Source organism: Roseovarius litoreus (assembly GCF_900142765.1).
In the GTDB taxonomy this organism is placed as follows: Bacteria; Pseudomonadota; Alphaproteobacteria; order Rhodobacterales; family Rhodobacteraceae; genus Roseovarius; species Roseovarius litoreus.
Genome location: NZ_FRCB01000001.1, coordinates 112,514 through 863,798, shown reverse-complemented (window position 1 = coordinate 863,798; position 751,285 = coordinate 112,514). Strand labels below are relative to the sequence as shown.

The following is a 751,285-nucleotide window of genomic DNA, read 5'->3' as shown; positions in this document are numbered from 1 at the left end:
ATACCGGCCTCCCGCACCGGAAAGTATTGTCCAGATGGACCAGAGGCCGGTCATGCACTAACAATCAACTTGGACCACTTAGTGGGGGCAGCTCAAGTTGTTGCTTGGCAATCAGCGGAGGCAAACGCTCGAACCGCTCCAGGTAACCTTCGAGGGCTGTCGTCGCAAGTTGAAGTGTTCCCTCGGCGCGACCAGCGGCTTCGTTCAGAAAGACACGGGTTGCTTGTGAATGGACAAATACGCCCACACTCAGCAGAAATATCACGCCAAGCCCCAACCAACCCATAAATACCGAACGCCGCCTCACATGTGCGACTTGCGAGATATCCTGCATCATGATGGGATAGTATCAACAAGCGAGAGCGCGCAGCAATTGATCGTTGCGCTCGTGTTTTATCGGCTCGGGCCGGGCAGTGATTTCAACGATCACTTTCAAATGGCCATGCCCGTTGTCCGTGACGATCACCAGTGGATGATACTGGCGGACCGGGCTGACCGGCATATGACAACCGACATCACAAAACCACCATGAACACAGGTGTTTTGGATGTCATTGGATGATTTTGGCTGAGAAAGTGGTGCCGCTGAAGGGACTCGAACCCCCGACCCCATCATTACGAATGACGTGCTCTACCAGCTGAGCTACAGCGGCCCTGTTTCGCGGGCCTATAGCATCGGCTGGGGGGCGGGGGAAGTCCTATTTTCGGGTGGTGTCCTCGTCCGTCGTCTCGGGGGTTTCTTCAACGACTTCGGCATCGAGCACGTCATCCCCGTCCGCTTCGGTCTGTTCTTCTTCTGTGGGCTTTTGCTCGATCGCGCCGATGATCAGGGGCAGCATTTCGATGCCGGTGGATGTCGTCATCGTCGAGACCGGGGGCGTCTTCCATGTCAGTGTGTCGAAGGCGTTGCAATGGTCACAGGCAGGCGCCCATTCCGCATGGATATGCTGGCAATTGTCACAGACCCATTGCGGGCCGCGCGGCGCGGACAATGCGCGCGCAAGCCAACCCTTTACCACCGCGTCCGACGATCCCTCGCCGCGTTCGATCGCGGCCATGATGGTCAGCACACGCGCATCCGGATCCGTTTCGACCAGATCGCCAAGCGCACGGCGGGCGGCAGGGAAATCTTCGGCGGCAAGGTGCAGCTCGGCCTTGAGCAGCTTGGTTTCGCGATTATCGGGATGCATCGCGATCAGCTTGGAGAAGCGCTTGAGGCGCTGCGCCGGAGTTTCATCGGGTTCGATCTCGGCGAAAGCGGCGGCAAGGTCGGGATGCGGGTGCACGCCCCATGCCTTCTTGATGACCCGCGTCGCATAGCGTTTGGACCCTTGGGACATATAGCTTCGCGCCGCCAGAACAGCTGCGGGAACCAGATCGGGTGACAATCTGTTGGCCTCGATCGCGGCCTCACGGGCTTCGATGTCCTTGCCTTCGTCAAGCACGTCCTTGGCCTCGGAAAGGGCCAGAACGGCGTCACGGCGCTTGTGCAGATCACGCGGCAAGCTGCCGTATTTCAACTTGGCATTCAGGGTCTCGCGCGCGCCTTTCCAGTCTGCGGTCTGAGCCTGAAGCCGCAAGAGGGCATCCTGCACCTCGCCATGCCGAGGCTTGAGCGCGAATGCGGTCTTGGCGAGCTTCAACGCGGTTTCGGTGTCGCCGGCTGCCAGTTTCTGCTTCATCAGGCCACGCACACCGACAAAGCGGGTCCGGTCATCCTTGAGCAACTTCTTGTAGACCAATTCGGCCTTGCGGGTGTCGCCCGACAGTTCTGCAGCCTGCGCCGTGAGAAGATTGGTCAGATCGGGTTTGCGCAGGTATTTTTCCGCCTTGTTGGCCTTGGACATGGCGAGGTCGCCCTCACCCGAAGCCAGCGCCATCATGCCTTCGGACAGTGCACGAAACCCTTTTTCCTGCCGGTTCTTGTCGAAATAGCGCGAAATCGCCGTTTCATCGCCGTTGATGAACTTGAGCGTTGCGACCAGCAAGGACAGCAGTTTGAGCAAAAGCCACAGCGCAATCACCAGAACGATCAATGCGATCACCGCCTTGATCGGGGTCAGGTTGAATTCCTGACCGCCGAACACGATCCTGACACCGCCTTCCATCTCGATCAGATGGGCTGCGCCGAGTGTCGCCGCCGAAACAAGGGCGATGAAACCGACAATCTTTAAAATCGACCACAACATCTTTTTTGCCCTTTCGGTGTCAGTTTAAGTCCTGCGCCAGCGCTTTGGCCGCAGCCAGAGCATCCAGACGCCGCGCGGCCTCGGCCGACCAGTCGGACAATTCGGCACGGCCCTCTTCGGGCAATGTTTCGATTTCAGCCAGCGCATCGTTCAGACGACCCTCGCGCGCCGCAGCTTCGGCTCGTGACAGAACCGCATCCGGGTCATCGCCTTCGCGCGGCTCGAGCGATCTGGCCCCAAGCTGAGAGCGCAGAAACCCGCCAAGGCCGCCGGCGCCTGCGTCGTCGACAGCGGCGCGCGAGACGGCAAGCGCCCGGCGCGCGGCATCGGGGAAGGTTTCGGTCAGGCTGGCTTGCGTCGGTACGCCTTCGGCGGCCGCACTGGCCAGCGCTTCGGGCACAGCGACATCCGCCGCTTCGAGATCGGCGAGTGCCGCGTCGAACGGGGTTCCGGCATCCAAAGCCGTCTGAATGCGCGTCAGCGCGGCGCGGCGCATGGCGGCCTGAGCGGTTTCAACGGCGCTTTCTTCCTTGGCGCGAGCGTCTTCTGCGATCGCCGAGATCTCGGCTTTTTGCTGGGCGATGGACGCCTGCAATTCACGTAATTCCTGTTCATAGGCGGACAGAGCAGCTTGCGAGTCGCCGGATCCGGACGTTCCACGCGCTTCAACATCGGAAAGGCGCGCGTCGAACGCGTCAATCCGGGTCGCAATCTCGTTCACGCGGCCCGACACAGTGTCTATCGCTGCCGAAAGGCTGTCCATCTCGGCGGTTATTGCGCCCGGCTCCGAGCCGTCGGCAAGCGTGTCAATGCGGCTGGACAGTTGCGCGAGGTCCTGCGATTGCGCTTCGATTCTTTGGGTCAGATCCTGGATGGCAGCACTGTCACCGCCGCTTGCGGGAAACGGGAAATCCTGCGGCAAGACATAGCGCGCCATGCCAAACCCGATGGCCGCTGCAGCGACACCGCCCAGAAGCATCGCGAAAAACCCGCCCTTGCGGACAACGACTTGTTCGGGAGGGGGCGCGACAGGCATGGGTTTTTCAACCGTGTCACGGGTTTCTTCGGTCGCGTCGGGCGTTTCCTCTGGCTCTTGCTCCACCGGGTCGGTGAGGTCAGGTGCTGCATCCCCATGATCGGTCTCGTCGTCTTTTTTCTCCGAGCCCAAAGGTTTGTCCGCGTCAGGCTCGCGTTCAGGTTCGGCAGGCTGGCTGTCTTCCGGGGTCGCGGCGTCGGCTGCGTCAGGTGATGTTTCCGGCGTCTGCGATACGGCCGTATCGTGATCATGCTCGGGTGCCGGCTCGGGGGTGCTAGTGTTTGTGGCGTCGGTCGCGGTATCGGCGGCCGATGTGTCGATCGGCTTGTCCGACTTGTTTCTTGAGCGCTTTTTCTCAGCCACGTTTCACCACCCCTGTCGACCTTTTCGAATCTTGCCATCGGCACACACCCGACGACCTTACTTTGCCGGGTTTCCGCCCTCAAGCCGCTTGGCGCTGTTCCAAAGTGTCACAATCACCTCGAGCATTGCCTCTGCCGTCGGTTTTTCAGCCGTCTCGATCCGTTGCGCAGTACCGCAAGGCACGGCTTGGCGCACGTTATCACTGATCGCTGCCACAAGTATCGGTCCCGCAGCGGCTGTCTGCTCGAAAAACAGCTGCGCGCTTCTTGGCGAGAAAAGAGGGACGATCACAGGCTGTCCATTCTGCAAAAGAGAGAGGGCCTGCGCGGTAAGCCGCCCTTCGATTTGGCGATAGATCGTCGCTTCATGTGTCTCTGTTCCGGCCAAAGTCAAAGCCTGTGCGATGTTCGAAGCGATATGTTCGCCGCGCAGATGCAGGCAGGGTGCTGTCGGGCTGTCGGCAAGGATGCGCGCGATCAGATCGCCTGCATCGCCATCGCAGGAGATCACGTCCATGCCCGCCCGCCGGGCGGCGGCGGCGGTGGCGTTTCCCACGGCATAAGCAGGAATGTCGCACGGCCCATCCTGCGCCAGATACGCCTCGACCCCGTGGCGGGACGTGAAAATCAGGGTTTTGTAGCCGCTCATGTCGGGCAGATCGCCGCAATGCTCGATTCGCATGATCGGAGACAGGACGATCTCGGGGGCACAGCCGATCCGCGCCCGCACGTGATCGGCGAAGGCGGCACCCGAAGGGTCGGGCCGCGTAATCAGGATCGCAGGCGCCATGGGCTGTCCGGAGTTGTTTGCACTCACCGCAGGTGTTACCTGCCTGTGGACCAACACGCAACGGGCGGCTCATGGGCACCAGCCTTACCATTCTCGGGATCGAAAGCAGCTGCGACGATACGGCAGCCGCGGTGCTGCGGGTTGAGGATGGCTTGCCCAGCATCCTGTCGTCGGTGGTGCACGGCCAGGCCGAGCTTCACGAAGCCTATGGCGGTGTGGTGCCCGAGATCGCCGCGCGCGCCCATGCGGAAAAGCTTGATATCTGCGTGAAAAAGGCTCTGACACAGGCGAATGTGACGCTTTCGGCGCTGGACGCCGTGGCTGTCACCGCCGGCCCGGGGCTGATCGGAGGGGTGCTTTCAGGGGTGATGTGCGCCAAGGGGATCACCGTTGCGACAGGCCTGCCGCTGATCGGGGTGAACCATCTGGCGGGTCATGCACTGACCCCGAGACTGACGGACCTTATCGCCTATCCGTACCTCATGTTGCTTGTATCGGGCGGGCATTGTCAGTTTCTGATCGTGCACGGCTGTGAGGAATTCACCCGGCTTGGCGGCACGATCGATGACGCCCCCGGCGAAGCGTTCGACAAGACGGCCCGGCTTCTGGGTCTGCCACAGCCCGGTGGTCCGCATGTCGAGCAAGAGGCCAAACAGGGGGATCCCACGCGCTTTCGCTTTCCGCGCCCTTTGCTGGACAGGCCGGGGTGCGATATGTCCTTTTCGGGCCTCAAAACCGCGCTTCTGCGAGCACGCGATACGCTGATTGCCGCGCAAGGCGGTCTGACCCGTCGGGATCGGGCCGATCTTTGCGCAGGGTTTCAAGCCGCCGTAGCGGATGTTCTGGCCGAGAAGACCCGCCGTGCCTTGGGGGTTTATCTGGCCGAGGCGCCACCGATGCCCATGTTTGCAGTCGCCGGCGGTGTTGCAGCAAATTCTGCCATTCGGGCCAGTTTAGAGACTGTTTGTGCCGCCGAAGGGGCCGGGTTTGTCGCGCCACCCCTGGCGCTTTGCACGGATAATGCGGCGATGATCGCCTATGCCGGGGCCGAACTTTTTGCCGCCGGGCACCGGGACGATCTGACACTGGCCGCGCGACCGCGTTGGCCGCTCGATCGCAGCAGTCCGGCCCTGATCGGCGGTGGCAAGAAGGGGGCCAAGGCATGATCGTCATTCTGGGTGCTGGCGCGTTCGGGACGGCGTTGGCGATAACGCTCGCGCGCAGCCATGCGGTGACACTCTGGGCGCGCGATCCCCAACATGCCGCGGAAATGCAGGGCACACGGGAAAATGCGCGCCGCCTGCCGGGTGTGAGCTTGCCCGAAAATATCCGCGTTTGCGCCGAAATAGAGACTGTAGAGACCGCCGATGCCGTCCTTCTGGCGGTCCCTATGCAAAGGTTGCGTGCGTTGCTTGAGGAGCATGGCGCAAGGCTTGCCGGCCCGCCGCTTGTGGCTTGCTGCAAGGGTATCGAATTGACCACCGGGCTTGGCCCCACGCAGATCATCGCACAGATCCTGCCGCAATCGCCTGCCGCGATCCTTACCGGTCCCTCCTTTGCCGCCAATATCGCCAAGGGTTTGCCCACCGCGCTGACGCTGGCTTGCACGGATGACGAAATCGGCCGCCCGTTGCAGTCCCTGCTCAGCACCGGCACCCTGCGGCTTTACAGGACGACCGACGTGATCGGCGCCGAACTTGGCGGGGCGCTCAAGAATGTCATGGCGATCGGCAGCGGTGTGGTGATGGGCGCGGGCCTTGGGGAAAGTGCGCGCGCGGCCCTGATGACCCGTGGTTTCGCCGAGATGTGCCGGATGGCCACGGCACTTGGAGCGCGACCCGACACACTTTCAGGCCTGTCCGGGTTTGGCGATCTCGTATTGACCTGCACCTCGGATCAGTCGCGGAACACCCGTTTCGGGCAGAGTTTGGGTCGAAACGAAGCGTTTGATCCAACCATCACAGTCGAAGGTGCGGCCACGGCAAGGGCGGTGTGCCAACGCGCGGCAGAGCTTGGGATCGATATGCCCGTTTCCCGCGCCATTACCGCACTGATCGATGGCGAATTGCAGGTGGATCAGGCTATGGATATGTTGTTGTCACGACCATTGAAGGAAGAATGATGCTGATAGCCCTGATCGCCCGCGACAAGCCCGGTGCGCTGCAAACCCGTCTGGACAATCGCGAGGCGCATATCGCTTATCTCAAGGAAACCGGCGTGGTGTCGCAGGCCGGTCCGCTTCTTGACGAAGATGGAAACATGGCGGGATCGCTGGTTATTCTGGATGTCGAGGATATGGCACAGGCACAGGACTGGGCCAGTGACGATCCCTATGCCAAGGCGGGTCTTTTTGGCTCTGTCGATCTGATCGAGTGGAAGAAAGTGATCTGATCCGTGCGGTATTGGCTGTTCAAATCCGAACCCGAGGCATGGAGTTGGAACGATCAAGTCGCCAAGGGCGATTCGGGTGAAGAATGGGACGGCGTCCGCAACTATCAGGCCCGCAATTTCATGCGGGACATGAAGCTGGGTGACCGGGGATTTTTCTATCACAGTCAGACGGAAAAGGCCGTTGTCGGCATTGTCGAGATCATCGCCGAGGCGCATCCAGACAGCAAGGCAGACGATCCGCGGTGGGAATGCGTGGATATCAAGGCTGTCGAACCCGTCAAAACCCCCGTGACGCTCGAGACGATCAAGGGCGATCCCAGATTATCCGATATGTTGCTGGTCAAAAGTCCGAGGCTGTCGGTGCAACCCGTCACCGAGAGCGAATGGCGCATCATCTGCGACATGGCAGGGGTCACGCCCTGAAATTTGGTGGAACGGAGAGTGTCAGCCAAAAACCGACACCCTCCGCCACCCCACGTGCTCCCTACGCACCACACGTGATCTCTGGATAGGTCCCGGCCATACTGGCCCTTGAATTGACCTTATCCCAATCAACCATCCCGGCCAAATCCGTAATGCTTAGAATACGCCTCAAATGAAAGCGCCCGCCGCAATGGACGGGCGCCGGTCATGTCTTTGGCCGGGTTTCAGGAATAAACCGACTCTTTGCCGAAGTGTTTGGTCAGCATGTAATAGACCACGGCCCGGTATTTGTTACGCTCGGAGCGGCCATAGGTTTCGATGACCTGGGTGATCGCATCCATCAACTGGGGACCATCGGCCAGACCCAGTTTCTTGATGAGGAAGTTGTTCTTGACCGTTTCCAGCTCACCTTGCTGACTTCCCGCCACGGTCGAGGCGTCGGCGTCATAGATCGACGGGCCACAGCCGATCGTTACCTTGGTAAGCAGGTCCATGTCCGGCTCCATGCCGCATTTCGTCCGAAGATCTTCGGCATATTTTGCGATCAGGTCGTCGCGCTTTCCCATACTGTCTCTCCCACCTTACCGGCTTTGGCGCCGGGTCGTTTTGTTAACATTACAGCCCCATTCCGGCGCTGAGGGAACGATAACCACAGATTGCCCCCCGACAAAGAATAAATTTGCCGGGTTTATTGCTGACTTATGGCAAGCAAAAGGCCCCGGCGTCGCCGCCGGAGCCTCTGGATGTCCCGATTGGGGATATCAGTAGCGATAATGCTCGGGCTTGAACGGGCCTTCGGGTTTCACGCCGATATACTCCGCCTGATCGGGCTTGAGTTCGGTCAGCTTGACACCGATCCGCCCCAGATGCAGGCGAGCGACCTTTTCATCCAGATGCTTGGGCAGGATGTAGACCTTGTTTTCATACTGATCGCCACGCACCCAAAGCTCGATCTGCGCAAGGACCTGATTGGTAAAGGAGGCCGACATCACAAAGCTGGGGTGACCGGTGGCATTGCCAAGGTTCAAAAGACGCCCTTCGGACAGAAGGATGATCCGGTTGCCCGAGGGCATCTCGATCATGTCCACCTGTTCCTTGATGTTGGTCCATTTGTGGTTCTTGAGGCTGGCCACCTGAATTTCATTGTCGAAATGGCCGATATTGCCGACGATCGCCATGTCCTTCATCTCGCGCATATGCTCGATGCGGATCACGTCCTTGTTGCCGGTGGTGGTGATGAAGATGTCGGCGCTCCCGACTTCATCTTCCAGAAGCGTCACCTCGAACCCGTCCATCGCAGCCTGCAGCGCGCAGATCGGATCGACTTCGGTCACTTTCACACGGGCGCCGGCACCGGCAAGCGATGCAGCACTGCCTTTGCCCACGTCGCCATAACCGCAGACCACGGCCACCTTGCCGGCCATCATCGTATCGGTCGCGCGGCGGATGCCATCGACCAGCGATTCCTTGCAGCCATACTTGTTGTCGAATTTCGACTTGGTGACGCTGTCATTCACGTTGATCGCCGGGAAAGGCAGCTGCCCGTCGCGCACCAGCTGATAGAGACGGTTGACGCCGGTGGTGGTTTCCTCGGACACGCCTTTGATCTGGTCACGAACCTTGGTGAACCAGCCGGGGCTTGCCGCCATGCGCTTGGCAATCTGCGCCTTGATGACCTCTTCCTCTTCCGAGGTGGGGACGGGGATGATGTCTTCACCCGCCTCGGCGCGCGCGCCCAGCAGGACATAGAGCGTGGCGTCGCCGCCATCGTCGAGGATCATGTTCGGGCCGTCTTCGAAAAGGAACGACTTGTCGAGGTAATCCCAATGCTCTTCCAGTGTCTGACCCTTGATCGCAAAAACCGGAACACCCGATTTCGCGATAGCGGCGGCCGCGTGATCCTGTGTCGAGAAAATGTTGCAGCTGGCCCAGCGCACATCGGCTCCGAGGGCGACCAGCGTCTCGATCAGAACGGCGGTCTGGATCGTCATGTGCAGCGACCCGACGATGCGCGCGCCCTTGAGCGGCTTTTCCTCACCGTATTCCTCGCGCAGGGCCATCAGCCCCGGCATTTCCGTTTCCGCGATATCCAACTCTTTGCGGCCATATTCAGCCAGGTTGATATCCTTTACGATGTAATCCTTCGCCATTTGGGGCGGCTCCTTGCAAACTTACATTTGCGAGTGCAGATAGCACCGGCGACCGTGATGGGCAACGCCACAGGCACGCAGAAACCATAGCGCGACAAAGAGGCCACTATGAAACAACCCCGTGCATGGCAAAAAATGTTGTCGGGACGGCGCCTTGATCTTCTCGATCCGACTCCGGTGGATATCGAGATCGAGGATATCGCGCATGGTCTGGCCTTTGTGGCGCGCTGGAACGGGCAGACAATCGGCGACTATGCCTATTCCGTGGCCGAGCATTCACTTCTGGTGGAAAGGCTCTATTCCCGCCTCAATCCTGCAAGTCCAAGGAAATGGAACCTTGCCGCGCTGCTCCATGACGCGCCGGAATATGTGATCGGGGACATGATCTCGCCGGTCAAGGCCGCGGTCGGGCCGGGCTATGACGACCTGGATCAACGGCTGGCGGCGGCAATTCACCTGCGCTTTGGCTTGCCTGCGACGATCCCGGCCGAGGTCAAGAAGCAGATCAAGAAGGCCGACAAGATCAGCGCATGGATGGAGGCCACGCAGATTGCCGGCTTTACCGAGGCCGAGGCCAACAAGTTCTTCGGCAAGCCCGACACGGGGCTGATCGAAGGGCTGACCATCGTGCTGCGTCCGCCGCTCGAGGCACGCAACGATTATACCGCCCGCCACAAAGACCTTCTGGACCAGATGTCGTGATCATCGTTCGTCGCGCCGGATCCCTGGATACACGCGAGATGGCCGATCTTCTCAATGCGATCATTCGCAAGGGTGGCACCACGGCCTTGACCAAGCCGGTCACCCGTGACGCGATATTGGCCCGACTTCGGCAGGAACAGGGTCGATCCGCATGGCACGTGGCCGAGGATGACAGCGGCACGATCCTTGGCTTTCAGTTCATCGCGCCGCATCACGCCTTGCCGCCCGAGGCCTGCGATATCGCCACCTTCGTCCAGACAGGGATGACAGGGCTCGGTATCGGATCGGCGCTGTTCGACGCCAGTTCTATCGCCGCGAGGGATTTGGGCTATCACTGGATCAACGCGACGATCCGCGCCGACAATACCGGTGGGCTGGCCTATTACCAGAGCCGTGGCTTCGAGCCCTATGCCTTGCAGAAGGGTGTAACGCTGGATGACGGAACGCTGGTGGACAAGATCAGCACTCGTTTCACGCTGGATTAGAGCCTATTTGGGCGATCTCTTGGCCAGGATGCGCTGCAAGGTGCGGCGATGCATGTTCAGCCGCCGTGCGGTTTCGCTCACATTGCGGTCACACAGCTCATAGACGCGCTGAATATGCTCCCAACGAACGCGATCAGCGCTCATCGGGTTTTCGGGCGGCGGCGGCAGCGTGTCGGCCCCCGCCAGCAGCGCATTGGTGATGTCGGTCGCATCGGCAGGCTTGGAGAGGTAATCGGTCGCGCCGATCTTTACCGCCGCCACAGCCGTGGCAATCGCACCATAGCCGGTCAGCACCACCACACGGCTATCGGGGCGCTTTTCGCGGATGATCTCGACCACATCCAGCCCGTTGCCATCCTCCAGCCGCAGATCGCAAACGGCATAGGCCGGCGGGCGGGCTGTCGCGATGGCTTTGCCAGCGGCAACAGAGCCTGCCATTTCCACTTGGAAACCGCGTTTTTCCATGGCTTTGGCCAGACGGCGCAGAAACGGTTCGTCATCATCGACGAGCAGCAGGCTCTTGTCACTTCCCAGATCAGACAACTCATCGGTCATGCCGCCACTCCTCCCGTTCGCGCACAGCTTGTACGCAACAGTTTTAGCCCTCGCCCTCAGGTGCGTCAAACCATCGCAAGGGGTTACATCGCATCCAGAAAGCATCCCACGCGGTCAGCCATCTGTTCAGGCGTCGTCTCGCGGCGGAAGAACTCCACAAACCCATATTCCGGAAGCGTCAGATAGGTAAAGGTCGAATGATCGACGAGATAGAAGTCTTCCTGTCCCGGGGTGGGTTCCTGTTTGTTGAAATAGGTCCGATACGCCTGACTGGCTGCCTTGACCTGCTCGGGCGACCCGGTCAAGCCCAGCATCCGCGGATGCAGATTGGCGGTGAAGTCATCCAGCACCTCTGGCGTGTCGCGCTCGGGGTCGACCGAAATGAACACGGGCTTCACGATCTGGCCCCGTTCTTCTAGGATTTCGACCGCCACCGCATTGCGGGACGCATCGAGCGGGCAGACATCCGGGCAGAAGGTATAGCCGAAATAGATCAGCGCCGGCTGATCGACCACCTCTGCATCGGTCACCGTTTCGCCGGTTTCGCTGACCAGCGTGAACGGCCCACCGATCTGCGCGCCGCCCGCGACCTGCCCTTCGCGGCATTGCGCAAAGCGATCATCACCCCCTGATCCCGATCCCATGAGATAAAAGGCACCAAGGCCCGCCAAAGCGGCAATCGCGGCGGCAATCGCGGATATGCGTGTCATCGAAGGATCCTCATTCTTCTGGGCAACAAAGCCGGGCTGTGGCACATCTAACAGCAGAAACCCAAGTTGCAACGGGACCCAAGCGCGCAGATGTCCGATATTTCCCCCAGCGCCTTCAAATCCCGCAGTCGCGGGAACTGGATTCGCCTGCGCACGCTGATCCTGCTGCGCTGGTGGGCCATTGCTGGGCAGGTTACGGCGCTGATCGTGGCGCAGCAGCTGTATAACCTGAACCTGGAAATCGGGCTGTGCTATCTGGTGGTCGGGGTTGCCGTCATTTCGAACCTTGTGGCGTCCTTCGTCTATCCGGAAAACAAGCGTCTGTCCGAAACCGAAACCCTTCTGGTGGTTCTGTTCGACATGCTGCAACTGGGATTGATGCTGTATCTGACCGGCGGGCTGAACAATCCGTTCTCGATCCTGATCGTGGGGCCGGTAACGGTGTCGGCCTCGGCGCTGTCGTCAAGGTCCACGCTGTTTCTCGGGTTGATGGCGATCCTGATCGTGTCGATCCTGACCCAGTTCCATCTTCCCTTGCGCACCGAACAGGGCTTTATCCTGCGGATGCCGGATGTATTCCTCTTCGGCAACTGGGCGGCGATCGTGATTGCGATCGTCTTTCTTGGTGTCTATTCACGCTGGATCGTGTCCGAAATGGACGCCATGTCGAACGCGCTTCAGGCCACCCAGATGGCGCTCGCACGTGAGCAGAAGCTGACCGATCTGGGCGGTGTCGTCGCCGCCGCCGCACACGAGCTTGGCACGCCTCTGGCCACGATCAAGCTGACCAGCTCGGAACTGGCCCAAGAGCTGTCGGACAATGAAGAGCTGCGACAGGATGCCGTTCTCATCAGCGAACAGGCGGATCGCTGCCGCGATATCCTTCGGTCGATGGGCCGCGCCGGCAAGGACGATCTGCACCTGCGCAAGGCGCCCCTGACCGCCCTGATAGAAGAAGCCGCCGACCCGCATATGGATCGCGGAAAGACAATCCATTTCGAGCATGTCTCTTCGTCCGGGCCGCTCGACAGCCAGCCGACCATCCATCGCCGCCCCGAGGTGATCCATGGCCTTCGAAACCTGATCCAGAATGCCGTCGATTTCGCGCGCGGCAATGTCTGGATCGAAAGCCGCTGGTCCGAGACGCATATCAGCTTGCGGATCATGGATGACGGGCGCGGCTATCCGCAGCATGTTATGGCGCGGATCGGCGAGCCCTTCATGCGCCGCCGCGGCCCGGTCTCCGATCCGCGCCGCCCGGGCTATGAAGGCATGGGGCTTGGCCTGTTCATCGCCAAGACGCTGCTGGAACGCTCTGGGGCCGATCTGAGCTTTGCGAATGCCACGGACGCTCAGAAAGACGGAGCAGCCGGCCATCCGGACCGCACCGGCGCCGTGGTCGAGGTGACATGGCCGCGCCACAGGATGGAGGACGAAACCTCGGACAGCCGCCAACCCACCGGGGATAACCCGCCGATCCGCGCCTGACTTCGTTAACCACCGGTTAACCAATTCCCGCGCAGGCTGCGCTGGGGGTCTGGGGCAGATTGAAAGGCGCGTGATGACAGTTCCCGCTTTCGGGTGGTTTTTGCTTCCCATCGTCGCGGGCGCGACCGCACTTGGGATTCTGTGGATCTATGGCCTGTTGATCGGACGGCAGGACAGGCAGGCAAGATTGTCGCCGCCGCAAGATAAATCCGCACATTTCCTGTTCGAGAACGGCGCCCTCGTCGATCATGATCTGCCCGAACGCGTGCTTCCCCAGAACCTTTCGGATTGGTCATCGCTGCGCGACTGGTTCTGTGACAGGTTCCCCGAGTTTCCCACCGATATCGCCCTGGTGCCCGCAGACGATGGGCTGCTGCTCAAAAGCATGCTTCCCGGCGACCAGGCCGTGCTGCACATAGCCCCCATCGGTCCGGTCTGCCGCATTACTCTCAGCGATCCGACAGTGCCAAGCCCAGCCGAACGCCATGACAACCTGCGCCTCTCCGCTCGGCTCGAGAATTGGAACACCGCTCTGCGCCATGCGCCTTTCGGCTTGTCGATTTCATCGATGGATGGGCGCGTCATCTGGCAGAACCTGGCCTTTTCCAACCTCCCCGAGGACGAGCGCGCGCGGCTTCTCCCCGATCGGAAGATCGTGCCCGAATGCGAAGGCTCCCTGATCGACCGGATTTCGTTCAAGAACGCCGCCAGCGGGGCGACCCAGTGGTACGAAGTCAATTCCACCCGCGTCGGCGGCGACCTGTTCCATTATGTCACCGATATCACCAAGGTCATTCAGGCCGAGACCGTGCGCCGCGACTTCGTCCAGACGCTGACCAAGACCTTCGCCAATCTGACGACCGGGCTTGCCGTGTTCGACCGCCAGCAAAGGCTGGCCCTGTTCAATCCCGCCTTTGTCGATCTGACCGGGCTTTCGGCCGAATTTCTCAGCGCGCGCCCGGACCTGATCGGGGTTTTCGACAATCTGCGCGACAGACAGATCATGCCGGAGCCAAAGAACTACGCCAACTGGCGCACCCGGATCAGCGAGATCGTCGCCACCGCTTCCGACGGGCTCTATCAGGACACTTGGTCGCTGCCCTCGGGGCTGACCTACCGTGTCACGGGTCGACCGCATCCCGATGGCGCCGTGGCCTTTCTGTTCGAGGATATATCGGACGAGATCGCCCTGACCCGCCGGTTCCGTACACAGCTCAATCTGCGGCAGGCGGTACTGGATCAGTTGCCCGATGCCATCGCGGTGATTTCGCCCAACAAGCTGCTTTTGCTGTGCAACAAGCGCTGTTCCGATTTCCTCGGTATCGACCCGGACAGCAGCCTTGCAGAGCTTTCCGTGCCCGCTCTCATCGCGATCTGCCGCGAGCATATCCCCGACGATACCTTCTGGCCGCAGGCGGAAACCCTCCTGTCGGGCCATAGCCTGACCGAGCCTTTGGAAACCGTGCTTTACAGCCGCGCAGGCCATCCGATGCGGTGTCGCCTGTCTCCTCTCACTGGTGGGTCAGCCATGCTGAGCATGGCTGACTGCACGACCACAGTCATGATCGACACGTCATGTCAGGCCGCAGGCTGATGCCGCTTGCAGGACCGCGCCGGGCGTGTAGTGTCAGCCCATGTCTGACAGGGCCAAGACACTGCACTTCTCCGATCCCGACCAGACCTGCGCCCTTGCGCGGGCCATCGCTCCGCGTCTGGAACCGGGCGATGTTCTGCTGCTCTCGGGTCAGATCGGCGCCGGAAAATCGCATTTCGCGCGCTGCCTGATCCTGGCATCGCTCGACACGCCCGAGGACGTACCCTCGCCGACCTATACGCTGGTTCAATCCTATCCGGGACGTCGCGGCGAGATCTGGCATGCCGATCTCTACCGTCTCACCGATATCTCCGAAATCGAAGAGCTTGGCCTGATCGATGCATTTTCCGACGCGATCTGCCTTGTCGAATGGCCCGACCGTCTGGGCGATCTGGCCCCGGCATCGGCGCTTTGCCTGCATCTGGACGCGCCCGCGCCCGATGACACGCGAGTGCTCTCGCTGTCGTGGAGTGACCCGTCCTGGGATGCGAAACTGAAAGGTGTTCTCGATGTCTGACCGTGACGCTCTGATCCGGGGTTTCATCGACGCGACCGACTGGGCCGGTGCCACCGTCGCGCCCCTGGCCGGGGATGCGTCGAACCGGCGCTATCTGCGCCTCACACATCCCGACGGCGCGGCAACCGCCGTGCTGATGGACGCCCCGTCCGACCGGGGCGAGGATGTGCGCCCTTTCGTCTCCATCGCCGGCTATCTGACCTCCGTGGGTCTCAGCGCGCCCCGCATTCTGGCGCAGGATCACGGCGCGGGTCTCCTGCTGCTCGAGGATCTGGGCGATGATCTTTTCGCCAGCGTGATCCCAGCCGATCCATCGCTGGAAAACAGTCTCTATTCCTGCGCAACCGATCTTTTGGCCGATCTTCACAGCCACCCCGTGCCAAGCGGTCTTCAGTCCTATGCGCCGCCCTTGATGGCGGAGCTCGCCGCGCTGGCCTTCGACTGGTATCTGGCCAGCACGACCGGCCCCGACACCACCGCGCGAGGCCACTTTCACAGCGCCATGCTCGATGCGCTGACCCGTCACGCCGCGACCGCGGATGTGCTCGTGCAACGGGACTATCACGCCCAAAACCTGCTCTGGCTGCCGCAACGGCAGGGTCTGGCCCGCGTCGGTCTGCTGGATTTTCAGGACGCCATGCTGGGCCACCGGGCCTATGATCTGGTCTCGTTGCTACAGGATGCCCGCCGCGATGTGCCCCGCGCGATCGAGGACATCATGATCGACCGGTACATCGCCAGCACCGGACAGGACGAAAGCGCGTTCCGCACCGCCTATCACGTGCTTGGCGCTCAGCGAAACCTGCGCATTCTGGGGGTGTTCACCCGTCTCTGCGTGCGCGACGGAAAGGCGCATTACGTCGATCTGATCCCGCGTGTCTGGACGCATCTGATCCGCGATCTGTCCGATCCATCCCTGTCGGATCTGGCCGATATCACCCGCGCGCATCTGCCCGCGCCCGACGCCTCCATTCTCCACAAGGTGAAAGAGCAATGCGCGACCGTCCCCGCTCGGTAATGCTGTTCGCCGCCGGGTTCGGCACGCGGATGGGCGCACTGACCGCCGATCGCCCGAAACCGATGATCAAGGTGGCGGGCAAACCGCTGATCGATCACGCGCTGTCGCTTGTGCGCGCCCATGGCCCCGAACGCATCGTCGCCAACATTCATTACCGACCCGAGGCGCTGATCCGGCATCTTGGCGAGAGCGACGTGATCCTGTCGCACGAAACCCCCGACATCCTTGAAACCGGCGGCGGTCTGCGCGCCGCCTTGCCGCTTCTGGGCGACGGGCCGGTCTTTACAATGAACACCGATGCCGTCTGGCGCGGCGCCAACCCTCTGGATCAGCTTGCCGCGCTCTGGGATCCGACCCGCATGGATGCGCTGCTTCTGTGTATCCCGCGCGATCACGCCATCGGCCATACCGGCACGGGCGATTTCACGATCGACGGCGACGGAAGGGCGCAGCGCGGACCGGGCCTCGTGTATTCCGGGCTGCAGATCCTCAAGACCGATGGTCTGCAAGACATCGCTGAGACGGCTTTTTCCCTCAATCTTCTGTGGGACAGGATGCTGGCCGAAAATCGCCTGTTCGCAGCCGGCTACACCGGCGAATGGTGCGATGTGGGCCGTCCCGAGGGTATCGCGCAGGCCGAAAAGATGCTTGGATATCGGCATGTTTGATCCCACCGACCGCCCCCGTGTCTTTGGCGTGCCGCTTGGCGTGGATTTTCCCCGCGCTCTGGTCGATGGCCTGCTTGCCCGCCATGCCGGCCAGCCGCCCGAGGCGCTGGCCCGCGTGCAGGTGATCGTCAACACCCGGCGCATGGCGCGCCGCATCCGGGCGCTCTTCGATCAGGGTCCGGCGCTGTTGCTGCCACGGATCGAATTGCTCACCAATCTGGGCGAGCATTGGGATCTGGCGCATATCCCCGATCCCGTGCCGCCGCTCCGCCGTCGGCTCGAGCTGACACAGCTTGTCTCTTCGCTGCTGGACAGACAGCCCGACATCGCGCCGCGCTCCTCGCTTTATGCCTTGGCCGACAGCCTTGCATCGCTGATGGACGAAATGCATGGCGAAGGTGTCTCTCCGGATGCGATCGAGGGGCTGGATGTCACCGATCAATCCGGTCATTGGGATAGGATCACGGCCTTTTTGGGCATTGTCAGACACTATTTCGACGTTGGCACCGAGCATCCCGATGTCGAAACCCGCCAGCGTCTGGTGATCGAGCATGTGATCGAAACTTGGCAAGAAACGCCTCCCGATCACCCGATCATCATCGCCGGATCCACCGGATCGCGCGGCGCCACCCAGCTTCTGATGCAGGCGGTGTCCAAACTGCCGCAAGGCGCGGTCCTTCTTCCCGGCTTCGATTTCGACATGCCGGCGCATGTTTGGGGCGCGCTGGACGATGCGATGCTCTCCGAGGATCATCCGCAATACCGTTTCGCCGATCTGATGGGAAAGCTCGGCCTCTCACCCGCCGAGATCGCCCGCTGGACACCGGGCAGCCCCGCCTGTCCTGCCCGCAACCGGCTCTTGTCGCTGGCCTTGCGGCCCGCGCCTGTGACCGATCAATGGCTGCAGGATGGGCCTGGCCTCACCGATCTGGACCGCGCCACGCAGGATATCACCCTGCTCGAGGCGCCCTCCACCCGGTCCGAGGCGCTGGCCATCGCCATGCGCCTGCGTCAAGCCGCCGAAGATGGGCAGACCGCAGCGCTCATCACCCCCGACCGGACCGTGACCCGACAGGTCACCGCCGCACTGGATCGCTGGGGCATTATTCCCGATGACAGCGCCGGGATGCCGCTGCACCTGTCTCCGCCGGGCCGGTATCTGCGCCATGTGGGCGATCTGATGCGCGACACTCTGACAGCCGAGTTGCTGTTGACGTTGCTCAAGCACCCGCTCACCCATAGCGGCACCGATCGCGGGCCGCATCTGCGGCTCACCCGCGAGCTTGAACTCCATCTGCGCCGCAACGGTCCACCCTATCCCGATGCCGCCAGCCTGATCGCATGGGGCGAGGCTCAGAAAGACACCACCGCCGCGCCCTGGGCGCGCTGGATCAGTGACTGTTTCTGCGCAAAAGCAGTGAATGGCGACCTGCCCCTGTCCGAATTCGTCGAGCGGCATATCGATCTGGCCAATCGCATCGCCCAAGGCCCGGTCGATGGCGGCCCGCATGGGCTCTGGCGCAACGATGCCGGGCAAGAGGCGTGGAAATGCGTTTCTAATCTTGCCGAACATGCAAATCACGGCGGAGAGATCACCGCGGCCGACTATGGCACCCTCTTTCACGCCATCCTCTCGGGCGGCGAGGTCCGCAATCCCGATACGCCTCATCCCCAGATCCTGATCTGGGGCACGCTCGAAGCCCGTGTCCAAGGCGCCGATCTGCTCATTCTCGCCGGTCTCAACGAAGGCAGCTGGCCCGAAGCCCCCAAGCCCGATCCCTGGCTCAACCGCGCGCTGCGCAATCAGGCCGGGCTGTTGCTACCCGAGCGGCGCATCGGCCTGTCCGCCCATGATTTTCAGCAAGCCGCCAGCGCACCCGAAGTCTGGATGACCCGCTCGATTCGATCGGATGACGCCGAAACAGTGCCGTCTCGCTGGCTGAACCGCATCCGCAATCTTCTGGCCGGTCTCCCCGATCAAGGCGGCGCGCAGGCGCTCGAGGATATGAAGGCGCGCGGCGCGCATTGGCTCCGACTGGTCGCCAGCCTTGAAGAGCCCGGTTATGTGCCCGCCGAAAAGCGCCCCTCGCCCTGCCCGCCGTTGGCGGCACGTCCCCGCGAGTTTTCCGTGACGGAAATCAAGCGCCTGATCCGCGATCCCTATGCCATCTATGCGCGCCATGTCCTGCGGGTGCGGCCGCTTGATCCACTGATGAAAGTGCCGGACGCGCTGCTGCGCGGCACTGTCCTGCACGAGGTTCTGGACCGCTTCATCAAGGACAGCCAGCACGATGCGGCACTCTGCACCCGCGATCACCTGATGGCCGTAACCGAGTCTGTTCTTGCCCAAAACGTCCCTTGGGCCGAGGCTCGGGCCATCTGGCGAGCACGTATGGACCGTGTTGCCGACTGGTTCATCGACGGTGAGTTCGACCGCCGTCAGATCGCCCAACCTTGCGCACTGGAACAATCCGGCATCGCTACGCTCGATGATCTTGGTGTCACCCTCAAGGCCAAGGCCGACCGCATCGACATAGACGCCAGCGGCAGCCTTCACATCTACGACTACAAGACCGGCAAACCACCCAGCGCCAAGGAACAGAAATATTTCGACCGGCAGCTTTTGCTGGAAGCCGCAATCGCCGAACAAGCGGGCTTCGGTCAGCTCGCCCCGTCCCAGGTCGCGCGCGCCCAGTTCATCGGCCTGGGCAGCAAACCAGAGACTGTTTTGGCCCCATTGGACGAAGAACCCGTGCAAAAGGTCTGGATCGAATTCGAAGCCCTGATGCGCGCCTATCTCGAACCGGATCGCGGCTATACCGCCCGCCGCGCCGTGTTCAAGAAGGCCGACAAGGGCGATTACGATCAATTGGCCCGCTTCGGCGAATGGGACATCACCGATCCCCCCGACACGGCAGAGCTGCGCTGATGGCCCGCAACGAAGCCACCCAACGGCAAATCGACGCCGCGCGCCCCGATCGCTCCACCTGGCTGTCGGCAAATGCCGGGTCGGGCAAGACGCGCGTATTGACCGACCGTGTCGCGCGCCTGCTGCTCGAAGATGTCGATCCCCGGCACATCCTGTGCCTGACCTACACCAAGGCCGCCGCCAGCGAGATGCAGAACCGTCTGTTCAAGCGGCTTGGCCAATGGGCGATGCTGCCCGATGACCGCCTGTCTCGGGAATTGCAGGATCTGGGCCATGAGGGCCTGATCGACGCCGATACCCTGCGCAAGGCCCGCCGTCTCTTTGCCCGCGCGATCGAGGCTCCGGGCGGTCTGAAAATTCAGACGATCCACTCGTTCTGCGCCGGTCTTCTGCGCCGCTTCCCGCTCGAGGCTGGCATCAGCCCGCAGTTCACCGAGATGGAGGACCGCACCGCCTCGCTTCTGCGCTCCGAGATCACCGAAGCCATCGCGAGCGGCCCCGACGCCGCCACGCTTTATGCCTTCGCCCGGCATTATGGCGGCGAATCCCTTGACGATATCACTGCGGAAATCGTCCGGCACCGCACCCTGTTCGACACCCCGTGCAGCGATGACGCACTGGCCCAAGCCTTGGGACAGCCCGGCAGCCTGACGCTTGATGACATCACCGCACGCGTATTTCTGGGCAGCGAACAGGACCTCTTGGACCAACTGCTCCCGGCGCTTCGGGCCAGTGGCACCAATGACCAGAAAGCAGCACTGCGCCTTGCGTCCATCGACAGGCTGGATGCCTCTGCTCTGCCTGTTCTCGAATCCGTCTTTCTCTTTGGCGATAGCGCAAAAGAGCCGTTTTCCGCCAAGATAGGCTCTTTTCCAACCAAAGCAGGCCGCGCCCCCATCGATGCGATCATGCCCCAGATCGACCAATGGATGGCCCGCGTCGAAGAGGCGCGCGACGCCCGTCTCGCCCTCGCCACGATCCAGAAAACCCGCACGCTGCACGAATTTGCCCGCGTCTTTCTCACCGCCTATGACCGCGCCAAGGCCCTGCGCGGCTGGCTGGATTTCGACGATCTGATTCTGCGCGCGCGTCAATTGCTCACCGATCCCGCCGTCGCGGCCTGGGTTCTCTTCCGGCTGGATGGCGGTATCGATCATATTCTTGTGGACGAGGCACAGGATACCAGCCCCGTGCAATGGCAGGTGATCGAGCGCCTGGCGCAGGAATTCACCAGCGGTCAGGGCGCGCGCGCCGACGTGACGCGCACGATCTTCGTGGTGGGCGACAAGAAACAGTCGATCTATTCCTTCCAAGGCGCCGATCCGGGCGAATTCGACCGCATGAAGGACGATTTCGCCACCCGTCTGCGCGCCACCGGCCAGCCGCTTCAGGACATGGAGATGGAATATTCCTTCCGTTCCTCCAGCGCCATTCTGGACCTTGTCGATCATACCTTCGCCAATAGCCGTGATAGCGGTTTTACGCCGGAACAGGGTCACAAGGCGTTCAAATCCGATCTGCCCGGCCGGGTCGATCTGTGGCCGGTGATCGAAAAGCCCGATCAGGACGAGGATCCCGAATGGCACATGCCGGTGGATGTGAAGGCCGCCAACGATCCCGCCACGCTTCTCGCCCGTCAAATCGCCCGCACGATCCGCCGCATGGTGGATGACAAACAGCCCATTCCCGACAAGACCTCTCCCTCGGGCCTGCGACCGATCCGGCCCGGCGATATCCTGATCCTGGTGCAGCGCCGCTCGAGCCTGTTTCACGAGCTGATCCGCGAATGCAAGACACAAAACCTGCCCATTGCAGGGGCAGACCGGCTCAAGGTGGGGGCGGAACTGGCGGTCAAGGATCTTGCGGCGCTCCTGTCCTTTCTCGCCACGCCCGAGGATGACCTGTCGCTCGCCACCGCCCTGCGATCACCGCTCTTCGGCTGGTCCGAGGCGCAGCTTTTCGATCTCGCCCATAAGCGCACGCAGCACTATCTTTGGGCGGCGCTTCGCGACCGGGCATCGGATTTTCCCGAAACGATGGCCGTTTTGGACGATCTGCGCCGCAAGGCCGATTATCTGCGCCCCTATGATCTGATCGAACGCATCCTGACCCGCCACGACGGGCGCCGCAAACTGCTGGCTCGCCTTGGCGCCGAGGCCGAAGATGGCATCGACGCGCTTTTGATGCAGGCGATGGCCTATGAACAGCGCGCCGTGGACAGTCTGACCGGGTTTCTGGTCTGGATGGAAACCGACGATCTGGAAATCAAGCGCCAGATGGACAGCGCCGGAAACAGGATCCGGGTAATGACGGTGCATGGCGCCAAGGGGCTCGAAGCGCCCGTGGTCATCCTGCCCGATACCGCCAAGCGCGATATCCGCATCCGCGACCAGATCACGACCAGCAACGGAACCGCCTTCTGGCGCAGCGCAGGGGGCGAGGCGCCCGCCGCGATTGTGCGCGCCAGCGATGCCGCCCGCAACGCCGAGCGCGCGGAACGGGATCGCCTGCTCTATGTCGCCATGACCCGCGCCGAAACATGGCTGATCGTGGCCGCTGCCGGCGATCTGGGAAAGAATGGCGAGGCTTGGTATGAAAAGGTGCAGACCGGTCTGCAGGCGGCTGGCGCCACCGCTCATGATTTCGATCTGGGACAGGGCTTGCGGCTGGAACATGGCGATTGGGCCGGAACAGTCTCTGATCCGCCTCGGGACGCAACGCATTCCACCACGCCCCTGCCTGCGCATTTCCAACAGCCGGCGCCACCTCCGGTCCTGCCACCCGAAACCCTCAAGCCATCCGATCTGGGCGGCGACAAGGCGCTGCCGGACGAGCGCGGGCTCGATGAGGACGCCGCCAAGCGCCGCGGTCGGCAGATCCACCGTCTGCTCGAATTTTTGCCCACCGTGCCGCAATCCGACTGGCCAGAGACAGCCGGGAAGCTCTTGTCGAACGGCTCTGATGCGGCCGAAGGCGAGGAACTTCACCTGCTCCTGGCCGAGGCCGAAAAGGTGCTGACCAAACCGTCGCTTCAGTTTCTGTTCCAGCCCGATGCGCTATGCGAGGTGCCGGTCTCGGCCAGCCTCGATGCCCTGGGTGGCCGCCGCATTCACGGGATCATCGACCGGCTGCTGATCTCCCCCGACCGGGTGCTTGCCGTCGATTTCAAGACCAACGCCGGCGTTCCCGACACGGCCGAGCATGTGCCCTCGGCGCTTTTGCGACAGATGGGGGCCTATGCCAACGCCCTTGCCCTGATCTATCCCGACCGACCCGTAGAAACCGGTCTTCTCTGGACACGCAACGCCACGCTGACCCTGTTGCCGCACGATCTTGTGACAAAGGCGCTGCGTGACACGCCAACCGCTTGACGCTCCCCGTCACGCTCCATACGTTCTGGTCAAATCAATTCCTGTCAGGAGACATAAAATGGGCACCGTAGCCGTAACAGACGAGACATTCGACGCAGAAGTTAAGAACTCCGACATTCCCGTCGTGGTCGATTTCTGGGCCGAATGGTGTGGCCCGTGCAAGCAGATCGGCCCGGCCCTCGAAGAACTGTCCGAAGAAATGGGCGGCAAGGTCAAGATCGCCAAGATCGACGTTGACAGCAACCCGAACACGGCCGCCGCCATGGGCGTCCGCGGCATCCCGGCGCTGTTCATCTTCAAGAATGGCGAGGTGATCTCGAACCGCGCTGGCGCCGCCCCCAAGGCCGCGCTGCAAAACTGGATCGAAAGCAGCATCTGATCGGTGCTGTACAGTTGATGTTGAAGGGGCCGCGCTTGCGGCCCTTTTCTTTTGCCCCCGGACAGGTGACAAAAGGCCCATGATGCTCAGCAATTCCGATATCGCGGATCTGACCGCCTTGCGCCGCGATCTGCACCGCCACCCCGAGGTTTCGGGACATGAAGCGCAGACCGCCCGCCGTATTCTCACCGCTCTGGACGCGCAGGCACCCGATGACATCCTGACCGATCTTGGCGGGCATGGCATCGCCGCGATCTATCAGGGCACCGATCCCGGCCCAACCGTCCTCTTCCGCGCCGAACTGGATGCCCTCCCGATCCAAGAGCTTTCGGAAAGCCCCCACCGCTCCGCCTATCCCGGCACCGGGCATCTGTGCGGTCATGACGGGCATATGACGATCCTCATGGGCCTCGCGCGCCTTCTGTCCCGCCAGCGTCCCGCGCGCGGTCGCGTCGTGCTGTTGTTCCAGCCTGCCGAAGAAACCGGCGCCGGGGCGCAAGCGGTGATCGCGGACCCGCAATTCGACACTGTTTCACCTGATTTCGCCTTTTCCCTGCATAACATGCCGGGCCTGCCCCTGGGCCATGTCGGGCTAGCCGAAGGGCCGGTGAACTGCGCCTCGCGTGGGCTGTTGGCCCGGCTCACGGGCAAGACCGCCCATGCCTCCGAGCCCGAGAACGGCACCTCCCCGATGGCGGCCCTGTGCACCCTGATGCCTGCGCTGACCGCCCTCGGCCATGGCACCACGCAGGACGCCGATTTCGCGCTGGTGACCGTGACCCATGCCAATTTGGGCGCCGCCGCCTTCGGGATCGCACCGGGCGAGGCCACGATCATGGCGACGCTGCGCACCCTCACAGATGACCGAATGGACGCGCTTTGCAGCACCGCGCTCGATCTGCTGCACCACACCGCCACGCAGCACGGCCTGACCGCCGATCACGGCTTTCAAGACATTTTCCTGCATTCCGAAAACCACCCCGAGGCGACGGCCCATATCCGCAAGGCGCTCGATGCACTCGGCATGTCGCATGACGGATCGGGCCTGCCGATGCGCGCCTCCGAGGATTTCGGGCGCTTCTGCCACTCCGCGAAAGCCGCCATGCTGTTTCTGGGCGCAGGCGCGGATCATGCGGCTCTGCATAACCCCGATTACGACTTTCCCGACGATCTGATCCCGATCGGCACCCGCATCTTCGCCCGGATCGCCCGCGATCTGCTGGGCTGATGCGCCCCTTGCACCCTGTCCACCGCCCTTCCATATAGGCGGAAACCCAACGGAGGCCCCATGCGCAAAGAATTTCCCGGCTGGCACGGCACAACCATCATCGGCGTGAAAAAGGCCGGAACCGTCGTGGTGGCCGGTGACGGACAGGTCAGCCTTGGCGACACCGTCATCAAGGGCAGCGCCCGCAAGGTGCGCCGCCTGTCCCCCGGTGGTTATGACGTGGTTGCGGGCTTTGCCGGCTCGACCGCCGATGCCTTCACCCTGCTCGAACGTCTCGAATCCAAGCTCGAAGCAACCCCCGGACAGCTGCAGCGCGCCTGCGTCGCCCTGGCCAAGGACTGGCGCACCGACAAATACCTCCAGAAACTCGAAGCCATGCTGATCGTCACCGATGGCGATCAGATCTATGTCATCACCGGCGCCGGCGACGTGCTCGAGCCTGAACATGATGTCACCGCGATCGGCTCGGGCGGCAATTACGCCTTGGCCGCTGCGCGCGGCATGATGGACAGCGACCGCAGCGCCGAACAGATAGCCCGCGACGCCATGGCCATCGCCGCCGATATCTGTGTCTATACCAACGGCAACCTGACCGTAGAAAGCATTTCCAAATGACCGACCTGACCCCGCGCGAGATCGTCTCGGAACTCGACCGTTTCATCATCGGCCAAAAGGACGCCAAGCGCGCCACCGCCGTGGCCCTGCGCAACCGCTGGCGCCGCAAGCAGCTGGCCGACGATCTGCGCGACGAGGTGTATCCCAAGAACATTCTGATGATCGGCCCCACCGGCGTCGGCAAGACCGAGATTTCCCGCCGTCTGGCCAAACTCGCCCGCGCGCCCTTCATCAAGGTCGAAGCGACCAAGTTCACCGAAGTCGGCTATGTCGGCCGCGATGTCGAACAGATCATCCGCGATCTGGTGGACAGCGCCATCGCCCAGACCCGCGACTACATGCGCGAGGACGTCAAATCCAAGGCCCATCAACAGGCCGAAGACCGGGTGATCGCCGCCATCGCCGGCGAAGACGCCCGCGAGTCCACGCGCGAGATGTTTCGCAAGAAACTGCGCGACGGCCTGCTGGACGATACCGTGATCGAACTGGATGTCGCCGATCAATCGAACCCCTTGGGGATGATGGACATTCCCGGTCAGCCCGGCAGCCAGATGGGGATGATGAATCTCGGCGATATCTTCGGAAAGGCGTTCGGCGGGCGCACCGTGCGCAAGAAGATGACTGTCTCCGAAAGCTACGAGGCGCTCATCAGCGAAGAGGCCGACAAGCTGCTGGATGACGACACTGTCCACAAGACAGCACTCGAAGCGGTTGAACAGAACGGCATCGTCTTTCTGGACGAGATCGACAAGGTCTGCGCTCGCTCCGATGCGCGCGGCGGCGATGTCAGCCGCGAAGGCGTGCAGCGCGATCTGCTGCCCCTGATCGAAGGCACGACCGTGTCCACCAAATACGGCCCGGTCAAGACTGACCATATCCTGTTCATCGCCTCGGGCGCCTTCCATATCGCCAAACCCTCGGATCTGCTCCCCGAGCTTCAGGGCCGCCTTCCCATCCGGGTCGAGTTGCGCGCCCTCACCGAAGAGGATTTCGTGCGCATCCTGACCGAGACCGACAATGCCCTGACCCGGCAATATACCGCGCTCATGGGAACCGAGGATGTCACCGTGACGTTTACCGAAGATGGCATCGCGGCGCTGGCCAAAATCGCAGCCGAGGTCAATCAATCGGTCGAGAATATCGGCGCGCGGCGGCTTTACACCGTGATGGAGCGGGTGTTCGAAGACCTCAGCTTCACCGCCCCCGACCGTGCCGGCGATACCGTGACCGTGGATGCTGCCTTCGTCGACGCCAATCTGGGTGAGCTTATGAAATCCGCCGATCTGTCGCGCTATGTGCTCTGAGGTATCGACGCGATCCGCCCAAAGTGACGCTGCAACCCCCTAAGCTGTCGCAAAATTCCCTCAATTCCGGTCTGCATGGCGGCATAATCGCCGCGAACGCAAGGCGCCGCGATCTTCGGGCGCTGCTTTCGGGTCTTCGGCATGCAGGAAGCAGGGTGCGATGCGAGAACGAAATGGATTGGATGCGGCGGACATCCGCATTCTGACCGCTGTTCAGAAATACGGCCAGCTGAGCAAGACCAAGCTGGCCGAACTCGTGAACCTGTCTCCCACCCCGTGCTGGGCGCGCCTGACCCGGCTGCGCGCAGCCGGATATATCAGCGGCTATCACGCCGATATCGCGCTTGATCGCGTGGTGGATACGACCCGCGTCGTGGTGACGGTCTCGCTCACGCACCACCGCAAAACCGATTTCGACCGGTTCGAAAATCATATCGCGGGCATTGATGCGATCATCAACTGTGTCGCGACAGGCGGCGGGATCGACTATATCATGACCGTTGTCACCCCCAGCCTGAGCACCTTTCAGGATGTGATGGAGGATCTTCTGTCTGCCGATCTGGGCATCGATCGGTACATGACCTATTTCGCCACCCGCCTCATCAAGGCCGAGCAACCCAACCTCGCCAAACTGGTCGCGCATACCGCCCGATAAGGCGTCAAGTCCATTTGGTCGCCAACAGGCCGAATCCCGGCCTGATCGGTCTGCAAAGCCCGCGTTTTCAGGCCACGCTTACACCCCGAAACAGGATACGCCCTGCTCATCAGCAACGCCGCTCCGGGCAGCAATCCGGCGCAGAACAGGGTGAACGACATGATGCAACCACATGACTTCGGCTTTGGAACCCAGATCCGCAAATCCCCCTATTTCGATGCGACCGTCCGCTGGGGTGCGACGGGCTTCTCGGTCTACAACCACATGTATATCCCGCGAGATTTCGGCGATCCGGAACAGAACTTCTGGAACCTCGTGAACTGCGCGATCCTGTGCGATGTCGCCGTCGAACGTCAGGTCGAGATCACCGGCCCCGACGCCGCGAAATTCGTTCAGATGCTCACCCCCCGCGACCTGTCCAACATGGCCGTGGGTCAGTGCAAATACGTGCTCATCACCAATGCCGAAGGCGGCATCCTCAACGATCCGATCCTCCTGCGGCTCGATGAAAACCACTTCTGGCTCTCGCTCGCCGACAGCGACATTCTGCTCTGGGCGCAGGGCGTCGCCGTGCATTCCGGCCTCGATGTCTCGATCTGCGAGCCGGACGTGTCTCCGCTGCAGTTGCAAGGCCCCAAATCCGGCGAGATCATGCGCGCCCTCTTCGGCGACGAGATCATGGACCTGCGCTATTACTGGCTCCGCGAGATGGAGCTGGACGGCATCCCCCTCATCGTCTCGCGCACCGGCTGGTCCAGCGAGTTGGGCTACGAGATCTACCTGCGCGACGGCACCAAGGGCGACGCCCTGTGGGAACGCATCATGGCCGCCGGCATGCCTTTTGGGCTGAAACCGGGTCACACATCCAGCATCCGGCGCATCGAGGGCGGCATGCTCTCCTATCACGCCGATGCCGACATCCACACCAACCCGTTCGAACTGGGCCTCGACCGGCTCGTGAACCTGGATATGGAGGCTGACTTCATCGGCAAATTCGCCCTCCAGCGCATCCGCGACAACGGGATCACCCGCAAGCAGATCGGCCTTGTCATCGACGGACCGAAACTGGCCGGCCCCAATACGACCTTCTGGCCGATCAACCATGACGGCGCCTGCGTGGGCAAGGTCACCTCGGCGATCTACTCGCCCCGGCTTGGCAAGAACATCGCGCTGGCCATGGTCTCGGTCGACTGCGCCGAACTTGGCACCCAGCTCGAAGTGGTGACCCATTCCGGCGAAACCAACGCCACCGTGGTGGAACGTCCGTTCTTCGATCCGCGCAAGCAACTGGCCGCCGCCGCGTCGCCGCTGACCACCCAAGCCACCGCATAAAAGGCCCGCATATGTCCGACCTCGCGATCGAGCTGCATTGGCAGCGCGCCGAACCTGCCTTGCAGACCGGCAAATACTCAAACGCGCACACCGTGCTCTATAATACCAACCACGAGGTCCAGGTGGACGCCGCCCCCGATTGGGGCGGCGATCCCGACCATACCAACCCCGAACAGGCGCTGGCCGCCGCCCTGTCCAGCTGTCACATGATGACTTTCCTTGCGCTCTGCGCCAAGGCCGGTTGGCCCGTGGCCAGCTATCACGACTATGCCGAGGCGCATCTTGGCAAGAACCCACAGGGACAGATGTCCGTCACCCGGATCGACCTGAACCCGGTGGTGCGCTTCGACACGGGCTTTGCCATCGACCCAGACGAATTGGCCCAGATGCAGCACCGCGCCCACCGCTATTGCTTCATCGCCAACACGCTGGCTGACAGCGTCGAAATCAACGTCCGCTAAGTCCCGCAACACCGCCTCCAAAGGAAACCACATGCTTCTCTCCGATCTCGACGCAGATGGCATCCTGCGCCTCACGCTGGACGATCCCTCGCGCCGCAATGCCCTGTCCGAGGCGATGATGACCCGGCTCACCGACGCTTTCACCGACGCAGGACAAAACCCTGCCGTGCGCGTCATCATCCTTGCCGCGAATGGCCCCGCCTTCTGTGCCGGTCACGATCTCAAGGAAATGACCGCCGGTCGCGCCGGTCCCGACGGGGGCCGCGCCTATTTCACCAAGGTGATGGCCCAGTGCTCTGGCATGATGCAGACCATCGTCAATTGCCCGAAACCCGTGATCGCCGAGGTCACGGGCATCGCCACCGCCGCAGGCTGTCAGCTGGTGGCAAGCTGCGATCTGGCCATCGCCGCCGATACCGCCCGCTTCAGCACGCCGGGTGTCCATATCGGGCTCTTCTGCTCCACGCCGATGGTGGCGCTGTCGCGCAATGTCTCCAACAAGCACGCAATGGAAATGCTGCTGACCGGTGACATGACCCCGGCCTCCCGCGCCGCCGAAATGGGCCTCGTCAATCATGCCGTCCCCGAAGATGCGCTTCGCGCAGCCACGCTCGACATGGCCCGCAAGATCGCCTCGAAATCCAGTATGACACTGGCCACCGGCAAACGCGCCTTCTATGCCCAGCGCGAGATGCCTCTGGCCGAGGCTTATGACTATGCCTCTCAGGTGATGGTTGATAACATGCTGGCCGATGACGCCCGCGAAGGCATCAATGCCTTCATCGAAAAGCGCGCGCCGCAATGGCAGGATCAATAAGCACCATGGGCACCAATCCCTATAACACCGGCCTCGATCGAACCCCGGCGAATTACCAGCCGCTGACGCCGCTCACCTTTCTGGAACGCGCCGCCGCCGTGTTTCCCGATCACACCGCGATCCTGCATGGTGACCTGCGGCGCAGCTATGCCGCCTTCTATGCCCGCTCGCGCAGGCTGGCATCGGCTCTGGCCCAGCGCGGCATCGGTCGGGGCGACACCGTGTCGGCGCTTCTGGCCAACACGCCCGCGATGCTCGAATGTCATTACGGCGTGCCGATGTGCGGCGCTGTGCTGCACTCGATCAACACGCGGCTCGATGCGGCGATCATCGCCTTCCAGCTCGATCATGCGATGGCGAAAATCTTGATCGTCGACCGCGAATTCGCGCCCCTGATGCAAGACGCGCTCGCCCTTGCCAGCGTGACACCCCCGGTCATCCTCTATGACGATCCCGAATATGACGGGCCAGGCAGCATGGCCGGCGCCGAAGAGTACGAGGCGTTTCTCGCCACCGGCGATCCCGACTTCGCGTGGCTCATGCCCGAGGATGAATGGGACGCGATCTCGATCAATTACACCTCCGGCACCACCGGCGATCCCAAGGGCGTCGTCTCGCATCATCGCGGCGCCTATCTTCTGGCTCAGGGCAATGCGCTGACCACCTCAATGGCCAAACACAGTGTCTATCTCTGGACCTTGCCGATGTTCCATTGCAACGGCTGGTCCTTTCCCTGGACCCTGTCCGCCATCATCGGCACCCATGTCTGTCTCCGACAGGTCCGGGCCGAACCGATCTGGCGCGCTTTGGCCGAAGATGGCGTGACCCATCTGTGCGGCGCGCCCATCGTGATGTCGCTCATCAACTCCGCCGATGACAGCGTGAAGCGCCCGCTGGATCGCCGCGTGCAATTCTTCACCGCCGCCGCCCCGCCCCCCGAATCGCTTCTGGCCGAAATGGATGCGGCGGGCTTCGATGTCACCCATCTCTACGGGCTGACCGAAACCTATGGTCCCGCCGTGGTCAATGAATGGCATGCCGACTGGTCATCGCTGCCCGGCCCGCAAAAGGCCGCGCTCAAGGCCCGTCAGGGTGTGCGCTATCTCCCGCTCGAAGGGCTGGATGTGCTCGATCCCGACACGATGCGCCCCGTGCCGCGCGATGGCGTGACCATGGGCGAGGTGATGTTTCGCGGCAATGTCGTCATGAAGGGCTATTTCCGCAGCCCCGAGGCCACGCAAAAGGCCCTTGCTGGCGGCTGGTTCCATTCCGGCGATCTGGGTGTCGTCCATCCCGATGGTTATATCCAGCTCAAGGACCGCTCCAAGGACATCATCATCTCCGGCGGCGAGAATATCTCGTCGATCGAAGTGGAAGAGGCGCTCTACCGTCACCCCGCCGTCGCGGTCGCCGCCGTCGTCGCGATGCCACATGACAAATGGGGCGAGACACCTTGCGCCTTCGTGCAGCTGTCCTCGGGCCATGATGCCGACGAAGCCAGCCTTCGCGCCTGGTGCCGCGATCATCTGGCCCCCTACAAGGTGCCGGGCCGCATCGTCTTCGCCGAGATCCCCAGAACCTCGACCGGCAAGATCCAGAAATTCGTCCTTCGCGATCAGGCCCGCGCTCTGGCAGGCTGACGCGCCCTCGGATCGGGTCTTTCGCAACACCGCACCGCGCGCCCTGTTAACCGCGCGTGGTGCGGTGCCCGATACCGACGCGACACCGACGTTATACCGACACGATACCGCAGCGGGTTTTTGCCCATTAACCAATCGGTTGCGCCCTGATTCGCCGGATCGGCCTGCGCGTGTTCCGCACACTCTATGCAAACCCCCGGTTTTGCCTTATCTGCGGCTGATCTACAGATAACCGGAACACCCCAGCCATGAACATGATGTCCACCTTCGTCAAACCCATGCACCCCGAGGGGCGCAAATTCGTGGCGATCTTCGCCGCGATCACCCTCGCCCTCTTCCTGATCGAAGATGTGCTGGGCTGGATCGGGGTCGGCTTAACTGTCTGGTGCTACTACTTTTTCCGCGACCCCGAGCGCGTTGCCCCGGCGCGCGACGATGTCATCGTCAGCCCTGCGGATGGCATCGTGTCCCTCATCGAACCGGCCGTTCCCCCCGCCGAGCTTGGCCTTCCAGACACCCCTCTCACTCGGGTCAGCGTCTTCATGTCGGTGTTCAACTGCCACGTGAATCGCGCCCCCGTCGCCGGTGAAGTCACCGCCATCGCCTATCGTCCCGGTAAATTTTTCAACGCTTCCCTGGACAAGGCCAGCGCCGACAACGAACGCAACAGCTTGGTGATCCGGATGGCCAACCAACAAGATCTGGCGGTCGTCCAAATCGCTGGTCTGGTGGCCCGCAGGATTGTGTGTTTCGTCAATCGCGGTGATCGTGTAGATATGTCCCAGCGGTTTGGCCTGATCCGCTTCGGATCACGGCTGGATGTCTACCTTCCTGAGGGGATCGAGCCGCAAGTGCGTGTCGGGCAAACGATGGTCGCCGGAGAAACCGTGATCGCCAATCTCGATGCGCCCAAAACGGATCACGACGCGAACACATGACACGACCACCCGCAAAATCCATCACCGACCTGACGCTGGTCAGGCTCATTCCCAACATGCTGACCCTCGGCGCCGTATGCGCCGGGATCACCGCCATACGCTTTGGCGTACAGGGAAATTACATTGTGGCCGTGCAGCTTATCCTGCTCGCCGCCGTGCTTGACGGGATCGACGGCCGCGTCGCGCGCTATGTCGGCTGCGACAGTCAATTCGGGCTCGAACTCGACTCGCTGGCCGATTTCCTCAACTTTGGCGTGGCACCGGCGCTGATCGTCTATTTCTGGGGCATGCAGGATCTGGGGCCCTTCGGCTGGAGCGTGGCACTGGCCTTCGCGATCTGCTGCATCCTGCGACTAGCGCGTTTCAATGTCAGCGCCCGCGATCCCTCGGCCACGGCTCCGGCAAGCCATTTCACCGGCGTTCCCGCCCCCGCCGGTGCCTTTCTGGCGCTGGCACCTCTTCTGTTGTCCTTCGCCTTTACCGACAGGCCCGCCTTGCCGGGCATCGCCGTCAGCCTTTACATGCTGTTCATCGGGTTCCTGATGGTCAGCCGGGTCCCAACGCCCTCGTTCAAATCCATCCGCATCGCACGTGAGAACCGGCTTTTGGCGATCATCACCGTGATCGTGGCGATGGTTGCGCTCGCCGCTTTCGAGTGGATTACGCTGCTTTCCGCCTGTGGCGCCTATCTTGTTGCAGTCCTTGTGTCTTTTGTCACAGAATTGCGCCGCAGCGAGCAAAGCGAGTAAGCCAATGGATCCCAAAGCGATCGAGTCGTCCTATGCCCGTTGGGCACCGATCTACGATGCGACATTCGGCAAAATCACCAATGCGGGCCGCAACCGCGCCGTCCGTCTGATCAATCAGCGGCCGGGAACGGTGCTTGAGGTGGGCGTTGGAACCGGCTTGGCCTTGCCGCATTACGATCCGAAATGCACCGTCACCGGGATCGATTTCTCCGAGGATATGCTGGCCAAGGCGCAGCGTCGGGTAACCGATCTGGGCCTCCATCACGTCAAGGAGCTGCGGCAGATGGATGCGCGACAGCTGGATTTTCCCGACAACAGCTTTGATACGGTCGCCGCGATGCATGTCCTGTCCGTGGTCCCCGAACCCGAAAAGGTCATGGCGGAAATCGCCCGCGTCTGCGCGCCCGGTGGCCGCGTGGTCATCACCAATCACTTCGTGCACGAGCGCGGGTTTCTCGCCTTCCTTGGCCGCGTGACCGCGCCATTCGCCAATCTTCTGGGCTGGCATTCGGATTTCCACATCGATCAAGTGATGCGCGATGATCTGTCGGTGACCGAACACAAATCGCTGCCGCCGATCGGCATGATGACCTTTCTGGTGATGGAAAAACCCCGCCCGTCCTAAGGGCACTGCCCCTGGCTCGAATGCCCTTTTCTTTCCGGGCGATCCGTTCCACCAAAGGGCATGTCGATCCTTGCGTTCCTGCGCTCCAATGCGCCCTGGCTGTCCGCTGGTGTGCTGCTGACCTTTCTCAGCAGCTTTGGACAGACGTTCTTCATTTCCATCTTCGCCGGTCAGATCCGGTCCGAGTTCGGCCTGTCGCATGGTGAATGGGGCGGCATCTATACGCTTGGAACTGGGCTTTCGGCGCTTGTCATGGTCTGGGCCGGGGGTCTGACGGATCTGTTCCGCGTCAGGGTGCTTGGGGCGCTGGTTCTTCTGATGCTGATGGCGGCATGCCTGTTCATGGCGCTCAACCCTGTCTGGTGGCTGCTCCCGGCGGTCATCTTCACCCTGCGGTTCGCAGGACAGGGCATGACCAGCCATATCGCCGTGGTCGCCATGTCGCGCTGGTTCATCGCCACCCGTGGCAAGGCGCTGTCAATCGCAACCCTTGGCTTTGCTGCGGGCGAGGCGCTGTTGCCACTGATCTTCGTCGCGCTGATGATCCATTACGACTGGCGTCTTCTATGGGGTCTGGCAGGGCTGATCGCGGTTTCCGGAATCCCGATCCTTCTGCTTTTGCTGCGCCATGAACGCACCCCTCAATCCATGGCGCATCTCAGCCAATCCACCGGCATGGACTCGCGCCACTGGACCCGCAATCAGGCGCTGCGCCATTTTCTTTTCTGGTTCATGATCCCCGCCCTTCTTGGCCCTTCGGCCTTCAACACGGCGTTCTTCTTTCATCAGGTCCATTTCGCCGATATCAAGACGATCGACCATGTGGATCTTGTGGCGATGTTTCCGTTCTACACTGCGGTGTCCATCGCTGCGATGGTGCTGTCGGGATGGGCGCTTGACCGTCTGGGAACCGCGCGGCTGATGCCGCTGTCACAAGTGCCCATGGTGTTTGCCTTTCTGCTCTTCGCACAGGCAGACGGGCCGACAGCCATGGTTCTGGGGTTCTTCTTTCTTGGCCTGACCACGGGAATGAACGCCACCTTGCCAAGCGCCTTCTGGGCCGAGTTCTATGGCACCCGCAATATCGGCTCGATCAAGGCGATGGCAGCGGCGCTCATGGTGCTTGGATCGGCAATCGGTCCGGGTTTGACCGGGCTGGGGATCGACCTTGGTCTGGGGATCGAAGCGCAATATGTGCTCATCGCGGGCTATTTCGTCTTTGCCACCGTGATGATGGGTCTGGGCATTGCCCGCGCCCGGCCGCTTCTAACGCTGGCGCCGTAAATACACGTAATAGGCCCCGCCGCCGCCATGCGAGATATGCGCTTCGGTGATCTGCAGGACCGCCTGCGCCAATGGCGGCGATGACAGCCATTGTGGCACATTATGCCTCAACACCCCTTGCCTGACCGGGATCGGACCCCCTTCGTCGCGGCTCTTGCCCTTGCCCGTGATGACCAGCACCAGCCGTTTGCCCTGCGCATGGGCGCGCAGGATGAAGCCCATAAGCGCCGGATGCGCCTGATCCATGGTCATCCCGTGAAGGTCCAGCCGCGCCTCTGGCACCACCTTGCCGCGCTTCAGCTTGCCATAGGTCTTTTGATCCATCTTGACAGGCTGCCGCGCGATCCTTTCGGCGATATCGCCGGACAGATTGTGCTCGGGCTTGGCGGGCATCCTTTTCTGCCCGATCTCGAACTCCTGCAAAAGCGGGCGTGCCGTGTTTTTCGCCACCGGCTTTGGCGCAAGCCCATGCTCTTCCCGGCGCTCAGGGGCAAGACGCTGCGTGGTCTTGGCAACCCGGCGCCAAAGTTCCAGCTCGTCGGGCTTGACACGTCGGCGCGTCACTGCAACGGCTCCGTCAGCATGGCATAGGCGCGCTGAATCGGCAGCAGAACCACCATGCGTCCCGGATCGCGCAGCTTGCCGGCGGCGCGTCCCGCGGCATCCCCCGTCCCAAAGAAGATATCCGCGCGCTGCGGGCCCTTGATCGCCGATCCGGTATCCTGCGCCACCATAAGCCGGTGGATCGGATTTTCCCCACCCTTTTCGATCCAGACCGGCGCGCCAAGCGGCACAAACGCCGGATCGGCCGCGATCGTGCGCCCCGGGGTCACCGAGCGGTTCATCGCGCCAAGCGGTCCTTTATCGGCTGGCACCTGATCGACCGTGCGGAAGAAAACAAAGGACGGGTTGTGGAACAGCAATTCGCGACCCTCGACAGGGTTCCGCCTGACCCAGTTCTTTATGACCTGCGCCGAAACCTGATGCACCTCATAGATGCCGCGCCGCACCATCTCGACCCCGACGGACCGGTAATCGTGCCCGTTCTTGCCGGCATACCCGACACGGATCACATCCCCATCAGGAAGTCTGATCCGCCCAGATCCCTGAATCTGCAGAAAGAACAGTTCGACCGGATCATCGACCCAGGCGATCTCAAGGCCGCGGCCCTTCATCACGTCGCTGGTTTCAATCTCCCGCCGGGTCAGCCATTGGCCCGCGCCCCTGGCTTCCGGCGGCATCCGGTAAACGGGAAAGCGATAGCGGCTGTCAGGACGCAAAGCGCCGTTCAACTCGGGCTCGAAATATCCGGTGAACAGCGGCCTTTGGGCGTTTTCGATCAGCACCGGCCGAAAGAACAGCTCGAAAAAGGGGCGCGCTTCGGGTTTTTGCTGGGCCAAGGCGCAAAGTGCTGACCAATCGGGATCATCCATATCCGGGCATGTCTCGAGAAATACCGACAGCGCCCGCTCGTGATCGTCCTCTTCCCAGCCATCGAGATCCCGGAAATCAAGAATGCTATGAGTGGTCTCACTGGCTGACAGGCCGCCCGCAAAGGACAGCCAGACAGCCAGCGCCGCCCACAGCCTTCCGGTCATTCGCCCGTGGCAACAAGCCGCCAGTTCGGATCGTCCGAGCCCATGACGCGCTCGAATGTCCAGATATCTTTCTGGCGCTTGGCTGTCTTTGCATCGCCTTCGACGATCTCACCATTGGCATCCCGCACGACCGACGTAAGCTCTCCGACGAAGCGCACGGTGATCGCGGCTCGGTTGTCATCGCTCAAGGTCGCTTCAACCAGCTTGGTTTCGCGCAATCCAAGGAATTCCGCCTCGACAATCAGGCCCTGTTCCTGCCGTGCATCGATCACCTGGGCAAAGGCCTCATAGACATCTTCATCCAGAAACGGTGCCACATCCTCGAGCTGTCCGCGCTCGAAGGCCATGAGGATCATCTCATAGGCGCCGCGCGCACCCTGCAGGAACTGCGCGACATTGAACGAAGGCTCGATGCGCTTCATGCGTGACAGGGCATCAGCCGCGTCCGATCCTTCGGAGACATTGTCGATGATGTCGTAATCCGGACCACCTTCGATCACCTCGAACGTGTCGCGGCGCTGCGGTGCGGCACCCGCCCGCTCGCTGCGCGGCGGCCCTTCGAACCCGTCACGGGTGCCCAGAACGCTTTTCAATCGCAAGATCAAGAAGATCGCGATTCCGGCCAGAACCAGAAGCTGAAGAAGGGGGGAATTCATTGGCACCTCATGTCAAGCAGGCATGGAAACGTTGAACGTCCGAACTTATGTAGGTGACGCGGGCAAGCAAGTCCACCTTGCAAGCAAATTAGACATAGGAGTTGCGACCATGTGGCTGTTTCTGGCCTTCCTTGCGGTGCCGGTTGTCGAAATCGCCCTGTTCATACAGGTCGGCGGCGCCATCGGCCTCTGGCCAACGCTTGCCATCGTCATCCTCACGGCAGTTCTGGGCGCTTGGCTTGTGCGCACCCAAGGTCGATTGGCGATGAACGATCTGCGCCGCTCGTTTTCCGAGCTCGACGACCCCACAGAACCGCTTGCTCATGGTGCGATGATCCTTGTCGCGGGCGCTTTGTTGCTGACACCGGGTTTTTTCACGGACGCCGTTGGCTTTGCCCTGCTGATGCCACCGGTGCGCGTCGCTGTGCTGGCATACCTTCGCAAACGTGTGCACGTCACCCGGTTCGAGATGGGGCGCGATGCGCCGCGCCCTCCACATGATCCCGGCATCATCGACGGTGAGTATCACGAGGTCGACCCCACCAAGCGTCCCACGCACAAACCCTCCGGCTGGACGACGCGGCATTGACGTCTTGTGATTGAGGCCCCCAACCCTTCCTGCTAATCCTTCGCCCAACGTCATTTCAGTGGAGTCGATACATGTCGGAACAAGAAAACGGGGCAGCCGCACAGGCCCAACAGCCTCAAGTCAAGATGAACACTCTCACCCAGTTCATTCGTGACCTGTCGTTCGAAAACGTCCTGTCGCAGCGCGGCACCGGCGGTGAAGTCACCCCCGATGTTCAGGTCGGCGTCAGCCTTGACGCCAAGAAACGTTCGGTCGAGCATCAGTATGAAGTCGTCGTCAAGATGCGCATCGACTCCAAGAACAAGGCCACCGACGAGGCGTTGTTCGTTCTGGAAATGGAATATGCCGGCGTGTTCCACATCGAAGGCGTGCCCGACGAGCAAATGCATCCCTTCCTGATGATCGAATGTCCCCGGATGCTGTTCCCGTTCATTCGCCGGATCGTCAACGATGTCACCCGTGACGGTGGCTTCCCGCCCCTGAACCTTGAAAACATGGATTTCGTCCAGCTCTATCGCAACGAAATCGCCCGCCGTCAGCAAGCACAATCCGCCGAAAAGGCCACGCCTGACGCCTGATCGGGTCTATCCCAGCTTTTTCCAAAGCGCGCCGTCGCCCAGGGTTTCGATGAAAGCCGCATGGGCGGCGGCTTCGGACTCGCTGATGCGGGGCGGCAGGGGCTGCGGCCGTGGCTTTGGCCGCCATCCGATGTCGGTCTCGGCACTGCCCGATTGCGCGACAGGATGTGTCGACAGCGCGAAATCCGGCTGACGGCCGCCGATCAGCTCCAGATAGACCTCCGCCAGAATTTCGGAATCCAGAAGCGCGCCATGCAATGTCCGCGCGGTATTGTCGATCGCGAACCTCCGGCACAACGCATCGAGCGACGCGGGCGAGCCGGGAAATTTCCGCCGCGCGATCGCCAGTGTGTCGATGGCCTGCTCCCACGGCAAAAGCGGTAGCTTCAACCAACCCAGCTCGGCATTCAGAAACTTCATGTCGAACGCCGCGTTGTGGATCACCAGTTTTGCATCCCCCACGAACTCGATGAAGGCATGCGCGACCTGATCGAACGGCGGCTTGTCCTTCAGCGTGATCTCTCCGGGGCGCGGGGGGCGTGGCTCGTCCAGCAGGTCGGGACCGATCCCATGCACCTCGAACGCCTCTTGCGGCATTCCGCGTCCGGGATTGATGTAATGATGAAAGGTCCGCCCCGTGGGCATGTGGTTGTAAAGCTCCAGCGCCCCGATCTCGACGATCCTGTCGCCTTGCTCCGGGTCGAAGCCGGTGGTTTCCGTGTCCAGAACGATCTCACGCATTGGCCAGCTTGCTCCTGATGTCGCTGACCACATCCTGAACCTGTTTGCGCGCAGCCTCAAGCGTATCGGTCTTGATGACATAATCGGACCGGCGGCACTTTTCCTCCGCCGGCATCTGTTTGTCCCGGATCGCTTCGAATTGTGCTTCGGTCATGGTGCCCCGGTCCATCACACGGGCGCGTTGCTCCTCTGGCGGGACGATCACGCAAGCGATGGCATCGACCTGCGCTTCGTTGCCCGTCTCGAACAGCAGCGGAATATCCAAAACAACGATATCCGCCGTCGAGCCGGCGATGAACTTGGCCCGATCCTCTGCGACCAGCGGGTGAACAATCGCCTCGATCCGTCTCAAGGCAGCAGGATCTTCGGATATGATCTCTTTCAGCCGCGCGCGCGATACCGCACCATCCACCACCGCTTGTGGAAAGGCGTCTTGCATGGGCGCAACCGCTGCGCCGCCCTCGGCATAAAGCCGGTGCACCGCCGCATCTGCATCCCAAAGGTCGCAGCCCTCGTCGGCAAACATGGCAGCCGTTGTCGATTTGCCCATGCCGATCGACCCGGTCAGACCCAGAACAAAGCTCATCGCAATGCCGCTGCCCGTGCCGCACTATCCACCACGGGCCGCACGCCGAACCAGCGCTCGAACCCTGGAACCGCCTGATACAAAAGCATGCCCAGCCCATCGACCGTCACGCAACCGGCCTCTTCGGCCTCGGCCAGGAGACGTGTTTTCAGTGGTGCATAGACAAGGTCCGTTACCACCGCATCCTTGCGCAGCCCATCCAGCGGCACCCGCAGGCGCGGCTTTCCGATCATGCCGAGCGATGTGGTGTTCACCACTGTCACCGCCTCTTCCAGCATATTGCCGGCCTGCACCCAATCCACCACCGTCAGCCGCTTGCCGAAATCGTTTTTCAGCGCTTCGGCGCGCACTCGGGTCCGGTTGGAAATCAGGATCTCGGGCACACCCGCATCCAGCAAGGACGCAACCACCGCCCGCGCTGCACCACCTGCCCCCAGAACCGCGGCGGGCCCTGCTTTCGGGTTCCACTTCGGCGCATTCTCACGCAGGTTCTGAATGAAGCCATAGCCATCCGTGTTATCGGCATGAATCCGGCCATCCTTGCGGAAAATCAGCGTATTCGCCGCACCAATCAAGGTCGCCCGATCCGTCACCAGATCGGCGAACTCCATCACCTTTTCCTTGTGGGGCACCGTCACATTCAGGCCGACAAACCCCATTTTCGGCAGCGTGCGCAGCACGGTCTCAAGATCGTTGGGGCTGATATCCATCGGAATGTAATGCCCCCTCAGCCCGTTCACCTTCAGCCAGTGACCATGCAGTTGCGGTGACTTGGAATGCGCGATCGGCGATCCGATCACCCCTGCCAACGGGATTTTCTCCATACTCATCCTTCCAGATCTCCTCGCACCGTCAAATAGGACAAAAGCTCCAGCAAGGGCAAACCAAGAACCGTGAAATAATCGCCCTGTATCTGCGCGAAAAGCCTCACGCCTTCCTCTTCCAGCTTATAGGCGCCGACAGAATGTCTGATACTGTCCCAGTTCCGCGCCACGTAGTCGTCCAGATAGCCATCCGACACCGGCCGCATCACCATGCGAACAACGCCCACATGCCGCCAGATCGGCCGCCCCTCCTCGCAGATCACCGCGGCGGACAGCAATTCGTGCCGCTTGCCGCGCATCCGTTCCAGTTGGTCGCGGGCGTCCTCGGGGGTTTCCGGCTTGCTCAGGATATCACCCTCGAAACTCAGAACCTGATCGCACCCGATCACCAGGGATCTTGGATGCTTGGCGCTGATCTTCTGGGCCTTCATCTCGGCCAGCGCATCGGCGATATCCCTCGGCGGCGCGGCATCGGCCTGCATCGCCATTCGCAACGCATCCTCATCGACGCGCGCCGGAATCGCCGTCACCTCGACCCCGGCATTGCGCAACAGGGTCAGCCGGATCTCGGATCCCGACGCAAGGATGATTTCCGTCATCTTGTGGACAACCTCTTGGATATCTTAACGAAGGTTTAAGAACTGATCGGCGAGAAATCCATCCCCGGCGAGGACTCCGGACTTCTTCCGTCATCTCGCACGAAAAGGCTTCCGTTCATCCGCAGGGGATATGAATAAGTCAGTCCGCTGAATAACCCAAGTCGATCTGCATCTGTCCTCAAGTTATTCTTCTGTCACGGTCTATCATAAGCATCTGATAATAAATGCTTTAATAGCTTTGAATGCAATATTCACAAATTAATTAACGGTTTTATCCACATGGCTCCGGGTCTGTTCATAACCATGTGACAAGCCGCTAATCCACAGGTTCATGGCTCCTCTACTCCAAACAATCACCTTTTTAATCTTTATTTTTATTTATAGAGAAGACAGCGAAGAAAGAGGCCCTTGATGAGCGATATCCTGATCGTGCTCTATCCTTGGAGCAAAGCGTTCCATATCATGTCCGTCATCTCGTGGATGGCAGGGCTGTTCTATCTGCCACGCCTTTATGTCTATCATGTCGAGCAATCCTCTCCCGGTGACAGCCGCGATGAAGTGTTTCAGACGATGGAGCTCAAGCTTCTGCGCGTCATCATGAATCCGGCAATGATCGCGTCCTGGGTCTTCGGTCTGATGATGGTGTTCACGCCTGGTATCGTCGATTGGTCCGCGATCTGGCCCTATGCCAAGGGTGGGGCCATTCTGGCGATGACGTGGTTTCATCATTGGCTCGGTCTGCGGCGCAAGGATTTCCTTGCCGGGCGCAATCAACTGACCGGCCGTCAGTACCGCATGATGAACGAGGTGCCGACCGTTTTGATGGTCGTGATCGTGCTCGCCGTCATCATCAAATTCTGAGCGTCGTTGACTCGTGCATGCGCTATGCGTATGTAGCTGCCAAGCACCCGTCCGGGTGGCCCGTTTCCAATTCATGACGCTGACATGACGCTTTGCATTCGCTGGCTTGTCATGCCCAAGGAATTCCCCCCATGTCCGAAGACCGTTTGAACCTGTCTGATCTGAAGGCGACCAGTGCCAAGGATCTGCTTGCCATGGCCGAAGAGCTTGAGATCGAGAATGCCTCGACCATGCGCAAAGGCGAGATGATGTTCCAGATCCTGCGCGAACGCGCGGACGAAGGCTGGACCGTGTTTGGCGACGGCGTGCTCGAGGTGCTTCAGGACGGTTTCGGGTTCCTCCGCTCTCCCGAGGCGAATTACCTGCCCGGCCCCGATGACATCTATGTTTCGCCCGAAACGATCCGGCAGTTCTCTCTGCGCACCGGTGACACGATCGAAGGTGAAATTCGCGCGCCCGAGGAAAACGAGCGCTATTTCGCTCTGACCACGGTCAAGCAGATCAATTTCCAGGATCCAGAGCGCGCCAAGCACAAGATCGCGTTCGACAACCTGACACCGCTCTATCCCGATGAGCGCCTCAAGATGGAAATCGAAGACCCGACCATCAAGGATCGCTCTCCACGCGTGATCGACCTGGTGGCGCCCATCGGCAAGGGTCAGCGCTCGCTGATCGTGGCCCCCCCGCGCACGGGTAAGACGGTTCTCTTGCAGACCATCGCCAACAGCATCGAAAAGAACCATCCCGAGTGCTATCTGATCGTTCTTCTGATCGATGAACGCCCGGAAGAAGTCACCGACATGCAGCGCTCGGTAAAGGGCGAAGTCATCAGCTCGACCTTCGATGAACCCGCGGCGCGCCACGTGGCCGTTGCTGAAATGGTCATTGAAAAGGCCAAGCGTCTTGTCGAACATAAACGAGATGTTGTTATTCTTCTCGATTCTATAACAAGACTTGGTAGGGCTTATAACACTGTCGTCCCATCCTCGGGCAAGGTTCTGACCGGCGGCGTTGACGCAAATGCGCTCCAGCGGCCCAAGAGGTTCTTTGGTGCGGCCCGGAATATCGAAGAAGGTGGCTCACTCACTATCATTTCCACCGCGCTGATCGACACTGGCAGCCGCATGGACGAGGTGATCTTCGAAGAATTCAAGGGAACCGGTAACTCGGAAATCGTGCTCGATCGCAAGATTGCCGACAAGCGCGTGTTCCCGGCCATCGACATCCTGAAGTCCGGCACACGGAAAGAGGATCTGTTGATCAACAAGGTCGATCTCCAGAAAACCTTTGTTCTGCGCCGGATTCTAAACCCGATGGGAACCACCGACGCCATCGAATTCCTTCTGTCGAAGCTCAAGCAAACCAAGACCAACACCGAGTTCTTCGATTCGATGAACACCTGATACCGGCCTTCTTGGGGGCAACGCTATGGATACGATCTACGCCCTGTCGACGGCGCAGGGCAAAGCCGGTGTTGCGATTATCCGTGTGTCGGGCCCTCTGGCGTTCGGCGCGGCGCAGGCACTCGCTGGGGCCGTCCCCTCTCCGCGCGAAGCCAGCTTGCGCATCCTGCGCGCCCCGGATGGCATGCGCCTTGATGAAGCTCTGGTCCTGACCTTTGCGCAAGGGCACAGCTTCACCGGCGAGGATGTCGTCGAGTTCCATGTTCATGGCAGTACAGCCGTTGTCGCCGCTGTCCTTGATGCGCTGTCGACGCTCGATGATCTGCGTCCGGCCGAACCCGGCGAATTCACCCGTCGTGCTTTGGAAAATGGTTGCCTCGATCTGGCTCAGGTCGAAGGGCTTGCCGATCTGATCGATGCCGAAACCGAATCGCAGCGGCGACAGGCGCTTCGTGTTCTCTCCGGTGATCTTGGAAAACGGGCTGAAACCTGGCGAACATCATTGATCCGCGCCGCCGCACTTTTGGAAGCGACGATCGATTTCGCCGACGAAGATGTGCCTGTCGACGTCTCCCCCGAGGTGACAGAGCTGGTGACCAGTGTCACCAACGATCTCGAGCGTGAAATCTCCGGCGTGACAACCGCCGAGCGGATTCGCTCTGGTTTCGAAGTGGCGATTGTCGGCGCGCCCAATGTGGGCAAGTCCACCTTGCTCAATGCTTTGGCGGGCCGCGATGCCGCCATCACCTCCGAAGTTGCCGGCACCACCCGCGATGTCATCGAAGTCCGCATGGATTTGGGCGGTCTGCCCGTGACGCTTCTGGACACGGCTGGGATCCGCGAAACCGATGATATCGTCGAATCCATCGGGGTCGAGCGCGCCCTTGCCCGGGCGCAGGCGGCCGATCTTAGGGTGTTCCTGATCACGGCTGGCGATACGCCCGATCTCAACCCCGAACCTGACGACATCGTGTTGAACGCCAAGGCCGATCTCTCCGATAACCCGGCTGACGGTATATCTGGCAAAACCGGGCTCGGCGTGTCCGACCTTATCGCGCGGATCACGGCGATCCTGTCAAAGCGCGCCTCGGGCGCCGGTCTCGCCACCCGGCTGCGGCACAAACAGGCGATGGAGCGTGGCCTCGCCGCGCTGCAGTCGGCGCTTGCCCTGTTGCCCGATGGCGAAGACACCGCAGAAATTACCGCCGAAGAGATTCGAACCGCTATCCGTGCGCTCGATTCTCTGGTAGGACGCGTCGATATCGAGAACATCCTGGACGAAATATTCGCAAGCTTTTGCCTTGGGAAATGAGGAGTGTTTCACGTGAAACATTTTGATGTCATCGTGATCGGCGGCGGTCACGCCGGATGCGACGCAGCCTGCGCCGCAGCACGCGTCGGCGCGCGCACAGCCCTTGTGACCCTGAACAAATCGGGCATTGGCGTCATGTCCTGCAACCCGGCCATCGGTGGGCTTGGCAAGGGCCATTTGGTCCGCGAAATCGATGCGCTCGACGGTGTCATGGGGCGTGTCGCCGATAAGGCCGGCATTCAGTTCCGCCTGCTTAATCGCCGCAAAGGCCCAGCCGTCCAAGGCCCGCGCGCCCAAGCCGATCGCAAACTCTACCGTGAGGCGATGCTGTCCGAGATCGAAAATCAACTCGGTCTGAGCATCATCGAAGGTGAGGCCGCTGATTTCCTGATGAAAGGCGAGCGTGTCACCGGCATCGCTCTCGCCGACGGAAGCGAGATTTCCGCAGGCGCGGTCGTACTGACAACCGGAACGTTCCTGCGCGGCGTCATCCATATCGGCGACGTGTCCCGCCCCGGGGGGCGCATGGGCGACAAGCCCTCGATCAAATTGGCCGAGCGGCTTGACAGTTTCGCGCTCAAGCTTGGGCGGCTCAAGACCGGCACGCCTCCCCGGCTCGATGGCAAAACCATCGACTGGGACATTCTTGAAAAACAGCCCGGCGATGATGACCCCGTGCTGTTCTCGTTCCTCTCGGACGCACCCACCGCGCGGCAGATTTCCTGTGGGATCACCCACACAAACGAGCAAACGCACGCCATCATTCGCGACAACCTTGATCGATCCGCGATGTATGGTGGCCATATCGACGGCGTCGGCCCCCGCTACTGCCCGTCGATTGAGGACAAGATCGTGCGCTTTGCCGACAAGACCTCTCATCAGATCTTCCTCGAGCCCGAAAGCCTGTCCGACGACCTGATTTATCCCAACGGGATCTCGACCTCCCTCCCCGAAGAGGTGCAGCACGACTATGTCCGGTCGATTGCGGGTCTGGAACATGCCGTGATCGTGCAGCCGGGCTATGCCATCGAATACGATTACGTCGATCCGCGCGCCCTTGACGCCACGCTCGCGGTCAAGGCAGTTCCCAGCCTTTATCTCGCCGGTCAAATCAACGGAACCACCGGTTATGAAGAGGCGGCGGCCCAGGGTCTTGTCGCCGGGTTGAACGCCGCTCTGGCGGTGCAAGGCCGTGATCCTCTGCTCTTTAGCCGCTCGGACAGCTATATCGGCGTTATGGTTGACGATCTGATAACCCGTGGCGTGTCCGAACCTTACCGCATGTTCACCTCCCGCGCCGAGTTTCGCCTTTCCCTGCGCGCCGACAACGCCGACCAACGCCTGACGCCTCTGGGGATAGCTACGGGCCTTGTTGGTCCGCAACGCAGTCAGGCTTTCGCCCAAAAGATGGAACGCCTCGAAACGGCCCGCGCGCGTCTTGACGCGGCCAGCTTCACTCCCCGCGACCTGATCAAGACCGGACTGAAAATCAATCAGGACGGCTCCCGCCGCACCGCCTTTCAGCTGCTCGCCTTCCCGGATATCGACTTTTCGCATCTGCTCACCCTGGATCCGACATTGGCCGATATCGACGAAGCCTCACGGGCGCAGCTCGAGAAGGACGCGCTCTATGCCAATTACATCCAGCGTCAGAACCGTGACGTTGAAATGATGAAGCGCGACGAGGCACAGGAAATTCCCTCTGATCTCGATTTCTCTTCTATCGATGGGCTGTCCAACGAGCTCAAGACCAAACTTACCGCTGCCCGCCCCGCGAATCTGGCGCAAGCCTCGCGCATCGATGGGATGACGCCTGCAGCCCTGACGTTGCTCATGGCCCGGTTGCGCCTGCGCAAGCGTGAAAAAACTGCATGAGCGATGCGCCTGATCTCAATGTTTCACGTGAAACATTGGAGCGCCTGACCATCTACGAGGTGCTGCTGCGCAAATGGACGCCCCGGATCAATCTTGTGGCGCGCTCGACGCTCCCGGATCTCTGGCAGCGTCATTTCGTTGATTCCATTCAGATTTACGATCTCGCGCCACATCCGGTCGATCACTGGGTCGATCTTGGGTCCGGCGCCGGATTTCCGGGTTTGCTGATGGCCATTCTTTCGCTTGAAACCGGATCGCCCAAGCGCACCACCCTTGTGGAAAGCGATGTCCGCAAATGTGTGTTCCTCAACACCGTGATCCGCGAAACGGGTGCGCGCGCCGATGTCATCAATGACCGGATCGAGAATATCCCGCCCCTTGAGGCAAATGTCCTGTCGGCGCGCGCGCTGGCCGATCTGACCACCCTGCTTGGCTTTGCTGAACGGCATATGCGCGCCGATGGGACGGCGATCTTTCCCAAGGGCGAAAACTGGCAAAAAGAGGTCGAGGCCGCGCAAACAGCTTGGACCTTCACGCACCGGCTTGCTAAAAGTAAAACTGAAACTGGCCCAGTTATCATGACCATTACAGGAGTCGCCCGTGTCTGATCCGACCCGCCCTCGCGGACCCAAGATCATTGCCGTTGCAAACCAGAAAGGCGGCGTTGGAAAGACCACGACAACGATAAATCTGGGCGCTGCACTGGCCGAAGCCGGGCAAAAAGTCCTGATCATCGATCTGGACCCGCAGGGAAACGCCTCGACCGGCCTTGGAATCGACGCGTCGGACCGTGAACTTACCACATACGAGCTTCTTCTCGAAGAAATTGACCTTTCAGAGGTCGTACAGGAAACCGCCTTTGAAAACCTGTTGATTGTTCCCGCAACCGTCGATCTCAGCTCGGCGGATATGGAGTTGATCGCAACCGAAAAGCGCAGCTTCCTTTTGCATGACGCCCTTCGCCAGACGGCAATGGACGACTACGCCATTGATTACATCCTGATCGATTGCCCCCCGTCGCTCAACCTGTTGACCGTCAACGCGATGGTTGCCGCCCATTCCGTGCTGGTGCCGCTTCAAAGCGAGTTTTTCGCGCTCGAAGGCCTGTCACAATTGATGCTGACCATTCGCGAGGTCCGCCAGACTGCCAATCCCAATCTGCGTATCGAAGGCGTCGTGCTGACGATGTTCGACGCGCGCAACAACCTTTCTTCGCAGGTCGAGCAGGATGCCCGCGATAATCTTGGCGCCCTGGTGTTCCAGACGCGCATCCCCCGAAATGTCCGCGTCAGCGAGGCGCCCTCCTACGCGGTGCCGGTTCTGCAATATGATTCGGCGTCCAAGGGGGCGCAGGCTTACCGCGATCTGGCGCGGGAATTGATGTCCAATCAGACGCGCGCCGCTGCGTAATCACAGGAGCTTCGGATGACTGACAAGAAAACCAAACAGCGCGGCTTGGGCCGTGGCCTGTCCGCGCTCATGGCCGACGTGAACGAAGACAAAGCAATCACCTCCGATGCCCCGAAGTCGGCGGATCGCACTGTTCCGATTGAGAAAATCCGCCCCAACCCCGATCAGCCGCGCCGCAGCTTCGACAAGGACAAGCTCGACGATCTGGCCGCGTCCATCAAGGAAAAGGGCATCATCCAGCCCCTGATCGTGCGTCCCGTGCCCGGAGACGATACCGCGTTCGAGATTGTCGCGGGTGAACGCCGCTGGCGCGCGGCTCAAATGGCCAAGCTGCATCAGATCCCTGTTCTGGTGCGCGACTTCAACGATACCGAAGTGCTGGAAATCGCCATCATTGAAAACATCCAGCGCGCCGATCTCAACCCCGTGGAAGAGGCCGCCGGTTACAGTCAACTGATGGAAAAATTTGGCCACACGCAGGAAAAACTGTCCGAGGTTCTGGGCAAAAGCCGCAGTTACATCGCCAATTCGGTGCGCCTTCTGACTCTGCCCGAAGAGGTCCAGACCTATCTCCGCGATGGCCGCCTGAGTGCCGGGCATGCCCGTGCCCTCATAACCGCCGAAGATGCCGCGGCCCTGGCGCGCGAGGTCATCAAGAAAGGCCTCTCTGTTCGCGAAACCGAGGCGCTGGTCAAGAAATCCATCAGCAACATCTTTGCCGATCCCGGTAACAAGAAGAAGCCGTCGAAATCAGTGGAAAAGGACGCCGATACCAAGGCGCTCGAGGGTGATCTGTCGGCCAATCTGGGCATGGCTGTCCGGTTGGATCACAAGCCAGGGCAGGAAAAGGGCCAGCTGACCATCACCTACGAAACCCTTGATCAGCTCGACACCCTGTGCCGTATGCTAAGCACCGGCGACTGACCGCTCTCAATCCACCAGCAAGTCCCGCAAAACCGCGTTCAGCACCGGCCTGCCCTGCTCGGTGACCCATACCCGCTGTCCGTTGCTCTCGATCATCCCAAGCTCTCGCAGCTCGAACAGTTTTTCTTCTGACAGCGCCTCGCCTGCCAACGCTTCATAACGCACAACATCTATGCCTTCGCGAACTCGCAACCCCATCATGAGGTATTCCGCCGCCTGATCCTTGGGATCAATCGCCTCCCATTGCTTCTCGGACTTCCCCGCATCCACCGCGCTCAGCCAGCGATCGGGGTTCGACCAAGCCTCGGTCGCATGGCGTTGACCATCCAGCGTCACGCGCCCATGCGCTCCCGGTCCGATGCCAACATAATCCCCATAGCGCCAGTAAATCAGGTTATGCCGCGATTCAGCGCCCGGTTTGGCATGGTTCGACACTTCATAAGCGTCCATGCCCGCGCCCGCGCAAATCTCTTGCGTCGCCTCATACATATCCGCGGCGGCATCTTCGGCCGGCAACCCCTTCAGCCCGCCCCGCGCATAGCGATCCGCAAAGGCGGTGCCCTGCTCGATGGTCAGTTGATAAAGCGACAGATGATCCACCGCCATCTCCAACGCGTCGCCAAGCTCGGCCCGCCATGCCTCAACCGTTTGATCCTGTCTCGCGTAAATCAGGTCAAAACTGACGCGATCAAAGTTTTTCCTTGCAATATCATAGGCTTGACGCGCTTCGGCCAAGCTATGTATCCGGCCCAGACGGCGCAAATCGACGTCGTTCAACGCCTGAATGCCCATCGACACCCGCGAAACACCGGCCTCCGCATATCCCCGAAACCGTCCCGCCTCCACCGACCCCGGATTTGCCTCCAGCGTCACCTCCAGATCATTCGCCTGTGGCCAGCTTTGCCGCACGCGCTCAAGAATGGCGGCGACCACATCCGGATCCATCAGGCTGGGCGTGCCTCCGCCAAGGAAAACCGAGTTCAAGACCCGTCCCGGCAGCATCCCGGCATAGCGGTCGATCTCGTGCAAATAGGCTCGAAGCCAGCGGGATTGATCGATTTCACGGCTCACATGGCTGTTGAAATCGCAATACGGGCATTTGGCCTCGCAAAACGGCCAGTGCAGGTAGAGGCCAAAGCCCCCCTGTTGCCAATCCTCAGCCAAAACAGCCCTTTACCAGCTTGGCAAAGGCATCGGCCCGGTGACTGATCCGGTTCTTTTCCCAGCGGTCCATCTCGCCGAATGTCTGCTCATACCCGTCAGGCTGAAAGATCGGATCGTATCCGTGCCCCTCATGCCCTCGCATGGGCCAGACGATCCGCCCCTCGACCGTTCCGGGGAACACCTCGTCATGCCCATCGGGCCACGCCAGCACCAGAGTACAGCAAAACCGCGCCGTCCAGGGCTGCGGGATACCGCTTTCCACCAGCCGGTCATGCGTCTTGCCCATCGCCATGATGAAATCGCGACCCGTCTCTGTTTCGGCCCAATTCGCCGTAAACACACCCGGTGCGCCATCCAGCGCATCCACCTCGATGCCTGAATCGTCCGACAGCGCGGGCAGGCCCGTGGCCTTGGCCGCCGCATGGGCCTTGATCCGCGCATTGCCCACGAAACTCGTCTCGGTTTCTTCCGGCTCGGCCAGTCCCTTTTCCGCGGCACCCACCACCTTGACGCCGAAAGGCTCCAGCAGGCTGGCGATTTCTTCCAGCTTGCCGGAGTTATGGGTCGCAACCAGCAGGGTATCGCCCGTGAATTTACGCATTCACCGCCGCCTTTTGCGCCGCAACCAACTCGGTCACGCCCTTTTCCGCCAGATCCATCAGCTGGTTCATCTGCTCCCGGCTATAGGTCGACCCTTCGGCGCTCATCTGCACCTCGATCAGCCGCTTGCTCCCGGTCATGATGAAATTCCCGTCCACACCGGCTTCGCTATCCTCGGGATAATCCAGATCAAGCACCGGCTGACCGGCATAGATCCCGCAGCTGACCGCCGCCACCGGATCGACAAGCGGATCGCTGATCACGTCACCTGCCTTCATCAGCTTGTTGACCGCTAGCCGCAGCGCGATCCAACCGCCGGTGATCGCCGCACAGCGTGTGCCGCCATCGGCCTGGATCACATCGCAATCCACCGTGATCTGACGCTCACCCAAAGCCACCCGATCGACACCGGCCCGCAACGACCGGCCGATCAGCCTCTGGATCTCGACGGTACGTCCGCCTTGCTTTCCCGCAGTTGCTTCGCGGCGCATCCGCGACGAGGTCGAGCGCGGCAGCATCCCGTATTCCGCCGTGACCCAGCCAAGCCCGGTGCCCTTCATGAAGGGGGGCACGCGCTCTTCAAGACTGGCGGTGCACAGCACATGAGTGTCCCCGACACGGATCATGCACGACCCCTCGGCATGTTTCGTGACATCCGTTTCGATTGAAACGGGGCGCATTTCACTTAAATCTCTACCCGAGGGGCGCATGTCGTCATCCTTTTACAAATTCGTCCCGTGGATACAGTCCGTGTCACGCAGATAGCAACCCCGATTGACCTTTTCCACAAGCCGTCTTTAATGACGAGCCATACCCCAAAACGGCCTGACCATCATGAATGACCAAGGCAAAATTCTCGAAGAGATGAATGAACGCTCCCGCGAGGTGTTTCGCCGGGTGGTGGAAACCTATCTGTCCTCGGGGGCGCCCGTCGGCTCGCGCACCCTGACACGTGATTTCAGCGAAAAGGTCAGCGCGGCAACAATCCGCAACGTGATGCAGGATCTCGAATATCTCGGCCTGCTGGAAAGCCCGCATATCAGCGCCGGTCGCGTCCCCACACAGACCGGTCTGCGCATGTTCGTCGATGGCCTGCTCGAGGTGGGCGACCTCCAAAGCACCGACCGCGAGATGATCGACGCCACCCTTGGCAGCAATTCCAAGGATGTGTCCGGTATCCTCGACAGGATCGGATCGGCCCTGTCCGGCGTCACCCATGGCGCTTCCCTGGTTCTGGCGCCCAAGCGCGAGGCGCCGATCAAGCATATCGAATTCGTGAGTCTGGCGCAGGATCGCGCGCTCGTGGTGCTGGTCTTTGCCGATGGCCATGTCGAAAACCGCATCTTCACGCCGCCTCCGGGCCAAACGCCCAGTTCAATGCGCGAAGCTGCCAATTTCCTCAACGCACTGGCCGAGGGGCGCACCCTCAGCGAGCTTCAGCGCGTGATCTCCAAGCAGATCGCTCAGCGGCGACAGGAAATCGACAAACTGGCGCGCGATCTGGTGGAAAGCGGCCTGGCCGTGTGGGATGGCGAGGGCGACACCTATGAGCGCCTGATCGTACGGGGCCGCGCGAATCTGCTCGATGCCGAGACCGAAGAACAGGATCTGGAACGCATCCGCACCCTCTTTGACGATCTCGAACGCAAGCGCGATATCGCCGAATTCCTCGAACTGGCCGATGAGGGCGAGGGTGTGCGCATTTTTATCGGCTCCGAGAACAAACTTTTCTCACTTTCGGGTTCCTCTCTGGTGGTCTCTCCTTATATGAACGCTGACCGAAAGATCATTGGTGCGGTGGGCGTCATCGGTCCCACCCGTCTGAACTATGGCCGCATCGTGCCGATCGTGGACTACACGGCGCAACTGGTCGGAAAACTGATCGCGGACCGGAGCTAGAGGTGAAATATGGCAGAGCCGAAGAACGAAGATTTCCTTGACGACATCGAACAGGCCGAGGCAGAGGAACACGCCCTCGCCAACGAGGAGATCTCGGATACAGACGCCGAAATCGAAACCCTGCGCGCCGAACGCGACGCGCTGCAGGACAAGTTCATGCGCGCGCTGGCGGATGCCGAAAACGCCCGCAAGCGCAGCGAGAAAGACCGCCGCGAGGCTGAAAACTACGGTGGCTCCAAGCTGGCCCGCGACATGCTGCCAGTCTACGACAACATGAAACGCGCGCTCGAAGCCGCCACCGACGAGCAGAAACAGGTTTCCGCCGCCCTGCTCGAAGGTGTCGAACTGACGATGCGGGAATTGCTCAACGTCTTCTCGCGCCACGGCATCACCCGGATCTCGCCCGAAGTCGGCGACAGGTTCGACCCCCAGCAGCACGAAGCGATGTTCGAAGCGCCGCTTCCCGGCACCAAGGCGGGCGACATCATCCAGGTGTCGACCGAAGGATTCATGCTGCACGACCGTATCCTGCGCCCCGCGCAAGTCGGCGTGTCTTCGAACCACGGCTAAGGATCAGGTCGGGCGCCCAGCCCGACCCAAAGCGTTTCGCGAAAAACCTGACTCAGGGATTTCGCGAAATGCAGTGCTCGGTTCAATCGTTGCACGCGTTACGCCTTTGGCTGATGCCTCAGGTTAAAGGCGGAACGCTTTAGCCCTCCGCGATCCCCTTCAATTCATAAATCAGATCCAGCGCCTCGCGCGGGGTCAATTCGTCGGGCAAGATCTCTGCCAGCCGTTTTTCCACACCAGACTCCCGGATGACCTGCGGCGGCGGAGCTGGCACGGCGGAAAACAGCGGCAGATCGTCGATCAGGGCTTTCTGCGCCGTCCCCCCCTCGCGTTCGCCCTTTTCCAGCGCATCCAGAACCACCCTCGCCCGAGCCACCACCGTCTCCGGCAGCCCCGCCAGCTTGGCCACCTGCACGCCATAACTGCGATCCGCCGCACCGCGCCGCACCTCGTGCAGGAAAATCACGTCGCCATCATGCTCTTTGACGCTGACCGTGGCGTTATCCACCCGGTCCAGCTTGTCGCTCAGATTGGTCAACTCGTGATAATGCGTGGCAAACAGCGCCCGACAGCGGTTGATCTCGTGCAGATGCTCCAGCGTGGCCCAGGCGATACTCAACCCGTCATAGGTCGCCGTGCCGCGCCCGATCTCATCGAGAATCACCAGCGCATGATCGTCCGCCTGATTGAGGATCGCGGCGGTTTCCACCATCTCCACCATGAAGGTCGACCGACCCCTTGCCAGATCATCGCTCGCGCCCACCCGGCTGAACAACTGGCTCACCATCCCGATATGCGCCGCCCGTGCCGGCACGAAGCTGCCCGCCTGCGCCAGCAGCGCAATAAGCGCGTTCTGCCGCAAAAACGTGGATTTACCCGCCATGTTCGGCCCGGTCAGCAGCCAGATGTCATGCGCAGTCCCCAGATCGCAGTCGTTGGCGATGAACGGCTCTCCGGCCTTGCGCAGCGCCTGTTCCACCACCGGATGCCGTCCGGCCTCGATCTCCAGCGCCCGGCTGGCATCCACCTTGGGTCGCGTCCAATCCTCACCACGCGCCAGATCGGCCAGCGCGGTGGCCAGATCCAGCTCCGCCAACGCGCTTGCGGCCTGTGACACCGCGTCGGAATTCTCAAGAATGGCCGCTTTCAAGCTGTCATAGAGCCGCTTTTCAATCTCAAGCGCCCGACCCCCCGCATTCAGGATACGGGTTTCCATCTCGCTCAGCGGCACAGTCGTGAACCGCACCTGATTGGCTGTGGTCTGCCGGTGCTTGAACGTCTCGTTCAGCGGCGCCGACAGCATCTTGTCCGCATGAACGCTCGTCACCTCAACGAAATAGCCAAGCACGTTGTTATGCTTGATCTTAAGGCTCTGAATTCCCGTCAATTGCGAATATTCCGCCTGCATCCCCGCAATCACGCCGCGCCCCTCGTCGCGCAGCTGCCGTGCCTCGTCCAACTCCTCATCGAAACCCGGCGCGATGAACCCTCCATCCCGCACCAGCATCGGGGGTTCCGCCACCAAAGCCTGCTCCAGAAGGTCCAGCACGCTCTCGTGCCCGCTCAGCGCCGTCACCGCCTCGGCCATCAACCTCGGAAGATCGTGGCCCTCGGCCATATCGGCAATAGCGCCCGCCTGTTCCAGCCCGTTGCGGATCGCGGCAAGGTCGCGTGGCCCGCCCCGATCCAGCGCCAGCCGTGAAAGCGCCCGGTCCAGATCGGGCACCTTGCGCAAGGCCGCGCGCAGATCCTCGCTGAATCGACTCTGTTCAACCGCAAAAGCCACGGCATCCAGCCGGTCTTGTACGATTTCAAGCACCCGGCTTGGGCTGGACAGCCGCCGCTCCAGCAATCGCCCACCGCCCGCCGTGACCGTCCGATCCACCGCCGACAACAGCGATCCGGCCCGCCCGCCACCAAGCGCCTGGGTGATTTCCAGATTGCGCCGCGTCGCCGCGTCGATCTGCATGACCCGCGCTTGCGCCTCGCGCTGCGGTGGCCGCAACAAGGGCAGTTTGCCGCGCTGGGTGATCTCCAGATATTCGACGATCGCGCCCATCGCCGCCACCTCGGGCCGCGTGAACTGCCCATACGCCTCCAGAGTGCCGACATCGAACAGATCGCAAAGCCGCTTTTCGCCGCCCGCACTGTCAAAGGCCGCGCGCCCCAACTCGGTGACCGCAGCCCCGGATTCAGTCACTATGTCACCCAAATCCGCCTGATCCCCATCGGCCAGAACCACCTCTGAGGGGGCCAGCCGCGCCAACTCCGGGCCAAGCCGCACCTCGGTCAGCGGCATCACGTGGAAGCTGCCCGTGGAAATATCGACCCAGGCCAGCGCGCCGTCGCCGCGCACCCGCGCGAAACTGGCCAGATAATTGTGCCGACGTGCCTCCAGCAGGCTTTCTTCCGTCAGGGTGCCCGGTGTCACCAGCCGCACGACCCCGCGCTTGACCACTGATTTCGAGCCGCGTTTCTTGGCCTCTTCCGGGCTCTCGAGCTGCTCGCAAACCGCCACCCGAAATCCCTTGCGGATCAGCGTCAGCAGGTAATTCTCGGCCGAATGCACCGGCACCCCGCACATGGCGATATCCTCGCCCAGATGCTTGCCGCGCTTGGTCAGCGCGATATCCAACGCCTCTGCGGCGGCCACCGCATCGTCAAAGAACAACTCATAGAAATCGCCCATCCGGTAGAACAGCAGCGCCCCCGGATATTCTGCCTTGATCTCAAGGTATTGCGCCATCATCGGCGTTACGGCGGATGTCTCGGTCGTCACGTGCGCCCCCCGGCTTGGTTGGCCCGAACCTTACAAAGCCCGCAAGCCGCCGGAAACCCGAAAACGAGTTGCAGTTGAGACCGTGGCAAACCCCCGCTATGACGATGCAAATCACTCAAACAGTGCAAGGCCGTACCATGTCCAGACCCAGATACACCCGCGAAGAGGCGCTTGCCTTTCATCTCGAACCCACCCCCGGCAAGTTCGAGATTCAGGCCACCGTGCCGATGACCACACAGCGGGATCTGTCGCTGGCCTATTCCCCCGGCGTGGCGGTGCCCTGCGAGGAAATCGCCGCCAACCCGGAACTCGCCTATGACTACACCAACAAAGGCAATCTGGTGGCGGTGATCTCCAACGGCACCGCGGTTCTGGGTCTTGGCAATCTTGGCGCGCTCGGCTCCAAACCGGTGATGGAGGGCAAGGCCGTTCTCTTCAAGCGTTTCGCTGACGTGAACTCCATCGACATCGAGCTCGATACCGAAGACCCCGAGGAATTCATCAAGGCCGTGCGCCTCATGGGGCCGACCTTCGGGGGCATCAATCTCGAGGATATCAAGGCGCCCGAATGTTTCATCATCGAGCAGACGCTCAAGGAACAGATGGACATCCCCGTCTTTCACGATGATCAGCACGGCACCGCCGTGATCTGTGCCGCCGGTCTCATCAACGCGCTGCATATCTCGGGCAAGAAGCTCGAAGACTGCCGCATCGTTCTCAACGGTGCCGGCGCTGCGGGCATCGCTTGCATCGAATTGCTGAAATCCATGGGCGCGCGCCCCGAAAACTGCATCGCCTGCGATACCAAGGGCGTGATCTATCAGGGCCGCACCGACGGCATGAACCAGTGGAAATCGGCCCATGCCGTCAAAACCGATCTGCGCACGCTCGAAGAGGCCATGAAAGGCGCCGACGTCTTCATCGGCGTGTCGGTGAAGGGCGCCGTGACCCAAGACATGGTCGCCTCGATGGCCGACAACCCGGTGATCTTCGCCATGGCCAACCCCGATCCCGAAATCACGCCCGAAGAGGCGCATGAGGTCCGCGTCGATGCCATCGTCGCCACCGGCCGGTCGGATTATCCCAACCAGGTCAACAACGTGCTTGGCTTTCCCTATCTCTTCCGTGGCGCGCTTGATGTGCATGCCCGCGCCATCAACGACGAGATGAAGATCGCCTGTGCCGAAGCCCTGGCCGAACTGGCGCGCGCCGATGTCCCCGACGAGGTTGCGATGGCCTATGGCCGCAAGCTCACCTTCGGGCGCGATTACATCATCCCCACCCCCTTCGATCCGCGCCTGATCCATACCGTGCCGCCCGCCGTGGCCAAGGCCTGCATGCGCACCGGTGCCGCCCGCCGTCCCATTGTCGACATGGACGCCTATGAACAGTCGCTCGCCGCCCGCATGGATCCCACCGCCTCGATCCTGCGCTCGATCAACGCCCGCGCCCGCAACGCCCAGGCCCGCATGATCTTTGCCGAAGGCGACGATCCCCGCGTGCTGCGGGCGGCCGTGCAATATCAGCGCTCGGGTCTCGGCAAGGCGATCGTCGTGGGCCGTGACGATGACGTGAAAGCCAAGCTCGAGGCGGCTGGCCTCGGCGACGCCGTCCGCGAGATCGAAGTCACCAACGCCGCCAAAAGCGACCGTCTCGATGAATACAAAGAGTTTCTCTATGCCCGCCTGCAGCGCAAGGGCCATGACCGGCAGGACATTCACCGCATGGCCGCCCGGGATCGTCACGTATTCTCGGCGCTGATGCTGGCCCATGGCCATGGCGACGGTCTGGTGACCGGCGCCACCCGCAAATCCGCCCATGTGCTCGAACGCATCAACCATGTGTTCGACGCCGATACCGCGCATGGCGTCGCCGGTGTCACGGCGCTTCTGCACAAGGGGCGCATCGTTCTGATTTCCGACACGTTGGTGCATGAATGGCCCAACGAAGAGGATCTCGCCAATATCGCCACCCGTGCCGCCGGCGTCGCCCGCCATCTGGGGCTTGAGCCGCGCGTCGCCTTCGTCAGCTTCTCGACCTTCGGCTATCCGCGCTCGGAACGGGCCGAGAAAATGCACCTTGCTCCCGATGTGCTGGCCCGTCGCGGCGTGGATTTCGAATTCGAAGGCGAAATGACCGTCGATGTCGCCCTCAATCCCCGCGCGCAAGACGCCTATCCCTTCCAGCGCCTGACCGGCCCGGCCAACATCCTCGTGGTTCCGGCCCGGCATTCGGCCTCGATCTCGGTCAAGCTTATGCAGGAAATGGCCGGCGCCACGGTGATCGGCCCGATCCTCGCCGGTCTCGACAAATCGATTCAGATCTGTTCGACCAATGCCACCGCCAGCGACATTCTCAACATGGCGGTGCTGTCGGCCTGCAAGGTGGGGTAATCCCGGTTCAGTTCACAAACGGCGCGGCCTGCCCCCACAACGCCTTCACCCGGGCGTCCCGTCCGCAGGCCGTGCGATACCGTTCATAGGCCGCAGCCTGTGATTTCGGTCCGAACCGCGTCAGGATCAACTTGTCGCCCTTGTAGTAATCCTGGTGATATGCCTCGGCCTCGTAAAACGGTCCGGCCTCGAGGATCGGGGTCACGATCTGCTGCCCAAGCGCCTTTTCGGCCTCGGCCTTCGCTGCGTTCGCTGCAGCCTTTTCCGCCGGATCAGAGACGAAAATCGCCGTGCGATAGCTGTCTCCCCGATCGCAGAACTGCCCGCCCGCATCGGTCGGATCGACGGAGCGGAAAAACAGGTCATAGAGCTCTCGCGCCGACACTTTCGCCGGATCGTACATGATCTCGACCGCTTCGTAATGCCCGGTGCCACCACCCACGACTTGCTTGTAGGTGGGGTTCTTCACCGTGCCGCCGGTATAGCCCGACACCACCTCCTTGACGCCCTCGACCTTCTCGAAATCGGCCTCGACACACCAGAAACAGCCGCCCGCGACAGTCAATGTCTCGGTCCCGGCCGCCTTGGCCTGATTGACCTCGACACCGATGCCAACCGCGATCAGGATCGCCAGCGCACCGGCTTTTATGGTTCTGCGACGTAACCCCATCGGGATACCCTCCTCATTTGAACAGGCCCACCTTGGCCCATGACCCCGCACACGGCCAATTCACCCCCGCGTGATGTCACATCCAGTTGATCCGAATTTACAGCTTGAACCATTTTTCCGCCTCTTTAGCCTGCCTTTGAAACAAAAGCCGCAGGTCGGCTGTAACACTCAAAAGGCCCCCATGACCGATCACCAGACCACGCACCAAGCCGAAGAAGACGCCCGCAACGAGGATATTCTCATCTGGCTCAACGGGCGCATCGTCCCGAAACAGGCCGCCACCGTCAGTGTCTATGACAGCGGCTTCATGCTGGGTGACGGCGTCTGGGAAGGTCTGCGCCTTTATAACGGCACATGGGCTTTTGCCGATGAACATCTCGACCGCCTGTTCGAGGCCGCCAAAGCCATTGATCTCGATATCGGCATGACCCGGGAACAGGTGTTTCAGGCCGTGTTAGACACACAAAAGGCCAATGACATGCACTCTGACGCCCATGCGCGCCTGATGGTGACGCGCGGTGTGAAAACCCGCCCGTTCCAGCACCCCTCGCTCAGCCGTCAGGGGCCGACAATGGCCATCATCATGGAGCATTCCAGGCCCAAGATCGCCCGCCCCATCCGTCTGGCGACCGTGCCGCACATTCGCGGCCTTCCCATGACGCAGGATCCCAAGCTGAACTCCCATTCCAAGCTCAATTGCATACTTGCCTGCATTGCCGCCGAAAAAGCCGGCGCCGACGAGGCGCTGATGCTCGATATCCATGGCTTCGTGAACACCACCAACGCCTGCAACTTCTTCATCGTGCGCAAGGGGCAGGTCTGGACCAGCACCGGGGATTACTGCATGAACGGGATCACCCGGCAAAAGGTGATCGATCTGTGCCGCGCCAACGATATCCCCGTGTTCGAGCGTAACTTCTCGCTGGTCGATACCTATGGCGCCGACGAGGCGTTTCTCACCGGCACATTCGGCGCGCAGACCCCGGTTTCCGAAATCGACGGGCGTGCCATCGGTGATGCGGCACCCGGCCCCGTCACAACCCGCATTCAACAGCTCTACAAGGCTCTGATTCACCTCGAAACGGCCTGATTGGCCTTGGCCCAAGGAACTCTCCCGATGCGTCTTGCCATGTGGTCCGGCCCCCGCAACCTGTCGACTGCGCTGATGTATGCCTTCGGCGCGCGCCGTGATTTCGCGGTGATGGACGAACCCTTCTATGCCGCCTATCTTACGCTGACCGGGCTCGATCATCCGATGCGCGATGCGATCATCGCCTCCCAGCCCACCGATCCCGCCTGTGTCGTGGATCACCTGCTTGGCCCGATCCCGGATGGCCGGCTGCATCTCTACCAAAAGCACATGTCCCAGCACATGATCCCCGGCATTCCCCGCGACTGGATCGCCGATGTGACCAACGTGTTTCTCATTCGCCACCCTGCCCGTGTGGCCGCCAGTTTCTCTGCCAAATACGATGATCCCTCTCTTGCCGATATCGGGTTCATCCAACAGCAAGAGCTTTACGAAACCTTGACCGCAGCGGGCGTTGCGCCCGTGGTGATCGACTCCGCCGATATCCGCCGCGATCCGGCGGGCAAGCTGCAGCAGCTTTGTGCCGCCATCGGTCTTGAATGGGATCCCGCCATGCTGTCATGGCCTGCGGGCGGTCATCCCTCCGATGGGGTCTGGGCCTCGCATTGGTATGGGTCGGTTCACGCCTCCACAGGCTTCGCCGGACCCGAGGGGGACATTCCCGATCTCGACGGTCCGCGTGCTGCCCTGGCGCGGGCTGCGATGCCGGCTTATGACCGGCTTCGCGCCGTCGCGATCTGATGATTTGTGTACAGGATGGACACAAATTCCAGATCGCGACCCTCGTTTGGTCCTGAATGCGCGTAGGTTTCGTACGAATCGTACGAAACTCAGCCTTTCAACCGGCGGTCCCGTGCGGCCAGCAGTTTGAGCCGCAGGGCGTTCAACTGGATGAACCCCGCCGCGTCCTTCTGATCATAGGCCCCTGCATCATCCTCGAAGGTCACATGCGCTTCGGAATACAGGCTGTGATCCGACCACCGCCCAACCGTCCGCGCCAATCCCTTGTACAGCTTCAGCCGCACCGTTCCTGTCACATGATGTTGTGATTGGTCGATCAGCGCCTGCAACATCTCGCGTTCCGGGCTGTACCAGAACCCGTTATAGATCAGCTCGGCATAGCGCGGCATCAGCTCATCCTTCAGATGCGCAGCCCCCCGATCCAGCGTGATCTGCTCGATTCCCCGATGCGCCTCCAGCAGGATCGTGCCGCCGGGCGTCTCATAGATGCCCCGGCTTTTCATGCCCACGAACCGCCCTTCCACCAGATCGAGCCGGCCAATCCCGTGCTTGCCGCCCAATTCATTCAGCTTTGTCAATAGGTTGGCAGGGCTGAGTGCCTCACCGTTCACGCTGACCGCGTCGCCCTTTTCAAAGCCGATCTCGATGAATTCCGGCTCGTTCGGGGCGTCCTCCGGGTTAACGGTCCGTTGATACACGTAATTCGGCGCATCCACCGCCGGATCCTCCAGCACCTTCCCCTCGGACGACGTGTGCAACAGGTTCGCATCCACCGAAAACGGGGCTTCGCCGCGTTTGTCCTTGGCGATGGGAATCTGATTTTGTTCCGCAAAATCAAGCAGTTTCGTGCGGCTGGTCAAATCCCATTCCCGCCACGGCGCGATCACCTTGATGTCCGGGTTTAACGCATAGGCCGCAAGTTCGAACCGCACCTGATCGTTGCCCTTGCCCGTTGCGCCATGCGCCACCGCATCCGCCCCGGTCTCCTCCGCGATCTCCACCAACCGCTTCGAGATCAACGGCCGCGCGATCGAGGTCCCCAAAAGGTATTGCCCTTCGTAGACCGCGTTGGCGCGGAACATCGGAAAGACGAAATCGCGCACAAATTCTTCCCGAACATCTTCGATGAAGATATTTTCCGGTTTGATTCCAAGCATTTCCGCTTTCTGACGTGCGGGGTCCAGCTCTTCGCCCTGGCCCAGATCGGCGGTAAAGGTCACCACCTCGCAGCCATATTCGGTCTGCAGCCATTTCAGGATGATCGAAGTATCGAGGCCGCCGGAATAGGCCAGCACGACTTTTTTGGGCGCGGACATCAGTTTCCCCTTATGTCAGACATGCGCCCGGCGATTATCCGGTTTTGTGGCGCGGGGCAAGATGCCCCCCGCTTCGGTATTCTTGAGTATGCTTTGTCCCGCGCCCTTGCCAGCACGGAAACATTCAGCCAATCAAGGGACATGACCGATTTCCGCACCCTTGCCCGAGACGCCGAAGCCGCCATGCGCGACGTGTTCGAACCCACGCCGCTGCAGCGCAACGATCACCTGTCCGAAAGGTATCATGCCGAGATCCTCCTGAAGCGCGAGGATCTGTCACCGGTGCGGTCCTACAAACTGCGCGGTGCATTCAACGCCATGCGCAAGGTTCTGGCCGACAGCCCCGATACACGGCAATTCGTCTGCGCCAGCGCCGGCAATCACGCGCAGGGCGTCGCCTTCATGTGCCGCCACTTCGGGGTGAAGGGTGTGATCTTCATGCCGGTGACCACCCCACAGCAGAAGATCGGCAAGACCGAGAAATTCGGCGGCGATGCCGTATCGATCCGGCTGACGGGGGATTATTTCGACGATACGCTTGCCGCGGCTCAAGCCTATTGCGCTGAAATCAAAGGGCATTTCCTTTCGCCCTTCGATGACGAGGATGTTATCGGCGGTCAGGCCTCTGTCGGGGTCGAGATCGAGGCCCAGGCCGAAACCATGCCCGACATCATCATCATGCCCGTCGGTGGCGGTGGGTTGTCCGCCGGGGTGCGCAGCTATCTCGGCGACCGGACCCGCCTGATCCTGGTCGAGCCAGAGGGCGGTGCCTGTCTGATGGCGGCCATGCAACACGGTCACCCCACGCGCCTGAAACATGTCGATAATTTTGCCGACGGTGCCGCCGTGGCCCAGATCGGCGAGCGGACGTTCGCGCGGCTGCGCGACGTCGATCCCGCTGACATCCGCACCATCAACGAAGACCGGCTGTGCACCACCATGCTGGAAATGCTCAATATCGAAGGCATCGTGCTGGAACCGGCCGGCGCTCTGGCCGTGGATGCCCTCAAGGACATGGCAGATGAGATTCGCGGCAAGACCGTCGTTTGTGTCACCTCGGGCGGGAATTTCGATTTCGAACGCCTGCCGGAGGTCAAGGAACGCGCGCAGCGCTATTCCGGTGTAAAAAAATATTTTATCCTTCGCATGCCGCAACGGCCCGGAGCGCTGAAGGATTTCCTGACGATTCTCGGGCCGGATGACGATATCGCCCGTTTCGAATACCTGAAGAAATCGGCCCGAAATTTCGGTTCGGTCCTGATTGGCATCGAAACCAGAAATCCGGAAAACTTTGTCCATATTCTTCGCAAACTCGATGCCGCCGGTTTCGATTATCGCGACATCACCAATGACGAAGTGCTTGCCGAATTCCTGATCTAATCGGTGTCGATCTTGTCCAGCCCATCGACGAAACACGCCCGTGACTGGTGATAGGACGCGACGATCTGCCTGATATTCACGTCCTGAGGCCCATGTCCCGTGGCTTTGGTTTCGCCGTCCCGGCACAACTCCGAAAATTCCGCAAAGCCAAGGTTCAGGGCGCCACCTTTCAGGAAATGCAGCAAATCCACCAATTCAGACTGCGTGTCCGCATGTGGGAGTTTGGGCAATTCGGTTTCCATTTCATCCAGGAACAGACCGACGACATCCGCGAAGTTTTCAGCGCCAAGTTCCGTCCGAAGAATTTTCACCCGGTTCCAGTCGATCATATCAGGCCTCTGGTTGCGACCGGGCGATGTTCGGTCAAAAACCCTAAGCAAATCTCAAGCGTGGCGGTCGAAAAGATCAAATCCAATCTTTCACCAAGATTTAAGTGACCGGCCCTAAACCGTGCCCTTATGGAAAAGGGTGTCGTCATTGGGAAGTCCTGAACAAGTTGCTTTTCACATCGGTTCGCAGCCGCAGGCGATCCGCCGCGTGTTGGTCGTCGATGATAGCCCGGCTCAGCGCCGGATCGTCAGCGCCGCGCTGAGCCGGTGGGGCTTCGACGTGTTGGAGGCTCATGATGGGGCTGCCGCAATGGCCATCTGCACATCCACTCCCCCCGATCTGGTGATCAGCGACTGGGTGATGCCGGGCATGAACGGTCTGGATTTCTGCCGGATGTTCCGGGACATGCCTCGTGAAAACTACGGGTATTTCATCCTTCTCACATCGAAAAGCGGGAAAGAGGATATCGCCTGTGGGCTGGATGCGGGCGCCGACGACTTTCTGACAAAACCGGTGAATTCCTCGGAATTGCGCGCCCGGATTGCTGCCGGTGATCGCATTTTGCGGATGGAACGGGAATTGACGGAAAAGAACCGACTGATCGCCAGCACGCTGCAAGAACTGCAGGTTCTCTACGAGTCCCTCAACAGTGATCTTGTCGAAGCGCGGAAACTTCAGCAGTCGCTTGTCCATGACCGCTTCCGCGATTTCGGCGTGGCGCAGGTGTCGCTTTTGCTGCGGTCGAGCGGGCATGTCGGCGGCGACCTTGTGGGTATGTTCCCGGTCGGTGAAAACAGGATTGGCCTTTATGCCATCGATGTGTCCGGACATGGCATCAGCTCGGCGCTGATGACCGCGCGGCTGGCGGGGTATCTCTCGGCTTTCGCGCCCGAGCAGAACCTCGCCCTATACGAGGTGGACGCCGGTCGGTTCGATATGCGACCGCCCGCAGAAACCATTGCCGCCCTGAACAAACTGATTCTCGATGAAATGGATACCGAACTGTATTTCACCATGATCCTGGCGGATGTGGATCTGAGCTGTGGCAAGGTTGATCTGGCGCAGGCGGGGCATCCTCATCCAGCCATTCAGCGCCGTGATGGAACAATCGAATGGGCGGGACATGGCGGCCTTCCTGTCGGGCTTTTACCTGCTGCGACGTTCGAGCAGGTTTCTTTTGACCTCGGCCCCGGTGAAAGGCTGCTGATCCATTCGGATGGCATTGTCGAATGCGCGGACATCAAGGGTCAATTGCTGGACAACGAGGGTCTTTCCGGCATTCTGTCCGAGCTGCGCGACATTCATGGCCCCGCCTGTCTTGAGGCTCTGACATGGAACCTATCCACGTTTTCGGGTTCGGATGATTTTGCCGACGATGTTTCGGCCATACTTCTGGAATTCAACCCGCATCCCTGAGCGTGTGACAACCCATGGCCTGCCTGCATTTGGTGTCAGTCCATGCCGGACCATCATGGGCAATCTCTTGGCCAGTGTGTTGCGACGCCTATATAGACGCGGTATGCCGATCTCTGGCGAACAAGGAAACTCCATGACACTCGGACAGAAAATCGCGTGGGATGATACAATCCTGCCGTTCCAATTGGACAATGCGGACATACGTGGGCGCGTCGCCCGGCTGGACGGCGTGTTGGATGGCATCCTCAAGCAGCACGATTATCCCAATGCCGTGGAGGCCCTTGTCGCGGAAATGGCGCTTCTCACGGCGCTGATCGGCCAAACGATAAAACTGCGCTGGAAGCTGTCGCTGCAGATCCAGACCAATGGTCCGGTCCGGATGATCGCTACGGATTACTACGCGCCTGCTGCCGAGGGCGATGCCGCGCGCATCAGGGCCTATGCCAGTTTCGATCGTGACCGCATTTCAGGGGATGATCCGTTTTCCCAGGTTGGCGAGGGTTATTTCGCGGTTCTGATGGATCAGGGTCCAGGATCGGAACCTTATCAGGGAATCACTCCGATTTCCGGTAACGGCCTCAGTGCCAGTGCCGAAGCCTATTTCGCCCAGTCCGAACAATTGCCCACGCGCTTTGCACTGACTTTCGGCAAGTCGACTGAAAAAGGTGGGGCCGAACACTGGCGTGCCGGTGGTATCATGTTGCAGCACATGCCCGCAGCATCACCATATGCAGAGGGCGGCGGTTCGGGAGAAGAAGGCTTGTTGCTGCCCGCCGACATTCTGGACGGCGATGACGAAGAAAACTGGAACCGGGTCAATATGTTGCTGGATACGGTCGATGATCTGGAAATGATCGGCCCCTCGGTTGCTCCGACGGATTTGCTTGTTCGGCTGTTTCACGAGGAAGTGCCGCGCGTCTTCGACATGCAGCCGGTGCGGTTCGGCTGCACATGTTCCGAAGATCGGGTGCGCAACAGCCTGTCGATCTATTCCGCCAAGGATATCGAGAAAATGACAACCGAAGAAGGCATCGTGACCGCCGATTGCCAGTTTTGTGGTGCGCATTATCGGCTGGACCCGAAGACTTTGGGGTTCGATGCGCAAAATCCACCCGATGGCGATGCGTGATCCACTCGACCCTGTTTATGCGGCCCTCGGCAACACGGGGATCGCCTCGTCGGATTATGATCTGAATGCAGATATCGCATTACCGGAAGGCCGCAAACTGCGCCCTGCAGGTGTGCTTGTCCCGATCTTTTGCGGCGGTTCGGAGGCGCGGCTTTTCCTGACCAAGAGGTCCTCGGCCCTCAGACATCACCCCGGTCAGATTGCCTTTCCCGGCGGCAAGCAGGATGAAGCAGATCCCGATATCACTGCAGCGGCCCTACGCGAGGCGCATGAAGAGATCGGTCTCGATCCTTCGAATGTCGAAGTCTTGGGATGCTTGCCTGCCCACGAAACGGTTACCGGCTTCCATGTAACACCTGTCGTGGCGAGGATTATGGCGCCATTCGATCCGCGACCCGAAACCGGAGAAGTCGCCGAGATTTTCGATGTTCCCCTGTCGCATGTCATTAATCCCGCACAATACAGCATTCAGGCGCGTCGGTGGCGTGGGACATGGCGGAAATACTACATAGTTCCCTTCGGTCCCTATTACATATGGGGGGCAACCGCGCGTATCTTAAGGGCCATGGCTGACGCAGCGGAAAAAGCATGAAGATTGGCGGAGACTGGATAGATCGACCAGCGACTCAAGCGGTCTGTCGGATGATCGAGGACGCCGGGCATCAGGCGCTGTTCGTCGGGGGCTGCGTGCGCAATTCGTTGCTGGACAGGCCTGTGTCGGATATCGATATCGCAACGGATGCCCATCCCGAAACGGTGATCCGCCTGGCCGAGGCGGCCGGGCTGAAGCCGGTTCCGACAGGGCTGGATCATGGGACCGTTACGGTCGTGTCCGATCACATTCCACATGAGGTAACGACCTTCCGCGAAGATGTTGAAACATATGGGCGCCATGCCGTTGTCGCGTATTCCGATGATGTCATGCAGGATGCCCGGCGCCGCGATTTCACTATGAATGCTCTTTATGCCCGACCCGATGGCATGCTTGTCGATCCGCTTGGTGGGCTGTCGGATCTCAAGGCAAGGCGCGTGCGGTTCATCGACGATCCGAACCAGCGCATCCGCGAGGATTACCTCCGCATTCTGCGGTTCTTCCGATTTCATGCCTGGTATGGCGATCCCGATATGGGTCTTGATGCTGATGGTCTTGCGGCCGTGTCCGAGCATGTTGATGGCCTTGCGGGCCTTTCACGGGAACGGATCGGTTCGGAGATCGTCAAGCTTCTGACCGCGCCGGATCCCGCCCCTTCGGTCGCGGCCATGCGCGCTTGTGGTGTTCTGGCCGCGGTTCTGCCCGGAAGCGATGATCGCGCGCTGGCGCCGCTGGTTCATCTAGAGCAGATCGCGGGACTGGAGCCAGAGCCGATGCGTCGTCTTGCATCGCTTGGGGGTGACATGGTGGCTTCGCGTTTGCGTTTGAGCAAGGCGCAGTCAAAGCGGCTTGATCTTCTGTTGGCCGAGGCCGCGCTGACCAAGCCGCCTATGGAACTGGGATATCGTTACGGCATTGATCCGGGACTGGACATCGTCGTTCTGCGACACGCCTTGCTCGAGTCGCCGTTCGACTCGGCCGTCCGGCAGATCGTGGAGCAGGCATCGCATGCGAAATTCCCCGTAACCCCGCATGATCTCATGCCGGAATATAGCGGGCCTGCTCTTGGTCGGCGCCTGTCCGAGTTGGAGCAGCGCTGGATCGAGTCGGGTTTTTCGCTTGGTCGGGAGGATCTTCTGTGACGGACGATCATCAATCACCGCTGCGCCGGTTTTCGGTCACCCGTCTGGGGCACCATGGTGATGGAATTGTCGAAGGGCCATTCTTTGCCCCACGTACGCTGCCTGGTGAGGTGATCGAGGCCAGGACTGCGGATAAGGTTCTGACCGATATTCGTATTATCGAGCCGTCATCCGATCGGGTGACCCCACCATGCCGACATTTTCGGTCCTGTGGCGGGTGTCAGCTTCAGCACGCCTCGGATGTCTTTCTGGCGTCCTGGAAGCAGGATGTCGTCAGATCGGCACTGGCCGCCAACAATCTGACGGCTGAATTCCTTCCCATTTCCGTATCGCCCCCGCAATCTCGCAGGCGGGCCACATTGGCGGCGCGACGCACCAAGAAAGGGGCCATGGCTGGTCTTTATGCGCGCGGATCGGATGTGATGGTCGAAATCCCGGAGTGCCGTTTGTTCCACCCGGATTTGATGAAAGCCTTACCCGTAGCCGAGGAGCTTGCAACAATTGGTGCAAGCCGCAAGCAGACCCTTGCCGTTGCGGCAACGATGTCTCGCAACGGTCTCGATATCGCCGTCTCGAATGGCAAAGCTCTTGATGGCCCCATGCGGCTGGACTTGGCGGCTCTTGCCGAGCGTCATGACCTTGCCCGCCTGTCTTTCGATGACGAGGTTGTGGTAACGCGTGCGCCGCCCGAACAAAGGTTTGGCGATGTCGTCGTTACTCCGCCGCCCGGGGCGTTCCTGCAAGCCACTCAGGAGGGTGAGGATGCTTTGCGCGCGGATGTGCGCCGAATAGTCGGCGCTGCGCGCCGGGTTGCGGATCTTTTCGCGGGATGCGGCACATTTGCGCTTCCGTTGGCACGCGACATGGCGGTGCATGCGGTCGAAGGCGATGCCGCGATGATGTCCGCCCTTGATGCCGGGTGGCGTAGAACACCCGGCCTCAAGGCTGTGACGCATGAAACGCGCGATCTGTTCCGCAGGCCCTTGTTGCCGGATGAGCTTGCGCCATTCGATGCGGTGGTGCTCGATCCGCCGCGGGCCGGCGCGTCTGCGCAGACCGCTCAGATCTGCGCGTCATCCGTTCCGGTGATTGCCTATGTGTCCTGCAATCCGGTGACCTTCGCCAAGGATGCCAGACAACTTGCAGATCACGGATATCGGCTTGAAAGCATCCGCGTTATCGATCAATTCCGCTGGTCGTCGCATGTGGAGCTTGTCGCAGAGTTTCGGCACAGCTGAGCGGCGCCTCCAAACAGATCTTTAAAACTCGAACGAACCAGTTAAAACTGCTTCAGAGCAGTTTATACAGGTGATGTGCGATGCGGGTGATCAGAGGTCTGGTTGGCGCTTTGTTGTTGGTGGCGCTGACAGCGTGCAGCGGTTCGAAATTCCGGACCTACAATGGGCCGGAGGTGACCCGTATCATCGTCAACAAGGGCGAGCGTGAAATGCACCTTTTGCATCACGGTCGCGTTCTTCGCTCATTCGATATTCATCTTGGATTTGCCCCGGAAGGTCACAAGCAAGTCGAGGGCGATGGCAAGACGCCCGAGGGCGATTACTTCATCGACAGGCGTAACCCCAACAGCAGCTTTCACCTTTCGATCGGGATTTCCTATCCGAATGAAATGGATGTGGCCCGCGCTGCAAGCATGGGGATGAGTCCCGGGGGCGATATCTTCATCCATGGGGCGCCGCAAACTGTCCGGCGGCACAGGCCGGACTGGACCGAAGGCTGTATCGCTGTGACCGACAAGGAAATGGAAATCATTTACGCGATGGTGAAAGACGGAACGCCGATCACGATAAATCCGTGACGAGGTGGCTTAGTCACCCATTACCAAAGTCCACCAGATCTTGCCGTTATCTTCCTGTAGCCAGGAAAAGCCCATGTTGCGCGCGTCTGGCGACAGGATCACGTCTCGGGTTGTGGGTTCTTGCATCCAAGCCGCCAGCGTCTCGAGTTCGGTTTCATAGGTCTCGGAGATGTTCTCTCCGACCAGTCCGCCGTTGTAGCCGACACGACGGACGCGATCGATCGGGGAAGACCCGTCAGACCCGAAATGCCAGGGGCGATTCTGAACCGACATGTCGCGCGAATGCGTTGCAGCGGCGGCGTTCAGCTGCGCATTGAGTTGCACAGGCGGCCGGCCAGCGGCTTCTCGCAGGGAGTTGACGGAATCAAGTATTCGATACTGGATGCGCGCGGTGTCGCCCGGCCCTATGCGATACACTCTCGGCAGCGGTTTTCCATCTGCCCCCAGCTGTGGGGGCGCTGGCGGTGCGGCGCAAGCGGACAAAGCCAAGAGAGCTGACAACAGCAATGCCAGAATTCGAGCCATTTTGCGCACCCTTGTACAAGATTCGATGCCAACGTCGTATATCGCCTTTGGATACGATTCAAACCCGCATGGGCTTTGAGTTGCCGAATGACGGTTCTTTGAATTGCGACTGCGGCATTCGCGCCATATATTATGATGATATGTGATTGACCCAAGCCGGAGTTCGGACATGGCTTTTAAATTCAAGAATACACTCAATCGTCGCTCGTTTCTGGCGGGGAGTGCGGCTCTGGTCGGTGCGCCTGCTTTCGCTCAGAGCATGGATAGTTCCGGCACTGTCGAGATAGAAGAAGAGGTGACCGAAATTGTCCGGCGTAATATCTCGAGCTTTCGGTCTCTGGATTGGCAGCCCTATTTCTCAAACCTGAATAACGGCGCGATCCTTGTCGATATCTCCTCCAGGGCGCTGCATTACTGGTCTGAGGACGGGCAAACCTACAAACTTTATCCATCCAGTGTTCCCCTGTCCGAAGACTTGACGCGTCGGGGTCGCACAAGGGTGACGCAAAAAGTCGAGGGGCCAAGCTGGCGGCCGACGCCGTCGATGCTGAAGCGCAATCCGGACTGGCCGGCCTTTGTTCCGCCTGGTCCCGATAACCCGCTCGGAACCCATGCCTTGTACCTGAGCTGGACATATTATCGCATTCACGGAACCCATGATACGCGCAAGATCGGCCGCCGTTCATCAAACGGTTGCATCGGCCTTTACAATGAGCACATAGCGGAATTGTTTCAGATGGCGAAGGTTGGTACACAAGTGTTGCTAATTTGACGAAAAACAGACATTGTGTGGATCGTTTGTCGAAGGTTGCATTTGCAATCAGCTATTTTTGCTGATTAACAAATATATACGAGGTAAGTCTTGGGTGCTTTATGCTGCAAAGCAGCATCAAGCTAATTTCTGGAGGATAACATGAAAAAACTCGCTCTCGCCGCTGCGTTCGCCGCCGCTGCTTCGACCGTTTCCGCTGGCACGATGGAAGAGCCGGTCATGGAAGCGCCCGTTGTTGTTGAAGAAACCGCAGCAAGCTCTTCGGCTGCTGGCGTTGTGATCCCGCTGGTTGTTCTGGCGATCATCGCAGCTGCAGTTGCAATGGACTAAGTCTCACGACTTAGAGACCAAAAGAAAAGGCAGTGGTTTTCCACTGCCTTTTTATTTGTGCCGGGGCTTCTTCTGGCTTAAAGCGCTTCGCCTTTGACCTGATGCATCAGCTGAACGCGGAACGTGTGCAACGATTGAACGGAGCACTGCATTTCGCGAAACGCGTTAGTCCAGCCAGCCTTTGAGGTTGTCGCTGACGATCGAGGCGAGCGCGTTGATATGTGCGTCATCGTCGTTGAGGCAGGGAATGTAGGTAAACTGCTCTCCGCCCGCCTCTTCGAAGCTTTCCTTGATCTCTTCGTTGATCTCTTCGAGTGTTTCGATGCAATCCGCCGAGAACGCGGGTGCTGCGACAGCGATCTTCTTTTTACCCTGTTTCGCCAGTTCGGCCACATGGTCGACCGTGTAGGGTTTCAGCCACTCCTCGGGTCCAAATACGGATTGGAACGTCGTGGTGATCTCGGAATCATCCCAGCCAAGACGTTCCTTGAGAAGGCGCGTCGTCTTCTGACATTGGCAGTGATACGGATCACCCTGCATCAGGTAACGCTTGGGCATACCGTGATACGACACAACGAGGATGTCAGGCCGGTCCTCGATTTTCGCATAGGCTTTTTCCACCGATTGCGCGAGCGCCTCGATGTAATGGGGATTCTGGTAATACGGCTCCACTGTACGTGCGGTCGGCTGCCACGGTTCCTCCATCAAGGCGCGGAAGAACTGATCATTCGCTGTGCCCGAAGTGGCGCCCGCGTAATGCGGATAAAGCGGGAAGAAAAGGATGCGCGTGCATCCCGCCTTGACCATTTCGCGCACCTTGGACTTGGTGGACGGGTTTCCATAGCGCATACAGAAATCAACCATCACCTGATCCCCGTAGCGATCTTCGAGAACCTTGGCCATCTTGGTGGTCTGATCTCGGGTGATGGTCATCAGGGGGCTTTCGCCCTTTTCCTCGTTCCAGATCGACTTGTAGGCCTCGCCGCTTGTGAAGGGGCGTTTGGTGAGGATGATCAATTGCAGAAGAGGCTGCCATTTCCACGGGCTGTAATCAATCACACGCCTGTCCGACAGAAACTCGTTCAGGTACCGGCGCATCGGCCAGTAGCTGTAGTGATCGGGTGTTCCCAGATTCGCCAGCAGAATACCGGTCTTGTATTTCGGTATCGCCGGATGATCGGCGGGTGCATGGGTTGGTCGGGTGGCGGTGGTGCTTGCGTCAAGCATTATCCAGTCCCTCTTTGCGTCAGGTTAGCCGTGGAAATAACGACTTGGAGGCAATCGTCAATCTTTGAGCGGTTTTTCTTTTGTCGCAAGAGCATCGGCAAGTCGCGCCGACGCTGATCCGGGGCGTAGCGGTTGTGGCTGACTCTCATGCGGTGCCCAACCCGTAAGGACCATCAACTCAAATGTTGCAGGAACCCGGTTATCGGACCCGAAGCTTTCAACATAAAGGGTTGATGCCCGAAAGAGGACATCGCGCCGCATCATGTGGCGCGGTCTTCCGGCAAGGGCACTTGTTTCGCCCATCGCACGAAGATCGCGCATCAAGTGAAGGGGTGATGCATAGGTTGCGGTCAACTTTACAGTATCCGCGACAGGTAGCGCAAATCCGGCCCGCTGCAGCAAGGCGCCCAAATCCCGGATTTCGGCCATTGGGGTTACCCTGGGCGACAAGCCCCCTGTCACATCGGATTCAGCCTGCGCCAAGGCGCTGCGCAGCTCGTTCAATGTGGCGCCGCCAAAGAATATGCCCAGAAACAGCCCGTCGGGCTTCAATGCGCGTCGGGCCTGTATCAGCTGACCGACCGGATCATTTGCCCAATGCAGGCACATGGCATGAACAAGCAGATCGTAACGCTCCGTCTCAAGGTCGAGAGTGTCATCATCACCGATGCAGACTGCGCCAGGAATTTGCGTTGCCCAGAAATCAGGGAAACCGGAGACGACCACCTTATCGGTAAATGATCTGTTAACCATGCTCAGGCGATCATTGATCTCGTCCGCTGCCGCTTCGTGCAGGAAAAGGGCCGGATTTGCCCGGCTTCTTTCGCGGTTCCGGATCAGAGCTTTGCGATCGGTCAGTTGGGTCATCATGCCTTGGGAAATAGAGTGAGCGGGAGAGCTTTTCAAACAGCCTTAAGGCTTGTCTATCCGGCGCGTTGTATCGTCTGTGGAGAGGGGGTGGAAATTGATTTCGCCCTCTGCGGGCCGTGCTGGCGCGACACTCCGTTCATTTTTGGCCTGTGCTGTGAAACATGCGGCGTCCCTTTGCCGGGCGAAAACAACGATACGCCGGAATACTGCGATGATTGCCTGCGCTACGCAAAACCATGGAGCATGGGGCGCGCAGCCGTTCTTTACCGCGACAATGGCCGCAAGCTAGTGCTTGGACTGAAACATGCTGATCGCCACGACATCGTTCGCCCTGCCGCGCGATGGATGGCCCGTGCGGCACAACCGATGACCTGCGAGGGCATGATTTTGGCGCCTGTGCCGTTGCACTGGACGCGGATGCTCCGCCGGAGGTTCAATCAGTCGGCGGTGCTGGCGCGGGCCATCGCGCACCAGCTCGGGCTCGAGTGCTGTCCGGATCTTCTGGTCAGACATGCGCGCACGCCGGTTCTTGACGGTTTGGGCTACGACCAAAGACATGCCACGGTTTGCGACGTGTTTCGGGCGCATCCCGGACGGGCGCATCATCTGAAGGATCGGACGATACTTCTGGTGGATGATGTCATGACGTCTGGTGCGACCTTGTCGGCCTTGGCGCAAATCTGTCTGGCGGGTGGCGCGACGGATGTGCGCGTTCTGGTACTGGCGCGCGTGTCAAAGGATGCATAAGTTCCCGGAAACACGTTCAGGAGACCCGAGACCATGCAACCCGTGGAAATCTATACCTCGCCGCTTTGTGGGTTCTGCCACGCCGCCAAGCGCCTTTTGAAACAGAAGGGCGCCAACTTCACCGAAGTGGATGTGCTGGTGGAGCCCGCTCGCAAGCCGGAAATGATCCAGCGGGCCGGAGGCAAGAAGACCGTACCGCAGATCTTCATCGGTGACATCCATGTCGGCGGCTGCGACGAGCTTTATGCACTTGAACGGGCCGGTAAGCTGGATGCCCTGCTGTCGGCATGAAGGCAGCACTCATACAGCTTAATAGCAGTGACGATCCGGATGAAAATCTGGCTGTCACGCACTCTCTGGTGGCTGAGGCCGCCGGCGCAGGGGCCGATTTCGTTCTGACGCCGGAAGTCACCAATTGTGTCTCGGCGGACCGCACCCGCCAGCAAGAGGTTCTGCATCCCGAGATGACGGACCCGACCCTGGCAGGCTTGCAGGCGCAGGCGCGGGATTTGGGCATCTGGCTTTTGATCGGATCGCTTGCCCTCAAGACCGAGGATGCGGATGGGCGTTTTGCCAACCGGTCCTTTCTGGTGTCGCCGGAAGGACGGATCGTGGCACGCTATGACAAGATTCACATGTTCGATGTGCAAGTGTCCGAGACCGAAACCTATCGCGAATCCGCAGGGTACAGGCCCGGCACGACAAGCGTTCTCGCCCGAACGCCGATCGGAGGGATCGGGATGACTGTCTGCTACGATATCCGCTTCCCGCATCTGTTTCGGCAGCTCGCGCGCAGCGGCGCCCAGATCCTGACCGTGCCTTCCGCGTTTTCGCCGGTGACCGGTGCAGCCCATTGGGAAACGCTGCTGCGTGCCCGAGCGATCGAGACGGGCTGTTACGTGCTGGCACCTGCGCAAACCGGCCAGCATGGGTCCGTGTCGGCCAAGCGGCGCGAGACCTATGGCCATTCGCTTGCGGTTGGACCATGGGGAGACATTCTGGCAGATGGTGGAACCGAGCCGGGTATCGTATATGTCGATCTGGATCTTTCCGAGGTTACAAAGGCGCGACAGCGCATCCCTTCGCTTGATGCGACAACCGAGTTCGATGGACCTTGATGACTGATGGCAGCAGCAATAATTCCCTGGCCGTGGCGCTGTTCAGCGAGATCCTGACCAACGACCAGCTGATTCGAAACAGGCTCAGCCGTGTTTTGCCGAAGGGAATGGAGATCAGCCATTTCTCGGTTCTGAACCATCTGGCGCGTATTTCCGATGAGCGTAGTCCGGCACAATTGGCCAAGAGTTTTCACGTCACTCGCGGCGCCATGACGAACACTCTGAACAAACTGGAGTGGGCTGGATACGTGCATATTCGGCCAGACTGGGATGATGCCCGCCGCAAGATGGTGTCGATCAGCCCCGCCGGCCGACAGGCCCGCGAGGCGGCGATCGCCGCGATCACCCCGATGATCACCGAAATGGTCGGCGAGTTGGGCGAGGCCAAGGTGCGCGCCACGCTGCCCGTTCTGCGGGAATTGCGCGCAAAGCTGGAAAGCGACTGACCGTCAGTCCGGTTTGGTGCTGGCGGTGACGTAGTTGACGCTGAGGTCGCGGGACGACAGCGACCAGCTCCAGGTAATCGGGTTGAACACGAAGCCCTTGCGATCCACCGGGGTCAGGCCGGCCTGTTTCAGAAGGGCATAAAGCTCGTCCGGCGTAATGAACTTCTTCCATTCATGCGTGCCCTTCGGCAGCCAGCGCATCACGTATTCAGCGCCGACGATGGCCATGGCGAAGCTTTTGGCGTTGCGATTGATGGTCGAGCAGATGTGCAATCCGCCGGGCTTGAGAAGCTGCTGACAGGCGTTCAGGTAAGACAGCGGATCGGCGACATGTTCGACCACTTCCATGTTCAGCACGGCATCGAACTGCTCGCCTGCGGCGGCAAGGGCTTCGGCGCTGGTGTGGCGATAATCGATCGTCAGGCCGGATTGTTCAGCATGCACCTGGGCCACGGGAATGTTGCGCTCGGCGGCATCGGCGCCAACCACGTCGGCACCAAGGCGCGCCATCGGCTCGGACAGCAAGCCACCGCCGCAGCCGATATCCAGAATACGCAAGCCCGAGAAGGGCTTATCGGTTCCCAGATCGCGATCGAACTCGGTGGCGATCTGGGATGTGATGTAGTCCAGACGGCAGGGATTGAGCATGTGCAACGGTTTGAATTTGCCGTTTGGATCCCACCATTCGGCGGCCATCGCCTCGAATTTGGCGACTTCGGCTGGGTCGATCGTGCTTCGAGCGGCTTGCATTCTGCTCTCCATATGCTCTTTTGGAATTATCCCTCTATATAGGACGTCATGGATAAATTCTCGGATCAAAAGAGCGCAGTTCAGTACCTGCATCCGCCGATCGAACCGTTCGACCGGCGCATGATGGATGTGGGCGATGGGCATGAGATATACGTGGAACAGTCGGGCCAACCCGATGGGCTGCCCGTTGTGGTGTTGCATGGCGGGCCGGGAGGCGGATGCAGCCCGGCGATGCGGCGGTATTTCGATCCGAATATTTACCGAATCATCCTGTTCGACCAGCGCGGGTGCGGCAGATCACGCCCACATGCCAGTGTTGAGGCAAATACGACGTGGCACCTTGTGGCCGATATCGAGCGTATTCGCGAAGCGTTAATGATAGATGACTGGATCGTTTTCGGAGGCAGTTGGGGCGCCACGCTTGCCCTGATCTATGCTCAGACCCATCCGGATCGGGCAAGGCATCTGGTCTTGCGGGGTGTTTTCACCATGACGCAGGCCGAGCTTGACTGGTTCTATGGCGGGGGTGCCGGGCGGTTCTGGCCGGAAACTTGGGCGAGATTTCAAGAGCTTGTGCCGGAGGATGAGCGCGGCGACATGATCGCGGCCTATAACCGACGCCTGTTTTCCGGAGATCGGCCGCAGGAGATCCGCTTTGCCAAGGCCTGGTCTGCCTGGGAAAATGCGTTGGCGACGGTGCAGTCCAATGGGGCGGGAGGTGATAGCCCGCCGGATTACGCGCGGGCCTTTGCCAGACTGGAAAACCACTATTTCATCAATGGCGGCTTTCTGGAGTATGATGGTCAAATCATTGATCAGATTGGCAAAATATCCCATATTCCCGGCACGATCGTGCAAGGGCGCTATGACATGATCTGTCCGCCTGCCGCTGCGCATACGCTGGCGGAGCGTTGGCAGAATGCCAGTTTGCGGATGATCCCCGTGGCGGGTCATGCCCTCTCTGAGCCGGGGATCAGCGCGGAGTTGGTCAAGGTGATGACGCGGCTGGCACGAGAGGGTTAACGGCGTCGGACCGGCGCAAAATGCGTGTCGGTATTACATCGGTATAACGTCGGTATTGCGTCGGTGCCGCGCACCGATCGGGGAGCTCGGGCAAAGGGTTACGAGAGCGGTCGCAGGAAAGTTCCGCTTTCTCTTGCAGACTCGGCACATGAGGCGTATATGCACCTCAACAGCGGCGCCTCCGGGTCCAAACCGGCAGGCTCCACCGGAGATATGTGACGGGCCGCGCGCCCGTTTTTTTGTGCTGACAGGATCCATGACGAACGACCTGATTGCAAAAGCCGCGATCGACCGCCGATTGGCGGAGATCATCACCCCGGTCATCGAGGACCTGGGGTTCGAGCTGGTGCGTATTCGCTTGATGGGCGGCAAGACACATCTGCTGCAGATCATGGCCGAGAAGCCCGAGGGCGGGATCGAGGTGGATGATTGCGCCAAGATCTCGAATGCGGTGAGCGCGGTTCTGGATGTCGAAGATCCGATCATGGACGCCTATACGCTGGAAGTGTCCAGCCCGGGAATCGACCGGCCTCTGACACGGCTGAAGGACTTCGAGGACTTCGAGGGATACGAGGCCAAGATCGAGACTTCGGAGCTGATCGACGGGCGCAAGCGCTTCAAGGGCGTGCTGGCCGGTGTCGAGGATGACGAGGTTTTGATCAATATCGAGGAAGGCACGGTCGGGTTGAAATTCGACTGGCTGAGCGACGCGAAGCTGGTGCTGACCGACGAGCTGATCAAGGAAATGCTGAAGGCCCGAAAGGCCGCTGGCACATTGAATGAAGACGCGTTTGACGAGATCGAGACCGAAGGGTCTGAGGAGGACTGAAGATGGCAATTACCTCTGCAAACCAGCTTGAGCTGCTGCAAACCGCCGAGGCCGTGGCCCGCGAGAAGATGATCGATCCCGGCCTTGTGGTCGAGGCGATGGAAGAAAGCCTCGCACGGGCGGCCAAGAGCCGTTACGGCGCCGAGATGGATATCCGGGTGTCGATCGACCGCAAGACCGGCAAGGCGAATTTCACCCGCGTGCGCACCGTGGTGGCGGATGACGAGCTTGAGAATTATCAGGCTGAAATGACCGTCGATCAGGCCAAGCAGTACCTGGAAGATCCAAAGATCGGCGATGAGTTCATCGAAGAGATCCCGCCCGTCGATCTGGGCCGCATCGCGGCGCAGTCGGCCAAGCAGGTGATCCTTCAGAAGGTCCGCGAAGCCGAGCGCGATCGTCAGTACGAGGAATTCAAGGATCGCGCGGGCACCATCATCAACGGTGTCGTCAAGCGCGAGGAATACGGCAATGTCATCGTCGATGTCGGCCGTGGCGAGGCGATCCTGCGCCGCAACGAAAAAATCGGCCGCGAAAGCTATCGCCCCGGCGACCGTGTGCGCGCCTATATCAAGGATGTGCGCCGCGAAGCCCGCGGTCCGCAGATTTTCCTGAGCCGGACCGCGCCGGAATTCATGGCCGAGCTGTTCAAGATGGAAGTGCCGGAAATCTACGATGGCATCATCGAGATCAAGGCCGTCGCACGCGACCCCGGCAGCCGGGCGAAGATCGCGGTCATCTCTTATGACAATTCGATCGACCCGGTCGGCGCATGTGTGGGTATGCGTGGCAGCCGTGTGCAGGCCGTCGTGAACGAGCTTCAGGGCGAAAAGATCGACATCATCCCGTGGAACGAAGATCAGCCGACTTTCCTTGTGAACGCGTTGCAGCCCGCCGAGGTGAGCAAGGTGGTTCTTGACGAGGAAGCCGAGCGTATCGAGGTTGTCGTTCCCGAAGAGCAGTTGAGCCTGGCGATCGGTCGCCGTGGTCAGAACGTGCGCCTTGCCAGCCAGTTGACCGGTCTGGACATCGACATCATGACCGAGGCCGAGGATTCGGAGCGCCGCCAGAAGGAATTCGAGGAGCGCACGAAGCTGTTCATGGACACGCTGGATCTGGACGAGTTCTTCGCCCAGCTTCTGGTCTCCGAGGGCTTCACCAATCTCGAGGAAGTCGCCTATGTCGAGATCGACGAGCTTCTGGTGATCGACGGGGTGGATCAGGACACCGCCAACGAGCTTCAGGCCCGCGCCCGCGACGTGCTGGATGCGCAGGCGCGCGCGGCGATGGAGAAGGCCCGCGAGCTTGGCGCCGAGGACAGCCTCATTGAATTCGAGGGTCTGACACCCCAGATGATCGTTGCGCTGGCGGAAGATGGTGTGAAGACACTCGAGGATTTCGCCACCTGCGCCGACTGGGAGCTGGCTGGCGGCTGGACGACGGTGGATGGGCAGCGTGTCAAGGACGAGGGCGTACTGGAACCGTTCGACGTCTCGCTTGAGGAAGCACAGAACATGGTCATGACGGCAAGGGTCATGCTGGGCTGGGTCGATCCGACAGAGCTTGAGCCGGATCTCGAAGAGATCGACGGCGACGAGAGCGAAGATCAGGAGGCCGAGGCCTGATCCGTCAGGCCTCGGAGGCATTGATGGGGCGCGGTGGGCAACCCAAGGACCGGAGCGAAGGTCCCGAACGCAAGTGCATTGCCACGGGTGAAGTGAGCCCGGCGCAGGGCTTGATCCGCTTCGTGGTTGGCCCTGATGGGCAGCTTGCCCCGGATATCGCAGGTAAGCTTCCCGGGCGCGGCATCTGGGTGTCCGCCGATCGCGACGCGATCGAGACGGCGGTCCGTAAAAAGCTGTTTGCCAAGGCGGCGCGTCAGGCCGTCACCGTGCCCGAGAACCTGCCCGACTTGATCGAGGATCAGTTGGTGCGCCGAGTCGTGAACCTGATCAGCCTTGCCCGGAAGGGCGGCGATGCGGTCACGGGCTATGAAAAGGTCAAGGACTGGCTTTCCAAGGAGGAGGCCACCGTCTTGCTGCAGGCCAGCGACGGATCGGAACGGGGCAAATCGAAATTGAGCACCCCCCATGGTGGCCGCTTTATCGGGTGGTTGACCGCGGCGGAACTGGGTCAGGCTTTCGGGCGACAAACGGCTGTGCACGCCGTACTGGGTGCTGGCGGTTTGGCCCAACGTGTTGTAGAGGAGGCGGCAAGGTTGAAGGGCCTGCGCGTCTCGAACGGCGGACAGAGCCGCCGGAAAGGAAGTGGAACCAGATGAGCGACAACGACGAGAAAAAGACTTTGGGTGTGCGTGGCGGTCCCCGTTCGGGGAATGTGAAGCAGAGCTTCAGCCATGGACGGACCAAGAACGTCGTCGTGGAAACAAAGCGCAAGCGCGTGGTCAAACCCAAGCCGGGTGGGCCTGCGGCGGGCGGTGCTGCGGGATCGAGACCGCAGTCGTCCTCTGGCGATGCGTCCAAGCGCCCTGCCGGTATTTCCGATTCCGAGATGGAGCGCCGCATGCGCGCCTTGCAGGCCGCACAGGCCCGCGAAGTCGAGGATGCCGCGCGCCGTGAGGCCGAGGAAAAAGAACGCGAGGAAGAGCGCCAGCGCCGTCGTGAAGAAGCCGAGGCCAAAGAGCGCGAACAGCGCGAGGCCGAAGAGCGCGCCCGCGCCAAGGCCGATGAGGAAGAGCGCAAGCGCCTCGCAGCCGAGCAGGCTGCCGCGGCACCGCCTCCGCCGCCGCCAGGCGAGGATGCGGCCACACGCGCACCCGCCAAACAACCGCCGCGCAAGCAGGAAAAGGTCAATACGGACCGGGATCAGGAGCGTGGCCGTGGCAAGGTCCGCGATGACGGTGGGCGCCGCGCTGGCAAGCTGACGCTCAATCAGGCATTGGCCGGTGGCGAAGGCGGTCGCCAGAAATCTCTGGCCGCGATGAAGCGCAAGCAGGAACGCGCCCGCCAGAAGGCCATGGGCGGTATGCAGGAGCGCGAAAAGGTTGTGCGCGACGTGCAGCTGCCCGAGACGATCGTTGTCTCGGAGTTGGCCAACCGCATGGCCGAGCGCGTCGGCGACATCATCAAGGCGCTGATGAGCAACGGCATGATGGTCACGCAGAACCAGACGATCGACGCCGATACCGCCGAGCTGATCATCGAGGAGTTCGGACATCGCGTCGTGCGGGTCAGTGACTCGGACGTTGAAGACGTGATCGATCAGGTCGAGGACAAGCCCGAAGATCTGCAGCCGAGACCGCCGGTCATTACCGTGATGGGCCATGTGGACCACGGCAAGACATCGCTTCTGGATGCGATCCGCGATGCCAAGGTGGTGTCGGGCGAAGCCGGGGGAATCACCCAGCATATCGGCGCCTATCAGGTCGAGACCGACTCGGGTGCGTTGCTGACATTCCTCGATACGCCCGGTCACGCGGCCTTCACCAGCATGCGCGCCCGTGGTGCGCAGGTGACGGATATCGTGGTTCTGGTGGTGGCCGCTGATGATGCGGTGATGCCGCAGACCATCGAGGCGATCAACCACGCCAAGGCGGCGCAGGTGCCGATCATCGTTGCGATCAACAAGTGTGACAAGCCCGATGCGAACCCCGACAAGGTGCGCACCGATCTGTTGCAGCACGAAGTCGTCGTCGAGGCGATGTCCGGTGACGTGCAGGATATCGAAGTCTCGGCCAAGACCGGCAAGGGGCTTGAAGAGCTGCTCGAGGCGATTGCGCTGCAGTCCGAGATCCTCGAACTGACGGCCAACCCGAATCGGGTTGCCGAAGGTGCGGTGATCGAAGCGCAGCTTGATGTGGGCCGTGGCCCGGTGGCGACGGTGCTTGTGCAGAAAGGCACGCTGAAGCAGGGCGATATCTTTGTCGTCGGCGAACAGTGGGGCAAGGTGCGCGCGCTGATCAACGACCGTGGTGAGCGGGTGCAGATTGCAGGCCCGTCGGTTCCCGTCGAGGTTCTGGGCCTGAATGGCACGCCGGAAGCGGGCGACGTTCTGAACGTGGTCGAGACTGAAGCGCAGGCGCGTGAAATCGCCGAGTATCGCGAGAAAGCGGCCAAGGAAAAGCGCGCGGCGGCTGGTGCCGGCACATCGCTGGAGCAGCTTCTGGCAAAGGCCAAGGAAGACGAGAACGTCAAGGAACTGCCGATTCTGGTCAAGGCCGACGTGCAGGGTTCTGCCGAGGCGATCGTTCAGGCGATGGAGAAGATCGGCAACGAAGAGGTGCGCGTGCGCGTTCTGCATTCGGGCGTCGGCGCCATCACGGAATCGGACATCGGCCTTGCCGAAGCGTCAGGCGCACCGGTTCTGGGCTTCAACGTCCGCGCCAATGCGCCGGCCCGTAACAGCGCCAACCAGAAAGGCGTGGAAATCCGCTATTACAGCGTGATCTACGATCTGGTGGACGATGTGAAAGCGGCGGCCAGCGGTCTGCTGGGTGCCGAGGTCCGCGAGAACTTCATCGGTTATGCGCAGATCAAGGAAGTGTTCAAGGTGTCGGGCGTCGGCAAGGTTGCCGGCTGTCTGGTTACCGAGGGTATCGCACGCCGGTCTGCCGGGGTGCGCCTGCTGCGCGACGACGTGGTGATCCACGAAGGCACGTTGAAGACGCTCAAGCGCTTCAAGGATGAAGTCTCGGAGGTTCAATCGGGTCAGGAATGCGGCATGGCGTTCGAGAACTACGAAGATGTGCGTCCGGGCGACGTGATCGAGATCTTCGAGCGCGAAGAGGTCGAACGCACGCTGGATTGATCCTGATATCAACGCGAGTTTGACAGGGGCTGCCCAAGGGCGGCCCCTTTTCGCGTTTTGCAGGACGGTCTTACAGCCAGTCGCGCAGGATCGGGATCAGGGGAATGTCCGCCGGCGGCATGGGATAGTCGCGCAGGGCATTCGGTTTGACCCATTTCAGGGTCTGCCCCTCACGCCCCTGCGGTGTTCCGTCCCATTTGCGACAGGCGAAGAGCGGCATCAGCAAGTGGAAATCGTCATAGCTGTGGCTGGCAAAGGTCAGCGGCGCGAGACAGCTTTGCCAGGTGTTGATGCCCAATTCCTCTTCAAGCTCGCGGATCAGCGCATGTTCGGGCGTTTCGCCCGGCTCGACCTTGCCGCCCGGAAACTCCCACAGGCCAGCCATGGACTTGCCCTCGGGACGTTGTGTGAGAAGAATGCGGCCATCAACGTCGATCAGTGCCACGGCAGAAACAAGCAAGGTCTTCATGAGCGGTAATCGGCGTTGATGTCGATATAGCCATGGGTCAGATCGCAGGTCCAGACAACCGCCGTGCCGCCGCCAAGACCGAGATCGACATGGATCACGAGCTCTTGCTGTTTCATGTAAAGGGCCGCGTCCGCCTCGTCGTAATCGGGATCGACCCAGCCATCGCGCGCCACGCGGATATGCCCGAACCAGATGGACAGCGTGTCCCGGTCGGCCCGCGCGCCGGATTTGCCGATGGCCATGACAATCCGCCCCCAATTGGGATCTTCGCCGGCGATGGCCGTCTTGACCAGCGGCGAATTGGCGATGGCCATGGCGTGCGTGTGAGCGTCGGCGTCGCTGGCGGCGCCGGTCACCGACACTTCGACGAATTTCGTGGCGCCTTCGCCGTCGCGCACGACCTGATGGGCGAGATCGAGCATGACCTGGCGCAGACCGGCCATGAAGCCGATGCTTTCGTCGGTGACCCGGATGCCGGACGCGCCGGTGGCCGCCACCAGAAGCGTATCGGAGGTCGATGTGTCGCTGTCGACGGTGATGCAGTTGAAGGTGGTGCGGTTCAGCGCGGTGACCATGGATTGCAAAACCGGCTGGTCGATCACCGCATCAGTGAAGATATAGACCAGCATGGTCGCCATGTCCGGCGCGATCATGCCCGATCCCTTGGCGATACCGGCGATATGCACGTTTTGCCCGTCGATCGTGATGGTGGTGCCAGAACCCTTGGCGAAGGTGTCGGTGGTCATGATGGCGCGCGCGGCGGCGTCGATCGCGTCGGGGGCCAAGTTGGCGGACAGCTCATCGAGTTTGGCGGTGATGCGGTCATGCGGTAACGGCTCGCCGATGACACCGGTGGACGATGTGAAAATCCGCGTTTCGGGCAGGTTCAGAGCCTTTGCAGCGGCATCGGTCACCGCCTTGACCGATGCATCGCCATGGCGCCCGGTAAAGGCGTTTGCGTTGCCCGAATTGACGAGGATCGCAGCCCCGGCGCTGCTGTGCTGCCCAATTTTCCGCTGGCAATCAAGCACCGCAGAAGACCGCGTCGCGGAGCGCGTGAAGGCCCCGGCCATGGCCGTGCCGGGGGCCAGAACGGCCAGCATCACGTCTTCGCGGCCCTTGTAGCGCACCCCGGCTTGAGCGGTTGCAAAGCGCACCCCGGCGATATGCGGAAGATCGGGAAAAGAGGCAGGAGCAAGCGGGGACAGCGGAGGCTTTGCGCCCATTTGTCAGTTCTCCAGAAGATCGAGATTGTTGATCGTTTCCGGCGCGATACCCGATGCATCGCTACGTTCGATCGTGGCTTGGCCGGTCAGGGTGTCGACATGGTCGTCGAATTTTTCCTGCCGAAGGGTTTCTTCGATTTCGGCGCGGACCTCTTCCAGCGGGGGTGTTTCGGTAAGCCGGGTTTCATTCAGCTTGATGACATGCCATCCGAATTGGGTCTGCACCGGCTCGGAGACCTGTCCCGGCTCGAGGCTTGCCACGGCGTTGAAGAACGACTCGACCATGACACCGGGGCCGAACCAGCCCAGATCGCCGCCATTGGGACCAGAGGGGCCGGTCGAATTTTCGCGGGCAAGAGTGGCGAAATCGGCGCCGCCGTCCAGCTGGGCGATCAGGTCGCGAGCTGTTTCCTCGGTTTCGACAAGGATATGTGCGGCCTTGTATTCGGTCTCTTGTCCGGCGTTGGCATAGCGCTCTTCGTAGGCGGCTTGAACGTCGGCGTCGGTCAGAGCGCCTTGCATCACTTTTTCGATAACCTCGGTGGCGAGGATCGCGCGGCGTTCGTTTTCAAGCACGAGGGCGCTGCGCTTGGAGACTTCGCCCTCGAAGCTTTGCATGAGAAGGGTTTGCTGAATCAGCTGGTCGAGAATGCCGTTGAACAGGATTTCCGGCGGCAGCTGGCCATATTGTGCCGGCAGGCTGGCGCGCAGCGCGATCATGTGGCCCAAGGTGATATCCGTGCCGTTCACAGTGGCCAGAACGGTATCGATATCCGGGCTGTCCTGAGCTGCCGGGGCTTGTGCGAAACCGACCGCTGCGACAATCGCGAGGGCCGGGAAAAGCTTGGTACGGAAGGTCATGAAGTCTTTCCTTTGCAGTGCTGCGTTGGGTGACGCGCGCCTGCGCGACGTTGACACTCTAACGGCGGCCCCTTACATCGGCTTTGGACCAAGACACCGCCATTCTGTGCCTTTCTAGGGTGGTGCGGAAGGCGGGGCAAGCAATTGCCTCTCACTGACAAGTGCAAACACCGGAACGGATTGGATATGCTGGGTATTGGAACTGTCGCCAAGAAGATCTTCGGCACCCCGAATGACCGCAAGATCAAGGCGACACGCCCGCTGGTCGAGAAGATCAACGCGCTGGAACCTGAGTACGAAGCGTTGAGTGACGCGGGGCTTATCGAAAAGACCCAGGAATTCAAGAAGCGACTCGCAGAGGGTGAAAGCCTTGACGCCCTTCTGCCCGAAGCCTTTGCGAACTGTCGGGAGGCGGCGAAAAGGGCGCTTGGATTGCGCGCCTTCGATGTGCAGTTGATGGGGGGCATCTTCCTGCATCAGGGCAATATCAGCGAGATGAAGACCGGCGAGGGCAAGACGCTGGTGTCGACCTTTCCCGGCTACCTGAACGCGCTGGCGGGCAAGGGTGTGCATATCGTCACGGTCAACGACTATCTGGCCAAGCGCGATGCCGAATGGATGGGCAAGGTCTATGCCGCGTTGGGCATGACCACAGGCGTGGTTTACCCGCAGCAGCCCGAGTCCGAGAAAAAGCAGGCCTATGCGTCGGACGTGACCTATGCCACCAACAACGAGCTTGGGTTCGATTATCTGCGCGACAACATGAAATCCTCGCTCGAGGAGATGAATCAGAAGGATCATTATTTCGCCATCGTGGACGAGGTGGACAGTATCCTGATCGACGAGGCGCGCACGCCGCTTATCATTTCCGGTCCGGCACAGGATCGCAGCGAGCTTTATGTCAGCATCAATGAGCTGATCCCGCTGCTGAACGAAGAGCACTACAAGATCGATGAAAAAACCCGCAACGTGACCTTCACCGACGAGGGTAACGAATATCTGGAAGAGGTTCTGCACGACCGCGGTCTTCTGGATCAGGGGCAGTCGCTTTATGATCCGGAGAGCACGACTATCGTGCATCACGTCAATCAGGGTCTGCGCGCGCACAAGCTTTTCCTGAAGGACAAGGATTACATCGTTCGCGATGGCGAGGTTGTACTGATCGACGAATTCACCGGACGGATGATGGCGGGCCGGCGTTTGTCGGACGGGCTCCATCAGGCGATCGAGGCCAAGGAAGGCTGCAAGATCCAGCCTGAGAACGTCACGCTCGCCAGTGTCACCTTCCAGAATTATTTCCGCCTGTATGAAAAGCTGTCGGGAATGACCGGCACCGCCGCCACCGAGGCCGAGGAATTCGCCGAGATCTATGGGTTGGGCGTGGTCGAAGTGCCGACCAACAAGCCGATCGCCCGTATCGACGAGGATGACGCCGTTTACCGCACGGCGCAGGAAAAGTTCGATGCGATCGTCGAGACGATCCGCGAAGCCCATGAGAAGGGCCAGCCGATTCTTGTGGGGACCACCTCGATCGAGAAGTCGGAAATGCTCAGCCGGTTGCTGACCTCTGCCGGGATCACTCACAACGTGCTCAACGCGCGCCAGCATGAGCAGGAGGCACAGATCGTCGCCGATGCCGGCAAGCTGGGCGCCGTGACCATCGCCACCAACATGGCGGGCCGCGGTACCGACATCAAACTGGGCGGGAATGTCGAGTTCAAGGTGATGGAGGCGATTGCCGCCAATCCCGAAGCCGACCCCGAAGAGCTGCGCGCCCGCATCGAGGCCGAACACGCCGATGACGAAAAGGCCGTGATCGACGCGGGCGGTCTGTTCGTTCTGGCCACCGAACGGCACGAAAGCCGCCGGATCGACAACCAGCTGCGCGGCAGGTCGGGGCGGCAGGGCGATCCGGGGCGTTCGGCGTTTTTCCTGAGCCTTGAAGACGATCTGATGCGTATTTTCGGATCTGAGCGGCTGGAAAAGGTGCTGTCGACGCTTGGCATGAAGGAAGGCGAGGCGATCGTGCACCCGTGGGTCAACAAATCGCTGGAGCGCGCGCAAGCCAAGGTCGAAGGGCGCAACTTCGACATCCGCAAGCAATTGCTCAAGTTCGACGATGTGATGAACGAGCAGCGCAAGGTGATCTTCAAGCAGCGGCTGGACATCATGAAGGCCGAGGACCTTTCGGAGATCGTGCAGGACATGCGCAGCGAGGTGATCGACGATCTGGTCGACACCTACATGCCGCCCAAGACCTATGCCGATCAGTGGGATACCGAGGGTCTTCATGCCGCTGTGAAGGATCAGTTGAACATGGACCTGCCGGTCGTTGCATGGGCCGATGAAGAGGGCGTTGACGACGAGGACATCGCGGAACGCCTTGAAAAGGCCGCGGACGAGATGATGGCGCAGAAAGCGGCCGCCTTCGGCCCTGACACGATGCGGTCGATCGAAAAGCAGATCCTGCTGCAGGCCATCGACACCAAGTGGCGTGAGCATCTTCTGACGCTGGAGCATTTGCGGAGCGTCGTGGGCTTCCGGGGCTATGCGCAGCGCGATCCGCTGAACGAATACAAGAACGAGGCGTTCCAACTCTTCGAGACCATGCTGAACAGTCTGCGTCAGGATGTGACGCAAAAACTGTCGCAGATCCGGCCGATGACCGAAGAAGAGCAGAAATCCATGATGGATGAGCTTCTCAGGCAGCGCGCCGCGATGGAGGCGGCTGCGGCGCCAACGGCGGATCAGGGTATGGTCGCGGCCGAGGATGCAGCGCCCGGCTTTGATGAAAACGACCCCACCACCTGGGGCAATCCGGGCCGCAACCAGCTGTGTCCTTGTGGGTCTGGCAAGAAGTTCAAGCATTGCCACGGGCGGCTTGCCTGACCCGGTCTGGCCCGAATGACTCCTTGACAGCGCCATAGGGACGCCGTTTTTCCGGAATATTCCTGACTTCGTAGTGTAGGTGCGAGGCACGGATCATGTCGAAGTTAAGACGGTACCTGATGGCAGGCGGCACATTTGCATGTGCCCTGACGACAGGGTTCATCATGCAGAGTGTGGCGGAGACGCCAGAGCCATCGCAGACGGGCGCCGCAGCGACACCCAAGGCAAGCGTCGCGGCCACAGGGCCCGCGACGCCGCTGGTCGTGACCGGAGCGGCCCAGGCCGCCGAGAACCCCGAGCCGCCGCTTGATCTATCGGATGTGACGCTGACATCGGCATTGCCCGAGATGCCGCCCGCGGCGCCGCAGCCCATGCCGCTGCCGGACAGGTCGCTTGACGCTTCCGCTTTCGTAAACGCAAGTCTCGAGCAGACCCCGGTCCTTGATCTTCCTGTCGAACAGGCCCCTCCGTCCTTCGATTGCGAATTGACGCTGACCGGGGCTGTCGCGGCTGCGGCGATGGTGGACCTTGCGCTGGATGCCGCTTGCCTGCCCAATGAAAGCTTCACGCTGCATCATCAGGGCATGATGTTCACCGGGGTCACCGATGCTGAGGGCCGATGGAACATGACGGTGCCGGCCCTTGCGGAAAACGCGCTGTATATCGCTGCGTTCGGCAATGGAGAAGGTGCGCTGGTGAATGTCGATGTGACCTCGGTGTCCTATTATGACCGTGTCGTGGTGCAATGGAGCGGCCATAGCGGTTTGCAGATCCATGCGCGGGAATATGGCGCAAGCTATGGCGATGACGGGCATGTCTGGGCCGATGCGGCACGGGATATGTCGGTTGCGGCCGCCGGGGAAGGCGGGTTTATCACGCGGCTTGGCACACAGGACGCCGGGAACGGGCGCATGGCGGAGATCTATACGTTTCCGTCGGGCATCGCGATCCGTCCGGGCGAGGTGACCCTGAGTGTCGAAGCCGAGGTGACGGCGCAAACCTGTGGCCGGGATATCGACGCGCAGACGATCACGATCCGGCAGGGAGAGACGCCATCCATACAGGAGATTTCGCTTGCAATGCCGCAATGCGACGCCACGGGAGACTTTCTGGTGTTGAAAAACATCGTCAATGACCTGAAGATCGCGCGGAACTAAATCGCAGCAATCGAGGGCCAATCCATGAGACGAGTACGTGCGGCGATCCTCGCCGCACTTTTTGCGGTCGGTCCGGGCCTGTCGGTGAATGCTCAGGATGTGACACTCACGTCGCGCGACGGAGATGTGGAAATCTCCGGAAATCTTCTCGGGTTTGATGGTGAGTTCTACCGGGTCGATACTATTTTCGGTGAATTGACGGTCGATGGCTCGGGGGTGCTGTGCGAGGGTCCGGGATGTCCAAATCTCGAGGATTTCGTGGCGCGCGTCACCCTGTCTGGTGCTCCCGTTATCGGGCGTGTCCTGATCCCTGCGTTGCTCGAGGCTTTCGCGATCCGGTATGAGTACGAGCTGAGCCGAACCAACCTTGCGGATGGGCAATATGTCTATGGTCTAACCAATGCGCAAAGCGGTGCCCTGGTGGGTGAGTTCACTCTGCATCTGTCGACCAGCGATGAGGGTTTTGCCGATCTGCTGGTCGATGCGACCGATATCGTCATGTCCATGCGCGAGGTCCGCGACGACGAGGTGAGGCGCGCCGAAGAGCTGGGCCTTGGGGATTTGAACGCGCGCGGCCGCAGTATGATCGTGGCGCTGGATGCGCTGGTGCCTATCGTCGCCCCGAGCAATCCCCTGCAGGCGATAACCACTCCGCAACTGGCTGGTGTTCTGGCGGGTGAAATCACAAACTGGTCGGATATCGGAGGCCCCGATGCGCCGATAACGGTGCATGTCGTCACTGAAAAATCTGGCATCGGACAGGCGACGCAGGATCGCTTGCTGGCGGCGCGGGGCGGGGCGCTGGTCGAGGGCGCGATACGCCATGCCGATGGTCAGGCCCTGATCGAGGCGGTGGCGGGTGATCCTTTCGGGTTGGGTGTGACCAGCCGCTCGGAGACCGGGAATATATGGACCTTGGCCTTGAGGGGCACATGCGGCTTCACGCTCAGGGCGACGCGGCGGGCCGTCAAGACCGAGGATTATCCACTGACCGCGCCGCTGTTCCTGTATATGCCGGCGCGGCGGTTTCCCAAGCTGGTCAGGGAGTTTCTGACGTATCTGCGCGATCCGTCGGCGCAGCTTGTGGTGCGGCGGGCGGGATTCGTGGATCAGGCGCCGGAGGAAATCGAGATAAATGCCCAAGGTGACCGGTTCGCCAATGCCATCACACAAGCGGGCAGCGAGGTGGGGCTGGAGGAACTGCAGCGCATGGTGGCGCTGCTCTCGCCGCTCAGACGGTTGACGACGACATTCCGTTTCGAGGCCGGGTCGGCGCGGCTGGATGCGCAGTCGCGGTCGAATGTGCAGCAGCTTGCCCGGGCGTTGGAGATCGGGCTTTATGACGCGCGCAGGCTTGTTTTCGTGGGGTTTAGCGATGGTGAAGGTCCGGCGGCGGGCAACAGGCGGATTGCCGAGCAGCGCGCGGAGGCGGTGAAGACGGCGGTGATCGCGGCGGCGGAGACGGCCAATCTATCGCGGATCACGATTGAGACGGAAGCCTTTGGTGAGGCGATGCCGATGGCCTGCGATGACAGTGAATGGGGGCGGCAGGTGAACCGGCGCGTGGAGGTCTGGGTGCGCTAGAGATAGCCTTGGGCGCGAAAGCTGATCTCGCAGGATTTGCCGATGATGAGATGGTCGTGCAAGGTCAGCCCCAAGGCTTGGGCAGCGGTCTGAATCTGCTGGGTCATGTGGATGTCGGAGTCGGATGGGGTGGGGTCACCTGATGGGTGATTATGCACTAGAATCAAGGCACTGGCATTGAGGTGCAGGGCGCGCTTGACCACTTCGCGCGGGTAGACGGGGACGTGATCGACGGTGCCGTTGGCCTGCGCCTCATCGGCGATGAGGATGTTCTTGCGATCGAGATAGAAGACGCGGAATTGTTCGGTTTCACGGTGGGCCATGGTGGTGTGGCAATAGTCCAGAAGCGCGTCCCAGGACGAGATGACGTGCCGTTGCAGGATGCGTGCACGAGACAGGCGGTGGGCCGCAGCCTCGATGATCTTGAGCTCGCAGATCACGGCGTCGCCGATGCCCGGCACTTCGCCCAGTAGGGCGGCGGAGGCAGAGATGACGGCGTTAAAATCACCAAATCTATCAAGGAGTTGACGGGCCAGAGGTTTGACATCCCGGCGCGGGATGGCCCGAAACAGCACCAGTTCCAGAAGCTCGTAATCCGGCATCGCGGCAGCACCGCCCGACAGGAACCTGTCGCGCAGGCGTTTGCGATGGTCGCGGATATAGGAGGGCAGGCGCCCGCCGGGGGGGAGGGTGGCGGGAGGCGATGTGTCTGCCGCGAAAAGCGGCAGCGGCAGATCGGAAAAGGCATGCGGATCGGACATATCCGGAGAGTGGCGCGCGAGGGTTAGAAAAGCGTTAACAGCGGCCCGAAAAGCGCATCGGTATCACGTCGGTATTGCGTCGGTATCACGTCGGTGCCGATGGGCATTAACCCTTTGCTGTCAGGTAAAGTAACCGGGCAAAGAAAAAGGGCGCGCCAATGCGGCGCGCCCCGGAGCAGGATCGGTGGGCTTCGCGTCAGGACTTCATCGAATCCCAGAAGCTTTTCACCGACGAGAAGAAGCTTTTGCTTTCGGGGTTGTTGTCCTCGGACAGCGCCTCGAATTCGCGCAGAAGCTCTTTCTGGCGGGACGTCAGGTTGACCGGTGTTTCCACGGCCAGTTCGATGAACATGTCGCCGGTTGCCCCGCCGCGCAGCGCAGGCATCCCCTTGTTGCGCAAACGCATCTGACGCCCGGATTGCGACCCGGCCGGGATCTTCACGCGCGAGCGCCCGCCGTCGATGGTGGGCACCTCGATATCGCCGCCAAGGGCGGCGGCGGTCATCGACACGGGCACGCGGCAGAAGAGATTGGTTTCCTCGCGCTCGAAAATGTCGTGCTTGGCCACCTCGATGAAGATGTAGAGGTCGCCCGGAGGGCCACCGCGCATCCCGGCTTCGCCCTCGCCGGCGAGGCGAATGCGGGTGCCGGTTTCAACGCCGGCGGGGATGTTGACGTTGAGAGCGCGATCCTTGTCGACGCGGCCCTGCCCGTGACAGGCGTTGCACGGGTTCTTGATGATCTGGCCGAGGCCCGAACAGGTGGGACAGGTCCGTTCAACGGTGAAGAAGCCCTGTTGGGCGCGAACCTTGCCCATGCCGGAACAGGTGGGGCAGGTCGTCGGCTCGGAGCCGCCTTCGGCGCCGGTGCCGTTACATTCGCCGCAGGCCACGGAGGTGGGCACGTTGATGGTTTTCTGCATGCCCTTGTAGGCGTCTTCGAGGGTGACGCGCAGGTTGTAGCGCAGATCGGCGCCACGCGCCGCGCGCTGGCGTCCGCCACTGCCCCGACCGCCCATGAAATCGCCGAACAGATCGTCGAACACGTCGGAAAAGGCCGAGGCGAAATCGCCCTGCCCCGCACCGCCAAAACCGCCCCCGGGCCGAGGGCCACCGCCGCCGCCCATGCCACCATCGAAGGCGGCATGACCGAAGCGATCATAGGCGGCTTTCTTGTCGGGATCTTTCAGGACGTCATAGGCTTCGCCGGCTTCCTTGAACTGGGTTTCGGCGTTGGGGTTGTCCTTGTTGCGGTCGGGATGAAGTTCCTTGGCCTTGGTGCGATAGGCCTTTTTGATCTCGTCCGCAGACGCACCCCGCGATATACCCAGCACTTCATAATAGTCGCGTTTGGCCATCGGGGATCTCCTTGGTCATGGAACTGCACGGGGCCGGCCCAAAGGTCGGACCGGCCCCATTGGTCCCGTCAGGCGCGTTACGAACGCTTGTTGTCGTCGAGGTCCTCGAAGTCGGCATCGACGATATCATCGTCGTCCGACCGGGCACGATCCGCAGGCGACGGCTCGCCATCGTTTTCCTCGGATTGCGCCTTGTAGATCGCCTCGCCCAGTTTCATGGCCGCTTCGGTCACGTTCTGAATGCCGGACTTGATCTTGTCGGCCCCGATATCGTCTTTCTCGAGGTCGTCCTTGAGAGCGGCGATTGCCAGTTCGATGGCTTCGACAGTGGTTGGATCCACCTTGTCGCCATGTTCCTCGAGCGATTTCTCGGTCGAATGAATCAGGCTTTCGGCCTGGTTCTTCGATTCGATCAGCTCGCGGCGGGCCTTGTCGGACTCGGCGTTTTCTTCGGCTTCCTTGACCATCTTCTCGATGTCTTCGTCGCTGAGGCCGCCCGACGCCTGGATCGTGATCTTCTGTTCCTTGTTGGTGCCCTTGTCCTTGGCGGAAACAGAGACGATGCCGTTGGCGTCGATGTCGAATGTCACCTCGATCTGGGGCATGCCGCGCGGTGCGGGCGGAATGTTTTCGAGGTTGAACTGACCGAGCAGCTTGTTGTCGGCCGCCATTTCACGTTCGCCCTGGAAGACACGGATCGTCACGGCGCTCTGGTTGTCCTCGGCGGTCGAGAAGATCTGCGACTTGTTGGTCGGGATCGTGGTGTTGCGGTCGATCAGGCGGGTGAAGACACCGCCGAGCGTTTCGATGCCGAGCGACAGCGGCGTCACGTCGAGCAGGACCACATCCTTGACGTCACCCTGAAGCACGCCGGCCTGAATGGCGGCACCCATGGCGACGACTTCGTCGGGGTTGACGCCCTTGTGGGGTTCCTTGCCGAAGAACTTGGTCACTTCCTCGACGACCTTGGGCATACGGGTCATGCCGCCGACGAGAACGACCTCGTCGATTTCGCTGGCGGAGATGCCGGCATCCTTGAGGGCCGCGGCGCAGGGCTTCATCGAGGCCTTGATGAGATCGCCCACCAGGCTTTCGAGCTTGGCACGGGTCAGTTTCATGACCATGTGAAGCGGCTGACCGTCCGAGCCCATCGAGATGAAGGGCTGGTTGATTTCGGTCTGCGAGCTGCTGGACAGTTCGATCTTGGCTTTCTCGGCGGCTTCCTTGAGGCGCTGCAGAGCCATCTTGTCCTTGGTCAGGTCGACGCCATGCTCTTTCTTGAACTCGTCGGCGAGGTAGTTGACGATCCGCATGTCGAAGTCTTCACCGCCGAGGAAGGTGTCACCATTGGTGGCTTTCACCTCGAACAAGCCATCGTCGATCTCGAGGATGGTGACGTCGAAGGTGCCGCCGCCAAGGTCATAGACGGCGATGGTCTGCGTTTCTTTCTTGTCGAGACCATAGGCCAGCGCGGCGGCTGTCGGCTCGTTGATGATTCGCAGCACTTCGAGACCGGCGATCTTGCCGGCGTCCTTGGTGGCCTGACGCTGAGCATCGTTGAAATAGGCGGGAACGGTGATGACGGCCTGCGTCACCTCTTCGCCGAGATAGGATTCGGCGGTTTCCTTCATCTTGCCGAGGATGAAGGCGGAAATCTGCGAGGGGCTGTATTTCTCGCCGCGCGCCTGAACCCATGCGTCGCCATTGCCGCCATCGACGACGGTGAACGGCATGTTCTTCTTGTCCTTGGCCAGATCAACGTCGTCCACACGGCGACCGATCAGGCGCTTGACGCCGAAGATGGTGTTTTCCGGGTTGGTTACGGCCTGACGCTTGGCAGGCTGGCCGACGAGACGTTCGTTTTCCGTGAAGGCCACGATCGACGGTGTCGTACGGGCACCTTCGGAGTTTTCGATGACACGGGCCTGGCTGCCATCCATGATGGCGATACAGCTGTTTGTGGTTCCGAGGTCGATACCGATCACTTTGGACATTTTTATATCCCTTCTTCAATAAGGCGATGTTCCGGACGCCCGACCCGATTACGGCACCGGGCCCCCGATCTCAGGGCGGACCACGGGAGGCCGTGCGTCCACGCTTTGCGGGTATATAGGCAGGGCGATCAGGGGCTGCAAGCGGCCCGGGGGGATGGATTTCGGGAAATTGTCGTTAATTCTGTATGTCAGGCCCATGAGGGAGGATGCATGACGGACCCGACGCTGACCCTGAGGGGGGTGCATATCTACAAAGGGTGGCTTGATGGCGGGGCGCAGGAGGCGCTCAGGGATGCGCTGCGAGAGGTGGTGCGGCAGGCGCCGCTTTTCTCGCCGATGACGCCCTATGGCAAGCCGATGTCGGTCAGGATGACTTCGGCGGGCAAGTATGGCTGGTATGCGGACCGGGGCGGATACCGCTATGTGCCGCGCCATCCGGATGGTCAGCCCTGGCCGCCGATCCCCGAGGACGTGCTGGCGATCTGGCGCGATCTGGTGAGCGATCGGCGCGCGCCGGATTGCTGTCTGGTGAATGTCTATCGCGAGGGGGCGAAGATGGGGATGCACCAGGATCGCGACGAGGCCGATTTCGGTTGGCCGGTCCTGTCGGTCTCTTTGGGGGATGACGCGCTGTTCCGGGTCGGGGGCACGACGCGCGGAGGCAAGACCGAGTCGATCTGGCTGGGATCGGGGGATGTTGTCGTCATGGGGGGCGACGCGCGGCTGATCTATCATGGGATCGACAGGATCAGGCCGGGATCGTCCGCCTTGCTGAAGGGTGGCGGCCGCATCAACCTGACCTTGCGGGTGGTTGATTGACCGCGCGATGGACCTCAGCGGCGGGCGTCCCAGCTCCGCGAGGCGTATTGGCGGGTGTAGAATTCGCCCATCAGCCCGATCATGAGGAACACCAGCCCGACGATCAGCGGATACTCCAGCGATGAATTGCGCGGCACGTAGTTGACGAAGGTGAAGCCGCGGCATTGATCGATGGCGTGAAACAGCGGGTTCCAGTCGAACATCTTGAGCATGAAGGGCGGCAGCGAATTGGCCACGAACATCTTGCCCGACGCGATCATGTTGGCGCGCTGATAGACGATGGTGATGAGTCCGACCACAGCCGGGAACCAAGGCTTGATCGAGAGCAGCACCAGCCCGATGGCCACCCCGGTGAACCACGCCAGAACCAGCATGCCGAAGGCCGAGAAGGGCTGCGACACCTCGAAAGGGGTGAAGGCGACATGATACACGAACAGGATCACGAAAAGCGACAATACCTGAATGTAAAGCGCCCCCAGTGCCGCGGAGGCGACCGAAATGACCGTGTTCATCGGCGCATGCTGCATCATCGGTGATGATGGCCCTTCGGCCCCGACCACCGCGCCAAGCGCCTTGATATGCGTCAGGAACAGGAAAACTCCCGACATCATGTACAAAAGGAAATCGCCACGAATGCGCGCGCCCTTGATGCCGAGCATCCAGAACATGAGGTAGAACGCCATGACGAAGATGACGGCCTGCAACATGTTGTTGAGGATCGCGAAGAACGCGTTGCCATGCGACTTGCGGACAGATCGCACCGTGGAGTGATAGATCAGCTCCAGAATGGCGAGGGCCGATTGCAGGTTACTTCTGGGGGAAACTTTCTGAAACATCTACTCGTCGCCTGTCAGCCTGCCGGAATGTGGCACGGACTTCTTGCTGTCCCGTTACCCGCATACCATAAAGGGCGCGAGGCATTCGATCAACATGCCGTGTCACCGCGGTACAAAAGGTAGGCAGGAGTATCACATTGGATCACGACAAGCTTGTTACGGTCATGCGCCGGTTGGCGCTGGAAGCGGGTGACCGGATCATGGAAATCTACAATTCCGACGATTTCGATGTGAAGGTGAAGTCCGACGACAGCCCGGTGACCGAAGCCGACGAGGCGGCGGATGCGCTGATTTCGGAGGGTCTGCGCAAGGCGTTTCCGGATGTGGCGCTGGTCACCGAAGAGCAGGCCGCGTCGCATGGGCAGAGCGTCGAGACCTTTCTGATCGTGGATCCGCTGGATGGCACCAAGGAATTCATCCATCGCCGTGGGGATTTCACCGTGAACATCGCCTATGTGGAAAACGGTGTTCCGGTGCGCGGGGTGGTTTATGCGCCCGCGAAAGAGCGGATGTTTTTTACCCGCGCCGATGGTGTGTCGGTCGAGGAGGCCGGGCCGTTCGATCCGCAGATGCCGGGTGCGATGACCGAGATCGCCGTGTCGACGCCCGACAATGCGGCTTTGATGGTGGTGGCCAGTAAATCGCACCGCGATCAGGCGACCGATGATTATATCGGTCAATATGGCGTCAAGGACATGACGAGCGCGGGATCGTCGCTCAAGTTCTGTCTGGTGGCGACGGGTGAGGCGGATCTGTATCCAAGGCTTGGTCGCACGATGGAATGGGATACCGCCGCAGGCCAAGCCGTGCTGCAGGGTGCAGGCGGTCAGGTGGTACGGTTCGATGATCACCAGCCTTTGCGTTATGGCAAGGACGGGTTCGCAAACCCGTTCTTCATCGCGTATGCGCCGGGCGTCACGTTGAAGGCGGGCTGATGCGGGTTCTGATCGTCATTCCGGCGCGCTATGCGTCAAGCCGGTATCCGGGCAAGCCGCTGGTCGAATTGACCGGTGCGAGCGGTGCCAAAAAGAGCCTGATCCAGCGCAGTTGGGAGGCGGCGTGCAAGGTCGGTGGCGATCACCGGGTGGTGGTGGCCACCGATGATGATCGTATCCGACAGGCCGCCGAAGGGTTCGGCGCCGAGGTGGCGATGACCTCGGAGACCTGTCGCAATGGCACGGAACGCTGCGCGGAAGCGCATGAGGTGCTTGGCGGCGGCTATGATATCGTGGTCAACCTGCAGGGAGATGCGCCGCTGACGCCGCATTGGTTCGTCGAGGCGTTGATCGAGGCCTTGAGCAAAGATGCCGAGGCGGGCATGGCGACGCCGGTGTTGCGCTGTGACGGGCGCGCGTTGAACGGGTTTCTGGAAGATCGGCGCGCAGGCCGTGTGGGTGGCACGACGGCCGTTTTCGACAGCCGTGGCCATGCGCTTTATTTCTCGAAGGAAGTGATCCCCTACACCTCGAAATCCTATGACGATGCCGAGGCGACGCCGGTGTTTCACCATGTCGGGGTCTATGCCTATCGCGCGGCGGCGCTATCGGCCTATCCGGGCTGGTCGGAGGGGCCGCTCGAGGGGCTGGAGGGGCTGGAGCAGCTCAGGTTCCTGGAAAACGGGCGCGCGGTGCGCTGTGTCGAGGTCGAGGCGCGCGGGCGACAGTTCTGGGAGTTGAACAACCCTGAGGATGTGCCGCGCATCGAACGGATGATGAAAGAGATGGGATCGGAGTGAAAAAGCTGTATTTCTGCGGTCATCGACAATGTCTGGTCCAGAAATCTTCATAATCTCCCTTTAATCAGTGCAATGACATCAGGGCTGGTTTATTGTGCCAGCGTTGGTGCAGGTAAGGAGCAGACATGCGAAAGAAAGTAACAAAAGCCATTTTTCCTGTCGCGGGTCTGGGGACGAGATTTTTGCCGGCAACCAAGTCGGTACCGAAGGAAATAATGACTTTGGTGGACCGTCCCCTTGTCCAATACGCGATCGATGAAGCTCGTGAAGCGGGCATCAAGGATTTCATTTTCGTTACCTCGCGCGGCAAGGGCGCGCTTGAGGATTATTTCGATCTTGCCCCGCAGCTCGAGCAGGAGTTGCGCAGGAAGGGCAAGGAGGATCTGTTGAAGATTCTCAAAAGCACCAATATGGACAGCGGCCAGATCGCCTATGTCAGGCAGCACAAGCCGCTTGGGCTTGGTCATGCGGTGTGGTGCGCGCGGCATCTTATCGGGAACGAGCCCTTTGCCGTGATGCTGCCGGATGACGTGATCGCGGCGGAAAAGCCGTGTCTGGCGCAGATGGTCGAGGCCTTCGCGGAAACGCAGGGCAATATTGTCGCCGCGATGGAAGTGCCCGAGGAAAAGACCTCGTCCTATGGGATGCTGGATATCAAGGAGGACAAGGGGCGGATCGTGTCGACCAAGGGCATGGTCGAGAAGCCCAAGCTGGGTGAGGCGCCGTCGAACCTGGCGGTGATCGGGCGGTATATCCTGACGCCGACCGTGCTCAAGATGCTGAACAAGAAGCGTGCAGGCGCGGGTGGGGAAATTCAGCTCACCGATGCGATTTCGGATGCGCGGGAGGCCGGTGAAGAAGTATACGGCTATCGCTTCGAGGGGCATCGCTTCGATTGTGGGTCGAAATCGGGCTTCCTGCAGGCGACCGTTTCCTTTGCGCTGGCGCGCGAGGATCTGCGCGATGACCTGCGGGCCTTTCTGCACGATATCTTGTATGCGGAGAAGGCGGCGCAGTAAGCCGCCGGAGTCGATGCAGTGAGCAATATTCTCGTGACGGGCGGCGCCGGTTATATCGGCTCGCATGCCTGCAAGGCGCTCAAGGCGGCGGGCTTCACGCCCGTCACCTATGACAATCTGAGCACCGGTTGGGAACAGGCGGTGCGCTATGGCCCGTTCGAGCAGGGCGATCTGACAGACCGCGCGCGGCTGGATCAGGTCTTTGCCGCCTATCGGCCCGAGGCGGTCCTGCATTTCGCCGCACTGAGCCAGGTGGGCGAAAGCATGCGGGAACCGGGGCTCTACTGGCACAACAATGTCGCGGGATCGCTGTGCCTGTTCGAGGCGGCGGTGCAGGCGGGCTGTCTGAAGGTGGTGTTCTCGTCGACCTGTGCGACCTATGGCGACCAGGACAATGTGGTGCTGGATGAAACCAGCGACCGCAACCCGATTAACGCCTATGGCGGATCGAAGCGCGCGATCGAGGATATTCTGCGCGATTTCGAGGCGGCGCATGGGCTGCGCCACGTGATCTTCCGGTATTTCAACGTGGCGGGGGCCGATCCCGAGGCCGAAGTGGGAGAGTTTCACCAGCCCGAGACGCATCTGATTCCGCTGATCCTCGAGGCGATCGCAGGCAGGCGCGATGCGCTCACGATTTTCGGCACGGATTATGACACGCCGGACGGCACCTGCATCCGCGATTACGTGCATGTGATGGATCTGGTGGATGCCCATATTCTCGGGCTGAGATGGCTTCAGGATAACAGGCAAAGCCGCGTCTTCAACCTTGGCACCGGAAGCGGATTTTCGGTGCGTGAGGTGATTGACCGCGCCGAGGCGATCACCGGCAAGACAGTCCCGGTGATCGAAGGCATGAGGCGACCGGGGGACTGCACCAAGCTTGTGTCCGGATCGACCCGTGCGATGACCGAGTTGGGCTGGGCGCCCGAACGCTCGAGCCTTGACCGGATGATCGGCGATGCGTGGCGCTGGTATCAAACTGGACATTACACGAAATAGCACCGATTCTGTCGTCAGTCGGCGGATCACAGGCGGACGGGTATGGAGTGGTTGAGGCACGCTGGTATCGCCTATCGGCTGCGCTGGAAACGGCGGCGGCTGCTGTTTCGTGCCTGGCGCAAGCGGCATCAGCTGCGCGTGGTGGCCGACCGCACCGCCAGCATCGCGCCGGATGCGATCCTTGGGGCGGTGACCGTGCGCAACGAGATGGTGCGGCTGCCGCATTTTCTTGAGCATCATCGCAAGCTGGGGGTCGGTCATTTCCTGATGGTGGACAATGCCAGCGATGACGGCACCACCGAGTTTCTGGCGCAGCAACCCGACGTGTCGCTCTGGACGACGACGCATAGTTACAAGCTGTCGCGGTTCGGGATGGATTGGCTGACATGGCTGCAGATCCGCCACGCGCACGGGCATTGGTGTCTGACGCTGGATGCCGACGAGATCTTTATCTACCCCTATCACGACACAAGGCCGCTGCGGGCGCTGACGGACTGGCTTGATGCCAATGACAGGCAGTCCTTTGGCGCGCTCATGCTGGATATGTATCCCAAGGGTCGGTTGCAGGATCATCCCTATCGGCCCGGTGACGATCCGTTCACCGAGCTGTGCTGGTTCGATGCCGGAAATTACATGATCCAGAAGAAGCCCGATCTGCAGAATCTGTGGATACAGGGCGGCCCGCGCGCCCGGATGTTTTTTGCAGATCGACCAAGACGGGCGCCGACGATGGGCAAGATGCCCTTGGTCAAGTGGAACCGGCGCTATGCCTATGTCAGTTCGACCCATTCACTTTTGCCGCGACGGCTCAACCGGGTCTATGGCGAGGATGGCGACGAAAGACTGTCGGGTATCTTGCTGCACACCAAGTTCCTCAATGTCGTGGTCGAGAAATCCGCCGAGGAGAAAACCCGCCGCGAGCATTTCGCAAACAGCGATCTTTATGAGGCGTATTATGACAGCCTGATCGCCAATCCCGACCTGTGGTGCGAGGGATCGACCCGTTTCACCAGTTGGCGCCAGCTTGAGGCTTTGGGCCTTATGTCACGGGGGGAATGGGTTTGACTTTGTGTAATTATCCGAAAATAAGAGTAAATCTTTGGGAATATGTGCCGATTGAACATAAGAACGTGTTAACCGGGCAGTGGATACCAAGTGCTATGGTCTATAGCGGCGCGCAGAGGGGCATTGCTTGAATCCCTTGCAATCATATCGCATGCGCCTGAAGCGCAAGCGCGCCAAGCTGCGCGCGTGGCGCAGTCACTATTCTCTCAAGCAGGTGGCCGACCGCACGGATCGTATCGGACCGGGTGACATCCTGTTGTTTTCGACGTTTCGGGATGAATACGTGCGCCTTCCCTATTTCTTGAAATATTACCGGGATCTGGGCGTGTCGCATTTCCTGATGGTCGATAATGACAGCGACGATGGCGGGCGGGAATATCTGGCGGATCAGCCGGATGTTTCGATCTGGACCACCAAGGCCAGTTACAAGCGCGCGAGGTTCGGGGTGGACTGGCTGAACTGGTTGCAGGGCAAATATGGCCACGGTCACTGGACGCTTGTTGTCGATCCCGATGAATTCTTCGTCTACCCGTTTTGCGATACGCGGCCGATCAGGGCGCTGACCGACTGGCTGGATGTGTCGCAATTGCGGTCATTCGGGGCGATGTTGCTGGATATGTATCCCAAAGGGCGGATCGATGCGGTGCCGTATCGGCCCGGGCAAAATCCGATCGAGATCACCTCGTGGTTCGATCCGGGCAATTACATGATCGCCAAGAATAACGATTTCGGGAACCTGTGGATTCAGGGTGGTCCAAGGGCGCGCGTGTTTTTCCGGGATACGCCGAAAAAGGCGCCGGCGCTCAACAAGATCCCGCTTGTCAAATGGGACAGGCGCTATGCCTATGTCAGCTCGACCCATATGCTTTTGCCTCGTGGGCTGAACCAGACATACGACACGTTGGGCGGTGAAAAGGCCAGCGGCGTCCTGTTGCACGCGAAGTTTCTGGACACCTTTGCCGCCAAGGCCGAAGAGGAGCTGGCGCGAAACCAGCATTATGCGGCGAGCATCGAATACAAGGCGTATTACGACAACTTGCGCGACAATCCCGAGCTGTGGTGCAAATGGTCGGAAAAGTATATAAACTGGCGGCAACTGGAGATCCTTGGGCTGATGTCCAAGGGGAACTGGGCTTGAGGAAGGGCGGTTCTCGGTGAGCGTGGGTATCATAATGCTGGTCCACACGGCGTTCGACCGTGCCGAGCAGGTTGCACGGCACTGGGCGGCGAGCGGCTGTCCGATCGTGATCCATGCCGACAAATCCGTGCCTGCGAAAACCTATAACGCCTTCGTCAAATCGCTGTCCGATCTTCCGGATGTCAGGTTCTGCAAGCGGCATCGCTGTGAATGGGGCACATGGGGGCTGGTGGCCGCGACCCAGAGTGCCGCGCAGATCATGCTGGATGAATTCAAGGATGTGCGGCATGTCTATCTGGCGTCGGGCTCGTGCCTGCCGCTGCGCCCGGTGCAGGAGCTGATCGACTACCTGGCCGAGCGCCCGCAGACGGATTTCATCGAATCCGCGACGACCGCGGATGTGCCCTGGACCATCGGGGGTCTGGATCACGAGCGGTTCACACTGCGGTTTCCGTTTTCATGGCGCAAGAACAAGTATCTTTTTGACCGCTACGTCGCGCTGCAGCGCAGGTTGCGCTTCAAGAGGCGCATCCCGAATGGCATCGTGCCGCATATGGGCAGCCAATGGTGGTGTCTGACCCGGCAGACCCTGTCGGCGATCCTTTCGGACCCGGAAAGGCCGATCTATGACAGGTATTTCCGCCATGTCTGGATCCCCGACGAAAGCTATTTCCAGACGCTGGCGCGGCAGTATTCGTTGCAGATCGAAAGCCGGTCCCTGACGCTGTCGAAGTTCGATTACCAGGGCAAACCGCATATCTTCTATGACGATCACCTGCAGCTTTTGCGCCGGTCTGATTGCTTTGTGGCGCGCAAGATCTGGCCGTTCGCCAACCGGCTTTACGATGCCTTCCTGACCGATAGCGCCACGGCGATGAAACAGACCGAGCCGAACCCCGGCAAGATCGACCGCATCTTCGCCAAGGCGGTGGATCGGCGCACGCGCGGACGCCCCGGACTTTACATGCAAAGCCGGTTTCCGGTGGAGGGCCGCGAGAATGGTCTGACCTGCGCACAGTATTCGGTGTTCGAAGGCTTTGCCGACCTGTTCGAGAATTTCGAGCCATGGCTGGCGCGGGCGACGGGAACGCGGGTGCACGGGCATCTTTTCGCACCGGAGCGGGCCGAGTTTTCCGATGGTCAGACGGTGATGAATGGCGCGTTGAGCGACAGCGCGGCGCTGCGCGATTACAATCCGCGCGCCTTTTTCGCCAGTTTGATCTGGAACACACGCGGAGAGCGGCAGTGCTTCCAGATGGGGCCGCGCGACCATATCAAGAACATCGAATGGGATATCGCCAAGGATCCCAACGCGCAGATCTCGGTGATCACCGGGGCATGGGCCGTGCCGCTGTTCAAGTCGAACCAGAATTTCGGCGACATCCGGCAGGAGGCCGCGCGCCTGCAGCAGATCGAAAGCAAACATCTTGAGGTGCTGCGCTCTCCGTGGGCCAAGGCACGCATCCGCATCTGGACCATGGCGGAATTCATCGAGGCGCCGATGGAGCCACTGCAGACGATCATCGACGAGATCGGACAGCAAAACATGCGTGGCCTGTCGGAGGTGCCGAGGATGGCCGATCTGAACGGGTTCGGACAGTTCCTGCAGAACCTCAAGAACCAGGGGATGCATCCCTATCTGATGGGGGATTTCCCGGTGGCGCATGGACCGCATGAACCCCAACAGAACAAGCCGAAACCCTATCTGGTGCAATAACCCCGCATGACCGGCCCTTTTGATTACTTCGTGGTGTTCGCGGAAATGCGCACCGGCTCGAATTTTCTCGAGACGAATCTGAATGCGTTCGATGCGTTCGAGTGCCACGGAGAGGCGTTCAATCCGCATTTCATCGGTTATCCCAACCGGACCGAGATACTGGGCGTCACGCAGGCCATGCGCGATGCCGATCCCATGCGCCTGATCGAGACGATCAAGACGGACTCCAAAGGTCTGGGCGGGTTTCGGTTCTTTCACGATCACGACCGGCGCGTTCTGGATATCAGCCTGAACGATCCGCGCTGCGCCAAGATCGTGCTGACCCGGAATCCGGTGGACAGCTATGTGTCATGGAAGATCGCGCAGGCCACGGGGCAGTGGAAACTGACCAATGTCAAACGCCGCCGCGACAGCAAGGTGCGCTTCGATGTGGCCGAGTTCGACAAGCATGTGGCGCATCTTCAGTCGTTCCAGGTGTTCTTGCTGAACCGGCTTCAGGTGACCGGGCAGACGGCGTTCTATCTTGCTTATGAGGACCTTCAAAGCCTTGATGTGCTCAATGGCCTGGCGCGGTTTCTTGGCAGTGACGAACGGCTTGAGGCGCTTGACGAGTCCTTGAAAAAACAGAACCCCGGTGCGTTGGAGAGCAAGGTCTCGAATTTCGACGAGATGGAGCGCGCTTTGTCGGGGCAGGATCTGTTCAACCTGTCACGCACGCCGAATTTCGAACCGCGGCGCGGCGCGGCGGTGCCGGGCTATGTGACGGCTGCGCACGCACCTTTGCTTTACATGCCAGTGCGCTCGGGGCCCGAGGATGAGGTCTGTGCCTGGATGGCGGCATTGGATGATGTCGCGCCTGATACGCTGCCCACGCATCTGAACCAGAAAGCCTTGCGTCAGTGGAAACGGCGCAATGCCGGGCATCGCAGCTTTACCGTGCTGCGCCATCCGGTGGCCCGGGCGCATGACGCGTTCTGCAAAAGAATTTTGTCCACCGGGCCGGGGGCTTTTGCGGATATCCGCAAGACGCTGCGCAATTTCTACAAGGTACCCATTCCCGGCGGTGGGCCTGACGAGTCCTATGACCGTCGTGCCCATCGAGAGGCATTCGTAGGGTTTCTGAATTTCCTGCGGGCCAATCTGTCGAGCCAGACGAATATCCGGATCGACGCGCATTGGGCGTCACAGGTGGCGATCCTGCAGGGCATGGCCCAGTTCGGGATACCGGACATGGTGATCCGGGAGGCTGACATGGCAAAGCACCTAACCATGCTGGCAGGAGAGGTTGGATATGCGGCGGCCAAGCGGCCGCAGAAAGCGCCGGCCGACAGCCCGATTGCCTTGGCGGATATCTATGACGACGAGATCGAAGCGCTGGTGAGTGACATCTACCAGCGGGATTACGTGATGTTCGGCTTCGAGGCGTGGAGCGCCACGTAACCCGAGCGCGTCAGGCCGCCTGTGCCGATTGGGCCTCGGTCACGATGGTATAGAGCGTGGACGGGTCCATATTGGCGCGCAGCTTGGCACAGACCGACGGATCGCGCAGGGTGCGGGACACTAGAGCGAGCGCCTTGAGATGCTCGACGCCGGCATCGCGAGGTGCGAACAGGGCAAAGGCCAGATCGACCGGCTGACGATCGACGGAGTCGAAATCAACCGGCTTTTCCAGCAGCACCAGAGCGCCCACAACCTCGTCAAGATCATCGAGACGGGCATGGGGCAGGGCAACGCCGTTCCCCACGCCTGTCGGCCCAAGGCTTTCGCGTTCCTGCAACGCCTCAACCACCAATGACTGATTGAGATTGTACACGGATTCCGCAATGCCGCCCAGCTCGTGCAGGAGGCGTTTCTTGCTCGACACCGCAGACAGAACGCGGACCGCCTCGGGCTTGAGGATCATTTGAATATCCATCTATCGGCTCTCATTCGGGTTGGCTTGTACCGTCCCGATGCTCGTGTCTCTTAAGGGTCGATCCAGCCGATGTTGCCGTCTTCGCGGCGATACACGACATTCAATCCCTTGCTTCCCTCATTGCGGAAAACGAGGACCGGTGCGCCTGCCAGCTCCATTTGCATCACCGCTTCACCGACGGACAGGGACGGTATCTGCGTCTCCATCTCGGCGACGATGATCGGCTGGAGGCTGTCTGGCTCCGAATCCACATCTTCCCGTTCCGAGGCGAGGATATAAGAGGACGCGCCGGAAAGTTCAACCGGTTGCGGTCGATCCCTGTGGTGGTCCTTGAGGCGGCGCTTGTACCGGCGAAGTTGTTTTTCCATCTTTGCGCAGCATTGATCGAATGCGCTGTAGATTTCATGCGCATTGGCCTTGGCCTGCGCGGTCAGGCCTGTCGAGAGGTGGACAATGGTTTCGCAAGCGTATTCGCTGGCGTTCTTGGAAAATATCACATGCGCATCGGTCGGGCGTTCGGCGTATTTTGCCACGGCTTCGCCGAGTTCGGTCTTGACGTGTGTCTGAAGCGCTTCGCCCACGTCGATTTGCTTGCCACTGATTTGATAGCGCATCTTAGCTCCTTCATTTGACAATCCGAGAGACCCCATCCTGCGCCCTTGAGCGCCGATGCCTGTCACGTCCGGATGCGGGAAACAGACATCCCTCTGGCTTGTCCGATGCCGTCCCGCTGAAGCGGGAAACGACAGGGGAAAGGCGCAAAAAACCAAGATGTCATTCCTTGATTGAGGCGCTTTTGCCGGCACTTGTCAATGGAGATTAGAGAGGCCCGGCCCGATCTGCGGGTCGCTGCCGGGGCATCAGGAAATGCGGAAATTGTCCCCGAGATAGACGCGGCGCACGTTCTCGTTCTCGACGACTTCCTCAGGGGTTCCGGACATCAGAACCTTGCCGTCATGCAGGATATATGCGCGGTCCACGATTTCCAGCGTTTCGCGCACATTGTGGTCCGTGATCAGCACGCCGATGCCGCGTTTCTTGAGATCGGCCACAAGATGCCGGATGTCGCCGACCGAGATCGGATCGACCCCGGCAAAGGGTTCATCAAGCAGCAGATATTTCGGATGCGCGGCAAGGCAGCGCGCGATTTCGACCCGGCGCCGTTCACCGCCCGACAGGGCCAGCGCCGGTGCGCGGCGCAAATGTTCGATCGAGAACTCCGACAGAAGTTCCTCGAGCCGTTCGCGCCGCTTGTGGCGATCCGCCTCCGAGATGTCTAGAATGGCCAGGATGTTGTCTTCGACCGACAGCCCCCGGAAAATCGACATTTCCTGTGGCAGATAGCCGATACCCAGCTTGGCGCGCCGATACATCGGCAGGTTCGTCACTTCCTGCCCGTCGATCAGAACGTGGCCGCCTTCGGGCTGCACAAGCCCCGCAATGGCATAGAAGGTGGTGGTTTTCCCCGACCCGTTCGGACCGAGCAGCGCCACGACCTCGCCCTGACGGAGGGACATGGACACGTCGCGGATCACCATGCGCCGTTTGTAGCTTTTGCGAAGGTTGCGAACCTCGAGGCCCTTGCTCTCATGTGCGATATGAAGGTCGGGTTTCGGCAAGCGTCAGTCCTGCGGCTGCTGCTGTTGTGGCTGCAGCACTGTCTTGACCCGGCCCGTCATCTGGGCGGTGCCTGCGCGGGTGTCGACCACCATCTTGTCCGAGGTCAGGGTTTGCGGGCCTTGGACCAACAGAACCTCGCCTTCCATCTCGATCATGCCGGTATCGATGTTGTAATCGGCCTCGCGTGCCTCGGCGGCATCTTCGCCGCTGACAAGGGTGACGCCGCCGGTGGCATGCAGGCTTTCGATCCCGCTTTGATCCTGCTTGTAGATGACTTCGACCCGCGGCGCCCAGAGGCGCATCTCACCCTGACCGACGATGACATTGCCAGTGAAAATCGCGGTTCCGTCATTCTCGTTGACGTTGAGCACTTCGGACACGACCTCGACCGGCAGGTTGCTGTCCTGCTGGCTGTCGCCAAACGCGACCTGTGCGGATTGCGCATGGCCGACAGAGGGCAGTCCGGCCAGCAACAACGAAAAAACGAGGCACGAAAGACGGATCAAGAGTGCTATTCCCCAGAATTCTGTGGCTGGTATAGCAGTTTGACTCCGCCAGTGAAAAGCAAATGTGCATCACCAGTGTCCGGGTCCGAGGTGAGCAGCATGCGCGCGGCGTCGAGTTTGCCGGGTGGGCCTGTGCCCGAGACCGGCGCCAGGGACTCGGCATGGAGTGTGTCAAACCGGGATTCGAGTGTTTCGGTGGTCATGCGATAGCCCGTGCTGGTCGTCACCACGACATTGCCGATCAAGGTGGCGATGTACTCCTGCTGGAGCACCTCGGCGGAGTCCGAGGTGATGTCGATCACCTCGCCAGTGGTCAGCAACAGCTGCGCATCCACCACTTCGGCCAGAATGCGTTCGGGATTGGACAGATCCGGCCATGCGGTCCGGGCATTCACGATAACCTCATCGCCGCTATCGGTTACGCCGGCAAATGCCGGGTTGCTGGCCCCCTGTTCGCGGGCGCGCTTTTCGATGTCGATATTGCTGAACGGAATCGCATTGTTCGTGTCGATCGAGCGCGACAAGAGAAACAGGGTCGACAGCAACCCCAAAGCCGCGAGGGGCAGGATGATTTTCAGCCATGCCACCAGCTGCGAATGGAGGTTCCCCTGCCGCGCCATCGTCTAATGCGCGAAAATATCTATTTCGGGCCAGCCTGCCAGATCGAGCTTGGCCCTGGTCGGCAGGAAATCGAAACAGGCCTGGGCCATTTCGACGCGACCTTCGCGGGCCAGCATCCTGTTCAGTTCGTCGCGCAGCTGGTGCAGGTAGAGAACGTCTGACGCGGCATAGTCCAACTGTGCTTCGGTCAATTTCGGCGCGCCCCAGTCCGACGATTGCTGCTGCTTGGAGATATCCTTGTCGAGCAGTTCCTGCATCAGGTTCTTCAGCCCGTGGCGATCGGTGTAGGTCCGCACCAGCTTGCTTGCGATCTTGGTGCAATACACGGGCGCGGCCAGCGCACCGAAGGCGTTGAACATCGCGGCAATATCGAACCGGCCGAAATGGAACAGTTTGAGGATATCGGGGTTTTCCAGCAGGGCAGCCAGATTGGGCGCTTCGGTCTGACCCTTGTCGATCTGGACCAGATGGGCGTTGCCGTCTCCGCCGGACATCTGCACGACGCACAGCCTGTCGCGATGTGGATTGAGGCCCATCGTTTCGCAATCGATGGCGACGACAGGACCCAAGTCAAGGCCGTCAGGAAGATCGTTCTTGTAGAGATAAGTTGCCATGTTCATTCCCTTCGTGGAGGGAATGGTGCCCAGGAGAGGACTCGAACCTCCACGTCCATACGGACACTAGCACCTGAAGCTAGCGCGTCTACCATTCCGCCACCTGGGCAGGTGTCGTGAGGCCGCCGTTTAGACCCGTGACCATCGCGTGTCAACGGCGATTTTCATGGAACGCTGGCAATCCCCATATGCCCTTGTTCAAAACACTGCAGACCTTTAGGAAGATGGCAAATTCAAGCGGGAGTTCCTCAGATGTCGAAACTCGTGACGATCTATGGCGGATCGGGATTCGTTGGCCGCTATATCGCGCGGCGTCTGGCCAAGGCGGGCTGGCGGGTGCGCGTTGCGGTGCGGCGTCCGAACGAGGCCATGCATGTCAAACCTTATGGCGTGGTCGGGCAGGTGGAGCCGGTGTTCTGCAATATCCGTGACGACGCCAGCGTGCGCGCCGTGATGAATGGCGCAGATGCCGTGGTGAATTGCGTGGGCACCTTCGATCGCAAGGGGCGCAACAACTTTGATGCCGTCCAGCATCAGGGCGCGGCCCGCATCGCGCGGATCGCCGCCGAAGAGGGTGTTGCGCGGATGGTGCATATTTCGGCCATTGGCGCCGATCCCGATTCTGCCAGTGTTTACGCCCAGACCAAGGCCAAGGGCGAGCGAGCGATCCTGCAGGCGATGCCCGATGCCGTGATTCTGAGACCTTCGGTGATTTTTGGGCCGGAAGATGCATTCTTCAACCGGTTTGCGGGCATGACCCGGTTCAGCCCGGTTCTTCCGGTTGTCGGGGCCGAAACAAGGTTTCAGCCCGTCTATGTGGATGATGTGGCCCATGCGGCGGCGATGGCCGTCGAGGGCAAGGCCAGCCCCGGAATTTACGAGCTTGGCGGTCCGGATGTGAACACGTTCCGCGCGTTGATGGAAGAGATGCTCGGGGTGATCCGCCGCCGGCGGTTGATCGTGAACATTCCGTTTCGCGTGGCCGCGATCATGGCCGGCGCGATGGAGGTCGGCGAAACGTTGAGCCTTGGCCTTGTGCCGCCGCAGATCACCCGTGATCAGGTGCGCAGTCTTCGGGTCGATAACGTGGTGTCCGAGGGCGCGCGCGGCTTTGCCGATCTGGGGATCAAGCCCACCGCGACCGAAGCTGTTCTGCCCGATTACCTTTGGCGGTTCCGGCCCGCCGGGCAGTATGACGCGATCAAGGAATCCGCGAAGAACCTGCGCCCGCATTGAGCGGGACAGCCTGCGCTCTGCTGGTCACGTATAGGCGATGACCAGCAGGACAATGCCCAGAACGATGCGGTAGATCACATAAGGCGTATAGCTGACGCTGCGCAAAAGCCGCATCATCAGACTGAGCGCCAGAAGGGCCGCGACACAGGACAGCGCCGCCGCGATGAGGGCATCGCTCAGAATCGCGGTATCGGCCTTCAGGAGTGATTCAAAGCCAAGAAGAGCTCCGCTGGCCGCGATTGTCGGGATCGACATCAGCATCGCCAGCTTGGCCGAGTCGCTTCGGTTGTAACCCATGAAACGCGCGCCGGTGATCGTGATGCCCGCGCGCGACGTTCCGGGTATCAGGGCGACCGCCTGCCAGACGCCCATCACCATCGCATCCTGAAGGCACCAGTCACGATCGGTCTTGTGAGTCGCACCGGCCTGATCGGCCCAGTAAAGCAGCAGGCCGAAAAGCAGCATCGCCCAGCCGATCACCTTGATCGAGCGCATCTCGGCGTCCAGTCCGGTCATGTGAAGTACCAGCCCGAAGGCGACGACCGGGACAGAGGCGACGACCAGAAGCAGCGCAAGCCGCGCGCCCTCGGTATCGGTTTTGCCGGTCATCAGCCGAGGCACGCCAAGGATGGCACTGCGGATATCGGCCCAGAAATACATCATCACAGCGACCAGCGTGCCCACATGAACCGCCACATCGATGGTCTGGCCCTGATCCTCGAGCCCGGCGAGGTTCGGCAACAGAATCAGATGAGCAGAGGACGAAACCGGCAAAAACTCGGTCAGGCCCTGGATCACGGCGACAAGAAACAGGTGGAGTAATGGCATCGGCCAATTCCCGTGGGTCAATTGACACAACCTATAAACCATTGAGATTCAGAGGAAAGCGGGCTTTTAGGTCCGGATCGGAAATAAATTTCTGATAAATTGCCGCGGCGCAGCACTCGGAGTTGAGAATTATTTGATAATAGGTAACGTGTTATGACTTTTATTTTGTCTCGGCTTGGATTAGACATGCGCGACCGAGAAAAACCGGAGTTTCTGACGTGGCCAAGCAACCGATGCTGAAATTCGTGACCGTCGAACGTGACATGCCCGAAAAGCGGGCTGCCGAGGCGCGTCGTGAGGATTTTCATGAAATCTACGCGGAATACGCCGATGCGAAGGCCAAGGAGCAAGCCAGCCGGTGCAGCCAGTGCGGCGTGCCCTATTGTCAGAGCCATTGCCCGCTGCACAACAACATCCCCGACTGGCTGCGTCTTACGGCGGAGGGGCGGTTGCAGGAGGCTTATCAGGTCAGTCAGGCGACCAATACGTTTCCCGAGATTTGTGGACGCATCTGTCCGCAGGACCGGTTGTGCGAAGGCAATTGCGTGATCGAACAATCGGGGCATGGCACTGTGACGATCGGCGCCGTGGAGAAATACATTACCGATACAGCCTGGGAAGAAGGCTGGGTCGAGCCGATTGCGCCGGCACAGGAACGTGCTGATTCCGTTGGGATAATCGGCGCTGGCCCCGGTGGTCTGGCGGCGGCGGATGTGCTGCGCAGGGCTGGGGTGCAGGTGACGGTCTATGATCGCTATGACCGCGGTGGCGGGTTGCTGACCTATGGGATCCCCGGCTTCAAGCTGGAGAAGGATGTGGTCATGCGCCGGATGGAGCAGCTGGAGCAGGGCGGGGTCGAGTTCGTGCTCAACTGCGACGTGGGCAAGGACATCCAGTTCGAGGAAATTCGTAACAAACACAACGCGGTACTGATCGCGACGGGGGTCTACAAGAGCCGTGATCTTCAGGGTCCGGGGTCAGGTGCCAAGGGCATCGTGAAGGCGCTGGATTATCTGACGGCGAGCAACCGGCTGTGCTTTGGCGACAAGGTGCCGGAGATCGAAAGCGGCGAGTTGAATGCCGAAGGCAAACGAGTTGTTGTGATCGGTGGCGGTGATACCGCTATGGATTGTGTGCGTACGGCGATCCGGCAAGGGGCCACATCGGTCAAGTGCCTGTACAGGCGGGACCGCGAAAACATGCCGGGCAGTCAGCGCGAAGTGCAGAATGCCGAGGAAGAAGGTGTGGAATTTCTGTGGCTTAGCGCGCCCAAGGGCTTTGCGGGCGATCCCGTTACAGCGGTGAAAGTGCAGCAGATGCGGCTGGGCCAACCGGATGCAACCGGACGCCAGAGCCCCGAACCGATCGAGGGTGCGGAGCATGACGAGCCTGCAGATCTCGTGATCAAGGCGCTGGGCTTTGAGCCGGAAGAGCTGCCAACCCTTTGGAATCAGGAGGAATTGGAGGTCACGCGCTGGGGCACCATCAAGGCCGATTTCACCACGGGTCAGACCTCGATGCCGGGTGTTTTCGCGGTGGGCGACATCGTGCGCGGTGCGTCGCTGGTTGTCTGGGCGATCCGCGATGGGCGCGATTCCGCAGCGGCGATTCTGGATCATCTGAACGCCGCGCAATCGGTCGCAGCCGAGTGAGAGATGCGTAGGGTTCGTACGAATCCTACGCCGGTTTCGTACCAAAGGACGGCCCGTTTCGCCGATTTGTGTACACAACGGATTTGACGGCGCGCTGGCGCATGACAGGACAGGATACAGGGCAGCAGCCCTGACCCACCGGATGAAGGAAGGGTTAACGGAAATGACGAAGCTGGATCACAACTGGAAGGCCGAAGAAGAGGCCAAGCGCAACTGGCTGGCCGAGAACGGCATGTACAGCCAGGAGGAAGAGCATTCCTCGTGCGGGGTCGGTCTGGTGGTGTCGATTGACGGCAAGCCGAGCCGCAAGGTCGTGCAGGCCGGGATCGATGCGCTCAAGGCGATCTGGCATCGCGGTGCGGTGGATGCGGATGGCAAGACCGGCGATGGCGCGGGTATCCATGTGCAGATCCCGGTGCCGTTCTTCTATGACCAGATTCGCCGCACCGGGCATGAGCCGCACGAAGACAAGCTGATGGCGGTTGGTCAGGTGTTCCTGCCGCGCACCGATTTCAACGCGCAGGAAACCTGCCGGACGATCGTGGAAACCGAAGTGCTGCGCATGGGCCATCACATCTATGGCTGGCGGCATGTGCCGGTGGATGTGAACTGCCTTGGCGAAAAGGCCAATGCGACGCGGCCCGAAATCGAGCAGATCCTGATCTCGAACGCCAAGGGCATCGAGGAAGAGGAATTCGAGCGCGAACTTTACGTGATTCGCCGCCGGATCGAGAAGGCCGCGACGGCCGAGGGTATCGGCGAGATGTATATCGCCTCGCTGTCGTGCCGGAGCATCATCTACAAGGGGATGATGTTGGCGGAACAGGTGGCGGAGTTCTATCCCGACCTGCAGGATGAGCGTTTCAAATCGGCGTTCGCGATCTATCACCAGCGCTATTCGACGAACACCTTCCCGCAATGGTGGCTGGCGCAGCCGTTCCGGATGCTGGCCCATAACGGTGAGATCAACACGCTCAAGGGCAACGTCAACTGGATGAAGAGCCATGAGATCCGCATGGCCAGCAGCGCCTTTGGCGACATGGCCGAGGATATCAAGCCGATCATTCCGGGCGGGTCTTCGGATTCGGCGGCGCTTGATTCGGTGTTCGAGGTGCTGGTGCGTGCCGGGCGCAACGCGCCGATGGCCAAGACGATGCTGGTGCCGGAAAGCTGGTCGAAGCAGGCCGAGGAGCTGCCGCAGGCGTGGCGCGACATGTATTCCTACTGCAACTCGGTGATGGAGCCGTGGGATGGCCCCGCAGCCTTGGCGATGACCGATGGGCGCTGGGTCTGTGCCGGGCTGGACCGTAACGGGCTGCGCCCGATGCGGTATGTGGTGACGGGTGATGGTCTGGTGATCGCGGGTTCGGAGACCGGGATGGTTCCGATCGACGAGGCCACGGTAAAGGAAAAGGGCGCGCTTGGGCCAGGCCAGTTGCTGGCTGTCGATATGGTTGAGGGCAAGCTCTATCACGACACGGAGATCAAGGACAAACTGGCCCATGCACAGCCGTTCGGCGAATGGGTCGGCAAGATCAAGGATCTGGATGATGTGCTGGGCAGCGTAACGGAAAAGCCGCTGTTCACCGGGGGCGAGCTGCGCAAGCGGCAATATGCGGCCGGCTATTCGGTGGAAGAGATAGAGACGATCCTTGCGCCGATGGCCGAGGACGCGAAAGAGGCCGTGGCCAGCATGGGCGACGACACGCCAAGTGCCGTGCTGTCGACCAAGTATCGCCCGCTGAGCCATTATTTCCGGCAGAACTTCAGCCAGGTGACCAACCCGCCGATCGACAGTCTGCGCGAATACCGGGTCATGAGCCTCAAGACGCGGTTCGGGAACCTGAAGAACGTGTTGGACGAATCCAGCGCGCAGACCGAGATTCTGGTTCTGGAAAGCCCGTTCATCGGCAATGCGCAATGGTCCGAGCTGATGCGCGAGTTCGATGGTGACGTGACCGAGATCGATTGCTCGTTCGAGCCGGGCAAGGGCGCGCTGCAAGCCGGGCTGGAGCGGATCCGGGCCGAGGCCGAGGACGCCGTGCGCAGCGGATCGGGGCATATCCTGCTGACCGATCAGCATCTGAACGAAAACCGAGTCGGGATGCCGATGATCCTTGCGACCAGTGCGGTGCATTCGCATCTCACGCGCAAGGGGTTGCGGACCTTCTGTTCGCTCAACGTGCGGTCGGCGGAATGTATCGACCCGCATTATTTTGCCGTGCTGATCGGGGCGGGCGCCACCGTGGTCAACGCCTATCTGGCCGAGGACACGCTGGCGGACCGGATCGAGCGGGGGCTTCTGGATGGCACGCTCACCGAGGCTGTGGCGCGGTATCGCGAGGCGATCGATCTGGGTATTCTCAAGATCATGTCGAAGATGGGGATCTCGGTGATCTCGTCCTATCGCGGGGGTCTGAACTTCGAGGCGGTGGGTCTGAGCCGGGCGATGTGCAACGAGTATTTCCCCGGGCTGACCAGCCGGATCAGCGGGATCGGTGTGAGCGGGATCCAGGCCAAGCTGGAGGCGATCCACGCCGAGGCGTTCCGCGGCGGCAAGGATGTGCTGCCGATCGGTGGCTTCTACAAGATGCGCAAATCGGGCGAGACCCATGCCTGGGGCGCGCAGACGATGCACATGATGCAGATGGCCTGCAACAAGGCGTCCTATGCGCTGTGGCAGCAGTATTCCAAGGCGATGCAGGCGAACCCGCCGATCCATCTGCGCGATCTGATGGCGATCAAGCCGTTGGGCGAGCCTGTGCCTCTGGAGCAGGTGGAAAGCGTTACTGCGATCCGCAAGCGGTTTGTCACGCCGGGGATGAGCCTTGGCGCGCTGAGCCCCGAGGCGCACAAGACGCTGAACGTGGCGATGAACCGGATCGGGGCGCGCAGCGACAGTGGCGAGGGCGGGGAAGATCCCGCGCATTTCGTGCCGGAGCCGAATGGCGACAATCCGAGCGCCAAGATCAAGCAGGTGGCGTCGGGCCGGTTCGGGGTGACGGCGGAGTACCTCAACCAGTGCGAAGAGCTGGAAATCAAGGTGGCCCAGGGCGCCAAGCCCGGTGAGGGCGGCCAGTTGCCGGGGATGAAGGTCACCGCGCTGATTGCAAGGCTGCGGCATTCGACGCCGGGGGTGACGCTGATTTCGCCGCCGCCGCATCACGACATCTATTCGATCGAGGATCTGGCGCAGCTGATCTATGACCTCAAGCAGATCAATCCGCAGGTGAAGGTCTGTGTGAAGCTGGTGGCGCAGTCGGGTGTGGGCACGATCGCGGCGGGTGTCGCCAAGGCGAAGGCCGACGTGATCCTGATCTCGGGGCATAATGGCGGCACGGGGGCCAGCCCCGCGACGTCGATCAAATATGCCGGTCTGCCGTGGGAGATGGGCATCACCGAGGCGCATCAGGTTCTGAGCATGAACAAGCTGCGCGACCGGATCACGCTGCGGACCGATGGCGGGCTGCGCACGGGCCGGGATATCGTGATGGCGGCGATGATGGGGGCCGAGGAATACGGCATCGGCACCGCCGCCCTGATCGCGATGGGCTGTATCATGGTGCGTCAGTGCCAGTCGAACACCTGCCCGGTCGGTGTCTGTACGCAGGACGAGAGCCTGCGCGCCAAGTTCACCGGCAATGCCGACAAGGTGGTGAACCTGATCACCTTCTATGCGCAGGAAGTGCGGGAATTGCTGGCGAGCATCGGCGCGAGATCGCTGGATGAGGTGATTGGCCGGGCGGATCTCTTGACGCAGGTCAGCCGGGGGTCGGCGCATCTGGATGATCTGGATCTGAACCCGATGCTGATCACCGTGGATGGCGCCAAGGACATCACCTATGACCGCAACAAGCCGCGCAACCCGGTGCCCGATACGCTGGATGCCGAGATCGTGCGGGATGCGGCGCGGTTCCTGAACGACGGCGAGAAGATGCAGCTGCATTACGCGGTGCAGAACACGCATCGGACGGTGGGCACGCGGGTGTCGAGCCATATCGTGCGGAATTTCGGGATGCGCAACAGCCTGCAGCCCGATCACCTGACCGTCAAGCTGACGGGCAGCGCGGGGCAGAGCCTTGGGGCGTTTGCCGCGCCGGGTCTGAAGCTGGAAGTGTCGGGCGATGCCAATGACTATGTGGGCAAGGGCCTGTCGGGCGGCACGATCGTGGTGCGCCCGCCGATGGCCAGCCCGCTGGTTGCGGCTGAAAACACGATCATCGGCAACACCGTGCTGTACGGGGCGACGAACGGCTATCTTTTCGCCGCCGGACGCGCCGGGGAGCGGTTCGCGGTGCGGAACTCGGGCGCGAAAGTGGTGGTCGAGGGCTGCGGCAGCAACGGCTGTGAATACATGACCGGCGGTGTCGCGGTGATCCTTGGGCCGGTCGGGGCCAATTTCGGCGCCGGCATGACCGGCGGGATGGCGTATCTCTATGATCCCGAAGGGCTGGCCAACACGCTTATCAACATGGAAACGGTCGTCACCTGCCCGGTGAGCACGGATCACTGGATGGCGGAACTGGAAGCCCTGGTGCGCCGCCATGCCGAGGAAACCGGAAGCCGCAAGGCCAAGGACATCCTGCAATATTGGGATGTGGAAAAGGCCAACTTCCTGCAGGTCTGCCCGACCGAGATGCTCAACAAGCTGGAGCATCCGCTGGGGATCGAGGACACGGCTGTTCCGGCAGAGTGATCCGGGTTTGTGAATTGTGAAAAGGCCCCCTTGATCGGGGGCCTTTTTGATTGGGTGGCTTTGTTCTGTGGCAAAGAGCGTGCGTGTCGGCGGGCCGCGGTGCGGCGATCCTAGGGGTGCTCGAGGGCACTTTATCCCGGCCAAACCCGGACACCCGATGAGCGGCGCGCCCGGCTTTGCCAAATCGCCGTGCCGGGGGGCGGCCCGGCGATGCGCGGCGCCTGCGGCGCTATTCGCGCTGGCAAAGGGGCAAACCGGGCTCCAACCGATCATCGAGCTCTGAGCCAGTAGTGATCATTTACACCGCTTAAGACAAAGGCCTCCGATTACAGGGTGCCTTTTTGTTGGGGTGGCCCGGCGATGCGCGGCGGCCTGCGGCCTTGGTGCCGCGCCGGAGCGGTGCGCGCGTGTTCAGCACTCACGACAAGGGCAGCATCAGGCCGGTTTCTGGCCCGCGTAATTGACGCGGATGTTTTCGCGCCAGCCGCCGAAGGCGTCGGGGGTCACGGCATTGCCGCCCTGCCCGCGAATGTCACGGCGACGCTCGGTGGCGTCGAACTCGGAACACAGGCAGTCTAGATCTCCGAACAATGATTTCAGCCCTTCAGCGGTATAGCGCCAGTAATCGATCGGGCAGGGGTGATAGCGCCACGAGAACAGCGTGGAATGGACCGTGACGCCGCCGGGACGCAGGAGGCGCGTGATCTCGGACGCGGCCAGCCACGGCTTGTCGATATGCTCGAACACATCGAAGCTGAAGATGAAGTCATAGCTTGCGTCGGGAATATGGGGGCATTGGGTGATGTCGCCGGCCATGACGTCGATCTTGGCGCCGGGCGCCCCTTCGAGGTCGAGCGCCTGATACTCGAATTCGGGGAAGTCGGCGTTGCGCGGATTGTGACGACCGCCGATTTCCAGCATCCGCCCCCCGGCAAGGCCGGCTTGGGTGAGGGCGGCGCGGGTCATCTCGCGGACACGGTCCCACCGGGGTGGTGCGGATTTCCAGGCAGTGCCGTCGCGGGCGATATCGGCGGCAAGCTGCGCGCCTTCGGTCTGGGCCAGAACAAGGCTTTGTTCCGCTTCGAGCCGCTGGTTCTGGAGTGCGGTTGTGATGCGGGCGTCGATCAGATCGCCAAGCGAGTCGTATGAGACGACGCATTTGGGGTCGCTGAACGCCTTGAAGGCGGCATCAAGCCTGTCTTTGAACCTCATGATACCCTTTCCGCGCGAAAACCGCGCCATGTCACCCAAGGATGAGCGGAGCGGAGGATCAAAATCCCAAGCCCGCTCATCCGCGTTTGAGCCGTTTGGCCAGATGCGAGCACAAGCACAGCATCGCCGCGCTGCGCTGCAAACCGGCATGATCGCGGTAGACCCGCCAGGTTGCCGCCATCGCCCGAAGCTTGTTGGACGACAGCGACCCGGCCCGGCGGAGATGGGTGGCCAGCGGCAGATCGAGCCCATGCGCCAGACCGGCGCGGCCGAGAAGATCGAGCCAGAGGGCGAAATCGTGCCGCATGGGCAGATCGGGCATCGGTACCTTGCCAAGATGGGCGGTGTCGTAGATCGCCGTCAGACAGCCGATGACATTGCCCCGCAGCAAGGCGTCACGGGTGACGGTGCGGGGGACGCGGACATGGTGACGCCGGAGTGCGGTCTGACGCCAGAAGCCGGTATAGGACAGGGCGGCTTCTTCGGCCTGCATGAAGGGGATCTGGCGGTGCAGCTTGTCGGGGTGCCAGGTGTCATCGGCATCGAGAAAGGCGATATAGCGCCCACGCGCGGCATCGAGCGCGAGGTTGCGCGCCCCGGCGGCGCCGATTTGCAGCGCCGTGTCGATCAGGCGCAGACGCGGATCGCCATGGGCGGCGGCCCGGGCGCAGGCGGCGGTATCGTCGCTCGAGGCGTCGTTGACGAGGATCAGCTCCCAATCGCGAAACTGCTGCGCACGCACCGAAGCGATGGCAGCGCCCACCCAGGGGGCGACGTTATGAGCTGGCATGAGGATCGAGACCGAAGGCTGGAGCATGATGAATTTCGAAAACCTTGGACACGCTAGGGCTTCCTTAAGACTTGCATGCAAAGATTGTGAAACTGTTAAGTCTCAGGGGTATATCGCTATGAAAAGACAGCCAGTTCAGGTGATCGCCGAAATCGGATGCAATCACAAAGGTGATCTGGACCTCGCCAAAGAGTTGATTCGCGTCGCCGCCGAGGAGTGCGGGGCCGATGTCGCCAAGTTTCAGAAACGCTGCAATCGTGAATTGCTGACGCGGCTGGAATATACCACGCCGCATCCGGTGCCTCAGAATGCCTATGGGCCGACCTATGGGGCGCATCGGGAGTTTCTGGAATTCGATGTCGATCAGCATCGCGAGTTGATCGAGACGTGCAAGGCGCATGGCATCGCCTATTCGACCAGCGTCTGGGATCTGACCTCGGCGCGGGAGATGGCGGCGCTTGGGCCGATGATGCTGAAAATCCCGTCGGCGACCAATCAGCATTTCGACTTGCAGGACTATCTGTGCCGGCATTTCGAGGGTGAGATCCATGTCTCGACCGGCATGTCGACGGGGCGTGAGATCGCGGATCTCGTGGCCTTTTACGAAGATCGGGGACGAGCAAAGGATCTGGTGATCTACAGCTGCACCTCGGGGTATCCGGTGGCGTTCGGGGATGTGTGCCTGTTCGAGATCCGCAACCTCATGGAACGCTATGGAACACGGGTGAAAAGCATCGGGTTTTCCGGGCATCACCTGGGGATCGGCACGGATGTCGCGGCCTTGGCCGTCGGCCGGATGATGGAGGCTGAAGGCTGGGGCCGGTTCAGCCATATCGAGCGGCATTTCACCCTTGACCGGAGCTGGAAGGGCACCGATCACGCCGCCAGCCTCGAGCCGGATGGGCTGAGGCAGTTGTGCCGGGACATTCGAGAGGTGGATCAGACACTGGCCATGAAGCCCGAAGAGATCCTGCCGGTGGAACAGGTGCAGCGCGACAAGCTGAAATGGCTGCGCGCGCGGCATGCCAAGGCTTCATGATCCGCGGGTGGGCTCATTTGTAGATCAGGCTGCGCCCGAAGCGGAACAGCAGAAGCGCGCCGAGGACCATCGGGGCCATGGCCATGCCCGCGATCAGGGGGATGGAAATGTAGCCGGGTTGGTAAATGGCATAGACCCCTTCGCGCGCGATGCCGGCGATATGCAGAAGCGGGTTGAACCACAGCATGTCCTGAAGACCGCGGGGGAGGTCCTCGTAAAGGAAAAACACGCCGGAGATCAGGATCAGGGGGCGGGTCAGCACGGTCCAGAGGGTTTTCCAGACCGGAAAGGCCATCATCGCATAGCAATTGAACATCCCGAACCCGAAGCCGAGAAACGCGGCCAGCGCGAAGGCCGTCACGATGGGAGCAGGATCGATGGTTTCGCGGATGTCCTCGGCGAGAAAGATGCCGGTGAAGATCAAGGCGGAGACCACAGCTTGGGTGAGCACAACAAGCAGGGCACGGGCCAGAACCGCATCCATCACGGTGACGCGGGGATGTTCCATCAGGGCGCGGTTGAAGCTGATGGCGGCGCCGACATTGACGGACATGTCCTGAAACATGCGCAGCGGCAGAAGGGCGGAGGCGTAGAACAAAAGGAACGACGTGCCGAGCGAGGGCGCCCGCAGCAGCAGCGAAAACCCGATCGCGAGGATCAGGATGAGCCCGACAGGTTGCAGAATGGCCCAGACATACCCACCGGGAGAGCGGCCATAGGTGGTCGACATCTCGCGCAGCACGAGGGCGAGGATCACGCGGGCCATGCGAAACCGGCGGGCGGGCTGCTGCGGTGTGCGAAGATTGGGCCGGCTGATCGACACTGGTATTCCTGCGAGAATCGTGAAACTCTAAACTCGTTAAAGTTGTGTCGATTGGATCATACCTGTGACCGATGAACAATCGAAAGGTGAAGAGACCCGCAAAGACCCGCAAAAGCCGCCGGTCTCGGGTAGGGCCATGCGGCGCGTGAGGCCACGCAAACGGCATCTTTTCCTTATGATCTCGGCGCAGCTGTTGATCCTGCTGCCGGCGCTGGTGGCGGGCTGGTATCTGTGGGAGCGTGCGGCGGATCAATATGCCTCCTACACGGGTTTCACGATCCGGCGGGAAGAGGCGCCGACGCCGACGGATGTTCTGGGCAGTCTAGGCAGCCTGTCTGCGGGCAGTTCGTCGGACAGCGATGTGCTGTTCGAATATATCCATTCGCAGGACATGATCGGCCGGGTCGGTGCAGAGCATGACCTGCGCGCGATGTTCAGCCGCCATCACGAGCGGGACCCGGTTTTTGCGCTGCGCCCCGATGGTACGAGGGAGGATTTGCGCGATTACTGGCGGCGGATGGTGCAGGTGTCCTATACCTCGGGATCGGGTCTGATCGAGGTGCGGGTGAATGCCTTTGCGCCGCAGGATGCACAAGACATCACGCAGGCGATCTTTGACCAGAGTTTGCGGCGCATCAACGATATGACCGCGATCGCAAGGGCGGATTCGATCCGCTTTGCAAGCACCGAGCTGGCATCGGCGGAAGCGCAATTGCAGGCCGCAAGACAGGCGCTGACGGTGTTTCGCTCGGCCAATCAGGTCATCAGCCCGGAGGCGGATATTCAGGTGCAGATGGGTCTGATCAACACGCTGCAGCAACAATTGGGTGAAGAGTTGATCAAGCTGGACCTGTTGAGTGAACAGGCCAATGAAAGCGACCCGCGCGCGGTGCAATCCAAGCTGAGGATCGAGGCCATTCGCAAACGCATTTCCGAAGAGCGGCGCAAGCTGGGCGGTGGCGCGGACATGCAAGGAGACGGCGAGGATTACGCGTCGATCGTGACCGAGTTCGAAAAGCTGACGGTGGACCGGGAATTTGCCGAGAAGAAATACACCACGGCGCTGTCGAATTTCGACACGGCCCAGGCCGAGGCGCGGCGGCAAACCCGGTATCTGGCCGCGTTCGAGCAGCCCACCTTGCCGGAAAGCGCGGAATATCCAAGGCGATGGTTGATCCTTGGGCTGACGGTGCTGTTTCTGAGCGTGGGATGGAGCATTCTGGTGCTGATCTATTATTCTCTGCGGGATCGCAGGTGAGCCGGTGGCGCGATGATCGAGCTGCGCAACCTGACCAAGAGCTTTCCGACATCGAGGGGCCGCAAATACGTGGCGCGAGGGATCAACGCGCTGTTTCCCGCCGGGCAGGCGGTGGCGTTGATGGGGCGCAACGGGGCGGGAAAATCGACCCTGTTACGGATGATTTCCGGCAATATGCGCCATGATGAGGGGCGGATCGTCAGACGGGGCAGTGTCTCGTTTCCAGTGGGGTTCACCGGCACGTTCCACCGGGATCTGACCGGCGCGCAGAATTGCCGGTTCATCGCGCGTGTCTATGGCGTGGATACCGACGAGTTGATCGCTTTCGTCGCGGAGTTTTCGGGGTTGGGCGGGCATTTCCGAATGCCGGTGCGCAGTTATTCGTCGGGGATGCGGTCACGGCTGGCTTTTGGCATTTCGATGGGCATTCATTTCGACACCTATCTGGTGGACGAGGTGACATCGGTGGGCGACCGGGCGTTTCGCGCCAGAAGCGCCGAGGTGTTCAAGGCCCGGTTGCAGCAAAGCAGCGCGATCGTGGTGACCCATTCGCTGGCTGAAGTGCGCAACCTGTGCACCGCGGGTGCGATCCTCGAGGATGGCAAGCTGACCTTTTACGACACGGTTGAAGAGGCGATTGCCCAGCATGTGAAGAACATGGAACAGCCCATGTGACGCAGGTCCGATCCGCGAAAAGTTGACGAAAATCGCAAGCGAACGCCACGGTTTTGCCGCGAGCGTTTCAGGCCGGTGACCCGGCCCTTTGACAGGATTCCATCGTTGGTGGTGGGAGACCTGCAATGGAGTTTACGCAACAGACGCATGATCCGGGTGCTGATGGTCTGCATTCGGGCATCATGCCGAACCTGGTGTTTTCGCCGCTTGGGGCGGATCTCGGGATTTCGGTTCTGGGGGGCATGGGGCTGTCCCAAGGCATCTGGCGGCTGACCGAGACGGGGCAGCTTTCTTTCGTGGCGGCGGAGATGCGCGCCGAGGCCTATGTCGCGTCGGTGATCGGCGGCCGGCAATTCCGGCTGTTGACCGAGGAGCTGGACCGGTTGCAGGAGTTTGGCGACAAGATAAGTCTCTATTCAGGCCAAAGCGGGCATTACGGGGATCTGGTGCATCTGGTGGCGACGCCTGTGCATGGCACGGATTATATGGTCGCCGCCGTGCCGGATGGCAGCGGGCTGTCGGTTTTGCGGCGAGAGCCTTCGGGGGGGCTCATGCAGGTGTCGCAGCTGGCGGACAGCGATGAGGCGTACCTTGCGGGGCCGATTGCCTTGGCTGCGGTGCAGACCGTGTCGGGGCGCACTATGGTTTTTGCCGCCTCGCAACAGGAGTCCGGGATCAGCGCCTTTGAGGTCACGGCTGCGGGCGGACTGACCCGGCGCGCATCGCTGGGGATCGAGGAGGAGGGCGTTTCTTTCCGGCCCAATCTGCTGGAGACGGTCACATTGGAGGGGCGGGATTTCTTGCTGGCGGGCAGTTTCGAGGCGGGTGCGATCAGCGTGCTGGAGGTCACGGGAAGTGGTGCGTTGACCCTTCTGGACAACACGCTGGACGATCGCCAGACCCGATTCGGCGGGATCAGCGTGTTGCAGACACTGAGTCATGAGGGGCAGGTTTATGTGCTGGCCGGGGGGGCCGATGACGGGTTGAGCCTTCTGCAGCTCTTGCCCAATGGGCAGATGGTGCATCTTGATACGGTGTCGGACACCCGGGCGCTGGGGCTGAACAATCCAAATGCGGTGGCGCTGACGGTGTTCGGGGGTGCGCTGCATGTGGTGGCGACCTCGGAGCGGGAGGCGGGGCTGAGCTTGCTTTCCGCACCGCTGCTGCCTGGTCGGGAGGTGGTCATCGGGACCGAGGGCGCCGATGTGCTGGGCATCGGAGCTGATGGTGGGCTGATCTGGGATGGGGGCGGGGCCGATACGCTGATTGGCGGAGCGGGTGCCGATCTGTTCGTGCTGGTGCAGGATGGCGCGCCGGACGAGATCCGGGGGTTTGCGCCGGGACAGGACCGGGTGGATCTGTCGGATTGGGAGGGGTTGTATTCAACGCTGCAGATCGGGCTCGAGACGCTGAGCGATGGCGCGCGGATCACTTATGGCGCCGATGTGCTGACCCTGCGCACCGCAAGCGGAGCGGAGATCGGCTGGCGCGAGATCCTCGAGACGGACATGCTGGGCATCGTCCGGATCGCGCCGCCCGAATTTTTGACGACGCAGACGGACGCGCCTGATGTCCTGCTGGGGGGAGAAGGCAATGACACCATCAATGGCGCGGGTGGTGGCGATGTGATCACCGGCATGGGCGGCAATGACCGGCTTCTGGGCGAGGCCGGGGCGGATATCCTGCGGGGTGGGCCGGGACGCGACACGTTGATCGGTGGCACCGGGGCCGACAGCCTTTATGGCGGCGACGGCAATGACAGTCTTGAGGGGCTGAGTTCGGTCGATCTGCTGTTCGGGGAGGCGGGCCATGACACGCTGGCCGGGGGGATCGGGGCGGATACGCTTTATGGCGGGTCGGGACATGATCGGTTGTTGGGCAATACCGGGGTCGATCTGATTTATGGCGGTGACGGGAATGACTGGATCAGTCCGGGTAACGGCGTGGATGTGGTGTACGGAGATGGGGGCAACGACACGGTGATCGGTCGCACCGGTTGGGACACGCTGTTCGGGGGGGATGGCGATGACAGTCTGCTGGGCAGCGAAGGGCAGGACGATCTGCACGGCGAGGCAGGGGATGACACGTTGTCGGGAGGGTTCGGATTTGATTTCCTTTATGGAGGTGACGGGCAGGACGCGCTTTTCGGAAATCTTGGATCGGATCTGCTTGAGGGCGGATCGGGCAATGACAGTCTCTTTGGGGCGACGGGGAACGACACGCTTCGCGGTGGGCCGGGCCATGATGTGATCCAGGGGTCACAAGGGCTGGATGTGATCGAGGGAGGACCCGGAAACGACACGATGCGGGGCGGGAGCCTTGCGGATGAATTCATCTTTCGGCGGGGGGATGACCGGGACGCCATTCTGGACTTCGAGGCGGCGCATGACATCCTGATGCTGGATGCGGCGCTGGTGGATGGCCCGGCCAATGCGCAGACCGTGCTGGATCGTCATGCCAGCTTTGGCGATGGCACGGTGACGCTGGACTTCGGGAGTGGCGATATCATCGAGGTGACGCTCTATCTGGGTCTGGGCGATCTTGCGGACAACATCCAGTTCCTGTGACCCGGTGCTGTGCCGGAGCATGGCCGAAGATTGACCGAATCTGTGCCACCTGCGAAAAAAGACCATTCAGGGTTGAACATGCCAGTGATGATCGGGTTATGAGTGCGCAATCGTTTGCCGGATGACAGGAACGAGTTGACGGTTGCCATCGCGACGATGGGATCGAGGCTGCGCGGGATCGCGTTGCCGGACCCTGTGGAGCGACTGCGGTATCTCATCGTGGTTCAGCCACCGGACGGGCACATGCTTTCGGGGCAGCTTTGCGGGCGCGGCGATCTGCACGTTCTGGAGGTCGAGGGACTGGGACTGTCGCAAAGCCGCAATATCGCGTTGGAGACGGCCGAAACCGATCTGGTGGTTTTTGCCGATGATGACATGGTGTTGCGGACCGAGGGGCTTTTGGCGCTGGCGACGCATCTGCAATCGCGGCCCGATCTGAGTTTTGTCGCGGGTTGGCGCGAGGACCGTTTGCCGAAACATGGGCGCAGAGCGGGGCGGCACATGCTTGGCTTGCGCAACAGCGGGCGGATCTGTGCGCCGGAATTGATCGTGCGGCGCAACCGGGTTCTGGGATGCGGTGTGCGGTTCGACGAGGCCTTTGGAAAGGGCGCGCGGTACGGACTGGGCGAGGAGTATGTCTTTGTCGCCGACATGCTGCGCGCCGGAATGCGGGGTGAGGCGTTGCCGGTGATCGCCGGCGCGCATCGTGGCCCAAGCAGCGGCGATCTGTGGGACAGTCCGGCGCTCTACGATGCAAGACTTGCGGTTCAGCGCCGGGTTTTCGGGCGCTGGGCATGGCTGGTACATCCGCTTTACGCGATGCGGCATGCGCGCCGGTTCGGACGCATCGGGCTGATGCTGCGCTTTGCGCTGGGCAGGAGGCTGGGTGCTGATGCGGGGCAGGCGCCGTGATCCGGAGATTGGCCCATCGGCTGCTGCATGGCCCGGCACAGGGCTATCACGAGGCGCATGTGATCTGTCTGCCGGGGCCGGGGATTGCCTATGTCCGGGTGCCGAAGGCGGCGAATTCGTCGATCAAGTCGGCTTTGGCGATGAGGTTCGGCATTCGCGCGAGAAGCGATCGAACCGTGGCGCAGGATGGGTTCTGGGACGACACCGAAGAGGGGTTGGCCAAGCGGATGACGCCCGAGCGTTTCGTGAGCGAGGGTCATGCGGCCAAATGCTGGACCTTCAGCTTTGTCAGACATCCGGTGGCGCGGCTGCATTCGTGCTGGAACAACAAGGTGATCGAGAATGAGGCCCTGTCGCCGGGATTCCTGGCAATGGGGGTCAGGCCGGGAATGCCCTTTGCCGCCTTTGTGCAGGCGGTGGCCGAGACGCCGGATGACCGGGCGGACATCCATGTGCATTCGCAAAGCGGGATCCTCGAGCATCAGGGACGACTTGTGCCGGATTTCGTGGGGCGCGTGGAAAGCATCGACGCGGATTGGGCCCATGTGGCCGCCCGGATCGAAGCGCGCAGCGGCGTGGCCATGGGCAAGCTGGGCGCAAGGAACAGGCGGATCGTTGCAGGGGAACATCAGGCTCTGACCTTGCCCGATAAGCTGCTGGCGCTGATCTTCGAGAGATACAAACGGGATTTCGACCTCTTCTATCCTGACCAGTCAGGTTGACCCTTTTCGGCATGGCGTAACGGTTTGTTAACCTTCGTTCATGATGAATGAAGCTGACAGGTCCTGTGGGCCTGTGACCGGCAAGCGTGTCGAGAGGAACCCGAGTGTGACAGGGGCTTTTTTGCAGATCGCGATCGTTCCGGCGCGCGGCGGCAGCAAGCGTATTCCGCGCAAGAACATCAAGCCCTTCGGCGGGTGCCCGATGATCCACTGGCCGATTGCCGCGGCGCTGGAGGTGGGGCTGTTCGACGAGGTGATCGTCTCGACCGATGATGACGAGATTGCCTCTGTCGCTGAAAATGCCGGTGCGCTGGTGCCGTTTCGCCGGCCAGCCTATCTGTCCGGTGATCTGACACCGACGCGCGGCGTCATCACCCATGCGATTGCCGATGCCGAGGCGCGGCATGACAGGCCGGTGACCATGGCCTGCTGCATCTATGCCACCGCCGCGATGCTGCGCGCCGAGGATCTGAGGCGCGGTTTCGAGATGCTGGCGGATCGGCCCGCACTGGATTTCGTGTTTGCCGCTGTGGGGTATGCGCATCCGGTGCAACGGGCCTTGCAGCTCAGGGACACCGGCGGTGTGCGGATGATCTTGCCCGAGCATGCGCGGTCCCGGACACAGGATCTGCCGGAGGCGTTTCACGATGCCGGGATGTTTTATTGGGGTCGGCGCGATGCGTTCATGGAGGATGCACCGATGTTTTCGCCCCGGTCGCTGCCCTGCATGATCCCGCGCGACAGGGCGCAGGATATCGATACGCCCGAAGATTGGGCCTTTGCAGAGACGCTTTTCGACCGTCTGCACCCCGCCGGGACCATGCCATGAGCCGGTGGGTCGTCTTTCGTTGCCAGAGCGGCAAGGGCGTGGGGCTGGGCCATGTGACGCGCTGCTGCGAGATGGCGCGACATTTGCGGGATCAGGGCATCGGCTCGGCGATGATCGGACCGGCAGAGGGGCTGCGGCTGGCAGAGGATGGCGATCTGTTCCAACACTGGCAGGCGGTCGAGGACCGGCAGGGATCGGCGCGCGATGCGGCAAGGGTGGTGGCGCTGTGCGACCGGCTTGGCACGCGCCATGCGGTGATTGACGATTATCGGGCCGATCCCGCGTTTCAGGAGGTGCTGAAGGCAGGTGGTCTAAGGTGGCTGCAACAGTTCGACGCGAGCTGCGACTGGCGGTTTTGCTGTGATGTGCTGGTCAATGCCGGCCCGCTCGAGCGGCGGGACGCGTATCTGCCGAGGTTGGAGAGGCCCGAGCGGGTGCAGACCCTGTTCGGCCCGGCCCATGCGGTGCTGCGGCGCGGGTTTCGTCAGGTGGTAAGGCGCCGCGACGGGCGGGCCGTGCGCCGGGTGCTGGTGGCGTTTGGCGGCGGCGATGACCGGGGTGCGATCGCGCTGGTGCTCAAGGCGGTGGCGGGGCGGCTGGGACGGGAGGTGACGCTTGTCCTCGTCTCGGGTGCGGGCAATCCGGGGCTTGCCGCCGTGGAGCGGGCGGCGGCCGAGATGGGATCCGGGCAGGTGGAGCTGCATGTGGGTCCTGAGGATATGCCGGGGCTGATGGCGGGCTGTGATCTGGCGGTGATCGCCGGCGGCACGATGAGTTATGAGGCGGCGATCTGTGGGCTGCCGATGGTGACGCTGGCGCTTGCCGCCAATCAGGAGCGGCCCTGCCTTGGGTGGCAGGCGCTGACCGGTGCGCCTTATCTGGGGCGGGTTGCGGATGTTGGGTCTGAAACGCTTTTTGAGGCGGTTTCGTCTCTGATCCGGGCTGACAGGCAGCGCGAGGCGATGGCGGTGAAAGGCCGGCAAGCGGTGGATGGGCGCGGGGTGGAGCGGCTGATTTCGGCGCTGCTGGAGAGGGCGGTGGCATGAGCCGGTCGATCCTTGTTCTGGGGACGAATGCGGGGCAGGCCGATCTCATCCGCCATCTGCGCGCGCGGCACTGGCGCGTGATCGGCTGTTCGCCGGTGCCCGATGAGGTGGGCCAGCGCTTTTGCGATGTGGTGGAGGCGGTGGATATCGCCGATCTGGAGGCGCTGGAAGCCGTGGCGCGGCGGCACGCGGTGGATCTGATCCTGTCGGTGGCATCGGATGTGGCGATGCGGTCGGTCGTGGCCTTGTCCGAGAGGCTGGGCTTGCCGCATTTCCACGACAGCGCCTTTGTCGCCTTGCTCGATGACAAGGCGGCGCTGCGCGCGTTTCTGGCCGAGCACGAGCTTGGTGCTGTGCCGTTCCGGCGCGTGTGCAGGCTTGAGGAGGCCGAGGGCTGGAGGCAGTATCCCTGTGTCGTGAAGCCGGTGGATGCGCAGGGCCAGAGAGGCGTCGAGCGGGTCGATGAGTCAGGCGCCTTGGCGGCGGCGCTGGTCCGCGCGATGGCGGTGTCGCGCAGTGGATGTGCGATCATCGAGGCGTTTCTGGACGGTGTGGAACTGTCGTGCAACCTGCTGATTGCGGGTGGTGAGGTCCGGTTGCAGGTGTTGTCCGAGCGGCTGGTGCATCAAGCGCCCGCGATGGGGGTGCCGCGCGGCCATCTGGTGCCGCCGGTTGCCGTGTCTAAGGCGGATCAGGAAGCGGCCCATGATCTGGTGGGGCGTATCCTGAGGGTCATGGGCCATCCGGACGGGGCGCTTTATGTCCAGATGATCATGACACGCGACGGGCCGCGCATCGTTGAGATCGCCCCGAGGCTCGACGGCTGCCATATGTGGCGGCTGATCGCGCTGGCACTGGGCGTGGACCTGTTGGACATGATGGTGACATGCCTGATCGGCGAGGCGCCCGTGTCGGGTGTGCCGAACGAGATAGGGGAAGAAACAGAAGCAGGCCGGCAGACCCGTCCCGTCATGGAGTTGATGTTCCAGCGGGCGCCGCCGGGCACGATCTTTGACAGCGGTAATTTTCCACCTCCCGACGATGCCATGTATCACGAGTTTCGCTATGGTGACGGCGAGCGAATCCGTGCGGTGAACGGATCGCTCGACGTTGTCGGGTATTATGTGAGGCCGTGGTCATGAGTGTGGATGGGTGTGTTGCGGGCGGCAAGGTTGCCGTTACCGGAGCGTCGGGGTTTATCGGGCGCTATCTTTGCGAGGATCTGGAGGCAGCGGGATACAGGCCGCTGCGTCTGGGTCGGGGGGCGCCACAAGCGGCTGTGGAACGGCAGACGGATTATTCGCGCGACAGTCTGGCAAGGGCGCTTGAAGGGGCCGAGGCCGTGGTGCATCTGGCGGGACGCCGGATGACACGGCAAGACGATCCCGATGATATCACGCCCTTTCAGAAGCCGAATGTGGCGGTGATCGGCGATCTGGTCGCCGCGGCCCGGCAGGCGGGTGTGCGGCGGATCGTGCTGGCGTCGACCATCGCGGTCTATGGCCGTGACCAGCCGCTGCCCTGTCATGAAGGCATGGGCGTGCAGCCGATCAACGCCTATGCCACGTCCAAGCTGATGGCCGAAGCGCATCTGGGCATGCTGACCCGCGCCGGGGGTCCGTCTTCCGTGGCGCTGAGGTTGGCGTCGGTTTACGGGCATGGCGAAAAGGACACGCCCGTGATGATGCGCTTTGTGGATCAGGCAATTGCGGGCGAGACGATCATGGTGACGGGCCATCCCGACACCGCGATCGACCAGATCTATGTGCGCGACGCCACCGCCGCGATCATCGCGGCGCTGCGCCATCCGGAGGTGACGGGTATCTGCAATATCGGGGGTGGCGCGGCCTTGCCGGTTCGGCGGATCGCAGAGACGGTGAATGTCATCCACGGCAACATGGGCAATCTGATCGACAAGACCGACAGCAAAGGGCGCGCAGATTGCTGCATCATGGCGCTGGACCGTGCGGCGCGCGATCTGGGCTGGCGACCGGCCTATGATCTGGAGGCCGGTTTGCAGGATATGCGCAAGGTGATGCTGGCCTGCGGCGCCATCATCGAAGAGGACATGGCATGCCGACGCTGAGACAGTATCTGGCCGGAACCCACGGTGTCGCCGATACGGGCGCACCGTTCGTGGTTGCCGAGATGTCGGGCAATCACAATCAGTCGCTTGACCGTGCGCTGGAGATCGTCGATGCGGCGGCGGCGAGCGGGGCGGATGCCCTGAAGATACAGAGCTTCACACCCGACAGCATGACACTGGATCTGCAAGAGGGCGAGTTCACCATCACCGACCCCAAATCGCTGTGGCACGGGCGGCGCCTTTACGATCTTTATGCCGAGGCGATGACCCCCGAGGCATGGCATGGGCCGATCTTCGAGAGGGCCAGAGCGCGGGGTATCCTAGCGTTTTCGACCCCGTTTTCCGAGGAGGCGGTCGAGATTCTGGAAAGGCTTGATGCGCCGGTCTACAAGATTGCCTCCTTCGAGCTTGTGGACCTGCCGCTGATCCGCTGCGTGGCGGAAACGGGCAAGCCGATGATCCTGTCCACCGGCATGGCCAGCGTGTCGGAGATCGGTGAGGCGGTGGAGGTGGCGCTGGAAGCGGGGTGCCCCAATCTGACCTTGCTGAAATGCACCTCGAGCTATCCTGCCAGCCCGGAGGCCAGCAATCTGGTGACGATGCCGGTGATCGGACAGAGCTTTGGGGTGAATTACGGCTTGTCCGATCATACCCTTGGTATTGGCGTTGCGGTGGCGGCCACGGCATTGGGTGCCAGCGTGATCGAAAAGCATTTCACCCTGGATCGGGCCGAGGGCGGCGTGGACAGTGCCTTTTCGCTGGAGCCGGACGGCTTCCGCGCATTGGTGGAGGAAACCACCCGCGCAGCACAGGCCATGGGCCGGGTCTGCTTCGGCGGGACCGAGGCCGAACAGCCGGGCCGGCGCAAGCGGCGCTCGCTTTATATCGGTGAGGACATGAAGGCGGGCGATGTGCTGTCGCCCCGGACCTTGCGGCGCATCAGGCCCGGTCTGGGGCTTGCGCCGCGCCATTACGAGGCGCTGCTGGGGCGCAAGGTGGGCCGCGATGTCACGCGCGGGACGCCTGTGACATGGGACTTGCTTGACAGTCAGTGACCCGCGATCGGGCGAGGCGAGCTCGTCCATATCTGGAAATGTGATGAGTGATCCGCAAAACCACGTGAAGCCGCTCAGGGACCGTCGTCTTGTCCGAAAACTGTTGTTGTCCGCGCCATTGCAGCTGGGCCAGCGATGTCTGAACGCCGGGCATCATGGTGTGGCGGCGTGTATGCTGGGCGTTGTGGCGCGGCTTTATCCGGATGACTTGCGGGTGATGCATCTGCGCGCCATTGCCGCGCAACATCGGGGGCGCGAGCAGATGGCGGCGCAGTTGCGGGCGACACGCTTGCGGCGACTGGTGGTGCCGTTGATCGAGAGGCGGGATTACACCGGTCTTCTGATCGTGATGGCCGAGATGGAGCGCACGCATCTGACGATCCAGTTCAAGGCCGGGCAGATGATCGCACGGCAGCTTGTGACGGAAGAGGGTCGAAAAACGCTTCTTGAAAGCGCGCGACAGGCCCGGAAACGGTTCAGGGAGAGCGCCTATCTCAGCCATCTGATTTCGCTCTGCGAGGCGATGCAGGGGGACTATCGTCAGGCGGCTGAGCGTCTTTTGCAAGAGATCGACACGCCAAATGCTGCCGCGCCTGCGTTGATGGAAAAGCGGCGCCGGATATTGGAGCAGTCCTGGCGTGTCGTCGACCTGATTGCGCGGGAGTCGATGGATTGGAGCGAGGATCCCACCCATGGATGCCCGCCGGATCGCGAGGCAGCGCCGCCACTTGCGGGAGACTTCAAGGAAAAAGCGCTACAGGAGCGGCGGCGCGACGCGTATCTGGGGCTGTGCGATGCGGAATTTCGGGCAGCGGGCGAGCCGGGCAAGAAGCTGCGCGCGATCAGGGACATGCTGCGCGTGGGGATACGACACAGTCCCGACTACACCGAAACCTATGCGCTGGCGACACAACGTCTGATCGGTATCGCGGATGATCTGGAGTGCCTGTTTGCCCTCGAGGCGGTGTTGTCGCCGAAGGATGCCGTGAGAACGGTGGATGATCTGTGCCTTTATCTGTGGATTGCGCGACGACTGAGCCTGTGGACTGTGGCAGCGCGGATCGTCACGCATCTGGAGGCGTTGTCGATGAGGGGCGAGGTGGTCAAGGCGCTATGGCCCGCGCCAGGGGTGATTGCCGGGGACAGCGCCTGTCTGGATATGGCGGAGCGGATCATGGCGCGTGTCGAATGCCAGCCGCCCAAGACCAATCGCGACGCGCGGGATTACTTCAGCTGGGCGGCCGAGGCGAACCGGTATGACAAGGCGGATGCGTTTTACGCAAAGCTGCCCAAAGCCCTGCATCGGCGGCATGGTCTTTTGTATTACGTGAATATCCTGCAGCGTCAGGGTCGATTCAGCGAGGCGCTGAAGATCCTGACCGAGGTGCATGGGCAGTCGCTGGCCAATCCCAGCCTGTTGAACCCGGTCACCAATCACAGCCTGATCAAGCGCACGGGCGAGTTGCGGTTCCTGATCGAGACGGAGCGGCTCTATTCCAGCGTGAAACAGCCGCAAAACCCCAAGGCGGTGGTGCTGATCGCACCGCGCAACATCGACCAATTGCGCCGCTATCCGCTGATGGTTCTGATGGAACTCAAGCGGCGGGGATGGGCTGTGGTGCCTTTGGTCGAAGGGTTGCTGCCGCGCGAGATGACGGGCGATCCGGCCATCGACGTGATGAATGGCGCGATCAGCGCGACCTGCAAGCTGTCGGAGGCGGCGGAACGGGCGATGCCGGAGCTTACGGATTTCGTGGCCGATCCGTCCACCGGCACCCTGAGATGGGGCGAGATGGACCTGTCGCATGCCGTTTGGGAGGATGCGGCGATCAACCGGCGGCGATACAGCATCAACTGGGCTTGCCCGGAATTGCAGCATTATGTCGGTCGGCTGATGAGCTGGAGCGCAGCGATCGGCCGGGTTCTGGAGCATGCCAGGGGTCAGCATGATCTCACGGGGGGCAAGACGGCCTGCATGTCGCTGTTCAACAGCCGGATGCCGGATGCGCTGTTTCGGTTCTATTGCGCCGCGCGCGGCGATCCGGAGACGTTCTTTTTCCTTCATGCCGCGAATGGCTATCAGAATTACTTCAGCAATTTCTCGACCAACATCTCGCATCGCTTTGCATTGCGGAACATGACGAAACTGCCCAGGCTGCGGTCGGCCAGTTTTCCGATCCCCGAGTATTTCGAGGCCTATTACGCCGAGAACACGGCGCGCATTCCGCAGATCATGGAGACGTTCGCGGGGATCACGAAGGTCACACGTTCGACCGTTGGCCTCAAGACCCGGGCGCCCGAGGCGGCAGAGGCGGATTCACGGATCGCGGCTTGGCGCGCAAGGGGCGGCAAACTGGCCTGCGCCTTTGGCAAGGTGGTGTGCGACAGCGGCGTTCCGCATGATGGCGGGCCAGCCCATCGCAGCATGAAAGATTGGATCAACCATTCGGTTCGCGCGGTCGAGGGGTCTGATACGCTGCTGCTGATAAAGCCGCATCCGCATGAGTTGAACAACGAGATTGCGACCTTTCCGACGGAGTGTTTCCGAGATCTGATCGATGCGCCCATGTCCGAGAACGTCCTGTTTCTGGGGCATCGTTGGTTCGACATGCACGACATGCGAGAGCGGATGGATCTGGGGCTGGTTTATAATGGAACGACGACAATCGAACTGGGACTGATGGGAATTCCCGCGGTGTTGTGCGGGGATTTCGCGCCCGTCGATTATCCCATCGGGCATGTGGTGCCCAAGGACCGCGCCGATTACGAGGCGTATCTGCGGTTCGAGAAACCGGCGGTGGTGGCATTGGATATCCGCGAGCGTGCGGCTGTCTGGCTCGATTACATGGCCAATGAGGATTTCACGCAGAGCTATCGCTTCCACGCGCGCCCGGTGACCAACAAGGTGCTGTACCCGCCCTATTGGTTTGCCGAAGATCTGGAGCGCGCGGCGAAAGCGCCGATCCCGGAGATCGAGGAGCTTGTGGGGCGCGCCCTTGGGGAGCGTCTGGAACCCGGCGGGGACGCGGCGCTGAGGTACAGGCGGACGCGGGAAGAGGCGGCGGGGCAGATCACCCCGCGCTTGCGCACAGAGCAGGTGAGCCGACGCATGGCGCTGGACAGCGTGAGATTGCAGGTACCCCTGTCGGAAAGCAAAGCGTCATGACCGCCGATCTGCTGCCCATGCTGCGGGCGTTTTCCAGGGCTGTGAGAAAAACGGGATCGGTTCCGCTTGCGCCGTAGGGTTTCGATGTCGACAAGGGCGCGCCGTTGCTCCGGCCCTCAGGCTGTGGGCCGGAGCCGCAAGGCGGCAGGTCAGAACGTGTTCAGGAACGTATAGGCATAGAAGCGTTCGGGGCCGTGGCGGTTTTCCAGAAGGATTGCACCATCCGTGACGGCAATCGAACTGCGCCCGTTGGTGCCGGTCGTGCCGGTCAGGGCTGTGGTGCCGTGATCCTCGAGGCTCGCGCCCTTGGCCAGCGTCAGCAGAGACAGCGACGGGCCTGTATCATACGAAAACAGGCCCGCATGGGGTGTCTGGGGATACGCGGTGTCCACCATCGAGACCGCGATCAGCCCGCCCGCGCCCGGTGTCGGGATGCTCACCACGCTGTCGATCGTGATGCTGACCTTGCCGCTCATCAGGCAGGGGATGAGGGCCACGCCATCCGCGCTGCGCACCTGCATCGCGTCATGGAAGGTGGCGCCATCGGGGCTGACCTTTATGCGGAAATCATCGTCGCCGGTCAGGCCCATTTCGGCGCGACCCGACCAGTTGGACTGAAACAGGAGGCTGGCGGTATCGCCGGTGCCGGCCTTGTTGACCTTGAGCTGATGACCGCCGCCCGCATGGCTGAGCAGCGAGGCGCCCGAGGCGACCGACAGGCGGTTCGTGCTGTCCCATGACGTGCCTATCCCGACACCGTCCAGATTTTGTAGCGGCGGCACGACAGAAAGCCATGTTCCGCCTGAATAGACCCGCAACTCGCCCTCGGTCACGCCCCATGCGCGCCAGCCCTGCTGGGGAGGTATGAAGCTCCAGCCGGTCTCTGTGTAAAGGCCCAGTTGCCCGTCGTGGCCAGCCCATGCGTCACTTGCACCGGTCCCGATCGCATGAATTTCGCCCAGGCCGGGCGAGGCGGGGGGCTGGAGAGTGTCGAAGGCCTGAACGCTGAGTTGGACCAGAGCGTCAAGCCGCTCCAGCGCTTCGTTATGGGTGACGTGTTTCTGGGCCTGCGAGGGCATGAGGAAGGGAAGGGAAAGGCGCGGTGAAATGTCGGACATGCTGGTCTCTCGGATCCGGTTGCTGCTGCGTCAGACCCTGAGTCCAATTCCCTGACAAATGGTGAGCGCACCGTGCGCAGGTGTTGCGCGGCGTGATTTCAGATCAGGCCCAGTGATGTCAGGCCGGATCCAAGGCTCTCGATCACGGCGGATTGATCGGCATCGGACATTTGCGGGTGCAGCGGCAGCGACAAGGCGCCTTCGTAATAGCCCTCGGCCACGGGAAATTGGCCGGGCATGAAGCCGAGCGCGCGGTAATAGGGCTGTGTATGGATCGGGATGTAATGCACGTTCACGCCGATTCCGTTGTTGCGCAGATGGTCGAAAAGGTGCCGTCGCAGGCGGGCGCGGTCCGGCAGGGACGGGTCAAGCTGAACCGGGTAAAGATGCAGCGCCGAGCGATCCGCAACAGGGCGCTGTTGGCGGCGCAGCGGCAGATCGGCCAGCGCCCAGTCATAGCGCCGGGCAAGACCGTGGCGCAGAGCGATGAACGGTTCGAGCCGCGTCATCTGACTGGTGCCAAGGGCGGCTTGCATGTCGGTCATGCGGTAATTCAGGCCAAGATCGAGCTGTTGGTAATACCATGGTTCATCGGCGTCACGGGTCATCAGGGCGGGGTTGCGGGTGATCCCGTGGCTGCGCAGCCTGTCCAGTTTCGCGGCAAGCCGGTCGTTGCGGGTGGTCACGGCGCCGCCCTCGCCTGTGGTGACGATCTTGACCGGGTGGAATGAAAACACGCAGGCGTCCGAATAGCGGCAATCGCCCACGGGCGCGCCGTCAAGCAGCGCGCCGATGGCGTGGGACGCGTCTTCGATCACGTGAACACCGAACTCGGCCGCAAGAGTGTGGATCGCTGGCATGTCGCAGGATTGCCCTCCGAAATGCACCGGCATCACGATATGCGGCAGACGGCCCTTGCGACGGGCGACATGCAGTTTGTCGCACAGCCGATCGGGGCACATGGTCAATGTGTCAGGGTCGATATCCACGAAATCGACCTCGGCGCCACAAAGCCGGGCGACATTGGCCGAGGCCACGAAACTGTTGGGCGAGGTCCAGAGCCGTTTGCCCGTCTCAAGCCCAAGGGCGAGACAGGCGATATGCAAACCGGAGGTGGCACTGTTCACCGCGACGGCATGGGCCGCCGCGCAGGCGCTGCGCAGCGTTTGTTCGAAGCGCGGGATTGCGGGCCCTTGGGTCAGGTGATCCGAGATGAGGACATCGACCACGCTTGCGACATCCTCGGGGCTGATCCATTGGCGCCCATAGGGGATCATCGTCCGAAACCGGTTGCGGCCAAAAGCGTCTCTATTTCAGCTTGATTCAAGAAAACCGGGTTGTTGCCGGAATTGTATTCGAACTCGGGGTCCACACGCTTGCCGGTTTCACCCAGCCGGGTACGGGCGAAATCGACATCCGTGTTGTTGAACGTGATCGCCGGGGTGATCGAAAAGAAATTGTCGAAGCGGAGCGTCTGGTGGGCGTCTTCCTCGGGGCACATGACCTCGTGCAGTTTTTCGCCCGGGCGGATGCCCACGACCCGCTGTTCGAGATCGGGGGCCATGGCCTGTGCCAGATCGGTGATCCGGGTGCTGGGAATGCGCGGCACGAAAATCTCGCCGCCCCACATGCGTTCGAAAGCCTTGGTGACGAAATCCACGCCCTGATCCAGCGTGATCCAGAAGCGGGTCATCCGGTTGTCGGTGATCGGCAGGAAATTGGTCCCTTTGCCGATCATGTTGTGGAAAAAGGGGATGACCGACCCGCGCGAGCCCACCACATTGCCATAGCGCACCACGGAAAAACGGGTGCGGTTGGTGCCGACGGTATTGTTGGCCGAGACGAACAGCTTGTCCGAAACCAGCTTGGTCGCGCCATAAAGGCTGATGGGTTTCGCGGCCTTGTCGGTGGACAGGGCAACGACCTTGTCGACCTTCTGCGCGATGGCGGCACGGATCACGTTTTCGGCGCCGGTGATATTGGTGCGCACGCATTCCATCGGGTTGTATTCGGCCGCTGGAACCTGCTTGAGCGCGGCTGCATGAACCACGAGGTCCACATTCTCCATTGCATCGGTCAGGCGCTGGCCATCGCGCACATCGCCGATGAAATAGCGCAGCCGGCTTTCGCCGGGAAAACGCTGCTGCATCTCGAACTGCTTCAACTCATCGCGGCTATAGACCACCACGGCGGAAGGGGCGTAGTTTTCGAGGACATTGCATATGAACTGCTGTCCGAAAGACCCGGTTCCTCCGGTTATCAGAAGTCTTTTGTTGTTAAACATATGGCACCCGATAGTTCCAAGTTTACACGCATTTGTTGAAACTATCGGAGCCAAATATTAATAAGTTGATAACTTCCGATTAATCTTTTCTTGATGATTTGCCGGTCTTGCCCGAATGCGCCTGTCAGGCGCCGATCATGTCGGCCTTTTTCGCCGGGCCGCCCGCGATCATCGCCAGCACATCGCTGCCCAGTTCCCGTGCGCAGAAAATGTCCGCAAGCCAGTCCGGCTCTGGGGCATCGAAGCGCAGATTGAGGATATCATCCAGAGGCTTGATCAGGTTGCTTCCCGTGAACAGGCGCCGCATCGGTCCCACCAGTGGGTCGAGTGTGGTGTCGGGATAGTCCAGATGGACCATCGCGGGCACGCCCTCGCGGACAAGATCAATCGCGGCGGTGGAGGTGCATGTGATCCCGAGGCTGGCATTGGAAAGGGCCTGTGCCATCGTTCGGGCGGTCAGCCGCAGATTGGGCGGCAGATCGGTCCGCGCCGCGGCGAGGCCGGGATAATCATGCTGCTCGCGGTGCAGATGCCGGGTGTTTTCATCGGGCAGATGGCGCAGTTTGATCCAGACGTTGCGATCCGGGTTGCGCCGCGCAATGGCGGCCATGACGGCCAGCATGTGCATCCTTGCCCGTGCCGTGGACGGGCTGAGCGCCTGTGCGAAGAAATAGATGTCGCCTGCCGGGTTCAGCGTCGCCGCAGGTGGGGACTTGGGCATGAGAAAGGCGGGATGCCCGAAGCCGACGGCGGGCCATTCGGCCATTCCTTCGGTGGCGGGCTGAACATAGGATTTGCGGAAACTTTTACAGATGGCGCGAGGGAACAGATAGACCACGTCGCAATGACGGCGGTTGCGCATCCCCCGCCCCGGGGAGAAATCCAGCCCACCCAGAAACGAGACCACCCGCGCGCGCCCGGCCTTCTGGCGATAGAGCGGATCGCTCAACATCCGGTCGAGAGAGCGAAAGACACGGCTTGTCAGGATCGCGTCATACCGCCCGTCCATCAGCGCCGATTTCAGATCTGCGGTGTCAAGGATCTCGTAATCGCCCTTGGGCAAATACTGCCGGAGCTGCCGGTCCGAGAGGGCCGATTCGGGCGCATAGGCGGCAAAGGTGATCTGTGCGCTGCGGTCCGCCTCGATCAGAAGGCCTGCCAGCCTCGAGCAGAAGATCAGGGTGGAATCGTCACAAAACAGCAGCAGAAGGCGCGGTGCGCGGCGCATCATCCGCGCCGATCCGTTTCAGCTTCGAAGCGGGCAAGGATGGCGGCCTGTTCGCGATTGTGCCGACGATTGGCCGCTGTCCAATAGGCTGGTGTCGACCAGTCCTGCCGCAAGGTCCATGCCATGAAGCGCAAGGGTGCGCCGATGCGACGACTGCGCGACAGCCGTTGCAGAAATCGTCCTGGCCCCGTCTTTTTGAGTCTCGTTAACATATTATAGACTAAATCGCACTTACCCTAAGGTTGTTTAGCGTGGTGGCCCGTGTTTGTAAATCGGCAAGGCCGCGCCGGGGTAGTCGGTGATGAAATCAGCCATGTCTCATTCGGAATGTCAGACCACGGCCTGCGTGATCCTTGCCAGGGGCGGCTCAAAGGGTGTTCCGGGCAAGAACCTTCGGCATGTGGGCGGGGTGTCCCTGGTGGCGCGCGCGGTGCGGGCGGCGCGCATGGCAAGGCAGGTTGGCTGTGTCTATGTATCGACAGACGACGCCGCCATCGCGACCGAGGCGCGGCTTTACGGGGCGCGGATCATCGACCGGCCCGCCGCGCTGGCCAGTGACACCGCCAGTTCCGAATCCGGCTGGCTGCACGCGCTGTCGCACCTGCGGCGGGACATGCCCGATCTGTCCCGGCTGGTGTTCTTGCAATGCACATCGCCCTTCACCACCGGCGCCGATATCGATCACTGTCTCAAATCCATGCAGGACAAGGGTGCCGATTGCGCCCTGTCGGTGATCGCGGATCATTCCTTCTTGTGGTCGCAGGACGCGGATGGATGGGGGCAAGGGGTGAACCATACCCCCGCCCATCCGCGCCGGCGCCGGCAGGATCTGCCGCCGGCGTTTCGCGAAAGCGGAGCGATTTATTGCGTGAAGGCCGATGCGTTCGAGGCGGCGGGTCAGCGGTTTTGCGGCACGGTTGCGCTGTGCCCCGTGGATCATCCCCCGATCGAGATCGACAGTGAACGCGATCTGCAGATATGCGCGCTCCTGCTGCAGCAGATGGGGCGTGTCGGGGTCGATCCCGCAAGGCTGCGCGGCCTGCGCGCCGTGGTGATGGATTTCGACGGGGTGCATACCGACAACCGGGTTCAGGTGGATGAGACCGGCCAGGAAACGGTGCGCAGCTCGCGCTATGACGGGTTGGGCCTGTCGATGATGCGCGATGCGGGGCATTGGCGCATGTTGATCCTGTCGAAAGAACGTAATCCGGTCGTCGCCCGGCGGGCCGAAAAGCTGACCATTCCCGCGTTGCATGGCATCGACGACAAGCTCACTGCGCTGGATGCCTGGTTGAGCGTCGAAGGGCTGACCCGGCAAGAAGTGCTCTATGTCGGCAATGACGTGAACGACAAGGCGGTGATGCAGGCGGTGGGCCTCTCGGCCTGCCCCAGCGACAGCCATCCCGAGATCATGGCGATTGCGGATTGGATCCTGCCCTTTCCGGGTGGCGCGGGCGCCCTGCGCGCGATGGCCGACGCGCTTTTGGCGCATATGGGTCGGCAATGACGGGGCGGACCGCCGTGGTCGCCGGAAACGGACCGTCCGTCGCTCGCATCGATATGGGGCGCGTTCTGACCAGTGACACGATCCTGCGCACCAACAACTTCTTTTTCGAGCCGATGCACTATCTTGGCCGGAGGGTGGATCTGGCGGTCATGGCGGGCGATCCGCGGGTCGCACCTTTCGTGTTCGCGACCCTTTGGCAATGCCGGGTGGATTACGATCTGCAGGGTTGGACAAGCCATAACCCTTTGGTCACACGGGCGGGACAACGGCGATTTTCGTCCCTGTATCGCAGGGTCGGCTTTCGCAGCCACGATATCGCGCAGCGGCTCGGGGTGCTAATCGCGCAGCATGACCGCAAGCCGATGACCGGCACCTATGCGGTTCTGATGGCGCATGCTCTGGGCTTCGAGCGGATCATTCTGGCGGGTTTCGACATGTATGGCGGCGCCCGGCGCTATCCCTATCAGCCCGGGCCGCGCTGCAGGGCGCTTCTGGGGCAGGATCTGGGGCATCGGGGCCTTGACGGGCGGCTGCATGATCCGCTGCTCGATCGCAGGATCCTCGAAATGTTGATGGAGCGGGGCGATGTCGATCTGATGCGGGCGAGTGAGGATACCTGGCTTGACGATCTTCTGCCTTTGGCTCCGATCCGTGAGGGGCAGCCGGTGATCGCAACGCCGCGTCAGCCTCCCACCGATTGGGCCGCGCGCAGCGGCCTTTACCATATCGACATGCTCAGGATGATGCGCCGGATGCGACGCTGGCAGCGCAGTGTGCGATGGGGAAAACCGGCATGATCGCGCTGCGCAAAAACGTCCATGACCCCCGGCTTTGGCTGGAAACACAGGTCTATCCTCTGTGGTCGGGTGTGGCGATCGACCCGGCAACCGGGGTCAGTTGGGAGGCGTTGGATCACGCGGGACGCCCGCTGCGCGATATCGACCGCCGCTTGCGGGTTCAGGCGCGGCAGGCCTATTGCTTTGCCTCGGCCGGGCGCGCCGATCTGCTGGATCTGGGCGAGCGCCAGTTCCGTTTCGCGATGGATCACGGGTTCGATCCCGGCAGCGGCAATCTGGTGGCGCTTTTCGACCGTCGGCTTGGGATCCTGTCCGCGCCACATGATCTCTATGATCTGGCGTTCATGCTGCTGGCGGCATCTGCGTTGCTGCAGCATGGGCGTTTGCGCGCCGATGACCTGCCGCGGCTCGAGGCGGGACTGGCCCGGCTCAAGGCGCCGCGTGGCTGGCATGAAAACGCGGCAAAGTCCCTGCCGCGCCGTCAGAACCCCCATATGCACCTGTTCGAGGCTGCGACCGAGCTTTACAGGGTCACACGCGCGTCCCGGCATCTTGCGATTGCCGATGAATGCCTTGGCCTTTTGCGGGATGTCTTTCTGCAGCCTGATGGCCGGCTTCTGGAATATCATGAGGGTGATCTTTCCCCGATGCCACGGCCCCGGCAATCGGTCGAGCCGGGGCATATGGCCGAATGGGTGTATCTGCTGCACCGTTACGAGCAGGTGACGGGGCGGTGCGCCGGGATCAGCCTCGTGCGCCTGTTCAGGGCGGTGCGCGCCCGAAAACTCGCGTCGGGATTTCTGCCCGATACCAGCCAGCCGCTTGCCCGCAGCCGCCGATTGTGGCCGCAACTGGAGTATCTGCGCGCGGCCATGGTGATGTGTTGGCGTGGCCATGACCTTTCTCCCGGTGACAGCCCTTCGGCGATCATGGAGCGCATCTGGCTGGACTATCTGACGACGGATGTTCCGGGCGGCTGGTTCGATCAGCGCGACGCGCAAGGCGCGCTGCGCTCGCGCCTGATGCCGGCCTCGAGCCTTTATCATGTGCAACTTGCGATCCGCGCCTATTGCGACGGCGAATGACGGGACGCGATCCATGTCGCCGGCCTTTGGCTTTACCCCAGGGGTCGGTCCTGTCTATAGCTTGAAGGATGGCAAAAAGCAGCTCGACCAGGACAACGCGCAAACCCGCGCCCGGCACGCGCCCGGTGCGATGGTTGCGGCGTTGGACCATCAGACTGGGCGTTTTGGCGGTGCTGATCGTGCTGGGCACAGTGGCCGCCCATCGTGTGATCGATCCGCCGCGCACCTTCTACATGGGTCAGGAAGCCCGGCGTCTTGGCGGGATCGACCACCTTTGGGTGCCGCTCGAGGCGGTGGCGCCCGTCATGGCGCGCTCGGTCGTGGCCGCAGAAGACGCCAATTACTGCCTGCATTGGGGCTTTGACATGATGGCGATCCGCACCGCGATCGAGGATGGCGGCGCGCGCGGGGCATCCACCCTCAGCCAGCAGGTCGTCAAGAACGTCTATCTGTGGCACGGGCGAAGCTGGCCGCGCAAGGCGTTGGAGGCGGCGATCACGCCGGTTGTCGAAATGCTGTGGCCCAAGCGCCGGATCGTCGAGGTCTATCTCAACGTGGCCGAGTTCGATGAAGGGGTGTTCGGCGTTGCGGCAGCGGCCCGGCATTATTTCGGCGTGCCGCCTTCGGATCTGACTCCGGTTCAGGCGGCGCGGCTCGCTGCGGTTCTGCCCGATCCCAAGGGGCGCTCGGCGTCCAACCCAGGCGAGTGGCTGCGCAAACGGTCCGCCGCGATCCTGGACGGGGCGGCAACGATCGACCGGGATGGGCGCGCGGATTGTTTCGAGGATTGAAAATCCGGGCCATTCGCGGCATGGAGGGATGAGTTGCTGCCTGACAAGGTTCTATTTCGACATGGCCAAACTTTATCACGTTCCCCTTTCCCCTTTTTGTCGCAAGGTCCGTCTGAGCCTTGCGGAAAAGAAGATCGAGTGCGAATTGATCGAAGAGCGCTATTGGGAGAAGGACCCTGATTTCCTGCGCCGCAACCCCGCCGGAAAGGTGCCGGTTCTGAAGATCGACGGCATGACCATGGCCGAAAGCGCGGCGATCTGCGAATATCTGGAAGAAAGATACCCCGATCCCGTCCTGATGCCGAAAAGCTCCGAGGCCCGATACGAGGTGCGTCGGCTGATCAGCTGGTTCGACGACAAGTTCCATTCCGAGGTCACGTCGAAACTGGTCTATGAGCGGGTGAACAAGAAGGTGATGGGGCTAGGCTTTCCCGACAGCAGCAACGTGAAAGCGGGCGCCAAGGCGATCAAGTATCATCTGGATTACATGACATGGCTGCTGGACCGGCGGCGCTGGCTTGCAGGGGATGCGATGACGCTGGCGGATTTCGCGGCCGCGGCGCATTTCAGCGCGCTGGATTACATCAGCGATGTGGATTGGACCCGGAGCGAGACGGTCAAGGACTGGTATGCCAAGATCAAGTCGCGCCCGGCATTTCGCGGGATCCTCGCGGATCAGGTGCCCGGTTTCCCGCCGCCTGCGCATTATGCCGATCTCGATTTCTGAAAAGGGGGGCCTTGCCCCCCGGCCTGCGGCCTCCCCCCAGGATATTTCCGGCCAGAAGAAACCATGCCGGGTTTGAAAGACAGGCTGGTGGCGCGGGCCCTGGAGGAAGGGTTCGATCTGGCGCGGCTCTGTCGGCCCTGGGATGTGGGGCATGTGCCGGAGCGGCTGAAGGCGTTTCTCGACAAGGGGTATCATGGCCAGATGGGCTGGCTGGCCGAGCGCGCGGAGTGGCGCGGCGATCCTTCGGTCCTGTGGCCGGAGGCCCGCGCGATCGTGATGCTGGGCGAAAGTTATACGCCCGAGGAGGATCCGCTGGCGTGTCTGGGCCAAGGGGATGTGGGAGCCGTCTCGGTCTATGCGCGAAACCGGGATTATCACGATCTGGTCAAGAAGCGGCTCAAGCGGCTGGCACGCTGGCTGATCGCCGAGGCGGGCGGTGAGGTGAAGGTGTTCGTGGACACAGCACCCGTGCCGGAAAAGGCGCTTGGCCAGGCGGCGGGGCTTGGCTGGCAGGGCAAGCATACCAATCTTGTCAGCCGGGATCTGGGCAGTTGGTTTTTCATTGGGTCGATCTTCACCACCTTGGATCTCGAGCCTGATCCGGCAGAAATCGACCATTGCGGCTCGTGCCGCGCCTGTCTGGACATTTGTCCGACGGATGCGTTTCCCGCAGCTTACCAATTGGACGCGAGGCGCTGTATTTCCTATCTTACGATCGAGCATAAAGGGCCGGTGGACCTTGGGTTGCGGGGGTTGATGGGCAATCGCATCTATGGCTGCGATGATTGTCTGGCGGTCTGTCCATGGAACAAGTTCGCCCGAGAGGCGCGTGAGGTCAGGTATCATGCACGCGACGATCTGAAGGCTCCGAAGCTGGCGGAACTGGCTGGCTTGGATGATGCGGCGTTTCGCGCAAGGTTTTCCGGCAGCCCGATCAAGCGCATCGGGCGCGACAGGTTCGTGCGCAATGTGCTTTATGCGATCGGCAATTCCGGGATGCCCGGGCTCAGGCCCGTGGCGCAAAGCCTGTGCGAGGATCCCGACCCGACGGTTGCCGATGCGGCGCGATGGGCGGTGCTGCGACTGGATGGTGACGCAAACGGGATGGCATGACCCCGAAAACCCGCTAAACCGGCGGCAGGCAGGCGAGGGAACGGATGCATGGCGTTGCTGTTGGGTGTCGATACCGGGGGAACCTATACCGATGCGGTGCTGATCCGCGACGAACGGGATGTTGTGGCCAAGGCCAAGGCCTTGACGACGCGGCAGGATCTGGCGATCGGCATCGGCCGGGCGATCCGCGATGTGCTGCGGCAGAGTGGCGAGGCGGCTGCGGGGATCGGGCTTGCCTCCTTGTCGACGACGCTGGCCACCAATGCCCTGGTCGAGGGTCAGGGGGGGCGCGCCGGGCTGATCTATATCGGGTTTCGCGCAACCGATCTGGAAGGGCACGGATTGGACAAGGCATTGGCCGGCGATCCGGCGCTGGTGCTGGCCGGTGGGCACAGCCATGCCGGATCCGAGGCGATGCCTCTGGATGAAGCGGCGCTTTTTGCATGGTTGGAGACCGTGCGCGATGTGTCGGCCTTTGCCGTGGCGGCCCAGTTCGCCACCCGGAACCCGGCCCATGAGCTGCGCGCCGCCGAGATCGTGCGCCGCGTCACGGGCAAGCCCGTGTCGTGTTCGCATCATCTGTCGGCCAAGCTGAACGGGCCGAAACGGGCGCTGACTGCGCTGTTGAATGCGCGGCTCATCGGGATGATCGCGGGCTTGATCGACCGGGCCGAAGGCACGTTGCGCGAGCTGGGAATTTCGGCGCCCTTGATGGTGGTACGTGGCGATGGCGCGCTGATTTCGGCCGATCAGGCCCGAGAGCGACCGATCGAGACGATCCTGAGCGGGCCTGCCGCCAGCATCGTGGGGGCGCGCTGGCTGACCGGGGCCGATCATGCGCTGGTGTCCGATATCGGGGGGACGACCACGGATGTGGCGGTGCTGCGCGGGGGCAAGCCGATGATCGATCCGGCGGGTGCGCAGGTGGGTCCGTGGCGCACCATGGTCGAGGCCGTGGCGATGCGCACAACCGGCTTGGGCGGTGACAGCGAAGTGCATGTGGAAGATGAGGGCTTGCAGGGCGGTATCCGGCTGGGACCGCAGCGGTTGATTCCGGTCAGCTTGATGGCGTTCGAAGCGCCCGGTCCGGTGCATGACGCGCTGGACGAACAGCTGCGCCGCGCGGTGCCGGGTGAGCATGACGCGCGGTTCGTCCGTGCCGTCACCGGTATCGACGCCAGTGGCCTGTCCGAGCGCGAAGAGACGCTTCTAAGCCGGATCGGTGACGCAGTGCACCCGCTCGGCGCAGTGCTCAAAACCCGGCTGGAAGGGCAGGCGCTGCGCCGGTTGGTGGCGCGGGGGTTGGTGCAGGTGGCCGGGGTCACGCCATCGGACGCCAGCCATGTGCTTGGTCGCCTGACCGAATGGGACGCAAATGCCGCGACCAAGGCGTTGCAGCTTTTGGGCCGCAAGCGGACCGGCAGCGGCACCATGCTCTGTCCCGATCCGGTTGCCTTCGCGCAATTGATCGTGGATCAGCTGACCCATCAGACAAGTCTGGCCTTGTTGGAGACTGCTTTTGCCGAGGAAGAGACGCCATTTGACCTAGCCCCCGATCTTTTGGCCCGGCATGTGCTGATGCAGCGCGGTCTGGCCGGTCATAAGGGCTTGGTGCGGCTCGAGACCGGGTTGAACGTGCCGGTTGTGGGCTTGGGGGCCTCGGCGCCCAGCTATTATCCCGATGTGGGCAAGCGTCTTGGCTGTCCGATGATCCTGCCGGATCATGCCGGTGTGGCCAATGCCATTGGTGCCGTTGTGGGCCGGGTCACGATCCGGCGCAGCGGGACCGTCACCTCGCCTGCCGAGGGCAAGTTCCGGGTTCATCTTGACACCGGACCCGAGGATCACACCGAGGCCGAGGCCGCGATGACCGCCTTGCAGGCCGCGCTTGAACAAGAGGCGCGCAAGCAGGCGGATGCGGCGGGTGCCGAGGATATCCACGTGCAGGCCAGCCGCGCGCTTCGCACCGCGCAAGCCGAGGGGCGCGAGGTGTTTCTCGAAGCCGAGATCACCGTCGAGGCGACAGGGCGGCCCAGGGTCGCCGCCTGAGGATGTCGCGGATGCGCCGCTGCTCAAATCTTGGTCACTTGAGCGGGATCGTGCGCGGTCTTGCCGCCGGATCGGGCTGCTTGCAAAGATTTGATTTTGAAAACCCGCCAGCCGTACCCATGTAATATCCAAGCGCCAATCACCGGAGACCGACGCATGAGCCGATACCGAAAGGATCCCGACGCCATCGCCGCCCTTGACCCCGAGCAATTCTGGGTCACGCAGGAAAACGGCACCGAGCGTCCAGGCACCGGCAAGTATCTCTCCAACAAGGAGCCGGGCCTCTATGTCGATATCGTGTCGGGCGAACCGCTGTTCGCCTCGGCTGACAAATACGAGTCGGGCTGCGGATGGCCCAGCTTCACCAAGCCGATCGAGCCTGCGCATGTGACCGAACTGCGCGATGTGAGCCACGGTATGGTGCGCACCGAAGTGCGCAGCACGCATGGCGACAGTCATCTGGGCCATGTCTTTCCGGATGGTCCGCGCGACCGCGGCGGCTTGCGGTATTGCATCAATTCGGCAAGTCTTCGGTTCATCCACCGCGATGACATGGAGGCCGAGGGCTATGGCGATTATCTGGATCAAGTGGAGGACGTGACATGACGGAACGCGCTGTACTGGCGGGGGGCTGCTTTTGGGGAATGCAGGATCTCATCCGCAAACTGGATGGGGTGATCAGCACCCGTGTCGGCTATACCGGTGGGGATGTGCCCAATGCGACCTATCGCAACCATGGCACCCATGCCGAAGGGATCGAGATCATCTTCGACCCGGCCCGCATCACCTATCGCCACCTGCTCGAGTTCTTCTTCCAGATCCACGATCCGACCACGCCGAACCGGCAGGGCAACGATCTGGGAATGAGCTATCGCTCGGCGATCTATTATGTGAACGACGCCCAGAAAGAAGAGGCGCTGCGCACCATTGCCGATGTCGAGGCATCGCGCAACTGGCCCGGCAAGGTGGTGACCGAAGTGGAGCCGGTCGGCGATTTCTGGGAAGCCGAGCCGGAACATCAGGATTATCTCCAGCGTTTCCCGAATGGCTATACCTGCCATTTCCCGCGCCCCGACTGGATCATTTCCCGCACCAAGCCCCGGAAATCCGCCTGATCCCGGGGCCGTTTCGGGCCTGAACAGAGCCTGATATGCAACAGGCGAAACCCGGCCTTTCGCCTTTGTGCGATCGCCGGGAATTGACCTCGGCCGCGCCGCCGCCCATGGATAAGGGGAGAGGGAGGCGCGGCAATGAGTCCGTTCAAGGGCATCGCCCTGAAACTGTGTTCCGTCATGCTGTTCGTGGTGATGTCGGCCTTGATCAAGGCGGCATCGGATCACGTGCCGCCCGGGCAGGCCGTGTTCTTCCGGTCGTTTTTCGCGATACCCGTGATCCTGGTCTGGCTGGCGCTGCGCGGTGATCTACGCACGGGTCTGCGCGTGCAGTCGCGCATGGGCCATTTCTGGCGCGGTGTGGTGGGCACCACCGCCATGGGCCTCATGTTCGCGGGGCTGGGCCTCTTGCCCTTGCCCGAGGTAACGGCGCTTGGCTATACCGCGCCGCTGCTGACGGTGGTGTTCGCCGCAATGTTCCTCGATGAGAAGGTGGGCGTGTTCCGCATCAGCGCGGTGGCGCTCGGGCTGGTTGGGGTGCTGATCGTGCTCTCGCCGCGCCTGAGCACCCTGAGTGGCGAGACGGTCCAGACGCTCGAGGCGATCGGTGCGGTCGTGGTGCTGTTGGGCGCGGTCTGTGCCGCACTGGCACAGATCTACGTGCGCAAGATGGTGGCCACCGAACAGACCAGTGCGATCGTGTTCTATTTCTCGCTCACCTCGACGCTGCTATCGCTGCTGACAATCCCTTTCGGATGGGTCATTCCCGGTGGAACAGAGACTGTTTTCCTGATCCTCGCCGGAGTTTTGGGCGGCACGGCACAGATCTTCCTGACATCCTCGTACCGGTTTGCCGATGCCAGCGTCGTGGCGCCGTTCGACTATGCCTCGATGCTGTTCGCGCTGCTGATCGGCTATTTTGTCTTTGCCGAAGCGCCGACCGGTCCGATGCTGCTTGGCGCGGCGCTGGTGATCCTTGCCGGGATCATCATCATCCTGCGTGAAAGACACCTTGGCATTCAGCGCGGCAAGGCGCGCGCCGCGCGCACACCGCAGCTCTGACCCGGCCTCAGTCGCCCCTGACCGTCGCCACCGCATAGGCGGGCCACAGCCAGCCGCGCCGCAACCGTCCCATCGGAAAGCGCCGTGGCGCCTTGCGCATGATCGCGGGATAGGCATGGCCGGTCGCGCGCCCCTGCGCCAGATCGGCAAGGATCGCTCCCGCATGGCTGGCCATCGCCACGCCATTGCCCTGATAGCTCAGCGCGGTGAACGCGCCCGGCATCTCGGGGATGGGGCCTGCATAAGGCGTCATGTCGCGCGACAGGCTCAGCAATCCGTTCCAGCTATGGGGCGTCTCGACATGCGCCCATGCGGGAAACATCCGCTCGAAATGGCTGCGAATCCGACGATGCATGGCGGCATCCGCCCGCGGCGAACTGAACAGCCCGCCGCGCATCCCGAACAGAAAGCGCCGGTTGGGCATCAGCCGAAAGTAATGCAGAAAGAACCGCTCGTCATAGGCCATCTGATCGCTGAACCAGCCTTGCGCCGCGATCTCGTCCTCGGTCAGGGGGCGGGTCACCAGCACATTGGACTGCGCAGGCAGATACCTTGCCCGCATCCACCCCGGCACATCGTCGGATGAATAGCCGTTGGTCGCCACAATGAGCCGCTTCGCGCTGATTTGCGCGCCATCGGTCTGCAGGGTGAAGCCATCTGCCTGATCGATCCGCCGCACGGCCGAGCGGGCAAAGATCCGTGCCCCGGCCTGATGCGCGGCACGGGCCAGCCCGACCGCATATTTCGCCGGGTTGAGACCAAAGCCCACAGGGATCGTCATGCCGCAATGAAACGGCCCGGACATGCCAAGCTGGGCCAACTGCTCATTGGGGATAAGCTCGGGGGTGATGCCAAGATCGCGTTCGACGCGCTCTGCCTTGGCCTCGAACCCAATCAGGGATTTCGGCGTGAAGCCCATCACCGTCTCGCCCCGCGAATGGCGCTCGACCTCCAGAGACAGCCGGTCGATCAGCCCCGCGACCGTCTCGACGGCTGCCAGTTCCGCGCGCCGCGCCTCTTGCCGTGCGCTTTCGCCATGCAGGCTGGCCATCACCCCATCCGGTGCGCCGAACCCGCCAAGGCAGCAAAACCCGCCATTGCGCCCCGATGCCCCCCAGCCGGGGGTCTGCGCCTCGAGCAGCACCACATCCGCACCCGCCTGCGCCAGGTGCAAGGCTGCTGACAATCCGGTAAACCCCGCGCCGATCACGGCCACATCGCAGCGCATTTGGCCGGATGCTTGCGGATACCCCGGATCCGAGACTGTTTCACCCCAATAACACCGCGCACGGGGGCTGTCGCCATAGGTATGTTTGGGGAATATCCGCATCATGTGCGTTCGGCGGCGCGTTCTTCGGCCTCTTGCCGCAGGGCCGATCGTTTCGTCACGATCGACGCTGCGATGACGCCCACCGACACCACCGCGATCAGCAGCGTGGACAAGGCGTTGATCTCGGGCGAGACGCCAAGCCGGATCGACGACCAGATCTTGATCGGCAGGGTGGTGGCCGATGGGCCAGCGGTGAACGACGCGATCACCAGATCATCCAGCGACAGGGTAAAGGCCAGAAGCCAGCCCGCCACCACCGCAGGCGCGATGATCGGCAGGGTCACCAGCCGGAAGGCCTGCATGGGCGAACATCCCAGATCAAGCGCGGCTTCCTCCAGCGACCGATCGAACGTCACCAGCCGCGACGACACCACGACCGAGACATAGCACATCGAAAACGTCGTATGCGCGAGAATGATCGTGAACATCCCCCGATCCAGCCCGATCCCGATGAACAAAAGCAAGAGCGACAGGCCGGTGATCACCTCGGGCATCACCAGCGGCGCATAGATCATCCCGGAAAACAGGGTGCGCCCGGTGAACCGCCCCGCCCGCACGATCACATAGGCCCCCATCGTGCCCAGGATGGTGGCGATGGTGGAACTGACAAAGGCCACCTGTATCGTTACCCAGGCCGCATCCAGAAACGCCTCATTGCGCAGCAATTCGCCATACCACCTGGTCGAGAACCCCGCCCAGACGGTCACCAGCTTGGATTCGTTGAAGCTGTAGATCACCAAAAGGACCATCGGCAGATAGAGGAATGCAAAGCCGAAGGTCAGCGAGGTGGCGTTGAACCATGTCAGGCGTCTCATCCGTCAGCCTCGCGGTTTTTCTGTTCGTTGCGCTGGAACAGGATGATCGGAATGATCAGGATCAACAGCAGGATCACCGCGACGGCGCTGGCCACCGGCCAGTCGCGGTTGTTGAAGAACTCCTCCCACAGGACCTTGCCGATCATCAGCGTTTGCGATCCGCCCAGAAGCGACGGGATCACGAACTCGCCGATGGTGGGGATGAACACCAGGAAGCACCCGGCGATGATCCCGTTCCGGCTTAGCGGAATGGTCACCAGCCAAAAGGCCGAAAGCCGCGAACAGCCCAGATCCTCGGCCGCCTCCAGCAACGAGCCGTCCATCCGCTCAAGTGCAGCATAGATCGGCAGGATCATGAACGGCAGATAGGTATAGACAATCCCGATATAGACCGCGATCGGCGTGTTCAGGATGGTCAGCGGCTCGGATATCAGCCCGGTCCACAACAGGAACTGGTTGAGATATCCCTCATTCGACAGGATGCCCATCCAGGAATAGACCCGGATCAGGAAGCTGGTCCAGAACGGCAGGATCACCAGAAGCATCAGCGTCGGGCGCCAGTGATCCGGCGCATTCGCCATGCCATAGGCGATGGGATAGCCCACCAGCAGCGTCAGCAGCGTGGCGATGATCGCGATCTGCACCGAAGACAGATAGGCTTTCCAATACAGATCATCGGTGGTCAGGAACCAGAAATTCTCGAAATCCAGCGCGCCGAAGAACGCCTTGATCCCGGCCCAGCCCTCGGACAGGTCCAGTGTCGGCGTATAGGGTGGAATGGCCAGCGCGATATCGCTCAGACTAATCTTGAGCACGATGATGAACGGCACAAGAAACAGCGCCAGAAGCCACAGATACGGGACAAGGATCAGAACGGCGCGCCGCATCTCCTAATGCTCCAGAAGGACGGCGGCGGTGTCGGTCCAACTCAGCCAGACCTCGTCCTCCCAGGTGAAGGACCGGCGCGACAGGCGCCGCGTATTGGCCGTCTGCGCCTTGACGATCTGCCCGCTCGGCAGCGCCACGTGATAGGTCGAGATATTGCCCAGATAGGCGATGTCGATGATCTTGCCGCGCAGCGCATTGCGCTTGTTTTCGGGCTTGTCGGCGGTGATCTCGACCTTTTCGGGCCGGATCGCCAGAAAGACGCGCTGCCCGTCGCTCAGCTGCGCATCCGACACGGCGTAAAGCGCGGGCAGCCCCTCGGTATGGCTGATCTCATAGCCGTCGCCGGATCTCCGGGCGGTGCCTTCGATGATCGTCACATCCCCGATGAAATCCGCCACATAGACCGAATTCGGCGATTCATAGATCCGCGCCGGTGTATCGGCCTGCACTATCTTGCCGTCATCCATCACCGCCACGCGGCTGGCCACGGTCATCGCCTCTTCCTGATCGTGGGTGACGATGACGAATGTGGTGCCGGTCTTTTCCTGAATATCCATCAACTCGAACTGTGTCGCCTGCCGCAGCTTGGCATCCAGCGCCCCAAGCGGCTCGTCCAGCAGCAGCAGTTTGGGCGCCTTGGCAAGGCTCCGGGCCAGCGCCACGCGCTGCCTTTGTCCACCGGAAATCTGGTGTGGCTTGCGCTTGGCGAATTTCTCCAGCCGCGTCAGCTTGAGCATTTCGCTCACCCGCGCCGCGATCTCGTCTTTGGGGCGTCCGTCGCGCTTGAGGCCAAAGGCGATATTCTCCCAGACCGACAGATGCGGAAACAGCGCATAGGACTGGAACATCATGTTCACCGCCCGCTTGTTGGGCGGGATCGGGGCCATGTCCTGACCCGCCAGAAGGATCGTGCCCTCGGTCGGTTTCTCGAACCCGGCCAGCATCCGCATCATCGTCGTCTTGCCACAGCCCGACGGGCCGAGCAGGGCAAAGAACTCACGCTCGTAGATATCGAAGGTCTGGTTGTCGATAGCGGTAAAATCGCCGAACCGCTTGGTCACGCCCTTGAACTGGATCAGCGGCTTGGCGTCAGGATCGTTCCAGGGCTCGAATATCTTTTCCGGCATACCTGTCCCTCGGCTGAGAATGGCCCGCGCGACACTCCGCGCGGGCCGTCATGTCACAGGTCAGGTGCCGGACTTGATCTTGGTCCAAAGGCGCGTGACCGTCCGCTGAACATTGGCCGGATAAGGCGTGGTCGTGAACAGGTTGTTCAGCGTTTCCTCATCCGGATAGATCGCCGGATCGCCGATCACATCCTCGATCAGAAACGCCTGCGATGCCTTGTTGCCGTTGGCGTAATAGACATAGTTCGACGCCTTCGCCATGTTCTGCGCATCCATGATGAAGTTCAGGAACACATGCGCGCCCTCGGGGTTGGGGGCATCCACGGGAATAGCCATCTGGTCGAACCACATCTGCGCGCCCTCCTTGGGGGCGTTATAGACGATCTCGACACCGTTATCGGCCTCGGCGGCGCGGTCGCGCGCCTGCAGGATATCCCCGGACCAGCCCACCGCGACACAGATATCGCCATTGGCCAGAGCGTTGATGTATTCCGAGCTGTGGAACTTCTGGATATGCGGGCGGATGCCCATATAGACCTCTTCGACCTTGGCGATCACATCGGGATCGTGGCTGTCGGGGTCTTCGCCGATATAATTCAGCGCGGCGGGGATCATCTCGGCCGGCGCATCAAGGAAATGTACGCCGCATTCCGCCAGCTTTTCCATGTTCTCCGGCTCGAACACCAGCGCCCAGCTGTTCATCGGGGCATCTTCGCCCAGCAATTCGGTGACCTTGCCGACATTCACGCCAAGTCCCGTGGTGCCCCACATGTAGTTGATCGAATACTCATGGCCGGGGTCGTACTTGGCCGTGCGGTCCTGAACGACGCTCCACATGTTCTCCAGATTGGGCAGCTTGGACTTGTCCAGCTTCTGGAATGCGCCCGCCTGGATCTGCCGCTGCAGGAAGGTGCCCGACGGAACCACCACGTCATAGCCGGACCCGCCGGCAAGCATCTTGGTTTCCAGCACCTCGTTGCTGTCGAAGACGTCATAGATCAGATCCAGCCCGGTCTCTTCCTCGAACTGCGTCAGCAGGTCTTCGTCGATATAGTCGGACCAGTTATAGACCCGCACCTCCTGCGCCGTGGCGCTCATGGCTCCAAGGGCCAGCGCGGCGGTGGTGGTCAGAAACAGCTTTCGCATTGCGATCTCCCGTTGGTTCGGCATGTTGCTCTGCCGTGGCTGCGGATTTGATCAAAAATTTCCGCACATGGCAATATGGCAATGTTTTCATGCAGTCGCTAAACTCGCAAGATGCTTGCTGATGAGCGCGGTGCGGAAAGGCGAAAGATGACCAAGGCTGCCCGAAAATTGGACACCTCCGTCCCTGAAAAGGGACGGCTGCCTGCGCATGAGGTGATTTACCGCCAGTTGCGCGACCTCGTTCTGTTCGGTGACCTCGCGCCGGGACAGCCCGTCACGATCCAGGGCCTGACCGACAGGCTCGGCGCCGGAATGACCCCGGTGCGCGAGGCGATTCGCCGTCTCATCAGCGAGGGGGCGCTGGAATTTCAGGGCAACAGACGGGTCTGCGTTCCGCTTCTGTCGGCGGATAATATCAGCGAACTTATCCTTGCTCGCCAATGGCTTGATCCTCATCTCAGCCTCCGGGCGACCGAACGGGCAACGCCCTGTGACCTCGATCAGCTTGCCGCCATGGATGCCGATCTCGACGAGGCGATTCGCCGGGGCGATCTGCGCGGCTATCTGGAACTGAATTACCGCTTTCACAAACGGCTCTACGAATTGGCCGACGCCCCGATTCTGGCCGATATGGCCGATGGTCTGTGGCTGCGGTTCGGGCCGTCTCTCAGGGTGGTTTGCGGGCGTCTCGGCACCCAGAATCTGCCGGATAAACACAAGGATTTGCTGGCTGCGATGCGTGCGCGCGACGCCGAATCCGCGGCGCGCGCGATCCGCGAGGATGTGATTCAGGGCATGGAACAGGTCCGCCAATCCTTCGAGACACCGACCCCGATCCGCTGATTCGATTGACACCGGATAATTTGATCATATTCTGGCGCCAAAAGGCGGCGCGCCGGGTCCGGGCTGCCGTGCCACTTCGCGAAAGGTCTTGTCATGACGCTGATCACAAATCACATGCCCACGGCGGAATTGCAGGCGCTCGATGCGGCCCATCACATGCACCCTTTCACCCATGGTCATGATCTGGAACGCAAGGGCGCGCGCGTCATCACCCGCGCCAGCGGCGTCACCCTGACCGACAGCGAAGGCAATGAAATCCTCGATGCCATGGCTGGGCTCTGGTGCGTCAATATCGGCTATGGTCGCCACGAACTGGCCGAGGCCGCGGCCCGTCAGATGCGCGAACTGCCCTATTACAACACCTTCTTCCAGACCACCCATGTCCCCGCCATCGCTCTGGCCGACAAGCTGGCGGAACTGACGCCTTATGACCTCAATCACGTGTTTTACGCTGGATCAGGCTCTGAAGCGAATGACACCAATATCCGTCTGGTGCGCACCTATTGGGAACAGAAGGGCAAGCCCTCCAAGAAGGTCATCATCAGCCGCAAGAACGCCTATCACGGCTCGTCCGTCGGTAGCGCCAGCTTGGGTGGCATGTCCGCGATGCATGCGCAGGGTGGCCTGCCCATCCCCGATGTGCACCACATCAACCAGCCGCACTGGTATGCCGAAGGCGGCGATATGACGCCCGAGGAATTCGGCCTTGCCCGTGCCCGCGAACTCGAAGAGGCGATCCATCAGATCGGCGAGGACCGCGTCGCCGCCTTTATCGGCGAACCGGTGCAGGGCGCGGGCGGCGTCATCGTGCCGCCCTCGACCTATTGGCCCGAAATTCAGCGTATCTGCGACAAGTATGAAATCCTGCTGATCGCCGACGAGGTGATCTGCGGCTTTGGCCGGACCGGCCAGTGGTTCGCCTCCGAAAGCTATGGCATCCGCCCGCATATCATGACCATCGCCAAGGGGCTGAGCTCCGGCTATGCGCCGATCGGCGGCTCACTGGTCTGCGACGAGGTGGCCGAGGTGATGAACGAGTGCGATTTCGCCCATGGCTACACCTATTCCGGTCACCCGGTCTCTTGTGCCGTGGCGCTGGAAAACCTCCGCATCCTGCAAGAAGAGGGCATCGTGGAGCGCGCCGGTCGCGAAACCGCCCCCTATCTCAAGGAGAAATGGGAAACGCTTGCCGATCACCCGCTGGTGGGCGAGGCGAAGATCGCCGGGCTCATGGGCTCCATCGCCTTGACGCCCCACAAGGCAAGCCGCGCCAAATTCGCCGCCGAGGCCGGCACCGCCGGCTTCATCTGCCGCGAGGAATGTTTCGCCAACAATCTGGTGATGCGCCATGTCGGCGACCGCATGGTGATCTCGCCGCCGCTCATCATCTCCAAGCCCGAGATCGACACCCTGATCGAGCGTGCCGGCATCGCTCTGGACAACGCCTACAAGCGCATCAAGGACGAAGGACTTCTGGTCGCCGCCAGTTGACCACCCCCGACACGATCCCTGCCAAGACCCCTGGCAACCCCACCGAAAGGCCGCCTTATTTCAGGCGGCCTTTCAAGTATCGGCCGTAATCGTTCTTGGCGAACATCTCGGCCCGCTTTTCCAGATCTTCCCGGCTGATCCAGCCCATGTCATAGGCGATCTCGTCCAGACAGCCCGTCTGAAGCCCCTGCCGCATGGTCAGCGTGCGCACGAAATTGCCCGCGTCCAGCAGGCTCGCATGGGTGCCCGTGTCCAGCCACGCATAGCCGCGCCCCATCCGCTTCACCTCGAGCTTTCCGGCATGCAGATACATCTCGAGAAGCGTGGTGATCTCAAGCTCTCCGCGCTCCGACGGCTGCACCTCCCGCGCCAGCTTCGGCGCGTCGCCATCCAGGAAATACAGGCCCGTCACCGCATAGTTCGACGGTGGCACCTCGGGCTTCTCGATGATCTGCTGCGCGCGCCCCTCGGCGTCGAAACTGACCACGCCATAGCGCTCGGGATCGGCCACGTGATAGCCGAACACCGTGCCGCCCACGGTCTGCCTGTCCGCTTCGGTCAAAAGCTGCGGCAGCCCATGCCCGAAAAAGATGTTGTCCCCCAGCACCATCGCCGACGGCGCCCCGTTCAGGAACGCATCCGCCAGGATATAGGCCTGCGCCAGCCCGTCGGGCGAGGGCTGCACGATATAGGTCAGCGACAGCCCCCACTGGCTGCCATCGCCCAGAACGCGCTGGAACTGTTCCTGATCGTGCGGCGTGGTGATCATCGCGATCTCGCGGATCCCCGCCAGCATCAGCACCGACAGCGGGTAATAGATCATCGGCTTGTCATAGATCGGCAAAAGCTGTTTCGAGACACCCATGGTGATCGGATAAAGCCGTGTGCCGGACCCCCCGGCCAGAATAATGCCTTTTCGCTGCGTCATGCGCTTGTAACTCCCAAGTCTTTCAAAACCGATCCCACACCCATCCGCCAGTCTGGCCGCGCGATGCCGAAAACAGTCTCTGTCAAAGCGCAATCCAGCCTCGAGTTCAATGGACGCGCCGCAGGTGTCGGATAGTCTGCGGTCGGAATGCCACCCACCGCAACCTCGCGTCCCGCCATGGCAAAGATGGTTTCGGCAAACTCTTTCCAGCTCACATCAGGTGCGCCCGAGAAATGATAGATGCCGGTCTTGTCCGCATCGGCGCGCATCTGCTCGGCCATCGCAAGGCAGGCGGCCGCGATATCCGCCGCCGGCGTCGGCCCGCCGATCTGATCGTCCACGATGTTCAGCGCATCGCGGCTTTCCGACAGGCGCAGCATGGTCTTGAGGAAATTCGCCCCATGCGCCGAAAACACCCATGACGTTCGAAGAATCGCATAAGCGCCCCCGGCCTGCGCAATCGCCTGTTCGCCCGCAAGCTTGCTGCGCCCATAGGCGTTTTGCGGTGCAACAGGGTCTGTCGTGGCGCGCGGCGTCTCACCCGAGCCATCAAAGACATAATCGGTCGAGATATGGATCAGCGGGATGCCAGCCACGGCACAGGCCCGCGCCATGGCCCCCGGCGCGTCCGCATTGACGACATGCGCCAGTGCCTCTTCCTCCTCGGCGCGGTCCACGGCGGTATAGGCGGCGGCATTGATCACCGCCCAGGGCCGATGCGCCGCGATGGCCGCAGCACAAGCCTCCGGCTGGCTCAGATCCGCTTCGGCCCGCCCCAGAAACACGGCATCCGGTGCGCGTGCGGCCAGTTCCGTCGCCACCTGTCCCGTCTTGCCGAAAACCAGAAGGCTCATCCCGTGCCCACCCGTGTTCCGACGCCGTCGATCTCCAGCAGCGGTTGCCACCAATCGGGGTTGTCCAGATACCATTGCACGGTCTTTTCCAGACCCTGTTCCACCGTCACCGACGGTCTCCACCCCAATTCTTCCATGATCCTGTCGGGGTCGATCGCATAGCGCGCATCATGGCCGGGGCGATCTTCGACAAAGGCGATCAGATCGCGGTAGCTGCCCGTGCCGCGCGGGCGCTTGTCGTCAAGGATATCGCAGATCGCATGCACCAGATCGATGTTGCGCCGCTCGTTATGCCCGCCCACGTTATAGCTGCGTCCGGGCTCACCCTTTTCCACCGCAAGCAGCAGCGCATCGGCGTGATCGTCCACATAAAGCCAGTCGCGCACATTCAGCCCCTGACCATAGACCGGGATCGCGCGCTCGTGCAGCGCGTTCAGGATCACCTTGGGGATCAGCTTTTCAGGGAAATGGAACGCGCCGTAATTGTTCGAGCAATTGGTCAGCACCACGGGCAGCCCATAGGTATGGAACCACGCCCGCACCAGATGGTCCGACGACGCTTTCGAGGCGGAATAGGGACTGCGCGGATCATAGGGCGTCTCTTCGGTGAACAGCCCCGTCTCGCCAAGCGAGCCAAAGACCTCATCGGTCGAGATATGGTGAAACCGGAACCCCTCGGGCCGGCCCTCACCGATCCAATGGGTCCGCGCGGCCTCCAGCATGTTGTAGGTGCCGATGATGTTCGTTTCGATGAAATCGCCCGGCCCGTCGATCGACCGGTCGACATGCGATTCCGCCGCCAGATGCATCACCGCATCGGGCTTGTGCTGTGCGAACACCCGGCCCAGCTCGGCGCGGTCACGGATATCGACCTGTTCGAACCGGTAGCGCGGATCATCCGCGACGCTCGCGACATTCTCCAGCCGCCCCGCATAGGTCAGCGCATCGAGGTTCACCACCTCATGGCCGCGCGCAATCGCCAGCCGCACCACCGCCGAGCCGATGAACCCGGCACCGCCTGTCACCAGTATCTTCATGCGGTCTCTCCGTAGATGAATGGGCTGTCGAACGCGGCAAAGGATTGCGCCTTGGCGTCCTTCTCGGACAGCACGGGCGCACCCTCAAGGCCCCAGTCGATGCCAAGATCGGGATCGTCGAACCGCACCGCGCCATCACAGTCCGGCGCATAGTAATCCGAGCATTTGTAGATGATCTCGGTATCCGGCTCGCGGGTGACAAAGCCGTGCAGAAACCCCTTGGGCACCAGCAGCTGCAACCCGTTCTCAAAGCTCAGCTCGCACCCGACCCACTGGCCATAGGTGGGGCTTCCCTTGCGCGCATCCACCGCCACATCCAGAAACCGCCCGCGCCCGCAGCGCACCAGCTTGTCCTGCGCATGGGGCGGTGACTGAAAATGCAGCCCGCGCACCGTGCCCACCGCAGCCGAAACCGAGTGGTTGTCCTGTACGAAATCAATATCAATTCCAAGATCCAGAAATGTTTTCCGGTTCCAGCTTTCGGCAAAGAATCCCCGTTCATCACCGAACCGGCGCGGCTCCAACAGCAGCACGCCGGGCAGTTTGGTTTCCGTGACCTTCAAGATGCTGGCTCCCCTGTAAAAACGCCGCTTGGCTCCTTTACCAAGCGGCGCCCTGGATGTCACCGGCATTCGCGCGAACGCTCTGTTAACGCATGGCTCCTGCCATCGTCATACCGACGCGATACCGACGTTATACCGACGCGATACCGAAGCGGGTTTTGCCTTGTTAACTTGGGTCTTTGGGTGATTCGCGGTCAATCCTTAACGAACATCTTCCGCGGCCGGTTGCAGAACGTCTCGGCCGGGCCGTCCTCCTTGATGAGGATGGACTCGGTGATTTCCAGCCCCCAATCGGACATCCACAGACCCGGCATGAAGTGGAACGTCATGCCCGGCTCCAGCACGGTCTCGTCCTCGGCGCGCAGGCTGATGGTGCGCTCGCCCCAATCCGGCGGATAGCTCAGACCGATGGGATAACCACAGCGCGCCCCCCGCTGAATCCCCGCCCGCTCCAGCGGTGCGGCCAGCGCATTGGCGATGTCGCAGGCCCGGTTGCCCGCCTTCGCCGCCTCAAGCCCGTTTTCCAGCCCCTCGACCAGCGCCTTTTCCGCATCCAGCAGGAATTGCGGCGGCTTGCCAAGGAAAAGCGTCCGACAGAACGGCGCGTGATAACGCCGGTAACATCCTGAAATTTCGAAGAAAGTCGCCTCGCCTTCCGCAAAGTCGCGGCCATCCCACGTCAGGTGCGGCGCCGCCGCATCGCTGCCCGATGGCAGCAGCGGCACGATCGCCGGATAATCGCCCCATGCGCCATCCACACCCCGGATCCCATCGCGGAAGATTTCGGCCACGATCTCGTTCTTGGGAATCCCCGGCTCGACCCGCTCCAGCAGGCCATCGACGATCTTCTCGCTGATCGCCGCCGCCTTGCGGATGAAGGCCAGCTCCTCGTCGGATTTGACCGCCCGCTGCCAGTTCACAAGCGCCGTGACATCCTGAAAGCTCGCATCCGGCAACTCGGCCTGCAGCACGGCATAAGCCTTTGCAGAGAAATAGTAATTATCCATCTCCACGCCGATCCGCGCGGTGTCCAGCCCCATACCTTTCATCCGTTCGGCAAGGTCCTGCATCGGGTGACGCTCGGTGGATTGCACGAAATTGTCCGCATAGCCGATCACCCGGTCATCGGTCATCCATACGGTCCGCACGCCGCCATTGGCATCCTGATTGCGGCCCCACCAGATCGGATCGGCATCCGGCAGCACGATAACGCCCTGATGCACATAGAAAGACCAGCCGTCATAGCCGGTCAGCCAGTTCTGGTTCGACGGGTCGGTGATGAACAGCGCATCGACACCGGCGGCTTCCATCGCATGACGGGTCTTGGTAAGGCGCCGTTGAAACTCGGCATCGGAAAACGGCAAGGATTTGTGGATCATAGCAATGGGCCTGATGTTTGGGGTCTATCCCCGCGATACTGCCTCAGGCCGGCGCCCTGCCCCAAGGAAAACGTCACTAAATGTCGTTTTCAGGTAATTCCCGGTCCTGCAGTTGACGATACCCTGTCCCGGCGCAAAGCTGCGCGGCGGGCCTCAGACCACCGATCCGGAGCATCACATGCAACCGACCCTTGCCGATATCTACGCCGCCGCCAAGGTGATCCGCGGGGTTGCCGACGGCACGCCTCTGGTTCCATCTCCCTACATGACGGATCGCGCAGGGGCCGAGTTTCTGCTGAAACTCGAGAACATGCAGCCCATTGGCGCCTTCAAGCTGCGTGGCGCCTATAACGCCGTTGCTGCCGTGCCCGACGCCTCCGGCGTGACCTGTTGTTCCACTGGAAATCACGGTCGCGGCGTGGCCTTCGCCGCCGCGCGCCGGGGGATGCGCGCGGTGATCTGCATGTCCGAACTGGTGCCGCAGGCCAAGGTGGACGGCATCCGCGCGCTCGGCGCCGACGTGCATATCAAGGGCCGCAGTCAAGACGATGCACTGGCCGAATCTCACCGCCTTGTCGCCGAAGAAGGTCTGGTCGAAATCTCGCCTTTCGACGATCCGCTTGTGATCGCGGGGCAGGGGACCATCGGGCTGGAAATCCTGCAGGCCCGTCCCGATGTGACCACGCTTCTGGTGCCTTTGTCGGGCGGGGGTCTTGCCGCCGGGGTGGCGCTGGCGGCCAAGTCGATCAACCCGGCGATCCGGGTGATCGGCATCAGCATGGATCGCGGTGCCGCCATGCATGAGAGCATCCTGGCCGGTCATCCCGTCGAGGTCGAAGAGGTCCCAAGCCTTGCGGATTCGCTCGGGGGTGGGATCGGCATGCAGAACCGGCTCAGCTTTCCGATGTGCCGCGATCTGCTGGATCAGATCGTTCTGGTGACCGAGGACGAGATTTATCACGCCATGCAGGTGCTTTACTACGAAGACAGGATCGTCGCCGAAGGCGCCTGTGTCGTCGGGCTGGCAGCCGTTCTGTCCGGCAAGGTCACTCTGGATGGCCCCACCGCCACCATCGTCACCGGGCGCAATCTGGACATGGAGGTGTTCACCCGGATCATCACGGGGCAGGATGTGCAGCTTGGCGATGTCACAGTGAAAGGAAAACCCTATGCCGCATGACATCCGCATTCTCACCGAGGCCGAACTTCGCGCGGCAGTGGGCCTCGATTTGTCCACGGTCGATGTGGTCGAACGCGCCTTTGCCGCGCTGGCCGGGGGCGAGGTGGTGATGCCCCCCGTCCTGTCGATGGACCTGCCCGCCGCCAATGGCGAGGTGGATGTCAAAACCGCCTATATCCCCGGCTTCGACGGGTTCGCGATCAAGGTCAGCCCCGGATTTTTCGACAATCCCAAGCTGGGCCTGCCCTCGCTCAACGGGTTGATGATCCTGTTTTCCGCCACCACCGGGCTGGTGCAGGCTCTGTTTCTCGACAATGGCTACCTGACCGATATCCGCACCGCTGCCGCTGGTGCCGTTGCCGCGCGCCATCTTGCCCCGTCCAGGGTGCAGACGGCCGGTGTGATCGGCACCGGCGTTCAGGCCCGCTTGCAGATGCAGGCGGCGCATCTTGTCCGGCCTTTCGAACGGCTTCTGGTCTGGGGCCGCGACGGTGCCAAGGCGCAGACCTGCGCCGAGGACCTCGCCGCGCTCATGGGGATCGAGGTGCTGCCCGTCTCGGACCCGGCTCATCTGGTCGCCCAAAGCCAGCTTGTCGTCACCACGACACCGGCGCGCACCCCCGTGCTGCGTGCCGAATGGCTGCACCCGGGTCTGCATATCACCGCAATGGGATCGGACCAGCACGGCAAGAACGAGATCGACCCCAAGGCGCTCGCCGCCGCCGATCTTTATGTGGCCGACCGTGTCAGCCAGACCGAGATCATGGGCGAGCTGCGCAGCGCACATGAGGCGGGTCTCTGGCAGGGGGGCATCCCCGCCGAACTGGGTCAGGTCATCACCGGCGACGCGCCCGGACGGCGCAGCGATGATGACATCACGATCGCCGATCTGACCGGCACCGGGGCGCAGGACACGGCCATCGCCAGCCACGTCTTCCAGATGCTGCAGGACAGCCCCTCAGGCACGGTGATCTCGGCATGAAGCTCGACGCGCGCGATCTGGACATTCTGCGCGTCTTGTCCGCTGAGGGCCGCATCACCAAGGCCGATCTGGCCGAGCGTGTGGGTCTTTCCGCCAGCCCCTGCTGGGAGCGTCTGAAGAAGCTGGAACAGGCCGGCATCATCGAAGGCTACAACGCCCGGATCAACCTCAAGAAGCTGGGGCCGAACGTGACGGTTTTCGTGGCGGCCGAGCTGGCCGATCACACGCCCGCCAGCTTTCGCGCTTTCGAGGACAGCGTGCAGCGCTATCCCGAAATCACCGCCTGTTGGGCGCTTGGCGGGGGGTTCGATTATCTTCTGCAGATCGTGACCACCGATATCGACGCCTATCAGCGGCTGATCGACGACATGCTCGATCAGCGGATCGGGCTGGCGCGGTATTTCACCTATATCGTGACCAAACCGGTCAAGGCGCCGGGTGCACCCCCCTTCCAGATCTTCATGGACAACAGTTCCTGACCGGCAGAATGTCCCTGCCGGATCATGGGCCGTTCCCTGCTCTGGGCGCTCTTGCAGAAGGATCGTCTGCGGATATCCGAACTGGCCGATGAAACCTCTGGCCCGGGCGCCAAGTTCAGCCCCGCTTTCTGATCCCTTCGGTGCATTCTTCCGGCGAAAGGAGGGCCTTCATGTCCGATTCAGCGACCTGGACCCGGAACGGGATCACCGACACGCGCCTTGTGCGCAATTTTTCCTACGTGAACGGCAAATGGACTGCTGGCGATGACAGCCAGACCATCGCCGTGACCAATCCCGCCGACGGGCTGCGACTGGGCGAGGTGGCCAGCCTCTCCGCCGATCAGGCCCGCGCAGCCGTGGATGCGGCGCAAGCCGCCTTTTCCGATTGGTCGATGACCTTGCCGCAGGATCGCTCGGCGCTGTTGCGGCGCTGGTTCGACCTGATGATCGAAAACCGCGAGGATCTGGCCCGCATCATGGTGCTGGAACAGGGCAAACCCCTGTCCGAGGCGCGTGGCGAGATCGACTATGCCGCAAGCTTCGTCGAATACTACGCCGAAGAGGCCAAGCGCCCCAATATCGAGGGCGTCACCAGCCACCTGCCCGACGCCGAGGTCGAGCTATGGCTTGAACCCGTGGGTGTCGCTGCACTGATCACGCCGTGGAACTTTCCCGCCGCCATGCTGACCCGCAAGGCCGCCGCCGCGATGGCCGCAGGCTGCACCGTGGTGGCCCATCCCTCGGGCGAGACGCCTTATTCCGCCCTGGCCCTCGCCGAACTGGCCGAACGTGCAGGCATCCCGGCGGGCGTGTTCAACGTGCTGACCGGAAAGGCATCGACCATCGTCGAGCCCTGGACAGCCGATTCCCGTGTGCGCGCTCTGTCCTTCACAGGGTCCACCGAAATCGGGCGTCTGCTGTGCCGCCAATCCGCCGATACGGTCAAGCGCCTCGTGATGGAGCTGGGTGGCCATGCACCGGTGATCGTGTTTCGCAATGCCGATCTGGACACCGCCATCGACGAAAGCATCAAGGCCAAATTCGCCACCTCTGGTCAGGATTGTCTGGCCGCGAACCGCATCTACGTGGAACGCCCCGTCTACGACGAATTCTGCCGCCGCTTCACCGAAGCGACACAGGCACTCAGCCTTGGGTCTGGCATGGACGACCCCGATATCGGCCCGCTGATGAACGAAAAGGCGGTCCAGAAACAGGAAGAGCATGTAGCCGATGCGCTGTCGAAAGGGGCGAAACTGGCCTGTGGCGGCAAGCGCGACGATCAGGGGCCGCTGTTCTATCAGCCCACGGTGCTGACCGACGTGCCCGACGAGGCCGCGATCATGCGCGAGGAAACCTTTGGACCCGTTGCCGCGATCACGCCCTTCGACACCGAGGACGAGGTGATCGCCCGCGCCAACGCGACCGAATTCGGCCTTGTCGCCTATCTGCACAGCCATGATCCGCGCCGCATCTACCGGGTGACGCGCGCGCTGCAGTTCGGCATGGTCGCGGTCAACCGCACCAAGGTGACCGGCGCGCCGATCCCGTTCGGCGGGGTCAAGCAATCCGGCCTTGGCCGCGAAGGCGCCCGCAAGGGCATGGAGGAATTCATGGAAGTGAAATACGTCTGCCGCGACTGGGCCTGACCCACCGGCATCTCGATCTGATGTCGCCCTGAGTTTTCGAAACCCTCGGCGACAAGCATATGGAAGGACTGAACCATGCTGAAGAATGACCAACTCGATCAATGGGACCGCGAGAACTTCTTTCATCCCTCGACCCATCTTGCCCAATTTGCCCGGGGCGAGGCGCCCAATCGCGTGATCACCGGCGGCACAAACTGCCATATCGAGGATCGCGACGGCAATCGCCTGCTCGATGCCTTTGCCGGTCTCTATTGCGTGAACGTCGGCTATGGCCGTCAGGACATCGCCGAGGCCATCGCCGCGCAGGCGCGCGAACTGGCCTATTATCATGCCTATGTCGGCCACGGCACCGAGGCCAGCATCACCCTGTCCAAGATGATCATGGACCGCGCGCCCAAGGGCATGTCCAAGGTCTATTTCGGGATGTCGGGATCGGATGCCAACGAAACCAACGTCAAGCTGATCTGGTACTACAACAACATCCTGGGACGTCCTGAGAAGAAAAAGATCATCTCTCGCTGGCGCGGCTATCACGGCTCTGGTCTGGTGACCGGCTCGCTCACCGGGCTGGAGCTGTTTCACAAGAAATTCGATCTGCCGCTTGCGCAGGTGCTCCATACCGAGGCGCCTTATTATTATCGCCGCGAAAACCTCGAACAGACCGAAGAGCAATTCGTCCAGCACTGCGTCGACTCGCTCGAGGCGCTGATCGAGCGCGAAGGGGCGGATACCATCGCCGCCTTCATCGGTGAGCCTGTTCTGGGCACCGGTGGGATCGTGCCGCCGCCCGCCGGCTATTGGGATGCGATCCAGAAGGTGCTCAAGAAGCATGACATCCTGCTGGTCGTCGACGAGGTCGTCACCGGCTTTGGCCGTCTGGGCACCATGTTCGGCTCGGATCACTATAGCCTCAAGCCCGATCTGATCACCATCGCCAAGGGTCTGACCTCGGCCTATGCACCGCTGTCGGGCTCGATCGTCGGGGAAAAGATGTGGAAAGTGCTCGAACAGGGCACCGACGAAAACGGTCCGATCGGCCACGGCTGGACCTATTCGGCCCACCCGATCGGCGCGGCCGCCGGTGTCGCCAATCTCAAGCTGCTCGACGAGTTGGACCTGATCGCCAACAACCGCGACGTCGGCGGCTATCTGAACAAGACCATGGCCGAGGCATTGGGTGAGCATCCCCATGTCGGCGAGGTCCGGGGCGAAGGCATGCTCTGCGCCGTGGAATTCGTGAAGGATCGCGACAGCCGCACCTTCTTTGACCCCGCCGACAAGATCGGCCCGCAGATCTCGGGCGCGCTGGCCGCCGATGGCGTGATCGCGCGCGCCATGCCTCAGGGCGACATTCTGGGCTTTGCGCCGCCCTTCTGCCTCACGCGGGCCGAAGCCGACGAGGTTGTCTCCAAAACAGCCGCCGCCGTGGGCAAAATCCTCGGCTGACGCTTGGTCACTTGATCCGGACCATGGCAAATTGACCGGCCATGGTCCGAATCTCCCTGCTTAGGGGCTGGTCGATTTTCCTGAAATGCCAATTTTGACTGCGCAATTTTCCCGGCGCGGGTCAAATTGGCCCAAACTTCACGAAATAGGCTTGCAACCCACATTCATTGTCGGTTTAGTTTGTGACCGAACGTGGGGAAACCACGACTAACAACGACAGGGAGCCACCATTGGCCGACACTGCGAACAGTGATGCGTTCGTCGAATTCGAACGCGTACAAAAGAGTTATGACGGCGAAAACCTCGTAGTCAAAGATCTCAACCTGTCCATGCCCAAGGGTGAGTTTCTCACGATGCTTGGACCGTCCGGCTCTGGCAAGACAACTTGCCTCATGATGCTGGCCGGGTTCGAGACAGCCACCCATGGCGAGATCAAGCTGGATGGCCGGCCGATCAACAACATTCCGCCGCACAAGCGCGGGATCGGCATGGTGTTCCAGAATTACGCCCTGTTCCCGCATATGACTGTTGCCGAGAACCTGTCCTTCCCTCTGGAAGTGCGCAAGATCGGCAAGTCTGACCGCGAGGCCAAGGTCAAGCGGGCGCTGGACATGGTCCAGATGGGGTCTTTCGGCGGTCGCCGTCCGGCGCAGCTTTCGGGTGGTCAGCAGCAGCGTATCGCGCTGGCGCGCGCTCTGGTGTTCGAGCCCGAGCTGGTCCTGATGGATGAACCTCTTGGCGCGCTGGACAAGCAGCTGCGCGAGCATATGCAGTTCGAGATCACCAATCTGGCGCATCAGCTGGGAATCACCGTGGTCTACGTGACCCATGACCAGACCGAAGCCCTCACCATGTCCGACCGCGTCGCGGTGTTCGACGATGGCCGCATTCAGCAGCTTGCGCCGCCGGATGAACTGTATGAAAGCCCCGAAAACAGCTTCGTGGCGCAATTCATTGGTGAGAACAACACGCTCGAAGGCACCATCAAGGAGATCGGCGAGGACGTCTGTCTTGTCCAGCTGGACGATGGTGAACTGATCGATGCCAAGCCCGTGAACGTGTCCAAGGTGGGCGACCGCACCACGATTTCCATCCGCCCCGAAAGGGTCGAGGTGGACACCGCCAAGCTGGGCGACAAGGCGCACACCCTCAAAGCCGAGGTGATGGAATTCATCTATATGGGCGACGTGTTCCGCACCCGCCTCAAGGTGGCCGGCAAGGACAATTTCATCATCAAGACCCGCAACTCCGCCGATCAGCGCCGCCTGCAACCGGGCGAACAGATCGAGATCGGCTGGCTGCCGCGGGATTGCCGCGCACTCGACGCGGTATAGGTCTTAGATAATCGCATCTCTGCTAAGAGATGTGATGATCTTGAGGTTCCGACGGTCTTTCCCGTGACCCGGTGCCGAAGAATCAAACACGGGATGTAAACTGGGAGTATGAAATGAAACTGACTAAGACACTTCTGGCCACGACGGCGCTTACCGTCGCAGGAGCTTCGGCTCACGCGCAGGACATGGCCGATTCGATGACGCTTGTGTCCTGGGGCGGTGCCTATCAGGAAAGTCAGCACAAAGCCTATGTCGAGCCCTATCTCGCCATGAACGGCGGCGTCACAGCCACCTGGGACGAAAGCTCGGCCGAAGCCGTGGCCAAACTGCGCGCCATGAACGAAGCCGGCAACATCACCTGGGATCTGGTGGACGTCGTTGCCTCTGACGCGATGCGCCTCTGCGACGAAGGTCTCGCCATGGAAATCGACCATGACGAGCTTCTTGCTCCGGCGCCCGATGGCACTCCGGCATCCGAAGACTTCGGCGATCTGATCGTCAGCGATTGCTTCATTCCGCAGATCGTCTACTCGACGACATTCGGCTACCGGACCGACATGGTTCCCGCCGGGACCGAGCCCCCGAGCAGCGTTTGCGACGTGTTCGACCTGGAAACCTATCCCGGCAAGCGTTCGCTGCAGAAGCGTCCGATCGACAACATGGAATGGGCTCTTTACTGCGATGGCGTCGAAAAGGACGATATCTATGACGTTCTGAGCACCGACGAAGGCGTGGACCGCGCCCTTGCCAAGCTTGGCACGATCAAGGATCAGGTTGTCTGGTGGTCGGCCGGCGCGGAAACCCCGCAGCTTCTGGCCGATGGCGAGGTCTTCATGGGCTCGACCTTCAATGGTCGTCTGTTCTCGGCCATCGCCGAGCAGGACCAGCCGATCGGGATGCTCTGGGACATGCAGTCGTTCGACCTTGACGGCTGGATCGTTCCGACCGGTCTCTCGGAAGATCGTCTGGCACGTGTGCTCGACTTCCTGCGTTTCGCCACCGACACGCAGCGTCTGGCGGATCAGGCCAAGTACATCTCGTATGGCCCGGCCCGTGCCTCTTCGGCTCCGCTGGTTGGTCAGCATGCCACGCTCGGTATCGACATGGCGCCGCATATGCCGACCGACCCGGCCAACGCTGGCAACATCCACATCTATGACTACGAGTGGTGGGCCGACAACCGCGACGATCTGGACGCCAAGTTCCAGGCGTGGCTGGCCCAGTAAGCTCTGTTCCTGAGCATATGATCCGAGGGGGCCGCACCCGGCCCCCTCCACCAAAAAAGCGACCGACGGGGACAAGATGAGTGTTACAACCGATACCGGCCCGGTACTGTCCGCGGACGGTAAACCTCTGAAGCGCAGTCTGAACAAGGCCCTCCGCGCTCAGAAACTCAGGGCGCTCGCGCTGATCGCGCCGCTGCTGATCTTTGTTCTCGTGACATTCATCGCGCCCATCGCGGACATGCTGTTCCGCTCCGTCGAAAACCAGATCGTGTCCAACACGATGCCAAGGACGACCGCGGAACTGGCCGAGTGGGACTCCGACACCTCCGAGTTGCCCGGCGACAATGTGTTCGAGGCGCTCTACACGGATATTTTCCTTGCCGCCGAGGCGAAGAAGCACACACGCCTCGGAAGTCGTCTGAATTACGAACAGCCGGGCGTGTCCTCTATGTTCCGCTCCACCGGCCGCAACGTGGACGAGATCGGCGAAGACCAGATCAAGGCCCTCGAGGATCTCAACGGTGCGTGGGAGGATGAAACCTTCTGGTTCACCCTGATGACCGGCGGCGACGGGGCCGAGGGCAATCCCTCTCTGCTCAAGCAGCAGGCAGCAAGCCTCTCGAACCTCACCGAGAGTGTCTATCCTGCCGATATCGGTTTCGTGCCGGGTCAGGCCATCTCGGACCTGCTGCCGCAAACCGCCAGCGCCTATACCTCATTCGCGTTGTTCTCCGCCGTGGATAACGGCGATGTCGTCGCCGAGGAAGAGCCTTGGGCGGCTGTCAAGCTTGCCTTGATCCAGGACCTTCGCTCCGGTGTGGACCTGTCCTCGTATTCCGGTCCGGGTGCCGCGGAACTAGCCGAAGCGCAGGATCTCGCGACAAGCCTGCCTCCTGTCGATTTCAAGGCGGGATTCATCGACATCGACGAAGAATGGGCTGATGCCGAGAACTGGACCACCATCAAGATGTACAGCCCTGATTTCACCAGCGGCTATTTCCTGAATGCGGTGGATTACCAGAAAACGCCCGATGGCTTCGCGCCGCGTCCCGAGGACGAGCAGATCTATAACACCCTGTTTCAGCGTACTCTGTTCATGTCGCTGATGATCATGGGAAGCTGCATACTGCTGGGATATCCGATCGCCTATCTGCTGGCAAACCTGCCGATGCGCACCGCGAACCTTCTGATGATCCTTGTTCTGTTGCCGTTCTGGACATCGCTTCTGGTGCGGACATCGGCGTGGAAGGTGATGTTGCAGCAACAGGGTGTCATCAACGATACGCTGGTCTGGCTGGGTCTTATCGACGAGGCCGGCAGACTGGTGATGATCAACAACCAGTTCGGCACGATCGTGGCGATGACGCATATCCTGCTGCCCTTCATGATCCTGCCGATGTATTCGGTCATGTCCACCATCCCGCAAACCTATGTTCGGGCCGCGAAATCCCTTGGTGCGACCAACTGGACGGCATTCTGGCGGGTCTACTTCCCGCAATCAGTGCCGGGCATCGGGGCGGGATCGATCCTCGTGTTCATTCTCGCCATCGGCTATTACATCACGCCCGAGATCGTCGGCGGCACCACCGGTACGTTCATCTCGAACCGGATCGCCTATCATATCTCCAGCTCGCTGAACTGGGGTCTTGCGGCGGCGCTCGGGTCGATCCTTCTGGTGGCGGTTCTGGTGCTGTACTGGGCCTATGACAAGATCGTCGGCATCGACAATGTGAAACTGGGGTGACGGACATGACTGTGACGATTATCCAACCCAAACCCATCTCCTTTGTCGCTCCTGTCGTCGGCATTGCCGGCGCCTTTGCCGGGCTGTTTGTCGGCACGGCTCAGGGCTCGGCCCTGATCGGTGTGATCGGCGGTTTCGTTCTGACGGCGGCGCTTGCCTTTCTCTGGCTCACCGTCCTGCGCAACGAGCGTATCGCGCGTTGGGTCACGACCCTTGGCATGGCCGCGGCCGGATATCTGACGGGCGGTCTCATGGGGGGGCTGGTCGGCCTGATCTTCGGCTGGCTCTTCGGCTGGTTCATCTTCTGGCTGGGCGAGGGCCGGTATCGCGCCAAACTCCCGCCCTATACGACGCCGATGCAGGTGTTCTTGCATTTTGGGTTCCGGGTGCTCTGCGGATTGATCTTCTTCTTCCTGATCACGCCGATCGTCGTGGTCATGCCGCTGAGCTTCAACGCGCAGGACTTCTTCACCTTCACACCGGAAATGCTGCGGCTTGATCCCGAAGGGTATTCGCTCAAGCACTATCGCGATTTCTTCACCAATTCCGACTGGCAGCAGGCGATGTGGAACTCGCTGTCCATCGCGCCCATGGCCACCTTCCTGTCCGTCAGTTTCGGCACTCTTGCAGCCATTGGCCTCAGCTCGGAACATGTGCCGTTCCGCCGCGCGATCATGGCGATCCTGATCTCTCCGATGATCGTGCCGCTGATCATTTCTGCGGCCGGCATGTATTTCTTCTACTCCCGCCTTGGCCTGCAGGGCACTTACTGGGGTGTTGTTCTGGCCCATGCCGCCCTTGGCATTCCCTTCGTCATCATCACCGTGACGGCGACGCTGGTGGGCTTCGACCGCTCCTTGACGCGCGCGGCGGCCAATATGGGCGCCAACCCGGTGACCACCTTTTTCCGGGTGCAGATGCCGCTGATCCTGCCGGGCGTGATCTCGGGCGGGCTCTTTGCCTTCATCACCTCCTTCGACGAAGTCGTGGTGGTGCTCTTCGTCGGCTCTGCGGGACAGAAGACACTGCCCTGGCAGATGTTCATCGGCCTGCGCGAGCAGATTTCGCCGACGATCCTTGCGGTGGCCACGATCCTCGTGACGCTGTCGATCCTGCTTCTGAGCACGGTCGAGCTGCTCCGCCGCCGGTCTGAGCGTCTGCGCGGCCTGTCACCGGGCTAAACCTCGACGCGACCCGTAAAAGAAAAGCGCCAAGGCTGATCCAACAGCCTTGGCGCTTTTTTCTGTTCGCTAGACCGGCCTCGGATCAGGCCCGCACCAGCGCCTCGTAGCCTTGGGCGATCTCACGGGTGAGCGCGCCGACCTCGAAATTGTAATCGCCGATCTGGCCCACGGGTGTCACCTCGGCGGCCGATCCGGTCAGCCAGCACTGCTCGAACCCTTCCAGCTCTTCGGGCATGATGTGGCGCACATGCACCTTGACGCCGCGCTCTTCGAGCATGCCGATCACCGTCTGGCGCGTCAGCCCGTTGAGGATCGCATCGGGATCAGGCGTGTGCACCTCGCCGTCCTTGACAAAGAACACATTCGCCCCCGTCGCCTCGGCCACGTAGCCGCGATAATCCATGAACAGCGCATCCGAACATCCCTTTGCCTCGGCGGCGTGCTTGGACATGGTGCAGATCATGTACAGCCCCGCAGCCTTGGCCGCCGTCGGGATCGTCTCGGGGCTGGGTCGCTTCCATTTGGCGATATCCAGCTTTGCGCCCTTCATCTTGGCATCGCCATAGTAATTGCCCCATTCCCAGGCCGCGACCGCCATGCGCACCGGGTTGCGCGACGAGGCGACACCCATATCCTCGCCCGCGCCCCGAAACGCCACGACCCGCACATAGGCGTTCGACAGGTTGTTGGCGTCCAGAACCGCCTGCTTGGCCGCTTCGATCTCGTCGACGCTGTAGGGGATCTTCATATCCATCAGATCGCCTGATTTGTGCAGCCGCTCGGAATGTTTGCGCGACAGGAAAATCTTGCCGTCATAGCAGCGCTCGCCCTCGAAAACGGAGCTGGCGTAATGCAGAGCATGGGACAGGATATGGACATTGGCATCGCGCCAGTCGACCAGAGTGCCATCCATCCAGATCTTGCCGTCACGGTCATCATAGCCAGCCATGGTCCATCTCCTCTTTGGGCTAGATATTTCCATATGTTGCGCTCAAAATGTCCGAGACGGACATAAAATTACAACGAAACTGAGATTCGCTATCATTTCACCCTTGGAATGTCAATAAAGCTGACATAATATATGGCCGCACGCCATCGTCGTGACCGGAGGATGACCATGCCCGAACGCCCAGGCGGTGAAACCCTTCTTTTCCTGACAGATGAGCAGTTGCGCCAGGGCATCGAAGCGATGTTCTTCGCCTATCGCGGGTTCACCGCCGATCCCGACCGCATCCTCGCCACCCTAGCTTATGGCCGGGCGCATCATCGGGCGATCCACTTCATATCCCGCATTCCCGGCACGACCGTGAACAATCTCCTGGCCATTCTCGGCGTGACCAAGCAATCGCTCAACCGCGTGCTGCGGACGCTGATCGAGGATGGGCTGGTCGAAAGCCGCGTGGGCACTGTCGACAAGCGCGAACGGCACCTGCACCTGACCGAAAGCGGGCAGGCGCTCGAGCGTCGGCTGTCGGATGCCCAACGTGCGCGGATGCGCGCCGCCTACCGCGCTGCCGGCCCCGAGGCCGTGGCGGGCTTCCGACAGGTGCTCGAAGCGATGATGGACCCGGACATGCGTCGGCGTTACCATGCGATCAGGGACAAGGACACATGAGCGATCCACATCCGCATCTTCTGATCGTCGATGACGATGAACGCATCCGGGGCTTGCTGCGCAAGTTTCTGGCGCGGCATGGCTTTCTGGTGTCGGTGGCGCGGGATGCCGCCCATGCAAGGCGCGTTCTGGCGGGGCTCGAATTTGATCTGATCGTGATGGACGTGATGATGCCCGGCGAAGATGGCGTGGCGCTGACGCGATCACTGCGGACCAGCTTGCAGACGCCGATCCTGCTGCTGACCGCCCGTGGCGAGACCGAGGACCGCATCGCCGGATTGGAGGCCGGGGCCGATGATTACCTGCCCAAGCCCTTCGAGCCAAAGGAACTTCTGTTGCGGATCAACGCGATCTTGCGCCGGATGCCCGATCCCGAGCCGGAAACCGTGATGCCCAAGGTGCTGCAGATGGGGCAGGTGCGGTTCGATATCGAACGCTCCGAACTGATGCGCGGCACCGACCCGATCCGCCTGACCGCGACCGAGGTGCAATTGATGCGCATCTTCTCCGAACATCTGCGCCAGCCGGTCACCCGCGCAAAGCTGGTCGAGGATCTGGGCCGCGACCGCGGGCAGGCGCAGGAACGGGCCGTGGACGTGCAGATCACCCGTCTGCGCCGCAAGATCGAATCCGATCCCAAACAGCCGCGCTACCTGCAGACGGTGCGCGGCGAAGGCTATATGCTGGCGCCGGACTGACGGAACCGGCGTCATGGGGGCCAGCCCCCGCCGCTGAAATCCCCCAAGAGGGATTTCAACGACTCCCCCGGGATATTTCCGGCCAGAAGAAGCGCGCGGCGAGGGACCATGCCGCCAATCCTCTTGATAGAATGGGGGATCGACTGTATCTGACTCGCATGAAACGGATTTTCGACATGGATGATCGCGCGCGGCTGCCCTGGCGGTTCTTCGGCGCGTCCCTGACGGTGCTGGCCCGCCTATGAGGCGGGACCAGACCTGTTGAGCCAATTTCACACATCGCCAAACGGGAGAGGACCCATGTCCCCCAAGACACTCTATGACAAGATCTGGGATGCGCATCTGGTGCACGAGGCCGAGGATGGCACATCCCTTCTGTATATCGACCGCCACCTCGTCCACGAAGTGACCAGCCCGCAGGCTTTCGAGGGCCTGCGCATGGCGGGGCGCAAGGTGCGCAAGCCGGAAAACACCATTGCCGTGCCGGATCACAACGTCCCCACCACGCCGGACCGGCTGGAAGGCATCAAGAACGAGGAAAGCCGCATCCAGGTCGAGGCGCTGGACAAGAACGCGCGCGATTTCGGTATTCACTACTACCCGGTCAACGATATCCGCCAGGGGATCGTGCATATCGTCGGGCCTGAACAGGGCTGGACGCTGCCGGGCATGACCGTGGTCTGCGGTGACAGCCATACCGCCACCCATGGCGCGTTCGGCGCGCTGGCGCATGGCATCGGCACCTCGGAGGTGGAGCATGTCCTGGCCACCCAGACCCTGATCCAGACCAAGTCGAAGAACATGAAGGTCGAGATCACCGGCCAGTTGCGCCCCGGTGTCACCGCCAAGGACATCACCCTTTCGGTGATCGGCCGCACCGGCACCGCCGGCGGTACGGGCTATGTCATCGAATATTGCGGTGAGGCGATCCGTGGCCTGTCGATGGAAGGCCGCATGACCGTCTGCAACATGGCGATCGAAGGTGGCGCGCGTGCCGGCCTGATCGCGCCGGACGAAAAGACCTTCGAGTATATCAAGGGCCGCCCCCATGCACCCAAGGGCGCCCAGTGGGAAGCGGCGATGGCCTGGTGGCAGACGCTGTATTCCGATGACGACGCGCATTGGGACAAGGTCGTGACGCTCAAGGGCGAGGATATCGCGCCCGTGGTCACATGGGGCACCAGCCCCGAGGACGTGCTGCCCATCACCGATGTCGTTCCCGCGCCCGAGGATTTCACCGGCGGCAAGGTGGACGCCGCCCGTCGCGCGCTGGAATACATGGGCCTCAAGCCCGGTCAGAAGCTGAGCGATATCGAAATCGACACCGTCTTCATCGGCTCCTGCACCAATGGCCGGATCGAAGACTTGCGCGCCGCCGCCGCGATCGTCAAGGGCAAGAAGATCAAGGACGGTCTGCGCGCCATGGTCGTGCCCGGATCGGGCCTGGTCCGTGCCCAGGCCGAGGAAGAGGGGCTGGCCGATATCTTCAAGGAGGCCGGGTTCGAATGGCGTCTGGCGGGATGCTCCATGTGCCTTGCCATGAACCCCGATCAGCTCAGCCCCGGTGAGCGCTGCGCCGCCACCTCGAACCGCAATTTCGAAGGCCGACAGGGTCGCGGCGGGCGCACCCATCTGATGAGCCCCGCCATGGCCGCCGCCGCCGCCGTGACGGGCCGACTGACCGATGTCCGGGAGATGATGTGATGGAAAAGTTCAAGACACTCACCGGCGTCGCCGCGCCCATGCCGCTGATCAATGTCGATACCGACATGATCATCCCCAAGCAGTTCCTCAAGACCATCAAGCGCTCGGGGCTTGGCAAGAACCTGTTCGACGAGATGCGCTACGACGATGACGGCAACGAGCGGCCCGATTTCGTGCTGAACAAGCCGCAATATCGCGACGCCGAGATCCTTGTCGCGGGCGAGAATTTCGGCTGCGGCTCCTCGCGCGAGCATGCGCCCTGGGCGATCAAGGATTTCGGCATCCGCTGCGTCATCGCGCCCAGCTTTGCGGATATCTTCTTCAACAACTGCTTCAAGAACGGCATCCTGCCGATCGCCTTGCCGCAGGACAAGGTCGATATCCTGATGAAGGATGCCGAGAAAGGCTCGAACGCGCGGATGGTCGTCGATCTGGAAAACCAGACCGTGACCACCTCGGATGGGGAAACGATCGCGTTCGAGGTCGATCAGTTCAAGAAGCACTGCCTTCTGGAAGGTCTCGACGATATCGGCCTGACGCTTGAAAAGGCTTCGGCCATCGACACGTTCGAAGCCAGCGCCGCCACGTCCCGTCCCTGGGTCTGAGCGTCGCCGCAACCGGCTTTCTTGCCTATCTGACATGCCGCCGCCCGGCTCGCCCCGGCGGCGGTTTTTCCGTCGCACCTTTCTGCATGCGGGGCAGCTTGCGCGAATTGTGGCGGATTTTCCTTTTTCCCCAACATGTTGTGGCCAACCACAAGCCTGCCCAATTTCCGCACCGGAAATGATGCATTCCCGCACCACCCTTTCCATCAATCGGCCCCAAAAAACGGGTCCTGTTAACCAACAGGTTGAGCCGGGGGCTGAAAGTGGGCAAAAGTTGGACCAAATTGGGGCAAGCCGTCACATTTGGCGGGATCAAGTTGGAACAACGGCGTGGCATTGAACCGGGCCGGACCAGTTTGAAGGGAATCGGGTAGTGGTTTCACAGGTGGTAAATGCGCTTGCGCGCGCCGTTCTGGTGGCGTTGTTGATAGCGACGCCGTCGCTTCTGCTGCCTTCCGTGTCCTCCGATACGGCGCAGCTGGTGATGGTGCTGGCGATCCTTGCATCGCTGATGACCTTCATCGAATATTACGGGCGCTATCCCAGCATCATCGAGTTCCGCTTCGCGCCGCCCTTCAATCGGCTCAAGTTCGCGGGCCTGTTTCTGACGGTTCTGTTGCTCACCGTGATCCTGCGCGGCGAGGCCTATCCCTCGGAAATGACGATCTTCCTGACGACGCTCGGCAACGGGCTGGGGCAGGCGATCGACTTCCCTTATTCACCGGTGCGGCTGGTGGTGCTGATGTTGCCCGCGGATGCCAGCCCCGAGCTTGTCACCTCTGTGCGCACTGCGGCGGGGCTGTCCTATACGATCTCGATCGTGATGATGTTCGTCTTCATCACCTGCGTCCGCTTTCAGGGCTGGCCGATCCGCAATGGTGCGTTCAATGTCTGGGTGAACCTGCCGCTTTTCGATCCCACCGGCGGCGGGGATGTGCTCCATCGGCTCAAGCGTGATGCGGGTCTTAACATTGTGTTAGGAAGTTTGCTGCCATTCTTGATCCCGGCGGCGATCAAGGCGGCATCCGATCTCATCGACCCGATCTCGATCGCCAATTCGCAGACCCTGATCTGGACGATGACGGCATGGGCTTTCCTTCCCGCAAGCATGTTGATGCGCGGTATCGCGATGTCCCGCATCGCCGAGATGATCGAGGAAAAGCGCAGACGCGCCTATGCCCGCGCCGAATCCGAGGCGCTGCAGCAGGCCTGACAGCGCTTCTGACGGTCTGTTGGGCCTCGCTCGCGATGGCCGACAGCCTGCGCCTCGCCACCTTTCATACCGAGCTTGAGCGCGAAGGCCCCGGCCTTCTGTTGCGCGACATCCGGCGTGGCGACGATCCTCAGGTGCTCGCCGTGGTCGCCGTGATCGCGCGCGCGCGGGCCGATGTGATCGTGCTGCAGGGCATCGATTACGACATGGATCTGCTGGCTCTCTCGGCCTTGCGCGACAGCATCGCCCGAAAGGGGCTCGCGTATCCCCATCTCTTCGCGCTGAGACCCAATACCGGGATGCCCACCGGGCTCGACATGGATGGCGACGGGCGCACCGGTGACCCGTCAGACCGTCAGGGATACGGGGCTTTCTCGGGGCAGGGGGGCATGGCGATCCTGTCGCGCTATCCCTTCGATACCGCCCGACTGCAGGACTTCTCGGGACTGCTCTGGCCCGATCTTCCCGGTGCGCTGCTGCCCTCTCGCGATGGGGCACCCTTTCCCTCGGCACAGGCGCAGGCGGTGCAACGGCTGTCCTCGGTGGGGCATTGGGTGGTTCCGGTGATCCTGCCCTCGGGGCCGTTCCATGTCCTGACATACCATGCCACCACGCCGGTGTTCGACGGCCCCGAGGATCGCAATGGCCGCCGCAACCATGATGAAACCCGGTTCTGGCGCCTGTATCTGGATGGTGTCTTCGGGCCGGCGCCTTCGGCGCGTTTCGCACTTCTCGGAGCGATCAATCTGTCGCCGTCCGAGGGCGAGGGGCGCAAGGCGCCGCTTCTGGCGCTGCTGTCGGACGCCCGGCTTCGGGATGCGCGCCCCCGCCGTCCCGCAAGCCTGCGTCCCGATCCCTCACGCCGTGCCGATCCTTCGCTCGATACCGTCGACTGGCCGTCGCCCGGCCCCGGCCCCCGTCGCGTGGATTACATCCTGCCCTCTGCGGATCTGATCCTGCGGGACGCGGGCGTGGACTGGCCCGCCTCCGGCGCCGCTCTGGCCGAGGTCGAAACCGCCAGCCGCCACCGTCTTGTCTGGGTGGATATCGACCTTCCCTGAGCCTTGCGCGCCCCCATCGGCTTTCTTGACCATTCCCCGGCGACGGGATAGCGATTTGCGGAACTCTCAACTCTAAAGGACACGCCCAATGAGCAACCCCTCGCTTCTGATCCTGCCCGGCGATGGCATCGGCCCCGAAGTCATGGCCGAGGTCGTCAAGATCATCGACTGGTATGGTGCCAAGCGCGACATGCCCTTCGACGTCAGCGAGGATCTCGTCGGCGGCGCCGCCTATGACGCGCATGGCACACCGCTGCATGATGACACCATGGCCCGCGCCCAAGAGGTTGACGCGGTGCTCTTGGGTGCCGTCGGCGGCCCGGCCTATGACAACCTTGATTTCTCATTGAAGCCCGAACGCGGCCTTCTGCGTCTGCGCAAGGAAATGGACCTCTTCGCCAACCTGCGCCCGGCGCAATGCTTTGACGCTCTGGCCGATTTCTCCAGCCTCAAGCGGGACGTGGTCGCCGGGCTCGATATCATGATCGTCCGCGAGCTGACCTCGGGCGTCTATTTCGGCGAGCCGCGCGGCATCTTCGAAGAAGGCAACGAGCGTGTGGGCATCAACACCCAACGCTACACCGAGTCCGAGATCGACCGCGTCGCGCGCGCCGCCTTCGAACTGGCCCGCCGCCGTGGCAACAAGGTCTGCTCGATGGAAAAGGCCAACGTGATGGAATCCGGCATCCTGTGGCGCGAAGTGGTTCAAAAGGTGCATGACGCCGATTACGCGGATGTCGAGCTGACGCATATGTATGCCGATGCCGGCGCCATGCAGCTCACCCGCTGGCCCAAGCAATTCGACGTCATCGTGACCGACAACCTCTTTGGCGACATCCTGTCGGATCTGGCCGCGATGCTGACCGGCAGCCTTGGCATGCTGCCTTCGGCCAGCCTTGGCGCGCCGATGGCCAATGGCCGTCCCAAGGCGCTCTACGAGCCGGTGCATGGCTCGGCCCCCGATATCGCTGGGCAGGGCAAGGCCAACCCGATCGCCTGTATCCTCAGCTTCGCCATGGCGTTGCGCTACAGCTTCGATGCCGGGGACGAGGCGACGCGCCTTGAAAAGGCCGTCGAAAAGGTGCTGGCCGATGGTCTGCGCACCGCCGATCTTCTGGGCGACGAGGGCGTGCAGCCCGTCTCGACCTCGGAAATGGGCGATGCCGTGATCGCAGCCCTCGACGCCAGCCTCTAAACGCAGGCGCCGTCTGGCTCAGACATCCGGGGCGGTCCTGTCGGGCCGCCCCAAATGCTTGCCCAACGCGTGGTCATACTCTCCGATGCGCTGGACATTGTGCATGATCCGCGTGAGCCACCGCATCGCATCGGTGGTCTCGAACGTGTCCTGCACCGAATAGATCCCCGCATGCTCTCCCAGCAGCAGACCGCGCCGATGCCGCGCAAAGCGATGCGCCACCGGCCCTGCCATCCGCGCCATCCTTGCGCCGATATCGGACAGCTCCAGCCCCCGCTCTGGTGACAGGCAGCCCGCGAACCAATGTGCCGGGCGCTTCGTCACCGGCTCCCGGCCCAGCACGGGGATGAAGCCGCGCCGCCGGCTTTGCTCCAGCAGCCGCACCAGATGATCCGCCTGATGCATCAGCGCGGCAAAGGCAGCGGCCTCATCGGCCTTGTCCCTTGGCACCGATATGCGCGCCATGAAGTCCTTCAGATCGTCGAGCGCCATGCCCACCCGCGGCTCCAGCGCCGACAGCCGCCGCAGATCCCCTTGCGGTCCAAGCGCCGCCGCATACGCCGCAAAGACCTCGCGTGCGGCCCATGTCACCGTCCCATGCACCGCCTGCAGCGCGGCGCCCTCATCGCTCAGCAGGCGTGGGTCAAGCTGCGGCGCGCCGCCTCCGGCCTCGCTGGGCCGAAGCCGCTCCACCAGTGCCGCGAATTGCCCGGTCATCGGCAGAAACACCGCCGTCCCCAACAGGTTGAACCCGGTGTGAAACAGCACCAGGGCGGTATCCGGCCCGGTCCGCGCCGCAAGCTCTTCGAGCGGTGCCGCAAGCACCCACAACGCCGGAAACGCGATCAGCATGGTGCCCGCGTTGAACAGAAGGTTGGCAAGGGATGTCTGCTGCATCGCCCGCGATCCGCCAAGCGTTGCCAGAAGGGCCGTAAAGGTGGTGCCAAGGTTCATCCCGATCACGGCCGCGGCCGCCTGCACCAGCGGCAGCGCGCCCGTGGTCAGAAGAACCAGCACCACCGCAACCGCCGCCGACGAGGATTGCATCACCACCGTCAGCACGAGGCCCAATGCCGCCATCGCCAGCATTCCGCCAAGTCCACTGCCCGGCAAGCGTTCTGGCGTCAGCCAGTCGGCAGCACCCGCCAGCCCCTCCTGCATCATGTCCAGCCCGATGAACAGCAGGCTGAACCCCGCCACGATCCGCCCGATCCGCGCCGTGCGCGCTTGCGACAACAGCAGGCTCAGGCTCGCCGCGAACAGCAGCACCATCGCCACCGCGCCCAGCTTCAGCTTGAACCCCACCAGCGACACGATCCAGCCGGTCACCGTGGTGCCGATATTGGCGCCATAGATCACCCCGAGCGCATGTGGAAACGTCAGAAGCCCCGCGCCCACGAATCCCACCGTCATGACCGTCGTCGCCGACGAGGACTGGATCACAGCCGTGGTCGCGGCACCGCTGGCGACACCGCGCAGCGGCGTTGTCGTGAACCGCGCCAGCAACCGACGCAGATCGGCCCCCGCCGCCTCGCGCAGCGCCTCTGTCATGATCTTCATGCCCAGCAGGAACAAACCTATCCCGCCAAGGGCCGTCACCATCTGCATCATGTCGGCATCACCCCATGATGTCAGAATGTGGATCATCGCGTGTGAATACAAGCGCCCGCCCGAATCCCCCTTGCAAAGCGCAGCAACGATCTGTAATCGCCTGTTCCACGGTCGGAGTGTAGCTCAGCCTGGTAGAGCACTGTCTTCGGGAGGCAGGGGCCGGAGGTTCGAATCCTCTCACTCCGACCAATAAAACAAGGCGCCTTCGGGCGCCTTTTTTGTTGGAAAGACAGTGCGCCTTGGTTCGGTGAAGCTGAACGCGCACTGGCTCCTGACGCTTTCAGACGCGGCTGGAACGTTCGCGACTTGGTGCAGCCTCTACAGCAAACACAGTCCCCACGGCGCGATCGGATGCAACGTCCCGATTGCCATGCATTATCCCGATCGCGTCACCAGCCCGTCATCGTGAGACAGTGACCTGACCCCGTCAGCGACAGGATCAGCGTCACCGCATATCTCATGGATCACCCGCGCCTTTTGGGTCTGCGCAGCATACCCAACCCGGCAAGCCCGCCGATCAGCAGCCATGCCCCTGCGGGCAGCGGGATCTGCGACGGCGATGTGCCATTGCCCACAAGGAACGTCATCGCCTGACCCTCGAACGTGTTGAACCCGCCCAGTGCGAACGTGTCATCGAACAAGGCGACACGACCAAAGCTTTTCTGTCCACCCACGTTGAATACAGGGCCGAAACTTCCCTCGAACGCATTGAAGCTGCCGGATCCGACGGTCAAGTTTCCCTTGAGCAGGTCAAGATCGAACTCGGCCCCGAAATCAAAGCCGGTGGTGCTGCGCAACATCGCCTGCGTGAAAAACGTGGGCGTTGCCACTGTCGTGCCAAACAGGGTGAAATCAGGCAATTCCTCCCAAAGACCGGACCAGCTGCTTGCGAGGCCGATGCCCGCGATGTCAACTTGCTTGTCAAAGGACAGATCGACCATCAGCTCCTGTGTCAGCCGGAAGGTCTGGAACAGACTGATGGTGGGGCCGACTTCAATATCCAGCAAGTCAACAGACCCCGAGACGAACTGCCCGAAATCCGCACGGATGCCAAGCGGCGGAAGCACGCCCGCATATGTCAGCAACCCATCGATATCGGCCTTCAGGGCAAGAAAATCGGCTGTTCCGTCAAGTGTGATGTCCTCGTCACCGGCGTTTGTCTGGCCATCGAGTGCCAACAAGGGAACTTTGGCGTCGACGCGTGCAAGTTCGACAAACAGGCCGCTACCTGGTTCAGTGGAGTCGACCACTGTGTCCTTCTTGGTTTTCGGGTCGTTCGGATCGCCCGGTGCGCCAGTGTCGTTGTTGACGTTGGTGTTGAACTCCAACTTCCTTGTCACCAGATCGGCTTCAAGTGACGTAGGCACATCACCAATCGGCGTGGACAGTTTCACCGCCTCAGGCAGAAACCCGTCCAGGTAATTGATTTCATTCGGGTCAATCGAGATCAACTCTTTGCGGAAGCCATCGACATCGATCAGGTTGGTACTCCCCGATGAGCATCCTCCGACAACGCAGCCGGTGGTCGACACATCGAGGGTGATATCCGCAACCACATCCAGTGAGGCTTCAGCGGTCGGGGATTGAGAGTCCAAAGACCCTGAAACCAGCTCGGCACTTGTGGTCAGAGAGACAATCTGCCCTTTTTCCACGGGCGTGCCCGGAATATCGGCATGTGCGACATATTCCAGACGCGATCCGACCGAGCCTGCGTCAAGCGCATAGTTCAACTCAAGCCCCGCCCTGCCGGAGGTTGAAATTGATGCTTCTGCCCCCGTAGTGGTGTCAATCCTGGTGGTCAGGGTCGCCGCCGGCGCGGTCCCGCAGCTTGTGAACGGCAGCGCGTTACAGATATTCCATGCGATACGTTTCGGGTTCGGATAGCTGAAAGAGGTCGCACCGCCGACAAAGCCTCCGAACTCTTCGGATTCGCTCCAAGGGTCAGGGCCGATGAATACGGTATCGGCCAACCTTGTGGCGCTCCCGCTCCCCCATGCGCTTTGTCTGGTTTCTGTCTCAAGCACGATACCGGATTGCTGGTAGGTCGCCGCCTGTGCCGCCAAAGGCAAGAGACACGCACCTATAACTATAAATCCCTGTTTCATTAATTTTGCTCCCTTGAATAAGGACTTGAATGAAAAATCGCCCGTCTCTTATTACCAGGCAGCGTATAGTCACCCATCGACCCGCAAATCCGGATCGCGGATTTATTCTGTTTGTGGAACCGTCAGAGCGATAGCTCCGGATTATTGAATACAGCTCTAGTCGATCTAAATTTCCGAGCACCGGATCGGGGGCGCCCTATCGAAATGCTACGTTAAAAGTCGGATCGAATACCGGACGGTTTTCGTGAAAACGACCCGATTTTTGGCCCAAATTCGGCAAATCGTCCGATTATCGGACGAAAATCGATAAATCGCTTCGTCATCCCCCCCTTTTTAGCAATCATAAGATGCATGGACCGATTCGATTCCCGCATTCTTGAAATAATGCAGAAAAACTCCCGGCTGACGGCCGAGGCCTTGTCTCGGGAAGTTGGCCTGTCGCCTGACGCGTGCCGCAAGCGTCTGGCCCGGTTGCGCGCGTCTGGCGTCATCGAAGCTGAAATCGCTCTCCTCGATCCCACTCGCATCGGACGGGGGTTGATGCTGATCGTCGAAGTCTCCCTGCAGCGTGAGCGCAAGGCCGATCTGGAACACTTCAAGGCGCGCATGCGCGACGCCCCCGAAGTCATGCAGTGCTATTACGTCACCGGAGACGCGGACTTCATTCTGCTCGTCTCGGCCCGTGATATGGCTGATTTCGAAAACTTTACGTCGGAATATTTTTTCGAAGAAGAAAACATCCTTCGGTTTCGCACCAGTGCCGTGATGAACCGTGTCAAAACCGGCTTTTCGATGCCGGTTGAAACAAGACCCTAACGGACGTTCTGGCTTGCGGATGATGCGCGCATCATCTTCCCGACGCTCCGGCCATCTGAACCGCCGCAGCTTACCTCACTTGAAGCGCGACCGCAGAGTATTGCTCAGCATATCCACAAGCGTCACGCAGCCGAGGATGACCAGCAGAAGCGCTGCGACCTGCGGATAATCCAGCAGCCGCAACGATCCGACCAGCTCCGTGCCGATCCCGCCCGCACCGACCATGCCCATAACAGTCGACGCGCGGAAATTGTATTCCCACCGGTACATGCTGACATCGGCGAATTGCGGAAACACTTGTGGCAGCACACCATGCAGGATCACCTGCATCCGCGTCGCCCCCGAGGCTTCGGTCGCCTCGATAGGGGCCGGATGCGCGTGCTCGATCGCTTCGGCAAAGAACTTCCCGACCATGCCGACGGAATGCAGACCCAGAGCCAGCACACCCGGCAGCATCCCGAAGCCCACAGCGGCGACAAAGATGATGCCCAGGATCAGTTCCGGGATCGAGCGCAGCGTGTTGAGCACGAAACGTGCGCATTGATACGCGATCTTGTTGGGGGTCGTGTTCCGCGCGGCCAGAAACCCCAAGGGCAGGGACAGCGCGATGGCAAGCGCCGTTCCGGCAATCGACATCGCCAGTGTTTCCAGAAGCGGGTCGACCCAATCGCGCCAGCGCCCGAAATCCGGTGGAATCATCTCGGTGACCAGAACGCCTATGGCCGGCAGTCCCTGGGCCAGACGGTCGCCGTCCAGCATACCGGTCAGCCAAAGCGACAGGATGACAATGGCCAGGACGCCAAGAATTTGAAGGAACACTATGCGCCGCCCCTTGCTGTCCTCGGCGAGGATCATCTCGGGATCGGTAAGGATGGGCGTCTCGGCTATGGGGCGGCGCATGTCGGACCCTTTCGTCGCTGGCTTAGTTGGACTGGAGGTTTTTGCGGATGTCGCGGATGATGTCATAATCCGCGTCGGTGATCGCCGCGAAGCCATCTGCCTTGAACGGCTTCAACACCGCGTCTCCGGCTTCCGTGCCACGCTCAAGCGACAGGAACGCGTCCTTGATGCCCTGCTCCAGAGCCTCGGTCATGTCGGTGCGCAGAACCCAAGGGTACTGGGGGATGTCGGCGGAATATCCGATGACCACCACCTTGGCCGGATCAACCGTGCCTTTCGCCACAAGGCTTTCGAAAATCGGGCGGCTCAACCCGCCGACGGCGGCATTGCCCAGTTCGACATTGCGGGCCACGGCATCATGCGCACCGGTAAAGTTCTGCTTGTAGTCGTCGCCTTCCGTGACGCCTTCCAGCATCATGGTGTATTTCGGTGCAAAATGGCTCGAGGTCGACGCCTGATCGCCAAACGCCACGTCGATACCGCTGCCCTCGATATCATCGATCGAGTCGATGCCGCTTTCGGCATTCGCGATCAGCACGGATTGATAGGTGGTGCTGCCATCCTTCACACGCGCGGCGAACGGCTCGATATCCAGATCGCCACCCGCCATCTTGGCTTTCGCGATCGTATAGGATGCAGGTCCGAAATAGGCCACGTCCACACGACCAAACCGCATCGCTTCGATCATCGACGAATAGTCGGTCGTCACGATCAGTTCGATGTCCTTGCCAAGGGTCTCTTCCAGATAGGCCGCCAGCGGCTTGTTGTCCTGGATGACTGTGGCCGCGTTTTCGTCGGGCAGCAGGGCGACGCGCAGCGTGTCGGGGTCATGATCGCCCGCGGCAAAGGCTGCGGTTGTGCCCAGAAGCAGGGCGGTAAAGGTCAGGATCGTCTTCATTGTTGGTCTCCCAGGGTTGATGAAGTCAGGTGGAGCTGTCCGTTTGCGCGCCATAGATGCGCGTCAGGGCGGCGTCGCTCAGGGTTTCGGGCGGTCCGTCAAACACGATCTTGCCCCCCGAAAGTCCGATGATCCGGTCGGCATAGGCCTTGGCGAAATCAAGCTGATGCAGGCTGACGATCACGGGGATGCGATCCTCGCGACAGACATCGCGCAGAATGGTCATCACGCGGTTGGATGACGCCGGATCGAGCGATGCAATCGGCTCATCCGCAAGGATCAGCTTGGGCTCCTGAGTCAGGGCACGCGCGATGCCGACCCTTTGCTGCTGGCCCCCAGACAGGCTGTCGCAGCGCGTCAGCGCCTTGTCGAACAAGCCCACTCGATCAAGAGCATCCAGCGCAAGGCGTCGCTCGGCCATGGAAAAACCGATCATGCTGCTCCATACGGAATGCCGGCCAAGACGCGAAATCAGCACGTTCCGCAAGGCGCCCATGCGCCCGATCAGTTGGTGCTGCTGGAAAATCATCGCGGTATCGCGACGATGGGCGCGGATATCTGCGGCCGTTTTCAGCGCGCCATGCCCCGTGGCCAGGATCGTGCCGGCGGTGGGCCGCGTCAGCATGTTCAAGGTCCGCAGCAAGGTTGACTTGCCGGCACCCGACGGCCCAAGCAGCACGGTCAGTTCACCATCCGAGAATTGGCAGGTCGTCTCGTGCAGCGCCCGTGTCGCGTTTGGATAGACAACCTCGATCCCATGCAGGCTCAAGATATCGGTTGCGGCAAGCTTTGGTGACCCATCCATGGCATCGATTCTCCTTCGTATCGGCATTTCGATAACCAATGTTTAAGACACTTTTATTACATATTGCGATAACCCGGAAATCCTGCTAGCCAAACTCCAGATTGCCCGGAGGAGTGCTGATGCAGACCAAGATCGTGGTCCCGAACTGGATCGAAACCGAAACCATCGCGCGCCTTCAGACGGTTGGCGAGGTTGTTGCGAACACCGAACGCGAACCTGTCTCTCCCGATGCCCTGCGCGCGTCCTGCCGCGATGCGGCGGCGGTCATGGCCTTCATGACCGAATGTATCGATGACGATTTCCTTGCGGTCTGCCCTGATCTGAAAATCGTGGCCGGCGCCTTGAAAGGCTTCGACAATCTGGACGTAGACGCCTGCACCCGTCGCGGTGTTCTGGTCACCTATGTTCCGGACCTGTTGACCGAACCGACAGCAGAGCTGGCACTTGGTTTGATGATCGCATTGGCCCGCAACATGCGCGCGGGCGACAGCTATGTCAGATCGGGTGAGTTTGCCGGCTGGCGTCCCCGCTTCTACGGTGGCAGCATTCAAGGCGCGACGGTCGGCGTGATCGGCGCAGGCGCCGTCGGACGCGAGACGATGCGTCTCTTGTCAGGGTTCCGGGGAAGCCGACTTTACTTCGACGAAGAGCGTCTTGATCCGACCACTGAAAAAGCGCTCGCCGCTCAATATGCGCCGCTGGATGCGGTGATCTCGACATCTGATTTCGTCGTGTTGGCCTTGCCGTTGACGCCGCGTACCCTGCATATCGTGAATGCTGATTTTCTGAAACGCATGAAACCCGGCGCCTATCTGGTCAATCCGGCGCGCGGATCACTTGTTGATGAAGCGGCGGTAGCTGCGGCCTTGAACGCGGGCGATCTTGCCGGATATGCGGCGGATACCTTTGAAATGGAAGATTGGCACAGGCCGGACCGACCGCGCCATATCCATCCCGATATCCTGGCCAGCGACCGCACCGTGCTCAGCCCCCATATCGGCTCGGCCGTCACCGATGTCAGGCGCCAGATCGCCGCGTCCGCCGCCGATTGCATCATCACCACCCTCAAGGGCGGCTGCCCCGAGAACGCTCTCAACCCCGAGGTCCTCGATCGATGAACCTGACCCTCCTGCAAAGTTTTGTCGCATTGGCCGAGGCCGGCAGTTTTCAGGCTGCCGCCGAACGGATCGGCATCGCTCAGCCGACATTGTCCCAGCACCTCAAGAAGCTGGAAAGCGATCTCGGGGCCGAGCTTGTCAGCCGCAACCATTCCGGCAGCCGTCTGACCCCTGCGGGCGCGCGTTTTCTGCCGCATGCCCAGCAGGTTCTGGCCTCGGCCACACGGGCACGGGACGCCGCTCTGTCGGACACCCTCAAGATCGGCTGCAGTGGCAACATCGCCTCGTATTTCATGCCGCAGAATCTGGCGGCGTTTCTGGCGACCCAGGACACCAAGATGCTGTGGGAGGTCGTGTCGGCCCCAAATCCCAAGATCGCCGAGATGCTCCTGACCGGCGAGGTTGACCTTGCCGCGATGGAATGGCCCTTGTCGCATGCCGCAGTCTCCGCCAAGGCTTGGGCGCGCGAAGAGATGGTGATCATCCTGCCGCCCGATCATGCGTTTGCCACACGGTCCGAGATCACCTTCGAGGAACTCAAGACGCTTCGCATTCTGGGCGGTGAACGTGGCACGGGGACCGGAACGCTGCTGAACGACGCCCTTGGCCCACAGGCCGCCGAATTGAACACAGTGGGCAATCTGGGGTCTACCGAAGCGGTCAAGCGCGCTGTTGCCGCCGGCTTGGGGGCCTCCATCGTGCTGGCGCGCTCGGTTCTGTCGGAAGTTGCCTCGGGGGATCTGGCCATCTGCCGCTTGAAGGGCAAAGCGCTGACGAAACCTTTTTACCTCGCCATTCTCAAGGACAGCGCCGCTGCCGTCCCAGCCGCGCGTATGTTGGATTTTCTGATCCCCGAACCCGCATAGGCCGATTATCGGCCCGCCTCTCTATCGTCTGGCCATCGCTCGGCGCGGTGGCCCCCGCGATTCCTGAAGCGGCCTCTATTGCGGCGAACGACAGAATCGGTCGCCCGCAGGGCCGCCGTTTCATGATCCCGACCGGCCCCACGCGGTCATGTCACGCCGCGATCCGGGGGTGAGTCCCGGCGCAACACGCATTCTGTCCCAGAATCACGGTAGAAAACCGCATCAGACCCGCAAGAATTTCAGCTTCTTCGCCATTGAATGTCCTGCGCTGTCAGACGGATTCCCGCCATTTTCCCGACATCGAGACGTGTCCTGCGCCCTATGGCGCCTCATCGCTCTTTCGATAGTGACGACACCGCGTCCGCGAAGTCGCTCTTCAGAATCTCCAGCCCCAGCGACGACAGCCCGGCAACGCCGATCGCAATCGCAACGGCCATCGTCATTACCATCATGTAGTCTTGCAGCCATCGCATCCGTCAGCCCTTCCACAGCGTCACAGGTCTTGTCCTGAAAGCAGCTATACCGCCCCATGCGCAGCTCGGGATCAGACGATGGTCCATGACTTTTCGGGACGTGGCTATCGGAGGATAAATGGCGAAATCCGGGACTCGGAAACTTCATTTGCGCCAAATTTTTTCCCATGTCCTTGGGCTTTCTAAGCCTCAGACCTGAGCCGCCCGGCGCCGAACGACACGGCCCGAACGGTCTTCAGGCGCCTTGACCTACAAGACTTACAATCAGATCCAGGAGACAGAAATGATCAAGTTTTTCAAAAAGTTCCGCTCGGAAGAAGATGGCGCAGTCACGGTGGATTGGGTGGTGCTGACGGCCTCCGTCGTGGGCCTTGCCGTCGGCGGTGTCGTTGTGATCAAGGACGGTGTTGACGGTCTGGCCGGCAATATCGGAACCGAACTCAGCTCGGCAACCGTCATTGGCCTGGGTGAACTGGGACAGGACACGCAGAGCACCCAAGAGACAACCACTCAGTAACCTTGCACCGGACAAAATGAGCGGCGGGCCGGACAGTGTCTTGTTCGGCCTGCTGCCGGCGACAGCCAAATGATCGGCTCAGGTCGTGCTCAACGCGCCCACCCGCCAGTCGCTCTCCTCGATGCCGAAACGGTTGATCCGGGAATAGAGTGTCGTCGGCCTGACCCCCAGAAGCTCCGCCGCCCCACCCGGCCCCGACACCTTGCCGCCCGTTTCCCGCAAGCAGGCGATCAGGTTGTCGCGGATCATGCGGTCCATCTCGGCCTCGGTGCGGATCGGCGCGCCGTCGCTGTTGGTGCCGGACTGCGCCAGCCCCAGTTCCAGAATGATCTTGCCCCCACCCGAAACGATCGCCGCGCGCTCAAGCACGTTGCGCAATTCGCGCACATTGCCGGGCCACCGATAGTCCATCATCTGCTGCACCGCCCGTTCGGTGATGGTGGGCTGCGCAAGGTTCAACCGCCTGCAGGTAATGCCCAGCAGATGCGAAGCCAGCACCGGGATATCCTCGAGTCGTTCGCGCAACGGGGCGCAACTGATCGGAAAGACGTTCAGGAAGAACAACAAATCCTCCCGCAGCTTGCCGGATTTCACCGCCCGGTCCGGCGTGTCGTTCATCGCCGCGATCACATGCAGGTCAAGCGCCTTGGCCCGCGTATCGCCCAGCCGTGTGACGGTCCCTGTCTGAAGCGTCTGCAACAGCCTGCCCTGCGTCTCCAACGGCAATTCCGAGATGTCGTCCAGAAACAGCGTGCCGCCATGCGCCAGTTCCAGCTTGCCGGGCTTGTCCCGGGTCGATCCGGGAAAGGCGCCGCGCACCTGCCCGAACAGCTCGGCCTCGATATCGTCCGGTGACACCGCGCCGCATTTGAACGTGATCATCGCCCGCCGCGACCGCGCGCTGGCCTTGTGGATGGCGTTGGCCACCAACGCCTTGCCGGTGCCGGTCTCGCCGGTAATCAGAACCGTCGCATCGGTGGGCGCGACCAGATCGATCCGGGTGCGGATCTGCTTGACCGCCGGGGAGGATCCGACAATGTCGTGATGCGCCCGCTCCGAGGTGATGGCCTCCTGAAGATAGGCGTTCTCCTGCTCCAGCTGGTCTCGCAGCAGGGCCACCTCCTGCAACGCCTCGTGCAGCTTGCGTTCGTTTTCCTTGCGCTCGGTGATGTCGCGGAAAATCACCACGGCGCCCACAAGCACCTGTTGGTCATAGATCGGGGTCGAGACGTATTCTACACGGATCGGCTTGCCATCCTTGCGCCAGAACACCTCGTCATCCACGCGGTTGATCTTCTCGAAGCGGAACGATTGGTAGATCTTGCATTGATGGGCGGGATACACATCGCCGTTCAGGTGGTGATGGTGGATGATCGCGTGGATGTTGCGGCCCAGAAGATCCTCCCCGGTCCAACCCAGCATCTCGCGCGCCGCGCGGTTGACGAAGGTGGTCTTTCCCTCGGCATTCACCCCATAGATCCCTTCGCCGGCCGCGTTCAGGATCAACTGGTTCTCGCGCTCGAGTTCCGCAAAGAACCGCTCCGCGCGCTTCCATTCGCTCAGCCCGGCGCGGTGCATCTTGGCTGTCTCGACCATCGCGGTTCGACGTTCGAACGCGGTCAGATCGGTCAGCACCAGCAGGACCAGCCCCGGGTGATCCGGCAGGGGCCGCGCCCTGATCTCGCAGCGCACGGTCTGTCCCTCAAGCGATGTCAGCCCCACATCGCGGGTCCAGCTTTCGCCGCGATGATCCACCTCTTCCATGAACACCACGAACCTCGGCAGAGACGGCCCAAGCAAGCCGGAAAACCGTATGTCCCCCGGCGCTTCGCTCTGGCCCGTCAGCAGTTTCGCCGCCGCCTCGTTCCACCCCGCGACCCTGTCCGAGGCCGTGTCCACCACCACCGCCGCCTGAGGCAGGGCGCTCACGAGGGAATCAATCATGGTCTGCGCATCGGTCATGCCGATCAGCATAGCCGGATTTGAAACCCACGCATCACGATATTTCGTGAATTACGAAAAATGATAATTCCAAACATCCGTAAAATCATATTAAGCAATTGTTAAATAACAAAATTTTGCGAGTGCACAAATTTTCGTCGCTGGCTTCCGCAGCCCGGATTTCCTTGGAATTATGACGACAACCCAAGCTGAAAGGACATCCGATGACGATCAAAAGCCTTGGAAACCCGTTTTCCGAAAAGACCGATCTGCGCCATGGGGCGGACTGTGGTTGCAACAGCTGTCTGTCTGGCCACGGCCACGACAAGGACCATGCCGAACCCGCCTCCATGTCTTCCGAACAAATGCTCGAACGCGCCATCGAAAGCGCGGTTGTCCGTTCTGTCTTCGGGCAAAACGATCTGAACCGGCGCTCGTTCATGGGCATGATGGGCGGCGGTGCCTTTGCCGCCGCTCTCGCGTCGGTGTTCCCCATGGACAAGGCCAAGGCCGCGTTGCTTGACGAACTGGGCGCCCCGGAAAAGACCGATCTCAACATCGGCTTCGTGCCGATCACCTGCGCCACCCCGATCATCATGGCGCAGCCGATGGGCTTTTACGAACGCTACGGCCTGAACGCCCAGGTCATCAAGACCGCCGGCTGGGCCGTGGCTCGCGACAAGTCGCTGTCGGGCGAATATGACGCCAGCCACATGCTGACCCCGATGCCGCTCGCGATGACGCTCGGCGCCGGTTCGGTGGCCGAACCCTACATCATGCCCGCCGTCGAGAACATCAACGGTCAGGCGATCGTTCTGTCGAACGAACATCTCGACAAGCGCGACCCGACCCAGTGGAAAGGCTTCACCTTCGGCGTGCCCTTCGAATATTCGATGCACAATTTCCTGCTGCGCTACTACGTGGCCGAATTCGGGCTCGATCCGGATGTCGATATCCAGATCCGCGTCGTGCCCCCGCCAGAAATGGTGGCCAACCTGCGCGCGGGCAACCTCGATGGCTACCTGTCGCCCGACCCGTTCAACCAGCGCGCGGTCTGGGAAGGCATCGGCTTCATCCACATGCTCACCAAGGACATCTGGGAGGGTCACCCCTGCTGTGCCTTCGCCGCACCCCTGTCCTTCGCCCAGGAATTGCCCAACACCTACGGTGCGCTTCTCAAGGCGATCATCGACGCGACGCAATACGCCTCGAACCCCGACAACCGCAAGGAAATCTCGGCCGCGATCGCGCCCACCAACTACCTCAACCAGCCGGTACCGGTGATCGAACAGGTGCTCACCGGCACCTTCGCCGATGGCTTGGGCTCGGTGCAGAAGGTGCCCGACCGGATCGACTTCGATCCGTTCCCCTGGCACTCGATGGGCGTCTGGATCCTCACCCAGATGAAGCGGTGGGGCTATATCGAAGGCGATGTGGATTACAAAGCCGTGGCCGAACAGGTCTATCTCGCGGGCGACTGCAAGAAGATCATGGAGCAGCTCGGCTACGAGGCGCCCGACGTCACCTACAAATCCCACACCATCATGGGCAAGACATTCGATCCCGCCGAACCCGAAGCCTATGTCAAAAGCTTCCCGATCGGGCGGGGGTGATCCATGCTCGACAATCTCTCCATCAATCAGCGTGCCGCGATCCTGTCGCTGGTCATGCTGATCGGCGGCCTCCTGATATGGGAGGCCGCGATTCCGGCCCAGAAAACCGCCGAGAACCTGACCGAGTACGAGCTTTTGATGGGTCTTGGTCAGGAACGTGCCGGCGTGCCGCCGCCATCGGATATTCTGGCCAAGGCGTGGGAGGAACTCAGCAACCCCTTCTATGACGCCGGCCCCAACGACAAGGGCATCGGCATCCAGATCGGATATTCGATCTACCGCGTCCTGTCCGGCTATTTCCTTGCCGCTCTCGTGGCCATTCCGCTTGGCTTCCTGATCGGCATGAGCCAGATCGCCTACAAGGCGTTCAATCCGTTCATTCAGGTGCTGCGCCCGATCTCGCCGCTGGCGTGGATGCCGCTGGCCCTTTTCGTGATCCAGGACTCCGAGGCCAGCGCGATCTTCGTGATCTTCATCTGCTCGATCTGGCCGATGCTCATCAACACCGCCTTCGGTGTCGCCGGCGTCCGTCAGGATTGGGTCAATGTGGCCCGCACCCACGAGCTTGGCAGCTTGCGCACCGCCTTCACCGTGATCCTGCCTGCCGCAGCGCCGACCATCATCACCGGGATGCGCATTTCCATCGGCATCGCGTGGCTGGTGATCGTCGCCGCCGAGATGCTCGTCGGGGGAACCGGTATCGGCTACTACGTCTGGAACGAGTGGAACAACCTCGATCTGACCTCGGTCATCTTCTCCATCCTCATGATCGGCGTCGTCGGCATGTTGCTGGACGCGGCCTTCAGTGTCCTCCAGCGCGCCGTCGCCTACGCAGAGTAAGGAGCCAACCCATGTCGAAACCATTTCTCAGTATCGAACGTCTGACCCAGACCTACCCGGACGGGCAGGGTGGCTCGACAACGGTGTTCGAAAACGCCAGCTTCGGGATCGAAAAGGGCGAATTCGTCTGCATCCTCGGTCACTCGGGCTGTGGCAAGTCCACCATCATGAACATCCTTGCCGGTCTGGCCGAACCGACCTCCGGCGTGGTCAAGATGGACGGGCTCGAAGTGTCCGGCCCCTCGCTGGATCGGGGCGTCGTGTTCCAGAACTATTCGCTGCTTCCGTGGCTGTCGGCCCTCAAGAACGTCACCTTCGGCGTCAAGGCCCGGCATCCCGACTGGTCCCGCGAAAAGGTCGAAGCCCATGCCCGCGATTTTCTCGCCAAAGTGGGTCTGGAAGGCGATGTGGTCCACCGCAAGCCAAGTCAGCTTTCGGGCGGTATGCGGCAGCGCGTGTCCATCGCACGCGCCTTCGCCAACCATCCCAAGCTGTTGCTTTTGGATGAACCCTTTGGCGCGCTCGATGCGTTGACGCGGGGCACCATTCAGGAAGAGCTTCTGAAAATCTGGAGTGGGACCGAACAGACCGTGTTCATGATCACCCACGACATCGACGAAGCGATCCTCCTGGCGGACCGCATCCTTCTGATGACCAACGGCCCCTTCGCGCGGGTTGCGGAATCGGTCGAGATCACGATCCCCCGGCCCCGCAAACGCACCGAGATCGTCGAGCATCCCAACTACTACGCGATCCGAAATCACCTCGTGCAGTTCCTCGGGCACCGCTCCAAGGAATTGGCGGGCAAGCAGAGCGACGATGCCGATCAGCGGCCCGAAACCGTGCGGCTGGAAAAGACCGGGCAGGCCGAAGACGAACCCAGTGCCCCGCCGCCCTTGCGGGCGGTGAATGACTGAACCGAAGGCTCCCGGAATGACCCAGCAGGACACCCCGCGCGCCCCCTTGCCTCCGTTTTCCCTCGAAGACGCGGTCACCAAGGTGCGCATGGCCGAGGACGCATGGAACAGCCGCGATCCCGCCAGGGTCGCCCTGGCCTACACGCGTGACACGGCATGGCGCAATCGGGACGAATTTCTGAACGGTCGGGCCGAGGTGGAAGCCTTCCTGACCCGCAAATGGGAAAAGGAGAACGGGTATCGCCTCATCAAGGAGATCTGGGCGCATGCCGAAAACCGGATCGCCGTGCGCTTCTGCTACGAGTGGCACGACCAAGACGGCCAATGGTTCCGCGCCCATGGCAACGAGAACTGGGAGTTCGACGCCATGGGTTACATGGCCGTGCGCCATGCCTCGATCAACGACGTAGCCATCGCCGAGGCCGATCGCCTGTTCCACTGGCCGCAGGGCCGCCGCCCCGACGACCATCCCGGCCTGACCCGGCTCGGGCTCTGACACGCAACGATTATCATACGACCCAGGAGGACAAACAATGAAAGACAATTACGAGGTGCCAGCCATGATGACCAAGGAAGACGTGACGATGATGATCCTGTCCGCCAAGAAGCAGGCGGGCATGACATGGGAAGGCATCGCCGAGAAGATCGACATGTCCCCGGTCTGGACCCATTCCGCCTGCATGGGCATGAACGGCTTTCCGCGCGACAAGGCCGAGGCGCTGGTCAGCGTCATGGGCCTCCCGCAAGAGGCCATCAGCGTCCTCGAAGAGCCGCCCACGAAGGTTTGGGAACAGGCCGTGCCCACCGATCCCTGCATCTACCGCCTCTATGAGATCGTCGGCGTCTACGGCCCCACGATCAAGGCGCTGATCGAAGAGAAGTTCGGCACCGGCATCATGTCGGCGATCGATTTCGAAATGGCCATCACCCGCGTCGAAAACCCCAAGGGCGACCGCGTGAAGATCGAGATGTCGGGCAAGTATCTGGCCTACAACTCGTGGTAAGCCGCACGCTCTGACGTGCACCGATCCCCTTCCAACTGGCCCTCGCCCCGTGCGGGGGCCAGTCGTATGTCCTCCTATACCGCTTGCCCGAGGATCTCTTTCATCTCCGCCTGCATGTCCTCGACCCTTGCGCGCAGCATGTTGCAGAACGCTTCGGACAGTTGCGAGCCGGGCCGATGCGCCGGGGTCAGCACGGACACCCGGCTGCCTATTCTCGGACGGAACGGGCGGACCACCACACCGCTGCCCGCCGCCAGACCCGCAAGATGGCTATGGGCCGTGATCATGTCGCAGATCATGTAGCACAGCCCCGCCCCCACGAACCGCATCCCCGGCAGAAAGGTCTGCAATTCGAACATCGGCTCGAACCGGCACCCGGCCATATCGAACGCCTTCACCGTCTGCCGATAGGTCGCGTGTTCCGCAAACAGCACCGCCAGCCGCCGCCCATCCAGATCGGCTGGCGTGATCACCGGCCTTGCCGCCAGTTCATCGCCCGCCGGGATCGCACAGACGCATTCCAGATCGAAATCGCTCTGCCGGATCGAGGGGCGCGGCTCGGGCGTCTCGGCAAAGCCAACGTCGAATTGCTGCGAGGCGATCAACTCTTCGATCAATGACGAGGACCGCATCATCAGCGACACCCGGATACCCGGCTTGTCCGACAGGAACTCCGTCAGCACCTTGGGCAGGAAAAACCCCGACGCCGCCGGATGGCATGCGATCCGCAGATGCCCCGCCTCCAGCTTGGAAATGCCGCTCAGCGTGCGCTTGGTCTGCTCCAGCCGGGACAGGATATCGTCGCATTCCTCCAGAAAGAACCGCGCCTCGGGCCGCGGCGTCAGCTTGCCTTGCCGCCGCTCGAACAGCTTGAAGCCCAGCTCATCCTCCAGCCCCGCGATCATCGCGCTGACCGCCGGCTGGGTGCGCCCGAGCGCGCGTGCCGCCTGGCTGATCGACCCGGTGCGCATCACCTCGCGGAAGGTCATCAACTGACGAAAGGACAGGTTCATCGGCACCCCCATAAAGTCACTCTATGGATTGAGTGATTTTTCCAATTTGCATTTATGCCATGCCCGCCGTCAATCTGTTGTTGAACATTCCGGCACATGCGGGGGGCATATGGACACGTTCGCGAAATACCTGCTCACGGGCCTGATCTGCGTGGTCGCGCTTGGCCAGTTCGTGCAGGTCATCACCCGCTACGTGCTTCAGATCCCGGTCATGGGGCTTGAGGAAACCATGCTCTATCCCACCCTGTGGCTCTATATCTTCGGCGCCGTCAACGCCTCTCGCGAAGACACCCATATCCGCGCCAACGTGCTGGAAATCGCCATCAAGTCCGAACGCGGCCATACGATCCTCGCCATCATCGGCGAGATCATCAGCCTGATCGTCGGCCTTTGGCTTCTGTCCTGGGCGTGGGACTTCACCCGCTATGCCTGGCGCGTCTGGAAGGAAAGCCCGACGCTCTACATCCCCACCTTCTATTCCGACGTGGCGCTGGTCGTGGGTCTGGGTCTGATGATGCTCTATACCGCGATGCATCTCGTGCGGCACATCAATGTCCTGCGCGGGCAGGGGGCGGCCCGATGATCGAGATCGCCCTTCTCGCCATTGCGCTTCTGGTGCTGACCCTCACGCTTGGTGTGCCTCTGCCCTACTGCTTCGGCTCGGCGCTGATGGTGATGTATTTCCTCGGCGGCGTGACCATGAAGGGCATGATCCTCTGGGGCTTCCAGCAACTCGGCAACCCGGTGCTTCTGGCCATTCCGCTCTTCGTTCTGGCCGGCACGATCATGTCCGCCAGCGGCATCGCCGCCAGTCTTCTGAATTTCGTCAACGCCTTCATCGGCCATATCCGGGGCGGGCTTGGGGTGGTCGCGGCGGTGTCCTGCGCCATCATCGGCGCGATCTCCGGCTCGGGCCTGACCGGCATCGCCGCGATCGGCCCCTTGCTGATCCCGGAAATGGAGAAACGCGGCTATCCGCGGGCCTATGCCACGGCACTCATCGCCAATTCGTCGATCCTCGGCCTGCTCATTCCGCCCTCGGTCACGATGATCGTCTATGGCTGGGTCACCGACACCTCGATCCTTGCGTGTTTTCTCGCAACGCTCGGGCCGGGCCTGCTCATCATGTTCAACTTCTCGGTCGTGAACCTCTGGATGAGCCGCAAGTTCGATCTGATCCTCGATGACAAGCCCAGCTTCACGCAGCTGGCAACCGACGTGGCCCACAAGGGCTTCAACGCCACACCGGCGCTGCTCATGCCGATCATCATCCTCGGCGGCATCTATGGCGGCATCATGACCCCGACCGAGGCCGCAGCGATCTCGGTCATCTACGCGCTGCCGGTGGGCTTCTTCATCTATCGCGGCCTGAAATGGGGCACCTTCCTTGAGGCCGGCAAAGAGGCCGCGACCGCCGTGGGCGCGATCATGCTGATGATCCTTTTCTCGATGATCCTCAGCCAGATGTTCGTCTACGAGGCGATCCCCCAGAAAATGGTCAGCGCGATCTTCGAGATCACCGAAAACAAGGTGCTCCTGCTGATCTTCATCAACATCCTGCTGTTTCTCGTCGGCATGGTCGTCAACGACGTGACCGCCATCATCCTGATCGCGCCGCTGCTCTTGCCGCTGATGCAGGCGATCGGCGTCACCCCGGTGCAGTTCGCCGCGATCATGGGCGTCAATACCGCGATGGGCGGCGTCACACCGCCCTATGCCTCGATCCTCTATCTCGGCGCGCGGATCGGCAACGTGAAGGTCACCAAGGTGATCCCGCCCGCCATGATCCTGATCGCGCTGGGCTATGTGCCGGTCGTCTTTCTGACCTCGCTCTGGCCCGATCTCTCGCTCTTTCTGCCGCGGCTGTTCGGCTACTGACCCGCATCAGCCACCCCAACCAAACCAAAACCAACCCGGAGGAACACACCCATGAAACACATCCTGACCAGCACCGCTGTCGCCGCCCTCGTGGCCATCGGCAGCTTCGCATCCGCCGCCGACCTGAAGATGAGCCATGTGCGCCCGCAGGACGCCACCATCGACAAGGAACTTCGCGCCTTCTCGACCACCGTGGCCGAAGCCACCGGCGGTGATGTCACGATCAACATTTTCCCGGCCTCGGCCCTTGGCGACTACACCACCGTGCAGGAACGCGTCAGCGTCGGCGCGGTCGACATGGCGACACAGCCCGCCGCCACCGGCGCCGACCGCCGCATGCAGATCAGCTCGTTTCCCTTCCTTGCGTCGAACTGGGATCAGGCCCGCGCCATCTATGGCCCCGGCGGTGTCGTCCGTGACGTGATGGCCGAGCTTTATGCCGAGCAGGACATCACCATGCTCGCGGCCTATCCGGTCTATTTCGGCGGCATCGCTCTGAACACCGATCCGGTGAATCCCGGCGATCCGTCGCAGTCCAACGGCATCAAGGTCCGCGTGCCCGGCATCAAGTCGTTCCAGCTGACCGGCGAGGCGCTTGGCTACATCCCGTCGCCCATCCCCTTCTCCGAGGCGTTCACCGCCATTCAGACCGGCGTGGTCGATGGTGTGATCGGCTCGGGTGCCGAAGGCTACTACGCGTCTTTCCGTGACGTGACCAAGGCCTATATCCCCGCCAACACCCATTTCGAGGTCTGGTACATGATCATCTCGAACGAGTCGCTTGCCGCTCTGGATGCCGAGGATCAGGCCGCCCTCAAGACCGCCGCCGAAGCGTTCGAGGCCACCCGCTGGACCGTCGCCGAAGAGGATCAGGGCAAGTGGGAACAGCGTCTTGCCGATGAGCTGGGCGCCACCGTCGTCGATCTGACCGACGAGCAGCTTGCCGCGATGGCCACCAAGGTCCGCGCCGAGGTCTGGCCGCAGGTGCTCGAGGATGTCGGCGCCGATTGGGGTCAGGCGATCCTCGACAAGATCGGCCAGTAATCCCGCGCTCCGTATCGGGGTTTGTGTACGGAATGGACACAAATCCCGGTCCGGCTTCTGTCATCCGTACCAATCCCGCGTAGGATTCGTACCAATCGCACACAAACCGGGGCGGCCCGAACCCGCCGCCCCGGCCCCTGAAACACCGACCCGGAAGAACCACATGCAGGCGGATTACGCGATCATCGGCGGCGGCGTCGTGGGCCTCTCCATCGCCTGGGGCCTTTTGAAAAAAGGGCGTTCCGTTCTGGTGCTGGATGGCGATGATGGCTCCTATCGCGCCAGCCGCGGAAATTTCGGCCTTGTCTGGGTGCAATCCAAGGGCCTCTCGCAACCCGCCTATGCCCGCTGGTCCCAGAAATCCGCCGCCGCCTGGGCCGATTTCGCCGCTGATCTGGCCGAGTCGACCGGCCGCGATCTGTCGCTTGTTCAACAGGGCGGGCTTGATTACCACATTGACGAGGAAGCCTTTGATAAAAAGGTGAAATCCTACGAAAAATTGCGTGACGAACTGGACGGAAATTACCCGTTCGAGGTGCTTGGCCACAACGCTCTCAAGGGCGAAGAGCCCAATATCGGCCCCAAGGTCGTGGGCGCGATCCTGCATCATCAGGACGGTCACGTGAACCCGTTGCGCCTGCTCAAGGCCCTGTCCGACGATGTCCGCCGCATGGGCGGCAAGGTCTGCACCGGCGTGACCGTCACGGATGTCGACAAACCGTCCTCCTTTCGGATCACCTGCACCGATGGCGCCACCCATGAGGCTGGAAAAGTCGTGCTTTCTGCGGGGCTTGGCGGGATTGCGCTTGGCCCGAAACTCGGCTTTCAAGCCCCCATGCGCCCCCAACGCGGGCAGGTTCTCGTGACCGAGAAACTGCCGAAACTGATGAACCGCCCCTCGGGGATCATCCGGCAGGTGGACGAAGGCGGCGTGCAGATCGGCGACAGCAAGGAAGAGGTGGGGTATGACGACAGCGTCACCATCGACACCACGGCCCATATCGCCGCGCGTGCCGCCACGGTCTTTCCCGATCTCGCCCGCGCGCAGATCGTCCGTGCCTGGGGCGCGCTTCGTATCCTGTCGCCCGATGGCCTGCCGATCTATCAGGAAAGTCCTGAAATGTCAGGGGCTTACCTTGTCACCTGCCATAGCGGCATCACCCTTGCGGCGGCCCATGCCCGGTATCTGACCGACTGGCTCGAAGGCAATGATGCCGCCCCCGATCTGGAGGTGTTCAGTGAACGACGCTTCGCCGTTTCTTGAGCTGTCCCCCGACAGCACCCCGCGTGTCACCGTGCGCTTCGATGGTCGGGACTACCGTCTGCCCGAGGGGGCGAACCTTGCCGCGGCGCTCTTGGCCGCCGGTCTGCGCAGCCTGCGTGACACCCCTGTCTCCGGCGCGCCGCGCGGTCCGTTCTGCATGATGGGGGCCTGCTATGATTGTCTGGTGCAGATCGACGGCATCACCCGTCAGGCCTGCATGGTCGAGGTCTCGGACGGCCTGATCGTCACCCGCGCCCATGCGGACAAGGGGGCATGACCATGCACAGCTCGGATCTCATCGTGATCGGTGCCGGCCCTGCCGGCATGGCCGCCGCCGCCACCGCCGCCTCCCTTGGGCTGGATGTGCTGATCCTTGATGAACAGCCCCGTCCCGGTGGTCAGATCTACCGCGATGTGACCCGCGCCGCGCCTGCGCGCGGACATATCCTCGGGGCTGATTTCGCCGATGGCCTGCCCTTGGTGCAAGGCCTTGAAAGCGAACGGATTTCCCATGTTTTCGGCGCAACCGTCTGGAAGATCGACCCCGATGGGCAGGTCGCCTATTCGGTGAATGGTCGTGGCGCCGTGGCGCAAGGCGCGCGCGTCCTTCTGGCCACCGGCGCGCTGGAACGTCCCATGCCCATTCCCGGCTGGACCCTGCCGGGGGTCATGACGGCGGGTGCCGCGCAAATCCTGCTCAAGCAATCGGGTGTCCTGCCCCGCCGGGCGGTTCTGGCAGGCTCCGGCCCGCTGCTTTACCTGATCGCCTCCCAGATGGTGCGCGCCGGCACCCCGCCGCTCGCTCTCGTCGAAACCCAGAGCCGCGCCGATTTTCTGTCCTCCCTGCGCTATCTGCCCGGGGCGTTGCGGGGCTGGCGCTACCTGCTCAAGGGCGCGCGCATGCTGACCGAGATCCGCCGCGCGGGCGTGCCGCGCCACTCCGCCGCCACGGGTCTGCGCATCGAGGGTGACAGCCACGCCACCGCCCTGTGCTTTACCGCAGGTGGCAAGACCCATCGCATCGCCTGTGACACGGTGCTGTTGCATCACGGCGTCGTGCCCAACACGCAGGCCGCCCGCTCGCTCGGCATCGCGCATCACTGGGATACGCGTCAGCAGTGTTTTACGCCGCAAGTCGATGACTGGGGCGGCACATCCCTGCAACATATCCTGATCGCCGGGGACGGGGCCGGTATCGGCGGCGCCGCCGTGGCCGAGATATGGGGCAGGCTGGCCGCCCTGCGCGCCGCCTGTGATCTGGGCGGGATCACGCTTGCGCAGCGCGATGCGCAAGCCGCACCCCTGCACCGCCGCCGCGCCTCGGAACTGGCCGCGCGCCCGTTTCTGGATACCGCCTATCCGCCTTGCGGCGATGCGCTTTTGCCTGCCGACAGCACCATCGTCTGCCGGTGCGAGGAAGTGACTGCAGGCGACATCCGCCGCTTTGCCCGGATGGGCTGCAAGGGGCCAAATCAGGCCAAAGCCTTCGGCCGTGCAGGCATGGGACCCTGTCAGGGGCGCTATTGCGGTCTCACCGTCAGCGCGCTTCTGGCCCGCGAAAACGGTGCAAGTCTCGATGACACAGGCTATTACCGCATTCGTCCGCCCCTCAAACCCATCACCTTGGGCGAGTTGGCGGCAATGGAAGACATGGCCGACGCGGCCGAATGACAAAGGACCAATCCATGATCGAACGTATCGACACCGGCGCCCGCATGAGCAAGATCGTCAAGCATAACGGGGTGGCGTATCTCTGTGGGCAGGTTGGCGATGGCGACACCGTGACCGAGCAGACCCGCGATTGCATCTCGCGGATCGAGGCGCTTCTGGCCAAGGCAGGCTCCTCGCCCGACCGGATGCTTCAGGCGGTGATCTGGCTGGCCGACATGGCCGATTTCGCCGAGATGAACGCCGTCTGGGACGCATGGGTGCCCGAAGGCCACGCCCCCGCCCGGGCCTGCGGCGAAGCCAGGCTTGCGCGCGACGTGCTCAAGGTCGAGATCATCGTTACCGCCGCCTGCGATTGATCCGGCCTGACGGTTTTTGTTGGCAAATCCCTCGAATCCCGCATGGTGGGCGAAACACATGACGGGAGGGGTCACATGAAGGTCGGTTTCATAGGTCTGGGCAATGTCGGCGGCAAGCTGTCGGGCAGCCTGTTGCGCAACGGGGTCGATCTGATGGTCCATGACCTCAACCCCGATCTCGTGGCGGGGTTCGTGGCCCGTGGCGCCACCGCCGCCAGCGATCCGGCGGCAATGATGCAGGCCTGCGATGCGGTCATCACCTGCCTGCCCTCGCCCGCCGCCAGTGCGGGCGTCGTGGGTCAGATGCTGCCCCATGTCGCCCCCGGCAAGATCTGGCTCGAGATGTCGACCACCGACGAGGCCGAGATCAAGCGCCTTGGCGCCGAGGTGATCGGTCAGGGCGGCGCAGCCGTGGACTGTCCCGTATCGGGCGGGTGTCACCGGGCCGATACCGGCAATATCTCGATCTTCGCGGGCTGTGACCGGGCGACCTTCGAGATGATCCTGCCGCTGCTGACGAAGATGGGCCGCCGCATCCTGCATACCGGTGATCTGGGATCGGCCTCCATTCTCAAGGTCATCACCAATTACCTCGCCACCGCCAATCTGCTCAGCTGCTGCGAGGCGCTTGTCACCGCCAAGGGCGCGGGCATGGACCTGGCCACCGCCTACGAGGCGATCCGCATCAGCTCCGGCACCTCCTTCGTGCACGAGACCGAAAGTCAGGTGATCCTCAACGGCTCTCGCGACATTTCCTTCACCATGGACCTAGTGCGCAAGGATATCGGCCTGTTTCAGCAGGTCGCCGACCGCGCCGGCATTCCACTTGAGCTGAACCCGCTGATGATCTCGATCTTCGAGGATGGCATCTCGCGCTATGGTGCGCGCGAATTGTCGCCCAACATCATCCGCCGTCTGGAAGAGGCCACCGGGCTCGATATCCGCGCCCCCGGTTTCCCGCCCGAAATGACCGATGACGAACCCGAAGAGCCGGGCTACGAAGTCACGCCCAATGGTCCCCGGCGTTAACCGGGTCGTTTACCAACCTGTGTAGAAGGATTTGACCGGTTCGGGGCTGTGTGGCTCTATCGGCGCGTGTGTTTGCGGGTTGGTGCGATGCTTTTGCTTGCCGGTATTCTGGGTATGATGGCTGTGGGTGCAACGGCCTTTTTCGGGTTCGATTTCGGAACCTCCGACGAAAACGCCGACTCCCCCCTCCCGCCTGAGCCTGAATCCGGTCAGCCTGATCTGCTGTCCTCTCTCCATCAGCACGACCCGTCTCCGGACGATACCGCGCCCGAAGCTCCCGCACCCGATCAAAGCGCGCCCGACACAGCCTTCACACCGGGGGAGATCATCTCGGGCGATGCCACCGACAACAGCCTTGCGGGCACCGACGCCTCCGATCAGATCAATGGCTATGCCGGGGATGATCTCGTGGCCGGTGGTCCCGGCGATGATCAGCTTTTCGGTGATCTGGGGCAGGATACGCTTCTGGGCGAGGCCGGGAATGACACGCTGCATGGTGACGAAGGCGATGACAGCCTCTCGGGTCAGGATGGCGATGACGATCTTTATGGTCACGCGGGACAGGATACGTTGTCGGGCGGCGCGGGCGATGACAGCCTGCAGGGTGGCGAAGGCAATGACAGCGTCATGGGCGATGATGGCAACGATGCCGTGCATGGCGGTCTGGGCGATGACACGCTCGATGGCGGGCTGGGGGCCGATACGCTGTTCGGCAGTTGGGGCAACGATGCGCTGACCGGTGTTGTCGATGATCCCAACACCGCGCAAACCGATGATATCGACGCCGGGGATTTCCTCAACGGCGGCGGCGGTGACGACGTGATCGTCATCGGTCAGGACGACACCGTGACCGGCGGCACCGGCGCCGACAGCTTCACGCTCGGCCATTGGATCACCCAAGACCATCAGGCCGAGATCCTCGACTTCTCGCTGGCCGAGGATGCGTTGATGGTGATCTATGATGACAGCACGGACCCCGATCCCGAGGTGACGCTGGAACCCGATGACGCCGATGCAGAGCTTCAGCACCTCGTGCTGAACGGTGTGCGGATCGCGGCGATTTCCGGCGCTGCGGGCTTGACGCTTGACGCCATTGCCCTGATCCCCGAAAGCGCGCTGCCGCCTCCGGCCAGCTGACCGCGCGCGCGGCCCTGACGCCGCGCTACGATTCTCCCCTTTTCTTTCGGTGCGATTCCTCCTATACGCGCCCATCCCCCGTGCTGCGGGGGGTATCTCCACAGGACCATGCTGGACGACATCCCGGCTTGCGCCCTTCACCCTTGATCAAAAAGGAGACCCCGATGTCGATCACCGCTGAAGAAAAAGACCGCGTGATGAAGGAATTCGCAACCAAGGAAGGCGACACCGGTTCGCCCGAAGTTCAGGTTGCCATTCTCACCTCGCGTATCGCCACGCTGACCGAGCACTTCAAGACCCACAAGAAGGACAACCACGGCCGCCGTGGCCTTCTCAAGATGGTCGCACAGCGCCGGAAACTGCTGGACTACCTCAAGGCCAAGGAAGAGGCCCGCTATCAGGACCTCATCAAGCGCCTCGGCATTCGCCGCTAAGGTTTCGATCCTTTTCGGATCACCCGACGCCCGCTCTTTCCAGAGCGGGCGTTTTTCGTCACAAAGGTCCGCAACCACCGCAACCTGCCGGACCCGCCTGATGTCAGTCGCCGCCACCCCATCCCCAGACCCCAAGCGCGTTTTCGTGCTTGGCGGCACCGGCACGATCGGGCAGGCAGCAGTTGCCGCACTTCTGGCACGCGGCCATCACGTCACCTGTTTTCTGCGCCCGCGCGCCTCGGACGACAGGGATGTGCCCTTGCCCGATGCCGCCACCTTGCGCTTTGGCGATGTGACCGATCCCGCCTCGCTGATCCGTGACGGGTTTCGGGGCGACCGCTTCGATGCGCTGGTCTCCTGCATGGCGTCGCGCAGCGGCACGCCGCGTGATGCCTGGGCCATCGATCACAAGGCCCATGTCTCGGCTCTTGGCCCGGCCCGCGGTGCCGGCATCACCCATGTCGTGCTCCTGTCCGCGATCTGTGTGCAAAAACCGCGTCTCGCTTTCCAGCAGGCCAAGCTGGCGGCGGAACAGGCGCTGATCGCCTCGGGCCTGACCTATTCCATCGTGCGCCCGACCGCGTTTTTCAAATCCCTTTCGGGGCAGGTCGCGCGCCTGCGCGCGGGCAAGCCGTTCCTTCTCTTCGGCGATGGTGCGCTGACCGCCTGCAAACCCATCAGCGATGCCGATCTGGGCCGCTACATCGCCACCTGTCTCGACGATGCCGACCGGCAGAACCGCATCCTGCCCATCGGTGGACCCGGCCCCGCGATCACGCCGCGCCAGCAGGGAGAGATGCTCTTCCGCCTTCTGGGGCAGGACCCCCGCTTTCGCCATGTGCCGGTGGGTATGATGGATGCCATCATTGCCGGTCTCGGCGCGCTCGGGCGGCTGTCTCCGAAATGGCGTGACAAGGCCGAACTGGCGCGCATCGGCCGCTACTACGCGACCGAGTCCATGCTGCTGCTCGATCCTGTCACGGGCCGCTATGACGCCGAGGCCACCCCGGAATTCGGCACCGACACGCTCGAGGCGTTCTATGCAAGTCTGATCCGGGGCGAAGTGTCGGTCGATCTGGGCGATCACGCCGTGTTCTGAGCGGCGCGCAACGCCCGCCGCGTTAATCCCGCCGCACACCGATCCCGATACCGACGTGATGCCGACGCGATACCGATCCGCCAAAAGCGCTGTTTTCACGGCTGTTAACGCTGATTCGCAGCGCTCACGTCATCATTGCTTTCAAAATGCTTCAAACTGCGCTATGGCGCCCCCATCTGTGACGTGATGCCTTTGACCCCGGGCGCATGGGAATGGATTGGGGTCGGCGGCAATGGGGCCGCCATTGAAACGGAGGACCCGGGATACGCCCGGGAGTGCCTCCAACTAGGAAGACATGATGTTCAAAGAAGTGAAAAAATCGATGCAGTGGGGCGAGGAAACGCTCACACTGGAAACGGGCAAGGTTGCCCGTCAGGCAGATGGCTCGGTCATCGCCACCTTGGGTGAAACCTCGGTCATGGCCAACGTGACCTTCGCCAAGGAACCCAAGCCCGGTCAGGATTTCTTTCCGCTGACCGTCCACTACCAGGAAAAATACTACGCCGCGGGCAAGGTGCCCGGCGGCTTCTTCAAGCGCGAGGCCCGTCCCACCGAGAAAGAGACCCTGACCGCGCGCCTGATCGACCGTCCGATCCGCCCGCTCTTCGTCAGCGGGTTCAAGAACGAAGTTCTCGTTATGTGCACGGTACTTAGCCACGATCTGGTCAATGATCCCGATATCGTTGCGATGATCGCCGCCTCGGCTGCGCTGACCATTTCGGGTGCGCCCTTCATGGGTCCGATCGCCGGGTGCCGCGTGGGCTATTCGGATGGCGAATACATCCTGAACCCCGATGTCGAGGATATGCACGACCTTCGCAACAACCCCGATCAGCGCCTCGATCTGGTTGTCGCCGGCACGAAAGACGCCGTCATGATGGTCGAATCGGAAGCCTATGAGCTGTCCGAAGACGAGATGCTGGGCGCCGTGACCTTCGCGCATGAGCAGATCCAGCCGGTGATCGACCTGATCATCGATCTGGCCGAAGACACCGCGAAAGAGCCGTTCGACTTCTCGCCCCCGGATTACTCGGCGCTCTACGACGCCGTCAAAGCCGCTGGCGAAGACAAGGTTCGCGCGGCCTACGCGATCACCGACAAGCAAGAGCGCACCGCCGCTGTTTCTGCGGCCAAGGAAGCGATCAAGGCATCCCTCACCGAGGAACAGCTTGAAGATCCCAACCTCGGCTCGGCCCTGAAAAAGCTCGAAGCCAGCGTCCTGCGCGGCGACGTGGTCAAGACCGGCAAGCGGATCGACGGGCGTAGCCTCGACACCGTGCGTCAGATCGTGTCCGAAACCGGCCTGCTGCCGCGCACCCATGGATCGGCGCTGTTCACGCGTGGCGAGACACAGGCGCTTGTGGTCACCACGCTTGGCACCGGCGACGACGAGCAGATCATCGACGCCCTGCATGGCAACTTCCGCTCCAACTTCCTGCTGCACTACAACTTCCCGCCCTATTCGGTCGGTGAAGCGGGCCGCGTTGGCCCTCCGGGCCGTCGCGAAGTGGGTCACGGCAAGCTGGCATGGCGCGCCCTTCAGGCCGTTCTGCCCGCGCCGACAGACTTCCCCTACACCATCCGCGTCGTGTCCGAGATCACGGAATCCAACGGCTCGTCCTCGATGGCATCGGTTTGCGGCGGCTCGCTGTCGATGATGGATGCCGGTGTGCCTCTCAAGGCGCCTGTGGCCGGTGTGGCGATGGGTCTGATCCTCGAAGATGACGGCGAATATGCGGTCCTGACCGATATTCTCGGCGACGAGGATCACCTCGGCGACATGGACTTCAAGGTCGCGGGCACCGAAAAGGGCATCACCTCGCTGCAGATGGACATCAAGGTCGCGGGCATCACGCCCGAGATCATGAAGAAGGCTCTGGCACAGGCCAAGGACGGCCGGCTGCACATCCTCAATGAGATGTCCAACGCTCTGACCGAAGCCGGTGATTTCTCGATCCACGCACCGCGTATCGAAACGATGCAGATCCCCACCGACAAGATCCGTGAAGTGATCGGATCGGGCGGCAAGGTGATCCGTGAGATCGTCGAAGTGTCGGGTGCCAAGGTCGATATCAACGACGACGGCATCATCAAGATCGCCTCGCCCAACAACGAAGCCATTCAGAAGGCATACGAGATGATCCATTCGATCGTCGCCGAGCCGGAAGAAGGCGGGATCTACAAGGGCACGGTCGTCAAGATCGTCGATTTCGGCGCCTTCGTGAACTTCTTCGGCAAGCGCGACGGCCTTGTGCATGTCAGCCAGATCGAGAATCGCCGCCTGAACCATCCGTCGGATGTGCTCAAGGAAGGTCAGGAAGTCTGGGTCAAGCTTCTGGGCTTCGATGATCGCGGCAAGGTGCGCCTGTCGATGAAAGTCGTGGATCAGGAAACCGGCGAAGAGATGAAAAAAGAGGAAGAGGCCGAAGGCTAAACGCCCGGTCCACCCTCGCAAAGATCGGCCCCGGCAGAAATGCCGGGGCCTTTTGCATTTGTTTTCAATGACGTAACGTTATGCGCGTCAATACAACAAAAGGTGTTTTGAGTATGTACCTTTTCCCGTATATATTACACTAGCTGGTTGTAAGCCGGTAGCTTCAGTAGCCTTTAACGAGTGTTCGAGTTCAAGTTCCGGCTGCGTTGCCACTCACGGACGACACGCAACCGGCAGGCCCTGGCCGACCCGGTCGGTCAGGGCCGTGAGCCTCGGGTCAACGCGCATCTTCAAGGATCATGTCGGCGGCCTTCTCGGCGATCATGATGGTGGGCGAATTGGTGTTGCCGCTGGTGATTGTGGGCATCACGCTGGCATCCACGACCCTTAGCCCGCCGATCCCGCGAAGCCGCAACCTGTCATCCAGAGGGGCATTGCCCTCGGGACCCATATGCACGGTTCCCACCGGATGAAAGATCGTCGTGCCGATATCGCCTGCCGCGCGGGCCAGCTCCTCTTCCGTTTGCATCGCGGTGCCGGGCCGGATTTCCTGTGGATCGTAGCGTTTCATCGCGTCCTGCTCCATGATCCGTCGTGTCAGCCGGATCGAGGCCGCGGCAACCTGACGGTCGCCTTCCGTCGACAGGTAATTGGGCGCGATCACCGGAGCCTCCATCGGATCGGACGAGGCGATGCGCACCTCTCCCCGGCTTTCGGGGCGCAGGTTGCACACGCTGGCGGTCAGACCGGGGAAATCGTGCAGGGGTTCTCCGAACGCGTCCAGCGACAGCGGCTGCACATGGTATTCCAGATCGGCTGTGGCCAGTTCGGGCCGTGAGCGTGCGAACGCCCCCAATTGGCTTGGCGCCATCGCCATTGGCCCGCTGCGCTTGAGCAGGTACTCCAGCCCGATCGCGGCCTTGCCCCACAGCGAGTTGGCCAGCGTGTTCAGCGTTCTTGCCCCGGTCAGCCGCCATGCGCAGCGCAATTGCAGATGGTCCTGCAGGTTGCGGCCCACCATCGGCGCCTCGAGCTCGACAGCGATCCCATGCTCCTGCAACAGATCGCCCGGCCCGATCCCCGACAGCTGCAGAATATGCGGGCTGCCGATGGCGCCCGCGCTCAGGATCACCTCGCCGCGCGCCCTCGCGGTTCGAAGCGTGCCGCCCTGTTGATACTCCACGCCAACCGCGCGCCCCGCCTCGAGGATCAGCCTGCGTGTCTGCGCCTGTGTCTCGACCCTGAGGTTCGCCCCGCTGCGCTCCCCCAGAAAGGCGCGCGCGGTGTTCAGCCGCCAGCCTTTGCGCTGGTTGACCTTGAAATACCCCACGCCTTCATTTTCGCCGGTGTTGAAATCATCGGTTTCGGGCAGTCCGGCGGCAACCGCAGCGGCCTTCCAATCATCCAGCACCTGCCAATGCAGGCGCTGATTGTCGACGCGCCATTCGCCGCCCGCACCGTGCATTTCGGACGCTCCATCGACATAATCCTCCGAGCGTTTGAAATAGGGCAGCACATCGTCCCAGCCCCAGCCGGTATTGCCCATCTGCCGCCAGCCGTCGTAATCGGCGGCCTGCCCGCGCAGATACAGCATGCCGTTGATCGAACTGCACCCGCCCAGAACCTTGCCGCGCGGATAGAGCAGCGACCGCCCGTTCAGCCCGGGTTCGGGCGCTGTGCGAAAACACCAGTCCGTGCGCGGGTTTCCGATGCAATAGAGATATCCCATCGGAATGTGGATCCAGTGGTAGGTGTCGCGCCCCCCGGCTTCGAGCAGAAGGACCTTGTGGCCTTTCGCGCTCAGCCGGTTGGCCAGAACGCACCCGGCGCTCCCAGCACCGACGATGATGTAATCCCAATCCATGGCGGCTCCTTGGTTCGGTGCAAAGACTTACCCGATCCGCCACCGCCCGCAAGCGGCTCAGAGCGGCAGGGCCGTTGTGCTGAACACGGTGCGCAGCGCAAAGGACGATTGCATCTTGGCGACACTCGGCAGTCGCGTCAGGTATTGCCGGTGAATGCGCGCGAAATCCTCGGTGCTTTCGGCAACGACCTTCAGGATGTAATCCGCAGCCCCGGCCGTAAGATGGCATTCCAGCACGTCGGGGATCCGGGTCACGGCCTTCTCAAACGCTTCCAGCACCTCATCGGCCTGGGTGGCCAGCGTGATCTCGACAAAGATCGTGGCGCTGACACCCAGTTTCCTCGGGTCCAGAAGCGCCACGTAATCGCGGATATAGCCTTCGGCCTCAAGGCGCTGCACCCTGCGGTGACACGCGCTTGCCGACAGGTTGACCGCGTCGGCCAGATCGGCGTTCGATATGCGCCCGCGCCGCTGGAGAACCTGCAGCAACCGACGATCCATCGCATCCAGAGCCATTCAAGCAATACCCTTCGAATATAGTGGTCGATACGCACAGGATATTCGGAAATTCCCACTTTTGGCGAGGGATTTTTCAATCGGATTGCGCGCCAGATGCGACATTCTGTCATCAAAGAGCACGAGGAGGATAAGCTCATGAAAATCGGATGTCCGACCGAGATCAAACCACAGGAATTCCGCGTCGGCATGACCCCGAACGCCGCACGCGAAGCCGTGGCCCATGGCCATGAGGTCATTATTCAGGCAGGCGCCGGGCAGGGTGCCGGGTTCGACGATGCCGATTATGTCGCCGCAGGCGCGGTGATCATCGACACCGCCGCCGAGATCTTTGCCGCCGCCGACATGATCGTCAAGGTCAAGGAGCCGCAAGCCGCCGAACGCAAGATGCTGCGCGAAGGACAGCTTCTGTTTACCTACCTGCATCTGGCGCCCGATCCCGATCAGACCCGTGATCTGCTGGCGTCGGGCTGCACCGCCATCGCCTATGAAACGGTGACCGATGATCGCGGCGGTCTGCCCCTGCTGGCGCCGATGTCCGAGGTTGCGGGCCGTCTGGCGCCCCAGGTGGGCGCGTGGACCCTGCAAAAGGCCAATGGCGGGCGTGGTGTGCTGATGGGCGGCGTGCCCGGTGTCGGCCCGGCCAAGGTGCTGGTGATCGGCGGCGGCGTGGTCGGCACTCATGCCGCGCGTATCGCGGCGGGGATGGGCGCGGATGTGACCGTGCTCGACCGGTCCCTGACGCGTCTGCGGTATCTGGACGATGTGTTCAGCCAGCAGTTCAACACCGGCTATTCCTCGACAGGGCTTCTGGCCGAACATCTGGCCGATGCGGACATGGTGATCGGCGCGGTCCTGATTCCGGGCGCCGAAGCGCCCAAGCTGGTCAAGCGCGCACAATTCGCCGACATGAAGCCGGGCGCGGTGCTGGTCGATGTGGCCATCGACCAGGGCGGGTGTTTCGAGACATCGAAAGCCACCACCCACGCCGATCCGATCTACGAGGTGGACGGGATCATGCATTACTGCGTGGCCAACATGCCCGGTGCCGTGGCGCGTACCTCGACCATCGCGCTTGGCAATGCGACCATGCCGTTCATGCTTGCGCTGGCCGACAAGGGCTGGAAACGCGCCTGCGCCGAGGATCCGCATCTTCTGAATGGTTTGAACGTACATGCCGGCCAGCTGACCTATTACGCTGTCGGCAAGGCGCTTGGGATCGACGTGATATCGCCGCAGATGGTCATCAAGGGCTGAGCCTCTTGTCGCCCCTCACGGGCCGCCTCGATCCGGGGTGGCCTGCGGTTCCGAGGTGAAATCGCTTGAGGCCGTGCGCGCACGGGGCTAGATCACGTGCCAAAGGAGCGTAGGATCATGAGCCTCAACACCTTCGGACATCTGTTTCGCGTCACCACATGGGGCGAAAGCCACGGGCCTGCACTGGGCGCGACCGTCGATGGCTGCCCGCCGGGCATCCCCGTGGACGAGGCGTTTCTCCAGCAATGGCTGGACAAGCGCCGCCCCGGCCAGAACAAGAACACCACGCAGCGCAACGAGCCTGACGCCGTGCAGATCCTGTCGGGCGTGTTCGACGGTCAGAGCACCGGCACGCCGATCCAGCTGATGATCGAGAACACGGATCAACGCAGCCGCGATTATGGCGAGATCGCGCAGACCTTCCGGCCGGGCCATGCCGACATCACCTATCATCAGAAATACGGCATCCGCGATTATCGCGGCGGCGGGCGCAGTTCGGCGCGCGAGACCGCGGCGCGTGTCGCCGCCGGTGGCATCGCCCGTGCGGCCCTTGCTTCGCTCGCGCCCGGCATCTCCATCAAGGGCTACATGACCCGCATGGGCGAGATCGAGATCGATCGCAGCCGTTTTGACTGGAACGCGATCGACGGCAATGATTTCTGGATCCCCGATGCCACGGCGGCGGCGGATTGGGAGGCCTATCTGCAAAAGCTGCGCAAGGACAAGAACTCGGTCGGGGCCGAAATCGAGGTCGTGGCCCGTGGCGTTCCGCCCGGGCTTGGTGCGCCGATCTATGGCAAGCTCGACACCGATCTGGCGGCTGCGATGATGTCGATCAATGCCGTCAAGGGCGTCGAGATCGGCGAGGGCATGGCCGCCGCGCGCCTGACCGGGACGGAAAATGCCGATGAGATCTTCATGGGCGAGACCGGCCCGGAATATTCGTCCAACCATGCAGGCGGCATTCTGGGCGGGATTTCCACCGGGCAGGATGTCGTGGTGCGCTTCGCGGTCAAGCCGACCTCGTCGATCCTCACGCCGCGCCGGTCCATCCGGATGGATGGCACGCCCACCGAGGTCATCACCAAGGGCCGGCATGATCCCTGCGTCGGCATCCGCGCCGTTCCCGTGGCCGAGGCGATGATGGCCTGTGTCCTGCTCGATCACCTGTTGTTGCATCGCGGGCAGGTGGGCGAGGGTCCGCGCGGCAGCATCGGCTGAGCGCGGGTGGCCTGCGGAGCGGGCGAGGGGCCAGCCCCTCGCGCTCCCCGGGATATTTGTGGCCAGAAGAAGCCCGCAGTCAGCCCGGGGCTTGTTTCTGGCGCGAGAGCTGCACGGCAAGAATGCCGAGCATCACCACCACGACGCCGACCATGTCCCAGAGCCCGAGGCTTTCGCTGAGCACGACAGCGGCGATCACCACTCCGAAAAACGGATTGAGGAAGTGGAAGGTGGCCGCCTTGATCGCGCCGATGCGGTTGACCAGCTTGAACCAGACCAGCGTTGCCGCCAGACCGGGGATCAGCGTGGTATAGAGGAAGGCCGCGATCAGCTGCCAGCTCCAGTCGATCTCGATCGTTTCGATGCTGAGGCCAGCGACCCCCAGAACGAGGCTTCCCACCAGCATCTGAAGTCCGACGATCATCAGGAAGTTGCCCCCCGATGTGGCGCCGCGCACCGCAAGTGTCGCAAGCGTCAGCGCCATCACCCCGCCCACGCAGAGAGCCAGACCATAAAGATCGGCGCCGCCCTGCAGCCGCGATCCCATGATGACCGCCACTCCGATGACGCCCGCGACAAGGCCAAGACCGCCCAGAAAGCCGATCCGTTCCCCCAGCAAGCCCCAGCTTGCCAGCCCGACAAGCAGCGGCATAGTCGAGGCGATGATCGCCGCAAGCGACGCTTCGATGGTTTGCATCGCGACGAAGTTCAGCCCCAGATAGAGCGCATTCTGGCAGATCCCGAAGATGATCGTGGCGCGCCATTGCGCCCGCGTCAGCCGCCAGCTTTGCCCGAGGGCAAGAGCGATCAGCACTCCGATGAGGCCAGAGACGAGGAACCGCAGGCTGAGCGCGGTCAGCGGCGGCGCCGAGGCCACGATGATCCGGGCCGAGGTGAAGGCACTGGACCACATCACCGCAAAGGCCAGCCCCATGATGATCGCCCGAATGTCCATGTGCTGTCTCCTGAAACCGAAAAGGGCCGCCCTTGCGGGGCGACCCTTTCCTAAAGATCGGGTGTTTGCAAGCTCAGCCGTTCACGCTGTCCTTGAGGGCCTTTGCGATGGTCATCTTGACGACCTTGTCGGCCTCTTTCTTGATCTGCTCGCCGGTGGCGGGGTTGCGCACCATGCGCTCGGGGCGCTCGCGGCAATAGATCTTGCCGACGCCGGGCAGGGTGACGGCACCACCGCCGGAAACTTCGCGTGTGATGATCGCGGTCACGGCGTCGAGCGCTGTGCCGGCGGTTTTCTTGTCAGTTCCCATTTCGTCGGCCAGTGCGGCAACGAGTTGAGTTTTGGTCATCGGTTTTGCCATTTTATGGTCTCCTTCAACTGCCCGGTCCTTGGGCCTCATGCTCAGAATTTAACTGTATGTTGTGACCAAACACAATGAATAGTAGGGAAAAGCAAGTGTTTTTCACGTATTTTGGGGTGATTTTCTTGGCCTATAGGAAAGCAGTTTCACTGAAGCTGCGCAATTTCCGGCTGTGGATGCGTTCGAGCGGCATCTGCCGCAAGCTCTCGATTGCGCGAATCCCGATCATGAGATGCCGCGACACCTGCGTCTTGTAAAAGTCCGAGGCCATCCCCGGAAGTTTCAATTCGCCGTGCAGCGGTTTGTCGGACACGCACAGAAGCGTGCCATAGGGCACCCGGAACCGAAACCCGTTGGCCGCGATCGTGGCGCTTTCCATATCCAGTGCAATGGCCCGCGACTGGCTGAGACGTTGCACCGGGCCGGATTGATCACGCAGCTCCCAATTGCGGTTGTCGAGGCTTGCGACCGTGCCGGTGCGCATCACCCGCTTGAGGTCATATCCGGTCAGCTGGGTTTCCTGCTCGACGGCGTTTTCCAGGGCGATCTGGATTTCCGCCAGCGCCGGAATGGGCACCCATGAAGGCAGATCCGCATCCAGCACCCGGTCCTCGCGCAGATAGGCATGGGCGAGCACGAAATCGCCCAGTTGCTGCGTATTGCGCAGGCCCGCGCAATGGCCGACCATGATCCAGGCATGCGGCCGAAGGACCGCGATATGATCGGTCGCGGTCTTGGCATTCGACGGTCCGACGCCGATATTGACCAGCGTGATCCCCGATCCGTCCTCGCGCTTGAGGTGAAAAGCCGGCATCTGGGGCTGTTTTTCGGACGCCTCGATCACCTGGTCCGGGCCGGTGATCTGCGCGTTGCCGGTGCTGACGAAGGCGGTATAGCCGCTCTCGGGATCGGCCAGCATCCGCCGCGCGTAAGCTTCGAATTCCGAGACATAGAACTGGTAATTGGTGAACAGCACGTGGTTCTGGAAATGCTCGGGGTCGGTGGCGGTGTAATGCGACAGCCGCGCCAGCGAGTAATCGACGCGCTGCGCGGTGAAGGGCGCCAAGGGCTCGGTGCCGTCAGGCGCGGGCCGGCTGGTGCCGTTGACGATGTCGTCATTCGTGGTGCCAAGATCCGGCACGTCGAAGACGTCACGCAAGGTAAACTCCGCCGCGCCTTCCTGTGGGACGGTCAAGGACGTGTCATTGGCCACGGCGAAATGAATGGGCATCGGCGTGTCCGACAGGCCGATGGTCACCGGCACGTCGTGGTTTTCGACCAACAGGCCGATCTGCTGCTCGAGGTAATGCCGAAACAGATCGGGCCGGGTGATCGTGGTGGCATAGGTCCCGGGGGCTGCGACATGGCCAAAGCTCAACCGGCTGTCGATCTGCGCATGGCTGGTGGTGGTGATCCGGATCTCGGGATAGAAGGCCCGCACGCGATGGTCCGGCTTGCCGCTCCGCAGGGCCGCGCGAAACTCGGACGACAGGAACCCGACCGCCGCATCGTAAAGCGCCACAAGGCGGGCGACGGCGGCGCGCGGATCGGTGAACGCTTCGGGCGTTACCGCCTCGGGCGTCTTGAACCGGGCGGTGTCGTCGATCGTCATGCCTGCTGTCCTCATGTTGCCTGCTGCACCGTCGCTTGTACGTTGACACGCCCCAAGGCCGCATTCAAGCTGACCCCGTGCGCTCAACGAGGAGGCCATGGATTACGAAACTGTCACGCCTGAGGCGTTCGGCGCCTCGTTGCGCGGGTTCGGCTTCAATATCCTTGTCCGGGATGTGCCGCGCAGCGCCCGTTTCCTGTCCGAGGTGTTCGGGCTGTCCATTCACCGGCTCAGTCCCGATTTCGCCATCGTGGCGCAGGGCGGAAACGTGATGCAGCTTCATGCCGATGGCACCTATCATTCCAATCCGCTCACGGGCCTTTTGCCGGAGAATCCGCCGCGCGGGGCGGGTATCGAAATCCGGCTTTATGACTGCGATCCCGACACAGCCGCAGACCGGGCCGAGGAAGCGGGAGGCACCGTGCTGCAGCCGCCTTCCGACAAACCGCATGGTCTGCGAGAGGCCTATATCCTGTGCGCGGACGGCTATGCCTGGGTGCCGTCCCGCCCCCTTGCCGACAATCCTGAAGGAGACATGACATGACCGCCATCACGCAGCTTGCCCCGAATCTCGACCATTGGCAGGAGCGCGTCGATCTTGCCGCCGCTTTCCGCTGGACCGCGCGCCTGAACATGCACGAAGCGGTGGCCAATCATTTCAGCCTGTCGATCAACGAGGATGGAACGCGGTTCCTGATGAACCCCAACCAGATGCATTTCGCCCGGATCAAGGCCAGCGATCTGATCGAGGTGGATGCCAACGATCCCGACACCCTCTCGCGACCTGGCGCGCCCGATCCCACCGCTTGGGGGCTGCATGGCGGCCTGCACCGGCACTGCCCGCACGCGCGCTGCGCCATGCATGTGCATTCGATCCATGCCACCGTGCTGGCCAGCCTGGCCGACAGCAGGCTGCCGCCGATCGACCAGAACTGCGCCACCTTTTTCAACCGCTACGTGATCGATGACGGTTATGGCGGGCTGGCCTTCGAGGATGAGGGCGAGCGTTGCGCCGCGCTGTTCTCGGACCCCAAGCAGAAGGTGATGATCATGGGCAATCACGGTGTCATGATCATCGGGGACAGCGTGGCCGATACGTTCAACCGGCTCTATTATTTCGAACGCGCCGCCGAGACCTATATCCGCGCGCTGCAGACGGGCCAGAAGCTGCGAATCCTCTCCGACGAGGTGGCCGAAAAAACCGCGCGCGAGCTTGAGGATTATCCCGGACAGGCCGAAAAGCACCTTTCGGAACTCAAGGCCATTCTGGATGCCGAAGGCTCGGACTACGCGGCCTGAAGCGTTTTGCGGAAAACCTGCTCACAGATTTTCGCGACATGCCGTGTTCCGGTCAATCGTTGCACGCGTTCCGCCTTTAGCTGATGCCTCAGGTCAAAGACGGAACGCTTCAGGCCGGGCGCAGTCCGGTTTCCACCAACAGCCCCTTGCGCTTGGCTTCGTAATAGTAGCCGCGCGCATACCAGCCGATTGCGGCGTCCGGATCGCCATCGGCCACCAGATAGGCGCCGCGCAGATATCTGACGGCATATTTCAGGTTGGTTTCCGCATCCAGCAGATCGTCGGGCTGGCCGCGAAACCCCATCGTACGCGCGGTTTGGGGCAGGATCTGCAGAAGTCCGTAATACGGACCGTTGCGCGCCCAGGGCCGATGGGTGCTCTCGCGGATCGCCAGGCGGTGCACGAGGGATCGTGGCACCTCGTTCAGATCGGCATATTTGTTGATGAGCGCGCGCAGCTCGGGCGTTTCGTTTGGATAAAGCGGTGGCTCGGTCGGGCCTTGCGTGGCGGTGACCGGAACTTCGCGTGCGGCGCATCCCGAAAGCGCAGTGGCGCAGAGAATGGCAAGGGCGGAACGGCGGCTGAACATCTGCATGGGAACTCCAGATTGACCCTGCGCCGCATAGTGCCACCGGGCGCCGTCTCTGCACCAGCCCCGGTTTCGCGATCCGCGAAAGATCGCCCATCCGCCCCTTGCCTTTGCCGCCCGGATCGCCAATTCATGACGCATGACAAAGACACTTCTTTCCTTCGGTCATGGCTTTTCGGCCCGCGCCTTGTCGCCGCTGCTGCTGGCGCGGGGCTGGACGATCCATGGCACCACCCGCTCCCCCGACAAGGCCGAGGCGCTCAGGTCCGAGGGTGTGACCCCGATCCTGTGGCCGGATGGCGACCTCTCCGCGGCGCTCGAAAGCGCCACCCATATCCTGATTTCCGCGGGTCCCGATGCCGATGGCGACCCGGTGCTGAACCAGTGTGGCGACCGGATTGCGGCCATGGCTTCGCGGCTGGAGTGGGTGGGATATCTTTCGACCACCGGCGTCTATGGCGACCATCAGGGCGGTTGGGTGACCGAGGACACGCCGCTCACCCCCTCGACCCGGCGCGGCAAGATGCGTGTGGATGCCGAAGCCGCATGGCAGGCCATTCCCGGCTTGCCTTTGCATATCTTCCGGCTGGCGGGCATCTATGGCCCCGGTCGCGGCCCGTTCGAAAAGGTCCGGCAAGGCACCGCGCAGCGCATCGTGAAACCCGGTCAGGTGTTCAGTCGCATCCATGTCGATGATATCGCGCAGGTTCTGCTGGCCTCGATCGACCGGCCAAATCCCGGCGCGGCCTATAATGTCTGCGACGACGATCCGGCGCCGCCTGAGGACGTGATCGGCCACGCGGCCGAGTTGCTGGGCCTGCCCCTGCCTCCCGAAGTGCCCTTTGATGAGGCCGACATGACACCGATGGCCCGCAGTTTCTATGCCGAGTCCAAACGCGTCGACAACAGCCGCATGAAAAACGAGCTTGGCGTCACCCTGATCCACCCCGATTACCGCACCGGCCTGCGCGCCTTGCTGGAGCAGGATGGCGGCGCCTGAGACGGGTGCGCAGGTCCGCCCCAGGACCGGCTGAGATGATTTATCTCATGGCACGCCACGGGTTTGTCACTAGGCTGAGGATCTCGCCACCGGACCCGTCATGCGCAACCTGATCGTCATAACCCTGTCCCTTCTCCTGCTGCCCGGCCTTGTCTTGGCCCATGCTTCCGAGCAGGGGTTCGTGCTGTTGCTGCCCACCGATATCTACATCTCGGCAGGTGTGGCGAGCGTGGCGCTGACGGTCGCGCTGCTCGCAGCACTTCCGGCCTGGGTGGCGGCACGGCTGTTTCGGCCCTTGCCGCTGATCCCGCGCCCCAATATTCCGCTCCACCACCTGACAAGCTGCCTCTCTGCGCTGTTTCTCGCGTTTCTGGTGTGGCGCGGTTTTGCCGGGCCGCGCGATCCTCTGGTCAATCCGCTGCCGCTCTTTGTCTGGACGGTGTGGTGGATCGGGCTGGTGTCGTTGCAAGGTCTGATCGGCAATCACTGGCGCTGGACGAACCCCTGGACCGGCCCCACCGCGATTCTCGCGCGCCTGACCGGATCGCGGTCCTTGCTGCGCTATCCGTCGCGGCTTGGGCATCTGCCGGGGATCGTGATCTTTCTGGCCTTCGCGGGGTTTCTTCTGGCTGATCCCGCGCCTGCCGATCCGCACAGGCTGGCGATCTTTGCCGGGGGCTACTGGTATCTGACGCTGATGGGGATCACGCTCTTTGGTCCGCGTTGGCTGTTGCGTGGCGAGGCGCTGACGATCCTGATGCGCATCTATGCGCGCATGGGCCTTGTCGGTCGGGTGCGCGGGCGCATCGCCTTGGGGCTGTGGGGCTGGCAGGTGCTGACCGCTCCGCCGGTATCCTTGGGGCTGGCGCTTTTCATCGTCACGCTTCTCGGTACCGGCAGCTTCGATGGCCTGAACGAGACATTCTGGTGGATGGGTCTTCTGGGCCTCAACCCGCTGGAATTTCCCGGCCGCTCCGCTGTCATCTTCCAGACACTCGCAGGATTGCTCATCGCCAATGCGGCCCTGATCGCGGTCTTTGCCCTGTGCCTGTGGCTGGGTGAGCGTATCGCCGGCACGGGCCGCCCCTTGCGACAGGCCTTCTGCCTTTTCGCGCCCACGATCCTGCCGATCGCTCTTGGCTATCATGTGGCCCATTACCTCACCGCTGCGATGGTCGATGGGCAATATGTCCTGATGGCGCTGACCGATCCCCTTGGGCGTGGTGCGGATCTTCTGGGGCTGGGGCCGTTTTTCGTGACCACCGGCTTTTTCAACACCCCGGGCACCGTCAAGGCGATCTGGCTGACACAGGCCGGGGCTGTGGTGATCGGCCATGTCATCGCGATCCTGCTGGCCCATGCGCTGGCGGTGCGTGGACATGGCAGCACATGGCGCGCGGTGATGGGGCAGGCGCCGCTGGCGCTGTTCATGATCGGCTATACGGTCTTCGGGCTTTGGCTTCTGGCGTCACCGCGCGGGATGTGACCCGCTAAATGGTCTGGACAAGCCCACCTTCGCTTCGCACACTCGGGCGCATGAGGCCATTTGCGCCCAATATGCCCAGACCGGGAGGATCCGACCATGCCGACACCCCCAAAAGGACCGACGCGCCGCGCCGCGCTCAGCACGCTCGCCGGTGGCGCCATCGGGGCTGCAAGCCTGCCTCTCTGGGCGCGTTACACCCATGCGCAGACCGCCGAGCCGATCCGCATCGGCTTTCAGGTCCATCGCACCGGCATCGGCGCCGCCTATGGCCGCTGGTATGACCGCACCACGCAAGCCGCCGTGAAACTCATCAACGAGTCCGGCGGCATCAATGGCCGCCCGGTCGAGATCGTGGCCGAGGATGACGGCACCGACCCCAAGCGCGGTGCCGAAGTGGTCGAGAAATTCGCCACGCAGCACAAATGCGATATCGGTTTCGGCACGCTGTTCTCGCATGTCGTGATCGGCTCCGCCCCCCGCGCGGGCGAGTTGAAACTGCCCTATTTCGTGGTCTCCGAAGGGCATCACGTGGCCTCGGGCATGCTCAACCGCTACACGCTCCAGCCCGGCATCACCGACGTGAAAAGTCAGGTCAAGGCGATGGCGCCTTTCGTGGCCTCCAACCTCGGCAAGAAGGTCACGATGGTGTTTCCCGATTTCGCCTTCGGCCATGACCACAGGGATTTCTTCACAGCCGCGATCGAGGAACAGGGCGGTCAGGTTCTCGAACATATCGCCATCCCCCCGGCTGAAACCTCGTTCACCCGGTATTTCCCCAAGATCCCCCGCGAGACCGAGGTGGTTTATCACGTCATGGTCGGTCCCGCCGTTCTGACCTTCGTCAAGGAACTGGGCGAATTTTTCGGCCCCTCCCGTCCCGAGATGTTCGGCTTCATCGACAGTCTCGAAGCGGTGGCAATCGACAGTCCCGGTCTCGAATTTCTGGAAGGCACCTATTTCTGGGAAGGCATGCCGCGCCACGCACAGCCCGATCAATCCGAGCATGACAAGTTCTATCGCGAACAGGTCGGCGTGGATGCCCGCGGGGCCTCGGTCACCGATCCGTCGGACATCTCGACATATGCCCATATGTTCGGATGCTGGGAGACGCTCTATACCGTCAAGGCAGGCATGGAAGCCGCAGGCTATCGCGGCCCTGCCGATCGCCCGGCGCTGATCGAGGCGGTCGAGGCGATGACCGACATTCCCCAGTCGCGCGAACATCCGCAGGGCGCCAAGATCTTCAACGGCAAGACCCATCAGGTGTTCGGCCATCAGTATATCTCGCGCGTCGAAGGCGGCAAACTGGTCAAGGTGCACACCACTTCGATCGAGGATACGCTCTATCCCGACGAGGTGGATTACACCACGCAGCCGCTCTGATCGCAGAGCGGCGATCCGGCGGCCGTTGCGCCATCGTGTTGCCGGTCGCATAGCCGGCTGCCCAGCCCGGGATGCAGTGCGATGGTCATTTCAGGATACCCGGCAGGGTAAGCCCGTGTTCCCGCGCACAGTCGATCGCGATCTCATAGCCTGCATCGGCATGGCGCATGACGCCGGTTGCCGGATCGTTCCAAAGCACGCGTTCGATGCGCCGGTTGGCGTCCTCGCTGCCATCGCAACAGATCACCATGCCGGAATGCTGGCTGAAGCCCATGCCCACGCCGCCGCCATGATGCAGGCTGACCCATGTCGCGCCGCTCGCGGTGTTCAGCAAGGCGTTCAGCAGCGGCCAGTCGCTCACTGCGTCCGAGCCGTCCAGCATCGCCTCGGTCTCGCGGTTGGGCGACGCGACCGACCCCGAATCCAGGTGATCGCGCCCGATCACCAACGGCGCCGACACCTCGCCATTGCGCACCATCTCGTTGAAGGCCAGCCCCAGCTTGTGCCGCAGCCCCAGACCCACCCAGCAGATCCGCGCCGGCAACCCCTGAAAGGCGATCCGCTCGCGCGCCATGTCCAGCCAGTTATGCAGATGCGGGTCCGCGATCAGCTCCTTCACCTTGGCATCGGTGCGATAGATGTCCTCGGGATCGCCCGACAGCGCGCACCAGCGAAACGGCCCGATCCCCCGACAGAACAGCGGCCGGATATAGGCGGGCACGAAACCCGGAAAGGCAAAGGCATCCTCCAGCCCTTCCTCCTTGGCCACCTGCCGGATGTTGTTGCCGTAATCCAGTGTCGGCACCCCGGCGCGCCAGAAATCCACCATCGCCCGGACATGGGTGCACATGCTGGTGCGTGCGGCGCGCTCCACCGCCTTGGGGTCGCTCTCCTGCTTCGCGCGCCATTCGGCCACGCTCCAGCCTTGCGGCAGATAGCCATGCACCGGATCATGGGCGCTGGTCTGGTCGGTGACGATATCGGGGCGCATGCCGCGCCGCACCAGTTCGGGAAAGACATCCGCGGCATTGCCGATCAGCCCCACGGATTTCGCTTCGCCCGCCTTGGTCCAGCGGTCGATCATCGCCAGCGCCTCGTCCAGATCATGGGTGATTTCATCGACATAGCGCGTGCGCTTGCGAAACGCGGCGCGGCTCTCGTCACATTCCACCGCGAGGCAGCAGGCTCCGGCCATGACCGCCGCCAGCGGCTGCGCGCCGCCCATGCCGCCAAGCCCTGCCGTCAGGATCCACCGCCCCTTCAGATCGCCGCCATAATGCTGGCGCCCCGCCTCGACGAAGGTCTCATAGGTGCCCTGCACGATGCCCTGGCTGCCGATATAGATCCATGACCCGGCGGTCATCTGGCCATACATCATCAGCCCCTTGCGATCGAGCTCGCTGAAATGCTCCCAGGTGGCCCAATGCGGCACGAGATTCGAGTTGGCGATCAGCACGCGTGGCGCGTCCTTGTGGGTGCGGAACACCCCCACCGGCTTGCCCGATTGCACCAGCAGGGTTTCGTCCTCTTCCAGCGTTTTCAGCGTGGCGACGATCCGGTCGAAATCCTCCCATGTCCGCGCCGCGCGCCCGATCCCGCCATAAACCACCAGCTCATGCGGGTTCTCGGCGACATCGGGATGCAGGTTGTTCATCAGCATCCGCATCGGCGCTTCGGTGACCCAGTGCTTGGCGGTGATCCCGGACCCGGTGTCAGGATAAATGTCGCGGATGTTGTGGCGGGGCGTGCTCATGTCAACGCGCCTCCCAGGGCAAGCCGCTCGATACGCTGCAGGATGGCGGCAAGATGCGGGCGCAGCGCGTCGGCGCGCTCATGCAGATAGGGCCATGGCGGCGCCTCGCTCATATAGGCGGATTGCGCGAGCTCCATCTGGATCGCGTGCAGCCCCTCTTCGGGCCGCCCGTAATGGCGCGTGGTCCAGCCCCCCTTGAAGCGGCCATCGACCACGCTCGTGTATCCTTGCGCCGCGCGGCAGACCTCTTCGACCGCCGCCGTGATCGCGGGCGCGCAGGTCGTGCCGCCATTGGTGCCGATGTTGAAATCCGGCAGCGTGCCTTCGAACAGGAACGGAATGCGCGACCGGATCGAGTGGCAATCATACAGCACCGCAACGCCGTGCCGGTGCCGCACGCGGTCCAACTCCTCCCATAGCGCCGCGTGATAGGGGGCGTGCCATGTCTCGCGCCGATGCTCCACCTCACCGCCCGATGGCGCCTCGTTCCAGATCGGCTCCCCGTCGAAATCCGTCAGCGGCACAAGCCCGGTGGTGTTCTGCCCGGGATAAAGGCTCTCCCCCGACGGATCGCGATTGGCGTCGATCACATAGCGGTGGAAGGTCGCGCGCACCGTGGTCGCACCCTCCAGCAGCCCGTCATAGAGCTTGTGAATGTTCCAATCCGTATCGGCCAGAGCGCGGCCTCTTTCATTCAGCCGCGTCCGGATATCCTGCGGCACATATGTGCCCGTATGCGGCAGGCCCAGAACCACCGGACCATCACCGCGCTTCACGTCGACAGGCTGCATCCCGTTGCTCCTTCTTCTTGGGTCAAATACCCCGGGGTGAATTGGCCGCAGGCCAAGAGGGGCAGGGCCCCTCTCTTCGCATGCAAGCTTGTGCCCGGCCCGCTCATGGCACAAGCTCCAGCCCCGCCGCCGCGATCAGATCGCCGTCCCGGATCAACGCGGCCGCCGAGGCCAGGTCGGGCGCAAGATAGCGGTCCGCCTCCAGCGCCGGCACCGCCTCGCGCAGCCTTGCGATAACGCGCTGCAGCGGCGGGCTGGTGGTCAGCGGCGCGCGAAAGCCGATGCCCTGCGCGCCACAGATCGCCTCGACGCCAAGGATCGTGCCCAGATTGCCGTTCATCCGCGCCAGCCGCCGCGCGGCATGGGCGGCCATGCTCACATGGTCCTCCTGGTTGGCGCTCGTGGGGGTGCTGTCGGTGCTGCAGGGGTTGGCCAGATGCTTGTTCTCGCTCATCAACGCCGCGGTGGTGACCTCGGCGATCATCAGCCCCGAATTCAGCCCCGGCTCCGGCGTCAGGAAGGGCGGCAGGTCGCAACTCAGGTTGGGGTCCACCATCAGCGCCACCCGGCGCTGCGCGATGGCGCCGATCTCGGCGATGGCCAGCGCGATCTGATCGGCGGCGAAACCCACCGGCTCGGCATGGAAATTCCCGCCCGAGACGATCCGCTCCTCCGCAACCAGAACCAGCGGGTTGTCGGTCACCGCATTCGCTTCGATCTCCAGCGTCTCGCCCGCCCGGATCAACAGGTCGAGCGCCGCGCCGCTGACCTGCGCCTGACAGCGGATGCAATAGGGATCCTGCACGCGGGTATCGCTGTCGCGGTGGCTTTCGCGGATTGCGCTGCCCTCCATCAGCTCGCGTTGCGCGCGGGCCGCCATGATCTGCCCGCGATGACCGCGCAGGGCGTGGATCTCCGCCACCAGAGGCGCGGTCGATCCCATGATCGCATCGGTCGACAGCGCCGCCGTGACGATGCTGTTCTCCAGATTACGCCACGCGCCCCACAGCCCGGTCAGCGCGCAAGCGGTGGAAAACTGCGTGCCGTTGATCAGTGCCAGCCCCTCCTTGGGGCCAAGCACGATGGGCGCGAGCCCCGCCCGCCTCAGCGCCTCGGCCCCGGGCAGGCGGGTGTCATCGACCCATGCCTCGCCTTCGCCGATCATCACCGCCGCCATATGCGCCAGCGGCGCCAGATCGCCCGACGCGCCGACCGATCCCTGATCCGGCACGACCGGCGTCACATCGCGTTCCAGCATCGCCTCGATCATCTCGATCATGCGCCAGTCGACACCCGATGCGCCGCGACCAAGCGAAATCAGCTTGAGCACCATCATCAGCCGGGTGGTCGCATGGTCCAGCGCCTCGCCCACGCCGCAGCAATGCGACGGGATCAGGTTGCGCTGCAGCGTCGCGGTCTGATCGGCGGGAATACGGACGCTGGCAAGCTTCCCGAAACCGGTGTTCACACCGTAAACCGCCGCATCACCTTCGGCGGCCTTGCGCACAATCTCTGCCGCCGCCTCGACCTGCCCCCGGCAGCCACGATCCAGCCTTGCCGGCAGACCCTTGCGCCAGATCCTGTCGAGTTGCGCCAGCGTCACGGCGCCCGGCACGAGCGTTTCGGTCATCCCACACCCCCGAAGATCCGCCGGTGCAGCGGGTTGAACCCGATGCGATAGGGAAGCTCGGCAGGCTGTTCGGCATCCCAGACCGCCAGATCGGCGCGCTTGCCGGGGGCGATCACGCCGCAATCCTCCAGCCCGAGCGCCTGTGCTGCATGACGCGTCACACCGGCCAACGCCTCCTCTGCGGTCAGGCCGAACAGGGTGCAGCCCATGTTCATCGCCAGCAGGATCGACGCCATCGGCGACGAGCCGGGGTTGCAATCCGTGGCCAGCGCCATCGGCACGCCATGCTTGCGAAACGCCGCCACGGGCGGCGCTTGTGTCTCGTGCAACGTGTAGAAGGCACCGGGCAGCAGCACCGCCACGCTGCCGGCCTCGGCCAGTGCCGCTGCATCCTCATCGGTGGCATATTCCACGTGATCCGCCGACAGCGCGCCATGGCGCGCCGCAAGATGCGTGCCCCCCGAATGGTTCAGCTGTTCGGCATGAAGCTTGACCGGCAGACCAAGGGCGCGCGCCTGCTCGAACAGCCGCGCGATCTGCGCGGTGTCAAAGGCGATGCGCTCGCAGAACCCGTCCACCGCATCCACCAGCCCTTCGGCCGCCGCCTGCTTGAGCGCAGGCAGGCAGATTTCCGTCAGATAGGTGTCGGGCCGGTCCTTCATGTCCTCGGGGATCGCATGCGCCCCCAGAAACGAGGTTCTGATCCGCACCGCGCGCAGATCCGCGATCCGCCGCGCCACGCGCAGCATCTTCAACTCGGTCTCGATATCCAGACCATAGCCTGACTTGACCTCGATCACCGACACGCCCTCGGCGATCAGCGCATCGGCAAAGCGCAGCGCGCCTTTCAGAAGCCCGTCTTCGTCCTCCGCGCGTGTGGCCCGCACGGTCGATACGATGCCGCCGCCCGCCTTCGCGATCTCTTCATAGGTGGCCCCGCCAAGGCGCATCTCGAACTCGCCCGCGCGATTGCCGCCATGCACGATATGGGTGTGACAATCGATCGGCGCCGGTGTCACCAGCCGTCCCTCCAGATCATCGCCCGGCCCCGCAAATTCGGCGGGCACCTGATCCATCGGTCCGACCCATTGGATCACGCCCTTTTCCAGCGCGATCGCGGCCCGGTCGATCAGACCATAGGCCGTGCCGCCCTGCATGGTGGCCACAGTCGCATTCGTCAGAAGCATCCCGGGAACCCTGTTGATTTGCGAGTCGCTTCATGGAATTATGTATAGACATATTAATCGGGTCAAGACAGGACGTGGCGATGACGATGATCTGGGCAGAGCAGGCCTTGCTGCCTATCGGATGGGTGCGTGACGTGGCGATCCGCATCGACGGCGCGGGGCGCATCGCGGATGTCACACCGGGCCAGCCCCCCACCGCCGCCGATCAGGGAACTCGCACCGGCATTCTTCTGCCTGCGCCCGCCAATGCGCATTCCCATGCCTTCCAACGCGCCATGGCGGGGCTTACTGAAACGCGCGGCGCCGATCCTCGCGACAGTTTCTGGACATGGCGCAAGCTGATGTATCGCTTTCTCGACCGGCTCGACCCCGATCAGGTGCAGGCCATCGCGGCGCTTGTGCAGATGGAAATGCTCGAAGCGGGCTATGCCACCAATGTCGAATTTCATTACCTGCATCACGCGCCGGGCGGCGTGCCCTATGACGATCTGTCCGAAATGGCGCAGCGCATCATCGCCGCGGCACAGGACACCGGGATCGGCCTGACGCTCTTGCCGGTGCAGTACCAGTTCGGCGGCTGCGACCGTCGTGCCCTGACTGCTGGTCAGATCCGTTTCGGCAACGATCCCGACCGCTTCGCGCGCCTTCTGGAAGACAGCCGCGCGGCCCTCAGGGTCCTGCCGACCGATGCGCGGCTCGGTGTGGCGCCGCACAGCCTTCGCGCTGTCAGCCCCGGTGATATCGCCCGTGCCTCCGATCTGGCGCAGGGCGGACCGGTGCATATGCATCTTGCCGAACAGCTGGCCGAGGTCGACGAGGTCAAGGCCGCCCTCGGCGCGCGCCCCGTCGAGTGGCTGCTCGATCATGCGCCGGTGGATGGGCAATGGTGCCTGATCCACTGCACCCAGATGCAGCCGCATGAAACCGTGGCTCTGGCCGAAACCGGGGCGGTCGCGGGCCTTTGCCCGATCACCGAATCGAGCCTCGGCGACGGGATATTCGACGCCGTGCGCTGGATGGGGGCTGGCGGGCGCATTGCCATCGGCTCGGATTCCAACATCCGCATCGCCCTGTCCGAAGAACTGCGCACGCTGGACTATTCCCAACGCCTGCGTGATCACTCCCGCGCCGCCCTTGCCACGCCTGCGCACAGCACCGGCCGGCGGCTCTTCGATGCGATCTGCGCCGGTGGGGCACAGGCCGCTGGCCGCGACAGCGGACAGATCGCGCCGGGCATGCTGGCCGATCTGACGGCGCTGGACGCCTCTCATATCGACCTGCGCGATCAGACCGGCGACACGCTTCTGGATTGCTGGATCTTTGCAGGCTCCGACGCGCTGGTGCGCGATGTCTGGGCCGCAGGCCGCCACGTGGTGCAGGATGGCCGCCACCAGGCGCGCGACCGGATCACCGCCGCGTATGTGCAGGCCATGAAACCCTTGCGCGGCGTGCTATGAGCGGACCTCCCCCCAAAGGCTGGCAGGCGATCCAGGACGAGGTTCTGCGCCGCATCCACGCCCGTGACTGGCCCCCGGGCCATGTCATTCCCGGCGAGGTGGATCTGGCCCGGGAATTCGGCTGCGCGCGCGCCACCGTCAACCGCGCCCTGCGCGCTCTGGCCGAGGCCGGTCTGCTGGAACGCCGCCGCAAAGCCGGCACCCGTGTGGCGCTGCACCCGGTCAGCCGCGCCACCGTCGAGATCCCCGTCATCCGCCGCGAGATCGAGGATCGGGGCCACGCCTATGGCTACAGCCTGCTTGAACGCAGCCTTGCCCCCCCTCCCGCCGGGCCGCGCGCCACGCTCGGGCCGGGCCCGGCTTTGCATCTCACCGCGCTGCACAGCGCCGATGGCGCGCCTTACGTGGTCGAGGATCGCTGGATCAGCCTGTCCACCGTGCCCGCCGCCCATGACGCGCCGTTCGACCGGGTCAGCGCCAATGAATGGCTGCTCGCTTATGCGCCCTTCACGCATGGTGACATCGCCTTTTCCGCCGAGGCCGCAAGCGACAGTCAGGCGGAGTTGCTGAGCACCGCGCCCGGAACGCCGGTATTCGCCATCACGCGTGTCACTTGGGATCACACGCGGGCAATCACCGTTGTGCGCCTGATATATGCGCCGGGCTACAGCATCCACAGTGTGATTGGCGGCATGTCCGCCGATCCGCGCGCCGCGTCCTGATGCCTCAATCGTCACTCTCGCGGGCATAGACATCTTCGTAGCGGATGATGTCATCCTCGCCGAGGTAACTGCCGGTCTGCACCTCGATCAGGGTCATCGGCACCTTGCCGGGGTTCTCCATCCGGTGCACCGCGCCAAGCGGGACATAGACCGACTCGTTCTCGCTCACCAGCTTGACAGTGTCGTCGATCGTCACCTTCGCTGTCCCCGACACAACGATCCAATGCTCGGCCCGATGCACATGGCTTTGCAGGCTCAGCGCCGCACCCGGCTTGACCACGATGCGTTTCACCTGGAAGCGGCCCGACAGGGCGAGTGTCTCGAAATAGCCCCAGGGCCGGTGATCGCGGGCAAAGCTGTCCGCCTGCGCCACGCCCTTGGCGCGCAGCGCCTTGACCACCGCGCCCACATCCTGCGTGCGCGCCATATCGGCCACCAGCACCGCGTCGGGCATCGCCACCACCAGCGTGTTCTTCAGGCCAAGCCCCACAACCTCGAGCCCCTCGCTTTCCGACCGGATCAGACTGCCTTCGCAGTCGATCGCCGTGGCCGGCCCCGACAGGGTCACGCCATTCTCATCCGCCCCGGCCTCCTGCTGGACGGCGGCCCAGCTTCCAAGGTCCGACCAGTGATGCGCATAGGGCACCACCGACAGGTTGTCCGCCCGCTCCATCACCGCGAAATCGACCGAAATACTGTCCGCCCCGGCCCAGTCTTCTGGGTCGAGCCGCAAAAAGCCCAGATCGGCGCGGGCCTTCTCCACCGCCGCGCGCACCGGCGCCACAAGGCCCGGTGCATGGGCCTCGAAGGCCGCGATGATATCGCGCGCCGCGAACAGGAAAATCCCCGCGTTCCACAGATAGGTCCCGGCCTCCAGCATCGTTTTTGCCGTCTCAAGGTCTGGCTTTTCCACAAAGCGCCGCAGCGGCATCGCCGCTCCGGTTCCGTCCGGCGCATCGCCCAGATCCAGATAGCCATAGCCGGTCTCGGGATGCGTGGGCGCGATCCCGAAGGTCACCAGCCGCCCGTCGCGCGCGGCCTCGGCGCCTTTGGCGATGGCGGCATGAAAGGCGCTCGTGTCGGGGATCACGTGATCCGAGGGCGCCACCAGCATCAGCGCATCGGGGCTGTCCTTGGCCAGATGCAGTGCCGCGGCCAGAACGGCGGGGGCGGTGTTGCGTGCCTCCGGCTCGATCAGCACCGGGCCGGGATCGATCCCCGCCTCCAGCAGCTGCTCGGTCACCATGAAGCGGAAATCGGCATTGGTCAGCACCATGGGCGGCGCGAAGTCCAGCCCCTCGCCTTGCCCGCTCAGACGCCGGGCACAGCCCTGCAACAGGCTTTCGTCGCCCATGATCCGCGCGAACTGCTTGGGATAGCTCTTGCGCGACAATGGCCAAAGCCGCGTGCCTGATCCGCCACAAAGAATAACCGGTGTAATCGCGTGCATCTGTCTTTTACCTTGCCGAATGTCTATCTCGCCGCAGTCTTGCCCGGTCTTTTGGGCAAGCCAAGGGCGTATCGCGGGCAATCTGAGGGCCGCTCGTCAGCATTCCTTCTGCACCGCGGCCACCACATCATTCAGAACCTTGTCCAGCATGGCGGGGTCCACCGCCTCGGCCATGACCCGGATCAAGGGCTCCGTCCCCGATTTGCGGATCAGCAGTCGCCCGTCGCGGCCAAGCGCCTTCTCGCCCTTGGCGATGGCCTCTTTCACGGCCTCGGCCTCCAGGGGCGCCTTGCCGGATTCATAGCGCAGATTGATAAGCTTTTGCGGCACCGGATCGAAGACATGCGCCAGCGTGCTGGCCTTCTGGCCGGTCTCGACCATGCAGGCCAGAAATTGCAGCGCCCCGATCAGCCCGTCTCCGGTGGTGGCGTAATCCGTCATCACGATATGGCCCGACTGCTCGCCGCCAAGCGAATGCCCGCCCGCGCGCATCGCCTCCACGACATAGCGATCGCCGACCGCCGTCCGCTTCATGTCGATGCCCCGGTCGTTCAGATACCGCTCCAGCCCGAGGTTCGACATCACCGTGGCCACCAGCGCATCGCCCGCCAACCGGCCTTCCTGATGCCACCGCCCCGCGATCAGACCCATGATCTGATCCCCATCGGCGATCTGGCCCTTTTCGTCGATCAGCACCACGCGATCCGCGTCGCCATCAAGGCAGATGCCGATATCGGCGCGGGTCTCGATCACCTTCTTGGCGGCGGCCTCGGGATGGGTCGAGCCGCAGTTGCGGTTGATATTGGACCCGTCCGGCTCCACGCCGATCGAGATCACCTCGGCGCCAAGCTCCCACAGAACGGCGGGTGCGGTCTTGTAGGCGGCGCCATTGGCGCAATCCACCACGATCCGCAGCCCGTCCAGACGGCGCCGGGATGGAAAGGTGGTCTTGGCATATTCCACATACCGGCCCATGGCATCGTCAAAGCGCTTGGCCCGCCCGATATTCTCCGGGGCGGCGGCCTGTACGCCTTCATTCATCAGCGCCTCGATCCCGGCCTCTGCCTCGTCGCTCAGCTTGAAGCCATCCGGTCCGAAGAACTTGATCCCGTTATCCGATGCCGGGTTGTGACTGGCCGAGATCATCACCCCCACATCGGCGCGCAAACCGTGCGTTAGGTATCCGATCGCCGGTGTCGGCATCGGCCCCAGCAGGAACACGTTCATCCCCGTCGAGGTAAAGCCCGCCGTCAGCGCGTTCTCGATCATGTAGCCCGACAGCCGTGTGTCCTTGCCGATGACCACCCGGTGCTCCTGCGTGTCGCGCCGGAAATAACGCCCTGCCGCAGCCCCCAGCTTCAGCGCGATTTCTGCCGTCATCGGCCAGCTGTTGGCCCGTCCGCGCACACCGTCGGTGCCGAATAGTTTCTGGGACATGCTTTGCGTCCTTCGTGTCTGTCCTGCCATTGGCATCTTCGGGTTTCTCCATAGCTGTGCCATGCGTCCCTGTCCAATGGCCAAGGTGTCGGTCGGCCATCCGCTGCCGTGCTCTGGTTTTCTCGCCACGGTTGCCGATCCACCCCGTGATCTGTGATTGACGCGTCCGCCGCCGGGCGGCATTAAGAACCTGTGTGCAGGGGTCTGGAAGGTAATCAACCATGAAAATCGCGATGATCGGAACCGGCTATGTGGGCCTTGTCTCCGGTGTGTGCTTCTCGGATTTCGGGCATGATGTCGTCTGTGTCGACAAGGACCCCCGCAAGATCGAAATGCTCGAACGCGGCGAGGTGCCGATCTTCGAGCCGGGTCTCGATGCGCTCCTGGAAAAGAACGTCGAGGCGGGCCGCCTGTCCTTCACTGGCGATCTGGCGCAGGCCATCGAAGGGGCCGAAGCCGTGTTCATCGCCGTCGGCACGCCCACCCGGCGCGGCGACGGTCACGCCGATCTCACCTATGTCATGGCCGCAGCCGAGGAAATCGCCCGCGCCGCCAGCCAATATGTCGTCGTCGTCACCAAGTCGACCGTTCCTGTCGGCACCAACCGGCAGGTCAAGCAGGTGATGAAAAAGGCCAATCCCGATCTCGATTTCGACGTGGCCTCCAACCCCGAATTCCTGCGCGAAGGTGCGGCGATCGAGGATTTCATGAAGCCCGACCGCGTCGTCGTCGGTGTGCAGTCCGAGCGCGCCGCCGATGTCATGGCCGAGATCTACCGCCCGCTTTACCTGCGCGAATTCCCGATCCTGACCACCGATCTGGAATCCGCCGAGATGATCAAATACGCCGCCAACGCCTTTCTCGCGACCAAGATCACCTTCATCAACGAAATCGCGGCACTCTGCGAACGCACCGGCGCCGATGTGAAACAGGTCGCTCAGGGCATGGGCCTTGACGGTCGGATCGGCAACAAGTTCCTCCATGCCGGTCCCGGCTATGGCGGAAGCTGTTTTCCCAAGGACACCCGCGCATTGGCCCGCACCGGTCAGGAACATGGCGTGCCGCTGCACATCACCGAGGCGGTGATCGCCGTGAACGAGGATGTAAAGCGCCGCATGATCGACAAGCTGCTGGACATGTGCGACGGCACGTTCAACGGCAAGACAATCGGCATCCTCGGCGTCACCTTCAAGCCCAACACCGACGACATGCGCGAGGCGCCGGCCCTGACCATCGTGCCCTCCCTTGTCGGCAGCGGTGCCAAGGTCCGTGTCTGCGATCCGCAAGGCCGGCGCGAGGGCGAGCATCTTCTACCCGGCGTGCAATGGCATGACGACGCCTATAAATGCGCCAACAATGCCGATCTTCTGGTGATCCTGACCGAATGGAACGAGTTCCGCGCCCTCGATCTCAAGCGCATCGCCCGCAAGATGGCGACGCCGCGCCTTGCCGATCTGCGCAACATCTATTCGGTCAAGGACGCCAAGCGCGCCGGCTTCGAAGCGTATGAAAGCATCGGTCGCTTGGGCTTCATCGCTGCCGCGGGCGAAGATCGCAAAACCGCCTGATCACCGGCTGTCTCGGGCCAGGCGCCGCTCCACAAGCCTTGCCCAGAAGACCGCTCCCGGCGCCAATGCGGCATCGTTGAACTCGTAATCGCTGGAATGCAGCGGGCGTGCATGCCTGCCGTCGGTGCCATTGCCCATCAGCACGAAACAGCCCGGCACGCGCGCCGCCATATGGGCGAAATCCTCGGAAAACAGCTTGGGTGCGCAGGCCCCGTCGATTGAAATCCCCAGATCATCCGCTGTCGCCACCGCCTCGGCCACCGGGCCGGGCGCATTGATCGTTGGCGGAAAGATCGTCTCGTAGCTGACCGTCGCACTGACCCCATGCGCGGTGCAAATGCCCTCCACCAGCTGTCGCATGGCGGCCTCGATCCCGGCGTTGGTCTCGGGCGTCAGGGCGCGCGCGTCACCCCTCAGCGTGGCGTGCCCCGGCAGCACGTTGCGCCGCCCGTCTGTGCTGAATTCCGTGACCGACACGACACCGTTCTGCGCAGGGTCCAGCTTGCGCGACACGATCGTTTGCAGCGCGCCGACGATCTGCGCCCCGACGGTGATCGCATCGACGCCCATATGCGGAAGCGCCGCGTGACCACCGCGCGCCGAAACCTCGATCTCGAACAGAGCTTCGCTGGCGGTGATCGGCCCGGCGCGGGTGGCGAACTGACCGACCGGCAGGCCGGGGATGTTGTGCGCGCCATAAATCTCGTCGATGCCGAACCGCTCGAACAGCCCATCCGCGATCATCGCCGCGGCCCCTTCGCCATGCTCTTCATTGGGCTGAGAGACGAACACCGCGCGCCCGCTGAAAGCGCCCTCTTCGGCCAGTAGCATGGCCGCACCAAGCGCCATGGTCATATGCCCGTCATGTCCACAGGCATGCATCTGCCCCGTGATTTCGGATGCATGGTCCAGCCCGGTGTCTTCGGTGATCGGCAGCGCATCCATATCGGCCCGGATGCCGATGCTGCGCGTGCCATTGCCCCTCTGCAAGACACCGACAACACCGCATCCCCCGATACCGCGATGCACCTCAAGCCCGAAGCTCTCCAGCAAACCGGCCACGCGCTCACTGGTCCATGGCAGATCGAAGCCCAGTTCCGGATGCCGGTGAAACCCGTGACGCCATGCGCGCATCTGTGGGTCAAGGCGGGCGATCCGCTCCATGCGACTACCCCTTCGGCGCGATCCTGATCGCGCGGAAATCGTTGACATTGGTCAGCGTCGGCCCGGTCACCACCTGATCGCCGATCGCTGCGAAAAAGGAATGCGCATCGTTGCGGGCCAGCGCCTCGGCGGCGTCCACCCCTGCCGCGCGCGCCTTGGTCAACGTGTCCGGCCCAAGGGCGGCACCCGCCACCTCGGCGGCGCCGTCCACCCCGTCGGTATCGCAGGCCATCGCATGAATGCCCTCTGCCCCGTCCAGTGCAATCGCCATGGCCAGCGCATATTCCGCATTCGGCCCGCCCACGCCATCGCCCTTGCGCGTGACCGTCAACTCTCCCCCCGACAACAGCAGCACCGGCGCATCCCCCGGCCCAAGGGCGCCCTGAATTTCCAGGGCCAGCGCCGCGTGATCGCGCGCCAACTCGCGCGCCTCCCCCTCCAGCGCATCGCCCAGAACCCGCACAGTCAGCCCCTCGGCCCGTCCGATTTCGGCTGCGGCCTCCAAGGATTGCGACGGGGCGGCATAGATCACGTTTTCCACCCCGGACAGTCTCGGGTCGCCGGGCGGCACGACGCCGCTCGGCCCCTCCAGCACATCGCGCACCGATTGCGGCACCTCGATCCCGTGCCGCTCCAGAATGGCGCGCGCATCGGCGGGGGTGCTGGCATCCCCCACCGTCGGGCCCGAGCCGATCATCGCCGGATCATCGCCCGGCACGTCCGAAATCAACAGCGCCAGCATTCGCGCGGGATGCGCGGCGGCGGCCAGTTGCCCGCCTTTCACCCGGCTCAGATGCTTGCGCAAAATGTTCATCTGGCCGATCGGCGCCCCCGAGGACAAAAGCGCCGAGTTCACCGCCTGTTTTTCCTCCAGCGTGATCGCCCCCGCAGGCTGCACCAAAAGCGCCGATGCCCCGCCCGAGATCAGCGCCAGCACCATGTCGCCCTCGCCAAGCCCCCGCATCAGCTCCAGCATGCGCGCGGTGGCCTGCAGCCCGGCGGTATCCGGCACCGGATGCGCCGCTTCCACGATCTCGATCCCCTCGCAGCGCCGGGCATAGCCATAGCGCGTGATGACCAGCCCCTCACAGGGGCCGTAAGCCGCCTCGACGGCCTCGGCCATCCGCGCGCTCGCCTTGCCCGCGCCGATCACCACCAGCCGCCCCTCGGGGCGCTCGGGCAGGGCCTGTGCCAGGCTTTGCATGGGGTCGGCCACTTCGACCGCCCGGTCGAACAGGCGGCGCAGGAAGGGGATCGGATCGGACATCGGGAAACGGGCCTTTCGCATGTGACACCTTGCACCCTAAAGCGTTTCGCGAAGAACCTGAATCACAGATTTCGCAACATGCGGAACGCGTCAGCGGGCGCAGCCGCGCCGCAAAAATCCAGTCGCGCTTTGCCGCGCGCGTGCCTTCAAACATCAGCGCAGCTTGACAATCCACGGGTGGCGCGCGACAGACGCGGCCATGTTCATGACCTTTCTTCACGTGGCCCTTGGTGGTGCGATCGGTGCGATGCTGCGCTTCGGCACCGGGCTTGCCTTGCTGCGGCTCAGCGGTCCCGGCTTTCCCGTCGGTGTGCTCAGCGTCAATGTGCTGGGCAGCTTCCTGATCGGGGTCTTTGCCGTGTTCTCGACCCAGAAGGGTCTGACGCATCTCAATCCGCTGGTCATGGCCGGGCTTCTGGGCGGGTTCACCACATTCTCGGCTTTCTCGCTCGAGGCATTCACCCTTTATGAGCGCGGTCAGCTCGGCTCGGCGGGGCTTTACGTGGTGTTGTCGATCATCGGCTCTCTGGGCGCATTGGCGCTTGGCGTCTGGATTGCACGGGGGATATGGGCATGAGCGGCGTTCAGACATTGACGGTTACCGAAGGCGATGCCGACCAGCGGCTTGACCGCTGGCTGCGCCGGCACTTCCCGCATGTCTCTCAGGGGCGCATCGAGAAACTGTGCCGCAAGGGCGAGCTTCGGGTCGATGGCGGCCGCGTCAAGGCCAGCACCCGGCTCGAGGTGGGCCAGCAGGTCCGCATCCCCCCTCTGCCCGATCCCGGTCAGATCGACAGCGCGTCGCCGCACAGCCGCATCAGCGATGCCGACGCGCGCATGATCCAGTCCGCCGTGATCTACCGTGACGACCACATCATCGCGCTGAACAAGCCCCCGGGCCTGCCGGTGCAGGGCGGCAGCAAGCAGACCCGCCATGTCGACGGGCTCGCCGACGCGCTGCGCTTCGGCGCCGAGGAAAAGCCCCGGCTCGTGCACCGGCTCGACAAGGACACCTCGGGCGTTCTGATCCTCGCCCGCAGCCGCGCCGTGGCCAAGACCCTGACCGCCGGGTTCCGCCACCGCGACACCCGCAAGATCTATTGGGCCGCCGTCGCCGGTGTGCCAAGCCCGCGCATGGGCACGATCCGCTTCGGACTGGTCAAGGCTCCCGGGCATGGCGCGCAGGGCGAAGGCGAAAAGATGCTCTGCCTGCATCCCGAGGCCGTCGAGAGCACCCCCGGCGCCAAACGCGCCACCACGGATTTCGCCGTGATCGAATCCGCCGGTGCGCGCTGCGCTTGGGTAGCCCTTGTGCCGGTGACGGGCCGCACCCATCAGCTGCGCGCCCATATGGCCGAGATCGGTCATCCCATCGTGGGCGACGGCAAATATGGCGGCTCCGGTCAGGAAAACATGGGCGACGGCTGGGGCGCCCAACTGGGCGGCGAAATCAGCCGCAAACTGCATCTCCATGCCCGGTCCCTGACGCTCGAGCACCCCGTTTCGCGCGCCCGCCTGCACCTGACCGCACCCTTGCCCGATCACATGAAACGCACCTGGGACATGTTCCAGTGGCAGACCTCCGAGGCGCCGGATGATCCGTTCGAGGATCTGCAATGACCAGCCGTCCCTTGCGTCTTGTCATCTTCGACGTGGACGGCACGCTGGTCGACAGTCAGGCCGATATTCTCGCCGCGATGGCCCATGCCTTCGATCGGGCCGGTCATCCCGTACCGCCGCGCGAAACGGTGCTTGGCATCGTCGGCCTGTCGTTGGATGTCGCCGTGGCGCGGCTTGCGCCCGCGCTTGATCCGGGCCGCCACGGGCAGATGGTCGATTGGTACAAAGAGGCCTATATGGAGCTGCGCGCGCAATCCGGCGCCGCGCAATCCTCGCCGCTCTATCCCGGCGCGCTCGAGGCGATCGAGACATTGCATGCGATCCCCGACGTGCTTCTGGGCGTGGCCACCGGGAAGTCCCGTCGCGGGCTGGACAAGCTGCTCGATGCCCATGATCTGCGCCGCTATTTCGTGACCCAGCAAGTCAGCGATCATCACCCCTCCAAACCGCATCCCTCGATGCTGCAGGCGGCGCTGTCCGAAACCGGCGTGGCGCCGGATTGCACGGTGATGATCGGCGACACAAGTTTCGACATGGAGATGGCCCACGCCGCCGGCATCACGGGAATCGGCGTCAGCTGGGGCTATCATCCGCGCGAGCATCTGCATCACGCGGCCCGCGTGATCGACGATTTCAGCCAGTTGCCCGCCTGTCTCGATCTTCTGTGGGAGAAAGCGTCATGAGCGAATGGAAGGCAAAACGCTTCTGGAAAACAGCCGAGGTTGACGCGCGGGACGACGGTTTCGCCGTGCGCCTCGATGGCCGCCCGGTCAAGACCCCCGCCAAGGCACCGCTCGTTGTCCCGACCGAGGACATGGCCCGCGCCATCGCCGCCGAATGGGACGCGCAGGAGGATGTGATCAACCCGCACAGCATGCCGGTCACCCGCGCCGCCAATGCCGCCATCGACAAGGTCCGCCACCAGCATTCCGAAGTGGCGCAGATGCTGGCCGATTACGGTGACGCGGATCTGCTGTGCTATCGCGCCGCAAGCCCCGTTGAGCTGATCCGCCGTCAGTCCGAGGCCTGGGATCCCTTGCTTGACTGGGCCGAAGCGACATTCGGTGTGCGTCTTCGCACCGTGACCGGGGTCATGCATGCGCCGCAGGACGAGGCCGCACTTGCCGCTTTGACAGGCCCTGTGCACAAAATGGATGCATTCACGCTGACCGCCTTTCACGATCTCGTCAGCCTGTCCGGCTCTCTGGTCATAGGATTCGCCGCCCTGACCGGCCACCGCCCCCCCGACGCTCTCTGGCAGCTCTCCCGCGTGGACGAGCAATGGCAGGCAGAACTGTGGGGCGTTGACGAAGAAGCCGCTGAACAGGCTGCACTAAAAGAATCTGACTTTCTGGCCGCCAAGAGGTTTCATGATCTTTCGGGCGCGCCGCGCGCCTGGCTTCAGGACTGATTTACGTTACGATACCCTATGCCAAGGATCATTGTTTTTGGTGATCCGGGTCTTGACCTTTTGTGATGAATCCAACCAAACTTGCGACCACTGATCGGGCTGTGGCCCGGTTCACAGTAAGCTCGGGTCTTCCGGGCCGCACAAACCGTTCGTGTAAGAGCGGACAATCAGGAAGAGGTAAACATGAAAAAAACCGTGATTCTGGGCGCGTTGACCATCGCCGGGCTTTCCGCTGGCGCCGCTGCAGCAGCCACGCTTGACGACGTCAAAGCCCGTGGCAAGCTGAACTGTGGCGTGACGACGGGCCTTGTCGGCTTCGCCGCGCCTGACGCGAACGGCGAATGGCAGGGGTTCGATGTTGGCGTGTGCCGTGCTGTTGCCGCTGCTGTTCTCGGCGATCCGACCGCAGTCGAATTCGTTCCCACGACCGGCAAGACGCGCTTCACCGCTCTGGCGTCGGGCGAAATCGACCTTCTGGCACGTAACACCACATGGACCTTCTCGCGCGATGTCGACCTGAAGTTCGAATTCGTCGGCGTGAACTACTACGATGGTCAGGGCTTCATGGTCCCGAAATCTCTGGGCGTGACTTCGGCCAAGGAACTCGATGGCGCGACCGTCTGCATCCAGACCGGCACCACCACCGAGTTGAACCTCGCGGATTTCTTCCGTGTGAACAACATCAGCTACGAGCCGGTTCCGATCGAAACCAACGCCGAAGCGCAGCCGCTCTATCTGGAAGGTGCCTGTGACGTCTACACCACCGACGCTTCCGGTCTGGCCGCAACCCGCGCCGCGTTCGAAAACCCCTCCGAGCACGTGATTCTGCCCGAGATCATCTCGAAAGAGCCGCTTGGCCCGCTGGTGCGCCACGGTGACAGCGAATGGGGCGATATCGCACGCTGGACGCTGAACGCGCTGATCGCTGCCGAAGAATACGGCGTGACCTCGGCCAATATCGCCGAGCTGGCCAACGGCACCGACAACCCGGAAATCAACCGTCTGCTCGGCACCGAAGGCACTCTGGGCGAAATGCTGGGTCTGGACGCCGAATGGGCCAAGCGCGCCATCATGGCGGGCGGCAACTATGGCGAGCTGTTCGAGAAGAACATCGGTGAGAACACGCCGATCGGCCTCAGCCGTGGTCTGAATGCCCAGTGGACCGAAGGCGGCCTGCTCTACTCACCGCCCTTCCGCTAAACAAACCTGTCGAAGGGCGCGGAACTTCCGCGCCCTTCCCCTGTGTCCAAGGCATTTCGCGAAACGCCAAGGCACCAAGACAACAAAGCCGGACCTTCGGGACAGCCTGCGCTGTGATCGATCCATAAAAATACGCCGGCAGCCAGGGAAGAATTCATGACCAGCATCTCTCCTCCGCGGGGGGAATCGTTCACGCTGTCCAAGCTCATCAACGATACCCGTTACCGCTCTTATACCTTTCAATTCATTGCATTGGTTCTGCTGATCGCCTTGTTCGCCTATCTCGGCAGCAACCTGGCCCAGAACCTCCGTGATGCGGGCCTCAATATTTCCTACGGCTTCCTGTCAGAGCCTGCGGGCTACGACATCAACCAGCGCCTCATCGAATACGACAGCCAGTCCACCCATCTTCGGGCCTCGATCGTCGGGGTGCTCAATACGCTGCTGGTGGCCTTTCTGGGCTGTATCCTCGCCACCGTCATCGGTGTGGTCGTCGGCGTGCTGCGCCTCTCCCAGAACTGGCTGATCCGCAAGCTGATGTCGGTCTACGTTGAAATCTTCCGCAACGTGCCGGTGCTGATCTGGATCCTCATCATCATGGCGGTGTTCACCGCCGTCCTGCCCCAGCCGCGCGATTTCCGGGGCGATGATGCCGAAGCCTCGATGCTCTGGGATGCCTTCGCCTTTACCGGCCGCGGCTTCTATTTCCCCAAACCCGTGTTCGAGACCGGCTCCACCATCGTCGTCCTGACATTCCTCGCCTCGATCATCGGCATCTTCGTCTACCGCTCCTATGCGCGCAAACAACTGTTCCAGAAGGGTCGCCTGCTGCCGGTCTTCTGGCCGTCGGTGGGGCTGTTCTTCGTGCCCGCCGTGCTGATGTTCTTCATCGCGGGCCGCCCCATCTCGATGGAATACCCCTCGCTTCAGGGCTTCAACTTCCAGGGCGGCATCTACGCGCGCAACTCGTTCATCTCGCTGTGGTTCGCCCTGTCGATCTATACCGCCGCCTTCATCGCGGAAAACGTCCGCGCCGGCATCCTTGCCGTCAGCAAGGGCCAGACCGAAGCCGCCGCCAGCCTTGGCCTGCGCCCCAACCGGATCATGAACCTCGTGATCCTGCCTCAGGCGCTGCGGATCATCATTCCGCCGCTCATCTCGCAATACCTCAACCTGACCAAGAACAGCTCTCTGGCCATCGCCGTGGGCTACATGGACATCACCGGCACCCTCGGGGGCATCACCCTCAACCAGACGGGCCGCGCGATCGAGACAGTGCTTCTGCTGATGCTCTTCTACCTCGCCATCAGCCTTGCCATCTCGGCGGTGATGAACGTCTACAACAACGCCGTGAAACTGAAGGAGCGCTGAGATGTCCAAATCCGATATCGCCTTCGTCCGGCGCGAGATGCTGCCCGAAAAAGCCCCGCCCGCAACCGCGGCAGGCCCGATCAAATGGGTGCGTGACAACCTTTTTCCGGGTCCGATCAACACGGTCATGACCCTTCTGGCGATCTATTTCATCTATCAGATCGTCTCGGGCGCGATGCCCTGGTTCCTGAACGGTGTCTGGACCACCTCCAGCCTCGCGGAGTGCCGCGAGGTGCTTCAGGGCGCGACCGGGGGCTGTTTCTCGGTGCTGACGGAACGTTGGAACCAACTGCTCTTCGGTTTCCAATACCCGTCCGAACAATACTGGCGGCCCACTCTGGCCTTTGTTCTGCTTTTCGTGGCCGTGGCGCCGGTGCTCTTCGTGGCCTTGCCGCGCAAATTGCTGATCTTCACCGGCCTTTACCCGTTCATCGCCTTCTGGCTGATCTGGGGCGGAACCCTGCTTGTGCCGCTGGTCGCCCTGATTGGCCTTATCGTGGGCTATGTCGTGTTCCTTCGGTTCGAAACCAAGGGGTTCGCCACAGCCGCGCTGACAGGTGTGGTCGCGGTCGTTCTGGTCTGGTGGCTGGGTGGCTTTGTCTCCGCCGCCGCCTCCGAGACCCTTGCGCTGACTCCGGTGCCCTCGCGCGACATGGGCGGCTTCATGCTGAACATGATCCTCGGCACCGTCTGCGTCTCGCTCAGCCTGCCGTTCGGCATCCTTCTGGCGCTTGGCCGGCAATCCGACATGCCGATCATAAAATGGATCTGCGTGATCTTCATCGAATTCATTCGCGGCGTGCCACTGATCACGCTCTTGTTCGTTGCCAATGTGGTGCTGGCCTATTTCCTGCCGCCGGGCAGCAATTTCGACCTGATCCTGCGCGTCATCATCATGATCACCATGTTCGCCTCGGCCTATATTGCCGAGGTGATCCGGGGCGGTCTCGCCGCCCTGCCGCGTGGTCAGTATGAAGCCGCCGACAGCCTCGGTCTGGATTACGCGCAGTCCATGCGCCTCATCATCCTGCCGCAGGCTCTCAAGATCTCGATCCCCGGTATCGTCAACGTCTCGGTGGGGCTGTTCAAGGACACCACACTGGTGTCGGTGATCTCGATGTTCGATCTCGTCGGCATGATCCGGGGTCCGATCCTGGCCGCGACCGAATGGAACGGCGTCTACTGGGAACTGTGGGGCTTCGCCGTCGTGCTGTTCTTCGTCGTCTGCTACGGCATCTCGCAATATTCGCAATGGCTGGAGCGTCAGCTGCAGCGCGACCATCGTTAAGGAAAGGTCAGTGTCATGACGGAACAACCGGCAGCTTTGCAAATCTCCGACGAGATCGCCATCTCGATCGAGAACATGAACAAGTGGTATGGCGCCTTCCATGTGCTGCGCGACATCGACCTGACCGTGTATCGCGGCGAACGTATCGTGATCGCCGGTCCCTCGGGGTCGGGCAAGTCCACGCTGATCCGCTGCATCAACGCTCTGGAAGAACACCAGCAAGGCAAGATCATCGTGGATGGCACCCTGCTGTCCAGCGATCTCAAGAACATCGACCGGATCCGCTCCGAAGTCGGTATGGTGTTTCAGCACTTCAACCTCTTCCCGCATCTCACCATCCTCGAGAATTGTACGCTGGCCCCGATCTGGGTGCGCAAGATCCCCAAGCGCGAAGCCGAAGACATCGCGATGCATTTCCTCGAAAAGGTGAAGATCCCCGAACAGGCCGACAAATACCCCGGTCAGCTTTCGGGAGGTCAGCAGCAGCGTGTCGCCATCGCCCGCTCGCTCTGCATGCGTCCTCGGATCATGCTGTTCGATGAACCGACATCGGCGCTCGACCCCGAGATGATCAAAGAAGTGCTCGACACGATGGTTGCCCTTGCCGAAGAAGGCATGACCATGCTCTGCGTCACCCACGAGATGGGCTTTGCCCGTCAGGTCGCCAACCGGGTGATCTTCATGGATCAGGGGCAGATCGTCGAACAGAACGAACCCGAAGAGTTTTTCAACAACCCGCAATCGGACCGGACCAAGCTGTTCCTCAGCCAGATCCTCGGTCACTGAAAGGCGGCGTTTCGCGACATGGCGCGGTCCCTTTGGGGGCCGCGTTTTTCGTCGCGGATGGTGATTTGTGTACAGGATGGACACAAATTTCCCGGTTCATCCCGAGTTTCGTCCTGAACGCGTGTAGGTTTCGTACGAATTGTACGCTAAAGCGTTCCGCCTTTGACCTGAGGCATCAGCGACAGGCGGAACGCGCGCAACGATTGAACGGAGCACTGCATTTCGCGAAAATCTGCGGGTCAGGTTTTTCGCGAAACGCTTTATTCAGTCCCCGGTGAGCTCGCGCGGAACGACAAACGCAAGGGTCCGGCCCGTGCCCATTTCCAGAAGGCTCCAATCGTCGATATCGAACTCCGCCACAAGCGTGGCGCCGGTTGGATAATCGTCAAATCTTGGGTGATCTGGCGCTATTTCCACTACATCTTGTGCGAATTCCGCAATTCCGGGATTGTGCCCCAGCATCAGAACGGTGTGCTCCGTGGCCTGCATCAAGGCGCGCAGCATATCCTCGGGAGCGGCATGATAAAGCCGGTCCAACCACTGCACATCTCCCCTCGACCCCAAGTTCGCAAACGTCTCGCGCGTCCGGGTGGAGCTTGAGCTAAGTATCTCATCTGGAGTGAAATTGCGCTCTTTCAGCCACTCCCCAAGCGCCTTTGCAGAGCGTATTCCCCGCGCGTTCAAGGGCCTCTCATGGTCGCTCATGCCCGGGTGATCCCAGCTCGATTTCGCATGCCGCATCAGGATCAACCGTTTCATTTGAAAGCCCTCATGTGGAATGCCGATTGTTCTTCCAGCCGACCATATCCAACGCTGATCGGACAGACCCGGCGCACCGCGCAACCCTTTGACATACAATCATTTTCCTTGCGATCCAGATCGGTTTTGCAGGCTGCCACATCATATCCGTCAGGGCGCAGGGCATCCACCGGGCAGGCCGTCAGGCAGGGCCGTTTTTCGCAGCTATCACATGGGTTTAGCGGTATCTCGGGAAGGTCCATCCGGGTCGCAAAGCCCAAGGCCCCGCGAAACGACACCATCAACCCCGCCGTGTCATGCACCAGCAATCCCACAGGCGACACATGCGCCCGGCCGCTGTCAAGCGCCCATTGCAGAAACGGCTCCCAGGGCGGGCCGCCAAATGGGAAAAAAGGCTTTGCATTCAGGGTATTGCCCAGATCACCAATCACTCGTGATGACCACCTGTCCAATGGGTCTGCCTGCCCGTCGCGATATTCCTCCGACGCCGTGAACACCTCCCAGAACCCCGGCTCCCTCGGTCCCAGCAACAGCAACGTCCCGATCCCTTCCGGAACCGCTTCCGTCACGCCTCCAAGGATGCTCAGATGCTGCTTTTCGACTTCGTTTTCAATGTCTTGCAGCATCACGGCTTACCCCTAGCGCGCTCGGATCAGCGACCCGGCGCCATGTTCTGTGTAAAGCTCCAGCAACACCGCATTCGGCGCCCGCCCGTCCAGAATGACCACCGCGCGCACCCCACCGTCGATCGCCGCCAGCGCCGTCTCGGTCTTGGGAATCATCCCGCCCGCAATCACGCCCTCCCGGGTCATCTCGCGGATCTGATCTGCGGTGAGTTCGGTCACCACCTCGCCCGTCGCATCACGCACACCGTCAATATCGGTCAATAAAAGAAGGCGATCGGCCTTTAATGCCGCCGCAATCGCACCGGCCGCGGTATCGCCATTGATGTTGTAGGTCTCACCATTCCTGCCCGCCCCAAGCGGTGCGATCACCGGGATCGCGTCGTCCCGGAACAGCGTGTGAAGGATCGACGGATTGATCTCCGTCGGGTTACCGACCAGCCCCAAAGCCGGATCGGCGGGATCGCATGTGATCAGCCCGGCATCCTTGCCCGACAGGCCAACGGCCTTGCCACCCTGACCGTTGATCGCCTGAACGATCCGCTTGTTCACACGGCCCGACAGCACCATTTCAACGACTTCCATCGTCGTCTCATCGGTCACGCGCTTGCCGTTCACGAACTCGGATTTTATATCAAGCTTTTCAAGCATTTGGTTGATCATCGGCCCGCCGCCATGGACGATCACGGGGTTGACGCCCACCTGCTGCATGAGCACCACATCGCGGGCGAAAGTCTCCATCGCCTCATCGCTGCCCATGGCGTGGCCACCCAGCTTGATCACAACGATCGAGCCATCATAGCGCTGCAGATAAGGCAGTGCTTCGGACAAGGTGCGGGCAGTGGCGATCCAGTCGCGGTTCATTTCACGTTGCTTCATCATCTGTGATCCTTAGGTCCTGCGGGTTATCCCCGGAGGTGGGCGGCCATTCAAGGTATTTTGCGCGCACGCCTATTCGAGCGTGGCAATCACTGCGCGCAATGTGGCGATGCCGTCGCCCTTTTCGGACGATGTCATGATGATCTCGGGATAGGCCGCCGGATGCTTGGCGAGCTTGGCGCGCACCTGCTCAAGAACAGCCTCGCGATCCTTGTCCTTGACCTTGTCTGCCTTGGTCAGCACGCATTGAAAGGTCACGGCGGAACTGTCCAGAAGGCTCATGATCTCTTCGTCCACGGACTTGATCCCGTGGCGCGTGTCGATCAGCACAAAGGCCCGCCTGAGGCTTTGTCGGCCGGAGAGGTATTTTTTCAAGAGCGCCTGCCAGGCCGCCACCTTGTCGAGCGGCGCATTGGCATAGCCATAGCCCGGAAGATCGACCAGATAGTGCGACTCGCCAAGAGCAAAGAAATTGATTTCCTGTGTGCGTCCCGGTGTGTTGGACGCCCGTGCTATCGCCTTGCGACCGGTCAGGGCATTGATAAGGCTGGATTTCCCCACGTTCGAACGGCCGGCAAAGCACACCTCGATCCGGTCGGCGGGGGGCAGGCCTGACATTGCCACGACACCCTTGAGGAAGTCGACAGGCCCGGCAAAGAGCAACCGTCCGCGTTCGGCAGCAAACGGATCCGGATCATCCATCAGGGGAAAGGGCAGTTTCATTATAGCACGTCCACTTGGTCACCAATCGCGATCCCGCCGCTTTTGGTCACTTCGGCATAGATCCCGAAATCCTGATGTCCGAAGCGGGAATTCAAGGTGCCCAACGTGTCGGCATCGCGGACTCCCGTGCCGGGATTTGCGGTGGTCGCAAGACAGCGCACAATGCGTTCGCGCACCAGGAGTTCCGCATCACCCACGCGCAGGGTATGGCCAATCCAGTCAAATTCAGCCCATGCCGGGACACCCGAGAAATGGATGTTGCACCGCCAGCGCAGCGCCGAGATATCCTGATCCATCGCGTCGCTCATGGCGGCGTTGGAAGCAAGGTTCAAAAGGCTGACCGAGGGGTAATCGGTGTCGGTCATGCCGCGGCCTTCGACCCTGACGAGGCAAGTGGATTGCGCGCGATTATCAGGCATCAAGGGGCGCACCCAGTCCAGAAACCTTTGCTCATCCTTGTCAGGATCGAAGGTCAGCTCCGGCCTCTCCGGATGGCTGAGCGTCACGGTTCCTGCGGCCTCGTCGCATCTCGCGTTGATGCCCATCAGGGCCGCGACCTTGGAGCCGCGCGAGAAGTTGGTGCAGGGCGCCCACGCGGTATCATCCGCCTCGGCCAGTTCATGCGCTACGGCCCACCGTCTGTCCCACGGAATGGTCTGACCGACGGTCAGCGCGACGCGGTCAATCGCTTCGCGCCCATGCCCCTTTATCGGGTGACGCCAGAGGGCCGTCACATGCCCTGTCATTTCTTCTCTGTCTTGGGCTTGCGTTTCACACTGGACAGGATGTTCCCCAAGACGTCGGGTTTATAGCCCTGAGAGCGCATGATCAGGTATTGCTGAGCAAAGGTGATCATGTTGTTCGCGATCCAGTAGACCACAAGACCGCTGGCAAAGCTGCCAAGCATGAACATGAAGACCCAAGGCATCCAGGCAAAGATCATCTGCTGTGTCGGATCGGTGGGCGCCGGATTCAGCTTTTGCTGAAGCCACATCGAAATGCCCAGAAGCAGCGGCAGAATACCGATGAAGATCAGCGCCATGATCGAGCCGGGCTCGGGCGCGGCCCATGGCAGGATGCCCCAGAGGTTATAGAGCGACGAGGGGTCGGGCGCCGACAGATCGTCGATCCAGCCGATCCACGGGGCATGCCGCAGTTCCAGCGTGACGAAGATCACCTTGTAGAGCGAGAAGAAGATCGGGATCTGCAAGAGGATCGGCAAACAGCCCGAAGCCGGGTTCACCTTTTCCTTCTTGTAAAGCTCCATCATTTCCTTCTGAAGCTTCTGACGGTCGTTGCCGGCGGATTCCTTGATCTTCTCCATCTGCGGCTGAAGTTCCTTCATCTTCGCCATCGAGACGTAGGACTTGTAGGCCAGGGGCAGAAGAAGTGCCTTGATAAGCAGGGTCAGACCGATGATCGCCCACCCCATGGAACCGGCGATTCCCATGCCCGCCAGCGTCACGTTCAGCCAGTGCAGGACAGCGAAAATCGGTTTAGTCAGGAAGAAGAACCAGCCCCAGTCAATCGAATCCAGAAAGCGATCGATGCCATCCTCGTTCTGGTAGTTACGGATGGTTTCCCATTCCTTGGCCCCGGCAAAGAGCCGCGTCGTCACAGCTGCGCTCTGGCCCGGTGCCACCGTTTCGGTGTTCTTGCGAACCGTGGTCTGATAGATGTTGCGGCGCGTGTCCTGAAAGGTTGTGACCTGCGCGCCAGCCGAACTCGGGATCAGCGTGGTCATCCAGTAATGGTCGGTGAACCCGGTCCAGCCGCTTTCGTTCACGGTGAGCGTTTCGTGGTTCGAGGCCGGTTCGAAATCGTCGTAGTCGATCTCGGACAACTGGCCATCGACCATGCGGATGCCGCCTTCGTGGAGAATGAAGAAGTTCTTGAGGCCTTCCGGTTCACCATGCCGCGCCAGAATGCCGTAAGGCGCCAGCGACGGGGTGTCGGCGCCGGTATTCTCGACGCTTTGGGTGACGGTGAACATGAACTTGTCATCAACGCTGATCTCGCGGCGGAATGTCAGGCCCTGCTGGTTGTCCCAGATTAGGGTGACAGGCGTTTCCGGCGACAGCTGATCGCCGGATTCGACTTGCCAGACGGTGTTGGCGCCCGGCACCGTCTCGGCTGTCAGGCCCTGACCCGGGGCCCAGCCGAACAAGGCGTAGTATGCGCTATCGGTGCCGACCGGCGACAAGAGCGTGACGGTGTCCGATCCCGGCTCGAGCGTCTCGCGGTAGTTTTTCAACGACAGCTGATCGATGCGACCGCCTTTGAGCGAGATCGACCCGTCAAGGCTGGGCGTGGAGATCGCCACGCGGGGCGCCTCGGGTTCTTCGGCCTCGGGTGCGGGCGTGCCTGCGGTGGCGCCCGTCGCGGGTGCTGTGGCGGTCAGGGGCGCGGTGGCGCTGCCATCGACCTGCGAGACCGCTTCAGGCGTCGTGGCATCCTGCTGGGGCGGTTCGGGCGGTGGGAAAAGCACGAACCACACCAGAATGACGACAAAGCTCAGTGCGGTCGCAAGAATGAGGTTCTTGTTCTGATCGTCCATCGCAGGGGGCCACCCATCCTGTTTTCAGTCAAGGCGGTTCAACAGAGTGCGGGGCCAAACGTCAAGGGGATTCACCGAAAACCGGCTGCGTTGTCTGGGCGCAGAGCGGGTCTGGCGCTTAACGGAGGCGCGGAAGGGCGTCGGGATTGCCGTCTACGGGAGGGGTGCCACGGGTCAGCCCGGCGAAGTCGAACAGGCCGGGGTCCAGAAGATGCGAGGGCCGTGCGTTCATCAGCGCGCGGAACATCACCTGTCTGCGACCGGGTGAATTGGCCTCCCAACCGTCCAGAATCCGCTTGACCTGCTGGCGTTGAAGCCCGTCCTGAGAGCCGCAGAGATCACAGGGAATTATGGGGTAACCCATTGAATTCGCGAACTTCTCGCAATCCACCTCGGCTACGAAAGACAGCGGGCGGTAGACGAAAACATCGCCTTCCTCGTTCAAGAGCTTGGGGGGCATGGTGGCGAGGCGGCCGCCGTGGAAGAGGTTCATGAAAAAGGTTTCGAGGATATCGTCGCGGTGGTGGCCCAGAACGACCGCCGAGCAGCCTTCTTCGCGGGCGATGCGATAGAGGTGGCCACGCCGGAGGCGGGAGCACAGGGCGCAATAAGTCCGGCCCTGCGGCACCTTGTCGACCACGACGGAATAGGTGTCCTGATACTCGATCCGGTGGGGCACGCCCATCTTTTCGAGGAACTCGGGCAGCACCGTGGCGGGGAAGCCCGGTTGGCCCTGATCGAGGTTGCAGGCCAATAAATCAACGGGCAAAAGGCCGCGCCACTTCAATTCGTGCAGCACCGCAAGGAGCGTGTAGCTGTCCTTGCCGCCGGAAAGACAGACCAGCCAGCGGGCGCCTTTTTCGATCATGCCGAACTGCTCGATCGCTTCGCGGGTCTGGCGGACGATGCGTTTGCGCAGCTTTTTGAACTCGGTGCCCGAGGGGGCACCGGCAAAGAGTGGGTGGATGTCTTTTGCGTCGTCCAACATGCTGCCGCTTTAGGCAATTCAGGGCCATCCGGCAAGGCCCGCGTTGTGTACGAATTGTACGAAACCTACACGCGTTCAGGACGAAACGCGGCCTGCTGCCCGCGATTTGTGTCCCTTCCGTACACAAATGACCCCGGACAGGCCGTGCCCGGGGCTGGATCAGTCGTAGCTGAGCTGCGTCGCCTTGCCCCGGAAGATCACATAGGCCAGCACCGTGTAGGCGAGGATCACCGGGATCACGACCAGCGCGCCGTAGAAGATGATGCGCAGGCTTTCGGGTGCGGCGGCGGCGTCATAGAGGACCATCTGTTCGGGCACGATGTAGGGATAGAAGCTGTAGGCCATCCCGGCAAAGCCAAGCGCCATCAGCCCGATCGCGCCCACGAAGGGCAGCCATGCGAACCGGTCATTGGCCGAGGGCAGGTTGCGCAGCGATACCCAGAGCATCACGATCAGTGCCAGAGAACAGAGCGGCAGGGGGGCCAGCAGCACGATTTCGGGGAAGCCGAACCATTTGTCCATGATCCGGTCCGAGGTGAGCGGCGTGGCCAGCGAGACCGACCCCATGCCAAGCACCACGCCCCAAATGCCGCCGCGCGCCCAACGGACCGCCTTGGTCTGGAGCGCGCCGTCGGTCTTGAGGATGGTCCAGGCCGCCCCGATGAAGCTGTAGGCGACGGTCAGGGCGCCTGCGGTCAGCAGGGCGAAGGTCACGCTGGCCCATGTCCAACGCAGACCGAGGATGTAGATGCCAAGCATGAAGCCTTGCGAGAGCGCGGTCATCAAGCTTCCGGCGAAAAAGGCCCGATCCCACCATGGTTTCTGGGTGCGGGGCGCCTTGGCACGGAACTCGAACGCGACGCCACGCAGGATCAGGCCGATCAGCATGACGGTCACGGGCAGGTAGAGCGCCGTGAGGATCGTGCCATGGGCGGCGGGAAAGGCCACCAGCAAAAGCCCGATCGCCAGCACGAGCCATGTTTCGTTCGCGTCCCAGAACGGACCGATCGAGGCGATCATGCGGTCGCGTTCGTCGGGGGTGGCGAAGGGCATCAACAGCCCCACGCCCAGATCGAACCCGTCGAGAATGACGTAAAGCAGGATCGACAGGCCCATCAGGGTCACGAAGATCAGCGGCAGGGTGGTTGCGTCGAGGATCATATCTCTACTCCGCAGGCATCGCGGCCTGAGCTTCGGACGGGCGGCGGGGTTCTTCGCGCACCGGCGTATCCCCACGCGCTGCCCGGCGGGCGAGGTGCAACAGAACCCCGATATAGGCCAGCAGCAGGACGGCGTAGACGACCAGATAGGTGATCAGCGATCCAAGAACCATCGGTGCCGCGACATCACCCACGGCGGCTTCGGTGCTGAGCACGCCCTGAACCAGCCACGGCTGACGGCCGATTTCGGTGGTATACCAGCCCGCAAGGGTGGCGACCCAGCCCGAGAAGGTCATCGCGACGCCGGCGTAGAGGAAGGGTTTGGGCAGGTTATGCGCGCCACGGCGGCGCAGCAGCACCAGACCCGCCCAGCTGAGTGCCAGCATGGCCATGCCGGTGGCGACCATCACCCGGAAGGACCAGAATACAGGCGCCACGGGCGGGTGCAGAACGGTGCCATCCTCGGCCACGAAATCGTTCAGTCCGGGCACGACCCCATCGGCGGAATGCTTGAGAATCAGGCTGGCGCCGTTGGGAATGGCGATCTCGAACCGGTTTTCGCGGGCGACCTCGTCGGGCAGCGCAAAGAGGACGAGCGGCACGTTCGGCCCGGTTTCCCAGTTGCCTTCCATCGCGGCGACCTTTTGCGGCTGGTGTTCCAGCGTGTTCAGGCCATGCAGGTCACCCATGAGGATCTGCAGCGGGATCAGCACGGCGCCAAGCACCAGACCGAAGCGAAGCTGTGTTGCCGATGTTTCGCTCCGGTCGCCGAGAAGGCGGCGGAAGGCCACGATCCCGACGATGAGGAACGCCACGGTCAGGCCCGAGGCCAGCAGCATATGGGCGAGGCGATAGGGCATCGACGGGTTGAAGATGATCGCCATCCAGTCGGTCGCATGCACGATCCCATCACGCAGTTCGAACCCTGCGGGCGTGTGCATCCAGCTGTTGAGCACGAGAATCCAGAACGCGCTCATGGTGGTGCCGAAGGCGACGAGGAAGGTGGCGGTGATATGCAGCCAGCCCGGAACACGGGAGGCGCCAAAAAGCATGATGCCGAGGAACACCGCTTCGAGGAAGAAGGCGGTCAGCACCTCGTAGGCGAGTAGCGGCCCGGCGACATTGCCCACGGTTTCCATGAAGCCCGGCCAGTTCGTGCCGAACTGGAACGACATTGTAATGCCCGACACCACGCCAAGCGCGAAGGACAGGGCAAAGACCTTGACCCAAAACATATAGGCGTCCCACCATTTGCGTTCGCCCGTGCGGGCGAAGCGATAGCGGAAGAACAAGAGCACCCAGCCGAGCGCGATCGTGATCGTCGGAAACAGGATGTGAAACGAGATATTGGCCGCAAATTGAACGCGCGACAGAAGCAGGGCTTCCATGGGGCTCTCCGGGTAAAGGTTACTCTTGAACCTTCATTTAGCGGGTGAGCCATCCGCGGTAAGGGGGTGCGCGCAGCCGCCGCACTGAGGCCATGGCGGCGGAAGCGGCGTCAGGTGCGGGCCCGGCGTCAGCCGCCAGCCGCGCCGTCGATGAGCGCCCGAAGGATCGCCTTGGCGCTGTCGGAGTTCCAGTGGGCATCGCCCTGCAGGCGGGCGATTTCCTGACCTTCGGGGGTCAGGATCACGGTGATCGGCAGGCCGAACACGCCCATTTCACGGGCGATGGCGCTTTGCGGGTCGCGGTGCAGCGGCAGGTTGTCGACGCCGATCTCGTCAAAGAATTTCTTCATGGCGGGAGGCGCGTTGCGGCCCGTGGCCAGCGTGACCACCTCGAACGCGTCGCCGCCAAGCTCGGTCTGCAGCTCGGAGAGCATGGGCATTTCCTTGCGGCAGGGCGCGCACCATGTGGCCCAGAAGTTCAGCACGATATGCTTGCCCTGGTAGTCGGCGAGCGTACCCGTGGTGCCGTCCTGCCGGGTGAAGGGGATTTGCGAGACGGGCTGCGGTTCGGAATGGAAGTTGAGTTTCTTCATGTCGCCGTCGCGCAGGGCGGCGATCTCGGACAGATCGGCGGTCATATCGGCCATTGCGCCGTTTGCACCGAGTGCGAGCGCCATATAAAGGATGCAGCAACGAATTATCTTCATTTTCCCTCCGAAGGGCTGAGACATGACAGACACGACCTCGAACCAGATGTGGGGCGGCCGCTTTGCCGCCGGGCCGGACGCGATCATGGAGGCGATCAATGCCTCGATCGGGTTCGACAAGCGGTTGGCGGCCCAGGATATCGCCGGCTCGCGCGCCCATGCCGCGATGCTGGCAGCGACGGGCATCATTAGTGATAGTGATGCCGAGGCGATGAGGGAAGGGCTGCTCACGGTCTTGTCAGAGATCGAGGAGGGGCGGTTCGAATTTTCCACCGCGCTGGAGGATATCCACATGAATGTGGAGGCGCGGCTCAAGGAGGTGGTGGGCGAGCCTGCGGGGCGGCTGCATACGGGGCGGTCGCGCAACGATCAGGTGGCGACGGATTTCAAGCTGTGGGTGCGCGATCAGCTGGATGCGGCGGAGGCCGGGTTGCTGTCGCTGATCCGGGCGCTGCTGGTGCAGGCCGAGGCGGGGGCGGATTGGGTGATGCCGGGCTTCACCCATCTGCAGACCGCGCAGCCTGTGACATGGGGGCATCACATGATGGCCTATGTCGAGATGTTCGGCCGCGATCTGGGCCGGGTGCGGGATGCGCGCGAGAGGATGAACGAATGCCCGTTGGGAGCCGCGGCGCTGGCGGGGACGTCGTTTCCCATTGACCGCGAGATGACCGCGAAGGCGCTGGGCTTTGACCGGCCTGCGGCGAATTCGCTGGATGCGGTGAGCGACCGGGATTTCGCGCTGGAGTTTCTGGGGGCGGCCAGCATCTGTGCGATGCATCTGAGCCGCTTTGCCGAAGAGCTGGTGATCTGGTCGTCGGCGCAGTTTCGCTTCGTGGCGCTGAGTGACCGGTTTTCGACCGGGTCGAGCATCATGCCGCAGAAGAAGAACCCCGACGCGGCGGAGCTGATCCGCGCCAAGGTGGGGCGCATTTTCGGGGCGAACGTGGCGTTGATGATGGTGATGAAGGGGCTGCCGCTGGCCTATTCCAAGGACATGCAGGAGGACAAGGAGCAGGTCTTTGACGCGGCGGACAACCTGATGCTGGCGCTGGCCGCGATGGATGGCATGGTGCGCGACATGGTCCCGCAGCGCGCAGCACTGGAGGCGGCGGCGGGTGCCGGGTTCAGCACGGCAACCGATCTGGCGGATTGGCTGGTGCGGGTTCTGGGGATGCCCTTCCGCGAGGCGCATCACGTGACGGGCAGTCTGGTGGCGATGGCCGAGCGCAAGGGCTGCGACCTGCCGGAGTTGAGCCTTGAGGAGATGCAATCGGTGCATGGAGAAATCGATGCATCGGTCTATGATGTTCTGGGCGTGCACAATTCGGTGGCGTCACGGATGAGCTATGGCGGAACCGCCCCCGAGCAGGTGCGCGCGCAGATCGCACGCTGGAAGGAGATTTTGGAATGACACGCATCGGTGCAGTTCTGGCGCTGACCGCGATGGCGGCCCTTGCGGGCTGTGGCGCGGATGGCGAGCCGATCCGCCCCACGGCGAAGGCCAATGTGGGTGTCGGTGAGCGCGGCGTGAACGGCGCGGTCGGGACCAAGTGGATCAGCGGGACCGTCAGTGTGGATGTGGGGGCCACGTTTTGAGGTGGGTCTGGCTGGCGCTGGCGGTCTGGGGTGCGGTGCATCCGATGAGCTGGTTTGTCGCGTGGTTCAGGGAAAACGGCGTCGATCTGATGGGGATGGTGGATGCATGGCACGCCAATGCCGCCACCAGTGGCCTTGTCTGGGATCTGACGATCGCGGCGGTCACTCTGACGGTCTGGGTGATCTGGGAATGTGTGACGCGACGCGCGTGGCTTGGGCTGATCGCCATTCCGGCGACCTTCGGGATCGGGGTCAGCTGTGGGTTGCCGCTTTATCTGTTCCTGCGGTCGGGGTCACGCTGATCGGATAGCTGGCCAGGCGCGTCGGGCCTGATGGGGTCCACAAGCCGCCATCCGTAACCGGCAGTAATTGTGTGTCCACGAGATGCATAATGCGGCCCGCAAAAACATCATTGTTGCCAAAATTTGGACATGATCGGCGGCAATACTCGGTCTCGAAGGCAGTTTTGTTGATGAGGATACCGAGACGATGACCGAAGCCGTAACCCCCACCATGGCGCTTCTGGAAGCGCCGTCCAAGCCGAAGCCCCCGACCGCGAAGCTGATCGAAGATGTCGCGCGCAAGTTCGGGATCAGCCCTTTGCGGCAGTTCCGCGAGATGATGCGCCTGTGCGCCGGTTGGCGGGCCATGGATTTCCACGAATATTACACCAATCAGGTGTATCGTCCCGAGCTGAACCTTGCCGAGAAGATGACCTATGTGGGCGAGAAGGGCAGCGCGCGGCTGAATCGCCGGTTGTCGCCCCTTCAGATCACGGGGCTGCGCGCCTTTGTGCGCGACAAGGTGATGTATGGCACCCTGATGGCGACCTTGGGCTTTCCTGTGCCGACGGTGCAGGCCGTGTTCTCGAAGGATCGCAGCTATGGCAAACTGCGGTCGCTGCATGACGTCGAGGAGATCGAGGCATTCTTGCTGAACGACGCGCGATATCCGTTGTTCGTAAAGCCGGAAGAAGGCTCGGGGAGTGTGGGGTCGGCCCTTATCGTGGCGCTTGATCGCGAGCAGCGCGCGCTGGTGCTGGCGAATGGCAAGAGCATCGACCTGCGCGCTTTCGCAATCGAGGTCGAGACCCGCTATGAGGAAGGGTTCCTGTTTCAGGATGCCGTGCAGCAGCACAGCATGATGAGCGATGTCGCCGGGCAGGCGGTGGGCAGCATCCGTGTCGTGACCGTGTTCGACGGTGACACGCCCAGTTGTCTTTATGCGCTTTGGAAAGTGCCGTCGCCATCGGCCATGTCGGACAATTACTGGCAGCCGGGAAGCATGCTGGCCGAGTTGGACAAGATGAGCGGGCAGGTTCTGCAATGTCGCCGGGGCAGTGGCCCGGATCAGGAGATCATCGAGCGTCACCCGGTCAGTGAGGCGGTTTTCACCGAATTGCGCATTCCGCATTGGGACGAGGTACTGCGGATGACCGCCGAAGCGCATCGGGTCTTGCCGAAATTCGGGGTGATCGGCTGGGATATCGCGATCACGCCCGAGGGGCCGCTGATCATCGAGTGCAACGCCAACCCGCATCACATGCTCTACCAGCTGGCGACGGGCAAGGGTATTCACAATCCCGATTTCGCCGAGGTGTTCGACCGGGTGGCGGCACGTGCAGATGCGTATTGGCAAGTGTGCAAGCGCAAGATCAAGGCCGAGCGCAAACGCAGCTGATGGACGGGCCTGCCGGGGGCGAGCTTTCCCGGCGGGCGCGCCCGCGATTTGGATTGATCCGCGCGATAAATCGCCTTAAGGGCGCGACATGGATCATTTTCTCTATCGCAATGGCGAGCTCTACGCCGAAGATGTGCCCGTGGCCGAGATCGCGGCCCAGGTGGGCACGCCGTTCTATTGCTATTCGACAGCCACGCTCACGCGGCATTTCCGGCTGTTCGACGAGGCGTTGGCGGGCACCGAGCATCTGATCTGCTATGCGATGAAAGCCGCGAGCAATCTTGCGATCCTGAAGACGCTGGCGGAGTTGGGTGCCGGCATGGACGTGGTGTCGGGCGGGGAATATGCGCGCGCCAAGGCCGCAGGCGTGCTGGGAGAGCGGATCGTCTTTTCGGGCGTCGGCAAGACGCGGCAGGAAATGCGGATGGCGCTGGAAGGCGGTATCCGGCAGTTCAACGTCGAATCCGAGCCCGAGATGGTGGCGCTCAACGAGGTGGCGTTGTCATTGGGTCTGCGCGCGCCGATCACCGTGCGCGTCAACCCGGATGTGGATGCCAAGACGCACGCCAAGATCGCCACCGGCAAGAGCGAGAACAAGTTCGGCATTCCGATCGCCCGCGCCCGGGAGGTCTATGCCGAGGCGGCGGCGATGCCCGGTCTCGAGGTGGTCGGGATCGATGTGCATATCGGCAGCCAGCTGACCGAGCTGGAGCCGTTCCGGCTGGCCTATGAAAAGGTGGCGGATCTGACCGAGGCGCTGCGCGCGGATGGGCATGATATCCGGCGGCTGGATCTGGGCGGCGGTCTGGGCATTCCTTACACCCGCTCGAACGAGGCGCCGCCGCTGCCGGTGGAATATGGCCAGCTCATCAAGGATACGGTGGGTCATCTGGGGTGCGAGATCGAGATCGAGCCGGGCCGTCTGGTGGTGGGCAATGCGGGGATCCTCGTGAGCGAGGTGATTTACCTCAAGGCCGGGGAGGGGCGCGATTTCCTCATCCTCGACGCGGCGATGAACGATCTGATCCGGCCCGCGATGTATGACGCCTATCACGACATCATTCCCGTGCGCGAGCCGCAGCCCGGTGCCGAGCAGGCGGCCTATGACATCGTCGGGCCGGTGTGCGAATCGGGGGATACCTTTGCCAAGGCGCGGATGATGCCGGCGCTGGCGCAGGGGGATCTGGTGGCGTTTCGCAGTGCCGGCGCCTATGGCGCGGTGATGGCCAGCGAGTACAATACACGGCCTCTGGTGCCCGAAGTTCTGGTGCATGAGCATCAATTCGCTGTCATCAGGGCAAGGCCGACCTTTGACGAGATCATAAATCGAGATACCATCCCTGAGTGGCTGTGACGCGATGGGCGTGTCCGGCCCCTGAAGGGAACGGAGCATGCAGCGGCAAACCACCCCCCTGACACCTGTGTTGACCCGGTTGCGCCGGCCTCTCACCCTGACATGGGCGGGGCTGATCGCGGAGCGGCTGGTCAGGGCCTTCTGGCCCTTGTGGTCGTTGGTGGCGGCGGTGGCGGCGATGTTGCTGCTGGGGCTGCATGACCTGATGGCGCTGGAAGTGGTCTGGGGGATCATGGTCGCCGCATTGCTGGCGTTCGTGATCTTTGCGGTTCGGGGGCTGAGGGCGTTTCGCTGGCCAAGCCGCGAGGATGCGTTGGCGCGGATCGATGCGAGTATGCCGGGTCATCCTCTGGCGGCGCTGGCGGATGCGCAGGCGGTGGGCAGCGGTGATGCGGGATCCGAAGCCCTGTGGCGCGCGCATCAGGCGCGCATGGCCGAACGGGCCGCCGAGGCACGCGCGGTCGAACCGGACCTGAGGCTGTCGGAGCGCGATCCTTTCGGGTTGCGCTATATCGCCTTGCTGGGGCTGGTGGTGGCGCTGCTGTTCGGGTCGGTCTGGCGCGTGGGCAGCGTTGCGGGCATGGGGCCGGGCGGAGGCGCTGCACTGGCCAATGGACCGGCCTGGGAAGGTTGGATCGAGCCGCCGGCCTATACCGGGCTGCCGAGCCTGTACCTCAATGACCAGACCGGAGAGATCGAAGTTCCCGAGGGGAGCCGCGTGACCGTGCGGCTCTATGGCGAGGTGGGCGCGTTGAGCGTGGCCGAGACCGTGTCGGGACGGACAGAGGATGTGGGCGCGGCGACGGACCCCGAGCAGGGGTTCGACATCACGCAGGACGGCACGCTGATGATCGACGGGCCCGGCGGCAAAAGCTGGACCGTCACGGCGCTGCCGGATCAGGGGCCGAGCGTGCAGATCATGCAGACCGGCGCCGAGACCACCTTTGACGGGCAGATGAGCCAGCCGTTCCGCGCGAAGGACGATTACGGCGTGGTCGAGGGACGGGCCGTGTTCCGGCTGGACATGGCCGAGCTTGATCGTCGCCACGGGTTGCAGGCCGATCCTGATCCGCGGGACGCGATCGAGCTGGACCTGCCGATGCCGATCACTGGTGACAGGATCGATTTCACCGAGACGCTGATCGAGAACCTGTCGCAGCACCCTTGGGCGCATCTGCCGGTGACGCTGCAGCTTGAGGTGCGCGATGCCGATGGTCAGGCGGGGCTGAGCGCGCCCGAGCAGATGCGGCTTCCGGCGCGGCGGTTTTTCGATCCGATGGCGGCTGCGGTGATCGAGCAGCGCCGGGATCTGCTCTGGTCGATGGAGAATGGCAAGCGGGTGACACAGGTGCTGCGGGCCGTGTCGCACCGGCCCGAGGATGGGCTCTTCCGGTCGGAAACCGCCTATCTGAAGCTGCGGGTGATCCTGCGGCGGCTGGAGACGTTGGTGCGGCATGACAGTCTGGACAAGGCGGCGCAGGACGAGATCGCACAGGCGCTTTGGGATCTGGCGATCCTGCTGGAAGAGGGTGATATCGGCGACGCGCTGGAGCGGATGCGCGCGGCACAGGAACGCCTGAGCGAGGCGATGCGCAACGGCGCCACCGAGGAAGAGATCGCGCGGCTGATGCAGGAATTGCGCGAGGCGACGAATGATTACCTGCGCCAGAAGATGCAGCAGGCGCAGCGCGAGAACCAGCAGCAGAACGGCGACAATCCTCCGATGTCGGATGATGCGATGCAGATGACCCAGCAGGATCTGCAGGACATGATGGACCGCATCCAGGAATTGATGGAACAGGGCCGCATGGCCGAGGCGCAAGAGGCGCTCAGACAGTTCCAGGAAATGATGGAGAACATGCAGGTCACCCAAGGTCAGGGCGGCCAGCAGGGTCAGAGCCCGGGCCAGCAGGCGATGGAAGGTCTGGCCGAGACGCTGCGCAATCAGCAGGGTCTGTCGGATGAGGCGTTCCGCGATTTGCAGGAACAGTTCAACCCCGGTGCGCAAAGCGGCCAGAGCCAGGGCAACGAGGGCCGCGATGGCGGTCAGGGCCGGGGGCAGAGCCACGATCAGCAGGGCCAGCAGGGTCAGGGCCAGGGCGGTCAGCCGGGACAGCCCGGAGAGGGCGGTCAGGAGCCGGGCAACCAGCAGGCCGAGAATGGCGGGCCGGGTGATCTGGCCGGGCGGCAGGAAGCGTTGCGCCGAGAGCTTGAGCGGCAGCGCGGCAACCTGCCCGGTGCGGGCACCGAGGGCGGTGATGCGGCCCGCGAGTCGCTCGAACGTGCGGATCGGGCCATGGAGGGTGCCGAGCAGGCGTTGCGCGGCAATGACCTGCCCGAGGCGCTGGACCGGCAATCGGAGGCGATGGAAGCGCTGCGCGAAGGGATGCGCAATCTGGGCGAGGCGCTGGCCGAGAACAGCCAGCAGCAACAGGGCGGACAAGGTCAGGCCCGAGGCGAGGCCGGTGCGCAGGAGTCGGACCCGCTTGGCCGTCAGGCAGGCCAGGGCGGGCGCGTGGGCACGCAGGATTCGCTTCTGCAGGGCGAGGACGTGTATCGGCGCGCGCGCGAATTGCTTGATGAAATCCGCCGCCGGTCAGGCGAGGGCGAACGCCCGGATGTCGAGCTTGATTATCTCAAGCGGCTGCTGGATCGGTTCTGACGCGCAAGGCCGGCACTGTGCGCGACCCATGGCGGGGCAGCGATGTGCCGGCCGCTATCTCAGAAACGATGCGACGGTTGACTGCAGCAGGGCGCGCAGGCTGTTGACCATCTCGACATAGGCGGCCATCGGCCCTTCGAGTGCGGAAGACAGGCCCGCCACCTGTGGCGCGAAGACATAGAGCAGCGTCAGAATGGCGAAAAGGACGATCGACCAGACAAAGCCACGCCGGAAACCACCGCCCGCCGAGGGTGCGGCCATGGCATCGTCGTCGCGGCTGGCGGAGACGTCACGCTGTGGGGCTGCGTCGAGCGAGGAATTGATTTCTTCGATATCGGGCAGAAGATTGCGGCGCGACTCGGGGTCGATGTCCTGATTTGTCGCGGGTTCGTCGGTGTCGACCGGAAGGCCGCGCAGGCGCGCTATGCGCGCGCGGGCATTCTGGGCGAGGGTGTCGGGTGCTTCGTCCAGACCGAGATCGGGCTGGGTTTCAAGGCCGGGGCCGGCTTCGGCGGCGCGGGCCTGTTCCTCGCGGGCGGCTTCCTCGCGCAGAAGATCGCGGATCGAGGGATCAAGCTCGCGGCGCGGGGGGGCGGTGTCTTCTTCTTCTTCCGCGTCCTCGTCAGGATCGTCGTAGTGATCCTCAGGGGTTGGGTCGGGTTGAGGATCGGGCTCGGGATCAGGCTCGACGTCATATTCGGCATAGCCGTCGTCGGCATCGGCAGATTGAGGCTCGGCCCCTGTTTCGGCCTGCGCGTCATCCTGCGGCATATGGTCGGGATGGAATTGAAACCATGTATCGCCGCAGTTCGAGCACTGGACGTCACGGCCCGTTTCCGGGATCACCTCGTCGGGGACTTCGTATTGTGCCCCGCAATTCGGGCAAGTCAGCCTCATGTCGACACCTGTCGCCTGCCAGAAGTTTCAAGCCTGTTTGCTTTTTCAAAAGCATAAGCGGTAAATGGCGCATACGAAAGACCTAAGCATTTCGTGCGCAGAAACATTGCACAAGTGTGGCCTGTAAGGCATTTAGAAGCGCGCGGCACAGAGGGGGCTTCCTTGATCGAGCTGGAGAACGTGGCCTATAGCTATGGCGGCGGCGAATTGCTGAGTGATATCTCGCTTGAGCTGCAACCGGGATCGTTCCATTTCCTGACCGGACCCTCCGGCGCGGGCAAGACGACGTTTCTCAAGTTGTGCTATGGCGCCTTGACGCCGACATCCGGCACCGTGCGCCTGTTCGGGGCCGATCGGCGCGGGATGGAGCGCGACGATATCGCCATGGCGCGGCGGCGCATCGGCGTTGTGCATCAGGATTGCCAGTTTCTGGATCATATGAGCGTGGCCGAGAATATCGCGCTGCCGCTGATGGTGTCGGGTCGGGATCTTTTGGGAGAGGCGGCCAATCTCAAGGAGTTGACCGGCTGGGTCGGTCTGAAGGAGAGGGCCAATGCGCTGCCGCCGGAATTGTCGGGCGGTGAGCGGCAGCGTGCGGCGCTGGCGCGGGCGGTCATCATGTCACCCGATGTGGTGCTGGCCGATGAGCCGACGGGGAATGTCGACTGGGAGATGTCGCAGCGGCTGTTGCGCTTGCTGATCGAGCTGAACCGGATGGGCAAGACGATCATGATCGCGACCCATGATCTGGCGCTGATCCGCGCGGCCAAGGCGCATGTGCAGGCGCGGGTGCTGAGGATCGCCAACCGGCGGCTGCAACTGGCGGGGGCGGATCTGTGAAGCTTGATCCTGGACGTCTGACGGAGATGCTGGCGGGGGATGCGCAGGCCGATCGCGTGGTGCCGCCGACGGGCTTCACCGCGTCGCTGACGCTTTTCGCGGCGGGGGCGATGGCGTTTCTGGCGGTGTTCGCGCTGGCGCTGTCGCTGGCGACGGCGCGTCTGGCGGATCGCTGGGGAGACGAATTGGCGCGCAGCTCGACCATCCGCATCTCTGCGCCCGAGGGCCAGCTTGCCAGCCAGACGCAGGCGGCCCTGAGGGTGTTGGAGACGACGACCGGGGTGGCGAGCGCCCGGGCCTTGACGCCCGAGGAGCAGAGCGCGCTGCTCGAGCCGTGGTTCGGCCCGGATCTGCCGGTGGATGCGCTGCCCATTCCGCAACTGATCGAGGTGATCGAGGATGCCGAGGGCTTCGATGCGCAGGGTTTGCGCCTGCGGCTGTCTGCCGAGGTGCCGGGAGCGGTGCTGGACGATCATACGCGCTGGCGCGAGCCCTTGGTCAATGCGGCCAACCGGCTGCGGATGCTGGGTGTGGTGTCGTTGCTGCTGATCGGGGCGACGATGGCGGCGATGATCACGCTGGCGGCCAATGCGGCGCTGGCGGCCAATGCGCAGGTGATCGGGGTTCTGCGGCTGGTGGGGGCGCAGGATGGCTATATCGTGCGGGCCTTCGTGCGGCGGTTCACCTTGCGGGCGCTGATCGGTGCCGCTGTCGGGATGGCTTTGGGATGCCTGGCGATCCTGGCGCTTCCCGCAGCACAGGATGAGGGCGGGTTTCTGACCGGGCTTGGCTTTCGCGGGTGGCATTGGGTCTGGCCGCTGGCCGTGCCGCTTCTGGCGGCGGCTGTTGCGTTTTGGGCCACGAAAACGGCGGCACGCAAGACCCTGAGGAGCCTGCCATGAGTGCAGCCGTTCAATGGCTCCGGTCGCTTGTCTTCGTGGGGCAGATCTATGTGATGATGGTGGTCATGGGGATCGTGTTCCTGCCCTGGGCGCTGGTCAGCAGACACGGGGCGCTTGCGGCCTGTCACATGTGGTGCCGGTGGGTGCGCTGGACGGCGCGCTGGATGGTGGGGCTGCGCACCGAGGTGCGCGGCACGCCGCCCACCGACGAGGTGGTGATCGCCGCCAAGCACCAGTCCTTTCTGGACATCATCCTGATTTTCGGGGCGGTGCCTGCCGGCAAGTTCATCATGAAGCGCGAATTGATGTGGGCGCCGGTGATCGGGCAATATGCGCTGAAGATCGGCTGCGTTCCGGTTGACCGGGGCAAACGCAGTCAGGCGATCAAGCAGATGGTGTCGGATGTGGCGCGCGGCCGGCAGGATCCCGGACAGCTGATCATCTATCCCCAGGGCACACGCATCGCGCCGGGCGTGAAGGCGCCTTACAAGGTCGGAACCGGCGTGCTGTATGACGAGCTGGGACAGGATTGCGTGCCGGTGGCGACCAATGTGGGCGTCTTCTGGCCGCGCAAGGGGATCCTGCGCAAGCCGGGGCTGGCGGTGGTGGAATTCCTGCCACGCATCGAGGCCGGGATGGCGCGCATGGATTTCATGGCGCAACTCGAACAGGAGGTCGAGACCGCGTCCGACCGGCTGATGCGGGAAGCGGGCTTCGATCCCGACAAGGTTCAGGGCGACCGGTAAGCACCGGGTGGGGCGTATCGCTCACGCGACAGACATGAAAAAGGCGGCTTCCCGCGAAGGGGGGCCGCCTTTTTCCTTGTGTCCGATGATGGCCGTGTCAGGCGTGAATGGCCCCGTCGCCGCAGGCGAGGGCGGCTTCGCGCACCGCTTCGGAATAGGTGGGATGCGCGTGACAGGTCAGCGCCAGATCCTCGGCGGAGGCGCCGAATTCCATCGCGACGCAAATCTCGTGGATCAGGTCGCCGGCCATGGGCCCGATGATATGGGCGCCCAGAATGCGATCTGTTTCCTTGTCGGCGAGGATCTTGACGAAGCCGTCACCGGCGAAATTCGCCTTGGCGCGCCCGTTGCCCATGAACGAGAACTTGCCGACCTTGTAGGCGCGACCCGCCTCTTTGAGCTGTTCTTCGGTCTGGCCGACGGACGCCACTTCGGGATGCGTATAGATCACGCCGGGAATGACCCCGTAATTGACATGGCCATGCTTGCCGGCGATCACCTCGGCGGCTGCCATGCCCTCATCCTCGGCCTTGTGGGCGAGCATCGGGCCGGCGATGGCGTCGCCGATGGCATAGATCCCCTCGACATTGGTGCGCCATTGATCGTCGGTTTCGATCTGACCACGCGCGGACATCTTCACGCCGAGCGCCTCGAGACCGAGACCGTCGGTGAAGGGTTTGCGCCCGGTGGCGACCAGAACCACATCGGCGTCGATCGTATGGTCGCTGTCGTCCTTGCGCAGCTTGTAGGCGACCTTGGCCTTGGTCTTGAGGGTTTCCACCGATTGCACGGCAGCGCCCATGATGAAATCGAGCCCCTGTTTCTTGAGCAGGCGCTGAAACTGTTTCTGCACCTCGCCATCCATGCCGGGGGTGATCTGATCGAGATATTCGACCACGGTGATTTTAGACCCGAGCCGGGCATAGACCGAGCCCAGTTCAAGCCCGATCACCCCGGCGCCGATCACGACCATCTTCTTGGGGATCTTCGGCAATTCCAGTGCGCCGGTGGAGGTGACGACGATCTTTTCATCCACCTCTACGCCGGGCAGGGAAGCGGATTGCGAGCCGGTGGCGATGATGATGTTGCGGGCCTCGTGCAGCTCGTCGCCGACCTGCACCTTGCCTTTTTCCGGGATCGAGCCCCAGCCCTTGAGCCAGTCGATCTTGTTCTTCTTGAACAGGAATTCGATCCCCTTGGTGTTCTGGCCGATCACGTCATCCTTGTAGGCGAGCATCTGTTTCCAGTCGACCGAGGGGCTGGCGCCCTTGAGGCCCATCTTGGCGAAATTATGCTCGGCCTCATGCAGCTGATGGGAGGCGTGCAGCAGCGCCTTGGACGGGATGCAGCCCACGTTGAGACAGGTGCCGCCGAGCGTGGCGCGTCCTTCGACGCAGGCGGTTTTCAGGCCAAGCTGGGCGCAGCGGATGGCGGCGACATAGCCGCCGGGGCCGGAGCCGATGACGATCACGTCATAGTTTGCCATGGGTCGGTATCCTTTCGTTGATCGGGGAAAGGGGGCTCTGCCCCCGCCGCCCTGCCGGCGACTCCCCCGGGATATTTGAAGCCAGAAGAAACATCAGGCGAGGGCGGCCAGCAGCATCAGGACGGTGGCCATGAACCCCGCAGCCCAGATCAGCGACCGGCCGGGGCGCCAGCCGAAGGCATAGGCCGGGATGTAGAGAACGCGCGCGCCCAGATAGGTGAAGGCGCAGCCGGCGGTGAAGGGGCTGGATTGGCCCGAGAGGGTGATGACCGTGCAGGCGATGCCGAAGAGGATCAGCCCTTCGAAATGGTTGTTCAGAGCGCGTTGCAGGCGCGCGGCGCGCTCGGAGAGCTGTTTCGAGGGGGCGCGGTCGCGCGCGGACATGGTGTAGCCGGTGCCCAGTTGCAGGTTCGCAGGCACGGCGAAGAGGCCGTATTGGACGACCTGTAGCAGGGCTGCGAGGGTGAGGGCGGTCAGCTCGGGGGTCATCGTTGGCGGTCCGGCGTTTGTCAGGGGGGTGCTGCTGCCGGGCCGTTGGCCCGGCGGCAAAGATCACAGATCCATCAGCAGGCGGCGCGGGTCTTCGAGCGCCTCTTTCACCCGGACGAGGAAGGTGACCGCGCCCTTGCCATCGACGATGCGGTGATCGTAGCTGAGGGCCAGATACATCATCGGGCGGGCCACGATCTGACCGTTGACGACCATCGGGCGGTCCTGGATCTTGTGCATGCCGAGGATGCCCGATTGCGGCGGGTTGAGGATCGGCGAGGACATCAGCGATCCGTAGACGCCGCCGTTCGAGATGGTGAAGGTGCCGCCCTGCATTTCGGCCATGCTGAGCTTGCCGTCGCGGGCGCGGGCGCCTTTTTCGGCGATGGCTTTTTCGATCTCGGCGAAGGACATCGAATCGGCGTCACGGATCACCGGGACCACGAGACCCTGAGGCGTGCCGGCGGCGATGCCCATATGCACGAAGTTCTTGTAGACGATGTCGGTGCCGTCGATTTCGGCGTTCACCTCGGGGACTTCGCGAAGGGCGTGGCAGCAGGCCTTGGTGAAGAAGGACATGAAGCCGAGCTTGACGCCGTGTTTCTTGTAGAAGTCGTCCTTGTAGGCGTTGCGCAGGGCCATCACCTCGGTCATGTCCACCTCGTTATAGGTGGTCAGGATCGCGGCGGTGTTCTGGGCGTCCTTGAGGCGGCGCGCGATGGTCTGGCGCAGGCGGGTCATGCGGACTCGTTCCTCGCGGGCGGCGTCATCGGCGCTGACCGGGCCGCGCGGCGGCTGTACGGGGGCCGCGGGCGCGCTGGAGACTGCGGGTGCGGTGGATGCGGCCGCAACGGCCTTGGAGACGTCTTCTTTCATGATACGGCCATCCTTGCCTGTGCCCTGAACCTGATCGCGAGAAAGGCCGGCTTCGGCCATGGCTTTCTTGGCTGACGGCGCGTCTTCGATATCGCCACCACCGGAGGCAGCTTGCGCGGGTTCGGCGCTGGCGGCACTGGCACTGCTGGGTTCGGTGGTGCCACCGGCGGAGCCGGAGAGCACCGCCAGCTTGCCGCCGGCCTGCACGGTGTCGCCTTCGCCGGCGAGGATTTCGGACAGGATGCCAGCCGTGGGTGCGGGCACTTCGACCGAGACCTTGTCGGTTTCGAGCTCGCACAGGGTTTCGTCCTGCGCCACGCTGTCGCCGACCTTCTTGAACCATGTGGACACGGTCGCTTCGGTCACGGATTCGCCCAAGGTGGGCACCATGACATCGGTAGTGCCCTTGGACCCGTCGCTGTCGGGCGCGTCGCCCTTGGAGGCGGCGCTGTCCTGGCTTTTGGCGGGTGCACTGTCGCCTGCGCCCGAGGCCTGGCCTTCGGAGATGGTGGCGAGGAGCGCATCGACGCCCACGGTTTCGCCTTCGCCGGCGACGATCTCGCCAAGGGTGCCGGCGGCGGGCGCGGGCACTTCGACGGTCACCTTGTCGGTTTCCAGCTCGCACAGCATTTCGTCGGCGGCGACCGGGTCACCGGGTTTCTTGAACCAGGTGGCGACCGTGGCTTCGGTGACGGATTCTCCGAGCGTGGGGACGCGAACTTCTGTCGACATGCGTTATTTTCCTTCGATGGTCAGCGCGGCATCGACCAGCGCCTCTTGTTGTGCCTTGTGCTGGGATGCCAGGCCCGTGGCGGGCGAGGCGGCGGCGGCGCGGCCTGCATAGGTGGGGCGGGCATGCTTGGCGTTGATCCGGCCAAGCACCCATTCGATATTGGGTTCGATGAAGAACCACGCGCCCTGGTTCTTGGGTTCTTCCTGACACCAGACCATTTCGGCCTGTTTGAAGCGTTCAAGCTCCTTGACCATGGACATGGCCGGGAACGGGTAGAACTGTTCGATGCGCAGCAGGTAGACATCGTCGATCCCGCGGCGATCGCGTTCCTCGAGCAGGTCGTAATAGACCTTGCCCGAGCACATCACCACGCGCTTGATCTGATTGTCGGGTTTCAGCTGCGTGTCGGAATTGCCGTATTGCGCATCGTCCCACAGAACGCGGTGGAAGCTGGAACCGGTGGTGAATTCCTCGGTCCGGGAGACCGCCATCTTGTGACGCAGCAGCGATTTGGGCGTCATCAGGATCAGCGGCTTGCGATAGGTGCGGTGCAGCTGCCGGCGCAGGATGTGGAAATAGTTGGCCGGTGTGGTGCAGTTGGCCACGATCCAGTTGTCGCCGCCGCACATGGTGAGGAAACGCTCGAGGCGTGCCGAGGAATGTTCCGGCCCCTGCCCTTCGTAGCCATGCGGCAGCAGGCAAACGAGGCCCGACATGCGCAACCACTTGGATTCACCCGAGCTGATGAACTGGTCGAACATGATCTGTGCGCCGTTGGCGAAATCGCCAAACTGGGCCTCCCACAGGGTGAGGGCGTTGGGTTCGGCCAGCGAATAGCCGTATTCGAAGCCCAGAACCGCATATTCCGAGAGCATCGAGTCGATCACCTCGTAGCGGGCCTGCCCCTCGCGGATATGGTTGAGCGGAAAGTAGCGTTCCTCGGTGTTTTGATCGATGAAGGCGGAATGACGCTGGCTGAACGTGCCGCGCGTGCTGTCCTGACCGGCGAGGCGCACCGGGTAGCCTTCGAGCTGCAGCGAGCCGAAGGCCAACGCCTCGGCGGTGGCCCAGTCAAAGCCCTGACCGGTTTCGAACATCTGCTTCTTGGTGTCGAGCAGGCGGCTGACCGTCTTGTGGAGCGGGAAGCCATCGGGCGCCGTGGTCAGGGCGCGACCGATCTCGTCGAGGGTTTCGGGGGCGATGGCGGTTTCGCCACGCTGGTAATCCTCGTTCTTGCGGTCGAGATGGGACCATTTGCCATCCAGCCAGTCGGCCTTGTTGGGGCGGTATTCCTTGCCGGCCTCGAATTCGTCGGCGAGGTAGGATTGGAAGGCGGCCTTCATATCCTCGATCTCGCCTTCGGGGATCAGGCCATCGGCCACCAGGCGTTCGGTATACAGGCTGAGCGTGGTCTTTTGCTTCTTGATCTTGTTGTACATCACCGGGTTGGTGAACATGGGCTCATCGCCCTCGTTATGGCCGAACCGACGGTAGCAGATCATGTCGATCACCACGTCTTTCTGGAACTTCTGGCGGAATTCGGTGGCGACCTTGGCGGCATGCACCACGGCTTCGGGATCATCGCCGTTGACGTGGAAAATGGGCGCCTCGACCATCAGCGCGATATCGGTGGGATAGGGCGAGGAGCGCGAGAAATGCGGCGCGGTGGTGAAGCCGATCTGGTTGTTCACCACGATATGAATGGTGCCGCCGGTCTTGTGGCCCTTGAGACCCGAGAGACCGAAACATTCGGCCACCACACCTTGCCCCGCGAAGGCCGCGTCGCCATGCAGGAGAACAGGCAGAACGCTGGTGCGCTCGCTGTCGTTGCGCTGGTCCTGCTTGGCGCGGACCTTGCCGAGCACCACCGGATTGACCGCTTCGAGATGCGAGGGGTTCGCGGTCAGCGACAGGTGAACGGTGTTGCCGTCGAATTCGCGGTCGGAGGAGGCGCCGAGATGGTATTTCACATCGCCCGATCCATCCACGTCCTCGGGCTTGAAGCTGCCGCCCTGAAACTCGTTGAAGATGGCGCGATAGGGTTTGCCCATCACGTTGGCCAGCACCGACAGGCGCCCGCGATGGGGCATGCCGATGACGATTTCCTTCACGCCGAGGCTGCCGCCGCGCTTGATGATCTGCTCCATCGCGGGGATCAGGCTTTCGCCGCCATCAAGGCCGAAGCGCTTGGTGCCCATGTATTTGACGTGGAGGTATTTCTCGAATCCCTCGGCTTCGACCAGCTTGTTCAGGATCGCCTTGCGGCCCTCGCGGGTGAAGGTGATTTCCTTGTCGTAGCCTTCGATCCGTTCCTTGAGCCATGCGGATTGTTCGGGATCGGAGATGTGCATGTATTGCAGCGCGAAGGTGCCGCAATAGGTGCGCTTGACGATATCGAGGATCTCGCGGATCGAGGCGACCTGCAGGCCCAGAACGTTGTCGATGAAGATCGGGCGGTCCATGTCGGCTTCGGTGAAGCCGTAGGATTTCGGATCGAGCTCGGGGCGGTAGCCGTGATCGCGCAGGCCAAGCGGATCGAGCTGGGCGATCAGGTGGCCGCGGATGCGGTAGGCGCGGATCAGCATGAGCGCGCGAACGGAATCGAGAACGGCGCGCTTGACCGCGTCATCCGACACCTTGACGCCCTTTTCGGAGGCTTTCTTCTTGATCTTGTCGGCGGCTGTGGCGGTTTCGATTTCGGCGGGCCATTCACCGGTCAGCGCGCTGGTCAGATCGTCATTCGGCGTCGGCGGCCAGTCGCTGCGCGCCCATGACGGGCCGCTGGCCTGCTGGCGGACATCGGCATCGCCATCGCCAAGCTGGCGGAAAAACTCCTGCCAGGCAGCGTCCACGGCGTTGGGATCGCTGGCGTAGCGCGCATAGAGCTGTTCGAGATATGCGGCGTTGTGCCCCTGCATGAAGCTGGAGGCGTGGAATTGGTCGTTCGAGCTTTGATCCGTCATGTTCGTTCTCCGCGCGGTGATGCGCATATTGTCATTTGGATACTTCGGATTTCACCAGTTTCTCGACAGTGGCCTGAAGGCCGTTGAAGCCGTGTCGCGCCCCTTTGATCGGAACGAAGGTTGCGGGCAACCCACGAGCCTGGGCGGCGGCGACATAGTCCTGCGAAAGCTGTGGAAAGGTGTTGTCATCTGCGGTGCCGACCGCAGCGATGATCCGGGTGCCGGGCGCGATCTTGGCAACGAGGCTGTGAGGCGACACGCTGTTGCGCCATGCCGATTTGCCGCGTGCTTGCCGCCACTGCGTGATGTTGCACGGGCAGGAGACCAGGATCGCGCTGTCGATGAGGCCGGGATACGCCCCGATGATCGCGCCGATCTGTGCCGCACCGCCGGAATGCCCCACGGCGATCACGCGCCTGTTGCCGGTTTGCTTGGCAAGGGCCTGAATCGTCTGGGCGGCCATGGTGTTGTTTTTCGTGGTGTAGTGATCGCGCCGGTTGTTGTTCGAGCCGGGGGATTTGCCCCCCTTGCTGTCGGCATAGCCGGGGCGCAGCATGGCGAACACGCTTGCGCCTTTGTTCTGCGCGGCGAGCTTGGCCGCGATATCGTAGTGATAATCGGCCGGCCCCCCCTTGCTGACATCGCCGTGCAGGACAACGATCAGGGCGCGGTCACCGCCGCCGAACATCTTGCCCTGAAGCGGACCGGGCGATTGCGCCAGCCCGGCGGTGGCAAGCCATGCCAAGGACAGACCGAACAGAAGCGCAAGCGCAGCCATGACGCGCGAAGTGCGACCCTGTGCCGTTTTGAGGTGATCCGTCATGGCGTGTCCTTTTTGACCGAACTCGTGAAGCAACAGGAGAGGAACCCGGGGGTGGTGGTCAGGTGCCTGTCGCGGTGCTTCGGTGGCGGGGTGGGATGCGCGGGGGCCGCGCATCCCGGTGACTGGTCAGCCCTTGATCGCGGCCAGAACGGCCTCGCCCAGACTGGCGGGGCTTTCGGCGACGGTGATCCCGGCGGATTTCATCGCCTCGATCTTGTCGTCGGCGCCGCCCTTGCCGCCCGCCACGATGGCGCCGGCATGGCCCATGCGACGGCCCGGAGGGGCGGTGCGGCCCGCGATGAAGCCGGCGGTGGGCTTCCAGCGGCCTTTCTTGCGCTCGGCGGCGAGGAAGGCGGCGGCGTCTTCTTCGGCGGAGCCGCCGATTTCGCCGATCATGATGATCGCCTCGGTCTCGTCATCGGCGAGGAACCATTCCAGCACGTCGATATGTTCGGTTCCCTTGATGGGGTCACCGCCGATGCCGACGCAGGTGGACTGCCCCAGACCCACATCGGTGGTCTGCTTAACCGCCTCGTAGGTGAGCGTGCCCGAGCGAGAGACGACGCCGACCTTGCCACGCTTGTGGATATGGCCGGGCATGATGCCGATCTTGCAGGCGTCAGGCGTGATGACGCCGGGGCAGTTCGGGCCGATCAGCCGCGATTTCGAGGTCTCCAACGCGCGCTTGACGCGCATCATGTCGAGCACGGGGATGCCTTCGGTGATGCAGACGATCACCTCCATTTCGGCGTCGATCGCCTCGAGGATGGAATCGGCGGCGAAGGGCGGCGGCACGTAGATCACCGAGGCGTTGGCGTCGGTGGCGTGTTTCGCCTCGTGGACCGAGTTGAACACGGGCAGGTCGAGATGGGTCTGACCGCCCTTGCCGGGGGTGACGCCGCCGACCATCTTGGTGCCATAGGCGATGGCCTGTTCGGTGTGGAATGTGCCCTGCGAGCCGGTGAGGCCCTGACAGATCACCTTGGTATTTTCGTCGATGAGGACTGCCATCTTGGCATTCTCCTTAAAATGTTCGCTGTGGCGGCACGCAGCGGGCTGCGGGCCGGGCAGGTCAGCCCTTGACGGCTTTGACGATCTTTTCGGCGCCGTCCTTGAGGTCGTCGGCGGCGATCACGTCGAGGCCGGAGTTCGAGATGATCTCTTTCCCCTTTTCGACGTTGGTGCCTTCCAGACGGACGACCAGCGGTACCGTCAGGCCCACTTCCTTGACCGCGGCGATCACGCCTTCGGCGATCACGTCGCAGCGCATGATGCCGCCGAAGATGTTGACCAGAATGCCTTTGACCTGCGGGTCCGAGGTGATGATCTTGAACGCCTCGGTCACCTTTTCCTTGGTCGCGCCGCCGCCCACATCGAGGAAGTTGGCAGGCTCGGCGCCATAAAGCTTGATGATGTCCATGGTGGCCATCGCCAGGCCCGCGCCGTTGACCATGCAGCCGATCTCACCGTCGAGTGCGATGTAGTTCAGATCGTATTTGGACGCTTCGAGTTCCTTGGGGTCTTCTTCGGTCGTGTCGCGCAGTTCGGCGATATCGGCGTGGCGGTAGACCGCGTTGGAATCGAACCCCATCTTGGCGTCGAGGCATTTGAGATCGCCCTTGTCGGTGATGATCAGGGGGTTGATCTCGAGCATCTCCATGTCCTTGTCGAGGAACAGTTGGTAGAGAATGCCCATCAGCTTGACGCATTGTTTGACCTGCGCGCCTTCGAGGCCCAGCATGAAGGCGATCCGGCGGCCATGGAACGGCTGGTAGCCGGTGGCGGGATCGACCGAGAAGCTGAGGATCTTTTCAGGGGTCTTTTCGGCGACTTCCTCGATGTCCATGCCGCCTTCGGTGGAGGCGACGAAGGAAATCCGCGAGGTGACGCGGTCCACCAGCAGGGCGAGGTAGAATTCCTTTTCGATGTCCGAGCCGTCTTCGATGTAGATGCGGTTGACCTGCTTGCCGGCGGGGCCGGTCTGCTTGGTGACGAGGGTGCGGCCCAGCATGCGCCGGGCTTCCTCGGCGGCTTCTTCGACGGATCGGGCGAGGCGGACACCGCCGGCTTCGCCTGCGCCCGGCTCCTTGAAGGTGCCCTTGCCGCGGCCGCCGGCGTGGATCTGCGCCTTGACCACCCAGAGGGGGCCATCCATTTCGCCCGCGGCGGTCTTGGCCTCTTCGGCGCGCAGCACGACGCGTCCATCCGATACCGGGGCGCCGTAGGAGCGAAGCAGAGCCTTCGCCTGATACTCATGGATATTCATGAAACTGTCCCGTATTGCTGTTATCGGAACGGATATACCCATAGCCTTGATAGTGAATTAAACCGTTTTTTGTTTGCAGGCTGGGTTTTCGAGCGTTTTTTCGCGTTTTGTGATCACAGCAATAAATCGTGTGATCACAAAAGTTCAAGCGCAAGCTGCGCGCGACTCGGTTAACGGGCGCGACAAGCCGCTTCGACCTTGTCACGCGGGCCTGTGAGGGCAGATGATTTTGCCGGTTCTGAAACGGAAAGGGCCGGGCACCTGATGGCACCCGGCCCCGACACTTGGGCGATGATCGGATCAGGCGAGCGACGGGTCGATGCCCTTGCACGCTTCGACGAGGCCCTTGACGGCCTTGACCGAGCTGTCGAACATCGCCTGCTCGTCCTTGTTGAGCTTGATTTCGACGATGCGCTCGATGCCACCGGCGCCGATCACCGTGGGCACGCCCACATAGAAGCCGTTCAGGCCATAGGCGCCATCGACATGGGCGGCACAGGGAAGAACGCGTTTCTGGTCCTTGAGATAGGCTTCGGCCATTTCGATCGCCGAGGTGGCGGGCGCATAGAAGGCGGAGCCGGTCTTGAGCAGGCCGACGATCTCGGCGCCGCCGTCGCGGGTGCGCTGAACAATGGCGTCCAGCTTGTCCTGCGTGGTCCAGCCCATTTCGATCAGGTCGGGCAGAGGCACGCCGGCGACGGTGGAATAGCGCGTCAGCGGCACCATCGTGTCGCCATGACCGCCCAGAACAAAGGCGGTGACGTCCTTCATCGAGACGTCGAATTCGAGGCTGAGGAAGTGGCGGAACCGCGCGCTGTCCAGCACGCCGGCCATGCCGCAGACTTTCTCGTGGGGCAGGCCCGAGAATTCGCGCAGCGCCCAGACCATCGCATCGAGCGGGTTGGTGATGCAGATCACGAAGGCGTCGGGCGCGTTGTCGCGGATGCCTTCGCCGACGGATTTCATGACCTTGAGGTTGATGCCCAGAAGGTCGTCACGGCTCATGCCGGGCTTGCGCGGCACGCCTGCGGTCACGATGCAGACATCGGCGCCTGCGATGTCGGCATAGCTCTGGGTGCCCTTCATGCGCGCGTCGAACCCTTCGGAGGGGCCGGATTCCGCGATGTCGAGCGCCTTGCCTTCGGGGGTGCCTTCGGCGATATCGAACAGGACGACATCGCCCAGTTCCTTCAGCGCGGCGAGGTGAGCGAGGGTGCCGCCGATCTGTCCTGCGCCGATGAGGGCAATCTTGGGTCTGGCCATTGGAAGTATCTCCGGTCGGTTGGAATTTTCGCGCTTGGGGTAGTCCCAAATCGTCGGCTGCGCAAGGCTGCTGCTGTGTCGGTCTTTCGACAGATAAACTGGCCCCGAGGGATGAGGCGCGCTAACAGAGTGTGGAAACAAGGGATTCAGGGCGCCGGACATGACCTTGCCGGATTGGGAAGTTTTCGCGGTGGCGGTGCCTGCGGTCCTGTTGGCGGGCATATCCAAAGGCGGGTTCGGATCGGGGGCGGCCTTTGCGGGGGCGTCGATTCTGGCGCTTGTGGTGCCTCCGGGGCAGGCGCTTGGCATCATGCTGCCGCTGTTGATGCTGATCGATGTGTCGACGCTCAGGCCCTATTGGAAGCGCTGGAGCGCGGTCGATGCAAAGCGGCTGCTTTGGGGTGGCGTGCCGGGTGTGGCGATTGGTGCGGCGCTTTATTCGGTGGCGGATGCCGATCTTTTCCGACTGCTGATCGGGGGGATCTGCCTTGCCTTCATCGGCTGGCAGATGTCGTTGCGCGCGGGGCTTTTGCGCCCGTCACAAAGGCCGATGCCGGGATGGGCGGGGATCGTGGCCGGGGTGGTGGCCGGATTCACCAGTTTCGTGAGCCATGCCGGAGGGCCGCCCGCGGCGGTTTATCTCTTGTCGCGCCGCTTGGACAAGACGCAGTTTCAGGCGACCACGGTGCTGGTTTTCTGGGCCTACAATGTCGTGAAATTCGTGCCCTATGCGTTTCTGGGGATTTTCACCGTCGAGACGCTGCTGTTCGACCTGATCCTTGCGCCGGTCGCGCTGTTTGGGGCGTGGTTGGGGGTCAGGGCGCACAGGGTGGTGCCTGAGGGGCTGTTTTTCGGCATCACATATGTTCTGCTGGCGGTGACGGGCAGCAAGCTGATCTGGGATGCGCTAACCTGAGGATGGCGGATTTTTCTGCAGTGCGGCGACAAAGGCCTTGAACTTTTCCGACGAAAAATGTCATTCCGGCGCAAGATTATTTCTGCAATGACTCGGAAGGCAGCCCAGATGGATACGGCGACGCGCCCCTACCGCTCGGTTCTATATATCCCCGGTTCCAAGGAACGGGCGCTTGAGAAGGCACGCGAGCTGCCCTGTGACGCGATCATCTTCGATCTGGAGGATGCCGTTGCCCCCGAAGCCAAGCCCGAGGCCCGTCAGACCCTGGCGAAAGCCCTGAAGGAAGATGGCTATGGCAAGCGCACCAAGATCGTGCGGATCAATGCGCTGACCACCGAATGGGGGCTGGAGGATGTGCGGGTGCTGGCCGATGCCGGGGCGGACGCCATCCTGTTGCCCAAGGTCAACACGCCGTCGGATGTGGACAATCTGGCCGATATGCTGTCGCCCGCGATGCCGATCTGGGTGATGATGGAGACGCCGATCAGCGTGTTCAACGCGCCGGAAATCGCGATGCACCGTCAGGTCACGGGGCTGGTGGCCGGTACCAACGATCTGACCAAGGATCTGGGATGTCGGTATCGCGCGGACCGTCTGCCACTGATGACGGCGCTGCAGCGGATCATCATGGCGGCGCGGGCGGCGCGCGGTGTCGTGGCGATCGACGGGGTGTATAACCGGTTCCGCGATGGCGAAGGGCTGAAGGCGGAATGCGAGCAGGGGCGCGATCTGGGCTTTGATGGCAAGACGCTGATCCATCCCGCGCAGGTCGAGATCGCCAATACCGCCTTTGCGCCGACGCAATCGGAAATCGAGATGGCCGAACGCCAGATCAAGGCCTATGAAGAAAGCAAGGCTTCGGGTCAGGGTGTGGCCGTGGTGGATGGGCAGATCGTGGAAAATCTGCATGTCGTCGCGGCGCAACGCATGCTGGCACGGGCGCAAGCGATCATGGAAATGGCGGCGGAGTAATACGGCATGGTTTATCTGATACTGGGTCTGGTCCTTTGGACGGCGGGCCATTTCTTCAAGCGTCTGGCGCCGGACATGCGCGCCGGGATGGGCAATGCCGGCAAGGGCGTTGCGGCGGTGATCATTCTTGCGGGTCTGGTGCTGATGATCATCGGCTATCGCGGCGCGGAGTTCATCAACCTGTGGTATCCGCCGACATGGACCGTGCATCTGAACAACCTTCTGATGCTGATCGCGGTTTTCGTCTATGGGATGAGTGCCACACGCGGACGGCTGAGAGGCAAGATGCGGCACCCGCAGTTGGTGGCGGTCAAGATCTGGGCGGTGGCGCATTTGCTGGTCAATGGCGATCTGGCCTCGGTCATCCTGTTTGGCGGGATGCTGGCCTGGGCTGTGGTGCAGGTGATCGTCATCAACCGCACAGAGGAATGGGTTCGGCCCGAGCCGGGCAAGGCCAGCAAGGATATCCTGCTGGTTGTCATCACGCTGGTTCTGTTCGGGGTGATGACCGGCATTCACAACTGGTTGGGCGTCTGGCCGTTTCCGGGGTGAGGCAGCATGAAACTCTATCGTTTTCTGTCGGCTGACGACACGTCGGCGTTTTGCCACAAGGTGAGTGCTGCGCTGGACAAGGGCTGGGAGCTTTATGGCGATCCGACCTATGCGTTCGATCATGCCAATGGCGTTATGCGCTGCGGTCAGGCCGTGGTGAAGGAGGTCGAGGGCAGCTATTCCCCCGACCTGAAACTGGGAGAGCAGTAAGCATGGCCAAGACCAATCCGGGCCGTTTTTTCGAAGATTACAGCGTCGGAGACGTGATCACGCACGCCGTGCCGCGCACCGTGTCGGGTGGGGAAAGGGCGCTGTATCATGCGCTTTATCCGGCACGTCACGCGCTGTATTCCTCGGATGAATTTGCTCGGGCGTGCGGTCTGAAGGCCAGCCCGATCGACGATCTGGCGGCGTTTCACGTGGTGTTCGGCAAGACGGTGCCGGATGTGTCGCTGAATGCTCTGGCCAATCTGGGCTATGCCGAGGGGCGCTGGCTCAGGCCGGTCTGGCCGGGGGATACGCTGCGTTCGACCAGCGAGGTGATCGGTCTCAAGCAGAATTCGAACGGGAAATCCGGTGTCGTCTGGGTGCGCACACGCGGCGAGAACCAGCATGGCGAGACCGTGATGGAGTATGTGCGTTGGGTCATGGTGCGAAAGCGCGATGCCGCAGTGGCGGCCCCTGACCCGGTGATCCCCGATCTGAAACCGGCGCTTGCGGCGGCCGATCTGGTGGTGCCCGAGGGGCTGGATTTCAGCGGCTACGATTTCGCCCTGGCCGGAGAGACGCATCGCTGGGGCGATTATCAGCCCGGCGAGGTGATCGACCATGTGGATGGTGTCACCGTCGAAGAGGCCGAGCACATGATGGCCACCCGCCTGTGGCAGAACACCGCCAAGGTGCATTTCGATGCGACGCTGCGCGAGGATGGGCGGCGGCTGATCTATGGGGGGCACGTGATCTCGATGGCGCGTGCGCTGAGTTTCAACGGTCTGGCGAATGCGCAGATGATCGTCGGTCTGAATGCGGGCGCCCATGCCAACCCGTGCTATAGTGGCGACACGATCAGGGCTTGGACCGAAGTGCTGGAGCGTGCCGAAACCCCGGCGCCGGGGGTTGGGGCGCTGCGGCTGCGGCTGGTGGCCACCAAGGGCGGGGAGCCGTTCACGCTTAGGGGCGAGGATGGCAAATACCTGCCGCATGTGCTGTTGGATCTGGATTACTGGGCGTTGATCCCGATGTAAGCCGGGGCTGTCCGATCCGACGCATTTGATGCAGGTCATTGCGCGCGCCATTCATATATTGTTTTTAGAATATGAGTGCCTATGTTGCCGCAATGCATTTCGCCGTCGGAGCTGTCTCATGTTCAAGACCTGGCCTTTCGTGCCGATCCTCGTTGCCGTTCTTGGAGCGGCGACGCCTGTTGCCGCCGACCAGATCACGCTTTCTCCAGTACAAGTGACCGACTGGAAGGCTGTCTATGGCCGGATCGAAACCCGCGACCGGGTGCCTGCACGCGCGAGGCTGGGCGGGACCCTGACCGAATTGGACGTGGCCGAGGGCGACCGGGTCGCCGGCGGAGACCGGCTTGGCCGGATCGTCGATGAAAAGCTGGAGTTCCGTCTGCGCGCCATCGATGCGCAGATGCAGGCGGCGCAATCGCGGCTGGAGAACGCGCAGACCGAACTGACGCGCGGCGAGGAATTGCTGGAGCGCGGCGTGACTACCGTGCAGCGGCTGGACAGTCTGCGCACGCAGGTCAGCGTCATCAGCAACGAGATCGCCGCCGCCGAGGCCGAGCGCCGCGTGGTCGAGCAGCAGGTGGCGGAGGGCTCGGTCTTTGCGCCGGTCGGCGGTGTCGTTCTGGATGTGCCGGTCACCGTTGGCGCGGTTGTCACGCCGGGCGAAACCGTGGCGACGATCGGCGGGGGCGGTGTGTTCCTGCGTCTGGCGGTGCCGGAGCGCCATGCCGGAAATCTGGTCGAGGGCGACGAGATTTTCACCGAAGGTCCGGACGGACCGCGCACCGGGCGGCTGGCCAAGATCTATCCGCAGATCGAGAATGGCAGGGTGATCGCGGATGTCGAGGTGCCGGGATTGAGTGAACGCTATGTCGATGCGAGGGTGCTGGTGCGCCTGCCCCTGGCGCAGCGCGAGGCGCTGCTTGTGCCGGAAGCTGCTGTCATCACCCGGTCGGGGCTGGATTTCGTACGCGTCGCCACAGAGGATGGGCCGGTGCTGCGCAGTGTCGTGATCGGTCCGCGTCATGAGCAAGAGACTGCGGCGATGGTGGAGATCCTGACCGGGCTTTTGCCGGGGGATGTCGTGGTGACCGATCATGAGTGATCAGGAAGGTTTCGACCGGCCGCTTGGTCTGGCTGGATGGCTGACGCGCGGGTTCATCACCTCGCCGTTGACGCCGCTGATCATCCTTGCGGCGCTGGCGATGGGGCTGATCGCGCTGGTCAGTCTGCCGCGCGAGGAAGAGCCGCAGATTTCCGTGCCGCTGGTGGATATCCATATCCGCGCCTCGGGGCTGAAGGCGGAAGACGCCGTGCAGCTTGTGACCGAGCCGATGGAAAACATCGTCAAGGCGATCGACGATGTGGAGCATGTCTATTCGCAGACGCGCGACGATGGCGCGATGGTGACGGCGCGGTTCGAGGTCGGCACCTCGGCGGATGCGGCGATTCTGAGGGTGCATGAAAAGGTGCGCGCCAACATGGACCGTATCCCCGTCGGCATCCCCGAGCCGCTGATCGTGGGGCGCGGGATCAACGATGTGGCGATTGTCACGCTGACCTTGTCGGGCAAGCCGGGGCAGGAGGTGAGTTCGTATGACCTGAGCCGGATCGCGCGGGCGCTGCGCGGCGAGTTGACCAAGATCGAGAATGTCGGCCTGACCTATTTGACCGGTGAGGCGCAGGAGGCGATCCGAGTGGCGCCTGACCCCGAAAAGCTGGCGCTTTACGGGGTCACGCTGCAACAGCTGGCGGGCAAGGTCGGGGCGGCGAACCGGGCCTTCAGCACCGGGCTGGTGCGCGATGGCGGCCAGCAGATCGACCTGATCGCGGGCGAGACGCTGAGTGATCCGGCGGCCGTCGCCAAACTGTTGCTCACCACCCGCGACGGGCGCCCCGTCTATGTCGGGGACGTGGCCGATATTGATTTTGTGCCGGATATGTCCGAGCACACCGTGGCGCAGGTGAGCCGCACCGGTGACGGTGATCTGCACCGCGCGCCGGCGGTCACGCTGGCGCTGGCCAAGCGGGCCGGGGCCAATGCGGTGGTGGTCGCCGAAGAAATCCTGCACCGGGTCCACGCGCTTGAGGGCGATCTGATTCCCGAAACGGTCGCGCTGTCGGTGACCCGCGATTACGGCGAAACCGCCAATGAGAAGGCCAACGAGCTGCTGTTCCATCTGGGTCTGGCGACCGTGTCGATCATCGCGCTGGTCTGGCTGTCGATCGGCTGGCGCGAGGGAATCGTGGTGGCGGTTGTGATCCCGATGACGATCCTGCTGACATTGTTCGCGGCGTGGATCATGGGCTATACGCTCAACCGCGTGTCGCTTTTTGCGCTGATCTTTTCCATCGGTATCCTTGTGGATGATGCGATTGTCGTGATCGAGAATATCGCGCGGCACTGGCAGTTGGACCGGGCCAAGTCCAAGGTAAGCGCCGCGATCGAGGCGGTGGCAGAGGTGGGCAACCCCACGGTGGTGGCGACGCTGACGGTGGTGGCGGCGCTGTTGCCGATGTTGTTCGTGTCGGGATTGATGGGGCCTTATATGAGCCCGATCCCGGCCAATGCGTCGGCGGCGATGATCTTTTCGTTCTTTGTGGCCGTGATGGTGACGCCGTGGCTCATGGTGAAGGTCGCGGGCAAGGATGGCGGCCCCCATCATCAGGAGGGCGAGGGCGCCTTGGGGCGTCTTTACCGTCGTGTGGCGGAGCCGATCCTGGCGACCAAGGCGCGCAGCTGGCTGTTCCTGTTGACGACGGTGGTGGTGTCTTTCGGATCGCTCGGCCTGCTTTACACACAGGATGTGACCGTGAAGCTGCTGCCCTTCGACAACAAATCGGAATTGTCGGTGGTGGTGGACCTGCCCGAGGGATCATCTGTCGAGGCGACGGATGCCGTGGTGCAGCAGGTGGCACGGGTGGCGATGGACCTGCCCGAGGTGATCGAGGCGCAGACCCATGCCGGCACCGCGTCGCCATTCAACTTCAACGGGCTTGTCCGGCATTATTACCTGCGCGAGATGCCCGAACAGGGCGATGTGCAGATCAAGCTGGCGTCCAAGGACGTGCGCGATCGAACCAGCCATGAGATCGCGCTGGACCTGCGCGACAGGCTTGGGGCGCTCGATCTGCCCGAGGGTGCCGTGCTCAAGACGGTCGAGCCGCCGCCCGGCCCGCCGGTTCTGGCCACGCTCTTGGCCGAGGTCTATGGCCCGGATGCAGAGACCCGGCGCGAGGTGGCGCGCAAGTTGCGCCAAGCCTTCGAAGAGGTGCCGTTCATCGTCGATGTGGATGACAGTTTCGGGGAACAGGCGCGCCGGTTGCGGGCGACGATTTCGGCCGATGACCTGGAGTTTTTCGGCGTGCAGGAACCTGATGTGTTCGACACGCTGAGCATCCTGAACGGGCAGACGGTCGTCGGCTATTCGCATCGCGGCGAGGGGCGTGATCCGATCCCGATCACCGTGGCGCAGGCCAAGGCTGACCGCGTGCTGGATCAGCGGTTCCTGTCGACGCCGATCCCGGCAAATGTGCTGCCGGGGGCGCGGGGCGTGGTGGAGTTGGGCGATGTCGTGCAGCTGCGCGAAGAGTTGGCATCGTTCCCGATCTTCCGGCGCAACGGGCGCGATCTTGAAATGGTCACGGCGGAGCTGGCCGGGGATTTCGAGGCGCCGCTTTACGGGATGCTGGCGGTGGCCGAGCAGATCGACGCGATGGACTGGCCCGATGGGTACAAGCCGCAGATCGCGCTGAATGGCCAGCCGAGCGATGAAAGCCAAGTCACGCTGCTGTGGGACGGGGAATGGGAGGTCACCTGGGTGACGTTCCGCGATATGGGCGCGGCGTTCGGGGTGGCGTTGCTGGGGATATATATCCTTGTGGTGGCGCAGTTCGGATCGTTTCGGGTGCCGCTGGTGATCCTGACGCCCGTGCCGTTGACCTTTATCGGGATCATGCTGGGCCATTGGTTGTGGGAGGCGCCGTTTTCGGCGCCGTCGATGATCGGGTTCATCGCGCTGGCGGGGATCATCGTGCGCAATTCGATCCTGTTGGTGGATTTCATCCGGCATACCGATCCTGCGGGCAAGAGCGATCTGGAGATACTGATCGACGCAGGCGCGATCCGGTTCAGGCCGATTCTGCTGACGGCGCTGGCCGCGATGATCGGGGCGGCGGTGATCCTTGCCGATCCGATATTCCAGGGGCTGGCGCTGTCGTTGTTCTTTGGGCTGATCTCGTCCACCTTGCTGACAGTGCTGGTCATTCCGGCGATCTACAGGGTGTTCAAGACATGACGGCGGATTTGTGATCACGAAAGGCGGTGCTTGCGCTTTGCGATGCGGCTGACGGAAGAGACTCAGCGCGTCATCCTTCGAGATGTTTCAAGCGCAAAAGGTGTTTAGAACCCGCAATTTTGTGATCACGCGGTAATTTACGTGATCACAAATACAAGATTCTGTCATGAATTGCGGGGAGAATCCGGGAATTGGGGCTGTGCAAAACCGTCTGGGGCGCTAAAAGATTCCTCGGAACGGACGCGGATTGCCAGATGGGAGGCACGCGTCGGAGACGACAACGAAGGGACTGACCATGGCCGACGTGAACAGGGGCGAGCGCCCCCTTTCGCCGCATCTTCAAGTCTATCGCCCGCAGATGACCTCGATCTCCTCGATCCTGACGCGGATCACGGGCAATGCCCTGATCGTCGGCGTGCTGCTGATCGTGTGGTGGTTGCTGGCGGCGGCGACGGGACCGGACTATTTCGCGATCGCCGATGCGGTCGTGACCTCGTGGTTCGGCGATCTGGTGCTGACGCTGTCGCTATGGGCTATCTGGTATCACTACCTGGCCGGGCTGCGTCACCTTTACTACGACGCGGGCAAGGGTCTTGAGATCGAAACCTCCGAGAAGCTGGGCTGGGCCTGCATCGGCGGTTCGGTCATCCTGACCGTCATCACGCTGCTTATCATCTGAGGAAGGGCCAGCCATGCGTTATCTGACTGCACGCAAGCGAGCCGAAGGACTGGGCGCGGCCCATACCGGCACCGAGCATCACTGGTACATGACCGTGAGCGCCGTTGGCCTTGCGCTGATCGTGCCGCTGTTCCTGTTCTTTTTCGGGCGCGCACTTGGCGGCACCCACGACGAGGTGATGGCGACATTCTCGCATCCGGCCATGGCGATCCTGACCTTGCTGGTCATTTTCGTGGGATTGCAGCACTTCCGCAAAGGTGCGCAGACCATGATCGAGGATTATGCCCGCGGAATGACGCGCAAGGTGCTGATCATTGCCGTTACCGTTCTAAGTTACGGTTTGATCGCCACTGGCGTTTTCGCCGTGCTCAAGATCGCCCTTTAAGACCCGGAGTTGCAGATAATGGCCGCTTACGAATACGAAACACACGATTATGACGTGGTTGTTGTCGGGGCCGGTGGCGCGGGTCTGCGCGCCACGCTCGGCATGGCCGAACAGGGCCTGCGTACCGCTTGCGTCACCAAGGTGTTCCCGACACGCTCGCATACGGTGGCGGCACAGGGCGGGATCGCCGCGTCGCTGTCGAATATGGGGCCGGATCACTGGCAGTGGCATATGTACGACACCGTGAAGGGCAGCGACTGGCTGGGTGACACGGATGCGATGGAATACCTGGCGCGCGAAGCCCCCAAGGCGGTTTACGAGCTGGAGCATTACGGTGTGCCCTTCTCGCGCACCGAAGAGGGCAAGATCTATCAGCGGCCCTTTGGCGGGCATACGACCGAATTCGGCGAAGGCCCCCCGGTGCAGCGCACCTGCGCGGCTGCCGACCGCACCGGGCATGCCATCCTGCACACGCTTTATGGCCAGAGCCTCAAGCAGAAGGCGGAATTCTACATCGAGTATTTCGCCATCGACCTGATCATGAGCGATGATGGCGCCTGCACCGGTGTGGTCTGCTGGAAGCTGGACGACGGCACCATGCATGTCTTCAATGCCAAGATGGTGGTTCTGGCCACTGGCGGCTACGGACGGGCCTATTTCAGCGCGACAAGCGCGCATACCTGCACCGGTGACGGCGGCGGGATGGTGGCGCGCGCGGGCCTGCCTTTGCAGGACATGGAGTTCGTGCAGTTCCATCCGACGGGCATCTATGGCTCGGGCTGTCTGATTACAGAAGGCGCACGCGGCGAGGGCGGGTATCTGACCAACTCGGAGGGCGAGCGTTTCATGGAGCGCTATGCGCCCAACTACAAGGATCTGGCGCCGCGTGACTACGTGAGCCGCTCGATGACCATGGAAATCCGCGAAGGTCGCGGAGTGGGGCCGCATGGCGACCATATCCATCTGAACCTCAGCCACCTGCCGAAAGAGGCGCTGCAACTGCGCCTGCCCGGCATCTCGGAAAGCGCGCGCATCTTTGCCGGTGTGGACGTCACCAAAGAGCCGATCCCGGTTCTGCCGACGGTGCATTACAACATGGGCGGCATTCCGACGAATTACTGGGGCGAGGTGCTGAACCCGACCGAGAAAGACCCCAACGCCATCGTTCCGGGCCTGATGGCCGTGGGTGAGGCGGGCTGCGCCAGCGTGCATGGTGCGAACCGGCTTGGATCGAACTCGCTCATCGATCTGGTGGTGTTCGGTCGCGCGGCGGCGATCCGCGCGGGCGATGTGGTGGACCGGGAGGCCGCGGTGCCGTCGACCAACACGGCGCAGGTGGACAAGGCGCTCGATCGGTTCGACGGGCTGCGTCATGCGGATGGCGCCGTTCCGACGGCAGACTTGCGGCTCGAGATGCAGCGCACCATGCAGGACGATGCCGCGGTGTTCCGCACATCCAAGACGCTGGCGGAAGGTGTGGAAAAGATGACGGCCATCGCCGCCAAGATGGGCGATCTGAAGGTGACGGACCGCAGCCTTGTGTGGAACTCGGACCTGATGGAAACGCTCGAGCTGACCAATCTGATGCCCAATGCGCTGGCCACCATCGCAGGTGCAGAGGCACGCAAGGAAAGCCGCGGCGCACATGCCCACGAGGATTTCCCGGATCGCGACGATACCAAGTGGCGCGTCCACACCATCGCAAGGGTCGATGGCGCCAAGACGGCGCTGAGCTATCGCCCGATCATCGAAGCGCCGCTCACGACCGAAGAGCAGGGGGGCATCAGCCTGAAGAAGATCGCCCCGAAAGAGCGGACATTCTGATGCGATTGGGCGCGGCCTGTCTTGCTTTTGTCACGCTGAGTGGCTGTCAGGCCACCAATCAGATGGCGGACGATTTTGCACGCGAGCGGGCCAAGGGCGTGGTCAATACCGTGGTTGCGGACAGGTTTCCCGGTGTGAATGCAGCACCTGTCACCGATTGCATCATAGACGCTGCCTCGGCGCGCGAGATCATCAGTATCGCCGGGGCCAGTGTCACTGGAGTGACCCCGGAGGTCGCGCAAGAGATTGTCGGCATCGCACAGCGCCCGGAGGCCGTGCAATGCATCGCCGCAAATAGCCTGACCCTGTTGGGCGGCTGAAAGGAGTAGAACATGGTACAATTCAGATTGCCCAAGAACTCCCGCATGACGACGGGCAAGACATGGCCGAAGCCCGAGGGGGCCGGCAAGGCTGTGCGCAAGTTCCAGATCTATCGCTGGAACCCCGATGACGGTGCGAATCCGCGTGTGGACACGTATTTCGTCGATACCGACGATTGCGGGCCGATGGTTCTGGATGCGCTGATTTACATCAAGACCAAGATCGACCCGACGCTGACGTTCCGCCGCTCGTGCCGCGAGGGGATTTGTGGGTCCTGCGCGATGAATATCGACGGGATCAACACGCTGGCCTGCATCTATGGCATGGATGAGATCAAGGGCGACGTGAAGATCTATCCCCTGCCGCACATGCCTGTGGTCAAGGATCTGATTCCGGACCTCACGCATTTCTACGCGCAGCACGCCAGCATCATGCCGTGGCTGGAAACCAAGACGAACCGCCCCGCGAAAGAGTGGAAGCAATCGATCGAGGATCGTGAGAAGCTTGACGGGTTGTACGAATGCGTGATGTGCGCAAGCTGTTCGACCTCGTGCCCGAGCTATTGGTGGAACGGCGACAAGTATCTTGGACCGGCGGCCTTGTTGCATGCCTATCGCTGGATCATCGACAGCCGTGACGAGGCCACGGGTGAGCGGCTTGACGATCTGGAAGATCCGTTCAAGCTGTATCGCTGCCATACGATCATGAACTGCACCAAGACCTGCCCCAAGGGTCTGAACCCGGCCAAGGCGATTGCCGAGATCAAGAAGATGATGGTCGAACGCGCGGTTTGATCGGGCAGGACTGACGGACAGGGACCCCGGCGCATCGCCGGGGTCTTTTCGTTCGGGACATGCGGTGTCTGCATAACGTCTCTGCAACTCTGGCCGTTCAAGAGCAGAGCCCGGAGGATTAGGTTCATGGCGAACATTCTGGAACGGAGAAAGATCATGGCCCTCCCGGCACAACCGCAGCAGACAAAATCCCCCGAGATCCGGTCCGCGATCCGGAGCATGGCCGATTGGTTCGAGGTCTATTACACTCCCGAAGCACCGGCGAATATCGTCGTTGCCCCCAATTTGGGTGCTCTGGAGCAGATGTACGCCTATTACTGATCGGGTGCCGTTTGGTCGTTGTTCTCGGTCTTATCCTGGCCTTTGTGCTGATCGTGATCTTCTCGAACCGGCGCACGCGCAGGTGCCGCTGGCGCGAGGACAGGCGCGGGGATCGGGACGGGATGAAGAAATTTCGCTGCATGGCCTGTGGCGCCGAGACCTTTACAATGACGGGAAAACCGCCTCTGGATTGTCTGGCTGACCAGATACGCTGACCAAGAGGCATGACATGACCGAGCCTTCCGATGCCGCCGCCCGCCGCGCTGTAGAGCCGGTGATCTGCTATCCCAACGAGACGCTCCCGGTGCCTGATCTGGAGCTTTATGCGCAGGCCCGAAAAGGGGCTGTCAAGCTGGGCGAGGTGGTGGTGCCGCCGCGCGATGCGGCCTGTTTCAGGGTGAAGGCGGGACAATTCTTCCGGATATCATCGGTCGAGGGGCCGCAGGTGGGCGATCTGAACTTGTGGAACGCCGAGGATCTGTCGGAGCGGTTCTATTCGGGCAAATCCCGCGCGCTGCATGGAACGCATCTGACGGTGGGAGAGCGGATGTGGTCCAGCTTTCCGTATCTGCGACCGATGGCGACGATCATAACGGATACGCTGGATTGGTACGGGATCGACGCCTATGGCGGATCGGTGCATGATGTGATCGGCACGCGCTGCGATCCCTATACCGGCAATCTTCTGAGCGGGACGCAGTATCATCATTGCTGTCACTCCAACCTCACGCGCGCGCTGGCCGATGAAACGGGGCTGTCGCTGCACGAGGCCGAAGCGCATGTCCATGACGTGCTCAACGTGTTCATGTGTACGGGGTTCACCCGAGACACAGGACAATATTTCATGAAGGCAAGCCCGGTGCGGCCCGGCGATCACCTTGAGTTTTTCGCTGAAATCGACTTGCTTGGCGCGTTGAGCGCCTGTCCGGGTGGGGATTGTTCGACCGAGCATTCCAGCGACACGGCGCGCTGTCATCCGCTGCTTGTCGAAATGTTCGAGCCCGCTCAAGGCGCGCTGAACGGGTGGGTGTCACCGCCCGTGAATGGCTATGATCGCAGTCACGGGCGGGCCTGAGGCAGCTCAGATCCGCAGGAAGGGCTGCGCGATCCGGGGGATCAGGCCGCGGAACTTCAGCGGTGCGTCCGTGGCGGCGAGACAGATGCAATCCTCGCCGATATCCGCGACGGGCGTGTGATCCACATCTTCGTTGGCGATCTCTATGTCGCCGGGGCCGAAATGATCCATCTCGTCACGGAACGCGCCCTTGAGCACAAGAGTAAGCTCGGTGCCGGCATGGCCGTGGTCCGGGACCGCCGCGCCTGCGGGAATATAGAGGAGGCGAACAGTCGCATCGCGCGACGTGGTCAGGATCGCCTGCTTGACACCCATGCCAACGGGCTTCCATTTCACGGCGTCCAGATCACCGCCGACATAATCCTGCACGGGAGCGGGCAGGATGCCGCCACGGCGCACAGGTTTCGCGGGGGTATTGCCCATGTCACCCGATTTGATCCGGTTCAAAGTTGCCTCGAGGCTGCCGGAGGAAAGCTCGGCGGTCTCGCAGCTTTCGATCAGCGCGCCGCCGACCGTATCGAAAGCACCAAGGCGGGCGCGGCATTCGTCGCACATGGAAATATGCGCTGCGACCGTCAGGCTGAACGCCTCGGGAAGGGTCCCGGCGGAATACGCCATCAACAGGGCGTCGGTCAGGTGGTGTTTGATCTTGTCGGTCATGTCACATTCACTTCATTGCGTGGCGCAGTCGGTCAAGCGCCAGTCTTATCCTTGATTTGATCGTGCCCAGTGGCAGGCCCGTCTGCTCGGCGATCTCGCTATGGCTGAGATCCCCGAAATAGGCCTTTTCGATCAGCGTTCTCTGTTTGTCGGGAAGGGTCGCGAGGGCCTGTCCCAACTGTTCACTTTCCTGTTGCAGGACCAGCGCATCGGCCTGATCCGGTTCGGCCTCGGGGCCCCAGGGAAGATCCTCGGGCTCGGGCCGCTTGTATTTGCGGATCGCATCGATCTTGCGGTTTCGAGCGATCGTGAAAATCCATGTGGCCGCGCTGGCCCGGGTCGGGTCGAAAAGATGGGCCTTCTGCCAGAGCGTCGCCATCACCTCCTGGGTGCATTCCTCGGCCAGGGTGGCGTCAGCGCCGGAGCGCATGAGAAACGCCTTCACGCGAGGGGCGAAATGATTGAACAGCTCGGCGAAAGCAGCCTGATCCTGAGCGTCACGAATACGCGAGATGCAGGCGACCCAGTCGTCATTTTCCCTTTCCCGTAGGTTTGTCACGTCAGCTGATTCCAGACTTCGAGGTTGCGTCGAACACCGTTTAACACGGCCCCGGAAAGGGGGCGAGTGGACAAGCGGAGCTGCGATCTCTGTGTCATTCAGCATACAGTGGATACGGTATGTTTGACGGGGTGGATCACAAGTTTGGAAAAAAATAATGCAAACAGTTAGTCATCCAAGCAGGCATCCAGAGCGTAATGCCAACCAACAATGAAAAAGGACTGACTATTCTCATGCCATTCGAAGCAGGCGCAGGCACGCGCAGGAAGATCGCCGTGATCGGCGCCGGGATCTCCGGGATGGGCGCAGCGTATGAATTGGGTGGGTCGCATGATGTCACCCTGTTCGAGGTGGAGCCCCGTCTGGGCGGACATGCGCGCACAATCGTGGCGGGCAAGAACGGGGATCAGCCGGTGGATACCGGGTTCATCGTTTTCAACTATGCCAATTACCCGAACCTGGCGCGCATCTTTGCCGAACTGGATGTGCCTGTCGTCAAAAGCAACATGAGCTTCGGGGCGTCGGTGCGCGGTGGTGGTCTGGAATACGGGCTGGCCAGTTTCGATGCGGTATTCGCGCAGCGCCGCAACCTGATGAACCCGAAGTTCCTGGGGATGCTGAGGGACATCATGCGCTTCAACGCGCAAGCGCCGTCGAAAGCGCAATCGCACCGTGATCTGACGATCGGGGATTTTCTTGACGAACTGGGGACAGGTGCCTGGTTCCGCGACTATTACCTGATGCCGCTTTCGGGGGCGATCTGGTCGACGCCGAAAGAACGCATATTGGACTTTCCGGCACATGCGCTGATCCGGTTCTTCGAAAATCACGCGCTGATGAATTATTCTGGCCAGCATCAATGGTACACGGTGCAGGGCGGCTCGATATCGTATGTGACGCGGATGGGCGCTGCGCTGGACAAACTGGGCGTGGATATCCGGCTGGGCTGTGCGGTGGATGCGGTGCGGCGGATTCCCGCGGGTGTCGAGGTGAAGGCGCATGGTGGCGAATGGGAAGGCTTTGACGAGGTCATCATGGCGACCCATTCGGATGTGTCGCTGCGCCTGTTGAGCGATGCGACCGAGGCCGAGACCAAGGCACTTGGCGCCATCGGGTACCAGCCGAACGAGATCGTTCTGCACGCCGACCCCGCGGTGATGCCGCGCAAGCGGTCGGTCTGGTCGTCGTGGAACTATTCCGAGACACCGGCCAAGCGCGACGGTCAGATCGACATGACCTATTGGATGAACAGGCTGCAGCCGATCCCGCAGGACGATCCGCATTTCGTGACGCTGAATTCCACCCGCCCGATCCGAGAAGAGCTGATCTATGATCAGGTGACGCTGCATCACCCGGTCTATGATCTGGCCGCACTCAAGGCGCAGGAAGACATGCGCGCCATGAACGGTCAGAACGGCACTTGGTTCTGTGGGGCGTGGATGCGCAATGGCTTCCACGAGGATGGCTTGTCGAGCGCAATCGACGTGGCCGAGTCGATCGGGTCGCGCGGCGCTGTCCCGGCCGTTGCCGCGGAATGACCGTCATAGATCATATCGCGGGCCACACATGGCATGGGCGTAAAGGCGCTGTGGAAAACGCCTTTCGCTATGGTATCGACTATGTGCTGCTGGATGCCGAAGCGCCGGTGACCGGCCCTCGGCTGTTCGGACGCAATCGCGCGGCGCTCGCCTCGGTGCGGGACAAGGATCACGGCGGCGCACCGGGCGATGGGCGGGGTGCTGCATGGGTGCGCGAGGTTCTGGCCTCGCATGACCTGCCCGCGCCGCATCGGATCGAGCTTTTGGCGCAGCCGCGGATTCTGGGGCATGTGTTCAATCCGGTCTCTTTCTGGATTTGCCGGGATGCGCAAGACGCCGTGCGGGTTATCATCGCCGAGGTCAACAACACCTATGGCGATCGTCATTCCTATTTGTGCCACCGCGATGATCTTGAGCCGATCACCGCGCAGGACACGATGTCCGCAGCCAAGATTTTCTATGTCTCGCCATTTCAGCGTGTCGAGGGCAGCTATGAATTCCGCTTCGATCTGCGGTCTGACAGGATCGGCATCTGGATCGATTTCACCGGTGGCAACGGAGGCGTGATCGCCACGCTTGTGGGGCCGCGAAAGCCGCTGACCAATGCGGGGCTGTTGCGCGCCTGTCTGCGTCGGCCCTTCGGGTCACGGCGGGTGCTGACATTGATCCATTGGCAGGCGCTCAAGCTGTGGTGGAAGGGCGCCAGGTTCCGCAGCCGTCCAGAGCCCCCTGCGCAGGAGGTGAGCCGCTGATGGCCCCACGCCTGCCATCATATGCCCTGTTCGCGGCGCTTCTGGCGTCTGCCGGACTGCCGCTCTATATCCACGCGCCCAAGTTCTACGTGGATGAATACGGTGTGTCGCTGGCGGCACTTGGCACCGTGTTGTTCGTGCTGCGGCTTCTCGATGTGGTGCAGGATCCGTTGCTTGGGCGGCTTGCAGACCGCGTCCGGGCGCAACGCGGGCTGTCGGTGGCCATCGCGGTAGTGCTGATGGCGGGCGCCATGCTGGGTCTGTTCGCGGTCGAGCCGCTGTTCATGCCCCTGGCATGGTTCGCGGTGATGCTGACGGTGGTGTTCTCGGCGTTCAGCTATCTGACGATCTGTTTTTACGCCCAAGGCGTTTCTGCTGCGGGATACCTGCCTGAGCAGGGCCATTTGCGACTGGCGCGCTGGCGCGAGACTGGCGCTTTGCTTGGCATTTGTGCCGCTGCAGTCGCGCCGATTGCGCTAGGTGGATATGCGGGATTTGCGCTGGCCTTTGTCGGACTGGCTGTGGCGGCCGTGCTGGCGATGATGGGCCAATGGCAGGCCGCACAGGTGGAAAGCACCGGGTTTGGCGGCGTGCTGCGTGATCCGATCGCCCGCAAGCTGCTGGCCGTGGCACTGGTCAATGCGGCGCCTGTCGCGGTGAGCTCGACGCTGTTTTTGTTCTTTGTGGAAAGCCGGCTGGATGCGCCGGGATGGGAAGGGCCGTTTCTTTTGATGTTCTTCCTGTCGGCCGCGCTTGCCGCGCCCGTATGGGGACGGCTGGCCGAGGGGATCGGCCCCAAGCGCGTGCTGCTTGTGGGTATGGGTTTGTCGATTGTCGCCTTTGCGGCGGCGGTCACGCTTGGCAGCGGTGATCTTTGGGCTTTCGCGGTGATCTGCGTGGCTTCGGGTGCGGCGCTTGGCGCGGACATGACCCTGCTTCCAGCCTTGTTTGCCGCGCGCATGGAAAAGGTGTCGCCCGGTGCCACCGAGGCGTTTGGTCTGTGGTCGTTCGTGTCGAAATTCACGCTGGCGCTGGCGGCTGTGGCCTTGTTGCCGCTTTTGCAGACCGGTGGCTTTCAGGCTGGGCAGGACAATACCGAGGATGCCCTGATGCTGTTGAGCCTGCTGTATGGCGCGTTGCCATGTGTTCTCAAGCTGGTGGCGATTGGCCTGCTGGCGAGCACGACCATCGACGAGACGACTCTTGATATGAAAATCTTGGAAAAAGGAGCCTGAGCCAATGAGTGCGTTCATGTATGTCGCCCTGGGCGCGGCCCTGATTCTGGTGTTGGCCGTTCTCAAGGAGCGGTTCGCCGGTTTCACTGCGCAGAGGCCCGAAGACTATGCCGGGCAGCAGCCGCATTTCGATCTGCGCCAGTATCTGAACGGTCCGATCAAATGCGAAGGCGTGATCTATGGCCCCTTGGGCCGTGTGGCCTCGCGGTTTACGGCGGATTTCGAAGCGCATTGGGATGGCAATCACGGGGTGATGAAAGAGCGTTTCCTCTATGACAGCGGCAATACGCAGGACCGCGAATGGCGGCTGACCCTGGGCAATGACGGAACGATCCGGGCCGAGGCCGATGATCTGGTCGGTGTGGGCAGCGGCAAACAGGCCGGGCCTGCGGTGCGGCTGGAGTATCGGATAAGGATGCCGAAAGAGGCCGGAGGTCATGTTCTGGGTGTGACCGACTGGATGTATCTGGCGCCCAATGGGGTCGTGGTGAACCGCAGTCAGTTCCGCAAATTCGGCATCAAGGTGGCCGAACTGGTGGCCACCATGCGCAAGGTGACCCCGGCGTGATGGATTGGGTTGGCAAGCGATACTGGCTGGTTGGCGCCAGTGAAGGTCTGGGTCTGGCACTGGCCCAAAAGTTGAACACGGCGGGTGCCGAGGTCATTGTTTCGGGGCGCAACAAGGACCGACTTGACGAGGTGGTGGCCGGGCTTCCCGGGCGCGCAAGGGCGGTGGCCGTCGATGTGGGCGACGAGGCGAGTGTCGCGCAAGCCACTGAAGAAATTGGCGAAATCGATGGCATGGTCTTTCTTGCGGGGGTCTATTGGCCCATGCCCGCGACCGATTGGAACGCCGAGCAGGCGATCGCGATGGCCGATGTCAACTTCACCGGAGCGGTCAGGGTTCTAAGCCATGTGGTGCCGCAGATGGTGGCGCGTGACGCGGGACATATCGTGATGACCGGGTCGCTTGCAGGCTTCCGGGGGCTGCCCGGTGCGGTGGGCTATGGGGCGTCGAAGGCGGCGGTGATGTCGCTGACCGAATCGCTGAGGGCCGATCTGTGGCGGACGGGGGTGCGGGTGCAGCTGGCCAATCCCGGGTTCATCAAGACGCGGTTGACGGACAAGAACGCGTTTCACATGCCGTTCCTGATGACGCCCGAGCAGGCGGCGCAGGAAATGTTCGAGCTGATGTGCGACAAGGCGGCTTTTGACCGGAGCTTCCCGGGTCTGTTCAGCCTTGTCTTCCGGCTGTCGCGGTTCTTGCCGAACTGGCTCTATTATCGGCTGTTTGCGTAGGATCAAAGACGCCGGAGAACCGCCGGGCCATCCTGTCGCATCACTGGCGAACAGGAGAGGCAAAATGTTGGACATAAGCACATACAAGGTCGCGCAAGTCGTTCTTATGGCACGGGAATTAAATCGTGCGGAACCTGAATTGCGGGCCTTCATCGACCGGCTGACCGAAGAGGAACAGGCCAGCCTTGTGGCCCTGATGTGGATCGGCCGAGAGAGCTTTGGCGCGGATGAGCTGGAAGAGGCCAAGCGCACGGCGATGGCCGAGGCGACGACGCCGACGGCGGATTACCTGCTGGGCACACCGCATCTGTCGGATCATCTGGAGAACGGGATGGACGAGCTGGGGATTTCGCTGGTGGATGACGAGGATGACCTGATGCGCGGCGGCTGAGAGCCGAGACTCAGGTTAATCCACAGAATTCATTGAAAAATCCTGTTCGGTATCACGTCGGTAATACGTCGGTATCGCGTCGGTATCGTTTCGGTGCGGAGCACCAGGCGATCACGCCTTAACAGGGCGCGCGTTGCGGCCCAAGCGCGCGCCACTCACCAGACCGTGATCGCGGGCCTTGTCGCATGTTATTTCGACTCAGCCCTCCGGTGCCTTTGCGGCTGGATCGGGACGAGTTCTGGTTCTCGACCCCGGATAGCGATCTGCAATTGTGGCTGGAAGGCGTGAATGTCGGGCTTGGCCACCACGTGGAGACCGCCGAGCTGGACATGGCCACGGTGCAGATACAGGGGCCGAAGTCCGAAGAGCTGATGGAGGCCGAGATGTCGGGCCAGCCGGTGGCCGCCGAGGTGGTCGAGGTGCCGTTCCGGCCGTCGGCGCATCCGAGTGCCCGGGAACAGGCGCAGGCGTCTGGCCGGTATTGGGACGGGTGAGCAGACAGAAAAACAGGCCCGGCGTTGGATCATCCGATCGCGCCGGGCCTGCGTGGGGACACACTTGACACATGGCCTGATCCCCTGGTCGTAGCCCGTGCTCCGGGGCCTGGCCAGGGGAGGGAGGGACACTATCAGGCCATATGATCCACAACTTGCAAGTGCTGTGCCAGCTTGTCGACTTCGTCCAAAAAGCGCGAAACCAGTTTGGGGTCATGCGGTGCGGGGCTGACGCCTGCGGGGATTTCACGGTTGAGAACCGCCTCGACCGCCAGCGAGACCGGGATCGACACCAGACGCGCCATGGCGGTGCCGCGCGCATCGCCCCAGGCATCCATCACATATGTCTTGTGCCAGACGGTTTTGCCATCGCGTTCGGCCTTGAGCGAGACGCACAGAACCACGCGGTCAGGTTCGTCTTCGTCATAGGCGTTTTCGGCCCAGAACTGATCCGACATCTCCTTGAGGCGGGCGTCGCCGGAGGCGCCTTCGAGAGTTTCGATCTCGGCGAAGACATCGGCCCATGCGTCGGACCAGCCATTGAGGCGCAAGGTGCCCCGCACGAAATCCTTGATCCGCCAGTCGGGATCGAAGCGGTAATCGGCGATGAAGGGCAGGGAATCGCGGTTGGGATAGACCTCGAATGTTTCGGGCTGCGGCAAGGGGGCGGTATAGCTGCTGATCGCGTCCCAGGGGCGCGCGACGTTCAGCTCGGAGTAGTTGCGGATCGACCGGGACGGCGAGCGCAGCGCCTTGAGCACGCCAAGCGGTGACCAGCTGAACTTGTAGCGGAAGGGGTTGGGGTGTTTGGGGATGCCGCCGCAATACGAGATGAAGCTGAGATCATTGCCCGCGTCGAAAGCCGGGGAGGCGGTGTAGTCGGCAACGAGGTGATGCGCCATCAGGTGGTCGATGCCGGGATCGAGGCCGATCTCGTTGACGCAGGCCACACCGGCGGCGCGGGCGTCCTCGTCGAGCGCCCGCATTTCGGGGGCGATATAGGACGAGCTGACGAAATGCGCCTGATGCGAGATGCAGAGTTTGGCGAGCGGCACATGCCAGTCGCCCGGCAGCATCGAGACCACCAGATCGCCCTTGCGCAGCATCCCGGCGAGCCGGTCGATGTCGAAGGCGTGAATGTCGTCGGTCAGGTCGCCGACGGCGGCACGGGCCTTGTCGGTCGTGCGGTTCCAGACGGTGATCTCATGGCCCGCCTCGATCAGGCGGCGCAGGCCGGGGATGGCCGAAAGGCCGGTTCCGCACCAGTGAATTGTCATGCTCGGACCTCCTTAATGTGTTGGTCGAATGTGGCTTTGGCCCGGCCCCAGACGCCAGCGTCGAGCGCATCGAGCGTCAGAAGCGAGGGCAGAAGCTGGGCCGCGTAATCCAGTGAGGATTCGAGCGGCAGGAGCGAGGGCAGATTGTCGATCGCCATGACATCGAGGGGCGGGGTGTCATGCACGCGCGTAACCGGCGCGTCCCATGTGGTTGCCGACGCATAGACCGGAACCGGGTTGTAATCGCTGTCGGGATCGCAGGCGACATCGCCGATCACGGTCAGGCGGCGGTCTTGGGTCAGGGCGTCGCGCGGCACGAAGACGGGTGTGCCGGGGCGCGCGAAGATGCAGTTGAGAAAGATGTCATGGGCGAGGATTTCGGGGAAGGGGCCGCCATGGGCGGTTTCGGCCATGTCCCACCGTGTCGGGGTGATGCCCATCGCGGTGCACAGATCGGCTGCGCCGGTGCCGACCCGGCCAAGGGCGCCGATGACGATCGCGGAGGGGCGTGCGGCGCCGGTGGTGTCGAGCCGCGCGCCCAGATCGGCCAGCAGCGCATCCTTGTCGGCAAAGGCCGAGACGGGCGGGCAGAGGCCGCCCTGTCGTTGCGCGGCCCATGCCATCAGGCTGACCGCCGCCCCGGCATAGCCCGCCCAATAGCCGAAGGCCGCGACGCGGCGGCCCTCGGGATCCACGAGATATTCCAGATCATAAAGCGTGCCGCCCCCGGCCCTGAACCGTTCGAGCAGGCGGCGGCCCGCATGTTGGCCCTTGAAGGCATGGCCGAACATGATGTGGCGATGCGGCAGCGGCGTGCCGTCATCGGGCAGTTCCTTGAGACCGAAGATGATCGCATCGCGGGGCGCGTCGGGCCAGCTGTTTTCGGCCGCGATCGCACAGCCCGCCGCGCGATAGGCGTCGATCGGCAGGATGCGCGTGCGGCTGTCTTCGACGGTGACGGTGAGACCGCGGGCGATCAGGGCGGCAGCCCCATCGGGGGTGAGACCGGTGCGGTCTTCGTTGGCGCGTTGCTCGGCGCGGAGCCAGAGATGGGTCATGGTCCGGTCTTTCAGTTGCGGGTGATGCCCTTGTCGCGCAGGGCGGCGGCGGCGGGGCGCGCGCTCATCATCGCGAAATGCGCCGCCAGTTTGGGATAGTCGTCGATGGTGACCCCGTCGGGCGCGAGCCATGTGCAGATCGAGAAGAGATAGGGATCCGCCACGCTCATCTCCTCGCCCAGAACGAAGGGCGAAAGCGGCCAGTTGTCCTCCATGAAGCGGCAGGCGGCGGCCATGGTTTCGGGCACCTTGGCTGTCATGTCGTCGAACGAGGATTGCTGCGTCGCCCATCGGTGGCCACGATGCTTGTGGGCGTGGTTCACATGCACGGTGCTGGCAAGATAATACATCGCGCTGCGCATCTGCGCCGCCTGCCAGGCATCGGCAGGTACAAGCGCACGGTCGGGCACGCGGCTGGCGACATATTCGAGGATGGCGCCGGTTTCGGTCAGGATGCCCGCATCGGTCACCAGAGCGGGTACACGGGCCTTGGGATTGATCGCCAGATAATCGGGGCTGGTTTGCGCAGAGGCTTTGAAATCGACCAGCTGCGGATCATAGGACAGCCCGGTTTCCTCGAGCAGATAGGCGGCGGCGACGGACACGGTGCCGGGGGAATAATAGAACTTCATGATGTCTGGTCTCCTCTTCAGACAAATGTCCGGGCATGGGCCCGGTCGGGCAGGTCAAGATGCGGTGTGGCGTTGAACGCGCCCACCATCAGCATGTCATGGACGAATTCCAGCCGATGCAGCGAGCTGTTCATGATCTGGAGCATGATCTTGGCCATGCCGCCGTTTTCCAGCCCGAGCGCATGGCGCAGCGCCATGCCGATGACTCCGCCCGAAGTGACCACGAGGGTGCGGCCCGGCGTGTGGCAGATCTCGTCGATGGCGGCGGTGATGCGGTCGGCGAAATCGGTGAAGCGTTCGGGGATATCCTCGAGCCGGTCACGCGTCCAATGGTCGATCACCTGCGGCAGATGGGTGGCGAATTCGGTGGCGTCCCGCGGGGCCGGGATGCCGTGCTGTGCCTCGAGCGCATGGGCCAGAGCGAAATAGCTCAGCTCGTTCAGGCGCGGATCCTGCGTGGTGATGTCATAGCCCATCGCGCGCGCGGTGTCGGCCTGTCGGTGCAGGGTGCCGGTCAGCACCCGGTCGAAATGCGGATTGGTCGCGCGCAGATGCGCACCAAGCCAGCCCGCCTGCGCGCGGCCCAGATCGGACAGCCGGTCATAGCCGGCTTCGTCGGTGGCGTGGCTGTTGGCCTGGCCGTGCCGCACGAGGATGATCTCGGACACTGTTCTGTCGTCCTGCTGTTGGCGTATCGGCGGCACGTTAGCGCCGCATGCGGCAGGGTGGAAGGTGGGCGCGCGGATTTATTTCATGCGACATCCTGTTGCCTATCGGAAACCCCGGCGTCGCCAAGGCCGCAAAATTGCGGCGAGGTGTCGGGATTGTGAGACTCCGTTTGCGCGCCGCGTGGTTTACCATCTCCCAACCAAGGAGGCGCGCCATGTCCGATACCATAAAGTTCACGCTGAACGGCCGTGAGGTTGAAGCCGAAAAGGGCCAGACCATCTGGGACGTGGCCCATGGCCGTGGCCTGAAGATTCCGCATCTGTGTCACAAGCCCGCGCCGGGCTACAAGCCCGACGGCAATTGCCGGGCCTGCATGGTCGAGGTCGAGGGCGAGCGCACGCTGGTCGCCTCGTGCATCCGCGAAGTGGCCGAGGGCATGGTGGTCAAGACCGACACCGCGCGCGCCGAGACATCGCGCAAGATGGTGATGGAGCTCTTGCTGGCCGATCAGCCGGCGCAGGATGTCTCGCACGACAAGTCCTCGCATCTGTGGGACATGGCGCGGCTCAACGGGGTCGAGACCAGTCGCTTTCCCAAGCTGGGAAAAGAGCGCATCCCGCTGCTGGATGACAGCCATGTGGCGATGCGGGTCAATCTGGACGCCTGCATCCAGTGCAACCTGTGTGTGCGCGCCTGCCGCGATGTGCAGGTCAATGACGTGATCGGCATGGCCGGGCGCGGGCATGACGCCTATCCGGTGTTCGATTTCGCCGATCCGATGGGCGAAAGCACCTGTGTGGCCTGCGGGGAATGCGTGCAGGCCTGCCCCACCGGCGCGCTGATGCCGGCCACGGTGCTGGACGACGCGCAGACCGGCGACAGCGCCGATTACGACCGTGAAGTCGCAAGCATCTGCCCGTTCTGTGGCGTCGGCTGTCAGGTCAGCCTGAAGGTCAAGGACAACAAGGTGAAATATGTCGAGGGCCTCAACGGCCCGGCCAATGAGGGGCGGCTCTGCGTCAAGGGGCGGTTCGGGTTCGACTATATCCATCACGATCACCGCCTGACCAAGCCGCTGATCCGGCGCGAGGATGCGCCGCCCAAGGGGCTGAACGTGGATCCGGGCAATTGGCGCGCGTTCTTTCGCGAGGCCGAGTGGGACGAGGCGCTGGATATCGCGGCGGGCGGCATGAAGCGGCTCAAGGACGCGCACGGCGGTGCCGCGGTGGCCGGGTTCGGCAGCGCCAAATGCACCAACGAAGAGGCCTATCTGTTCCAGAAATTCATCCGGCAGGGCTTTGGCCATAACAATGTGGATCACTGCACGCGGCTGTGCCATGCCTCGTCGGTGGCGGCGCTGATCGAAAACGTGGGATCGGGGGCGGTCACCGCCACCTTCAACGAGATCGAAAACGCCGATGTGGCGATCGTGATCGGCGCCAACCCGATCGAGAACCATCCGGTCGCTGCGACCTATTTCAAGCAGTTCACCAAGCGTGGCGGCAAGCTGATCGTGATGGACCCGCGCGGCGTGGGCCTGCGCCGGTTTGCGACGCATATGCTGCAGTTCAAGCCGGGGGCGGATGTCTCGATGCTGAACGCGATCATGCATGTGATCGTGGAAGAAGGGCTCTACGACCAGCAGTATATCGAGGCCTTCACCGAAAACTGGGAAGCCGAGAAAGCCCATCTGGCGCAATTCCCGCCCGAGAAGATGGAAGTGCTCTGCGGCATTCCCGCCGAGACGCTGCGCGCCGTGGCCCGCGATTTCGCGACGGCCAAGGCGGGGATGATCTTCTGGGGGATGGGGGTCAGCCAGCATATCCACGGCACCGACAATTCGCGCTGCCTCATCTCGCTGGCGCTGATGTGCGGTCATGTGGGGCGGCCCGGCACCGGGCTGCATCCCTTGCGGGGACAGAACAACGTGCAGGGCGCGTCGGATGCGGGGCTGGTGCCGATGTTCTTGCCCGATTACCAGAGCGTGACGGACGATGGCGTGCGGCGCGCCTTTGCCGAGGTCTGGCAGTCGGGGGATTTCTCGAACGAGAAGGGCCTGACGGTGACCGAGATCATGGATGCGGTGCATGAGGGCAAGATCCGCGGCATGTATATCCTGGGCGAGAACCCGGCGATGTCGGACCCGGATGTGGAACATGCGCGTGACGCGCTGGCCAAGCTCGATCATCTGGTGGTGCAGGATATCTTCATCACCGAAACGGCCAATTACGCCGATGTGATCCTGCCCGCCTCGGCCTTCTACGAGAAGTCGGGCACGGTGACCAATACCAACCGACAGGTCCAGATGGGCCGCCCCGCTGTCACACCGCCGGGCGAGGCGCGCGAGGATTGGGCGATCACGGTGGCGCTGGCCAACCGGATGGGGCTTGCCTGGCACTATGACAGCCCGGCGGATGTCTTCGCCGAGATGAAGCAGAACATGCGCTCGCTCAACAACATCACATGGGAGCGGCTCGAGCGGGAGAACGCGGTCACATATCCGTGTCACGATCCCGATGGTCCGGGTGAGGCGGTGGTGTTCGGCGACGGCTTCCCGCGCCCCGAAGGCCGGGCGCGCTTCACCCCGGCCAGCGTCATTCCACCCGACGATCTGCCGGATGCGGAATATCCGATGATCCTGACCACCGGGCGGCAGCTCGAGCATTGGCATACCGGCTCGATGACACGCCGTGCCACGGTTCTGGATGCGGTGGAACCGGAGGCCAATTGTTCGCTGCATCCCTCGACCCTGCGCCGCCTCGGCGTGGAGCCGGGCGGCATGGTGCGGCTGACCACCAAGCGCGGTTCGGTCGAGGTGATGGCGCGGGCGGACAGGGCCGTGGCGCCCGACATGGTGTTCTTGCCCTTCGCCTATGTCGAGGCGGCGGCCAACATCCTGACCAACCCGGCGCTCGATCCCTATGGCAAGATCCCCGAGTTCAAATTCTCGGCGGTGCGGGTCGAAGCGGCAAACGAGGATGCTGTCGCCGCCGAATGACGGCGCGCGGGGCGTCTGTCGGATGCCTCCGGCGGGGATATTTGAGGCCAGAAGAAACCCAGAGGTCCGCTGCGGCTTCTTCTGGCCGGAAATATCCCGGGGGAGTCGCGGCGAAGACGCGACGGGGGCTGGCCCCCGCCGCCCTCAGCCCCAGGTCACATCGTCCAGAAAAATATAGCCGGCGCCGTAGATCGTCTTGATCAGTCGCGGGTTGCGGGGATCTTCGCGCAGCTTGGTGCGCAGCCGCGAGATGCGCACATCCATCGCCCGGTCGAAGCTGTCGCCGGCGGCGCCGCCAAGTGCCTCCTGCATCGCCTGCCGGGAAATCAGGCGTTTGGGGCGTTCGAGAAACAGCCGCAGCACCTCTCCCTCGGCATGGGAGAAGGGGGTTTCGCGGCCCGCGTCATCTTCGAGGACGTAGCGATCGAAATGCGCGACCCAGCCATTGAAGCGGGCGGTATCGCCGGTTTGGGGCGTGGCGGTGTCGCGGCGCAGCCGCGCACGGATCCGGGCCACCACCTCGGCGGGATCGAAGGGTTTGATGATGTAGTCGTCAGCGCCCAGTTCCAGCCCCGTGACCTTGTCCTGCACCTGCGCCCGGCCAGAGATGATGATCACCGTGGCGCCCTGTTCCAGCGCCAGCCTGTGCACCAGGGTCAGCCCGTCGCGATCGGGCAGCGACAGGTCCACGAGGCAGACATCGGGCCGCGCGGTGCGCAGGGCGGCTTCGAATTCGGTGGCGCGCGCGAAGGTCATGGTGCGAAAGCCCGCGTCCTGCAGGGCGTCCGACAGCATCGTGCGGATTGCCGGTTCGTCGTCCAGGATGGTGACAAGAGGCGCGGTCATGGAGTCGGGTCCTGTTTGAGAAAGCCGTGGAGCTGCGCCGCGGTGAAGGGTTTGCGCAGCACCGGCGCGCAGGCCAGGGCGGCCCGGTGGAGCGGATCGTCGGGCGGCAGGGATGTCATCAGGTAGGCGGGGCGCTGCGCGTCGGGCAGGGCGCGCAGCAGATCGAGGCCGGTCTTGTCGCCTTCCAGCGAGATGTCGGACAAGAGCGCCGATATCTGTGGCACATCGGACAGAAGTTTCAGGGCCTCGTCGGCGGAGGCCGCTTCGATCACAGCATGGCCTGCGTCGCGCAGCATGTCGCGCACGGCGCCGCGCAGGTCCGGGCTGTCTTCGACCAGAAGGATCAGGCCGGGGGCGCTGGTGCTGGCGGCCACGCGCAGCGGCAGGCGCAACGTGACCTGCCCGCCGCTGCCGCTATTGGCCAGCGTCACGCGGCCGCCGGCCAGCTTGGTCATGTCATAGACCATCGAAAGACCCAGTCCCGAGCCTTCGCCTCCCTTGGTGGTGAAGAAGGGATCAAGGGCATGGGCGAGGGCCTGTTCGGTGAAACCGGGACCCGTGTCGCGGACGATGAATTCCAGCCAAGTGTTCTGCAGGCAATTGGTCTGCAGCTCGATCCGGCCCCGGCTGCCGCAGGCGTCGCGGGCATTGAGCACGAGGTTCAGCAGAGAATCCTGCAGCATTCCCGGATCGAGCATGAAGGCGCCCGCGCCTGCGAGGTTGTTGACGGTGAGGTCGACTGCATCGGGCAGGGTCGAGCGGGCCAGTGTCTCGAGATCGCGCAGGAAGCTGCTCAGATCGGTGGCGACAGGGGCATGTTCGCGGGGGCCGGTCATGTCGGCGATCCGGTTCAGCAGGCCGCCGCCCCGGCGCGCCGCCGAGAGTGTCGCGGTGATCAGCTCATCCGCCTGTGGCCCGAGCTCCATGCGTTGAAGCCGGGACTGCATCCCGAGGATGATCGTCAGCAGGTTCGAGAAATCATGGGCCAGGCCGCTGGTGAGCTGGGCCGCCATTTCGCGGCGGCGGGTCTGTTGCAGGGCGGCGCGGGTCTGGGATTCCTCGGTGATGTCCATCGACAGGATATAGACCCCGCCTTGCGTGTCATCCGGCGTGAACGCCACGCGGATCCGCCGGGAGCTGGGATCGTGGGTGAATTCGAAGACCGAGGCCCGCCCGAGAAACGCTTCGTCCAGCCTTGGGCGGATCGCAGCATAGGCGCTGGGGCCAAGCGCCTCGTCGATCGGCAGGCCGATGATCTCGGAGCGGCTGCCGGGCATAACCGCGCTGAGGCGGCGATTGGAGTAGGTATAGCGGCGGTCCGGGCCGACATGGGCGATATGGGCCGGCATCATTTCGGTGGTCAGGCGGGTGCGTGCCTCGGAGGCGGTCAATTGGCGTTTGGCCTCTTCCAGAGCGGTGATGGTGGCCGAAAGCTTGCGGTTGGCGGCCGAGAGATCCTCGGAATAGCTGAGCAGCTGGTCCGAGAGTTCCTCGGATCGGGTGCGCAGCAGGCGCTCCTGATGCTTGATGCGGGTGATGTCGGTATAGACGGTGACCCACCCGCCTTGTGGCAGCGGGGTGCCCTCGACGCTGATGGTGGTGCCGTTGGCGCGGGTGCGCTCCATGTAATGCGGCTCGAAGGTGCGGGCCTGTTCGACACGGGTGAGCACGAATTCGGCGGTATCTCCGACATTGCCGTAATCGCCGCGCTCGGCGAGAAAGCGGATCGTGTCGGCGAAGGCGGCGCCGGGTGTCACGAGGCGGTCGGGCAGGTCGAACAATTCCTGCAGGCGTTGGTTGCACACCACCAGCCGCAGATCGGCGTCATAGATCGACAGCGCCTGCTGGATCAGGTTCAGGCCGGCCATTGTCATGGCGTTGGTATCGGTGCGTGTCACTCTCATCGGGCGCCCTTTTGCCAATGGCTAGCACCGGAAAGGGCAGGGGCAAAGGTTGTTCGTGCGGTTGTTACAATTCGAAAGGATTGCGAAATGCTCACGAAAAAGTTGACCGCGAGCGTGAAATTCGCACCCTTGGGATCGGAGGAATCGCCGGGACAAGGCGATCTGTTCGCAAAGCGGACATTCGGGAGGAGAAAAATTTGGCACAGTCGTCACAGGCGGCGGAGGGGCTTGGGTCCATTCCGGCGCTGCTTCAACGTAACGCCAAACAGTTCGCGGACAGGCCTGCCTATCGCGAAAAGGAGTTCGGCATCTGGCAATGCTGGACCTGGGCGGAGGCTGAGAAAGAGATCGAGGCGCTGGCGCTTGGCCTTTTGAACCTTGGTGTGAACGAGGGTGATTTCGTCGCGATCATCGGGCGCAACCGGCCGCATTTCTATTGGTCTATGGTGGCGGCGCAATCGGTGGGTGCGATCCCGGTGCCGCTGTATCAGGATTCGGCGGCCGAAGAGATGGCCTATGTGATGGACCATTGCGGCGCGCGGTTTGCCATCGTCCAGGATCAGGAGCAGGTCGACAAGGTGATCGACGTGCAGGATCGGCTGACCCAGTTCGAGCATATGATCTATATCGATCCGAGGGGATTGCGCAAATACGATCATCACAAGCTGCATCAGTTCAGCCATGTGCAGGCGCAGGGCCGCGCGGCTCATGATGAATTCATCACCGATCTGAAGGCCCGGCGCGAGAAGCTGGATTACGACAGCATCTGCGTGATGCTTTATACCAGCGGGACCACCGGCAAGCCCAAGGGCGTGGTGCTGTCCAACCGCAATATCATCGAGGCGTCACGCTCGTCCGCGGAGTTTGACAAGCTGAGCCGCGACGAAGAGGTGTTGGCCTATCTGCCGATGGCCTGGGTGGGGGATTTCATCTTTTCGATCGGTCAGGCCTATTGGTGTGGCTTCTGCGTCAACTGTCCGGAATCGGCCGAGACCATGCAGACCGACCTTCGCGAGATCGGGCCGACCTATTATTTCGCGCCGCCGCGCGTGTTCGAGACGCAGCTGACCAATGTGATGATCCGGATGGAAGATGCCGGGCGGATCAAGAAATGGCTGTTCGACCGCTTCATGGCGCATGCCCGCAGGGTCGGTCCTGCGATTCTTGACGGCAAGCCGGTCAGCGCATGGGACCGCATGACATATGCTTTGGGCAATGTGCTGATCTATGGGCCGCTCAAGGATACGCTTGGCTTTGGGCGGGTGCGCGTGGGCTATACTGCGGGCGAGGCGATCGGGCCGGAAATCTTCGATTTCTACCGCAGCTTGGGGATCAACCTGAAACAGCTTTACGGCCAGACCGAAGCCAGCGTGTTCATCACCCTGCAGCCCGATGGCGAGGTTCGCTCAGACACGGTGGGCGTGGCTGCGCCGGGCGTGGAGATCCGCATCGCCGAGAATGGAGAGGTCTATTATCGCAGTCCGGGCACGTTCGAATATTACTACAAGAACGAGGAAAGCACTCGGAGCACCAAGGATCCCGAGGGCTGGGTCGCCACGGGGGATGCTGGATTTTTCGAGGAAGGCTCGGGGCATCTGCGGATCATCGACCGCGCCAAGGATGTGGGCAAGATGGCCGATGGCAAGATGTTCGCGCCCAAATATGTCGAGAACAAGCTGAAGTTCTTCCCCAACATCCTCGAGGCGGTGGTGTTCGGAAATGGCCGCAAGGAATGCGCGGCCTTCATCAATATCGACCTCAACGCGGTGGGCAACTGGGCCGAGCGCAACAATATCGGCTATGCCTCGTACCAGGAGCTGGCAGGCAATCCCAAGGTGCTGGACATGATCCAGAGCCATGTCGAAGAGGTCAACCGCAGTCTGGCCGAGGATCCGATGCTGGCGCATTGCCAGGTGCATCGCTTCCTTGTGCTGCACAAGGAACTGGATGCCGATGACGGCGAGATGACCCGCACGCGCAAGGTGCGGCGGGGTGTGATCGGCGAGAAATACGAGGACCTTCTGGGCGCGCTGTACGACGGCTCGACCGAGATCTTCACCACGACCGAAGTGACTTATGAGGACGGTCGCAAAGGCTCGATCAGCGCCACGCTGCAGATCCGCGATGCGGCGGTGGTGCCGGTGGGCGAGCACAGAAAGGTGGCGGCGGAATGAAGGATATGGACACTCAGGGCTATACCACCGCGGATGGCCGCAAGATCGGCGGCGTGGTGATGGAGATGAAGAACATCACGCTGCGCTTCGGTGGCGTGATGGCGATCAGCAACATCTCGTTCGACATCCGCGAAGGCGAGATCCGCGCGATCATCGGCCCGAACGGTGCAGGCAAGTCCAGCATGCTCAACGTGATTTCGGGCTTCTACAATCCGCAGGAAGGCGAGGTGATCTACAAGGGTCAGAAGCGGCCTCAGATGAAGCCCTATCAGGTGGCCCGTCAGGGCATCGCCCGGACGTTTCAGAACATCGCGCTGTTCGAGGGCATGACCGTTCTGGACAACGTGATGACAGGCCGCATCCGGCAGATGAATGCGGGATTGCTGGCGCAGGCGATCTGGAAGGGCAAGGCCGAACGCGAAGAGACCGAGAACCGCGAGGCGGTGGAGAAGATCATCGATTTCCTTGAGATCCAGCACATCCGAAAGACGCCCGTTGGTCGTCTGCCCTATGGTCTGAAAAAGCGGGTCGAGCTGGCCCGTGCGCTGGCGGCGGAGCCGTCGATCCTGCTGCTCGATGAGCCGATGGCCGGCATGAATGTCGAGGAAAAGGAAGACATGAGCCGCTTCATTCTGGATGTGAATGACGAGTTCGGCACCACGATCGTTCTGATCGAGCATGACATGGGCGTCGTGATGGACCTGAGCGACCGCGTCGTCGTGATGGATTACGGCAAGAAGATCGGTGACGGCACGCCCGACGAGGTGCGCAACAATCAGGCGGTGATCGACGCCTATCTGGGGGTGGCCCATGACTGAGTTCGCAACAATCGCTGACGTTCGAGCAAAGGGAGGTCCGCGCCATGCCTGAGCAGTTCATCTGGGGACTTGAGGTCTTGTTGAACGGCCTGATGGCCGGGGTTCTTTACGCGCTGGTCGCGCTTGGGTTCGTGCTGATCTACAAGGCCAGCGGCATCTTCAACTTCGCGCAAGGCGTGATGGCGCTGTTCGCGGCGCTCACGCTGGTGGGGATCATGGACGGGCAGGTGCCGTTCGCGCATCTGATCAACTCGATCTTCGGCACGGAGATCCACCATTTCGGCTGGCATGTGCCGGCGTTCCTCGCGATCCTGCTGACGATGGTGGTGATGGTGGCACTGGCCTGGGCGGTCAACAAGTTCGTGTTCAAGCACCTTGTCAACCAGGAGCCGATCATCCTTTTCATGGCGACCATCGGCCTTGCCTATTTCCTCGAAGGGTTCGGGGACATCATGTGGGGCAGCGACATCAAGAAGCTCGATGTGGGGCTGCCGCAGGGCATCAACGGGGTCATCGACGAGGCGACCTATCAGATCCTCGGCTACGGGTTCTTTATCGACAATCTCGATCTGTTTGCCACGGCGATTGCCGCGGCGCTGGTCTTCACGCTGATCGTGTTCGCGCAATACACCAAGCAGGGCCGGGCCATGCGTGCGGTGGCCGATGACCACCAGGCGGCGCTGAGTGTCGGCATCAGCCTCAACTTCATCTGGGTGATGGTCTGGTCGCTGGCCGGGTTCGTGGCGCTGGTGGCGGGCATCATGTGGGGCACCAAGTCAGGCGTGCAATTCTCGCTGAGCCTTATTGCGCTCAAGGCGCTGCCGGTGCTGATGCTGGGTGGGTTCACCTCGATCCCCGGCGCGATCGTGGGCGGGTTGCTGATCGGCATGGGCGAGAAGCTGTTCGAGTTCGCGATCGGATCGGCCATCGGCGGTGCTACCGAAAACTGGTTCGCCTATGTTCTGGCGCTTCTGTTCCTCGTCTTCAGGCCACAGGGCCTGTTCGGCGAGAAGATCATCGAGAGGGTGTAGCCATGCACAAAGCGATCGCCATTGCCAATGTCATCGCATGGTCGGGCTTCTGGGCCTTCGGCTATCTGGCGCTGACCGCAGGCACGAACCAACCGGGCCAGATGGTCACCGCCGCAATCCTTGCGGGTCTTGGCGGGGCCGTGGGGCTGCTGGCCTTTCTGTGGCTGGCACGCCATGCCGAAGCCACCGGCTATGCCAAGCCGGCCAACCGCGCGGACAAGCGCGACGATGATGAAATTCACGGGGAGGTTCTCTGATGTTTTATCGTGAGGCGGGGGATTTCAAAACCTCCTACAAGGACGACAGCCAGACCTTCCCGATCAAGTTCGACAGGATGCGCTATTACCTGGTGCTGATCGCGGCCTTCGCGGTGGTGCCTTTCGTCATCAACGATTATTGGGTCAACGCGGTGTTCCTGCCGTTCCTGATCTATTCGATCGCGGCGATCGGGCTGAATATCCTTGTGGGATATTGCGGTCAGGTCAGTCTGGGTACGGGTGGGTTCATGGCGGTGGGCGCCTATGCCTGCTACAAGCTGATGACCGGCTTTCCCGAGGTGAGCATCCTTATCCACATCATCCTTGCGGGGGGCATCACGGCAGGGGTCTGCCTGCTGTTCGGGTTGCCCTCGTTGCGGATCAAGGGCTTTTACCTGGCGGTGGCGACACTGGCGGCGCAGTTCTTCCTGGTGTGGATGTTCAACCGGGTGTCGTGGTTCTACAACTACTCGGCCTCGGGCCAGATCACCGCACCTGAAACGACGGTCATGGGCGTCGCGGTGACGGGCCCGGCAACCGAGCCATGGGCGGCTTACCTGTTTTGCCTGGTATTCTGCGTGGCCTGCGCGTTGCTGGCGCGGAACCTGACGCGGGGCATGGCGGGTCGCAAATGGATGGCGATCCGCGACATGGACATCGCCGCCGAGATCATCGGGGTCAATCCGCTGAAAGCCAAGCTGAGCGCCTTTGCCATTTCGGGATTTTTCGTCGGCATCGCGGGGGCGCTGTTCTTTGCGGTCTATCTTGGCGCGGTCGAGGTGGGCGAAGCCTTTGGCATCCAGAAATCGTTTCTGGTGCTGTTCATGGTGATCATCGGGGGGCTTGGCTCGATCTTCGGCAGCTTTGCCGGGGCGGCGTTTCTGGTCCTGCTGCCGGTTCTGCTGAAGAACACGCTGGTGGGCGGTCTGGGCTGGCCTACCGATCTGGCGGCACATCTGGAGTTCATGATCGTGGGCGGGCTGATCGTGCTTTTCCTGATCGCCGAACCGCATGGCCTTGCGCAGCTCTGGCGCGTGGCCAAGGAAAAACTGAGGCTTTGGCCCTTCCCGCATTAGGGTGGGGTACGAGGAGGAAAGATCGTGGGCTTCAACCCGCGGCCTGACATGCATCGGAACGACACCAAGGGAGGAAATGAACCGATGAAGATGAAACTATTTGGCGCAGCCATGGCGGCCGTGATGGCGGCTGGCCCGGCTCTTGCGGATTTGAAAATCGTCGATACCAGCTATCGGACCGGCCCCTATGCCGCGAACGGCATTCCGTTCTCGGATGGCTACCAGGATTACTTCACCCTGCTGAACGAGCGCGATGGCGGTATCGGTGGCGAGATGGTCAATCTGGTCGAGTGCGAAACCGGCTACAACACCGAGAAGGGGGTCGAATGCTATGAGGCCACCAAGGGTGACGACTCGCTTGTCTATCAGCCGCTGTCGACGGGCATCACCTATCAGCTGATCCCCAAGGCCACGGCTGACGGTATCCCGCTTCACACGATGGGATATGGTCGGACCTCGGCCAAGAACGGCAAGGTGTTCGAGTGGGTGTTCAACTATCCCGCGAACTACTGGGATGGCGCCAGCCACGCGATCACCCATATCCTGAACGAGAACAACGGGGATATCAGCGGCAAGACCATCGCGCTGGTCTATCACAACTCGGCCTATGGCAAGGAGCCGATCCGCACGCTGGAGGAGCTGAGCAAGAAGCACGGCTTCAACCTGACCCTGCTGCCGGTGGATCACCCCGGTCAGGAGCAGAAATCCCAGTGGCTGCAGATCCGCCGTGAACAGCCCGACAACGTGATCATGTGGGGCTGGGGCGTGATGAACCAGGTGGCGATCCAGGAAGCGGTGAACATCCGCTATCCGATGGAGAATTTCATCGGCATCTGGTGGTCCGGTTCGGAAAACGACGTGAAAGCGGCGGGCGATCGGGCCAATGGCTACAAGGCGTTGACCTTCCACAACCTCGGCTCGGATTATCCGATCTACGCAGACATCCAGAAATATGTGGTGGATGCAGGCAAGGCCGCGGGTGCGGGCGATCAGGTCGGCACGGTGCTCTATAACCGTGGCATGTATGCCGCGATGCTGGCCGCCGAGGCGATCAAGACCGCACAGGAAATCCATGGCACATCCGCGATCACACCCGCGATGATGCGCGACGGCATGGAGAACCTGTCGATGACCGAAGAGAAGATGGCCGCGCTTGGCCTGCCGAACTTCGGCCCCGAATTCGACGTGAGCTGCGAAAACCACGGCGGTAACGGCTTTGGTGCTGTGTCGCAGTGGAACGCGGAAGCCGGCGAATTCGTGCTGATCACCGACTACTACCAGTCCGATCAGGAGGTCATCCAGGCGCTTGTCGCCGAGGATTCGCAGGCCTTCGCCGCCGAGAACGGCATCGAGATGCGCTGCCAGTAAGGCGGACGCCACATCACAAGAGGCGCGGCGGCGCGATCGCCGCGCCTGACCCCCGAGAGTTTCATTGGGGCTTTATCCTTGGCCCAAAGGGCATGACGGAGACACAGATGCTGGACGCTGGACGCACAGAAGAGACGCTTCTCGAAGTCAACAATATCGAGGTGATCTACAACCACGTGATCCTTGTGCTGAAAGGCGTCAGCCTGTCGGTGCCCAAGGGCGGGATCACCGCGCTTCTGGGCGGCAATGGCGCGGGCAAGACCACCACGCTCAAGGCGATTTCCAACCTGCTCAAGTCCGAACGCGGCGAGGTCACCAAGGGCAGCATCCGCTATCGCGGAGAGCGTGTGCAGGATCTTCTGCCCTCCGATCTGGTGAAGATGGGCGTGATCCAGGTGATGGAAGGCCGCCATTGCTTCGAGCATCTAACGGTCGAGGAGAACCTGTTGACCGGCGCCTATACGCGCGGCGCCTCCAAGGGCGAGATCGACGCCGATCTGAACATGGTCTACGAATATTTTCCGCGCCTCAAGGAGCGTCGCAAGAGCCAGGCAGGCTATACGTCGGGCGGTGAGCAGCAGATGGTCGCCATCGGCCGCGCGCTGATGTCCCGGCCCGAGACGATCCTTCTGGACGAGCCGAGCATGGGGCTTGCCCCGCAGCTGGTGGAGCAGATTTTCAACATCGTGAAAACGCTCAACGAGGAAGAGGGCTATACCTTCCTGCTGGCCGAGCAGAACACCAATGTGGCCCTGCGCTTTGCGCATTACGGCTATATTCTGGAATCCGGGCGCGTGGTGATGGATGGCCCCGCCGCCGATCTGCGCGAGAACCCGGACGTCAAGGAATTCTACCTGGGCATGTCCGATGAAGGGCGCAAAAGCTTTCGCGATGTGCGCAGCTATCGCCGCCGCAAGCGGTGGCTGAGCTGAGGGAGACCACGACCATGCACGGCACGTCAGCGCCCGCGCGGCAATCAGGGGAACATGGGATGTCCGAGTATTTCGACGATCTGGAAACGCGCAGCGCGGATGCGCGGCAAGCGGCTATTGCCCGCGTCCTGCCCGAACAGATCGCGCGCGCGCAGGCCCTGGCGGGCTATGATGGCGCATTGAGCGGTGTCGAGGCCCAGACGATCAGCAGTGTCGCCGACCTCGCGCGGCTGCCGGTTCTGCGCAAGTCCGATCTGGGACGGGCACAGGCCGCCGCGGCGCCGTTCGGCGGATTGACGTCCCGCAACGCCAACCAGTTCGCCCATATCTTCCAGAGCCCCGGCCCGATCTATGAGCCGGGTGGCGACAGCCACGACTGGTGGCGGATGGGGCGATTTCTTCATGCCTGCGGCGTGGGCAAAGGCGATATCGTGCAGAACTGTTTCGGCTATCACCTGACCCCGGCCGGGATGATATTCGAAAATGGGGCGCGCGCAGTCGGTGCTGCCGTGCTGCCCGCCGGGACGGGACAGACCGAGTTGCAGGCCCGTGCGGCCCATGACATCGGCGTCACCGCCTATGCCGGCACGCCGGATTACTTGAAGGTGATACTCGACAAGGCGGCCGAGATGGGGCTGGAGCTGAAGATCGCCAAGGCCGCCGTGGGCGGCGGCGCTCTGTTTCCGTCGCTGCGACAGGAATATACGGATCGCGGTATTGCCTGTCTGCAGTGCTATGCCACCGCCGATCTTGGCAATATCGCCTACGAGTCCCCCGCTCAGGAGGGTTTGATCGTGGATGAGGGTGTACTTGTCGAGATCGTGACGCCCGGCACCGGCGATCCGGTGCGGCCCGGCGATGTGGGCGAAGTGGTGGTGACCACGCTCAATCCCGACTATCCGCTGATCCGCTTTGCCACAGGCGATCTGAGCGCGGTTATGGAGGGCGAAAGCCCCTGTGGCCGCACCAACATGCGCATCAAGGGCTGGATGGGTCGGGCTGATCAGACCACCAAGATCAAGGGCATGTTCGTGCGTCCCGAACAGGTGGCGGCCTTGGTCGCGCGCCATGACGAGATCGCCCGCGCCAGGGTCATCGCCAGCCGCGAGGGCGAGATGGATGTGATGACCGTGCAGATCGAGGCCGATGGAGGCGATCCGGAGATCTATGCCGGATCGGTTGCCGAGGCTCTCAAGCTGAATGGCCGGGTGGAGATCGTGGCCCGCGGCAGTCTGCCCAATGACGGCAAGGTGATCGAGGATCAGCGCAGCTACGACTGAGGCTGCCTTGGGCCAGGGGCGCCTCCGGCGGGAGTGTTTTCAAGCGTGAAGATACAATCTTTATGGGCGCTCACGTAAGGTCGCTGCCGGTCACTCCCATCTTTATCCACATGCCGTCTCCAGCCCAAATCCCCCAGCATGGCGTTCTACTGGTGCCGATGCAGGAATGACGACAAGGGCCCTCCGTGACACGGCCCTTGTGGTCAGACTTCAACTGCTGCCGAGAGGGGCTGTTGGATGGATCGACCGCGCGCACACCTGAACGTGGTGACCTGCACCGGCATTGAGGCCGGTTCGATCTGGAACTTTCCGGTTGGGTTTCCGCGTCAGTCCCCGATCCTGATCCAGCGGTCCGTCCCCGTGACCCGGCAGCCATCCGCCGATCCGCCCATGATCGCAAGGGCGGCGGCGGGCAGAACGATGTCGATGGCGCGCGCAAAAGTCATTTCTTCGGGCGAGACCACCGTGAGCGTCCAGATCAGTTTCGATCCACCGCCCTCCCCTTGAGGAATCTGCGCGAATATGGCGGCGGCCATGTCGGTTGTCTGCCACCTATTGTCCCCGATCCGCTGCCATCTGACACCCGTGGTGCGGGACATTTCAAGCGTGTCGGGATGAAACGGATCTGCAAAGTTCATGCGCCGCTGATCGCCATCCATTCCGGGCAGGGCGCCTTGCGAGGCCGGAAACGCGTCTTGCATCATGGGCGGGCAGCCTTCCATCGCTGTCGGTCCGACCTCGGCGCGCCAAAGACCGCTGCGCGGGCCACCGCCCGCCGTTTCATCCGGGAAGAGGTCAATGGGTCGTGTGCCGGGGTCGCCGTCGGGAAACAGCTCGGTCGGTTCCCCGATCGGTGCACCATCCGGCAAGGCGATGGGCAGCTCGGGTGGGCGGCACTCGGGCGGGCCGGAATAGACGACCTCTGCGTCCCTTGTGTTGAAACCAATGCCGATCAACGACAAATCCGATTTCGAGACCCATGTTCCCTGACCGTTGCGGGCGTCAAAGACGAGGATGGACTCATCCGTCGGGGCATTGCCGAACACAACCTCCAGTTCGGCGCGATTGTCCGCCTGCGGCGACACATATTGCGCAGTACCATCCCGTTCGACCACAACAGTGGGTGTATTGCAGGCCTCAGCCACGGCAGCAGTGGCCAGCCAGGGTGCAACGGCCAGAAACGTTCTGAACATTCCTCAATTCCCTTTGATAACCGACAGAACGCGGTCGATGTCTCGATAGTCGACTTTGCCCGCCGAGGTTCCGATGGTGCCGGGCGGCGGGGGAGGCGCAATCCGCAAGCTGCTGCGGATGACCTCCATCTCTTCGGTCGAGATATAAGGGGTGAACGCGCAAAGTTCGGCGCCTTCGAAAGCCTCCACGCAATTCTCGCCACCGGGCTGGTTCAGCCCGATAAGCTTGACAGGATCGGAACCGAAAGTGCCGTAGAACCAGCCGGTCAGGGTGCCCTGCCCGTTTTCTTGCGGGAATTCCACGCCCCAAAAGGCCGGCAAAGTCCCCATGAACCCGCGCCAGGGCAACAGGTAATCGCAGGGCTCCTGGCCGCAGGTGCGCAGCACGTCACCGGTTCTAAGGTAGCGTTGCAGGATCGACAGCGGTTCTTCGAAGCCGGCGTCGATGGCATCGGCAAGGACGCAAAGATCACCCGCCCGTGTGGCAAAACAGCCCTGATCCGGCGTTGGCCAGTTCGCAGGGTTGAGATAGGCGGATCGCGCCGCGCCCGTCACCTCGAAGAAGTCGGCGCGCGGTCCATCAGGCCCCGGGGTGACCTCGGCCACCCAATTGTCGGGCAGATACATGGCCAGTCCGGTGGCCGCATCGGTGAATTCGCAAGGGCCCTCGGGGCGGTCATCGGGCAGGCAGCGGTAAGGATAGGTCGACCACGGGCGACCATCGGTTTGCCCGTCATAGCCGTGGCCATCCGCCGGTGGTGCCGGGGCGACTTCGGCCGCATCGGTCGGTGGGCCCATGTCGCGGATCGCGCGGGGCAGGATCTCGAGCGCGCGGGTCAATTCCGCGCTGTCGCTGGCGAACCAGCACAGGGAGCCGGGCTGCATCTCGCTGCAGGGGCCGTTCATTGTTGTCCATTGGTGCGGGTTCAGGACAATCGTTTCCACCGGGTCGCCGGTGCTGAAAAAGGTGACGCGCACCGGGCCGGGCTGACCGCCTGCAGTCGCCGCCTCGCGGGTGGGAAAATCCGTGACCCAACCGGGCGGCAAGGCAAAGACAAGCCCGGTGGCAGGATCGTCGAAGAAACAGGGAAACCCTTCTTCGGCGGGACAGGCATAGGCGACATCTTCGCCGATCTGTTCCGGCGCAACTGATGCCGCGTCTGCCTGACGGATCGGGTCGTCAGACGGGGCCGCCACCGCAGCCTCGTCAAGCTCGGGAACCACGCCGACCGTCAGGGGAACGCGCGCCGCGACCGCGTCGGGGCCGTCGATTTCGCTGAAGACATAGACCAGGTCATAGTCACCGGGCTCGGTCGGGGCGAGCAACGGTTTTGCCGGACCGTACCGGTTGTCGAAAAAGTCCTGAACGTAGATGCTCTGATCCCATGACACCAGCGCTCCGTCGCGCCAGATTTCGATGCGGTCGGAGTTGCCCATGCCACCGGCGATGCTGACAGGCACCCTTGCGCCGGGTTCAACGGCCGGGGGCGCGATCAGGCGCACCTCGGGGCGGGCTTCTACCGTGATGACAAATCGCTCCATCACCTCGTCGATCGGCATCCTGGCGTTTCGGTGGAACACCAGCAAATAGTCCCCCGGTTCGCTGGGGGCGCGGAAGGCTCCGACATGGGACGCAAGCCGACTGTCCTGAGTGGCATAATCGATCCGGCGATCCGCGGTATCGGTCGCATCGGGCGGCAGAACCGAGAAAATGAAATCGCCGCCGCCGGTTGCCAGACCTTCCTGGGTGATCCGGTAGGGCATCAAGCCGGTTATGCCCGCTCGAAAGGCCCCCGTCGGGGCGGGCATGTCAAGGCCGGGCAGCAACCCGCGAAACGGGACATAGATCGTGCGATTGTCACCCGCGTCGATGGCAACCGCGATTTCGCCGTTGCCCTGATCGCCGGCATCCGCCGTAATCAGCCAGTTGCCTTCGGCCAGTTCGACCGTCAGCGCCCCGGCGGTCGCGAAATCCAGCACCCCAAGCTCCAGCGTCTCGCCCGTCGCCTCGCTCACAGCACGAAAGGCGACCCGATCCGGCCGCCCGGCAATATCGGCGCGGATCGACAGGGCGATGGCCGCCACGCCCGGCTGGTCTGGCGCTTCCATAGGGGCGGAGGCCGTGCGCACCAAGGCGTCGGTCAGTTCCGCGCCCGATTGAGTGGCCAGCACCATACCGCCGGTCTGTTCGGCCACGCAGGCGATCTGCTGGACCTCAGCTTCGGTCAGGCCAAAGCCGACCACATGGGCGCGAATGGGGATGCCTTGGGCGGCCAGCTCGGCGGCCACCGCGCAAGGATCGCCGCCGCAGGTTTCCAACCCGTCGGTGACCAGCACTATATCGGCCTCTTCGGCGCTGCGCGGGATTTCGGCGGCGGCACGGCGCAGCGCATCGGCCAAGGGAGTCTTGCCCTGGGGCATCAACCCACGCAGACGTTTGCCAAGGGCGCGACCCTCCTGCATGCCTACCGGGGCGATGGTTTCTATATCGCTGCAATCACCGCGGCGGTTATGGCCATAGGCAATGACACCCAGTGGCTGCGACTGGTCGCGCGCGGTCAGAAAATCGTCGAGCACGTCGCGGGCCACTTCGATCCGCGACCGACCTTCGGGCAATTGCGCCCACATCGACCCGGACCCATCCAGCACAAGGATCGTTCCGCGATCCTGCGCCAAAGCGGTAGTTGCGGCGCACATCATTGTAAGGGCTAAGAAAAATCTTGTCATCGTGGCGAGTCCGACACTTGCTTTGAGCGTTGAAAAAGCTGGACTGATGGCACGGGTCCCTGGCGCCGCTCGGCCCCCCGATCTGCGGCAGATGGCCCTGACCCAAGGCAGGCTTTTCGCGTTCTCAATCTATCCATGGTTCATCCTGTCTGCTCCAGCGGCGCAACCACGCCTTGTGCGCGAAGTCTCTGCACAGGGTTAGGAGGTGACGAACACCCTGTCATACACTATTTGGTGTATGGGGCTGGATTGACTTCGGTTCTGTCCTTCATATCAAACGCGGCTCGGCCTCTCGCATGGCGGGCTTCCGATAAACGCAAGCGGCGGCAGAGGGCCTTTTGTGTCAGACGAAACGCGCAGCAATCCGGACACTCGTTCCGACGACACCACACCAACGACCGAGTTGGATCTGGACATCATTTCGGATACGTTCCGCGCCTTTGTCGATCAAACGGCGGTTGACAGCCTTATCGAACGCTGGAACCAGAAACTGAATGCGCTCGACACCGAGCCCAGCTTGTTCGAGCGGCATTTTTCAAACGCCTTCTTCAAACAGATGGATCTTGCCGCCGAAACGCTGGACCGTCTGGACACCCCGGTTTTCGAAGACCCTCTTGAACGGGTCGTTGCCGAAGTTGCCGGGCCTGCCGTTGTGATCAGCCCGGATTTGCGTGTCTCTCTCATCAATGCGGAGGGCGAGCGGAGCTTTGGGTCATCTCAAGGCACGTTTCTGTCACTGGACTGCTTTTCCCCGGATTCGCGGGCGGATCTGGACGCTGTTTTGCGGTCGGCCAAGAAACCGGGCAACCTTGGGCAGGCCATCGTTCAGGTCCTTGACCGCGCCACCGGCGAACCGGCCTTCCGCGCCGAGGCGTTTCTGCTCAAAGCCTCCAACAAGGATGGATTCTACATCGTGATCCGCTCCTTGGAACTGAGCTGGTCGCCCGAGGTGTCGGCGACCCTGTCTCAGGCTTTCGATCTGACCGATGCCGAAATCGAAGTCGCCCGGCAGTTTTTCGATAATTGCGATCTTGCCGAGGTGGCCACACAGCGGGGCGTTTCGGTGCATACGGTGCGTACCCAGATGAAAACCATCCTCAGCAAGACCGGCGCGACATCGCAGGCGGAACTGATCCGGCTGTTTTCAATGGTGACCAGTCGGCAGATGCTGCGCAATCGGGGGCTGCTCTCGAAATGGCAAGACCCGCTTGGGCGCGAAAAGATCCTCGTGACCGATACAGGGCGCGAAATCGCCTGGACATGGATGGGGGCCCGCGATGGCATCCCCGCGGTTTTCCTGCGGGGGATGGCCATGGGTTACCTCCTGCCGGAAAGTGCGGAAAAGATGCTCAAGCAGGCCGGGATCAAACTGCTCATTCCATCGCGGCCCGGCTATGGGAATTCGTCCCTGCACCCGGACCTTCCGGTTCTTGAAGACAATCGGTTGATGTTGCAGGAATTTCTGGACGGCATGGGCCTTAAAGGCTGTGTCGGTATCGGCCTGTCCGACGGGATCATCCCGCTCTTGGCGCAACAGGACAAGGACCCCACGACATTTCGGGCCTTGATCTCTGTCGGGTTCAACGGCTGCCTGAACCGGGCGGCGTTTCGCAAGTTGCCGGTGCCGCAGGCAACGCTGTTGCGCCTTGCCAAAACCGCGCCGCGGCTCTTGGACCTGATCGCACGGATTGGTCAGCGCATGGTCGCTCGCTACGGGGTGGATTGGTATCTTGATCGCGCCCATGCCTCGACGCCGCTTGACCTGCAGATCTGCCGCAATCCCTCTACGGCGACGCTCGTGCGGGACGCCTGTTCGCACCTTATCGTTCAGGGCACCCGCACCTTCGTGCGGGACATGCAAATGTTCCACGCCCCGGTGGACGGTGCGATCGACCGGTTGACCATTCCGATGCTCAGCATGGTGCCAACCAAGGACGGCCTGTTCGATCTGGAAGAGTACCAACAACTGGAAAGACGGAATTCACGCGTGACCGTTCTGCCCGTGCCGGAAAGCGCGGACCTGTTGATCTACCAGCAAACCGAATTCATCATCGGTCAGATCATCGAAATCATCGGCGCCAAGGCAAATTGAGGTGCTCCGCAATCCTTGGACAGGATCTGGAATGACTCACGCTACTCTGCGCACCTGCTGATCGAGTTTGCTGTTTCATTTCTCAGCCAGCAGATCACGGCGGGTGGTCTGGCGCCAAGAGCGGAGTGTGGGCTTGGGCGAGTGTAGAAGGTCATCCTTTTTCGGATGCCTGCCTTTGCCTCCGAGCCACCACTTCAACTTTAATTATTAAGTTTAAAGGAAAAAATTCCGATGGCTTGCGGTGAGATCGTATGACACGAGAAGGATAGGCCTTCTGGAGGAGTATTTGAGGAACGATGAAAGCCGCGATGCGTGGTGTGTTCGGGGCAGGATGCTCCGAGGGGGCGGGTCAGTCCGGGAAAGCGGCGGCGAGAGCGATCTCGACCATGGCGGAAAAACCGGTTTCGCGGTCTGCGCTGGATACCGCGTCGCCGGTCAGGAGATGGTCGCTGACCGTCAGAACCGACAGGGCGCGCGCGCCGTAGCGGGAGGCGAGAGTGTAAAGCTCGGCGGTTTCCATTTCGACGGCGAGGGTGCCATGGCGGGTCATCTGGTCGTTCAGGTCGGGACGTTCGTCGTAGAAGGTATCGGAGGAATAGATGCCGCCGATATGAGGGGTGATGCCTCGGGTCTCGGCGGCCTGGGCTGCGGCGCGCAGCAGGCCCCAATCAGCGCAGGGGGCGAAGCGCAGCTCGCGCATCAGGGACGAGGACGGGGTGCTGATCGAACTGGCGGTCATCGCGAGGATCACGTCGCGCAGTCCGACATGGGGTTGCATTCCCCCGCAGGAGCCGATGCGCATGAGCGTTCGGACGCCGAAATCCCGCAGCAGCTCATTGGCGTAGATCGACAGGCTGGGCATGCCCATGCCGCTGCCATGGATCGTGACCGGGTGCCCGCGCCATGTGCCAGTATAGCCCAGCATTCCGCGCACGGCGTTGATCTGGCGGGGGCTGTCGAGAAAGGTCCGCGCGGCCCATTGCGCACGCATGGGATCGCCGGGCATCAGGACGGTTTCGGCGATGTCGCCCGGTTCGGCGCCGATATGGATCGTCATGGAGTTACCTTTGGTACTTGATGAAGGGGGTGAGTTTGCCGATCCGGTCATAGAGATGACGGGCCTGAGTGTTGAAATCCTGCGTCAGCCAGTAGACACCGGGCGTGCCGTTGGCGTCGGCCGCGGCATAGACCGCTTCGATCAGGGCGCGCCCGGCGCCCTGGCCCCGTATCGAGGGATCTGTATAGAGGTCCTGAAGGTAGCACACATCCTCGATCCGCCAGTTATGATGGTGGTAGATGAAGTGCACGAGGCCGACCGCGCGCTCATCGTGAACCGCCAGCAGGGCGTTCTGGGCCGGGCGGTCGGGGTCGAGCAGGCGTGCGAAGGTCGTGTCATAAACCGCGTCGGGCAGGGTCGTTTCGTAGAAGTCGAGATAGGCTGCCCAAAGTCTTTGCCAGTCGGATCTATCGTCGGGGCGAAGAGGGCGGATCGTGATGGTCATGCGATATATCCTTCGAGCTTTGCCCCAGTCTGACCCGAAACCGATGGAAAGGGCCAGAGGCGAGTTGCCGAGGCCCGCCGGCATTTTTCCGCTGAGGCGTTTGCCCCGGTCGGTGTGATGGCCCATGTGAACGAGAGCCCCGGAGTTTGGAGCCGGGTATCACCGACGCAAATGGAGTTTGGATTTGACCTTCAGAAACAAGATCGCCCCCATCATGCTTGCTGTTGCGACGGCTCTGGCGAGCCCTCTGGCGGCGCAGGACATCGAGGCGGCCGACATCACCGCGGAGACGTTGAACGACGCAAAGCTCGATGCTTTCGTCGAAGCGCTGATCGCGATCGAGGCGGTGCGGGCGGATTATCTGCCGAAGATCCAGGAACAGGCCAATGAGGCCGGGCAGAAGGCGCTGATCGAGGAAGCCAATACCGCCGCGATCGAGGCGGTGGCCGATGTCGAGAACATGTCGCCCGAGGATTACGTGGCCATCGGGCAGGCGGCGCGGCAGGACGAAGACCTGAATGCGCGTATCATGGCCCGTTTCTTGGATCGGTTGAGTGTGACCCCTATTCGGCCGCGACAGCCTGCGGATCGGCCAGCGCCACGATATCCATCATGATCGCATTGAGCTCGAAATCCTTGGGGGTATAGACGCGCGCAACCCCCATCGCCCTGAGCCGCCTTGCGTCCTCTTCGGGGATGATGCCGCCGACGATCACGGGCACATGGCCAAGGCCTGCGTCCTGCATGCGCGCCATCAGATCCTCGACGAGCGGGATATGCGAGCCCGACAGGATCGACAGGCCCACAACATGGGCCTCATCCTCGAGTGCCGAACGCACGATTTCCTCGGGCGTGAGGCGGATGCCGTCATAGCTGATGTCCATGCCGCAGTCACGGGCGCGGAAGACGATCTGTTCGGCGCCGTTGGAATGCCCGTCAAGGCCGGGTTTGCCCACAAGGAATTTCAGGCGGCGGCCGAGCTTGTCGGAGACGGCGTTGACCGCATCGCGGATGTCATCCAGACCTTCGGTCTTGTTCGAGGGGCTGCCCGAGACACCGGTGGGGCCGCGATATTCGCCGTGCACGGCCCGCATCTGTGCGGCCCATTCTCCGGTTGTGACCCCGGCACGGGCCGCGTCGATCGAGGCGGGCATGATGTTGCGCCCTTCCTGAGCGGCGGCGCGCAGATTGGCCAAGGCTGCCTTGACGGCGGCGGCGTCGCGCTCGGCGCGCCATTCATTGAGGCGCTCCACCTGATCGGCCTCGACAGCCGGGTCGACGACCATGATGCCGCCATCCTCGCCCATCAGGGGGCTGGGCTCGCCCTCGGTCCATTTGTTGACGCCGACAACGACGGTCTCGTTGCGCTCGATCCGGTTGAGGCGGTCGGCGTTGCTGTCGACGAGGCGGGATTTCATGTATTCGATCGCCGATACGGCGCCGCCCATGCTGTCGATATTGGCCAGTTCGTGGCGCGCGCCTTCCTTGAGCGTTTCGACCTTGGCATCGACCGCCGGGTTGCCGTCGAACAGGTCGTCGAATTCCAGAAGATCGGTCTCGTAGGCGAGGATCTGCTGCATCCGCATCGACCATTGCTGATCCCAGGGGCGCGGCAGGCCAAGCGCCTCGTTCCAGGCGGGCAGCTGCACGGCGCGGGCGCGGGCCTTTTTCGACAGGGTCACGGCCAGCATCTCGATCAGGATGCGGTAGACGTTGTTTTCCGGTTGCTGTTCGGTCAGGCCAAGCGAATTGACCTGCACGCCATAGCGGAAGCGGCGATACTTGGCATCCTCGACGCCATAGCGGTCACGGCAGATTTCGTCCCACAGATCGACGAAAGCGCGCATCTTGCACATCTCGGTGACAAAGCGGATGCCGGCGTTCACGAAAAAGCTGATGCGCCCCACCAACATCGGGAAATCTTCGGGGGGGACGCGCGGCTTGAGTTCGTCCAGAACCGCGGTGGCGGTGGCCAGCGCGAAGGCCAGTTCCTGCTCGGGCGTGGCGCCGGCCTCTTGCAGGTGATAGGAACACACGTTCATCGGGTTCCATTTTGGGATGTTCGTGTAGCAGTATTCGGCCACGTCCCCGATCAGCTTCAGCGACGGTTTGGGCGGGCAGATATAAGTCCCACGGCTGAGATATTCCTTGATCAGGTCATTCTGCACGGTGCCCTGCAACTGGGTGACATCGGCGCCCTGTTCCTCGGCCACGGCAACGTAAAGCGCCAAAAGCCAGGGGGCCGTGGCGTTGATCGTCATCGAGGTGTTCATCTGATCGAGGGGGATCTGGTCGAACAGCGCGCGCATGTCCCCCAGATGGCAGACCGGCACGCCGACCTTGCCCACTTCGCCGCGCGCCAGAACGTGATCGCTGTCATAGCCTGTCTGGGTGGGCAGGTCGAAAGCGACCGAGAGGCCCGTCTGGCCGCGTGCAAGATTCGAGCGGTACAGCGCGTTCGATGCCTTGGCCGTGGAGTGGCCGGCATAGGTGCGGATCAGCCAAGGACGATCGCGGGTCGTGTCGGTCTGGGACATGAGCGGGCCTCGTGAATCAAAGTGCGCAATTTTCTTACGTTCCGGAATGTGTATCTGGAATAATATGGCGCTGTCAATTCGCTGCGATGCGGCATGGGGGCATTTACCACGCGATGAAACCCTGTATTGCTGGGCGCATGGGCAAGATGATCGAAATGCCGTTATGGGTGCTGATGCTTCTGGTCGCCTTCGCGGCGGTGACCTTTGCATCGCATTTCCTGTTCCCATCGGTTCGCTGGTTTTTCAGGCGCAGGATGGAGCGCGCGGTCGCAAGGCTGAATGCGCGTCTGGAGCGTCCGATCGAGCCGTTCAAGCTCGCGCGGCGGCACGACATGATCCAGCGGCTGATCTATGATCCGGATGTCAGCCGGGCGATTGCCGATCATGCAAAGTCCGAAGGGGTCCCCGAAAACGTCGCCTTCGAGAAGGCCAAGCGATACGCCCGCGAAATCGTGCCGGGATTTTCCGCCGTTGCGTATTTCAGTGTGGCGATTCGGGTGGCGAAATGGCTGTCCAAGGCGCTCTACCGGGTGCGGCTATGCCATTTCGACGACGCCACGCTGGCCAAAGTGGACCGGGGCGCGACGGTGGTGTTCGTGATGAACCACCGCTCGAACATGGATTACATGCTGGTCACGTGGCTGGCTGCCGAACGCTCGGCATTGTCCTATGCGGTAGGGGAATGGGCGCGCGTCTGGCCATTGTCGCGGCTCATCAAGGCGATGGGGGCGTATTTCATCCGGCGCAAATCGCGCAACGAGCTGTATCGGCGGGTGCTGGCGCGCTATGTCCAGATGGCCACCGATGGCGGGGTGACGCAGGCGGTATTTCCCGAAGGCGGGCTGAGCCTTGATGGCGGGCTGGCGCTGCCCAAGCTGGGTATTCTCAAATACATCGTCGAAGGCCGGGACGCCACGACGCGTGATGTGGTCTTTGTGCCGGTTGCGCTGAATTACGATCGCGTCTTCGAGGATCGCATTCTTGTTGCCGCCGATCAGAAGGGCGAGCGCCGCTTTCGGGCGCGGATCAGCGTGGTGGCGCGGTTCATCCTTCATCAACTCTGGCTGTGGGTGCGCGGGCGCTATCATCGGCACGGCTATGCGGCGGTGAGTTTCGGTGCACCCCTGTCGCTGACCGAGTTCCGGGCCGAGCGCCCCGGCGCAAAGGTCGAAGAGCTGGGCGAATTGCTGATGGAAAGGATCGGCCAGGAGATTCCTGTGTTGCCGGTCCCGCTTGTGGCGCATGCCTTGCTGGAGAATGGCGCGATGACACGGACCGTGCTGGAGCAGACGTTGAGCGACATGGTCGCGCATGTGCCACAAGCACAGATGCATCTGCCCTGCATGGACATGGCCTATTGCGTCGAGGCGGGTCTGCGGATGCTGGTTGGGCGCGGCATCGTCTCGGACCGGGATGGCCGGTATTCCATCATCGAGGAACAAAGGCCGATCCTTGCCTTTTATGCGAAGTCCATCGCGCATCTTTTTCGCGGGTGCAGCACGTAATCTGGATATTTCTGCAGTTGCAGGGTCATAAAATTACAAAAAATAACATCACAGGATTGCATTATTGCGCGTTGGGTTATATCCAGCTTCGAACGCCGTGATTCTGCATTGCGGCAAGACTGGACACCACAAGGAGGCTGAACATGGCTCTGGATACCGATATAGGCATCGCTCCCTATGACGCGCCCGAAAAAGATCTCTACGAGATCGGTGAAATGCCTCCGCTGGGCCATGTGCCCAAGCAGATGTATGCATGGGCGATCCGCCGCGACCGGCATGGCGAACCCGACAAGTCTTTCAAGGTCGAGGTGGTCGACACCTGGGAGATCGACAGCAACGAGGTGCTGGTTCTCGTGATGGCGGCGGGCGTCAACTATAATGGCGTTTGGGCCGGTCTTGGTGAACCGATCAGCCCCTTCGATGGTCACGGAGAGCCATACCATATCGCCGGTTCGGATGCCGCAGGCATCGTGTGGAAGGTCGGCTCGGCGGTGAAAACCTGGAAAGTCGGCGACGAAGTGGTGATCCACTGCAATCAGGACGACGGCAACGACGAGGATTGCAACGGCGGCGACCCGATGATGTCCCCCACGCAGCGCATCTGGGGCTATGAGACCCCGGACGGAGCGTTTTCCCAGTTCACCCGCGTGCAGGCCCAACAGCTCATGCCGCGGCCCAAGCACCTGACATGGGAGGAATCGGCCTGCTACACGCTGACGCTGGCCACCGCCTATCGAATGCTGTTCGGACATGCGCCGCATGAGTTGAAGCCGGGCCAGAACGTGCTGGTCTGGGGTGCCTCGGGTGGGCTTGGGTCTTATGCGATCCAGCTGGCCAATACCGTGGGCGCCAACGCGATCGGCGTCATCAGTGACGAATCCAAGCGTCAGTTCGTGATGGATCAGGGCGCGCGCGGCGTCATCAATCGCAAGGAATTCAACTGCTGGGGCCAGCTCCCAAAGGTGGGAACGGCGGAATATAACGACTGGCTGAAGGAAGCCCGGAAATTCGGCAAGGCGATCTGGGACATCACCGGCAAGGGCGTCAATGTCGACATGGTGTTCGAGCACCCCGGCGAGGCAACGTTCCCGGTGTCTACGCTGGTCTGCAAGAAAGGCGGCATGGTCGTGATCTGCGCCGGCACCAGCGGCTTCAACTGCACCTTCGACGTACGCTACATGTGGATGCACCAAAAGCGCCTGCAAGGCTCACATTTCGCGCATCTCAAGCAGGCCGCATCGGCCAACCGCCTGATGATCGAGCGGCGTCTCGATCCGTGCATGTCCGAAGTGTTCCCTTGGGATCAGATCCCTGCAGCGCATACGCAGATGCTGCGCAACGAACACAAGCCCGGCAATATGTCCGTTCTGGTTCAGGCGCCCAAGCCGGGCCTGCGCACTTTCGAAGACGTGCTGGAAGCCGGCAAGTAACGCCTACAGGTTTCTCCGGAGGAGGAGAGGCGCCCGCGAATCGGTCATGCCGGTCGCGGGCGATTTCTTTTTCGGCAGGGGTCGAGAGCCCTTTGCAATGGTTTCAAGAGCTTGTTTTGCCACGCCTCACCATTTCTGGGGGGGTGAAATAAGCGAATTATTAATAAATTTTCCTCATGCTATGGTTGTATTAATCTTTCGTTAACGTCCTGATCGGAGCCTGAAGATGCAAAACGAATGGATACTCGACGTGCTAGTGGATCTTCAGGCGTTTGCCCGGCAGAACGGTCTTTTCGCCTTGGCCGATCAGCTGGACGACACGCGCCTTCTGGCGGCGCTGGAGCTGGCACGGGATAGCGAAGGAACGCAAGCGGATGATCGCAGGCCCCTCGTACCGGCTGGACAGCTTTCTGGAGGCGTTGGAAGACGCATCTGACATCGACGGCCTTCAAAGGCTGATCGAACGGCTCAGGGATGATATCGGGGTCGATCATGTCGTCTACCATTGGGTCAGTTCCGGCGGCGAGCAATATGGCTGTGGCACATATCCCGCGGAATGGGTGCAGCTCTACGTGGCCAAGGATTACCTGCGCATCGATCCGGTGGTTCAGGGCTGCTATCAGACGTTCCATCCTGTCGACTGGAAGCGCCTTGACTGGTCGAGCCGCGCCGCGCGCGCCTTTCTCTCCGATGCGGTGGCACATGGCATCGGCAATCAGGGCTATTCCGTGCCGCTGCGCGGTCCGAACGGGCAATTTGCCTTGTTCAGCGTCAGCCATCACTGCACCGATGAAACCTGGGCGATGTTCACCGACACCCATCGCCGGACGCTGATCCTCGTCGCGCATTACTTCAACCACAAGGCGCTTTTGCTGGAACCGGGTCGTTGCCCGCTCACCGCGCAACCCCTCTCCCCGCGGGAGGTGGATGTGATCACCCTTCTGGCCATGGGCTATAGCCGGGCGCAGGTGGCCGAGACGCTGATGATCTCGGAACATACCTTGCGAACCTATGTCGAGTCGGCGCGGCTCAAGCTGGGGGCGATCAACACGCTGCATGCGGTGTCCCGGGCGATCACCCGTGGTCTGATCGTCATCACATGATGCGCAACGCGCGGCAGCGAACGGTTTCATTAAGGATTACCTTCGAAACATGCGGGCCTTCATGCCAAGAGGCTTCGCCATGCTCCGTTATCTTCCTGCCCGTGATCTGCACCTGTTTCCGCGCCTGCGCGACAGCATGTTCCGCGACCGTGCCGATCAGTTCTCGGCCCGGCTGGGCTGGCCGGTTACGGTGGATGCGCAGGGCTTCGAGACAGACGCCTACGACGCGTTGAACCCGCTCTACGTGATCTGGCAGGGGGCGGACGGGTTGCATCGCGGCTCGATGCGGTTCCTGCCGACCACCGGGCCGACGATGATTGCGGATCACTTCGCGCATCTCTTGCAGGGGCATGTTCTGGCCAGCCGAAAGACATGGGAATGCACCCGGTTCTGCCTTGGTGCGAAGGCGGGCGGGCGCGTGGCTGCGGGGCTGATGCTTGGCGGTGGCGAGGTGATGCGCGGCTACGGGATCAGCCGGTTCGCCGGCGTGTTCGATGCGCGCATGGTGCGCATCTACCGGCAGATCGGCGCCAGCCCGCAAGAGCTGGGCAGCGCGGGAACCGGGCGCGACAGGATCGCGGTCGGGCTGTGGGCGTTCAGTGATGCGGCGCGGGCGCGTGTGGCGCGTCGGGCGGGCATCGCGCCAGCCGTATCGGACCTGTGGTTCCGCCGGAGCCTCGGGACCAGATCGACCGCAGGTCTCGCCCCGGACGCATGACGGGGCGTTCTGCCTCTGGCACAGGCGGGCGCGTGCGGCTAGGGTCGCGCGCATGTCCCAGACCACGCTGACCTTTTCCGACGACCAGGCCGAAGCCCATGACCGCATCTCCGAGATGTTGCGGGCGGCGGGTGTCGATCTGGAGCAAGGGCTTGTCCTGCCCGCGCGCGAGGGCAAACCTCGCGTCATGGCGGTTGTCGGCAAGGCCGGGTCGGGCAAGACGCTGCTGCTCGCCGCGCTGACCCATGCGCTGGAAGAGGCCGGGGTCGATATCGTGTCGGGCGACTGGGAAGGTCGCAAGCGACGTGACAAGCGCACATTGGCGATCCTAGCGCCGACCAACAAGGCGGCCAGCGTGTTGCGGCTGCGTGGGGTGCCGGCGACCACGATTCACAGGATCCTCTATACCCCCGTCTATCATCCGGAATACGAAAAGATCGCCGAATGGCTGGCGGGCAATGGCGAGCGCCCCGAGATCGAGGGCCTGACCGACGAGGCGCTGGACCGGGCCTTTGCGTTCTATCAGTCGAACAAGTCCGTGCCCGGTGCGCTGGCTGCGGCGGGTCTGCGCGGAAGCGATTTCATCACTGGCTGGAAGCGCCGCGAAGAGCCGCTCGATATCGGATTGGTGGATGAGGCGTCGATGCTCGACGACAAGCAGTTCGAGGATCTCAAGGATATCTTTCCCAATCTCCTGCTGTTCGGCGATCCTGCGCAGCTTGCGCCGGTGAACCAGTCCGGATCGATGGTGTTCGATGCGCTGCCGGACAATTCCAAGCTGATCCTGCACCGCATCCACCGGCAGGATGCCGATAACCCGATCCTCGATCTGGCGCACGCGCTGGCCGATCCACAGCTTGATTTCGCGGCGTTCGAACAGATGGTCGAAGAAAAGTCCCGCCAGGATGACCGTGTGCGTTGGGCGCAGCGGGTCGAGGTCGATCTGATGGCGCGCTCGCCGGTTCTGGTCTGGCGGAATGCCACCCGCATCCGGCTGATCAATGCGTTCCGCGCTGTCCATGGCGCCCCCGAGGATGCCCTTCTCGAAGGTGAGCCGCTGATATGCGATGGTATTGAACTGCCGCTCAAGCATCGCAAGAAACGGCTGGATCTCGAGGCGCGCGGCCTCATCAAGGGGGCGCAGGTCATCTATCTCGGACCCGGCAGCAAGCCCGGGTTTTCGCGCTTGCATGTGATCGGCGCCGAAGAGCCGCGCGTCAGTGCGGCCAGCATCGTGAAGATCGAAAAGCCCGATGAGGAAGAGCCGTTCATCCCTTTCGCGGCGCGTATGGGAGCGACTTTTCTGCATGGTGCGGCTGTGACGATCCACAAGGCGCAAGGCTCGCAATGGCGCGATGTGCAGGTCTTTGCGCCGGACATTTACGCCGCCTCGCGCATGGGCCGCACCGAAGCCGGCCAACCCTTGTGGAAGCGGCTGGCCTATGTGGCGATCACCCGCGCCGAAGAACGGCTGCATTGGGTGGTGCGCAACCGCCTTGCCAAACCGACAGGCCCCTTGCGGATCGACGATCTGCGCGCGGCGCCGGTGCCTTTGCAACTCCAGCCCGAAGAGGACGCCAACCCATGAAAACCATCCTTGTCACAGGGGCCAGCGCCGGGATCGGTGCGGCCTGCGCCCGAACCTTTCTGGAGGCGGGCTGGCATGTCGGCTGTCTGGCGCGGCGAGAAGATGTGTTGCGCGACATGGCACAGGGCCATCCCAACGCCGTGATCCTGCCCTGCGACGTGACCGACCCGCGCGCGGTCGAGGCGGCGTTCGACAGCTTCACCACAAAGGCCGGTCGGCTGGATGTTCTGTTCAACAACGCGGGCAGTTTCGGGCGCGCCGCCCTGATTGACGAGCTGAGCCATGAGGAGTGGCATCAGGTGGTCGATGTGAACTTGCACGGCATGTTCAACTGTGCCCGTGCGGCCTTTGCCCGAATGCGCGCACAGACCCCGCAAGGCGGGCGCATCATCAACAACGGCTCGATCAGCGCCCATGCGCCGCGCGCGCTGTCGGTGGCCTATACCACCACCAAGCACGCGATCACCGGTCTGACCAAATCGCTGTCTCTGGATGGGCGGGCGTTCGGCATAGCATGCGGGCAGATCGATATCGGCAACGCCCGGACCGAGCTTTTGGAGGGGATCATCGCGGCCAATCCCCAAGATGCGCCACCGACGATGGATGTGGCCGATGTCGGCCGTGCCGTGCTGCATATGGCAGAGCTGCCCGCCGAGGCCAATGTCCAGTTCATGACGCTCATGGCCACGACGATGCCCTATATCGGGCGCGGCTGACAGGGGCCGCCCGGGGCGTTTGGAAAACCCGCCTTGGCGCCAAAAGAAAAGGGCCTGCACGTCTGCAGGCCCCCGTGACTTTCTTCAGCCGGTCCGGGTCACTTCTTCAAAGCGTCCCGGATTTCCATCAGCAGGTCCAGTTCGGTCGGCCCTGCGGGCTCCTCTTCGGCAGGGGCGGCCTCTTTCTTGGCGGTTGCGTCCTTCGTGCGGTTCACGGCCTTGACCAGCAGGAAGACCACGAAGGCGATGATCAGGAAATTGATCACGGCCATCACGAACCGGCCCCAGGCAAAGACCGCGACACCGGCCTCTTCAGCCTCGGTGATCGAGGCGAATTCGCCCGCGCCCAACACGATATACTGCCCGGCGAAATCGATTCCGCCCATGAACAGGCTGATGATCGGATTGATAAGATCGCCCACGAGCGAGCTGACAATGGCGGTAAATGCCGCCCCGATGATGATGCCGACAGCCATGTCCATGACATTGCCTTTGGCGATGAAGTCCTTGAATTCCTGAATCATTCTCACGGTCCCCTTTTTTCGTTTCACTCGTTAAACATGGCCCCATTGTCCACGTTGGCGGGACAATAATGCGCATTTTTTGAAAAAAGCGAGACAATGAAATCTCGGATCGGCGATGGCCTGTCTGGTGTGGCAAACTTGCGCCTCAGCTTTTCACCCCGGCAAGCTGCCTTCCAGAACATAGCGCAGGATCTGCACCACCTGTTCAGGCGTGCGCGCCATCGCCAGTGCGGCGGCGTTCACCTCTTTGAGGGCGTGGTCATGCTCGGGCGGCTGCAGAATGATGAGCGATTTTCCAAGCGCGCTCGCATAGCCCGCGTCAAACGCTGCGTTCCACTGCTTGTACTTGTCGCCAAAGCGCACCACGACCACATCGGCATCGGCAATTCCCTTGCGGGTGCGGATCGCGTTGATCATCGCGCCCTTGTGGTCGTGCCAGTATTTGTCATCCTCGGCGCCAAGGATCTCGACACCGCAATCATCGCTGGCCGCATGATCGGTGACCGGGCTGTTGAAAGCCACATTCAGCCCTTTTGCGCCTTCGATGATCTGATCGCGCCAGTCGGTGTGGATTTCGCCGGAAAGATATACGTTGAGTGTCATGGTATCCCCTTGGTCCTCACTATCATGCTGTGCGTTTACCTAGGGCGTTTCGCGAAAAACCTTAATCACATATTTTCGCGAAATGCGGTGCTCGGTTCAATCGGTGCACGCGTTCCGCCTGTCGCTGAAGCCTCAGGTTAAAGGCGGAACGCTTTAGGCCGGCGTACCCTTGCTGTCACCTCACCCGCGCAATTTGCCTCCGGTGGCTTTCTCGACCTTCTCGACGATCACTTTCGACACCGCTTCGATCTCCGCTTCCTTGAGCGTCGCCTCGACCGGCTGAAGTCGCACGGTCACCGCGAGGGATTTCCGGCCCTCGCCCAGACTGCCGCCGATGAACTCGTCAAAGACGCGCACATCCTCGATCAGGGCCTTGTCCGCGCCGGCGGCTGCATTGACCAGGGTGAGTGCTTCGACATCGGCATCCACCACAAAGGCGAAATCCCTTTCGACAGCCTGCAGATCGCGGATCGCAAGCGCGCCGCGCCCGGTGGTTTTCTTGCGCGGAAGCGGCAGTTCGGCGGGGAACAGAGTAAAGGCGACCGCCGGTCCCTTGACGTCCATCGCCTCCAGCACGCGGGGGTGCAGCTCTCCGAAAATGCCCAGCACCTTCTTGGGGCCAAGGCAAATGCGCCCGTGCCGGCCCGGATGGAACCAGTCCGGGCCATCGCGCAGGATCTGCACCTTGTCGGGCGCGCCAAGGGCCGCCAGCACCGCTTCGGCATCGGCTTTCGCGTCGAACACATCCACAGGGCGCATTGCGCCATGCACATCCTTCGGACCCGTGCGCCCCACCAGAAGGCCGCTCACCTGCAGATGCTGTTCTTCGGGTTCACCTCCGTGGAAGGCATGACCCACCTCGAACAGCGCCAGGTCCATATGACCACGCGCCTGATTGCGTGCCGCTGCCTGCAACAGGCCCGGCAGCAGATCGGGGCGCATATGGCTCAGATCCGAGCTGATCGGGTTGGCAAGCATCGTCGCATCATGGCCGCCACCGAACAGGGTGGCGCTTGCATGGTCGATGAAACTGTAGGTCACGCATTCGTTGTAACCGCGCCCGGCGGTGGTGCGCCGCGCGATCTGCTCGCGCTTTTGCATCGGTGACAGGATCGGTTGGGGCACGCCGGTTTTCATGCGCGGCATGGGCTTGCCCACCAGCTTGGTCAAAGACGCGATCCGCGCCACCTCTTCCACCAGATCGGCCTCGCCCAGAATGTCGGGCCGCCAGCTCGGCACTTGCGCCATGTCGCCCTCGAGCTTGAAGCCAAGCGCGGTCAAGGTGCGGCGCTGCTCAGCCTCGGGGATGTCCATGCCGACCAGAGATTGCACGCGTTCCGGGTCCAGACGGTAGGCGCGGCTGACATCCGGCACCTTTCCGGCGATTACTGTGCTGGAGGCTTCTCCGCCACACAGATCAAGGATCATCTGCGTCGCCAGATCGATCGCTTCCATGTTGAAGGCCGGGTCGATCCCGCGTTCGTTGCGATAGCGCGCATCCGAATTGATCCTGAGCGCGCGCCCCGTCGTGGCGATCTGCACATGATCCCAGACAGCCGCTTCGAGGAAGACGTTGACGGTCTCGTCGGTGCAGCCCGTGGCCAGCCCGCCCATGATGCCGCCAATGCTTTCGATACCCGCATCGTCCGAAATCACCACCATTCCCGGGCCAAAGGTATATTGTTTCTCGTCCAGTCCGGTCAGGGTCTCGCCGCCCTTGGTGCGATGGACCCGCAGATTGCCCTGCACCTTGTCGGCATCGAACACATGAAGCGGCCGGTTGCGATCGAAGGTGAAGAAGTTGGTCACATCCACCAGAGCCGAAATAGGCCGCAGACCGATCGCGCGCAGCCGGTCCTGCAGCCATTGCGGCGAGGGGCCATTGGTCACGCCCCGGATCAACCGCCCGGCAAAGACCTCGCAGCCGTTCTGCTGCGCGTCCTCGTCGATGGTGACGGTGATCGGGCAGGGGAAAGCCCCTTCCACATGCGCTTGCGGCGCGGGCTTCATGGTGCCCAGACCTCTGGCCGCCAGATCCAGCGCGATGCCCCGCACACCCAGGGCATCGGGACGGTTCGGGGTTATGGCGATTTCGATCACCGGGTCGACCTTGGCGGGATCGTTCTCGGCCAGCCAGTCGGTAAAGCGCTGGCCCACCTCTCCCGAGGGCAGCTCGATGATGCCGTCATGCTCTTCGCTCAGCTCCATCTCGCGCTCCGAGCACATCATGCCGTGGCTTTCGATGCCGCGGATCTTGCCCACCCCGATTGTCGTGTCGATGCCGGGCACATAGACGCCGGGCTTGGCCACGACCACGGTGATCCCCTCTCGGGCATTGGGCGCGCCGCAGATGATCTGGGTGGGGCCATCGGCGGTCTCGACCTGACAGACCCTGAGCTTGTCGGCGTCGGGATGCTTTTCCGCCTTGACCACCTTGCCGATGGTGAACTGGTCCAACCGCGCGGCCGGGTTCGAGATATCCTCGACCTCAAGCCCCAGATCGGTCAGCGCCTCGGCGATCTCGTCAAGGCTGGCCTCGGTTTCAAGATGGTCTTTCAGCCACGAAAGGGTGAATTTCATCGGATTTGATCCACGCAAGACAAAAGGGTTGCCGCGGCTTTATCCTATCCGGGAGAAGGGGAAAACCCCTGCAACACCCTGCGGTCCCTTGTGTCATTTCAAACCGGGTCAGCCGCCGCGCGGCGGCACCACGCCCTTTTCCGCAAGCCGCGTGAAAAAGCCGAGGATTTCCTCTGTGGTGGCGCGCTCGATCGCGCCATCGCGCACCGCCTCGATGCTCCAGACCCAGCTTTGCGCCGGATCGTCGCGCATCGCCCAGCCCGGAAACAGCCGTTTTTCGATGCTGCGGGTCAACAAGGGCGTCACCTCCACATGACGGTCATCGCGGCGGATGCGCTCATAGGCGGCTTCGACCTTGTCGCGTGGGCCCTCCAGAAGCTGAAGATAAAGATCACTGCGGGCAATCAGCGCGCCGGTGATGTTGTCCCGATCATTGAGCCGGCGTGCATCCAGCAGGATATTCGACAGGATCGCCGTATCGAAGCCGAAAGGGCGCGAGGCATAGACGAATTGGATAAGCGGCATATGCGAGGCTCCCTGTTTTCCGGCAGCCTAGAGGCCATGACGCAGCCTGTCGATGCCACAACCGTCCGGGGGGGAATGTTTTCTTCAAAAGAAAACAGCGAGGAATTTTCAAAAAATTCCTCGCCAATCCCATCCAGTGTTGCGGCAATCAGCGGCTCAGCCCGCCCCGGATCGTCGGCACATCAAGCGCCGCGAACCCGTAGTGCCGCAGCCAGCGCAGATCCGAGTCGAAAAAGGCGCGCAGATCGGGAATGCCGTATTTCAACATCGCGATCCGGTCGATCCCCACGCCAAAGGCAAAGCCCTGCCATGCGGCCGGATCGATATTGCCCGCCATAAGGACCTTGGGATGCACCATCCCGCTGCCCAGGATCTCCAGCCAGTCGTCGCCCTCGCCCACCTTGAGCGTGCCCCCTTCCCAACTGCAGCGGATATCCACCTCGGCCGAGGGTTCGGTGAACGGGAAATGCGAGGCGCGAAACCGCAGTTCGACCTCATCCACCTCAAAGAACGCCTTGACGAATTCCTCCAGAACCCATTTCAGGTTCGCCATCGAGATGTCCTTGTCGATCGCCAGCCCCTCGACCTGATGAAACATCGGCGTGTGGGTCTGGTCGTAATCGGCGCGATAGACGCGACCGGGGCAGATCACCCGCAAGGGCGCGCCCGACAGCTCCATCGACCGGATCTGCACCGGGCTGGTATGGGTCCGCAGCACATGCGGCGGACGCTCATCGCCCTCGGCGCGATGCATATAGAACGTGTCCATCTCGGCGCGCGCCGGGTGGTGTCCGGGGATGTTGAGCGCGTCGAAATTATGCCAGTCGCTTTCCACCTGCGGCCCTTCGGCCACGGCAAAGCCCATATCGGCGAAAATCGCGGTGACCTCTTCGGTGACCTGGCTGACGGGGTGGATCGAGCCTTGTCGCTGCGGTCGCGCGGGCAGCGTGACATCCAGCCACTCGGTGCGCAGTCGCTCGTCCAGCGCGGCATCCGACAGCGCCTGTTTCTTTGCGGCAAGCGCGCTGTTGATCTCGTCCTTCAGCGCATTGAGCTTGGGGCCCATCACCTGACGCTCTTCGGGGCTCATCTTGCCCAGTTCGCGCATCTTCAGGCTGATCTCGCCCTTTTTGCCGACGGCGGCCAGCCGCAGATCCTCAAGCGCCGATTCCCCGGCGGCATCGGCAATGGCGGTCAGGTATTTGTCTCGGAGATCGTCCATCTGTCTCACCCGTTTGGCATTACGGGCGGGTTACAGCGCTTGGCGTCTCAGCGCAAGGGAGTGAACGGCGCACGACTGCCCGGTCACGCAACGACGCACCGGGCCTCGCGTGTTCAGCCCGATGTGATCTGCTGTCTCACTTCACGGTCATGGGCCTCAATCAGGCGGCGGGCCTTTTCGCTCAGCGGAACGGGTGTTTGGGACAGGGTGTGGTTGCTCATGTGGCGCTCCGGATGCTCGGTGGGTGATAGCTTGCCGTCTGTTATGGTTAACAGATCGGGCAAAATCGCGCCGAGTTTAGGGCAAAGTCACGGAGTGTTCCCGAACCCGCCTCCACGTGACGAAAAAGCCACCGACCCGATAGGGTCGATGGCTGCTTCACTGTCCGGTAATCTGTGGTTGGCTCAGTTGGCCAGAGCGCTTTTCGCCTGATCCACGATCGCGCCGAATGCGGCGGGCTCACGGACGGCCAGATCGGCCAGAACCTTGCGGTCCACTTCAACGCCGGCCTTGGCCAGACCGTTGATGAAGCGCGAATAGGTCAGGCCCTCATCATGGGCGCGCACGGCAGCGTTGATCCGCTGAATCCACAGAGCGCGGAAATTGCGCTTGCGGTTCTTGCGGTCGCGCGTGGCGTATTGGTTGGCCTTGTCGACGGCCTGACGGGCCACCTTGAAGGTATTCTTGCGACGGCCGTAATAGCCTTTGGCGGCCTTGACGACTTTCTTGTGACGGGCGTGGGTGACGGTTCCACCTTTGACGCGTGACATCTATAGGTTCTCCTTCGGCCTTAACGGGAATAGGGCATCATCGGCCGGACGATCTTGGCGTCGGCCTCTGACATGACCGTGGTGCCACGGGCATCGCGGATGAACTTCTTGGTGCGCTTGATCATGCCATGGCGCTTGCCCGCTTGCGCGGTCTTGATCTTGCCAGTGGCTGTCACCTTGAACCGCTTCTTGCAGCTCGACTTGGTCTTCATCTTGGGCATTTCCGGCTCCTCTTTCGGTCGGTTGAACGCGCGACTCGGCATGCCACATTGGCCGGACGCGCACAGACAGGCGCGCCGTATACGCCACGTCCTGCTGTTTCGCAAGGGGGGTGCCCTTATTTCTCAGGCAAGATACCTGCCCACCACCTTGATGAAGGTGTCGGGCACTTCGTGGATCGTATATCCGCCGGGCTTGGTCGCAATGGCCCAGACCACCATGGCGCCGCCTGCGATCAGGGTGATTGCCGCGACGCGCGGTGCATGTCCATCGGACAGCGCCGCCACCATGGACGGGATCGACAGAACGACAAGAACAAGCCCCAGTATCAATGCAAGATCGGGATCCATCGAGCACTCCAAACGAATAACTGTAATAAACTCGTGACAGCTTATCCCGGATCGGTCGAATAAATCAAACTTTCCTGACAGGGGGCGACGCGCAGGATGTTGGTGGTGCCGGGCACGTTGAAGGGCACGCCCGCCGTCACCACGATCTGATCCAGCGCCTCGGCATAGCCCTGCTCCCGTGCGGCGCGCGCGGCATTCAGAACCGCCTGCTTGAAGCGTTCCAGCTCGCCGGTCATCACGCAATTCACCCCCCAGCTCAACGCCAGCCGCCGCGCGGTGCCGCGCAGGTTGGTCAGCGCGATGATCGGCACGCGCGGCCGCTCGCGTGCCACCAGCAGCGCCGTGGTGCCCGATTGGGTAAAGCAGCAGATCGCCTTGATATCGGTGGTTTCGGCGATTTCGCGGGCGGCGGCGACAATGCCGTCGGCCACGCTTTCGCGCTTGGCCCGGCGCGATGCCTCGATGATTTCCGTGTAGGTCGGGTCATCCTCGACTTCGCGGGCCACGTTGTCCATCGTGGTCACCGCCTCGATCGGATAGTCGCCTGCCGCCGATTCCGCCGAGAGCATGATCGCATCCGCCCCCTCATAGATCGCGGTGGCCACGTCGCTGACTTCGGCGCGGGTGGGCATCGGGCTTTCGATCATCGATTCCAGCATCTGCGTCGCCACGATCACCGGCTTGGCGGCGGCACGACATTTGCGGACCAGCCGCTTCTGGATCGGCGGCACGTTCTGCACCGGCAGCTCCACCCCCAGATCGCCGCGCGCCACCATGATCCCGTCCGACGCCGCAAGGATCGCGTCGAACCGCTCCACCGCCGCGGGCTTCTCGATCTTGCTGAGGATCGCGGCCCGACCCGCGGCCAGTTCCCGTGCCTCGGTCACATCTTCGGGACGCTGCACGAAACTCAGCGCCAGCCAATCCACGCCAAGATCGCAGACGAATTCCAGATCCTTGCGATCCTTCTCGGACAGCGCCGCCACCGGCAGCACCACATCGGGCACATTCACCCCCTTGCGGTTCGAGATCGTGCCGCCGATCACCACCTCGGTCCGGGCGAAATCCTTGCCGCATTCGGTCACTTTCAGGCGGATCTTACCGTCATTGACCAGCAGGCTCGCCCCCGGCTCCAGCGCTGCGAAAATCTCGGGATGGGGCAGGCAGACGCGGCTGGCATCGCCCTCGGCCTCGTCCAGATCAAGCCGGAACTCGGCGCCTTCCTCCAGATCCTCCTCGCCATTGGCAAAGACCCCGACCCGCAGCTTGGGACCCTGAAGATCGGCCAGAATGGCGATCGGGCTGTCCAGATCGGCCTCGATCTGGCGGATGATGCGGTGCCGCTCGGCGATATCCTCGTGGCTGCCGTGGCTCATGTTCAGACGGAACACGTCGGCCCCGGCTTCGTGCAGCGCGCGGATCATCTCGTAATCCGAAGAGGCGGGGCCGAGCGTGGCGACGATCTTGACGTTTCTGTGGCGTCTCATCCGGTGTCTTTCCTGTATGTGCTGGCCCGGTTTCGACGTCCGGACGCGTCATGTCAATGGGGCTGTCGCGATCGGGGAAAGCCTGCCGCAACGCATGTTAACGCTAACAGCCCGCGTCTCGGTTATTACCTATTTCACTTCACCTTTCAACTGTCCTAGACGGTGATGAAAGGACATGACACCCCGATGACATACCACCCCTTTTCCATCGAAGGCGCAGATCGCCCCTCCCGTTGGCTGATCACCTGCGATCATGCCGCCAATACCGTGCCGCCCTTCGTCAATGGCGGCTGCCTTGGTCTGGGGGCCGCAGATATGGCGCGCCACATCGCCTATGACGTGGGCGCCGCCGGTGTCGCGCGCGAACTGGCAGCACAGCTTGATGCGCCGGTGATCCTGTCGAATTTCTCGCGCCTCGTGATCGACCCCAACCGCGGCGAGGATGACCCCACCCTCCTGATGAAGCTCTATGACGGCACGATCATTCCCGGCAACCGCCATGCCGGACATGATGAGCTGACGCTCCGGCTCAATCGTTGTTACCGGCCCTACCATACCGCGCTGGCCGAACTGGCGGCGCGGCGGCCCGATACGGTGCTGGTCTCGGTCCACAGCTTTACCCGGCAATTGCAGGGAAGACCGCCGCGGCCCTGGCATGTCGGTGTGCTCTATGCCGCCGATGAACGCCTGTCGCGCCCGCTCATTGCCCGGCTGCGCGAGGAACAGGATCTCTGCGTGGGCGAGAACGAACCTTACGGCGGGCATCTGCCCGGCGACGCCATCGCGCGCCATGCCATTGCCTATCAGCGGCCCAATGTTCTCTTGGAGCTGCGCAATGACCTGATCGAACAGCACGACGATCAGATCGCATGGGCGCGCCGCCTTGCCCCGATCCTGAACGATGCCGCCGACCGCGCCGGGATCTGACCGCCGCGTGCCGCAAAGACCGGCTTGCGCGAAGCGCCCTTGCCGGGCCTAATGTTGCGCTGAAAGGAACCGCCCATGCCCCATGTCATCGTCGAACATTCCGCCGGATTGCAGGACAGCCACGATCTGCAGGCGCTCTGCGACGATCTGTTTGATCGTCTCGCCGCACATCCTTCGGTCAATGGCCCCGAGACGGTGCGCACCCGCACCATCGCCGCCACCGCATCGCGCATCGGCGTGGTGCCGCAAGCCTTTGCTCATGCCACATTGCTGCTGATCCCCGGTCGTGACGACGCCACGCGCGACGATCTGGCCGGGATCGTGATGGATACCTTGCAGGCGCATCTGCCCGAGGCCGGAAGCCTGACAGTGCGCCTCACCGACTTGAATCCGCCCTATCTCAAGCGCATGTTGTGACGCCAAAGCGGTCCGCCTTTACCCTGAGGCATCAGCCAAAGGCGGAACGCGTACAACGCTTGAACGAAGCACTGCATTTCGCGAACATCTGTGAGCCAGGTGTTTCGCGAAACGCTTTAAACAGGAGGATACCCATGGACGATCAGACCCGTATCGAGCTTGAAGCCGCCGCTTTCCGTACCCTGCGCGAGCATCTCATGGACAAGCGCGCCGACGTGCAGAACATCGACATGATGAACCTGGCGGGCTTTTGCCGCAACTGCCTGTCTCGCTGGTATCAGGAAGCCGCCAACGCCCGTGGCATCGACATGTCCAAGGACGAGGCGCGCGAGATTTTCTACGGTATGCCTTATGACGAGTGGAAAACCACCCATCAGACCGAAGCCAGCCCCGACCAACAGGCCGCCTTCACCAAATCCTTCGCCGAGAATGTGGGCGACAAGGGCTGATTCTGCGCCTTCGCCTCAGGGGCGCTGGTTCTGGAAATAGTTCTGCGGCTCCACAAAGGATTCGCGGAAATAATCATGCACCAAAGCCAGCGGCCCGGTGATATCCGTCCCGTGCCTATAGGCCAGCCCCACATCCATCGACGGGATGTCATGCGTCGTGGCTGCGGTGCCGATGCGTTTTCCCTCAAGTGACCAGGGCCGATAGACCATGTCCGACAGGATCGTGACCCCCTGTCCATTGGCCACCATCGAGCGCACCGCCTCGACCGACGCGGTGCGCAGCTTGACTTTGGGCTGATAATTGGTGCCAGACCAGTATTTCATCGTGGTATGCGCCGCCTCATCGACGGTCAGCATGATGTAATCCTGCTCGGCGATCTCGGCGAAACTGGCCTTTCCCGCGCGGTGAAACGGGTGGTTCGCCGGCACCCAAAGACGCCGTGTGGACTTCAAAAGCGTCTCGGTCTCGATCTCGGGATTGGTCAGGTTCGATGTCAGCACCACCGCCATGTCGAACCTGTTCGACAGCAGCCCTTCCTCGATGCTTTCGCGGTTCAATTCGCTCAGCCGGATCTCGATGCCCGGATAGAGATGCGCCAGCCGGTCCAGATGATAGGGCAGAAAATACCCGATCACCGTATAGGTCGCCGCGATCGAAATGACGCCTTCCGCCGTCGACCGGCGCTGCGTCAGGTTCTTGGCCTCGTCCAGCCGCGCAAGGATATCCTGCGCCGAGGCCAGAAATTCGCGCCCAGCATCGGTCATTTCCATCCCTTGCGCCGAGCGCAGGAACAGATCCGCGCCCAGTTCCGTCTCGAGGTCCCGGATTGCCGTGGTGATCGCCGATTGCGAGATCGACAGCGCCGTCGCCGCACGGCTGACCTGTCCCGATTCTGCGGTCGCGACGAAATACTTGAGATGCCGGAAATTCATCAAAGGCCCATGGTCTCCGCTTCGATCTGATGAATATCAGAATAGCAAGTATCGAAAAAAAAGATAATGATATTCACAAACCGGTGAATCTTTGACCATATACCGGAAATTCAACAGGTTAGATCGGGCCTTTTATTCCGGCATATTCTGAAATTCAGATACGGTTTGAACAGATATTGGAAATTTACAAGACGCGGCCAGCGTTGTCATCCTGTGCCCACCCAGAAGACGAGGACCAGGACGATGAAAACAGAAGTCGATCTGAACTGTGACATGGGCGAGGGGTTTGGCCAGTGGGTCCTGGGCGAGGCCCCGGACGAGGATCTCATGGCGCTCATCAGCTCGGCCAATATCGCGGCGGGCTTTCATGCGGGCGATCCCAATTCGATGGACCGTGTGGTGAAGCTGGCCCAACAATATGGCGTCGGGCTTGGCGCGCATCCCGGATACCGCGATCTGCAGGGCTTCGGGCGGCGCTATATCCGCACCAGCGCCGAGGAACTGGTCAACGACATCGTCTACCAGATCGGTGCGATCCGCGAATTCGGCCGCCGCTATGGCATCGCGCTCCAGCATGTCAAACCGCATGGCGCCCTCTACATGGAAGCAGCGGTCAACGAAGAGCTGTCGCAACTCATGGTCGATACCCTGCAGAAGACCAGCAGCGACGCGATCATTTTCTGCATGGGCATTTCCAAGACCTACGAGGTGGCCAAGCGTCTGGGGCATCCCGTGGTGCGCGAATTCTATGCCGACCGTGATTACGACGACACCGGCTCGATCGTGTTCAAACGCCAGGTGGCCCGCCCCGATCCCCAGCAGATCGCCGCGAAATGCCTGCGCGCCTGCCAGGAAGGCGTCGTCCGGACCGTCGATGGCAACGACATCCCGATCGAGTTCGAATCGATCTGTTTTCATTCCGACACGCCGGGCGCGCTTGAGATCGGGCGCGCCATCCGCAGCACGCTCACCGAAAACGGCATCACCATCGCCGCCGCCGCAACCGTGCTCGAACGCGCAAGCTGAGACGATTTACCGTCAGGAGAACCAACATGGCAGATATCCAATCCCCCCTTCCCGGAACCTTCTATCACCGCCCCTCCCCCGAGGATGACCCCTACAAGTCCAACGGCGATGCCGTTGCCGTCGGCGACGTGATCGGGCTGGTCGAGGTGATGAAAACCTTCATCGAGGTGAAATCCGAAATCGCCGGCACCTTCTCGGGCTACGCCGCCGACAATGAAGCGCCGGTGACCGCCGGGCAGGTTCTGGCGACGCTGGACGACTGACCATGGCCATATCGCGCCTTCTGATCGCCAATCGCGGCGAAATCGCGGTCCGGATCATCCGGGCCGCCCGCGAGCTTGGCATCCACACCATTCAGGCCCATTCCGAGGCTGACGCCGACATGCTGGCGGTCCGGCTGGCCGATGAAGCGGTGTGCATCGGACCGGCGGCAGCCAAGAATTCCTATCTCGATGTGGCTCGCGTCGTCGAAGTGGCCCAGCAGACCGGCGCTGATGCGGTGCATCCCGGCTATGGGTTTCTCTCGGAAAGCCCCCGTTTCGCCCGCGCTCTGGAAGAGGCCGGGATCACCTATGTCGGCCCCTCCGCCGACACGATCGAACGGATGGGCGACAAGGTCGCCGCGCGACAGGCCGCCGAAGCCGCGGGAACGCCCGTCGTGCCCGGCTCGAAGGGTCGGATCGAAACGCTGGACGATGCGGTCGCCACCGCCGCCGAAGTGGGCTACCCGGTGATGATCAAGGCCGCCGCCGGCGGGGGCGGGCGTGGCATCCGCATCGCCGCCAACGAGGACGAGCTGCGCAAGCTCGCCCCCCAGGCCCAGTCCGAAGCACAGGCCGCCTTTGGCGACGGCGGGCTCTATCTGGAACGCGCGCTGCGCGATCCGCGCCATATCGAGGTGCAGATCCTCGGCGACGGCACCCGTGCCGTGCATTGCTTCGAGCGCGAATGCTCGATCCAGCGCCGCCGTCAGAAAGTCTGGGAAGAGGCCGGCGCCGTCTGTCTGGACGAGCCCACCCGGCAGGAGCTTTGCGCCTCTGCGGTCGCCATGGCCGAGGCGGTGGGCTACAAGGGCGCAGGCACGCTGGAGTTTCTCTATGAAGAGGCCAGCAACCAGTTCTTCTTCATCGAGATGAACACCCGCATCCAGGTCGAACATCCCGTGACCGAAATGGTCACCGGCATCGACCTCGTCCAGGAAATGATCCGCATCGCCGGCGGCGAGCCGCTGCGCCTCACGCAGGACCAGATCGCCGTCACCGGCCATGCGATCGAAGTGCGCATCAACGCTGAAGACCCGCATCTGCAGTTCATGCCCTTCCCCGGCACCGTGGGCGCCATGCGCCTGCCCGAGGGTCAGGGCATCCGCATGGATCACTTTCTCTACGAGGGCTATCAGATCCCGCCCTTTTACGACTCGCTCATCGGCAAGCTGATCGCGCATGGCTCGGACCGGGCCGAGGCGATCTCCCGCCTGCGCACCGCATTGCAGAGCTTGTCGATCGACGGTCTCAAGACGACAATCCCCCTGCATCTGGCGCTGGCGGACGACCCGCAGGTTCAGGCGGGCACGGTCCATACCCAATGGCTGGAACCGTGGCTGGATGCCGGAAATCTGACCCCCGCAGCAACAGGAGGTGCTTCGTGAAGACACGTTACACATATGGTGGAGACGAGCATGTCTACGTGGAAATGGACGAGGAAATGTCGCTCGAGGCGTTCTTCAAATCCCTCTCCATGTCCAATGCCGTCCGAGAGGCCGACATCCCCGGCGTGACCGAAATCTGCCCGGCCAACGCATCCTTTCAGGTCCGCTACAATCCCGACGTGACCCCGCCCGAAGAGATGCTGTCCCGGATCAAGGATCTCGAACACATGGCCGACAAGGCCGAAAAGCGGATGACCACCCGGATCATCGAAGTCCCGGTCTATTATCAGGATCCCTGGACCCACGAGACCCTGATGCGCTTCCGCGAACGCCATCAGGATCCCTCGGGCAGCGATCTCGATTACGCCGCCCGGATCAACGGCTATGATAGCGTCGAGGCTTTCATCGAGGCGCATCATTCCCAGCCGTGGTTCGTGTCGATGGTGGGCTTCGTGTCGGGCCTGCCCTTCCTGTATCAGCTGGTCGAACGCGACCGTCAGATCCAGGTTCCCAAATATCTGCGCCCCCGCACCGACACGCCCAAGCAGACGGTCGGCTATGGCGGCAGCTTCTCGTGCATCTATTCGGTGCGCGGGGCAGGCGGCTACCAGATGTTCGGCATCACGCCGATGACCATCTATGACCCGCGACAGCATGTGTCCTATCTGAGCGACTTCATGGTGTTCTTCAAACCCGGCGACATCGTCAAATGGAACCCCATCGACCGCGCCGAATACGACCGCATCCTTGCCGCGGTCGAAGCGAACACCTGGGCGCCGCGCATCGCCGAGGTCGAGTTCGATCTCGACGAGTTCAACAAGGACATGGTCGGCTACAACGCCAAGCTGATGGAGGCTCTCAATGACGCTTAAGATTGTCAAATCAGGTCTGGCCACCACCATTCAGGATCTCGGTCGTCCCGGCTATTTCCATCTCGGCATCCCCGAAGGCGGGGCGATGGACCGGCTGGCTCTGCGCGCCGCGAACATGCTTGTCGGCAACCCCGAGGATGCCGCGGGCCTCGAGGCCGTGTTCATGGGCCCCGAGATCGAATTCACCCGCGACGCCAGCATCGCCATCACCGGCGCCGAACTCCCCGTGATGATCGACGGCGAGCCGCGTGAAACCTGGACCTCCATCACCGTCAAGGCCGGTCAGGTGCTCAGCTTCGGGTTCCTGCAAGCCGGCGCGCGCGCCTATATCGCGGTCTCGGGCGGCATCGCCACCGAACCGGATCTCGGCAGCCGCTCCACCTATCCGATCGGTGCGCTGGGTGGCGTCGGTGGTCGTGCCGTGCAGCCCGGTGACGAGCTGCCCGTGGGCGACGCGCCGCTGGTGGCCGAAGGCCGCAGCGTGCCCCCCGCCTTGCGTCGCGGACCAGGCAACCCTGCCGAATTGCGGGTCCTGACCGGCCTCTACTGGTATCGCCTGACCGAAGACGCCGGGCGCCGCTTCTTCGAGGATACCTGGACCGTCGCCGCCGAGGCCGACCGCATGGGCTACCGCTTCAAGGGCGGACGCCCGCTTGATTTCGTCGATCGCGAACCGCCCTTCGGTGCCGGTGCCGATCCGTCGAATATCGTCGACGGGTGCTATTCCTACGGCTCCATTCAGGTGCCCGGCGGCACCGAACCCATCGTGCTGCACCGCGACGCCGTGTCGGGCGGGGGCTATTTCACCCTTGGGGCTGTGATCTCGGCGGATATGGACCTGATCGGGCAGCTTCAGCCCAACACGCAGGTCAAGTTCGTCAATGTCGACATGGAAACGGCACTGGCCGCGCGCGCCGAGCGTAAGGCCACCATCGCCAAAATCCGCCAAGAGCTGGGCTAACTGCCTTCGGACGGGCAGGGCGCGCCTCGCTGCGCCCGCCCGCATCACCGCTCAGGACACCCTAGCCTTCCCATCTTGATCGGCGGAAAATCCTCGAACGCTTGGCGGACAAAGCTTGCGCTGTGTTAACGCCGGTGTATACCGCGCGGCGCACCGACGCGATACCGACGTTATACCGATGTGATACCGAACGGGATTTTCCAGTAAAACCGAGGTGTTAACCCCGATTCGCCTTAGACTGCCGTTTTCAGGCTTTCATCCAGGTAGATTTCCCGCAGCCGCCGCGCGACCGGCCCCGGCGCACCGTCGCCAAGCGTCTGCCCGTCGATCTCCACCACCGGCATCACAAAGGCGCTGGCCGACGTGATGAAGCCCTCGTCCGCCGCCTTGGCCTCGTCGATGGTGAAGGGGCGTTCCTCGACCTCCATCTGGGCCTCGCGGGCAAAGCGCAGAACAGCGGCGCGGGTGATCCCGTGCAGGATGTCGTTCGACAGCTGGCGGGTGATGATCTTGTTGCCCTTGACGATATAGGCATTGTTCGACGTGCCCTCGGTCACGTGGCCATCCTCGATCATCCAGGCATCGTCACAGCCGGCCTTCTTGGCCATCATCTTGCCCATCGACGGATACAGAAGCTGCACCGTCTTGATGTCGCGCCGACCCCAGCGAAGATCGTCTATGCTTATGATTTTCAAACCCTTTCCGGCCTGCGGGCTATTCGCCAGACCCGGTTTGGACTGGGTGAACAGCACCAGCGTCGGCTCGGTCGTCTCAGGGTCAGGAAAGACGAAATCGCGGTCGCCATCGCTGCCGCGCGTCACCTGCAGATAGACCAGACCATCTTCGATCTCGTTGACCCGCACCAACTCGCGGTGGATCTCAAGCAGGTCGTCGAACGCGGCGGGCTTCTTCATGTCCAATTCATTCAGCGACCGTTCAAGACGCGCCAGATGCCCATCGAAATCGATCAGCTTGCCGCCCAGAACACTGGTCACCTCATAGACCCCGTCAGCCATCAGAAACGCCCGGTCGAAGATCGAGATCTTCGCCTCGGTCTCGGGCAGGTAGTCGCCATTCACGTATACGGTGCGCATGTCTTTATCCCCACAATGCGGCCTCGGGCGGATGCACCCCGGCCTCGTCGAATGTCAAAGCGTTGTCGCGGTCTTCGGCCAACAGAAGCGGCCCGTCAAGGTCTGTCACAAGCGCCCCCTGCGCCACCAGCACCGCCGGTGCCATCGCCAGCGAACTGCCGATCATGCAACCGACCATCACCTTGTACCCCTGCGCCAAGGCCGCCTCGCGCAGAGCCAGCGCCTCGGTCAGACCGCCGGTCTTGTCCAGCTTGATATTCACCACGTCGTATTTGCCCGCCAATCCCGGCAAGCTATTGCGATCATGGCAGGATTCGTCGGCACAGACGGGCAAGGGGCGGTCGATCCCGCGCAGCGCCTCGTCCTGTCCTGCGGGCAGGGGCTGTTCCACAAGGCTCACACCAAGCCGGACCAGATGCGGCGCCAGATCGGCATAGACCTCGGCGCTCCAGCCTTCATTGGCATCCACGATGATCCGCGCCTTCGGTGCGCCCGCGCGCACCGCCTCGACCCGGGGCATGTCGTCTGGCGTGCCCAGCTTGATCTTGAGAAGCGGGCGGTGCGCATGTTTCGCAGCCTCGGCCTGCATCTTTTCCGGCGTGTCGAGCGACAGGGTATAGGCCGTGATCTCGGGGCGCGGCGCGCTCAAACCCGCCAGGTCCCAGACCCGTTTGCCACTGCGTTTCGCCTCCAGATCCCACAGCGCGCAATCCACCGCATTGCGCGCGGCACCGGCGGGCAGAAGCCCCTGCAATTCGTGGCGATCAAACCGCACGGGCAAGCCTTCGATCTGCGCCGTGACGCTGTCCAGCGTCTCGTCATAGCGGGCATAGGGCACGCATTCTCCCCAGCCGGTGATGCCGCCGTCGGTGATCCGGACCGTCAGCACCTTCGCCTCGCTGCGCGAGCCTCGGCTTATGGTGAAGACCTGCGCCAGACGGAACGTGTCGCGGGTGACCGAAATCTCCACGGCCCTCTCCTTTTCTGCTGGCAATTGATGTGTCGCAGGGGCCATCACCGGCCCCCGCTCGACGCGATCAGATCACAGCGCGGCCAGCGCGTCCACCAGCTTGCCCGAGCCGAAACGATAAGGGTCGGTCGCCGGAAGACCCATCCGGGTCTCGACCTCGGCCAGATAGGCTTTGGCCTCGTCCTCGGTCATGTGCTGGGTGTTGATCGACACGCCCACAACCTGACAGGCGGGATTGGCGATCCGCGCCAGCGGCAGCGCCGTGTCGCGCAGATCCTCCAGTGAGGGCGGGGTATATTCGGGAAGGCCGCGCATATGGCTGCGGGTCGGCTCGTGGCACAGAATCAGCGCATCTGGCTGCCCACCATGAATAAGCGCCATCGTGACGCCCGAGAACGAGACATGAAACAGGCTGCCCTGACCTTCGATCAGATCCCAGTGATCCTCTTCGTTGTCGGGCGTCAGCCATTCGATCGATCCAGCCATGAAATCCGCGATGACCGCATCCAGCGGCACGCCATCGCCGGTGATCAGGATGCCGGTCTGGCCCGTGGCGCGGAACGTGGCTTTCAGGCCCCGTTCGCGCATGTCACGTTCCATGGCCATGGCGGTATACATCTTGCCGACCGAGCAATCCGTGCCCACGGCCAGACACCGCTTGCCGCTCCGTTTCTTGCCGTCCGCGATGGGATAATTCACTTCCGGGACTCGCACATCGTGCAGGCTGCGCCCCGTCGCTTCGGCCACGGCCACCAGATCGGGCTCGTTGCGCAAAAGGTTGTGCAGGCCCGCAGCCAGATCGAAACCTTCCTCGAGCGCGGTCACCAGAACCTTCTTCCATTCCTTCGAAATAACGCCGCCCCGATTGGCCACGCCGATCACAAGCGTCTTGGCGCCGGCGGCCTTGGCCTCGGCCAGCGTCATGTCGGTCAGTCCCAGATCAGCGCCGCAACCCTCGAGGCGGAACTGACCCACGGCATTCTCGGGACGCCAGTCGCGGATGCCGATAGCAACCTTCGCGGCCAGCATATCGGGCGCATCGCCGAGGAACAGCAGGTAAGGGGTCTGGATCATGGCAGCTCCTTTCGGGAATCGAGTTTCGCGAAGTTTCCTATCCTCTCGCTGCGATGTCATGCGATAGTCTCGGTGCCGAACCGGATTTTGTGCAAGATCGTTCGGACATTTCATGCATTGATCGAAGAATATCCTCCGACCCTCCGGCCTGCGGACAATGCCCAACCCGGATGCCTTTGGTGTACAGCTCGCAAGCGCAGCATTCTTGCTGCACCTGCAGAATCGTGTTGCGATGCCTTGCGCAATTTAATACCGATCGGGCGATACGAAATGAAACTTTTGAAAAGAGGGTGCCCGCCATGAGCTTCCGCCTGCAACCCCCCGCCCCGGCCCGTCCGAACCGCTGTCAGTTGTTCGGCCCCGGCTCGAACGCGAAACTCTTCGAGAAAATGGCCGCCAGCGCCGCCGATGTGGTCAATATCGATCTCGAAGATTCCGTGGCCCCCTCGGACAAGGATCTTGCCCGCAAACAGACGATCGAGGCGATCAATACCGTGGATTGGGGCAAGAAATACCTCTCGGTGCGGATAAACGGGCTTGATTCACCCTTCTGGTATCGTGATGTCGTCGATCTTCTGGAGCAGACGGGCGACCGTTTGGACCAGATCATGATCCCCAAGGCGGGATGCGCCGCCGATATCTATGCCGTGGATGCTCTGGTCACGTCGATCGAGGCTGCGAAAGGCCGCAGCAAGCGGATCAGCTTCGAGGCGATCATCGAATCCGCCGCTGGTATCGCCCATGTCGAAGAGATCGCCGCGGCAAGCCCCCGGATGCAGGCCCTCAGCCTTGGGGCGGCGGATTTCGCGGCGTCCATGGGGATGGCGACCACCGGCATCGGCGGCACCCAAGAGAATTACTACATGCTCCACGAGGGCGCGAAATACTGGTCCGATCCGTGGCATTGGGCGCAAACCGCCATTGTCGCCGCTTGCCGCACGCATGGTCTCTTGCCGGTCGATGGCCCGTTTGGAGACTTCTCGGATGATGAGGGGTTCCGCGCGCAGGCCCGCCGCTCGGCCACGCTTGGCATGGTGGGCAAATGGGCGATCCATCCCAAGCAGATCGCGCTTGCCAACGAGATCTTCACCCCCTCTGCCGAGGCGGTTCAAGAGGCTCGCGAGATCCTGCAGGCGATGGACGAGGCGAAGGCCCGCGGCGAGGGGGCGACCACCTACAAGGGTCGTCTTGTCGATATCGCGTCGATCAAACAGGCCGAGGTGATCGTTCGTCAGGCCGAGATGATCGAGGCGATGTAACCCGCCACAAACCGATCCGATCTTAATTGAAAAACCTGGCAGGGCATATCGCCTTGCCGGGTTTTCTATCCTCAGCTCCTGCCGTCGCCCGATCAGGCGGCGTTTGGCAGGATCACGATCTCGACACGGCGGTTCTGAGCGCGGCCCGCATCGGTCAGGTTGTCGGCGACCGGCTGGTTCTCGCCCCGTCCAAAGGTCTGAATGCGCGAAAAGGCCACGCCGCCATCCATCAGCACATCCGCCACGGCATTGGCCCTGCGCTCGGAAAGCTGCTGGTTATAGCCTGCATCGCCGGTATTGTCGGTATGGCCCACGACCTGCACGGTCGAATCCGGGTAATCGCGCAAGCTGCTGGCCACGGTCATCAGATCGTCGCGCAGACCGGGCCGCACCGAGGCGCTGTCCACATCGAATAGGATATCCTGAGGCAGGGTCACGATCAGGCGGTCGCCCGTATTTGTGATCTGCACGCGATCATCATCCAGTTGCTGACGCAGTTGCGCCTCTTGGCGGTCCAGCATGTTGCCATATGTGGCGCCGCCGGCCGCACCGATGGCGCCCCCGATCAGCGCCCCCTTGGCCCGGTCATCGCTGACGACGGCACCCACGCCCGCGCCGATCAGACCGCCAAGCAAGGCGCCCTGCTGGGTTTTCTGATAGGGGTTGGTGCCGGTCCCGACCATCGCCGGATCGGTGCAGGCGGCCACCGCCAGAAGCGACGCGCCCGAAAGGACGAGAAGGGAGTGTCGTGCTCGGATCATTTCAATGCCTCATGTAACTGCCCATACGCTTGGGTCTGCTTTAAAGATAGGCAATGCGCGTCCCGGACCCAAGGGAAAACCGCGTGTGTTTCGGCAGCAATCCGCGCATTTCCCTCGGTATCAGGCCTCGGTGCGGGCGCTTTCCCATGCCAGCATCGTGCGTTTGACCGGCAGCCCCCAGTGATACCCGCCAAGCCCGCCCGACTTGCGCAGCGCGCGATGACAGGGGATCAGAAAGCTGATCGGATTGCGGCCGACAGCGGTGCCCACAGCGCGCACCGCGCGGGGCGATCCGATGGCGCGCGCGATGTCGGAATAGGTTGTCACATGGCCCGTGGGCACCTGCAAAAGCGCCTCCCAGACCTTGATCTGAAAGGGCGCTCCGATCATGTGCAGACGCGCCTCGCCCTTGGCGGTGAACGCCGCCTCGACCCAAGAGGAAATAGCCTTCGGGTCCTCCAGAAACTGTGCCTCGGGCCAGCGCTGCGCCATGTCATCCCATGCCGCCTCGTGCCCGCATTCCTCGGCAAAAGCGAGACCGCACAGCCCCTTGTCTGTGGCCATGGCCAACGCCTCGCCAAAGGGGCTGGCGAACCATCCGTACCGGATCGTCAACCCCTCGCCGCGCCGCGCGACATCACCGGGGCTCATGGCCTCCCATCTCAGGAACAGATCGTGCAGCCGCCCGGTGCCGGACAGCCCCATCTCCTCGGCGGTGTCGAGCACGGTGTGACGGTCGCAGAGCAGCCTCCGGGCATGATCCAGCGTCAGATATTGCTGATACCGCTTGGGCGACACGCCCACCCAAGCGGAAAAAAGGCGTTGAAAATGACTGGGGCTCAACTGCATCCGGCCCGCAAGTTCATCCAGAGATAACGGCGCCTCGGCCGCATCTATCACGTCCAGCGCCCGTCGCATGACAGAGTAATGATAGCTGTTCTGCGGGGAAACGGTCATCGGTCGGGTCCTCATGCTGTCATGTGAACCTTAGGGGCGCCCGGCCCGAGGCGCGACCCGAATGTTGCGCAAAGGCGCGGCTGACAGGCCCTGTCATGAAAAAATGACAGCTCGTTGACGACCGTCAATTTCAAATTCTGAAATAAGAATACGACTCATCCTGCCGCGGGTCCGATTTTCTGATTCGACGTCGGGTCCTGCATTTTGGGCAAGGCATTCCAGCGCATCGCCTGCGCAAAAATCATTTACGCCGATCCCTTATTTCGAAGTGAGTAACAGGAGAAATGAATATGAGACAAAAAACCATTCAACTTGCTATCCCTGTGGCGATTGCCACGGGATTTCTGCCTGCCATCGCGGGCGCCGCAACAATCGACAGCTGGAACCTCTTGAATGTCGTCGAGGGTCCAGAGGTGACCGGAACCGACACCGGCGCAAGCGTGGTCTATGACCGTGTCTTGCCGGATGCATCGGCCACTACCAATGGCCAGATCGTCTATACCGCGCCCGAGGCCGACACACCGGGCATGAAGGTGTCGAACGTGACGTTTACCCAGTCTGGCGACACCTATACCGGCTGTATCCTTGCGACCAGCGGAACCGCCTGCGACGGCGAGTTTCAAAGTGGCAAGCGCTTCAAGGTGCAAGCCACCGATACCGGATCCGTCGACCTTGTGTTCGATGTGACCGAAAACGAAACCGATTCAGTCTACCGGGTGTTCCAGCGCCTGATCAACGTCACCGGCGAGGCGCTTGGCGGCTTCAAGATCGAGCTTGGCACCGGCATTGGTGGTGGCTTCACGGCGTCTACGGATAACGATGGCCTGTCCTTCTCGTCCACGGTATCGATGGGGCCGGGTGGTGCGTCGTCCTTCTCGCAGTTTCCCTTTGGTCTGTTCGGCAGCTTGGACAACCCCAACCCCAACCCGCTTGAACTTCCGGGCTTCTTCGACACCACCAGCCGCGCGGGCTACAACGTGGTCCAAAGCCTCGACAGCATCGTCAGCACAGGGTTTTATGGCAACTATGGCACGCTTTTCGGCAATTGGCTGTCGCAAGAAGATGTGCCTCTCGGGCTTCTGTGGGATTACGCCTCTGGCGCCGCCGATCCGCTTGTGATGGCATGGGACAACGGCTCCCAATGGGAGGTGCGCCGCGGCATTAACAACAGCCTTGACGGCGACGATACAAAAATCACCGCAGAAGATGTTTATGCGTTGGCCGAAGGCCAATGGAAATATTACGACTATGGCGATATCGCGGGGGTTGAGACCTTCCTTAAAGGGATTACCCTTTTTGATGATGCGATCGAAGACCTTGCCAATCTCAACCTGAATTTCGCGATCAATCTTGGCTCGAATTTTAGTGGCAGCACCTTCACGCTGCGCACCACCTCGATCGCGCCGATCCCCTTGCCGGCGGGCCTTCCCCTGCTGCTGACGGGGTTTGCAGCCCTTGCCGGGCTTCGCTATCGCCGCAAACAGACCATGATGGCGTAACGCCGCAACCGGGCTCCGGTCCGGCAGGCACCGAGACGGCCTTCTCCCCCTCCGTCTCATCGAAGGGTCCGCGCTCCCCCGCGTGGACCCTTTTCATCTTGCGGCCCTATCGGCCATCATGCCATTCAAGGCCATGGCCAGACAGCTCGATTACCATACGATCCGCGAGATATTCACCCGCTTTCAGGCGGCCGACCCCGAACCCAAGGGCGAGCTGGAGCATGTCAACGCCTATACGCTGGTCGTGGCGGTCGCCCTCTCGGCTCAGGCCACCGATGTCGGCGTGAACCGCGCCACCCGCGAATTGTTCAAGATCGCCGACACGCCGCAAAAGATGCTGGATCTGGGCGAGGCCGGCCTGATCGACCACATCAAGACCATCGGGCTGTACCGCAACAAGGCCAAGAACGTCATCAAGCTGTCCAAAATCCTGGTCGAGGAGTATGGTGGCGAGGTGCCCAATTCCCGCGCCGCCCTTCAGGCGCTTCCGGGGGTTGGTCGCAAGACCGCCAATGTGGTTCTGAACATGTGGTGGCATTATCCGGCGCAGGCAGTGGACACTCATATCTTCCGCGTCGGCAATCGTTCGGGCATCTGCCCCGGCAAGGACGTGGTCGCTGTCGAGCGTGCCATCGAAGACAATATCCCCGTCGACTTCCAGCAACATGCGCATCACTGGCTGATCCTGCATGGCCGCTATCATTGCAAGGCCCGCAAGCCGATGTGCCCCACCTGTATCATCCGTGATCTCTGCCAATTCGAGGACAAGACCCAATGACCAAGTATCAGGCCGTCGGTATCGGCAACGCCGTCGTCGACGTCATCAGCCAGTGTGACGATCATTTTCTGACCCGCATGGGCATCGACAAGGGCGTCATGCAGCTTGTCGAGCAAGAACGCGGAGAATTTCTCTTCGACGCCATGGAAAGCCGGCGCCAGATGCCGGGCGGCTCGGTGGCCAATACCATCGCTGGACTCGGCGCGATGGGCCTCAAGACCGGCTTCATCGGCCGGGTTCAGGATGACGAACTTGGGCGGTTCTATGCCGCCGCCATGGCCGAGGAGGGCACCGATTTCGTCAACGCCCCGGTGCCCGGCGGCGAATTTCCCACGTCGCGCTCGATGATCTTCGTCTCGCCCGATGGCGAACGGTCGATGAACACCTATCTTGGCATCTCTGCCGAACTTGGCCCCGACGATGTCGATGATGCCGTGGCCGGCGAGGCCGAGCTGTTGTTTCTCGAAGGCTATCTCTTCGACAAGCCCAAGGGCAAAGAGGCCTTTCACGCCGCCGCGCGCGCCTGCCGTGCGGGCGGTGGGGTGGCGGGCATCTCGTTGTCGGATCCGTTCTGCGTGGATCGGCACCGTGCCGATTTCCGCGCATTGGTCAAAGGGCTGGATATCGTGCTGGGCAACGAACACGAATGGCGCTCGCTCTATGAGACGGAAGATCTGGGCGCGGCGCTCGAACAGGCGGCGCAGGACAGCGATCTGATCGTCTGCACACGCTCGGGCCATGATGTGGTGATCGTGAAGGGTGCGGATACGGTAACTGTGCCCGTCAACCGCGTGACGCCACTGGATACGACCGGTGCGGGCGACCAATTCGCGGCAGGCTTTCTTTATGGTGTTGTCACGGGCAAGCCGCTGGACGTGGCGGGGCGCATGGGCTGCATCGCCGCCGCCGAGGTAATCGGCCATTACGGCGCCCGCCCGGAGGCGGATGTGCTGGAGATGTTCCGCGCCGAAGGCCTGGTCTGACCGCTGGCCCGGCCTGATGGCAGGGCGCGCGGACCCTTCTGGCTAACGCCTGAGCCGCTTGGCCAGGCGCCGGTGCGGGTGGCGAGGGTATGATGGGTATTTTCACCAAGAAGAAGACATGAGGCGCGCCCCCGAAGCCGCGGCATTCGGTCGGTGTCTGTCCCGATGCAGGCCGGGGCCCCGGGGGCGGCTTCTCCTTGGGCGGTCATCGGCTCCCCAGCCTGTACCGCCCTCTCACGTTACGCGCAGAAGGTTATCATATCCTTAAGCGCTTCTTCTTGGGCCAAATACCCCGGGGTGAATTGGCCGCAGGCCAAGAGGGGCAGAGCCCCTGATCACCCGCGTGATGCTGGAGCTGTCATTGCCGGAAAGCGGCGGATGGGGTCACTCGCCCAGCTTGGCATGGACCTCGTCAAGGTCGATCTCGCCCACCGGCATCTTGTTCGCCGGGTTTTCGAAGTCGTATTTGAACAGGTCGAAATCCCGGTGATAGATCTCGTAGACGAGATGCATCGACAGATCGTCGAAATAGTCCTCGACCGGGTGGGCGCGTTTGGGGCCATGACCCTCGGATTCGTTGAAGCGCGGGATCGTGTCCAGATCCACCGTGTGGGGGGTGGTGATCGCGTCTAGAACCTGCCCCATGCCGTCATTGAAGGCCTCGGTCCAGAAGATCTTGTCGTAGCGCCCGCCATTGACGATGAAGGTGGATACATGGCCCGACATGGACGACCAGTGAATGTCCGGCTCCATCGGGCGGCGCCAGCGGATCGTGTCGCGCGCGAACAGCAGAAAGCGGCGGAAGCTTTCGATCTGGTCGAACTCCTGCTTGCCGTCGTCGCCGCCCACTTCGATCCCGTATTTCTGCGTCAGCAGCGGCACCAGCTTGCCGCGGTACCGCTTGCCGTTGCGCTGTATGCCGCAGATCTTGTCGAAAAAGCTCGACAGGATCCGGGTATAGGGATTGCGCACGCAGGTGAACGCGTAGGACGCATGCGACTTTACATTGTCATTGATAAGCGCCTGACTTTCATCGCGCGCCCATTTGTGAAGGCCGGTGGCGGCATCATGGATGTCACCATCGAAGAATTCGCCATGGTCCGAGTAGTACATGATCTGTCCGATGGTCGAACAGGCGCATTTCGGAACCACCCGGTAAACCACACTTTCACTCTCGGTCATCCACGTTCCGGGAAAGCCCATGCCGTGATCTCCAAACCATTTACCCGAGTATTCAGGCAAAAACATTTCTAACCCGTTCAAAAAAGCAGAGAAAGCCTGTTTATTCAATTCCAGTTCAGGGGTATCACTCTAAAGCATTGCGATGGCAGGTGGTGTTCCGGTTCTGAAATGGCGAAAATCGCGTTCATACTTTTGTGTCACAAGGATCCGGACGCGATCATCGGGCAGGCCCGCATGTTGACGGCGGCCGGGGATTACATGTCGATCCATTTCGACGCCCGCGCCAAGCCGGAATATTACGACAGGATTCGCAACGCTCTGGCCGACAACCCCAACGTGACTTTCGCCAGAAAGCGCCTCAAATGCGGGTGGGGGGAATGGTCGCTGGTGCAGGCCACGCTGAATGCCGTCGAGGCGGCGGTCGATGCCTTTCCGCGCGCGACGCATTTCTACATGCTGTCCGGCGATTGCGCCGCGATCAAGTCCGCCCATTACGCGCATCAGTTTCTGGATGCCGAGGATGTCGATTACATCGAGAATTTCGATTACTTCGACAGCGACTGGATCAAGACCGGCATCAAGGAAGAGCGGTTGATCTATCGTCATTTCTTCAATGAAAGGACACAGCCGCGCCTGTTCTACGCGTCTTTCGGGCTGCAGAAACGTCTGGGACTGACGCGGCGCATCCCGGATGACATCGAGGTGCAGATCGGCAGCCAGTGGTGGTGCCTGCGCCGCCGCACGATCGAATGGATTCTGGATTTCACCCGCCGACGCCGTGACGTGATGCGTTTCTTTCGCACCACATGGATCCCCGACGAGACGTTTTTCCAGACATTGGTCAATCATCTCGTGCCCCAGAAAGAGATCCGCAGCCGGACACTGACCTTGCTGATGTTCACCGATTACGGGATGCCGGTGACCTTCTACAACGATCATTACGATCTGCTGCTCAGTCAGGACGCGCTTTTCGCTCGCAAGATCAGCCCCGAAGCGGTCGAGCTCAAGGCGCGCCTCGGCGCGCTCTATGCCGACGACACGGCCAGCTTCCAGATTTCCAACGAGGGCCGCAGCCTGTTTCAGTTTCTCACCGGGCGCGGCCGTATCGGGCGGCGCTTTGCCAGCCGGTTCTGGGAAACCGAAAGCACCCTTGGGCGCGACCGTACATTGCTGATCGTGGTGTGCAAGAAATGGCATGTCGCCAAACGGCTCTTGTCGATGGTCCGGCATGTCACCAACGTGCCCGCCATCGAATATCTCTTCCACGAGGAAGACACCGCCTTGCCCGACCTGGGCGGCATTCAGGCCAGTCTGGGCAAGCGAACGCGCCACCGCCGGGCCTTGATGCGGATGCTGTTCGACTATTTCGACACGGACAGCCTCATCGTCTGCATGGATCCGTCCAGCCTTGATCTGCTGCATGATTTCGCCTCGGACCGGTCCACCACCCGCATTCTCGAGGTGCAGTGCCAGTTCTCGAATGCATATCTCGAAGGTCATGCGCGGCGGGTTGGTCTGGCCGGTGAGCAGACGCCACGGGAAACCATGGAACGGCTGATGCCGACGATCCGCGGCGACATCAATTTCGAAAGCGACCGCATCCGCGACGCGGAATTCGAAAACCACATGATCCTGCGCGAAGGCGACGCGCCCGAACATCACGCGACCCTGCTCGCGCAGTTCCTTGATGTCGGGTATGACAAGGCGCTAGAGGTTGCCGAGACAAAGCACCTTTTCGCCGATTGAGGATTGCCCCATGCCCTACAGCTATGACGACCAGAACATCTTCGCCAAGATCCTGCGCGGCGAAATTCCCAACAAGACCGTTCTCGAAACCGATCACAGCCTTGCGTTTCACGATATTCAACCGCAAGCGCCGGTGCATGTGCTGGTGATCCCCAAAGGCCCGTATGTGTGCTACGATCACTTCGCGCAAGAGGCCTCGGATGCCGAAATCCTCGACTACACGCGCGCCATCGGCGAGGTGTGCCGCATGACCGGTGTCGAAGATGGTGGATTTCGCATGATCGCGAATGCGGGCGAGGCCGCTATTCAGGAAGTCCCGCATCTGCATGTGCATATCCTTGCGGGGCGTCCTCTGGGCCGGATGCTCCAGAAAGCCGATTGACCCCGAACATCAAAGAGGGGCGCAAGCTGCGCCCCTCCCCGATGTTTCAGAATGTGGCGTTGCGGGGTTATGATGCCGTATCGGGCAGGATACCGGCATCCACAGCGGCTGCGATTTCCGCCTCGCTCAGCGCGCCATCGGCGTCGGTGTCCAGCGCCGAAAATGTCCCCGCCTCGGCGTCGGGATAGGCGTCCTGAAATTCGGACATCGTCACCGCGCCGTCGCCATTCGCGTCCATTTCGGCCAGCACGGCTCCGGGCAGAGCGATGGCAAGTGCGAAAGTTGCGGCTGTCGTTGTCTTGAACATGGGATACTCCCTTTCCTCATGGCTTGTGTACGAGGGCGCAACGGCCCTCGACGATGCAGAGTGATGGGGATATCGCGGCCTGTCTTGCCGGCGTGCCGGATCGGCCGGAAAGCTGCGAAAAAAGGCCCAATCGCACCACTGGTGTCGGCGCATTGCTGCCGCCCGTCATGCCCTGCATGCCCGAAGGCGGGAACCTGCGCGCACTGCGCGTCCTTTTGGGCAAGGGACCGCGGAAAAGCGGCGCCCGCCCCGACCGGCAGAAAGGTGCCGCTCGCCGTTACAGCAACGAATCGACGGGCTTTATCATCCCGGTTTCGATCCCACGCCAGTTGGTGATCGGCGCGTTCATGAACTTGCGTGTCGCCGGGTGATCCGCGTCGAGCACGCCAAGCCGCACCAGCAGGGCCGCTATGGTGCATTCTGCGGCGCGTGTGCCCCCGTCGACGATCTTCAGCGCGATACCCAGCTTTCGGGTCGGAAGGATCGCGATGAAAAACGCTTCTGCCCCGGTCTTGAGCGCCACGGGTTCCTTGCAGGCCCGCATCAGCTCGGTGCAGGCGCGGCCTTCCCCTGCGACAAGATCGGGATGCGCGATCATCGCCTGCCACAGACGCACCGCGGCACTCTCGCGGGCGCTGCGCCCGTCCTCGGCGGCGGCGAACCGCGCCATCGCGCGGCCCATGCCATGCAGCGAGCTGGCGAAATTCGGCGCCGAACAGCCGTCGATCCCAAAGCCGGGGCTGGTCTCGCCGGTGATCTCTTCGAAGGCCTGCAGGCAGGCTTTCTGCACCTCGTGCTCCGGCTCCACATAGTCCGGACCCCATCCCATATGCTTGGCCAGCGTCAGGAAACCCGCATGTTTGCCCGAGCAGTTATTGTGCATCTGGCACGGTTCCTTACCCGCGCGGATCAGGGCGTTGCGGGCCTCGCTGTCCTTGGGCATATGCGCCCCGCAGCGGAAATCGTCATCCGACAGCCCCAGATCCGCCAGCCATGCGCCGACCCGGTCGGTATGGATCTCCGCCCCCTCATGCGAGGCGCAGGCCAGCGCCAGATGCTCAGCCGTAAGCCGGTGCGCCTCGGCAGCGCCGCTTTCGACCAGTGGCAGGGCCTGCAGCATCTTGGCCGAACTGCGCGGCAACACCACGGTTTCGGGATCGCCCCAGGCGTCCACGATCTCGCCCGCCGCATCGCAGATCACCGCATGTCCCCGATGAACGCTTTCGGCCAGCGGTCCGCGCCAGATTTCGGTCATTTTAACAGGTTCGGTCATATGGGCCTCTGCGTTTCGGTCGCGGCGCCGCTGTGCGGTTTTCCGCCAATTGCGTCTTTCATGTCTCGCCTGTTTCAGGCTAAACTTGCTATGTCGAGTATGAAAAGGCCGCGCAAGATACAACTCCCCTTCCAGAGGGTTGCGGCCCGAAGATTGAGGCTAAGGACAGCTTGGAGGCTGGACATATGGTATCACGAATAGCAGGCGGATTGGCTGGACTGGCCTTCGCCCTGATGGCGACAGCCGGTTTCGCCCAGAATGAAAGCACCAATCAGGTTGCGGCAGAAACCGCATGGAGCGTGTTCGAGGACAATGATCCGCGTGAATGCTGGGCCGTGTCGTCGCCCACCGAAACGGTCAACACAAAGGATGGCCGGGTCGTTGCCGTGCGTCGCGGGGATATCCTGCTGATGACATTCTATCGCCCCGATGCGGATGTGCAGGGGCAGGTGGCCTTTACCGGTGGTTATCCTTTCGCTGGCGGCTCCACGGTGAACGTCAATATCGGCGGCACCGAGTTCGAGCTGTTCACCGATGGCGAATGGGCCTGGCCTGCAAGCACATCGGATGACGCCAAGATCATCGCGGCGATGAAGCGCGGCACCGATGCGGTTTTCACGGCCCGCTCGTCCCGTGGCACCCAGACCAAGGATACGTTCTCTCTTCTGGGCTACACCGCCGCCGTCGAAGAGGCCGAACGCCGCTGCAAGTGATCTTGCACCGCTGCCGAACATGACTCAGGGCCCCTCGGGGCCCTGAATGGTTTCCGTTGCTGCCTTTGTGCCGTCAATTCACCGAAGTGCTTGCAGTCACAAAGAAATTCCCGGTCGGCACCACATGCCGGATCACCTTCAGCGCCGGGATCAACCCGCTTGGCGGGTTGCTGCAGGGATCGAAGGTGTGGTTGGCGGCCACCTTGATCTGACCCGAGGCATGCAGGCTGAGCCCGCTGTGATTGATCGTCGAAGATGAACTGCTCGCAGACAGGTGAATATCCCCATCGATCACGAAACCGACATTCGATCCGGCGAAATCGGCTGGTACATTCATGTCGGACTTGCCCAGAATAACGCTCTGCGCAGAGGCATCGCACACCCCCGTGGCGGTGCCGACCATGGCTCCCGAACTGGCGGTTATCGATGCGTTCGAGCTTTCCAGCGTCGTGAGGATCATCGAGGCCGCCACTTTCGCATTCGATCCGAAATCCAAGGCGCAATTGGTCACCACCGCCACGTCGCTGACGTCGATCGTGCCGCCGCCAAAACCGGATTTTTTCGTGTTCCCCTTTGGCGAGCCGAACTGGATCGACTTGGCCCCGCCCGAGCAGGAGACGTTATACATCAGACCGCTTGGAATCTTGGTCAGGGATTCGAAGTCCGACTGGCTCAGATTGATCCTCTGGCCCTTTTGCGTGATGCTGCCGGTGTTCACACCGATGGCGGCCAGCGGCGACAGGTCGCCAAGGGGCTTGTCCCGGAAAAAGCTATCTCTGATCGCGGTGTCGCCGGTCCCCAGAAACGCCTGCTCGACCGAGGCGATGTGATCCGACAGGTTCGGCATGATCAGGTTGCGCTCGAAGGATGCGCTTGTCGCTCCGGGATTGGCGGCGTCATCGCATTTTCCACCGCAATTATCCAGATTGGGCATGCTGATGCCTGTGCCCTTGGCGAAAGCATTCTTTTGCGGCATCCAGACCTTGTCCTGACTGTGCAGGCAATAGCCGGGGCCGAAATCGCTGCTCGAGGTCAGGTTCAACTCACCCTGCGCGTAAAGCCCGTCGGTACTGACGCATTTCTTGGTGCCGACAAAGGCCGCGACCCCGCGCGTCTTGACGTTCCATTGGGACAGATCGGTGCTGTCGCCCATATTCATGATATCAGCGATGCGCAGCAGGTAGGTCGGCACCGGGTTGCCCGAGTCTCCATCCCGGCGCAGCGTCACGGCGACGGCGTTCAGCGGGCCCGAGCCTCCCAACAGATCGGTGTCGGGATCATAATGCACAACCTCGATATCAGCCTGCGGGTTCGCGAACAGGTTGCCGTACCAGCTTTGCGGCATGTTCGCCTCGACCAGGGCGAAGGCGGCGTTATAGGCATTTGTCGCATCCCCGCCGCTGGCCAGTTGCACGGTCCCCGCATGCGCCGCGACATCGGCCGTCTGCTTGAGCATCTGCTGGTAACGCCAGAGGTTCGTGGCATCCAGCGCCACGCCCCCCAATAGCAATATCATCACCACGGCGAAGATGCCGAAAACCGATCCGGCACCGTCCTCCTGGTGCAGGATGCGGCGGCTTGTGCGGGATGTGTTGATCGCTCGGCTGCCCATCAGATCGGCTCCAGGGCCTGCGTGATCCGGGCGTTGATGTTCAAATCCCGGGCAAAGCCCATTCCATCGAAGATCATGATCGACTGTGCCGGCGCCGAAAGGGTGACCGTCACCGTCGAAGGCCCGTATTCGACTGTTGCCTTAGGCTGGCCGAAAAAGCTGCCTGCCCGTATCTCGGCGTAACTCTTGGCGGTGGTGCCATCCATCGCATGACGCGCGACCAGCCGGGCGGTATCGCGCGAGACGCTCCAATAGTTCGACTGGCTCATGAACAGCAGGCTGACATCGATCGCCAGCGCGAGAATCACCAGAAAAAGCGGCATCCACAGGACAAATTCGACCGAAACGGTGCCGTCGCTCTTTTTCCTGTAGACGCGCATGCATCTTGCAAGTCGCGGAAGAAAATTCATTGTCGTCGTCCTTCCCAATAATCGCCGCGCTCCAAAAACGCGGCGGGCAAGGGTCGGGCCATTCCGGAATTCAACACGATCGCACGCCAAAAGCGCTGCGGCCGTGCTTGGCCTTGCTTTAACAAAATACGAAAAGCGGGGTCAGTGCTCGTTACGTGACGGGGATAATCATCCCAGCAAACGCACTGGGCAATCGAAGACGCCCGAACTGGCCTACCGGAAAGTCACCTGACTTGCCAAGCGCTCAAGGTGATCGGCAAAGAGTGCGAATTCAGGCCGTAACTTTGGCGAAAAGAAGGCCAAAACATACAAATCCTGATGTTTTCCCGAGATATTTCATCTCGTGGCTGTGGCGTTTTTTTGCCCGCAACCGCAAGCGATATCATTTGCGCAAGCAGAACATCCGGCTCCCGTCCACGATTCGCAATTTGTCGCGCGGATCCTTCCAATCCGTCGGCGCAATCCGGGGGTCACGGCCGATCCGTGCCGGGACGGGGGGCTGCGGCGCGGCGCAAACGGTCGTTGATCGCCCGCCCCAGCCCGGCGTCGGGAATGGGCGATACCGCGATCGCGTCCGCGCCTTGCGCATCGAGCGCGTGCAGATGGCCAAAGAGGTTCGCCGCCGCTTCGCGCAGATCGCCCGTCGGTGACAGGTTCAGATCACACGCCACCGGCCCGAAGCCCAGCAACAGCTCTCCGTCCTGCCGTGTTTCCGCGTTCAGACGCACAGACGCCCCCGGCGCGTAATGCGAGGCAAGCTGACCGGGCGCGGAAATCGCGCTGCCGTCTGCGTGATGCCCCACCGGCTCGCCGATCACCGCTTCGATCTCTTCGGCGGAGATGCCTCCGGGGCGCAGCAGAACCGGACCATCGGCCAGCCCGAGGATCGTGGATTCCACACCCACATCACAGGCGCCGCCATCGAGCACCGCTTCGATCCGCCCGTCCAGCCCGGCGATCACATGCGCCGCAAGGGTCGGGCTGATCCGCCCCGACGGGTTCGCCGATGGCGCCGCGACCGGTCCCCCGAAGGTCCGCAGCAAGGCCTGCGCCACCGGATGCGCCGGCACCCGGATCGCCAGCGTGGGCAACTCGGCGGTGACCAGCGGCGACAACCCGGTGTCGGGCTTGAGCGGCAGCACCATCGTCAAAGGCCCGGGCCAGAACGCCCGCGCCAGCCGCTCTGCCAGATCGGACCATGTGACATAGGCCTGCGCCGCTTGTGCGCTCTCGACATGGACGATCAACGGATTGAAGCGTGGCCGCCCCTTGGCCTCGAAAATTCCGGCAACGGCCATATCGTTGCGCGCATCCCCTCCCAGCCCATAGACCGTCTCCGTCGGAAAGGCGACGCGCCCGCCCTCATGCAGGATTTCGGCGGCGCGGGCATAGCCCTGCGCATCCGGCAGGAGGCGTTCGGTGGAAAGGATCATGCGGGACTCTGACGCTGCGTTCCGGTTGCTGGTGGCGGTAGGTGGGCTAGTCTTGGCGGCGACAATCATGCATATACGGGTGCTGTGGCGATGCCAAGCCGCACCCTGTACCAAGATCAGGAGCGTTCAGATGCCATACCATGCCCCGGTCGCTGAATATCAGTTCATATTGGATCACGTCGTGGGACTGGATCAGGTGACCGCCACCGACCGCTTCGCCGACGCCACCCCCGATGTGACCGCCGCGATCCTGACCGAAGCGGGCCGCATGTCTCAGGAGGTGCTCTCTCCGCTCAACCGCAGCGGCGATCAGCACCCCGCCCGGCTGGAAAACGGCGTGCTGCGCACCTCTCCGGGCTTCGATCAGGGCTACAGGGCGATTGCCGACGGGGGCTGGGTGTCGATTTCCGCCCACCCCGATCATGGCGGCATGGGCCTGCCGATGGCGCTGGCCACCGCCGTGAACGAAATGATGAGTTCCGCCTGCCTTGCGCTTCAGATCATTCCCCTGATGACGCAGGGGCAGATCGACGCGCTCGAGCATCATGCCTCGGACGCTCTGAAACAGACCTACCTGCCCAAGCTGGTCAGCGGTGAATGGAACGGTACGATGAACCTGACCGAACCGCAGGCAGGTTCCGATGTCGGTGCCCTGACCACCAGCGCCGAGCCGCGCGGCGATGGGACATATGCGATCACCGGCCAGAAGATCTACATCAGCTGGGGCGACAACGATTTCACCGACAATGTCGTGCATCTGGTTCTGGCGCGCCTGCCCGACGGACCGCCGGGCACCAAGGGCATCAGCCTGTTTCTGGTGCCCAAGCTCATCCCCGACGAGCACGGCAAACCGGGCCGTGCCAATGATCTCAAGGTGGTCGGGGTCGAGCACAAGATGGGCCTGCATGGCAGCCCCACCTGCACCATGCAATATGACGGCGCGACCGGCTGGCTGGTGGGGCGCGAGCATGACGGGATGCGCGCCATGTTCACGATGATGAACAATGCCCGGCTTGGCGTGGGCGGGCAGGGGATCGGCGTGGCCGAGGCCGCCTTGCAACACGCCCTGGCCTATGCCACCGACCGCAAACAGGGCCGCACGCCCGTCGAGGGCGGCACCGGCGCGATCGTCGATCATGCCGATGTGCGACGGATGCTGACCACCATGAAGGCCGATATCTTCGCCGCCCGCGCCATCGCCCTGGCCTGCGCCGTGGCCATCGACATGGAAACCGCAACCGGCGCCCCCGACTGGTCGGCGCGCGCGGCCTTTCTTACGCCCATCGCCAAGGCTTTCGGCACGGATACCGGCATCGAGGTGGCCAATCTGGGGGTGCAGGTGCATGGCGGCATGGGCTTTGTCGAAGAGACCGGCGCCGCGCAATATCTGCGCGACGTGCGCGTGACCGCCATCTACGAAGGCACCAACGGCATTCAGGCGATGGATCTCGCCGCGCGCAAGCTGATGGATGGCGGCGAGGCGGCCCATGCGCTCATCGACGAGATCGAGGCGCAGGCCGAAGCCGCCCGTGCCACTCTGCCGGATCTGGCCGAGCCTTTGTGGCAGGCGTCCGAAACGCTGCGCGAGGGGCTGGACTGGATGATTGCGCAGTCCGACCTGACCCAGCGATTCGCCGGGGCCGTGCCTTTCCTGCGGGCCTTCGCGCGTGTGCTTGGCGGGCATTACCACCTTGCCGCCGCCATGGCCGAAACCGCCGCGGGGCAGGACAATGGCCCGCGCACGCGGCTCGCCCGGTTCTACCTCACCCGCCTTTTGCCGGAACATGCCGGGCTTCTGGCCCATGCCACCGCCGGGGCCGATGATCTTTATGCGCTCTCGCCCGACGATCTGGCCGCGTGATGGACGGGGCAGGCGGCACCTTGCGCTATCCCTGGCCCGAGGCGCCCGAGCATGGCGCCGCGATCCAGGTGGCGCCGGGCGTGCTGTGGATCCGGTTGCCGCTGCCGATGGCTCTGGATCACGTCAATATCTATGCCCTCGATGACGGCGACAGCTGGACCATCGTGGATACCGGCATCCACTCGCGCCGCTCTGTCGCCCTTTGGGAACAGGTGCTTGCCGGTCCCTTGCAGGGCAGGCCCGTCTCGCGGGTGATCCTCACCCATCACCACCCCGATCATATCGGCATGGCGGGCTGGCTCATGGACCGCTTCGGCGCCGAACTGGTCACGACCCGCACCGCATGGCTCATGGCGCGGATGCTGATCCTCGATGTCGAAGAGCGTCCGACGCCGCAGGCGCTGGCCCATTGGCGCGCCGCAGGCATGGACGCGGCGATCTATGAGGCCCGCAAAGCCGCGCGCCCCTATAATTTCGCCGATACCTGTCACCCGATCCCGGTGGGCTACACGCGTCTGGCGCAGGGTGACAGCCTGCAGGCGGGTGGGCGCGTCTGGGATGTGCATATCGGCAATGGTCACGCGCCCGAGCATCTGACCCTCTGGAGCCGCGATGACAATCTGGTCATCTCCGGGGATCAGATCATCGCCTCCATCAGCCCCAATATCGGCGTCTATCCCACCGAGCCGGATGCCGATCCCGTGGCCGACTGGCTGGAAGCCTGCGGGCGGCTGGCGGCGCTGGCCCATGAGGATCATCTGGTGCTCGCCGGTCACAAGCTGCCGTTCACCGGCCTGCCTGTGCGGATGCGTCAGTTGATCGAGAATCACCACGGCGCGCTCGATCGCCTGCGCGCCCATCTCTCAACGCCCCGCACCGCCGCCGAGTGTTTCGCGCCCTTGTTCAAACGCCGGATCGATGAAGGCACCTATGGCCTTGCTCTGGTCGAGGCGGTGGCCCATCTCAACCATCTGCTCCATGCGGGCGAGGTGACCCGCACCCGCCGCGCCGACGGCGCATGGCTCTGGCAGGCGAAGTCCTGACAGGTTCGCCCGTGGTGAACCGCCCTTGTCATGCGCTGGATCACGGCTTGAAAAATCGTTGGAAACTGCGGCAGCTTGGCGGGTGACAGCCCTTTGGAAATGCAGTATCCAGATGTCGGATTTTTCGGGCGATGCCCAAGACGAAGGACACGGAAACATGGCTGAACACAAGCATGGCGAGATGAACATCGAAGTGCAGGAAAAAACCTTCGAGGGTTTCATCAAATGGGTCACATGGACTGCGGTCGGCTGCATCGTGCTCCTGCTGTTCATCGCGATGGTCAACGGCTGAGGCTTGTCGTCTCGTCGCAGGCGGGAGTGTCGGTGATGCGCGGTTGGATCGTTGCGATATGCGCCTGCGTGATGCTGGCCGGATGCGTGGGCCAAGAGGTCTGGGCGCCTGATGACGCCGTGGCCAAGGCGGCCTATCGCCATGACGGCCCGCCGCGCCTCACGCTATATACGATGATCAACAACCGCACCGGCGCCGGGGCGCATACGTCCTTGATGATCAACGGGTCGCAGCGGGTGATCTTCGATCCGGCGGGTTCGTTCAAACACGAAACCCTGCCGGAACGAAACGACGTGGTCTATGGCATCACGCCCCCCGTCGAAGATGTCTACACGCGCTATCATGCGCGTGAAACATATCATGTGCTGGTGCAGAACCTCGATGTGCCGGCCGAAACCGCCGAACGCGTGTTCCGTCTCGCGCAATCCTATGGTGCGGTGCCGTCGGCGCAATGTGCGCGCTCCACATCCACGATCCTGTCGCAAGTTTATCCCGGTGTCGTGCGCCCCACATGGTCTCCGGTCCGACTGGCCGAGGATTTCGCCACCCTTCCGGGTGTGACCGAACGCCGGCTGCGCGAATATGACAGCGATGACAACAGCAAGGTGCTGGACGACTGGGATCCAAACCGCGTCGCACAGGCCGCAACAGGCGGCTGATCGCGGCGTTATCCCAACAGATACAGCCCACCATAAAGCGCGGCCGCCCCCAGACAGATCGACAGCACAACGTTGCGCGTCCAAAGTCCTGCCGCCAGCGTGACGAGCGCCGCCGCAAGGCGCGGCGCGTCAAGCTGTCCTCCCGTGGCCTCGGGCCACACCACCAGCGGCGCCACCAGCCCCGGCAGCACCGCCACCGCCGTATAGCGCAGATGCCGAAGCACCCATGCCGGCAAGGGCCTGTCCCCCACCAGCCCGGTGAACACGAAGCGCAGCCCGAAACTGCCCAGTCCCAGCAGAATGATGACGGTCCAGAGTGCTACGGGATCGATCATTTCTCGGCCCTCCGTTCAGCCCTCTGCTCGGCCCGCCGCTCCACCTCGGCCCCGGCCATCATGGCAAGGATACCCGCCGCCAGCAGCCCGAGGTTATAGGGCAGGAACGCCAGCACCAGCGCGGCCACGACCGATACCAGCGCCGCGGCCACATGCGCGCGGGTCCGCAGCATCGGCGCGATGATCGCCAGAAAGGTGATCGGTATCGCGAAATCCAGCGCCAGCCCTTCAGGGATGGCGCTGCCGATCACCGCGCCCACCACCGTGAACGCGTACCACAGCGGGCAGATCGGCACGGCCACCGCAAAGAAATAGGTCAGGCGCTGTCCCACCGTCCAATCCGGGCTCTGCTCGAATTTTACGATCGAACAGGCATAAGTCTGATCGACCGTGAAATACGCCGCCAACGCCCGTTGCCACAGGCGCGCACCCCCCAGATACGGCGTCAGCGAGGCCGAATACATCGCCATCCGCAAATTCACCGCCAAGGCGGAAATAAGCACGATCACCGTCGGCACATCGTTGCGCAGCAATTCCACCGCCGTGAACTGCGCCGCGCCCGCGATCACCAGAACCGAGAATGTCAGCGTCTCGAACACGCTCAGCCCGGCCTCGGTCGCCACCACGCCGAACAGGGTCGAGAACGGAATGATCACAAGGATGAAGGGCGCGCCGTCCCGCACACCCTGCCAAAAGATCGATTTGGTGGTTTCCGTCGTCACGTTCCCGCCTTAGATTGCCCAACGCATGGCTCCGGCCTAGACCGAAGCTCAGGGAGATGCAATTGGCGACACAGGACAATATCTCGGGCTATCTGATCGCGCCGGTTCCGGGCGCGCCGCGCCTGACACGTGCTGTCGATGGCGTGGATCACGACGGCAAGCCCACCACCATTTCCGTGGTCGAGGAACGCCCCCTGACGATCTTTCTCAACGGTCAGGAAATCGTCACCGCCATGACGATCGGGGATTATCCCGAATACCTGGCGCTCGGGTTCCTGCGTAATCAGGGGATGCTGCGGGCAGATGAAACCGTGCACCGCGTGGAGTATGACGAGGATCTCGATACGGTCGTGGTGCGCACCGACGGGCAGACCACCTTCGAAGAGAAGCTCAAGAAAAAGACCCGCACCTCGGGCTGTGCCGTGGGCACCGTGTTCGGCGACATGATGGAGGGGCTCGAAAAGGTCACCCTGCCCGACATACAGGTGCGGACCTCGGATCTCTATGCGCTGGCCTCGATCATCAACCGCACGCCGTCTCTCTATCTCGAGGCGGGGGCGATCCACGGCACCGTGCTCTGCCAAGGCGACCGCCCGCTTGTCTACATGGAGGATGTGGGCCGCCACAATGCCGTCGACAAGATCGCCGGCTGGATGTTCTCCGAAGGGGTCGGGCCGGGCGACAAGACGCTGTACACCACCGGGCGACTGACCTCGGAAATGGTCATCAAGACCGCTCTGATGGGCATTCCCGTGCTGGCCTCGCGGTCGGGCTTCACCGCCTGGGGCGTGGAAATCGCGCGTCAGGTGGGCCTCACTCTCATCGGCCGTATGCGTGGGCGGCGCTTTGTCTGCCTGGCCGGGGAAGAGCGCCTTTTGCGTGACGCCGATCCCGACGCCGTGCCCGACGAAGACCGCAAGCACCGCCGCAAGGGGGGCATGGAATGAGCCTGCCGCTCGGCGTGATCCTTGCCGGCGGTCAGGCCACCCGCATGGGCGGAGGCGACAAGGGCCTGCTGCCCTTGGGCGACACGACGATCCTCGGCCATGTGACCCGTCGGCTCTCACCACAGGTGGCGGGGCTGGCGCTCAATGCCAATGGCGATCCCGCCCGTTTCGCGTCGCTTGGCCTGCCCGTTCTGCCCGACAGCATCGCCGATTTCCCCGGCCCTCTCGCGGGCGTTCTCGCAGGGCTCGACTGGGCCGCGTCCATGGGCGCCGAGACCATCGTGACCGTCGCCGCCGACACGCCGTTCTTCCCCTCCGACCTGGTCGCCCGTCTATGCCACGAGGGGCGGGACATGACGCATCCGCTGGTGCTGGCCGCCACACCGCGCCCCGACAATGAGCGCACCAAATCCATGAGCCGCTCCGGGCTGATCCGTCATCCCACCTTCGGCCTCTGGCCCGTCGCCCTGCGGGACGATCTGCGCCGCGCCCTCTCGGATGGTCTGCGCAAGGTCGTTCTCTGGACCGAGAAACATTCGGGCCGCGAGGCGCTCTTCGAGGGGCCGGGCGATCCCTTCTTCAACGTCAACACGCCCGAAGACCTGCAAAAGGCGCGGGCCATGCTGGAGTCCGCGTCATGAGGATATACGGCGTCGTCGGCTGGAAGAACGCCGGCAAGACGGGGCTCATGGAACGCCTCGTGACCGAAATCACGGGCCGCGGCATTTCCGTCTCGACGGTCAAGCACGCCCATCACAGCTTCGATGTGGACCACCCCGGCAAGGACAGCCACCGTCACCGCATTGCAGGAGCGACCGAGGTGCTTCTGGCCTCGCGCAATCGCGTCGCCCTGATGCATGAATTGCGCGACACGCCCGAGCCGTCCCTTGCCGATCTGCTGGCCAGGCTGTCGCCGGTCGATCTGATCCTCGTCGAAGGCTACAAGCGCGACACTCATCCCAAGGTGGAAGCGCATCGCGCCGTCACGGGAAATCCCCTGATCGCGCCCGACGATCCCACCGTGCGCGCCGTGGCCAGCGACACGGCTCTCGATCTGGACCGCCCGGTATTCGATCTCGACGACACCGTGGCCATCGCCGATTTCATCCTGTCCGAGGTCGGTCTGTGACCTCATTCGATACGGTCGCGATCGTCGACTGGTCGGGCGGCAACGACACCGGCCCGCGCCCGCGCCGCGATGCGATCTGGCTGGGGCTCACCCGGCTGGGGCAGGACCAGCCGCCCGCCTATCTGCGCAACCGCACCGCGGCGGAAACCGCCCTCGCCAACCTGATTGACACCGAACGCTCGGCGGGCCGCAGGCTCCTGATCGGCTTCGATTTCCCCTTCGCCTATCCGTCGGGCTTTGCGCAGGCGCTCACCGGCCGGGCCGATCCCCTTGCCGTCTGGGACTGGCTCGAGGCGCAGATCACCGACACGCCCCGCGCCAACAACCGGTTCGAGGTCGCAGGCGCCATCAATCGCGCCCTGGGGCAGGGCCGTGGCCCCTTCTGGGGCAATGCGCGCCCCCGCCATGACATTGCGGGCCTGCCGCGCACCAAGTCGGGCTACGCCAACCCGTTTCCCGACCGCCGCGCCGTGGAACGCGCCGCCCCCGGCAGCTTCACCTGCTGGCAACTGGCCGGTGCAGGCGCTGTTGGCTCCCAGGTTCTGATGGGCCTGCCGGTGCTCACCCGGTTGCGGCGCCGCTTTGCAGGACATATCGCAATCTGGCCGTTCGAGTCCCTGGATGCGCCGGTGGCCTTCGTCGAAATCTGGCCCAGCCTGATCGCTGGCGCCGTCAGACGCGCCGAGGCTGAGGGCGGCATCCGCGACGCGCATCAGGTCCGTCTGCTGGCGCGGGCGCTCTCGCGCTTGCCTGCGCCTGCGCTGCGCGCCATGTTGCAGGTGGACGCACCCGAGGAGGGCTGGATCATGGGCCTTGGCCATGAGGACAAACTCGAACAGGCGGCCGCCGCCGAAACGGGCGCCGCCACCCCGCTGGCGCCGCCGCCGCTGCGCGACGATTGCTTCGCGCTGCCCGCCGGTGTGGACTGGACCCCGGTGGACGACGCATTGGCGCTCTTGCGCACCCGCCTGCATCCGGTCGTCGCACAGACCGAACTGCCCCTCTCCGGGGCGCTTGGCCGCATCCTCTCGCGGGATGTCACCGCTTTGCGCGCCAACCCGCCCCAGCCCAATACCGCCGTCGACGGCTACGGCTTCGCCCATGCCTCGCTCACCACCGGCGATCAGGTGCTGCCCCTTGTCCAGGGCCGCGCCGCCGCCGGCCTGCCCTTTGACGGCACCGTGCCGCCCGGTCATGCGATCCGCGTGCTGACCGGTGCCGCGCTGCCCGAAGGTGTCGATACCGTCATCCTGCAAGAGGATGTGACCGCCACCGACACCCATATCGCCTTCCGCCCCGGCCTCAAGCCCGGCGCCAATACCCGCCGCGCGGGCGAAGACGTGACCGCCGGCACCCCCATCCTCTCCGCGGGTCGCCGGCTGACCCCGGCCGATCTGGCGTTGGCCTCCGCCACCGGCCACGCCACCCTGCCGGTGCATGAGCGCCTGCGCGTTGCGATCATTTCCACCGGCGACGAACTGGTCGAGCCGGGCGATCCTGCTGGGCTCGGGCAGATCTTCGATGCCAACCGCCCGATGCTCCTTGGCCTGATGCAGCAATTTGGCTTCGAGGTGCTCGATCTGGGCCGCGTCCCCGACAATCGCGCCGCCCTTCGCGCCGCCCTCGATCGCGGCGCATCGGGGGCCGATGTGATCCTCACCTCCGGCGGCGCCTCCTCGGGCGACGAAGACCATGTCTCGGCCCTGCTGAACGAGGCGGGCGCCATGACCGAATGGCGCATCGCCGTGAAACCGGGCCGCCCGCTGGCGCTTGGCCTGTGGTCCGGCACGCCGGTCTTCGGCCTGCCCGGCAATCCTGTGGCGGCGCTTGTCTGCACGCTGATCTTCGCGCGCCCCGCCATGGCGCGTCTTGCCGGTGCGGACTGGCAGACGCCGCAGGGCTTCGATCTGCCCGCCGGCTTCGAGAAATCCAAGAAACCGGGCCGCCGCGAATATCTGCGTGCGCGGATGCGCGATGGCCGCGCCGAGGTGTTCAAATCCGAAGGCTCGGGCCGGATCAGCGGCCTCAGCTGGGCCGAAGGTCTGGTCGAACTGCCCGATGGCGCTGCCCATATCACCCCGGGAACCCCGGTGCGCTTCCTGCCCTTCGGCAGCTTCCTCTGACCGCAATCCCCCGCAGCGCCCTGTCGTTTCTTCTGGCCTGAAATATCCCGGGGGAGGCGTTGAAATCCCCCTTGAGGGATTTCAGCGTCGGGGGCAGGGCCCCCTGCACCGCCCGCCGCAGGGCTCAGACGCCGATATAGCGGTCCACGATGCTGCGATCCGCGCGCAATTGGCTGGCCTCCATCACCGCGCCGCCGCGCCCGTTTTCAAGAAAGGCCACCCGGTCCGCCACCGACAGCACCGCATCCACCCTCTGCTCCACCAGAAGGATCGCCACGCCCGCCTCGCGCAGCGTCACGATCACCTGCCGGATCGCGTCGATCATCGACGGCTGCAGGCCTTCGGTCGGCTCGTCCAGCAGCAGCGCCTTGGGCCTCAGGCACAGCGCGCGCGCCGTGGCCAGCATTTGCTGTTCGCCGCCCGACAGGGTCTGCGCCGGCTGGTCCATCCGCTCGCGCAGGCGGGGGAACAACTCAAGCACTTCCTCCAGCGTGTCGCGCCCCGATCGTCGCGCCCGCAACCCGATCTCGAGGTTCTGTGCCACGCTCAGCCCGGTGAACAGGCGCCGACCCTGCGGGATATATCCCAGCCCGGCGCGCGGCACCTCATGGGCGGGACGCCGGCTGATCTCCGCGCCATCCAGCAGCACGCGCCCCCCCATCAGCGGCAAAAGTCCCATCGCCGCCTTCATCACCGTGGTCTTGCCCGCCCCGTTGCGCCCCAGCAGGCAGACGATCTCGCCTTGCGCCACGTCCAGCGAAAAGTCCCGCAGCACCTGCGCCTTGCCATAGCCCGCGCTGATCGCTTCCAGCCGCAGCATCATCCCGTCCCCAGATAGGCCGCCTGCACGGCGCGGTTCTCATGGATCTGTGCAGGTGTCCCCTCGGCCAGCACCGTGCCGAAATTCAGCACCGTGACCCGGTCGGCCAGCTCCATCACCACATGCATGTTATGCTCGATCAGCAGGATCGCCGCCTGCTCCCTCACCTCGCGGATCAGCGCCTTGAAGCCTTCGATCTCGCCATCCGACAGGCCCTGCGTCGGCTCGTCGAGGATCAGCAGCCGGGGCGCCTGCACCAGTCCCATGGCAATCTCCAGCAGCCGTTGATGACCATAGCTCAGGTTGCCCGCCTCCTCTTCGCTGCGATCACTCAGGCCCACCCGCGCCAGCGCCTCGGACACCGCTGCGTCCACGCGCACAGCCCCCGTCAGACGCCGCCTTGCCGCCAGAGCGACATTCTCGTGCACACTCAGCCCCGCGAAGACCGAGGTGATCTGGAACGTATAGGCCATGCCACGCCGGATGCGGCGATGCGCGGGCAGGCCGGTGATGTCCTCGCCGTCGAACAGGATCGTCCCCGCCGATGGGGCCACGCGTCCGCAGATCATGCCCACCAGCGTCGTCTTGCCGGCCCCGTTCGGGCCGATCAAGGCCCGCACCTCGCCCCGCGCCAGATCGAAATCCACCTCCGTCACCGCCTGCAACCCGTCGAACCGCTTCGACAGGCCGCGCGTCGACAGCAACGCGCCGCTCATGGCAGACCTTTCCAGATCCGGCGCCGGACCTCTCCGGCCAGCCCCTGTGGCGCAAAAAGCGTCAGCGCCACCAGCGTGACCCCCGCGATCAGCATATAGGCGCTGGTGATCCCCGAACTCAGATCGATGAGGTAGAACATGAACAATGTGCCGATGAACGGGCCAAGCACCGTGCCCGCGCCCCCCAGAAGCACCCACAGAAGCGGGAAGATCGAATATTGCACGCTGGCGAAACTGGCCCCGGCATAACCGAAGAGCAGCCCGTAAACCGCCCCAGACGCGGCGGCCATCGTGCCCGAGATGACCATCGCCCCCAGCTTGTGGGCATAGATGTCATAGCCCAGCATCCTGACCCGCTCCTCGTTTTCGCGGATCGCCACCAGCACCCGGCCAAAGGGCGCGCGCACCAGCCACAGGCTCAGGCCAAGGCAGATCGCAAACAGGCTCAGCGCCGCGAAATAGCGGTTTGCCGGATCGCTCAGGTCGATGCCCCACAGCACGCGCTGTGCCGTCTGGATCACGAAGCCCTCGTCACCCCGCGTGTACTCTCCGAAATAGAGGATCGTCAGATATCCCGCCTGCGCGAACATCAGCGTCACGATCATGAAGGCCACGCCTGTCGTCCTCAGCGCCAGCAGCGCCAGCGCCCCCGAGATCAGCGCGCCCGCCACAATCCCGCTTAACAGCCCCGGCGCCGGGGTGAAGCCCGCATGCTGGATGGTCAGGGCCATGCCATACATGCCCGCGGCAAAGAACAGCGCATGACCAAGGCTCAAAAGGCCGGTATAGCCGAACAGGATGTTGTAGCCGATCGCATAGCTCGCCAGCACCATGATCCGCGCCAGATTGCCGTGGTGATAGGCCGGCAGCACGAAATGCAGCCCGATCAGCAGCGCCACAAGCCCGCCATGCAGGGCCAGAACCCGCCGCGTCTCGATGCTCATGCCGCCCGCGTCCCGAAAAGCCCCTGGGGCCGGAACACCAGCACCAGCCCGACCAGCAGCGTCGCAAGGATCTTGGCCAGTGTCGGCGAGAAGAAGACCGAGATGATCCCGTCGCTCAGCCCGATCAGCACCGCCGCAAGCACCGTGCCGGGAAGGCTGCCAAGCCCTCCGATGATGACCACGATGAACGACAACAGAAGCGGATCGGCCCCCATCAGGTAATGCGCCTGCTGAATGGGCACGATCAGCACCGCCGCCAGCGCCGCCAGCCCGGCGCCAAGCCCGAAGACCAGCGCATAGACCTTTTCCACCGGGATGCCGAAGGCCAGCGCCATCTCCCGGTCAGCCTGCGTGGCGCGCATCACCAGCCCGATGCGGGTGCGTGTCATCAGCGCCCACACCCCGCACAGCACCGCGCCCGCAGCACCGATCACCGCCAGCTTGTAGCTGGTCGTCGACAACCCCCACGGATAATAGAATTGCCAGCCGCTCTCGCCCCTCTCGATCCAGGGCAGGGCGATGCGCTGGTTGAACGGCGCCTCCACCGGGCGGGCCTCGGGGCCATAGCTCATCAGCGTCAGCTGCTGGATGATGTAAAGAAGCCCGATGGTCGCCACGATCGTGCGCTCGGGGTCATAGTCCAGCCGCTTGAGGATCGTCATATCGGCCGCCACCGCGATCGCGCCCACCAGCAGCGGCGCCACCACCAGTGCCGCGACAAAGCCCAGTGCGGGATGCCCGCCCATCCAATGGGCCACATACCATGCGATCACCGCTCCCAGCATGAAGAACTCTCCATGCGCGATATTGACGACCCGCATCACCCCGAACACCAGCGACAGGCCCACCGCCGTCAGCGCCAGCACCGCCGCCGTCACTGCCCCCTCGAGCGAGGCCAGCAGGATATATGGTCCGATCTCCATATCCCGCACAGGCTTGCCCCGGACGGGGCGTCAGGGCAAGCCCTCATGATCTCTCGATCAGCTCAGCGACCCGGCCTCGCGGTCGAACAGATAGACCGCCACCGCCGTGCTTTCGCTATATTCCGTCAGCTCGAACGCGGTCTTGAGCCGTTGCAGCACGTCGATCTTGCCTTTCACGAAAGCGTCCAGCTCGTCCTGCTGGTCGAACCGCACGATCAGCGTGACCGTGGCGCCCTTGTCGATCAGGATGCTCAGGCTCGAGATATTGGCCTCCGCGATCGCGCCGCCGATTTCCTCGGACAGAATTGACACCCCGATCTTGGCCTGTTCGAGGGACTTGAAGCGCAGCGTATAAACGCGACTATACATCTCGCGATCCCTCTCAATCCAGAAGCGCGAACATCGCGTCCAGCAACTCGGTGTTCTTCAGCGGCGACACCGCCCGCTTGTAGTCCGCCGGCCCAAGCCCGTTTCCGGTCTTCAGCGTCGTGCCCTCTTCGCTCAGCTCCAGACCGGTCTCGGTCTCCAGCGCCAGACCAAGCGCGAGCAGCGATATTTGCTCCTCCCTCGCCACCGGCTGACCCATGCACAGGTTCAGAAACGCCCGTGCTGTGCCCGTCTCGTTAAGACCGGCGTTCTGAAATTCCCGCAGAATGCGCTCGCAATCGCGTGCCGTCTGTTCCTGCCGGTCGGTCTGCATCTGAATGCTCAGCACCATCTCCGCCGCAACCCCGCTCAACAGTTCCACCTGATCCTCGCTCAACTCTCTCGGCTCGAAATCCACCGCACAGATCGTGCCCAAAACGTAGCCCTCCGCCGTAACCAGCGGAAAGCCCGCCCAGAACACCCAATGCGGATCGCCCGTGATCAGCGGATGCGCCTCGAACGTGGGGTGCTGGCGCATGTCGCTCACGATGACGGGCTTGGTATCCAGCAACGCGTGCTGACAGATCGTGTTTTCCCGCGCCACCTCGGTCGCGCCGGTCAGGCAGCCGGTGAAATTCTCCGACAGAAAATACTGCCGCGCCTCATCCAACAGGCCGGTATACGAGACAGGCACCCCCGCGATATGCCGAAAGAGCTTGGTGTAGATGTCGAACCTCGACAACGCCTTGCTCCCCATCAGCCCGCTGCGCTTCACCGCAGCCAACCGCCGCTCTTCATTCGCCGGCATCCTTGCTGGCTGAAACTCTGTGTCTTTCATGCGTCCCGTCCCGCTTGTTCGAAAACTCAAACGGCAGACATGTCAGGATTTGTAGGGCAGGGGCCGGTTTTTCGGGCTGGCGGGAGGGGGCGGTCAGGCGCGTCCGCGCGCCCTATGGCACCTCTTCGGACCCTGTTGCTGTTCGGCGAGCCTCGTGCGATGACATGCGCCTGTTGCCGTCAGGCAGCGACAAACCGGAAAGTGCCAGGCATATGGACGACCAACGCGACACACGACAAGCGATCTTCAGAGGGGCCATGCTGAAATGCCCATCCTGTGGGCAGGGCAAAGTCCTCTCCGGCTACCTCACGGTCAAAGACCAGTGCGCCCATTGCGGACAGGACCTCAGCCATGCGCGCACCGATGACGGCCCCGCCTATTTCACCCTGCTGGTGGTGGTCGCCATCGTCTTTCCCATGTTCGGCCTGATCTATTCGCTCTTCACGCCCCGGCCCCTCTGGGTCGCGCTCTTCATGGTGGTGTTGTCCACGGCTCTGGCCCTCGTCCTGCTGCCACGTGTCAAAGGCGTGTTCATCGGCTTTCAATGGGCCAAGAGACTGCACGGCTTCTAGGCATCCGGGCATCAGCCAAAGGCGAAACGCGTGCCCCGAGTGAACCGGGCACCGCAGGTCGCGAACATCCGCGAGTCAGGTTTTTCGCGAAACGCGTTAAACCATCGCCTCGCATTCGCGGCGCAGTTTCACGGCATTCAGGCTTTCGTCGATCTCCACGTCGTCATAGGTCAGGATCGTATCGACCGGCACATCGCGCAGCAGCTTGATGTCGCCCGTCAGGCCCAGTGGCAAAGCCCTCATCGGCACTGAAATTCGTGTCGGGCGCAATTGACCGGCAACGCAATAGCCGCCTTCGCCGTCCAGCATCTCGCCCGCTTTCAGGTCCCTCTTTGCCACGGCCACCACGTCCGAGCGAAACTCCTTGCTGGTGCCGGTTGCTTCTTTCCGGATGCCAACCGAGCCGACGGACAGACCCAATTCCAAACCGATCAGGTGAAAGCGTTTGAAGTTGCAATAATAGAGCCCGCTGTCATCGGTCGAGACCATGTATTCCTCAAAGCAGTTCTTCACATAGTCCGAGGTCGCCTTGACCACGACCCAGACACCCTGCCGGATGTCATTGGGGATCATGGTGCCGTCTGCCGCAAAGCTCGAGATCACTTCGACCATGCCGGCCTCTTCCAACACGCCGCCTTCGCTTCGGGGCCGCATCAGGGTGGCGATGTCGTCGATTGCGCCGGGCGGATAGCTCAGGCCATGTGTCGGCGCATTCAGCCCGGTGGCGTTGGAAATCGCGGCACTTTCGATGGCAGGTTTGGTGCCGTCCAGAAAGCTGTTGAACATCTTGGGGTTCAGCCGTCCGCGCTCGGCCTGTTCCGGGGTCACGCCCCAGAAGTCCCAGATCGTGTCGGGGGTGGAAAAACGGTATTCGGGTTTCCACTTGTGGCCCCGTCCCGCGGCGGCGACCTCGAAACCGCAGGTGCGGGCCCAATCGACCAGCTCCACCGTCATGGCGGGCTGATCGCCGTAGGCTTGGCTATAGATCACGCCCGCCGCCTCGGCCCTTGCGACAAGGGCCGCACCACAGACGGCATCGGCCTCCACCGTGGCCGAGATGACGTGTTTGCCCGCCGCGAAAGCCGCAAGCGCGTGGTCGACTGCGATCACCGGGTTGCCGGTACATTCGACAACGATATCAACGCCGGGATGGTCGATCATCGCCATCGCATCTTCGCCCACATGGGTTGTGCCGGACTGAAGCGCTGCGTCCAGTGACGCGGCCTCGAGCCGGTCAGGGGACCATCCGGCGTAGACCATGTTGGATTTGGCGACATCGACCCGCAGATCGGCAACGCCGACCACATGAACACCGGGAATGCGCAGGGCCTGGGCCAGAAACATCGTGCCGAACTTTCCGGCCCCGACGACGCCGACGCGCAGGGGCATGTTCCGTTCTTGGCGTTCCTGAAGTTGTTGGTACAGGCCCATGGTCATCTCCCTTTGGTGGTGCACTCCGTTGCGCTTCAGTGGCACCTAAATCAGGGGGAATGTAAACACCAAGCTCGCCCTTGCCGCGCCGGTCGATTTGGGTGGGGAGTGGCCGTTGGCTTCAGCCCCGGCCAAGGTCTGCTATGCGGACAGAGCTGCCATCAAACATCGAACGGCAAAGGTCTGTTTTGTAGACGAGAGTTTCTATGTCTATCCGAAAATACTATCGAGATTTCCGATAATACTTATGAGCAGGGCCACGCCGCAAATCAGGATCGCCAACCAGAACATATACTGCATTACGAATGCTGAAACGCCGATGCCAACGGCCATATATGGAAGCCGGTGTGGTTCGTTTCGGTATAGTCCAATACCGCCGAGCACGACCGCGATACCCGCCACGCAGAGCGCGGCAATTGTAATGATCCGACCATAGTCTCGGGGCGGTGGACTGCGCTCTGGGGCTGGTTCCCCTGACAATGCACGCGCGGCGGATTGCTTTATGTCTGCTGCAATCTCGCCAATGACAGAACCGCTACTCTTCTCTTGCGGCTCAAAAAAAGCGGAAAGTTGAATGAGAATGACGATGAGACTTACAACACCCAGCATAAATCCAGCCAATCCAAATTTCGCGGGCCGCTCTTCGATTGTCTGTTCCATCGTATTACTCTTTCGTCGTTTCAGCGAGCGCAGATAAATCACAGACACGGCGAAATTATGGCATCTGAACCCAGAATATACCGCCAATACGTGCCAGCGTAGATTTCTTATCGAGCAGAAAAAGCAGCCATTGTTGGCGAACGCAGCATAATGCACTTTGGGCTCCTTCCTGCCGTTCGCCGCACACAACGCGAACATCCGCAAAGGCCCGATATTACCCAGCAGCCCCCTCACTCATAAACACACCGAAACCCCACATAGACCGCATAGAACGACGCCGGTTTCCATTGCATCCCGTCGATCCGCGTGGCGCGCGGTCCGTACCACCAGCTTCCGCCCGCTGTCAGGGCGTCGTCGCCTTGCCGGTCGGCCACCCATTCCCAGACATTGGCCCCCATGTCGTAAAGCCCGTTCACCCCTTCCTTGGTCGTGCCGACCTCGACATGATGGCTGCGATTGTTGTTCATCCCGTCCGGCTCATCCCCGACCGGATAGGTGTAGCTCCGCTCCTGTTCGAACCCTGCCGACGGGGCCGTGCGTTGTTCGGTATAGGCCGCCGAGGCCCATTCCTCCCGCGTCGGCAACCGGCCTCCGGCATCCCGGCAAAAGGCTTGCGCCTCGCCCCATGTCACATGCACGGCGGGCTCGTTTTCCGATGCGGGCCGCCCTTGCGGCGTCTTGTATGTCCAGCCGGGGCGGCGCTCCCATCCGGCGCCCCATTCAAAGCCGCCGCCGTTTCGCTCGGCCTCGGTCACAAGACCCGTGCGCTCGGCAAACGCGGTGAAAGCGCCGACCGTGACCTCCCACCGATCTACCGCGAACCCGTCAAGCTCGACACGCTCCGCCGCCGCCGGACCCGCCGCGACAAGGACGATACCGAAAAGAAAACCCCGCATCCGCTCTGCTCCCTGGACCTGTCACCGGCAAAAGGGTAATCCGCCGCTGACGCTCGGCAATGGCGAACCCGCAGATGGGTGCCGGATATGGGTTGGACAAGGACAGGCCAGCCGCACCGTCAACGTTCCGGCGCATCTTCCGGAAGGCGGTCATGCACTGCGGCTTACCCCAGCTCTTTCTGGCATTCGATGACGGCCTCGAGACCAACCATCGTTCCGCTGAGATCAATGGCCATCACCTCACCATAGGCATTATACAGCGTCATCGTGTATTTCGCGGCGATGTCCCACAGGAATTCGGGATTGTCGAAATAGATGTCCGCGCCGGGGACCCCGGCCAGGTAAATCCCGGTAGCTTCGCCTTCATATTCGGCGCCATCCAGATCGAAAAGGATCGGGTAAACCTCGCCCTCTTCGATATCGCCCCAGGCATCGTTGAATGCGGTCACGTAACCGGCACCTTCGTTGCGATCAAACCCGATACGCACCACGGAGCCGTCATTGTATTCGGCCTGAATCAAGCACCCATAGCCCAATGAGGGATCGACCATCACGTCCCAGCCCTCGACTTCACCAAGATACTCGAGGTCTTGGGCACAGACAGCGGTGCTCGCGACAGCGAGTGCGATGGCAAGTGCGGTGCTGGATCGGCGGGGGAGATTGGGTGTCATAACGCGTCCTCTTTACTGGTAACCGGCAGTCCCAACGCGGTATGCCGCCGCATGCAGCCTGTCCCTGATGACATCCGTGGGTCAAGTATTTTGTCTCTCAGGCTAGCCGTCGCTCCGCAGCCTGAACAAGGCAGGGCGAGGATCGCCTTAATGCGCTCTCACGCGCAGCACGGTGTTTCCGGACGTCACGGAATCTGGAGGTGTTTTTGCGCGCAAAGCGAAGCGCCGCACATGGCTCGGCCCGTTGGCTCGGGGCTGCTCAGCCGTTCTGGCGCATCATCCGGAAGGCGGCAGAGGCGCCCCAGCCTGCGGCGATGGCGATGGCCAGCGACATCAACCCGTAGATCATCGGCTGTTCGCGCGACAGCGTGTAGATCCACCGCTCCAGCCCGACCTTGCGCACCTCGATCGCGGTTTCGAACTGCGATACCACAGCGCCGCCGCGCGTCAGGAAAATGCGCGTCTGATACGAGCCCTCGGTCAGGTTCGCCGGCAACTCGATCGCGGTGCGGAACAGCGTCTGCTCGTCCAGCGCCACGGCGCCTTCCAGCATCTGGTAGCTGAGGTTCTTCTTGCGGATCCGGATCAACGCATCGGTAAAGGTCTGCGCATCCGCCACCTCGGCAGGGGCGCCCACCGACCGGATCGCGCGGTTGATCGACACCCGGTGCCGCAGATCTTCGACATTGCTCAGCACCTGATCCAGCGGACGGGTCGTCGCCACCGCGTAGAAACTGGGGGCGGCGTCGATCTCCACCGCGTCGGTATTGACCCAGATGCCCAGCACCCGCTCCTTGCGGCGCATGGTCAGCGGCTTCGACGGCCCCGCGATCGTCACGATCACATCCAGCGGCTCATCGGGGATCGCCGCCTGCCGCTTGACCGCGCCGAACACCAGCACCTCCGAGCCTTCGAAGGTCGCCGTGATCCGCACCTTGTCGCTCGACAGGCCCAGCACCACCTCTTCGGCGGTCGCCGGCATCGCCATCAGACAGATCAGCAGGGCAAGGCGCCTCAGCATCTCAATGCCCCCCGGCCGCGCCGATGGAATACAGCTCGGACGGTTGCAGCAACAGGTCGAAGGCCAGCTTGAAACACACCGCCAGCACCATCATCGCCAGCAGGATGCGCAATTGTTCGGCCTTCATCTTGGTCCCGATCTGCGTGCCGATCTGTGCGCCGATCACGCCCCCGATCAGCAACAGCACCGCCAGCGCCACATCCACGGTGAAGTTCGTGGTGGCATGCAGCATCGTGGTGAAAGCCGTCACGAAAATGATCTGGAACAGCGACGTGCCCACAACCACCTTGGTCGGCATCCCCAGCAGATAGATCATCGCCGGCACCATGATGAAGCCGCCGCCGACCCCCATGATCGCCGCCAGAATACCCACCGCCACACCGACCAGAAGCGGGGGAATCACACTGATGTAAAGACCGCTCGTCCGGAACCGCATTTTGAACGGCAGCCCGTGGATCCAGTTGTGCTTCTTGCGCTTGGGCACCACCTTGCCCGACCGGGTCTGCCGGATCGCGCGCAGGCTCTCGAAGAACATCATGCCGCCGATCACGCCAAGGAACAGGACGTAACACAGCTTGACCAGCAGATCGACCTGGCCCATCGACTTGAGATAGTTGAACACCACGACGCCAAGCGCCGCCCCGAGCAACCCGCCGATAAGCAGCACGGTGCCCATCCTCAGATCGACGGTCTTTCGCCTCAGATGCGCCAGCACCCCCGAAAAGGACGAGGCGACGATCTGGTTCGCCTCGGTCGCCACGGCGACAGCCGGCGGAATGCCGATGAAGAACAACAGCGGCGTCATCAGGAAGCCGCCGCCAACCCCGAACATGCCCGAAAGCACACCCACCATGCCGCCCAACCCCAGAAGGAGGAAGGCATTGACCGACACCTCGGCTATGGGCAGGTAGATTTGCATGGCTGTTCCTAGACGCAGTTTCCCTCGCATTGCAAGAGATCAGGGCGCCCAGATCCCGTCAGGCCCGATCAATTCTGCTAAACTGGACTTATCTTTCGGATTATCTGGACCGTGCTCTGATGCGCCCCCGGCTCAAAGCTTTTTTGTCAGGATAAGCGCATCTGCGCGCCTGCCATCGTCCAGCCGGTAATACCCTTCGCGCCGCGCGCTCTGCTGATATCCCGCCGCCAGATACAGCGCCACCGCCGCGCCATTGGTCTCGGCCACCTCCAGAAAGGCCTGTGCGGCGCCGCGCCTGCGCGCCTCGTCCTCGAAGGCGGCAAGACAGGCCCGCGCAAGCCCCTGCCGCCGGGATGCAGGATCGGTGGCCAATGTCAAAAGCTCGGCCTCGTCCGCGATCACCCGGCCAAGCGCAAAGGCCCGCGGCTCGCCCATCGCAAACACATGTTCCGAGTCCAGAAGCGTCTCGAATTCCGACGCCTGCCACGGGCGCGACTGACCGGCAAAGGCACGGTCGTGCAGCCGGGCCAGCGCCTGCGCCTGATCCGTCCCCGGCGCCAAACGTGCCAACGCTTCCGTCATTCCAGAATCACCGGCGGCGCGTCGCGCGACGGGGCCGCATCGGCAGGCTTGACGTAAAGCGGCGCGGGGGCCGTGCCGGCATCGGCTTTTGCCGCGATCCGGGCGATGGTCCGGGCCAGCTCTGCGGCGTAGGGCAGGCCCGCCCGTGTCAGGCCAAGCGCCGCGATCTCGTCATCGTCCGCGAGACGCGGATCGCCTCCGGGCGGACGGATATAGCTCAGGCCGCGAGGCCCCGGAATGCAGGGCAGCGCCGTGGCATCCCGCCCGAAAGCGGCCACGTCAAAACTCGACACGCCCACCGCAGGTACCCCAAGCGCAAGCGCGAGGCCGCGCGCCGCCGAAACGGAAATCCGGATGCCGGTGAAATTGCCGGGGCCGATGCCCACCGCGATCCGGTCCAGATCGGCCCATGTGGCGCCGCCTTCTGCCAGTATCTCGGTGAGCAGGGGCATCAGCCGTTCGGCCTGCCCGCGTCCCATCTCTTCGGCGCGCGCGGCCACGATCCGGTCGCCGCGCAGCAAAGCGGCCGCGCAATGCGCGGCCGATGTGTCGAAAGCCAGTATCACAGGGGTGTCAGACACCAACCGGGCGCACCTCGGTCACTTCGGGGATGTAGTGGCGCAGCAGGTTCTCGATGCCCATTTTCAGTGTGATGGTGGACGAGGGGCAGCCCGCGCAGGCGCCCTGCATATGCAGATAGACCACGCCGCGTTCGAAGCCGTGGAACGTGATGTCGCCGCCATCCTGTGCCACGGCGGGACGCACGCGGGTGTCCAGCAGCTCCTTGATCTGGCCCACGATCTCGGAATCCTCGCCCTCATGGGCGGCATGGCCCGAGGCGTGTTCGGCATCCACCGCCATAACCGGCTGACCGGATTGGAAATGCTCCATGATTGCCCCAAGGATGGCGGGTTTGATATGGTCCCATTCGGCGTCGTCGGTCTTGGTGACGGTGACGAAGTCATTGCCGAAGAACACACCCCGTACGCCCTGAACGCCGAACAGCCGCGCGGCAAGCGGCGACTTGTCCGAGGCTTCGGCGGTCGGGAAATCAGCTGTCCCTGCTTCCAGCACGGTCTGTCCGGGCAGGAATTTCAGCGTCGCGGGGTTCGGTGTGGATTCGGTCTGAATGAACATGTGTCGCGCCTTTCCAGTGGTTCCTCAAGATATGCGCGCGCAGGGCGCAGCTGTCAAGGATTGGAACGATTCTAAACTGTCTCCCTGCCTTGGGGGCCTGTGTCTTGGGGGGGCTGGAGAGGCTGTGTCTCGGCGTGGCCTGTGGTGTGGGGCCGTGTCTTGGTGTCGTGCGGTCTTGGGGTGGCCTGTTTTGTTGGGCCGTGTCTTGGTGTCGTGCGGTCTTGGGATGGCCTGTGTTGTTGGGCCTGTCTGGTTGGGCCTGTCTCGTGGGTCGTGCCTTTGCAGGCCCTGTGTCTTGCGGGCCTTGAGTGGTCCTGTGTCTGCAGCGGCCATGCGTGTTCAGTGAGCCTGTGTCTTGGGGATCTTGGTTGCTGTGTCTTGTGGGGACTGTCTCGTGGGGCCTGAAAACCGCATGGACCCGCTCAGCTACACAGAGTTTCAGACACTCCCGTTTGATCTGATACACAGAGTTTCAGACATTCCCGCCCGATCTGATACGCGGGGTTTCCGACATTCCCTGCCTCGTGGGCCTGTCTCGTGGAGCGGCCTGTCTCGTGCGGCCCCCTTCAAAGCCCTCCCAAGCCATGCAAAGGCCTGCGAGGCCGTCACCGGCTCTCGCCGTCACCGGACCAGAGCCGCGAATATCCCATATCTCTCCCGTCGCAGGGCGGATCACCGGCAAAACCGCGTCCCGAACCTTTTCGACCCACCGCCACTGCCATAGCCATAGCCATAGCGAACATCGCCCATGCAGAACCATGCTATCACCCATCGCCGCACCCCTCTTCTGCCGCTTCGAGGACCTGCAGATCGCCCAAGCTCACCAATGCCGCCACGGGTTGACCATGGCGGGTGACAACCAGCCTGTCATCGGTGGCGGTGACGTGATCCAGAAACGCGCGCCAATTCTCGCGGAGTTTGCGGCTGCTTGTTCGGACATGCATGAAGCACCTCGGGTCTACGTGATCCTTCGCACTCTGCCGCACAAAGGTTAACATACGCTTTCCGCGCCGCGCTTTACCGTTTGAATTTTATCCGTCTGACAGGTGGCGCGCGCCTGAGCCAGGCGCCTGTTGTGTACGAGATGGACACAAATTCCGTGCCTTGGTCCGATTTTCGTCCTGAACGCGTGTATGTTTCGTACGAACCCTACACAACTCGCGGCCCTGACCGGACCCGGTGCTCAGGTGATGGACTCAAGCCGTTCCTTGCTCAGGTCGCCCGGCACAATGGTGATCGGAATCGGCAGGCTGCCCGAGTTTCTCGACAGCTGTGTGACCAGCGGTCCGGGGCCCTTCTTGCCGGTGCCGGCGCCCAGCACCAGGACGCCGATTGCGGGATCGGCCTGCACCTGTGCGATGATCTCGGAGACCGGCTCGCCTTCGCGAATAACCAGTTCAGGATCAACGCCTTGCTTGTCCCGCATCCATTTCGCGAAGACCTCGAAATGCGCCTCGATCCGCTCGCGAGCCTCCTCGCGCATGATGTCGCCCACCCCGATCCAGTGGTTGAACTCTTCCGGCGGAATCACCGCCAGAATCTCGACGCCCGCATTGGTATGCGCTGCCCGCATCGCGGCGAACCGCATCGCGTTCAGGCACTCTCGGCTGTCATCCAGGACGACCAGAAACTTGCGCATGTGTATTCTCCTCGGTCCGGCATCATGATCGCGATTTGCGCTCGGGGCAATAGAATGATTTCAAGTGATTGCGATACAAGGAAATTATTCAGTCAAAAGTGCCTGCAACCCGCCCCAGAAGCATGAAGGCGCGCGCTGTTCTCGTGTCGGAAATCTGCGATATCTCGGCATCCGTCGCGGTTTGCGCGAACTGCGTGAACATCCTGTCATAGAGCCTCAGGAAGTGGTGCGCGGCATCGCGAAAGATCGGATCCTGCTTCATCCGTGCGGCCGTCAGCGCAAGCGACGACCGGTCGCGCACCCCGCCCAGCGCCGCGACGGCTCGACCCCTTTCGCCCGATGCGAAACGTCGCCACAACTCGGGCCGGGCCATGTCGGGGGTCAGGTCATCCATGTAGATGCCATCATGCGACATCAGGGTCAGCACGTCCTGTGCGGCCTGGATCAGCTGCGCTGTCTTGCGGTCCTTCAGCGCCTTGCGCAGCGCGGCAAAGCCTTCGCGGTCATCGGTGGTTTCCGGAAAGTGCAGGGCGCGGATGAAATCGCTTTTTCCCAATGGCGGCAGCATCTCGTCTGCGGTGGTGCCCAAGGGCAGCGCCACCTGATCGTCGATGACCTGCGGTTCGGCGGGCGGCTGTGCCGCCGCCTGTGCCAGCTCGGCATGCCGCGTCGACGAGAACATCGCCAGCGTGGTCTCGGCCTTGCGCTGCGCCGCCGCGATCTCTTCGAGCTTCTGGGTGACCGTGGGTTCGGTCATCGTGTGGCGTGTCTGATTTTGCGCGACATAGGCTTGCCGGATCGCGTCGATCGCGGCCTGCAGGCGCTGGCTTTCCTCGCGCATCACCTTCGAGGCGCGGGCCGCCGTGGCCGCCACCCAGATCATGGCGACCGGCATGAAGATCGCCAGCATGATCATGATGAATCGCAGCACGCCCCCCGGCTCCGAGGCGGTGCCATCGGTATCCATCACCACGAAAAAGACCACTGCCCCAATCAGCCAGACAGCCGAAAGCGCCAGCGCGATCACCTCTATTCCGGTGATCCGCTCTTTGGCGGTCTTGTCATAGATGCCCAACGGTGTCGCGGGCGGGTCCTTGCGCTCGGGCATGGGATCCTGTGCCTGTCAGATATATTCGACCTTTAGCACTTCGTAGGATTTCTCGCCACCGGGTGTCCGCACTTCGACGCTGTCGCCCGCCTCCTTGCCGATCAGCGCGCGCGCGATCGGAGATTTCATGTTGAGAAGACCGTTTTCGATATTGGCTTCGTATTCCCCGACGATCTGCCAGGTCTTTTCCTCATCGGTATCTTCATCCACGAGCGTCACCGTCGCGCCGAATTTGATCGGACCCTTCAACTTGGTCGGATCGATGACCTCGGCACGGCTGATCACGCCTTCCAGTTCCTTGATGCGACCCTCGATGAAGGACTGCTTTTCCTTGGCCGAATGATATTCGGCGTTTTCGGACAGATCGCCATGCTCGCGCGCCTCCGAAATCGCGCGGATGATCGCCGGGCGTTCCTCGGATTTGAGTTGCTTGAGTTCGACCTCAAGGGCCGTGTGGCCCCTGCGGGTCATGGGAATCTTCTCCATCGTAACTGTCCACTTCTTTTGCGGCTTGGGTCGTGTGATCCCGTCGGTTCGCGTCTGAATTTTCGTCAGATTGCCCGCATGGGGCAGGGCATTGCAATAGGGGATGATCAGGCGAGACGCATTGTGGTGCGGCAAAGTTGTATTTTGCCGGTTTCATATATGAATTACGTCGTGTTTCAATTGACGCCCGACGCGATGGCACGCTAACCACGTGCGCAACTTTGTTACCGGACCGCAAGGCCTTGGGAAAGGATTGACCAGATGTCTGACGCGACACGCGAAGCGATGGAATATGATGTGGTGATCGTTGGAGCCGGGCCTGCGGGCCTGTCGGCGGCGATCCGGCTCAAGCAGCTTGATCCATCGCGCGAGGTGGTCGTGCTGGAAAAGGGTTCGGAAGTAGGGGCGCATATCCTGTCGGGCGCGGTGCTTGACCCTTGCGGTCTGGACGCCCTGATCCCCGACTGGAAAGAAAAGGGCGCGCCGCTCAACACACCGGTAAAGCAGGATAATTTCTATCTTCTGGGCGAGGCTGGCCGGTTGCGCGTGCCGAACTTTCCGATGCCGCCGCTGATGAACAACCATGGCAATTACATCGTCTCGATGGGCAATGTTTGCCGCTGGATGGCCGAGCAGGCCGAAGAGCTGGGTGTCGAGATTTTTCCCGGCATGTCCTGTTCCGAACTGATCTATGGCGAAAATGGCGAGGTGAAGGGCGTTGTGGCCGGTGAATTCGGCAAGAACCCCGACGGCACGCCCGGTCCCGCCTATGAGCCCGGGATGGAGTTGCACGGCAAGTATGTGTTCCTGTCCGAAGGCGTGCGCGGCAGCCTGTCGAAAGAGGTCATCGCCAAATACGATCTGAGCGCCGGCAAGGAGCCGCAGAAATTTGGCCTCGGCATGAAGGAAATCTGGGAGATCGACCCCGAAAAGCATAACGAAGGCGAGGTGACCCATACGATGGGTTGGCCGCTTGGCGGGAATGCCGGCGGTGGATCGTTCATCTATCACCTTGAAAACAATCAGGTCTATGTCGGCTTTGTCGTCCACCTGAACTACAAGAACCCGTATCTCTACCCCTACATGGAATTCCAGCGCTTCAAGCATCACCCGATGGTCGCCGAGCTTCTGAAGGGTGGCAAGCGCGTGGCCTACGGCGCGCGGGCAATTTCCGAGGGCGGGTATCAATCGATGCCCAAGATGGTCGCGCCCGGTGTCGCCCTGCTGGGCTGCTCGGTGGGCATGGTCAACGTGCCCCGCATCAAGGGCAACCATAATGCCATGCTGTCGGGCAAGGCGGCGGCTGAAGCCGCGCATGACGCGCTTGAGGCGGGCCGCTCGAGCGATGAGTTGAGCGCCTATGAGGATGAGGTGCGCAACGGCGCCATTGGCAGCGACCTCAAGAAGGTGCGCAACGTCAAGCCGCTCTGGTCGAAATATGGTCTGGGCGCGTCGCTGGCGATGGGCGGTCTGGATATGTGGACCAACACAGTGGGCTTTTCGGTGCTCGGCACCCTTGGACATGGCAAAAGCGATGCCGAGGCGACGGAACCGGCCAGCAAGCACAAGCAGATCGACTATCCCAAGCCTGATGGAAAGCTGAGTTTCGACCGGCTGACCAATGTCAGTTTCTCGATGACCAATCACGAGGAAAGCCAGCCCGCGCATCTGACGCTCAAGGACGCGTCCGTGCCGATCAGCGTCAATCTGCCGAAGTATGATGAACCGGCACAGCGTTACTGTCCTGCCGGCGTGTACGAGGTGGTCAGCGAAGAGGGCAAGGACCCCAGGTTCGTCATCAATTTCCAGAACTGCGTGCATTGCAAGACCTGCGATATCAAGGACCCCAGCCAGAACATCAACTGGGTGACACCGCAGGGCGGAGACGGGCCGAACTATCCCAATATGTAAGCCAGATGTTGAAACTGCCGGTGCGGGGTGGCTCTTGGGTCGCCCCGCATTGCCTTGTGAGGCGCATCATACTAGATAGGAGTGCAAGCTAGGTAATAACTTCGAGGCAGGCTGTCGTGACATCGAAAACCCTTACCGCCTTGCTGGTGACGGCGCTTCTGCCGCTGACAGCCCCTCCCGTTATCGCTGATGAGGCCATAGGCTCTTATCTGGCCGCGCAGCAGGCGCGAGCCGACAATGATTTCACAGCGGCGGCCGAGTATTTCACGCGTGCGCTCACCGAGGATCCCGGCAATCCGGCGATCCTGGAAAATGCCGTGGTGGCGCATATCGCACTGGGCAATTTCGATCGCGCCGGACCGGTGGCGCGGAAGATGCAGGCCGATGGGTTCCAAAGTCAGATCGCGCACATGGCAATGATCGCCGATGAGGCCGCGCGCGAAGATTACGATGCACTTCTGGAACGGATTGCCGAAAACCGTGGCGTCGGCCCGTTGGCGGACGGGCTGATCCTGGCTTGGGCTCATCTTGGCAAAGGCGACATGCGCACGGCGCTTGGTCATTTCGACGATGTGTCCGAGCAGCGTGGTCTGCGTAGTTTTGGCCTGTATCATAAGGCACTGGCGCTGGCTTCGGTTGGCGATTTCGAGGGCGCCGACCAGATTTTTTCCGGCGACTCGGACGAACCCATGCAGAGCACGCGGCGTGGCACGATTGCATGGGCCGAGGTTCTCAGTCAGCTTGAACGCAATGACGATGCCGTTGCGCTGATCGACGAGCTGTTCAGATCAGACCTCGATCCCGAGGTGCAACAGCTCAAGGATCGTCTGCTCGCGGGCGAGCAGGTGCCTTTCACGCGGATCCGCAATGCGCGCGACGGTTTGTCCGAGGTGTTCTTTTCGCTTGGCCGCGCTTTGCTGTCCGATACGGGCGGGGCCTATGCGCTGCTTTATTCTCGGGTTGCCGAGCATCTGAATGCCGATCACACCGATGCGATCCTGATGTCGGCGGAAATACTCGAAAGTCTCGATCAGTTCGATCTGGCCACCAAGACCTATGCCAAGGTCCCGCGCGACAACCCGTCGTTCTACGCCGCCGAGCTTGGTCGCTCCGAAAGCCTTCGTCGCGCCGGCAAGACCGACGCTGCCATCGAAGTTTTGGACCAGCTTGCCAAAACCCATGGCGACATCCCTTCGGTTCACGTCGCCGCCGGTGACTTGCACCGGCAGAGCGAAGATTACGAACAGGCGATTGCGGCCTATGATCTTGCTCTGGAGCTTTATGCCGAGCGTGAGACAGATCAGTGGTTCGTCCATTATGCCCGTGCCATCAGTTATGAAAGACTGGGGGTTTGGGAAAAGGCCGAAGCTGATTTCCGCCGTGCGCTTGAGCTTAATCCCGAGCAGCCCCAGGTTCTGAATTATCTTGGGTATTCGCTGGTCGAAAAGCAGATCAAGCTGGACGAGGCGTTGGACATGATCGAGCGCGCGGTCGCCGCGCAACCCAATAGCGGCTATATCGTCGATAGTCTGGGATGGGTGCTCTATCGCTTGGGCCGGTATGACGAGGCGGTACAGCATATGGAGCGCGCCGCCGAGCTGATGCCTGTCGATCCGGTGGTCAACGATCACCTTGGCGATGTTCTCTGGGCCGTGGGCCGCAAGGTCGAAGCTGAATTCCAGTGGAAGCGTGCGCTGTCATTCGTGGACTTGGAAAATCCCTCTCCGGATATCGACCCGGATCGTATCCGACGCAAACTCGAGGTTGGTCTTGACCAGGTTCTCGAGGAAGAGGGCGCACCGCCTTTGAAGGTGGCCGACGATGGTGGTTGAGGCCTTCGCCCCCGCCAAAGTCAATTTGTCTTTGCATGTGACGGGCCGCCGGTCTGACGGGTATCACGAACTGGATTCTCTCGTCATGTTCGCCGATATCGGCGACCGGATCGAGGTTGAGCTGTCTGACAGCGCCTCTCTCACCGTCGAGGGAGAGATGGCGGCAGGCGTTCCCACAGACGGGTCCAACCTTGTAATGAAGGCTCAGCAGCTGATGGGGGTGTCGGCCTCTATCCGGTTGCACAAGACCCTGCCGAATGCGGCGGGGCTTGGCGGTGGCTCCAGCGATGCAGCAGCAGTGATCAGGGCATTGTCAGAGCTTTCCGGCACGCCGCTACCCAAGGACGTTCTGTCACTCGGTGCCGATGTTCCCGCCTGTCTGGCCGGACAGGTCGTTCGGATGCGCGGCCTTGGCGAACGGATCACTCCGGTGTCTGGTCTGCCTGCCTTGAATGCCGTGCTTATCAATCCGAACGTGCCGGTGCCGACGAGGGACGTTTTCGAGCGCCTTGAAACCACAACCAACGCGCCCATGCCCGATGACCTGCCGCAGGGGATCAGCGCGGCAGAGTTCGGGCGTTGGTTGCGCGACATGCGTAACGACCTGGAGCCGCCTGCGATCCTCTTGCAGCCTGTTATCGCACAGGTTCTTGGTGCCTTCGCCGTGACGCCGGGCTGTCAGCTTGCGCGCATGACCGGATCCGGCGCCACCTGTTTCGGGCTTTATGCAGATAGGGAAACCGCGTCTTCCGCCGCCGGCAGGCTGCGCGAGGCGTTTCCCGGCTGGTGGGTGGCCGCGACGCGGCTGAACGCAGCTGACTGATCAGTTGACCCGCGCGACGACGTAATCGGCCAGATCCGTCAACATCCCGCGCACGGCGTGATCGGGCAGAGCCTCCATCGCCGATTTCGCCTTGGCCGCCCAAGACAGCGCATCCTGTCGTGTCGCCTCCAAAGCGCCATGCTTTGTCAGCAGATCAAGCGCATGCTCGAGATCGCCATCTTCCTGACGACCCTTTTCGATCGTGCGTGTCCAGAAGGCGCGCTCGGTCTCATCGGAGGCGGCGACGGCCTTGATGACCGGAAGCGTCAGTTTGCGTTCGCGAAAATCATCGCCGACATTCTTGCCCGTGGCATTGCTATCACCCTGATAATCCAGAAGATCGTCCACGATCTGGAAGGCGATACCAAGCGCATCGCCATAATCGAAAAGCGCCTTTATCTGTGCTTCAGGGGCATCTGCGATCACGCCACCCACTTCGGTCGCAGCGGAAAACAAAGCGGCTGTCTTGCCGCGCACGACCTGCAGATAGATGCTTTCGTCGGTTTTGAGATCCCGTGCCGCACTCAGTTGCAGCACCTCGCCTTCGGCGATCACCGCCGCCGCGTTCGACAGGATATCGAGCACTCGGAGATTGCCCGGCTCAACCATCAGCTGAAACGCGCGGGCAAAAAGGTAATCGCCCACAAGCACGCTTGACTTGTTGTCCCACAAAAGGTTCGCGGTGGGCCTGCCCCGGCGTTGCTGACTTTCATCGACCACGTCGTCATGCAGCAAGGTGGCGGTGTGAATGAATTCCACCGTGGCGGCAAGATGCACGTCGAACGCACCGCCATAGCCACACATATCGGCGGTTGCGAGTGTCAGCATCGGGCGCAGGCGTTTGCCGCCCGCTTCGACCAGATGGGCCGTCACTTCCGGGATGCGCGGTGCGTGCCGCGATGCCATCCGCTCGCGGATCAGCGTATTGACGGCGGCCATCTTGCTATCCAGATGCCGGGCCAGTTGCTCATGCGGTTTCGTCGCGGCGTGGTCCAATCCCATCACACTCCCGTCACACCTGTCGACAAATAGACCGCGGTGCCCTTAAGTCATCCCCATGAAACACCTACTCAGCACAAACGATCCGACAATGATCGCCTTCGCCCAAGCCTTGCTTCAAGGCGAGGGTATAGACTGCTTTGAAATGGACGTAAATATGAGCATTCTCGAGGGATCGATCGGGATATTTCCTCGTCGCCTCATGGTTGCCGAGCGTGATTACGAGCAGGCGCGCCAGACATTGATCGACAACGGGATCGAGGTTGATGGCTGACCACTGGCCAGAGGGTAGTTTGACCACGGACGATTTTCTAGGTGGCCGTTTGCGGATCAGTCAGCCTCGCGATGGCTATCGCGCCGGTGTCGATCCTGTGTTGCTGGCGGCCAGTGTGCCCGCGCGCCCCGGTGACTCCGTTCTGGATCTGGGATGTGGGGTCGGTGTGGCGGGGTTGTGCCTCGCGTCACGGGTCGAGGGCCTGATGCTTGCCGGACTGGAATTGCAGTGCGGATACGCGGCGCTGGCCCGGCAAAACGCGTTGGCCAACGGGATCACTATGGAGGTGGTGACAGGGGATGTGTCGGATATGCCCGAGCAATTCAGGCGACGGCAATTTACCCATGTGTTGGTCAACCCGCCTTATTTCGATCGAAACGCAGGAAGCGCCGCGCGTGACACCGGGCGCGAGACCGCCCTTGGAGAGGTCACTCCGCTTGCCACATGGATAAGGGCCGCCGCGCGTCGGGCTGCACCGAAAGGCACCGTAACCTTCATTCACCGAACGGAACGTTTGCCTGCCTTGTTGGGCGAAATTTCAGACCATCTTGGCAGTCTCGAAGTTTTGCCGCTGATTCCCCGTCGCGGCAGACCGGCAAGATTGGCTCTGGTCAGGGGGCGCAAGGGGGGGCGCGCCGATTTCAAGCTGCATGATGGATGGGTTTTGCACGAAGGTGCGGCCCACGTGAGCGACAAGGAAAACTACACGGATGCAACGGCTTGTGTCCTGCGTGAGGGCGGTCACCTGCCTTTTCAGCTCTGAGTTGAATAAAATGCTATCCGCAAAATTCAGCTTATGCTGCGTCTGCAGCGTGACAGGTCGACCAAAGTATGCTGCACTGATGTTACAAAACATTCATCAGAGAGGAGAATGCCAATGGGCTTGAGTTCACACATCGAGGAACTGAAGAAGAAACATAGGGCCCTCTCGGAGCGGGTGGAAGAAGTGCAGCGCGCTCCCGGCGCAAGCAATCTCGAACTTGCGGAACTCAAGAAGCAGAAGCTTCGGATCAAGGAAGCCATCGAACGGCTCTCCGTCAACGTGTGATCCGAAAGGGGGAGCTTACCGGATTTGGGCTTCCCCACCACTCAAGCGGATAACGCATTTCCCATCTGCCTTTCTTGCAGGGACGATGCGTTCTTGATCAGATTTCTTTAACTTAAAACAGGAACTGAAGCTTGAGCCGGTCGCCTAGGCGACCGGCTTGATCTGTGAGTTCCGATTGATCGATCAGACGAAAAACTGTCCGCCATTTGCGGAAATTGTCGATCCGTTGATGAAGCCCGACTCGTCGGATGCAAGAAAGGTCACGCAGCGCGCGATCTCTTCCGGTTCGCCAAGACGACCGGCGGGGATCATGCCAATGATTGCTTCGCGCACTTTTTCCGGAACGGCCATCACCATTTCAGTCGCGATGTAGCCGGGGCAAACCGCGTTCGCGGTGATGCCTTTTGCGGCGCCTTCCTGTGCCAGCGACTTCACGATACCCAGATCACCGGCTTTGGTCGCAGCATAGTTGACCTGCGCGAACTGTCCCTTTTGGCCATTGATCGAGCTGATGACCACGATCCGCCCGAAGCCGCGCTCGCGCATACCGGGCCAGATCGGGTGGATCGTGTTGAAGACCCCAGTCAGGTTGGTGTCGATCACATCATGCCACTGTTCCGGTGTCATCTTGTGAAATGGCGCATCGCGGGTGATGCCGGCATTGGCCACAACGATTTCAATTGGCCCCAGCTCTTCTTCGACTTTGGCGATGCCTGCCTTGGACTCATCATAGCTGGCGACATTCCATTTATAGGTCTTGATGCCGGTTTCTTCGGTGAACTTGGCCGCGGCCTCATCATTACCGGCATAGGTGGCTGCCACGTTGTGGCCTTCAGCCTTGAGCGCTTTCGAGATCGCAGCGCCGATTCCGCGCGAGCCACCGGTGACGAGTGCAGTTCGTGCCATGTTTTTCTCCAGTTTGGTTAAAAGGTCTCGTAACTCTGTTACTCTTTCAGCGCGCGCTGCGCAATATTATTGCTTGATGAATTTTCCGCGCTGCAGCGTTTTTTGTTCGATATGGATAAGGGCGCCCATTGAGCGCCCTTATGTCAGGTGTTCGTGACCATATGGTAACGCTTAATCGCGTTGAACGCACAGTGCGACGCCCATGCCGCCACCGATGCACAATGTGGCAAGACCCTTCTTGGCGTTCCGGCGCTTCATCTCGAAAAGGAGCGTGTTCAAGACGCGGCAGCCCGATGCACCGATCGGATGGCCGATTGCGATTGCGCCGCCATTGACGTTCACGATCGCAGGATCCCAGCCCATGTCCTTGTTGACGGCACATGCCTGCGCGGCGAAGGCTTCATTGGCTTCCACCAGGTCCAGATCATCGACAGTCCAGCCAGCCTTGGCCAAGGCCTTGCGGCTGGCATTGATCGGACCCACGCCCATGATCGACGGATCAAGCCCCGCCGTCGCATAGGAGACGATCCGCGCCAAAGGTTCGATCCCGCGTTTCTCGGCGGCATCTGCGGACATCAGCAAAGTCGCTGCGGCACCGTCATTGATCCCGCTTGCGTTTGCTGCGGTCACCGATCCGTCCTTGGTAAAGGCCGGACGCAATTTCTGCATGCTCTCGATCGTGGCGCCGTGCCGGATATATTCGTCCTTGTCGACAACGATATCGCCTTTGCGCGTCTTGACGGTAAAGGCGATCACCTCGTCGTCGAATTTGCCCGCCTTCTGGGCCGCTTCCGCCTTGTTCTGGCTGGCCAGCGCGAATTCATCCTGCTGTTCGCGGCTGATCTGCCACTTCTCGGCGACGTTTTCGGCAGTCTGGCCCATGTGATAGCCGTTGAACGCATCCCACAGACCATCGCGAATCATCGTGTCGATATAGGTCATGTCGCCCATCTTGTGACCGGCCCGCAGATGCGCGGCATGGGGGCTGAGCGTCATGTTTTCCTGACCGCCGGCGCAGACGATATCGGCATCGCCCAATTGGATGTGCTGCGCGCCAAGCGCGACAGCCCGCAGGCCCGAGCCGCATACCTGGTTGATGCTCCAGGCCGAGCTTTCGATCGGCAAACCCGCGTTGACATGGGCCTGACGTGCCGGGTTCTGACCCTGCGCCGCGGTGAGAACCTGGCCGAGGATCGTTTCCGAAACTTCCGCCTTTTCGATACCTGCGCGCGCAACGACGGCCTCCAGGACGGCGGCGCCAAGATCATGTGCCGGCGTGTTGGCGAATGCGCCTCCAAAAGATCCGACAGCAGTGCGAGCCGCGGATGCGATAACAACGTTAGTCATGTGAGTCCTCCACCAGAATTCTTCATGGCCGAGGCGTGCCGCAACGTCGTGTCAGGCGTTGCCCGGTATCCCCCGCCGGCTGATCTCGTCATAACGCACTGATGGCTGCGCGGCAACGGCCCGATGTCGGAGATCACGCGCGCAGGCCGTGCACCGGGTCCTGCTCCCATGGCGGCTTTATCGTGGGTGCGCCGAAGTAGTATCCCTGAAGGCAGTCGACCCCGATTGCTGCCAGATAAGCGGCATCCTGTGCGGTTTCGACACTTTCTGCGACGGTCAGCATGTCGAACTGATCGGCAATCGACAGCAAGGCCGCTGTCAGTACCTGATTGTCCGGATTATTGGCGATGCCCCGGATGAATTGACCGTCGATCTTGATGATATCAAAGTAAAAATCACGCAGATATCTGAATGACGTGAAGCCCGAGCCGAAATCGTCCAGCGCAAAGCTGACCCCTTTGGCTTGAAATTCCTGCATGAATCCAATGACCAGTTCGGGGATGAGCATCGCCGAACTTTCCGTGATTTCGAGAATCAGCCGCTCTCCAAGGGTTGGGTCCGCATCCAGACGGCGGCTCAGGGTCCGGACCCATCGCTTGTACCCGATCGATCGAGCAGACATGTTGAGGGACAGGCGCAAATCGGGCTGGCGTGCCAACAATTTCAGGCCTTTTTCCAAGGCGATGCAATCGATTATGCGACCAGTTTCCGTGGTTTCCACTGCCGACATGAAGTCGCGTGCCGGGATGATCCTGCCCGTGTCGTCGAGCACACGGATGAGGCCTTCGTAAAAGGCGGCGCAGGATGGATCGTTGGTCGTGACAACAGTCTGATAAGACAGCAATAATTGCTTCCGGATCACAGCCTGTTCGACCATGTCCAATACCGACAGGTCCCGTTTCATGATCGCGTAATTCAATGCCGAATCCTCGCCCTCAGGCAGATCGGCAAATTGTCGTTTGCGCCGCATTATCGCACCTCTGCATTCCCGAGGTTCACAGGCTGCAGGACAGCCGCTAAGGAAGGCTTAAACGGTCAATTTGAAAGGTTCGGTCCATCATGGAGGAACGGAGCGCCGGGATGGCAGAAAGATGCGGTTGGGTCGGCGCCGATCCGCTCTATGAAGCCTATCACGATACCGAGTGGGGCGTGCCGGAATATGACAGCCGCGCCTTGTGGGAAAAGCTGATCCTGGATGGCTTTCAGGCGGGGCTGAGTTGGATCACGATCCTGCGCAAGCGCAAGAATTTTCAGAAGGCATTTCAAGGGTTTGACCCCGACATCATCGCCGGGTGGGGCGACGCGGAAGTGCAGGTTCTGCTGGGGGATCAGGGGATCGTGAGGCACCGCGGGAAGATCGAGGCGGCGATCGGGAATGCGCAGGTTTGGCAGGAGATCGAGGCCGAGCAGGGGTTCGATCGGTACCTGTGGGACCATGTCGGCGGCAAGCCTCTGCAGAATGCCTGGGAGCGGCTTGAGGACGTGCCCACGGAGACGGAAATTTCCAGAGCAATTTCAAGAGATTTGCGGAAAAGGGGATTCAAATTCTGCGGGCCTACCATCGTCTATGCCTTCATGCAGGCGGTGGGCATGGTGAACGATCATCTTGTCACCTGTCCCTGTCACGGACCGGTCGCTCAGCTGGGTCAAAAGCCCCGAAAATCCGCGTCGGTATGACGTCGGTATCACGTCGGTGCATGACACGGCGCCCGGAATGTTTTGGAATCGCCGCGCAAATCCTATATGGAGGCGCATCCAAGCCCTAGCCCGACCCCAAAGCGCGAGCCCATGACCAATACCGCCCCGATCACCCAGGACGTGATGACCATCCCCCGCAAGCTGCCCGAGGGGCCGACCAATCTTGTCGGTCTGACGCGCGACCGGTTGCGCGAGGTGCTGATCGAGGCAGGCACGCCCGAGAAGCAGGCCAAGATGCGGGTGAACCAGATCTGGCAATGGCTCTATCAATGGGGCGTGCGTGACTTTCACGCGATGACGAACCTGTCCAAGGCCTATCGGCAAATGCTGGCGGAGAATTTCGTGATCGAAATCCCCGAGATGGTGTCGAAGCAGGTCAGTGCCGACGGGACCCGCAAATATCTAGTCCGGATCGCGGGCGGGCATGAGGTCGAGGTGGTCTATATCCCCGAAACCGACCGTGGGACGCTGTGCATCTCGAGCCAGGTGGGCTGCACGCTGACCTGTTCCTTCTGCCATACCGGCACTCAGAAACTGGTGCGCAACCTGACCGCGGGCGAGATCGTGGGCCAGGTGATGATGGCGCGCGACGATCTGGATGAATGGCCACGGCCCGGCGAGGGCGCAGGCGAACGCCCGCGCCTGTTGTCGAATATCGTCCTGATGGGCATGGGCGAGCCGCTTTACAATTTCGACAATGTGCGCGACGCGATGAAGATCGCGATGGATGGCGAGGGTATTTCGCTCAGCCGTCGCCGCATCACCCTGTCCACCAGCGGGGTTGTGCCCGAGATCGCCAAGACCGCCGAAGAGATCGGCTGCATGCTGGCCGTCAGCTTTCATGCGACCACCGACGAGGTGCGCGACAAGCTGGTGCCGATCAACAAGAAATGGAATATCGAAACCCTGCTGGGGGCGCTGCGCGAGTATCCGCGCCTGTCGAATTCGGAGCGGATCACCTTCGAATACGTGATGCTGAAAGACGTGAATGACAGCGATGCCGATGCCCGCCGCCTTGTGCAGTTGATTAAGGGCATTCCGGCCAAGATCAACCTCATCCCGTTCAACGAATGGCCCGGCGCCCCGCATCAGCGCAGCGATTGGGACCGGATCGAGAAATTCGCCGATATCGTCTATAAGGCCGGCTATGCCAGCCCGATCCGCACGCCGCGCGGCGAAGATATCATGGCCGCCTGCGGGCAGTTGAAATCGGCCACCGAGCGCGCGCGCAAATCCCGCAAGCAGATCGAAGCCGAGACCGGTCTGGGCTGAGCCGCGGCGTCAAGCTGGCAGTTCGGGCGGCTATCTGACAGTCTGATGCAGCCTGACACGCGAAAGGACCGGCGATGCCCCCTGACCGTTTCACACCCTTGCCACGGCCGCTGGCCGCCGATGGCACTCCCCGCCGCGTCGGCGTGGAGATCGAGCTTGGCGGGTTGAGCGAGGCCGAGGTTGCCGGGATCTGCACCGATACGCTGGGAGGACGGGCCGAACAGGGGGATGGGCCGTTCTGGATCATTCGCGACAGCCGGATCGGGACGCTGGAGGTCTATCTGGATATTTTCCTGCGCAAGGCCACCCAGAGCAAACTGCGCGATCTGGCGCTGGAGCTGGGGCGCGAGGTTGTGCCAGTGGAGATCGTCACCGAACCGCTGGACATGGCCGGGCTGGAGGCGCTGGAGGATCTGACGCGGGCTTTGCGGCGCGCAGGGGCGCTTGGCAGTGGTGCCGGATGGGTCTTTGGGTTCGGGGTGCATCTGAATGTCCAGATCGCGTCGCAGGCGGATGGCGATGTAATCCGCCCGCTTTTGGCCTATGCGCTGATCGAGGACTGGATGCGGCGCGACAACCCCATCGACGAGTCGCGCCGGCTGTTGCCGTTCACCGATCCTTATCCCACCGACCTGGTGCGCGGGCTGATCGCGCTTGGCCCGGAGGCGGCGCTGCGCGATGTGATGACGCTTTACCTTAGTCTGACGCCGAGCCGGAATCACGGGCTGGATATGCTGCCGATCTTTGCGCATCTGGCGCCCGAGACCGTGGACCGGAAGCTGAGCGGGCCGGTATCGGCGCGTCCTGCGTTTCATTTCCGGCTTCCCGATTGCCTGATCGACGAAGAGGGCTGGTCCATTGCCGATGAATGGCAGCGCTGGATCATGGTCGAGCGGGTGGCCTGGGACGCGGCGTTGCTGGCGCGTCTTGCCGAGGCCTGGAGCGACGATCATGGGGTGGTCACCCTGTCGCGCGCGCGGTGGGCCGACCGCTGCGGCGCGATCCTGCATGAGGCCGGGATGGTGGCCAGCTGAGATGGTGCGACCGGTCATCGGGATCACCACCTCGCGCAGGTCCGGCTGGCGCATCTTTCCGCTGATGGCGTTGAATGTCTGGATGGCGGGCGGGCGTGCGCGGCGCTGGACCGACCGGGCACCTGCGCATGTGGCGGATGTGGATGGGGTGATTGTCGGCGGCGGCGACGATATCTCGCCGGATCTTTATGGCGGGCAGGTCGTGACATCGGCGCGGCTTGATCCGGGGCGCGACGCGCTGGAGCGGCGGCTGGTGCTGGAGGCGTTCGATCAAGGCCTGCCGGTGATGGGGATCTGCCGGGGCAGTCAGATGCTGAACGTGGCGCTTGGCGGGACCTTGCATCAGGATGCCTATGACGCCTATCGCGACAGCGACCGGCACCGGACGATCCTGCCGCGCAAGACCGTGCTGATCGCGCCGGGCACCCGGCTGGCGGCGGTGGCGGGCGGCGCACCGATGAAGGTCAACGCGCTGCATTCGCAAGCTGTCGATCGGCTGGGCCGGGGTTTGCGGGTGGCGGCACGCGATCGTGGCGGCATGATCCAGGCGATCGAAAGGGTGCGCGACCCGTTCGCGATCGGGGTGCAGTGGCATCCCGAGCATCTGTTCTATGCGCGTCGCCAGCAGGGGTTGTTCCGCGCGCTGGTGGCGGCGGCGAAAGCCAGCCGGCAGCGGCGCAGTCAGATGCAGCGCGTGGATGCCGGGGCAGAGTGAGCGGTGCTCTCAGGTCCGGTCTGGTCTGGTCTGCTCTGGTCATGAAGACACCTTGGGCGCGCCATATTTCTGCACGATTGTTGCCCTCAACTCTGGTTATCGATTGGTTGAACGGTAACTGTTTTGAGGTAGGAAACGATGAAACAGTCAGTGAGTGAAAACGAAACAGAGATCCTGAACTTCGTTCTGCGCGAGCGGAGCATGGCGGTTTCAGAGCGCGAATGGCGCCATCGGCTGCGCGGCTATGGCTATGCGATCAAGGAAACGGCGGAGGGGCGGATGGTCACCTCGGTGCGGCGCGGCGGCACGTTGTGCGTTCTGCCGGGGCAAGTGGCCTGAGACCAGAGCGGTGATCGGGGTGCGGGCGGCCGGTGACGGCCGTGACGGTCCTTGTCAGCCCTTGTCGGCATACCAGGCGTCTATGATCTCGACCGCGTCCTGAGCTGTTTCGACGAAGCGGAACAGGTCCAGATCCTCGGGGCTGATGGTGCCGGCATCCGCCAGCGCCTCCCAGTTGATGATCCGGCGCCAGAACTCTTCGCCGAAGAGCAGGAAGGGCACTTTGGTCATGCGGTCGGTCTGAATCAGGGTCAGGGCCTCAAACATCTCGTCAAGGGTGCCGAAGCCACCGGGAAAGACACAGATCGCCTTGGCGCGCATCAGGAAGTGCATCTTGCGGATGCCGAAATAGTGGAAGTTGAAGCACAGGCCGGGTGTGACGTATTCGTTAGGGGCCTGTTCATGGGGCAGCACGATGTTGAGCCCGATGGACGCGCCACCGGCATCGGCAGCACCACGGTTGCCGGCCTCCATCACGCCGGGGCCACCGCCTGTTGCCACGACGAATTCGCGCCCATAGCTCGCCATGGATTTCATCGTGATGAGCCGGGCGAATTCGCGGGCCTCATCGTAGAACCGTGCAAGATCGGCGAGGGTTTCGGTGCGGGCGCTGTCGCGCTGCGTGGGTTCGGGGATGCGGGCGCCGCCGAACAGGACCACGGTGCTTTCGATCCCGCGCTCGTTCAGGATCAACTCGGGCTTGAGCAATTCAAGCTGCAGACGGACCGGGCGCAGCTCGTCGCGCAGCATGAAATCGGGATCGGCAAAGGCCAGCCGGTAGGCCGGCGCGCGGGTCTGGGGCGTGTCGGGCACCTGTTCGGCGCTGCTGCGGTCGGTATGCGCGTCGCGGAACTGGCTGTGGCGGTCATCTGTCATCGCGGACCTTCGGGTTGAGCGGAGCTTTCCCTTCAAGGGGTAGCGGGTTCGCCGCCGCTTGACCAGCCACAGCGCATGACAGGGCCTGTCGCAAGTCGGGTCGCCGACGCCGGATTGATCCCGGCACGGGTTGCGCATATAGCCCTTGGCCAAGCCGCTGAAACATATGACGCCAGAAGCCAAGGGAGGCACCCGATGTCGAACGCTCAACTGGAACAAGCCATCGAAGCCGCGTGGGAAGTCCGCGATCAGATCACATCAAGCACCGGGGGCGAAACCCGCGAGGCCATCGAGGCGACGCTGAATGCGCTCGATTCGGGCAAGCTGCGCGTGGCCGAACGGCAGGACAATGGCGACTGGCATGTGAACCAGTGGGCCAAGAAGGCGGTTCTGCTGGGCTTTCGCATCAAGGACATGGAGATGCAGGACGGCGGCCCGCAGGGCGGCGGCTGGTGGGACAAGGTCGACAGCAAGTTCAAGGGCTGGGGCGAGACCGACTGGAAAGCGGCGGGGTTTCGTGCCGTGCCCAACTGCGTGGTTCGCAAATCCGCCTATATCGCGCCGGGTGTCGTGCTGATGCCCAGCTTCGTGAACCTTGGCGCCCATGTGGGCGAAGGCACGATGGTGGATACATGGGCCACCGTGGGCAGCTGCGCGCAGATCGGCAAGAACGTGCACCTGTCGGGCGGTGTGGGCATCGGCGGCGTGCTCGAGCCAATGCAGGCCGGTCCCACGATCATCGAGGATAACTGCTTTATCGGTGCGCGCTCGGAGGTGGTCGAGGGCTGCATCGTGCGCGAAGGCTCGGTTTTGGGGATGGGGGTCTATATCGGCCAGTCCACCAAGATCGTCGATCGCGAAACCGGCGAGGTCTTCATGGGCGAGGTGCCGCCCTATTCGGTGGTGGTGTCCGGGTCGATGCCGACCAAGAACAACCTCAACCTCTATTGTGCGGTGATCGTCAAGCGCGTGGATGAGCGGACCCGCTCGAAGACCGGCATCAACGAGCTGCTGCGCGACTGACGCGCCGTCGCGGCACATCGGGCAAGGCGCAGCGATGCGCCTTGCTCACCCAATTCAGCCGGCGGATTTCGAGGGCTTCGCGCCGATCGGTCCGCCGGCTTTCTTCCAGCCGCCGAACCCGTCTTCGATATGGCTGACATTCGGTAGCCCCATCTCTTGGGCCACCCGCGCCGAGAGCGCCGAGCGCCAGCCGGAGGCGCAGTAGAACACGAACCTGTCGCCGGTCTGGAACTGCGGTTTGGCATAGGGGCTTTCCGGGTCGATCCAGAATTCCAGCATCCCGCGCGGACAGTGGAAGGCGCCGGGGATCATCCCGTCACGTTCCAACTCGCGCGGATCGCGCAGATCGACGAAGGTGACGCCCTCTTGGCCATGCAGCGCCAGCATGTCCTGTGCGGGCGCGTGATCGACCAGTGCGTTGGCTTCGGCGACCATGTCGCTGGCTCGTTTCATCGCAGTCTCCTTGGTGGTGCGGTGTCCTGTGTGGCCGGAGCCTAAAGCGTTTCGCGCAAGGCTGAAATGCCGAATTTCGCGGACGTTCATGGTGCGATCCGATGCGACAGGCTTGACTTCAAACCGGGGCTGACGCAGGTCAGGTCAGACAGAAGGAACCCGCGCATGAGTGGCACCAAGACCAAATCCCCCAAGCGCCAGCAGGTCTATACCCTGCTGGTCGAGATCGGCCGCAAGGCGGGCGACGGTCTGCCTGCGAAGGCCACCGGTGCTGCGCTGATGGTTTATGCCTCGGGCGTGGACGAAGAAGAGGCCGTGCGCGAAACCGTTGCCGTGCTCAAGCAGGCCGATACCGCGCCCTTGGATGTGTCGGGCTATGGCACGCTGGACGAGCGGCTGGCGGAAGGGCACGAGATCGGCGAGGACGAACGCGCGCTGATGGCCCGAGCGCTTGAGGAAAACGCGGTGATCGTGGCCCAGGTCACGCCGTTCTACGATTGATCGCAAGCCGGGTGCGGGCGCCGTTCAGGCGACGCGCTGCATCGCCAGGGTGATCGCCTCGAAGGGTTTGAGAACGGGCCAGACGGGTTTTGCGTGTTCGGGCAGGCGCGAGCGGTCGGCCTCGGCCAGAACCGATTGCACCAGTTGATCCGGCTTGCGCCGCAACCGCCCGATATAGAGACTTTCCAACGCACAGCCGCCCGCCGCCAGAACCGCCTCGTGCCCCGGCAGAAGCAGGTGGCGATAGGTCACCAGTTCGGGGCCTTTCGCGAAAAGTGCAGACCGCCCGTTCACCAGATGGCGGGCCGGCACCAGCACCGCTTCGCGGCCGAACATGTATTCCACCTCGCTTCCGCTGATGACCAGCCGTTGCTGGGGCGCGACCACGATATCCTCGCGCAGGCCGAAATAGGGGGCGCGCAGGCGCACCGGGCGGAAACTGCCACGGGCGGGAACGGTGCGGCTGACCATGCGCAGCACCGGCACCGAGATGCCGGTATCGGTCAGGACGACATCGCCGCGCTTGAGCTGTCCTGCGGCGACATCGCCGAAGGTGGTGGCGATCGGCACCCGGCTCGTCAGGGCGGGCATTGGTCCCACGGGCTCCACCTTGGTTGAAATGGCGAAGAAATCCACGTCGGGATCCATCTCGTGGTTGTAGCGGTGCTGACAGAGCGCATGGACATCGGCCATCAGCATGGGGTGCGGTGGCGACATATCGACCGAGTGGATGAGATCGCTTTCGGGGCGCTCCATCGTCAGTCGGCCCCACCGCGCGGGTGCGTCCCAGCTATAGGTCAGGCGCACGATATCGGTGCGGCCATCCGCCTGGTGCGGCAGGGTGGCATGGTGAATGTCGTCGCCTTGGGTCACCACGAGGATGATGCCGCCCTGCGGCAGGGCGCGTAGCGAAAAGCTGCCGGGCCAGGGATGCTGGCGCTGGAATGCCAGCAGCGTCTGCGGTCTGCCGTCGGGCGACAGGCGGGTTTCCAGCAGCAGCGTGCCACGGGGGATCAGTTGATCGGGAGGATAGGGCCGGGGGGCATGCTTGGGCCTGTCAATGCCATGCGGAGCAAAGCGCCCGTCATGGTGATCTACGATCGCGATCCATGTCATCTGTCAGGCGGCCTTTCTGCGGACCAGCACCTGCGCTTCGAAGGGGCGAAGGGTGCGGCGCGCGGCGGGGCTGTAGCCGGCGCCTGTGGCCGGGTCGATCTCGGGGAATATGGTGCAGATTTCTTTCAGAACCTCGGCCTCGAACACGTTGGTGATCTGTGGTCCGGGCAGGAAGCTTTCGGTTTCCAGACCTTCGGAATAGATCACCTGATGGCGGTCGAACATCAGGTGCAGGTAGTCGACAAAGCCGCCTTCCATGCGGCGGATGCTGTGGCCGTTGACCAGATCGCGCGCGGCGACGAGCACCTCGCCCTCGCCGAAGAGAAGTTCGGCAAGGCTGTCGCGGATCAGCACCCGGTGGAGCGGAGAGACCAGGAGGTCGTGATGCGCGCCGAAACTGCCGGCGGAAATGAGGATCGGGGCGAAATTTCCCTCGGCGGCCACACGTCGCTGACCGATCCAGCGCAGGGGTTGCGGGCCGTCGTCCTTGGTGGTGACCAGATCACCGGGATTGAGATACTCGACCTGGACCAAGCCCGAAGGTGTCAGGATCCGTGTGCCGGCGGTGAAGCAGGGGACCGAGTCGACAGTGACGAAGCCGATATCGCTCTGGCCTGTGCTGCTGGTGGCCTCGTAGGTGAAATTGAACTGCTCGATGTCGCCATCGCCGGTCACGGTGACCGTGCCATTGGCGTTCAGCGTCACCTGCTGGCCGGTGGTCAGGGTCACAACGTCGCCCACGCTGACGGCCTGACCGTTGATATGGGTGATGGTCAGGATGCCGCCGGTCGAGTTGACGTCATTGGCCAGAAGGTCAAGCGTTTTCGAGCCGTCGGGAAACAGGTTGCTGGTGTCGTCAAGCGCGACAAGGGTGGTCTGGAGACTGTCCGCGGCGATCAGAAGGGCGGAATCGTAGCTGCTGTCCACCACGTCCGCGATCCCGATACGGATCGAGTTCAGCTCGCCCGCGGTGACCGGAAAGGTCAACGTCAGGGTGACGGTGAAGCCGTCCATCTCGGTGTTGAACTGGTCGCCGGTATTGTCGTTGTAGAGGTTGGCGTTCGTGGCGCCGTTCAGGTTGTTGGGGTCGGCATCGCCATCCCCGATAGACAGATCGACCTGCTGACCATTGACCCAAACCCCGACGAAATCCTGATAGATGCCGGTCTGGAACTCGGGGAATTCCTCGGAGGCGAAGACGAATTTCATCGACATCAAGGAGCCGGTCGGGATGAAATCCACGTCCAGATAGGCCGCATCGAAGGTGCTGGCCCCCGCGGCGGCGTTGAACAGCGGATCGTTGTCGGGGCCTGTCGTGTTGGTCGAGGTGTTGGTTCGCTGGTTCGAATTGTCTTGCAGCCACCATGCGAAGGCCGGGGGCGCGTCATTGGTGAAGGACGTGACATTGCCGGTCGAAAGGATCACCCCCGTATCGGCAGGCGTGACACCGGGCGTGATGGCGTCGCCGTCGGTATAAATTCCCGACGACAGCGCCGCCCCGGTATAGGAGGCGCTGACAACCGTGGCGCCGTCACCAAAGATTTCCTGTGCCATGGCGACGGCGGACGCATCCGTGTCGATGGGAAGTCTCGCTGGAGCTACCATTCTAAAATGCCTCGAACCAGTTCGGGGCAGCGCAAAACACAGCGAGACGGCTAAAACGCCGCCGTCAATTCCTGGACAAAGTGCTGTCCGCTCGATCGCGGGCCTTTTGCGGCCCTGCTGAATTTTACCCTGCCTCGGGTTATTATTGACATTTTCCTAACATAATTCAGGAGAATTGTTAACAGAAATCAACAGAACCTCGACGCAGTGTGCTCTATTTGCGCTTCGCGGCGAACCGCGCTAGCGATGCGGGGACACTTTCCGAGATGTAAGGGACCATGCCCGCTATGCCTGTCGATCCTGTTGAACTGACCGCCGATCTTGTGCGTTGCCCGTCGATCACCCCCGCGGAAGGCGGCGCGCTGCAGCTGTTGGAAAACCTGCTGACCGAGGCGGGGTTTGCCTGCACCCGGATCGAGCGCGGTGGCGTGTCCAACCTTTTCGCGCGGTGGGGCGACAAGGGTGCTGCGCGCACATTCGGCTTCAACGGCCATACCGACGTGGTGCCGCTTGGCGATGAGGCGGCATGGAGCGTGCCGCCCTTCGGGGCCGAGCAGAAAGACGGTTTTCTCTGGGGGCGCGGTGCGACGGACATGAAATCCGGCGTCGCGGCCTTTGTGGCGGCCGCCGTGGATTTCGTGCGCGACACGCCGCCCGATGATGGCGCGGTGATCGTCACGGTGACCGGAGACGAGGAAGGCGATGCCGTGGACGGCACCACCGCGATCCTTGACTGGATGGCGCAACACGGCGAACGGATGGATGTCTGCCTTGTCGGAGAGCCGACCTGTCCCGACCGGCTGGGCGAGATGATCAAGATCGGCCGGCGCGGATCGCTGAGCGCCTGGTTTACCATCACCGGCGAGCAGGGCCATTCGGCCTATCCGCATCGCGCGCGCAATCCCCTGCCTGCAATGGCGCGGCTCATGGACCGGCTGTCGAGCCACGTGCTTGACGAGGGAACCGAGCATTTCGACCCCTCGACCCTTGCCGTGGTCACGATCGACACGGGCAACCCGGCGACCAATGTGATCCCGGCGCAGTGCCGGGCCACGGTCAATATCCGCTTCAACGATGCCCATGACAGCGCCTCTCTGATCGGGTGGCTGCAATCCGAACTGGACGACGTGGCCCAAGCCTTTGGCGTGGCAGGCGAGATGACGGTGAAAGTATCAGGCGAAAGCTTTCTGACACCGCCGGGGCCGCTGTCGGATCTGGTGGCTGCTGCTGTCGAAGCCGAGACCGGCATCGCGCCGGTTCTGTCCACCACGGGCGGCACGTCGGATGCGCGGTTCGTCAAAGCCCACTGCCCGGTGGTGGAATTCGGTCTGGTGGGACGCACCATGCATCAGGTGGATGAGCGGGTGGAACTGGCGTTGATCCCGCAGCTCAAGGATATCTATGGCCGCATCCTGAGGGACTATTTCGCATGAAGCTCGAGGTCGGGCCGACTTCCGATCTCGAGACCTGTCTGGCGTTGCGCGCCACGGTCTTCATCGAGGAACAGAATGTGCCCGAGGCCGAGGAACGCGACGGGCGCGATGGCGAGGCGCATCATCTTCTGGCGCGGCTGGAGGGGCGCCCGGTGGGCTGCGCGCGCATCCTCATCAAGGGCGAGACCGGCAAGATCGGCAGGGTCTGCGTACTGCGGGAGGCGCGCGGTGCCGGGATCGGCGCGGCGCTGATCCGCGCCTGCCTTGCGCATCTGCGCGCGCAGGCCGGGGTCAGCCGCGCGGTGCTCGGATCGCAGACCCATGCGCTTGGGTTCTATGAAAAGCTGGGATTTGTCGCCTTTGGCCCCGAATACATGGATGCCGGTATCCCGCATCGTGACATGGAACGCGCGCCGTGATCCGCCGACAGCTTGTCGTGATGGTCAAGGAGCCGCGTCCGGGGCGGGTCAAGACGCGGCTTGGCGCGGATATCGGCATGGTGCCTGCCGCGTGGTGGTTCCGGCATCAGGTGGCGGGGCTGTTGCGGCGGCTTGAGGATCCACGCTGGCAGCTGATCCTGGCGGTGTCGCCGGATCGTGAGGGGCGCTTCAGCCGTGTCTGGCCCGGTCATCTGCCGCGGGTACCGCAGGGGCGCGGCGATCTGGGGGATCGGATGGGGCGGCTGCTGCGCCGTCTGCCGCCCGGTCCGGTCTGCATCGTGGGGGGCGATATTCCGGGTCTGGACAAGGTCCATGTGGCGCGGGCCTTCGATCTGCTGGGCGGTCATGACGCGGTGTTCGGCCCGGCGCCCGATGGCGGCTATTGGCTGGTGGGGATGACGCGGATCGCACCGCCGCCCGCCACCCTGTTTCGTGGGGTGCGCTGGTCCACTTCGCATGCCTTGCAAGACAGTATCGACAGCCTGCCGGGCTTGCGCGTGGCGCTGGCCGATACGCTGAGCGATGTGGACACAGCCTCGGATCTGTTGCGCTCGCGGTAACGCCTCTGGCCGCGTTTTCCCGCATGGCACATGGCCCTGATCCGTGATAGGCGAACGGCATGAGCCAGATGCCAAGCAAAGACGAAATTCTGCAGTGGATTTCGGATAACCCGAACCTCACCTCGAAGCGCGATATCGCCAAGGCCTTTGGGATCAAGGGGGCTGCGCGGATCGACCTGAAGCGTATCCTCAAGGAGCTTGAGGCCGAGGGCCATCTGGAAAAGCGCAAGAAGACCTATCGTGACCGCGAAAGGCTGCCTCCGGTCAGTGTGCTGCAGATCTCTGGGCAGACCTCGGACGGGGAGTTGCTGGCGCGCCCGCTGGAATGGCAGGGCGAGGGCGTGGAGCCTGTGGTGATGGTGCTGCCGCGTGCCTCGGACCCGGCCCTGAGCGAAGGGGACCGCATCCTTGGCCGCCTGCAGGAGGTCAAGGGCGAGGCGCATCATTACGAGGCGCGGCTGATCCGCCGGATCGGGACAAATCCGCGCAAAGTTCTGGGGATCTTCCGCAAGCGCGACGAAGGCGGCCGGATCGTGCCTATCGACAAGGGCGACGGCAAGGAATGGATGGTGCCGGGCGATGCCACCGGCGGCGCCAAGGATGGCGAGTTGGTCGAGGCAGAACAGTCCGGGCCGAAAGGGCGGTTAGGGCTGCCGCGCGCGCGGGTCATCACCCGTCTGGGCGATCCGTCGGCACCCAAGGCGGTGTCGCTGATCGCGATCCATCAGCACGGTATTCCCGATGAATTCCCCGATGATGTGATCGCCGAGGCCGATCAGATGAAACCCGCAGGGCTGAGCGGGCGCGACGATCTGCGCGACATGCCGCTGGTCACCATCGACCCGGCGGATGCGCGCGACCATGACGACGCGGTCTGGGCCCACGAGGATGACGACCCCAAGAACGAAGGCGGGCATGTCATCTGGGTGGCGATCGCCGATGTGGCGCATTACGTGACGCCGGCCAGCGCGCTGGACCGGGAGGCGCGCAAGCGCGGCAATTCCAGCTATTTCCCCGACCGGGTGGTGCCGATGCTGCCGGACCGTCTGTCCGGTGATCTGTGCAGCCTGCACGAAGGGGTGCCGCGCGCCTGTATCGCCGTGCGCATGCAGATCGACGCGCATGGCACCAAGGTGGGGCACCGGTTTGTGCGCGGGCTGATGCGCTCGGCTGCGACGTTGACGTATCAGCAGGTTCAGCAGGCGATGGACGGCGCGCCGGACGAGGCTTGCGGGCCGTTGATGGAAGATGTGATCGAGCCGCTTTACGCGGCCTATCACGCGCTGGTCGAGGCGCGGCAAAGGCGCCAGCCGCTCGATCTGGACCTGCCCGAGCGCAAGGTGGTTCTGAGTGAGGAGGGCAAGGTTCTGTCGGTCAATTTCGCCGACCGGCTGGATGCCCACAAGCTGATCGAGGAATTCATGGTGCTGGCCAATGTGGCCGCCGCCGAGACGCTGATCGCGCGCAAGTCGCCGCTGCTGTTCCGGGTGCATGAGGAACCGTCATCCGAAAAGCTGGAGACGCTGCGCGACGTGGCCGAGGCAGCGGGCCTGACACTGGCCAAGGGGCAGGTGCTCAAGACCGCGCATCTCAATGCGCTGTTGCACGCGGCGGGCAATACCGATCACGCCGAGGTCATCAACATGTCGACCCTGCGCGCGATGACGCAGGCCTATTACGCGCCGTCGAATTTCGGGCATTTCGGGCTGGCGCTGCAGGCCTATGCGCATTTCACCTCACCGATCCGGCGTTATGCCGATCTGGTGGTGCACCGCGCGCTGATTTCGGCGCATGGCTGGGGCGATGACGGGCTGCGGCCTGCGGATATCGAGCAGCTGGATGGCACCGCGCAGCATATTTCCGAAACCGAGCGACGCTCCATGGTGGCCGAACGCGACACCAATGACCGTTACCTGGCGGCGTTCCTGTCGGAGCGCGTGGGCGAGGAATTCACCGGGCGGATCAGTGGCATCGCCAAGTTCGGCGCCTTCGTGCGGCTGGACGAGACCGGGGCCGATGGGCTGATCCCGGTGCGCAGCCTCGGGCGGGAATTCTTTCATTTCGACCGCGATGCCGGGACGCTGATGGGGTCGGATACCGGGCTGACCATCGGGCTTGGCCAGCGGGTCACGGTCAAGCTGTCGGAGGCAGCCCCGGTGACAGGCGGGCTGGCCATGGAGCTGGTCAGCATCGAGGGGGAAACCGTGCCCCGGGGGCCTTCGGGTGCGCGCGGCAAGCCGCCCCGACGCAAGCATGTGAAAGCCAAGCGCAAGGCCGACAAGGTGAAACGCAAGGTTGAACGCAGCCGCCGCTGAGTGCCGCGCGGGCGTTATCGGCGATTCCCCGCAGCCCTTGCGCGCACCGCTTCCGATTCGGGCAAATTCAGGCTAGGATCGTCGCAAAACAAACAAAGGCCCGAGCAATGCGTATCCGTCTCCTGACGCTCCCGATTGTGGGGCTTCTTTCAGCAACCCAAAGCCCTGCAGCAGCACCCGAGACATCGCTGAGGCCGCAGCCACGACCGGCGGCGGCGATGATCGAAACCGTTGTGCCGGTGCGTGCGGCGCAGCCGGTTCCGGTGCGCAGCTTGCGCCCGGTGCTGCGACCTGCCGATCTGCAGAGCGATGCGCAGATGGTCCGTGTCTCGACCGCAAATGCGTCTTTCGACCGGTGGGTCGCCAGTTTCCGGGGACGGGCATTGGCACAGGGGATCAGCCCACGTGTGTTCGATGCCGCCTTTCGCGGTGTGAGCTACAACAGCGAGGTCGTCCACAAGGACCGCAATCAGGCCGAATTCAAGCGCCAGATCTGGGATTACCTCGACAGTGCGGCGAGTCCTGATCGGGTCCGCAACGGACAGGCGGCCTTGCGCCGACATGCCCGGGCCCTGGCGGCGATCGAACGGACTTACGGCGTCGAAAAAGAGGTTGTGACCGCGGTCTGGGGGCTTGAGACCGCCTATGGCGAGCGGCGCGGGACGCTTCCGCTTATCGAATCGGTGGCGACATTGGCCTATGACGGGCGGCGTGGTGCGTTCTTTGAGAAACAGTTGATCGCGGCCTTGCAGATCATCCAGGCGGGCGATGTCGATCCGCGCGACATGAAAGGATCATGGGCCGGTGCGATGGGGCATACCCAGTTCATTCCGACATCCTATCTGGCCTATGCGGTGGATTTCACCGGCGATGGCAAGCGAGACATCTGGTCGGACGATCCCACCGATGCCTTGGCGTCGACCGCCGCCTATCTGAAGCGGTTCGGCTGGACCAAGGGGCAGCCCTGGGGCGTCGAGGTGCGCCTGCCGCGCGGGTTCAATGCGGCGACGGCAAAACGTGACAACCGCAAGATGCCCTCGCAATGGGCGGCACAGGGCGTGGTCGGGATCGATGGCAGGCCGGTGCCGGATTACGGGCGCGCGGCGATCCTGCTGCCCGCGGGCACGCAGGGGGCTGCCTTCATGATCTTCGACAATTTCCGCGTGATCGAGCGCTACAACAACGCCGATGCCTATGTGATCGGGGTCGGGCATCTGTCGGACCGGATCAAGGGCGGCCCGGAAATTCAGGCGAGCTGGCCGCGTGGCTATGCGCCGCTGAGCTTCGACGAGCGCAAGGAGATGCAGCGCCGTCTCAAGGCCAAGGGATTCGCGCTCGAGAAGATCGACGGCATCATCGGACCGAACACCACGAACGCCATTCGCGCCTATCAGCAGTCGGTCGGAATGGCGCCTGATGGCTTCCCTTCGCAGGACGTTCTGAAGCGTTTGCGCGGGGGCTGAGCACAAAGCCGGCAAAGCACTCGACATTCCCTGGCGCGGCAGTGTTAATGCCGCCATGACCATATTTGCGGCACGTCCCGGCTGGGGCATTTTCTGGATGATCGTAACCGGTGGCTGTTTCGTGACGGTCACGGCTCTCGTCAAGCTTCTGGGGACGCGGATACCCGCGCCCGAGGCGGCGTTTTTGCGGTATCTTCTGGGGCTGGTTTTCCTGATCCCCGTCCTTGGACAGTTGCGCCGGATCAAGCTGAATCGAACGGAATGGACCCTGTTTGCGGGGCGCGGCGTGGTGCATACCATCGCTGTGGCGCTTTGGTTTTTCGCGATGGCGCGCATTCCGATCGCCGATGTGACGGCGATGAATTACCTCTCGCCGATCTATGTCACGCTTGGGGCGGCGTTGTTTCTGGGCGAAAAGCTGGCACTGCGGCGGGTCATGGCTGTGGGGGTCGCGCTGTTAGGGGCGCTGATCATCCTGCGGCCCGGCCTGCGCGAAGTGGGGCCGGGGCATCTGGCGATGCTGTTCACGGCGGTGTTCTTCGGTGCCTCCTACCTGATTGCCAAGCGGATGACCGCCACTGCGAGCCCGGGTATCGTGGTGGCCATGCTGTCGATCACGGTGACGATCGGGCTGGCGCCTCTGGCGGCCATGCAATGGGTCACGCCGACATGGGGCGAATTGGCGATCCTGATGGGTGTCGCCTGTTTCGCGACCGCCGGGCATTACACCATGACGTTGGCTTTTCGTGCAGCCCCGCTGGCCGTGACCCAGCCGGTCACCTTCCTGCAACTCGTGTGGGCGGTTCTTCTGGGCGCGCTGGTGTTCGACGAAGGGGTGGATATCTTCGTGGTTCTGGGCGGTATGGTGATCGTGGGCGCTGTCAGCTTCATCAGTTGGCGCGAGGCCGTGCTGAAACGCCGGGCGATCACGCCCAACGTCTCGGCCACCAAGGTCTGAAGCCGCGCCACGTTTCAGCAGCGCGGGTCCAGAAGCTTGGCGAGGATCCGGTTGCGGGTGATCTGCCCCAAAAGCGCGCCGTTCTCGATCACACCGACGGGGGTGTCATGGCCCTGACTGGCCGCCATCACGTCGCGGATCGTCGCCGAGGGGCCGACCGTGTGTTGCGGTGTGCCGTGTGCGTCTTCCATGATGTCGCGGGCGCATAACACGCCGAGCGGGTTCATGTGCGCGACGAATTCGGCCACGTAATCGGTCGTGGGGTTGGTGAAGATGTCCTGCGGCGTGCCGCATTGCACGATGCGCCCGCCCTCCATGATCGCGATCCGGTCGCCCAGCTTGAACGCCTCGTCCAGATCGTGACTGACGAAGATGATGGTGCGGTTCAGCTTCTTCTGAAGCTCAAGCAATTCATCCTGCAGATGGGTGCGGATCAGCGGGTCGAGGGCTGAGAACGGCTCGTCCATCAAAAGGATCGGGGCCTCGGTCGCAAAGGCGCGCGCGAGGCCGACGCGTTGCTGCATCCCGCCCGACAATTCGGACACCTTGCGGTCGGCCCAATCCGACAGGCTGACCAGATCGAGTTGCTTTTCGATGCGCGCCTTGCGTTCAGGGGCCGGGACTCCGGCCAGTTCCAGCCCGAGACCTACATTTTCGCGCACGCTGCGCCACGGCAGCAGGCCGAATTGCTGAAAGACCATCGCCACGTGCTTTTGTCGCATCCGGCGCAGGGTGGCGGCGTCGGCATGGGTGACGTCGATCATGCCGGTGCCGTCATTCACATGCACAGCACCCCGGGTCACCGGGTTGAGGGCGTTGACCGCTCTCAGGAGCGTGGATTTGCCCGATCCGGACAGACCCATCAAAACCACGATCTCCCCTTGCTTCACAGTCAGGTCGCAATCGTGCACGCCGAGCACCTGACCGGTGCTGGCCTGAATTTCTCCGCGCTGTTGTCCCTGATCCATCAGGGGCAGGGCACGATCGGGATGATCGCCGAACACGATCGAGACAGTGTCGAAATGGACGGCATCGCTCATTGGTCACGCTCCAGTCGCAGCATGCGGTCAAGGATGATGGCGACCACCACGATCATCAGCCCGGATTCGAACCCGAGGGCAATGTTGACCGAGTTGATCGCCCGCAGCACCGGCACTCCAAGCCCGTCGGCGCCGACCAGCGCCGCGATCACAACCATCGATAGCGACAGCATGATCGTCTGGTTCAGCCCGGCCATGATCTGTGGCAGCGCATAGGGAAGTTCGACCTTCCATAGCGTCTGACGGGGTGTCGCACCAAAGGCCTGTGCCGCTTCGAGCAGGGGTTTGGGGGTGGACGAGATGCCCAGATGTGTCAGCCGGATTGGCGCGGGTACCACGAAGATCACGGTCGCGATCAGGCCCGGCACCATGCCGATTCCGAAGAACACGATGGCCGGGATCAGATAGACGAAGGGCGGCAGCGTCTGCATCAGGTCCAGCACCGGGCGCAGCCCCCTATAAAGGCCCGGACGGTGCGCCGTGGCGATGCCGATGGGCACGCCGATCGCCATGCAGAATACGCAGGCCGAGAGCACCAAGGTCAGGCTTTCGGTCATTTCCTCCCAGTAATCCTGATTGAGCACGAAAAGGAAGCCGAGCGCCACGAAAGCGCAGGTTTTCCAATTGCGCTGAAAGAGCCAGGTCAGGCCGACAAAAACCGTGATCAGGATCAGGGGATGCGGGGTTTGCAGCACCCACAGAAAGGCATCGATCAACCCTTCCATCGCCACGGACAGCGCATCGAAGAACAGCGCCGCATTATCCTGCAGCCAAAGAAAGAATATTTCGGCGGCGTCGCCGACGGGAATCTTGTTTTCAGAAAGCCAGTTCACCTGAATCCCTCGTTACTTATGATATCCGGGAGGTGTGGGGGCGGCTTGTCGCCGCCGCCCCCGCCTGTCCTGCGTTTGAATGGGACAGGTCCGTGTCGTTATCGGTGCGATGTCAGAGGCCCAGATCGGCCTTGACCGCGGCCATGGCATCGCCACCGTCTATCGTGGTCACCCCGTCCAGCCAGGTCTCGAGGATACCGGGATTGGCCTTGAGCCAGGTCGCGGCGGCCTCGGCGGGATCGGTGCCGTCATTGAGAATCGCGCCCATGATCTCGTTTTCCATGGCCAGCGTGAATTCGAGATTCTGCAGCAGCTTGCCGACATTCGGGCATGCCTCGACATAGCCTGCGGAGGTGTTGGTGTAGACCGTCGCACCGCCCAGATCGGGGCCGAACCAGTCATCGCCACCGGTCAGGTAGGTCATCTCGAAATTGGCGTTCATCGGGTGCGGTTCCCAGCCGAGGAAAATGATCGGCTCGTCGCGGCGCGTGGCGCGGGCGACCTGTGCCAGCATCCCCTGTTCCGAGCTTTCCTTGACCTCGAACTCCGTCAGGCCAAAGGCGCCATCAGCGATCATGTCCATGATGAGGCGGTTGCCGTCATTGCCCGGCTCGATCCCGTAGATCGTGTTGTCCAGTGCCTCGGCATGCTCGACGATCTTGGCGAAATCCGTGATCCCGAGAGCCGCGCCAGCGGCATTGGTGGCAAGCGTATACTTGGCCCCTTCCAGATTGGCGCGCACGGTGTCCACGGTGCCGGCTTCGCGATAGGGGGCGATGTCGCCTTCCATTGTGGGCATCCAGTTGCCGAGGAACACGTCGATATCGCCCTGCGCCATCGAAGTGTAGGTCACCGGAACGGACAGCACCTTGATGTCGGTCTCATAGCCCAGAGCTTGCAGGACGGTGGTTGTCGCGGCGGTCGTGGCGGTGATGTCTGTCCAGCCGACATCCGAGAATGTGACCGTTTCGCAATTGGCAAGGACCGGTCCGGCTGCAACGGCAAGGGTCGCAGCTGCCAGCGTTGTCTTGAATGTCATCATGTCTTTTCCCCTTCGTTTCGGTTTTCACCAAGCGTTCTAAAGTCAACGCCGGCGCGTGTGGTCGCGCCGGCGCATTTTCGGATCAGGCGGGCCTTTGCGAAAAGGCCCGGTCAGCCGTTAGGCCATCCACCAGCGTTCCATCCAGCGTTCGCCGTCCATCTCCCAGTTCGATGCCATCTCGCCATGCATCACGTCGTCGGATTTGGCCGAGACGTAATTGGCGAACATCGGGATGACGACACCACCCTGGTTGGAGACGAGATCCTGCATCTCCCAGTACATCTGGCGGCGCTTGTCGTCGTCCAGTTCGGCCCGGGCCTTGACCAGAAGTTCGTCAAAGCGCTCGTTGCACCAGAAGCTGTCGTTCCACGACGCGCCGCACTGATAGGCCGTCGAGAACATCTGGTCTTCCACCGGACGCCCGCCCCAATAGACGGCGGTGAACGGCTCTTTCATCCAGACGTCGGACCAGTACCCATCCTTGGGCTCGCGTACCACGTTGACGTTGATCCCTGCCGCCTTGGCCGAGTTCTGGAACAGAACGCCCGCGTCCACGGCGCCCGAGAAGGCCGCCTCGGAGGTGTGAAGCGTCACGTCCAGACTGTCGACACCGGCCTCCTTGAGATAGAACTTGGCCTTGTCCGGATCATAGGTCTTCTGCTCCAGCTCGCTGTTGTAATAGCGCTGACCCTGACCGATCGGGTGGTCATTGCCGACCGAGCCGTAGCCGAACAGGATCTTTTCAACCAGTTCTTCGCGGTTGATGGCATATTTCAGCGCCTGACGGATGTTGTTGTCCGTGTAGGGATCCTTGTTGGTCGACATGGCGAAGGTGTAATGCTGCGTGCCCGCAAGGGTTTCGACCGTGATGCCCGGCCGGCGACCCAGCAGATCGGCGGCCTTGAGGTCCACCCGGTCGATCGCGTGCACATCGCCCGACACAAGCGCCGTGGTCCGTGCGTTCTGATCGACGATGGACAGCATTTCGCAGCTGTCGATCCATGCCACGTCGTCGCGCCAATGGTTCGGATTGCGCTCGAAGCTCGAGATCACGCCGGGCTGAAAATTCTTCAGCACATAGCTGCCGCAACCATTGCCGGACTGCCAGTCCATACCGTCTGCAGTCGCCGGGTGAATCGTCAGGTGATAATCCGACAGAATGAACGGGAAGTCGGCGTTGCCGCTCGACAGCTTGAATACAACCGTGTCGCTGCCATCCGCCGTAAGCTCGGTGATCGGGGCGACCAGCGGACCGGCTGCCGAGGTCGAGTTCTCGCCGCGATGATGATTGATCGATGCGATCACATCCTCGACGGTCAGTGGCTTGCCATCATGGAACGTGACGCCCTGACGGATCTTGAAGCGCCATTCGCTTGCATCGGACGATGCCTCCCAGCTTTCGGCAAGCTCGGGTACAAGCGTGCCATCGACAGCCACTTCAGTCAGGCGACCGTGGATCGCAAAGCCAAGTGCCAGCACGTAGCCGTTGGACCATTGGCCGGGGTTCAGCGTGTCGGTCGTCTGACCATGGCCCTTGGCCACACGCAGGTGACCACCGCGCTTGGGTGCCGCCATTGCCCCGCCCATGGGCAGCGTCGCCAAGAGTGCGCCGGCTGCCGTGGTTTTCATGAATCCGCGACGGTCCAGCATGCCGCCTTTGATGAGTGTCATTGTTGTTTCTCCCTGTTTTGTTGCGTCTTGACTGTCGGTCCGGGCGCGATGGTCCCGTTCCCTTTGGACCTGCCGCTTCTGATCCGACTTCTCCCGAGCCTCAAAGCGACATTCCGCATACATTTCCGACGTTAGTATGACGGTATCATGTAGTGCAACGTCATTGTTCCGGTTTGATGTCCTGTGGGGTTACCCCCTACTTTTTATTGATTGACGAGTCAATTAAACACGAATAGGCCTGTGGGGCAACAGCAATTCACAAGTATTGGGGGCACAGCATGCCCAAGATCGGAATGGAGCCGATTCGTCGGTCTGCCCTGGTCGAGGCGACGATTCATGAGATCGGCCTGCAGGGAACGCTGGACGTGACGGTCAGTCAGATCGCCCGCCGCGCCGGCATGTCCAGTGCGCTGGCGCATCACTATTTCGGGTCCAAGGAGCAGATGTTCGTGGCTGCGATGCGCCATATCCTGACGCTCTACGGCGCCGAGGTGCGTGGCGCGCTGGTGATGGCGAAAACCCCGCGTGACCGGGTCGAGGCGATCATCCGCGCCAGCTTCGCACCGGCGCAGTTCCGCTCCGAGATGGTCTCGGCATGGCTCAACTTCTATGTGCAGGCGCAGAAATCCGAAGATGCCCGGCGCCTTTTGCATATCTATCAGCGCCGGCTGCGCTCGAACCTGCATCATGCCATTCGCCAGATCGCGCCGGACAACGCCTCTCGGTTGACCCGTGGATTGGCGGCGATGATCGACGGGCTCTACATCCGGCAGGCCCTGCGCGTCGAGCCGCTCGAGCCCGAGCGCGCGATCAGCGTGCTGCTGCATTATCTCGATACCACTCTCAAGGTCGAAACCGCATGAGCACCCGCCCCAACATCCTCATCTTCATGGTCGATCAACTGAACGGAACGCTGTTTCCTGACGGTCCGGCCGACTGGCTGCATACGCCGAACCTGCGCCGGCTTGCCGCCAGGTCGACCCGTTTCGCGAATGCGTATACCGCCTCACCGCTTTGTGCGCCGGGCCGCGCCAGCTTCATGTCCGGGCTCTTGCCATCGCGCAGCCGGGTCTATGACAACGCAGCCGAATTCGCCGCCGACATCCCCACCTATGCGCATCACCTGCGGCGCGCGGGCTATCAGACCTGCCTTTCGGGCAAGATGCATTTTGTCGGACCGGATCAGTTGCACGGGTTCGAAGAGCGTCTGACCACCGATATCTACCCGGCCGATTTCGGGTGGACCCCCGATTACCGCAAACCCGGGGAACGGATCGACTGGTGGTATCACAATCTCGGATCGGTCACCGGCAGCGGCGTGGCCCAGATTTCCAACCAATTGGAATATGACGACGAGGTGGCCTACAACGCCACCCGCAAGGTCTATGATCTGGGCCGCGGCCATGACGTGCGGCCCTGGTGCCTGACGGTCAGCTTCACGCACCCGCATGACCCCTATGTGGCGCGGCGCAAATACTGGGACCTCTACGAAGAGAGCGACCATCTTCTGCCCGCCGTGCCAGCCATGGCCTACGAGGATCACGATCCGCATTCCAAACGCATCTTCGACGCCAATGACTGGCGCTCCTTCGACATCACCGAGGCGGATATTCGCCGTTCGCGGCGGGCCTATTTGGCCAATATCTCCTATCTCGACGACAAGATCGGCGAGGTGCTCGCGGCACTGGACGGCACGCGACAGACCGACAACACGATCATTCTCTTCGTGTCGGATCACGGCGACATGCTGGGTGAGCGTGGATTGTGGTTCAAGATGTCCTTCTACGAAGGCGCGTCGCGTGTCCCCTTGATGATCGCGGCGCCCGGCATGGCGCCCGGGCTGGTGCGCACCCCGGTCAGCACGCTCGATGTCTGCCCCACCTTGTGTGACCTCGCCGGCGTCTCGATGGACGAGATCGCGCCATGGACCGAAGGACACTCGCTCGTGCCTCTGGCGCAGGGCGGCGCCTCCCGCGCCCCGGTGGCCATGGAATATGCCGCCGAGGCCTCGCATGCGCCGCTGGTCTGCCTGCGCGAGGGGCGTTGGAAATTCACCCGCTGCGCGCTCGACCCCGATCAGCTCTTCGACCTCGAGAGCGATCCGCATGAACTGACCGATCTCGCAGGCGATCCCGCCCATGCGCAGACGCTGCAGCATTTCAGCGACATGGCCGATGCCCGTTGGGATCTTGCCGCGTTTGATGCGCAGGTTCGTGAAAGCCAGGCGCGCCGCTGGATCGTCTACGAGGCGCTGCGCAAGGGCGGCTATTACCCGTGGGATTACCAACCGCTGCAGAAGGCCAGCGAGCGTTACATGCGCAACCACATGGATCTCAACGTGGTCGAGGAAAATCAGCGATTCCCCCGTGGGGATTGACCCTTTCACTGTTCCCGAAATACTCCCGCCGGAGGCGATATGACATTTGCGACCCAACCCAACGCCAGCCATTTCGTGAATGGCGCCTATCTCGAAGACACGGCCGGCACGCCGCTCGAGGTGATCTACCCTGCGACCGGCGCTGTCATCGCGACCCTGCATGAGGCAACGCCGCAGGTTCTGGATCAGGCGATCGCCGGTGCGCAGGCCGCGCAAAGGCACTGGGCGCGCCTGTCGGGTATGGAGCGTGGCCGCGTGCTGCGCCGTGCCGCCGATATCATGCGCGACCGCAACCACGACCTGTCGGTGCTCGAAACCTATGACACGGGCAAGCCGCTACAGGAAACGCTGGTGGCCGATGCCACGAGCGGCGCGGATGCGCTGGAGTATTTCGGCAGCATCGCGGCGGGTCTGACGGGCGAGCATATTCAACTGTCCGGCGGCGACTGGGCCTATACCATCCGCGAGCCTCTGGGTGTCTGCGCGGGGCTTGGCGCGTGGAACTACCCCACCCAGATCGCCTGCTGGAAGGCGGCACCTGCCTTGGCCTGTGGCAATGCGATGGTGTTCAAACCGTCCGAAACAACCCCGCTTTCGGCCCTGAAGGTGGCCGAGATCCTGATCGAGGCCGGCGCGCCTGCGGGACTGTTCAACGTGGTGCAGGGGGCGGGTGGCGTCGGCGGGCCGCTGGTGGCCGATCCGCGCATCGCCAAGGTGTCGCTGACCGGGTCCGTGCCGACGGGGCGCAAGGTCTATGCCTCGGCGGCGGAGGGCATGAAGCATGTGACGATGGAACTGGGCGGCAAATCGCCCCTGATCGTGTTCGACGACGCTTCGATCGAAGACGCGGTGAGCGGGGCCATACTCGGCAATTTCTACTCCTCGGGTCAGGTCTGTTCCAATGGCACGCGGGTCTTCGTGCACCGCGCCATCAAGGAGGCGTTTCTGGCCCGCCTTGCCGAGCGCACGGCCAAGGCGGTGATCGGCGATCCGCTGGACGAGGCGACCAGCTTTGGCCCGATGGTCAGCGAGACGCAGTTGCAGATCGTGCTGGGCTATATCGAGAAGGGCCGCGCCGAAGGCGGGCGGTTGGTCTGTGGCGGTAACCGCATCGACAAGCCGGGGTCTTGGATCGAACCCACGGTCTTCGCCGATGTCACCGACGACATGACCATAGCCCGCGAGGAAATTTTCGGGCCGGTGCTCAGCGTGCTCGATTTTGACGAAGAGGACGACGTGATCGCCCGAGCAAATGCCACGGACTACGGACTGTCGGCTGGCGTCTACACCCGCGATCTGCAGCGCGCGCACCGGGTGATCGCCCGGCTCGAGGCGGGAAGTTGCTTCATCAATTCGTACAATGATGCCCCGGTCGAGGTGCCCTTTGGCGGGGTCAAGGCTTCGGGCGTGGGGCGCGAGAACTCCAAGGCGGCGATCGCGCATTATTCGCAGCTCAAGTCCGTCTATGTGCGGATGGGCGAGACCGAAGCGCCGTTCTGAGCCCTTGCCGGGTCTGCGCCATCCGGCTCGGACCGAAACCGAAAAGATCACGGAGACAACCACCATGGAAGCCGATTACGTCATCGTCGGAGCGGGCAGCGCGGGATGCGCCATGGCCTATCGGCTGAGCGAGGCCGGCAAATCCGTTCTGGTGATCGAACATGGCGGCACCGATGCGGGGCCGTTCATCCAGATGCCCGGCGCTCTGAGCTATCCGATGAACATGAAGCGCTATGACTGGGGTTATCGCACGGAACCCGAGCCGCATCTCAACGGTCGCCGTCTGGCCTGCCCACGCGGCAAGGTGATCGGTGGCTCCAGCAGCATCAACGGCATGGTCTATGTGCGCGGTCATGCCTGCGATTACGATCACTGGCGCGATCAGGGCGCCGAGGGCTGGGGCTATGCCGATGTGCTGCCCTATTTCAAGCGGCTCGAATCCTGGGATGATGGCGGCCATGGCGGCGATCCTTCATGGCGCGGTCAGCATGGCCCCTTGCATGTCGGGCGCGGGCGCATGGCCAATCCGTTGACCCGCGCCTTCATCGAGGCAGGCGGGCAGGCCGGTTATCAGCTGACCGATGATTACAACGGCGCCAAGCAGGAAGGCTTCGGCCCGTTCGAGATGACCGTCTGGAAAGGCCAGCGCTGGTCGGCGGCGAATGCCTATCTCAAGCCGGCGCTCAAGCGCGAGAACTGCGATCTGCTGCGCGGTCTGGTGCAGAAGGTGGTGATCGAGAATGGCCGCGCCACCGGGGTCGAGGCGATCATCAAGGGCCGCCGCGAAGTTGTGCGTGCGCGCGCCGAAGTGATCCTTGCGGCGTCCTCGATCAACTCTCCCAAGCTGCTGATGCTGTCGGGGATCGGGCCGGGTGCGCATCTGGCCGAGCATGGCATTGAATTGGTCGCGGACAGGCCCGGTGTCGGTGCGAACCTGCAGGACCACCTTGAGCTCTATATCCAGATGGCGGCCAGTCAGCCGGTGAGCCTTTACAAATATTGGAATCTCTTCGGCAAGGCATGGGTCGGGGCCAATTGGCTGTTGAACAAACAAGGGCCGGGGGCATCGAACCAGTTCGAAAGCTGCGGCTTCATCCGGTCGCGTGCCGGTGTGGACTACCCCGATGTGCAGTTCCATTTCCTGCCGATCGCCGTGCGCTATGACGGTCAGGCCGCCGCCGAAGGGCACGGCTTTCAGGCGCATGTCGGCCCGATGCGCAGCCCGTCGCGCGGGGCGGTCACCTTGCGCAGCGCCGATCCCGGCGACGATCCGGTGATCCGCTTCAACTACATGAGTCATGAAGACGACTGGCGTGATTTCCGCACCTGCATCCGACTGACCCGCGAGATATTCGCGCAGCAGGCGTTCGCGCCCTATGCGCGGCACGAGATCCAGCCCGGCGCCGATGTCCGGAGCGATGATGAGCTTGATGGCTTCATCCGCGAGCATGCCGAAAGCGCCTATCATCCCTGTGGCACCTGCCGCATGGGGCGGCGTGACGATGCGGGAGCCGTGGTCGACAACGAGGCGCGGGTGATCGGCGTGGAAGGTCTGCGCGTGGCCGACAGCAGCATCTTTCCCCGGATCACCAATGGCAATCTCAATGCGCCGTCGATTCTGGTGGGGGAAAAGGTGGCCGATCACGTCCTGGGCCTCCCGCCTCTGGCGCCCGACAATTCAGAGCCTTGGATGCATCCCGATTGGCGGACCTCGCAGCGCTAAAGCGTCTCGCCCAAGTCGAAAAATCGCCCGGTTGCGTGGTCTGGCTTGATCCGTGTCAAGGCCGCTGCGGGGGCGCTGTGCGTATCGTGGAGCGCATATCAGGAAAAGGAGCGCATCCATATGTCTCACACCCCGCACGAACTGCATGAGGAATTTCCCGACAAGGCCGAGAAAATCTCGGCGCTCAAGCAATCCGATGCGCATTTCGCACGGTTGGCCGAGGAATATCACGACCTCAATCGCAAGGTTCACCGCGCCGAGACCAATGTCGAACCGGTGGCCGAACTGGTCGAGGTAGAGATGCGCAAGAAGCGCGCCGCGCTGAAGGATGAGATCTATCAGATGCTGTCGGCCTGACGGGACGACACCGCAGACGAGACGACACATCCCCTGGCACTCGAAGCGGTCGGCCCTGCCGGCCGCTTTTCCATGCGGTCAGCCCACCCTGTAGGGCAGCACATCGCGTTCGTCGGGCATCACCTGAAGCCGTCTTTCCAACGGCGGCACCGAGCGTTGATGGCAGTCGGTCCGCTCGCAGATGCGGCAGGAAATCCCGATCGGCTCAAAGGCGCGGGCGTTGGTCAGGTCCAGATCATCGGCATAGACCAGCGCATCGGCATGTTTCACCTCGCAGCCAAGCGCAATGGCAAAGCGGCGCACCGGTGCGCCGAAACTGCCCCCCGGTTTGCTGACATCGCGCGCAAGGCTGATATAGCGCACCCCGTCCGGCGTTTCGGCCAGCTGCCGCAGGAAGCGACCCGGCGTCTCGAAGGCGCGATGCACGTTCCACAAGGGGCAGGCGCCGCCGAAGCGGGCGAATTGCAGGCGTGTGGCGGAATGGCGCTTGGTGATGGTGCCGGCCTGATCGACGCGCACGAAAAAGAACGGGATGCCCTTGGCGCCGGGGCGCTGCAGGGTGGAAAGCCGGTGGCAGACCTGTTCGATGGATGCGCCGAACCGGTTCGCCAGAATCTCCAGATCGTGCCGCGTGTCCTGTGCCGCCTGCAGGAACGGGCCATAGGGCATGAGCGCTGCGCCGGCAAAGTAATTGGCCAGCCCGATCTTGGCGATGGCACGGGCCGCGTCCGATTGGAACCGCGCCAGATCGAGCGTCGCCTCCAGCAGCTTGTCCTGCGTCAGAAGCGCGACCTGTAGAAGCATCTGGAAGGTGCGTGTCTGTGGCTCGGTATGCGAGGAAAGATAGAGCACCTTGGCCTCGCGATCGAAGAGCCGCAATTTGCCGCTATCGACCTCGGAGACGGTGATGCCAAGCCCCGCCAGTTTTTCGGTCGCGATGTCGCGCACAGGCCGCCGGGCGCCGTCGGGGAGCGCAAAGCGTTCGGCGGCGCGGTCCATCGCGTCGATGTAATTGTCGCAGTAATGGAAGAAATCGCGCACCTCGTCCCATGGGCTTGGCTGGGTGCGCGAATCCTCGCGGCCAAGAGCCTCGTCCAGACTGGCCAGCCGCTCATGGGTCTGTCGATAGGCGCGGTGCAGTTCCAGAAAGGCGCGCGCAAGGGCCGGCGCGTTCGAGGCGGTCAGCCGCAGATCGGCCAGCGGCGGCGGATCATCGGCAAAGACCGGATCGGCCAGCGCCTCGCGCATGTCGCTGACCATGCGTTCCGCATCCCCGGTGCTCAGCTCGGTCACGTCGAAACCGAACTCCTGCGCCAGTGCCAGAACCACCGTGGTGCTGACCGGCCGGTTGTTGTTCTCCATCTGGTTCAGATAGGGCAGCGATACACCCAGCTTCGTGGCGAAATCCTTCTGCGTGAGGCCGAGCCGCTGACGCGTCTCGCGCAGTTTGGCCCCGGCATACAGCTTTTGCGTGGGCATCCTGGTCTCCGGGATTTGCAGCTTTGCGTTCCCGGCAGGTTAGGTTTGCAAAGCGATCCGCGCAAGAGGGATCAGCCCGCGCCGGGCGGGGTCAGAGCGTTGCGCAGCAGCGCCAGCGGATGGGCCTTGAGCGACAGGCGCATCGCGACGTAATCCTCGACCACCTCCTCGCCCAAGGTCATGGCGGGCAGGTGGGCGGCGGGTTCGTTCAGCCCTTCGCCATCCATGTCGCCTGCGAAAAGCGGCAGCGGCCGGTCACCGGCCAGCGCCTTGGCCTCCCACAGGGCCTCACGCCGGCCAAGCCCCAGCCCGGCGAAGGCATCGGCTTCGGCCAGCCGGGTGACGGTGGCGGGCGGCACACCGGCCCGGCGCCAGACATCGCGCACCTGAAGATATCCGTTGCCGCGTGCGCCGGTGATCCATGCGGCGTCCTCCTCGGCCAGCCCCTTGACCTGCCGAAACCCCAGACGCAGCGCCAGCCCGCCATTGCCATCGGGTTCCATCACATTGTCCCAATAGCTGGCGTTGATGCAGACCGGGCGCACCGTGACCCCGTGCTCGCGCGCATCGCGCACGATCTGGGCCGGGGCGTAAAAGCCCATCGGTTGCGAATTCAGCAGCGCACAGGCGAAGATCCCGGGGTGGTGGCACTTGATCCATGCGCTGGCATAGACCAGCAGCGCGAAACTGGCGGCATGGCTTTCGGGAAAACCGTAGCTGCCAAAGCCCTCGATCTGCGAAAAGCAGCGCTCGGCGAAGTCCATGTCGTAGCCGTTGCGCTTCATCCCGCGCAGGAACCGGTCGCGGAATTCGCTGACGCTGCCGTGTTTCTTGAACGTGGCAAGGCTGCGCCGCAGGCGGTCGGCCTCGTCCGGGGAAAACCCCGCGCCGGTGATCGCGATCTGCATCGCCTGTTCCTGAAACAGCGGCACGCCAAGCGTCTTGCCCAGAACGGCGCCCAAGGCGTCTGACGGGAACGAGACCTGCTCCTCGCCGTTGCGGCGGCGGATATAGGGATGGACCATGTCGCCCTGAATGGGACCGGGGCGGATGATCGCCACCTCGATCACCAGATCATAGAAACAGCGTGGCCGCATGCGAGGCAGGAAATTCATCTGCGCGCGGCTTTCCACCTGAAACACGCCCACGCTGTCGGCACGGCACAGCATGTCATAGACGCGCGGATCCTCGGGCGGCAGGGTGGCCAGCGTATGCTCCTGTCCGTGATGCCGGGCCAGCAGCTCAAAGGCCTTGCGGATGCAGGTGAGCATCCCGAGGCTGAGGACATCCACCTTCAGGATGCCAAGCGTGTCGATATCGTCCTTGTCCCAGCAGATCACGGTGCGCTCGGCCATGCTGGCGTTCTCGATCGGCACCAACTCGTCCAGCCGTCCTTCGGTGATGACGAAGCCGCCGACATGCTGCGACAGATGCCGGGGAAAGCCCTCGATCTCGTCGACCAGTTCCATGGTCTGGCGCAGGCGGCGGTCATCGGGATCAAGGCCGATCTCGCGCATCCGGTCGCGCGCCACCTGCCCCGAGGAAAAGAACCCCCAGAGCTGCGAGGACAGCGCCGATATGGTGTCCTGACTGAGCCCCATGGCGCGGCCCACCTCGCGGATGGCGCGCTTGCCGCGATAATGGATCACCGTGGCGCATAACCCCGCGCGCTGTCGCCCATAGCGGTCATAGATCCACTGGATCACCTCTTCGCGGCGCTCATGTTCGAAATCCACGTCGATATCGGGCGGCTCGTTGCGCGCCTCCGAGACGAATCTCTCGAAGACCATGGTGCCGATCTCGGGGCTGACCGAGGTGACGCCAAGACAATAGCAGACCACCGAATTGGCTGCCGATCCGCGCCCCTGACACAGGATGTCGCGGGACCGCGCAAAGGCCACCACATCATGCACGGTCAGGAAATAGGGCTCGTATCCCAGCTTGCCGATCAGGGTCAGTTCATGCTCCAGCATCGCGCGGACCTTGTCGCTCGCCCCATGCGGATAGCGCCAGTCCAACCCCTTCAGCGCGAGCCGCCGCAGACGCTCGGCGGGGGTTTCGCCGTGCGCCACCTCGCTGGGATATTCGTAGCGCAGCTCGTCCAGCGAAAAGGCCAACCGTGCGGCGACCTCACCGGCCCGATGCACCGCGGCCTCGTGCCCGGCGAACAGCCGCAGCATCTCGGCCTCGCTGCGCAGGCGGCACTCGGCATTGGCCAGCGCCGCCCGGCCCAGCTCGTCCACCCGCACCCCCTGGCGGATCGCGGTCATCACATCGGCCAACTTGCGCCGCCGCCCGTGATGCATCCTCGGACAGGCCGAGGCCAGGGCCGGCAGGCCCAGCCGGTCCGCCAGCTTGGTCAGCCTGTCGAAGCGCGCAGAATCCTGCCCGTCATATTCCGGTGCCATCAGCAGATGCATCCGCGCCCCCAGCCGACCGACCAGCCGCCGCGCCTGTGCCAGCCAGTCGGCGGCCTGCGCCGGGCCGGGCGGGTGCAGCAGCAATTCCAGCCCCTCGGCGCCCTGCAGCACATCGTCCAGCGTCAGATGGCAGGCGCCTTTTTCCGCGCGTCGTCTGCCTGTGGTCAGCAACCGGCACAGACTGGCCCAACCGGTGCGGTCTTGCGGCAGGGCTGTCAGGGTCACGCCCTCGGTCAGGCACAGCCGCGCGGCGGGAATCAGGCGGGGGATATTGGCCCAGTCCGGCCCGTCAGCAGTCAGCCCTTCCGGGGCGGGCGGGCCGATGGGGCCGTCACGCGCTTCAAGCGCTTGCCGCTCGGCCACCTGTCGGCCGATTTCGCGGGCGGCGGCATGGGCGCGCACGATCCCCGCCACCGAATTGTCATCGGCGATGGCGATGGCGGGCAGACCCAGACAGGCGGCACGCTGCACATACTCCTCAGGGTGCGATGCCCCGGTGAGAAAGGTGAAATTCGATGTGATGGACAGCTCGGCAAACATGACAGGACAAGATTATATTCACGTTTTGTTCTTTTGCGAGTCCTGATCTGTCTCATCCCAGCCTTTCAGCCGCTCATCTTCTTGAAGCGTTTCGCGAAATGCAGTGCTCCGTTCAATCGTTGCACGCGTTCCGCCTGTCGCTGATGCCTCAGGTCAAAGGCGGAACGCTTTAGTGAAAGGTTTCAGTGAAAGGTTTCGGGCGCGCAGGGGCCACCGCGAAAACAGCTCTGCACCCGCTCCAGCGTTTTTTCCGATGGCTCGGGAAAGCCGAAACCGCCGCAGGGCGTGACGGTCAGACCATAGCCCTCGCCGGTCTGTTCCAGAAATCCCAGATATTCGATCCCCGAACGCGCCCCGGCGCACCACGGGCCAAAGCATTGCGCGTTCAGCGTGATGGGCTGGTCGAAGGGCAGGGTGAAGCCGTCCCGCGTCAGAGCCTGCCCTGTAAGCTGCGCGGGGATGGCGGTGTTTGGCGGGGTCTCGTGCTGGCGGTCCATGTCGGCCACCGGCAGCGCCGTTTGGTCGAACACCAGAACCCCGCGCACGATGACATAGGCCTCTTCGGCCTGATCGGCCTCGGCATAGGTGCGCGCGATGTCATGCGGCAGGCAGGACAGAGCCAGCGCCGGACCGGCCATCGCCGTCAGCAGCGCCAGCCCCGCCAGCCCGCGGATCATAGCCGGTCCCCGAAGGCCGCCAAGACCCGTTCATAGACGCCGCGCTTGAAGGGCACGATATTGTCCAGCAGCTCTTCGGGCGCCATCCAGCGCCATTCCGAGAATTCCTGATGATCGTCGGCGTCGATCCGCACCTGATCGTCGGTGCCATGAAAGCGCAGCAGGAACCATTTCTGCTCCTGGCCCCGGAACTGCCCTTTCCACAGGCGCGGCACAAGCTCGTGCGGCAACTCGTAGAGCAGCCAGTCATCGGTCTCGGCCTCGATGGTGACCAGATCGCGGGTGACGCCGGTTTCTTCCTCCAATTCGCGCAAGGCCGCCTCGCGCGGGTCCTCTCCGGCATCTACGCCGCCCTGCGGCATCTGCCATGCGGGCGGATCATGCGGCTGGCGGTCGATGCGCTGGCCGACAAAGGCGTGGCCTTTCTCGTTGACCAGCATGACGCCCACATTGCGGCGATAGGGCAGGCGGGCGATGTCTTCGGGTGTCATATCCGGGCCTTTCATTTCGGGCGCCACTTTTGCGAAACCGCGGGCTGCGGGTCAAGCGGGGGCGTAACGCAAACCGCCCGCCGGGGGGCCGGCGGGCGGATCATTGGACATCAGCGGCGGCTTACTGTGCCGGGCCGCCCAGTGTGGCCAGACCTTTGAGGATGTCGATGGCATAGGCCAGTTGATAGTCGTCCTCGCGCAGCTTGGCCGAAGCTTCGGCGCGGGCGCGCTCCTCTTCGATCTGCTTGCGCTCGTCCTCGGACAGGCTGTCATTGTCCAGACGCCCGCGCAAATCGGCCTCGAAGCGCGTGCCGCGGGGATTTTCCTCGGTCTCTTCGGTGTCGGGGCTGCGGCGCGGCTGTTCCACGACGATGTCCGGCGAGACGCCAAGCGCCTGAATCGACCTGCCCGACGGCGTGTAGTAGCGCGCTGTGGTCAACCGCATGGCGCCATCGCCGCGCAGGGGCATGACCGTCTGGACCGACCCCTTGCCGAAGCTTTTCGTGCCCACGACGATCGCGCGGTGATGATCCTGCAGCGCGCCGGCCACGATCTCGGAGGCCGAAGCGGAGCCGCCGTTGATCAGCACGACAATCGGCTTGCCATTGGCCAGATCGCCCGCCGTGGCGTTGAAGCGCTCGCCATCCTGGGGATCGCGGCTGCGTGTGCTCACGATCTCGCCCTTGTCGAGGAACGCATCCGACACCTTGATCGCCTGGGTCAGCAGGCCGCCGGGATTGTTGCGCAGGTCCAGCACGATGCCACTGACCTTGTCGGCGCCGCCGGCTGCTTCGATCTGTTCGGCAAGACCCTCCTCGAGGTTCTTGTAGGTCTGATCGTTGAAGGTGGTGACGCGCAGGATGACTGCGTTCTGCTCGGTCCGCGAGCGCACGGCGGTGAGGGTGATCGTGTCGCGGATGATCGACACGTCGAACGGTTCCGCCTCGCCTTCGCGCACCACGGTGATGATGATCTCGCTGCCGACCGGGCCGCGCATCATGTCGACCGCCTCATCCAGCGTCAGTCCCAGAACACTTTCGCCGTCGACATGGGTGATGAAATCCCCGGCCTCGATCCCGGCATTGTCCGCGGGCGTGCCGTCCATCGGCGAGACGACCTTGACGAAACCGTCTTCCTGCGTGACCTCGATGCCAAGGCCGCCGAATTCGCCACGGGTCTGCACGCGCATGTCGGCGGCATCCTGCGGCGACAGATAGCTCGAATGCGGATCGAGCGAGGTCAGCATGCCGTTGATGGCCGCCTCGATCAGCTCGCCCTCGTCCACCTCTTCGACATATTGCGAGCGGATACGCTCGAATATGTCGCCGAACAGGTCCAGCTGCTCGTACACATTGGTCTGTTTTTCCGCTTCCTGGGCCAGCAGGGGGGCGGCCACCTGGGTGGTCACAACGATCCCGGCCAGCGTTCCGGCAGCGGCGGCCATAAGGAATTTCTTCATCAATCAGTCATCCTTGTCTGTCCTGAACCACTCCAGAGGATTTACCGGAGTGTTGTTTTCTCTCACTTCAATATAGAGCGTTTCCGTCTGTCTGGCACCCGTCTCCTGACCGGTCCCGGTCAGGATCACATCATCCATATCGGTCGCTCCGCCCATCAGGCCAACCGGGCTGCCCCCCGGGAGAACCTGTCCGGCTTCACCATAGACCACGTCGAGACCGGCAAGCACCAGCAAAATTCCGGCCTGGGGTTCCAGAATAATCACGTTTCCGTAATCCAGCAGCGGACCGCGATAGCGCACCGTCGCGGCGGTGGGCGCGGTGACCAGGGCCTGAGGCCGCGTCACCATCACGATCCCGGGACGGGTGATTCCGGCGGCGTCGGCCTCTCCGGCGCGGCGCAGGATGCGGCCATCCACCGGCAGGTTGAGTTGCCCCTTGCGGTCCTCGATCCCCGGCAGGCTTCCGGGCACCTCGTCCTGGGCAATCTCGTTCAAGCCGCTGGCGAACCCCTCCAGCGTCTCGGTCGAGGCGATCAGCAAGGCGGTCTTGAGCGGGTCTTCGGTAAACCGCCGCGGCAGATCGGTGCGATCGGCAATCGCCTTGCTCAGGGCCGTGCGCGCCTCCTGCACCCCTTCCAGACCGTCGCGCAGCGTGTTGACGGCGCTTTGCTGCAGCGCGCGCAGGATGGTCACCTCTTCCAGTGTCTGGCGCAGATCGGCGGCGCGGGCATTGAGGGCCGGTGTCACTTCCGCCACGATCATCCCCGAGCGTGCCGTGCCCACCGGCCCTGACGGATGCAGCAAGAGGACCGGTGCGGGCGTGTCGCCCATGGCCATCAGCACACCCAGAAGCTGGGCCACCTCGTCTTCGCGCGATTGCAGGTCGCGGCTCAGGGTTTCTTCGCGGATCGCGGCCCGGCGCAGCCCTTCGCGCATTGCCTGCAAACCGTCCTGATAGGCCTGGATGGTCTCGGTCAGTGCCTTGACCCGGTTGCGTGCGCCATCGGCCGCTTCCAGCATCTCGCTGGCCTCTGCAAGACGTTGGGCTGCGGCGCGCGCCGCGTCGGCGGGATCGGTCTGGGCCAAGGCGCCACCGGCCACGAAAACCCATGCCAGCGCCGCAAGCCACCTCATGACAAAAGGCTCTTTCCGGTCATTTCTTCAGGTTTTGGCAGGCCCATCAGCTGGAGGATCGTGGGCGCCAGATCGGCCAGCCGTCCCTTGCCGAGCCGTGCCTCCTGCGGTCCGCCCACAAGGATGACCGGCACCGGGTTCAGCGTATGCGCGGTATGCGGCCCTCCGGACTCGGGATCGACCATGACCTCGCAATTGCCATGATCTGCGGTCACGATCATCGCACCGCCATGGGTCTCGAGCGCCTCCAGAACCCGCCCCAGACCACGATCCACCGCCTCGCAGGCCGCCATCGCCGCCGCAAGATCGCCGGTATGCCCGACCATATCGGGATTGGCGTAGTTGACCACGATCAGATCGTAGCCCTCGGCGATGGCCGCAACCAGATGGTCGGTAACTTCGGCAGCGCTCATTTCAGGTTGCAGGTCGTAGGTGGCCACCTTGGGAGACGGCGCCATGTAGCGGTCTTCGCCGGGTTCGGGGGCTTCCTTGCCGCCGTTCAGGAAGAAGGTGACATGGGGATATTTCTCGGTTTCGGCCAGATGAAACTGCCGCTTGCCCTGTTTGGCGACCCATTCTCCGAGCGTGTTGACGATCTCTCGCGCGGGGAACACGGTCTGCATGAAGGTGTTGTGCAGGTCGGAATATTCGACCATGCCCAAGAGGGCCGCCCAATCGGGACGGGTGCCCGGATCGAAGGCGTCAAAGCCCGGCTGGGCCAGCGCACACAGGATTTCGCGGGCGCGATCTGCCCTGAAATTCAAGCAAAAAAAGCCGTCGCCATCCTGTGCCCCGGCATAGTCGCCGATCACGGTGGGTGTCACGAATTCGTCGGTTTCCGAGCGGGCATAGGCGTTGGTCACGGCGGTGCGGGCGGTGCGGGCGCGCGCGCCCCTGGCGTGGATCATCGCCTCATAGGCTTCCTGCACGCGGTCCCAGCGATTGTCCCGGTCCAGCGCGAAATAGCGCCCGATCACCGTGGCGATCCGGACGCCCGGGGCCATTTCGGACTCGAGCCGTTCCAGAAAGCCGCGGGCGGATTTGGGCAGCACGTCGCGCCCGTCGGTGATGGCGTGCAGGGCCACAGGCACACCGGCCTCGGCAATCGTGCGGGTCGCGGCGAGGATGTGATCGAGATGCCCATGCACCCCGCCATCCGACACCAGCCCCATCAGGTGCGCCGTCCCGCCCGAGGCTTTCAGCCGTGCGATGAAATCCTTCAAGGACTTGTTTTCAAAGAAACTTCCATCCTCGATCGCAAGGTCGATCTGGCCCAGGTCCATCGCCACCACGCGGCCTGCGCCAATGTTTGTATGACCGACTTCGGAATTGCCCATCTGCCCGGTGGGCAAGCCCACATCGGGGCCATGGGTGATCAGGGTGGCATGCGGGCAGGTCTGCATCAGCCGGTCGAAATTCGGCGTATCGGCCAGAACGGGCGCGTTGGCCTCGGTCCGGTCGGAGAGGCCCCAGCCGTCGAGAATGCACAGGACAACGGGTTTTGCGCTACTCATGGTCTCTTGCCTGCTTTTGCCCACTTGTGGGCGTTCTAGCGGTTGTGGGCGGCGGGGTGAAGCGCCGAAAAGCCGCGCCGGGCGCGAATCGGGTTAAATCACTGGGGAAAAGCCAAGCTGCGGCCCTCGGTATCGTGTCGGTATAACGTCGGTATCGCGTCGGTGCTCCTGCGCGGGATAACCGCGATTAATGCGGCGCGCGTTGCGCGGACCCTGTCAGGCCCGGTGATAAGGGCTGCCCGCCAGAATGGAGGCCGCGCGATAAAGCTGCTCGGCCAACATCACCCGCACCAGCATATGCGGCCAGACCATCTTGCCGAAGGACAGGCTGAAATCCGCCCGCTGGCGCAGCGCGGGGTCCAGACCATCGGCACCGCCGATCACGAAGGCCACATCGCCGCGCCCCTCGTCGCGCCAGCGCGCCAGCAGATCGGCAAAATCCGGCGAGGGCATCACCTGACCGCGTTCGTCCAGCACCGCGCAGAGCGCACCCTTGGGCAGGCTGCGGTCCAGAAGCGCCGCTTCGGCCTCCATCCCGCCGCCCTTGCGGTCCTCGACCTCATGCAGCTGAAGCGGGCCAAGCCCCAAGGGCCGGCCCGTTCTGTCGAATCGGGTCTGGTAATCGTCGATCAATGCGCGTTCCGGGCCGGTTTTCATCCGGCCCACCGCGCAGATATGGACGCGCATTCAGCTGTCTGCAGTGGCAGCGGCCCGCGTGGGCAGCCACATTTTCTCGAGCTGGTAGAAGTCGCGCACTTCGGGGCGGAAGACATGCACGACAACGTCGCCCGTGTCGATCAGCACCCAGTCACCGGTTTCCTTGCCTTCGATCTTGCTGGATATCCCGAACTCCTGCTTGAGGCGTTCGGCCAGCTTTTCGGCGATCGACGAGACCTGACGCGATGACCGGCCCGAGCAGATCACCATGTAGTCGCACATGGCCGATTTTCCGCGCAGATCGATCTGCACGACATCTTCGGCCTTGTCATCGTCAAGTGAGGTCAGGATGCGGTCGAGCTGTGCTTCGCTTGTCACATCCATGATGGGCGCCATGATAGGCCCCCCTTGTTCAGCGGCTCCAGCCGCATCAGCCGTAAAAGACAGGACATGGTCCTCCTTCGTTGCACACCGTTGAACCCCGGTGCCGGGCATAAGCCAAATCTAGCAACAGACGCGGGATATTTCAATGAATGCCTTGCAGGGCCGGGTGCATCGGCCAAGCGGTGCCTGCCGGGGTCAGTCCGGGGGTCCGTCCGGGCGGCCGGGCGCGGTGGTCGTCGCCAGCTCGGACCCTTCGAGAAGTTTCACCTCGCGTTGCGGGAACGGGATCGAGATTCCGTTGTCGCGGAACGCATCCCACAGCGCCAGAAAGACATTGCCCCGGATATTGGTCAGCCCAGCCGTCGGGTCCCTGATCCAGAAGCGCAGGATGTAATCCACACTGCTGTCGCCGAAGCCCACGATATGGCAGACGGGCGGCTTGAACTCGAGCACGCGGTCCACGCTCTTTGCGGCCTCCACGGCGATGCGCCGGACCTTGTGGGGATCGTCGGAATAGGCGGTGCCGAAATGGATATCCAGCCGCACGTATTCATCCGAATGCGACCAGTTCACCACCTGTCCGGTAATCAGATCCTCGTTCGGAATGAGGTATTCGCGGCCATCGCGGGTGGTGATCGACACATAGCGGGCCCCAAGGCTGTTGATCCAGCCGAAGGTCTCGCCAAGCGAAATCACGTCGCCGGGCTTGATAGACCGATCCAGCAGCAGGATCACGCCCGACACAAGGTTCGACACCACCTTCTGCAGACCAAAGCCAAGCCCCACGCCAATGGCGCCCGACAGCACCGCAAGCCCGGTGAGGTCCACGCCCACGGCGCGCAGCCCGATGAAGAAGGCCGCGCCATAAAGACTGACCTGCAGCAGCTTGACGGCCAGCACCTGCATCGAGGGCGAAATCTCGTCGTTGCGGCGGATCTGGGCCGAGGTCACGCGAGACACGAAACGCGCCACGAACAGCAGGATGGCGACCACCGCGACCGCCTGCAGCACCATCCACAGCGACAGGCGCATCCCCGACAGCTGTATGGCGGCGCTGTCCAGCAGGCCGCGCGCCTCGTCGGTCAGGCCCAGAATGCGAAGCGTCACCCATGTCCAGGCGGCATAGCGCACCACCGCGCGCAGGAACCCGTTCAGGATGAACCGCGTGATGAGCGCGATCAGCAGCCATGCCAGCGCCAGTTCGCCCGCAATCGACAGCAGGTAGGAGCGGCTTGGCCATGTGGTCAGTTTCATCACGAAGACCAGCGGCCAGATCATCAGCACGAACAGGATCAGCCGCAGGCGCCGATGCATCAGAACCAGAAACCGCATCCGCCATTTGGGCCAGCCTTCGCGGCTGCGCATCCATTCATAGACATATGGCCCCAAAAGCTTGGCCAGAACATGCGCCAGGATCAACAGACCCAGCACGATCGCCACCTGATGGGTGTTGGAGGGCCGCATGAGGTGTTCGATCAGCGCCCAGGCCTGATCCCTGAGGCCCATCGCGATCTCTTGTGGTGCCTGAAGCGTTTCGGGTTCCATCGCCTTCAGAGTGGCACGCGCCAAGGGTGGGCGGCAAGCCTGCTCTGGACAAGCCCCCCCAAGCACGGTCATTTTCGCGCCAGACCAGAGGGAGACTGTCATGACCACCGCGCTTTTCACCCATACCGATTGCCTGGATCATCTCACGCCGCAGGGCCACCCCGAACAGGTGGCGCGGCTGAGCCATGTCCTGGCCGCGCTGGAGGGGCGCGATCTGATGCGGGCCGAGGCGCCGCTTGCCTCGGAGGATGATCTGCGCCTGTGCCATCCGCAGTCCCATATCGACCGGGTGCGCGCCGCCGTGCCCGACGAGGGCGTTGTGCAGCTCGATGCCGATACCTGGATGTCGCCCGGCTCGCTTGACGCGGCGCTGCGCGGTGTGGGCGGTGCGCTGGCGGCGGTGGATGCGGTGCTGGGCGGTCAGGCGGGCAACGCCTTTGTCGCGACCCGCCCGCCCGGACATCATGCCGAAACCGAGCGCACCATGGGGTTTTGCCTGTTCGGCACGGTGGCCATCGCCGCGCGGCACGCGATGGAGCGTCACGGGCTATCCCGTGTCGCGGTGGTGGATTTCGATGTGCATCACGGCAACGGGACACAGGATCTTCTGTGGTCCGAGGCGCGCAGCCTCTTCGTGTCCTCGCACCAGTCGCCGCTCTGGCCCGGCACCGGCACCCCGGACGAGACGGGCGCGCATGGCAATGTTCTGAACCTGCCGCTTGCGCCGCGCAGCGACGGGGCGGTGTTTCGCGCCGCCTATGAGGCACAGGTCTTTCCCGCGATCGAGGCGTTCGCGCCCGAGCTGATCCTGATCTCGGCGGGGTTCGATGCGCATCATGCCGATCCGCTGGCCGAGCTGAACCTGACCGAGGCCGATTTCGAGTGGGTCACCGGGCGGCTCTGCGATCTGGCACAGGCCCATTGCGGCGGGCGCGTGGTGTCCTGTCTGGAAGGGGGCTACGATCTGCAGGCGCTGGCCGCCAGTGCCGCGGCGCATGTCGATGTGCTGATCGCGCGCGGCTGATCCTTCGGGGCCGGTCTGGCCGGGGGCGCCGAGCATGTCGCCCGGTCTTGCCTCCGGCGCGGCAAAGTGCCACTGATGCCGCCCGAACACCGCCGATCTGCGGCCTTCTGAAAAGGATGACACCATGCGCGCCGGACTTGGCCTGTTGTGCCTCGCGTATGTTCTGAGCCAGTTTTTCCGGGCGTTTCTCGCCGTTCTCAGCCCCTTGCTCGAGCGTGATATCGGCGCGCGTCCCGACGATCTGGCCTTTGCCTCGGGGCTTTGGTTCATCGCTTTCGCCGCGATGCAATTGCCGGTGGGCTGGGCGCTGGACCGGATCGGCCCGCGGCGCACGGCTTCGGTTCTGTTGCTGGTGGGCGGCGGTGGCGGGGCGGCGGTCTTTGCGCTGGCGCAGGGGCCGGCCCATATCAATATCGCGATGCTGCTGATCGGGGTGGGCTGTTCGCCCGTGCTGATGGCGTCCTATTACATCTTCGCGCGGCAATTCGCGCCGGCGCGCTTCGCCACGCTGGCGGCGCTGATGCTGGGGGTGGGGTCGGTGGGCAATCTCGTGGCCTCCTATCCGATGGCGCTGGCGGCCGAGACGATGGGCTGGCGCGCCGCGCTGGGCGGGCTCGCGCTGGTGTCGGCGGCGGTGGCCGTTGGGCTTGCGGTCTTCGTGCGCGATCCGCCCGCGGCCGAGGGGGACACAAAAGGCTCGCTGCTGGATCTGCTGCGGATGCCGGCCTTATGGGCGATCTTTCCGCTGATGTTCGTGGGCTATGCGCCCTCGGCGGCGGTGCGGGGCTTGTGGATGGGGCCCTATCTCGGCGATGTCTTTGCGCTGAGCACGGCGCAGATCGGTCAGGCGACGCTGGTGATGGGCGTGGCGATGATCTGCGGCACGCTCTGCTATGGCCCGCTGGACCGCATCTTCGGCACCCATAAATGGGTGATCTTCACCGGAAACCTGTTTGCGGCCGGGGCGGCGCTGGCGCTGGCGGCGGTGGTCGGGCAGGGCGTTGTGCTGTCGATCGCGCTATGTGCCGCGATGGGCTTTTTCGGCGCCTCTTTCCCGGTGCTGATCGCCCATGCGCGCACCTTCTTTCCGGCGCATCTGGCGGGGCGGGGCGTCACGCTTCTGAACCTCTTCGGGATCGGTGGCGTGGGGGTGGCGCAATTCGTCTCCGGGCCGGTTCATGCGGCGGGGCAGGCCGCAGGCGATCCCGTCGCGGGCTATGTGCTGCTCTTCGGGTTTTTCGGCCTCGTGCATCTGGCTGGGACGCTGATCTATCTCGCCAGTCGCGACAACCGAAGCTGACGCGCCCCCTTTCAATCACCCGGGGAAGCGTATATGTCCCCGGCTCCGAAACCTCTTGTGAATCCGGAGATTGAAAAATGGGGTACAAGGTCGTCGTCGTGGGCGCCACGGGCAATGTGGGCCGCGAAATGCTGAACATCCTGGCCGAGCGCCAGTTCCCGGTGGACGAGATCGCGGCACTTGCCTCGCGCCGTTCGCTTGGAACCGAGGTGAGCTTTGGCGACCAGACCCTCAAGACCAAGGATCTCGACGCGTTCGATTTCACCGGCTGGGATATCGCGCTTTTTGCTATCGGCTCGGACGCGACCAAGATCCATGCGCCGAAAGCCGCCGCGGCGGGCTGCGTGGTGATCGATAACTCGTCGCTCTATCGCTATGACCCGGACGTGCCGCTGGTCGTGCCCGAGGTCAATCCCGAGGCGGTGGACGGCTATGCCAAGAAGAACATCATCGCCAACCCCAACTGCTCGACCGCGCAGATGGTCGTGGCGCTCAAGCCCCTGCATGACCGTGCGCGCATCAAGCGCGTGGTGGTCAGCACCTATCAGTCGGTGTCGGGTGCCGGCAAGGACGGCATCGACGAGCTGTGGGATCAGACCAAGGCGGTCTACAACCCCACCTCCGAAGTGCCGCCCAAGACCTTCCAGAAGCAGATCGCGTTCAACGTCATTCCGCATATCGACGTCTTCATGGAAGACGGCTCGACCAAGGAAGAATGGAAAATGGTCGCCGAGACCAAGAAGATCGTCGATCCCTCGATCAAGGTCACCGCGACCTGTGTGCGGGTGCCGGTTTTCGTCGGTCATTCCGAGGCGATCAACCTCGAATTCGAAGAGTTTCTGGACGAGGACGAGGCGCGCGACATCCTGCGCGAGGCGCCGGGGATCATGGTGATCGACAAGCGCGAAAGCGGCGGCTACGTGACGCCGGTGGAATGCGTCGGCGATTTCGCCACCTTCATCAGCCGCATCCGTCAGGACACCACGATCGAGAATGGTCTCAACCTGTGGTGCGTCAGCGACAACCTGCGCAAGGGGGCAGCGCTCAACGCGGTGCAGATCGCCGAGACCCTTGGCAAGCGGGTGCTGAAAAAGGGCTGATCCTCAGCACGGTTCGATCACGTCGATATCGGTATCGGGCGTCCCGTCGGGGGCGCCCGTTTCGGTTCGCGCTTGGGGATGGGGCGCGCTGCCGGCTTGGGTCAGGTGCCGGGCGATCAGGTGGCTATGCGGATGGTCGGGGAAGGGCGCACCGAAGCGGCGCATCAGCCGCGCATAGCTGAACCCCAGTTCGGACGCCTTGCAGATGCGCCTGTCGCCGGGCCAGTCATGAAGCGCCAGCCCGCCGCCAGAGGCGCGCAGGACATAGCCCTTGGCGCGCAGCCGCGCCTGCAGGTCTTCCCACCCCGCCGCATGGGCGAGATCGTCCGCGAGGCGCGCCCGCAAGGGGGCGACAAGCCGTTCATCCGCCCTGATGGGCGGTCTCGCATGGGCGCGCGTGATTTCCCGCGCCAGAAGATCGCGCACCAGTTGCCCCACCGTCACGTCGCGCTGCCGTGCCAGCGCGCTGGCCGCGCGCAGCATGTCGACATGCATTTTCATCTCGATCCGTTCCAGCATGACGCCTCATCCCGCAATATTCCGCCAGACTGCCGCATCATGGTTAGCAAAGCGTTTCGCGAAAAACCTGGATCATGGATTTTCGCGACATGCCGTGCTTTGTTCCATCGTTGCGCGCGGTCCGCCTTTGGCCGATGCCTCAGGTCAAAGTCGGACCGCTTTGGCAAAGCATGAATCCGCGTCCCGTGGCACAGCGCCCTTGCCATCCGGCGCATCGCGGGGGGATAGTCGGCCGAGCTCCACAGCGATCCCGAGACCCCGAGGAGGTGTCCCCATGCGCGCCCTTGCCTGCCTTTTGATTGTCGCCCCCGTCCTTGCATGGGCCGAGGATATCCCCGTCACCAGCCGGGTCGCCGATGTCACGCTCTATCCGCAGGGCGGCACCGTCATCCGCGAGGCAGGTTTTGCCGCGCCGGAGGGCAGCCACCGGCTGATCCTCACCGATCTGCCGGTCTCGGTCCCGCTGTCGTCGGTGCGCGTCTCGGTCGAGGGGGCACAGCTCAACGACATCGCGCTGCGCGATGATTACGTGCCGCCCCGCACCGCCGAGGAGACCGCGGCCCTGCAAGCGGCCCGCGCCGAGGTCGCGCGTCTGGAGGCCGCGTTGCGCGATGCCGAAGCCGGGGTCGAGGCGATTCGCCTCGAAGAAGAGGCGGCCGTGGCGCGCGTGGCCTTTCTGGATCAGCTGGGCACATCCCGGGCGTTGGCGGGGATGGACCCCGCCGCGCTGCGCGATCTGGTCACGATGATCGGACAAGAGGGGCTGGCCGCGCGGCAGGCCGCGCTCGAGGCCCGCCAGCGCGCCGATGCCGCCGACCGCGGGCTGACCGATCTGCGCGATGATCTGGAGGAGGCCCGCGCCGCCCTGCGCGCGCTGGTGCCTCAGGATGCCGCGCGCGCCATGCTGGCCGTCGCGATCACCGCCGATGCCGAGACGCAAGGCGTGGTGCGGGTGGCCTACACGGTGCCCGATGCGGGCTGGCAGCCGGCCTATGATTTTCGGCTCGACCGTGACGCTGCGCGTCTGAGCATCGCGCGCGGCGCATTCCTGCAGCAATCCACCGGAGAGAACTGGCAGGATGTGGCGCTGACCCTGTCCACCAGCCGCCCGTCCGAGCAGACCGCCCCCTCCGAGATCTGGCCCTGGCTGCGCCGGGTCTTCGATCCCGATCAGATGCAGCCCAAGACCCTGTCGCGCGGTGCCGAGGCGTCATTCGACAGCGCCGCTCCGCAGGCCGAGGCGCTGGCCGCCCCGGCCCCTGCCATGGTCACACAGGCTGCGCCCGAGTTCGACGGGCTGTCGGTGCGCTATGTCTATCCCGGCACGGTCTCGGTCGCGTCGGGGGCGGACCGGGTGCGCGTGGATCTTGGGCTGATCGAACGGCCCGCCGATCCCATCGCCCGCGCCGTGCCGCTTCTGGATGACCGCGCCTTTCTGATGGCTGGCTTCACCAATGACCCCCGCGAGGTGATCCTGCCCACCGACGAGGCGCGCTTCTATCTTGGTGAACGGTTCGTGGGCCAGCGCCCGATCGCGATGATCCCGGCGGGTGCCGAGGCCGAACTGTCGTTTGGCCCCATCGACGGTTTGCGCCTCACCCGCATGATCCCGTCGCGCGAAGAGGGCGGGCGCGGGGTGTTCACCGCCTCCAATGCGCTCGAGGAAACCATCCGGATCGAGGTCGAGAACCTGACCGCCGAGCCGTGGCCGCTGCGCGTGCTCGACAGGGTGCCCTATTCCGAACAGCAGGAGCTTGAGATCGAATGGACCGCCGCGCCGCGCCCCGCCGGACAGGATGTGGACGGCAAGCGCGGCGTGCTGGAATGGCGCTTCACGCTGGAGCCCGCCGCCACGCAGGAGATCGTTCTGGACTACACGCTGGAATGGCCCGAAGGAAAGCTGCTGCGCTGAATGTCCGCGCCAGTGCAAGACCATGCCGAAAGGATCGCCCGATGATGACCGAAGACCGCTTGCGCGCGCTTTATGGCGCGGTCAGCCCACGCGCCGCCGTCAAGGTGCTGGACCGGCTTGACAGCCATTGCCGCGCCTTTGTCGGCGGCTCTCCGTTCATGGTGCTTGGGACCAGCGACGGGACGACGCTCGATGTCTCGCCCAAGGGCGATCCGGCGGGGTTCGTGCAGATCGAGGACGATCGGCACCTGCTGATCCCCGACCGTCCCGGCAACAACCGGCTGGACGGGCTTCTGAACATCCTGCGCCATCCGCAGGTGGCGCTGATCTTCCTGATCCCGTCGGTGGATGAAACCCTTCGGGTCAATGGCCATGCCACGATCCATGACGATGCCGATCTGTGCGCGCGCTGCGCGCTCAGGGGCCGGGTGCCGAAAACCGTGCTGCGCGTGCGCATCGACGAGGCCTATCTGCATTGCGGCAAGGCGCCGATGCGCGCCGGTCTCTGGGCGCCTGACAGCTGGCCCTCAGACCGGCCCGTGGCGACGCTCAATGAAATCCTGCGCGATCAGGTGGGCATCGCCCCCGAGGATCTCTCGCAACAGGCGGTCGAGGCGGGGTATCGGCGCACGCTCTATTGATCTCTTGTGGATCGCTTGTTGACGGCGCGACCACCGCTTCAGATCGGAACGAAGCCGCCCGTGCTGTGGCTGTATTGCTCGACGCCACCTTCGCCGATCTCGTGCCACAGGCCATGCAACGTCAGTGTGCCCGCCTTCACCGCCTCGGCCACGAAGGGAAAGGTCATGAGGTTTTCCAGCGAGACGACGACCGCCTCTTTTTCCAGTGCGCTGCGCTGCTGGCTTTCGTCGGCGATGTCCCTGACCCGCTCATAGCCGGGGCGCAGGATGTCCATCCAGCGGCCCACGAAGCTGGACTTCTCCTCCAGCGCGGGCGCCTTGCCGGTGCACATGTCCAGACAGCCCTGCACGCCGCCGCAATTGGAATGGCCCATCACGATCACATGCGCCACCTTCAGCGCGGTGACCGCGTATTCCACCGCCGCCGAGGTGCCGTGCTGCTGCCCGTCGGGTTTGTGCGGCGGCACCAGATTGGCGATATTGCGGTGAATGAAGAACTCGCCCTGATCGGCCCCGAAGATCGAGGTGACATGCACACGGCTGTCACAGCACGATATCATCATCGCCCGCGGGTGCTGCCCGTCTTCCGCCAGTCTGCGATACCAGGCCTGGTTCTCGGCATAGGCGGTCGCTTTCCAGCCATGGTAGCGATGCACCAGATAGGTGGGCAGGGGGCGGGCGTGTTCCATCGTCGTCACTCGGATTTGGGTCTTGCAGGCCCTGATAGTGGCAATTCGCTGCGAATTCGAGAGAGAATATCACTCCGTCTAAAGCATTTGGGAACCTTGGCCCGTCATTCTGCCCTTTGTCGCGTGGGAGCGATGCAAGACCGGGGTGAGACTTTGGAACAAGTGACCTTACTGAAACAGGCCGAAACCGTTCGGCTGGATTGCGACCGTCTGGATGCGCTGGTGTCCCAATTGGGCGAGGCGGCGGCCGAAAACGTGATCTGCCGCGCGCTCGAGGAAGTGGCAGTGCGCCTGTCGCATGCCGAACGCTGCCACCGCGAGGGGCGGCTGGCCGACATGCGCCGCACGGTGCGCAGCCTGATTGCGATCTCCGATCAGATCGGCATGGGCAAACTGGCGCGTGTCGCGGGCCATGTGACCGCCTGTATCGACGATGGCGATCCGGTCGCCTTGGCGGCGACGCTGGCGCGGCTCTTGCGGATCGGTGAAACCTGCCTCGGCGAAATGTGGGATATCCGCGATCTGAGCATATGACCGCTTGCAGGCGGCGACAGGGCGGATAGGCTGGCGGCAAAAGACCAAACGACAAAGGGACGCGCCCCATGGACCTGACATTCGCCCCCGCCGATGCGGCGGCCATTGCCCTGCATGTGATCGAGCAGAGCGGGCTTGACGATTGGCTGGCCGACCAGCCCGACACGGTCACCCGTTGGGTGCGCGCCACGGGGTTTGCGGCCCAGCTTGGCAGCGTGGTCCTGATCCCCGATGGGCAGGGCGGCATCGCCATGGCGCTGGCGGGCTACGGCACGCCCGAGACGCGCGCGCGGGGCCGCTTCCATCTGGCGGGGGCGGCCGCGCAACTTCCCGAAGGCACCTATGCCCTGCACGGGCTTGATCCTGTGCGCGCCGCCGAGGAATCGCTTGGCTGGCTCTTGTCGCATTACAGCTTCGACCGCTACCGCGCGCAAAAGCACAGCACCGCGCGGCTGATCGCCCCCGAGGGTGTGGATGCCGCCCGGATCGAATCCATCGCCGCCGGTGAGGCGCTGACCCGCGATCTCATCAACATTCCCGCATCGGATATGGGACCGGCGGAACTGGAAGGCGCCTGTGCCACGCTTGCCACCCGCCATGGCGCGTCGATCGACGTGATCCGGGGCGAGGCGCTGCTGGATCGGAACTTCCCGATGATCCACACGGTGGGCCGTGCCTCGGCGCGGGCACCGCGGCTGATCGACATGCGGTGGGGCGACAGCGGGCCCAAGCTGACGCTGGTGGGCAAGGGCGTGTGTTTCGACACGGGCGGGCTGAACCTCAAGCCCGGCTCCAGCATGGGGTTGATGAAAAAGGACATGGGTGGGGCTGCCACCGTGCTGGGACTGGCGCAGATGATCATGGATCTGCGCCTGCCCCTGCAGTTGCGCGTGCTGGTCCCGGCGGTGGAAAACGCCGTCTCGGGCAGCGCCTTCCGGCCCGGTGATATCCTCACCGCGCGCAATGGCCTGACGGTCGAGATCAACAACACCGATGCCGAAGGCCGTCTGGTGCTGGCCGATGCCCTGTCCTACGCCGCCGAGGAAACGCCTGACCTGATGGTGTCGATGGCCACCCTGACCGGGGCCGCGCGCGTGGCGGCCGGCCCTGATCTCTCGCCCTATTTCACCGATGACGCGGCGCTCTCGCAGGCATTGGATCAGGCGGCGGCGCAGGTGGCCGATCCGGTCTGGCGTCTGCCCTTCCATACGCCTTACGAGGCGATGATCGAGCCGGGCATCGCAGATCTCGACAACGCGCCCTCGGGCGGCTTTGCCGGGGCGATCACAGCGGCGCTGTTCCTGCGCCGCTTCGCCGGAACCGGGCGCTATGCCCATTTCGACATCTACGGATGGAACGCGACGCCCGCGCCCGCCCGCCCCAAGGGCGGTGTCGGCATGGGCGCGCGCGCGCTGCTTGCGGCGCTGCCGGACGTGCTCAAGCTGTGACCGACCGCCGGCGCCTCCATTCCAACGGGCGCGTCGCCGACGCAGCCCTTGTCGGTCAGGTCGCGGCCGATCTCTTCGTCGAGGGCGAGGACCGTCAGGTGATCCGGCCCACCGCCGCGATCCTGGACGCGCCGGGGGGCGCGCGGACGCGCGAACTGGTCTATGGCGACGGTGTCCGCCTGCTCGAAGAGAGGGGCGGCCATGTGTTCGGCTATGCGCTGCGCGATGGCTATGCCGGCTATATCGCAAGCGCGGCGCTGGCCCGCCCCTCGCTTCCCGTGACGCATGTGGTGTCGGTGCGGATGACGCAGGCGCTGAGTGCTGCGGATTTCAAGACCGGGACCGAGTGCCTGGCCCTCAGCCTCGGCGCGCGGGTCCATGTCTCGGGGCAGGAGGGGCGCTGGTCCCGCCTCATGACACCGCAGGGGCCGCTCCATGTGCCGCGCGTGCATCTGCGCCCGGTGGACACCCCCGAGGAAGATCCGGTCAGCGTGGCCGAACGGTTGATCGGCACGCCCTATCTGTGGGGCGGAAACTCGGCCATGGGCATCGACTGTTCGGGGCTGGTGCAGCTGGCCTGCCTGGCCTGCGGCATCACCTGCCCCGGCGACAGCGACATGCAGGCCGCCGAGCTGGGTCAGCCCCTGCCCGGCGATGCGCCCCTGCGGCGCGGCGATCTGTTGTTCTGGAAAGGCCATGTCGGCTGGATGTCGGACGCAGACACGCTGCTGCATGCCAACGCGTATCACATGGCCGTGGCATACGAGCCGCTGGCACAGGCCATCGACAGGATCGCGGCGCAGGGCGATGGCCCGGTGACCGCGCGCAAACGACTTGGAGGATCATGATGTCGGACGCCTTCTTTCATCCCGTTTCGGGGCTCGATCTGCCGCGCTTTGCCGGGGTGCCCAGCTTCATGCGGTTGCCCCATGTGGCGCCGGGGCATGACCGCTTCGCCGATGTCGATATCGGCCTGATCGGGGTGCCCTGGGATTCGGGCACCACCAACCGCCCCGGTCCGCGCCACGGCCCCCGTCAGTTGCGCGATGCCTCGACGATGATCCGCGCGCAGCACCCCACCAGCGGGATGCGCCCGTTCGAGACGGTGAATTGCGCCGATCTGGGCGATGTCGGGCCGAACCCCGCCGACATCATCGACTCGATGACCCGGATCACCGCCTTTTACGACGGGATCAAGTCCGCCGGGATCATCCCGATGACGGCGGGCGGCGATCACCTGTCCTCGCTGCCAATCCTGCGCGCTTTGGCGAGGGACGCGCCTCTGGGCATGGTCCATTTCGACAGCCATACGGACCTGTACCATTCGTATTTCGGCGGCACGATGTATACCCATGGCACCCCCTTCCGCCGCGCGGTGGAAGAGGGCCTTCTGGACCCGCGGCGTGTCGTCCAGATCGGCTTGCGCGGCACGATGTATGACACCGAAGATCGCGATTTCGCCGCCGCCAACGGCATCCGCCTCATCCTGATCGAAGAGTTCCACGCCCGTGGCGTCGAGGACGTGATGGCCGAAGCCCGCGAGATCGTGGGCGATGGCGCCACCTATGTGAGCTACGATATCGACTTCGTCGATCCCACCTTCGCCCCCGGCACCGGCACCCCCGAAGTGGGCGGGCCGAACTCCTATCAGGCGCTGCAGGTGGTGCGTGCGCTCGAGGGGCTCGATATCGTCGGCGCCGACATGGTCGAGGTCTCTCCGCCCTTCGATCCATCGGGCGGCACGGCGTTTCTGGGCGTGTCGATCATGTTCGAGTTGATCTGCGTGATGGCGGCCCGCATCGCCGCTTCCCGCTAGGCCGGAATGGTGGGCGGGGGCCTCAGGCGCCCGCCAGCCGCACCAGAACCACCGCAGCCCCGCCGATATGGGCCAGCGTGATCGCGACGGACAGGCCGTGCAGCCATTTGAAGCGGCGCTTTTCCCCGGCATCGGTGGCGGCATTGATCGCGGGCATCAGGATCTGCCTTGCATAGATCGTGCTCAGAACGATCGCCGCCATGATCCCTGCGCCCAGAAGATCGTTCAGCGCCAGCAGCACCGCCGCCAACGTGGCGCAGGCCAGCACGAACAGATAGAAATGCGGAAAGGCTTTTCGGATCAGCGGTCCCGCCGTCTCGCTCGGCAACGCGCTGAAGACGAAGGCGGCGAAGCCGAAGGCATAAAGCACCATGCCGCCGAACAGCAGCGCGGTGATCAGAAGGGCGGCGATCTCCATGGGGGTGTCCTCCGTGCAGGTACCGCGGGGGACATAGCACAGCCGGTCGGGCCGGCCAGAGGCCGCGTCACTCCACCGCGCGGATCAGCTTGCGCTCCAGCACGCGCAGCACGGTGCGCAGGTCGTGACCGCGCTTGAGCACCTGCCCGTCCATGCCGATCACCGCATATTGCCCCTGCCGGTTGCGCAGGCGCGGGCGCTTTTCGATGCGGTAGAGCGGATGTTCGGCGGTTCTGCGAAAGACCGAGAAGATCGCCACGTCGCGCAGGCAGGAGATGCCATAGTCGCGCCACTCCCCGGCGGCGACCATGCGACCGTAAACCGACAGGATCACGCTCAGCTCCGTGCGGTGGAAAGCCACCGGTTCCGGGGCGCCACGGGCCGGAAACTGGGAAGGCGATTGAAACGTCATGCTGCAGAGTTGCGCCGCGCCGCGCGCAAATCAAGACAATTCGTGCGCGCCGCTGGACAGGATTTTTTTCGCAGAAAAAAACCAGCCGATAAAATTCGCGAATTTTATCGGCCTCCGAGCCACGGATCACGCGAACCTGCCCTGGCAGAACCAGCCCGAACTCAAGCCCGCGCCATGGGCGTAGAACAGCCACAGCCGGTCGCCCCGCGCAGTGGTCACCTGCCAGTAGTCGCGCACTCCGCTGCGCCAATCGGGCTCGTCCAGCCACCATTCCGGTGCGATGCGCTCCGGGCCTGTGGCGCCGATCAGATCATGCGCGCGCCCGCGCCAGCGAAAGCGATCGGGCGGGGTGGGGCGGTCGGGCGCCATCACCGGTTCGGGGCGGCACATCATCAGCGGGCGCGGCACAGGTGGCGCGGGCCAGCCTGTCGCCGGCTCCGACCAGGCGGCCGCCAGCACCTGCGCGGTCTTTTCCGGGATATGGCTGCTGGCGGGATGACGCCGGGTGATCGCCTCCAGCCCGATCCGTCCGCCGATCCGGCCCATCAGGTCTTCCAGCCCCGTGTCGCCCGCCATCCGCGCGCGGGCCGCCTCGGTCGCGCCGACATGGCCAGTGACAGTGCGCGCATGCACCGGTTCGGTCTGCACCGCCTCCAGGCGCAGGATGTCGATGCCGAAGCCCGCGTCGATCTCCTCCAGCTTCATCGCCAGAAGCGGGCGGATGCGCTCGGGCGCCTGTGCCGCGCGTGCCAGCCCCAACTCGATGCTCTGCACCGTGTCGTCCACCCGCCACGCCTGCAGCCGGATCCGGCGCGCGCCCTGACCCCTGTCGCGCAGCCGGTCGCACAGGCGCGGCAGCAGCCGGTCCAGCGCGGCCAGGATATCCTCGGTCATCCCGATCGGCTCGGGCAGGGTCAGCCGGGTGGCGAAATGCGGCGCCTCGCGCTGCGGCGAGACCGGTTCGGGCATCGCGCCAAGCGCCTGATCCAGCCGCATCACCAGCCCCCGGCCGAACCGCCGCGCCAGCGGCGCGCGCGGCTGGCCCGTCAGATCGCCCACCCGGCGCAGTCCCAGCCGGCCCAGTTGCGCCACCGTCTCGGGGTCCAGCCGCAGGGCCGCCACCGGCAGATCGGCCAGCGCGCCATGGGTCTGTCCCGGCGGGGCGATGCGCGGGGCGATACCGCCCCCCTGCGCCACCGGCGCGGTGCCGCCACGCTCCCAGTGACGGCGTTTCGCGGCACGCGACCGGGTGGCGCGCGCCTCCTGGTCGATGGCATCGCCCGACCGCTCATGCCCGGGCGCACGGCCCGCATAACGCGCCAGCGCCCATGCCGCGCCCACCGTATCGGCCAGCCCGCAGCAGGCCGTCAGGCCAAAGGCCCCCGCCTCCTGCGCCAGTCGCTCCACCAGCGCCGCCTCGCCCCCGAAAAGATGCGCACAACCGGTGATATCAAGCGTCAGCCCGTCCTCTCCCTGTGCCGCAACCCAAGGAGAGAAGTGCCCCGCCCACCGCACAAGGGCTTGCAGAAACGCGGCCTCCGCCTGTGCGTTGCGCGTCCGCGTCACCAGCCCCGCACACATGGCATGGGCATCGCGCAACGGCTGGTCCGCGCGCAGCCCCGCCGCTGCGGCCTTCGCCGACAAGGACGACAGGATCTGCGTCTGCCCGGTCTGATCGACCACGGCAAAGGGCAGGTCATGACCCTCCCCGATCCGGCGCAACAGGCGCTCGGCTCCGAGGCGGGGAAACCAGACGGACAGAATGCGACGGGCAGGCATGGCAGCATATGTTCACTATTTGTTCCATATCTAGGCCGCCCGCCGCCCCGAGTCGAGTCCCGATGCGCCGCGCCTCATCCGCACCACAGCCGGGTGATCCGCCCCGCCTCGTCCAGCTCCGCATTCAGCCGCTCGGGCCGGTGATCCATCGTCATCATCGCGCCGGGCGGCAGCACCCGGACCGGCCCCTCGAGCGCGATGCCGTCCAAGGCCTCGCCCGGCTGGCCGCGCAGCGTCTGCAGCGCCCCGGCGCCGCACGCGTCCGGTGGCGCGGGCGTCTCCTGCATGCAGCCCGCCAGCATCAGCCCCGCCAGCCCCGCCATTATCCGCTGTCGCATGACATCCCTCCCCAAGGCCCCGATCCTGTCGCCCCTCCCCGGCCCACGCCATCATTGAAACCCGGCGCGCTTTGCCGCAAAGTCCCCGGAAACCGGAACGAGAGGACATCCCAATGCGTACCACAGCCGCCGTCGCCGTCGAAGCGGGCAAACCGCTCGAGATCATGGATGTGAACCTGGACGGCCCAAAGGCGGGCGAAGTCCTGGTCGAGGTCAAGGCCACGGGCCTGTGCCACACCGATGATTTCACCCTCTCGGGCGCCGATCCCGAAGGGCTCTTTCCCGCGATTCTCGGCCATGAAGGCGCCGGCGTCGTGGTCGAGGTCGGCCCCGGCGTCACCAGCCTCGAGGTGGGCGATCACGTGATTCCGCTCTACACGCCGGAATGCCGCGAATGTGAATACTGCCTCAACCCCAAGACCAACCTGTGCCAGTCGATCCGCGCGACCCAAGGCCAGGGCCTGATGCCCGATGGCACCTCGCGCTTTTCCATGCTCGATGGCACGCCGATCCTGCATTACATGGGCTGTTCGACCTTCGCCAACCATACGGTGCTGCCGGAAATCGCGCTGGCCAAGGTGCGCCGCGACGCGCCTTTCGACAAGATCTGCTATATCGGCTGCGGCGTCACCACCGGCATCGGGGCCGTCATCAACACCGCCAAGGTGGAAATCGGCAGCCGCGCCATTGTCTTCGGGCTTGGCGGCATCGGTCTCAACGTGATCCAGGGGCTTCGCCTTGCCGGCGCCGATCAGATCGTCGGCGTCGATCTCAACCCCGGCAAGGTCGAGATGGCCACCCGCTTCGGCATGACCGATTTCGTCAATCCGACCGAGGTCGAGGGCGATCTGGTCGCGCATCTCGTGGCGCTGACCGGCGGCGGCGGCGATTACACCTTCGATGCCACCGGCAATGTCGGCGTGATGCGCACAGCGCTCGAATCCGCGCATAAGGGCTGGGGCGAATCGATCATCATCGGCGTGGCCCCCGCAGGTGCCGAGATCTCCACCCGCCCCTTCCAGCTGGTCACCGGCCGCGTCTGGAAAGGCACCGCCTTCGGCGGCGCGCGCGGGCGCACGGATGTGCCGAAGATCGTCGACTGGTACATGGACGGCAAGATCGAGATCGACCCGATGATCACCCATACGCTCAAGCTCGACGAGATCAACAAGGGTTTCGACATGATGCATGCGGGCGAATCGATCCGCAGCGTCGTGGTCTACTGATCTGTCATTGGCCCTGATCCCGTCAGGGTCAGGGCCAGTGTCAGAGCCGTTCTCGGGGCCGGGCCTGCACAGGCGCTTGTGCGCCGTCGCAGATTGCATCATGCGCGCCACCGGTTACCTGTTATCGCAACTTCATCGACAGCCCGCCTTTCAGAAGGACGCAGCACATGAGCGACACCAACAGCTACACGCCCCCCAAGGTCTGGACATGGCAAACCGAATCGGGCGGCCGCTTCGCCTCGATCAACCGGCCCATCGCGGGTCCCACCCATGACAAGGACCTGCCGGTGGGCGAGCACCCGTTCCAGCTCTATTCGATGGGCACCCCCAACGGGGTCAAGGTCACCGTGATGTTCGAAGAGCTTCTCGCCGCAGGCCATGACGCCGAATATGACGCCTGGCTCATCCGCATCACCGAAGGCGACCAGTTCTCCAGCAGCTTTGTCGAGATCAACCCCAATTCCAAGATCCCCGCGCTGGTGGACCGGACCGGGGCAGAACCGCTTCGGGTGTTCGAATCCGGCTCGATCCTGCTGCATCTGGCCGAGAAATTCGGCGCATTCCTGCCCGCCTCCGGCCCCGCCCGCACCGAGGTTCTCAACTGGCTCTTCTGGCAGATGGGCAGCGCGCCCTATCTGGGCGGCGGTTTCGGGCATTTCTACCAATATGCGCCCGAGAAATGGCAGTATCCGATCGACCGCTTCACCATGGAAACCAAGCGTCAGCTCGATGTGCTCGACCGCCAGCTGGCCGAGCGGCCCTTCATCGCCGGTGACGACTATTCCATCGCGGACATGGCGATCTGGCCCTGGTATGGCAACCTGGTGCTCGGGCGCCAATATGGCGATGCGGCCACCTTCCTCGAGGCCGACAGCTATGAAAACGTGATGGCCTGGGCGAAAAGGCTCGATGCCCGCCCGGCGGTGCAGCGGGGCCGCATGGTCAACCGCACCAGCGGCGCGCCGCATGAGCAATTGCTGGAACGTCACGCCGCATCGGATTTCGACACCCGCACCCAGGACAAGATCGGCACGCCCGACTGATCCGCCACCGCACCCCCTTGGGGAAAGGACGCGCCATGACTGACCGAACGCCTCTTCTGGCCGTCCTGATCGACGCCGACAATACCTCGCCGAAATGGACCCGTGCGATCTTCGAAGAGATCGCCGCCATCGGCGAGGCCAGCGTACGCCGCTGCTATGGCGATTTCTCGTCCCAGCAGATGAGCGGCTGGAACAGGGTGCAGGCCGAATTCGGCCTCGTCCCGCATCACCAGCCCGCCAATACCGTGGGCAAGAACGCCTCGGATATCGCTCTGGTGATCGATGCGATGGACCTGATGCATTCGGGCCGCTTCGACGGTTTCGTTCTGGTCAGTTCCGACAGCGATTTCACCCGGCTCGCCAGCCGCATCCGCGAACAGGGGCTCGATGTCTACGGCATCGGCGCCCGCAAGACCCCCGAGGCGTTCCGCAAGGCCTGCAAACGGTTCATCTATCTTGAAAACCTCGGCTCCGAAGGCGCCGAAACACCCGCGCCCACCGCCGGCAAGAACCTCACCGAGGCGCGCGACCTGCTGTTTCGCGCCATGGACAGCATCGATCAGGACAGCGACTGGTATGCGCTCGGCCGTCTCGGTCAGCAGGTCACCGCCGCCAATCCCGATTTCGACACCCGCACCTATGGGCACCGCAAGCTCAGCGATCTGGTGGCCGCGATCAAGGTTCTGGAAACCCGTCGCGAGGGCAATCACCTCTATGTGCGCCGGGTCGACTGAGCCGGGGTTTCTTCTGGCCTGAAATATCCCGGGGGAGTCGGTGAAATCCCCCTCTTCGGGGATTTCAACGGCGGGGGCTGGCCCCCGTCCCCGGTCAGGCCCTTCTCAATTCATCAGCCCGGCATGGCGCAGCGCGTCATCCACCAGCGCGCGGGTCGGATCGGTCAACCCCACCAGCGGCGAGCGGACCTCTTCGCTGCACAGCCCCAGCCGCGACATGGCGTATTTCGCCCCCACCAGCCCCGGCTCCTTGAAGATCGCCAGATGCAGTGGCATCAGCCGGTCCTGAAGCTCCAGTGCGGTGGCATAATCCCCCGCCAGCGTCGCCTCCTGCACCTGCGCCACCAGCTTCGGCGCCACATTGGCCGTGACCGAGATCACGCCCTGACCGCCTTGCGCGTTGAAGCCATGGGCGGTGGCATCCTCGCCCGAGATCTGCGCGAAATCCGGCCCGCAGGTCAGTCGCTGCTGGCTCACGCGTGCCAGATCTCCGGTGGCGTCCTTGACGCCCACGATCCTCGGCAGACGGGCCAGTTGCCCCATCGTTTCGGGCGTCATGTCCACGACCGACCGGCCGGGGATGTTGTAGATGATGATCGGCAAGTCGCAGCAATCGTGCAGTGCTGTGAAATGCGCGATCAGCCCGGCTTGCGTGGGCTTGTTGTAATAGGGCGTCACCACCAGCGCCGCATCCGCGCCGACCTTGTGGGCGTGCTGCATGAAGCGGATCGATTCCAGCGTGTTGTTGCTGCCTGCGCCCGCGATCACCGGCACCCGGCCCGCGACGGCGCGCACCACTTCCTCGACCACGGTCTCGTGCTCTTCATGGGTGAGCGTCGGGCTTTCGCCCGTCGTGCCCACCGGCACCAGCCCGTGGCTGCCCTCGCCGATATGCCATTCGACAAGTTTTTTCAGCGTGTCCAGATCCAGCTCGCCGTTCTTGAACGGCGTGACCAGGGCAGGAAAAGATCCTTTGAACATGACACGCTCCTTTTGTTTCCATCGTTCCTCGGGGCCTTGGCTCCCGACCGGCCTTGATCCGCATGCGGCCCCGGCAAGGGTCCGCCAGCCTGCCGAGTTTGTGAATGGACGACAGCGCCGCGCGGGCTTAGGCTGGCGCTGTCTATCCTTCGCCTTTGCGGGAAATGCAAGTGATGTTGCGCGTTCTTTGCCTTGTTCTGGGGGTGGCCTGTCTTGCCGCGCCGGCCCTTGCGGCCGATCCGCGGCCCGCAGCCCCGCGCCCGCTGGCCAGCGCCCTTCATGCGATGGAGGGCGGACGATGGGACGTGGCCGCGCGCCTTGCCGCCCGCGACGGCCCCGCCGCCGAGACGCTGATCGAATGGTATCGCCTGAGCGCCGGGCTGGGCACCCCCGCCGAGGTGCTCGCCTTTCTGTCCGATCATCCCGAGTGGCCCGGCCTCGATTACCTGCGCCGCCAGTCCGAAGAGGCGCTGGCCGACACCGGCACCGACGCGCAGATCCTGCAATTCTTCTCGGGTGGCGTCCTGCCCCAGACCGGCGCCGGCGCTTTGGCCCATGCCCGCGTCCTGATGGCCGAGGATCGCATCGGAGAGGCCGAGGCGACGCTGGCGCTCGCCTGGCTGACGATGGATCTCACCGATGAACAGCATGACGCCTTCATCGAAGCGCATGGCCCGTTGCTCGCGCAGCACCATGTCACCCGGCTTGACATGGCGCTCTGGCGCGGCTTGCGCGATGTGCAGAAAATGCTGCCTCTGGTGCCCGAGGACCGCGCGACGGTCGCCCGCCTGCGCGCCGCCATTCAGGATGGCACAAGCAGCGCCTCCGACATCCCCGAGCGGCTGCGCGACGATCCGCTCCTGACCCATGCGCTCTTCATGCGGCACCTCGACCGGGGCGAGAGTGAACAGGCCATCGCCGTCATCCTCAAGCAAAGCCGCGCCGAGATCGGTCTGGGCGAGCCTGACAGATGGTCGGGCTGGCGGCGCTATCTGGCGCGGGCGCAGATGCGCGACGGCAACCCCCAGACCGCCTATGCGCTGGCCGCGCAACACGGGCTGGTCAGCGGGTCGTCCTATGCCGATCTGGAATGGCTCTCGGGCTATCTGGCGATGACCTATCTGGGCGATCCGGCTCTGGCGCTCGACCATTTCCAGCGGTTTCGCGCCTCGGTGGATTCGCCGATTTCGCTTGGCCGTGCGGGATACTGGATCGGTCGCGCCCAAGAGGCGCTCGGCGATCCCGAAGCCGCGCAAATCGCCTATCGTCAGGGGGCCGAGCATCAGACCAGCTTTTATGGCCTGCTGGCCGCCGAAAAGGCCGGGGTGTCCGCCGATCCCGCCCTCGCCGGGGCGCAGGACTGGCCCCAATGGCGACAGGCCGGGTTCGTGCAGACCCCGCTCTACAAGGCCGCCGTTCTGGCGCTGGCCGCGAACGAGTTGAACCTCGCCGAACGCCTCTTCGTACAGCTCTCGACCACGCAGGACCGGCAGGGACTGGGACAGATGGGCGACATGCTGGCCGATCTGGGCCAGCCGCATCTGCAGGTCATGCTGGGCAAGGCCGCCGCACAGCGCGGCATCGTGATCGAGGCGCCCTATTACGCGCTGCACCCGATGACCGAGCTCGATCTGCTGATGCCGATGGAGCTGGCCCTCGCCATCGCCCGCCGCGAAAGCGAATTCGATCACCGCGTGGTCAGCGGCGCGGGCGCCATGGGCCTGATGCAGCTGATGCCCGGCACCGCCTCGGACGTGGCGCGCGCCCTTGGCGAGACCGATCACAGCGATGCGCGCGTGCTCAATGACTGGCGCTACAACGCGCGGCTTGGCGATGTCTATCTCGCCGGTCTCGCCCGAACCTTTGGCGGCAATGTCGTGATGATGTCGGCGGGCTACAACGCCGGCCCCGGTCGTCCGACCAGCTGGATGGAGGATCGTGGCGATCCGCGCAAGGGCGACATGGACGTGATCGACTGGATCGAGCACATTCCCTTCCGCGAGACCCGCAATTACGTCATGCGCGTCGCCGAAAGCCTGCCCGTCTATCGCGCCCGTCTGGGCAAGCCACCCCATCCGGTGCCGTTCTCGCAGGAATTGACGGGGGACACCCTGCGCCCCCCGTCCGATTGAGTGATCGCGCCTCAGAACGCCTTGCGCCAGGACACCATCGCCGACCAGTCGCGCCTCAGCTGTACGCCATTCACCTTCTGATAGGCTGGCAGGCCGACCTCCATTCCGATCCGATGGCCTTTCAGCGCGCCGCTTGGCGGGGTCAGCTCCGCACCCAGATAGGCGGTCACCGTCTCGCCGCCATAATTGGCCGGGTCGCTGCCCGGCATCGGGCCGCGAATGAACGGATCGATCCCCCGGATGCGGCCCTGGGTTGTGGCCTCCAGCCGCGCCGAATAGCTGAACCACGGCGACGGCTTGTAGCTCGCCCAGGCAGTGACCGACGCCACATCCCCAAGCGTGTAGCCCGCCGAATTGTCGCCTGACCGGATCACGCCGCTGACCTGTGCACCCCAGTTCAGCCGCCCCTTGCCGCTGGTCCATGTGAGCGACGGTTTCAGGTCGAGTGTCCCCGATCCCAATTGCATCCCATAGGCCATGCGCATCTCGGGCGTCGTGCCCATCGGGCTGAGCATGCGGCCCGTCTCCGAGATCGACCCGGTGGGCAGGCTCGCGCCAATTCCCATATTCAGCGATGTGCGCCCCTGTTTGTAGAGGCCGATCACCGCACCGACCGTGATATCGCCCAGACCTTCGGAGCGCATCTTGTTGCTGCCCAGAATCCGCGTCCCCGCCGGCCCCGCATAGGTCGTCGCCGTCATGGATTTCTCGATATAGGGCACCATCGCCATCAGCGTGACCCTGTCCGACGCGCCATACATCGCGCTGAACATATGCATCTGCATGTCCATTTCTTCCGGGATCACCCGCAGGGTCGGCGGCTGCATCGGCAGTCCGAAAAACCTGTTCGGCACGGTCGTAGCCGCAACCGTGGGGTCCAGCCGGGACGTCCCGGTGGCCAGCCCGTCCATCTGCATCATGCCAAAGCTGTAGCCCAGCATCACCTTGCCCTCGGGCATCAGGTGCCGGCCCATCACCCCGATCGGGCCATGCATCTGCATATGCATATGCATCCCCGGCTTGTCCTTGGCCTCGTGCATCATCGTGCCATCGCCATGGTCCATCATCTGCGCCTGTGCAGCGCCCGCACTCGTCATCAGCCCCGCACCCATGGCGAGGGCCATCATCCAGTTTCGTGTCATTCTCATATCCCTTGTGCCGGGCTGCCCTCATACCGTGGGGCGCCCGCAATCCTGTCTTTGTGGTTCGGCTAAGTGTCAGGCAGGGACAGGCGGCGCGCGCGCGCCATAGGCTTGTGCGGTCTGGCCGGGAACAAGGCTTTCGGCACTGGCCGGGGTCGTAAGGCGTGTGATGTGCTCCGCCGGCGGCAGAACCGGCCCCGCCAGCCCCGCCAGAGCAAGCGGAATCCCCAGATAGGGGCAGGGATCGCTTTCGGGGACGTCACCGCCCACCGGCTCACCGTCAAGCGTAATGTAATAGACCCCGCCGCCCGAACAGATCGCGATCACGTCGGGATGAGGCGCGCTCACCACGATGGGCGCCGCGATCAGCCGCAGCATCAGCACCAGCCCAAGCAGCACGGCCATCAGGCCGCGCAGACCCGTCCGGTCCTGTCGCTCGCGCCGCGTCATCCTCGCCGCCCCTCTGCTGACCGGGCCGGGATTGGCCAGGGTTCCAGTGCCGGAAGGTTATGCCGTGCGATCACGCCTCTGTGAACCCGGGCAAACTGCCGCAGGACTTTATCGCAACACCCTTACCGCGCCTGCCTCTGCCGCCAGAGCGTGAACAGCCCCGCCCCCACGATCAACGCGGCCCCAAGCGCGACGTTCATCTCAATCGTCTCGCTGAACACCAAAATCCCCAGCGTGCTGGCAAAGACCAGCTGCAGATAGGCGAAGGGCTGCACCGAACTGGCCTCGGCCACCTCGTAGCACTTGATCAGCGTGTAATGCCCAAGCGCCCCCGTCACGCACAGGGCCGCCATCCACACCCAATCGGGCCGGCTCATCGGCTCCCAGAACCACAGGCCCACCGCCGTCATGGCCACCGATCCCACCGTTCCGGTCCAGAAAAACGAGGTCGCGGCGCTGTCCTTGCGCGCCACATAGCGCGTCAGCAACCCGTAAAGCGCGAACATCAACGCCGCCATCAGCGGCACCGCCGCCTCGATCTGGAAGACGCCGAATCCCGGCTTGAGGATGATCGTCACCCCGACGAACCCCACCCCGATCGCCAGCCATCGCCGCCAGCCCACCCGCTCGCCCAGCACCGGCCCCGACAGCGCCGCGATCAGCAGCGGGTAGCAGGCAAAGACCGCGTGGCTTTCCACCAGCCCGAGCATGGTAAAGCCAAAGATCATCACGCAGATCTCGGTCACCAGAAGCAGCGCGCGAAACCCCTGCATCAGCGGTTGCTCTGTCCTTGCCGCCGCGCGAAGGCCGCCAGCCTTGCGCGCCGCCACGGCGATCACGAAGGCGGCAAAGAACCAATAGCGGATCATCACCACCATCAGCACGTTGTATTCCCCCGCCAGATGGCGCGAAATGCCGTCCTGCACGGCGAAAATGAAAGTGGTCGCCACCATCAGCAAAATGCCGAGGCGGGTGTTCTGTTCGGTCATGAGGGGCCTTTCACGGCACGTGTCATGTGCCTCTTGCGGCCATATCCCGGCACGCGGCTGACTGCAAACCCCGCATCCTGCAGACCCCGGCGCACGAAGCCTGCGGCGGTATAGCTCGCGGCCGTGCCATCCGGTGCCGTATGCGCGAACACCTCCCGCATCAGGCGCGGCTCCCACAATTCAGGGTTCTTCGCGGGTGAAAACCCGTCCAGATACCATGCGTCCGCGTGGCCGTCCCATGCGCGCAGCGTCTCGCGCGCATCGCCCTCGATCAGGTGAAACTCCAGATCGGGCAGGCGCAGCTGTCGCGCGCCGGCCTGCCAATGGCCGGCAAGCTCGGCGGCGATCCCGGCCAACTCGGCAAAGCCTGCCTGCGCGCGGATCATGTCATCCGCCGCCATCGGAAACGCCTCGAAACTGGTGAAGCGCAGCACGCCCCCGATGCCCGCCTCGCGCCATTCCGCAAGCGTGGTCAGCAGGTTCAGCCCGGTCCCGAATCCCAGCTCCGCCACATGAAACCCGTCCCGAAACCGCTCCGGCAGGTCATTGCCCCCCAGGAACACATGCCGGGTTTCCTCCAGCCCGTTCTCCAGGCTGTAATAGGGATCGTCGAACCGCATCGAGACCGGGACACCGCCCTCGCGCCATTCCAGTTCCGCCTTGCGCTCGTCCATGATCCCGTTCCGCTCTCGGACTGCGTTTTTGCGCCCGCCCGCGTTCTCAGCCGGTGGGCAGCGCCGCCCCCCTGTGCCATAACCGCCTCGACAATGGCTGTGGCGCAAGGGAATGGCAATGGCGGACGTGACGGTGATGGGCGCGGGCATTTTCGGCCTCTCGGTGGCATGGGCCTGCCTTGGCCGTGGCGTCTCGGTGCAGGTGATCGACCCGCATGGGCCGGGTGCGGGCGCTTCGGGTGGCGTCGTGGGCGCGCTTGCGCCGCATGTGCCGGAAAACTGGAACGACAAGAAGGCGTTCCAGTTCGACAGCCTGATGATGGCCGAAGATTTCTGGGCGGGCGTGCAGGACGCCTCGGGCTTCTCGCCCGGCTATGCGCGGCTTGGCCGGTTGCAGCCCGTGCCCGACGATCACGCCCTGCATCTGGCCCGCGCCCGTGCGAACGGCGCGCGCACCCTCTGGCAGGGGCAGGCCGACTGGGAGGTGATCCGCGCCGACACGCTCGACTGGGCGCCGCTCACCCCGACCGGCTGGCTCATTCGCGACACGCTCACCGCGCGTCTGCATCCGCGCCGCGCCTGTGCAGCACTTGCCGCCGCGATCACCGCGCGCGGCGGCAAGGTGCTGGCCGAGGGTGCTCTCTCCGGCTCTGTCGTCTGGGCCACCGGGGTGGCCGACCTCGACGCGCTGACGGCCCATCGCGGGCGCATGGTCGGCAACGGGGTCAAGGGGCAGGGCGCCGTGCTGGCCCATGCCGCGCCGGAGCAGCCGCAGCTTTTCGCCGACACGGTGCATATCGTCCCGCATGAGGACGGCACCACCGCCATCGGCTCCACCTCCGAGCGTGACTATGACGATCCCGCCACCACCGACGAGCAGCTTGACGCCGTGATCGCCCGCGCCCGCGCCGCCGTTCTGGCCCTGCGCGATGCGCCGGTGATCGAACGATGGGCCGGGGTGCGCCCGCGCACCCGGTCGCGCGCGCCGATGCTCGGGGCGCACCCGCTGCATGAGGGTCAGTTCATCGCCAATGGCGGCTTCAAGATCGGCTTCGGCATGGCGCCCAAAGTGGCGCAGGTGATGGCCGATCTTGTGCTCGACGGGGTCGACAATATCCCCCCCGATTTCCGCCCCGAGGCGTCGCTCTAGGCCGGTTTGTGTACGGGATGGACACAAATTCGGGGGATCGAGCCGGGTTTCGTCCTAAACGCGCGTAGGTTTCGTACGGCCTGTACCAAATCAGCGGGCCGTCGCCTCCATGCATTGCCGCCCGTCCGGACCGCGCACCCATGCCCTCCCATCCGAGCGCCAGCACAGCTCGGCAGTCTCGAAATGCATCAGCGGGGCCGTGGCCCGGAAGGCAAAAGAGGACAGTCCGCCAAGCTCGCGTTCGGCCAGCAGCATCAGCAGTTGAGCCAGCAGCGGACCATGCACCACCAGCCCCGCATATCCTTCGATTTCTTTCGTGTAATCAATATCATAGTGGATGCGATGCCCGTTGAATGTCAGCGCGGAATAGCGAAAAAGCAGGGTGCTGTCGAAGCTGCGGGTCTCGCAGATTTCCTCGTCTTTCGCGGCGTCCGGCGGGGTCGGTTTGGCGGCGTTCGGGTTCGGGTCTTCGCGATAGACAAGGTCTTGCCGGTCGGTGAGGCACAGGATGTCGTCCTGCCAGATCTCATGGCGTAGCGTGACAAACCCAAGCGGCCCGCTGCGCCCCTGCTTGTGTTGGGAATTTTCCATATATGTCAATCGTTTGGCGGTAATTCCCGCGCGCAGGGGCGCATGGAATTGCATCTCGCCCCCGGCCCACATCCTGCGTGGCAGACCCATATCCGGGATCAGCCCGCCCACCTTCGGATGCCCATCTCTTCCAAGGTTTTCAGGGGGTTGCGGGTCCCAGAAATACAGCTGATGGAAAAAAGGCGGCAGGGCATCGCCGCTCTGGATCGTCCCGTCAAGCCCAAGCGCCACCTGCATCGCCCTCGCGCGGGCAGGATCGATCACGTCAGGGATCATATGTATCGGCTGGCTCATGACGGCAAGTTAACCCACTGACATAAAAGGAACAATCCTGAAGTGCGGTGGGCGCCAACGGCCTTCTTGCATCCGACATCAGCACTCAAGGATATCGGTTGGACCATCGCTTTTTGCCGCTATCTTCCGGCACGAGCACAATGGCAGTCAGCAGACCATCATCCTCTCTACCGGAAGTCGCAACCCTTTGTTTTGAAATGGAAATTCCGCCTAAGTCACAGCGGCGCGCAGCGCCTCCATGCGCGTGGCCAACACCTTGAGGTAATGCTCATTCGTCAGCGCCCCACTGTCGTCGAATTCCTTTCCAGCCGCCGCCACGCACAGCATTTGTCCCGGCAAAACAAGAGCTTGCAAAGGGGTAAGGCAGCTCAGCACCATGAATTGCCCGGTCTCCCCCCCGGTCCGTCCGGCATTGGCCGACATCACCACGGTGGGCTTGTCCTTGAACGGCATCCCTTCGACCCGGCTGATCCAGTCGAGCGCGTTTTTCAGAACGCCGGTGATACCCTTGTTGTATTCCGGCGACGAGATCACGACAGCATCCGCGTCCCGCACCTGCTGCGCAAGGGTCTTGACCGCCTGCGGCACGCCTTCGGCCTCCTCGAGGTCACCGTCGTAAAGCGGCAGGTTGAGATCGGCCTCCAGCGTTTCGGCAGGGCCGAATGCCGCCTGGGCTTCCTTGAGCAGCATTCGGTTGAAAGATCCTTTGCGCAATGAGCCGCAGATCGTCAGAAGCGTCGGGCTGGACATCTATTTCCCCTTTTGCACGTTACGTTGCTGGCCCTCAACTTGGCACGATCCCGCAGCAAGGCAACAGCACAGAATGCACATGCGATGTGCGGTTCGGGTCAACCAGAAAAGCCCCGGGCGCGGGATGCGTCCGGGGTAAGTTGGCCATGTCTTGGCGGGAGGAATGTCTTACCAGTCGTTCGGGCCTTTGTCTGCAAAGGCATGGACTAGGAAGTCGATGAAGGCGCGTACCTTTGGCTGGGTGAACCGGCCGGGCGGATAGACGGCATAGATGCCCTGCGTCTCGACTGGCAGATCGGGAATGACATCCTCGACCAGCCCATCCTGCATCGCCTTGGCATAAAGAAAGCTGGGAAGGTACGCGATCCCGAGCCCGGAAATGGCGGCATTGAGAAGCGACTGCCCGTCATTCACCGACAGCCCGCCCGCGGTGCGGACCTGACGTTTCTCGCCGGACGGTGCCGTCAGCTTCCAAACCGAGCCGTTGGCCTGACTGGTGTAATGCAGGAGCCTGTGTTCGTTCAGATCGTCGATCTTGGCCGGGCGCCCGTATTTCTGAAGATAGGCGGGGCTGGCGATCATGCGCTTCGTGGTTTCGGTCAGCTTGCGGGCACGCAGGCTGCTGTCTTCCAGCTCGCCGATCCGCACGGCCATGTCGAACCCTTCCGAGATCAGCTCGACATAGCGGTTGTTCAGCACCATGTTGACCGAGATATCCGGGAATTCCTCGAGGAAACCACCCAGAACCGGGCTCAGATGATTGACGCCGAAATCGGTTGCGACCGATATGCGCAGCAGGCCCGAAGGCGCCGATTGCATGGAACTGACCAAAGCATCCGCCTCGCCAGCATCGTTCAGAACGCGCAAGGCGCGGTCGTAATAGGCTAGACCGATTTCTGTCGGGCTGACGCGGCGTGTCGTTCTGTTCAGAAGGCGGGCGCCAAGCCGAGCCTCAAGCGATGAGACGTGTTTGGACACGGCTGATTTCGAAATGCCCATCTTGCGCGCAGCGTCCGTGAAACCACCTTGGTCCACGACCGTTGCGAAGGCCTCCATTTCAGTAAGACGATCCATGCTCGTTACCTCTAATTCTTTGACAGATACCGGTATCCCCGGAAAATCGGGCACAACTGGGGCATCGGGCAGACAATATCTAGGTTTTGTTCTGGATCGTTCGTGGCACGGAAACAAGCACACGAAGGTTTCTCATCATGCGACAGAGATAGCGTTTGCTATCGGAAGGTCACAAGGTCGCGGCCAAGCGGGTTCCCTGATCTATGGCGCGCTTGGCGTCAAGTTCTGCCGCGACATCCGCGCCGCCGATGACATGTGGCACAATCCCGCGCGCCTCGAGCGCATCGGCAAGGCTGCGCTCGGATAGCTGTCCGGCACAGAGAACAACTGTGTCGACTTCGATCAGTGTCGGGTTTTCCCGCGACTCGCCGTGGCTGATATGCAGCCCGCTTGCGTCGATGCGTTCGTAATTCACGCCGCTCATCATCTTCACATTCTTCATGCGCAGCGCGGCGCGGTGAATCCAGCCCGTCGTCTTGCCAAGCCGCTTGCCGGGGCGTTCCGCCTTGCGCTGCAGAAGCGTCACCTGTCGTGCTGGGGCTTCGGGCCTCGGGCCTTCCGGCGCCAGGCCGCCGCGCGATATGGCCGGGTCACCCACGCCCCACTCGGTTTTCCAGGCCTCGAGATCTTCGGTCAGTCCATGGCCGTCATGTACCAGATACTCGGCAACGTCGAAACCGATGCCGCCCGCGCCGACAATCGCCACGCGCTTGCCCACAGGCGCATCCCCACGCAGCACATCGATATAGGACACCACATTCGGCCCGTCCTGCCCCGGAATGCCGGGATCGCGCGGGATGACGCCGGTGGCGATGATGACCTCGTCAAACCCGTCCAGATCGTCGGCTGTGGCAGCCATACCCAGCTTCAGGGTGATGTCCAGATCGCGGATCATCGTTTCGTACCAGTCCACCAGCCCGTGAAATTCTTCCTTGCCGGGGATTTTGCGCGCCATGTTCAACTGACCGCCAAGACGGGTGTCTCGATCGAAGAGGGTCACGGCGTGCCCCCGTTCGGCCGCTGTCATGGCTGCTGCAAGGCCTGCAGGGCCTGCACCGACAACCCCTATGGATTTCGGGCGATCGGTTGGCGTGACGGTCAGTTCAGTCTCAAAGCAGGCGCGGGGATTGACCAGACAGCTCGAGATCTTGCCACTGAAGGTATGATCCAGACAGGCCTGATTGCAGGCGATGCAAGGGGCGATCGTATCCGCCCGCCCATCGGCCGCCTTGCGCACGAAATCGGGATCGGCAAGGAAAGGCCGGGCCATCGACACCATGTCGGCGCAGCCTTCGGCCAGAACCTGTTCGGCAACCTGCGGCGTATTGATCCGGTTCGAGGTGATGACCGGAATGCCCACTTTCCCCATCAGCTTGCGGGTGACCCATGCAAAGGCCGCGCGCGGCACCGATGTGGCGATGGTGGGAATACGTGCCTCGTGCCAGCCGATCCCGGTGTTGATGATGCTGGCCCCGGCCTCTTCGACCCTTTGGGCAAGTTCGATCACTTCGTCGAAGGTCGAGCCATCGGGCACAAGATCAATCATCGACAGCCGGTAGATCACGATGAAATCCGACCCCACGGCGGCGCGCACGCGGCGCACCACCTCGAGCGGCAGGCGCATGCGGTTTTCATAGCTGCCGCCCCATCGGTCGTTGCGCTTGTTGGTGTGGGTGACGAGGAACTGGTTGAGGAAATAGCCTTCGGACCCCATGATCTCGACCCCGTCATAGCCTGCCTCGCGGGCGCGGGCGGCGGCGGTGGCGATGTCGGCGATCTGCTTTTCGATCCCGTCCTCGTCCAGCTCTTTGGGGGCAAAGGGCGAGATCGGCGACTTCACCGGGGACGGACCGACACAATCGGGGCTATAGGCATAGCGGCCCGCATGGAGAATCTGCATCGCGATGCGCCCGCCCGCATCATGCACACGATCGGTTACAAGGCGATGATTGGCGATATCCTCGGGGGTATAGAGCCCCGCGGCCCCCGGAAAGACGCCGCCCTCCCGGTTGGGCGCCATGCCACCGGTCACCATCAGGCCGACACCGCCGCGCGCGCGTGTCGCGTAGAATTCCGCGACGCGGTTCCAGTCCTTGGTTTCCTCCAGCCCGGTATGCATCGACCCCATGAGAACGCGGTTCCTGAGCGTCACATGGCCCAGATCAAGCGGTGCGAGAAGGTGGCGATAGTCAGTCATGGGGGCCTCCGGTCATTCGGGGGCAGGATGACCTGCGCGCTGCGTCTTGTCATCCGGAACGCTGCGTTAAGCGGTCAGACCGACGCTGTCAGGCCGCATCGCTGGCGGCCCAGTCCCAATACATCTCGAGAACACGGCGTGTCACCGGGCCGACCTGATAGCTTGTCTCCTCGAAGGCGGTCACAGGCGTGACCTTCATCATGTTGCCCGACAAGAACACCTCGTCCGCGTCATGGAAATCCTGAAAGCTCATCACGGTTTCATGCACACGCACGCCATCTGCGCGAAGGTTCGCGATATGCCGCGCGCGGGTGATGCCGGCCAGAAAGGTGCCGTTGGCCACCGGGGTGAACACCTCGCCGTCCTTGACCGCAAACACATTGGCCGTGGCGGTTTCGGCCACGTTGCCAAGCGCATCGGCAACGAGCGCGTTGTCGAAGCCTTTGGCGCGGGCTTCCGCGATCATCCGGGCGTTGTTGGGATAAAGACAGCCGGCCTTGGCGTTGACAACGGCATCCTCCAGCACAGGCCGGCGAAAGCGTGTCCGCGTCAGCCGCGCCGAGGCGCCGGGCGGGGCCATCGGCACCTCTTCGAGGCAGATGGCAAAGCCTGTCTCGCCGCCATCCTTGGGCATGACCCCGAGCGGTCCGCCCTCGATCGCCCAATACATGGGGCGGATATAGACGGCCTCATCGCGCGCATAGGCGCCAAGACCTTCATGGACGATATCGACCATTTCTGCGGCGCCCATGGTGGGGGTGATCATCAGCGCCTCGGCCGATGCGTTGACCCGCGCGCAATGGCGGTCGAGATCGGGCGTCAGCCCATGGGCGAAGCGCGCCCCGTCGAATACCGTCGTCCCCAGCCAAGAGCCATGATCCGCCGCCCGCATGATCGGCAGGTCCCCGTCATGCCAGGCGCCTTTGAAATAGGTTCGGATATTGGTGCCGACCGCCATATGTCCCTCCAGATATACGCGCGCAGGTTAGGCGGGTTGCGCGACAGGGTCCAGAGGGGTCGGGGTGGCTTGTGTTGCGAGGGCGAGGGGCCAGCCCCTCGCGCTCCCCGGGATATTTGAAGCCAGAAGAAACGATCACGGCGCCTCGGCCAGAAGGGCCATGAGATCGAGCGGCGCATTCGTCATGACAAGGGCGCCGGCGGCATCGCGCGGCCAGTCTTTGGGCGCGCGGTCGTGGTAGAGTTCCACCCCGTTGCCGTCCGGATCGCTGATATAGATCGCCTCGCTGACGCCGTGATCGGCGGCCCCCTCGATCTTGATGTCGGCGGCCATCACCCGGCGCAAGGCATCCGCGAGCTGTGCGCGATCGGGATAGAGAAAGGCCGTATGATAAAGGCCGGTATGGCCGCGCGGTGCTGCCGTGCCGCCGAGACTGTCCCAGGTGTTCAGCCCGATATGGTGGTGATAGCCGCCCGCGCCGAGAAAGGCGGCGCTGTCACCCCAACGCTGCTGAAGGGTGAAGCCGAGCACCCCGGAATAGAACGCGATCGCCCGGTCGAGATCGCCGACCTTGAGATGCACGTGCCCGATCCTGGCCTGCGGATGGATGGGTTGGGTCATGGCGGCTCCTTTCGCTCAGGGTGGGGCAAAGCTAGGGGCGCCACGGGCCTTTCGGCAATTGGGCAGAAACGGGCAGGTTATGTGCGGTGATGCGCGAGAGGTCAGTAAGGATTGCGCGGCGCACGGTCGGCGGACAGCGATTGCTGCCTGCGCTGCACCAGGCGTTCGAGCGCATCGGCGAGATGGATTTCCGCGATGTTGTAATCGCCGCGTTCCACGCGGATGCGGTGTGCCTCGATCATCACATCGGCATGTGAGCAGCCGAAGGGCGGCTCGAACCGATAGCAGGCCAGTTCGATCAGAAGCCCGAGCGGATCCTTGAAATAGATCGAGTCCATGAACCCGCGATCCTTGGGACCGGAATGGCCGATACCACGCTCGTTCAGGCGTTCGACCACCTGGGAGAATGTCGCGTGGCTCACGTTGAAGGCGACATGATGCACGCAGCCCGGGTCCGTCGGCGTGCGGGTGTGAACGGGTTTGCGAGTCTCGTTGGTGAAAATGGTGATCAGCCGCCCGTCACCGGGATCGAAATAGAGATGGCCCTCGTCAGGGTCATCGAGATTGGGTTGATCGAAGATGAAGGGCATTCCCAGAACACCCTCCCAGAAATCGATCGAGGTCTGCCTGTCGGCGCCGGTCAGCGTGATATGGTGCACGCCTTGTGTCTGCAGCTTGCGCATCGGTGTCTCCTTTTTTCGGGCGCCGCGAGGCATGCGCAGAAGAGGCGATCTTCAGGGCATCGCGCCGACCATTCCCATGATCTGATAGGTTTGCTGGAGGATCGGGTGGGCAATCGCACGGGCGCGCGCGGCGCCATCGGTCAGAATGCGGTCGATTTCCGACACATCCTTCATAAGTCGGGCCATTTCATCCGAGATCGGCGCGATCCTGTCGACCGCAAGATCGGCGAGCATCGGCTTGAACTCGGAAAACGGTTTGCCGCCCACCTCACGCATCACATCCGCGACGCTTTGATCCGACAGGGCGGCGTAGATATTCACGAGGTTGCGGGCCTCGGGCCGATCTTCCAGCCCCTCGGCGTCGGAGGGCAACGGCTCGGGATCGGTCTTGGCCTTGCGGATCTTCCTGGCGATCGTGTCGGCATCGTCGGTCAGGTTGATGCGGCTCATGTCCGAAGGGTCGGATTTCGACATTTTCTTGGTGCCGTCGCGCAGGCTCATGACGCGGGTGGCTGCCCCTTCGATCACCGGCTGGGTTTCGGGAAAGAATGCCACACCGTAGTCGTGATTGAACTTGCGGCCGATTTCCTGGGTCAGTTCCAGATGCTGTTTCTGATCCTCGCCCACCGGGACATGGGTTGCGTGATAGACAAGGATATCGGCGGCCATCAGCGCAGGGTAACCGAAAAGACCAAGGCTGGCCTGCTCGGCGTTCTTGCCGGCCTTGTCCTTGAATTGCGTCATGCGCTTCATCCAGCCCATGCGTGCGACGCAGTTGAAGACCCATGCCATCTGGGTGTGCTCGGGCACTTGCGACTGGTTGAACAGGATGGATTTCTGCGGATCCAGCCCCGAGGCGATGAAGCCGGCGGCCAGTTCCCTTGTGGCATGGCGCAGTTTCTCAGGGTCCTGCCATACGGTGATGGCGTGCAGATCGACCATGCAGAAGATCGACTCGATCCCCTCGTTCTGGCTGTTGGCGAACCGCTTGAGCGCGCCGAGGTAATTGCCAAGCGTGAGGTTGCCCGAAGGCTGGATGCCCGAAAAGACACGCGGGGTGAAGGCCGCCTCGGCCATGGCTGATCTCCGTTGTGGATTTCTGTGCCTGCCTCGCTTACCCATGGGCCAAAGCCCCGTCAAGGATACCCGGCATGAGCAGCGCCCCGCATGATCACCCCGTAAATCCCTTGCCGCCCGTCATCGTTGCGCTTTTCCTGGTGATTGTCGGGCTTGAGGCGATGTTCTCACTGGGCGCGCGCGGGATTCTGGGAGGGCCGGAGGCTGTCGGCTGGCGGCAGGCAGCGATTCAGGATTACGGCTTCAATGCCGAGGTCTTTGCCTGGATGCGGCAGCAAGGCCTGTGGCCGATGGAGCATCTCAAGCGGTTTGGGACGTATATTTTCATCCACGGCTCGTTTACCCATGCGCTTATTGGCGGTGTGATGCTGCTGGCGCTTGGCAAATTCGTGGCCGAGGTGTTCGCGCAATGGGCGACGCTGGTGTTGTTCGTAGCGTCCGCCGTGGTGGGGGCGCTTGTGTTCGGGTTTGTCGGACCCGAGCGGCCCTGGCTCATGGGGACGTTTCCGGGGGTTTATGGGCTGATCGGCGGGTTCACTTACCTGATGTGGCTGAAGCTGGGGCAGATGGGGGCCAAGCAATACCGGGCCTTTACCCTGATCGGGCTGCTGATGGCGTTGCAGCTGGTGTTCGGTTTGCTGTTCGGTGCGAACAGCACCTGGGTCGCCGATGTTGCGGGGTTCGCGTCAGGCTTCGTGCTGTCGTTTTTCCTGGCGCCGGGGGGCTGGGCCAAGATCCGCGCCAAGATCAGGCATCGCTGAACGCTCAGCGGCGGAACGCTTGCCGGAACTCGGACAGGCGGAAGGCGCCGATCAGGTGGCCGATGCCGAAATAGCTGATGATCCCTGCGAGGATCATGAAAACAAGGGCGATCCAGCGCAAACCCGACATGCCGAACATCGGCAATAGAAGCAGGTTCACCCCCCAGATCACAGCGCCCATCGCGACCGATGCCAGCCCGATGCGCCAGACGCGGCGGCGGAAACGGTCGTCGACGCGGGCCACGTCGCCAAAGGGGCGCGCACCGCGAAAGAGCAGCCAGACCATGACCCAGCCGGCGATCGTGGTGGCGATGGCCGCCGCGATCCAGCCGATCACGAAGGCAAGGCCAACGGCGAGAGCCGCGTTCACGATCATGGCCACAACGGCATAGCGGAAAGGGCTTTTGGTGTCTTCGCGGGCGAAGAAAAGCGGTTGCAGGATCTTTTGCAGAACGAAGGCCGGAAGCCCCAGCCCGTAGATCGCCACGGCAAGTGCGGTGGCGGCTGTGTCGTCGGTTGTGAAGGCGCCACGCTCGAACAGCACCGAGACAAGAGGCAGCGGCACAGCGACAAGGGCGACCGCGCAAGGCACTGTAAGTGCGAGGGAAATTTCGGCCGCGCGGGAATACGCTTCGCGCGCGCCGGACTGGTCATCGACCTTGAGACGGCGCGACAGATCGGGGAGCAGCACGATGCCCACGGCGATCCCCACCACGCCAAGCGGCAGCTGATAGAGCCGGTCCGCGGAATAGAGCCAGCTGACCGCCTTGTCATAGTTCGAGGCGACCTGCTGGCCCACGAGAAGATTGACCTGCATGACCCCGCCGGCAAGGGCTGCCGGGATGGCGATCCGGACAAGGCGGGCCATGTCGGGCGTCCATCTGGGGCGGGTCGGCAGGATGCGGAACCCGGCGCGGCGGGCGGCGTTCCAGACCAGTGCAAGCTGTGCTATGCCGGCAAAAGGTATAGTCCAAACAAGGGCTTGCGCGACGGCGCCACCGGTTTGAGCTGCGACAACCATGGCCGCCACCAGCATCACGTTCAGCAGCACGGGTGCCGCGGCGGCGGCGGCAAAGCGGCCTGCGGCGTTGAGCACGCCCGAGAACAGGGCGGCGAGAGAGATGAACAGGATATAGGGAAAGACGATGCGCCCGAACTCGACCGTGAGATCGAAGCGCGCGTCGCCGGCAAAGCCCTCGGCGGTGGCCCAGACCAGCGCGGGCATGAAGATCATCGACAGCCCGGTGAGCGTCAACAGGATCAGGGCAAGCCCCGACATAGCCTGTGAGGCGAAATGCTCGTGATCTTCGTGGCCTTCGTACTTCTTTGAAAACATTGGAACAAACGCCGCGTTGAAGGCGCCTTCGGCAAAGAAGCGGCGGAACATGTTGGGCAGGCGGAAGGCGGCGACGAATGCATCCATCACCGCGCCGGGGCCGAGATAGTTTGCGATCAGCACGTCGCGCACGAAGCCCAGAACCCGGCTCAGAAGGGTCCAGCCGCTGACGGTCAGGACACCGGAAAGCAGGCGGACGGGTTTCATGATGGCTGGCCTCGGGTTGGGGCGGGTGGGGCAAGGAGTAGCCCATCGCAGGAAGGGGGGGAAGGGGGGAGACGCGGCGCAGACGGGCGAATCAGGGTTAATCGCCTGAAAAGGCAGTAAAAAGCCGGTTCGGTATCACGTCGGTATAACGTCGGTATCGCGTCGGTGCGGGATCGGTCCGAAGCGCTGGACGATCAGTGGTTAACGCATCGCGCGGCCCGAAGCGGGCCTGCGCGGAATGCAGGCCCGGTCGGGTCGGGTACACGCAAGCCCTGTCAGAGGATCTCGCAGAGTTTGCGGCGCTGGATCTTGCCCGAGGGTCCCTTGGGCAGTTCCGGCAGGAAATGCACCCGGTCGGGGGATTTGAAGCCCCCCAGCTTGCTGGTGCAGATCGCGATCAGATCGGTCTCGGAGAGGGTTGAGCCCTGACGGATCGCGACCGCCGCTTCGACGCGTTCGCCATAGCGGTCACAGGGGCGCGCGAAGGCGGCGGCCTCGATGATGTCGGGATGGGAATAGAGCGCCTCGTCGACTTCGCGTGGGGCGATGTTTTCGCCGCCCTTGATGATCAGCTCCTTGAGGCGACCGGTGACGAAGAAATAGCCATCCTTGTCCTGCCGCCCCAGATCGCCGGTGCGCAGCCAGCCATCGGGGGTGAAGGTCTCGGCGGTGGCTTGCGGGTTCTTGAGATATTCGAGCATGACGTTTGGCCCGCGCACCGCGATCTCGCCTTCCTGACCGGGGGCGATAGGCTGCAGATCAGGGCCGAGGATCGCCGCCTCGTTGCCGAAAGCGATGCCCGGAGAGCCGATCTTGCGCACGCCGGGAGGCAGCGGGTTCGACAGGATTTGCGCGGCGGTTTCCGTGAGGCCCATGGTTTCCACGATGGGCACATCGAAGCGGGTCTCGAACGCGGTCTGCACATCCGGGGCCAGAGGAGACGAGGCCGAACGCCCGAAGCGCAGGCGCGTCTTGACCGAAGCGGGCGGGTCGATGTCGGAATGCAGCAGGTGCGAAATGATCGTCGGCACAACGGAAAACCAAGTGGCTTTCGACTGTTCGGCCCAATCCCAGAAGCGGCTGGCCGAGAACCGCGAGCACAGCGCCAGCGAGCCGCCGGACACCAGCGATCCCATCACCGACACGCACAGCCCGTTGATATGGTAGATGGGCAGCACGCAAAGCCCCCGATCATCCGGCGAGAGATCATGCGCGATCGATGGCGTCCAGCCGCCCGCCAGAAGGCTGGCATGGGTATGGACAACGCCTTTGGGCCGTCCTGTGGTGCCCGAGGTGTACATCAGCAGAGCATGATCCGAGGGCGACAGCGGCGGCAGGTCCGGGGCGGTGTCGGGGGACGTATCGGGGGCATCGGCCGGGGTGAGCCGGGTCACCGGGAGGCCTTGTGCGGCCTCGGTGAAAAGCTCGAGGGCGCTGTCATCGACGAAGGCGAAGCGCGCTTCGGAATGGTCGAGCGCATAGGCGATGGCATCGCGCCCTGCGGCGAGGTTGATCATCGTGGCGCGGAATCCTCCGACCAGCGTACCGTAGAGCGCCTCGATCGCGGGGCGGCCATTGGGCATCACGATGGCGATGCTTTCGCCCTTCTGCGCGCCGCTCGAGAGCAGCAGACCGGCAATCCGGTGGGCGGTGGCGCGCAGCGTCGGCCAGTCGAGCGTGTCGCCGGTTTCGGGAAAGACGAAGGCGGTGCCGCCTGTTTTTGCGCGGGCGTCGATCCAGTCTCGGACCGTGCCGGCGGGCGGGACGGTACGCGACAGGATCATTTTCCCGCATCCGCCCAGTAATCGGCAAAGATCTCTTCGACCGAGGGTTCGACAGGGGGGATTTCGCGGACGATCTTGGTGGTCTGCATGAAATGCCGCCAGTTCAGATTGTCGTCGATGGAGTTGCCGCCCCAGCTTCCGCAGCCCATCGACAGCGAAAAGGGCATGCCGTTGTTGAAGGCGCCGCCGGTGGCGAAGCAATGCGCCTGATTGACGATGACCCGGCAGGTGGGGATCGTCTCGCCCAGATGGAGCGCGCGGTTTTCATCGGCGCTGTGCAGGCCGATGGAATGGCCGGCGCCCTGATGTTCGAGGATGCGGCTGGCGATTTCGGCGGCGTCCGAGAAATCGGCGGCGCGATAGAGCGCGACCACACGGCTGAGCTTTTCGCCCGACAGGGGGTGGTCCGGGCCGATGCCCCTGGTTTCGACGGCGATGAATTGAGTATCGGCGGGCACCTGCCCGGTCAGGCCAAGCGCGTCGATCATCACGTCGGCGTCCTGAGCGATGACGGAGCGATTGAGCTTGCCGTCGGGCCAGAGCCGCTCGACGATCTGCGCCTCGCCGCTTTCGGGGATCAGCGCGCCGCCTTGCCGGGCCATTGCGGCGACAAAGGCGTCATAGATCGCGTCCACCACGACCAGAGCGTTTTCCGACGAACAGGAGGTGGCGTTGTCGAAGGTCTTGGAGGCGGCGATCTTTTGCGCGGCGGCGTCGAGATCGGCGGTGTCGTCTACGATCACGGTGACGTTGCCCGCGCCCACGCCGATCGCGGGGGTGCCGCAGGTATAGGCGCGGCGCACATTGTCCTGGCTGCCGGTCACGACCACCAGATCGGATTGCTCGAGCATCCGCTGGGTTTTTTCCTTGGAGCCTGGGGGCGGGACCATCTGCACGAGGTCATGATCCAGCCCGATCTTGTCGAATTCGGCATGGATGAAGCCGAGAAGCATCTCGCAGGCGGCGATGCCCTTGGGCGAGGGCGACAGCACGATGGCGTTGCCGCATTTCAGGGCGTTGATGATGTTGTTGGCCGGGGTCGCGGCCGGATTGGTCGAGGGCACCACGGCGCCGATCACCCCGATGGGGCGGGCGATCTCGGTGATGCCGGTGGCGGGATCGTCGGAGACGATGCCATGGGTTTTGGCGGTGGCGATATCGCGCATCAGGCCAAGCGTCTTGCGATGGTTCTTGGTGATCTTGTCGGGCACATTGCCCAGACCCGTGGTCTTGACCGACAGTTCCGCCAGGGCGCGGTTGCGGCCGGGCTCCATGATCGCCCATGCGGCGGCCTGTGCGGCGCGGTCATAGCGGTCCTGGGTGGCGCCGTCCTCGAAGGCGGCCTGGGCGGCGCGGGCGCGATCCATGATGCGGTCCACGGCGGTGATGTCTTGATGCGCGTTCATAACGGTCTTTCCTTGGTAGGGTGGACAGGGCGGGCGGTCCGCCCTGTCCGGTGGGTTTTGCGTAGGTGCTGCGAGGGTCAGAGACCGGCGAGCAGTTTCTCCAGAGTGGCCTGACGGGCTTTCCACATCTCGATCACTTCGTCGCGGCCCATGATCTTCATCGGCGAGCCGCCGGCTTCCATCTTGCTTTGGACCTGCTTGCTCTCGAACATGGCGGGGACGGTCGCAGCCAGCTTGTCGATCACCTCTTGCGGGGTGCCCTTGGGCACCATGATGCCGCGGAAGTTCACGCTGGCGTTGTCGATGTCGTAGCCCTGTTCGATCATGGTCGGCACGTCGGGCAGGAACGAGCTGCGCTCGAGGTCGAACACGCCGAGGATCTTGACGTTGCCCGCAGCCGCGGCGCGGAACGCGTCGGAGAGGTTGTTGACCCCGCCCAGCACTTCGCCCGCGATCACGGCTTTCATGGCGCCGGCGCCGCCCTGGTTGTTCGGGATATAGGCCAGTTTCACGCCTGCGGCCTGTTCAAGCTGCAGCGCTGCGATGTGGTGACCCACGAAGAGGCCCGCGCCCGAGAAGGTCAGCTTGCCGGGGTTTTCCTTGGCGTAGGCCACGACATCGGCCATCGAGTTGAATTCGCTGTCGGCGCCGACGACGAAAACCGCCGGGTCAGCGCCCCAGTTGGCGATCGGCTCGAAGCTGTCGATGGAGTATTCCACGCCGCCTTCGATCGACTGGGCGATGAAATGGGGCACGTTGTAGGCGCCAAGCGTGTAGCCATCGGCCTCGGCCTGCGTGGCCAGCCAGTTCCAGCCGACACGACCGCCCGCGCCGGGCTTGTTGACGATGGCGATGGGCTGCCCGAGGGCATCCTCGTTGCCCGCCGTCATGGTGGCGATGCGCGCCTGGAAATCGGTCGCGCCGCCTGCGCCGTAGCTGACCATCAGCATCAGCGGACGTTCGGGGTAGTCCTGTGCCACCGCGGGTGCCGCGGCCAGTGCGAGGGCCGTTGCGACCCCTGTCAGTAGTTTTCTCATCTTGGTTTTCCTCCCTTGGATGACGTTTGAACCGGTTTCACCCGGCTTATTGAAACAGCGCTTCTTTTGGCGTGAATACGCTGAGCACATGGGCGAAGAGGCCATACATGACGGCCACGAAGCCCACGGTAATGATGATCCGCTTGATCCAGCTGCGCATCTCGGAATGAGGGTTGGGATCGTAGATCGACAGCAGGATGAAAAAGACGATGGCTGAGGCGGTGTAGAATCCGAGCGCCTTGGCCGCCCAGAACACGTAGATCAGCGTAACGATCAGCCCCGGCAGGATGTTCACCATGATCCTGCGGCTGATGCCGTCGCCCGCCCGCGACCAGCCCAGAAGGGCCTTGGCGAAGGTCCAGAGCGCCAGGGCCACGAACACGGTTGAGATCAGGCGCGGGAACAGGAACGCCTGAGCGGGTTGCTGGGTGTAGCTGATGAAACAGATCCAGATACCGGCCAGGGCGACGAGCCCCGAGGGAATGATATGTTGCCAACGGCTCATGCGCGGGCCTCCTTGTCCTTGCGATCGAGCTTGCGCTGCCGGATTTCCATCCAGACCGAGTAGACCACGGATGCCGTGACGATGAAGATCAGCGTGAGGTTCAGCGCGCCCGAGAAGAAATAGGGCAGGCGGCCGATGGTGGCGTCGGCGATCATCGCGCCCTGGATGAAGTTGGCTTCCGCGATTGGGCCAAGGATCAGGCCGAGCACCAGGGGGGCCGCCACGAAGCCGAACCTTTCGAGGAAATACATCCCCACACCGAGGGCCGCCATGACATAGACATCGCCCATCGAGTTCTGCACCGAATAGGAGCCGAATACCGCCAGCCCCAGCACGATCGCGGCCATGACCGATTGCGGCACCTGTGCCACGCGGGCGGCGAAGCCCGCGACATAGAGCCCGAAGATGCACATCAGGATCTGACCGATCAGCATCGAGTTGATGAAGGTCCAGGCCACGTCGGGGTGATTGTCGAAGAGATCCGAGCCCGGGAAGATCCCGTGGATCAAAAGCCCGCCCAGAAGCACGGCGGCGGTGGGGCTGCCGGGCACGGACAGGGTCAGAAGCGGCACCAGCGAGGGGCCGACCATGGCGTTGTTCGCGCTTTCGGCGGCGATTACGCCTTCGGAATGGCCAGTGCCGAATTTCTTGCGGTCAGGGCTGAATTTCTTGGCCTGATCATAGGCCACGAGCCCTGCGATCTGCCCGCCCACACCGGGGATCAGGCCGATGAAGGCACCGATGCCCGTACCGATGGTAAGTGACCGGCTGCGGCGAAAGGTTTCGCGGATTGCGGCGCCGATCGGGTGGCGCTGAACTTTCAGCACCTCGGCGTCCGGGGCTTTGCGCCCTTGCGCGAACATGGTCATCACCTGCGGAATGGCAAAGAGGCCGATCAGAGCCGGGATGATGTTGATGCCGCCCGAAAGCTCGGGGTGGAAGATGAAGCGCTGCGCGCCCATGATGTCGTCAAAGCCGATGGTGGCGAGCCACATGCCGATGCAGCCCGACAGAAGCCCCTTGACCACCGAGTTGCTGTCCAGCGTGCCGATCACCGTCACACCGAGGATCGCCAGCCAGAACAGATGCGACGGACCGAAGGCCAGCGCCCATTTCGACAGCGCCGGGGTCAGGAAAATCAGCAGCAGCACCCCGAACACCCCGCCGATGGCCGACGAGATGAACGACAGTTGCAGCGCTTCGGCGCCACGGCCCTGGGTGGCCATGGTATGGCCGTCGAGCGTGGTGGCGATATTGGCCGGCGCACCGGGGATCTTGAGCAGAATGGCACTGACCGCGCCGCCGGCGACGGTAGATGTATAGGCCGCACCCAGAAGGATCAGGCCCTGTGCCGGTTCCAGTTGAAAGGTGAACGGAATGAGTAGCGCGACCGCCATGGTGGGCGACAGGCCCGGCGTGGCCCCGAGGATGAGACCGCCGATTGTTCCGATCAACAAGAGCATGAACGAGATCGGCTGAAAGACCTCGTCGAAATATCCGATGAATTCCAAGAAGTGCCCCTCCCTTGGCTCTTCCCGCCGCAATGGGCGTTTGACAGTTTAGGCTAGAAGATGAAAATAGTAATGCAAATGTTTTCATAAAATGCCGGAAAATGCGCCTTAAATGACTGACATTAAATCAAAAAAGGCAGATATTGTGGCTGTAGCGAATGCCGCGAAAGTGTCTCCTTCGACGGTGTCGCGTGCGTTCAACCACCCTGATCTGGTCAACCCTGCGACCCGCAAGAGAATCAATCGCGCGGTCGAAAAACTGGGCTATATCCGCAACCGCGCGGCACAGGCGATTCACGGGCGCAGGAATGCCACGATCGGGCTGATCGTGCCGACGATCAACCATGCGATCTTTGCCGAGGTGATCCAGAGTTTCTCGGATGCGATCGACGAGGCGGGGTTTACCTTGCTGATCGCCTCGCATGGCTATTCGCTCGAGCGGGAATACGACATGATCCGCAAGCTGATGGAACATCGCGTGGATGGAATCGCCCTTGTGGGGCTGGAGCATTCCGAGGCCACGTTCCGCCTGTTGCGCCAGCAGGACACGCCCTGCATCGCGATCTGGAACTATTCGGGGACTTCGGACATGCCCTGTGTCGGCGCCGATAACCGCGAGGCGGGGCGGCTGGCGGCACGGCATCTGCTGCAGGCGGGGCATCGCGATATCGGGCTGATCTTTCCCAGCATCGAGGGCAATGACCGCGCCCGTCAGCGGCTTGAGGGCGCGATGGAGGAGATCCGCGCCCATGGCGTCGAGGTGCGCGATGGCTGGCGGCAGGAATCGCCCTACAGCATCACGCTGGCCAAACAGGCGGTGCGCGGCATGATGGACAGCGACCAGCGGCCCACGGCACTGGTCTGCGGCAATGACGTGATCGCGCAGGGCGCGATCTTCGGGGTGCAGAGCCGGGGGCTGTCGGTGCCGGGGGATGTGTCGGTGATCGGGATCGGGGATTTCAATGGCTCACTCGACATGGAGCCGGGGCTGACCACGGTGCGCATCCCGGCCGAGGATATCGGCAAGGTGGCGGGCCAGAGACTGACCGGGCTGATTGTTTCGGAGACGCGCGAGCTGTTCCGCTATCGCTGTGATCTGAAATGCATCGTGCGGGGCACGACCCGGCCGCTGACATAGGCGGCCGGGCTTCGTTGGTCAGGTTTCGGCGCGAACGGCGCCTTCGTCGATCGCGGTGCGCAGTTTCTTTTCAAGGGCTTTCTGCTTGGCCTCGGAATGGAATTTCAGGCCGAACATGTCCTTGACATAGAAGGTATCGACCACCTGCTCGCCATAGGTCGCGATCACAGCGGAGTTGATGTAGACATTGGCGTTGGCGAGTGTCCGGGTCAGATCATAGAGCAAGCCGGGACGATCGCGGGTGTCGACCTCGATGATGGTGTAGATTTCGGACCCCTCGTTGTCGAAGGTGATATGGGTCGGCACCTTGAAGGCGCGTTCGCGTTTCTTGAGTTTGTCGCGCGAGCGGATCGCTTCGCCGGCGACCACATCGCCCTTGAGGGTCTTGCGGATCATGTCGCGCAGGCGTTGCAGGCGCTCGGCCTCGTAGGGGCTGCCTTCGGCGTCCTGTATCCAGAAGGCGGCGGTGGCGAACCCGTCCTTGGAGGTATAGGTGCGCGCGTCCACCACATTGGCGCCGACGAGCGCCAGAGCACCGGCCAGCCGCGAGAAGATGCCGGGATGATCGGCCAGCGCGAAACAGGCGCGGGTCGCGTCGCGGTCTTCGTCGATGGCAAGGTCGATGGCGATGTCGTTCTCGTCCAGATCGCGTAGAAGCCGGGCAAAGACGACATGTGCTGTGACATGCAGACCCTGCCAGTAGGGCGGGTAATGGCGTGCGGTTTCCCGCTTGAGGTCCTTGGCGGGCCAGTCGGACAATGCGTCGCGCAGATTGCGCTTGGCATCCGAGCCGCGCTGTTCGCGGTTGAGATCCTCGAGCCCGCCTTCCATGGCGCGGCGGGTCTGCCGGTAGAGTGCCCGGATCAGCGAGGCTTTCCAGTTGTTCCAGGTGTTGGGGCCGACGCCGCGAATGTCGCACACGGTCAGCACACAGAGCAGATCGAGCCGTTCCTTGGTCTGCACCGCCTTGGCGAAATCGCGCACGGTGCGCGGATCGGCGATGTCGCGCTTCTGGGCCATGTCGGACATCAGCAGGTGGTAGCGCACCAGCCATTCGACGGTATCGACCTCCTTGGGCTTCAGTCCCAGACGGGGCGCCACCTTGCGGGCGATCTGCGCGCCGACGATCGAATGATCCTCGTCCCGGCCCTTGCCGATGTCATGCAGCAGAAGCGCCACATAGAGCACCTTGCGGTTGACGCCTTCCTTCAGGATCGAGGAGGACAGGGGCAGATCTTCGACCAGCTCGCCCCGTTCGATCTGCGCGAGGTTCGAGATGCACTGGATGGTGTGCTCGTCTACCGTATAGCTGTGATACATGTTGAACTGCATCAGGGCGACGATGGGTTCGAATTCGGGGATGAAGGCCGACAGCACATCCAGCTCGTTCATCCGTCGCAGAGCGCGTTCGGGATTGCCATGCTTCAGCAGCAGGTCGAGGAACAGTTTCTGCGCGCCGGGATCGTTGCGCATATCCTCGTCGATCAGCTGAATATTGGCCGAGACGAGGCGCATTGCGTCGGGATGGATCAGAAGGCCGGTGCGCAGACCTTCCTCGAACAGCCGCAGGATATTGAGAGGGTCCGACAGAAACTGTTTGTCGTCGGTGATGGCCAGGCGCCCATGCACCTCTTCATAGCCATCCTTGAGCTTGCGCTTGCGCCGGAACAGGCGCTGCAGGATCGGTTCGGATTTGACATGGGCCGCTTCCAGCTTGGTCAGGAAGATGCGCGTCAGATCGCCCACAGCGGTGGCGTGGCGGAAATAATCCTGCATGAACACTTCGACGGCGCGGCGCCCGGAGGTGTCGCAATAGCCCATGCGTTCGGCCACCTCGACTTGCAGATCGAAGGTCAGCTGATCGGTGGGGCGGCGGGTGATCAGATGGATGTGGCAGCGCACCGCCCAGAGAAAGTTCTCGGCCTTGGCGAAGGTGTCCAGCTCTTCGGCGGTGAACATGCCCACGTCGACAAGTTCGGCCACACTGTCGACCCGGTGCAGATACTTGGCGATCCAGAACAGCGATTGCAGGTCGCGCAGGCCGCCCTTGCCCTCTTTCACGTTGGGTTCGACCATGTAACGCTGGCCACCCTGCTTGCGGTGCCTCTCGTCGCGTTCCTCGAGTTTGGCTTCGATGAACTCACGCTCGGTGCCGTCGAAGAGCTCGTGCCAGAGGCGTTTGCGGAAGTGATCGGCCATCTGGCGATCCCCGGCCAGAAACCGGTTTTCGAGAAGCGCCGTGCGGATCGTGAAATCCTCGGCTCCGAGGCGAAGACAGTCGCGGATCGTGCGGCTGGAATGCCCGACCTTCAGCTTGAGATCCCAAAGGATGTAGAGCATCGATTCGATGACGCTTTCGGCCCAGGGGGTGATCTTGTAGGGGGTCAGAAACAGCAGATCGACATCGGATTGCGGGGCCATCTCGCCGCGCCCATAGCCGCCGACCGCGAAGACGGTGATGCGTTCGGAATTGGTGGGGGTCGCCAGCGGGTGCATATGGTTGATCGCCACGTCCAGGGCGGTCAGGATCACACAATCCGTGAGCCAGCTATAGGCGTGCACGGTGGGGCGCGCCGAAAACGGATGTTCTGCGAAGGCATCGGCGATCACCTGGCGGCCATGACCTAGGGCTTGCGACAGGACGGAGACCACGGCCTTGCGCACGGCCATGTGATCGGAGCCTGCCGAGGCCAGCGCCTCGGTCAGACGGGCGTCGACCGAGGCGGTGTCGAAAATGTCCCGGGCCGGGCAGATCAGGTTGTCCGGCGTGGATACTGCGTCTTTCATGGTATCCTTTCGGCTGGCCCCTGGCCGGTCCTAGAAGCCCGCCCCACCGAAGCTGCGCGGTGCGGGGTCGATGACGACAACCTGATTTTGCCGAATGGTGGCCACGGCCAGCCCGCGTTCGTTGGTTCCGTCAGGGCGGAACCGGAAGACGCCGTTGACGCCCTGGAAGCCCGCGCTTTGGGTCAGAGCCTCGCGCGTGAGAGCATCGCGCTGACGGGTCTGGGCAAGGGCGCCCACGGCTGCGATCCCGTCATAGGAGAGCCCGGCCAGATCATGCGGGCGCTCGCCATAGGCCGCTTCGAAGCGCTGGCGGAACTGGGCGCTGCGCTGCGGATCGGGCAGGGCGAACCAGCCGCCCTGAACGCCCGGAAGCTCCAGCGTCTGGGGCGGGGTATCCCACCGGCTGAGACCCATGTATTGAACCGTGTCGGGGCTGAGGCCGGCTTCGGGCAGCATCTGCGAGAAGAGCGGCAATGCGCCGGCAGTGTTGGCGGTGAGGAAGATCGCGTCGGCCCCATTCTGGGTGGCGGCCATTCTGATCTGTGGGACGGCGGCGACCACGCCGTCTTGCGAAAACTCATAGCCGACGCTGCCCGCCTGTGTCGCCCCGTGCCGCGCGATCGCCTGCTCGATGGCCTGGCGGCCAAGCTGCCCGGCAAGATTGTCCGAATAGACCGACATGATCCGGGATTTGCCTTGCCGGGTGGCGAAGGAGACGAGCCTGTCGGCGGTGTTGTCGAAAGTCTGTCCCAGAACGAACAGGTTTCCGCCTGCGATCGTCGGATTGTTCGAGAAAGTGAGCACGTTCACGTTGCTACCCGCAACAGCGACCGCAACTGCGTTGGCGGATTCCGCATGCAACGGGCCGATGATGATCCTGGCCCCGTCCGCCACGGCGTTCATGGCGGCGGTCCGGGCCTGAGCGGCCTGCCCGGCGGTGCCGTAGACGCGCAGGTCGATCTGAACCCCGCCGAGATCGGCGACAGCCAGTCGGGCCGCGTTTTCCATGTCACGGGCGAGTTTCTGCTCCTGAGGCACACCCGACCCATGCGGCAGCAGCAGCGCCACAGGCACCGGCGCCGATGGGGCGACCGGTTGCCCGCCGCCGGTGGTCGTCGCCACGGGTTGGCAGGCGGCCAGCCAGACAAAGGCGAAAAGGGCGGCAATCCGTGTGGCTGGCTTGCGGACGAGGGACAAAACGGCGAACATGGCTACGGTCACTCCTTGATTTCCGGTGGGGCCGTAGCCCGATGCGGTCTCGGGTCCGATAATAAACGTCATGCGAGGCGGGTCCAGTGGTGAATCCAAAACGGCAGGCTCTGGCGCCAGGGCTGTATCTGGTGGCGACGCCGATCGGAACGGCGCGCGACATTACCTTGCGGACGCTTGATATCCTGGCCTCGGCGGATGTGATCGCCGCCGAGGATACGCGGAGCTTGAGAAAGCTGATGGATATTCACGGCATTGCCTTGGCCGACAGGCCGCTCGTGTCGTACCACGATCATAACGGGGAACGGGTGCGCCCGCGCCTCATGCGTGCGCTCGAGGAGGGCAAATCGGTGGTCTATGCCTCCGAGGCGGGCACGCCCATGGTGGCTGATCCGGGGTTCGATCTGGCGCGGGCCGCGCTGGAGGCTGGGTATCACCTGATTTCGGCGCCGGGGCCATCGGCGGTGATCACGGCCCTCACTGTGGCGGGGCTGCCGACGGATCATTTCTTTTTCGCGGGCTTCCTGCCCAATGCCTCGGGCAAGCGGAAAACCGCGCTCGAGACGCTGGCAGAGGTTCCCGGCACGCTGGTCTTCTACGAATCGCCCAAACGCGTGGCGGCGATGCTGCGTGATGCCGCCACCGTGCTTGGGGGGGAGCGGCAGGCGGCTGTGTGTCGGGAACTGACCAAGAAATTCGAGGAGGTGCTTCGCGGCACGTTGGACGATCTCGCAACGCTGTGCTCGGAGCGACCTCTCAAGGGTGAAATCGTGGTCTTGGTGGATCGTGGGCGTTTACCGAAAATTCGGGAATTTGATTTAGACGAAAGACTGATGGCGGTCCTGTCGGAGCATTCGGTGCGTGATGCGGCGGATAAGGTTGCGGCGGAACTGGGGCTGAAACGGCGGCAGGTCTATCAGCGGGCGCTGGAGCTGGACCGGCAGCAAAAGGATGATGCGGGATGACGGGCGATCTTCTCGGGGATCTGGATATGTTTGAAACGGACCTGTTCGGCTATGCCGCGGCACGGGAGCGCGACAGGGCATTGCCCAAGCTGCCGGTGGCCATTGCGGGCGATGCCCGCGATACCCGTAAGGATGGCGATGCGGGTCCTGCGAAGACTGCACGGCAGGATCGTGGGCTGCGGTCCTGGCTGGCAGGTGCGGCTGCTGAAAAGATCGTGGCGCTGGCCTATGACAGAAGGGGCATCGACTTGCTCGAGACGCGGTGGCGTGGGCGTGGCGGTGAGATCGACCTGATCCTGCGCGATGGGTCTGAGATCGTATTCTGCGAGGTCAAGGCGGCGCGCAGCACGCAAGAGGCGATCCTGCGGCTGCGCCCGGCCCAGATGCGGCGTATTCATGCCGCCGCCTCGGAATATCTGGGGAGGGTGCCCGAAGGACAATTGGCGCAGGTGCGGTTCGACCTTGCGGTTGTCGATGGAACGGGGTGCGCGGACATCCTCGAGAATGCGTTTGGCCATTTCTGATTTGCGCTTGCCGGCGGCTTGGCCCATTTAGGGTGGGCAATGCCACCCTGGGGGAGCCCAATGAAGATCGCTTTTCAGATGGATCCGATCGCGCCGATCAATATCGACGCAGACAGTACATTCCGCATCGCCGAAGAGGCGCAAGCGCGCGGGCACAGCCTGTTCTATTACACACCGGATCACCTGGCCTATGTGGAGGGGCGCGTCACGGCCCGGGGGTGCGATCTGGAGGTCAGGCGGGTCAAGGGTGACCACTTCAGCCTTGGCGACGAATACGAGGCCGATCTTGCGGATTTCGATGTTGTCTGGCTGCGTCAGGATCCGCCTTTCGACATGCATTACATCACCACCACGCATCTGTTGCAGCGGGTGATGCCGGGGACATTGGTGGTCAATGATCCGTTCTGGGTGCGAAATTTTCCTGAAAAACTGCTGGTGCTGGATTTTCCGCAATTGATGCCGCCGACCGCCATCGCACGTGATCTGGCCACGATCCGCGCGTTCAAGGCGCGGCATGGGGATGTCATTCTTAAACCGCTTTACGGCAATGGCGGGGCCGGGGTCTTCCATCTTGCGGAATCGGACCGCAATCTGAGTTCCCTGCATGAGCTGTTCACCGGGTTCAGCCGGGAGCCGCTGATCGTCCAGAAATACCTGCCGGAGATCAAGCATGGCGACAAGCGTGTGATTCTGGTGGATGGCGCCCCGGTCGGTGCGATCAATCGTGTGCCGGCGCAGGGCGAGACGCGGTCGAACATGCATGTCGGCGGGCGGCCCGAGAAAATCGGACTGACGGCACGGGATATCGAAATCTGCGAAACGATCGGCCCGATCCTGAAGGAAAAGGGTCAGGTCTTTGTCGGGATCGATGTCATCGGCGACTACCTGACCGAAATCAACGTCACCTCGCCCACGGGCATTCAGGAGCTCGAGCGTTTCGACGGCATCAACGTGGCCGCGATGATCTGGGAGGCGATCGAGGCCAAGCGCGGATGAGCCTGTGCCGCCCGCTTCTCAACCTGGTGCTGAGGCTTCGCGAAAAGCGATTTCTAGCAAAGGTCGAAGACCCGCAGGTGCTGCGGAACAGATTCGAGCAGGTGGCGCGTTGGCTGTTCTGGCCGCCGAGGGGCTGCCATTTCTCGACCGGGGTGCTGGACGGGGTGCCGGTGACATGGGCGCGCGGCGCCGGCGCGTCGGAGGATGGCCCCGCGATGCTCTTCCTGCATGGTGGCGCTTTTGTTTTCGGGTCGCCGCGCACCCATCGTGCCATGCTGGCGCGATTGTCCGAGCGCACGGGGCTGCCTGCCTGTCTGCCGTCGTATCGGCTGGCGCCTGAGCATCCCTTTCCTGCGGCGCTGGAGGATGCGCTGTCGGCCTATATCGCGCTGAGCGCACAGCGCGACGTCATTTTGGGCGGGGACAGTGCGGGGGGTGGTCTGGCCTTGGCGCTAATGGCGGAAATCCTCAAGCACGGGTTGCGCAAGCCATTGGCGGTATTCTGTTTTTCGCCGTTGACGGACCTGACATTCTCAGGGGCCAGCATCACGGCAAATGCAAGAGCCGACGCCGTGCTGCCCGCCATCCGGACCGGAGAGCTGGCGACGATGTACCTGGGAGACGCAAATCCGGGTGATCCGCGCGCGTCGCCGCTCTTTGCCCGGTTCGCCGGGGCGCCGCCCGTCTGGATGACCGTTGGCGATACCGAGATCCTGCTGGATGACACGCGCCGTATGGCGGAGCGGCTGCGCGAGGACGGGGGGCAGGTGACCGAGGTGATCACGCGCGATCTGCCGCATGTCTGGCCGATCTTCAGCCCGCTTCTGCCCGAGGCCACAGCGACCCTGGATACGCTGGCCGACTGGATCAACTGTCGGCTGCCGAAGACAACCGGTAGCTGACCGCTTCGGCCACATGGCGGCGAAGCACGGCATCGGAGCCATCCAGATCCGCGATGGTGCGCGCGACACGCAAAACGCGGTGATATCCGCGCGCGGTCAACCCGAATCGTTCCGCCACCTTGTTGATCAGGGTGCGTCCTTCGGCGTCGGGGGCGGCGACGCGGTCCAGCACCTCGCCCTCGGCATCGGCATTCAGCAGAGTTTCGGGGTGGGCGGCAAAGCGCTCTGCCTGCACGTCGCGCGCCGCCGATACCCGGGCGGCGACTGTGGCGGAGCTGTCGCCCGATGCGGGCAGGTCGAGATCGGTGAAGGCGACGGGCGGCACCTCGATCCGTAGGTCGAAGCGGTCCATGAGCGGCCCTGAGATCCGGCCCATGTAATCCTCGCCGCACACCGGCGCGCGGCTGCAGGCGCGGGCTGGATCGGTCAGATAGCCGCATTTGCAAGGGTTGGCCGCCGCCACCAGCATGAAGCGGCAGGGATATTTCACATGGGCATTGGCGCGCGCGACCATCACGGTGCCGGTTTCGATCGGCTGTCTGAGGGTTTCGAGAACCGTCCGGGGGAATTCGAGGAATTCATCCATGAAAAGAACGCCGTTATGGGCAAGGCTGATCTCGCCGGGCGAGGCGCGGCGCCCGCCGCCGACGATAGCGGCCATTGAGGCGGTGTGATGCGGTTCGCGAAAGGGGCGGGTGCGGTTGATCCCGCCTTCGTCCAGCAGACCGGCAAGCGAATGGATCATCGATGTTTCAAGTGCTTCGGGCGCGGTCAATGGCGGAAGGATCCCCGGAAGCCGCGCCGCCAGCATCGATTTGCCCGATCCCGGCGTGCCCACCATGATGAGGTGATGCCGCCCGGCGGCGGCGATTTCCATGGCACGCTTGGCCCGTTCCTGACCTTTCACATCCCGCAGGCACCGCCCCGAGACATCGGCAATCACCTCGCCGGGTTCGGAGGGAGAGAGCGGCGCCTGTCCGGTGTAGTGTCGCACCACATCCGACAGGCTGCCCGCACCGATGACACGGGCTGCGCCGACCCAAGCCGCTTCAGCCCCCGAGGCCTTGGGGCACAGCAATGTGCGGTCTTCGCGCGCGGCGGCCATCGCGGCAGGCAGTGCGCCGATAACCGGGATCAAAGAGCCGTCCAGCGACAACTCGCCCAGAGAACAGGTGCATTCCACCGCGTCGGAGGGGATGATTTCAAGCGCCGCGAGCAGGGCAAGGGCAATGGGCAGGTCGAAATGGCTGCCTTCCTTGGGCATGTCGGCGGGCGACAGGTTGATGGTGATCCGCTTGGAGGGAAGGGCGATCGCCATGGAACTGAGCGCGGTGCGCACCCGGTCACGGGCTTCGGACACGGCCTTGTCGGGCAGACCCACCAACGAAAAGGCCGGCATTCCCGGTGTGATCGCGCATTGCACTTCGACATCCCGGGCCTCGACCCCTTCGAAGGCGACCGTGTAGGTGCGCGTGACCATGGGAAGGCGTCCTCGCCGTTAAACAGGGTTAACGGATAGCGCAGTGATGGTTACCGAAGGATTAACGCGGGGCCGTGCAAAGCGAGTGGCCTCAGGGCAGGTGGTTGATCCGCAGCGCCTGCCAGCTTGCGTTCCGCCAGTGCAATTCGGTGACGGAGAGATTGTCGATCTTGTGGGCGAAGGCCTCGAACGGGGTGACGCCGAGGGCTTGCTGGACCTGGGTGAGGATCGCGCCGAAATGGGCGACAGCGATGATGTCGCTCCCCGGATGGGCATCGAGCAGGCGCTTGATGGCACGGTTCACACGGGCGGTAATCTCGTTCCAGCTTTCGCCGCCGGGGGGACGGATATCGCCGGGCTGATCCCAGAAAGCGCGCAGGTGATCCTGATCGGGGATGGCATCGAAGGCCTGTAATTCCCAGTCACCGAAGTGAATCTCGCGCAAGTCACTGTCATGAGGCAGTCGGGTGCGGTTGGCGGAGATGGCGTCGGCAGTCGCGCTGGCGCGGATCAGGTCAGACGATATGACGAGCGCCTCTTGAGGCAGATGCGCCGAGAGCCGGGCGATCCGGGCGGCATCGCTGAGGTCGGCGGGAAGATCCGACCAGCCCACCATGGAGCGCGCATGGGTCGGCCCATGCCGGACCCAGAACACGCGGCTCATGGCAGCTCGCCCTTGAGCACTTGCGGCAGCCCGGCGATGACATTGACCACCAGCCCGGCCTTGGCGGCAAGTTTCTGGTTCAGTTCGCCCTGTGCCTGACGGAACCGACGGGCCAGCGCGTTTTCGGGCACGACAGACAGCCCCACCTCGTTCGAGACGATCACCACGGGCGCGCTGCACAGGGCAAGCCCGGCCATCAGTTCGGCCTCGGCCTGCGGCAGATCATTTTCGGCGAGCATCTGGTTGGACAGCCACATGGTCGCGCAATCGAGCAGCACGGCCTGATCGCCGCTGATCGCGGCCAGCGCCCGGCCCAGATCGAGAGGCGCCTCGATCGTGCGCCACCCCTGACCACGCATCTGCTGATGGTGGTCGATCTTGTCGCGCATCTCGTCGTCGAAGGCTTGCGCGGTCGCCAGATAGACCCGTTCGCGACCGGTCCGTGCGACAAGCGTTTCGGCGAAGGCGGACTTGCCCGAAGCGGCCCCGCCCAGAACCAAGGTAAGTCCCGGCAACATTTTTTTATCTTCCCGAATTGATCCGGATGGAGATGCCTTTCGTAACACCTCGTGAAAGACCGCAAAAGGAACAAAACACAGACCGGCAGGTCGGGGGGTCCGAAATGGCACTTGATGCACCGCAGACCAGCAGCATGTCACGCACCGCAATGCGCGCAGAGCTTCTGGACGCAGAAACAGAGTTGAAACTGGCCTATGCGTGGCGCGACCAGCGCGACGAAGAGGCGCTGCACCGTCTTATCACCGCCTATATGCGGCTCGCGATTTCGATGGCGTCCAAGTTCCGACGCTACGGTGCGCCGATGAACGACCTGATCCAGGAGGCCGGTCTGGGCCTCATGAAGGCAGCGGACAAGTTCGACCCGGATCGGGGTGTGCGTTTCTCGACCTATGCGGTGTGGTGGATCAAGGCTTCGATCCAGGATTACGTGATGCGCAACTGGTCGATGGTGCGCACCGGATCGACCTCGTCACAGAAGTCGCTGTTCTTCAACATGCGCCGGGTCCAGGCCCGGATCGAGCGCGAAGCCATGGCCAAGGGCGAACAGCTTGACGGTCATCAGCTGCGCGAGATGATCGCGCATGAGGTCGGCGTGCCTCTGCGCGATGTCGAGATGATGGAAGGCCGTCTTTCGGGCACGGATTTTTCGTTGAACGCAACGCAATCGGTCGAAGATGAAGGCCGCGAGTGGATCGATACGATCGAAGACGAAGGGCCGCGCGGCGATCAGCTGGTCGAGCAGGATCATGACCTCATGGCGCTGCGCGAGTGGCTGGGCGATGCAATGAGCAAGCTCAACGACCGCGAACGCTTCATCGTGCGCGAACGCAAGCTGCGGGACGTGCCCCGGACGCTGGAAAGCCTTGGCGAAGAGCTGAACCTGTCCAAGGAGCGGGTGCGCCAGCTTGAAGCGGCGGCGTTTCAGAAGATGCGGAAGCATCTTGAACGTCATGGATCAGAGGTGCAAAACCTTCTCGCATGAAGAGTGTGATTGCTGCCTTTGCGCTGTTGACCATGGCAAGCTCGGTATCGGCACAGGATGTGCTGATACTGGGCGAAGTGCACGACAATCCGGCGCACCATATCCTGCAGGCTGAACGGGTTGCCGACTTTGCGCCTGCCGCCCTCGTGTTTGAAATGCTGACGCCGGAACAGGCGGAATTGGTGACACCAGACAATCGCGACGATCCTGCGTTGCTTGCGACAGTCTTGAAATGGGCCAAGTCCGGCTGGCCGCATTTCGCAATGTATCATCCGATTTTCACGGCAGCGCCGGAGGCACGCATTTTCGGGGCGCAGGTGCCGCGTGATGCGGCGCGTGCAGCCTTCGAAACCGGGATCGAACAGGCGTTCAGCGGCGATCCGGCGGTTTACGGGCTGGACGCTCCATTGCCCGAAGACCAACAGAAGACCCGCGAGGCCTTGCAGATGTCGGCGCATTGCAACGCCTTGCCCGAGGATATCCTGCCGGGAATGGTGCAGATCCAAAGGTTGCGCGATGCCGAACTGGCCCATGCCGTTCTGCAGGCCATTGCGGAAACGGGCGGGCCGGTGGCGGTGATCACCGGAAATGGCCATGCACGCCGAGATTGGGGGCTTCCGGTTTATCTTGCGCATGCAGCCCCTGATCTTGATCTGCATGTGGTTGGCCAGACCGAAGACGATGCGCCCTTGCAGGGCGTCTTTGACGAAGTGGTTTCTGCGCCTGCCGTGGACCGCCCGGATCCTTGCGCGGCGTTCAAGTAAACCCAGCACTTGCGCGCCAGACCATCGTTTGCCGATCACGCCGATCCTTACGCTCGCAGATGCTCGGGCCATTAGGCCATCCGGTGCAAGGGTGCATGAAGGGTCCTGCTGTGCGCTTGCCTCAGACCGGGCAGGCGCCTAAGACTTGGGGCGCGCGACACAGGCCCGCAGGCGGTTTTCCGTCCTGCTGGATGCGCAACCGGGAAAGGACCGCGGCCCATGCTGGCATCGAAACGCATTCTCTTGATCATTGGTGGCGGGATCGCGGCCTTCAAATCGCTGGACCTGATCCGGCGCTTGCGGGACCGCGGCGCCGAGGTGACGCCGGTTTTGACCCGCGCCGGCGAGGAATTCGTCACGCCGCTGTCGGTCTCGGCGTTGGCGGGGCAAAAGGTGTTTCGCGACCTCTTCGATCTGACCGATGAGGCCGAGATGGGCCATATCGAGCTGAGCCGTAGCGCCGATCTGATCGTGGTCGCCCCGGCGACGGCGGATCTGATGGCGAAGATGGCGGGGGGGCTGGCGAATGATCTGGCCTCGACCCTGTTGCTGGCCACGGATACGCCCGTTCTGATTGCGCCGGCGATGAATGTGCGGATGTGGCAGCATCCGGCGACGCAACGCAATATCGCCACGCTCAAGGCGGATGGGATCGGGTTTGTCGGGCCTGAGCACGGTGACATGGCCTGTGGCGAGCATGGGCCGGGGCGCATGTCCGAACCGCTCGAGATCGTGGCGGCGGTGGACAGGGCGCTGATGGCTGGCCCCTTGGCGGGCAAGCGCGTGCTGGTCACCTCTGGTCCGACACATGAGCCGATTGATCCGGTGCGCTATATCGCCAATCGCTCGTCCGGGGCGCAGGGCAGCGCGATTGCGCGGGCGATCGCAGCGCTTGGCGCGCATGTGGTGTTCGTCACCGGACCGGCCGATGTGCCCCCGCCTGAAGGTGTCGAGGTGATCCGCGTGCGCACCGCACGCGAGATGCTGCAGGCTGTCGAAACGGCTTTGCCCGCCGATGCCGCCATCTTTGCCGCTGCTGTGGCTGACTGGCATGTGACGGGTGCGAGTGCGAGCAAGATCAAGAAAACCAAGGGCGGGATGCCAAGCCTGCAATTTGCGGAAAACCCCGATATCCTCGCCACGGTCAGCGCGATGAAGGCCGGGCGGCCGGGGCTGGTGGTGGGCTTTGCCGCCGAGACCGATGACGTGATCGCCCATGCCACCGCCAAGCGTGAGCGCAAGGGGTGCGACTGGATCGTGGCGAATGATGTCAGCGAAAGCACCGGAATCATGGGCGGGACGGAAAACGACATTACATTGATCACCAAGGACGGTGCCGAGGACTGGCCGCGCATGTCCAAGACCGATGTTGCCGCAAGGCTCGCCGACCGGATCGCACAGGCGCTGGCCTGAGAACGTTAGACCTTTTACCAATACGAAGGGGCGCACATGGTCCTGATACATATCGTGTGGGAGGATTGGGCCGACACTGCGCTTGGACTTCCTGAATATGCGACGCAAGGCGCTGCGGGGGCCGATCTTCGGGCGAATTTCGCGCCTGATGCGCGGGCCGGCCTGTGCCTTGCGCCCGGAGAGCGGGCCCTGGTGCCGACCGGGTTGAAGCTGGGCATTCCCGAAGGCTACGAGGTGCAGGTGAGGCCGCGGTCCGGCCTTGCCTTGAAGCATGGGATCACCTTGCCCAACAGCCCCGGCACGATCGACAGTGATTATCGCGGTCCTTTGGGGGTGATCGTCATGAATGCCGGAACCGAGCCGTTCGAGATCACACATGGGATGCGGATCGCGCAGATTGTCGTGGCGCCGGTGCTGCGGACGGATTTCGCGGTGGTGGACAGGCTGGAGGAGACCGCACGCGGTGCGGGTGGCTTCGGCTCTACGGGGCAAAACTGATGCTGTTGGTGCTGGTGATGGCTGCCGCGCTGTGGGGCGTCGGTGCGATGTTGGGTACGCCCAAGGCGCTACGCTGGCGGATGATCGGGTTTTTGTGGCTGGGCGTTGTCACGCTGCATCTGATCCTGCCTCAAGGACATCCGCTCAGGCTGGCGACGGGGGAAAGTGCGGCGCTTTGGCTGATGATCGGGGCGTTCGCGGCGATCGTTTTGGTCTATCGTTGGGGGTTGAAGGGCTTGCGCGGGCAGGCCGAGGCGCGGCAAGCGCCCGAACCTCAGCGCAGGGGCCTGTTCTCCGCGGTGGAGCTGGAGCGTTACGCGCGTCATATCGTTCTGCGCGAGATTGGCGGACCAGGGCAGAAGGCCTTGAAAGAAGCCAAGATTCTGGTGATCGGCGCCGGAGGGCTTGGCTCGCCTGCGTTGATGTATCTGGCAGCGGCCGGGGTCGGGACGATCGGGGTGATCGACGAGGACACGGTCGACAATTCCAACCTGCAGCGGCAGGTGATCCACCGGGATGCCGATATCGGTCTGCCCAAGGTGCAATCCGCCATGGCGGCGATGCAGGCGCAAAATCCTTATGTCGAGGTGCGGCCCTATCAGCGGCGGCTGACGGAAGAGATCGCGGAGGATCTGTTCGCGGAGTATGATGTCATTCTGGACGGGACGGACAATTTCGACACCCGCTACATGGCGAACGCGGCGGCTGTGATGCAGGGTAAGCCTCTGATTTCCGGTGCTCTTTCGCAGTGGGAGGGGCAGATCAGCGTCTTTCATCCCCTGCAGGGTGGGCCTTGTTATCAATGTGTCTTTCCCGAACGGCCTGCGCCGGGGCTGGCGCCGTCTTGTGCCGAGGCTGGCGTTGTTGGGCCATTACCCGGTGTGCTGGGGTCGATGATGGCGGTCGAGGCGGTCAAGCTGATCGCGGGGGCGGGGCAGCCCTTGTCGGGAGAGATGCTGATCTATGATGCCTTGTGGGGCGAGACCCGCAAGATCGCGGTGAAGCCGCGCGAAGACTGCCCTATCTGCATGAAAATAAAACAAAAAGGATCACAGGCATGAGCAATCCCTTGCTGTCGGACTGGGCAACGCCATTCGCGATCGCGCCCTTCGACCTGATTGAAGATGCACATTTCGCCCCGGCGTTCGACGAGGCGTTGGAGATGGCCCGCCAGGATGTGCGAGAGATTGCCGAGCAAGCGGAAAAGCCAAGCTTTGCCAATACGATAGAGGCGCTTGAGGCAAGCGGGGATCGGTTGGACAAGGTGCTGTCGGTGTTTTTCACGGTGGCTGGGGCGGACAGCAATCCCGAGCGGCAGAAATTGCAGCGGGAATTTGGGCCGAAGCTGGCGGCATATTCATCGGAAGTTACTGGAAACAAATCCCTTTTCCAGCGTGTGCAAAGCCTTTGGGACGCGCGAGACACACTTGATCTGACCCATGAACAGGCGCGGTTGTTGATGTTGACGCATCGGCGGTTCGTTCGGGCCGGGGCTGCGTTGGAGGGGCAGGCGGAGGCCCGGATGCGCGAGATCATGTCGCGGCTGGCCGAGCTTGGCACGCAGTTCAGCCAGAACCTGCTGGCGGACGAGGCGGAATGGTTCATGGAATTGGATGAGCAAGCCCTTGAAAAACTTCCTGATTTTCTTGTCGATGCGGCGCGGTCTGCGGGTCGGGAGAAGGGCGTGGAGGCGCCGGTCATTACCTTGTCGCGGTCGCTGGTGGTGCCGTTCCTGCAGTTTTCCGATCGGCGGGATCTGCGCGAGCGGGCATTTCGGGCGTGGGAGGCCCGGGGTGCGATGGGTGGTGAAACAGATAATCGCGCGATCACAGCCGAGATATTGCGGTTGCGGCAAGAGCGGGCGCAACTTCTGGGGTATGAAAGCTTTGCCGCCTATAAGCTGGAAACCGAGATGGCCAAGACGCCGGAGCGGGTGCGCGACTTGCTGATGCAGGTCTGGGAGCCGGCCTGCGCGCAGGCGGAAAAGGATGCGGCGATCCTGACAGAAATGATGCAAGCCGATGGAATCAATGGAGAATTACGGCCCTGGGATTGGCGTTACTATGCCGAGAAACGGCGCCTGGCGGAGCACGATCTGGATGAGGCGGCGCTGAAGCCGTATCTGACGCTCGACAATATGATCGCGGCGGCGTTCGGGGTGGCGAACCGGCTGTTCGGATTGGAGTTCCAGCCGTTGGATATCGCGCTCTATCACCCGGATTGCAGGGCTTGGGAAGTCACGCGAAACGGGCGGCATGTTGCTGTTTTCATTGGAGATTATTTCGCGCGCGCCTCCAAGCGTTCGGGGGCGTGGTGCTCGGCGATGCGGGGGCAGGCGAAGCAACCGAAGGTGCAGGGGCCGGTGGTGATCAATGTGTGCAATTTTGCCAAGGGGGAGCCGGCGTTGTTGGGGTATGACGATGCGCGGACCTTGTTTCACGAGTTCGGGCATGCGCTGCATCATCTGCTGTCGGACGTAAATTATGAAAGTATTTCAGGGACTTCGGTGGCGAGGGACTTTGTGGAGCTGCCAAGCCAGCTGTATGAACACTGGCTGGAGGTGCCCGAGGTGTTGGAGACCTATGCCCGGCATTACCGCACCGGAGAGGCTATGCCACGGGAATTGCTGGATAAAATGCTGAAGGCGGCGAATTTTGACCAGGGGTTCCAGACGGTGGAATATGTCGCCTCGGCGATGGTCGATCTGGCGTTCCACGAGGGGGAGGCGCCCGATGATCCAATGACCAAGCAACAGGAAACATTGGAGAAAATGGGCATGCCGAGCGCAATCACCATGCGTCACGCAACACCACATTTCGCGCATGTCTTTTCCGGAGACGGGTATTCGAGCGGATATTACAGCTATATGTGGTCGGAAGTGATGGATGCGGATGCCTTTGCCGCCTTCGAGGCCGGCCCGTTTGACGAGGATGCTGCCAAGTCATTGGAAACGCACATTCTTTCGCGCGGTGGATCGGCCGACCCGGAGGCGCTTTATACCGCGTTCCGGGGGCGGTTGCCCGGTGTCGAGGCGCTGCTGAAGGGGCGCGGGCTGGCGGCGTGAGTTTCGTACGAGTCGTACGAAACCTACGCGGCTTTGGGACGAAACAGGAAGGCCGGAGCGCGATTTGTGTCCCTTCCGTACACAAACGCGCCCCAAACCCGGATTTCAGATCGTCTGGTCGTAGTCACCCACCAAGGGCTCGGTCCGGATGACGGCATCGAGATCGGCGAAGATCGCGCGCATCTCGGCGTCGCTGTCGCTGCTTTCGCAGACCACCACGAGATTGGGGGTGTTGGAGGAGGCGCGCACCAGCCCCCATGAGCCGTTGTCGAGGATCACGCGGGCGCCGTTGACGGTGACCACCTCCTTGATGGGGCGACCGGCGAGCGTGTCGCCGGCATCGGCCTTGGCGGCGAGCTTGGCCACGATCCGGTCCAGCACCGCGTATTTCTCGGTGTCGGCGCAATAGGGCGACATGGTGGGGGTCGACCATGTCTGCGGCAGGGCGCGGCGCAGGTCGGACATCGACATGTCGGGATTGCGGTCCATCAGTTTGCAAATCTCGACCGCGACACGCATTCCGCAATCATAGCCCCGGCCCACCGGTTCGGCGAGGAAGTAGTGACCGGATTTTTCGAACCCGGCGAGGGCGCCGATTTCCTTGACCCGGCGCTTCATGTGGCTGTGACCGGTTTTCCAGTAATCGGCCTTGGCGCCGTTCTTGTGCAATTCGGGATCGCTGGCGAAAAGGCCGGTGGATTTCACATCGGCCACGAAGGTGGAGCCGGGATAGAGGCGCGACAGGTCGCGGGCCATGATGACGCCGACCTTGTCGGCGAAGATTTCCTCGCCCTCGTCATCGACGACGCCGCAGCGATCGCCATCCCCATCGAAGCCGAGCGCGAAATCAGCGCCGGTGGCGCGCACGCTGTCGGCCATGTCGTGCAGCATTTCCATGGCTTCGGGGTTGGGGTTGTAGTTGGGGAAGGTGTAATCAAGCTCGTTATGGGAGGCGATCACCTCGACCCCGATACGCTTGAACAGTTCGGGCGCGAAGGCCGAGGCGGTGCCGTTGCCGGTGGCGCAGACGACGCGCAGTTTGCGGGTCATGCGGAAATCGCCGACCAGATCATCGAGATAGGCCTCGCGCACGCCATCGACGAATTCATAGGACCCGCCGGGGGCGGGCTGACCCTCGCCGCTCAGCACGATGTCGCGCAGTTCGGCCATTTCATCGGGGCCGTGTGTCAGGGGGCGATCGAAGCCCATCTTGACGCCTGTCCAGCCGTTGGGATTGTGGCTGGCGGTGACCATCGCGACGGCGGGCGCATCGAGGTGGAACTGGGCGAAATAGGCCATCGGCGACAGGGCCGGGCCGATATCGCGCACCCGGATGCCGGCCTGCATCAGGCCGATGATGAGCGCGTGCTTGATGGCCAGCGAATAGTCGCGGTAATCGTTGCCGACGGCGATTTCGGGGCGGATGCCACGGCGCTGCATCTGGGTGCCGAGGCCGAGGCCAAGCGCGGTCATGCCGGGCAGGTTGATTTCGTCGGGGTATTTCCAGCGCGCGTCATATTCGCGAAAGCCCGTGGGGGCGATCATCGCATCGCGCAGGAATTCCCATGTGTTGGGGGTGACGGTGGGCAAGGGTTTGGTCATTGCGAAATCTCTTTGTCAGGCGTGGTCAGATGCTGAGCGGGTTGGCCTTGGCCACTGTGTCGAGCGCCTTGAGGACACGCAACAGCTCGTCCATCTGGGCGAGCGGGATCATGTTCGGCCCGTCCGAGGGTGCTGTGTCGGGCGCTTCGTGGGTTTCGATGAACACCGCCGCCACGCCAAGGGCCACGGCGGCGCGGGCCATCACGGGGGCGAATTCCCGCTGGCCGCCGCTGCTGCCGCCCTGACCGCCGGGTTGCTGCACGGAATGGGTGGCGTCCATCACGACGGGATAGCCGGTGGCGGCCATTTGAGGCAGGGCACGCATGTCGGCGACAAGGGTGTTGTAGCCGAACGAGGTGCCCCGTTCGGTGAGCAGGATGCGGGTGTTGCCGGTGCTTTCGATCTTGGAGATCACGTTGGGCATGTCCCAGGGGGCGAGGAACTGCCCCTTCTTGACGTTGACTGCGGCGCCGGTTTCGCCGGCGGCGATCAGCAGATCGGTTTGCCGGCACAGGAAGGCGGGGATTTGCAGCACATCGGCCACCTGCGCCACGGGGGCGCATTGATCGGGCAGGTGAATGTCGGTGAGCACGGGCACGCCGAGCGCGTCCTTGACCGATTGCAGCACCTTCAGCCCCTCATCCAGACCAAGGCCGCGCTTGCCGGACAGCGAGGTGCGGTTGGCCTTGTCGAAGCTGCCCTTGAAGATGAATTGCAGCCCATGCGCGGCACAGGCCGCCTGCATGGTGCCGGCGATCATCTGGGCGTGATCGGCGGATTCCAGTTGGCAGGGGCCTGCGATGAGGGTCAGGGGCTGGTCGTTGCCGACATGCAGCCCTTTGATGTCGACCTGTCGCTGCGTCATTGGGATACCTGTTCGCGGAGGATGGATGCGGTGAGTGACAGCATCAGGTAGATACCGGCGAAGATCAGGAACGCAAGGATCGTATTTTCGAAGGACCGCGGATAGGAGGGATCCTCGGACGGGACGGGGCGCACGCTGACGGTGAGGTAGCGGACCTGTTTGTTGGCCTCGATCTCGGACTGGCGCTTGGCTTCGAGGGCGGCCTGCAGCACCATGTCGGAGGTGGCGAGATCGGCCTGCGCCATCTGGATCGCGGCGGCCTGAGAGGCGAGCGAGGCGTTGCCGGCGGAGGCTTCGGTCAGGCGGGCCTTCTGTTTGGCAAGCTCGGTGGTGAGCACATCGACCTCGCTGCGCAGGGCGGCGACGCGGGCCTCGTTGGGGCGCGGGTTGTTGAGCTGCGTGTTGAGGGCGAGCTGTTTTTCCTGCAGCTGCATTTCTGCGCTGCCGATCAGCTGGCGGATATTGGCCACCTCGCCTTCGGGGTCGAGAATGGTGCCTTCCTGCAGGCTGACCAGCCGTTCCTGTGCGGCGCGGCGTTCTTCCTTGGCCTGTTCCAGGCTTTCGACGGCGGTGCGCACGGCGTCCTGACGTTTTTCGACGCTGAGTTCATCGACGCGTTCCTCGGCATAGTCGATGAGCTGCTCGGAGAAGCGCGCGGACAGCTCGGGGTCGGCGGTCGACAGCTCCATGCGGATCACGCCTTCGGTGGGGTCGTAGCCCAGTTTGACGTATTTGCGGTAGAGCTTGTAGGCGTCCTCGTTCGAGGCGTCGGGGGCGAGGCGCTGGATCGGGTCGATCCAGGGCTGGCTGAAATGGTCGCGGAAGCCCAGATCCTCGTCGAGGCGCAGCATGGCGTCCTTGGATTGCAGATAGGATTGGGTGGCGATGGAATCCTGTCCGGTGGCGAACTGGCTGGGCAGAAGGCCGCCAAGCCCGCCTCCGCCGCTGCCGCTGCCATCGGCGGTGAGGATCAGGAATTCGGACTTGGTGGAATACATCGGGGTCGCGACGGCATAGAAGTAGTAGCCGGCGATCAGGGTGGGCAGGAAGACGAAGGCCATAAGCCGGGTGAAGAGCAGCGCCATCTTGCGGCGGCGGCGGCGGGCGATGTCGCGCTGGATGCTGGTGATCTCGGCGGCGCGGCGATCCGCGGGGCTGAGGCCGTGGGCGGGCAGGGTCTGTTTCGCGGTCTGGATGGTCTGGGGCAGCTGGACGCGGCCGCTGTCGCCCGGTTCGCTGTCGGGATGGCCGCTCAGAAGTTGCGCGCCGCCGTCGTCATTGCCGCCGCCGCCGCTGCCGCCCAGACCAACCTTGGCGGAGACCAGCTCGAGCATGGAGCCACGTTGAAACGGGTCGATGCCGCGCGCGCGCAGGAGGCGCACCGCGTCGAAATCCGAGGTGGGCGCCAGCCCGTGTTTCTGGGCGAGGCGACGGGCCATGCGAAGCTCGCGCCCGGTGAGGCCCTGCTTGCGGATGTCTTCGATGGTTTCTTCGGATGACAGCTCGGCTCTGGAGAGCAGCTCGCCCTGGCGAAGGGTGTCGTCGGGCGTGTTGGCAGCGGCCGGCGCCGTGACCGGGGTGTTGTCGCCATGCGCGTCGACCATGCCCGGCTGGGGGCTGCGGCGGATACGGAACTTTCTAGCCTTGGGTTTCGTAGTCATAGAGTTCTTTTGCCTCTTCCAAGGTGTCAAACATATACAATTTGCCGTTCATCAGAACCGCCGCCGAGCGCGCGAATTTCTCGAGGATATCGGGGCTGTGGGAGACGATGATGACGGTGGTGGTCGCCAGCCGCTCGCGCAGGATCTCGCCGGCCTTGCGGTTGAATTCGACATCCGTGGAGCCGGGCATCCCTTCGTCGATCAGGTAGATGTCGAAATCGAGCGCCAGCATCAGCGCGAAGGAGAAGCGCGCACGCATCCCCGAGGAATAGGTGCCGAGGGGCTGGTCGAAATATTCGCCCAGATTGCACAGCCAGCGGCAGAAGGCTTCGATGTAGTCGGGATCGAGGCCGTAAAGCCGCGCGATGTAGCGCGCGTTTTCCATAGCGGAGATCTTGGGGACGACGCCGCCCATGAAGCCGAGCGGAAAGCTGATCCGGCAGCCGCGCCGTATTTCGCCCTCGTCGGGTTTTTCCAGACCGGCCATCATGTTGATGAGGGTCGTCTTGCCGGTGCCGTTGGGAGCGAGGATGCCGAGAGAATGGCCGAGCTCGACACGAAAGGACACGCGGTCAAGGATCACCTTGCGCTGCGTGCCCGTCCAGAAGGACTTGCTCACCATGTCGAATTCGAGCATCCACTTGCTCCGATACTGCTCTGTCCTCACCCTCTTGAGCGGGGTTTGGTTAAGACGTAACTCATCACTTAACGGCTATTATGCCGGATAGATCAGTTATATTACAGTAAAACAGGGCTTTTTTATGCCCATTATCGCAAAAAAATATGCGCAACCGGCGGCGCAGGCCCGTTTCAGCGGGGCGCCGGTCAGGTTTCAGAGGCGCGGGTGAGCGACAGGCGCGCGGTTTCCAGATGCTCTTTCATGATGTTCGCGGCGCGTTCGGGCTCGCGGGTGCGGACCGCGTTGAGGATCTGGCGGTGCTGCACGTTGTAGATCCCGATGGTGCGCGAATCGAGCGTGAGATGGCGCATCCGGGTCCAGTCGTCTTCGGAGCGGACATTGGCGATCTGGTCCAGAATCCAGATCAGCAGGCCGTTGCGGGTGCATTCAGCGAGCGCACGGTGGAAATCGGTGTCGGCCTCGGAAAAGGCCACGGGATCGTCGAGGCACTCTTCCATGCGGTTGCAGAGATCTTCCATGCGGTCGAAATCGGCATGGCGTCCGTGCAGCACGGCGAGACGGCAGATATGCGGCTCGAGCGCGAATCGGGTGTCCATTAGTTCGAGGGGGGTGGCGTTGCGGATCGCGTTGGTCGAGGTCTCGTCGGGCTTGTGAACGACATAGGTTCCGCTGCCGGCGCGGGTTTCGACGAAGCCCTCTTTTTCCAGATGCGTCAAGGCTTTGCGGATCGTGCCACGGGCGGCGCCGTAGGTCTCGGAGAGGACGCGTTCGGGGGGCAGGCGGTCATGAAGTTGCAGGCTGCCCTTGGAAATTTCGCGTCGGATCAAAGCCGCGATATCCGCGGCACCGAGTTTCTGATCTGCTAAAGCGTTCATCATTTCCTCTCGATTTTGAACCAATAATATACCAGAGCCTTGGAAATTTCACCTACTCATTTGGCATTGGATCAAAAGTGGTTGACTTTTGGATCGGCCATCGGAAACACTTTGCTTATCCGCGCTCCACCGACCGGCGTGACACATAGGGCGTCACGGCAGGCAGGCAAAGACTGGGACAAACACAAATGGTGTTTCCTGATACCGTAAAACGACAGTTTGCCAAAGCCGTGGCCATATGGGCCGCATCGGGCGGGTCTGCGCGGGGACTGACCAAAAATGGACCAAGTGCGGGCAGTCTGTCCCGCCGAGGACCTTATCCCGCGGGTCCGGCATGGGGGGGCTCCACCCCGGCCCGAGCCGCTTCTACCCATCTGCGTGGAGCGACAATCACAGAGCCGTAAAGCGGGCGTCAGACCCGGCCGCGGCGGAACCATCAGGGAGAATGAAAGTGGCTGAGACAGATCTGGAAAGATTCGTAGAGGCGCCGGGGCGCGACGAGAAGATCAAGCAAGTACGCAAGAAGATCGACGAGCTGGGGATCGAGTATCTTTACCTGCAATTCGTGTCGGTCACCGGCAAGATCATGGGCAAGGGCATTCCGGCGGATCACTGGGAAAGTGTCGCCAAGAAGGGGTTCCAGCTGGTCTATGGCGCCACGATGAACCTGTTCACCAACCGCGCGGGCGATTACATGGGCTATGGGCCTGAGGCTGCCGAACTCATTGGCATCCCCGAGCCGGAAACCTTCATGCAGCTGCCCTGGGCGCCCGAGATCGGCCGCTTCTATTGCACGCTCTTCCGCAACCGTGAGGAAAAGGAAAATCCCGGTGGCTATCTGACGGCGGATTGCCGGGGCAACCTGCGCCGCTTGCATGATGAATTCACCAAGAAGCACGGCACCAAGCTGCGGATCGGCACCGAGCCCGAGATGATGTGGCTGAAGTTCGACGAGAACGGCAAGCCGCGCGACGGGTTCTCGAAGCCCTATTGCTATCATATCGACCAGTTCGAAAGTCTGCGGCCCGTGTCGCTGCAGGTGATCCGCTATGCGCGCAAGATGGGTCTGGACATGATCCAGGGCGATCACGAGGACGCGCCGGGGCAGCTCGAGCTGAACTGGATGTTCGACGATGTGCTGCGCAATGCGGACCGGTTGACCACCTATCGCCAGATCTGTGCGCAGGTGGCGCGGGAGAACGGGATTTTCGCCTGTTTCATGACCAAGCCGTTCATGGGCGTGTCGGCGTCTGGCTGCCACCACAACATGAGCCTGTGGTATGGCGGCGAGGATGAGTTCGTCAGATGCGGCAACGACCCGGACAACCTTCCGGGGATGGTCGACAACTACATGTATGTGAAGGGTGGCGAGAACACGTTCATGCCCGACACGGACGATCCGCAGATGCCGGGCAAGGAAGGGCTGAAGGCGATCGGCGGTGTGGTGCATCACCTGCAGGCACTGACCGCGATCGGCTGTTCGACGGTGAATTCCTATCGCCGGCTTTGGGATACGGGCTTCTGGGCGCCGGTGTTCAGTGACTGGGGCTTCCAGAACCGCACCACGGGTCTGCGCGTGTCGGCGCCGGGGCGGTTCGAGTATCGGTCGGTGGATTCGATGGTGAACCCCTATCTGATGGGCACGACCCTGCTGGCGGCGATGGATGACGGGCTGGAGAACAATCTCGATCCCGGCGAGCCCGAAGAGCGCAACATCTATGCGGCGATGGCCGAGGGCAAGGACGTCAAGAAGCTGCCGATGTCGCTGGGTGAGGCGCTGGACAAGCTGGCGGCGGACGAGGCCGTGCAGCGCGGCCTGCCCGGCGAGATGTACCGGCTTTACGACGAATACAAGCGCGACGAGGTCGCGAGATTCATGTCCACCGTCACCGAGTGGGACAAAGAGATGTACATGGAGTGTCTGCCCTGAGGCATTCGATGTCTTGGCGGCAGGCGATTATGCCTGCCGCCCCCCTGAACGACGCAAACTGAGGAGGCGCATTCAAGATGTGCGGAATTGCTGGATTGATCCACAAGGGCAAGAGCGCGAATGTCGGGTCCGAGATGACCGCGATGCTTCAAGCCCTGAAACACCGGGGGCCGGACAGCACCGGATATGCTGTCTACGGCGAACCGAAGGATGGCGACTATATCCTGCGGCTGAAGGTGGCCGAGGCCGAGGACATGGCCAAGGGCCGGGGGATCACGCAGATCCTCGAGACGCGCGTGCGCGAGGTCGAAGAGATCATGTCCGAGTGCGGAGCCACCGTGAAGGACCGCCAGAGCGCCACGAAATATGCCCATCGCTATGTGCTGGGCCATGACGGCGACGAGGCGAGCATCGGCGAGATGGCCAAGATGATCGAAGAGGTCGACGGCGTCGAGATCCTGTCGATCGGTCGGGGTCTGGAACTGATCAAGGACCTGGGCGATGCATCGGTCGTATCAGGGCTTTACGGGCTGAACGATTTCGTGGGCACCCACGGTATCGGGCACACGCGGATGGCCACGGAATCGGATGTCGACATCAAGTCGGCGCATCCCTATTGGGCGTTTCCCTATAACGACGTGAGCGTGGTGCATAACGGCCAGATCACCAATTACTGGATCATGCGCCGCGAGATGGAGCGCAAGGGCCACCGGTTCATGTCGAATTGCGACAGCGAGTTGCTGGCGGTCTATACCGCGCATAACCTGGCAAACGGCATGTCGCTCGAAGACAGCCTGCGCAAGTCCATCGGCGAGATCGACGGGGTGTTCACCTATCTGGTGGCGACCAAGGATCAGCTGGGCATGGCCAAGGACACGATGGCGGCGAAGCCGCTGGTTCTCTACGAATCCGACGATCTGATCGCGATGGCCTCGGAAGAGGTGGCGATCCGCGCGATCCTTCCGGAAGAAATCGACACTTATGACCCTTACGACGAGGAGGTCCGGGTATGGCAAGCGTAACCGACGCAGAATTGAAACAGATGAGTCAGGACGAGCGCGCCAAGGCGCTTGGAATGACCACGGAGCAGCTGACGGGCAAGTCGCTCTATATCGAGTTCGATCCCGAGGCCACCGATCGCTACACCTATCCGTGGGCGTATGATGTCGATTTCAACAAGCGCACCGAGATCGACACCGACAACCTGACCACGACCGAGGTGAATATCGCGATCCGCGAGAAGATGAAGGAAGGCTATGGCACGATCGTGCTGCAGAATCCGCGCGGCAAGCACAGCCTTGGCGTCGGCATCCTGAACAAGCTGAATCTCATCATCGAGGGGTCGTGCGGCTATTTCGGTGTCGGTCTGATCGACGGTCCGAACGTGCGGATCACCGGGCGCGTGGGCTGGTCCTGCGGCGAGAACATGATGTCCGGCACCATCGTGATCGAGAAGAACGCAGGCTCCACCTTTGGCGCGGCGATGCGCGGTGGCGATCTGGTGTGCCGTGGCTCGGTCGGATCGCGCACGGGCATCGACCAGAAGGGCGGCACGATCATCGTGGGTGGCGACACCGGCGCGCTGTCAGGCTTCATGATGCAGCGCGGACGCATGGTGGTGTGCGGCAATGCCGGCAAGAACCTTGGCGATTCGATGTATGACGGGATGATCTTCGTGGGTGGCGAAATCAAGTCGCTGGGCGTTGACGCGGTCGAGGCCGAGTTGACCGATCTTGACCGGCAATGGCTGACCCGGAAGCTCACGCAATACGGGCTGATGCCCGACAAGGGCGTGGATCATTTCACCAAGATCGTGGCTGGCAAGCAGTTGTGGAACTACGACAACCTCGAGCCGTCCGAGAAGAAACTCATTCTGTAATGGAACGGCGCCCGGCGCCTTCCGTTACCCGCAAAAAGGAACAGACACATGGCTGATGGCGATCTGCCCACCAAGAAGCCCCTTGCGCGCGACACCTACAGGCTGGGAGATTCCTTTATCTTCCCGCCGCGCGTCATGGATGACATCCACATCAAGTCCGAGCTTGGACGCTACCGGATGCGGGGGTTTTCCCTTTTCAAGAAGATCCCGCATTGGGATGACCTGACCTTCCTTCCCGGCACGCTGACGCGTTTCGTTATCGAGGGCTACCGCGAGAAATGCGAAACCCGCACCGTGATCGGACCGCGCGCGAAAAAGCCGCTGGTTCTGGATATCCCGGTCTATATCACCGGCATGAGCTTTGGCGCGCTGAGCTATGAGGCCAAGACCGCGCTGGCGCGTGGCGCCACGATGGCAGGCACGGCAACCTGTTCGGGCGAGGGTGGCATGATCCCCGACGAGCGGCGCTACAGCTCGAAATGGTTCTACCAGTGCATCCAGTCGCGCTATGGCTTCAACCCGCATCACCTGGTTCTGGCGGACGGGTGCGAGTTCTTCATCGGTCAGGGCTGCAAAGTGGGTCTTGGCGGGCATCTGATGGGTCAGAAAGTGACCGACCAGGTGGCCGAGATGCGCAGCCTGCCCGCAGGTATCGACCAGCGTTCGCCCGCCCGTCACCCCGACTGGCTGGGGCCGGATGACCTTGCGCTGAAGATCCAGGAGATCCGCGAAGCGACCGATTGGCAGATCCCGATCCAGCTCAAGCTGGGGGCGGCACGGGTTTATGACGACGTGCGCATGGCCGTGAAATGCGACCCGGATTCGATCTATATCGACGGGATGGAAGGCGGGACGGGCGCCGGTCCGCACCTTGCCACCGAGGATACCGGTGTGCCGGGCATGGCGGCGATCCGTCAGGCGCGCAAGGCCATCGACGATCTGGGCAAGCGCGGCGAGATCAGCCTTGTCTATGCGGGCGGCATCCGCAACGGCGCCGATGTGGCCAAGGCGATCGCGCTGGGCGCGGATGCCATCGCCATCGGTCATTCGGCGATGATGGCGCTGAACTGCAACAAGGACATCCCCGAGGCCAATTACCAGGAAGAGATGGGCGTCGAGCCGGGTTATTGCTACCATTGCCATACGGGCCGTTGCCCGGTGGGTGTGGCCACGCAAGACCCCAAGCTGCGCGAACGTCTGGACCCGGATGCGGCGGCGGAGCGTGTCTACAACTTCCTGCACACGCTCACCATCGAGGCGCAGCTCTTCGCCCGCGCCTGCGGCAAGACCTATATCCATTCGTTGGAGCCCGAGGATCTGGCCGCGTTGACGATGGAGGCGTCGGCGATGGCCGGGGTGCCGCTGGCCGGGACCAACTATACGGTCGGCGTCGAGGACTATCACCACTTTTAAGGTGGGCCGCCCCTGCGCCGCGTGATCCGTGGCGCAGGGCACCACCCCGCCAAAGGAGGACTAAACCATGGCTGGAACACAGTATCGCGGCTCCGAGATCAAGGATGTCGACCAGTTCCTGAAGGATGCCGCCGGACTTGAATCCGAGCGCGAAAAGGAAATCGGCCAGCATATCGGCTATCGTTATGACGTGAACCTTGTGCCGGATTACGACCGGATCACGCCCTTCCTGACGAAATACATGGAGGTGATGGGCTGGGACGATCTGAACTGGCTGGAGGATGTGCATATGGGGTACGAAGAGGGCGCGCCTGCCGTCTTTGACCGCAACAACAATGGCTGGGTGCGGGTGCCCGACAGTATCGAGCTGCCCGACAACCAGCAGGACAGGGACATGATCGCACGTGAAATGCTCATCAAGTTCCAGATGTCCGACCGGCATCCGCTGGTCACGTTGCGCAAGGCCTATATGAAGTTCTGACGCATATGCCGCGCCCGCTTGATATCGCCTGTCTGCAGACACGGCCCCGGCCCGATTTCGCCGGAGCCGTGGCCGAGGCGATGCCGCTGGCCGAAGCCGCGGTCAAGGCGGGCGCGGATATCCTGTTTCTGCCGGAATATTGCGGCGGTCTGCGCACCGAAGATGGTGCGCTGGCCCCGCCGAGCGCACCCGAGGAGAGCCATCCGTTTCTGGCGGCGATGCGGGATTTCGCGGCCAAGCGGAGAGTCTGGATCAATATCGGGTCGATCGCGGTGGATGGGCCGGACGGGCGGATCATCAATCGTGGCCTGATGCTGGATGATCGGGGCGAGATCCGGGGGCGCTATGACAAGATCCACCTCTTTGACGTGCAGCTGTCCGAGGCCGAGGTCTACCGCGAAAGCGCGCATGTCAGCCCCGGTCATCGCGCGGTGATCCATGACACGCCGTTCGGCAGGATCGGCCATACGATTTGTTACGACCTGCGGTTTGCACACCTCTTCCGCAGTCTGGCGCAGGGCGGGGCGGATATCCTGCTGTGCCCTGCCGCCTTTACCCGCAAGACCGGAGAGGCGCATTGGCATGTGCTGAACCGTGCGCGGGCGATCGAGACCACGCGCTTCGTCGTCTCGGCCTGCGCCATTGGGCCGGTGCCGGGGGGCGGAGAAAGCTATGGCCATTCGCTGGTCGTCAGCCCCTGGGGCGAGGTGATCTGCGATGGCGGCACGCTGCCCGGCGTGGTGCAGGCCCGTATCGACCTTGATGACATCGCCCGGGCCGAGGGACGCATCCCGAGCCTGACCGCCGACCGGCCATTCACCCTGACCCAACCCAGAAGGAGCGTCGCATGAGTTCGTTGGCGGCACAGTTCGGACAGAGTTTTTCGGACCATCCCCTGCGCAAGGCCTTCATGAAGTGGCAATGCCGCGTCAGGCAGATGTCGATGCGCGATGAAGATGGGCGCCCCGGCGATCCGATCATGCCGGCGGTGCTGTTGCCGGATCAGGCGGAGCCGCTTGGCCATATCATCACGGTGATGAACAAGGCGCCGGGCTATTCGGTGACGCCCGAGTTGCAGCATATGGCGGCAAAGACGAACGATCCCGCGCAGATCCGCGATCAGGCGATCCGGTTCCTGTCATCGGCCTATTACCAGAAGCCCGAGGAGTTTTCGGATATCCTGACGGCGACCTTTCCGCCGGGATCACCGGGGGCGGCGCAGATCCATGCGGCGGGGCGGTGCCGTTTGATTTTCGACGCTTACGCGCAGCGGTTCGATCTGTCGTGCAAGGTCTGGAGGCTGGCGCCGCACAACCTTCTGCACCAGGCGACGGTGGCGCATAACAAGCTGTTCAATCCGGCGCTGCCGCCGGATACGGAGGTCTTGGGCTTCGAGCCGGACTGGGCGCAGAGCAGCGCCGATCCGGCCATCCGCTGACCCGCCGCGCTGCGCGGTCAGCCGGTCAGTGGGAGCGGTCGATATCTCCCACGGCCAGCACTGGGGAGGCGTCGATATCCTTGGCGTCGAGCATGGTTGACACACGCTCAAGAACGGCGACGATCATCGCCTGTTCCCAATCGTCGAGCGCCTCGAACTGCTTGACGTAGCGCTGTTGCAGCGCATCGGGGGCGGCGCGCACCTTGGCGATGCCTTCGGGGGTGATGCCAAGCCGGGTCTGGCGGCGATCCTGTTCGGATTGCTGCCGCGTCAGCAGGCCCTTTGATTCCAGTTTCTTGATGAGCACCGAAATCGTTGCCTGCGTCACGCCCATGCGCTGCGAAAGCTCGGTCGGGGTGGCGTAGCCTTTTTCCGATACGATCTGCAGCACGCGCAACTGCACCGCTGTCAGGCCCGCCTCGCGTGCGAGATCGCGCGAATACATCTCGGTGGCGCGCAGGATGCGTCGCAGGGCGATGAGGCTGATATCTGTCCGGTCCAAATCAATCTCCGTCAAGGATCGCGACAGATTACTTTTTTTGCGGAAATCCGCAATCCGCGAAGTAGTTTGGTTCATATGTCTAACTGTTTGTGCCATGACACACATATAATACTAAGGGTAATTTCATTCAATATGCGCGATTTGCCGCATATAGCGCGTAAAAATACTTAGACGGTTGAAATAGAATGTCGGAGGTATATACTTAGTCATGCTAACAACAAGGGATCAGAGCCGTGCATACAATCGAAGGATCGAAACAAAAACCGAAGATCACGTTCCGCAAGCCATGCCGCGAGGATGGTGCGGCGATCTGGGAATTGATCGCGTCCTGTCATCCGCTGGATGAGAATTCGATGTATTGCAATCTGATCCAGTGCGACCATTTCCGCGACACCTGTATCCTTGCAGAGATGGACGGCGTGCCGGTGGGCTGGATCTCGGCCTATGTGATGCCGTCGGACGAGGAGACGTTGTTCGTGTGGCAAGTTGCCGTGTCTGAAAAGGCGCGCGGCCAGGGGCTTGGCTCGCGGATGCTGAAGACGCTGACCGAGCGCGAGGAATGCGAGACGGTCAACCGTCTGCAGACCACGATCACGCTGAGCAATGATGCCTCCTGGGCGCTGTTCGGGAAATTCTCGAAAACAATCGGTGGCAAGCTGAAGAGCCAGCCACATTACACCCGCGAGGACCATTTCGACGGACGCCATGCCACAGAGCATATGGTCACGATCGACTTCGCCGAAGCGCTGAAGCGCGCCGCCTGATCGCGGCCTGCGCCAGCCTTCAACCCACCAGACATAAAGGAAACGCCATGCCGACTGACATGTCAGCCGACTTTGAAATCTTTACACGCCGTGAATCGGAAGCGCGCAGCTATTGCCGCAGCTTCGAGACGGTGTTCACCAAGGCCAAGGGCGCCGAAATGACGGCCGCCGACGGCACCACCTATATCGACTTTCTGGCCGGATGCTCGTCCTTGAATTACGGGCATAACGATCCGGACATGAAAGAGGCGCTGGTCGCTCATATCGCGGGCGACGGGATCGCGCATGGTCTGGATATGTATACGCAGGAAAAGGCCCGGTTCCTGGAGGCCTATGAGGAGAATATCCTCAAGCCGCGGGGCATGGACTACAAGGTGATGATGACCGGGCCGACCGGCACGAACGCCGTGGAAGCAGCGATGAAGCTGGCGCGCAAGGTCACGGGGCGCCGCAATATCGTGGCTTTCACCAATGGCTTTCACGGCATGACCATGGGCGCGCTGTCGCTGACCGGTAATGCCGGCAAGCGGGCCGGTGCGGGCTGTGGATCGCTGTGTGGCGTGACGCGGATGCCGTTCGATGGCGCATTCGGCGACGAGATGGACACGCTGCGCCAGATGGAAATGATGTTCGACAACCCGTCATCGGGTGTCGATGCGCCTGCGGCGTTCATCTTTGAGCCGGTGCAGGGCGAGGGCGGCCTGAACGCCGCATCCGATGAATGGATGCAGGGTGTCGCCCGTCTGGCCAAGAAGCTGGGCGCGCTGCTCATCGTCGATGACATCCAGTCGGGGTGCGGACGCACGGGCACCTATTTTGCCTTTGAAAGCGCCGGGATCGAGCCGGATATGGTGACACAGGCGAAATCGCTGTCGGGCTTTGGCCTGCCGTTCGCCGCGTTGCTCATCAAGCGCGAGCATGACATCTGGAAGCCCGCCGAGCATAATGGCACCTTCCGCGGCAATACCCATGCCTTTGTCACCGGGCGCGTCGCGCTCGAGAAGTTCTGGGCCGATGATACGTTCCAGAACGAGGTGCAGCACAAGTCGGCGATCCTGACGGCTGGGCTGCAGGCGATTGCCGATGTGGTGCCGGGTGCGCGTCTGAAGGGGCGCGGCATGATGCAGGGTGTCGATGTGGGTTCGGGCGAGATGGCGGGCGATATCTGTGCGCGCGCCTTCGAGAACGGCCTGATCATCGAGACATCGGGCGCGGATGACGAGGTGGTCAAGGTGCTGGCACCGCTGACCATCCCCGAAGAGACGTTGCGCAAGGGACTGGACATCCTGCTGGATGCCGCCCGAAATGCGACGGTGCAAAACAAGATCGCAGCGGAGTGAAAATAAGATGATCGTCAGACATTTCGATGATGTGGTGAAGGCCGCAAACTCGGTTTCAGATGCGCGCTGGACATCCGTGAGGATGCTGCTGGCCGATGATGGAATGGGGTTTTCGTTTCATATCACGTTCCTGGAAGCGGGCAGCGAACACACGTTCGAATACAAGAACCACTTCGAAAGCGTGTATTGCGTGCAGGGCAAAGGCTCGATCACCGATCTGAAGACGGGGGAGACCCATCAGATCAAGCCGGGCACCATGTATGCCCTGAACGAGCATGACCGGCACACGCTGCGCGCCGAGGAAGAGCTGGTGATGGCCTGCGTGTTCAACCCGCCGGTGACCGGTCGGGAAGTGCACCGCGAGGACGGCTCTTACGCGGCGCCCGAAGAAGTATCCTGAACTCAGAGGCGCCCCTGGGCGCAAGCCCGGGGGTGAGCAAAGATGACCCAATCGACCCATACAGTCGAAAAGATCGGCGGCACATCGATGTCGCGGCTGGACGAATTGATCGGAACGCTGTTCAAGCGCGACGATCCCGCGAAGATCTATGACCGGATTTTCGTTGTTTCGGCCTTTGGCGGCATTACAGACCTGCTGCTGGAGCACAAGAAGACCGGAGAGGCGGGCGTCTATGCGCGCTTTGCCAATGACGAGGACGATCACGGCTGGCTCGATGCGCTGTCGGGCGTGGCCAAGGGCATGCGCGAGGCGCATGGCGCGGTTCTGGGCAATCCCGCCGATCTGAGCGATGCGGATGATTTCGTGCGCGACCGTGTCGAGGGTGTGCGCAACTGCCTGATCGATTTGCAGCGGTTGTGTTCCTACGGGCATTTCCGCCTGAGCCAGCACATGATGCTGACGCGCGAATTGCTGTCCGGTCTGGGCGAGGCGCATTCGGCCTATGTGGCCACGCTGGCGCTGCGCCGGGCGGGCATCAATGCGCGGTTCGTCGATCTGTCGGGCTGGCGCGATGAGCGGGAAATGACTCTGGAAGAGCGGATCCGCGACGGTCTGAACGATGTGGACCTTTCCGAGGAAATGCCCATCGTCACCGGCTATGCGCAATGCCGCGAAGGGCTGATGGCCGAGTTCGATCGCGGTTATTCCGAGGTGACGTTCAGCCGCATCGCGGCGCTGACCGGCGCGCATGAGGCGATCATCCACAAGGAGTTCCACCTGTCCTCGGCCGATCCGAAGCTGGTCAAGGGCAAGGTGCGCAAGCTGGGCCACACGAATTACGACGTGGCCGATCAGCTGTCGAACATGGGGATGGAGGCGATCCACCCCAAGGCGGCCAAGACCCTGCGTCAGGCGGATGTGGCGCTGCGGGTGACCAACGCGTTCGAGCCGCATGATCCCGGCACGCTGATCGACGATCAGCCCGCCGACGCGCCGGGCGCCGAGATCGTCACCGGGCTTGAAGCGCATGCGCTGGAGTTGTTCGAACAGGATATGGTTGGCGTGAAGGGATATGACGCCAAGATCCTCGAATTGCTGACGCGGCACGGGATCCGGATCGTTTCGAAAACCTCGAACGCCAACACGATCACGCATTACGTGGATGCGCCCCTGCGCGAGTTGCGCAAGGTAGAAAGGGATCTGAACAAGGTCTATCCAAGCGCCGAGTTGACGATCCAGCCGCTGGCCATCGCTGCGGTGATCGGGCGCGATCTGTCGGGGTTGAACGTGTTGGGCGAGGGGCTCAAGGCGCTGGCCACGGACGGTGTCGAGGTGCTGGCCGCGCATCAGACGACCCGCTCGGTCGATGTGCAATTCGTCGTTCCCAGAGAATCGCTGGCGGCTTCAATCGGTGCGCTGCACGGCGCGCTCCTGCCCGCTGCCGAGGTGGCGGAGCTGAAGCCGAAGAAGAAAGCCGCCTGAAAGGCGGCGACATAAACCTGATAAAATTCAGCGACTTGCCCCGTCCGGCCTTCCCTTGGTCCGGCGGGGCTTTTTCTTTGTGGGGGGGAGTGGATAGGGGTAGCGTCCTTTGGTCAGGCCGTTTGGCTGTCTGGGGTGGTGGATGGTGCGTTTGGGTCCTTCTCGGACCATGGTGTTGGGCGCCGCATTTGGCGACAAGGGCGGAAAGCAGAAGTTCGCCGCGCTCACCACGAAGGTCCGCTATGCAGGACAGAGCGGTCATTCATCTGCAACTGCTGAACGACTGCTCCGCCGTGTTTAAAGTCAGGCCGCGTTCGGATCTGCGACGCCTTCGACAACGCTCTCGAGATGCCAGATTTTGGAAACGATCTGCCAACCTGCTTCTCCTTTGACGAAGCCAAGGTGGTCGACGAATACATTGCAATGGGCGCGGATGCGGATTTTCACGGTGGCGTTGATCGGGGACAGGTAGTCGATCAGCAGAATTTCAGCGTCTCGGTCTTGGCCGACACTTGCCGGTGACGTCCGCGTGCCGACGTCTTGCACGAAACTTTCGATAGGCTCGGCGAAGACCGTACCTTTGTCGGAATCGAACAGGCTCGACGTTGAGTGGAAGACAGTGTTCAGTTTTTCGGTGTCACACTCATGGATGCCGTCGAGGTAAAGGTTCACGGCGGCGATAAGATCGTTTGGTGCAGTCATTGAGGGTCTCCATTTAAATTGTTGAAACAGACTTGCCATTTCGGGATCAAAGGCGATACTGGCAAAATGGACAATGTTCGGCCAGATTCTGCCAGATTGCAAATGGCGGCGCGCGACCCTCTTGTATGCGCCATTGCGTATGACGGGCTTTGCACTTTCGAATTCGGCATCGCGGTCGAGTTGTTTGCGCTTCCGCGTCCTGAATTCAAACAGTGGTATCGGTTCGCGACGGTGAAGGCGGAGCCTGGGCCGTTGCGGGCGATGGGCGGGATTGCGGTTGACGCCGAAAGCGATCTGGCCGCGTTGCAAGAGGCCAGCTTGATCATCGTGCCGGGCTGGCGTGGCGTCGATTCACCCGTGCCCCCGGCGCTATGCTCCGCCTTGCGCGCGGCACATAGGAAGGGCGCGCGGATCGCGTCGATCTGTTCGGGAGTTTTTGTCCTCGCCGCCGCAGGATTGCTTGATGGGAAAACGGTCACGACACACTGGCGCTACACCGATCTGCTGACGTCCCGGTTCCCTGAATTGACTGTGGATCCGGACGTCCTGTTTGTCGGCAAAGACGGAATCTACACATCCGCCGGGTCTGCCGCGGGCTTGGACCTCGGGCTGCATATCATCCGTCAGGATTACGGTGCGCAAGTCGCGACCAGTGTCGCCAGAAGACTGGTCCTGCCTGCCCAACGCGACGGAGGACAGCGCCAGTTCGTGCCCAGACCGGAACCACGTGCGCGGGGCGGCTCGAACCTTGCCGCCCTTCAAGACAAAATCAGAACATCACTGGACGAAAGCTGGCCCATTGCCCGGATGGCAAAGGTCGCTGGAACAAGTGCGCGGTCGCTGGCGCGGCGTTTCCATGAAGAATCAGCAGTGACGCCCATGCAATGGCTTAGAGCCGAGCGCGTGTTCCGCGCTGCCGAATTGCTTGAGAATGCCGCCATTCCCTTGTCCGATGTAGCGCAAGCCTGTGGCTTCGGATCGCCTGAAACCTTTCGTAGAGAGTTCCGCAAATTGATTGGTGTGCCTCCGATCAAATACCGAGAGCGGATGAACCTGTCCTAAGCTAAAGGTGCGACGCTAAAGCAGTCGTTGGTGAGGTGCGCAGCATTTGCGACTCTGGGCTCCTAACTGCCGTTCGCTGCACACAACACGACCGTCCGCTCAGGGCCGTTTGCGTCTGCTTACCGAAACGAGGGGAGGGTCTGCGCCATCCCGAACTGCCCCCTTCACTGTCCCAACTGAACCTGTGTCTGCCGCAGCCAAGGCGAGCGCAGAGATCAGGGCAGGCCGATCCGCGACTATGTAGACCGGGGAGAGCGTGATATTCTCGCGAGCGGTGTGTTGAACGAGGATACGTCATGACCGACGCCTTGCCCTATCTGGATCTGAGCGATCCTGCCGTTTCCACCCGGGGGCCCGAAGTCGTGGCGGCGAGGGAGGCGCATTGGTGCGCGCGCACGCCTTATGGGCTGGCGGTGCTGCGCTACATGGAGGTGGGGCGCATCCTGCGAGACCGGCGGTTTCGGCAAGGCAGTCACAACTGGCCCGCGACCGTGGGGATCGAAGGGCGGTTCGCGGAATTCTGGCGGCAGTCGGTGATCGGGCGCGAGGGCGAGGATCACAAGCGGCTGCGCGCGCTGGCGGTGCCGGCGCTGTCGGAGGGCTATGTCGAAAGCCTGATCCCGGCGTTCGATCGCATCGCCGAGGATCTGTGCGCCACGCTGCGCGAGACGGACAGGTGCGAATTTCAGGAGGCGTTCTGCACGCCCTTCGCCGGTCAGGCGATCACCACGCTTCTGGGTATGGAGCGCGAGGCCTGGCCGCTTGTGGCGCATAATGCCGCCGATCTGGGGCTGGCGATGGGGATCGAGGCCAAGCGCCATGAAGCCCGGTTCAACGCGGCCTGCGAGACGCTCTTTCAATTGGCCGATCAGCTGGTGACACGGGTGCGGCGCGGCGAGGATGACTCCAGTTACGTGGCGCGGATGGTGGCGGAGTTCGACGCCAATGGCGATTGCATCCATGAGGAGCTGCTGAACACCATCGTGATTTCGATCTTCGGCGGGGTCGATACGACGCGGGCGCTTCTGGGGCTTGGGCTGTCGCTGTTCATCGAGAACCCTGCGCAATGGCAGGCGCTGCGCGAGGATGAGGGGCTGATCCCGGCGGCGATCGAGGAATTCATCCGCGCCCGGCCCACCACCACATGGGCGACGCGCGAGGCGGTGGAAGATGTCGAGGTGAACGGGCAGAAGATCAAGGCGGGCACGGTGCTGCATCTGCTGGTCCATGCCTCGGCCCGTGATCCTCTGGTTTGTGACGATCCCGGTTTCGACATCACCGCTAAGCGCAAGCTGCATTTCGGGTTCGGGGGCGGCGCGCATCATTGCATCGGGCATTTCGTGGCGCGCACCGACATGGCCGCGGCGCTGCGCGCGTTGCGGCGGACATTCAAGACGGTGGCGTATGGTTCAGGGCCGGAATGGCTTCCCGATAGTGGCAATACGGGTGCTGTGCGGCTTCCCATACGCTACAGTCTGGTTGAGTGAGTTCCCATCCGTGTACGGGATGTGAGAGGGGCGCACGCGTCCCGCCGACGCCGCCGGCCTTGTGAGGGGGGTGTCCCTCAGCCCTTGGCGAGATCCTTGAGGATGGGGCAATCGGGGCGGTTGTCGCCGGCGCATTCGCGGACCAGATGGGTGAGCGTATCGCGCATGGATTGAAGCTGCAGGATCTTGTCCTCGATCTGGGCAAGATGGTCCTGGGCGATGCGTTTGACATCGGCGCTGGCGCGGGTGTCGTCCTTGTAGAGGGCAAGGAGCGTGCGGCAATCCTCGATCGGGAAGCCGAGCGCACGGGCCCGCGCCAGAAAGGTCAGGCGGTGCATGTCCTTGTCGTCGAAGACACGGTAGCCATTGGCTTCGCGATGCGGTGTGACAAGGCCGATCTCTTCGTAATAGCGGATGGTCTTGGCGGGCAGGCCAGTGCGTTTGGCGATATCCCCGATATTCATGGCGGACCTCATTGATGCAAGGGCATGGGCTGTGCCGATGGTGTGGGCGGATGCGAGGCGTCGGGGCGGTCCATGGCGGCGCCGACGCGGCGCAGACGCAGCGCGTTCGACAGCACGAAGACCGAGCTGAGGGCCATGGCGCCTGCGGCCAGCATCGGTGACAGCATGAGACCGGCGACGGGATAGAGCGCCCCCGCCGCGACCGGAATGAGCGCGGTGTTATAGGCGAAGGCCCAGAACAGGTTCTGGCGGATGTTGCGCATGGTGGCCCGCGACAGGTGCAGCGCGTTGACCACGCCCGACAGATCCCCGGAGATCAGCACGATATCGGCGGCTTCGATCGCGACATCGGTGCCGCTGCCCACGGCGATGCCGGTATCGGCCGCGGCGAGGGCCGGGGCGTCGTTGATGCCGTCGCCCACGAAAGCCACGCTGCCGAAGCGCGCGCGCAGCGTGTCGATTGCGGCGACCTTGCCATCGGGCAGGGTTTCGGCCTCGACATGGTCGATGCCCAGCTCGGCGGCGATGGCCTGTGCGGTGGCCTGCGTGTCGCCGGTGATCATCGCCACCTTGAGGCCGCTGGCATGCAGGCTGTCGATCACCGCGCGGCTGGTGGGCTTGACCGGGTCGGCCACGGCGAGAAGGGCGGCAAGCCGCCCGTCGATGGCCGCGAAGACCGGGGTTTGGCCGTCGGCGGCGATGCGGGCAAGGGCGGTGGCAAGCGGTGTTGTGTCGATCCCCTCGCGGCGCATCAGTCGTTCGGCGCCGATCAGAACGTCGTGGCCGTCCACGTTCGCCGACAGGCCGAAGCCGGTGATCGCCTTGACCTGGCGGGCCTGCGGCAGGGTCAGGCCACGGTCGCGGGCGGCCTGTTCGATGCTGCGGGCGATGGGATGTTCGGACTGGCTTTCGACGGCGGCGATCAGGGCCAGTGTCGCGTCCCGCTCATGGCCATTGGCGGTGTCGATCCGGGTGAGGCGGGGGCGGCCCTCGGTCAGGGTGCCGGTCTTGTCGAAGGCGACGACCTTGGCCTCGTCCAGTTTTTGCAGGGCATCGCCCTTGCGGAAAAGCACACCCAGTTCCGCAGCGCGCCCGGTGCCCACCATGATCGAGGTGGGCGTGGCCAGGCCCATAGCGCAGGGGCAGGCGATGATGAGCACCGACACACCCGCCACCAACGCGAAGGTCAGCGCGGGATCGGGGCCGAAGAACAGCCAGGCGGCGATGGTCGTCAGCGCCACGGCGATCACCGCCGGTACGAAGATGCGTACCACGCGATCCGCGAGCGACTGGATCGGCAGCTTGGCGCCCTGAGCCTCTTCGACCATCGAGATGATCTGCGACAGCATCGTGTCGCGGCCCACCTTGGTGGCGCGGAAGATGAGCGCGCCTTCGCCGTTGATCGTGCCGCCGATCACGCTGTCGCCCGGGGCCTTGCCGACGGGGATCGGCTCGCCCGAGATCATGCTTTCGTCGACATGGCTGTGGCCCGAGGTGATCTCGCCATCGATGGCGATCTTCTCACCGGGGCGGACATGGACGATATCGCCGACGCCGAGCGTGTCTATGGCCACCTCAGTCACCTTGCCCTTGCGCTCGACGCGGGCGGTATGAGCCTGCAGGCCGATGAGTTTCTGGATCGCGGCGCCGGTGCGGCCCTTGGCGCGCGCTTCGAGCCAGCGGCCCAGAAGGATCAGGGTGACGATCACGGCGGCCGCTTCGAAATAGACGGCGCGCGCGCCCGAGGGCAAAAGACCGGGGGCAAAGAGGGCGATGGTCGAAAAGCCCCATGCCGCCGAGGTTCCGAGCGCGACAAGGCTGTTCATGTCCGGCGCCCCCTTGAGAAGGGCGGGCACGCCACGGGTGAAAAAGCCACGACCGGGCCAGACAAGCACGAGCGTCGTCAGTGTGAACTGGATCATCCACGAGCTTTGATGGCCGATCGTCTGATGCACGAGGGCGTGAAAGCCCGGGATCACATGCCCGCCCATTTCCAGAATGAACACCGGCAGGGTCAGGAGGCCCGCGACAAGGGTCAGTCGGCGGGCATGGGTGATCTCGGCGGCGCGGCGGGTCGCCTGATCGTCGGAGAGGTCTTCGGCGGGGCGTGCGGGATACCCGGTTTCGGTCACGGCGCGGGCAAGCTCGGTGGGATCGGTGGCGCCGGGCAGGTAGCGGACCTGCGCCTGTTCGGTGGCAAGGTTGACCGACGCTTCCAGCACGCCGGGGCGCGCGCGCAGCGCGTCTTCGACCCGGCCCACGCAGGAGGCACAGGTCATGCCGGACACGGCGAGCGTCAGCGTCGCTTCGCGGGCCGGATAGTTGGCGGCCTGCAGGGCGTTGGTGATGTCGTGCAGATCGGCACCGTCGATCTGCATCTGGGCGGTGCCGGTCGCAAAATTGATCGACACGTCGGAGACACCCGGCACAGCCTGCAGCGCGCGTTCGGCGCGACCGGCGCAGCCGGCGCAGGACAGGTTCTGAACTTCGATGCGGAGTTTGTCTTGTGCCATGGTGTTTCCCTTCGCACCTTCACATAAGGCTTCCAGTGACGGGAAGGTCAAGGGCCGGCGCTTTGGGGTGGCGCGAAAGCTCAGTCGACGATTTCGATCAGCGTCTTGTCCACGCCATAAGACTGCACGAGGTCATAGAGCATTCTTGCGTCATCCGGGTGCAGGCGGACGCAGCCGGCCGAGGCGGGTGTGCCAAGCCGGTCGGTCTGGGTGGTGCCATGAATGGCGAAGTTGCCGGAAAAGAAGATCGACCACGGCATCGGCGCATTGTCATAAAGCGTCGAGTAGTGCATCGGCACCATGGACTGCACCGAATAAAGCCCCGTCGGCGTGAATTTACCGGCCCGCGCGGTGGACACGGGCCAGCTATGGGCCGGGGCATTGTCGAGCAGCACCGTCATTTCCTGATCCGACAGGTCGATGCGCACCAAAAGCTCTGCGGCATGGGCGGCACAGCCCCACAGCACAAGCATTGAGACGGCAGCCTGCCGGAGCATCACACCGTCATGTGGCGCGCGCGCGCACCGCGTTCGATGGCGGCGGCGTGGAGGCGATCCAGTTCGAGCTCGTAGCGGATTTCTTCGAGCAGGCGCAGTTCGGTGTGCTGGATCGAGCCATCGGCGGCGGCCACGTCGCAGGCCAACGCATAGGCGGTTTCATAAAGCCGTTCTGGCAGGTTGGCGCGCACCAGACCGAACAGCGCGTCAAGCCCGTCTTCCTCGCTGAAGAGGTCGAATACGGTCTGGGCCATGATTTGAACGCGGTCCACATCGTAATCGCCGAAGATCGGCAGGTTGTTGACCGCCGACTCGATCTTGACCAGTTCGGCGGTGCGGATGTTTTCATCCGAGGCCGAGACCGCGATCATGACCGCCACAAGGCAGTCCTGAGGGGTCATGGGATGGGGGATCGTGTCGGGCATCTGGGTGGCCTTTCAAAGGGGCGTGTTGCAGTGCAGAATATTGACTGTCCCGCCCCTCGGCAATAGGAAGCGGGCGACCCATGGTCGCGTTCCGCACCGGGGCTAACAAAGGAAATTATCATGTCCGAGATGCGCGACGCCGCGATGAATTCGAAAGCCTGGCCTTTTGAAGAAGCCCGCCGCGTTCTCAAACGCTATGAGAAGGCGCCGCCGGAAAAGGGATATGTGCTGTTCCAGACCGGCTATGGCCCGTCGGGCCTGCCGCATATCGGGACATTCGGAGAGGTGGCGCGCACCACGATGGTGCGCCGCGCCTTCGAGATGCTGAGCGACATTCCCACCAAGCTGCTTTGTTTCTCGGACGATATGGACGGGCTGCGCAAGGTGCCGGGCAATGTTCCCAATCAGGAGCAGATGCGCGAAGACCTGAACCTGCCGCTGACCAAGGTGCGCGATCCGTTCGGCACCCATGAAGGTTTCGCGCAGCACAACAACGCCCGTCTTTGCGCGTTTCTGGACAGTTTCGGGTTCGAGTATGAATTCGCCTCGGCCACCGAGTATTACACCTCGGGCAAGTTCGACGAGATGCTGCTGGTGGCGCTGGAACGGTTCGACAAGATCATGGAGATCATGCTGCCGACGCTTGGCGCAGAGCGTCAGCAGACCTATTCGCCCTTCCTGCCGGTCAGCCCCAAGACCGGGCATGTGCTGCAGGTGCCGACGCTGGAGCGCAATGTCGCGAAAGGCACCATCGTCTATGAAGAGCCCGATGGCGAGCGCGTCGAGGTTCCGGTGACGGGCGGTCATGTCAAGATGCAGTGGAAGCCCGATTGGGCGCTGCGGTGGGCCGCGCTTGGCGTGGATTACGAGATGTCGGGCAAGGATCTGATCGACAGCGTGCGGCAATCCACGCGAATCTGTCAGGCGCTTGGAAAACTCCCGCCCGAGTCGCTGTCTTATGAGTTGTTCAACGACGAGCTTGGGCAGAAGATCTCGAAGTCGAAGGGCAATGGCCTGAGCATGGAGGAATGGCTGCGCTATGCCGCGCCGGAAAGCCTGTCGTATTTCATGTATCTCAAGCCGAAGACCGCCAAGCGGCTCTATTTCGATGTGATTCCCAAGGCGGTGGACGAGTATCACCAGCAATTGCGCGCCTATCCCGATCAGGATGTGACGCAGCAACTGAACAACCCGGTGTTCCATGTGCATGGCGGCGATGTGCCCGAAAGCCGGATGGTGGTGCCGTTCTCGATGCTGCTCAATCTTGCGTCGGTCGCCGGGGCCGAGGACAAGGACACGCTATGGGGCTTCATTCGCCGCTATGCGCCCGAGGCCACGCCTGAGACCCATGCCGATCTGGATGCTGCCGCCGAATTCGCGGTGCGCTATTACAATGACTTCGTGAAGCCCGAAAAGACCTATCGCGCGCCCACCGATCTGGAGCGCGAGGCGCTGGAGGCGTTGCGCGACGGGCTGAAGGCATGGGACGGACCGGCCGATGCGGAAGAGTTGCAGGGCCTTGTCTTTGCCTGCGGGCGCGAGCGGTTCGATCCGATGCGCGACTGGTTCAAGGCGCTTTACGAGGTGCTTCTTGGTGCCAGCCAGGGGCCGCGTTTCGGCGGGTTTATCGCGCTTTACGGTGTCGATGAGACGATCGCGCTGATCGACGAGGCGCTGGCGGGCAAGCTGGCGTAATCCGCGCAGTTGGCGGCATCGGAAGGCGCTTGCTAAAGCGTTCCGCCTTTGACCCGAGGCATCAGCTAAGGGCGGAACGCGTGCAACGATTGAACGAAGCACTGCATCTCGCGAAAATCTGTGTTTCAGTTTTTTCGCGAAACGCTTTAGGCTACGCAAAACGAGGGGCAAGAGCATGACACGTATCGCGCTGATTTCACTTGGTCTTCTTGGGCTTGTTGTGGCCTGTGCCGAAGTCTCCATGCCAGAACCGCCCGAGGGGCGCGCGATCTATGACGCGAATTGCGCGCAGTGCCACGGGGCTTCTGGCGAGGGCGGCGGCCCGTGGGCCGAGGGGCTGTCGCCCGCTCCGGCGGATCTCACGGCGCTGAGCGAGGATGGCGCCTTTCCGCGCGCCCGCGTCCTGAGTGTGATCGACGGCTATGACCGCACCGGCCTGCCGGGACAGGAGATGCCCGAGTTCGGTCTGCTTCTGGAGGGTGAGACCGTGCCCGTTGATGTGGGCGACGGGGTGCTGACGCCGACACCACGGCCGCTGGCGGCGTTGCTCTATTATCTGGAAAGCATTCAGGACTGACGCACGGCTCAGATCCGGCAAATCCCCTGCACCTCGGCGTCCTTCCACGGGAGCAGCACGGTGCGAGGTTTTGGCATGTCTCCTATCGGGAACGTGCCTTCCAGCATCTCGCGCAGGCGGGCGGTGCGCGGCGCATCCGGGTCCAGCGTGGCGCAGCAGACATATTCCTCGACGATGGAGGCCTGCTGCTCGAACCCGTAGTCCAGGAAATCGTGATTGGTCGAGATATCGAAGAGGTAAGGGTCATCGCTGACGCGGTGTTCGCTGGCGGCACGCAGCGGAGAATAGCCGGTCAGGCGACGGTTCTGCCATTGCCAGACATGGGTCATCTCATGCGCGAAGATCATCGCATGCAACAGTGACATGAACTCGGGATAGCGCGGCATGAAATCCGGCTCGTACCAATCGCGCGCATAGAACACCTTGTTGTGAACCACCACGGCTGCCGGGGCGACGGTGACGGTCGGGGTTGTCGGCTCGGGCAGGATACGTTCGCGGCAGGTGAGGCGCGGGCGCGTGGCGCGCGGATAGGTGACCTTGCCGATAAGCGCGCCATCCACCAGCCGAATGCGCGAGGTGTCAATGCTGTCGCCGTGGATCTGCGTGGCGAAAGCGGATTCGGTCGGCGTCAGGGGACGACCGCAAGACAATAAAAACAAGGGCAGCAGAAGCCATAACCAGCGCATGGGGCAGATCCTATCACTGGCTGGATCGCCGCGCGAGAGGGCAGCGCTTCAGCCGGCGCGCAGGACGACGCGGAAGGATCGGGGATCCTCGAACAGCTCGGTCATGGTGCCTGCGTCCAGAACGCGGGCCAGGGGCTCGGGGCGGCGGCGCAGATAGCGTTTGCGCAGGTCCAGACAGACGACACCTCCGTCGGTGATCGTGTCGATCATCAGATCGGCATAGGCATCGACCGGGTAATGAAACCCGCAGGAATAGAAGCTGATGAGCATGTCCGCCTTGAGACCCTCCATCGCGGCCGGGTCTTTGAGGGGGTTGATCGTGGTGACCTTGGTCTTGGCAGCACCGTTGTCATGCAGCAGTTCCTTGGCGCAGGGCAGGCTCGCATAACCGCTGCCTGCGCCAGCCCAGTTGTGGTAAAGCTCATCGGTCTGTTCGATGTCCACAAGGGTGAAGCGCGGCTTGTAATCACGCTGGAAAAACAGGTCGGGTATGGCCTGCCCGCAGCCGATGTCGATCACGGATTTCGGTTTGAAATCAATCGCATCCAGATGTGCCTTGACCGGCTGGTATTCGCAGGCGGCCTCGCGCAGGGCGCCGGTGAGAATGGCGTCGCGGCGCTCGCCGACCTCTTGCAGAAGGGGCGCCGGATCGCCGGCCATATAGGTCTTGCGGGAGCGGGGGCTGATTGTCTTGGTGCGCTGGAAGCCGATCAGGGCAACGGCCCTGTCGGACAGGCTGCGGGTCTTGAAGCCGAGCGCGGTGATGTCTGCTTCGGTCAGGTACTCGTCAACGGTGATACGATCCAACATGGTCAGTCCATACGATGTTACCGCTGACATTATAGCATGATCCGTGGCTTGTGACTTGAGCTAAGATGCGGTCCGGGCCGGAGTGCGTGGCGCGCTGTGGCCGTCCGGTCGCACCTTGGCGCGAATCGGGGGGCAAGGCGTTGGTTAATAGGGAAAAACCGGGATCTGTATCGCGTCGGTATCGCATCGGTATCGCATCGGTATCGCGTCGGTATCGGGGGCTGTATCGGGCCGGGTTAACGCGGCGTGCGGTGGGGGTGGCGGCGAAAGTCTTGCGACGCGGTCAACCTGTGCGTTAGAACATGTGCTGTACGCAAGGGTATGGTCAGGGGGTCGGCGTGTCGGGGGAGTGGTTGAAAACAGCGGTGCTGCTGCTTAGGTTCCTGGTGGATATCGCCGTGGGGATCTTCTTTCTGGTCCTGATCGGGATCGCGGCGCTTTTGATCGGAAAATTCGTCAAGTGGCTGGAGTCGTTCGATGTTGTGCCGGCGCCGGTTATCAAAGGCTTAACCTTTCTGGAATATGGTCTGTTTGCGGTCGACGTGGTATGCTTTGCTTTTCTGGTGGTCATGGCGGGTTACAAATTGATGGTCGAAATCTGGAGAGAGTACAAATGAGCACGGGTCAGAAAAACACGGCCAGACGGCGTTTCTGGCAATTGCTCGACTCGGAATTCGTCTTTGCCCGCGACATGTTTTTCGCGCCGGTGAATTTCCTGTTCGCGGCGGTTCAGGACTCGGTCAAGCGCGCCAATTCCGAAGCGCGGCTGGCGGTCGCGTGGTCGCTGAGCGACGAGGAGAACGGCAAGAAGCGGTAAGGGGTCTGGTTGCCGGGGCGCATCTGACGCAGGGACGCGATTGCCAGACCGCGGGATGGCGATGCAAGCGACGCTCAAGGGCGCTTTATGGTGGCGGTGTCAGGCGGTCGTTTGCGCGGGGCGCTGATGGCAGCCAAATCGCCAGCCCGTCACGCCGCAGACGTGCCGAGTATCGTTGGCGTACCTTTGGTGCGACGGGAAATGTGGAGATTGCGCGGCGCCTTTGGCGCTATTCGCATGGTGGCAAAGCGAGAGGTTGGCGCAGGATTTGGCGTGTGGTGGCCCGTGCCTTACCCCACTCAAACATCCAACTCTTCCACGAACCGAGCATTCTCGGAGATATACTGGAACCGCAGTTCCGGCTTCTTGCCCATCAGCCGTTCCACCAGATCGCCGGTTTCGCCGGGCTCGTCCTCGTCGATGGTGACGCGGATGAGCTTGCGGGTTTTGGGGTCCATCGTGGTTTCCTTGAGGTCCTTGGCGTCCATTTCGCCCAGGCCCTTGAATCGGCTCACGTCGATCTTGCCCTTGCCGCCGAGACCCTTTTTCATCCAGGCGTCCCGCTCGGCCTGATCGAGGCAATAGACGCGTTTCGCCCCTTGGGTCAGGCGATAAAGCGGCGGGCAGGCCAGATACAGGTGGCCCGCGTCGATCATCGGGCGCATCTGGGTGAAGAAGAACGTCATCAAGAGCGAGGCGATATGCGCGCCGTCGACATCGGCATCGGTCATGATGATGACCTTGTCATAGCGCAGATCGTCGATGTTGAACTTGCTGCCAAGCCCGACGCCAAGCGCCTGTGTCAGATCGGCGATTTCCTGGTTCGAGCCGAGCTTTGAACTGGCCGCCCCCAGCACGTTGAGGATCTTGCCGCGCAGCGGCAAGAGCGCCTGTGTCTTGCGGTCGCGGCCCATCTTGGCCGAGCCACCGGCGCTGTCGCCCTCGACGATGAACAGCTCGGTGCCGTCGCGCGTGTTCGATGAGCAATCCACCAGCTTGCCAGGCAGGCGCAGTTTCTTGGTGGCGGTCTTGCGCTGCGTTTCCTTTTCCTGACGTCGGCGCAGCCGTTCTTCGGCGCGCAGCACCAGGAAATCGAGGATTGCGCCTGCGGATTTCGTATCGGCGGCGAGCCAGTTGTCGAAATGGTCGCGCACGGCGTTTTCCACCAACCGCTGCGCCTCGGTTGTGGCAAGACGGTCCTTGGTCTGGCCCACGAATTCCGGCTCGCGGATGAAGCACGAGACCAGGGCGCAGCCGCCCGCCATCAGATCCTCGCGGGTGATGTTGGTGGCCTTGCGGTTGTTCACCAGCTCGCCATAGCCCTTGATGCCCTTGAGGATCGCGGCCCAGAACCCGGCGACATGGGTGCCGCCTTCGGGGGTGGGGACGGTGTTGCAGTAGCTTTGCAGCGATCCATCGCGCGAGGGTGTCCAGTTGATCGCCCATTCCACCTTGCCGGGCATGCCGAAGCGTTCCTGAAAATCGACGGTGCCTGCAAAGGGCTGGTCGGCATAGGTGGAGGCGCCGTTCATGGTTTCGCGCAGGTAATCCGACAGGCCGCCGGGGAAATGGAACGTGGCCTCGGTGGGGGTGTCGCCATCGGGGATCGCGGATTTCCAGCGGATCTCGACGCCCGAGAAAAGATAGGCCTTGGATCGGATCGAATTGAACAGCCGAGCGGGCTTGAAACGGTGCGAACCGAAGATCTGTTCATCGGCGTGAAAGGTGATGGTGGTGCCGCGCCGGTTGGGGGCCTGTCCGATCTTCTGGATCGGGCCAAGCGGGATGCCACGCGAAAAGCGCTGTTCGTAAAGCTCCTTGTTGCGGGCCACCTGCACCACCATGGAATCCGACAGCGCGTTGACCACCGAAGCGCCCACGCCATGCAGGCCACCGGAGGTCTGATAGGCCTTGCCGCCGAACTTGCCGCCGGCATGCAGCGTGCACAGGATCACCTCGAGCGCGGATTTGTCGGGAAACTTGGGGTGCGGGTCGATCGGGATGCCGCGGCCATTGTCGCGCACGGTGAGCGAATAGTCCTCGTGCAGTTCCACCTCGATCCGGTTGGCATGGCCGGCGACGGCCTCGTCCATGGAGTTGTCGAGGATTTCCGCCACAAGGTGATGCAGCGCGCGCTCGTCGGTGCCGCCGATATACATGCCGGGGCGTTTGCGGACGGGTTCCAGCCCTTCGAGCACCTCGATCGAGGAGGCGTCGTAGTCGGAACTGTCTGTGGCGGAGAGAAGATCGTCGGCCATGGGATGCTGCTCATTTTTGTGGTTGTCGCACAGTATGCCAGAGGCGCCGGGGCGGGGGAAGGGCTTGTGGCGGTCAGGGGGCTGTCAGCGCATCGCGCAGGTGGCGCGCGCAGCCCCGGAGTGCGGCGGTGTCGTCCGATATCAGGTGGACGGGGATGGCATCGATGATCGCGGCATAGGGGCCACGGGCGGCGAAACTCGCATCGAAGCCGAGGGCGATCAGATGGGGTGCGGTGGCACGGGCCGCCCCACCGATCAGGTAAAGCCCGCCGGTGGCCATGTGATGCAGGCACAGATTGCCCGCCACCGCCCCCAGAAGCCGCGAGAAAAGGGTCAGCGCGGCGGTGGCATGGGGATCGGTGCCGGTGGCGTGGCCTGCGATGATGCGGTGTGTGTCGAGCGTGGTGCCGGAGTGCCAGTGGTAGATGCGCTGAAGGCCCGGACCGCTGAGCGCGGCCTCGATCGGTTTGTGGGGGTGATCGCGGGCGAGATGGCGGGTCAGCGCGTTGAGCGCAGGGTCGAGATGCGGCAGGGCCGAGTGGCCCGATTCGGCGGCGGGCACGAACAGCCTGTCGCCGATGCGATGCGCCACGGCCACGTTGCAGCCGGTGCCAAGGCCCAGCACAAGGCGGGGGCCGGTATCGGGCGTGCCGGGGCGCATGGGGGTGAGCGCATCGGGGGGCAGGTCGTCAAGGGCCAGCGCCTGCGCCTGCAGATCATTCAGCAGATGGACATGCGCCGCCCCCGTGGAGGCGCGCAGCGCCGCGCTGGTGATGTGCCAGTCGTGATTGGTGAGCTGTGCGGCGTCGCCGCGCACCGGGCCTGCGACCCCGGCGCAAAGCGCTGCGATGGGGCCTGTGCCGATGTCCGCCAGATAGGCGGCCAGCAGCGGGGCGAGGCCCGCAAAATCGGCGTTGGGAAAGCTGCGCGCCGTGCCGGCGATCAGGCCATTGCCCGGATCGGCCAGCCCCACGCGCGTATTGGTGCCGCCCACATCGGCAAGCAGGTGCAGGTCAGCCATCGCGCCAGCGGGCCATGGTGGCGCGGGCGGTCTGGGCCAGCATCACCACGTCGATCCCCACGGCGAGGAACTGCGCGCCCCAGTCGCGATAGCTGAGCGCGGTGTCATGGTCGAGCGACAGGATGCCCGCCGCCTTGTCGGAAGCGGCGATGCGCGTCAGCGCGTCGCGGATCACGGCGCGGACCTCGGGCTGATCGCTGTCGCCCAGATACCCCATATCGGCGGCCAGATCGGAGGGGCCGATAAACACGCCATCCACGCCCTCCACCTTGAGGATGTCGTCCAGTGCGTCGATCCCGGCGCGGGTTTCCACCTGCACCAGCAGGCAGATCTGTGCGTTGGCGGTCGAGATGTAGTCGGGGATGGCCGAGAACTGTGTGGCCCGCGCCAGCGCCGCGCCTGACCCCCGGATGCCCTCGGGGGGGTAGCGGGTGGCGCGCACCAGCGCGCGCGCCTGATCGGCGCTGTCGACCATCGGGATCAGCAGGGTCTGCGCGCCCGCGTCGAGCACCTGCTTGATCGCCCAAGGCTCGCCCATGGGCAGGCGCACCACGGGCGCGCTGTGGCGGCCTTCGAGCACCTGCAGCTGGCGCATGATGCTGGGCAGATCGTTGGGGGCGTGTTCGCCGTCGATCACCAGCCAGTCGAACCCGGCTGTGGCGAGCATTTCCGTGGCATAGGCATCGGCAAAGCCCGCCCAGCATCCATAGAGCATGTCGCCGCGTGCCAGTGCGGATTTGAAGCGGTTTTCGGGGGCGGGCATGGGCTGTCTCCTGCGTGATTTGGCCCGAGATTAGACCGGCAGCGGGGCAAGGTGAAAGCGTTTCGCGGCCCGCGACATGCGCCGTCGGTCTCAGGCGTCGCTATCCTCGCGGTCAAGCCGGCGCAGCGCCCGGTAGCTCAGCACCGCCGTGCCGCCGAAAAAAGCGCCGCCGATCAGGATGATCTCGAAAAACGCGGGCCCGGAGGGCATGCCGCGCCAGGCCACCACCCCGACAAGCCCGAGCAGTCCGAGAATGCCCACGGCCAGACGGAATTTCAGCTCGCCGGGACCGGGTCCGTATTTGCTCATGCGATGGCTCCTTTATCGCGTGGACAGCTGCGGGACGCTGTGCTGTGCTGGTGGCATGATCCGCGACGCCCGCCTGCCCTATCTTGTCACAGGGATGATGATCCTGGCCACCGCCATGTGCCTTTTGGCGATGGGTCGGGTGATGATCTGCCCTTGCGGGTATATAGATCTGTGGGGGGCGGTGGGCAGTGCCGAGGCCAATATGCAACTGGCCGACTGGTATACCCCCAGCCACCTGCTGCATGGGCTGTTGTTTTATGCCGGGCTTTGGGCGGTTCTGCCGCGGCTTTCGGTGGGCTGGCGGCTGGTGCTGGCGACGGCTTTGGAATGTGCATGGGAGCTTTTGGAAAACACCGATGCGGTGATCGGCTATTACCGGGCCAATACCGTGTCGGGCGAGTATATCGGTGACAGCGTGGTCAATTCGCTGTCGGATATCGCGGTCATGCTGCTGGGGTTCGGACTGGCGCGGGTGCTGCCGGTTTGGGCCAGCATCGCCCTCTTGGTGGGGTTCGAGGTGCTGACCGCTTTTCTTATCCGTGATGGTCTGGCGCTCAACATCCTGATGTTCGTCTGGCCGCTGGAGGCGGTGCTGGAGTGGCAGCAGGCGGGGTAGGCACGCGGCGCTCAGGGTTTGCCGGGGGCTTTACTTTCGTTGTGAAACCGCCGAGAGCTTGGGCATGAACGATCAAGCCAAGGGCCTTCTCATCACTGCGATCGGCGTCCTTTTCGTGGTGCCGGATTCACTCTTTATCCGGCTGATCGACGCCTCGGCGCCCACGATCACCTTCTGGCGCGGGTTGACCTCGGGGTCGTTCATCCTTCTGGGGGTGATTGCGGTCATGGGCCTGCGCGGGTTCCGCGAGGTGGCGCGCACCGGGCTTCCGGGGCTGCTCTATACGGTGCTGATCGGGGCCACGGCGCCGGGTTTCGTGCTGGCGGTGAAATGGACCAGCGTCGCGAATGTGGTGTTCATCATCGCCTCGATGCCGGTTTTCGCGGCGATCTTCAGCCGGATCTTTCTGGGTGAGGCGATCAGCAAGCGCATGGTGCTGACGATGGCGGGGGTGTTCGTGGGCCTTGGTATCATCGCCTGGGGATCGGGCGAGACGGAAGGGGCCTCATGGCAAGGGGATCTGGTGGCGCTTGGCGTCTCGGCCAGTTTCGCGGGCGCCATGACGACGGCGCGCAAGCTCAGGGCGACCTCGATGATCCCGGCGATACCGCTGGCCTATCTCGGGGCGTCACTGGTGATCTGGCCCCTGGCCGATCCGGTGGCGCCGGTGGCCGCGCAATGGCATCTTCTGCTGGGGCATGGGGCGTTCATCACCGTGTCCACCTGTCTTCTGACGCTTGGCCCGCGCTATATCGGCTCGGCCGAGGTGGCGCTGCTGATCCTGCTCGAGTCGGTTCTGGCGCCGCTCTTGGTCTGGGCGGTGATCGGCGAGGATCCGGGGCCTTGGGCGCTGGCAGGGGGCGTGGTGGTGATCGGCGTGCTCTTTGCCTCGAACCTCTGGGCGCTGCGCGCCCGCCACCGGATGCGTAATGCGCCCCAGCCGCGTGTCGGGCCGCCGGTGGAGTAGGGCAGCCTCAGAAATCGGCGTTCACACCGGGCAGGTTGAGCGCCTTGATCAGATCGCGCAATTCCTGCCTTGCGGCGATGTTCGAGATATTGAGCTGCTTGACGCCCACATCCTTGAGATCCAGAAGCGTCAGCCCGCGCGGAAACAGCTCGCGGAAGATGACCCGTTCGTTGAAGCCGGGGGCCGTGCGAAATCCGATGCGGCGCGCCAGCGTTTCCAGCGCCGTGCCCATTTTCTGCTTGTTGACCATCTGTTGCGCGCCGAGCCGGTTGCGCACCACCACCCAGTCGATCGGCTTCAGCCCGGCCTGCGCGCGCAACTGCCGCGCATTCCACACCATTTCCGAATAGACCGACGGCCCGATGATCCGCTTCCCGTCGCTGTCCACATGGGCCAGCAGGTCGAAATCCACGAAACTGTCGTTCAACGGCGTGATGAGCGTGTCGGCAAGGCTATGGGCGACCTGGCTCAGCCGGGTATGCGATCCGGGGCAGTCGATCACGATGAAGTCGCTGTCAGGCTCGAGCTGCGCCACGGCGGCCGAGAGGCGGCGATCATAGAGGTTCTCGCCGGGCTTCAGACTGGACTGGTCGATGTCGGGAAGGTCGTGATACCGGGGGCTGGGCAGATCAAGCCCGGCCTTGTCCAGAAAGGTCTTCCGATTGCTGGCATAGCGCCCGAAGGTCTTTTGCCGCAGGTCCAGATCCAGCGCGCTGACCTTGTGGCCCATGCGCGCAAGCGCGGTGGCCACATGCATCGAGACGGTCGATTTGCCGGCGCCCCCCTTCTCGTTGCCGACGACGATGATATGGGCCATGACCTGTTCCCCTGTCCCTGTTCCGGGCTGTTTTTCTTGTGTCACACTCTAGCCTCGGGGCCTGCAGTTGGAAAGATTCCGTTGCGTTGCCGCGATGCTTTGCGCCCCCTGTTGCACCGAGGCCGCTTCTCATGAAAAACGCCGCCCCGGAGGGCGGCGCCAAGGCCTGCAGGCTGTGTCCGGCAATCAGAAGCCGAGACCTGCGTATTTGTTCTTGAACTTCGACACGCGGCCGCCGGTATCCATCAGGCGGGTGCCGCCACCGGTCCAGGCCGGGTGCACGGACGGATCGACGTCGAGCGACAGGCTGTCGCCCTCGGCGCCATAGGTCGAGCGCATCTGAACCACGGTGCCATCGGTCAGCTTGACGTCGATGACGTGATAATCGGGGTGGATATCTTTTCTCATCGTGCCGCTCCTTATGCCGACGTGCCGGATTGGGGTTTGTAGGTGGCGTCCTCGGCGATCCGGGCCGACTTGCCGCGACGCGAGCGCAGATAATACAGCTTGGCGCGGCGCACGCGGCCACGGCGCACGACGGTGATGCTGTCGATATTGGTCGAGTGAAGCGGGAACACACGTTCGACGCCTTCCCCGAAGGAAATCTTGCGGACCGTGAAGCTCCCGGCGATGCCCGAGCCGTTCTTGCGGCTGATGCAGACGCCTTCGAAATTCTGCACGCGCGAGCGGGTGCCCTCGGTCACCTTGTAGCCGACGCGCAGCGTGTCCCCGGCCTTGAAATCCGGGATGGTTTTGCCAAGCTCTGCAACCTGCTCGGCGTCCAGTTGAGCGATAATGTCCATCGCTTCGTCTCCTATATGCTTGCGGTTCGTTCCGCAAAGATTGATGCCGCCTCAGAGCTCTTGGTCTTCGTCCGGGTCCCTACCATGCGCCGCACAGTAAGCCCGCCAGAGATCAGGTCGTCGTTCCTTTGTCAGCCGTTCGGCCTCTTTCCGCCGCCAGGAAGTGATATGGCCATGATGCCCCGAAAGAAGAATTTCAGGGATCGCAAGGCCGTTCCAGATGGCAGGTCTTGTGTACTGGGGGTGTTCAAGCAGGCCTTCGGAAAAGGACTCCTCCTCCGTCGACGCCTGATTCCCAAGCACGCGCGGTATAAGTCGGACAGCCGCATCAATCAAGGCCTGAGCGGCGATCTCGCCTCCGGAGAGCACGAAATCCCCGATCGAGACCTCCTGAATGCCGTAGTGCGCGATCACGCGCTCGTCGAGCCCCTCGAAGCGGCCGCAGATCAGGGTGACGCCCGGACCTTGCGAGAGGCGCTGCGCCATGGCCTGATCGAGCCGCTTGCCGCGCGGGCTGAGATAGATCAGCGGCGCCTCCTTGGGCATGCGCGCGCGCGCATGATCGATGGCGCGTCCCATCACGTCCGCGCGCAGAACCATGCCCGCGCCACCGCCCGCAGGCGTGTCATCGACATTGCGGTGTCGCCCCTCGCCAAACAGGCGCAGATCGATCGTGTCCAGCTGCCACAGCCCGTCCTTCAGCGCCCGCCCGGTCAGGCTTTCTCCCAGCACACCGGGAAACGCCTCCGGCAGAAGGGTGATCACCTGCGCCGTCCAGGCTCTCGCGAGACGCGGATTGTGCGTCATCAGCTCCTGCGGTTTCAGGCTGACCGTGATGGTCTTGCGACCGTGGGATTTGGGTGCGTCCGTCATGGTTCGAGGCCTTAGCTCCCGCGCTCTCCCGAGGCAAGAGGCGCTGACATCCGCGCGCGGTGCCCGGGGCGGGCCGCGGGATGCCTCCGGCGGGAGTATTTGTGGAACGATGAAAGACGCGCCGCGCGTGCCGTTTCTTCTGGCCGGAAATATCCCGGGGGTCTGGGGGCAGGGCCCCCAGTCGCGGGCGGGGTCAGAACAGGCCTTCGGGCGGGTCCGCGACAATACGCCCCGCAGCGAGGTCCACGGTCGGCACGGCCTGCCGCGTGAACGGCAAAAGCACGGTCGAGGTCAGCCCTTGACCGTGCAGCTCGAGGATATCGCCCGCGCCGTGGTTGAGCACCGCCTTTACCCGTCCGAGCAAGGTGCCGCCGGTGTCATAGACCTCCAGACCGATCAGGTCGGCGTGGTAATATTCCTCGTCGGGAAGGGCGGGCAGGCGGTCGCGCTCGGTATAAAGGCGCACACCGCGCAGCGCGTCGGCCTGTTCTTTCGTGGTCACGCCAGACAGGCGCGCGATCAGCCCGCCCTTGGCGCTTTGTCCGCTCAGCGTGATCTCGAAGCTGCGGGCGCCGTCCTCAGTTTCCAGCGGGCCATAAGCGGCGATGTCCTCAGGTGTGGCGGTGAAGCTCTTGAGGCGCAATTCGCCGTGCACGCCGAACGCGCCGGCGATCGCGCCGAGGCAAATGCGGGTATTGTCGGTCATTCGGTCTCTCCGCGGCAAAGGCCGTCCTGTACCGTGCCGCCTGCGGCGGCGCAGCGTTCCTGGTGCTGGTGACGTTCGTAGAACAGACCGACCAGGAAGATGACGGCCATCAGGACGAGGGTGCGGACAGGTCGAAACATGCGTGTCACCGTTCCTCGATCGTCAGCGAGGCGCTGCGATCTTCCCAGCCGGCGCGCTCGAGTTCCGGGGTGTCGTCCTCGGTTTCGGGCCAGCCGACGCAGAGATAGCCGACCAGCTCCCAGCCTTGCGGCACATCGAGATCACGCGACAGGCGGTCAGGGTCGAGGATCGACACCCAGCCCACACCGAGGCCATGACTGCGCGCCATCAGCCAGAACTGCGTGATCGCGCCCACCACCGAATAGCGGCGCATTTCGGGCATGGTGCCGGCGCCAAGGCCGGCGCCCTTGTCGGTCGTCTCGTCACAGAAGATGGCGAGCTGCACCGGAGCGTCGGTCATGCCCGAGAGTTTCAGGCCGCTGTAAAGCTGTGCACGGTCGCCGTCATAGCCCGAGAGGGCCGCCGCGTTGGCATCTGTATAATTGTCGAGCGCCGCCCGGCGCGCGGCCGGGCTGGTGACGCGGATCACGCGCCAGGGTTCGCTCAGGCCCACGGAGGGGGCCAGCAGAAAGGTGTCGAGGCAGGCGCGCAGCACCGCCTCGTCCACCGGATCGCTGCGGAAGCGGCGCACGTCGCGCCGCCACCGCATCAGATCGGTCAGGTCGGACCGGAAGTCCGGGGTGAAACGCGACATGATCCGCGCCCCGCCCGTGCTCAGCCCTGAGCGGCGTCCTCGGCGGGCGCCTCTTCGGTGGCCTCGGCGACCGGGGCCTCTTCGGCGGGGGCTGCGGCGGCTTCGGCGGCGGCAGCTGCCTTGGCGGCTTTTTCCTCGACGCGTTCCTTGGCCTTGGTGCCCGGCTCGCCCTTCTTGAGGTTGGCACGTTCCTTCTTGGCCAGAACGCCGGCGGCTTCGAGCATGCGGCTCACGCGGTCAGACGGCTGTGCGCCCTGATCCAGCCAGTATTGCACGCGCTCCATCTTCATCTTGACGCGCTCTTCGCTGTCTTTCGGCAGAAGCGGGTTGTAGGTGCCCAGCTTCTCGATGAAGCGGCCGTCGCGCGGCATGCGGCTGTCGGCGGCAACGATGCTGTAATGGGGGCGTTTCTTGCTGCCGCCACGGGCGAGACGAATTTTCATGGCCATCGGTTAGGTCTCCTTTTCGAATGGCGTTTTGTCGGTGCGATGAAAGCGCACCGTTACGACTGGTGCTGTTTGTGGTGCTGAATGACTTCAGCGATGATGAAGTTGAGGAACTTCTTGGCGAATTCCGGGTCGAGATCGGCCTGGTGCGCCAGGTCTTCGAGACGTGCGATCTGCTGCGCTTCGCGGGCAGGATCGGACGGGGGAAGGTCGTGTTCGGCTTTCAGACGGCCCACCGCCTGCGTGTGCTTGAAGCGTTCGCCAAGCGTATAGACAAGGATCGCGTCGAGCCGGTCGATGCTCTCGCGGTGCTCTTTGAGCAGCCTTGCGGCGCGGGTGGGGGCGTCTTCAGTCAAGCGGAAACCCTTTCGGTTTGAACAGCGGGTCGCAATAGTGGCTGATCTCCAGCTCGATCCCGTCGGCCAGCTGGCCGGATTTCAGAATGGCGGGCGAGGGGTGGCGGTAGACCGCGTCATTGCCGTCGATGGTGGCGGCGCCGTGATCCTTTTTGGCGCCCAGCCGTTCGGCAAGCCGGATCGAATCGAGGTTCTTGGGGTCGATATAGCTCACTGCGCCGTCCCAGCCGCCGGGGCCATAGAGATGGGCGCGCGCGGCATGGGTGGCCTCGAGCGCGAAGCCGTGCCCCGCCTTGTCGGGCCAGATGATCCAGGCGATCTCGCGTTCGGGCCAGCCGGCGGGAAACCAGCCGCCTGCCATGCCATAGGTGGCATCGGTCACCTTGTCGTGGATCATCCACATGCCGAAGCCACGGATGTTCCAATGGCCGATCTCGGCGGCATAGAGCATCCATGCCTCGTAGCGGTTCAATGGCCCGCCCATGAAACGCGACCGGTAAGAGCTGAACGTCGCCTTGAAATCGGGGTAATCCTCGGGCTCGGGCGCGCGCAGCACAAGGCGGCGGGTCTCGAGCACGGGAATGTCGCGGGTGGCCATGTCAGACACCTCCCCGCGCCATGTCACCGGCGCCTTGCCCTGCGGTCAGATGATCGGTCAGCATCGGCATCATTTCTTCTTGCCAAATCCCGACAGGCCCGAGGGCAGGCCCTTGCCGCCGCCCAATCCGCCCAGGCCACCAAGCCCACCCAGACCACCGGGCAGGCCGCCGCCCATCTGTTTGGCCGCCTGTTCCAGCGCCTTGGGGTCCATGCCTTGCAGATCCTCGGGGCTGGGGCCGCCCTTGCCGAACATGCCTTTCATGGCCTGTTTCAGCATGCCGCCCTTACCCATCTTGCCCATCTGCTTCATCATGTCCGACATCTGGCGCTGCATCTTGAGCAGTTTGTTCAGCTCGGACACTTCGAGGCCCGCGCCGCGCGCGATGCGCTTCTTGCGGCTGGCCTGCAGGATCTTGGGATTGGCGCGCTCAGACTTGGTCATCGACTGGATCAGCGCGACCTGCCGCGACAGAACCTTGTCGTCTATGCCGGCGGTTTCCATCTGCTTGGCCATCTTGCCCATGCCGGGCATCATGCCCATCACGCCTTCCATGCCGCCCATCTTCTGCATCTGTTCCAGCTGCATCTTGAGGTCGTTCATGTTGAACTGACCCTTCTGGAAGCGGCGCATCATGCGTTCGGCTTGTTCGGCCTCGATGGTTTGCTGGGCCTTTTCCACAAGGCTGACGATGTCGCCCATGCCAAGGATGCGGCCGGCGATGCGCTCGGGTTCGAAGGTTTCGAGCGCGTCCATCTTCTCGCCAAGACCGACGAACTTGATCGGCTTGCCGGTGACCGCGCGCATCGACAGCGCGGCACCGCCGCGCCCGTCGCCATCCATCCGGGTCAGCACCACGCCGGAGACGCCGATCTTGTCGTCGAATTCCTCGGCCACGTTGACCGCGTCCTGACCGGTCAGGCCATCGACGACCAGCAGCGTTTCGCGTGGGTTGGCCACGTCGCGCACGGCGGCGGCCTGCGCGATCAGGTCGGCGTCGATATGCAGCCGGCCCGCGGTGTCCAGCAGGTAGACATCATAGCCGCCAAGGCTGGCCTGGGTCTTGGCGCGCTTGGCGATGGTCACCGGGTCTTCGCCCTTGACGATCGGCAGCGTGTCGACGCCGATCTGGCGGCCAAGGATCTCGAGCTGTTCCATCGCGGCGGGGCGGTTCACGTCGAGCGAGGCCATCAGCACGCGCTTGCCGTCGCGATCCTTGAGGCGCTTGGCCAGTTTCGCGGTCGTGGTCGTCTTGCCCGAGCCTTGCAGGCCCACCATCAGGATCGGGGCGGGCGGATTGTCGATCTTGAGCGCGCCGGGCTCGCCTTCGCCGGTCAGGGTCTCGACCAGCGCGTCATGCACGATCTTGACCACCTGCTGGCCCGGCGTGACCGAACGGGTCACCGCCTGACCGGTGGCCTGATCCTGCACCTTCTTGATGAAGTCGCGCGCCACCGGCAGCGAGACATCGGCCTCCAGCAGCGCGACACGCACCTCACGCAGGGCGGTCTTGACGTCGTCGTCGCTCAGCGCGCCCTGTTTGGTCAGGCGATCGAGAACGCCGGACAGGCGGTCTGACAGATTTTCAAACATCCCAAGCGCTCCTTCTTTCGCCCGTTTCGTTCTGATCCTTCAGATAAGAAGAACCGCCTCAAATGCCAATCTCCCCCGTGGGCGCAACGCGCTGACGGGGGGCGATCCCGGCCAAAGGCCATGGGACCGGAAGCTCGATGGACTTCCGGATTAATGCGCGCTGTTACTGCGCGCGCCCGGCCCTGTCAAGACCGGGCGCATCTGGCGGCGGCTCAGGCGGCCTGCAGCTCGCCGATCTGGTCCAGCGCGCGGGCAAGGCTTGCGTCGGCGTCCAGCGCCAGCTGATCGGCGGCCACCACGGTCACGTCGGTGATCCCGACAAAGCCGAGGATGTGGCGCATATAGGTCGAGGCGTAGTCGATCTCGGCGCCCGCCTGCGTGCCGCCCGAGGCCATCGCAAGGATCGCGCGCTTGCCGGTCAACAGACCTTCCGGGCCGGTTTCGGTATAGCGGAAGGTAACACCGGCGCGCGCCACATGGTCGATCCATGCCTTCAGCGCCGAAGGCACGCCGAAATTGTAGACCGGCAGCCCGATCACCAGCTTATCGGCGGCGCGCAGCTCGTCGATCAGGCTGTCGGACAGCGCAAGCGCCTTCGCTTGTGTGGCGGTGCGGTTGGCCTCGGGGGTGAAATTGGCGCTCACCCAGTCCTCGGTCAGATGCGGCAGCGGGTCCGCGGCCAGATCGCGATGCCGCACATGGGCGGCGGGCCAAAGGGCGGCGATGCGCCCGGTCAGATCGCGGGTGACAGAGCCTTGGGCGCGCGCCGAGGCGTCGATACGAAGAATGCTATGGGTCATCAGTGTGGTCCTGTGCGATTGGGGGTGTATTGCGTCACCGCGTTAATTAGCCTGTGCCTTTTCAAACGCAATCTTTCGTGAGAAACATTAAGTGTTGAGATTTGCACATTTGTTATCGGAGCCTTCATGGACAACTGGGATGAAATCCGCACCGCCTTCAACGTGGCCCGCATCGGTACGGTCAGTGGTGCCGCCGAGGTGCTTGGCGTGCATCACGCCACGGTCATCCGCCATATCGACGCGCTGGAGCAGCGCCTTGGGGTCAAGCTGTTTCAACGGCACGCGCGCGGCTATACCCCGACCGAGGCGGGCGAGGATCTGTTGCGCGTGGCGCAGGCCACCGATGACCAGTTCTCGCAGCTTGTCGGGCGCATCAAGGGGCGTGGCAACGATGTCTCGGGCGAGCTGGTGGTTACCTCGCTTGGCGGGCTCAGTCATCTTCTGGTTCCGGTCCTGACCGAGTTTCAGGCCGAATTCCCTGATATCATCGTGCGCTACCTGACCGGTGACCGGCTCTTTCGGCTGGAATATGGCGAGGCGCATGTGGCGATCCGCGCCGGTGCCGTACCCGATCAGCCCGACAACGTGGTACAGCCCTTCTTTCATCAGAAGATCACGCTTTTCGCCTCTGACTCCTATGCTGCGCGCCACGGTCTGCCGCAATCCGAGGCCGAGATGTCCGGGCACCGTTTCGTCGGGGCCGATGACCCCAATTCCCGCGCGCCGTTCTTTCGCTGGATGCGCGAGACGATCCCGGCGGCCAATATCGTGTTCCGCAGCGGCGACGTGCATGCGCAGCGCCGCGCGATCAAGGAAGGCGCAGGCATCGGCTTCATGTCGCGGCTGCAGGCGCGCGAGATGGGCGGCCTGATCGAGGTGGTCCCCCCGCGCGAGGACTGGGCCGCACCCCTGTGGCTGGTGACCCATATGGACCTGCACCGCACCACCAAGGTGCAATCCTTCCTGTCCTTTCTCAAGAAACGCGCCCGCGATTGGGATGACGCATGAGCGACCGGCTTCGCGGCCATCTTGCGATGCTCACCTTCTCGGCGCTGATCGCGGGGTCTTTCGCGCTTGGCTCCATGGCGGCGAACGAGATCGCGCCGACGGCTCTGAATGCGGTGCGCTTCGTGATCGCCGCCTGCCTTCTGGGGGCGGCGGCCCATGCCACCCATGGCCTGTCGCGGCCCGCGTTCCGGGCGCCGTGGCGCTATCTGATCCTTGGCGGGTCGATGGGGCTGTACTTCGTGCTGATGTTCGAGGGGCTGAAAACCGCGCGCCCTGTGTCGGCGGCGGCGGTGTTCACCCTGACGCCGATGATCGCGGGGCTCTTCGGCTATCTGCTGCTGCGTCAGGCGATGACCCGGCGCATGGCGCTTGCGCTCAGCGTCGGGGGCGCGGGCGCGCTCTGGGTGATCTTCGAGGCGGATTGGGCGGCTTTGGCGGCCTTTCAGGTGGGTCGCGGCGAGGCGATCTATTTCCTCGGCTGTGTGGCCCATGCCTTTTATACGCCGATGGTGCGCAAGCTGAACCGGGGCGAGCCGCCGGTCGTGTTCTCCTTTGGCGCCATGGTGGCCGCGGCCCTTCTGGTCACGGGCGCGGGCTGGCCCGCGCTGCGCGCGACCGACTGGGGGGCATTGCCGCCGATCGTCTGGATCACGCTGGCCTATGTGACGGTGGCGGCGACGGCGATCACCTTCGTTCTGCTGCAATACGCGTCGCTCAGGCTGCCAAGCGCCAAGGTGATGGCCTATACCTATCTGACCCCGGTCTGGGTGATCTGCTGGGAGGCGGCTTTGGGCAATGGCGTGCCGCCTGTGATGGTGATGATCGGCGTGGCGATGATCCTGACGGCGCTTGTGCTGCTGCTCAAGGACGAGCACCCGGCCTAGTCAGTCCTCGTTGGGCAGGGCCGCGTCACCGCCGGACAGCTCGGCCGCCAGGAATTTCTCGAACGCATCGAGGTTCACCGCCTCGAACTGCCCGAAGCTCTGCATCCAGATGCTCGCGTCGCGCAGGGCGTCGGGTTCCAGCTTGCACCATTTCACCCGCCCGCGCCGTTCCTGGCTGATAAGCCCCGCGCGGCTGAGAATCCCCAGATGCTTGGAAATCGCGGTCAGCGACATCTCGAACGGTTCGGCCACGTCGGTCACGGCCATGTCATCCTCGAGAAGCATCGACAGGATTGCCCGTCTGGTGGGGTCGGCCAAGGCCTGAAAGGTGATATCGAGCTGTTCGGACATGCAGGCCATAAAGCGCGGCGCCTGTCATTCGTCAACCATTTGGTTGAATATGCCGAAACGACCGGAACGGCGCTGCAGGCGGCTGCGGCACAATACCCCGGCTCTTGTGGCGCTGATCTTTATTAAATTTTTTCAGATACTTAACGCTGCCCTTGCGGGTCTTCACGCGCGCTTGACTCACTGCCATCCGCCGCATAGCAAAGGCACAACCGTTCCAAGGGGTAAACCATCGTGACAGATCCCGACCAAAGCGAGCGCCTGGCGCAGCTTGAGGACAGGATCGCGGCTCTGAAAAAGAAGAAAGAGCCGCGTCACCATTCCGAGGAACACTACAGTCAGGCGCAGGTCGCCTGGCGGATGGTAACGGAACTTGTGGCCGGTCTGATGATCGGCTTCGGCATGGGATACGGGCTTGATAGCCTGTTCGGGACGATCCCGATCTTCCTCGTGCTGTTCACATTGCTGGGTCTGGCCGCGGGCATCAAGACGATGATGCGCAGCGCAGACGAAATCCAGCGCAAGAAGCTGGCCGAAGAGGCCGAAGACATTGCGCCCGGGTCGGGCGACGACAAGAGGACGAAAGATGGCGACTGAAGCGAAGGGCGAAGCAGGCGGTCTGGTGTTCCACCCGATGGATCAGTTCATCGTGAGCCCGCTGTTCGGAGACGGCCCGGTGGGTCTTTTCACGATCACCAATGTGACACTCTGGATGGCGCTGACCATCATCGCCGTCATCGCGCTGATGGTTCTGGGCACCTCCGGGCGCTCGACCATTCCGGGTCGGATGCAGTCGATCGGCGAGCTGGCTTACGGCTTCATCTACAAGATGGTCGAGGATGTCGCCGGCAAGGACGCCGTGGGCTTCTTCCCGTATATCATGACGCTGTTCATGTTCATCGTCTTCGCCAACTTCCTTGGCCTGATCCCCGGCTCGTTCACCACCACGTCGCATTTCGCCGTGACGGTCGTGCTGGCGCTGCTGGTGTTCATCACCGTCACCGTCGTGGGCTTCGTCAAGAACGGCGCGGCCTTCCTTGGCCTCTTCTGGGTTAGCAGCGCGCCTCTGCCGCTGCGCCCGATCCTCGCCATCATCGAGGTGATTTCCTACTTCGTGCGTCCCGTCAGCCACTCGATCCGTCTTGCCGGCAACCTGATGGCCGGTCACGCGGTGATCAAGGTGTTCGCCGGCTTCGCCGCGATCGCGGCGGTCAGCCCGCTGGCGATCCTCGGTGTGACCGCGATGTACGGGCTCGAAATCCTGGTGTCCTTCATCCAGGCCTATGTCTTCACGATCCTGACCTGCGTGTATCTCAAGGATGCGCTGCATCCCTCGCACTAAGGTCGAACCGCTCAAACATACCTACAACTTCCAATCGTAAGGAGAATACATCATGGAAGGTGAACTCGCACATATCGGCGCAGGTCTCGCAGCAATCGGTTCCGGCGCAGCCGCAATCGGTGTGGGCAACGTGGCAGGCAACTTCCTGTCCGGCGCTCTGCGCAACCCCTCGGCAGCGGCCGGTCAGACCGCGACCCTGTTCATCGGCATCGCATTCGCAGAAGCACTGGGCATCTTCTCGTTCCTGGTCGCTCTGCTGCTGATGTTCGCCGTCTAAGCCTTACGGAACCTTTCCTTACGTGCGGGCGGCTGGCACGACTGGCCGCCCGATAGTGAGACCAAGTTCCGACGGAGGACGCAATGGCGACCGAAACAACCGGGCAGACTGTAAGCACCTGTGTCGTTGACGGCTCTGCCGTCGGCATGCCCCAGCTGTGCTTCGACTGGTGGCCCAACCAGATCTTCTGGCTCACGGTCACGCTGGTCGTGATCTTCTTCTTCCTGTCGCGCGTGGCCCTTCCGCGCATCGCGGCCGTTCTGGCCGAGCGTCAGGGAACCATCACCAACGATCTCGCCGCAGCCGAGGATCTCAAGGTCAAGGCCGTCGAGGCCGAAGAGGCTTATAACAAGGCGCTGGCCAATGCCCGCGCCGAGGCGCAGAAGATCATCGCTCAGGCCAAGGCCGAAATCCAGGCGGACCTGGATGATGCGACCGCCAAGGCCGACGCCGAAATCGCCGCCAAGCTGGCCGAAAGCGAAAAGACGATCGCTGCGATCCGCGACGGGGCGATGGACAGCGTCAAGGAGGTGGCCAAGGACACCGCCAAGGAACTCGTCGCCGCTTTGGGTGGCAGCGCCGATGCGCGGTCGATCACCTCGGCTGTCACTGCAAAGATGAAGGGATAAGCGCCATGAGAGGATCTTCCATGCTGATCGCGCTTGCCGCCACGGTCTCTGCCAGCCCCGCGCTGGCGGCTGCGGGCAAGCCCTTCTTCTCGCTCGAGAATACCGATTTCGTCGTGACGCTCGGCTTTCTGGTGTTCATCGGCATCCTGCTCTACTTCAAGGTGCCGTCGCTTCTGGGTGGGCTTCTCGACAAGCGCGCCGAGGGTATCAAGGCCGAACTCGACGAGGCGCGCGCGCTTCGCGATGAGGCACAGACCCTGCTTGCGGGCTACGAGCGCAAGCAAAAGGAAGTGCAGGAACAGTCCGAGCGCATCATCGCCGCCGCCAAGCAGGAGGCCGCCGAGGCCGCCGAGCAGGCCAAGCTGGACCTCAAGGCATCGATCAAGCGCCGCCTGAAAGCGGCCGAGGATCAGATCGCATCGGCCGAAGCCAACGCGATCCGCGATGTTCGCAACGAAGCCATCCGCATCGCCGTGGCCGCCGCCACCGATGTGATCGCCAAGAACATGACCGCCGCCGACGGCAACAAGCTGATCGACGACGCCATCGGACAGGTCGACGCCAAGCTGCACTGACGCTTGCCGCAGTCCAGGAATGAACAAGCCCGGTCCTGAGTGACCGGGCTTTTTCTTTTGGGCCGGGGGGAGCGGTGAGCGGGGGCTCATTTGTCGGGCGCCGAAAATGAAAGGGGGCCGTTGGTTCGGCCCCTCGATCATTCCTGCCACGTTGACACTGAACACCTTGTGATACGCGAGAGGGCATGTTCCGAGTGCTGCCCGGTCGTCCCGTATCGGAACCGTTGCGAAGATATTGGCGACTCAGATCGAATCGGTCAACGCCTAGTGATTCGATTGTACGAAATTTCCCGCATGAGCGCGAAAGTGACCTGCAAAACGCTCTCGAGAGAGGCGCGGTTGTGACCGGCAGGCGCGTTGCCGGTCCCCTGTCAGCCGTTCTCGCGCAGAACACCGCCCGCCAGATAGAGCGAGCCGCAAATCAGGATGCGTGCCTTGGGGTCCGCGGACGTGATCCGCTTCACCGCGTCCAGCACGGTGTTTGCCACATGCGCTTCCATCCCGGCGGCGCGGGCGGCGGCGGCGGTCGTCTCGGCGGGCAGGGTATTGGCCTCGCCGGGTATCGACACTGCGGTCAGGCTGGCCGCCTGCGCCGCCAGCGGCGCCAGGTAGCCCGCGATATCCTTGGTGTTCAGCATCCCGCAGATCAGATGCGTGGGCCGTGCGGGCAGGGTGGCCAGATGTCGCCCGAGCGCCTGTCCCGCCGCCGCGTTATGCCCGCCATCAAGCCACAGCTCGGCCTCGGGCGCGGCCTCGATCAGCGGGCCGTGCCGCAGCTTCTGCATCCGGGCGGGCCATTCGGCGCGGGTGACCGCAGCCTCCTGTGCAGCCTCTCCCAGACCCAGATGGCGCAGCGCCGCCAGCGCGGCGCCGGCATTGTCGATCTGGTGCGCGCCCGGAAGATTGGGCAGCGGCAGATCGGCCAGCCCGGTTTCGTCCTGAAACACCAGCCGCCCGTGATCCTCGCTGACATGCCAATGCTGCCCCTGCGCGATCAAGGGCGCGCCAAGCGCCTGCGCGCGGGCCTCGATCGCGGCCTCCGCCGCCTCTTCCTGCGGGCCGACGACGCAAGGAACGCCGCGCTTGAGGATCCCGGCCTTTTCGCCTGCGATCTTGGCAATCGTGTCGCCCAGATATTGCTCGTGATCCATCGACACCGGGGTGATGACTGTGAGGGCAGGGCGCGGGATCACATTCGTCGCATCCAGCCGCCCGCCAAGACCCACCTCGAGCAGGGTGTAATCGGCTTCGATGCGCGACATCGCCAGGAACGCGGCACAGGTGGTGATCTCGAAATAGGTGATCGGCTCGCCGCCATTGGCGGCATAGCATTCGTCGAGAACGGCGCTCAGATCGGGTTCCGAAATCAGCTCTCCGGCCAGCCGGATACGTTCGTGAAACCGCGCCAGATGCGGCGAGGTATAGGCATGGGCGCGCAGCCCCGCCCCCTCGATCCCGGCGCGGATCATCGCCAGCGTCGAGCCCTTGCCGTTGGTGCCTGCGATATGGATCACCGGCGGCAAGCGGTCCTGTGGGTTGTCCAGCCGCTCCAGCAGACGCCAGACCCGGTCCAGCGTGAGGTCGATGATCTTGGGGTGCAGCGCCATCATCCGTTCAAGGATGGCGTCGGAATGAAGGCCGCTCATTCGGTGGCGTTTGGCTTGTCGGTCTGCACGTCAGCCGTCTGCGTCTCGGCGCCGCCGGTTGCGGCCTCGTTCCCGGCATCGGCATCGGCTTCGGGCGCTGGCAATTCGCCCCTGACAGCAGGGGACAGGCCCAGAAGCATCCGGGTGATGGTGATCAGTTCGTTGCGCATCTGGCCGCGCGGCGTCACCCGGTCCAGCATCCCGTGATCCAGCAGGTATTCGGCGCGCTGGAACCCTTCGGGCAGTTTCTCGCGGATGGTCTGCTCGATCACGCGCGGCCCGGCAAAGCAGATCAGCGCATTGGGTTCGGCGATATGCACATCGCCCAGCATCGCATAGGACGCGGTGACGCCCCCCGTCGTGGGATGGGTCAGCACCACGATATACGGCAGCCCTGCCTCCTTGAGCATCTGGATCGCCACCGTGCTGCGCGGCATCTGCATCAGGCTCAGGATCCCTTCCTGCATCCGGGCGCCCCCGGCGGCGGAAAACAGAATCAGCGGGCGGTTCATCTTCACCGCTTCCTGCGCGGCGGCGATGATGGCATTGCCCACATACATCCCCATCGAGCCGCCCATGAAGCTGAAATCCTGCGCCGCCGCCACGATTGGCGTGCGGCCCATCTCGCCATGGGCGACCAGCATGGCCTCTTTCTCGCCGGTGGCTTTCTGCGCGGCTTTCATGCGGTCGGGATATTTCTTCTGGTCGCGGAATTGCAGCGGATCGACCACAGGCGCAGGCACCGCGATCTCCGAGAAAATCCCGCCGTCGAACAGCGCCTTGAACCGGTCGCGCGGGCTGATCGGCATATGGTGGCCGCAATTCGTGCAGACGTTCAGATTGTCGCTCAATTCGCGGTGAAACAGCATGGTGCCGCAGTCATCGCATTTGGACCACAAGTTCTCGGGCATCTCGCGCCGCGAGAAGATCGAGTTGATGCGCGGGCGCACGTAATTCGTGATCCAGTTCATGCGGCGGTGTCCCCTTTTGCCTCGCTGCCTTCAGATAATGGGCTGATGCGCGGAATGCAATCAGCAGCGCATCGCGACCCGCGCCGCCAGCCAGCTGCACGCCAGCATCATCAGGTCGATGGGAAACCACTGCCACAGCACGTCGTCATCGCCCAATGAGAACGGATAGACATACAGCGCCAGCCCATCGAAATTGCCCCCCGGCGCCGCGATCAGCACCGCGCCAAAATTGTTCACCAGATGCAGCGCGATCGCTGGTCCAAGCGTGCCCGACCGCGCCGTGAGATCCGCCGCCGCCAGCCCGAAACCAAAGGCCCAGCCCACCACCAGCCAGGTGTTCGTCCCGTTTGTCACCGGATCGTAATGCAGCATCGCGAAAAGCGCCGAAGGCACCCCCATCCAGACCGCCGGATGGCTGACCCATGCGGCAAGCTGGCTTTGCAGATAGCCGCGAAAGGCAATCTCTTCGGCGCTGGTCTGGATCATCAGTCCGATCAGCCCCAGCGGCAGCAACAGCAGCCAGCGCCCGAAGGGCATGTTGGGCTGGGGGGCGGTGCTGGCATCGCCCGGCAGCAGCATGACCACCGCGAACAGCATCAGCAGCGCCACCGTCACCTGTCGGAACTGCCGCAGCGCCAGCGCGGGCGGCCCGATCAGCTCGCGCAGCCTGCGCCGGTGCAGCACCTTCAGCGTGATCGCCAGCGCTACAATCAGCAGCCCGAACAGGAACAGGTTGATGAGCACACCCGCCGGCGTTGCGCCCTGCATCATCCCGTCTGCCAGCCTGTCCCAGGCTTCCGGACCAATCACCGCACGATAGAGCCGCGACCAAAGCCGGCTTAAGCTGATGAACAGCACCGCCGTCAGCACGACCCCGGCCAAAAGCCGCAAGGGATGCGCCGAGGGTCGCGCCGGGACGACCAGCTGTTCATGGGGCTCATAGCTCATGCTTGGACGCTAAAGCATCGCGGGGCCGCGCGAAACAGTCATCGCGCCACGCGCCAAGTCGCCCTTGTCCAGCGATGCCGCGTCACTTAAACCGGGTTGCAACATTGTCCGGGAGGCCCTGATGACCAAATTCGACAAATCCAAACTGCCCAGCCGTTACGTGACCGAAGGACCGGCCCGCGCGCCGCATCGGTCCTATTACTACGCCATGGGCATGACCGAGACCGAGATCCATCAGCCGCTGGTCGGCGTGGCCACCTGCTGGAACGAGGCAGCCCCCTGCAACATCGCGCTCAACCGTCAGGCGCAGGCCGTCAAGGGCGGCGTCAAGGAAGCGCATGGCAGCCCGCGTGAATTCACCACGATCACCGTGACCGACGGGATCGCCATGGGCCATGAAGGGATGCGCAGCTCGCTTGCCAGCCGCGAGGCGATTGCCGACACCGTCGAGCTGACCATGCGGGGCCATTGCTATGACGCGCTTGTGGGTCTTGCGGGCTGTGACAAGTCGCTGCCGGGCATGATGATGGCGATGGTGCGGCTCAATGTGCCGTCGGTGTTCATCTATGGCGGGTCGATCCTGCCGGGCAAGGCGCCTCAGGTGAACGAAATCCCCGAAGAATTCCGCAACCGTGATCTGACGGTGCAGGACATGTTCGAAGCCGTCGGTTGGCACCAGAATGATCAGATGTCCGACAAGGCGCTCGATATGCTCGAACGCGTCGCCTGCCCCTCGGCCGGCGCTTGCGGCGGGCAGTTCACCGCCAACACAATGGCCTGCGTCTCCGAGGCGATCGGCCTTGCGCTGATGAACAGCTCCGGCATGCCCGCGCCCTACGAATCCCGCGACCAATATGCCGAGGCATCGGGCCGCGCGGTGATGAACCTTCTGGAAAAGAACATCCGTGCGCGGGACGTGGTCACGCTCAAGAGCCTGCAGAACGCCGCACGCGTCGTGGCCTGCACCGGCGGCTCCACCAATGCGGGCCTGCACCTTCCGGCCATCGCCCATGAGGCGGGGATCGACTTCTTCCTCGAAGATGTCTGCGAGATTTTCCGCGACACGCCCTATTTCGTCGATCTCAAGCCCGGTGGTCAGTATGTGGCCAAGGATCTCTATGATGCGGGCGGCATTCCCGTCGTGATGAAAGAGCTGCGCAAGGCCGGGCTCATCCACGAGGATTGCATCACCGCCTCGGGCCGTTCCATCGGCGAAGAGCTTGACCTGATCGAACGCGAGGCCGATGGCCGCGTGATCTATCCGATCGAAAAGCCGATCACCAAGACCGGCGGCGTCGTCGGCCTCAAGGGCAATCTTGCGCCGCAGGGCGCCATCGTGAAGGTCGCGGGCATCGCCCCCGAGCATCAGGTCTTCACCGGCCCGGCGCGCGTGTTCGAATGCGAAGAGGACGCGTTCGAGGCGGTCAAGGCACGCCAGTACAAGGAAGGCGAGGTCATCGTGATCCGCAACGAAGGCCCCGCAGGCGGCCCCGGTATGCGCGAGATGCTGTCCACGACCGCCGCGCTGTCCGGGCAGGGCATGGGCAAGAAGGTCGCTCTGATCACCGATGGGCGCTTTTCGGGCGCCACACGCGGGTTCTGTGTGGGCCATGTCGGCCCCGAAGCGGCGCATGGCGGCCCGATCGCCCTGATCCAGACCGGCGATGTGGTCACCATCGACGCGATCAAGGGCGAACTGAGCGTCGATCTCTCGGACGAGGAACTGGCCAAGCGCAAGGAAAACTGGGCCGGCCCGCGCGAGACGATCTATGCCACCGGTGCGATCTGGAAATTCGCGAAGCTTGTGGGCGAGACCTACAAGGGGGCTGTGACCCATCCCGGCGGCAAGGCCGAGCGGCATGTCTACATGGACCTTTGACGGGCCAGCGGCCCGGCGCATGGTGCGCCGGGCCTTTGTGCTTGGTGTGTGTCTGTCACTTGCGGGTTGCGTGATCGCGCCTCAGACCCGGTCGCAGTCGGATGTGTTGCAGCAGGTGGCGCTTTATGATGGCGAAGTGGTGGTCTCCGGGCCGCCGGGCTATTGCATCGATGGCGCGCATATCCGGCGCGGTGCCTCGGGGGCCTTCGTTCCGATGGCCAGTTGCGAAAGCCTGACAGGTACGCCGGGCGTGCCCGTGCAGGCGGCTCTGATGACCGTGTCGGTGCTGCCGCGCACAGGCGCCCCCGCCCAACGTCCCACCGCGCAAGAGATTGCCGCCTCGATGGCACCCATCGAGGCGCTTGACGTGATCGACGGCCCGGATCTGTCGATGGTCCGCTTCGCCATGGGCGGCGGGCAGCTCCTGCCGGGCGGCGATCCGCGCTACTGGCGGGGCGGTATGGTCATCAACGGGCATCTTCTGGGCCTTTCGGTCTACGGACCCGCGGGCAGCTCTCTTGCCGGCACGGACGGGCGGCGCCTTTTGTCGGATCTGGCTCAGGCGCTGCAGGCGGGTAGCCCCGATCTGGTCCTCGTTTCGGCCTCCGAGAGCGCGACATCAGAGCCTCCCGCCCAGACCCCGGACGCCGCTCCCGAGCCATCGGACGACTCAGGCGCGGACACATCCTCCACCGATCCCGATACCGACCCGCGCCCAACCGGGTTGCGCTCGCTATTGAGTGGATTGTTTCGGAATTCAGGTTAGTGCTATGACAGATCGTGTCGGGACAAGTTGGGCGGGTCGAGCCGGGATGACATCTGCATGATTTACAAGGGCACTGCCGTTCTGGACTGGCTCATGCATCGGCGCAATTTGCGTCGCTGGCGCAAGGTGGCCCGCAAGGCTCATGACCTCAGCCTGTCGCAATTGCGCATCGAGCGTGGGCGCGCCCGTCACCTGCGGCACAGTCTGAACGAGGTGATCTCGGTGGCCGACAACCGTCTGGCCTTGCCGATGATCGGCTCGAACATCTTTCACAAGCCGCATGGCACCGACTGGTCATGGCGCCCGAACCTCTGGTGCCAGCCTCTGGCGATGCCCGGCATGTCCACCGTGGCCAGCAAGACCCGCCTCGGCGATGTGGTGACATTGTATCACGATTGCGAACAATCCGAACTCACCCTGCGCCAGGTCCGAAACCAGAGCGAGGCCGATCTTGCCCCGTTCGGGCTGCGCATGGACGTGTTCCGCTTCGACGGCTCTTTCCTGTCGCTGTTGCTGGATCTGCCCGAGCAGGCGATGATGGGCCTCCAACGCCGCCACCTGATCCGGCTCGACACGATCATCGAACTGGAAAAGCCGATCGAGATCTTCATCCGTCTCAACATCAAGCACGGCCCGAACACCGAACAGCTCGTGCGCGAATTGCCCCTGCACGAAGACGAGATCGCCGTCGAATTCGATCTGGCCTATTCCAACATCAACGAAAAGCGGGTCGAGCGCGCATGGGTCGATCTGATCTTCGAGAACCCGCAGATGAGTCAGGTGATCATCCGCGACCTGACCTTCTGCCGTCACCCCCGCGCCGAGTTCTGATCCAGAGGTTTCGCATGTCCAAGCTCACACTGACCAAGACACGGCTGCTCGAAGGCGTCTGGCAAGGCGTCCTGACCTGCGAGGGCGAGGGCAATTACCAGCCCGATATTCAGGTGACCCACCTGCAAGAGGATATCCCCGGCGTCGAGATCGTGGAAAACCCCGAGCAAAAGCTCTGGACCCTCCGCATCCCGATCCCCCCGGAAAAGATCGCCGACGGGGTGCAGACCTTCCTGATCCTCGACCGCAAGACCGGCGAGACACTGGACAGCTTCACGCTGATCGCCGGCGACGCGCTGAGCGACGACATCCGCGCCGAGGTGACGCTCCTGCGCGAGGAACTCGACATGCTCAAACGCGCCTTCCGCCGGCATTGCCTCGAGACGATGTAAGGCTCGGGCCGGGCCGGTGCCGGATCGGGGGGCCTACGCCGCCCCCTTCCATGTCAGCGGCGTGAGATACACCATGCCGTCCCCGACACTCACCATCACCTCGCCGTCCTGGATATTGACCTGAATCTTCATCGCGCGCCTGGCAAGCTTCGCCAAGGCGCCGGTCTCCGCTTCGGAAAACCCGATCACCTGCAGATTGTCGAAGCGCGCGGTGCTGCCCTTGATCTTGTCCCACCAGATCTCGGCGGTCCTGCCGCCATAAGGATAGAGGATCACCCGCCCCGCCTTGCTGCAGGATTGCCGCACCACCTTGTCACTGGGCAGCCCGAGCGTGACCCAGACATCCAGCTCCCCGCTCAGGCTTTTTTGCCAGATATCCGGCTCGTCATCGGTGGACAGCCCGCGTGTCATCTCCAGATGCTCATGGGCATTGAGCGCAAAGGCGACGATGCGCAGCATCATCCGCTCATCGGTTTCCGAAGGGTGCCTGGCGATGGTCAGCTTGTGGGTCTCGTAATAGTGACGATCCATGTCACTGACCGACAGCTCGACTTTATAAATGGTAGCATTCTGCGCCATGCGATGTCCCGACCCTGCAAAGATCGCGATGCCTACAGTGTCTTGGGGGATTGTGAAAGGGGGGAGTGGGGCCTTTGCTGCCGTTGGGGCCGCCCTATTTACACGATTGATACCAGGCTGAACAGGACATTTTCACTGATCGTGGGAAAGTTGAAGTGCGTCGCTCACTGTGTCAGTCAGCTTCTTCAAGGCCTCACAATTCTTGTTTGGTGATTGCAATGCTATAGTGATGAATTTTGATTTGAGACCATCTGGAACCATACGTGCATACAGCCAGCCAGGAGTTCCCGGAGCAAACTTCCGCAATTTATTGGTGAAGGCTTGCGGCCTGCGATAGTAATCATCGTGAATACTATCGAGCCAATCCGTGTCGTCTTTTGTCTTCTCTTCAACGAAATTCAGCGTCTCTTCGTTTACGAACAGCATCTCAAATGGAAACTTGATTTCGGACTCTTTCAAGCCACACTCAATCATGAATTGTTCGAACGGATCAGTCTGGTATGGCAGCACTGCCGCATACAGGTTTCCGTTACCAATATTTACCGGCGAACCAGAAGTATCAGAACCGTTCCCTGCAAAAGCCGCTAGAGAACTTCTTCCCGCTGGATCATTATCAAATAGAAAGAGCGTTCTTGAACTTGGCGAAAGTCCACCTGCCAGAGAGATAGCGCTGATGATTTCTTTCGTATTCTTGGGCGTTCCCGAAAATTGCCTTACCTCGAAAAAGTCATTCACGCCGAACGCGGACAAAAGTCTCGGATAAGACTTAACATCGTGTTTACCTTCTACAAATAGTGTTGGCTTTGACAAGGTTGCGAGCTGTGCTGTTAAATCTTGGATTTCCTTTTGGCTTCTACTAAATGCGTCTTGCTGATCCTTTAGAGATCTAATGACGTAAGGGAGTTGCATCAATCCAGCCGCGCGCATTGTTCTGTCTGCATCTTCCAATTTGTCTATTGCGGATGTCGCGCGATCAGGCGTTATCTCGTTTTCTTCGTCCAAAAATTGTTTTTCAACAAAGAACCTCTTGGTGCTGCACCCCTCCTCGGAAGGTGCCAAATAGAAGGCCGGTGAATGACTGCTTATGAAAATCTGCGTGTCGCTACGAGACGCAAACGAAGCAAACCTTTGCGCTTCGAGAGAGGCGGCGGACAAATCGAGCGAATTTTCTGGCTCTTCGAAACCCCAAAGGAAGTATTTCTTGCTTGCTTCATTCTCGTTTATGAACCGGAGAAGCTCTGGAAGGTGTCGCGCTTTGACTCCATCTCCCTTTTGTTTGAACAAAGAATGCCCATCCTCACCGTGAACAAAATCGAGATTTCGAAATAAAACTGCCATGTTGGTAGGCGCTGACAGTGATGCTTTGGCCGCGAAAATCCTTCGCAACTGCTGTGTTAGAGTCTCGGTTTGCTCACCAATAGCGTCGATGAATTGTTTGGTGGCGTCTAACATAGCGGTGTTTTCTGAAGCTGACGAATACATTCGCTCGATGAGGTCAGCATATACTTCAAGATCTTTGATTGCTGGAATATACGTGAAGTCAATTTGATTAAGAAAGCGAGTGAGTATTGATGTTTTCCCGCCGGAAAGCGCAGGATATGAGGAAACATTTACGTCACCACCATACCGATTCCATTGTTTTTTTACACTTATCTCGCGGCCAAGAGATTTCTGATAATTAGGCGGCACGTTGAATGTGACTTTGATCCATACAAACTGCCGCCCCTTGGCTTCCGTAGCTTTTCGCTTTCGCAGGTCAGACATATCAATATCGAAATCAAAACCTGAACCTGGATCAGTTTGTTCATTGAAGAACAGGTTGAGGCCACGGAGGATGTTTGACTTTCCAGAATCGTTTCGGCCAAAAAACAGGTTAAGGTCGCCTACGGTGTCAAGTGACGTTGAGTATATCGAACGCAAGTAGTGGATTTCTACTTTCTTTATAAGTTGCATGGGTACCCAGTCTCAACCGCGTTGGTGCCAAAGTGTATCAAGCTTTGTGATGAAAGCCAGTGCTCTCAAATTTAGTGATATGTGATCGGTTACATACTGCAACATGAGCTTACCTCGCAGAGCAGGCGTTCGTATCCAGTGCCGCGAAAGTCGTTTTCCCACCCACCTCTGCCATCAGGACCACCCCCCAATCACCCCCCCTTGGGCAGGGAAACGATCGTGGGTTCGGTCTCGGGGGCCAGTTCCTCGAAGTCGAAATTGTCCAGACGGCGGGCGCGGCGGCCGGCCTTGTCGGCCGAGATCTTGATCTCGCTGATATCCTTGGCGGCCTGGCTGAAATGCCGGTCGAGGTTCTCCACCCGCGTCCCCAGCCGTTCCACATCCCCGAAAAGCAGCCCCAATTCGCGCCGGATCGCCCCGGCCTGTTCGCGCATCCGCGCGTCCTTGAGGATCGCACGCATCGTGTTCAGCGTCGCCATGCAGGTGGTCGGCGACACGATCCACACCCGCTTGTCAAAGCCCTCGCGCACCAGTTCGGGGAAATTGGCGTGCAACTCGGCATAGACCGCCTCGGAGGGCAGGAACATCAGCGCCCCATCCGCCGTCTCGCCATCGAGGATGTATTTCTCGGAAATGTCCCGCAGGTGCTTGCGCACCGAGACGCGCAGGAACTTGGCGGCCTCGTTCACCTCCCAGTCGGTCTTGGCCCGGCGCAGCGCCTCATAGGCCTCCAGCGGGAACTTGCTGTCGATGCAGATCGGCCCCGGCGGGTTGGGCAGATGGATCAGGCAATCCGCCCGCCGCCCGTTGCTCAAGGTCGCCTGCAACGTGTAGCTGTCCGAGGGCAGCGCCTTGGTCACGATGTCATGCAGCTGGATTTCCCCGAACGCGCCGCGCGTCTGCTTGTTCGACAGGATATCCTGCAGGCTCAGCACATCGCCCGACAGCTTGGTGATGTTCTCCTGCGCCTTGTCGATCGCCATCAGCCGTTGCTGCAGATCCCCCAGCGATTGCGCCGTGCGCCGGGCCGAGCCTTGCAGGTTCTCGGCCATCTGCCCCGACACGTCCGACAACCGCTTTTCCATCAGCTGCAGCAGATGCGACTGCGCCGCCGCCTGTGCCTCGGACACGTGGTTCAACCCGCCCGCAAGCTGCTGTTGCCCATGGCTCAGCATCTGCACGTTCTGCCCCAGCTGGCCCACCTGCTGCGCCAGCGGTTCGGTCATCCGTGCCGTGCGCGCCGCCATGCGGACGGCCATCATCAGCAGGATCAGCACCAGCACGATCAGCCCCGCCGCCGCCATAGCCGCCAGCACCACGGGATCATCGAAGGCATAGCTTGTCTCGCCGATCTGGATCATGTGCGTCCGAACAGCCTCTCGATATCGGCCAGCTTGAGATCCACATAGGTGGGCCGGCCATGGTTGCACTGTCCCGAATGGGGCGTCGCCTCCATCTCGCGCAGCAGGGCGTTCATCTCCTCGGCCCGCAGCCGCCGCCCGCTGCGCACCGATCCGTGACAGGCGACCCGGCTCAGGATCGCCTCGATCCGCGCCTGCACCGATCCGCTGTCGCCCTGATCGGCCAGCTCATCGAGGATATCCAGCAGCATCGCCCGCGCATCGCAGGCCCCAAGGATCGCCGGTGTTTCTCGCACCGCCACCGCGCCGCCGCCGAACGGCTCGATCACCAGCCCCAGACGCGCCAGATCCTCGGCCAGCTCCAGCAGGCTCGCGGCATCCTCCGCCGACATCTCGACGATCTCGGGGATCAAGAGCGCCTGGCTGGCCACGCCGGTCTCGGCCATCTGCCGCTTGAGCTTTTCATAGACGATCCGCTCATGCGCGGCATGGGCATCGACGATCACGATCCCGTCCGTCGTCTGCGCAAGGATGTAATTTTCATGAAGCTGCGCGCGCGCCGCGCCAAGCGGCAGCGCCTCGGGTGGCACGTCATCGGGCGCGGTCTCGTCGGCCGGATCGTTCACCGGCTCGACCCGCGCGCTGAATGCGCCTGTCATCTCGGCAAAGCCCGGCGCCTGCGCCTGATAGGCCGCGACGCGCGCCTGTGCCGACGGGCGGTCCATCTGATAGACCCGGGCCGGCCCTGCCGGTTGGGGCCGCATCGCGCCAAGCGTAGCGCCCGCCACGGTGCTCGAGGCGCGATGCCCCGCCTCGGCCAGCGCATGACGCAGCCCCGACACGATCAGCCCGCGCGCCAGACCCGGATCGCGGAACCGTACCTCGGATTTCGCGGGATGCACGTTCACATCCACCAGCATCGGATCGCACTCCACAAACAGCGCCGCCGCCGGGTGCCGATCCCGGCTCAGCACATCCATATAGGCCGCGCGCAGCGCGCCGATCATCATCCGGTCGCGCACCGGCCTGCCATTCACGAACAGGTATTGCGCCACCGCCGATCCCCGCGAATAGGTGGGCAGCGCGGCATAGCCCGTCATCCGCAGCCCGTCGCGCGTGGCATCGATCCTCAGAGCGTTATCCGCGAAATCGCTGCCCAGGATCCGCCCCAACCGCCCGTGCAGCGCATCGAACATATCGCCCGTTTCGGCATCGGCGCGAAACACCATCCGTCCCTCGCCGCCGCCCGACACATCGCGCAGGGTAAAGCCCACGAAGGGCTCGGCCATCGCCAGCCGTCGCACGATATCGCCGATTGCCTGGGCCTCGGCCCGGTCCGAGCGCATGAATTTCAGCCGCGCAGGCGTGGCATGAAACAGATCGCGCAGCGTGACGATCGTGCCGCCATTCAACGCTGCGGGCTTCACCTTGCCCATCTGTCCGCCGCTGACGGCGATCTCGGCGGCCTCGTGACCCCTCGCGCGCGAGGTGATCGTCAGACGCCCCACCGCCCCAAGGCTGGGCAGCGCCTCGCCGCGAAACCCGAATGTGTGGATGTTGAGCAGGTCCGAGCCGTCGATCTTCGATGTGGCGTGCCGCGACAGCGCAAGCGCCAGGCTGTCAGGCGCGATGCCGCAGCCATCATCGGTCACCCGGATCAGCGTCTTGCCGCCATCCGCATAGGCCACGTCGATTCGCCGCGCGCCTGCGTCCAGCGCGTTTTCCACCAGTTCCTTGACCGCCGAGGCCGGTCTTTCCACAACCTCGCCCGCCGCGATGCGGTTGATCGCCGCGTCGTCGAGCTGCCGGATCACCGGCTGCGACTGGCTTATATTGGGGCTGACTGTGTTCATGCCCCAATACCTAGCATGGGTGACGCCGATTCTGCCAGATCACTCTTGGGTCTGCCGCGGTGGTCGAAAAAGACCCACGTTGCGGGTTGGAATGCTATTGTATTCAATTATGTGAATGCAAAGCTGTTTGATGACCATTCATTCAACCACATGGAGGACATGCCGATGTTCAGCCGCACCAGCCCCGGCACGGGCGCACACTCTCCCACCGTGACCGGGTTTCACGACCCCGCCACCGGATCGATCCAGTATGTCGTTGCGGATGACAGCACCAAGAAGGCGGCCCTGATCGACGTGGTGCTTGATTTCGACCCGGCCGAGGCCCGCACCCGCCACGACTCGGCGCAGGAGATCGTGGATTTCGTCCGCAGCGAAGGGCTCGAGGTCGAGTGGATTCTGGACACCCACCCGCATGCCGATCACCTCATGGCTTCGGCCTGGCTCAAGGAACAGCTTGGCGCGCCCGCCGCCATCGGCGCGCGTGTGCGCGACATCGCCCGGCTTTGGGAAAAGATCTACAACACGCCCGGTGCCTTCGATCCCGACCGCGATTTCGACCGCCTGTTCGAGGATGGCGACACCTTCAAGCTGGGCAATCTGGATGTGCGCGTGATGCTCTCGCCGGGGCACACGCTTGGCTCGATCACCTATGTGGTGGGCGATGACGCGGCTTTCGTGCATGACACGCTGATGCATGTGGATGTCGGCACCTCTCGTGCGGATTTCCCCGGCGGATCGTCGAACGAGCTTTACGACAGCCTGCAGGCGATCCTGGCGCTGCCCGATCAGACACGGCTCTTCATCGGCCATGATTACCCGCCCGTCAGGGATCGCACAGAGCCTGCGTGGGAAGCGACCGTGGCCAGCCACAAGGCCGACAATCCGCATGTCGGGGGCAAGGCGACGCGGGAAGCCTTCACCCGGCTGCGCGATGATCGCGATGCCACGCTCGGCCTGCCGGACAGGATGCTCTACGCCTTGCAGATCAACCTGCGCGGCGGTCGCCTGCCCGATCCCGAAGGCGACGGGTATCGCTACTTCAAGATCCCCGCAAACCGTTTCTGAGACCCGAAAGGACCAAGAATGAAAACCGAAACCATAGGTTCCGCCGAATTGCAGATCTGGACCGTCGACGAGGTGGCGCAGGCCTGGGCGCGCAACGAGATCGTGCTGATCGACGTGCGTACGCCGCAGGAATACATGTTCGAGCATATCGAAGGCGCGCTGCTTCTGCCCTTGCCGTTCTTCAACGCCGAAAAGCTGCCGGGACAGAGCGACAAGAAGATCGTGTTTCATTGCGGCTCGGGCATACGCTCGGACAAGGTGGCGCGCGCGGCTCTCGACGCCGGGATCGACCGGATCGCCCATATGGAAGGCGGGTTCGCCGCTTGGAAACAAGCGGGGCTGCCCTTCATCGGCACCAACATGGCCACCGGCGCACCGCAGCGCGTCAACGGCTGATCGCTTCGGCGTCAGACAAGAAAAATCCCGGGCGCTGACGCCCGGGATCTCTCTCTCGCAAGTCGCTGATCGGAAGGATATCAGCCTTTCGAGAATTCGGGATAGGCTTCCATCCCCAGTTCGGCCTTGTCCAGACCGTTGATCTCGGCTTCTTCGCTGACGCGAATGCCCATCACGGCCTTGAGGATGAACCACAGGATCAGGCTGCCGACGAAGGTGAACACACCATAGGCGATGATGCCCATCAGCTGTGTGCCCAGGCTGGCCTCGCCGTAGAAGATCACCGCGATCGTGCCCCAGATACCTGCGAACAGGTGCACCGGGATCGCGCCGACAACGTCGTCGATCTTCAGCTTGTCCAGCAGCGGCACCGTGAAGACCACGATCACACCACCGATGGCACCGATCCAAAGCGCACCGAAGAGCGAGGGCGCCAGAGGCTCGGCCGTGATCGACACCAGACCAGCCAGCGCGCCGTTGAGCACCATGGTCAGGTCGGGCTTCTTATAGACAACCTGCGTCAGGATCAGCGCGGTCACCGCACCGGCCGCAGCCGCCATGTTGGTGTTGGCGAAGATGCGCGACACGTCCGACACGTCACCCACGGTGCCCATGGCCAGCTGCGAGCCGCCATTGAACCCGAACCAGCCCAGCCACAGGATGAACGTGCCCAGAGTGGCCAGCGCCAGGTTGGAACCCGGCATCGGGTTGACCTTGCCGTCCTTGCTGTACTTGCCAAGACGCGGTCCCAGCACGATGGCGCCCGCCAGAGCGGCCCAGCCACCCACCGAGTGCACGACGGTCGAGCCGGCGAAGTCCGAGAACCCGGCTTCCGACAGCCAGCCGCCGCCCCACTGCCACGAGCCCGAGATCGGGTACATGACACCGGTCAGCAGGATCACGAAGATCAGGAAGGGCCACAGCTTGATCCGCTCGGCCAGCGCGCCCGACACGATCGAGGCCGTGGCGGCGACGAACACCAGCTGGAAGAAGAAATCCGACCCGATCGAGGCATAGTCCAGCGCCGCATCGGCCGCCGCGACACCCACCGGATCCAGAACCGTGGTCGAGAAGAACGGCCCGACCCAGCCTGCAACCATCCAGCCATCGCCCGGATACATCAGGTTGAAGCCGATGAGCCAGTACATGATCGCTGCAAAGGAATAGAGCGCGATGTTCTTCGTCATCTGCATGGTGACGTTCTTCGACCGCACCAGCCCGCCTTCGAGCATCGCAAAGCCCGCGGCCATGAAGAAGACCAGAAAGCCCGCCATGCAGAACAGCAGGGTCGTCATGATATAAGGGCCAATCTCGTCGAAGCTGGGTGCCGCGTCCTGCGCAAGCGCCAGCGTCGGCAGCGCGGTCAGGGCCGCAGCCGCAAGGCCGGTCTTCGTGTATCGTTTCATGTCCATTATCCTTTCCCCCACGCGTCTCAAAGCGCGTCTTCGTTGGTTTCGCCGGTGCGCACGCGCACGGCCTGCTGGATGTCGAGAACGAAAATCTTGCCGTCGCCGATCTTGCCGGTGCGGGCCGTATTCGTGATCGTCTCGATCACCTGATCCGCCATCGACGCCGAGACCGCGATTTCAAGTTTGACCTTGGGCACGAAATTCACGGCGTATTCGGCGCCGCGATAGATTTCCGTGTGACCCGACTGCGAGCCGAAGCCCTTGATTTCCGTCACCATCATCCCGCGTACGCCGATCTCGGTCAGCGCCTCGCGGACCTCCTCCAGCTTGAACGGTTTGATTGTCGCAATGATGAGTTTCACTGGTGTCCCTTTCGGTTACGTTCACCCTGTGCGGTTTGCACTTGCAGCAAATGCCGTGAATCTCGAATCCGGAAGGCGACTCGGCGGAAAGATCGTTACTTCTCAGGACTAAATGATTAAATAATGTGCAATAAAATTAAAATGCACATAAAATAATCAAATATGGAAGGCGGCCCCCCTGTTCGGCAGGGGTCTACTTTTGTTTTTCGACGGTATAATATCCCCAAAACAGACAAGTCCCGGGCAGGACCCACATGAGTAATTCAGGTCGCAAGAAACCCCGTCTCGTGGCGGACAAGCGCTATGGCGCGCCCAAGGCGTCCTCCGGCGCCAAACCGCGTAAACCCTCGCCCAAGCGCGCGGCGCGGCCCCGCAAATCGCGGTCGCGCAATCCGATCGTGCGCTTTGTCTCGGGCGTCTTTTCCTGGGTGTTCCGGCTGGTCTGGGGCATCGGCTGGCGGCTCGGAGCCGTTGTTTTTCTGCTTCTCGGCCTCGCCGTGGGCTATACCTACACCACCTTGCCCGAGGTCGATGAATTCCTCGACGGGCGTGCGCGCGGCTCGGTCACGCTTCTGGACCGCGAAGGCGATGTCTTTGCGTGGCGGGGCGATCAGTTCGGTGGCGTGGTCACCGCCGACACCGTCAGCCCGCATCTCAAGAATGCCGTCATCGCCACCGAGGACAAGCGCTTCTACATGCATCCCGGCGTCGATCCCATCGGCATCGCCAGCGCCATCCGAATCAACCTGAGCGAAGGGCGCGGCCCGCTTCAGGGCCATGGCGGCTCGACCATCACGCAACAGGCCGCGAAACTGCTCTGCTTCGGGGTCAAATACGACCGCACCCAATGGGAAAGCGAAGCCGCCTATATCCGCGACTGCCGCCGCACCTCGCTTGCGCGCAAGCTCAAGGAAGCGGTCTATGCGATGGCCATGGAGGCCAAGTATACCAAGGACGAGATCCTCTCGATCTATCTCAACCGGGCCTATCTGGGCGGCGGGGCTTACGGCGCCGAGGCCGCGTCCCAGAGGTTTTTCGGCAAGGGCGCCGCGCAATTGTCGATTTCCGAAGGCGCGATGCTGGCGGGTCTTCTGACCGCGCCGTCTACCCTTGCGCCGACCGCCAATCTGGAACGCTCGCAGAACCGCGCCTCGGTCGTGGTCCGGCTGATGCGCGATCAGGGGTATATCTCGGCCTCTGACGCGGCCACGGCCCTGGCCCAACCCGCCGAACTCAGCGAAGCCGCCGAACGGCAGGCGGGCGGCTATTTCGCCGATTGGGTAATGTCGTCAGGGCCGGAATTCTTCACCCGCGACACCACCGAAGACGTGATTATCCGCACCACGCTCGATCAACGCATGCAGACCGCCGCCGAAGAGGCGCTCAGCTACATCTTCGAAAACAAGGTGCGCGAAGGCTCCAAGGCGCAGGCGGCGATCGTGGTGATGTCGGCGGATGGCGCTGTGCGGGCGATGGTGGGCGGGCGCAAGACCCGCGTCACCGGCGCCTTCAACCGCGCCACGCAAGCCAAGCGCCAGACCGGCTCGGCCTTCAAGCCCTTCATCTATGCCACGGCGCTCGAATTGGGCTACTCGCACGATTCGACGGTGGTGGATGAGCCCTTCTGCCTCGATGTTCCCGGCTCCGGCCGCTGGTGCCCGGAAAACTACACCCGAAACTATTACGGCCGCGTCACGCTGACCGACGCGCTCAAGAACTCGCTCAACATTCCGGCTGTGAAGATCTCGGAAAGCGTGGGCCGTGATCTGGTGCGCAAGGTGGCCAGCGATTTCGGGATCGAAAGCGATCTGGACGCAGGTCCGGCACTCGCGCTCGGCACGTCGGAAAGCACGCTGATCGAAATGACCGGCGCCTATGCCGGCATCCTGAACGGCGGCTCGTCGGTCACGCCCTATGGTCTGGTCGAATTGCGCCTTCTGGGCGATGAGGAGTCGCTGATGGGAACCACGGGCGGCATCCGCGAGCGCGTCATTCAGGAAGACGCCGCGCGCGAGCTGATCTGGATGATGCATCAGGTGGTCCAAAGCGGCACGGGCGGGCGCGCAAAACTGCCCGACCGTGAAGTGGCGGGCAAGACGGGCACGACACAGGCTGCGCGCGATGCATGGTTCCTTGGCTTCACCGCCGATTATGTCGCCGGGGTCTGGATGGGCTATGACGACAACACGCCGCTGACCGGTGTCACCGGAAGCGGGCTTCCGGCTGAAATCTGGCACGAGACGATGCTGCGGGTGCACGAGGGGGTCGAACCGCGCCCACTGCCCATGCTGCGCCCCGCTCCCAAACCGGCCCCCTCCCAGCCGGTCCGCCGAGAGCCTCAAAGCGGCAACGCGATCGAAAATCTGCTGCGCGGTCTGTTCGGCGCGCAATGACGGCGGTGTCCTTACAGCCCGGATAATCCGGCGCTGAGGGACTTGTGGACACAAATTCGGGTTTCGGAGCGGTTCTTCGTCCTAAACGCGCGTAGGTTTCGTACGGTTCGTACGGACCTATCCGGCGCTGCGCAGGTCTTGAATCAGCCCGTCGATATCGCCTCGGCGGCGGTCCAGCATCGCGCCGATCTCGGTCCGTTCGCTCAGACGCAGGCTGACCCCTTCGATCACCATATCGAAGAAAAGATCCTGTCCAGACCGGTCCGACACGAGGAAACGCACCTCGAAGGGCGACTCTCCGCGCAGGTAGACCGTCGAGGCGACCTCGTGCCAGGACTTGACCTGACGCACGCCCTTGACCTCGATCCGGCCCCCGACGAACTCATTGAAACGCTTGCCATATTTCCGCGCAATGTAGCCACGGAAGGCGTCCACGAAGGCCCGCATCTGCCCCGAGCTCAACCGCCGCGAATCCGGCCCGAGCGTCGATTGAGCGATGATGTTCACATCCGCATAGCGCGAGAAAATGCGCTCGAAGTCGCTGATCATCGCGCCCACAGGCTTGCCCGAGCTGATCACGCGGTTGATCTCGTCCACAACCTGGTTCACCAGCGCCTTGGCTTTGGCATCGGTCAACGCAAGCGCTGCGCCGGGTGCGGTCACAAGCCCCGTAAGCGCAAGCCCTGTCACGATAAAACCGCGTCTCGATAGATCATTCATCATAAGGGTCCCCGTAACTTCCGGTCGGCAGGTCGTACGGATCCTCCGCCGTTCCGTATGGTGCATCATAGGGGTCCAGATAAGAACCCTCCCGGCCCTGGCCTAGCTCGAACCGTCGATTCTGAAGATAAAGTGATCGGGCCTGTGCGTAGCTGTCGGCACTCTCGTAAAGAATGGAATCGATCGTATCCGAGAACCGCCCCCGGTCACTCAGCCGCGACGATACCGAAGCCACTGTTCCGTAATAGTTTTCCGGCGAATCCAGCGCATAGGTCAGGGGATTGGTGAAAACATCCACGACCTTGCCCCATGCCGCCCGTTCGGTCGACGGGCCAAGCAGCGGCAATTCCACATAGCCCCCCTCGCGCACGCCCCATACATAAAGCGTCTCACCGAAATCGGCGTCCGTCGCTTCGGGCATGCCAATTTCGGTTGCCGGATCGAAGAACCCGCCAAGCCCCATGGTCGAGTTCACCACGAAGCGATAGGTGTCCTCCGTCGCGCCCCGGCCATTGCCCTGCAAGATATTGTTAACAATGGATCCCGGCAGCGAAAGGTTGAAGGCGAAACGCCCGATCAGCGTTTCGATATCGTCCGGAAGAAAGTTGGAATACCCCCGCCCCGCCGGACGGATCACCGCGCGGTCGAGCGATCTGTTGAATTCATGGATCTTGCGATTCGTCTTTTCATAAGGATCGAACGGCTCTTCGGGGGAATGTCCGGGGCCGGGTGCCGCGCAAGCAGCCATAAGCAGCAAAGCTCCCAATGCGGGAGCCAGTCGGAAAGGACGGGATATAAGGGTCAGGGCAGCAGACAAGGATAAGACCAATTCAAATGCAACGTAGGGCGTACATAACGCATCCAAGCATGATGCCCATAAAGCCGTAAAGCGAGTCATTTTTGTTGTTGCAATCAAGTGACAACGCCCCACCCCCGATTGAGCGGCATTTCCGCTGGCCGCGCCCTTTTTCAAGGCATTTTTTTGATTTCCTTCCTGCGGTTCACGGGCTAGCGTCCGGCGAAACCTGAACAAGCGAGGACATGACTATGGGAACATTCGAAGCGAAACTGGCCGAGCTTGGCGTGACATTGCCCGATGCTCCGGCGCCGGCGGCCAATTATGTCCCTTATGTGCAGGTGGGCGACATGCTGTTCGTCTCCGGCCAGATTTCAAAGGACGGTGACACGTTGATCACCGGAAAGCTCGGGCAGGACATGGACACGGCAGCAGGCGCCGAGGCTGCCAAGGTTTGCGCCATCGCTCTGCTGGCGCAGGTCAAGGCGGCGTGCGGTGGTGATCTGGACCGGTTGAAGCGGGTGGTCAAACTCACCGGTTTCGTCAACTCCACCCCGGAGTACACTGAACAGCCGCAGGTCATCAACGGCGCCTCGGATTTCATTGGTGCAGCGCTTGGGGATGCGGGCAAACATTCACGCTCGGCGGTGTCGGCGGCGGCGCTTCCCTTTGGCGTAGCTGTTGAAATCGAAGGGATATTCCAGATCGGATGAGCACTCTTCCCGAGGTTTTCCGCCGCCTGCCCATGGCCCATCGCGGATTGCATGATGTGCGATCCGGGCGGCCGGAAAACTCGGTCGAGGCTGTCAGTGCCGCGATCGAGGCCGGCTACGGGATCGAGATCGACCTGCAGCTTTCCTCCGATGCAAGGGCGATGGTCTTTCATGATTACGACCTGACCCGGCTGACTGGTATCAAGGGGCCGATCCGCCAAAGAACAGCGCAGGACCTGACCGCCATGCCCCTGCTTGGCGGAACCGGGGGCATTCCGACCTTTGCAGCGCTGCTCGATCACGTTGCGGGGCGCGCGCCATTGCTGGTCGAACTCAAGGATCAGCACGGTCAGATGGGTGAAACCGATGGGCAGCTTGAGCAGGCTGTCGCAAGAGACCTGCAGGGATATGCCGGGCCTGTTGCGCTGATGTCGTTCAATCCGCATTGCGTGGCCCTGCTGCGTGATCTGGTGCCGGATGTGCCGCGTGGGCTGGTCACTTGCCGGTATCGCCGTATCGACTGGCCGCTGCTCAGGCGCGGGGTGCGGCACCGGCTGCGCGACATTCCGGACTATGACCGCGTGGACGCCAGCTTCATCAGCCATTCCGCGAAAGGGCTGGATCAGCCGAGGGTTGCGGAACTCAAGGCGGCGGGCGCGGCTGTCTTGTGCTGGACCGTTCGTTCCGGCGCTGAAGAAACACAGGCGCGCAAGGTGGCCGACAACATCACGTTCGAGGGCTATTTGCCTGAAATTCCATCTTGATCCGCACCGCGCCGGCCACAGATTGCAGGCAAGGGTCACAAAGCGAACGGTCATGGCAGAGCATCAGGTCGAGATCACAATCCACCACAGCCTTGCGCAGGTCGATGCCGAGGTCTGGGATGCTTGCGCCTGTCCCGAAGCGGCGGATGGCGGCAGGCCTTTCGATCCGTTCACCACATATCGCTTCCTCAAGGCGCTCGAGGACAGCCGGTCAGTGGGCACGGGAACCGGTTGGACGCCCTATTACATGACCGCCGAGTGCGACGGTCAAACCATTGGAGTTGCGCCACTTTTTCTCAAGTCCCACAGTCAGGGCGAATATATCTTCGACCATAATTGGGGCCATGCCTATGAACGGGCAGGCGGGCGCTATTACCCCAAGCTGCAAATCGCGGTTCCGTTTACACCGGTCACCGGGCGGCGCTTCCTGACCCGGCCCGGTTTCGAGCAGCAAGGCCGTGCCGCGCTGGTCCAGGGGGCTGTGCAACTGGCGGAAAACAATGGGCTTTCCTCGCTTCACGTGACCTTTTGCACCCAAGAGGAACTCGACGCTGGCGCCGCCATGGGCCTGATGCCCCGGCGCACGCAGCAATACCACTGGGTCAACCGCAACTACCCGGATTTCGAAGGGTTTCTGGACTCGCTGAGCTCGCGCAAGCGCAAGACCATCCGAAAAGAGCGGCGCGTTGCGCAGGAATTCGGAGGTGAAATCAAACAGTTGACCGGGGATGCCATCGAAAGGCACCATTGGGATGCCATCTGGCAATTCTATCAGGACACCGGCGCGCGCAAATGGGGGATGCCCTATCTCACGCGGGCCTTCTTCGATATCGCCCACCGGGATTTGCGCGATGACATCCTTCTGGTGCTGGCTGAACGCGATGGAAGGCCGGTTGCTGGGGCGATGAACCTCATCGGTCGGGACCGGCTTTATGGGCGGTACTGGGGCTGTTCCGAGCATCACCCCTGCCTGCATTTCGAGCTATGTTATTACCAGGCAATGGATTTTTCGATTGCCCATGGCTTGAAGACCGTCGAGGCCGGAGCCCAGGGGGAACACAAGCTGGCCCGCGGCTACCTGCCCACGCCGACCCATTCGCTGCACTGGATCAACGATCCCGGATTGCGCGCGGCGATTGACCGGTACCTTGAGGCGGAACGCGCCGCTGTCGAAGAAGACATTGAAATTCTTACGAGTTTTGGACCATTCAAGAAAACCGAAGTGGAGGAGCACCAATGACAGAGAAACTCAGCGAGACGGCTCGAGACACCACCCTGCGCCCCCTTCTGGAGGCGGGCTGGAGCCTGGATGACACCCGGGATGCCATGACAAAATCCTATAAATTCAGTGACTTCACCGAAGCGTTCGGTTTCATGACCCGCGCCGCCATCTGGGCCGAGAAGTGGAACCACCATCCCGAATGGTTCAATGTCTACAACAAGGTCGACGTGACCCTGACGACCCATGATGTGGGCGGTCTGAGCGCGCTGGATGTCAAGCTGGCGCGCAAGTTCGACCTGCTGGCTGGCCAGGGGTGAGATCCGTACGATCCGTACGAAACCTACGCGGGTTTTGTACAACCCTCGCAAGCGTTACGTGGATTTGTGTCCATTCCGTACACAACTGACGCCATCGGCGGCAAAAACGAAACCGGCGGCCCAAGGGCCGCCGGTGAATGTCATCGGGTTTTGATAGCCCGGGCTTACAGCGCCGCAAGCATCGCCTCGCCGCCGCTGACCTCACAGGTGCCGGGGCTTTCTTCCTGATGCAGCACGGTCACGGTCCCATCCTCGACCAGCATCGCGTAGCGCTTCGAGCGTGCCACGAGGCCTGCGGGCGGGGCGTCGAAATCCATGCCGATGGCTTTGGTGAAGGCCGAATCAGGATCGCCCAGCATGGTGATCCCGGCATCCGCAGCGCCGGTGTCCTTGCCCCAGGCGCGCATCACGAACGGGTCATTGACCGAGATGCACATGATCTCGTCCACGCCCTTTTCGGCGAACTGGTCCTTGGTGCGTATGAAGCTGGGCACATGTGCGGAATGGCATGTCGGCGTAAAGGCACCCGGCACGGCGAAGATCACCACCTTGCGGCCCGCGGTCTTGTCGGACAGCGTCACGCTCTCGGGGCCGTTCTCGCCCATCTGAAGAAGTGTCGCGTCGGGGAGTTTGTCGCCTTTGGAAATTGTCATGGTTCGTCCCTGTCTGTGAATTGCGTTTCGACTGAAGCTGGTTATAGGGTCAGCAGGATCGGGTGACCACGAAAAATCAGGAGATTCAAGATGGCCGGTATCGTTGTGATCGGGGCAGGGCAGGCGGGGGCGTCCTGTGCGGCGAAACTGCGCGCCCTTGGGCATGACGGCCCGATCACCCTGATCGGCGAGGAACCCGTGCCGCCCTATCAGCGCCCGCCGCTCAGCAAGAAATACCTGCTAGGCGAGATGGCGCTCGAGCGGCTCTTTCTGCGGCCCGAGAGCTTTTACGCCGAGGCGGATATCGCCTTGCATCTCAATTGCACCGTGACGGCGATCGACCGCAAGGACCGGGTGGTGATCGCAGGTGGGCAGGCCATCGGCTATGACGATCTGGTGCTCACCACAGGCTCGGTGCCGCGCCGCCTGCCGGGGCGCATCGGTGGCGAATTGGCGGGTGTCCATGTGGTGCGCGATCTCAGGGATGCCGACAGCATGGCGCCCGAATTCGTGGCGGGCCGCCATGTGCTGATCGTCGGTGGCGGCTATATCGGGCTCGAGGCGGCGGCGGTGGCGGCGAGCCGGGGTCTGAAGGTGACGCTGGTGGAAATGGGCGCGCGCATCCTGCAACGGGTGGCCGCGCCGGAAACCTCGGAGTATTTCCGCGCGCTGCACCGCGCGCACGGGGTCGATATCCGCGAAGGGATCGGGCTCGAGACCTTGCTGGGCGAAACCCGGGTGACCGCAGCGCGGCTGAGCGACGGCACAGAGATCGACGTGGATTTCGTGATCGTGGGGGTGGGCATCACGCCGGCGACGGAACTGGCCGAAATGGCGGGGCTCGAGATCGAGAACGGCATCCGCACCGATGCGTTCGGGCGCACCAGCGATCCGCATATCTGGGCGGCGGGCGATTGCGCGTCTTTCCCGCATGAGGACGGGCGCCTCCGGCTGGAAAGCGTGCCCAATGCGATCGACATGGCCGAATGCGTCGCGGCGAACATTCTCGGCGCCGAGACGCCCTATGTGCCGCAGCCGTGGTTCTGGTCGGATCAGTATGACGTCAAGCTGCAGATCGCCGGGCTGAACACCGGCTATGACCGGATCGTCACGCGGCCGGGCGATGGCGCGGGGCATGTGTCGTTCTGGTATTACAAGGGCGACCGGCTGCTTGCGGTCGACGCCATGAACGAGCCGCGCGCCTATATGGTGGGCAAGCGGCTGATCGATGCGGGCAAATCGGCCGATCCCGCGCTCGTGGCCGATCCTGCCACCGACCTCAAGGCATTGCTGAGCGCGTGAGGATCATCGCGGGCGCATTCCGGGGCCGACGGCTGGCCAGTGTGGGCAAGGGCGACGCGGGCGCGCATCTGCGCCCCACGGCCGACAGGGTCCGCGAAAGCCTGTTCAACGTGCTCACCAGCCGGTTCGACGATCCCTGCTCGGGCGCGGTTGTGCTCGATCTTTTCGCCGGCACCGGGGCGCTGGGGCTCGAGGCGCTGTCGCGCGGCGCGGCAAGCGCTGTCTTCGTGGAAAACGGTCGCACGGCGCTGGGCCTCTTGCGCCAGAATATCGCCCTGTGCGATGTCGCGGACCGGGCGCGCATCCTGCAGCGCGACGCGCGCAAGATCGGCGCCTGCCCGGGTCAGGCGGCGACGCTGGTGTTTCTCGATCCGCCCTATGGCAAGGCCCTCGGAGAGGCGGCGATGGCGGCGGCGCTGGACGCGGGCTGGATCGCGCCGGGCGCGTTGATCGTCTGGGAGGAAAGTGCCGCCATCACGCCGCCCGCCGGCCTTGCTCTGCAGGACGAGCGGCGCCATGGCGATACCGTGATCCGCATCTTCCAGAACGCCTGACCCTGCGGTTTCTTCTGGCCGAAAATATCCTAAAGCGTTCCGCCTTTAACCTGAGGCATCAGCTGGAGGCGGAACACGCGCAACGATTGAACGGAGCACTGCATTTCGCGAAACGCTTTAGGGGAGCCGTTGAAATCCCCTATCGGGATTTCGACGGCGGGGGCTGGCCCCCTGCCGCCGCAGCCCTTCAGCCTTTCATCAGGTCAGGCAGATCGCCGGTCAGCCCCGCGGCCTCGCGGATGAAGCCGCGGCGCAGTTTGGGCCATGCGTTGAGCGCGCCCATGCCAAGATCGCGCCCCAGACGCAGGAGCGGGTTGTCGTTGGAAAACAGCCGGTTGGTGGCATCGGTCACCAGCGCCAGTGTCGCGGTGTCAAAGCGGCGCCATTGCTGGTAGCGCGCCAGCACGTCCGCAGCGGCGAAATCCTCGCCCCTGTGGCGCGCGTCGGCGATCACCTGCGCCAAGGCGCCGACATCGCGCAGGCCCGCGTTCAGCCCCTGACCGGCGATCGGGTGCAACCCATGGGCCGCGTCACCGATCAGCGCCACGCGCGGGGCCACGAGGCTGTTGGCCAGCGTCAGGTTCAGCGGATAGGTATAGCGTTTGCCGCGCAGGCGGATGTCGCCCAGAAAATCGCCGAAGCGCGGGCGCAGCACCTTGAGGAAATCCGCGTCATCCAGGGCGACGAACTCGCGGGCGGTCTGGTCGCTCTCGCTCCAGACGATCGAGCTCACATTGCCCGGCAGCGGCAGGATCGCCAGTGGGCCGGGCGGCATGAAGAACTGATGTGCGATGCCATTATGGGGCAGCTCGTGCTCGATGGCGGCCACAAGGGCGGTCTGGCCATAGCCCCAGCCGGTGCGCCTGATGCCCGCGCGCCGCGCCGTGCCCGAGGCGCGCCCGTCCGAGCCGACGATCAGCCTTGCGTGGACCGTATCGCCCGAGACCAGTGTCAGGCTGGCGCCCTGCGCTTCGGCCTGCTGCGCCACGACGGTGTCGCGGATCTGGGTGATGCCGGGGTGGTCGGCCATGGCCTCGAGAAAGGCGCGGCGCAGGAAGCGATCCTCGAGCATATGGCCCATCGGGCCTTCCTCGATCTCGGCATGGTCGAAATGCAGAAAGAACGGCGAAGGGCCTTCGCCGGCGCGCCCGTCGCTCACCTTGATCTCGAGCATCGGCTGGGCGTTGTCGCGGACCCTGTCCCAGATGCCGATGGCGGCCAGAAGCCGGGTCGAGGCCAGCGCCAGCGCATAGGACCGCCCGTCGAAGGCGGCGTTCTTGCGGACGGTTTCGGGCAGCGCGTCGATCACGGTCACAGACAGGCCTGTCTGCGCCAGGGCAAGGGCGAGGGCCGGGCCGTTCAGCCCGCCGCCGACGATCGCGATATCGGTGTCATGCATCATAGCCGGCAATATGGCGGTTCGCGCGGGATTGTCCATGCGCCGCGGTGCCGCTACCGTCGCGGGGCAGGGATCAATCACAAGAACGCGGGGAGCATCAGGATGACCGAGTGGCTGAGCATGAGTGCTGCGGAATTGGGGCGCGGTATCGGCAAGGGGGATATCGATCCGGTGGCACTGACCGAGACCTATCTTGACGCCATCGAGGGCCATGCCGCGCGCGACCGCATCTATTCGGTGGTGACCGCCGAGCGCGCCCGGGCCGAGGCGCGCGCAGCGTCCGATCGGGCGAGGGCAGGCCTGCGGCTGGGGCCGCTCGACGGGGTGCCGATCAGCTGGAAGGACCTTTTTGACACGGCAGGCGTGGCCACCGAGGCGGGCACGCGCCTGCTGGCGGGCCGTGTGCCGGAGCGCGATGCGCGGGTGCTGCGCAATGCCACGAGGGCCGGGCTGGTCTGTCTGGGCAAGACGCATATGAGCGAGCTGGCCTTTTCGGGGCTGGGGCTCAATCCGATGACGGCGACGCCGCCTTGCGTGAACGATGCAGAGGCGGTGCCCGGTGGCTCAAGCTCGGGGGCCGCGGCCAGCGTCGCCTTTGGGCTTGCGGCCTGCGGCATCGGCAGCGACACGGGCGGGTCGGTGCGCATTCCCGCCGCATGGAACGATCTTGTGGGATTGAAGACCACCGCTGGCCGGGTGTCCCTGGAAGGGGTCGTGCCGCTGGCCGAAAAGTTCGACACGGTGGGGCCGCTTGCGCGCACGGTCGAGGACGCGGCGCTGATGCTGGCGGCGCTGGAGGGGCACGGGCGTGCCGCCGATCTGCGCGGCGCGAGCCTCAAGGGGCGGCGGCTGGCGGCGTTGCGGACCGTGGTGCTGGACGACATCCGCCCCGAGCCGCTGGCGGCCTATGAGGCGGCGGTTGCCCGGCTGGAGGCGGCAGGTGCGATCGTCGAGCCGGTGGAGGCGCCGGAACTGCTCGAGGCGATGCCGATGTCGGCGGCGCTCTATACGGCGGAGGCCTATGGCACTTGGTCGGAGGTGATCGAGGCCGCCCCGGACAAGATGTTCGCGCCGATCCTCGAGCGGTTCAGGGGCGGACGAGACGTGCCGGCGGCGGAGTATGTGGCCGCGTGGCGCAGGCTCGAGGAGTTGCGCTGCGCATGGCACGCGCGGATGGCGGGATATGATGCGGTCATCATGCCCACGGCGCCCAACCTGCCGCCCGATGCGGCCAAGCTGATGCAGGACGATGCCTATTACGTCACCGAGAACCTGTTGACATTGCGCAACACCCGAGTGGGCAACCTGATGGGGCTTCCGGCGGTGAGCCTGCCTGCGGGGCGGCCCTCCTGCGGGGTGATGCTGTGCGGCGCACCGATGCAGGAAGAGCGGCTTTTGCGCCTGTGCAAGGCCGCCGAGGCGGCTTTGGGCTGAACCGGAGCGGGGTGGGGGCTCTGCCCCCGCAGGTCAAATCCGCGGGATTTGACCGCCCCCCCGGGATATTTGCGGCCAGAAGAAACCCGGATGCCCGCGCAGGCCTCTGCGAAAATGCCACAATCACGCTGTCAAGGCATTGGTTTTGCTGGACGCAAGCCGGGTGCTTGAGTAGATTCATGGCAAATCGGGACGCAACGATCCCGAAGCTTGAGGCAGTAACAGATGTTTCCCGAGCGGTTTTCGAACCTACCGGCCTATGCGTTTCCGCGCCTGCGGAGCCTGCTCGACGCCCATGCGCCGGGCGGCGAGGTCTTGCATATGACCATCGGCGAGCCGACGCATCCCTTTCCGGACTGGGTGGGCGATGTGGTGGCCGAGCACGCGCATGAGTTCGGCCGCTACCCGGCGAACGAGGGCACGATCGAGCTGCGGCAGGCGATCTGCGACTGGACGCAGCGGCGCTATGGCGTGACGCTGGAGCCGGAGCGGCATGTCATGGCGCTGAACGGCACGCGCGAGGGGCTCTATAATGCCATGATGGCGCTGTGCCCCGAAGAGAAGGCGGGCGGGCGGCCCGTGGTCTTGTTGCCCAACCCGTTCTACCAGGTCTACATGGTGGCAGCCCTGAGCGTGGGTGCCGAGCCTGTGTTGCTGCCGGCCACGCCCGAGACCGGGCATCTGCCGGATTTCGCGGCGGTGCCCGAGGCGGTGCTGGAGCGCACGGCGGTCGTTTATCTCTGCTCGCCCTCGAACCCGCAGGGGGCTGTGGCGAGCGCGTCCTATTGGCGCGATCTCATTGGTTTGGCGGAGCGGCACGATTTCCAGGTCTTCGCCGATGAGTGCTATTCGGAGATCTATCGAGGCACGCCGCCTGCGGGGGCGCTGGACGTGGCCCATGCGATGGGCGCCGACCCCGAGCGCGTGGCGATCTTTCACAGCCTGTCGAAACGCTCGAACCTGCCGGGGCTGCGGTCGGGCTTCGTGGCGGCGGGGCCGCAGAGCATGGCCCGCATCAAGCAGTTGCGCAATTACGCGGGCGCGCCCTTGCCGCTGCCGCTGCAGCGTGTGGCCGAGCGGGTCTGGGCCGATGAGGCGCATGTCGAGGACAACCGCAGGCTTTATGCCGAGAAATACGCCCTGGCGGACAGCATCCTGGGCGATGTGCCCGGCTATGTCAGCCCGGAGGCGGGGTTTTTCCTGTGGTTGCCGGTCGAGGATGGCGAGGCGGCGGCGCTAAAGCTGTGGCAGGAGACCGGCGTGAGGGTTCTGCCCGGTGCCTATCTGAGCCGGGAGGTTGCGGGACATAATCCGGGACAGGGATTCATCCGGGTCGCGCTTGTGGCCCCGAAAGACGAGATGGCGCGCGGGCTTGGTGCCTTGCGCGACTGTCTTTACGCATGAAGTGAGGACGAGGGACAAGATGGCATATCAGACACGTGGGCGCGACCCGCTGCTTGACAGCACCATGGCCGAGGCGATCGAGAAGCGCGGCAAGGAATTGCTGGGGCTTGCCTTGTTGGTGCTGGGGGCCATGGCGGCGGCGATGATCGCCTCGTATCACCCCGACGATCCGAGCTGGATGTCGGCCACCGATGCGCCGGTGCAGAACTGGATGGGGCGGATGGGCGCCTCGATCGCGGCGCCGCTTTTCATGATCGTGGGATGGGGCGCCTGGGGGCTGGCGATCGTGCTGGGCGCCTGGGGGCTGAGATTCGTGCTGCATCGCGGGCAGGAGCGCGCGGTGGGCCGTCTGATCTTTGCGCCGATCTGGATTGCGCTGCTGTCGCTTCATGCATCGTCGCTGGCGCCGGGCGACGCCTGGGCCACGACCCATAGTTTCGGGCTTGGCGGCTTGTTCGGGGATACGATCCTTGGGGCCATGCTGGGCATTTTGCCGCTCGGGGCGAGCCTTGGGCTGAAGCTTCTGTCTGTGGTGCTGGGGCTTGGGATGCTGATGCTGGGCGCCTTCGTGCTGGGCTTCACGCGGGGCGAATTGATGCGGCTGGCGCGGTTCCTGATGGTGGGTGTCATCATGACCTATGCCTGGCTGATGACGCTGGCGGGGCGCGGCGCCACGGGGGCGCTTGGTGCGGCGCAGGGTTTGAAGGACAAGGCCGCGGATGCGCGTGCGCGCCGTGCGGCCGAGCAGGCGGAGGCCGATGCCTATGCCCGCGCAGAGGCCGCCATTCCGGTTCAGCCGGTGGTGCGCCGCCCTGCGGCCACATATGCCGCCGAGCCGCCATTGAGCGCGAGGACAGCCGCGCCCGAGGAGAAATCGGGTGGCTTGCTGTCGCGTTTGCCGTCGCTGACGCGGCGTGCCGATCCCGAGCCGGAACTGATCGAGAGTTACGGGCCGGAGGGCGATGTGGAAGCGCCGGGGGATGATCGCATCCGCGCCAAGATCGCGGATGTCATCAAGACCCGCGTGCGTCAGAGCCCGGCGGTGCAGGTGCCATCGGTGGCGCCGCTTACCAAGGGGCGGGGCCGGGGGCCGGAACCTCTGGTGCTGAACACCGCGCGCAGCGCGGGAGGATTGCCGCCCGAGCCGCCGCTGACCGCCGCCCATGCCGCGATGCCGACCGATGCATATCTGCAGGCCGATCCGTATGTGATGGTGGATGATCCCTATGGGTCGGATGATGCTTACGATGCATATGATGCCTATGGGGCGGAGATGGAGTTGTCCGAGCGCGAGCGCGGCTATCAGACCGCGGAGGCGCCGAGGATTCCTGTGGCCGAGCCGAAAAAGGTCGTGCAGCACGCGCCGCGCCGGGCGCCGCAGCCCTCGACGCGGGCCTTGGCCGAGGCGCAGCCCCGGTTGCAATTCGAGGAGAGCGCGCAGGCCGATTACGACCTGCCGCCGCTGAGCCTTCTGTCCAGTCCCGAGAACATCACGCGGCATCATCTGAGCGATGATGCGCTCGAGGAAAACGCGCGGATGCTGGAGAACGTGCTGGACGATTACGGCGTCAAGGGCGAGATCGTCAGTGTGCGGCCCGGACCGGTGGTCACCATGTACGAGCTGGAGCCTGCACCGGGTCTGAAGGCGAGCCGGGTGATCGGGCTGGCGGATGATATCGCGCGCTCGATGTCGGCGCTGTCGGCGCGGGTTTCGACGGTGCCGGGGCGCAGCGTGATCGGGATCGAACTGCCCAACGATCACCGCGAGATGGTGAGTTTCCGCGAAATCCTGTCGAGCCGGGATTATGGCGATGGCAACCACAAGCTGCCGCTGGCGCTTGGCAAGGATATCGGCGGCGATCCGGTGGTGCAGAACCTGGCCAAGATGCCCCATCTGCTGATCGCGGGCACGACGGGGTCGGGCAAGTCGGTGGCGATCAACACGATGATCCTGAGCTTGCTCTACAAGCTGACGCCGGATGAATGCCGGCTGATCATGATCGACCCCAAGATGCTGGAACTGAGCGTGTATGACGGCATTCCGCATCTTCTGAGTCCGGTTGTGACCGATCCCAAGAAAGCGGTCGTTGCCCTGAAATGGGTCGTGGCCGAGATGGAGGAGCGGTATCGCAAGATGTCCAAGATGGGTGTCCGCAACATCGACGGCTATAATGGCCGGGTGGCGGATGCGCAGCGCAAGGGCGAATTGTTCAGCCGCACGGTGCAGACGGGCTTTGATGACGAGACCGGGGAGCCCGTTTTCGAGACCGAGGAATTCGCGCCCGAGAAGATGCCCTATATCGTCGTGATCGTCGACGAGATGGCCGATCTGATGATGGTCGCGGGCAAGGAGATCGAGGCCTGCATCCAGCGTCTGGCACAGATGGCCCGCGCCAGCGGCATTCACCTGATCATGGCGACGCAGCGCCCGTCGGTGGATGTCATCACCGGCACGATCAAGGCGAACTTCCCGACGCGGATCAGTTTCCAGGTCACCAGCAAGATCGACAGCCGCACCATTCTGGGCGAGATGGGCGCCGAGCAGCTGTTGGGGATGGGCGACATGCTCTATATGGCGGGCGGTGGCAAGATCACCCGCTGCCACGGGCCGTTCGTCAGCGATGAAGAGGTCGAGGAGGTGGTCAACCATCTGAAAGCCTATGGCCCGCCGACCTATGTGAACGGTGTGCAGGATGGACCCGACGAGGATCGCGCCGACAGTATCGACGCGGTGCTGGGCCTGAACACCGGCGGCAACACGGATGGCGAGGATGCGCTTTACGATCAGGCGGTCGCGATCGTGATCAAGGATCGCAAATGTTCCACCTCGTATATCCAGCGCAAGTTGGCGATCGGCTATAACAAGGCGGCAAGGCTGGTCGAGCAGATGGAGGAACAGGGCGTCGTGACACCTGCCAACCATGTGGGCAAACGCGAAATCCTTGTTCCCGAGCAGTAATCTTCCGGGGTGCGGCAGCGTCTGACGGCAAGTTGATGCCGTCGGACGCGCTGACGGGACCTCGTGGGCTTGATTACGGTCTTCACCGGCCTGATATCGCATAGCAGGCCGTGATAGGGCATTAAGTTGATCGAAATGCCCCGTCTGATCGAGAGGAACCTGACCGTATGAAAACTCTGGCTTTCCTGACATCCATCGCGCTGAGCGTGGCGATAGCGCTGCCTGCGGCGGCGGAAAAGCTGTCTTTGGGGGCGATCTCGGGCTATCTGAATGGATTGCAGACGGCGCAGGGTGCGTTCACCCAGATCAATGATGACGGCACGATCAGCACCGGGCGCATCTATATCAAGCGGCCCGGACGGGTGCGGTTCGAATATGATCCGCCGGATGAGACGCTGGTGGTGGCGGATGGCGATACGGTGGGCATCGTCGATCCCAAGTCGAACACGGGGCCGGAAGCCTATCCGCTGCATCGCACGCCGCTGAAGATCATTCTGGCGCGCAATGTCGATCTGACGCGGGAGCGCATGGTCACCGGGCATGCGAGCGACGGCAAGAGCACCACGATCCGTGCACAAGACCCCGACAATCCCGAATATGGCAGTATCGATCTGGTGTTCACCGCCGACCCGATAGAGCTGCGCCAATGGGTCATCAACGACAGCGGCGGCGGGCGCACCACGGTCGTGCTGGGCGATTTGCGGACGGGCATGCAGTTGGCGAATGACCGGTTCGTCATTCCCGGCAAGGGCCCGGAAATCCGTCAGGACAGGTAAAACCCGCGCCGGGCTGAGCCGGCACGGCGGTCATGAGGGCAAAGGGCCGGGGGCCGTCGTCAGAAGACGCCGAAGCCCCGGCCATTGCAGGCCCGCAATTGTGCTTCGTACATGCGGGAGCGATCCTCGACCCGGTCGGCCACGCGCAACAGCCATGGTTTGCTGTTATAGGTGCCGCGCGCAAAGCCGGTCCGGCCTTCGTGATAGGCGAGATACTGGTTGCGCGTGTCGTTGAGCGCGATGCCGAGGCGGCGGTTGGACTGGGTCATGTACCAGCCCATGAAATCCGTGGCGTCGAAGATGTCGTCCCGGCGCGCCCCGAAGCGGCGGGTTTCCCGGCGGTATTCGTCCCAGGTGCCGTCGAGCGCCTGACTGTAGCCATAGGCCGAACTTTGCCGGCCCATCGGGATCACGCCGAGTGTCCAGCGGAACGGTGTGCGCGCATCGCTGCGGAAGCTGCTTTCCTGGTGGATCGTGGCCATCTGCACATGGATGGGCACGCCCCAACGGCGTTCGGCCGCGTTGAAGGCGCGCAGGTAATTAGGACGCTGCTCGATGATCGAGCAGGCGTTGTCGAGGTTGCTGGGCGGCGGGCCGCCCCGTTGACCGCAGGACGCCACCAGAAGAATGATCATGACTGCGCGAAGAGTTCTGCTCATCTGCCTCTCGCTTTGATTTGTTTTTCTGCAACTTTAGCGGAAACAGGCGCGCGTGGGAAACAAGAAATCAGGGGGTGTCAGAGCAAAACGGCAAGAAGTAGTGGCAACGCCACGACGGACATCAGCGTAGAGGCGACGACCAGCCCGGCGACGGCATCTGAATCAGCGCCGTATTTCTCGGCCAGCAGGTAGGATGTGACGGCCACCGGGGTCGCCAGTTGCAGAACCAGAACGGCAAAAGCCGTCTTGTCGAGGGTGAACCACGTGCCGATCGCCCAGCCGATTCCGGCACACAGGCAGACCTTGACGAGTGACAAGGCAGCGGCCTGTCCAAGGCGCCCCGGTGTCAAGCGGGCCACCGCAACGCCCAATGTGATCAGCATCAGCGGGATCGCCATCTGGCCGCAGAGGCTCAGGGTATTTGTAAGGAAAGTCGGGGTTTGCCAGCCCTGCCACAGGAACAGGCCGCCAAGAACGGTTGCACCGACAAGGGGCTCTTTCAGGACCTTGAGTATCGACCCGCCGCCCGAGACAAGCCAGATCCCGTAGGTGAACGAGCAGATCGCCATGACGGCAAAGACCACCACGGCATAGTCCAGCCCGATTTCGCCGAAGGCGAACAGCGCCAGAGGCAGGCCCAGATTGCCTGTATTGCCGAAGATCAGCGGTGCGGTGTAGGTCCGGGTTTCCAGCCGCAGAGCGCGGGTCAGAAGCCATGTCGTCACGGTCAGGGCGCCATAGCCGGCCATCGCGGCCGCCGACAGCGCCGTAAGGGCGGCGGGTGCGATCTCGGTCTGCATGAGCGAGACGAAGATCAGGCAGGGTACCGACAGGGTCATCGCCATCCGTGTGACGAACTCCACGCGGTATTCGAATCCCAGTTTCACCCAGAGGAAACCGCAGGCCGCCAGCAGGAAAACCGGAGCGACGATTTCGAGGACTGTAAAGGCAAGGCTCACAAACTGTTTCCCGTGTTTTTCTCTTCTGGGGTTGGACAAACGCCCCTTGAAACCATTAGTCTTGGCGAGTAGGGGCTACAATGTGATGATGAAAGCACGCGCTAAATATTCTCTGGGCCAAGTGGTCCGGCACAAGAAACACCCGTTCCGCGGGGTGGTTTTTGATGTGGATCCCGAATTCGCGAATACCGAGGAATGGTATCACGCCATCCCCGAGGACAGCCGTCCGTCGCGCCAGCAGCCGTTCTATCATCTGCTGGCCGAGAACGAACAGAGCTATTACGTGGCCTATGTCTCGGAGCAGAACCTTGTGGCGGACTATTCCGGGGAGCCGGTGGATCATCCCGATATTCCGGATCTCTTCGGACCGTTCGAGGACGGTCACTATCCGCTGCATTTCCAACTGAACTGAGCTTGCACAACCGGGTGACCCGGGCGAGGCGCGACCGATTGGCCGCGCCCCTGAGCCGTGATCAGTAGCCAAGAGCGCAGCCATCCTTGCGTGGATCGCTGGCCCCTTCGAGCACGCCATCGGGACGGATGACGATGGCCTGAGCGCCGCCGATCGGCCCCTTGGGCACGATGACGTCATGGCCCAGCTCGGCCAGTTCGGCGCGCACGGTGTCGGCATATCCGCTTTCGACGCGCAGCTGACCGGCCTCGGCATAGCTGCGGGGGGCGTCGAGCGCGGCTTGAGGCGCCATCCCGAAATCGCGCAGGTTCGACACGACACGGGCATGGCCGGTGGGCTGATAGGCGCCGCCCATCACGCCGAAGGGCATGGAGGCGCGGCCATCTTCGCGCAGCATGCCGGGGATGATGGTGTGCATCGGGCGCTTGCCGCCTGCCAGCTCGTTGGGGTGGCCCGGCGTCAGGTTGAACCCCGCGCCACGGTTCTGGAAAAGGACGCCGAATTTTTCCGATGCAATGCCTGAGCCAAAGCCGTGGAAGATCGAATAGATCAGCGACACGGCCATGCGGTCACGGTCGACCACGGTGATGTAGACGGTTTCGCGATGGACCTCTTCGGTGAGCGGGGCCGCGGCGGGCATGGCGTTCGACGGATCGATGAGGGCGGCCAGTTTGGCGGCGGTTTCCGGGGCGAGCATATGGGCAAGCCGCGTCGTATGATCGGGGTCCGCGATGATCCGGTTGCGCGCGTCATAGGCCAGTTTCGTGGCCTCGGCTTCGATATGGGCGCGCTGGCTGCCGAACGGGTCCATCCGCGCAATATCGAAGTGTTTCAGTATGTTGAGCATCAGGATCGCGGTGGCGCCGTGGCCATTGGGCGGATGCTCGACCAGATCGACGCCCTTGTAGTCGCCGGAGATGGGGGTGGTGTAGTCGCAGGCGGTTGCGGCGAAATCATCGGCCGTGTGTACCCCGCCAAGGGCGGTGAGAGCGGCAATCATATCCTCGGCCACGTCGCCCTTGTAGAACCCGTCGCGGCCCTGGGCGGCGATGCGGCGCAGCACCTCGGCCTGACCGGGGGCGCGGAACATCTGCCCAACGCTCAGCGGTGCGCCCGCGATGGAGAAATGGGTCAGGCCATGCCCCTGCAGCGCCTTGGCGGCGTCGGGCCAGTCGAAGGCCACACGGGGTGCCACGGGCACGCCGTCTTCGGCATAGCGGATCGCGGGTGCCAGAAGCGTGTCGAGGCCCAGTTTGCCGTGATCGTCGGACAGGCGGCAGAAGGCGTCGATGGCGCCGGGGATGGTGACGGCGGCGGGGCTGTTGAGGGGCACGGTGTCATGGCCCTGATCGCGCAGGGCGGCGGCACTGGCGGCGGCGGGCGCCCGGCCCGAGCCGTTGAGCGCGTGGATCTCATCGCTGCCGGGTTTGGTGAACAGGGCAAAGCAATCGCCGCCGATCCCGGTCATCTGAGGCTCGCAAATGCCGAGAAGCACGGCGCCGGCGATGGCCGCGTCCATGGCGTTGCCGCCCCGTTCGAGAATGTCGATGGCGGTTTTTGCGGCCAGAGGGTGCGACGTGGCGCACATGCCGTTGGTGGCGTAGACGGCCGAGCGGCCGGGTTGGTGGAAATCGCGCATGGAAAATCCTTCAGCTCGTGGCGGGCCGCACATTAGGGGCGTGTCGGGGGAATGCCAATCCGGGGAAGGAAGTTCAAGACCTCGACGCCGCGCACTGGGTGGGGGCTGTAAAACGCGGCGCCGAGGGAAGCCATATGCAGCTACAGGATCATTTATGCGCGGTCTTTCAGGCAGCATTTCGGGTAGAATGGGGCAATACGGTGTCTTCGGCCCCGAAGGTCGAAAAATCCCTGTCAGGGTGTCGAAAATTCGAGGGTCAGACGGTTTTCCGAGCCGTGGCGCACATAGTCCACATGGTCTGTGAGGTCGCGAATCAGAAACCAGCCAAATCCGCCCTCGGGCAGATCGTCGACGGGCCGGTTCACATCCGGCGGCGTGCCGATCGGGGGGACAAGCCCCGGCAAGGGACGGCCCATATCGCGCAGCACGATGCACAGCCGGTCGCCATCATGGCGCGCGTTCAGGGTGACCGGACCGGGCCGCGTGCCGGCATAGGCGTGTTCGGCCACGTTGTTCAGCGCCTCGGCCAGCACCAGTTCGATGGTGGCCAGCCGGTCCTCGGGTACGGGGAGGCTGGCCAGATGGCGCCGGGCCTGCCGCAATGCTGCGCGGATATTGTCCGTGGCGCCGGAAAAGCGCAGCGTCAGCTTTCCCTTCGTGGCCCGTGTGGGGGGATCGCCGGAGCCCCGGTCCGAGCCCGAGCTGTCGCCCGAAGCAGAGCCCGAACCGGTTTCAGCCGCTTTCGCCGCGCCCATGGCGGGATCAGCCCGCAGCACGAGACAGGCAGTGCGTTGTATCGGCATGAATGGTGAACACGGTATCCATCCGGGTCAGGCGGAACACCTTTGCGACATCGCGCGTCAGCCCGGCCAGTTCAAGCCGCTTGCCGGTGGGCATTTGCTTGAGCGCGCCGACGAGCGCCCCAAGCCCGCTGGAATCGATGAAGGTGACGGCGGAGAGATCGAGGATCACATGATCGGGGCCTGTTTCGGTCAAGCTGCGCATGAGATCCTTGAAGCGAATCGCGACGCCGGAATCGATTCGGGTTTCGCTGACGGCGATGAGATTGATGTCATTGTTATAGGTGCTGTGCAGGTTCATGATGCCTCCGGGCGGTAGGTAGTAATACGGGCGAGGCTAGACCCCATTCCTTACCATTCGGTATTCAAGACCCAGAAACAGGAGGACGCAGAATGAAAGAGGTTGTCATCGCGGGGGCATCCCGCACGCCCATGGGCGGGTTTCAGGGGGATTTCGACGGTGTCGCGGCCTCGGTTCTGGGGGGGGCGTCGATCGCGGCGGCGCTGGCGGATGCGCGCGCCCAGAGTGTGGACGAGGTGCTGATGGGCTGCGTTCTGCCCGCAGGGCAGGGGCAGGCGCCGGCACGGCAGGCGGGTTTCGCCGGCGGTCTGGGCGAGGAGGTGCCGGCCACCACGCTCAACAAGATGTGCGGGTCGGGGATGAAGGCGGCGATGCTGGGCTTTGACCGGATCGCGCTTGGCCATGCGGACAGCATGATTGCGGGCGGCATGGAGAGTATGTCCTGTGCGCCGTATCTTTTGCCCAAGATGCGCGGCGGCGCGCGGCTTGGCCATGCGCAGGTGATCGACCACATGTTTCTCGACGGGTTGGAGGATGCCTATGATACGGGTCGGCTGATGGGGACCTTCGCCGAGGATTGCGCCGAGCATTTCCAGTTCACCCGAGAGGCGCAGGATGCCTATGCCATCGCGTCGCTCGAGGGGGCGCTGGCGGCGCAGGCGTCGGGCGCGTTCGAGGGCGAGATCACGCCAGTGACCATTGCCACCCGCAAGGGCGAGGTGACGGTGACCGAGGACGAACAGCCCGGCAAGGCGCGGCCCGAAAAGATCCCGCATCTGAAGCCCGCGTTCCGCAAGGACGGCACGGTGACGCCGGCCAATTCCAGCTCGATCAGCGATGGGGCGGCGGCGCTTGTGCTGGCCTCACGTGCTGCGGCCGAGGAGACGGGGCTGAACATACGTGCGCGTATTGTTGGCCATGCCAGCCATGCGCAGGCGCCCGGCTGGTTCACCACGGCGCCGGTGCCCGCAGCGAAAAAGCTGCTGGAGCGGATCGGCTGGAGCGTGGGCGATGTGGACCTGTGGGAGGTGAATGAGGCCTTCGCGGTGGTGCCGATGGCCTTCATGCGCGAAATGGGTTTGCCGCGCGATATCGTGAACGTGAATGGCGGGGCCTGTGCGCTTGGTCATCCGATCGGCGCCAGCGGAGCGCGGATCATGGTGACGCTGCTCAATGCGCTAGAAAAGCGTGGGCTCAGGCGCGGGGTCGCGGCGATCTGCATCGGCGGCGGAGAGGGCACGGCGATCGCGATCGAGCGGATGTAAGGGGACGTGCCCCCGACCGATGATCCGGGTCGGGGGCGGTCACTGTCAGGCTTTCACGTGGGCGCCGGTTGGATCGTAGAGCGGTTTGAGGCTGGCCTCGGCCTGCACGCGGGTACCCGCCACGTCGATCTCGTAGCTGGAGGCGAGAAGCTGATCGGGGGTTTCGCCCTTGCAGGGGACATAGCCCAGCCCGATCGCCCCGCCCAGGTGGTGGCCGTAGCTGCCGGAGCTGAGAAAGCCCACGATCTGCCCGTCGCGAAGGATCGGCTCGTTATGATAGAGCAGCGGTTCGGGATCGGTCAGGCGGAATTGCATCATGCGGGTGTCGAGCCCTGCGTCGCGCTTGTGCGCGACCGCGTCGCGGCCGATGAAATCGGGCTTGGTCTTTGACACCGCAAAGCCGAGACCGGCCTCGAGCACATGATCCTCGCAGGTAATGTCATGGCCGAAATGGCGAAAGCCCTTTTCGATGCGGCAGCTGTCCATCACATGCATCCCGCAGAGCTTCAGCCCGTGATCAGCCCCGGCCTCGATCAGGGTTTCGAAGACATGGCCGGCCATGTCGGCGGAGATGTAGATCTCCCACCCAAGCTCGCCCACATAGGACACGCGGTGCGCGCGCGCGAGCGCCATGCCGATTTCGATCTGGCGGGCCATGCCGAAAGGATGCGCGTCGTTTGAAAAGTCATCCGGTGAGACGGCGCGCATCACATCGCGCGCCTTGGGCCCCATCACGGCCAGCACGGCCTCGGCGGCGGTGACATCGGTGATGACCGCCATGCGCCCCGAAAGATGGCGGCGCAGCCAGGTTTCATCGGCCAGCCGCGTGGCGGCGGGGGTGACCACCATCCAGGCGCTCTCGGAGAGGCGGGTGACGGTCACATCTGCCTCGATCCCGCCGAGAGGATTGAGGAACTGGGTATAGACGATGCGGCCCACCGGCACCGAGATATCCGCGCCGCAGACATGGTTGAGAAACGCCTCGGCCTCGGGGCCTTCGACGCGCAGCTTGCCGAAGGAGGACATGTCATACATCCCCACGCCGCCCCGGATCGCGGCATGTTCGGCGGCGGCATTGGCGAACCAGTTCTGCCGGCCCCAGGAATAGGCATATTCGCGGTCCTGACCGGGAGTGGCGAACCAGTTGGCACGCTCCCAGCCGGCGATCTCGCCCATGACGGCGCCATGGTCGAGCAGATGGGCATGCAGCGGGCTGCGGCGCACGCCGCGCGCGGTGGCTTTCTGGCGGTAGGGGAAGTGATCGGCGTAGAGCAGCCCCAGCGTTTCGGTGGAGCGGCGCGCAAGATAGGTGCGGTTGCCCTGAAAGGGCTGCATGCGCGAGATGTCCACGTCGCCCAGATCGAAGGGTTTCGCGCCATCCTCCATCCATTGCGCCAGCGCCATTCCCGCGCCGCCCGCCGACTGGATGCCGATGGAGTTGAACCCGGCGGCGACCCAGACATTGTCCATCTCGGGGCACAGCCCGAGATGATAGGCGTCATCGGGGGTGAAGGATTCAGGGCCGTTGAAGAAGGTGTGAATGCCGGCCTCGCCCAGCATGGGCATACGCTTCACGGCCCATTCCAGGATCGGTTCGAAATGGTCGAAATCCTCGGGCAGCTGGTCGAATTCGAAATCCGCGGGGATGCCCGAGAGCGCCCAGGGTTTGGAGACCGGCTCGAAGGCGCCGAGCATCATCTTGCCCGCGTCTTCCTTGTAATAGGCGCATTCATCGGGCACGCGCAGCACGGGCAGGGGGCCAAGGCCTGCGATCGGCTCGGAAACGATGTAGAAATGCTCGCAGGCCTGCAAGGGCACGTTGACGCCCAGCATCGCGCCAAGCTCGCGGCCCCACATGCCGGCGCAATTGACCACGTGTTCGGCCTCGATATGGCCGGACCGCCCATCTTCGGCCTGCCAGTCCACGCCGGTGATGCGCCGGCCCTGACGGGTCACGCCGGTGGCGCGGGTGCGCTCAGTCACCACGGCGCCGCGCAGGCGCGCGCCCTTGGCCATGGCCAGTGCGATATTGGCCGGATCGCCCTGACCGTCCTTGTCGAGATAGACCGCGCCGGTCACGCCCTCGATATTCAGGTGGGGGTATTTGGCCTTGACCTCGGCGGGCGAGATTTCCTCGACCGCGACGCCGAAGGCGCGGGCCATGGCGGCCTGTCGCCAGATTTCCTCGCGGCGTTCCTCGGTCAGGGCCACGGTGATCGAGCCCACGCGCTTGAACCCGGTGGCGACGCCGGTTTCGGCTTCGAGATTGCCGTAGAGTTCCTGGGAATATTTCGCGAGCTTCGTCATGTTCGCGGTGGCGCGCAGCTGTGCGATCAGGCCCGCGGCATGCCATGTGGTGCCGGAGGTGAGCTGCTTGCGTTCCAGCAGGACCACATCCTGCCAGCCGAGTTTCGTCAGGTGATAGGCAACGGAGCAGCCGATGACGCCGCCGCCGATGATGACGGCGCGGGCTTTGGTCGGGATATCGGTCATGGGTGAGCCTTGGGTTGGACGCATGAGGGAGCGGTGGAGATCGGGGCGAGGCGACCGGGGGGCGCGGCCCCCCGGACCCCCCTGGATATTTGGGGCCAGAAGAAACGCCCGGTCATTGCAGGCGATGCCCCGCCGCGGTCAGGCGGCGCGCCAGCTCGGCGATATGAGCGGGGCCGATTTCGCAGCAGCCGCCGAGGATCGTGGCGCCTTGGGACAGCCAGCCCATCGCCGCCTCGGCATAGCGCGCAGGGCCGAGATCGGTGCGGGCGTCGAGCGCGTCCACGGTGGGCGCGTCGGTCAGGAAGTCCGTGCTGATTTCGGTGAAGCCGTTGGCATAGGCACCGAAGGGCAGCCCGAACTTGCCGAGGATGTCGAGCGCGGGCGCGATCGCCTCGGGGCGGGAGCAGTTGATCAGCAGGGCATCGGGAGCGAAGCGGTCGATCAGGGGCGCGATGGCGCCGAGCGGCTCGCCCGAGCGCAGGCATGTGCCGTCGGTGTCGTTTACGGTGAGGGCGAGCCATACCGGCAGGCCGCGCCCGCAGGCGGCGCGCAGCGCGCCGTCGGCCTGCGCGACCGAGGACATGGTTTCCAGCAGCAGCAGATCGACGCCGGCATCGGCCAGCAACCCCACGGGGCGGTCATAGATCCCGGCCGCGATGTCGGGCGCGGGGCAGATGTCGGGGCGATAGGAGGCGATGAGCGGGCCGACGACACCGGCCACACGGCCCTTGCCCGCCGCTTCGCGCGCGGCGCGCGCCGCCATGACGGCGGTCTGGGTCAGGTCGGCCATGCGCGCTTCGAGCCCGACGCGCGCCAGCCGGTCTTCGAGCACGGCATAGGTGTTGGTCGTGGCGACCGTGGCCCCTGCAGAGAAATAGGCGTCATGCACCTCGCGGACGAGATGAGGGTGATCGAGCATTGTCTGCGTCGACCAGAGCGGGGTGGGCGGATCCCCTGCGCGGCGGACCAGTTCCTGTCCGATGGAGCCGTCGAGAAGCGTGATCGCTGTCATGCGCGCAGTCTTTCATTGGACGGATCCCAGAGCGAGCCGTCGGGTTGTACGGTGGCACGGTGGCGGGTGCCGTAGATCTCGACCTCGAGCGTGGTGCCGGGCTGCGCCAGATCGGCGCGGACCATGGCCAGAGCCACCGAGGCCCCGACCCGGTAGCCCCAGGCGCCCGATGTCGTCTCGCCGACGATCTGCCCGTCATGCCAGAGGGTCGACATATAGGGGGCGTCGGCCTCGCCTGCCTCGACGATCAGGGTGACGAAGCGCTTGGAAGGGCCACGCTGCTGTTCGGCGCGCAGGGCGGCCTTGCCGGGGAAGTCCTGAGGCTTGTCGAATTTGACGAACCGCTCGAGCCCGGCTTCGAGCATTGAATAATCGGTCGACAGATCGCCCTTCCAGGCGCGGTAGCCTTTTTCGATGCGCAGGGAATTGAGCGCATACATGCCGAAGGGTTTGGCCCCTGCCGCCAGCAGCGCATCGTAGATCGCGGGGATGGCGGCGTTCTCGGCGTGGATTTCCCAGCCCAGTTCGCCGGTGAAACTGACGCGGATCAGGAAGGCCTTTTGCCCCGCCACGGTGCAGTGCTGATGGCTGAGCCATGGCAGCGAGAGATCGGCATCGGTGAGCGGGCCGAGAACCGCGCGGGAGGTGGGGCCAGCCAGCAGGAGCGCGTCGCGCTCGGCGGTGGTTTCGCGCAAGCTGAGGCCTCCGGGCAGCGCGTTACGCACCAGCTCGCCGTCATGCCATTGGGCGGTGGCGGCGGTGATCAGCACGAAGCTGTCGGGCGCAAGGCGGATGCAGGAGAATTCGGTCAGGACACGGCCGCGGGCATCGGCCACGTAGACGAGGTTTATGCGGCCCACCTTGGGCAGGCCGCCGGTGACGAAGCCGCGCAGCCAGTCATCGGCGCCCGCACCTTCGATCCAGAGGCGGGTGAAGCCGGGCAGGTCGAGCACGCCGCAGGCGTCGCGCACGGCGGCACATTCTTCGGCGATGCGCGGCTCCCAGGGGCCGGCGCGGTTCCAGGTCTGGGTCGCCTCTTCGGAGGTGTCGTCGCCGGGTTTGGCGAACCAGTTGGCCCGTTCCCAGCCGTTATAGGCGCCCATCACCCCGCCGAGGTCCTTGATGCGATCATGCACCGGCGAGAGCTTGCGGTCGCGGCCTGCGGGCCATTCGTGCCAGGGGAAATGCATAGCGTATTCATGGCCGTAGACCTCGAGCCCCTTGGCGATGCAGTACTCGGTATCGGTGTAGTCGGTGTAGCGGCGCGGATCGCAGGCCCACATATCCCATTCGGTGGCGCCTTCTGTGACCCATTCGGCCAGCACCTTGCCGGCGCCGCCGCCCTGAGCGATGCCGAAGGTGAAGACGCAGGCCTCGAAGGCGTTGGGCACACCGGGCATCGGGCCGATCAGGGGCAGGCCATCGGGGGCATAGGGGATCGGGCCGTTGATCACCTTGTTGACGCCACCGGTGCCCAGAAGCGGGACGCGGGCCATGGCGTCTTCGACATACCATTCGATGCGATCGAGATCGTCAGGATAGAGCTGGAAGCTGAAATCGTCGGGCATCGGATCCGAAGGATCGACCCAATGCGCGCGGCCGTGCCGTTCGTAGGGGCCGAGGTTTAGCCCGTATTTTTCCTGTCGCAGATAATAGGAGCTGTCGACATCGCGCAGCAGGGGCAGCTTGTGACCGGCCTCGCGGCTCCAGGCTTCGAGCTCGGGGATTTCGTCGGTCAGCAGGTATTGGTGGCTCATCACCATCATCGGCACGGTGCGCCCACCGAAGGGCTTGAACCATTCTCCGACGCGCTGCGCATAGTACCCGGCGGCGTTGACCACGTATTCGCAGCGAATGTCGCCCTTGTCGGTATGCACGATCCATTCGCCATTCTCGCGGCTGACGCCGGTGGCCGGGCAGAAGCGCAGGATGGTGGCGCCCATGTCGCGCGCGCCCTTGGCCAGCGCCTGTGTCAGCTGTGCGGGGTCGATATCGCCATCGTTGGGATCATAGAGCGCGCCTTGCAGATCGTGGGTTTCGATGAACGGGTAGCGGGCCTTGATCTCGTCGGTGGCGAGGATCTCGAGATCCATCCCCTGATAGCGGCCCATGCCGCGGGCGCGTTCGAATTCCTGCATGCGTTCGCGGCTATGGCCCAGCCGGATCGAGCCGGTCTGGTGGTAGTTCATCGGGTAATCCACCTCGTCGCCCAGGCGGGCATAAAGCTCGGTCGAATAGCGCTGCATGTTCATCACCGACCATGAGGTCGAGAAGGTGGGCACATTGCCTGCCGCGTGCCATGTGGAGCCTGCGGTGAGCTCGTTCTTTTCCAGCAGCACGCTGTCGGACCATCCGGCCTTGGCCAGATGATAGAGACAGGATGCGCCCACGGCGCCGCCGCCGATGATGACCACGCGGGCTGTTGTCGGAAAATCGGCCATGGTTTGGGTGCCTCCCCGTTTGGTTTTCTAGTGATCGATTTGCGGCAGATCGTCCGCGATGTCGTAGTAATCGCCCTTGGAGGCGGTGAAGATATGCTTGGTCAGCGTGAGGCCCGTGGGCGCGTTCAAAGCGCCGAGCGCGAAACTGATCCTGTCCTCGTCATGGGCCGCCCAGAAGAGCGAAGACCCGCAGCGCGGACAAAAGCCGCGTGTGGCGGTGGGCGTCGCCTCGAACCAGCGAACAGGGCCGGTGATGGTGATGTCCGCCCGCGGCACATGGGCCGAGGCCCATAGATGCCCCGATTGCTTGCGACACTGGCTGCAATGACACACCGAGGCGCCTTGCGGCTGGCCGCGCACCGTAAAGGCGATGTCGCCGCAGAGGCATGATCCGTGGTGCATGGCCTACGCCCTCCCCGCCGCTGTGGCGGCGCTGCCCAGAAGCACGCCGTAGGCGATGAAACAGCTGGCCAATGCGCGCCGCAGCCAGATGTTGAAGATAGCCCCCAGGGCCGCGCGCCCCAGCCCCGCGCCAAGGGCGGTGAAGCCCGTATAGCTGAGCGCGGTGATCGTGAGGGCGGTGGGAAAGATCACCCACATCTGGGTCCAGATCGGCACATCGGGTTGGACGAACTGACTGAAGGCCGCGAGATAGCCCGCGACGCTTTTGGGATTGATCGTGGCGATTGCGAAGGCGCGCCAATAGATCGATCCGGACGGCGCCATGTCGGCCGTGACCGGCCGCCGCGCCAGCAGCCAGCCGCGCAGGCCGAGCCATATGAGCACCGCCGCGCCAAGCAGTCTTGCGGCGTCGAAAGCCAGGGGCAAGGCCGCGATCAGCGCCGTGATGCCCGCCGCCGACAGGGTCAGGAACAGCACCGCCTGGGTGAGGATCGCCGCCACCGCCCACAGACCCCGGCGCATCCCATGCGCCATGCCGGTCTGGATGCAATTGAGATGGTTCGGTCCCGGTGTCACCACGAACACCACCCAGAACATCGCGAAAATGGTCCATGCCTCGAAGCTCATGCGCGCGCTCTCAATAAACCGGCGGCGCGATGACCCAGATCGCAACGCAGGGGGTGTCATGCGGATTGGCCCAGCTGTAGGGCTCGCCACGAAAGCGGAAACTGTCGCCCGGACCCACGCTGAAGCGGCGATTGCCGATGCTCAGCTCCAGCCGACCCGAGATGATGTAGCCCACTTCCTGCGTCGGGCGTTGGGCCGGGGATTGCATGCGCGAGCCGGGCCGGAAGGTGGAGTGAATGACCTCGAAATCATCGGTGAGATCGGGCGAGAGCAATTCCTCGATCAGCCCTTCCTCGCCCGATCCCATGGGGCGGCGGGCGCCGGCGCGCACCACATAGCCCTGTTCATTGGCGGGCGCGCTTGCATGGCCGAAAAGCAGGGACATCGGCACACCAAGCTGCTCGGCGATCAGGCGCAGATCCGAGATCGACGGCTCGGAAAGATCGCGCTCCACCTGGCTGAGCCAGCCGACCGAGCGACCGAGACTGTCGGCAAGCTCGGCCAGCGTCAGGCCGCGCGCCTTGCGCAGGGCGCGCAGATCGGCCCCGAGGGTCTGGGCGCGGCTGACATCTGTCTGATGCATGCGGTGGCGGCTTTCGGTCGGCTGTGAAAAATCGGCGTCGAATTTCACGGTGGCGCGATTCCGTGAAAAAATCAAAGGAAATTTCACGCCGCGCTGCAGCGCATGCGAGATGTCGGTGGACCGGGTACAGGCGTTGCGCGGAAGGCTGGTTCAGAGCTTGCCGAACACGTCGCTCAGGATCGCGGCCAGCCCGTCGGCATCGGCCTGATCGAAAGCGGCGGGACGGTCGCTGTCGATATCCAGAACGGCGATGACCCGGCCAGCGCCATCGAAGACAGGCAGCACGATTTCCGAACGGGTCGAGCTGGAACAGGCGATGTGATCGGCGAACGCATCGACATCGTCGACAAGCTGCACCTCTCGCGTGCGGGCCGCAGCCCCGCAAACCCCCCGCGAGAAGGGGATCACAAGACAGCCATGCCCGCCCTGATAGGGGCCGATCTTCAAAAGCTCGGGAGCGGTGACCCTGTAGAACCCGGTCCAGTCGAAGCGGTCATCTGCATGATGCAGCTCGCAGACGATCGTGGCCATCAGGGCGATGGCATCGGTTTCGCCTTCGGTCAGGGCTGCAATGGTTTTCGAGATGGTGGGATAATCGATGCGCATGGGTCCTCTCATGCCACAGGCCGCGCCACGAGACCAGAGGGCTGTGGCATCACCGCTCAAGGTGCTGTAGAGCGCCGCGCATGGACAGTGCATACTCACCGCCACAGGTGCCTCTCGAGGTGCTGCACGATGATCACGAGATCCTCGTGGTCAACAAGCCTGCGGGTCTTCTGTCGGTGCCGGGCAAGGGGCCGCATCTGGCCGATTGCCTGATCGCGCGGGTGCAGGAGGCGTTTCCGAATGCGCTGCTGGTGCATCGTCTGGACCGCGACACATCGGGTGTCATGGTCTTTGCGCTGAGCCCGCATGCGCAACGGCATCTGGGCCTGCAATTCGAAAAACGGCAGATGAAGAAGACCTATGTGGCCCGGGTCTGGGGGATGCTTGAGCCGAAGGCCGGCACGGTGGATCTGCCGCTGATCGTCGACTGGCCGAACCGTCCGCTGCAGAAAGTGTGCCACGAGACCGGCAAACCCGCGCTGACCGATTGGCGGGTGCTGCGCCATGCGCAAGGCGAGACAAGGGTGCGGCTGGCGCCGAAGACCGGGCGCAGCCACCAGTTGCGAGTGCATATGCTGGCGCTTGGGCATCCCATCCTGGGCGATCCGCTCTATGCCAGCGGTGCCGCCGCGGATCATCCCCGCTTGATGCTGCATTCCGAAGAATTGCGCCTGCGTCATCCCGATGGCGGCATGGGCCTGCGGTTTCGGGCCAAGACCCCTTTCTGAGCGGCGTGCTTCGGGCGGGTGGGGGCCTCCGGCGGGAGTATTTGGGGAACGATGAAAGACGCGCCGCGCTCATGTTTCTTCTGGCTGGAAATATCCTGGGGGAGGCATTGAAATCCCGCAAGGATTTCAATGTCGGGGGCAAGGCCCCCAAACCCGGTCAGGACCGAAGCACACGGTCGGTCAGGTTGAGCCGGTCCGCGACGATCGGTTTCAGCACGCGCTCGAGCTCGGGGTCTGTGGCGGTCAGGCCGGTGAGCTCGTCGAGCCGGTTCGTGGCGACAAGCTGCAAGGCGTCATGGCGGATGGCGCCGGCGGCGTCGCGCGGCAGTCTTGCGACCGGCTGCATGAGATCGGGGGCGGGATCGGGGGTCAGCGCCGAGATGCGACCGGCATCGAGATCGGTTTCCACGAAAGCGTAAAGCCCCACACCCTTGGCAGGGCGTGCGTAGGTGTAAAGCGCGATATCCGTGACATTCGGGTGTTTCAGGAGCGCCGCGCGCAGGCCGGGGCCATCGCGTTCGATCCGGTCCTCGGTGCCTTCCCCATCCGACCAGTTCATCAGGCGTCGGGTGATGAAATTGTAAAGGCGCTTGCCGGTGGCCATCCAGATTTGCGCAGGCAGCGCTTTTTGCGCCAGCATCCGGGATTCGGAAGGGGTGAGCAGATCCGGGGCATAGGCGCGTTTCTGCTTGAGCAGATGGCGCAGATCCTCGCGGGCCATGATCCGGAAGAGCTTGCCCCGGCGGCGATGCACGGTGGCCAGCTGAAAATCGATCACTGCGGCGCGGCCTGCGGGTGTCATCAGCCAGTTCTGCGGTTTGGCGATGTCGTTATGGGTCACACCGGCGCGGCGCATCTGGCGCAGCAGGCGTTTTGCGTCGCGGTACCACGCCGGATCGGAGGGCTTTGCCAGCTGCAGCGGTGTCCCTTGGGTCCAGCTGCGCAGCAGGCCACTGCGATCGACGCGGATCAGCAGGGGGCAGCCTTCGATCCCGGTGACGGCGCGCAGGGCACGGGTCTCGCGACGCGCGAGCGCCCACGCGATTGCACGGGCATAGATCGGCACGGTGTCGAGTTTGCGCAGGACGACCGGAAAATCGCTGACGCCTTCGAGATGCCCCGAGATGGTCTCGGAGAAGATGTCGCGTTTGTGCACGGTTTCGGGCACGAAGGCTTTGATTGCGATATCGGGGCGCGTGCTCATCGCGATTGTCTTAGGGGTTTTCGCCGGACAGGGAAAGAGTATGCGAGGGCCGCCATATGCAGAACCGCGTCAGTCGGTAACGGCCGGGGCTTGCCGTGTGCTCTGGAGCATGTGTTGGACCCGATCCTGCAACATGCGTGCGCCGTGGATCGAGAGGTGATTGGCATCGCTATAGGCGCTTTTGCCGTCAAAGGCCCAATGGAAGGCGCCATCGCGCAGGAAGGCATCTCCGAAGGATACAAGCGTCAGGTCTTCGACGCTCTGAAAAACGCCCAAGTTGTAGCTTTGCAAGGTCTGGTGACGCTCTGCGGGCAGGGTTTGCAGATCAAAGAAGCTCAAGGCGCTTTCGCCGCTCCGGTCCTGGAACAGGGCCGCATAGACGATGTCCTTCGGCTCGAAGGTCAGTTGAGGGATCTGTTCGACGACGAAGAGCTTGACGCCAAGTCCCGCATAGAACTCGGCGGTGCGCCGGACTGCTGCCTCGAATACGGCGCGCGAGGCCGACGGCCCGCCGGTTTGCAGTGCGTTTTCGTCATTGAGCAGATAGTGCCGACCATGCCCCTCGTAACCGGCTTGCGTATAAAGTGACCAACGGGCGACCAGCACCACAGCCGAGATATCGTTTTCCTGAACGAATTTTGCCTGTGCCTCGGCGGCTGCGTGGCAAACGCCAAGCGCATAATTTCCGTTCCAAACATAGACGCCCAGAAGGGGCGGGCAGCCGGCCGTTCCCATCTTGACCACCTTGGTTCGTGTGTTGTCGGCAAAAGCCTCGAAGGCGGGCAGGATCGCGTCGGCATGGCTGTCGCCGAACACGGCGATGGTTTGCGTCGCATCCGCGTAATCATGGACAGGGCACACCAGTTGCGGCGCCTGTCCGACATCGCCAAAGCCGGTGCAGCCTTCCGGGTGGGACATGCCGTGGGTAGTTTGCAGAAATTCCGAGTAGAACGGCGTCATTTTCGCGGTGAGGCGCGCGTTGCTCCAGTCGGCGGCGAGGCCGGTGAAGCCGAAGGCGGCGAAGGCGGCGATTCCGGCGAGGCTGGCGCCGAAGAGGGCGGGGCGAGCGGGCAGGAGCATGCGGTGGGGGCCCGAGCGGAAGGGCTGTTCGACATAGCGCCAGGTGAGGGCGGCAAGCGCGAAACTGGCCAGCGCCAGCCCGCTCATGAGCCAGAGTGAGGGCTCATGCAGGCTGCGGATGCGCGCGAAGGCCAGAAGCGGCTGGTGCCAGAGATAGGCCGAATAGCTGATCAGTCCGATTGCGACGGGCAGCTTGCGCGACAGCACCCAGGCGACGGCCGTACCCTGTTGGGCAAAGAGCAGCACCAGCGCTGTGCCGATGACCGGCACCAGTGTGTAGACCGAAGGAAAGGGCACCGAGGCGTCATAGGCGAAGACCGACCACAGGATCAGGCCCATGCCGATGAGCGACAGGATCTGGTTGCCGCGCAGCTCGCGGCGAAAGGCGATGAAGGCGCAAAGCGAGCCTGCAAACAGCTCCCACATGCGCGAGAAGGTGAAGAAGAAGTTTTCTTCCGGGTAGTTGCGCCAGCCCCATTCGCTAAGCGCGAGCGACAGGAAGGCCAGCACCCCGATCACCGCGATATGCTTGCGGCGGCTGAAGGCGCCAAGGGCGGCCATCAAGAGCGGGAAGAGAAGGTAATATTGTTCCTCGACCGCGAGGCTCCAGGTGTGCAGAAGTGGGCGCATTTCCGAGGCCTGGGCGAAATAGCCGGAATATTCCCAGAAATGCACGTTCGAGATGAAAAGGGCTGCGAAAGCGAGGCTGCGCAGGAAATCCTCGAACGCGTCGGGCGGCATCCAGGCCCATGCAAAGGGTAGCGTCGCGGCGAGCACCACGAAAAGTGCGGGCAGAATGCGCCGGGCGCGGCGCTCGTAAAAGCGCAGGATGGAGAAACGGCCCTCGGCGCGTTCGCCGATGATGATCGAGGTGATGAGAAAGCCCGAGATCACGAAGAACACATCGACGCCGACATAGCCGCCCGAGAACACGTCCCAGCCGGCATGGAACAGCACCACCGGCACCACCGCCACCGTGCGCAGCCCGTCGATCTCAGCTCTGTACTTCATGGCGCGGGCCTTTTGGATGTCTCGTTGCTCATCATGTCGCTCGCTCACTCGGCCCGGTTACGGGTGAGGCCCCAGAAATCATGTCGGGCACCCAGCCACCGTGATCCGGGGATCGACAGGTGGCCCGCATCGCGATAGAGCACGACGCCGTCCTGCACCACATCGCAGCGCGTACCGTCGCAAATCATGTCTTCGAGGGTCACGACCGGCACCACTTGCGCCAGCCGGTCGAAGAATGTCTCGAGTGCCGCGTTGCGGGCGCTGGCCTGATCGAAGTCGCAATAGGCTTCGTCGTTGAGATAGGCGATCGCCTTGACCGCACAAGTGCCAAGATCCGTGCCGAGGCTGGGCGTGGGGGCAAAGACGATGACCTTCTTGCCAAGCGCGCGAATGGCGGTGACGGTATTCTGCATGGCCGCGATCAGCAGGTCGGTGTTGTCGCCTGCAGGGATGATCTTGCCCTCGGAGGTGAGCAGATTGGTGCCGACCAGATGGAAGGGTGAGGACAGCACCACATGTGTGACGCTGTCCTGGCCCGCCAGCCAATCAAGGGTGCGCGCGTTGAAATTCAGACAATGCAGCGCGTGTTCTGTGGCCCGGTCGGTCGTGGCGGTCACGCCGAGGACGGGGCTGCAGGAATAGATCGTGCTTTGCTTGAGAACTGGGGCGGGGTCCGAGGCCAGAAAGCCCGGCACCAGATGCATGGCATAGCTGTCGCCCCAGATCAGAAGCTCGGGCGCGTCGCCGGTGCGGCAGGCTTCGGGGGCCTTGAAACTGTCGGCGCAGGCATCGTTCAGCCCGTGATTGATGCGAAGGGATTGCCCATAGGCGCGCATCATCGGGCTGGCGAATGCGGCATTGCTCCAGTCGGTGGATTTTCCGGCCATGCCGATTGCCGCGAAGGCGGCGATGCCGGCGAGGCTGGCGCCGAAGAGGGCGGGGCGCGCGGGCAGGAGCATGCGGTGGGGGCCCGAGCGGAAGGGCTGTTCGACATAGTGCCAGGTAAGGGCGGCGAGCGCGAAACTGGCCAGCGCTAGCCCGCTCATCAGCCAAAGGGATGGCTCATGCAGGCTGCGGATGCGCGCGAAGGCCAGAAGCGGCTGGTGCCAGAGATAGGCCGAATAGCTGATCAGCCCGATGGCCACCGGCAGCTTGCGCGACAGGACCCAGGCGACCGCCGTACCCTGTTGGGCAAAGAGCAGAACTAGGGCCGTGCCGATGACCGGCACCAGCGTATAGACCGAAGGAAAGGGCACCGAGGCGTCATAGGCGAAGACTGACCACAGGATCAGGCCCATGCCGATGAGCGACAGGATCTGGTTGCCCCGCAGCTCGCGGCGGAAGGCGATGAAGGCGCAAAGCGAGCCTGCAAACAGCTCCCACATGCGGGAGAATGTGAAGAAGAAGTTTTCTTCCGGATAGTTCCGCCAGCCCCATTCGCTGAGCGCGAGCGACAGGAAGGCCAGAACCCCGATCACCGCGATATGCTTGCGGCGGCTGAAGGCGCCGAGGGCGGCCATCAGGAGCGGGAAAAAGACGTAATATTGCTCCTCGACCGCGAGGCTCCAGGTGTGCAGAAGCGGGCGCATTTCCGAGGCTTGCGCGAAATAGCCCGAATATTCCCAGAAATGCACGTTCGAGATGAAAAGGGCTGCGAAAGCGAGGCTGCGCAGGAAATCCTCGAACGCGTCGGGCGGCATCCAGGCCCATGCGAAGGGCAGGGTGGCGGCGAGCACGACGAAAAGGGCGGGCAGGATGCGGCGGGCGCGGCGCTCGTAAAAGCGCAGGATGGAGAAACGCCCCTCGGCGCGTTCGCCGATGATGATCGAGGTGATGAGAAAGCCCGAGATCACGAAGAACACATCGACGCCGACATAACCGCCCGAGAACACGTCCCAGCCGGCATGGAACAGCACCACCGGCACCACCGCCACCGTGCGCAGCCCGTCGATCTCAGCTCTGTATTTCATGGCGCGCCGCGACGCTCCCGTTTGATCCGTGTTGCGCCCTCATAGTTTCGTGCGCACCGAGTATAAAGCCCAAGTTTCGCATGATGTCTGGTCTTACGTGTTTCTGGAGTCGTCTGGCACCCTATTGGCGAGCGTATCGTCCCGGACAGTGCATCTTTGGTCCAGCTCCTCGAAATTTTGTATGTGACGAATATTGCGTGCAGAAATCACATCTCCGCGTGTAAGCTTCTTGCGCGTGTAGAATGAGCGGCTCTGGATCTGATAATGGTTGACCTGGAAGATATCGTCCAGCATCACGGTCTTGGACGAGCAGATGCCGCGCACACGGTGGATGTCGAGCATGCCGAAGCGTTTGAGATCGGCGGTACGGCAGATCCATTTCGCATGAAGCAGCGAGCCAAACGCCTCTTGCCGATGGACAAAGCCCTTGCGGATGCTGGCGGGCTGTTCGTCATGGCCGGAACTGCCGAAGAGTGTCCAGCGGGCATAGATCAGCTTGACCCAGTCGATGCCCTCGAGCGTGTCGAGCTTGTGCTGCAGGGTGCTGCCATCGCGGCAGAACCAGAATTCATCGGCATCGGCGATGAGCAGCCATTCAAATCGCTGGCGCAGCCGAAAAGCCTTGATCGCGGTCCAGTAATGCTGGCGCTGGCGGTGCGGTTTGTTCAGTTGGATAAGCTCGACCTTGCCGCGCTCGACCCATTTCTGCAGGGCCTCGAGGGTGCCGTCATCGCTGCCATTGTCGATCACGAAAATCCCGGCGGCGCCCTGCCAAAGGTAATGTTCGACCCACTCGTCGATCGCCTCGACCTCGTTTTTGACGATGCCGAGGACACAAAGCCGGTTGCCCGTTTGGGCGAGACGCGCCTCGATCCGCCGTTTCGGCAGCGAGGCGATGTAGCGTTTGAGCGATGAAAGCACCATGACCGCGTCAATTGCCCCCCGTTGTCTGGCTGACCTCGGAGAGCGAGCGCAAGGCGTCGGCGAAGGTGTCCTGCAGGAGGGCCGCGCCATAGGTCGACAGGTGGTCATCGTCGGTATAGGCCAGCGCGCCATCGAGGAACCACTGGTATTTGCCGTCCCGCATGAAGGGTGCGGAGGTTTCGATCACGGTGACGCCATCGAGGGCGCGGATGATGTCGGAGGCCGATTGCTGCAGGCGGTCGTTTTCATCGGCGTTGACGGCGGTGTCGTGGAAATATGCCTGTGCCTCGGTCTCGTCCAATTGGCGGAAGATCGCCTTGTAGGTTACGTCGACGGGCACGGCCTTTTGCTGGGGCACTTGCTCGACGACCACCACATTCACGCCGAGGTCGCGGTAGTGCCTCACCGTGGCGGGAAGGCTGCGGCTGAGTACGTCATGCGAGGACTCGATCCCCCAGGATTGGGGTGTCGGCTCTTCGGTGAGGAAGATGAGGTTGTCGGCGGGGTTGTATTCGCCGTGGGAATAGACCGACCAGCGGGCCACGAGGATCACGGTATCGACATCGTTTTCCGCCACGAACCGGGCCTGCGCGCGGGCGGTGGCGTAACAGGTGCCGAGGTTCAGGGGACCGCCCCAGATATAGGTGTCCAAGAGCGGCGGACAGCCGGGAAGGCCGGATTTGAGAACGGTGGCGTTGTGGGTCGCGGCGTATTTGTCCAGCGCGGGCAGGATCGCCTGCGCATGGCTGTCGCCGAAGACGGCGATGGTGCTGGAGGGGGCGCCCTCTGCTTCGTAGACGCGGCAGATGACCTCGCTATAGGAATCGAGATCGGGATTGGCATTCAGGTCGTAGCAGTTGGGAATGGGGCGCAGATCGACCGACGGATAAAGCGCGGTGCTGTAGAACGGCGTCATTTTCGCGGTGAGGCGCGCGTTGCTCCAGTCGGCGGCGAGGCCGGTGAAGCCGAAGGCGGCGAAGGCGGCGATGCCGGCGAGGCTGGCGCCGAAGAGCGCGGGGCGAGCGGGCAGGAGCATGCGGTGGGGGCCCGAGCGGAAGGGCTGTTCGACATAGCGCCAGGTGAGGGCGGCGAGCGCGAAACTGGCGAGAGCCAGCCCGCTCATGAGCCAAAGGGATGGCTCATGCAGGCTGCGGATGCGGGCGAAGGCCAGAAGCGGCTGGTGCCAAAGGTAAGCCGAATAGCTGATCAGCCCGATCACGACGGGCAGTTTGCGCGACAGGACCCATGCGACGGCCGTGCCTTGTTGTGCGAAGAGCAGAACGAGGGCAGTGCCCACCACCGGCACCAAAGTGTAGACCGAGGGAAAAGGCACCGAGGCGTCATAGGCGAAGACCGACCACAGGATCAGGCCCATGCCGATGAGCGACAGGATCTGGTTGCCGCGCAGCTCGCGGCGGAAGGCGATGAAGGCGCAAAGCGAGCCTGCAAACAGCTCCCACATGCGGGAGAATGTGAAGAAGAAGTTTTCTTCCGGATAGTTCCGCCAGCCCCATTCGCTGAGCGCGAGCGACAGGAAGGCCAGAACCCCGATCACCGCGATATGCTTGCGGCGGCTGAAGGCGCCAAGAGCGGCCATCAGCAGCGGGAAGAGGAGGTAGTATTGTTCCTCGACCGCGAGGCTCCAGGTGTGCAGAAGCGGGCGCATTTCTGAGGCTTGCGCGAAATAGCCCGAATATTCCCAGAAATGAACGTTCGAGATGAAGAGCGCTGCAAAGGCGAGGCTGCGCAGGAAATCCTCGAACGCGTCGGGTGGCATCCAGGCCCATGCGAAGGGCAGGGTGGCGGCGAGCACGACGAAAAGGGCGGGCAGGATGCGGCGCGCGCGGCGCTCGTAAAAGCGCAGGATCGAGAAACGGCCCTCGGCGCGTTCGCCGATGATGATCGAGGTGATGAGAAAGCCCGAGATCACGAAGAACACATCGACGCCGACATAGCCGCCCGAGAACACGTCCCATCCGGCATGGAACAGCACCACCGGCACCACCGCCACCGTGCGCAGCCCGTCGATCTCAGCTCTGTATTTCATGGCGCGCCGCGACGCTCCCGTTTGATCCGTGTTGCGCCCCCTCATTAGCCACGTGGGGGCAGCTTGCAAGCCGGGCCGGGCGAAAAAACGCCGCTTTGACGCAGCTGTGACCGCGCGCGGGGCCTTTTGGGCGACCCCGCGCGCGGATCGGTGCCTTGGGTCAGGCGCCTTCGGTCCAGCCGGAGACGGCCTTGACCTCGAGGAAGTCCTCGATGCCCCATTTGCCGCCCTCGCGGCCATTGCCGGACTGTTTCATGCCGCCGAAGGGCGAGCCGAGACCGCGGCTCTGGCCATTCATCTCGACCATGCCCGATCGCAGGGCCAGCGCGCAGCGATTGGCGCGGGCGGGATCCTGTGTCTGGACATAGTTGGTCAGCCCGTAGGGCGTGTCATTGGCGATGGCGAGCGCCTCTTCCTCGGTGTCGAAGGCCATGATCGACAGGACGGGGCCGAAGATTTCCTCGCGGGCGATGGTCATGTCGTTGGTGACATCCGCAAAGACCGTGGGGCGCACATAGAAGCCGCGATTGAGCCCGTCGGGGCGCCCGACGCCGCCCGCGACAAGGCGCGCGCCTTCGTCGATGCCCTTCTGGATCAGGTCCTGGATCTTGTTGAACTGCACCTCGTTGACGACGGGGCCCATGTGCCGGCCTTCGTCATGGCCCGAGCCGACCTGAACAGAATTGGCGACTTCGGCTGCGGTTTCGACGGCCTGATCGTAGATGTCGCGTTGAACGAGCATTCGGGTGGGTGCGTTACAGGACTGACCGGAATTGTTCATGCAATGCAGGACACCGCGCTTCACGGCCTTGTCGTCGGCATCCGCAAAGATCAGGTTCGCGCCCTTGCCGCCCAGTTCGAGACTGACCCGCTTGAGCGTGTCGGCAGCGGCCTTGGAAATGAGCTTGCCGGCGCGCGAGGAGCCCGTGAAGCTGACCATGTCGACATGCTCATGGGTCGACAGCTGCGTGCCCACGCCCGCGCCGTCGCCATTCACCAGGTTGAACACCCCCTTGGGAAATCCCGCCTCATGCATCATCTCGGCGAAGAGCATGGCCGAGAGCGGCGATTCCTCGGACGGTTTGAGGACCATGGTGCAGCCCGCGATGGCGCCCGCGATCACCTTGAGCGTGACCTGGTTCATGGGCCAGTTCCAGGGCGTGATCATCGCCACCACGCCAATCGGTTCATGCACGATCCGGTCATTGGGGGCGTGATCGCCGAGCGGTTCGATGAATTCGAAATCCTTCGCCACCGTCAGGAACGCCTTGATATGCCCGAGGCCCGCGCCGGCCTGTTGCTGGCGGGCCATGTCGATGGGCGCGCCCATTTCCATGCTGATGGCCTGGGCCATCTCTTCGGAGCGGGACTTGTAGACGTCATAGAGCTTTTCGACGAGCGCCAGCCTCTCGGCCTTGCTGGTGCGGCGCCATGAGGGAAAGGCCGCGTGCGCGGCGGCGACGGCCGCATCGGTGTCGGCCTGACCGCCAAGCGAGATCACAGCGCAGGGATCTTCGGTGGAAGGGTCGATCACGTGGTAATCGGTGCCGGCGCGCGGGTTGACCCAGGCGCCATCAATGTAGAATTGCCGTTTTTCGATCATTGGCTGACCTCCTTGAATTTGGGAGCAGCTTGTCAGGCGGATCCGGGGACCGCAAGGCGGGAGAGGCGGTGATGGGTGGAATTTGATCAAATTGTGATGGCGGTCGGGGTTCGGCCCGATGGAAGCGCGCAGGACAGGGCGCCTTGGTAGCGATCTTTCAGAAATCGTCCGCGTTCAGCATCCTGTCGAGCGCGGTTTCAAACTCGGCTACATCGATGGTGTAGGTGGCGCGAAACGCATCGAATGTGCTGTGAATGGGCGTGGTGTGGTTCCCGAAGAGGTATCTCAGCTCGGTTCCGACCGTGCTGGCGATATTGGAATAGGAACAAAAGCCGGAATATTGCGGCACGAGCCAGCTCAGTAACCGGCAGCCCGGGGTGCAAAAGAGCGAATTTGCGAAAGCGGCACCTGACGGGCCCATGATGAACCGCGCCCCGGCAAATAAAGCGACCTGTTCGCGAAAGGACAGAAGTTCGGGATAAACCGCCTCGAAGCCGCGCGCCTCGGCAATCGACAGAAGTTCATCCTGATTGTAGGGCCTGCGATCATTTCCGCGCGCAAGGAAAAGCCGGGTGGGACCGGTTGGCTCGCTGATGTGGAGCTTGTCCAGAATGTCCTGACGATACGCCATCAGAACACGAGGGTTGAATGAGTAGTCGCTTGTTTCGGGCCAATAGCCGGGCCGCATGTTGATCGGTTCGTGCAGGATCGGATCGATCGAAATCAGGTCTTCGAAGTCATAGAGATCTGTGTCTATACCAATCAGCTCGCGCGTGCCCTTGAACAGCTCCACACTTTCCCGGAACTGCGGCATATCCAAAGCCGCCTGCGGGACGATCAGCGGATATGTCTTGAACCGGTCGGGAAGGGATTGGGCAAGATAGGCCGATGGAAGGATGTCCAGAAGCCAATGGTACCAGTTATTGGCCCCCATGCCGAAGACCTTGATACCTTTTGGTTGCGGATGCCGAGGGCCTTCATGGACCAAGCCTTCCCCATGGACGCCATACCAGAACAGCACGTTGCCGTCGGCGATGACCGGGCCTTTCTTGCCGAGGTAATAATCCGGCACGTAGACGGTTTTCGACTTGAGGAAAGACGAGCTGAGGGCGGATGCCGCGATATTGTCGAGCTGGCGGGCCTTGATCGGTGGGAATACTCCATCGTGGACGGCGCTGTCCTTGCCGACAGGCGTGGGCGCGCGCGACTCGTAAGCTTCTTCGGGGGCGAGATCGGCAACGGGTTTAGACAGCTCGAGCGCGCCGTGGATGTGCCAGTGGCGAAATCCCTGGGACGGAAAGGAGGCGAGTTTCAGAAACAGGTGATGATACCAGCGAAAGTCGCCTTCATCCGCCTCATAGGTAAAGAACCTTGCCAGCGATCGCACGCATAGCTTGTAGGTTTTGCGCTGATATTTTCTGACCAGGAAGTTGAACATCTACAAAGGCCCTTTCACGACATTCTTGTCACACGGTTTTCCGTTGTGGAATGCCGATAGAGCGCTTGGGCATGAGTTTTCACTCGGATGCCGATGGACAGGGTAATGCTGCGCATCGCGAGAAGATCTCGATCCGAGATCTGCCCGGCCGAATGCGGGCCCATCGTGTTTTCATACTTCTTAAGGAACATATCGTCAAAGACCGGTCATCGGGGTATTCCGAGGCCTTTTAGTCATGCGGCACGTCGCTGTCACTTGCCAAATCTTCGATTTTTCAAGTCCATGGCCGGTGTGGCGGCACAGATCGGTCCGCTGTGACATCGGGCAAGCCGCAGATGCGCGGCAAGCGCCGAACATACCATGGACGAGACGCGGGGCACAGGCCCTGCCCGTTGCACATGGCGGCATGTTATGGCACGGCTTGGAGAGGTCCGGGGCGGAGGGTGAAGGATGGTCCACAAGGAAGAAGACGGCGTTTTCATCCATCCGTTGTCGGATGTGCATACGGCACAGATCGGATCGGGCACCCGCATCTGGCAGTTCTGTGTTGTGCTGGAAGGGGCGAGTATCGGGCGAAACGTCAATATCTGTTCGCATTGCTTCATCGAGAACGACGTCTCGATCGGTGATGATGTGACCGTCAAGAATGGTGTGCGGCTTTACGATGGGCTGACCCTTGAAGATCGCGTGTTCGTCGGACCCAATGTCACCTTCACGAATGACAAGACCCCACGATCCAAGGAGTATCCCGAGGCGTTTCTCAAGACGCGCGTGGGGGTCGGAGCCTCGATCGGGGGGGGCGCCACGATCCTTCCCGGCCTGACCATTGGCGCGGGGGCCATGATCGGGGCCGGGGCCGTAGTGACCAAAAACGTGCCTGCAGGTGCCGTCGTGACGGGAAATCCTGCGCGTCAACGTCCCGGCACGCGGGCCTGATCCTCAGGGTTTCGACAGAAGCTTGCGCATCCCGCGCTTGATCGCGCGGCGTCGGCCTTTCCAGGATGTGCGGTAGTCATGCAGCCTTTGGGCGACCAACGGATGATAGGCGCAGGCGGCATCGAGCGCGCTTTGGTTGCCCGAGGCCAGAAGCTCTTCGAAATAGGAATCGAGCAGTTTAAGCAAGACCTCCGGGGCGGGTCTGTCGGCAAAGAACGCGCCATGCCATTCGACCAGCGTCTTGACCTGTCTGAAGCTGTTACGATGCAGGTTGTCACCATGTTTGCGATAGGCGAAGCCGGGACCGGGGAGTAGTGCGAATGTCTTTTCGGGATGTGCGGCGAGATGGCGAAACAGGCGCGTGCGCAGGATGATGTCATCGCCGGTCAGCGTGTCGTCGAAGCCCCCTATCGCGTCGATGGCATCGCGGCGGAAGAGCTGCCCCTGGATATAGAAGCTGTGGGCATTGGCATATTCGACATCCAGAAGATCATCCGCCGTCTGGATAGCATCATCGTTGATCGGCATCGGCGCCTGTTCGGTGATCGTGGCGCCCTGTGGGTCGATCTCGCGATTGGTGCGGTCGGCCACGAAGGTGATGCTGTCATCGGCCTGCATCACCGCAAGCTTGCGGTCGATGCAATCGGGCAGCAGCAGATCGTCAAGCGACAGGAAGGTGACGAACCTGCCCGTGCTTGCGCGGAGCGCGGTGTTGAAATTTCCCGGCACGTTTGCGGTATTGGCCTGTTCGATGAAGCGCGCGGGAAAGGGGCTGTCTTTCAGGGTTTCGCGTATTACGTTAGGATTGCCGTCTGTCGATCCGTCATCCACGATGACGAGTTCGAGATCGCGGCAACTCTGGTCGAAAATCGAACGCAATGCTGCCGCCGAATAGGCCGCTTGATTGTAGGAGACGCAGAGGACGGAGACGAGGTTGGGCATCACCGGCATAAGCTATCTCGTCGTGCATTCGCTGTGAACAGCATTATATCAAAAATCGGCAACTGGTTCACAATACGCGATACTTTATCCATACCAGATTGGAACCGAGAACTTATTAGGGACATCTAGAAGTTTATTCCTGCCTCAGGTCTGTATAAGACCATAGGCCGACTATCCCGATTGGATAAAAGTCTATTGCAAATGAGTACAGTCGTCTGTCGAGGCAGGATTTTCGAAATGTCTGAAGGTTGATTTCTGGCGCCATGCGACGCGTATTTCCAGCTGCTTCTTCGTTATTAACCTGGCCAGGGTCTTGGTGCATTGGCCCGAGGGCTGGAAGCGAAAGTGCCATGATATGCTTGGTCGGGGGCGATTAGCGCCAATCAACGAGAGGAAGGAACACCGTTTTTTGTCGCATCCAGGGACACTGGTTTGAAATGTTTGACGGTGAACGTCTCATCAGACCTTCCCCAATTCGGAGCAGATACTATAGCGACCCGTTCGAACAGCTCCTCGAAGACAATACCAAGACCGTCAAGGCGCTCCAGAAACATACGAAAGTGGGGGGCGTTTTGATCCACTGCGCCCGTTTCGTCCTGTCGAACAAGGACCCAGCCATTAACGAAAACGCTGTTGTCGAGTTCGGCAAATATTGCACGGCTGAAGCCGGGCCCGAAATAATCAAGGAACCACGGTGCGCCGGGAGCACGCCCATTCAGGAAGTGGACCGCGATGGGTAATTGACCTGTGAAGTCAAATACCGTTGGTGCCTCGGCTTCTGGGCCGGCATATGAATGTGATTTCATGACTTCAACAAGTTCGGCAACGGGCGGAGTGACGTTCATCCGTTCCTCATCGGGAAACATCGTCGTCACTCGGGCACTCGCAAGATCACCTGCGAGCCTGTAAAGATCGTGTGTCGCGCTATAGGCAGATAGGATTACCACAAAGGGGTTTTCGTTGGTTGCGTGTCGGTTTGCGATACAATTCAATGTATGAGTACGCGTTGAGGTGTGTCGCCGTCAGCGTGCGTTGCTAATTGCCTAACTAAAATGGTGACAAGGTGACTTGGAGTGACTAGTGATCCGCGCTATGCAGCTCAAAGACCAAATTCCGACCGGGCGAAGCAAACGCAACATGACGGATTTCACGGCCAGGATCGCAGCACCTCACGTCGGGTTGACCGACGAAAAGGAGGCATGTGACGTCGCGGTCATAGTACCCTTTTACAAGGGGGCGGTATTTGTTTCGGAGTTGGTGGACAGAACTCATCAAGCACTCGAAAAGCAGGGACTGTCTTTCCAGCTGGTGTTGGTAGATGATCGAAGCCCCGGAAACGACTGGACTGAAATCGAAGCCGTCGCCGCCGCGGATAGCCGCGTCGTAGGCATACGCCTTAGCCGGAATTTCGGCCAACACGCAGCCATTTCCGCCGGGATCGCATATGCTCAGGCGCGGTGGTACGTCGTTATGGATTGTGACCTTCAGGATCCCCCCGAGCAGATACCCGCACTTTACCAACATGCTGTGGACAACCAATTGGATGTGGTGATCGCTGAACGTTCTGCCTCCGGGCATGGACGCCGCCGCAGTTACGGGTCCAGATTGTTCTACGGCATGTTTCGCTGGGTTTCAGGTCTGGAAGTGTCCTCTGAGATTGGTAATTTCAGGTTGTTTTCACATAAGGTGGCGGACGCATATCGCGCCTACCCCGAGCAACTGCGTCTTTTCCCGGCGATCATGGCTCAAGTTGGTTTCGCTACAGGCTCAATCCGCGTCCCGCGATCAACAAGGCCGGAAGGCAAGTCGTCATACACTTATCTGAAGCTCGCTTCTCTTGCCTTGGAAGCCATAATTGCATACTCGGAACGTCCGCTATGGTGGATTGCGGGTTTGGGGCTTGCGGTATGTCTGGGAGCCCTTGTCTTTGGCTTCGTCATAATGATCCAATATGCAATTGGAGTAATCGAGGTGGCCGGGTTTGCCACGCTTGCCATTTTGACAACTTTTTTGGGTGGCGCTCATCTGTTTGTGATCAGCGTCGTCGGGCTGTATGTCGGACGGGTTCTGGCAGAGGCCAAGCACCGTCCGATCTTTATCGTCGATGAAATCGCTAGAAAAGACTGAAGACAGTTTGTCTATGGAGCCAACGATAGTCTGGGGGACCGGATCTCAGGCCAGGATATACACCCAGGAACTTTTGAGCCGAGGGTACACAAACATCACGCTTGTGGATCTGGTGTCGCAAACCGTGCCTGAATGGGCGTCGTGTTTTCCAATCATGCGCGATCGGGACGAGCTCGCAGACTTGTTGGCCACGAAGTCCCGGTTCATTGTTGCCATAGGTGGCTTACACGGAGCAGTCCGAACTCATCTCCTCAACGACTTGCGACTTCGTGGACACACGCCTTTAAACCTGATCGATGCATCTGCAAACCTTAAACAAACCGTAGAGCCTGGAAGCATGTTGGTCGCGCTGCAAGGTGTGCAGGTCAATCATTTTGTCAGGTTGGGAGACGGCGTCATCTTGAATACAGGCTGCACCGTGGATCATGAATGCATCATCGCTGACGGCGTTCACATCATGGGCGGCGCGGCCATTGCCGGGCGGGTTTCAATCGGTCGGTTTGCATCGATAGGCACCAACGCAACCGTACTTCCAGACATCTCCATCGGTGAAGGCGCAGTCATCGGTGCTGGCGCGGTCGTAACCCGTGATGTTGCGGATTTCACGGTGGTCGCAGGTGTTCCGGCTAGATTTATTCGCGAGGCTGAACGCCCAGTCACCCCTGACGCAACCCCTTCAGGTTGATTGTCATGAAGTTTGGGTTGGTCCACGCTAGGTACATATTTGTTGGTTTGATCACGAATGTGTCCGTACTTGCAGTATATTATTCGCTCACGTTGTTTGTCGGTGTCGGGCCGAAAAGTGCTTTGTTCTTCGCAACCTTGCTGGGCCTTGTGCTGAATTATCTTGCGAACAGCACGTGGACATTTAATTCGTCGACCAAGAGATATCATTCCAGCCTGCGCTATCTCGTCGGCTATGTGGCGAGCTACTCTCTTCAATGGCTTATACTTTATGTCGGGACGGACTTGCTCGGTTTCGCGCATCAATGGGTTGTGCTGGTAGGACTCGTAATCGCCTCGATCAGCTTTTTTCAAATTCAAAGGTATTGGGTATTTGCCTCCGACGCCAAGCCACGCTAGACCCACGCATCACCAACATCATGCACAGACCAAGAAAAAATCGGGAAACATGGGCAGATTTTCTGAAATAGATAAGGGTCTAGTGCTGTTTGTGTTGTCTCTCCTTGTTGGACTGGCGCTCAGGTTGAACGGGCTGGCTGAACAGGCGCTGTCTTCCTTTGACGAGGCTGCCTACATACTGGAAGGCGCTAATATTGCAGGCTATGAGCCTTCGGCGCCTCTGTACTATGCCAGGCCGGGCTATGTGACGCTAATCGCCGGTTTTCGTCTTTTGTGGGACGATCCCATTGCTTCGGCAAGAGCAGTAACCCTGATCTCCTTTGTGGCGTCGATGCTCATACTTTGGGTATTCGTCGGTAGGATTTATGGGAAAACAGCAAGAAACATCGCTGTAATCGTCTTCGCCGTTCTGCCACTCAATGTGTATTATGGGCGGCTCATTTATCCTGATGTGCTGGCCGCAGGCTTGCTGTTGGCCAGTATCATGTTTTTCCTGCAAGCCATTGTGCCATGCATATCAGAGTCAGGGAAAATCCGGCAAAAGACCCAAGACGTAAGTCAGGGATGGCTTCTGGCGGCCGGCTTTTTTGCAGGGTATTTTGTGACAGTTGGCAGCTACCGTGTCGCACCGGTCTTGGCAGCGGTGGTGGTGGTATGCCTCATCACTTTGTTTAGACTCAGGGCCAACGACGTAAAGCTGAAGACCAAGACGTTTTTGGCGGTTCTTGCCGCCCTGTTTCCAGTCGTTTTGTTTCATGTCGAGTTCGATTTTCTCGACCAGATGTTCAATCTGGCCTTCCTGTATCCGAGGGAGGCCGGCACAGGCATGATCAATGTTGATCCCATTTATTACCTGCATGTACTCATATTTTATTTTACCCCCGTTGCGCTGTATGTAGTGGTATTTGCCTTGTTAAAATTGAGTTCGTGGCGCAGATGTATAAACACTGCAATCAGCAGACTGAGCGAACCCAGATACCAGCTGCTTGTTGTGATCTCTGTATTACCTGCTCTTTTTCACACGTTTTATGCCTTGCGCGGCGTAAAGCTACTCAGCCCGAGCCTGCCTTGGATTGCAATATTCTTCGCCGTTGGATTGGCGCGGATCCCGAACACGATAGTGCGAAATGCGCTCATAGGGCTTTCTGCCATTCTGTTTGTTTTCCAAGCTCAAAAATTGTCCCACGACATGGGCTATAGTGGTATGTATGAGATGGCAAATGTTGCAGGGCAAATACCCGGTGTTATCGTAGATAATGGCGGGGGATGGGTGCTTGCTGTCAGCTCCGAAACGCTTGATCCTAATGTGACCCAGCTTGTTCCGTACTGGTGGTGCGAATGGGCCCCCCAACTGTGCGATACAAAATACAAGATTATGAGCACTGAACAACTCAATGCGCTCGACCCTATCGTGAAAGAGCAATATGAAATCCTATCGACGCATGAAGTCACGATGGGGAAACACGCAGCACATCTTTCATATTTGGAAGGCGCGGCAATGCCGCCGAGTATGAAAATGGAAAGTCTATGGCGGGAAAAATCAGCCGTAACATTACACTGGAACATAGTCCGGCAACGCTGACAATTTGCACGGTTTGCAATTCACAGGTGGTAACTTGATGACACTAGACGCCAGAAGCTATTTGGAAAATTCAAACGTATATTCGTTTTTTCAATGGTGCGTTGGTGCCGGCAACTTGCGTCGTGAATTCAGGGATAGTTTGATCCGCCCCTATCCCGGCATGCGGATGCTTGATGTGGGATGCGGCCCGGCAGACATTCTCAGATATCTGCCTGACAGCATGCATTATGTCGGTGTCGATGGCAGCGAGAAGTATATTGCTCGCGCCCGCGAAGCACATGGCGACCGGGGTGAATTTATCCATCTGCAGTTTGAATCGACGGGCTCCCCGGAGCAGTTGAATGTCGAGCCCTTTGATCTTGTGGCTTCGATGGGCGTGCTGCATCATCTTGATGACCACCAAGCGATTGAGATGCTTAAATGGAGCAAATCCATGTTCTCGAAGGATGCTCGCTTCGTTTCTTTTGACGGCTGTTACGTGGACGGGCAAAGCCCAATTGCGCGTTACATGCTTTCAAAAGACCGAGGGGAGTATGTTCGTACGAAAGAGCAATACTTGGAGATCGCCTCAAAAGTGTTTTCCAATGTAAAGGCGACGGTTGCACCCAATAGGCTTCGCTTTCCATACACGCATTTATTCCTTGAATGCAGCTAGCGCAGTTTTCAGGGGCGTCGCAGCGGGCTGATCCGAGGTAAAATCAAGCCCGGCTTGATATCAATGGTCTTGAGATTCATTGACCTTGTTAGTAGGCAATCCTGAACATGCGATTTTCAAACGGCCATGTGTCTCTTTAATGAGACCACGAGAAACAGACAAAGGTCTCAGAACAATGGAAAAGCTGCCGTTCAATCGCCCTTCGATGACTGGCCGCGAGTTGGAGTACCTAACGGAGGCCGTCAACAGCAGCAAACTTTCCGGCGATGGACCCTTCACAGAACGCTGTCACGAATGGCTTGAACAGACGTTCGAAAGTCCGGCTCTTTTGACGCATTCCTGCACCGGGGCTCTGGAGATGGCTGCCATGCTTGCAGATCTGCAGCCCGGCGATGAGGTCATTCTTCCATCATACACCTTCGTCTCCACTGCCAACGCCGTCGTTTTGAGAGGTGCCGTTCCGGTATTCGTCGATATACGCAAGGACACTCTGAATTTAGACGAAACGTTGATCGAGGATGCGATTACGCCAAGAACCAAGGCCATAATTGCGGTTCACTATGCTGGTGTCTGCGCCGAAATGGATGTCATCAATGACATCGCGTCCAAACACAACCTATTCGTCATCGAAGACGCGGCGCAGGCAATGCTGTCGACCTACAAGGGGAGGCTGGCGGGAACGCTTTCGGACTTCTCCGCGTTCAGTTTCCATGAGACCAAAAATATCCTTTCGGGCGAAGGCGGGGCGCTCATCGTAAATAATCGTTCATATTTAGAAAGAGCCGAGATTTTGCGTGAGAAGGGGACCAACCGGAAGAAGTTTTTCCGCGGTGCAACGGACAAATACACATGGGTGGATATCGGTTCTTCTTATCTGCCATCTGAATTGGTCGCGGCATATTTGTTCGCGCAGCTCGAAACCGCGCAAGACGTGACTAAGTACAGAATAGAGGTCTGCAATCGTTATCGTGAGAGCTTTTCTGAGCTAAGCGATGAAGGCCTTGTGGGACTTCCGTTTTGCCCAGAAAACTGTGTGTCTAATGGGCACATGTTTTATATCGTCCTAAGAACTCCCGGCGATCGAGATCGTTTCATTGAAAAAATGTCGGCAGAGGGTGTAATGACGCCGTTTCACTATGTCCCCCTGCACTCCTCTCCTGCCGGAACAAGATTTGGCAAGACGCACGGTAGTCTTGAAAACACTGATGTCTTGAGTTCGAGACTTGTACGTTTGCCTGTTTATTACGGCGTCAAGGAGCACCAAGACCGGATAATAGAAGCAGTAAGAAAATTTTTCGCATGAACGCAGAATATTATCGGACACCGGACGCGTCGTGAAAACTGTCGTGCAAGAGAATGGACAATCCATGAACTCCAAAGTCATCACTTTTGTAGAGAGTTCTGATATCCCAAACTCTGCTTTATGGGTGGCCGAAGCAAAATTCGGCTTTCGCTATGTCAATGAAAAGATATTGGTGCTTAAGGATCACTCAAACATTCTCGAGGTCGGCTGCGGCAGTGGTATTTTATTGTCTGTCTTTTCTGAAATGTATCCCAATCATCTTTTTGACGGGATAGAGCCATTCGGAGACGGCTTTTCTTCTCTTAAAGAGCTTAACGCGCTCGTCCAGGAAAGTGGCGTAGATATAAATCCATGCTCATACGAAAATTACGAAACCGATAAAAAGTATGACCTGATCTATTGCGTTAACGTGTTTGAGCACGTTGAGAATTGGAGACACTTTTTGGAATGGGTTTCAGAGAAGCTCAAGGACGATGGTGTGTTTCTGGTGTTATGCCCCAACTACAGTTTCCCGTATGAAAGTCATTTCCGTATTCCGGTATTGGGAACCAAGGCCTTGACGTACCAATTTTTCAAGCGCCACATCGACAAATTAGAGCAGGATACTCAGTCCTTTGGACTGTGGGCTTCTCTCAATTTCGTCAAAAAACGGGACGTTAAAAAGTTCATTCGAGAAAATCGAACAGTGCTCAATTTGGATCTCAGTGATGAAACAGAAATCATCGACGATATCGTCAGCCGTGTCGTCGAGGACGAAGAATTTCGGAAAAGGCAAAGGTTCATAGGAACAATCGGTTTGTTTCTCCGAAAGATCGGATTTTTGAGATTTATCAAACTGGCTCCGAACCTCATTCCATATATGAAGCTTTCTTTCAGAAAGCGGCGTGCGGATCATCCATCCTGACAGCTTTTCCCATGGATGCCGTGGTTGAGCTCAGCCCCGTACTATGTCTGGTTCCGGTGGCTGCACCTGCCCGTTCGCCTTGTTTTTCGCCCTATCGCAGCATCCCGGCCCAATCCCATTTCGCACCCAGATAGGCCGATCCCTCTTTGGAGAGATGAAACCTGTCGCGGTAAATCAAAGCGCCGTCCTGAATGACATCGCATGTGCCGGTGCCGCAAATCATGTCTGTCAGGTCCAAGATCTTCACCTCATCGGCCACCTGCGCCAGAAAGTCTGCCACTATCTTGTCCAGTTCATCACCAGGCGGGAAATCGCAGGTGGCCTCATCAAGACCGAACCTTGCACTGCGCATGGCGCAGGCTCCTGTGTCGTAACCGCTGCCGGGTGTCGGGGCGAAGAGGACAACCTCGGCGCCGGTGTCACGGATCCGCGCCAAGGTTTCGCGCAAAGCGGCCAGAACGCGATCCTGAGACGCGGAATATGTAGTGCCCTCGCGGTCGAACAGATCGTAAAAGATGATGGAAAACGGGGATGACAGAACGACATGGGTCACGCTGTCATTGGCCTCGAGCCACTCCAGCACCTGATCGTTGAAGGCCATGCAGTCGCGCGCCCATTGCTCGCCATATCCTGCCGTCGACAGGTTCAGGGCGATGCCAAGCATCGGGGCGCATTGTGATTTGGTGTGCTGTTGCAGCTTCATTTCCGGATCGCTGGCCAAAAGCCCCTGGGCCAAGTGCATCGCGAAACTGTCGCCCCAAAGCAGGATTTCGGACGTGTCGGATGTCCGGCATTTCTCGGAAAGCGTGAAGTCCGCAGTGCAGTCGATATGCAGGCCCGGATTTATGGCGATGCGGTCATCAAGCCCGCGCATCTCTTCGGCATCCGCGCGCAGCACCGCCCCCTCGCGGGACACGACAATGCCGCCTGCGATGCAAATGGTCAGACTTGCCAGCAGGCTGGCGGCAAAGACGTGGCGGCGGGCTGGAAGCCACATCCCGGTTTTACGCCGGAAGGGGGCTTCGACGAACCTCCAGCTGAGATAGGCAAGGCCGAGTGACAAAAGACTCAGGCCGATCATCAGAGGCTCGGATGGGGTGGTCAGGCTGCGGATGCGCGCGAAGGCGAAAAGCGGCTGGTGCCACAGATAGGCGCTGTAGCTGATCAGGCCGATCGCCACCATGCCGCGCAGCGAAAGAAGCTTTCCGACCACTGTCGACGGGCCTGCATAAAGGATGATCAGTGCGGTGCCGACAACCGGCAAGAGCGCATAGAGCGACGGAAAGGGAATCGTCTTGTCATAGAGTGTCGCCGCCATGAGCACGGCCAACAGACCCGCAGCCGCAAGATAGCCATTCGCAAGTGGGCCGCGACGGTGCAGCACGAAGGCACAGAGCGACCCCGCACCCAATTCCCAGGCGCGGGTATGCAGCAGGTAGAATGTGGCGCCAGGGGCCGTCCGCGAGCCCAGTTCCGCCAGCAAAAGGCTCACGACGCAAATCCCAAGAACCGCGTAGAAGGCTGGATTGCGGCCAAAGCGCCAGAGCCACAAGAGCAGGAGCGGGAAGAAGATGTAAAACTGCTCCTCCACGGCCAGAGACCATGTGTGCAGCAGGGGATTATCTTCGGCCGCGGGCGCGAAATAATCGATGTTCTGCCAGAAGAGGATGTTCGAGGCAAAGAACACCACGGCGATCACGGACCTGCCGAAATCCTCCATCTGCGATGGCAGCATCCAGGCCCATGCGAAGGGCGCACAACACAGCATGACGAAGAACAGCGCGGGCAGAATGCGTCTTGCGCGGCGTTCGTAGAAGCGCGCGATCGAGAATGTGCCCTTTTGCAGATCGTCGATCAGGATGGACGTGATGAGATATCCGCTGATGACGAAGAAAACATCGACGCCGACAAACCCGCCCGAAAAGAGGTCCAGACCGGCATGAAAGAAAATGACCGGCATCACGGCGACGGTGCGTAGACCGTCGATTTCGGGGCGGTATTTCATGTTCGGGTCCGGTTTGATCTGAAACTGCAAGACATGGTGTTGTTTTGCTGTTCAAACCTCCATTGTCAAAGCGTCGTCTTTACCGGAGGCTTGCAAAGGTCTGGCCTGTGGCGGCTTTGCAGGTCGGCCGCTGGTCGGGTGCCATAAAATTCGCTATCCCGACGTCAGTGAGTGACCGAATCGCAGCGCGTCGATTTTGAGGGACATGGCAGGGCGCATCGTCTTGCCCACGAGGAGGGAAATTCTTGTCGCTGAGCCAATGCAGGATCATCAACCTGCCCAAGATCGAAGACGCACGGGGCAACCTGACCTTTGTCGAGGGCGGCAACCACATCCCTTTCGACATCAAGCGTGTCTATTATCTTTATGATGTGCCTGGCGGATCGGATCGGGGCGCGCATGCGCATCGCAACCTGCATCAGTTCATGATCGCCATGTCGGGCAGTTTCGATCTGACGCTGAGCGACGGGTATGAGGAAAAGACGTTCCACCTGAACCGGTCATATTTCGGAATTTATATCTGCCCGATGATGTGGCGCTATCTGGACAACTTTTCATCGGGTGCGGTGTGCATGGTGATGGCATCGGCGTTTTACGATGAGGGCGATTATATTCGCGACCACGATCAGTTCATCAAAGAAGTGCGCGGCTGACATGGTGGTGCCGTTTCTGGATCTCAAAGCCGCCTATGACGAGCTGGCCGCCGAGGCCGAAGGCGCGATGCTCGCTTCGTTGCGGTCGGGCTGGTATATCCTCGGGCCGGATGTGGAGCGGTTCGAGACCGCTTTCGCCAGCTATTGCGAGGCGGAATATGCCATTGGTGTGGCCAACGGGCTGGATGCCCTGCGTTTGTCGCTGATGGCGCTGGATATCGGGCCGGGCGACAAGGTCCTGGTGCCGTCGAATACCTATATCGCGACGTGGCTGGCGGTGTCGCAATGCGGCGCGGTGCCGGTGCCGGTCGAGCCGGACGAGGCCACGCATAACATCACTGCCGAAGGCATTCGTGCCGCGATGCAGCCTGGCGTCAAGGCGGTGATCCCCGTGCATCTCTATGGTCAGCCGGCCGATATGGGCGCGATCATGCCGGTGGCGCGCGAGCTGGGCCTCAAGGTGATCGAAGATGCCGCGCAGGCCCATGGCGCGCGGTCGGGGGGGCGCAGGATCGGGGCGCATGGCGACGCGGTCTGCTGGAGCTTCTATCCCGGCAAGAACCTTGGTGCGCTCGGCGATGGTGGTGGGATCACCACCGATGATCCGGAGATCGCCGACCGGCTGCGGCTGTTGCGCAACTACGGCTCACGCGAGAAATACCGCAATGAAGAGCCGGGCCTGAACAGCCGGCTTGATCCGGTGCAGGCGGCGTTCCTGTCGGTAAAGCTGAGGGTTTTGGACGAATGGAACGCGCGCCGGGCGGGAATTGCCGCGCGCTATCTTTACGCTTTCGCAGATACCGGGCTGATCCTTCCGCAGGTGGCAGCCGGTGTCGATCCGGTCTGGCACCTGTTCGTGGTGCGCCATCCCGAGCGCGATGCGTTCATTGCGCGGCTGGCCGAGCGTGGGGTCCAGACCCTGGTGCATTATCCGATCGCGCCGCATGCGCAGGCGGCTTATGGCCCGATGGGTTTGTCGGATGCGGACCTGCCACTGGCCAGTCGTCTTGCGCGCGAGGTCATCAGCCTGCCCATTGGCCCGCAGATGACTGAAGCCCAGTGCGATGAGGTCATCTCGGCTGTGCGCGAACTGGTCTGAGCACCCTCGCCGCATTACTCCGGCGGGGGGCGGTTTGCCACGATCTGCAGCGCCTCGGCATAGGCTGTCTGGCCCATCGGACCGGGCAGGGCCGACAGGATGTCGAGGGTCGTTCGCGATCCCGCCGACGATATCCACAGGGGTGATTTCTTGTGGCCTGCCACTGAGCTTTCACCCAGCCTGAACCAATCGAAGAAGTGCCGCTTTTGCCAAGGCAGCGTTCGAGTCAATGATCTGACCAGTGAACCGATGATCAGTCACGCAGCGCAAAGCTTGCGCCAGCTCTGTGCATCCGAGAATGATGGTTTTTGTGCCCAAGTCTTCAAGATTTTCCAGAATCAACCTGAACCCGACAGATGTCGTTTCTTGAAGTGTATTTGAAATTTTGATTTCGCTGATGATCATGTTGATCAAGCGCTGTTCATCATCCGTGACATCGTGGCACAGAAAACCGGAGTTCTCCAACGGCTCGAGATAGGTTCTGTGACGCACCAAATGCACTGACCCAAGCACTGCGACGCGATCTGGATCGTCCTTTGACAATTCCGCTAGCGTCGCGTCAATGATGCTTTCGACCTCGGTTCGTTCCGGAGAGCACCAGCGATCGAAAAGAATATGTGCGGTGTTGCATGGTACAACCACGACCGAAGCGCCGGCTGCTATCAGCTCATCTATTGTTGCTGCAATGTAAGGCGACGGATCGGTTTCATTCAGATCGAAATATCGACCTCGGCTGGGGATTTTGGAGTTGGCATCCACCAAAACGCGAGGAAATTGCCAATCCTTCGATGCCGTAGTGTGTTTGTATACTTGCGAAAGAAAATCCACGGTGGCCCATGGGGCCACTCCGACGACACCTATGGCTCCTTCTTCCGAAGGCCACCTCACGTCTGGTAGTGTCGGATAAATACGTGGCATTACCCTTTTTCAAACCTGTAAAGCCGCAGCCTTGTCTCGGGATATTTATTCAGCGGGTGCCCCTCTGGAAACATGTTCTGTTCATGCCGGCATTCGAGCCCGATATCGAGAAAAAGCTGCATGTAGTCTTCTCGGGTACGGTAAATGGCCGAATACTCAAGCCCCAGATGATCTGACATTTTTTGGTTGATCTCGTGGCGCTCGGGGACCCCTGTGCCATCGCGTAGCACAACGACACCGCTATGGGCGGTCATCTCGCGCAGATGTGGCATCAATTCCTCCACCTGATCGTCGTTCAGATACACGAACAATCCAGAGATGAAAACAATATCAAATCTTTGTGCCGAAGTGAATTTTTCCGCGGGCGATTCAATGAAGTCTATGCATGAAACGTCCCGGCGTTTTGCTTCCTCTCGACCAATGCGCACAAGGTTCGCAGCATATTCAACAGCTGTTACATGCTTGGCGCCGTGCTCCACGAAGCGAAACGCCCACTGCCCGATGCCAGCACCGAGATCCAGGATCGATTTGCCTGTGACATCTCCAAGAGTTTTGAAGACATTTTCCTTCTCAACCCGGATCTTCTCGGCAAGAGCTTCCTGGTCTTCCTCCAAGTTCACAATGCTCTCGAACGCAACCTCGCCCATTTTGGCGGCACGATTTTCCCAAAATGCTTTGACTTTTTCGGCGTCGATCATTTTTGCTTACCTATGGCGTGCGGGCTCTGAAATGCCCATTGCGTTTCGTCAAACACTAGGTGGGAATCAGATCCGGGAAGATTGAAAACCCTGGCGTCGCACAGAAAGTCCATGTTGAATTCGGTCATCTCATTAAGCGTATGCTCAGGGATCGGCAACAAACGGACGCCGAGCGGCTTGTTGAGCCTGACCGCCAACGTGGCAGTATCCAGAATTGCCAGTTCGATGTCATCAACAAGCACGTCCCCTGGCACGGGTATCATGTCCAGGCCACATCCGCACATCGTGGCAAACAGATTCAACGCCGAGATATCAAGGCGGCGGCGGCGGCTTGCCCTTGACAGGATGTCATCTTCCAGGACCGAGTACATGACGCCATTGAATCCTGTCGAACGAACCCCGGTCGAAGAGATCGAGGTTTTGAGGCAATCGGTCAAAAGCGCTGTCAGAAAGACTGTGCCATGGCTGCCGAACGGATCCGCCCCCAGCAGTTCTAATAATCGCCCAACCGAGGTCTTGCCGTCCGGGAATGGTGCAAGAGAACAATCCAAGCCAGCATAGCGAGCACCGGTTTTCGTTGACAGTTCCGATGCGAACCGATCCGTTTCAACCAACCGCTCTGACAACCGCTCGACGAACTCGGATTGAAACTGCTCGAGTGACCTGGTTCCTCGAGCCACTTCCAAAGCGATTTCAGTCGTTTCAAGCGCAAGGCTAAACGCAAGATCCAACCCTTCGTGGCGCGAAAAGGGAAAGAAGGGCGTGTTCGGAAGGCACTCGCATGAGGCGCCCAAACGGAAATTGTCATAACCTTTTCGGCTTTTGCGCGATACAGACAGGATGAACTCAGCCGTTGACCGGGCGCCGCGCAGGGATATGGTCTTGTCCTTTGCGACGATCAGGTTTGTAAACAAACGCTCTTCTCGCAATAGCGTGGACAATAGCGCGTCCAGGCGCGCCTTGTGCGGGGTGTCGTCTGTCAGATCAACGGGTAAGCAAAACCATCGGACGCCGGTTTCATCTGACAACCGGGCGACGGAGCCGATCAAGGCCGGGATTTTGTGTGCTTCCGCTTCGAAAGATGTAGGTAGTGGCGGCAGACAGTATCTGGTCGTCCGCATCGGCCATTGGCGTTCGTTGATGGCATCGCCCATCGCTTGAGAAAATTCGCTGACCTGAGCACGAATTTCAGGCAATGGCATGTCATAGATTGGCAGGCCGATTGTAATTGCGCGGATCATGGTTCTCTGCACCTCTGGAGCAGGTTCAGATAGTCCACATGCGTGTTGATCTCGTCGAAGGCATGTTCGCCCAAGTCGTGGCGGTGGATCGGTGCGGAATCAAACGGGAGTGTTTCGCCTACAAACAGGTTCGAGTGTTTCAGACACTGTTTCTTCCAGCGTTGCAGCAAAGCCGAGCTGGAGGCCTTGAAGAGACCGATGGCTTCGGGGTGCTTATGATCTCGCACCGGGCCGTGATATGTTTCTTCCAGAACTCCAGCCTCGTCGAATACACAATGGACTGCTGTAAGGCTGCGGTTCTCTCGACCTTCGCACAAGACAAGGTCAGGTGCCGACTGATCCAACTCGGCGATAAGGTCCCGGCTAAGAAAGATATCACCGGAAACGACATATGCCGGCCGGTCATCCAATGCCAGGCCCAGGCTCAGTGCATTGCTGGACGCGGCCCAATCCGGATTAATCACATAGTCGAGTTGGGGGTAATCCTGCATGATGTCGATTGCTTTATAGCCAACGACAACTGTGATCTCTTTTCCGTTGAACGCTTCTATCGCCGTCTGGAGAATGGTTTTTCCAGTTGTCGGATGACGCAACAAAACCTTGCAGATTCCATCCAGTTGGAAGCCTTGACCGGCGGCCAATATGATTGCGCGTGACACCGTCATGTGCGCAGATCCTCGAGATTGATGTTGATTTGGGGAAGGGGATCCGAGAAGTCATGTTTGACTGTTTTGTAAGGGTAAATGTCGCCTGACAGCGCGCGGTCAACAACAGTCTCCCAGGTGAACGTATGATTGTTCGGACGCAACGAACGCAAAGGCACGTCAGCATAGATAAACCGGACAACAGGCACGCGCTTGAGGTTTAGCGCAAGTGCGGCTTCCATGCGATGCTGTCCATCGAGCACCAATCCATGTTCATCATCAAGGGCGAGGGGTTTCGTCCAAACGCCTTCATCCAGGATTTTTTGCGTCAGCCAATCGACGCGCTTTTGACTGAACCCTTCAATGTGCTTGAGTTCGGCGACGGGAAAGAAGCTGACGTCCATCAAGTTGAGCCTCGCTGTTGGGATGCAAAAGCAATTTGGGCTGCTTGATAGTCGTCCATTGTATTGAATGACATCGCAAAATGATCTTTCAGATCAAATATCCGACACGGAAGGCGCTCGGAATAAGTAATCCAGGGCACCATGTAGTAATTGAAAGTCGATTGCTCAGACACCAAGAGTCGCGTTTCTATATCTGCGGCAACTTCGTCGGGCCCAACGCTCAAGACGCCCAGCATCTTGGGCCAACCATCAAAACGAGGATCGTAGAGCGGCTCATATCGGATATCAGTAACCATGCCGGTCCCGTCCACTTGCACAATGCCTCCGGTCAGATCTGCACCGTAGACACCACGCGTGACCCAGAAACTGCCAAGGCGTGCTTCCTGTGCTATGATGGATTTCCATACATCCGGGGTTGTAATGATGTCTGTTTCGATGAGGAAATACCCATTTTCAGGGGTTGACAGGGCTGAAACGCCAACTTGGGCGGAAAGGATATTCGTGTCTGACAGGTAGTCAACGTTTTCAATCGTACGCACGTCTTTTCCGCGATATCTTGCGGCAACGAATTCGGACATTTGTTCGCTTTCGAACCCGGTAACAACCACGATCTCACGGGGGCCGGTTTCAAGCACGGAATCGAGGATCGTTTCCAGAACGGTTTTTTGCCCCATCTTCAAAAGCGATTTAGGGCACGTTTCAGTAAGTGGACGCAGGCGCGATCCTTGGCCAGCGGCAAGTAAGATGACCGCGCGCTGCTTTTGGCTTCCATTTTGCATCATGCACCAACCCGAGAAGCGACAGCTTGCAGGACAAACAGCCGATTGGTCAGGCCCTTGTCATTCGTTGGAGCGATGACAATTTCTTCTTCCAATGAGAAACCCGCTGCACGAAATGCCGCCAGGTAGTCACTTATGTTCCTGTACACCGCCACGTAGCCGTCAGCTTCTATGGATTGAGCAGAGCCGACGCTCAGACTGTCTTTCAACAATAGCAGTCCGTCTGGTTTGCAAGCTGCGCGCAGCCAATGTGTAATCTGCAGAAAACGTTCGTTATCGATAACTCCAGACAGGACCCCCATGCAGGACACCAAGTCGTAGGTTGACATCAGAGAGGGGGTCTCCAGGCTGTCAATCCGGTATTCGATGTTCGAGATGCCGTTATCTTGGGCGTTTGCACGTGCTTGCTTGATGAGTTCTTCCCCTGGATCGAACCCCTCGACGAATTCGAAAAACCTTGCGAAGACTTCTGTAAAGCGTCCATTTCCGCACCCTGCATCAAGCGCAAATCCGGCCGGTTGCAAACGTTCAAGAAGCTGCTTCAACAAAACCTCTTGCTTCGCATAGTACTCTTCGGGGGCGAGAAACGTCGTTTTGGCCTGTTTCCAATAACGGAACGCCGCCTCGTGTTTTTCGTTCTCTTTCACGCGCGCGATCGTGTAAGGCCGGTCAGAGATGCCATGCACCATCTCGTCGACGATACGTTGCGCGACCAAACCATCGCTTGACCCGAAATATTGTTGTCTTGCATTCTGGCGCGCAGCGGATTTCTCGTCCTTGCCCTGCTCCACCAAATCAAGAAACGCTGCTATTTCTTGGCCAGTTGCTCCAGCTTCAAAGGCCGTGAAACCTGCAACCTCTTGCGAAAGCCCTATGCCGTCCTTGCTTTCCAACAAGCAGATCGGTCGATCAAGCAACAAAAACTCCACCAAAAACGACCCGGGGTCAGTCATCAACGCATCCGAACCGTTGAATGTAGGCCAATAGTCGGGGCTTGTGTCGAAATACAGGTTTTCCATTTTTCGGAAGCGGTCAAAAAGCTGATTGACTGTTTCTGTGTCCCAGCCTTCTGCGGTCCTCAAGGTGCTCTCCAAGAAGGGGTGTGGCCTGAAGATGAAGAAAAGATTTTTCCGTTTTTCAATTTCTTCTGCGATCGTCGCATGGTTCTCCAGAAACGAAGACCATTTCCGCCGACCTGCCACAGAGAAATGTGGTGTCCACAAAACAATTTTGCGTCCGTTGGCCCTTGATATTGCATCCGTAGGTAATTGCCCTTCATCAGCAGGCGATTTATCCCCGCGTGGATGCCCGGTAAGGACGACATGGGCGTTTCCGTTTTCGCAGTATTTTGCGAAATTCGACATCTGGTGTCGGGATCGCGCAAAAATCCGCCAGGCGTTGCGGAGAATGGGCTCATCGTGCTGGTACTTAGCGTTGTAGGCACCTCCCCCAACTTCAAGACCATAGTGAACGTACGCGATACGGGCGCCAATCGACTGCGCCAATTCCGGTGCAAATTCTGGCGGATAGAAGTGGTCGTAAGGAAGTGGGTAGAAAACAATATGCGGCTCGTATGCCGCGAGCGAGAAAGAAGCACCTTTCGCAAAAGGGACGCCTCGCGCTGTCAGAAGCTCATGTGCACCCTGCAGCCCTGAAAGCGCGTCGACATCCGAGTTTTTCTCGATGACAACGACTTTCGAATGGAACCTTTCGTCAGTCGCGACCTTGCGCCAAACAGGCTCCACGGATGGCCAAATCTGGGGCGTCATCACCAAGAATACGACCCTGATGCGTTCGCCCATCTGCACGGGTCGCCATTCTTGAACTGGAAGTTTTCCACAGTCGGCGTCCGGCTTTCCGTAGTTTTCCTGCTCGGTCCTCCAAGCCTTATCCCTTAGTCTTTTGAACATCGATATAGCAGCCAAACTCACCTGCGGGTGGACGCTCAAAAGCGTTACCAGCTAGTTGCAGGACCATCAAGGGTCCCTTCTGAACTGACCCGATGATCTTCCGCCAACTGAATCATGTCCCATAGGCGGCAAGCTGATCCGGGCGTCAGCGAGGGATCACTCGGCCGGGGGACGGTTTGCCACGATCTGCAGCGCCTCGGCATAGGCTGTCTGGCCCATCGGACCGGGCAGGGACGACAGGATGTCGAGCGTCGTTTGCGATCCCGCCGCTGATATCCACAGGGGTGACTTCTTGACGAACTGAAAGCCGCGATGGCGCAGCGTGTAATAGGGCATCACATAGCCCATGGCCTGCGCCGAGACCGCAGTCAGGATGATCTGGATACGGTCGCGCCGGCCCTCGGGGGTTGCTGGATCGCTGAGCAGTACCTCGTCGCGCTTTGCCCGGATCCGGGGGCGTTCAGGGATGATGAGGTTGCGCGTCACGGCGTCAAGCTCGGCCGTGTCCAGCGCCGCGATTTCCGTGTCGAGGTCCATGACGGAACAGGTGGCCTCATGGCTGAAACCATGCCGCATAACCCATTGCGTGAGACCGATCTCGCCGCGCCGGACGGTGCGCTTTTTCTGGTTCGACAGGCGAAAGCGTTTCCAGAAGGTCACGAAGGCCGGATCCTGTAGAATGGTCCGTCCGATGGCCAACGCATAAGAGGCGTAATGGAAATTCCGGTGATGGATCGTGTATTGCCAGCGTAGGTCGCGGAAATCGTCTGCGTCATGGCGCTTGATCCCGTAATTCGACGTGGCCCCGCAGAAATCCACGCCCTTGGTGCGCACGTCGTCGAACCAGCTTTGCGGCGCCTCCACCATCCAGGCGGAATCGTTGAGGATATAGAGCCGGTCCAGATCGGGCAGGGTGCTTTCGAGCGCCAGAATACCGTCCCTGTAGCCGCCGAAATCATAGCCCAGGTTGGGACGTTCAATGATCCGGGTGGTCAGGGGCGCCAGTGTTGCCAGATCGTCCGTGGAGAGCGGAAGGTTCGAAACAACGACCGGGCTGATGCCCTCGTCGATCATCAGGCGCAGCGCGTCGAGATGCGACGCCAGGATGCCGCCCGCCGGAAAGATCAGGTAGATGGCCACCTCGCGGCCCATCGGCAGATCACCCTCATGGGTCTTGCGCATGGCAGCCGCCTTGCGGTCATAGCTGGTGCGCAGGTCGAAATATTCCCATGTCAGGCCCGGCAGTTCGGCGATCTGTCGGCCGAAGCGCAGGATCTCGCGCTTGAGTTTCCAAAGAGGAAATTTCCGCATCGGCTGAAATCCTGATTACCTGACGTTGATCCTTGGGCGCCTTATGGAAGGCCGCGCATGATGCTTAGTCGATGATCCGGCGCGGGTCCATCGGATGATGGCGGGCAGGCTGTCTTTGCGGCGCGGTATGACAGGGCGTTACCATTTCGGGTGGAGCGATGCGGTAGCCGCGCGGTGTGGATAGTATGCATCTCTGTCTGGCTTGGAAGTCGAGGCGCAAGATGTGAAAGGCGGCATCCGGTGCAGCTTGACGCGCGCGCCTTGGCTTCAAGTGCAGGTAGGTGGATGCTTCGATGTTGCGGCCGCTCTCTCTTCGACACTTCGTCAGGTCGCATACCCTTCTTTCTGAGAGGCGTACATGGCCGCATAGAGACCCTGTTTGGCAATCAGTTCGGCGTGAGAGCCCTGTTCCACGACTTGCCCCATATCCAGGACATAGATCTTGTCCGCCGCGACGACTGATGACAGGCGGTGCGCCACGATGATCGTCGTCTTGTCTTTGGACAGGCGCTGGAGGGCGCCTTGGATCTTTTCTTCGGTTTTCTGGTCGAGGGCCGATGTGGCCTCGTCCAAGAGGAGTATGGGCGCCGAGCGCAGGAAAGCGCGGGCGATGGCGATGCGTTGCTTTTGTCCGCCGGACAGCTGGCTGCCCTTGGGGCCAAGCGGCGCACTTCCTCTTGCGCGCATGAGGTCTGCGATTTCAGCGGCTTCCGCAGCGGCCCAGATTTCTTCTTCCGTTGCGTTCGGGGCGACGTAACGGATGTTTTCATAGATCGTGTCGTTGAAGATCACGATGTCCTGAGCCACGACCGAAAACGAGCTGCGCAGTGACTTGACCTTGATGTCCCGGACATCGAGCCCGTCTATGGTGATCTTGCCGCCATCCACATCGTAAAGCCGGGTGATAAGGCTGAGGACCGTGGTCTTGCCCGACCCGGTCGCGCCCACGATGGCGGTTTTCTTGCCCCCTTCGATCATCAGGTCCAGATCCTCGAACAGGGGGTGCTGCGGGTCATATGCGAATTTGACCTGATCGAATTTGATGTCACCTTCGGTGTTGAACTCTGCGACCGAGCCTTCGTGATCCGTGATGCGCATTTTCTCGCGGTAGACCCCGCGAATGCTGTCCAGCAGAATCAGGCTGGCTTGCAACTGGGCAAAGAAACTGGCCAGCAGGCGCAGCGGATCGAACATGATCACGAGGCCCAGCAAAAACGCGATGATCCCGGCGGCATCCATGCCGAACCCGCCCTGGATCACCATGTAGCCGCCGCCGCCGATGACCAACACATAGACAAAGGCAGACACGACATCGATCGAAGGTGGGAACAGAGCCTGCACGGCATTCAGTCTGATCATCAGATCACGGATGCCGTTGGTTGCCTCGAACAGCCGATCCCGCTCGCGATCTTCCTGACCCGAGATTTTCACCGTGCGCATGCCGTTGGTCATCTCTTCGATGCCCGACATGTAGTTGCCAAACGCGTTTTCCGCGCTTTGCTGGACCTCTTTGATCTTGCCGGAGATCCCGCGCATCATCAGAACGAGAACCGGTATCACGATCATGGCAGCCGTAAAGAGCAGGGGGGATTTATAGATCAAATACCCTGATACCACGATGACCGTGGCCAAATCCCTCACGGCGGCGACAGTGCCCTGTCCCACAAAATGACTGAGGCTGTCGACCTGACTGACCAGGCGCAGGATGATATCGCCCGATTTTGTCTTTTCAAAGTAAGATAGGTCCAGCCGCAACAAATGCTTGATGAGATCCTGCCGCATGGAGCGAACCGCGTTGCTGGCAAGCCAGACCGAAATGCGGGGCGTCACATAAGACAACACGGCACGCGTGCCGAAGAGAAGGAACACGAATGCGCAGACCTTGATCAATTGGGACAGTGAGCCATCCTCGAAGATGACCCGAAGCCCGTTTTCGGTGAGCGACAGGAACTGTTGATAAACAAGGGCCTGCGCCGAGACCATTGCGAGGACCAACAGCAACCAGGGCGACTTGTCCTTCAGGTAATTCCGCCAAAACCACTTGATGTTGTCGATGTCGGTTGGACTGAACATCGGTTGTTTTTGGGAGGATTTTCCCATCAGGCGGGCTCCAGTATTCCGAAAAATGTCACGGTTGGCTCTGACCCAACGATGTCGGGCTTTTATTGGCCGGTCTTCGTGAAGTCAATTTTCGTTCTTGTCCCGCTGGCAGATGTGTGGACCCGGTTCGGGATCTGCCGATGTCCTGGCATATCTTCAAAGCGACTTCAGCAGGCTGCACAATGCCTTCCCGTCATACACCACATGGTCCGCGGCGTGGATTGCCGATGCTGCGGGAGGATGCACGCCGCCGAAGGCGATCGCGATCGTGGCTTCGGACAGCATGTCGGCATCATTGGCGCCATCGCCGATGGCGATGATGCGCCTGTAGTCAAACGTCTCTGCGATACGGCGCAGGGTTGCCGCCTTGTTCAGGATTGTCGTCAGCTCGAGCGTGCCATGAGTATACATGCCTTCGGACGCATAGGCGCGGCATCCACAGCGCTCGATGATGGGCGCGATCCAGATGTCGAGATTGCCGGTCAGAATGAAGCAATCCTCCCGGTTCTCATGGATGAATCCCAGAATATGCGGATCAAGTGGCGCGTCGGATATCACACGCCTTATCGTGTCTGGCGGTATCTCGCTCAAAAGCTGGCATCTATGGCGGAACGAGGGCTCGAACGCGGTCCGGCCCTCCATCGCCGCCTTGGTCAGCGCGGCCATATCCCGCTCAAGCCCGATTTCGGCGGCGATCAGCGGCAGCAGTTCGGTCTGCGTGATCGTGCCGTCCAGATCAAAGCAAAATGCGGTGTCTTTGGGCAATGACTGCGATGTCATTGTGATCCTTTGGGGCTTTGTCGGTCCGAGCCGGGGGTGCGCAGCCCGTCCAGAACGCCGCGAAGGAAGGCCAGTTGTTTGGCGCGCTTGCGGGCCGACAAGAGAGTGAGCGGCGAGATTAGTTGCACCAGTGCCGAGACAAGCGCCTTGCGCCCCGCGCCGGGCAACTGGTGCTTGCGCGCGGCATAGACCCGTGAGCGGCCCATGTGAAAGGCCTTGAACGCGGCAGAGGCGGGGGATCGGACAGTGGAGTTGCCTGCGTCATGGGTCACGCGCGCGCCATGCACGAACATGAGGGAGCCGACCGTCTTGAGGCGAAGGGCAAGATCATCATCTTCGTGATAAAGGAAGATCGCGGGATCGAAGCCGCCTACCGCCTCGAACGCCGCGCGGCGCACGAAAAACGCAGCGCCGGTCAGAACAGGCACTTCGCGGTCTGCGTCGGGCCATCCGGCGGGCAAGCGCGCAGAGGCGGGCAAAAGAACGCTGCCGCGCTTGAAATAGGGGCGTCCCTTGCCATCCGTGATCGCCGGGTTGAAGGCCACGGCCTCGGGATGCGCGTCAGCCGCTGCGACAAGCGCCTCGATCGCGCCATCGCCAAGCCGGGCATCGGGGTTCAGGAACAGCACGAATTCGCTCGGGGCCTCGGCCGCGCCGATATTGCAGGCGGGACCGAAGCCGCGATTGTCCTCGTTGCGGAGCAGCTGCGCACCATGAGTCCGCGCCAGATCGGCCAGGGCCGCGGCATCGCGCGAGGCATTGTCGACCACGATGGCCGTGCTGCCGCGTGGCACTGACGCCAGCATCTTGGGCAGGACCGCAAGGCTGTTATGGGCGACGGTGACCACGGTCACACGTTCTGGGGCGACTGGAATTGACATCGGCGCTGGAAAACAGCCTTTTGGCGTGTGAACGAAACTAGGGCTGCATAGCAACTGCAACCTGCAAGGGGAAGCCTGCAGAGAGGGACGCAGCCGGGAAGGGCGTGAGATGGCCAGACGCAAACCGTTCGATATCGCGGGCGTGACGGTGCCACCGGGCACGCGCCGCACCGTGGATGTGCCCGTGAGCGAGTTGTCGGATCACACGCCGGTGCATTTGTCGGTGCGCGTGGTGCATGGGCGCAAGCCGGGGCCTGTGATGTTCGTGTCGGCGGCTGTTCACGGCGATGAGGTGATCGGCGCCGAGATCGTGCGGCGACTGTTGAATTCCAAGGCGCTGGCGCAGCTTTCGGGCACGCTTCTTGCGGTGCCCATCGTGAATACCTTCGGATTTCTCAATCATTCGCGATACCTGCCGGACAGGCGGGATCTGAATCGCTGCTTTCCGGGCCATGCGACAGGGTCGATGGCGTCGCGGCTGGCGCATATCTTCATGACCGAAGTGGTCAGGCGCTCGGATATCGGGATCGACCTGCACTCCGCTGCGATCCGGCGCACCAATCTGCCGCAGTTGCGTCTGACCTCGGGCAATGACCGGCTGCGCGCGTTGGCGGATGTGTTCGCGCCACCTGTGGTGATGCCCTCGAACCTGCGCGACGGCTCGCTCAGGATGGCGGCTGAACATGAGGGCGTCGACGTGCTGCTCTATGAAGCCGGTGAGGGGTTGAGGTTCGACGAGTTTGCCGCGCGCACCGGCGTTGCGGGGATCTTGCGGGTGATGAACCATCTGGGCATGATCAGTGGCAAGGGAGTGCCGCGCAAGCGTGCCGAACCGCTCTATTGCAGCGAGTCGACCTGGTATCGCGCGCCTGCGGGCGGATTGCTGCGCGGCTATCTGGCGACAGGTGACATGGTGGAGCCGGGGACGGTGATGGGCGCGATTTCGGACCCGTTTGGCGAATTCGAGGCCGAGGTCGTTGCCGATCAGCAAGGCATCATCATCGGTCGAACGAACATGCCCGTGGTCTATGAGGGCGACGCACTGTTCCATGTGGCGCAAACCTCGAGCCCCGAGGATGTGGCGCGCGGAATCACGGCGCATATGGCGCCGATGCCGATGTTCGACGAGGACGAGATTATCTGACGTCAGGTCTTGGTGTCGGGATTACGCTTTGTGAACCGATGCGCATTGGCCGGATGCAGGAAGATCGACATCGTCAGCAGGCTGAAGATGAACTCGTAGGCCTCCCACTTGCGGGACACGGTCGCAAGCAGGCCGATGACAAGACTGGCCCCGACCGCAGTGATCCCGTGACGCGCCGACGGCAAAGGCAGCATGATCCGATCAACAAGGCGCGCGACGAGCGAGACGCGGGAATAAAGCAGAGGCAGAACGACGAGATACAACAGGATGGCAACCGTCAGATAGGATCCGAAAAGGGATTTCGTCAGCTGTTCGTCGCCAAAAGCCAGGTTATGCAGCGTGGTTTCGTTCTGCACGTTGTGTTCGGCAAAAAAGCCGGTGGTTTCCCAGCCGATGATCCGCTGTCCCCAAGAAATCTCTTCGCCGGCGCCAAACAGAAAGGCTGCCGAATAAAGAACAAGCCAGAGCGAGGATGCTCCGCTGAAACGCGCCGTGCGGATTGCCTGGCTCATCAGGATCAAGCACGAGAGGAAGAGACAAATGGCCGTGCCGTATTCAACCGGGCCGTCCTCGGCGCCGAAACCCGCCTCGTATTGCAGGCTCATTCCCAAAACGCTGTACGCCAATGTGAAAAGCAGTGTGGCGTTCATCAGTCCAAAAAGGATTTGGTCAATTGGACTGAGCCTGATCATTTTGGGTCCGTCATAAGTTTGTCATGTATGACCGCTGGGTATATTCAAGCAGCCAAGGATGCAAGCGATCCTCGTTTATGACGCTACGACGCGCGGAAACGGGATCAGACCAGATGTCTTTTCCCCTGCCTTCGATTTCACGAAATGGCCAAGGCGCGGTGGCTTGCAGATCCGGCCGACACGGCTTTGACCACGACGCTTTTTCCATGCACGTGATTTCAGAAAAGACAAACCCCCGAAGCGGCTGCCCGGGGGTCGTCGTTCTTGTGTCGCGTTCGGCGTGCTGCGGTCTTCAGAGAAGGCCTTCGCGTTGGGCTTTCTTGCGCGCCAGTTTACGAGCGCGGCGGATTGCCTCGGCTTTTTCGCGCGCTTTCTTCTCGGACGGTTTCTCGAAATGCTGCCGAAGCTTCATTTCACGGAAAACGCCTTCGCGCTGCAGCTTTTTCTTCAGGGCACGAAGCGCCTGATCGACATTGTTGTCGCGAACACTAACCTGCATGTGGTGTCACCACCTTTCCAAGTTGAAGTTGCGTAAGTTTGCAGGAAGTGGCCGTATAGCAAAGCGTCTTTCCTTTGTCTAGGGTGGCGCCGATCGAATGGAGGCAAGCGATGACCGACCCGGATATCAAGGCAAAGCTGCTGGATGCAGCCAAGATGCACGTGCCCTTCGACGGCTGGAGCGAGGATGCCTTTCAGGCGGCGATTCGCGACACGGGGATCGAGCCGGGCCTGGCGCGGGCGGTCTGTCCGCGCGGTGCGGTGGATCTGGCGCTGGCCTATCACGCCGAGGGTGACGCGCTGATGCTGGAGCGCCTGACGACCGAAGATCTGAGCCAGCTGCGCTTTCGCGACCGTGTCGCGGCCGCGGTGCGCTACCGCTTGGAGGCGGTCGACGACAAGGAGCTGGTGCGGCGGGGCATGACGCTGTTTTCGCTGCCCATGTATGCCGCGGATGGGGCGAAGGCGGTCTGGGGCACATGCGATCTGATCTGGACCGCGCTTGGCGACACATCGGACGATGTGAACTGGTATACCAAACGCGCCACCCTGTCGGGCGTTTACAGCACGACGCTGTTGTATTGGCTGGGCGATGACAGCCCGGGCCATGAGGCAACCTGGGCGTTTCTGGATCGCCGGATCGACAATGTGATGTCGTTCGAGAAGCTCAAGGCGCAGATGCGCGACAACAAGGTCCTGAGCGGGCTGATGGCGGGTCCGCTGAGGGTGTTCGGCAAGGTGCGCGCGCCACAGGCACAGCGCCGCCAGCAGGCCGGGATGCCGGGCCGCTGGAACAGACAGGCGTAAACAGGCCGCGACCAAGCCAGGGAGACACGCATGACCGATATGATGAACGCCGTGGAAATCACTGAACCCGGCGGCCCGGATGTCCTGAGGCTGACAAGCCGTCCCGTCCCGGCGCCGGCCGCGGGCGATGTGGTGATCAAGGTGGCCTATGCCGGGGTCAATCGCCCCGATGCCTTGCAGCGCGCCGGGCTTTACGCGCCGCCGCCGACCGCCAGCGACCTGCCGGGGCTGGAAGCCGCCGGCGAGATCGTCGCCATCGGTGATGGTGTGAGCGACTGGAGTGTGGGCGACAAGGTCTGCGCCTTGCTGCCCGGGGGCGGTTACGCCGAGTATGTCGCCACGCCTGCTGCACATTGCCTGCCGATCCCCGCGGGCATGGGCCTGCGCGAAGCGGCCTGCCTGCCCGAGACATTCTTCACGGTCTGGTCCAATGTCTTTGGCCGTGGCGCCCTCAAGGCGGGCGAGAGGTTCCTTGTGCATGGCGGCTCGTCCGGGATCGGCACGACGGCGATCCAGCTGGCGAATGCCTTTGGCGCGCGGGTCTTCACCACGGCGGGATCGGATGAAAAATGCGCCAAATGCGTTGATCTGGGTGCGGAGCGGGCGATCAATTACCGCGCCGAGGATTTCGTCGATGTGATGCGCGCCGAGGGTGGCGCCGATCTGATCCTCGATATGGTGGGGGGCGATTACCTGCCGCGCAATGTCAAATGTCTCGCGGATGAGGGGCGGCTGGTGCAGATCGCGTTTCTGCAGGGTCCCAAAGTGGAGTTGAACTTTGCCCAGGTCATGATGCGCCGGCTGACGATCACCGGCTCGACCTTGCGCCCGCAAAGCGATCAGGCCAAGGCGATGATCGCCGAGGCGCTGCGCGCGCATGTCTGGCCGCTGCTGGCCTCGGGGCAGGTCGCGCCGGTGATGGATTCCGAATACGAGCTTGCCAATGCCGCGCTGGCCCATGCCCATATGGAAAAGAGTACCCATATCGGCAAGATCGTCTTGAAAGTGGGGTAAGCCGGTGGGGCTGGTGCAGGTTGCCATTCTGGCCATGGCGGTGCTCAGCATTGGCCTGAGCGGGTATGCGTTGTGGCGTGACGAGACGCTGAACTGGACCTTCGCCGTTCCCGAAAGCCCGCCTCCGACCGGAGCGCCTGTGTTCGACACGGTCTTCGATCATACACCAAGCGAAGGCATGGCCCATTCGCCCGCGATCACGATCAATGGCGACGAGGTGGGCATCTTGTGGTTTCAGGGTTCGTCCGAGGCGCAGCCCGATGTCGAAATCCATCGCGTCGTGCTGAGGCGTGACGAGACCGGCTGGCAGGCTGCCCCCCCTGAGCCCTATCTGACCAGCGCCGCGCTTGGCGATGCGTTCGAGCCGCGGCAACTTGTGGTGACGCTTGGCAACACGGTGCAGAACGAAGCCGCGCATGACGCGCTTTATGCGACGGTCGTGTCGGTTGGTGGATGGGCGATGGCGTCGGTGGCCGATGTGCGCATGGACAAGGGCAATCCGGTCTGGGCGCGCAAGCTGAACCTGTCGCCCTTTCTCAACCGGTCCATGCTGGTGAAATCGCCGATGGTCGCCTATTCGGACGGGTCGATGGCGCTGCCTGCCTATTTCGAGATGGGGTCAACCTATGGCGTGCTTGTCCGAACCGACGCGCAGGGTCGGGCCCGCGATCTGCGACGGATGACAGGCAAGCGGATCAAGCCCATACAGCCGATGATTGTGGTGCTGGACGGCGCGCGTGCGCTGGCTTTTTTGCGCGACTTCGACAATAGCGGGCAGGTCTATGTCAGCCGCACCCAAGATGGCGGCCGCACATGGAGCGAGGCCGAGGCGACGGGAATTGCCCATCCAAGCGCGCCGGTGGCGGCGCTGCCGGTGTCGGGGGGGCGTATCCTGATGGCGATGAATGGTGGCGCAGACAGTGCCGATCTCTTGCATCTGGCGCTGTCCGAGGATGAGGGGGGCAGCTGGCGGGTGATCCACAGCCTTGACCGGCAACCGGGCGATGCGCGCTATCCGATGTTGAGGCGGTTGCCTGATGGGCAGATCCTGCTGGCCTATTCACATGGCACCAAGAAAGGTCTGCGCGCGCATGTCTTCAACGAAGCATGGGTGGCGGCGCAATGACCGGTGTTCTGGCGAGTGTCTGGCTGGCGGTGATCCTGGCGTGGCTGGTTTTTGCTTTGGCCGGCTGGGTCGCGGGCGCGCCTGCTTCGGTCTGGATCGGTGGGGTCGTGGGGGCCGCGGCGGTTCTGGCGTTCCGCGATACGCTGCCGCTACGCGGAATGGTGGCGCTGCTGGCGCCGTTCGGGGTGATGCTGCCGGCTCTGGCGCTGCGGCATATGGGGGCTAAGCTGGGTCTGCCGGTTGTGCCCTTCTCGGCGCTGGAGCTGGGGGCGTTCCTGCTGGTCTATGTGCTGTTTCTGGCCAGCGCCATGGGGGCGGTGCCGGTGGATATCTATCGCATCGGTTATGCGCCGCTGCCGGTGGCAGGAATGGTTCTGGCGGTGTGCCTTTACGGTCTGGCGACCGGCAATTGGTTCCTGCCGCTGGTGGCCGTTTTGGGACAAGCCTTTTGGGTCTTGGGCTGGGGCAGCAGCAATTGGTTCGATCATGTGACCCATGTGCTGCTGGTGCCGGTGGTTGCGGTTGTGTTGGTGACGCGCCTGTTCTGAGCGTGTACCCCGCCTGCAGAGATCAGCGGATGGGATCGAAGAGCGCGTCTTTCATCGAACAATCCCGAACCGTGTCGCGGCCACAGGGCACGGGACGCAGATCGCGCGACAGGCAAAGCCGCGCTTCCTGTATGCGGCCGCTGCGGCAGGTGATGGTCAGCATGTCCGGCTCCCACTCGGGGTTGGCCTTGAGAAAAGCTTCTTCGATCACGCGGGCCGGCACCTTGACGGGATCTTTCAGCTTGCGGAACACCTCGGGGCGGTTCACCGCCTCGTAGGCCTCGCGTGACAGGGCGAAATAGGCAGGGGCCGAGAGGCCCGAGCAGGTGCCATGCTTTTTCCACTGATACCAGGCAAGGCCCGGTGTGCCCATGATATCGGCCATCTGCGCCGTCATAGCGCGCGAGGGCGGTCTTTCGGAGGTCTGGCAATGGTCCGGCCAGCCACGGTGATATTGCGGCCATAGCCCATGCAGCACCCATCCGTGATCGCGGCTGGCATCGCATTGCGGCGAGCCGCGCGCGTCGCCTTCGAGGGCGCACCAGGTCGGCGACCAGCTCAGCGCCAGAACGTAATAGTCGAACTCTCCCGGGCGGTCGGCTTCGGCGCGGGCGGTCGTGCCGAGGATCAACAGGAGCAACAGGAACACACGCATGTTTAGGACTTTCAATTTGTCACGTGGGACACTATATAGCCGCCAAGTTCCCCGACAACGGAAACCCGCACCTGGTCAGGTGCCGCCGAGTCCGGCGACGGGGAAGATATGCGTGAAGGAGGCCCGAAACACATGGCTAAACCGCTTATGGCAAAGGCCACCGCCGTCTGGCTGGTGGACAATACGACGCTCAGCTTCAAGCAGATCGCCGATTTCTGCGGGCTGCACGAGCTTGAGATTCAGGGAATCGCCGATGGCGATGTGGCATCGGGCGTGAAGGGGTTCGACCCTGTGGCCAACAACCAGTTGACCCAGGCCGAGATCGAAAAGGCCGAAAAGGACCCGCTGCACAAGCTGCAGCTCAAGTTCAACCCCGCCGCCGTCGGCGAGGAAAAACGCCGTGGCCCGCGCTATACGCCGCTGAGCAAGCGACAGGACCGTCCGAACGCGATCCTCTGGCTGGTCAAGTTCCATCCCGAGCTGGTCGACAGCCAGATCGCCAAGCTGGTGGGCACCACCAAGCCGACCATCCAGACGATCCGTGAGCGTACCCATTGGAACATCGCGAACATGCAGCCGATCGATCCGGTTGCCCTTGGTCTGTGCAAACAGTCCGAGCTGGACGCGGCGGTGCAGAAGGCCGCCGCGAAACGCGCCAAGGAAGGCGAGGCGCTGAGCGATGACGAGCGCCGCAAGCTGCTGAGCACCGAGCAGAGCCTCGAAGCCAGTGCCGAGCCGCGCATGCCCACGGCGATCGAAGGGCTGGAAACCTTCAGCCTCAGTGGCGATCCGCGCGACGAGGATGATGAAAGAGAACAGAAATACGACGCTGACAGCTTCTTCAACCTGCCTGACAGCGACGATGACGAGGATGAGGACGACGATCGCCGGTAAGCACCGCGTCGTTGTCCCCGAAAAGGCCCGGCCGCTTGATGCGGTCGGGTTTTTTGTTGTGGTGGTGCAGGAGTGCGCGCGTCAGACCTGCTTGCGTGCGGCGAGCGCGGCACTGATCGTGCCGTCGTCCAGATAATCCAGCTCGCCACCGATGGGGACGCCTTGGGCCAGCGATGTCAGGGTCACCCGGCCATCCAACTGATCGGCGATATAATGCGCGGTTGTCTGGCCCTCGACCGTGGCGTTGAGGGCCAGGATGACCTCGTTGATGGATTCGGCGGTGACCCGGTCGATCAGCTGCGGGATGCGCAATTGTTCCGGGCCCACCTGATCGAGGGCGCTGAGCGTGCCGCCAAGCACATGATAGCGGCCCTTGAAGGCATGACCGCGCTCCATCGCCCACAGATCGGCCACATCCTCGACCACGCAGATCTGTCCGTTGGCGCGTTTTTCGGCAGCGCAGATATCGCAGATCTCGGTGGTGCCGATATTGCCGCAGTTGAGGCATTCACGGGCGGTGGCGGCGACGCGCTGCATCAGGTCGGCCAGCGGGATCAGTTGCAGATCGCGCTTGGCGATGAGATGCAGCACAGCACGCCGGGCCGAGCGCGGCCCGAGCCCGGGCAGCTTGGCCATCATCTCGATCAGGGCGTCTATGTCGCGGTTCGATGACATTGTTCAGGCCGATACAAGGGCTGTAGGGGAGGAAGCGAGGGGCCAGCCCCTCGCGCTCCCCGGGATATTTAAGGCCAGAAGAAACCTAAAGGGTTTCGCGAAATGCAGTGCTCCGTTCAATCGTTGCACGCGTTCCGCCTTTCGCTGGTGCCTCAGGTCAAAGGGGCAATGCTTTAGAAGGGCAGCTTCATGTCCTTGGGAAGGCCCAGGCCTTCGGTGAGCTTGCCCATTTCTTCCTGGGCGCGGTCGCTGGCCTTTTGCTGCGCGTCCTTGATCGCGGCGAGGATGAGATCCTCGACCACTTCCTTGTCGTCCGAATTGAAGATGGAGGGGTCGATATCGAGGGCCTTGAGTTCGCCCTTGGCGCTGCATGTCGCCTTGACGAGGCCAGCGCCGGAAACGCCTTCGACCATCATGTTGTGCATGTCTTCCTGCAGATCGGCCATCTTCTGCTGCATTTCCTGAGCGGCCTTCATCATCTTGGCCATGTCGCCCATTTGGCCCAATCCCTTGAACATTGTCTTCTCCTTGGTGGCAGGGCCGGGGCGGCCCGGCACATCTGGGTGTTTGGTGTCGTTACATCATATCGGTCGGCGGATGGCGACTGGCAAGCCGTTCCGCGCAATTCAGTCTTCCTCGAAGGGGTCCCATTCATCCTCGACTTCGGGCAGTGCCTCGGCGCCGGCTTCGGCGGCGATGTCGGCCTCGGTGCGGATCGAGGTGATCTGCGCCTTTGGAAAGGCCGAAAGCACCGCCTGCACCAGCGGATGGCGGCTGACCTCGTGGCGCAGGGCGGTCTCGGCGGCGTCGCGCTTTTCGGCGATCGTCTCGGCGCCACCCTCGTTGACGATGCTGATCCCCCAGCGATTTCCCGTCCAGCGTTGCAGCGCGGCGCCGAGACGTTGGGACAGGTCCTGAGGCGCGTTGCCGGTGGGCTGGAAGGTGATGCGGCCGGGTCGGTAGGAGACGAGCCGCATATTGGTTTCCACCTCGACCAGCAGCTTGACGTCGCGGTGGGCGCGGATGAGTTCGACCACATGCTCGAAGGTCGGGTAAAGGGCAAGGGCGGTCTCGGCGGCGAGTGCGATGGCCTGTTGGCCGCCTGGGGCACGCGCGCCGGGAGCGGAGGGGCCGGGATGGGGTGCCGCGGGCATGGTGGTGGTTTGCGCGGCGGTTGCGCGGCAGGTGCCGCCGTGGGACGCGGAGCCGCCAGCGCCGACACCCGAGCCGGGCGACGGGGCTGCGGGGGGCGGTGCGTCGCGCAGTTTGCGCACGAGTTCTTCGGGCGTGGGAAGATCGGCCACGTGGGTCAGTCGGATCACGGCCATTTCGGCGGCCATCATGGCGTTTGGCGCCTCGGCCACCTCGTCGAGCGCCTTGAGCAGCATCTGCCACATCCGGGTCAGGACGCGCATCGCAAGCGCCTCGGCCATCTGCTGGCCGCGGGCGCGTTCGTCGGGGCCGATGGTAGGATCGTCGGCGGCTTCGGGGGTGATCTTGACCACGGAAATCCAGTGGGTGATCTCGGCCAGATCCCGCAGCACCGCCATCGGATCGGCGCCTTCGGCATATTGGCCGCCCAGCTCGGTCAGGGCGCCCGCGGCATCGCCCTTCATGATCAGGTCGAACAGGTCGAGCACCCGCCCGCGATCGGCAAGGCCCAGCATGGCGCGCACTTCGTCGGCGCTGGTTTCGCCGGCGCCATGACTGATCGCCTGATCCAGCAGCGATGTGGCGTCCCGGGCCGAGCCTTCGGCAGCGCGGGTGATGAGGGCAAGGGCGTCATCGGTGATCTGCGCGCCTTCGGCGTCGGCGATCCGGCGCAGGAGCGCGATCATGACCTCGGGTTCGATCCGGCGCAGATCGAAGCGCTGGCAGCGGCTGAGGACGGTCACCGGCACCTTGCGGATTTCGGTGGTGGCGAAGATGAATTTCACATGCGCGGGAGGTTCTTCGAGCGTCTTGAGCAGCGCGTTGAACGCGCTGGTCGAGAGCATGTGCACCTCGTCGATGATGTAGATCTTGTAGCGCGCTGAAGCGGCACGATAGTGAACGGAATCAATGATTTCGCGGACGTCGCCGACGCCGGTGCGGGAGGCGGCGTCCATTTCCAGCACGTCGACATGGCGGCCTTCCATGATGGCGGTGCAATGTTCGCACTGGCCACATGGCTCGGTGGTGGGGCCGCCCTGACCGTCGGGGCCGATGCAGTTCATGCCTTTGGCGATGATCCGGGCGGTGGTGGTCTTCCCGGTGCCGCGGATGCCTGTCATGATGAAGGCCTGCGCGATCCGGTCGGCCTTGAACGCGTTTTTCAGCGTCCGCACCATCGCGTCCTGACCCACCAGATCGGCAAAGGTTTCGGGCCGGTATTTCCGGGCGAGCACCTGATAGGGTCTGGTGGGTGTGTCGGTCATGCGGAGCCTGTCGGATTCGGAGATCGCTGCCAGCCTAAAGCGGGGGGCGGGGGGCGTCCACCGTCTAAAGCGGGCAGTGCCGTTTGGCTTGCTTTTGGATGGGCTTGAGGCAAGGATATGCGGGTGGAAGGGCAGGACAGAGCGCTTTCGGAGCGCCGGGAGACGAGGCCCGGAATATAACTTAGAGCATTGTAATCATGACAGGATTTATCATTCACGCCTTGCAGGTCGCAGATGGGATACTGGCCCTGGCGCCGATGCCGGGGCGGGGCGGGCATTATACCGAGGACATCGCTCATCTGCGCGACTGGAAGCCGGCGCTGGTGGTCTCGATGGTCACCCTGCCGGAGCTTGTCTCGCAAGGGGCGGGCGATCTGGGGAGCGATGTGCAGGATATGGGCACGAGGTGGATGCATGTGCCGGTGACGGATATGGACATTCCCGACCCCGAAGGCGAGGAGGCCTGGCATGTGGCCAGCAATGCCGCGCTGTCGGCGCTGCAGGGGCGGGGCCGGGTGTTGATCCATTGCATGGGGGGCTGCGGGCGGTCGGGGATGGCGGCGCTGCGGCTGATGATCGAGGCGGGCGAGGCGCCGGAGGCGGCGCTGGCGCGGCTCAGGGCGATCCGGCCCTGCGCCGTGGAGACGGAGGCGCAGTTGGCATGGGCGCGGCGGGTGTGAGGGCCGCGAATCAGGGTTAAGGCGCTGAATAACAAATGAAAACGCTGTTCGGTATCACGTCGGTATTACGTCGGTATCGCGTCGGTGCGGATATCGGCAGATGCCGTGGTTAAGGCTGCGTGCGTTGCGCCGCAGGAGAGGGGCGCTCGGATCGGCGCGCTGTCAGCGGGAGCGGGGCAAGCGCGGCAGGATGTAGGGTGTGCGGGTCTGGTACCGGCGGAAGCGGTCGCCATAGAGAGCGGCGAAGCGGCGTTCCTTGAGCCGGGGGGCAAGCAGGCAATAGGCGGTATAGCCAAGCGCCAGCGCCAGTTGATCGGGTGTCCAGACCGGCACGGTCCACAAGGTCAGTGCGAAGCCCACATAGATCGGTTGCCGGATCACCCGGAAGAGGCCCGTTTCAGGCATGTCGGGAAATCGGGGGCTGATTTTCTGAACCAGTGACATCCAGCCAAGCGCACCGGACTGCACCTCGGCGCCGGCGTCATAGCTGGCCTTGATGAGGATGAGCCATGCACAGGCGTAGGCGGTGCACAGAGCCCAGAAGGCCGCGCCCTCGGCGCGCCACCAGACGATGCCGCTTGGGGTCCAGAACACAAAGAGCGCGGCCAGCTGTGCAGAGGCGATGATCGCATAGGTGGTGGTGGCCAGTGTCGCCCCGTATGGCCGTGGCGCGAGCCGGGCCAGAAAGGCGCGCCCCCGCGCCGTGAGCAATACCGAATGCGCCAGAGGGAATTGCAGGATCAAAAGCGCATTGGCCAGAATGTACCAAGGGGCGGGCACGCGGCCCAGGCTTTCGCTCATGCCGAAGAACATCGCCACGATCATCGCGATCACCGCCACGGCGAAGACGGCGTGACAGACCACGCCATAAGCCACGGCCAAGGCGATGCGCCCGGCGCCGGGGGGCGCACGAAAAAGGCCCGTCACAAGGCGCAAGAGCCGAATGAAGGGTGTTTCCGTCTCAGGTGTCACGGGGGACGCGCTGCAGGCTACAGAAGCAGGCGCCAGACCAGATAATTGGGAACGACACAGACAAAGGTGATGCAGCCGATCTTGGACCAGAACACGGCGCGTCCCAGCCAGCCTTCGCCACGGCTTGCCGGCTCGAAGCTGTCGAGGGTCGCCATCACGGCATAGCCCATCGCCTCGGATTTGCGGCGCTCGAGCTTGAGAGAGGCCATCGCTTTTTCATACACGTCCTGCTGGCGCAGCGCCTCGGCGGTGCGGCGATCCGTGTCGACTGTTTGTCCGTCCATCTTTGCCTCCGATTGAATGCCACGGGGTGCAGATAGGACGGTGCTGCCGGGAGGAAAGGCCGAAAACCCCGACAAGTTGAGGGAAATCGGCCCTGAAGGTGCGACCAATTGGCCGATGCCCGGCAAAAGCGGCACAGAACAGGGAAGGGAGGGAAGGTGAGAGGTTGGACAACGACCCAAGCGGGGCTCGTTACGGCTGCTTCCTTCCGGACCTGACCGGGTTGGCGAGGCGCCTGCCCGCGCCAACCTCTCGTGGAGCTATCTAGGGGTCTTGCGGCGGATTCGCAAGGGGCGCATCGGCGCCCAGAGGCAGGCGCAGGCGCAGGAACCCTTTGGCGTCGCAGCCCAGCTCTTCGGCGCCGAGTGCGCGGATATCCCACGGGTGGCGTCGCAGTCCGGGGCCTGTATCGACCAGCACGCTGGCCCCGCAGACCGGGCGCAAGGCCCAGCCGGTGCCGCGGCGGGCGTCGATCGGGGGGCCACGGCGCACATGGTTGACCAGAGCATCGCGCACCTGCAGGGCGGGAGCGTCGAGGATGTCGTGGTCGGTCAGCATAGGATAGGGGCCGCTGCCGGAGGCGCGGTATGTGTTTGTGGCGAGCACGAAGAGGTCGGTATCCCTGACGGCTCTGCCGAAGATCTGCAGATCGCGGATGCGCCATGCTTCGGCGTCGATCAGGGTGCCGTCCGGCCCAAAGCGCGCGGGCTGGCCCGGATCGATGCGGTAGGTGACGCCGGAGACGGTGTCGAAGGCATGGCCGGGAAATCTGGGGTCGAGCAGCGGCTGATCGGCAAGGCCCGGCCGGATCTGGTGAAAGCAGCTGGCGGCGCGTTCGAGCCAGTCGCGCAGCCGGGCGCCTGTGATGCGCGCACAGGTCAGGGTGTTGGGGAAGGGATAGAGATTGACGGCATCCCCCATGCGGAACGGACCGGGCGTGATGTCGATGTAATGATAGGGGCCGGCGCGCCCGCCGGTGCGAAAGGGCGCCGTGGCGGACAGGACCGGCAGGCCCTCGGCCCTGGTGCCAAGGAGTGCGCGTGCGATGGCGGCGGTCTGGGCTGCGTTCACGAGCGCGGTCACCGGATCGTCGCGGATCAGCGCCAGATAGCTGTGCAGGGGCGTGCGGGTGGTGTTGAGGGGCTTGCGCATCGCCGAGACGGTTCGGTGATGGGCACGACCCACCACCCTGAGGATCGCCGGATCGGGAGGTGTGGGCGGTGTTCCCGGGGCGTGCTGGACCGGGCGCGCCTCGCAGTGGTGGTGCGTGATGCGCCAGCCGCGCGCGTCTTGCCTGAGGTCAAGATCGACGATGCCGAGATGCGATCCGGCGAAACCGGCCATCACCGCGGGAATGCCATGGAGCGTGCCAAGAGCGGTGTCCACGCCGGGGAGGCCATCGTGATCGGGGCCGGGAAAGACCCGGTGGCTGTGGCCTGCCAGAACCACGTCGACCCCGGAAACCGAAGCCAGCGGCAGCGCCGCGTTTTCCAGCCCCGGATGATCGGCGGCGGCGTCGATCCCGGTATGGGCCAGCATGACCACCAGATCGGCCCCGGCGGCCCGCAAGGCCGGGGCTTGCAGGCGCGCGGTTTCGGCGATGCCGGCGGCCGCGACCCGGCCCTCGAGGTGATCGCGGTTCCATTTGGCGACCTGGGGCACCACCACGCCGATCACCCCGATCCTGAGATCGCGCAGTTGTCCTGCCTCATCTTCGAGCCGGCGTTCGAGCAGAAGGGTCGGGGTGGCGGGAAGCCGGGTCGTGCCCATTGGGTGCAGATTGGCGCAGACGACGGGAAAGCGGGCCTGGGACAGGGCATCGCAGAGGAAATCGAGGCCGAAGTCGAATTCGTGATTGCCAAGCGCCGCGCCGTCGTAATCCAGAGCGTTCATCGCCGCGATGACGGGATGCGGGCCGTGCCAGCCAACGGGGTCGTGCAGCAGATCGCTGAGCGCGCTGCCCTGCAGGAAATCGCCATTGTCGAACAGCAGGCAATTGCGCGCCTCGGCACGGGCGGCACGGATCAGCGTGGCGACACGCGCCAGCCCGCCATGCCGCTGGTTGCGGTGGTCGAGATAGTCGAAGGGCGCGATATGTCCGTGAATGTCGGTGGTTTCGAGCAGTCTGAGGCGGAGGGTCGCAGAGGAACCGGTGGTCCGGAAGGGAGTGGAAGAGGAATGGTTTTTCAACGGGGCGCAACCGCATCAAGGGCACGAGACGAGACGACCGGAGCCAAAGGCCGGGCGATCACGGGTTAATAGTTATGGTTAACAAATGGATAATAACGCATTTAGCGGGAAATGTAAACATATTAAACAATTATAACGTGTATTGCGGCGATGCGGCATGACGTCGCGTGCCCGGAGCGGCTTGTCGGGGCTGCGGGAACATGGCACCTGAAGCGCGAAGGAGACGCGATATGAGACATGCCGAAACAGTGACCTTCGGGGGATCGGGGCTGGACCGGGCCGCGGAGCTGCGCGGGGACATGGCGGAGCTGGCCCGGGCGATCGAGCGGGACGGGGCCTGTGCGGTGCTGTTCTGGCGTGGCAAGCCGCTTGTGGAAGGGGACGGTCTGGACCGGCTGGTGCGGTTGGATCTGGATCATCCGGTGCTGGCCGAGGCCGATGGCGCGCCGGTGCTGCTGGGGCGTGAAGAGGGGCGGCTGGTCTTTGCGCATGACCTGTCGAGCTGGACGCCCGAGGATCTGGATGACAGCCAGCTGGACCGTTTTCTGGACCCGACCGAGCAGCGCCATCCGGCGCTGGCCCAAAGCATGGCCTTTGCCGAATTGCGCCGGATCATGAGCGGGCTCAGCCCGCGCGATGCAGAGTTGGCGGCGACGGGAAAGGCCGTTCTGGGCTGGCATCTGAGCCATCGGTTCTGCGCGCGCTGCGGGGCGGAAAGCGAGATGGCGCAATCGGGCTGGCAGCGGGTCTGCGGAGCCTGTGGCGGGCATCATTTCCCGCGCACTGATCCAGTTGTCATCATGCTGATCACGCGCGGCAACCGGGTGTTGCTGGGCCGGTCGCCGGGCTGGCCCGAGGGGATGTATTCGCTGCTGGCGGGGTTCATCGAACCGGGCGAGACGATGGAGGCCGCGGTGCGGCGCGAAGTGTTCGAGGAAACGTCGGTGCGTGTCGGGGAGGTGGGGTACCTCGCCAGCCAGCCCTGGGCCTTTCCGTCCTCGCTGATGATGGGATGCCGGGGCGAAGCGCTGAGCGACGAGATCACCATAGACCCGCATGAGATCGAGGATGCGCAATGGTTCACGCGGGAGGATATCCTGCGGGCCTTTGCGAAGGAGCACCCGTTTCTGGCGGCTGCCAGACAGGGGGCGATCGCCCAGTTCCTCTTGCGCAACTGGCTTGCGGATACGCTGGATTGAGGCAAGAATGCCGGCTGGTGGGTAAAAGTGCCATGCATTGGAGTGTGAACAGCAATGAAAATGAACGCCCGGGAGGATGTCGAGGCTCCGATCGATTTCGTCTATGAACAGATTACGGATTTTCAGGCGTTCGAGCGTCGTGCCATGCGGCGCGGCGCCGAGGTGCTGAGGGTCGACGATCTCAAGGCGGATGGGCCGGGCATGGCCTGGGATATAACGTTCATGCTGCGCGGCAAACAGCGCGAGGTGCAGATCGAACTGGCACGTCTGGACCCGCCCAACGGGCTGACCATGGCCTCGCGTTCGCCCACAATGGGTGGACAGATGGTGGTGGAGCTTGTGGCGCTGTCACGCAATCGCACGCGGCTCAATCTGGACATCGAGCTGGTGCCCAAGAACCTGACGGCGCGCTTGCTGGTGCAGTCGCTCAAGCTGGCGCGCAAGACGATCACACGCCGCCTGCGCAAGCGCGTGTCCCAGTATGCACAGGAATTGGAAGAGCGCCAAAGCCGCGTGTCGTGAGATGAGGACCCGCCCGACCGGGCGGTCCTGTCAGTGGCGGCCCGGATCGGCCGGGTAGACACCGAGCATCCGCACCTCAGAGGTGAAGTAATCCAGTTCGTCGAGCGCGCGCCTGACGGCGGGATCTTCGGGGTGGCCTTCGATATCGGCATAGAATTGCGTGGCGTTGAACGATCCTCCCACCATGTAGCTTTCCAGCTTGGTCATGTTGACGCCGTTCGTCGCGAAACCGCCCATCGCCTTGTAGAGAGCGGCGGGGATGTTGCGGACCTGAAAGACGAATGTCGTCATCATCCCGTCGTCGCCGCGCCGTGAATAGTCGGGATCGCGGGACATCACGAGAAAGCGCGTCGTGTTGTTGCCCTCGTCCTCGATGTTGCGGGCGATGACATCCAGACCATAAATCTCGCCTGCGAGTTCGCTGGCCAGAGCGGCCAGGGACGGATCGCCGGTTTCGGCGACCTGACGGGCCGAGCCTGCGGTGTCGGCGCCGGTGACACGATGGATGCCGTGTTCGTGCAGGAATTCGCGGCACTGGCCCAGAAGCATCGTATGGCTCATGGCGCGGTCGATATCGGCAAGCGATGCGCCCGGCAGGGCCAGAAGGTTGATATGCACGCGCACGAAGGCTTCGGCGATGATGTGCAGGCCGGAATCGGGCAGCAGGTGGTGAATGTCGGCGACTCGTCCGAAGGTCGAGTTCTCGACCGGCAGCATGGCGAGGTCCGCTTCGTGACCGCGCACCGCCTGAATGGCGTCTTCGAACGTGCGGCAGGGCATGGCCTCCATGTCGGGATAGGTTTCGCGGCAGGCCTGATGGGAATAGGCGCCTGGCTCGCCCTGGAAGGCAATGCGCTTGGTCATGATGGGTGGTTCCTGTGGATTGGTCCGGGGTCGGTCGATTGGTCGCGCAAACTACACCTTGCGCCACATGAGGGGAAGCGGATAGATACGCCGCGACGGATACCTAACGGGAAACGGGCACATGTTCGACACGATGACATTCACGAAGGTCCTTGGCAGCTTTTGCGGCGCGCTTCTGATCTTCCTTCTGGGCAGTTGGGCGGCGGAATCGCTGTATCACACGGGCGGCAAGCATGGGGAAGATCATGCGCAGGGCTACGTGATCGATACGGGTGAGGGCGAAGGCGCCGAGGAAGTGGCCGAGGAAGGCCCCAGCTTTGCCGAGCTTTACGCCGCAGCCGATGTCGGCAAGGGCGAGCGCGTCTACAACAAATGCGCGGCCTGTCACAAGCTGGAGCAGGGTGCGAACGGCACTGGCCCCTATCTTTATGGTGTGGTCGGACGTGACGTGGCCGCGTCGCAGGGCTTTAGCTATTCGGGCAACCTGATCGCGGTGAACGATGTGTGGACACCCGAAGAGCTGGATGCGTTCCTTGCCAACCCCAAGGGGTATGCGCCGGGCACCACGATGGGCTTTGCCGGTTTGCCGAAGGCAGAGGATCGCGCGAACTTGATCGCGTTCCTCGACATGACCGATGGTGACATGACCGAAGTGTCCGCAGCCGCCCCCGCCGCACAGGAAGAGGCCGCCGCCGAGCCGGCTGCCGAACCGGCGGCGACAGAGACCGCGCAGGCGGAAGCTGCCCCTGCCGAGACCGCGCAGGCCGAAGCCGCCCCTGCCGAGGCCGTGACCGCAGAAGAGCCGGCGACGACTCAGGCCGAGGCCACACCTGCGGCTGAAGCCGCCGCAGCGACGGCGGATGCCGGCGGTGCCGAGTCGGCCTTTGCGCAACTGGTTGCCGCAACCGATCCGTCGGAAGGCGAAAGCCTGTTCCGCCGCTGTGCCGCTTGCCACAAGCTGGAAGAGGGCGCGAACGGTGTCGGTCCGTACCTCTATGGTGTGGTTGGTCGTGAGATCGGCAGCGTCGAGGGCTTCCGGTATTCCAACGCGCTGCAGGATCATGGCGGTGTGTGGACCGCCGACGAGCTGAACGCCTTCCTTGAGAATCCCAAGGAGTATGCGCCGGGCAACAAGATGAGCTTTGCCGGTCTGCGCAAGGAAGAGGACCGCGCCGCCGTGGTCTCGTACCTGCAGAGCGTCGCTCAGTAACGCAAAAAGCGTTACGCGCCTATCGAGAGGCCGCCGACCCAGCCGGGACGGCGGCCTTTTGCATGGGAAGATGGCGGCGAGGCGGGTGGCGGCCGAATGACCGATCACGGCAATTTCAGCGCTTGTATGAGGGTGGCGCCCTCCGGTAGCTTGCAAATGACGAGTTCAGCGCCACATTTGAGATCGTCTGACAAGGAGCACGGCATGACCGGATACCGCAACCGGGCGAGAGCCCGGATGATCCCCTTGAGTGACTTGCGCCGCAGCCTGCTGGGGGTGGCGGGCATGATCGGCCTGACGATCGCGGCGCTTGTGGCGCAAAAGGCCATGGCCGAAGATCAGGTGATCCGGTCGCATGGCTATTCCTATTACGGCGAATTGAGCTATCCGCCCGATTTCGAGCATTTCAACTACGTCAATCCGGAGGCGCCCAAGGGGGGTGAAATCTCGCTTTACGCGCCGGGGACGTTTGATTCGATGAACCCCTATTCGCGCAAGGGCCGTGCGGCGCGGTTGTCGTGGATGGTCTATGAAAGCCTGCTGGGCGAGATGCCGGCCAGCGGTGGCCCGGCCCCTGCGGATGTCTATGGCGAGATGTACGGGTTGCTGGCCGAAAGTCTGGAGTATGACGCCGGAAAAACCTGGGTGATTTTCAACATGCGCCCCGAGGCGCGGTTCGCCGATGGGACGCCGGTCACGGCGCATGATGTCGTCTTTTCGCATAACCTGTTTCTGGAACAGGGTCTGCCGTCCTATGCGCAGGCGGTGAGCCGGAGGGTCTTGAGTGCCGAGGCGCTGGACGATCACCGGGTAAAGTTCACATTTGCCGAAGGTATTTCGCGCCGGTCGCTGATCGATCAGGTGGGCAGCACGCCGGTGTTTCCGAAGGCATGGTACGAGGCCAACGAGGCAAGGCTCGATGAGCCGAGGCTGGATGCGGCGCCGGGGTCAGGCCCCTATCAGGTCGAAAGCTATGACGTGAATCGTCGCGTCGTCTATGCGCGCAACCCCGACTATTGGGCGAAGGATTTGCCGATCAACCGGGGGCGGCATAATTTCGACCGCATCAGGATCGAGTATTTCGCCGATGACAACGCGGCCTTCGAGGCGTTCAAGGCCGGCGAATACACCTTCCGCGCGGAGACGAATTCCAAGACATGGGCCACGGGATATGATTTCCCGGCGGTGGACAAGGGCTGGGTCACGCTGGACGAGTTGCCCGATGGCAATCCGCCCACACCCAACGGGATCGTGTTCAACCTTGCCAGCGAGCCCTTGAAGGACAAGCGCGTGCGGCAGGCGGTTGCGCTGGGCTACAACTTCGAATGGACCAACCAATCGCTGCAATTCGGGCTGTTCAATCAGCGGCATTCCTTCGTGCAGGACACGCCGCTGCAGGCCGAGGGCGTGCCCGAAGGCGCCGAGCTGGAGTTGCTGCAGAGCCTTGGCGACGTGATCCCCGAGGCGGTTCTGAGCGAACCGGCGGTGATGGCGCATACATCGAATGGCGAGCGTCTGAACGACCGGCGCAACCTGCGCCGCGCGATGGCGCTGTTGGACGAGGCGGGCTGGGCCGTGGGGTCTGATGGCAAGCGGCGCAATGCGCAAGGCGAGTTGCTGACGCTGGAATTTCCGATCCCGTCCTCGGGGTCGGCCACATTGGGTGCGGTGGTGGAAAGCTTCGTGAGCAATCTGCAGCTGATGGGCATCGATGCGCAGTTCGAGAATGTGGACCCGTCGCAATACACGATGCGCAACCGCGACCGCGATTATGATCTGGTGTTCGACAGCTATTCGTCTTTTCTGGCCGCTGGTACGGGGCTGATGCAGCGCTATGGCAGTCAGGAGGCCGAGTTCAGCCTCTTCAATCCCGCCGGTCTGGCGAGCCCGATGGTCGATGCGATCATCAACGCGGCGCTCGAGTCGGAGACGCGCGAACAGGAACAGGTGGCGCTGACCGCGTTGGACCGGGCGCTGCGCTATGAGTTCTTCATGGTGCCGGTCTGGTACAATGACAGCAACTGGGTGGCCTATTGGGACATGTACGAGCATCCCGAAACCCTTCCGCCCTATGCGTTGGGCGTGCTGGATTTCTGGTGGTACAACGCCGACAAGGCCAAGGCGCTGCAAGAGGCGGGGGCGCTGTGAAGGCGGTGCCGTGCGAACCGATCTTGCGATCAGGCGCGCGCCACGGGTGCCGCGCGATGCGCGGGCATGGCCCTGCGCGGCCATGAACGGGACCGGGGGGGGCGTCTGAATGGGTGCGTATATCCTGCGCAGGCTCTTGCTCATCATCCCCACCTTGCTGGGGATCATGGTCATCAATTTCGCGCTGGTGCAGTTCGTGCCGGGCGGGCCGGTGGAGCAGGTCATCGCCAACATGCAAGGGCAGGGCGATGTGTTCGAAAGCTTTTCCGGTTCGGGCAGCGATGCGGGACAGGACATGACCGCCGCCGGTGCCGGGGGTGACAAGTATCTGGGCGCGCGCGGCCTGCCGCCCGAACTGATCGAGGAATTGGAGCGGCAATTCGGGCTGGACAAGCCGCCGCTGGAGCGATTCCTCAACATGATGTGGAATTACATGCGCTTCGATTTCGGAGAGAGCTATTTCCGAAAGATCGAGGTGACGGATCTGGTGCTGGAAAAGATGCCGGTGTCGATCACGCTTGGCCTGTGGTCGACGGTGATCGCCTATCTCATTTCGATCCCGCTTGGGATCCGCAAGGCGGTGCGCGACGGGTCGGGCTTTGACACATGGACAAGTGCGGTGATCATCGTGGCCTATGCGATCCCGGCCTTTCTGTTTGCGATCATGCTGCTGGTGCTGTTTGCGGGCGGCAGCTATTGGCAGATTTTCCCGCTCAGGGGGCTGACCTCGGACAATTGGGAGCAGCTGAGCGTGACGGGCAAGATCCTGGATTATCTGTGGCATATTGCGCTGCCGGTTCTGGCCTCGACGATTTCGGCCTTTGCGACGCTGACGCTGCTGACGAAGAACAGTTTCCTTGACGAGATCAAGAAGCATTACGTGATGACCGCGCGGGCCAAGGGCCTGAGCGAGGGGCGGGTGCTTTACGGTCATGTGTTCCGAAACGCGATGCTGATCGTGATCGCGGGCTTTCCGGCGGTGTTCATCGGGGTGTTTTTCGGCGGTTCGGTGCTGATCGAGACGATCTTCTCGCTGGACGGGCTTGGGCGGCTTGGCTTCGAGGCGGCGGTGGGGCGCGATTATCCGGTGATGTTCGGCACGCTGTTCCTGTTCGGGCTGATCGGTCTTTTGGTCAATATCCTGAGCGACCTGATGTATGTGCTGGTCGATCCCAGGATCGATTTCGAAAAGCGGGAGGGCTGAGCGATGCCGGACCGTGAGCGAATGGCCGTGGCAGGCAAGGATGGGGGCCCTGCCCCCGACGTTGAAATCCAGGGGGATTTCAACGCCTCCCCCGGGATATTTCCGGCCAGAAGAAAGCGCGGCGGGGTGTTGAGCCTGTCGCCGCTCAACCAGCGGCGCTGGCGGAATTTCAAGCGCAACAGGCGCGCGTTCTGGTCGCTGCTGATCTTCGGGGTGATCTTCACGATCACGCTCTTTGCCGAGTTCGTGGCCAATGACAAGCCGATCGTGCTGAAGTATCGCGGCGAGCTTTATATGCCGATCTTCACCTTCTATCCCGAAACCGCCTTTGGCGGGGATTTCGAGACCGAGGCGATCTATCGCGATCCGGAGGTGGAATGTCTGATCGTGTCGGGGGGGCTGGATATCTGTTTCGACGATCCGGAGGGCGTTCTGGAGGATGCGCAGGACGGCGTGGTGGATGGCGCGCAGATCGAGAAGGGGTGGACGGTTTGGCCGCTCATTCCCTACAGCTATGACACCACGGTGGATCGTCCGGGTGCCGCGCCGTTGCCGCCCAATGCGCAGAACTGGCTGGGCACGGACGACACCAAACGCGATGTGCTGGCGCGGGTGCTTTACGGGTTCCGATTGTCGGTGATGTTCACGCTGATCGTGACGGCGCTGTGTTCGGTGATCGGGATTTTCGCGGGCGCGCTGCAGGGGTATTTCGGTGGGCGGCTGGATCTGATTTTCCAGCGGATCATCGAGATCTGGGCGGCGACGCCGCAGATCTATGTCATCATCATCCTCTTTGCCATTCTGCCGCGAAGTTTCTGGCTGCTGGTGGCGATCACCGTTCTGTTCGGCTGGATGGCTCTGGTGGGCGTGGTGCGGGCCGAGTTCCTGAGGGCGCGCAACCTTGAATATGTGCGCGCGGCCAAGGCGCTTGGCGTGAGCAACCTGACCATCATGTTCCGCCATATGCTGCCCAATGCGATGGTGGCCACGCTGACCATGCTGCCGTTCGTGATCACGGGCACGATCTCGCTTCTGGCGGGTCTGGATTTCCTGGGATTCGGTCTGCCGTCGAGTGCGCCCAGCCTGGGAGAGCTGACGCTGCAGGCCAAGCAGAACCTGCAGGCGCCGTGGCTGGCCTTCACGGCGTTCTTCGCCTTTGCAATCATGTTGTCGCTGCTGGTCTTCATCTTCGAGGGGGTGCGCGACGCGTTCGATCCGAGGAAGACCTTCGAATGAGTGTGTTGACGGTGACGGATCTGAAGGTCGGTTTTCGGCAGGACGGGCGGATCGTGCAGGCGGTGCATGGTGTCTCGTTCACGGTGGACCGGGGCGAGACGGTGGCGCTGGTGGGCGAATCGGGCTCGGGCAAATCGGTCACGGCGCTGAGCACGGTGTCCTTGCTGGGCGCATCGGCGCAGGTCGAGGGCAGCGTCACCTATGACGGACAGGAGATGATCGGCGCGCCGGACAAGCGGCTGCGCAAGGTGCGGGGCAATGACATCAGCTTCATTTTCCAGGAGCCGATGACGAGCCTCAACCCGCTGCACACTCTGGAAAAGCAGATCACCGAAAGTCTGGAGCTGCATCAGGGGCTGACCGGGGCCGAGGCGCGCGCACGCATCGTGGAATTGCTGGAACGGGTGGGCATCCGGGACGCGGAAAGCCGGCTGACGGCCTATCCGCATCAATTGTCGGGCGGGCAGCGCCAGAGGGTGATGATCGCCATGGCGCTGGCCAACAAGCCAGACATCCTGATCGCGGACGAGCCGACCACGGCGCTGGATGTCACCATTCAGGCGCAGATCCTCGAGCTGCTGGCAGAGCTCAAGCGCGAGGAGGGCATGGGGTTGTTGTTCATCACCCATGACCTCAACGTGGTGTCGCGGATCGCCGACAAGGTCTGCGTTATGAAGGACGGACGGATCGTGGAAAGCGGGCCGGTGCGCGAGATCTTCGACAACCCGCAGCATCCCTATACGCAGAAGCTTCTGGCGGCGCGGCCCTCGGGACGACCGGAGCCGGTGCGCCAGGAGGCAAGAGAGGTTGTGCGCACCGATGGGCTGCGCGTGTGGTTCCCGATCCAGCAGGGCTTCTTGCGCCGCACGGTGGGCCATGTGAAGGCGGTCAACGCGGCCACGATCAATGTGCGCGCCGGTGAGACGCTTGGCATCGTGGGCGAAAGTGGATCGGGCAAGACGACGCTGGCTTTGGCGATCATGCGGCTGATCCAGTCCGAGGGCGGCATCACATTCGATGGCGAGGATGTGCATGGCTGGTCGACACGGGCGCTGCGCCGCAGGCGGCGGGACATGCAGATCGTGTTCCAGGATCCCTTCGGCAGTCTGAGCCCGCGCATGACCTGCGAGCAGATCATCGCGGAAGGTCTGGGCGTGCATGGCAATCCGGATGGCCGACCCGTGCGGGAGCTGGTGGCCGAGGTGATGCAGGAGGTGGATCTTGATCCGGTCACGATGGATCGCTATCCGCATGAATTTTCCGGGGGTCAGCGGCAGCGCATCGCCATTGCGCGCGCCATGATCCTGCGGCCAAAGATGGTCGTTCTGGACGAGCCGACATCGGCGCTCGACATGACGGTGCAAGTGCAGATCGTCGATCTGCTGCGCCGTCTGCAGGTGAAATACGGGTTGGCCTATCTGTTCATCAGCCATGACCTGACGGTGGTGCGGGCCATGAGCCATCGGGTGGCGGTGATGAAACAGGGCGATATCGTGGAATACGGCACCGCTGAGGATCTGTTCGAGCGTCCGCAGACCGATTATGCCAAGACATTGCTGCAGGCCGCATTGGACGTGCCGGCCTGAGGCGGGGTGCGCGGCGGTGTTCAGGGTGATATGTTCGGGAAGGGTCCGGGCGCGCCGTCGAGCAGCTTGCCGATCAGGGTGCAGCCATGGCCTTCTTGTCGAAAGTGGTGCCATGAGAAGATCGCGAAGACATCAGGCGCCATGAGCAGGATTATCTCATTCAGACCTTCGGGAGGAATCGGAGCCGTGATGTCGCGCGCGGCAAGCAGGGCCTGACGCGCCGGGTCGGACATCAGGTCCAGTTGCATGGCATAGGCGATATATTCGTTTTGTACCGGAGGGCCGCTGTCTGCACCAAGGCGCTGATGGATCAGGGCATGGACCATTTCGTGGGCGACCAAGCTGTCTTGCAGGGCTTCAGGGGGAATTCGGGCGAAGGCACTGGAAGGGGAGACGCTCCGGCGCAGGCCGGCAAGATCGAGGATCTCGATGATCTCGGTGTCACAGTGATAGAGGCCCATGCATTTCGCATGCTGGGCAGGCAGTTCGGTCACAATGCGGATATCGATCGGTGCGATCTGTGGCATGTGGCAGGCGGCCAGCCTGCTACGCGCCGCCCGTGCGACGCTGCATAGATGCACCGCATGGTCTGTCGTGCCGGCGGTGACGGTGATCGTCGGTCCCGGTCCGGGACAGGCAAGCGGTTCGGAGATGGCCGGGCCTGCCAGTAAAGCTGCCGTTAACCATGTCTTCAGGCGGGACATGCGGGCCTCCTGCTATAAAAGGTCAGTATGGCGTCCCGGGAGGGCTGGCGACACGACCGATATCAATGACGAGCGCCGCGTGATCGCTGGCATGGGGGCGGTGCCGACCCACATCCGGCAGGTGGGGGCCATCATTGCGCGCAGCTTCCAGAGCCATGCCATGACGCAGGATTTCGGGCATGGCATCCGGGCAGGCGCGGGCCAGTGCGGGGCTGGCGAGGATCTGATCCGGGCGGCCATATCGGTCTGACCAGGCATCATGGTAGGACCAGCGCGCATCCTCGGGCAATCGGTCCATCAGATTGACCGAGAAAGGCGGCAGGACAGGCGCCGTGGAGGGCGGATCCTTCGCGTCCCAAGGATCGTTCAGATCGCCGAGGATCAGCCACATGGCGCGAGCGGGGTCATCGAACCGGGCCTCGATCAGGGCGCGCAGCGCGGCGGCTTCGAGGGCACGGACCGGGCGCGCGGCGTCGGGATCGGGTGTGGGCGCCTTGAAATGCACAAGGAAAAGCGTGAGCCCCGCCAATTCCACCCGAAGGCAGTCGCGCCGGAAAATCGGCGTTTCGGCATGCAGGCGCGGTGGCACGGCGAGCCCCAGATCGGCGGGGCGAAGGGCGGCATGGCTGACCACGTCGCACGGCGTCATGCGCGACAGAAGCGCGATATCCAGACCGCGCCCGTCATTGCCGGGCAGGCAGATGCGATGCGGATAGGGAGGCATGCCGGCGGGGATCAGGTAATGGTCGTGGAAATGATCCAGCGCCGCGCTGTCGAACACCTCTTGCAGGGCCAGCACATCGGCATCTAGATCGCGGATCACCTGCGCCGTCAGAAGACGGTCGCGATGATCGAGAGAGGGATCGGCGCGTTCGGGCGTGTCGTCGTCATGCGCCCCGCTCAAGTGGTCGCCGCGCAGGCGCAGCGACTGGACGTTGAACGTGGCGATGCGCATCCGGCTCAGATGGCCGAGCTGTGGCCGGCCTTGCTGAGTTCATAGGCATCGAAGCTGCGCGCGATCATCCGCGTCAAGGGGCGCGCCTCGGGCGGAACAAAAAGGCCGTTTTCGTCGACTTTGACAAGCCCTTTGAACGGCGCGGCACCTGCCTCGAGCATCTTGCGGACGCGTTGCGGGCTGACACCGAAGCTGTCCGACATCTCGGCGGCGTCGATGCGGAACTCGCACATCAGCTGTTCGATCATCCGGCTGCGCAGGCGATCTTCGTCGCTGAAGGCATGGCCGCGGGCGGTGGAAAACTGCCCCTCGCGGATCGCACCGGTATGGGCGCCCGTGGCGGGGGCGTTCTGGGCAAAGCCTTGCGGGAATTTCGAGATCGAGGACGCGCCGACACCGATCAGCACATCGGCGGTATCATCGGTATAGCCCTGGAAGTTGCGCCGAAGCCGTCCGGCCTTGAGCGCGATGGTCAACCCGTCATCCTGCGTGGCGAAATGGTCGATCCCGATCTCGGCGTAATTGTCCCACAAGAAGAGGCGGCGCGCGGTTTCGTAAAGCTCGAGCCGTTCCTCGGGGGTGGGCAGCGCGTCCGAGGGCAGCATCTGCTGGCGCTTGGCCATCCAAGGCACATGGGCATAGCCATAAAGCGCCACGCGATCGGGATTGAGCGACAGCAGCTTTTGCACGCTTTCGGTGATCCGCGCCTTGCTCTGATGGGGCAGGCCGTAAAGGATATCGGCATTCAGGCTGGCGACGCCACGGGCGCGAATCTCGTCCGCGGCCCATTTCGTGATGTCATAGCCCTGAAGCCTGCCGATCGAGCGCTGGATGTCATCGTTGAAATCCTGCACCCCGATCGAGGCGCGGTTCATCCCGGCTGCGGCAAGGGCATCGAGGCGCGGACCGTCGATCTCGTTGGGGTCGATTTCGACCGAGAATTCGGTCTCGTCGGTGAAGGGCGCGATCTTCTTTATGGCCTCGGCCAGATCCTGCATCATCGACGGCTGAAGCAGGGTCGGCGTGCCACCGCCCCAGTGCAGACGAGACAATTGCACGCCACGGGGCAGGTGCTTGCCCAGCATCTGCAATTCGGTCTTCAGGGTTTCGAGATAGGCGATGACCGGTTTGTCGGTCTGCGTGCCCTGAGTGCGGCAGGCACAGAACCAGCAGAGCCTCCTGCAGAACGGGACATGCACGTAAAGCGATATCTTTGAGCCCTGCGGAATCGCCTCGATCCAGCGGATGAAATCCCCGGCGCCGATGTCGCGCCCGAAATGAGGTGCCGTTGGATAACTGGTGTAACGCGGTACCTTCGCGTCAAACAGTCCCAATGTGGCGAGTTGTGCTTTCGTAATCATGTATGAAGTGTTAAATTTAGTTTACAGGTCCGGCCTTGATTCAGATCAACACCTTTAAGAGAACCGCCATGCTCAACGAAGATACAAAGGCCATGCCGCGCGAATGCGGTGATTGTCCTATCCGCCATCGTGCCGTTTGCGCACGCTGCGAAGCCGATGAGCTGGAGCGTCTGGATCAGATCAAATATTACAGGAACTTCGAGGCGGGGCAGACCGTGATCTGGGCCGGGGACAAGATGGATTTCGTCGGATCGGTCGTGTCGGGTATCGCCACGCTGACACAGGCGATGGAAGATGGCCGGACCCAGATGGTCGGGCTGTTGCTGCCGAGTGACTTCGTGGGGCGTCCGGGGCGTGTCACGGCGGCGTATGACGTGGTGGCCACAACCGATCTGGTGATGTGCTGTTTCCGCAAGCAGCCGTTCGAGGACATGCTCAACCGCACCCCGCATATCGCGCAGCGCCTTCTGGAGATGACGCTCGATGAGCTGGATGCCGCCCGCGAATGGATGCTGGTGCTGGGGCGCAAGACCGCGCGCGAGAAGATCGCGAGCCTGCTGTCGATCATCGCGCGTCGGGATGCGGCGCTCAACATGGTGGGCCGAACGGGGCCGATGGTGTTCGATCTGCCGCTGACCCGCGAGGCGATGGCCGATTATCTGGGTCTGACGCTGGAGACGGTGAGCCGGCAGATCTCGGCGCTCAAGCGCGACGGGGTCATTGTGCTGGAAGGCAAGCGCCATGTGACGGTGCCGGATTTCAACCGGCTGCTGGACGAGGCGGGCGACGACAGCGACGGCGGTATGCTAGCCTGAGGCAGCAGCGCAGCTTCTGCACAGGATGTCACGTGAAAAGGCGCGCCCGGTCGGGGCGCGCCATTCTTTTGCGATGTGGGTGTCGCGCAATGGGTCAGTGCGACATGAAGACCGGCATTTCGGCCTGCTCCAGCATGTAGCGTGTGGCGCCACCGAACACCGCTTCGCGGAAGCGTGAATGGCCATAGGCGCCCATCACCACCATGTCGGCGTTGATATCGGCGGCATGGCGCAGCATCACGTCCGATATGCGGGGCAGCGTTTTGGTCAGAACGTCGATTTCCACCTTCACGTCGTGCCGCGCCAGATACTGCGACAAGAGCCCGCCCGGATCCGAGCGGTTCGGCCCGTGACTGGGTGGATCGATCACCACCACATGCACGGTGTCGGCCTGAACTAGCAGCGGCATGGCCGCGCGTACGGCGCTGAGCGCTTCGGCGCCTTCGTTCCAGCCGATCATGACGCGCTTGGGCGATGGAACCGGTGCGATCCCCGGCGGCACGATCAGCGCGGGCGTGTGTCCTTCGAAGAGTGCGGATTCCGTGACCGGCTCGAGCTCGATGCCGCGCCCTTCGCCATAGGGCCGGGGCAGGATCACCAGATCCGAGAACCGCGCCCGTGCCGACACATGCCGCCCAAGATCGGCCAGTTGTGCCACGCCGGTTTCGGTCGCCCAACGGATGCCCGACCCGTCGAGCGCCTTGATGACGCGTTTCTCGACCGCTTCGGATTCGGTATGGGCGCGGGCGATGGTCTCTTGCAGGATCACCGCGCTGGCCCCGGCGTAGTAGTATCCTGTCTGGCTGCGATCCACGCCAAGGCACAGCACGTCCAGATGCGCGTCATGCGCAGCGGCCATGGCCACGGCATGGGCCATGACATCATCGACCAGGTCTTCGGCGGTAACTACGCTGAACAAGCAATTATAGGACATATCGTGTTCCTTCCTTGAAATCTCTGTCTTTACGCAAATCACGTCGCGGCCCTGTCTGCCTTGATACGCGTCAACAAATCAGCCGCTTAGCTTTGATGCAGATCAAGGCGGCCCTGGGCTGTGAGCTTCATTAACGGACCAGTCTAAACGCGCCTGCGCGATGTGTTCGAATCGCGTGGAAAGAGACGAAGGGACGCAAAATGACGAACTATTTCAAACTGATCGTGCTGGGGGTTATCACGCTGCTTGCGCTGATCGCCGCCAATTATGCGCGCGATCTGGCCTATCTGGTCAATGCGCTGACAGTGGCGCTTGTGGCTGCCGGCCTCTTCCTGTGGACGCTGCGCCAGACGGAAGAGCCGGTGACCAAGGTCGACCTGTCCGGTGAATACATGGATGGCGTCATACGCGCCGGGGTCATAGCGACCGCCCTGTGGGGTGTCGTCGGTTTTCTGGCCGGCACGTTCATCGCCTTCCAGCTTGCGTTCCCGCAGCTGAATTTCGATTGGGCCCAGGGCTATATGAATTTTGGCCGACTGCGTCCTTTGCATACCAGCGCTGTGATCTTCGCCTTCGGCGGCAACGCCCTGATCGCCACCTCGTTCTATGTGGTGCAGCGGACATCGGCGGCGCGGCTCTGGGGTGGGAACCTCGCATGGTTCGTCTTCTGGGGATATCAGCTGGTCATCGTGCTGGCGGCGACCGGATATATTCTGGGTGCCACGCAGTCCAAGGAATATGCCGAGCCTGAATGGTATGTGGACTGGTGGCTGACCATCGTCTGGCTGGCCTATCTGGCGGTGTTCCTGGGCACGATCGTGCGCCGCAAGGAGCCGCATATCTACGTGGCCAACTGGTTCTACCTGAGCTTCATCATCACGGTGGCGATGCTGCATGTGGTCAACAACCTGTCGATCCCGGTCTCGATCTTCGGCTCGAAATCAGTGCAGGTCTTCTCGGGCGTGCAGGATGCGATGACCCAGTGGTGGTATGGCCATAACGCCGTGGGCTTCTTCCTGACGGCGGGCTTTCTGGGGATGATGTACTATTTCGTCCCGAAACAGGCCGAGCGCCCTGTCTATAGCTACAAGCTGTCGATCATCCACTTCTGGGCGCTGATCTTCATCTATATCTGGGCCGGTCCGCACCATCTGCACTACACCGCGCTGCCTGACTGGGCGTCGACGCTTGGCATGGTGTTCTCGATCGTTCTTTGGATGCCGTCCTGGGGCGGGATGATCAACGGCCTGATGACGCTGTCGGGCGCATGGGACAAGCTGCGCACCGATCCGATCATCCGGATGATGGTGATCTCCATCGGCTTTTACGGCATGTCGACCTTCGAAGGCCCGATGATGTCGATCCGCGCGGTCAACTCACTGTCGCATTACACCGACTGGACGATCGGGCATGTGCATTCCGGCGCACTTGGCTGGAACGGCATGATCACCTTCGGCGCGCTCTACTTCCTTGTGCCGCGTCTGTGGAATCGGGAGCGGCTCTATTCGCTGTCGATGGTCAGCTGGCACTTCTGGCTCGCCACGATCGGCATCATCCTCTACGCGGCGTCCATGTGGGTGACCGGCATCATGGAGGGCCTGATGTGGCGCGAAGTCGATGCCAACGGTTTCCTCGTGAACTCGTTCGCCGACACCGTGGACGCCAAGCTGCCCATGTATGTGGTGCGCGGTCTGGGCGGGGTGCTCTACATCACTGGCGCAATCATCATGTGCTACAACCTCTTCATGACCGTCAAACGGAGCCCGGCAGTAGATGCCCGCAACTCCGTTGTCCCGGCCGAATAAGAAAGGGACCGACCAATGGCAATTCTCGACAAACACAAGATCCTTGAGAAGAACGTCACTCTTCTTGCGATCTTTGCCTTCCTGGTGGTCACCATCGGCGGCATCGTGCAGATCGCACCGCTGTTCTGGCTGGAAAACACCATCGAGGATGTAGAGGGCATGCGCCCCTACACCCCGCTGGAGCTGACGGGCCGGGATATCTATATCCGCGAAGGCTGCTATGTCTGCCACAGCCAGATGATCCGGCCCATGCGTGACGAGGTGGAACGCTATGGCCATTACAGCCTGGCGGCGGAGTCGCAGTATGACCATCCGTTCCAGTGGGGGTCCAAGCGGACCGGGCCGGATCTGGCCCGTGTCGGTGGCCGCTACTCGGATGACTGGCACGTGGACCACCTGCGCGATCCGCAATCCGTGGTGCCGGAATCGGTCATGCCGAAATACGGCTACCTCGAAAACCGCCTGATCGAGCCGGAATATACGGCAGACCTGCTCAAGACCCATGCGCTTGTCGGTGTGCCCTATACCGACGAGATGATCGAGAACGCAGCTGCGGATTTCCGCGCGCAGATCGATCCGTTCGGCGATTATGACGGGTTGATCGAGCGCTATGGCGAGAAGGTCAATGTGCGTAATTTCGACGGTCAGGCCGGGATTTCCGAGGCGGATGCGCTGATCGCCTATCTGCAGATGCTTGGCACGCTGGTCGATTTCTCGACCTTCACGCCCGTGGCCAGCCGATAAGGAGGACAGATCATGGAAACCTATTCCCTGCTCCGCGAATTCGCCGACAGCTGGATGCTGCTGTTCCTGTTCCTTTTCTTCATCGGTGTGGTGCTTTGGGTCTTTCGGCCCGGCGCGACCGAAACATACGAAGATCCGTCAGGCATCCCCTTCCGGCACGAAGACAAACCCGCCCGCGAGGGTGAGGCCGACGCCAAGGAGGCGTGAGAGACATGGCTAAGAAATCCGACAAGAAGCACGAGGTCGAAACCACCGGCCATGAGTGGGACGGTATCGAAGAGTACAACAACCCCCTGCCGCGCTGGTGGCTGTGGATCTTCTATGCAACCATCGTCTGGGGCATCTGGTACTCGATCGCCTATCCGGCATGGCCGATGATCTCGGGGGCGACATCGGGCTATATGGGTTGGTCCACGCGCGAGAATGTCGCCCAGGAGATCGCCGAGGCCGAGGCCGCCAATGCCGGCATCAACGCACAGCTGGCTTCGGTGGAATTGACCGCGATCGCCAACGATCCCGAGCTTGCCACCTATGCGCGCTCGGCCGGTGCTTCTGTCTTCAAGACATGGTGCGCCCAGTGCCACGGCTCGGGCGCGGCGGGTGCCAAGGGATATCCCAACCTGCAGGATGACGCATGGCTTTGGGGCGGCACGATCGAGGATATCCATTATTCGATCAAGCATGGCATCCGGAATGAGGAAGACCCCGATGCGCGCTATTCGCAGATGCCCGCCTTCGGTGAGATCCTCGAAGCCGAGCAGATCGATCAGGTGGTCAACTACGTGATGTCCATGTCGCCCAGCTATGAGCCGCGCGACGCAACGCTGGTCGCCGCCGGAGAGCAGGTCTATCTCGACAATTGCGCGGTCTGTCATGGTGACGGCGGGGAGGGCGACATCTATCAGGGTGCGCCCAACCTCTCGGACGCGATCTGGCTCTATGGCGGGGATTACGACACGTTGCAGCAAACGGTCACCTATTCGCGCTTCGGTGTCATGCCTCCGATGGGCGGTGCCGAGTTGAACGAGGCCGAGATCCGCGCTGTGGCCACCTATGTCCACCAGCTGGGTGGCGGGGAATGATCCTGCGACTCTGACAAAAAGATACCCGCGGGTGGTTCGCCGCCCGTGGGGTCAGGCACCGGCCTTCCGTCCTGTTCGCGCGTTTCCAGGAAGGCCGGTGCCAATTTCGTGACCGTGAGGCGGCAGAGCTTGCCCCGATCAGGTCACGCCCGGCACCATGATTTTTGCGCGCGCAAGCATCAAGATGCCCCCGACAATCAGACCATGACCAGACGTGTTCAATCCCGTCTGCGCGCTTCGAGATGAGCCTCGATTTCGGCGCGGCGGCGGTTGTCGAAGCGTTCGGAGCGGGACCAGTGGCTTGGCGGCCCCCAGCGATCGTTGGGTGCGTTGCGTGTGGCTGTCATGAAAGATTTTGCAAATACGTTCAGCATGGCGTGCCCTTTCGTGGGGTGATTTGTCCTGTGAATATGGGGATAAATCTGCCATTCTGCGACTCAGGAAAAATTGCAACCTGTAAGCTGAGATTACATTATGGATTGGCTTTCCATGCCGCCTTTGACTGCCTTGCGCGCCTTTTCCGCACTGGCCGAGACCGGATCGGCCAGCGCCGCTGGCGCTGCGCTCAATGTCAGCCATGCCGCGATCAGCCAGCAGGTCAAGGCGCTCGAAGGGCATATGGGCGTCGCGCTGGTGGATCGGTCCGGTCGGCATTTGGCGCTGACGCCTGCGGGGCGCGATCTGGCCGATGCGCTGCGCGCGGGCTTTGGTGCTATTGCGCGCACGGTCGAAGCGCTGACCGGCGCGGATGCCGACCGACCGTTGCAGATTTCGACCACGCCGGGTTTTGCCGCGCAGTGGCTGATGCCTCGGCTTCTGGATTTCCGGAACCGGCATCCGGACGTGGATGTGATGATCAATCCCACCCCTGAACGTGTCGCACTCGAACCCGGTGGCATCGATATCGCCATCCGGCACGGTATGGGCCATTGGCCCGGTGTCGAGGCCGAGCGGCTGTTTTCCTCGCCGCTGGTGGTGGTGGCCGCGCCGTCGCTGGTGGCGGGCCGCAGCATCAGGCGGCCCGAGGATCTGATCGACCTGCCTTGGGTGCAGGAATACGGCACGTCCGAGTCGACCGATTGGCTGAGCCGCAAGGGGCTTGCCTCGTTCCGCATCGGTGGCATGACGCAGGTGCCCGGCAACCTGCTGCTGGAAGGGGTGCGCCAGGGGCAGGGCGTTTCGCTGACCGTGCGGCAATGGGTCGAGGATGACGTGGCGGCGGGCCGCCTGAAATTGCTGTTCGAAGAACCCGAGGACACCGCTTATTACATCGTCACACGGCCCGGTGCGCCGCGCAGCAAGGCCAAGGCCTTTATCGGATGGCTGCGCAAGCAGGCCGCGGCATCGGCGAATTGATCACTTTCAGAGTCAGAATTTGACACAGGTCAAGGCTGGTGCGGCCGTCACCTGAGACAAGACAGGGGAACAAGAACACGAATACCGGAGTGATTCCGTGTCCGACACCCAACCCGATGCCGCACCCAGCCTTTACGCCGCACGAGAACCGGTCTTTCCCAAGAAAGTCTATGGCAAGTTCCGCAATCTGAAATGGGCGATCCTGATCGTCACGCTTGGCATCTATTACGTCACGCCATGGATTCGCTGGGATCGCGGGCCGAACCTGCCGGATCAGGCCGTGCTGCTGGATCTGGCGAACCGGCGTTTCTTCTTCTTCTGGATCGAGATCTGGCCGCATGAGTTCTATTTCGTCGCCGGTCTTCTGGTGATGGCGGGTCTGGGGTTGTTCCTGTTCACCTCGGCGCTTGGCCGGGTGTGGTGCGGCTATGCCTGCCCGCAGACCGTCTGGACCGATCTTTTCATCCTCGTGGAGCGCTGGATAGAGGGCGACCGCAACGCCCGCTTGCGGCTGCACCGTCAGAAAAAGCTGGACGCCCGCAAGATCCGCCTGCGGCTCACCAAATGGATCACTTGGCTCTTGATCGCGGTGGCCACCGGGGGCGCCTGGGTGTTCTATTTCACCGATGCGCCCACGCTGCTGGTCGATCTGTTCACACTCAACGCGCACCCGATCGCCTATACCACGATCGCCATCCTGACCGGCACCACCTTTGTGTTCGGCGGGTTCGCACGCGAACAGATCTGCATCTATGCCTGCCCCTGGCCGCGTATTCAGGCCGCGATGATGGACGAAGATACGCTGACCGTGGGGTACCGCGAATGGCGCGGCGAGCCGCGCAAGAACTCGAACGAGGTGAAGGCCGGACAAGAGCAGGGCGACTGCATCGATTGCATGGCCTGCGTCAATGTCTGCCCGGTGGGCATCGACATCCGCGACGGCCAGCAGCTTGAATGCATCACCTGTGCCCTGTGCATCGACGCCTGCGACGACATCATGGCCAAGATCGGCAAGCCCCGCGGGTTGATCGACTACATGGCCCTGACCGACGAGCAATCAGAACGCGCCGGGGGCAAGCCAAAGCCGATCATCCAGCACATCCTGCGACCGCGCACGATCCTCTATACCACGCTTTGGGCACTTGTCGGTATCGGGCTGGTCTTTGCGCTGTTCATCCGGCCCGAGGTGGACATGACCGTAGCACCGGTCCGCAACCCGACCTATGTGACCCTGTCCGACGGCTCGATCCGCAATGTCTATGAGGTGCGTCTGCGCAACAAGCATGGCGAGGACCGCCCCTACAACCTGTCGGTCAAGGGCGATCCGACGATCCGCCTCGCGCTTGAGGGCACGCCCTATGCCACCGTCGATGTGCCTGCCGACAGCACGATGCTGCAACGGGTCTATCTGGTGGCGCCTCCGGGCTCGGCCCCGGCGCAAAACGAACGCACCGAGGTGCGCCTGTGGGTCGAGGATATTTCGACAGGCGACCGGGCCTATGAAGACACCGTATTCAATGGGAGGGACAACTGATGGCCGAACGCAAACTGACCGGCAAGCACGTATTCGCCATTTTCGGAGGGGCATTCGGCGTCATCATCAGCGTCAATCTGGTGCTGGCCTATTCGGCGGTGAACACCTTCCCCGGGCTGGAAGTGCGCAATTCCTATGTCGCAAGCCAGACCTTCGACGATCGCAAGGCCGCCCAGGAGGCGCTTGGCTGGACCATCGGCGCGCATCACAAGGACGGGACGCTGACCCTGTCGATCACCGATGAAGCGGGTCGTCCCGTTGAAGTGGCGATGCTCGACGCCACCGTCGGGCGCGCCACCCATGTGGCCGAGGATGTGACCCCCGATTTCCGCTTCGATGGTCAGGCCTATGTGGCACCCGTGCCGCTTGGCGATGGCAACTGGAACATTCGCATGACCGCGCTGGCCGATGACGGCACCGAGTTTCAGCAGCGGGTCGTGCTCATCAAGGATTGACGGCGATGACAGCCACCATGCGCCCGACCGCTTCGGCTTGCCCGGCCTGTGCAGCCGCTCCTGCCGCGGACAAACTGGCCGCCACCGCCCTGCATGCGCAGGGCGGGGCGCAGATCGCCCTGTCGCTGCCGACAATCCACTGTTCGGCCTGCATCACCAAGATAGAAAAGGCGCTCAACGCGCATCCCGGTGTCAGATCGGCGCGAGTGAACCTGACGTTGAAACGCGCCAGCATCGAGGCCGATCCCGATGTGACCGCGCAAGAGATGAAAACCCTTGTGGAGGCCCTTGGCTTCGAGGCGCATGAACTGGATGCGGGCACGCTCAACGCGACGGCGAACGATCGTGCCGGACGCGAATTGCTGATGCGGCTGGCGGTGGCGGGCTTTGCATCGATGAACGTGATGCTGCTGTCGGTCTCGGTCTGGTCCGGTGCCGCAGATGCGACCCGGGATCTCTTTCACTGGATCTCGGCGGCCATCGCCCTGCCCACCATTGCCTTTTCCGGCCAGCCGTTCTTTCGCAACGCCTGGGCCGCGCTCAGCAATCGGCAGCTCAATATGGATGTGCCGATCACGCTGGCGATCGTGCTGGCGGTGGTCACCTCGCTTTGGGAAACCTCGCTCTCGGGCAAGCACGCCTATTTCGACGCGGCTCTCGCGTTGACATTCTTCCTGCTTGCGGGCCGCTATCTCGATCACCGGACCCGTGCCATCGCCCGCTCCGCTGCCGAGGAACTGACCGCTCTCGAAGTGCCCCGTGCCACCCGCCTGCGCGCTGACGGCACCGAAGAGATCGTGAACGTGGCCGAACTTGCCGTGGGCGATCTGCTGCTTGTGCGTCCCGGTGGGCGGATGCCCGTGGATGGCGAGATCGTCTCCGGCACTTCGGAGCTTGACCGCTCATTGCTTACCGGCGAGACGCTACCCGTTTTCGCCGCCGAAGGTCAGACCGTGTCGGCGGGCGAGGTGAACCTGACCGGCCCGCTGACCATCCGCGCCTCGGCCGTGGGACAGGACACGTCGCTGCACCAGATGGCCGATCTGGTGGCCATCGCGGAATCGGGGCGCTCTCGCTATACCTCGCTGGCCGACAGTGCCGCGAAACTCTATGCGCCGGGGGTGCATATCCTGTCGGCCTTGGCCTTTGTGGGCTGGTATCTCTACACGTTCGACATGCGCACGGCGCTCAATATCGCCGCAGCGGTGCTGATCATCACCTGCCCCTGTGCGCTTGGCCTTGCGGTGCCGGCGGTGACCACGGCCGCCTCGGGCAAGCTGTTCCGGCGCGGGATGCTCATCAAGCACGAGACCGCGCTCGAGCGGCTGGCCCAGGTCGACACCGTGGTGTTCGACAAGACCGGCACCCTGACGGCAGGCACGCCCGAATTGACCAATCTCGCCGACATCCCGCGCCGCGATGCGGAACTCGCTCTGGCGCTGGCGCAGGGCTCGTCCCATCCGCTGGCGCAAGCCATCACGCGCGCCGCGCGTGAGGCCGGTTTCGCCCCGGCCCCGGTGAGCGACCTGAGCGAAGTGCCCGGCTATGGCACCCGCGCCCTCGTTGATGGCCGCGAGGTGCGGCTTGGCCGTGCCAGCTGGATCGGCGCACAGGGTCGCGCCGAAACCGCTACCTTCCTTGACAGGGGCGAGGGCGCGCCGGTGGCGTTCACCTTCACCGACCGTCTGCGCGAAGGCGCGGCTGAAGCGGTGCAATCTCTCAAGGATGCGGGCAAGGACGTGTATCTCATGTCCGGAGATACCACCCCCGCGGTCGAGGCGCTGGCCGAGCGGCTGGGGATCACTCACTGGCTGGCCGAGGCCGTGCCGGCTGACAAATCCTCGCGCATTCAGGCGATGTCCGCGCGCGGCGCCAAGGTGCTCATGGTGGGCGACGGGCTTAATGATACGGCGGCACTCGCTGCCGCCCATGTCTCGATCTCACCGGCCTCCGCGCTCGATGCAGCGCGCGTCGCCTCGGATATCGTGCTGCTCGGTAGCGACCTTGCGCCGATTGCCTCGGCCTGTGCGACCGCCGGCGCGGCGACGCGCCGGATCAGGGAAAACTTCCGCATCGCCACGATCTACAACATCATTGCGGTTCCCCTGGCCATGGCGGGGCTCTGCTCGCCGCTGATCGCGGCCTTGGCGATGTCTGCGAGTTCCATTACCGTGTCGCTGAACGCGCTGCGATTGAGGTGACCGCATGACCATCCTCGCCTATCTCATTCCGATTTCGCTTTTCCTGGGCGCGCTTGGACTGGTGTTTTTCGTCTACACGGTGCGCAGCAACCAGTACGACGATCCGGAAGGCGATGCGCGCCGCATTCTGAGCGACGAATACGACGATCACCCCAAACCCTGATGGTGCTGTGTCTATCGGGCGGTGTGAGGGGGCCTTGCCTCCTCGGCCTGAAGTGTTTCGCGACAAGCTGAGAGGCATTCGATCACGGCGCGCGTTCTACCCTTCGCTGATGCCTCGGGTCAAAGGTCGAGTGTTTCAGGATATTTATAGCCAGAAGAAGCCCTGGGCCGTCCCTTCGATCTGCGCGGGGTGCGGCTTCTTCTGGCCGGAGATATCCCGGGGGAGGCGGTGAAATCCTTCAGGATTTCAACGTCGGGGGCAGAGCCCCCGGCAGCATCTGCCCTCAGGCACCACCGCCGGGTTGGATCATGAAACAGGTGACCTGTTTTGCAGCCAGACGGCGACAGGCAAGATCCGCGGTTTCGCGCGAGAGGCCCATGAAATTCGCGTCGAATCCGGTGGGGCGCCGCACGACTTTGCGCAGGCTGCCATCCAGCGTGCTCATCTCGTTGAGCGCCGTCTGGAGAAGGACCTTTTGCGCTTCATACTGACTTTGATAGCGCCCGATATTGATGCCCCAGTTGCGCCCGCCCGAGGTCGACACCCGGGTCACCACCTCCTGAATGGGATCTGCAGCAGGCTCGGATGTCCGGGTCAGGACCAGATCGGCGGGACGTGGCTCGGGGTTGATCTTCGGGAGCGGCGGCGTCGCTGATCCTTTGGCGATTTTCGGCTCTTCTACGGGCAGGCGGGTTTCTTGCGCCGCCATGATCGCCTGTTCGATATCTTCCTTCGAGGCCAGGACGACCGGCGCCGGTTCGGCCGATGGGCGCATCTGCGGGCGCAGGCTGCGCTTGACCGCCGCGGCCGTGGCCAGCCGCACCGTCTTGCCGAAGGCGCCGTCTGGTGCACTGTCCTGCATCCGGCCCGCATAGGCAGGACGGCGCGGCTTGTGCAGGGCCACGCGGCTTGGCGCCTTGCGGAAGCCGAGGTCCAGAAGCTCGGCGACCTTGGCGTTGCGAGAGGCGGTGGAATTGCCGCCGAACACTGTTGCGATAATGCGCTCGCCGCCGCGCTCGGCACTTGCGACAAGGTTGAAGCCGGCCGCGCGGGTATAGCCCGTCTTGATGCCGTCGGCACCACGGTAGCTGTTCAGCAGCGCCCGGTTGGTGTGATATACCTTGCGCACGCCAGCATCTGCAGTGATCCGCGAGAACAAGTTGTAATACTCGGGATAGTCGTAGAACACGTGCCGCCCGAGAATCGTCATGTCCCGAGCGGTGGACAGATGCCCGTTCTCCGTCAGGCCATGAGCGTTCTTGAAGGTCGTGCGGGTCATCCCCATCGCCTTGGCGGTGCGGTTCATCCGGCGCGCGAAGCGGGCCTCGGAGCCCTCGATCGCTTCGGCAAGAGCGGTGGCGGCGTCATTGGCCGACTTGATCGCCGCCGCGCGGATCAGGTGGCGCAGGCGGATCTGCTGGCCGGCCCGCAGCCCCAGCTTGCTCGGCGGTTCGCTGGCCGCGTGCTGAGAGATCGTGACCATCGTATCCAGCCCGATCTCTCCGTTTTCGACGGCCTCGAACACAACGTAAAGCGTCATCATCTTTGTCAGGGAGGCGGGATGCAGTCTTGTATCCGCATTATGCGCGTGCAGGACTTCGCCGGATCGCGCGTCCATGACCATCGCGGCATAGGGGGCTGCGATCGCACTCAGGGGTACGACCACAAGCATCCAGATCGTCGCAAATGCTATCACACTCCAGCGGGTGCGCTGGCTGCTCCAAAGTTTCATGGAACTACTCTTTTCTGCCTCTCGCGCCGCCGGTTATCCGACTGGCCTTTTATATATTACCGAAAATTGTAGCATGGACGCGGAGTCCTGAAAAGTCCTTATTTCAAAGGGATTTTTGCATCAAGCCGTCAACATCTTGGGGGTGCGTTGCCGCTTGTCGCAAGACCGGCGATTGAGGCAAGAATGTGGCGACCGGTTTTCTGCGGTCAGCGTGCCCGAGGCCCGAGGCTGAACCGGGGCGCGCTTGCGCCCCGGCCGATCATGTAATGCAAAGACGCGGTCTCAGTTCAGAGCCTTGTCGGTGATCGCATGGGTCCATGCGGCGTCCCCGGGATGCTCGGTGATCACCGGTGCCGATCCACCCGACAGCAGCGACTGGACCGTGCGTTCGAAATCCGCCGGGTCAAGCGCGCCATTCGAGCCTGCCGTCAACTTCGCCACCTCGCCCATCATGCGGATCTGGTGTTCTTCGGTCTGCGCGCCGGTCGCATCGTTATCGAGGACGATCATCGCGGCCTCTTCGGGGTTTTCCTCGGCCCATTTCCAGCCTTTCATCGATGCGCGCACGAAACGCACCAGCTTGTCCACCTCGGCAGGGTCCTGCAGCTTGTCTTCCATGACATAGAGACCGTCCTCGAGGGTGGCGACGCCCTGATCCTCGTATTTGAACGTGATCAGTTCTTCCGGTGTGATGCCGGCGTCGATGACCTGCCAGTACTCGTTATAGGTCATGGTCGAGATGCAATCGGCCTGCCCCTGAAGCAGCGGATCGACATTGAACCCCTGCTTGAGCACGGTCACCCCGTCATCGCCGCCTTCGGTCGGAACGCCAAGCTGGCTCATCCAGCTGAGAAAGGGAAACTCGTTGCCGAAGAACCAGACGCCCAAGGTCCGGCCCGGGAAATCCTCGGGCCCGGTGACGCCGGTGCTTTTCAGGCAGGTGAGCATCATGCCCGAGCTTTTGAAAGGCTGTGCGATATTGACCAGCGGTAGGCCCTTTTCGCGTGCCGAAAGCGCCGCGGGCATCCATTCCACGGTCACATCGGCGCCACCTCCGGCGATGACCTGCGTCGGCGCGATGTCCGGGCCGCCCGGCTTGATCGTGACGTTCAGGTTCTCTTCCTCGTAAAAGCCCTGATCCTGGGCCACGTAGTAGCCCGCGAATTGCGCCTGCGTGACCCATTTGAGCTGCAGGGTCAGGTCATCTGCGGCCTGCGCCATGCCCGCCCAAAGGCTTGCGGCCCCAAGGGCCAGTGTGGTTGCGACTGTCTTCATGTCTTTTCTCCCGTGTTGAAATCGGTTTCTCGTTATTGTCATGTCCTGCCTCTTTGGGACGGATGCCAGAAGGTCATCGCCTTCTCCAGCAGGGCGATCCCTCCATAGAAGGCCGACCCGGCCATCGCTGCCACCGCGATTTCTGCCCAGACCAGATCCAGCGCAAGTTGCCCGACTGATGTCGAGATACGGAAGCCCATTCCCTTGATGGGCGAGCCGAAAAACTCTGCCACGATCGCCCCGATCAGCGCCAGGGTCGATCCGATCTTGAGACCGTTGAAGATGAACGGCATCGCGGCCGGCAACCGCAGTTTCAGAAGCGTCATCCAGTAACCTGCCGCATAGGTGCGCATCAGATCGCGCTGCATGGCGTTGGTGTCCTGCAAACCCTGCACGGTGTTCACCAGCATCGGGAAGAACACCATGACCACCACGACCGCGGCCTTGGATTGCCAGTCGAAACCGAACCACATGACCAGAATGGGGGCCATGCCGATGATCGGCAGGGCCGCCACGAAATTGCCCACCGGCAGCAATCCTCGTTGCAGAAACGGAAAGCGGTCGATCGCCACCGCGATGAGAAAGGCGGCGCCGCATCCGATGACATATCCGGTCAGCGCGCCCTTGATGACGGTCTGTACGAAATCCTCCCAAAGGATGTCCGTTTTCGCGGCGAAGGTGACCGCGATCTGGCTGGGCGGGGGAAGAAGTATGGGCGAGATCTCAAGCCCATGCACCACCGCCTCCCAGATCATGAGGATCGTGACGCCGAAGATGACCGGAACCGCCAGACGGGTGAGCCGGGTCTTCGGCCTATGCGCCAGCACATGGTTGAGCCACCAGCCCCCGGCCCAGACGCCAAGCGCGAAAACAAGCCAGCCCATCACGCCATCCCCATCCGCTTGAGGGTGATGCGCTGCAGAACGCCGATCAAACCGACCAGGATCGCCGCCAGCGTGGCGGCCATGATGAGCGCGCTCCAGATCTGGATGGTCTGCCCGTAATAGCTACCCGCCAGCAGTCGCGCGCCAAGCCCCGCCACAGCACCGGTCGGCAACTCGCCCACGATCGCACCCACAAGGCTCGCCGCCATGCCGATCTTGAGCGAGGCGAACAGATACGGCATGGACGACGGCAGCCGCAGCCGCCAGAATGTCTGCGCCGGCGTGGCGCTCCAGGTCCGCATCTGATCAAGCTGCATGGGCGCGGGGCTGCGCAATCCCTTGACCATGCCGACGACCACCGGGAAAAAGCTCAGATACATCGAGATCATCGCCTTGGGCAGCAAACCCGAGATGCCCACTGCGTTCAGCACCACGATGATCATCGGCGCAATGGCGAGAATCGGGATGGTCTGGGATGCGATCACCCATGGCATCACGCTCATATCCATCGTCCGGTTATAGACGATACCGATCGCCAGTGCGATGCCCAGACCCGTCCCGAGCAAGAACCCGAGCGCGGTCGCACTGAAGGTGACCCAGCTGTGATAGATAAGGGAGCGCTTGGAAAAACCGCGCCCGTTCAACACCATCTCGCCTGTCGTCTTCCAAATCTCGGCGCCGACCTGATGCGGCGCCGGCAGTTTCGGCTTGTCCTGGCTCCAGGTGTCGCTCACCAGATCGGCAAAGTTCAGTTCGATGCCTGCCCGTTCGGCCTTGTTGTAGGCCCAGGGCGCATTCAACCAGACCGCCGCCGCATACCAGATCACCAAAAGGGTGCAGACCACGGTCAGAATGGGCACCACATTCCGCATCACACCGCCCCTCGTTTCACCGTTCCAAAAATACTCGAAGCACGCGCTGAATTTCGGGCGTGGCAAATGAGTATTTTAAGAACGATGAAAGGATTGTGTGGTGTCCTGTGGCCGCGGTACAGGCTGGAGAGCCGATGACCGTGAACGGTGAAAGTCCCTCGCCCGATCAAACGGGCGGGGGCATTTGGCGAATTGAGGGCCTCAAATCGCATCGCCATACCCCGCGCGCAGCCCGTCTCGAACGCGATGGGCGATCTCGATGAACTCGGGTGTGTCCCGGATATCCAGCGGCCTTTCACGGGGCAGAGGGCTTTCGATGACATCCGTGATCCGGCCCGGGCGGGGACTCATGACCACGATTTTCGTGCTCAGATAGACAGCCTCCGGGATCGAATGGGTGACAAAGCAGATCGTCTTGTCGGTTCTGTCCCACAAGCTCAGAAGCTGTTCATTCAGATGGTCGCGCACGATTTCATCCAGTGCACCGAAAGGTTCATCCATCAGCAAAATGTCCGCATCGAACGAGAGCGCGCGCGCGATCGACGCCCTTTGCTGCATGCCACCCGAGAGCTGCCACGGGAATTTCTTTTCGAAGCCGGCCAGATCGACCAGCTCGAGCACGCGGGCCACCCGCTGATCCTGTTCCGCCTTGGCATATCCCATGATTTCCAGAGGCATCCGGATATTGCCCCCGATCGTTCGCCAGGGATAGAGGCCCGCCGCCTGGAACACATACCCGTAAGCCCGCGATTTGCGGGCCTCTTCCGGGCTCACCCCGTTGACGGTGATCGTGCCGCCCGTGGGATGCTCCAGATCTGCCATGCAGCGCAGAAACGTGGTCTTGCCGCAGCCCGACGGCCCGATGAAACTGACGAAATCGCCTTTCCTGACATCCAGGGTCACGTCCTTGAGCGCATGAACCGGGCCATCATTGGTCTGGAAGGTCAGCGACAGATCCTTTGCGCTGATCACTGTCTCGTCTGTCAATCCAAGTCCCCCGATTGCACCGGTCGTATTGCGCCGTGCTGGCATGTCGTTGTCAATGGGCCGCCTCCGCCAACGGCAAGAGGCGGCATGATTTTTCTAGATACCTGCCGGAATATTCATCGGATCGCGCTTGATCTGTTTGGGCGCCGTCAACTCTTTCCAGCGGCTGAGCGCCTGATGCGCCGACGGGAACGCGGGACGCGGCACGAAGCGGCCACGCCCGGGCTGTGGCTGGCTGTTCTGACCCCAGGCCCAGATCACCTCGCCGCGGCTGATCGTGTAACGGGCCTGCGCGCTGACCTCGAACCCCTCGAAGACGTTGTAATCCAGGATCGAATGATGGTTGGCGGCGCTGATCGTCTTGCTGATTTTCGGATCCCACACCACGATATCGGCATCCGCGCCTTCCACCAGCGCGCCCTTCTTGGGATAGATGTTGAGGATCTTCGCCACGTTGGTCGAGGTGGCGGCGACGAATTCGTTCGGTGTCAGGCGACCGGTCTCGACCCCATGGGTCCACAGAACGGCCATCCTTTCTTCCACCCCGTTCGAGCCATTGGGGATCTTGGTGAAATCGCCCACACCCATGCGCTTTTGCGCGCTCGAGAAGGCGGCGTGATCGGTCGCAACGACCTGCAGGCTGCCGGCCTGAAGCCCGGCCCACAGCCCATCCTGGTGCTCTTTCGAACGGAAGGGCGGGCTCATCACGCGGCGCGCGGCGTGGTCCCAGTCGGTGTTGAAATACTCGCTTTCGTCGAGTGTCAGGAATTGGATCAGCGGCTCGCCATAGACGCGCATGCCCTTCTGGCGCGCCCGCCGGATCGCCTCATGTGCCTGTTCGCAGCTGACATGCACGATATAGAGCGGCACTCCGGCGGCATCGGCGATCATGATCGCGCGGTTCGCGGCCTCGCCTTCCACCTCGGGCGGGCGGGAATAGGCGTGACCCTCGGGGCCTGTAATCCCACGCTCCAGCATCTGCTGCTGCAGATCGGCCACGATATCGCCGTTCTCGGCATGGACCATCGGCAGGGCGCCCAGTTCCTTGCAGCGCTTGAACGAGGCGAACATCTCGTCATCCTCGATCATCAAGGCCCCCTTGTAGGCCATGAAATGCTTGAACGAGTTGACCCCCATATCGACGGCATCCTTCATCTCGTCGAAGATCTGCTCGTTCCAACCGGTGATCGCCATGTGATACCCGATATCACTGCAGATCTGCGGCGCCGATTTGCGGTGCCATTCTGTGATCGCATTCTTGATCGAGCCATCCGCACCGGGCAGGCAGAAATCAACCAGCATCGTCGTGCCCCCGCAGGCCGCAGCCCAGGTGCCGGTCTCGAAGGTTTCGGCTGCCGTCGTCCCCATGAAGGGCATTTCCAGATGGGTATGCGGATCGATGCCACCCGGGATCACATAGGCGCCTTCGGCATCGATATACTCATCCCCCTTCAGATCTTCGCCGATCCTCGAGATCGTCTCGTCCTCGATCAGCACATCGGCTTTCCAGGTGCGATCCGCTGTGCAGACCGTGCCGTTCTTGATCACTTTGGTGGTCATGTCCTATCTCCCTGTTTCTTCTGGCCCGAAATATCCCGGGGGAGGCGGTGAAAATGCCCGCATTTTCACCGTTGGGGGCAGAGCCCCCTAATCCACGATCTCCGCGGTCTCGACGACCGCATGCATGAGGACATCCGTTCCCGCCGCCGCCCAGTCTCTCGAGATCTCTTCGGCCTCGTTGTGGCTCAGCCCGCCGACACAGGGACACATGACCATGGCCGTCGGGGCCACGCGATTGATCCAGCATGCGTCATGCCCCGCACCCGAGACAATGTTCATATGGCTGTATCCCAGCCGTTCGGCGGCGTTGCGCACGGCCTCGACGCAAGTTTCGTCGAATTCCACCGGGTCGAAACCGCCCGCCTTCTCGAAGGCCACCTCGAGCCCCATGGCCTCGCAGATTTCCGTTGCCGCCGCTTTCAGACGTGTTTCCATGTCCTGAATGACGGCAAGATCCGGCGACCGGAAATCGACGGTGAAAACCGCCTTGCCGGGGATCACGTTGCGCGAGTTGGGGAAGACCTCGATGTGACCCGCGGCGCCGACCGCATGGGGCGCATGGCTCAGGGCGATCTCTTCCACCTTCTCCAGCACCCGCGCCATGCCGAGGCCCGCATTGCGGCGCATCGGCATCGGGGTAGAGCCGGTGTGGCTTTCCTTGCCGGTGATCGTCACTTGCGTCCAGCTCAGGCCCTGCCCATGGGTGACCACGCCGATATCCTTGCCTTGCGCTTCGAGGATCGGTCCCTGCTCGATATGCAGCTCGAAAAACGCACGCATCTTGCGCGCGCCTACAGGTTCCTCGCCGCGCCAGCCGATGCGGTCCAATTCGTCGCCGAAGCGCTTGCCTTCGGCATCGCGGCGGTCCTCGGCCCAGTCCTGCTCATGCACGCCTGCGAACACCCCCGAGGCCAGCATGGCCGGCGCAAATCGTGTGCCTTCCTCGTTGGTCCAGTTGGTCACCACGATGGGGTGTTTTGTCCGGATGCCCAGATCGTTCAGGGTCCTGATCACCTCGAGCCCTCCCAGAACGCCCAGCACGCCGTCATATTTTCCGCCCGTCGGCTGGGTGTCGAGATGGCTGCCCACATAGACCGGCAGCGCCTCGGGATCGGTGCCCTCGCGCCGCGCGAACATATTGCCCAGGCTGTCCAGCCCCATGGTACAGCCCGCGGCCTCGCACCAGCTCAGGAACAGGGCGCGGCCCTCGGCATCGGCATCGGTCAGGGTCTGACGGTTGTTTCCTCCCGCTACGCCGGGACCGATGCGCGCCATCTCCATCAGGCTGTCCCACAGCCGGTCGCCATTGATCCTGAGGTTCTCGCCGGGTGCGGCCATGATGCATGTCTCCCTGTGTCATCCTGGATACGGGCCTTGTCGCAGGCCTCTTGCCAAGGGTCTTATCCTGACCATATGGTCAGGTTGATCGCACCACACGTTGACCAACCGGTCAAGAAATTTCTGGAACCCGCCTGGCATGACCCCGTCCGCCCGACCCTCCAGCAAGAAAGACATCCGCCGCGAGAATGAAAAGCTCATTCTTGAGGCAGCTGAAAAAGTCTTTGCAGAGGCGGGGTTTGGCGGTGCCACAATGCAGCTGATCGCCGATATGGCCGGTCTGCCCAAGGCCAATCTGCACTATTATTTCCCAACCAAGGAATCTCTCTACCGGCGCGTAGTGCAGAATATCTTTCATGATTGGCTCATGGCGGCGGACGTCTTCGATGCCGCTCCGGGTCCGGTCGAGGGTTTGGGCGCCTATATCGACGCCAAAATGGAAATCAGCCGCCGGCATCCCGCCGGCTCCAAGGTCTGGGCCTCCGAGGTGATGCACCGCGCTCCGGTCATCCAGGACTATCTGGAAACCACGCTCGTCGAATGGACCGAGGGGCGCATGGCCGTGGTCCGGCGCTGGATCGACGAGGGCAAGATGGACCCGATCGATCCGCGCCACTTGCTGTATATGCTCTGGGCGACCACGCAGCATTATGCCGATTTCGGCCACCAGATCGAAACCCTGAATGGCGGGCAGCCCCTGTCCGACACGCAATGGGAGGCGGCGAAACACTCGGTCAAGACAGTGATCCTCAAAGGCATCGGCGCGCGGCCTTCGGGCTGAACAGGGTGTGACAGACCTTTCGCCGCCCGGAAAAATACCGCAATCTGCGTCAGGGCCTCAGAGCAGGGCCTCAGAGCAGGGCCTCAGGGGCAGGGCAAGAGGGCAGGGGGAGGGCTGCATGGCCGAGGGGATCACCGCGAAAAAGCCGACGCGCATTCAGCTGCGCAACCGCAAACGAATTCTCGATGCGGCGCTGGATGTGTTCTCGCAGCATGGTTATCGCGGCGCCACGCTCGATCAGATCGCCGCCGAGGCGGGCCTGTCCAAGCCCAATATCCTCTATTATTTCGAGGGCAAGGAAGACATTCATGTCACGCTGCTCAACAAGCTGATGGATGCCTGGCTGGACCCGCTGCGCCATATCGACCCGCATGGCGACCCGCTCGAGGAAATCCTGCGCTATGTGCACCGCAAGCTTGAGATGAGCCGCGAATTTCCCCGTGAAAGCAGGCTCTTCGCCAATGAGGTGCTGCAAGGCGCGCCGCGCATGGGCCCGCATCTGGAAACCGGTCTCAAAGAGTTGGTGGATGACACTGCGCGCGTGATCGAAGACTGGATCGCCCAAGGCCGGCTGGCGCCGGTCGATCCGCGTCACCTGATCTTTTCGATCTGGGCCACGACCCAGCATTACGCGGATTTCGATGCGCAGGTTCAGGTGCTGATGGAGGGCCGGGATGTGCACAAGGGCGCATCCGAGTTTCTCGATACGCTGTATCGACGGATGCTTGCGCCTTAAGCGGTTTTTAACCGTTGTCGGCCAAGCTTGCCCGATGCAGAGCGTCACGCGCCATAACAGTCCCGATATCTGGATCGATCAGATGTTTTCCGCACAGGCGGCCCGCAAGGGTGGCGTTGTGCGCCGGTCTTTGGCCTGGGTCGATCGCGAGGTCGGACGCGACCGTTTCATGCAGGAGGTGCGCTACCGCGGTTTCCACCTGATCGAAACCGCGGATCAGTTTGTCGTTGTCTGCCACAACGGACCGATCCGCATTCTCTTCTGATCTGTAGGTCAGGGGGAGAAAATTCGCAGAATTTTCTCCCCCTGTGATTTTTCAGCGAAAAATCTCACTCGGCCGCGCATTTCATCGGGTTGTTGGGATGCGTCGTCCAGTTGGCATAGCTGTCCGACACGGTCAGCCCGGTGCGCGGATCGACCTCGCCTGCCGCCAGCCGCTCCATCGTGATGCAGCTATCCACCGGACAGACATTCACGCACAGATTGCACGCAACGCATTCGGCGTCGATCACCTCGAACACCCGATCCTCGGACATCGAAATCGCCTGATGGCTGGTATCCTCGCAAGCCGCATAGCAGCGCCCGCATTTGATGCAGGCCTCCTGATCGATCCGTGCCTTGGTGACATAGTTCAGGTTCAGGTCCTGCCAGTTGACCACATTCGGCACCGCACGACCCACCAGATCGTCGATCGAGGCGAAGCCCTTTTCGTCCATATATTGCGACAGACCCGAGATCATCTCCTGAACGATCTTGAACCCATAGGTCATCGCCGCCGTGCAGACCTGCACATTGCCCGCGCCAAGCGCCATGAACTCGGCCGCGTCGCGCCATGTGGTGACCCCGCCGATCCCTGAAATGGGCAGGCCCCGCAGGCCCGGATCGCGGGCGATCTCGGCCACCATGTTGAGCGCGATCGGCTTGACCGCCGGGCCGCAATACCCGCCATGCGCGCCTTGCCCGTCGATCATCGGCTCCGGCGAGAACAGATCCAGATCGACCGAGGTGATCGAATTGATCGTGTTGATCAGGCTCACCGCATCCGCGCCGCCCTCCTTGGCGGCCTGTGCGGGCTTGCGGATATCGGCGATATTCGGCGTCAGTTTCACGATAACCGGCAGGTCCGAGTGTTTCTTGCACCATTCGGTAACCTGCTGGACATATTCCGGAACCTGCCCCACGGCGCTGCCCATACCGCGCTCGCTCATTCCGTGCGGACAGCCGAAATTCAGCTCGACCCCGTCGCAGCCGGTTTCGAGCACCCGCTCGAGGATCGCTTTCCAGCTGTCCTCGTTCACCGGCACCATCAGGCTCGCGATCAAGGCGCGGTCCGGATAGTCGCGCTTCACGCGGGTCATCTCGTCGAGATTGGTCTGTAGCGGTCGGTCGGTGATCAACTCGATATTGTTGAGCCCCAGAAGCCGCCGATCGGCGCCCCAGATCGCCCCATAGCGCGGCCCGTTGACATTGACGACCGGCGGGCCGTCCTCGCCAAGTGTTTTCCAGACCACGCCGCCCCATCCCGCCTCGAAGGCGCGGCGCACGTTGTATTCTTTGTCCGTGGGCGGCGCCGAGGCCAGCCAGAACGGGTTGGGTGACTTGATGCCGACGAATGTCGTTTCGAGATTGGCCATCTTGCTGATCTCCCTGTGATCCGGTGCGTTTCAGCCCATCAGGCTGGCATGAATGTCTTCTGCGGCGTCACGGCCTTGCGCCACCGCCGTCACGGTCAGGTCGTCGCCGCCCACAGCGCAGTCGCCACCGGCCCAGACCCCGTCCAGACTGGTGCGGCCTGCGCCGCTGACCTTGATCTTGCGCCCCTCGAGGTCCGGCAGATCGCCGCCCTCGAGCGTCTGGCCGATTGCCTTGAACACCTGATCGGCGGCCAGACGGAAGGTCTGGCCAGTCGGGGTCAGATCGTTGTCGGTATATTCGAACTCGATCTCGCGGACCGCACCATTGCCATGGATCGCCACGGGCTGCGCATTGGTGATGATCCGCACCCCTTTCGAGGCCGCCAGATCCTGCTCATAGGGGCTGGCGTTCATCCGGTCGCGGCCCCGGCGATAGACGAGGCTCACATTCAGCGCGCCCAGCAGCTTCGCCTGTACGGCGGCATCCACCGCCGTCATGCCCCCGCCGATCACCACCACGTCGCGGCCCACGGGCAGGCTGGCCAGATCGCCGGTCTGCCGCAACTCTGCGATGAAATCCACAGCGTTGGCGATGCCGTCCTTGTCCTCGGCCTCCAGCCCAAGCGCGTTCACGCCACCCAGACCGATGCCGAGGAACACCGCGTCATGCGCGCCCCTCATCTCGGCCAGCGTCATGTCGCGCCCAAGCCGTTTGCCGGTCTCGACCGTGATGCCGCCGATCTTGAGCAGCCACTCCACTTCGCGCTCGGCAAACCCCTCCACGGTCTTGTAGGCGGCGATGCCGTATTCATTCAGCCCGCCGGGCTTGTCGCGCCCGTCATACATGGTCACGTCGTGGCCCTTCATCGCCAGCCGATGCGCACAGGCCAGTCCTGCCGGCCCCGCACCCACCACCGCGATCCGCTTGCCCGTGGGGGCGGCGCGGGTAAACGGATGTGTCCCCGCCTCCATCAGCGTATCGGTCGCATAGCGTTGCAATTGCCCGATCAGCACCGGCTTGCCCTCGGCCGCCTCGCGCACACAGGCCTGTTCGCACAGCGTTTCGGTGGGGCAGACGCGCGCGCACATGCCGCCGAGGATATTTTGGCTCAGGATCGTTTCGGCTGCCGCCTCGGGCGTGCCGGTGGCGATCTGCCGGATGAACAGCGGTATGTCGATCTCGGTGGGGCAGGCGGCGATGCAGGGCGCGTCATGGCAGAAATAGCACCGATCCGCCGCGACACGCGCCTCATGCCCCTCCAGCCTCGGATGCAGGTCCGAGAAATTCTCGGTATAGGCCTTGGGGTCAAGCCGGCCGGCGACGATACCGGGGGTCAGCGAAGTGTCACTCAAGGGAACCTCCACAAGTTGGTGTGTGTTTTCCTCAGTATTCCACGATTTTGTTTTTTATCAAACGGTAAAAATATAGCGAAAAAGGTATTGGAATCCCAATGGCTTGGCTTGCCAATTGGCGTTGGTGTGCACAGGATGGGCTTGCCTTCGGCTTCGGCCCCCGGCCGTGTCAGCGCGACTTTTCGTGGTCGAACCGCTGGCGCGCGATGGCCTCGTTGCGCTCGGCCTTTTGCTGATCGGCCAGCGCCTTTTCGACATAGTTCATATGCGCGATCACCGCGTCTCGGGCGCCGGTGGCGTCGCGGGCCTGCAATGCGCTGTTGATCTGGCGGTGCTGATCCAGCAGCGCGCCGCGCGTGGTGCGCTGCTTGAACATGACCTGACGGTTATAGAACACGCCTTCCTGCAACAGCTGATACATCGAGCGCATCATATGCAGCATGACCACGTTGTGACTGGCCTCGATGATGCCCATGTGAAATTCGGCATCCAGACGGGCCTCGTCCTTGGGGTTGGGCTTGTCATGCGCCATTTCCATCTTCTCGAACACGGTCTGGATGACCTTGAGATCGGTATCCGATGCCAGCCGCGCGGCCCGTTCCGCCGCCAGCCCCTCCATGTCGCGGCGAAAGGCGATGTAATCGAACACCGCTTCGTCATGACCCGCGAAGAGGCGGATCAGCGCCGGGGAAAACGCACTGCCCAGAACGTCGGCCACGAAAATGCCCGCACCGGCACGCGTGCTCAGAAGCCCCTTGTCCTGCAATTCAGCCACCGCCTCGCGCAGCGACGGGCGCGAGACTCCAAGCCGCTCGGCCAGCTCGCGTTCGGATGGCAGGCGCTCGCCGGGGCGCAGGATGCCGCGAAGAATCAGCTTTTCGATCTGGCGTGTGACCGCGGTCGACAGTTTTTCGGGCGTGACTCTTTCGAATGGCATAGGGCTGTCCTGAACAAACTGGTCAGATCATATGACCGGATCATTCATGCGGCAAGCGTCGCGGTGGTCAGGTTTTCGACAGCCGCCAGCGCCCGATCTGTTCGGGCAGAAACGCCTCGACCGCCGCGGTCGCGATGACCAGGGTCTCGCCGGTTTCGGGGTTGGTCACGTTCTGCCCGCCCTTGACCGCGCGCACCTCGGCCCTGCCGCGTGGCAGCCCCTGCGCCAGCGCCGTCGTATCCAGCCGGTCGGGGTTCTGCACGCCCACGGTGACCTGCACCCGCATCTGGCCATGCTCCAGCCCCGTCGTCTCGAAGATCGGCAGGGTGGAATGCCGGATCGCGTCCTCGATGGCCCGTGCTGCGGCCTTCTGGTAATCCATGCCGTGCAGATCGTTGCCCATGCCCATCTCGATGATCACACGCCGTTCAGTCATCTGCCCGCTCCATGTCGAAACTCACCGAGATCGCAGCATTCGCGATGACCGTGGGGTTGCCGTCGCCATCAGGGCGCGGGATATTCAGCCCGCCATGGGCGGCCCTGACGCTGATTTGCCCATAGGGAAAGACCTTGGCCACCGCCGCGCAATCAACGGCGTCGGGGTCTTGCACCGCGATGTCCACGTCGATGATCATCGCCGATTTGTCGAAGCCATAAAGCTCGGCCATGTTGATCGAGTTGCGCCACAGCGCGTCCTGCACGGCGCGCGTCGCGGCCTGCGTGTAATCGCGCCGGCGCAGGGACGTGCCCATGCCGAATTCTGTCAATACGCGGTGCTTGGTCATGTCACCCCCCTTGGCGGTTGCCCTGCCTGATTGCCCGTTTCGCCGGCCCTCGTCAATGCGAGGCAAACAACGCCACAGCCCCCACCACGATCAGGCTCAGCGCCCAGACAACATCCAGATTGAACCAGCTTTTCTTCAAAAAGGCCAAGCCCAGCCAATAATAGACGCCAACCGCGATCGCCCCGCCGGATGCCGCCATCGCCAGCGTATGCGCCAGCGCCACAAGCCCTGCGCGCAGCGCGTCGCTGCCCATCAGCCGGGCGGCGGCGACATGCCCGGCCTCTTGGGCCGCCGCATCGCACAGGCCCAGATAGATCGGCACCAGCATAAGCCCCGCGCCATGCGCCATCGCCGCCAGGAACGACCACAGCATCAGCCGCGAGGGCGGCACCCGCGCCAGAAACCTCGGATGCCGTCTGTTGATCAGCAGGTAGACCCCCAACCCGATCACCAGCACCGCCGCGCCGATGCGCAATTCGCGCTGCCACTCGACCAGCGTCACCATCACCGAGAACGGAAACAGCACCATCGCCATCGCCAGCAGATGTCCCGCCGCCAAGGCCAGCAGCGCCTTGTAAAGCGCCCCCGCGCCGCGCTCCATCAGAGCGGCGGACACCGCCAGCGGCCAGCCCATGCCGGGATTGATGCCGTGATATACCCCCGAGGCGACAACGGCCCACCAAAGGGCCGTTGCCGTGCTTGCGTCCTCCACGCCTCAGACGGACGGGTAGCAGAAGCTGTCGGTCGAGCAGTCCCCGCCTTCAAGGCGGATCTGATGTGCGCGGTAGCCCTCGGGGAACTCCACCCAGAAGTCCTTGTCCAGCGTCAGACCCCCATCGGCGCCCACATCGGCCTTGACCATCGCTGCCCCGCGCTCTCCGGGATAGAACTGATCGTCCCATGTCGAATAGAGCGAATTGGTCCAATAGACCCGCTTGCCGTCGCGGCTGATCTCGACCATCTGCGGCCCATAGCCGAACGCCTTGCCGTTGGGATGCTTGGTGCCCTTCACGATCCCGCCAAGCTCCACCTTGCCGGCCAGCTTGGGCGCCATCGGATCGCTGACGTCATATTGATGCATTTCGCCCGTGCCCCAGCAGGCCACGTAAAGGAACCTGTCATCAAGGCTCAGGTCGATATCGGTGACCAGCGGCGGCACCGCCTCGAACCCCTTCAGAAGCTCCGGCAGATCGTCGGCGGCGGCAGGCTGGGGCGGGATGGTCACGGTTTTCTTGGCCTCGAAGGTGCCGTCCTCCTTGCGCCACCATGTCCAGATCGACCCTTCTAGATTGGTGGTATCCACCACCACGCCACAGAACCCGTATTCCTTGGCCGGGTCATGCGCCGGGCGGATTTCCAGCGCCATCTGGTGATTTTCGCCCAGATCGATGGTCTGCACGTTCTTGCGCGCCCGCAGGTCCCAGAAATGGATGCTGTGGCCGTATTTGTTGGACAGAAGATCCTCGGGCACGATGCCGTTCTCGTATTGCGGTGGAAGGCCCCATTCGGAGCTGACCATGTAATTGCGCGGCAGGTTCCACCAGAAATCATACTGCTTGTCCTGCGCGCCCCGGTCCATCTCGTAGCGGCCGAGAATCTCGAAGGTTTCGCAATCCATGATGAAGATGCCCGGCGGGCCATCGGTGCCGTCCGGGCCGCCGCCGCCAAGGGTGCTGACATAGATGCCCTCCGGGCCGCAATGGATGGTGTGGGGGCGGGAATAGCCGGTCTTGGCGAACACCTCTTCGGGTTCGATGATCTTGTGGATCTTGGCCTTGAGCGGCTCTTTCACGTCGATGATGTAGATCCGGCTCGACCGGATGCCGGGAATGATCAGATAGCGCCGCTCCAGAAAGGCGTGACCACTCAGCGGCGAGAGCGACGAAGAACAGGCGTTCCACCCGAAATGGTGAAACTCGTCGCCGGTATTGGGCATGATGACCTGATGCACGATCTGGCCATAGGTCTTGGATGTCGGGTCCACATCGACAACCGCCAGCCCGTCGGGCCGGCTTCCGTCAGGGCTCAGCATCAGGGTAAAGGCCAGTGTTTCGGCAGGGGCCTCCATGGCCAGTTTTGGTGTGGCGTGAAATGTCGGATCCGGGCGCAAATTCATTATTCCATCCTCCCTATGGTGACGCTTTTCGCCGCTTTGCGCGTGACGCGTCCAAGGGAAATCCTGCCACGGATTTTCGAATCCACCAACGGTTTCCCGACCGTCGCCCTGTGCAGCGCCGGAAAACTGGCTTCATTTACCTGAAGTTTCAGGAATTTTTTCTTAGAATTCGACGCCGATCTGGGCCTTTATTCCGGATCGGAACGGATGCTTGATCAGCTCCATCTCGGTCACCAGGTCCGCGATCTCGATCAGGTCGTCCTTGGCGTTGCGGCCCGTCAGCACGACATGCGTCATATGCGGCTTTTCCTCGGCCAGAAACTGCACCACTTCGTTGATATCCAGATAATCATAGCGCAGCGCGATGTTGATCTCGTCCAGCAGCACCATCTTGTGGCTCTCGTCGCGGATAAGCTCCTTGGCCTTCTCCCATGCCGCCTGCGCCATTTCGATGTCGCGGTCGCGGTCCTGCGTCTCCCAGGTGAAGCCCTCGCCCATGGTGTGAAACGCGCAGATATCGCCGAATTTCGACAGGATCAGATCGCGCTCGCCGGTGCTCATGCCGCCCTTGATGAACTGCACGACCGCGCATTTCATGTCATGCGCGATGCAGCGGAAGATCATCCCGAACGCAGCCGAGGATTTGCCCTTGCCCTTTCCTGTGTGGACGATGATCAGGCCCTTTTCATCGGTCTTGGTGGCCATGATCTTGTCGCGGGCGGCTTTCTTCTTGGCCATCTTGGCGGCGTGGCGGTCGCTGTCATCGGTCATCTGGCGCGCGTCTCCCTATTGGAACAGGCCCAAGACATAAGGCGCAATGAGGGCGGTAAGCAAGGCATTCAGCCCCATTCCGATCCCCGCAAAGGCGCCCGCGGTCTCATTCACCTGAAACGCGCGCGCCGTGCCGATGCCATGCGCCGCCGTGCCCACCGCGAAACCGCGCGCGCGCCAGTCGGTGATGCGCAGCGCGTTCATCAGCGGCGTGACCACCACCGCACCGATGATCCCGGTCAGTATCACCAGCGCTGCGGTCAATGTCGGCAACCCGCCCAGCTGTTCCGCGATGCCGATGGCCACCGGTGCCGTCGTCGATTTCGGCGCGAGCGAAGCCAGCGTCGCCCCCTCGACCCCGAGCGCCGAGGCGATCCACAAGGCCGACGCCACCGCCGTCACCGACCCCACGATCAGCGCGCCCGCCATGGGCAGCAGCGCCCGGCGCACATGGTGCAGGTTGGCATAAAGCGGCCCCGCCAGCGCCACGGTCGCCGGCCCCAGCATGAAATGCACGAATTGCGCCCCTTCGAAATAGGTGCCGTAGGGCGTTGCCGTCGCCCACAGCACCCCCGCCAGCACCAGCATCGCCACCAGCACCGGATTAACCACCGGATTTTGCCCGCTGGCGCGATAGGCCGCATCCCCCAGCAGATAGGCCACCAGCGTCGCTGTCAGCCACAAAAGCGGTCCCTCTCGCAGATAGGACCAGATCTCGGGGAACTCGGTCATGCGCTGTCCTTTCCACCATCGCCGATCAGCCGCGCCAGCCCCACGAAGGTCAGCGCGCCTGCGGCCAGCGCCAGCACCGTGCTGCCCACCAAGGCCGCCAGCAGGGCAGGGCCGGACTGTCCAAGCGCCTCGGCATGGCTGATGACGCCGACACCCGCCGGCACGAACAGCAAGGACAGATGCTTCAGGATGCCTTGCGACGTGGGCAGAACCCGCTCGGCCAGCTTGGGCTGGATCAGGAACCCCGCCAGCAGAAGCGCCATGCCGATCACCGGCCCGGGCACCGGCAGGGCAAGCGCGCGGGCCAGCACCTCACCGGCCAGCTGAAACCCCAGTATGATTGCGATATTCAGGATCATGCGCGTCCTTTCTCTGTCTTGGCTGCAGCCAGCATAGTTCGGCCCGCCCCCCTTGCAGTGCCGCTTGTCAATCGGTCCTTCATCCGGCCCTTAACCCTTCCTTAACCCGATTTGCATCAGGCTGGTGCCATGTATCTGATCCGCGTCATCGCCGTCCCGGGCCTGTTGGCCCTTGCCGCCTGCAATACGCCGGGTCCCGCCTTTCGCGGGATCGATCCGGTGCGTGTCGCAGTGGGGCAAAGCACCTTCGATGTGCGTGTCGATGGGCTGCGGGCTCAGGCGATCCGCCTCAACATGGAATGGGCGCCGCGCCGCGATGCGGTGGCGCCGCGTGCGGTTGCGGCCATCGAACAGGTCAGTGGTTGCAGTGTCAGCCGTCTTGACGGGGATCAGGCGGTGATCGTCGCGCGGCTGGACTGCGGCGGCGGCGCCCCTCCCGCCGTGCCGGACCCGACCAGCCTCGATTGCGAAGTCGTCTTCGTCGGTGGCGCCGAGGCCGACCTTTTCTGCGACCCGGTCCGCTGATCGCCAGCGGGTCCCGCGACACCGTCCGTCAGGACGCAGAAGCAACGCCGCCCCGCAATGCCTCGATCCGCGCTCGCGCCGAGTTCGAGCGCGGCATCCAAAGCCCGCGCTCAATCGCTTCCGCCAACCGTTCCGCGATCTCCCGCAGGGCGGGCGCATTGTGCTCTGCGATGAAATCGCGCGTGTCCTCATCCTCGACAAAGGCCGCCTCGACCAGATCGAAATGATGGCTCCGCACCGCGCCTGTGGTGGCCGCGAAGGCAAACAGATAATCCACCGTCGCCGCGATCTCGAACGCGCCCTTGTAGCCGTGCCGCTTCACGCCCTCGATCCATTTCGGATTGACCACGCGTGATCGCACCACGCGCCCGATCTCGTCCTCGAGCGTGCGGATCACCGGGCGTTCGGGCCGCGAATGATCGTTGTGATAGATCGGCCGATCCTGCCCCTGCAGCGTGCTGACGGCGGCCGCAGCCCCGCCCTCGAACTGGTAGTAATCGTCGCTGTCCAGCAGGTCATGCTCTCGGTTATCCTGGTTCTGCACGATCGCTTCGGTCTGCCGCAGCCGCGCCTCGAACCCCTCGCGGTCGGGCCGGCCCTCTTCGGCGGCGCCGTAAGCATAGCTGCCCCAGGTCAGATAAGCCTCCGCCAGATCGGCCTTGTCCGCCCAGAGCCGCTCGTCGATCATCGCCTGCAGCCCCGCGCCATAGGCGCCGGGCTTGGCGCCATAGACCCGCGCGGTCATGCCCTCGCTGCGCGCGCGGGCGGCGGCGGGGTTCAGATCCTCGGGCTCGTCCATCTCCATCACGGCGCGCGCGGCACTGTCGAAAACTGCGATCAGCTGCGGAAAGGCGTCCCGGAAAAACCCCGAAATGCGCAGCGTCACATCCACCCTTGGCCGTCCCAGCACCCCTTGCGGCAAGACCTCGAAGCCGGTGACGCGGCGATTGGCGCTGTCCCATCGGGGCTTGACGCCCATCAGCGCCATGGCCTGCGCGATGTCATCACCGCCCGTGCGCATGTTCGCCGTGCCCCAGGCGGTCAGCAGCATCGTGCGCGGCCAGTCCCCATGTGTCTGAAGATGCTTTTCAATCAGCAGGTTGGCCGATTTCCATCCCAAGGCCCAGGCCGTCGGTGTCGGCACCGCGCGACTGTCCACGCTATAGAAATTCCGCCCCGTCGGCAGGGTATCGAGCCGGCCGCGCGTCGGCGCACCCGATGGGCCGGGCGCCACAAAGCGCCCCGCAAGCGCGGTCAGCAATCCGCGTCCCTCGTCCGGTCCGCAGGCGCGCAGGGCCGGGCGCACATGCGTCTCCACATGCGCCATCACCGCGCCGCTTTGCGGCCCTTGAGGGCACGCCTCGCCCTCCATGATCAGCGCCGCCAGCGCCTCCAGCCGCTCCACCGTATCGCCCGCGCTGCGCCATGCGCCTTCGGCCAGCTTGGTCAGCACCTCGGGGCGCGGCCCGTCCCACCGTGCCGCCATATCGCACTCCAGCGGATCGAAACCCAGCTCCAGATCCTCCGCCAGCGCCCGGATGATCGAGGCATCTCCCCCCTTGCCCTGACCACGCGGCACCCGCAGCAACGCAATCGTCAGGTCTCGCTCCAGCCGCCCCTCGGGCGACTGGCCGAACACATGCAGCCCGTCGCGGATCTGCGCCTCTTTCAACTCGCACAGATAGGCGTCGAGCCGGGCCAGATCGCCGTCCTCATCCTCGCCGGTCAGGCCCACATCCTTGTCGAGCCCCGTGGCTGCACTCAGGCTCAGGATCTCGCGCCGCAGATGGGTGATCCGGCGCGGATCGACGCCCGCCGCCTCGTAATATTCATCGACCAGCGCCTCCAGATCGCGCAGCGGCCCGTAGGTTTCCGCGCGGGTCAGCGGCGGGGTCAGGTGATCCACGATCACCGCCTGCGCGCGCCGCTTGGCCTGCGTGCCCTCGCCGGGATCGTTGACGATGAACGGATAGACATGCGGCACCGGCCCCAGCACCGCCTCGGGCCAGCACTCCGCCGACAGCGCCACGGCCTTGCCCGGCAGCCATTCCAGATTGCCATGCTTGCCCATATGCACGATCGCCTGCGCGCCGAACTGATGACGCAGCCAGATATAGAACGCCAGATAGTTATGCGGCGGCACCAGATCAGGGGAATGATAGGTGTCGGTCGGATCGATATTGTAACCGCGCGCCGGTTGCACGCCCACCACGACATTGCCGAATTCCAGCACCGACAGCGCGAAATGCCCGCCATCCTCCTCTCCTGGGATATGGAACGGATCGGCCTCGGGCGGGCCCCAGCGGGTTTCCATCGCCTCGCGCAAGGCCCATGGCAATTGACCATAGGCGTTTCGGTACTCGGCCAAGGGCAGGCGCACGCCCCCCTTGCGCTCGGCCCGGTCGGTCAGCCAGTTGGTCGGTCCCGCCATCACCGCGCGCATCAGCGCGTCGCTGTCCTCGGGGGCGTCCGTCACCCGGTATCCGGCCTCCTCCAGAAGGCGCAGCACATGCACCGTGCCCGCAGGTGTATCAAGGCCCACGCCATTGGCCAGCCGCCCGTCCTTGTTGGGGTAGTTCGCCAGCACCAGCGCCACCTTGCGCTCTGCCTCTGGCGTCGCGCGCAAACTGGTCCAGTTGCGCGCCAGCTCGGCCACGAACTCCACCCGGTCGCCTTGCGCGCGGTAGGTGGCGATGGGGCATTCCGTGGCCTCATCGAAGAACGCCTCGCCCTTGAAGCTGACCGCCCGGCTCAGGATCCGGCCATCCACCTCGGGCAAGGCCACGTTCATCGCGATGTCGCGCGCCGATAGCCCGCTCAAGCCCTCGGCCCATGCCTCTTCGCTCGATCCTGCCAGCACCACCTGAAACACCGGCGCCGCCTGCGCCGCAGCCATCGTCAGCGGGTTTGCCGGACCGCTGTCGCCCTCATGTGGCGATCCCACCGCGAACGAGGTGCAGTTCAGGATCACCGACGGCGGCGCTTGGATGAACAGATGCTCCAGCGTCGCCACCGATACCGGATCCTTGAGCGAGGCCACGAACACCGGCAACGGGTTCAGCCCCGCGCGCAACAGCGATTTCACCAGCCGGTTGATCGGATTGAGTCCCGCGCCCTGCACCAGTGCCCGGTAAAACACCAACGGCACCACCGGCGCGCCTGTGCGCCAATTGGCCTGCGCCGCCGTCAGATCGGCGACACCGGCACCGGGCCAATAGACGCCGGCCCGCAGCAGGGGCCGCGCCGCCTCGGGCCGGGGCCCATCCTCCAGCATGGCCTTTGCATAACTCAGGAAATTGGCCGCGTTCTCCGGCCCGCCTTCCACCAGATAGCCCCAAAGCGCATCGTAATCTTCATCCTCTACCGTCGACAGGTCGCGCAGCTCGGCATCGGGCTTGTCATCGCCGGGCAACAGCGCCAGCGGCACCCCCGCTTCGACGCAGCGGGCGGCATATTGCTCGGCGCCGTATTTCCAGTAGCCCACGCCGCCCAGCACCCGCGCGATCACCAGCCGCGCGCGTGTGGCGCATTGATCCAGATGCAGATCGACCGACATCGGATGTTGCAGATGCGTCAGGTTGGCCAGCCGCAGACCGGGCGGTGCTGCCATCTCGGCGCGCGCCGTGCTCAATGCCGCCAATTCGGTATCGGCGGCCGAGATGAAAATCACATCTGCCGGGCTTTGGCCCAGATCGACCGGTTCCTTGCCATCGTCGATCGAGCCGGGTGTGGCAGCGAGCAGATGCATCTGTCTTGGGCCTTTCTGTTGCGGCGGTCGCTCCGCCTGTCCGGTGGCATGCAGACCGGGATCGGATCAGCACGCGCTCAGTTGTTTTTCCATGAACACGCTTGTGGTGTTGGGCCTGTAGTCGCCGAAAATCCCGCAGGGCGCAAACCCGTGCCGCTCGTAAAGCCGCACCGCGTCATCAAGCCCCTTGCCGGTTTCCAGCCGGATCATCGGCAGGGCACGCGCGCGCGCCTCATCCTCGATCCGCCGCAGCAGCGCCGCGCCCACACCCTGTCCCCGGGCCTCCGGTGCGGTGAACATCGCCTTCACCTCGCCATATCCGGGCCGGATCGCCAGCGCCCCGACCCCAAGGATCGCCGTGGCGCGATTGGCCCGCGCGGTAAAGAACGCCACATCCTCGCCGCACAGATCGTCGATGGACAAGCCATAGCAATCCTCGGCCGGAAACAGCGCATGCATCAAAGCATGGCTCGCCTCCAGCAGGGCGCGCGGGCCGGGCGCGCGCGGATCACCCGGCTCGACAATCAGCATCAGGCCGACAGCGCCCGTTCGATCGCGGCCCGGTCAAGCCCCGCCTGACCGATCACCACCAGCCGCGTTTCGCGGGCCTCCGTGCCGAAGGGGCGGTCGAAATAGCTGTCCACCCTTGGCCCCACCGCCTGCAGTGTCAGGCGCATGGGCTTGCCCTCGACCGCGGCAAAACCCTTGAGACGCAGGATATCATGCGCGCGGATCACCTCGGCCACCTGTGCCGCGAAACGGGTCGGATCTGCAATCTCGGGACGGGTCACGACAAAGGATTCGAACGCGTCGTGATCGTGGTCATGGTGATGATGGTCATGGTCATCGTGGTCATGATCATGATCATGATCGTGATCGTCGTGATGATCGTCGTCATGGCCGTGGTGATGATGGATCTCGTGGCGCGCTTCCATATCGGTCTCGGCGCCCACACCCTGACCCAGCAGAACATCCAGCGGCAGCGCCCCCATCGTGGCCTTGATCACCTGCACCCCGTCGCGGCTGTCGCGGCGCAGCTTCTCCACCAGATCGGCCGCCTCGGCCTCGCCCAGAAGATCGGCCTTGTTCACCACGATCATGTCGGCGCAGGCCACCTGATCGGCGAACAGCTCGGATAGCGGCGTCTCATGGTCCAGGTTCTCGTCCCTTGCGCGCTGTGCATCCACGGCGGCCACATCATGCGCAAAGCGGCCCTCGGTCACCGCCTTGCCATCGACCACCGTCACCACCCCGTCCACGGTGACGCGGGTGGAAATCTCGGGCCAGTTGAACGCCCGAACCAAGGGTTGCGGCAGGGCCAGCCCACTCGTCTCGATCACGATGTGATCGGGCGCGGTCTCGCGGTCCAGCAGCTTTTGCATGGTGGGAATGAAATCATCGGCCACGGTGCAGCAGATGCAGCCGTTGCTCAATTCCATCACATCCTCTTCCGCACAGCCCTCGATGCCACAGCCCTTGAGGATGCCGCCATCGACGCCAAGATCGCCGAATTCATTGATGATCAGCGCGATGCGCTTGCCGTTGGCGTTCTCCAGCATGTGCCGGATCAGGGTGGTCTTGCCGGCCCCAAGGAAACCGGTCACGACCGTTGCGGGGATCTTGGCGGGCATCAGGGTCTCTCCTTGATAAATGGACATGCGCGATCTGCGCTCAGTCGATCACCACGGGTATCGTGGCTTCGATGGGCTGGCCGTTGCGGGCCAGCTGTGAATGGTCGTTCGCGTTCAGCGTGACGCGGATTGCATGTGTCCCTTTCGGCAGCGCCAGAAGCTGCACCCAGGGGCTGTAGGCGCGGGGCATCTTGACCCCGTTGACATAGACATGGGCGTGACCGTGACCCGGCACATGCCGGCCGTTCACCCCCTTAGGATCAAAGGTGAAGCCGGTCACACCTATATGGAGGTTCCGGCTCTGTGGCCCGTCGGGGTGAATGCTCAGCGTCAATACCGGCGCCGCGTCCCCCACTTCGGTGAGGGTCTTGTGATCGTGGCTGCCGTCCTGTCCATGATCGTGGGCCGCGTGGTCATGTGCGATATCCGCCGCCGCCGAAGGCATGGTGTCCGGCGTCTCCTGCGGTGACGTTCCAGCACCCAGCACAAAGCCCAGACCGACCCCCAGAAACAGACCTGTCGCCAAAAGGATCACGCTCCGCGGCATGGCTCTCTCATCAACCGGAACGGGGCAGGTGCGGTGCGGTCATGGCCCGCACCCGCCCGTGACACATCCTTGTCAGCCGGCGATCATGCCCACCAGCGGGCCTTCCGCGATCTCGAGGCACAGGAACACGCCGACACCGGCAACCATCGCTCCGACAAGGCGCGCATTCACCGACGCCGCCTCGGTCGCGCCAAGCAGCTTTTCAGCCGCCCAGCCCGCAGCGATCGCCACGGCATACTGGATCACGCCCAGACCGATCAGGTATCCGCTCAGTACGGCCGCGTTCACGCCGCCTTCCTGTGCCGCGATGCTGTCGCCAAAGGCCGAGCCGTGGAACAGGCCGAAGGCCGCGAACAGCGCCACAGCCGTGCCTGCGCCCAAGGTCCGCCCCGACAGCACGATGCCGCCAACCGCCAGCAGCGAAACCGCGATCATCGCTTCCTTCACCGGCATCGCGATCCCGGCATACATCAGGCCGCAGCCCGCCAGCATGGCGGCGACATAGGCCGCCGGCGCCATCAGACGACGTGTGGTGAACAGCGCCGCGACGCCCATGGCGATCACGAAAAACAGATGGTCGAAGCCCAGAACCGGATGCCCGACGCCCGACAACAGGCCCTGCACGAACGTGTCCATGGGCTGTCCGGCCATAGGGTGATGCGCCAGGGCAGGTGTCGCGGCAAGCGTCGCGGCGGCGATGGTGATGTATTTCTTCATGTCTGTCCCCTTCGGGTCTTTGCTGAAGGGGGGTAGCGTCCGAAGGTCCGCCAGACGCACTGCGCCTGTCTCGGTCCCTCAACGGCACACCCCGTCCGTTGTTTGTGGGCCGGGCGCGAACGCCCGTTGCATGGCCGGTCTCCTGGCTCGCGGGTCACTGCGGGCATCGGCCTTCCCGGGACACGCCCAGTGGCAAAGTGATGCCCGCTCTCCGCACACAGTCGCGGGGGCGGCTGACGATTGGGCGCCCGACATGGGTCCGCCATCACGTCATTCCCTGTTTCATCCCTGATGCTTTGCACCATTAGTGGGAACCATACGCTTTCCGGTATGACCGCGCCGGTCATTTCCGTCAAGAACGATTCCGACCGCTGCCGGCCCATCCGCGCCATGCGCCGCCGCGCGCCGCCCGCTTCCCGATCGCTGTCGCCCTCGGGCGGAAATCTGCCATTCGAGGCATATATCTTGTGGATAACTGTTCTTGAGCACCCATATCGTGGGGTTTGTCGTTGACAGACGCGCCAACCGCCCTCCACACTTTATCCCATATCGCGGAATCATCCCCCGAGGTGCCCTTGCAGTTCACCAAGCTCAGACTGACCGGCTTCAAAAGCTTCGTCGACCCGACCGACCTGCATATCAAGCATGGTCTGACCGGGGTGGTGGGGCCGAACGGCTGCGGCAAGTCCAACCTGCTCGAGGCGCTGCGCTGGGTGATGGGCGAAAACCGCCCCACGGCCATGCGTGGCGGCGGGATGGAGGATGTGATCTTCGCCGGCGCCGCCTCTCGCTCGGCCCGCAATTTCGCCGAAGTGTCGATCCATATCGACAATTCCGACCGTCTGGCGCCCTCGGGCTTCAACGACAGCGATCACCTCGAAATCGTCCGCCGCATCACCCGCGACGTGGGCAGCGCCTACAAGGTCAACGGCAAGGACGTGCGCGCGCGCGATGTGCAGATGCTGTTTGCCGATGCCTCGACCGGCGCGCATTCGCCTGCTCTGGTGCGTCAGGGCCAGATCTCCGAGCTGATCAACGCCAAGCCGAAATCCCGCCGCCGCATCCTCGAAGAGGCCGCGGGGATCTCGGGCCTCTATCAGCGCCGCCACGAGGCCGAACTCAAACTGCGCGGCGCCGAACAGAACCTCGCGCGCGTCGATGACGTGATCGAACAACTCGCCAATCAGCTTGCACAGCTTGCCCGGCAAGCCCGCCAAGCGGCCCGCTACCGCGCCATCGGTGACGAATTGCGCCTCGCCGAGGGCCTTTTGCTCTATCGCCGCTGGAAAGAAGCCGATGAGTCCCGCGCCCGCGCCGAGCAGGAACTCCGCGAGCGCACCTCCGCCGCCGCTCAGGCCGAGGCCGCCGCCCGTGCCGCCGCCAAGGCCCGTGCCGCCGCCGATGACGCCCTGCCGCCCCGCCGCGAGGAAGAGGCGATTGCCGCCGCGATCCTGCAGCGCCTTCAGGTCCATCGCGACACGCTCAACGAACAAGAGGAAAACGCCCGCGCCCGGATCGAAACCCTGCAGGGCCGGATCGAGCAACTGACCCGTGACATGGAGCGTGAAGCCGGGCTCAACCGCGACGCGGGCGAAACCATCGCCCGGCTCGAATGGGAAGCCCGCGAGTTGGCCAAGGCCGGCGAGGGGCATCAGGACCGCCTCACCGCCGCCGCCGAGGATGCCCGTGACGCCGCGCAAATCCTTCAGGACCGCGAAACCCATCTCAGCGAACTGACCGAGGATGTGGCCCGCCTTGCCGCCCGCCACCAATCGGCTCAGCGGTTCCTGTCCGACAGCCGCAAGACGCTCGAGAAAAGCGAAACCGAAGCCGCCCGCGCCCGCGATGCCGCAGGCACCGCGCGCGACGCGCTCTCGCAGGCCGCCCGCGATTTCGAAACCGCCCAAGCCGCCGAGGCCGAGGCCGTCGCCAAGGCTGCCGCCGCCGAAGAGGCGCTCAATGCCGCCGACGACGCACGCTCTGAAACCCAGAGCCGCGAAGCCACCGCCCGCTCTGAACGCTCCGAGGCCGAGGGCGAGCTGAACGCGCTCTCCGCCGAAGTCACGGCGCTGGCGCGGCTCGTGCAGCGCGACACCGCCGAAGGCGGCCAGATCCTCGACCTTCTGCAGGTGGCACCCGGCTATGAAAAGGCGCTCGGCGCGGCTCTGGCCGATGATTTGCGCGCGCCCCAGGTCGATGCCGATGGCCCCTCAGGCTGGGCCGTCCTTCCCGGCTATCCGCAGTCTCAGACCCTTCCCGATGGCGTCACCGCCCTGTCGGCCCATGTCAACGTGCCCGAAGTTCTGGTGCGCCGCATGTCCCAGATCGGCCTTGTCGATCCCGAGGATGGTCCCCGCCTGCAACCCCTGCTCAAGCCCGGTCAGCGCCTTGTGACCACCGAGGGCGATCTGTGGCGGTGGGACGGGTTCCGCGCCTGGGCCGAGGATGCGCCCTCCGCCGCCGCCCTGCGTCTCCAGCAGCTCAACCGTCTGGAAGAGCTCAAGCAGCAGATGGCCCATGCCTCCGCCCGCGCCGAAGGCGCGGTGCAGGCCCATGAAACCCTCCGCCAGCGCCTTGCCGATCTGACCGAGGCCGACAGGCAGGCCCGCGAGGCCCGCCGCGCCGCCGATGCCGCGATGACACAGGCCAACCGCGCCCTCAGCCGTGCCGAGGCCGATCGCAACCTCGCCGAGTCCAAGCTCGAATCCCTGGGTCTTGCCGTCACCCGCCACGAGGAAGAGGCGCTCGCCGCCCGCGCCCAACTGGCCGAGGCCGAAAAAGGCGTCAAGGATCTGGGCGATCTCGATGCCGCCCGCGCCGAGGTCGAAGATGTCAAGATGACGGTCGAAGCCGCGCGCATGACCATGATGGCCAAGCGCTCTGCCCATGACGAACTGCGCCGCGAAGGCGAAGCGCGTATCCGGCGCTCGCAGGAAGTCACCAAGGAAATCAGCGGCTGGCGGCACCGTCTGGACACCGCCGAAAAGCGCAGCGCCGAACTGGCCGAACGCAAGGAAGCCGCGCAGGCCGAGCTGACCGAAGCCTCCGCCCGCCCCGAAGAACTGGCCGCCAAACGCGCCGAACTGGGCAGCGAGATCGACAAGGCCGAAGCGCGCCGCGCCGCCGCCGCTGATGCGCTGTCGGTCGCCGAAGGTGCCGCCCGCGACGCCATCGCCGCCGAACGCGAGGCCGAACGGCAGGCCTCCGAGGCCCGCGAGGCGCGCGCCCGCTCTGAGGCCCGCGCCGACGCCGCCCGCGAAGGCGTCGCCTATGCCGCCGAACGCATCGCCGAGGATCAGGACACCACACCCGACAAGCTGCTGGAACAGCTCGGCGCCGACCCTGACAGCATGCCCGCCTCGGATGCGATCGAAGCCGATGTGAACCGCCTCAAACGTCAGCGCGACGCGCTCGGCGCCGTGAACCTGCGCGCCGAAGAGGACGCCCGCGAGGTGCAGCAGGAACACGACACCCTCGTCGCCGAGAAAGATGATCTCGAACAGGCGATCCGCGAATTGCGCAACGGCATCGCCGGTCTCAATCGCGAAGGGCGCGAACGCCTTCTGACGGCCTTCGAGCAGGTCAATTCCAACTTCGCAATGCTCTTCACCCACCTTTTTGGTGGCGGCGAGGCCAATCTGGTAATGGTCGAAAGCGATGACCCGCTCGATGCCGGGCTCGAGATCATGTGCCAGCCGCCGGGCAAGAAACTGGCCACGCTCTCGCTTTTGTCGGGGGGTGAACAGACCCTCACGGCGCTGGCGCTGATCTTCGCGGTGTTCCTCGCCAATCCCGCCCCGATCTGCGTGCTGGACGAGGTCGACGCCCCGCTTGACGACGCCAATGTGGGCCGCTTCTGCGACCTCTTGGACGAAATGTGCCGCCGCACCGAAACCCGCTTTCTCATCATCACCCACCACGCTGTCACCATGAGCCGCATGGACCGCCTCTTTGGCGTGACAATGGCCGAACAGGGCGTCAGCCAGCTGGTCTCGGTCGATCTCAAGAAGGCCGAGGCGATGGTCGCCTGACGTCGGACGCGTGGCCCGTCCTCAACAGAATTTACCTTTCCTTAATTCCGCTGCCGTCCACTGCACAGGCTGCAATCCTTTGCGGTGGAAGGAGGTGATAGATCTGAAGGAAACCACTTTCCGCAAATGGATGGTCTGGCTTGCAGCAGGTTCGCTGCTGGTCGCGATCATTCGCCTTTGGATAGGGTAAACCACCCTTGAAAAAGGAAAGGCCCGGCAGAGTTACCGCTCTGCAGGGCCACGTTTTCGGTGATGATCCGAAAGACTTTCCGCATGGCCAGTATCATGCACAAACCTTGCCAAAAAGTAAACCCGCCCGCGCAGCTTTGGTTTGCCTCCCCTCGCCTTGGCGCAACAGGCTGCGTTAAGTGTTTCTTCATCACCTTATGCCCCCCTCAAAGGGCTGCAATCCTTTGCAGCGAGAGGAGGTGGTGGACCTGACCGCAAGGAACTTTCGTAAATGGATGGTGGCCATTGCAGCGGGATCGCTGTTGATCGCCATCATCCGGCTTTGGATAGGGCGATGACCCCTTGAAAAAGTCAGGCCCGGCAGAGTAGCAGCTCTGCCGGGCCATCTGGTTCAGTGGTGAAACTGACCAAACTTTCGTATGCCCAGTATCCTGTACAAACCTTGCCAAAAAGTAAACCCGTCCCCACGCCCTTGGTTAACCGCCTTCTGCGGCGCAACCGGCTGTCTTTCCCGTGCCACATCCGCCGGGTCTTCCATCCGGAAAATCTCGACAAGAAGAACCTCTCGGGCTAGCACCTTGACCTATCGCACCCATGCCGGAGACTGCGCCCCGATGACCCTGCTGATCCGCCTTGTCGCGCTGCTGGCCCTGCCGTTGCTCGCCGCCTGTGCCGCGCATCCCGACGGCCCGCCCCCCGGCACGCCGCAGGACAAGGCGCGTCTCGAACAGGCCATCCTCGCGCTTGGCCCCGGCATCGACCCCGTCGAGGCCAACCGCGCCGCGCAGATCGCCTATGACTACACCCATCAACTTTCGCGCGAGTACCAGATCACCGATCCGCCCATCGTTCATAATACGAAGGTCAACATGGGTCTCAAGCCGCGCGGCCTGTGCTGGCACTGGGCCAAGGATATCGAAGAGCGGCTCAACCGCGAAAACTTCGCCACGCTCCAGATGCACCGCGCTATCGCTAATGCCGATAATATCCGGCTCGAGCATTCCACCGCCATCATCAGCCGCGCGGGCGACAGCATGTATGACGGCCTTGTTCTGGATCCGTGGCGCAAGGGGGGCGTGCTGTTCTGGGCGCGCCTGCCCGACGACACCCGCTACGACTGGTATCCCCGCAACGAGGTTCTGGCCGCCAAGCTGGGCCATGACCGCGCGCAGGCGCTTCTGGCGACGATCGGCGAAACCATCGACACGCCGCGCGTCACCGCGCCCCCGATCAACTGACGCCTTTGGCCTAAAGCCGGTTCAGCAAGGCCCGCGTCGGCCAGGCATCGGCGGGCAGGCCCAGCTCCTGCTGGACATCCTGCACCGCGGCGCGTGTGCCCGCGCCCAGGATCCCGTCGATCCCGCCCACATCATACCCGCGCGCCGCCAGCTTGCGCTGCAGCGCTTTCATGTCCTCGCCAGACAGCCCTTCGGCGGGCTTGCCCGCCTCGAACACCGGCGCACCCTGCAGCCGGTTGGCGAAATAGGCGGCGGTCATCACATAGACAAAGCTCTGGTTCCACTCGAAATAGACGCGGAAATTCGGATAGGCCAGAAAGGCCGGACCGCCGCGCCCCTGTGGCAGCAACAGGCTCGCCTGCAGGCCCCCCGCAATCTCGCCATGCCTCGGGCGCACACCCATCGCCGCCCAGTCGGCCCCCGGCCTTTGCGTGCGCAGCCCGCTCTGCGACCAATCCAGATCGCCCGGCACCGTCACCTCCTGCAACCACGGCTCATTGGGCCGCCAGCCAAGCGCGCTCAGCATCCGTGCCCCCGACAACAGCGCATCCTCGGGCGAACTGGTCAGGCTCACATGCCCGTCGCCATCCCCGTCCGAGCCGTGCTCGATGATGTCGCGCGGCAGCATCTGCACCATGCCGATCTCACCGGCCCAGGCCCCCGTGGTGGTCGCCGGGTCCAGATCGCCGTTCTCATAGAGTTCCAGCGCCGCAAAGACCTGTGGCCGGAACAGCTCCGGGCGCCGGCAATCATGCGCCAGCGTGACCAGCGCGTTGACCGTGTTGTAATCGCCCTGAAACGCGCCGTAATCCGTCTCGAACGCCCAGAAGGCCAAGAGCACACCCCGGTCGATCCCGTAATCGCGCTCGATCCTGTCGAAGATCGCATCATGCCGCTGTGCCAGATCGCGGCCCTTGGTCATGCGGTTCTGACTGATCAGGCGGCGGGCGAAATCGGTGAAGGGCATCTGGAACACGCCCTGCCTCCGGTCCGCCTGCAGAACCGCAGGATCCTGCCGGACCCCGGCAAAGAACCTCTCGACCGTAGCGGGCGCATGGCCGCGCGCCACCGCCTCTTGCTTCATCGCTCCGATGAAACCGGCAAAACTGCCGCCGCACTCCTCGGCACTCAGCGGCCCCGCAGTCAGGGCCAGAACACAGATCAGGGGCAAGATACGCATGGCAGGACTTTCCTTTAACCGACACGGCACACCCTAAGCCAACCGGATACGCCCGCAAACACTCCCAAGCATCACAAAACCGACAGGCCACTCAGCCCGCGATCACCCCGATCACCACAACCAGCGCCAGCGCCGCCGCCCATGTCCGCCACAGCGCGGCACAGGCCGCCTCGATGCTCGGCGCGCCGATCTCTTTCTCTCCGAAACGGTGCACATAGTCGAAATGCTGCAACCGCCCGTCATAGGATCGCGGTCCCGACAGCGCCACATTGAGCGCGCGCGCCATCGCCGCCTCGGGCCAGCCTGCATTGGGCGAGCGGTGCTTTCGGGCATCCGCCGTAATCCCGCTCCAGTCTGCCCGCGCGCCCGATAGCCCGCCATGCGTCACCGCGATCAGCACCGTGGTCAGCCGCGCGGGGATCACGTTCAGCACATCGTCCAGCCGGGCCGCCGCCCAGCCGAACGCCTCGTGGCGCGGCGTGCGATAGCCGATCATCGAATCGGCGGTGTTGGTGATCTTGTACAAAAGCAGCCCCGGCAGCCCTGCCACCAGAAACCAGAAGGCCGGGGCGATCACCCCGTCGCTCAGGTTCTCGGCCGCCGATTCGATGGCCGCGCGGGCGACATCGGCCCGGCCCATGTCTTGGGTGTCGCGCCCTACGATCATAGCCACCGCGCGCTTGCCCTCGCCCAGCGACAGCCGCAGCCCATCGGCCACCGCGCGCACATGATCCACCAGCGATCTTTGCGCCAGCAGAATCGCCGCCACCAGCAGCTCCACCGGCCAGCCCGCCAGCCCCAGCACCCAGCCCAGCACGATGGCACCGCCCGCAAGCGTTGCCATCGCCGCGATGCCCTTGGCGCGACGCGCAGGCCCTGCATTCCAACGCGAATCCAGCCAGCCCACCGCGCGCCCCATCAGGACCGCCGGATGCGGCGCCCGCTCCCACAGCCAGCGCGGCTCACCGAATGCCGCATCCAGAACCATGGCCATCGCCAGCACCAGTGCCGTGCTCATAGCGCCGCCTCCAGCTGGGTCCACTGGTCCGGTCCGGGCAGCCCGAGGCGCAGCCAGGTGTCGGAATAGGGAAACACCCGGCTCCAGATGTGATGCCCGGCCAGCCGCTCCTGCCAGCCGGCGGCATCGCCCACATCATAGAGCCGAAAGAGCGCGCAGCCGCCGACAAGCTCCGCCCCGGCCCCCGTCACCAGCCGATCCAGACGCGCCGCGTCCTCGGTCAGGCGGGCGCGCGTCTGATCCGCCCAGACCCTGTCGCACAGCGCCGCGCGCCCGATCCTCAGCGCCGGGCCAGAGACCGGCCACGGCCCCAGCAGCGTCTCCAGCCGGGCGATCAGCTCGGGGTCGCCAATCGCGAAACCCAGCCTCAGCCCCGCCAGACCCCAGAACTTGCCAAAGCTTTTCAGCACGATGACACCGCGCCTTGCCGCATGGCCGATCAGCGACCGGTCGGGTGCGATATCGGCGAAACTTTCATCCACCACCATCAGCCCCGCATCGAGGCTTGCCGCGTCATGCCAAAGCCCGGTGGGATTGTTGGGATGCACGATCACCCTTGCCTGTGCTGCCGGCCCATCGGTTTCGATCACCTCCCAGCCATGCGCGGCAAAGGCTGCGGCATGTTCGTTATAGGTCGGTCCCGGAACATGCACCCGCCCCGCAGCCATCAACCCCGGCAGCCGCGCAATCAGCGCCGAGGCGCCGGGTGCTGCCAGCACAGCCGCCCCCGCGGGCACATCCCAGAAATCGCGGGCCGCCGCGATCAGCGCCTCCTGCGCGCCCCGGTCGGGCAGGGCGGTCCAGGCGTCGTTCGGCAGATCGGGTAACGGATAGGGCACCGGGTTGATCCCGGTCGAGAGATCGACCCAAGCCTCCCGCGTGCCGCCATGGCGCGCCACGGCCGCATCCAGACCTCCGCCATGATCGCGCGGGGTCGTCACGCCGGTCAGTCTCCGGTGTGCGGCAGCGGCGGGTGGCGGGTCACGAAATGGCCCTTCACCCCCTGTGGCCACTGCTTGAACGGCACCTGCCCGGTTTCGCTTTGCGCGTGCAACTCGGCATAATCGACGATCGCCGCCGCGGCCTCGTCATCCGGGATGAAGCGGCCCAGCGTATAGGCCAGCTTGCCCTCGGCCTGAACAGCCACGTTGCAGCCATGCCCGCAGCCCATCAGGCACGACACCCGCCGGGTCCTTACATTGCGCCCCTCGGCCTGGCGCTCGACCCGCTCAGCCAGGTCTTCGCCATGACTGCGCGAGTGTGTCGCCTCGTCCCAATCGTCGCGCTTGCAGGTGTCGCAGATCGTGATCCAGGTGGTCATGTCATGCCTCTTTTGCGGTTCGGTGCCTTTCAAACCCGGATTCGGGCGCGGTGACAAGCGGGGTTTGGCCTGTACCGGGATCCTCCACGCCCGCGTTAACGATTTGTTAATACTTTGGGCAAGACAAGAGGGGGACCGCGTCGCACAAACCGGCGGGGCAGGGGGAAAGAATGCAAGTTCTGATCGTCGAAAGCGATCCGGCGCTCGGCGCGCTCTGGCAGCGCCATATGCAACGGCAAGGCATGGCCGTGCGCGTTGAAACCAGCCAGTCAGGTGCCGCATCGGCGCTTGGCGCGCGGCGCTTCGATGTCATCATCCTCGATCTGATGCTGGATCAGGGCAGCGCGCTCGCGGTGTCTGACCTGGCCAGCTACCGCCATCCCGACACGCGGGTGATCTTCGTCACCAACAGCGCCTTTTTCTCGGATGGCTCGATCTTTGCGATCAGCAAGAACGCCTGCGCCTTCCTGCAATCCGACACCCCGCCCGAAGATCTGACGGCGATGGTCGAACATTACGGGCGTTTTGCCTGAGCCTTGCGGCGTCGCGCTGTCTCAGCCCGCTTTCGTCACGATCTCCGAATGACGCTCCAGCGTGCGATGCACCGGGCAACGATCCGCGATCTCGAGCAGCCTTTCGCGTTGCGCGTCATCCAGATCACCCTTCAGACGCACCACCCTCGTGAACCGGTCCGCCTTGGCCTCGCTGCGGGTATTGGCATCCTGCGCATGCACCTTGTCATGGCTCACATCCACGCTCACATGCGTCAGGGGCCAGCCCTTGCGCCGCGCATACATCCGGATCGTCATCGACGTGCAGGCCCCAAGCCCCGCCGCCAGAAACCCATAGGGCGACATGCCCCGGTCGGTGCCGCCATAGGCTTCGGGCTCGTCGGCCTGCACATGGTGCCGCGGGCCGGACTGGATGTCCTGCAGGAACCCGCCCGGATCCGCCTCGGTCACGCGCACGATCCCCTCGGGCGCGCCGGGCGGCGGGGCAGGGGCCTTGAGCTCGAGATAGCGGGTGGCCCAAGCGGCGATCACCGAGGCGGCATATTCGGCATCCTCCGCCTCCGAGATCAGGTGATCGGCGTCGTCCAGCGTGACAAAGCTCTTGGGATGCCGGGCGGCCATGAAGATCTCGGCGGCATTGTCGATGCCCACCACCGTGTCGCGCGGCGCGTGCAAGACCAGAAGCGCGCGGTGCAGATGCGCGATCTCGTCGGTCAGGCTCTCGGCCTTGACGCTCTCCACGAAGTCGCGCCCGATCGTCACCTTGCGCCCGCCCAGATCCACATCGGCGCGGCCCTCGCTGTCGATCTGCTCCAGCGCATCGTGGAAATTATGCATCACATGGCCCGGATCATAGGGCGCACCGATGGTGACCACCGCCGTCACACTCTCGATCCGCCGGGCCGCGGCCAGAACGGCTGCCCCGCCAAGCGAATGCCCGATCAGCAGCCCCGGCGCCATGCCGCGCGCCGCCAGCGCCTTGGCGGCCAGTTCCAGATCGGTGATGTTCGAGGTGAAGGAGGTATTGGCGAATTCGCCCTGCGAATGGCCGAGGCCCGTGAAATCGAAGCGCAGCACTGCAATCCCGGCCCCGGCCAGACGCGCCGCGATCCGGCGCGCGGCGGGAATGTCCTTGGAACAGGTGAAGCAATGCGCCAGCACAGCGGTCGCCAGATGCGGCCCTTCCGGCAGGTCGAGCCGTGCGGCCAAAGCCTCGCCGGAATGGCCGGTGAAGGTGAAACGCTCGGTCGGCATGGCGCATCCTTTCGTGCTCTTTCCCCTCAACCTAGGTCCTGCCATCGCCCGCTGCCAGCCATGTGACGGATCCGTCACGCAGTGGTGAAGTCTGGCTTTATCCGACAGGGGCGCGTTTTCGGTGCGCTCGGCGGCGCGCTCGGCACCGCGTGATCCGCCGCGGCAGGGCTGCCCCTTGCCGATCCTGCCGGATCGTCGCGGCGATCCGGGGGGCTGGGGCAGGGCGGTGTCGCGAAGGGGCATTGTCACAGGAATTTGTCCAAACCGTCACATGACGGTCGACATGGCCCGGTCATGTGAAATCCCATGGACCAACACCACTCGGAGAGATTTTCATGCGCCTGATATCCGCCACGTCCACCGCCATGGCCCTTGCCCTTTGCGCCAGCGCCGCCCTTGCCGCTGACGGCCTTGGGTATGGGCCGCGTCCTGCCTATCTGATCGACCGGATGGCCGATGGCCCGCTCAAGGACAAGCTCGCGTCCTGCATGGGGCAGACGCCCAAGCGTTCGGATTTTTCCATCGGACACCGTGGCGCGCCGCTCATGTTTCCCGAACATACGGTCGAATCCAACCGTGCCGCGGCGCGCATGGGGGCGGGCATCCTTGAATGCGACGTGACCTTCACCGCCGATCATGAACTGGTCTGCCGCCATGCGCAGAACGATCTGCACACGACGACCGATATCCTCGCCTCGGATCTGGCCCAGACCTGCGTAACACCCTTTACGCCGGCGCAGGGCGACACGCCGGCCACTGCCGAATGCCGCACGTCCGAGATCACGCTGGCGCAATTCCGCACGCTGACCGGCAAGATGGACGCCGCCGATACCAGCGCCACCACGGTCGAGGGCTACATGGACGGCACCGCCAAATGGCGCACCGATCTTTATGCGACCGAAGGCGGCACGCTGATGACCCATGCCGAATCGATCGCGCTTTTCAAGGCGCTCGGCGCGAAATTCACGCCCGAGCTGAAATCCCCGTCGGTCGAGATGCCGCATAACGGCTTCAGCCAGGCCGATTATGCCCAGAAGCTGATCGACGAATACAAGGCCGCGGGCATCCCCGCATCCGATGTCTGGCCGCAAAGTTTCAATCTCGACGATGTGCTCTACTGGATCGAGAACGAGCCCGACTTCGGCGCGCAGGCCGTCTATCTTGACGGGCGCTATGGCGTGGAAGGCTTCGATTACATGACCCCCGCCACGTTCGAGCCCTCCATGCAGGCGCTCGCCGATATGGGCGTTGTCTATATCGCGCCGCCGATGTGGATGCTGCTGACCACGCAAGAGGGCGAGATGGTGCCGTCGCCCTATGCGCTGGCGGCGAAAGAGGCGGGGCTGAAGCTGATCACCTGGACGCTGGAACGCTCGGGGCCGCTCACATCGGGGGGCGGGTGGTATTTCCAGTCGGTCAAGGACGTGACCGACACGGATGGCGACTATTTCACGATCCTGCACGCCCTGCATGACAAGGTGGGGGTCGAGGGCGTGTTCAGCGATTGGCCCGCCACGACGACATATTACGCCAATTGCTTCGGTCTGGACTGACCGCAGCGGTCGGTTCAGCGGTGCGCGCGCCTTGGGCGCGCGCGCTGTTTTCATGATCAGGGGGCTCTGCCCCCGCCGGTGAAATCCCGAGGGGGATTTCACCGTCTCCCCCGGGATATTTCCGGCCAGAAGAAGCGCCGGCCTCACAGAAGCCCATCCCGAAGCATCCGGAATTCGCGCATCCGCTCGGCATGGCGCTGTTCGAGAAAGATCTCACGGTTCTGGTCGACCGATTCCAGCGCTTCGAGGTCCTTCATCCGCACCAGCGCCGCGACGCTGCGCCCATGGCGCGTCAGGATCAGCCGTTCGCCGGTGGCCAGCAGATGATCGACATGCGCCGAAAGCTGGCTGCGCAGCCTGTCGCTGGAAACTTCGATGACCATGGTGTGACCTCCGGGTGTCGGGAAAGGTCAGATTGGGTCAAAAAGGTTAGGATTGTCTGAAGGCGGCGCGCGGCGGGGCGTGATCGGCGACTTGCGTACGGGATGGACACAAATCCGCGCCGGGGCGCCGGATTTGGTCCCAAAGCCGTGTCGGTTTCGTACGACTCGTACGGGCTCAGGCGCCGCGCACCGTGTCGATCATCAGCTGCACGTTGTCGGGGTCAGCCTCGGGGGTGATGCCATGGCCGAGGTTGAAGATATGCGGCCCGCCCCGGAACGCCTCGACGATGCGGCGGGTCTCGCGCACGAGGTCATCTCCTCCGGTCACCATATGTTTCGACGCCAGATTTCCCTGCACGCAGCCCGAGACCTGCACATGTTCGGCGGCCCATTCAGGCGTGACCGAATCATCGAGCGCGACACAGTCGGCGCCGGTTTTCTCGTGGAATCCGATATACTTGTCACCGGCTTCGCGCGGAAAGGCGATGATCGGGATATCGCCATGACGCGCCTTGAGTTCGGCGATGATGCGTTTGGCGGGGGCGGTCGCATAGGTATCGAAATCTTCACCCTTGAGCGATCCTGCCCAGCTGTCGAAGAGCTTGACGCACTCGGCGCCAGCCTCGATCTGGGCCGAGAGATATTCGATCGTGGCTTCGGTGATCCGCTCCAGCAGGGCTTCGAAAACCGCTTTGTTTTCAGCCTTGAGCGCATGGGCGGGGCCTTGATCCGGGGTGCCGCGCCCGGCGATCATGTAGGTGGCCACCGTCCAGGGCGCGCCGGCGAATCCGATGAGCGTCGTCTCACGCGGCAGTGCCTGCGACAGATTGCGCACGGTCTGGTAAACCGGATTAAGGGTTTCGTGGATGTCGCTGGCCGGTTTCAGCGCGTTCAGCCCGGCTTGGTCGGTGATCGTCGACAGGCGCGGCCCCTCACCCGTCACGAACCAAAGATCGGCGCCAAGCGCTTGCGGAACCAGCAGGATATCGGCAAACAGGATGGCTGCGTCAAAGCCATAGCGGCGGATCGGCTGGAGCGTGACTTCGGTTGCCAAGTCACTGTTATAACACAAGGAAAGGAAGTCTCCGGCCTCGGCCCGGGTGGCGCGGTATTCCGGCAGATAGCGGCCTGCCTGGCGCATCATCCAGATCGGAGGGGTGGTCTGTTTTTCCCCTGCAAGTGCCTTGAGTATCGTCTTTTCCACAGCCATGTCGCCCTCCGTTTGCCTTGGTGGTCACCTCAAGGCGACACAATGTCAAGCACCCTGCGCTTGTCAGGCGCGGTTTACACGTCTAGACCGTTGTCATGACACGTGATTTACCGACACCCGACACACCCATGAAGCTTGGCACGCGCGGCTCTCCGCTGGCGCTTGCGCAGGCGTATGAGACACGCAGCCGGCTTTCCGCTGCCTTCGATCTGCCGCCCGAGGCCTTCGAGATCGTGGTCATCAAGACGACCGGTGACAGGATCATCGACCGCCCTCTCAAGGAGATCGGCGGCAAGGGCCTGTTCACCCGCGAGATCGAGGAGGCGATGCTGAGCGGCGAGATCGACATCGCCATCCACTCGATGAAGGACATGCCGGTGCTGCAGCCCGAGGGGCTGGTGCTGGACACCTATCTGCCGCGTGAGGATGTGCGCGATGCGTTCGTCTCGCCGCATGTGGGCGGGCTGGCCGATCTGGAACCGGGCGCCAAGGTGGGGACCTCGTCCTTGCGGCGCAAGGCCCAGGTTCTGGTCGCCTATCCGCATCTCGATGTGGTCGAGTTCCGGGGCAACGTCCAGACACGGTTGAAGAAACTCCAGGATGGCGTGGCGGCCTGTACCTTCCTGGCGATGGCCGGGCTCAATCGTCTTGGCCGGTCAGAAGTGGCCACCGCCGCAATCGAGACCGACGAGATGCTGCCCGCCGTCGCACAGGGCGCCATCGGTATCGAGCGGCGCCGCGACGATACCCGCACCGCCGAAATGCTCGAGGCGATCCACCACACGCCGACCGGCCAGCGCCTTGCCGCCGAGCGTGCTTTCCTGGCGGCGCTCGACGGCTCTTGCGAAACCCCGATCGCCGGTCTGGCCGAATTGGATGGCGGCACGCTGCGCCTGCGTGGTCAGGTGCTGCGCCCCGATGGCAGCGAGGCGCTCGATGACGATCAATCCGCTCTGATCGAGGATGGCGCAAAGCTGGGCCACGAGATGGGGCGCAAGCTTCTGGAGCGGGCCGGCCCGGGCTTCTTCGACTGGCGCGGCTGATCCAGAGCGTTCCGCGAAAAACCTGACTGTCGGTCTTTCGCGAAACGCTGTGCTGCATCCGATCGTGGGGCGCGTTCCATCTGGCGCCGATGTCTCAGGTTGAAGGCGGAACGCTTTGGTCCCCGGCGGGAAGCACCTTGCCGGGGTTCATGATGCCCTTGGGGTCCAGGGCCTGCTTGATCGCCCGCATCGCCATCAGTGCCACAGGATCCTTGTAGCGGGCCATCGAAGGGCGTTTCGCCAGCCCGATGCCATGTTCGGCGGATATGCTGCCGCCCAGTCGGATCGCCTCGGCGTCGACCGCTTCCTTGACGGCCTTCTGCAGGCCTGGGTCCTCGGTCGAGGGCCAGCCTGCGAAATGCAGATTGCCATCCCCCAGATGCGCCACACAGATCGGGCGCAGGCCGGGATCGATCTCGAGCGCGCGGGCGGTCACCCCTTCGACCAGCGCCTGCATCTTGTCCAGCGGCACGGCGATGTCATTGTCCACCACATTGGGCCGCAGCCGCGCCACACTGGCCGAGGCTTCGCGCCGTGCCCACATTTCCTGACGCTGCGTATCCGATTGCGCCACGACCGCATCAAGCAGCTTGCCCTCCTCGAACAGCCCCTCCAGAACCTCCTCCAGATGGGCTGCGACAGGCACCTTGCCATCCGGACCGGGGGTGGCGTCGCGCGGCGACAGCGCGCCAACCTCGACCAGAATATTGACGTCATGCGGCGTATCGAAGGGTGCGCGCGCCTCGGGATAGCGTTCCAGATATGCTTCGATGAAGATGCCCGGCATGAACTCGAAAGCCTCGACCGCGCCGCCTGTTTCGCGCTGCAGCCGGTTGAGCAGCGCCAGCCCGTCATTCAGCGACGGCACCGCCACCATCGCCGTGGCATAGGCCAGCGGCTTGGGATGCAGCTTGAGCACGGCGGCGGTGATGATCCCCAACGTGCCTTCCGCGCCGATCAGCAGATCGCGCAGGTCATAGCCCGAATTGTCCTTGTGCAGCTCGCTCATCAGATCGACGATCTCGCCCGTGGGCAGCACCGCCTCGATCCCGAGGCACAGATGCCGCGCGCTGCCATAGCGCACCACGTTCGAGCCGCCCGCATTGGTCGACAGCGCGCCGCCGATCATCGCAGAGCCGCGCGCGCCGAAAAACAGCGGAAAGATCAGCCCCTCCTGCTCGGCGGCGTCATGGATGCGCGACAGGATTGCACCGGCCTCCACGATGGCGATCCGTGCATCTGCGCGCAACTCGCGGATGGCCGACATCCGGTCCAGTGACAGCATGATCACATCTTGGGCCACGGTGCCTTGCACCAGACCCGTATTGCCTGAGACCGGCACGATGGCGGTTCCCGTGCGGTTGGCGAGCTTGACGATCTCCGACACCTGCTGCGTGTCGGCGGGGCGCACCACGGCAAGCGGCGTCCATTGGGTCTGCCCTGTCCATTCCTGGCTCCAGGGGGCGGCATCCGGGCCGGTCGCGACATGGCCTGCGCCAACGATCTCGATCAGGTCCCGGAGAATTTGTGAGGATGTCGTTTCGGTCATGTCGGCGAAGATGCGCCAGCCCCGGAACGGATACAAGGCCTCATCACCGGCGCATCTGGACCTTGCCGCAGCCTAGCCTAAGTTTATGGGATACATCTCGCCACGGAGTTTGATGGAATGTCGAATATGCTTCGCCGCACCGTTCTTTTGGGGATCGGCCTTGGCGCCGGTTTGCTTGCTTTGCCCGCCTTGGCCGCACAGGAAGACTGGCGGTTCGAGTCGATAGATGGCGGCACGCTGTCGCTGAAACAGTGGCAAGGGCAACCCGTGCTGGTGGTGAACACCGCCTCGCGCTGCGGCTTCACACCGCAATATGACGGGCTGCAGGCGCTTTATGATCGGTATCGTGATCGCGGACTGGTCGTGCTGGCCGTGCCGTCGCAGGATTTCAAGCAAGAGCTGTCCAGCAACGAGGAAGTGGCCGAGTTCTGCGAGATCAATTTCGGACTCGATCTGCCGATGACCACGATCACCCATGTGCGCGGCCCGCAGGCGCATCCGTTCTACAAATGGGTGGCCAGCACCTCGGGGTTCGAGCCGGCGTGGAATTTCAACAAGATCCTGCTCGGCCCGGATGGTTCGGTCGTCGAGACCTTCGGATCGGTCGTCAAACCGGACTCGGCGAAAATCACCAGCCGGATCGAAGCGCTTTTGTCCGGGGGATGATCTGCCGGATCGGATCGGGCTTTTTCGCCTTGACCTGATCCAGCGGCTGTCATAACTAGCGCCTCGTTCTGGCGGAGTAGCTCAGTTGGTTAGAGCAGCGGAATCATAATCCGCGTGTCGGGGGTTCAAGTCCCTCCTCCGCTACCATCACCCCCCTTCCCGTGTCGCGATCGCATCGCCGTGCTGCCCGCAAGCGCGCAGGACATCCCGCACTCTTTCGGCGTTGTCGGTCGCTTGTCGGCCATCGCCATGCCACAGCGAATTTTCGAATCCGACGCGGAGTTTGCCCCCGCGTTTGTGCGCCTCCACAAGGCAGGCCGTTTCGCCCCTGCCGAAAGCGCAGACGGCCCAATCCGCCTCGGGGTTCACGTCTGACAAACGCTTTGTGAACGGCACAAGGTCTGATGGCGCGCTTTCCTGATCGCGACTGTAGCGCCCCAGCACAAAGATCAGCTGCAAGCCCGGATCCCGAAGCAGGTTTTCGGGCAGAAGGCGGGTCAACAGGTCGAAGTCACTGGTATCATATAAGATATGCTGAACCGCGATGCCCTGCTCAGCACAGCTTAGGTAAAAGGCCGTGGCCATCGCGTCTTCGGTTTGATGCGTCATTTCCCGCAAGGCGGCCGAAACAAGAGTTGCGCCAGAATGAAGGGCGACGTGCCGTTGATGCGGTGCGTCATAGATGCCTACCGCTTCCGTGGTGATCTGAACCACGAGGCCCGGCAGGGCGCTCTGCAATTCGCCAAGCGCTTCGCGGTACAGTCCCGCATCCAGCAGATGACGACCAGCCGCATCGCGCAAATGCAGGTGCATACCGTCTGCTCCCGCCGCGGCGCAATCGCGCGCCGTTTCGATAATCTCCGGCAGCGTCAGCGGAATGGCCGGATGATCCGATTTCACGCGCCGCGCCCCGTTCGGTGCGACCATCAGACGTGGCAGCGCCGTCATGGAAGCGCCGCGCCGATGGCTTGCGACAGCTTGTCCACCAGCTCCCCGGTTTGATCCGCGCTCAGAATGAAGGGTGGGGCCAGCAGAATGTGATCCCCCTGCCGTCCGTCGATCGTTCCTCCCATCGGGTAGCACATCAAACCGGCGTCCATCGCCGCCGATTTGACGCGCTTGTGCAGGTTCAGGGAGGGATCGAACGGGGTTTTCGTCTCGCGGTCATTGACCAGTTCGACCCCGATGAACAGGCCCCTGCCGCGGATATCTCCGATATTGGGGTGTTGTCCGAAAACGTCCTGCAGGCGGGCGCGCAGCATGTCCCCCATATGCGCCACATGGCGAAGCGTTTCGCCATCCGTCAGCCGCCTCAGAACAGCGGTGGCGGCAGCCATGGCCATCGGATGCCCCAGATAGCTGTGCCCGTGCTGGAAAAAGCCGGACCCTGCGGCAATGGTATCGTGAAGCTCCGCAGAACACAGCATCGCGCCCACCGGCTGATATCCTGCCCCCAAGCCCTTGGCGATGGTCACGATATCCGGCACGATCCCGTCCTGTTCACAGGCGAATAACGTGCCGGTGCGTCCCATGCCGCACATCACCTCGTCCAGGATCAGCAGCACGCCGTGACGGTCACAGATCTCGCGGATGCGCTTGAAATAGCCGGGCGCTGCCGGCACCGCGCCCAGAGACGCGCCCACAACCGGCTCGGCGATAAAGGCGATGACAGTCTCGGGACCCACGCGCTGCAGTTCATGTTCCAGCTCATCGGCCATGCGCAGACCGTACGACAGGGGTGTTTCGCCTTCGGCGCGCCCGCGATATTCGAAGCAGGGCGAGATATGACTGGTCTCGATCATCAGGGGCGCGAAAGCCTCGCGTCGCCAGGCGTTTCCGCCTGCGGACAGCGCCCCAAGCGTCGCCCCGTGATAGCTTTGGTGCCGCGCGATAAGCCGTGTCCGCTGAGGTTCGCCGCGTTCGAGAAAATACTGTCGCGCCAACTTGAGGGCGGCCTCGATCGCCTCTGATCCCCCGGATACGGGATACACCCTGTTCAGCCCGGCCGGAGCCTTGGATATCAGCAGGTCCGCAAAGGTTTCGGCTGCCTCCGTGGTGAAAAAGGATGTATGTGCGAAGGGCAGCTTCTCGAGCTGATCTCGGATGGCGGTCTTGACCGCTTCGTCGGAGTGGCCAAGGCATGAAATCGCAGCCCCACCGCAGGCATCCAGATAACGTTTGCCATGCCGGTCGATGATATAGCACCCGTCGCCGCTTTCCGCCCATGGAAGGTTCGCGTCGCATGTTCGATGAAAAAGGGCTGACATAAGGGGCGTCTCCAGAGCGTTTTGGCTATGTGTTCCGGGGGGCGGTCGGGCCAATGCGGCATGAGCCTGGCCCGCCGCCAAAGGCCAGGGTCCGATGCGGAGGGCATCCGGGCGGGTACCGGGTCATGCGACCGGCAGAATGCGGTAATGCGCATCGGTTGGCACGCAGTCGGCGCCATTGATCGGCAGCATGTCCTGCGGGCAGGCGGACATCGCCACAATGCAATCCATCTGTGCGCGCAAGACCACGACATCCCCGGGTTTCGACAAGGGCTCGCCCCAGCTGGTAGTGCCATCCTGCGCCACGGGAATATTCATCCACAGGTTCAGCGGGCTTGGGCAGTCATGCGTGATGACCCCGATCCTGCGCATCGCGGCGTGCAGGTTGTCGGTGCAGTTGTCGTGATAGTCACGACAGCCCAGAAGCCCGTAGCGATAATCGTCACATGCCGCGATCAGCGTATCGTGCCGGCCCGGAGACGTGTCTTCTTCCAGAATGAGGATGGGGCGGCGCCGGTTCGTGATCAACGGATCGCCCTTGGCCGGCCACAGCTTGCCAAGGCTCGCGCGCATATGCTCGTTCGACAGGAACTCCGAGATGTCTTCCGCATTGAAGGCCCATGTGTCCACCACCTGTGATCCATGGGTGTTGATGATCTCTATGGCCTCGCCTTTGGTCAGGCGAACGGCGCGCCCTTTTCGGGCAGGAAGAAGGGTCAGTTGGGGGGCAGGGGACATCGGCATGCTCCAGTGGGTGCGAAGGTCTTCGAGCAAGGACGCCCAGATGACCGTATCTGAACTATAAATCTGCATCTTGCGCGGGTCGGCACAAGCGCTTTCGGGCAGAACCCATCGCCTCGCCCGAGCGTGTTCTGCCCTGCATCTTGGCCGTCATTGCATGGCCGTGCCGATCCGCGCGCCTTGCTTGGGCCATGACCCGTACAAGACCTGCCTTCGGATTGTGCAGATCGAGTGGCTGCGCAACGATTTTGCTGCACTGCAGCGCGAATCATCTTGTCTTCGGCTGATCGGCTTACACAAATAAATTATGACACCGATGGGGGATCGCAATGACGCAATTTGATGAAAGCGCGCTCGAGTTTGCGAATTTCATTTTCGACCGGAAAAAGGTGGTGTGTTACGGCCTGCAGAACGCCGCCGGAGGGACGACGACCATCCTCAACTTTCCGACCGCGTCCCTGGCGGATGCGTTCCGCACGGCGTTTCTCGAAGGCCGCAATTTCCGCATCGTCCAGAACGGTGCGCAGATCATCTGCCTTGCCGATTATGAGACCGTGATGCGGTGCTCATCCGATGATCCCCGGGTTCAGCCCCTGAGATACAGTCGCGATTACATGATGGGCACGCTGTCGCACATGGTCTGCTGAGCGAATTGTCCTGATTGATCAACCGGCCCGGATCAGAGCGCCTTCGATACCCTGTCCGGACCGCCCACATCCTCGGGCGCGATAGCCACGGATTTGACGATGGCATAACAGGACGCGCCTTCGGTCAGATCGAGCAGTCGCGCCGATCTCTGGGTGATGCGCGCCAGAAGGATGCCTGCCGGCGTGGCCACGGAAACAAGCGCACCCGGTCCGGCGCCCGAGCGGATCGTCGTGATCTGCCCCGGCAAGATATTCAAAGCCGACAGCCCCTCGGGCCGGGAGCGCGACAGGATCACCTCTTGCGCCGCGATCCTGATCCGCAGCGGTTGCCCCACCTGCTGCGCCACACGCGGCACGAACAGCGCCACGCCCCCGGCACTCAGTTCGGTCAGCCCGTCGTCATGGTGCCGCGCCACTTTGGTTTCCAGCACGGCACCCGCCGCGCGCGCGCCAAGCGGTGTCAGCATCGGATCGCCCAGGATCCCGGTCGCCGGACCCTGGCCTGTGACCCGTCCGTTTTCCAGCGTCACCACCGTGGTCGCCAGACGCGCCACCTCGGTGGCGGAATGGCTGACATAGAGGATCGGCACCGAGACCTCGTCTCGCAGCCTTTCGAAATAGGGTAGGATCTCGGCTTTGCGCGGCTCGTCGAGTGCGGCCAGCGGCTCGTCCGCCAGAATGATCCGAGGATCGCCCAGCAGGGCGCGCCCGATCGCCACGCGCTGCTTTTCGCCCCCCGAGAGGGCAAGTGGCCGGCGATCCAGTAGCGCGCCGATCCCCAGCATTTCCACCACCTCGTGGAAATCGGATCTGGCGCCCTTGCGGAACCAGCGGCTGAACATGAGGTTCTGGCGCACCGTCATATGCGGAAACAGCCGCCCCTCCTGAAAGACATATCCAAGTCCCCGGCGATGCGGCGCAAGATCGATGCCTTGGGCCCGGTCGAACAGCGTCTTGCCCTCGACCGTGATGCGCCCCGTTTCCGGGCTCAGCAGCCCCGCGACCGCATTGATCACGGTCGATTTGCCCGATCCGGAGCGCCCGAACAGCACCGTCAGGCCCGGCGGCGCCTCGAAACTGACATCCAGTGTGAAGTCACCGAAGGCATGTCTGATATCAACCGACAGGGTCATCAGCCCGACATCCTTTTTGCAGCCCTGCGTGCCAACCACTCCGACAGCAGCAGCGCCCCCATCGCCACCACGACCGACACCACCACCAGCCGCATCGCCGAAGACTCGCCCCCCGGCACCTGCAGGAACGCATAGATCGCTGATGGCACCGTGCGCGTCTCGCCGGGGATATTGGAGACGAAAGTGATCGTCGCGCCGAATTCGCCCATCGCCTTGGCAAAGCCAAGGATGCTGCCCGCGATGATCCCGGGCAGGATCAGCGGCAGCGTCACCGTCGCGAACACCCAAGGGCGCGACGCCCCCAGGGTCGAGGCCGCCTGTTCCAGTTTGGGATCGACCGCTTCGATCGACAGGCGGATCGCGCGCACCATCAAGGGGAACCCCATCACCCCCGCCGCAAGCGCGGCCCCTGTCCAGCGAAAGGCCAGAACGATGCCCAGATCCTGCAGAACGCTGCCGATTGGGCCTTTGGTGCCGAAGGTCAAGAGCAGCAGGTACCCGGTGACGACCGGCGGCAGGATCAGCGGCAGGTGCACCAGCCCGTTCAAGACCTGCTTGCCGGGAAAGGACCAGCGCGCCAGCGCATGCGCCATGAAGATGCCAAGCGGCAGCGATACCAGCGTCGCCCAGAACGACACCCGCAGCGACAAGGCGACCGCCTCCCATTCCTGTGGGCCAAGCCACCCCATGATCAATGCCGCCTATGGGTCAAGGACTGTGAATCCTTGCTGCTCGAAGACCCGGCGTGCCTCAGGGCTGCGCAGGAAGTCCATGAAATCTGCCGGGGCCTGTGGTTCGCGACCGGCGACCCTCGCGGCGGGATAGATGATGGGTGGATGGCTGTCTTCGGGAAAGACGCCAAGGATGACTACCGCTTCATCGGCTGCGGCATCGGTTGCATAGACGATCCCATAGGGCGCTTCGCCGGTGGCGACGAGGGCCAGAGCCGCGCGCACATTGTCGGTTTGCGCCACGTCGGCCGCCACGCTGTCCCACAAGCCCAGACTGCTCAGCGCCGCTTTGCCGTAGATCCCCGCTGGCACCGCCTCGATCAACGCCATGGCCAGTTTGCCGCCATCCAGAAGCGCTGCAAGATCAAGTTCGGGGCTGATCTGCCCGATGTCCGAAGGGGCTGCATCCGATCCATGAGCGACAAGCACGATCCGGTTGCCCAGAAGATCGACCCTTGTGCCCGGTTCGATCAACCCATCGGATTCCAGCGCGTCCATCCAATCGCTATTGGCCGATATGAACACATCTGCCGGGGCGCCTTGCTGTATCTGCCGCGCCAGTGCCGAAGACCCCGCCAATGACACGACAAGGTCATGCCCGGTGTCGGCCTCGAACAGCTGTTCGATCTCCTGCAGGGCGTTGGTCATGCTGGCGGCGGCAAAGACCGTGACCCTGTCCGCCAGCGCCGCGCCGGGCTGCAGACTGACCAGCACGGAGGCGGCAAGAAGCGTCTGGCGAAGGGCTGGCGCGATCATCAAGGTCTTTCCCACATGCGATATATCCACATGGGAATATCGAATGCTCCACCGGTCTGGCAAGCGTTATTTCTGGTCGGGAATATCGCGTAGCATGGCTTGCAGCCGGTCGATATGCGCGGCGCCGGCCTTTTCGGCCACCGCTTCGAGGCTGCGGAATTCGGTCAACACGGCCTGTCCCGCTTCTGTCAGAACCGCGCCACCGCCCTTGGCGCCGCCGCGGGTGCTTTCCACCAGCGGTTCGCGGAACATGGCATTCATGGTCTCGACCAATTGCCATGCCCGCTTGTAGCTCATGCCCATGTCGCGCCCGGCGGCTGCGATGGACCCGGTGCGCGCGATCCCCTCCAGAAGATCGGCCTTGCCCGGCCCAAGCATCTCGCCGGGGGCAAAGACAAGGCGCAGGCGAAAGCGCGGATCATGGGGACTGCCTTGGGTCATGTCCCTGACCTTGCGCTGAAATAAGGTCCGGCACAAGCCGCCCGAATGCCCTATGATCCCTTGCGCAGCGCCGAGGGTGTCGTGTCGTAGACCTGCCTGAAAGCCCGGGCCAGAGCCGCCGGGCTGTCATAGCCGCAGCGCAGGCTGATCTCGGCGATGCCGAGTGCCGTGGCCTCCAGCATCCGCCGTGCCGCAGCCAGCCGCAGATGCCGGTAGACCGTTCCCGGAGCGGCGCCCAGCCGTGACCGAAAGCGGCGATCAAGGGTGCGGGGCTGGCACGAAAGCGCTTGCGCCAGGCTGGCCAGCGGCAGGGGGCGTTCGACGGTTTCGCGCATCAGCCCAAGCGCGCGATGCACCAGAGGATCGCTGATCGCCTGCCGTTCGCGCGGCATGGTGACCGGCGGATCGCCATGAATGAACAGCGATTCCACATCCAGCCGGGCAGCGATCCCCAGATGATCGGCGATCAGCCCAAGCGTGAGGTCCAGCGCCGACATCGCGCCCGCACAGGTCCACCATGGCCCGTCGCGCAGCACCCGTGCGCGTTCGGCCTCGCTATCCAGAAACCGTTCGGTGAAGGCATCCAGCAAATCCCAATGCACTGTCACACGTCGACCGCTCAGCAGCCCCGCCGACGCCAGAAGCCATGGCCCCGCATCCAGTCCCACCACTGTGCGCGCCTTTTTCGCCGCCATGCGAAGCGCCTGCCGGTTCTGTCGCGAATCGTGGGCCTCGTGGTGATAACTGGCGAGAACGAAAAGATAATCCCTCTCGCGCATGTCGGACAGGGCGGCATGGGGCATCACCTGCATTCCGCTCGAGGACAGCACCGGCGCGCCAGATGGCGTCACGATCTGCCAGTCGAAGGCCCGGGTTCGGGTGATCGTATTGGCGGCGCGCAGCGGCTCAAGGCAGTTTGCCAGGCACAGGTTCGAGAACTCGTCGAACAGAAGGAAGGTGATGCGCACGGGCGCGTCGGCTGATTTGGTCCATTCCGGCATGATATTTGTCCGATACAGCAAAACATGGCCGCGCACCAGCGCGATACGCTGAGCTTGATCGAGAACAGGAGGGGTCGATGCCGTTAGCCATGAACCGCGAGGTTTTCATCACCTGTGCCGTCACCGGATCTGGTGCCACGCAGGATCGCAGCCCCCATGTGCCCCGGTCTCCAAAGCAGATCGCGGATGCCGCGATCGCGGCGGCCAAGGCGGGGGCGGCGGTGGTGCATTGCCATGTGCGCGACCCCGAGACGGGGGCGCCGTCGCGGGATCTGGGGTTGTTCCGCGAGGTGACGGAGCGGATCAGGGATGCGGAAACGGATGTGGTGCTGAACCTGACAGCGGGCATGGGTGGCGACATCACCTTTGGCGGGGTCGAGGCGCCGTTGCCGGTCAATGCCGCCGGAACCGACATGGCGGGGGCCACGGAACGGGTGGCGCATGTGGCCGAATGCCTGCCGGAAATATGCACGCTCGATTGCGGCACGATGAACTTCGCCGAGGCCGATTACGTCATGACCAACACCCCCGGCATGTTGCAGGCGATGGGCCGCATGATGACCGATCTTGGCGTGAAGCCCGAGATCGAAGCCTTTGACACGGGCCATTTATGGTATGCAAAACAACTGGTTGCGGATGGTATTCTGGAACCTGACGCGCTGGTGCAGCTGTGTATGGGCGTGCCATGGGGTGCGCCGGATGATCTCAATACCTTTATGGCGATGGTCAACAATGTGCCGCCCGAATGGACCTTTTCGGCCTTCTCGCTGGGGCGCAACCAGATGCCTTACGTGGCCGCGAGCGTGCTGGCGGGCGGCAATGTGCGCGTGGGGCTGGAGGACAATCTGATGCTGGATCGCGGCGTGCTGGCGACCAATGCCCAGCTGGTCGAGCGGGCCGTGAGCATCATCGAGAACCTCGGCGCGCGGGTCATCGGGCCCGAGGATGTGCGCCGCAAGCTGAACCTTCGCAAACAGGCGCCAGCGTGAAAATCGCGCGTCGGTATCACGTCGGTATCACGTCGGTATCGTGTCGGTGCGCGCAGCCCGGAACCGACCCCCGATGAGCGCGCAGCGGGTCGTCATCACCGGCGGCGCGTCGGGCATCGGTCTGACGCTGGCGCGGCGCTTTGCGGCGCGCGGCGACCGGGTCGCGCTGTGCGATGCGGATGCGGCGGCGGTCGCGGCGGCGCAGGAAGCGCTGCCCGACACCATCGCGCGCCATGTCGATGTGACAGACGCCGCCGGCATGGAGGCGTTCCTGTCCGAGGTCGAAACATCCTGGGGCGGGGTCGATGTGGTCTGCGCCAATGCCGGGACGGGCGGACCTGCGGGCCGGATCGAAGATCTGGACTATGACGCCTGGCGCGCCTGTCTGGACGTGAACCTGAATGGTGCGTTCCTGACCTGCCGGTGGGCCGCGCGGGTGATGCGGGCGCAGGGCGCGGGGCTGATCCTGATCACCTCGTCCACCTCGGGGCTGCATGGCGTGCCTTATCGCAGCCCCTATGTGGCGGCGAAATGGGGGCTGATCGGGCTGACCAAGACGCTGGCGATGGAGCTTGGCCCTGCGGGTGTGCGCGTCAACGCCATAGCCCCCGGCGCCGTGACGGGCGACCGAATGGATCGCGTCGTGGCGATGGAGGCCGCCGCCAGCGGCCTGACCGAGGACGCGGTGCGCCAGATCTATGTCAAAGGCACCAGCCTGCGCACATGGGTCACCGCCGACGATATCGCCGATATGGCGCTGTTTCTGGCCTCGCCCGCCGCCGCCCGCATCAGCGGGCAGGTGCTGGCGGTGGATGGCCATACCGAAAGCATGGTGCCCTGATGCGCGCGTTCCTCTCGGCCATGCTGGCCTGTGTGATGCTGACGGCCTGTGCGCAACCGCCCGGAAATGGCGTCTATCGCGACACGGGCCAGCCTTTGTCGGTCACCACGCGCAGCGATGCGTCGCGGCTGGCGGGCGACTGGGTGGTGCGCAGCGCCACCCCGGACGAGGCGGGGCTGACCCATGTCACCTATCTTGGCCGGACCGGGGCCGATAGGGGCGAGGCGTTTGCCCTGACGCGGCGGGTCTGCGACGAAAACGCCCGCTGCGAGCTGCGCCGCAGCACCCGTGCGGCCATGCCCCTTGGCATGAACCGCTGGCGGCTGGCGGGCGACGAGACGCCTCGGGAGATCTGGGTTGTCTGGGTCGATGAAGGCTATCGCACCGCCGCGATCGGCACGCCGGATGGCAGCTTTGGCTGGATCCTCGACCGGGCCGCCACAGGCGGCGCAGACCGGATCACCGCCGCGCGCGAGATACTCGAATTCAATGGATACAGCGCCGGCGCCCTGCGAGCGCGCGGCACGGGAGGCGACACATGACCAGAACTGCAGCGATCATCGGGGGCGGCGTCATCGGCGGCGGATGGGCCGCACGCTTCCTGCTCAATGGCTGGAACGTCCGGGTGTTCGACCCCGACCCGCAGGCCGAACGCAAGATCGGTGAGGTGCTGGAGAATGCGCGCCGCGCGCTGCCGATGCTCTATGATGTCGCCATGCCCGAGGAAGGCGCGCTGATCTTCTGCCCCTCGATCGCCGAGGCGGTGACGGGGGCGACATGGGTGCAGGAAAGCGTGACCGAACGGCTGGATCTCAAGCACCGGGTCTTTGCCGAAATCCAGTCGGCCGATCCCGCCGCGCTGATCGGGTCTTCGACCAGCGGCTTCAAACCATCTCAGTTGCAGGAGGGGGCGATCGATCCCGCGCGGATCATGGTGACCCATCCGTTCAACCCGGTCTATCTTTTGCCGCTGATCGAGCTGGTGCCGTCGGCTGTGACGGATGCGGGTGCTGTCGAGACCTGCAAGGATATCCTGCGTTCGGTCGGGCTTTATCCCTTGCATATCCGCAAGGAGATCGACGCCCATATCGCCGACCGGCTGATGGAGGCGGTCTGGCGCGAGGGGCTGTGGCTGGTCAATGACGACATCGCCACCACCGAAGAGATCGACAATGCGATCCGCTATGCCTTTGGCCTGCGCTGGGGGCAGATGGGCCTGTTCGAGACGTTCCGCATTGCCGGTGGCGAGGCGGGGATGCGCCATTTCATCGCCCAGTTCGGCCCGGCTTTGGCCTGGCCCTGGACAAAGCTGATGGATGTGCCCGAGATGACCGACGCGCTGATCGACAAGATCGCCAGCCAGTCGGACGCGCAGTCGGGCCATCTGTCGATCCGCGAGCTCGAGCGCAAGCGCGACGGTAACCTCATTGCGATGATGCGCGCGCTCAAGCAGCAGGGGCATGCGGCGGGGCGGCTGATCCTCGAGCATCAATCAGCGCTGCGGCCCGCGCCCGAGATGGCCTGCCCCATGGTGTCGGCGCGCCGGGTGATCCCGCTCGACTGGACCGACAATAACGGCCATATGAACGAGGGGCGCTACGGGCAGCTTTTCAGCGATGCGTCCGAGACGGTGATGGCGGCGGTGGGCGCCGATGATGCCTATATCGCGGGTGGCAAAAGCTTTTTCACCGTCGAGAACACGATCCGCTTTCTCGAAGAAACCCATGCCGGCGAGAAGATCGAGGTGCATAGCCGCGTGACGCAGGCCGAGGGCAAGAAGCTGCGCTGCCTGCACGAGATGCGGCGGGTGGCGGATGGCGCGGTGCTGGCCACGTCGGACCAGTTCATGCTGCATGTGGATCTGGCAACGCGGCGCAGCTGCGTGCCGCCCGAGGATGTGGCCACGCGGATGGCGGCGCTGGCGGCAGCGCATGCCGCGCCCGAGACGGAGGGCTGAGCGATGCATTTCGGACTGAGCGAAGAACAGGAGATGATCGTCTCGACGGTGCGCAGCTTTGTCGAGAAAGAGATCTATCCCCATGAGGCCGAGGTCGAGCGCACGGGCGAGGTGCCCCGCGAGCTGGCCGACGAGATCCGCCGCAAGACGCTCGAGCTGGGATTTTATGCCTGCAACTTCCCGCAAGAGGTGGGTGGCGCCGGGCTGGGGCATGTGGATTTCGCGCTGGTGGAACGGGAATTGGGCCGGGGGTCGATGGCGCTCACGCATTTTTTCGGGCGGCCGCAGAACATCCTGATGGCCTGCACCGGGGCGCAGCGCGACCGGTACCTGCTGCCGGCGGTGCGCGGCGAGCGGATGGACGCGCTGGCGATGACCGAACCCGATGCCGGATCGGATGTGCGGGGGATGAAATGCTCGGCCCGGCGCGAGGGTGGCGACTGGGTGCTCAATGGCACCAAGCATTTCATCTCGGGGGCGGATCACGCGGATTTCGTGATCGTCTTCGTGGCCACCGGCGAAGACATGACCGACCGGGGGCCGAAGAAGCGCATCACCACCTTCCTCGTGGATCGCGGCACGCCGGGCTTCACGATCCGCGACGGCTATCGCTCGGTCAGTCATCGCGGCTACAAGAACATGATCCTCGAGTTCGACGATTGCCGGCTGCCGGATGATCAGGTGCTGGGCGAGGTGGATGGCGGGTTCGCGGTGATGAACGAATGGCTCTATGCCACGCGGATCACCGTGGCCACGATGAGCGTCGGGCGGGCGCGGCGCTGTTTCGATTATGCGCTGGGCCAGGCCGCAGAGCGGCGCCAGTTTGGTCAGCCGATCGGCAGGTTCCAGGGCGTCGGCTTCCAGATCGCCGACATGATCACCGAGATCGACGCGGCCGATTTCCTGACCCTCGCCGCCGCCTGGCGGCTGGATCAGGGCCTGCCCGCCAATCGCGAGATCGCCAGCGCCAAGCTCTATGCGACCGAGATGCTGGCACGGGTGAGCGATGCCACCCTGCAGATCCATGGCGGGATGGGATTGATGGATGATCTGCCGATCGAACGGTTCTGGCGCGATGCGCGGGTCGAGCGGATCTGGGACGGCACCAGCGAGATCCAGCGCCACATCATCAGTCGCGAGTTGCTGCGACCGCTGGGCGCCTGAGGCCGACCCCGGTGACAAGAGATTTCATGCCTCCGGCGGGGATATTTTCAGCCAGAAGAAACGGGGAAGCGCGCGCGGCCCTTCCCCGTCCTGCGAAACGCTGGGGGGCGTTTCTCCTGGCGCGGTCATCGGCGTCCCCGCCTGTACCGCCCCGTGAGACTGGCATGGAATGGTTAAGAAACCCTTGTTTCTTCTGGCTGAAAATATCCCCGCCGGAGGCTCCCGTCGGCTCCGTGCGCGTGAAGGGGCGCAGATGAGGCGCGACCTCAAACGTCTGCTGCGGCCGCGCTCGATCGCGGTGATCGGCGGTGGGGCATGGTGCGCCAATGTCGTCGAGCAATGCCGCAAGATGGGCTTTGACGGGACGATCTGGCCGGTGCATCCGACGCGCGACACGCTGGCCGACGTGCCGGCCTTCGCGGGCATCGAAGATGTGCCGGGCGTGCCGGATGCCGCCTTCATCGGTGTGAACCGGCATGCCACGGTCGAGATCGTCCGGCACCTTGCGGGGATCGGCGCGGGCGGGGCGGTGTGTTTCGCCAGCGGTTTTCGCGAGGCGCAGGCTGAGACCGGCGACGGCGCGGGGCTGCAGGAGGCGCTCTTGCAGGCGGCCGGCGGGATGCCGATCCTCGGGCCGAACTGCTATGGGATGATCAACTATCTCGACGGGGCGTTGCTCTGGCCCGATCAGCATGGCGGGCAGCGCTGCGACCGGGGCGTCGCGATCGTCACCCAAAGCTCCAATATCGCGATCAACCTGACCATGCAGGCGCGTGGCCTGCCCATCGCTTATGTGGTGACCGCGGGCAACCAGGCGCAGACCGGGCTGGCCGATCTGGGCCGCGCGCTCTTGGCCGATGACCGGGTCAGCGCGCTTGGACTTCATATCGAGGGGATCGGCGATCTGCGCGCCTTCGAAGCGTTGGCCGCAGAGGCGCGGGCAAGGGGCAAGCCGATTGTCGCGCTCAAGGCCGGGAGATCGGACCATGCAAGGGCGGCGGCGGTGTCGCATACCGCGTCGATGGCGGGCAGCGATGCGGGGGGGCGGGCGCTTTTGGACCGTCTTGGCATCGCCCGGGTGGCGAGCCTGCCCGCGCTCCTGGAGACGCTCAAGCTGGTGCATTTCGCGGGGCCGCTGCGCTCGAACCGGATCGCGTCGATGTCCTGTTCGGGTGGCGAGGCGAGCCTTGTGGCCGACAGCGCCGAGGGGCGCGACATCGTCCTGCCACCGCTGAGCGCGCGCCAACGCGACGGGTTGCGCGCAGCCCTTGGGCCGAAGGTGGCGCTGGCCAATCCGCTGGATTACCACACCTATATCTGGGGGGACACAGCCGCCATGGCGCGCGCCTTTGCGGCGATGCTGTCGGGGGATCTGGGGCTTGGCTGTCTGATCGTCGATTTTCCGCGCACCGACCGCTGCAGCATGGCCGCATGGGATTGCGCGATCGAGGCCAGCCGCCTTGCGGCGGGCGGCAGCACCACGCCTCTGGCGCTGATCGCGACCTTGCCGGAGGGCATGTCCGAGCCGGTGGCGCAGCGCTGCATCGATGCCGGGCTGATCCCGCTTCTGGGGCTTGATGATGCGCTGAGCGCCATCGAGGCGGCGGCCTTTCTGGGCGAGGCGCGCCGCGACCCCGCGCCGCTGCTTTTGCCCGGAACGCCGGCGGCGCTCCGGACCCTGAGCGAGGCCGAGGCCAAGGCCGAACTTGCCGGGCACGGCCTGGCGGTGCCGCGCGCCGAGCGCGCGACGCAAGCCGGCGCGCTTGCAGCGGCGGCCCATCGGATCGGTGCGCCGCTCGTCATCAAGGCCGAAGGTCTGGCGCATAAATCCGATATGGGCGGTGTCGTTCTGGCGCCCGACGATCCGCAAGCCGCGCTGGCCGCCGCCCGAAGGATGCCCTGCGACAGCTGGCTGGTGGAGGAGATGGTCACCGGTGCCGTGGCCGAGCTCTTGATCGGGGTGCTGCGCGATCCCGCGCATGGCTTCGTGCTGACGCTTGCCGCGGGCGGTACGCTGACCGAGATCATCGCCGACAGCACGCAGCTTTTGCTGCCCGTCGAGGCGCAGGACATCGACGCGGCGCTGGACACCTTGCGCATCGCGCGCCTGCTTGAGGGCTATCGCGGCAAGCCGGCTGCGGATCGCGAGGCGATTGTCCGCGCCGTTCTGGCGGTGCAGGATTACGTCATCGCCCAAGCCCATCGCCTCGAGGAGGTGGAAATCAACCCGCTCATCTGCACGCCCGATCGCGCGGTCGCCGTGGATGCGCTTATCACCATCGGAGAGCCGACATGACCGACAGCCCCGTCAAGACCCACCGCCGAGGCCATGTGCTGGAGGTGACGCTGGACCGGCCCAAGGCCAATGCCATCGATCTCGCCACCAGCCGCATAATGGGAGAGGTGTTCCGAGATTTCCGCGACGATCCGGATCTGCGCGTGGCGCTGATCACCGGCGCGGGGGACAAGTTCTTCTGTCCCGGCTGGGATCTCAAGGCCGCGGCTGATGGCGATGCGGTGGATGGCGATTACGGTGTCGGCGGGTTCGGCGGGCTGCAGGAGATGCGCGCGATGAACAAGCCCATCGTGGCCGCTGTCAACGGGATCTGCTGTGGCGGGGGGCTGGAATGGGCGCTGTCGGCGGATATCATCCTGGCCGCGGATCACGCGCAATTCGCCCTGCCCGAAATCCGCTCGGGCACCGTGGCGGACGCGGCGAGCGTCAAGCTGCCCAAGCGCATCCCCTATCACATCGCCATGGAAATGCTGCTGACCGGGCGCTGGATCGATGCCGAAGAGGCCGCCCGCTGGGGGCTCATCAACCAGATCCATCCGGCGGATGCGCTGATGGAGAAGGCGCGCGCGCTGGCCGATCACCTGGCCTCGGGGCCGCCGCTGGTTTACGCCGCGATCAAGGAAATCGTGCGCGAGGCCGAGGCGATGACCTTTCAGGACGCGATGAACCGGATCACGCGGCGGCAGTTCGAGACGGTCGACAGGCTTTACGCGTCCGAGGATCAGCTGGAGGGCGCGCGCGCCTTCGCCGAAAAGCGCGATCCGGTCTGGAAGGGGAAATAAAGCGTTTCGCGAAATGCGGTGCGCCGTTCAATCGTTGCAGGCGGTCCGCCTTGAGCGGATGCCTGAGGTCAAAGGCAGACCGCTTTAGCCCGCAAAGGTCGCGCACAAGAGGGATGCGCCGGGGTCAGCCCAATGCGAGAGCGCGGCCAAGCGTGACCGCCTCGGGCGTGATCCGCGTGTCGTAGATCAGCACCTCGACCCCGGCGGCGCGGGCGGCGTCGAAGCCCGCCGCATAGGCCGGGTCGATATCCGAGGCCAGCCGGAAGGCGCGGGCATCGGTGCGCTGCACCAGATAGAACATCACCGCGCGGTGCCCCTCTCGGACCATCTGCGCCAGCTCTGCCAGGTGTTTGGTGCCGCGCGCGGTCACGCTGTCGGGAAACTCGGCGATGCCGGGCTGGCGCTGCAGGGTCACCGACTTGACCTCGACATAGGCATCCCGCCGTCCCGTGCCCTGCAACAGGAAATCGATCCGGCTGCCGGTGCCATAGGCCACCTCGGCGCGCAGGCGCTCATAGCCGGCAAGCTCGGGCACCTCGCCTGCCTCGAGTGCTGCGCGCAGCGCGCGGTTGGGCACGGATGTGTCGATGCCGGTGAAATGCCCGTTCCCGTGATCCACAAGGCGCCAGCCGTATTTCAGCTTCTTCTTCGGGTCGTCATTCGGCTCGACCCAGATGCGCATGCCGGGATCGGCCAGCCCCATCATCGAGCCGGGATTGGCGCAATGCGCCGTCACCTCGCGCCCGTCCTCCAGCCGGATATCGGCCAGGAAGCGTTTGTAGCGCCGGATCAGGGTCGCCGGCTCAAGAGGGGTTTGAAAGCGCATGGCGACAGGCCTATACCGAAGCCACCATCCCATCAAGGAGCGCGCCTCATGCCCAACCCCACCGCCGCCATGCTGGTCATCGGAGACGAGATCCTCTCGGGGCGCACCCGCGACGCCAATATGCATCATCTGGCCAAGGAACTGACCCATGTGGGCATCGACCTGTGCGAGGTGCGGGTGGTCAGCGACAAGGCCGATGCGATCACCGATGCGGTCAAGGCGCTCAGCGCGGCCTACACCCATGTGTTCACCTCGGGCGGGATCGGCCCCACCCATGACGACATCACCGCCGACAACGTGGCGCGCGCCTTCGGCGTGCCGATCGATGTGCGCGAGGATGCCCGCGCGATCCTGCAGGCGCATTACGATCGTCAGGGGCTCGAGCTGAACGAGGCCCGGCTGCGCATGGCCCGCATCCCCGAAGGCGCAAAGCTGATCGACAATCCGGTGAGCGCCGCGCCGGGCTTTATCCTTGGCAATGTGCATGTGATGGCGGGCGTGCCCTCGATCTTCAACGCGATGCTGGCCGGCGTGCTGCCCAGCCTGACGGGCGGCGCGCCGGTGCTGTCGCAATCGCTGATGATCCATCGCGGCGAGGGCGATATCGCCGGGCCGCTGCGGGCCTTGGCGGAACGCTATCCCGATCTGTCCTTCGGCTCCTATCCGTTCCAGCGCGATGGCGCCTATGGCGCGCAGGTCGTGATCCGAGGTCAGGACGGCGCGCGTCTGGATGCCGCCATGACCGAGTTGAACGCGATGTTCCCCGCATGACGCCCGAGACGTTCCATGCCGTGATCGAGGCCACATGGCCTGCCGCCGAAACCATGCCGCAGGGTCCATGGACCATCCGCAACGGGCAGGGCGGCGGCAAGCGTGTCTCGGCGGCCACCGCCCGGCAGCCGGTGACGGCGGCCGACCTCCCCCTTGCCGAGGCGGAAATGCGCGCCTTGGGCCAGACGCCGCTTTTTCTCATTCGCAACGGCGATCTGGGGCTGGATGCGATGCTCGAAGGCTATGGCTATGACGTGGTCGACCCGGTCAACATGTATGCCGGTCCGATCGACACCATCGCCGTGCCGCCGCCGCACGCCACCAGCTTTGCCATATGGGAGCCGCTGGCGATTCAGCTCGAGATCTGGGCCGAGGGCGGCATCGGCCCCGCCCGGATCGACGTGATGCGCCGCGCCAGCTTTCCCAAGACCTCCATTCTGGTGCGTGACGGTCAGCGTCCCGCCGCCACCGCCTTTTGCGCGATGCATGACGGGGTGGCGATGATCCATGCGCTCGAAGTGCGCGCCTCCTGTCGTCGCCGCGGCATGGGCCGGCACGCGGTGCAGCAGGCCGCGATCTGGGCGCGGGCCAATGGCGCCACGCGCATGACGGCCCTGTGCACGCAGGCCAATCAGGGCTCGAACGCGCTCTTTGCTTCCCTCGGGCTGACGCCTGTGGGACAGTATCATTACCGGATCAAGACCTGAACCACCCAAGGAGGCGCCCCGCCGATGACCGACACTTCACGACCCACGGCGCTGGATCTGCCGATGGCCGATCCGCTTCCCGATGCGACGCGGAAATATTTCGACATCTGTCAGGACAAGCTGGGCATGGTGCCCAATGTGCTCAAGGCCTATGCCTTCGACATCGCCAAGCTCGACACATTCACCGCGATGTATAACGACCTGATGCTGGCCGACAGCGGCCTGAGCAAACTGGAACGCGAGATGATCGCGGTTGTGGTCAGCTCGATCAATCGCTGCTGGTATTGCCAGGTGGCGCATGGTGCTGCGGTGCGGCAGTTGTCGGGCCGTCCCGAACTGGGCGAGGCGATGGTGATGAACTGGCGCGCCGCCGATCTGGACGCGCGCCAGACCGCCATGCTGGGCTTTGCCGAAAAGATCACCCGCGCCAGCGCCGAGATTTCCGAGGCGGACCGGCAGGGCTTGCGCGATGCGGGCTTTTCGGATCGCGACATCTGGGACATCGCCAGCGTTGCGGGATTTTTCAACATGACCAACCGCGTGGCCAGCGCGACGGGCATGCAGCCCAACCCCGAATATCACGCTCAGGCACGTCAGGGCTGATGCTGGCGCGGCTGGTCCTTCTGCTGCTGTGCCTTTCCTTTCCTTCGGTCGGCGCACAGGCCCAAAGTTCGGCCCAAACTTCGGCCCAGACCCCGGTCGCCGGGCTGTCGATGCCGGGCACGGCGGTTCTGACCCGTGAACTTGTCGAAGAGGCGGGCAGCTACCGGCTTCCGGTGGGACCGTTCAGCGATGGCATCATGCGCACCCTCAGGGTCGAGGGCCGCATCGTGCAACAGGCTTGGCGGATCGAGGCGCAGGGCATGACCACGCTGCAAATGCTGGCACCCTTGCGCGACCAGCTGACCGGCGCCGGGTTCAACATTCTGTACGACTGTGCGGCGACCGCCTGTGGCGGGTTCGATTTCCGCTTCAACACGCGCGTCATGGCCGCGCCCGACATGTTCGTGGACCTGCTCGATTACCGGTTTCTGGCGGCGCGGCGCGATGGCCCGAACGGCGTGGGGCAGTATGTATCCCTGCTGGTCAGCCGCTCGGGCGCCAGCGGCTATATCCAGGTGATCCATGCCGGCGGTGCGCGGATCGGCCTTTCCGACGAGGCCGGCACCAACGCGGCCAGCAACGCGGGCACCGGAACTGGCACTGGTACGGCGGGTGGCACTGTTACGGCCAGTGGCACGGGCACGGCCATCCCTTCCCCGGCGCAGGATCTGCCCCTGGCCGAGGCCCTGCTTGCCTGGGGTCACGTCCGCTTGGCCGATCTCGAATTCGAAACCGGACGCTCGGCTCTGGGGCAGGGGCCGTTCGCCTCGCTCGCGGCGCTTGCCGCCTTTCTGAACGAAGACGATGGCAGGCGTGTCGCCCTTGTGGGGCATACCGATTCCGTGGGCGCGCTGGAGCCGAATATCGACCTGTCGCGCGCCCGCGCCGCTGCGGTGATGACCCGGCTGATCGATACATACGGCGTGCGCCCCGAGCAGCTCGAGGCGCGCGGCGTGGGCTATCTCGCGCCCATCGCCTCGAACCGCACCGATACCGGCCGCGACGCCAACCGCCGCGTCGAGGCGGTGCTTCTGAACACACAGTAACCTCGGCCCTTTGCGCGCGCCTTTTGCGCGATCACCGGGCGAGCGGTTGCGTCCGCGGGCGCCTTGCGCTATGCCGCATCGCAGCGAACATGGAGCCGGGTGCGACCCCCGGCTGGCTCTTCCGGCCGCCGATCCGCCGGACAACAAGACCAAAAGCCATAACCGCGCCGTTCCTGCTGCGCCGGCACGGCTCAAGGGAACCTAAGTCTCATGATCTCTCTCTCCGCCTACCGGCGCGACTGGACCGGGAATATCCGTGCTGATCTCTTGTCCGGCCTTGTCGTGGCCCTTGCCCTGATCCCCGAAGCCATCGCCTTTTCGATCATCGCGGGCGTTGACCCCAAAGTGGGGCTTTATGCCAGCTTCTCGATTGCGGTGATCACCGCGATCACTGGCGGGCGGCCCGGCATGATCTCGGCGGCGACCGCCGCGACGGCGGTGCTGATGGTCACGCTGGTGCGCGATCACGGGCTGGAATATCTGCTGGCCGCCACCGTGCTGGCCGGTCTTCTGCAGATCGGCGCAGGGCTGTTGCGGCTGGGCTATGTGATGCGCTTCGTGTCACGCTCGGTGATGACCGGTTTCGTGAACGCTCTGGCGATCCTGATCTTCATCGCGCAGCTGCCCGAGCTCGACCCCACGAGGGTGCCGATGCTGACCTATGCTCTGGTGGCACTCGGGCTGGCGATCATCTACCTGTTTCCGACCATCACAACCGTGATCCCCTCGCCTCTGGTGACGATCATCGTGCTGACCGTGCTGGTGGTGGTCATGGGCTGGGATGTGCGCACCGTGGGCGACATGGGCGCGCTGCCCGACACGCTGCCGGTCTTCCTGATCCCCGACATCCCGCTGAATTTCGAGACGCTGCAGATCATCTTCCCCTATGCGCTGGCGGTGGCTGTCGTCGGTCTGCTGGAAAGCCTGATGACCCAGCAGATCGTCGATGACCTGACCGACACCAGCTCGGATCGCAATCAGGAATGCATCGGGCAGGGTCTGGCCAATACCGCCACCGGCTTTATCGGCGGGATGGCGGGCTGTGCGATGATCGGGCAGTCGATCATCAACGTGAAATCCGGCGGGCGGGGGCGGCTGTCGTGCTTTGTTGCGGGGATTTTTCTGCTGATCCTGTGCGTGGTGCTGGGCGATATCGTGGCGATCATCCCGATGGCCGCGCTGGTGGCGATCATGATCATGGTGTCGATCGGCACCTTCTCGTGGTCCTCGATCAAGAACCTGCGCGATCATCCGCGCTCGTCCTCGATCGTGATGCTGGCGACGGTGTTCTTCGTGATCTACACCCATAACCTTGCCATCGGGGTTCTGGTCGGCGTGCTGCTGTCGGGCATCTTCTTTGCGTGGAAGATCGCGCAGCTGTTCCGCGTCCGCTCTGAGATCACCGCCGACGGCACCCACCGCACCTATATCGTCGAGGGCCAGCTGTTCTTCGCCTCGACCGAGGACTTCATGAAAGCGTTCGACTTCCGGGAAGCCCCCCGGAAAGTGACCATCGATGTCAGCCGCGCGCATATCTGGGACATTTCCTCGGTTGCGGCGGTGGACATGGCCGTGCTCAAGTTCCGCCGCGAGGGGGCCGAGGTCGAGATCATCGGCATGAACGAAGCCTCCGAGACCATCGTCGATCAGCTTGCCGTGCATGACAAGCCCGGCGCGATGGACAAGTTGCTGGGCCATTGAGGAAGGACAGGATCATGACAACCGACACACTCATCGCCCTTGTCGACGGCTCGGCCTATTCCGAAAGCGTCTGCCACCATGCCGCATGGATCGCCGCGCGCGCCGGCTGGAGCGTCAAGGTCTATCACGTGCTGGGCCGGCGCGATGCGCCCGCCACAAGCGATCTGAGCGGCGCGATCCGGCTTGGGGCGCGCAGCGCGCTGCTGGAACAGCTCTCGGATCTCGATGCGCAGCGCGCCAAGCTCGCCCATGAACAGGGCCGTGCGATCCTCGACGATGCCCGCGCGATCATCGAAGGGGCGGGCGACATCGTCGTGGAAACCCGTCTGCGCCAGGGCGATCTGGTCGAAACGGTCACCGCAAAGGAAGATAGCGGCGACATGATCGTGATCGGAAAGCGCGGCGAGGCGGCGGGACTGGCCGCGGCGCATCTCGGCTCCAACCTCGAACGGATCGTGCGGGCCAGCCACAGGCCGGTCTTTGTGGCCAACCGCGCCTTTCGCGCGATCAAACGCGTGCTGGTGGCCTTCGACGGGGGGGCGTCCTCGCTTCGGGCGGTGGATTACATCGCGCGCAGCCCGATCTTTGCCGGGCTCACGGTGACGGTGGTCTTTGCCGGGGTCGAAACCCCCGCCGTCGTCCGGTCGCTCGAGGATGCTGCGGCGACCCTGCGCGCCGGTGGCTTCAACCCCGAAACGGTGATCCGTCCCGGCGAGCCGGAAAAGGTGCTGGCGGCGATGACCGCCGACACCGGCGGCGCGCCCCAGCCCGATGCGGGTCATGATCTTCTGGTGATGGGGGCTTATGGCCACAGCCGGGTGCGCACGCTTCTGATCGGCTCCACCACGACCGAGATGATCCGCTCGTGCAAGGTGCCGGTGATGCTGATGCGCTGACGCGCTGAACCGCGAATATCCCCGGCCGGGGGGCGTTCAGGCCCCCGGACGCTCGGGGATAAGCTGTTGCGCGATGCCCGCGAACAGCAGGTAGGCGCTGGTCACCACCAGCCCCCAATGCGCCCAGCTTTCGGGGTGGAAATCCACCCAGGCCGCCCATCCCGCAAAGAAGGTCCAGGCGAATGTCATGGGCAGCGACAGCCACCGCCAGCGTTCGGTGCGCACCGGATGGATGAATTTCAGCGGCAGGAACATCGCCACCGACAACAGCGTGACCAGCAGCAGGATCAGCCATGTGGGCGGCTGCACGGCGAACATGACCAGCACGGTCATCTGCCAGCATCCCGGAAAGCCGGAAAACGAATTGTCCTTCGTTTTCATGTTGGTATCGGCGAAATACAGCGCGCTGGCATAGGTGATGATGATGATCGCCACCCATCCCGTCCAGCCCGGCAGCAGATCGGACTTGAACAGCGCGAAGGCCGGGATGAACACATAGGTCAGATAATCGATGATCAGATCCAGCAACACCCCGTCAAAGCGCGGTGCGTTCTGCCAGACCAGATAGCGGCGCGCCAGCGGCCCGTCGACCCCGTCCACGGCAAAGGCCACGACCAGCCACAGGAACATCATCGCCCATTCGCGATCCATCGCCGCCAGCAGCGCCAGCATCGCAAACACCGCACCCGAGGCCGTCAGGAAATGGACCAGTAATGCCTTGTAGCTCAAACTCATGACGTCCTCTTCGCGCAGCTGCGCGTCCGATGCAATCACCCTTTGGGGTGCGCCTTGCGATAAACCTCCATCAGACGGCTGGTATCGACCGCGGTATAGGCTTGCGTCGTCGACAGGGAGGCATGCCCCAAAAGCTCCTGAATGGCGCGCAGATCGCCGCCCGCATTCAACAGATGGGTGGCAAAGCTGTGGCGCATCGCGTGGGGCGTGGCGGTTGCGGGAAGGCCCAGCTGGGTGCGGGCCGCCTCGGTCACCTTCTGCACCGCCCTCGGGTTCAGCGGGCCACCCCGCATGCCGCGAAAAAGCGGCGTGCCGGGGCGCAGATCGAACGGGCAGAGCCGCGCATAATGCGCCACCGCATCGCGCGCGGGCGCGATCACCGGCACGATCCGTTCCTTGCCGCCCTTGCCGGTGATCCTGAGCGCCTCGCCCATGGGCAGATCACCGCCAGTCAGGCCAAGCGCCTCGGAAATCCGCAGCCCGCAGCCGTAAAGCAGCGTCACCACCGCCTGATCGCGCGCCGCCACCCATGGCGTGGCCGATTGCAGTTCGAGCGTGTCGATCAGGTCCTGTGCCGCCTCGGGCGCCAGCGGGCGCGGCAGCTTGCGCTGGAACTTGGGCGCGCGCGCCGACAGAACGGCGGTCGCGTCGAACCCCTCGCGCTCGGCAAGCCAGCGATAGAAGCTTTTCACCGCCGACAGCTTGCGCGCCAAGGACCGGGGGCCGACATTCTCACCCCGGGTAAAGGCCATCCAAGCGCGCATGTCGGTGACGCCGATCCGGGTCAGCGGCGCGATGCCCTGCATCTCGCCCTTGTGCCCGGTCATGAAGGCCAGAAACCCGGCCACATCCCGGCCGTAGGCCTCGAGCGTATTGTCGGCTGCACCCTTCAGGGCTTTTTGCGTCTCCAGCCAGCCCTGCAACGCATCGCGGGCCGCCGGGCTGATCATGACAGCCAGCGCCGCATCGCGCGCTCGAACACGCCCGCGAAGAACGCCAGAAGGTCGGTGCCCTGCTGCGGGCTGAACTGATGCGGATCCTCGGCGCCCATGGCCAGCATGCCCGGCAAGCGTCCCTCACCGAAATCCAGCATCAAACAGGCCTCCGAGCGCAGATAGGCCGCTTCCTGCCCATAGACGCGCGGATCGCCCTCGTGGATCTGGCGCAAGGTCACCTGTCGCGGCGCGGCGTTGCGCCCATCGGTCAGGTAGCGCCGCACAAATCCCGTTTCGGCCACTGACAGCACATTTCCGAGGCGCTGGATCGTGGGGTCGTTTTCATCCTGCACGGTTTCCAGAACCAGCTTCATGCTGTCCACCCGCAGGATATCCGCCACCTCTCCGCCCAGATCGCGCAGGAACACTTCGAATTCGACCGGGTCCAGCATCCGCAGGATCGCACGATGCACCTGATTCGTGCCGGCAAGATTGTCATAGGCCGCCGCGATCACCGATCGGTGGGTGTCCTCCAGCCGGTCCAGACGCGCCTCGAGACGTTCCATCGCGATGCCGCGCAGATCGACGATATTGTTGCCCATCGTCCGCTCGTTCGCCGCGATGAGCGCGCGCATCAGATCCTGATCCTCGAGAATCACATTGGGCTGCGCGATGATACGCTCACGCAGCTTGTCTTCCATTTCCGGCGTACCGCTCATACTGGCCTCAGTCTTGTTTGCCCGGCGTTATAACATGGGTCACAGAATTTTCTGCCCTGTTTTTTCCCAATCTTTCATGAAGGCCTCAAGCCCCTTGTCGGTCAGCACGTGCGACGCCATCGCCTTGATGACCGAGGGCGGCGCCGTCATCACATCGGCGCCGATCTGGGCCGACTGGAACGCGTGATTGACCGTGCGGATCGACGCGGCAAGAATCTGCGTGTCGAACGCGTAATTGTCATAGATCTGGCGGATATCCGCGATCAGCTCCATGCCATCGAGATTGATGTCGTCCAGCCGCCCGATGAACGGGCTGATGAAGGTGGCCCCCGCCTTGGCCGCCAGCAGCGCCTGATTGGCCGAGAAGCACAGCGTGACATTGACCATCCGGCCTTCGCCCGACAGCACCTTGCAGGCCTTCAGCCCGTCCCATGTCAGCGGCACCTTGACGGCGATGTTCTCGGCGATCGCGGCCAGCTTGCGGCCCTCCTCGATCATCGCATCCGCCTCCAGCGCGACCACCTCGGCGCTCACCGGGCCATCGACCATCTCGGCGATTTCGCGGGTGACTTCGAGGATGTCGCGCCCCGATTTCAGGATCAGCGAGGGGTTGGTCGTCACACCATCCACCATGCCCAGATCGTTCAGCTCGGCAATGGCATCGACATCGGCGGTATCTACGAAGAATTTCATGTCAGCGGTCCCTTGGCGCGGGTTGGGGTTTTTCATCCCCGGCTTTACCCCATAGAGTGACATGCCGAAACCCCTCACTTGGAGCCGCAGCCCCCGTGTCACCCTCAGGTCCGGACTTTTTCGCCGAAGGCGACCTTGTGGGGGTGCTCACCACCCAGCCGCTTGACCGGCTGCTGGATTACCGCGCGCCCGAAGGCGGCTGCCATGTCGGCGCCTTCGTCGAGGTGCCACTGGGTCCGCGCAAGGTGCCGGGGGTGGTCTGGGGGCCGGGGCGCGGGGATTTCGACATCTCCAAGGTCCGGCAGGTGCTGCGCGTGCTCGACGTGGCGCCGATGCGCGCCGAGTTGCAGGAGTTTCTGCGCCGCGCCGCCGACTATACCCTGACGCCGATGCCCGCGATGCTGCGGCTCGCGACCCGTGCGCCGGGCCTGTCGAACCCGCCCTCGATGCAGAAGATCTACCGTTCGGGGCCAGCCGCGCCTGATCGCATGACCGATGCGCGCCGCCGGGTGCTGGCTGTGCTGTCCGAGTATGGCGCGCTCTCGTTCACGCTGGGCGAGCTGGCCGAGCAGGCGGGCGTCACCACATCCGTCATCAAGGGGCTCGTCAAGCAAGGCGCCGTGCTGGAAGAGGACTGCCCCCGCGATCTGCCCTTTCCGCAGCTTGATCCGGCCCTTGGTGGCAAGGATCTGACCGACGATCAGTCCAGCGCCGCCGCCACGCTCTGCGCGGCACTGCGCGGCGGGGGCTATGGCACGACGCTGCTGCGCGGTGTCACCGGATCGGGCAAGACCGAGGTCTATCTCGAAGCCGTGGCCGAAACCCTGCGGCAGGGGCGTCAGGCGCTGGTGCTTCTGCCCGAGATCGCGCTGACCTCGGAATTCCTCACCCGGATCGAGGCGCGCTTTGGCGCGCGCCCCGCCGAATGGCATTCAGGCGTCACCATGACCGAACGCCGCCGCACATGGAAAATGCTGGGCGAGGGGGGCTGTCAGGTTGTCGTCGGTGCGCGCTCGGCGCTGTTCCTGCCGTTCCGCGATCTGGGGCTGATCGTGGTCGATGAGGAACACGACACCTCCTACAAGCAGGAAGACGGCGTGCTCTACAATGCGCGCGACATGGCCGTTTTGCGCGCCTCGATCTGTGGCGCTCAGGTGGTGCTCGCCTCGGCCACCCCGTCGCTCGAAAGCTGGGCCAATGCCGAGGCCGGGAAATACACAAGGCTTGACCTCACCGCGCGGTTCGGCGCGGCGGTCATGCCGCAGATGCGCGCCATCGACATGCGCAGCGAAACGCTGCCCGCCAGCCGCTGGATCTCGCCCAGCCTTCAGGCCGCCGTCACCGCGCGCGTTGAAGTCGGCGAACAGGCGCTCTTGTTCATCAACCGCCGGGGCTATGCGCCGGTGACGCTGTGCCGGGCCTGCGGGCATCAGATCGGCTGCGATCACTGCGACGCGCGCATGGTCGAACACCGCTTTCAGCAACGCCTTGTCTGCCACCAATGCGGCGAGACGAAAGCCGTGCCCAAGGCATGCCCCTCCTGTGGCGTCGAAGACAAGCTGGCCGCTGTCGGGCCCGGTGTCGAGCGTCTGACCGAAGAGGCGCAGGCGCTTTTCCCGCAGGCCCGCATCGCCACGCTCAGTTCCGATCTCTTCGGATCGGCCCGCGCCCTCAAGGAACAGATCCGCGCCATTGCCGAAGGCGATACCGACATCGTCATCGGCACACAGCTTGTCGCCAAGGGGCACAACTTCCCGCGCCTCACGCTGGTGGGGGTGATCGACGCCGATCTGGGCCTGCAAGGCTCGGATCTGCGCGCCGCCGAACGCACCTTCCAACTGATGCGGCAGGTGGCTGGGCGCGCGGGGCGCACCGAAAAGCCGGGCACGGCGCTGTTGCAGACCTTTCAGCCCGAACATCCGGTGATCCGCGCGATCCTGTCGGGCGACGAGGAAGGCTTCTGGCGCGCCGAGGCCGAGGAACGCCGCCATGCGGGCGTGCCGCCCTATGGGCGCATGGCGGGCATCATCCTGTCCTCCACCGATGCGCGCGAGGTGTTCGATTTCGCCACCGAGCTTGCCCGCCGGGATGCGCCCTTGCGCGCCGTGGGGGCGCAAGTGTTCGGCCCCGCGCCTGCGCCCATCGCGCGCATTCGCGGGCGGCACCGGGTGCGGCTTCTGGTCAAGGCGGCAAGGGGCGTGGCGCTACAGGGGGCCGTGGCGCAATGGGTGGCGCAGCTCAAGCCGCCGGGACAGCTGCGCCTGAGCATCGACATCGACCCGCAAAGCTTCCTGTGATCTGCGCGCGGGCAAGCGGCTTTCAAGCCGCTTTCACGCGCTGTTCACAGCGCGTCCGCCCCGATCACGCGGTTGCGCGCAGGCCGCGTTGATCCACCAGAACATCCGTCACCATCGCGCCCATCCACATGCAGACCAGCGCAAGCCATGCCGTGCCCGCAAAGACCGATCCGCCGGTGACGCCATTGCCGATGGCGCAGCCGCCCGCCAACATGCCGCCGAACCCCATCAGGGCCGCGCCGGTCAGCGCGCGGCGCATGTTGGCCTCGTCCTCGAACCCCTGGAACTTGAACTCCCCGGTCAGCCACGAGGCCACGAACGCGCCCAGAAACACCCCCGGCACCAGCCCGATATCGAACTCCAGCACCGTCGTATGATCGAGGAAAAACATCAGCGTATTGGCCGACGGCCCGGTGAAGGTGGCGCTCTCGATGGCCACGGGATCGAACGCGATCTGCGACAGCGCATAGGTCGACACCCAGCCCACCGCCACCGCGAACCCCACGCCCGAGGCAAAGATCAATCGCCATCCGCCGATCCGGTTATGCGCCGCCACCGCCAGTGCAACACCCGCCACCACGATCCCGAACATCAGCCCGGCGATATCCGGCAGGCCAAGGGCCGCCAGCAGATCCATGTTCTGCCCGCCCGCCGTGACCGACAGCGCCGCCAGCTTGTCGCGCGTCGGCGCCAGCCAACCCGACAGGCTCATCTGCGCCACCACCGCAAAGACCAGCCCGGACACCACCGACCGCAGGTTGCCCGTCGCCGCCAGCACCAAAAGACGCCCCGAACAGCCCCGCGCCAGCACCATGCCCACCCCGAACAGAAGCCCGCCGATCACCGCACCCGACCAACTGCCCGGCACCGCCATGATCCGCGCATCCTCGGCCCGAAACAGGCCCAGATATTGCGCCCCCTGCACCCAGACCACCGCGGTCGAGAAGGTCAGCAGCCACACCGCCACCTTGTCGCCCATCCGCCCGCGGGCGAATTCCACCGTCGCCGCGCGCAGGCAGAACCGTGACCGCTGCGCCGCCACGCCGAAGATCACGCCGGTCATCAACCCCAGCAGGGCCGCCGCAGGTGCTTCGCCGATGCGTTCCACGAGTGTCAGAAGATCCATGGCCCGGCCCTTTCGTGCTGCCCGTTCGCGTATAGCGTGCATGACATACAGAACCCTGAATGTCTTTGATCCAGATCAGGCGCCGCCGCGCCTCCTGGCTCGCGCCCAGTCCGCAAAACCAGTCTGCAAAACCGGCCCGCAAAAACGCAGCTTGCCTCTCGCCAAGCCCGCGCGATGGGCGTAAAGCAGTCCCATGATCCGGATCGTCCCCCTGGCCGAGGCACGGCACCTGCCGTTCTGGCGCCGTCCCGTGACATTGCTGTTCCTGATGGCCGCCGCCATGCCGGTGGCCTTCGCCACATGGTCGGCGCTTCTGAACAATTTCGTGATCGAGGCGGCGCAGTTCGACGGCTCGGATATCGGCTGGCTGCACACCGTGCGCGAAATCCCCGGCTTTCTGGCCATCGGCGTGATCGCGATCATCATCTTCATGCGCGAACAGGTGCTGGGGCTCGTGTCGCTCATCCTGCTGGGCGTGGCCACGGCGATGACCGCCTGGTTCCCCTCGCTGGGCGGTATCCTTGTCATCACCATGCTCAGCTCGATCGGCTTTCACTATTACGAAACGGTCAACCAGTCGCTGCAACTGCAATGGATCGACAAGCTGCGCGCGCCGCAGGTGCTGGGCTGGCTCATCGCCGCCGGGTCGGCCGCCACGCTCGTGGCCTATCTGCTGATCGTGCTGACATGGGAAACGCTCGATCTGAGCTACAACACCGTCTACATGCTGGCCGGCGGCTTTACCGCCGCGGTGGCGCTGTTCTGCCTTCTGGCCTATCCCCAGTTCGAGGCGCCCAACCCCCAGATCAAGCGCATGGTGCTGCGCCGCCGCTACTGGCTTTATTACGCGCTGCAATTCATGGCCGGCGCCCGGCGGCAGATCTTCGTGGTCTTCGCCGGCTTCATGATGGTCGAGAAATTCGGCTTCGCCGTCCATGAGGTGACAGCGCTCTACATGGTCACCCTCGTGGCCAACATGGTGTTCGCCCCGCTGATGGGCCGGGCCGTGCGCGTCTATGGCGAACGCACCACCCTGACCTTCGAATATGCCGGGCTTTCGCTGGTGTTCCTGGCCTATGGCGGGATCTACATGTTCGGCTGGGGCGTGATGCTGGCGGCCGCACTCTATGTGGTCGATCACCTGCTTTTCGCGCTGGCCCTCGCGCTCAAGACCTATTTCCAGAAGATCGCCGATCCCGGCGATATCGCGCCCACCGCCGCCGTGGCCTTCACCATAAACCACATCGCGGCGGTGTTCCTGCCCGCACTTCTGGGGTATCTGTGGCTGGTCTCTCCGGCGTCGGTCTTCATCATGGCGGCGGGCATGGCGGGCGTGTCCTTCCTGCTGGCCATGCTGATCCCGCGCCATCCCGCGCCGGGGCATGAAACCATTCTCAGCCCGCCGGCGCCCGCGCCCGCGGAATGATCCAGACCTGACAAAAGGCACGACACGACATGGCCACCTTCACCGCCCTGACGACCCTGACCGGCAAGGACCAGGCCGAGGCTTTGGCCGCGGCCCTCGAAACGCTCGATCCGGAACCCACCGGCATCGGCCTCTTCGAGATGGAGGACGGCTCCGGTCTGTGGGAGGTCGGCGGCTATTTCGACACCGACCCCGATCAGGCCGGTCTGGCACTTCTGGCGGCGCTGCATGGCGCGCGGCCCTTCGCGATCTCGGAACTGCCGGAAACCGACTGGGTCGCCAAGGTCCGCCGCGAGCTTGTCCCGGTCGAGGCCGGGCGCTTCTTCGTCTATGGCAGCCACGACGCCGACAAGGTGCCCGCCGATGCCGAGCCGCTGCTGATCGAGGCCGCGATGGCCTTCGGCACCGGCCATCATGGCACGACCCAAGGCTGCCTGCGCGCCCTCGACCGGCTGGCCGGTCAGGGTTTCGTCGCGCATTCCGTGATCGATATCGGCTGCGGCACGGCGGTTCTGGCGATGGGTGCTGCGCGGGTCTGGCCTGACAGCGTTCTGGGCACGGTTCTCGCCAGCGATATCGACGAGGTCGCGGTCGAGGTGGCGCGCGCCAATGTGATCGCCAACGATCTGGGCGGGCGCGTCACCTGCCTCGAGGCCACGGGCCTCGATCATCCGGTGATCGCCTCGGCCGCGCCCTTCGATCTGATCTTCGCCAATATCCTCAAGGGGCCGCTGATCGACATGGCGGGGGATGTGACCGCCGCGCTGGCGCCGGGCGGGCGGGTGATTCTCTCAGGGGTTCTGAACGAACAGGCCGACGAGGTGATCGCGGTTTATCGCGATGCAGGAAACAGTCTTGAGCACCGCGAAGAGATTGGTGACTGGACGACGATAACGCTGGCCAAATAGGCCTTATATCTCCTTGATATCTTTTGGTAAATGAAGGCAAGATTGTGGCAATTGCCATAAAAGCGCCGTGTTTTCTCAGTATGTATGTTGATTATTTTGAACGGCTCGACACCAAGAGGATTGGATATGTCGGAGATTTTCAAGGATTTTGACGACCGGATCGAGCGTATCACCAACAAACGCGCGAAGATGCGCGATGGCTATGTCGGCCGGGTCGACAAGAACGGGCTCGTCGTGTTCCGCCCCAAGCGCCGCGCCCTTTCGGTCTCGCCGCGCGGCGTCGCGATGGTGGTTTTCGCCTTCATCTTCTTCAAGGCGCTGATCGTGTCGCATCTGGGGATGGCGCTCTATCAGGACCGGATCAATACGCTGCGCGCCGGCTCGCTGGTCGAACAGGCCGGCGCCTTCGTCATGCAGCCCGACCCGGCGACGCTTTGGCTGGCCGAGAAGATGCGCCCCTACCTGCAATAGCCGCCGGCGGAGGATTTCTTTCAAAGAAATCCTACCGGAAACTTTCAAAGTTTCCGGAACCCGCGAAACCCGCCGAAGGCCCTGTAGATCCCTTGTGGTCCTGACGCCCGTCCCTTCGATCACCGGCCCTCTGCAGTGCCGGCCTGCTTCTTCGCCCGTCCATGCCTGGTGATGTGCCCTGCACCGGCGCGCCGCACGGCAGCCTGGCCCGGGATCACGTCGACGCTCGCGAAAAAGCCCTGCACGGATCTGCGCACAGGGCTTTGGACGTCGCTGCGTCCGATAGCGCCGGTCCGGGGAACGCCGGATCCCCGGATCGGTGTATCGATCACACGGTCACAGGTTGCGGGCAACCGTGTCGATGTCGCCGCGTGTCAGGCCGATATCGTCCAGTTCGCGGTCGGTCAGTTTGGACAGCGCCGAGCGGGTCGCGCGAGCGTCGTTCCAGCTTGCGAAGCTGTGCAGCAGATGGGCCAGCACGCCGCGCAGGCCGGGTGCGGCAGGGCGGGAGGTGTCGATGGCGGACATGGTCATGTTCCTTGATGAATGAATGCTCTGTGCGGGTTCTCCGCGTCTGAGCGGCAGGTATGCCGAAGCCGCTTTGCTGACAAGCTGGGCTTTTTGCATAATCCTTATGCAGTTTGTGCATGACTTGCGGCGCCTCTCTCGTGTCGCGCCCATCACGCATTCTTCTTGGTCTTTGTTCCCGTTTCGTGCTAATCCTCTGCAAAAGCCAGAAGAGCGGGGCAGGACATATGCGGGTATTGGGGATCGACCCCGGATTGCGGAACCTCGGCTGGGGTGTGATCGACGTGGATGGCAGCCGCCTGTCACATGTCGCCAACGGCATCTGCAAGTCTTCGGGCACGGATATGGCCGCGCGGCTGATGTCCCTGCATGTCCAACTGACCGAAATCTTCCGCCAATTCGCGCCTCAGACAGCGGCAGTGGAACAGACATTCGTCAACAAGGA

Annotated in this window: 729 protein-coding genes, 4 tRNA genes, 1 other RNA gene, 1 pseudogene, 1 riboswitch and 1 other annotated feature (1 of these 737 only partly in view); of the genes and pseudogenes, 387 read left to right on the top strand and 348 right to left on the bottom strand. The window is 62.8% G+C overall.

Annotation, left to right across the window (positions count from 1 at the left end; translation table 11 throughout):
- Nucleotides 1-64: 64 nt before the first annotated feature.
- From F3H35_RS04185 to F3H35_RS04165, 6 genes are all read right to left on the bottom strand, one after another.
- Nucleotides 65-337 (bottom strand): hypothetical protein, encoded by a 273-nt coding sequence (locus tag F3H35_RS04185; RefSeq protein ID WP_149778352.1) that lies wholly within the window; start codon nucleotides 335-337, stop codon nucleotides 65-67.
- 12 nt (nucleotides 338-349) lie between these two features.
- Nucleotides 350-502, bottom strand: coding sequence for a hypothetical protein (locus tag F3H35_RS18765; protein WP_188129852.1), 153 nt, complete (start codon nucleotides 500-502; stop codon nucleotides 350-352).
- Nucleotides 503-576: 74 nt separating this feature from the next.
- Nucleotides 577-652: transfer RNA gene (locus F3H35_RS04180), tRNA-Thr, on the bottom strand.
- 45 nt (nucleotides 653-697) lie between these two features.
- Nucleotides 698-2,188 carry a heme biosynthesis protein HemY gene (locus F3H35_RS04175; protein WP_149778351.1) on the bottom strand — a complete coding sequence of 497 codons (1,491 nt, stop codon included), beginning with the start codon at nucleotides 2,186-2,188 and terminating at the stop codon, nucleotides 698-700.
- A 19-nt stretch (nucleotides 2,189-2,207) separates the two neighbouring features.
- Complete coding sequence (locus F3H35_RS04170) at nucleotides 2,208-3,587, bottom strand: hypothetical protein (RefSeq protein ID WP_149778350.1); 1,380 nt, start codon at nucleotides 3,585-3,587, stop codon at nucleotides 2,208-2,210.
- A gap of 57 nt (nucleotides 3,588-3,644) precedes the next feature.
- Nucleotides 3,645-4,376, bottom strand: a complete 732-nt coding sequence (locus F3H35_RS04165; protein ID WP_149778349.1) for a uroporphyrinogen-III synthase — start codon at nucleotides 4,374-4,376, stop codon at nucleotides 3,645-3,647.
- A gap of 71 nt (nucleotides 4,377-4,447) precedes the next feature.
- Between F3H35_RS04165 and tsaD the strand changes: the two genes are divergently transcribed.
- From tsaD to F3H35_RS04145, 4 genes are read left to right on the top strand one after another with little or no spacing between them, the layout of a single operon-like run.
- Nucleotides 4,448-5,542 (top strand): tRNA (adenosine(37)-N6)-threonylcarbamoyltransferase complex transferase subunit TsaD, encoded by a 1,095-nt coding sequence (tsaD, locus tag F3H35_RS04160; RefSeq protein ID WP_149778348.1) that lies wholly within the window; start codon nucleotides 4,448-4,450, stop codon nucleotides 5,540-5,542.
- The gene (locus F3H35_RS04155) at nucleotides 5,539-6,498 is read left to right on the top strand and encodes an NAD(P)H-dependent glycerol-3-phosphate dehydrogenase (RefSeq protein ID WP_149778347.1); all 960 of its coding nucleotides are present in this window, start codon (nucleotides 5,539-5,541) and stop codon (nucleotides 6,496-6,498) included. The genes tsaD and F3H35_RS04155 overlap by 4 nt, the downstream gene beginning before the upstream one ends.
- Nucleotides 6,498-6,767: a YciI family protein gene (locus F3H35_RS04150; protein ID WP_149778398.1), complete on the top strand. Its 270-nt coding sequence runs from the start codon at nucleotides 6,498-6,500 to the stop codon at nucleotides 6,765-6,767. Before F3H35_RS04155 ends, F3H35_RS04150 begins: the two co-directional genes overlap by 1 nt.
- A 3-nt stretch (nucleotides 6,768-6,770) precedes the next feature.
- Nucleotides 6,771-7,190, top strand: a complete 420-nt coding sequence (locus F3H35_RS04145) for an EVE domain-containing protein (protein WP_149778346.1) — start codon at nucleotides 6,771-6,773, stop codon at nucleotides 7,188-7,190.
- 224 nt (nucleotides 7,191-7,414) lie between these two features.
- Here the strand turns inward: F3H35_RS04145 and F3H35_RS04140 are convergent, their stop codons facing one another.
- Both F3H35_RS04140 and ahcY read right to left on the bottom strand, forming a co-directional pair.
- The gene (locus F3H35_RS04140) at nucleotides 7,415-7,756 is read right to left on the bottom strand and encodes a DUF2853 family protein (protein ID WP_007811751.1); all 342 of its coding nucleotides are present in this window, start codon (nucleotides 7,754-7,756) and stop codon (nucleotides 7,415-7,417) included.
- A 195-nt stretch (nucleotides 7,757-7,951) separates the two neighbouring features.
- The gene (ahcY, locus tag F3H35_RS04135) at nucleotides 7,952-9,340 is read right to left on the bottom strand and encodes an adenosylhomocysteinase (protein ID WP_149778345.1); all 1,389 of its coding nucleotides are present in this window, start codon (nucleotides 9,338-9,340) and stop codon (nucleotides 7,952-7,954) included.
- Between the two features lie 108 nt (nucleotides 9,341-9,448).
- Here ahcY and F3H35_RS04130 point away from each other — a divergent pair, with 108 nt between their 5' ends.
- Together F3H35_RS04130 and F3H35_RS04125 are read left to right on the top strand one after the other, a co-directional pair.
- Nucleotides 9,449-10,042, top strand: coding sequence for an HD domain-containing protein (locus tag F3H35_RS04130; protein WP_149778344.1), 594 nt, complete (start codon nucleotides 9,449-9,451; stop codon nucleotides 10,040-10,042).
- 38 nt (nucleotides 10,043-10,080) lie between these two features.
- Entirely contained in the window at nucleotides 10,081-10,527 is a 447-nt protein-coding gene (locus tag F3H35_RS04125) for a GNAT family N-acetyltransferase (protein WP_188129851.1), read from the top strand.
- Nucleotides 10,528-10,530: 3 nt separating this feature from the next.
- On the opposite strand, the gene F3H35_RS04120 is transcribed toward F3H35_RS04125, so the two are convergent.
- Nucleotides 10,531-11,082, bottom strand: a complete 552-nt coding sequence (locus F3H35_RS04120; RefSeq protein WP_149778342.1) for an ActR/PrrA/RegA family redox response regulator transcription factor — start codon at nucleotides 11,080-11,082, stop codon at nucleotides 10,531-10,533.
- 83 nt (nucleotides 11,083-11,165) lie between these two features.
- Nucleotides 11,166-11,792 (bottom strand): SCO family protein, encoded by a 627-nt coding sequence (locus F3H35_RS04115; RefSeq protein ID WP_149778341.1) that lies wholly within the window; start codon nucleotides 11,790-11,792, stop codon nucleotides 11,166-11,168.
- Nucleotides 11,793-11,882: 90 nt separating this feature from the next.
- Between F3H35_RS04115 and regB the strand changes: the two genes are divergently transcribed.
- The 20 genes from regB (at nucleotide 11,883) to F3H35_RS04015 (ending at nucleotide 35,404) form a co-directional block, all read left to right on the top strand.
- Nucleotides 11,883-13,280: a sensor histidine kinase RegB gene (gene regB, locus F3H35_RS04110; protein WP_149778340.1), complete on the top strand. Its 1,398-nt coding sequence runs from the start codon at nucleotides 11,883-11,885 to the stop codon at nucleotides 13,278-13,280.
- Between the two features lie 73 nt (nucleotides 13,281-13,353).
- The gene (locus F3H35_RS04105; protein ID WP_223228301.1) at nucleotides 13,354-14,874 is read left to right on the top strand and encodes a PAS-domain containing protein; all 1,521 of its coding nucleotides are present in this window, start codon (nucleotides 13,354-13,356) and stop codon (nucleotides 14,872-14,874) included.
- Nucleotides 14,875-14,914: 40 nt separating this feature from the next.
- A complete protein-coding gene (gene tsaE, locus F3H35_RS04100) occupies nucleotides 14,915-15,391 on the top strand; it encodes a tRNA (adenosine(37)-N6)-threonylcarbamoyltransferase complex ATPase subunit type 1 TsaE (RefSeq protein ID WP_149778339.1) in 477 nt (158 codons plus the stop codon).
- A complete protein-coding gene (locus F3H35_RS04095; RefSeq protein WP_149778338.1) occupies nucleotides 15,384-16,409 on the top strand; it encodes an aminoglycoside phosphotransferase family protein in 1,026 nt (341 codons plus the stop codon). The genes tsaE and F3H35_RS04095 overlap by 8 nt, the downstream gene beginning before the upstream one ends.
- The gene (locus F3H35_RS04090) at nucleotides 16,385-17,077 is read left to right on the top strand and encodes a nucleotidyltransferase family protein (RefSeq protein ID WP_149778337.1); all 693 of its coding nucleotides are present in this window, start codon (nucleotides 16,385-16,387) and stop codon (nucleotides 17,075-17,077) included. The genes F3H35_RS04095 and F3H35_RS04090 overlap by 25 nt, the downstream gene beginning before the upstream one ends.
- Nucleotides 17,070-20,006 carry a double-strand break repair protein AddB gene (gene addB, locus F3H35_RS04085; protein ID WP_149778336.1) on the top strand — a complete coding sequence of 979 codons (2,937 nt, stop codon included), beginning with the start codon at nucleotides 17,070-17,072 and terminating at the stop codon, nucleotides 20,004-20,006. Before F3H35_RS04090 ends, addB begins: the two co-directional genes overlap by 8 nt.
- Complete coding sequence (addA, locus tag F3H35_RS04080; RefSeq protein WP_223228300.1) at nucleotides 20,006-23,377, top strand: double-strand break repair helicase AddA; 3,372 nt, start codon at nucleotides 20,006-20,008, stop codon at nucleotides 23,375-23,377. Before addB ends, addA begins: the two co-directional genes overlap by 1 nt.
- 58 nt (nucleotides 23,378-23,435) lie before the next feature.
- Nucleotides 23,436-23,756 (top strand): thioredoxin, encoded by a 321-nt coding sequence (trxA, locus tag F3H35_RS04075; protein ID WP_007811771.1) that lies wholly within the window; start codon nucleotides 23,436-23,438, stop codon nucleotides 23,754-23,756.
- Nucleotides 23,757-23,835: 79 nt separating this feature from the next.
- The gene (locus F3H35_RS04070) at nucleotides 23,836-24,984 is read left to right on the top strand and encodes an amidohydrolase (protein WP_149778335.1); all 1,149 of its coding nucleotides are present in this window, start codon (nucleotides 23,836-23,838) and stop codon (nucleotides 24,982-24,984) included.
- Between the two features lie 60 nt (nucleotides 24,985-25,044).
- Nucleotides 25,045-25,599, top strand: a complete 555-nt coding sequence (hslV, locus tag F3H35_RS04065) for an ATP-dependent protease subunit HslV (RefSeq protein WP_149778334.1) — start codon at nucleotides 25,045-25,047, stop codon at nucleotides 25,597-25,599.
- A complete protein-coding gene (gene hslU / locus F3H35_RS04060; protein ID WP_149778333.1) occupies nucleotides 25,596-26,903 on the top strand; it encodes an ATP-dependent protease ATPase subunit HslU in 1,308 nt (435 codons plus the stop codon). Before hslV ends, hslU begins: the two co-directional genes overlap by 4 nt.
- 160 nt (nucleotides 26,904-27,063) lie before the next feature.
- On the top strand, nucleotides 27,064-27,558 hold the full coding sequence (locus F3H35_RS04055; RefSeq protein ID WP_149778332.1) for an Lrp/AsnC family transcriptional regulator: 495 nt from the start codon (nucleotides 27,064-27,066) through the stop codon (nucleotides 27,556-27,558).
- Between the two features lie 159 nt (nucleotides 27,559-27,717).
- Entirely contained in the window at nucleotides 27,718-28,890 is a 1,173-nt protein-coding gene (locus tag F3H35_RS04050) for a glycine cleavage T C-terminal barrel domain-containing protein (RefSeq protein ID WP_149778331.1), read from the top strand.
- Nucleotides 28,891-28,901: 11 nt separating this feature from the next.
- The gene (locus F3H35_RS04045) at nucleotides 28,902-29,351 is read left to right on the top strand and encodes an OsmC family protein (protein ID WP_149778330.1); all 450 of its coding nucleotides are present in this window, start codon (nucleotides 28,902-28,904) and stop codon (nucleotides 29,349-29,351) included.
- Nucleotides 29,323-30,168, top strand: a complete 846-nt coding sequence (locus tag F3H35_RS04040) for an enoyl-CoA hydratase (protein WP_223228305.1) — start codon at nucleotides 29,323-29,325, stop codon at nucleotides 30,166-30,168. Before F3H35_RS04045 ends, F3H35_RS04040 begins: the two co-directional genes overlap by 29 nt.
- A gap of 5 nt (nucleotides 30,169-30,173) precedes the next feature.
- Nucleotides 30,174-31,808 carry an acyl-CoA synthetase gene (locus tag F3H35_RS04035; protein WP_149778328.1) on the top strand — a complete coding sequence of 545 codons (1,635 nt, stop codon included), beginning with the start codon at nucleotides 30,174-30,176 and terminating at the stop codon, nucleotides 31,806-31,808.
- A 248-nt stretch (nucleotides 31,809-32,056) separates the two neighbouring features.
- Nucleotides 32,057-32,746 carry a phosphatidylserine decarboxylase gene (locus F3H35_RS04030; protein ID WP_149778327.1) on the top strand — a complete coding sequence of 230 codons (690 nt, stop codon included), beginning with the start codon at nucleotides 32,057-32,059 and terminating at the stop codon, nucleotides 32,744-32,746.
- Nucleotides 32,743-33,495, top strand: coding sequence for a CDP-diacylglycerol--serine O-phosphatidyltransferase (gene pssA, locus F3H35_RS04025; RefSeq protein ID WP_149778326.1), 753 nt, complete (start codon nucleotides 32,743-32,745; stop codon nucleotides 33,493-33,495). The genes F3H35_RS04030 and pssA overlap by 4 nt, the downstream gene beginning before the upstream one ends.
- 4 nt (nucleotides 33,496-33,499) lie before the next feature.
- Nucleotides 33,500-34,120: a class I SAM-dependent methyltransferase gene (locus tag F3H35_RS04020; protein ID WP_149778325.1), complete on the top strand. Its 621-nt coding sequence runs from the start codon at nucleotides 33,500-33,502 to the stop codon at nucleotides 34,118-34,120.
- 60 nt (nucleotides 34,121-34,180) lie between these two features.
- Nucleotides 34,181-35,404, top strand: a complete 1,224-nt coding sequence (locus F3H35_RS04015; protein ID WP_149778324.1) for an MFS transporter — start codon at nucleotides 34,181-34,183, stop codon at nucleotides 35,402-35,404.
- Here the strand turns inward: F3H35_RS04015 and F3H35_RS04010 are convergent.
- From F3H35_RS04010 to F3H35_RS04000, 3 genes are read right to left on the bottom strand one after another with little or no spacing between them, the layout of a single operon-like run.
- Entirely contained in the window at nucleotides 35,387-35,968 is a 582-nt protein-coding gene (locus tag F3H35_RS04010; RefSeq protein ID WP_149778323.1) for a Smr/MutS family protein, read from the bottom strand. The genes F3H35_RS04015 and F3H35_RS04010 overlap by 18 nt on opposite strands.
- Nucleotides 35,965-37,002: a murein transglycosylase A gene (gene mltA / locus F3H35_RS04005; protein ID WP_149778322.1), complete on the bottom strand. Its 1,038-nt coding sequence runs from the start codon at nucleotides 37,000-37,002 to the stop codon at nucleotides 35,965-35,967. The genes F3H35_RS04010 and mltA overlap by 4 nt, the downstream gene beginning before the upstream one ends.
- Nucleotides 36,999-37,658 (bottom strand): Tim44/TimA family putative adaptor protein, encoded by a 660-nt coding sequence (locus tag F3H35_RS04000; protein WP_149778321.1) that lies wholly within the window; start codon nucleotides 37,656-37,658, stop codon nucleotides 36,999-37,001. The genes mltA and F3H35_RS04000 overlap by 4 nt, the downstream gene beginning before the upstream one ends.
- Before the next feature lie 109 nt (nucleotides 37,659-37,767).
- Here F3H35_RS04000 and F3H35_RS03995 point away from each other — a divergent pair, with 109 nt between their 5' ends.
- Both F3H35_RS03995 and secB read left to right on the top strand, forming a co-directional pair.
- The gene (locus tag F3H35_RS03995) at nucleotides 37,768-38,247 is read left to right on the top strand and encodes an FxsA family protein (protein WP_149778320.1); all 480 of its coding nucleotides are present in this window, start codon (nucleotides 37,768-37,770) and stop codon (nucleotides 38,245-38,247) included.
- Nucleotides 38,248-38,318: 71 nt separating this feature from the next.
- Nucleotides 38,319-38,825, top strand: coding sequence for a protein-export chaperone SecB (gene secB, locus F3H35_RS03990; RefSeq protein ID WP_149778319.1), 507 nt, complete (start codon nucleotides 38,319-38,321; stop codon nucleotides 38,823-38,825).
- Between the two features lie 6 nt (nucleotides 38,826-38,831).
- Here secB and dnaQ read toward each other — a convergent pair whose 3' ends face one another.
- The 4 genes from dnaQ to F3H35_RS03970 are packed head-to-tail and all read right to left on the bottom strand — an operon-like array spanning nucleotide 38,832 to nucleotide 41,575.
- A complete protein-coding gene (gene dnaQ, locus F3H35_RS03985; protein WP_149778318.1) occupies nucleotides 38,832-39,566 on the bottom strand; it encodes a DNA polymerase III subunit epsilon in 735 nt (244 codons plus the stop codon).
- Nucleotides 39,559-40,152 (bottom strand): dephospho-CoA kinase, encoded by a 594-nt coding sequence (coaE, locus tag F3H35_RS03980; RefSeq protein ID WP_149778317.1) that lies wholly within the window; start codon nucleotides 40,150-40,152, stop codon nucleotides 39,559-39,561. The genes dnaQ and coaE overlap by 8 nt, the downstream gene beginning before the upstream one ends.
- Complete coding sequence (locus F3H35_RS03975; RefSeq protein ID WP_149778316.1) at nucleotides 40,149-40,982, bottom strand: shikimate dehydrogenase; 834 nt, start codon at nucleotides 40,980-40,982, stop codon at nucleotides 40,149-40,151. The genes coaE and F3H35_RS03975 overlap by 4 nt, the downstream gene beginning before the upstream one ends.
- Nucleotides 40,979-41,575 carry a Maf family protein gene (locus tag F3H35_RS03970; protein WP_149778315.1) on the bottom strand — a complete coding sequence of 199 codons (597 nt, stop codon included), beginning with the start codon at nucleotides 41,573-41,575 and terminating at the stop codon, nucleotides 40,979-40,981. The genes F3H35_RS03975 and F3H35_RS03970 overlap by 4 nt, the downstream gene beginning before the upstream one ends.
- Before the next feature lie 411 nt (nucleotides 41,576-41,986).
- On the opposite strand from F3H35_RS03970, the gene hemJ reads away from it, so the two are divergent.
- The 7 genes from hemJ to F3H35_RS03935 all read left to right on the top strand — a co-directional run bounded on the left by hemJ (nucleotide 41,987) and on the right by F3H35_RS03935 (nucleotide 49,360).
- Nucleotides 41,987-42,436 carry a protoporphyrinogen oxidase HemJ gene (gene hemJ, locus F3H35_RS03965; RefSeq protein WP_149778314.1) on the top strand — a complete coding sequence of 150 codons (450 nt, stop codon included), beginning with the start codon at nucleotides 41,987-41,989 and terminating at the stop codon, nucleotides 42,434-42,436.
- Nucleotides 42,437-42,567: 131 nt separating this feature from the next.
- A complete protein-coding gene (rho, locus tag F3H35_RS03960; RefSeq protein WP_149778313.1) occupies nucleotides 42,568-43,839 on the top strand; it encodes a transcription termination factor Rho in 1,272 nt (423 codons plus the stop codon).
- A gap of 25 nt (nucleotides 43,840-43,864) precedes the next feature.
- On the top strand, nucleotides 43,865-45,151 hold the full coding sequence (gene mnmE / locus F3H35_RS03955; RefSeq protein ID WP_149778312.1) for a tRNA uridine-5-carboxymethylaminomethyl(34) synthesis GTPase MnmE: 1,287 nt from the start codon (nucleotides 43,865-43,867) through the stop codon (nucleotides 45,149-45,151).
- A gap of 12 nt (nucleotides 45,152-45,163) precedes the next feature.
- A complete protein-coding gene (gene mnmG, locus F3H35_RS03950) occupies nucleotides 45,164-47,026 on the top strand; it encodes a tRNA uridine-5-carboxymethylaminomethyl(34) synthesis enzyme MnmG (protein ID WP_149778311.1) in 1,863 nt (620 codons plus the stop codon).
- Nucleotides 47,023-47,634, top strand: a complete 612-nt coding sequence (rsmG, locus tag F3H35_RS03945) for a 16S rRNA (guanine(527)-N(7))-methyltransferase RsmG (RefSeq protein WP_149778310.1) — start codon at nucleotides 47,023-47,025, stop codon at nucleotides 47,632-47,634. The genes mnmG and rsmG overlap by 4 nt, the downstream gene beginning before the upstream one ends.
- Complete coding sequence (locus F3H35_RS03940) at nucleotides 47,627-48,436, top strand: ParA family protein (protein ID WP_149778309.1); 810 nt, start codon at nucleotides 47,627-47,629, stop codon at nucleotides 48,434-48,436. The genes rsmG and F3H35_RS03940 overlap by 8 nt, the downstream gene beginning before the upstream one ends.
- 15 nt (nucleotides 48,437-48,451) lie before the next feature.
- Entirely contained in the window at nucleotides 48,452-49,360 is a 909-nt protein-coding gene (locus F3H35_RS03935) for a ParB/RepB/Spo0J family partition protein (RefSeq protein ID WP_149778308.1), read from the top strand.
- A 6-nt stretch (nucleotides 49,361-49,366) separates the two neighbouring features.
- Here the strand turns inward: F3H35_RS03935 and hemW are convergent, their stop codons facing one another.
- From hemW to rph, 3 genes are read right to left on the bottom strand one after another with little or no spacing between them, the layout of a single operon-like run.
- Nucleotides 49,367-50,524 carry a radical SAM family heme chaperone HemW gene (gene hemW, locus F3H35_RS03930; RefSeq protein ID WP_149778307.1) on the bottom strand — a complete coding sequence of 386 codons (1,158 nt, stop codon included), beginning with the start codon at nucleotides 50,522-50,524 and terminating at the stop codon, nucleotides 49,367-49,369.
- On the bottom strand, nucleotides 50,517-51,125 hold the full coding sequence (gene rdgB, locus F3H35_RS03925; RefSeq protein WP_149778306.1) for an RdgB/HAM1 family non-canonical purine NTP pyrophosphatase: 609 nt from the start codon (nucleotides 51,123-51,125) through the stop codon (nucleotides 50,517-50,519). The genes hemW and rdgB overlap by 8 nt, the downstream gene beginning before the upstream one ends.
- A complete protein-coding gene (gene rph / locus F3H35_RS03920) occupies nucleotides 51,118-51,834 on the bottom strand; it encodes a ribonuclease PH (RefSeq protein ID WP_149778305.1) in 717 nt (238 codons plus the stop codon). The genes rdgB and rph overlap by 8 nt, the downstream gene beginning before the upstream one ends.
- 124 nt (nucleotides 51,835-51,958) lie before the next feature.
- Between rph and hrcA the strand changes: the two genes are divergently transcribed.
- Entirely contained in the window at nucleotides 51,959-53,023 is a 1,065-nt protein-coding gene (gene hrcA / locus F3H35_RS03915) for a heat-inducible transcriptional repressor HrcA (protein ID WP_149778304.1), read from the top strand.
- 9 nt (nucleotides 53,024-53,032) lie between these two features.
- Nucleotides 53,033-53,593, top strand: coding sequence for a nucleotide exchange factor GrpE (locus F3H35_RS03910; protein WP_149778303.1), 561 nt, complete (start codon nucleotides 53,033-53,035; stop codon nucleotides 53,591-53,593).
- A 139-nt stretch (nucleotides 53,594-53,732) separates the two neighbouring features.
- Here the strand turns inward: F3H35_RS03910 and mutS are convergent, their stop codons facing one another.
- Complete coding sequence (mutS, locus tag F3H35_RS03905; RefSeq protein ID WP_149778395.1) at nucleotides 53,733-56,342, bottom strand: DNA mismatch repair protein MutS; 2,610 nt, start codon at nucleotides 56,340-56,342, stop codon at nucleotides 53,733-53,735.
- A 167-nt stretch (nucleotides 56,343-56,509) separates the two neighbouring features.
- Here mutS and F3H35_RS03900 point away from each other — a divergent pair, with 167 nt between their 5' ends.
- Nucleotides 56,510-58,765, top strand: coding sequence for an NADP-dependent malic enzyme (locus F3H35_RS03900; protein ID WP_149778302.1), 2,256 nt, complete (start codon nucleotides 56,510-56,512; stop codon nucleotides 58,763-58,765).
- Nucleotides 58,766-58,772: 7 nt separating this feature from the next.
- On the opposite strand, the gene msrA (F3H35_RS03895) is transcribed toward F3H35_RS03900, so the two are convergent.
- Nucleotides 58,773-59,435 carry a peptide-methionine (S)-S-oxide reductase MsrA gene (msrA, locus tag F3H35_RS03895; protein WP_149778301.1) on the bottom strand — a complete coding sequence of 221 codons (663 nt, stop codon included), beginning with the start codon at nucleotides 59,433-59,435 and terminating at the stop codon, nucleotides 58,773-58,775.
- 181 nt (nucleotides 59,436-59,616) lie between these two features.
- Between msrA (F3H35_RS03895) and F3H35_RS03890 the strand changes: the two genes are divergently transcribed.
- Both F3H35_RS03890 and F3H35_RS03885 read left to right on the top strand, forming a co-directional pair.
- Nucleotides 59,617-60,525, top strand: coding sequence for a D-amino acid aminotransferase (locus F3H35_RS03890; protein WP_149778300.1), 909 nt, complete (start codon nucleotides 59,617-59,619; stop codon nucleotides 60,523-60,525).
- Nucleotides 60,526-60,552: 27 nt separating this feature from the next.
- Entirely contained in the window at nucleotides 60,553-61,266 is a 714-nt protein-coding gene (locus F3H35_RS03885) for a sulfotransferase-like domain-containing protein (protein ID WP_149778299.1), read from the top strand.
- A gap of 89 nt (nucleotides 61,267-61,355) precedes the next feature.
- Here F3H35_RS03885 and F3H35_RS03880 read toward each other — a convergent pair whose 3' ends face one another.
- Nucleotides 61,356-62,582: an argininosuccinate synthase gene (locus F3H35_RS03880; protein WP_007811841.1), complete on the bottom strand. Its 1,227-nt coding sequence runs from the start codon at nucleotides 62,580-62,582 to the stop codon at nucleotides 61,356-61,358.
- A gap of 141 nt (nucleotides 62,583-62,723) precedes the next feature.
- Here F3H35_RS03880 and ilvA point away from each other — a divergent pair, with 141 nt between their 5' ends.
- Nucleotides 62,724-63,962, top strand: a complete 1,239-nt coding sequence (gene ilvA / locus F3H35_RS03875; protein ID WP_149778298.1) for a threonine ammonia-lyase IlvA — start codon at nucleotides 62,724-62,726, stop codon at nucleotides 63,960-63,962.
- On the opposite strand, the gene F3H35_RS03870 is transcribed toward ilvA, so the two are convergent.
- Nucleotides 63,959-64,291, bottom strand: coding sequence for an Hpt domain-containing protein (locus F3H35_RS03870; protein ID WP_149778297.1), 333 nt, complete (start codon nucleotides 64,289-64,291; stop codon nucleotides 63,959-63,961). The genes ilvA and F3H35_RS03870 overlap by 4 nt on opposite strands.
- Before the next feature lie 208 nt (nucleotides 64,292-64,499).
- On the opposite strand from F3H35_RS03870, the gene F3H35_RS03865 reads away from it, so the two are divergent.
- From F3H35_RS03865 to F3H35_RS03840, 6 genes are all read left to right on the top strand, one after another.
- Nucleotides 64,500-65,708 (top strand): PP2C family protein-serine/threonine phosphatase, encoded by a 1,209-nt coding sequence (locus F3H35_RS03865; protein ID WP_223228299.1) that lies wholly within the window; start codon nucleotides 64,500-64,502, stop codon nucleotides 65,706-65,708.
- Nucleotides 65,709-65,841: 133 nt separating this feature from the next.
- A complete protein-coding gene (hslO, locus tag F3H35_RS03860) occupies nucleotides 65,842-66,837 on the top strand; it encodes an Hsp33 family molecular chaperone HslO (RefSeq protein ID WP_149778295.1) in 996 nt (331 codons plus the stop codon).
- Nucleotides 66,824-67,429: a CoA pyrophosphatase gene (locus F3H35_RS03855; RefSeq protein WP_149778394.1), complete on the top strand. Its 606-nt coding sequence runs from the start codon at nucleotides 66,824-66,826 to the stop codon at nucleotides 67,427-67,429. The genes hslO and F3H35_RS03855 overlap by 14 nt, the downstream gene beginning before the upstream one ends.
- Nucleotides 67,426-68,571: a CCA tRNA nucleotidyltransferase gene (locus tag F3H35_RS03850; protein ID WP_188129850.1), complete on the top strand. Its 1,146-nt coding sequence runs from the start codon at nucleotides 67,426-67,428 to the stop codon at nucleotides 68,569-68,571. Before F3H35_RS03855 ends, F3H35_RS03850 begins: the two co-directional genes overlap by 4 nt.
- Nucleotides 68,568-69,809: a class I SAM-dependent RNA methyltransferase gene (locus tag F3H35_RS03845; RefSeq protein ID WP_188129849.1), complete on the top strand. Its 1,242-nt coding sequence runs from the start codon at nucleotides 68,568-68,570 to the stop codon at nucleotides 69,807-69,809. The genes F3H35_RS03850 and F3H35_RS03845 overlap by 4 nt, the downstream gene beginning before the upstream one ends.
- Before the next feature lie 80 nt (nucleotides 69,810-69,889).
- Nucleotides 69,890-70,387, top strand: coding sequence for a L,D-transpeptidase family protein (locus F3H35_RS03840; protein ID WP_149778293.1), 498 nt, complete (start codon nucleotides 69,890-69,892; stop codon nucleotides 70,385-70,387).
- Nucleotides 70,388-70,396: 9 nt separating this feature from the next.
- On the opposite strand, the gene F3H35_RS03835 is transcribed toward F3H35_RS03840, so the two are convergent.
- The gene (locus F3H35_RS03835; protein ID WP_037294800.1) at nucleotides 70,397-70,912 is read right to left on the bottom strand and encodes a CAP domain-containing protein; all 516 of its coding nucleotides are present in this window, start codon (nucleotides 70,910-70,912) and stop codon (nucleotides 70,397-70,399) included.
- 169 nt (nucleotides 70,913-71,081) lie between these two features.
- Between F3H35_RS03835 and F3H35_RS03830 the strand changes: the two genes are divergently transcribed.
- Both F3H35_RS03830 and F3H35_RS03825 read left to right on the top strand, forming a co-directional pair.
- Nucleotides 71,082-71,684: a L,D-transpeptidase gene (locus tag F3H35_RS03830; RefSeq protein WP_149778292.1), complete on the top strand. Its 603-nt coding sequence runs from the start codon at nucleotides 71,082-71,084 to the stop codon at nucleotides 71,682-71,684.
- 141 nt (nucleotides 71,685-71,825) lie between these two features.
- On the top strand, nucleotides 71,826-72,014 hold the full coding sequence (locus F3H35_RS03825; RefSeq protein ID WP_007811856.1) for a hypothetical protein: 189 nt from the start codon (nucleotides 71,826-71,828) through the stop codon (nucleotides 72,012-72,014).
- 165 nt (nucleotides 72,015-72,179) lie between these two features.
- On the opposite strand, the gene hemH is transcribed toward F3H35_RS03825, so the two are convergent.
- The gene (gene hemH / locus F3H35_RS03820; RefSeq protein WP_149778291.1) at nucleotides 72,180-73,241 is read right to left on the bottom strand and encodes a ferrochelatase; all 1,062 of its coding nucleotides are present in this window, start codon (nucleotides 73,239-73,241) and stop codon (nucleotides 72,180-72,182) included.
- Between the two features lie 57 nt (nucleotides 73,242-73,298).
- Entirely contained in the window at nucleotides 73,299-74,108 is an 810-nt protein-coding gene (locus F3H35_RS03815; RefSeq protein WP_149778392.1) for a methyltransferase domain-containing protein, read from the bottom strand.
- Between F3H35_RS03815 and F3H35_RS19170 the strand changes: the two are divergent.
- The 5 genes and pseudogenes from F3H35_RS19170 to F3H35_RS03795 all read left to right on the top strand — a co-directional run.
- Nucleotides 74,031-74,321, top strand: a pseudogene (locus tag F3H35_RS19170) (double zinc ribbon domain-containing protein); the annotation flags it as partial. The gene F3H35_RS03815 and the pseudogene F3H35_RS19170 overlap by 78 nt on opposite strands.
- 171 nt (nucleotides 74,322-74,492) lie before the next feature.
- Nucleotides 74,493-74,858 carry a ComF family protein gene (locus F3H35_RS19165; protein WP_317510548.1) on the top strand — a complete coding sequence of 122 codons (366 nt, stop codon included), beginning with the start codon at nucleotides 74,493-74,495 and terminating at the stop codon, nucleotides 74,856-74,858.
- 33 nt (nucleotides 74,859-74,891) lie between these two features.
- Complete coding sequence (gene grxC / locus F3H35_RS03805; protein WP_007811860.1) at nucleotides 74,892-75,149, top strand: glutaredoxin 3; 258 nt, start codon at nucleotides 74,892-74,894, stop codon at nucleotides 75,147-75,149.
- Nucleotides 75,146-75,976, top strand: coding sequence for a carbon-nitrogen hydrolase family protein (locus tag F3H35_RS03800; protein WP_149778290.1), 831 nt, complete (start codon nucleotides 75,146-75,148; stop codon nucleotides 75,974-75,976). Before grxC ends, F3H35_RS03800 begins: the two co-directional genes overlap by 4 nt.
- Nucleotides 75,976-76,422 carry a MarR family winged helix-turn-helix transcriptional regulator gene (locus F3H35_RS03795; RefSeq protein ID WP_149778289.1) on the top strand — a complete coding sequence of 149 codons (447 nt, stop codon included), beginning with the start codon at nucleotides 75,976-75,978 and terminating at the stop codon, nucleotides 76,420-76,422. Before F3H35_RS03800 ends, F3H35_RS03795 begins: the two co-directional genes overlap by 1 nt.
- Before the next feature lie 3 nt (nucleotides 76,423-76,425).
- Here F3H35_RS03795 and ubiG read toward each other — a convergent pair whose 3' ends face one another.
- A complete protein-coding gene (gene ubiG / locus F3H35_RS03790) occupies nucleotides 76,426-77,172 on the bottom strand; it encodes a bifunctional 2-polyprenyl-6-hydroxyphenol methylase/3-demethylubiquinol 3-O-methyltransferase UbiG (protein WP_149778288.1) in 747 nt (248 codons plus the stop codon).
- Nucleotides 77,173-77,220: 48 nt separating this feature from the next.
- On the opposite strand from ubiG, the gene pip reads away from it, so the two are divergent.
- The 5 genes from pip (at nucleotide 77,221) to infB (ending at nucleotide 83,791) form a co-directional block, all read left to right on the top strand.
- Complete coding sequence (gene pip / locus F3H35_RS03785; RefSeq protein WP_149778287.1) at nucleotides 77,221-78,195, top strand: prolyl aminopeptidase; 975 nt, start codon at nucleotides 77,221-77,223, stop codon at nucleotides 78,193-78,195.
- A gap of 256 nt (nucleotides 78,196-78,451) precedes the next feature.
- The gene (gene rimP / locus F3H35_RS03780) at nucleotides 78,452-79,024 is read left to right on the top strand and encodes a ribosome maturation factor RimP (protein ID WP_149778286.1); all 573 of its coding nucleotides are present in this window, start codon (nucleotides 78,452-78,454) and stop codon (nucleotides 79,022-79,024) included.
- A 2-nt stretch (nucleotides 79,025-79,026) separates the two neighbouring features.
- Nucleotides 79,027-80,649, top strand: a complete 1,623-nt coding sequence (nusA, locus tag F3H35_RS03775) for a transcription termination factor NusA (RefSeq protein WP_149778285.1) — start codon at nucleotides 79,027-79,029, stop codon at nucleotides 80,647-80,649.
- A 23-nt stretch (nucleotides 80,650-80,672) separates the two neighbouring features.
- Nucleotides 80,673-81,305, top strand: a complete 633-nt coding sequence (locus F3H35_RS03770) for an RNA-binding protein (RefSeq protein WP_149778284.1) — start codon at nucleotides 80,673-80,675, stop codon at nucleotides 81,303-81,305.
- Nucleotides 81,302-83,791 (top strand): translation initiation factor IF-2, encoded by a 2,490-nt coding sequence (gene infB / locus F3H35_RS03765; protein WP_149778283.1) that lies wholly within the window; start codon nucleotides 81,302-81,304, stop codon nucleotides 83,789-83,791. The genes F3H35_RS03770 and infB overlap by 4 nt, the downstream gene beginning before the upstream one ends.
- A gap of 70 nt (nucleotides 83,792-83,861) precedes the next feature.
- Here infB and mutT read toward each other — a convergent pair whose 3' ends face one another.
- The 3 genes from mutT to F3H35_RS03750 are packed head-to-tail and all read right to left on the bottom strand — an operon-like array spanning nucleotide 83,862 to nucleotide 86,347.
- Entirely contained in the window at nucleotides 83,862-84,260 is a 399-nt protein-coding gene (gene mutT / locus F3H35_RS03760; RefSeq protein WP_149778282.1) for an 8-oxo-dGTP diphosphatase MutT, read from the bottom strand.
- A complete protein-coding gene (gene argJ / locus F3H35_RS03755) occupies nucleotides 84,257-85,486 on the bottom strand; it encodes a bifunctional glutamate N-acetyltransferase/amino-acid acetyltransferase ArgJ (protein WP_149778281.1) in 1,230 nt (409 codons plus the stop codon). Before argJ ends, mutT begins: the two co-directional genes overlap by 4 nt.
- Nucleotides 85,487-85,489: 3 nt before the next feature.
- A complete protein-coding gene (locus F3H35_RS03750) occupies nucleotides 85,490-86,347 on the bottom strand; it encodes a peptidylprolyl isomerase (protein WP_149778280.1) in 858 nt (285 codons plus the stop codon).
- 186 nt (nucleotides 86,348-86,533) lie between these two features.
- On the opposite strand from F3H35_RS03750, the gene secA reads away from it, so the two are divergent.
- The 3 genes from secA (at nucleotide 86,534) to F3H35_RS03735 (ending at nucleotide 91,977) form a co-directional block, all read left to right on the top strand.
- On the top strand, nucleotides 86,534-89,236 hold the full coding sequence (gene secA / locus F3H35_RS03745) for a preprotein translocase subunit SecA (RefSeq protein ID WP_149778279.1): 2,703 nt from the start codon (nucleotides 86,534-86,536) through the stop codon (nucleotides 89,234-89,236).
- A 95-nt stretch (nucleotides 89,237-89,331) separates the two neighbouring features.
- Nucleotides 89,332-90,393, top strand: coding sequence for a hypothetical protein (locus tag F3H35_RS03740; protein ID WP_149778278.1), 1,062 nt, complete (start codon nucleotides 89,332-89,334; stop codon nucleotides 90,391-90,393).
- A 24-nt stretch (nucleotides 90,394-90,417) separates the two neighbouring features.
- Entirely contained in the window at nucleotides 90,418-91,977 is a 1,560-nt protein-coding gene (locus tag F3H35_RS03735) for a substrate-binding domain-containing protein (RefSeq protein WP_149778277.1), read from the top strand.
- Here F3H35_RS03735 and radC read toward each other — a convergent pair.
- The 3 genes from radC to dnaK form a co-directional block, all read right to left on the bottom strand.
- Nucleotides 91,974-92,738, bottom strand: coding sequence for a RadC family protein (radC, locus tag F3H35_RS03730; protein ID WP_149778276.1), 765 nt, complete (start codon nucleotides 92,736-92,738; stop codon nucleotides 91,974-91,976). The two genes, F3H35_RS03735 and radC, sit on opposite strands and share 4 nt — an antisense overlap.
- Before the next feature lie 196 nt (nucleotides 92,739-92,934).
- On the bottom strand, nucleotides 92,935-94,095 hold the full coding sequence (gene dnaJ, locus F3H35_RS03725; RefSeq protein WP_149778275.1) for a molecular chaperone DnaJ: 1,161 nt from the start codon (nucleotides 94,093-94,095) through the stop codon (nucleotides 92,935-92,937).
- A 77-nt stretch (nucleotides 94,096-94,172) separates the two neighbouring features.
- Entirely contained in the window at nucleotides 94,173-96,089 is a 1,917-nt protein-coding gene (gene dnaK / locus F3H35_RS03720; protein WP_149778274.1) for a molecular chaperone DnaK, read from the bottom strand.
- A gap of 210 nt (nucleotides 96,090-96,299) precedes the next feature.
- On the opposite strand from dnaK, the gene F3H35_RS03715 reads away from it, so the two are divergent.
- Entirely contained in the window at nucleotides 96,300-96,908 is a 609-nt protein-coding gene (locus F3H35_RS03715; RefSeq protein ID WP_149778273.1) for an alpha-ketoglutarate-dependent dioxygenase AlkB family protein, read from the top strand.
- A gap of 14 nt (nucleotides 96,909-96,922) precedes the next feature.
- Here the strand turns inward: F3H35_RS03715 and F3H35_RS03710 are convergent, their stop codons facing one another.
- Nucleotides 96,923-97,744: an ABC transporter permease gene (locus F3H35_RS03710; protein ID WP_149778272.1), complete on the bottom strand. Its 822-nt coding sequence runs from the start codon at nucleotides 97,742-97,744 to the stop codon at nucleotides 96,923-96,925.
- A 137-nt stretch (nucleotides 97,745-97,881) separates the two neighbouring features.
- On the opposite strand from F3H35_RS03710, the gene cysQ reads away from it, so the two are divergent.
- The 8 genes from cysQ to F3H35_RS03670 all read left to right on the top strand — a co-directional run bounded on the left by cysQ (nucleotide 97,882) and on the right by F3H35_RS03670 (nucleotide 106,860).
- Nucleotides 97,882-98,679: a 3'(2'),5'-bisphosphate nucleotidase CysQ gene (cysQ, locus tag F3H35_RS03705; protein WP_007811889.1), complete on the top strand. Its 798-nt coding sequence runs from the start codon at nucleotides 97,882-97,884 to the stop codon at nucleotides 98,677-98,679.
- On the top strand, nucleotides 98,679-99,479 hold the full coding sequence (locus tag F3H35_RS03700) for a 3-deoxy-manno-octulosonate cytidylyltransferase (RefSeq protein ID WP_149778271.1): 801 nt from the start codon (nucleotides 98,679-98,681) through the stop codon (nucleotides 99,477-99,479). Before cysQ ends, F3H35_RS03700 begins: the two co-directional genes overlap by 1 nt.
- A 125-nt stretch (nucleotides 99,480-99,604) precedes the next feature.
- Nucleotides 99,605-100,498, top strand: coding sequence for a UTP--glucose-1-phosphate uridylyltransferase GalU (gene galU / locus F3H35_RS03695; protein WP_149778270.1), 894 nt, complete (start codon nucleotides 99,605-99,607; stop codon nucleotides 100,496-100,498).
- Between the two features lie 18 nt (nucleotides 100,499-100,516).
- Nucleotides 100,517-101,500 carry a UDP-glucose 4-epimerase GalE gene (galE, locus tag F3H35_RS03690; protein ID WP_149778269.1) on the top strand — a complete coding sequence of 328 codons (984 nt, stop codon included), beginning with the start codon at nucleotides 100,517-100,519 and terminating at the stop codon, nucleotides 101,498-101,500.
- A 42-nt stretch (nucleotides 101,501-101,542) separates the two neighbouring features.
- A complete protein-coding gene (locus F3H35_RS03685) occupies nucleotides 101,543-102,565 on the top strand; it encodes a glycosyltransferase family 2 protein (RefSeq protein WP_149778268.1) in 1,023 nt (340 codons plus the stop codon).
- Nucleotides 102,566-102,716: 151 nt separating this feature from the next.
- Nucleotides 102,717-103,703, top strand: a complete 987-nt coding sequence (locus F3H35_RS03680) for a glycosyltransferase family 2 protein (RefSeq protein ID WP_149778267.1) — start codon at nucleotides 102,717-102,719, stop codon at nucleotides 103,701-103,703.
- A gap of 16 nt (nucleotides 103,704-103,719) precedes the next feature.
- Nucleotides 103,720-105,420 (top strand): DUF5927 domain-containing protein, encoded by a 1,701-nt coding sequence (locus F3H35_RS03675; RefSeq protein WP_149778266.1) that lies wholly within the window; start codon nucleotides 103,720-103,722, stop codon nucleotides 105,418-105,420.
- 6 nt (nucleotides 105,421-105,426) lie between these two features.
- Nucleotides 105,427-106,860, top strand: a complete 1,434-nt coding sequence (locus tag F3H35_RS03670; RefSeq protein ID WP_149778265.1) for a sulfotransferase family 2 domain-containing protein — start codon at nucleotides 105,427-105,429, stop codon at nucleotides 106,858-106,860.
- A gap of 10 nt (nucleotides 106,861-106,870) precedes the next feature.
- Here the strand turns inward: F3H35_RS03670 and F3H35_RS03665 are convergent, their stop codons facing one another.
- The 7 genes from F3H35_RS03665 to F3H35_RS03635 form a co-directional block, all read right to left on the bottom strand.
- On the bottom strand, nucleotides 106,871-107,335 hold the full coding sequence (locus F3H35_RS03665) for a PTS sugar transporter subunit IIA (protein WP_149778264.1): 465 nt from the start codon (nucleotides 107,333-107,335) through the stop codon (nucleotides 106,871-106,873).
- Nucleotides 107,336-107,385: 50 nt separating this feature from the next.
- Nucleotides 107,386-107,949, bottom strand: coding sequence for a ribosome hibernation-promoting factor, HPF/YfiA family (gene hpf, locus F3H35_RS03660; RefSeq protein ID WP_007811900.1), 564 nt, complete (start codon nucleotides 107,947-107,949; stop codon nucleotides 107,386-107,388).
- A gap of 246 nt (nucleotides 107,950-108,195) precedes the next feature.
- The gene (gene lptB / locus F3H35_RS03655; RefSeq protein WP_149778263.1) at nucleotides 108,196-108,954 is read right to left on the bottom strand and encodes an LPS export ABC transporter ATP-binding protein; all 759 of its coding nucleotides are present in this window, start codon (nucleotides 108,952-108,954) and stop codon (nucleotides 108,196-108,198) included.
- A gap of 3 nt (nucleotides 108,955-108,957) precedes the next feature.
- On the bottom strand, nucleotides 108,958-109,461 hold the full coding sequence (locus tag F3H35_RS03650) for an LptA/OstA family protein (protein WP_149778262.1): 504 nt from the start codon (nucleotides 109,459-109,461) through the stop codon (nucleotides 108,958-108,960).
- A 5-nt stretch (nucleotides 109,462-109,466) separates the two neighbouring features.
- Nucleotides 109,467-110,081 carry an LPS export ABC transporter periplasmic protein LptC gene (gene lptC, locus F3H35_RS03645; protein WP_149778261.1) on the bottom strand — a complete coding sequence of 205 codons (615 nt, stop codon included), beginning with the start codon at nucleotides 110,079-110,081 and terminating at the stop codon, nucleotides 109,467-109,469.
- A gap of 3 nt (nucleotides 110,082-110,084) precedes the next feature.
- The gene (locus tag F3H35_RS03640) at nucleotides 110,085-110,696 is read right to left on the bottom strand and encodes a ribonuclease D (RefSeq protein WP_149778260.1); all 612 of its coding nucleotides are present in this window, start codon (nucleotides 110,694-110,696) and stop codon (nucleotides 110,085-110,087) included.
- Between the two features lie 23 nt (nucleotides 110,697-110,719).
- Nucleotides 110,720-110,805 (bottom strand) — tRNA-Leu (locus F3H35_RS03635).
- 143 nt (nucleotides 110,806-110,948) lie between these two features.
- On the opposite strand from F3H35_RS03635, the gene F3H35_RS03630 reads away from it, so the two are divergent.
- Nucleotides 110,949-111,932: a complex I NDUFA9 subunit family protein gene (locus tag F3H35_RS03630; protein WP_149778259.1), complete on the top strand. Its 984-nt coding sequence runs from the start codon at nucleotides 110,949-110,951 to the stop codon at nucleotides 111,930-111,932.
- 24 nt (nucleotides 111,933-111,956) lie between these two features.
- Here F3H35_RS03630 and F3H35_RS03625 read toward each other — a convergent pair whose 3' ends face one another.
- Complete coding sequence (locus F3H35_RS03625; RefSeq protein ID WP_149778258.1) at nucleotides 111,957-112,760, bottom strand: undecaprenyl-diphosphate phosphatase; 804 nt, start codon at nucleotides 112,758-112,760, stop codon at nucleotides 111,957-111,959.
- Between the two features lie 218 nt (nucleotides 112,761-112,978).
- Here F3H35_RS03625 and F3H35_RS03620 point away from each other — a divergent pair, with 218 nt between their 5' ends.
- Together F3H35_RS03620 and gltB are read left to right on the top strand one after the other, a co-directional pair.
- The gene (locus F3H35_RS03620; RefSeq protein WP_188129848.1) at nucleotides 112,979-114,412 is read left to right on the top strand and encodes an NAD(P)-dependent oxidoreductase; all 1,434 of its coding nucleotides are present in this window, start codon (nucleotides 112,979-112,981) and stop codon (nucleotides 114,410-114,412) included.
- Nucleotides 114,413-114,575: 163 nt separating this feature from the next.
- A complete protein-coding gene (gltB, locus tag F3H35_RS03615) occupies nucleotides 114,576-119,108 on the top strand; it encodes a glutamate synthase large subunit (RefSeq protein WP_149778257.1) in 4,533 nt (1,510 codons plus the stop codon).
- A 435-nt stretch (nucleotides 119,109-119,543) separates the two neighbouring features.
- On the opposite strand, the gene F3H35_RS03610 is transcribed toward gltB, so the two are convergent.
- Together F3H35_RS03610 and F3H35_RS03605 are read right to left on the bottom strand one after the other, a co-directional pair.
- On the bottom strand, nucleotides 119,544-120,320 hold the full coding sequence (locus F3H35_RS03610) for a class I SAM-dependent methyltransferase (RefSeq protein ID WP_149778256.1): 777 nt from the start codon (nucleotides 120,318-120,320) through the stop codon (nucleotides 119,544-119,546).
- A gap of 76 nt (nucleotides 120,321-120,396) precedes the next feature.
- Nucleotides 120,397-121,137 (bottom strand): glycosyltransferase family 2 protein, encoded by a 741-nt coding sequence (locus tag F3H35_RS03605; protein ID WP_149778255.1) that lies wholly within the window; start codon nucleotides 121,135-121,137, stop codon nucleotides 120,397-120,399.
- Between the two features lie 91 nt (nucleotides 121,138-121,228).
- Here F3H35_RS03605 and F3H35_RS03600 point away from each other — a divergent pair, with 91 nt between their 5' ends.
- The gene (locus tag F3H35_RS03600; RefSeq protein WP_037294815.1) at nucleotides 121,229-122,149 is read left to right on the top strand and encodes an N-acetylneuraminate synthase family protein; all 921 of its coding nucleotides are present in this window, start codon (nucleotides 121,229-121,231) and stop codon (nucleotides 122,147-122,149) included.
- Nucleotides 122,150-122,162: 13 nt separating this feature from the next.
- Here F3H35_RS03600 and F3H35_RS03595 read toward each other — a convergent pair whose 3' ends face one another.
- On the bottom strand, nucleotides 122,163-122,915 hold the full coding sequence (locus tag F3H35_RS03595; RefSeq protein ID WP_223228298.1) for an ABC transporter permease: 753 nt from the start codon (nucleotides 122,913-122,915) through the stop codon (nucleotides 122,163-122,165).
- Between the two features lie 232 nt (nucleotides 122,916-123,147).
- Between F3H35_RS03595 and F3H35_RS03590 the strand changes: the two genes are divergently transcribed.
- From F3H35_RS03590 to F3H35_RS03540, 11 genes are all read left to right on the top strand, one after another.
- Entirely contained in the window at nucleotides 123,148-124,230 is a 1,083-nt protein-coding gene (locus F3H35_RS03590) for a sugar transporter (RefSeq protein WP_223228297.1), read from the top strand.
- 12 nt (nucleotides 124,231-124,242) lie between these two features.
- Entirely contained in the window at nucleotides 124,243-124,905 is a 663-nt protein-coding gene (locus F3H35_RS03585; RefSeq protein ID WP_149778252.1) for an ABC transporter ATP-binding protein, read from the top strand.
- A 125-nt stretch (nucleotides 124,906-125,030) separates the two neighbouring features.
- Nucleotides 125,031-127,472: a calcium-binding protein gene (locus F3H35_RS03580; protein WP_149778251.1), complete on the top strand. Its 2,442-nt coding sequence runs from the start codon at nucleotides 125,031-125,033 to the stop codon at nucleotides 127,470-127,472.
- Between the two features lie 102 nt (nucleotides 127,473-127,574).
- On the top strand, nucleotides 127,575-128,384 hold the full coding sequence (locus tag F3H35_RS03575; RefSeq protein ID WP_149778250.1) for a glycosyltransferase family A protein: 810 nt from the start codon (nucleotides 127,575-127,577) through the stop codon (nucleotides 128,382-128,384).
- Entirely contained in the window at nucleotides 128,381-129,106 is a 726-nt protein-coding gene (locus F3H35_RS03570; protein WP_149778249.1) for a sulfotransferase family protein, read from the top strand. The genes F3H35_RS03575 and F3H35_RS03570 overlap by 4 nt, the downstream gene beginning before the upstream one ends.
- Before the next feature lie 40 nt (nucleotides 129,107-129,146).
- On the top strand, nucleotides 129,147-129,935 hold the full coding sequence (gene pseF / locus F3H35_RS03565) for a pseudaminic acid cytidylyltransferase (protein ID WP_223228296.1): 789 nt from the start codon (nucleotides 129,147-129,149) through the stop codon (nucleotides 129,933-129,935).
- Nucleotides 129,932-130,981, top strand: a complete 1,050-nt coding sequence (locus F3H35_RS03560; protein ID WP_149778248.1) for a PseG/SpsG family protein — start codon at nucleotides 129,932-129,934, stop codon at nucleotides 130,979-130,981. The genes pseF and F3H35_RS03560 overlap by 4 nt, the downstream gene beginning before the upstream one ends.
- Complete coding sequence (locus F3H35_RS03555) at nucleotides 130,978-132,123, top strand: ATP-grasp domain-containing protein (RefSeq protein ID WP_149778247.1); 1,146 nt, start codon at nucleotides 130,978-130,980, stop codon at nucleotides 132,121-132,123. Before F3H35_RS03560 ends, F3H35_RS03555 begins: the two co-directional genes overlap by 4 nt.
- A complete protein-coding gene (locus tag F3H35_RS03550; protein ID WP_149778246.1) occupies nucleotides 132,120-133,067 on the top strand; it encodes an NAD-dependent epimerase/dehydratase family protein in 948 nt (315 codons plus the stop codon). Before F3H35_RS03555 ends, F3H35_RS03550 begins: the two co-directional genes overlap by 4 nt.
- The gene (pseI, locus tag F3H35_RS03545; RefSeq protein WP_149778245.1) at nucleotides 133,055-134,122 is read left to right on the top strand and encodes a pseudaminic acid synthase; all 1,068 of its coding nucleotides are present in this window, start codon (nucleotides 133,055-133,057) and stop codon (nucleotides 134,120-134,122) included. The genes F3H35_RS03550 and pseI overlap by 13 nt, the downstream gene beginning before the upstream one ends.
- A 43-nt stretch (nucleotides 134,123-134,165) precedes the next feature.
- Nucleotides 134,166-137,288 carry a hypothetical protein gene (locus F3H35_RS03540; RefSeq protein WP_149778244.1) on the top strand — a complete coding sequence of 1,041 codons (3,123 nt, stop codon included), beginning with the start codon at nucleotides 134,166-134,168 and terminating at the stop codon, nucleotides 137,286-137,288.
- A gap of 149 nt (nucleotides 137,289-137,437) precedes the next feature.
- On the opposite strand, the gene F3H35_RS03535 is transcribed toward F3H35_RS03540, so the two are convergent.
- The 5 genes from F3H35_RS03535 to F3H35_RS19100 form a co-directional block, all read right to left on the bottom strand.
- Entirely contained in the window at nucleotides 137,438-138,406 is a 969-nt protein-coding gene (locus F3H35_RS03535; RefSeq protein WP_149778243.1) for a DUF2793 domain-containing protein, read from the bottom strand.
- A 98-nt stretch (nucleotides 138,407-138,504) separates the two neighbouring features.
- Nucleotides 138,505-139,683: a UDP-4-amino-4,6-dideoxy-N-acetyl-beta-L-altrosamine transaminase gene (gene pseC, locus F3H35_RS03530; protein ID WP_149778242.1), complete on the bottom strand. Its 1,179-nt coding sequence runs from the start codon at nucleotides 139,681-139,683 to the stop codon at nucleotides 138,505-138,507.
- On the bottom strand, nucleotides 139,680-140,690 hold the full coding sequence (pseB, locus tag F3H35_RS03525) for a UDP-N-acetylglucosamine 4,6-dehydratase (inverting) (RefSeq protein WP_149778241.1): 1,011 nt from the start codon (nucleotides 140,688-140,690) through the stop codon (nucleotides 139,680-139,682). Before pseB ends, pseC begins: the two co-directional genes overlap by 4 nt.
- Before the next feature lie 124 nt (nucleotides 140,691-140,814).
- Nucleotides 140,815-141,921, bottom strand: coding sequence for a DUF6716 putative glycosyltransferase (locus F3H35_RS03520; RefSeq protein WP_149778240.1), 1,107 nt, complete (start codon nucleotides 141,919-141,921; stop codon nucleotides 140,815-140,817).
- On the bottom strand, nucleotides 141,918-142,043 hold the full coding sequence (locus tag F3H35_RS19100; protein ID WP_262975118.1) for a hypothetical protein: 126 nt from the start codon (nucleotides 142,041-142,043) through the stop codon (nucleotides 141,918-141,920). The genes F3H35_RS03520 and F3H35_RS19100 overlap by 4 nt, the downstream gene beginning before the upstream one ends.
- Before the next feature lie 176 nt (nucleotides 142,044-142,219).
- On the opposite strand from F3H35_RS19100, the gene F3H35_RS03515 reads away from it, so the two are divergent.
- From F3H35_RS03515 to F3H35_RS03470, 10 genes are all read left to right on the top strand, one after another.
- Complete coding sequence (locus tag F3H35_RS03515) at nucleotides 142,220-143,425, top strand: acylneuraminate cytidylyltransferase (RefSeq protein WP_223228295.1); 1,206 nt, start codon at nucleotides 142,220-142,222, stop codon at nucleotides 143,423-143,425.
- Nucleotides 143,422-144,222 (top strand): hypothetical protein, encoded by an 801-nt coding sequence (locus F3H35_RS03510; RefSeq protein ID WP_149778239.1) that lies wholly within the window; start codon nucleotides 143,422-143,424, stop codon nucleotides 144,220-144,222. The genes F3H35_RS03515 and F3H35_RS03510 overlap by 4 nt, the downstream gene beginning before the upstream one ends.
- Complete coding sequence (locus F3H35_RS03505; protein ID WP_149778238.1) at nucleotides 144,219-145,307, top strand: AGE family epimerase/isomerase; 1,089 nt, start codon at nucleotides 144,219-144,221, stop codon at nucleotides 145,305-145,307. The genes F3H35_RS03510 and F3H35_RS03505 overlap by 4 nt, the downstream gene beginning before the upstream one ends.
- Nucleotides 145,308-145,375: 68 nt before the next feature.
- Complete coding sequence (gene mtgA / locus F3H35_RS03500) at nucleotides 145,376-146,098, top strand: monofunctional biosynthetic peptidoglycan transglycosylase (protein WP_149778237.1); 723 nt, start codon at nucleotides 145,376-145,378, stop codon at nucleotides 146,096-146,098.
- Nucleotides 146,099-146,159: 61 nt separating this feature from the next.
- Nucleotides 146,160-146,825, top strand: a complete 666-nt coding sequence (gene fzlA / locus F3H35_RS03495; protein ID WP_149778236.1) for an FtsZ-binding protein FzlA — start codon at nucleotides 146,160-146,162, stop codon at nucleotides 146,823-146,825.
- 63 nt (nucleotides 146,826-146,888) lie between these two features.
- Entirely contained in the window at nucleotides 146,889-147,938 is a 1,050-nt protein-coding gene (gene queG / locus F3H35_RS03490) for a tRNA epoxyqueuosine(34) reductase QueG (RefSeq protein ID WP_149778235.1), read from the top strand.
- Nucleotides 147,939-147,986: 48 nt separating this feature from the next.
- Entirely contained in the window at nucleotides 147,987-149,987 is a 2,001-nt protein-coding gene (locus tag F3H35_RS03485) for a hydantoinase/oxoprolinase N-terminal domain-containing protein (RefSeq protein ID WP_149778234.1), read from the top strand.
- A 156-nt stretch (nucleotides 149,988-150,143) separates the two neighbouring features.
- On the top strand, nucleotides 150,144-150,593 hold the full coding sequence (msrB, locus tag F3H35_RS03480; protein ID WP_149778233.1) for a peptide-methionine (R)-S-oxide reductase MsrB: 450 nt from the start codon (nucleotides 150,144-150,146) through the stop codon (nucleotides 150,591-150,593).
- Nucleotides 150,590-151,102, top strand: a complete 513-nt coding sequence (msrA, locus tag F3H35_RS03475; RefSeq protein ID WP_149778232.1) for a peptide-methionine (S)-S-oxide reductase MsrA — start codon at nucleotides 150,590-150,592, stop codon at nucleotides 151,100-151,102. The genes msrB and msrA (F3H35_RS03475) overlap by 4 nt, the downstream gene beginning before the upstream one ends.
- Nucleotides 151,103-151,237: 135 nt before the next feature.
- A complete protein-coding gene (locus F3H35_RS03470) occupies nucleotides 151,238-152,161 on the top strand; it encodes a DMT family transporter (RefSeq protein WP_149778231.1) in 924 nt (307 codons plus the stop codon).
- A 7-nt stretch (nucleotides 152,162-152,168) separates the two neighbouring features.
- On the opposite strand, the gene F3H35_RS03465 is transcribed toward F3H35_RS03470, so the two are convergent.
- Genes F3H35_RS03465 through F3H35_RS03445 form a run of 5 tightly spaced genes read right to left on the bottom strand, consistent with a single transcriptional unit; the run spans nucleotide 152,169 to nucleotide 157,467 of the window.
- Complete coding sequence (locus F3H35_RS03465; protein WP_149778230.1) at nucleotides 152,169-153,494, bottom strand: NAD(P)/FAD-dependent oxidoreductase; 1,326 nt, start codon at nucleotides 153,492-153,494, stop codon at nucleotides 152,169-152,171.
- Complete coding sequence (locus tag F3H35_RS03460) at nucleotides 153,491-154,306, bottom strand: ABC transporter permease (RefSeq protein WP_149778229.1); 816 nt, start codon at nucleotides 154,304-154,306, stop codon at nucleotides 153,491-153,493. Before F3H35_RS03460 ends, F3H35_RS03465 begins: the two co-directional genes overlap by 4 nt.
- Entirely contained in the window at nucleotides 154,303-155,193 is an 891-nt protein-coding gene (locus F3H35_RS03455) for an ABC transporter permease subunit (protein ID WP_149778228.1), read from the bottom strand. The genes F3H35_RS03460 and F3H35_RS03455 overlap by 4 nt, the downstream gene beginning before the upstream one ends.
- A 3-nt stretch (nucleotides 155,194-155,196) precedes the next feature.
- Nucleotides 155,197-156,321: an ABC transporter ATP-binding protein gene (locus F3H35_RS03450; protein WP_149778227.1), complete on the bottom strand. Its 1,125-nt coding sequence runs from the start codon at nucleotides 156,319-156,321 to the stop codon at nucleotides 155,197-155,199.
- Nucleotides 156,322-156,381: 60 nt separating this feature from the next.
- On the bottom strand, nucleotides 156,382-157,467 hold the full coding sequence (locus F3H35_RS03445) for a polyamine ABC transporter substrate-binding protein (protein ID WP_149778226.1): 1,086 nt from the start codon (nucleotides 157,465-157,467) through the stop codon (nucleotides 156,382-156,384).
- A gap of 147 nt (nucleotides 157,468-157,614) precedes the next feature.
- On the opposite strand from F3H35_RS03445, the gene F3H35_RS03440 reads away from it, so the two are divergent.
- Nucleotides 157,615-158,310: a GntR family transcriptional regulator gene (locus F3H35_RS03440; RefSeq protein ID WP_149778225.1), complete on the top strand. Its 696-nt coding sequence runs from the start codon at nucleotides 157,615-157,617 to the stop codon at nucleotides 158,308-158,310.
- 93 nt (nucleotides 158,311-158,403) lie between these two features.
- Complete coding sequence (locus tag F3H35_RS03435; protein ID WP_149778224.1) at nucleotides 158,404-159,801, top strand: aspartate aminotransferase family protein; 1,398 nt, start codon at nucleotides 158,404-158,406, stop codon at nucleotides 159,799-159,801.
- Nucleotides 159,802-159,856: 55 nt separating this feature from the next.
- Here the strand turns inward: F3H35_RS03435 and rfbA are convergent, their stop codons facing one another.
- The 5 genes from rfbA to doeA all read right to left on the bottom strand — a co-directional run bounded on the left by rfbA (nucleotide 159,857) and on the right by doeA (nucleotide 164,562).
- Nucleotides 159,857-160,729 (bottom strand): glucose-1-phosphate thymidylyltransferase RfbA, encoded by an 873-nt coding sequence (rfbA, locus tag F3H35_RS03430; protein ID WP_007812014.1) that lies wholly within the window; start codon nucleotides 160,727-160,729, stop codon nucleotides 159,857-159,859.
- A complete protein-coding gene (gene rfbD / locus F3H35_RS03425; protein WP_149778223.1) occupies nucleotides 160,726-161,583 on the bottom strand; it encodes a dTDP-4-dehydrorhamnose reductase in 858 nt (285 codons plus the stop codon). The genes rfbA and rfbD overlap by 4 nt, the downstream gene beginning before the upstream one ends.
- A complete protein-coding gene (rfbB, locus tag F3H35_RS03420) occupies nucleotides 161,580-162,620 on the bottom strand; it encodes a dTDP-glucose 4,6-dehydratase (RefSeq protein ID WP_149778222.1) in 1,041 nt (346 codons plus the stop codon). Before rfbB ends, rfbD begins: the two co-directional genes overlap by 4 nt.
- Entirely contained in the window at nucleotides 162,617-163,183 is a 567-nt protein-coding gene (gene rfbC, locus F3H35_RS03415) for a dTDP-4-dehydrorhamnose 3,5-epimerase (RefSeq protein WP_149778221.1), read from the bottom strand. Before rfbC ends, rfbB begins: the two co-directional genes overlap by 4 nt.
- 194 nt (nucleotides 163,184-163,377) lie before the next feature.
- Nucleotides 163,378-164,562 carry an ectoine hydrolase DoeA gene (gene doeA, locus F3H35_RS03410; RefSeq protein ID WP_149778220.1) on the bottom strand — a complete coding sequence of 395 codons (1,185 nt, stop codon included), beginning with the start codon at nucleotides 164,560-164,562 and terminating at the stop codon, nucleotides 163,378-163,380.
- A gap of 178 nt (nucleotides 164,563-164,740) precedes the next feature.
- On the opposite strand from doeA, the gene eutB reads away from it, so the two are divergent.
- The 9 genes from eutB (at nucleotide 164,741) to F3H35_RS03365 (ending at nucleotide 175,780) form a co-directional block, all read left to right on the top strand.
- Nucleotides 164,741-165,742 carry a hydroxyectoine utilization dehydratase EutB gene (gene eutB / locus F3H35_RS03405; protein ID WP_149778219.1) on the top strand — a complete coding sequence of 334 codons (1,002 nt, stop codon included), beginning with the start codon at nucleotides 164,741-164,743 and terminating at the stop codon, nucleotides 165,740-165,742.
- Nucleotides 165,732-166,724 (top strand): cyclodeaminase, encoded by a 993-nt coding sequence (locus tag F3H35_RS03400; RefSeq protein ID WP_149778218.1) that lies wholly within the window; start codon nucleotides 165,732-165,734, stop codon nucleotides 166,722-166,724. Before eutB ends, F3H35_RS03400 begins: the two co-directional genes overlap by 11 nt.
- Entirely contained in the window at nucleotides 166,721-167,203 is a 483-nt protein-coding gene (locus F3H35_RS03395) for an Lrp/AsnC family transcriptional regulator (protein ID WP_149778217.1), read from the top strand. Before F3H35_RS03400 ends, F3H35_RS03395 begins: the two co-directional genes overlap by 4 nt.
- A 170-nt stretch (nucleotides 167,204-167,373) precedes the next feature.
- Nucleotides 167,374-168,849: an NAD-dependent succinate-semialdehyde dehydrogenase gene (locus F3H35_RS03390; RefSeq protein ID WP_149778216.1), complete on the top strand. Its 1,476-nt coding sequence runs from the start codon at nucleotides 167,374-167,376 to the stop codon at nucleotides 168,847-168,849.
- Nucleotides 168,850-168,924: 75 nt separating this feature from the next.
- Nucleotides 168,925-170,295: an aspartate aminotransferase family protein gene (locus F3H35_RS03385; protein WP_149778215.1), complete on the top strand. Its 1,371-nt coding sequence runs from the start codon at nucleotides 168,925-168,927 to the stop codon at nucleotides 170,293-170,295.
- A gap of 230 nt (nucleotides 170,296-170,525) precedes the next feature.
- The gene (locus tag F3H35_RS03380; protein ID WP_149778214.1) at nucleotides 170,526-171,629 is read left to right on the top strand and encodes an ABC transporter ATP-binding protein; all 1,104 of its coding nucleotides are present in this window, start codon (nucleotides 170,526-170,528) and stop codon (nucleotides 171,627-171,629) included.
- A gap of 113 nt (nucleotides 171,630-171,742) precedes the next feature.
- On the top strand, nucleotides 171,743-172,855 hold the full coding sequence (locus tag F3H35_RS03375) for an extracellular solute-binding protein (protein WP_149778213.1): 1,113 nt from the start codon (nucleotides 171,743-171,745) through the stop codon (nucleotides 172,853-172,855).
- A 76-nt stretch (nucleotides 172,856-172,931) separates the two neighbouring features.
- Nucleotides 172,932-174,599, top strand: a complete 1,668-nt coding sequence (locus F3H35_RS03370) for an ABC transporter permease (protein WP_149778212.1) — start codon at nucleotides 172,932-172,934, stop codon at nucleotides 174,597-174,599.
- Nucleotides 174,600-174,604: 5 nt separating this feature from the next.
- Nucleotides 174,605-175,780: an ABC transporter permease gene (locus F3H35_RS03365; RefSeq protein ID WP_149778211.1), complete on the top strand. Its 1,176-nt coding sequence runs from the start codon at nucleotides 174,605-174,607 to the stop codon at nucleotides 175,778-175,780.
- Between the two features lie 85 nt (nucleotides 175,781-175,865).
- Here the strand turns inward: F3H35_RS03365 and F3H35_RS03360 are convergent, their stop codons facing one another.
- Nucleotides 175,866-176,732, bottom strand: a complete 867-nt coding sequence (locus F3H35_RS03360) for a branched-chain amino acid aminotransferase (RefSeq protein WP_149778210.1) — start codon at nucleotides 176,730-176,732, stop codon at nucleotides 175,866-175,868.
- 168 nt (nucleotides 176,733-176,900) lie between these two features.
- Between F3H35_RS03360 and F3H35_RS03355 the strand changes: the two genes are divergently transcribed.
- The 8 genes from F3H35_RS03355 (at nucleotide 176,901) to leuB (ending at nucleotide 183,874) form a co-directional block, all read left to right on the top strand.
- The gene (locus F3H35_RS03355) at nucleotides 176,901-177,398 is read left to right on the top strand and encodes a MarR family winged helix-turn-helix transcriptional regulator (protein WP_149778209.1); all 498 of its coding nucleotides are present in this window, start codon (nucleotides 176,901-176,903) and stop codon (nucleotides 177,396-177,398) included.
- The gene (locus F3H35_RS03350; protein ID WP_149778208.1) at nucleotides 177,395-178,096 is read left to right on the top strand and encodes a response regulator; all 702 of its coding nucleotides are present in this window, start codon (nucleotides 177,395-177,397) and stop codon (nucleotides 178,094-178,096) included. Before F3H35_RS03355 ends, F3H35_RS03350 begins: the two co-directional genes overlap by 4 nt.
- A gap of 131 nt (nucleotides 178,097-178,227) precedes the next feature.
- A complete protein-coding gene (locus tag F3H35_RS19000; RefSeq protein WP_223228294.1) occupies nucleotides 178,228-178,341 on the top strand; it encodes an isopropylmalate isomerase in 114 nt (37 codons plus the stop codon).
- A gap of 55 nt (nucleotides 178,342-178,396) precedes the next feature.
- Nucleotides 178,397-179,800, top strand: a complete 1,404-nt coding sequence (leuC, locus tag F3H35_RS03340; protein WP_149778207.1) for a 3-isopropylmalate dehydratase large subunit — start codon at nucleotides 178,397-178,399, stop codon at nucleotides 179,798-179,800.
- Nucleotides 179,800-180,405, top strand: coding sequence for a 3-isopropylmalate dehydratase small subunit (gene leuD / locus F3H35_RS03335; RefSeq protein WP_149778206.1), 606 nt, complete (start codon nucleotides 179,800-179,802; stop codon nucleotides 180,403-180,405). Before leuC ends, leuD begins: the two co-directional genes overlap by 1 nt.
- Nucleotides 180,406-180,778: 373 nt before the next feature.
- Nucleotides 180,779-181,618 carry a hypothetical protein gene (locus F3H35_RS03330; RefSeq protein ID WP_149778205.1) on the top strand — a complete coding sequence of 280 codons (840 nt, stop codon included), beginning with the start codon at nucleotides 180,779-180,781 and terminating at the stop codon, nucleotides 181,616-181,618.
- A gap of 35 nt (nucleotides 181,619-181,653) precedes the next feature.
- Nucleotides 181,654-182,679, top strand: coding sequence for an endonuclease/exonuclease/phosphatase family protein (locus F3H35_RS03325; RefSeq protein ID WP_149778204.1), 1,026 nt, complete (start codon nucleotides 181,654-181,656; stop codon nucleotides 182,677-182,679).
- An 88-nt stretch (nucleotides 182,680-182,767) separates the two neighbouring features.
- Nucleotides 182,768-183,874, top strand: a complete 1,107-nt coding sequence (leuB, locus tag F3H35_RS03320) for a 3-isopropylmalate dehydrogenase (RefSeq protein ID WP_149778203.1) — start codon at nucleotides 182,768-182,770, stop codon at nucleotides 183,872-183,874.
- An 18-nt stretch (nucleotides 183,875-183,892) separates the two neighbouring features.
- Here leuB and F3H35_RS03315 read toward each other — a convergent pair whose 3' ends face one another.
- Complete coding sequence (locus tag F3H35_RS03315) at nucleotides 183,893-185,521, bottom strand: Na/Pi cotransporter family protein (protein ID WP_223228293.1); 1,629 nt, start codon at nucleotides 185,519-185,521, stop codon at nucleotides 183,893-183,895.
- A 76-nt stretch (nucleotides 185,522-185,597) separates the two neighbouring features.
- Between F3H35_RS03315 and F3H35_RS03310 the strand changes: the two genes are divergently transcribed.
- Nucleotides 185,598-185,674: transfer RNA gene (locus tag F3H35_RS03310), tRNA-Pro, on the top strand.
- 275 nt (nucleotides 185,675-185,949) lie between these two features.
- On the opposite strand, the gene F3H35_RS03305 is transcribed toward F3H35_RS03310, so the two are convergent.
- Nucleotides 185,950-187,455: a VPLPA-CTERM sorting domain-containing protein gene (locus F3H35_RS03305; protein WP_188129847.1), complete on the bottom strand. Its 1,506-nt coding sequence runs from the start codon at nucleotides 187,453-187,455 to the stop codon at nucleotides 185,950-185,952.
- 486 nt (nucleotides 187,456-187,941) lie between these two features.
- On the opposite strand from F3H35_RS03305, the gene F3H35_RS03300 reads away from it, so the two are divergent.
- The gene (locus F3H35_RS03300; protein ID WP_149778201.1) at nucleotides 187,942-188,406 is read left to right on the top strand and encodes an Lrp/AsnC family transcriptional regulator; all 465 of its coding nucleotides are present in this window, start codon (nucleotides 187,942-187,944) and stop codon (nucleotides 188,404-188,406) included.
- A 75-nt stretch (nucleotides 188,407-188,481) separates the two neighbouring features.
- On the opposite strand, the gene phnE is transcribed toward F3H35_RS03300, so the two are convergent.
- Genes phnE through phnC form a run of 3 tightly spaced genes read right to left on the bottom strand, consistent with a single transcriptional unit; the run spans nucleotide 188,482 to nucleotide 191,009 of the window.
- Nucleotides 188,482-189,306: a phosphonate ABC transporter, permease protein PhnE gene (phnE, locus tag F3H35_RS03295; RefSeq protein ID WP_149778200.1), complete on the bottom strand. Its 825-nt coding sequence runs from the start codon at nucleotides 189,304-189,306 to the stop codon at nucleotides 188,482-188,484.
- Between the two features lie 22 nt (nucleotides 189,307-189,328).
- Nucleotides 189,329-190,204: a phosphate/phosphite/phosphonate ABC transporter substrate-binding protein gene (phnD, locus tag F3H35_RS03290; RefSeq protein WP_149778199.1), complete on the bottom strand. Its 876-nt coding sequence runs from the start codon at nucleotides 190,202-190,204 to the stop codon at nucleotides 189,329-189,331.
- Nucleotides 190,205-190,229: 25 nt separating this feature from the next.
- Entirely contained in the window at nucleotides 190,230-191,009 is a 780-nt protein-coding gene (phnC, locus tag F3H35_RS03285; protein WP_149778198.1) for a phosphonate ABC transporter ATP-binding protein, read from the bottom strand.
- 119 nt (nucleotides 191,010-191,128) lie between these two features.
- Here phnC and F3H35_RS03280 point away from each other — a divergent pair, with 119 nt between their 5' ends.
- Together F3H35_RS03280 and F3H35_RS03275 are read left to right on the top strand one after the other, a co-directional pair.
- Nucleotides 191,129-192,127, top strand: a complete 999-nt coding sequence (locus F3H35_RS03280; protein WP_149778197.1) for an NAD(P)-dependent oxidoreductase — start codon at nucleotides 191,129-191,131, stop codon at nucleotides 192,125-192,127.
- Nucleotides 192,124-192,993, top strand: a complete 870-nt coding sequence (locus tag F3H35_RS03275) for a LysR family transcriptional regulator (RefSeq protein ID WP_149778196.1) — start codon at nucleotides 192,124-192,126, stop codon at nucleotides 192,991-192,993. The genes F3H35_RS03280 and F3H35_RS03275 overlap by 4 nt, the downstream gene beginning before the upstream one ends.
- A gap of 329 nt (nucleotides 192,994-193,322) precedes the next feature.
- Here F3H35_RS03275 and F3H35_RS18760 read toward each other — a convergent pair whose 3' ends face one another.
- Complete coding sequence (locus F3H35_RS18760; RefSeq protein WP_188129846.1) at nucleotides 193,323-193,466, bottom strand: hypothetical protein; 144 nt, start codon at nucleotides 193,464-193,466, stop codon at nucleotides 193,323-193,325.
- Nucleotides 193,467-193,749: 283 nt separating this feature from the next.
- On the opposite strand from F3H35_RS18760, the gene F3H35_RS03270 reads away from it, so the two are divergent.
- Nucleotides 193,750-193,983 carry a hypothetical protein gene (locus F3H35_RS03270; RefSeq protein ID WP_149778195.1) on the top strand — a complete coding sequence of 78 codons (234 nt, stop codon included), beginning with the start codon at nucleotides 193,750-193,752 and terminating at the stop codon, nucleotides 193,981-193,983.
- 78 nt (nucleotides 193,984-194,061) lie between these two features.
- Here F3H35_RS03270 and F3H35_RS03265 read toward each other — a convergent pair whose 3' ends face one another.
- Nucleotides 194,062-195,927 (bottom strand): sigma 54-interacting transcriptional regulator, encoded by a 1,866-nt coding sequence (locus F3H35_RS03265; protein WP_223228292.1) that lies wholly within the window; start codon nucleotides 195,925-195,927, stop codon nucleotides 194,062-194,064.
- Nucleotides 195,928-196,148: 221 nt separating this feature from the next.
- On the opposite strand from F3H35_RS03265, the gene F3H35_RS03260 reads away from it, so the two are divergent.
- From F3H35_RS03260 to cynS, 5 genes are read left to right on the top strand one after another with little or no spacing between them, the layout of a single operon-like run.
- Nucleotides 196,149-197,537 (top strand): CmpA/NrtA family ABC transporter substrate-binding protein, encoded by a 1,389-nt coding sequence (locus F3H35_RS03260; RefSeq protein ID WP_149778194.1) that lies wholly within the window; start codon nucleotides 196,149-196,151, stop codon nucleotides 197,535-197,537.
- Between the two features lie 3 nt (nucleotides 197,538-197,540).
- Nucleotides 197,541-198,377: a nitrate ABC transporter permease gene (ntrB, locus tag F3H35_RS03255; RefSeq protein ID WP_149778193.1), complete on the top strand. Its 837-nt coding sequence runs from the start codon at nucleotides 197,541-197,543 to the stop codon at nucleotides 198,375-198,377.
- 11 nt (nucleotides 198,378-198,388) lie between these two features.
- A complete protein-coding gene (locus F3H35_RS03250; protein ID WP_149778192.1) occupies nucleotides 198,389-199,294 on the top strand; it encodes an ABC transporter ATP-binding protein in 906 nt (301 codons plus the stop codon).
- 16 nt (nucleotides 199,295-199,310) lie between these two features.
- The gene (locus tag F3H35_RS03245; protein WP_149778191.1) at nucleotides 199,311-199,790 is read left to right on the top strand and encodes a nuclear transport factor 2 family protein; all 480 of its coding nucleotides are present in this window, start codon (nucleotides 199,311-199,313) and stop codon (nucleotides 199,788-199,790) included.
- 37 nt (nucleotides 199,791-199,827) lie between these two features.
- Nucleotides 199,828-200,298: a cyanase gene (cynS, locus tag F3H35_RS03240; RefSeq protein WP_223228291.1), complete on the top strand. Its 471-nt coding sequence runs from the start codon at nucleotides 199,828-199,830 to the stop codon at nucleotides 200,296-200,298.
- 74 nt (nucleotides 200,299-200,372) lie between these two features.
- Here cynS and F3H35_RS03235 read toward each other — a convergent pair whose 3' ends face one another.
- A complete protein-coding gene (locus F3H35_RS03235) occupies nucleotides 200,373-201,311 on the bottom strand; it encodes a LysR substrate-binding domain-containing protein (protein WP_149778190.1) in 939 nt (312 codons plus the stop codon).
- Nucleotides 201,312-201,420: 109 nt separating this feature from the next.
- Here F3H35_RS03235 and F3H35_RS03230 point away from each other — a divergent pair, with 109 nt between their 5' ends.
- The 12 genes from F3H35_RS03230 (at nucleotide 201,421) to pnp (ending at nucleotide 213,657) form a co-directional block, all read left to right on the top strand.
- Entirely contained in the window at nucleotides 201,421-201,894 is a 474-nt protein-coding gene (locus F3H35_RS03230; RefSeq protein WP_007812065.1) for a TRAP transporter small permease, read from the top strand.
- Entirely contained in the window at nucleotides 201,891-203,189 is a 1,299-nt protein-coding gene (locus F3H35_RS03225) for a TRAP transporter large permease (RefSeq protein ID WP_149778189.1), read from the top strand. The genes F3H35_RS03230 and F3H35_RS03225 overlap by 4 nt, the downstream gene beginning before the upstream one ends.
- Before the next feature lie 51 nt (nucleotides 203,190-203,240).
- Entirely contained in the window at nucleotides 203,241-204,233 is a 993-nt protein-coding gene (dctP, locus tag F3H35_RS03220; protein WP_149778188.1) for a TRAP transporter substrate-binding protein DctP, read from the top strand.
- Nucleotides 204,234-204,396: 163 nt separating this feature from the next.
- Nucleotides 204,397-205,497, top strand: a complete 1,101-nt coding sequence (locus tag F3H35_RS03215; protein ID WP_149778187.1) for an NAD(P)/FAD-dependent oxidoreductase — start codon at nucleotides 204,397-204,399, stop codon at nucleotides 205,495-205,497.
- Nucleotides 205,472-205,774, top strand: coding sequence for a (2Fe-2S)-binding protein (locus F3H35_RS03210; protein ID WP_149778186.1), 303 nt, complete (start codon nucleotides 205,472-205,474; stop codon nucleotides 205,772-205,774). The genes F3H35_RS03215 and F3H35_RS03210 overlap by 26 nt, the downstream gene beginning before the upstream one ends.
- Nucleotides 205,775-205,776: 2 nt before the next feature.
- Nucleotides 205,777-207,168 carry an FAD/NAD(P)-dependent oxidoreductase gene (locus tag F3H35_RS03205; protein WP_223228304.1) on the top strand — a complete coding sequence of 464 codons (1,392 nt, stop codon included), beginning with the start codon at nucleotides 205,777-205,779 and terminating at the stop codon, nucleotides 207,166-207,168.
- 14 nt (nucleotides 207,169-207,182) lie between these two features.
- Nucleotides 207,183-207,524: a RidA family protein gene (locus F3H35_RS03200; RefSeq protein WP_083798981.1), complete on the top strand. Its 342-nt coding sequence runs from the start codon at nucleotides 207,183-207,185 to the stop codon at nucleotides 207,522-207,524.
- 75 nt (nucleotides 207,525-207,599) lie between these two features.
- Nucleotides 207,600-208,553: an NAD(P)-dependent oxidoreductase gene (locus F3H35_RS03195; protein WP_149778184.1), complete on the top strand. Its 954-nt coding sequence runs from the start codon at nucleotides 207,600-207,602 to the stop codon at nucleotides 208,551-208,553.
- A gap of 87 nt (nucleotides 208,554-208,640) precedes the next feature.
- Entirely contained in the window at nucleotides 208,641-209,690 is a 1,050-nt protein-coding gene (locus tag F3H35_RS03190) for a calcium-binding protein (RefSeq protein WP_149778183.1), read from the top strand.
- A gap of 164 nt (nucleotides 209,691-209,854) precedes the next feature.
- Nucleotides 209,855-210,124 carry a 30S ribosomal protein S15 gene (gene rpsO, locus F3H35_RS03185; protein ID WP_007812086.1) on the top strand — a complete coding sequence of 90 codons (270 nt, stop codon included), beginning with the start codon at nucleotides 209,855-209,857 and terminating at the stop codon, nucleotides 210,122-210,124.
- Between the two features lie 100 nt (nucleotides 210,125-210,224).
- The gene (locus tag F3H35_RS03180; RefSeq protein ID WP_149778182.1) at nucleotides 210,225-211,223 is read left to right on the top strand and encodes an NAD(P)H-binding protein; all 999 of its coding nucleotides are present in this window, start codon (nucleotides 210,225-210,227) and stop codon (nucleotides 211,221-211,223) included.
- Nucleotides 211,224-211,521: 298 nt separating this feature from the next.
- Nucleotides 211,522-213,657, top strand: a complete 2,136-nt coding sequence (pnp, locus tag F3H35_RS03175; RefSeq protein ID WP_149778384.1) for a polyribonucleotide nucleotidyltransferase — start codon at nucleotides 211,522-211,524, stop codon at nucleotides 213,655-213,657.
- A gap of 277 nt (nucleotides 213,658-213,934) precedes the next feature.
- Here the strand turns inward: pnp and F3H35_RS03170 are convergent, their stop codons facing one another.
- Entirely contained in the window at nucleotides 213,935-215,521 is a 1,587-nt protein-coding gene (locus tag F3H35_RS03170) for a GMC family oxidoreductase (RefSeq protein WP_149778181.1), read from the bottom strand.
- Nucleotides 215,522-215,578: 57 nt separating this feature from the next.
- Nucleotides 215,579-216,037: an Lrp/AsnC family transcriptional regulator gene (locus tag F3H35_RS03165; protein WP_149778180.1), complete on the bottom strand. Its 459-nt coding sequence runs from the start codon at nucleotides 216,035-216,037 to the stop codon at nucleotides 215,579-215,581.
- Nucleotides 216,038-216,175: 138 nt separating this feature from the next.
- Here F3H35_RS03165 and ald point away from each other — a divergent pair, with 138 nt between their 5' ends.
- Nucleotides 216,176-217,294, top strand: a complete 1,119-nt coding sequence (gene ald / locus F3H35_RS03160; RefSeq protein WP_149778179.1) for an alanine dehydrogenase — start codon at nucleotides 216,176-216,178, stop codon at nucleotides 217,292-217,294.
- A 117-nt stretch (nucleotides 217,295-217,411) separates the two neighbouring features.
- Complete coding sequence (aroC, locus tag F3H35_RS03155; RefSeq protein WP_149778178.1) at nucleotides 217,412-218,515, top strand: chorismate synthase; 1,104 nt, start codon at nucleotides 217,412-217,414, stop codon at nucleotides 218,513-218,515.
- 79 nt (nucleotides 218,516-218,594) lie between these two features.
- Here the strand turns inward: aroC and F3H35_RS03150 are convergent, their stop codons facing one another.
- The 3 genes from F3H35_RS03150 to F3H35_RS03140 all read right to left on the bottom strand — a co-directional run bounded on the left by F3H35_RS03150 (nucleotide 218,595) and on the right by F3H35_RS03140 (nucleotide 221,443).
- Nucleotides 218,595-219,470, bottom strand: a complete 876-nt coding sequence (locus tag F3H35_RS03150) for a DMT family transporter (protein WP_149778177.1) — start codon at nucleotides 219,468-219,470, stop codon at nucleotides 218,595-218,597.
- A 73-nt stretch (nucleotides 219,471-219,543) separates the two neighbouring features.
- A complete protein-coding gene (locus tag F3H35_RS03145) occupies nucleotides 219,544-219,831 on the bottom strand; it encodes an HU family DNA-binding protein (protein ID WP_007812104.1) in 288 nt (95 codons plus the stop codon).
- Between the two features lie 130 nt (nucleotides 219,832-219,961).
- Nucleotides 219,962-221,443, bottom strand: a complete 1,482-nt coding sequence (locus F3H35_RS03140) for an AMP nucleosidase (RefSeq protein ID WP_149778176.1) — start codon at nucleotides 221,441-221,443, stop codon at nucleotides 219,962-219,964.
- 97 nt (nucleotides 221,444-221,540) lie between these two features.
- Here F3H35_RS03140 and F3H35_RS03135 point away from each other — a divergent pair, with 97 nt between their 5' ends.
- On the top strand, nucleotides 221,541-221,987 hold the full coding sequence (locus F3H35_RS03135; RefSeq protein ID WP_149778175.1) for a VOC family protein: 447 nt from the start codon (nucleotides 221,541-221,543) through the stop codon (nucleotides 221,985-221,987).
- Complete coding sequence (locus F3H35_RS03130) at nucleotides 221,984-222,742, top strand: class II aldolase and adducin N-terminal domain-containing protein (RefSeq protein WP_149778174.1); 759 nt, start codon at nucleotides 221,984-221,986, stop codon at nucleotides 222,740-222,742. Before F3H35_RS03135 ends, F3H35_RS03130 begins: the two co-directional genes overlap by 4 nt.
- Before the next feature lie 109 nt (nucleotides 222,743-222,851).
- Here the strand turns inward: F3H35_RS03130 and F3H35_RS03125 are convergent, their stop codons facing one another.
- Nucleotides 222,852-223,337 (bottom strand): lytic transglycosylase domain-containing protein, encoded by a 486-nt coding sequence (locus F3H35_RS03125; RefSeq protein ID WP_188129845.1) that lies wholly within the window; start codon nucleotides 223,335-223,337, stop codon nucleotides 222,852-222,854.
- A gap of 133 nt (nucleotides 223,338-223,470) precedes the next feature.
- On the opposite strand from F3H35_RS03125, the gene F3H35_RS03120 reads away from it, so the two are divergent.
- From F3H35_RS03120 to F3H35_RS03110, 3 genes are all read left to right on the top strand, one after another.
- Nucleotides 223,471-224,331, top strand: coding sequence for an SDR family oxidoreductase (locus tag F3H35_RS03120; RefSeq protein ID WP_149778172.1), 861 nt, complete (start codon nucleotides 223,471-223,473; stop codon nucleotides 224,329-224,331).
- A 100-nt stretch (nucleotides 224,332-224,431) separates the two neighbouring features.
- Nucleotides 224,432-225,817: a hypothetical protein gene (locus F3H35_RS03115; RefSeq protein ID WP_149778171.1), complete on the top strand. Its 1,386-nt coding sequence runs from the start codon at nucleotides 224,432-224,434 to the stop codon at nucleotides 225,815-225,817.
- 96 nt (nucleotides 225,818-225,913) lie between these two features.
- Nucleotides 225,914-227,200: an ABC transporter substrate-binding protein gene (locus tag F3H35_RS03110; protein ID WP_149778170.1), complete on the top strand. Its 1,287-nt coding sequence runs from the start codon at nucleotides 225,914-225,916 to the stop codon at nucleotides 227,198-227,200.
- 85 nt (nucleotides 227,201-227,285) lie between these two features.
- On the opposite strand, the gene hutU is transcribed toward F3H35_RS03110, so the two are convergent.
- The 4 genes from hutU to hutI all read right to left on the bottom strand — a co-directional run bounded on the left by hutU (nucleotide 227,286) and on the right by hutI (nucleotide 232,561).
- A complete protein-coding gene (hutU, locus tag F3H35_RS03105; RefSeq protein WP_149778169.1) occupies nucleotides 227,286-228,953 on the bottom strand; it encodes a urocanate hydratase in 1,668 nt (555 codons plus the stop codon).
- Nucleotides 228,950-229,744, bottom strand: a complete 795-nt coding sequence (hutG, locus tag F3H35_RS03100) for an N-formylglutamate deformylase (protein ID WP_149778168.1) — start codon at nucleotides 229,742-229,744, stop codon at nucleotides 228,950-228,952. The genes hutU and hutG overlap by 4 nt, the downstream gene beginning before the upstream one ends.
- A gap of 103 nt (nucleotides 229,745-229,847) precedes the next feature.
- Nucleotides 229,848-231,374, bottom strand: coding sequence for a histidine ammonia-lyase (gene hutH / locus F3H35_RS03095; protein WP_149778167.1), 1,527 nt, complete (start codon nucleotides 231,372-231,374; stop codon nucleotides 229,848-229,850).
- Nucleotides 231,371-232,561, bottom strand: a complete 1,191-nt coding sequence (gene hutI / locus F3H35_RS03090) for an imidazolonepropionase (RefSeq protein WP_149778166.1) — start codon at nucleotides 232,559-232,561, stop codon at nucleotides 231,371-231,373. Before hutI ends, hutH begins: the two co-directional genes overlap by 4 nt.
- A gap of 80 nt (nucleotides 232,562-232,641) precedes the next feature.
- On the opposite strand from hutI, the gene F3H35_RS03085 reads away from it, so the two are divergent.
- Together F3H35_RS03085 and F3H35_RS03080 are read left to right on the top strand one after the other, a co-directional pair.
- Nucleotides 232,642-234,018 carry a formimidoylglutamate deiminase gene (locus F3H35_RS03085; protein WP_149778165.1) on the top strand — a complete coding sequence of 459 codons (1,377 nt, stop codon included), beginning with the start codon at nucleotides 232,642-232,644 and terminating at the stop codon, nucleotides 234,016-234,018.
- Nucleotides 234,015-234,740, top strand: a complete 726-nt coding sequence (locus F3H35_RS03080) for a UTRA domain-containing protein (protein WP_149778164.1) — start codon at nucleotides 234,015-234,017, stop codon at nucleotides 234,738-234,740. Before F3H35_RS03085 ends, F3H35_RS03080 begins: the two co-directional genes overlap by 4 nt.
- A 4-nt stretch (nucleotides 234,741-234,744) precedes the next feature.
- On the opposite strand, the gene F3H35_RS03075 is transcribed toward F3H35_RS03080, so the two are convergent.
- A complete protein-coding gene (locus F3H35_RS03075; RefSeq protein ID WP_149778163.1) occupies nucleotides 234,745-236,190 on the bottom strand; it encodes a mannose-1-phosphate guanylyltransferase/mannose-6-phosphate isomerase in 1,446 nt (481 codons plus the stop codon).
- Between the two features lie 96 nt (nucleotides 236,191-236,286).
- Nucleotides 236,287-237,627 (bottom strand): phosphoglucosamine mutase, encoded by a 1,341-nt coding sequence (glmM, locus tag F3H35_RS03070; RefSeq protein WP_149778162.1) that lies wholly within the window; start codon nucleotides 237,625-237,627, stop codon nucleotides 236,287-236,289.
- Between the two features lie 221 nt (nucleotides 237,628-237,848).
- Between glmM and F3H35_RS03065 the strand changes: the two genes are divergently transcribed.
- Nucleotides 237,849-239,195: a UDP-glucose dehydrogenase family protein gene (locus F3H35_RS03065; RefSeq protein WP_149778161.1), complete on the top strand. Its 1,347-nt coding sequence runs from the start codon at nucleotides 237,849-237,851 to the stop codon at nucleotides 239,193-239,195.
- Here F3H35_RS03065 and F3H35_RS03060 read toward each other — a convergent pair whose 3' ends face one another.
- Together F3H35_RS03060 and F3H35_RS03055 are read right to left on the bottom strand one after the other, a co-directional pair.
- Complete coding sequence (locus F3H35_RS03060; RefSeq protein ID WP_149778160.1) at nucleotides 239,196-240,359, bottom strand: amidohydrolase; 1,164 nt, start codon at nucleotides 240,357-240,359, stop codon at nucleotides 239,196-239,198.
- A 4-nt stretch (nucleotides 240,360-240,363) separates the two neighbouring features.
- On the bottom strand, nucleotides 240,364-241,626 hold the full coding sequence (locus F3H35_RS03055; RefSeq protein ID WP_149778159.1) for a glycerate kinase type-2 family protein: 1,263 nt from the start codon (nucleotides 241,624-241,626) through the stop codon (nucleotides 240,364-240,366).
- Between the two features lie 199 nt (nucleotides 241,627-241,825).
- Here F3H35_RS03055 and crcB point away from each other — a divergent pair, with 199 nt between their 5' ends.
- The 8 genes from crcB (at nucleotide 241,826) to F3H35_RS03015 (ending at nucleotide 249,302) form a co-directional block, all read left to right on the top strand.
- Nucleotides 241,826-242,203 carry a fluoride efflux transporter CrcB gene (gene crcB, locus F3H35_RS03050; protein WP_149778158.1) on the top strand — a complete coding sequence of 126 codons (378 nt, stop codon included), beginning with the start codon at nucleotides 241,826-241,828 and terminating at the stop codon, nucleotides 242,201-242,203.
- A complete protein-coding gene (locus tag F3H35_RS03045; protein ID WP_149778157.1) occupies nucleotides 242,200-243,246 on the top strand; it encodes an RluA family pseudouridine synthase in 1,047 nt (348 codons plus the stop codon). Before crcB ends, F3H35_RS03045 begins: the two co-directional genes overlap by 4 nt.
- The gene (locus F3H35_RS03040; protein ID WP_149778156.1) at nucleotides 243,243-243,929 is read left to right on the top strand and encodes an HAD-IA family hydrolase; all 687 of its coding nucleotides are present in this window, start codon (nucleotides 243,243-243,245) and stop codon (nucleotides 243,927-243,929) included. Before F3H35_RS03045 ends, F3H35_RS03040 begins: the two co-directional genes overlap by 4 nt.
- Nucleotides 243,926-244,657: an ATP12 family chaperone protein gene (locus F3H35_RS03035; protein WP_149778155.1), complete on the top strand. Its 732-nt coding sequence runs from the start codon at nucleotides 243,926-243,928 to the stop codon at nucleotides 244,655-244,657. Before F3H35_RS03040 ends, F3H35_RS03035 begins: the two co-directional genes overlap by 4 nt.
- A gap of 183 nt (nucleotides 244,658-244,840) precedes the next feature.
- Nucleotides 244,841-245,857 (top strand): amino acid ABC transporter substrate-binding protein, encoded by a 1,017-nt coding sequence (locus F3H35_RS03030; RefSeq protein WP_149778154.1) that lies wholly within the window; start codon nucleotides 244,841-244,843, stop codon nucleotides 245,855-245,857.
- A 156-nt stretch (nucleotides 245,858-246,013) separates the two neighbouring features.
- Nucleotides 246,014-247,228, top strand: coding sequence for an amino acid ABC transporter permease (locus tag F3H35_RS03025; protein WP_149778153.1), 1,215 nt, complete (start codon nucleotides 246,014-246,016; stop codon nucleotides 247,226-247,228).
- Between the two features lies 1 nt (nucleotide 247,229).
- Nucleotides 247,230-248,516, top strand: coding sequence for an amino acid ABC transporter permease (locus F3H35_RS03020; RefSeq protein WP_149778152.1), 1,287 nt, complete (start codon nucleotides 247,230-247,232; stop codon nucleotides 248,514-248,516).
- Nucleotides 248,517-248,531: 15 nt separating this feature from the next.
- A complete protein-coding gene (locus F3H35_RS03015; RefSeq protein ID WP_149778151.1) occupies nucleotides 248,532-249,302 on the top strand; it encodes an amino acid ABC transporter ATP-binding protein in 771 nt (256 codons plus the stop codon).
- Nucleotides 249,303-249,566: 264 nt separating this feature from the next.
- Here the strand turns inward: F3H35_RS03015 and F3H35_RS03010 are convergent, their stop codons facing one another.
- The 10 genes from F3H35_RS03010 to F3H35_RS02965 all read right to left on the bottom strand — a co-directional run bounded on the left by F3H35_RS03010 (nucleotide 249,567) and on the right by F3H35_RS02965 (nucleotide 259,086).
- Nucleotides 249,567-250,061 carry a SixA phosphatase family protein gene (locus tag F3H35_RS03010; RefSeq protein ID WP_149778150.1) on the bottom strand — a complete coding sequence of 165 codons (495 nt, stop codon included), beginning with the start codon at nucleotides 250,059-250,061 and terminating at the stop codon, nucleotides 249,567-249,569.
- A complete protein-coding gene (locus tag F3H35_RS03005; protein WP_149778149.1) occupies nucleotides 250,058-250,687 on the bottom strand; it encodes a ferredoxin in 630 nt (209 codons plus the stop codon). Before F3H35_RS03005 ends, F3H35_RS03010 begins: the two co-directional genes overlap by 4 nt.
- 12 nt (nucleotides 250,688-250,699) lie before the next feature.
- Nucleotides 250,700-251,563, bottom strand: coding sequence for an acetylglutamate kinase (gene argB, locus F3H35_RS03000; protein ID WP_149778383.1), 864 nt, complete (start codon nucleotides 251,561-251,563; stop codon nucleotides 250,700-250,702).
- Between the two features lie 72 nt (nucleotides 251,564-251,635).
- Complete coding sequence (gene yihA / locus F3H35_RS02995) at nucleotides 251,636-252,286, bottom strand: ribosome biogenesis GTP-binding protein YihA/YsxC (RefSeq protein ID WP_149778148.1); 651 nt, start codon at nucleotides 252,284-252,286, stop codon at nucleotides 251,636-251,638.
- A complete protein-coding gene (locus F3H35_RS02990; RefSeq protein WP_149778147.1) occupies nucleotides 252,286-253,032 on the bottom strand; it encodes an MOSC domain-containing protein in 747 nt (248 codons plus the stop codon). Before F3H35_RS02990 ends, yihA begins: the two co-directional genes overlap by 1 nt.
- Complete coding sequence (gene yidC, locus F3H35_RS02985; protein ID WP_149778146.1) at nucleotides 253,029-254,843, bottom strand: membrane protein insertase YidC; 1,815 nt, start codon at nucleotides 254,841-254,843, stop codon at nucleotides 253,029-253,031. The genes F3H35_RS02990 and yidC overlap by 4 nt, the downstream gene beginning before the upstream one ends.
- Nucleotides 254,844-254,961: 118 nt before the next feature.
- Nucleotides 254,962-255,831 (bottom strand): tRNA 2-thiocytidine(32) synthetase TtcA, encoded by an 870-nt coding sequence (gene ttcA, locus F3H35_RS02980; protein WP_149778145.1) that lies wholly within the window; start codon nucleotides 255,829-255,831, stop codon nucleotides 254,962-254,964.
- Nucleotides 255,832-255,990: 159 nt separating this feature from the next.
- Entirely contained in the window at nucleotides 255,991-256,992 is a 1,002-nt protein-coding gene (locus F3H35_RS02975; protein WP_149778144.1) for a cytochrome d ubiquinol oxidase subunit II, read from the bottom strand.
- Nucleotides 256,993-256,996: 4 nt separating this feature from the next.
- Nucleotides 256,997-258,379, bottom strand: coding sequence for a cytochrome ubiquinol oxidase subunit I (locus F3H35_RS02970; RefSeq protein WP_149778143.1), 1,383 nt, complete (start codon nucleotides 258,377-258,379; stop codon nucleotides 256,997-256,999).
- 128 nt (nucleotides 258,380-258,507) lie between these two features.
- Nucleotides 258,508-259,086: a TlpA family protein disulfide reductase gene (locus tag F3H35_RS02965; RefSeq protein WP_149778142.1), complete on the bottom strand. Its 579-nt coding sequence runs from the start codon at nucleotides 259,084-259,086 to the stop codon at nucleotides 258,508-258,510.
- A gap of 22 nt (nucleotides 259,087-259,108) precedes the next feature.
- On the opposite strand from F3H35_RS02965, the gene argH reads away from it, so the two are divergent.
- The 6 genes from argH to F3H35_RS02935 all read left to right on the top strand — a co-directional run bounded on the left by argH (nucleotide 259,109) and on the right by F3H35_RS02935 (nucleotide 266,381).
- On the top strand, nucleotides 259,109-260,500 hold the full coding sequence (gene argH / locus F3H35_RS02960; RefSeq protein ID WP_149778141.1) for an argininosuccinate lyase: 1,392 nt from the start codon (nucleotides 259,109-259,111) through the stop codon (nucleotides 260,498-260,500).
- Complete coding sequence (locus tag F3H35_RS02955; protein ID WP_007812180.1) at nucleotides 260,497-260,685, top strand: hypothetical protein; 189 nt, start codon at nucleotides 260,497-260,499, stop codon at nucleotides 260,683-260,685. The genes argH and F3H35_RS02955 overlap by 4 nt, the downstream gene beginning before the upstream one ends.
- Nucleotides 260,682-260,987 carry a DUF2834 domain-containing protein gene (locus F3H35_RS02950; protein WP_007812182.1) on the top strand — a complete coding sequence of 102 codons (306 nt, stop codon included), beginning with the start codon at nucleotides 260,682-260,684 and terminating at the stop codon, nucleotides 260,985-260,987. The genes F3H35_RS02955 and F3H35_RS02950 overlap by 4 nt, the downstream gene beginning before the upstream one ends.
- Nucleotides 260,988-261,174: 187 nt before the next feature.
- Complete coding sequence (locus F3H35_RS02945; protein WP_149778140.1) at nucleotides 261,175-262,365, top strand: sugar-transfer associated ATP-grasp domain-containing protein; 1,191 nt, start codon at nucleotides 261,175-261,177, stop codon at nucleotides 262,363-262,365.
- A gap of 88 nt (nucleotides 262,366-262,453) precedes the next feature.
- Complete coding sequence (lysA, locus tag F3H35_RS02940; protein WP_149778139.1) at nucleotides 262,454-263,719, top strand: diaminopimelate decarboxylase; 1,266 nt, start codon at nucleotides 262,454-262,456, stop codon at nucleotides 263,717-263,719.
- 37 nt (nucleotides 263,720-263,756) lie between these two features.
- Nucleotides 263,757-266,381, top strand: coding sequence for a TIGR02302 family protein (locus tag F3H35_RS02935; protein WP_149778138.1), 2,625 nt, complete (start codon nucleotides 263,757-263,759; stop codon nucleotides 266,379-266,381).
- Between the two features lie 54 nt (nucleotides 266,382-266,435).
- On the opposite strand, the gene F3H35_RS02930 is transcribed toward F3H35_RS02935, so the two are convergent.
- Nucleotides 266,436-267,278 carry a zinc-ribbon domain-containing protein gene (locus F3H35_RS02930; protein WP_149778137.1) on the bottom strand — a complete coding sequence of 281 codons (843 nt, stop codon included), beginning with the start codon at nucleotides 267,276-267,278 and terminating at the stop codon, nucleotides 266,436-266,438.
- A gap of 162 nt (nucleotides 267,279-267,440) precedes the next feature.
- On the opposite strand from F3H35_RS02930, the gene F3H35_RS02925 reads away from it, so the two are divergent.
- The 3 genes from F3H35_RS02925 to F3H35_RS02915 are packed head-to-tail and all read left to right on the top strand — an operon-like array spanning nucleotide 267,441 to nucleotide 269,766.
- A complete protein-coding gene (locus tag F3H35_RS02925; RefSeq protein ID WP_007812189.1) occupies nucleotides 267,441-268,118 on the top strand; it encodes a cell division ATP-binding protein FtsE in 678 nt (225 codons plus the stop codon).
- Between the two features lie 26 nt (nucleotides 268,119-268,144).
- Nucleotides 268,145-269,020, top strand: a complete 876-nt coding sequence (locus F3H35_RS02920) for a cell division protein FtsX (protein ID WP_149778382.1) — start codon at nucleotides 268,145-268,147, stop codon at nucleotides 269,018-269,020.
- Nucleotides 269,017-269,766 (top strand): lysophospholipid acyltransferase family protein, encoded by a 750-nt coding sequence (locus tag F3H35_RS02915; RefSeq protein ID WP_149778136.1) that lies wholly within the window; start codon nucleotides 269,017-269,019, stop codon nucleotides 269,764-269,766. Before F3H35_RS02920 ends, F3H35_RS02915 begins: the two co-directional genes overlap by 4 nt.
- A 97-nt stretch (nucleotides 269,767-269,863) precedes the next feature.
- On the opposite strand, the gene lpdA is transcribed toward F3H35_RS02915, so the two are convergent.
- The 8 genes from lpdA to mdh form a co-directional block, all read right to left on the bottom strand.
- Entirely contained in the window at nucleotides 269,864-271,252 is a 1,389-nt protein-coding gene (lpdA, locus tag F3H35_RS02910) for a dihydrolipoyl dehydrogenase (RefSeq protein WP_149778135.1), read from the bottom strand.
- 93 nt (nucleotides 271,253-271,345) lie between these two features.
- Nucleotides 271,346-271,741 (bottom strand): MAPEG family protein, encoded by a 396-nt coding sequence (locus tag F3H35_RS02905; RefSeq protein ID WP_149778134.1) that lies wholly within the window; start codon nucleotides 271,739-271,741, stop codon nucleotides 271,346-271,348.
- Nucleotides 271,742-271,804: 63 nt separating this feature from the next.
- Entirely contained in the window at nucleotides 271,805-273,349 is a 1,545-nt protein-coding gene (gene odhB / locus F3H35_RS02900; protein WP_149778133.1) for a 2-oxoglutarate dehydrogenase complex dihydrolipoyllysine-residue succinyltransferase, read from the bottom strand.
- 3 nt (nucleotides 273,350-273,352) lie between these two features.
- Complete coding sequence (locus F3H35_RS02895; protein ID WP_149778132.1) at nucleotides 273,353-276,313, bottom strand: 2-oxoglutarate dehydrogenase E1 component; 2,961 nt, start codon at nucleotides 276,311-276,313, stop codon at nucleotides 273,353-273,355.
- Between the two features lie 31 nt (nucleotides 276,314-276,344).
- A complete protein-coding gene (locus tag F3H35_RS02890; protein WP_188129844.1) occupies nucleotides 276,345-277,136 on the bottom strand; it encodes an alpha/beta hydrolase family protein in 792 nt (263 codons plus the stop codon).
- A gap of 126 nt (nucleotides 277,137-277,262) precedes the next feature.
- Nucleotides 277,263-278,147: a succinate--CoA ligase subunit alpha gene (sucD, locus tag F3H35_RS02885; RefSeq protein WP_149778130.1), complete on the bottom strand. Its 885-nt coding sequence runs from the start codon at nucleotides 278,145-278,147 to the stop codon at nucleotides 277,263-277,265.
- A 61-nt stretch (nucleotides 278,148-278,208) separates the two neighbouring features.
- Nucleotides 278,209-279,402 carry an ADP-forming succinate--CoA ligase subunit beta gene (gene sucC, locus F3H35_RS02880; RefSeq protein ID WP_149778129.1) on the bottom strand — a complete coding sequence of 398 codons (1,194 nt, stop codon included), beginning with the start codon at nucleotides 279,400-279,402 and terminating at the stop codon, nucleotides 278,209-278,211.
- A gap of 300 nt (nucleotides 279,403-279,702) precedes the next feature.
- A complete protein-coding gene (gene mdh / locus F3H35_RS02875) occupies nucleotides 279,703-280,665 on the bottom strand; it encodes a malate dehydrogenase (RefSeq protein ID WP_149778128.1) in 963 nt (320 codons plus the stop codon).
- Between the two features lie 160 nt (nucleotides 280,666-280,825).
- On the opposite strand from mdh, the gene F3H35_RS02870 reads away from it, so the two are divergent.
- The 14 genes from F3H35_RS02870 (at nucleotide 280,826) to F3H35_RS02800 (ending at nucleotide 294,043) form a co-directional block, all read left to right on the top strand.
- Entirely contained in the window at nucleotides 280,826-281,581 is a 756-nt protein-coding gene (locus tag F3H35_RS02870; RefSeq protein WP_149778127.1) for a sulfite exporter TauE/SafE family protein, read from the top strand.
- Between the two features lie 108 nt (nucleotides 281,582-281,689).
- Entirely contained in the window at nucleotides 281,690-282,553 is an 864-nt protein-coding gene (locus F3H35_RS02865; protein WP_007812209.1) for an HpcH/HpaI aldolase/citrate lyase family protein, read from the top strand.
- A gap of 6 nt (nucleotides 282,554-282,559) precedes the next feature.
- A complete protein-coding gene (locus F3H35_RS02860; protein ID WP_149778126.1) occupies nucleotides 282,560-283,105 on the top strand; it encodes an NnrU family protein in 546 nt (181 codons plus the stop codon).
- Nucleotides 283,106-283,111: 6 nt separating this feature from the next.
- Nucleotides 283,112-283,315, top strand: a complete 204-nt coding sequence (locus F3H35_RS02855; protein WP_149778125.1) for a DUF1737 domain-containing protein — start codon at nucleotides 283,112-283,114, stop codon at nucleotides 283,313-283,315.
- Nucleotides 283,316-283,317: 2 nt separating this feature from the next.
- The gene (locus F3H35_RS02850; RefSeq protein WP_149778124.1) at nucleotides 283,318-284,349 is read left to right on the top strand and encodes a MaoC family dehydratase; all 1,032 of its coding nucleotides are present in this window, start codon (nucleotides 283,318-283,320) and stop codon (nucleotides 284,347-284,349) included.
- 118 nt (nucleotides 284,350-284,467) lie between these two features.
- Complete coding sequence (locus tag F3H35_RS02845; protein ID WP_149778123.1) at nucleotides 284,468-285,451, top strand: efflux RND transporter periplasmic adaptor subunit; 984 nt, start codon at nucleotides 284,468-284,470, stop codon at nucleotides 285,449-285,451.
- The gene (locus F3H35_RS02840; RefSeq protein ID WP_149778122.1) at nucleotides 285,444-288,644 is read left to right on the top strand and encodes an efflux RND transporter permease subunit; all 3,201 of its coding nucleotides are present in this window, start codon (nucleotides 285,444-285,446) and stop codon (nucleotides 288,642-288,644) included. Before F3H35_RS02845 ends, F3H35_RS02840 begins: the two co-directional genes overlap by 8 nt.
- A 295-nt stretch (nucleotides 288,645-288,939) precedes the next feature.
- Nucleotides 288,940-289,323: a succinate dehydrogenase, cytochrome b556 subunit gene (gene sdhC, locus F3H35_RS02835; RefSeq protein ID WP_007812221.1), complete on the top strand. Its 384-nt coding sequence runs from the start codon at nucleotides 288,940-288,942 to the stop codon at nucleotides 289,321-289,323.
- Nucleotides 289,324-289,336: 13 nt separating this feature from the next.
- A complete protein-coding gene (sdhD, locus tag F3H35_RS02830; RefSeq protein WP_149778121.1) occupies nucleotides 289,337-289,708 on the top strand; it encodes a succinate dehydrogenase, hydrophobic membrane anchor protein in 372 nt (123 codons plus the stop codon).
- A gap of 18 nt (nucleotides 289,709-289,726) precedes the next feature.
- Entirely contained in the window at nucleotides 289,727-291,532 is a 1,806-nt protein-coding gene (sdhA, locus tag F3H35_RS02825) for a succinate dehydrogenase flavoprotein subunit (RefSeq protein ID WP_149778120.1), read from the top strand.
- Nucleotides 291,532-291,852 (top strand): succinate dehydrogenase, encoded by a 321-nt coding sequence (locus F3H35_RS02820; protein WP_149778119.1) that lies wholly within the window; start codon nucleotides 291,532-291,534, stop codon nucleotides 291,850-291,852. Before sdhA ends, F3H35_RS02820 begins: the two co-directional genes overlap by 1 nt.
- A gap of 12 nt (nucleotides 291,853-291,864) precedes the next feature.
- Nucleotides 291,865-292,647, top strand: coding sequence for a succinate dehydrogenase iron-sulfur subunit (locus tag F3H35_RS02815; protein ID WP_037294837.1), 783 nt, complete (start codon nucleotides 291,865-291,867; stop codon nucleotides 292,645-292,647).
- A gap of 126 nt (nucleotides 292,648-292,773) precedes the next feature.
- Entirely contained in the window at nucleotides 292,774-292,968 is a 195-nt protein-coding gene (locus tag F3H35_RS02810) for a hypothetical protein (RefSeq protein WP_149778118.1), read from the top strand.
- A gap of 229 nt (nucleotides 292,969-293,197) precedes the next feature.
- Nucleotides 293,198-294,043: an urea carboxylase-associated family protein gene (locus tag F3H35_RS02800; RefSeq protein ID WP_149778116.1), complete on the top strand. Its 846-nt coding sequence runs from the start codon at nucleotides 293,198-293,200 to the stop codon at nucleotides 294,041-294,043.
- Nucleotides 294,044-294,049: 6 nt separating this feature from the next.
- Here F3H35_RS02800 and F3H35_RS02795 read toward each other — a convergent pair whose 3' ends face one another.
- Together F3H35_RS02795 and F3H35_RS02790 are read right to left on the bottom strand one after the other, a co-directional pair.
- Nucleotides 294,050-294,703 carry a ChrR family anti-sigma-E factor gene (locus F3H35_RS02795; RefSeq protein WP_149778115.1) on the bottom strand — a complete coding sequence of 218 codons (654 nt, stop codon included), beginning with the start codon at nucleotides 294,701-294,703 and terminating at the stop codon, nucleotides 294,050-294,052.
- Nucleotides 294,704-294,710: 7 nt separating this feature from the next.
- Nucleotides 294,711-295,262, bottom strand: coding sequence for a sigma-70 family RNA polymerase sigma factor (locus F3H35_RS02790; protein ID WP_149778114.1), 552 nt, complete (start codon nucleotides 295,260-295,262; stop codon nucleotides 294,711-294,713).
- 233 nt (nucleotides 295,263-295,495) lie between these two features.
- On the opposite strand from F3H35_RS02790, the gene F3H35_RS02785 reads away from it, so the two are divergent.
- The 7 genes from F3H35_RS02785 to F3H35_RS18755 all read left to right on the top strand — a co-directional run bounded on the left by F3H35_RS02785 (nucleotide 295,496) and on the right by F3H35_RS18755 (nucleotide 300,971).
- Entirely contained in the window at nucleotides 295,496-296,800 is a 1,305-nt protein-coding gene (locus F3H35_RS02785) for an NAD(P)/FAD-dependent oxidoreductase (protein ID WP_149778113.1), read from the top strand.
- Nucleotides 296,797-297,552 (top strand): DUF1365 domain-containing protein, encoded by a 756-nt coding sequence (locus tag F3H35_RS02780; protein ID WP_149778112.1) that lies wholly within the window; start codon nucleotides 296,797-296,799, stop codon nucleotides 297,550-297,552. Before F3H35_RS02785 ends, F3H35_RS02780 begins: the two co-directional genes overlap by 4 nt.
- Entirely contained in the window at nucleotides 297,552-298,787 is a 1,236-nt protein-coding gene (locus F3H35_RS02775; protein WP_149778111.1) for an MFS transporter, read from the top strand. Before F3H35_RS02780 ends, F3H35_RS02775 begins: the two co-directional genes overlap by 1 nt.
- A gap of 4 nt (nucleotides 298,788-298,791) precedes the next feature.
- Entirely contained in the window at nucleotides 298,792-299,355 is a 564-nt protein-coding gene (locus F3H35_RS02770) for a DUF3833 domain-containing protein (protein ID WP_149778110.1), read from the top strand.
- On the top strand, nucleotides 299,352-300,086 hold the full coding sequence (locus F3H35_RS02765) for an SDR family NAD(P)-dependent oxidoreductase (protein ID WP_149778109.1): 735 nt from the start codon (nucleotides 299,352-299,354) through the stop codon (nucleotides 300,084-300,086). The genes F3H35_RS02770 and F3H35_RS02765 overlap by 4 nt, the downstream gene beginning before the upstream one ends.
- Nucleotides 300,087-300,150: 64 nt before the next feature.
- A complete protein-coding gene (locus tag F3H35_RS02760) occupies nucleotides 300,151-300,477 on the top strand; it encodes a DUF3775 domain-containing protein (RefSeq protein ID WP_149778108.1) in 327 nt (108 codons plus the stop codon).
- A 185-nt stretch (nucleotides 300,478-300,662) separates the two neighbouring features.
- Nucleotides 300,663-300,971: a hypothetical protein gene (locus tag F3H35_RS18755; protein ID WP_188129843.1), complete on the top strand. Its 309-nt coding sequence runs from the start codon at nucleotides 300,663-300,665 to the stop codon at nucleotides 300,969-300,971.
- Between the two features lie 134 nt (nucleotides 300,972-301,105).
- Here F3H35_RS18755 and F3H35_RS02750 read toward each other — a convergent pair whose 3' ends face one another.
- The 4 genes from F3H35_RS02750 to F3H35_RS02735 are packed head-to-tail and all read right to left on the bottom strand — an operon-like array spanning nucleotide 301,106 to nucleotide 304,606.
- Nucleotides 301,106-302,248 carry a saccharopine dehydrogenase family protein gene (locus F3H35_RS02750; protein ID WP_149778107.1) on the bottom strand — a complete coding sequence of 381 codons (1,143 nt, stop codon included), beginning with the start codon at nucleotides 302,246-302,248 and terminating at the stop codon, nucleotides 301,106-301,108.
- The gene (locus F3H35_RS02745; protein ID WP_149778106.1) at nucleotides 302,245-303,306 is read right to left on the bottom strand and encodes a saccharopine dehydrogenase; all 1,062 of its coding nucleotides are present in this window, start codon (nucleotides 303,304-303,306) and stop codon (nucleotides 302,245-302,247) included. Before F3H35_RS02745 ends, F3H35_RS02750 begins: the two co-directional genes overlap by 4 nt.
- Nucleotides 303,307-303,317: 11 nt before the next feature.
- Nucleotides 303,318-303,938: a glutathione S-transferase family protein gene (locus F3H35_RS02740; protein WP_149778105.1), complete on the bottom strand. Its 621-nt coding sequence runs from the start codon at nucleotides 303,936-303,938 to the stop codon at nucleotides 303,318-303,320.
- A 17-nt stretch (nucleotides 303,939-303,955) separates the two neighbouring features.
- Entirely contained in the window at nucleotides 303,956-304,606 is a 651-nt protein-coding gene (locus F3H35_RS02735; RefSeq protein ID WP_149778104.1) for a histidine phosphatase family protein, read from the bottom strand.
- A gap of 215 nt (nucleotides 304,607-304,821) precedes the next feature.
- Between F3H35_RS02735 and fdhF the strand changes: the two genes are divergently transcribed.
- Nucleotides 304,822-307,605, top strand: coding sequence for a formate dehydrogenase subunit alpha (fdhF, locus tag F3H35_RS02730; RefSeq protein WP_149778103.1), 2,784 nt, complete (start codon nucleotides 304,822-304,824; stop codon nucleotides 307,603-307,605).
- A 144-nt stretch (nucleotides 307,606-307,749) separates the two neighbouring features.
- Here the strand turns inward: fdhF and F3H35_RS02725 are convergent, their stop codons facing one another.
- Both F3H35_RS02725 and F3H35_RS02720 read right to left on the bottom strand, forming a co-directional pair.
- Nucleotides 307,750-308,451, bottom strand: coding sequence for a response regulator transcription factor (locus F3H35_RS02725; RefSeq protein ID WP_007812263.1), 702 nt, complete (start codon nucleotides 308,449-308,451; stop codon nucleotides 307,750-307,752).
- Nucleotides 308,448-310,355, bottom strand: coding sequence for a hybrid sensor histidine kinase/response regulator (locus tag F3H35_RS02720; RefSeq protein ID WP_149778102.1), 1,908 nt, complete (start codon nucleotides 310,353-310,355; stop codon nucleotides 308,448-308,450). Before F3H35_RS02720 ends, F3H35_RS02725 begins: the two co-directional genes overlap by 4 nt.
- A gap of 197 nt (nucleotides 310,356-310,552) precedes the next feature.
- Between F3H35_RS02720 and F3H35_RS02715 the strand changes: the two genes are divergently transcribed.
- From F3H35_RS02715 to F3H35_RS02680, 8 genes are all read left to right on the top strand, one after another.
- Entirely contained in the window at nucleotides 310,553-312,529 is a 1,977-nt protein-coding gene (locus F3H35_RS02715; protein ID WP_149778101.1) for an AMP-binding protein, read from the top strand.
- On the top strand, nucleotides 312,526-313,347 hold the full coding sequence (locus F3H35_RS02710) for an ABC transporter ATP-binding protein (RefSeq protein WP_149778100.1): 822 nt from the start codon (nucleotides 312,526-312,528) through the stop codon (nucleotides 313,345-313,347). Before F3H35_RS02715 ends, F3H35_RS02710 begins: the two co-directional genes overlap by 4 nt.
- A 44-nt stretch (nucleotides 313,348-313,391) precedes the next feature.
- Nucleotides 313,392-314,378 (top strand): branched-chain amino acid ABC transporter permease, encoded by a 987-nt coding sequence (locus F3H35_RS02705; protein WP_149778099.1) that lies wholly within the window; start codon nucleotides 313,392-313,394, stop codon nucleotides 314,376-314,378.
- 2 nt (nucleotides 314,379-314,380) lie between these two features.
- Nucleotides 314,381-314,635 carry a hypothetical protein gene (locus tag F3H35_RS02700; protein WP_149778098.1) on the top strand — a complete coding sequence of 85 codons (255 nt, stop codon included), beginning with the start codon at nucleotides 314,381-314,383 and terminating at the stop codon, nucleotides 314,633-314,635.
- A complete protein-coding gene (locus F3H35_RS02695) occupies nucleotides 314,635-315,711 on the top strand; it encodes a branched-chain amino acid ABC transporter permease (protein WP_149778097.1) in 1,077 nt (358 codons plus the stop codon). The genes F3H35_RS02700 and F3H35_RS02695 overlap by 1 nt, the downstream gene beginning before the upstream one ends.
- Nucleotides 315,712-315,795: 84 nt before the next feature.
- Nucleotides 315,796-317,079, top strand: a complete 1,284-nt coding sequence (locus tag F3H35_RS02690; RefSeq protein ID WP_149778096.1) for an ABC transporter substrate-binding protein — start codon at nucleotides 315,796-315,798, stop codon at nucleotides 317,077-317,079.
- Nucleotides 317,080-317,186: 107 nt separating this feature from the next.
- Complete coding sequence (locus F3H35_RS02685) at nucleotides 317,187-318,011, top strand: ABC transporter ATP-binding protein (RefSeq protein WP_007812276.1); 825 nt, start codon at nucleotides 317,187-317,189, stop codon at nucleotides 318,009-318,011.
- A gap of 59 nt (nucleotides 318,012-318,070) precedes the next feature.
- The gene (locus F3H35_RS02680) at nucleotides 318,071-319,291 is read left to right on the top strand and encodes a phenylacetate--CoA ligase family protein (RefSeq protein WP_149778095.1); all 1,221 of its coding nucleotides are present in this window, start codon (nucleotides 318,071-318,073) and stop codon (nucleotides 319,289-319,291) included.
- 326 nt (nucleotides 319,292-319,617) lie between these two features.
- Here the strand turns inward: F3H35_RS02680 and F3H35_RS02675 are convergent, their stop codons facing one another.
- Complete coding sequence (locus F3H35_RS02675) at nucleotides 319,618-320,484, bottom strand: hypothetical protein (RefSeq protein ID WP_149778094.1); 867 nt, start codon at nucleotides 320,482-320,484, stop codon at nucleotides 319,618-319,620.
- A gap of 3 nt (nucleotides 320,485-320,487) precedes the next feature.
- The gene (locus tag F3H35_RS02670; protein WP_223228290.1) at nucleotides 320,488-323,184 is read right to left on the bottom strand and encodes a vWA domain-containing protein; all 2,697 of its coding nucleotides are present in this window, start codon (nucleotides 323,182-323,184) and stop codon (nucleotides 320,488-320,490) included.
- 367 nt (nucleotides 323,185-323,551) lie between these two features.
- On the opposite strand from F3H35_RS02670, the gene F3H35_RS02665 reads away from it, so the two are divergent.
- Nucleotides 323,552-325,303 (top strand): helix-turn-helix domain-containing protein, encoded by a 1,752-nt coding sequence (locus tag F3H35_RS02665; RefSeq protein ID WP_149778092.1) that lies wholly within the window; start codon nucleotides 323,552-323,554, stop codon nucleotides 325,301-325,303.
- A 349-nt stretch (nucleotides 325,304-325,652) separates the two neighbouring features.
- Here F3H35_RS02665 and deoD read toward each other — a convergent pair whose 3' ends face one another.
- Nucleotides 325,653-326,360, bottom strand: coding sequence for a purine-nucleoside phosphorylase (gene deoD, locus F3H35_RS02660; protein ID WP_149778091.1), 708 nt, complete (start codon nucleotides 326,358-326,360; stop codon nucleotides 325,653-325,655).
- A gap of 4 nt (nucleotides 326,361-326,364) precedes the next feature.
- Nucleotides 326,365-326,805, bottom strand: a complete 441-nt coding sequence (locus tag F3H35_RS02655) for a GNAT family N-acetyltransferase (protein ID WP_149778090.1) — start codon at nucleotides 326,803-326,805, stop codon at nucleotides 326,365-326,367.
- Nucleotides 326,806-326,989: 184 nt separating this feature from the next.
- Between F3H35_RS02655 and F3H35_RS02650 the strand changes: the two genes are divergently transcribed.
- Nucleotides 326,990-327,421: a DUF4168 domain-containing protein gene (locus F3H35_RS02650; protein WP_149778089.1), complete on the top strand. Its 432-nt coding sequence runs from the start codon at nucleotides 326,990-326,992 to the stop codon at nucleotides 327,419-327,421.
- On the opposite strand, the gene F3H35_RS02645 is transcribed toward F3H35_RS02650, so the two are convergent.
- Nucleotides 327,369-329,342, bottom strand: a complete 1,974-nt coding sequence (locus F3H35_RS02645) for a protein meaA (RefSeq protein WP_149778088.1) — start codon at nucleotides 329,340-329,342, stop codon at nucleotides 327,369-327,371. The genes F3H35_RS02650 and F3H35_RS02645 overlap by 53 nt on opposite strands.
- Before the next feature lie 137 nt (nucleotides 329,343-329,479).
- Here F3H35_RS02645 and F3H35_RS02640 point away from each other — a divergent pair, with 137 nt between their 5' ends.
- The 7 genes from F3H35_RS02640 (at nucleotide 329,480) to F3H35_RS02610 (ending at nucleotide 336,402) form a co-directional block, all read left to right on the top strand.
- Nucleotides 329,480-330,847: a 1-acyl-sn-glycerol-3-phosphate acyltransferase gene (locus F3H35_RS02640; protein WP_149778087.1), complete on the top strand. Its 1,368-nt coding sequence runs from the start codon at nucleotides 329,480-329,482 to the stop codon at nucleotides 330,845-330,847.
- 143 nt (nucleotides 330,848-330,990) lie between these two features.
- Complete coding sequence (ccrA, locus tag F3H35_RS02635; protein ID WP_149778086.1) at nucleotides 330,991-332,277, top strand: crotonyl-CoA carboxylase/reductase; 1,287 nt, start codon at nucleotides 330,991-330,993, stop codon at nucleotides 332,275-332,277.
- Between the two features lie 226 nt (nucleotides 332,278-332,503).
- Nucleotides 332,504-332,713 (top strand): hypothetical protein, encoded by a 210-nt coding sequence (locus F3H35_RS02630; protein WP_149778085.1) that lies wholly within the window; start codon nucleotides 332,504-332,506, stop codon nucleotides 332,711-332,713.
- A complete protein-coding gene (locus tag F3H35_RS02625) occupies nucleotides 332,652-333,380 on the top strand; it encodes a helix-turn-helix transcriptional regulator (protein ID WP_149778084.1) in 729 nt (242 codons plus the stop codon). The genes F3H35_RS02630 and F3H35_RS02625 overlap by 62 nt, the downstream gene beginning before the upstream one ends.
- A 79-nt stretch (nucleotides 333,381-333,459) precedes the next feature.
- Nucleotides 333,460-334,098 (top strand): acyl-homoserine-lactone synthase, encoded by a 639-nt coding sequence (locus tag F3H35_RS02620; protein WP_149778083.1) that lies wholly within the window; start codon nucleotides 333,460-333,462, stop codon nucleotides 334,096-334,098.
- 52 nt (nucleotides 334,099-334,150) lie between these two features.
- A complete protein-coding gene (locus F3H35_RS02615) occupies nucleotides 334,151-335,686 on the top strand; it encodes an AAA family ATPase (protein ID WP_149778082.1) in 1,536 nt (511 codons plus the stop codon).
- Nucleotides 335,683-336,402 (top strand): SDR family oxidoreductase, encoded by a 720-nt coding sequence (locus F3H35_RS02610; RefSeq protein ID WP_149778081.1) that lies wholly within the window; start codon nucleotides 335,683-335,685, stop codon nucleotides 336,400-336,402. The genes F3H35_RS02615 and F3H35_RS02610 overlap by 4 nt, the downstream gene beginning before the upstream one ends.
- Nucleotides 336,403-336,500: 98 nt before the next feature.
- Here the strand turns inward: F3H35_RS02610 and mscL are convergent, their stop codons facing one another.
- The 9 genes from mscL to pyk all read right to left on the bottom strand — a co-directional run bounded on the left by mscL (nucleotide 336,501) and on the right by pyk (nucleotide 344,682).
- The gene (mscL, locus tag F3H35_RS02605; RefSeq protein WP_149778080.1) at nucleotides 336,501-336,926 is read right to left on the bottom strand and encodes a large conductance mechanosensitive channel protein MscL; all 426 of its coding nucleotides are present in this window, start codon (nucleotides 336,924-336,926) and stop codon (nucleotides 336,501-336,503) included.
- A 153-nt stretch (nucleotides 336,927-337,079) separates the two neighbouring features.
- Nucleotides 337,080-337,529 (bottom strand): YtoQ family protein, encoded by a 450-nt coding sequence (locus F3H35_RS02600; RefSeq protein WP_149778079.1) that lies wholly within the window; start codon nucleotides 337,527-337,529, stop codon nucleotides 337,080-337,082.
- Nucleotides 337,530-337,709: 180 nt separating this feature from the next.
- Entirely contained in the window at nucleotides 337,710-340,109 is a 2,400-nt protein-coding gene (gene pheT, locus F3H35_RS02595; protein ID WP_149778078.1) for a phenylalanine--tRNA ligase subunit beta, read from the bottom strand.
- Nucleotides 340,110-340,217: 108 nt separating this feature from the next.
- Nucleotides 340,218-340,634, bottom strand: a complete 417-nt coding sequence (locus tag F3H35_RS02590) for a BLUF domain-containing protein (RefSeq protein ID WP_149778077.1) — start codon at nucleotides 340,632-340,634, stop codon at nucleotides 340,218-340,220.
- Between the two features lie 148 nt (nucleotides 340,635-340,782).
- Nucleotides 340,783-341,856, bottom strand: coding sequence for a phenylalanine--tRNA ligase subunit alpha (gene pheS / locus F3H35_RS02585; RefSeq protein ID WP_007812298.1), 1,074 nt, complete (start codon nucleotides 341,854-341,856; stop codon nucleotides 340,783-340,785).
- Nucleotides 341,857-342,260: 404 nt separating this feature from the next.
- Nucleotides 342,261-342,626 carry a 50S ribosomal protein L20 gene (gene rplT / locus F3H35_RS02580; protein ID WP_007812299.1) on the bottom strand — a complete coding sequence of 122 codons (366 nt, stop codon included), beginning with the start codon at nucleotides 342,624-342,626 and terminating at the stop codon, nucleotides 342,261-342,263.
- Between the two features lie 20 nt (nucleotides 342,627-342,646).
- Complete coding sequence (gene rpmI, locus F3H35_RS02575; protein WP_007812300.1) at nucleotides 342,647-342,847, bottom strand: 50S ribosomal protein L35; 201 nt, start codon at nucleotides 342,845-342,847, stop codon at nucleotides 342,647-342,649.
- A gap of 123 nt (nucleotides 342,848-342,970) precedes the next feature.
- Nucleotides 342,971-343,195, bottom strand: coding sequence for a hypothetical protein (locus F3H35_RS02570; RefSeq protein WP_149778076.1), 225 nt, complete (start codon nucleotides 343,193-343,195; stop codon nucleotides 342,971-342,973).
- Between the two features lie 41 nt (nucleotides 343,196-343,236).
- Nucleotides 343,237-344,682 carry a pyruvate kinase gene (pyk, locus tag F3H35_RS02565; RefSeq protein WP_149778075.1) on the bottom strand — a complete coding sequence of 482 codons (1,446 nt, stop codon included), beginning with the start codon at nucleotides 344,680-344,682 and terminating at the stop codon, nucleotides 343,237-343,239.
- Between the two features lie 186 nt (nucleotides 344,683-344,868).
- On the opposite strand from pyk, the gene F3H35_RS02560 reads away from it, so the two are divergent.
- From F3H35_RS02560 to F3H35_RS02550, 3 genes are all read left to right on the top strand, one after another.
- Nucleotides 344,869-345,609 carry an N-formylglutamate amidohydrolase gene (locus F3H35_RS02560; protein WP_149778074.1) on the top strand — a complete coding sequence of 247 codons (741 nt, stop codon included), beginning with the start codon at nucleotides 344,869-344,871 and terminating at the stop codon, nucleotides 345,607-345,609.
- A gap of 75 nt (nucleotides 345,610-345,684) precedes the next feature.
- Complete coding sequence (locus F3H35_RS02555) at nucleotides 345,685-346,026, top strand: tautomerase family protein (RefSeq protein ID WP_149778073.1); 342 nt, start codon at nucleotides 345,685-345,687, stop codon at nucleotides 346,024-346,026.
- Between the two features lie 134 nt (nucleotides 346,027-346,160).
- Nucleotides 346,161-346,475 (top strand): DUF1244 domain-containing protein, encoded by a 315-nt coding sequence (locus F3H35_RS02550; RefSeq protein WP_149778072.1) that lies wholly within the window; start codon nucleotides 346,161-346,163, stop codon nucleotides 346,473-346,475.
- A gap of 15 nt (nucleotides 346,476-346,490) precedes the next feature.
- Here the strand turns inward: F3H35_RS02550 and F3H35_RS02545 are convergent, their stop codons facing one another.
- The gene (locus F3H35_RS02545) at nucleotides 346,491-347,408 is read right to left on the bottom strand and encodes a LysR family transcriptional regulator (protein WP_149778071.1); all 918 of its coding nucleotides are present in this window, start codon (nucleotides 347,406-347,408) and stop codon (nucleotides 346,491-346,493) included.
- A gap of 243 nt (nucleotides 347,409-347,651) precedes the next feature.
- On the opposite strand from F3H35_RS02545, the gene F3H35_RS02540 reads away from it, so the two are divergent.
- The 5 genes from F3H35_RS02540 to F3H35_RS02520 are packed head-to-tail and all read left to right on the top strand — an operon-like array spanning nucleotide 347,652 to nucleotide 351,915.
- On the top strand, nucleotides 347,652-348,434 hold the full coding sequence (locus tag F3H35_RS02540) for a 5-oxoprolinase subunit PxpA (RefSeq protein ID WP_149778070.1): 783 nt from the start codon (nucleotides 347,652-347,654) through the stop codon (nucleotides 348,432-348,434).
- A gap of 26 nt (nucleotides 348,435-348,460) precedes the next feature.
- Nucleotides 348,461-348,697, top strand: coding sequence for an acetyl-CoA carboxylase (locus F3H35_RS02535; RefSeq protein WP_149778069.1), 237 nt, complete (start codon nucleotides 348,461-348,463; stop codon nucleotides 348,695-348,697).
- Nucleotides 348,698-348,699: 2 nt separating this feature from the next.
- Nucleotides 348,700-350,082, top strand: coding sequence for an acetyl-CoA carboxylase biotin carboxylase subunit (locus tag F3H35_RS02530; RefSeq protein ID WP_149778068.1), 1,383 nt, complete (start codon nucleotides 348,700-348,702; stop codon nucleotides 350,080-350,082).
- On the top strand, nucleotides 350,079-350,954 hold the full coding sequence (locus F3H35_RS02525) for a 5-oxoprolinase subunit B family protein (RefSeq protein ID WP_149778067.1): 876 nt from the start codon (nucleotides 350,079-350,081) through the stop codon (nucleotides 350,952-350,954). Before F3H35_RS02530 ends, F3H35_RS02525 begins: the two co-directional genes overlap by 4 nt.
- A complete protein-coding gene (locus F3H35_RS02520) occupies nucleotides 350,944-351,915 on the top strand; it encodes a 5-oxoprolinase subunit C family protein (RefSeq protein WP_149778066.1) in 972 nt (323 codons plus the stop codon). Before F3H35_RS02525 ends, F3H35_RS02520 begins: the two co-directional genes overlap by 11 nt.
- A 233-nt stretch (nucleotides 351,916-352,148) precedes the next feature.
- Here the strand turns inward: F3H35_RS02520 and F3H35_RS02515 are convergent, their stop codons facing one another.
- The 3 genes from F3H35_RS02515 to dgcN form a co-directional block, all read right to left on the bottom strand.
- A complete protein-coding gene (locus tag F3H35_RS02515) occupies nucleotides 352,149-353,009 on the bottom strand; it encodes a D-amino-acid transaminase (protein WP_149778065.1) in 861 nt (286 codons plus the stop codon).
- 4 nt (nucleotides 353,010-353,013) lie between these two features.
- On the bottom strand, nucleotides 353,014-353,979 hold the full coding sequence (gene dgcA, locus F3H35_RS02510; protein ID WP_149778064.1) for an N-acetyl-D-Glu racemase DgcA: 966 nt from the start codon (nucleotides 353,977-353,979) through the stop codon (nucleotides 353,014-353,016).
- Nucleotides 353,980-354,051: 72 nt separating this feature from the next.
- Nucleotides 354,052-355,053, bottom strand: coding sequence for an N-acetyltransferase DgcN (gene dgcN / locus F3H35_RS02505; RefSeq protein ID WP_149778063.1), 1,002 nt, complete (start codon nucleotides 355,051-355,053; stop codon nucleotides 354,052-354,054).
- A 299-nt stretch (nucleotides 355,054-355,352) separates the two neighbouring features.
- Here dgcN and F3H35_RS02500 point away from each other — a divergent pair, with 299 nt between their 5' ends.
- Nucleotides 355,353-356,312 carry an L-malyl-CoA/beta-methylmalyl-CoA lyase gene (locus F3H35_RS02500; protein WP_007812327.1) on the top strand — a complete coding sequence of 320 codons (960 nt, stop codon included), beginning with the start codon at nucleotides 355,353-355,355 and terminating at the stop codon, nucleotides 356,310-356,312.
- A 92-nt stretch (nucleotides 356,313-356,404) separates the two neighbouring features.
- Here F3H35_RS02500 and F3H35_RS02495 read toward each other — a convergent pair whose 3' ends face one another.
- Nucleotides 356,405-357,073 (bottom strand): OmpA family protein, encoded by a 669-nt coding sequence (locus F3H35_RS02495; protein ID WP_149778062.1) that lies wholly within the window; start codon nucleotides 357,071-357,073, stop codon nucleotides 356,405-356,407.
- A gap of 120 nt (nucleotides 357,074-357,193) precedes the next feature.
- Nucleotides 357,194-358,030 (bottom strand): methylated-DNA--[protein]-cysteine S-methyltransferase, encoded by an 837-nt coding sequence (locus tag F3H35_RS02490; RefSeq protein ID WP_149778061.1) that lies wholly within the window; start codon nucleotides 358,028-358,030, stop codon nucleotides 357,194-357,196.
- Nucleotides 358,031-358,320: 290 nt separating this feature from the next.
- Between F3H35_RS02490 and F3H35_RS18995 the strand changes: the two genes are divergently transcribed.
- From F3H35_RS18995 to F3H35_RS02475, 3 genes are all read left to right on the top strand, one after another.
- The gene (locus F3H35_RS18995; RefSeq protein WP_223228289.1) at nucleotides 358,321-359,529 is read left to right on the top strand and encodes a choice-of-anchor F family protein; all 1,209 of its coding nucleotides are present in this window, start codon (nucleotides 358,321-358,323) and stop codon (nucleotides 359,527-359,529) included.
- Nucleotides 359,530-359,662: 133 nt separating this feature from the next.
- Nucleotides 359,663-360,307: an endonuclease III gene (gene nth, locus F3H35_RS02480; protein WP_037295017.1), complete on the top strand. Its 645-nt coding sequence runs from the start codon at nucleotides 359,663-359,665 to the stop codon at nucleotides 360,305-360,307.
- A complete protein-coding gene (locus tag F3H35_RS02475; protein WP_149778059.1) occupies nucleotides 360,304-361,290 on the top strand; it encodes an adenosine kinase in 987 nt (328 codons plus the stop codon). The genes nth and F3H35_RS02475 overlap by 4 nt, the downstream gene beginning before the upstream one ends.
- 384 nt (nucleotides 361,291-361,674) lie before the next feature.
- Here F3H35_RS02475 and F3H35_RS02470 read toward each other — a convergent pair whose 3' ends face one another.
- Nucleotides 361,675-362,493 carry a sulfotransferase family protein gene (locus tag F3H35_RS02470; protein ID WP_149778381.1) on the bottom strand — a complete coding sequence of 273 codons (819 nt, stop codon included), beginning with the start codon at nucleotides 362,491-362,493 and terminating at the stop codon, nucleotides 361,675-361,677.
- 147 nt (nucleotides 362,494-362,640) lie between these two features.
- On the opposite strand from F3H35_RS02470, the gene F3H35_RS02465 reads away from it, so the two are divergent.
- Together F3H35_RS02465 and F3H35_RS02460 are read left to right on the top strand one after the other, a co-directional pair.
- The gene (locus F3H35_RS02465; protein ID WP_149778058.1) at nucleotides 362,641-364,218 is read left to right on the top strand and encodes a DUF5928 domain-containing protein; all 1,578 of its coding nucleotides are present in this window, start codon (nucleotides 362,641-362,643) and stop codon (nucleotides 364,216-364,218) included.
- A gap of 10 nt (nucleotides 364,219-364,228) precedes the next feature.
- Entirely contained in the window at nucleotides 364,229-364,600 is a 372-nt protein-coding gene (locus F3H35_RS02460; RefSeq protein ID WP_149778057.1) for an HIT domain-containing protein, read from the top strand.
- Between the two features lie 67 nt (nucleotides 364,601-364,667).
- Here F3H35_RS02460 and F3H35_RS02455 read toward each other — a convergent pair whose 3' ends face one another.
- Both F3H35_RS02455 and F3H35_RS02450 read right to left on the bottom strand, forming a co-directional pair.
- Entirely contained in the window at nucleotides 364,668-364,907 is a 240-nt protein-coding gene (locus F3H35_RS02455; protein WP_149778056.1) for an EF-hand domain-containing protein, read from the bottom strand.
- A gap of 277 nt (nucleotides 364,908-365,184) precedes the next feature.
- Nucleotides 365,185-366,180, bottom strand: coding sequence for an asparaginase (locus tag F3H35_RS02450; RefSeq protein ID WP_149778055.1), 996 nt, complete (start codon nucleotides 366,178-366,180; stop codon nucleotides 365,185-365,187).
- Nucleotides 366,181-366,365: 185 nt separating this feature from the next.
- Here F3H35_RS02450 and F3H35_RS02445 point away from each other — a divergent pair, with 185 nt between their 5' ends.
- The gene (locus F3H35_RS02445) at nucleotides 366,366-366,893 is read left to right on the top strand and encodes an invasion associated locus B family protein (protein WP_149778054.1); all 528 of its coding nucleotides are present in this window, start codon (nucleotides 366,366-366,368) and stop codon (nucleotides 366,891-366,893) included.
- A gap of 73 nt (nucleotides 366,894-366,966) precedes the next feature.
- On the opposite strand, the gene F3H35_RS02440 is transcribed toward F3H35_RS02445, so the two are convergent.
- The 3 genes from F3H35_RS02440 to F3H35_RS02430 form a co-directional block, all read right to left on the bottom strand.
- Nucleotides 366,967-368,505: a hypothetical protein gene (locus F3H35_RS02440; protein ID WP_149778053.1), complete on the bottom strand. Its 1,539-nt coding sequence runs from the start codon at nucleotides 368,503-368,505 to the stop codon at nucleotides 366,967-366,969.
- Nucleotides 368,505-368,915, bottom strand: a complete 411-nt coding sequence (locus F3H35_RS02435) for a TadE/TadG family type IV pilus assembly protein (RefSeq protein ID WP_149778052.1) — start codon at nucleotides 368,913-368,915, stop codon at nucleotides 368,505-368,507. The genes F3H35_RS02440 and F3H35_RS02435 overlap by 1 nt, the downstream gene beginning before the upstream one ends.
- Nucleotides 368,916-369,385: 470 nt before the next feature.
- Nucleotides 369,386-370,348, bottom strand: a complete 963-nt coding sequence (locus F3H35_RS02430; protein WP_149778051.1) for an L-threonylcarbamoyladenylate synthase — start codon at nucleotides 370,346-370,348, stop codon at nucleotides 369,386-369,388.
- 130 nt (nucleotides 370,349-370,478) lie between these two features.
- Between F3H35_RS02430 and F3H35_RS02425 the strand changes: the two genes are divergently transcribed.
- The 4 genes from F3H35_RS02425 (at nucleotide 370,479) to F3H35_RS02410 (ending at nucleotide 374,203) form a co-directional block, all read left to right on the top strand.
- Nucleotides 370,479-372,209, top strand: coding sequence for an acyl-CoA dehydrogenase (locus F3H35_RS02425; RefSeq protein WP_149778050.1), 1,731 nt, complete (start codon nucleotides 370,479-370,481; stop codon nucleotides 372,207-372,209).
- Nucleotides 372,209-373,252 carry an MBL fold metallo-hydrolase gene (locus F3H35_RS02420; protein ID WP_149778380.1) on the top strand — a complete coding sequence of 348 codons (1,044 nt, stop codon included), beginning with the start codon at nucleotides 372,209-372,211 and terminating at the stop codon, nucleotides 373,250-373,252. Before F3H35_RS02425 ends, F3H35_RS02420 begins: the two co-directional genes overlap by 1 nt.
- A 157-nt stretch (nucleotides 373,253-373,409) precedes the next feature.
- Nucleotides 373,410-373,544 carry an aa3-type cytochrome c oxidase subunit IV gene (locus F3H35_RS02415; RefSeq protein WP_149778049.1) on the top strand — a complete coding sequence of 45 codons (135 nt, stop codon included), beginning with the start codon at nucleotides 373,410-373,412 and terminating at the stop codon, nucleotides 373,542-373,544.
- A 35-nt stretch (nucleotides 373,545-373,579) separates the two neighbouring features.
- A complete protein-coding gene (locus F3H35_RS02410) occupies nucleotides 373,580-374,203 on the top strand; it encodes a hypothetical protein (RefSeq protein WP_149778048.1) in 624 nt (207 codons plus the stop codon).
- 8 nt (nucleotides 374,204-374,211) lie between these two features.
- Here F3H35_RS02410 and F3H35_RS02405 read toward each other — a convergent pair whose 3' ends face one another.
- Both F3H35_RS02405 and F3H35_RS02400 read right to left on the bottom strand, forming a co-directional pair.
- Nucleotides 374,212-374,538, bottom strand: coding sequence for an AzlD domain-containing protein (locus F3H35_RS02405; RefSeq protein ID WP_149778047.1), 327 nt, complete (start codon nucleotides 374,536-374,538; stop codon nucleotides 374,212-374,214).
- The gene (locus F3H35_RS02400) at nucleotides 374,535-375,260 is read right to left on the bottom strand and encodes an AzlC family ABC transporter permease (RefSeq protein WP_149778046.1); all 726 of its coding nucleotides are present in this window, start codon (nucleotides 375,258-375,260) and stop codon (nucleotides 374,535-374,537) included. Before F3H35_RS02400 ends, F3H35_RS02405 begins: the two co-directional genes overlap by 4 nt.
- A 56-nt stretch (nucleotides 375,261-375,316) precedes the next feature.
- On the opposite strand from F3H35_RS02400, the gene F3H35_RS02395 reads away from it, so the two are divergent.
- From F3H35_RS02395 to F3H35_RS02380, 4 genes are read left to right on the top strand one after another with little or no spacing between them, the layout of a single operon-like run.
- Entirely contained in the window at nucleotides 375,317-376,207 is an 891-nt protein-coding gene (locus F3H35_RS02395; RefSeq protein ID WP_149778045.1) for a formate dehydrogenase accessory sulfurtransferase FdhD, read from the top strand.
- Complete coding sequence (gene mobA, locus F3H35_RS02390) at nucleotides 376,204-376,848, top strand: molybdenum cofactor guanylyltransferase MobA (RefSeq protein WP_149778044.1); 645 nt, start codon at nucleotides 376,204-376,206, stop codon at nucleotides 376,846-376,848. Before F3H35_RS02395 ends, mobA begins: the two co-directional genes overlap by 4 nt.
- The gene (gene mobB, locus F3H35_RS02385; RefSeq protein ID WP_149778043.1) at nucleotides 376,845-377,336 is read left to right on the top strand and encodes a molybdopterin-guanine dinucleotide biosynthesis protein B; all 492 of its coding nucleotides are present in this window, start codon (nucleotides 376,845-376,847) and stop codon (nucleotides 377,334-377,336) included. Before mobA ends, mobB begins: the two co-directional genes overlap by 4 nt.
- Complete coding sequence (locus F3H35_RS02380) at nucleotides 377,333-379,459, top strand: molybdopterin-binding protein (RefSeq protein ID WP_149778042.1); 2,127 nt, start codon at nucleotides 377,333-377,335, stop codon at nucleotides 379,457-379,459. The genes mobB and F3H35_RS02380 overlap by 4 nt, the downstream gene beginning before the upstream one ends.
- Before the next feature lie 124 nt (nucleotides 379,460-379,583).
- Here the strand turns inward: F3H35_RS02380 and F3H35_RS02375 are convergent, their stop codons facing one another.
- The 6 genes from F3H35_RS02375 to F3H35_RS02350 are packed head-to-tail and all read right to left on the bottom strand — an operon-like array spanning nucleotide 379,584 to nucleotide 384,066.
- Complete coding sequence (locus F3H35_RS02375) at nucleotides 379,584-380,279, bottom strand: ABC transporter ATP-binding protein (protein WP_149778379.1); 696 nt, start codon at nucleotides 380,277-380,279, stop codon at nucleotides 379,584-379,586.
- A complete protein-coding gene (locus F3H35_RS02370) occupies nucleotides 380,279-380,995 on the bottom strand; it encodes an ABC transporter ATP-binding protein (RefSeq protein WP_149778041.1) in 717 nt (238 codons plus the stop codon). Before F3H35_RS02370 ends, F3H35_RS02375 begins: the two co-directional genes overlap by 1 nt.
- Nucleotides 380,992-381,939, bottom strand: coding sequence for a branched-chain amino acid ABC transporter permease (locus F3H35_RS02365; protein ID WP_149778040.1), 948 nt, complete (start codon nucleotides 381,937-381,939; stop codon nucleotides 380,992-380,994). The genes F3H35_RS02370 and F3H35_RS02365 overlap by 4 nt, the downstream gene beginning before the upstream one ends.
- On the bottom strand, nucleotides 381,936-382,862 hold the full coding sequence (locus tag F3H35_RS02360) for a branched-chain amino acid ABC transporter permease (protein WP_149778039.1): 927 nt from the start codon (nucleotides 382,860-382,862) through the stop codon (nucleotides 381,936-381,938). The genes F3H35_RS02365 and F3H35_RS02360 overlap by 4 nt, the downstream gene beginning before the upstream one ends.
- 57 nt (nucleotides 382,863-382,919) lie before the next feature.
- Nucleotides 382,920-383,231 (bottom strand): hypothetical protein, encoded by a 312-nt coding sequence (locus F3H35_RS02355; protein ID WP_149778038.1) that lies wholly within the window; start codon nucleotides 383,229-383,231, stop codon nucleotides 382,920-382,922.
- A 13-nt stretch (nucleotides 383,232-383,244) separates the two neighbouring features.
- Nucleotides 383,245-384,066, bottom strand: coding sequence for a GAF domain-containing protein (locus F3H35_RS02350; RefSeq protein WP_149778037.1), 822 nt, complete (start codon nucleotides 384,064-384,066; stop codon nucleotides 383,245-383,247).
- A 212-nt stretch (nucleotides 384,067-384,278) separates the two neighbouring features.
- On the opposite strand from F3H35_RS02350, the gene F3H35_RS02345 reads away from it, so the two are divergent.
- Complete coding sequence (locus F3H35_RS02345) at nucleotides 384,279-384,638, top strand: DUF983 domain-containing protein (protein ID WP_223228288.1); 360 nt, start codon at nucleotides 384,279-384,281, stop codon at nucleotides 384,636-384,638.
- 96 nt (nucleotides 384,639-384,734) lie between these two features.
- On the opposite strand, the gene F3H35_RS02340 is transcribed toward F3H35_RS02345, so the two are convergent.
- The 13 genes from F3H35_RS02340 to greA all read right to left on the bottom strand — a co-directional run bounded on the left by F3H35_RS02340 (nucleotide 384,735) and on the right by greA (nucleotide 395,188).
- Nucleotides 384,735-386,069, bottom strand: a complete 1,335-nt coding sequence (locus F3H35_RS02340; RefSeq protein WP_149778035.1) for an NAD(P)H-dependent oxidoreductase — start codon at nucleotides 386,067-386,069, stop codon at nucleotides 384,735-384,737.
- A gap of 210 nt (nucleotides 386,070-386,279) precedes the next feature.
- Nucleotides 386,280-386,729, bottom strand: coding sequence for a hypothetical protein (locus tag F3H35_RS02335; protein WP_149778034.1), 450 nt, complete (start codon nucleotides 386,727-386,729; stop codon nucleotides 386,280-386,282).
- Nucleotides 386,730-386,959: 230 nt separating this feature from the next.
- Nucleotides 386,960-387,625, bottom strand: a complete 666-nt coding sequence (locus F3H35_RS02330) for a formylglycine-generating enzyme family protein (RefSeq protein ID WP_149778033.1) — start codon at nucleotides 387,623-387,625, stop codon at nucleotides 386,960-386,962.
- 164 nt (nucleotides 387,626-387,789) lie between these two features.
- The gene (locus tag F3H35_RS02325; protein ID WP_149778032.1) at nucleotides 387,790-388,296 is read right to left on the bottom strand and encodes a hypothetical protein; all 507 of its coding nucleotides are present in this window, start codon (nucleotides 388,294-388,296) and stop codon (nucleotides 387,790-387,792) included.
- 259 nt (nucleotides 388,297-388,555) lie between these two features.
- Nucleotides 388,556-389,317 carry a TIGR02186 family protein gene (locus F3H35_RS02320; RefSeq protein WP_149778031.1) on the bottom strand — a complete coding sequence of 254 codons (762 nt, stop codon included), beginning with the start codon at nucleotides 389,315-389,317 and terminating at the stop codon, nucleotides 388,556-388,558.
- 1 nt (nucleotide 389,318) lies between these two features.
- Nucleotides 389,319-390,236 carry a sulfite exporter TauE/SafE family protein gene (locus tag F3H35_RS02315; RefSeq protein ID WP_149778030.1) on the bottom strand — a complete coding sequence of 306 codons (918 nt, stop codon included), beginning with the start codon at nucleotides 390,234-390,236 and terminating at the stop codon, nucleotides 389,319-389,321.
- A 132-nt stretch (nucleotides 390,237-390,368) separates the two neighbouring features.
- On the bottom strand, nucleotides 390,369-390,818 hold the full coding sequence (locus tag F3H35_RS02310; RefSeq protein WP_149778029.1) for a GNAT family N-acetyltransferase: 450 nt from the start codon (nucleotides 390,816-390,818) through the stop codon (nucleotides 390,369-390,371).
- Nucleotides 390,815-391,399 carry a tRNA (adenosine(37)-N6)-threonylcarbamoyltransferase complex dimerization subunit type 1 TsaB gene (gene tsaB / locus F3H35_RS02305; RefSeq protein WP_188129842.1) on the bottom strand — a complete coding sequence of 195 codons (585 nt, stop codon included), beginning with the start codon at nucleotides 391,397-391,399 and terminating at the stop codon, nucleotides 390,815-390,817. Before tsaB ends, F3H35_RS02310 begins: the two co-directional genes overlap by 4 nt.
- On the bottom strand, nucleotides 391,392-391,955 hold the full coding sequence (locus F3H35_RS02300) for a NifU family protein (RefSeq protein WP_149778027.1): 564 nt from the start codon (nucleotides 391,953-391,955) through the stop codon (nucleotides 391,392-391,394). Before F3H35_RS02300 ends, tsaB begins: the two co-directional genes overlap by 8 nt.
- A 764-nt stretch (nucleotides 391,956-392,719) precedes the next feature.
- Nucleotides 392,720-392,899, bottom strand: a complete 180-nt coding sequence (locus F3H35_RS02295) for a type II toxin-antitoxin system Phd/YefM family antitoxin (protein WP_188129841.1) — start codon at nucleotides 392,897-392,899, stop codon at nucleotides 392,720-392,722.
- Nucleotides 392,900-393,138: 239 nt separating this feature from the next.
- Nucleotides 393,139-393,594: a universal stress protein gene (locus tag F3H35_RS02290; protein ID WP_007812426.1), complete on the bottom strand. Its 456-nt coding sequence runs from the start codon at nucleotides 393,592-393,594 to the stop codon at nucleotides 393,139-393,141.
- Between the two features lie 88 nt (nucleotides 393,595-393,682).
- Nucleotides 393,683-394,702, bottom strand: coding sequence for a hypothetical protein (locus tag F3H35_RS02285; protein ID WP_149778025.1), 1,020 nt, complete (start codon nucleotides 394,700-394,702; stop codon nucleotides 393,683-393,685).
- Nucleotides 394,703-394,717: 15 nt separating this feature from the next.
- Complete coding sequence (gene greA / locus F3H35_RS02280; protein WP_149778024.1) at nucleotides 394,718-395,188, bottom strand: transcription elongation factor GreA; 471 nt, start codon at nucleotides 395,186-395,188, stop codon at nucleotides 394,718-394,720.
- A 261-nt stretch (nucleotides 395,189-395,449) separates the two neighbouring features.
- Here greA and F3H35_RS02275 point away from each other — a divergent pair, with 261 nt between their 5' ends.
- From F3H35_RS02275 to F3H35_RS02265, 3 genes are all read left to right on the top strand, one after another.
- Nucleotides 395,450-397,099, top strand: a complete 1,650-nt coding sequence (locus F3H35_RS02275; RefSeq protein ID WP_149778023.1) for an electron transfer flavoprotein-ubiquinone oxidoreductase — start codon at nucleotides 395,450-395,452, stop codon at nucleotides 397,097-397,099.
- A 116-nt stretch (nucleotides 397,100-397,215) separates the two neighbouring features.
- Complete coding sequence (locus tag F3H35_RS02270; protein ID WP_149778022.1) at nucleotides 397,216-398,931, top strand: tetratricopeptide repeat protein; 1,716 nt, start codon at nucleotides 397,216-397,218, stop codon at nucleotides 398,929-398,931.
- Nucleotides 398,921-399,754 carry a 4-(cytidine 5'-diphospho)-2-C-methyl-D-erythritol kinase gene (locus F3H35_RS02265; protein WP_149778021.1) on the top strand — a complete coding sequence of 278 codons (834 nt, stop codon included), beginning with the start codon at nucleotides 398,921-398,923 and terminating at the stop codon, nucleotides 399,752-399,754. The genes F3H35_RS02270 and F3H35_RS02265 overlap by 11 nt, the downstream gene beginning before the upstream one ends.
- On the opposite strand, the gene F3H35_RS02260 is transcribed toward F3H35_RS02265, so the two are convergent.
- Nucleotides 399,755-400,756, bottom strand: a complete 1,002-nt coding sequence (locus tag F3H35_RS02260) for a polyprenyl synthetase family protein (RefSeq protein WP_149778020.1) — start codon at nucleotides 400,754-400,756, stop codon at nucleotides 399,755-399,757.
- Nucleotides 400,757-400,811: 55 nt separating this feature from the next.
- Between F3H35_RS02260 and F3H35_RS02255 the strand changes: the two genes are divergently transcribed.
- The 3 genes from F3H35_RS02255 (at nucleotide 400,812) to F3H35_RS02245 (ending at nucleotide 402,075) form a co-directional block, all read left to right on the top strand.
- The gene (locus tag F3H35_RS02255) at nucleotides 400,812-401,027 is read left to right on the top strand and encodes a putative signal transducing protein (protein ID WP_149778019.1); all 216 of its coding nucleotides are present in this window, start codon (nucleotides 400,812-400,814) and stop codon (nucleotides 401,025-401,027) included.
- Nucleotides 401,020-401,790, top strand: coding sequence for a tRNA1(Val) (adenine(37)-N6)-methyltransferase (locus F3H35_RS02250; protein WP_149778018.1), 771 nt, complete (start codon nucleotides 401,020-401,022; stop codon nucleotides 401,788-401,790). Before F3H35_RS02255 ends, F3H35_RS02250 begins: the two co-directional genes overlap by 8 nt.
- 114 nt (nucleotides 401,791-401,904) lie before the next feature.
- Nucleotides 401,905-402,075 carry a YdcH family protein gene (locus tag F3H35_RS02245; protein WP_149778017.1) on the top strand — a complete coding sequence of 57 codons (171 nt, stop codon included), beginning with the start codon at nucleotides 401,905-401,907 and terminating at the stop codon, nucleotides 402,073-402,075.
- A gap of 183 nt (nucleotides 402,076-402,258) precedes the next feature.
- Here the strand turns inward: F3H35_RS02245 and phbB are convergent, their stop codons facing one another.
- The 3 genes from phbB to F3H35_RS02230 all read right to left on the bottom strand — a co-directional run bounded on the left by phbB (nucleotide 402,259) and on the right by F3H35_RS02230 (nucleotide 405,298).
- The gene (phbB, locus tag F3H35_RS02240) at nucleotides 402,259-402,981 is read right to left on the bottom strand and encodes an acetoacetyl-CoA reductase (RefSeq protein ID WP_149778016.1); all 723 of its coding nucleotides are present in this window, start codon (nucleotides 402,979-402,981) and stop codon (nucleotides 402,259-402,261) included.
- 171 nt (nucleotides 402,982-403,152) lie between these two features.
- Nucleotides 403,153-404,328 carry an acetyl-CoA C-acetyltransferase gene (locus F3H35_RS02235; RefSeq protein ID WP_149778015.1) on the bottom strand — a complete coding sequence of 392 codons (1,176 nt, stop codon included), beginning with the start codon at nucleotides 404,326-404,328 and terminating at the stop codon, nucleotides 403,153-403,155.
- A 133-nt stretch (nucleotides 404,329-404,461) separates the two neighbouring features.
- Nucleotides 404,462-405,298 carry an EAL domain-containing protein gene (locus F3H35_RS02230; RefSeq protein ID WP_149778014.1) on the bottom strand — a complete coding sequence of 279 codons (837 nt, stop codon included), beginning with the start codon at nucleotides 405,296-405,298 and terminating at the stop codon, nucleotides 404,462-404,464.
- 110 nt (nucleotides 405,299-405,408) lie between these two features.
- Between F3H35_RS02230 and F3H35_RS02225 the strand changes: the two genes are divergently transcribed.
- The 5 genes from F3H35_RS02225 to F3H35_RS02205 all read left to right on the top strand — a co-directional run bounded on the left by F3H35_RS02225 (nucleotide 405,409) and on the right by F3H35_RS02205 (nucleotide 409,386).
- Nucleotides 405,409-406,005: a DNA-3-methyladenine glycosylase I gene (locus F3H35_RS02225; RefSeq protein ID WP_149778013.1), complete on the top strand. Its 597-nt coding sequence runs from the start codon at nucleotides 405,409-405,411 to the stop codon at nucleotides 406,003-406,005.
- A gap of 111 nt (nucleotides 406,006-406,116) precedes the next feature.
- Nucleotides 406,117-407,298 carry a 23S rRNA (adenine(2503)-C(2))-methyltransferase RlmN gene (gene rlmN / locus F3H35_RS02220; protein ID WP_149778012.1) on the top strand — a complete coding sequence of 394 codons (1,182 nt, stop codon included), beginning with the start codon at nucleotides 406,117-406,119 and terminating at the stop codon, nucleotides 407,296-407,298.
- Nucleotides 407,299-407,372: 74 nt separating this feature from the next.
- A complete protein-coding gene (locus F3H35_RS02215; protein ID WP_149778011.1) occupies nucleotides 407,373-408,332 on the top strand; it encodes an amidoligase family protein in 960 nt (319 codons plus the stop codon).
- Nucleotide 408,333: 1 nt separating this feature from the next.
- Complete coding sequence (locus F3H35_RS02210; protein ID WP_149778010.1) at nucleotides 408,334-409,047, top strand: gamma-glutamyl-gamma-aminobutyrate hydrolase family protein; 714 nt, start codon at nucleotides 408,334-408,336, stop codon at nucleotides 409,045-409,047.
- A gap of 138 nt (nucleotides 409,048-409,185) precedes the next feature.
- Entirely contained in the window at nucleotides 409,186-409,386 is a 201-nt protein-coding gene (locus tag F3H35_RS02205; RefSeq protein WP_149778009.1) for a hypothetical protein, read from the top strand.
- Between the two features lie 54 nt (nucleotides 409,387-409,440).
- Here the strand turns inward: F3H35_RS02205 and F3H35_RS02200 are convergent, their stop codons facing one another.
- Nucleotides 409,441-410,262, bottom strand: a complete 822-nt coding sequence (locus F3H35_RS02200) for an LOG family protein (protein WP_149778008.1) — start codon at nucleotides 410,260-410,262, stop codon at nucleotides 409,441-409,443.
- Between the two features lie 195 nt (nucleotides 410,263-410,457).
- Between F3H35_RS02200 and dapD the strand changes: the two genes are divergently transcribed.
- A complete protein-coding gene (gene dapD, locus F3H35_RS02195) occupies nucleotides 410,458-411,285 on the top strand; it encodes a 2,3,4,5-tetrahydropyridine-2,6-dicarboxylate N-succinyltransferase (RefSeq protein WP_149778007.1) in 828 nt (275 codons plus the stop codon).
- Nucleotides 411,286-411,339: 54 nt separating this feature from the next.
- Here dapD and F3H35_RS02190 read toward each other — a convergent pair whose 3' ends face one another.
- Nucleotides 411,340-411,738, bottom strand: a complete 399-nt coding sequence (locus F3H35_RS02190; protein ID WP_149778006.1) for a rhodanese-like domain-containing protein — start codon at nucleotides 411,736-411,738, stop codon at nucleotides 411,340-411,342.
- A 165-nt stretch (nucleotides 411,739-411,903) separates the two neighbouring features.
- Here F3H35_RS02190 and F3H35_RS02185 point away from each other — a divergent pair, with 165 nt between their 5' ends.
- The gene (locus tag F3H35_RS02185) at nucleotides 411,904-412,239 is read left to right on the top strand and encodes a hypothetical protein (protein ID WP_149778005.1); all 336 of its coding nucleotides are present in this window, start codon (nucleotides 411,904-411,906) and stop codon (nucleotides 412,237-412,239) included.
- A 24-nt stretch (nucleotides 412,240-412,263) separates the two neighbouring features.
- On the opposite strand, the gene F3H35_RS02180 is transcribed toward F3H35_RS02185, so the two are convergent.
- Together F3H35_RS02180 and F3H35_RS02175 are read right to left on the bottom strand one after the other, a co-directional pair.
- Nucleotides 412,264-413,355 carry a Hint domain-containing protein gene (locus F3H35_RS02180; RefSeq protein WP_149778004.1) on the bottom strand — a complete coding sequence of 364 codons (1,092 nt, stop codon included), beginning with the start codon at nucleotides 413,353-413,355 and terminating at the stop codon, nucleotides 412,264-412,266.
- A 3-nt stretch (nucleotides 413,356-413,358) separates the two neighbouring features.
- On the bottom strand, nucleotides 413,359-414,960 hold the full coding sequence (locus tag F3H35_RS02175; protein ID WP_188129840.1) for a Hint domain-containing protein: 1,602 nt from the start codon (nucleotides 414,958-414,960) through the stop codon (nucleotides 413,359-413,361).
- Between the two features lie 278 nt (nucleotides 414,961-415,238).
- On the opposite strand from F3H35_RS02175, the gene dapE reads away from it, so the two are divergent.
- From dapE to F3H35_RS02145, 6 genes are all read left to right on the top strand, one after another.
- Nucleotides 415,239-416,393 carry a succinyl-diaminopimelate desuccinylase gene (dapE, locus tag F3H35_RS02170; protein WP_223228287.1) on the top strand — a complete coding sequence of 385 codons (1,155 nt, stop codon included), beginning with the start codon at nucleotides 415,239-415,241 and terminating at the stop codon, nucleotides 416,391-416,393.
- Complete coding sequence (locus F3H35_RS02165; protein WP_149778002.1) at nucleotides 416,390-416,812, top strand: GNAT family N-acetyltransferase; 423 nt, start codon at nucleotides 416,390-416,392, stop codon at nucleotides 416,810-416,812. The genes dapE and F3H35_RS02165 overlap by 4 nt, the downstream gene beginning before the upstream one ends.
- Complete coding sequence (locus F3H35_RS02160; protein WP_149778377.1) at nucleotides 416,812-417,393, top strand: TIGR04282 family arsenosugar biosynthesis glycosyltransferase; 582 nt, start codon at nucleotides 416,812-416,814, stop codon at nucleotides 417,391-417,393. The genes F3H35_RS02165 and F3H35_RS02160 overlap by 1 nt, the downstream gene beginning before the upstream one ends.
- Nucleotides 417,394-417,452: 59 nt before the next feature.
- Nucleotides 417,453-419,708 (top strand): ribonuclease R, encoded by a 2,256-nt coding sequence (rnr, locus tag F3H35_RS02155; RefSeq protein ID WP_149778001.1) that lies wholly within the window; start codon nucleotides 417,453-417,455, stop codon nucleotides 419,706-419,708.
- Between the two features lie 107 nt (nucleotides 419,709-419,815).
- Nucleotides 419,816-421,171 carry a lytic murein transglycosylase gene (locus F3H35_RS02150; protein ID WP_394852303.1) on the top strand — a complete coding sequence of 452 codons (1,356 nt, stop codon included), beginning with the start codon at nucleotides 419,816-419,818 and terminating at the stop codon, nucleotides 421,169-421,171.
- 55 nt (nucleotides 421,172-421,226) lie between these two features.
- Nucleotides 421,227-422,129: a DMT family transporter gene (locus F3H35_RS02145; protein WP_149778000.1), complete on the top strand. Its 903-nt coding sequence runs from the start codon at nucleotides 421,227-421,229 to the stop codon at nucleotides 422,127-422,129.
- Between the two features lie 14 nt (nucleotides 422,130-422,143).
- Here F3H35_RS02145 and choV read toward each other — a convergent pair whose 3' ends face one another.
- The 4 genes from choV to F3H35_RS02125 form a co-directional block, all read right to left on the bottom strand.
- Nucleotides 422,144-423,169: a choline ABC transporter ATP-binding protein gene (gene choV / locus F3H35_RS02140; RefSeq protein WP_149777999.1), complete on the bottom strand. Its 1,026-nt coding sequence runs from the start codon at nucleotides 423,167-423,169 to the stop codon at nucleotides 422,144-422,146.
- Nucleotides 423,166-424,002, bottom strand: a complete 837-nt coding sequence (choW, locus tag F3H35_RS02135) for a choline ABC transporter permease subunit (RefSeq protein ID WP_149777998.1) — start codon at nucleotides 424,000-424,002, stop codon at nucleotides 423,166-423,168. Before choW ends, choV begins: the two co-directional genes overlap by 4 nt.
- A gap of 112 nt (nucleotides 424,003-424,114) precedes the next feature.
- Entirely contained in the window at nucleotides 424,115-425,041 is a 927-nt protein-coding gene (gene choX, locus F3H35_RS02130; RefSeq protein ID WP_149778375.1) for a choline ABC transporter substrate-binding protein, read from the bottom strand.
- 120 nt (nucleotides 425,042-425,161) lie between these two features.
- Nucleotides 425,162-426,715 carry an ABC transporter substrate-binding protein gene (locus F3H35_RS02125; protein WP_149777997.1) on the bottom strand — a complete coding sequence of 518 codons (1,554 nt, stop codon included), beginning with the start codon at nucleotides 426,713-426,715 and terminating at the stop codon, nucleotides 425,162-425,164.
- A 278-nt stretch (nucleotides 426,716-426,993) separates the two neighbouring features.
- On the opposite strand from F3H35_RS02125, the gene betI reads away from it, so the two are divergent.
- The 5 genes from betI to F3H35_RS02100 all read left to right on the top strand — a co-directional run bounded on the left by betI (nucleotide 426,994) and on the right by F3H35_RS02100 (nucleotide 432,672).
- Complete coding sequence (gene betI / locus F3H35_RS02120; protein WP_223228286.1) at nucleotides 426,994-427,578, top strand: transcriptional regulator BetI; 585 nt, start codon at nucleotides 426,994-426,996, stop codon at nucleotides 427,576-427,578.
- The gene (betC, locus tag F3H35_RS02115; RefSeq protein WP_149777996.1) at nucleotides 427,575-429,092 is read left to right on the top strand and encodes a choline-sulfatase; all 1,518 of its coding nucleotides are present in this window, start codon (nucleotides 427,575-427,577) and stop codon (nucleotides 429,090-429,092) included. The genes betI and betC overlap by 4 nt, the downstream gene beginning before the upstream one ends.
- Nucleotides 429,093-429,131: 39 nt before the next feature.
- Entirely contained in the window at nucleotides 429,132-430,592 is a 1,461-nt protein-coding gene (betB, locus tag F3H35_RS02110) for a betaine-aldehyde dehydrogenase (RefSeq protein WP_149777995.1), read from the top strand.
- Nucleotides 430,593-430,656: 64 nt separating this feature from the next.
- A complete protein-coding gene (gene betA, locus F3H35_RS02105; RefSeq protein ID WP_149777994.1) occupies nucleotides 430,657-432,315 on the top strand; it encodes a choline dehydrogenase in 1,659 nt (552 codons plus the stop codon).
- Between the two features lie 120 nt (nucleotides 432,316-432,435).
- Nucleotides 432,436-432,672 carry a YdcH family protein gene (locus F3H35_RS02100; protein ID WP_149777993.1) on the top strand — a complete coding sequence of 79 codons (237 nt, stop codon included), beginning with the start codon at nucleotides 432,436-432,438 and terminating at the stop codon, nucleotides 432,670-432,672.
- Nucleotides 432,673-432,750: 78 nt separating this feature from the next.
- On the opposite strand, the gene F3H35_RS02095 is transcribed toward F3H35_RS02100, so the two are convergent.
- The 10 genes from F3H35_RS02095 to F3H35_RS02050 form a co-directional block, all read right to left on the bottom strand.
- A complete protein-coding gene (locus tag F3H35_RS02095; protein ID WP_007816219.1) occupies nucleotides 432,751-434,151 on the bottom strand; it encodes a helix-turn-helix domain-containing protein in 1,401 nt (466 codons plus the stop codon).
- A 71-nt stretch (nucleotides 434,152-434,222) separates the two neighbouring features.
- Nucleotides 434,223-437,111: an error-prone DNA polymerase gene (locus tag F3H35_RS02090; protein WP_149777992.1), complete on the bottom strand. Its 2,889-nt coding sequence runs from the start codon at nucleotides 437,109-437,111 to the stop codon at nucleotides 434,223-434,225.
- Nucleotides 437,112-437,293: 182 nt separating this feature from the next.
- A complete protein-coding gene (locus F3H35_RS02085) occupies nucleotides 437,294-437,788 on the bottom strand; it encodes a hypothetical protein (protein ID WP_149777991.1) in 495 nt (164 codons plus the stop codon).
- The gene (locus tag F3H35_RS02080; RefSeq protein WP_149777990.1) at nucleotides 437,785-438,279 is read right to left on the bottom strand and encodes an RNA pyrophosphohydrolase; all 495 of its coding nucleotides are present in this window, start codon (nucleotides 438,277-438,279) and stop codon (nucleotides 437,785-437,787) included. The genes F3H35_RS02085 and F3H35_RS02080 overlap by 4 nt, the downstream gene beginning before the upstream one ends.
- A gap of 121 nt (nucleotides 438,280-438,400) precedes the next feature.
- Nucleotides 438,401-439,738 (bottom strand): S41 family peptidase, encoded by a 1,338-nt coding sequence (locus F3H35_RS02075; protein WP_149777989.1) that lies wholly within the window; start codon nucleotides 439,736-439,738, stop codon nucleotides 438,401-438,403.
- Nucleotides 439,739-439,741: 3 nt separating this feature from the next.
- On the bottom strand, nucleotides 439,742-440,872 hold the full coding sequence (locus F3H35_RS02070) for a murein hydrolase activator EnvC family protein (RefSeq protein ID WP_149777988.1): 1,131 nt from the start codon (nucleotides 440,870-440,872) through the stop codon (nucleotides 439,742-439,744).
- A complete protein-coding gene (gpmI, locus tag F3H35_RS02065) occupies nucleotides 440,869-442,386 on the bottom strand; it encodes a 2,3-bisphosphoglycerate-independent phosphoglycerate mutase (protein WP_149777987.1) in 1,518 nt (505 codons plus the stop codon). Before gpmI ends, F3H35_RS02070 begins: the two co-directional genes overlap by 4 nt.
- A 216-nt stretch (nucleotides 442,387-442,602) precedes the next feature.
- A complete protein-coding gene (gene rlmH / locus F3H35_RS02060) occupies nucleotides 442,603-443,073 on the bottom strand; it encodes a 23S rRNA (pseudouridine(1915)-N(3))-methyltransferase RlmH (RefSeq protein WP_007816234.1) in 471 nt (156 codons plus the stop codon).
- Complete coding sequence (gene rsfS, locus F3H35_RS02055; RefSeq protein WP_149777986.1) at nucleotides 443,074-443,439, bottom strand: ribosome silencing factor; 366 nt, start codon at nucleotides 443,437-443,439, stop codon at nucleotides 443,074-443,076.
- 183 nt (nucleotides 443,440-443,622) lie between these two features.
- The gene (locus F3H35_RS02050) at nucleotides 443,623-444,972 is read right to left on the bottom strand and encodes a mechanosensitive ion channel family protein (RefSeq protein WP_149778373.1); all 1,350 of its coding nucleotides are present in this window, start codon (nucleotides 444,970-444,972) and stop codon (nucleotides 443,623-443,625) included.
- Between the two features lie 100 nt (nucleotides 444,973-445,072).
- Between F3H35_RS02050 and F3H35_RS02045 the strand changes: the two genes are divergently transcribed.
- The 3 genes from F3H35_RS02045 (at nucleotide 445,073) to F3H35_RS02035 (ending at nucleotide 448,396) form a co-directional block, all read left to right on the top strand.
- Nucleotides 445,073-445,996 carry a histone deacetylase family protein gene (locus F3H35_RS02045; RefSeq protein WP_149777985.1) on the top strand — a complete coding sequence of 308 codons (924 nt, stop codon included), beginning with the start codon at nucleotides 445,073-445,075 and terminating at the stop codon, nucleotides 445,994-445,996.
- Between the two features lie 124 nt (nucleotides 445,997-446,120).
- Nucleotides 446,121-447,296, top strand: coding sequence for an MFS transporter (locus tag F3H35_RS02040; protein WP_149777984.1), 1,176 nt, complete (start codon nucleotides 446,121-446,123; stop codon nucleotides 447,294-447,296).
- A gap of 77 nt (nucleotides 447,297-447,373) precedes the next feature.
- Complete coding sequence (locus tag F3H35_RS02035) at nucleotides 447,374-448,396, top strand: aspartate-semialdehyde dehydrogenase (RefSeq protein ID WP_149777983.1); 1,023 nt, start codon at nucleotides 447,374-447,376, stop codon at nucleotides 448,394-448,396.
- A 3-nt stretch (nucleotides 448,397-448,399) separates the two neighbouring features.
- On the opposite strand, the gene F3H35_RS02030 is transcribed toward F3H35_RS02035, so the two are convergent.
- Complete coding sequence (locus tag F3H35_RS02030; protein WP_149777982.1) at nucleotides 448,400-448,915, bottom strand: hypothetical protein; 516 nt, start codon at nucleotides 448,913-448,915, stop codon at nucleotides 448,400-448,402.
- Nucleotides 448,916-449,189: 274 nt separating this feature from the next.
- On the opposite strand from F3H35_RS02030, the gene F3H35_RS02025 reads away from it, so the two are divergent.
- Nucleotides 449,190-450,827 (top strand): mucoidy inhibitor MuiA family protein, encoded by a 1,638-nt coding sequence (locus tag F3H35_RS02025; protein WP_149777981.1) that lies wholly within the window; start codon nucleotides 449,190-449,192, stop codon nucleotides 450,825-450,827.
- Nucleotides 450,828-450,868: 41 nt separating this feature from the next.
- Entirely contained in the window at nucleotides 450,869-451,468 is a 600-nt protein-coding gene (locus F3H35_RS02020) for a pyridoxamine 5'-phosphate oxidase family protein (protein WP_149777980.1), read from the top strand.
- Between the two features lie 38 nt (nucleotides 451,469-451,506).
- Here the strand turns inward: F3H35_RS02020 and F3H35_RS02015 are convergent, their stop codons facing one another.
- Entirely contained in the window at nucleotides 451,507-452,157 is a 651-nt protein-coding gene (locus F3H35_RS02015; RefSeq protein ID WP_149778372.1) for a carbonic anhydrase, read from the bottom strand.
- A gap of 132 nt (nucleotides 452,158-452,289) precedes the next feature.
- Here F3H35_RS02015 and F3H35_RS02010 point away from each other — a divergent pair, with 132 nt between their 5' ends.
- The 4 genes from F3H35_RS02010 (at nucleotide 452,290) to speB (ending at nucleotide 455,955) form a co-directional block, all read left to right on the top strand.
- Nucleotides 452,290-452,691, top strand: coding sequence for a hypothetical protein (locus tag F3H35_RS02010; protein WP_149778371.1), 402 nt, complete (start codon nucleotides 452,290-452,292; stop codon nucleotides 452,689-452,691).
- Between the two features lie 68 nt (nucleotides 452,692-452,759).
- A complete protein-coding gene (locus tag F3H35_RS02005) occupies nucleotides 452,760-454,139 on the top strand; it encodes a leucyl aminopeptidase family protein (RefSeq protein WP_149777979.1) in 1,380 nt (459 codons plus the stop codon).
- Nucleotides 454,136-454,987 (top strand): C40 family peptidase, encoded by an 852-nt coding sequence (locus F3H35_RS02000; protein ID WP_149777978.1) that lies wholly within the window; start codon nucleotides 454,136-454,138, stop codon nucleotides 454,985-454,987. Before F3H35_RS02005 ends, F3H35_RS02000 begins: the two co-directional genes overlap by 4 nt.
- Nucleotides 454,984-455,955, top strand: a complete 972-nt coding sequence (speB, locus tag F3H35_RS01995) for an agmatinase (protein ID WP_149777977.1) — start codon at nucleotides 454,984-454,986, stop codon at nucleotides 455,953-455,955. Before F3H35_RS02000 ends, speB begins: the two co-directional genes overlap by 4 nt.
- Before the next feature lie 22 nt (nucleotides 455,956-455,977).
- Here speB and F3H35_RS01990 read toward each other — a convergent pair whose 3' ends face one another.
- The 4 genes from F3H35_RS01990 to F3H35_RS01975 form a co-directional block, all read right to left on the bottom strand.
- On the bottom strand, nucleotides 455,978-456,373 hold the full coding sequence (locus F3H35_RS01990; RefSeq protein ID WP_149777976.1) for a DUF4149 domain-containing protein: 396 nt from the start codon (nucleotides 456,371-456,373) through the stop codon (nucleotides 455,978-455,980).
- A gap of 67 nt (nucleotides 456,374-456,440) precedes the next feature.
- Complete coding sequence (locus F3H35_RS01985) at nucleotides 456,441-456,785, bottom strand: DUF2794 domain-containing protein (RefSeq protein WP_007816263.1); 345 nt, start codon at nucleotides 456,783-456,785, stop codon at nucleotides 456,441-456,443.
- A 126-nt stretch (nucleotides 456,786-456,911) separates the two neighbouring features.
- The gene (locus F3H35_RS01980; protein WP_149777975.1) at nucleotides 456,912-458,564 is read right to left on the bottom strand and encodes a Y-family DNA polymerase; all 1,653 of its coding nucleotides are present in this window, start codon (nucleotides 458,562-458,564) and stop codon (nucleotides 456,912-456,914) included.
- A gap of 74 nt (nucleotides 458,565-458,638) precedes the next feature.
- The gene (locus F3H35_RS01975) at nucleotides 458,639-458,902 is read right to left on the bottom strand and encodes an I78 family peptidase inhibitor (protein WP_223228284.1); all 264 of its coding nucleotides are present in this window, start codon (nucleotides 458,900-458,902) and stop codon (nucleotides 458,639-458,641) included.
- A gap of 113 nt (nucleotides 458,903-459,015) precedes the next feature.
- On the opposite strand from F3H35_RS01975, the gene F3H35_RS01970 reads away from it, so the two are divergent.
- The 3 genes from F3H35_RS01970 (at nucleotide 459,016) to F3H35_RS01960 (ending at nucleotide 461,905) form a co-directional block, all read left to right on the top strand.
- Entirely contained in the window at nucleotides 459,016-460,128 is a 1,113-nt protein-coding gene (locus F3H35_RS01970; protein WP_149777974.1) for an S-(hydroxymethyl)glutathione dehydrogenase/class III alcohol dehydrogenase, read from the top strand.
- 167 nt (nucleotides 460,129-460,295) lie between these two features.
- On the top strand, nucleotides 460,296-461,171 hold the full coding sequence (gene yghU / locus F3H35_RS01965) for a glutathione-dependent disulfide-bond oxidoreductase (RefSeq protein ID WP_149777973.1): 876 nt from the start codon (nucleotides 460,296-460,298) through the stop codon (nucleotides 461,169-461,171).
- A 35-nt stretch (nucleotides 461,172-461,206) separates the two neighbouring features.
- Nucleotides 461,207-461,905, top strand: coding sequence for an NYN domain-containing protein (locus F3H35_RS01960; RefSeq protein WP_149777972.1), 699 nt, complete (start codon nucleotides 461,207-461,209; stop codon nucleotides 461,903-461,905).
- A 105-nt stretch (nucleotides 461,906-462,010) separates the two neighbouring features.
- Here F3H35_RS01960 and dapA read toward each other — a convergent pair whose 3' ends face one another.
- Nucleotides 462,011-462,886, bottom strand: coding sequence for a 4-hydroxy-tetrahydrodipicolinate synthase (gene dapA, locus F3H35_RS01955; RefSeq protein ID WP_149777971.1), 876 nt, complete (start codon nucleotides 462,884-462,886; stop codon nucleotides 462,011-462,013).
- 173 nt (nucleotides 462,887-463,059) lie between these two features.
- Between dapA and F3H35_RS01950 the strand changes: the two genes are divergently transcribed.
- The gene (locus F3H35_RS01950) at nucleotides 463,060-465,018 is read left to right on the top strand and encodes a lytic transglycosylase domain-containing protein (RefSeq protein ID WP_188129838.1); all 1,959 of its coding nucleotides are present in this window, start codon (nucleotides 463,060-463,062) and stop codon (nucleotides 465,016-465,018) included.
- A gap of 11 nt (nucleotides 465,019-465,029) precedes the next feature.
- Here F3H35_RS01950 and F3H35_RS01945 read toward each other — a convergent pair whose 3' ends face one another.
- The 4 genes from F3H35_RS01945 to mnmD all read right to left on the bottom strand — a co-directional run bounded on the left by F3H35_RS01945 (nucleotide 465,030) and on the right by mnmD (nucleotide 468,273).
- The gene (locus tag F3H35_RS01945; protein WP_149777969.1) at nucleotides 465,030-466,160 is read right to left on the bottom strand and encodes a transporter; all 1,131 of its coding nucleotides are present in this window, start codon (nucleotides 466,158-466,160) and stop codon (nucleotides 465,030-465,032) included.
- A 75-nt stretch (nucleotides 466,161-466,235) separates the two neighbouring features.
- Nucleotides 466,236-466,610 (bottom strand): hypothetical protein, encoded by a 375-nt coding sequence (locus F3H35_RS01940; RefSeq protein ID WP_149777968.1) that lies wholly within the window; start codon nucleotides 466,608-466,610, stop codon nucleotides 466,236-466,238.
- A gap of 122 nt (nucleotides 466,611-466,732) precedes the next feature.
- Nucleotides 466,733-467,599, bottom strand: a complete 867-nt coding sequence (locus F3H35_RS01935) for a DMT family transporter (RefSeq protein WP_149777967.1) — start codon at nucleotides 467,597-467,599, stop codon at nucleotides 466,733-466,735.
- Nucleotides 467,596-468,273: a tRNA (5-methylaminomethyl-2-thiouridine)(34)-methyltransferase MnmD gene (gene mnmD, locus F3H35_RS01930; RefSeq protein ID WP_149777966.1), complete on the bottom strand. Its 678-nt coding sequence runs from the start codon at nucleotides 468,271-468,273 to the stop codon at nucleotides 467,596-467,598. Before mnmD ends, F3H35_RS01935 begins: the two co-directional genes overlap by 4 nt.
- A gap of 118 nt (nucleotides 468,274-468,391) precedes the next feature.
- Here mnmD and F3H35_RS01925 point away from each other — a divergent pair, with 118 nt between their 5' ends.
- Nucleotides 468,392-469,423: an NAD(P)/FAD-dependent oxidoreductase gene (locus tag F3H35_RS01925; RefSeq protein WP_149777965.1), complete on the top strand. Its 1,032-nt coding sequence runs from the start codon at nucleotides 468,392-468,394 to the stop codon at nucleotides 469,421-469,423.
- Nucleotides 469,424-469,513: 90 nt separating this feature from the next.
- Here the strand turns inward: F3H35_RS01925 and F3H35_RS01920 are convergent, their stop codons facing one another.
- From F3H35_RS01920 to trpS, 8 genes are all read right to left on the bottom strand, one after another.
- Nucleotides 469,514-470,308 (bottom strand): FAS1-like dehydratase domain-containing protein, encoded by a 795-nt coding sequence (locus tag F3H35_RS01920; RefSeq protein ID WP_223228283.1) that lies wholly within the window; start codon nucleotides 470,306-470,308, stop codon nucleotides 469,514-469,516.
- 210 nt (nucleotides 470,309-470,518) lie between these two features.
- Nucleotides 470,519-471,058, bottom strand: coding sequence for an NADPH-dependent FMN reductase (locus F3H35_RS01915; protein WP_149777964.1), 540 nt, complete (start codon nucleotides 471,056-471,058; stop codon nucleotides 470,519-470,521).
- A 168-nt stretch (nucleotides 471,059-471,226) separates the two neighbouring features.
- Complete coding sequence (locus tag F3H35_RS01910; protein WP_149777963.1) at nucleotides 471,227-472,132, bottom strand: LysR family transcriptional regulator; 906 nt, start codon at nucleotides 472,130-472,132, stop codon at nucleotides 471,227-471,229.
- Between the two features lie 169 nt (nucleotides 472,133-472,301).
- Nucleotides 472,302-474,329, bottom strand: coding sequence for an NADPH-dependent 2,4-dienoyl-CoA reductase (locus F3H35_RS01905; protein ID WP_149777962.1), 2,028 nt, complete (start codon nucleotides 474,327-474,329; stop codon nucleotides 472,302-472,304).
- A gap of 88 nt (nucleotides 474,330-474,417) precedes the next feature.
- On the bottom strand, nucleotides 474,418-475,287 hold the full coding sequence (locus F3H35_RS01900; protein ID WP_149777961.1) for a branched-chain amino acid aminotransferase: 870 nt from the start codon (nucleotides 475,285-475,287) through the stop codon (nucleotides 474,418-474,420).
- Between the two features lie 135 nt (nucleotides 475,288-475,422).
- Nucleotides 475,423-475,908: a VOC family protein gene (locus F3H35_RS01895; protein ID WP_149777960.1), complete on the bottom strand. Its 486-nt coding sequence runs from the start codon at nucleotides 475,906-475,908 to the stop codon at nucleotides 475,423-475,425.
- 101 nt (nucleotides 475,909-476,009) lie between these two features.
- Nucleotides 476,010-476,591, bottom strand: a complete 582-nt coding sequence (locus F3H35_RS01890) for a VOC family protein (protein ID WP_149777959.1) — start codon at nucleotides 476,589-476,591, stop codon at nucleotides 476,010-476,012.
- A 51-nt stretch (nucleotides 476,592-476,642) separates the two neighbouring features.
- Nucleotides 476,643-477,668 carry a tryptophan--tRNA ligase gene (trpS, locus tag F3H35_RS01885; RefSeq protein ID WP_149777958.1) on the bottom strand — a complete coding sequence of 342 codons (1,026 nt, stop codon included), beginning with the start codon at nucleotides 477,666-477,668 and terminating at the stop codon, nucleotides 476,643-476,645.
- A 74-nt stretch (nucleotides 477,669-477,742) separates the two neighbouring features.
- Here trpS and F3H35_RS01880 point away from each other — a divergent pair, with 74 nt between their 5' ends.
- Nucleotides 477,743-478,429 carry a rhomboid family intramembrane serine protease gene (locus F3H35_RS01880; RefSeq protein ID WP_149777957.1) on the top strand — a complete coding sequence of 229 codons (687 nt, stop codon included), beginning with the start codon at nucleotides 477,743-477,745 and terminating at the stop codon, nucleotides 478,427-478,429.
- 4 nt (nucleotides 478,430-478,433) lie between these two features.
- Here F3H35_RS01880 and murJ read toward each other — a convergent pair whose 3' ends face one another.
- The 6 genes from murJ to F3H35_RS01850 form a co-directional block, all read right to left on the bottom strand.
- Nucleotides 478,434-479,972, bottom strand: a complete 1,539-nt coding sequence (gene murJ, locus F3H35_RS01875; RefSeq protein WP_149777956.1) for a murein biosynthesis integral membrane protein MurJ — start codon at nucleotides 479,970-479,972, stop codon at nucleotides 478,434-478,436.
- Between the two features lie 275 nt (nucleotides 479,973-480,247).
- Nucleotides 480,248-481,756, bottom strand: coding sequence for an AMP-binding protein (locus tag F3H35_RS01870; protein ID WP_149777955.1), 1,509 nt, complete (start codon nucleotides 481,754-481,756; stop codon nucleotides 480,248-480,250).
- On the bottom strand, nucleotides 481,753-483,162 hold the full coding sequence (gene sauS, locus F3H35_RS01865; protein WP_149777954.1) for an acylating sulfoacetaldehyde dehydrogenase: 1,410 nt from the start codon (nucleotides 483,160-483,162) through the stop codon (nucleotides 481,753-481,755). The genes F3H35_RS01870 and sauS overlap by 4 nt, the downstream gene beginning before the upstream one ends.
- A 77-nt stretch (nucleotides 483,163-483,239) precedes the next feature.
- On the bottom strand, nucleotides 483,240-484,199 hold the full coding sequence (locus F3H35_RS01860) for a tripartite tricarboxylate transporter substrate binding protein (protein ID WP_149777953.1): 960 nt from the start codon (nucleotides 484,197-484,199) through the stop codon (nucleotides 483,240-483,242).
- A gap of 46 nt (nucleotides 484,200-484,245) precedes the next feature.
- A complete protein-coding gene (locus tag F3H35_RS01855) occupies nucleotides 484,246-484,704 on the bottom strand; it encodes a tripartite tricarboxylate transporter TctB family protein (RefSeq protein ID WP_149777952.1) in 459 nt (152 codons plus the stop codon).
- Complete coding sequence (locus tag F3H35_RS01850) at nucleotides 484,701-486,215, bottom strand: tripartite tricarboxylate transporter permease (RefSeq protein WP_149777951.1); 1,515 nt, start codon at nucleotides 486,213-486,215, stop codon at nucleotides 484,701-484,703. The genes F3H35_RS01855 and F3H35_RS01850 overlap by 4 nt, the downstream gene beginning before the upstream one ends.
- Before the next feature lie 112 nt (nucleotides 486,216-486,327).
- On the opposite strand from F3H35_RS01850, the gene F3H35_RS01845 reads away from it, so the two are divergent.
- On the top strand, nucleotides 486,328-487,353 hold the full coding sequence (locus tag F3H35_RS01845; protein WP_149777950.1) for a LacI family DNA-binding transcriptional regulator: 1,026 nt from the start codon (nucleotides 486,328-486,330) through the stop codon (nucleotides 487,351-487,353).
- A gap of 18 nt (nucleotides 487,354-487,371) precedes the next feature.
- Here F3H35_RS01845 and F3H35_RS01840 read toward each other — a convergent pair whose 3' ends face one another.
- A complete protein-coding gene (locus tag F3H35_RS01840) occupies nucleotides 487,372-490,140 on the bottom strand; it encodes a [protein-PII] uridylyltransferase (RefSeq protein WP_149777949.1) in 2,769 nt (922 codons plus the stop codon).
- Nucleotides 490,141-490,170: 30 nt separating this feature from the next.
- Entirely contained in the window at nucleotides 490,171-491,349 is a 1,179-nt protein-coding gene (locus tag F3H35_RS01835; protein WP_149778368.1) for a penicillin-binding protein activator, read from the bottom strand.
- Nucleotides 491,350-491,435: 86 nt separating this feature from the next.
- Between F3H35_RS01835 and rsmI the strand changes: the two genes are divergently transcribed.
- The 4 genes from rsmI to F3H35_RS01815 are packed head-to-tail and all read left to right on the top strand — an operon-like array spanning nucleotide 491,436 to nucleotide 494,736.
- Entirely contained in the window at nucleotides 491,436-492,314 is an 879-nt protein-coding gene (gene rsmI / locus F3H35_RS01830; RefSeq protein ID WP_188129837.1) for a 16S rRNA (cytidine(1402)-2'-O)-methyltransferase, read from the top strand.
- Entirely contained in the window at nucleotides 492,311-492,838 is a 528-nt protein-coding gene (locus tag F3H35_RS01825) for a YraN family protein (RefSeq protein ID WP_149777948.1), read from the top strand. The genes rsmI and F3H35_RS01825 overlap by 4 nt, the downstream gene beginning before the upstream one ends.
- 60 nt (nucleotides 492,839-492,898) lie before the next feature.
- Nucleotides 492,899-493,834, top strand: coding sequence for a glutathione synthase (gshB, locus tag F3H35_RS01820; protein ID WP_149777947.1), 936 nt, complete (start codon nucleotides 492,899-492,901; stop codon nucleotides 493,832-493,834).
- A complete protein-coding gene (locus F3H35_RS01815) occupies nucleotides 493,831-494,736 on the top strand; it encodes an alpha/beta hydrolase (protein ID WP_149777946.1) in 906 nt (301 codons plus the stop codon). The genes gshB and F3H35_RS01815 overlap by 4 nt, the downstream gene beginning before the upstream one ends.
- Here the strand turns inward: F3H35_RS01815 and F3H35_RS01810 are convergent.
- The 3 genes from F3H35_RS01810 to cobU form a co-directional block, all read right to left on the bottom strand.
- Nucleotides 494,702-496,216, bottom strand: a complete 1,515-nt coding sequence (locus F3H35_RS01810; protein ID WP_149777945.1) for a YifB family Mg chelatase-like AAA ATPase — start codon at nucleotides 496,214-496,216, stop codon at nucleotides 494,702-494,704. The genes F3H35_RS01815 and F3H35_RS01810 overlap by 35 nt on opposite strands.
- Nucleotides 496,217-496,307: 91 nt before the next feature.
- Entirely contained in the window at nucleotides 496,308-496,880 is a 573-nt protein-coding gene (locus F3H35_RS01805) for a histidine phosphatase family protein (protein WP_149777944.1), read from the bottom strand.
- The gene (gene cobU, locus F3H35_RS01800; protein ID WP_149777943.1) at nucleotides 496,877-497,398 is read right to left on the bottom strand and encodes a bifunctional adenosylcobinamide kinase/adenosylcobinamide-phosphate guanylyltransferase; all 522 of its coding nucleotides are present in this window, start codon (nucleotides 497,396-497,398) and stop codon (nucleotides 496,877-496,879) included. The genes F3H35_RS01805 and cobU overlap by 4 nt, the downstream gene beginning before the upstream one ends.
- Before the next feature lie 104 nt (nucleotides 497,399-497,502).
- Between cobU and F3H35_RS01795 the strand changes: the two genes are divergently transcribed.
- The 6 genes from F3H35_RS01795 to F3H35_RS01770 all read left to right on the top strand — a co-directional run bounded on the left by F3H35_RS01795 (nucleotide 497,503) and on the right by F3H35_RS01770 (nucleotide 504,120).
- A complete protein-coding gene (locus F3H35_RS01795) occupies nucleotides 497,503-498,381 on the top strand; it encodes an RNA polymerase factor sigma-32 (protein WP_007816337.1) in 879 nt (292 codons plus the stop codon).
- Nucleotides 498,378-499,145 (top strand): ChaN family lipoprotein, encoded by a 768-nt coding sequence (locus F3H35_RS01790; RefSeq protein WP_149777942.1) that lies wholly within the window; start codon nucleotides 498,378-498,380, stop codon nucleotides 499,143-499,145. Before F3H35_RS01795 ends, F3H35_RS01790 begins: the two co-directional genes overlap by 4 nt.
- A 219-nt stretch (nucleotides 499,146-499,364) precedes the next feature.
- Nucleotides 499,365-500,558, top strand: a complete 1,194-nt coding sequence (coaBC, locus tag F3H35_RS01785; RefSeq protein ID WP_149777941.1) for a bifunctional phosphopantothenoylcysteine decarboxylase/phosphopantothenate--cysteine ligase CoaBC — start codon at nucleotides 499,365-499,367, stop codon at nucleotides 500,556-500,558.
- 36 nt (nucleotides 500,559-500,594) lie between these two features.
- Complete coding sequence (gene dut, locus F3H35_RS01780) at nucleotides 500,595-501,056, top strand: dUTP diphosphatase (protein ID WP_149777940.1); 462 nt, start codon at nucleotides 500,595-500,597, stop codon at nucleotides 501,054-501,056.
- A complete protein-coding gene (locus F3H35_RS01775; RefSeq protein ID WP_149777939.1) occupies nucleotides 501,056-502,117 on the top strand; it encodes a HesA/MoeB/ThiF family protein in 1,062 nt (353 codons plus the stop codon). Before dut ends, F3H35_RS01775 begins: the two co-directional genes overlap by 1 nt.
- A complete protein-coding gene (locus tag F3H35_RS01770; RefSeq protein WP_149777938.1) occupies nucleotides 502,114-504,120 on the top strand; it encodes a M3 family metallopeptidase in 2,007 nt (668 codons plus the stop codon). Before F3H35_RS01775 ends, F3H35_RS01770 begins: the two co-directional genes overlap by 4 nt.
- Nucleotides 504,121-504,225: 105 nt before the next feature.
- Here the strand turns inward: F3H35_RS01770 and F3H35_RS01765 are convergent, their stop codons facing one another.
- The 5 genes from F3H35_RS01765 to F3H35_RS01745 all read right to left on the bottom strand — a co-directional run bounded on the left by F3H35_RS01765 (nucleotide 504,226) and on the right by F3H35_RS01745 (nucleotide 509,763).
- Complete coding sequence (locus F3H35_RS01765) at nucleotides 504,226-505,722, bottom strand: phosphomannomutase/phosphoglucomutase (RefSeq protein WP_149777937.1); 1,497 nt, start codon at nucleotides 505,720-505,722, stop codon at nucleotides 504,226-504,228.
- A 25-nt stretch (nucleotides 505,723-505,747) separates the two neighbouring features.
- Nucleotides 505,748-506,587, bottom strand: coding sequence for a 3-deoxy-8-phosphooctulonate synthase (gene kdsA, locus F3H35_RS01760; RefSeq protein WP_149777936.1), 840 nt, complete (start codon nucleotides 506,585-506,587; stop codon nucleotides 505,748-505,750).
- Complete coding sequence (locus F3H35_RS01755) at nucleotides 506,584-508,248, bottom strand: capsule biosynthesis protein (protein WP_149777935.1); 1,665 nt, start codon at nucleotides 508,246-508,248, stop codon at nucleotides 506,584-506,586. The genes kdsA and F3H35_RS01755 overlap by 4 nt, the downstream gene beginning before the upstream one ends.
- A complete protein-coding gene (locus F3H35_RS01750; protein ID WP_007816352.1) occupies nucleotides 508,226-508,885 on the bottom strand; it encodes an ABC transporter ATP-binding protein in 660 nt (219 codons plus the stop codon). The genes F3H35_RS01755 and F3H35_RS01750 overlap by 23 nt, the downstream gene beginning before the upstream one ends.
- A 188-nt stretch (nucleotides 508,886-509,073) precedes the next feature.
- Nucleotides 509,074-509,763, bottom strand: coding sequence for a FadR/GntR family transcriptional regulator (locus F3H35_RS01745; RefSeq protein ID WP_149777934.1), 690 nt, complete (start codon nucleotides 509,761-509,763; stop codon nucleotides 509,074-509,076).
- A 451-nt stretch (nucleotides 509,764-510,214) separates the two neighbouring features.
- Between F3H35_RS01745 and F3H35_RS01740 the strand changes: the two genes are divergently transcribed.
- From F3H35_RS01740 to F3H35_RS01710, 7 genes are all read left to right on the top strand, one after another.
- Nucleotides 510,215-511,693, top strand: a complete 1,479-nt coding sequence (locus tag F3H35_RS01740; RefSeq protein WP_149777933.1) for a glutamine synthetase family protein — start codon at nucleotides 510,215-510,217, stop codon at nucleotides 511,691-511,693.
- A 77-nt stretch (nucleotides 511,694-511,770) separates the two neighbouring features.
- Nucleotides 511,771-512,715, top strand: a complete 945-nt coding sequence (locus F3H35_RS01735; protein ID WP_149777932.1) for a class II glutamine amidotransferase domain-containing protein — start codon at nucleotides 511,771-511,773, stop codon at nucleotides 512,713-512,715.
- On the top strand, nucleotides 512,703-513,572 hold the full coding sequence (locus F3H35_RS01730) for a GltB/FmdC/FwdC-like GXGXG domain-containing protein (protein ID WP_149777931.1): 870 nt from the start codon (nucleotides 512,703-512,705) through the stop codon (nucleotides 513,570-513,572). Before F3H35_RS01735 ends, F3H35_RS01730 begins: the two co-directional genes overlap by 13 nt.
- Nucleotides 513,573-513,620: 48 nt before the next feature.
- Nucleotides 513,621-514,985: an FMN-binding glutamate synthase family protein gene (locus F3H35_RS01725; RefSeq protein WP_007816359.1), complete on the top strand. Its 1,365-nt coding sequence runs from the start codon at nucleotides 513,621-513,623 to the stop codon at nucleotides 514,983-514,985.
- A 67-nt stretch (nucleotides 514,986-515,052) separates the two neighbouring features.
- Nucleotides 515,053-515,466: a hypothetical protein gene (locus F3H35_RS01720; RefSeq protein ID WP_007816360.1), complete on the top strand. Its 414-nt coding sequence runs from the start codon at nucleotides 515,053-515,055 to the stop codon at nucleotides 515,464-515,466.
- A gap of 5 nt (nucleotides 515,467-515,471) precedes the next feature.
- A complete protein-coding gene (locus tag F3H35_RS01715; RefSeq protein ID WP_149777930.1) occupies nucleotides 515,472-516,317 on the top strand; it encodes a carbon-nitrogen hydrolase family protein in 846 nt (281 codons plus the stop codon).
- A complete protein-coding gene (locus tag F3H35_RS01710; RefSeq protein ID WP_149777929.1) occupies nucleotides 516,314-516,904 on the top strand; it encodes a hypothetical protein in 591 nt (196 codons plus the stop codon). Before F3H35_RS01715 ends, F3H35_RS01710 begins: the two co-directional genes overlap by 4 nt.
- 25 nt (nucleotides 516,905-516,929) lie before the next feature.
- Here F3H35_RS01710 and F3H35_RS01705 read toward each other — a convergent pair whose 3' ends face one another.
- Nucleotides 516,930-517,406: a MarR family winged helix-turn-helix transcriptional regulator gene (locus F3H35_RS01705; RefSeq protein WP_037295970.1), complete on the bottom strand. Its 477-nt coding sequence runs from the start codon at nucleotides 517,404-517,406 to the stop codon at nucleotides 516,930-516,932.
- Between the two features lie 233 nt (nucleotides 517,407-517,639).
- Here F3H35_RS01705 and ectA point away from each other — a divergent pair, with 233 nt between their 5' ends.
- The 4 genes from ectA to F3H35_RS01685 are packed head-to-tail and all read left to right on the top strand — an operon-like array spanning nucleotide 517,640 to nucleotide 521,392.
- Entirely contained in the window at nucleotides 517,640-518,170 is a 531-nt protein-coding gene (ectA, locus tag F3H35_RS01700) for a diaminobutyrate acetyltransferase (RefSeq protein WP_149777928.1), read from the top strand.
- A 47-nt stretch (nucleotides 518,171-518,217) separates the two neighbouring features.
- Nucleotides 518,218-519,510 carry a diaminobutyrate--2-oxoglutarate transaminase gene (gene ectB / locus F3H35_RS01695; RefSeq protein WP_223228282.1) on the top strand — a complete coding sequence of 431 codons (1,293 nt, stop codon included), beginning with the start codon at nucleotides 518,218-518,220 and terminating at the stop codon, nucleotides 519,508-519,510.
- A gap of 7 nt (nucleotides 519,511-519,517) precedes the next feature.
- A complete protein-coding gene (locus F3H35_RS01690) occupies nucleotides 519,518-519,910 on the top strand; it encodes an ectoine synthase (RefSeq protein WP_149777927.1) in 393 nt (130 codons plus the stop codon).
- Between the two features lie 42 nt (nucleotides 519,911-519,952).
- Complete coding sequence (locus F3H35_RS01685; RefSeq protein ID WP_149777926.1) at nucleotides 519,953-521,392, top strand: aspartate kinase; 1,440 nt, start codon at nucleotides 519,953-519,955, stop codon at nucleotides 521,390-521,392.
- 303 nt (nucleotides 521,393-521,695) lie between these two features.
- Here the strand turns inward: F3H35_RS01685 and F3H35_RS01680 are convergent, their stop codons facing one another.
- A complete protein-coding gene (locus F3H35_RS01680) occupies nucleotides 521,696-522,094 on the bottom strand; it encodes a nuclear transport factor 2 family protein (protein ID WP_149777925.1) in 399 nt (132 codons plus the stop codon).
- 66 nt (nucleotides 522,095-522,160) lie between these two features.
- Between F3H35_RS01680 and ftrA the strand changes: the two genes are divergently transcribed.
- Together ftrA and F3H35_RS01670 are read left to right on the top strand one after the other, a co-directional pair.
- Nucleotides 522,161-523,156, top strand: a complete 996-nt coding sequence (ftrA, locus tag F3H35_RS01675; RefSeq protein ID WP_149777924.1) for a transcriptional regulator FtrA — start codon at nucleotides 522,161-522,163, stop codon at nucleotides 523,154-523,156.
- A 296-nt stretch (nucleotides 523,157-523,452) separates the two neighbouring features.
- Nucleotides 523,453-524,643, top strand: coding sequence for a cytochrome P450 (locus F3H35_RS01670; RefSeq protein ID WP_149777923.1), 1,191 nt, complete (start codon nucleotides 523,453-523,455; stop codon nucleotides 524,641-524,643).
- Between the two features lie 77 nt (nucleotides 524,644-524,720).
- On the opposite strand, the gene cueR is transcribed toward F3H35_RS01670, so the two are convergent.
- From cueR to F3H35_RS01650, 4 genes are all read right to left on the bottom strand, one after another.
- Nucleotides 524,721-525,107 (bottom strand): Cu(I)-responsive transcriptional regulator, encoded by a 387-nt coding sequence (gene cueR / locus F3H35_RS01665; RefSeq protein ID WP_149777922.1) that lies wholly within the window; start codon nucleotides 525,105-525,107, stop codon nucleotides 524,721-524,723.
- Between the two features lie 8 nt (nucleotides 525,108-525,115).
- Nucleotides 525,116-527,620, bottom strand: a complete 2,505-nt coding sequence (locus F3H35_RS01660) for a heavy metal translocating P-type ATPase (protein WP_149777921.1) — start codon at nucleotides 527,618-527,620, stop codon at nucleotides 525,116-525,118.
- 80 nt (nucleotides 527,621-527,700) lie between these two features.
- Nucleotides 527,701-528,093, bottom strand: coding sequence for a L,D-transpeptidase (locus tag F3H35_RS01655; RefSeq protein ID WP_223228281.1), 393 nt, complete (start codon nucleotides 528,091-528,093; stop codon nucleotides 527,701-527,703).
- Between the two features lie 23 nt (nucleotides 528,094-528,116).
- Complete coding sequence (locus F3H35_RS01650; RefSeq protein WP_149777919.1) at nucleotides 528,117-528,542, bottom strand: tellurite resistance TerB family protein; 426 nt, start codon at nucleotides 528,540-528,542, stop codon at nucleotides 528,117-528,119.
- 120 nt (nucleotides 528,543-528,662) lie between these two features.
- Here F3H35_RS01650 and F3H35_RS01645 point away from each other — a divergent pair, with 120 nt between their 5' ends.
- Together F3H35_RS01645 and F3H35_RS01640 are read left to right on the top strand one after the other, a co-directional pair.
- A complete protein-coding gene (locus F3H35_RS01645; RefSeq protein WP_149777918.1) occupies nucleotides 528,663-530,237 on the top strand; it encodes a lysine--tRNA ligase in 1,575 nt (524 codons plus the stop codon).
- A 175-nt stretch (nucleotides 530,238-530,412) separates the two neighbouring features.
- Nucleotides 530,413-530,814 carry a c-type cytochrome gene (locus F3H35_RS01640; protein ID WP_149777917.1) on the top strand — a complete coding sequence of 134 codons (402 nt, stop codon included), beginning with the start codon at nucleotides 530,413-530,415 and terminating at the stop codon, nucleotides 530,812-530,814.
- An 8-nt stretch (nucleotides 530,815-530,822) separates the two neighbouring features.
- On the opposite strand, the gene F3H35_RS01635 is transcribed toward F3H35_RS01640, so the two are convergent.
- Nucleotides 530,823-531,500, bottom strand: coding sequence for a hypothetical protein (locus F3H35_RS01635; RefSeq protein WP_149777916.1), 678 nt, complete (start codon nucleotides 531,498-531,500; stop codon nucleotides 530,823-530,825).
- 48 nt (nucleotides 531,501-531,548) lie between these two features.
- Nucleotides 531,549-532,310, bottom strand: coding sequence for a hypothetical protein (locus F3H35_RS01630; RefSeq protein ID WP_149777915.1), 762 nt, complete (start codon nucleotides 532,308-532,310; stop codon nucleotides 531,549-531,551).
- Nucleotides 532,311-532,648: 338 nt separating this feature from the next.
- Here F3H35_RS01630 and F3H35_RS01625 point away from each other — a divergent pair, with 338 nt between their 5' ends.
- Together F3H35_RS01625 and F3H35_RS01620 are read left to right on the top strand one after the other, a co-directional pair.
- The gene (locus F3H35_RS01625) at nucleotides 532,649-532,927 is read left to right on the top strand and encodes a hypothetical protein (protein WP_149777914.1); all 279 of its coding nucleotides are present in this window, start codon (nucleotides 532,649-532,651) and stop codon (nucleotides 532,925-532,927) included.
- Entirely contained in the window at nucleotides 532,924-533,127 is a 204-nt protein-coding gene (locus F3H35_RS01620; RefSeq protein WP_007816398.1) for a hypothetical protein, read from the top strand. The genes F3H35_RS01625 and F3H35_RS01620 overlap by 4 nt, the downstream gene beginning before the upstream one ends.
- A gap of 299 nt (nucleotides 533,128-533,426) precedes the next feature.
- Here F3H35_RS01620 and parE read toward each other — a convergent pair whose 3' ends face one another.
- The 4 genes from parE to F3H35_RS01600 all read right to left on the bottom strand — a co-directional run bounded on the left by parE (nucleotide 533,427) and on the right by F3H35_RS01600 (nucleotide 537,478).
- Nucleotides 533,427-535,385: a DNA topoisomerase IV subunit B gene (gene parE / locus F3H35_RS01615; RefSeq protein WP_149777913.1), complete on the bottom strand. Its 1,959-nt coding sequence runs from the start codon at nucleotides 535,383-535,385 to the stop codon at nucleotides 533,427-533,429.
- Nucleotides 535,386-535,458: 73 nt separating this feature from the next.
- Nucleotides 535,459-536,406: a glucokinase gene (locus F3H35_RS01610; protein ID WP_149777912.1), complete on the bottom strand. Its 948-nt coding sequence runs from the start codon at nucleotides 536,404-536,406 to the stop codon at nucleotides 535,459-535,461.
- On the bottom strand, nucleotides 536,399-537,169 hold the full coding sequence (locus F3H35_RS01605) for an aldolase/citrate lyase family protein (protein WP_149777911.1): 771 nt from the start codon (nucleotides 537,167-537,169) through the stop codon (nucleotides 536,399-536,401). The genes F3H35_RS01610 and F3H35_RS01605 overlap by 8 nt, the downstream gene beginning before the upstream one ends.
- 90 nt (nucleotides 537,170-537,259) lie before the next feature.
- Complete coding sequence (locus F3H35_RS01600; protein WP_149777910.1) at nucleotides 537,260-537,478, bottom strand: hypothetical protein; 219 nt, start codon at nucleotides 537,476-537,478, stop codon at nucleotides 537,260-537,262.
- Between the two features lie 55 nt (nucleotides 537,479-537,533).
- Between F3H35_RS01600 and F3H35_RS01595 the strand changes: the two genes are divergently transcribed.
- Both F3H35_RS01595 and F3H35_RS01590 read left to right on the top strand, forming a co-directional pair.
- Complete coding sequence (locus F3H35_RS01595) at nucleotides 537,534-538,094, top strand: DUF2585 family protein (protein ID WP_149778365.1); 561 nt, start codon at nucleotides 537,534-537,536, stop codon at nucleotides 538,092-538,094.
- Nucleotides 538,095-538,158: 64 nt separating this feature from the next.
- The gene (locus tag F3H35_RS01590) at nucleotides 538,159-539,061 is read left to right on the top strand and encodes a DMT family transporter (RefSeq protein ID WP_149777909.1); all 903 of its coding nucleotides are present in this window, start codon (nucleotides 538,159-538,161) and stop codon (nucleotides 539,059-539,061) included.
- 7 nt (nucleotides 539,062-539,068) lie between these two features.
- Here the strand turns inward: F3H35_RS01590 and F3H35_RS01585 are convergent, their stop codons facing one another.
- From F3H35_RS01585 to F3H35_RS01535, 12 genes are all read right to left on the bottom strand, one after another.
- Complete coding sequence (locus F3H35_RS01585) at nucleotides 539,069-539,878, bottom strand: division plane positioning ATPase MipZ (protein WP_149777908.1); 810 nt, start codon at nucleotides 539,876-539,878, stop codon at nucleotides 539,069-539,071.
- 186 nt (nucleotides 539,879-540,064) lie between these two features.
- Entirely contained in the window at nucleotides 540,065-540,286 is a 222-nt protein-coding gene (gene rpmE, locus F3H35_RS01580) for a 50S ribosomal protein L31 (protein WP_149777907.1), read from the bottom strand.
- A gap of 11 nt (nucleotides 540,287-540,297) precedes the next feature.
- Complete coding sequence (gene rplS / locus F3H35_RS01575) at nucleotides 540,298-540,681, bottom strand: 50S ribosomal protein L19 (RefSeq protein ID WP_149777906.1); 384 nt, start codon at nucleotides 540,679-540,681, stop codon at nucleotides 540,298-540,300.
- A 51-nt stretch (nucleotides 540,682-540,732) separates the two neighbouring features.
- Nucleotides 540,733-541,554, bottom strand: coding sequence for a tRNA (guanosine(37)-N1)-methyltransferase TrmD (trmD, locus tag F3H35_RS01570; protein ID WP_149777905.1), 822 nt, complete (start codon nucleotides 541,552-541,554; stop codon nucleotides 540,733-540,735).
- A gap of 193 nt (nucleotides 541,555-541,747) precedes the next feature.
- Nucleotides 541,748-542,260 (bottom strand): ribosome maturation factor RimM, encoded by a 513-nt coding sequence (gene rimM / locus F3H35_RS01565; RefSeq protein ID WP_149777904.1) that lies wholly within the window; start codon nucleotides 542,258-542,260, stop codon nucleotides 541,748-541,750.
- The gene (locus F3H35_RS18745; RefSeq protein ID WP_188129835.1) at nucleotides 542,257-542,400 is read right to left on the bottom strand and encodes a hypothetical protein; all 144 of its coding nucleotides are present in this window, start codon (nucleotides 542,398-542,400) and stop codon (nucleotides 542,257-542,259) included. The genes rimM and F3H35_RS18745 overlap by 4 nt, the downstream gene beginning before the upstream one ends.
- 5 nt (nucleotides 542,401-542,405) lie before the next feature.
- The gene (bluB, locus tag F3H35_RS01560) at nucleotides 542,406-543,035 is read right to left on the bottom strand and encodes a 5,6-dimethylbenzimidazole synthase (protein ID WP_149777903.1); all 630 of its coding nucleotides are present in this window, start codon (nucleotides 543,033-543,035) and stop codon (nucleotides 542,406-542,408) included.
- 20 nt (nucleotides 543,036-543,055) lie between these two features.
- Nucleotides 543,056-543,484: a 30S ribosomal protein S16 gene (rpsP, locus tag F3H35_RS01555; protein ID WP_149777902.1), complete on the bottom strand. Its 429-nt coding sequence runs from the start codon at nucleotides 543,482-543,484 to the stop codon at nucleotides 543,056-543,058.
- A gap of 53 nt (nucleotides 543,485-543,537) precedes the next feature.
- Nucleotides 543,538-543,837, bottom strand: a complete 300-nt coding sequence (locus tag F3H35_RS01550) for a chorismate mutase (RefSeq protein WP_007816430.1) — start codon at nucleotides 543,835-543,837, stop codon at nucleotides 543,538-543,540.
- Nucleotides 543,830-544,435, bottom strand: a complete 606-nt coding sequence (locus F3H35_RS01545; RefSeq protein WP_149777901.1) for a GNAT family N-acetyltransferase — start codon at nucleotides 544,433-544,435, stop codon at nucleotides 543,830-543,832. Before F3H35_RS01545 ends, F3H35_RS01550 begins: the two co-directional genes overlap by 8 nt.
- 69 nt (nucleotides 544,436-544,504) lie before the next feature.
- The gene (gene ffh / locus F3H35_RS01540; RefSeq protein WP_149777900.1) at nucleotides 544,505-546,028 is read right to left on the bottom strand and encodes a signal recognition particle protein; all 1,524 of its coding nucleotides are present in this window, start codon (nucleotides 546,026-546,028) and stop codon (nucleotides 544,505-544,507) included.
- A gap of 212 nt (nucleotides 546,029-546,240) precedes the next feature.
- Nucleotides 546,241-546,828, bottom strand: a complete 588-nt coding sequence (locus F3H35_RS01535; protein WP_149777899.1) for an FMN-dependent NADH-azoreductase — start codon at nucleotides 546,826-546,828, stop codon at nucleotides 546,241-546,243.
- Nucleotides 546,829-546,954: 126 nt separating this feature from the next.
- On the opposite strand from F3H35_RS01535, the gene F3H35_RS01530 reads away from it, so the two are divergent.
- Together F3H35_RS01530 and F3H35_RS01525 are read left to right on the top strand one after the other, a co-directional pair.
- Entirely contained in the window at nucleotides 546,955-547,836 is an 882-nt protein-coding gene (locus F3H35_RS01530) for a LysR family transcriptional regulator (protein WP_149777898.1), read from the top strand.
- Nucleotides 547,833-548,720: a DMT family transporter gene (locus F3H35_RS01525; RefSeq protein WP_149777897.1), complete on the top strand. Its 888-nt coding sequence runs from the start codon at nucleotides 547,833-547,835 to the stop codon at nucleotides 548,718-548,720. Before F3H35_RS01530 ends, F3H35_RS01525 begins: the two co-directional genes overlap by 4 nt.
- Here the strand turns inward: F3H35_RS01525 and F3H35_RS01520 are convergent, their stop codons facing one another.
- Nucleotides 548,721-549,071 carry an ArsR/SmtB family transcription factor gene (locus F3H35_RS01520; protein WP_149777896.1) on the bottom strand — a complete coding sequence of 117 codons (351 nt, stop codon included), beginning with the start codon at nucleotides 549,069-549,071 and terminating at the stop codon, nucleotides 548,721-548,723. It lies immediately after the preceding gene.
- A 231-nt stretch (nucleotides 549,072-549,302) separates the two neighbouring features.
- Here F3H35_RS01520 and F3H35_RS01515 point away from each other — a divergent pair, with 231 nt between their 5' ends.
- The 5 genes from F3H35_RS01515 (at nucleotide 549,303) to F3H35_RS01495 (ending at nucleotide 551,891) form a co-directional block, all read left to right on the top strand.
- Complete coding sequence (locus tag F3H35_RS01515) at nucleotides 549,303-549,665, top strand: AtpZ/AtpI family protein (RefSeq protein WP_007816447.1); 363 nt, start codon at nucleotides 549,303-549,305, stop codon at nucleotides 549,663-549,665.
- On the top strand, nucleotides 549,655-550,410 hold the full coding sequence (locus F3H35_RS01510) for a F0F1 ATP synthase subunit A (RefSeq protein WP_149777895.1): 756 nt from the start codon (nucleotides 549,655-549,657) through the stop codon (nucleotides 550,408-550,410). Before F3H35_RS01515 ends, F3H35_RS01510 begins: the two co-directional genes overlap by 11 nt.
- Nucleotides 550,411-550,462: 52 nt before the next feature.
- Entirely contained in the window at nucleotides 550,463-550,687 is a 225-nt protein-coding gene (locus F3H35_RS01505; RefSeq protein ID WP_007816449.1) for a F0F1 ATP synthase subunit C, read from the top strand.
- An 83-nt stretch (nucleotides 550,688-550,770) separates the two neighbouring features.
- Nucleotides 550,771-551,316, top strand: coding sequence for a F0F1 ATP synthase subunit B' (locus F3H35_RS01500; RefSeq protein ID WP_149777894.1), 546 nt, complete (start codon nucleotides 550,771-550,773; stop codon nucleotides 551,314-551,316).
- Nucleotides 551,317-551,321: 5 nt separating this feature from the next.
- Nucleotides 551,322-551,891 (top strand): F0F1 ATP synthase subunit B, encoded by a 570-nt coding sequence (locus F3H35_RS01495; protein ID WP_223228280.1) that lies wholly within the window; start codon nucleotides 551,322-551,324, stop codon nucleotides 551,889-551,891.
- A gap of 371 nt (nucleotides 551,892-552,262) precedes the next feature.
- Here the strand turns inward: F3H35_RS01495 and F3H35_RS01490 are convergent, their stop codons facing one another.
- Genes F3H35_RS01490 through F3H35_RS01480 form a run of 3 tightly spaced genes read right to left on the bottom strand, consistent with a single transcriptional unit; the run spans nucleotide 552,263 to nucleotide 555,456 of the window.
- Nucleotides 552,263-553,537 carry a bifunctional folylpolyglutamate synthase/dihydrofolate synthase gene (locus tag F3H35_RS01490; protein ID WP_149777893.1) on the bottom strand — a complete coding sequence of 425 codons (1,275 nt, stop codon included), beginning with the start codon at nucleotides 553,535-553,537 and terminating at the stop codon, nucleotides 552,263-552,265.
- Nucleotides 553,534-554,508, bottom strand: a complete 975-nt coding sequence (accD, locus tag F3H35_RS01485) for an acetyl-CoA carboxylase, carboxyltransferase subunit beta (RefSeq protein WP_149777892.1) — start codon at nucleotides 554,506-554,508, stop codon at nucleotides 553,534-553,536. Before accD ends, F3H35_RS01490 begins: the two co-directional genes overlap by 4 nt.
- Nucleotides 554,509-554,568: 60 nt before the next feature.
- Nucleotides 554,569-555,456, bottom strand: a complete 888-nt coding sequence (locus F3H35_RS01480) for a CPBP family intramembrane glutamic endopeptidase (protein ID WP_149777891.1) — start codon at nucleotides 555,454-555,456, stop codon at nucleotides 554,569-554,571.
- A 121-nt stretch (nucleotides 555,457-555,577) separates the two neighbouring features.
- Here F3H35_RS01480 and ilvD point away from each other — a divergent pair, with 121 nt between their 5' ends.
- The 4 genes from ilvD to F3H35_RS01460 are packed head-to-tail and all read left to right on the top strand — an operon-like array spanning nucleotide 555,578 to nucleotide 559,324.
- The gene (ilvD, locus tag F3H35_RS01475) at nucleotides 555,578-557,335 is read left to right on the top strand and encodes a dihydroxy-acid dehydratase (RefSeq protein ID WP_149777890.1); all 1,758 of its coding nucleotides are present in this window, start codon (nucleotides 555,578-555,580) and stop codon (nucleotides 557,333-557,335) included.
- Nucleotides 557,316-558,101, top strand: coding sequence for a hypothetical protein (locus tag F3H35_RS01470; RefSeq protein WP_223228279.1), 786 nt, complete (start codon nucleotides 557,316-557,318; stop codon nucleotides 558,099-558,101). The genes ilvD and F3H35_RS01470 overlap by 20 nt, the downstream gene beginning before the upstream one ends.
- Nucleotides 558,102-558,158: 57 nt before the next feature.
- Nucleotides 558,159-558,932 carry a DUF6478 family protein gene (locus F3H35_RS01465; protein WP_149777889.1) on the top strand — a complete coding sequence of 258 codons (774 nt, stop codon included), beginning with the start codon at nucleotides 558,159-558,161 and terminating at the stop codon, nucleotides 558,930-558,932.
- A gap of 14 nt (nucleotides 558,933-558,946) precedes the next feature.
- Nucleotides 558,947-559,324 (top strand): hypothetical protein, encoded by a 378-nt coding sequence (locus tag F3H35_RS01460; protein ID WP_149777888.1) that lies wholly within the window; start codon nucleotides 558,947-558,949, stop codon nucleotides 559,322-559,324.
- Nucleotides 559,325-559,357: 33 nt separating this feature from the next.
- On the opposite strand, the gene F3H35_RS01455 is transcribed toward F3H35_RS01460, so the two are convergent.
- The 4 genes from F3H35_RS01455 to mutL form a co-directional block, all read right to left on the bottom strand.
- Nucleotides 559,358-559,903: a YaeQ family protein gene (locus tag F3H35_RS01455; protein WP_149777887.1), complete on the bottom strand. Its 546-nt coding sequence runs from the start codon at nucleotides 559,901-559,903 to the stop codon at nucleotides 559,358-559,360.
- A gap of 132 nt (nucleotides 559,904-560,035) precedes the next feature.
- Nucleotides 560,036-561,856, bottom strand: coding sequence for an ATP-dependent nuclease (locus F3H35_RS01450; protein WP_149777886.1), 1,821 nt, complete (start codon nucleotides 561,854-561,856; stop codon nucleotides 560,036-560,038).
- 191 nt (nucleotides 561,857-562,047) lie between these two features.
- A complete protein-coding gene (locus F3H35_RS01445) occupies nucleotides 562,048-563,217 on the bottom strand; it encodes a DNA recombination protein RmuC (protein ID WP_149777885.1) in 1,170 nt (389 codons plus the stop codon).
- Nucleotides 563,214-565,070, bottom strand: a complete 1,857-nt coding sequence (gene mutL, locus F3H35_RS01440; protein WP_149777884.1) for a DNA mismatch repair endonuclease MutL — start codon at nucleotides 565,068-565,070, stop codon at nucleotides 563,214-563,216. Before mutL ends, F3H35_RS01445 begins: the two co-directional genes overlap by 4 nt.
- 159 nt (nucleotides 565,071-565,229) lie before the next feature.
- Here mutL and F3H35_RS01435 point away from each other — a divergent pair, with 159 nt between their 5' ends.
- Both F3H35_RS01435 and F3H35_RS01430 read left to right on the top strand, forming a co-directional pair.
- Complete coding sequence (locus F3H35_RS01435; protein WP_394852304.1) at nucleotides 565,230-566,135, top strand: MBL fold metallo-hydrolase; 906 nt, start codon at nucleotides 565,230-565,232, stop codon at nucleotides 566,133-566,135.
- A gap of 18 nt (nucleotides 566,136-566,153) precedes the next feature.
- The gene (locus F3H35_RS01430) at nucleotides 566,154-566,531 is read left to right on the top strand and encodes a rhodanese-like domain-containing protein (RefSeq protein WP_149777882.1); all 378 of its coding nucleotides are present in this window, start codon (nucleotides 566,154-566,156) and stop codon (nucleotides 566,529-566,531) included.
- An 80-nt stretch (nucleotides 566,532-566,611) separates the two neighbouring features.
- On the opposite strand, the gene F3H35_RS01425 is transcribed toward F3H35_RS01430, so the two are convergent.
- Nucleotides 566,612-567,943, bottom strand: coding sequence for an ammonium transporter (locus tag F3H35_RS01425; RefSeq protein WP_149777881.1), 1,332 nt, complete (start codon nucleotides 567,941-567,943; stop codon nucleotides 566,612-566,614).
- Nucleotides 567,944-567,963: 20 nt separating this feature from the next.
- Nucleotides 567,964-568,302: a P-II family nitrogen regulator gene (locus F3H35_RS01420; protein WP_007816490.1), complete on the bottom strand. Its 339-nt coding sequence runs from the start codon at nucleotides 568,300-568,302 to the stop codon at nucleotides 567,964-567,966.
- A gap of 254 nt (nucleotides 568,303-568,556) precedes the next feature.
- Between F3H35_RS01420 and F3H35_RS01415 the strand changes: the two genes are divergently transcribed.
- Complete coding sequence (locus tag F3H35_RS01415; RefSeq protein ID WP_149777880.1) at nucleotides 568,557-570,695, top strand: transglycosylase domain-containing protein; 2,139 nt, start codon at nucleotides 568,557-568,559, stop codon at nucleotides 570,693-570,695.
- A 117-nt stretch (nucleotides 570,696-570,812) separates the two neighbouring features.
- Here the strand turns inward: F3H35_RS01415 and F3H35_RS01410 are convergent, their stop codons facing one another.
- Both F3H35_RS01410 and F3H35_RS01405 read right to left on the bottom strand, forming a co-directional pair.
- Nucleotides 570,813-571,418, bottom strand: coding sequence for an MlaC/ttg2D family ABC transporter substrate-binding protein (locus F3H35_RS01410; protein WP_149777879.1), 606 nt, complete (start codon nucleotides 571,416-571,418; stop codon nucleotides 570,813-570,815).
- Nucleotides 571,408-572,163 carry an MlaA family lipoprotein gene (locus tag F3H35_RS01405; RefSeq protein ID WP_149777878.1) on the bottom strand — a complete coding sequence of 252 codons (756 nt, stop codon included), beginning with the start codon at nucleotides 572,161-572,163 and terminating at the stop codon, nucleotides 571,408-571,410. The genes F3H35_RS01410 and F3H35_RS01405 overlap by 11 nt, the downstream gene beginning before the upstream one ends.
- A 299-nt stretch (nucleotides 572,164-572,462) precedes the next feature.
- Here F3H35_RS01405 and F3H35_RS01400 point away from each other — a divergent pair, with 299 nt between their 5' ends.
- From F3H35_RS01400 to F3H35_RS01385, 4 genes are read left to right on the top strand one after another with little or no spacing between them, the layout of a single operon-like run.
- Nucleotides 572,463-572,924 carry a RidA family protein gene (locus F3H35_RS01400; RefSeq protein ID WP_149777877.1) on the top strand — a complete coding sequence of 154 codons (462 nt, stop codon included), beginning with the start codon at nucleotides 572,463-572,465 and terminating at the stop codon, nucleotides 572,922-572,924.
- Nucleotides 572,921-573,688, top strand: coding sequence for a glycerophosphodiester phosphodiesterase family protein (locus F3H35_RS01395; protein ID WP_149777876.1), 768 nt, complete (start codon nucleotides 572,921-572,923; stop codon nucleotides 573,686-573,688). Before F3H35_RS01400 ends, F3H35_RS01395 begins: the two co-directional genes overlap by 4 nt.
- A 52-nt stretch (nucleotides 573,689-573,740) precedes the next feature.
- Nucleotides 573,741-574,928 carry a GNAT family N-acetyltransferase gene (locus tag F3H35_RS01390; RefSeq protein WP_149777875.1) on the top strand — a complete coding sequence of 396 codons (1,188 nt, stop codon included), beginning with the start codon at nucleotides 573,741-573,743 and terminating at the stop codon, nucleotides 574,926-574,928.
- Nucleotides 574,925-575,227, top strand: a complete 303-nt coding sequence (locus F3H35_RS01385) for a 4a-hydroxytetrahydrobiopterin dehydratase (RefSeq protein ID WP_149777874.1) — start codon at nucleotides 574,925-574,927, stop codon at nucleotides 575,225-575,227. The genes F3H35_RS01390 and F3H35_RS01385 overlap by 4 nt, the downstream gene beginning before the upstream one ends.
- Before the next feature lie 164 nt (nucleotides 575,228-575,391).
- Here F3H35_RS01385 and F3H35_RS01380 read toward each other — a convergent pair whose 3' ends face one another.
- Nucleotides 575,392-575,880: a peroxiredoxin gene (locus F3H35_RS01380; RefSeq protein WP_149777873.1), complete on the bottom strand. Its 489-nt coding sequence runs from the start codon at nucleotides 575,878-575,880 to the stop codon at nucleotides 575,392-575,394.
- Nucleotides 575,881-575,970: 90 nt separating this feature from the next.
- On the opposite strand from F3H35_RS01380, the gene F3H35_RS01375 reads away from it, so the two are divergent.
- Both F3H35_RS01375 and rsmD read left to right on the top strand, forming a co-directional pair.
- The gene (locus tag F3H35_RS01375) at nucleotides 575,971-577,182 is read left to right on the top strand and encodes an NAD(P)/FAD-dependent oxidoreductase (RefSeq protein WP_149777872.1); all 1,212 of its coding nucleotides are present in this window, start codon (nucleotides 575,971-575,973) and stop codon (nucleotides 577,180-577,182) included.
- On the top strand, nucleotides 577,179-577,736 hold the full coding sequence (rsmD, locus tag F3H35_RS01370; RefSeq protein ID WP_149777871.1) for a 16S rRNA (guanine(966)-N(2))-methyltransferase RsmD: 558 nt from the start codon (nucleotides 577,179-577,181) through the stop codon (nucleotides 577,734-577,736). Before F3H35_RS01375 ends, rsmD begins: the two co-directional genes overlap by 4 nt.
- Nucleotides 577,737-577,923: 187 nt before the next feature.
- Here rsmD and F3H35_RS01365 read toward each other — a convergent pair whose 3' ends face one another.
- Nucleotides 577,924-579,138, bottom strand: a complete 1,215-nt coding sequence (locus F3H35_RS01365; protein ID WP_149777870.1) for a UbiH/UbiF/VisC/COQ6 family ubiquinone biosynthesis hydroxylase — start codon at nucleotides 579,136-579,138, stop codon at nucleotides 577,924-577,926.
- Nucleotides 579,139-579,237: 99 nt separating this feature from the next.
- Between F3H35_RS01365 and F3H35_RS01360 the strand changes: the two genes are divergently transcribed.
- The 4 genes from F3H35_RS01360 (at nucleotide 579,238) to F3H35_RS01345 (ending at nucleotide 585,708) form a co-directional block, all read left to right on the top strand.
- Nucleotides 579,238-580,569 (top strand): amidase, encoded by a 1,332-nt coding sequence (locus F3H35_RS01360; protein WP_149777869.1) that lies wholly within the window; start codon nucleotides 579,238-579,240, stop codon nucleotides 580,567-580,569.
- 225 nt (nucleotides 580,570-580,794) lie between these two features.
- Nucleotides 580,795-581,973, top strand: a complete 1,179-nt coding sequence (locus F3H35_RS01355; RefSeq protein ID WP_149777868.1) for an aminotransferase class I/II-fold pyridoxal phosphate-dependent enzyme — start codon at nucleotides 580,795-580,797, stop codon at nucleotides 581,971-581,973.
- 19 nt (nucleotides 581,974-581,992) lie between these two features.
- Nucleotides 581,993-584,932, top strand: a complete 2,940-nt coding sequence (locus tag F3H35_RS01350) for a DNA translocase FtsK (RefSeq protein WP_149777867.1) — start codon at nucleotides 581,993-581,995, stop codon at nucleotides 584,930-584,932.
- 167 nt (nucleotides 584,933-585,099) lie between these two features.
- Nucleotides 585,100-585,708 (top strand): LolA family protein, encoded by a 609-nt coding sequence (locus tag F3H35_RS01345; RefSeq protein ID WP_149777866.1) that lies wholly within the window; start codon nucleotides 585,100-585,102, stop codon nucleotides 585,706-585,708.
- Nucleotides 585,709-585,767: 59 nt separating this feature from the next.
- Here F3H35_RS01345 and F3H35_RS01340 read toward each other — a convergent pair whose 3' ends face one another.
- Entirely contained in the window at nucleotides 585,768-586,367 is a 600-nt protein-coding gene (locus tag F3H35_RS01340; RefSeq protein WP_149777865.1) for a transglycosylase SLT domain-containing protein, read from the bottom strand.
- Nucleotides 586,368-586,444: 77 nt separating this feature from the next.
- On the bottom strand, nucleotides 586,445-587,326 hold the full coding sequence (locus F3H35_RS01335) for an AEC family transporter (protein ID WP_149777864.1): 882 nt from the start codon (nucleotides 587,324-587,326) through the stop codon (nucleotides 586,445-586,447).
- 85 nt (nucleotides 587,327-587,411) lie between these two features.
- Between F3H35_RS01335 and hspQ the strand changes: the two genes are divergently transcribed.
- Nucleotides 587,412-587,738 carry a heat shock protein HspQ gene (gene hspQ / locus F3H35_RS01330; RefSeq protein WP_007816518.1) on the top strand — a complete coding sequence of 109 codons (327 nt, stop codon included), beginning with the start codon at nucleotides 587,412-587,414 and terminating at the stop codon, nucleotides 587,736-587,738.
- Between the two features lie 61 nt (nucleotides 587,739-587,799).
- Here the strand turns inward: hspQ and F3H35_RS01325 are convergent, their stop codons facing one another.
- The 3 genes from F3H35_RS01325 to F3H35_RS01315 form a co-directional block, all read right to left on the bottom strand.
- Nucleotides 587,800-589,377, bottom strand: coding sequence for a gamma-glutamyltransferase family protein (locus F3H35_RS01325; RefSeq protein WP_149777863.1), 1,578 nt, complete (start codon nucleotides 589,375-589,377; stop codon nucleotides 587,800-587,802).
- A gap of 233 nt (nucleotides 589,378-589,610) precedes the next feature.
- Nucleotides 589,611-590,180, bottom strand: coding sequence for an ATP-binding protein (locus F3H35_RS01320; RefSeq protein WP_149777862.1), 570 nt, complete (start codon nucleotides 590,178-590,180; stop codon nucleotides 589,611-589,613).
- Complete coding sequence (locus F3H35_RS01315) at nucleotides 590,140-590,478, bottom strand: STAS domain-containing protein (RefSeq protein ID WP_149777861.1); 339 nt, start codon at nucleotides 590,476-590,478, stop codon at nucleotides 590,140-590,142. The genes F3H35_RS01320 and F3H35_RS01315 overlap by 41 nt, the downstream gene beginning before the upstream one ends.
- A 92-nt stretch (nucleotides 590,479-590,570) precedes the next feature.
- Between F3H35_RS01315 and F3H35_RS01310 the strand changes: the two genes are divergently transcribed.
- Nucleotides 590,571-591,743: a thiolase family protein gene (locus F3H35_RS01310; protein WP_149777860.1), complete on the top strand. Its 1,173-nt coding sequence runs from the start codon at nucleotides 590,571-590,573 to the stop codon at nucleotides 591,741-591,743.
- 45 nt (nucleotides 591,744-591,788) lie between these two features.
- Here the strand turns inward: F3H35_RS01310 and F3H35_RS01305 are convergent, their stop codons facing one another.
- The 7 genes from F3H35_RS01305 to F3H35_RS01275 all read right to left on the bottom strand — a co-directional run bounded on the left by F3H35_RS01305 (nucleotide 591,789) and on the right by F3H35_RS01275 (nucleotide 599,907).
- Entirely contained in the window at nucleotides 591,789-594,236 is a 2,448-nt protein-coding gene (locus F3H35_RS01305; RefSeq protein WP_149777859.1) for a GcvT family protein, read from the bottom strand.
- A 112-nt stretch (nucleotides 594,237-594,348) separates the two neighbouring features.
- A complete protein-coding gene (locus F3H35_RS01300; RefSeq protein ID WP_149777858.1) occupies nucleotides 594,349-595,248 on the bottom strand; it encodes a homocysteine S-methyltransferase family protein in 900 nt (299 codons plus the stop codon).
- The gene (locus F3H35_RS01295) at nucleotides 595,245-597,689 is read right to left on the bottom strand and encodes a GcvT family protein (protein WP_149777857.1); all 2,445 of its coding nucleotides are present in this window, start codon (nucleotides 597,687-597,689) and stop codon (nucleotides 595,245-595,247) included. Before F3H35_RS01295 ends, F3H35_RS01300 begins: the two co-directional genes overlap by 4 nt.
- A gap of 27 nt (nucleotides 597,690-597,716) precedes the next feature.
- Complete coding sequence (locus F3H35_RS01290; protein ID WP_149777856.1) at nucleotides 597,717-598,091, bottom strand: GFA family protein; 375 nt, start codon at nucleotides 598,089-598,091, stop codon at nucleotides 597,717-597,719.
- A 3-nt stretch (nucleotides 598,092-598,094) separates the two neighbouring features.
- Nucleotides 598,095-598,718 carry a LysE family translocator gene (locus F3H35_RS01285; protein WP_149777855.1) on the bottom strand — a complete coding sequence of 208 codons (624 nt, stop codon included), beginning with the start codon at nucleotides 598,716-598,718 and terminating at the stop codon, nucleotides 598,095-598,097.
- Between the two features lie 10 nt (nucleotides 598,719-598,728).
- Nucleotides 598,729-599,301, bottom strand: a complete 573-nt coding sequence (locus F3H35_RS01280) for a helix-turn-helix domain-containing protein (protein ID WP_149777854.1) — start codon at nucleotides 599,299-599,301, stop codon at nucleotides 598,729-598,731.
- Nucleotides 599,302-599,451: 150 nt separating this feature from the next.
- Nucleotides 599,452-599,907 (bottom strand): GAF domain-containing protein, encoded by a 456-nt coding sequence (locus tag F3H35_RS01275; protein WP_149777853.1) that lies wholly within the window; start codon nucleotides 599,905-599,907, stop codon nucleotides 599,452-599,454.
- 80 nt (nucleotides 599,908-599,987) lie between these two features.
- On the opposite strand from F3H35_RS01275, the gene F3H35_RS01270 reads away from it, so the two are divergent.
- The gene (locus F3H35_RS01270) at nucleotides 599,988-600,635 is read left to right on the top strand and encodes an RluA family pseudouridine synthase (protein WP_149777852.1); all 648 of its coding nucleotides are present in this window, start codon (nucleotides 599,988-599,990) and stop codon (nucleotides 600,633-600,635) included.
- 157 nt (nucleotides 600,636-600,792) lie between these two features.
- Here the strand turns inward: F3H35_RS01270 and F3H35_RS01265 are convergent, their stop codons facing one another.
- From F3H35_RS01265 to F3H35_RS01235, 7 genes are all read right to left on the bottom strand, one after another.
- Entirely contained in the window at nucleotides 600,793-601,839 is a 1,047-nt protein-coding gene (locus tag F3H35_RS01265; protein ID WP_149777851.1) for a serine/threonine protein kinase, read from the bottom strand.
- A 69-nt stretch (nucleotides 601,840-601,908) separates the two neighbouring features.
- Nucleotides 601,909-603,930: an acyltransferase family protein gene (locus tag F3H35_RS18990; protein ID WP_149777850.1), complete on the bottom strand. Its 2,022-nt coding sequence runs from the start codon at nucleotides 603,928-603,930 to the stop codon at nucleotides 601,909-601,911.
- A gap of 44 nt (nucleotides 603,931-603,974) precedes the next feature.
- On the bottom strand, nucleotides 603,975-605,900 hold the full coding sequence (locus F3H35_RS01255) for an acyltransferase family protein (protein WP_149777849.1): 1,926 nt from the start codon (nucleotides 605,898-605,900) through the stop codon (nucleotides 603,975-603,977).
- Between the two features lie 93 nt (nucleotides 605,901-605,993).
- Nucleotides 605,994-606,824, bottom strand: coding sequence for a glycosyltransferase family 2 protein (locus tag F3H35_RS01250; RefSeq protein ID WP_188129833.1), 831 nt, complete (start codon nucleotides 606,822-606,824; stop codon nucleotides 605,994-605,996).
- A 7-nt stretch (nucleotides 606,825-606,831) separates the two neighbouring features.
- On the bottom strand, nucleotides 606,832-608,871 hold the full coding sequence (locus F3H35_RS01245; protein ID WP_188129832.1) for an acyltransferase family protein: 2,040 nt from the start codon (nucleotides 608,869-608,871) through the stop codon (nucleotides 606,832-606,834).
- Nucleotides 608,872-609,031: 160 nt separating this feature from the next.
- A complete protein-coding gene (locus F3H35_RS01240) occupies nucleotides 609,032-610,474 on the bottom strand; it encodes an aldehyde dehydrogenase family protein (RefSeq protein ID WP_149777846.1) in 1,443 nt (480 codons plus the stop codon).
- 157 nt (nucleotides 610,475-610,631) lie between these two features.
- A complete protein-coding gene (locus F3H35_RS01235) occupies nucleotides 610,632-611,912 on the bottom strand; it encodes a glycosyltransferase family 61 protein (protein ID WP_149777845.1) in 1,281 nt (426 codons plus the stop codon).
- Nucleotides 611,913-612,362: 450 nt separating this feature from the next.
- Between F3H35_RS01235 and F3H35_RS01230 the strand changes: the two genes are divergently transcribed.
- The gene (locus tag F3H35_RS01230; protein ID WP_149777844.1) at nucleotides 612,363-612,848 is read left to right on the top strand and encodes an acyltransferase; all 486 of its coding nucleotides are present in this window, start codon (nucleotides 612,363-612,365) and stop codon (nucleotides 612,846-612,848) included.
- Between the two features lie 3 nt (nucleotides 612,849-612,851).
- Here the strand turns inward: F3H35_RS01230 and F3H35_RS01225 are convergent, their stop codons facing one another.
- A complete protein-coding gene (locus F3H35_RS01225) occupies nucleotides 612,852-613,799 on the bottom strand; it encodes a glycosyltransferase family 2 protein (RefSeq protein ID WP_149777843.1) in 948 nt (315 codons plus the stop codon).
- 374 nt (nucleotides 613,800-614,173) lie between these two features.
- Nucleotides 614,174-614,665, bottom strand: a complete 492-nt coding sequence (locus F3H35_RS01220) for a hypothetical protein (protein ID WP_149777842.1) — start codon at nucleotides 614,663-614,665, stop codon at nucleotides 614,174-614,176.
- Between the two features lie 217 nt (nucleotides 614,666-614,882).
- Between F3H35_RS01220 and F3H35_RS01215 the strand changes: the two genes are divergently transcribed.
- From F3H35_RS01215 to F3H35_RS01185, 7 genes are all read left to right on the top strand, one after another.
- On the top strand, nucleotides 614,883-615,917 hold the full coding sequence (locus F3H35_RS01215; protein ID WP_149777841.1) for a glycosyltransferase family 2 protein: 1,035 nt from the start codon (nucleotides 614,883-614,885) through the stop codon (nucleotides 615,915-615,917).
- Nucleotides 615,895-616,602, top strand: coding sequence for a NeuD/PglB/VioB family sugar acetyltransferase (locus F3H35_RS01210; protein WP_188129831.1), 708 nt, complete (start codon nucleotides 615,895-615,897; stop codon nucleotides 616,600-616,602). The genes F3H35_RS01215 and F3H35_RS01210 overlap by 23 nt, the downstream gene beginning before the upstream one ends.
- Before the next feature lie 5 nt (nucleotides 616,603-616,607).
- The gene (locus F3H35_RS01205; protein ID WP_149777839.1) at nucleotides 616,608-617,000 is read left to right on the top strand and encodes a GtrA family protein; all 393 of its coding nucleotides are present in this window, start codon (nucleotides 616,608-616,610) and stop codon (nucleotides 616,998-617,000) included.
- Between the two features lie 49 nt (nucleotides 617,001-617,049).
- Entirely contained in the window at nucleotides 617,050-618,582 is a 1,533-nt protein-coding gene (locus F3H35_RS01200) for a glycosyltransferase family 39 protein (RefSeq protein WP_149777838.1), read from the top strand.
- A 37-nt stretch (nucleotides 618,583-618,619) separates the two neighbouring features.
- Nucleotides 618,620-619,237 (top strand): class I SAM-dependent methyltransferase, encoded by a 618-nt coding sequence (locus F3H35_RS01195; protein WP_149777837.1) that lies wholly within the window; start codon nucleotides 618,620-618,622, stop codon nucleotides 619,235-619,237.
- A gap of 175 nt (nucleotides 619,238-619,412) precedes the next feature.
- The gene (gene rffA / locus F3H35_RS01190; RefSeq protein WP_149777836.1) at nucleotides 619,413-620,540 is read left to right on the top strand and encodes a dTDP-4-amino-4,6-dideoxygalactose transaminase; all 1,128 of its coding nucleotides are present in this window, start codon (nucleotides 619,413-619,415) and stop codon (nucleotides 620,538-620,540) included.
- Between the two features lie 64 nt (nucleotides 620,541-620,604).
- Nucleotides 620,605-621,444 (top strand): class I SAM-dependent methyltransferase, encoded by an 840-nt coding sequence (locus tag F3H35_RS01185; protein ID WP_149777835.1) that lies wholly within the window; start codon nucleotides 620,605-620,607, stop codon nucleotides 621,442-621,444.
- 91 nt (nucleotides 621,445-621,535) lie between these two features.
- Here F3H35_RS01185 and F3H35_RS01180 read toward each other — a convergent pair whose 3' ends face one another.
- Nucleotides 621,536-623,449: an acyltransferase family protein gene (locus tag F3H35_RS01180; protein WP_149777834.1), complete on the bottom strand. Its 1,914-nt coding sequence runs from the start codon at nucleotides 623,447-623,449 to the stop codon at nucleotides 621,536-621,538.
- Between the two features lie 245 nt (nucleotides 623,450-623,694).
- On the opposite strand from F3H35_RS01180, the gene F3H35_RS01175 reads away from it, so the two are divergent.
- Both F3H35_RS01175 and F3H35_RS01170 read left to right on the top strand, forming a co-directional pair.
- A complete protein-coding gene (locus F3H35_RS01175) occupies nucleotides 623,695-624,102 on the top strand; it encodes a sugar 3,4-ketoisomerase (protein ID WP_007818103.1) in 408 nt (135 codons plus the stop codon).
- Nucleotide 624,103: 1 nt separating this feature from the next.
- Nucleotides 624,104-625,201 (top strand): DegT/DnrJ/EryC1/StrS family aminotransferase, encoded by a 1,098-nt coding sequence (locus tag F3H35_RS01170; protein ID WP_149777833.1) that lies wholly within the window; start codon nucleotides 624,104-624,106, stop codon nucleotides 625,199-625,201.
- Between the two features lie 14 nt (nucleotides 625,202-625,215).
- Here F3H35_RS01170 and F3H35_RS18735 read toward each other — a convergent pair whose 3' ends face one another.
- From F3H35_RS18735 to F3H35_RS01115, 12 genes are all read right to left on the bottom strand, one after another.
- Nucleotides 625,216-625,365: a hypothetical protein gene (locus F3H35_RS18735; RefSeq protein WP_188129830.1), complete on the bottom strand. Its 150-nt coding sequence runs from the start codon at nucleotides 625,363-625,365 to the stop codon at nucleotides 625,216-625,218.
- Between the two features lie 7 nt (nucleotides 625,366-625,372).
- Entirely contained in the window at nucleotides 625,373-626,119 is a 747-nt protein-coding gene (locus F3H35_RS01165; protein WP_149777832.1) for an aspartate/glutamate racemase family protein, read from the bottom strand.
- Nucleotides 626,119-626,817, bottom strand: coding sequence for a class I SAM-dependent methyltransferase (locus F3H35_RS01160; protein WP_149777831.1), 699 nt, complete (start codon nucleotides 626,815-626,817; stop codon nucleotides 626,119-626,121). Before F3H35_RS01160 ends, F3H35_RS01165 begins: the two co-directional genes overlap by 1 nt.
- A complete protein-coding gene (locus tag F3H35_RS01155; protein ID WP_149777830.1) occupies nucleotides 626,814-628,058 on the bottom strand; it encodes a DUF711 family protein in 1,245 nt (414 codons plus the stop codon). The genes F3H35_RS01160 and F3H35_RS01155 overlap by 4 nt, the downstream gene beginning before the upstream one ends.
- Nucleotides 628,055-628,723, bottom strand: a complete 669-nt coding sequence (locus F3H35_RS01150) for an NTP transferase domain-containing protein (protein ID WP_149777829.1) — start codon at nucleotides 628,721-628,723, stop codon at nucleotides 628,055-628,057. The genes F3H35_RS01155 and F3H35_RS01150 overlap by 4 nt, the downstream gene beginning before the upstream one ends.
- On the bottom strand, nucleotides 628,720-629,106 hold the full coding sequence (locus tag F3H35_RS01145; RefSeq protein WP_149777828.1) for a ParB N-terminal domain-containing protein: 387 nt from the start codon (nucleotides 629,104-629,106) through the stop codon (nucleotides 628,720-628,722). The genes F3H35_RS01150 and F3H35_RS01145 overlap by 4 nt, the downstream gene beginning before the upstream one ends.
- Nucleotides 629,106-629,888, bottom strand: a complete 783-nt coding sequence (locus F3H35_RS01140; RefSeq protein WP_149777827.1) for an NTP transferase domain-containing protein — start codon at nucleotides 629,886-629,888, stop codon at nucleotides 629,106-629,108. Before F3H35_RS01140 ends, F3H35_RS01145 begins: the two co-directional genes overlap by 1 nt.
- Nucleotides 629,885-631,687: a methyltransferase domain-containing protein gene (locus tag F3H35_RS01135; RefSeq protein ID WP_188129828.1), complete on the bottom strand. Its 1,803-nt coding sequence runs from the start codon at nucleotides 631,685-631,687 to the stop codon at nucleotides 629,885-629,887. The genes F3H35_RS01140 and F3H35_RS01135 overlap by 4 nt, the downstream gene beginning before the upstream one ends.
- Nucleotides 631,688-631,951: 264 nt before the next feature.
- Entirely contained in the window at nucleotides 631,952-633,106 is a 1,155-nt protein-coding gene (locus F3H35_RS01130) for a rhamnan synthesis F family protein (RefSeq protein ID WP_149777825.1), read from the bottom strand.
- A gap of 324 nt (nucleotides 633,107-633,430) precedes the next feature.
- Complete coding sequence (locus F3H35_RS01125; protein ID WP_149777824.1) at nucleotides 633,431-635,179, bottom strand: ABC transporter ATP-binding protein; 1,749 nt, start codon at nucleotides 635,177-635,179, stop codon at nucleotides 633,431-633,433.
- A 183-nt stretch (nucleotides 635,180-635,362) separates the two neighbouring features.
- Nucleotides 635,363-635,986 carry an HAD-IB family phosphatase gene (locus F3H35_RS01120; protein WP_149777823.1) on the bottom strand — a complete coding sequence of 208 codons (624 nt, stop codon included), beginning with the start codon at nucleotides 635,984-635,986 and terminating at the stop codon, nucleotides 635,363-635,365.
- Nucleotides 635,983-636,867, bottom strand: coding sequence for a glycosyltransferase family 2 protein (locus F3H35_RS01115; protein WP_223228278.1), 885 nt, complete (start codon nucleotides 636,865-636,867; stop codon nucleotides 635,983-635,985). Before F3H35_RS01115 ends, F3H35_RS01120 begins: the two co-directional genes overlap by 4 nt.
- Before the next feature lie 109 nt (nucleotides 636,868-636,976).
- Here F3H35_RS01115 and F3H35_RS01110 point away from each other — a divergent pair, with 109 nt between their 5' ends.
- Nucleotides 636,977-638,011 carry a succinylglutamate desuccinylase/aspartoacylase family protein gene (locus F3H35_RS01110; protein ID WP_149777822.1) on the top strand — a complete coding sequence of 345 codons (1,035 nt, stop codon included), beginning with the start codon at nucleotides 636,977-636,979 and terminating at the stop codon, nucleotides 638,009-638,011.
- A gap of 2 nt (nucleotides 638,012-638,013) precedes the next feature.
- Here the strand turns inward: F3H35_RS01110 and F3H35_RS01105 are convergent, their stop codons facing one another.
- A complete protein-coding gene (locus tag F3H35_RS01105) occupies nucleotides 638,014-638,661 on the bottom strand; it encodes a hypothetical protein (protein ID WP_149777821.1) in 648 nt (215 codons plus the stop codon).
- Between the two features lie 334 nt (nucleotides 638,662-638,995).
- Entirely contained in the window at nucleotides 638,996-639,202 is a 207-nt protein-coding gene (gene rpsU, locus F3H35_RS01100) for a 30S ribosomal protein S21 (protein ID WP_007818122.1), read from the bottom strand.
- A gap of 110 nt (nucleotides 639,203-639,312) precedes the next feature.
- Here rpsU and F3H35_RS01095 point away from each other — a divergent pair, with 110 nt between their 5' ends.
- Genes F3H35_RS01095 through F3H35_RS01080 form a run of 4 tightly spaced genes read left to right on the top strand, consistent with a single transcriptional unit; the run spans nucleotide 639,313 to nucleotide 642,696 of the window.
- Nucleotides 639,313-640,008 (top strand): COQ9 family protein, encoded by a 696-nt coding sequence (locus tag F3H35_RS01095; protein WP_149777820.1) that lies wholly within the window; start codon nucleotides 639,313-639,315, stop codon nucleotides 640,006-640,008.
- A 30-nt stretch (nucleotides 640,009-640,038) separates the two neighbouring features.
- Nucleotides 640,039-641,022: an NAD(P)H-quinone oxidoreductase gene (locus tag F3H35_RS01090; protein WP_149777819.1), complete on the top strand. Its 984-nt coding sequence runs from the start codon at nucleotides 640,039-640,041 to the stop codon at nucleotides 641,020-641,022.
- A 13-nt stretch (nucleotides 641,023-641,035) separates the two neighbouring features.
- Nucleotides 641,036-642,148: an exo-alpha-sialidase gene (locus tag F3H35_RS01085; protein ID WP_149777818.1), complete on the top strand. Its 1,113-nt coding sequence runs from the start codon at nucleotides 641,036-641,038 to the stop codon at nucleotides 642,146-642,148.
- On the top strand, nucleotides 642,145-642,696 hold the full coding sequence (locus F3H35_RS01080; RefSeq protein WP_149777817.1) for a hypothetical protein: 552 nt from the start codon (nucleotides 642,145-642,147) through the stop codon (nucleotides 642,694-642,696). The genes F3H35_RS01085 and F3H35_RS01080 overlap by 4 nt, the downstream gene beginning before the upstream one ends.
- A gap of 22 nt (nucleotides 642,697-642,718) precedes the next feature.
- On the opposite strand, the gene F3H35_RS01075 is transcribed toward F3H35_RS01080, so the two are convergent.
- On the bottom strand, nucleotides 642,719-643,351 hold the full coding sequence (locus tag F3H35_RS01075; RefSeq protein ID WP_007818132.1) for a ribonuclease T2 family protein: 633 nt from the start codon (nucleotides 643,349-643,351) through the stop codon (nucleotides 642,719-642,721).
- A 132-nt stretch (nucleotides 643,352-643,483) separates the two neighbouring features.
- On the opposite strand from F3H35_RS01075, the gene F3H35_RS01070 reads away from it, so the two are divergent.
- Entirely contained in the window at nucleotides 643,484-644,245 is a 762-nt protein-coding gene (locus F3H35_RS01070; protein WP_149777816.1) for a DUF1013 domain-containing protein, read from the top strand.
- 81 nt (nucleotides 644,246-644,326) lie between these two features.
- Here F3H35_RS01070 and recR read toward each other — a convergent pair whose 3' ends face one another.
- The 3 genes from recR to F3H35_RS01055 form a co-directional block, all read right to left on the bottom strand.
- Nucleotides 644,327-644,920, bottom strand: a complete 594-nt coding sequence (gene recR / locus F3H35_RS01065; protein WP_149777815.1) for a recombination mediator RecR — start codon at nucleotides 644,918-644,920, stop codon at nucleotides 644,327-644,329.
- 173 nt (nucleotides 644,921-645,093) lie between these two features.
- Complete coding sequence (locus tag F3H35_RS01060; protein ID WP_007818138.1) at nucleotides 645,094-645,438, bottom strand: YbaB/EbfC family nucleoid-associated protein; 345 nt, start codon at nucleotides 645,436-645,438, stop codon at nucleotides 645,094-645,096.
- 108 nt (nucleotides 645,439-645,546) lie between these two features.
- Nucleotides 645,547-647,337, bottom strand: a complete 1,791-nt coding sequence (locus F3H35_RS01055) for a DNA polymerase III subunit gamma/tau (protein WP_149777814.1) — start codon at nucleotides 647,335-647,337, stop codon at nucleotides 645,547-645,549.
- Between the two features lie 197 nt (nucleotides 647,338-647,534).
- Between F3H35_RS01055 and F3H35_RS01050 the strand changes: the two genes are divergently transcribed.
- Nucleotides 647,535-648,017 carry a protein-tyrosine phosphatase family protein gene (locus F3H35_RS01050; protein WP_149777813.1) on the top strand — a complete coding sequence of 161 codons (483 nt, stop codon included), beginning with the start codon at nucleotides 647,535-647,537 and terminating at the stop codon, nucleotides 648,015-648,017.
- Nucleotides 648,018-648,179: 162 nt separating this feature from the next.
- Here F3H35_RS01050 and F3H35_RS01045 read toward each other — a convergent pair whose 3' ends face one another.
- The 4 genes from F3H35_RS01045 to F3H35_RS01030 all read right to left on the bottom strand — a co-directional run bounded on the left by F3H35_RS01045 (nucleotide 648,180) and on the right by F3H35_RS01030 (nucleotide 651,461).
- Entirely contained in the window at nucleotides 648,180-648,953 is a 774-nt protein-coding gene (locus F3H35_RS01045; protein WP_149778361.1) for a methyltransferase family protein, read from the bottom strand.
- A 53-nt stretch (nucleotides 648,954-649,006) separates the two neighbouring features.
- Nucleotides 649,007-649,273 carry a hypothetical protein gene (locus F3H35_RS01040; RefSeq protein WP_149777812.1) on the bottom strand — a complete coding sequence of 89 codons (267 nt, stop codon included), beginning with the start codon at nucleotides 649,271-649,273 and terminating at the stop codon, nucleotides 649,007-649,009.
- Nucleotides 649,274-649,427: 154 nt separating this feature from the next.
- Nucleotides 649,428-649,526: signal recognition particle sRNA small type (gene ffs / locus F3H35_RS01035), an RNA gene on the bottom strand.
- Nucleotides 649,527-649,535: 9 nt separating this feature from the next.
- Nucleotides 649,536-651,461 carry a bifunctional 2',3'-cyclic-nucleotide 2'-phosphodiesterase/3'-nucleotidase gene (locus F3H35_RS01030; RefSeq protein ID WP_149777811.1) on the bottom strand — a complete coding sequence of 642 codons (1,926 nt, stop codon included), beginning with the start codon at nucleotides 651,459-651,461 and terminating at the stop codon, nucleotides 649,536-649,538.
- 230 nt (nucleotides 651,462-651,691) lie between these two features.
- Between F3H35_RS01030 and nudC the strand changes: the two genes are divergently transcribed.
- Entirely contained in the window at nucleotides 651,692-652,660 is a 969-nt protein-coding gene (nudC, locus tag F3H35_RS01025) for an NAD(+) diphosphatase (protein WP_149777810.1), read from the top strand.
- A 54-nt stretch (nucleotides 652,661-652,714) separates the two neighbouring features.
- Nucleotides 652,715-653,182: an SRPBCC family protein gene (locus F3H35_RS01020; protein WP_149777809.1), complete on the top strand. Its 468-nt coding sequence runs from the start codon at nucleotides 652,715-652,717 to the stop codon at nucleotides 653,180-653,182.
- A gap of 30 nt (nucleotides 653,183-653,212) precedes the next feature.
- On the opposite strand, the gene F3H35_RS01015 is transcribed toward F3H35_RS01020, so the two are convergent.
- Nucleotides 653,213-654,046 (bottom strand): prephenate dehydratase, encoded by an 834-nt coding sequence (locus F3H35_RS01015; protein WP_149777808.1) that lies wholly within the window; start codon nucleotides 654,044-654,046, stop codon nucleotides 653,213-653,215.
- Between the two features lie 121 nt (nucleotides 654,047-654,167).
- On the opposite strand from F3H35_RS01015, the gene F3H35_RS01010 reads away from it, so the two are divergent.
- From F3H35_RS01010 to F3H35_RS00990, 5 genes are all read left to right on the top strand, one after another.
- Nucleotides 654,168-655,256 carry a c-type cytochrome gene (locus F3H35_RS01010; RefSeq protein ID WP_149777807.1) on the top strand — a complete coding sequence of 363 codons (1,089 nt, stop codon included), beginning with the start codon at nucleotides 654,168-654,170 and terminating at the stop codon, nucleotides 655,254-655,256.
- Between the two features lie 204 nt (nucleotides 655,257-655,460).
- On the top strand, nucleotides 655,461-657,404 hold the full coding sequence (locus tag F3H35_RS01005; protein ID WP_149777806.1) for an extracellular solute-binding protein: 1,944 nt from the start codon (nucleotides 655,461-655,463) through the stop codon (nucleotides 657,402-657,404).
- 109 nt (nucleotides 657,405-657,513) lie between these two features.
- The gene (locus F3H35_RS01000; protein ID WP_149777805.1) at nucleotides 657,514-658,608 is read left to right on the top strand and encodes a microcin C ABC transporter permease YejB; all 1,095 of its coding nucleotides are present in this window, start codon (nucleotides 657,514-657,516) and stop codon (nucleotides 658,606-658,608) included.
- Between the two features lie 129 nt (nucleotides 658,609-658,737).
- Nucleotides 658,738-659,844: an ABC transporter permease gene (locus tag F3H35_RS00995; protein WP_188129854.1), complete on the top strand. Its 1,107-nt coding sequence runs from the start codon at nucleotides 658,738-658,740 to the stop codon at nucleotides 659,842-659,844.
- Nucleotides 659,841-661,430, top strand: coding sequence for an ABC transporter ATP-binding protein (locus F3H35_RS00990; protein WP_149777804.1), 1,590 nt, complete (start codon nucleotides 659,841-659,843; stop codon nucleotides 661,428-661,430). Before F3H35_RS00995 ends, F3H35_RS00990 begins: the two co-directional genes overlap by 4 nt.
- 20 nt (nucleotides 661,431-661,450) lie before the next feature.
- Here the strand turns inward: F3H35_RS00990 and F3H35_RS00985 are convergent, their stop codons facing one another.
- Genes F3H35_RS00985 through hemN form a run of 3 tightly spaced genes read right to left on the bottom strand, consistent with a single transcriptional unit; the run spans nucleotide 661,451 to nucleotide 664,450 of the window.
- Entirely contained in the window at nucleotides 661,451-662,134 is a 684-nt protein-coding gene (locus F3H35_RS00985; RefSeq protein ID WP_149777803.1) for a DUF6639 family protein, read from the bottom strand.
- A gap of 22 nt (nucleotides 662,135-662,156) precedes the next feature.
- The gene (locus F3H35_RS00980; RefSeq protein WP_149777802.1) at nucleotides 662,157-663,089 is read right to left on the bottom strand and encodes an endonuclease/exonuclease/phosphatase family protein; all 933 of its coding nucleotides are present in this window, start codon (nucleotides 663,087-663,089) and stop codon (nucleotides 662,157-662,159) included.
- 5 nt (nucleotides 663,090-663,094) lie between these two features.
- Nucleotides 663,095-664,450: an oxygen-independent coproporphyrinogen III oxidase gene (gene hemN / locus F3H35_RS00975; RefSeq protein WP_149777801.1), complete on the bottom strand. Its 1,356-nt coding sequence runs from the start codon at nucleotides 664,448-664,450 to the stop codon at nucleotides 663,095-663,097.
- Nucleotides 664,451-664,518: 68 nt separating this feature from the next.
- On the opposite strand from hemN, the gene fnrL reads away from it, so the two are divergent.
- Nucleotides 664,519-665,265, top strand: a complete 747-nt coding sequence (fnrL, locus tag F3H35_RS00970) for a transcriptional regulator FnrL (protein ID WP_149777800.1) — start codon at nucleotides 664,519-664,521, stop codon at nucleotides 665,263-665,265.
- Between the two features lie 94 nt (nucleotides 665,266-665,359).
- On the opposite strand, the gene F3H35_RS00965 is transcribed toward fnrL, so the two are convergent.
- Nucleotides 665,360-666,199: a universal stress protein gene (locus tag F3H35_RS00965; protein WP_149777799.1), complete on the bottom strand. Its 840-nt coding sequence runs from the start codon at nucleotides 666,197-666,199 to the stop codon at nucleotides 665,360-665,362.
- Nucleotides 666,200-666,399: 200 nt separating this feature from the next.
- Here F3H35_RS00965 and ccoN point away from each other — a divergent pair, with 200 nt between their 5' ends.
- From ccoN to ccoP, 4 genes are read left to right on the top strand one after another with little or no spacing between them, the layout of a single operon-like run.
- A complete protein-coding gene (gene ccoN, locus F3H35_RS00960) occupies nucleotides 666,400-668,004 on the top strand; it encodes a cytochrome-c oxidase, cbb3-type subunit I (protein WP_149777798.1) in 1,605 nt (534 codons plus the stop codon).
- 15 nt (nucleotides 668,005-668,019) lie between these two features.
- The gene (gene ccoO, locus F3H35_RS00955; protein WP_007818177.1) at nucleotides 668,020-668,748 is read left to right on the top strand and encodes a cytochrome-c oxidase, cbb3-type subunit II; all 729 of its coding nucleotides are present in this window, start codon (nucleotides 668,020-668,022) and stop codon (nucleotides 668,746-668,748) included.
- Nucleotides 668,749-668,760: 12 nt separating this feature from the next.
- Nucleotides 668,761-668,955, top strand: coding sequence for a cbb3-type cytochrome c oxidase subunit 3 (locus tag F3H35_RS00950; protein ID WP_149777797.1), 195 nt, complete (start codon nucleotides 668,761-668,763; stop codon nucleotides 668,953-668,955).
- Between the two features lie 5 nt (nucleotides 668,956-668,960).
- Nucleotides 668,961-669,830 (top strand): cytochrome-c oxidase, cbb3-type subunit III, encoded by an 870-nt coding sequence (ccoP, locus tag F3H35_RS00945; RefSeq protein WP_149777796.1) that lies wholly within the window; start codon nucleotides 668,961-668,963, stop codon nucleotides 669,828-669,830.
- Between the two features lie 218 nt (nucleotides 669,831-670,048).
- On the opposite strand, the gene F3H35_RS19095 is transcribed toward ccoP, so the two are convergent.
- Nucleotides 670,049-670,177: a hypothetical protein gene (locus F3H35_RS19095; protein WP_262975115.1), complete on the bottom strand. Its 129-nt coding sequence runs from the start codon at nucleotides 670,175-670,177 to the stop codon at nucleotides 670,049-670,051.
- Between the two features lie 127 nt (nucleotides 670,178-670,304).
- On the opposite strand from F3H35_RS19095, the gene F3H35_RS00940 reads away from it, so the two are divergent.
- The 5 genes from F3H35_RS00940 (at nucleotide 670,305) to ccoS (ending at nucleotide 675,539) form a co-directional block, all read left to right on the top strand.
- Entirely contained in the window at nucleotides 670,305-671,186 is an 882-nt protein-coding gene (locus F3H35_RS00940; RefSeq protein ID WP_149777795.1) for a LysR family transcriptional regulator, read from the top strand.
- Between the two features lie 97 nt (nucleotides 671,187-671,283).
- Nucleotides 671,284-672,720, top strand: a complete 1,437-nt coding sequence (ccoG, locus tag F3H35_RS00935; RefSeq protein ID WP_149777794.1) for a cytochrome c oxidase accessory protein CcoG — start codon at nucleotides 671,284-671,286, stop codon at nucleotides 672,718-672,720.
- On the top strand, nucleotides 672,720-673,175 hold the full coding sequence (locus F3H35_RS00930) for a FixH family protein (protein ID WP_188129827.1): 456 nt from the start codon (nucleotides 672,720-672,722) through the stop codon (nucleotides 673,173-673,175). The genes ccoG and F3H35_RS00930 overlap by 1 nt, the downstream gene beginning before the upstream one ends.
- A 5-nt stretch (nucleotides 673,176-673,180) precedes the next feature.
- Complete coding sequence (locus F3H35_RS00925) at nucleotides 673,181-675,376, top strand: heavy metal translocating P-type ATPase (RefSeq protein WP_149777792.1); 2,196 nt, start codon at nucleotides 673,181-673,183, stop codon at nucleotides 675,374-675,376.
- A gap of 4 nt (nucleotides 675,377-675,380) precedes the next feature.
- The gene (gene ccoS, locus F3H35_RS00920) at nucleotides 675,381-675,539 is read left to right on the top strand and encodes a cbb3-type cytochrome oxidase assembly protein CcoS (RefSeq protein WP_007818190.1); all 159 of its coding nucleotides are present in this window, start codon (nucleotides 675,381-675,383) and stop codon (nucleotides 675,537-675,539) included.
- Nucleotides 675,540-675,822: 283 nt separating this feature from the next.
- Here ccoS and F3H35_RS00915 read toward each other — a convergent pair whose 3' ends face one another.
- The 7 genes from F3H35_RS00915 to F3H35_RS00885 all read right to left on the bottom strand — a co-directional run bounded on the left by F3H35_RS00915 (nucleotide 675,823) and on the right by F3H35_RS00885 (nucleotide 684,187).
- Entirely contained in the window at nucleotides 675,823-677,271 is a 1,449-nt protein-coding gene (locus F3H35_RS00915; RefSeq protein WP_149777791.1) for a D-alanyl-D-alanine carboxypeptidase family protein, read from the bottom strand.
- 282 nt (nucleotides 677,272-677,553) lie between these two features.
- A complete protein-coding gene (locus tag F3H35_RS00910; protein ID WP_149777790.1) occupies nucleotides 677,554-678,546 on the bottom strand; it encodes an ABC transporter substrate-binding protein in 993 nt (330 codons plus the stop codon).
- Nucleotides 678,547-678,584: 38 nt separating this feature from the next.
- Nucleotides 678,585-679,430, bottom strand: a complete 846-nt coding sequence (locus F3H35_RS00905) for an ABC transporter permease (protein ID WP_149777789.1) — start codon at nucleotides 679,428-679,430, stop codon at nucleotides 678,585-678,587.
- Nucleotides 679,430-680,302, bottom strand: coding sequence for an ABC transporter permease (locus F3H35_RS00900; protein ID WP_188129826.1), 873 nt, complete (start codon nucleotides 680,300-680,302; stop codon nucleotides 679,430-679,432). The genes F3H35_RS00905 and F3H35_RS00900 overlap by 1 nt, the downstream gene beginning before the upstream one ends.
- A gap of 201 nt (nucleotides 680,303-680,503) precedes the next feature.
- Nucleotides 680,504-681,334, bottom strand: a complete 831-nt coding sequence (locus tag F3H35_RS00895; protein ID WP_394852302.1) for an ABC transporter ATP-binding protein — start codon at nucleotides 681,332-681,334, stop codon at nucleotides 680,504-680,506.
- A 51-nt stretch (nucleotides 681,335-681,385) separates the two neighbouring features.
- Complete coding sequence (gene hydA / locus F3H35_RS00890) at nucleotides 681,386-682,849, bottom strand: dihydropyrimidinase (protein ID WP_149777786.1); 1,464 nt, start codon at nucleotides 682,847-682,849, stop codon at nucleotides 681,386-681,388.
- Between the two features lie 87 nt (nucleotides 682,850-682,936).
- Entirely contained in the window at nucleotides 682,937-684,187 is a 1,251-nt protein-coding gene (locus tag F3H35_RS00885) for a Zn-dependent hydrolase (protein WP_149777785.1), read from the bottom strand.
- Nucleotides 684,188-684,326: 139 nt separating this feature from the next.
- Here F3H35_RS00885 and F3H35_RS00880 point away from each other — a divergent pair, with 139 nt between their 5' ends.
- From F3H35_RS00880 to F3H35_RS00870, 3 genes are all read left to right on the top strand, one after another.
- Nucleotides 684,327-684,968, top strand: coding sequence for a TetR/AcrR family transcriptional regulator (locus F3H35_RS00880; protein ID WP_149777784.1), 642 nt, complete (start codon nucleotides 684,327-684,329; stop codon nucleotides 684,966-684,968).
- 118 nt (nucleotides 684,969-685,086) lie between these two features.
- Complete coding sequence (locus tag F3H35_RS00875) at nucleotides 685,087-685,704, top strand: TetR family transcriptional regulator C-terminal domain-containing protein (protein ID WP_149777783.1); 618 nt, start codon at nucleotides 685,087-685,089, stop codon at nucleotides 685,702-685,704.
- A gap of 34 nt (nucleotides 685,705-685,738) precedes the next feature.
- Nucleotides 685,739-685,969 (top strand): N-(5'-phosphoribosyl)anthranilate isomerase, encoded by a 231-nt coding sequence (locus F3H35_RS00870; protein WP_149777782.1) that lies wholly within the window; start codon nucleotides 685,739-685,741, stop codon nucleotides 685,967-685,969.
- 64 nt (nucleotides 685,970-686,033) lie between these two features.
- Here F3H35_RS00870 and preA read toward each other — a convergent pair whose 3' ends face one another.
- The 10 genes from preA to F3H35_RS00820 all read right to left on the bottom strand — a co-directional run bounded on the left by preA (nucleotide 686,034) and on the right by F3H35_RS00820 (nucleotide 694,391).
- Nucleotides 686,034-687,338 carry an NAD-dependent dihydropyrimidine dehydrogenase subunit PreA gene (gene preA / locus F3H35_RS00865; RefSeq protein WP_149777781.1) on the bottom strand — a complete coding sequence of 435 codons (1,305 nt, stop codon included), beginning with the start codon at nucleotides 687,336-687,338 and terminating at the stop codon, nucleotides 686,034-686,036.
- A 30-nt stretch (nucleotides 687,339-687,368) separates the two neighbouring features.
- A complete protein-coding gene (locus F3H35_RS00860; protein ID WP_149777780.1) occupies nucleotides 687,369-688,691 on the bottom strand; it encodes an NAD(P)-dependent oxidoreductase in 1,323 nt (440 codons plus the stop codon).
- Between the two features lie 169 nt (nucleotides 688,692-688,860).
- Nucleotides 688,861-689,628 carry a FadR/GntR family transcriptional regulator gene (locus tag F3H35_RS00855; protein WP_007816591.1) on the bottom strand — a complete coding sequence of 256 codons (768 nt, stop codon included), beginning with the start codon at nucleotides 689,626-689,628 and terminating at the stop codon, nucleotides 688,861-688,863.
- A 67-nt stretch (nucleotides 689,629-689,695) separates the two neighbouring features.
- The gene (locus tag F3H35_RS00850; RefSeq protein ID WP_007816593.1) at nucleotides 689,696-690,064 is read right to left on the bottom strand and encodes a Lin0512 family protein; all 369 of its coding nucleotides are present in this window, start codon (nucleotides 690,062-690,064) and stop codon (nucleotides 689,696-689,698) included.
- Nucleotides 690,057-690,413 carry a Lin0512 family protein gene (locus F3H35_RS00845; protein ID WP_149777779.1) on the bottom strand — a complete coding sequence of 119 codons (357 nt, stop codon included), beginning with the start codon at nucleotides 690,411-690,413 and terminating at the stop codon, nucleotides 690,057-690,059. Before F3H35_RS00845 ends, F3H35_RS00850 begins: the two co-directional genes overlap by 8 nt.
- Before the next feature lie 52 nt (nucleotides 690,414-690,465).
- Nucleotides 690,466-691,125, bottom strand: coding sequence for a hypothetical protein (locus F3H35_RS00840; protein WP_149777778.1), 660 nt, complete (start codon nucleotides 691,123-691,125; stop codon nucleotides 690,466-690,468).
- A gap of 3 nt (nucleotides 691,126-691,128) precedes the next feature.
- Nucleotides 691,129-692,529 (bottom strand): selenium-binding protein SBP56-related protein, encoded by a 1,401-nt coding sequence (locus tag F3H35_RS00835; RefSeq protein ID WP_007816599.1) that lies wholly within the window; start codon nucleotides 692,527-692,529, stop codon nucleotides 691,129-691,131.
- A 162-nt stretch (nucleotides 692,530-692,691) separates the two neighbouring features.
- Nucleotides 692,692-693,300 carry a cob(I)yrinic acid a,c-diamide adenosyltransferase gene (gene cobO / locus F3H35_RS00830; RefSeq protein WP_007816601.1) on the bottom strand — a complete coding sequence of 203 codons (609 nt, stop codon included), beginning with the start codon at nucleotides 693,298-693,300 and terminating at the stop codon, nucleotides 692,692-692,694.
- A gap of 15 nt (nucleotides 693,301-693,315) precedes the next feature.
- Nucleotides 693,316-694,032, bottom strand: coding sequence for an LrgB family protein (locus F3H35_RS00825; RefSeq protein WP_149777777.1), 717 nt, complete (start codon nucleotides 694,030-694,032; stop codon nucleotides 693,316-693,318).
- The gene (locus tag F3H35_RS00820) at nucleotides 694,029-694,391 is read right to left on the bottom strand and encodes a CidA/LrgA family protein (protein ID WP_149777776.1); all 363 of its coding nucleotides are present in this window, start codon (nucleotides 694,389-694,391) and stop codon (nucleotides 694,029-694,031) included. Before F3H35_RS00820 ends, F3H35_RS00825 begins: the two co-directional genes overlap by 4 nt.
- A gap of 129 nt (nucleotides 694,392-694,520) precedes the next feature.
- Here F3H35_RS00820 and F3H35_RS00815 point away from each other — a divergent pair, with 129 nt between their 5' ends.
- Entirely contained in the window at nucleotides 694,521-694,916 is a 396-nt protein-coding gene (locus F3H35_RS00815; RefSeq protein WP_149777775.1) for a hypothetical protein, read from the top strand.
- A gap of 28 nt (nucleotides 694,917-694,944) precedes the next feature.
- Here F3H35_RS00815 and cobN read toward each other — a convergent pair whose 3' ends face one another.
- The 5 genes from cobN to F3H35_RS00790 form a co-directional block, all read right to left on the bottom strand.
- Complete coding sequence (gene cobN, locus F3H35_RS00810) at nucleotides 694,945-698,664, bottom strand: cobaltochelatase subunit CobN (protein ID WP_149777774.1); 3,720 nt, start codon at nucleotides 698,662-698,664, stop codon at nucleotides 694,945-694,947.
- Nucleotides 698,665-698,730: 66 nt separating this feature from the next.
- Nucleotides 698,731-699,195: a GNAT family N-acetyltransferase gene (locus F3H35_RS00805; RefSeq protein ID WP_149777773.1), complete on the bottom strand. Its 465-nt coding sequence runs from the start codon at nucleotides 699,193-699,195 to the stop codon at nucleotides 698,731-698,733.
- Nucleotides 699,195-700,295, bottom strand: coding sequence for a cobalamin biosynthesis protein CobW (gene cobW / locus F3H35_RS00800; protein ID WP_149777772.1), 1,101 nt, complete (start codon nucleotides 700,293-700,295; stop codon nucleotides 699,195-699,197). The genes F3H35_RS00805 and cobW overlap by 1 nt, the downstream gene beginning before the upstream one ends.
- A gap of 40 nt (nucleotides 700,296-700,335) precedes the next feature.
- Nucleotides 700,336-700,842: a hypothetical protein gene (locus F3H35_RS00795; RefSeq protein WP_149777771.1), complete on the bottom strand. Its 507-nt coding sequence runs from the start codon at nucleotides 700,840-700,842 to the stop codon at nucleotides 700,336-700,338.
- Nucleotides 700,843-700,914: 72 nt separating this feature from the next.
- A complete protein-coding gene (locus F3H35_RS00790; protein ID WP_149777770.1) occupies nucleotides 700,915-701,559 on the bottom strand; it encodes a HupE/UreJ family protein in 645 nt (214 codons plus the stop codon).
- 115 nt (nucleotides 701,560-701,674) lie between these two features.
- A riboswitch (cobalamin riboswitch) is annotated at nucleotides 701,675-701,893 on the bottom strand.
- Nucleotides 701,894-702,134: 241 nt separating this feature from the next.
- Between F3H35_RS00790 and smc the strand changes: the two genes are divergently transcribed.
- A complete protein-coding gene (smc, locus tag F3H35_RS00785) occupies nucleotides 702,135-705,590 on the top strand; it encodes a chromosome segregation protein SMC (RefSeq protein ID WP_149777769.1) in 3,456 nt (1,151 codons plus the stop codon).
- An 803-nt stretch (nucleotides 705,591-706,393) separates the two neighbouring features.
- On the top strand, nucleotides 706,394-707,017 hold the full coding sequence (locus tag F3H35_RS00780; RefSeq protein ID WP_149778359.1) for a hypothetical protein: 624 nt from the start codon (nucleotides 706,394-706,396) through the stop codon (nucleotides 707,015-707,017).
- Nucleotides 707,018-707,027: 10 nt separating this feature from the next.
- Here the strand turns inward: F3H35_RS00780 and F3H35_RS00775 are convergent, their stop codons facing one another.
- From F3H35_RS00775 to F3H35_RS00760, 4 genes are all read right to left on the bottom strand, one after another.
- A complete protein-coding gene (locus tag F3H35_RS00775) occupies nucleotides 707,028-708,197 on the bottom strand; it encodes a lytic murein transglycosylase (protein WP_149777768.1) in 1,170 nt (389 codons plus the stop codon).
- Nucleotides 708,198-708,288: 91 nt separating this feature from the next.
- Nucleotides 708,289-709,215 carry an adenosylcobinamide-phosphate synthase CbiB gene (gene cbiB / locus F3H35_RS00770; protein WP_149777767.1) on the bottom strand — a complete coding sequence of 309 codons (927 nt, stop codon included), beginning with the start codon at nucleotides 709,213-709,215 and terminating at the stop codon, nucleotides 708,289-708,291.
- The gene (gene cobD / locus F3H35_RS00765; RefSeq protein WP_149777766.1) at nucleotides 709,212-710,156 is read right to left on the bottom strand and encodes a threonine-phosphate decarboxylase CobD; all 945 of its coding nucleotides are present in this window, start codon (nucleotides 710,154-710,156) and stop codon (nucleotides 709,212-709,214) included. The genes cbiB and cobD overlap by 4 nt, the downstream gene beginning before the upstream one ends.
- A 5-nt stretch (nucleotides 710,157-710,161) precedes the next feature.
- On the bottom strand, nucleotides 710,162-710,536 hold the full coding sequence (locus tag F3H35_RS00760) for a DUF1636 family protein (RefSeq protein WP_149777765.1): 375 nt from the start codon (nucleotides 710,534-710,536) through the stop codon (nucleotides 710,162-710,164).
- Between the two features lie 170 nt (nucleotides 710,537-710,706).
- On the opposite strand from F3H35_RS00760, the gene F3H35_RS00755 reads away from it, so the two are divergent.
- Nucleotides 710,707-711,069 (top strand): response regulator transcription factor, encoded by a 363-nt coding sequence (locus tag F3H35_RS00755; protein ID WP_149777764.1) that lies wholly within the window; start codon nucleotides 710,707-710,709, stop codon nucleotides 711,067-711,069.
- Between the two features lie 21 nt (nucleotides 711,070-711,090).
- On the opposite strand, the gene F3H35_RS00750 is transcribed toward F3H35_RS00755, so the two are convergent.
- Nucleotides 711,091-712,302, bottom strand: a complete 1,212-nt coding sequence (locus F3H35_RS00750) for a bifunctional alpha/beta hydrolase/OsmC family protein (protein WP_149777763.1) — start codon at nucleotides 712,300-712,302, stop codon at nucleotides 711,091-711,093.
- 335 nt (nucleotides 712,303-712,637) lie between these two features.
- On the opposite strand from F3H35_RS00750, the gene F3H35_RS00745 reads away from it, so the two are divergent.
- A complete protein-coding gene (locus tag F3H35_RS00745; protein ID WP_149777762.1) occupies nucleotides 712,638-713,855 on the top strand; it encodes a glycerophosphodiester phosphodiesterase family protein in 1,218 nt (405 codons plus the stop codon).
- Nucleotides 713,856-713,998: 143 nt separating this feature from the next.
- Here F3H35_RS00745 and F3H35_RS00740 read toward each other — a convergent pair whose 3' ends face one another.
- Complete coding sequence (locus F3H35_RS00740; RefSeq protein WP_149777761.1) at nucleotides 713,999-714,238, bottom strand: type II toxin-antitoxin system Phd/YefM family antitoxin; 240 nt, start codon at nucleotides 714,236-714,238, stop codon at nucleotides 713,999-714,001.
- 175 nt (nucleotides 714,239-714,413) lie between these two features.
- A complete protein-coding gene (gene hemE, locus F3H35_RS00735; protein WP_149777760.1) occupies nucleotides 714,414-715,448 on the bottom strand; it encodes a uroporphyrinogen decarboxylase in 1,035 nt (344 codons plus the stop codon).
- 95 nt (nucleotides 715,449-715,543) lie between these two features.
- Between hemE and hemC the strand changes: the two genes are divergently transcribed.
- Nucleotides 715,544-716,491 carry a hydroxymethylbilane synthase gene (gene hemC / locus F3H35_RS00730; RefSeq protein ID WP_149777759.1) on the top strand — a complete coding sequence of 316 codons (948 nt, stop codon included), beginning with the start codon at nucleotides 715,544-715,546 and terminating at the stop codon, nucleotides 716,489-716,491.
- A 94-nt stretch (nucleotides 716,492-716,585) separates the two neighbouring features.
- On the opposite strand, the gene F3H35_RS00725 is transcribed toward hemC, so the two are convergent.
- Nucleotides 716,586-718,076 (bottom strand): FAD-binding oxidoreductase, encoded by a 1,491-nt coding sequence (locus tag F3H35_RS00725; RefSeq protein WP_394852301.1) that lies wholly within the window; start codon nucleotides 718,074-718,076, stop codon nucleotides 716,586-716,588.
- Nucleotides 718,077-718,157: 81 nt separating this feature from the next.
- Between F3H35_RS00725 and F3H35_RS00720 the strand changes: the two genes are divergently transcribed.
- Nucleotides 718,158-718,706, top strand: coding sequence for a glutathione peroxidase (locus F3H35_RS00720; protein WP_149777757.1), 549 nt, complete (start codon nucleotides 718,158-718,160; stop codon nucleotides 718,704-718,706).
- A gap of 70 nt (nucleotides 718,707-718,776) precedes the next feature.
- Nucleotides 718,777-718,853, top strand: a tRNA-Met gene (locus tag F3H35_RS00715).
- On the opposite strand, the gene F3H35_RS00710 is transcribed toward F3H35_RS00715, so the two are convergent.
- The 3 genes from F3H35_RS00710 to F3H35_RS00700 all read right to left on the bottom strand — a co-directional run bounded on the left by F3H35_RS00710 (nucleotide 718,854) and on the right by F3H35_RS00700 (nucleotide 721,711).
- Nucleotides 718,854-719,654 (bottom strand): BKACE family enzyme, encoded by an 801-nt coding sequence (locus F3H35_RS00710; protein ID WP_149777756.1) that lies wholly within the window; start codon nucleotides 719,652-719,654, stop codon nucleotides 718,854-718,856. It abuts the tRNA gene before it with no gap.
- Nucleotides 719,651-720,973 carry an aspartate aminotransferase family protein gene (locus tag F3H35_RS00705; protein WP_149777755.1) on the bottom strand — a complete coding sequence of 441 codons (1,323 nt, stop codon included), beginning with the start codon at nucleotides 720,971-720,973 and terminating at the stop codon, nucleotides 719,651-719,653. The genes F3H35_RS00710 and F3H35_RS00705 overlap by 4 nt, the downstream gene beginning before the upstream one ends.
- A gap of 123 nt (nucleotides 720,974-721,096) precedes the next feature.
- Nucleotides 721,097-721,711, bottom strand: coding sequence for an urea carboxylase-associated family protein (locus F3H35_RS00700; protein WP_317510547.1), 615 nt, complete (start codon nucleotides 721,709-721,711; stop codon nucleotides 721,097-721,099).
- A gap of 332 nt (nucleotides 721,712-722,043) precedes the next feature.
- On the opposite strand from F3H35_RS00700, the gene F3H35_RS00695 reads away from it, so the two are divergent.
- A complete protein-coding gene (locus F3H35_RS00695; protein WP_149777753.1) occupies nucleotides 722,044-722,361 on the top strand; it encodes a hypothetical protein in 318 nt (105 codons plus the stop codon).
- 32 nt (nucleotides 722,362-722,393) lie between these two features.
- On the opposite strand, the gene modC is transcribed toward F3H35_RS00695, so the two are convergent.
- From modC to F3H35_RS00670, 5 genes are all read right to left on the bottom strand, one after another.
- The gene (modC, locus tag F3H35_RS00690) at nucleotides 722,394-723,494 is read right to left on the bottom strand and encodes a molybdenum ABC transporter ATP-binding protein (protein WP_149777752.1); all 1,101 of its coding nucleotides are present in this window, start codon (nucleotides 723,492-723,494) and stop codon (nucleotides 722,394-722,396) included.
- Nucleotides 723,494-724,183 carry a molybdate ABC transporter permease subunit gene (gene modB, locus F3H35_RS00685; RefSeq protein WP_149777751.1) on the bottom strand — a complete coding sequence of 230 codons (690 nt, stop codon included), beginning with the start codon at nucleotides 724,181-724,183 and terminating at the stop codon, nucleotides 723,494-723,496. Before modB ends, modC begins: the two co-directional genes overlap by 1 nt.
- 12 nt (nucleotides 724,184-724,195) lie before the next feature.
- Entirely contained in the window at nucleotides 724,196-724,981 is a 786-nt protein-coding gene (gene modA, locus F3H35_RS00680) for a molybdate ABC transporter substrate-binding protein (RefSeq protein WP_149778358.1), read from the bottom strand.
- A gap of 66 nt (nucleotides 724,982-725,047) precedes the next feature.
- A complete protein-coding gene (locus F3H35_RS00675; protein WP_188129825.1) occupies nucleotides 725,048-725,422 on the bottom strand; it encodes a winged helix-turn-helix domain-containing protein in 375 nt (124 codons plus the stop codon).
- A 50-nt stretch (nucleotides 725,423-725,472) separates the two neighbouring features.
- A complete protein-coding gene (locus tag F3H35_RS00670; protein ID WP_149777749.1) occupies nucleotides 725,473-726,423 on the bottom strand; it encodes a GlxA family transcriptional regulator in 951 nt (316 codons plus the stop codon).
- Between the two features lie 77 nt (nucleotides 726,424-726,500).
- Here F3H35_RS00670 and F3H35_RS00665 point away from each other — a divergent pair, with 77 nt between their 5' ends.
- From F3H35_RS00665 to F3H35_RS00635, 7 genes are all read left to right on the top strand, one after another.
- Nucleotides 726,501-727,412, top strand: a complete 912-nt coding sequence (locus tag F3H35_RS00665; RefSeq protein WP_149777748.1) for a BKACE family enzyme — start codon at nucleotides 726,501-726,503, stop codon at nucleotides 727,410-727,412.
- Between the two features lie 73 nt (nucleotides 727,413-727,485).
- Nucleotides 727,486-728,253: an SDR family oxidoreductase gene (locus tag F3H35_RS00660; RefSeq protein WP_149777747.1), complete on the top strand. Its 768-nt coding sequence runs from the start codon at nucleotides 727,486-727,488 to the stop codon at nucleotides 728,251-728,253.
- On the top strand, nucleotides 728,253-728,795 hold the full coding sequence (locus F3H35_RS00655; RefSeq protein ID WP_149777746.1) for a lipocalin family protein: 543 nt from the start codon (nucleotides 728,253-728,255) through the stop codon (nucleotides 728,793-728,795). Before F3H35_RS00660 ends, F3H35_RS00655 begins: the two co-directional genes overlap by 1 nt.
- Nucleotides 728,792-730,210: a carnitine 3-dehydrogenase gene (locus F3H35_RS00650; protein ID WP_149777745.1), complete on the top strand. Its 1,419-nt coding sequence runs from the start codon at nucleotides 728,792-728,794 to the stop codon at nucleotides 730,208-730,210. The genes F3H35_RS00655 and F3H35_RS00650 overlap by 4 nt, the downstream gene beginning before the upstream one ends.
- A 3-nt stretch (nucleotides 730,211-730,213) precedes the next feature.
- Nucleotides 730,214-731,374, top strand: a complete 1,161-nt coding sequence (locus F3H35_RS00645; RefSeq protein WP_149777744.1) for an acyl-CoA dehydrogenase family protein — start codon at nucleotides 730,214-730,216, stop codon at nucleotides 731,372-731,374.
- Between the two features lie 253 nt (nucleotides 731,375-731,627).
- Nucleotides 731,628-733,670 carry an acetate--CoA ligase family protein gene (locus F3H35_RS00640; RefSeq protein WP_149777743.1) on the top strand — a complete coding sequence of 681 codons (2,043 nt, stop codon included), beginning with the start codon at nucleotides 731,628-731,630 and terminating at the stop codon, nucleotides 733,668-733,670.
- Nucleotides 733,667-734,452 (top strand): carnitinyl-CoA dehydratase, encoded by a 786-nt coding sequence (locus F3H35_RS00635; RefSeq protein ID WP_149777742.1) that lies wholly within the window; start codon nucleotides 733,667-733,669, stop codon nucleotides 734,450-734,452. Before F3H35_RS00640 ends, F3H35_RS00635 begins: the two co-directional genes overlap by 4 nt.
- A 124-nt stretch (nucleotides 734,453-734,576) precedes the next feature.
- On the opposite strand, the gene sfsA is transcribed toward F3H35_RS00635, so the two are convergent.
- Entirely contained in the window at nucleotides 734,577-735,278 is a 702-nt protein-coding gene (gene sfsA, locus F3H35_RS00630) for a DNA/RNA nuclease SfsA (RefSeq protein WP_149777741.1), read from the bottom strand.
- 48 nt (nucleotides 735,279-735,326) lie between these two features.
- On the opposite strand from sfsA, the gene F3H35_RS00625 reads away from it, so the two are divergent.
- The 6 genes from F3H35_RS00625 (at nucleotide 735,327) to F3H35_RS00600 (ending at nucleotide 741,002) form a co-directional block, all read left to right on the top strand.
- Nucleotides 735,327-736,049: a competence/damage-inducible protein A gene (locus F3H35_RS00625; protein WP_149777740.1), complete on the top strand. Its 723-nt coding sequence runs from the start codon at nucleotides 735,327-735,329 to the stop codon at nucleotides 736,047-736,049.
- Nucleotides 736,046-736,756 carry a GNAT family N-acetyltransferase gene (locus F3H35_RS00620; protein ID WP_149777739.1) on the top strand — a complete coding sequence of 237 codons (711 nt, stop codon included), beginning with the start codon at nucleotides 736,046-736,048 and terminating at the stop codon, nucleotides 736,754-736,756. Before F3H35_RS00625 ends, F3H35_RS00620 begins: the two co-directional genes overlap by 4 nt.
- Before the next feature lie 24 nt (nucleotides 736,757-736,780).
- Complete coding sequence (locus F3H35_RS00615; protein ID WP_149777738.1) at nucleotides 736,781-737,359, top strand: peroxidase-related enzyme; 579 nt, start codon at nucleotides 736,781-736,783, stop codon at nucleotides 737,357-737,359.
- On the top strand, nucleotides 737,359-738,405 hold the full coding sequence (locus F3H35_RS00610) for an OmpA family protein (RefSeq protein WP_149777737.1): 1,047 nt from the start codon (nucleotides 737,359-737,361) through the stop codon (nucleotides 738,403-738,405). The genes F3H35_RS00615 and F3H35_RS00610 overlap by 1 nt, the downstream gene beginning before the upstream one ends.
- An 88-nt stretch (nucleotides 738,406-738,493) precedes the next feature.
- Nucleotides 738,494-738,551, top strand: a sequence feature (sul1 is cis-regulatory element that is thought to sense ions involved in sulfur or methionine metabolism; They are found in Alphaproteobacteria).
- A 64-nt stretch (nucleotides 738,552-738,615) separates the two neighbouring features.
- A complete protein-coding gene (locus F3H35_RS00605; protein ID WP_149777736.1) occupies nucleotides 738,616-740,106 on the top strand; it encodes a SulP family inorganic anion transporter in 1,491 nt (496 codons plus the stop codon).
- Nucleotides 740,107-740,120: 14 nt separating this feature from the next.
- Complete coding sequence (locus F3H35_RS00600; protein ID WP_149777735.1) at nucleotides 740,121-741,002, top strand: universal stress protein; 882 nt, start codon at nucleotides 740,121-740,123, stop codon at nucleotides 741,000-741,002.
- A gap of 36 nt (nucleotides 741,003-741,038) precedes the next feature.
- Here F3H35_RS00600 and F3H35_RS00595 read toward each other — a convergent pair whose 3' ends face one another.
- Genes F3H35_RS00595 through fsa form a run of 4 tightly spaced genes read right to left on the bottom strand, consistent with a single transcriptional unit; the run spans nucleotide 741,039 to nucleotide 744,084 of the window.
- Nucleotides 741,039-741,737 carry a CDP-alcohol phosphatidyltransferase family protein gene (locus F3H35_RS00595; RefSeq protein ID WP_149777734.1) on the bottom strand — a complete coding sequence of 233 codons (699 nt, stop codon included), beginning with the start codon at nucleotides 741,735-741,737 and terminating at the stop codon, nucleotides 741,039-741,041.
- 35 nt (nucleotides 741,738-741,772) lie between these two features.
- On the bottom strand, nucleotides 741,773-742,687 hold the full coding sequence (locus F3H35_RS00590; protein WP_149777733.1) for a tyrosine recombinase XerC: 915 nt from the start codon (nucleotides 742,685-742,687) through the stop codon (nucleotides 741,773-741,775).
- Nucleotides 742,684-743,391, bottom strand: a complete 708-nt coding sequence (locus tag F3H35_RS00585; protein ID WP_149777732.1) for a DUF484 family protein — start codon at nucleotides 743,389-743,391, stop codon at nucleotides 742,684-742,686. The genes F3H35_RS00590 and F3H35_RS00585 overlap by 4 nt, the downstream gene beginning before the upstream one ends.
- A gap of 39 nt (nucleotides 743,392-743,430) precedes the next feature.
- Nucleotides 743,431-744,084 carry a fructose-6-phosphate aldolase gene (gene fsa, locus F3H35_RS00580; RefSeq protein WP_037296063.1) on the bottom strand — a complete coding sequence of 218 codons (654 nt, stop codon included), beginning with the start codon at nucleotides 744,082-744,084 and terminating at the stop codon, nucleotides 743,431-743,433.
- A 95-nt stretch (nucleotides 744,085-744,179) separates the two neighbouring features.
- Here fsa and F3H35_RS00575 point away from each other — a divergent pair, with 95 nt between their 5' ends.
- A complete protein-coding gene (locus F3H35_RS00575; protein ID WP_149777731.1) occupies nucleotides 744,180-746,381 on the top strand; it encodes a primosomal protein N' in 2,202 nt (733 codons plus the stop codon).
- Nucleotides 746,382-746,445: 64 nt separating this feature from the next.
- Here the strand turns inward: F3H35_RS00575 and F3H35_RS00570 are convergent, their stop codons facing one another.
- A complete protein-coding gene (locus F3H35_RS00570; protein WP_149777730.1) occupies nucleotides 746,446-747,507 on the bottom strand; it encodes a YeeE/YedE family protein in 1,062 nt (353 codons plus the stop codon).
- 193 nt (nucleotides 747,508-747,700) lie between these two features.
- On the opposite strand from F3H35_RS00570, the gene F3H35_RS00565 reads away from it, so the two are divergent.
- The 3 genes from F3H35_RS00565 to F3H35_RS00555 all read left to right on the top strand — a co-directional run bounded on the left by F3H35_RS00565 (nucleotide 747,701) and on the right by F3H35_RS00555 (nucleotide 750,312).
- Nucleotides 747,701-748,933, top strand: a complete 1,233-nt coding sequence (locus F3H35_RS00565; protein ID WP_149777729.1) for an MFS transporter — start codon at nucleotides 747,701-747,703, stop codon at nucleotides 748,931-748,933.
- A gap of 29 nt (nucleotides 748,934-748,962) precedes the next feature.
- A complete protein-coding gene (locus F3H35_RS00560; RefSeq protein ID WP_149777728.1) occupies nucleotides 748,963-749,841 on the top strand; it encodes a 50S ribosomal protein L11 methyltransferase in 879 nt (292 codons plus the stop codon).
- A 126-nt stretch (nucleotides 749,842-749,967) separates the two neighbouring features.
- Nucleotides 749,968-750,312 (top strand): hypothetical protein, encoded by a 345-nt coding sequence (locus F3H35_RS00555; protein ID WP_149777727.1) that lies wholly within the window; start codon nucleotides 749,968-749,970, stop codon nucleotides 750,310-750,312.
- Between the two features lie 336 nt (nucleotides 750,313-750,648).
- Here the strand turns inward: F3H35_RS00555 and F3H35_RS00550 are convergent, their stop codons facing one another.
- A complete protein-coding gene (locus F3H35_RS00550; protein ID WP_007816733.1) occupies nucleotides 750,649-750,840 on the bottom strand; it encodes a DUF1127 domain-containing protein in 192 nt (63 codons plus the stop codon).
- 227 nt (nucleotides 750,841-751,067) lie between these two features.
- Here F3H35_RS00550 and ruvC point away from each other — a divergent pair, with 227 nt between their 5' ends.
- On the top strand, nucleotides 751,068-751,285 hold the 5' end (the start) of the coding sequence (gene ruvC, locus F3H35_RS00545; RefSeq protein ID WP_037296022.1) for a crossover junction endodeoxyribonuclease RuvC. 277 nt of this gene lie beyond the right edge of the window; 218 of the gene's 495 nt are visible here — the first part of the coding sequence; its start codon is at nucleotides 751,068-751,070; the stop codon falls past the right edge of the window.

Coding starts and splice junctions, on each gene's coding strand:
- F3H35_RS02165 (WP_149778002.1), top strand. CDS start 416,390: ATGAAGCTCGAGGTCGGGCCGACTTCCGATCTCGAGACCTGTCTGGCG.
- F3H35_RS02725 (WP_007812263.1), bottom strand. CDS start 308,451: ATGACCGCGCCTCTTGTCACCATCCTGGACGACGAACCGGCAATCCGC.
- F3H35_RS00555 (WP_149777727.1), top strand. CDS start 749,968: ATGTCGGAGATTTTCAAGGATTTTGACGACCGGATCGAGCGTATCACC.
- nudC (WP_149777810.1), top strand. CDS start 651,692: ATGAGACATGCCGAAACAGTGACCTTCGGGGGATCGGGGCTGGACCGG.
- F3H35_RS03260 (WP_149778194.1), top strand. CDS start 196,149: ATGACGATCAAAAGCCTTGGAAACCCGTTTTCCGAAAAGACCGATCTG.
- hemC (WP_149777759.1), top strand. CDS start 715,544: ATGACACGTGATTTACCGACACCCGACACACCCATGAAGCTTGGCACG.
- sdhA (WP_149778120.1), top strand. CDS start 289,727: ATGGCCGCTTACGAATACGAAACACACGATTATGACGTGGTTGTTGTC.
- F3H35_RS00590 (WP_149777733.1), bottom strand. CDS start 742,687: ATGATCAGCCCGGCGGCCCGCGATGCGTTGCAGGGCTGGCTGGAGACG.
- F3H35_RS03060 (WP_149778160.1), bottom strand. CDS start 240,359: ATGGAGCGGATCGCCCGCCTTGACCCACAGATGCGCGCATGGCGTCAC.
- pnp (WP_149778384.1), top strand. CDS start 211,522: ATGTTCAAAGAAGTGAAAAAATCGATGCAGTGGGGCGAGGAAACGCTC.
- F3H35_RS02800 (WP_149778116.1), top strand. CDS start 293,198: ATGACCGAGCCTTCCGATGCCGCCGCCCGCCGCGCTGTAGAGCCGGTG.
- F3H35_RS04105 (WP_223228301.1), top strand. CDS start 13,354: ATGACAGTTCCCGCTTTCGGGTGGTTTTTGCTTCCCATCGTCGCGGGC.
- rplT (WP_007812299.1), bottom strand. CDS start 342,626: ATGTCACGCGTCAAAGGTGGAACCGTCACCCACGCCCGTCACAAGAAA.
- F3H35_RS01410 (WP_149777879.1), bottom strand. CDS start 571,418: ATGATGAATGATCTATCGAGACGCGGTTTTATCGTGACAGGGCTTGCG.
- rimP (WP_149778286.1), top strand. CDS start 78,452: ATGACGAACGACCTGATTGCAAAAGCCGCGATCGACCGCCGATTGGCG.
- F3H35_RS03135 (WP_149778175.1), top strand. CDS start 221,541: ATGGATTACGAAACTGTCACGCCTGAGGCGTTCGGCGCCTCGTTGCGC.
- F3H35_RS03110 (WP_149778170.1), top strand. CDS start 225,914: ATGCCGACACCCCCAAAAGGACCGACGCGCCGCGCCGCGCTCAGCACG.
- F3H35_RS01115 (WP_223228278.1), bottom strand. CDS start 636,867: ATGTCAATTCCAGTCGCCCCAGAACGTGTGACCGTGGTCACCGTCGCC.
- F3H35_RS03885 (WP_149778299.1), top strand. CDS start 60,553: ATGCGTCTTGCCATGTGGTCCGGCCCCCGCAACCTGTCGACTGCGCTG.
- F3H35_RS03555 (WP_149778247.1), top strand. CDS start 130,978: ATGAGCCGGTCGATCCTTGTTCTGGGGACGAATGCGGGGCAGGCCGAT.
- F3H35_RS02560 (WP_149778074.1), top strand. CDS start 344,869: ATGACATACCACCCCTTTTCCATCGAAGGCGCAGATCGCCCCTCCCGT.
- F3H35_RS02190 (WP_149778006.1), bottom strand. CDS start 411,738: ATGAAACGAGCCAGCGACATGGTCGCCGAAGCCAACGCACTGGTCGAT.
- F3H35_RS01185 (WP_149777835.1), top strand. CDS start 620,605: ATGAACTCCAAAGTCATCACTTTTGTAGAGAGTTCTGATATCCCAAAC.
- dgcN (WP_149778063.1), bottom strand. CDS start 355,053: ATGATCCAGACCCCTTACCTGCTGTTCCTCGGCGATGCGCCCGATATG.
- argB (WP_149778383.1), bottom strand. CDS start 251,563: ATGAAGCAACGTGAAATGAACCGCGACTGGATCGCCACTGCCCGCACC.
- F3H35_RS01225 (WP_149777843.1), bottom strand. CDS start 613,799: ATGCCGGTGATGCCCAACCTCGTCTCCGTCCTCTGCGTCTCCTACAAT.
- F3H35_RS00655 (WP_149777746.1), top strand. CDS start 728,253: ATGCGCGCGTTCCTCTCGGCCATGCTGGCCTGTGTGATGCTGACGGCC.
- F3H35_RS03610 (WP_149778256.1), bottom strand. CDS start 120,320: ATGAGGTTCAAAGACAGGCTTGATGCCGCCTTCAAGGCGTTCAGCGAC.
- F3H35_RS04045 (WP_149778330.1), top strand. CDS start 28,902: ATGTCCGACCTCGCGATCGAGCTGCATTGGCAGCGCGCCGAACCTGCC.
- F3H35_RS02425 (WP_149778050.1), top strand. CDS start 370,479: ATGCCATACCATGCCCCGGTCGCTGAATATCAGTTCATATTGGATCAC.
- lysA (WP_149778139.1), top strand. CDS start 262,454: ATGGATCATTTTCTCTATCGCAATGGCGAGCTCTACGCCGAAGATGTG.
- F3H35_RS00805 (WP_149777773.1), bottom strand. CDS start 699,195: ATGCTGATTGTCGAGCCGGGTGATCCGCGCGCGCCCGGCCCGCGCGCC.
- F3H35_RS02795 (WP_149778115.1), bottom strand. CDS start 294,703: ATGACCGACAAGATCAAACACCACCTGACCGACGCCCTGTTGATGGCG.
- sauS (WP_149777954.1), bottom strand. CDS start 483,162: ATGAACGCGCATCAAGACATCACCGCCGTGGACCGCATCATGGATCGC.
- F3H35_RS01545 (WP_149777901.1), bottom strand. CDS start 544,435: ATGGCCACCCGCGACATTCCCGTGCTCGAGACCCGCCGCCTTGTGCTG.
- trpS (WP_149777958.1), bottom strand. CDS start 477,668: ATGGCCGAGGCGGCCTTCACCCCGCGTGTCTTTTCGGGCATCCAGCCT.
- hutU (WP_149778169.1), bottom strand. CDS start 228,953: ATGAGCACGCCCCGCCACAACATCCGCGACATTTATCCTGACACCGGG.
- F3H35_RS03235 (WP_149778190.1), bottom strand. CDS start 201,311: ATGAACCTGTCCTTTCGTCAGTTGATGACCTTCCGCGAGGTGATGCGC.
- murJ (WP_149777956.1), bottom strand. CDS start 479,972: ATGAAACCCGTCCGCCTGCTTTCCGGTGTCCTGACCGTCAGCGGCTGG.
- rfbA (WP_007812014.1), bottom strand. CDS start 160,729: ATGACGCAGCGAAAAGGCATTATTCTGGCCGGGGGGTCCGGCACACGG.
- nth (WP_037295017.1), top strand. CDS start 359,663: ATGGCCAGACAGCTCGATTACCATACGATCCGCGAGATATTCACCCGC.
- F3H35_RS02290 (WP_007812426.1), bottom strand. CDS start 393,594: ATGCGCAAGTTTCTGGTCGTCCTGGATGACAGCCGAGAGTGCCTGAAC.
- F3H35_RS00605 (WP_149777736.1), top strand. CDS start 738,616: ATGATCTCTCTCTCCGCCTACCGGCGCGACTGGACCGGGAATATCCGT.
- mscL (WP_149778080.1), bottom strand. CDS start 336,926: ATGATTCAGGAATTCAAGGACTTCATCGCCAAAGGCAATGTCATGGAC.
- F3H35_RS00930 (WP_188129827.1), top strand. CDS start 672,720: ATGGCCGAACGCAAACTGACCGGCAAGCACGTATTCGCCATTTTCGGA.
- F3H35_RS02210 (WP_149778010.1), top strand. CDS start 408,334: ATGGTGCGACCGGTCATCGGGATCACCACCTCGCGCAGGTCCGGCTGG.
- hemN (WP_149777801.1), bottom strand. CDS start 664,450: ATGATTACGAAAGCACAACTCGCCACATTGGGACTGTTTGACGCGAAG.
- F3H35_RS02370 (WP_149778041.1), bottom strand. CDS start 380,995: ATGAGCGGCGCGTTGCTGTCGACGCGCGGCCTGTCGAAGCGGTTCGAC.
- gltB (WP_149778257.1), top strand. CDS start 114,576: ATGACGAAGCTGGATCACAACTGGAAGGCCGAAGAAGAGGCCAAGCGC.
- rpsU (WP_007818122.1), bottom strand. CDS start 639,202: ATGCAGGTTAGTGTTCGCGACAACAATGTCGATCAGGCGCTTCGTGCC.
- F3H35_RS01635 (WP_149777916.1), bottom strand. CDS start 531,500: ATGCGCTGGTTATGGCTTCTGCTGCCCTTGTTTTTATTGTCTTGCGGT.
- F3H35_RS03115 (WP_149778171.1), top strand. CDS start 224,432: ATGCGCAACCTGATCGTCATAACCCTGTCCCTTCTCCTGCTGCCCGGC.
- tsaE (WP_149778339.1), top strand. CDS start 14,915: ATGTCTGACAGGGCCAAGACACTGCACTTCTCCGATCCCGACCAGACC.
- F3H35_RS00880 (WP_149777784.1), top strand. CDS start 684,327: ATGACCCCGTCCGCCCGACCCTCCAGCAAGAAAGACATCCGCCGCGAG.
- F3H35_RS03390 (WP_149778216.1), top strand. CDS start 167,374: ATGTCCGATTCAGCGACCTGGACCCGGAACGGGATCACCGACACGCGC.
- F3H35_RS01620 (WP_007816398.1), top strand. CDS start 532,924: ATGAGCACGGGTCAGAAAAACACGGCCAGACGGCGTTTCTGGCAATTG.
- F3H35_RS02355 (WP_149778038.1), bottom strand. CDS start 383,231: ATGTATAGTCGCGTTTATACGCTGCGCTTCAAGTCCCTCGAACAGGCC.
- F3H35_RS03830 (WP_149778292.1), top strand. CDS start 71,082: ATGGCTTTTAAATTCAAGAATACACTCAATCGTCGCTCGTTTCTGGCG.
- F3H35_RS01645 (WP_149777918.1), top strand. CDS start 528,663: ATGTCCGAGATGCGCGACGCCGCGATGAATTCGAAAGCCTGGCCTTTT.
- yihA (WP_149778148.1), bottom strand. CDS start 252,286: ATGAAACTGCCCTTTCCCCTGATGGATGATCCGGATCCGTTTGCTGCC.
- F3H35_RS02015 (WP_149778372.1), bottom strand. CDS start 452,157: ATGGAACACGCCCGCCCCCTGCCCACCTATCTGGTGCATCGCTACCAT.
- F3H35_RS03855 (WP_149778394.1), top strand. CDS start 66,824: ATGGCGATGCGTGATCCACTCGACCCTGTTTATGCGGCCCTCGGCAAC.
- F3H35_RS03435 (WP_149778224.1), top strand. CDS start 158,404: ATGACGCTGATCACAAATCACATGCCCACGGCGGAATTGCAGGCGCTC.
- F3H35_RS02535 (WP_149778069.1), top strand. CDS start 348,461: ATGGCAGATATCCAATCCCCCCTTCCCGGAACCTTCTATCACCGCCCC.
- dut (WP_149777940.1), top strand. CDS start 500,595: ATGGTCCTGATACATATCGTGTGGGAGGATTGGGCCGACACTGCGCTT.
- F3H35_RS04115 (WP_149778341.1), bottom strand. CDS start 11,792: ATGACACGCATATCCGCGATTGCCGCCGCGATTGCCGCTTTGGCGGGC.
- rpsP (WP_149777902.1), bottom strand. CDS start 543,484: ATGGCCATGAAAATTCGTCTCGCCCGTGGCGGCAGCAAGAAACGCCCC.
- F3H35_RS02785 (WP_149778113.1), top strand. CDS start 295,496: ATGCCATTCGAAGCAGGCGCAGGCACGCGCAGGAAGATCGCCGTGATC.
- F3H35_RS01290 (WP_149777856.1), bottom strand. CDS start 598,091: ATGCACCACGGATCATGCCTCTGCGGCGACATCGCCTTTACGGTGCGC.
- coaE (WP_149778317.1), bottom strand. CDS start 40,152: ATGAGCTTTGTTCTGGGTCTGACCGGGTCGATCGGCATGGGCAAATCG.
- F3H35_RS02550 (WP_149778072.1), top strand. CDS start 346,161: ATGGACGATCAGACCCGTATCGAGCTTGAAGCCGCCGCTTTCCGTACC.
- rnr (WP_149778001.1), top strand. CDS start 417,453: ATGAGCCAGATGCCAAGCAAAGACGAAATTCTGCAGTGGATTTCGGAT.
- F3H35_RS03840 (WP_149778293.1), top strand. CDS start 69,890: ATGCGGGTGATCAGAGGTCTGGTTGGCGCTTTGTTGTTGGTGGCGCTG.
- fnrL (WP_149777800.1), top strand. CDS start 664,519: ATGCTCAACGAAGATACAAAGGCCATGCCGCGCGAATGCGGTGATTGT.
- F3H35_RS04165 (WP_149778349.1), bottom strand. CDS start 4,376: ATGGCGCCTGCGATCCTGATTACGCGGCCCGACCCTTCGGGTGCCGCC.
- F3H35_RS18995 (WP_223228289.1), top strand. CDS start 358,321: ATGAGACAAAAAACCATTCAACTTGCTATCCCTGTGGCGATTGCCACG.
- F3H35_RS01790 (WP_149777942.1), top strand. CDS start 498,378: ATGAAGAGTGTGATTGCTGCCTTTGCGCTGTTGACCATGGCAAGCTCG.
- F3H35_RS00980 (WP_149777802.1), bottom strand. CDS start 663,089: ATGCGCATCGCCACGTTCAACGTCCAGTCGCTGCGCCTGCGCGGCGAC.
- F3H35_RS02260 (WP_149778020.1), bottom strand. CDS start 400,756: ATGGGATTGGACCACGCCGCGACGAAACCGCATGAGCAACTGGCCCGG.
- gpmI (WP_149777987.1), bottom strand. CDS start 442,386: ATGAGTAGCGCAAAACCCGTTGTCCTGTGCATTCTCGACGGCTGGGGC.
- F3H35_RS01160 (WP_149777831.1), bottom strand. CDS start 626,817: ATGATCGACGCCGAAAAAGTCAAAGCATTTTGGGAAAATCGTGCCGCC.
- F3H35_RS01155 (WP_149777830.1), bottom strand. CDS start 628,058: ATGATCCGCGCAATTACAATCGGCCTGCCAATCTATGACATGCCATTG.
- F3H35_RS01735 (WP_149777932.1), top strand. CDS start 511,771: ATGTGCGGAATTGCTGGATTGATCCACAAGGGCAAGAGCGCGAATGTC.
- F3H35_RS00870 (WP_149777782.1), top strand. CDS start 685,739: ATGCAGAGCGTCACGCGCCATAACAGTCCCGATATCTGGATCGATCAG.
- ahcY (WP_149778345.1), bottom strand. CDS start 9,340: ATGGCGAAGGATTACATCGTAAAGGATATCAACCTGGCTGAATATGGC.
- F3H35_RS03700 (WP_149778271.1), top strand. CDS start 98,679: ATGCGGGTTCTGATCGTCATTCCGGCGCGCTATGCGTCAAGCCGGTAT.
- F3H35_RS01110 (WP_149777822.1), top strand. CDS start 636,977: ATGGCCAGACGCAAACCGTTCGATATCGCGGGCGTGACGGTGCCACCG.
- doeA (WP_149778220.1), bottom strand. CDS start 164,562: ATGATCCACAAATCCTTGCCGTTTTCCGATGCCGAGTTTCAACGGCGC.
- F3H35_RS01105 (WP_149777821.1), bottom strand. CDS start 638,661: ATGAACGCCACACTGCTTTTCACATTGGCGTACAGCGTTTTGGGAATG.
- F3H35_RS03370 (WP_149778212.1), top strand. CDS start 172,932: ATGAGTGTTACAACCGATACCGGCCCGGTACTGTCCGCGGACGGTAAA.
- F3H35_RS00600 (WP_149777735.1), top strand. CDS start 740,121: ATGACAACCGACACACTCATCGCCCTTGTCGACGGCTCGGCCTATTCC.
- F3H35_RS03130 (WP_149778174.1), top strand. CDS start 221,984: ATGACCGCCATCACGCAGCTTGCCCCGAATCTCGACCATTGGCAGGAG.
- cobO (WP_007816601.1), bottom strand. CDS start 693,300: ATGACCGATGACAGCGACCGCCACGCCGCCAAGATGGCCAAGAAGAAA.
- rpsO (WP_007812086.1), top strand. CDS start 209,855: ATGTCGATCACCGCTGAAGAAAAAGACCGCGTGATGAAGGAATTCGCA.
- pip (WP_149778287.1), top strand. CDS start 77,221: ATGGATAAATTCTCGGATCAAAAGAGCGCAGTTCAGTACCTGCATCCG.
- F3H35_RS03535 (WP_149778243.1), bottom strand. CDS start 138,406: ATGTCCGACATTTCACCGCGCCTTTCCCTTCCCTTCCTCATGCCCTCG.
- F3H35_RS03485 (WP_149778234.1), top strand. CDS start 147,987: ATGGCGTTGCTGTTGGGTGTCGATACCGGGGGAACCTATACCGATGCG.
- F3H35_RS02330 (WP_149778033.1), bottom strand. CDS start 387,625: ATGCGGGGTTTTCTTTTCGGTATCGTCCTTGTCGCGGCGGGTCCGGCG.
- F3H35_RS01170 (WP_149777833.1), top strand. CDS start 624,104: ATGGTGGTGCCGTTTCTGGATCTCAAAGCCGCCTATGACGAGCTGGCC.
- ccoS (WP_007818190.1), top strand. CDS start 675,381: ATGACCATCCTCGCCTATCTCATTCCGATTTCGCTTTTCCTGGGCGCG.
- F3H35_RS00925 (WP_149777792.1), top strand. CDS start 673,181: ATGACAGCCACCATGCGCCCGACCGCTTCGGCTTGCCCGGCCTGTGCA.
- F3H35_RS03515 (WP_223228295.1), top strand. CDS start 142,220: ATGAAATCAGCCATGTCTCATTCGGAATGTCAGACCACGGCCTGCGTG.
- F3H35_RS03270 (WP_149778195.1), top strand. CDS start 193,750: ATGATCAAGTTTTTCAAAAAGTTCCGCTCGGAAGAAGATGGCGCAGTC.
- F3H35_RS01060 (WP_007818138.1), bottom strand. CDS start 645,438: ATGTTCAAGGGATTGGGCCAAATGGGCGACATGGCCAAGATGATGAAG.
- F3H35_RS03205 (WP_223228304.1), top strand. CDS start 205,777: ATGCACAGCTCGGATCTCATCGTGATCGGTGCCGGCCCTGCCGGCATG.
- F3H35_RS04030 (WP_149778327.1), top strand. CDS start 32,057: ATGAACATGATGTCCACCTTCGTCAAACCCATGCACCCCGAGGGGCGC.
- hemH (WP_149778291.1), bottom strand. CDS start 73,241: ATGCTTGACGCAAGCACCACCGCCACCCGACCAACCCATGCACCCGCC.
- argJ (WP_149778281.1), bottom strand. CDS start 85,486: ATGGGCGCAAAGCCTCCGCTGTCCCCGCTTGCTCCTGCCTCTTTTCCC.
- F3H35_RS01975 (WP_223228284.1), bottom strand. CDS start 458,902: ATGCGACAGCGGATAATGGCGGGGCTGGCGGGGCTGATGCTGGCGGGC.
- gshB (WP_149777947.1), top strand. CDS start 492,899: ATGAAGATCGCTTTTCAGATGGATCCGATCGCGCCGATCAATATCGAC.
- F3H35_RS00665 (WP_149777748.1), top strand. CDS start 726,501: ATGCCGTTAGCCATGAACCGCGAGGTTTTCATCACCTGTGCCGTCACC.
- F3H35_RS03190 (WP_149778183.1), top strand. CDS start 208,641: ATGCTTTTGCTTGCCGGTATTCTGGGTATGATGGCTGTGGGTGCAACG.
- F3H35_RS04035 (WP_149778328.1), top strand. CDS start 30,174: ATGGGCACCAATCCCTATAACACCGGCCTCGATCGAACCCCGGCGAAT.
- F3H35_RS01970 (WP_149777974.1), top strand. CDS start 459,016: ATGCGTACCACAGCCGCCGTCGCCGTCGAAGCGGGCAAACCGCTCGAG.
- ectB (WP_223228282.1), top strand. CDS start 518,218: ATGCCGACTGACATGTCAGCCGACTTTGAAATCTTTACACGCCGTGAA.
- F3H35_RS03085 (WP_149778165.1), top strand. CDS start 232,642: ATGACGATGATCTGGGCAGAGCAGGCCTTGCTGCCTATCGGATGGGTG.
- F3H35_RS01775 (WP_149777939.1), top strand. CDS start 501,056: ATGCTGTTGGTGCTGGTGATGGCTGCCGCGCTGTGGGGCGTCGGTGCG.
- F3H35_RS01250 (WP_188129833.1), bottom strand. CDS start 606,824: ATGGTGCTTTCATCGCTCAAACGCTACATCGCCTCGCTGCCGAAACGG.
- F3H35_RS02310 (WP_149778029.1), bottom strand. CDS start 390,818: ATGACGGAAGCGTTGGCACGTTTGGCGCCGGGGACGGATCAGGCGCAG.
- F3H35_RS01755 (WP_149777935.1), bottom strand. CDS start 508,248: ATGACTACGAAACCCAAGGCTAGAAAGTTCCGTATCCGCCGCAGCCCC.
- F3H35_RS00940 (WP_149777795.1), top strand. CDS start 670,305: ATGGATTGGCTTTCCATGCCGCCTTTGACTGCCTTGCGCGCCTTTTCC.
- F3H35_RS01125 (WP_149777824.1), bottom strand. CDS start 635,179: ATGTTCAGTCCAACCGACATCGACAACATCAAGTGGTTTTGGCGGAAT.
- F3H35_RS03560 (WP_149778248.1), top strand. CDS start 129,932: ATGAGCCGGTGGGTCGTCTTTCGTTGCCAGAGCGGCAAGGGCGTGGGG.
- F3H35_RS01380 (WP_149777873.1), bottom strand. CDS start 575,880: ATGACAATTTCCAAAGGCGACAAACTCCCCGACGCGACACTTCTTCAG.
- F3H35_RS01890 (WP_149777959.1), bottom strand. CDS start 476,591: ATGCGCAAGCTGCAGACACAAGGCGTGCACCATATCACGCTGACCGGC.
- F3H35_RS02075 (WP_149777989.1), bottom strand. CDS start 439,738: ATGAAGAAATTCCTTATGGCCGCCGCTGCCGGAACGCTGGCCGGGATC.
- F3H35_RS02145 (WP_149778000.1), top strand. CDS start 421,227: ATGACCATATTTGCGGCACGTCCCGGCTGGGGCATTTTCTGGATGATC.
- F3H35_RS02100 (WP_149777993.1), top strand. CDS start 432,436: ATGTCTCACACCCCGCACGAACTGCATGAGGAATTTCCCGACAAGGCC.
- F3H35_RS00675 (WP_188129825.1), bottom strand. CDS start 725,422: ATGACCCAAGGCAGTCCCCATGATCCGCGCTTTCGCCTGCGCCTTGTC.
- F3H35_RS02200 (WP_149778008.1), bottom strand. CDS start 410,262: ATGACAGATGACCGCCACAGCCAGTTCCGCGACGCGCATACCGACCGC.
- F3H35_RS00990 (WP_149777804.1), top strand. CDS start 659,841: ATGAGTGTGTTGACGGTGACGGATCTGAAGGTCGGTTTTCGGCAGGAC.
- F3H35_RS01710 (WP_149777929.1), top strand. CDS start 516,314: ATGAGTTCGTTGGCGGCACAGTTCGGACAGAGTTTTTCGGACCATCCC.
- F3H35_RS02745 (WP_149778106.1), bottom strand. CDS start 303,306: ATGACCCATCTCTGGCTCCGCGCCGAGCAACGCGCCAACGAAGACCGC.
- F3H35_RS02860 (WP_149778126.1), top strand. CDS start 282,560: ATGGTTTATCTGATACTGGGTCTGGTCCTTTGGACGGCGGGCCATTTC.
- F3H35_RS04140 (WP_007811751.1), bottom strand. CDS start 7,756: ATGGGAAAGCGCGACGACCTGATCGCAAAATATGCCGAAGATCTTCGG.
- F3H35_RS01385 (WP_149777874.1), top strand. CDS start 574,925: ATGACAGAGAAACTCAGCGAGACGGCTCGAGACACCACCCTGCGCCCC.
- F3H35_RS00635 (WP_149777742.1), top strand. CDS start 733,667: ATGACCGACAGCCCCGTCAAGACCCACCGCCGAGGCCATGTGCTGGAG.
- F3H35_RS02810 (WP_149778118.1), top strand. CDS start 292,774: ATGGCGAACATTCTGGAACGGAGAAAGATCATGGCCCTCCCGGCACAA.
- F3H35_RS04000 (WP_149778321.1), bottom strand. CDS start 37,658: ATGAATTCCCCCCTTCTTCAGCTTCTGGTTCTGGCCGGAATCGCGATC.
- pseI (WP_149778245.1), top strand. CDS start 133,055: ATGCCGACGCTGAGACAGTATCTGGCCGGAACCCACGGTGTCGCCGAT.
- F3H35_RS03835 (WP_037294800.1), bottom strand. CDS start 70,912: ATGGCTCGAATTCTGGCATTGCTGTTGTCAGCTCTCTTGGCTTTGTCC.
- F3H35_RS01525 (WP_149777897.1), top strand. CDS start 547,833: ATGAGCGACCGGCTTCGCGGCCATCTTGCGATGCTCACCTTCTCGGCG.
- F3H35_RS19095 (WP_262975115.1), bottom strand. CDS start 670,177: ATGACAGCCACACGCAACGCACCCAACGATCGCTGGGGGCCGCCAAGC.
- dapD (WP_149778007.1), top strand. CDS start 410,458: ATGTCGAACGCTCAACTGGAACAAGCCATCGAAGCCGCGTGGGAAGTC.
- F3H35_RS02010 (WP_149778371.1), top strand. CDS start 452,290: ATGCAAGACCGGGGTGAGACTTTGGAACAAGTGACCTTACTGAAACAG.
- F3H35_RS01825 (WP_149777948.1), top strand. CDS start 492,311: ATGACGGGCGATCTTCTCGGGGATCTGGATATGTTTGAAACGGACCTG.
- phnC (WP_149778198.1), bottom strand. CDS start 191,009: ATGGATGGGTCACCAAAGCTTGCCGCAACCGATATCTTGAGCCTGCAT.
- F3H35_RS01835 (WP_149778368.1), bottom strand. CDS start 491,349: ATGTTCGCCGTTTTGTCCCTCGTCCGCAAGCCAGCCACACGGATTGCC.
- F3H35_RS04070 (WP_149778335.1), top strand. CDS start 23,836: ATGATGCTCAGCAATTCCGATATCGCGGATCTGACCGCCTTGCGCCGC.
- rho (WP_149778313.1), top strand. CDS start 42,568: ATGTCCGAAGACCGTTTGAACCTGTCTGATCTGAAGGCGACCAGTGCC.
- F3H35_RS00900 (WP_188129826.1), bottom strand. CDS start 680,302: ATGCGGAATGTGGTGCCCATTCTGACCGTGGTCTGCACCCTTTTGGTG.
- F3H35_RS02760 (WP_149778108.1), top strand. CDS start 300,151: ATGTTGGACATAAGCACATACAAGGTCGCGCAAGTCGTTCTTATGGCA.
- choV (WP_149777999.1), bottom strand. CDS start 423,169: ATGAGCGATGCCGTCCATTTCGACACTGTCTCGATCGTGTTCGGCGAT.
- F3H35_RS03275 (WP_149778196.1), top strand. CDS start 192,124: ATGAACCTGACCCTCCTGCAAAGTTTTGTCGCATTGGCCGAGGCCGGC.
- F3H35_RS01240 (WP_149777846.1), bottom strand. CDS start 610,474: ATGATCGAAAAACGGCAATTCTACATTGATGGCGCCTGGGTCAACCCG.
- pheS (WP_007812298.1), bottom strand. CDS start 341,856: ATGGACGATCTCCGAGACAAATACCTGACCGCCATTGCCGATGCCGCC.
- cobN (WP_149777774.1), bottom strand. CDS start 698,664: ATGCATCTGCTCGCTGCCACACCCGGCTCGATCGACGATGGCAAGGAA.
- F3H35_RS00660 (WP_149777747.1), top strand. CDS start 727,486: ATGAGCGCGCAGCGGGTCGTCATCACCGGCGGCGCGTCGGGCATCGGT.
- ntrB (WP_149778193.1), top strand. CDS start 197,541: ATGCTCGACAATCTCTCCATCAATCAGCGTGCCGCGATCCTGTCGCTG.
- F3H35_RS02450 (WP_149778055.1), bottom strand. CDS start 366,180: ATGACCGAACCTGTTAAAATGACCGAAATCTGGCGCGGACCGCTGGCC.
- F3H35_RS01690 (WP_149777927.1), top strand. CDS start 519,518: ATGATCGTCAGACATTTCGATGATGTGGTGAAGGCCGCAAACTCGGTT.
- F3H35_RS03250 (WP_149778192.1), top strand. CDS start 198,389: ATGTCGAAACCATTTCTCAGTATCGAACGTCTGACCCAGACCTACCCG.
- F3H35_RS02360 (WP_149778039.1), bottom strand. CDS start 382,862: ATGGAGATCGGACCATATATCCTGCTGGCCTCGCTCGAGGGGGCAGTG.
- F3H35_RS04130 (WP_149778344.1), top strand. CDS start 9,449: ATGAAACAACCCCGTGCATGGCAAAAAATGTTGTCGGGACGGCGCCTT.
- F3H35_RS01310 (WP_149777860.1), top strand. CDS start 590,571: ATGAAAGAGGTTGTCATCGCGGGGGCATCCCGCACGCCCATGGGCGGG.
- F3H35_RS02035 (WP_149777983.1), top strand. CDS start 447,374: ATGGGGTACAAGGTCGTCGTCGTGGGCGCCACGGGCAATGTGGGCCGC.
- F3H35_RS03740 (WP_149778278.1), top strand. CDS start 89,332: ATGTCGAAGTTAAGACGGTACCTGATGGCAGGCGGCACATTTGCATGT.
- F3H35_RS02395 (WP_149778045.1), top strand. CDS start 375,317: ATGCAATTGGCGACACAGGACAATATCTCGGGCTATCTGATCGCGCCG.
- F3H35_RS03455 (WP_149778228.1), bottom strand. CDS start 155,193: ATGCGGCGCGCCGTTCTGATCCTTGTCCCGTATCTGTGGCTTCTGGCG.
- F3H35_RS02965 (WP_149778142.1), bottom strand. CDS start 259,086: ATGAAGATAATTCGTTGCTGCATCCTTTATATGGCGCTCGCACTCGGT.
- F3H35_RS01145 (WP_149777828.1), bottom strand. CDS start 629,106: ATGGACGTCAGCTTCTTTCCCGTCGCCGAACTCAAGCACATTGAAGGG.
- F3H35_RS03350 (WP_149778208.1), top strand. CDS start 177,395: ATGAGCGATCCACATCCGCATCTTCTGATCGTCGATGACGATGAACGC.
- mtgA (WP_149778237.1), top strand. CDS start 145,376: ATGGCAAAAAGCAGCTCGACCAGGACAACGCGCAAACCCGCGCCCGGC.
- F3H35_RS00825 (WP_149777777.1), bottom strand. CDS start 694,032: ATGACCGAGTTCCCCGAGATCTGGTCCTATCTGCGAGAGGGACCGCTT.
- F3H35_RS02315 (WP_149778030.1), bottom strand. CDS start 390,236: ATGCAAATCTACCTGCCCATAGCCGAGGTGTCGGTCAATGCCTTCCTC.
- F3H35_RS02090 (WP_149777992.1), bottom strand. CDS start 437,111: ATGTTTGCCGAGCTGTCCATCACATCGAATTTCACCTTTCTCACCGGG.
- trmD (WP_149777905.1), bottom strand. CDS start 541,554: ATGACGGACGCACCCAAATCCCACGGTCGCAAGACCATCACGGTCAGC.
- F3H35_RS01050 (WP_149777813.1), top strand. CDS start 647,535: ATGACAGGATTTATCATTCACGCCTTGCAGGTCGCAGATGGGATACTG.
- sucD (WP_149778130.1), bottom strand. CDS start 278,147: ATGGCAGTCCTCATCGACGAAAATACCAAGGTGATCTGTCAGGGCCTC.
- F3H35_RS03770 (WP_149778284.1), top strand. CDS start 80,673: ATGGGGCGCGGTGGGCAACCCAAGGACCGGAGCGAAGGTCCCGAACGC.
- F3H35_RS00885 (WP_149777785.1), bottom strand. CDS start 684,187: ATGGCCGCACCCGGCGAGAACCTCAGGATCAATGGCGACCGGCTGTGG.
- F3H35_RS03355 (WP_149778209.1), top strand. CDS start 176,901: ATGCCCGAACGCCCAGGCGGTGAAACCCTTCTTTTCCTGACAGATGAG.
- F3H35_RS03245 (WP_149778191.1), top strand. CDS start 199,311: ATGACCCAGCAGGACACCCCGCGCGCCCCCTTGCCTCCGTTTTCCCTC.
- aroC (WP_149778178.1), top strand. CDS start 217,412: ATGAGCCTCAACACCTTCGGACATCTGTTTCGCGTCACCACATGGGGC.
- F3H35_RS02250 (WP_149778018.1), top strand. CDS start 401,020: ATGGCTGACCACTGGCCAGAGGGTAGTTTGACCACGGACGATTTTCTA.
- speB (WP_149777977.1), top strand. CDS start 454,984: ATGATGTCGGACGCCTTCTTTCATCCCGTTTCGGGGCTCGATCTGCCG.
- fdhF (WP_149778103.1), top strand. CDS start 304,822: ATGTCCGATACCATAAAGTTCACGCTGAACGGCCGTGAGGTTGAAGCC.
- hutH (WP_149778167.1), bottom strand. CDS start 231,374: ATGACCGAAACGCTCGTGCCGGGCGCCGTGACGCTGGCGCAACTCGAC.
- F3H35_RS02990 (WP_149778147.1), bottom strand. CDS start 253,032: ATGACAGGGCATGTGACGGCCCTCTGGCGTCACCCGATAAAGGGGCAT.
- F3H35_RS00645 (WP_149777744.1), top strand. CDS start 730,214: ATGCATTTCGGACTGAGCGAAGAACAGGAGATGATCGTCTCGACGGTG.
- F3H35_RS00910 (WP_149777790.1), bottom strand. CDS start 678,546: ATGAAGACAGTCGCAACCACACTGGCCCTTGGGGCCGCAAGCCTTTGG.
- F3H35_RS02930 (WP_149778137.1), bottom strand. CDS start 267,278: ATGAGGCTGACTTGCCCGAATTGCGGGGCACAATACGAAGTCCCCGAC.
- F3H35_RS01005 (WP_149777806.1), top strand. CDS start 655,461: ATGACCGGATACCGCAACCGGGCGAGAGCCCGGATGATCCCCTTGAGT.
- F3H35_RS02705 (WP_149778099.1), top strand. CDS start 313,392: ATGCCTGAGCAGTTCATCTGGGGACTTGAGGTCTTGTTGAACGGCCTG.
- F3H35_RS04120 (WP_149778342.1), bottom strand. CDS start 11,082: ATGACCGATGAGTTGTCTGATCTGGGAAGTGACAAGAGCCTGCTGCTC.
- F3H35_RS00875 (WP_149777783.1), top strand. CDS start 685,087: ATGGCCGAGGGGATCACCGCGAAAAAGCCGACGCGCATTCAGCTGCGC.
- F3H35_RS03975 (WP_149778316.1), bottom strand. CDS start 40,982: ATGAGTATGGAGAAAATCCCGTTGGCAGGGGTGATCGGATCGCCGATC.
- F3H35_RS02895 (WP_149778132.1), bottom strand. CDS start 276,313: ATGACGGATCAAAGCTCGAACGACCAATTCCACGCCTCCAGCTTCATG.
- F3H35_RS01880 (WP_149777957.1), top strand. CDS start 477,743: ATGAGCAGCGCCCCGCATGATCACCCCGTAAATCCCTTGCCGCCCGTC.
- betC (WP_149777996.1), top strand. CDS start 427,575: ATGAGCACCCGCCCCAACATCCTCATCTTCATGGTCGATCAACTGAAC.
- F3H35_RS04150 (WP_149778398.1), top strand. CDS start 6,498: ATGCTGATAGCCCTGATCGCCCGCGACAAGCCCGGTGCGCTGCAAACC.
- hutI (WP_149778166.1), bottom strand. CDS start 232,561: ATGCTTCTGACGAATGCGACTGTGGCCACCATGCAGGGCGGCACGGCC.
- F3H35_RS01010 (WP_149777807.1), top strand. CDS start 654,168: ATGTTCGACACGATGACATTCACGAAGGTCCTTGGCAGCTTTTGCGGC.
- F3H35_RS02890 (WP_188129844.1), bottom strand. CDS start 277,136: ATGACGGATCACCTCAAAACGGCACAGGGTCGCACTTCGCGCGTCATG.
- F3H35_RS03520 (WP_149778240.1), bottom strand. CDS start 141,921: ATGATGCGCCGCGCACCGCGCCTTCTGCTGCTGTTTTGTGACGATTCC.
- F3H35_RS02685 (WP_007812276.1), top strand. CDS start 317,187: ATGCTGGACGCTGGACGCACAGAAGAGACGCTTCTCGAAGTCAACAAT.
- rffA (WP_149777836.1), top strand. CDS start 619,413: ATGGAAAAGCTGCCGTTCAATCGCCCTTCGATGACTGGCCGCGAGTTG.
- secA (WP_149778279.1), top strand. CDS start 86,534: ATGCTGGGTATTGGAACTGTCGCCAAGAAGATCTTCGGCACCCCGAAT.
- F3H35_RS02415 (WP_149778049.1), top strand. CDS start 373,410: ATGGCTGAACACAAGCATGGCGAGATGAACATCGAAGTGCAGGAAAAA.
- rsfS (WP_149777986.1), bottom strand. CDS start 443,439: ATGGCGCCCATCATGGATGTGACAAGCGAAGCACAGCTCGACCGCATC.
- F3H35_RS03850 (WP_188129850.1), top strand. CDS start 67,426: ATGAAGATTGGCGGAGACTGGATAGATCGACCAGCGACTCAAGCGGTC.
- hspQ (WP_007816518.1), top strand. CDS start 587,412: ATGATGAAAGCACGCGCTAAATATTCTCTGGGCCAAGTGGTCCGGCAC.
- F3H35_RS01470 (WP_223228279.1), top strand. CDS start 557,316: ATGTCTACATGGACCTTTGACGGGCCAGCGGCCCGGCGCATGGTGCGC.
- rph (WP_149778305.1), bottom strand. CDS start 51,834: ATGCGCCCCTCGGGTAGAGATTTAAGTGAAATGCGCCCCGTTTCAATC.
- F3H35_RS02695 (WP_149778097.1), top strand. CDS start 314,635: ATGTTTTATCGTGAGGCGGGGGATTTCAAAACCTCCTACAAGGACGAC.
- hutG (WP_149778168.1), bottom strand. CDS start 229,744: ATGCAGCCTGTCGACGTGAAGCGCGGTGATGGTCCGGTGGTTCTGGGC.
- F3H35_RS03540 (WP_149778244.1), top strand. CDS start 134,166: ATGAGTGATCCGCAAAACCACGTGAAGCCGCTCAGGGACCGTCGTCTT.
- F3H35_RS01670 (WP_149777923.1), top strand. CDS start 523,453: ATGACCGACGCCTTGCCCTATCTGGATCTGAGCGATCCTGCCGTTTCC.
- rfbD (WP_149778223.1), bottom strand. CDS start 161,583: ATGAGCCTTCTGGTTTTCGGCAAGACGGGACAGGTGGCGACGGAACTG.
- F3H35_RS02080 (WP_149777990.1), bottom strand. CDS start 438,279: ATGACACCCGAAGACATCGCCCGCCTGCCCTATCGCCGCAATGTGGGC.
- sdhD (WP_149778121.1), top strand. CDS start 289,337: ATGCGTTATCTGACTGCACGCAAGCGAGCCGAAGGACTGGGCGCGGCC.
- F3H35_RS01355 (WP_149777868.1), top strand. CDS start 580,795: ATGTTTCCCGAGCGGTTTTCGAACCTACCGGCCTATGCGTTTCCGCGC.
- F3H35_RS03680 (WP_149778267.1), top strand. CDS start 102,717: ATGCGCCTGAAGCGCAAGCGCGCCAAGCTGCGCGCGTGGCGCAGTCAC.
- F3H35_RS02345 (WP_223228288.1), top strand. CDS start 384,279: ATGGACGACCAACGCGACACACGACAAGCGATCTTCAGAGGGGCCATG.
- F3H35_RS03870 (WP_149778297.1), bottom strand. CDS start 64,291: ATGATCGACTGGAACCGGGTGAAAATTCTTCGGACGGAACTTGGCGCT.
- F3H35_RS01720 (WP_007816360.1), top strand. CDS start 515,053: ATGGCTGGAACACAGTATCGCGGCTCCGAGATCAAGGATGTCGACCAG.
- mutS (WP_149778395.1), bottom strand. CDS start 56,342: ATGATGGCGCAATACCTTGAGATCAAGGCAGAATATCCGGGGGCGCTG.
- F3H35_RS02005 (WP_149777979.1), top strand. CDS start 452,760: ATGGACCTGACATTCGCCCCCGCCGATGCGGCGGCCATTGCCCTGCAT.
- F3H35_RS03265 (WP_223228292.1), bottom strand. CDS start 195,927: ATGATTGATTCCCTCGTGAGCGCCCTGCCTCAGGCGGCGGTGGTGGTG.
- F3H35_RS02655 (WP_149778090.1), bottom strand. CDS start 326,805: ATGACCATCACGATCCGCCCTCTTCGCCCCGACGATAGATCCGACTGG.
- F3H35_RS01285 (WP_149777855.1), bottom strand. CDS start 598,718: ATGAGCTTCGAGGCATGGACCATTTTCGCGATGTTCTGGGTGGTGTTC.
- F3H35_RS03195 (WP_149778184.1), top strand. CDS start 207,600: ATGAAGGTCGGTTTCATAGGTCTGGGCAATGTCGGCGGCAAGCTGTCG.
- cobW (WP_149777772.1), bottom strand. CDS start 700,295: ATGCCCGCCAAGATCCCCGCAACGGTCGTGACCGGTTTCCTTGGGGCC.
- F3H35_RS03505 (WP_149778238.1), top strand. CDS start 144,219: ATGATCGCGCTGCGCAAAAACGTCCATGACCCCCGGCTTTGGCTGGAA.
- F3H35_RS03315 (WP_223228293.1), bottom strand. CDS start 185,521: ATGATCCACATTCTGACATCATGGGGTGATGCCGACATGATGCAGATG.
- F3H35_RS01320 (WP_149777862.1), bottom strand. CDS start 590,180: ATGCCGATACAACGCACTGCCTGTCTCGTGCTGCGGGCTGATCCCGCC.
- F3H35_RS02410 (WP_149778048.1), top strand. CDS start 373,580: ATGCGCGGTTGGATCGTTGCGATATGCGCCTGCGTGATGCTGGCCGGA.
- cynS (WP_223228291.1), top strand. CDS start 199,828: ATGAAAGACAATTACGAGGTGCCAGCCATGATGACCAAGGAAGACGTG.
- F3H35_RS01165 (WP_149777832.1), bottom strand. CDS start 626,119: ATGCCACGTATTTATCCGACACTACCAGACGTGAGGTGGCCTTCGGAA.
- kdsA (WP_149777936.1), bottom strand. CDS start 506,587: ATGACGCAGCGACAGGTCGACATCAAAGGGCTGCATGTCGGCAACGAC.
- rlmN (WP_149778012.1), top strand. CDS start 406,117: ATGACCAATACCGCCCCGATCACCCAGGACGTGATGACCATCCCCCGC.
- F3H35_RS01520 (WP_149777896.1), bottom strand. CDS start 549,071: ATGTCCGAACAGCTCGATATCACCTTTCAGGCCTTGGCCGACCCCACC.
- F3H35_RS01365 (WP_149777870.1), bottom strand. CDS start 579,138: ATGATGCATGACACCGATATCGCGATCGTCGGCGGCGGGCTGAACGGC.
- dapE (WP_223228287.1), top strand. CDS start 415,239: ATGCCCGCTATGCCTGTCGATCCTGTTGAACTGACCGCCGATCTTGTG.
- F3H35_RS00560 (WP_149777728.1), top strand. CDS start 748,963: ATGGCCACCTTCACCGCCCTGACGACCCTGACCGGCAAGGACCAGGCC.
- F3H35_RS02335 (WP_149778034.1), bottom strand. CDS start 386,729: ATGGAACAGACAATCGAAGAGCGGCCCGCGAAATTTGGATTGGCTGGA.
- F3H35_RS01075 (WP_007818132.1), bottom strand. CDS start 643,351: ATGCGTGTGTTCCTGTTGCTCCTGTTGATCCTCGGCACGACCGCCCGC.
- F3H35_RS01530 (WP_149777898.1), top strand. CDS start 546,955: ATGGACAACTGGGATGAAATCCGCACCGCCTTCAACGTGGCCCGCATC.
- F3H35_RS03035 (WP_149778155.1), top strand. CDS start 243,926: ATGAGCGAATGGAAGGCAAAACGCTTCTGGAAAACAGCCGAGGTTGAC.
- F3H35_RS04155 (WP_149778347.1), top strand. CDS start 5,539: ATGATCGTCATTCTGGGTGCTGGCGCGTTCGGGACGGCGTTGGCGATA.
- F3H35_RS04185 (WP_149778352.1), bottom strand. CDS start 337: ATGATGCAGGATATCTCGCAAGTCGCACATGTGAGGCGGCGTTCGGTA.
- F3H35_RS00790 (WP_149777770.1), bottom strand. CDS start 701,559: ATGAAGAAATACATCACCATCGCCGCCGCGACGCTTGCCGCGACACCT.
- F3H35_RS02460 (WP_149778057.1), top strand. CDS start 364,229: ATGCCCTACAGCTATGACGACCAGAACATCTTCGCCAAGATCCTGCGC.
- F3H35_RS19000 (WP_223228294.1), top strand. CDS start 178,228: ATGGGGGATCGACTGTATCTGACTCGCATGAAACGGATTTTCGACATG.
- F3H35_RS01715 (WP_149777930.1), top strand. CDS start 515,472: ATGCCGCGCCCGCTTGATATCGCCTGTCTGCAGACACGGCCCCGGCCC.
- F3H35_RS02430 (WP_149778051.1), bottom strand. CDS start 370,348: ATGATCCTTTCCACCGAACGCCTCCTGCCGGATGCGCAGGGCTATGCC.
- F3H35_RS00845 (WP_149777779.1), bottom strand. CDS start 690,413: ATGACCAAGCACCGCGTATTGACAGAATTCGGCATGGGCACGTCCCTG.
- accD (WP_149777892.1), bottom strand. CDS start 554,508: ATGAACTGGATCACGAATTACGTGCGCCCGCGCATCAACTCGATCTTC.
- F3H35_RS03030 (WP_149778154.1), top strand. CDS start 244,841: ATGAAAAAAACCGTGATTCTGGGCGCGTTGACCATCGCCGGGCTTTCC.
- F3H35_RS01340 (WP_149777865.1), bottom strand. CDS start 586,367: ATGAGCAGAACTCTTCGCGCAGTCATGATCATTCTTCTGGTGGCGTCC.
- F3H35_RS01725 (WP_007816359.1), top strand. CDS start 513,621: ATGGCTGATGGCGATCTGCCCACCAAGAAGCCCCTTGCGCGCGACACC.
- dnaK (WP_149778274.1), bottom strand. CDS start 96,089: ATGTCCAAAGTGATCGGTATCGACCTCGGAACCACAAACAGCTGTATC.
- F3H35_RS01460 (WP_149777888.1), top strand. CDS start 558,947: ATGTCCAAGCTCACACTGACCAAGACACGGCTGCTCGAAGGCGTCTGG.
- mltA (WP_149778322.1), bottom strand. CDS start 37,002: ATGACCGGAAGGCTGTGGGCGGCGCTGGCTGTCTGGCTGTCCTTTGCG.
- F3H35_RS03625 (WP_149778258.1), bottom strand. CDS start 112,760: ATGCCATTACTCCACCTGTTTCTTGTCGCCGTGATCCAGGGCCTGACC.
- F3H35_RS04125 (WP_188129851.1), top strand. CDS start 10,081: ATGGCCGATCTTCTCAATGCGATCATTCGCAAGGGTGGCACCACGGCC.
- cobU (WP_149777943.1), bottom strand. CDS start 497,398: ATGTTGCCGGGACTTACCTTGGTTCTGGGCGGGGCCGCTTCGGGCAAG.
- F3H35_RS03460 (WP_149778229.1), bottom strand. CDS start 154,306: ATGAGACGCCTGACATGGTTCAACGCCACCTCGCTGACCTTCGGCTTT.
- F3H35_RS02865 (WP_007812209.1), top strand. CDS start 281,690: ATGGATACGGCGACGCGCCCCTACCGCTCGGTTCTATATATCCCCGGT.
- F3H35_RS01315 (WP_149777861.1), bottom strand. CDS start 590,478: ATGAACCTGCACAGCACCTATAACAATGACATCAATCTCATCGCCGTC.
- F3H35_RS02175 (WP_188129840.1), bottom strand. CDS start 414,960: ATGGTAGCTCCAGCGAGACTTCCCATCGACACGGATGCGTCCGCCGTC.
- trxA (WP_007811771.1), top strand. CDS start 23,436: ATGGGCACCGTAGCCGTAACAGACGAGACATTCGACGCAGAAGTTAAG.
- F3H35_RS00750 (WP_149777763.1), bottom strand. CDS start 712,302: ATGCCGACCGAGCGTTTCACCTTCACCGGCCATTCCGGCGAGGCTTTG.
- F3H35_RS00820 (WP_149777776.1), bottom strand. CDS start 694,391: ATGATCCTGAATATCGCAATCATACTGGGGTTTCAGCTGGCCGGTGAG.
- F3H35_RS02265 (WP_149778021.1), top strand. CDS start 398,921: ATGGTGGTTGAGGCCTTCGCCCCCGCCAAAGTCAATTTGTCTTTGCAT.
- F3H35_RS02630 (WP_149778085.1), top strand. CDS start 332,504: ATGCAAAACGAATGGATACTCGACGTGCTAGTGGATCTTCAGGCGTTT.
- F3H35_RS03550 (WP_149778246.1), top strand. CDS start 132,120: ATGAGTGTGGATGGGTGTGTTGCGGGCGGCAAGGTTGCCGTTACCGGA.
- F3H35_RS01435 (WP_394852304.1), top strand. CDS start 565,230: ATGCCGATGTTCAGCCGCACCAGCCCCGGCACGGGCGCACACTCTCCC.
- F3H35_RS01655 (WP_223228281.1), bottom strand. CDS start 528,093: ATGCTTGTGCTGTGGGGCTGTGCCGCCCATGCCGCAGAGCTTTTGGTG.
- F3H35_RS02375 (WP_149778379.1), bottom strand. CDS start 380,279: ATGCTGCGGCTGGAAGCGATCAGCGCGGGCTATGGCAAGGCGCAGGTG.
- F3H35_RS03280 (WP_149778197.1), top strand. CDS start 191,129: ATGCAGACCAAGATCGTGGTCCCGAACTGGATCGAAACCGAAACCATC.
- F3H35_RS03215 (WP_149778187.1), top strand. CDS start 204,397: ATGCAGGCGGATTACGCGATCATCGGCGGCGGCGTCGTGGGCCTCTCC.
- regB (WP_149778340.1), top strand. CDS start 11,883: ATGTCCGATATTTCCCCCAGCGCCTTCAAATCCCGCAGTCGCGGGAAC.
- F3H35_RS02750 (WP_149778107.1), bottom strand. CDS start 302,248: ATGACAATTCACTGGTGCGGAACCGGCCTTTCGGCCATCCCCGGCCTG.
- F3H35_RS03935 (WP_149778308.1), top strand. CDS start 48,452: ATGACTGACAAGAAAACCAAACAGCGCGGCTTGGGCCGTGGCCTGTCC.
- F3H35_RS19100 (WP_262975118.1), bottom strand. CDS start 142,043: ATGGCATGGACCTTGCGGCAGGACTGGTCGACACCAGCCTATTGGACA.
- F3H35_RS03360 (WP_149778210.1), bottom strand. CDS start 176,732: ATGGCTGGCTATGATGACCGTGACGGCAAGATCTGGATGGATGGCACT.
- preA (WP_149777781.1), bottom strand. CDS start 687,338: ATGGCCAATCTCGAAACGACATTCGTCGGCATCAAGTCACCCAACCCG.
- F3H35_RS03005 (WP_149778149.1), bottom strand. CDS start 250,687: ATGCTGCAAGACATTGAAAACGAAGTCGAAAAGCAGCATCTGAGCATC.
- F3H35_RS00720 (WP_149777757.1), top strand. CDS start 718,158: ATGTCGAATATGCTTCGCCGCACCGTTCTTTTGGGGATCGGCCTTGGC.
- F3H35_RS01795 (WP_007816337.1), top strand. CDS start 497,503: ATGGCACTTGATGCACCGCAGACCAGCAGCATGTCACGCACCGCAATG.
- argH (WP_149778141.1), top strand. CDS start 259,109: ATGACAGACACGACCTCGAACCAGATGTGGGGCGGCCGCTTTGCCGCC.
- F3H35_RS02040 (WP_149777984.1), top strand. CDS start 446,121: ATGCGCGCCGGACTTGGCCTGTTGTGCCTCGCGTATGTTCTGAGCCAG.
- cueR (WP_149777922.1), bottom strand. CDS start 525,107: ATGAATATCGGGGATATCGCCAAACGCACTGGCCTGCCCGCCAAGACC.
- F3H35_RS01810 (WP_149777945.1), bottom strand. CDS start 496,216: ATGGTCACGCGCACCTACACGGTCGCCTTCGAAGGGGTCGAGGCCCGG.
- F3H35_RS02030 (WP_149777982.1), bottom strand. CDS start 448,915: ATGCTGGAACGGATCGAGATGAAAATGCATGTCGACATGCTGCGCGCG.
- odhB (WP_149778133.1), bottom strand. CDS start 273,349: ATGTCGACAGAAGTTCGCGTCCCCACGCTCGGAGAATCCGTCACCGAA.
- F3H35_RS03150 (WP_149778177.1), bottom strand. CDS start 219,470: ATGGACATTCGGGCGATCATCATGGGGCTGGCCTTTGCGGTGATGTGG.
- F3H35_RS01265 (WP_149777851.1), bottom strand. CDS start 601,839: ATGAGCACGCGCCCCGATATCGCAATCAAAGCCTTCGTGCCCGAAACC.
- F3H35_RS03750 (WP_149778280.1), bottom strand. CDS start 86,347: ATGACCTTCCGTACCAAGCTTTTCCCGGCCCTCGCGATTGTCGCAGCG.
- F3H35_RS01630 (WP_149777915.1), bottom strand. CDS start 532,310: ATGTTGGATCGTATCACCGTTGACGAGTACCTGACCGAAGCAGACATC.
- F3H35_RS01040 (WP_149777812.1), bottom strand. CDS start 649,273: ATGGACGGACAAACAGTCGACACGGATCGCCGCACCGCCGAGGCGCTG.
- F3H35_RS01660 (WP_149777921.1), bottom strand. CDS start 527,620: ATGGCACAAGACAAACTCCGCATCGAAGTTCAGAACCTGTCCTGCGCC.
- F3H35_RS02570 (WP_149778076.1), bottom strand. CDS start 343,195: ATGGATCCCGATCTTGCATTGATACTGGGGCTTGTTCTTGTCGTTCTG.
- F3H35_RS03145 (WP_007812104.1), bottom strand. CDS start 219,831: ATGGCAAAACCGATGACCAAAACTCAACTCGTTGCCGCACTGGCCGAC.
- coaBC (WP_149777941.1), top strand. CDS start 499,365: ATGCTGGCATCGAAACGCATTCTCTTGATCATTGGTGGCGGGATCGCG.
- betA (WP_149777994.1), top strand. CDS start 430,657: ATGGAAGCCGATTACGTCATCGTCGGAGCGGGCAGCGCGGGATGCGCC.
- modC (WP_149777752.1), bottom strand. CDS start 723,494: ATGACCCTGTCGGTTGATATCAGACATGCCTTCGGTGACTTCACACTG.
- rdgB (WP_149778306.1), bottom strand. CDS start 51,125: ATGCGTAAATTCACGGGCGATACCCTGCTGGTTGCGACCCATAACTCC.
- mnmD (WP_149777966.1), bottom strand. CDS start 468,273: ATGGACGAGCGCAAGGCGGAACTGGAATGGCGCGAGGGCGGTGTCCCG.
- F3H35_RS02245 (WP_149778017.1), top strand. CDS start 401,905: ATGGGCTTGAGTTCACACATCGAGGAACTGAAGAAGAAACATAGGGCC.
- F3H35_RS01255 (WP_149777849.1), bottom strand. CDS start 605,900: ATGAAATACAGAGCTGAGATCGACGGGCTGCGCACGGTGGCGGTGGTG.
- F3H35_RS03590 (WP_223228297.1), top strand. CDS start 123,148: ATGATCTCGGCGCAGCTGTTGATCCTGCTGCCGGCGCTGGTGGCGGGC.
- F3H35_RS02620 (WP_149778083.1), top strand. CDS start 333,460: ATGCTCCGTTATCTTCCTGCCCGTGATCTGCACCTGTTTCCGCGCCTG.
- ccoP (WP_149777796.1), top strand. CDS start 668,961: ATGGCTAAGAAATCCGACAAGAAGCACGAGGTCGAAACCACCGGCCAT.
- F3H35_RS02070 (WP_149777988.1), bottom strand. CDS start 440,872: ATGAGGTGGCTTGCGGCGCTGGCATGGGTTTTCGTGGCCGGTGGCGCC.
- F3H35_RS03630 (WP_149778259.1), top strand. CDS start 110,949: ATGTCGAAACTCGTGACGATCTATGGCGGATCGGGATTCGTTGGCCGC.
- F3H35_RS02600 (WP_149778079.1), bottom strand. CDS start 337,529: ATGACACTCAACGTATATCTTTCCGGCGAAATCCACACCGACTGGCGC.
- ttcA (WP_149778145.1), bottom strand. CDS start 255,831: ATGTTGGACGACGCAAAAGACATCCACCCACTCTTTGCCGGTGCCCCC.
- F3H35_RS03900 (WP_149778302.1), top strand. CDS start 56,510: ATGTCCAGACCCAGATACACCCGCGAAGAGGCGCTTGCCTTTCATCTC.
- F3H35_RS03670 (WP_149778265.1), top strand. CDS start 105,427: ATGACCGGCCCTTTTGATTACTTCGTGGTGTTCGCGGAAATGCGCACC.
- deoD (WP_149778091.1), bottom strand. CDS start 326,360: ATGACGATCCATATCGGCGCCGAACCGGGCGACATCGCCGAAACCGTC.
- msrB (WP_149778233.1), top strand. CDS start 150,144: ATGAGCCGATACCGAAAGGATCCCGACGCCATCGCCGCCCTTGACCCC.
- F3H35_RS01640 (WP_149777917.1), top strand. CDS start 530,413: ATGACACGTATCGCGCTGATTTCACTTGGTCTTCTTGGGCTTGTTGTG.
- F3H35_RS01055 (WP_149777814.1), bottom strand. CDS start 647,337: ATGACCGACACACCCACCAGACCCTATCAGGTGCTCGCCCGGAAATAC.
- F3H35_RS03685 (WP_149778268.1), top strand. CDS start 101,543: ATGGAGTGGTTGAGGCACGCTGGTATCGCCTATCGGCTGCGCTGGAAA.
- F3H35_RS01425 (WP_149777881.1), bottom strand. CDS start 567,943: ATGGACATGAAACGATACACGAAGACCGGCCTTGCGGCTGCGGCCCTG.
- F3H35_RS01745 (WP_149777934.1), bottom strand. CDS start 509,763: ATGAACGCTTTAGCAGATCAGAAACTCGGTGCCGCGGATATCGCGGCT.
- F3H35_RS02740 (WP_149778105.1), bottom strand. CDS start 303,938: ATGAAGTTCTATTATTCCCCCGGCACCGTGTCCGTCGCCGCCGCCTAT.
- hslO (WP_149778295.1), top strand. CDS start 65,842: ATGACACTCGGACAGAAAATCGCGTGGGATGATACAATCCTGCCGTTC.
- F3H35_RS03080 (WP_149778164.1), top strand. CDS start 234,015: ATGAGCGGACCTCCCCCCAAAGGCTGGCAGGCGATCCAGGACGAGGTT.
- leuD (WP_149778206.1), top strand. CDS start 179,800: ATGGAAAAGTTCAAGACACTCACCGGCGTCGCCGCGCCCATGCCGCTG.
- F3H35_RS01215 (WP_149777841.1), top strand. CDS start 614,883: ATGCAGCTCAAAGACCAAATTCCGACCGGGCGAAGCAAACGCAACATG.
- F3H35_RS01090 (WP_149777819.1), top strand. CDS start 640,039: ATGACCGATATGATGAACGCCGTGGAAATCACTGAACCCGGCGGCCCG.
- F3H35_RS02275 (WP_149778023.1), top strand. CDS start 395,450: ATGTCTGACGCGACACGCGAAGCGATGGAATATGATGTGGTGATCGTT.
- choX (WP_149778375.1), bottom strand. CDS start 425,041: ATGACATTCAAGACAACGCTGGCAGCTGCGACCCTTGCCGTTGCAGCC.
- F3H35_RS01590 (WP_149777909.1), top strand. CDS start 538,159: ATGAACGATCAAGCCAAGGGCCTTCTCATCACTGCGATCGGCGTCCTT.
- phnE (WP_149778200.1), bottom strand. CDS start 189,306: ATGCGCCGCCCCATAGCCGAGACGCCCATCCTTACCGATCCCGAGATG.
- parE (WP_149777913.1), bottom strand. CDS start 535,385: ATGGCCGACGATCTTCTCTCCGCCACAGACAGTTCCGACTACGACGCC.
- F3H35_RS02020 (WP_149777980.1), top strand. CDS start 450,869: ATGATGACCGAAGACCGCTTGCGCGCGCTTTATGGCGCGGTCAGCCCA.
- F3H35_RS02465 (WP_149778058.1), top strand. CDS start 362,641: ATGGCGAAAATCGCGTTCATACTTTTGTGTCACAAGGATCCGGACGCG.
- F3H35_RS00795 (WP_149777771.1), bottom strand. CDS start 700,842: ATGCCGCGGAGCGTGATCCTTTTGGCGACAGGTCTGTTTCTGGGGGTC.
- F3H35_RS03825 (WP_007811856.1), top strand. CDS start 71,826: ATGAAAAAACTCGCTCTCGCCGCTGCGTTCGCCGCCGCTGCTTCGACC.
- msrA (WP_149778232.1), top strand. CDS start 150,590: ATGACGGAACGCGCTGTACTGGCGGGGGGCTGCTTTTGGGGAATGCAG.
- F3H35_RS03165 (WP_149778180.1), bottom strand. CDS start 216,037: ATGGCTCTGGATGCGATGGATCGTCGGTTGCTGCAGGTTCTCCAGCGG.
- F3H35_RS01600 (WP_149777910.1), bottom strand. CDS start 537,478: ATGAGCAAATACGGACCCGGTCCCGGCGAGCTGAAATTCCGTCTGGCC.
- ccoO (WP_007818177.1), top strand. CDS start 668,020: ATGGCAATTCTCGACAAACACAAGATCCTTGAGAAGAACGTCACTCTT.
- F3H35_RS01070 (WP_149777816.1), top strand. CDS start 643,484: ATGGCTAAACCGCTTATGGCAAAGGCCACCGCCGTCTGGCTGGTGGAC.
- hslU (WP_149778333.1), top strand. CDS start 25,596: ATGACCGACCTGACCCCGCGCGAGATCGTCTCGGAACTCGACCGTTTC.
- F3H35_RS02045 (WP_149777985.1), top strand. CDS start 445,073: ATGACCACCGCGCTTTTCACCCATACCGATTGCCTGGATCATCTCACG.
- F3H35_RS00780 (WP_149778359.1), top strand. CDS start 706,394: ATGACCCTGCTGATCCGCCTTGTCGCGCTGCTGGCCCTGCCGTTGCTC.
- F3H35_RS01750 (WP_007816352.1), bottom strand. CDS start 508,885: ATGCTCGAATTCGACATGGTGAGCAAGTCCTTCTGGACGGGCACGCAG.
- ilvD (WP_149777890.1), top strand. CDS start 555,578: ATGACCAAATTCGACAAATCCAAACTGCCCAGCCGTTACGTGACCGAA.
- F3H35_RS03230 (WP_007812065.1), top strand. CDS start 201,421: ATGGACACGTTCGCGAAATACCTGCTCACGGGCCTGATCTGCGTGGTC.
- F3H35_RS01400 (WP_149777877.1), top strand. CDS start 572,463: ATGGGAACATTCGAAGCGAAACTGGCCGAGCTTGGCGTGACATTGCCC.
- F3H35_RS03010 (WP_149778150.1), bottom strand. CDS start 250,061: ATGAAACGGTTGATCCTGATGCGGCATGCGAAATCGAGCTGGGATCAC.
- F3H35_RS01650 (WP_149777919.1), bottom strand. CDS start 528,542: ATGCCCGACACGATCCCCCATCCCATGACCCCTCAGGACTGCCTTGTG.
- F3H35_RS03040 (WP_149778156.1), top strand. CDS start 243,243: ATGACCAGCCGTCCCTTGCGTCTTGTCATCTTCGACGTGGACGGCACG.
- F3H35_RS01000 (WP_149777805.1), top strand. CDS start 657,514: ATGGGTGCGTATATCCTGCGCAGGCTCTTGCTCATCATCCCCACCTTG.
- F3H35_RS00710 (WP_149777756.1), bottom strand. CDS start 719,654: ATGACGGCGCTGCCACGTCTGATGGTCGCACCGAACGGGGCGCGGCGC.
- F3H35_RS02625 (WP_149778084.1), top strand. CDS start 332,652: ATGATCGCAGGCCCCTCGTACCGGCTGGACAGCTTTCTGGAGGCGTTG.
- F3H35_RS01990 (WP_149777976.1), bottom strand. CDS start 456,373: ATGGAGATCGCCGCCCTTCTGATCACCGCGCTGCTGTTCGGCGGCATG.
- F3H35_RS18765 (WP_188129852.1), bottom strand. CDS start 502: ATGCCGGTCAGCCCGGTCCGCCAGTATCATCCACTGGTGATCGTCACG.
- F3H35_RS03170 (WP_149778181.1), bottom strand. CDS start 215,521: ATGGATTGGGATTACATCATCGTCGGTGCTGGGAGCGCCGGGTGCGTT.
- F3H35_RS03465 (WP_149778230.1), bottom strand. CDS start 153,494: ATGATGCGGATATTCCCCAAACATACCTATGGCGACAGCCCCCGTGCG.
- hrcA (WP_149778304.1), top strand. CDS start 51,959: ATGAATGACCAAGGCAAAATTCTCGAAGAGATGAATGAACGCTCCCGC.
- phnD (WP_149778199.1), bottom strand. CDS start 190,204: ATGAAGACGATCCTGACCTTTACCGCCCTGCTTCTGGGCACAACCGCA.
- sucC (WP_149778129.1), bottom strand. CDS start 279,402: ATGAATATCCATGAGTATCAGGCGAAGGCTCTGCTTCGCTCCTACGGC.
- rpmI (WP_007812300.1), bottom strand. CDS start 342,847: ATGCCCAAGATGAAGACCAAGTCGAGCTGCAAGAAGCGGTTCAAGGTG.
- infB (WP_149778283.1), top strand. CDS start 81,302: ATGAGCGACAACGACGAGAAAAAGACTTTGGGTGTGCGTGGCGGTCCC.
- F3H35_RS02255 (WP_149778019.1), top strand. CDS start 400,812: ATGAAACACCTACTCAGCACAAACGATCCGACAATGATCGCCTTCGCC.
- addB (WP_149778336.1), top strand. CDS start 17,070: ATGTTTGATCCCACCGACCGCCCCCGTGTCTTTGGCGTGCCGCTTGGC.
- F3H35_RS02615 (WP_149778082.1), top strand. CDS start 334,151: ATGTCCCAGACCACGCTGACCTTTTCCGACGACCAGGCCGAAGCCCAT.
- phbB (WP_149778016.1), bottom strand. CDS start 402,981: ATGGCACGAACTGCACTCGTCACCGGTGGCTCGCGCGGAATCGGCGCT.
- F3H35_RS01095 (WP_149777820.1), top strand. CDS start 639,313: ATGACCGACCCGGATATCAAGGCAAAGCTGCTGGATGCAGCCAAGATG.
- F3H35_RS02475 (WP_149778059.1), top strand. CDS start 360,304: ATGACCAAGTATCAGGCCGTCGGTATCGGCAACGCCGTCGTCGACGTC.
- F3H35_RS01465 (WP_149777889.1), top strand. CDS start 558,159: ATGATTTACAAGGGCACTGCCGTTCTGGACTGGCTCATGCATCGGCGC.
- yghU (WP_149777973.1), top strand. CDS start 460,296: ATGAGCGACACCAACAGCTACACGCCCCCCAAGGTCTGGACATGGCAA.
- F3H35_RS01510 (WP_149777895.1), top strand. CDS start 549,655: ATGGCGACTGAAGCGAAGGGCGAAGCAGGCGGTCTGGTGTTCCACCCG.
- betI (WP_223228286.1), top strand. CDS start 426,994: ATGCCCAAGATCGGAATGGAGCCGATTCGTCGGTCTGCCCTGGTCGAG.
- secB (WP_149778319.1), top strand. CDS start 38,319: ATGTCGGAACAAGAAAACGGGGCAGCCGCACAGGCCCAACAGCCTCAA.
- F3H35_RS02420 (WP_149778380.1), top strand. CDS start 372,209: ATGGACGGGGCAGGCGGCACCTTGCGCTATCCCTGGCCCGAGGCGCCC.
- nusA (WP_149778285.1), top strand. CDS start 79,027: ATGGCAATTACCTCTGCAAACCAGCTTGAGCTGCTGCAAACCGCCGAG.
- F3H35_RS01360 (WP_149777869.1), top strand. CDS start 579,238: ATGACCGAGTGGCTGAGCATGAGTGCTGCGGAATTGGGGCGCGGTATC.
- F3H35_RS01015 (WP_149777808.1), bottom strand. CDS start 654,046: ATGACCAAGCGCATTGCCTTCCAGGGCGAGCCAGGCGCCTATTCCCAT.
- F3H35_RS03065 (WP_149778161.1), top strand. CDS start 237,849: ATGAAAATCGCGATGATCGGAACCGGCTATGTGGGCCTTGTCTCCGGT.
- F3H35_RS19165 (WP_317510548.1), top strand. CDS start 74,493: ATGATTTTGGCGCCTGTGCCGTTGCACTGGACGCGGATGCTCCGCCGG.
- F3H35_RS00755 (WP_149777764.1), top strand. CDS start 710,707: ATGCAAGTTCTGATCGTCGAAAGCGATCCGGCGCTCGGCGCGCTCTGG.
- F3H35_RS02645 (WP_149778088.1), bottom strand. CDS start 329,342: ATGTCCCAGACCGACACGACCCGCGATCGTCCTTGGCTGATCCGCACC.
- F3H35_RS00695 (WP_149777753.1), top strand. CDS start 722,044: ATGACGCAATTTGATGAAAGCGCGCTCGAGTTTGCGAATTTCATTTTC.
- F3H35_RS00705 (WP_149777755.1), bottom strand. CDS start 720,973: ATGTCAGCCCTTTTTCATCGAACATGCGACGCGAACCTTCCATGGGCG.
- F3H35_RS03225 (WP_149778189.1), top strand. CDS start 201,891: ATGATCGAGATCGCCCTTCTCGCCATTGCGCTTCTGGTGCTGACCCTC.
- F3H35_RS01120 (WP_149777823.1), bottom strand. CDS start 635,986: ATGACATCGCAGTCATTGCCCAAAGACACCGCATTTTGCTTTGATCTG.
- F3H35_RS03800 (WP_149778290.1), top strand. CDS start 75,146: ATGAAGGCAGCACTCATACAGCTTAATAGCAGTGACGATCCGGATGAA.
- F3H35_RS01295 (WP_149777857.1), bottom strand. CDS start 597,689: ATGGCCGATTTTCCGACAACAGCCCGCGTGGTCATCATCGGCGGCGGC.
- F3H35_RS03815 (WP_149778392.1), bottom strand. CDS start 74,108: ATGACCCAACTGACCGATCGCAAAGCTCTGATCCGGAACCGCGAAAGA.
- F3H35_RS00670 (WP_149777749.1), bottom strand. CDS start 726,423: ATGCCGGAATGGACCAAATCAGCCGACGCGCCCGTGCGCATCACCTTC.
- F3H35_RS02970 (WP_149778143.1), bottom strand. CDS start 258,379: ATGGAAGCCCTGCTTCTGTCGCGCGTTCAATTTGCGGCCAATATCTCG.
- F3H35_RS02365 (WP_149778040.1), bottom strand. CDS start 381,939: ATGAGCATCGAGACGCGGCGGGTTCTGGCCCTGCATGGCGGGCTTGTG.
- F3H35_RS00565 (WP_149777729.1), top strand. CDS start 747,701: ATGATCCGGATCGTCCCCCTGGCCGAGGCACGGCACCTGCCGTTCTGG.
- F3H35_RS03890 (WP_149778300.1), top strand. CDS start 59,617: ATGACCGATCACCAGACCACGCACCAAGCCGAAGAAGACGCCCGCAAC.
- F3H35_RS01870 (WP_149777955.1), bottom strand. CDS start 481,756: ATGATCCTGTCGCGTACCGTCCCGCCCGCCGGCACGGTCCGAGACTGG.
- F3H35_RS02350 (WP_149778037.1), bottom strand. CDS start 384,066: ATGAAAGACACAGAGTTTCAGCCAGCAAGGATGCCGGCGAATGAAGAG.
- F3H35_RS01765 (WP_149777937.1), bottom strand. CDS start 505,722: ATGACCAAACCCTTGCCCACCGTCACCCCCAACACATGGGAATTCCTG.
- F3H35_RS01925 (WP_149777965.1), top strand. CDS start 468,392: ATGGCGGACGTGACGGTGATGGGCGCGGGCATTTTCGGCCTCTCGGTG.
- F3H35_RS04020 (WP_149778325.1), top strand. CDS start 33,500: ATGGATCCCAAAGCGATCGAGTCGTCCTATGCCCGTTGGGCACCGATC.
- F3H35_RS01605 (WP_149777911.1), bottom strand. CDS start 537,169: ATGCCCGCCCCCGAAAACCGCTTCAAATCCGCACTGGCACGCGGCGAC.
- F3H35_RS01455 (WP_149777887.1), bottom strand. CDS start 559,903: ATGGCGCAGAATGCTACCATTTATAAAGTCGAGCTGTCGGTCAGTGAC.
- F3H35_RS01940 (WP_149777968.1), bottom strand. CDS start 466,610: ATGACGCGGCGCGAGCGACAGGACCGGACGGGTCTGCGCGGCCTGATG.
- F3H35_RS03970 (WP_149778315.1), bottom strand. CDS start 41,575: ATGACGGAAATCATCCTTGCGTCGGGATCCGAGATCCGGCTGACCCTG.
- F3H35_RS02975 (WP_149778144.1), bottom strand. CDS start 256,992: ATGATCCTCGACGCAACCACCCTGCCGCTGATCTTCGTGACCCTGATG.
- sfsA (WP_149777741.1), bottom strand. CDS start 735,278: ATGCGCTTTCAAACCCCTCTTGAGCCGGCGACCCTGATCCGGCGCTAC.
- F3H35_RS02870 (WP_149778127.1), top strand. CDS start 280,826: ATGACCTTGCCGGATTGGGAAGTTTTCGCGGTGGCGGTGCCTGCGGTC.
- cbiB (WP_149777767.1), bottom strand. CDS start 709,215: ATGAGCACGGCACTGGTGCTGGCGATGGCCATGGTTCTGGATGCGGCA.
- F3H35_RS03045 (WP_149778157.1), top strand. CDS start 242,200: ATGAGCGGCGTTCAGACATTGACGGTTACCGAAGGCGATGCCGACCAG.
- F3H35_RS02325 (WP_149778032.1), bottom strand. CDS start 388,296: ATGACACCCAATCTCCCCCGCCGATCCAGCACCGCACTTGCCATCGCA.
- dctP (WP_149778188.1), top strand. CDS start 203,241: ATGAAACACATCCTGACCAGCACCGCTGTCGCCGCCCTCGTGGCCATC.
- F3H35_RS00650 (WP_149777745.1), top strand. CDS start 728,792: ATGACCAGAACTGCAGCGATCATCGGGGGCGGCGTCATCGGCGGCGGA.
- F3H35_RS04055 (WP_149778332.1), top strand. CDS start 27,064: ATGCGAGAACGAAATGGATTGGATGCGGCGGACATCCGCATTCTGACC.
- F3H35_RS03075 (WP_149778163.1), bottom strand. CDS start 236,190: ATGCACGCGATTACACCGGTTATTCTTTGTGGCGGATCAGGCACGCGG.
- F3H35_RS03880 (WP_007811841.1), bottom strand. CDS start 62,582: ATGTCCGCGCCCAAAAAAGTCGTGCTGGCCTATTCCGGCGGCCTCGAT.
- F3H35_RS01770 (WP_149777938.1), top strand. CDS start 502,114: ATGAGCAATCCCTTGCTGTCGGACTGGGCAACGCCATTCGCGATCGCG.
- F3H35_RS00625 (WP_149777740.1), top strand. CDS start 735,327: ATGCCCAACCCCACCGCCGCCATGCTGGTCATCGGAGACGAGATCCTC.
- F3H35_RS02845 (WP_149778123.1), top strand. CDS start 284,468: ATGTTCAAGACCTGGCCTTTCGTGCCGATCCTCGTTGCCGTTCTTGGA.
- rplS (WP_149777906.1), bottom strand. CDS start 540,681: ATGGACATTATCGCTCAACTGGACGCCGAGCAGGTTGCAGAGCTTGGC.
- F3H35_RS02820 (WP_149778119.1), top strand. CDS start 291,532: ATGCGATTGGGCGCGGCCTGTCTTGCTTTTGTCACGCTGAGTGGCTGT.
- F3H35_RS04050 (WP_149778331.1), top strand. CDS start 27,718: ATGATGCAACCACATGACTTCGGCTTTGGAACCCAGATCCGCAAATCC.
- yidC (WP_149778146.1), bottom strand. CDS start 254,843: ATGGACGATCAGAACAAGAACCTCATTCTTGCGACCGCACTGAGCTTT.
- F3H35_RS02215 (WP_149778011.1), top strand. CDS start 407,373: ATGCCCCCTGACCGTTTCACACCCTTGCCACGGCCGCTGGCCGCCGAT.
- F3H35_RS01985 (WP_007816263.1), bottom strand. CDS start 456,785: ATGACGTTTCAATCGCCTTCCCAGTTTCCGGCCCGTGGCGCCCCGGAA.
- F3H35_RS01480 (WP_149777891.1), bottom strand. CDS start 555,456: ATGAGCTATGAGCCCCATGAACAGCTGGTCGTCCCGGCGCGACCCTCG.
- hpf (WP_007811900.1), bottom strand. CDS start 107,949: ATGCGCTATCAAATCAGTGGCAAGCAAATCGACGTGGGCGAAGCGCTT.
- rsmG (WP_149778310.1), top strand. CDS start 47,023: ATGAGCGATGCGCCTGATCTCAATGTTTCACGTGAAACATTGGAGCGC.
- F3H35_RS01980 (WP_149777975.1), bottom strand. CDS start 458,564: ATGCCTGCCCGTCGCATTCTGTCCGTCTGGTTTCCCCGCCTCGGAGCC.
- F3H35_RS01945 (WP_149777969.1), bottom strand. CDS start 466,160: ATGACACGAAACTGGATGATGGCCCTCGCCATGGGTGCGGGGCTGATG.
- F3H35_RS03910 (WP_149778303.1), top strand. CDS start 53,033: ATGGCAGAGCCGAAGAACGAAGATTTCCTTGACGACATCGAACAGGCC.
- F3H35_RS01305 (WP_149777859.1), bottom strand. CDS start 594,236: ATGACCGATATCCCGACCAAAGCCCGCGCCGTCATCATCGGCGGCGGC.
- F3H35_RS02445 (WP_149778054.1), top strand. CDS start 366,366: ATGGTATCACGAATAGCAGGCGGATTGGCTGGACTGGCCTTCGCCCTG.
- F3H35_RS03375 (WP_149778213.1), top strand. CDS start 171,743: ATGAAACTGACTAAGACACTTCTGGCCACGACGGCGCTTACCGTCGCA.
- F3H35_RS02500 (WP_007812327.1), top strand. CDS start 355,353: ATGAGCTTCCGCCTGCAACCCCCCGCCCCGGCCCGTCCGAACCGCTGT.
- F3H35_RS00615 (WP_149777738.1), top strand. CDS start 736,781: ATGACCGACACTTCACGACCCACGGCGCTGGATCTGCCGATGGCCGAT.
- F3H35_RS03020 (WP_149778152.1), top strand. CDS start 247,230: ATGTCCAAATCCGATATCGCCTTCGTCCGGCGCGAGATGCTGCCCGAA.
- F3H35_RS02780 (WP_149778112.1), top strand. CDS start 296,797: ATGACCGTCATAGATCATATCGCGGGCCACACATGGCATGGGCGTAAA.
- F3H35_RS02050 (WP_149778373.1), bottom strand. CDS start 444,972: ATGGAACCCGAAACGCTTCAGGCACCACAAGAGATCGCGATGGGCCTC.
- F3H35_RS02935 (WP_149778138.1), top strand. CDS start 263,757: ATGCAGCGGCAAACCACCCCCCTGACACCTGTGTTGACCCGGTTGCGC.
- F3H35_RS01910 (WP_149777963.1), bottom strand. CDS start 472,132: ATGGATCGTCTTACTGAAATGGAGGCCTTCGCAACGGTCGTGGACCAA.
- F3H35_RS01395 (WP_149777876.1), top strand. CDS start 572,921: ATGAGCACTCTTCCCGAGGTTTTCCGCCGCCTGCCCATGGCCCATCGC.
- mobB (WP_149778043.1), top strand. CDS start 376,845: ATGAGGATATACGGCGTCGTCGGCTGGAAGAACGCCGGCAAGACGGGG.
- hydA (WP_149777786.1), bottom strand. CDS start 682,849: ATGACCACCAAAGTGATCAAGAACGGCACGGTCTGCACAGCGGATCGC.
- F3H35_RS00775 (WP_149777768.1), bottom strand. CDS start 708,197: ATGCGTATCTTGCCCCTGATCTGTGTTCTGGCCCTGACTGCGGGGCCG.
- F3H35_RS02540 (WP_149778070.1), top strand. CDS start 347,652: ATGAAAACAGAAGTCGATCTGAACTGTGACATGGGCGAGGGGTTTGGC.
- pseF (WP_223228296.1), top strand. CDS start 129,147: ATGATGAATGAAGCTGACAGGTCCTGTGGGCCTGTGACCGGCAAGCGT.
- F3H35_RS04095 (WP_149778338.1), top strand. CDS start 15,384: ATGTCTGACCGTGACGCTCTGATCCGGGGTTTCATCGACGCGACCGAC.
- F3H35_RS00835 (WP_007816599.1), bottom strand. CDS start 692,529: ATGAATTTGCGCCCGGATCCGACATTTCACGCCACACCAAAACTGGCC.
- pssA (WP_149778326.1), top strand. CDS start 32,743: ATGACACGACCACCCGCAAAATCCATCACCGACCTGACGCTGGTCAGG.
- F3H35_RS00760 (WP_149777765.1), bottom strand. CDS start 710,536: ATGACCACCTGGATCACGATCTGCGACACCTGCAAGCGCGACGATTGG.
- rlmH (WP_007816234.1), bottom strand. CDS start 443,073: ATGCGCGTCCATATCTGCGCGGTGGGCCGGATGAAAACCGGCCCGGAA.
- F3H35_RS03795 (WP_149778289.1), top strand. CDS start 75,976: ATGACTGATGGCAGCAGCAATAATTCCCTGGCCGTGGCGCTGTTCAGC.
- lptC (WP_149778261.1), bottom strand. CDS start 110,081: ATGGCGCGGCAGGGGAACCTCCATTCGCAGCTGGTGGCATGGCTGAAA.
- F3H35_RS02435 (WP_149778052.1), bottom strand. CDS start 368,915: ATGAATTTTCTTCCGCGACTTGCAAGATGCATGCGCGTCTACAGGAAA.
- F3H35_RS02640 (WP_149778087.1), top strand. CDS start 329,480: ATGGGCAAGATGATCGAAATGCCGTTATGGGTGCTGATGCTTCTGGTC.
- F3H35_RS01430 (WP_149777882.1), top strand. CDS start 566,154: ATGAAAACCGAAACCATAGGTTCCGCCGAATTGCAGATCTGGACCGTC.
- F3H35_RS01130 (WP_149777825.1), bottom strand. CDS start 633,106: ATGCGGAAATTTCCTCTTTGGAAACTCAAGCGCGAGATCCTGCGCTTC.
- F3H35_RS02720 (WP_149778102.1), bottom strand. CDS start 310,355: ATGAGAGTGACACGCACCGATACCAACGCCATGACAATGGCCGGCCTG.
- F3H35_RS01230 (WP_149777844.1), top strand. CDS start 612,363: ATGGTCCACAAGGAAGAAGACGGCGTTTTCATCCATCCGTTGTCGGAT.
- F3H35_RS02405 (WP_149778047.1), bottom strand. CDS start 374,538: ATGATCGATCCCGTAGCACTCTGGACCGTCATCATTCTGCTGGGACTG.
- F3H35_RS02295 (WP_188129841.1), bottom strand. CDS start 392,899: ATGCATGTCCGAACAAGCAGCCGCAAACTCCGCGAGAATTGGCGCGCG.
- F3H35_RS00985 (WP_149777803.1), bottom strand. CDS start 662,134: ATGTCCCGCCTGAAGACATGGTTAACGGCAGCTTTACTGGCAGGCCCG.
- F3H35_RS03710 (WP_149778272.1), bottom strand. CDS start 97,744: ATGTTTCAGAAAGTTTCCCCCAGAAGTAACCTGCAATCGGCCCTCGCC.
- F3H35_RS02955 (WP_007812180.1), top strand. CDS start 260,497: ATGACACGCATCGGTGCAGTTCTGGCGCTGACCGCGATGGCGGCCCTT.
- F3H35_RS01450 (WP_149777886.1), bottom strand. CDS start 561,856: ATGCAACTTATAAAGAAAGTAGAAATCCACTACTTGCGTTCGATATAC.
- F3H35_RS02670 (WP_223228290.1), bottom strand. CDS start 323,184: ATGATGTGCGCCGCAACTACCGCTTTGGCGCAGGATCGCGGAACGATC.
- F3H35_RS01920 (WP_223228283.1), bottom strand. CDS start 470,308: ATGAGCCAGCCGATACATATGATCCCTGACGTGATCGATCCTGCCCGC.
- F3H35_RS02775 (WP_149778111.1), top strand. CDS start 297,552: ATGGCCCCACGCCTGCCATCATATGCCCTGTTCGCGGCGCTTCTGGCG.
- F3H35_RS03605 (WP_149778255.1), bottom strand. CDS start 121,137: ATGCTCCAGCCTTCGGTCTCGATCCTCATGCCAGCTCATAACGTCGCC.
- F3H35_RS01840 (WP_149777949.1), bottom strand. CDS start 490,140: ATGAAAGACGCAGTATCCACGCCGGACAACCTGATCTGCCCGGCCCGG.
- ccoN (WP_149777798.1), top strand. CDS start 666,400: ATGACGAACTATTTCAAACTGATCGTGCTGGGGGTTATCACGCTGCTT.
- F3H35_RS03385 (WP_149778215.1), top strand. CDS start 168,925: ATGCTGAAGAATGACCAACTCGATCAATGGGACCGCGAGAACTTCTTT.
- F3H35_RS03300 (WP_149778201.1), top strand. CDS start 187,942: ATGGACCGATTCGATTCCCGCATTCTTGAAATAATGCAGAAAAACTCC.
- F3H35_RS03365 (WP_149778211.1), top strand. CDS start 174,605: ATGACTGTGACGATTATCCAACCCAAACCCATCTCCTTTGTCGCTCCT.
- F3H35_RS02230 (WP_149778014.1), bottom strand. CDS start 405,298: ATGCGGCGCAAACGACAATTTGCCGATCTGCCTGAGGGCGAGGATTCG.
- F3H35_RS03665 (WP_149778264.1), bottom strand. CDS start 107,335: ATGGATATTCAAATGATCCTCAAGCCCGAGGCGGTCCGCGTTCTGTCT.
- F3H35_RS03440 (WP_149778225.1), top strand. CDS start 157,615: ATGACCAAGGCTGCCCGAAAATTGGACACCTCCGTCCCTGAAAAGGGA.
- recR (WP_149777815.1), bottom strand. CDS start 644,920: ATGTCATCGAACCGCGACATAGACGCCCTGATCGAGATGATGGCCAAG.
- F3H35_RS03735 (WP_149778277.1), top strand. CDS start 90,418: ATGAGACGAGTACGTGCGGCGATCCTCGCCGCACTTTTTGCGGTCGGT.
- F3H35_RS01180 (WP_149777834.1), bottom strand. CDS start 623,449: ATGAAATACCGCCCCGAAATCGACGGTCTACGCACCGTCGCCGTGATG.
- F3H35_RS01205 (WP_149777839.1), top strand. CDS start 616,608: ATGAAGTTTGGGTTGGTCCACGCTAGGTACATATTTGTTGGTTTGATC.
- F3H35_RS01300 (WP_149777858.1), bottom strand. CDS start 595,248: ATGACAGCGATCACGCTTCTCGACGGCTCCATCGGACAGGAACTGGTC.
- F3H35_RS02180 (WP_149778004.1), bottom strand. CDS start 413,355: ATGACATGGATCGCGATCGTAGATCACCATGACGGGCGCTTTGCTCCG.
- F3H35_RS02185 (WP_149778005.1), top strand. CDS start 411,904: ATGAGTGGCACCAAGACCAAATCCCCCAAGCGCCAGCAGGTCTATACC.
- F3H35_RS02610 (WP_149778081.1), top strand. CDS start 335,683: ATGAAAACCATCCTTGTCACAGGGGCCAGCGCCGGGATCGGTGCGGCC.
- F3H35_RS00905 (WP_149777789.1), bottom strand. CDS start 679,430: ATGGGCTGGCTTGTTTTCGCGCTTGGCGTCTGGGCCGGGGGCTGGTGG.
- F3H35_RS02710 (WP_149778100.1), top strand. CDS start 312,526: ATGAAGGATATGGACACTCAGGGCTATACCACCGCGGATGGCCGCAAG.
- F3H35_RS01445 (WP_149777885.1), bottom strand. CDS start 563,217: ATGATCCAGATCGGCGAGACAAGCTATGCCTTCGATGATCCCGTGGTG.
- modA (WP_149778358.1), bottom strand. CDS start 724,981: ATGATCGCGCCAGCCCTTCGCCAGACGCTTCTTGCCGCCTCCGTGCTG.
- F3H35_RS02455 (WP_149778056.1), bottom strand. CDS start 364,907: ATGTTCAAGACAACGACAGCCGCAACTTTCGCACTTGCCATCGCTCTG.
- F3H35_RS02095 (WP_007816219.1), bottom strand. CDS start 434,151: ATGCCCACGCAAAAGCTGTATGCCGGGGCCAAACTGCGCGAGACGCGT.
- F3H35_RS01150 (WP_149777829.1), bottom strand. CDS start 628,723: ATGACGGTGTCACGCGCAATCATATTGGCCGCCGGTCAAGGCTTCCAA.
- F3H35_RS02545 (WP_149778071.1), bottom strand. CDS start 347,408: ATGAATTTCCGGCATCTCAAGTATTTCGTCGCGACCGCAGAATCGGGA.
- F3H35_RS02495 (WP_149778062.1), bottom strand. CDS start 357,073: ATGATCCGAGCACGACACTCCCTTCTCGTCCTTTCGGGCGCGTCGCTT.
- F3H35_RS02520 (WP_149778066.1), top strand. CDS start 350,944: ATGACGCTTAAGATTGTCAAATCAGGTCTGGCCACCACCATTCAGGAT.
- F3H35_RS03180 (WP_149778182.1), top strand. CDS start 210,225: ATGTCAGTCGCCGCCACCCCATCCCCAGACCCCAAGCGCGTTTTCGTG.
- ilvA (WP_149778298.1), top strand. CDS start 62,724: ATGACCGATTTCCGCACCCTTGCCCGAGACGCCGAAGCCGCCATGCGC.
- F3H35_RS01935 (WP_149777967.1), bottom strand. CDS start 467,599: ATGACCGAACAGAACACCCGCCTCGGCATTTTGCTGATGGTGGCGACC.
- dnaQ (WP_149778318.1), bottom strand. CDS start 39,566: ATGCGTGAGATCGTTCTGGACACGGAAACCACCGGCTTCGACCCGGAG.
- F3H35_RS00640 (WP_149777743.1), top strand. CDS start 731,628: ATGAGGCGCGACCTCAAACGTCTGCTGCGGCCGCGCTCGATCGCGGTG.
- F3H35_RS01495 (WP_223228280.1), top strand. CDS start 551,322: ATGAGAGGATCTTCCATGCTGATCGCGCTTGCCGCCACGGTCTCTGCC.
- pseC (WP_149778242.1), bottom strand. CDS start 139,683: ATGATCCCCTATGGGCGCCAATGGATCAGCCCCGAGGATGTCGCAAGC.
- F3H35_RS00895 (WP_394852302.1), bottom strand. CDS start 681,334: ATGCCAGCACGGCGCAATACGACCGGTGCAATCGGGGGACTTGGATTG.
- F3H35_RS01490 (WP_149777893.1), bottom strand. CDS start 553,537: ATGAGCGGCCTTCATTCCGACGCCATCCTTGAACGGATGATGGCGCTG.
- F3H35_RS02680 (WP_149778095.1), top strand. CDS start 318,071: ATGTCCGAGTATTTCGACGATCTGGAAACGCGCAGCGCGGATGCGCGG.
- F3H35_RS00700 (WP_317510547.1), bottom strand. CDS start 721,711: ATGTCCCCTGCCCCCCAACTGACCCTTCTTCCTGCCCGAAAAGGGCGC.
- F3H35_RS03595 (WP_223228298.1), bottom strand. CDS start 122,915: ATGGCCCGCGTGATCCTCGCCCTCGTGCTGCGCGAGATGTCGACCACC.
- F3H35_RS01350 (WP_149777867.1), top strand. CDS start 581,993: ATGGCATATCAGACACGTGGGCGCGACCCGCTGCTTGACAGCACCATG.
- F3H35_RS00745 (WP_149777762.1), top strand. CDS start 712,638: ATGCGCCTGATATCCGCCACGTCCACCGCCATGGCCCTTGCCCTTTGC.
- F3H35_RS01345 (WP_149777866.1), top strand. CDS start 585,100: ATGAAAACTCTGGCTTTCCTGACATCCATCGCGCTGAGCGTGGCGATA.
- F3H35_RS01245 (WP_188129832.1), bottom strand. CDS start 608,871: ATGAAATACAGAGCTGAGATCGACGGGCTGCGCACGGTGGCGGTGGTG.
- F3H35_RS02340 (WP_149778035.1), bottom strand. CDS start 386,069: ATGGGCCTGTACCAACAACTTCAGGAACGCCAAGAACGGAACATGCCC.
- F3H35_RS01845 (WP_149777950.1), top strand. CDS start 486,328: ATGACTGACATTAAATCAAAAAAGGCAGATATTGTGGCTGTAGCGAAT.
- ubiG (WP_149778288.1), bottom strand. CDS start 77,172: ATGCAAGCCGCTCGAAGCACGATCGACCCAGCCGAAGTCGCCAAATTC.
- F3H35_RS18990 (WP_149777850.1), bottom strand. CDS start 603,930: ATGAAGTACAGAGCTGAGATCGACGGGCTGCGCACGGTGGCGGTGGTG.
- F3H35_RS01685 (WP_149777926.1), top strand. CDS start 519,953: ATGACCCAATCGACCCATACAGTCGAAAAGATCGGCGGCACATCGATG.
- F3H35_RS04090 (WP_149778337.1), top strand. CDS start 16,385: ATGCGCGACCGTCCCCGCTCGGTAATGCTGTTCGCCGCCGGGTTCGGC.
- fsa (WP_037296063.1), bottom strand. CDS start 744,084: ATGAAATTCTTCGTAGATACCGCCGATGTCGATGCCATTGCCGAGCTG.
- F3H35_RS01805 (WP_149777944.1), bottom strand. CDS start 496,880: ATGAGCCGCGTGTTCTGGGTCCGGCATGGGCCGACCCATGCGCGCTCC.
- F3H35_RS03120 (WP_149778172.1), top strand. CDS start 223,471: ATGACAAAGACACTTCTTTCCTTCGGTCATGGCTTTTCGGCCCGCGCC.
- F3H35_RS02840 (WP_149778122.1), top strand. CDS start 285,444: ATGAGTGATCAGGAAGGTTTCGACCGGCCGCTTGGTCTGGCTGGATGG.
- F3H35_RS02300 (WP_149778027.1), bottom strand. CDS start 391,955: ATGTTCATTCAGACCGAATCCACACCGAACCCCGCGACGCTGAAATTC.
- F3H35_RS01680 (WP_149777925.1), bottom strand. CDS start 522,094: ATGACTGCACCAAACGATCTTATCGCCGCCGTGAACCTTTACCTCGAC.
- F3H35_RS03470 (WP_149778231.1), top strand. CDS start 151,238: ATGAGTCCGTTCAAGGGCATCGCCCTGAAACTGTGTTCCGTCATGCTG.
- leuB (WP_149778203.1), top strand. CDS start 182,768: ATGAGCAACCCCTCGCTTCTGATCCTGCCCGGCGATGGCATCGGCCCC.
- F3H35_RS02085 (WP_149777991.1), bottom strand. CDS start 437,788: ATGATCCGCGGGCTGGCGGGGCTGGCGCTGCTGACGGCGATGGCCGGT.
- F3H35_RS01140 (WP_149777827.1), bottom strand. CDS start 629,888: ATGATGCAAAATGGAAGCCAAAAGCAGCGCGCGGTCATCTTACTTGCC.
- greA (WP_149778024.1), bottom strand. CDS start 395,188: ATGGAGAAGATTCCCATGACCCGCAGGGGCCACACGGCCCTTGAGGTC.
- F3H35_RS02025 (WP_149777981.1), top strand. CDS start 449,190: ATGCGCGCCCTTGCCTGCCTTTTGATTGTCGCCCCCGTCCTTGCATGG.
- F3H35_RS02490 (WP_149778061.1), bottom strand. CDS start 358,030: ATGACCGTTTCCCCGCAGAACAGCTATCATTACTCTGTCATGCGACGG.
- rpmE (WP_149777907.1), bottom strand. CDS start 540,286: ATGAGAAAAGATATCCACCCCGATTATCACGTCATCGACGTCAAGCTG.
- F3H35_RS02945 (WP_149778140.1), top strand. CDS start 261,175: ATGACCGAAGCCGTAACCCCCACCATGGCGCTTCTGGAAGCGCCGTCC.
- F3H35_RS02225 (WP_149778013.1), top strand. CDS start 405,409: ATGGCAGAAAGATGCGGTTGGGTCGGCGCCGATCCGCTCTATGAAGCC.
- F3H35_RS01505 (WP_007816449.1), top strand. CDS start 550,463: ATGGAAGGTGAACTCGCACATATCGGCGCAGGTCTCGCAGCAATCGGT.
- F3H35_RS03995 (WP_149778320.1), top strand. CDS start 37,768: ATGTGGCTGTTTCTGGCCTTCCTTGCGGTGCCGGTTGTCGAAATCGCC.
- F3H35_RS00570 (WP_149777730.1), bottom strand. CDS start 747,507: ATGGATCTTCTGACACTCGTGGAACGCATCGGCGAAGCACCTGCGGCG.
- addA (WP_223228300.1), top strand. CDS start 20,006: ATGGCCCGCAACGAAGCCACCCAACGGCAAATCGACGCCGCGCGCCCC.
- F3H35_RS18760 (WP_188129846.1), bottom strand. CDS start 193,466: ATGCGATGGCTGCAAGACTACATGATGGTAATGACGATGGCCGTTGCG.
- msrA (WP_149778301.1), bottom strand. CDS start 59,435: ATGGGGTTACGTCGCAGAACCATAAAAGCCGGTGCGCTGGCGATCCTG.
- F3H35_RS02905 (WP_149778134.1), bottom strand. CDS start 271,741: ATGACCCCCGAGCTGACCGCCCTCACCCTCGCAGCCCTGCTACAGGTC.
- F3H35_RS00855 (WP_007816591.1), bottom strand. CDS start 689,628: ATGCCATTCGAAAGAGTCACGCCCGAAAAACTGTCGACCGCGGTCACA.
- F3H35_RS01595 (WP_149778365.1), top strand. CDS start 537,534: ATGATCCGCGACGCCCGCCTGCCCTATCTTGTCACAGGGATGATGATC.
- F3H35_RS00915 (WP_149777791.1), bottom strand. CDS start 677,271: ATGAAACTTTGGAGCAGCCAGCGCACCCGCTGGAGTGTGATAGCATTT.
- F3H35_RS02515 (WP_149778065.1), bottom strand. CDS start 353,009: ATGCGCACCGTATACGTGAATGGCGACTACCTGCCCGAGACCGAGGCG.
- F3H35_RS01390 (WP_149777875.1), top strand. CDS start 573,741: ATGGCAGAGCATCAGGTCGAGATCACAATCCACCACAGCCTTGCGCAG.
- hemJ (WP_149778314.1), top strand. CDS start 41,987: ATGAGCGATATCCTGATCGTGCTCTATCCTTGGAGCAAAGCGTTCCAT.
- F3H35_RS01235 (WP_149777845.1), bottom strand. CDS start 611,912: ATGTTCAACTTCCTGGTCAGAAAATATCAGCGCAAAACCTACAAGCTA.
- F3H35_RS04015 (WP_149778324.1), top strand. CDS start 34,181: ATGTCGATCCTTGCGTTCCTGCGCTCCAATGCGCCCTGGCTGTCCGCT.
- F3H35_RS02320 (WP_149778031.1), bottom strand. CDS start 389,317: ATGCTGAGGCGCCTTGCCCTGCTGATCTGTCTGATGGCGATGCCGGCG.
- ftrA (WP_149777924.1), top strand. CDS start 522,161: ATGGACAATGTTCGGCCAGATTCTGCCAGATTGCAAATGGCGGCGCGC.
- pseB (WP_149778241.1), bottom strand. CDS start 140,690: ATGTTTAACAACAAAAGACTTCTGATAACCGGAGGAACCGGGTCTTTC.
- F3H35_RS00965 (WP_149777799.1), bottom strand. CDS start 666,199: ATGTCCTATAATTGCTTGTTCAGCGTAGTTACCGCCGAAGACCTGGTC.
- F3H35_RS01405 (WP_149777878.1), bottom strand. CDS start 572,163: ATGGCTGCTTGCGCGGCACCCGGCCCCGGACATTCCCCCGAAGAGCCG.
- F3H35_RS01200 (WP_149777838.1), top strand. CDS start 617,050: ATGGGCAGATTTTCTGAAATAGATAAGGGTCTAGTGCTGTTTGTGTTG.
- F3H35_RS03015 (WP_149778151.1), top strand. CDS start 248,532: ATGACGGAACAACCGGCAGCTTTGCAAATCTCCGACGAGATCGCCATC.
- F3H35_RS02470 (WP_149778381.1), bottom strand. CDS start 362,493: ATGGGCTTTCCCGGAACGTGGATGACCGAGAGTGAAAGTGTGGTTTAC.
- F3H35_RS01960 (WP_149777972.1), top strand. CDS start 461,207: ATGACTGACCGAACGCCTCTTCTGGCCGTCCTGATCGACGCCGACAAT.
- F3H35_RS02675 (WP_149778094.1), bottom strand. CDS start 320,484: ATGTTCAGAACGTTTCTGGCCGTTGCACCCTGGCTGGCCACTGCTGCC.
- F3H35_RS02850 (WP_149778124.1), top strand. CDS start 283,318: ATGGCCAAGACCAATCCGGGCCGTTTTTTCGAAGATTACAGCGTCGGA.
- F3H35_RS01195 (WP_149777837.1), top strand. CDS start 618,620: ATGACACTAGACGCCAGAAGCTATTTGGAAAATTCAAACGTATATTCG.
- mobA (WP_149778044.1), top strand. CDS start 376,204: ATGAGCCTGCCGCTCGGCGTGATCCTTGCCGGCGGTCAGGCCACCCGC.
- F3H35_RS00815 (WP_149777775.1), top strand. CDS start 694,521: ATGTATCTGATCCGCGTCATCGCCGTCCCGGGCCTGTTGGCCCTTGCC.
- F3H35_RS02235 (WP_149778015.1), bottom strand. CDS start 404,328: ATGACTAACGTTGTTATCGCATCCGCGGCTCGCACTGCTGTCGGATCT.
- hemE (WP_149777760.1), bottom strand. CDS start 715,448: ATGGCTGTGGAAAAGACGATACTCAAGGCACTTGCAGGGGAAAAACAG.
- F3H35_RS02555 (WP_149778073.1), top strand. CDS start 345,685: ATGCCCCATGTCATCGTCGAACATTCCGCCGGATTGCAGGACAGCCAC.
- F3H35_RS00550 (WP_007816733.1), bottom strand. CDS start 750,840: ATGTCCGCCATCGACACCTCCCGCCCTGCCGCACCCGGCCTGCGCGGC.
- F3H35_RS01895 (WP_149777960.1), bottom strand. CDS start 475,908: ATGACCCAACCCATCCATCCGCAGGCCAGGATCGGGCACGTGCATCTC.
- F3H35_RS01210 (WP_188129831.1), top strand. CDS start 615,895: ATGAAATCGCTAGAAAAGACTGAAGACAGTTTGTCTATGGAGCCAACG.
- F3H35_RS03580 (WP_149778251.1), top strand. CDS start 125,031: ATGGAGTTTACGCAACAGACGCATGATCCGGGTGCTGATGGTCTGCAT.
- F3H35_RS02915 (WP_149778136.1), top strand. CDS start 269,017: ATGAGTGCAGCCGTTCAATGGCTCCGGTCGCTTGTCTTCGTGGGGCAG.
- lpdA (WP_149778135.1), bottom strand. CDS start 271,252: ATGGCAAACTATGACGTGATCGTCATCGGCTCCGGCCCCGGCGGCTAT.
- tsaD (WP_149778348.1), top strand. CDS start 4,448: ATGGGCACCAGCCTTACCATTCTCGGGATCGAAAGCAGCTGCGACGAT.
- dapA (WP_149777971.1), bottom strand. CDS start 462,886: ATGTTCAAAGGATCTTTTCCTGCCCTGGTCACGCCGTTCAAGAACGGC.
- grxC (WP_007811860.1), top strand. CDS start 74,892: ATGCAACCCGTGGAAATCTATACCTCGCCGCTTTGTGGGTTCTGCCAC.
- glmM (WP_149778162.1), bottom strand. CDS start 237,627: ATGTCCCAGAAACTATTCGGCACCGACGGTGTGCGCGGACGGGCCAAC.
- F3H35_RS03450 (WP_149778227.1), bottom strand. CDS start 156,321: ATGCCGGAAAAGATATTCGAGCCCTGGAACGATCCTGACGCCAAGCCG.
- F3H35_RS01815 (WP_149777946.1), top strand. CDS start 493,831: ATGAGCCTGTGCCGCCCGCTTCTCAACCTGGTGCTGAGGCTTCGCGAA.
- F3H35_RS01900 (WP_149777961.1), bottom strand. CDS start 475,287: ATGGCGGTCGGCACCAATATCCGAACCTATTTCAAAGGCGCCTGGCAT.
- F3H35_RS03395 (WP_149778217.1), top strand. CDS start 166,721: ATGAAGCTCGACGCGCGCGATCTGGACATTCTGCGCGTCTTGTCCGCT.
- mnmE (WP_149778312.1), top strand. CDS start 43,865: ATGGATACGATCTACGCCCTGTCGACGGCGCAGGGCAAAGCCGGTGTT.
- F3H35_RS03715 (WP_149778273.1), top strand. CDS start 96,300: ATGACGGACCCGACGCTGACCCTGAGGGGGGTGCATATCTACAAAGGG.
- F3H35_RS02920 (WP_149778382.1), top strand. CDS start 268,145: ATGCTGGCGGGGGATGCGCAGGCCGATCGCGTGGTGCCGCCGACGGGC.
- fzlA (WP_149778236.1), top strand. CDS start 146,160: ATGGCCAAACTTTATCACGTTCCCCTTTCCCCTTTTTGTCGCAAGGTC.
- ccrA (WP_149778086.1), top strand. CDS start 330,991: ATGGCTCTGGATACCGATATAGGCATCGCTCCCTATGACGCGCCCGAA.
- dnaJ (WP_149778275.1), bottom strand. CDS start 94,095: ATGGCCAAACGCGACTATTATGAAGTGCTGGGTATATCGCGGGGTGCG.
- F3H35_RS01415 (WP_149777880.1), top strand. CDS start 568,557: ATGAGTAATTCAGGTCGCAAGAAACCCCGTCTCGTGGCGGACAAGCGC.
- pyk (WP_149778075.1), bottom strand. CDS start 344,682: ATGAGACGCCACAGAAACGTCAAGATCGTCGCCACGCTCGGCCCCGCC.
- F3H35_RS02285 (WP_149778025.1), bottom strand. CDS start 394,702: ATGCCCGAGCGCAAGGACCCGCCCGCGACACCGTTGGGCATCTATGAC.
- F3H35_RS01585 (WP_149777908.1), bottom strand. CDS start 539,878: ATGGCCCATATCATCGTCGTCGGCAACGAGAAGGGGGGCGCCGGCAAA.
- F3H35_RS02205 (WP_149778009.1), top strand. CDS start 409,186: ATGAAACAGTCAGTGAGTGAAAACGAAACAGAGATCCTGAACTTCGTT.
- F3H35_RS02770 (WP_149778110.1), top strand. CDS start 298,792: ATGAGTGCGTTCATGTATGTCGCCCTGGGCGCGGCCCTGATTCTGGTG.
- mutT (WP_149778282.1), bottom strand. CDS start 84,260: ATGAAGACCTTGCTTGTTTCTGCCGTGGCACTGATCGACGTTGATGGC.
- F3H35_RS03585 (WP_149778252.1), top strand. CDS start 124,243: ATGATCGAGCTGCGCAACCTGACCAAGAGCTTTCCGACATCGAGGGGC.
- queG (WP_149778235.1), top strand. CDS start 146,889: ATGCCGGGTTTGAAAGACAGGCTGGTGGCGCGGGCCCTGGAGGAAGGG.
- radC (WP_149778276.1), bottom strand. CDS start 92,738: ATGTCCGATCCGCATGCCTTTTCCGATCTGCCGCTGCCGCTTTTCGCG.
- F3H35_RS00740 (WP_149777761.1), bottom strand. CDS start 714,238: ATGGTCATCGAAGTTTCCAGCGACAGGCTGCGCAGCCAGCTTTCGGCG.
- F3H35_RS03025 (WP_149778153.1), top strand. CDS start 246,014: ATGACCAGCATCTCTCCTCCGCGGGGGGAATCGTTCACGCTGTCCAAG.
- F3H35_RS02690 (WP_149778096.1), top strand. CDS start 315,796: ATGAAGATGAAACTATTTGGCGCAGCCATGGCGGCCGTGATGGCGGCT.
- eutB (WP_149778219.1), top strand. CDS start 164,741: ATGCAACCGACCCTTGCCGATATCTACGCCGCCGCCAAGGTGATCCGC.
- hslV (WP_149778334.1), top strand. CDS start 25,045: ATGCGCAAAGAATTTCCCGGCTGGCACGGCACAACCATCATCGGCGTG.
- mutL (WP_149777884.1), bottom strand. CDS start 565,070: ATGAACACAGTCAGCCCCAATATAAGCCAGTCGCAGCCGGTGATCCGG.
- F3H35_RS00950 (WP_149777797.1), top strand. CDS start 668,761: ATGGAAACCTATTCCCTGCTCCGCGAATTCGCCGACAGCTGGATGCTG.
- rimM (WP_149777904.1), bottom strand. CDS start 542,260: ATGACCGACAATACCCGCATTTGCCTCGGCGCGATCGCCGGCGCGTTC.
- F3H35_RS01950 (WP_188129838.1), top strand. CDS start 463,060: ATGTTGCGCGTTCTTTGCCTTGTTCTGGGGGTGGCCTGTCTTGCCGCG.
- F3H35_RS03140 (WP_149778176.1), bottom strand. CDS start 221,443: ATGACGATCGACGACACCGCCCGGTTCAAGACGCCCGAGGCGGTAACG.
- galU (WP_149778270.1), top strand. CDS start 99,605: ATGCGAAAGAAAGTAACAAAAGCCATTTTTCCTGTCGCGGGTCTGGGG.
- F3H35_RS03445 (WP_149778226.1), bottom strand. CDS start 157,467: ATGCGAAAGCTGTTTCTGACCACCACCGCCGCGCTGGCCCTTGGAGCC.
- F3H35_RS01275 (WP_149777853.1), bottom strand. CDS start 599,907: ATGCGCATCGATTATCCCACCATCTCGAAAACCATTGCAGCCCTGACC.
- betB (WP_149777995.1), top strand. CDS start 429,132: ATGACATTTGCGACCCAACCCAACGCCAGCCATTTCGTGAATGGCGCC.
- F3H35_RS03055 (WP_149778159.1), bottom strand. CDS start 241,626: ATGTCCGATCCGATCCCCTTCCTGCGCCGCCTGTTCGACCGGGCGGTC.
- F3H35_RS03325 (WP_149778204.1), top strand. CDS start 181,654: ATGGCCGACAGCCTGCGCCTCGCCACCTTTCATACCGAGCTTGAGCGC.
- F3H35_RS01135 (WP_188129828.1), bottom strand. CDS start 631,687: ATGGGCGAACGCATCAGGGTCGTATTCTTGGTGATGACGCCCCAGATT.
- F3H35_RS02530 (WP_149778068.1), top strand. CDS start 348,700: ATGGCCATATCGCGCCTTCTGATCGCCAATCGCGGCGAAATCGCGGTC.
- F3H35_RS02700 (WP_149778098.1), top strand. CDS start 314,381: ATGCACAAAGCGATCGCCATTGCCAATGTCATCGCATGGTCGGGCTTC.
- F3H35_RS18745 (WP_188129835.1), bottom strand. CDS start 542,400: ATGTTTCGACCTGTCCGCACCCTCGTCCTGATGGCCGTCATCTTCCTG.
- F3H35_RS01080 (WP_149777817.1), top strand. CDS start 642,145: ATGACCGGTGTTCTGGCGAGTGTCTGGCTGGCGGTGATCCTGGCGTGG.
- F3H35_RS00585 (WP_149777732.1), bottom strand. CDS start 743,391: ATGAGCGGTACGCCGGAAATGGAAGACAAGCTGCGTGAGCGTATCATC.
- F3H35_RS01500 (WP_149777894.1), top strand. CDS start 550,771: ATGGCGACCGAAACAACCGGGCAGACTGTAAGCACCTGTGTCGTTGAC.
- F3H35_RS18755 (WP_188129843.1), top strand. CDS start 300,663: ATGTTATTTCGACTCAGCCCTCCGGTGCCTTTGCGGCTGGATCGGGAC.
- F3H35_RS00850 (WP_007816593.1), bottom strand. CDS start 690,064: ATGACTGAACGGCGTGTGATCATCGAGATGGGCATGGGCAACGATCTG.
- rfbB (WP_149778222.1), bottom strand. CDS start 162,620: ATGAAGATACTGGTGACAGGCGGTGCCGGGTTCATCGGCTCGGCGGTG.
- F3H35_RS02855 (WP_149778125.1), top strand. CDS start 283,112: ATGAAACTCTATCGTTTTCTGTCGGCTGACGACACGTCGGCGTTTTGC.
- F3H35_RS01860 (WP_149777953.1), bottom strand. CDS start 484,199: ATGAGAAAACTACTGACAGGGGTCGCAACGGCCCTCGCACTGGCCGCG.
- bluB (WP_149777903.1), bottom strand. CDS start 543,035: ATGTCGCGTTTCACCCCGGACTTCCGGTCCGACCTGACCGATCTGATG.
- F3H35_RS03125 (WP_188129845.1), bottom strand. CDS start 223,337: ATGCAGATGTTCAGCCGCCGTTCCGCCCTTGCCATTCTCTGCGCCACT.
- F3H35_RS02590 (WP_149778077.1), bottom strand. CDS start 340,634: ATGCCGCTTATCCAATTCGTCTATGCCTCGCGCCCTTTCGGCTTCGAT.
- F3H35_RS01270 (WP_149777852.1), top strand. CDS start 599,988: ATGGACAGTGCATACTCACCGCCACAGGTGCCTCTCGAGGTGCTGCAC.
- F3H35_RS01535 (WP_149777899.1), bottom strand. CDS start 546,828: ATGACCCATAGCATTCTTCGTATCGACGCCTCGGCGCGCGCCCAAGGC.
- F3H35_RS01730 (WP_149777931.1), top strand. CDS start 512,703: ATGGCAAGCGTAACCGACGCAGAATTGAAACAGATGAGTCAGGACGAG.
- F3H35_RS00595 (WP_149777734.1), bottom strand. CDS start 741,737: ATGAGTTTGAGCTACAAGGCATTACTGGTCCATTTCCTGACGGCCTCG.
- F3H35_RS01855 (WP_149777952.1), bottom strand. CDS start 484,704: ATGAGCCGTTGGCAACATATCATTCCCTCGGGGCTCGTCGCCCTGGCC.
- F3H35_RS03510 (WP_149778239.1), top strand. CDS start 143,422: ATGACGGGGCGGACCGCCGTGGTCGCCGGAAACGGACCGTCCGTCGCT.
- F3H35_RS03400 (WP_149778218.1), top strand. CDS start 165,732: ATGCCGCATGACATCCGCATTCTCACCGAGGCCGAACTTCGCGCGGCA.
- F3H35_RS02150 (WP_394852303.1), top strand. CDS start 419,816: ATGCGTATCCGTCTCCTGACGCTCCCGATTGTGGGGCTTCTTTCAGCA.
- F3H35_RS01905 (WP_149777962.1), bottom strand. CDS start 474,329: ATGACTGACTATCGCCACCTTCTCGCACCGCTTGATCTGGGCCATGTG.
- mdh (WP_149778128.1), bottom strand. CDS start 280,665: ATGGCCAGACCCAAGATTGCCCTCATCGGCGCAGGACAGATCGGCGGC.
- F3H35_RS00620 (WP_149777739.1), top strand. CDS start 736,046: ATGACGCCCGAGACGTTCCATGCCGTGATCGAGGCCACATGGCCTGCC.
- F3H35_RS03600 (WP_037294815.1), top strand. CDS start 121,229: ATGAAAAGACAGCCAGTTCAGGTGATCGCCGAAATCGGATGCAATCAC.
- F3H35_RS01020 (WP_149777809.1), top strand. CDS start 652,715: ATGAAAATGAACGCCCGGGAGGATGTCGAGGCTCCGATCGATTTCGTC.
- leuC (WP_149778207.1), top strand. CDS start 178,397: ATGTCCCCCAAGACACTCTATGACAAGATCTGGGATGCGCATCTGGTG.
- pheT (WP_149778078.1), bottom strand. CDS start 340,109: ATGAAATTCACCCTTTCGTGGCTGAAAGACCATCTTGAAACCGAGGCC.
- ald (WP_149778179.1), top strand. CDS start 216,176: ATGAAAATCGGATGTCCGACCGAGATCAAACCACAGGAATTCCGCGTC.
- ffh (WP_149777900.1), bottom strand. CDS start 546,028: ATGTTTGAAAATCTGTCAGACCGCCTGTCCGGCGTTCTCGATCGCCTG.
- F3H35_RS01280 (WP_149777854.1), bottom strand. CDS start 599,301: ATGCATCAGACAGATGTCAGCCGCGCCCAGACCCTCGGGGCCGATCTG.
- F3H35_RS00610 (WP_149777737.1), top strand. CDS start 737,359: ATGCTGGCGCGGCTGGTCCTTCTGCTGCTGTGCCTTTCCTTTCCTTCG.
- F3H35_RS01325 (WP_149777863.1), bottom strand. CDS start 589,377: ATGCGCGATTTCCACCAACCCGGCCGCTCGGCCGTCTACGCCACCAAC.
- F3H35_RS01375 (WP_149777872.1), top strand. CDS start 575,971: ATGGCCGGTATCGTTGTGATCGGGGCAGGGCAGGCGGGGGCGTCCTGT.
- modB (WP_149777751.1), bottom strand. CDS start 724,183: ATGGGGTGGCTTGGCCCACAGGAATGGGAGGCGGTCGCCTTGTCGCTG.
- crcB (WP_149778158.1), top strand. CDS start 241,826: ATGTTCATGACCTTTCTTCACGTGGCCCTTGGTGGTGCGATCGGTGCG.
- F3H35_RS02440 (WP_149778053.1), bottom strand. CDS start 368,505: ATGGGCAGCCGAGCGATCAACACATCCCGCACAAGCCGCCGCATCCTG.
- sdhC (WP_007812221.1), top strand. CDS start 288,940: ATGGCCGACGTGAACAGGGGCGAGCGCCCCCTTTCGCCGCATCTTCAA.
- F3H35_RS03200 (WP_083798981.1), top strand. CDS start 207,183: ATGATCGAACGTATCGACACCGGCGCCCGCATGAGCAAGATCGTCAAG.
- F3H35_RS01915 (WP_149777964.1), bottom strand. CDS start 471,058: ATGTCCAGCCCGACGCTTCTGACGATCTGCGGCTCATTGCGCAAAGGA.
- F3H35_RS02125 (WP_149777997.1), bottom strand. CDS start 426,715: ATGACACTCATCAAAGGCGGCATGCTGGACCGTCGCGGATTCATGAAA.
- F3H35_RS03640 (WP_149778260.1), bottom strand. CDS start 110,696: ATGGCAACTTATCTCTACAAGAACGATCTTCCTGACGGCCTTGACTTG.
- F3H35_RS02815 (WP_037294837.1), top strand. CDS start 291,865: ATGGTACAATTCAGATTGCCCAAGAACTCCCGCATGACGACGGGCAAG.
- F3H35_RS04175 (WP_149778351.1), bottom strand. CDS start 2,188: ATGTTGTGGTCGATTTTAAAGATTGTCGGTTTCATCGCCCTTGTTTCG.
- F3H35_RS01610 (WP_149777912.1), bottom strand. CDS start 536,406: ATGGCTGACCTGCACCTGCTTGCCGATGTGGGCGGCACCAATACGCGC.